Here is an 887,272-nt window from a genome sequence, read left to right on the forward strand (position 1 = left end):
GCACCGCGAGGTGACCGAGCGCATCCGCATCATCCGCCGGCTCGACTTCACGCAGCAGCTGCGCATCGACGCCACCTACGACGAGCACGCCAAGATCTTGAAGGCCGTGCAGCGCAAGCGCGGCGACCAGGCCGCGATGCTGATGCGCGCCCACATCGAGACCAGCCAGGCCGAGGTGCGCAAGATCACGCTGCACCAGGTGCATCTGGCGCGGCAGGGGGGGTACGGGCCGCGCTGAGCCTGCGCCGTCCCGAGGCGCACGGCATCACGTCACGCCTTTGCGCTGACCGACGACCAGGGAGGCGACGGAAGGCCTGATCCACTGCGGATCGTCGAGCTGGCTGCGGATGCAATCGCGCAGCCAGCGGTGTGCCGGGTCGGCCTGGTGCCGGGGGTGCCACGCCATGCGCATGGGCTCCGAATGCACGGCGATGGGCAGCTCGAACACAACCAGACCCAGCGATGCCGCCATGCCACGCGCCGTGCGCTCGGGCACGCTGGCGACGAGATCGGTCCGCGAGGCTGCGATCAGCGCGGAGAAAGTGCTGGGCACCAGTAAGCTGACCTGCCGCTGCAGGCCGCGTGCCGCCAAGGCGGCGTCCACGGGAGAGCCTTCGCCTGGCCGCGGCGTCACGCCCACGTGGCGCGCGGCGGCGAATCGCTCCAGCCCGGAGGCTGGTTTTTTCAGTGTCTTGAGCAGCGGATGCCCAGCGCGCGCGGCGCCGACGAGCGTCTGTTCCGACAGCAGCTGGGTTTCGGTTTCGGGGTCGACCGTCCGGAAGCTGCCCATGTCCAGATCGATGCGCCCTTCGCGCAGGGCGCTGGGGTCGGCATGGGTTTCGGGAAGGAACTGCAGCGCGGCCAGCGGCATTTCGCGCTCCAGCGCACCAGACAGACTGGCGCCAAACACCACGGCGATGCCCTCGGGTGCCCGCACGACGAAGCGCCGCCGGATGGTGGCCAGACTTCCGACGTCTGCCGGTTCCCGCAGCAGCTGCGCCTGCGCCAGCAGCACGCGCACCGGCTCCGCCAAGGCCAGTGCGCGCGGCGTGGGCACCAGCTTGCGGCCGGCACGCACGAGGATCGGATCACCGAACGCCTCGCGGATGCGCGCCAGCGTGTGGCTCATGGCGGGGGTGCTCAGGTGCATGCGTTGTGCAGCTTGCGTGACGCTGCCGGTCGAGAGCAAGGCATCCAGCGCGGTGAGCAGGTTGAGATCGTATGTGTTCGCCACGCGAAATCATATGTTCAATACATTGCACTGTACAGAAGGAACGGAGGTTTCGACACTGGCGCCCGTTGCCTTGACCGAAAGCCTTGCCCATGCCATCTGCCCTGAAATCCCCGCCCTGGCTGCCCTTCTCCATGCTGGCGCTGATGCTGGTGCTCGCGGCGCTCGACCAGACCATCCTGTCGACCGCCCTGCCCGTGATGGCGCACGAACTGCCCGGCCACTGGCCGCTGGCCTGGGTGTTTTCGGCCTACCTGCTGGCTGCCACGGTGGTGATCGTCCTCTACGGGCGGATGGCCGATGCGCTGGGAAAAAGGTCCATGCTGTTGCTGGCGGTGGGCCTGTTTCTGCTCGGCTCGCTGGCCTGCGGGGCAAGCCAGGACTTGCAGCAACTCGTCCTGGCGCGTGCCTTGCAGGGGGCGGGAGGTGGTGGGCTCATGACGCTGGCCATGCTGACCGTCCCGGATTTGTTCGCGCCGGATCGGCGTGGCCGCTACCAGGGGCTGCTGGGAGCGGCCTATGGCGTGTCGACCATGTTCGGCCCCTTGCTGGGCGGCGCGCTCGTGGAGCATCTGTCCTGGCACTGGGCGTTCTGGCTGAACGTCCCGTTCGCTGCGCTGGCCTGGGGCGTGCTGGCCTGGACCTTGCCGCCGCAGCGGGGCGCGCAGGAACCCGGCATGCGCATCGACTGGCTCGGTGCGGTGCTGCTCACGGCAACGCTTGTCCTGTTGCTGCTTGCCACGCAGCACGGTCAGCTGGAGCTGACCGAGCGCCTGTCGCTGGGGCTGCTGTTGGCGCTCGGTGCCAAGTCCGCGCTGGCCTTCCTCTGGCGCCAACGGCGCGCGGCCCATCCGCTGCTGCCCTTGTCGTTGTTCGTGCGCCCCGCCTATGCGGCGGCCAGCTTCATCGGGTTCGTCACCGGAGCGGCTCTCTATGCGGCGGTGGTGTTCCTGCCGCAATACCTGCAGATCGGCTTGCACCTTTCGCCCACGGCGTCAGCCTGGCACTTGCTGCCCTTGATGGCTGGAATCATCGCCGCGGCCGTGCTGAGCGGCAAGCGGCTGCGCGCCCAGACCTCCGCGGCCTCGCTGGCGCGCGTGGCCTGTCTGCTGATGCTGTTGTCGCTCGGGCTCATCACGGGCACGCTGCGCTGGGCGCCCACGCTTGCCCTGGGGCTCTCGGTCGGGCTGTTGCCATTGGGGCTGGGGCTGGGTCTGCTCTTTCCCGTCGTCACGCTGGTGGCGCAGCGGGTCTCGCCTGCGCATCACATGGGTGTCGCCACGGCTGCACCCATCATGTTGCGCAGCCTGGGCGGCGCGGCCGGTGTCGCGCTGCTGGCGGCCCTGCTGGCGGATCGGGTGACCGTGGAGCTGGCTGCGGCCAGCCCGCCCGTGCACGGCGATGCCATGGCCGCGGCCCTGGGTCACGGGCTGCAGTCGGTGTTCGGCTGGGTCGCAGCCTTGGTGTTGCTGGCGCTGCCGGTGTGTGGCCGGCTGGCACCGGCGCGCGGGGCCGCGACGCCGGAACTGGACGCCCGGCGCCGGCCGGCATAGGCACTCCCGCGGGCGCACCAGTTCCCCCTGAATTCACCCGGATGAAATTGACGAAATAAATTTCATCCGGGTAGAATTTGGCCATGAACCCATCCACATCCGACACGTACTCCGCGTTCCTGGAGGGGCGCCGTCTCGCCGCCGGCCCTTTGTCCGAGGTCGCCGTGGCGGTGCTGCGGGCGCAGGGTGCGCAAGCGCACGGAGCCGCGCTGGTCTTGCGCGATGCCAGCGGCCAGGCTGCCGATCTTGACCTGCGCGGCAGCGAAGAGGCCGTTGCGGCGCGCTACACCGAGGCTGCGCCGGCACCAGCGCCCAGGGGGCGCGGACGTCCCAAGCTTGGCGTGGTTGCGCGGGAAGTGACGCTGCTGCCGGCACACTGGGACTGGCTCGCCGCGCAACCCGGCGGCGCTTCGGTGGCCTTGCGCAAGCTCGTGCACGAAGCGCGGCGGGACGGCGGCGAGCGGGACCGGGTGCGCCAGGCGCGCGACCGCGCATACCACGCCATGTCCGCGTTGGCCAGCCACCTCGCGGGCTTCGAGGAGGCATCGCGGGCGCTGTTCGCGGGCGACCACGGGCGGCTGGTGGCGCAGATGGCCGCCTGGCCAGACGACGTGCGGTCCTACGTGCTGCAGCTCGCCGAACCCGCGCCGGACTGAGCCGGACCTCCTTCCCACTTTCTGCAACCAGCGCGCGGCCCCAGGCCGCCGCGCGGCGGGCACACGCACGCCCGCAATCCAAGAGGAGAACAAGATGCACTCTTCCGCCAACCAGGCGTCGCGCTCGGCGCGGCGGCTGGCCGCGCGCCAGGCGCGTGACGCCTTCCCGCCCATGGGCATCTACGCCATCCGCGACCGCGCGAGCGGTCACCTGCTGCTCGGCGCGAGCCCGAACGTGCACGCAGCGCTGAATCGCGCGCGCTTCGAGCTGCGCATGGGCAAGCACGCAGACCGCGTGTTGCAGGCCGAGTGGCATCGCAGCGGTGCCGAAGGACTTGACTTCCAGGTGCTGGACATCGTGAAGGAACGCGAGGATGCGGACTTCGACTACGCGGGCGAACTGAAAGCCCTGGAGCAGATCCACCGCGAACTGCAGGGGCTCAGGTGATGGGCAAGGACGCACTGCAAGCCTGCGTGGACCGGCACCTGGAGCACGCGGCGATGGTGTTCGTGCTCGACGATGAACTCGGCACCCACCATGGCCTGTCGTGGGCCGACTTCGTGCTGCTGACGGTGCGCCGGGTGCCCTGCAACGGCGTGCATGCCTGCCCCCGACGCTGTGCGGTCACAGTGCGAAGTCGTAGTCGATGGTCAGCGGCGCGTGGTCGCTGAAGCGCTGGTCCTTGAACACCGCGGCGCTGCGTGCATGGGCGGCCAGCGCCGGAGTGGCCAGGTGGTAGTCCAGCCGCCAGCCCACGTTGTTGGCCCAGGCCTGGCCGCGGTTGCTCCACCACGTGTAGCACTCGCTGGTGGTCTCGGGATGCAGGCCGCGGTAGACGTCGACCAGCCCGGTTTCGGACAGCAGCTTGGTCATCCAGGCGCGTTCCTCGGGCAGGAAGCCGCTGTTCTTCTGGTTGCTGCGCCAGTTCTTGAGGTCGATGGGCTGGTGCGCGATGTTGATGTCGCCGCACAGGATGAATTCGCGCTCGCGCTTGAGCGCCACGAGGTAGGGGTCGAACAGGTCCAGGAAGCGGAACTTGGCGGCCTGGCGCTCCTCGCCCGAGGAGCCGCTCGGGAAGTAGCAGCTGATCAGCGAGAGCTTGCGGGCGGGCGTGTCGAAGCGCAGCTCGATGTAGCGGCCTTCGTCGTCGAACTCGGGTGCACCAAAGCCGATCCGTACGTCGCTCGGCGCATGCCGGCTGTAGATCCCCACGCCCGAGTAGCCCTTTTTCTGTGCGAAGTGGAAGTAGCCTTGCATGCCGGCCAGCTGCTCGAACCGTCCCGCCACGTCGGCCTGCTGGGCCTTGACCTCCTGTACACAAATACAATCCGGGCCCGTTGCCGAGATCCAGGCTTCGACGCCCTTGGTGGTGGCAGAGCGGATGCCGTTGAGATTCAGGCTGGTCAACTTGAACAAGGAAGCTCCCATGGTGGAACACAAGGTCGGCGCAGCGGATGCCGGCCAACAAGATCGATTGGCCCAGGACTTCGTGCGCTTCGCGGTCGAGGCCGGTGTGCTGCGCTTCGGGGAGTTCAAGACCAAGGCGGGCCGCATGAGCCCGTACTTCTTCAACGCAGGCCTGTTCGACGACGGCGTCAAGTTGGCCCGGCTCGCGGAATTCTATGCCTCGGCTTTGGAGGCCAGCGGCACCGAGTTCGACATGGTGTTCGGCCCGGCCTACAAGGGGATCCCGCTGGCCGCGGCGCTGGCCGTGGAGTTCGCGCGGCGTGGCCGCAACCTGCCGTTCGCCTACAACCGCAAGGAAGCCAAGGACCATGGCGAAGGCGGCACGCTGGTCGGCGCGCCGCTCAAGGGCCGTGTGCTGGTGGTGGACGATGTGATGTCGGCCGGCACCGCGGTGCGCGAGTCCATCGCGCTGATCCGCGCCGCCGGTGCCACGCCGCATGCCGTGGTCATCGCACTCGACCGCCAGGAGATGGCGACCGAGGACGGCCGCGACGTGCCGCACAGCGCCGTGCAGTACGTGCGCCGCCAGCTGGGCCTGCAGGTCTGCGCCATCGCGCGGCTCGAAGACCTGTTGCAGTACCTGGCCGGCGGCAGCCAGGCCGCACTGGCCGAGCACCATGGCCGCGTGCTGGCCTATCGCCAGCGCTACGGCGTGCAGGAGGGCGCCGGCTCGTGACCGGTGTGCGCACCCGCGTGGCGCTCGGCCTGTTCGCAGCAGGTTGGGCCGTGCTGGTGCAGGCGCAGGGCATCTACACCTGTGTGGACGGGCAGGGCCGGCGCATCACCTCGGACCGGCCCATCAAGGAATGCATCGACCGCGTGCAGAAGGAGCTCAATCCCAGCGGCAGCCTGCGGCGCGAGGTCGCCCCCTCTCTGACGGCCAGCGAGCGGGCGCAGATCGAGGCGCGCGAACGCAAGGCCGCCGAGGAGCAGGCCCGCAACAACGAAGAGATCCGCCGCAGCCGCGCGATGCTGTCGCGCTACCGCGACCAGGCAGCCCATGATCGCGCGCGCGCCGACGCGCTGGCCCCCGTCGACGGTGTGCTGGCGCTGGCCCAGCAGCGCATGCAGGCGCTGGACAAGCAGCGCCAGCTGCTGGACCGGGAGCTGGAGTTCTACCCCAACACTCCGCCCGAGAAGTTGCCGCCCAAGTTGCGCAGCCTGCTCGACGAGCACAAGGCCAGCGTGGCCGCGCAGCAGGGCGTGATCGCCGAGCAGGAGGCCGAGCGCAAGCGCGTGAACGACCGCTACGACGAGGAACTCGCGCGGCTGCGCGTGCTGTGGGCCGAGCAGGCGCAGCCCGGCCGGCCGCGCTGAGGCTCAGTCTTCCAGCTTCTTGCGCAGGAGCGCGTTGACCTGGGCCGGGTTGGCCTTGCCCTTGCTCGCCTTCATGGCCTGGCCGACCAGCGCGTTGAAGGCCTTGTCCTTGCCGGCCTTGAACTGCGCCACGTTGTCGGGGTTGGCGGCGATGACTTCGTCGAGGATCTTGTCCAGCGCGCCGTCGTCGTTCATCTGCTTGAGGCCCTTGGCCTCGATGACGGCGTCCACGTCCTGGCCTTCGCCGGTCCACAGCGCGTCGAACACCTGGCGCGCCGCGTTGTTGGAGATGGTGTTGTCGGCGATGCGGCCCAGCAGCGAGGCCAGCTGCGCGGCCGAGACCGGTGCCTGGTCGATCGCCAGTTCGCCCGCGTTGAGCCGGCGCGAGATCTCGCCCATGACCCAGTTGCTGGCCAGCTTGGCCTGGCCGCTGGCCTTCGCAGCCTGCTCGAAGTAGGCCGCGGTGGCCTTGCTCGCGGTCAGCTGCGTGGCGTCGTAGGCCGGCAGGCCGTAGTCGGCGACGAAGCGCTGCGCCATCGCGCGCGGCAGCTCGGGCATCTCGCCGCGCACCTGCTCCACCCATTCGGGCGCGATCACGAGCGGCGGCAGGTCCGGGTCGGGGAAGTAGCGGTAGTCGGCCGCGTCTTCCTTGGTGCGCATGGCGCGCGTCTCGCCCGTGTCGGGGTCGAACAGCACGGTGGCCTGCTGGATCTTCAGCCCGTCCTCGATCTGCTCGATCTGCCAGCGGATCTCGAAATCGATGGCCTGCTGCATGAACTTGAAGCTGTTCAGGTTCTTGATCTCGCGCCGCGTGCCCAGCTTGTCGCCAGGCTTGCGCACGGAGACGTTGGCGTCGCAGCGGAAGCTGCCCTCCTGCATGTTGCCGTCGCAGATGCCGATCCAGGTGACGATCTTGTGCAGCTCCTTGGCATAGGCCACGGCCTCGGCCGAGGAGCGGATGTCGGGCTCGGTCACGATCTCCAAGAGCGGCGTACCGGCGCGGTTCAGGTCGATGCCCGATTGGCCGATGAAGTCCTCGTGCAGCGACTTGCCGGCGTCTTCTTCCAGGTGGGCGCGCACCAGGCGCACGGTCTTGTGCTCGTCGCCGAGGTAGAAGCTGACCGTGCCGCCCTGCACGACCGGGATCTCGTACTGGCTGATCTGGTAGCCCTTGGGCAGGTCGGGGTAGAAGTAGTTCTTGCGCGCGAAGATGCTGCGCGGCGCGATCGTCGAGCCCAGGGCCAGGCCGAGCCGGATGGCGCGCTCGACCGCGCCCTTGTTCATGACCGGCAGCGTGCCGGGCAGGGCCAGGTCCACGGCGCAGGCCTGGGTGTTGGGCTCGGCGCCGAAGGCCGTGGAGGCGCGGCTGAAGATCTTGCTGGCGGTGGACAGCTGGGCGTGGGTCTCGAAGCCGATGATGACCTCGTAGCCCTGCACCAGCGGGCCCGTGGGGCGGCCGGCCTGCGCAGCCTCGAATGCGTTGGTTTCGCTCATGGTCTAAAAGCCTGCCGGTGCGCGGAGGTGGAAATCGGTCGCCTGCTGGAAGCGGTGGGCCGCGTTGAGCAGTTTCGCCTCGCCGAAGTAGTTGCCCAGCAATTGCAGGCCCACAGGCATGCCGCCTTCGCCGAAACCGGCCGGCAGGCTCATGCCCGGCAGGCCGGCCAGCGAGCCGGGCAGGGTGTAGATGTCGGCCAGGTAGTTGGCGACCGGGTCGTCGGACTTGTCGCCGAGCTTCCAGGCCACCGTGGGCGCCACGGGGCCGGCGATCACGTCGCAGTGCTGGAAGGCCTGCTGGAAGTCGTCGGCGATCATGCGGCGGATCTGCTGCGCCTTGAGGTAGTAGGCATCGTAGTAGCCGTGGGAGAGCACGTAGGTGCCGACCATGATGCGGCGCTTGACCTCGTCGCCGAAGCCCTCGGCGCGCGTCTTCTTGTACATGTCCAGCAGGTCGCCGTACTGGGCGGCGCGGTGGCCGAACTTGACGCCATCGAAGCGCGAGAGGTTCGAGCTGGCCTCGGCCGGCGCGATGATGTAGTAGACCGGGATGGCCAGCTCGGTGCGCGGCAGCGAGATCTCGACCAGGCGGGCGCCGAGCTGTTCGTATTCCTTGAGCGCGGCGTCGAGCGCGGCGCGCACGTCGGCGGCCAGGCCGTCACCGAAGAACTCCTTGGGAACGCCGATGCGCAGGCCGTCCAGGCTGTCGTTCAAGCTGCGGCCGAAGTCTTCGGCCGGGCGGTCCAGCGAGGTCGAGTCGCGGTCCAGGTCGGGGCCGCAGATGGCCGAGAGCAGCAGTGCGCAGTCTTGCGCGCTGCGCGCTATCGGGCCGGCCTGGTCCAGGCTGGAGGCGAAGGCCACCATGCCATAGCGCGAGGCGCGGCCATAGGTCGGCTTGATGCCGGTGACGCCGCAGAAGGCGGCGGGCTGGCGGATCGAGCCACCCGTGTCGGTGCCGGTCACGGCCGGGGCCAGCCGCGCGGCCACGGCCGCGGCGCTGCCGCCCGAGGAGCCGCCCGGGATGCGCGTGGCGTCCCAGGGGTTCTGCACGGCGCCATAGGCCGAGTTCTCGTTGGACGAGCCCATGGCGAACTCGTCGCAGTTGAGCTTGCCCAGCGTGACGGCGCCGGCCTGGGCCAGGCGCGCCACGGTGGTCGCGTCGAACGGCGAACGGTAGCCCTCGAGCATCCTGGAGCCGGCCGTGGTGGGGAAGTCGCGCGTGACGAAGATGTCCTTGTGCGCGATGGGCACGCCGGCCAGCGGGCCGGCCGTACCGGCGGCAATGGCAGCGTCGGCCGCGCGCGCCTGGGCCAGCGTGGCCTCGGGGTCGGTGGCGACGAAGGCGTTGAGGCCGCGGTGCGCTTCGAGGCGGGCCAGGAAATGCTGGGCCGCCTCGACGGCCGAGAGTTCGCGGGCCTGGATGCGGGCCGCGATGGCGGCCACGGAGGCGTGGGTCAGGTCGAAGGCCATGGCGTACTTACTCGATCACCTTGGGCACCAGGAACAGGCCGCGCTCGACGGCCGGCGCGCTACGCTGGTTGGCTTCGCGCGCATCGGGCTCGCTGACCACGTCCTCGCGCAGGCGCAGCGTCACGTCGGACACCACGTCGGCCGGGTGGGCCAGCGGCACCACGCCGGTGGTGTCCACCGCCTGCATGCGCTCCACGATGTCGAAGAAGCCATTGATCTGGCCGAGCATGCGCGCACGCTCGGCTTCGTGCAGTTCCAGCCGCGCCAGGTTGGCGATGCGTGAGATGTCGTCGGAGGTCAGTGCCATGGAAAAATTGCAAGCAGAAAGGTCGCGGAAACGGCTTGCCGCAAGGCTTTGCAGCGGGTTTTCACGGGGGGATCGGGTATTATCCCGCCTTTGCGCGAGGGCCGGTTTCACGCTGCCTGACGCGCCCACACCCACCCGATTCGACCGAAGCCGGGGCGACCGCAAGCCGATGCGCATGCCGTGCCCCCGAGAGGAATTTTTCAAATGTTTGGTGCTTTTCGTCGGTATTTCTCGACCGACCTGGCGATCGACCTTGGCACGGCCAACACCCTGATCTACGTGCGCGACAAGGGCATCGTGCTGGACGAGCCCTCGGTCGTCGCGATCCGCCACGAAGGCGGCCCCCAGGGCAAGAAGACGATCCAGGCCGTCGGCAAGGAAGCCAAGGCCATGCTCGGGAAGGTGCCCGGCAACATCGAGGCGATCCGCCCGATGAAGGACGGTGTGATCGCCGACTTCACCGTCACCGAGCAGATGCTCAAGCAGTTCATCAAGATGGTGCACCCGCGCGGTGTGCTGCGGCCCAGCCCGCGCATCATCATCTGCGTGCCCTGTGGTTCCACCCAGGTCGAGCGCCGTGCCATCCGTGAATCCGCGCTGGGTGCGGGCGCCTCGCAGGTCTACCTGATCGAGGAACCCATGGCCGCAGCCATCGGCGCCGGCCTGCCGGTGGCCGAGGCCTCGGGCTCGATGGTGGTGGACATCGGCGGCGGCACCACCGAGGTCGGCGTGATCTCGCTGGGCGGCATGGTCTACAAGGGCAGCGTGCGCGTGGGCGGCGACCGCTTCGACGACGCCATCATCAACTACATCCGCCGCAACTACGGCATGCTGATCGGCGAGCCCACGGCCGAGGCCATCAAGAAGAACATCGGTTCGGCCTTCCCGGGCTCCGAGGTCAAGGAGATGGAAGTCAAGGGCCGCAACCTGTCCGAGGGCGTGCCGCGCAGCTTCACGATCTCGTCCAACGAGATCCTGGAAGCGCTGACCGATCCGCTCAACAACATCGTCGCCTCGGTCAAGAACGCGCTCGAGATGACGCCGCCCGAACTGGGCGCCGACATCGCCGAGCGCGGCATGATGCTGACCGGCGGTGGCGCGCTGCTGCGCGACCTGGACCGCCTGCTGGCCGAGGAAACCGGCCTGCCTGTGCTGGTGGCCGAGGACCCGCTGACCTGCGTGGTGCGCGGCTGCGGCCTGGCGCTGGAGCGCATGGACCGCCTGGGTTCCATCTTCACCAGCGAGTAAGTCCCAGGGGTAGGCGATGCCACTCGGTACGCTGGACAGAACCCCGCCACCGTTCTTCAAGCAGGGCCCTTCCGCGCTCACCAAGCTCATGGTGTTCAGCGCGGTGGCCCTGTTCCTGATGGTGGCCGATGCGCGCTTCGCGTTGATGCGGCCGCTGCGCGCGGCCGTGGCCACTGTGCTCTATCCCGTGCAGTGGGCCGCGCTCGGGCCGGTGCGCCTGGTGCAGGGTGGCAGCGTGTACGTGGACAGCCTGACCGAGGTGCAGGCCCGTGCCGACGCGGCCGAGCGGCGCATGGCCGAACAGTCGCAGCGCGCTGGCCAGTCCGACCTGCTACAGCTGGAAAACGCGCAGCTGCGCAGCCTGCTGGGCCTGCGCGAACGGCTCACGACGCCGGGCCAGGCAGCCGAGGTGCTCTACGACGCGGCCGACCCCTATGTGCGCAAGGTCGTGATCGACCGCGGCCTCACGCATGGCGTGGTCGCCGGCGCGCCTGTGCTCGACGCCGGCGGCGTGCTGGGCCAGGTCACGCGCGTACTGCCGCTGGTCAGCGAGGTCACATTGCTGATCGACCGCGACCAGGCGATTCCCGTGCTCAACGCGCGCACCGGTGCGCGCAGCGTGGCCTATGGCAACCCGGGCTACCTGGGCGGCGTGCTGGAGCTGCGCTTCATGGCCGGCAACTCCGATGTGCAGGTCGGCGACCAGCTGACCACCAGTGGCGTGGACGGCGTCTACCCGGGCGGCCTGCGCGTGGCCGTGGTCGAGGCGGTGGAACGCCAGGCCGATTCCACCTTCGCACGCATCTACTGCCGGCCGCTCGCGCAGCTGACCGGCGTGCGCCACGTGATGGTGCTGGAGCCGCTGCGCCCGGCCGCCGAGATGGCCGCGGCCGAGGCGCCGGCGACCAAGGCCCCTGCACCCGCCGCGAAGGCGTCCGCAGCCAAGGGGGCCACGAAATGATCATGCGCCCGGGCCAGCAGCTGCTGCTGCCGGCCAGTCCGGTCTTCATCTGGAGCAGCCTGGTCGTCGCGTTGCTGCTCAACATGGTCCAGAACATGGGGCTGTGGGGCCGCGCGGCCTGGGTGCCCGACCTCGTGGCCGTGGTGCTGGTGTTCTGGACCGTGCACCAGCCGCAGCGCGTGGGGGTGGGCACGGCCTTCGTGTTCGGCCTGTGCATGGACGTGCACCAGGCGTCCTGGCTGGGCCAGCACGCGCTGGCCTACACGGTGCTGAGCTACCTGGCCATCGCCATCCACCGGCGTCTGCTGTGGTTCAGCGTGCCCTCGCAGGCCATGCAGGTGCTGCCGCTGTTCGTGGTCGCCCATGCCATCGAGTGGGTGCTGCGGCTGCTGGGCGGCGGCATCTTCCCGGGCTGGTGGATGCTGCTGACGCCGGTGGTGGAGGCCGCGCTGTGGCCCGTGGTCAGCGTGGCCTTGCTGTTGCCGCAGCGGCGCGCCCCCGATCCGGACGACAATCGGCCGCTTTGAGGCCAGCCCTGCGCGCGCCACCCGCATGACCGAGTTCAAGGACGTCGAACGCGAGCTCGCCGGCTTTCGGCGCCGGCTGGTCGTGATCGGCCTGGTCGTGCTGCTGGCCTTCGCCGGCCTGTTCGCGCGGCTGGTGGTGCTGCAGGTGGGGCGTCACGACGACCTGCGCGCCCAGGCCGAGCGCAACCGCACGGCCATCGTGCCGGTGGCGCCCACACGCGGCCACATCCTGGACCGCAACGGCGTGGTGCTGGCCAGCAACTACTCGGCCTACACGCTGGAGATCACGCCGTCCAAGGTCGGGCCGCTGGAGCCGGCCATCGACGCACTGTCCGAGGTCATCGAGATCACGCCACGCGACCGCAGGCGTTTTCGCAAGCTGCTGGACGAGTCGCGCAACTTCGAGTCGCTGCCGATCCGCACGCGCTTGTCCGACGAAGAGGTGGCGCGCTTCGCGGCCCAGCGCTACCGCTTCCCGGGCATGGACATCAAGGCGCGGCTGTTCCGCCACTATCCGCAGGGCGAGCTCGGCGCCCATGTGGTCGGCTACATCGGCCGCATCAACGCGGCCGAGAAGGCACGGTTGGAAGAGACCGACGACGAAGGCAACTACAAGGGCACTGAGTACATCGGCAAGCTCGGCATCGAGCAGAGCTACGAGGCGGAGCTGCACGGCAAGACCGGCGTGGAACAGATCGAGACCTCGGCCGGCGGCCGCGCCGTGCGGCGACTGGCCAGCAGCAAGGCAACGCCGGGCAACACCGTGGTGCTGTCCATCGACGCGCGGCTGCAGAAGCTGGTGGAAGACCTGTACGGCGAGCGCCGCGGCGCGCTGGTCGCGCTGGACCCCAAGACCGGCGAGGTGCTGGCCTTCGTCAGCAAGCCGACCTACGACCCCAACCTGTTCGTCGAGGGCATCGACCAGGAAAGCTGGACCGCGCTGAGCGAGTCCATGGCCCGGCCTCTGCTGAACCGCGCGCTGCGCGGCACCTACCCGCCGGGCTCGACCTACAAGCCTTTCATGGGCCTGGCCGCGCTGGAGACCGGCAAGCGCAGGCCCGGCGACATCACCAACGACGGCGGCTCCTGGACCTTCGGCGGCCACACCTACCGCAGCCACGGCGACGGTGGCCTGGGTGCGGTGGACCTGCACCGCAGCATCGTCAAGTCCAGCAACGTCTACTACTATTCCCTGGCCAACGACATGGGCGTGGACGCCATCCACGACTTCATGGCACCGCTGACCTTCGGCCAGCTCACGGGCCTGGACGTCAACGGCGAGGTGCGCGGCGTGCTGCCCAGCCAGGCCTGGAAGCGCAAGGCCTACCGCCGGCCCGAGCACCAGAAGTGGTATGCGGGCGAGACCATCTCGCTGGGCATCGGCCAGGGCTACAACACCTTCACCATGCTGCAGCTGGCACAGGCCACGTCCATCCTGGCCAACAACGGCATCAAGCACCGGCCGCACCTGGCCCTGGCCGTGGAGGACAGCGTGACCGGCGAGCGGCGCCCGGTGGCGCGCGAGCCCGGCGTGAACCTCAACTACAAGCCCGAGAACGTGGCGGCGATCCGACGCGCGCTGGTCGGCGTGACGCAGGAGGGCACGGCCACGCGTGTGTTCTCCGGTGCCGCCTACCTGTCGGGCGGCAAGACCGGCACGGCCCAGGCCGTGACCATCGGCCAGAAGAGCAAGTACAACGCCGCAGCGCTGGCCGAGTACCAGCGCGACCACGCGCTGTACATGGCGTTCGCGCCGGCCGACAAGCCCACCATCGCGCTGGCGCTCATCGTCGAGAACGCGGGTTGGGGGGCAGAGGCCGCCGCACCGATCGCGCGCCGCGTCTTCGATTTCTGGGTGGCCGGTGTGTATCCCAACGAAGCCGATCTGGCCCATGTGCGCGCCGGCAAGGGCGGGCCGCCGCTCGGCAAGCCACGGCCGATCGCCGAGGTACCCGACCTGCCGGCACCGCCTGTCGTGGGCGCGTCCATGGCCGAAGCGGCGACGCCGGCGCCGGTGCAGGTCGCGCAGACGCCGACGCCGGCTGTTGCCCGCTGATCCCTGCACTCCCAAAGCCGCACGGGCAAAAAAAACGCCGCAGAAGCGACGTTTTGAAGTTGGGAACATCTCGTACGGATGTCTGAGTGATGTCTTGGACTTGGTTGAATGTCTCCTCGGACCTCTCGTATCCGGTTGGCATGGCCGCCGGACAACACAAAGGACTTTAGGACAATTTGTTCGTTGTGGGGCTCGGGATTTACCCTGCGTCAGTTGGCTGTCAGCGTGTGGGGGCGCGTCAGGACGCCGCTGCCGAACGACAGTTCCTGCTCGGCCATGAAGTCGCTCAAGCTGTAGTCGTCGGCGCGTTCGTGCTGCGCGGCCTCGGCCTCGCGGCGCTGGGTCTGGACCAACAGCGATTTCAAGGCCATGACCGTGCCGGGATCGAGTGCACGCTCGCACTCGCGCAGGGTCTGCGCCACGTCGTCGGCCACCAGGTGGGCCTTGGCCGGGTTGCGGTATTCCAGGGCCCGCGTGAGGCGCTGCACCACGCGGCGTGTCGGCAGGAACTTGCTGCGGGCGAATGCGGGGCTCAGGCGGCTCAGCAGCAGCGACAGGCCGCCTGCGGCGATCTGCATCTGCGTGAGCCCGGCGTCCTGGGTGATCCGGGGGAGCAGCAGCTCGGTGTTCCAGGGGCTCTCTTGTTGCAGCAGGGGTGAATCCATGGCGTCCGATTCTAGGAATCCCCGGCGGTGCCAATCGGCCGGCAAACGGGGAAAAGCCTGGCTTTTGCCGGCTTTGGTGGTCAGCGTGGTTGCAGGTGGCCGAGCGGCAGCGCGCTGCTTTCCTTGACCTCGCCCAGCGAGAAGCTGGTGTGCAGGTCTTTCACGTTGGGCAGGTTGATCAGCACCTCGCGCGCGAACTGGGCAAAGCTGTCCAGGTCGCGCGAGACCACCTGCAACTCGAAGGTGCCTGCACCGCTGATGTAGTGGCACGACACCACTTCGGGCAGCTTGCGGATCGCGTCTTCCAACTCGCGCGTGACATTGCCGTTGTTGCGGTCGGCATCCAGCCGCACGAAGGCCAGCACCCCGAGGCCGATGCGGCGCCGGTCGATCTCGGCGCGGTAGCCCTTGATGAAGCCGGACTCCTCCAGAGCCTTCACACGGCGCCAGCAGGGCGCTGCCGACAGGCCCACGCGCTGTGCCAGCTCGGCGTTGCTGAGCCGGCCGTCAGCCTGCAGTTCTTGCAGGATCGCGCGGTCGAACTTGTCGAGTGTTTCCATGAATGGAAATTTACAGCAAGAAGCTTTCTGGGATGGCCGAAATCATGGAAGCAAAAGCAAGGACATATCTGCGCCTTCTCAATACACTGGCCCGCAGAACCATCGCCAGCGCCCACGAGGCGCCAGCTTCACTTTCCGGAGACCATCCACGATGAACGCACCGCTGCCCGAGCACATCCGCAAGGCGCTCGAAACCGTCACGCTCGACGACAAGTACAGCCTGGACCACGGCCGCGCCTTCATGAGCGGCGTGCAGGCCCTGGTCAAGCTGCCCATGCTGCAGCGCCTGCGCGATGCGCAGGTCGGCAAGAACACCGCGGGCTTCATCAGCGGCTACCGCGGCTCCCCCCTGGGCGGCTACGACCAGGCCCTGTGGAAGGCCAGCAAGTTCCTCAAGGCCCAGAACATCGTGTTCCAGCCCGGCGTGAACGAGGAACTGGCGGCCACCGCCCTGTGGGGCACGCAGCAGCTGGGCTTCTCGCCGCCGGGCACCAACCGCTTCGACGGCGTGTTCGGCATCTGGTATGGCAAGGGGCCGGGCGTGGACCGCTGCTCGGACGTGTTCAAGCACGCCAACATGGCCGGCACCACGCCCTGGGGCGGCGTGATCGCGGTGGCCGGCGACGACCACATCTCCAAGAGCTCGACCGCCGCGCACCAGAGCGACCACATCTTCAAGGCCTGCGGGCTGCCGGTGTTCTTCCCGGCCAACGTGCAGGAGATCCTGGACCTGGGCATCCACGCCTTCGCCATGAGCCGCTTCTCGGGCGTCTGGTCAGGGATGAAGACCATCCAGGAGATCGTCGAATCGAGCGCGACGGCGATGATCGACCCGGAGCGCGTGCAGGTCCGCATCCCCACGGACTTCGAGATGCCGCCCGGCGGCGTGCACATCCGCTGGCCCGACCACGCGCTGGAGCAGGAAGCCCGCCTGTTCCACTACAAGTGGTATGCCGCGCTGGCCTACATCCGCGCCAACCGGCTCAACTACAACGCTATCGAGGGCCCGAACGATCGCTACGGCCTGATCGCCAGCGGCAAGGCCTACAACGACACGCGCCAGGCCCTGCTCGATCTGGGCCTGGACGACGCCAGCTGTCGCCAGCTCGGCATCCGCCTGCACAAGGTGGGCGTGGTGTGGCCGCTGGAGGCCCAGCTCACGCGCGACTTCGCCACCGGCATGCAGGAGATCCTGGTGGTGGAGGAAAAGCGCCAGGTCATCGAGTACCAGCTCAAGGAAGAACTCTACAACTGGCGCTCGGACGTGCGGCCCAACGTGCTGGGCAAGTTCAACGAGGTCGCGGGCGATTTCTCGGGCGGCGAATGGTCCATGGCCAACCCTACGGCCAACACCTTGCTGCGCGCCAACGCCGACCTGTCGCCCGCGCTGATCGCCAAGGCGCTGGCCCAGCGCCTGCACAAGACCGGCGTGCTGGCTGCCGGCGGCGCCGACATGGTGGCGCGCGTGGATGCGCAGCTGGCCATCCTGGAGGCCAAGGAACGCTCCATGCAGGTGCTGGAAGTCGGCGGCGTGCAGGGCGCCGACCGGCTGCCCTGGTTCTGCTCGGGCTGCCCGCACAACACCAGCACCAAGGTGCCCGAAGGCTCGCGCGCCATGGGCGGCATCGGCTGCCACTTCATGGCGACCTGGATGGACCGCTCGACCATCGGCTTCACGCAGATGGGCGGCGAGGGCGTGCCCTGGGTCGGCCAGCAGCCCTTCACGACCGACCAGCACATCTTCGCCAACCTGGGCGACGGCACCTACTTCCACAGCGGGCTGCTGGCGATCCGCCAGTCCATCGCGGCGGGCGTCAACATCACCTACAAGATCCTCTACAACGACGCGGTGGCCATGACCGGTGGCCAGCAGGTCGGCGAGCGGCCCGAGGGCCATTCGGTGCTGCAGATCGCCGAGAGCCTGCATGCCGAGGGCGCCAAGAAGGTCGTGGTCGTGACCGACGAGCCCGAGAAGTACCAGGGCGTGGCGATCCCGGGCGACCATGTCACCGTGCACCACCGCGACCGGCTGGACGAGATCCAGCGCGAGTTCCGCGCCATCGCCGGCACCACGGCCATCATCTACGACCAGACCTGCGCGACCGAGAAGCGCCGCCGTCGCAAGCGCGGCACCGCGGTGGACCCGGCCAAGCGCGTGGTCATCAACGAACTGGTCTGCGAGGGCTGCGGCGACTGCAGCGTGCAATCCAACTGCCTGTCGGTGGAGCCGCTGGAGACCGAGTTCGGCCGCAAGCGCACCATCAACCAGAGCACCTGCAACAAGGACATGAGCTGCCTGAAGGGCTTCTGCCCGAGCTTCGTCACGGTGGAGGGCGGCAAGCTCAAGGGCAAGTCCAAGGCGCAGGCGCCGTCGCCGTTCGAGCTGGGCGCGCTGCCCGAGCCGCAGCTGCCGGCCTTGGGTGGCACCTGGGGCATCGTGGTCGCCGGCGTCGGCGGCACCGGCGTCATCACCATCGGCCAGCTGCTGGGCGTGGCCGCGCACATCGAGGGCAAGGGCATCGTCACGCAGGATGCGGCGGGCCTGGCGCAAAAGGGCGGCGCCACCTGGAGCCATGTGCTGATCGGCCCGCATCAGGACGACATCCGCACCACGCGCGTGTCCATGGCTGCGGCCGATCTGATCCTGGGCTGCGACCCGCTGGTGGCGGCCAACAAGGAGTCGACCATGCGCATGCGCGAAGGTCGCACGCATGTGGCGCTCAACGTGCACGGTGCGCCGACGGCGGCCTTCGTCAAGAACATCGAATGGCAGAACCCGGCCGATGCCTGCGCGGCCGAGCTCGCGCAGATCGTCGGCGAGGCCGGCCTGGGCCGCTTCGACGCCGATGCCGCCGCCACCAGGCTGATGGGCGACACCATCTATGTCAACCCCATGATGCTGGGCTATGCCTGGCAGAAGGGCTGGATCCCGCTGGCGTTCGACTCGCTGATGCGCGCGATCGAGCTCAACGCCGTGGCCGTGGAGCAGAACAAGGCGGCCTTCGCCTGGGGCCGGCGCGCAGCCGCCGAGCCGGTGGCCATGGGGCAGCTGTTGTCCGGCGCGGGCGGCAAGGTGCAGGTCATCGACTTCAAGAAGCGCGAGACGCTGGAGCAGATGGTCGCGCGCCGCGTCGAGTTCCTGACCGGCTACCAGAACGCGGCTTACGCGGCGGAGTACCAGGCCTTCGTCGAGAAGGTGCGTGCGCGCGAGCAGGCCATGGGCGCGCCCAAACACCTGCCGCTCAGCGAGGCCGTGGCGCGCTACCTGTTCAAGCTGATGGCCTACAAGGACGAGTACGAGGTGGCGCGGCTGCACAGCGACCCGGCCTTCCTGGCCCGCGTGCACGGCATGTTCGAGGGTGACTACACGGTCAACTACCACCTGGCGCCGCCCATGACGGCAAAGAAGAACGCCAAGGGCGAGCTGCAAAAGCGCAAGTTCGGCCCGTCCATGCTGACCGGTTTCAAGATCCTGGCCAGGCTCAAGGGCCTGCGCGGCACGGCGCTCGACGTGTTCGGCCGCACCGAGGAGCGCCGGACCGAGCGGGCCCTGATCGGCGAGTACCGCGCCAGCATCGACGAGGTGCTGGCCGGCCTGAATGCCGCCAACCACGCCGTGGCGCTGGACATCGCGCGCATCCCCGAGCAGATCAAGGGCTACGGCCATGTCAAGGAGCGCAACCTGGCGGCAGCCCGCCAGAAGTGGGCGCAGCTGCAGGCCGCGTTCCGCGACCCGGCCAGCCAGGCGCGCGCCGCCTGAAGCCCTGGCCCTGGCCGGCCTTATGCCGGCTGGGGCCTCCGCGCCTCACCTGGGCCAGCGGCATACAATCGCCTGTTTTTCGCCCGCTTCGTGCGTTTACTGCGCGCGGCGCTGCGCGCATTCGTGCGCTTTTCGATCTTTGCATCCTCGTCTGGAGACGCTTCGTGTTGATTTCTTCCGCTTTTGCCCAAACCGCGCCTGCTGCAGCTTCCGGTGGTGGCGACCTGATGTCGTCCCTGGGCAGCATGCTGCCGCTGCTGCTGATGTTCGTGGTGCTGTACTTCATCATGATCCGTCCGCAGATGAAGAAGCAGAAGGAGCACCGCGCCATGATCGACGCGCTGGCCAAGGGCGACGAGATCGCCACCGCTGGCGGGCTGATCGGCAGGGTGACCAAGCTGGGCGAAGGTTCGCTGAGCATGGAGATCGCCAACGGCGTGGAAGTGCAACTGCAGCGCCACGCCGTGGTGCAGGTGCTGCCCAAGGGCACCCTCAAGTAATTCCTGTCTGTCTGGAAGGCGCCTCGCGGCGCGCGAGCGATCATGAACCGTTATCCGGTATGGAAGTACGTGACCATCGTGGTCGTGGCGCTTCTGGGGCTGATCTATGCCCTGCCCAATTTCTTTGGCGAGGCGCCAGCCGTGCAGGTGTCTGCCGGCAAGGCCAGCGTGAAGGTGGACACCGCCACGCGTGAGCGTGTCGAGCAGATCCTCAAGGACGCGGGCACCACGCCCGACCTTGTCTCGCTGGACGGCAGTTCCGTGCGGGCGCGCTTCGCGACGCCGGACGAGCAGCTCAAGGCGCGCGATGCGCTGCAGCGCGCGCTGGTTCCCGATGCGGCCGACCCGTCCTACGTTGTCGCGCTGAACCTGGTGTCGCGCTCGCCGGCCTGGCTGGCCGCACTCAACGCCCACCCCATGTACCTGGGCCTGGACCTGCGCGGTGGTGTGGACTTCCTGCTGCAAGTGGACATGAAGGGGGCCATCGACAAGCGCGCGGAATCCTTCGCCAGCGACCTGCGCACGGCGCTGCGCGACAAGAACATCCGCGGCGCCTCGGTCAACCGCAGTGGCCAGAACGTGGAAGTCAGCTTCCGCGACGCCCAGGCGCTCGAAGCCGCCAAGCGCGTGGTGCAGGACCAGTTCCCCGACCTGTCCACCACCGACAGCCAGGACGGCAGCACCTGGAAGCTGGTGGCCAGCATCAAGCCGGAGGCCGCGCGCCGCTTGCAGGACGCTGCGCTCAAGCAGAACATCACCACGCTGCACAACCGGATCAACGAACTCGGTGTGGCCGAGCCCGTGATCCAGCAGCAGGGCCTGGAACGCATCGTGGTCCAGCTGCCCGGCGTGCAGGACACGGCCAAGGCCAAGGACATCCTGGGCCGCACGGCCACGCTGGAGGTGCGCCTGGTCGACGAGAGCACCGAGGCGCGCAGCGCCGAGACCGGCACCGGGGCCGTGCCGTTCGGCTCCGAGCGCTACCCGGACCGCGCCGGCCAGAACGTCATCGTCAAGCGCCAGGTGGTGCTGACCGGCGAGAACCTGACCGATGCCCAGCCCGGCTTCGACAGCCAGACCCAGCAGCCCACCGTCAACCTGACGCTGGACGCCAAGGGCGCCCGCATCTTCAAGGACGTCACGCGCGAGAACATCAACAAGCGCATGGCCATCATCCTGTTCGAGAAGGGCCGTGGCGAGGTCGTCACGGCGCCCGTGATCCGCACCGAGATCGCCGGCGGCCGCGTGCAGATCTCCGGCAGCATGACCACCACCGAGGCCAACGACACGGCGCTGCTGCTGCGCGCCGGCTCGTTGGCCGCGCCCATGGAGATCATCCAGGAGCGCACCATTGGCCCTAGCCTGGGCGCCGACAACATCAGCAAGGGCTTCAACAGCGTGCTGTATGGCTTCCTGGCCATCATGGTCTTCATGTGCGCCTACTACGCGCTGTTCGGCGTGTTCTCGTCGATCGCACTGGCGTTCAACCTGTTGCTGCTGGTGGCCGTGTTGTCCATGCTGCAGGCCACGCTCACGCTGCCTGGCATCGCGGCCATGGCGCTGGCCATCGGCGTGGCCATCGACTCCAACGTGCTGATCAACGAGCGCGTGCGCGAGGAGCTACGCACCGGGGCCTCGCCGCAGGCCGCCATCCACGCGGGCTACGACCGCGCCTGGGGCACCATCCTGGACTCCAACGTGACCACGCTGATCGCCGGTGTCGCGCTGCTGGCCTTCGGTTCCGGCCCGATCCGCGGTTTCGCCGTGGTGCACTGCCTGGGCATCGTGACCTCCATGTTCTCGGCCGTGTTCTTCTCGCGTGCCCTGGTGAACCTCTGGTATGGCCGGCAGAAGAAGCTCAAGAGCGTGTCCATCGGTACCGTCTGGCGGCCCGAGTCGGACGAACTGGCCATGCAGGCCAAGTAAGGGCGGAGTCACAACATGGAGTTTTTCCGCATCCGCAAGACGATCCCGTTCATGCGCCACGCGCTGGTGCTGAACGCGGTCTCGTTCCTGACCTTCGCGCTGGCCGTGTTCTTCCTGTTCCACCGCGGACTGCACCTGTCGGTGGAGTTCACGGGTGGCACCGTGATGGAAGTGGCCTACGAGCAATCGGCCGACATCGGCAAGGTGCGCGAGACCATCGGCACGCTGGGCTACCAGGAAGTGCTGGTGCAGGCCTACGGTTCTTCGCGCGACGTGCAGATCCGTCTGCCGGCGCGCAAGGACATGAACGCGACCCAGCAAAGCGACCAGGTCGTGCAGGCACTCAAGGCGGTCGATCCGGGCGTCACGCTGCGCGGGGTCGAGTTCGTCGGCCCGCAGGTCGGCGAGGAACTGACCACCAACGGCCTGAAGGCGCTGGCCATGGTCGTGATCGGCATCATGGTCTACCTGGCGTTCCGCTTCGAGTGGAAGTTCGCCGTGTCCACGGTGCTTGCCAACCTGCACGACGTGGTCATCATCCTGGGCTTCTTCGCCTTCTTCCAGTGGGAGTTCTCGCTGGCGGTGCTGGCGGCCGTGCTGGCCGTGCTGGGCTATTCGGTCAACGAGTCGGTCGTGATCTTCGACCGCGTGCGCGAGAACTTCCGGCGCTACCGCAAGCTGACCACGCAGGAGGTGATCGACTCGGCCATCACCAGCACCATCAGCCGGACCATCATCACCCACGGCTCGACGCAGCTGGTGGTGTTGTCCATGTTCTTTTTCGGCGGCCCCACGCTGCACTACTTCGCGCTGGCCTTGACCATCGGCATTTGCTTCGGCATCTACTCGTCGTGCTTCGTCGCGGCGGCGATCGCGATGTGGCTGGGTGTCAAGCGCGAGGACCTGGTGAAAGTCGCCAGGAAGGACGAAGATCCGAACGACCCGAATTCGGGCGCCGTCGTCTAGAAGGACAGCCACCGAACGTCCATGTCCACCACCGCCACTCCCGACCATCCGCTGGCCCGGCGCACGCGCCAGCATTTCGTGGCCGAACTCAGCCGCCGCCTGGGCGAGGTCGGCGTCGCGGTCAAGGAACGCTTGACGCAGGCGCTGGAGCAGGTCAGCTCGGTGCGCGAGATGCAGGAGCGGCGTGACGCGTGGACGCTGTTCCAGAGCCATGGCCGCGCCTGGGAAGAGGCCGTGGCCGCTGCCTGGCAGCGCGCGGCCCGGGCCGATCCGGTGGCCGTGGCATCCAAGCCGGTGCCGCCGGTGCTCGAATTGACGCTGGTAGGCGACGACGTCGTCGAGAACAAGATCCTGGCCTCGCGCTTGGCGCTGGCCCTGCAGGAGCGCATCGGCGGGCCGCTGGCCGAATTGTGCGTGCGGGTGCAGCAGCTCGAAAAGAGCGACGAGCTCGGGCCGGACGACGTGCTGCGGCCCGAGACCCTGATGCGGCTGCTGATCGAGCAATGGCTGGCGAGCCGCCTGCCGCGTGCCAGCCTCTTGCTCGTGGTCGAGACCCTGCAGCGCGAACTGGCCGCCCATCTGCTGGATGCCTGCAAGTCCTGCGAGGCCCTGCTGGTGTCTTCGGGCGTGCAGACCGACGGCGAGACCAAGTACCGCGTGCGCCTGACGCAGATGTCTTCCGCTTCTCCGGGGCAGCATGCGGCCCAGGCACGGCGCGAAGCGCCGACCGGCCAGGATGCGCTGGACAGCGTGCTGCCCGACCCTGCGCGCCGCGGCCCCGACACCGCGCAGCCGCTCGCGCGCGACGACGGCCTGCGCAACCGCCACCTCGCCGACGGCCAGATGGTGGCCGCCATGTCGCCGCTGGCGCGCGCGCGCCGCCGTGCCCAGGGCGTGCTGGGCCAGCTGCGCCGCGTGCTGAGCGAGCAGACCGCCGGCATCTTCGAGGCCACCGCCAAGCAGGAGATCACGCCGACGCTGGCCCACGCACTGCAGCGTAGCCAGAGCATGGTCGACCCCGACATGCTGATCGGCGATACCGAGTCGGCCGACGGCGTGGCCTACACCCAGGCCAGCGTGGTCCGCGTGGCCAGCGTGCTGCGCGAGCGCTCCAACGAGCTCAAGAAGAAGGCCTCCACCGACGGTGAGAAGGCCACAATCGAGATCGTCGCGTTGATGTTTCAGAGCATCCTGGCCGAGGAGCGCATCCCGGCGGCGGTGCGCGTCTGGTTCGCACGGCTGCAGCTGCCGGTGCTGCGTGTGGCGCTGGCCGAGCCCGAATTCTTCGGCACGCTGAACCACCCGGCGCGCCAGCTGATCGACCGCATGGGTTCCTGTGCGCTGGGCTTCGATGCCCATGCCATCGGCGGCAGTGCGCTGGAGGCCGAGATCCGGCGCGTGGTGCAGGTCATCGAGCAGTACCCGGAGACCGGCCGGCGCGTGTTCCAGCTGGTCTACGACGAGTTCCAGAAATTCCTGTCCAAGTACCTGACGGAGAAGGGCGCGGCTTCCAAGGTGGTCAGCGTGGCGCAGCAGGTCGAGCAGAAGGAGACGCTCGCGATCCAGTACACGATCGAGCTGCGCAACATGCTCAAGGACATGCCGGTGCGCGACGAGGTGCGCGAGTTCCTGTTCAAGGTCTGGGCCGAGGTGCTGGCCATGGCCGCTGTGCGCAAGGGCGCGCAGGACGAGGAGACGGTGGCCTTCAAGCGTTCGGCCGCCGACCTGGTCTGGGCCGCCAGCGCCAAGCCCAACCGGGCCGACCGCGCACGCGTGATCCAGAGCCTGCCGGCGCTGTTGCAGCGCCTGCGCCAGGGCATGACGCTGCTGGGCCTGTCCTCGCCGGTGCAGGAAGGCCACATCAAGCGCATCAGCGACACGCTGGCCGACGCCTTCATGTCCAAGACCGAGGCGATTCCGCAGGCCCGCATCGACATGATGGCCCAGCGCCTGGCCAACCTGGAGGATTTCGTCAGCGACGAGAGCATGGGCGACCTGCCGCTGGACGCCGACAGCATCGAGCTCATGCTGGGCATCGACGCCTCGTCCATCGACGTGATCCCGGATGCCGGCGCCAAGCCCAGCGAAGCCATGCTGGCCTGGGCGCACGAACTGCAGCTGGGCCACTGGTTCACGCTGGACCACAACCAGAAGATCAGCCAGGTGCAGCTGGCCTGGCGCAGCGAGCGCAGGCAGCTGTTCCTGTTCGCGGCCATGGACGGCCGCAGCACGCTGATCCAGGCCAAACGCCTGGCGGCCTACCTGCAGGCGGGCCTGCTGATCCCGCAGGAGGAAGAGGCGCTCACGCTCCGCGCGACGCGCCAGGCGCTCGAGAAGCTGGACGCCAATCCCGGGCGCCTGCTGGCGGTCTGAGCCGCCGCCTCAGTGCGCCAGGCGCGCCGAGGTGTCCTGCGAAAGCTCGTCCAGCACCAGCGCATCGGGCTCGGTGCCGCTGCTCCAGTAGACCATCAGCACGATCATCTTGAATTCGGACAGCGCCACCGGCGCGCCGGGCGCGGCCATGGCCCGGTCCACCACGAGTTCGCGCTGTGCGGGTGGCAGCACGCCGGCGCCCTCGAGCAGGTGCACGAAGCCCAGGCATTCCGCGCCCAGGTGCTCGCGTTCGGCGGGCGTATAGACCCGCATGGCCGTGCTGGGCGGCAGCGCCTCGTGCACGGTGTCGACGCGCAAGCCGCTGAGCCAATCCAGCGCCTGGCTGATTTCCTCGGCCTCGAACCCCACGGCGCTGAGCTTGCGGCCCAGCTGCTGCGGCTCGGGGCAGGCATCGCCGCGCCAGTAGTTTTCGTAGACGTAAGCGAGCACTTCGAACATGGGCCCAATATAGCGCAGCAGCCTGTCAGGCTTGTCAGGCGGCCGCGAAGCGCTGGAACAGCGCGCCGGGCAGGCGCACGATGTGGCCGTCCAGTTCCAGCTCCAGCAGGCGGGCCTGCAGGATCGCGGTCGGCAGGCCGGTGCGGGCTGCCAGCGCATCCAGGCCCATGGGGTCGAAGCCGATGTGGGCCAGCACGTCGTCGTCGGGCGGCGGCTCGGGCGGCGCAGGGGCAGCGGCCGCAGCGGGCGCCGGGCCGAATTCCTCGAGCACCTCCTCGACCCGGGTGACCAGCTTGGCGCCTTGCTGGATCAGCTGGTGGCAGCCACCCGCCTGCGGCGCATGGATGGAGCCGGGAATGGCGAACACCTCCTTGCCTTGCTCTGCCGCCAGGCGCGCGGTGATCAGCGAGCCCGAGCGCAGCGCAGCCTCCACCACCAGCGTGCCGCGGCTGAGCCCGGCGATCAGGCGGTTGCGGCGCGGAAAATTGGCGGCCAGCGGCGGCGTGCCGAGCGGGTACTCGGACAGCAGCATGCCGCGCGCGGCGATGGCGCGGGCCAGCGCGAGGTGAACCTTGGGGTAGACGCTGTCCAACCCGGTGCCGACCACGGCCACGGTGGCCGGCTGGGACGCGTCGTCGGCCATGCCTTCCAGCGCGCCTTCGTGCGCCGCCCCGTCCACGCCCAGTGCCAGGCCGGAGACGATGGTCCAGCCGGCCGAGGCGGCCCCGCGCGCGAACTGCCGCGCATGGGCCAGGCCCTGGGGCGTGGGCTTGCGGCTGCCCACGATGGCGAGGCCGTGCCCTGCGGCGGCGAAAGCCTGCCAGCGCGCCAGATCGCCTGTCGCGTACAGCAGCAGCGGCGGGTCGGCCATGTTCAGCAGCGTGACGGGGTAGCCGTCCTGGCCCGGCACCAGCACGCGGCGCTGCTCGGGCCGCTGCTGCAGCCACTGCCAGGTCTTTTCCAGCAGGTCCGCATGGCCGGCCGGTGGTTCGGCCAGGTGCCGCAGCTGGCGCGCATTCACCACCCGGGCCAGCACGGAAACTTCCTGCTCGAACACCGCCTGCGGCGTGCCGAAGGCCGTCAGCAGGCGGCGTGCACTGTCGTTGCCGATCTCCGGCGTGCCCAGCAGCCGGAGCCAGTGGCCGAGTTCGCTGCGCTCCATGGGCGGCGCCCTCGGGGGATGGGCCTCAGCGTGGCGCGACCAGCCGGTCGCCGACCTTCACGCCACTCTGGATGCCCAGGATCAGGCCGTAGGACACGCGCTCGAAGGTGCGGAACACCATCAGCGTGCCGTTGGTCTCGTCGGGCAGCTTGAGCATGGCCTTGGCCGGGTCGGTGCTGTCCGGCAGGCGCCCGCCATCGCTGAGCAGCGTGAGCACGTGGCCGCGTTCCAGGCCATCGCGCGTGCCCTTGTTGATGGCCACCACCTGGCTCTGGGCCGCGTTGGTGTTGGAGATGCCGCTGCTGCCGTAGATCGACACCACGCGGCCGTCGATGGCGCCGGACGGCGCGTGCGGCACATAGCGCGTCAGCTCGGGTGGCGGCTCGGGCAGCAGCCGGTCGCCCACGCGGATGTCTTCCTTGGACACCAGGATGTCCATGGACGCGGGCACCACCTCCACGGTGGTCTTGCCGTCCTTGTCGGTGATCTCGCGCGTGCCCTCGCCCTGCAGCAGTTGGGCCTTGCCCAGGTAGTAGGCCTCGTAGCCCAGCACCTCGCCGGATACCGGGTCCTTGAGCGGCACGGCGTTGCGTACCACGCGGAAGGCGGCCGGCTGGCCCGGCACGGGCGCCAGCGGGAATTCCATTGAGCCGCGGGCGTAGGCGCGGTCGCCCTTGGCCAGCATCACGCGCTGCTCGCGCGTGGCCACGATGCGCGGCGCGTTCTGCAGCGCGTTCTCCTCGACGACCAGCGATTCGGTCAGAAAGGGTTCGATGGCGCTGGGCGACAACGTGGGCAGTGCGCTGTCGGCCAGCGAGGTCGAGCGCACGCGGGGCGACACGCGCACCGTGGCCAGGCCATCGGTGCCGGGTGCCCGCGTGCTCAGCCGCGCGCGGTCACCGTCCTTGTGCAGGAACAGCTGCTGGCCGGGGTAGATCAGGTGCGGGTTGCGGATGTCCTGCAGGTTCATGCCCCACAGCTCGGGCCAGCGCCAGGGCCGGGCCAGGAACAGGCCGGAGATGCCCCACAGCGTGTCGCCGCTCTTGACCGTGTAGCTGTCCGGTGCGTTGGGCGCCAGTTCCGACAGGGCCACGCCGCGCTGGGCCACCTGGGCGGCGGTGTCGCGCTGCGTGGGCGTGACCGGGTGGTTCTGGGCCTTCACAGGGGCGGCCAGCAGGGTGGCCGCAGCAGCCAGCGCGGCGATTCCCAGGCTGTGGTGGGTCATGCGTTGCACCAGAAACATCCTTTGAGCGAAGCGTGATGGTGGCCGCGCCGTTCGGAAATCGCGCGAAATATCGCCAGCAATTGTGCGCGTGAGCCCCTGATCGAACAACGATTATTGCCCTGGCCGCCCAGGCTGGTGGCCAAAAGTGGCGAAAATAGCCACAACTCCGATCTTTGCGTTCCCATGGCTCTGCTCCCGATTCTTCAATACCCCGATGCCAGGCTGCACAAGGTGGCCAAGCCGGTGGCCGCCGTGGACGCCCGCATCCAGGCCCTGGTGGCCGACATGCTGGAAACCATGTACGACGCCAAGGGCATCGGCCTGGCCGCCACGCAGGTCGATGTGCACGAGCGTGTGATCGTGATCGACGTGTCTGAAGAGCGCGATACGCCGCTGGTCCTCATCAACCCCGAGATCACCTGGTCCAGCCCCGAGCGCGAACTCGGCGAAGAGGGCTGCCTGTCCGTGCCCGGCATCTACGACGGTGTCGAGCGCGCCAGCCGTATCCGCGTGCAGGCCCTCGATGGCGAAGGCCAGTCGCGCAGCGTCGAGGCCGAAGGTCTCCTGGCCATCTGCATCCAGCACGAGATGGACCACCTGCTGGGCAAGGTGTTCGTCGAATACCTGTCGCCGCTCAAGCGCAACCGCATCAAGACCAAGATGCTCAAGGCCCAGCGCGACCTGGCGCGCGACGCTGCCTGACCCCCATGCTGCGCCTGCTTGCCGCTGCGCTGCCCCTGCTGCTGGCGGCCTGCGCCAGCGTGCAGCCCGGCATGACGCGCGAGCAGGTACTGGCCTCCTGGGGCCAGCCCACGCGCAGTGTCGCCTTGCCGGACGGCCAGCGGCTGCAGTACTCGCAGCAGCCATCCGGCCAGCGGGTCTTCATGGTCGACGTGGACACCGGCGGCCAGGTGCGCAATGTGCGCCAGGTCATGAACCGCAGCGACTTCGCGCGCATCGCCACCGATGGCTCGTGGACACGCGCGGACGTCGAGCGCGAGTTCGGCCCCGCTCCGGACAACGAGCGTGTCAGCAGCTGGGACGGCCCCATCCTGACCTACCGCTGGCGCGAAGGCATGATCGACCTCTACTACTGGGTCTACCTGGACCCGGCCGGCGTGGTGCGCCGCGCCCATGAGGGCGTGGACTGGCGCAACATGCGACACACCATCAACTGATCCATGCGCATCGTTTTTGCGGGCACACCCGAATTCGCCCGGGTGGCCCTGGCGGCATTGCACGCCCACGGTTTCGAGATTCCCCTGGTGTTGACCCAGCCCGACCGGCCCGCCGGCCGCGGCATGAAGCTGCAGGCCTCGCCGGTCAAGCAGTTCGCGCTGGAGCACGGCTGGCCCGTGGCCCAGCCGCGCAGCCTGCGGCTGGACGGCAAGTACCCCGATGACGCCGCCGCCGTGCGCGAAGCCTTGCTGGCCGCGCGGCCCGATGCCATGGTGGTCGCCGCCTACGGGCTGATCCTGCCCCAATGGGTGCTGGACCTGCCGCGCCTGGGCTGCCTGAACATCCATGCCAGCCTGCTGCCGCGCTGGCGCGGTGCCGCGCCCATCCACCGCGCCATCGAGGCCGGCGACGAAAAGACCGGCGTGACCATCATGCAGATGGACGCCGGCCTGGACACCGGCGACATGCTGGTGGAGGAGTCGCTCGCCATCGGCGAGGACAGCACCGCCCAGCTGCACGACCGCCTGGCCGAACAGGGCGGGCGCCTGATCGTCGAGGCGCTGCGCCAGGCCGAAGCCGGCCGCCTGCAGCCCCGGCCCCAGCCGAGCGAAGGCATCACATACGCCCACAAGATCGAGAAGGCCGAGGCGCCCATCGACTGGACGCTGCCGGCTGCCGCCATCGTGCGCCGGCTGCGCGCCTTCGACCCGTTCCCGGGTGCGACCACGCAGCTGGGCGGCGAAACGCTCAAGTGCTGGGCCGGCCACGTGCTGCCGGATGTGCTGCCTGGTGCCACCGGCCTGCCGCCCGGCACCGTGCTGGCGGCCGACGCCGCGGGCCTGGCCGTGGCCACCGGCGATGGCGTGCTGCTGCTGACCGAGTTGCAGCGTGCCGGCGGCAAGCGCCTGCCGGCCGCGGCCGTGCTGGCGGGCTTCGCCATCCAGCGCGGCCAGGTACTGGGCTGATGTTCTGGTCCGCAGAGGTCCGGCGCCGGCCGGCGTTCGGTGAAGCCTGGCGCGAGATGCTGCCCGTGGCCATGGGCATCGGCGCCTGGGGCCTCATGACGGGCGTGGCCATGCTCAAGTCCGGCCTGTCGGTGGTCGAGGCCGTGGCCATGACGCTGCTGGTCTACGCCGGCAGTTCGCAGCTGGCGGCCCTGCCCCTGCTGGTTGCCGGCGCGCCGTTCTGGGTGATCCTGGCCACGGGCTTCTGCGTGAACCTGCGCTTCGTGGTGTTCAGCCTGCATCTGCGCCCCTACCTGCTGCACATGCCGCGCTGGCGCCGGCTGCTGCACGGCTACCTGACGGCCGACATGAGCTATGCGATGTTCACGCGCCGCTTCGCGACACCGGGCCAGACGCCGGACGAGCGCGCGGCACAGGAAGCCTTCCTGACCGGCGGCTATTGCGTGACCTGGCTGGCCTGGATGGGCATGAGCCTCGTCGGCATCGCATTGGCCAACTTCATCCCGACGCACTGGGGCCTGGGCTTCGCGGGCGTGCTGAGCCTGGTGGCCATCGTGTGTTCGATGGCGACCACGCGGCTGCGCATCCTGGCCGCATTGATCGCCTCGGCCACGGCGGTGGCAGGCTACGCGCTGCCGCTCAGGCTCAACATCGTCGCGGGCATCGGCACGGCGGTGCTGGCCTGCTTCTGGCTGGAGAAGCAACTGGGCCTCGATGCCGACGCCGAGGACGAGAAATGAGCGGCGCGACCGATCTGTGGACGCTGGCCGTCATCGTCGGGCTGGCCGGCGTGACGGTGCTCACGCGCTGCTTCTTCTTCATCCTGGACCGCCCCTGGGGCCTGCCCGACTGGGCGCACCGCGCGCTGCACTACGCGCCTGTGGCGGCGCTGGCCGCGGTCATCGCGCCCGAGATCCTGATGAGCAATGGCCAGTTCGTCGCCACTTGGCAGGACGCACGCCTGTACGCCACCGCGGTCGGCGCGGCCTGGTACTTCTGGCGCGGCGGCGTGCTGGGCACCATGCTGATGGGCATGGCCGTGTACCTGCCGTTGCACCTGGGGCTGGGCTGGTAGGGGTGGTTTCTACAATGGGCGGCTGTCGTCCACCACCTCCCACCACCACACCATGAACGTTCTCCGCTTCTCCGACCTGTGTGCCCAAGGCAAGGCCGCCGGCCAGCGCGTCTTCATCCGCGCCGACCTCAACGTGCCGCAGGACGATGCCGGCAACATCACCGAGGACACGCGCGTGCGCGCCTCCGTGCCCTGCATCCGCATGGCGCTGGATGCCGGTGCGGCCGTGATGGTGACCTCGCACCTGGGCCGCCCGACCGAGGGTGCGTTCAAGCCCGAGGACTCGCTGGCCCCGGTGGCCAAGCGCCTGGGTGAGCTGCTGGGCCGCGAGGTGCCGCTGGTCGCCAACTGGGTCGACGGCGTGCAGGTGCAGCCCGGCCAGGTCGTGCTGCTGGAAAACTGCCGCGTCAACAAGGGCGAGAAGAAGAACGACGAGGCGCTGGCCAGGAAGCTCGCCGCGCTGTGCGACATCTACGTCAACGACGCCTTCGGCACCGCCCACCGCGCCGAGGCCACGACCTACGGCATCGCCCAGTTCGCCAAGACGGCCAGTGCCGGCCCGCTGCTGGCGGCCGAGATCGACGCCATCACCAAGGCGCTGGCCAGCCCCAAGCGCCCGCTGATCGCCATCGTGGCCGGCTCCAAGGTCAGCACCAAGCTGACCATCCTGCAGTCGCTGGCCAAGAACGTGGACGGCCTCATCGTCGGCGGCGGCATTGCCAACACCTTTCTGCTGGCCGCCGGCCTGCCCATCGGCAAGAGCCTGGCCGAGCCCGACCTGGTCGGCGAGGCCAAGGCCGTGATCGCGGCCATGAAGGCGCGTGGCGCCGAGGTGCCGATCCCCGAGGACGTGGTCACGGCCAAGGCCTTCGCGGCGGACGCGCCGGCCACCGTCAAGGCCGCGGCCGATGTGGAAGCGGACGACCTGATCCTGGACATCGGCCCCAAGACCGCGGCGCGCCTGGCGGCCCAGCTCAAGGCCGCCGGCACCATCGTCTGGAATGGCCCGGTCGGCGTGTTCGAGTTCGACGCCTTCGCCCAGGGCACGGAAGCCATCGCGCGCGCCGTGGCCGAGAGCAGCGCCTTCAGCATCGCCGGTGGCGGCGACACGCTGGCCGCGATCGCCAAGTACGGCATCGAGAAGGACGTGGGCTACATCTCCACGGGCGGCGGGGCCTTCCTCGAAGTGCTGGAAGGCAAGACCCTGCCGGCCTTCGAGATCCTGTCCAAGCGCGCCGCCGGCTGATCAGCGCGCTGCCGAGGCCGCAGGCGCGGCCGGAGCCGTGAGCACGGGCGCGGTGGCCGCACCCGCGGCCACCAGGCGGCGCAGCTTGGTCAGCAGGGTCTTGGCCCGCTTGGCGTTGGCCGGGCCCATGCGCACCAGCATCTTCTGGCCGGCCGACAGCGATTGCAGCTGCGGATCGGCGAACTCCCAGCGCACCCAGGGACGCGGGTCGGCCACTTCGCCGCGCACTTCGAGCAGGCGCACCGCCAGCGGGCCCTGCGGCTCTGGCGTTTGCAGCAGGTGATCCAGCACCGCCACGAAGCGGTCGTTGAAGTAGCGGCCCGGGTAGCCCAGCTCCTCGTAAGCCTGTTGGAACAACGGGTAGAGCCGGCTGTAGAGCTGCACCGCCCGTTCGAGCGGAATGGCTTCGGCGAAGGACAGCAGCGCGCCGTAGCGGCCGGCATTGGTCGGCGCGATCTGGGCCTTCTCTCCCTCTCCCTGCACCAGGAAGCGCTGCGGCGTGGGCTGCACCGGCCACAGCCGCGCGGGTGCGCTGGCGCGCGGCAGGTTGTCGACCGTGGCCACCACGCGGCGCACGAAGCCGTCCGTCAGCAGCAGCGCCTGCACGGGGCCCCGGCCCAGCAGTTCGACCAGCGCATCGGTGACCGGGCCGTCGGCCTCGGCCAGCGCGGGCAGGGCCTGGCCCTGGGGCTGCGGCACCTCGATGGGATGTTCCGGCCCGGAGGCCGCGGCCTGCGGCGGCGGGGCGCTGGCCGCGGGCTCGGCCGGGGCGGTCGCGACAGGCGCCGGTGCGGGCGGCACGGGCTCGGCGGGCCGGCCCCAGAACCACCAGGCGCCGCCCGCCGCCAGCGCGACAGCCAGCAGCCCGAGCATCCAGGACGAACCCGATGCGCGGGGCGGGTGCAGGTCGCGGTGGTCGGGGGCGGGCATGCGGTTTCCTTTCAGTGGGTGGCCCTGTGATCCTCGCATGGCCTGCGCGTTCCCCCTGCGCGGCCTGGGGTCAAGCCGTCTCAACGACGGGACGGCCCTGGAAGTCGGTCCAGCACTGGCGCGAGAAATCGTAGAGCTTGCAGGCCCGGGCGGTGGCGAAGTACCACTTCCACGAGAAGCGCTGGACGATGATGCGCTGGGGCAGCAGCTGTTCGAGCAGGGCCTGGGCCTCCTTGAGCTTGTACAGCGGGATGCTCATGTCCACGTGGTGTGCCGTGTGCTCCATGATGTGGTGGATCAGCGCGCCGATCCGCAGCGGGAAGGTCAGGTGCACGGTCGTCGAGACGAAAGGCTGGGCGCGCTGCCAGGCCGCCTTGTCATCGTGCCACTTCACTTTCACGTGGGTGTGGTGCCCATAGATCACGAAGCCCATCATGTGGAACCAGAACACCATGGGCACGACGAAGCCCAGCAGCAGCACGTGCCAGACGGCCTGGTCCGTGGCCAGGGCGCCAGCGACCAGCGCGGCGATCCACAGCGCCGCGAAGCCCGTCACGAGCAGGCAGTCGCGCGTGAAGACCGGGCGGTAGCTGTTGCCCATGTTGCTGCGGCGCGGGAACATCATCTTCTTCCACCAGATCTCCACCATGTAGTACAGGCCCGGGCCCCAGCCGCTGCGGTAGATGCGCTCGCACAGCCGGCGCAGCGGCGGCATGGCGCGGTATTCGGCCTGCGTGGCCGGGGCCCAGACGAAGTCCACGCCCTTGAGGTTGGTGAAACCGTGGTGCACCACGTTGTGGCCCATGTCCCACAGGCTGTAGGCCGTCAGCGAGGGCAGAAAGGCGATGCGGCCCAGCCAGCGGTTGAGCCGGCGGTGCGGCGTGAGGCTCTGGTGGCAGGCGTCGTGGCCGATGATGAACAGCCGGCCGATCACGAAGCCAGCCGCCAGCGCGCAGGCCAGCTGCAGCCACCAGGCGGGCAGCAGCACGGTGCCCGCGATGAGCGCCGTGAACAGGATGAGGTCCAGGGCCAGCAGCAGGCCAGCGCGCAGCGTGCTGCGCTGGGCGATCGGCAGCAGCCAGGCGCGGATGGTCTTGCGGTGCGGCAGGGGCGCCTCGGGCGCAAGCGGCGCGGGCAGGTCCGGCCGGGCCGGAGCGGGAGAGCTGTGCATGACGGGAGCGTGCGGACGAACGAAAGCCGCCACCGTAGCGCAGCCGCGGCGGTGGCGTTGTGACGGAGGTCAAAGCTGCAGTGATCTGTCGCACCGCCATGTGAGAATGGCCGCGACAAGGAGACTCACGCATGAGCACGACCCGACTTCCCCGCCACGCCACCAAGATCGTCGCCACCCTGGGCCCGGCCTCCAGCACGCCCGAGATGCTGGAGCAGATGATCATTCACAAGGTCAGCGTGGTCCGCCTGAACTTCAGCCACGGTACGGCGCAGGACCACATCAACCGGGCCGCCATGGTGCGCGAGGCCGCGCGCAAGGCCGGCCGCGAGGTGGCCATCATGGCCGACCTGCAAGGCCCCAAGATCCGCGTCGGCAAGTTCGCCGAGGGCAAGGTGCTGCTGGTGCCGGGCGAGAAGTTCGTGCTGGACGCCGCGCGCACGGAACCGGGCGACATCGACGGCGTGGGCCTGGACTACAAGGACCTGCCGCGCGACGTGAAGGCCGGCGACCGGCTGCTCCTCAACGACGGGCTGATCGTGCTGGTGGTCGACGCCGTCAAGGGTGACCAGGTGTTCACCACGGTCAAGCTCGGCGGCGAGCTGTCCAACAACAAGGGCATCAACAAGGAGGGCGGCGGCCTGACCGCGCCGGCGCTGACGGCCAAGGACATGGAGGACATCAAGACCGCCATGAGCTTCCAGGCCGACTACGTGGCCGTGAGCTTTCCCAAGAACGCCACCGACATGGAGATGGCGCGCCAGCTGTGCAACGTGGCGGGCGCCGAGAGCGGCCACAAGCCCGGGATGATCGCCAAGATCGAACGCGCCGAGGCGATCCCCAAGCTGGAAGAGATCCTGCGTGCTAGCGACGGCATCATGGTCGCGCGCGGCGACCTGGCCGTGGAGGTCGGCAACGCCGCCGTGCCGGCGCTGCAGAAGAAGATGATCCGCATGGCGCGCGACATGGACAAGGTGGCCATCACGGCCACGCAGATGATGGAGTCCATGATCACCAATCCGGTGCCCACGCGCGCCGAGGTCAGCGACGTGGCCAACGCCGTGCTGGACGGCACCGACGCGGTGATGCTGTCGGCCGAGACGGCCTCGGGCCGCTACCCGCTGGAAACCGTGCAGGAGATGAGCCGCATCTGCGAAGCCGCCGAAGGCGCCGAGGACAAGAACCTGGACGCCGACTTCAGCGGCCGCAACTACGCGCGCATCGACCAGTCCATCGCCATGGGTGCACTGTTCACGGCGCACCATGTGGGCGCCAAGGCCATCGTGGCGCTGACCGATTCAGGCTCGACCATGCTCTGGATGAGCCGGCACCGTGCCCACATCGCCATGTACGCGCTGACCTCGCGCCTGGCCACGCAGCGCAGGCTGGCGCTGTACCGCAACGTGCGCCCGCTGCTGATGGACGCCCACACCGACCGCGACACGGCGCTGGAGCAGGCCGAGGCCCACCTCAAGAAGCGCGGCATCGTGCAGGCCGGCGACGTCTACACCATCACCTGCGGCGAGCCCATGGGAGCCCCGGGCGGCACCAACATGCTCAAGATCTGCGTGGTGCGCTGAAAGCGCGTCAGTCGAAGCGGAACGACACGCCGGTCACGAACATCGCGTCGGTCTTCTTCACGCCGGCGCCGGGGTCGCTGTTGTAGCGCACGCTGAGGCCGGCCGTGAGGTTCATGGACTGGGTCATCGCCACGGTCACGTTGGTGTCGAAGCTGGCGCGGTATTCGCCCGTGTCGCGCAGGTTGGGGTACAGCGCCAGGCGCTGGCGCAGGCTGGTGGTCTGCGTCAGCTTGTGGTTGGATTCCTCGGCCAGCACCAGTTCGAGCCGGCCGTAGCCGTCGCGCACGCTGCCGTCGATCTCGGTCGGCTCGATGAAGCGGTCGCGGCTGTAGCCCAGGCCGCCCGACACGTCGAAGGTGGTCAGGTCGTTCTTGACCACGTGGTAGCCCACGCCCGAGGCCACCGACAGGCGCGAGGACAGGTTGGCCAGCTTGTCGCGCAGGCCGTCGGCCGAGCCGAAGCCGAACCAGACCGGCGTGAGGTCGCGCGTGTACTGCGTGCCCAGCGCGAAGCGCTCGGTCTGCGTCTCGCCGTCGCTGTGGGCATAGGCGCCCTGGCCCAGGAAGGTCCACTTGTCGATCGCGCTCACGCGTGCAGCCTCGCCTGTCAGGTTCAGGGCGACCGATTCGTTGTTGCCGGTCGCGGCATTGGCGCCGGCCGTGAACAGGTAGCGCCACTTGTTGTCCGGCTTGAGCGTGACCTGGGCCGAGGCCAGCAGCGGCGCTGCGAGCAGGGCGGCCATGGTGGCGTGGCGGAGCGAGAGACGGGTCGACAGCATCGGAAGAATCCTCCTGGCAAAAAAAGAAAAAGCGCTGGGCGCGCTCGGGTCCGCCAATGGTGTGCGGTGCAGCAATCGGGTTTTGGGGAAATTGCTGGGACCGGCGCCTGATCGCGCGCTTGTCCGACAGTGGTGCGGCGTTTCATCCTTCCCGGATGCTGGTTACGGTCTGGTTACCGCCCGCATCACTCGGGTTTCACCGGATTTCGGTCGCCATCCCCCTACAATTCCGCGGTTTTGTGCATCCAGCCGCCCCCGGCCCCCATCCCAAGAAGGTGTCACCAGTGAATCAGGAACAGCTGAAAAAAGTCTCCACCGGCAACGGTTTCATCGCCGCTCTGGACCAGAGCGGGGGCAGCACGCCCAAGGCGCTCAAGCTGTATGGCGTCGAGGAATCGACCTACAGCGGCGACGCGCAGATGTTCGACCTGGTGCATGCCATGCGTAACCGCATCGTTACCAGCCCGGCCTTCGACGGCCGCCGCGTGCTGGGCGCCATCCTGTTCGAGATGACCATGGACCGCCAGTTCGACGGCATGGACGCCGCCCAGTACCTGTGGGAGAAGAAGCAGGTCGTGCCCTTCCTGAAGGTCGACAAGGGCCTGGCCGACGAAGCCGATGGCGTGCAACTCATGAAGCCCATGCCCGAGCTCGACGCCCTGGTGGCGCGCGCGGTCAAGAAGGGCATCTTCGGCACCAAGATGCGCTCCGTCATCAACAGCGCCAATGCCAAGGGCATCGACGCCGTGCTGGACCAGCAGTTCGCCGTGGGCCTGCAGATCCTCAAGGGCGGCCTGATGCCCATCATCGAGCCCGAAGTCAACATCAAGGCCACCGACAAGAAGGAAGCCGAGGCGCTGCTCAAGGCCGGTTTCCTGAAGCGCCTGGACGCGCTGCCGGGCGATGCCAAGGTCATGCTCAAGCTGACCATCCCCACCGTGGACGGCTTCTACAGCGAACTGGTCAAGCACCCCAAGGTCGTTCGCGTGGTCGCGCTGTCGGGCGGTTACAGCCGTGCAGACTCCAACGCCATGCTGGCCAAGAACCCTGGCGTGATCGCCAGCTTCAGCCGCGCGCTGACCGAAGGCCTGACAGCCCAGCAGTCCGACGCCGAGTACAACAGCGCGCTGGACGGCGCCATCGAATCGATCTACCAGGCATCGATCACCTGATCCTGGCGACCACGCCAGCCCAAGGCCGCGGAATCCGCGGCCTTTTTTCTGGGCGGCCGCCGTCGTGGACAATCGCCGACGACCCGTGTTCCGACTTTCCGATCCCTTGCGGCCTGCACCATGACCTCTGCCCTGCACACCTCCAAGCTGACCTCCCTGCCGCTGCTGGCCCGCGGCAAGGTGCGCGACAACTACGCCGTCGGCACCGACCGCATCCTGATGGTGGCCAGCGACCGCATCAGCGCTTTCGACGTGATCATGGGCGAGCCGATCCCTGGCAAGGGCGCGCTGCTGACGCAGATGGCGCTGTACTGGTTCGAGCAGCTCGGCCACCTGTGCCCCAACCACCTGACCGGCGAGGCGCCCGAGAGCGTGGTGGCGCCCGAGGAGGTGGAGCAGGTGCGCGGCCGCGCCATGCTGGTCAAGCGCTTGAAGCCCATTCCGGTGGAGGCCGTGGTGCGTGGCTATCTGGCCGGTAGCGGCTGGAAGGAGTACCAGGAAGGCCAGGCTGTCTGCGGCGTGCCGTTGCCCGCGGGCCTGAAGAACGCCAGCCAGCTGCCCACGCCCATCTTCACGCCGGCCTACAAGGCCGAGGCCGGCGCGCACGACGAGAACATCACCTTCGAGAAGGTCGTGGAGATCGTCGGCCCTGAGTTGGCGACGAAGATCAAGGACACCAGCATCGCGATCTACCAGGCCGCCTGCGAGATCGCCAAGGCCAAGGGCATCATCATTGCCGACACCAAGTTCGAGTTCGGCCTGGACGATGCCGGCACGCTGCATCTGATGGACGAGGTGCTGACGCCCGATTCCTCGCGCTTCTGGCCCGCCGAAAGCTGGCAGGAGGGCAGCAACCCGCCCAGCTACGACAAGCAGTTCGTGCGCGACTGGCTGGAATCGGTGCGCATCAACGGCAAGCCCTGGGACAAGACCCCGCCGGCGCCGCGCCTGCCGCGCGAGGTGATCGACAAGACCGCTGCCAAGTACCAAGAAGCCTGGCAGCGTCTCAACGGCTGATCAGTTCAGCGCCATGCTGAGCTTGCGGCGGTAGCTGGAGACCAGCGCCGCCTGCGGGTCTTCCGCCATGGCCGCCTTGCCGGTCAGCTCGATGCCGCCGGCGGTCTTGCCGCCAGCGTCGGCCGCGGCCTTGGGCTTGGGCGGCGTCAGCAGTTCCAGGATGGCGATGTAGGTCTTGCGCGGGAGCTCGTCGCTCCACTTCTTGTCGCGCATGATGATCTCCAGCAGCTCGTCCATGGCGGCGGTGGGTTCGCCACGCGCCAGCAGCACGCGGCTCTTGGCCAGGCGCAGGTCGAAGTCGCGCTTGTTCTCGGCGATCTTGGCGTCGAACTGCTCCACGCTCCAGTCCTGGCGCGGGTCGGCGGCCACCGCCTCCAGCGCCGCACGCCACTGGGCCAGCGCCTCGAAGCGCAGCTGCACGGGGATCTGCACCAGCGCCGGCTGCAGCGCGGCGCCGGCATCCTCGAAGTGGCCGGCGGAGATCAGCAGCTTCACGTAGTCGTAGCGCGCGTCGTCGTTGGCCGGGTTCACGGCCAGCGCTTCCTGCAGCTTGATGAGGGCGGCATCGGCGTCGCCGGACTCCAGCAGCTCCTGCGCGGCCTCGGCCTCGTCGGCGCTGGCCAGTTCGTCTTCACCCGGCACATGCTTGTCCAGGAACTCGCGGATCTGCGCTTCGGGCACGGCGCCGACGAAGCCGTCCACCGGCTGGCCGCCCGAGAACATCACGCAGAACGGGATGCTGCGCACGCCGAACATCTGGCTCAGCTGCTGGGCGATCTGCGGCACCTTGTCGGCATCGAGCTTGGCCAGCAGGAAGCGGCCGTCGTAGTCGCGCTCGAGCTTTTCCAGCACCGGGCCCAGCTGTTTGCAGGGGCCGCACCATTCGGCCCAGATGTCCAGCAACACCGGTTGCTGCTGGGAGGCTTCGATCAGGTCGGCCTGGAAATTGTCGAGGGTGATGTCAATCATCGGGAGAACCTGGGGGTGAAAAGTAAAATCGCGCGATGAGCGCAGTTCAAATTGGGATTGTCATGGGCTCCAGCAGCGACTGGGACACCATGCAGCATGCGGTGGGGATTCTCCAGCAATTCGGTATCGCACACGAAGCACGGGTGGTCTCGGCCCACCGCATGCCGGACGAGATGTTCGCCTATGCCGAGGCCGCCGCCGGCCGCGGCCTGGCGGCCATCATCGCGGGCGCGGGGGGCGCGGCGCATCTGCCCGGCATGCTGGCGGCCAAGACCACGGTGCCGGTGCTGGGTGTGCCCGTGGCCAGCAAGCACCTGCAGGGCGTGGATTCGCTGCACAGCATCGTGCAGATGCCCAAGGGCATTCCGGTGGCCACCTTCGCCATCGGTGTGGCCGGTGCCGCCAACGCGGCGCTGTTCGCGGTTGCCATGCTGGCGGTGAACGACCCGGCCCTGCGCGCCAGGCTCGACGCGTTTCGCGCCGAGCAGACCGCGGCTGCGCAAGCCATGACCTTGCCGCCCGTATGACACAGACTCCTTTGCTGCCCGGCGCCACATTGGGCGTGATGGGCGGCGGCCAGTTGGGCCGCATGTTCGTGCACGCGGCGCAGAGCATGGGCTACTTCACGGCCGTGCTGGACCCGGATGCGTCCAGCCCCGCGGGCCGCGTGAGCCACCACCATGTGCAGACCGACTACCTGGATGCCCAGGGCCTGGCGGAACTGGCGCGCCTGTGCGACGCCGTGACCACCGAATTCGAGAATGTGCCGGCGCCCGCGTTGGCACAGCTGGCGGCGCAGCGGCCCGTGGCTCCCGCGGCCGAGGCCGTCGCCATCGCCCAGGACCGCAGCGCCGAGAAGGCACACTTCACGCGCATCGGCGTGCCCTGCGCGCCCTACGCCGAGATCACGGACCAGGCCTCGTTGGAACAGGTCGACGCCCAGCTGCTGCCAGGCATTCTCAAGACCGCGCGCATGGGCTACGACGGCAAGGGCCAGGCGCGGGTGCGCACGCGCGAGGAACTGGCGGCCGCCTGGGAGCGCCTGCAGCGCGTGCCCTGCGTGCTCGAGCAGATGCTGCCGCTGGCCGACGAATGCTCGGTCATCGTGGCGCGGGGCCGCGACGGTGCCATGGTGCATTTCCCGGTGCAGCACAACCTGCACCGCGACGGCATCCTGGCCGTGACCACCGTCCACGCCGGCGTGCTGCCGGCCGCCATCTGCGAGCAGGCCATTGCCGCCGCGCGCGCCGTGGCCGAGGGCCTGGCCTACGTGGGCGTGCTGTGCGTGGAATTCTTCGTGCTGCAAGACGGCCGCCTGGTCGTCAACGAGATCGCGCCGCGCCCGCACAACAGTGGCCACTACAGCATCGACGCCTGCGACGTTTCGCAATTCGACCTGCAGGTGCGCACGCTGGCCGGCCTGCCGCTGGTCGCGCCGCGCCTGCACAGCCCCACCGTCATGCTGAACCTGCTCGGTGACCTGTGGTTCGACGCCAACGGGCAGCGTTCCCAGGTGAGCGCAGAGCCCGTCACGCCGCCATGGGATGCGGTGCTGGCCCTGCCTGGGGTGCACCTGCACCTGTACGGCAAGCTCAAGGCTGCGCGCGCGCGCAAGATGGGGCACCTGAATGTGACAGGCGCCACGCCCGAGGCGGTGCGCGCCACCGCATTGCAGGTGGCGGCCATCCTGGGCATCGCAGCGTTCTGACCATGATCCTTGCTGCTGCCGATCCCGGCGCCATCGCGCGCGCGGCCCAGACGCTGGCCGCCGGCGAGCTGCTGGGCCTGCCCACCGAAACCGTCTACGGCCTGGCGGCCGACGCCGGCAACGACGCCGCCGTGGACAAGATCTACGCCGCCAAGGGCCGCCCGGCCGGCCACCCGTTGATCGTCCATGTGGCGCCCGGCGATGCCGGCGGCTTGCCGCCCGCACTCGGGCATTTCGCGCAGGACTGGCCGGCCTGGGCCGAGGCCCTGATCCGGCGCTTCTGGCCCGGCCCGCTCACGCTGATTCTGCCGCGGCGTGCCGCTGTGGGTGCCAAGGCGGCCGGCGGGCAGGATTCCATCGGCCTGCGCTGCCCTTCCCATCCTGTGGCCCAGGCCGTGTTCCGCGCCGCCGCCGAACTCGGCGTGGCCGGCGTGGCGGCGCCGAGCGCCAACCAGTTCGGCCGCGTGAGTCCGACCACGGCCGCGCACGTGGCCTCGGAGTTCGGCGAGGGCCTGTTGGTGCTGGACGGCGGGGCCTGCGATGTGGGCATCGAATCGACCATCGTCGATGCCACGCGCGGCGTGCCCGTGCTGCTGCGCCCCGGCGGCATCCGCCGCGAGCAGATCGAGGCCGTCTGCGGCCAGCCCGTGCGCGGCAAGGACGAATTGGCGGCCGACCCGCGCGCCTCGGGCACCCTGGCCGCGCACTACGCGCCGCAGGCCAGCGTGCGCCTGATGGACGCAGCGGCCTTGCAGGCGGCGCTGCAGGTGCTGGGCACCGAGCTGGACGCGGCCGTGGATGCCACGCCCACCGTGGCCGTTTACGCGCGCACGGCCGTGCGCAGTCCCTCGCGCCGCGTGCTCGTGCGGCGCATGCCGGACGACGCGGCGGGCGCGGCGCGCGAACTGTTCGCCGTGCTGCGCGAACTCGACGCGACGGGTGTGCGCCTGATCTGGGTGGAAACGCCCCCGTCCGATGACGCGTGGGCGGGTATACGTGACCGTTTGCAACGTGCGGCAGCTGCCTGACCGGGGCCGTACACTCCCGCAACTTTTTCTGGAGAGACCGATGAGTCGAATTTCCTGGCGGCGCGCCCTGGCCGCCGTGGCCCTGGGTGCCTCGGCCGTGTTGCTGAGTGCCTGCGGGTCGAGCACCACCGAGTCGGACCTGCAGCCCAGCCGCCTGATTTCCTTTGGCGATGCCTTCTCCGATGTGGGGCAATCCGGTGGCAACAGGTACACCGTCAACGACGGCACGACCAACCACTGGCTGGCGCAGGTGGCAGCGGAGTACGGCATGACCATCACCGCCTCGAACGCCGGCGGGACCGGCTACGCCAGGAACGGTGCCCGGGTGGTGGAAAAGCCCGACCTGCTGGGCAGTTCCGACACCTTGACCGTGACCGAACAGGCTGCCGCCTTCCTGGCCGCAGGCAACACCTATGCGGAGAATGACCTGGTCATCGTCAACGGCGGCATGGCCGATGTGCTGGCGCAGGCCAAGGCATTCCTGGCCGGCAGCCAGACCCAGGACGAGTTGGTGAAGAACGCGGACACGGCGGGCAAAGCGCTCGGCACCTTGACGCGGAATCTGGTCGCGTCCGGGGCAAAACACGTGGTGGTGGTCGGCACCATGAACCTGGGCATCACGCCCTGGGCCCAGGCTTCTGGCCAGGCCTCCGCCATCGAAAGCGCCAGTCAGGCCTTCAACTCTGCATTCCTGGTTTCCGTGGTCGACCTGGGGGAGACCGTGCTGTACGTGGACGCGGCCTACTACTTCAACCTCGCGGCTGACAAGGACACGATCTCGAGCTTTGGCCTGAACGATGCCGTCAACGTGGCCTGCACTTCGGCGGATGCCGGCCCAGGCATCGGCATCGGCAGCAACGAGATCAACTCGGCACTGTGCACGACCGGCACCATCGCCTCCGGCGTCACGTACAACAACTACATGTTCGCGGACAAGCTGTACACCACGCCCAATCTGCAGCGCCAATTCGGTACGTACGCCTACGGACGGATCAACAACCGCTGGTGAGCACGCCAGGCTGAAAACGAAAAGAGCCCCGCGGGGCTCTTTTGTTTTTTGGGCGGCTGGAGTTCAGAGCCAGTTCTTGGCTTTGAGCGCTTCCAGTGCCATGTCGCGTATCAGGGAGTGGCCATAGGGCGTGGGGTGCACGGTGTCGGCGAACAGGTAGCGCGAGGAGTCCGCCCGCGTGGTCGCGGTGGTGCAGGTCAGAGAAGGTGCCAGGAAGCCCGGTGCCTGCGGGAAGGTGTTGGTGCAGGCGGGGGTGTCCGTGACCGTGAGGCCGAATGCGGCCGGCGTGACCGAATGCTGGGAGTTCTGCGCATAGAAATCGACCTGAGCGACTTCGGCCGTGCCATCCAGGCCCGCCTTGAGCGCGGCGTTGAACGCGAGGGTCATGCCGTCGACCAGTTGTTGCGCCTGCGCGCCTGCAGCCAGCGTTTCAGGCGTCTTGCTGATGTTGGGCAGGTTCAGCACCAGGACGCGCTTGGCGCCCTTGGCGACGATCTGCGTGCGGATCAGCGTGGCCAGTTCGGTGCCGGCCTGCGCCAAGGTGCCGATGGCTTGGGCCGTGGCCGCCTGCACCTGCTCCGGAGTGGTCGCGCCAGCCGCTGCTGCGGCGAATGCGTCTGTCGCGACGAACACGTCGTTCGCGCCAGCCAGCACGGTCACGAGTTCCCGGTCGGAAAAGCTGCCGCCCGAGGCCGCCAGATGGTTGGCGATCTGCGTCGCAACCGGAACGGTCAACTGGCCCAATTGGCCCTGGAACTGGGCCTGCTCCGTCTGGATGTTCAGCAGCGCCTTGTTCCAGGGGCCGACCGGATCGGTCACGCGCGAGCCGCCCTGGCCGTAGGCCGTGCAGCCGGGGTGGTTGGTGACGGCGGCTGCGAGTGCCGCGAAGATGCCGTCGGGTTTGGCCTCCAGCCCGGTCTGCGCCGCACAGGGGGCTGCCAACTCCAGTTTGACCGACAACTGCTCGATCCAGATCTCGTTGCCACCGCCGTTGACGGTGTACTTCCCGCCACCCAGGGCCGCGATGCCCGGTGTTTTGTAGCTACCCACGTCGGACAGACTGTCGCCGAACGACACGAGCCGGCTGTAGGTCGGACCGTCATCACCACCACCGCAGGCGGCCAGCGCGAGGGCTGCGAGGACGGCGAGGCAAGTCTTCTTCAATTGCATGGAATTCCTTTCAACGGCTTGAATGCAGGAGGTCATGGCAATGTGCGCGGAGCCGCTCACAAAATTTACAGCCAGACACGCTTTGGCGGACGATTTTTGAACGAAAGGGAATGCAAGTCGATCAAAGAAGATGTGCAAATTCCCTTGTCATCGGACGTTTGCATGCATTAGGCCGTCACCTGTCGTCCTCTGCGGCCCATTCCAACAAGGAATCCAGCGCGGGCCGCGCAGACAGCGCATTGGCATGGTTGATCATGGCCACGACCACGTAGCGCTGCCCGCTGCGGCCCCGTACGTAACCTGCGACGGATGCCACGTCGCGCAGCGAGCCCGTCTTGAGCCACGCGTTTCCGACCACGTGGGCCAGCCCGCGCTCGCGCATGCGTTCGGTCGTGCCGTCGACGCCGGCCAGCGACAGCGATTGCAGGTAGGTGGCAGCCTCGGCATGGCGGCTGGCGCGCGCCAGCATGCGCGCCAGCGCGCTCGCGCTGATGCGCTCGTCGCGGCTCAGGCCTGCGCCGTTCTCCAGCAGGGGCCCTGGCGTGGCGCTGCCGACGAATCGGCGCCACCAGGCGGCGATGGCTTCGCGCCCGTCCTCCATGCGCGCTGGCAGCCGGCGCTGGGCCGCGAGCGTCAGCAGCAGTTGCTGGGCCATCACGTTGTTGCTGCGCTTGTTCACGTCGGCGATGACCTCGGCCAGCGACAGCGAGGGCGCCTCCAGCAGCAGGCGGGCGTTGGCCGGCCGGCGGCCCTGACGGGCGCTGCCGTCGAGCTGGCTGCCAGCCGCGCGGAACAAGGCCAGCAGCGCGCGTTGCGCATAGCTGGACGGCTCCACGTAGGCCACGGGCCACTCCCGTTCGCCGCAGCGCAGCGGGTAGGCGCCGAGCAGGTGCACGGCATTGGGGTCGGAGAAGTCGGCCTGCAGCGCGCCGCGCCAGTCGCCACAGGCCTGGCCGCGGGCCAGCGGCACGGCGTCCGGCACGACCACACCGGTCAGTGGCGGCTCGCTCGTCACCAGCGCCGTGCCGTCGGCCTGCGGCGTGAAGCGCAGGATCAGCGCCTTGAAGTTGACCAGCAGCCCGTCCGGGGCGACGTTGTAGGGGCGCAGTGGCTCGTTGTCGAAGGCGGCCGGGTCGTGCGCCGGCACGTCGAAGATGCTGTTGTCCAGCACCATGTCGCCGCGCACCTGGCGCACGCCGGCGGCCTGCAGCGTGCGGAAGGCGCTGTCCACGCGTTCGAGCACGAGCTTGGGATCGCCGCCGCCCTCGATGTACAGGTTGCCGTGCAGCACGCCGTCGGCCACGGGGCCATCGGCATAGAAGCGCGTCTTCCAGGTGAAGCCAGGGCCCAGCTGGTCCAGCGCGGCCAGCGTGGTCACCATCTTCATGACCGAGGCCGGGTTCATCGCGGCATCGACGCGGTGGGCCAGCCGCGGCGCGGTGTCGTCCAGCGGCTGCACGAGGAAGGCCACGGCGTCGCGCGGCACCTTGGCCTGGGCCAGGGCGGTGGCCACGGCGGGCGGCAGCGGGCGCTCTGCACCAGGCGCGGCCGCCGCGCCGGACAGGCTCAACATCCAACCCGCCAGCAGCGGGACCAGCCGTGACAGGGGCAAGCGCATGGCGGGCGAGTCTACCGGCGGCCCATCGGATAATCCCGGCCATGCACCCCGTTTCTTCCAGCCTGCGCCTGCTGGCATTCGACACCAGCACCGAGAGCCTGTCGGTCGCGGTCAGCGATGGCGCGCATGTGCTGGAGTGCAGCGGCCCTGGCGGTGCACAGGCATCCACCACGCTGCTGCCCATGGTGCTGGACCTGCTGCGCCAGGCCGGCCTGGGGCTGGCGCAACTCGACGCCATCGCCTTCGGCTGCGGGCCGGGTTCGTTCACGGGCTTGCGCACCGCCTGTGCAGTGGCCCAGGGGCTGGCGTTCGGCACGCGGGCGCAGCGCCCGGAAGGCGTGCCGCTGCTGCCGGTCGATACGCTGCTGGCCGTGGCCGACGAGGCGCGGCATGTGGCCGGGGTCACCGAGGTCGTGGCCGCGCTGGACGCCCGCATGAACGAGGTCTATGCCGGCCACTACCGCTTTGCGGACGGCCACTGGCTGCAGGACGGCGATTTCGACCTGCTGGCGCCCGAGGCGCTGATGGTGCCCGATGGCTGGACGCTGGCGGGCAATGCGGGTGCAGCCTACGGCGCGCGCTTGGCCGGCGCGCCGGGCCTGGCCGTGCTGCCGCTGGCCACCGCCATGCTGCGCGTGGCGCCGCAGTTGCTGGCCGCAGGCCTGGCCGTGCCGGCCGAGGAGGCGCTGCCCCGCTATGTGCGCAACAAGGTGGCCAAGACCACGGCCGAGCGCATGGCCGAGAAAGCGGCTGCTTCATGAGCGCGCTCCCCGAACTGACGGGCGAGGCCCGCTTCGAGCCCATGACCGAGGACTGGCTGTCGGCGGTTGTCGCCATCGAGCAGCAGGCCTACACCCATCCGTGGACGCGCCGCAACTTCCAGGACGCACTGGCGTCCGGCTACCAGGCGCAGGTGCTGCTGGGCGACACGGAGGTGCTGGGCTACTTCATCGCGATGAAAGGGGTGGACGAGGTGCACCTGCTCAACATCACGGTGGCACCGAGCCAGCAGCGCCGCGGCTGGGCCCGTGTGATGCTCGATGCGCTGTGCCTGTGGTCGCGCGGCCAGCGCGCGCAGTGGCTGTGGCTGGAGGTGCGCGTGAGCAACCTGCGCGCGTTCCAGATCTACGCGGCCTACGGCTTTCGGCGCGTGGGCCAGCGCAAGGGCTACTACCCGGAGTCGGCGTTCAAGCGCGAAGACGCCATCGTCATGAGTCTGCAACTGTGAGCGTGCGCTGCTGATGGCCTTGGAACTCGATGCGCGCCAGCGCGCGATGCTGGAAGAGATGCATGTGCGCGTCTGGTGGCCGCAGGCGCCGGCCGTGGTGCCCGCAGAGTCGCCTGTGGCCGTGGCCGCACCCGTTGCGCCACCGCCCGTGGTGGCACGGCCCGCGCCTGTCGTGGCGGCGGCCACGCCTGTGGCTGCCGTGCCCCGGCCGGCTCCAGCGTCGGCCGACGGCGGCCGCGCCGCCGCCATTGCCGCCATGGACTGGGCCGCACTGCAGCAGGCCGTGGCGGGCTGCGAGGCGTGCAAGCTCTGCGGCACGCGCAAGAACACCGTGTTCGGCGTCGGCCCGGTGGCGCCCGGTGCAGATGCGCCGCCGCGCGTCGACTGGCTGATCGTCGGCGAGGCGCCTGGCGAGCAGGAAGACCTGCGCGGCGAGCCCTTCGTCGGCCAGGCCGGCAAGCTGCTGGACAACATGCTGCGTGCCGTCGGCGTGAGCCGGCATGGCGAGGTGCGGGGTGCGCAGGCGGCCTTCATCGTCAACGTGCTCAAGTGCCGCCCGCCCGGCAACCGCAATCCCGCGCTCGACGAGGTGGCGCAGTGCGAGCCCTTTCTGAAGCGCCAGATCGCGCTGCTGCAGCCCAGGATCATCCTGGCCGTGGGCCGTTTCGCCGTGCAGTCGCTGCTGGCCGCCAGCGTGCCCGACGTGCAGACCCAGCCGCTGGGCCGGCTGCGCGGCAAGGTCTATCGCTACGAGGGCGTGCCTGTGGTCGTGAGCTACCACCCGGCCTATCTGTTGCGCAGCCTGCCCGAGAAGGCCAAGGCCTGGGCCGACCTGTGCCTGGCGATGGACACGCTCAGGTCGCTGTGACGGCGCGCCGCTCGGGCCACAGCACCGAGGCGATCGCCAGCACCATGAGGCCCATGGCGGCCCAGTCCTGCCAGTGCAGCGCCTCGCCCAGCCACCAGGCGCCGCTGAACACGCCGAGGATGGGGATCAGCATCACGCCCAGCGTGGAGGCCACGGGCGGCAGCGCCCGTGCCAGCGAGAACCACACCACCTGCGCCAGCGCGAAGATCAGCACGCCGTTGTAGAGGATGGCGCCCCAGACGGGCGGGGTCGGCGCCATCCAGCGTTCGCGCTCGAACAGGAAGGACAGCACGCTCATGATGCAGGCGCTCATGGCCGTCATCCAGAACACCAGCGCGGGCGTGGAGACGGGCAGGGTGTGGCGCCGCATCTTCTGCGTGCCGATGGCCCAGGTGGCGGCGCCTGCCAGTGCCAGCAGCACACCGATCGGCCGGCCTGCCATGTTCGACAGTTCGTGCCAGAGCAGCAGCAACACGCCCAGCGCTGCCGCGGCCACGCCGCCCCACGCACGTGCGCGCAGCCGTTCGCCGAAGAACAGCGCGCCGAACACGGCCGAGAAGATCGGCATCGAATAGCCCAGGATGGCCGCGCGCCCGCTGGACAGCGCCTGCACTGCCAGCACCATGAGCGCATGCCAGACGAACATGTTGGTCACGCCGAGCCAGAACAGTTCGCCCCAGTAGGTGCGCGGCACGGCCAGCGGCGTGCGCAGGGCCAGCAGGCCCAGGCCCAGCAGCGGCACGCCGATCCACAGCGAGATGACGCGGAAGGTGATCGCCGGGTAGCCCGTTACGCCGATCTTCATGACCGGCCAGTTCAGCCCCCAGACGACCGTGAGCGCCACCAGCATGGCGGCTTGTCTCGTGCTCAGTGCCTGCATAGGCGGCCGATGGTAGCGGGGGCGGTTCTTACAATCGCGGCATGACCTTCCTCGACATGCTGCGCGGTGCCGAGCAGCGCAATGCCTCGCTGCTCTGCGTGGGCCTGGACCCGGACCCGGCCCGCTTCCCGGCCGCGCTGCGCGGCGACGCCAGCCGCATCCACGATTTCTGCGCCGCCATCGTCGACGCCACGGCCGACCTGGCCATCGCCTTCAAGCCGCAGATCGCCTACTTCGCCGCGCACCGCGCCGAGGACCAGCTCGAACGCCTGATTTCCCACATCCGCCGCGCCGCGCCGCATGTGCCCGTGATCCTGGACGCCAAGCGTGGCGACATCGGCTCCACCGCCGAGCAATACGCCATCGAGGCCTTCGAGCGCTACGGCGCCGACGCGGTCACGCTGTCGCCGTTCATGGGCTTCGATTCGGTCGAGCCGTACCTGCGGCGCGAAGGCAAGGGCGCCTTCCTGCTGTGCCGCACCTCCAACCCTGGGGGCGACGACCTGCAGAACCAGAGCCTGGCCAGCGTGAACGGCCAGCCGCGCCTGTACGAGCACATCGCGCAACTGGCGCAGGGCCCCTGGAACCGCAATGGGCAACTGGGCCTGGTGGTGGGGGCCACCTACCCGTCCGAACTGGAGCGGGTGCGTGCGTTGGCGCCCTCGGTGCCGCTGTTGATCCCGGGCGTCGGTGCGCAGGGCGGTGACGCGCAGGCCACGGTGCGTGCGGCGTGGCGTGGCGATGCTGCACAGACCACCGGGCCGGTGGTCGTCAGTTCATCGCGGGCGATCCTGTACGCGTCATCGGGCGACGACTTCGCCACGGCTGCGCGGCAGGAAGCCATGCGCACGCGCGATGTGCTGCACGCGGCGCGTGCCGTCTGAGCTTCAGAGCCAGCGGAACGCCAGCGGGATCAGCAGCGAAGCCAGCACCACCTGCAGGCCCAGCGCCAGGCCGGCGTAGGCGCCCGCATCGGCGTCGACCTGCAGTGCACGTGCCGCGCCGATGCCGTGGGCAGCCGTGCCGAGCGCGAAGCCGCGCGCCCGCCAGCCGGCCGGGTCGCGGGCGATGCGCAGCCCATCGAACAGGTACTTGCCGCTCAGCGCGCCGACCAGCCCGGTGATCACCGCGAACACGGCCGCCAATGCCGGGATGCCGCCGATGGCCTGGGCCACGCCCATGGCCACCGGCGCGGTGACCGACTTGGGCGCCATCGACAACACCACATCGGCCGGCAGGTCGAGCGCGCGGCCCAGCACCACGGCCATGGCGCTGGCCGCTCCGCCACCGGCCAGCGCGGCCAGCAGCAGCCGCCCCCAGCGCTGGCGCAGTTCTGCGCGGCGTTGCCACAACGGCCAGCCCAGCGCCACGACGGCCGGGCCCAGCAGGAAGTGGATGAACTGCGCGCCCGCGAAGTAGGTGGGGTAGGGCAGGCGCGTGACCAGCAGCACCGCGCCGATGCTGACCACGCTCCAGAGCACCGGATTGGCCCAGGGCGCATGGCCCAGCCGCGCATAGGCGGCCTGGGCCAGCACGTAGACCACGAGCGTGGCCGTCAGCCCGAACAGGGGCGTGGCGGACAGGTAGACCCAGAGTTCGACGAACTGCGCCATGGCTTCTCCTCACTTCGGCGGGCGCTGGCGCCCTGCGTACAAGACCAGCGCCGTCACGGCCAGCCCGACCCAGGTGGACACCACCAGCACCACCAGCATGCGGCCGCCGTATTGCGCCAGCAGCGGCAGGTGCACGATGACGCCGACGCCGACCGGCACGAACAGCAGCGACAGATGCGAGAGCAGGAAATCGGCGCAGGCGGCGACCGGCGTGCGCACCGGTTCCCAGCGCAGGGCCACGAGCAGCAACACCATGCCGATCACAGGGCCGGGAAAGGGCAGGTGCAGGCCACGCGCGAGCAACTCGCCCGCCGACTGCAGGGCCAGCAACCAGGCCAGTCCGCGCAAGGGGATCATGGTGTCGTGAACCAGTGGTGGAGGTCGAGACCGCCAGTGCCGAGCACCAGGGGCCTGGCCTTGGGGTAGCCCAGGCGGAACGCATCGAGCCCGGACACATTGCCGCGCTGGCGGCCGCTCTTGACCTCCAGCGCAAACAGTTCCCGGCCATCGGGCAGCACGTAGTCGACCTCGCGGCCGGCTTCGTGCCAGTAGTACAGCGCAGGCTGCGTGCTGCTGTGCGTGAGCCGGCGTGCCAGCAGCTCGGCGCCCACGGCGCTCTCGACCATGCGGCCCCATTGCTCGGGCGTGGCGCGCAACTGCGCAAAGCCCCAGCCCTCGGCCACGGCCAGTGCACCCATCAGCGCCGTGTTGAAGACCTGCAGCTTGGGACTGGACGCGCGCTGGCGCAGCGCCTGGCCGGAATACTTCTGCAGCCCGCAGACCATGCCGGCGCCCTCCAGCAGTTCGAGGTAGTGCGCCAGCGTGGTGGTGTTGCCGGCATCGGCCAGCTGGCCCATCATCTTCTGGTAGCTCAGCATCTGGCCGCTGTAGCGGCAGGCCAGGTCGAACAGCCGGCGCAGCAGCGCGGGCTTTTGCACCGGGGCCATCAGCAGCACGTCCTTGCTGATGGTGGTCTCGATCAGCGCATCGCGGATGTAGGCAGCCCAGCGGGTTTCGTCGTGCACCAGCGGCGCGGCACCCGGGTAGCCGCCGAAGAAGATGTACTGCTCCAGCGTGAAATCGAAGGCCTCGCGCATCTCGGTGTAGCGCCAGTGGCCCAGGCGCGTGATCTCGAAGCGCCCGGCCATGCTCTCGGTCAAGCCGCGCGCGATCAGCAGCGGCGCGGAGCCCAGCACCACGGCACGCACGTCGCGGCCTGCCGCACTGTCCTCGTCCCACAGGCGCTTGACCTCCTCGGTCCAGCCGGGGAGCTTCTGCACCTCGTCAAGCACGAGGATGCAGCTGCCGGCCTGCGCGGCCAGTGCGCGTGCGGTCTCCCATTGCGCTGCCAGCCAGCTCGCGCCTTGCAGGCCCGGGCTGTCGGCGCTGACGCTGTGCTGCGCGACGCGATCGGACGCCAGCGCCGCCAGCGCCTGCCGCACCAGCGTGGTCTTGCCCACCTGGCGCGGGCCTGCCAGCACCTGCAGAAAGCGGCGCGGTTCGCGCAGGCGTGCGATGAACGGCTGCAGCGCGGCGCGCTGGATCTCAATTGACATCGGAAAATTACTCAATGGGCTGAGATAGTTTACTCAGCGCATTGAGTAAATCAAAAACGCGGCAGATCCGGGTGCGCGATCTTGCCGCCGCGCACCAGCATCTTTCCGTACTCGGCGCAGCGGTTCAGCGTGGGAATCACCTTGCCCGGGTTCAGCAGGCCCTTGGGGTCGAAGGCGTGCTTGATGCCGAACATCTGCGCGTTCTCCTCAGCGGAAAACTGCACGCACATGCTGTTGAGCTTCTCCACGCCCACGCCGTGCTCGCCGGTCACGGTGCCGCCCATGGCCACGCTGGTCTCCAGGATGTCGGCGCCGAACAGCTCGCAGCGGTGCAGCTGGTCGGGGTCGTTGGCATCGAACAGGATCAGCGGGTGCAGGTTGCCGTCGCCCGCGTGGAACACGTTGGCGCAGCGCAGGCCGTACTTCTTCTCCATCTCGGCGATGGCCAGCAGGATGTCGGCCAGGCGCTTGCGCGGGATGGTCGAGTCCATGCACATGTAGTCGGGGCTGATGCGGCCCGAGGCCGGGAAGGCGTTCTTGCGGCCGCTCCAGAAGCGCAGGCGCTCGGCCTCGTTCTGGCTCACGGCAATCGCCGTGGCGCCGCAGCCGCGCAGCACGTCGCTCATGCGGCCGATCTCTTCCTCGACCTCCTCGGGCGTGCCGTCGCTTTCGCAGAGCAGGATGGCCTCGGCTGTGAGGTCGTAGCCGGCGCGCACGAAGTCCTCGACCGCGGCCGTCATGGGCTTGTCCATCATCTCCAGGCCGGCCGGGATGATGCCGGCCGCGATCACGGCGGCCACGGCATCGCCGGCTTTGCGCATGTCGTCGAAGCTGGCCATGATGCAGCGCGCCAGCATGGGCTTGGGCACCAGCTTGACGGTGACCTCGGTGGCCACGGCCAGCATGCCTTCGGAGCCGATGGCCAGGGCCAGCAGGTCCAGGCCCGGGCTGTCCAGCGCGGCGCCGCCGAAGGTGACGGGTTCGCCCTCGGCCGTGAAGCCGCTGATCTGCAGCACGTTGTGCACGGTCAGGCCGTACTTGAGACAGTGCACGCCACCCGAGTTCTCGGCCACGTTGCCGCCGATGGTGCAAGCGATCTGGCTGGACGGGTCAGGCGCGTAGTACAGGCCATGCGGCGCGGCGGCCTCGCTGATGGCCAGGTTGCGCACGCCGCATTGCACGACGGCCGTGCGGCTGACCGGGTCCATCTTCAGAATGCGGTTGAACTTGGCCATGGACAGCGTGACGCCCTGGGCATGCGGCATGGCGCCGCCCGACAGGCCGGTACCGGCGCCGCGCGCGACCACCGGCACGCCCAGCGCATGACAGGTCTTGAGCACCCCCTGCACCTGTTCGTAGGTCTCGGGCAGTGCCACGGCCATGGGGCGCTGGCGGTAGGCCGTGAGGCCGTCGCATTCGTAGGGCGTGGTGTCTTCGGGCTGCGACAGCAGCGCGTGCGCGGGCAGCACGCGGCGCAGGGCTGCCAGGGTCTCGGCGGGCGGCGGGGCGGTCTCGGCCATGGTGTTCTCCGTGGGGGCGCCAGACTTTAAGCCAGCGCGCCGCGGCCTGGCTGAGGAAAGTTCAGCTCCGGTGTGAAGCGACTTCAGGCCAGCGCCTGGCGCAACCAGTCGGAAAAGGCGGCGCACTCCCAGCGGTCCATGGTGCCGGTGCGCCAGCACAGGTAGTGCGCATGCGGGCTGGGCACGCTCTCGGTGAACGTGGGCGTGGTGCCGATGCGCACCAGGGCTCCGCTGTCCAGCCAGGGCGCGGCCAGCTTGAGCCGCACCAGCGCGATGCCCATGCCGGCCGCAGCCGCGTCGCACATGAGGCCGACGTCGTTGAACTGCGAGCCTTCGGCGGGCTCGGGCCAATCCAGCTTGCGGGCGACGAACCAGGTGCGCCAGGGGTCGAGCGCCGAGCGCAGCAGGCGCTGGCCTTCGAGGTCCTCGGCCTGGGTGAATGGGCCGCCGGCCTCGCGCAGGTAGCTCGGCGCGGCCAGCGGCGCGACCTCGTCGCGCGCCAGCAGCAGATGCTCCACATCGGCGTAGCGGCCGGCGCCGAAGCGCACCATGAGGTCGGCGTCCTCGGCCACCACGTCCAGCAGCGGGATGCTGACCTGCAGCACGAGGTCGATCTCGGGGTAGGCCTCGGTGAACTGGCGCAGCCGCGGGATCAGGATGGCGCGCGCGAAGGTGGGTGTCACGGCCAGGCGCAGCTTGCGCTTGCCGGGCATCGGCTGGGCGCCAGGAAAGCGGCCCAGCATGGCCAGGCCCTCGCGCACATGGGCCAGGTACTCGCTGCCCTCGGTGGTCAGCGAGAAGTCTGCGCGGCCGAACAGCTTGGTGCCGATGCTTTGCTCGAGCTGGCGCACGCGGTGGCTCACGGCGCTGGGCGTGACGCAGAGCTCGTCGGCCGCCAGCGTGACGCTGCGCAGCCGCGCCAGCGCCTCGAAGGTCAGCAGGCACTGGATCGGCGGAATGCGGGCGGTGGCGGCCATGCGTCCGATTGTCGTTGCAGCCGCCCTCCTACGGCTGGCCCAGGGGCGGCCGCTACACTCGAAGTCCCCCTTGAAGAGAGTGCCCACTTGTCCGATTGCCTTGCCGTCCTGCCGCAATACCTGTTGCCCAAGCACCGTCTGACACGGTTCGCAGGGCGCGTGGCCTCGGCCCGGCGCGGCGCGCGCACCACGGCGCTGATCCGCTGGTTCGTCAACAAGTACGGGGTGGACATGGCCGAGGCGGCCGATCCGGACATCGCGTCCTATCCCAGCTTCAACGAGTTCTTCACGCGGGCGCTCAAGGATGGCGCCAGGCCGCTGGCCCAGGCCGACCTGGTCTGCCCGGTCGATGGCGCCATCAGCCAGTTTGGCCGCATCGAGGACGACCAGATCTTCCAGGCCAAGGGCCATGCCTATTCCACGCGCGCGCTGGTCGGCGGCGACGCGGCGCTGGCTGCGCATTTCCGCCATGGCAGCTTCGCCACGCTGTACCTGAGCCCGCGCGACTACCACCGCATCCACATGCCCTGCGATGGGCGGCTCGTGCGCATGGTCTATGTGCCGGGTGAGCTGTTTTCGGTCAACCCGACCACGGCGCGCGGCGTGCCGGGCCTGTTCGCGCGCAATGAGCGCGTGGTCTGCGTGTTCGAGACCGCGCACGGCCCGCTGGTGCTGACGCTGGTGGGCGCCACCATCGTGGGCAGCATGGCCACCGTGTGGCACGGTGTGGTCAACCCGCCGCGCCTGGGCGAGCTGCGCGAATGGCGCTACGAGGGCGATGAGGCCATCACGCTGCGCCAGGGCGAGGAGATGGGCCGCTTCCTGCTGGGCTCCACCGTCGTGATGCTGTTCCCGCAAGGCCCGCTGGCCTTCAGCCCCGACTGGGCGCCGGCCCGCGCGATCCGCCTGGGCGAGCGCATGGCCGACTGGGGTTCGCCGGCTACTTGAAGATCACGGTCTTGTGGCCGTTCAGCAGCACGCGGTGCTCGCTGTGCCACTTGACCGCGCGCGCCAGCACCTGGCTTTCGGTGTCGCGGCCCATGGCCGTCAGGTCTTCCACGGTCTTGCTGTGGTCGGCGCGGGCCACGTCCTGCTCGATGATGGGGCCTTCGTCCAGGTCGGCCGTCACGTAGTGGGCCGTGGCGCCGATCAGCTTCACGCCGCGGTCGTGCGCCTGGTAGTAGGGCTTGGCGCCCTTGAAGCTGGGCAGGAACGAGTGGTGGATGTTGATCGCGCGGCCAGCCAGCTTGCGACACAGGTCGTCCGACAGGATTTGCATGTAGCGCGCCAACACCACGAGTTCGGCGTTCTCGCCCTGGATCACCTCCAGCGCGCGCGCCTCGGCCTGGGCCTTGGTGGCGCCGGTCACCGGGATGTGGTGGAACGGCACGTTGTAGCTGGCCGCCAGCTGGTAGAAGTCGCGGTGGTTGGAAACGATGGCGCGGATGTCCACCGGCAGCAGGCCGCTTTTCCAGCGGAACAGCAGGTCGTTCAGGCAATGGCCTTCCTTGCTGACCATGATGACGGTGCGCATGGGCTCGGCCGTGGCATGCAGGCTCCAGCGCATCTGGAAGCCTTCGGCGAACGGGGTCAGCTGGGCCTGCAGTGTGGCGTGGTCGTCGGCGCTGGCGAAGCGCACGCGCATGAAGAACAGGCCGGTGGCGTGGTCGTTGTACTGGGCCGCCTCTTCGATGTTGGCGCCGCGCTCGAACAGGAAGCCGGACACGGCGTGAACGATGCCGGTGCGGTCGGGACAGGACAGGGTCAGGATGTAGGAGGCGCTGGTCGTCGTCATAGGGGCGAGATTGTCGTTCACCCGCCCAGGCGCTGCCGCAGCGCCGCGCAATGGTCCTTCGCCGGCAGCGCGGGCGTGGCCCACACCGTGTCGAAGGCCGGTGACGCGGCGGCCGTGCCGCCGGCCTGAAGGCGTACCGCGCGCACTTCGAACCCAGGCGGCAGGTGCTGCGGCACACCGAGCTGCCGGTCGACATGGCCGCTGCCCGCCAGCAGCAGCACCACCTGGCCGGGCCGGGCCGCGGCCTGCACGGTGCGCGCCATCGACAGGTCGCGCGCGATCTGGATGCGGGCCATGGGCGCCAGCTGCGTCGCTGGCAGCAGGTCGCAGTGGCTGACGCGGATGGCTTCCCGCTGCGCGGCCAGGGTGGCCGTCGGCAAGGACGCGTCCAGCGCCTGGTCTTGCATGACCGCGGCAAAGCGCGCACGGGGCAGGTTGCCGCCCAGCACCGGAACGCCCGCCTGCACGGCGGCCATCACCGCCGGGCCGTAGGCGGCCCAGGGCCAGGCCTTGTCGTTCCACTGCAGGGCCTGGTGCACGGTCGCTTCTTCGGCGTGGTGAGGCAATCCGGCCGTGGTCTGGCCGGCGTCGGCCATCTCGACCACCAGGGCCGCGAGTTGCCCGCGGCCGGACAGGTCGCGCACGGCGCGGGCATGGGCCTGTTGGTGTTCGGGCGCGTCGTGTTGCTCGCCCAGCAGGATGGCATCGGCCGGCAGCAGGGCCGAAACCCCTTCCTCAGAGCGTCCGCTGGCGCAACCGCCCAACAAAAAGGCCACCAGAACGGTGGCCAGGGTGACAAAAATGCGCGGAGCCCGTTGCATGCCCCGATGATGCACCGGGTCCGGCCATGGCCGGGCCGGTGGCAGGGTCAATGCATCACGACCGGGTTCTGCGCCAGTTCGGCATAGCGGTCCAGCGTGTCCTCGACCTCTTCCTGGGTCGGGGTGTGGGCACGCCAGGCGGCGATCTGTTGCTGGAACAGTTCGGCCCAGGAACCATCCAGGTAGACCTCCTTGCCGGAGCGCTTGTCGACGATCTCGAAACCGTGGCGTTCCAGGGCCGGATGGGTGGCAGGCGTGGCGTCCTTGTCCTTGGCACGCGCGACCAGGCCCACGCCATCCTGCATCTGCACGTCGATGTCACCGGCGTGCGGCTCCATGTGGACCACCACGAAGGAGTCGGAGTCATACAGCATGTTCATGTCGGTGCCCTTTCCAATTGGCGCTATCTTGCTCCCTAGATTGCAACTTCCGGGCCGGTTTCAAGGCCGGACTGTGGTAGTCCTGCGACTACCTGCCAAAAAAGTCCGTTCAGGGGCTGTCCACGCTGCGCAGCAGCTGGTCCACGAAGTCGCCGTTGGGCTGGGTGATGCGCACCCGCACGGGCATGTAGGCCAGGCTGGGGGCCAGCCAGGCCTCGACCTTCTGGTCGAATTCCTTGCGCGGGTTGCGCGTGAGCTTCAAGGTCTGCAGGTTGTCGTAAGGCAGATAGGACAGTTCCTCGCCCTGGATCGTGAAGGTCCAGACATCGGCATCGCGCGGGCCGACCACGGGCAAGGTGACACTGGCGCCCGCCCCGAAGCGGGCCGGATCGCCCGCCACCATGGCAGAGAGCTGCAGCAGCACGCTGAGTTGGTCCTGCGCATCGGGCAGCAGCGGCGCGCTGGGCGTGTTCGCGCTGAAGCTCACGATGCCCTTGTCGCGCTCGAAATGCGCCGCCAGGTCGCGCTTGCGCCATTTGTCGGAGAAGCGCGTGGGCTCCAGGCCGCGTTCGCTGAGCTTGCCGCTGCTGGTGCGCACGCGCGAGCCGATCAGGAAGGCGCTGTATTCGAGCCGGGCGTCGTAGGTCTTGCCGTCCTGCAGCCACAGCAGTTCGCCCATGGCGTGGTAGGTCTGCTGCTTGGCCTCGCCCGTCAGTGTGTACTTGAGCCGCACCGAGCCGGGGATGCCCAGGGCCAGGGCGGTCGCGGGGGCTGGGGGCGCCGCCGGCTCCGGGGCTGGCGCTGGGGCAGGTGCGGGTCCAGCTTCTGGCGCGGAGGCTGCCTGTGCTGGTGGCTCGGGCTGGGAGGCGGCGTCCTGTGCAGGCACGGCAGCCGGATCGGGTTCCACGGCTGGGGGCTCTGGTGCCGCCATGGCAACGGGCGCCTCGGCCACCGGCGCGGGCGGCGCCGCGACCACCGGTGCGGGACGTGGCTTGCGGCGTGGAGGGGGGGGCGGCGGTGGCGCAGGTTCCGGTGCCGCGACCACGGGCGCTGGCGGCGGCTGGACCACGATGCTGCGCGTGGTGAAGGCACGGGTCCGCGCGAGGTCGGGCGGCGCCAGCACGGCCGGCAGTTGCTGCAGCGCCACCAGGTGGGCCAGGACCACGACCGCACCCAGCGCCAGCAGCGGCCGGCTGCTGCGCGAATTGCTTGTATCCTGCGCCCCACCGGCCGCCATGCGATCTGCTTGCACGCCCGGATTGTCTGCCGGGCGCTGGCCCGGCGCCATCGAGCCCCACCGATCACCCCATGAAACTTGCCACCTACAAGGACGGCTCGCGCGACGGCCAGCTGGTCGTCGTCTCGCGCGACCTGGCCAGTGCGCACTACGCCACCCATGCCGCCCACCACCTGCAGCAAGCCCTGGACGACTGGAACTTCATCGCCCCGCAGCTGCAGGACATCTATGACGCGCTGAACGCCGAACGCGCGCGCCACGCCTTTCCGTTCGACCCGCGCCAGTGCATGGCGCCGCTGCCGCGTGCCAGCCAGTGGGCGCTGGCCCAGGCCTGGGAGCACGGCCTCGAGCCCGCCGACGCGGCCGATCCCGGCTTCCGCCTGGCCGCAGGCGACAGCCTGTGCGGCCCCTGCGATCCGCTGGTGCTGGCCGCCGAGCAGCTGGAGATGGACTTCGGCGCCGGCCTGGCCGCCATCACCGGCGACCTGCCGCAGCGCGCCAGCCCGGCCCAGGCACTGGAAGGCGTGCGCCTGCTGCTGCTGGCCAATGCCGTGCAACTGCGGGCCGCTGGCCTGTCGGCCGTGCAGCGCCTGCCGGCCACGGCCTTCGGCCCGGTGGCCGTGACGCCGGACGAACTCGGCGAGGCCTGGGCGCAGGGCCGCTTGGGCCTGGCGCTGCAGACCAGCTGGAACGGCCGGCGCGTGGGCATCGCCGACGCCGACGAAGACATGCGCTGGTCCTTCGGCGAGCTGATCGCCCACCTCTGCGCCACGCGCGGCCTGCGTGCCGGCAGCATCGTGGGCGCCGGCACCGTGCGCCAGCGCGGCGTGGAGAACGGCAAGCGGCGCGACTGGCCCAAGGGTTACCACGCGATCGCCGACAAGCGCGCCTTCGAGCAGGCGCAGGACGGCGAGGCCCGCACCGCTTACCTGCGCTTGGGCGACACCGTGCGCACCGAGATGAAGGACGGCGAGGGCCACAGCCTGTTCGGCGCGATCGAGCAGGAGGTCGTGGCGCTGGACCGTGCCGACGTCACAACCGCCGGCGGCTTCGCACCGGTGCAGTAAGCTGCACACGTAACCCCAGAACCCCGACCCAGGAGGAGACCCCATGAGCAACGAGACACCCGGTGCCGGCTTCGGCAAGTTCGTCCCCGGCTTCGACTTCCTGCAGAGCCTGGCCAAGGGCGCCGCGCAGAGCATGCCGCAGATGCCCGGCCTGGGCGGTTGGGTTGCCCCCACGCTGAGCGTGGAAGACCTGGACAAGCGCATCAGCGAACTCAAGGCCGTGCAGTTCTGGCTGGACCAGAACGCCATGGCGCTCAAGGCCACGATCCAGGCGCTCGAAGTGCAGAAGATGACGCTGGCCACGCTCAAGGGCATGAACGTGAGCATGTCCGAGGTGGCCAAGGCCTTCACGGTACAAGCGCCCGAAGCCACCACGGCGCGCGCACCGGCGCCTGCGTCCGTGGCCAGGCCAGCACCCGAGCCCGCGCCAGCGGCCGCGCCGCAGGCCGAGGAAGCCGCCGATGGCGAAGACGCGCGGCCCGGCGTCATCGACGCCATGCAATGGTGGGGTGCGCTGACGCAGCAGTTCCAGCAGATTGCCGCCACGGCCATGAAGGAGGCCGCAGCCCGTGCCACGCCCGAGCCGGGCGCGGCGCCCGCGCGGCCGCATGCCGCCGCCAAGACGCCTGCCGCACCGACCAGGAAAGCCGCCGCTCCCGCCAAGAAGGCGGCACCGCGCAAACGTGCTCCTTGAGGCGCGGCCCCGCGCGCCCATGCGTGCCATGGGGCCAAGCGCTGCGGCGCGGGCGGCCCATGGCAGGATGACCCCATGAAACTTTTTCCCTACGCCCACGCGACCCACCCGCAGTGGCGCATGGCCGCCGGCCTGGTGCTGGCACAGCTGCGCGCGCAGCTGGCCCTGCCGGATTACGCGAGCGCGCCCACGCTGGCGCTGCTCTACATCACCGACCACTACGCCAGCGCCGCCCAGGACATCCTGGACCACCTGAGCGCCGAGCTGCCCGAGGTCACCGACTGGTCGGGCACGGTGGGGGTGGGCATCGCCGCCAACAACGTCGAGTACTTCGACGAGCCTGCCATGGCCGTCATGCTGCTGGGCCTGCCGGCGCACCAGTACCGCGTGTTCTCGGGCGTGGCGCCGCTCGGCATGGCCTTCGAGGCGCACACGGCCCTGGTCCATGCCGACGGCAACACCCAGGATCTCGCCGAACTCGTGACCGAGATGGCCGCCCGCACCGACACCGGGTACCTGTTCGGTGGCCTGGCCTCCAGCCGCCGCAGCTCGGTGCAGTTCGCCACGGGCGGCAACGGCAACATCAAGGGCCAGGGCGGCGCGCGCGGCGTGTTCCATGGCGGCCTGTCGGGCGTGGCCTTCACGCAGGACGTGGCATTGAGTTCGCGTGTGACCCAGGGCTGCCAGCCCATTGCGGCCGAGCGCAGCGTGACGGCCTGCGAGGGCAACGTCGTCACCGCGCTCAATGGTGAGCCCGCGCTGCAGGTGCTTCTGGGCGACCTCGGCGCCTCGCTCGACGAGCCGCGCGAGGCCCTGGGCCGCGTGCGCGCCACGCTGGCCGGGCTGCGTGGCGCACCCGGTGCGGCCGGCAGCGACGCCGTGCGCCGGCCCGGCAGCTTCGGCCCCGATGTGCGCGTGCGCCACATCATCGGCCTGGACCCGGCGCGCCAGGGCGTGGCGATCGCCGAGACGCTGGAGATCGGCATGCGGTTGTCGTTCTGCCAGCGCAATGCGCAGGCCGCGCGGGCCGACCTGGTCCGCGTCTGCGCCGAGATCCGCGAGGAACTGGAGCCCGAGGACATGCCAGCCGAGGCCGCGCTCGCGCTGTCGAACAACCTGGCCGCCTCGGCGCCGCACCCGGCGCGGCGCATGGCCGGCGCCGTGTACGTGAGCTGCGCGAGCCGCGGCGGCGCGCACTTCGGCGGCCCCAGCGCAGAGCTGCAGATCGTGCGCCACGCACTCGGCGACGTGCCGCTGGTCGGCTTCTTCGCAGGTGGCGAGATCGCCCGCCACCACCTGTACGGCTACACCGGCGTGCTGACGGTGTTCACCGCGACGGACTGAATTCCCGGCCATGCCTGCGGGCGTGGCAGCATGGCGGCATCCACAATCCTGGGCTGCCATGACCGACGACGATCAGACCCACCCCAACCAGTTCGCGCTGCTGCGCCAGCGCCGCTTCGCGCCCTTCTTCTGGACGCAGTTCTCGGGCGCGGCCAACGACAACCTGTTCAAGTTCGCCTTCACGGTGATGGTGACCTACCAGTTGAGCGTGGCCTGGCTGCCGCCGGCCATGGCGGGGCTGGTGATCGGCGCGCTGTTCATCCTGCCCTTCTTGCTGTTCTCGGCCACCAGCGGGCAGCTGACCGACAAGCTGCCCAAGACCCAGGTGATCCGCTTCGTCAAGAACCTGGAGATCGCCATCATGGTGGTGGCGGCGCTGGGCTTCCTGTCGGGCGACGTGGGCCTGCAGGTGGCGCTGCTGCTGGCCTGCACCTTCCTGATGGGCCTGCACTCCACGCTGTTCGGGCCGGTCAAGTTCGCCTACCTGCCGCAGGTGCTGCACGAGCGCGAGCTGACAGGCGGCAACGGCATGGTGGAGATGGGCACCTTCGTCGCCATCCTGCTCGGCAACATCGTGGGCGGGCTGCTGATCGCGCTGCCCGGCGTGGGCCGCACCTATGTGGCCATCGGCTGCGTGGCCCTGGCGCTGCTGGGCCGGCTCGCGGCGCAGGGCATCCCGCAGCTGCCGGCCACCGACCCGCAGCTGCGCATCAACTGGAACCCGGTCAGCGAGACCTGGCGCAACTTGAAGCTGGCGCACGGCAACACCGTGGTGTTCCGCTCGCTGCTGGGCATCAGCTGGATGTGGTTCTTCGGCGCGGTGTTCCTGAGCCAGTTCCCCAGCCTGGCCAAGGAGGTGCTGCATGGCGACGAGCACGTGGCCTCGCTGCTGCTCGTGGTGTTCTCCATCGGCATCGCCATCGGCTCGCTGCTCTGCGAGGTGCTGAGCCGGCGCCATGTGGAGATCGGCCTGGTGCCGCTGGGCGCGATCGGCATGAGCGTGTTCGGCGTGGACCTGTATTTCGCGCTGCGCGGACTGCCGGCCTCCAGCCTGCTGGGCCTGGGTGAGTTCCTGGCCCGGCCTGCGCACTGGCGCGTGATGGCCGACCTGGCGCTGCTGGCGCTGTCGGCCGGCCTGTACAGCGTGCCCATGTACGCGCTGATCCAGCTGCGCAGTCCGGCCACGCACCGGGCCCGCATCATCGCGGCCAACAACATCCTGAACGCGCTGTTCATGATCGCGAGCAGCCTGATCGCCGGTGCGCTGTTGGGGGCCGGCTTCACGGTGCCGCAGGTGTTCCTGTTCACGGCCCTGGCCAATGCCGTCGTGGGGCTGTACATCTTCCTGCTCGTGCCCGAGTACCTGCTGCGCTTCATCGCCTGGGTGCTCTCGCACTTCGTCTACCGCTTCCGCGTGCGTGGCGATGTGCACATCCCGCTGGCCGGGCCGGCCGTGCTGGTCTGCAACCACGTGAGCTTCGTCGACGCCATCCTGCTCATGGCCGCGAGCCCGCGGCCGATCCGCTTCGTGATGGACCACCGCATCTTCCGCGTGCCGGTGCTGGGCTGGCTGTTCCGGCTGGCCAAGGCGATCCCGATCGCGCCGCAGAAGGAGGACCCCGCGGCCTATGCCGCCGCCATGGCCGCGGCGGCCCAGGTGCTGCGCGAGGGCGATCTGCTGGGCATCTTCCCCGAGGGCGGCATCACGCGCGACGGCCAGCTGCAGCCGTTCAAGGGTGGCGTGGCCAAGATCCTGGTGCAGGCCCGCGCCGACGGCCTGGCCGTGCCCGTGGTGCCGATGGCGCTGACCAACCTGTGGGGCTCGTACTTCAGCCGCATCGAGGCCGGCGGGGCCATGGTGCGGCCGTTCCGGCGCGGCGCCTTCAGCCGCGTGGGCCTGAACGTGGGCCCCGCGCTGGCGTTTGACGCGGCGACGCCCGAGGCGCTGCAGGGCGCGGTGGCCGCCTTGCTGGTCCAGCAGCCGGGAGAATGAGCACCATGGCCAATGCACTGCGTCTGTCTGAAAAGTGGTTCCGCCGCGGGCTGTGGCTCGTGGCCTTCGTGTTCGCCAGCTTTCTGATCGGGCTGGGCGGCAGCATCGTGGGCGACCTGCCGCAGGTCGAGCGCAGCCTGCAGCTGGACGACTTCATCGACCGCGCCGCGGCCGAGCCGCTGCGCGCCCAGCTGCACGAGGGCGAATTGGCCCAGCAGCAGTCGGAGGCCGCGCGCGAGCAGGCCGAGCTGGCCTTGCAGGTGGCGCAGCAGGCCACGGTGGCCGCGCGCGAGACCTTCACCAACTGGCTGGCGACGCGGCGCGCCACCGCGCAGCCCGACCAGGACGCCGAACTGATCGCACGCACCCAGGGCCTGGATGCGCTGAAGACCAAGGAGGGCGAGGCCCAACGCCGCATCGACCAGCTGCGGCAGGCCGAACTGGACCAGTCTCAGCGGCTGGACGGCGTGCGCGCGGAGCTGAGCGACCTGGAATCCGCGGCGCACAAGGCGATGGATGCGGAGGAGCGCCGCATGGAGCTGCGCGTGTTCGGCTACCGCCTGGCCCTGACGCTGCCCCTGCTGGCGCTGGCCGGCTGGCTGTTCGCCAGGAAGCGCAAGAGCACCTGGTGGCCTTTCGTCTGGGGCTTCATCTTCTTCGCGCTGTTCGCATTCTTCGTCGAGCTGGTGCCCTATCTGCCCAGCTACGGCGGCTATGTGCGCTACATCGTGGGCATCGTGCTGACGGTGCTGGCCGGCCGCTACGCCATCCTCGCGTTGAACCGCTACCTGGCGCGTCAGCGGCTCGCCGAGGACCAGCCCGACGCCGTGCGCCGCAACGAACTCGGCTACGACACTGCGCTGACGCGGCTGGGCAAGGGCGTGTGCCCCGGCTGCGAGCGCGGCGTGGACCTCAAGGACCCGGCCATCGACTACTGCCCGCACTGCGGCATCCACCTGTTCGACCGCTGCGGCGCCTGCCAGGCGCGCAAGAGCGCCTTCTCGAAGTTCTGCTATGCGTGCGGCACATCGGCCGCGCGCCCGGCGGCAGGCGGCTGAGGCGCCTGCTCGGCGCGGATGCTGAGCACCCATTCGCGCCAGATTGCCACCAGCAGCGCCATCAGCACCGGGCCGACGAACAGGCCCACGAAGCCCATGGTCTTGACACCGCCGACCAGCCCGAAGAAGGTCGGCAGGAAGGGCAGCTTGACCGGCCCGCCCACGAGGTGCGGGCGCAGCGTCTTGTCGACGATGAAGAGTTCGATCGAGCCCCACAGGAACAAGCCCACGCCGGCCGCGAAGTGCCCGCCGCCCACCAGGTACAGCGAGACCAGCGTGAACGACAGCGGCGCCCCGCCCGGGATCAGCGCCATGAAGCCCGTGACCACGCCCAGCAGCACGGGCGACGGCACGCCCGCGATCCAGTAGGCCACGCCCAGCACCAGGCCCTCGCCCAGTGCGATCAGGCCCATGCCCGTGACGGTGGAGCTGACCGTGGCCGGCACCACGCGCGAGAAGCGCTGCCAGCGCTGGGGCAGCGTGCGCTCGCCCACCACATCGAGTTGGGCCGCGAAGCGCGCGCCGTCCTTGTAGATGAAGAACAGCGTGATGAGCATGAACAGCAGCGTGAGCGCCAGCTGCAGCACATTGCCCGTGGTGGCCAGCGCCAGCCGGTAGATGTTGCCGATGTGCTGGCCACTCAGCAATTCGACCCATTCGCCCAGTGCGCCCGGCGCGCCCAGGTGTTCCACCCACCACTGCGCCATGCGCTCGCCGACCATTGGGAACTCCTGCACCCAGCGCGGTACATCGGCGCCCAGGCGGTTGGCCTTGAGCAGCCACTGGACGAAGGTGGCGGCTTCCTGCAGCGCGTAATGCAAGGCCAGCGAGAGCGGCACCACCAGGCCGACCACCACCACCAGCGTGGCCAGGCTGGCGGTCAGTGCGGTGCGCCCGCCACAGCGCTGCACCAGCCGTTCGTACAGCGGCCAGCTTGCGAAGCCGATGATCAGCGCCGCGAGCACCGGCACCAGGAAGCCGCGGAAGAAGTAGACGCCGGCGGCCAGCACCAGCAGCAGCAGCACGCGGGCGATCAGGGGGGCTTGCAGGACCGGGCGCATGGGCAGGTGTCTCGTGGTGAGCGGTGCGGCCGGTCAGCGCACGCGGGCTCGGAATACGGCGAAGCCGAAAAGTATAGACACCGCTTGTTGCACACCCCGTCGAGCCCTTGCGCGAACGACGGCCTTGTCTGTCAGTCCACCGTGATGTGGGCGGCGGCGATGGTCGCTGCCAGATCCCTCTTCTCGCGTGCCAGGTAGTCGGCGAACTGGGCCTGCGTCATGGCCATGGGTGCGAAGCCGGCATCGAGCAGGCGGCGCTGCGTGCCGGGCTCGGCCAGCACGGCGGCGGTCTCGCGCGCCAGCCGGGCCGCGATGGCGGCGTCCGTGCCTGCCGGCAACAGCAGGCCCTGCCAGGCCAGCACATCCAGGCCGGCGAACGCGGCCGTCTCCGACAGGCTGGGCACGTCCGGCAGGGTGGCGGCGCGCTGGCGCGAGGTCACGCCGTAGCCCCTGACCTTGCCGTCCCGCACCATGCCCTGGGCCAGCGCCACGGGCAGCACCGCCAGGTCGATCTGGCCGCCGGCCAGTTCGGTCAGCACCTGGGGGCCGGACTTGTAGGGCACGTGCACCATGTCCAGCCGGGCCTTCTGCTTGAGCATCTCGGCCGTCACGTGCAGGCTGGTGCCCACACCGTCGGTGCCGAAGTTGAGCTTGCCGGGCTGGCTGCGCACGAGTTGGACGAGTTCGGCCGCGTTGGCCGCCGGCAGGTCGGGCCGGCCGACCAGCACGAAGGCCGAGGCCGCGACCGGCACCACGGGCAGCAGCTCCTTGAGCCCGTCGTACTTGAAGCGGCCGGGCGAGACCAGTGGCGCCACCGTGACCGGGCTGGCCACGCCGAACAGCACCGTGTAGCCATCGGCCCTGGCCTTGATCACGCGCTGGGTGGCGATGGTGCCGGAGGCGCCTACGGTGTTCTCGACCACCACGGGCTGGCCCAGGCGTTCGGCCAGCCGGGGCATGACGAGGCGGGCGGCCACGTCCACGCTGCCGCCGGCCGAGAACGGCACGACGGCGGTGAGGGGCTGGCTGGGCCAGGCACCGGGCTGGGCCTGGGCCAGCAGCGGCAGGGCGAGCATCCAGGCCGATGCGAGGCGACGGGTGATGGACATGGAAGGCACCTGGTGAATCAAGCCTGGAGCCAGGGCAGGGCGCTGGCCGGATAGCGGAAGGTCTGGAACACGCTGTTGAGCCGGCCCGGGCCGGTCTTGCGCGCGGCCGCGTCGGGGTACTCGGCGAACCAGGGCAGGATGAATTCCCAGACCACCTCGCCTTGCGGATTGACCTCGAACAGCCGGCCGGTGGCCGATTCGGTGATGTGGGTGTTGCCGTTCCACAGCCGCTGGGCGTTGCCCATGAAGGCCGTGAAGAAGGCGTTGACCATCTCGTCCTGGTAGCTCCAGACGACTTCGTTGGTCCTGGGATTCACCTCGACCACGCGCGAGAAGGCCACGTGCGCGCCGTGCCGGAAGTTGCCGTTGTCGAAGGCCAGCACGTTGCCATTGGCCAGCGGCACGGGCGCATGCTGGTGCGAGACCACCGAGGGCGGGATGTGCTGCTTGACCGCACCCGTGACCTTGTCCACGCCGATGATGCCGGCCGTGGTGCGCAGGCTCATGAGCACCGTGCCGTCGGCTTGCACGCCCAGGCCGTTGACCAGCGGCCAGTGGTAGCGGCCGAAGCCGGGGTGGATGGGGAAGTCCTCGGGCTTGAGGTGTTCCCAGGCCTTCCATTCCCAGACCAGCTGGCCGGCACGGTCCACCTCGCGGATCACGTCGCCGTACATCACCTCGTTTTCGCCGTGGGCCGTGCCGCCTGGCACGCGCGCGGCGAAGCCCTCGGGCACTGGCGCGCAGGCCGCGTAGAGCAAGTTGCCGTTGGGCAGCCACTGGGCGTCGTGGTGGTGGGCCGGGTCCTGGTAGCGCCAAACGGTCTCGCCGGCCGGCGTGACCTCGTAGAAGTCGCCGCCGTGCCACATGGACCAGGGCGCGTAGCGGTTGGGCGAATCGGCGTGGTTGCCGTTGTAGCCCAGGTTGCCGTTGGGCAGGATCACGGCGTGGCGGCCGGCGCGCACAGGCATCTGCCATTCGTGGACCACCTGGCCTTGCATGTCGATCAGGTAGACCTTGCCGCCGGCCGTCTGCGGTGCGATCAGCGTGTAGCCGCCGGCGCTGGCGGCGCTGTCGTGGGCGATGAGTCCGACGCCGCGGCGGCGCTGGGTGATCTGGTCGACGGTGGTGGCCATGGGGTGCTCCTGCAAAGGTTGGAAGGCTGCGATGGAGTGGATTCTGGGGATGGGCCAGCGTCTGGAATAGCGGAACGTTTTTGCATGGGTGTCAGATATTTCTTTACACTCATCCGATGCCCGCCATCTCCCAGGCCTTCCGCTGCTTCGACGAGGTCGCGCGCCGCGGATCGGTGCGCAAGGCGGCCGAGACGCTGCACCTGACGGCCGCGGCCGTGAACCAGCAGGTGCTGAACCTGGAGGCCACCGTGGGTGTGCCGCTGTTCGACCGGCTGCCGCGCGGCATGCAGCTCACGACGGCCGGCGAACTCATGATAGCGGCCGTGCGCCGCAGCCAGCGCGACTTCGACAACGCGCTGTCGCAGGTGGAAGACCTGCGCAAGGTGCGGCGCGGCCATGTCAACGTGGGCGTGCCCTATGCCACGGCCGAGCACCTGCTGCCGCAGGTGATCGAGAACGTGCAGAAGAGCCACCCCGACATCACCTTCAGCGTGCGCTCGGGCAATGGCGAGGCCTTGCAGCGCTGGGTCGCCAATGGCGAGATCGACGTGGCCTTCTGCCTGCGCCGCAAGCCGCCGCCGGGCGTGGAGGAGGTGCGCGCCTACGCCCAGCCGTTGGGCGTGGTCACGGCGCCCGGCCATCCGCTGACGGCCACGCCACGCCTGCTGCGCCTGCGCGACTGCCTGGACCATCCGCTCATCATGCTGTCGCCCGAGATGGAGCTGCGCAGCCTGCTCGAGCGGGTGGACCCGCGCCTGAACCGGCTGGGCCGCCCGCTCGTGGAGACGGGCTCGGTGCCCATGGTGCGCCGGCTCGTGGCCGGCAGCCAGGCCGTGGGCTTTCTGATCCCCGACAACGTGGCCGAGGACGTGGACGCCGGCCGCCTGGTCTGGGTCGCGCTGGAAGACCAGGGCGCGGCGCTGTACAGCTGCATCTACCAGCGCTCGGGCTACAGCACCGCGGTGGCCATGGGCCTGTTCCTGGAAGCGCTGGATGCCGAGATCAACCGCATCCGCGAGCGCTTCGACACGCGGCACGCGCTGCGCTTGCAGGCGTTCGCGACCTGAGCGACAGTTGGAATTCTTACCATTTTCGCATCGATCGCAGAGGCCAATCCATGTCTGCTACCGCCACCTTGTCCAGCAAATTCCAGATCTCCATTCCGAAGGCCGTGCGCGAGGAGCAGCACTGGCATGCGGGACAGGAATTCGTCTTCATTCCCAAGGGCAAAGGCGTGTTGGTCATGCCCGTACCTTCGCTGAAAGAGTTATCGGGCCTGGCCAGGGGCGCCAACAAGGACGGCTACCGTGACCGCGAGGACCGCACCTGATGGCCGTGCCCGCGCGGGTGGTCGATACCTCCGCATGGATCGAATGGCTGACCGGCAGTCCGCTCGGCAAGGCGCTGGGCCAGCAGTTTCCGGAACAGGCGCGTTGCATCGTGCCCACCATGGTGCAGCTCGAGCTGTCGAAGTGGCTGGTGCGCGAGGTGGGCGAAGAGCGGTGCGACCAGGTACTGGCCTACACGCAGCGCTGCAGCGTGGTGCCGCTGGACACGACGTTGGCCCTGCTCGCCGCGGACCTGCACCGCGAGTTCAAGCTGGCCACGGCCGATGCCATCGTCTACGCCACCGCACGCAATGAACGCGCGGAACTGCTGACCTGTGACGCCCATTTCCAGGGGCTGCCCGGGGTGGTGTTCTTTCCCAAATCGACTTGAGGTTGCCGCGAGATCTCAGAAGCGGTGAATGAACCGATCGCGTCCACGACGGGGTGCGCCGGGCCACAGGCGTAGGCGCAGTCCGCCGCCCGGGCTTGTGCCCGGGCAAGGACTGCAACGCCCGCATGTGGCTTGGCGCGCCCCGGCCCGAAGGGCGAGGCCCTGGGAGCAGCGGTCGCAACGTGAGAAGTTCGTCATTGGGGGGCCTCGCGTGGGCGTGAGCGGTTCGTTCACAGCTTCTCAGACGCCGCGCGCCCGGTCCCGCGCGAACTGCGCGCGGAACTCCGTGAACGTGCCCGCGTCCAGCGCCGCGCGGATTTCGCGCATCAGGTTCAGGTAGTAGTGCAGGTTGTGGACGGTGGCCAGCATCGGCCCCAGCATCTCGCCGCAGCGGTCCAGGTGGTGCAGGTAGGCGCGCGAGAAGCCGCCTGCGCCGTTGGCCACACCGCTGGTGCCGGCGCAGGCGTGGCAGGTGCAGGTCTCGTCCAGCGGGCGCTCGTCGCTGCGGTGCTTGGCGTTGCGCATCTTGAGGTCGCCGAAGCGCGTGAAGATGGTGCCGTTGCGTGCATTGCGCGTGGGCATCACGCAGTCGAACATGTCCACGCCCTGGGCCACGCCCTCGACCAGGTCTTCCGGCGTGCCCACGCCCATCAGGTAGCGCGGCTTGTGCGCCGGCAGCCGGTGCGGCGTGTGGGCCATGATGCGCAGCATCTCGGGCTTGGGCTCGCCCACGCTGACGCCGCCGATCGCGTAGCCCGGGAAGTCCATTTCCACCAATGCGTTCAGCGATTCCTCGCGCAGGTGCTCGAACATACCGCCCTGCACGATGCCGAACAGCGCGTTGGGGTTCTCCAGCCGCGCGAACTCGGCCTGGCAGCGCCTGGCCCAGCGCACGCTGAGTTCCATCGACGTGCGCGCCTCGGCTTCGGTCGTGATGTGGCCCTTGGTGTCGTAGGGCGTGCACTCGTCGAACTGCATCACGATGTCGCTGTTCAGCACGGTCTGGATCTGCATGCTGACCTCGGGCGTGAGGAACAGCTTGTCGCCGTTGACGGGCGAGGCGAACTTCACGCCTTCCTCGCTGATCTTGCGCATCGCGCCCAGGCTCCAGACCTGAAAGCCCCCCGAGTCCGTCAGGATGGGCTTGTTCCACACCTCGAAGCGGTGCAGGCCGCCGAACTGGCGCACCACGTCCAGGCCCGGACGCATCCACAGGTGGAAGGTGTTGCCCAGGATGATCTGCGCGCCCATCTCTTCGAGCGAGCGCGGCATCACGCCCTTGACCGTGCCGTAGGTGCCCACGGGCATGAAGATCGGCGTCTGCACCACGCCGTGGTTCAGCGTGAGCGTGCCGCGGCGGGCGTGGCTAGCGGGGTCGGTGTTCAGCAGTTGGAAGTCGAGCATGCCGCGATTGTCTCCGCCCCGCGCGGCCGGTGCCCGCGTCAGGCCGGCTGCGCGCGCGCGAGGTGCTCGCGGGCGAAGCGTACGAACCAGTCGATGCTCTCGGGCTGCGCCAACCCGTCGCGCTTGAGCACCTGCTCGGGAGCATGGCCCAGCAGCAGCTTCTTGATCGGCAGTTCCAGCTTCTTGCCCGTGATGGTCTTGGGGATCAGCGCCACCGCGTGGATCTCGTCGGGCACGTGGCGCACCGACAGCGCGCTGCGCAAGGCCTGCCGGATGCGTTGGCGCAGCGGCTCGTCCAGCGTGGCGCCGGGGCGCAGCTGCACGAACAGCGCCATGTAGGAGGGGCGGCCCAGGTATTCCAGGTCCACCACCAGGCTGTCGAGCACCTCGTCCATCCCCTCGACCACGCGGTACAGCTCGGCCGTCCCCATGCGCACGCCCTGGCGGTTGATGGTGGCATCCGAGCGGCCGTAGATGGTGCCGCCCACCGCCGCGGGCCGGGGCACCAGACGCAGCCAGTCGCCCTGGCGCCAGACCGGATGGCCGGCGGCGTCCTGAAAGGTGTCGAAGTAGCTCTCGTGCAGCCGCCTGCCATCGGTATCGCCCCACAGGTACAGCGGCATGGAGGGAATGGGTTGCGTGCAGACCAGTTCGCCGACCTCGTCCAACACCGGCTGGCCGGCCTCGCTCCAGGCCTCCACGCGCGCGCCCAGCGTGCGGCACTGCATCTCGCCCACGTGCACGGGCAGCGTGGGCAGCCCGACCAGGAAGCCGCCGGTGATGTCCGTGCCGCCGGCCACCACGTTCAGCCAGATGTCGTCCTTGGCCTGGGTGTAGAGCCAGGCGTAGGCCTGCGGCGACAGCGGCGACCCGGTGGAGCACACCGTGTGCAGCGCGGCGAGGTCGGCCACGGCGGCGGGCACGACGCCGGCCTTCATGCAGGCATGGTGGATGGCAGCGCCCACGCCGAAGGTGTTCACGCGCAGGCGGCCGACCAGCTGCCACAGGTGTCCCCAGTCGGGCTGCGCGCCCGCGCCGGTCACGCTGCCGTCGACCAGCACGATGCAGGCGCCACCCAGCAGGCCCAGCACATGGGCGTTCCAGACCATCCACGAGGTGTTGACGGCCCACAGGATGCGGTCGCCCGGGTGCACGTCGTTGTGCAGCACCATGTTCACGAGGCCGTTGGCCAGCACGCCGCCATGGCCGTGCACGATGGCCTTGGGCAGGCCGGTGGTGCCCGAGGAGTACAGCGTCCACAGCGGGTGGTCCGGCGGCAGGGCCAGGGGCTGCAATGGCGCGTCGCCGGCCGTGGCCTGGTCCCACGGCACGGGCTGGCGGCGTTGGACCTGTCCGGGCGGTTCGGCGCGCGCGTCGAGGTGCGGCACCCAGACCACGTGGCGGACCGAAGGCAGGGCCGCCAGGATCTCGTCCAGCGTGCCGCGCCGGTCGAAGGGCTTGCCCGCGAAGCGGTAACCGTCCACCGCGACCAGCACAGTGGGCGCGATCTGCTGCCAGCGGTCGGCCACGCTGACCGGGCCCATGTCGGGTGCGCACAGCGTCCACACGGCGCCCAGGCTGGTCGCGGCCAGGAATGCCACCACGGTCTGCGGGATGTTGGGCAGGTAGCCGGCGATGCGGTCGCCCGGCTGCACGCCCAGGCTGCGCAGCGTGTGGGCCAGTGCGCCGACCTGGCGGCGCAGTTCGGGCCAGCCGATCTCGCCCTGGCCTGCGGCCTCGCTGTCGTAGACGATGGCGGGCGTGGGCAGGCTGGTGTGGCGGAACACCTGGTCCACCAGGTTGAGCCGCGCGCCTTCGAACCAGCGGGTGCCCGGCATCGGGTCGGCCGAGCGCATGCGCGCGGGCGGATGGGCCATGGGCACGTCGAAGAAGTCCAGCACCGCGCGCCAGAAGGCCTCGGGCGCATCGACCGACCAGCGCCACAGGGCCTCGTAGCCGTCGAACTGCAGGCCGTGTTCGCGCGCCAGCCGGGCCTGGAAGGCGGTGACGAGGGCGCGCTCGCGGCGGGCGGCGCCAGGGGTCCAGATGGGTTGGTCCATGGTTCAGGTGTCGGCGGTGAAGCCGATGTTCTTCACGTGGGTGCGCCACTGCGCGCTCTCGGTACGCAGGCGCTCGCCCAGCTCCTGTGCGGTGGACGAGCGGGCCGTCATGCCGAACTCCGCCAAGCCGCGCGCGAAGTCCGGCTGGGCCACGGCGGCGCGCACCGCGTCGCCTGCGCGCTGTACCAGGGCAGCCGGGGTGCGGGCCGGCACGAAGATGCCGAACCACTCGGCCATGTCCAGTGCCGGGTAGCCCTGCTCGCGGTAGGTGGGCAGCTCGGGCGCGAAACTGCTGCGTTCGGTGCCCGACACCGCCAGCAGGCGCAGCCGCCCCGACTGCAGGTGGGGCAGGTAGCTGCCCAGGACCGTGGAGTAGGAGGCGATCTGCCCGCCCATCAGGTCCTGCAGCCCAGGACCGTCGCCCTTGTAGGCCACGTGCGTGAACTCGAAGCCCGCCATCCTGCCGAGCAGGCTGCCGACCAGATGCGGCGTGGAGCCGGCGGCCGGCGAGCCGAAGCTGGCCTTGGCCGGGGTGGCCTTGGCCCAGGCGACGAAGTCCTGCAGGTTGCGCACGCTCGCCGGCACGCCCGGCCCGACCGCCAGCGCGAAGGGGAAGGTGCAGACCATGGCCACCGGCGCCACGTCCTCGGTGGCGTAGGGCAGCCTGCGGTAGGTGTAGGGATAGACGGTGAACGGTGCCGGGGGCGACAGCAGCAGCGTCGCGCCGTCGGGCGCGGCATCCTTCACGGTGGCCACGGCGATCTGCGCGCCCGCGCCGGGCTTGTTGTCGACGATCACGTTGGCGGCGTACGCGCCGCGCAGCTTGTCGGCCAGCCGGCGGGCCACGTTGTCGGTGCTGCCGCCGGGTGGAAAGCCCACCAGCAGGCGGGCGAGGTCGTTCGGTTGGGCCTGGGCGACCCGACCCAGGCCGAGGGCGCCCAGGCAACCCAGTTGGATCGTGAACTGGCGGCGGGTGTGCATGTCTGTGTCTCCTTTGGGGTGTGGCGCGCGGCCGGCGTGGGCGCCTGTGACCGACGGCGCCACTGTGCCGCACGGCGTGCGCTGCCATTTGCGGTTTCCTGCGGTTGGTATCGCGCTCTTGCGCGACCTAGGGAAAACCTGGGGCGCTGGTGCGGCTCAGCCCGCGCGCCGGTAGGCCGACGGCGCCAGGCCCCAGTGGCGGCGGAAGGCGTGGCTGAAATGGGCGGCGGACGGATGGCCCGTTTGCCGGGCGATGTCTTCGAGCGGCATGCGCGAGCCGCGCACCAGCTGCGCGGCCAACTCCATGCGCTGCAGCTGTAGCCAGGCGTGCGGCGTGGTGCCGAAGGACGCCTTGAAGGCGCGTGCGAAGTGGAAGGGGCTGAGCCCCGCCAGCGCGGCCAGGCGCGCGACCGGCCAGCGCTCGTGCAGGCTGCCTTGCACGGCATCGGCCACCTGGCGCATCTGACGCATCGACAGGCTGCCCTGCGCGCGCGGGGCGCTGCGGGGCTGGGCGTAGTGTTCGACCAGGTGGATGGCCAGGGCCATCGCGATGTGTTCGCCGAAGGCGGGGCTCAGCGATGCGCCGTTGTCCAGCGAGGCCAGCAGCAGGTCGGCGAAAGCCGCCAGTGCGGTGTCGCTGCGGCCGAAGCAGTTGGCCAGCGCCACGTCGCAGCCGGCGGCGCGTTGCAGCCAGGCCGGCGCCAGGTCGATGTGGATGTTGTCGCGGGCAGCGCTGCTGCGCCAGAAGCTGGGCGTGTCGGTGGGCAGCACCACGGCATCGCCGCGCTGCAGGTGGGTCTGGCCGACCTGGCTGCCATGGCGTTGCAGCAGCCGGGTTGGCTGGCCGCGGCGCAGCAGAATCACGTGGCTGTCGTGCGGCGGCACATAGAGGTCGCCGAGCGGCCCGACCTGATGCCAGACCGCCAGCCCCTGCCAGGGCCGTCCGGCACTGGTGCGGCGCACATGGTCCGGCAGGGTCTGCCAGGGCGGCTCCTGTCGCATGCCGCCAAGCGCACGCCAGCGCGCGGCGTCGAAACCGTCGATGGGCAGGTTCTGGGGCGCGGCGGGGGATCGCATGAGGCGGGTCTTCGGGACGCACTATCCGCCGCCGCCCGCCGCGCCGTCAAGCCGCAGGTGTGCGCTGCAGCAGCATGGCATCGCCATAGCTGAAGAAGCGGTAGCCCTCGCGGATCGCGTGGCGGTACAGGCCCATGACGTGCTCATAGCCCGCGAACGCCGAGACCAGCATCATGAGCGTGGACTTGGGCAGGTGGAAGTTGGTCAGCAGCAGGTCCACCACCTGGAAGCGGTGGCCGGGCCGGATGAAGATGTTCGTCTCGCCTGCGGTCAGGCCGCTCTGCGCCCAGGACTCCAGCGTGCGCACGGTCGTCGTGCCCACGGCGAGGATGCGGCCGCCGCGCACGCGCGTGCGCTCGATGGCGGCCAGCGTCTCCAGCGGGATCGCATACCACTCGCTGTGCATGCGGTGGGCGTCCAGGTCCTCGGTCTTGACGGGCTGGAAGGTGCCGGCGCCCACGTGCAGCGTGACGCTGGCGCGGCCCACGCCGCGCGCCTCCAGGGCGGCCAGCACGCCTTCGTCGAAGTGCAGCGCGGCCGTGGGCGCGGCCACTGCGCCGGGCGCGCGCGCGAACACGGTCTGGTAGCGCTGCGCGTCCTCGGCCGAGTCGCTGTGCGTGATGTAGGGCGGCAGCGGCACATGGCCGTGCGCGGCCATGAGCTGGTGCGGCGTCTCGCCGGCCGGGCCGGCGAGGGCCAGGCGGAACAGCGGGCCGTCCGCATCGGGCCAGCGGCCCAACAGCTCGGCCGTGAAGCCGCCCACCATGTGCAGCACGGTGCCGACCGGCGGCTTCTTGCTGACCTTCATGTGGGCAACCACCTCCTGGCCGAGCAGCACGCGCTCGACCAGCAGCTCGAGCTTGCCGCCGCTGGGCTTCTCGCCGAACAGGCGTGCCTTGACGACCTGCGTGTCGTTGAAGACCAGCAGGTCGCCCGGGTTCAGCAACTCGGGCAGGGTGCGGAAGATGCGGTCGACCGGGGTGGGGCCGCGTCCGTCGAGCAGGCGCGAGGCGCTGCGCTCGGTGGCCGGGTGCTGGGCCACCAGCTCGGGGGGAAGCGCGAAATCGAAGTCGCGCAGGGTGAAGTTCTGCATGCGCTTGAGGGCTGAACAAGCCCGTGCCAAGTTGGAAAAGCCGGCGATTCTCCCACGGCACAATCCACGGGTGCCAGCTGCGCCCACCAAAGAGACCCTGAGCCCCGCGCGCAAAGCCCTGCGCCGGCTGGGCCTGAACCGCGACATCGACCTGGCCCTGCACCTGCCGTTGCGCTACGAGGACGAGACCCGCATCGTGCAGCTGGCCGACGCGCCCGACGGCGCCGTGGTGCAGATCGCCGCCACCGTGGTCGGCAGCGAGATCCGGCCCGGCCCGCGCCGCCAGCTGCTCGTGACCGTGGACGACGGCACGGACCGCTGCCTGCTGCGCTTCTTCAGCTTCTACCCCTCGCACCAGAAGGCGCTGGCGCCCGGCACGCGCATCCGCGTGCGTGGCGAGGTGCGCGGCGGCTTCGCCGGGCGGCAGATGCTGCACCCGCAGTTCCGGCCCGACACGGGCGAGCTGCCGACCGCGCTGACGCCCGTCTACCCCACCACCGCGGGTCTGCCGCAGAGCTATCTGCGCAAGGCCGTGCTCGCGGGGCTGGCGCGGGCCGACCTGTCCGAGACGCTGCCGACACCCCAGCCCTGGAGCCTGCGCGCCGCGCTCGACTTCCTGCACCACCCCACGCCAGAGGTGTCGCTGGCCGCTCTGGAAGATCGCAGCCACCCGGCTTGGCAACGCCTCAAGGCCGAGGAGCTGCTGGCGCAGCAGCTCTCGCAGCTGACGGCCAAGCGCGAGCGCGACAAACTGCGCGCGCCGCGCCTGAAACCCGTGGCGGGCGCCGTGCACGACGGCCTGCTGGCCGCGCTGCCGTTCGCGCTGACCGGCGCGCAGCAGCGCGTGGTGGCCGAGATCGCGGCCGACCTGGCCCGGCCCCAGCCCATGCACCGGCTGCTGCAGGGCGACGTGGGCTCGGGCAAGACCGTAGTGGCCGCGCTGGCCGCGGCCGTCTGCATGGACGCCGGCTGGCAGTGCGCGCTGATGGCGCCCACCGAGATCCTGGCCGAGCAGCATTTCCGCAAACTCGCGGACTGGCTGGCGCCGCTGCTGGCCGCGCGCGGCCGCGGCATCGCCTGGCTGGGTGGTGGCCAGAAGAAGAAGGACCGCGAGACGCAGCTCGCACGCATCGCCAGTGGCGAGGCCGCGCTGGTCGTGGGCACGCACGCCGTGATCCAGGACAAGGTGCAGTTCCAGCGCCTGGCCCTGGCCGTGATCGACGAGCAGCACCGCTTCGGCGTGGCCCAGCGGCTGGCGCTGCGGGCCAAGCTGGCCCACGCGGGCCAGGAGCCGCACCTGCTGATGATGAGCGCCACACCGATCCCGCGCACGCTGGCCATGAGCTACTACGCCGACCTGGACGTCTCCACCATCGACGAGCTGCCGCCCGGCCGCACGCCCGTGGTCACGCGCGTGGTGCACGAGGGCCGGCGCGACGAGGTGGTCGCGCGCATCGCCGAGCAGTTGCACGAGGGCCGACAGGTCTACTGGGTCTGCCCGCTGATCGAGGAGAGCGAGGCCGTCGACCTCGTCAACGCGACGGCCACGCACGCCGAGCTGTCCGACGCACTGCCCGGTGTGCTGGTCGGCTTGCTGCACGCGCGCATGGCGCCGGCCGAGAAGAAAGCCGTCATGGCGCTGTTCACCGAAGGCCTGATGGGCGTGCTGGTCAGCACCACGGTGATCGAAGTCGGTGTGGATGTGCCCAATGCTTCGCTGATGGTCATCGAGCATGCCGAGCGCTTCGGCCTGTCGCAGCTGCACCAGCTGCGCGGGCGCGTGGGCCGCGGCGCGGCGGCCTCGGCCTGCGTGCTGCTGTACTCCACCGGCGATGCGCCGCGCCTGGGCGAGACGGCGCGCGCGCGGCTCAAGGCCATGGCCGAGACCACCGACGGTTTCGAGATTGCGCGGCGCGATCTGGAGATCCGCGGCCCTGGCGAGTTCCTGGGCGAGCGCCAGTCCGGCGCGCCGCTGCTGCGTTTCGCCGACCTGGAAGAGGACGCGGGCCTCCTGGCCTGGGCGCGCGAGCTGGCGCCGCACATGCTGGATGGAGGCCCCCTGCTGGCCGAGCGCCATGTGCAGAGATGGCTGGGCGGAAAAGCGGAATTTCTCAAGGCCTGATGCGCAAGGCGACAATAGCGGCATGACGCTCACCGAGTTGAAGTACATCGTCGCCGTTGCGCGTGAAAAGCACTTCGGCAAGGCCGCCGAAGCCTGCTTCGTCTCGCAGCCCACGCTGTCGGTGGCCATCAAGAAGCTCGAAGAGGAGCTCGACCTCAAGCTGTTCGAACGCAGCGCCAACGAGGTCACCGTCACGCCGCTGGGCGAGGAGATCGTGCGCCAGGCGCAGAGCGTGCTGGAGCAGGCCGCCAACATCAAGGAGATCGCCAAGCGCGGCAAGGACCCGCTGGCCGGCCCGCTCAAGCTCGGCGTGATCTACACCATCGCACCCTACCTGCTGCCCGACCTGGTGCGCAACGCGATCGCGCGCACGCCGCAGATGCCGCTCATGCTGCAGGAGAACTTCACGGTCAAGCTGCTGGAGTCGGTGCGCACGGGCGAACTCGACTGCGCCATCATGGCCGAGCCCTTCCCCGACGCGGGCCTGGCCATCGCGCCGCTCTATGACGAACCTTTCGTGGCCGTGGTGCCCACCAGCCACCCGCTGGCCGCGCAGGACCACATCACGGCCGCGCAGCTCAAGGCCGAGACCATGCTGCTGCTGGGCAACGGCCACTGCTTCCGCGACCATGTACTGGAGGTCTGCCCCGAGTTCGCGCGCTTCTCCAGCGACGCCGAGGGCATCCGCCGCAGCTTCGAGGGTTCCTCGCTGGAGACCATCAAGCACATGGTGGCGGCCGGCATGGGCGTGACCCTGGTGCCGCGCCTGGGCGTGCCGCGCGAGGCGCTGGAGCACAAGGGCAAGCGCAAGCGCGCCGACGAGCCCTACGTGAAGTACCTGCCCTTCGATGGCGACCCGCCCACGCGCCGCGTGGTGCTGGCTTGGCGGCGCAGCTTCACGCGCTACGAGGCCATCGCCGCGTTGCGCAACGCGATCTACGCTTGCGAGCTACCGGGCGTCAAACGGCTCTCCTGATCTACCGCAAGGCTATCGCGCACATAGCCCGCATTGGGGTTGGCGCGACACGCCCGCATGTTAAAAAACCACCCTTGTCCCAACAGGAGCACGACATGGCCAAAAAGAAGTCCAGCACCACCAAGCTCATCGCACTGCAGTCCGCATTGCCCACGGGCGGCGCGCCCGCCATCAACATCGGCATCAGCGAGAAGGACCGCGAGGCCATCGCCAAGGGCCTGTCGCGCCTGCTGGCCGACACCTACACGCTGTACCTGACCACCCACAACTTCCACTGGAACGTGACCGGTCCCATGTTCAACACGCTGCACGCGATGTTCATGGCCCAGTACACGGAACTGTGGAATGCGGTGGATCCGGTGGCCGAGCGCATCCGCTCGCTGGGCCACAAGGCGCCGGGCTCCTACGCCCAGTTCGGCGCGCTGACCAGCCTGGCCGACGCGCCGACCGAACCACCCGCGGCGCTGGAGATGGTGCGCATCCTGGTCAAGGGCCACGAGGCCGTGGCCCGCACCGCGCGCGAGCTGTTCCCGGTCGCCGACAAGGCCAGCGACGAACCCACGGCTGACCTGCTGACCCAGCGCCTGACCGTGCACGAGCAGACCGCCTGGATGCTGCGCTCGCTGCTCGAGGAGTAATTGGCCGCGACCCTGCCGGCGCCGGCCGCCCCCCCCGGGCGGCTGGCGCTGTACCTGGACCTGATCCGCTGGAACCGCCCTGCGGGCTGGCTGCTGCTGCTGTGGCCCTCGCTGGGCGCGCTGTGGATCGCGGCCGGCGGCTTCCCGGGCTGGCACCTGCTGGCCGTGTTCACGCTCGGCACCATCCTCATGCGCAGCGCGGGCTGCTGCGTCAACGACGTGGCCGACCGCGACTTCGACCGCCACGTCAAGCGCACGGCCCAGCGGCCCGTGACCAGCGGCCGCATCTCGCCGCGCGAGGCCCTGCTGTTCGGTGCGGTGCTCGCGCTGGCGGCGTTCGGCCTGGTGCTGACCTTGAACCGCGCCACCATCGTCTGGTCGTTCGCGGCGCTGGCCGTCACGCTCGTCTATCCGTTCGCCAAGCGCTATGTGTCCATGCCGCAGGCCGTGCTGGGCGTGGCTTTTTCCTTCGGCATCCCGATGGCGTTCTCGGCCGTGCGCGGCGGGCCGGCCTGGGAACTGTTCGCGGGTGGCGGCGCCTTCAGCCTGCAGGCGGCCTGGGCCAGCGTGCCGCCGCTGGCCTGGCTGCTGCTGCTGGGCAACCTGTTCTGGGTGATCGCCTACGACACCGAGTACGCCATGGTCGACCGCGACGACGACCTCAAGATCGGCATGAAGACCTCGGCCATCACGCTGGGCCGCTTCGACGTGGTGGGCGTGCTGGCGAGCTATGCGCTGTTCCTGGTGATCTGGACGCTGGCGCTGCGCCCGCTGGTGCCGGGCTGGCTGTTCTACGCGGGCATCGTGGCGGCGGCGGCCCAGGTGGTCTGGCATGCCACGCTGATCCACGACCGCACGCGCGAAGGCTGCTTCAAGGCCTTCCGGCTCAACCACTGGCTGGGCTTCGCCGTGTTCGCCGGCATCGTGGCCGGCTACGCACAGGCCTGATCAGGCCTTGCCGAATTCGTCGCCGAGTTCCCTGGCGCGTTGTTCGGCGGCCTGCATCGCGCGCTCGAAGGCCGGGCCCACGCCGGCCTCCTGCATGGACGTGACCGCGGCATAGGTCGTGCCGCCCTTGGAGGTCACGCGCTGGCGCAGCGTGGCCAGCGGTTCGTCCGAGCGGCGCGCAAGTTCGGCCGCACCCGCGAAGGTGCCGATGGCCAGCTGCTGTGCCTGCGCGGCCGACAGGCCCATGCCGGTTCCAGCCTGCACCATGGCCTCGAGAAAATAGAACACGTAGGCCGGCCCCGAGCCCGACAGCGCGGTCACGGCGTCGAGCTGGGCTTCCTGCTCCACCCACAGCGCTGCGCCCGTGGTGGCGATGACCTGCTCGACCTGGGCGCGGTCGGTCGCGCTGACGGCGTCGCGTGCGAACAGGCCCGTCATGCCCAGGCCGACCAGGGCCGGCGTGTTGGGCATGGCGCGCACGATGCGCTCGCTGCCCAGCCAGCGCGCGATGCTGTCGCTGCGGATGCCCGCTGCCACGCTCAGGTGCAGCGCGTCGGCGGCATGGGCGCGCACGGGCGCTGCGGCCTCGGCGAACACCTGGGGCTTGACGGCCCAGACCACGAGGCCGGCATCGGCCAGCGCCGGACCGGCCTGGTCGAGCGCCTGCACGCCGTGGTCGGCCAGCAGCTTGGCACGCGTCTCGGCGAACGGCTCGACCACCTGGACGCGGGCGGCCGGCAGGCCCTGACGGACCAGGCCGCCGATGATGGCGCTGGCCATGTTGCCGCCCCCGATGAAGGCGATGGTCGTGTCGAAAGAAGTGGACATCACAAGGGTTCCGTGAGGGCGAAGGCCACGAACTGCGTGACCTGCCCGGGGTTGAAGTTGTCGTCGCTGAGCACCACCAGCGTGCGCTGGGCGGGACGGTCGGCCGTGGCTGGCAGAAGCGGGCCCCAGGCCAGCGATTCGGTATTGTCCAGCCGCGACAGGCCAGGACCGAGGTAGGCCGACAGATCGGCCACCAGCGTCTTGGCCAGCGGCCGGAAGCGGCCCGGCACGAGTGGGTCCATGGCCAGCGTGTCGTCGCCGCTGGCCAGGTCCACGCGGTACAGACGCAGCGTGTTGCCCACGCCCATGGCGTAGGCGCGTTCCAGTACCAGCAGGCGCTGCGCGTCCAGCATCAGGATCTCGGAGACGCCGTTGTCGGCGTACAGCCCCGGCGCCTTGGGCGCTTGCGGGATGGCCTCGGGGATGTAGGCGCGCTGGGCCAGCGCGCGGCCGCTGGCCAGGTCGAACAGCGTGAAGCGGCAGGGGCCGCCGGGCCGTTGCAGCGTGGGCTCGGGGCCGTCCTGCATGAGCGCGTTCTCCATCGCCAGCCAGGCCTGACGGCCGTCCGGCGTGAGCGCCAGGCCTTCGAAACCCAGGTTGTGGCGCGGGCCGCGCTGTCCGGCTGGGTCCACCGCGAAATGGGCCGGCAGCGCGAAGCTGCGCAGCAGCCGGCCGTCGCGCGTGGACTCGTGGAACGACGGGCCCACGCCATGGCGCACATCGCCTTCGGTGGACCACAGCACAGTGCCGGTGGCGGGGCGCCAGCGGATGGATTCGGCGTCGGGGCGCTTGGGGGCATCGAGCCGCACCACGTCCAGCACTTCGGGCGGGCCGAGCCGGTCGGGCGTGAGTGGCACGCGCAGCGTGTAGAAGCGCGCATCGCCAGGGTCGTCGCTGATGGCCACCCAGAGGTCTTGCGCCGGGTCGTAGTCCAGGCCCGACAGGCCGCCGACCGTGCTGCCGCCAAAGCGCAGGCGGTGCGCCAGCGTGGCCTCGCCGATCAGGCGCAGGCCCGGGTGGCGCGGCGCGGCCGGCGCGACGGCGTGGCCGCAGGCGGCGAGCGCCAGGCCGGCGCAGGCGCCGAGCAGCAGATGGCGGCGGGGCAGGGGGCGGGCGGGCGGCATCGGCCCGCGAGTCTACGCGGCCGTGGCCTGGCGCACGGCGTGTTCCCAGGCCTGCATGCGCTCGGCCGCCTGGGCACGCGACAGGGTCGGCAGGAAGCGCCGCTCCACGCGCCACAGGCCGGCCAGCTCGTCGCGCCCTGCGAACACCCCCGTGGCCAGGCCGGCCAGGTAGGCCGCGCCCAGCGCCGTGGTCTCGGTCACGGCCGGGCGCAGCACCGGGATGCCGAGCAGGTCGGCCTGGAACTGCATGAGCATGTCGTTGACGGCGGCGCCGCCGTCCACGCGCAGTTCGGCCAGCGGTGGCGCGCCGGCAGCCACGGCGTCGCGGCTCATGGCTTCCAGCAAGGCGGCGCTCTGGTAGGCGATGCTCTCCAGCGAGGCGCGCGCGATGTGGGCCAGCGTGCTGCCGCGCGACAGGCCCGTGATGGTGCCGCGCGCATCGGGCTGCCAGTAGGGTGCGCCCAGGCCCGTGAAGGCGGGAACCACCATCACGCCGCCCGCATCCGGCACGCTCTGCGCGAGCGCCTGCACCTCGCCGCTGCTCTCGATGGCACGCAGACCGTCGCGCAGCCACTGCACGACGGCGCCGCCGACGAACACGCCGCCTTCCAGCGCGTACTCGGGGCTGGCATCGGTCTGCGCCGCGCTGGTGGTGATGAGGCCGTTGCGCGAGTGCAGGAACGACGACCCGGTGTTCATGAGCATGAAGCAGCCCGTGCCGTAGGTGTTCTTGGCCAGTCCGGGCGTGAAGCAGGCCTGGCCGAACAGCGCGGCCTGCTGGTCGCCGGCGATGCCGGCGATCGGCATGGCGTGGCCCAGCAGGGCGGCATCGGCTTCGCCGAACAGCGCACTGGACGGGCGCACCTCGGGCAGCAGCGCGGCGGGAATGTCCAGCAGCGCCAGCAGTTCGTCGTCCCAGGTGTTGCGGTGCACGTCGAACAGCATGGTGCGCGCCGCGTTGCTGACGTCGGTGGCGTGCACCCGGCCACCGGTCAGCTGCCAGACCAGCCAGCTGTCCACGGTGCCGAAGGCCAGTTCGCCGGCCTCGGCCTGGGCCCGCGCGCCGGGCACGTTGTCGAGCAGCCAGCGCAGCTTGGTGGCCGAGAAGTAGGCGTCGATCAAGAGGCCCGTGCGCTCGCGCACGAACTCCGCCTTGCCCTGGGCCCGCAGGTCGGCACACAGCGGCTCGCTGCGCCGGTCCTGCCAGACGATGGCGTGGTGCACGGGCTGGCCGGTCTTGCGGTTCCACAGCACCGTGGTCTCGCGCTGGTTGGTGATGCCGATTGCCCGGATGTCGCGCGCGGCCAGGCCGGCCTTGGCCAGCACTTCGCGCGCCGTGGCCAGCTGCGTGCTCCAGATCAGCAGCGGGTCGTGCTCGACCCAGCCCGGCTGCGGGTAGATCTGCGGCAGCTCCTGCTGCGCGCTGGCCACGACCTGGCCGCGGGCGTCGAACACGATGCTGCGCGAACTCGAGGTGCCCTGGTCCAGGGCGAGCAGGTAGGTCATCTGTGTCTTCCTTTCAGTTCGTCGTGGGCTGCCATGCGGATGGGTGCACATGTTGCGCCTGGGCCGCCTGCGGCCCTGGGCGGGGGACATTCGCGGAGCAGAGTACGCCGTCGGCGTGGTCCCGCACCTGGCCCATCTCAAAGCAGCAGACCGCGTCAGGCCGCCACATGGCAGCGCACCTGCGCCGTGTCCAGCAAGGCCGGAAACGGTTCGGGCACGGGCGCATCGGTGAACAGCCGGTCGATCTCCGACAGCCGCGCCACCTCGACCATGGCTGGCCGGTTGAACTTGCTGTGGTCGGCGGCCAGCCAGACCTCGCGCGCGTGGGCCATGATGGCCTGCGAGACCTTGACCTCGCGGTAGTCGTAGTCGCGCAGCGTGCCGTCGACCTCGATGCCCGAGATGCCGACCAGCGCGATGTCGACCTTGAACTGGCGGATGAAGTCGATCGCCGCTTCGCCGACCACGCCGCGGTCGCGGCCGCGCAGCACCCCGCCGGCCACGATCACCTCGCACTGCGGGTTGGCCGACAGGGTCAGCGCCACGTTGAGGTTGTTGGTGATCACGCGCAGCCCGGTGTGGCGCAGCAGCGCCTGGGCGATGGCCTCGGTGGTGGTGCCGATGTTGAGGATCAGCGAGCAGCCGTTGGGCACCTCGCGCGCCACGGCCTGGGCGATGCGTGCCTTGCCCTCGGCGTGCAGCGTGGTGCGCTGCTGGTGCGCGATGTTCTCGGTGGTGGAACTGGGCACGCGCACCCCACCGTGGAAGCGCGTCAGCAGGCCCTCGTCGGCCAGGCGCTGCACGTCGCGGCGCATGGTTTGCAGCGTCACGCCCAGCGTGGCGGCCAGCTGGTCCAGCATCACCGAACCCTGGGCCTGCACGGCCTGCAGCAGCAGCAGCTGGCGTGGGTTCGGGCTCATGGAGAAATCAAAGGGGCTCGCATTGGAGCGGGCACTGTAAAACGAACAAAAAGGAAAGCACTCAAGGGTTTGCACCAGGTAAATCGCACAACATGCGAACAATAATTCTCAAAACCGAACACGCAGGGCGGAACAAGTTCACGCTTTGCACAGGAGACGCACCGCATGCAGTTGTCGCTGGAGCAGATCAGCAAAAAGGTCGGACCCGAGACCTGGCTGCATGCCATGAGCCTGGCGCCGCAGCCCGGCGCGGTGACCGTGCTGCTGGGTGCCACGCAGGCCGGCAAGACCAGCCTGATGCGCATCATGGCCGGGCTGGACGTGCCCAGCCACGGCAGCGTGCGCGTCGACGGCGCCGACGTCACCGGCCGGCCCGTGCGCGAGCGCAACGTGGCCATGGTCTACCAGCAGTTCATCAACTACCCCTCGATGACGGTGCGCGACAACATCGCCTCGCCGCTCAAGCTGCGCGGCGCGCCCGACACCGCCGCGCGCGTGCAGGCGCTGGCCGCCAAGCTGCACATCGAGATGTTCCTGGACCGCTACCCGGCCGAGCTGTCGGGCGGCCAGCAGCAGCGCGTGGCGCTGGCCCGCGCGTTGGCCAAGGCCGCGCCGCTGATGCTGCTGGACGAGCCGCTCGTGAACCTGGACTACAAGCTGCGCGAGGAGCTGCGCGACGAACTGGGTGCGCTGTTCGCGGCCGGCGATTCCACCGTCATCTACGCCACCACCGAGCCCGGCGAGGCGCTGCTGCTGGGCGGCTACACGGCCGTGCTCGATGCCGGTGAGTTGTTGCAGTACGGGCCGACGGCCGAGGTCTTCCACCGCCCGCAGTCGCTGCGCGTGGCGCGAGCCTTCAGCGATCCGCCGATGAACCTGGTGGCGGGCACGGCCACGGCCGGCGGCGTGCAGTTGCAGGGCGGCCTGGTGCTGGCGCTGGAGGGCGCTGCCGTGCCCGCCGGTGCGCTGACGGTGGGGGTGCGCGCCAACGCGCTGCGCCTGCAGCCGCAGCCGGGCGACGCGGCCCTGCCGGGCCGCGTGGAGCTGGCCGAGATCTCGGGCTCCGACACCTTCGTGCACGTGGAAACGCCCGTGGGCGAGCTGGTGGCGCAGCTGACGGGCGTGCATGCCTTCGAACTCGGCACGGCGCTGACGCTGCACCTGAGCCCGGCCCAGGCCTACCTGTTCGATGCGCAGGGCGCTCTGCTGCGCGCACCGTCGCGGCGCGAGGGCGTACGCTGATGGCCCGCATCGCACTCGACCTGGCGCACGCCTACCGCGCCGACCCGCGGCAGGAGAGCGACTACGCGCTGCTGCCCTTGCAGATGGTGTTCGAGGACGGCGGCGCCTATGCGCTGCTCGGCCCCTCGGGCTGCGGCAAGACCACCATGCTCAACATCATCTCGGGCCTGCTGCAGCCCTCGCAGGGCACGGTGCTGTTCGACGGGCGCGACATGACACGCGCCACGCCGCAGCAGCGCAACATCGCCCAGGTGTTCCAGTTCCCGGTGGTCTACGACACCATGACGGTGGCCGAGAACCTGGCCTTTCCGCTGCGCAACCGCAACGTGCCGCAGGCGCAGATCGACCAGCGCGTGGGCCAGATCGCCGAGATGCTGGAGATGAGCGGGCAGCTCAACCAGCGCGCGGCCAACCTGTCGGCCGACGCCAAGCAGAAGATCTCGCTGGGCCGCGGCCTGGTGCGCCCCGACGTGTCGGCTGTGCTGTTCGACGAGCCGCTGACCGTGATCGACCCGCACCTGAAGTGGCAGCTGCGGCGCAAGCTCAAGCAGATCCACCGCGAGCTGAAGCTCACACTGATCTACGTCACGCACGACCAGGTCGAGGCGCTGACCTTTGCCGAGCAGGTCGTGGTCATGACGCGCGGGCGCGCCGTGCAGACCGGCTCGGCGGCGGCGCTGTTCGAGCGGCCGCGCCACACCTTCGTCGGCAACTTCATCGGCTCGCCGGGCATGAACTTCCTGCCGGCCGAGGCGGTGGACGGCGTGCTGCGGATTGCCGGCCGCGCACTGCCGCTGCCGCCCGGCCTGCCCAGCGGCGCGTTGAAATTGGGCGTGCGGCCCGAGTACCTGCGGCTGGCCGCGGCCGAAGCCACTGGCGCGATGCCGTTCACGGCCGACAAGCTGCAGGACCTGGGTACGCACGTGATGCTGACCGCCAGTGCTGCCGACCAGGTGGTGAAGGCCCGGCTCGGCCCCGATGCCGCGCTGCCCCAGGTGGGCGAACGCGTCTGGCTGCAGGTGCTGGGCACGCACACCTGCTTCTACCGCGACGAGGAACTTGTGGAGCTTGCACCATGACCACCAAGCCCGTGAACCAGAAGGCCTGGTTCCTGATCCTGCCGGTGCTGGTCTGCGTCGCGTTCTCCGCCATCGTGCCGCTCATGACGGTGGTGAACTACTCGGTGCAGGACATCATCTCGCCCGAGCGCCGCGTGTTCGTCGGCACCGAGTGGTTCGCCGCGGTCATGCGCGACGAGGAGCTGCACGGCGCGCTGGCGCGCCAGCTGGGCTTCTCGCTGGCCGTGCTGCTGGTGGAGCTGCCGCTGGGCGTGCTGCTCGCGCTGTCCATGCCGGCGGCAGGCTGGCGCGCCTCGGCCGTTCTGGTCATCGTGTCGCTGTCGCTGCTGATTCCCTGGAACGTGGTCGGCACGATCTGGCAGATCTTCGGGCGCGCCGACATCGGCCTCATGGGCGCGGCGCTGCAAGGCCTGGGCATCGAGTACAGCTACACCGGCAACGCCACGCACGCCTGGCTCACCGTGCTGCTGATGGACGTGTGGCACTGGACGCCGCTGGTCGCGCTGCTGGGTTACGCCGGGCTGCGCTCCATTCCCGACGCCTACTACCAGGCCGCGCGCATCGACGGCGCCAGCAAGTTCGCGGTGTTCCGCTACATCCAGCTGCCCAAGATGCGCGGCGTGCTGATGATCGCGGTGCTGCTGCGCTTCATGGACAGCTTCATGATCTACACCGAGCCCTTCGTGCTGACCGGGGGCGGGCCAGGCAACGCGACCACCTTCCTCTCCCAATACCTCACGCAGAAGGCGGTGGGCCAGTTCGACCTGGGGCCGGCGGCGGCCTTCTCGCTGATCTACTTCCTGATCATCCTGCTGCTGTGCTTCATGCTCTACAACTGGATGCAGCGCGTGGGGACCGAGGAGAAGGAGGAACCAAATGCCTGAACGCAAGTTCCAGAAGAGGACGCTGTTCCTCTGGGCCTACCTGGTCTTCGCGCTGGTGCCCATCTACTGGATGGTCAACATGTCGTTCAAGACCAATGCGGAGATCCTGTCCAGCTTCTCGCTGGTGCCGCGCGCGTTCACCTGGGACAACTACCGCACCATCCTGACCGACCCGTCCTGGTACGGCGGCTACATCAACAGCCTGATCTACGTCGGCATCAACACCGTGATCTCGCTGGTGGTGGCGCTGCCCGCGGCCTATGCCTTCTCGCGCTACAGCTTCCTGGGCGACAAGCATGTGTTCTTCTGGCTGCTGACCAACCGCATGACGCCGCCGGCGGTGTTCCTGCTGCCGTTCTTCCAGCTCTACACCACGGTGGGCCTCATGGACACGCACCTGGCGGTGGCGCTGGCGCACCTGCTGTTCAACGTGCCGCTGGCGGTGTGGATCCTGGAAGGCTTCATGAGCGGCATCCCGCGCGAGATCGACGAGACGGCCTACATCGACGGCTACAGCTTCCCGCGCTTCTTCCTGACCATCTTCCTGCCGCTGATCAAGGCCGGCGTGGGCGTGGCGGCCTTCTTCTGCTTCATGTTCAGCTGGGTCGAACTGCTGCTGGCGCGCACGCTGACCAGCGTGAACGCCAAGCCCATCGTGGCGACGATGACGCGCACGGTGTCGGCATCCGGCATGGACTGGGCGACGCTGGCCGCGGCGGGCGTGCTGACCATCGTGCCGGGCGCGATCGTGATCTGGTTCGTGCGCAACTACATCGCCAAAGGTTTTGCGATGGGGAGGGTCTGACCATGTTCGAGTGGATGGCCTGGACGCTGCCGGTCGCGGTGTTCTTCTGCTGCATCGTCGCCATGCTGGTCGGCATGACCCTCTGGGAGCTCAAGTCGCCGACCACGCTGCGGCGCGGCTTCCTGCCCATCGCGACCACGCGCGGCGACCGGCTGTTCATCGGCCTGCTGGCTGCCGCCTACGTGAACCTGGCCTTCGTTGGCCTCTCGGGCAAGTTCGCCGAGTGGTTCGGCCTGGAGGCCGATCCATCGATCTGGATCAGTTTCATCGCGTCCATGCTGTTGCTGGCCTTCGTGATGCGCAAGGGTTGAGGTTTCGAAGATTCGGCTTGCTGCCCCCGGTAGCCGAGCGTTGTGTGAGCCAGGGGGTTCTATGAGGAGACAAGTCATGCAATTGCGATATTCCGTCCTGGCCGTCGCCGCCGCCTGCGCGGTGATGGGCCATGCCGTGGCCGGCGAGGCCGAGGCCAAGAAGTGGATCGACGCCGAGTTCCAGCCGTCGACGCTGAGCAAGGAGCAGCAGATGGCCGAGATGAAGTGGTTCATCGACGCCGCCAAGAAGCTGCAGGCCAAGGGGGTCAAGGAGATCTCGGTCGTCTCCGAAACCATCACCACGCACGAGTACGAGAGCAAGACGCTCGCCAAGGCCTTCGAGGAGATCACCGGCATCAAGGTCAAGCACGACCTGATCCAGGAAGGCGACGTGGTCGAGAAGCTGCAGACCTCGATGCAGTCGGGCAAGAGCATCTACGACGGCTGGGTCAGCGATTCGGACCTGATCGGCACGCACTACCGCTACGGCAAGATGATGAACCTGACCGACTACATGGCCGGCGCGGGCAAGGAGTGGACCAACCCGGGCCTGGACATCAAGGACTTCATCGGCACCAGCTTCACGACCGCGCCGGACGGCAAGCTCTACCAGCTGCCCGACCAGCAGTTCGCCAACCTGTACTGGTTCCGCGCCGACCTGTTCGCGCGCCAGGACCTGAAGGACAAGTTCAAGGCCAAGTACGGCTACGACCTGGGCGTGCCGCTGAACTGGAGCGCCTACGAGGACATCGCCGCCTTCTTCAGCGAGGACGTGAAGACCATCGACGGCAAGCCGATCTACGGCCACATGGACTACGGCAAGAAGGACCCCTCGCTGGGCTGGCGCTTCACGGACGCCTGGCTGTCCATGGCCGGAACGGCCGACATCGGCATCCCGAACGGCAAGCCGGTGGACGAGTGGGGCATCCGCGCCAGCGCCGATGGCTGCACGCCGCTGGGCGCCTCCGTTTCGCGCGGCGGCGCCACGAACTCGCCGGCCGCCGTCTACGCGCTGACCAAGTACGTGGACTGGATGAAGAAGTACGCGCCCAAGGAAGCCACGGGCATGACCTTCGGCGAGAGCGGCCCGGTGCCGGCCCAGGGCCAGATCGCGCAGCAGATCTTCTGGTACACGGCCTTCACGGCCGACATGGTCAAGCCCGGCCTGCCCGTGGTGAACGCCGACGGCACGCCCAAGTGGCGCATGGCGCCCGGCCCGAACGGTCCGTACTGGAAGCAGGGCATGCAGAACGGCTACCAGGACGTGGGCTCGTGGAGCTTCTTCAACGGGCACGACGCCGACAAGACCGCAGCGGCCTGGCTCTACGCGCAGTTCGTGACGTCCAAGACCACCTCGCTCAAGAAGACCATCGTCGGCCTGACGCCGATCCGCGAGTCCGACATCCGCAGCCAGGCCATGACCGACATGGCGCCCAAGCTGGGCGGGCTGGTCGAGTTCTACCGCAGCCCCGCGCGCGTGGCCTGGACGCCGACCGGCACCAACGTGCCCGACTACCCCAAGCTGGCCCAGCTGTGGTGGAAGAACGTGGCCGTGGCTGTCACGGGCGAGAAGACGCCGCAGCAGGCCATGGACAACCTGGCCGAGGAGATGGACCAGGTCATGGCGCGGCTGGAGCGCGCCGGCATGGCCAAGTGCGCGCCCAAGCTCAACAAGAAGGAAGACCCGAAGAAGTGGCTGTCCGACAAGGGCGCGCCCTGGGCCAAGCTGGCCAACGAGAAGCCCAAGGGCGAGACCATCGCCTACGACACGCTGCTCAAGGCCTGGAAGGACGGCAAGGTTCGATAATCGGCCGCGCGCCGCCATCGCGGTGCGCACCCAGGGCCGCACGGCGCCACCAGCGCAGGTGCGGCCCCACCACCCGATGAGCTCCAACCCTTCTTTCCCTCAGGCCACCGAACGTGCCGCGCTGTTCGCAGCGCTGGCCGCCGCGCCGGCCTTCGACATTGCCATCGTCGGCGGTGGCGCCACCGGTCTGGGCGTGGCCGTGGACGCGGCCTCGCGCGGGCTGCGCACGCTGCTCGTGGAGTCGCACGACTTCGCCAAGGGCACGTCCTCGCGTGCGACCAAGCTCGTGCACGGCGGCGTGCGCTACCTGGCCCAGGGCAACGTGGGCCTGGTGCGCGAGGCGCTGCACGAGCGCACCACGCTCTTGCACAACGCGCCGCACCTGGCCCAGCCGCTGGCCTTCGTGATGCCCTGCTACGCGCTGTGGGAGGGGCCGTTCTATGGCGCAGGCCTCAAGGCCTACGACCTGCTGGCCGGCGACGCAGGCCTGGGGTCCACACGCTTCCTGTCGCGCAGCGGCGTGTTGTCGGCCCTGCCCAACATCCGGCCGCAGGGCCTGAAGGGCGGGGTGCTGTACTGGGACGGACAGTTCGACGACGCGCGCCTGGCGCTGGCGCTGGCGCGCACGGCGGCCCGCCACGGCGCGCTGGCCATCAACTATTGCGCAGCCACCGGCCTCGTGCACGAAGGCGGCAAGGTGGTCGGCCTGACGCTGGAGGACCGCGAGACCGGTGCCGTCCATCAAGTGCGCGCCGGCTGCGTGGTCAATGCCACGGGCGTCTGGGTCGACCAGCTGCGCGCCCAGGACGCCCAGGCGCTGGCGCGGCCGGTCACGCCCATCGTGGCGCCCAGCCAGGGCGTGCATGCCGTGGTCGACCGCTCCTTCATGCCGACCGACCACGCGCTGCTGGTGCCGAAGACCGCCGACGGCCGCGTGCTGTTCGCCGTGCCCTGGCTCGGCAAGCTGATCCTCGGAACGACCGACACGCCGCGCCAGGACCTGCCCTACGAGCCGCGTCCGTTCGCCGAGGAGCTGGACTTCATCCTGCGCGAATCGGCCCGCTACCTGGCCCGCCCGCCCATGCGCAGCGACATCCTGAGCTGCTGGGTCGGCCTGCGCCCGCTGGTGAAGCCCTCTGGCGACGACGCCGCCACCAAGAAGATCAGCCGCGAGCACACGGTGCAGGTCAGCGCCAGCGGCCTGGTCACCGTGACCGGCGGCAAATGGACCACCTACCGCGCCATGGCCGAGGACGTGTTGCAACAGTGCTACGCGCGCCGGCTGCTGCCCGGCGAGGCGTCCTGCCGCACGCAGCGCCTGCGCCTGGTTGGCGCCGACGACCGGCTGCCGCGGGACCGCCCGCCGATGAGCGCACCGCAGGGCTCCCAGGGCTACGGCAGCGACTGGCAGGCCGTGTCCGCCACGCCAGGAAGTGAGCGCATGCTCGGCTCCGGGGTCAGCGAGGCCATGGTGCGCTTCGCCGCGCGCCACGAGTACGCGCGCACGGTCGAGGACGTGCTGGCCCGGCGTGTGCGCATGCTGTTCCTCGATGCCCGCCAGGCCGCCATGCTGGCGCAGCCGGTCGCCGAGATCCTGCAGGACGAAGGCTGCCCAGCCCCTGAGCCGGTGGCCTTCCAGGCACTGGCGCAGTCCTATCTGCCCGACGCCGGGGCCTGATCGCACAGCCCGCTTGACAAGGCGCGCCAGCGCCAACATAATTGCGGGCTTCGCCTTAAAAAGCGATGAGTTTCTTGCCCAAACGTGAGCGCTCCGAGTGGTTCGGGGTGTGAGCGACGGGCCCAAGACTGACCAGGCGGGTTGCAGGTTCGGGGTTGTCCCGGTGCCGCGGCCCTTCCGGTACAAGTTGGGAATAAGCTAAATGATCCAAACTGAATCCCGGCTGGACGTGGCCGACAACACGGGTGCGAAGTCCGTCCTGTGCATCAAGGTGCTCGGCGGCTCCAAGCGCCGTTACGCCAGTGTCGGCGACATCATCAAGGTGAGCATCAAGGAAGCCGCTCCCCGCGGTCGCGTCAAGAAGGGCGAGATCTACAGCGCCGTCGTGGTGCGTACCGCCAAGGGCATCCGCCGCGGTGATGGCTCGCTCGTCAAGTTCGACGGCAATGCCGCCGTGCTGCTCAATGCCAAGCTGGAGCCCATCGGCACCCGCATCTTCGGACCCGTGACGCGCGAGCTGCGTACCGAGAAGTTCATGAAGATCGTGTCCCTGGCCCCTGAAGTTCTGTAAGAGGACACCATGAACAAGATTCGCAAGGGCGACGAAGTGATCGTGCTGACCGGGCGCGACAAGGGCAAGCGCGGCAAGGTGCTGCTGCGTTCGGACGACGCGCATGTGCTGGTCGAGGGCATCAACCTCGTCAAGAAGCATGTCAAGCCGAACCCCATGAAGGGCACCACCGGCGGCATCGTGGAAAAGGGCATGCCCATCCACCAATCCAACGTGGCGATCTTCAACGCCGCGACCGGCAAGGCCGACCGCGTCGGCATCAAGCTGTCCGCAGATGGCAAGACGCGCACCCGCGTGTTCAAGTCCAGCGGCGAAGAAATCAAGGTGGCATGACCATGGCACGTTTGCAAGAAATCTACCGCGACAAGGTGGCGCCTGAGCTGACCGAGAAGTTCGGCTACAAGTCGCCGATGCAGGTCCCGCGCCTGACCAAGATCACGCTGAACATGGGCGTGAGCGAGGCCGTCGCCGACAAGAAGATCATGGACAACGCTGTTGGCGACCTGACCAAGATCGCCGGCCAGAAGCCTGTCGTGACCAAGGCCAAGAAGGCCATCGCCGGCTTCAAGATCCGTGAAGGCCAGGCCATCGGCTGCATGGTCACGCTGCGTGGCGTGAAGATGTACGAGTTCCTGGACCGCTTCGTCACCGTGGCCCTGCCCCGTGTGCGTGACTTCCGCGGTATCAGCGGCCGCGCCTTCGATGGCCGTGGCAACTACAACATCGGCGTCAAAGAACAGATCATCTTCCCCGAGATCGAGTACGACAAGGTCGACGCCCTGCGCGGCCTGAACATCAGCATCACCACGACGGCCAAGAACGACGAAGAGTGCAAGGCACTGCTCGCCGGCTTCAAATTCCCGTTCAAGAACTGAGGACAGATCCATGGCCAAAAAAGCTTTGATCGAACGCGAACTGAAGCGGGACCGTCTGGTTGCCAAGTACGCAGCCAAGCACGCCGAGCTCAAGGGCATCGCCAACAGCGCCAAGCACAGCGAAGAAGAGCGCGATGCCGCGCGCCAGGCGCTGCAAAAGCTGCCGCGCAACGCCAATCCCACGCGTCAGCGCAACCGCTGCGAAATCACGGGTCGCCCGCGTGGCACCTTCCGTCAATTCGGCCTGGCACGCGCCAAGATCCGCGAACTCGCGTTCGCGGGCGACATCCCCGGCGTGACCAAGGCCAGCTGGTAAGCAGGCAGGAGATTCGAAATGAGCATGAGTGATCCGATCGCCGATCTGCTGACCCGCATCCGCAACGCGCAGATGGTGTCCAAGACCACGGTGACGCTGCCTTCTTCCAAAGTGAAGATCGCCATCGCCCAGGTCCTGAAGGACGAGGGCTACATCGACGGTTTCCGCGTCGTCCAGGACGGCAACAAGTCCGAGCTGGAAATCGCACTGAAGTACTACGCCGGTCGCCCTGTGATCGAGCGCATCGAGCGCGTGAGCCGTCCCGGCCTGCGCGTCTACAAGGGCCACGACGCCATTCCCCAGGTCCAGAACGGTCTGGGCGTGGCCATCGTGACGACGCCCAAGGGCGTCATGACCGACCGCAAGGCGCGCGCATCCGGTGTGGGTGGCGAAGTTCTTTGCTACGTCGCCTAAACCGGCAGCCAGGAGAAAGAGCAAATGTCTCGAGTAGGTAAAGCGCCGGTGTCCATTCCCGCGGGTGTGGATGTGGCGGTCAAAGACGACCAGATCAGCGTCAAGGGTTCCGGTGGTCAGCTGTCGCTGACCCAGAACCGCCTGGTCACGGTGAAGAGCGAAGGCGGCAAGCTGAGCTTCACGCCGATCGACGAATCGCGCGAAGCCAATGCCATGAGCGGCACCATGCGTCAGCTGGTGAACAACATGGTCGTCGGCGTCAGCAAGGGCTTCGAGAAGAAGCTGACCCTGATCGGCGTGGGCTACAAGGCCGCCGCCCAGGGCGCCAAGCTGAACCTGGCCGTTGGCTATTCGCACCCCGTCAATGTGGACATGCCCGCCGGTATCACGGTGGCCACGCCCGCTCCCACGGAAATCGTGATCAAGGGTGCCGACCGCCAACGCGTCGGCCAGATCGCAGCCGAGATTCGTGCCATCCGTCCGCCCGAGCCCTACAAGGGCAAGGGCATCCGCTACGCGGACGAGAAGGTCACGATCAAGGAAACGAAGAAGAAGTAAGGGGCAGCATGATGTTGACCAAGAAAGAACAACGTCTGCGCCGCGCGCGTCAGACCCGTATCCGGATCGCCACGCAAGGTGTTGCACGCCTGACCGTGAACCGTACCAACCTGCACATCTACGCCGCGGTCATCTCCGGCGACGGTGCCAAGGTGCTGGCCTCCGCTTCCACGCAGGAAGCCGACGTGCGCAAGGAACTGGGCGCCTCTGGCAAGGGTGGCAATGCCGCCGCTGCCACGGTGATCGGCAAGCGCATCGCCGAGAAGGCCAAGGCCGCTGGCGTCGAGAAGGTCGCCTTCGACCGCTCCGGCTTCGCCTACCACGGCCGCGTCAAGGCTCTGGCCGACGCAGCCCGTGAAGCCGGCTTGCAGTTCTAAAGAGATCGGAATCCATCATGGCAAGAATGCAAGGGAAGATGCAGGGCAAGGCTGAAGGGCCTGAGGACGGCCTGCGCGAGAAGATGATCGCGGTCAACCGCGTCACCAAGGTGGTGAAGGGCGGCCGTATCCTCGGTTTCGCTGCACTGACCGTGGTTGGCGACGGCGATGGCCGCGTCGGCATGGGCAAGGGCAAGTCCAAGGAAGTGCCTGCTGCCGTGCAAAAGGCGATGGACGAAGCCCGTCGCAACATGCTCAAGGTCACGCTGAAGAACGGCACCGTGTTCCACACGGTGCATGGCCACCATGGCGCTGCCCGCGTCATGATGAGCCCGGCTCCCAAGGGTACCGGCATCATCGCCGGCGGCCCGATGCGCGCCGTGTTCGAAGTGCTGGGCATCACCGACGTCGTGGCCAAGAGCCATGGCTCGTCGAACCCGTACAACATGGTGCGTGCAACGCTGGACGCGCTGCGCAACTCCACCACGCCGGGCGACGTTGCTGCCAAGCGTGGCAAGACGGTCGAAGAGATCTTCGGCTGAGCGAGGGACTGAACATGTCTACCGAACAAACCGTCAAGGTGCAACTGGTGCGCAGCCCCATCGGCACCAAGGAATCCCACCGCGCCACCGTGCGTGGCCTGGGTCTGCGCAAGCTCAACAGCGTGAGCGAACTGAAGGACTCTCCTGAAGTGCGCGGCATGATCAACAAGATCGCCTACCTGGTGAAGGTCCTGTAAGAGGAACGACGATGGAACTCAACAGCATCCAACCCGCCGCAGGCGCCAAGCATGCCAAGCGCCGTGTCGGCCGCGGCATCGGCTCCGGCCTGGGCAAGACCGCAGGCCGCGGTCACAAGGGCCAGAAGTCGCGCTCCGGTGGCTACCACAAGGTCGGTTTCGAGGGCGGTCAAATGCCCATGCACCGTCGCCTGCCCAAGCGTGGCTTCAAGTCGCACCTGCTGCAATTCAACGCCGAGGTCACCCTCGCCGCGCTGGAGAAGCTGGGCGCCGCCGAAGTCGACGCGCTGACGCTGAAGCAAGCCGGCCTGATCGGCCAGCAAGCCAAGGTCGTCAAGGTCATCAACACGGGCAAGCTGACGCTGGCCGTGAAGCTGACCGGCATCGGCGCCACCGCATCTGCCAAGGCTGCGATCGAAGCAGCCGGCGGCAGCCTGGCCTGATCCACAGGTCGTGAACGAGGATCTGCCTGGTGGCCACTAGTTCGGCAAACATCGCAAAGACGGGCAAGTTCGGCGACCTGCGTCGCCGGCTGGTCTTCTTGCTGCTGGCGCTGGTTGTCTACCGCATCGGGGCACACATCCCGGTGCCGGGCATCAACCCGGATCAGCTGCGTCAGTTGTTCAGCGGCCAGCAAGGCGGCATCCTGAACCTGTTCAACATGTTCTCGGGCGGGGCGCTGTCGCGCTTCACCGTGTTCGCGTTGGGGATCATGCCGTACATCTCGGCGTCGATCATCATGCAGCTGGCGACCTACGTCGTGCCGACCTTCGAGCAATTGAAGAAGGAAGGTGAGGCCGGTCGTCGCAAGATCACGCAGTTCACGCGCTACGGCACCCTGGGCCTGGCCCTGTTCCAGTCGCTGTCGATCGCGATCGCGCTGGAAAGCTCGGCTGGCCTGGTGATCTCGCCCGGCTTCGGCTTCCGCATGACGGCGGTTGTGAGCCTGACGGCAGGCACGATGTTCCTGATGTGGCTGGGTGAGCAGATCACCGAGCGTGGTCTGGGCAACGGCATCTCGATCCTGATCTTCGCCGGCATCGCAGCCGGTCTGCCGAGTTCCATCGGTGGGCTGCTGGAGCTGGTGCGCACGGGTGCGATGAGCATCATCGTGATGCTGCTGATCGTGGTGGTGGTGGCCCTGGTCACGTATTTCGTGGTGTTCGTGGAACGTGGCCAGCGCAAGATCCTCGTGAACTATGCGCGGCGCCAGGTCGGCAACAAGGTCTATGGCGGGCAATCGTCCCACCTGCCCCTGAAGCTGAACATGGCCGGTGTGATTCCGCCGATCTTCGCGTCGTCCATCATCCTGCTGCCGGCAACGGTGGTGGGCTGGATGAGCTCGGGTGGTGAAGGCTGGTTCTCTCGTCTGCTGCGCGATGCCGCTGCGACGTTGAGCCCGGGTCAGCCGATCTACGTGATGTTCTACGCCGCGGCAATCGTGTTCTTCTGCTTCTTCTACACGGCGTTGGTGTTCAACAGCCGCGAGACTGCTGACAACCTGAAGAAGAGTGGCGCGTTCATTCCTGGCATCCGCCCGGGTGAGCAGACCGCACGCTACATCGACAAGATCCTGCTGCGACTGACGTTGGCTGGTGCGATTTACATCACCTTCGTCTGCCTGCTGCCGGAGTTCCTGATCCTGAAGTACAACGTTCCGTTCTACTTCGGTGGCACGTCGCTGCTGATCATCGTGGTGGTCACCATGGACTTCATGGCCCAGGTGCAGAACTACATGATGTCGCAACAGTACGAGTCCTTGCTCAAGAAGGCGAATTTCAAGGGCGGTTGAGATTGGCAAGTCGCAGTGTGCGACGCCAGGGGTGACGGTCGAATTGACGCCTTACGACCTGTCGCATGCGTGGAGAGTGTTCCGCGCCAATGGGTTGGAATGGCTAAACAGTTTTAGGAGAGAGTTATGAGAGTTTCGGCTTCGGTCAAGAAAATCTGCCGCAACTGCAAGATCATCCGTCGCAACGGCGTGGTCCGCGTGATCTGTACCGATCCGCGTCACAAGCAGCGCCAAGGCTGACCAGATTTAAGAGGACGTTATGGCACGTATTGCTGGTATCAACATTCCGCCGCACAAGCACGCCGAAATCGGCCTGACCGCGATCTTCGGCATCGGCCGCACCCGCGCTCGCCAGATCTGCGAAGCCTGCGGCATCGACTACGCGAAGAAGGTCAAGGACCTGACGGACGCTGATCTGGAAAAGATCCGCGACCAGATCGCCGCATTCACGATCGAGGGTGACCTGCGCCGTGAAACGACGATGAACATCAAGCGCCTGATGGACATCGGCTGCTACCGCGGCTTCCGCCATCGCCGCGGCCTGCCCATGCGCGGCCAGCGTACGCGCACCAACGCCCGTACCCGCAAGGGTCCGCGCAAGGCCGCCCAGGCCCTGAAGAAGTAAAGAGATTGAGAGATCACCATGGCTAAGCAACCGTCGAACAACGCCGCTCAACGCGTGCGCAAGAAGGTCCGCAAGAACGTCTCCGACGGTGTTGCGCACGTCCACGCTTCCTTCAACAACACCATCATCACGATCACCGACCGCCAGGGCAACGCCCTGTCGTGGGCATCGTCGGGTGGTCAAGGCTTCAAGGGCTCGCGCAAGTCCACGCCCTTCGCTGCCCAGGTGGCATCGGAAGTGGCTGGCCGTGCGGCCATGGAGCAGGGCATCAAGAACCTGGACGTCGAGATCAAGGGCCCCGGCCCCGGTCGCGAGTCGTCTGTTCGTGCACTCGGTGCGCTGGGCATCCGCATCACGTCGATCTCCGACGTGACGCCGGTCCCGCACAACGGCTGCCGCCCGCAAAAGCGCCGCCGCATCTGAGCGGCTCACGCTTCTCTCATAAGCCCACCGCCGTCGGCATCTGACCGACGGCTCCTGCCGCATGCCGCGGCAGCAGTTGATTCAAAGGACACACCAAGTGGCACGCTATCTCGGCCCCAAGGCCAAACTTTCCCGCCGCGAAGGCACCGACCTGTTCCTGAAGAGCGCCCGCCGCTCGATCAGTGACAAGGCCAAGTTCGACTCCAAGCCCGGCCAGCACGGTCGCACTTCGGGTTCGCGGACCAGCGACTACGGTCTGCAACTGCGTGAAAAGCAGAAGGTCAAGCGCATGTACGGCGTGCTGGAGAAGCAGTTCCGCCGCTACTTCGAAGAAGCCGACCGCCGCCGTGGCAACACCGGTGCCAACCTGCTGTCGCTGCTGGAATCGCGCCTGGACAACGTGGTCTACCGCATGGGCTTCGGCTCCACGCGCGCAGAAGCACGCCAGCTGGTCTCGCACAAGGCCATCACCGTGAACGGCAAGAGCGTGAACATCGCTTCTTACTCGGTCAAGGTCGGTGACGTGGTCGCCGTGCGCGAGAAGTCCAAGAAGCAGAACCGCGTCGTCGAAGCGCTGCAACTGGCCCAGCAAGTCGGGATTCCGGCCTGGGTGGAAGTCAGCCTGGACAAGGCCGAAGGCACTTTCAAGAAGACGCCGGACCGCGACGAGTTCGGTGCCGACATCAACGAATCGCTGATCGTCGAACTGTATTCGCGCTGATCGGCGCGACGCATCGAGCGAATTATTCCTGGGCCCGCACGCACGCGGGCCTAGGCACTTCACCAGCCTTACCGGTGTAACGAGCTGGGGGTATTGAGAGGAAGCTGCATGCAAACCAATCTGCTGAAACCCAAAGCCATCAATGTGGAGCAACTTGGCCCGAACCGGGCCAAAGTTGCTTTGGAGCCGTTCGAGCGCGGCTACGGTCACACGCTGGGCAACGCGCTGCGCCGAGTCCTGCTGTCCTCGATGGTGGGCTATTCGGCAACCGAGGTCACCATCGCCGGCGTGCTGCACGAGTACTCGTCCATCGACGGTGTCCAGGAGGATGTGGTCAACATCCTGCTGAACCTCAAGGGCGTGGTGTTCAAGCTGCACAACCGCGACGAAGTCACGCTGAGCCTGCGCAAGGACGGTGACGGTGTCGTCACGGCCGCCGACATCCAGACACCGCACGACGTCGAGATCATCAACCCCGAGCATGTCATCGCCACGCTGTCGCAAGGCGGCAAGCTGGACATGCAGATCAAGGTTGAAAAGGGCCGCGGCTACGTGCCGGGCAGCATGCGCCGCCATGGCGACGAGCAGACCAAGTCGATCGGCCGCATCGTGCTGGACGCCTCGTTCTCGCCCGTCAAGCGCGTGAGCTACACGGTCGAAAGCGCCCGTGTCGAGCAGCGTACCGACCTGGACAAGCTGGTCGTCGAGATCGAGACCAACGGTGCCATCACCGCCGAAGACGCGGTGCGCGCCTCGGCCAAGATCCTCGTCGAACAACTGGCCGTGTTCGCGCAGCTGGAAGGCAGCGAGCTGGCTGCGTTCGACGCACCGGCACCGCGCGGCAATGCGCAGTTCGACCCGATCCTGTTGCGTCCTGTCGACGAACTCGAACTGACGGTGCGCTCGGCCAACTGCCTGAAGGCCGAAAACATCTACTACATCGGCGATCTGATCCAGCGCACCGAGAACGAGCTGCTGAAGACGCCGAACCTGGGCCGCAAGTCCTTGAACGAAATCAAGGAAGTGCTGGCCTCGCGCGGTCTGACCCTGGGCATGAAGCTGGAAAGCTGGCCGCCCGCAGGTCTGGACAAGCGATAATCTTTCCCCCCTCAACCTGGTGAACGGGCGGTACCTGACACGGCCGCCCTGATCGATAACGAAAGGAAATCACCATGCGCCACGGACACGGACTCCGCAAACTCAACCGCACCAGCTCGCACCGCCTGGCGATGCTGCGCAACATGATGAATTCGCTCATCGAGCACGAAGTCATCAAGACCACGGTCCCCAAGGCCAAGGAACTGCGCCGCGTCGTCGAGCCGATGATCACGCTGGCCAAGGAAGCCACGGTGGCGAACCGCCGCCTGGCGTTCGACCGCCTGCGCAGCCGCGACAGCGTCGTCAAGCTGTTCGACGTGCTGGGCCCGCGCTTCAAGGCACGTCCCGGTGGCTACACGCGCATCCTGAAGATGGGCTTCCGCGTCGGCGACAACGCGCCCATGGCGCTGGTCGAGCTCGTGGACCGCGCTGAAGTTTCTGAAGAAGTTTCTTCCACCGAAGAAGCCAAGGCGTAAAAATACGCTATACTTGCTGTCTTGCCGCGCGATGGAGCAGTCTGGTAGCTCGTTGGGCTCATAACCCAAAGGTCGGAGGTTCAAATCCTTCTCGCGCAACCAAATAAAAGTGAGTAGCAATAGTCACTTACGAAGCCCGCTTAATGCGGGCTTCGTCGTTTTTGGGCTGCCATGGCCCATGCGGTGGCCCAGAAAGTCAAACCCTGCGCCGCTACAGACCGTTGGGATGTTGGCCTCGCCGCCGTTGAGTCAAGCAGCGCGACCGATGGTTGGCAATTTCCGCAGAAATGCCTTCAGGTTCTGGGGGCGTGGCGGACTCTGCACCGCAACGCAACCGTAATGGGCGCTACCGCGGCGGCCGCCGCAAGGGCGGCTTGCGCTTCCCGGCGCGGGGCTCCTGCGCACCGTCGTCCAGCGTCCGCGCCGCCCATTGCGGCAGCCACTCCGTCAGGTGCTCCGCGAATCCTTCCGTCGCGGGTGACGAGGCACGCAAGGTGTGCCGGTACAGGCACACCTTGCGCACCGTCTCCGGGTCGACCACGCGCCGCATCACCAGGCCGAAGGGCCTGGCCACCACGCCGATGTAGGCCGGTCCGAGCGTGGCGGCCAGGCCCTGCACCGCCAGCCCCAGTGCGGTGCTGACGTTGTCGACCACGTCGACCGGCGTGACCCGCTCACCGTCGGGCACGCTGAGCTGCATGCGCGCCACGCTGCGCTCATGGTCCCGCCCCGCGGACACCAGCGGCGCGCCGTTCAGGTCGGCCCAGCGCAGCACGCGGTGCCGCGCCAGGGGATGGGTCGGGGCGCACCACAGCACCCACAGGCTGTCGAACAGCACCGCGCGCGAGACGCTGGGCGGCACCGGCCGGTCCGGGCCCAGGGCCAGGTCCACATCGCCGGCAGAGACCGCGTCCACCAACGCGTCGACCGCGATGTCACGCACCCGCACCACCACCTTGGGGTGCGTGGCCTGGTAGGCGCGGATCGCCGCCGGCACGGCAGAACTGGCCAGCACCAACGGTGCGCCGATGCGCACCACGCCGGCAGCGCGGTTGCGCACGTCCGCGGCCACGCCATCGGCCGAGTGCACGTGGCGCAGCAGGGTCTCGGCCGAGCCGAGAAAGTCGCGCCCCGCGCTGGACAGGTCGACGCGGCGCGTGGTCCGGTCGAAGAGCCGAAAGCCCAGCACCGATTCCAGCTCGGCGATCAGTTGGCTGACGGCCTGCGTCGTCATGCCGAGCTGCTCGGATGCGGCGCCGAAATTGCGCGCTTCGGCCACGGCCGCGAACGCCTCGATCTGCCGCAGGGTGAAACGGGTCAGGGACATGCGTCATTATCAAGCACAGCTTGATAACTGCGCTGAATCCATTGATTGTGGTCAAGCGCCAGCGCACAGACACTGCGGCGCCCCAGACGACCACGCACGCCGCACGCCCGGCGAGGAGACACGATGCTCGACACCCCCACCCACACCGCCCTGGCGCGCGAACTCGCGCAGTCCGAGGCCAGCCGCGTCCAGGTGACGCAGTTCTCGCGCCGCCACCCCGGCATGGAGATCGGCGACAGCTACGCCATCCAGCGCGAATGGGTGCGCCTGCAGCTCGCCGAGGGCCGCCGCGCCATCGGCCACAAGATCGGGCTGACCTCGCGCGCCATGCAGATCGCCTCGCAGATCACCGAGCCCGACTACGGCACGCTGCTGGACAGCATGCTGCTGCGCGACGGCAGCGAGGTCGAGGCGGCGCGCTTCATCGTGCCGCGGCTGGAGGTGGAGTTCGCCTTCATCCTTGCGCGCCCGCTCAAGGGCCCGCACGTGACCCTCATCGACGTGCTCAACGCCACCGACTACGTGGTGCCCGCGCTGGAGCTGATCGACGCGCGCATCGAGCAGTTCGACCGCGAGACCAAGGCGCCGCGCAAGGTGCTGGACACCATCGCCGACAACGCCGCCAATGCCGGCATCGTGTTGGGCGGGCGGCCGATGAAGCCCGACCAGGTCGACTGGCGCTGGGCCGGCGCGCTGCTGTTCAAGAACGGCGTGATCGAGGAATCCGGCCTGGGCGCGGCCGTGCTGAACCACCCCGGCAACGGCGTGGCCTGGCTTGCGAACAAGCTCGCGCCGCACGGCGAGCACCTGGCGGCCGGCGAGACCGTGCTGGGCGGCTCCTTCACCCGGCCGGTGGCCTGCGCCGCCGGCGACACCTTCCATGCCGACTACGGCCCGCTCGGTTCCATCTCGCTGAGGTTCGTCTGATGGCGGTTCCCGCCAACTCCTTCAAGGCCGCGCTGGCCCGTCCGCAGGCGCAGATCGGCCAGTGGCTCGGCCTGGCCGACCCCTACAGCGCCGAGCTGTGCGCCACCACCGGCTTCGACTGGCTGCTGATCGACGGCGAGCACGGGCCGAACGACCTGCGCAGCATGCTGGGCGCGCTGCAGGCCGTGGCGCCGCACCCCTCGCACCCGGTCGTGCGCATCCCGCACGGCGACGCCGCGCTGATCAAGCAGGTGCTGGAGATCGGCGCCACCACGCTGCTGGTGCCGATGGTGGAGACCGCTGCGCAGGCGCGCGCGCTGGTGCAGGCCATCAAGCGGGCGCTGGATCCGCACCACCTGATGAACCCCGGCAAGCTGCTGCCCCTGGAGAACGCATGAACATGTCCGACCCCATCGTCGTCGACGGCCTGTCCGTCTCGCCCGACCACTACATCGGCGGCCGCCGCGTGCCGTCCGCGAGCCACTTCGAACTGCACAGCCCGATCGACCAGCGCCTGCTGGGCCGCGTGGCCGAAGGGCTGGACGAACATGTCGAAGCCGCCATCGTCGCGGCGCAGCAGGCCTTCCCGGCCTGGAGCAAGCTGACCGCGGCCGAGCGCAAGCCGGTGCTCGACCGCTTCGCCGAGGAGATCGGCAAGCGTGCCGACGCCTTCTGCCAGCTGGAGAGCAACGACGCCGGCGTGCTGCTCTCGCGCATGCGCCACGGCGTGGTGCCGCGCGCCATGCTCAACATCAGCTGGTTCGCCCAGCACGCGCTGGACCTGCAGAACCGGCCCATCGAGACCGAGCAGGCGCGCCACATCGTGCGGCACGACCCGGCCGGCGTGGTGGCCATCATCACCCCGTGGAACGCGCCGCTGATGCTGTCGACCTGGAAGCTCGGGCCGGCCCTGGCCGCGGGCAACACCTGCATCCTGAAGCCGCCGGAGTGGGCGCCGCTGACCTGCTCGCTGCTGGCCGAGGCGGCCGATGCCGCGGGCCTGCCGCCCGGTGTGTTCAACGTGGTGCAGGGCACGGGCGCCAAGACTGGCGCACGCCTGGTCAGCGACCCGCGCATCGCGCGCATCTCGTTCACGGGCAGCGTGCCCACCGCCAAGTGGATCGCCCAGGCGGCCGGCGCCAACCTCGTGCCCTGCAGCCTGGAGCTGGGCGGCAAGAGCCCCTTCATCGTGCTGGAAGATGCCGACCTGGACAATGCCGCCGCCACCGGCGCGCTGATGTACCGCAACGCCGGCCAGGTCTGCCTGGCGGGCACGCGCTTCCTGGTGCATGCCCAGGTCGCCGACCGCTTCGTCGCCGCCATGCGCGGCTACGTGGAGAAGCTGGCCATCGGCGACCCGCGTGACGAGGCCACCGAGGTCGGCCCCATCATCCATCCGCGCCAGGTGGAGCGCGTGCAGGGCTTCGTGCAGCGCGCCGTGGACGGCGGCGCGCGGCTGCTGTGGGGCGGCGGGCCGCATCCCTTCGGCGCGCAGTACTTCCAGCCGACCATGCTGACCGACCTGCGCCAGGACGACGAGATCGTGCAGAACGAGGTCTTCGGCCCCGTGCTCACGCTGCAGACCTTCGGCAGCGACGACGAGGCCATCGCCCTGGCCAACGGCACCGACTACGGGCTGGGCGGCGTCTGCTACGGCGAGATGGAGCACGCCACCGCCGTGGCCCAGCAGGTGCGCACCGGCTTCATCTGGGTCAACAGCTTCGGCATCCGCGACCTGGCCGCGCCGTTCGGCGGCATCAAGCGCTCTGGCGTGGGCCGCGAGGGCGGCGACTGGAGCTTCGAGTTCTTCTGCGACATCAAGGACGTGGTCGTGCCCAAGAAGCCCTTCCGCGCCAGCTTCAGCCACCGTTGAAAGGATCCCCCATGACTGGACAGATCGCCGGCGCCGCCATCGTGTCGCACCACCCCGGCCTGATGCAGTGCGAGGAGTTCCGCCGCGCCATGGGCGCGGGCGAGGACTCCGACCTCATCGCCGGCTACGCGCGGCTGCGCGACAAGATCGCCGCCGCCCGGCCCGACGTGGTCATGATCTTCGACAGCCACTGGTTTACCACCGGCTACCACCTGGTGGACGGCGGCAAAGGCTACAGCGGCACCTACATCTCCGACGAAATGCCCTGGTACCTGCATGGCGTGCCCTTCGCCTACCGTGGCCACCCGCGGCTGGCGCGGGCGCTGGAGGCGGCCTCGCGCGCGCGCCAGGGCTATGTGCGCGTGATAGACCACCCCGACCTGGGGCGGCACTACGCCACGGTCAACCTGGTCAAGCACCTGCGGCTGGAGCTGGACGACACCCCGGTCGTGACCGTCAGCTCCTGCCAGAACTGTCGCTGGGAGCAGTTCCTGCAGTCCGGCGAGGACATCGCCGAAGGCATCCGCGCCAGCGGCCTGCGCGTGGTGCTGCTGGGCTCGGGTGCGCTCTCGCACAAGTTCAACGGCATCGACTGGAAGCCCAAGCACCCGCGCATCTTCCACGAGAGCAATGTCTCATCCGAAGAGAACATCGCCAGCGACAAGCAGGCCATCGCGCTGATGGCCGAGGGCCGGCACGACGAGATCCTCGCGCGCTGGGACAGCGACTACCGCAAGAAGCCCTGGGAGGCCTTCGGCGCCCACTACCTGCAGATGCTGGGCGCCATGGGCGGCGCCGCCTGCCGCGCCAGGGGCGAGGCACTGTCCGCGTACGAGAACGCGCGCGGCACCGGCAACATCCACATCTGGTTCGACACGCAAGAGGCCACGGCATGAACTTCGAATTTCCCTTCCAGGAACTCCCCGCCGTGATGCGCGGCCCGCGCGTGGAGCGCCGCCGCGTGCTGCTCGGCGGCAGCGCCTTCTGGGGCACCATGCAGGACGATGGCCAGTTGCGGCTGGACGACGGCCGGCTGCTCGACGCCGAGGCGCAGACCTACCTGCCGCCGGTGTCGCCCAGCAAGATCATCGCCGTGCACATCAGCTACAGCTCGCGCAGCATGGAGACGCGCAACAAGCCCAAGCCCACCGAGACGCCGACCTACTTCACCAAGCCGCCCACCTCGCTGAACGGCCACAAGGGGCAGATCCTCAAACCGGCCGACTGCAAGTACCTCAACTACGAAGGCGAGTACGCGGTGGTGATCGGCCGCACCTGCCGCAACGTGACGCCCGACGAAGCCTGGGACTGCATCGAAGGCTTCTGCCCCGCGCTGGACATGGGCCTGCAGGACTTCCGCGACACCGACCAGGGCAGCATGCTGCGCGTGAAGGGGGCGGACACGCTGCTGCCCATCGGGCCCGGCATCGTGCGCGGCGTGAACCTGTTCGCGCAGACGCTGCGCACCACGGTGGACGGCCTCACGGTACAGGAGGCGCACATCGGCGAAGAGACCATCTGGGGCCCGCACTACGTGATCGCCGACATCGCGCGCCACATCACGCTGGTGCCCGGCGACGTGATCCTGATGGGCACGCCCTGCCATTCGCGCAGCGTCGACCCCGGCCACGTGGTGGCCTGCGAGATCACCGGCATCGGCCGCGTGGAGGGCACGGTGGTGGCCATCGACGCACCGCGTGCGGCTGCGCTGGGTGTGGGCCACATGCCCACCGACACGCCCGAGGTGCGGCGCGTGGCGCTGGGCTTCGACGAGCGCGTGCCGGAGCAGTTCAAGGCCAACCTGCGCGCAGCCAAGGGGCTGCAGGCATGAAGGTCTGCATCGTCGGCGCTGGTGCCATCGGCGGCTTCATCGGCACGCGGCTGGCGTCTGCGGGGCGGGCGCAGGTCGGCGCGCTGGCCCGCGGCGCCACGCTGGCGGCGCTGCGCACGCACGGCTGGCGCATGGACACCGCCGGCGGCCGCTTGCACGGTCCGCTGGCGCAGGCCAGTGACGACGCGGCCGAACTTGGCGTGCAGGACCTGATCGTCATCGCGGTCAAGGCTCCGGCGCTGGTGCAGCTGGCGCCCGGCATCCGTCCACTGCTCGGACCGCAGACCGTCGTGCTGCCCGCCATGAACGGCGTGCCCTGGTGGTTCTGCAAGGGCGTCGCGGGTCTGGCCGACGGAGCGCTGCACAGCGTGGACCCGGGCGGCGCCATCGCCGCCGCGATCCCGTTCGAACAGGTGCTCGGCTGCGTGGTGCACGCGGGCGCGGCCACCGCCGAGCCCGGCCTGGTGCAGCACCGCATGGGGCAGGGCCTGATCGTCGGCGAGCCCGCGGGCGGCGCGAGCGCGCGCGCCAGCCGCGTCGCCACCCTGCTGGCGCAGGCCGGTTTCGACGCGACGGCCAGCGACAGCGTGCGCCAGGACATCTGGTACAAGCTGTGGGGCAACCTCACGATGAACCCCATCAGCGCGTTCACCGGGGCCACGCTGGACCGCATGCTGGCCGACCCGCTGGTGCGCGGCTTCTGCTCGGCCGCCATGGGGGAGGCCGCGGCCATCGGCGCGCGCATCGGCTGCCCGATCGTGCAGACCGCCGAGGAGCGCCACGCCGTCACGGCCAAGCTCGGCGCGTTCAAGTCCTCGATGCTGCAGGACGTGGAGGCCGGCCGGCCCATCGAGCTCGACGCCATCGTCGGCGCGACGCACGAGATCGGCGATCGGCTGGGCCTGGCCACGCCGAACATCGCGGCATTGCTGGGGCTGGCGCGCCTGTTCGGGCGTGTGCACGGCCTGTATCCCGAGGAGCGCGCGGTGTAGCCGTGCACGGCCACTGCACCGGCGACCACAAGGCCTGCGGCCATGCTCGCTCGGGCCTGCATGCGGCCGTGGTGTCGCGGCAGCGCCTGCCGGCCTACAGCACCTGGCAGGCCTGCTCGAAGCCGAGCCGGGCATTGCGCGGAAACAGCTTGCTGTCGTCGCCGTAGCCCAGGTTGATCAGGAAGTTGGCCTGCCAGCGGCCATCGGGGAAGAACTCCGCGTTGACCTTGGCGATGTCGAAGCCGCTCATGGGGCCGCAATCCAGGCCCAGCGCGCGCGCAGCGATCATGAAGTAGGCGCCGCCCAGGGTGCCGTTGCGCGTGGCCGTGGCCTGCGCCAGCGCGGCATTGCCTTCGAACATCTCGCGCGCGCCCTCGCGATGCCACACCTGCGGCATGAACTCGAAGAAGCGCGTGTCGGTCGCCACGATGGCGGTGACCGGCGCGGCCATGGTCTTGTCCAGGTTGCCCGCCGACAGCGCGGGCCGCAGGCGCTCGCGCGCGGCCGGCGTGGTCAGGAACACGTAGCGCGTGGGCTGCGTGTTCATCGATGTCGGGCCCAGGCGGGCCAGGTCGTAGACCTCGCGCAGCAGCTCGGGCGGCACCGGCCGGTCGGTGAAACCGTTGGCCGTGCGGGCGCTCAGGAAGATCTGGTCGAGGGTGAGGGCGGTGTCGGCCATGGGTGCGGTGCTGGAAGTTGGCGGTCGGGTCACGGCTGGCTGGCCGTGCGCGCGGCCTGGGTGCGGGCCGCGAAGCGGCGCTGCCACTCTTCCACCGGCATGAAGCTCGGATCGGTGCGCACGATGCGCTCGGTATCAAGCCAGATGGCGGCATCGTCCATGTCGATGTCCAGCGTGTCGCCGTGCGGCTGGCTCACGTACCAGGGCGTGTCCAGGTACACCTCCACGGTGTTGTCCTCCGGGTCCATGCAGTAGATGGACAGCGCGTTGCCGTGGTTGAGGCCGCGCATCTTGGTGGCGCCGAGTTCCAGCGCGCGCTTGCGGGCTTCGCGTAGGTGCGCGATGGTCTGCACCTTGAACGAGAGCTGCATCACGGTGCTGGGGCTGTCCGGACCGCGGCTGGAGGCCAGCGCCAGCTGGTGGTGCTGGTCGTTGCGCCCGCTCAGGAACACGATGGTGAACGGGAAGGTGAAGCCCACGCCGCGGTCGGTCTCCTGCATGTCGAACACGCCGCAATAGAAGCGCTTCATCGCCTCGATGTCGCGGCAGAAGATGCCGCAGTGCGACAGGTTGGGCTGGTAGGGGGTGTCCATGGAAAAGGCTCCGGGGCAGTCAGGGATGCAGGACGATCTTGCCGAGCGTGCCGCCCTGGTCGAGCAGCGCGTGCACGTGGCGCGCCTCGGCCAGCGGAAAGCGGCTGGCGCGCGGCGCGCGCACGCGGCCGGCGGCCATCAGCGCGATGGCCTGCTCCATCAGGCCACGGCGCAGCGTGCGGTCGGCGTCCACGGCGTGGATCGAGAACGTGCGCACAGCCAGGCTGCGGCCCAGCAGCTTGCGCAGTTCGGTGAAGACATCGGCATCGGGCGGGCCGTTGACGATGTTGTAGGACACCAGCATGCCGGAGGGCGCCAGCGCGTGCAGGCAGGCCGTGAACAGCGCGCCGCCCAGGTGGTCGAAGGCGAGGTCGACGCCGCGGCCGTCCGTCTGCGCCATCACCTGCGCGGCGATGCGCGCGGGATTGGCGTCCACGAGCGCGTCCACGCCGTTCTCACGCGCGAAGGCCTGCTTCTCGGGCGAGGAGGCGGTGCCGATCACGCGCAGCCCGCGGTCGCGCGCCACCTGCGCCAGGGCCGTGGCCACGCCGCCGGCCGCGCCGGGCACGAGGATGGCCTGGGCAGGCGCGTTGCCGTTGCTGGCCAGCAATGCGATGGCGAGCTGGAAGTTCCCGAGGCTCACCGCGTCGTCGAAGGCGATGCTGTCGGGCAGGGTGAAGGGCGCCTCGGCCGGTACGCAGATGGCCTCGGCATAGCAGCCGCCGCGCTGGGGCAGCTCGCGCGCGCTGACCAGCACGCGCTGGCCGGTGCGGGCCGCGTCCACGCCGGGGCCGACCGCGTCCACCGTGCCGGCCATCTCGTTGCCGGGAATGGCCGGCATGGGCGGCATCCACTTGTAGGTGCCGTTGCGGATCAGCACGTCGGGGCCGCCGGCGCCGATGGCCGCCGCCCGCACGCGCACCTGGCCGGGGCCCGGCTCGGGCAGCGGCAGGTCCACGCAGTCGAGCACCTCGGGCCCACCCGGGGCCTGCAACTGGATGGCGCGCATCAGCGTTGCCCGTCGTGGACGGACACCTGCGCGGTGGTCAGCCCGCCCAGGCGCGCATGCACGCGCCCGCCCGTGCCCATGACCAGCGCAAACAGGATCTCCTTGGGCCGCGGTGCGTCCTGGATGCCGACCTCCATGCTGTTGAAGTGGCTGCGCACGTAGCAGGCGTGGATGTAGTGCAGCGGCACCATGAGCCGGTAGCCGGCACCGGCCACGACCTTGGCCGCCGGCACGATGGCCTTGGGCTCGCCCAGCGCCGCGCGCATGGCCCAGCCGCCGGCCTCGTGCCAGACGGCGCCGTGCTCCATCTCGCCGTCCACGCCCACGATGGCGGCCTTGCTGTAGACCTCCACCTTGTCGCGGCCCAGCGTGTCCACGAGCTCCTGCGCCAGCAGCGTGCCCAGGCTGCGCAGCTCGGCCATGAAGGGCATCAGGTCCGGCTCGTAGCGGCCGGCATAGGGGTTGCGGATCACGGCGCAGGCCGCGGCCAGCTTGAGCGGCACGTCCACCGGCGGGCCACCCTCGTGGTAGGTGGTCTCGATGGTCAGGCTGCGTTTGCGGATCTCGATCAGGGACATGGTGCGCCTCGGTTGGAGCAGGGGTTCATTGTTTGGCAATGCCGGCGTCGGCCACGACGTGGACCCAGCGGTCCAGCTCGCGCCCCAGCATGGTCTTCATCTCTTCCGGCGTACTGCCGCGCACCTCGCCGCCCATGTCCTCCAGGCGCTGGCGCACGGCGGGTACCTGCAGGGCTTTCTGCACCTCGGCGTTCAGGCGCGCGACGATGGGTCTGGGTGTGCCGGCCGGCGCCATCAGGCCCGCCCAGGAGCGCACCTCATAACCCGACACGCCCTGTTCGGCAACCGTCGGCACCTGCGGCAGCCCAGGCCAGCGCTGGGGGCCGGTGGTGGCGATGGCGCGCAGCTTGCCGGCCTGGATGTTGGACATCACGGCCGTGGGTGGCGCAATGATGAAGGGCACGTCGCCCGACAGCAGCGAGGTGATGGACGCCGCATCGCCGCGGAAGGGCACGTGCAGCATCTGGACCTTGGCGGTCTTGGCCAGCAGCTCGCCGGCCAGGTGGTGGGTCGATCCGATGCCGGCCGTGCCGTAGGACACGGCATCGGCCTTGGTGCGCGCCAGCTTCAGCACGTCCGCGAACGACTGGTATGGCGCGTCGGCGCGCACCACCAGCAGGAACGGGAAGAAGGTGATCGTGGAGATGGGCTCGAAGTCCGCCACCGTCTTGTAGGGCAGGGTGTTGTACAACGCGCCCGCGACGGCATGCCCACCGGTGGCCAGCAGCAGGGTGTAGCCATCGGGCTTGGCGCGCGCCACCGTGCCCGAGGCGATGGTGCCGCCGGCGCCGGTCTGCGCCTCCACCACCACCGGCTGGCCCAGGGTCTTGCCCATTTCCACGCCCACGGCACGGGCGATGGCATCGGCGTTGCCGCCGGGCGCGAAGCCCTGCAGCAGCTTGATGGGCTTGTCGGGATAGGCGGGATCGGCGAGGGCCGGGCCGGCCAGCCCAGCGGTGCAGGCGGCGCAAACGGCAGTGAGGGCGAGGATGTCGCGTCGTTGCATGTGCATGTCTCCTTGGCCGCCCGGTGCGCGGGCGGCTTGTTGTTCAGCGAGAGTCGTCAGCCCTGGGCCACGATCGGGTTGCGCAGCGTGCCGATGCCTTCGATCTCGACCTCGCACACGTCGCCGGCCTTCATGAAGCGCTGCGGCTTGCGGCTCCAGCCCACACCGGCCGGCGTGCCGGTGGCGATCACGTCGCCGGGCACCAGCGTGAAGATGGTCGAGGCGTACTGGATCAGCTTGGGGATGCTGAAGATCATGTGGCCGGTGTGGCTGGCTTGCACCGTTTCGCCGTTCAGACGCGTGACGAGCTTGAGCTCGCGGCCCGGCGCGATCTCGTCGGCCGTCACCATCCAGGGGCCGAAGCCGCCGGTCGACTCGAAGTTCTTGCCCGAGGCGATCTGCTTGGCGTGGAACTGCCATTCGCGCACGCTGCCATCGTTGTAGATGCTGTAGCCGGCGACGTGCTTCCACGCATCGGCCTCGGCGATGTCGCGGCCACCCTCGCCGATGATGACGGCGAGCTCGCCCTCCCAGTCCAGCGTCTCGGACACGCGCGGCAGCACGATGGGGCCGTTGTGCGGCGTCTGCGAGCGCCACACGCGCAGGAAGATGGGGGGCTCCTCCGACAGCTCGCGCTGCATGCCGGCGGCAATCACTTCCTGGTGGTGGTCCATGTAGTTGCGCACGGCGCAGACGATCTTCTCGGGCCGCGGGATCACGGGCAGGAACTGCACGTCCGAGAGCGGCACCTCGGCCTTCAGTCCGTCGACCAGCGCGTCGCGACGCGCGAAGTCGGGGCTCGCGATGAAGTCGGCCAGGGTGGCGTGGCCGGTGCGGCCGGCGAGTTCGGCGACGCCGTCGTTCAGGACGACGCCCCAGGTTTCACGGCCAGCGTGGAGATAGGACAGGAGTTTCATGGTCAGCTTTCGGTTCGGGAGGGTGGCGGGGTCGTCGCATGGCGTATGTCGTTCATGCACGCGGCAAATTTTATGCATAAAAATCAAAAAAGGCGCAAAGTCAATTTCATGCTCGTTTACCCTGGTGCGTGGAGAAACGCAGATGCGCCGCAGCGCCGGCTTCGTGCATAGAATCGGTCTGCCCATGACCACGACGACCGCCCAGGGCGCCGATGCCGGCGCTCCCCTGACCGAGCAAGCCTTCCGCAGCCTGCGCCACGACGTGCTGGCCGGCACCTTCGTGCCCGGCGGCAAGCTCAAGCTCGACGAACTGCAGCGGCACTACGGCTACTCCAGCAGCCCCCTGCGCGAGGCGCTGAGCCGGCTCGCGCAGGAGGGCTTGGTGCGGGCGGACGAGCGGCGCGGCTTCCGCGTGGCTGCGCTGTCGCTGGACGACCTCAACGACATCACCCACATGCGGCTGATGCTGGACGTCGAGGCCTTGCGCGGCTCCATCGCGGCGGGCGACGACGCCTGGGAGGCGGCCATCGTGGCGGCCTTCCACCGCCTGGAGAAGGTGGAGTCGCGGCTCAGCGACGGGCCGCAGGTGCTGGACGAGGAGTGGAGCGAACTGCACCGCGCCTTCCACCTGTCGCTGCTCGATGCCTGCCCTTCCGAGCGTCAGCGCCGCTTCAGCGCCAGCCTGTTCGACCAGGCCGAGCGTTACCGGCGCTTCACAGCCCGGCACCGCCAGGTGTCGCGCCGCAAGTCGGCCGAGCACCGGCGGCTGATGGATGCCGTGCTGCGGCGCGATGCCGACACCGCCTGCGCGCTGCTGGCCGAGCACATCCGCAGCACGCAGCGCAATGCCGAGGTGGCGATGCGCGCGAACGCGCGGGCGGTGAACTGAAGCTTCGCCGGCGCGGCCGGCTGGCCGTGCCTCGCACGCACTTCAGGATCAGGCCGCCCGGTTGTGCAGCGGCTCGCCGCGGCCCCAGCGGCCCTGGTTGTCTCCCCAGGCTCAATGCGATCAAGAACATCGACACTGTCGGTGGGACGGCGCTGGTCCAGGCCGGTGTGGTGCTGGAAGAGCGCAAGAACGGCATGGCCGTGACCGTGCGGTCGCCTGCGTACAGGCCGAACAGGAATGCGTTGTGCCGGGCGCCGCGGTGCGTGATCGCGGCGTCCTGTGGCACGCCGGTCGTTCCGCTCCTGACTCAGGTCCCGGCCGGCGCCGCGCGTGCGGGATGCTGCTCCGTCACCTCACGCAGCCGCCGTCCCTGCAGCCAGGCCGCGATGTCCTCGACCACGTCGCGGTAGATCCGCCGGTAGAGACCGTGCGTGACATAGCCGATGTGGGGCGTGGCCACCACCTGGGGCAGGCTGCGCAGCGGATGCTGTGGCGGCAGGGGTTCCTGCGCGAAGACGTCCAGCCCGGCACCCGCGATGGTGCCGGCGGACAGCGCCTGCAGCAGGGCGGCCTCGTCGACGATCTCCGCGCGCGAGGTGTTGACCAGGAAGGCACTGCGACGCATGGCCTGCAGTTGCGCAGTGCCGATCAGGCCGCGCGTGCGCGCCGACAGCACGCTGTGGATGGACACGAAGTCCGATGCACGCAGCAGCGCGGTCAGGCTCGGCGCGCGCTCGACGCCGCATGCGGCACAGCGGCTGTCGTCCAGGTTGTGGCTCCAGGCCAGCACCCGCATGCCGAAGGCGCGCGCCACCGTGCTGACCCGTGCGCCGAGCCGGCCCAGGCCGATCACGCCCAGCGTCGCGCCGGCGAGGTCGGTGCCCAGGCCGCTTTGCCATGGACCGGCCGCGTGCATGGCCCGTAGTTCTTGGGGCAGGCGACGGGCCAGTGCCAGGATCAGCGTCCAGGTCAGCTCGACCGCCGGGGTCTCGAGGATCTGCGTGCCGAGCACGGGGATGCCGCGCGCCGTGGCCGCGGCCACGTCCAGCGCGCCATTGCGCTGGCCGGCCGTGACGATCAGTTGCAGGCGGTCCAGCCGCTGGAGGATGTCGGCGCCGAAGGCCGTGCGTTCACGCATCAGCACCACGATGTCGGCATCTGCCAGTGCGGCCACGAGGCGGTCCTGATCGGCCAGGTGCTCGTGTACGAACACGACATCGACGCGATCCCGCAGAACCGACCAGTCGGCGCAGTCCGCGGCCACGTGCAGCGTGTCGTCCAGCACCACGCAGCGCAGGCGTGCCGGGGAATGGGCGTCGTGCTGTGCCATCCTCAGTTCGCCTGGATGCCGCGCGCCTTGATGAAGGCACCCCATTCCTCGTACTCGCGCAGGAAGCGGCCGGCACCGGCGGATGGCGGACCGGAGAAGATCTGCGTCTGGAACTCGCGGAACTTCGCCTGCAGCGCTTCCTCCTGCTGCACCACGCGCACATCGGCGTTGATGCGTTCGACCAGCGGCTGCGGCATGCGGGCCGGCCCGATCAGCACCAGCGAGCCCGGCGTCGGTGGTCCCTGGATGCCGAGTTCCTCGAACGAAGGCACGTTGGGCAGTTGCGCCACGCGGGCCTTGCCCGAGACCGCCAGCGCGACGACCTTGCCGCCCGCGATCTGGCCCAGCGCGCTGGGCAGCACGCTGACCATGAGGTCGGTGTCGCCCGTCATGGTGCTCAGCATGGCCGGGCCGACACCGTTGAACGGGATGTGGCGCAGCGTGGTCTTGGATGCCTCCACCACCATCTCCATGACCAGGTGGGTCGAGTTGCCCACCCCGCCGCTGCCATAGGTCAGCTCGCCGGGCCGCGCCTGCGCCGCCGCCACGAACTGCCCGTAGCTCGTGAGCTTGCTCCTGGGGCTGGCCAGCAGCACGAAGGGCGCGTCCTGGATCGGCGCGATGTAGCTGAAGTCCTTGCGCAGGTCGTAGGGCACGTTGGGGTACAGGTGCGGATTGAAGGCCAGCGGCGTGGAACCCGAGACCAGCAGCGTGTAGCCGTCCGGCTTGGCGCGCGCGACCTGCGAAGTGGCCAGCATGCCATTGGCGCCCGGCTTGTTCTCCACGACCACGCCGACGCCCCAGCGCCGGGACAGCGCGTCGCCGAGCGCCCGGGCGACGAGGTCGCCGGTGGAGCCCGGCGACTGCTGGACCACGAAGGTGACGGGCTTGCTCGGAAAGGCGGCGGGCTCGGCGGCCTGTGCCTGCATGGCGAAAGCGCCCAAAGCGCCCAGGGCCAGCAGCTGGCGGCGGCGAAATGGCATGGAATGATCTCCTGGTTGTCGTTGGAATGTCGCCGAAGTCACCACACGGCCGGCTCGAAGCGAAAGCCTTCGCCCTGGCGGCGGGCATAGCCGCAGTACGGTGCCCCGAAATGCACGGGCAGGATCAGCGCTTCGCGCCGGGCCGCGGCGTCCAGCAGCGCGAAGCGCGTCTGGCGCGCCTGGTCGGCCCAGATGCAGTAGGCCGAGTTGATCTCGGGGCGCGCTACCTGCATGGCGCTGTGCAGCACGTCGCCGCTGAAGATGGCCTCTTCGCCGCGCGAGCGCACCCGGTAGGTCACCTGGCCCGGGCTGTGGCCGGGCGCGGGTTCGCTGAGCAGGCAGTCGGCGATCTCGTCGCCGGGCACCAGCATCTTGGCCAGGCCGGCGTCGACGATGGGCATCACGCTGTCGAAGAAGGCATCGCCGAACACGTCCATGCCCTCGACCTTGTTGCGCCCGCTCTCGCAGAACAGGAAGTCGTCCTGCGGCAGGTAGTACGTGGCATTGGGGAAGGTCGGCACCCAGCGGCCGTCCTGCCAGCGCGTGCACCAGCCCACGTGGTCGATGTGCAGGTGGGTCAGCGCCACGTGTGTGACCTGGTCGGGCCTGGCACCGGCGGCGTCCATCCACTCGGGCACCAGCGTGTTGAGCATGTGCATGCGCGCGATGCCGCTGCGAGGCTTGGCGTTGCCGACCCCGGTGTCGACCACGATCACGTGCGGGCCGGCGTGCACGACCCACAGCTGCACGGTCAGCATGAGCTTGTTCATGTGCGGCACCCAGTGGTTGGGCGCGAGCCAGTCCGCATTCGCGGCCAGGGCTTCGGTCTCGAGATCGGGCAGCAGAAAGCCCGGCGCATGCGTGGGGCCGGTGTACTCGAGGATGCGTGTGACCTTCACATCGCCGATCTGGCGGGACTGGAACATCATGGGGAGTCTCCTTGGGTGGTGGGTGCGGGGGGCAGGCTGCGCATCCAGGCCACGAGCGCCTGACACACCGCCGCAGGTTGCTCGGGCACCAGCGCGTGGCCGGCCCGCGCAATGACGGACACGGTGACCTGGCTGCCCAATGCGTCCTGGAGCACGCGGGCATAGCGGCGCGGAGCGATGGTGTCTTCATCGGCCTGTAGGTCGAGCAGCGGCACGCCGCCGGCGTTGAAGTAGTCTTCGACGCGCGCCTGCGCATAGGCTTTTCCCTGGGCCTGCTTGAGCGCAGGATGCCAGCCGTCGAGCCAGACCGTGGGATCGTTGCCCGGTGCGAAGAAGGCGCGCCGCAGATGCGCGAGCCGCTCCTGCGCCGGCAATGTCAGGTCGCCGCTGGCATAGATCGAGGCCATCAGCTCCGCCGTGATCGGCGGCTCGCCGCCCGGTGTCTTGCCGGCCGAAGCGGCCAGCAGGGCGACGCCGCGCACGGCACGGGGGTGGCGCGCCGCGAGCGTGCGTGCAACGAAGTTGCCGAACGCATGGCCGGCGATGACGGGCTGGCGTGCGCCGGTCGCCTCGACCACGGCCAGCACGTCGTCGGCCAGTTCGGCCAGGTCCAGCGCGTCCATGGGACCTTGACTGGCGCCCAGGCCGCGTGGCCAGGGGCGGACCACGGTGAAGCCGGCCTGCGCGAGCAGCGGTGCCAGGGCATCGTAGTCGGCCGGTCCCCGGCCCAGCGAAGGCAGGATGAAGACCTGGGGGCCTTCGCCTTCGGTCTGGTAGGCGATCTGCACCGCGCCGCGCGCGGAATGCCGTTGGGTGGTGTGCACGGTGGTCATGCGCTCAGTCCAGTGTGATGCGGACACGGCCCAGCACTTCCTTCCAGCGCTGCGTGTCTGCCTTGACCAGCGCGCCGAACGCGGCGGCCGGCAGGTAGGCGGGGTCCAGGCCACGCTCGGCCAGCTGGCGCAGCACGGTGTCCTGCTGCATCACCGCCGCCAGCGCGTCGGCCATGCGTTGGATGATGGCGGACGGCAGGCCGGCGGGGGCGACCCAGCCGATGCCCAGCTCGGCGTTCACGCCGCGCAGCCCGCTGTCGGCCGTGGTCGGAATCTGCGGCCAGCTCGGGCTGGGCCGATCCGACAGCAGTGCCAGCGTGCGTGCCCGCCCGGCCGCGACATGCGGCGCCATGGTGGAAGGCGAGACGATGGCGGTGTCGATGTGGCCGGCCAGCAGGTCGTTGGTGACGGCCGCCATGCCGCGGTAGGGCACGTGCAGCAGGCGGATGCCCGCGGCATCGGCCAGCCACTCCATCGCCACATGCGGCAGCGAACCGGCGCCCAGCGAGCCGTAGCGCAGCTGGCCGGGTTGCTGTCTGGCCAGCGCGATGAATTCGGGCAGCGTGCGGGCCGGCACGCCAGCGTTCACATGCACCGCGTAGGGCACGCTGGCGATGCGCGCGACGTAGGCCAGGTCCTTGTCGACGGCGTAGGTCTGGGTCCTGGACACCTGCGGCAGCAAGGTGAACACGTCGAGCGCGTTGATGAGCCAAGTGTTGCCGTCGGGCCTGGCGCGGGCCACGGCCGCGGTACCGATCTGCAAGCCCGCGCCGTCGCGGTTCTCCACCACGACCGGCTGGCCGAGCCGCGCTTCGAGCGCTTTGGCGACCACGCGGCCGACGGTGTCGAGCGCGGCACCGGGCGGATAGGGCACGACGAGCTTGATCGGCCGATCGGGCCAGGACGCCTGGGCGCTGGCGCGCCAGGCGACGGCCGAGCCTGCAAGGGCCGCGATGGTGCGGCGCCGGTTCGGGTACCGCATGGTTCAGCCGGCGATGGCGGACGGATGGCGGGCCAGCGGGATCACCTCGATCTCGAAGTACGGGAACATCGGCAGCGAGGACAGCAGCGCATGGAATTCGTCATGGCTGGCGCAGTCCCAGACGCTGACGTTGGCGGCCTGGCCGGCCACCCGCCACAGGTGCACGAGCTTGCCCTCTTGTTGCATCTCGACGGCGCGGTCCTTCTCGCGCTGGCGCAGGGCGTTCACGGCTTCGGGGGCCATGTCGGCGGGAATGCGGACCTGGATGCGGGTGCAGTACAGCATGGGATGTCTCCTTGGGTTGGTCGTAGGGGGCAATCTCAGAGCGCGTGCGCGCGGTCGTCGGACCAGTGCGCACCATGCGCCAGGAACTCGGCGGCCAGCCGTTCCAGCGGCGTGTCGTGGGCGACGAAGCCGCCGATCAGGGCGGCCAGCAGCAAGGGGCTGTGCGTGGCCATCATGTGGCCCGTGGGCACGACGAGCGACTGGGCCCGGGGCGCCAAGGCGCTCAGCCGCGCGATCTCGGCCGGTGGGCGCAATGCATCCAGGCTGCCGCCGACCAGCCCGGTGTGCGTCGGCAGGCCTGCGAGCTCGGCATCGAGCGTGAACGATGCGAGCATGTGCAGGATCTGCCCCAGGCTGCGGCCATCGCCTGCCAGCCAGCGCAGCCGGTAGTCGGGCCAGCCGGCCTGTGCGGTGCGCAGCGCTTCGGGCACGGCGCGCAGCAGCAGGCCTTCGGCCGCGCTGCGCACGCCCTCGGCCACGATGCGGTCCGCTAGTGCCCGGGTCGCCGCACGGGCCGGCTCGGCCACCCCGGCCGCCGGCGCCAGGGCCAGCACATGGCTGGCCCGCCCTGCATGGCGCGTGGCGAAGCGGACCGCGATGGCGGCACCGACGGCGATGCCGGCCAGCGCCACCGGGCCCTGGATGTCCAGCGCCTGCAGCAGGCCCGCCAGGTCGTCGGCATGCGTGTCCAGCGTGCAGGGGCCGACCAGTTTTTCCGACAGGCCGGCGCCGCGCGTGTCGTAGCGCAGCACACGCAGCTGCGGAGGCAGCGCGGCCAGCGTGCGCTCCCAGCTTTCCAGGCTGCCGCCCATCTCGTGGATCAGCACCAGCGTGGGGCCTTTGCCCGGGCGCAGGCGCCAGCGCAGGCCGGCGCCGCGGATCTCGGTCCATCCGTCCATGGCCGCCTCCTCAGAACGCGGCGGTGCCGGTGATCTCGCGGCCCTGGATCAGCGCCAGGATGCCGTTCGTGCCGTCCGGCACCTGGAAGGCGCGCACGTCGCGCCACATGCGCTCCAGGCCCAGCTCGTCGCTGATGCCCATGGCGCCATGGATCTGCATGGCCAGGTGGATGGCGCGCTCGGCCGCCTGCGTGGCATAGCGCTTGGCCATGGCCGAGATGCCGTTGGGACGGACGCCCTCGTCGATGGCGCAGAGCGCGTAGTAGCACAGCAGGCGCGCGCTGACGATGGCCGTCTCGATGTCTGCCAGGTCCTGCTGCACCAGCTGCATGGCCGCGAGCGGGCGGCCGAACTGCTGGCGGTCCTTGGCATGGTCGCGCGACATGTCGAAGGCCTTCTGCGCCAGGTGCAGCGTCATGAGGCCGATCAGCGGGCGGTTGCCGTTCCAGCCCACGGTCAGCTGCTTGGCGGCGTCGCCGCCGGCCAGGATGTTGCGCGCCGGCACGCGCGTGCGCTCGAACACCAGTTCGGACAGATGGCCCTGCTGCAGGCCCGTGATGCGGGTCTCGCGTACCTCGACCGGCGACTCGGCCGTGTCCACCAGCACGCGGCTGACCACCGGTCGGCCGCTGGCGTCGGTGCCGCTGACGCAGGAGACGTTGATCACGTCGGCGATGGAGGCATTGGTGATCCACATCTTGCGGCCCGTGATGTAGGCCCAGTCGCCTTCGATCTCGATGCGCGTGCGCACGGCGCGCGAGTCCGAGCCGGACTGCGCCTCGGTGTTGGCCGTGCAGCAGATCTTGCGCCCGGCCACCAGGTCGGGCAGGTAGCGCTCCAGCAGCGCGGGCGCGCAGCCCGCGTGGATGCGCACGATGGTGCCTTCGTGCGAGAGCAGCGACAGCGCCAGCACCGGCGGCAGCTGCTCGCTGACGAGGCCGTAGTCCAGCATGCTGAGCCCGCCGCCGCCAGCCGCGGCCGGCAGCCGCGGCGCGGTGATGCCGATGCCGGCCAGCTGGCCGTACAGGTCCAGCATGGCGGCCTTGGGCAGGGGCTGGTCCGGGGCGTGGGCGCGCAGGCGCGGTTCGATGGCGTTCTGGGCCAGGCGGCGCGTGGCATCGACGATGGCGCGCTGGTCTTCGGTCAGTTGGAAATGCATGGGGGTCTCGGGGTGAAGGCGATGGGAGAGGGCGTCATTCGCCGGTGTAGCGCGGCGAGCGCTTGTCGCCGAAGGCGCTGCGCCCTTCGATGCGGTCCTTGGAGTTGCGCAGCAGGCCCCAGTGCAGGTTGGACTGCGCGATGAACTCCCGCGGCGCCAGGTGCGCCGTCTCCAGCGCCAGGCGCTTGACGGTCTGCACCGCCAGCGGGCCGTTGGCCGCGATGCGCTCGGCCAGCGTCAGCGCGGCCTTGTGCAGCTCCTCCGCGGCCAGCAGGTCGCTCACCAGGCCGATGCGCAGTGCCTCCTCGGCGCCGATGCGGGCACCGGTCAGCGCCATCTTCATGGCGTGGGCGGCGGGAATGGCGCGCAGCAGGTGCTGTACGCCACCGACGGCCGGCACGCTGGCCACCGTGACTTCGGGCAGCCCGAAGCTGGCGTTCTCGCTCGCGATGCGCAGGTCGCATTGCAGCGCCAGTTCCAGCCCGCCGCCCAGGCAATGGCCGTTGATGGCGGCGATGAGGGGCTTCCAGATCTCCAGGTCGCTGAGATCGATGAGACGCGTGTAGCCGCCGATGTCGGATTCGGCGCGCCGGCTCTTGAGCTGGCCGTAGGCGAAGTTCTGCGTCGGCGGTGGCGTGGCCTTGAGGTTGGCTCCCGTGCAGAAGGCGCGTTGGCCGGCGCCGGTCAGCACGATGGCGCGGACCTGGTCGTCGTCCTGCAGGCTGCGCAGGGCCTCGCGCAGGTCGAGCAGGTCGGCGATGGTCAGTGCGTTGAGCGACTCCGGCGCGTCCAGCGTCAGCGTGGCGACGTGCTGGTCGCGCTGCAGGAGGATGGGCATGCTGCGTTCCTCCTTCAGACGCTGGGGCTGGACAGCGAGCGGCCGCCGCAGACGTAGAGCGTCTGGCCCGTGATGTAGGAAGACCTGGTGTCGGCGAACAGCAGCACGGCTTGCGCCACGTCCTGCGGCAGGCCGATGCGTCCGACCGGCACGCTGCGCTGCAGCTTGGCCCGGACCTCCTCGGAGTAGCCCTGCAGCAAGGGCGTCTCCACGATGCCGGGCGCGACCGCGTTCACGGTGATGCCGTCGGCGGCCAGTTCGATGGCCAGCGAACGCGTGAGGCTCACCACGCCGCCCTTGGCCGCCGAGTAGTTGGCCTGGCCGAAGCCGCCCAGCCAGGCGCGCGAGGAGATGTTGACGATGCGGCCATGGCCGCGTTCCACCATGCCCGGCACGACGCGCTTGGCGCACAGGAACTGCGACTTGAGGTTGGTGTCGACGACGAAGTCCCAGTCCTCCTCGGTCATGCGCACGAAGCGCTTGTCGCGCGCCAGGCCGGCGTTGTTGACGAGCACGTCGACCGCGCCCCAGCGCGCCACGACCTCGGCCACGCCGGCATCGATGCTGGCCGCGTCGGTCACGTCGACGCGGGCGCCGAGCACCTCGCCGAGCGGTGCCAGTTGGGTGCGCGCCTGGGCGAGCGCCTCTTCGCCGATGTCGAACAGGGCGACGCGGTAGCCCTGCTGCAGCAGGGCCTGGGCGAGCCCGAAGCCGATGCCGCGGGCCGCGCCCGTGACGATGGCGACGCGTGGTGAACTCAAGATGCTTCTCCTGGAGGAAGGGGTGACGGGGACATTCAGGGGCCGCAGCGCTCGAACACCGCGGCCATGCCCTGGCCGCCGCCGATGCACATGGTGGCCAGGCCGTAGCGCGTCTCGCGGCGCCGCATCTCGTGCACCAGCGACGTGGTCATGCGCAGCCCGGTCGCACCGATGGGATGGCCGAGCGAGACGCCCGAGCCGTTGACGTTGATGCGCGGGTCGTCCGCGAGGCCCCATTCGCGCAGCACGCACAGCACCTGCGCGGCAAAGGCTTCGTTGACGTCGATCAGGCCGATGTCGGACATCTGCAGGCCCGAGCGGGCAAACAGCCGCGCGACGGCGGGAACCGGCCCGATGCCGAAGCGCAGCGGGTCGCAGCCTGCGGCGGCCCAGCCAGCCAGGCGCGCGATGGGCTGCAGGCCGTGCTGCTGCGCGAAGCGGCCCGAGACGACCAGGCAACCGGCCGCGGCGTCGCTCTGCTGGCTCGCGTTGCCGGCCGTGATGGTGCCGCCCGGCAGCAGCGGGCGCAGCCGCGCGAGCTCGTCCACGCTGGCGTCGGCGCGGATGCCCTCGTCGCGCTCCACCAGCGTGCTGCGGCCCTTGCGGTCCTTGACCGGCACGGCCACCACCTCTTCGGCGAAGCGGCCGCTGTCCCAGGCCGCCTGGGCCTTGCGGTGGCTGCCCACGGCCCAGGCGTCGGCCTGTTCGCGCGTGACGCCGTACGCGGCCGCCATGGGTTCCACGAGCTCGGCGACGCCGCTGGCCGGGCCGAAGCGCTCGGGCGGCTGCGAGCGGGCACGGCCACGGTCCAGCCGGTCGTGCAGCACCATGTCGCCGAGCCGGCCACCCCAGCGCACGCCGGTGGCGTAGTACTCGATGTTGCTCATGCTCTCGACGCCGGTGACCAGCACCGCGTCCGCGACCTGGGTCTGGACCTGCATCGCGGCCGTGACCAGGGCCTGCAGGCCCGAGCCGCAGCGCCGGTCCACCGTCGTGCCTGGCGTCTGCAGCGGCAGTCCGGCCAGCAGTGCGGCGTAGCGGCCCATGCACGGGGCTTCGCTGGAGCTGTAGGACTGCGCGACGATGACGTCGTCGATGGCTTCGGGGCGGATGCCGGCGTGCTGCACGACGGCCTGCATCAGGTGCGCGGCCAGGTGGTCCGCGGTCAGTGCAGCGAGCGCGCCGCCGAACTTGCCGATGGGTGTGCGCAGTGGGGAAACGAGGTAGGCGTCGTGCGGGTTCATGGCGGCGTGGCCTGCCCGGAGGGGCAGCGGAGTCTCCGTGTTCGATGGGATGGCCGCGATTGTGGAAATCCACCCTGCGCTTGGGAATTTCGAGTTCTGCAAGCGAGGCTTGCAGTGAAGCGAAGCAGCCGCAGTCCAGGACCGCTGTGGGCCGACCTATAGTCGCGCACCGGCCCCGCCGGCACCCATGAAGGGAGACAGTGGCATCCGATGGCCATGCATTTCGACATCACCGATTTCCGGCTTCTCGTGCGCATCGCCGAGACCGGCAGCCTCACGCGCGCAGCCGAGAAGGCCTACCTGTCCGTGCCCGCGGCGAGCCACCGGCTCAAGAACCTGGAAGACGGGCTCAACCTCAAGCTCGTGGTGCGCTCGGCCCAGGGCGCCACGCTGACCGAGGCCGGCAAGGTCTACCTGCGCCATGCGCGCGGCGTGCTCGCGCAGCTGGACCTGCTGACCGCGGACCTGCAGGAACTCGGCGCGGGCATCAAGGGCCAGGCGCGCGTGTTCGCGAACGCGACCGCCATCACCGAGTTCCTGCCCGGCATGCTGGCCGGGTACCTCAAGCGCCACGCCGACGTGCAGCTGGACCTGCGCGAGCGCATGAGCGAGGACATCGTGCGCTGCGTGCGCGACGGCCAGGCCGACATCGGCATCATCTCGGGGCTGGTGCCCACGGACCGGCTGCAGGCCTTGCCGCTGATCTCCAGCCGCCTGGTGGTCATCGCACCGCGCGCGCACGCGGTCGCCGATGCGGGGCAGGTGCATTTCAAGGAGCTGCTGCGTTACGAGTTTGTGTCGCTGCCCGAGGGCAACTCGGTGCACGACTTCTTCGCCCAGCAGGCCGCTGCCCTGCACCTGCCGATGACGCTGCGCGTGCAGGTGGCCAGCTACGACGCGATCTGCAGCATGGTGGAGTCCGGCGCCGGCATCGCGATCGTGCCCGCGCCCGTGGTCGAGCGCTTGCAGTTGCACGGCCGCGTGGCGGTGTGCGAGCTGCTGGACCTGTGGGGCCGGCGCGAGTTCCAGATCGTCGCGGCCGACTTCGAGGCCTTGCCGCGCTACTGCCTGGACTTCGTCGACGAGCTCCTCGCGCACCTGCGCCCGCCGCCAACGGGCGGCTGAGTGCGCTCAGGTGCTGAGGATGGTGACCACGGCAACGGCCGAGTCGCCCGCCATGTTGCCGCCGTTGTTCTCCGCCAGCGCCACCTGGGCCCCCGGCCGCTGCCGCGGGCCGGCCTGGCCGCGCAGCTGCTGCGTGAGTTCGACGATCTGTGCGGCGCCCGTGGCGCCCAGCGGGTGGCCGCGGCTCATGAGGCCGCCGCTGGGGTTGACCGAGATGCGGCCACCCAGGTCGGTCGCACCCGAGCGGATCAGCGCGGGCGCTTCGCCCGGTGCGCACAGGCCAAGGTTCTCGTAGTGGATCAGCTCGGCCGGTGCCGACGCGTCGTGCACCTCGGCCACATGGATGTCGGCCGGGCCGATGCCGGACTGCTCGTAGGCGGCGCGCGCCGCGCGGACGGCCACGAGCTCCGCGCCGGGCTCGCCGGTGGCCGAGACGATGGCGCTGGCGCGCAGGTACACCGGCCGCACGCCGAGCCGGCGCGCGTGGTCTTCCGAACACAGGAACAGCGCGGCAGAGCCATCGCCGATGGACGAGCACATGAACAGCGTGAGCGGGTCGCTGACCATGCGGCTGGCCAGCACCTCCTCGACCGAGGTCTCCTTGCGGAACTGGGCCAGCGGGTTCAGTGCGCCAGCGCGGCGGCTCTTGACGCACACGCGCGCGAAGTCGGCCGGCTCTGCGCCGGTCTGTGCCATCCACTTGCGGGTCTTGGCAGCGTACAGGTCCATGAAGATGGAGCCGCTGCCGCGCGTCACGTCGGCAGGCAACGGTTCGTCCTGGTCCACCGCGCGCGTGAACGCACCGAACGACACGGCCTTGTCCTCGTGCGAGAGCTTCTCGGTGCCGACGACCAGCGCGGTCTCGTGCTGGCCCGAGGCCACGGCCAGCCAGGCCAGATGCAGCGCCGTGCTGCTGGAGGCACAGGCGTTCTCGACGTTGAACATGGGTTTGCCCGCCAGGCCGGTGTGGCGCAGCGAGGCCTGGGCGCGGATCATCTCCTGGCCGTCGACCACGCCGGCCGCGGCATTGCCGAAGTAGATGCACTGCACGTCCTGCGGGCCGGCCCCCGCATCGGCGAGCGCGGCCGCCACGGCCTGCTCCGAAAGTGACTTGAGGTTGCGTTCGAGAAACTTGCCGAACGGCGTCATGCCGACGCCGGCCACCACGACCTTGCGCATGGGAACTCCAGTTGAAGAGAAAGAGAGAAGGGATCAGGAACGCGGCAGCGCAGGCGGCATGCCGGTGAAGCCCTGGTGCAGCGGGCTGTAGAAGTAGAACGTGATGCGGCGCGCGCGGAACTTCCATTGCCCGTCCACACGCTGGAATTCGTCGTCGTAGTGGCCGGCGGAGACGTAGGACACGCCGCCCGTCACTGACAGGTACTCCATCGAGATGCGGCCGCTGGCCCGGTCGCCGTCCAGCGTGCAGGTGCCGTTGCTGCAGAAGTGCCAGAAGCGCTCGGCCAGGCGTGGCACATCCTGGCTGAAGAAGCGGTGGATGCCGGCGCGGCCCTGGGCCTTGTCCACGCCCTCGAAGATGCCGTCTTCGGTGAACAGCTCGGCGAACGCGTCCCAGCGCGCTTCGTCCAGCAGATGGCAGTAGCGCGCGCGCAGGTCGGCGATCTGCAGCAGCGACTCCACACGCTCCAGGCGCTCGGCAAGTTCGGTGGGTGCGGCCATGGCGTTCACAGCTCCAGGCGCACGCCGGAGATCTCGACGCGGCGCTTCTGCACGGGCACCTCCTGGCGCAGGTAGTCGTCGAAGCCGGCCGGGTCGGAGCCCACGGCCTGGAAGCCGAACGGCTCCAGGTTCTTCTTCTGGAACTCCGGCGACAGCAGCACCTCGCGGATGTCGCGCGCGATCTTCGCCTTGACGGCATCGGGCGTGCCGGCCGGCGCCATGAGGCCCAGGATGTAGGTCGCGTTGATGTCGCGCACGCCGGTCTCCGCGAAGGTCGGCACGCCGGGCAGCGAGGCGAGCCGCTTGTCGGCCGAGACCGCCAGTGCCTTGAGCTTGCCGGCCTTCACATGCTGCTCGATCATCGAACTGCCGATGGTGCCGGCGTCGACCTCGCCGGCCAGAAGGGCCTGCATCACGGGCATGCCGCCCTTGTAGGGCACATGGGTCAGCGCGATCTTGTTGTCGTGCACCAGCGATTCGAAGGGCAGGTGCGTGGGGCCGCCGATGCCGGTGGAGCCATAGCGCATGGGATCGGCCTGGCGGCTGCGGGCCAACGCCACGAACTCCTCGATGCTGTTGACGGGAGAGGAGGCCGGCACCGTGAACACCAGCGGCGAGCGTGCGAGCAGCGAGACGTTGGTGAACTGCTTTGCCGGGTCGTAGGGCAGCTTCTTGTACAGCAGCGGATTGAGCAGGATGGTGGCCTCGGTGGAGGCCAGCAGCGTGTAGCCATCGGGCGCGCCCTTGGCCAGCGCGACCGCGCCGATGATCTCGTTGGCGCCGGGCTTGTTGTCGATGATGACCGTCTGTTTCCACACCTGGCGCAACTGGTCGGCCACGCCGCGCATCAGAGCGTCGATCGGCCCGCCCGCCGAGTAGGGCACGATGATCGTGACGGGCCGGTTCGGGAAGGCGTCGGCCGCGCCGGCGGCGAGCAGGTTCAGGGCCAGCGCTGCGCCGGCCGCGATCTTGAGCAGGGTGTTCATGTGTCTCCTTCTTCGGTTGGGGGAAAGCTAGAGGTCAAAGACCAGCGGCGCTGCCGTGGCCGCGATCAGCTGTGCGCGCTCGACGCCCTCGGACAGGTCGACCACATGCAGGCCGTCGGGCCGCACGTCGATGACGGCAAGCTCGGTGTAGATACGCGAGACGCAGGCCAGGCCCGTGAGCGGGTAGGTGCAGCGCGGCAGGATCTTGGGCGCGCCGTGGCGGTCGCGGTGCGCCATCATGATGAACACCTGCCTGGCGCCGACGGCCAGATCCATCGCGCCGCCGACGGCGGGAATGGCGCGCGGATCGCCGGTGTGCCAGTTGGCCAGGTCGCCGCGCTCGGAGACCTGGAAGGCGCCGAGCACGCAGATGTCCAAATGGCCGCCGCGCATCATCGCGAACGAGGCTGCGTGGTCGAAGAAGGCGCCGCCGTCCAGCAGCGCGATCGGCTCCTTGCCCGCGTTGACGAGATCCCAGTCCTCCTGGCCCTCGGCGGCGCGGATCCAGCGTCCGATGACGCCGTTCTCGCTTTGCAGGAAGACTTCGCGGTCGGCGCCGATGTGGTCGGCCACCGTGGTCGGCAGGCCGACGCCGAGGTTGACGTACTGGCCCGGCGCGATGTCGCGGGCGACGCGGCGCGCGAGCGCCTGCTTTTGGTCCTTGTCCATGGATGTGACTGCCGGGTGGATCAGTGCGGGCGCAGCACCATGCGCTTGACGTAGATGCCCGGCGTGACGACCGCTTCGGGGTCGAGCGCGCCGAGCGCGGCCTCGCGTGCCACCGAGACGATGGCGCAGCGTGCCGCCGTGGCCATCACGGGACCGAAGTTGCGGGCCGTCTTGCGGTAGACGAGGTTGCCCCAGCGGTCGCCGGCCTCGGCCTGGATCAGCGCGTAGTCCAGCGCGATCGGGCGCTCCAGCACGTAGTGCTGGCCATCGAACTCGCGCGTCTCCTTGCCCTCGGCCAGCAGCGTGCCGTAGGCCGTGCGCGTGAAGAAGCCCGCGATGCCGGCACCGGCGGCACGCAGCCGCTCGGCCATGCTGCCCTGCGGCGCCACCTCGAGCTCGATGCGGCCGGCGCGGTACAGGTTCTCGAACACCACGGAGCCCGGCATGCGCGGGTAGGAGCAGACGATGCGGCGCACCAGGCCGGCCTGCAGCAGCGCGGCGATGCCGGTGGTGCCGGAGCCCGCGTTGTTGGTGACGATGACCAGCTCGCGCGGTGCCTTGCGGATCAGCGCGTCGACGAGGTCCTGCGGCACGCCCGCGCCGCCGAATCCGCCGATGCCGACGACGGCGCCGTCCCCGATGTCGGCCAGCGCCGCGTCGGCGCTGCTCCAGAATTTGTTGATCATGTGTGTGTCGCTGCCAAGCCTGGTGGGTTCTGGGGCGCGAGTGTTGTCTCTCGCCCGCGCACGCACAATTTCGAATCCTCGAACACCCTCTTTCGTCGGTTTCAAGCGCCTGCAGCGACCAGGGGGCGACGCACGGTCGGCGCTCTGGCATGCTGCGCGCCACCCGTCCATGGAGTACCGCATGCAAGACCAGGATCCGACCGCCGCCTTCGTGCGCGCATTGCCCCCCTACGCCACCGTGCGCTGCGAGCACGCTGCGCCGCACGTGCTGCGCGTGGTGCTGAACCGGCCCGAGGCGGCCAATGCGCTCAACACGCAGATGGGCCACGACCTGCTGGACCTGTGGACCCGGCTCACGGCCGAGCCGCTGGCCGCGCGCTGCGTGCTGTTCACGGGCGAGGGCGGCAAGATCTTCTGCGCCGGCGGCGACCTCAAGGAGCGCAATGGCATGACGCGCGCGCAATGGGTGCAGCAGCACGAGCTGTTCGAGCGCATGTTCTGGACGCTCGCGGATCTGCCGCAGCCCGTGCTGGCCGCCGTCAACGGCCATGCCTTCGGCGGCGGCCTGGAGATGGCGCTGGGCTGCGACTTCCTGTACGCCAGCAGCACCGCGCGCTTCGGCCTGCCCGAGGTCACGTTGGGGATCATGCCTGGCGGGGGCGGCACGCAGAACCTGCCGCGCGCGGTGGGCGAGCGGCGCGCGCGCGAGATCCTGCTGTCCGGCGAGCCCTTCGACGCAGCCCAGGCGCTGCAGTGGGGCCTGCTGAACCAGGTCTGCGCGCCCGAGGCGCTGGCCGATGCCGCGCTGCGTACCGCCAGCCGCATCGCCGGCAATGCGCCGCTGGCCACGCGGCAGATCAAGAAGTCGGTGCGCTACGGCATGCAGATGGAGTTGCGCACGGCCTATCGCTTCGAGATCGAGGCCTACAACCACCTGATCGGCACCGAGGACCGGATCGAGGGTGTGCGGGCCTTCAACGAGAAGCGTGCTCCGCGGTTTCTCGGCAGGTAGCGCGTTGCGCGACGGCGCTTCGGACTGGGGCCAAAGTCGCCGCGGCGTTCTGCTGTGAAGCGCGGGCGAAGGACGATGCCGGGGTTGCGCGTCGGCACCAGATGGAGCTGGTTCGCTGGCGGGCTTGCACGGGCTCGATCTCCGTGCGCGTGCACCCCCGTGGCCGGGTGTGGGCGCCTCGCGGGAACTGCAAGCGACGCAGCTTGCCGAGACCGTGCTGAAGTCCGGCACCGGCCACTTCAGCTTGGTCAGCCACGGCAAAGCACCCACGCTTGCCTGGCCCGAAGCACGCGGATGCGCTCAGAGCATCGTCGGCGCCAACTGGGGCAGCGCCTACATCGGCTTGGGCACTACGCCTGGCCCTGGACCATCTCCAGCAGCAGCCGGTCGGCCTGCTCGCACGTCTTCACGTGCGAGCTGACCGTGTTCGGCAACCGCACCCCCCCAAGGCGGAATCGCGCACGTTCGGCGAGCGCAACACCGCGTTCCACCGCGACATCCTGCAGTCCGTACGTGCGCGGGTTGCCGACCGCGTGCGCCGCCCCTGTCAACCCTGCCCCGCCACCACCGTCCGCGCCTGCACCGCGCTTTCGACGATGTGCGGCGCCACCCCCCGCCGCTTGAGCGCATCGCCCAGCTTCATGCGCAGAAAGCCGCTGGTGGTGTAGCGCGCCACGCTCGCGTAGTGCTGGTCCACGAGGCCTCGCACCATCTCCGAATAGGCGTCCAGCACATCGGGCAGGATCGCGGAGTGGTCGTAGTTGACGACCACGTCCACGCGCCGGCCCAGCGGCGCCACGCGGCGCACCACCTGTTCGCGGATGGCCTGGACATCGGCCAGGCTGCGCACGGTGTGGCCCTCGAAGTTCACGAACAGCAGGTTCTTGTCCGCGTCGTAGGCGAAGCGCTGCTCCAGCGGCAGGCCCAGCATGTCCTCGCGCAGGCCCATGGCCGCCTGCGCGAAGATGCGCGCATCCATGGGCGCAGGCGGCGCGTGCATGACGGGCGCGAAGTCCATGCAGTCCAGGATGTCGCGCTGCAGGTCCACGCCCGGGGCGATCTCCACCAGCTCCAGGCCGTCCGCGCAGAGCCGGAACACGCAGCGCTCCGTCACGTACAGCACGCGCTGGCCGCGCTCCACGGCGATGCGGCCGCTGAAGGTGCGGTGCTCCACCTGGTGCACGAACTTCTTCGTGCCGCCGGCCATGAAGCTGCCCACGAACACCACCTGCTTGGCGTTCTGGCTGATGTTGATGAAGCCGCCCGCCCCGGCCAGCTTGGGGCCGAAGCGGCTGACGTTGAGGTTGCCCTCGCGGTCGGCCTGGGCCAGGCCCAGGAAGGCGATGTCCAGCCCGCCACCGTCGTAGAAGTCGAACTGGTAGGGTTGGTCGATGATGGCCTGGGTGTTGACCGCCGCGCCGAAGTTGAGCCCGCCGGCCGGCATGCCGCCGATCACGCCGGGCTCGGCCGTCAGCGTGAGCAGGTCGATCACCTTCTCTTCGTGCGCGACCTCGGCGATGCCCTCGGGCATGCCGATGCCCAGGTTCACCACGCTGTTGGCCTGCAGTTCCATGGCGGCGCGCCGGGCGATGGTCTTGCGCGGGCCCATGGCCATGGGTGCGGTGCCCGCCAGGGGCATGCGCAGCTCGCCGCTGAAGGCCGGGCTGTAGGGCTCGGCGAAGGTCTGCCAGTGGTTCTCGGGCCGCGCCACCACCACGCAATCCACCAGCACGCCGGGGATCTTCACCTGGCGCGCCGGCAGCGCATGGCGCTCGGCCAGCCGCTCCACCTGCACGATCACGGTGCCGCCGGAGTTGCGCACGGCCATGGCGATGGCCAGCGCCTCCAGTGTCAGCGCCTCCTTCTCCATCGTGATGTTGCCGTCCGGGTCGGCGGTGGTGCCGCGGATGATGCCCACGTCGATGGGGAAGGCCTGGTAGAACAGGTAGTCGCGTCCGTCGATCGGCATCAAGCGCACGATGTCCTGGGTGGTGCGTTCGTTGAGCTTGCCGCCGCCATGGCGCGGGTCGACGAAGGTTCCGAGGCCCACGCTGGACAGGTGCCCCGGCTTGCCGCCTGCGATGTCGCGGAACAGGTGCGAGATCACGCCCTGCGGCAGGTTGTAGGCTTCGATGCGGTTGGACACGGCCAGCTGCTGCAGACCCGGCACCAGGCCCCAGTGCCCGCCGACCACGCGCTTGACCAGGCCTTCGTGGGCCAGGTGGTTCAGGCCCTTGTGCTTGCCGTCGCCCTGTCCGGCCGCGTAGACCAGCGTGAGGTTGCGCGGCTTGCCGTGGGCCTGGGGATGCTCGTCCTCCGAGGCGAGGAACAGCTCCTCGAGCGCGATGGCGATCTCCTCGGCGAAGCCGATGCCGACGAAGCCGCCGGTGGCGACGGTGTCGCCGTCGCGGATCAGGCGCACGGCCTGTGCGGCCGTGACGATCTTGGTCCGCTGCGCGGGGGCGGTGCCCTGTACCGGGTCATGCATGGTGTGTCTCCTCGTGGCGCGGCGCGCTTCAGTTGAACGGCTCTTCGCGGATGCGGCGCTTGTGGTCCTCGACCGGGTCCACCTCGGCCTGCAGCTGCGCGCGCACGATGCGCGCGGCCGTGCCGTCGGCCTGCATCGCGGCCCAGGCCGCCTGCCATTGTTCCGCCTCGGCCTGCGGGAAGTCGGGCGAGGTCGCCAGGTACAGCCGCGAGGGCCGGATCACCTGGCCGAACTGCAGCACGTCCAGGTTGCCGCGCACCTCGCGCACGGCGTGCACGACCATGGCGCGCGGCGCGACCCAGGCGTCGATGCGCCGGTCCTTCATGCGCTTGGCGTTCATCCATTCCTCGCGCTGCGGCGAGACCTTGGCGAAGCCCAGCGAACGCACCAGCGCCTCGGCGCCCGAGAACTCCAGCACGCCGACCGGCCGGTCCTTGACCCGCCCCAGGTCCGACACGTCCACGCCCGGCGAGCCGACCAGCACCAGGTCGTCGGTCATGAGTTCCACCATCCAGCGGTAGTGCGGCTCGCGCTCGGGCGAGCGCGTGAGCGCCAGGATGCCCACGCGCGGCCCCTGGCGCGCGATCTCCTGCGCGCGGAACCAGGGCAGGTACTCGATGCGGCCCGAATGCCCGACGCGCCCGGCCAGCGCCTGCACCAGCGCGTGCAGCACCCCGCGCCCCGGCCCGGGGTAGGCCGATACCGAGGCCGAGGGCACCTGGTAGGTGTAGGGCGGCAGCTCGGCCGCCAGCAGCCGCAGCTCGGACAGGGCCTGGGCGCGGGCGCCGCCGGCCAGCAGCGCCGCGCCGAGGCACAGCAGGCGAAACAGGTGCGCCATGGTCAGAACACCCCCACCGTGAGGTACAGGCCCAGCACCAGGATGCTGGCGGCGAAGGCCGTGAGGCTGCCCACCACGAACAGGTCGAAGTAGGACTGGCGGTGTGTCAGCCCGCAGATGGCCAGCAGCGTGATCACCGCGCCGTTGTGCGGCAGGATGTCCATGGCCGCCGAGCCCATCGCGGCGATGCGGTGCATGATCTCCGGGTTGATGCCCGCGGCCTGCGCCGCGTTCACGTAGTACTCGCCCATGGCGCCCAGCGCCAGGCTCATGCCGCCCGAGGCCGAGCCCGTCATGCCGGCCAGCACGGTGACCACCAGCCACAGCGAGATCACCGGGTCGGAGGCCACGGCCTTGAGCCCTTCGCGCACCACGGCGAAGGCCGCCAGCGCGGCGATCACGGCGCCATAGCCCACCTCCGAGGCGGTGTTGGCCATGGGCAGCAGCGAGCCCAGCGTTCCCTTGTTGATGGCGCCCTGCAGGTCGGCGATGCGCTTGCGGTTGGTCACTGCCAGCACCACGATGGCGGCCAGCATGGCGCCGATGATGGCCCAGATGGCCAGCACCTTCTTGAGGTCGATGTTCTTGAATTTGGCCGTGGCCAGCTCGCTGTGGTCGAAGGCCGGAATCACGTACTTGGACAGCAGGAAGTTCAGGCCGATCACCAGCAGGATGGGCAGCAGCGCGAGGAAGAACGAAGGCAGGTTGGAGTTGTCCACCGCGGCGAATTCCTCCTTGTGCTCGCCATAGCCTTCGCCGGCCTTGCGCGCGGCGGCGGTGCGCCGCGACAGCCACAGCATGCCGGTGGCGAACATGAACACCGCGGCCACCAGGCCCATGCCGGGCGCGGCGTAGATGGTGGTCTTGAAGAACGGGATCGGGATCGCGTTCTGGATCGCCGGCGTGCCCGGCAGCGCCACCATGGTGAAGGTGAAGCTTCCGAGGCCGATGGCGGCCGGGATCAGCCGCTTGGGGATCTGCGCCTCGCGGAACAGCGAGGCCGCGATCGGGTAGACCGAGAAGGCCACCACGAACAGCGACACGCCGCCGTAGGTCAGCAGCGCACAGGCCAGCACCACGGCCAGGATGGCACGCTCGCCACCGACCCAGCGCACGATCTGGTGGGCGATGGCGCGCGCCGCGCCTGACTCGTCCATGAGCTTGCCGAACACCGCGCCGAGCAGGAACAGCGGGAAGTAGGTGGCGAAGTAGCTGCCCAGCGCGGGCATGAAGATCTGCGTGTAGCTGGCGAAGAAGGGCAGGTCGCCGAGGTTGAAGGCCACCGCCACGGCGGCGCAGATGGGCGAGATGAAGATGACGTTCCAGCCGCGGTGGGCCAGGAAGATGAGCAGCGCCAAGGACGCGAAGATGCCAACGATGCCGAGCATGGGAGTTGTCTCCGAAAGAGTGAGCGGTTCCTGCCTCTTCTGCGAATACCGTGCCAGTGCAAAACCAAGGGTTAACCCTTGAGTTTTGGTGCGAAAACTGAGCGACTGGCGTGCCCACTGTCCACCCGCATGGACAGCCCCTGGCCCCGGTGTACAGTCGCCTGGACACACAAGGCGGCGGTCGGGTGGCCGCGCCGCACGACAACACAGTCAAAAAGAGAATGCCCGAGGGGACGCCATGACCGCAGCGGCGCACACCGAAGCCTGGCCCGACGGCGTCCTGGGTCACAGCGCCGCCAGCATCCGCATGCTGGCCATCCGCTCGCTGTTCGACCGCCTGGAAGACCTGTGCGAGGGCGCCGTCGCCGTCGACATGGAGGCGCGCGTGGCGTGGATCAACGACAAGTACGCGCGCAAGGTCGGCCTGGACGATGCCCGGGCCGCGCTGGGCCGGCCGATCGAGGAGATCATTCCCCACAGCGCGTTGCGTGAAGTCGCGCGCAGCGGAAAGCCCATCGTGGTGGACATCATGCCGCTCGGCGCGGAGCACGTGGTGGTCACGCGGCTGCCGCTGCGCGACGAGCAGGGCCACCTGGTGGGCGCCATCGGCTTCGTGCTGTACGAGCGGGTCGACGGGCTCAAGCCCGTCATGGCCAAGCTGCAACAGTTGCAGGCGCAGCTGCAGGCGGCCGAGCGAGAGCTGGCCGACAACCGCCGTGCGCGCTACAGCCTGGCCGCATTCCTCGGCATGTCGGCACCGGCGAACGAGGTCAAGCGCCAGGCGCGGCGCGCGGCGCAGCTGGACGCCACCGTGCTGCTGTGCGGCGAGACCGGCACCGGCAAGGAGTTGCTGGCCCATGCCATCCACCATGTGTCCCCGCGTGCGGCGCGGCCCTTCGTCAGCATCAACGCCGCCGCCATCCCCGAAGCGCTGCTGGAGGCCGAGCTGTTCGGCGTCGCCCCCGGCGCCTACACCGGGGCGGACCGTCGCGGCCGCGACGGCAAGTTCAAGCTGGCCGACGGTGGCACGCTGTTCCTGGACGAGGTGGGCGACATGCCCATGGCCCTGCAGCCCAAGCTGTTGCGCGTGCTGCAGGAGCAGGAGATCGAGCCGCTGGGCGCCAACCGCCTGCTGCGGCTGGATGTGCGGGTGATTGCGGCCAGCAGCTTCGATCTGGGCCAACGCGTGGCAGAGGGGCGCTTCCGCGCCGACCTGTACTACCGGCTGGCCGTGCTCGCGCTGCGCTTGCCGCCGCTGCGCGAGCGGCTGGACGACCTGCCCCTGCTGGTGGAGCATCTGCTGGAAGACATCGGGGCGCGCATGGGGCAGGCTGTCGACATCGATGCCGAAGGCCTCGCGCTGCTCAAGCAGCACGATTGGCCCGGCAACGTGCGCGAGCTGCGCAACACCCTGGAGCGCGCGCTGCTGCAAAGCGATACCCCGCACCTGGACGCGGCGCATGTCGCTGCGGCGCTGCCCCCGCAAAAGCCTGGTGCCATGGCGCCGCCGGCAACACCACCGGCTGAACCGCCGACCGACGCCGCGGTGCAACCGCTTGCCGATGCCCTCCTCACGGCGGAACGCCTGGCGATTTCCGCCGCGCTCAAGGCCCATGGCGGCAGCAAGGTGGCCGCCGCGCGCGCGCTCGGCATTTCGCGCGCGGCGCTGTACCAGAAGCTGTCCGCGCACAGCATGGGCTGAGCGGGGCGCCACGCGCCCAGCGGCCGGGCCACTGCCCCGCGCTGCCATTCCCATCGTCCGCACTGCCCACACCCGTCCTCAGGAATGACCGGTGCCACGGAATGGCCGTCCGCGGCCCCCCGTTGCCGTGAGCGCTGAAAGCGATGAGGAACGGGACCCAAGGCAATGACGATGGGATACGTATGCAAATTGAAACAAAATATCGATAGAGCCCATGAATGCAAAACAAGTAAATAGAGCACAAAAAATGACAAACTCGTTCTTCTCTCATTGGCCAAGAAAATTGTGTACCGAGAGTGCACATTCTGTCGGCGCTGAGGCCATCGGGGGAGGCAGCGCTGAGACCGTTGATCGAGAGCCGTGGCATCTGCTGCCTGGTGCTCCATGACCAATACAACAAAGTAAGAGGAACCCATGAAATTTCGTCCAAGAATGCTGCTCGCCGCCCTGGCTCTGGCGGGAATGGCAGGCGCCGCCCAGGCCGATGTCCTGAAAGTCGACGTCAACAACGGTTACACGACGTTGGCGCAAGGCTCCGGCTACCAAGGCGAGGTGGCGCAGTGGAGCGTCACCAACACCACCGTGCCGGCGGTCGGTGCACCGTACGACAGCTTCGTTGCCTACTGCCTGCAGATGATGGAGTCGCTCGACCAGGTCGGCGAGCAGAACTACAGCCGTGTCAGCTTCGCCGCCAATGCCGACGTGCAGGAGCTGTACGACCGCTTCTACAGCCAATCCCTGACCAGCGCCGTCAATGCCGTGGGCTTCCAGCTGGCCCTGTGGGATCTGCTCGGCCAGGCCGATGCGAGCAGCTTCGTCACCGGGCTCTCGGGCGCAGGTGCTGCGGCCCTGATGATGCTGGACGAGGTGGCCAATGGCACCGATCCCTACCAGCAGGACCGGTACAAGCTGATCTCGTGGATCTCTGAAGACAACCAGGATCTGCTGCAGGCTGTGCCCGCGGACGCCAGCGAGGTGCCCGAGCCGAGCGCCCTGGTGCTGGGCGGCGTCGGCCTGCTCGCCCTGGGATGGGTGTCGCGCCGCCGCAAGGTCATGGACCGGGGCTGATCCCGCCGGTGCGCACGCACGGCGAGGCCGTGCGCTGCTGAGCCTGCGTGGGGGGGCGGTCGCTGCCCCCCGCGCCACATCGTTTGAAATCCACAGTGTTTGAACATCGTCCTGCGCCGCGTTGCGGGCGGGAGAGGAGCGTTTGATGGGAGCCCCCAATAACCTGATCACCAGCGTCGAGGTCTGTGAGGACACGGACAAGACCTTCAACCTGGTGGACCTGCTGATCGCGGCTGGGTACACGCCGACGGCACCGGTGACGGTGACGCAGGCGCTGGTGACCAATCCGGACGGAACGATTTCGTCGGCGCCGACATCCCTGGTGCGGCTCACCGCCGATGGCAGCGGCATGACCATCACCGCCAGCAACGAGGCGGACTGGTACGGCAGCCTGAGCAGCCTGAACCTCGTGGTCGAGGTGGGGGTGCAGACCTTCACGGTGCGCGTCAACATCACGGTCCTGCCGGTCAACGATGCGCCGGAAGGCACGGACCTTGCCATCGCGCTGACCGACGATGCGGGCTACGTGCTCAAGGAGTCCGATTTCGGCTTCCACGACCCGGTGGAGGGTGACAATTTCAAGTCGGTCGTGCTGACCACTTTGCCGACATCCGGCCAACTGCTGCTCAATGGCGTGGCCTTGGCGGCCGGTGCCGAGGTCTTGGTGCAGGACATCCGGGCCGGCGCGCTGGTGTACCGGCCGCCGGCCGCGGGCGCGGGGCCGGTCGGCTTCGACTTCCAGGTGCGCGACGATGGTGGCACCGCCAATTGCAACGGCCAGGACCTCGACGTCACCCCCAACCACATCAGTTTCACGCCGGAGCTGGGCAGCCTGGGCGACCGCGTCTGGCTCGATGCCAATGGCAACGGCGTCCAGGACACAGGCGAGGCCGGCGTGGCCGGCGTCAGCGTGGTGCTGACGGGCGCTGGCGCCGACGGCGCGTTCGGCACGAACGACGACGTGTTCCGTGCCACCACGACGAATGCCCAGGGCAACTATCTGTTCGACGGCCTGGCATCGGGCCAGTACCGCGTGACCTTCAATGCGGGCACCGCCTACAACTTCACCGCGGCGGACCGCGGCAGCAACGACGCTGCCGACTCCGATGCCAACGCCAGCGGCGCGACGGGCGTGGTGCAACTGGGCATCGGCGAGCACGACCTGACCGTGGATGCCGGCCTGGTGCTGCGCGACACCAACACCGCCAAGCTGGGTGACCGGCTGTGGTACGACACCGACCGCGACGGTGTGCAGGACACGGGCGAAGCCGGCGTGGCGGGCATCACCGTCACGCTGGCCGGCGCAGGCACCGACGGCGTGTTCGGCACGGCCGACGACGTCAGCCGCACGACGACCACGAACAGCTCGGGCAACTACCTATTCAGCAACCTGGCCGCGGGCCAGTACCGCGTGACCTTCGGCGCCGTGACGGGCTACGACTTCACCATGGCCAATGCCGGTGGCAACGACGCGACCGATTCCGACGTGAACACCAGCGGCGTGTCGCACACGGTCACGCTGGCCAGCGGGCAGTCCGATTTGACGGTGGATGCCGGTGTCGTGCAGCGCGACACCAACACCGCCAAGCTGGGCGACCGGCTGTGGTACGACACGGACCGCGACGGCGTGCAGGACACGGGCGAGACCGGTGTGGCGGGCGTCACCGTCACGCTGGCCGGCGCAGGCACCGACGGCGTGTTCGGCACGGCCGACGACATCAGCCGCACGACGACGACGAACAGCTCGGGCAACTACCTGTTCAGCAACCTGGCTGCGGGCCAGTACCGCGTGACCTTCGGCGCCGTGACGGGCTACGACTTCACGACGGCCAACGTCGGGACGAACGACGCCACCGACTCCGACGCGAACGCCAGCGGCGTCTCGCACACGGTCACGCTGGCCATCGGCCAGTCCAACCTGACGGTGGATGCGGGTGTCGTGCAGCGCGAGACCAACACCGCGCAGCTGGGCGACCGCCTGTGGTACGACACCGACCGCGACGGCGTGCAGGACACGGGTGAGACCGGTGTTTCCGGCGCGACCGTCACGCTGGCCGGCGCAGGCGCCGATGGCGTGTTCGGCACGGCCGACGATGTCAGCCGCACGACGACCACGAACAGCTCGGGCAACTACCTGTTCAGCAACCTGGCTGCGGGCCAGTACCGTGTGAGCTTCGGTGCGGTGTCTGGCTACGACTTCACCACGGCCAACGTCGGGACCAACGACGCCACCGACTCCGACGTGAACGCCAGCGGCGTCTCGCACACGGTCACGCTGGGCATCGGTCAAAGCGACCTGACGGTGGACGCGGGCCTCGCGCGGGGCACCGGCGCAATCGGCGATTTCGTCTGGTTCGACTACGGCTCCGGCGCCAGCTACCACAACAACCTGCAGGACACCAACGAAACCTCGCTCCGCTACCTGGTGGCCAACACCAAGGTGGAGCTGCATGACGCCACCTCGGGGGCCCTCCTGCAGACCACCTACACGGGCACGGACGGCAAGTACCTGTTCACCGGCGTCAACGCCGGCAACTACTACCTGACCTTCGACAACACCAACGCGGTGGCCTACGACGCCTACTACGGCAGGTACGAGAGCGTCGCCCTGCAGGCTTGGGTGACCAAGGATGTCGGCACCGACGACACGCGCGACTCGGATGTCTACACCTCCGGGGCGCTCAAGGGCCGCACCGACAGCTTCTACCTGGCGCAGGGGCAGGTCGATCTGACGCGCGACTTCGGCATCACGCCCATCGTGCTGGACCTGGACGGCAACGGCATCCAGACCGTGGCACGCCAGGCCTCGGACGCCAGCTTCGATCTGTTTGGCAACGGCAGCCCGGTGCATTCGGGCTGGATCTCCGGTGGCGACGGCTTCCTGGCCGTGGACAGCAACGGCAACGGCCGCATCGACGACATCGGCGAGCTGTTCGGCGGCAACGCCAAGGGCGCGGGCTTCGCCAAGCTGGCCAGCTTCGACAGCAATGGCGACGGCCTGGTCGACAGCCGCGACGCCGCCTTTGGCGAGCTGCGCGTCTGGGTGGATGCCGATGGCAACCGCCAGACCGACGCCGGCGAGCTGCGCACGCTGGCCGAGGCCGGCGTCGCCGCGCTGACCGTGGACTATGTGGAGCAGCCCTTCCTGGATGCGCAGGGAAACCTGCACCTGGAACGCAGCAGCGCCAGCCTGGCCGATGGCAGCGTGGTGGACATGACCGACGTCTACTTCAACGTCGATGCCTCCGACGCACTGGCCGCCGGCGTGCAACTGCCGACCATGGGTGAACTGCTGGGCGTGGACGACGCGCTGCTGCAGCAGGCCTTCGGCCCGGCCACGCTCAGCGGGCAGGCCGGCCTGTCCGCCGAGGACCTCGGCCTCGACATGGCCGCCGCTGCCGCCGAGGCCCAGCGGGCCATCGCCGAAGCCATGAAGCACGCCGAGGCCACGCTCTCCGTGAGCTGCTGAAGCCAGGCCTGCCGCCGCCCGGGACCGTGCCCCGGGCGGCGGCTTTTCCTTTCTGTGCCGCCGCCACCGTCGGCGCGCGCCCATGCCATGACCTCTCCCACCATGATCCAGGCGGTGCCGCCAGCCGAGGCGCCGCTGTTGGACGGCATCGCCTTCCTGGCGCGCTACTTCGGCACCGCCATCGAACGCAGCAGCTTGCAGGAGGCCGCGCGCGGCAGCGGTGGCGTCGACGACCTGCTGGCCGTGTGCGCCGCGCGCGCCGGCCTGGCCTGCTCGCCCTTGCCCGCGGGCGAGGTGCGCGCCACCATGCTGCCGGCGCTGGTGCGCGGCGACAACGGCCGCGTGCTGGTGGCCCTGCAGCGCGAGGGCGAGCGCTTCGAATGCCATGTGCCCGGCGTGCAGGGAAGCCACTGGCTGAACCTGGACCAGCTGCAGGCCGAATGCCCGGGGGCGCGCTGGCACGCCGTGCGCCCCGCGCTGTTCTTCGACCAGCGCAGCCTGCTCTACACCCTGCCGTCCGCCCGGCGCTGGTTCTGGGACGTGTTCGGCCGCAACCGCTGGATCTTCGGCTGGGCCCTGCTCGGCACGCTGGCGTTGAATCTGTTCGGCGCGCTGATCCCGTTCTTCTCGATGGCCGTCTACGACCGCGTCGTGCCCAACAACGCGCTCGGCAGCCTGTGGGTGCTCACGCTGGCGGCCGTGCTGCTGATCGGCTTCGAGCTGGCCATGAAGCTGTTGCGCAGCGGCCTGCTGGAATCGGCCGCCCGGCGCATGGACCTGGCCCTGTCCTCGGCCATCTTCGCGCAGTGCCTGCGCCTGCGCGCGGCCACGCGGCCGGCCTCCGGCGGCGTGCTGGCCAACCTGGTGCGCGACTTCGAATCGGTGCGCGACTTCTTCGCCGCCGGCACGCTGGCGGTGCTTGGCGACCTGCCGTTCCTGCTGCTGTTCCTGGGCCTGATCGTGCTGATCGGCGGCTGGCTGGTGCTGGTGCCGCTGGCCGTGATCGTGTTGATGCTGGCCAGCGCCTGGCTGCTGCAAAAGCCGCTGGCGCGCCAGGTCGCGTCCTCCACGCGCGAGGGCGCGCAACGCACGGCCCATCTGTTCGAGACCATGAACGGGCTGGACACCGTCAAGGCCCTGGGCGCGGAGGCCTGGAGCCGGCGCAAGTGGGAGCAGCTGACGGTTGCCATCGCCCACAGCAGCCTGAAGACGCGCGAACTCGTCAACCTGGGCACCTCGTTCTCGACCTCGGCCATGGGCCTGTCCAGCGTGCTGCTGGTCACCGCCGGTGCCGTGCTGATCGGCGAGCAGGCCCTCACGTTGGGCCAGCTCATCGGCGTGACCATGCTGTCGGGCCGGGCCATGACCCCGGTGGCGCAGATCGCCAGCCTGATGGTGCGCTGGCAGCAGACCCGTTTGTCGCTGCTGGCCACCGACCAGATCATGGCCGCCGCCACCGACGATGCTGGCGCCACGCTGCACGCGCCGCCGCTGCGCGGCGCGCTGGAACTGCGCGAGGTGCATTTCGCCTACCCGCAGCGCCCGCCGCTGCTGGACCGGCTCAGCCTGCGCATCCGGCCCGGCGAGCGGGTCGGCTTCATCGGCAAGCTGGGCTCTGGCAAGAGCACGCTGCTCAAGCTGGTGTTGAACCTGCACCAGCCCTCCAGCGGCAGCGTGCTGGTGGACGAGCTCGTCACCACCCAGCTCGATGCGCTGAGCCTGCGGCGTCAGATCGGCTACGTGCCGCAGGACGTCACTCTGTTCCATGGCACGGTGCGCGAGAACATCGAGCTGGGCCGCACCGAAGGGGGCGATGCCGCGCTGCTGGCCGCCATCCGCAGTGCCTGCCTGGACGAGACGCTGGCGCAGCTGCCCGCCGGCGTGGCCACGCAGGTCGGCGAACGCGGCGACCTGCTGTCCGGCGGCCAGCGCCAGGCCGTGGCCATCGCACGGGCGCTGCTGTCGCGGCCGCGGCTGCTGCTGCTCGACGAGCCCAGCTCCATGATGGACCCTGCCACCGAGCAGCGCCTGATCGGCCAGCTGCGCGCGCTGCCGGACACCACGCTGCTGCTCGTCACCCACCGCATGGCCATGCTGCCGCTGGTCGACCGCCTGGTCGTGATGGACCGCGGCCGCGTCGTGGCCGACGGTCCGCGCGACCAGGTCCTGCGCGCGCTCGCGCAGAGCACCGGGAGCGTCCCGGCCCAGCAGCAGGCCGCCGGCTGAGGTCTACCATGGCAAACGATCCCCAAGCCCCCGCCGGCCCCGCCGATCTGGACACCACGCCGCGCCGCCTGGCCCTGGTGCTGGTGGCCGCCCTGGCCCTGTTTTGTCTCGCTGCGCTGGCCTGGATGGCGCTGGCCCGCATCGACGTGGCTGTCAATGCCCGCGGCAGCGTCGTCGCACCCAGCCGCGTGCAGGAAGTGGCCAGCCTGGAAGGCGGCATCGTGCACCGCCTGTTGGTCAAGGCCGGTGACAGCGTGGTGCGCGGCCAGCCCCTGGCCCAGCTGGACCGCGCCCAGTACGCCGCCGACCTTGGCGAAAGCCTGCAGACGCGCCGGGCGCTGCAGGCCGCGCGCATCCGCGTCGACGCGCTGCTGTCCGGCCGCGCGCCCGATTTCTCCGGCCTGGAGCCCGAGGCGGCGCCGCTGGTGCGCGAGGAGCAGCGCCTGTGGCAGGAGGCCTGGCGCGAGCACCTGGCCGGCCAGGCCACCAGCGCGCAAGCCGTGCGCGCACGCGCGGCCGAGCTGCAGGAGGTGCATGGCCGCATCGCCAGCCTGCAGGCGTCCGAGGCCTCGGCGCGCGAATCGCTGCAGATCGAAGAGCGGCTGCTGGAGGCCGGCGCCGGCGCGCGTGCCGACTTCCTGGCGGCGCAGCAGCGCTGGTTGGCGCTCAAGGGCGAGCTGTCGGCGCTGCGCGAATCGCTGCCGCGGCTGCAGGCCGCACTGGCCGAGGCACAGGCCCAGGGCGCCGAGCTGACGGCGCGCGCACGCGCGCAGTGGGGCGTGCAGCGCACCGAGATCGAGGGCAAGCTCGGCACCCTGTCGCCACAGGTCCAGGGGCGCGAGGACCGGCTCCAGCGGCGCGAGCTGCTCTCGCCCATGGACGGCGTGGTCAACCGCGTGCTGATCGCCACCCAGGGCGGCGTGGCCGGTGCCGGCGCGCCCATCCTGGAGATCGTGCCGCAGGACGATGCGCTGCGCATCAGCGCCCGGATCGGTCCGGCGGACATCGGCTTCCTGCACGCGCAGCAGCAGGCCCGGGTCCGCGTGGCGGCCTTCGACGCGTCGATCTACGGCACGCTGGACGCCACCGTCCAGCGCGTGGGGGCCGATGTGCTGCTGGACAACGACAAGCAGCCCTACTTCGAGGTCGAGCTCATGGCCGCCAACGGCCACCTGGAGCACGACGGCAAGCGGCTGGCGCTGCAACCCGGCATGTCGGTGGAGGCCAGCATCCTGACGGGCCAGCGCACCGTGCTGCAGTACCTGCTCAAGCCGGTGTTCAAGACCCTGGGCACCGCCCTGCAGGAGCGCTGATGGCCAGGCGCGTTCTGGTGGCGGCGACGCTGTGCCTGGCCTGGCTGGCCGGCAGCGTCATGGCGCAGGAGGCGGTGCAGGAGGCTGCGGCGTGGACGCTGCCCCGGGCGCTGGACCAGGCGCTGGCGCGCGATGCGCGGGTCGCCGGCGCCCGCGCCAATGCGCAGGCCGTGCTGGCGCAGCAGCGCCAGGCCAGTGGCCGGCTGTGGCCCAGCGCCGGCCTGCGCCTGACCCATGGCCGCAGCTCCGACCGCGACCCGCCCTTCGTGCTGGAGCGCACCACGCGGCGTGGCGAAGCCTTCCTGCGCTGGAACCTGTTCAACGGCCTGGACGACCAGCGCCAGATCGCGGCCCAGGAGTTCGATGCGATCGCCGCCGAGGCCGATCTGCTGCAGGCGCTGGACGAAGCCTGCGAGCGCATCGCCGTCGCCTACTTCACGCTGCTGCGCCAGCAGCACCTGGCCCAGCTGGCCCGCCAGCGCCTGGGCGAGGTCGAGCGGCTGGCCGCGCGCGTGGCCAGCCAGGCCGCGCTGGGCAAGACCTCGGATGCCGACGCCCAGCTCGCCGAGGCCTCGCGCATCGACGCGCGGCTGGCGCTGCAGGGCATCGAGGCCGAGCAGCAGGCGGCCCGGTCCCGGCTGGCCGTGCTGCTGGGGCTGCCGCAGGGTGCTGCGCTGCAGCTGGCCGAGGCGCCCCCGCCACCCGTGGATGCCGGCCTGGACCCGCACGCATGGGCCGACCAGGCCGAGCGCCAGAACGGGCAATGGCTGGCCGCCGCGGCGCGCGTGGCCGGCACGCGCCGACGCATCGCCAGCATCGCACCCGAGTACCTGCCGCGGCTGGACCTGGACCTGCGCCGCAGCCTGTACGACCGCACCGATCCGCAGCCCACGACCTCGCAGCGCCATGGCTGGTCCGTCGGCGTGACCTGGGAGGTGCCGCTGGGCGGTGCGCCACGTGCGCGCCAGGACGAACTGCGCGCCCGCGCCGCGCTGGCCGAGGCCGAGCTGCAGCGCGTGCGCGACGAGGTGCAGACCGACGCCGGTGCCGCGCGCGAGCAGGCGCGCCAGACCGCCAGCGCCGCGCCGCAGCTGGCACAGCAGCGCGAGCGCTGGGAGCAGGTGGTGCGCGCCAGCGAACTGCAGTTCGACGCCGGGCGGCGCAGCCTGATGCAGCTGATCGACCAGTACGACCGGCGCTTCGGCGTGCAGCAGCGCGACATCGACAACGCCTGGCAGCAGGCCGAGGCCCATCTGCGGCTGCGCCGGTTGGCGGGCGACCTGGCCGAGTGGTTCGGTGTGCTGGACGGCGGCCCACGCTGAGGCATGGGGCTGGCAGGCGCCGATGGCGCGGGACGCCCGGTACCGCGGTCAGTCCAGCGAGATGTTGGCGCTGCGGATGACCTCGCCCCATTTCTGCTGGTCGCGCCGGACCCAGACGCCGACCTCCTGCGGCCCGGTCGGCAGCGGCTCCATGCCATGGGCCTCGATCCTGCGCGCCAGCTCGGGATCCTTGAGCGTCTGCTGCAGCAAGGCGCTGATGCGCTCCACCACCGCAGGCGGCGTCTTCAGCGGAACGTACATGGCATACCACGACGTGTAGTCGAAGCCGGGGAGGACGGCGGACATGAGCGGCAGCGACCGGGTCGCGGGCGAGGTGCTGGCCGAGGTCGCGGCGACCAGGCGCACCAGTCCCTTGTCGATGGCGGCCTGCAGCGAGGGCAGGCTGCTGAACATGGCCCCCACGCGGCCCGACGCCAGGTCGGAGATGGCCGGCGCCGTGCCCTTGTACGGCACGTGGATCACCTCGGTCTTCGACAGGCTCTTGAACAGCTCGGCGCCCAGGTGCGCGGTGCCGCCCACGCCGGCCGATGCGAAGGACAGCTGGCCGGGGTTCGCACGCGCGTAGTCCAGCAGTTCCTGGACGTTGCGGACCGGGAGCCTGGCGGACACCACCAGCACATGGGCGCTGGTCGTCACCATGCCCACGGGTTGCAGCCTGGCCAGGTGGTCGGCGCCGCCCTGCTTGCTCAGGAGCGGCTGCAGCACCGCGTTGCCCAGCGCCGGCATCCACAGCGTGTGGCCGTCGGGTTCGGAGCGGCTGACGGCCATCAGCGAGGGGATGCCCATGGCGCCGCCCTGGTTCTCGACGACGAAGGCCTGGCCGGTGGTTGCGGCGAGCTTCTGCGCGATCTCGCGCGCGGTGATGTCGGCGGGGCCGCCCGCGGCGTAGGGCACCACGATCTTCACCGGCTTGGCGGGCCAGCTGGCCTGTGCGTGCAGGGTGCCGGCGGCGGCGCAGAGTGCCGCGACGACGAGCGTGCGGCGGTGGAGGCAAGGGTTCACGGGTGGGTCTCCTGTTGGGGGTTGGACATGCTCAGGGGGGCGTGGGCACATCGCGCGGCGCGGGGCCGTCGTAGGTCCACAGGTAGTTGCGCGGGATCGGCCCCTTGTTCCTGCCGCCCTGGCCCGTCTGCTCCCAGGCGTGGGACAGGATGCCGACGGAGCGCGAGAGGCAGAACAGGCCGCGCGCGAGCGGGGCAGGGAAGCCCAGCTCGGCATAGATGACTGCCGTGGCACCGTCGATGTTCATGGGGATGCGGCGGCCGCCCTTGCGCGCGGCCAGTTCCTCTTCCACCGCCCGGCCGATCGCGGCGAAGCGGCCGCCGACCACGCCGCTGCGGGCGGCTTCGTCCACCAGCGCCAGCAGCCGGGGCGCGCGCGGGTCCAGCGGGTGGAAGCGGTGCCCGTAGCCGGAGACGAACTTGCCGCGTTCCTCGATCGCCTTGTCCAGGCCGGCGCGCGTGCTGTCGGCCAGCGAGGCGCCGGCGTCCTGGCGGCGCGCGATGTCCTCGAACATCTGCACAGCCTGCTCGCCGGCGCCGCCATGCACATCGCCCAGCACGTTCACGGCCGACGCCATGGCGTTGTTCAGCCCCACGCCGCAGGTCGTGGCCATGCGCGCGATGGCGATGCTGGGGGCCTGCGGACCGTGGTCCACGCCCGCCACCAGGGCCGCTTCCAGCAGGCGCGCCTGGCCTGCGTCGGGCAGCTCGCCGCGGGTCATCAGCCAGACCATCTGTGGGAAGCTGACCTGGCCGATCAGCTCCTCGATGGCGTAGCCGCGAAAGCGGATGGCGCCGGGGCGCATGTCGATGATGGAGGTGCGCCACCAGTCGGGAACGCGGGGATCGTCGGTGCTCATACAACCTTCTCCTTGATGTGTTCTTCGATCTCGCCCGGCGTGTAGCCGAGCTCGGCCAGGATGGCGGCGGTGTGCTCGCCCAGGCGCGGCGGCGGGCGGTCGACGCGCGGCGCCTCGCCATTGAGCTTGAAGCCGGTGCGCACCACGCGGATGTCGCGCCCCACGCCGGGCACGTCCTCGAAGGTGCCCACCATGCCGCGCTGCGCGATCTGCGGGTGCTCCAGCGCCTGCGGCACCGAGTAGACCGGCCCGGCCGGCACGCCGACCGCGTTGAACAGCTCCCACCAGGCGTTGGCCGACCTGGCGGACAGCGCGTCCTCGACCAGCGCCTTGAGGGCCGCGCGGTGCTGCAGCCGGCCCTGGCGTTCGGCGAAGCGCGGGTCCGTCTTCCATTCGGGATGCGCCAGCACCTCGCACACGGCCTCCCACTGCTCCTGCTTGTTGGCCGCGATGTTCAGCAGGCCATCGCCGGTGCGGAAGGTGCCGGAGGGGCTGGCCGTCACGTTGTCGTTGCCCAGCGGTTGGGGTGCGCGGCCGGCGATCAGGTGGTTCGACACGGCCCAGCCCATGGTGGCCATGGCGGCCTCCAGCATCGACACGTCGACGAACACGCCGCCGCTGCGGTGGCGGTCCGCCAGCGCGCTGGCCACGGCGAACGCCGCCGTGATGCCGCCGATGGTGTCGGCCACCGGATAGCCCACGCGGTAGGGTGCGTTCTCCGGCGCGCCGGTGATGCTCATGACGCCGGACATCCCCTGGATGATCTGGTCGTAGGCCGGCAGGTCGCGCAGCGGCCCGTCCTGCCCGAAGCCCGAAATAGCGCAGTAGATGAGCCGGGGGTTTTCCTTCAACAAGTCTTCGTAGCCCACGCCCAGGCGCTGCATCACACCAGGCCGGTAGTTCTCGACCAGCACATCGGCCGTGCGCACGAGGCGGCGCAGCGCCTCCTTGCCCTTCGGGTGCTTGAGGTCCAGCGTGATGGACCGCTTGCCGGGGTTCTGGGCCAGGAACGACACGCCCATCATGGCCTGGTTCAGCTCGGGATCGGCGCCGAGCTGGCGGGCCAGGTCGCCGGTGTTGCGCGCTTCGACCTTGATGACGTCGGCGCCCATGTGCGCCAGTTGGTGGCACGCGAAGGGTCCCGCCAGCACGTTGGTCAGGTCCAGCACGCGGATGCCGTGCAGGGGTTGGATGGCCATGGTGGTTCCTTACTCGGGCTTGATGTCGGCAGACTTCACCACCGCTGCCCAGCGCTTCATCTCGGAAGCGGCCTGCTGCGATGCCTGTGCGGGCGTGTTGACGACCGGCGTCAGGCCCTGTTCGGCCAGGCGCCGCTTGCCATCGTCGGAATTCAGCGCCGAAGCGAACGCCTGGTTCAGCTTGTCGATGACGGGCTGCGGCGTGCCGGCGGGTGCTGCGAAGCCGACCCAGAAATCCATCACGAAGCCCGGCAGCTTGGCCTCCTTGGCGGACGGCACATCGGGCAGCAACGGCGAACGCGCCTCGCTCGTGACCACCAGCGCGCGCAGCCTGCCCGACCTGATGTGCGGCAGCGCCGTCGGCAACGACGTGACCAGCGCCTGCACCTGGCCGGCCATCAGGTCGGTCAGCACCGCGCCGGCGCCCTTGTACGGGATGTGCACCAGGTCGATGCCGGCAGCGCTCTTGAACAACTCGCCGCCCAGGTGCGTGTTCGTCCCATTGCCGCCCGAGCCGTAGTTCATGGTGCCGGGCTTGGCCTTGGCCAAAGCGATGAAGTCCTGCACCGTCTTCACCGGCAAGCCCGGGTTGACCACCAGGACGTGCGGCGCGGAGGCGGCCGTGATGATGTGCGAGAAGTCCTTCTGCGCATCGAATGGCATCTTGGGCAGAAGACCCGGCGCGATGGTGAAGGACATCTCGGTCGTCAGCACGGTGTAGCCGTCTGGCGCGGCCCGCGCCACGGTCCCCCAGCCGATCAGCCCGCCGCCGCCCACCTTGTTGTCCACGACGAAGGCTTGGCCCAGGCCGTTGGCGACCTGGTTGGCGGCCAGCCGCGCCACGATGTCGGTCGTGCCGCCCACGGCGTAGGGGACGACGATGGTGATCGGCCGCACCGGGAAGGTCTGTGCCGATGCGGTGGAGCCCGCGGCAATGGTCAGGGCTGCAGCGACGGGCAGGAAGCGGGACATGTTCATGGGAAGGTCTCCGGTGAAGTGGGCGGTCAGTCGAGCTTGATGTTTCCAGTGCGCACGACGGCGCCCCAGCGCTGTTGCTCGGTCTTCAGCAGTGCCACGGCCTCCTGCGATGTGCCGCCCAGCGGTGCGCTGCCCTCGGCGAGCAGCGTGGCGATGGTGTCGGTGCGTGCCAGGGCTTTGGCCACTTTGGCTTGCAGGCGCGCAACGATGGCGGGCGGCGTGCCGGCCGGGGCGACGAGCATCTTCCAGTCGCTGGTATCGAAGCCGGCATGGCCGCTCTCGGCCACCGTCGGCACATCGGGCAGCGCCGGCATGCGCTTGGCGGAGCTGACCGCCAGCGCACGCAGCTTGCCGGCCTTGATGAACGGGATGACCGTCTGCGGCGTGGCGAAGTAGTAGTCGACCTGGCCGCCCAGCAGATCGTTGGCGGCCGGGCCTGCGCCCTTGTACGGGATGTGCCGCGTGCTGATGCCGGCCTGCTGCGTGAAGACCTCGCCGGTCAGGTGGCCCACGGTGCCGTTGCCGGCCGAGGCCATGGTCAGCGCATCGGGCTTGGCCTTCGCGGCGTCGACCAGGTCCTTCAGCGTCTTGTGAGGCGACTCGGCCTTGACCACCAGCACCACGGCCTGGCCCGCCACCGTGGCCACGGGGGTGAAGGCCTTGGCCGCGTCGTAAGGCATCTTCGCGTACAGCGACGGGTTGATCGCCAGGTTGGCCGTCTGGCCCATGCCCAGCGTGTAGCCGTCCGGCGCGGCCTTGGCCACGGCATCCATGCCGATGTTGCCGCCGGCGCCGGCCTTGTTCTCCACGATCAGCGTCCAGCCCGTCCCGATGCGGATCTTGTCCAGCACCATGCGCGTGACGATGTCGGTGCCACCGCCCGGCGGGAAGGGCACGATCACCTTGATCGGCTGGCTGGGATAAGCGGCGGGCTGCGCGTGTGCGGCGGCGGCAAGGGCCAGCGCGAGCGCGCCGGACAGACGGGGCAAAAGCCTCATGGTGTCTCCAGGGGGGAGTGGAAGGAGGGAAGCGGTCAGGCCAGCCGGTACACGCGGCTCGCCGTGCCATGGAACAGGGCGTGGCGCTCTGTGGGGGAGAAGTCGGCCGTGAGTTTCTTGAACGCGTTCCAGCCGTTCACGAAGCTGTACGAGCCCTTGTCGACCGGGAAATTGCTTTCGAACATGCAGCGCTCGGGGCCGAAGGCATCGATGCAGCCGAGCAGCCAGGGCCGCCAGGTGGCGGCCAGCTGGTCCGAGCTCGGCGGCAGCGGGCCGCTGTCGAAGCCGAAGCCGTTGATGCGCATGCCCAGGCCGCCCAGCTTCACATGGACGTTGGGGAACCGGGCCAGCGCCCGCATGGATGCCCGCCAGTGGGCGAAGACTTCGTCGCGGCGGGCCGCATGGGCGCCTATGCGCACGACGCCGCCGCAGTGGTCCACGATGATGGGCAGCGCGGGAAAGGCGGCCGCCACCTCCATCAGCTCGGGCAGCTGCGGCCAGAACAGCCAGGCGTCGTAGGACAGGCCCAGCGCCTGCAGCTGCGCCAGGCCGGCCCGGTAGGCGGCGTCGCGCAGCAGGCCCCGCGGCGCGGCGGTGAGCGGGTTGGCAAGCGAGCCATCCGCATCCCAGGTGGTCAGGTGGCGCACGCCGCGAAAGCGGCCGCGGCCCGCCTGCGCATGGGCGTCCAGCACCGCGGCGACGCCGGCTCCCAGGCGAAGGTCGGCGTAGCCCACGATGCCCTTGGCGATCTCGGGCGTGCGCGCGCCCGCCGTGGACGCCACGACGAACGCCGTCTCGCCGACCGGCCGCAAGGCCTCGGCGCCATCGGTCCGGTAGCGGGTGAGCGCCTGCATGTAGACCGAGGCCTGGACGGCGTGCCCGCTGCGGGCGTCGGCCGCGTAGTCGGCGTGCAGGTAGGTCCAGCCGGGCCGGTCGTAGAAGTGGTGGTGCGCGTCCACGATGGGCAGGGCCGGCTCGATGGCCTGTTCCTGGCCGCGCTGCAGCCATTCGTCGCGCACCGGGAGGTAGTTGGAACTCACCCCTGAATCTCCCGGCAGCTGGGGACCGTTGTCTGCTTCATGGATTGGTTGCGTTTTGTTCTGTCAAACAGAACTAAGTTCTGTGTAAAAGAACTATAAAGGGGCAAAGCGTGCCTGTGACATACGGGAAAACCCTTGAATTTGGCGCTTCGTGCCGCGTGTTCTACTAGGCAGAACTGGCGCTGAACCCATGACGACCGACCCCTCCATCCCACCGGCCGAAACCGACCCCGCCGAACCATCGAGTGGCGTGGCGGTGCTGGACCGCGCATTCGCCCTGCTGGGCGCTTTCCAGCCGACCGACGACCGGTTGAGCCTGACCGAGCTGTCCCGCCGCACGGGGCTGTACAAGAGCACGGTGCTCCGGCTCCTGGCGGCGCTGGAGCACGGGGGCTTCATGCGCAGACTCGACGATGGGCAATACGCCATCGGCCCGCAGCCGATGCGCCTGGCCGCGATCTACCAGCGCTCCTTCCGCGTGGATTCCGTCATCGAGCCCTTGCTCGCCGAGCTCAGCGCCAGCCTCGGCGAGACGGCTTCGTTCTACGTGCGGGCGGGAAGCCGGCGCCTGGTGGTCAGCCGCGTCGAGCCGGCCCGTGCGGTGCGCGTGTCCATCCGCGTGGGGGAGGACTTCGACGTCACCAAGGGCGCCTCGGGCAAGGTGCTGTGCGCGTTCACCGACGACGACGCCGCGGGCGAGCCGGTGCGCGCACGGCTGTGGGCCACCTCCTACGGGGAGCGCGACGCCGAGACGGCCTCCGCGTCGGTGCCCGTGTTCGGCGCGCTCGGCGAGCTCAAGGGGGCGCTCACGGTGTCCGGCCCGCTGTCCCGCCTCGGCGAGCCCGCGGCCATGCAGGCCGCCGTCGTGCAGCTGCTCGAGATGGCGCGCCGGGCCACGGCCGGGTTCGGCGGCAATCCGGCGCGGTACGCCGCGGCGGTGCAGGCTGCGCCAGGGCCGGCCGGCGCGCGCCTCTGAGGTGCCGCCCGGCGCAACCTCGCACGGGCCGGTGGATCAGCCCGCCAGCAACAGGGGCCCGGCGCTCGCCGTCGCCGCATACAGCCGCTCGACCTCGGCATGGCGCCGCTGCAGCACGGCGCGCTGGTTGAGGTAGCCCTTGTCCGTGATCTCGCCGGCTTCCAGCGCAGGCGGGGCGTCCTGCACCAGCGCGCGGCGCGGGCTGCGCGCCGAGCCAGCGCCGGCTGCGGCCTGTTCCTGCATCAGGCGGCACAGCGCGGCCTGCAGTGCCTGCGGCTGCTGCTGGCCGGCCGCCGAGGGGAAGACCAGCAGCCCGATCTCGGCGCGGTCGTGGCCCGCGACCACGATGTCCTGCACCAGCGGCGTGAGCCGCGACACCAGCTCCACGCGCAGCGTGCCGACCGAGACCCAGGTGCCGCTGGACAGCTTGAAGTCCTCGGCCACGCGGCCGTCGAACACGATCCCGCGCGCGGGCTGCGCGGCGTCGAGCAACTGCCCCGCATCGCCGATGCGGTAGTAGCCCCGTTCGTCGAAGGCGGCGGCGGTTTCCTGCGGGCCGCGCAGGTAGCCCGGGAACACCGAGATGCCCTGGATGCGCATCTCCAGCTTGTCGCCACTCGGAACGAAGCGCACCGCCATGCCGGGCAGCGGGTTGCCGATGCAGCCCGCGCCATCCAGCTGCCAGTGCGCCGTGGTGATGGCCGGCGCGGTCTCGGTGCAGCCCCAGGAGGTGGTCAGCCACAGCGGCCGGCCCGGCCGCACGCGCGCGGCCACGGCCTGCAGGCGCTGCCAGGTGGAGGGCGCCAGCGCCGCCGCCGCGTAGAAGGCCAGACGCAGGCGCGAGAGGATGTCGGCCGCCAGTGTCTCGTCGGCCTCCATGAGCGGCAGCAGCATGTCGAAGCCGCGCGGCACGTTGAACCACAGCGTGGGCCGCACCGCGCGCAGGTTGCGCGCGGTCTTCTCCACGAGGCCGGGCGCGGGCCGGCCTTCGTCGATGTACAGCGTGCCGCCATGCGCCAGCACCATGTTGAGGTTGTGGTTGCCACCGAAGGTGTGGCTCCAGGGCAGCCAGTCCACCAGCACGGGCGGCTCGTGCGCCAGGAAGCGCCAGGTCTGCGCCATCTGCTGCTGGTTGGCGCACAGCATGCGGTGCGTGTTGATGACCGCCTTGGGCCGGCCCGTGGAGCCCGAGGTCAGCAGGTACTTGGCATGGTCCTCGGGCGCGATGGCGTCGAAGGCCTGCTGCACGGCCGGCGTCTCGCGCGTGGCCAGCAGCTCGGCGAAGGCCAGTGCACCCGGCCACGCCTGCGCATGGGCGCTGAACACGCAGGGCACGGTCAGGTCGCAGGCCGCCATGGCGGGCCCGTAGGCCTGTGCGTCGGCCGCGTAGACCAGGGCCGGCTGCAGCAGCGCGAGCATCTCGCGCAGCCGCGTGAAGTCCGTGGCCTGGCGTGAATAGGCGCTGGACAGCGAGCAGGCCGGCCGGCCCACGTGCATGGCGGCCAGCATCAGCACGGCATGGTCGAGCGCGTTGTCCGAGAGGATGACGACGGGCCGCCCCGGCGGCAGGCGCAGGTCCAACAGCGCCTGGCCGACCGCGCCCACGGCCTGGCGCAGCGCGCCATAGTCCAGCCGGCGCCAGTCCTGGCCGTCGGCCGTGCGCTCGGCCAGCGCTGTGGCCTGCGGCGTGGCGCGTGCCCAGTGTTCCAGCCATCCGCCGACACAGCGCGCGTGGGGTTGCAGCTCCACGGGCGAACGCAGCACGAAGGAGCCGTCGCCGAGTTCGGTGCGCAGCGCGGCGGGCGGTGCGATCTGCGCCGGATCGTTCAGGAAGTCGATGGGCGCCATCTTCAGTCCAGCTGCGGTTGATCGGCCTTGGCCGCCATCAGGCCCAGCAGCAGCTGGTCACGGGCGCGCTGCAGTTCGGCCGCGCTGCGGCCGGCCAGGGCTTCGTCCACGCCGGCCACCACCTTGGCCTTGAGCCCGGCGTGCAGGCTGGGCGCGCCCAGGTCCTGCCACCAGCTTTCGATGGGGCCACCCAGGTGCGCCAGCAGATGTGCCATGCCGCCTTCGCCGCCCGACAGGTGCAGGTTCAGGAACGGCCCCAGCAGCGCCCAGCGCAGGCCGGGGCCGTGGGCGATCGCGGTGTCGATGTCGGCCACGCTGGCCACGCCCTGGTCGACCAGGTGGAAGGCCTCGCGCCACAGTGCGGCCTGCAGCCGGTTGGCGATGTGGCCCTGGATCTCGCGCCGCACCTGGATCGGCTTCTTGCCGATGCTGCGGTAGAAGTCCATCGCGCGCGCGATGGCCTCTGGTGCGGTCTTCTCGCCGCCGCCGACCTCGACCAGCGGGATCAGGTGCGGCGGGTTGAACGGGTGGCCCAGCACCACGCGCTCCGGGTGTGCGCAGGCCGACTGCATGGCGCTGACGGCCAGGCCCGAGGAACTGGAGGCCAGCAGCGCCGTCGGCGGCGCGGCGGCGTCCATGCGCGTGTAGAGCGCGGTCTTGAGGTCCACACGCTCGGGCCCGTTCTCCTGCACGAAGTCGGCTGGGGCCACGGCGTCTTCGAGCCGCGCATGAAAGCGCAGCCGCTCGGGCGTGGCGCCCTCGGCCAGGCCCATGGCTTCCAAGGCCGGCCAGTGGCGCGCCACGGCCGCGCGCAGCCGCTGTTCGGCGCCTTCGGCCGGGTCGGTGGCAGCCACATCCAGCCCGCGCGCGAGGAAGCAGGCGGCCCAGCTCGCGCCGATCACGCCGGTGCCGACGACGGCGACGGTTCCGATCGGGCTCACAGGCTCTTCCAGCGCGCGCAGCGCGACTCGGCCTTGGTGGTCCAGGCGGCTTCGCCCGCGATGGTCTCCACGACCTTGTAGTAGTCCCAGGGTTCCTGCGACTCGGCCGGCGTCTTGACCTGCACCAGCCGCATGTCGTGCACCATGAGGCCGTCCTCGCGCAGCCAGCCGTTCTGCATGAACATGTCGTTCACGCGGGTCTTGCGCAACTGGGCCATGACCTTGTCGCCGTCGTCGGTGCCCGCGGCCTGCACGGCCTTCAAGTACTGCAGCGCGGCCGAGTAGTCGCCCGCATGGAACGAGGTCGGCATGCGCTTGTGCTTGTCAAAGAAGCGGCGCGCCCAGGCACGCGCCTCGGGCGACTGGTTCCAGTACCAGCTGTCGGTCAGGAACATGCCCTGCGCGGTCTTCAGGCCCAGCGCGTGCACGTCGTTGATCGTGATGATCATGCCGGCCAGCAACATGTTCTTGCCGATGCCGAACTCGGCCGCCGACTTGATCGCGTTGACCGTGTCGCTGCCGGCGTTGGCCAGCGCCAGCACCTGGGCCTTGGAGGCCTGGGCCTGCAGCATGAAGGAGGAGAAGTCGCTTGCGCCCAGCGGGTGCTTGACCGCGCCGGCCACCGTGCCGCCGTTGGCTTCCAGCGTCTTGCTCGCGTCGGCCTGCAGCGCGGTGCCGAAGGCGTAGTCGGCCGTCACGAAGTACCAGCTCTTGCCACCCGACTTGGCGACCGCATTGGCCGTGCCGCGCGCCATGGCCACGGTGTCGTAGGCGTAGTGCACGGTGTAGGGCGAGCAGTGCTCGTTGGTCAGGCCCGAGGCGCCCGCGCCGACGACGAAGTAGGGCCGCTTCTTCTCGGCCGCCACGCCGGCCATCGCGATGGCCGCGCCCGAGCCCACGCCGCCGATCAGCATGTCCAGCCTGTTGACGTCGAACCATTCGCGCGCCTTGGCGGCCGCGATGTCGGCCTTGTTCTGGTGGTCCACGGTCAAGAGTTCGATCTTCCTGCCGTTGACCGTGCCGCCCATGTCGGCGATGGCCATGCGGATGGCCTCGGCGCCGGCCGGGCCGTCGTAGTCGCGGTACAGGCCCGACATGTCGCTGACGAAGCCGATGCGGACGACATCGTCCGAGATCTGCGCCTGCGCACCGGCCGAGCAGGCCAGGGCAGCGCACAGCGCCGCCATCGTGCGTCGATGGGTCATGGGGAGTCTCCTATCGGTTGTTGGGGGCGAATTCCGGGCGGGGTGCACCTGGCCTCGGCAGGCCCATGATCTGGCGCGCCTCTGCGGGCGTGGCCGGTTCCATGTCGAGCTCGCGGATGATGCGCACGATGCGCTCGGTCAGCTGCACGTTGGTCGCCAGCTCGCCCTGGCGGAAGTACAGGTTGTCCTCCAGCCCCACGCGCGCATGGCCGCCCAGCAGCAGCGCCGCCACGTTGGCCTCCAGCTGCGAAGGGCCGATGCCGCTTACGCAGAAGATGCTGTTGGCGGGCAGCGTGTCCACCATCTGCTGCAGGAAGCGCGGCGAGTAGGGCATCGCGTTCTGGAAGTTGCGGTGCACGTTCATGACCAGGTTGATGAAGTGCGGCCCGTCGTCGAGGCCTTCGCCGATCAGCGTCGTCACGTCCTGCAGGATGTGGGTGGGGCTGAACACCTCCCACTCGGGCTTGATGCCGCGCGCCTTCATGCCGGCCGCCAGCTCCCGGCCCTTGGACAGCGGCGTGTCCATCAGGATGTCCTTGCCCTCGAACGAGAGGTTCAGCGTGGTGGCGTCCAGCGTGCACATCTCGGCGCCCGCGTCCATGCCCTGGATGCGCTCTTCCCAGGCGATCTCCCAGCGGTCGCCGGCCAGCGGGCGCACCATGTCGCCGTGCACGCCGCCGCCCGTGGAGTTGTTGAGCACGATGTCGCAGCCGGCCGCGCGGATGCGCTGGTTCATGTCGCGGTAGATGGCCGGGTTGCAGGTGGCGCCGTCGTCGTGCCGGCGCGCGTGCAGCGCGACCACGCTGGCGCCCGCGTTCCAGCAGCGCACGACGTCGTCGGCGATCTCGGCGGGCTGGGTGGGCAGGTGCGGGTTCTGCGACTTGTGGGCCATGCCCCCCGTGGGGGCGATGGTCACGATGACCTTGCGTCTGGACATGCTGTCTCCGTGCGTGGGGATGCGGCATGTTCGGCCGCAGGCCGCGCGCATTCAGTCATCGCGACGACATTCGGCCTCAGGGTTTTCGCGGTGCGTGGCCGCGGCTGCTATGGTGGCGGCCCCCACCATGCGCCGCGCCACACCGCCCGAAGACTCTTCGTCGCTGGACCACCTGCTGGCCAGCTCGGCCTGGTTCCCTGCGCTCGACGCGGCCGCACGCGCGCGCGTGCGCGCCGACATGCAGCAGGTGGACGTGGCGGCCGGCGCCGCGCTGTGCCGCATGGGCGACGAACCGCAGCACTGGTACGGTGCCATCGACGGCCTGCTCAAGTGGGCCGTGACGGCCGAGGATGGCCGCTCGGTCACGCTGGGCGGCCTGTCGCGCGGCAGTTGGTTCGGCGAGGGCACGCTGCTGCGCGCCGTGCCGCGCACGGCCGACATCGTCGCGCTGCGCCCCAGCCGCGTGGCGCTGATGCCGGTGGAGACCTTCCAGTGGCTGCACGCCACCGAGCGCGCCTTCGACCACTTCCTGCTGCGCCAGATCAACGAGCGCATGCACTGGTTCCTGGGCAACTTCGCGGCCCACCACCTGCTGGACACCGACAGCCAGGTGGCGCGCGCGCTGGTCGGCCTGTTCCATCCCTGGCTGCACCCGGGCAGCGACCCGCACCTGGCCGTTTCGCAGGAGGAGATCGCCAACCTGTCGGGCCTGTCGCGCCAGCGCTGCAATGCGGCGCTGCGCCGGCTGGCCGAGGCCGGGCTGATCGCGGTGGGTTACGGCGGCATCACGGTGCTGGACCTGGCGGGACTGCGGCGGCGCGTGCCGGGCTGACCGGCCCCGTTGCCCCCGGCGCTCAGCTGCCGTCGCGCGGTGCCAGTTCGGCCTGCAGGTGCCGCACCAGGGCCTGCACCTTGGGCACGTTGGCGCGGTTCTCGGGCAGCAGGGCCTTGAGCCAGAACGCGTCCAGCGGGAAGTCCGCCAGCAGGGGGACCAGCGCGCCGCTGTCGAGAGCGGGTCGGGCCAGGTAGTCGCCCAGGATGGCGATGCCGTTGCCGGCCAGCGCGGCCGACAGCAGCAGCTGCGCCTCGTTGGTGTTCAGCCGCGGCTGCACCTTGACGCTGATGCGGCCCGCCGCGCTGTCGAAGCTCCAGGTGCTGCCGGTCGGCAGGAAGTTCAGGATGGCGTGGTCCTTGAGCTCGCTCGGGTGGCGCGGTGTGCCGCGCGCGTGCAGGTAACGCGGTGCCGCGCAGGCCGTGCGCGGCATGCGGCACAGCGGCTCCTCGACCACCCCGGCATAGGCGTCGGGCATCATGGTCAGCGCCAGGTCGAAGCCCTCTTCGGCCGGGTTCACGGCGCGGTCCAGCGCCACGACCTCCAGGTGCAGCAAGGGGTACAGGCGTTGGAAGCGCTCGAGCAGCGGGCCGACCAGGCAGACCGTGACCGAGGTCGGCGCCTTGATGCGCAGCTGGCCCTGCAGCTGGTCGCCGACCGGGTGGGCGAACAGCTCCTGGGCATCGGTCACCACGCGCTGCACCGCCGGCAGGTAGCCGCGGCCCACCGGCGTCAGGCGCACGCGCCGCGTCGTGCGTTCGAACAGCGCGCCCTGGATCTGCGCCTCCAGCTGGCCGATGCGCTTGGTCACGACCGAGGGCGCGATGCCCAGCTCGCGCGCTGCGGCCGAGAAGCTCTCGGTGCGCGCGACCACGAGGAAGGTCCGCAGGTTCGAGAGCGTGTCCACGCCGGGTCAGAAGCTGTGAATGAACCGATCGCGGCCACGACGGGGTGCGCCGGGCCACAGGCGTAGGCGCAGGCCGCTGCCCGGGCTCGTGCCCGGGCAAGGCCTGCAACGCCCGCATGTGGCCTGGCGCGCCCCGGCCCGAAGGGCGAGGCCCTGGGCACGGCGATGGTGCTGGAAACCACTGGTCATCGGGCCTCGCGTGGTCGTGAGGGGTTCGTTCACAGCTTCTTCAGTCGACCGAGATGTTCTGCGCCCGGATGATCGCGCCCAGCAGCGCGGCCTCTTCCTTCACGCGCTGGTGCAGGCCCTCGCTGGAGGTGCCCACGGCCTGCCAGCCCTGGTTCAGCAGCCGCGTGCGCGTCTCGGGCTCGCGCAGGATGCGCGGCACCTCGGCCGCGAGCCGCGCCTGCGCGGCCTGGGACAGCCCGGCCGGGCCGACCAGCGCGGTCCAGACCTCGAGGTTGAAGTCCTTCACCCCGGCATCGGCCAGCGGTGCGACGGAGGGCACCAGCGCGCTGCGCCCGCTCGTGACGCCGATGGCCTTGAGCTTGCCGGCCTGCACCTGCGGCATGGCCACGCCCGGCGGCACCAGCGCCATCTGCACCTGCTCGCCGATGATGGCGGTGACGACCGCCGGGTTGCCGGAGTAGGGCACGTGCACGGGCGCGATGCCCGACTTGCTCTTGAGCAGCTCCATGCCCAGGTGGGCGACCGAGCCGGCGCCGACGGAGCCGTAGTTGGCCTTGGTGCCGGCTTGGCGCATGGCGGCGAAGAAGGCCGCGCCGTCGGGCAGCTGCGGCGCGGCCACCAGCACCAGCGGCGCGGTGGCCAGCAGCGAGATCTCGGCGAAGTCCTTCTGCGGGTCGTAGCTGAGCTTGGGGTTGAGCAGTTTGGCCGAGGTCAGGTTGCCGTTGATGACGACGCCCAGCGTGTGGTCGTCCGTGGCCTTGGCGACCTGGTCGGCCGCGATGTTGCCGGAGGCGCCGGGCTTGTTCTCGACGATGACGGGCTGGCCCAGCACGCGGCTCAGCGGATCGGCCAGCGCGCGCGCCGCCATGTCGGGCGTGGAGCCGCCCGGAAAGCCCACCAGCAGCCGCACCGGCCGCGTCGGCCAGCTGGGGTCCGCGGCCTGCGCCGTGCCCAGCGTAGCGCCCAGCGCGCAGGCCGTCATGCAGGCCAGAGCCGTGCGTCTTGTCGTTGTATTCAAAGTCTCTCTCCTCAAGCGTTGGTCAATCGTCGCGGCCGAGCCAGGCGCCGTCCTGCGCCAGTTGGGCCTGCAGTGCCGGCACGTCGATGGCGCGCAGGTCCTGCACCTGCTGCAGCGCCTGTGCGGCCGCGGTGCCGGCCGCCTGCCCCATCACGAAGCAGGCCCCGGACACGCGCGCGGCCGACTGGCCCAGATGCGTCATCGAGGCGCAGCGGCCGGCGACCAGCACATTGTCCAATGTGCGCGGCAGCAGCATGCGGTAAGGCAGGTGGTTGTAGCCGCGTGCGCGCGGGATGTCCTGCCACTGGAAGGCGATGTTTCCGGCCACGTGCTCCTCGAGCATCCAGCCGTTGACGCCGACGGTGTCCGCGAAGCTCGCGCAGTCCAGCACGTCACGTTCGGTCAGCTGGTAGTCGCCGAGCACGCGGCGCGTCTCGCGCACGCCGACCTGCGGCGCGATCTCCAGCAGGTAGGCGTTCTCGAAGCCCGGCGCATAGGCGCGCAGGAAACGGAAGAAGTTGAGGATCTGGCGCCGGCCCTCGATCTCGGCGGCGCTGAGTTCCAGCGCATTGGTGCCGTCCACCGGGCCGCCCTCGGCGTTGGCCAGCTGGGTCACGTTGGCGCGCCATTCGGCCGGGTTCTTCTGCGGCCGGATGATGGGCGTCTTGCGGGCGAAGGTGTAGCCGTCTCGCTCGGCCTGTTCCATGAGGCCGTCGAAGCGGTTCCAGATGTCGCCCGCACGCTGGGGGTCCACGCCGTTCACGCGGAACATGGTGGACGGGTACATCATGTCCTCGCCCTGGCCATCGGCGTCGCGGCCCTTCTCGAACGGGGCGCCGGCCCAGGTCGCCAGGTCGCCATCGCCCGAGCAGTCGATGAAGACCCGGCCCAGCACGGCCTGGCGGCCCGACTTGGTCTCCAGCAGCAGGGCCGCCACGCGGCCCGGTCCCGCCATCTGCACGCCCACGGCCTGGGCATGGAACAGCACCTGCGCGCCGCTGCCCACCACCACGTCGTCGGCGGCGAGCTTGAAGGCCGCGTTGTCGTAGGCCTGCGCGGCGATCTTGCCGCCGAACAGCAGATGGGGCTCACGCAGGCCGCCCAGCGTGTCCATGCGTTGCAACAGATCGTCGGCGATGCCGTGCACGACCTGGCGCACCTCGCCGTGCACGTTGGCGTGCAGGCCGCAGAAGTTGGTCACGCCGGCCGCCGTGCCCATGCCGCCCAGGAAGCCGTAGCCCTCCACGAGCAGCGTGCTGCGGCCCTGGCGCGCGCTGGCCGCGGCCGCGGCAATGCCGGCCGGCCCGCCGCCGAGCACCACCACGTCATAGGCACCGAAAACGGGGGTCTGGCGGCTCGGTTCGGTGATCGGTTCGAATGTGGTTGGCTGCATCGCAGGGCGCTCCATGGAAAGTGGGGCGCATCTTAGTGATGCAGAAAATCAAAAACAATCGGCCGCGGCGCGACTAGAAAATTCGCGATTCGCGAATAGTAGGAGGCTGTGGTCATTTCTATCATTTAAAATCTAACGCCTGTCGTTATAATTTCAATGATGATCAGCCGATTGACCGATGCGCTGGTGCGCGACCGCCTTGGCGACATGCCGGCCGTGGTGCTGCTGGGCCCGCGCCAGGTGGGCAAGACCACGCTGGCGCGAGAGATCGCCGCGCAATGGCCGACCGGCGCCGTGTACCTGGACCTGGAGCGGCCGGCGGACCGCCTGCGCCTGGAGGATGCGGACGCCTATCTGCGGGCACAGCAGGGGCGCCTGGTGGTCATGGACGAGATCCACCGCGTACCGGGCATCTTCGAGGTCTTGCGCGGCATCATCGACGAGCGCCGCCAGGAAGGTCTGCGCAGCGGGCAGTTCCTGCTGCTGGGCTCCGCCGCGCTGGACCTGATGCGCCAGTCCAGCGAGACGCTTGCGGGCCGAGTCGCCTATGTGGACATGGCGCCGGTCGACACCGAGGAGGCGGCGCAGGCTGGCATCGCCGACGCCCAGCTGTGGCTGCGTGGCGGCTTTCCCGACAGCCTGCTGGCCATCGACGACCGGCGCAGCCTGGACTGGCGGCGCGACTTCATCCGCAGCTACCTGGAGCGCGACGTGCCCATGTTCGCGCCGCGCATGCCGGCCGAGGCCATCGGACGCTTGTGGACCATGCTGGCGCACCAGCAGGGTGGCGTGTTGAACCAGGCCCGCATCGCCAGCGCGCTGGGCGTGTCCAACCCCACCATCGACCGCTACATCGACCTGCTCGTGGACCTGCGCCTGGTGCTGCGGCTGCGGCCCTGGTCCGGCAATGTCGGCAAGCGGCTGGTCAAGTCGCCCAAGGTCTACGTGCGCGACAGCGGCGTGCTGCACGCGCTGCTCGAGCTGCAGACCCTGAACGACCTGCTGGGCCACCCCGTCAGCGGCTTGAGCTACGAGGGCCATTGCATCGCGAGCCTGGTCCAGGCGGCCGGCACGCGGCGCGTGCCGTACTTCTACCGCACGCATGCCGGCGCGGAGATCGACCTGGTACTGGAGCAGGGCGGCCGGCCGGCCATCGCGATCGAGATCAAACGCTCGACGGCGCCCAGTCTGGACAAGGGCTTCGGCGTGGCCTGCGACGACCTGGGCATCACCGAGCGCTACGTGGTCTACCCCGGCACCGAACGCTTCCCGCTGCGCCAGGGCGCCACCGCGCTGGGCTTGCACGAGCTGGCGCAGCTGTTGCGCGCCTGAGCGGCGCGCGCTCCTGGCCTGTCAGGGCGCCGACACCGCGCAGCGGTAGCTGCCCGCGCTCAGCGTGTCGCCCGCCACGTACTGCGGGTAGTTCGGGTAGCGGCACAGCGGCCGTGTGGCCAGCGTGGCGTAGGGCGCCGTGGTCGCCTTGCGCACCTGCACCAGCGCATCGGCTGGCGCCTGGCCTGCGCTGGCCCACTGGTCCAGCGTGTTCAGCATGTCGTGGTTGGTCGCCACCTCCACGCCGGTCGTCAGGCTGGCGGCCGTGCCGCTGTGGTTGGAGGCGGGCGAGACGTACAGGCGCATGGCGCGGTCCACCTCGGTCTGGCCCAGCTTGGCCACCACGCTTTGGTAGTACTGGATGCCGGCCTGCGCGCTCTGCGCCATGTCGCCCGCGTTCTCGCGCACGATGAGCTTGCCGCCGCGCTGGAAGAAGGCCGACAGATCGGGGTTGGTCGAGTCCATCAATGCGGAGACGGCCTGGATGCGGCCCGCGAAGTCGGCCGCGCTGTAGTTGCGCACGTCGAAGTTCGCATCGCGCGCGATCACGTAGCGCGCATAGCTGCTGCCGTAGTTCACGCCGCGCGCGTCGCTGGCCAGCGGCGTGGGCACGGACGGCACCTGGCCCGTGCTGACCCAGCGCGCGATGCCTTCTCCGCCCAGCTGGACCTCGCCGCCGAACAACCGTCCCGGGTAGGTCGTGAGGCCGTTGGCCAGCGCGAACGGCAGCTGGACCGGGCCGTAGGCGGCCTTCAAGGTGGCCAGCTGAGGATCGGACAGGCAACTGTCGCCGGTGTCGGCGCCGGCCGCGCAGCGCAGGCTGTCCAGGCTGAAGCGGGCGGGACAGGCCAGGTAGTTATTGACCACGCCGTCGGCCAGGCCGTCGAGCGCGTCGCAGGCGGTGTTGACGGCGTCGGCCACCAGGCGAACCTTGGCCGTGCTCAGCGTGCCGCCCGCGAACTGCGGCTGCGTGAACGCGAGGAAGCCGTTGAACAGCCCGGTCCAGTGGATCACGGGCACCGCCGAGACGATGCCGTCGAAGTCGGCCGGGTAGCGCTGCGCTATCGTGAGGCCCTCGCGCCCACCCTCCGAGCCGCCGTAGAAGTACTGCCTGGCCGGCGCGCGCAGGTAGTAGCTGCGCAGCAGCACATGGGCCACGTCCTTGACCTTCTTGTAGGACGCGTGGGCGAAGTTCTCGAACATCTCGTCGTTGAGCGCGAACTTGCCGGGATCGGTGGCGTTGTAAGCCGTGGCGTCGTGGCCCGAGTCGGTGCTGAAGGTGGCGTAGCCCGTGGCCAGCGGCAGCGGCTGGCCCGGCGCGGCATCGCGCAGCGCGGCCGTGGCATTGATCAGCGAGCCGTTGAAGCCGCCGCCGCCCACCATCAGCGCCTTCTCGTTCCAGCTGGTCGGCAGGTTGATCTGGAAGCGGATGGCGTCGGCGCCGGCCGTGCGCGCCGCGATGCTGCCCAACAGCTGGCAGAACTCTGGCAGGTCGCCAGCAGCCGCGACCAGCGTGGCCTGCGCCACGGTGGCCGTGCCGCTGGGCAGGCCGATGGCGTTGGCCTCCACGGTCTTGCCGGCCAGGGTGGGGCAGGCCTGCTGCAGGGCAGCGCGGTCGGGCACGGGCGGCTGGTCGTCGCCGCCGCAGGCGCCCAGCAGCGCGACGGTGGCCAGCGCAGCGCCGGCCAGGGGTGGAATCGAACGGTTCATGGTGTCTCCCTTGTTGTGAAATGAATGCCTACACGCCGAGCCGCTCGCCCAGCGCCTGCGGATCGCCCAGCAGCGCGCTGGAGGCGCCCTGCAGCACGATCTGTCCCTTCTCCATGACCAGCGCGCGGTCCGTGTGCGCGAGCACCTTGCGCCAGTCGCGGTCGACGATCAGTGTGGCGATGCCGGTCGTGCGGATGCCGGCGATCACGCGCCAGATCTCGGCCACGATCAGCGGCGCCAGGCCCTCGGTGGCCTCGTCGAGGATCAACAGGCGCGGGTTGGTCATCAGCGCGCGGCCGATGGACAGCATCTGCTGCTCGCCGCCCGAGAGCTGGTTGCCGCCGTTGTTCAAGCGTTCCGCCAGGCGCGGGAATGTCTCCAGCACGCGCTCGTAGGTCCATGCGCGCTTGCCATCGATGCCGGCACGCGCCGCCATGACCAGGTTCTCGCGCACCGACAGGTTGGGAAAGATGCCGCGGCCCTCGGGCACGTAGCCGATGCCCAGCCGCGCCATCCTCTCGGGCGGCAGTCCGGCCACGTCGCGGCCATCGCACTGCACGCGACCCTGGGCCGGGCGCACATAGCCCATCAGCGTGCGGATCAGCGTGGTCTTGCCCATGCCGTTGCGGCCCAGCAGGCCGACCGCCGTGGCGGCCGGGATCTCGGCCGAGACGCCGTGCAGGATGTGGCTGTCGCCGTAGTAGGTGTGCAACCCGTCGATCTGGATCATGCGTGTTCCTCCTCGCCCAGGTAGGCGCTGCGCACCTGCGGGTCGTTGCGGATCGCGCCGGGGTCGCCGCTCGCGATCACGGCGCCGTTGACCATCACGGTGATGCGCTCGGCGATGCGGAACACGGCATCCATGTCGTGCTCGACGAGCAGGATGGCGTGAAGAGGCTTCAGGCGCTCGAGCAGGCCCAGCATGCGTTCGGTCTCCTCGGCGCCCATGCCGGCCAGCGGCTCGTCGAGCAGCAGCACGCGCGGTCGGGTGGCCAGGCACATGGCGACCTCCAACTGGCGCTTGGCACCGTGGCTCAGCGCCCCCGCGGTGCGCGTGGCCAGGGCCGTGAGACCGGTGGCTTCGAGTGCCGCATCGGCCGCGCCACCGCTCGTGGCGCAGGCGCGCGCGGACTGCCAGATCGCCCAGGGCCGCGGCGTGGCGGCCTGCGCGGCCAGGCGGCAGTTCTCGTGTACGGAAAACTCCGGGAAGATGGTCGTGCGCTGGTAGCTGCGGCCCACGCCGGCCAGCGCGCGGCGCGCCTGCGGCTGGGCCGTGATGTCGGCACCGTCCAGCAGGATGCGCCCTTCGGACGCAGCGATCTCGCCCGACAGCATGTTGATCAGCGTGGACTTGCCCGCACCGTTGGTGCCGATCACCGCATGGACCTCGCCCACGCGCAGCGCCAGCGAGACCTTGTTGACGGCGACCAGCCCGCCGAAGCGGCGCGTGAGCCCCTCGACCTGCATCAGCGCGTTCATGGTTTGGCCCTCCGCTGTGCGAGGCCGATCAGTCCCTTGGGCAACAGCGCGACGAAGCCGATGATGGCCAGGCCCAGCGTCAGCTGCCAGTGGTCGGCCAGCGGACCGATCAGCGCGTGCGTGCCCAGCAACTCCTTGAGCAGCGTGAACGCCACGGCGCCCAGCACCGCGCCGCGCAGGTGGCCGATGCCGCCCAGGATCACCATGAGCAGCACCTCGCCCGAGATGTGCCAGGACAGCATCTCGGGGTTGACCACGCCGTCGCGCGCCGCCACGAGGAAGCCCGCCAGACCCGCCAGCGCGCCGGCCAGCACGAAGGCCGCGAGCTTGTAGCCGTAGGTCGGGAAGCCGGCCGCGCGCATGCGCTGCTCGTTCACGCGGATGCCGGCCAGCGCCGCGCCGAAGCGCGAGCGGCGCACCACCGCGAGCAGCCCGTAGGTGAACACCAGCGCGGCCAGCACCACGTAGAACAGCACGGTGCGGTTCTCCATGTCCAGCGCGCCCGCGGCTGGGCGCACGTAGAGGTAGATGCCGTCGCTGCCGCCGCCGACCGGCGTGTCGTGGAACACGAAGTAGGCCATCTGCGCGAAGGCCAGCGTGACCATGATGAAGTACACCCCGCGCGTGCGCAGCGAGAGCGCGCCGACCGCCAGCGCGTACAGCGCCGCGCCGCCCATGGACAGGCCCAGCAGCCAGAACAGGTTGCCGCCGCCGTCGCCCGAGCCCAGCACGGTGATGTAGGCGCCGATGCCGTAGTAGGCCGCATGGCCCAGGCTGACCAGGCCGGTCATGCCGACCAGCAGCTGCAGGCTCAGCGCGAAGATGGACAGCACCATGACCTTGACCAGCAGGTCGGCCAGGTAGCCGCCCAGCAGCGGGCCGGCGATGCCCAGCGCGACGGCCACGGCAATCGGCAGCCACAGGCCTTCGGCACTGCGCGGGGGAGAGACGGGAGTGGTGGGCATGGCGAGTGTGGTCGTGTTCATGCGCGCCGCCCCATCAGCCCTTCGGGCCGCCAGACCAGCACGATGGCCATCAGCACGTAGATGCCGATGCCCGCGAGTTCGGCGAAGAAGACCTTGCCGAAGGTGTCGACGACGCCGACCAGCAGCGAGGCCACGAGCGCGCCCGTGATCGAGCCGATGCCGCCGATCACCACCACCACGAAGCAGATGATCAGCACGCTGGCGCCCATGTTGGGATAGACCGAGGCCATGGGCGCGGCGATCATGCCGGCCAGCGCCGCCAGCGCCACGCCGGCCGCGAACACCGTGCGGTACAGCCGCCGGATGTCGATGCCCAGGCCGCGCACCATGTCGCGGTCGCTCGCGCCGGCACGCACCATCATGCCCAGCCGCGTGCGGTTGACCACGGCGTACAGCGCAAGCGCCAGCACGATGCAGGCGCCCGAGGCGAACAGCCGGTACCAGGGGTACTGCATGATCCCGCCCAGGCTGAAGCTGCCGGCCAGCCAGTCGGGCACGGGCACGCCATGCACGTCGTTGCCCACCAGCATGGCGCGCAGTTCCTCGAACACGAGGATCAGGCCGTAGGTCATCAGCACCTGCTGCAGGTGCTCGCGCTGGTACAGGTAGCTGAAGAACACCCACTCCAGCAGGTAGCCGAAGACGGCCGCCAGCACCATGCCGGCCAGCAGCATCCAGAGGAAGTTGTTGCCGAACAGCGGCGACAGCGCGAAGGCCATGTAGGCGCCCAGCATGTAGAAGCTGCCGTGCGCCAGGTTGATCACGCCCATGATCCCGAAGATCAGCGTGAGCCCCGAGGCCAGCAGGAACAGCAGCAGCCCGTATTGCACGGCGTTCAGGCACTGCACGAGAAAGGTGGCAAGGTCCACGGCGGTCACCCCCGGCGAGACGAAGACAGGCAGGGCGCGCGCGGCGCCCTGCACGAAGGGCTGCTCAGTTCTTGCAGCCGCGGGCGGGGTCGGAGAGCGCCTTGGACGCGATGCCGACGACCTTGTTCTCCTTGCCGTCGACCTTGCGCAGGTAGATGTCCTGCACCGGGTTGTGCGACTTGGACATCGTGAACGCGCCGCGCGGGCTGTCGAACTTCGCCTTCTCCACGGCGGCCGCGAACTCGGGCTTCTTCGACACATCGCCCTTCACGGCATCCAGGCCCACGCGCAGGATCTGCGCCGCGTCGTAGCCCTGCACGCCGTACACGTCGGGCTGCAGCTTGAAGGCCTTGGCATAGGCGGTGCGGAAGGCCTTGTCCTTCGGCACCGTCAGGTCGTCGGCGTAGTGCAGCGTGGTCAGAATGCCTTGTGCGGCATCGCCCTGGGCCTCCAGCGTGCCGTCGGTCAGGAAGCCCGAGCCGTACAGCGGCACGGTCTTGTTCAGGCCCGCGGCCGCGTAGTCCTTGACGAACTTCACGGCGCCGCCGCCGGCGAAGAAGGCGAACACCGCATCGGGCTTGGCCGCAGCGATCTCGGTCAGCAGGGCCTGGAACTCCACGTTGGGGAACGGCAGCGTGAGCTGCTTGCTGACCTTGCCGCCCTCCTTCTCGAAGCCTTCCTTGAAGGCGTTGGTCATCTCCTCGCCGGCGGCGTACTTCCAGGTGATGGTGATCGCGGTCTTCTTCTTTTCCTGCTTGGCCGCGACAACCCCCATGCCGTAGGAGGACTGCCAGTTGGAGAACGAGCTGCGGAAGATGTTGGGCGCGCACATCGGGCCGGTCACGGCGTCCGAGCCCGCGTTGGGCACGATCAAGAGCGTGTTGCTCTCCTTGGCCGCGCGCGCCATGGCCATCGCCACGCCCGAGTGCACGGTGCCCACGATCACGTCGACCTTGTCGCGCTTGATGAGCTTGTTGACGTTCTCGGTGGCCTTGGCCGGGTCGGACTCGTCGTCCACCTTGAAGTACTCGATCTCGCGGCCCGCGAGCTTGCCGCCCTGTTCGTCCACGTAGAGCTTGAAGCCGTTCTCGATGGCCACGCCCAGGGCCGTGTAGGTGCCGCTGAAGGGCAGCATCAGGCCGACCTTGAGCTTCTCGCCACTTTGCGCATGGGCGCTGCCTGCGATGGCGAAGGCGGCCAGCACCAGGGTGGCGCGGCGGGTCAGGTGTGCGGTCATCGTTGTCTCCTGTGGTGAATGAATGCGTTCGTCGCGGCGATCACCTGCGCGCTCTGGTCGCGGTGCGGGGAATGGCCGCACTGCGGCAGCTCGAGCAGTTCGGTGCCGGGCACGCCTTCGGCGATGCCGCGGATCTGGGCCAGCGTGCCGTAGGCATCGTCCAGGCCCTGGATGGCCAGCACCGGGCAGCGGATGGCGGCCAGCGCGTCGGTGATGTTCCAGCGCGCGAACGGCGGATGCAGCCAGATGCGGTTCCAGCCCCAGAAGGCCGAGTCGGGGTCGGCGTGGTGGCGCGCCAGGCCGGCGCGCAGGCTGCCGTGTTCGTAGTCCTCGCGCGCACGGCGGATGTTGGCCAGCGTGATGTCCTCGACGAAGATGTGCGGCGCCAGCAGCACCAGGCCGGCCACGCGCGCGGGGTGCCGGGCCGCGTGCAGCAGCGCGATGGAGCCGCCGTCGCTGTGGCCGATGAGCCAGGCCGGCTGCGCCACGTCGAGCGCGTCGAGCAGCGCGGGCAGCACCTCGTCGGCCTGGCGGTGCATGAAGTCCAGGCCCCAGGCCTCGCCCTCGGCGCGCGGCGTGGAGCGGCCGTAGCCGGGCCGCGAGAACACCAGGCCACGCGCGCCCACGGCCTGGCACAGGCGCGCGGGGAAGTCCTTCCACATCGACAGCGAGCCCAGGCCTTCGTGCAGGAACACCAGCAGCGGGGCCTTGGCGGCGGACGCACCGACCCAGTCGTGCTCGATGGACACGCGGCGCCCGCGCCAGACGATGTCGACCGACTGGCTCACGCGCGGGCTTCCTGTTCGCGCAGCCGAAAGCGCTGGATCTTGCCGGTCGCCGTCTTCGGCAGCTCGGCGAGGAAGGCGATCTGGCGCGGGTACTTGTAGGGCGCCAGGCGCTCCTTGACGAAGGCCTTGAGTTGCTCCTCATTGGCCTGCTGCCCGTCCTTGAGCACCACGAAGGCCTTGGTGCGTGTGAGGCCGTCGGCGTCCGGCGTGCCGATCACGGCGGCCTCCAGCACGCTGGGGTGCTGCATCAGCGTGGACTCGACCTCGAACGGCGAGACGTAGATGCCGCTGACCTTGAGCATGTCGTCGCTGCGGCCCGCGTAGGTGTAATAGCCCTCGCCGTCACGCACGTACTTGTCGCCGCTCTTGGTCCAGCCGCCCTGGAAGGTCTCGCGCGTCTTGTCGCGGTTGCCCCAGTACATCAGCGCGGCGCTGGGGCCGCGGATGTAGAGGTCGCCGACCTCACCCACGGCCACCGGCGCCCCGTCTTCGCCGCGCAGTTCGATGTCGTAGCCCGGCACGGGCTTGCCGGTGGTGCCATAGCGCACGTCGTCGGGCCGGTTCGACAGGAACACGTGCAGCATCTCGGTGGAGCCGATGCCGTCGACGATGTCCACGCCGAAGCGGGCCTTGAAGCGCTCGGCGATCTCGGCCGGCAGCGCCTCGCCGGCCGAGGAGCACATGCGCAGCGCCACGTCGTCGCGCTGCGGCAAGCGGGGCGAGGCCAGCATGCCGGCAAAGCCCGTGGGCGCGCCGAAGAACACGGTGGGCCTGCACTGCAGTTCGGTCCAGCGCTTGAACACCGCGTCCGGCGTGGGCCGCTCGGCCATCAGCACCACGCAGGCGCCGACCGACAGCGGGAACGTCAAAGCATTGCCCAGTCCATAGGCGAAGTACAGCTTGGCGGCGGAGAAGCACACGTCCCGGTCGGTCAGCGCCAGCACGCCCTTGCCGTAGAGTTCTGCGGTCCACCACAGGTTGCGCTGGGTGTGCACCGTGCCCTTGGGCCGGCCGGTGGAACCCGAGGAGTAGAGCCAGAAGCCGGGCTCGTCGCCCGTGGTCGGCGCCGGCGCGGGCGCGGGCTGCACGGCGGCCAGCGCGGCCTCGAACTCCAGCGCGCCGGCCGGCAGTGGCGTGACGGGCTGCGAGACGATGGTGGTGTGCAGCTCGTGGCCGGCCGTCTCCATGGCGGCCTGCAGCGCGGGCAGCAATGCGCCCGAGACCAGCGCGGCCTGGGCGCGGCTGTGCGCCAGCATGTAGGCGTAGTCCTCGGGCGTCAGCAGCGTGTTGACGGCCACCGGCACCAGGCCGGCGTACAGGCAGCCCAGGAAGCTCACGGGCCAGTCGTGCGTGTCCAGCATCAGCAGCAGCACGCGCTCTTCGCGGCGCAGGCCGGACGCCAGCAGCGCGCTGGCCAGGCGGCGCGCGCGCTGCTCCAGCTGGCCGTAGCTCAGCGGGCCGCGGTCGTCGATGTAGGCCAGCCGGTCGCCGCGCCGGCGGTGCAGCGCGAACAGGTGCTCGGCGAAGTTGAAGGGGCCGTCGGGGGGCGTGGGCATGGGTGTCTCCTGCTGTTCTCAGAGTCCGAGCGCGGCCAGCACGGGTGGGCTGGCCTGCACCGCGCTGCGCTGGTGGTAGAAGTCCAGCGCGCGCAGGCCGCCGAGTTCGGCGCCGCCGCCGGCGCGGCCAGGGCCGCCGTGCAGCGATTGCGGCATCACGTTGCCGTGGCCGGTGTGCACCTGCGCCACCTCGGGCGTGACCACGTGCACGCGGCCGTGGCTGGCGGCCAGGTCCAGCGCGCTGCGGCCGAGCAGCGCCGCGTCGTCGCCGTACAGCGAGGCCACCAGCGAGCCCTGGCCGCGCCGGGCCAGCGCCAGCGCGTGCGGCACGTCGCGGTAGGCCAGCAGCGTGGCGACCGGGCCGAACACCTCCACGTCGTGCACGGCCTGCGCGCCGTCGGCGTCGCGCGTGCCCAGCAGCACGGGTGCCACGCAGGCGGCCACGGCGGGGTCGGCGTCCACCAGCGGCTGGGCGCGGCCGTCGTGCAGGATCTCGGCCGTGCGGGCGAGCTGCGCCACGCCCTGCTGCACCGTGTCGAACTGTGCGCGGCTCACGAGCGCGCCCATGCGCACGCCCGCGTTGCGCGGGTTGCCGGTGCTGACCTTGGCCAGCTTCGCGGCGATGGCCTCCGCCGCCGCGCCGTAGACCGCCTCGGGCACCAGGATGCGCCGGATCGCCGTGCACTTCTGGCCCGACTTGACCGTCATCTCGCGCACCACCTCGCGCACCAGCAGCTCGAAGGCCGGCGTGCCGGGCGTGGCATCGGGCAGGGCCAGCGCGCTGTTCAGGCTGTCGGCCTCGATGTTGGCGCGCACCGCGTGGCGCGCCAGGGCCGGGTGGCTGCGGATGACGGCGGCGGTGTCGGCCGAGCCCGTGAACGAGACCACGTCGAAGGGCTCCAGCGCATCGAGCAGGCCGGCCGAACTTCCGCAGACGATGGACAGCGCGCCCGCGGGCAGGAGGCCGGCATCGACCACGTCCTGCACCATGCGCTGCGTGAGCCAGGCTGTGGCGGTGGCCGGCTTGACGACCACGGCCATGCCCGACAGCAGGGCCGGCGCGGCCTTCTCCCACAGGCCCCAGGCTGGGAAGTTGAAGGCGTTGATGAACAGGGCCAGGCCCGGCCGCGGCACCTGCACGTGCTGGGCCTGGAAGGCCTCCTTGGCGAGGCGCACGGGCTCGCCGTCGCGCAGCGCGCGGGCATCGCCCAGGGCCTCGCCCCAGCGTGCGTACTGGCCCAGCGTGAAGATGGCGCCGTCAATGTCCACGGCCGAGTCGTTCTTCACGGTGCCGGAGTTGGCGGTGGCGATCGCGTCGTAGGCATCGCGGTGGGCCTGCAGCAACTGGCCCACCTTGGCGAGCAGGGCCGCGCGTTCGCGGTACGTGAGGGCCTGCAGCGCCGCGCTGCCCTGGCGGCGTGCGAAGTCGAAGGCGGCCGGCAGGTCCAGGCCCGTGGCGTCCACGCGCACGAGTGCGGTGCCGAGCACGGGGTCCAGCAGCGTGATGCCGGCGCCGGTGCCGGCCTGCCAGCGGCCGGAGACGAAGTTGGGGAGCAGGGCGGTCATGGGGTTTTCGTGAACTGGATCTGGCCTTCGGGCAGCAGGTAGAGCACCAGGGCGCGGCCCTGGGCCACGGTCGGGCGGTGCGCGCTGCCGGGCGGGTAGACGCACCAGCCGGCCGGGCGGCCGTCGAAGGTGGCGGCGCCGTCGTCCAGCGGCAGGATCAGGTCGATCTCGCCCTGGGGATGGGTGTGGTGCGGGCCGGCGATGTCCTGCATGTCCACCACGTCGACCGAGAAGCGGTGCAGCGCGTCCTCGGCCTTGAACACGCGGCCGTAGCGGATGCCGCCGCCTTCGCGGTCGCAAAGCCAGCCCTGGGCCACGCCCTCGATGCACCTGGCCTTCAGCGCGGCGTAGCTGGCGCTGCCGGCGCCGTGCGTGGTGTTGAGCCACCGGTCGAGCGCGGCGTCCAGCGGCCGTCCCGCAAGTTCCGCGGTCAGCGCCGCCAGTTGGCTGTGGAAGTTGTCTTTGCTCATCGTGGTCCTGCTGCGTCCATTGGCACTTGCGTACCGCAGGGAACATGCAATATCGTGCTTGTGGCGGCACGATAGGTTTGTGCGTGATGAGTGTCAAGCAATATAGTGCAAGTTTGGTGTTTACCCTAGGCACGACAATGCCGGGGAGTCACGAAAGGGCGAAGGCCATGAACAAGCGGGAGGGGCGCGGCGTGGAGACGGAAACGCAAGCGCCAACACCAGAACCGGGCGATGCGCCGCGCGATGCCTTGCTGGCCGCGCTGGGCGACCGCGTGCGCAGCCTGCGCGCGCGGCGTGGCCTCACGCGCAAGGCCGTGGCGCAGGCGGCCGAGGTGTCCGAGCGGCACCTGGCGAACCTGGAATACGGCATCGGCAACGCGTCCATCCTGGTGTTGCAGCAGGTGGCGGGTGCTCTGCATTGCTCGCTGGCCGAGATGGTGGGCGACGTGACCACCAGTTCGCCCGAGTGGCTGCTGATCCGCGAGCTGCTGGAGAACCGCTCCGAGGCCGACCTGCGGCGCGTGCGCGTGACCATCGGCGAACTGCTGGGCACGGGCGCCACCGATCCCGGGCGCGGCCGGCGCATCGCGCTGATCGGCCTGCGCGGCGCGGGCAAGTCCACGCTGGGCCGCATGCTGGCCGAGGCGCTGGACCTGCCCTTCATCGAGCTGAGCCGCGAGATCGAGAAGGTCGCCGGTTGCAGCGTGCGCGAAATCCACGACCTGTACGGCACCAACGCCTACCGCCGCTACGAGCGCCGTGCGCTCGAGGAGACCGTGCAGATCTACGGCGAGGTGGTGATCGCCACGCCGGGCGGCATCGTCTCCGACCCGGCCACCTTCAACGAGCTGCTGGCGCACTGCACCACGGTGTGGCTGCAAGCCTCGCCCGAGGAGCACATGGGCCGCGTGGCGGCCCAGGGCGACCTGCGGCCCATGGCGGCCAGCAAGGAAGCCATGGAAGACCTGCGCCGCATCCTGGACGGGCGCGCGGCCTTCTATTCCAAGGCCGACCTGCGCGTGGACACCAGCGCCAAGAGCCTGCAGCAGGCCTTCGACCTGCTGCGCAGCAGCGTGCAGGCCGCGCTGGCCTGACATCGCCGCCGCCGATCCAGGCGGCGGGATCGACTTGCACAAAAAAACATGCGCGGGGCTTGACGCGTGCAGTGACATGCATAATGATGCATGCATCGCCTTCAAGTAGATGCAGTATTTTGCATTTAACCCCACCGGAGACAGCATGGCCGACACCGCTCCCCCGACTTCCGCGCCGCGCGTGGACTACCGCACCGACCCGAGCCAATACCGCCACTGGTCGCTGACCACCGACGGCGCCATCGCGCGCCTGTCGCTGGACATCGCGGAGGAGGGCGGCATCCGCCCGGGCTACAAGCTCAAGCTCAACAGCTACGACCTGGGCGTGGACATCGAGCTGCACGACGCGCTGAACCGCGTTCGCTTCGAGCACCCCGCCGTGCAGGCCGTGATCGTGACCAGCGGCAAGGACCGCATCTTCTGCTCGGGCGCCAACATCTTCATGCTGGGCCTGTCCAGCCACGCCTGGAAGGTGAACTTCTGCAAGTTCACGAACGAGACGCGCAACGGCATCGAGGACTCGTCCAAGCACGAGGGGCTGAAGTTCCTGGCCGCCGTGAACGGCGCCTGCGCCGGTGGCGGCTACGAACTGGCGCTGGCCTGCGACGAGATCGTGCTGGTGGACGACCGCTCTTCGTCTGTGTCCCTGCCCGAGGTGCCGCTGCTGGGCGTGCTGCCCGGCACCGGCGGCCTCACGCGCGTGACCGACAAGCGCAAGGTGCGCCACGACCTGGCCGACATCTTCTGCACCAGCGTGGAAGGCGTGCGCGGCCAGCGTGCCGTGGACTGGCGCCTGGTGGACGCCGTGGCCAAGCCCGCGCAGTTCGGCGCCGTGGTGCAGGAGCGCGCGGCGAAGCTGGGTGCTGCCGGCGGCCGTTCGACCGCGCCGCAGGGCATCGCGCTGCCGCGCATCACGCGTGAAGACTCGGCCGACGGCATCGGCTACGAACACGTCAACGTGGCCATCGACCGCGCCCGCCGTACCGCCACGCTGACCGTCAAGGCCCCCACAGGACAACAGCCCACGGACATCGCCGGCATCGAGGCTCTAGGCGCCGCCTGGTGGCCGCTGGCCATGGGCCGCCAGCTCGACGACGCGATCCTGAACCTGCGCACCAACGAGCTCGACATCGGCACCTGGCTGCTCAAGACCGAAGGCGATGCCGCGGCCGTGCTGGCGGCCGACGCCGCCATCGTGGCCAACCAGGACCACTGGCTGGTGCGCCAGACCCTGGGCCTGCTGCGCCGCACCTTCGCGCGGCTCGACGTGTCGTCACGCACGCTGTTCGCGCTCGTGGAGTCCGGCTCCTGCTTCGCCGGCATGCTGGCCGAACTGGCCTTCGCGGCCGACCGCACCTACATGCTGGCGCTGCCCGACGCGCCCGACAAGGCGCCCAAGATCACGCTGGACGAGTTCAACTTCGGCCTGCTGCCGCTGGTCACCGAGCAAAGCCGTCTGCAACGCCGCTTCTACGAGGAAGTCGCCCCGCTGGAGGCAGCCCGCGCTGCCGCCGGCAAGCCGCTCGATGCCGATGCCGCGCTCGCGCTGGGCCTGGTCACGGCCGCGCCCGACGACATCGACTGGGGCGACGAAATCCGCATCGCCCTGGAAGAACGCGCCGCCATGTCGCCCGACGCGCTGACCGGCCTGGAAGCCAACCTGCGCTTCGCGGGCAAGGAGAACATGGTCACGCGCGTCTTCGGTCGCCTCTCGGCCTGGCAGAACTGGATCTTCCAGCGCCCCAACGCCGTGGGCGAGAAGGGCGCGCTCAAGCTGTACGGCAAGGGCGAGAAGACGGCTTTCGACTTCAACCGCGTCTGAACGAATTCAGGAGACCCCGATGAGCACGATCAACTACAGCGAGAAGATCCCCAACAACGTCAACCTGGGCGAAGACCGCACCCTGCAGCGCGCGCTCGAAGGCTGGCAGCCCAACTTCATCCACTGGTGGGACGACGTGGGCCCCGAGGGCTCGACCAACCACGAGGTCTACCTGCGCACCGCCGTCAGCGTGGACCCGCAGGGCTGGGCCCAGTTCGGCCACGTGAAGATGCGCGATTACCGCTGGGGCATCTTCCTGAACCCGGGCGACGCCGAGCGCAAGATCCACTTCGGCGACAGCCTGGGCGAGAAGGCCTGGCAGGACGTGCCCGGCGAGCACCGCGCCAACCTGCGCCGCATCATCGTCACGCAGGGCGACACCGAGCCCGCGAGCGTCGAGCAGCAGCGCCACCTGGGCCTGACCGCACCCTCCATGTACGACCTGCGCAACCTGTTCCAGATCAACGTGGAGGAGGGCCGCCACCTGTGGGCCATGGTCTACCTGCTGCACAAGCACTTCGGCCGCGATGGCCGCGAGGAGGCCGAGGCGCTGCTGCAGCGCACCTCGGGCGACCAGGACAACCCGCGCATCCTGGGTGCGTTCAACGAGAAGACGCCGGACTGGCTGGCCTTCTTCATGTTCACCTACTTCACCGACCGCGACGGCAAGTTCCAGCTCTCCGCGCTGGCCGAGAGCGCGTTCGACCCGCTGGCGCGCACCACCAAGTTCATGCTGACGGAAGAGGCGCACCACATGTTCGTGGGCGAGAGCGGCGTCTCGCGCGTGCTGTCGCGCACGGCCGCCGTCATGAACGAGCTCAAGACGGACGACGCGGCCAAGGTGCGCGCGGCTGGCGCCATCGACCTCGGCACCATCCAGCGTTACCTGAACTTCCACTACAGCGTGACCATCGACCTGTTCGGCGCCGACCAGTCGAGCAACGCCGCGATCTTCTACAGCTCGGGCCTCAAGGGCCGCTACGAGGAAGGCAAGCGCAGCGACGACCACCAGCTCAAGGGCCAGACCTACAAGGTGCTGGAAGTGGTCAATGGCCAGCTGCAGGAGAAGGAAGTGCCCATGCTCAACGCGCTCAACGAGGTGCTGCGCGACGACTTCATCAAGGACTCGGTGGCCGGCGTGAACCGCTGGAACAAGGTGCTGGAGAAGGCCGGGCTCCCCACGCGTCTGACGGTGCCGCACAAGGCCTTCAACCGCCAGATCGGTGCGCTGGCCGGCATCAAGATGTCGCCCGAGGGACGCGTGGTCAGCGAGAACGAGTGGAACGCGAAGAAGGCCGAATGGCTGCCGACCCCCGAGGACTTCGCCTTCGTGGCGTCCCTGATGGGCCGCGTGGTCGACCCGGGCAAGTTCGCCGGCTGGATCGCGCCGCCGGTGATGGGCATCAACCGCCAGCCCGTCGATTTCGAATACGTCCGGTTTGGATGAGGCCACCATGGACATGGCCGTTGACGCCGCCGTCATCCAGCAGCACCTGATCGACCCCGAGATCTGCATCCGCTGCAACACCTGCGAGGCCACCTGCCCGGTCGGCGCGATCACGCACGACGAGCGCAACTACGTGGTCAAGGCCGATGTCTGCAACGGCTGCATGGCCTGCATCGCGCCGTGCCCCACGGGCTCGATCGACAACTGGCGCAGCATGCCCAGGCTGCGCGCCTACTCCATCGAGGAGCAGCTGACCTGGGACGAACTGCCGCCCGCGCTCACGCCCGAGCAATTGGCTGCGGCCGGCGTGGGCGAGGTGCCCGCCGAAGCGCCGCCGCCCGCGCAGGCGGCGCCCGAGCCCGGCACCGTGGCGTTCAACAGCGCGCAGTACGGCGCCAGCATCCCGCCCTGGTCGGCCGCGCACGCCTACACCAACCTCTACAACGCCAAGAAGCCGACCACGGCCACCGTGGTCGGCAACTTCAACTGCACCGAGGCCGGCTTCGACAGCGAGACCCACCACGTGGTGCTGGACTTCGGCGCCATGCCGTTCCCGGTGCTGGAGGGCCAGTCCATCGGCATCGTGCCACCGGGCACCGACGCGCTGGGCCGGCCACACCAGCCGCGCCAGTACTCGGTCGCGAGCCCGCGCAACGGCGAGCGGCCGGGCTACAACAACCTCTCGCTGACCGTCAAGCGCGTGACCGAGGACCACCAGGGCAAGCCGGTGCGCGGCATCTGCTCCAACTACGTCTGCGACCTCCAGGTCGGCGACCCCGTGCAGGTGGTCGGCCCCTTCGGCAGCAGCTTCCTGATGCCCAACCACCCGAAGTCGCACCTCGTGATGGTGTGCACGGGCACGGGCAGCGCGCCCATGCGCGCGATGACGGAGTGGCGACGGCGCCTGCGCAACAGCGGCAAGTTCGAGGGCGGCAAGCTGCTGCTGTTCTTCGGCGCGCGCACGCAGCAGGAGCTGCCCTACTTCGGCCCGCTGCAAAGCCTGCCGAAGGACTTCATCGACATCCACCTGGCCTTCTCGCGCATGCCGGGGCAGCCCAGGAAGTACGTGCAGGACGGCATGCGGGAGCGCGCGGCCGACCTCGCCGCGCTGCTGCACGACGGTGCGAGCCACTTCTACGTGTGTGGCCTCAAGAGCATGGAGCAGGGCGTGGTGCTGGCGCTGCGCGACATTGCCACGGGCGCGGGGCTGGACTGGGAGAGCATTGCCGCGACGCTCAAGCGCGAGGGGCGGCTGCATCTGGAGACGTACTGACATGCCCCCCGTTTGGACTTCTCACTGCGTGTAGAAGTCCCATCCCCCCAAGGGGCGCACCCGGCGGCCTGGCAGAGCCAGTTCCGCGGCTGCACTGGCATGGCCTGCTCCGCGGCCTTCTGACCCTTGGCTTGCGAGCCGGTTTCGTGCCCTGCGGCTGGCGAGCCAGCGCCGTGGACAACTGAAATGGATCGCGAGGGGCGGCACAATGGTGCCCATGGTGAGTGAACTAAGCGACGCAGAGCTGCACGACATGGCAGCCATGTGGCGAGCGGAGGCCCTGCGGGGCTCCAAGGAAGCGCGCGGCCAGGCGCATCTGCTGGAAGTCGAACAGCGCAGGCGCCTGGGCATCCCCGGCCTGCGCGACAACACGGACCTGGACCTGCGGCCCCTCGCAGAACGGCAGGAACGACGCAGTTGGTGGCAGCGCGGCTGACACCACCGACCCGCGGCGCACTGCAGCCTGGCCCTTCGCACCGTAGCCTGCCCCGGGCAGCGCGCCCCGGCGGGCGCCGTCAGACCATCCTGCGGTCCAGCATGTCGCGCACGCGCGTCACCAGGGCCGCCAGGTCGAAGGGCTTGGTCATGACCTCCATGCCGGCTTCCATGAAGCCGTTGCCCATGGTCGCGGCCTCGGCATAGCCGGTGATGAACAGCACCTGCAGTTCCGGCCGCAGCAGCCGGCCGGCATCGGCCACCTGGCGCCCGTTCATGCCGCCTGGCAGGCCCACGTCGGTCACCAGCAGGTCGATCGGCCCGCTTGCTTGCAGCTGGCGCAGGCCGGCCGGGCCGTCGGCGGCGCCCAGCACGGTGTAGCCGGCGTCCTGCAGCACCTCGGTCAGCAGGTCGCGCACGATGTCCTCGTCCTCGATCAGCAGCAGGGTCTCGCCGGCGCCGCCGCCGCCGGGCGGATCGGCGGTGTGGGCGGCGTCGTCGGTCTCGGCCTCGCCCAGGTGGCGTGGCAGCAGCAGCGTCATGGTGGTGCCGCGACCGGGCTCGGAATCCACCTGGATCTGGCCGCCCGACTGGCGCACGAAGCCGTAGACCATGGACAGGCCCAGGCCCGTGCCCTGGCCCAGCGGCTTGGTCGTGAAGAAGGGGTCGAACACGCGCTGCACGATGGCGTGCGACATGCCGGTGCCGGTGTCGGTCACGCGCAGGCAGACATAGTCGCCAGCCGGGAGCTCCTGGGCGGCGGCTTCCTCTTCGGCCAGCGTGCGGTTGGCGGTGGCCAGCGCCAGGCGTCCGCCCTCGGGCATGGCATCGCGTGCGTTGATGCACAGGTTCAGCAGCGCGTTCTCCAGCTGCGAGGCGTCCACGCGCGTGGGCCAGGTTGCCGGCGCCGGCTCCACCGCCAGTTGCACGGCCGGCCCCACGGTGCGCGCCACCATCTCCTGCATGCCTTGCACGAGCCGGTTCACATCGGTGGGCCGGGGGTCCAGCGTCTGCCGGCGCGAGAAGGCCAGCAGGCGCTGCGTGAGCGAGGCGGCGCGTCGCACCGAGCGTTCGCCCATGTCCAGGTAGGCACGCAGGCCCTCGGTCTGCCCCTGGTCCAGCCGCAGCCGCATGAGCTGCAGCGCCCCGCCGATGCCGGCCAGCAGGTTGTTGAAGTCGTGCGCGATGCCGCCGGTCAGCTGGCCCACGGCCTCCATCTTCTGCGCCTGGCGCAGCGCGTCCTGGGTCTCGGCCAGGGCCTGCCAGGCGCGTTCGCGCGCCAGCGTGCGTTCGGCCACGCGCTGCTCCAGCGTGGCGTTGAGCTGGCGCAGCGCGGTCTCGGCCTGCACGCGCTCGGTCACGTCGTAGCCCCCCGCGAAGATGCCTCGCACCTGGCCCGCGGCATCATGGATGGGCTCGTACAGCAGGTCGACGAAGCGCTCGCCCGGTGCGTGGGCCAGGCGCACGGCCAGCGCGTGCGCACGGAGCGGCTCGCCCGTGGCATAGACCTGGTCCAGCATCTCGAAGAAGCCCTGGCCCCGCAGCTCCGGAAACACCGCGCGCACCGGTCGGCCCAGCAGCGTGCGCGGGCCGGCGATCCGCATGTAGGCGTCGTTGACGTACTCGAACACATGGTCGGGGCCGGCCATCACGCCGACGAAGCCCGGCATTTGCTGCAGCAGGCGCTGCTGCTGCGCGCGCTCCTCGTGCGAGCGGCGCTCGGCCAGCACCTTGGACGTGGTCTCGACCACGGTGTCCAGCATGGCGATCACGCTGCCGTGCTCGTCGAACACCGGTCCGTAGTTGAAGGTGAACCAGGCATCCTCCATGCGGCCATGGCGGTCGATGTGGATCCGGTAGTCCTCGATGAAGGTGGACTCGCCGGCCAGCGCGCGCTCGGCGATGGGTTGCAGCTGCGGCCAGACCTCGCGCCAGGTTTCGCGCATCGGCCGGCCCAGCGCCTGCGGCTTGGTGCCCAGGATGGTGTGGTAGCCGTCGTTGTAGATGGCGATGAGGTCCGGCCCGCAGAACAGGCAAGCCGGGAACTTGGAGGCCAGCATCTGGTCGACGGTGACGCGCAAGGCTGCCGACCAGCCGGCGATCGGCCCGAGCGGCGTGCGTGCCCAGTCGAAGGCCCGCACCTTGGCGCCCATGTCGCCACCGCCGGTCTGGAATGCGGAGGGGCCGGGCAGGGTCATGGAGCCGCGATCTTAGGCTGGCCCGGCTGGGCGCGCAGCCGCCGCCTGCTGCAGCTACCTGCTGCAGCAGCAACATCGCGCCGGAGGCCGGCGCGCCACGGCGGCTTTGGCCTACAAAACCGCTGCGTCTGCGGCGCCGGCCTGCGTCAGGCCGCCCTGCGCGTGGCCGCACGGCCGGCCGGGAACGGCAGGCCCAGGTGTTCGCGCAGCGTGCGGCCGCTGTAATCGGTGCGGAAGATGCCGCGGCGCTGCAGCAGCGGCACCACGCCGTCGACGAAGTCCTGCAGCCCATCGGGCAGCGCATCGGGCATCAGGTTGAAGCCATCTGCCGCGCCGGCCTCGAACCACAGCGCGATGTCGTCCGCGATCTGCTCGGGCGTGCCGACGATGATGCGGTGGCCGCCGCCGCCGCCCAGTTCGCGGATCAGCTGGCGCACCGTGAGGTTCTTGCGCCGCGCCAGCGCGATGGTCGCGGCGAAGAAGGTGTGGTTGCCGTTGCCGCCGGCCGGCACCGCCAGGTTCTCGGGCAACTGCCGGTCCAGCTGCAGGCGGTCCGGCGTGGTGCCCAGCGTGCCGGCCAGCCGCGTGAGGCTGTAGTCCCAGGGAATCGCGTCGATGAAATCGTCGCGGCGGCGAATCGCCTGGGCCTCGGTGGCGCCGATGAAGGTGGTCAGCCCGGCCAGCACCTTGACCGCGTGCGGGCCGCGGCCCAGCGCGGCGGCGCGCGCGTTGAGCGCACGGCTGTAGGCCAGCGATTCCTCCAGCGACTGCGAGGCAGAGAACACCGCCTCGGCATGGCGCGAGGCCAGTTCACGCCCGTCGGCCGAGGCACCGGCCTGCACCAGCACCGGCCGGCCCTGCGGCGAGCGCGGCAGCGTCAGCGCGCCCTGCACGTCGAAGAACTCGCCGTGGTGCGCGATCGGGTGCACCTTGGCGGGGTCGATGAAGCGGCCGGCGGCCTTGTCGCCGATGAAGGCATCGTCTTCCCAGCTGTCCCACAGCGCCTTCACGACATCGGTGAATTCCGAGGCACGGGCGTAGCGCCGGCCATGGTCGGGCACGGTGTCCAGGCCGAAGTTGCGGGCCGAGGCCAGGTCGGCCGTGGTCACCACGTTCCAGCCGGCGCGCCCGCCGCTCACATGGTCCAGCGAGGCGAAGCGCCGCGCGATGTTGTAGGGCTCGTTGTAGCTGGTCGAGGCCGTGCCGATCACGCCGATGTGGGTGGTCGCCGCGGCCACGGCGGTCAGCAGCACGGTGGGCTCCAGTGCCGTGATCGGGCGGAAGTGGATCTGGTCGATGATGGCCGCGTTGTCTGCCAGGAACACGGCGTCGAGCTTGCCGCGCTCGGCGGTCTGCGCCACGCGGATGTAGTGCTGCACGTCGATGAAGGCACGCGGATCGGCCTCGGGCGTGCGCCAGGCCGAGGGCACGAAGCCCGAGTGCAGGATGTTGACGTTCAGGTGCAGCTGGCGCGGGGGATGGCTGGCCATCTCAGTCCTTTCTGAAGTAGTCGGGCAGCCGGTAGCCGGCCCAGGCCGGGTTGGCCTGGAAGACCTTCTGGAACTCGGGCGCGCGGTAGGCGGCCGCGATGTCCTGCGCGAATTTGGCGCTGGCATTGCCACGCTTGACGGCCACCACGTTGACGTAGGGCAGCGTCATGTCCTCCAGCTTCAGCGCGTCGGTGAGCTTCAGGCCCGAGGCCACGGCAAAGTTGCCCTGCACCGCGGCGATGTCGGCATCGGCCAGCGAGCGCGGTGCCTGGGCGGCGTCCAGCGGCACCAGCTTGAGCTTCTTGGGGTTGGCCACGATGTCGCGTTCGGACACCGTGAGCGGGTCCACGCCAGGCTTGACCTGCACCCAGCCGGCGGCGGCCAGGATGTTCAGCGCGCGCGCCGCGTTCACGGGGTCGGCCGGCAGCGTCACGGTGGCGCCGTCGGGCACGGCGGCCAGCGTCCTGTGCTTTTGCGAGTACAGGCCCATGGGCGGCGTGGGCACATGCACCACCGGCACCAGGTCGAAGCCCTGGCGCTTGTTGGTCGCCTCCAGGTACAGGCTGTGCTGGAAGATGTTGGCCTGGATCTGGCCGCGCTCGACCGCGTCATTGGGCTGCACGCCCTGGCTGAACTCCACGTACTTGATGGTGTAGCCCTGCTTTTCGAGCTGGGGCGCGATGCCCTTGGCGAAGGCGTCGCGGTAGGGGCCGGGCATGAAGCCGACCGACAGCTCGGTAGCGGCGGCTGCCGTGCTGGCCAGCAGGGCGCCGGCGAAGGCGGCGAGGATGAGGCTGCGGCGTGCGGCGCCGTGCGTGAGAGGTGGCATGGGAACTCCTTGGAAGCGCCGCACTCTAGGGGCGCCGTCCGTGCCGGCCAACGAAGATTTGCGCGCTTGGATATCTGCGGCGCGAGCAAGCCAGCGCCTGGCGGCGCACCGCGCGGAAGCGCCCGTCCCAAAAGCAGCGCCTGCGGCCGTGAATGAAGAAAAGCGCATGAGCACATGCGCTTTTCTTGCTTGGCCCGCCGCCCGTCAGAACGCGCCGGTGGTCGGCGGCGGCTCGCCCTTGAGGTGCCAGGCACCGGCCGCGGCGGCCTTCCACTGGCGCGGGTTGTGGTTGGCCACGGTGCGCGCGTTGCGCCAGTGGCGGTCCAGGTTGTGGCGCCGGTCGGTGGCCGAGGCGCCGCCCACGTCGAACGCGAGTTCCGAGGCCTTCAGCGCCGCGGCCACCGCGAAGTGCTGGGCCTGGGCGATCTCCACCGAGGCGCGCGTGAGCGCCTGCTCGCAGAGCTGTTCGGCCCAGGCCGCGTCCAGCGCGGTCGCGGCGCGCAGCACCGTGGCCTCGGCCGCATAGGCCTGCGCCGCGATCTGGCCCACGGCCTCGCGCACATAGGGATCGTCCACCGAGGCCTGGGCGCTGCTGTGGCGGATCGGGCGCGCATGCTTCTGTGCGAAGTGCACCGCGTCGGTCAGCGCGTTGCGTGCGATGCCGGCCTCCACGGCGGCCAGGATCAGCTGGTACAGCGGCGTGACCGGGTTGCGCTTCTCGCGCGAAAAATGGCCCGAGCGCACCTCGTCGGCCCTGACATGCGTGTCGATGAAGCGCGTGGTGCCGCTGGCCGTCAAGCGTTGGCCTGCCGTATCGAAGTCGTCCACGAGTTCCACGCCCGCGCGGCCGCGCGGCACGAAGAAGGCGGTCTCCTTGCCGTCCTCGTTCAGCGCCAGCGAGGTGATCCAGTCGGCGTAGAGCGCGCCCGTGCTGTAGTACTTGGTGCCGTTGACGCGGTAGTGCGCGCCGTCGCGCAGGATGCGGGCGGCCGTGGCGCCGTGCGCGCCGCCGCGCTCCAGCCCGCCGTTGCCCAGGATCTGGCCCTTCAACAGCCGGCCGAACCAGAGCTGGCGCGCGGCCTCGTCCTGGCCGGCCAGCAGGCTCTCGATGAAGCCGTAGTTGGGCCGCAGCGCCTGCGCGGTGTTGGAGTCCACGGCCGCCAGCTCGACCAGGAAGCGCACCACGTCGTGGATGGAGCCGCCCGGCCCGCCATAGGCCTTGGGGATGCGGAAGGTCAAGAGGCCGGCTTCTGCGATCTGGCGCACCAGCGCGTAGGGCAGTTCGCGTGCGCTCTCGCGCGCGGCCGCACCCTCGGCGACCTGCGGCAGCAGGGCCTGGGCGCGCGTGAACAGCAGGGCCACGTCGCCGGCCGGCGGCAAGGCCTGGCGCAGCGGCGCGGGATGGGGGTTGGCGGTGTCGGCCAGCCGGGGGCTGGCGGGTTCTGCGAGGGAGCTCATGCGGGGGGGCTTGGGAGGGGAGGGGAATCAGGCCGTGCCGACGCGGTAGTAGGTCGGCGGCGGCGTGCGGTTGACGGCGTAGTCGCCGGCCTGGCGCTCGCGGTAGACGCGCGGGTTGTGCGAGGCGATGGTGCGTGCGTTGCGCCAGTAGCGGTCCAGACCGGCCGGACGCAGGGCGGCCGAGGCGCCCAGCGCGTCGAACAGCTGGGTGCTGGCGTCCAGCACCAGCTGCGTGACCACGGGCACGGCCTGGTCGACCTCCACATGGGCCAGCACGTTCGCCTGCTCGCGCGCGGCGGCCTCCAGCGTGCGCACTTGCGAGGATTGCCAGGCCTGCTCCAGCGCGCGCGCCGCCTGTTGCACGATGGCGTTGGCCGCGTAGGCCGCGCCGTGCACGCGGCCCACCACCTGCAGCACCTGTGGGTCCTGCGCGCTGCGCCCGGCGTTGGCATGGCTGTAGGTGCGCGTGCGCTCGCGCACGCGCTGGGCCAGGTCTTCGGACAGCGCCCGCGCGATGCCGGCCAGCGAGGCCAGGTGCACGAGCTGGTAGTAGGGCGAGGAGTAGGGGAAGCGCGCCTTGGCCGGATTGACCCAGGCCGGCGCGATCGCCACCTCGTCGAAGTGCGCCGTGCCGCTGGCCGTGAGCGCCTGGCCGAAGCCGTCCCAGTCGTCGTCGACCCGCACGCCGGCGGCCTTGCGCGGCACCAGCACCAGCGTGGGCTGGCCGTCCTCGTCGTCGGCCGCGGTGTTGATCCAGTCGGCGAACAGCGAGCCCGTGGTGTAGAACTTGCGGCCCGACAGGCGCAGCTGGCCTTGCGCGTCGCGCGTGAGTCGGGTGGAAAAGCTGCCGACCTTGGCTTCGCCCGCTTCGGAGAAGCCCGAGCCGATGGTCTGCCCCTCGGCGATCCTGGCCAGCCAGTGCGTGCGGAAGTCGGTGAACCCGGAGTTCAGCACGTCCTCGGTGAAGCCGAAATGCGCGCGCAGCGCGTTGACCACGTTGGTGTCGGCCGCGCCGAGTTCGACCAGCAGGCCGAAGAACTCGGTCAGCGTGGCGCCCGCGCCGCCCTGCTCGACGGGCAGGCGCAGCTTTCCGAAGCCTTCGGCGCGCAGCCAGTGCAGTTCTTCGTGTGGCAGCCGGTGCTTCAGGTCGCGCTCCACCGCGGTGCCGCGGATGCGCTCGAACACGGGGCGAAAGCGCTGGGCCAGGGCCTCGTAGCGGGGGCTGGGGGCGGCGCCCCAGGCGAGGTGGTGTTGGGTCATGGTGTCCGTGCACGAAAGGCCGTGGACCAGCCAGTGTGCCGGCGCACACCGCGCGCCGGTAGAAGCGTTTCGCGCTTGCTAAGACGCGCTGCGCATATGGGCGCGGCCTGCCCGGCCCGGCCCGCCAGGCCTCAGAAGCTGTGAATGAACCGATCGCGGCCACGACGGGGTGCGCCGGGCCACAGGCGTAGGCGCAGGCCGCCGCCCGGGCTGGTGCCCGGGCAAGGCCTGCAACGCCCGCATGTGGATCGGCGCGCCCCGGCCCGAAGGGCGAGGCCTGGGGTGCAACGATGGCGATGCAAGCCGGCTGTCATCGGGCCTCGCGTGGTCGTGAGGGGTTCGTTCACAGCTTCTCAGCCGCCCACCTCGCGGTGGACCGCTGCACGCACCGCCGCCACAGAGGCCTGCAGCCCGGGCACGAGGTCCAATGAATCCAGAGCCAGCAGGAACACCGGCCCGTTGAGCCGCCGCGCATCGTGCATGCCCATGAGCCGGTCCAGCAACTCGTCGGCCAGCTGGCGCAGTTCTTCGGACACCTCGGCCTGCGCCAGCGCCTGCCGGCAGCGCACCAACTCCATGCGGGTACGCGGGCTGTGCATGCCGGTCAGGCCACGCCGCTGCCGACCGCCCGCGACGCCGTGGGCGGGTTCAGGTACAGGTAGTCGGGCTTGAACTGCCCGGCCTGGGCCAGGCCCTGCGGGTCGAGGATGTGCACCTGCGCGAAGCGGATGCTGCAGAGTTCGCGTTCGCGCAGTTGGCGCACCACGCGGTTCACGTGCACGTTGGTGAGCCCGCAGACATCGCCGATGTCGGCCTGCGTCATGGCCAGTTCGAAGCGCTGGCCGTCGGAGCGACCGATGGCCAGCAGGCGTGCGTTCATCTCGCACAGGAAGTTGGCCACGCGCTGCAGCGCGTTGAGGTTGGCCAGCCGCACCACCCATTGGCGGTGCGTGGCCGCATCGAGCAGGGTGGAGAACCACAGCCGGCGCGTGAGGCGCGGGTGCTGCTTCTCGATGCGGCGCAGCGCCTCGTGCGGGAACACGGCCACCGTGCTGTCGGTCAGCGCGCCCACGGCGTGGTCCAGCTGCTTGAGCGCGTAGGCATGCAGGTCGACGAAGTCTCCCGGCACATGGATGGAGACGAGGTGGCGCCGGCCGTCGCTGGCGTCCACGTGCCGCGTCATCAAGCCTTCCACCAGCAGGGTGCTGGTGCCCACGGTGGCGTCCTGGCGCACGACGATCTGACCGGCGGCGTAGCTGCGGGTGTGCGAGATGGCATTCTCGAGAACGGCACGTTCTGACTCGGTGACATCGGCACTGCGGTTGCGTAAAACGTTCTGGGTCAGCATGGCAAGTCTGGGCGGCGCGATGGTCGGCCAGGAGCTTGCGATGCGCATTAACGTGGGTTAATTTGCACCGGATTTGTTGCGAGTCCGCCCCTCACGGGCTGCACGCCGCCTGCACGACCCGGTCGCGCGGGTTGGGCTCGAAGCCACGGAACTCGACGGCGCGCCATGTCGATTCCGGATAGTCCAGCCGGGCGCCGGGGTCGCTCCAGAGCGGCGCGTTGTAGAACTGGCTGCTGAGGAAGCGGGCGACGCGTGCCTCGCAGTCGAAGGCGACCAGGCCGTGGAACGCGCGGAAGCGGATGCCGTCCGTGCTGGTGCGCTCCTGGCTGCGGCTGACGCGCACCTCCATCACGCGCTGCGGGCCGTCCTTGCGCACGAACAAGGGGTTCACCTGGATCGTGTCGGCCAGCGGGTCTGCAGGGTCGCCGGCCACGGTCAGCCACGGCGTGGCGGCGGCCTGGGCCACCGAAAGACAGGCGCACAACGCCCAGGCGTGCAGCTTCAATCGCGCAGGCCGTCCCGCTGTCGGGAGGCTTCCGCGCGGGCCTGCCTGGCGGCGGCGCGCAGGCTGTCGGCGGTCTGCTCGGCCGCGTCGGCGGTCATCGTGATGGCCACCCCATCGGGACCATCGAGGATCACCACGCCGTCTTCGGCGCTGGCCTGCCCGGCGTCTTCACAGGGTTTGAGGAAGCGGGGTTCATCGGACATGCGCATCTCCCATGTGGCCGGCCACGCGCAGCGCCATGGCCGGTTTCAGATACAGATAGTCTGGTGCGAACAGGCCTGTGGCGGCCAGCCGCACCGGATCGTGGACCACCACCTGCGCCGCGCGCCAGCTGCACAGCTCCATCTCGCGCAGCTGGCGCAGCACCCGGCTGACATGCACGTTCGTGAGGCCGCAGACCTCGCCGATGTCGGCCTGCGTCATGGGCAGCGGGAAGCGCTGGCCATCCGATTGCCCGATGGCCAGCAGCTTGGCGTTCATCTCGCACAGGAAATGCGCCACGCGCTGCAAGGCGTTGAGGCTCGCCAGGCGCATCACCCACTGGCGGTGCATGGCCGCGTCGAGCAGCGTCAGGAACCACAGGCGCCTGGCCAGCTGCGGGTGGCGCGCCTGGATGGCGTCGAGCGCGCGATGCGGCACCACCGCCACCGTCACATCGGTCAACGCGCCCACATCGTGGTCCAGCTGCTTGAGCACGTAGGCGTGCAGGTCGACGAAGTCGCCCGGCAGGTGCACGGCCACCAGGTGCCGCCGCCCGTCGGCCGCATGCACATGGCGTGTCATGAGACCCTGCACGAGCAGGGTGCTGGTGTCCAGGGCACGGCGCTGGTGGACCACGGTCTGGCCTGCGGCGTAGGTCTGCGTGCGCTCGATGGCGTTCTCCAGCACCGAACGCTCCTCGTCCGTGAAGTCTTCGGTGCGGTTGCGCAGCACATTTCGGGTCAGCATGGCGGTACCTCCAGATCTTTGGGCAGAACGGCGCGCGCCGCATTAACCTGGGTTAATCGCGCCCGGTGCGGCCCAGTCTCGCGTGCGCGCGGCGCGGTGTCTGTCGGCGAGCAACCACGCGCACGGTCGCGCGCTGGCCTGCAGGGCATCCGTTGGATGTCCATCCCGCTGGGTGGCGACCTACGCCCGCCCCGAAGGCCCGGGCGCAAGGTCGCAGGACGGCACCGGTCCTGCCCGCCGGCACCGCAGGCCACCCCAAAGAAGGAGATGCCATGCAAGACCTCGAGACCCTCGCCATGCAGATGCGCCAGGCCTTCGCGTCCGGCCTTTCGGTCCGGATGCCGCTGCTGCGCTTTCGCGACCTCGACATCCTGCTCGAACTGCTGGCCGACGACTGATCCGGTTCAGGGGCGGAACTTGCGGACCAGGTCTTCGACGCGCGGCCCGCCGGCCTCGGCGCCGCTGGAGACCTTGATGATGCTCAGCGTGCGCTCGGCACCGGCTTGCAGCGTGGCCTGGTGCACGGCCTGCAGCAGCGCCCAGACCTTCTCGGGCGGGCCTTCGACCACCGTGCCCAGGCCGTGCACCTCGTAGCGCAGGCCCGAGGCCTGGATCACGGCGATGGCCGCGTCCACATGCTTGTAGCGGTCGCTGGCCGTGCCGACCGGCCGCGGGATGACCTGGATCTCGGCCAGCATGTGGCCGGGCGGGGTGACGGCGGCGGGTGCGGGTGCCGGTGCCTGCTGGGCCCAGGCCGCGCCGCAGGCGAGCAGGCAGAGCAGGGCCAGCCGGAAACTGGGGCGGCGCGGGAGCGTTGGAAGTGCCATGTGCAACTCATGCAGAAGGCAGGTCGGCGCGCATGCGGGGCCGCGATGCCGGCGCGAGAAGAGACAGGCCGGCGGACCCCTGAACGTGCTTCCCTGCGCGAGGATTACCTCAATCAGGTTCGAAGGGACTCTCTCAGTCGGCAGGCCTTGCGGCCGGGCCAACACCCCCAGCGTTCGCACACGCAGGCGGACCGGCGTGGCGGGCGCGATTGTAGGCAGGGCCTGGCCTCATAGCGTGCGCAGGAAGGCCACGAGCGCGGCCTGGTCTTCGGCGCTCAAGTCCAGTGGGCGGATCAGCGGCGAGATCCGCGCCGCATGCGGGTACAGCGGCCGGGCCGCCTCGGCTGCGTTGCGCGCCCAGACCTCGCCGCCGCCGCGCATGTAGAAGTGCAGTACGCCCTTGAGCTGCGCGAAGAGGCCGTTGTGCATGTAGGGCGCGGACTGTGCGACACGGCGCAGGCTGGGGGTGCGGAAGGCGCCCGTGTCCTCGGCCCGGCCACTGATGCGATGGCGCCCAAGGTCCTCGGCCGGCTCGCCGAAGGACGACAGGCGCAGGTTGTGGAACAGGCCGTCGCTGAGCCAGGGGCCGTGGTGGCAGTTCACGCAGCGCGCCTTGGTGCGGAACAGGTGCAGGCCCTGCAGCTCCTGCGGCGTGAGCAGGCCGCGCTCGCCGCGCAGGAAGCGTTCGTAGCGCGTGGGTGCGGCATCGCTGCCGATCTGCAGCACGTGGGCCGCCAGCGCCTCGCCCAGCGTCTCGGGCGTGAGCGAGGCCGCGGGGCCGGGGAGGGCCTGCAGGCGCGCCAGCACGGCCTGCACCGAGGCATTGCCCATTTCGTCGGGATCGGTCAGCGGCGCCAGTGACTGCGCGGCCAGGGTGCGGCCGCGGCCGTCCCAGCCCCATTGGGCATGGGCAGCGGCCTGGCGCAGGTCGGGCGGGTTGCGCCGGCCGCGGCGGCCGTCGATCCCCGTGGCGACGGGCAGGGCCACGCTCCAGCCGCGGGCCGGGTCGTGGCAGCTGGCGCAGGCGATGCGGCCCGAGGCCGACAGCCGCGGGTCGGCGAACAGCGCGCGGCCCAGCGCGGCCTGGGCGCGTTGCCGCGGCGTGGGCGGCGGGGCATCGGGCAGCGGGCCCAGTTCGACGAAGGCCACACCAGGGTCCACCTGCGCGGCGGGCCAGCCGGAAACCGGGCCCCGGTAGGCGACCAGCACCGAGTCGTCGGCGGCCTGCAGGCACTGGCTGATCGCCAACAGTGCGAGCAGGGCCGTGCGCCGCCAGAGCCGGGACCTCAATGGCAGTCCGGCCCGATCTGGTCGAAGTAGGCCTCGTAGGCCACGTTCGCAGCCCAGCGCTGGTTGCGCTCCTGCCAGGCTGGCGCGCGGCGTTCGGCGGCCACGGCCTGCTGCAGGGCCTGCAGCGCCTGTGGCCGCGCCGTGGAGGCCAGCAGCAGCAACTCGGCCGGCGCGGCCGGCGGCAGCGTGGCGGAGAACTTGTGCCACTCCTTGCGCTGGAACAGCGCCTGCAGCTGGGCCTCGTCGTGCAGCGCCGCATCGCAGGCACCGGTGCGTACCTGCACCAGCGCCTGCGCGGGCGCATCGAACAGCTGCAGCCGTGCACCGGCACGCTCGGCCAGCGCCTGCGCGCCCTGGTGCGCACGCGAGACGCAGACGGTCTTGCCGCGCAGCTCTTCCCAGCGGCGCAGCGGCTGGTCCGAACGCATCGCGGCGGCCGTGCCGGAACGGTAGCCCGTGCGCAGCGTCTCCAGGCCGCTGCGCGCCGCCGCGGCCAGCGGCTCGCGCACGAGCACGGCGTCGACCTGGCCCTGGGCCAGCGCAGCGGCGAAGGCCTCGGGCGCCAGCGGCACGAACTGCGGCGCCGCGCCCAGGCGTTCGCCGAGCGCGCGGGCCAGCGCGAGCTCGTGGCCTTCCTCGGTGTAGGCGCGCGTGGAACTGTGCAGCGGCATGGCGCTGGCGAGCACGCCGATGCGCAGCTGGGCCCAGCGGGCCGGTGGCGGCTCGGGCAGCACCAGGGCCCAGGCGGCCGCAGTGGTCACGGCGGCACAGACGAGCGCGAGCAGCCACACGGGCGCACGCTGGAAGAAACGGGGGATGGCTTGCACGGCGGCATTGCAGCACCGGCCGCGGCGCGGACCAACTGCGCAATGCGCAGATGCATATGCGAAATGCGCCGTTCACAAGCCGGTCCGCGCTTCCAAGAATGCGGGCCGCACGCCAGGCCGCCGGTCCGGTGGCCCGTTCTCCTTCAACACCACGGAACACGCATGAACGACGCTTCCTCCACCTCCCTGCGCCGCAGCGTCCTGCGGCGTCCGCTGCACGCATTGGCCATCGCGCTGGGCCTGGCCCTGGGCGCCGGTGCCGCCACCGCCGAAGTGCTGCCCGAAGTCAACCTGCAGCTCTCGCCCTGGACCGTGGTGGCGCGCGAGAAGGGCTTCTTCAAGCAGGAGTTCGACAAGATCGGCACCAAGAGGATCAACCTGATCGCCACCAGCACGGCCGAGCTGATCGGTGCCGAGAGCGCGGCCGTGGGCGGCGGCAAGCTGGCCATCGCGCAGCGCATGATCTACCCGGCCACGGTGCACCGCGCCAACGGCCTGGACGGCGTGGTGGTCTGGGTCTCCGAGCCCTCCAACCGCTACCGCGCGCCCATCCTCGCGCGCGCCGACAACGACAAGATCAACAGCGTGGCCGACCTGGACGGCAAGAAGTTCGGCAGCAGCCGCATCAGCTGCTACTGGTCCTCGCCGTTCGAGACGCTGACCAAGGCCGGCCTGCCGCTGGACTCGCGCGAGAAGAAGGGCCGCGTGCGCTACGAGTCCATCGACAACGGCTCCGTTGTGGTCTCGGGCATCCTCTCGGGCGCCATCGACGCGACCGCGGCCCACCTGGCCTCCGGCGCGTTCACGGGCGCCTGGCTGGCCGGCAAGCTCAAGGTCGTGGGCCGCTCGCCCGACGACGGCGTCTACGTGAACAACGCCGGCCGCGTGACCTACTTCGCGCGCCGCGAGTTCGCCGAGAAGCACCCCGAGGTGGTCAAGGCCTTCCTGGCCGCGCGCGAGCGCACCTCCGAATGGGCCGCCGACAACGTGGATGAGGCCGCCAAGATCATCGCCAGGGAAACGCGCGTGCCGATCGAGGTCGCCAAGTTCCAGATCACCCACCGTGGCGAGTGGGAGTTCATGGCCGGCGAGCCCAACGCCGACAAGGCGCGCCAGGCGGTGAAGACCTTCCGCGACTGGTACATCGCCAACGGCGACGACATCCTGTCCGAGCGCAAGCTGACCGACGCCCAGGTCGATTCCTTCATCGACGGCCGCTTCTTCGTGGGTGGCTCCCACACGATTTACCGATGAGCGCCGCGCTGGGCCGCCCCGAGCAAGCTCGCTCCCCCTCGGGGGGCAGCGAACCTCGCGCAGCGGGGAGCGTGGGGGCCGCAGTGAGCGCCGCGCTGGGCCGCCCCGAGCAAGCTCGCTCCCCCTCGGGGGGACAGGCCGCAGGCCGAAGGGGGCATCAATGAGCGCCGCGGCTGAGGTGATCGGCGCCGTGCAGGCGCCGCCCCAAGCGCCGGCAGGGCCGGGCAAGCTGCGCCGCGCGCTGGGTGGGGGCGGCTGGATCGGCTTCATGCTGCCGCTGCTGGTGCTGGCCTGGTGGCAGACCGCGGTCTCGCTGAAGTGGGTCGACAAGGTCTTCCTGCCCGAGCCCATTGCCGTGGTCAAGGCCTTCTGGACCATGCTGACCACGCAGAACCTGCTGCTGGACTTCGTGGTCAGCCTGAACATCGTGGGCCAGGCCTTCCTGTACGGCAGCCTGCTGGGCGTGGGCCTGGGCATCGCGGCCGGTCTGTCGCAGAAGGTCGAGCGCTTCTTCGGCCCGACCTTCGACACCATCCGCCACATCCCGGGCATCGCCTGGTTTCCGCTGATCGTGCTGTGGCTGGGCCTGGGCGCGCCGGCCAAGATCCTCGTGATCGCCAAGTCGGTGTTCTTCCCGGTGTTCCTCAACACGCTGCAGGGCATCCGCAGCGTGGACAAGAACTACGTGGAACTGGCCGAGGTGCTCACGCTCTCGCGCGGCCAGTTGGTGCGCAAGGTGATCCTGCCGGCCGCCACGCCCAGCATCATGGTCGCGCTGCGCTATGCCGCGGGCCTGGCCTGGGCGCTGGTGGTGGTGGCCGAGGGCCTGAGCGGGCTGGAAGGCCTGGGCTTTCTGATCTTCCGCGCGCAAAGCCTGCTCATGACGGACCAGCTGCTGGTCTGCATGGCGGTGATCGGGCTGATCGGCTTTGCGATCGACCGTGGCATGTACGCGCTGCAACGGCGTGTGCTGCGCTGGAAGCAAGGGTTCGAAGGAGCGGCCAAATGAGCAAGGGGCAGCTGCAGATCCGCGATGTGTCCAAGAGCTACGCCGTCGAGGGGCGGCCGCGGCTGGACGTGCTGCAGCACGCCGGCTTCGACGTGGCGCCCGGTGCCTTCGTCTCCATCGTCGGCCCCAGCGGCTGCGGCAAGTCCACGCTGCTGCGGCTGATCGCCGGGCTCGACCGTGACTACAGCGGCGACATCCTCGTGCACGGCGAGCGCATCGCGGGCGCCAGCCTGTCGCGCGGCATCGTGTTCCAGGACCACCGGCTACTGCCCTGGCTCACGCTGGAGCAGAACGTCGGCCTGTCGCTGCTGAACTCGCCGTGGCCCGAAGCGCGCAAGCAGCAGTCGGTGCGCGAGCACATTGCGCTGGTCGGCCTGTCGGGCTTCGAGAAGGCCTACCCGCACCAGCTTTCGGGCGGCATGGCGCAGCGCGCGGCGATCGCGCGTGCGCTCGTCAACAAGCCCGAGATCCTGCTGCTGGACGAGCCGCTGGGCGCGCTGGACGCGCTCACGCGCATCCGGCTGCAGGAGGAGATCCAGCGCATCTGGCGCGTCGAGGGCGTGACCATGATCCTGGTGACGCACGACGTGGACGAGGCGCTGTTCCTGTCCGACAAGGTGATCGTCATGAACTCGGGCCCGGGCCGCATCGTGCGCGAGCTGGACGTGGAACTGCCGCGCCCGCGCGACCGCGCCGGCGCGCGCTTCGCCGAGTACAAGCGCGAGATCCTGTCGGCCATGGGCGAGTACCAGCGCGCGCCGGAGGCCGCCGTCGCATGAGGTGGGCCGCGGCGCTGGCGCTGTGCGGCGCACTCGCGCAGGCCGCCCCCGCCCATGCGGTGGCGGCCGCGCCCAGCGGCGACCTGCCCGACCTCGCGGCCGAGAAGGCGCTCGTCTATGCGGGCGAGTACGTGCGGGCCATCGAGCGGCTCGAAGCGCGCGCCCGTGAGGTGCAGCACGCCGAGATCTACAACCTGCTGGGCTACAGCCAGCGCCAGCTGCGCCGCTACGACGATGCCGCGCGCAGCTACCAGGAGGCGCTGTTCTTCGACGGCAGCTACCGGCCCGCGCTGCAGTACCAGGGCGAGCTGTTCATCGCCACCGGCGACATCGCCGGTGCGCGGCGCAACCTGGGCTACCTGCGCATCGTCTGCGGGCCGCCCGGCTGCGCGGAGATCGACAGGCTGGCCGCGGCGCTGGAGAAGGCCGGGCACAGGCCCTGAGGCGTGCACGCGGTGTGCAAGAGGCCGCGACGCTTCGCGATAAGCTCTGCGGCTTGTCCCGCCCCGTCCGCACGCCATCGATTCCCTGCCAGGCCGGTGCCTTCGTCCGCGCCGCCCTCCGCGCACGGGGCCCGCGACGATGAGCGCGCCGGGCCTGGACTGGCGCGTCACCTGGAGCCGCGCGCGCAACCACGAGGGCGTGGCCCGGGGCGTGCGTGCCTTCGTGGCACTGCTCTGCGTGCTGCTGCTGGGCTGGTGGGCCGGCTGGGAGAGCAGCTTCATGCCGGCCATGCTGGGGGTGATCGCCAGCGCCCTGGCCGAAACCGACGACGGCTGGCGCGGCCGCCTGCGTGCGCAGTTGCTGACGCTGGTGGCGTTCGCGGTGGTCGGCGTGGCGGTGCAGGCCAGCCAGCCGCTGCCGCTGCTGCAGGCCTGGGTGCTGGCGGCCGCGGCGCTCGCGCTGACGCTGGTCGGCGCGTTGGGCGAACGCTACCGCGCGGTGGCATTGGGCGTGCTGGTGTTCGCCATCTACATCGCGATGCTGGGGCACCAGGGCCGGACCGACCAGGCCCTGGTGCTGCTGTTGCTGGGCGCGACCTGGTACGGCGTGGTCTCGGTGCTGTGGGCGGCGCTGCTGCCGCGCGCCACGCTGCGCCACCGCATGTCGCGCCTGTATGCGCTGCTCGGCGAGCAGCTGCGCCTGAAGGCCCAGCTGCTGGAGCCCGTGCGCGACGTCGACCTGGCCGGGCGCCGCATGGCGCTGGCCCTGCACAACGGCCGCGTGGTGCTGGCGCTGACCGCCACCAAGGAGAGCCTGTTCAGCCGTCTGCAGGACGGAGAGGGCAAGGGGGACGGACCGCGCCCGGTCTGGCTGCAGCTGGCGATGCGCCAGTACCTCGCGGCGCAGGACATCCACGAGCGCGTGAACTCCTCGCACGAGGACTACGGCCTGCTGGCCGAGTCCCTGTTCCATTCGGACGCGCTGTACCGTTGCCAGCGCGTGCTGACCCAGCTGGGCGCCCAACTGCTCAAGTTCGCCGAGGCGATCGCGGCGCGTGGCAGCCCGGTCCACACCGGCAGCACCGCACGGGCCATCGAGGACATGCAGGCCGCCATCGCGCACCTGCTGGCCGGCCCGCTGCCGCAGCAGAGCGGCGCGGCGCGGGCGCTGGGCGCGGTGCAGCAACTGGGCCGCAACCTGACCGCGATGGCCGGCGTGCTGCCTGCGCTCGAACAGCCGTTGCAGGGCGGGGCTGGCGAGACGCTGCACGACCGTGGGCCGCGCGACTGGCGTGCCGCCTGGCAGCGCGTGCGCGCGCAGTTGCACGGGCAGTCGCCGCTGCTGCGGCACGGGCTGCGGCTGGCGCTCACGCTGCTGCTGGGCAGCGCCATCGTGGCGATGACGCGCGACCCGCATGGCTACTGGGTGCTGCTGACCATCGTCTTCGTGAGCCAGCCGCGCTATGCCGACACGCGCCACCGCATGGTCCAGCGGGCCACCGGCACGGCGCTGGGCCTGTGCCTGGGCTGGGCGGCGATCCGCCTGTTCCCCGCCACGGTGCTGCAGTCGGCCCTGCTGGTGGTGGCCGGCGGCCTGTTCCTCGGCAGCCGGCACACCCACTACACGCGGGCCACGGCCTCGGTCACCGTGCTGCTGCTGCTCAGCTTCCACCAGGCCGGCATGGGCGACGGCGTGATCCCCACGCGCATGCTGGACACCGTGGTCGGCGGCGTGCTGGCCTGGCTCGCCGCGTGGCTGGTGCTGCCGAACTGGCAGTCGCGCCAGTGGCCGCAGCTGGCCGAGCAGGCCCTGCGCAGCCAGGCCGAGTACCTGCAGGAAATCGTCGCGCAGGCGGGCACCGGCAAGCAGGACCACCTGGCCTACCGGCTGGCGCGGCGCAACGCCCACAACGCCGACGCGGCGCTGTCCAACGCCTACGCGGCCATGCTCAAGGAGCCGGCCCATGCGCGGCGCCTGTTCGAGGCCTGTGGCCGCTTCCTGGTGCTGTCGCACACGCTGCTCAACTACCTCTCGGCCCTGGGCGCGCACCGCGGCGTGCTGGCGGACGCCGGGCAGGATGCGCTGCTGCGCCGCGATGCGGCGGCGCTGGGTGCGCAACTGACCGCGCTGGCCGCGCGCATGCGCGCGCCGCAGGGGGAGCTGGCCACCGCGCCCGTGCCGGGCGCCGCGACCCAGCCGCAGCTGGCGCTGGCCATGCAGCTGCTGCCGCAGCTGCAGCGCGAAGCGCAGGGGATGTTGCCGGTGGCGTGACGGGCGTGGCGCGCGGCCAGGTCCGCCGGCCCGGGGCTCAGAAGCTGTGAATGGACCGATCGCGCCCACGACGGGGTGCGGCGGGCCGCAGGCGCAGGCGCAGGCCGCCGCCCTGGCTGGTGCCAGGGCAAGGCCTGCAACGCCCGCATGCGGCTTGCCGTGCTCCGGCCCGAAGGGCGAGGCCCCTGACGCTGCGATCACCACGGACACGCACGCTCATCGGGGCCTCGCGTGGGCGTGAGGGGTGCGTTCACAGCTTCTCATTCCAGCGTGAAGCCGACCTTCAGGCCCACCTGCCAGTGGGCCACCTTGCCGCCGACCACGTGGCCGCGGGTCTCGGTGACCTGGAACCACTGGATGTTGCGCACGCTCTCGTGCGCCTTGGCAATGGCCGTCTGCACGGCGTCTTCGATGCCCGTGGGCGACGAGCCCGTGAGCTCCAGTGTCTTGTAGACATGGTTGGACATGGTGGGTCTCCTGGTGGTGGTCGAGGGGGCAGTGTGCGGCAGCGGCGCGCACGATGAAAGCCCGGGCCTTCGCGGACAGCGCGCGCAGGGCGCCGGCGCACGGATGGCGGGCGCGACCGGCGCGCGGCTGTCGGGCATGCGGTTCTCCAATGTCCACGGGCTGGGGCACCCGGGCTGTCCTCGGGCCTGTGGGCCGGTGCCGCGGCCTTGGCGGGGGGGGCGCCGCCGCCGCTGGCCGTGGCCGGCACATCCCGCGCATCGCGCCAAAAAAAACCGGCCCACGAGGGCCGGTCTTTCAGAGGAGCGTAGCGGGCTCAGTAGCGGCCGCCGCCGTAGCCGCCGGTGCCATAGCCGATGTCCGAGCGCTTGCTCGCGGTGTAGCCACCCGTGCCGTAGCCGCCCGAGCCCCCACCCGCTTCGCGGGGGCGAGCCAGGTTCACGACAATCGCGCGTCCATCGACGGACACGCCGTTCAGGCCGGTGATGGCGGCCTGGGCGACCTCGGCAGAAGCCATCTCCACGAAGCCGAAGCCCTTGGAGCGGCCGGTTTCGCGGTCCATCATGACCTTGGCCGAAGAAACGCTGCCGAACTCGGCAAAGTTGCTTTCCAGGCTGGAGTCGGTCACGGAATAGGGCAGGTTGCCCACGTAGATCTTGGTGCTCATGGCAAGAGCCTTTCTGAAGGAGGGTGCGCAACGAATGGCGCGCCGTTGCAAGGCCGGCGTGCGGATCGGGCGTCCGCAGCAACCGGCAAGAAGGGGTGGGACCTGCGGCAGCAGATCTTCAGCACACAGGGGGGTGCGGCATGCACGTTTGCAGCCAGCCCTGGGTGACTGCAAAAAGCCGGGCGCCTTCGCGCGAGGCGAAGGATCTGTCGAAACGGAAGACGCGGCAGTAGCTGCCGTTGCCCTGGGAGCGGTGGACCGAGAAGGAGGCGCGGTAGCGGCCGCAGTCGGTCTGGTGTGTCGCGGGCGAAACGACGTACTTGCCCATGGAAATGCCAGTGTTTGGAATCTAGTTCATTCGGGATCGCAGGCTTGAGCCAAGCTGCGGAGCCATCAGGAAACGCGGTTGGGTGCAGCTCGACAGACCAACAGGCGACAAGGTCGCAAAGGATGCCCGCGAGCGCAATTCATGCCTGCAGGCGTTGCAGTGGTTGCACGAATTCAAGCTTCATGCCGGCAACGCGCTGGATGATATCACCATTTTGCATTTAAGTTGTATTTGTTATTTTATTTGGTTTTAAAGAGCGGCCGATTCAAGCCGGCAGGCCCTGCCGAAGACACTGGCGCGCGCCCCGGCGCTGGCCGTCCGCCAACCGGCGCATGCACGGCCAGCAGCGCCACGGTCCAGTCGATGAAGGCCCGCAGCTTGGCGCTCACATGCCGGTTCGGCGCGTAGGCCAGGTACAGCGGCATGGGGTCGAGCCGCCAGTCTTCGAACAGGGGCACGAGTTCGCCGCTGGCACGGTGCGCCTTGGCCAGGTACTCGGGCAGCCAGAGCACGCCCAGGCCGGCCAGGCCGGCTGCGAGGTAGGCGTTGCCGTCGTCGACCGCGAAGGCGTGGCGGCCCCGGACGCGAATCTGCTCATCGCCACGCTGCATCGCGTACGGGAAGGTCTTGCCACCGCGCGCCCACAGGAAGCCGACGATGCGGTGGTGCGTGTCTTCCAGCATGCGCGGGTGGTCGGGGCGCCCGGCCAGTGCCAGGTAGCCGGGGGCGGCGTACACGCCCAGCTGCAGGTCGGCCACATGGCGTGCCACGAGCGAGGGGTTGGCGATGCGGCCGCCGCGCAGCACGCAGTCCACGTTCTCGCCGATCAGGTCGACCACGCGGTCGCTGACGCCCATGTCGAGCTGGATCTCGGGGTAGCGCGCATGGAAGTCGGGCAGCGCAGGCACCAGCAGCGTGCGCGCGAGCGGGCTCGGCACGTCCACGCGCAGCCGGCCGCGCGGCGCGGCGGCGGCGCTGGACAGGCTGGTCTCGGCGTCGTCCATGTCGGCCAGCAGGCGCACCACGCGCTCGTAGTAGGCCGCGCCATCGGCCGTGAGGTGCACGCGGCGCGTGGTGCGGTTCAGCAGCTTCACGCGCAGCCGCGCCTCCAACTGCTGCACGAGCTGGGTGACGCTGGTCTTGCCCATGTGCAGCGTGTCGGCCGCCTTGGTGAAACTGCCGGCTTCCACGACGCGGGCGAAGGCCTGCATCGCATCGAAACGGTCCATGCGTGCTCCAGTGGAGTCGGGGATTGTTCGGAGTTTACGAACAGTGGTGGGTGGACTAGCGCGTTGATCGCGCGGGCGCGGCTTCCTACAGTCCTTCCATCCTGAACCCATCCACCAAGGTATTCCCATGGCACAACGTGACGTCGTCTTTCCCGCCGGCCGCCAGGCGCTGTACGAGCGCAACCGCTACTCGCCCGCCGTGCGCTCCAACGGCTTTTTGTTCGTCTCCGGCCAGGTCGGCAGCCGCGAGGACGGCTCGCCCGAACCCGGCCTGGAGGCCCAGGTGCGCCGCGCCTTCGAGAACCTCAACGCGGTGCTGGCGGCCGCCGGCTGCAGCTTCGCGGACGTGGTCGACGTGACGGTCTTCATCGTCGACCCGGCCGAGAAGTTCGAGCGCATCTGGGCCGTCGTGCCCGAGTACTGGGGCGAGGCACCGTTCCCCAACATCACCTGCGTGGGCGTGACCTGGCTCTACGGCTTCGACTTCGAGATCAAGGTGGTGGCGAAGCTGCCGTGACCGCTGCGGGGGGCTGCGGGCCTCCCAATGCCTGCGCGAGGAAGTCCACCAGCGCCGCGACGCGGCGGCTCGGCGGGCCGCCCGGGTGCACGGTGCGCCTGGCCACCACGGCGCCGACCTCGTTCAACCTGCAGAACTGGCGCTTCATCGCCGTCCGCACGCCCGAGGCCAAGGCGCGGCTACGCAAGCTCGCCTGGGACCAGGCCAAGGTGACCGACGCCGCCGTCACCTTCATCGTCGTCGGCCAGCTGGCCGACCACCGCGTGCTGCCCGAGCGGCTGGCGCCCGCGGTCGCGGCCGGCTTCATGCCCGCGGCCATGGTGCCGGGCTGGGAGGGCGCGGCCAAGAGCCTGTACCACGGGCAGCCGCAGCGCCAGCGCGACGAGGCGGTGCGCACCGCCACCTTCGGCGCCGGCACCCTGATCCACGCCGCGCAGGCCATGGGCCTGGGCACCGCGCCCATGATCGGCTTCGACGCCCCGGCCGTGGCCGAAGCCTTCGGGCTGGCGGGCGACGAGCTGCCGGTGCTGCTGCTGGCCGTGGGCCATGCCGCGCCCGAGAACTGGCCGCGCAAGCCGCGCCGGCCGCTGGCGCAGGTGCTGTCGCTGGTCTGAGCCTGCACGGCTGAACTGCACACGCCCGATGGACGCACGGGGCCCACGGGCCGAGCGCGGCCGGCCTCAGGACCTCAGGCCAGGTGGCAGGCCGCCCAGTGCCGCTCGCCCATGGGGCGCGCCACGGGTGCCTCTTCGCGGCAGCGCGCCACGGCCTGCGGGCAGCGCGTGTGGAAGCGGCAGCCCGTCGGAGGATTCGATGGGCTGGGCGGGTCGCCCTGCAGCACGATGCGCTGCGTGCGCGCCGCACCGGGCCGGGCCTTGGGTGCGGCCGAGACCAGGGCCTGGGTATAGGGGTGGCGCGGTGTCTTCCAGACCGCGTCGCGCGCGCCGTGCTCGACCACCTGGCCCAGGTACATCACGGCGATGCGGTCCGACATGTGCCGCACGACCGACAGGTCGTGCGAGATGAACAAATAGGACACGCCGAACTCTTCGCGCAGCTCCAGCAGCAGGTTCAGCACCTGGGCGCGCACCGAGACGTCGAGCGCCGAGACGGCCTCGTCGCAGACGATGAGCTCGGGCTGCAGCATGAGTGCGCGCGCGATGCCGATGCGCTGGCGCTGCCCGCCCGAGAACTCGTGCGGGTAGCGGCTCGCCATCTCGGGCCGCAGGCCCACGCGCGCCAGGGCCCAGGCCACGCGCTCGCGCTGCTCGGCCTCGTTGCCGCGCTGCTGCACGACGAGCGGCTCGCGCAGCGCGCGCTCCACGGTCTGGCGCGGGTTCAGCGAGGCATAGGGGTCCTGGAACACCATCTGCAGCCGCGCGCGCAGGCTGCGCAGCGCATCGCCTTCGAGCGCGGCCAGGTCCTGGCCGTCGAACCAGAGCCGGCCGGCGGTCAGGGGCGTGAGCCGCATGGCCACGCGCGCGACGGTGGACTTACCGCAGCCCGATTCACCCACCAGGCCCAGCGTCTCGCCGCGTTCCACATGCAGGTCCACGCCGTCCAGCGCCTGCACGGTGCCGCCGGCTGTGGGGTAGTGCTTGACGGCGTGTTGCAGCCGCAGCAGCGAGGTCGCGGTCTTCGGTAGTTCGGCGACGGCGTTCATGCGGCGATCTCTTCAAAGTGCCGGCGTTCCAGCGGATGGTGGCAAGCCACCGGGTGCCCGTCGAGCCTGACAAGATCCGGCCGCGTCTCGCGGCACAGCGCGGTCGCCTGGCCGCAGCGCGGCGCGAACGCACAGCCGGCCGGCATCTCCAGCAGCGAGGGCACGGTGCCCGCGATCTCGGGCAGGCGCGTGCCGGGCGGCAGTTCGTCGATGGCCAGCGAGGCCAGCAGCCCGCGCGTGTAGGGGTGGGCCGGCGCGTCGAACAGCTCTCGCACTGTGGCCTGCTCGACCACGCGGCCCGCGTACATCACGGCCGCGCGGTCGGCCACTTCGGCCACCACGCCCAGGTCGTGCGTGATGAGCAACAGGCCCATGCCGCGCTCGGCCTGCAGGCGTTGCAGCAGCTCCAGGATCTGCGCCTGCGTGGTCACGTCCAGGGCCGTCGTGGGTTCGTCGGCGATCAGCAGGTCGGGCTCGCAGGCCAGCGCGATGGCAATCACGGCGCGCTGGCGCATGCCGCCCGACAGCTGGTGCGGGTGGTCGTGCGCGCGCTGTGCGGGCGAGGGGATGCCCACGTGCGCGAGCAGTTCCACGGCCTGCTCCCAGGCCTCGCGCCGGCCCACGCGGCGGTGCAGCCGGATCGCCTCGACGATCTGCCAGCCGATGGACAGCACGGGGTTCAGCGCCGACAGCGGCTCCTGGAAGATCATCGAGATGCGGTTGCCGCGCAGCGCGCGCAGGCCGGCCTCGGGCAGCGTGGTCAGCTCGGTGCCGTCGAAGCGGATGCTGCCGCCCGTGATGCGGCCCTGGCCTCGGGGCAGCAGCCGCAGGATGGAGTAGGCGGTGACGGACTTGCCGCTGCCGCTCTCGCCGACCAGGGCCACGGTCTCGCCGCGCTCCACGCGCAGGTCCACGCCGTCGATGGCGCGCACGGTGCCGGCCCGCGTGTCGAACGAGGTCTGCAGGCCCTTGACTTCCAGGAGGCTCATGGTTGCACCCTTCGGCCTTCGGCCTGTCCCGCCAAGCGGGAGCGAGCTTGCTTGGGGCGGCCCGGCGCGGCGCTCATCGTTTTCTGAGGTGGGGGTTGAGGGCGTCGTTGAGCCCTTCGCCGAGCAGGCTGAAGCCCAGCACGGTGACGACGATGGCCAGGCCAGGCAGGCCGCAGATGTACCAGGCGTCCACCACCTGTTCGCGGCCGATGCCGATGATGGTGCCCCAGCTCATCACGTTGGGGTCGCCCAGGCCCAGGAAGGCCAGCGCGGCCTCGGTCTGGATCGCATGCGCGATCGACAGCGTGGACACCACCACCACGGGCGGCAGCGCGTTGGGCAGGATCTGCGTGAGGATCAGCCGCGCATGGCCCGTGCCCAGCGTGCGGCTGGCCAGCACGAACTCGCGCTCGCGCAGCTGCAAGAATTCCGAGCGCACCAACCGCGCCGTGGGCGGCCAGGACACGATGCCGATGGCGAACACAGCCGTGGCCACCGAGGGCTTGAAGATCGCCACCAGCACCACGGCCAGCACGAAGTTGGGCACGGTCTGGAACAGCTCGATCACGCGCATGAGCACGGCATCGACCCAGCCGCGGAAGTAGCCGGCCAGCGCGCCCACGGTGATGCCCACGCAGGCAGAGATCAGCGTGCTGACCAGGCCGATCATGAGCGACACGCCGGCGCCCGAGACCAGGCCGGTCGCCAGGTCGCGGCCCATGAAGTCGGTGCCCAGCGGGTTCTGCGCGTCGTCGCCCGGCCACAGCATGGGCGCGCCGCTCATCTCCCAGGGGTCGCCCGGGAACCAGCTGCGGCCCAGTGTGGCGACGGCCACCACGCCGAGCAGCAGCACGAGGCCCAGCACGGCGGAGCGGCTGGCCAGCACCCTTTTTGCGAAGTCCAGCGTGCGGTGCCAGGCTGTTGCCGGACGCCCGGGGCTGGTGTTCCAGACTGCGCTCATGCGTGCGCTCCCCCGGCCAACTGCACGCGCGGATCGAGCCAGGCGTACAGCAGGTCGACCACCACGTTGATCAAGGTCACAAGGATGGAGCTCAGCAACAGGATGCCCAGCAGCAGGTTGAAGTCGCGCGACATGATGGCCTCGAACGCGAGCCGGCCGATGCCGGGCCAGTTGAACACCGACTCCACGAGCACCGCGCCGCTCAGCAGCGAGGCCACCTGGTAGCCGACCATGGTCAAGAGCGGCAGCAGTGCGTTGCGCAGCGCGTGGCGCACGGTGATGCGCAGCTCGCCTGCGCCCTTGGCGCGTGCGGTGCGGATGAAGTCCGCGCCGTACAGCTCCAGCATGGAGGTGCGCACGAGCTTGGTGTAGACCGCCAGGTAGAAGGTCGACAGCGTGAGCGCGGGCAGCAGCGCATGGCGTGCCACGTCCAGCACCCAGGCCAGGCCGCTGTGGCTGGCGCCCAGGTCGACCATGCCGCCCGAGGGCAACCAGCCCAGCCGCGCGGAGAACAGCACCATGGCCATGAGTCCGAGCCAGAAGGTCGGCAGCGCATAGGTCAGCAGCACGAAGACCGAGACCACGTCGTCCACCCAGCCGTGCACGCGCACGGCCGAAACCACGCCCAGCAGCACGCCCAGCGCCAGCGCGAAGCCGATGGCCGAGCCCATCAGCAGCAGCGTGGCCGGCATGCGCTCGAGGATGAGCTCGAGCACCGGCATGTTCTGGCGGAACGACCAGCCCAGGTCCAGCGTGGCCACGCTGGTCATGTAGTGCCAGAACTGCACGCCCAGCGGCTGGTCCAGCCCGAAGCTGGCGCGCAGCTGCGCCATGTACTCGGGCGTGGCGGCACCGGCCTCGCCGGCCAGCACGTCGACCACGTCTCCGGGGGCCAGCTGCAGGATCAGGAAGTTCAGCAGCGCGATGCCGAACACCACCGGCAGCACCTGCAGCAGGCGCCGGCGCAGGAAGCCGAGCAGGGGTGACTTGGATCGTAAGAGGGCCATAGCGACGGCTTTCAGCCTTTGCCCGCGCCGCACAGCTTCGGGCCGCAAGCCGCGGTTCCGAAGGCCGCGGAGCAGGCCATGCCAGCAGACGCCGCGGAACTGGCTCTGCCAGGCCGCTGGCGGCGCCCCCTGGAGGGGGTATTGGTGGCCACACGAAGTGGAGCAACCAAACGGGGGTGGGTCATGTCAGTGGCCGGCTTCGAGCCAGGTGTCGGCGTAGGAGGCGAACAGGCCGTCGCCCTGCAGGTTCTGCTTCTTGAGCCGCGCGTTCGACACCGTGACCCAGGTCTGCTCGATCAGTTCGATCAGCGGCACGTCTTCCTGCACGATCTGCTGCCACTGCGTGATGAGGGCCTTGCGCTTCGTCTCATCGGGTTCGGCCGCGGCGGCTTCCATGACCTTGTCGAGCTCGGGGTTGGAGTAGCCCGAGCCGTTGGTCCAGGGCGCGCCCTTGACGATGTTCTTGGTCCAGTACAACCGCTGCACGCCCAGCGTGGGGTCGGGCAGCCGGTGCAGGCTGGAGGTCATGAGGTCGTAGTCCTGGTCCGTGAAGATGCGGCGCAGGTAGTTGGCCGTGTCCGAGGTGCGCAGTTCCAGCTCGACGTTGATGCGCGCCAGCGACTGCTTGAGGAACTCGGCCGAGCGCGCGCCGATGGGGCCGCCGAAGCCGTCGTAGTCCAGCGAAATCTTCAGGCGCTTGCCGTCCTTGCCCTTCTTGAAACCGGCCTCGTCCAGCAGCGCCTCGGCGCGCTTGGGGTCGAAGGCGTAGTGCTTGACGTCTCGGCTGTAGTAGTTGACGACGGAGGAGGGCACCGGCCCCGTGGCCACCTTGCCGTAGTTCAGGAACACCACCTTGAGCAGCGCGTTCTTGTCGATGGCGTGGGCGAAGGCCTGGCGCACGCGCTTGTCCTGGAAGTAGGGCCGGCGCACGTTGAACTGCAGCAGGAAGATGGTCGAGAGGTAGCGGCCGTCGTCCAGGTTGATGGTGAACTTCTTCTTGTCGGCAAAGCGGTTCAGGTTGGTCAGCGGAATGATCGAGCCCAAGGCCACGTCGACCTCGCCGGCCTCCAGGGCCACGGTGCGCGCGGCCGCGTCGGGGATGAACTTGACCAGGAGGCCATCCAGGTAGGGCTGCTGCTCGCCCTGCGGGCCGCGGCCCCAGTAGTTCGCGTTGCGCTCCAGCCGCACATGGCTGCCGCGCACCCATTCCTTGAACACGAAGGGCCCCGTGCCGATGGGCGCGTTGTTGGCCGGGTTCTTGAGCACGTCTGTGCCCTCGTACACGTGCTTGGGCAGGATCTGCGCGCCGTAGGTGTTGATGTAGTTGAGGATGTAGGGGGCGGGCGAGGACAGGCGGATCACCACCGTCAGTGCGTCGGGTGTCTCCACCTTCTCGACGTTGGCGAAGGCGGCGCGGCCGAAGGGGTGCAGCTTCTTCCACACCTCCTCCAGCGTCCAGGCCACGTCGGCCGAGGTGAAGGGCTTGCCGTCGTGCCACAGCACCTTGGGCCGCAGCTTGAAGGTCAGCGTGCGGCCGTCGGCCGTCTGCTGCCAGGACTCGGCCAGCGCCGGCACGGGTTTCAAGTCCAGGTCGTAGCTCACCAGGCCTTCGAGGATCTTGCTGGAGACCATGCCCACGTTCATGGTGGTCAGGTTGGCCGAGGTCAGCTGCGTGGGCTCGGGCGCCACGGCCACGGTCAGCACGCCGCCGCGCACGGGCGTCTTGCCCACGGTCTGTGCATAGGCCGCGGGGGCCAGCGGGAAGCCGAGCGAGAACAGCGCGCCCAGCGCGGAGGTGGTGGTCAGCAGGTCACGGCGTTGCATGGAGAAGTCTCGGTTGGAAGAAGAAAGCGGTTGTTGGCGTCCACACGGTGCCGGTGGCCGCGGGGCAGGCCATGCCAGCGGCCACCGCGGAACTGGCTCTGCCAGGCCGCTGGTGGCTCCCCCCTTCGCGCAGCGGAAGGGGGGAGCGGCGAAGCCGCTTGGGGGGATGTCATTTCGGTGCTAGCCAGGCGTCGGCGAGGGAGGCGTAGAGGCCGTCGCCCTGGGCGGTGGTCTTGTGCACGCGGGTGCTCGACACGGTGATCCAGTCCAGCTCGACCAGGTCGAGGATGGGCACCTCCTCCTGCACGAAGGCCTGCCACTGGTCGATCAGCGCGCGGCGCCTGGCCGGGTCGGCCTCGACGGCGGCGGCCTCCATGAGCTGGTCGAGCTCGGGGCTGGCGTAGCCCGAGCCGTTGCTCCAGGGCACGCCTTTCACGATGTTCTTGCTCCAGTACCAGCGCTGCACGCCCAGCGTGGGATCGGGCAGGTTGTGCAGGCTGGTCAGGAACAGGTCGAAGTCGGCATCGCCGAAAACGCGCTTCAGGTACACGCCCGCGTCCGACACGCGGAGCTCCACCTCGATGCCCACGCGCGCGAGGTTCTGCTTGATGAACTCGGCCGTGCGCGTGGCCTCCAGCGAACCCGTGCCGTAGTCCAGCGTGAGCCTGAAGCGCGGGGCATTGCCCTGGCGCTTGAAGCCGGCCGCGTCGAGCAGGGCCTCGGCCTGCTTGGGGTCGTGCTTGTACTGTTTGCCCTCGTTGCTGAAGAAGGCCGGCACGGTGGACGGGATCGCGCTCTGCGCCACGCGGCCGTAGCCGCGGAACACCACGCGCAGCAGCGCCTCGCGGTCCAGCGCGTACATGAGCGCCTGGCGCACGCGCTTGTCGGCCAGCTGGGGCTTGCGCGTGTTGACCTGCACCAGCTGGATCGAGGCCAGGTAGTTGCCGTCCGTGGTGTTGATGCGGTACTTGGCCTTGTCGGCGAATTGCGTCAGGTTGGAGATCGGGATGTTGGAGGCCAGCGCCACCTGCACCTCGTCGCCGGCCAGCGCCACGGCGCGCGCCGCAGCCTCGGGGATGAACTTGAAGACCACGCCGTCCAGGTAGGGCAGGCCGTTGCGCCAATAGTTCGGGTTGCGCTCCAGCGCGATGTGGCTGCCGCGCACCCATTCCTTGAAGCGGAACGGGCCGGTGCCGATGGGCGCGTTGTTGGCCGGGTTCTTGAGCAGGTCCGTGCCTTCGTACAGGTGCTTGGGCACGACCTGCGCGCCGTAGACGTTCAGGAAGGCGAGCAGGTAGGGCGTGGGCCGCGAGAAGCGCAGCACGGCCGTGTGCGCGTCGGGCGTATCCACGGCCGTGACCGAGGCATAGGCGAGGCGGCCGCCGGGGTGGAACTTCTGCCAGATGTTGAGCAGCGAGAAGGCCACGTCGGCCGAGCTGAAATCCCGCCCGTCGTGCCACTTCACGTTGCGGCGCAGACGCAAAGTGAGCGACAGGCCGTCCGGCGCGAAGGCCCAGGACTCGGCCAGTTCGGGCTGGGGCTGCAGCTTCTCGTCGAACCAGACCAGGCCTTCGCTGATCTTGCCCGCGATCATGGTGGTCTGCATGGTCGTCAGGAAGGCGGCCGAGATGGTCTGCGGCTCGGGCGCGAGCGAGATCACGAGCGTGCCGCCGCGTTGCGGGGCGCCCGTGGCCTGTGCGAAGGCGGCTTGCTTGAGGAAGGGCGAGGCGGCGAGGGCCAGGCTGCCTTGCAGCAGGTGGCGGCGGGTGGAAGGAAGACGCATGGTGGTTCTCAAGCCCAGTCGGTGGCGGGCTTGCGCCACAGGTCGATGCCCCCGTCCACGGCGTGGCGGTCGATCTCGGCCAGCTCCTCGGCGCTGAAGGCGCTGTTCTGCAGGGCGGCCACGTTCTCGACGAGCTGCTCGGGCCGGCTCGCGCCGATCAGGGCCGAACTCACGCGGGCATCGCGCAGCGTCCAGGCCAGTGCCAGCTGGGCCAGGCTCTGGCCTCTTCGGCGTGCGATCTCGCGCAGTGCACGGGCACGCGCCAGGTTCTCGGGCGCCAGGTGGTCGGTCTTGAGCGAGCCGCCACCGGCGCGGTGGATGCGGGCATCCACGGGCGCTTCGTCCAGGTACTTGTCGGTCAGCAGGCCCTGGGCCAGCGGCGTGAACGCGATCACGCCAGCGCCGACTTCCTCGGTCGCGTCCAGCAGCTCGGGTTCGATCCAGCGGTTGAACAGGTTGTAGGCCGGCTGGTGGATCAAGAGCGGCACCTTCCAGTCGGCCAGCAGCGCGGCGATCTCGCGCGTCTTGCGCGCCGAGTAGGAGGAGATGCCCACGTACAGCGCCTTGCCCTGGCGCACGGCCTGGGCCAGCGCAGCGGCGGTTTCCTCCAGCGGCGTGTCGGCGTCGAAACGGTGCGAATAGAAGATGTCCACGTAGTCCAGGCCCAGCCGCGTGAGGCTCTGGTCCAGGCTGGCCAGCACATGCTTGCGCGAGCCGCCGCCCCGGCCGTAGGGGCCGGGCCACATGTCCCAGCCGGCCTTGCTGGAGATGACGAGCTCGTCGCGGTAGGTCTTGAAGTCCTCGCGCAGCAGGCGGCCGAAGTTGATTTCCGCGCTGCCGTAGGGCGGGCCGTAGTTGTTGGCCAGGTCGAAGTGGTTGATGCCGAGGTCGAAGGCCGTGCGCAGCAGCGCGCGCTGGGTGGCGATCGGTGTGCTGTCGCCGAAGTTGTGCCACAGGCCCAGCGAGAGGGCCGGCAGCACCAGGCCGCTGCGGCCCACGCGGCGGTAGGGCAGGCGTTCGTAGCGGTCGGCGGAAGGCAGGTAGGACATGGGCGCGGCGTGCAAAAGGGCGCCACTGTCGCCGCGCACGGCGGCCATCGGAAAGAAGCTTTGCGCATGTCGATATGCAGCGTGGCGTGGGGCGCACACCGAGTTTGCTTATGCGAAACCATGCTTTGGCCTGCGCGGCGCGGCGCCTACATTGCGAGCCCTTCCGGCCCGTGCCCTGCCTGCACGCGGACCCCTGTCGCACCCATTCGCAAGGATCTCCCCATGAACAAGCTCGTGACGCGCCGCACCGCCGGCGCGCTGGCGCTGTCGTTGCTGGCCGCCACCACCGCGGCCTTGGCCGCCCCCGCCGGCGAGGCCGGCCCACCCCAGCGCGGCGGCCAGCTCATCGTGGCGCTGCGCGCCGAGCCCGTGCTGCTGAACCCGCTGGTGGACCAGGGCTCGGGCGCGCACTCGGTGCGCCCCGTGCTCGACTCGCTGGTCTGGGACAACGGCGACGGCAGCTACGACCCCTGGCTGGCCGAGCGCTGGGAGATCTCCGCCGATGCCAAGGTCTACACCTTCCACCTGCGCCGCGACGTGAAGTTCCACGACGGCACGCCGTTCAACGCCGAGGCCGTCAAGGCCAACTTCGACTTCATCGCGAATCCGGCCAACAAGTCCACCGGCTCCACGGCCAAGCTCAAGCCCGTGGCGCGCGTCGTCGACGCCTACACGCTGGAGGTGACGTTGGGCACGCCCGAGTCGAGCTTCCTCACGCTGATCGCGGCGCCGTACTTCGGCATCATTTCCAGGCAGCAGCTGGAGCAGGACCCCAAGTCGTTGTCGAGCAAGCTGATCGGCACCGGCCCCTTCAAGTTCGACCGCTGGGTCAAGGGCCAGAGCCTTTCCTACGTGCGCAACGACGCGTACAACTGGGCGCCGCCCAAGTTCCACCGCGGCACCGCCTACGTGGACAGCGTGCGCTACGTGTTCCTGCCCGAAGACCAGACCCGCTACAACGCGCTGCTGACGGGCGAGGCCCATGTGGTGGACTACATCCCGCCCGAGCACGCCAAGACCGTCAAGGCCGGCAAGTACCAGACCTCGGAGTTCCTGCTGCCCGGCGTGGGCTACAGCCTGCACCTGAACACGCGCAAGCCGCCCTTCGACCAGAAGGAAGTGCGCCTGGCCCTGCTGGCGGGCCTGGACCGCGCCGGCATTGCGAGCGCCGCGAGTTTCGGCGCCTACCCGGCGCAGGAGTACCTGGCGACCACCACGCCGGACTTCGCCAAGAACCTCAAGAACAGGATCCGCCACGACCCCAAGCGCGCCGGTGAACTGCTGGACGCCGCCGGCTGGACCCAGCGCGACGCGCAGGGCTACCGCACCAAGGACGGCAAGCGCCTGTCGACCGCATCGCCCTATGCCGACAACGACCAGCTGGCGCAGCGCACGCTGGAGCAGGTGCAGGTCGACGCCCGCAAGCTGGGCATCGAGATCCAGCTGCAGCCCGTGACCGCGACCGACCTCGCGCAGCGCCTGTACAACGGCAACTACGGCATCCTGGGCTCGTTCCAGTCCGAGGCCACGGGCATGCAGCTGTGGCGGTTGTACGGCAGCGACAACATCAGCGACGGCAGCACCGTGGGCTCGAACGCCTCGTTCCTGAGCATCCCCGAACTCGACGCCGTGCTGGCCAAGGCCCGTTCCTCCGGCAAGGCCGCCGACCGCGCGCGCCACTACGCCGAGGCGCAGGAGATCCTGCCGAACTTCGCGCCCTCGGTGCCGCTGTACACGCGTGGCCGCTTGGTGGCGGCGCAGTCCAACGTGCATGGTGTCTCCTGGGACAAGGCCTGGCCGCAGCCCTACCTGTTCGATGCCTGGATCGCGAAGTGAGCCATCCCCCCAGGCCGCTTCGCGGCTCCCCCCTTCCGCTGCGCGAAGGGGGGCACATCCAGCGGCCTGGCAGAGCCAGTTCCGCGGATGTCGCTGGAATGGCCTGCTCTGCGGCCCTCGGCACCGTTGCCCGCCGGCCGTTGCTGACGCTGCGATGCTCCTTGCGTGGAGACGGCGATGCGTGAGGCACGCAGCACGCTGCTGCTGCGCCGCTTCGGCCTGGCGCTGCTCACGCTCTGGGGCGCGGCCACGGCCGCGTTCCTGGCGCTGCGGCTGGTGCCGGTCGATCCAGCACTTGTCATCGCCGGGGCAGGGCAGGACGCGGTCGCCATCACCAAGGAGGTGCTGGACGCGATCCGCGCCGAGCACCACCTGGACCGGCCGCTCGTCGTGCAGTACCTGCTGTACCTCGGGCGGCTGCTGCGTGGCGACCTCGGCATCTCCTACGCGCAGGACCAGCCCGTGCTGGCGCTGATCGCCGAGCAGGCCGGGCCCACGCTGGCGCTGGCCGGCCTGGCCAGCCTGTTCGCGGTCGTGCTGTCGGCTGGCGTCGCCTTGTTGACGGCTGGGCACCGCACGGCCAGCGCACTGGCCAGCGCGGTGGAACTCGTGCTCGCGTCCACGCCCGTGTTCTGGGTCGGCTTCCTGCTGATGCTGGGGCTGGCCGTGCAGTGGCGCGTGTTCCCGCTGCTCGACACGGGCGACCTGCGCACGCTGGTGCTGCCTGCGCTGACCATCGCGCTGCCCACGGCCGCGCCGCTGGCCCAGGTGCTGCGCCGTGCGCTCGACGAGGTGCTGGAGCAGCCTTTCATCCTCACGGCGCGCGCGCGCGGCCTGTCGCGCCTGGGCGTGAAGCTGCGGCACGCGCTGCGCCACGCCGTGATTCCCTACCTCACGATGCTGGGCTTTTCGTTCGGCGCGCTGCTGGGCGGCGCCGCCATCACCGAGACCCTGTTCGGCCGGCCGGGCCTGGGCCGGCTGCTCGTCAACGCCGTCACGCGGCAGGACATGCCGCTGGTGCTGGGCCTGGTCATCGTCGGCACGCTGGCCTTCATCGCCATCAACACGCTCATCGACATGGCCTACATCCTGATCGACCACCGCATCGACGCGGCGCCTGCCACATGACTTCGGCCGCTGTTCCTTCCGGCCTGGCGCTGCCGGCCGTGCGCTGGCCCGGCATCGGCGAGCTGTTCGCCGTGCTGAGCCTGGCCGTGGTGCTGCTGTTCGCCGTGGCCGCGCTGTGGCCCGAACGGCTGGCACCCGGCGATCCGCTGGCGGCCGACCGCAGCGCGCTGCTGGCGCCGCCATCGGCCTTTCATCCCTTCGGCACCGACCAGATCGGCCGCGACGTCTACACGCGCGTGGTGCACGGCGCGCGCTCATCGCTCGCGCTGGGCTTCGGCGCGGTGGCGCTGGCCGTCACCGTGGGCTCCGCGCTGGGCCTGGTGGCCGGCCTCACGCGGCGCTATGCGCCCACCATCGTGATGCGGCTGACCGACATCGGCGCGGCCTTTCCCGAACTGCTGCTGGCCATCTTCATCGTCGCGCTGTTCGGCAGCGGCGTGCTGCATGCCGCGCTGGCCATCGGCGTGGCCGGCATTCCCTATTACACGCGCGTGGTGCGGGCCCAGGCCCTGCGCACGCGCGCCGAGCCCTTCGTCGAGGCGGCGCGCGCGTTGGGCCTGTCGCCGGCCGAAGTGCTGTGGCGCCACACCATCCCCAACGCGCTGCGGCCCGTGGGCACCATCGCCACGCTGGGCCTGGGCGGCGCCACGCTGGCCGGCGCGGCGCTGAGCTTCCTGGGCCTGGGCAGCCCGCCGCCCGCACCCGAATGGGGTTCCATGCTGACCAATGCGCGCAGCTTTCTGACCATGGGCTGGTGGGCCGCGGTGTTCCCGGGCGCGGCGCTGACGGTGTTCGTCGCCAGCACCACGGTGCTGGGGCAGTGGCTGCAGCGCCGTTCGGAGGGCAGGGCATGAGGCTGCTGCCAGAGCATGCGGCGCAAGGTTCCGCACCCGCCAAGGCCCCGCCGCTCGTGCGCGTGCGCAACCTCGCGGTGGACTTCCGCCACGGCTGGCATTGGCGCCAGGCCGTCGGGGGCGTGAGCTTCGACATCCCGCGCGGCGGCTGCGTGGCGCTGGTGGGCGAGTCCGGTTCGGGCAAGAGCGTCACGGCGCGCAGCCTGCTGGGCCTGCACGGTGCCGGCGCGCGCGTGCGTGCCGACGCGCTGGAACTCGGCGGGCGCGACCTGCGCAGCCTGCGCGAGCGCCAATGGCGCGCCGTGCGCGGCCGCGAGGTCGGCTACATCCTGCAGGACGCGCTGGTCTCGCTCGACCCGCTGCGCAGCATCGGCCAGGAACTGGCCGAGGCCGTGCGCGCCACGGGTGGCCCGCGCGGCGCGGCCACCCAGGCGCGCGTGCTGGAACTGCTGGCACGCGCCCGGCTCGACGGTGCGGCCGAGCGCCTGCACGCCTACCCGGGCCAGCTCTCGGGCGGCCAGCGCCAGCGTGCGCTGATCGCGAGCGCGCTGGCCGGCACGCCGCCGCTCTTGATCGCCGACGAGCCGACCACAGCGCTGGACGCCTCGGTGCAGCAGCAGATCCTCGCGCTGTTCCGCGAACTGCGCGAGGCCGGCACGGCGCTGCTGCTGATCAGCCACGACCTCGGCGTGGTGGCGCAACTGGCCGACCATGTGCTGGTGCTGCGCGGCGGCGAGGTGGTGGAGTCCGGCCCCACGGCGCAGGTGCTGCGCCGGCCCCGTCACGCCTACACGCGGGCGCTGCTCGATGCCGTGCCGCGCTTCGGCCCCGCGGCGCGCGACAGCGGACCGCCGGAGCCGGCGGCGCCGGCCGCCGAGCCGCTGCTGCGCGTGCAGGGCATCCGCAAGCGCTTCGGCGAGCGCGAAGTGGTGCGCGGCGTGGACCTCGTGCTGCATCCCGGCCGCACGCTGGGCCTGGTCGGCGAATCGGGCTCGGGCAAGACCACGCTGGCGCGCATCCTTGCCGGCCTGGAGACGCCCAGCGCGGGCGAGATCGTCGCCGGCCCGCTGCTGCAACACGCGGCCGCCGGCCGTGCCCGCGCGGTCCAGTTCGTCTACCAGGACCCTTTGTCGTCCTTCGACCCGCGCCACACGGTCGGCACGATCCTGGCCCAGGCGCTGGCCCTGCGCTTCGGCCGCGAGCCCAAGGCGCGCCTGCGCGAGCGCGTGGCCGAATGGCTCGCGCGCGTGGAACTGCCCGCGGCCCTGGCGGCACGCCGGCCGCTCACCCTGTCGGGCGGCCAGCGCCAGCGCGTGGCGATCGCCCGTGCACTGGCCGTGGAGCCGCGGCTGGTGGTCATGGACGAGCCGGTCTCGGCGCTCGACGTCTCGGTACAGCGGCAGGTGCTGCGACTCGTCGCGGCCTTGCAGCGCGACACGGGCGCGGCCTTCCTCTTCATCTCGCACGACCTGGGCGTGATCCGCCAGGTCAGCCACGACGTGGCGGTGCTGCAGGGCGGCGTGCTGCGCGAGGTTGGCCCGGCGCGCGAGGTGCTGGAGCACCCGCGGGATGGCTACACGCGGCAGTTGCTGGCGGCGGTGGCGCGGTTGCCGGAGTGAAAGCGGTTTGGTGGGCTTTCCCGGGAGGCTGGGCCAAAGGGCTTGGACCGCGGGCCAGGCAACATCCCGTCGGCAGCGGACAATACGCGCCTGACTTGCCGCGGCGACCACGATGCTGTTTTCTCCTTCCACCTTCCGTTCCCTTCCCCCTGCGTTGCTGCGCGACCCGTCCTCGGCCCGGATCGGTGCGATCGTGCAGGCCTTCAGTGCAGGGGGCGTCGACGCGGGCCTGCGCGCCATGAATTCCGGCGTGGCGCACCGCTATTCCGGCATCTTCGCGCTGGACGGCGAGCTGCTGCGCAACACGCACATGTTCGACAAGCTCGGCGAGGTGAGGCCCGAAGCGCTGGAGGTGGTGGTGCTCAAGGACAGCTTCTGCCAGATCGTGCTGCGCGAAGGCTTCTTCCTGACCAACAACACCCGGCAGGACCGCCGGCTGGACTACAGCCCCTTCCAGGGCGTGGTGATGTCCTACCACGGCGTTCCGCTGCTGAACGACCGCGGCGACCTGCACGGCACGCTGTGCCATTTCGACCTGGTCGAGCAGGCGATCTCGGACGAGGAACTGGCCTGCCTGCAGTTCACGGCCAAGCTGCTGCCTTCGTATCTCTAGGTTCGGCCCGGCCGCCCGTCGCCAAGGCCGGCGTCACACGCCCTGTCCGGGAAGGGCGCAGCCACGTCGCCGCAGCCCTGCCGGGCGCGCTGGCCCCTTCAGGACGAGGAGTGCCTCAGCTGCGCGCGATGGCGTCGGCCAGCCGTGCGGCTTCTGCGGCCAGTTCGGGGTTCTCCGCGAGCTTGGCGATCAGCGGGGCGATGCTGGCCCTGGCCAGCGGGCTCAGCGCCGACAGCTGACTGCCCAGCTGCACGATGGTGTCGCCAAGGCCGGCCGCCGGCGCTGGCACGGCAGCCCCGCCGGCCGCCGCCGTGGCCTGGCCGGCTCCGCCGCCCGGTGGGGCTTCCTTCCAGTCGCCTTGGCCCGTTGCCAGCCAGTCCGGCCGCGCGCGCAGCGCGGCTGCGAGGCTGGAGAGGTCGCGCGGCCGCTCGCGCAGCCCGTCCTCGAGCGCGCCGATGGCGCCTGTCAACACGCACGTGGCCTTGGCCAGTGCCGCCTGCGTGAGCCCGCGTTGCTCGCGCGCCCACCTCACCCGGGATCCAAAGGTTTCCATCGCGCGTGATTACACCGGAAACCGGCCAGCACGGGATGGCCGGACTTGGGCACGGCTTTGGACGCTGCCGTCAGCCCCGATGGTCCGCGCGCCGCGCCAGCCACTCGCCGGCGAACTGCAGCACCGAGACCAGCGCGATCAGGATCACGATGACCTCGAACATCACGCGCGTTTCGTAGCGCTCGTAGCCGTAGCGGATGGCCAGGTCGCCCAGGCCGCCGGCGCCGACCGCGCCGGCCATGGCCGAGGCGTTGACCATGGCGATCACGCTGACCGTCATGCCGCCGATGATGCCGGGCAGGGCCTCGGGCAGCAGCACGTGGCGCACGATGTGCCAGCGCTTGCAGCCCATGGCGCGCGCCGCCTCGATGAGGCCGCCGTCCACCTCGTTGAGGCTGACCTGCGCGATGCGCGCGTAGAACGGGATCAGGTTGGCCGCCAGCGGCACCACCGCCGCCCAGGTGCCGAGCGTGGTGCCGACGATGGCGCGCGTGACGGGCAGCAGCGCCACCAGCAGGATGATGAAGGGGATGGCGCGGCAGATGTTGACCGTGACCGACAGCCCCTTGTGCAGCCGCGGCCGCGCATAGACGCCGCGCGGCCCCGTCACGTTGAGCACGATGGCCAGCAGCAGGCCCACGCCGATGGCGATGACGGCCGAGACGCCGACCATGGCCAGGGTTTCCAGCAGGGCCTGCAGGTAGCGTTCAAGAGGGGGCAGGGACATGGCCAAGCAATGCAAGGTGGTCGGCGCCAAGGATCTGGCGCAACCGGTCTTCGGAAGGGGCGGTGTCAGCCGGCAACGACAGCAGCAGCCGGCCGTGCGCATGGCCGCGGATGCGGTCCAGGCGGCCGTGCAGCAGTTCGGCGCCGGGCCCCAGCGCGGCCAGGGACGCCAGCGGCAGGCCCTGGGCCGGCGTGCGGCCCGCGAAGCTGGCGCTGTAGATGGCGCGGCCGGGCCGGCCGTCCAGCGTGGGCACCAGCGCCTGCGCCAGGTCGGCCGGCAGCTCCTGCTGCAGCGGGCGCAGCAGCGCGCGCGTGGCCTCGGCCTGCGGATCGCCGAACACGCGCCAGACCTCGCCGATCTCCTGGCGCCGGCCCGCGTCCAGCACCAGCACGCGGTCGCAGATGGCGCGGATCACGGCCATGTCGTGCGTGATCAGCACCACGGTGAGGCCGAGCTTCTGGTTGATCTCGCGCAGCAGCGTGAGGATGGACTGCGTGGTCTCGGGGTCCAGCGCCGAGGTGGCCTCGTCGCACAGCAGCACCTCGGGGCCGTGCACCAGCGCGCGTGCGATGCCCACGCGCTGCTTCTGGCCGCCCGAGAGCTTGGCCGGGTAGACATCGGCCTTGTCGGCCAGGCCGACCAGGGCCAGCAGTTCCTCCACGCGGGCGTGGATGGCGGCCGGCCGCCAGCCGGCCACGCGCAGCGGCAGCGCCACGTTCTCGCGCACGGTCTTGGCGGCCAGCAGGTTGAAGTGCTGGAAGATCATGCCGATGCGCCGGCGCAGCGCCACGAGGGCATCCTCGTCCAGCGCGCCGACGTCGACGCCGTCCACGGTCACCTGGCCGCCGCTGGGCGCTTCCAGTGCGTTGATGGCGCGCAGCAGCGTGGACTTGCCCGCGCCGCTGCGGCCGATGATGCCGAACACCTCGCCGCGCAGCACCGAGAAGCTCAGCGCCTCGAGCGCCTGCACGTCGCCGTGCGGGCCGGCGAAGCGCTTGTGCACCTGCTCGAAGACAATGTGGGGCGTGGCGATGTCCACGGCGGGCGGGGGACCGCTCATGTCCAACCTCCGATGGCGCGACGCGCGGCTCGCAGCGCACGACACCGCATCGCAAGCCGCGGCTCGACAGGCCGCGGAGCAGGCCATGCCAGCAGACGCCGCGGGACTGGCTCTGCCAGACCGCTGGCGGCGCCCCCTGGAGGGGGTTGGCGGAGCGCGCAGCGCGGAGACTGGGGGTGTTCCATCTAGAACGCCGGGACGACCGAGCCTTGGTACTTGCTCTCGATGAAGGCGCGTACTTCGGGCGACTGGTAGGACCTGACCAGCGGCGCGACCCAGGCAGCGCCGCGGTCCTGCTCGCGCACCACGATGATGTTGACGTAGGGGTTGTTCTCGCGCTTTTCCACCGCGAGGCCGTCGCGCGTGGCGATCAGGCCGGCCTGGTAGGCGAAGGTGTTGACGATGGCCGAGGCGTCCAGGTCTTCCAGCGAACGCGCCAGCACCACGGAGGCCGCCTCCACCAGCTGCACCTTCTTCCTGTAGCCCGTGATGTCGGCCAGCGTGGCCGTGCCCTTGGCCGGGTCGAAGCCGTCGCGCAGCGTCAGCACGCCCTGGTCGCGCAGCACCACGAGCGCGCGGGTCTGGTTGCTGGGGTCGTTCGGGATGCCCAGGCGCGCGTTCTCGGACAGGTCGCCGAAGCGCTTGTGCTTCTTCGAGTAGAAGGCGATCGGCGAGATGTAGGTGTCGCCCACCGAGACCAGCTTGTAGCCGCGCTGCTGCACCTGGTCGCGCAGGAAGGGCACATGCTGGAACGAGTTGGCCTCCAGGTCGCCATTGTTGAGCGCCTCGTTGGGGCTGGCCGCGCCGGTCACCACCACGGGCTTGACGTTCAGGCCGTTCTTCTTCGCCACCTGGGTCACCACCTCCCAGATCTCCTCGTCGGTGCCGCCGCGCACGCCCACGCGCAGGGTCGGCGTCTGGGCCTGGGCGCCGCCGAAGCGGGCCGCGGTCAGGAACACCGCGAGGGTGCCGATGCGGCGCAGGCTGGCGCGCCTGTCGTTGTGTTGGTTGTTGTGCATGGCAATGTCCTCAGAAGGCGGGCACCAGGGCGCCGTTGAATTGGGTGTCGATGAACTGCTTGACTTCGGGCGACTGGTAGGCCGCCACCAGGCGCTTGGCCCAGGGCTTGTCCTGGTCGGCGCGGCGCACCGCGATCAGGTTGGCGTAGGGGCTCTTGGGCGATTCCTTGATCACGGCGTCGCGCGCCAGCGACAGGCCGGCCTTCTCGGCGTAGTCGTTGTTGATCGAGGCGATGGTCAGGTCGTCCAGCGAGCGCGGCAGCTGCGCCGCATCCAGCGCAATGAGCTTGAGCTTCTTCGGGTTGCCCACCACATCCAGCGGCGTGGCGGTGTTGTTCTTCACGGCCTCGGGCTTGAGCGTGATCAGGCCGGCGCTTTGCAGCAGCAGGAGCGCGCGGTTGCCGTTGGACGGATCGTTCTGGATGCCGACCGAGGCGCCCTCGGGCAGCGCCTCGATCGACTTGATCTTGCGCGAGTAAAAGCCCAGCGGGGCCGTGACCGTGAGGCCCACGGGCACGATGTCGAAGCCGCGCGCCTTGTTCTGGTTGTCCAGGAAGGGCTGGTGCTGGAAGGCGTTGGCGTCCAGGTCGCCGGCGGCCAGTGCGGCGTTGGGCAGCTGGTAGTCGTTGAACACCACCACGTCGAGCTGCAGGCCCTGCTGCGCGGCGACCTTCTTGACCACCTCGAAGATCTGCTCGGCGTTGCCGACCGAGATGCCGACCTTCAGGCGCTGCTTGTCCTGGGCGCTGGCGGTGCCGCACGCCAGGGCGAGCAGGGTGGCGGCGGTGCCGGCCAGAAGGGTACGTCGGTGGCGGAGAAATGGCGTCATGGCGCGCAGTGCAAAGTGTTGGAGCCGGCACTGTCGCCGCCGCGCGCGCGCAAGGGAACGAAGGAACGCGCATGTGCATATGCGCGGCGTGGTGCGGGGCTGGGGTCGGGGTTGAAATGAGAAGAATTCTCATCTGAGGCTATGATCGCGGCCGCCATGAACCCGTCCGCTGCTTCCACGAGCGCCTTGCTCACCGCCTTCGAGACCCACTACGCCGAGCTGATCCGCTACATCGCCCGGCGCACTGGCAATCTGGAGGAGGCCCGCGGGCTGGCGCACGACACCTGGCTGCGAATCGCCGAGCGCCAGGGCGCCGCGCCGGACGCCACGCCGGCCGACCCGCGCGCCTACCTGTTCACGGTCTCGCACAACCTGGCCATGAACCACCTGCGGCGCGACCACTGGATGGCGGGCTACCTGGCGGAGTGCGGGCAGGCCGATGCCGCCGCGCCGGCGCAGGCGCCCGACGTGGCCGACGGTGCGATGTACCGCCAGGCCCTGGCCGTGGTCGAGACGGCGCTGGCCGGACTCGCTCCGCGCGTGCGCGACGCCTACCTGGCCTGCGGCCTGCACGGCGAGAAGCAGGCCGACACCGCGGCCCGGCTGGGCGTGTCGCTCAACACGGTGGAGCGCGACATCGGCCAGGCCACGCGCTGCATCGAAGACGCACTGCATGCCTGGCGCCACACGCGGCCGGCGGCGGCCCGCTCCAAGGCCGCCGGCCGCCGCAGGTCGCTGGCGGCCCTGCTCGGCGTGTTCGCCGTGGGGGTCTCGGGCACCGCGCTCTGGCAGCATCTGCAGCGCGAAGCCCTGCGCTGGCAGACGGCGCTGACCACGCTGCGCGGCCAGCGGCTGCAGCGCGGCCTGCCCGACGGCTCCGAACTCACGCTCGACGCCGCCAGCCGGCTCGAAGTCGACTACGACGCCGCGCAGCGGCGCATCCGGCTGCTGGACGGTGCCGCCTTCTTCGCCGTGCAGCGCGATCCGGGCCGGCCCTTCGTGGTGCAGGCGCGCGGCGTGCAGGTCACCGTGCTGGGCACCCGCTTCGGCGTGGAGATCGATGGCGGGCAGGGCGTGCTGGTGCAGGTGGAGTCGGGCAGGGTGCGGGTCCAGGCGTATGGCCGCACGCACGAACTGGGCGCCGGCCAGGGCCTGCGTGCGTTCGAAGGCGAGATGCAGCTGACCGATGTCGCCCGCCCGGCCACCTGGCGCCAGGGCGAGATCGCGTTCGACGCCGTGCCCCTGGCCGAAGCGCTCGCGCGGGTGGAGCGCTACGCGCCCACGCCGCTGCGTGCCGCGCCGGCCGTGGCCGGGCTGCGCATCAGCGGCAAGCTGCGCGTGGCCGATGCCGGCGATTGGCTGGCCTCGCTGCCGCGCGTGCTGCCGGTGCGCCTGAGGACGCTGCCCGACGGCGGACTGGAGATCGCGGCGAAGTAGCCGGCCAACAAACTTTTCAGGGTTTTCGCGGCTCGTCGGTCTTACCGGTTGTGAACGCATCGCAACCAACCAAGAGCACCGTCATGCACAAGAAACCTCCCGTGCGCCGCACCGGCCTGGCATGCGCCGCCGCCGCCCTCGGCTTCGCCTTCTCGCTCCAGTCCGCGCTGGCGCAGAACCTCTCGTTCGACATTCCCGCGCAGCCGCTGCCGGCCGCGCTGGCCGCGTTCGCCGGGCAGGCCGGCCTGCAGCTGGCGTTTCCGCCGGAGCTGGTGCAGGGCAAGCAGGGGCAGCGCGTGGCGGGCCAGCGTGAGCTGCGCACGGCCCTGAACGAGCTGCTCGCGGGCACCGGCCTGCAAGGGCATGTGGAGGGCAAGACGCTGGTGGTGCAGCGGCTGGCGGCGTCGTCGTCGACCACGCTGCCGTCCGTGACGGTCTCCGCCGCCGCCGAACGCAGCGCCACCACCGAGGGCTCGGATTCGCTCGCGGTCCGTGCGGTGAGTATCGCCAAGGGCGACCAGGCGCTCAAGGACATCCCGCAGTCCATCAGCGTGATCACGCGCAAGCAGCTGGACGAGCAGGGCATCATCGACATGCGCGTGGCCGCCAACAGCATCACCGGCGTGGTGGCCGCCAATGGCAACGGCCAGGGCATGACGCTCACCGCGCGCGGCTTCGGCATCAGCGAATGGCAGTACGACGGCGTGGCCATTCCGCGCGACATGTGGTCGCTCGGCAACTGGGGGACAGAAGACATGGTCTTCTTCGACCGCATGGAGGTGCTGCGCGGTGCCTCGGGCCTGCTGCAGGGCACCGGCAGCCCGGGTGGCTCCGTCAACCTGGTGCGCAAGCGCGGCCAGTCCGAGAAGACCGTGGCCATCACCGCCCGCGCCGGCTCCTGGGACCGCTACGGCCTGCAGCTGGACGCCGGCGGGCCGCTCAACGCGGACGGCTCCCTGCGCGGGCGCGTGGTGCTGGACGAGGCCCGCAGCCATTCCTTTACCGACCAGGTGAACAACCGCACGCACAAGGTCTATGGCGCGCTGGACTACGACATCGGTGCCGACACCACTGTGGGCATCGCCATCGGCCACTCGGACAGCGCCGGGCGGCCGATGATCTACGGCCTGCCCATCAACGCGGCCGGCAGCGACATGGGCCTGCCGCGCTCCACCTACACCGGCGCGACATGGAACCGGGCCGGCATCACGCAGACCAGCGTGTACGCCGACCTGAGCCACCGCCTCAACGCCGACTGGAAGCTCAAGGTCTCCGCGCTGCACATGCGCGAGAAGGCCAACTCCCGGCACCAGCGCCTGCACGGCGTCACCCAGGCCGACGGCAGCGGGCTGACCTATGCCGACTGGATCACGGACTTCGACAGCGACAGTGTGGGGCTCGATGCCTTCGTGAACGGCCGCTTCGAGGCGCTCGGCCTGCGCCACGAACTGACCCTGGGCGGCAACTATTCCAAGTACAAGACCAACGACATGTTCGCCCGCACCTTCACGGCCGGCGGCAATCTCTTCGCCATCGACCACGACCGCGCCGAGCCGACCGTGGCCAGCCTGCTGGCCGCGGGCGGGCGGCAGTACCTGTCGGCCTACGACGTGGAGCAGAAGGGCGTCTACGCCAGGCTGCGCGCCCGTCTGAGCGAGCCGTTGACGGCCATCGTCGGCGTACGCGCGAGCTGGTACGACAACCTCTACACCGATCGCAAGACCGGCGAAGGGACGCCGCAGCGCGCCTCGGGCGAGATCACGCCCTATGCCGGCCTCATCTACGCGCTGACGCCGCAATGGTCGCTCTACGGCAGCTACGCGGGCGTGTTCGAGCCGCAGTCCGAGCGCACGGCGCAGGGCACGCTGGACCCGGTGACCGGGGTCAACCTGGAGGCCGGCATCAAGGGCGAGCTGCTCGACGGGCGCGTGAACGCCTCGCTGGCCGTGTTCCGCTACGACCACAAGAACCGCGCCGTCGCCGACATGGCCTCGGGCATGGTGTGCGACGGCTGGTACTGCTCGCAGGCCACTGGCAAGGTGCGCAGCCAGGGTGTCGAAGCGGAGGTCAGCGGGGAAGTGCTGCCCCGTCTGCAGCTGACGGCCGGCTACACCTACAACACCACCGAATACCTGAGCGATCCGGAACTGCAGGGCCAGGCCTACAGCACCTGGACGCCGCGCCACATGCTGCGGACCTGGGCCTCCTACCGGCTGCCCGGCGACTGGAACAGCGTGACGGTGGGGGCCGGCTTCACCACGCAGAGCCACACCCTGAGCCACACCTTCAGCAGCAACAAGTTCAAGGTGCCCGGCTTCACGGTCGTGAACCTGCGCCTGGGCTGGCAGGCCACGCCCGCGCTGAACCTGGCGGTGAACGTCAACAACCTGCTCGACAAGCGCTACTGGCTGCCGGGTTTCGTCGGCTACTCCGGCTTCGACTTCGGCGACCCGCGCAACGTGATGTTCACGCTGAAGTACACGCCCCGGCTGTAAGCCACGACGAGAAAAAGCCCCGGACGCTCGCACGTCCGCGGCTGTGAAGGCCCCAAGAGGCCAGGAGACAAACGGAAAACTCAGGCGGCGCGCAGCAGCGGGCGGCGTTGGCTGGCGTCGAACAGCGGCACGGCGCGCTCGGCGGCCAGCTGCAGGCGGGCCTGCAGTGCCGGGCTCGTGACGCGGTAGTTGTCGAAGTCGGTGTTGCTGCCGTACACGCCGATCGGCAGCGTCAGCGACTGGAAGAAGCTGAACAGCGGGCGCAGCTGGTGGTCCAGCACCAGCGCATGGCGGTCGCTGCCGCCGGTGGCGGCCAGCAGCACGGGCTTGTCGACCAGGGCCTCCTGGCCGACCAGGTCGAACAGGTGCTTGAAGTGGCCGGGGTAGGAGCCGCGGTAGACCGGTGCGGCCGCGATCAGCAGGTCGGCCGATTCGATGGACACCAGGTGGCCCTGGATGTCCTCGGGCAGCTCGTCGCGCGACAGGGCCTGGCCCAGCGGGCGGGCGAAGTCGCCGACCTGCAGGATGCGTGTGCGCGCCACCAGGCGCTGCTCCAGCGCGGCGACCAGCGCTTCGACCAGGGCGCGGGTGCGTGAGGGCTGGTAGGTGCTGCCGACGACGGCGACGATGTCCAGGGGCTTGGTCATGGAAGGCGGTGTGCGTTGCAATGGAAAGCTGCCACTCTAGGTTCGGCCCCGGTCCCTACCAACGAACGAAAACCGATATGCATAGAAGGAAAACGCGCACCGCGGGCCCCGCCGCATCTGCGCAAACCGCATAAGCAGCACCCCATTTCTTCGTTCACAGGGCGCCGGCAGCTCTCCACACTGGCGGGTCTGTCGCTGCACACCGCCTGCCCATGTCCCACACCACCGCCGCGCCACCCGTGATCCGCCTCGAAGGCGTGCGCAAATCCTTCCGCCTGCCCAACGGCGAGGCCTTCGACGCCGTGCGCCGCACCACGCTGGAGGTGCACGAGGGCGACGTGTTCGGCCTGGTCGGCCAAAGCGGCGCCGGCAAGTCCACGCTGCTGCGCCTGATCAACCTGCTGGAGCGGCCCGACGCCGGCCGCGTGTTCGTGGCCGGCCGCGAGCTGACCGCGCTGCCCCGCAACGAACTGCGCGCCGCGCGCCAGCAGATCGGCATGATCTTCCAGCAGTTCAACCTGGTGCAGAACGCCACGGTGTTCGACAACGTGGCCTTCCCGCTGCGCATCCACGGCCGCTACGGCCGCGCCGAGATCGATGCGCGCGTGCGCGAATGCCTGGCCCTGGTGGGCCTGTCCGAGAAGGTCGACAGCTACCCGGCCCAGCTCTCGGGTGGGCAGAAGCAGCGCGTGGCCATCGCCCGTGCGCTGGCACCGCGGCCCCAGGTGCTGCTGTGCGACGAGCCGACCTCGGCGCTGGACAGCGAGACCACGCGCGCGCTGCTGCAGCAGCTGCGCGAGATCAACCACAAGCTCGGCGTGACCATCGTGATCGTTACGCACGAACTGCCCGTGGTGCAGGCGCTGTGCCGCAACGTCGCCATCCTGGAGAAGGGCGAGGTGGTGGAGCAGTTCGCCGTCGACGGGGCGGTCGCCGCGCGCAAGACCGTGCTGGGCCAGGAGATCGACGCGCTGGTGCGCCAGCGCGCCCGCGATGCGCACCACCACCAGCAACAGCAGGCCGGCCATGCCGCGCCGGCACTGCTGCGCGAGGTGGCCCATGCCTGACAACATCGCCGCCATCCTGCCCGAGCTGTGGCTGGCCACGGGCCAGACCTTTCTGATGCTGGCCATCGGCCTGTCGGCCGCGCTGCTGCTGGGCGGGCCGCTCGGCGTGCTGCTGTTCCTGCTCGGCCCCGGCCAGTCGCTGGAGAACCGGCCGCTGTTCCTGGTGCTGAACTGGGTCGTCAACACCGTGCGCTCGTTCCCGTTCATCATCCTGCTGGTGGCGTTGGTGCCGTTCACGCGGATCATCGCCGGCACCTCCATCGGCCCGCTGGCGGCGGCCGTGCCGCTGTCGTTCGCGGCCATCCCGTACTTCGCGCGGCTGGTCGACCAGTCGCTGCGCGAGGTGCCGCGCGGCGTGATCGAGGCCGCCCACGCCATGGGCGCCTCGGAGCTGCAGATCGTGCTGCGCGTGCTGCTGGTCGAGGCCCGGTCGGGCCTGGTGCTGGCGCTGACCGTGCTGGCCGTGAGCTTCCTGTCGTACTCGGCCGTGGCCGGCGTGGTGGGCGGCGGCGGCATCGGCGACCTGGCCATCCGCTACGGCTACTACCGCTTCCAGACCGACGTCATGGTGCTGACCGTGGCGCTGCTCGTCGTGCTCGTGCAGATCCTGCAGTTCGCCGGCAACGGCCTGGCAGCCAGGCTCGACAAGCGTTGATCCCCTTCTTCTTCCATCCGCACACCATGCCCATGATCCGCCGCACCACGCTGGCCCTGCTGTCCGCCATCGCCCTGGCCGCCACGCCCGCCGCATTCGCCCAGTCCACCGCCAAGAAGGAACTCGTCATCGGCGCCACCGCCGGCTCCAACGTCGACGTGCTCAAGCTCTCTTCGGGCCTGAAGCTGACCGAGGCCGTGGTACCCGAGAAGACGCCCGACCACTACCTGCTGGTGGCCGCCGTCAAGAGCGCCGACAAGGCCCGGCCCTGGGCCCGGGACGTGGCCGAGGCCTTCCAGACGCCGGAGTTCAAGGCCGTGCTGGACAAGCACTTCGCCGGCTATGCGCGCCCCAGCTTTCTGCAGTAGACCGACGGAGGCTGCCATGGTCGCACTTGCACGCTTCGACGCCCAGGGGCAGTGGAAAGAGACCTGGGTCTGTGACGGCCTGGTCCGCCAGAACCTCGCGCCCACGGGCGTGCAGTTCGGCCGCTGGCCCGTGCACGCGCTGCCGGCCTCCGGTGGACTGGCTGCGGTGCAGGCGGCCTATGCCGAAGAACTGGCGGACCTGGGGGGCGACTTCAGGCTGCACAGCGCCGACCGCGTGGCACTGGTGCCCGACGATGTGCACTGGCCCGCGCTGCGCCGGCAGTTCCTGGCCGAGCACCGGCACGGCGATGCCGAGATCCGCTTCTTCCTGTCCGGCACCGGGCTGTTCTACCTGCGCAGCGGCGAGGGCTTCCTGGGCCTGCTGTGCGAGGCCGGGGAATGGGTGGCGCTGCCCGCGGGCCTGGCGCATTGCTTCGACGCGGGCGAGGCGCCGGCCTTCGAAGCCCTGCGCCTGTTCGGTCGGCCGCAGGGCTGGGAGGCCGAGCCCACGGGCGCGGTGCTGCCGGCGCTGCCGCTGTACGACGACTTCGTCGCGCAGCTGCTGGAGCAGGTGGGCGAGGAGCTCGAGGGCTGAGAAGCTGTGAACGAACCCCTCACACCCACGCGAGGCCCCGATGAGCGTCAGTGTCCATGGTGATCGCAGCGCCAGGGGCCTCGCCCTTCGGGCCGGGGCACGGCAAGCCGCATGCGGGCGTTGCAGGCCTTGCCCTGGCACCAGCCAGGGCGGCGGCCTGCGCCTGCGCCTGCGGCCTGCCGCACCCCGTCGTGGGCGCGATCGGTTCATTCACAGCTTCTGAGCCCTGCCACCCGCATCCTCGTTTTCCGAGCAAGCAGCTGACGATCCCTTCGTTCCTTCGGCCGGCCGGCGCCAGAAGAATGCACGACACCCACAACGCTTCTTTCTCGCTGGAGCCGCTTCCCGTGTCTTCCATCCGTCCCCTGCCCGACCACCTGGTCGTCCAACGCAGCGAGCCCGAGACCAGGACGGCCAGCGGCATCGTGGTCCCTGGCTCGGTTGGCGAGCAGCCCGGGCTGCCCCACAACGAGCCGGCCGCAGCGACCGGTGGCGGCGCGCCGGGCGGCCCCGGCGGCGCCGGGTTCTGAGATCCACGGCCCGCCGCAAGCGCGGGCCGGTACCGTGTTCAGGCTGTGGCCGGTGTCGCGGCGGGCGTGGGGCTCGCGGGGACCGCGTCACCGGCCACGGCCCTGAACCTGCGCTGCCGGGAGCCCCCATGCCTTCGAACCGCCAACCGCTTCTTTCCCACCTGAACCGCACCATGCCCTCTTCCGATACGCGCCCCCATGTCCTCATCGTCGGCGGCGGCCTCGCCGGCACCGCCACCGCGCTGCGCCTGCTGAAGGACGCGGAGCAGCCGATCCGCCTGTCCATCGTCGAGTCGCGGCCCGCACTGGGCCTGGGCATCGCCTACGGCACCCCGCACCCCGAACACCTGGTCAACGGCCTGGCCAAGTTGTTCAGCCTCTACGACGACGCGCCCGACCACCTCGTGCGCTGGCTGCGCGCGGGCGCCGCCGCGGGCGGCTGGCAGCCGCCGGCCGGTGTGGCGATCGAAGACAGCATGCCGCCGCGCCAGGTCTATGGCGCCTATGTGCAGGCCAGCCTGACAGCCGCCGTCGCCGCCGCGGGCCCGGGCGTGGAACTGCGCCACTTGCAGGCGCGCGCGGTCGACGTGGTGGCGCAGTACGACACCGGCCGCCCGCGCTACCGCGTGGTGCTGGACGATGGCCGCGAGGAGGTCGCCGACGAACTCGTGCTGGCCACCGGCATCTTCACCAAGCCGCTGGGGCGCCAGGCCTTCGCGGTCGGTGTCGGGGTGCAGGCCTCGCCGCGCTATGTGGGCGACATCTGGCAGCCGCAGGCCTGGGACGGCGTGGCGCAGGACGCCGACATCGTCTACCTGGGCGCGGGCCTGAGCGCGCTGGACAGCCTGATCATGGCCGAGAAGGCCGGCTTTCGCGGCCAGCACACCGTGCTGAGCCGCCGCGGCCAGGGCGCGCGCGTGCGCGAGGACGTGCTGCCCTGGCCCGACTTCCTGCGCTACCAGAGCGGGGCGGTGTCGCTGCGCGATCTGCTGGCGCAGATCCGCGTGCAGCGCCGCGCCGTTCGCGCGCAGGGCGAGCCCTGGCAGCGCCTGGTGCCCGCCATCCGCGCCCACGTGCCGAAGCTGTGGTCACTGGCCAGCGCGCGCGACCGCCGCCGCTTCCTGGGCCGGCTGCGCGCCTACTGGGAGGCCGCGCTGCACCGCAGTGCAGCCGCACCGCTGGCCTGGCAGGCGCGTGTGGACGGCGAGGGCCGGCACCGCCACGAGGCCGGCCGCGTGCGGTCCATCGCGCTGCAGGCCGATGGCCGCCTGGCCGTGGCCTGGCAGCCGCGCGACGGCCGGCCGCTGCAGACCCTGGTGGCCGACCGCGTCGTCAACTGCCTGGGCTTCGACTTCGACTGGCGCCAGATCGACGACCCGCTGGTGCGCCAACTGGTCGCGCGCGGCCTGGCCCAGCCCGACCCGCTGGGCTTCGGCGTGCAGGCCACGCGCGAGACGCATGCGCTGCGCGATGCGGCCGGCCAGCCGCAGCCCGGGCTGTACGCCGTGGGCCATGCGCTGCGCGGGCTGATCTGGGAGTCCAACGCCATCGGCGAGCAGGTGCCGCAGGCCGGCACCGTGGGCCGCGCGATCCTGCAACGGCTGGCGCCCGCGGCGGCGGCCGAGGCGCTGGCGCGCGCCGCCGCCGCAGCCGATGCGACCGTGCGGGCTCAGCGCGAGAGCCAGGCGACCGGCGCCGCGCCGCGCTGAGGCGCCCTGTGCTTCAGGGGTGCAGACGCCAGAGCGCGTGGTGCTCGTCGCCAGCCTTCACCGCACCCACGACATGCTGGTTCAGATGGCTGGCCGTGAACACCAGGAAGCCATCGGGCGTGGAGGCCGGCCGGCCGCTACACCTGGATCAGCCCCCAGCGCAGCGCCACCAGCGTGAGTTCGGCCTGGTTGCTCGCGCCCAGCTTCTGCTTGACGCGATACAGGTGCGAGCCCACGGTGCTCAGCGACAGGTTCAGCGTGGCGGCGATCTGCGCCACCGTCATGCCCTGGGCCAGCTGCAGGAACACCGAGAACTCGCGCGCGCTGAGCGCCTCGGCCGGGTTGGCCGTGCCGTCGAACTGCGCGGCGGCCAGGGCCTGGGCCGTGGCCGCGTCGATGTAGCGCTCGCCGCGCGCCACGGCGTGCACCGCCGCGATCAAGGCCTCGGGCGCGCTGCGCTTGGCCAGGTAGCCGAGCGCGCCGGCCTGCAGCATGCGGCGCGGGTGCACGCTGTCCTCGTGTGCCGACAGGCCCAGCACGCGCGCCTTGGGGTCGTGCGCGAGCAGGCGCCGCAGCGCCTCCAGGCCGCCCATGCCGGGCATGGAGAGGTCCATGACCACCACGTCCGGCTGCACCTGCGGGTAGCGCTGGCAGGCCTGCTCGCCGGTGTCGGCCTCGGCCGCGACATCGATCTGCGCGTCGGCCAGCAGCATGCGAAAGCCCATGCGCACGAGCGCGTGGTCATCGACCAGCATCACGCGGATCGGCGGGATCGGGGGTGTCATGCGTTCTCCTGGACGGCCGGCAGCGCCAGCCGCACCGTCAGTTGGGCACCGCGCGGGGCGGCCGGTTCCAGGCGCAGCGTGCCGCCCAGGCTGTCGATGCGCTCGGCCAGCCAGCGCAGGCCATAGTGGCCGGTGCCGCTGGTGGTGGCCGCGGCGTCGGGCGGGCCGCGGCCGTCGTCGCGCAGCGTGAGCGTGAGGTGCCGGGCGTCGCAGTGCAGGGCCAGCACCAGCTGGCGCGCCTCGCCATGGCGCAGTGCGTTGGTCATGCCCTCCTGCGCGGCGCGGTACAGCACCAGCGCGGTGGCGTTGTCCAGGCGCAGGCCCTCGGGCGGGGTGTTCAGCTGCCAGTCGACCTGCAGGCCGGCGTGGCTGGCGCGCGTGCGCTCGACCAGGTCCTGCAGCGCGGCCACCAGGCCAAATTCGTCGAGCACCAGCGGCGTGAGCCGCGGGATCATGCCGTGCATGGCGGTGTAGAGCCGGGCCGACTCCTCGGCGATCAGCCGCGCGGCCTGCTCGGCCTGCGGATCCAGTGCCTGCATGCGCTGCGCGATCGACAAGGCCATGCTGCGCACAGCCGTGACCGACTGGCCCAGCTCGTCGTGCAGCTCGCGCGCGATGAGCCGGCGTTCCTGCTCGATCTTCTGGTCGACCCAGCGGCCCAGCGCCCGGCTTTCGGACAGGCGGTGCTCGGCCCGCACGGCGCGCCGCTCGGTTTCGATGTGCTGGCGCAGCATGCCGACCATGCGGTTGAAGGCCGCGCCGATGGCACCGGCCTCGGTGCCCGGCAAGGCCGGCAGCGAGACGTCGAAGCGGCCGTTCTCCAACTGGTTGAGCGCGCCGACGATGTCGGCGAACGGGCGCGTCGCGCGGCCCACGGCCCAGAACACGCCGGCGTTGACGACGGCCAGCAGCGCCAGCGCACTGAGCGCGAGCCGGACGGCATCGTCCCAGGCGTCCAGCACCGCGCGCGAGGCATTGGCGTTCACGACCAGCTTGCCGTCCGGAAAGTCGATGGACATCTGCGAAGGCTCCGGCGCGACGATGCGCGCGAACCAGCCGGGTGCATCGCGGTCCGCCTTGTAGGCCGAGGCCGGCGAGCGGTACAACACCTGGCCGTCGGCATCCAGCAGCGTGATGTCGTTGGAGCGCACGCGGCCCACGCCCTGCAGGAAGGCCTGCATGACCTGCATGCCCTGGGCCTCCTGCAGCATGGCCGTGCGGTAGAGCAGCTGCGCCGCCACGCGGTTGGCGGCCACCACCTCCTCGTGCACGGACTCGCGCATGGCGCGCAGCGTGAGCGCCAGCATGGCGCCCACGAACAGCAGCGTGAGGAGGCTCACGATGGCGTTGATCTTGAGCCGCAGCGTCATGGCGGGAAATCGCCCTGGCGCGCGTAACCGTCGAGCGCGCCCACCATGGCCGCCGCCATGGCCGGCGCGGCCGGGTCGTGGCCGCCGGCATCGACCCAGTGCAGCCGGCTGTGCGCGATGCGCGCATGCACGGCCTGGGCGGCTGCGGGAGGGCAGATGCGATCGTCGCGCGCGTGCAGCAGCAGCGTGGGCACGCGGGGCAGGGCGGCCAGGCACTCCAGCAGCGGCGGCTGGTCCAGCCAGCAGCCGTGCCGCAGGTAGTGGCTCTGCACGCGGTAGCGGTCGACCAGCGCGGCCAGCGCGTCGCCGCTGGGTTCGTCCGCTGCGTTGGCGGTGCCGCTCAGCGTGCGCTCCCACTGCCACCAGGCCAGGGCCAGGCGGCGCTGCAGCGCGCCGCCGTCCGTGGGCTCGGCCTGCAGGCCGCGGGCCAGGAAACCCAGCATGTCGTGGCGCTCGCCCTCGGGCGCCAGCGCCGCGAAGCGGGCCCAGGCGGCGGGTGCGTGGCCGGCGCTGTCCTGGAAGAAGGCCGTGATGTCCTGCGCGCGCGGCAGGAACACCGCGCGCAGCAGCAGCGCCGCCACCGCCTGCGGCGCATGCAGCGCATGGGCCAGCGCCAGCGTGGCGCCCCAGGAGCCGCCCACGACCAGCCAGCGTGCGATGCCCAGGTGTTCGCGCACGCGGCGCAGGTCGTCCAGCAGCTCGGCCGTGCGGTTGTGCGCGGTGGCGCCGCGCGGCCGGCTGCGGCCGGCGCCGCGCTGGTCGATGGCGACCACGCGGTAGCGCGCGGGATCGAAGAAGCGCCGCAGCAGCGGCGAACCCCCTGTGCCGGGGCCGCCGTGCAGCACCACGGCGCAGATGCCATCGGCCGCGCCGCAGTCGTCCACCTGCAGCACATGGCCGTGCGTCACCTCCAGCGCGAAGCTGTGGCGGGGCGGGGTCGCGGGGTAGAGCGCGGGGGCGGACACGGCGGCATGGTACTGGCGGTCAGACTGTCGTCAGGCTCATGAAAATCATGAACTGCGAATCAAGATTTCAAGCCTGGGCGCGGGCCGGCCGGCCCGGCACCATGCCCCTCGGAACACACCGGTTCCCGCAGCCGCCGCCCGGCGCTGCGCAACGTTCTGAGGAGACACGACATGCAATGGCAACCCCCGACGGCCACGGATCTGCGCTTCGGCTTCGAGATCACGATGTACGTCACGGCACGCTGAGTCTAGGAGTGTGGGCAGCAGAAATCCGGCCCCGCGTGCGGCCTGCAAGGGGGGGCAGGCTAGGCGCCGGCCGCAGCCCAGGCTGGCCGCCTGGGCAAGGACGGCAACGACGCATGCGCCCCCTTGCAGGCCGCACCCTTCGGGCCGGGGCGATTGGCGGCGCCATCCTTCGTTGCCGGCTCGTTGTGTGGCAGGCCACACGGCCTCACCGGCGCCTCGGCTGGCACCGCCACTCGCCCCGGCGCGGGGCCGGATTTCTGCTGCCCACGCTCCTATCCCGCCCCGGCGTGCCGGGGCGGGCCATCTTCCTCTCCTGCATCGTTCCCACCATGCGCATCACGGTCCTCGGTTCGGCGGCAGGCGGCGGCTTCCCGCAATGGAACTGCAACTGCCGCAACTGCGCCGGCGTGCGCGCCGGCACGCTGCGCGCCAAGCCGCGCACGCAGTCGTCGATCTTCGTGCAGCCCGAGGCGGGCAGCGACGGCGTGCTGTTCAACGCCTCGCCCGACATCCTGGAGCAGATCCGCAGCAGCCCCGTGCTGCAGCCGGCGCGCGCGCTGCGCGACAGCGCCATCGCCGGCGTGGTGCTGATCGACGGCCAGGTCGACCACGCCACCGGCCTGTTCATGCTGCGCGAGCGCGGCACGCCGCTGCCGCTGTGGTGCACCGACCCGGTGGCCGAAGACCTGGGCCAGGGCAACCCTGTGCTGCGCGTGCTGTCGCACTACTGCGGCGTCGAGCGCCACCCGATCGCGCTCGACGGGCAGGACTTCGAAGTGCCCGGCGTGCCCGGCCTGCGCATGCGCGCGCTGGCGCTGCAGGGCAAGGCCGCGCCGTACTCGCCGCACCGCGAGCATCCGGTGGCGGGCGACAACATCGGCGTCACCATCGTCGACGAACGCAGCGGCCGCCGCCTGTTCTACGCGCCGGGCCTGGGCGCGATCACGCCGCCCGTGTTCGACGCCATGGCCGGCGCCGACGCCGTGATGGTGGACGGTACCTTCTGGAGCGACGACGAGATGCCGCGCCTGGGCGTGGGCACCAAGCGCGCGCGCGAGATCGGCCACCTGCCGCAGTCGGGCGAAGGCGGCATGCTGCAGTGGCTGGCGCGACTGCCCGCCACCACCCGGCGGCGCCTGCTGATCCACATCAACAACACCAACCCCATCCTCGACGAAGACTCGGCCGAACACGCGGCGCTGCGCCGCGCGGGCGTCGAGGTCTGCGAGGACGGCATGGCCATCGAACTCTGACCCCTATGCACGCCGACCGCATCCAGGACGCGCCGCCGTCCACCCCGCACGAAGCGCCCGCCTGGGACCGCACGGCCTTCGAGGCCCAGCTGCGCGCGCGGGGCCGCAGCTACCACATCCACCACCCGTTCAACGTGATGCTCAACAGCGGCCAGGCCCAGCCAGCGCAGATCCGCGGCTGGGTGGCGAACCGCTTCTACTACCAGATCGCGATCCCGATCAAGGACGCGGCCGTGCTCTCCAACTGCCCCGATCCGGCCGTGCGGCGCGGCTGGGTGCAGCGCATCCTGGACCACGACGGCTTCGCGCTCGGCGGCCTGCACGACGCAGGCGGCCTGGAGGCCTGGCTGCGCCTGGCCGAGGCCGTGGGCCTGGAACGTGCCGAGGTGCTGGACCTGCGCCACGTGGTGCCGGCCGTGCGCTTCGCCGTCGACGCCTACGTGAACTTCGCGCGGCGTGCGCCCTGGCAGGAGGCCGTGTGCTCCTCGCTGACCGAGCTGTTCGCACCCGAGATCCACCGGCAGCGGCTGGCCACCTGGCCCGCGCACTACGGCTGGATCGACGCCGCCGGGCTGGACTACTTCCGCAACCGCGTGGGCCAGGCGCGGCGCGATGTGGAGCAGGGCCTGGCCATCACGCTGGACCACTTCACCACGCGCGCGCAGCAGGAGCGCGCGCTCGAGGTGCTGCAGTTCAAGCTCGACATCCTGTGGGCCATGAACGACGCCATGGCCACGCGCTACGGAGTGACGACGCCATGAGCGACTTGCGTTCGGAGATCCAACCCCGCATCGGCCCCGGCTTCCGCCTGCAGTGGGAGCCGGCACAGGACTGCCATGTGCTGCTCTACCCCGAAGGCATGGTGCGCCTGAACGGCAGTGCCGGCGAGATCATGAAGCGCTGCGACGGCCAGCGAAGCCTGGCCGCCATCGTGGCCGAGCTCGAAGAGGTGTTCGCCACCGAGGGGCTCGCGCCGCAGGTGCAGGAGTTCGTCGCGATCGCAGGCCGGCAGCACTGGCTGCGCTGGGACGCCGCATGACGACAGAGCGCCCCGGCCCACCGCTCTGGCTGCTGGCCGAGCTCACCTACCGCTGCCCGCTGCACTGCGTGTTCTGCTACAACCCGGTCGACTTCGCGCAGCAGCCCGACGAACTCGGTACCGACGACTGGCTGCGCGTGCTGCGCGAAGGCCGCGCACTGGGCGCCGTGCAATGCGGCCTGTCGGGCGGCGAACCGCTGCTGCGCGACGACCTGGAAGTCATCGTGGCCGAGGCGGCGCGGCTGGGCTACTACACCAACCTCCTGACCTCGGGCGTGGGCCTCACGGCCGAGCGCGCCGCGGCGCTCAAGGCCGCCGGGCTCGACCATGTGCAGCTGTCGTTCCAGGACTCCACGCGCGAGATGAACGACTTCCTCTCGCACACCAAGACCTTCGGGCTCAAGAGCCGGGTGGCCGGCATCATCAAGGACCAGGGCTGGCCCATGGTGCTCAACGTGGTGATCCACCGGCTCAACATCGACCACATCGACCGCATCATCGCCATGGCCCACGCCATGGGCGCCGAATACCTGGAGCTGGCCAACACGCAGTACTACTCGTGGGCGCTGCTCAACCGCGACCAGTTGCTGCCCACGGCCGCGCAGCTGCGCGAGGCCGAGGCCGTGACCGCCGCCTGGCGCGCGCGCCTGGGCGACGCCATGCGCATCTTCTTCGTGGCGCCCGACTACCACGAGGGCCGGGCCAAGAAGTGCGTGAACGGCTGGGGCAGCATGTTCCTGACGGTGGCGCCCGACGGCACGGCGCTGCCCTGCCACACCGCGAAGATGCTGCCGGGCCTGGCCTTTCCGAACGTGCGCGAGCAGGGCCTGCGCGAGATCTGGTTCGACTCCGAGGGCTTCAACCGCTACCGCGGCACGGGCTGGATGCAGGAGCCCTGCGCCAGTTGCGAGCAGCGCGAGCAGGACCTGGGCGGCTGCCGCTGCCAGGCCTTCCTGCTGGCGCAGGACCCGGCCGCGACCGACCCGGTCTGCAGCAAGAGCCCGCAGCACCAGCGCGTGGCCGAGGCGGTGGCGCGGGCCGGCGCGCCGGTGGCGCAGCCGCTGGTGTTCCGTGCGCCGGAGAACTCGCGGCGGCTGGCGGCGCAGGGGACGACACCGGCCTGAAGCACGGCGCCGGCTGGACTACGATGCCGGCTCCCATGACCTGTTCCACCGCCCCGCATGGCGATTGATGCGCTGGACCGCGTGCTCGACGCGCTCGACAGCGGCGACGCCGAGCTGGCCTGGCGCCTGGGCACGCAGGCCCTGCAGGCCGCACCCGGCGACGCCCCCTTGTGGAGTGCCTGCGGCATCGCCGCCCGGCTCGGCGAGCGCCCGGCCGAGGCCGAACGCTGCTGGCGCCGCTCGCTCGCGCTGCAGCCCGATGCGTTGGCCACCCACCACCTGGCCAGCCTGCTGCGCGCGCAGGGCCGCGACGATGAGGCCCTGGCCTGCTACCAGGCCGCCGCCGACGACGGCAGCGCCGACGCGCGCTGCTGGGTCGGCCTGGGGGTGCTGTGCGCGGCCCGCAGGCGCCTGGCGGACGCCGAGACCGCCTACCGCAGCGCGCTGGCGCTGCAGCCCGACGACTTGGCCGCGCTGACCAACCTGGGCCTGGTGCTGGAGCAGCTGCGCCGGCTCGACGAGGCCGAGGCCTGCCAGCGGCGCGCGCTGGCGCTGGCGCCTGGCCTGGCCGACCTGCACAACCACCTGGCCGGCGTGCTGGCGCGCCGGCCGGACGCGCAGCACGAGGCCGAGGCCGAATGGCACTACCGCGAGGCCCTGCGCCTGGCGCCGCAGGACGCGCGCCACGCGTCCAACCTCGGGGCCCTGTTGTACGACCTGGGCCGCGTGCAGGAAGCCGAGCAGGTGCTGCGCGCCACCGTGGCGCAGGCGCCCGGCCTGGCCTCCGCGCAGATCAACCTGGGCCACCTGCTGTTGTCGGTAGGCCGGCTGGCCGAAGGCTTCGACCACGCCGCGCAGAGCTACGCGCTGCTGCCGCCCACGGCTGTGGTTCCGGGCTTCCCCGAGCCGCCACCGCCCGGCGCCGCGTTGCAATGGACTGGCCAGCCGCTGCAGGGCAAGCGCCTGCTGGTCTGGCCCGAGCAAGGCCATGGCGACCAGCTGCAGTTCTGCCGTTACCTGCGGCTGCTGCGCGAACTGCACGGTCCCGCGCACCTCACCTACGCGAGCACGCCGTCCCTGCTGGGTCTCATGCGCAGCGTGGCCGGCGCCGATGCGCACATCGCGCTGCAGGACGCGCCGGCCGCCTTGCCGGCGCACGACTTCTGGGTACCGCTGCAGAACCTGCCGCTGTTCTGCGGCACGCGCCTGGAGACCATTTCGGCAGACACGCCCTACCTGCGGCCCGACCCCGCCAACGTGGCGCGCTGGGCACCGCGCATCCCGCAGGCACCGCGCAAGGTCGGTCTGGTCTGGCGCGGCAACCCGCGGCACGACAACGACGCCGAGCGCTCGCTGCCCGGCCTTGCCCTGCTGGCGCCGCTCTGGCAGGTGCCGGGCGTGGCCTTCGTGAGCCTGCAGAAATGGGCCGGCGAGGAAGAGGGCCAGCGGCCGCCGCCCGGCCAGCCGCTCGTGCACCTGGGCAGCGCCATCGAGGACTTCGCCGACTCCGCTGCCATCCTGGCCCAGCTCGACCTGCTGATCTCGGTGGACACCGCCGGCTGCCACCTGGCCGGCGCGCTGGACCGCCCCTGCTGGGTGCTGCTGCCGGCCTACCGCGTCGACTGGCGCTGGCTGCGCGGGCGCGCCGACACACCCTGGTATCCGCGCACGCGGCTGTTCCGCCAGGCCCGGCGTGGCGATTGGGCGGGCGTGGTGGACCAGGTGCGGCAGGCGCTGTTGGACTGGCGGCAGGGCCGGTAGGTCGCCGCGCGAGGCCGCCGCGTGGGGGCCTCACCGGTGCCGCAGCACAGCGCCCTGCGTTGCGCGGCTGAGGCCAGCGTCCGACGCGCGCTGCGCGGGCGATGCCTGCCGCGCGAACACCTGGTCGGCCAGGAAATCGACCAGCGCGCGCAGCTTGGGCGTCATGTGCCTGCCGGCAGGCCAGAGCACGTGGAACACGCCCCGGCTGTGCACCTGCGCCGGCAGCACGGGCACCAGCCGCCCGTCCGCCAGCGCTTCGCGCACCGCGAAGTCGGGCAGCCAGGCGATGCCGCGCCCCTGCAGGGCGAAGCACAGGCGCGTCTCGATGTTGTTGCAGATCATCGAGGTTGGCAGCACGGTCTCGCGGCCGTCGGGCGCGGCCGGCAGCGGCCAGACTTCCAGCTTGCCGCTGTGGGCGTAGCGGTAGTGCAGGCAGCGGTGCTGCGCCAGGTCCTGCGGCGTGGCCGGCGTGCCGTGCCGGGCCAGGTAGTCGGGCGACGCCACCAGCATGCGGCTGAATGCGCCGAGCAGCCGCGCGCTGAGCCGCGAGTCGGCGGGCTGGCCGGTGCGCACCACGGCGTCGAAGCCCTCTTCGACGATGTCCACCAGGCGGTCGGAGAAATCCAGGTCGAGCTCGATCTCCGGGTACTGGCGCATGAAGTCCGCCAGCACGGGCAGGACCAGCGAACTGACCAGCGGCAAGCCCACGCGCAGCCGGCCGCGCGGCGCGGCCGTCGCCTGCGACAGCTCGCCTTCGGCGGCCTCGATCTCGTCGAGGATGCGGCGGCTGCGTTCGAGGAACAGCCGGCCCTCGGCGGTCAGCGCGATGCTGCGCGTGCTGCGGTGGAACAGGCGCACGCCCAGGCGCTGCTCCAGCCGCGCCACGCTCTTGCCGACCGCCGAGGCCGACACGCCCAGCACCCGGGCGGCCCCGGCGAAGCTGCGCGCCTGCGCCACCTGCACGAACACCACGAAGCCGTTGAGGCTGTCCATCGCCACTCTCCCCATTGCGGACATCCCCGTCCTGAGAGCGCGGAACTCTACCCGGCTTTTTCTTTGATCGCCGGGCTTCTAAGGTCCTGGGGTCATGTCAAGAAAGGACAGATTCCATGGCTCTTCCCGTTGCCGCACAGCCCGCTGAGGCTCTGGCGCAAACCTTTGCACCCTCCCTCGCATCCGGCATCGACGCGGTGCTCGCCAGCGCCTTGCAGGAAGAGCGCCTGGTCGGCGCGGTGGTGCACGTGCACCAGCACGGCCAGCCACGCTACAGCCGCGCCATCGGCTGGGCCGACCGTGAGCTGCAGCGCCCCATGGCGCTCGACACCGTGTTCCGCCTGGCTTCGGCCAGCAAACCCATCGTGAGCGCCGCGGCGCTGGTGTTGTGCGCCCGGGGCCGCCTGTCCCTGGACGATGCGGTGACGCGCTGGCTGCCCGCGTTCCAGCCACGCCTGCCGGATGGCACGGCGCCCACGCTGACGCTGCGCCAACTGCTCAGCCACCAGGCCGGCCTGGGCTACCGCTTCTTCGAGCCCGACGGCAACGGCCCCCATGCGCAGGCCGGCGTGTCCGACGGCATGGACGCCAGCGGCATCGACCTCGCGGAGAACCTGCGCCGCATCGCCCGGGTGCCGCTGCTGTACCCGCCCGGGACGGGTTGGGCCTACTCGCTGGCCACCGACGTGCTGGGCGCGGTGATCGAGTGCGTGACGGGGCAGACGCTGCCCGATGCCGTCCGTGCGCTGGTGACGGGGCCGCTGCGCATGGTGGACAGCGGCTTCTTCTGCGACGCGCCCGAACGCATGGCGACGGCCTATGTGAACGGCACGGCCGGCCCGCACCGGCTGCAGGAGGCGGAGGTCGCAGCGCCCTTCGATGGCACGGTGGGCATCGCCTTCAGCCCCGGCCGGATCTTCGACCGCCAAGCCTACCCCTCCGGCGGCGCCGGCATGGCAGGCACGGCCGGCGACCTGCTGCGCCTGCTGGAGGCGCTGCGCACCGGCGCTGACGGCTGGCTGCCCGAGGCCGTGCTGGCGGAGATGGGCCGCGACCAGACCCAGGGCGCGGAACTGGCCGCCGGCCCGGGCCTGGGCTTCGGCCTGGGCTTTTCCGTGCTGCGCGATCCCGCCGCCGCCGCGTCGCCCGAGTCGCCCGGCACCTGGCGCTGGGGCGGCGCCTACGGCCATTCCTGGTTCGTGGACCGGCCCAGGGCGCTGACGGTGGTGGCCCTGACCAACACCTTGTACGAAGGCATGCACGGCCGCTTCGTCAACGACCTGCGCGACGCCGTCTACCAGGGGCTGCGCGCATGAAGGCCGCCTCCGATGCCGACCGCCTGCCCTGGTCGCCGCTGCTGGCCTTCGCGACGGCCGCGTTCGTCACCATCCTGACCGAGGCGCTGCCGGCCGCGCTGCTGCCGCAGATGGCGGCCGATCTGGGCGTGTCGCAGGCCTGGGTGGGCCAGACCGTCACCGCCTACGCGCTAGGCTCCCTGCTCGCCGCGGTACCGCTCGTGGCCGTCACGCGCGGCGTGCGCCGCCGCCCTTTGCTGATGGCAGCCGTGGCGGGCTTCGTGCTCGCCAACAGCGTCACGGCCTGGTCGGGCAGCTTCTTCTGGACCATGGCGGCACGGCTGGTGGCCGGCATGTCGGCCGGCCTGCTCTGGGCCTTGCTGGCCGGCTATGCCGCACGCCTGGTGGGCCCCGGCCTGCGCGGCCGTGCCATCGCGGTCGCGATGGCGGGCACGCCGCTGGCCTTGTCGCTGGGCGTGCCCGCGGGCAGCTGGTTCGGGCAGTGGGCCGGCTGGCGCGCCTGCTTCTGGGCCGCCAGCATCCTGGCGTTGGGCCTGCTCGCGTGGATTCGGCTCGGCGTACCGGACTTCGCGGGCCAGCACACCGGGCAGCGCCGCCCGCTGGCCAGCGTGCTGCGCATGCGCGGTGTCCGGCCGGTGCTGCTCGTGGTGCTGGCCTATGTGCTGGCGCACAACATCCTGTACACCTACATCGCGCCCTACCTCGCCGCGCGCGGTCTGGGCGGGCAGGTGGAGATGGCCTTGCTGGTGTTCGGCCTGGCGGCGCTGCCCGGCATCGGGCTGACCGGCCTGCTGGTCGACCGGCACCTGCAGCGCCTGTCGCTCGCCAGCACCACGGTGTTCGGCGCGGCCGTGGCGGTGCTGGCGCTGGCGACGCAATCCGCGCCATGGATGTTCGCCGCGCTGGCGGCCTGGGGCCTGGCCTTCGGCGGTGCCGCCACCTTGTTCCAGACCGCGCTGGCCAACGCCGCGGCCGAGGAGGCCGACGTCGCGCAGTCCATGCTCGTGACCACCTGGAACGCCGCGATCGCCGGTGGCGGCATCGCCGGCGGGGTGTTGCTGCAGGTCGTCGGCGTCGTGGCCTTCGCGCCGGTGCTGCTGGCGCTGCTGGGCAGCGCGTTCGCACTGCAGGTCCGCCCTTCGGGAGACGGTGGACGGCGGCCTGCGGAAGGGACGCCGACCGGCTGCCCGTGAGTGCGCTGGCCCGTGCGCTCGGGCCCTCGGGGTGCCGCCCTGGGACATCAACGCCTGCGCAGACCGGCCGCTCGTGCTCCGTGCGCGCCAGCCCGCGCCGCCGCAGTTCGGCAGCACGGGCTGGCGGCCTCGGCACCGGGGCGGCGTCAGCCATTGCCTGACACGCGCAAGGGCCCGCGTCGCGCACGGCGGGTACCGGGCCCATGGGATCGTCCTTCTTCCTGAAATCAACCCACAAGGACTCCACCATGGACGCACAAGCACTTCAGCAAGCCATCGACGGCATCGAATCCGCAGCCGACAAGGCCATCGCCGCGCTCAAGAACGGGCAGGCCGACGCCAAGCTGCAGCAGGCCGTGCAGGATCTGCACCAGCAGGCCCGCACCAAACGTTCGCTGACCGACAAGGCCGAACTCACGCAGGCCGTCAAGGACATCGAGCAGACCGCCGACCGCGCCATGGCCGCCTGCCGCAATGCGGGCCAGGTCGACCCTGCCTTGCAGCAGGCCGTGCAGGATGCGCACCAGAAGGCCTCGCAGCTCAAGCACAGCGTGGAAAACGAGACCGCCTGAGCGCGCGGCGATGAACGCCCGGATCGGCCTCGGCATGGACGATGCGCCGGCCGGCACCGGGCCTGGCGCCGTGGCCGGCGCACTGCAGGCCCTGGTCGCGCCCGGTGCCGAGCGCCTGCCGCTGCCCGGGAGCGGCCGGACGCTGGAGCGCTGGCGCCGCCTCGCGGCCGTGGCCCAGCGCGATCTCGCGCTCGCCAAGCTCTACGAGGGCCACACCGATGCGCTGGCCATCCAGGAGGAACTGGGCTGTGGCCCGGCCCCTGCCGGTGCCTGGGGCACCTGGTGCGCCGAGCCGCCGCAGGCCCGGCTGAGCATGTGGCCCCACAGCGATGGCCGGCTGCGCCTGCGCGGCCGCAAGGCCTGGTGTTCGGGCGCGGCGCTGCTCGACCATGCGCTGGTCAGCGGCTGGAATGCCGCTGGCGAACCCTGTCTCGCGGCGGTGGCCCTGCGCCAGCCCGGCGTGCAGGTCGGCAACGCGGGTTGGGCCGCCGTCGGCATGGCCGACACCGGCAGCGTCGACGTGCTGTTCGACGACGCGCTCGCCACCCCGGTCGGGCCACCCCATGCCTATGTGCGCCGGCCCGGCTTCTGGCATGGCGGTGCCGGCATCGCCGCCTGCTGGTGGGGCGGTGCCGTGGGCATCGCCCAGGCCGTGCAGGCGGCGCTGGCGCAACGCGAACCCGACGCGCACCAGCGTGCGCACCTGGGCGCCATCGACGTGGCGCTCGGCGCCTGCGCGGCCCTGCTGCGCGAGGCCGCCGCCTGGATCGACCGCCACCCGTCGCAGGACGCGCAGGCCTGGGCCCTGCGCGTGCGGCTGGCCGTCGAGCGGGGCGCCGACGACGTGCTGCGCCACGCCGGCCGCGCCCTGGGCGCCGGCCCGCTGTGCAAGCAAGCGGCGCTGGCGCGGGCGATGGCCGATCTGCCCATCTTCATGCGCCAGAGCCATGCAGAACGCGACCTCGCGGCGCTGGGCCGCGCGCTCGAACGCGAGGCCGACCCTTGGACGCTGTAGACAGCCGCCGCATCGAGGCCGGCGACGGCACGCCCGAGCTGCACTGGCAGCACTGGCTGCAGGCGCGCGCGCTGCCGCGCGTGGCGCCGCAGGAGCTGCTGCCGCCGGGCGCGCGTGCGGTCGTCGTGGCGCCGCATCCGGACGACGAGGTGCTTGCGGTGGGCGGCCTGCTGGCGCACGCCGCAGCGCTGGGCCGCCGCGCGCTGCTCGTGGCCGTGACCGATGGCGAAGCCAGCCACACCGGCTCCACGCGCTGGCCGCCCGGGCGTCTCGCGGCGCGGCGCCGCGCCGAGACCCGCCTGGCGCTGGCCCGGCTGGGCAGCGGTGCGGCCGTGCTGCGCGCCGGCCTGGCCGATGGCCGCGTGGCCGCACAGGCCGATGCGCTGCACGCGCTGCTGTTGCGCACGCTGCAGCCCTCGGACCGGGTCTTCACCACCTGGACGCTGGACGGCCATCCCGACCACGAAGCCACGGGCCGCACCACGCGTGCCGCCGCCGCACAGGTGGGTGCGCGCGTGTACGAGGTGCCGGTCTGGGGCTGGCACTGGGCGCAGTGCGGCGATGCACGCATGCCCTGGGCGCAGGCCCACCTGGTCACGCTGTCGCCGCAGGCGGTGGCGCGCAAGAGCGCGGCGCTGCAGACCTTCGCCTCGCAATGGGAGCACGACCCCGGCTGCGCGCACACGCCGATCCTGCGGGCCTCGATGCAGGTGCGCGCACGGCGCCCCTTCGAGCTGGTGTTTGCATGAGCACCGCCGGGCCGCCCCAAGGTGCTCGCTCCGTAGGCGAAGCCGAAGGATCTCCAATGAGCACCGCCGGGCCGCCCCAAGGTGCTCGCTCCGCAGGCGAAGCCGAAGGATCCCCAGCGCGCATGCGCGGCTACTTCGACGGCCTGTACGCCGGCGCGAGCGACCCTTACGGCACGCGCGAGCGCTGGTACGAGCGGCGCAAGCGCGCGCTGCTGCTGGCTAGCCTGCCGCGCGAGCGGTTCCGGCGCTGCTACGAGCCCGGCTGCGGCAGCGCCGAGCTCACGCGCGAACTGGCCATGCGCTGCGACAGTGTGCTGGCCACCGATTTCTCGGCGCAGGCGCTGCGCACGGCGCGCGCGCGCACCGCCGGGCTGGCGCAGGTGCAACTGGCGCAACACCGCTTGCCGCGTGATTGGCCCTGCGGCGAACGCTTCGACCTCGTGGTGTTGTCCGAGATCGGCTATTTCCTGTCGGCCACTGCGATGCAGGAGGTGGCGCAGCACTGCGCCGCCAGCCTGGACGCCGACGGCGTGCTCGTCGCCTGCGACTGGCGCGCGCCGTTCGCGCAGCGCGCCTGCCCCACGCAGGACGTGCACGCCCTGCTGGGCGCCACCGGCCTGGCGCCGTTGGTGGTCCACACCGAAGACGACTTCTGCCTGCGCGTGTGGGCGCGCGACGCACGCTCGGTGGCGCAACGCGAGGGCATCCGGTGATCGGCGTGGCGATTCCCGCGCACGAGGAACGCGCACACATCGCCGCGGCCGTGGCCGCCGTGCAGGTGGCGGCGCGCCATCCGGCCCTGCAGGGCGAAGCCGTGGAGATCGTCGTCGTCGCAGATGCCTGCAGCGATGGCACGGCCGCCTGCGCCGCCGCCCAGGGCGCGCACACGCTGTCGCTGGCGCACCGCAATGTCGGCCAGGCGCGCCAGGCCGGTGCCGAGCTGCTGCTGGCCCGCGGCGCGCGCTGGCTGGCCTTCACGGACGCCGACTCGCTCGTCGCCGACGACTGGATCGCCGCCCAGCTGGGCGTGGGCGCGCAAGCGGTCTGCGGATGCGTCTGGGTGCGCGACTGGAGCGCCCATGGCGCGCTGGCCGGGCGGCTGGCGCGGGCCTTCGACCACCACTACCGGCCGGTCGACGGGCACCGCCACATCCATGGCGCGAACCTCGGCATGACGGCCGAGGCCTACCGGCTGGCAGGCGGCTTCGCGCCGCTGCGCAGCAGCGAGGATGTGGCCCTGGTCCAGGCGCTGGAGGACGCGGGCGTGCCCGTCGTGTTCAGCGCCCGGCCCCGCGTGTGGACCAGCGCACGCACGGATCCGCGCGCACCGGGCGGCTTCGGCGTGGCCCTGCGCAGCATGTCGCAAGCCCTGGTGCTGCCGGCGGGTGGGCCGGTCGGTCCGCGCGCCGTCTGACGCACCCGCATGCCGCCGTCGGACACGCGGCGTGCCGAAGCACGGCGCAGACTGGCCTGCAGCGTGGGCGCGGTGCCTGCGCATCCATCCGGGAGAGCAGCATGCCCAGAGGCGACAAGTCGTCCTACACGGACAAGCAGAAGCGGCTGGCCGCGCACATCGAGAAGGGCTACGAACAGCGTGGCGTGGCCGAAGGCGAGGCCGAGCGGCGCGCCTGGGCCACCGTCAACAAGGAGGACGGCGGCGGCAAGAAGAGCGGCTCGGGGCGCGGCCAGGCCGTGGACAAGTCGCCCTCCAGGAAAGGCGGCAAGCTCGGCGGGCAGGCCTCCGCCGCGCGCACGCCTGAAGAGCGCTCCGCCTCGGCCAAAAAGGCAGCAGCCACCCGCAAGCGCAACGCCGCGCGTTGAAGGCCGCAAACCGCCCTGCGCCGCGGCGAGGGCGGCTCAGAGCAGATCGAACGGAAAGACCGGCCGCTGGATGTTGGCGTACGGAAAGCGCCCGAAGTCCGCCGTGGTGACGCCTGCGCTGTCGCACTCCACCAGTCCGCCGGACAGCGGCACGAACACCGGACGGCAGTACATCCGCGACTTGAGCAGCACGTAGGTGGCCTGCGTGGGATCGATGCCGACGCAGGTGAACACCGCCAGGTCCCACGGTTCCTGCGTCTGCTCGGTCACCACGATCCGGGCCGCGCCGGTGTCCAGGCACACTGTGCGGCCCATGTGGAAGCGCTGGCCGCGGTAGATCGGCCCGGTCACGGTGTACCAGCCGTCGCTCACGGCGCGCACGGTGCCGCGCAGCTGCAGCGGCCGGGCCTGGCGGCCGATGTGCTCCAGCGGCACCTTGTTGCCCAGCGCGATCTCGACCTCGGCGCCCACGCCGGCGGCGACGAGTTCGGCCACCGCCTGCGGGTCGCAGACCGGGCCGACCGCGATGCCGCTCAGGCCCTGGGCGAGCGCCTCCTGCAGCACGTCCATGGTGTCGCAGGTGCCACCGGACATGCAGTTGTCGCCGTGGTCGAGCAGCAGGATGGGCTTGTCCTGCCCCTCGGCCATCGCCTTGGCGCGCGCCAGCGAGTCGGCCAGCGGCTCGCTGTCGTAGCGGTAGCCCTCGCGCCGCTGCCAGATGCCATCGGCCAGCGCGTTCACGGCGCCCTGGCCGGCGGCGGCGTCTTCCTGGCGCACGGTCGCCACCACCGACATGCACGGGGCCGCGATGTCGGCCAGCGCGAAGCCGCTGAACACCGTCACGGCCGGCACGCCGCTGCGCTCCAGTTCCCTGGCCGCGTTCACCGCGCTCTGCATCTCGCCGCCCAGCGTGGTGCTGCGCAGCGTGTGGCTCATGAGCGGCAGCAGCTTCCAGACCACCTCGTAGCTGGCCTGGCCCTGGAGCATCTGCAGCAGCAGCCGGCCGGCGTGTTCGCCCGTCTCGTACATGTCGATGTGGGGGTAGGTCTTGAAGCCCACCATCACGTCCGCATGGCGCACCATGCGCTCGGTGAGGTTGCCATGCAGGTCCAGCGCCACCCCGATGGGCACCCCGGGCGCGGCCGCGCGCACGCGCTCCAACAGCGTGCCCTCGCCGTCGGGCGTGTTCTCCGCCACCATGGCTCCGTGCAGGTCCAGCAGGATGGCGTCGCAACCGGGCACCGCGTCCAGGATGCACCGGGTCACCTCGTCGTAGGCGGCCGCGTGCACGGGGCCGCTGGGGTTGGCCGTGGCCGAGACCGGCGTCACCGGTGTGGCGCCGATGGCCTCGACCGCGTCGATGAACGCGGCCATGGCCGTGCGCATGCCCTTGTTGGCCGTGTAGGCGTCCGGCCCGAAGGTGGGCGCGAACGCGGCCAGCGGCGTCGGCACCGGCGAGAAGGTGTTGGTCTCGTGGTTGAAGCGCGCGATGAGGATCTTCATGGTTGGACTTCCGCCGCAGCGAGCATGGCGCGCAGCAGGACGTTGCAGCCGGCCTCCAGGTGTTCGGGCTCTGCGGCCTCGATTTCGTTGTGGCTGATGCCGTCGGCACAGGGCACGAAGATCATGGCCGTGGGCGCCACGCGCGCCAGGTACACGGCGTCGTGGCCGGCGCCGCTGACCACGTCCATGGCGCTGTAGCCCAGGTCGCTCGCGTGCGCGCGGATGGATTCCACCAAGGGTGCTGCGAAGGGCTGCGGCGGGAAGCTGACCACCTGCTCGACCGCGATGGCGATGCCGCTCTCCTGCGCGAAGCGCTCGCAGGCGGCGCGCAGGTCCTGGTCCATCGCCAGCAGCTGCGCGTCGTCCGGCGCGCGCAGGTCCACGCTCATCGTCACCTGGCCCGGGATCACGTTGCGCGAGTTCGGGAACACCTGCAGCGATCCCACCGTGCCGCGGGCGTGCGGCGCCCGCACGGTGGCGATGCGGTTCACTTCGGCGATCAGCCGGCCGGCCACCAGCAGGGCGTCCTTGCGCAGCTCCATGGGCGTGGGGCCCGCGTGCGCCTCCATGCCGGTCAGCCGGACGTTGTACCAGCGCTGGCCCAGGGCGGCGGTCACGACGCCCACGACCTTGCCGTGGTTCTCCAGCACCGGTCCCTGTTCGATGTGCGCCTCGAAGTACGCCCCCGCCGCGTTGGCCGCTCCCGTGGGCGCCAGGCCGGCGTAGCCGATGGCCTGCAGCGCCTGCTGGACGGACACGCCGTCGGCGTCGGTCTGCGCCAGTGCATGCGCCAGCGTGAACGCGCCCACGTGCACGCCGGACCCCATCATCACGGGCGTGAACCGGGAGCCCTCCTCGTTGGTCCAGACCACCACCTCGATCGGCGCGCGCGTCTGGATGCCGGCGGCGTTGAGCGTGCGGATGACCTCCAGGCCGGCCAGCACGCCGTAGTTGCCGTCGAACTTGCCGCCGGTCGGCTGCGTGTCGATGTGGCTGCCGGTCACCACGGCCGGGCGGTCCGGGTCGGTCCCGGCGCGGCGCGCGAAGATGTTGCCGATGCCGTCGACCCGGACGGTGCACCCCGCCTGCTCGGCCCAGCGCACGAACAGGTCGCGCCCCTGGCGGTCCAGCTCCGTGAGCGCCAGGCGGCAGACGCCCCCCTTGGCCGTGGCGCCGATCGCGGCCAGGTCCATCAGGGACGCCCACAGGCGCCCTCCGTCCACACGCATCTCCAGGGCGCGGCCCTCGACGCTGGTCGTCACCTGCATGGCTGTCTTCTCTTCTTGGTTCGTTGTGTGTTGCACGGTCACAGGATCCCCACGCCGAGGTAGCGGTCCTTGACCTCGTCGTCGGCGAGGAATGCGGCGTTCGTGGCTTCGTGCACGATCGCGCCCTGCTCGATGATGTAGTGGCGGTCGGCCAGCTGCGTGCAGACCTCCAGGTTCTGCTCGACCAGCAGGATCGCCACGCCAGCGGTGCGGATCACCTTGAGCTGCGCCACGATCTCCTCCACGATGACCGGCGCCAGGCCCTCCACGGGCTCGTCCAGCATCAGCAGCCGGGGCGCGTTCATGAGCGCACGGCCGATGGCCAGCATCTGTTGCTCGCCGCCGGACAGCTGCCCGCCGCCGTTGGTGCGGCGCTCCTTGAGCCGCGGAAAGATCCGGTAGATGTCGGCCAGCTGCCATGGCGAGTTCTTGCGCTGGCCGAGCAGCAGGTTCTCCTCCACCGTCAGCAGCTTGAACACCCCGCGGTGCTCGGGAACCAGGCAGATGCCCCGCTTGGCGACCTGGTGGGTCGCCAGCCGGTTCACCTCTTCGCCGCCGAAGCGCACCCGGCCCTGGCTGGGCGGCATCACGCCTGCGATGGTCTTGAGCGTCGTCGTCTTGCCGGCGCCGTTGCGGCCGAGCAGCGTGACCAGCTCGCCATCGGCCACCTGCAGGGACACGCCCTGCAGCACGTGGCTCTTGCCGTAGTGGGCATGGACGCTGTCGACTTCGAGCAGCGGCTGGAGGTTGCGCTGCGAACCGATGCGCGCGTTCATGCCTTGCCTCCGGTGATCATGTTGCCCAGGTAGGCCGTGCGCACCAGCGCGTTGCCGCGGATCTCGTCGGGCTTGCCTTCGGCGATCACGCGGCCTTGCTGCATGACCGTGATCGTGTCGGAGATGTTCATGACGATGTTCATGTTGTGCTCGATCAGGACCACCGTGTGCTCCTCCTTGAGTCCCTGGATCAGGTCCTTCATCTCGTCCAGGTCGTCGATACCCATGCCGGAGGTCGGCTCGTCCAGGAAGATCGCCTTGGGCCTGGCCGCCAGCGCCATGCCGACTTCGAGGCGGCGCTGCTGGCCGTGCGAGAGGTTGCTCGATGGCGTGTCGCTCAGGCGCTCCAGGCCGAGCCGCTTCAGCACACCCTGCACGACATCGGCGCGGGCGCGGCGCCCGAACGGCGGGTGCCAGGGGTTGTGCGCGCCCGCGGGCGCGACGCCCTGCGCGGCCAGGCGCAGGTTCTCGCGCACGGTCAGCGTGGGGAACAGGCTGGTGACCTGGAACGAGCGCGCCATGCCGCGCCGCACGCGCCGGTGGTCCGGCTCGTGGGTCACGTCGTGACCGTCGAAGACGATCTTGCCGCCGCTCACCGTCTTGTTGCCGGTGAGCATGTGGAACAGCGTGGTCTTGCCGGCGCCGTTCGGGCCGATCACCGAATGCACGGTGTTGGCCCGGACGTTCAGGTCCACGCCGCCCAGGGCGACGAACTTGCCGTAGTGTTTCTGGACACCCTTGGCTTCCAGCAGGATGGGTGCTGCGGCGGCGGTCATGCGCGGCCCTCCTGTGCGGACGATGCGGCAGCCGGACTGGCGGGCGCGTCGGCCTTCTTCGGACGGACGAGGCCCCAGACGTCTTCGAGCAGGCCCCACAGGCCGCGCTGCATGCCCAGGCTCACGACCATCAGCACGATGCCCAGCAGCAGCAGCCAGCGCGGCCACAGCGTGGACAGCCAGTCGCCGAGCAGGACATAGAAGGCCGCGCCGAGCACCGAGGCCAGCAGGTTGCCCTTGCCGCCGATGACGGCCATGACGAGGATCATCTCGCTGGTGTGGAACTCCGCGTTCGACAGCGGCGCAATGCCGGTCATCATGGCTTGCAGCGCGCCGGCCAGGCCGGTGACCGCGCCGGAGATCACGAAGGCCTGCAGCTTGAGCAGGCGCAGGTTGTAGCCCACCGCGCCGGCACGCTCCTCGTTGTCGCGCACGGCCAGCAGGGTGCGGCCGAACACCGAGTCGCAGATGCGGCGCAGCAGCCAGAACGACAGCAGGAACAGCACCGCGACGAAGGCGTAGTAGTGCCACGGCGTGGCCAGCGACCACAGCACCGTGTCGCCCACCTGCAGCGGCGGGCGCGGGATGTCGAGCAGCCCGTTGTCGCCGCCGGTCAGGTCGGTCGCCGAGTAGGCGACGAAGTAGAACATCTGCGAGAACGCCAGCGTCAGCATGACGAAGTAGGTGCCGCGCTGGCGGATCGAGACCCAGCCGACGATGGCCGCACCGGCCGCGCCGATGGCAACCGCGGCCAGCAAGGCCAGCGGCATGGGCAACTGCCAGCGCGTCAGCAGGATGCCGATGCAGTAGCTGCCCAGGCCGAAGAAGATGCCCTGGCCGAAGGAGAGCAGCCCGGTGTAGCCGAGCAGCAGATTGCAGCCCATGGCGGCCAGCGCAAAGATCAGCACTTCGCTGGCCAGCAGGCCGGACTGCATGGTCAGTGGCATGGCCAGCACGATGGCCAGCGCCAGGAGGGTGTGGGAATGCTTGGTCATGGTGTTCAGGCTGGACGGCCCAGCAGGCCGTGGGGACGGAGCAGGAGAACCGCGGCCATGGCCACGTAGATCATGAGCCGGGCGCCCTCGGGCCAGATCGTGCTCATGAGGCTCTGGATGATCCCGATGAGCAGACCGCCCACCAGCGCACCCGAGAAGCTGCCCATGCCGCCGACCACCACGATCACGAAGGCCACGCCGAGTGCCTCGATCCCCATGAACGGCTCGGCGCCGCGGATCGGGGCCGCGAGCACGCCGGCCAGTGCCGCGGTGGCCGCGCCCAGCGCGAACACCAGGCTGAAGATGCGGTACACGTTCAGGCCGAGCAGCGACACCATCTCCGTGGACTCGCTGCCGGCGCGCACGGCACTGCCCAGCCGCGTGCCCTCCAGCACCCACCACAGCAGCACCGCCAGCGCCGCGGTGAAGCCGATCACGAACAGGCGGTACTTGGGGTAGATGAAGCTGCCCCACACCACCACGCCGTCGAGCAGTTCGGGCACGGCCACGCTGTCGCCCAGCGGCCCCCACTGCAGGATCACGAGTTCCTGCACCACGAGCGCCATGCCGACCGTGACCAGGATGTGGAACTCGTGGGCCTTGGCGTAGACGTGGCGCAGCACCAGCTTCTCGGTGAACCACCCGAGGGCGCCCACGGCCAGCGGTGCCAGGACCAGGGACGCCCAGAAGCTGATGCCCCAGCGCGTCAGCTGGAAGCAGAAGTAGGCGCCCAGCAGGTAGAAGGCACCGTGCGCGAAGTTCACGAAGCGCAGCAGGCCGAAGACGATGGACAGACCGACGGCCAGCAGGAAATACAGCATGCCGATGCCGATTCCATTGATCGTCTGCAGGAGATAGATGCTCATACGGATGGGTTCACGAAAGCGCGCGTGGGCGACAGGCGCAGGCCGCCGGGCCGCCCCGACGGGTCGGCGCGGCAACGGCCGTCTGCGCGGCGGGGAGGGGAGGCGGTCAGCCCAGCGTGCAGCCGGTCTGGTTGACCGGCAGGAAGGACTTGCCGGAGCTCAGGACGTCCACGAAGTCGTCCTTGTTGGCCATCTTGGCCTTGGCTTTGCCCTTGAGCAGGTAGTAGTCCTTGATGACCTGGTGGTCGCCCTTGCGGACCTCTTCGTCGCCTGTCAGGCCCTGGTACTTCATGCCTTCGAGCGCGGCGATCACCGCCTTCTGGTCCACGGAGCCCGCCTTGTTGATCGCCTCGATCAGCAGGCGGGTGCAGATGTAGGAGCCGGCCAGCGAGTAGTTCGGGCTGGACTTGAACTTGTCGGCCGTGCGCTTGACCAGCTCGCGGTTGAGCGGGGAGTCGACCGTGTGCCAGTACTGGGCGCCGAAGTAGATGCCGTCGCAGGTGTCGGCGCCCAGCGCTTCGAACTGCTCCAGGCCCGAGGCCCAGGCCACCAGGATCGCCATCCGCTTGTTCATGCCGAAGCTGATGGCCTGGCGCAGCGCATCCGACGACTGGGCGCCGAAGTTCAGCAGCAGCAGCACGTCGGGCTTGGCCGCGATGGCGTTCGTCAGGTAGCCGCTGAACTCCTTCTCGTTCAGCGAGTGGTAGCTGTTGCCGACATGCTCGACACCCTTTTCCTTGAAGATGTCCTTGGCCGCCGACAGCAGGCCGTCGCCGAACACGTACTGCGGCGTGATCGTGTACCAGCGCTTGGCCTTGGGCAGCAGGTCGATCAGGGGGCGCACGGTCTGGCCGATGGCGCCGAAGGTCGGCACCGACCAGCGGAAGGTCGCGCTGTTGCAGTCCTTGCCGGTGATCTCGTCCGCGCCGGCCGTCGTGATCAGGATGCCGCCGGCCTTCTCCGCTTCCTTGCCCATGGCGAGGGTCTCGGACGACAGGATGCCGCCGGCGAAGAAGCGGATGCCCTGCTGCTGGGCCGACTCCTGCACCTTGCGCACGGCCGTGGCGGGCTTGCCTTCGGTGTCCAGCACCGTGTGGCCGAGCGGGCGGCCGAGCACCTTGCCGTACTGCTCCACGGCCAGGCGCATGCCCAGGTCGGCGAACTTGCCGTTGGCCGCGAACGCGCCGGACATCGGCACCGGGCACCCGAGCTGGACCGTGTCCTTGGCCTGCGCCCAGGCGGCAGACGAGAGGCCGAAGGTCGCGGGAATGGAGCTCAGGGCGCCCAGGGCGGGCAGTGAAAGAAGACGTCGGCGTTGCATGGGGGTTCCATTCATGGGGCTCAAGGGACCTCGGCTCTTTTGCACGAGGCATGCCAGCGGCCTGGACCGCTACAGTCCTATTTATATGTATAAATAGAACAAATATGATGCGTGCAAACCCTAGACCCTCTGCGCGCGCACGACTGCGGTGCACGCCTGCACCACCTTGAACGCCTCCGGGCCCGGCATCGCGGCCTCTTACATGTCGGACAATCCATCCATGGCATCACGGCAACCGTCCACCCAGGCGATCAAGCAGCTCAAGCGATCCGATCTGGTCGCGGAAGAGATCAAGCGCCTGATCACCGACCGCAACCTTGCGCCGGGCGACCGCATCCCGCGCGAGAGCGAGCTGCAGGTCCAGTTCGAGGTCAGCAAGGGGACCATCCGGGAGGCACTCAAGTCGCTCGAGGTGCAGGGCTTGATCACCATCTCCACCGGGCCTTCCGGGGGCGGCACGATCGCCGAGGTGCCACTGACCCGCACGCTGCAGTTCATGCAGAACTACCTCTTCTTCAAGGAGGTCTCGATCGACGACATCTACAAGGTGCGCATGAGCCTGGAGCCGGACCTGGCCGCCGGCGCGGTGCCGCACCTGACAGAGGCGGACTTCGACGCGCTCGAGCACAGCATCGCGTGCTGCGACCCGAACCATGGCCATGCGGACCAGTTGAGCCAGCGGCGCGACGACATGAACTTCCACGACCTGCTGGCCGCCGCCAACCCCAATCCGTTCCTGCGCTTCACGTGCGAACTGATCAACGAGATGCTGCGCGAGCTGACGGTGTTCGGCAACCGCACGCCCCAGGCTGAATCGCGAAAGTTCGGCGAGCGCAACACCGAGTTCCACCGCGACATCCTGAAAGCCGCGCGTGCGCGGGACGCCGACCGCGTGCGCCAGTTGATGGTCGAGCACATGGCAGATGCGTCCATCAGCGTCAAGCGCCTGAAGGGGCGGCTGCAAGGCCGGCTGATCCTCGACGCCGAAACGACGCGCCGTCGCTCGGCGGTCTCCACGGTCCGCCCCCCGGGAAAGACCGCCGCGCGATCCGGCGCGAAGTGAAGCCACGCTGCCTGCCGATGCGGTGGGCGAACGCCGCGACGTGCATCTGAACACCTGGACCGGCCACAGCTCGGGCACCCTTCCTACGGGGCAAGGCCGCCGGCCACGCCAAGCTCTGCACCACCGTCATCTCTGAAGGATGTGCATGCTGCAGACCGCCTCCGTTCCGGACACCGCGCTGGTGCCGCCCGTGTTGCTGGCGCCGGCCCCCGAGCCGCGCCGCCGCCAGCAGCGCACGCAGCGCGCCAAGGCAGCGCAGGCGCACACCTTGCCCGCCCGCAGCGCCCGCCAGCTCGCGCAACTGCTGCACGGCGTGTTCGGCCTGCAGGCCCTGCGTGCCGGCCAGCAGGAGGTGATCGCACGCGTGCTGGCCGGCGCGTCCACACTGGCCATCATGCCCACGGGCGCGGGCAAGTCGCTGTGCTACCAGTTGCCGGCGCTGATGCTGCCGGGTTGCACGCTGGTGGTCTCGCCGCTGATCGCGTTGATGAAGGACCAGTGCGAAAAGCTGCGCGCGCACGGCCTGGCTGCGGTGGAGTTCAACAGCAGCCTGGACGCCGAGGCCCTGGCCGCGGCCGAGGCCGCGCTGGCCGAAGGCAGCGCGCGCATCGTGCTGGTCACGCCCGAGCGCCTCGCCGACCCGGCCTTCCTCGCACTGGTGCGCCGCTGCCGCATCGCGCTCGTCGTGGTCGACGAGGCCCATTGCATCGTCGAATGGGGCCATGACTTCCGGCCCGCGTTCCTGGAGATCGGCCCGGCGTTGCGCGCGCTCGGCCAGCCGCCCCTGCTGGCGCTGACCGCGACCGCGCCACCCGACACGGCGGCCGAGATCGCCCGGCTGCTGGGCATCGGGCGCGGCGGCACCGTCGATGCCGGCATCTGGCGCGGCAACCTGCACTACGCGGTGGTGCCGCTGACGGAGACCGACGACAAGTTGCAGGTCCTGCAGGACACCCTGCAGGGCTGCGAGGAATCCGGCATCGTCTACACCGCCACCGTGCGTGCGGCCGAGGAGGTGCATGCCGCGCTCGCCGCCCGAGGCCTGTTCGTCGGCCTGTACCACGGCAAGCTGCGCGCGGCCGAGCGCCATGCTGCGCAGGAGGCGTTCATGCAAGGCCGCACGCGCGTGATGGTGGCCACCAACGCCTTCGGCATGGGCATCGACAAGGCCGACCTGCGCTGCGTCGTGCACTACCAGATGCCGGCCAGCCTGGACGCCTACTACCAGGAATCAGGCCGCGCCGGCCGCGACGGGAAGCCCGCACGCTGCGTGCTGCTGTACCAGCGGCGCGACCGCGCGGTCCAGCACTTCTTCCTGGGCGGCCGGGCGATCACGCAGGCCGAGCTGGCGCGCGTGCTGGCCGCGCTGTCGCCCGATGCGCCGGCCGAGCTCGCGCAGCTGGCGCAGGACACCGGCCTGCCGCGCGCCCGCACCGCGGCCCTGCTGGCGCTGCTGCTGCAGGCCGGCCATTGCCGCAAGGCGGGTGCGACCAAGGGCCATGGTGCGCGCTGGCTGGCGGCGAAGGCACCGCGCGGTGCGCCCGCGCTCGATGCGCTGGTGCAGGCAGAGCAGGCGCGCCGCCAGGAGAAGCAGCGCAAGCTGCAGGCCATGGTGGACTACGCCGAAAGCGGCGCCTGCCGCTGGCAGGTGCTGCAGGACGCACTGGAAGGCGAGCGGCGGCCCGAGGGCTGCGGCCAGTGCGACAACTGCGCACGCATGCTGCGCCTGGCCGCGCCCGACGTGCTGGTGCCGGCCATGGCGGGTGGCGCCCCGCCGCTGCGGCGCTGAGGGGCTGGCCCGCACGTCCATCTGATCCGTCTTTTTTCCGGAGAACTGCGTCTGGTACCCCATCCGGTGTTCGGGCAAAGTCCACGCCAGACAGAAGCAGCGCGCCACCGCCGCGTCTTGCGTGGACCGACGCCCCGAAACCGCGGGCACGGCGTGCCGCAAGTTCAACGCTCCTGCCTCAGAGCCATGCACGACGCCCACCACCTTCAGCCTTCGAACCTCCCGACGGCGGCCCCCCAGTCCCTTGCCAGCATGCGCGAGGCACTCGCGGCGCGTGGGCTCTTCGGCATCGGGGTTCCCCCACGCATGGGAGGGGGCGGGGGACAGCTTCGCGATGCCATCCACGCGGTTGCCGAGACCGCACGGTCCTGCGTCGCGCAGGCCCTGGTGCTCGCATCGCAGCGCCTGCTGGTCCAGGCCCTCGTGCGGAGCGAGAACATCGGCGCCGCCGAGTACCAGCTGCCCCGTCTGCTGGACGGCGACATCGGCGGCAATTGCGCCGCGTCCTGGCCGCAGGGCGCAGCACCGGCACCCGCACTGGCCCGCGACACGGGCCGTGGCTGGCTGATGTCAGGCGGCTTCCCGGTCCTGCCCAATCTGCAACACGATTGGTTCGTGGTGTCCGTTCCGGTTCTGTTCCAGGGCGCGCGGCAGTTCTCCCTCGTGCTGCTCCGGGCCGAGGAGACCGGCATCGTCCAGCGCCACGCGGCCGTGGAAGACCACCCGGCCGAGGCCGGCATTGCGCTCGCGCTGGAGAACGTGTTCCTGCGCGAAGACGAAATCATCGCCGAGGACGGGCCGGCGGCCCTGGCCGCGCTGCTGCCGTTGGCCCGAAGCATGCAGGCGGCCGTCTTCGCGGGCCGGTGCCACCGGGCGGTCGCGGGGCGCCCGGACCGCGTCGGCGCGCAGGCGGCCATCGAGGATCTGCTGGCCGGCGCGGTCCAGGCAGTCATGTACGCAAGCGATGCCGCCGCCCCGCTGGCCGCCCTGCGCAGGATGTGGGCGTCGCTGTCGGCTGCGACGAACCCGGTGGCGTGCGAAGCCCATCCCAGCGTGTTGGTGGCGCCATAGCGCGGTGCGGCTGGCAGGACAACCGATGCCCATCGACACCCCGGTGCCGGCGCGCAGTCCGTTCGCGCTCACCCTCTCTTTTCACCTGTTTCAAACAACCGTCAGGAAGTGCTCCGCATCATGGATTGGGTCCCTATCGTCTTCATCGTGTTCAAGCTTCTCGTGTTCGGCACGTGCATGTTCTTCGCCATCAAGTGGCATTACGACCAAGGGAAGAAGAAGTAGCGAAGTGCGCGGGCCGCCCGGCCGCGCCCTCGACCACGCAGCAGACCTGCGCCGGGCTGCGCGCGCTGGTGCCCGGCCGCATCGTCTTCGCTACAGCGGGCGAGGAGGCCAGGTGAAAGCCCGGTGACCCCACCCTGGCCGCGTGAGGACGGGGCGCAGGGGCCTGCGGACGTTCAGCGCCGGCTGCAGAGCAGGCCGACGACCAGGCCGACGCCGGCGGCGAGCGCGATGGTGCCCAGCGGATTCTTGACGGCCGACTCGCGCACATGGTCGAGCGCCTCGCCGTACACCTGCTGGGCCTTGCCCAGGGTCTCGCGCGCCTGGCCTTCCAGGTGGGTCGCGGTGTCGTCGGTGGCGCGCCCGAATGCGCCTTGCACCTTGCCGGCGATTTCGTTGACGGTGCCTTGTGCCTGTTCCAGCATGTTCTGTCCTTTGAAGTGGGGCCGCCGCGGGGTGCGGCGGGCCAGCAGCCGTCCGGGAGCGAACGACCTGGCACCATCATCGGCCATGGCGGCGCGCCGTCTGTCAGGCAGCGCCGCGACCGCACGCCAGCCGAACGCAGCCCAGGGCGCGCGCTGCGCCGGCCGGGTCGGTGGCGCCTTGGGAGCCAGGGCGCGCCGCAGCGCCACGGTCCCCGTCTGTGTCAGCACGGCCGCCACCGCCGCCGCCAGGGTGGCGGCCAGCACCGGCCGTTCGGCGATGGCGCGGCGCAGCCGGCGGTCGAAGGCCTGCAGCCGTTGTTGCAGCGTCGCAGGGGCGCTGGCCGCGGGGGCTGCAGGGCGGTCCGGTAGGGGAGCGGGATGTTCATGCATCGTCCGGCAGCATAGGCCGGGCCGCGCCCGCGCGGCGTCGGACGCGGCCGCATCGTGGGGCGGCCGCGCGGCCTGCCTCAGGCCGGTGTGTGCGCGTCGCGGCGGCGCCCGGAACCGGCCCAGCCGGCCGCGCCCAGCGCTGCCAGCAACAGCAGGATGCTGGCCGGCTCCGGCACCACCGAGGCCGTGAACGTGACGGGCAGTTCTTCGTAGCTCGCGGCGGTGGTGAACACCTCCATGTAGATGGCGGGATTGAAGAAGTCCGCATAGAAGGGATTGGCGTAGCCGCCCGCGGCGGTGGTAAAGCCGAAGCCATGCACCGTGATCTGCCCCTGCGGCCCGAAGCGGATCAGGTTGTCGAGGGCGAAGGGCTCGTTGCCGGGGATGGCCGAGCCCGTGGGGTACAGGCCGGTGATCTGGTCGCCGTTGCGGGCGCCGCTGATGGCCGTGATCAGGTGGAAGCCATCGGCATCGGCGGCGTCCTCGGTCGTGAGGGTGCCGCTGGCCTGGATGCCGGTGCCGCTGTAGCTCCAGTTCCAGACGATGTCGGCCCAGGCCTGGGGTGTGGCGCATGCGCCGACCAGAGCGATGGCGGCGAACGCCTGCTTTGCTTTCATGTGTTCTCCAGAGGGGTGGAAGGCCGGACAGCATACAGAGCGCAGTGGTATCGGGCGTGCGCACGGTCCTCCACACGGAGGAAGAAACGGTGCCGTCAGGGCCCGGCTGCGGCCGGCAGTTGCACCAGCACGGCAGGCAGCCCCAGTGCCTGGATGCGCTCGCGCGCGCGCAGGGCCTGCTCCCGCGTGGCGAAGGGGCCGGCCCGCACGCGTTGCCGGCCCTGCGGCCCCACCGCGTCGCCGCGGGCCGGCAGGCCGGCCGCCCGCAGCCGGTCCAGCGCGGCCTGGGCGTTGGCGGGATCGGCGAACACGCCGATCTGCACGGCATGGCGGCCGGCGACGGCGGCCGGGGCGGATGGCGCTGGCGCCGCCGCGCGCCGGGGGCGGGCTGCGGAAGAAGCCGCGCTGGCCGCCGGTGCGGGTTGCGCAGGCACCGCGGTGTCGGCCACGGATGCAGGTTCCGCCGGTGCAGGCGGGCTGGCGGCCGGCGCCGGGGTGGGCGCGGCCTGGCCCTCGGCGGCGGGGCCTGGCACCGGCAGCAGGGCCGCGGCCGGCGCGCTGGCCATGGCGGGCGCGACAGGGGCGGCCTGCGGGCCCGGTGCGACCCGCTCCGACGGCGGTGGTGGCTGCAGCGGCCGCATGGCCAGCACCAGCCCCGCGAGTGCCAGCAGCACCGTGCCCTGCAGTGCCAGCAGCGCGGCCCAGCGCGCTGCCCGGCCGGGCCGCTGGCGCTGCAGCGCAGCGCAGGCCGCGCCGATGCTGGCATGCGCCGCCACCGCGGCCAGGATGCGCCGATTGCACAGGCGGTGGTACAGGCGTTCCGCACCCAGGCCCCAGGCCAGCGAGGCCGCCAGCGTGAGCGCCGCCAGCAGCCAGGCCAGCGGCGCGGCACCGGCCCCGAACACGAGGCGCGCCAGGCCCAGTGCCAGCACGCTGCCCAGCAGCGCGGCGCCGGCCCACAGCGCAGCCGCACCGATCAACCCGCGCCAGGCCAGCCAGCACAGCGCCGAGACGAAGCCGCCCCAATGCCAATGGAGCCGGCGCGGCGCAGGCGCGCCGCCGGCATCGCGGGCCTGGAAGCGCCGCAGGTAGTGGTCGCCGCGGTCCGGGCCGATGGCCGCGCGGTACAGCGTGGCGGAGATGTCCGCGGCAGGGGACGGCTCGGGAGAGGGGTGCACGGCGCGACTGTCGCACAACTACACTGTGTTCCCCCCGCCGTGACCGCGGCGCCGCTGGAGAACCACCGCTTCCATGAGTCCCGTCCCGCCCCGAGTCGTGCCTGCGGACGCGCGCATCGTGCTCGATGCCGGCGGTGCGGTCCGCGAGGCGAACGGCAAGGCGGTGCGGCTGCTGCGGCGCTCGCTGGCGGCCTTGCGGGGGCAGACCCTGCAAGCCCTGTTCCAGGCCCCGGGCGAGGCGGCCTTCGGGGCCGAGTGCGCCTGGGCCCTGCGCGAGTCCTGCGCCGTGGCGTTCGAGTCGTATTCGACCAGCCTCAACCGCTGGCTCGAAGTGCGGGCGCAGCCCCTGCCCGAGGGCCGGCTGCAGGTGCTGCTGCGCGACGTGTCCAAGCGCAAGCAGGCCTCCGATGTGCTGCGCGAAGGCGAGGAGCGCTTTCGCCACCTGCTGCGCGCCATGGCCGATGCGGTCTGGGACTGGGACCTGCAGGCCAGCACGGTCTGGTGGAGCGAGGGCGCGCAGCGCCTCATGGGGCCGCAGGCGGCCTGCTGGACCGAGGCCGGCCGCAGCTGGCTGGCCGATCTGCACCCGGAAGACGCCGCGCGCATCCATGCGGCGCTGGACGCCGCGCTGGCCGGCGCCGAGGACACCTGGACCGACAGCTTCCGCCTGCAGCGCGACGACGGCGTGGTCGTGCCGGTCAGCAGCCGCGCCTACCTGGTCCGCAACGCCGCCGGGCGCGTGCGCCGCGTGGTCGGTGGGCTGGCGGACGTGACGCTGCGCCTGCAGGCCGACCGCGAACTGGCGCGGCTGAGCCGGGCCCAGCACATGCTGAGCGCCTGCAACGAGACGCTGATCCGTGCCGAGTCCGAGGCCGGTCTGCTGCGCGGCGTGTGCCGCATCTCGGTGGACATCGGCGGCTATGCCATGGCCTGGGTCGGCTACGCCCACGACGACGCCGGCAAGACCATCGACGTGATGGCCCATGCCGGCGACGACGCCGATTTCATGAAGGGCATCCCGATGTCCTGGGCCGAGGATGGGCCCAACGGCCACGGCCCGGCCGCGCGCGCCGTGCGCAGCGGCGAGGTGGTGATCGTGGAGGACATCGCCGAGGACCCGACCTTCTCGCCCTGGCTGGCCGATGCCCAGGCCAGCGGCTTTCGCGGCGTGGCCTGCCTGCCGCTGCGCGACCGCCAGCGCAGCTTCGGCCTCTTCTACCTCTACGCGCCCGACGTGGTGCAGATCGGCCGCGACGAGATCGCGCTGCTGCAGGAGCTGGCCAACAACCTGGCCTTCGGCATCCGCAACCTGCAGACCGAGCAGCGCCAGCGCCGGCAGCATGCCGCCGTGCTGCAGGTGGCGGCGGCGGTGTCGACCTCCACCGGCGATGCCTTCTTCCGCACCATGGCCCAGCACATGGCACAGGCCGTCGCCGCGCGGGCGGCCTTCATCGGCCGCCTGCACCAGCCCGAACGCCAGACGGTGCGCAGCATCGCGGCCGTGGTCGATGGCGCGTTCCGCGAGAACGCCGAGTTCGCGCTGGTCGGCACACCCGCCGAGCCGCTTCTGCACCAGCCCAGCTGCTACACCGAGACGCTGCCCCAGCCCTCGCCGGCCATGGCGCGCGCGCTGGGCAGCTGGCGTCCCGCGGCCTATGCCGGCGTGCGGCTGGAAGATTCGGCCGGGGGCCTGCTGGGCATGCTGGTGACGCTGTTCGATGCACGCCCGCCGGATGTGGAACTGGTGCTGTCCACCATGCAGATCTTCGCCGCGCGCGTGGGCGCCGAGCTCGAACGCCAGGAGCAGGACCGCCGGCTGCGCCGCCAGGCCTCGCTGCTGGACCTGGCGCAGGACGCTATCGTCGTCTACGGCATGGAGCACCAGGTGCTGTTCTGGAGCCAGGGTGCCGAGCGCCTGTACGGCTGGCGCGGCAGCGAGGTTGGCACCGACTTCCGCGTGACGCGGCTGCAGCACGACCGCGGCGCCTTCGAGCAGGCGCTGCACGACGTGCACGCGCGCGGCGAGTGGGCCGGCGAGCTCGTGCAGACGCGGCGCGACGGCAGCACCGTGACCGTGGGCGCGCGCTGGACCCTGGTGCGCGACGAGGAGGGCGCGCCCGAGTCGGTGCTGGCCATCCACACCGACATCACGGCGCGCAAGGCGGCCGAGCGCGAGATCCAGCAGCTGGCCTTCTACGACCCGCTCACGCAGCTGCCCAACCGCCTGCTGCTGATGGACCGGCTGCAGCACGCGCTGGACACCGAGCACCGCAGCGGCCGCGGCGGCGCGCTGATGTTCATCGACCTGGACAACTTCAAGACCCTCAACGACACGCTGGGCCACGGCATGGGCGACCTGCTGCTGCAGCAGGTGGCCGGTCGGCTACGGGACAGCGTGCGCGGGAGCGACACCGTGGCGCGCCTGGGCGGCGACGAGTTCGTCGTGATGCTGGAAGACCTGGGCCACGGCGACCAGGCCGTGGCCCAGCACGCGCGCCAGATCGGCGAGAAGATCCTGGCCGCGCTGAACACGCCGTTCGCGCTGGCCGGCAACGAGCACCTGTCGACCTGCAGCATCGGCATCGCGCCGTTCCACGGCCACAGCGGCGGCGTGCTGGAACTGCTCAAGCAGGCCGACATCGCCATGTACCAGGCCAAGGGCGCGGGCCGCAACACGCTGCGCTTCTTCGACCCCGGGCTGCAGGCGGCTGTGTCGGCGCGTGCGGCGCTGGAGGCCGACCTGCGCGTGGCCCTGGCGCAGAACGCGCTGACGCTGCACTACCAGCCCCAGGTGGATGCCGACGGCGATGTGACCGGCGTGGAGGCCCTGGTGCGCTGGCAACATGCCGAGCGCGGCGCCATCGCGCCGGCCGAGTTCATTCCACTGGCCGAGGACACGGGCCTGATCATGCAGCTGGGCCGCTGGGTGCTGCGCCAGGCCTGCTTCCAGCTGGCGCGCTGGGCGCAGCACCCGGCCACGGCGGGGCTGGACATGGCGGTCAACGTGAGCCCGCGCCAGTTCCGCCATCCGGACTTCGTGGCGCAGTGCGCGAGCGTGCTGGCGCGCACGCGGGCCGACGGGCGCCAGCTCAAGTTCGAGCTGACCGAGGGCCTGCTGGTCGAGGACATGGAAGGCACCGCGGCCAAGATGGCGGCGCTCAAGGCCCACGGCGTGGGCTTCGCGCTGGACGACTTCGGCACCGGTTATTCCTCGCTGGCCTACCTGCGCCGGCTGCCGCTGGACCAGATCAAGATCGACCAGTCCTTCGTGCGCGCGCTGGGCGGCGACGCCCACAACGACGCCATCGTGCGCACCATCGTCGCCCTGGCCAAGAGCCTGGGCCTGCAGGTCATGGCCGAAGGCGTGGAGACCGCGGCGCAGCGCGACTTCCTGCTGCGCGAGGGCTGCCGCGACTACCAGGGCTACCTGTTCAGCCAGCCGCTGCCGGCGGCCGCCTTGCCGGACTACTTCGCGGCGGCGCGGCTGTCGGCCTCCACCTCGACCAGGCAGTCGTAGAAGGTCGGCGCGCGGCCCAGGTCGGTCAGGCGCTGGCTCGTCAGCTCGTTGACGTTGCGCCCGTCCAGGCCCAGCTTGCGCCACCAGATCCCCAGGCCGTTGACCACGCCCTCGCGCGCCCGCGTGCTGACGGCGGCCCGGCAGCGGTAGCTGCCGCGGCCGTTGAACACGCGCACCGTGCTGCCGTCTTCGATGCCGCGCGCGGCCGCGTCGACGGGGTGGATCTCCAGCAGCTGCTCGCCCTCGATGGCACGCAGGCTGGTGACGTTGACGAAGCTGGAGTTCAGGAAGTTGCGCGCCGGCGGCGAGATCATGGCCAGCGGGTAGTCGGCCGAGCTGCCGATGGCCTCGTGGTTGGGCAGGTGGTCGGGCAGGCCGTCCAGGCCCTGGGCCGCGAGCCGGGCGCTGAAGAACTCGCAGCGGCCCGAGGGCGAGGGGAAGTTGCCCTGCGCGAACGGCGCATCGGGCAGGGCCAGCGTGGCGAAGCCGTCACGCAGCAGCGCGTCGAAGTCCACCGCATCGCCGAAGGCCTGGCGGCTGAGCGTCTCGTCGTCGTCCTGCAGGCAGGGGTCGGCCAGGCCCATGCGCGCGGCCAGCGCGCGGAAGATGGCGGTGTTGGGCCGGGCCTGGCCGAGCGGTGCGATGGCCGGGCGGTTCAGCAGCACGTCGGTGTGGCCGTAGGCCGAATGGATGTCCCAGTGCTCCAGCTGCGTGGTGGCCGGCAGCACGTAGTCGGCATGGTCGGCCGTGTCGGTCTGGAACTGCTCCAGCACCACGGTGAACAGGTCCTCGCGCGCGAAGCCCTGCACCACCTTGGCCGATTCGGGCGCCACGGCCACGGGGTTGCTGTTGTAGACCACCACGGCCTCGATGCGCGGGCCGAAGGCGGCGTCGCCCGGGTGCAACAGCGCATCGCCGATGGTGCTCATGTTGATGGTGCGCGGCCGGCGGCCGGCCAGCAGGTCGGGCCGCTGCAGCGCCGCGCGTTGCACCGGGAACTGGCCCGAGCTGCTCAGCAACACACCGCCGGCCCGGTGGCGCCAGGCGCCGATCAGCGCAGGCAGGCTGGCCACGGCGCGCACGGCGTTGCCGCCGCCGCGGGCGCGCTGCATGCCGTAGTTCAGGCGGATGGCGGCGGGGCCCCCTTCGCCTCCCGCACTTCTGCAGGCGCCGTAGTCGCGCGCCAGGCGCTCGATCTGCTCCACGGGAATGCCGCAGACCTCGGCCGCGCGCGCGGGCGGCCACTGCAGCGCGCGTTCGCGCAGCTGCTCCCAGCCCAGGGTGTGGTCGCGCAGGTAGGCGTGGTCCAGCCAGTCGTGGGTGATGAGTTCGTGCATGAGCGCCAGCGCCAGCGCGGCGTCGGTGCCGGGCCGCAGCGCGATGTGCTCATGGCATTTGTCCGCTGTCTCGGTGCGGCGCGGGTCGATGCACACCAGCCTTGCGCCGCGGCGTTTGGCCTCCTGCGCGTAGCGCCAGAAGTGCAGGCTGCTGGCGATCGCGTTGCCGCCCCAGACCAGGATCAGCGTGGCCTCGGCGAAGAACTCCACCTTCATGCCGACCTTGCCGCCCAGCGTCTGCGTCAGGCCCTCGGCGCCGGCCGAGGCGCAGATCGTGCGGTCCAGCAGCGAGGCGCCCAGCGTGTGGAAGAAGCGCGCCGCGATGCTCTCGCCCTGCACCAGGCCCATGGTGCCGGCGTAGCTGTAGGGCACGATGGCCTCGGGCGCGCGCGCTGCGATGGCCGAGAGGCGGGCGGCGATGTCGTCCAGCGCCTCGTCCCAGCCCACGGGTTCGAAGCGGCCCGATCCCTTGGGGCCGACGCGCCTGAGCGGCTGCAGCAGCCGCTCGGCGTGGTAGCTGCGTTCCACATAGCGCGAGACCTTGGTGCACAGCACGCCGCCCGTGTGGGCGTGGTCTGCATTGCCCTGCACGCGCGTGGCCTTGCCGTCGACCACGGTGGTGACGAGCGCGCAGGTGTCGGGGCAGTCGTGCGGGCAGGCGCCGCGCACCTGGCCGTTGCGGGGGAGATCGAGGGCGAGGGACATCGGTGGGGCTCCGTCGTTCTTGTTCAGGCGAGTGCGGGTGTGCTGGCCAGGCCGCGCACGAAAGACTCGGCGCGCGCCAACTGCTCCAGGCTCACGTATTCGTCGGGCTGGTGCGCCTGCGTGATGCTGCCGGGGCCGCAGACCACGGTGGGGATGCCGGCGCCCTTGAACAGTCCGGCCTCGGTGCCGAAGGCCACCAGCGTGGTCTGGCGTTCGCCCGCCAGCTGCAGCGCAAGCCGCGTGACGGCGTCGTCGGCCGAACCCAGGAAGCTGGGGATCTCGCAGATGGTCTCGAAGCGAAAGCCCGCCTCGGGCGCCACCTTCTGCATGGCCGGCTCCAGCGAACGTGCGTGGGCCAGCACCTGGGCCTGCATGGCGGCGGCATTGGCCGTGGGCAGGTCGCGGAACTCGTAGCGGAACTCGGCGTCGCGCGGGACCACGTTGTCGGCGATGCCGCCGTGGAACTGGCCTACGCTGGCGGTGGAGAAGGGCACGTCGAAGCCGGCGTAGCGTGGCTCCTCGCGCTCGAAGCCCTCGGCCATGTCGCGCAGCTTGCCGACCAGCCGCGCCGCCATCTCGATCGCGTTGACCGACAGCGGCGTGAGCGAGGAATGCGCCTCCTTGCCGCGCACGCAGCACTTGTAGCGGTACACGCCCTTGTGGGCGATGGCCGGCACCATGCTGGTGGGCTCGCCGACGATGCAGGCCAGGGGCCGGATGCCGGCCTCGCGCAGGTCGGCGATGAGTTCGCGCACGCCGAAGCAGCCGACCTCCTCGTCGTAGGACAGCGCCAGGTGCACCGCGAACGGCGCCGATCCTTCGGCCAGCCGGCGCGCATTGGCCAGCGCCACGGCGATGAAGCCCTTCATGTCGGCGCTGCCGCGGCCGTAGAGCCGGCCGTCCTGCACGGTGGCCGAGAGCGGGTCGACCGACCAGTCCTGCCCATCCCAGGGCACGGTGTCGGTGTGGCCGGAGAGGATCACGCCGGCCGGCCGGTGCTCACCCAGCGTGGCGAACAGGTTGGCCTTGGTTCGGTCGGCGTTGTAGGTCAGCCGGCTCGCGATGCCCAGCGCGGCCAGGTGGTCGCGCACGAAGTGGATCAGCGGCAGGTTGCTGACATGGCTGCGGGTGTCGAGCTGCACCAGGGCCTGGGCGAACTGCAGGGATTCGGGGGAGAGCATCGGCGCATTGTGCGCGTTGGTGGGGTGGGGCCTGGGGGCGCGCCGCGGGCCGGCGGGAGGCCTGCGGCGCCCTGTCAGCGCCAGTGCCGCCGCCCGAGCGCGGGGTGCATTTCCTTCTGCATGGCGCGCCACACGCGCTCCAGCCCGGCGCACATCCACGGCGCGCCATCGCGGAACACGCGCCATTGGCGAACGTCCCTGGGGTTGGGTTCGAAATGCAATGACCAGGAGACGCCGCCGCATGAGAAGGTCCAGTCGAACGGTTGGCGGCGGTCGTCGCCGTCGGTGGGCGGGCGCAGCGGATCGGCGGCGGACGCGCGGCGCTGGCGTTGTTCCGCGCGTGCATCGCGTTCAGCAGCGGTTGCCGTGCGGTAGGGGCGCATGCTCAAATGTTAGGCGGAAATTCTTAACGATCGAGATATATCAAAGTTGAACTAAACCGCTGACGCGGTGGCTCGGGAAGCGCTCCCGGCCACCGCGTTTTTGCGTGTGCGCGCTTGCATCTGATGGTCGGCCGAGCAGCCTTGAGCTGGGGAATGTTCCCCGGCTTGACGGAGAGCTGCTATGACCGAACTACGCCAGCGCATGATCGAGGCGATGGTGGTGCGCGGGTTTGCCGCACGCACGCAGGATGCCTACGTGGACGCCATCCGGCGCATGGCCAAGCACTACCGGCGCGATCCGGCCGGCTTGACGCGCCAGGAGGTGCAGGACTACCTGTTGCGCATGGTGCGCGAGCAAAGCCTGTCATACAGCACCATGAACCAGGCCGCCTGCGCGGCACGCTTTCTGTACGAGACCGTGCTGGGCCGCTCGCGCGCAGAGTTCCTGGTGCCCATGGCCCGCGTGCCGCAGCGCCAGCCCGATCTGCTCGGGCGCGGTGAGATCGCGCAGCTGCTGCTGGCCTGCGGCCAACCGCGCCAACGCATGCTGCTGCAGACCGTCTACGCCGCCGGGCTGCGCGTATCCGAAGCCTGCGCGCTGCAGGTGCGCGACATCGACAGCGCGCCCGACCGCATGTGCATCCGCGTGCGCGCCGGCAAGGGCGGCCATGACCGCCAAAGCGTGCTCAGCCCCACGCTGCTGGCGCTGCTGCGCGAACACGTGCGCTGCTTTCGGCCGCGGCAATGGCTGTTCGACGACGGGCGCGACGGCGCAGCCCCGTCCATCGAGACGGCCCAACGCGCCTACCAACGTGCCCGCCAGCGCGCCCGCATCATGAAGCGCGGGGGCATCCACACCCTGCGCCACTGCTTTGCCACCCATCTGCTCGAAGGCGGCGTGGACCTGTACACCATCAGCAAGCTGCTCGGCCACGGCCACATCAGCACCACCGCGCGCTACCTGCACCTGGTCAGCCCGCAGTTCCACCCGCCCAAGGACACCGACCCGCTGGACCTGCTGGCTGCGCTGCGCCTGTCCTGATCGCCACCATGGCCGCCACGCTGGCCGAGGTGCTGCGCCGCCATGGGCAGGCGCATCTGGCCCACCATGCCCTGAGCGTGCCGCAGGCCAAGGCCTGGCGCGCCATCGCGGCCTGCCGCACCGCGGCCCTGGGCGGTCGGCAGATGCAGTGCGACCGCTGCGATCACCGCCACTGGCAATACCACTCCTGCCGCAACCGGCACTGCCCGCAGTGCGGCGCGCGCGCCAAGGACGCCTGGCTGCAAGGCCGGCTTGCCGAACTGCTGCCAGTGCCCTACGTCCACCTGGTCTTCACGCTGCCGCACGAACTCAACGCGCTGTACGGCGCCCACCCGCGCTGGGTCATCGACACCCTGTTCGCCAGCACCGCCGCGACGCTGAACACCTTCGCCGCCAACGCCCGCTGGATGGGCGTGGCCGGCGGCACGCCGGCCTTCAGCCTGGTGCTGCACACCTGGACGCAGGACCTGCGCCGGCACATCCACCTGCACGCCGTGATGGCCTGTGGCGTGCTCAAGGACGGGCACTGGCATGCGCCAGCGCGCAAGCCGGACTTCCTGTTCCCGGTGCAGGCGCTGTCCAAGGTGCTGCGGGGCAAGTTCCTGCAGGCGCTCGCCGATGCGCACCGCAGCGGGCGCATCGCGCACGACCCGCAAGGCCAGCACGCGGCCTGGTGCGAACGCCAGCGCGCGCTGTGGCGCCACGCCTGGGTGGTCTACGCCAAGGCGCCGCTGGGTGGGCCGGCGCAGGCCCTGGAGTACCTCTCGCGCTACACGCACCGCACGGCCATCGGCAACGAGCGCATCGGCGCCGTGACCGACAGCGAAGTGGTCTTCACGGTGCGTGCCGACGACAAGGGCGGCAAGAAGACGGTACACGTGCCCGGCGCCGAGTTCGTGCGCCGCGTGCTGCTGCACGTGCTGCCCAGCGGTATCAAACGCATCCGCCACTACGGCGTACTGGCAGCGGCCTGCAAAGGCAAGAAGCTGCAGGCCGCGCGCACGGACCTGCAGATGCCGGCGCCCGAGCCGCGGGCCATGGAGTCGGCGCGGGCCTTCCTCAAGCGCGTGGCGCGCATCGACGCGCAGCGCTGCCCGTGCTGCAAGACGGGGCAGCTGCGCTGCGTGCAGACGCTGGCCGGACTGACGCCGCTGCCCGGGCCCACGGCAGTACCGCGGCAGCACAACCGGGGACCACCTTGAACGGCGCAGCGTCGATGCCGGGCAAAGCGCCGCCGATGCGGTGCGGCTCGGGTGTTGCCCGCGCGGGCGGCCCACGTCGTACGACCCCCTGCCTGTGTGTTGGCCGCAACGCCAGCGTGCCTCGCTTGCGCCATGCGCCAGATGGCGGATGCCGCGCGTGGCCGCCTTGCCCATAATGGCCAGCGCCGTGCCAGGCTGCGCGCCGAGCATTCCCCTATGAACCGCGGGCCACGCGCCCTGTGGCCCGCGGTTCAGTCCAACGAGGTTTATCTGACGCCATGAACGTTGCTCGTCTTTTCCAGCCTTGGGCCTGGCGTCAGATAAACGCTTTCCGTTAGACCTACAGACTCCATGAGTGCAAGCGATCTTCTCTACTTGCTAGTGTTGGCGCTGCTGGCCTGTGCGTTTCCGTTGGCGGGTTACATTCTCATTAAAGAACGCACTGCGAATTTTCAAAAAATCTGGGATCTCGCTATGGCGGGGCACAGACTTGCGCGGATCTACATGGCCGTTGTGATTCTTGCATTTCTCTTGGCTGTCATTGGTTGGTTTATTGCATTGGCGGATCACAGAACCAAGAAAAATGTTTCTAGTGCGCTGTCTAACAATTCGCTGCAGCGGACGGCTACGCCGCCCGCTGAGCTATATCGTTAGGCCCTATGTGCACCGCTCCTCAGCTCTGGTCGACCTTGCTGATTCTCGCGTTTGCGGCGGCGGCCGCCCTTTCCGGGGGCCTGCAGCATCGCTTCCTCAGTCGGCTGGAGCATCAAGAGCCCACTGTCTGGAGCGCCCTCGGCAAGCGACGGGTGCTTACCGACGACGGAGACACAAGCTACGCCGCGGCACAGTGGTATCTGTTGAACGGAGAGTTCACCGCGCTCAACGATCAATCGCTGGCGTCGCTTGGCAGACACGCACGCATGTCATTCTTCGGGACAGCAGCGATTCTCATTGCCTGGGGAGTGGTTGCCATTGCGGCAAACGCATCACCTCGCCTCACCTGCTTCCTTGGCATCTTTCGCCTATTGGCGCCAGGTTCGTGATCCTCGCGCCTAACCCTTCTACAGGGACTTCCCCTTTCGTCAACAGCGGCTCATAGGTTTTCTTCCTGATAAACGGTATTCGCATTCATTGATCGCGGACGCACGATGAACTCAGAAGCCACCGCAAAAGGACAGACTGCACATCTACAGGCGGGCTTTTGTCGGCCAGTTGGTCCGAGGCCCCAGATACGAACCGCTCAGCAGGACTCCATTCATTCGTCGTGCTTGAAGCACGGACGAGTTATCGAGCTCACCTGCTGCCGGTCTGACCTGTGGTGGTTATCTGCTATCGCACGTCCAACTCAGAGAATCAGTTCATGCCAGTTGCGGCTTCTGCCGCGCCGCCGGTATTTGGGGCACATGGTCGGGGTCGAATGCACCGTCGCGCGTGAGCACCGCCCACAGAATGCGCGCGTTCTTGTTGGCCAGCGCCACCACGGCCTTTTGCCAGCCCACGCGCTCTTTCAGTTGCACCAGCCACTGGCTGATGCGGTCGCTGCGTTTGGCCGCGCTCATCACGGCCGACTTGGCGCCCTGGATCAGCAGCGTGCGCAAGTAGTCGTCGCCGCGTTTGGTGATGCCCCCGAGCCTGGCTTTGCCGCCGGTGGAGTTCTGGCTGGGCACCAAGCCGAGCCAGGCGCCGAACTGCCGCGCGTTGGCAAACTGGCCAAAGTTGCCCACGCTGGCAACCAGCGCCGACGCCGTGGTCGGACCGATGCCCAGCAGAGTGGCTGCCTTGGCCGCCCGCGCATCGGCGCGCACGTGGGCGGCAATGCGCTCGTCGCACCAGGCAATCTGCAGGTCGACGTCGATCCAGTGCAGATGCGCGCGTTGCAGCGCCAACCGTGCCACGCCGGGCAACTCGTTGCTGGCGTCCTCGATCACGCTGGCCAGCACCAGGCGCAGCGCGTCCGGACCTTGCGCGAAGACCAGCCCGAACTCGGTCAACAGGCCGCGGATGCGGTTGATCAACGCTGTGCGCTCTTCCTTGAAACCTTCGCGCAGCCGGTGCACGGCAAGCTGGCCTTGCTGCTCGGCCGTCTTGACCGGCACGAAGCGCATGTGCGGGCGAGCTGCGGCCTCGCAGATGGCAGCGGCATCATTGGCGTCGTTCTTGCCGCTCTTGCCAGCCATGCGGTAGGGCGTGACGAAGTGGCCTGCGATCAGCCGCGCATCCAGGCCCAGCACGCGCAACCGGCGGGCCACATGGTGTGCGCCACCGCAGGTCTCCATCGCCACGATGCAACCGGCCGGCAACTCCGCGCACCAAGAGAAGAAGCGGTCCGGCGGCAACGCGCGGGCTACGACCACGCGCCCAATCGCATCGACCGCGTGAACCTGGTAGACCCGCTTGGACAGATCGACCCCTACCCGCGCCACCGGCGCCCGTGTAATCTCTGCCATGGACTTCCCCTTTCCTGTTTCAGATTGAACTTCCGCGAGTCAATCTTGGTGCCTGGACACCGTGCTGGGATTGGGGAAGTCCCTTCGTATTCATTGCAGCGGTCGGCTTCGCCGCCCGCTGAATTTTGACGTTAGCCCTTTCCACTATGGCTACAACGATCCGTCCCGAAGCACCGTCAGATGGAGATTCAATCGAGCAAGTCACTCGGCGAGCCTTCTTGTCCCATCCGTACAGCCATCAGACCGAGCAGTTCATCATCCGCGCCCTGCGAGCAGATCATGCACTTTCCGTTTCTTTCGTCGCCGAAGAGGCCGGTCGCGTCATCGGGCATATCGCGTTTTCTCCGGTAACCATCAGTGATGGTGCCGTTGACTGGTATGGGCTTGGCCCCATTTCGGTCGATCCCGAGTGGCAGCGTCGTGGTGTCGGGCGAGCCCTCATGGAGAGAGGGCTCGCCGAACTGCGCAAGATCGGCGCGAACGGCTGCATTCTCGTCGGTGATCCTGCGTTCTATACCCGTTTTGGGTTTGCGAATAACCCTGCACTCGTACTTGAGGATGTTCCCCAGGAGTACGTGCTCTCGCTGTCCTTTGGTACTTCTTACGCCCTCGGCAAGGTCCGGTTTCATTCGGCATTTCAAGCCAAGGGCCCCTCAGACCGCAGGTAGCTGATGGCCGATTTTCCAGCGCTCAAGACACCCCGACTCACACTGCGTGAGATCGTGGAATCGGATGCGCAGAATATTTTTCGAATCCATGGCGACGCCGAGCACATGCGATGGTTCGGATCGGATCCGGTTCGCGATCTTGACGGCGCCGCGAAGTTGGTCGCCATGTTCGCGAGTTGGCGGAAAGAGCCGGTTTCTGGTGCACGCTGGGCCTTGGAGTTGAGAGGCCAGCCAGGACTGATTGGTACATGCGGCTTGTTTCGCTGGAATCGAAACTGGAGATCCTGCACCATCGGCTACGAAATCGCTCCGGCGCACCAGGGCCGTGGCTACGTGAAAGAAGCTCTGAAGGCAATCATCACCTGGGGTTTCCGAGAGGTGCCGTTGAATCGAATCGAGGCACAGGTACACCCTGACAACACGGCATCGCTGGCCGTGCTCGAGGGGCTCGGGTTTCTGCAAGAGGGGCGGCAGCGAGAAGCTGGGTACTGGGCGGGCCGGCACCACGACCTCCTGCAGTACGCCCTGCTCCATGCGCAGTGGAGTCCAGCGAAGGCGGTCTGAGCTTTTGCTGCAGCGGATGGCTTCGCCCACGGCCTCTGCATCCATCGAAGTTCAGAAGTCTGGTCGATGAACGGTCAACGGCCGCCACAGGTCGCGAAAAGTGATTGACGCAGACCTTCCCTGGCAAGCAAAGATGCTCACAGTCTGTACGCGCAACTCGGCTGCAAGGAATTGACCCTTCCGGCGCGGACGATGGAGCGGCGCAATCCCGGGCGTCACGCCAAGCGCGCCATTGGGGATTGGCGCCTTCGCACCGCTTGTCCCTGTTGATGACTTGCAGCGATAGGGGCCTGGCTCCCCAGTGCCGCCCGTGAACTGAGGCACGAACGGCGCCAGCAGGGGCCTGTGCAATCGCAAGCCAGGCCGTACGGACGCGGAAGCCGAAGCGGATGGCCGCATGGCGCGCCCGCGTTGAGTGGCTCGGCGCATCCCTGACTCCCATGCCCATCACTTTGCTGCGAAACAGGCAGTCCATCCATCCATTTGATGTAAATGAGTGCACTGTGTACAAAAAACTGGCAATAATCGTTGCGTATGTTGGAACTCATATGCCGAAGATGGCATAAGTGTCCACATGGATGGCACTGTCTGCCATAGGCCGCCTGTGTCCAAACCCCGCACGACGGTGACGGGCAGCGTCTTGTGTGTCCTTGGCTGAAGCTCCGCAGAACGTCAGATTGGGAGGAAATGTGAAACGATCAAGGCCTTGTTTTTGGTTTTCTGTTTCTATTTCTGCAAATTTACTGGCGACTGCGCTGTTGCCGTCGCGGGCCGATGCGCAAACCCAACCCCCCGTGAATGCCGGCACCTTGCTGGAGCAGCAGCGCAACAACCCGCCCGGCTTGCCGGACAAGGCCATGCCTGCACTGCCGGAGCCGCCCGCGTCCCCGGCACAGCCGCCCTCCGCCGTTGCCGATGACGGCACCCGGGTTGCGTTGCGCGGCTTCGCCTTCGTGGGCAATCAGCGTCTGGACAGCGGTGTGTTGCAAGCCGCGCTGGCGCCTTGGCTTGGCCGCTCGGTCGGCCTTGCCGAACTGCGCCAGGCCACCGTGGAGATCGAACGCCTCTACCGCAGCCAGGGTTGGCTGGCGCGGGCCAACCTGCCGCCGCAGGACGTCAGCGAAGGCATCGTGCGGATCGACGTGACCGAAGTTCGCATGGGTCGGGTCGCGGTGCGCACGGACGGGCCAACGGCCCCGGCACCGACGCTGCAGGCGCGCGCGCAGGCCTTGCTGCAGCAGAGTCTGCCCACCGGCCAGCCTTTGAGCACCGCGGCGCTGGAGCGTGCCACCGCCATTGCCGACGACCTGCCCGGCCTGCACGCCAGCAGCAGCCTGCAGGCGGGCACCGAACCCGGCACCGCCGACGTGTTGCTCCAGCTGCGCCCGGACAAGCCGTGGCGCATCGACACCACGCTGGACAACGGCGGCATCCGCGCCACTGGCAGCGAGCGCGCCTATGCGGCGCTGACGCTGAATGCCCCGTTCGGCTGGGGCGAGCAGTTCAAGCTGGACGTGGGCGAAAGCCGGGGCAGCGACTACCTGCGTGTGGCCGCCAGCGCGCCGCTGGTCTGGCCCGGCCAGGCGGCCTGGAGCGGCTGGCGTGTCGGTGTGGACGCCAGTGCGCTGCGCTACAAGGTGCTGGACAAGTACAACACCACCACCGGCCTGCCGCCCAAGGGCAGTGGCCAGACGGCCGGGGTGTCGTTGACCTACCCCCTGGTGGCCAGTCCCTTGTCGCGCTGGCAACTGGTGCTGGGCTACGAGGCCAGGCGGCTCGCCAACAACGACGACAACCTGACCGTGGGTCTGCGCGAACGCACGTCGCAGGCGCGCATCGACGGCGCCTCCGTGGGTGTGCAGGGCAGCCACATCGACCGGCTGGGCGGCGGTGGTGCCAACTACGCGAGCCTGGTCTACAGCCAGTCGCGCCTGCGCCTGGATGGATCGCCCGCGCAGTACCTGGCCGACGACGCGCTGAATGCCGACACCCAGGGCCATTTCGGCAAGCTGCGCTGGAGCGCCAGCCGGGTGCAGGTGCTGCCCGACCAGTGGTCGTTGCTGCTGCAGGGCAGCGGGCAATGGGCGTCGCGCAACCTCGATGCGAGCGAGCGCTTCTACCTGGGCGGCATCAACGGTGTGCGTGCCTATCCCACCAGCGAAGGCAGCGGCAGCAGCGGCCAACTGCTCAGCCTGGCGCTGCGCCGCAACCTGCAGTGGCTGGGTTCGCAATGGCAGCTCAGCGCCTTCTACGACTGGGGCCAGGTGCAGCAGTTCGTCGACAACCAGCGCCCCGGTGGCGGCGCCCTGTCGGGCAGGAACCGCATCACCCTGGCCGGCCACGGTCTGAGCCTGGAATGGCGCGGCGAGAACAACGGCCTGTCGGCCCGGCTGACCTGGGCCGCACGCGACGGCCACAACCCGCTGGCCACACCGAACGGCAAGGACACCGATGGCAGCCATGTGCGAAACCGCTTCTGGCTCAGCACCACCCTGTCCTTTTGAAACTTGGAGATCGTCATGAACCACATCTACAAGCTCGTCTGGAATGCAGTTCACCAGGCCTGGGTGGCTGTCTCCGAAGTCGCCAGCACCGTTGCTGGCACATCGCTGGCTGGTGGCGCAGCAATCACCCGGGCGGGAGCGGCTTTCTCCTTGACCATGCTGGCGGGCAGCATCGCCATGGCCCAGACGCCCGCACCCGGCGCGCTGCCGCAGGGTGGTGTGGTCACGCAGGGCCAGGCCCAGATCATCGGCGGCAACAGCGTGCTCAACGTCAACCAGAGCAGCCAGCGCGCCACCATCCAGTGGGACAGCTTCAACCTCGGCGCGGGCGCGACCGTCAACTTCAACCAGCCCAATGCCCAGGCCGGCACGCTGAACCGCGTGCAGGACATGAACCCGAGCCAGATCTTCGGCCGCATCAACGCGCCGGGCCAGGTCACGCTGATCAACCCGGCCGGCGTGTACTTCAGCCCCGGCGCGGTGCTCGACGTGGGCGCGCTGACCGCCACGACGATGAACCAGACCGATGCCGACTTCATGGCCGGCATCCACCGCTTCAGCCGCGACGGGAGCACCGGCGCGGTGGTCAACCAGGGCACGCTGCGCGCGGCGCCGGGCGGCTACATCGCGCTGCTGGCGCCCGAGGTGCGCAACGAAGGCCTGATCGTGGCCCGGCAGGGCACGGTGGCCCTGGCGGCTGGCGAGGCCATCACGCTGAACTTCGATCCGGCCAGCGGCCTGGCCGGGTTGACCGTCAGCCCGAGCCAGATCGCCACGCTGGTGGCCAACCGCACCGCCATCCAGGCCAATGACGGCCTGGTCATCCTCAGCAGCACCGCGCTCGGCCAGTTGGTGGGCAGCCTGCTCAACAGCGGGGCGGTGAGCGTGAGCAGCATGACTGCCAAGGGCGGGCGCATCGTGCTCGAAGGCGACCACATCGCCCTGCAGGCCGGCACCCTGCTGGACGCGCGCGGCGCCACTGGCGGGGGCACGGTGCTGGTGGGCGGCGACTGGCAGGGCAGTGGCAAGCTGCACCAGGCCACCACGGTGGGCATGGACGCGGACGCCCGCATCGACGCCAGCGCCACCCAGGGCGGCGATGGCGGCAAGGTGGTGTTGTGGAGCGACGTGCACAACGCCGCTTCCACCACGCGCGCCCACGGCAGCATCCTGGCCCAGGGCGGGCCACTCGGAGGCAACGGCGGGCAGATCGAAACCTCGGGCCACTGGCTGGACGTGAACGGCCTCACGGTCAACGCCAGTGCGCCGCTGGGTGTGGGCGGCGAATGGCTGCTCGACCCCTACAACATCACGATTGCCAGCGGCGGGGCCAGCGGCACGCCCTACAACCCCAACTACACCGCGGGAGCGGATTCCGTCATTCTGGCCAGCAGCATCAAGACCAGCCTGGACGGCGGCACCAGCGTCACCCTGGCGACGGCGGCAGGCGGCGCGGCCACCGGCGGGGACATCAACGTCAATGCCAGCATCAACAAGACGGCGGGTGGCAATGCGACGCTGACGCTGAGGGCGCACAACAACATCTATATGGCAACCGGCGTGGGCATCACTTCCACATCAGGCAGCTTGGGTGTGGTGCTGAACAGCGACTACGACGGCAGTGGGTTGGGAATGATCTTCATGGATGTCGGCGCCAGCATCCGCAGCCACGGCGGCAATGTCACCCTGGGTGGGGGCACGGCCGGTGATGGCAGTGGTTATGCGCGGGGTAGCAGTTTCATCTCCACCTATGGCGTGCGCCTGAATGGGGCTTCCGTCGATGCCGGGGGCGGGAACATCCAGATGCGCGGCGAGGGTTGGTTGAAGCCGGACGCCGCACCTGGTGGTCCCGTAGGTGTGGGCTTGCAGTTCGGAAGCAGCATTTCCACCACGGGCACGGGGACCATCACCCTGCAGGGCATCGGCGGTGCCGGAAACGGCATCACCAACGAGGGCATCTACATCGCCAACACCACGTTGTCTACCGCAGCCGGGGCCCTCACCCTGCTGGGTACCGGCGGCAATTCGACAGGCGACAACAACCCCGGCGTGTATCTGGATGGTGGGACGCAGATCAACACCACGGCTGGCTCCATCTTCATCACCGGGACCGGCAATGGCACGGGCGCGACGACGTTCGAGAACTATGGCGTGCGTGTTTCGGGCGGGGCCGTGGTGTCGGCGGGCGGCAGCGGAAACCTGACGGTCACAGGCAACAGCGGCACCGGCAGCACCACCGGTTTCGATGGGGTGCTCATCGAGGGCACGGGTACGACGCTGCGGACCAATGCCGGGAATCTGACGGTGACCGGCATCTCCAACGCCAGCGGCGGCAGCATCAGCCGTGGCGTTCATATCGAAGATGCCACGGTGCTGGAAACCACGGGCGGCGGCAACATCAGCCTGACGGGCACCGGCGCCACAGGCACCTCGAACAACGACGGCATTTACATCGGCAGCGGCGCACAGATCAGGGCCACGGCGGGCGGCAACATCACGCTGGCAGGCCACAACACCGGCGGCACGGACGCCAACGGCTTGTATCTGAGCGGGTCCACGGTCAGCACCAGTGCTGGCACGGTCAGCTTGCAAGGCACTTCGCTCGGCGCCAGTTCCTCCACCTCGCTGGCCGCGGTGAATCTGGAGAACGGTGCCGTGGTGTCCGCCAACGGCGCGGTCGACATCACGGGCGATGCCAATGGCGTGGCCGGGCTCTACGGTGTGCGCCTGGGCCCGTCGGCGGCGGTCTCCAGCAACAACAACGCCATCACCATCACCACCGACAGTTATGAGGGCAGTGGTTCCGAGAGTGTCTCGGCAGGCAGCAACACCGTCACCCTGCAGAACCGCACGGCGGGCACCAGGATCGACCTGGGCGGTGCCGACGTGCGGACCGGCAGCCCGCTCACGCTGGGCCTGAGCAGCGCCGAGCTGAACCGGCTGACCGCCGGCACCGTGGTGATTGGCCGCAACGACGGCAGCGCGGCAGGCGACGTGACGGTCTCCTCCGCCGTCAACCCGGCAGGCACCGGCAACCTCACGCTGCTGACCGGCGGCAACATGGCCATCGACGCCAACCTGGGCGTCGCCAACACCCTGACCCTGACCGCCGGCAACGGCCGCACGGTGAGCGGCAGCGGCAATCTGTCGGCCAACAACCTGCTGCTCAATGGCGCCGGGGCCAGCTATGTGCTGAACACCGCAACGGCCAATGCCGTCTCGACGCTCAGCGCCACGGGCATCGCGGCCCTGAGCTTCACCAATGGCGGCGCTTTGACGGTGGGCACGGTCAACGGTGTGAACGGCATCGACGCCAGCGGAGCGGTGTCGGTGGCCACCGCCAGCGGCGACCTCACGCTGGCGCAGAACGTCGCCACCACCGATGCCTCTGCCGCCGCGCTGCTGCTCAACGCGGGCCAGAGCGCAGCCGCGGGCAACGCCGCTGGCGGCAACCTGGTGTTCACCGGCAGTGGTGGTGTCAGCGTGGGCGCGGGTGGACGGGCGACGCTGATGAGTGGATCGGTTGCCGGCAGCACCGGCCTGACGGCGCTGGTCGGTGCGGGAAGCGGGCGCTTTCGTTACAACAGCGACGAATCCGCCACCAACTACAGCACGGCGCTGGGCGTGGGCAACTACGCCGTCTACCGCGAACGGCCCGTCATCACCATCACCGCCAACAACGACAGCAAGACCTACGACAAGATCGCCTACAGCGGCGGCAACGGCGTGACCTACACCGGCACGCTGCTCAACGGCGACAACCTGAGCGGCAGCCTGGTCTATGGCGGCAGCGCCCAGGGCGCGACCCATGCCGGCAGCTATGCCATCGCCGCCAGCGGCCAGGGCAGCGGGCAGGGGTATGTGGTGAACTACGTGGATGGCGCGTTGACCATCCACCGCGCGGCGCTGACCATCAGCACCAGCGACACCACCAAGGTCTACGACGGCACCACCGCCGCGCCCGGTGTGGCCACCGTGACCGGCGGCACGCTGTTCGGCGGCGATACGCTCAGCGGTGGCACCTACACCTACACCGACAAGAACGCCGGCAGCAACAAGACCGTCGATGTCTCCGGCGTCACGCTCAACGACGGCAATGGCGGCGGCAACTACACCGTGAGCTACCAGTCCAACACCAGCAGCAGCATCACGCCCAAGGTGTTGACGGCCACCGCCACGGCATCCGACAAGATCTACGACGGCACCACCAACGCCACCGCCACGCTGGTGATCTCGGGCCTGGTCGGCACGGAAACCCTGGGCAGCGCCAACACCAGCAGCTTCAACAGCAAGGACGTGGCCACGGCCAACCAGGTCACCGTGAATGGCGTGAGCCTGATCGACGGCAGCAATGGCGGGCTGGCCAGCAACTACAGCCTGGCGCCCGGACAGACGGCCACGGCCCACATCGGTACCGCCGCGCTCACGGTGATCGCCAACAACGACGCCAAGTTCGTCACCTTCGCCGACGCTGCAGGCTATTCAGGATTGCAGTACATCGGCCTGGCACCCGGTGAGACCAGCGCCGTGCTGACTGGCACGCCCACCATCACCCGCAGCAACAGCAGCCAGAACGCCGCGGGCATCTACAGCGGGGTGCTGGTGCCCAGCGGCGTGAGCGGGGCCAACTACGCCGTGCGCTACGTGGCGGGCGACTACACCATCGTGCCGGCCAACCAACTGCTGGTGCGCACGGCCCCTGTCAGCAACACCTACGGCACGCCCACCACCTACACCATCACCAGCGCCCAGTACCTGGCCAGCGACCTCACCACCCTCGTGGACCTCACGGGCCGCGTCAGCGCCAATGGCAATACGGCCTCGGTCAGCGACGGGGTGGGCGGCAGCTCCAACTTCACGCTCGTGCCCGCCAACGGCCGCTACAGCAGCAGCGGCTTCCTGCAGGCCGGCGGCTACCAGGTGACAGGCAGCAATGCGACGGGCAGCAGCGGCAACTTCAGCAACACCCTGACCGTGGTGGGCGCCCATACCGTGGGCCAGAAGGCGATCTCGGTGGACGCCAGCAACGTCAGCAAGGTCTACGACGGCAACACTTCGATGACGGGCATCGGCCTGGTGGTGGCGGGGCTGGTCGGCAACGACGCAGTGGCCGCCAGCGGCACCGGCGCGTTCAGCGACAGGAACGCCGGCAACAACCTGCAATATGCGGTGGGCAACATAGGCCTGTCGGGGTCGGACGCGGCCAATTACTACCTGGTCGGCGGCACCAGCTTCACTGGCAACAACGGCCAGATCGTCCCCAAGACGCTGACCGCCACGGCCACCGCCGCCGACAAGGTCTACGACGGCACCACCGCCGCCACCGCCACGCTGGTGCTGTCCGGCCTGGTCGGCACGGAAACGCTGGTCAGCACCAACAGCAGCAGCTTCAACAGCAAGGACGTGGCCACGGCCAACCGGGTCACGGTGAACAGCGTGACCCTGCAGGACGGTGGCAACGGCGGCCTGGCCAGCAACTACGTGCTGGCCCCGGGCCAGACGGCGCCGGCCCGCATCACGGCCAGGCCGCTGACGGTGGACTTCGCCGGCGTGGACAAGGTGTACGACGGCACGACCAACGCCACCGTCACCACCCGCGACAACCGCATCGCCAACGACCAACTGAACCTGGGGAGCACGGCGCGCTTCGTCGACGGCCATCCTGGCAATGGCAAGCCGGTGAACGTCTTCGACCTGATGTTGACCGGCGCGGACGCGAGCAACTACGTATTGGTCAGCACCACGGGCGCGACCACGGCGAACATCTTCCCGCTGCCGGCGCTGCCGGGCGCCGGGCCGTTCGACAACCTGCTGGTGGCGCCCACGCCGGCGCCCGCGTTGCTCACGCGCGATGGGGTGCAGACCCGGGTCGCGCAATCGGACATTGCGGGCGGCCGATATGCCGACGCGCTGCGCCAACCCTATCTGCCGACGGGCGATGACGGCCTGGTGGTCACCCAGCTGCGCGACGTGGATGCGAACACCATCGGCCTGGTGCGGGTGGACGTGGGCAGCAAGCTGCTGGAGCGTGGCAGCTTCGCGTTCACCCTGCCGACCCAGGCCGTGCAGGCATTGCGCAGTGTCGCCCCATCGACGGCGACCTTGCCCGACGGCGCGCCGCTGCCTGACTGGCTGCGTTACGACGCGAAGGCCTTGAACTTCAGGGCCGAGGGCGCGCAGCCCAGTGCGCTGCCGCTGCAGGCCATGGTGCGTGCGGGCGGTTTGCGGGTGCTGGTGGACATCGACGAGATGAAGTAGGGGCCTGCGAAGCCGAAGGGCGCTTCGCGGGCAACAAGCCGTCCCGCCCTGCTATCCCCCACGCCACCACCGCCACCCCAGCCAGCAACAACCCAGTGCCAACCCGACGCCCACCAGCGTGAGCACGAGGTTGCTTGCATAGGCCGCGTCCCCCGCCTGGTACACCGCCCCCAGCTTCCCCGGCACCTGCCCCGTGCGCCAGGCGCGCCACAGGTGCCGCACGCAGTAGCCCAGCACCGCCAGGCCGCCGGCCAGCATCAGCAGGCCGGCGAGCCGGTGGCCGCCCGACGGCCCGGCCAATCAGGCCACCACGCCCTGGGACACGGCCGAGGGCACGACCTTCAAGGCCACCGGCAGCAGCGCCCCGTCGCGGCTGGCCGCCGTGCTGCGGCTCGCGGCGTCGCCGGAGACCGTGGCCAGGGCGACGCTTGCGCCGTTGGCCACCGCGAAGTTCGCGAAGGTGCCCGCCAGGTTCAGCGTCGGCGTGGTGGACTCCACCGGCTGCTCCGGAATTGCGGGGATCGTGGCCGTGCCAGCCGCGCCCGCCATGCGGCGCTGCTGGACCATGGCGGCATCGGTCGCGTTGAAGACGCCATCGCCCGTCACATCGCCCACCACCAGGAAGTCGATGTCGTTGGCCCAGGGCAGGTGGTTGTCCAGCCGCACGATCAGGCGCTGTGCGAGGCTCACGTCGGCGGCCTCGTACTTGCCGTTGCCGTCCATGTCGCCGGCGTGGCCGACGAAGATGAGGCCGGCATCGGCCGAGGCCGGCCGTGCTGCGCCGTTGACCATCAGCTGGTCGACCACCATCAGGCCCGCGCTGCCCAGCGTGGCCGTGGCGCTCACGGTGCCGATGACGCTCAGCAGCTGCAGGTTGCCGGCCGCCAGCGGCGTGGCGCTGGTGATGGTGATGCGCACACCGCCCTCGGCCGCCTGCACGCTGAGCGTGGCGCCGGCCGGCAGCTGGGTGCCGCGCCGGATCTCGGTGATGCGCAGCAGCGCCGGGTCGGCCTTGAGCAGGAAGCTCAGGCTGGTCACCGTGCCATCCGTCGTCAGCGTGACCGGCATGCCGCCGTTGGCCGTGGCCGGCACGGCCTGGCCAGGGCCGCGTGCGAAGTCCGGGAGGCGCAGCCGCACGGCGGGCAAGGTGCCCACCTGGAACTGGCCGCTCCAGTCGCCGCCGGCCTGGCCGTTGGCGTCGCCATCCAGGTGGCCGCGCTGCGTGCTGGTCAGCGCCTGCGCGCCGGACTTGAGCGTGAGCGTGTAGGCATCGGCCTCCAGTGCCGCGCCCGTGCGCACCCAGGTCAGGCCCTTGCCGTCGGCGTCGAACACCACCGAGCCGAACACGGCCCCCACGCGCGCGCCCGTGACCGTGAAGTCGGGGTTGGCGCCGTAGAGGTTGAACTGGCTGGCGTCGATGGCGTCGTTGAAGCGCAGCGAGAAGCCCCAGGCGAACTGCTGCACCGAACTCACGCGCAGCGTGCCCATCTGCACACCGATGCTGAAACTGCGTTCGGCCGTGCCGCCCTGGCCGTCGCTGACCTGCACGCGCACGGTCTGTGCGCCCGGCAGTGCCACGGCGGTCCAGCGCAGCTGGCCCGTGGCCTCGTCCAGCGTGGTGCCCTCGGGGGCCTGCAGCAGCGTGTAGCGCAGCGGGTCGCCGTCCACGTCGCTGGCCTGCAGCTGCAGCACCAGGGTCTGGCCTTCGGTCAGCTGCTGGTCGGGCAGCGCGGAAAGCAGCGGCAGGTCGTTGACCGGACGCACCGTGATCTGCACGGTGGCGCTGCTGCTGCGCCCGCCGGGGCCGGCGATGCTGTAGGAGAAGCTGTCGCTGCCGTGGAAGTCGGCGTCCGGCGTGTAGACCAGCTGGCCTTCGACCAGCGCCACGCTGCCGTGCGCCGGGCCTTCGCCGATCAGCGAGAGCACCAGCCCCGTGGCGTCGGCGATCTGGTCGTTGGCCAGCACGTTGACGGTGACCGAGCCGTCCTCGTCCAGTGCGGCCTCGTCGGCCACGGCCTGGAAGGCGCCGGCGTCCACGCTGCGCAGGCCCAGCGCGATGCCGGTCTGGTTCAACCCGCTCGTGACGGTCAGCGGCACGTCGTTGCCCGCGGTCTGGCCGGTCGGCGCGACCGCGCGCAGCGTCACGCTGCCCGGGCCCATGTTGTGGAAGGCGAAGCGGCCTTCGGCATCCGTCGTGGCGGCCTGCTCGCCCTGGTCGAGGTTGCCGTTGTCGTTGGCGTCCAGGTAGACCTGGATGCCGGCCTGCGCGGCCTCGCCGGCATCCTGCACGCCGTCCTTGTCGGCGTCGGCGTAGACCACGCCTGCCACCTGGCCCAGCCGGAAGTTGCCGAAGTCCTGGCCGCTGGCCGTGGCACCCGGCGTGACCTGCAGCGTGCGCGCGCTGTAGGCCGAGAGCGGGCCGTCGGTCGGCGTCTCGCCCTGGCCGCCGCCGCCCTCGCTGCCGCCGCCCGCCGCCGCATAGGCCTGCAGGCCGCGCAGCAGCTTGGGGATGTCCAGCTTGTTGTACGAGGCGCTGGTGTTGACCACGTTGTCGCTCTCGTCGTCGCCATCGACCGCGCGGTAGGTGTTCTTGGCCAGCAGGTCGGCGAACTCGCCGGTGGTCAGGTAGCGGCCCATCAGCAGCTTGGCCGCCTGCTGCACCAGGGCCGCAGCGCCGCTCATGAAGGCGGCCGCCTGGCTGGTGCCCTGCATGGTCGAGAGACCGCCGTTCAGGCCGGCCGAGGTGAAGCGGGCGCCGGGCGCCATCACGTCGATCTGGTCCGGATCGCGCTGCGTGAAGCTGGCGATGCGGCCATAGGCCGTGGTGTAGTCGGTCGCGCCGCTGGAGAAGCGCCACGGCCCGCCGAAGTTGCCGGCCCACATGGCGCCGACCGACAGCACGGCTGGGTCGGAACCTGGGTAGGCCACGCCCATGGCGCCGCCGGTCTGGTAGTAGTTGTTGCCGGCCGCGGCGATGGTCACCAGGCCGCGCGCGGCCAGGCGCTCGAACAGCTCGCCCATGCCGTAGCGGCTGATGGCCTCGCCCCAGTTGCCGCCGTCGCCCAGCGACATGTTGATCACGCCGATGTTGTAGGCCTCGGCATTGGCCTCCACCCATTCCAGCGCGGCCTTGAGCTTGCTGAAGTAGCCCTGGCTGTTGGCGTCGAAGACCTTGAGCACGACCAGGTCGGCCCCGGTGGCAATGCCGCTGTACTGCGCGTCCTGCCCGGCGATCACGCCGGCCACGTTGGTGCCGTGGCCGATGGCGTCGTTGGCGTCCGCATCCCCGTCGCCGAAGTCGTACTGGAACACGATGCGGTCGGACACGCCGTCGCCGTCGGTGTCGGGGCCGAAGAAGCTCGAATCGGTGTCGATGCCGGTGTCGATCACGACCACGCGCACGCCCTGGCCGGTCAGCGAGGCCAGCAGCGGGTCGGTCAGCGTGTCCATCTTGGAGAAGTGCGAGGCGGCCTGGCCCTGCGTGTACTTCTCCAGCACGAAGGTGCCGCAGCCGCAGTCGTAGTTCATGCCGGTCTCGTTGAGGTAGGCCTGCAGCAGGTCTTCCTCCACGTCGGCCACCATGCCGGGCAGGGTCAGCAATGCGTCGAGCGCCTGCTCGTGGCCGCCGCCGGGCTCCACCGTGCCGGGCGCGGTCTGGATCCAGCCCGTGCGGGCCAGTTCGACCACGCGGAAGCTGCCGGGCAAGAGACCCGTGAACACGTAGTGGCCGTCTGCGTCGGTCTGCGTGAAGCGCTCGCCGGCGTCCAGCGCGTCGTTGCCGTTGTCGTCCAGGAAGATGGTCCAGCCGGCCACGCCGAGCTCGCCCGCGTCGCGCTGGCCGTTGCCGTTGACGTCCTCGTACTTGGTGCCGCTGATGCTGCCGGGGCGAACCGCCGCGATGTCGCGCGTGAACGCCTCGCCCGACTTGGGCGAGTACACCGCCGAGGCCAGCAGCGGCAGGTAGCCGTCGCCGGCGAACAGCACCACGCGCAGCGTGGCCGGGGCCAGGTCCTGGAAGCTGTAGCGGCCTTGCGCGTCGGTGGTGGTGGTGGCTTCGCCCGCATCGGCCACGCCGTTGTTGTTGGCGTCCAGCAGCACCAGGCGGCCGGCCAGCGCGGCCTCTTCGATGCCGCGCACGCCGTTGGCGTTGGCGTCGTCGAACACCGTGCCCGACAGGCTGGCCAGCGCGAAGGCGCCGAAGTTCTGCGTGACCTCGGGCGCGTTGGCGCCGAGCGTGACCTGCACCTGCGTGCCGGGCGTCATGGTCCAGCCGCTGGGCGCGACGACCACGATGCGGTGCGTGCCGATGGACAGGCCGGACAAGGTGTAACGGCCAGTGCCCTCGGCGGTGATGGCCGAGACCTCGCCCGCGTCGAGCTGGCCGTTGTTGTTGTCGTCGGCGAACACGGTCCAGCCGCCCTGGGCCAGCTCGTCGGCCTCGCGCGTGCCGGTGCCGTCGATGTCGTCGTAGACCACGCCGCTGATGCTGCCGGTGCTGGCCAGCTGGCCGGCGAACTGCAGCGCTACGCTGCCGTCGCCGGTGTTGCCGACCTCGTCGCGCACCTGCGGCATGGCCACGCTGAAGCGGTAGCTGCCGGCGTCTGCCGTGCGCGCGGCCAGGCCGCTCAGCACGTACTGCGTGGCGCTCACGCGCGTCAGCGTGGCGCCGGCCAGCAGGTTGGCGCCGCCGTCGCGCGACAGGCCCAGCGCGGCCAGCGTGAGGCTGGCCGGGTCGATGGGCTCGCTGAAGTTCAGCGTGATGCGGTCCACGTTGCCATCCGCGTCGCGGTGCAGCAGCGGCTCGGAGAGCGTGGGCTTGACCACGTCGACGAACACGCTCACCACCGCGTCGGCCAGGTTGCCGGCCGCGTCCACGGTGCGCACGCGCAGCTCGTGGATGCCGGCGGCGTCTAGTTGCACCGCGATGCTGAAGTTCAGCCCGTCCACGGTGGCGTAGCCGATCTCGTTGCCCGTGGTGCGGTCGGTCACGCGCACCGACAGGCCGGCTTCGCCGAGCTGGCCGCTCAGCATGAAGTTCAGCTGGTTGCTGCGCAGGTCGGTGGACGACTGGCCGTTGTCCGGTGCGATCTTGATCGCGCTGGCCGTCACCGGGTCGTGGAAGTCCATGAGCCAGGATTGGCGGGCTTCGCCCGTGCCGGCGTTGCCGGCTTCGTCCGCCAGGCCTGCGCCGCTGACGCTGAATTCGTAGGTGCCTTCCAGCCCGCTGACCCAGTTGAAGCCGCTCACGCGGTAGGTGTTGCCCGAGACGTACTCGACCTTGGTCTGCGCGTCGATGAGGTTGCCGCTCTTGATGCCGGCCACGGTGCGCGTGAGCACGATGTCGCGGTAGTCGAAGGTGGCCAGGTCCACGCGCTCGGACATTTCCACGTCCAGGCCCAGCACCACCGTCTTGCGCACGGTGTCGATGAGGTCCTTCACGTCGAGCACGCGCGGTGCCACGGTGTCCATGCGCCAGCCCACGGCCTGGCTGCCCAGGCCGGCCGCGCCGCCGGACGACAGCAGGCCGGTGGACAGCAGCGTGAGGCTGTAGGCACCGTCGGTGCCCGTCACCGCGCCCAGGCCGCTCAGGCGGTACTGGTTGCCGGCCAGCTGCGTCAGCGAGAGCGTGGCGCCGGCCAGGCTCTGCACCACGCCGTCGCGCTCCAGGCGCAGGTCGCCGGGGTTGAAGCTGCTCGCGTCCAGCGCGGTGTTGAAGGTGATGTCCACCATGTCCAGCGGCGTGTGGCGCGCGGCCGGGCCGGCCGCCATGCTCAGCACGTAGGGGCCGATGTCGCCCATGCCCCAGGTTTCGGTCAGCACGCCCTCGCCGGCGTTGCCGGCGTAGTCGGCGATGCCGGTGGCGTTGACCGTGAGCCGGTACAGCCCGCTGCCGGCCGTGAAGTTGGCCAGGCCCGAGATGCGGTACAGGTGGTCGGCCGCGGCGCCGATCTGCGTCACCGTGATGCCGTTGGCGCCGGCCAAGAGGTTGCTGCCGTCGCCGCCTTCACGCGTCAGCGCCAGGTCGGCCACCGAGAAGCTGGCCAGGTCCAGTGCCTCGCTGAAGCGCACGTCCACTGTGTCCACGGGCGCGGTGGCCGGGTCGGGCGAGACCGGCAGGACCTCGACCAGGCGCGGCGCCACCGCGTCGTCGATCTTGAAGTAGGCGGTGTAGCTGCCGGTGGAGCCTTCGTCGATGAAGTGCAGCAGGTTCTCGCGCACGGCACCGGCCAGCGACTCGGGGAAGCTGCGGTCGGTGCGCCAGGCCTCGCGGCCCAGGCTCAACACCTTTCCGTCCGAGCGCACGATGCGGTCCAGTGCATAGCCCACGCCGGGGTCGGCGATCTTGAAGTAGCCCCAGCCCGAGGCCGCGTCGGCCGTCAGCGTGACGGCCAGCGCGCCCGGCGCGGCCGTGCGGCTGGCGACGGCGTTGGTCAGGGTCTTGACCACGTGCTGCGAGCCGTCGTTCATGTACAGCCGGTCGGGCGTGTGGTTGCTGTCGGGGTCGTCGTTGGCCAGGAAGTCGGGCGCATCGCCCGCATTGGCCTTGACCGAGCGGATCAGCTCGTGGATGTTGACCGACTCGATCAGCGACAGCCGCGTGTCGCCCATGCCGTCCAGGTGCTCGAAGGTGGCCGTGTAGTCGATGAACTTGCCCTGCAGCGTGGATGTCATGTTCCACTGCGCGACCTGGGTCTGGCCGGCCGCGATGTTGCCCAGGTTGGCGGTCAGCGTGGGCGCCTGGGCCTGGTCGCCGACCTGGGTGCCGACGATCTTGAAGTCGATCAGCAGGCCCTTCTCGTTCTCGATGATCTTGGGCTGGGCCGAGGTGATCGTGAAGTTGCGCGCGTCGCCGGCGCCGTCGTTGTAGGCCAGGAGGCCCAGCGCGAATTCCTCGCTGGGCTCGACCACGTCGTCGGTGAACGGGTCGTCGCCGTAGACGTCGCGCTGCTGGAAGTAGTGCAGGTTCAGCCGCGCCTCGGGGTAGACCGTGATCTGCGCGGCCACCAGCGGCACCGTGATCTTCTGGCCGCCTTCCACGTAGCTCAGCGTGCCGCCGATGGTGTAGCGCGTGGGCTGGTTGCGCGCTGCGTCCACCGTGGGGATGAACAGGTACTGCGCGCTGCCGGTGGCGCCGCCGGCCAGCACGCCGCTGCCGTCCAGCGCGGTCAGGCCGCTCAAGGTCGGGGCGCGCGTGGCGAACAGGTCGTTGACGGCGTTGCCGGCTTCGTCGCGGATGTCCAGCACCAGCTGCACGCCGGTCAGCGGCACGCCGGTGTTGCCGTTGACGATCTGCAGCGTGCCCTGGAAGGCCGTGCGCGTGAGCACCGCCTGCTGCTCGATGCTGATGCGCACCTGGGCGCAGATGCCGGCTTCCTCGGCGTCGAGGATGCCGTCGCCATCGGCTGCGAGCGCCGCGAGCTGCTCGGTGCGCGATTCGTTGTGCGCCTCCACCGCGGCGATGGCCTCGGGCGCCACGGCGCCGGAGGCCACGGCCGCCATCAGGCCTTCGTCGGCGCGCTGCTGCTCCAGCGCCGAGACGGGCTCGCCGCGGCAGTTCACGTACTGGATGTCGTAGGTCCAGCCCGAGCCGCTGGCGTAGCCGCCGCCCGGGTACCACCAGCCCCAGCCGCCGCCACCGCCGGACGGGCCGCCCGTCACCGTGCCGCTGCCGCCGCCGATGGGGCCGAGGATCTGGCACAGGCAGGCCAGCAGGTCGTCCAGCGCGCCGGCCGCGCCGGCCGCCGCGCCCCAGGGGCCGGCCGTCACGCCGCCGACGATGGCGCCGCAGGCCGCGTTGATGAAGAAGGACAGGCAGTCGTCCGCGTCCAGGCAGGACAGCAGCAGGTCCAGCGCATCGCAGCCCAGGTCCAGCAGGTTGAAGTCGTCGCCGATGTAGCTCAGCAGCTGGCCGGCGGCGGCCTCGTTGAAGTCCATTGCGCAGAGCACGGGCTTGATGTCGGTCTTCTCGCTGTACCAGCGGCCGTCCGGGCCGCAGCGCAGCTTGTAGGCCGTGTCGATGCCCAGGCACTTGACGATGGCCGAGCCCCAGCCTTCGGGGCCGATGCCGTCGCTGGACAGCGAGGCCGCGGCCAGCATCTCGGGCGTGACGCCGTCCTTCACGCGGATCGTGATCGGGATCTCGATGGAGCTCTTGGCCGGCAGGATGTCGATCACGTTGGTCAGCGCCACGATCTCGAACAGGTCGTCGTTGGGCACGTTGATGCGCACGTCCTCGGCCTGGATCAGGCCGTGGTTGGACACCTTGATCGTGATGGTCGACGTGACGCCCGGCAGCACCACCGGCATCTTGAGCGCGTCCACCGTGATGACGGGCACCGGTACTTCGGTCTCGAAGGTGGACTCCAGCTTGATCTGGTAGCGGTCCTGGATCTCCACCGGCACCACGTTCCACGAGTAGCTCACCAGCTGGCGGTCCAGGAAGATGGTCTGCTCGCTGGTGGTGCCGGCCGTGATCATCTTGGTCGCGCGGTAGCTGCTGTGCTTGTCGGCGTTGACCGTGAGGATGTAGTTGCCCTCGGGCACGCCGGTCAGCAGCACGGTGCCGCTGGCGTCCGTGGTGGCGGTGGCGACCACGTCGAAGGTGTAGGGGTCGGTCAGCGTGACGGTGGCGCCGGCCACCTTGGGCGCACCCTCGGCGTAGTAGGTCAGCTGGTCTTCCACCGAGACGCGCATCTCGCCCTTGGCCTCGCTGACGGCGCGGAACTGGAAGGGCATGGCCAGCCCGCCCAGGCGGGCGTTGATGGCGATGTTGCCGTCGTAGCGGATCAGGTCGGCGTTGTCCTCGGTGGGCGAGAGCGCCACCGTCACCGTGGCCTTGCCGCCGGCGGCGATGTTGTCGATCACCGCGGGGCTCACGAGCTTGAGCCAGGGAAAGTCGGGCAGCTGCACCGTGACCGCGCCGGTGTCGGCCGCGCCCTGGTTGTGCACCTCGAACGAGACCAGGGTCTGGCGGCCCATCAACATGCCCTGGGCCAGGTAGCCGGGCGTGGCGACCAGCTTGGGCGTCTGCGGGATGCAGGCCAGGTCCAGCACCAGGCGCTCGGTCGCGCCCTCGGCCGTGGTCAGCACCAGCATGCCCTTGCTGGCCACCAGCTGGTCGGTGATGCCGTGGCCCGTGAGGCGCCAGTTGACCGTGACCGAACCATCGCCGGCCAGGCTGGTGGCCAGGTTCACCACCTCGAATTGGAAGTTGCTGGCCAGGCCTTCGACGGCGGCCGTGAGGCCCGTGAGCGGCACGTTGCCCATGTTCTCGAGCACGAAGCTGCCTTCAAGCGGCGTCTCGTTCGTGCCCATGGCGCGGATGTAGGGCACGCTGGCCTCGATGGCGAGCAGCTTGAAGCTGTCCTGCACCGTGAAGTCCTTGTCGCCCGTGAAGCCGGCGCCGATCTCGAAGATGCCGGCCTCGCCCGGCAGCGGCACGAAGTCCACGCTGAAGTTGCCGCTGGCGTCGGTGGTGGCGTCGAGCAGGCGCTCGACCGTGCCGACCCGCACCATGACCTTGACGGCGGTGTTGGCTGCGGCCTGGCCGGTGCGCACGTCGGTGGCCGTGCCGGTCATGGGCACCACGGTCTGGCCGGCCTCGCCGCTGACGGCCAGTTGGGTGACGGCGGTCTGCACCGTGGCCGTGATGGGCGCGCGCACGTTGAGCGGCAGCGAGGACACGCCCACGTTGTTGCGCTCCGAGCCCTCGTTCACGCTGGAGAGCGCGTCCGTGACCACGATCACGCGGTAGACGCCGGTCTCCTCGGGCAGCAGGATGGAGGCGGTCTGCGTGTAGCCCTGGCCCTGCGGCACCGGGCTGGTGTGGATCACGGCGGCCACCAGGCGGTCGGCCGAACTCAGCACGTCGTCGCGCGAGAGGTAGACGCGGTCGCGGAAGCCGCCGTTGGCTGTCGCCAGGCCCTGGTTGGTCACGGTCCAGCTCAGGTCGATGCGGGTCTGGGCGTAGCCGCTGGCAGGTTGGCCGATTTCGCTGACGATGAGGTCGGGCAGGTCGCCCTCGGTCACGTTGAGGCCGGCCGCGCCGCTGCTGAAGCCCGTGGCGCTGGCGCGGATGGTCACGGCCTGCGTGCCGTCCACGGTGTTGTCGGCCTGCGGTGTGATGCTGAAGCTGGCCGAGTCCTGGCCCGCGAGGATGGTCACCGTCGTTGGCACGCGGGCCTCGGTGGTGTCGCTGCTCGTGAGCGTGACGACCAGGTCGCCCGTGGTGGCGGTGTTGCGCTTGACCGTGCCGGTGATGGCGCCGCCCAGTTCGCTGGCGCTGTCGGCCGACAGGGTGACGGACAGCGTGGGGCCGTCGTCGTCGGTCACGAGGATCGCGTTGGAGGCGGTGTTCTGGCGCATTTCCACGCCGGCCGGGTTCAGCATGGTGGCGAACACGTTCACGCTGCGGCTGCCGTCGCCCGACAGGGTGTTGTCCACCGGGCTGGCGTTGAAGTGCACCTCGGTTTCGCCGGCCGGGATCACCACGCGCGTGGGCACGGTCAGCGCGTCGCGGTTGTCGCTGAGCACGTTGAACACCAGGTCGTAGGTGCCCGGGCGGTCGCGCCGCAGCGTCACGCCCACGGCGTTGGCGCCCGCGCCCTCGGCCACCTGGTTGCTGCTGAAGCTCATCGTGAGCTCGGGCAGCTCGTCGTCGGCGATGGCGACGTTGACCGAGTGGGCGGTGTAGCCGTCGGCCGCGGCATTCACGCGCACCTCGCGCGTGCCCCAGACCTCCAGGTCGTCCAGGATCTGGGCCGCGAAGCTCACGCTGGTGGCACCGGCCGGAATGGTCACGATGCCGGGCACGCGCAGCGCGGCCGTGTTGGCGCTGTTCAGGCGCACCTGCAGCGCGCCGGCGCCGGCGTCGGTGTTGCGGCTCACGGTCATCGTGAGCTGGCCCTGGTTCTCCTGCACCGCCAGCACCGCGCTCAGCGTGAGCGTGGCGCTGTTGCTGTCGGTCACATTCAGGTTGCGGTTGTCGCCCAGCACGCCATTGGCCGTGGCGGCGATGTTGACCAGCTGGGTGCCGTCGACGGTGCCGTCGGCCGGCAGGCTGACCGTGAAGTTCACGAGCGCCTGGCCGGCCGGGATGGTGACCGTGGCCGGCACGGTGGCCTCGCTGGTGTCGCTGGAGACCAGGGCCACCGTCAGCGCGCTGCCGAGGTCGCCGTTGCGCTGCAGGCTGGCCGTGAAGCTGCCCGCGGCCTCGGCCACGCTGCCGACCAGGTTCAGCTGCAGTGCGGCGGGCACGTTGCTCGCAGTGGCGGCGATGGCGGCGTTGTCCAGTTCGTCGCGCTCCAGCACGCGGTTGGCGCTGTCGGTGCGCACCACGAAGCGCCAGGCGCCGGGCGACAGCGTGGTCGGCAGCATGACCTCGGCCGAACGGGCCACCTGGCCGTTCGCCGCGAGGCCGCCCGTGAAGCTGGCCGAGCCGACCAGGATGTCGCCGCCGATGGCATTGTCCGAGGACAGGTAGATCTGCGCCGACCAGTCGCCCGTGGCGGGCTCGTCCAGCAGGTTGCGCTCGGTCCAGGTCACGGTGGCGGCCTGGCCGGCGCGGATGCTGGCCGGGCCGGCCACGTTGCCGACCGTGAGGTTGGGCAGCGGCGCCTCGGCCACGGCGAAGGCGGCGGAGACCGCCAGGTTGTTGGCCTCGCCGGCCGTCAGCTCGCGCAGCGCGTTGTCCGCATCGCTCTGCACGATGATGCGCCAGCTGCCTGCGGCCAGGTTGGCCGGCAGCTGGGCCTGCACGCTGCGCAGCAGCACGCCGTTGGCGTCGATGGCGCTGCCCACGGTGGTGGTGGCCAGCAGGATGTCGCTGCCGTCCAGAACCTCGTTGGACGACAGGAACACGCGCTCCAGCCAGTCCGGCGGCGCGGCGGCGCTGCCGTCGTTGCGGGCGGTCCAGCTGATGGTGCTGGCACGGCCAGCGGCGGCGCCGGCGCTGACGGTGACACCGGCGGCGCCCACATCGGTGTGGGTCACGGCCGTGGTGGCCGCGGCCTGGCCGCTGTTGCCTGTCTCGGCATCGGCCGCGCCGCTCTCGTAGACCTGGTTGTTGACATCGGTGACCACGATCACGCGCCAGTTGCCGTCGGCCACGTCGGGCATCCAGAACTGGGTGTTGGCCTGGGTGGTGGCGTTGCCGGCCAGCGGGCTCTGGTGCGTGAAGCTGGTCAGGTAGATGGCGCCCGTGAGGCTGCCGTTGGACGAGAGGTAGAGGTGGTCGGTCCAGGGCGCGGCGGCGGCGCCGGCGCCCGCGTTGCGGATCTCCCAGCTCACGGTCTGCTGCTGGCCGGGGCGGGCCGTGGCCGGGCCGGCCACGTTCTGCACGCGCAGGTCCACCGAGGGCGCCTCGCTCAGCACGATGCTGGTGGCGGAAACAGCGCTGTTGTTGTCGTTGAAGCGGCTCTCGGCCACCCAGTTGTAGATGTCGGACTCGACCACCAGTTTGAAGCTGCCGCTCACGCCGTTGGGCAGCGTGACCTGCTGCTGCTCCACACGGCTGGCGCCCGCGGCCAGCGCGCCGGCGCTGCGTGCGAAGTTGCCGAGCAGGATTGCGCCGGAACCATCGCCGATCGCGCCCGTGGGCGACAGCCAGAGCCGGTCGTACCACCAGGTGTTGCCGGTGCCGGCATCGCCGCCGTTGGTGGTGCGCCAGCTCACGGTGACGCTCTGGCCGCCGTTGCCGTTGGCCGGCAGGCTCAGCTCGCTGACCGTGAGGTCGGCGTGGTAGGGCGTCAGCAGCGCGGCGCGCAGCGCGCTCACGTTGTCGTTCTCGGCGTCGGGCTCGACCACGGTGTTGAACACGTCGGTCACGAGTGCGAAGCGGTAGTTGCCGTCGTAGCCGGCCGGCACGGTGGCCGACCACTCGACCGTGTAGCTGGCGCCCGCGGCCAGCGCGCCGTTGCGCGCCACGGTGGCCACGGTCACGTCGTCGGCGTTGCCGATGGTGGCGTCCGCCGACAGCACGATGCGGTCGTGCCAGGCCGTGCCCGGCGTGGCGGCGTTGCCGCTGTTGCGCACGGTCCAGGCGAAGGCGGCGGCGTCGCCGCTGCGCTGCGTGGGCGGGGCCGTGAAGTCGGTCACCACGAGGTTGGCGGCCTGGCTCAGCACCGCGGCCTTGGTCACCTGGGCCTGGTTGTTGGTCTCGTTGGTCTCGGCCAGGCCCGAGGCGTTGCTGGCGTTCTGGTCGGCCACCACGGTGAAGCGGATGTTGCCCACCGAGGCCTGGCCGTCCGGCAGCCGCAGCTGGAAGTTGCGCGTGGCCGAGCCGCCCACGGCCAACGCGGTGGTGGGCGTGTAGAACACGTCCAGGTTCAGCAGCGTGGCGCCGGTGTCCACGTTGGTCACGACGATGTGGTCGAACCAGCCCGTGGGCGTGGGCGCATTGCCCTGGTTGCGCACCGTCCATTGCAGGTCGACCAGGCCGCCGGAGACCGGCGTGGTGGTCAGCACGGTGAGGCCGTCGCTCGTCAGGTCGGGGGCCGAGGTGAAGGTGGTGCTGGCGGCGTTGTTGGCCTCGGCCGTGTCGGTGGCGTTGTACTCGGCCACGGCGCCGTCGGCATCGGCCGTGACGGTCACCTCGAAGTTGCCGACGCCGTTGGCACCGGCCGGCCAGCTGAACACGTACTGCCGGGCCAGCGCGCCGCCCGCGGCGATGGCGGCGCTGCCGGCCGGAACCGTCACGCGCTGGTCGAGCACGACGGCGCCGGTGCTGGTGTTGCGCACCACGACGCGGTCGACCCAGCCGTTGGCCGGTGCGGCGTCGCCGCGGTTCTCGTCGCGCCAGCTCACGGTCACCTGGTCGCCGGCCTTCAGGCCCGCGGCCGGCGCAATGGCCAGCTGGCCGACGCCCAGGTCGGGGTAGACCAGCAGCGTGGAGTTGACCGTGGTCTGCAGCGTGTTGTCCGACTCGCCGGCCGCGCCCTTCTCGAGCACGGCGTTGGTGGTGTCGGTGATGACGGTGATGGTCAGCAGGCCCGCGCCGGCCGCACCGGGCGGCAGCAGCACCTGGGTGCTGCGCGCCCTGGCCTGGCCGATGCCGATCACGCCGGCCACGGCCGGGTCGTAGGGCAGCAGCACGTTGACGACGGTCTGGCCCTGGGCGTTGGTGACGATCACGCGTTCCTGGAACGCGGTGTCGAGCGCGCGGTCGCCGCTGTTGGTGGTCTGCCAGGCGATGTTGAGCGTGCCACCCGAATGCACGCTGCCGTCCGCGCCGCTGACCTGCAGGTTCTGCACCTGCAGGTTGGGCGCCGGCTGCAGGCCGATGCTGAGTGCCACCGGCGCCTGCGGCAGCACCGGCACGATGTTGAAGCTGTAGCTGGTGTTCAGCGTGTTGGCTTCGTAGCCCTCGATGACCACGGTGTAGCGGCCGGTGTAGGCCAGCTGCGTGACGTCCACGTCCTGTAGGTCGGTGCCGCCCCAGATGCGCTGGCCGTAGGGGTCGTACAGGCGCCAGTACATGGTCTGGTTGGTCGTGCGCGAGACCATGTCGAAGAAGAAGGAGTCGCCGGCCTGGGCGTCGAAGGCGTAGAAGTCGACCTCGGTGCCGGGCGTCAGCGTGCCGTTCTGCGCGGTGCCGGGCGTCACCAGCGTGGCCGTGCCCATGTCCATGAGCCGGAAGCTGTAGGCCCCGGCGGCGGCGACGTTGCCGTCGACCTGCAGCGTGTAGCTGCCCGCTTCCAGCAGGAAGGGGTCGTAGTGGTTGGTGTAGTCGCGGAAATCGCGGTTGCCGAACACCGCCACGCCGTCGGCGTCCAGGACGCGCCAGACGATGTCCGAACGCTGGCTGAACGAGTCGAACCACAGGCGCCTGGCCGCGTCCAGCGTGAAGCTGTAGTTGGCCACGTCGCCGGGCTGGGCCAGGTTGCCGTTGACGGTGCTGCCCAGCGTGAGGGCCTGCGTGGTGTTGGCGCCCTCGTACAGCGTGAAGCCGTAGCTGGCCTGGCCGGCGGTGTCGTAGTAGCCCTCCAGCGTGAGGATGTAGCTGCCGTCGCGCGGCACCGTGAGGGCGTCGCCCTGGTTGTTGAAGTAGCCCTGTGCCACCGTGCCCAGCGTCTGCGCGTCCAGCAGGCGCCAGTAGGCGTTGCCCGTGTTGGTGGTGGTGGTGGCGTTCAGGAAGTAGCGCGTGCCGGCCTCGCCGTCGAAGCGGAAGAACGCGGCGCTGTTGGCCTGCTGCAGCGTGCCCGCCACGGCCGTGCCCGGCGTGAGCGTCTGCGCCACCGCGGCCATGTCGATGAGCTTGAACGCGAACGGCGTGAGCGCCCAGTCGTAGGGCGTGCGCACCGAGAAGGCGTAGTCGCCGGCCGGCAGGTCGTAGTAGCTGCGCTGGTTGGGACCGTCGGTGTCGTAGGCCCAGCGCTCGGCCACCGTGCCGGCCGGGCTGCTGAGGTTCCAGATCTTGTAGTAGGCGTTGCTGGTCGAGGGCGTGAGCGTGTCGACGTAGATGCGGCGCGCCTGGGCCAGCGTGAAGGTGTAGACGGCCGGGGTGTCGATGGCCGTGCTGGTGCCGTTGACGGTGGCCACGCCGGCCGTGAACGTGAGCGCGGTGCCGGTGGGCAGCGCGGGCGGCGTCACGGTGCCGGCCAGGTGTACCTGGAAGCTGGGCCGCGTGGTGCCGCGCTGGTCGATCTGGCCTTCGATGGCCAGCACGTAGGTGCCGGTGCGGGCCAGCGTGAGCGTGGCCGAGTCGCTGTAGAAGTAGCTCTCGTGGATCTGGTTGCCGAACGGGTCGTACAGGCGCCAGTAGGGCCAGTTGCCGCCGGGCCAGGCCAGCTCGTCGAGCACGATCTGCTGGCCGGCCACGCCGGAGAAGCTGAACAGCCGGGTGGCGTTGGCCGGTTCGGCGGGGTAGGCGATGGTCTGGTCGTAGGCGATGGCCTCGGCGTTGGCCAGGTTCAGCAGGCGGAACGCGAAGTCGCCCGTGTTCTGGCCATCGGCGTCGACCACCAGCGTGTAGCTGCGGCCGGCGCGCAGCAGCATCAGGCTGTTGCTGGTGTGCGCGGCATCGGAGTCGCGCAGGCGGCGGTTCTGCAGCGCCTCGCCGTTGAGCTTGGCGACCACGCCGCCGCCCTCGTCCAGCAGCGACCAGGTGAAGGCACTGTTGGCGGTCAGCGTGTCGAACAGCACGCGCGTGTCCTGCGCCACGCTGAGTTGGTAGAGCACGCGCTGGCCGGGCTGGGTGATGCTGCCCTCCACCACGGTGGCCGACAGGCCCGCATTGACGCTCTGCACGCGGCCCGCCAGCCCGCTGCTGCCGCTGCCGGCCAGCACATTGCCGGTGCCGCCCGTGATGGGCAGCAGCAGCACCAGGCCGGCCTCGTTGCCGGCCAGCGCCGTCGTGCTCTGGCTGGCCTGGATCTGCGCGGCGCTGCGGGCGGTGTTCCAGACCCGCAGGTCGGCCACGGCGCCGTACAGCGGTGTGCGGTCGGTCAGCTCGGTGGCGCCGACGTACAGCTTGGCATCGGGCTGGCTGCTGGCCGGGCCGTCCTGGTAGTACTGCAGCTGGGCCGAGGCCACCAGGTTGCCGTCGACATAGATCGCCACCGCGCCCGTGCTGCGGTTCACGCTGGCGCTGAGCCGGTGCCAGGCGTTCAGCGAGACGGCGCCGTTGGCCGAGCCGACGTTCCAGAACTGGTCGTAGGGGTAGTCGGGGTTGCTGCTGCCGAGCTGGTGGCTGTCCAGGTAGATCTGGCCCTGGGTGCCGATCCACAGGCCGAAGGTCTGGTGGTTGTAGTCGCTGCCGCGCGAGACCACCGGCATCCAGCCGTTGCTGTAGCTGTCCAGCCGGACCATGGCCTCGACCGTGAAGTTGCCGGTCAGGTCCAGCGCGGGGCTGGCCGGCACCTCCAGTTCGCGGCCGTCGCCCAGGCGCACGGCGCTGCCGGCCGTCTCGGGCCCGGCCACCCATTCGGGCGCGCGGACCTGGCTGGTGCCCAGCGTCAGCGGCACGGTCTGGTCCTGCACGGTGCGCACGGCGAAGCGCACGTCGCGCTCGCTGGAGGCGCTGCCTGCGGCGGTGTAGTCCTCCAGGATCAGCGTGTAGCTGCCGGTGCGGCCGACCGTGAAGGTGTCCACGTCGGCGGCCCAGTTCACGCCGAAGACCTGCGCGCCCGTGGGATCGAGCAGGCGCCAGGCCGGCTGGCTGCCGGTGTAGGCCAGCATGTCCAGGAACAGGCGCTGGCCGGCGCTGGCCTCGAAGGTGAACAGGCGCGCCATCGCGCCGGGCTCCAGCCGGGTCTGCACCTCGGCGTTGAGCGCCACCGGCTGCTGCGCGGCGGCCACGTCGACGAGGCGGAACGCGAACTCGCCCACCGCGGCGCCCGCGGCATCGACCGTGAAGGTGTAGGTGCCGGCGGGCAGCTGCAGCAGGTTGTAGCTGTTGCTGCTGTCGGCACCGTACAGGCTGGTGCCGATGTTCACGGTGGGGCCGGTCAGGCGCCAGTTCAGGTCGCTGCGGTGCGTGAAGTTGTCCAGGTAGACCGCACGCGCGCTGTTCAGCGTGAAGGTGTAGCTGCGCGACTGGCCGGGCGCATCGATGCGGCCGACCACCAGGCCGGGCAGCTCGTCGGCCAGGCGCACGAGCTGGCCTGTGCTGCCTGCGGTACCGGTGGCGTCCACCACGGCGGTGCCGCTGGCCTCGTTGAAGCGGTACAGCGCGGCCAGGCCGGCCTCGTTGCCCTGCAGGTTCGCGGCCATGCCGGCTGCGATCTGCGCATTGCTGCGCGCCACGTTCCAGATGCGCAACTCGTCCACGCTGACGCTGTAGCCCTCGTGCGCGGCATGGCCCTCGGCATTGCGGCCCAGGCGCAGCGCATCGTCCAGCTGCAGGGCGGCCTGCGGCGAGAGGTAGCCGCTGACCACCTCCACGCCGTTGAGCAGCAGGCGCTGCTGGCTGTTGGCGCGGTCCAGCACCAGGGCCACGTGCTGCCACTGGCCGTTGGCAACGTTGGGCACCAGGCCGGCCGCGCTGGTGATGCCGTAGCTGCTGTTGTTGAGGTCGGTGGCCTCGGCGTAGATCTGGCCGTTGGCGTTGATCCACACGCCGTACTGGCGCGAGCCGGCTTCGTCGGTCTTGACGAAGAGCTCGGTCCAGGTGCCGGTGCTGGGCCGGTCGACGCGGAACCAGGCCTCGACGGTCATCTGGCCCGTGAGGTTGGTGGCCGCGCCGTTGATCTCCACGTACTGGGTGCTGCTGATGGCCACGGCGCCGCCGCCGTTGCGGCCGGCCGTGCGTTGCGCCTGCTCGTCCAGCGACTGGCCGAGCACGATGGGCTGCGGCGCCGCAGGCGTGACCTTGCGCAGCGACAAGCTGTAGTCGGACCAGCGGTCGCGCTCGTAGGGGTAGCCGTCGAGCACCAGGGTGTAGGTGCCGGCCACGGCCAGCGTGGTGTTCTCGCGGTCCGAGAGGCCGGTGCGGCCGAACACCGTGCGGCCGTAGGGATCGACGAGGCGCCACTGCGCTGCGCTGGCGCCGCCGGTGGCCAGCACGTCGAAGAACACCACCTCGCCGGCCTGGGCGTCGAAGCGGTACAGCTGGGCCGCGTCGCCCGGCCGCAGCTGGCCCTGCACCGTGGTGTCGTAGGCGATGGCCGTGGCCTGGGCCGCATCGAGCAGCCGGAAGGCGAAGCTGCCGGTGTGCTGGCCCTGGCCGCGCACGGTGATGCGGTACTCGCCCGCGGGCAGGTCGAACATGTCGACGTTGTTGTCGACCCAGGCCAGGTCGGTGCTGGTGAGGTTGGTGTTGGGGCCGCTCAAGGTGACGTTGAACTGGCCGGGCGCGACCAGGGCGTCCATGAACACGCGGCGCGCCTGGGCCAGGCTCAGCGTGTAGGTGACGCTCTCGCCGGGAACGGCGATGTTGCCGACGACCACGCCGGGGATGCCGGCATAGACACTGGTGACCGTGGCGTTGCGGCCTTCGCCCGAAGCGTCGGCCAGGGTGCTGGTGCCCGCGCTGTTCAGGGGCAGCCACAGCACCAGGCTGGTGTCGCTGGCACTCGGCGCCGTGGTCTGCAAGCTCGTGACATTGGCGGCCGTCAGCGCGCGGTTCCAGACCCGCACCTCGCTGATGCTGCCCTCGAAACCGGAGATGCTGTTGTACCAGTTCTCCATGGCGTTGCCGATGGTCAGCGGCGTGGCGTAGGTGCGGTTGGGCACCGAGGCCGGCGGCAGCGCGTTGGTCGATTCGACGGCCTGCACGCCGTCGATGTAGATGCGCAGCTTGCCGTTGGTGCGGTCGACCACGCCGACCACGTCGTACCAGCGGTCGGCCTGGATGCTGGCGTCGGCCGTGCGCACGGTGTACTCGCCCCAGTCGGTGCCGATGGACAGGTGCAGGTAGCCGGCGCTGTTGAGCCACACCGAGTAATCGCGCTCGGCGCCGCTGTTGTTCTGGTTGCCCTTGTAGAGCAGCGATTGCCAGGTCTGGTCGAGGTTGTCGGCCTTGAAGCGCAGCTGGAAGCTCACGTCGCCCGGGATGCTCAGGGCCGGGTCGGTCGCCACGGTGGCGACCTGGTTGCCGTCGAAGTGCAGCGCCGGGTTGGCGCCGTCCGTGCCCCATTGCACGCCGGGCAGCTGGGCCACGCCGATGTCGTAGGCGATGGTGCGGTCCACCGGCCGCTCCAGCACGAAGCTGTAGGGCTGCGGCGTGGCGAGGCTGTTGTGGCCTTCCACCAGCAGCGTGTAGCGGCCGGCGTAGGGCAGCGCGAGCTCGAGGTTGTCGGTGCCTGGGTTGGCCGTGCCGCCCGTGACGAGGCGGCCCCAGGGGTCGATCAGGCGGCGCTCCAGGTTGGTGAAGCCGCTGGAACGGCCGTCCAGGAAGATGCGCTCGCCCGCGGCCGCGTCGAAGCTGTAGACGGCCACGCCGCTGCCCGGGTTGAGTTCGCCCTGCGTCACGCTGCCCGAGGACAGCGGCGAGGCCGCCGCCAGGTTCAGCAGGCGGAATTGGTAAGCGGCCACGGCCGAGCTGTTGGAACTGACGGTCAGCGCGTAGTCGCCGGCCGCCAGGTTCCAGACCTGGGCGCCATCGGTGCTGTAGCTGGTGTTGTAGCCGCCGAAGCGGGTGTTGGCGGCGGTCTCGGTGCCGCGCGGGCCCTGCAGCGCGATGAACATGTCGCTGGGCATGCCACCCGTGAGCGGGTCGAAGTACACCGTGGTGGCCGTGGCCAGCGTGAAGCGCCAGACCTGGCTGCCCCCGGCCGCGGCGATGGAGCCGCTGGTGGGCGTGGTGCCCAGTGCCACGGCGCTGCCGGCCGGCAGGCTCACGGGCGTGTTGCCCAGGCTCACGACCGTGAAGGCGTAGTCGGTGGCGGGTGCGCGGTCGTTGTCGCCGCGCACCACCAGCGTGTAGTCGCCGGACAGGCCGAGCGCGATGTTGTTCACGTCGGACCAGTTCGAGGCCTGGGTCACGCGCCGGCCATAGGGGTCGTACAGCGTCCAGCCCAGCACGCCGGTGTTGCTGACGCCGCCCACGGTGGCGGTGCCGGCGTCCATGCGGATGCTGTCGCCGGCCGTGGCCGCGATGCGGTAGACATGGGTGGCGCCGCCCGGGTTGAGCTGGCCGGCGGTGGACTGGTCGCGCACCACGGCCGTGGGGTTGCTGGCGTCGACGAAGCGCAGCGCGTAGTCGCCCACGGTGGCGCCCGAGCCGTCGATGCGCAGCGTGTAGCTGCCGGCCGGCAGCTCCAGCACGCCCCAGGGCGAGACGTAGTTGTCCACGCTGCCCAGGCCCACGTTGCTCAGGCCGTTGCCGTTGGTGGCCTCGGTGACCAGGCCGGCCGGGCCGGTCAGCGTCATGAGCAGGCTGTTGTTGGTGCTGCGCGAGTCGATCAGGATGCGGCGCGAGGCGTCCAGCGTGAAGCGCACGACCGCGCTGTCACCGGCCTCGGCGATGCTGCCGCTGACCGCGGCGCCGGCCGCGGGCAGGGTGCCCAGGTCGGTCGCGGGCGCGGCGAGCTGGCGCAGCTCGAAGGCATAGGCGGCGTTCAGCGGCGTGCTGCTGTTGCCGTCCAGGATCAGCGTGTAGCGGCCGTTGTAGGGCAGGAGCGGCAGCTCGGCGTCGCTGCTCCAGGTGCCGATGCGGTTGCCGAAGGGGTCGTGCAGGCGCAGGTTGCTGCCGCTGGGGAGCGTGGTGGTGTCCAGCCACAGCGCGTCGCCGGCCTGGGCGTCGAACTGGTAGGCAACCTGCTGCGCACCGTCGGCGAAGGTTCCGTTGACGGGCTGGCCCAGCGGCAGGCTGTCGGCGCGCGAGAGGTCGAGCAGGCGGAAACCGTAGTCGCCCGTGGTCTGGCCCACGCCGTCGATGGTGATCCTGTAGTCGCCGGCCGCCAGGCTCAGCGGTGCGTAGGCCGCGGCATTGCTCTGGCTGTCCAGGCCCTGGGCGTTGACGACCGTGCCGCTGGGGCCGGTCAGCGTCCAGCGCATGTTGCCGTTGTCGGTCTGGCTGTCGAAGGAGACCGTGGTCGCGTTGTCCAGCGTGAAGGTGTAGACATCGGCCTCGCCCGGGCTGTCGAGCCGGGCGCTGACGGCGGCCACGGCCAGCGGGTCGGCGTCCATGAGCACGCGCTGCTCCAGCGTCTCCACGAGCAGCTTGCGCTTGAACGGCGCGGCGGCGCGGTCCTTGCGCCGCGGCAGCAGGCGGGCGAGCCGGGACAGCGGGCCTGCGCCGGGGGCGGGAAGTTCGACGGCGTTGCGGATGGGGTCGCGGTGCATGGTGTCTCTCCTGGTGCGCGGTGGCGCTTGTCTCTGGTATGTGTCCGGGGCGGGCGGTCAGCCCTTGCTCGGGTCGAAGCGGCGCTGCTCGCGCCGGGCCGGCGAGGCGGGAACGTCGGGCAGGTCGACGCGGCAGGCGATGCCGGCGGGGATCTCGGTCTGTGGGTTGGGCAGTTCCAGGCGCACGCCGAAGGTGCCGGAGGCCGCGTCCAGCACCTTGTCGACCACGCGCACGGTGCCGGCGGCGTTCACCTTGACGGGCAGCTCGGCGCGCACGGTGCCCTGCTGGCCCACGCGCACATGGGCGTAGGCCTCGGCCGGCAGCACGGCCTCCACGTAGAGCGTGGAGATCTCGGCAATGCGCAGCAGCGGCTTGCGCTGCTCGCCCGGATCGGCCAGTTCGCCCACGTGCACGTTGCGCTCGACCACCACGCCGGTGACGGGGCTGCGGATGGTGCGCAGGCGGATCTGTTCCTCGTTGCGGCGCACCTCGAGCTCGGCCAGGCGGCGGTTGTCGCGTGCGTCCAGCAGCTCGCTCTGCGCCAGCCGCATCTCGGTGCGGGACTCGTCGTGGTCCTGCTGCGAGACGTACTTCTGCGTGAGCAGTTCCTCGCGGCGCTTGAGCTTCTGGGTGGAGAACTCGAGCCGGCTCTCGCCGGTCTTGATCGCACCCTCCATGGTGGCCCGGTGGCGCGCGATGTCCAGCGCGGCGCGTTCCAGGCCGGAGTCCAGCGACACCAGCACCTGGCCGGCGCGCACCAGCTGGCCGCGCTCGGCCTCGACACGGTCCACCACGCCGGTGCTGGGGCTGCGCAGCTCGACCACCTTGCGCGGTTCGATCAGGCAGTTGAACTCGGCCGCCAGCGCGCCGTGGTGGGTGGCCCAGGCGGTGGCCAGCAGGGCCGTCAGGTGCAGGTGTCGGGTCATGGCAAAGCTCCTCATTCGGGGCGGCCGGCGAAGGCCAGCAGCCGGTCGTTGTCGCGTTCGTGGCCCAGGGTCTGGCGCCGCACGTCGGCGTGGTGGGCCTCGGCGCGGCGCTGGGCCCAGCGGCGCAGCGCGTGCGCGGCCCAGCCGGGCAGCCGGCCGCTGGCATCGGGGCGGCAGCGTGCGCGCACCCAGGCCTGCAAGGCCGTGGCGTGCGTGGTGAACAGCTCGTCCTCCAGCGCCACCAGGCTCTCGAAACTGCCGGGGTCGCCCTGGCGGCCCGAGCGGCCGTAGAGCTGGCGGTCGATGCGGGTGGAGTCGTGGAATTCGGTCAGCACCACGTGCAGGCCGCCCGCGCTGCGCACGGCGGCATCGAGGTGGATGTCGGTGCCGCGACCGGCCATGTTGGTGGCCACCGTGATGCGGCCGGGCGCACCGGCGCCGGCGATGATGGCGGCCTCTTGGGCGTCCTGCTTGGCGTTGAGCACGAGGTGCGCGGCGCCGGCCGCGGCCAGCAGCGCGCCGATGCGCTCGGACGCCGCCACCGAGCGCGTGCCGACCAGCACGGCGCGGCCCTTGGCCGCCTGTGCCAGCGCGGACTGCACGACGGCCGCGTCGCGCTGCGCGCCCTGCGCGAACAGCCGGGTGCCGAGGTCGCGCCGAAGGATGCGCCGGTGCGTGCCGATGCGCAGCACGTCCAGGCCCAGCACCGACTTGAGCTCGCCGGCGGTCTCGGTCACGGTGCCGCTCATGCCGCCCACGCGCAGGTAGCGGCGGAACAGGCGCTGGTAGGTGATGCGCGCCGTGGTGTGGCGGCGCGCCGTGATCTCCAGCGCCTCCTTGCGCTCCACCATCTGGTGCAGGCCGCTCTCCCAGCTGCGGTCTGCCATCACGCGGCCGGTGTACTCGTCGACGATCTGCACCTTGCCGTCGGCCACGATGTAGTGGCGGTCGCGCGTGTAGCAGTGCAGGGCCGACAGCGCCTGCTCGAGCACGCGCGTGCGCTCCACATCGGCGCGCGGCAGCGCGGCGTCCTGCAGCGCCAGCACCCAGGCGCGGCCGGCCTCGGTCAGCACCACATGGCGCTCGCGTTCGCGCAGCAGGAAGTGCGTGCGGGCCTGCAGCCGCGCGGCCTGGGCCAGCGCGGCGTCGTACTCGGGGATGCCGGCGCCGCCGGGCTTGGTGGCCGAGATGATCAGCGGCGTGCGCGCCTCGTCGATGAACACGCTGTCGGCCTCGTCGACGATGGCAAACCACAGGCCGCGCATCACGGCGCGCGGCGCGGCGCGGCCGGCCACCAGCGTGGCCACGGCGGCGCGCGCGCCAAGCTGGCCGCGCAGCACCTCGATGCGGTCGCGCAGGTAGTCGAAGGTCAGGTCCTTGTTGACGCAGTAGGCCACGTCGGCCAGGTAGGCCTCGCGCCGCGCGGGCGGCTCCTGGTCGGGCAGGACCTGGCCGACAGACAGGCCGAAGAAGGCGTAGACCGGCGTCATCTCCTCGGCGTCGCGCGCGGCCAGGTACTCGTTGACGGTGACCACGTGCACGGGCACGCCGGCCAGCGCCATGGTCACGGCCGGCAGCAGGGCCGTCAGCGTCTTGCCTTCGCCGGTGGCCATCTCGGCGATCACGCCTTCCAGGATGGCGCGCCCGCCCATCAGCTGCACCGGGAAGTGGCGCTTGCCGAGCTGGCGGCCGCTGACCTCGCGCACCAGCGCGAAGGCCGCCACCACATGGGCCTCGGCCAGGCCGTCGGCCCGCAGCGCAGCGCGCAGGGCCTGGGCGCGGGCCTGCAGCTGCTCAAGCGTCTCCGCCTGCAGCAATGCATCACTGGCCAGCACGCGGCGCGCGAAGGCGCGCACGCGCTGGCGCCGCAGCGGGCTCACCGCCGCCAGCAGCTGGCCGGCGGCGTAGAGCAGGGCCCGGTCCATGCCGTTCTGGCGGGCCTCGGCGCGTTCCACCCAGGGCGACGGGGCGAGGGTGGCGGCGGCAGGGGCCAGCGCGGCGCGCAGCATGGCAGGGCCTACAGCGTGAGCTTGGACAGCAGCAGCTGGCGCAGCCGGCGCCAGCCCTGCAGGCCCAGGGGTTCGTCGTCGAGCACGAAGCGCACGTGGGCGCGCTCGCCGATCCGCGCGTCCGCCACGCTGGCAGGCAGCGCCAGGTCGAACTGGAACACGCGGTTCAGCGCGCGCGGCTCCTCGTTCTGGCGCGGGTCCACGGCCACGGTGCCGCCGTGCTCGAGCGCCAGGGCCATCGAGGGCAGGCTGTTGTCGCCGCCCGGAACCTCGCGCACGACTTGCGCAGCCACGGTCTGGCCCAGGTCGCCGGCCAGCCGCACCTGGATGCGCTCGGGGCCGGCGCGCACGCCGTCGATGTCGTCCTGGGTGACGACCACGCGCACGGTGGGCGCGTCGTCGGTGCGCAGGTGGCCCACGTTCTCGCCCTTGCGCAGCCAGCGGCCGGGCAGGTCGGCGGCCAGCGGCAGCGCGAGTTGGCCGTCGCGCTGCGCCACCACGCGCAGGCCGGCATGCTTGCGCAGTGCGTGGGCGTGCTCGTCCTCGGCCTGGTGCAGCGCCGCGGTGGCCACGGCCAGTTCCACGCGCGCACCGGCGGCATCCACGCGCGTGCGGGTGGCGGCCAGCGCGGCCTGCCAGCGCGCGTGGGCCTGCTCCTCGCGCGCCTGGGCGGTCTCCAGGTCGCGCGCCAGCTGGTCGTTGGCCAGGGCCAGCACCAGCGCGCCTTCGCCGACCGCCTGGCCGGGCGCGCCGCGCACGGCCGCCACGAAGCCCGATTCCCCGGCCCGCAGCTGGGCCGATTCGGCCGGCCAGACCACGCCCTGGGCGTAGGTGCTGCGCGGCGCCGGGATGCCCAGCAGGCCCAGCGCGGCCAGGCCGACGACAGCCGCGGTGACCACGGCCGGGCGCAGCCGGCGGCCGACCAGGTCGGTGCCGGCCCAGAGCCAGCGCAGGCCCTTGAGCAGCGGCCAGACGAACTGCGTCAGCATGCCCCAGACGCCGATGGCCAGGCCCAGGTAGAGGTACTCCTGGCCCAGGAAGATGGCGATGCCCAGCGTGATCGACAGCCGGTAGCCCAGCGACAGCGGCGCGTAGGCGGTGAGCCACTTGCCCTCGCCGGCCACGCTCTCGGGCTGGCGTGCCTGCTCCAGGCCGAAGGCGTAGCGCTTGATGAGCCAGATCCAGAACGCGTTGCTGCGCTGCGCCAGGTTGGGCACCTCGATCGCATCGCACAGCACGAAGTAGCCGTCGAAGCGCAGCAGCGGGTTGCCGTTGAACAGCAGCGTGGACAGCCCGCCCAGCACCATCACGCTGAAGGCCAGCGAGCGCACCAGGCCGGGCTCCACCGTGAGCCAGACCCACAGCGCCAGCGCGGCCAGGAACAGCTCGGCCAGCATGCCGACACCGGCCACCAGTGCGCGCTGGCTGCGCCGCGGGAAGGCCGCGCTGCCCGAGGCGTCGACATAGGGCACGGGTGCGAACACCAGGAACATGAGGCCCATGTCGTGCACCTCCGCGCCGTGGCGGCGCGCGGCGTAGGCATGCGACATCTCGTGGATGAACTTCACGCCCGGGTAGACCACGGCCATGGTCAGCAGGCTGCTGGCCGACAGCAGCGCGTCGGAGGCGTTGCCGGCGATCTCGCCCCAGTTCTGCCAGGCCAGCACGCCGGCCGGCAACACCACGGCCAGCCACAGCAGCGCGCCCAGCGGGCCGAACAGCCAGGCGAAAAGGGGCAGCGTGCGCACGAGGAAGCTGTCGGGGTCCCACAGCCGAAAGCGCAGCGCCATCGGGTTCTTGAGGTTGCGCAGCCACTGCTGGCGCCGCTGGCGGTCGCGCCGGCGCAGCTGGTCGTCCATGTCGGGCATGGCGTCGGAGGCCAGCGCGTCGGCCTCGTGCAGTTGCGACAGCAGCTGGATCAGCTCGTCCTGCGGCGGCGCCTTCTCGCCCAGCGCGTCGACCGCGGCCTGCCACAGCTGCTCCACGGTGTGGTGGCCGTCCATGCGCGAGACCACGAACCAGGCCTCGGGCGTGAGCCGGTGGGTGCGCTGGTTGAGCGGGTCGAACAGCACGTACCATGCGGTGCCGCGGATGGTCTGGCGCTGGGCCCGCAGCTCGGGCGCCAGGCGCAGCCGCACCGCGGACACGCGGTACCAGTGCGCGGACTGGAATTCCTGGCCCATGGTGTGTCAGGGCAGGTAGCGCCACAGCGTGACGCGGATCCAGTCCACCAGCCGGCGCGTGGCGATCCACAGCAGCGTGCGCTCGCCGGCCTCGATCTTGCCCACGCCCTCCATGCCGGGGCGCAGGCGCTCGGGCGTGCCGACCAGGTCGGCCTCGACGCGGAACAGGTTGGCGCCTTCCTCGGCCGTGGCCACCGAGATCTGGCGCACCACGAAGGGCAGGCGCTCGGCCGCCATGCCCGAGAGCACCAGTGCGCCGTGCTGGCCGGGCACCACGTCGCGCACGTCGCGCTCGTCGACCTTGAGCACCACGCGGTAACCGGTCAGCGGCGCCAGCGTGAACAGCATCTTGCCCTGCTCGATCGGGCTGCCGATGGCCTGCGACCAGTCGCCGGCCACGAGCACGCCGTCGAACGGCGCCTCCACGCGCGTGCGCTGCATGCGCTGCGTGACCTGCTCGAGCTTGGCCAGCGTCTCGCCGACCTGGGCCGAGACCACGGCCGATTCGGCGCGGTTGTGGGCGGCCATGGCCTCGGCGAGCTTTTGCTCCTGCTGCGCGAGTTCGGCGCGCAGCCGGGCCTGCTCGATGGCCAGGTCGCGGTCGTCCAGCCGGGCCAGCAGCTCGCCGCGCGCCACGCGCTGGCCGGCGCGCACGGGGGCCTCTGCCACGAAGCCTTCGAAGGGGGCGGCCATCACGCGCTGCACCTCGCCTTCGAGCACGGCGCGGGCCGGCACGCGGTAGGCCGTGGGCACCAGGGCCACGGCGGCCAGCGCCGCCAGCAGCAGCGCGCCGCCGACCGCGAAGGCCGGCCGGCGCGGGTCGCGCAGTGCGGACCAGCCCTGGCGCAGCTGGGCCGGCACGGCGCCCGAGAACCAGCGCGAGGCATCCTGCAGCCGCGCGAGCAGCGGGGCCAGCACCACGGCGATGCCCTCGATCTGGGCCATGAAGGCCGGCGTGACCTGGGCCGCGGGCAGGTGCCAGACCACGGCGCCGACCGCGCGCGCGCCGGCCACGATGGGCACGGTCAGCACGCCGCCGGGCGCGTCGTCGGGGCCGGGCATGGCGGCGGCCACGTCGTGCTGGGCACGGTCCACGCGCTGCGGGTCGCCGTGCACGGGCGGCCAGGACAGGCTGCAGCGCTGCTCCACGGCCTCGGCCATGGCACGCTCGATGGCGGCGGCCTGCTGGCTCTTGCGGTCGAACCAGGCGGCGTGCGAGAGGGCCACCAGGCGCAGCCTGCCGCCCGGCGCCACCAGGCCGATGGCCACGCGCAGGCCGCCCACGGCCCGGGCCAGTTCGGCGGCCACGGCCAGGCAGGCGTCGTCCACCTGGTCGTACTGGGCGATCAGGGCCACCAGGTCGAGCCCGGCGCGCGCGCGTTGCAGTGCGGCCTGTTCTGCCTCGCGGCCGCGGCTGCGCGACAGGGCATCGAGCCAGCCGGCACCCCACTGCAGGTCGGTCACGGCGCGGGCGACGTCGACTTCGCCACCGCGGCGCGTCATGAACACCAGCGCGCCGATCAGGCGCTGGGCGCTGAAGAGGGGCGAGGCCACGACCACCTGGTCCTTGGGTGGCATCACGCGCTTGACGGCCGCCGGACCGGCGTCCTCGGGTGGCGGCAGCGGCAGCACCACATCGCGCCGGCTGTCCACGCAGGCCTGGGCGGCCTGCGCGTAGGGGCTCACATCGGCGATCTGCTCGGGCCACATGGCGCCGGGCACCAGCACGCCGGCCTCGTCCTCGACCAGCAGCAGCGCGCCGTCGACCTGCGGCAGCCGCGCCACGGCCAGGGCCAGCCACTGGCGCAGGAAGGCGCGCGCGTCGGAGGCGTCACCGAGCATGCGGTGCGTGGCCTCGTTCGCCGCGCCGGATGCCGTGGTGCTTGTAGAAGACGCAGCGAGGCCCATCGTGCTTCCCCTGGCAGGAGCCGAGAACGTGCCGCTGCGCGTCGGGGGCCCGAGGCCGCCGACACCAGCGACGAGGTTGCTGGAAGAAAGCTCAGGCGGCGGTTGCGGCGGCGGAGCGCCTGCGGCCCACCCATCCCAGGCCCAGGCCCAGGGCCGTCAGCGCGAGGCTGGCGGGTTCGGGCACGGTGTTGCCCTGCGTCACCTCGAAGGCGGGCGAGGCGGCTGCCACGAATTCGTAGGTGGGCGGGTCGCCATCGCGCAGCGCGAAGGGTGCGACCGTGATGCTGCCCTGGCCGCCCGCGCCCGCCTGCACCGTGAAGCTCAGGCTCAGGATCTCGGTCTTGCCGACCGGCACCGGCATGGAGGGGAAGGCGAGCAGCGAGATGTCGATGAAGGCCATGGACCCGCCCGAGGGGGTGGTCGCGCCAGGGGTGCCGAAGACCTCCGACGGGTCCAGCCACCCCGGAAAGAAGGCGCCGAGCACGGGTGTCTGGAGCAGCGCCGTGTCGAAGCTCACGCGCAGGTCGGCCGCGCAAAAGCCGCCTGAACACATGCCCGTGCCGAGGTCGGCATCGAACAGCCGGACCACCAGCGTGGAGCCGGCCGCATACGGGCCGCTGCCGTCCACCTCCACCGTCACCGGGGCCGCCTGGGAGAGGCCAGCGATGAACACCAGGCCGGCGGCAAGCCAGCGTTTCCAACGGTTCGCCAACATGAGATTCCTCCTCCTCCCGCTACCCGCTGTTCGCGTCGCGGCAATTTGCAAAAATTTGTTCTTGCGAAGCACTATGTCACACGGCAACACAAAAACAATCCCCCGGATTGCTTAAGTCATGCTTGTTTTGTGTCGTCTGTTTCAGCGCCCCGAGGTTTTCCGAGAGAGACGCCGCAACGCTAGACTGCAAAGCCCGCCACCCGACATGACGCCAGTCACATGAAGCTCATCGATTCCATCGTCGGCCAGGCCGCCGGCATCGCCGCCATCCGCCGCGACATCCACGCCCATCCCGAACTGTGCTTCGAGGAGGTCCGCACGGCCGACCTCGTGGCCGCCAGGCTCACGGAATGGGGCATCCCGATCCACCGCGGCATGGGCACGACCGGCGTGGTCGGCATCGTCAAGAACGGCAGCTCGTCCCGCGCCATCGGCCTGCGCGCCGACATCGACGCGCTGCCCATGCAGGAGTTCAACACCTTCGCCCATGCCAGCCAGCACCAGGGCAAGATGCACGCCTGCGGCCACGACGGCCACACCGCCATGCTGCTGGCGGCAGCCCAGCACCTGGCGAAGAACCGCCATTTCGACGGCACCGTCTACCTGATCTTCCAGCCGGCCGAAGAGGGCGGCGGCGGCGCGCGCGAGATGATCAAGGACGGCCTGTTCGAGCAGTTCCCCATGGAGGCCGTGTTCGGCATGCACAACTGGCCGGGCCTGCCGGTGGGCAGCTTCGCGGTCAGCGAAGGGCCGGTGATGGCGTCGAGCAACGAGTTCAAGATCACCATCCGCGGCAAGGGCAGCCATGCCGCGCTGCCGCACATGGGCACCGACCCCGTGCCGATCGCCTGCCAGATGGTGCAGGCCTTCCAGACCATCATCAGCCGCAACAAGAAGCCGGTGGACGCGGGTGTGATCTCGGTCACGATGGTGCATGCCGGCGAGGCCACCAACGTGGTGCCCGACAGCTGCGAGCTGCAGGGCACGGTGCGCACCTTCACGCTGGAGGTGCTGGACCTCATCGAGGAGCGCATGCGGGCCATCGCGCAGAACATCTGCGCGGCCTTCGACGCGCAGTGCGAATTCGAGTTCGACCGCAACTACCCGCCCACCGTGAACCACCCGGCCGAGACGGCGTTCGCGCGCGAAGTCATGGCCGGCATCGTCGGCGCCGAGAACGTGCGCCCGCAGGAGCCCACCATGGGCGCGGAGGACTTCGCCTACATGCTGCAGGCCCGGCCCGGTGCCTACTGCTTCATCGGCAACGGCGATGGCGCGCACCGCGACATCGGCCACGGCGGCGGCCCCTGCACCATCCACAACCCCAGCTACGACTTCAACGACGAGCTGATCCCGCTGGGCGCAAGCTACTGGGTGCGGCTGGCCGAGCAGTGGCTCGCGCGGCCGTGATCGGCGTCGCGCAGGCCTTCTCGTCCAGCTACCGCGCTGCGCGCGTCCAGTTCCTGGAGGGCGCGGCCCGCGCCGGCATGGCGATCCACTCGCTGGCCCACCCTCTGCCCGGCCGCGAAGGCGAGACGCTGGCGCTGGACACGGCGCGCGATGGCCCGCCGGACGCCGAGCGGCTGCTCGTCGTCACCAGTGCCTGCCACGGCGTCGAAGGCCATTGCGGCAGCGGCGTGCAGGTGTTCGCGCTGCACGACGAAGAGTGGCGTGCCAAGGCCCATGCGGCCGGCGTGGCCGTGTTGTACGTGCATGCGCTGAACCCTTACGGCTTCTCCTGGACGCGCCGCGTGACGCACGAGAACGTGGACCTGAACCGCAACTTCCAGGATTTCGCGCAGCCGTTGCCGGACAACAGCGCCTATGCCGAGGTGCACGGCCTCATGCTGCCGCCCGAGTGGCCGCCGACGCAGGCCAACCGGGCCGCCGTGGCCGCCTACGTGGCCCGGCACGGCGCGGCCGCGCTGCAGGCGGCCGTGACGCAGGGGCAGCATGGCTTCGCCGACGGCCTGTTCTACGGCGGCGTGGAGCCCACCTGGAGCAACCTGGCCTGGCGCGCCGTGCTGCGCCGCGAGGCCGGCCGCGCGCGCCGGCTGGCCTGGATCGACCTGCACACGGGCCTGGGGCCTTCGGGCATCGGCGAACGCATCTTCGCCTGCCGCGACGATGCCGCCGCGCTCGCGCGGGCACGGGCCTGGTGGGGCGCGGGCGTGACCTCGATCTACGACGGCTCCTCGACTTCGGCCTTCCTGACCGGCATGGCCTTCAACGCCGTGTACGAGGAATGCCCGCAGGCCGAGTACACGGGCCTGGCGCTGGAGTACGGCACCGTGCCCTTCGAGGAGGTCATCGAGGCCTTGCGCGGCGACCATTGGCTGCACCGGCACCCGCAGGCGCCACCCGCGCTGGCACAGACCATCCGCGCACGCCTGCTGGCGGCCTTCTACACCGACACCGACGCCTGGAAAGGCCAGGTCATCAGCCAGGCGCGCCAGGCCATGTTCCAGGCGGTGGACGGCCTGGCCGCGGCTTGACATGAAACGAAACAAACCGAAACCCGGCTGAGATTCCATGTCGGTTGCTGCGGCGCACCATGCGCCCATGGACCGACTCAAAGCCCTTGAAATCTTCGCCGCCGTGGCCGAGCGCAACAGCTTCACGCGGGCCGCGGCCGCGCTGGACCTGTCCACGCCCGTGGTCACGCGGGCCGTGCAGGAACTGGAGCAGAGCCTGGGCCTGCGCCTGTTGCAGCGCTCCACGCGGCGCGTGGCGCTGACGCGCGAGGGCGAGGCCGCGCTGGCGCGGGCGCGTGGCGTGATCGGCGCCTACGAGGCCCTCATGCGGAGCAGCCGCCAGCATGGCGCCGAGGTGGCGGGCGACATCCGCTTCTCGGCCCCGGCCTCGTTCGGCGCGGCCCGGCTGGCGCCGCTGCTGGCCGACTTCATGGCCCAGCACCCGCAGGTGCGCATCGACCTCGTGCTCGGCGATGCGCTGGAGTCCATGGAAGACGGTGGCGTGGATCTGGCGCTGCGCATCGCCCAGGTGCTGCCCGCGCATCTGGTGGCGCGCCGCATCGGCGAGGTGCCCATGGGCGTCTACGCCGCGCCCGCCTACCTGCGCGCGCGGGGCCTGCCGCGCGACCCGGGCGAACTGGCCGGCCACGACTGCGTGGTGCACAGCGGCGCGGGTGCCAGCCAGGCCTGGCAGTTCAGCCATCCGGTCACGCAGGAGCGCACGCAGCCGGTGCTGCGCCAGGCCTTGCGCGCCAACCATGTGGAGGCGCTGATGGCCGCCGCGCTGCTGGGCCAGGGCCTGGCCGTGCTGCCGCGCGTGCTGGCCGACCCGGCCGTGGCGCGCGGCGAACTGCAGGTGGTGCTGGCGGCCTGGGATTGCCCGGCTCCGGGCATCTTCCTGGTCTACCGCGAGCGCCTGCACCAGCCGCTGCGTGTGCGCAAGCTGATCGAGCACCTGGCCCAGGCCTTCGAGAACGGCGCTGGCGGGCCCTTGCGGCTGCGCGAGCCGGCCCAGGCCGCGGCGCTGCTGCATTAGGGCTGCACGGACGGCTTGCTGCACCAGCATCCACGTACAGGCCGGTACGGCCCAGCGGACGGGGCAGCGCATCGCGGTTTCTTGGGGAATTGAAGCCGCGAGCGCAGCGATTGCGCGCGCCGGTGCGGCGCCGGCGCCGCGTGGGCTACTTCGTCAGCTCGGGTGCCAGCGGGCTCGGCACGCGTGCGCTGGCCACCGCCTCCCAGCCGGCGCCCAGGCGGAACAGCGTGGGCTCGGCGAAGGCCCGGCCGATCATCTCGAAGGTCACCGGCTCCACGGAGGGCGAGGCCGCCGTCGCCTTGACGAAGCCGGCCGGGAAGGCCAGCGCGGGGAAGCCCGTGAACGGGCTCAGGCGGTTGTTGCTGCCCGCGTTGACGCTGGTGCTGTTGAAGCCCTGCAGTACCGGGTAGACCAGCACGTCGTAGGCCGCGCCCTTGACCGTGCCGGTGGCGAAGTCCTTGTTGTCCAGCGTGGCCTGCACGCGCGGGATCACGAACTCGTCGCGCGGCTTCAGGTTGTTCTGGTAGACGGGGTTGGCTTCCTTGTTGGTGCCCAGGGTCACGTAGTTGGCAAAGTTCGCCGAACGCGTGGGTTCGAGCACGGCCATGCCGGCCGCCACCTCCTCGGTGGTGCGCGGGTGGCCGTCGGCGCTGGACGACCAGCTGCCCAGGTAGGCCGTCAGGTCGTCGCGGAACTCGTAGCTCGACAGGCTGGCATACGCGGTGAGGATCGTGCTGCGGTCGGCGATCTCCACGTCCTCCACCGTCGCGCCGGCCGCGCGCATCGTGTCGAGCGCGGCATTCAGCGTGTCGATGAACAACTGGTTGGCCGCGGTCGGCGCCGGGAACATGGCCCGCACCACGCCGATGCGCGCACCCTTGAGTCCATCGGCCTTCAAGGCAGCGGTGTAGCTCGCAGGCCGCGCCGTCATGGCGTCGTAGGCGGCGGCGCTGGCGACCAGCGGTGCATCCCAGGCCTTGGCGGTGCGCTGGCCGCTGGTCTTGGCGGCATCGAAGCCGGCCATGGCATCCATGGTCAGCGCACAGTCGGGCAGCGAGCGGCACAGCGGGCCACCGGTGTCCTGGCCATGGGCCAGCGGCACGATGCCGTCCTGGCTCACCAGGCGCAGCGTCGGGCGCAGGCCGTACAGGCCTTCCACGGCCGAGGGAACGCGCACCGAGCCGCCGGTGTCCGTGCCCAGGCCGACCATCGCCAGGCTGGCCGCGATCGAGGTGCCGGTGCCCGACGACGAACCGCCCGCACTGTTGGCGGGAACGTAGGCGTTCTTGGTCTTGCCGCCGACCGAGGAGCTACCGGTGAAGCCGAAGGCGAACTCGTCCATGTTGGCCTTGCCGATGATGATGCCGCCGGCGTCGCGGATCTTCTTCACGACGTAGGCGTCGTCCGGCGGCTGGTTGTTCTTGAGCACCAGCGAGCCGGCCGTGGTCTTCATGTCGTAGGTGTCGTAGTTGTCCTTGGCCAGCACCGTCACGCAATGCATGGGGCCAGCCATGTCGCCGGTGGAGAAAAAGGCGCGGTCCAGCGCGTCGGCGCGCGCCAGCGCATCGGGGTTGACGGCGATCACGCTGTGCAGCGCGGGGCTGTCGGGGTAGGCCGCGCTGGCTTCGGCGTCGAAGGCCGCGATGCGGGCCAGGTAGCCTTGCACCACGTCGCGGCAGGAGACATCGCCGTTGCGCATGGCGGCGTGGAAGCCTTCCACCGTGGCTTCGACCAGCGGGAACGGTTTGCGGTCGGGCTTGAGGGTCACGCCGTCGTCGCCGCCGCCGCAGGCCACCAGCACGGCACAGGCCACGACGGAGGAGGAGAACTGCAGGACGCGGCGGCGTGCCGTCGAAAGGGTCGCTTGGGGCATGGAGAACAATGGCATGGAATGAACGAACACGCAGACCCCGAGCAAGTAGCGGGCCATGCCGAAGGCCGGATTTGCACAGGCTTGGTGCCGCCGTGGTGGCATGTCTTTTGCACGAAGCCGGGCACGCTTTTGTTCTACGCTTGTGCCTCCACCCTCTCCATGACTTCATCCGCGAAACAACTGATCCTGGGCGCCGCCTTGAGCCTGGCCTGTGCCTACGCACCGCTGGCCGGTGCACAGGGCGCGAATGCAGCGTCCATCGTCCAGGCGGCCGGCGCCGGGCAACCGGACCAGGTCAGCGCTTTGCTGGCCCAGGGCGTGAGCCCCGATGCGCGCGACGCCAACGGCCGCACCGCCCTGATGGCCGCGGCCAGCGCCGGGCACTACGAAACCGTGCGCCGCCTGCTGATCGGAGGTGCCGACAAGAGCCTGCGAGACAAGCAAGGCAAGACCGCGCTGGATCTGGCCCGCGAGAACAGGCACCTCGACCTGGTGGCGCTGATGCAGGAGGCGTCCTGAAAGGGCGGGCCTGGCGCGAAGAGGGCTCGTCTTGAGCCCTGCGCTCAGCCGAAGCGCGCCTGCCCCAGCTCCAGCAGCCCGTCGAAGATCAGGTTGTCGACGAGTTCGAAGGGCCGCGTCATGTGCGGCGCCATCTTCCAGCCGGCACCGCCGGTCATGATGCAGGCCGGCTCCTCGCCGGCGTGCTGCTGCAGGTGCTGGACCATGCGCTCGACCGCGCCCGCGATGGCATAGGTGCCGCCGCTGGTCAGCGCGTCGCTGGTGTTGGTGGGAAAGTCGCGCACGTCGCCCGTGGGCACGTGCAGGCCGGCCGTGCCGGACTCCAGCGCGCGCAGCATGATGCCGTGGCCGGGCAGGATCAGACCGCCCAGGAAGGTGCCTTCGATGTCCACGGCTTCCACCGTCACGGCCGTGCCGACCATCACCACCACCATGGGGCGCGGCCCGTCGCGGCGCAGCACGCGGTGGCGCGCGCCGACCATGGCGACCCAGCGGTCCGTGCCCAGGCGCGTGGGGTGGTCGTAGCCGTTGCGCAGGCCGGCCTCCTCGCTGTTGGAGACGACCCATTGCGGTGCCACGTCCCACAGCTCCATCTGTTCCTCGGCGCGGCGCTTGAGCGCGTCGCCCGCCACCTGGCAGCCCAGCATGTGCTTGGGCTCGCTCAGCGCGGACCAGGGGCCGTCGCCGAGCTTGTCGATGTTCTCCAGGAATTCCGCGCCGTGCGCGAGCAGTCGGGCACCCGGGGCGGGCGCGTCGTACTGTGCCCACTTGAGGCGGGTGTTGCCGATGTCGATCGCGAGAAATGTCATTGCCGTCCCCTCCCTGCCGCGCGCCGCGCGCGTGCACGGGGCGCATTATCACGATGTGTCTACAGCAGGGGTGTCAGGTCCGGGCGCGGGATGGGGTGCATGCTCTCGTAGGCGCGCGCGGCCCGCAGCACCATGGCGTCGCCGAACATCGGGCCGACGATCTGCAGGCCGATCGGCAGGCCGTCGCTGGTGAGGCCGCAGGGGATGGAGCAGGCCGGCTGCTGCGTGAGGTTGAACGGGTAGCTGAACGGCGACCAGCCCAGCATGCTCTGCGCATCCATGGGCCGGTGGCCGGCCGGCAGTGCGTCGAAGGCGGGGATGGAGACGGCCGGTGTCAGCAGCAGGTCGTAGCCGCCCATGAACTGGCGCATGTGCGAACCCAGCGCGCCGCGGCGCATGTGCAGGTCCTGCACGTCCAGCGTGGACAGGCGCGAACCCAGCTGCGCCTGGGCCGCGAAGTCCGGGTCGGTCAGCGCCTGCTGGGCCGGCGTGAGGCCGCTCCAGACCTGCCATGCGCCCAGGAACCACAGGCCGGCGGAGATGTCCAGCGGGTCGGCGAAGCCGGGGTCGATCTGCTCGACCAGCGCGCCCATGGCGACGAAGGCCTCGGCCGCGCGCAGCGTGGCGGCCGCCACTTCGGGGTGCACGTCCTGGGCATAGCCCAGCGTGGGCGACCAGGCCACGCGCAGGCCGCGCACGCCGTCGTTGAGGCCCACCAGGTAGTCGCGGCTGTCGAAGGGCAGGGACGTCCAATCGCGCGCATCGGGCTGTTTGATCACGTTCATGACCATGGCCGCGTCGAGCACGCTCATGGTGTGCGGGCCCAGGTGCGCCACCGTGCCGAACGGCGACAGCGGCCAGGCCGGCACGCGGCCGAAGCTGGGCTTCAAGCCGAAGGTGCCGCACAGCGCGGCCGGGTTGCGGATCGAGCCCGCACCGTCGGTGCCGATGGCGATCGGCGCCATGCCGGCGGCCACGGCCGCGGCCGCGCCGCCCGAGGAGCCGCCCGTGGTCTTGGCCGCATTCCAGGGGTTGCGCGTGAGGCCGGTCAGCGGCGAATTGGTCTCGCACTTGCAGCCGAACTCGGGCGTGGCGGTCTTGCCCACGATCACGGCACCGGCCGCGCGCAGCCGGGCCGCCACGGGGGCGTCCACCTCCCAGGGCTGGTCGGCGGCGATGGTGGCGCTGCCGCGCCGGGTCGGCATGCCCTGGGTGAGGATCAGGTCCTTGATCGACACCGGCACGCCGTCCAGCGGGCCGATGGGCGTGCCCTGCTGCCAGCGCTGGGTGCTGGCGCGGGCGGCCTGGGCCGCGCCCTCGGGGTCGAGGTGGCAGAAGGCCTTGAGCGTGCCGTCCACGCGGTCCATGCGGCCGAACACGGCGCTGGCCACTTCCAGCGGCGAGGCCTGGCCGGTGCGGTAGAGCTGCACCAGCTCGTGGGCGGCGCAGTCGGCAAGGGCGTACTGGTCGGTGCGGTGCGTGGGCATGTGGACTCCTGGTGAAGGAACACGGGGTTCAGCGCAGCAGCGCGACCGCCGCCGAGAAACTGAAGAAGGCTGCGGCCGTGGACCACAGGATGATGCGCGCGATGCGGCCGTTGTTCGCACCGAAGCGCTCGGCCAGCAGCGAGACGTTGCTGGCGCTGGGCAGGGCCGCGGCCAGCACCATGGCGGACAGCGCGAACGGCGTGATCGGCAGGCCCAGCGCCATGGCGCCCATGCCGACGCCCCACACCAGCAGCGGGTGCGCGAACAGCTTGAGCAGCACGACCGGCAGCACCTCGCGCCAGGGCACGGGGCGGTGCTGTTCGTGGTCGTGAAGGGCCAGCATCTGCGAGCGTGCCAGCACGGCGCCGATGGTGAACAGCGCCACCGGCGAAGCCGCGGCGGCCAGCAGCGCGATGGTGGCGTCCAGCGGCTGCCACAACCGCACGCCGAAGGCCTGGCAGGCCATGCCCAGCACGATGGACCAGGGCATGGGGTTGCGCGCCACGCCCTGCAGGGCCCGAGCGAGCGCCTGGCGTGCGCCGGCGGCACCGGCGGCGTCCAGCCGCGACAGCGCCACGCACAGCGAGGTGGTCAGCAGCAGGTCGACCACCAGCGTCAGCATCACCGGGCCGGCCGCGCTGGCGCCCAGCAGGGCCACCAGCAGCGGCACGCCCATGAAGCCGCTGTTGGGAAAGGCGGCCACCAGGGCACCGAGGGCCGCATCGTTCCAGCCCAGGCGGCGCCGGTCGGCCACCACCACGCCGATCACCAGCACCCCGGCGCACAGCGTGTAGACGGCCGCCAGCACCGGGTCCAGCAGCAGCGCCAGCGGCGTGCTCGCGCCGAAGCGGTACAGCATGCAGGGCAGGGCGAAGAACAGCACGAAGCCGTTCAGTCCCGGGATCGCGTCCAGCGGCAGCATGCGCCGCCTCGCTGCGACGTAGCCGGCCAGGATCAGCGCGAAGAAGGGGAAGGTGACGGAGAGGATGGCGAGCACGGGGCGCGATTGTCACAGCCCCGTGCCGGCCTTCAATCCAGCCGTGCGCCGGAGTCGGCGACGAGCTTCTCCCAGATCGGCAGATCCTTCCTGTAGACGGCCTCGAAGTCGCGCACGCCGTTGGCGGCGGTCTCGAAGCCCATGGCCGTGATGCGCGTGCGGATTTCCTCCAGCTGGCCGATGGCCTGCACCTCGCGCGCGACGCGCTCGACGAGTTCGCGCGGCGTGCCCGCCGGTGCGGCCATGCCGATGAAGCCGACGACGCTGTACACGTCGTCGCGCATGCCCTGCTCCAGCAGTGTGGGCACATCGGGCAGCACGCTCATGCGGCGCGTGCCGGTGACGCCGACGATGCGCAGCCGGCCGGTCTCGGCATGCGGCTTCACGCCCAGTGCGCTGGCGTAGGCCAGTTGCACCTGGCCGCCGATCAGGTCCTGCAGCATCGGCGCCTCGCCCTTGTAGGCCACGTGCACCATCTCGGCCTTCTGCACGCGGCTCATGTGCGCGCCGGCGAGGTGGGCGTGCGAACCCACGCCGTAGGAGCCGTAGGACACCTTGCCCTGGTTGGCGGCGATGTAGGCCAGCAGCTCGGGGCCGGTCTTCACAGGCAGGCTGGGGTGCACGGCCAGCGTGATCGGCGCGGCGGCAAGCTGCGAGACCAGGGCCAGCTCCTTGCGCGGGTCGTAGGGCAGCTTGGTGTAAAGGAACTGGTTCGTCAGCATGGAGGTGCTCAGCGAGACCAGCAGCGTGTAGCCGTCGGGCGCGGCCTTGGCCACGGTGTCCGTGCCCAGGATGCCGCCGGCGCCGGCCTTGTTGTCGATCAGCACGGGCTGGCCCAGCCGCTGCGCGAGCTTCTCGCCGAACACGCGGCCGATCACGTCGGTGGCACCGCCGGCCTGGTAGGGCACGACCACGCGGATCGGCTTGGCCGGATAGGCCTGGGCACGGGCGGCGGGCAGGGCGATGGCACCGGCGGTGCCGGCACACAGGGTGAGCAGTTGGCGGCGGCTGAACGCGGAACGGGGCATGCGGGTGGGTCTCCTGAAGGGTTGGAAGAATGGTTCCGCGGCATTCTTCATGGCCTTCTGCAGCCCGCCATCGGGGTTTGCGGGGGCGCCAGTCCCACCGGCGACACCCGGCGGAACCATCCGGCTCAACCGGGTGCTGGCAGGCGCGGCGCAACCTCGGACAGCCGGAACACGGCCATGGCCTGGACCAGCTTGTGCGCCTGCTGGCTCAGGCTGGCGGCGGCCGCGGCGCTCTGCTCGACCAGCGCGGCGTTCTGCTGTGTCGCCGCGTCCATGCGGCCCACGGCATCGCCGACCTGGGCCACACCGGTGCTCTGCTGGGCGCTGGCGCTGCTGATCTCGCCCATGATGTCGGTCACGCGCCGAATCGCCACCACCACCTCCTGCATGGTGCTGCCGGCCTGGTCGACCAGGGCCGAGCCCTGTTCCACGCGCTGCACGCTGGCCGAGATCAGCTGCTTGATCTCGCGCGCCGCGTCGGCCGAGCGGCTGGCCAGGCCGCGCACCTCGCTGGCCACCACCGCGAAACCGCGGCCCTGCTCGCCGGCGCGGGCGGCCTCCACGGCCGCGTTCAAAGCCAGGATGTTGGTCTGGAACGCGATGGAATCGATCACGCTGATGATGTCCACGACCTTGCGCGAGCTGTCGTTGATGCCCTGCATGGTGCGCACCACCTCGGCCACGACATTGCCGCCGCGCAGCGCGATGTTGCTGGCCCCCTGGGCCAGGTCGTTGGCCTGGCGTGCGCTCTCGGCGTTCTGCAGTACGGTGGAGCTGAGCTGGGCGACGGAGGACGCGGTCTGCTGCAGCACGCCGGCCTGCTCCTCGGTGCGCTGGCTCAGGTCGGCGTTGCCATGGGCGATCTCGGCGCTGGCCGACGCCACGCCCTCGGCGGTGCTGCGCACACCGGCCACCACGCTGCCCAGCGCGCCCTGCATGTCACGCAGCGCCGCCAGCAGCGGCGAGAACTCGTCGCGGGCCTGGTCCGCAGCGGCGACGGCCAGGTTGCCGTCGCGCACCTGCTCGGCCATCTGCTGCGACATGGCGACGCGTCGGCGCAGCACCGCGCCGACGTACCAGGCGAACAGCGCCAGGCTCAGCATGGTCGCGGCGACCAGGGTGACGACGGCATGCCGGGTCTGCGTGGCCTGCTGGCGGATCGTGGCCAGATCGCTGCGCAGCATCTGCTCCTGGGACTTGACCGTCTCGGCGATGGCCCCCAGCAGCATGTTGCGTGCGGGGATCGTTGCATCGACCAGGTGGGCAAATGCCTGTGCCATGTTCCCGGCCTGGATCAGCGCGATGTTGGCCTCGCCGATCTGCCAGAAGCGCTGGACCATGGGCAGCAGCTTGGCGAACTGCTGGCGTTCGGCGTCGCCCGCAATCGCTTTTTCGTAGTCGGCCAGCGTTTGGTCGAGCAGCTTGCGCTTCGTGCCCACATCGGCGAGCGCCGTCGCCAGTTCCTCGGGCGAGCGCGACAGCATGGCGTGGCGCAGTTGCAGCGACACGCGGGTGACGTTGAGCTCCAGCGCGGCCATGCGCTGCAACTGCGGCACGCGCAGCTGTTCGGTGGCGTCTGACAGCCGCGCTGCGATGGACAGCGCCGCATGCGTATACCAGGCCACGCCGCCGAGCGCTGCGATCAACACACAAGTAGCGATATACAAACGTTTGGCGATTCCAACGCGTGAAAGCAATGTCATGGCAACTCCTGGGGTGAATGCAAAGGCGGCGCGGGTACTTGATGAAACTAGCTTGTGTCCATCCCGCGTCGGACGCCGCCGACAGTGGTCCGTCGCCAAGGCGCTACCGCCGGTCGCGCCGCGGTCCTGCGGTGCCAGCCGGTGGGCTTTGTATGATCCCGCGGCCCGGGCGCCTGTCCGCGCGGTCTTCTACTCCATCCCCATGTCGTCCGGTCTCAACGTCGCCCAGCAGGAAGCTGTCAATTACATGCACGGCCCCTGCCTCGTGCTGGCGGGCGCCGGCTCGGGCAAGACGCGTGTGATCACGGCCAAGATCGCCCGGCTGATCCAGGCCGGCGTGGCGGCCAAGAGCGTGGCCGCCATCACCTTCACGAACAAGGCCGCGGCCGAGATGCGCGAGCGCGCCAAGGGCCTGATCGGCAAGCCGGCCAAGGACGTGGTGATCTGCACCTTCCACGCGCTGGGCGTGCGCCTGGTGCGCGAGGACGGCCACCGCGTGGGCCTGAAGGCGCAGTTCAGCATCCTGGACAGCGACGACGTGACCTCCATCCTCAAGGATGCCGGCGGCACCACCGACGCCGCCACCGCGCGCCAGTGGCAGTGGACCATCAGCAAGTGGAAGAACATGGGCCTGTCGTCGGCCCAGGCCGAGGAGGTGGCCGTGGACGACAACGAGCGCATCATCGCGCGCATCATGGCGCGCTACGAGGAGCGCCTCACGGCCTACCAGAGCGTGGACTTCGACGACCTGATCGGCCTGCCGCTGCGCCTGCTGCGCGACTTCGAGGAGGTGCGCGAGAAGTGGCAGCGCGTGCTGGGCCATGTGCTGGTCGACGAATACCAGGACACCAATGCCACGCAGTACGAGGTCTTGAAGCTGCTGGTCGGCGAGCGCGCGCGCTTCACGGCCGTGGGCGACGACGACCAGTCCATCTACGGCTGGCGCGGCGCCACGCTGGACAACCTGAAGCGCCTGCCGGTCGACTACCCGAACCTCAAGGTCATCAAGCTGGAGCAGAACTACCGCTCCACGAGCGCCATCCTGCGCGCGGCCAACAACGTGATCGGCCCCAACCCCAAGCTGTTCCCCAAGACCCTGTTCTCCGAGCTCGGCGAGGGCGAGCCCGTGCGCATCATCGATGCCGACAGCGAGGAGCACGAGGCCGAGCGCGTGGTCGCGCGCATCCAGTCTCTGCGCGCCAACTCGGTGCACAAGGACTTCCGGCACTTCGCCGTGCTGTACCGCGCCAACCACCAGGCCAAGCCCTTCGAGAAGGCGCTGCGCAAGGCGCAGATCCCGTACAAGGTCTCGGGCGGCCAGAGCTTCTTCGACCGCGCCGAGATCAAGGACCTGTGCTCCTGGTTCCGGCTGTGGATCAACAACAACGACGACCCGGCCTTCCTGCGCGCCGTGACCGTGCCCAAGCGCGGCATCGGCCACCAGACGCTGGGGCAACTGGGCGTGTACGCCACGCAGTACAAGCTCTCGCTGTTCGAGTCGCTGTTCTCGTCCTCGCTGGCCAGCCTGCTGCCGCGCCGCGGCCACGAGAGCCTGACCGAGTTCGGCCGCTACGTGAACGACCTGGAGTACCGCGCGCGGCAGACCATGGGCGCCGAGGCGGCCCGCGCCTTCATGCTGGAGTGGCTGAAAGAGATCGGCTATGAGCAGCACCTCTACGACAACGAGGAGAGCGAGTCCGCTGCCGCGACGCGCTGGTCCAACGTGATGGACTTCGTGGACTGGATGTCGGGCCGCTGCGGCGGGCAGATCGACGACACGGCCGGCGTCTCCACGCAGTCCGAGATCAAGTCGCTCATGGAGGTCGCGCAGACCATCTCGCTCTTGTCCACCATGAGCGAGCGCCAGCAGGACCAGGACCTGGTCACGCTGTCCACGCTGCACGCCTCCAAGGGCCTGGAGTGGCCGCACGTGGTGATGGTGGGCGTCAACGAGGGCATGCTGCCCTTCAAGCTCGACGACGACGACGGCCGCCAGCAGGTCGTCAGCGACGAGACCGCGCAGCGCCTGCAGGAGGAGCGCCGCCTCATGTACGTGGGCATCACGCGCGCCCAGCGCACGCTGGCCGTGAGCTGGACGCGCAAGCGCAAGAAGGGCCGCGACCTGGTGCCGGCCAAGCCGAGCCGCTTCATCGCCGAGATGGGGCTGGACAAGACCACGGTGAAGGAAGACCCGCGCGAGAAGCTGCGCCAGCTGCGCGCGGAGTTCGCGGCCAGGAAGGCGGCTGGCGCGGCGCCGGAGAAGAGCGCATGAGGGCCGCGCTGAGCGGCTGCCTGGCGGGCTTCACGTTGCTGCTGGCCGGCCTGGCCCAGGCCCAGGGTGCGGATGCCGCGCCGGCCTGCCCTGCGCCGTACGAGATGCGCGCCCTGAACCTCTACGGCGCCTGGCGCGCGCAATGGCAAAACAGCGACGCACCCGCTGCGACGCTGCAGCTGGAGCGCCATCCCGAGCTGGGCGACAGCGTGCGTGGCCGCGTCGAGCGCGACGGCATCGCGGCCTTGCTGGCCGGCGACGTGAACGACGGCGACCTCACGCTCGAAGAGTCGCGCGACGGCAAACGCATCTCGGCCAACTGGATCGGCCGCGTCGTGGAAGGCTCCTGCGGCAAGGAGATCCGCGGCACCTGGACCGATGCCGACACCGACGCCAAACGCGATTTCGTGCTGCGCCGCCAGTCCGGCTGGCAATGACCCCTCTTTCTTCTTTCCGCTCCAAAGGATTCCCGATGCCCGGCCTTCCCACTCTGTTGCGGCCCACGCCGTTCGCTGCCCTGTTGTTGAGCCTGGGAGGGATGCCGGGGGCGCAGGCGCAGACCGGACCGGTGCCGAGCTGGCAGACCTGCGCGGCTCAGGCCGGCGACGACGCCGCGCGGCTGCGCTGCTTCGACGACTGGGCGCGCCAGCAGCAGGCCGAGGCCGCCGCCGTCAACGCCAGGGCGGCTGCCAACGTGCCCAAGGACGGCCCCACCATCAACAAGCCCGAGAGCACAGGCGCCACGGCCACCACGGCCGTGGCCAGTACCGCCGTGCCGACGGCCGCGCCCGAGGCACCGGTGGTGCCGCGCTGCCACGACACGCGTTTTTCCACGCTGTCGCGCATCTGGGAGCTGGAGTCCGGCACCGACTGTGGCGAGTTCAGCCTGCGCGGCTACCGGCCCATCACGCTGTCGCTGGCGCAGTCCAGCAGCGTGAACCGCACGCCCGGCACGCCCAACCCCGAGAACCAGTCCGATGAGACCAACGAATTCCGCCGCACCGAGGCGCGCATCCAGCTGTCAGTGCGGACCAAGGTGGCGCAGGGCCTGCTCACGCCGCGCGAAGGCCATGCGGTGGACTCGCTGTGGTTCGCCTACTCGCAGCAGTCGTTCTGGCAGGTGTTCACGCCGCAGCTGTCGCGCCCCTTCCGCGCCACCGACCACGAACCCGAGCTGATCTACACCTATCCCAGCTACTTCGAGTTCGGCAGCTGGCGCCTGCGCTACACGGGCCTGGGCCTGGTGCACCAGTCCAACGGCCAGAGCCTGCCGCTGTCGCGCAGCTGGAACCGCGTGTACCTGATGGCCGGCATGGAGAGCAAGGACGAGCGCTTCCGCTTGACGGGCCGCGTCTGGCACCGCTTCCACGAGAAGGCCGAGAGCGACGACAACCCGGACATCACCGACTACATCGGCCGCGCCGAGATCACGGGCGGCTGGACGCTGTCCAGCCGGGACAACCTCTCGCTCACGGTGCGCCACCCGCTCAAGTCCAATGGCAAGGGCTCGGCGCGCTTCGAGTGGTCGCACGCGCTGGGCCCGCAGGGCGAGGGCGGCTGGTTGCGCAGCGGCCTGCGCCTGCACACCCAGGTCTTCCACGGCTACGGCGACAGCCTGATCGACTACAACGTGCGCAAGACCGTGTTCAGCGTGGGTCTGAGCCTGATGGACTTCTGAGCTCGTCGGCTTCGGCGCAGCGCCGTTGCAGCTGCTGCAGCAGCGAGCGTGTCTGCACCCAGTCGACCCAGCGGCCGCCCTGCTGGACGACGGCGGGCGCATCGTCGCCGCGGGTCTGGCCGCGGGCATAGACCAGCACCTCGTGGTCGGGCGCGTCCTCGTCGGTCAGCCGGGTGGTGATCTCGGCGCCGTCCAGTGGCACGCGCAGCGCGTCGTCGTTGTCGGCCTGCACCTCCAGCACGCAGCCCGGCTGCAGGGCATGGCGGTAGCGGGCGCGCAGATGGGAGCGCGCGCCGACCTGGTCCAGCGTCTGCAGCAGTTGCGGCACGCTCATCGCCGATTCGTCGAGCAGCGCGGCATCCTCGGTCGGGTAGGCGTCGCAGCCGGCCAGCAAGCCTGCGGTGGCCAGCACCGCCAGGACTGGCCTCAAGCGTGGGTCTCCTCGTTGCCGTCCGGCTCCACAGGATCGGGCAGGCGCTGGGCCAGCACCTTGTCGATGGTGCGCCCGTCCATGTCGACGATCTCCAGCTTCCAGCCTTCCCACTCGGCGGTGTCGGCCACGTTCGGCAACCGGCCCGACAGCAGCATCAGCATGCCCGCCAGCGTGTGGTAGCGGCCGCGCTCTTCCTCGGGCACGCTGGACAGGCCCAGGCGGTCCTTGAGTTCGGGCACCGGGATGTGGCCGTCCAGCAGCCAGCTGCCGTCCTCGCGTTGCACGGCCCAGGAGGTCTGCGGGTCGCGCGGCTGGAATTCGCCGGTGATGGCCTCGATCAGGTCCTGCAGCGTGACGATGCCCTGCACCTCGCCGTACTCGTCGATGACGAAGGCCATCTGCATGTCGCTGGAGCGGAAGTTGTCCAGCAGCTCCATGCCGGTCAGCGTCTCGGGCACGTACAGCGGCTGCGTCAGGGTCTGGGTCGACAGGTCGCGCTGGTCTTCGCGCAGCGCGCGCGACAGCCACTGCCGCGCGTTCAGGATGCCCAGCACGTTGTCCAGCCCGCCGCGCACCACCGGGAAGCGCGCGTGGTCGCTCTCCTCGATGCGCTGCAGGTTCTCCTCGAAGGGCAGGTCGGCGTCCAGCGTGACCACGTCGCTGCGCGGCACCATCAGCGAGACGATCTGGCGGTCGTCCAGGCGGAACACGTTGCGCACCATGTCGTGCTCGTGCGACTCGATCACGCCGGCGGTCGTGCCCTCGGCCAGCATGGCGTGGATTTCCTCGGCCGTGATGGGGTTGGGGTTGCCGTCCTTCACGCCCAGCACGCGCAGCAGGAAGTGCGTGGAGATGGTCAGCAGCTTGACGAAGGGCTTGGTGGCCGTGGCCAGCCAGTTGATGGGCCGCGCCACCAGGCGGGCCAGGGTTTCCGGATGCGTCTGTCCCAGCCGCTTGGGCACCAGTTCGCCGGCGACGATGGAGACGTAGGTGATCAGCACCACCACCAGGGCGGTGGCGGCGTAGCCGCTGGAAGAGGCCGGCACGCCCATTTCGGTCAGCCGGTCGGCCAGCGGCGCGGCCAGCGCGGCCTCGCCGACGATGCCGTTCAGCACGCCGATGGAGGTGATGCCGATCTGGATGGTGGACAGGAAGCGCGTCGGATCCTCGCCGAGCTTGATGGCGGCGGTAGCCGCCGGGTCGCCTTCATCGACGAGCTTTTGCAGGCGCGCGCGGCGCGCCGTGACCAGCGCGATCTCCGACATCGCGAACAGGCCGTTGAGCAAGACCAAGGCCAGTAAAACAAGTATTTCCACAGAGCACCCAAAGGGTAAGACAAGAGGTTGGCACCGCCGCGACGGCGACGGGCTGGGCCAGGCTGGCCGGTAGACGGGAAAGAGGGCGCGCGGCGGCGCTAGCCGCGTGCGATGGTCGCGATGGGCGGACGCTGCAGGCGAGCCAGGTGCGGCGCGAGCCAGCCGCTGGGGACCGGCGCGTCGGGCCGCATGGCCAGGCCGGCCACGGCGACGGCCTCACCCGGCCCCAGCAGGCCGAGCAGGTCGGCCAGCAGCTGGAACGGCAGGTTGTCGAGGTGGTGGTCGTCGAGCGAGCCGCCTGCGGCGCCGGCGGGGGCGGGGGCGGCGAGGAACTGCTCGGTGAGGGCGTCGGAGCAGACCTCGGCGGCTTGCTCCTGGGCGGAGAAACCCATCCATGCCATGACCAGGGCAAGGAAGAAGGCGAGGGCCCGGGAACGCATGATGGGCCGGATTTTACGGGGGCTGCTGCAGCGCCCCGCGGGGAGGGCCGTGTCAGGCGCGCGCGCGTGCCGCGTTGAACTTGCCGTGCGGCAGGCTGGCCAGGCGCGAGAACATGCGCCGGCAGTAGCCTGCGACCGACAGGCACTTGTTGATCTCGTCCACGGGCAGGGGGCCGGAGACGACCACGATGTCGTTGGCGCTGTCCTGCGCACCCGCGGCCCGCAGCCGACGCCGCGCACCATTGGCCCAGGAATGGATGCGCGCCGGATTGCCATGTTCGTGCAGGTGGCCGGTGCTGGCGTCGAAGGCGATGGCGACCGTATCGGTCTTGAGCTTGAGCTTGTGCTCCCCCGTGGCCAGGCTCGGCGGCGTGGCCAGGTCGTACAGGTAGTAGCTGCCGGCTTTCAACTGGTACTGCAGATCCATACGGTGTCCTTTTGGGGGGCATTCTGGTGGGCGGTCAGGCCAGTCGAACGCCGGTGCAACAAGGGGAATCGGTGCCAGTTCGCGATTTTGCGCTGCAATCTGCGCATTTCTTGGCTTGACCACCGCCGACAATCGGCTGATGTCTGAATCCAATACCGCGGACCTCGCGTTCGCACGGCTCCCGCTGGCCCCGGCCACGCTGGAGAACCTGGCCAGTCTCGGCTTCACGCAGATGACGCCGATCCAGGCCGCCAGCCTGCCGTTGGCGCTGGCCGGGCGCGACCTGATTGCCCAGGCCGAGACCGGCAGCGGCAAGACCGCCGCCTTCGGCCTGGCGCTGCTGGCAGGGCTGAACCCGCGCTTCTTCGGCGTGCAGGCGCTGGTGCTGTGCCCCACGCGCGAGCTGGCCGACCAGGTGGCGCAGGAGCTGCGGCGCCTGGCCCGCGCGCAGGACAACATCAAGACCGTGGTGCTGTGCGGTGGCGTGCCGCTGCGCAACCAGACCGCCAGCCTGGAGCACGGTGCGCACATCGTGGTGGGCACGCCGGGCCGCGTGCTCGACCACCTGGAGCGCGGCAACCTGGTGCTCGACGGCCTGCGCACGCTGGTGCTGGACGAGGCCGACCGCATGCTGGACATGGGCTTCATGGACGACATCGCCGCCGTGGCGCGGCGCTGCCCGGCCGACCGCCAGACGCTGCTGTTTTCCGCCACCTACCCCGACGGCATCGCCCAGCTGGCGCGCCAGTTCCTGCGCGATCCGAAGCAGATCACGGTCGAGAAGAAGCAGGACGTGAGCCACATCGTCCAGCACTGGTACGAGGTGGAGGAGGGCGCGCGGCTGGACGCCGTGGTGCGCCTGCTGCGCCACCACCGGCCCGACAACGCACTGGCCTTCTGCAACACCAAGCAGCAGTGCCGCGACCTCCTGGCCGTGCTGCGCGGCCACGGCTTCGCGGCGCTGGCGCTGTACGGCGAGCTGGAGCAGGTCGAGCGCGACCAGGTGCTGGTGCGCTTCGCCAACCGCAGCGCCAACGTGCTGGTGGCCACCGACGTGGCCGCGCGCGGGCTGGACATCGCGCGCCTGGGCGCCGTCGTCAACGTGGAGGTGACGCCCGACCCCGAGGTGCACGTGCACCGCATCGGCCGCACCGGCCGCGCCGGCGAGAAGGGCCTGGCCCTGAACCTGGCCAGCATGGACGAGATGGGCCGCGTGGGCCGCATCGAGCAGCTGCAGGGCCGGCCCACGCGCTTCGAGCCGCTGGCTTCGCTGCGCGACGAGGGCATGCCGCCGCCGCCGCCCATGGCCACGCTGCAGATCCAGGGCGGTCGCAAGGAGAAGATCCGCGCCGGCGACGTGCTGGGCGCGCTGACCGGCGAGGCCGGCTTCACGCGCGAGCAGATCGGCAAGATCGACGTGAACGAGTTCTCCACCTACGTGGCGGTGGCGCGCGGCATCGCGCAGGATGCCGCGAACCGGCTCGACCGCGGCCGCATCAAGGGCAAGAGCGTGCGCGTGCGCCTGCTCGACGATTGAGGGGCCGGCTTCCTATACTGCCGGAATGAACCAGACGGTACATTCCCGGCGCCGCGTGGCCGCTGCCAAGCCCGCGGCCAAGGAAAAGGAGACAAGCCGGACCAACGATCCCGCGCGCACCATGGCCAACATCCTGGACGTGGCGCTCACGGAGTTCGCGGAGAAGGGCCTGGATGGCGCGCGCATCGACGAGATCGCCGCCGCCACGCAGACCTCCAAGCGCATGATCTACTACTACTTCGGTAGCAAGGAAGGCCTGTACCTGGCCGTGCTGGAGGCCAGCTACCGCGCCATGCGCGAGACCGAGGCCGCCCTGCACCTGGGCGACCTGGCGCCCGAGGCCGCGCTGCGCCGGCTGGTGGAATTCACCTTCGACCACCACCTGGCCAGCGAGCCCTACATCCGCGTGGTGATGGCCGAGAACATGCAACGCGGCCACTACATGGCGCAGAGCCAGAGCATCGAGCAGCTCAACGTGCCGGCGATCTCGGCCATCGAGGGGCTGTACGCGCGCGGCCTGGCCGCCGGGGTGTTCCGCGCCGGCGTGGACGCGATCGACCTGCACGCCACCATCTCGGCCCTGTGCTTCTTCAACGTCGCCAACCGCCACACCTTCGGCCTGATCTTCAAGCGCGACTACACCGATCCCGCCGTCGTCGCTGCGCGCCGCGAGTCCATCGTGCAGACCGTGCTGCGCTTCGTGCAGGCCCGGGTAAGCCCCTAGAAAAGAAAAACTAACCAGTTCGTACATTACTGGGTTCACAAGGAGACACCAGCGTGATCCAGAAATTCATCCACGGCTACTGCCGCCTGCTGGGCTGGCTCATGGTGGCCAGCCTGGCGCTGATGGTCGTCATGGTGTTCGGCAACGTGGTCATGCGTTACGTCTTCAACTCGGGGCTCACGCTGTCCGAGGAGCTGTCGCGCTGGCTGTTCGTCTGGATGACCTTCCTGGGCGCGGTCGTGGCGCTCAACGAACGCGGCCATCTGGGCACGGATTCGCTGATCGTGCGGCTGCCGCGCGCCGGCCAGAAGGTCTGCCTGTTCCTGAGCCTGGTGCTGATGTGCTGGATCTGCTGGCTGATCTTCGACGGCGCCTGGCAGCAGGTGAAGATTAACTGGGATTCGACCAGCGCGGTCATGGAAGCCTCCATGGGCTACTTCTACGCCAGCGGCATGGTGTTCGCGATCCTCGCGGCGCCGGTGTTGCTGCTGAACCTGGTGCGCCTGCTGGCGGGCCGCATGTCCGACGCCGAGCTGATCGGCGTGCGCGAGAACGAAGACCAACATCCGGAGCAGGCATGACCATCGCGATCTTCCTGGGCTCCCTGCTGCTGGCCATGGCCATCGGCATGCCGATCTCGTTCGCGCTGCTGGCCAGCGGCGCCGCGCTGATGGTGCAGATGGACATGTTCGACGCGCAGATCCTGGCCCAGAACCTGATCGAGGGCTCCAACAGCTTCCCGCTGCTGGCCGTGCCCTTCTTCATGCTGGCCGGGGAGATCATGAACGCGGGCGGCCTGTCGCGCCGCATCGTGCAGTTCGCGATGGCGCTGGTCGGCCACGTGCGCGGCGGGCTGGGCTACGTGGCCATCGGCGCGGCCGTGATGATGGCGGCGCTGTCGGGCTCGGCCGTGGCCGACGCGGCGGCGCTGTCGGCCCTGCTGCTGCCGATGATGGTGGCCGCCGGGCACGACAAGGCGCGCTCGGCCGGCCTGCTGTCGGCGGCCAGCATCATCGCGCCGGTGATCCCGCCGTCCATCGGCTTCGTGATCTTCGGCGTGGCCGCCAACGTGTCCATCTCCAAGCTGTTCCTGGCCGGCATCGTGCCCGGCGTGCTGCTGGGCGCGGCACTGTGCCTCACCTGGTGGTGGCTGGGCCGGCGCGAGAACGTGCCGTCGCAGCCACGCCGCAGCCGTGCCGAGATCCTGGCGGCGCTCAAGGACGCCACCTTTGCGCTGGGCTTGCCCGTCATCGTGATCGTGGGCCTGAAGTTCGGCGTGTTCACGCCGACCGAAGCAGCGGTGGTGGCCGCCGTCTACGCCCTCGTGGTCTCGGTCTTCGTCTACCGCGAGTTGAAGTTCAACCAGCTGTTCGGCCTGTTCCTGGCCGCCGCCAAGACCACGGCCGTGATCATGTTCCTGGTGGCCGCTGCCATGGTCAGCGCCTGGCTGATCACGGTGGCGCAGTTGCCCGACCAGATCGTGAGCCTGTTGCAGCCCCTGCTGGACAGCCCGCGCCTGCTGATGGCCGCCATCATGGTCCTGGTGATCGTCGTCGGCACGGCGATGGACATGACGCCCACGGTGCTGATCCTCACGCCGGTGCTGATGCCCATCGTCAAGGCGGCCGGCATCGACCCGGTGTACTTCGGCGTGCTGTTCATCATGAACAACGCCATCGGCCTGATCACGCCGCCGGTGGGCACTGTGCTCAACACCGTGGCGGGCGTTGGCAAGATCAGCATGGACCAGGTGACCAAGGGCGTGTGGCCGTTCATGATCGCGCAGTTCCTGCTGATGTTCCTGATGGTGCTGTTCCCTGCCATCGTCACGGTGCCGGCACGCTGGCTGGCTGGCTGAGCCTTACCGACCTCTTTCCCACTGGAGACACCCATGAAACGACTCCTGCTCAAGACCCTGGTGGCCACTGCCGCCATCGCCGCGTTCGGTGCCGCCCAGGCCCAGGACACCCGCACCATCAAGTTCGCCACGCAGAACCCCAAGGGCCATCCGCTGGTGATGGGCATGGAGAAGTTCGCCGAGATCGTGGCGGCCAAGTCCGGCGGCAAGCTCAAGGTCAACCTGTTCCCGGGCGGCACGCTGGGCAGCGACCAGGCCAACGTCTCGGCCATCCAGGGCGGCACGCTGGAGATGGCGACCATGAACTCGGGCATCCTGGCCAGCCAGGTCAAGGAGTTCGCGGTCTACGATTTCCCCTTCATGTTCGGCAGCAATGCCGAGGCCGAGGCCATCGTCGACGGCCCCTTCGGCAAGAAGCTGCACGACAAGCTCAAGGACAAGGGCCTGATCGGCCTGTCGTACTTCGAGCTGGGCTTCCGCGACATCACCAACAGCAAGCGGCCCATCACCAAGGTGGAAGACCTGGCGGGCCTCAAGCTGCGCGTGATCCCCAACCCGATCAACGTCGACTGGGTCAAGGCGCTGGACGCCAACCCCACGCCGCTGCCCTTCCCCGAGGTCTATGCCGCGCTGGAGCAAAAGGCCATCGACGGCCAGGAGAACCCGGTCACGGTGATCAATGCCAACAAGTTCTACGAGGTGCAGAAGCACGTGGTGCTGAGCCACCACCAGTACAACCCGCAGTCGGTGCTGATCAGCAAGAAGTTCTGGGACAGCCTGCAGCCGGCGCAGCAGAAGATCGTCGCCGATGCGGCAGTCGAAGCCACCAAGTTCCAGCGCCAGCAGGCGCGTGAGCAGGTCGCCATCGCGCTGGAGAACATGAAGAAGAACGGCATGCAGGTGACCGAACTGCCGCCCGCCGAACTGGCCAAGCTGCGCGACAAGATGCGCCCCGTGACGGCCAAGCACGCCGTGACCGTGGGCCAGGACGTGGTGGCCGAGCTGCAGGCCGAGCTGGCCAAGGTGCGCAAGTAAGGAGCCGGCATGAAGATCCTCACGTTGCACGGCATCAACCTCAACATGTTCGGCAAGCGCGACCCCAAGACCTACGGCACGGCCACGCTGGCGGACATCGACGCGCAGCTGGTCGCGCTGGGCCAGGAACTCGGTGTGGAAGTCGAATGCTTCCAGAGCAACTTCGAAGGTGCGATGGTCGAGCGCATCCACGCTGCCCACACCGAGGGCGTGGCCGCCATCGTCATCAACGCCGGCGCCTGGACGCACTACAGCTACGGCATCCGCGATGCGCTGGCCATCCTGAAGTGCCCCATCGTCGAGGTGCACATGTCCAACGTGCACGCGCGCGAAGCCTTCCGCCACCACTCGGTGCTGGCCGAGATCGCCCAGGGCCAGATTGCCGGCTTCGGTGTGGACAGCTACCTGCTGGGCCTGCGCACGGCCGTCACGCACGCCCGTGCCCGGGCTGGCTGAGGCGCGGCCGACCGGCCCTGCGCACCGCCAGGCGCGGGCCACAACCGGCGACGAACTCGATGACGCGAAGCATGGAGGGATGGCCCGCGGCGCGCGTTCGAGGACGGTCAGGGGCCGGTCGCGCCGCCGCGGCGGTCCAGGCTGGCGCTGACGAACTCGGCCCGCGCTGTGGCATTGTTCGACTTGCTGCGTGCGAGGCACCAGGCGAGCAGTTCGTCGGCCCGGACCATGAACGGCTTGCCCACGATGCCTGCGGCCAGAAGATTCTTGAGCGCGGCGTCGGCGACCAGGGTCCACTCCTGGAGCGAGTCCTCGAACCGCTCGGGGTCCACGGCCGAGGCCTTGACCCGCGCCCACTCTTCCTGCGTGTACTACGCCACGCCGACGACCAGCTCGGCGGGTGGGCGCTTCGGGCGCAGCCAGGGGGGAAGCTTGTGCTTCGGCTTCATGGCGGAGGTGGGGAGGGGTGTGGGGCCACGGCCTGGCTCACCGGTCGATGATGACCAGAACGCCGGAGCTGCCAGCGGCAACGGCATGGGGTACCCCCGCTGGAACGATGAAGACCTCGCCGGCTCGCACGGTCAGCACGGCACCCTGGATGTCCAGATGCATCTGACCCTCCAGCACCAGCAGCGCTTCGTCGAAGTCATGGCATTCGTCCGGGTAGGCGGATGCATCCATCCGCAGAACCTTGACGTTCGCGCCGCCCGCGCGGCCCACGACGTGTGATCGCCATGCGTCCGCAAGCGATGCGGCGCTGGCCGCCAGGTCAAGCTTCGACAGGGAATGCGGTGCCGGCATGGCCTCCTCGGGGGCTGCAGGTGTCTTCGAACAATACGACTCGGCAGAACCGGCGGAATCCCGCGCCACGCTCACCCCGCCATCGCCTTCAACCGCATCTGCCCCGGCAGCGGCACCGAGCGCTTGAGCACATCCTCGGCCAGCCACAGCGCCGACTTGCGCGCGCGCTGGGCCACGGTGGGCAGCGGCAGGTTCAGGAAGTCGTCGTTGAACACCTCGAAGCTGTAGTCGCCGCGGTAGCCCAGCTTGTCCAGCCGCAGCACCAGCTCGACGACCTGCTCGCTGTGCACGCCTTCGCCCGGGAACACGCGCATGGTGCGCGCGGTGGCCATGCGTTCCTCGAAGGTCGGCGTGTCCTGCCACAGGAAGTCGGCCAGCTGCACGAGGAAGATCTTGCTCGGGTCCAGGTAGTCGATCTCCGAGAGCGGGGTCTTGGCCGCCAGCACATGGAAGGAGTCGATGCCCACGCCCAGGTTGGGGCAGTCGGCGCGGCAGACCACGTCCCAGGCGGTCGTGAACTCGTTGACGGTGTGGCCCCAGGACAGGCCCTCGTACGCGATCTTGATGCCCAGCGGCACGGCCAGCATGGCCAGCTTGCGCAGGTCGCGCGCGATCAGGTCCAGGTCCTGCGTGGCGTGGCGCGAGGTCGACGAGCAGGCCAGCAGCACCGTGCAGCCCAGCGCGGCGCACATCTCCAGCATGCTCTTGGCGATGTCCACCTTGTAGTGGTGCAGGTGGCCGGACAGGCCCTCGAAATCGCGCAGCACCTGGAAGCCCGTGCCGCGCAAGCCGCTGTCCTTCACTGCCTGCACGGCGGCGTCGAGCCCGCCCGGGTGGCCGACCAGGTCGTTGGCCTTGAGCATGACCTGCGTGAAGCCGGCCTCGCGCATGGCCTTGAGCTTGGCCTCCAGCGGCCCGGCCAGCGTGATCGTGTCCATGCCGAAGCCTTCGAAGTTGCCCTCGGTGTGCAGCCGCATGGTGCTCACTCCTGCGCGCTGTGCACGAGTTCGAACACCACCGAGCCCAGGTAGGTCTTGGTGATGGCACCGCGCCGCTCGGTGTGGGCGGCGGCCGTCTCGACGAACTCCACGCCCAGCGCGCGCAGCGCCTGCACGGCGGCCAGCACGTCGGGCACGCCCAAGCCGATGCGCTGCAGCTTCTCGCCGGTGTCCAGCACATGCGGCTCGGGCTCGACCAGCTGCAGCATGAAGCGCTGCGTGGCGTCCAGCGCTGGCGTGCGCAGCAGGGTGCCCTTGGGCATGATGCCGAAGCGCAGGTCGTCGGGGATCAGCTCGGTGCCGAACAGCTCGCGGTAGAACTCGATCCAGTCGTTGCTGCGGCCCGGGCCGATGTACTGCACCACGCCGAAGAAGTGGATGCCCGCCGTGGCCGCCGGCTGCTGCTCGACCGAGGGGATCGGCACGAAGTCCACGCCGTAGATCGAGAACTCCTTGTAGCGGTCGACGAAGTAGATGCGGCTGCCGCCCGCGCCATGGATGGCCGGGATGTTCAACTCCATGACCTCGGCATGCGTGGGCACGGCCCAGGCGCCGCGCTCCAGCACGTAGTTGTAGGCGGCCCGCGCATCGCGCGCGCGCAGTGCGATGGCCGAGATCGTCGGCACCTCCTGGCTGGCGCCGGGCGCGTCGGCCGCATGCGCGTTGACGACGATGTTGAGTCCGCCCTGGCGGTACAGCAGGATCTCGCGCGAACGGTGCCGTGCGATGGGGCGGAAACCCATCATTTCCAGCACCTGGCCCAGGGCCTGGGGCTTGGAGGTCGCGTACTCGATGAACTCGATGCCGTCCAGGCCCAGCGGGTTGGCGGCGTCGCTGAACGAAGCCTGCAGGGGCTCGCGCGGGTCGGGGGTATTCAGCAGCAGATCACTCATGCGCATATTCTGCGCCAGCCGACCCCGAATCCTGCTCAGCGCACGAGCAGAACGCCGCCGTCGACCGTCAGTGTGGTGCCGACCACATAGTCACCCGCACGCGAGGCCAGGTAGATGGCGGCGGCGGCCATGTCCTCGGGCTGGCCGATGCGCTTGGCCGGGATGCGCCGGGCCGTTTCCTCTTCCTGGTCGCGCGCGGCGCGGTTCATCTCCGAGGCGAAGGCGCCGGGCGCGATCGCGCTGACCACGATGTTGTCCTCGATCAGCCGCAACGCCATGCGTTTGGTCAGGTGGATCAGGCCGGCCTTGCTGGCGGCGTAGGAATAGGTCTCCAGCGGGTTCACGCCCTGGCCGTCGATGGAGGCGATGTTGATGACCTTGGCCGGCCGGCTCTGGGCTGCCAGCCGCAGCGGCGCGGCCAGGGCCTGGGTCAGGAAGAACGGGGCCTTGAGGTTCAGGTTGACCACCTTGTCCCAGCCCGATTCCGGGAATTCGTCGAAGGACTCGCCCCAGGCCGCGCCGGCGTTGTTGACGAGGATGTCCAGCCGCGGTTCCTGCGCGACGAAGGCATCGGCCAGGGCCCGGGCGCCGGCCACGCTGGACACGTCGGCCGGCAGCGCGATGCAGTGGCCCAGGGCGGCCATCTCGTGCGCGGCCTGGGTGCAGGCCTCGCCCTTGCGCGCGGAGATGTAGACACGCGCGCCCTGGGCCAGGAAGCCCTCGGCGATCATGCGGCCGATGCCGCGCGAGCCGCCGGTCACGAGGGCCGTGCGGCCGGCCAGGGAGAACAGGTCTTGGGTCTGCATGGGATGTCTCGCTCCGTAGGGAAAAGCCGATCAGCTTAGCGGCCCTACACTTGCCCGTCGCCACCTTGGCGACACCGCCACACCCCTCGAGCATGAAACAGATCCACCGCCAGCAGCTGGCCGAGCGCCTGCTGGTCCTGGCCGAATCCGGTGCACTGCAGCAACCCGACGCACGCGCGCGCATCGCCGACGTGATCGACAGCGTGGAGCATGCCGACACCGCGGCCGACCTGCGCCGCGTGACCATCCTGCTGTCCGACCTGCGCGGCTTCACGGCGCTGGCCGAGCAGCATTCGGCGCTGGCCATGGTCGAGGCGCTGAACCGCTACCTCGCGCGCATGACGGAGATCATCCTGCGCTGGGGCGGCTCCATCGACAAGTTCATGGGCGACGCGATCATGGTGCTGTTCGGCGCGCCCGAGGCGCTGGAGGACGACATCGTGGCGGCCATCGCCTGCGCCATCGAGATGCAGGTCGCCATGGACGAGATCAATGCCGACAACCGGGCCCAGGGCATGGCGCCCTGGTTCATGGGCATCGGCATCAACACCGGCGAGGTGGTGGCCGGGCAACTGGGCTCGCGGCTGCACAGCGAATACACGGTGATCGGCGACCAGGTCAACCTGGCCTCGCGCATCGAGGCGCACAGCCTGCGCGGGCAGATCCTGCTGTCCGAGGCCACCTGGCGGCAGGCGCAGGGCTTCATCGAGACCGGCGATGTCAACGAGGTCAGCGTCAAGGGCAAGCGCGAGACCGTGCGCATGTACGAGCTGCAGGCCACGCAGCGCCCGCACCGGCTGGTGGCACCCAAGCGCGAGATCCGCAACAGCCCGCGCGTGGAGGTCGACATGCCGCTCGTGTTCCGCCGGCTCAAGGGCAAGGCCGTGGGCACGCGCACGCTCGAGGGCCGCATCACCGACCTCAGCTACGGCGGCATGTTCGTGCGCAGCGCCGTGGCATTGCAGTCCTTCGACGACATCTGCTTTTCGCTGTCGCTGTCGATGATGGGCCGCGAGCTGACCGAGATCTACGCCAAGGTGCTGCGCGTGGTGCCGCAGGCTGACGGGCAGTACGGCTACCCGGTGGAGTTCACGGCCATCGAGGCCAAGGCCCAGCAGTCGATCAAGGAGTTCGTCGACGGCATCGTCGAACTCGGCCGGCCCTGAAATGAAACCACCCCGTTTGGACTTCTCACTTCGTGTAGAAGTCCCATCCCCCTCCAGGGGCGCACTCAGCGGCCTGGCGGAGCCAGTTACGCGCGTGCGCTGGCATGGCCTGCTCCGCGGCCTCTCGACCAGCGGCTTGCGAGCCGGTTCCATGCTCTGCGGGTGGCGCGCCAGCGCCGTGGACAACTGATGTGGGCTAGCCGGCCGCCTGGCGCGCGGCGGCCTGCCGCACGAAGATCGGCGAGGCCGTGCTGGCCATGGCCAGTTCGCCAGCGGCGTTCACGAGGGCGGCGCCCAGCTCCTGCATGCGCGCAGCGGTCAGCCGGATCGCCGGGCCGGCGATGGTGATCACGCCGATGGTGTCCTCGCCGCGGCGCTGCACCGGCGCCGCCATGGCGTTCATGCCGGGCGCGTAGACCTCCTCGATCAGCGAGAAGCCGCGCGCGCGGTCTTCCTGCAGCACCTGCTCCAGCGCCTTCCAGGTGGTGGGTGCGCGCGGGCCGTAGGCGGCCGGCTCGCCGAAGCCCTGCCGCACGACGAGTTCCAGCGCGCGTTCCTCGTTCAGCGTCATGAGCCAGGCGTGGCCGCCGGCGCTGCACGACAGGCGCAGGTCGATGCCCATGTCGGGGTCGTAGCGCAGGCCGAAGCGCGCGCCCTGGGCCTTGGCCACGAAGGTCAGCCGGTCGCCGTCGACGATGGCCAGGCGCACCAGTTCGCCCGAGACGTCGGCCAGCCGGTCGATGATGGGCTGGGCGATGTCCACGATGCCAGAGCCGCCCAGGTAGGACAGGCCCAGCGCGGCCAGCTTGGTGGTCAGCGCGTAGTCGCCGTGGTCACGCATCTGGCGCACATACCCGCAACGGACGAGTTCCGTCAGCACCCGGTGGCAGGCCGACAGCGGCAATTCCAGGTCCGCCGCGACGGCCGACAAAGCCTTGCCTTCGGGGCGCGCGGCCAGGTATTCGAGGACGGACAAGGAACGTTCCAGGGGGCTGCTCATGGCCGGGATTGTCACCCGAAGCCGGCCGGCTCCACCTGGCATGCGCACCGCCATTCGCGGCCCGCTCGCCCGAACTGCGTACAGGTTTACCCCAGGTGCCAAACCGGGGTCGGCACTTAACATGGAAACATATTCCATATGGAAACAGTTTCTGACAATTCGGGTGCGTCCGCCCTCAGGACCAACCCGGGCACGGCACGCCGCCAGGCTTGCCGTGCCGAGCGCCATTTTCACAACCACCGGAGACCTGCATGCGCCTTGCGCTTCTACCTTCCCTGATCATGACGCTGGGCGTCCTGGCGGCGGCGCCGCCGGCGCTGGCCCAGCCCGCGAACCAGTCCCCCGGCTGCTGCACGGCCACCACGCGCGACGTCGAGAAGGTCGGCGGCAACCTGGGCAACCAGAACTACTCGGCGCTGCGCCAGATCAACAAGGCCAACGTCAAGCAGCTCGGCGCCATCTGGCTCAACGAGATCGAAGGCGGCATCACCACCGGCACCAACCAGAGCACGACCATCGTCAAGGACGGCGTGATCTACATCGAGTCGGCGCTGGGCAAGCTCCACGCGGTCGACGGTGTGACCGGCCAGACCAAGTGGGTCTACCCGGGCAAGGGCACCATCACGCGGCGCGGCCCGGCCATCGGCCAGGGCCTGGTCTACACCATCGCCACCGGCAACACCGTGGTGGCGCTGAACAAGGACACCGGCCAGGTGGTCTGGGAGAAGCAGATCAACGGCTACGGCAACGTGGCCAAGGTCGGCGTGGTCTACCACGACGGCATGCTCTACCTGGGCACCAACGACGGCTCGCGCGGCGCCGCGCTGGCCGTGGACGCCGGCACCGGCGAACTCAAGTGGTACTTCTTCGGCATCCCCGGCCCTGGCGAGTTCGGCTACGACACCTGGGGCGGCGGCCCGCAGAGCGGCGCCACGCCCTGGATCCACCCGGCCGTGGACCCCGAGCTCAACCTCGTCTACTGGACCTTCGGCAACGCGCGCGGCGGCTCTTCGCAGGACGGCTCGCAGCGCCCGGGCCAGAACCTGTTCGCCAACTCCATCGTCGCCACCGACGCCAAGACCGGCGCCTACAAGTGGCACTTCCAGTCGGTGCACCACGACATCTGGGACATGGACAACGTCAACGCGCCGGTGCTGGCGGACGTGACCGTCAAGGGCCAGCCGCGCAAGGCCGTGATCTACGGCAGCAAGACGGCCATGTGGTACATCCTGGACCGCACCGACGGCACGCCGCTGGTCGGCATCGACGAGAAGCCCGTGCCGCAGGACGCACGCCAGAACACCTGGCCCACGCAGCCCTATCCCCGGGGCGACGCCTGGATGCCGCTGTGCGTGACCGACAGCGGCCCGGCCCGCGCCGTGCCCAACTTCAAGCGCGGCTGCCTGTATTCCGCGCACTGGGACGAGCCCGTCCTGTCCATCCCCGGCCAGGGCGGCGGCGGCGACTGGAGCCACGTCTCCTTCAGCCACAGCACCAAGCTGGTCTACACCGGCTTCGGCTACGTGAGCTCGGCCCACTCGCTGACGGAGGCCAGCAACGGCCTGCGTCCGCTGGGCACCGAGATGACGGGCGGCATCGTGGCCATCGACCCGGCCACCAACAAGATCCGCTGGAAGAAGGACATGCCGTACTCGCTCGCGCACGGCAACGGCATCCTGACCACGGCGTCGGACCTGATGTTCATCGGCCAGCCCGACGGCAACCTGCTGGGCATGGACGCGCTGAACGGCCGCGAGCTGTGGCGCTTCCAGACCGGCGCGGCGATCAGCGCCAGCCCCATCACCTACGAGGTCAACGGCGAGCAGTACATGGCGATCTACGCCGGCGGCACCGGCATCCCCTACGGTGACTCGGCCCAGCGCGGCGACCACCTGTGGGCGTTCAAGATCGGCGGCACCGTGCCCCAGGCGGCCGAGCCAACCAAGCCCGTCATCCGCCGGCCGATCTCGGCGGCCGCGGTGGAGGGCAGCGTCGTGAACAACACCGTCACGCTGGCGCGCCAGTGGAGCGGCGGCCAGGTCGGCGGCGCCGAAGCCGGCGGCACGAACGCGATGGCCCCGCAGCACCTGCGCGTGCCGGTGGGCACCACGGTGACCTTCCACAACCCGGCCACCAACGCCAAGCAGCATTGCGCCACGCAGTTCTTCGAAGGCCTGTTCAATGCCGGCCCGCTGGCACCGGGCCAGTCGTTCCAGTACACGTTCAGCGAACGCGGCGAGTACTTCTACAACGACTGCACCGACCCGCGCTCGACCGGCAAGGTCGTCGTGTACTGACAGCCTCCATGCCCCGCCGCCGGACGGCGGTGGGGCGCACTTTCCTGATCCCACCGGAGACATGACTTGAACCACCGCATCACCTCGCTCGGCCTGGCCCTGGCCCTCACGCTCGGCGCTGCCGCCAGCCAGGCCGCCGTCGCCCGCTTCGACACCACCAGCTTCGGCTACAGCGTCTCCAGCGGCGCCCTGAACTGGTCCACCGGCGACCAGTACCAGCGCCTGGACACCGAGGCCGCTTCTGGCGGCGGCACGCTGGGCTACGACAGCGCGTCCAACGACTGGAGCAGCTGGGCCAGCCAGGCCCTGTCGGCCTCCAGCCCCTACGCCGGCGCATCGGCCGCCGCGGGCGCGCAGACGCTGCAGGGCAACGCCCAGGCCACCCGCACCAACCTGCTGCCCATCGACCTGTCCTCGCACACCAGCCGGGCCTATGCCAACCAGTCCGGCGTGTTCAGCCTGACCGAGGACGGCACCGTCACGTTCACCATCGGCTGGCGCATCGAGGTGCAGGGCGACGCGGCCGACCCGCTGGCCGACTACGGCCAGGCCATGATGGCGCTGATGGCCGGCGCCTACGACGGCAGCTCGGCCACGTCGCTGAACGAGGAGCTGTTCTCGTTCGACGCCGTGAGCGGCCTGGCCGTGGCCAGCGGCACCTGGGTCTTCGACGTCGCGCTGCTCGCCGGCCAGCTCGGCTACTACGACCTGACCGGCACGGCCAGCGCCGAAGCCAGCGCCCAGGGCGCCAGCGAGGTGCCCGAGCCGGGCAGCTTGGCGCTGCTCGGCGCGGGCCTGGTGGCGCTGCTCGGCCTGCGCCGCCGCCGTGCCTGAACGTCAACGGCCCCCGTGCCTGCGGGCGCGGGGGCCGTTCGGAAGAGAAGGCCCGGCATCGCCGGGCCTTGTGCGTCAGGGCTGCGGGCGGCGCGCGCGGCGCGACCAGCCCAGGCCGGCCAGGCCGGCCAGCAGCAGGGCGGCGCTGGCCGGTTCGGGCACGTCGTTGACCAGGGTCAGCGTCAGGCTGCCCAGGTTCACATAGCCGTCGTACTCCTTGCTGACCGACAGGTTCAGCATGCCGTCCTGCAGCAGCGCCAGCTCCGCGCCCGTGAAGGTGTAGCTCCAGGCGGTGGGTGGGCTCACCTCGCTGTTGGTCGAACAGTCGTCCCACAGCGAGCAATAACCCACTTCGACGCCATCGCCATACACGTACACCTCGGTCGTCGTGCTGGAAAAACCATTGCCGAAGGTGCCGCTCAGCGTGGCCGACAGGATATTGCCGGCGGAGGAGAAATTGAATTGGCCGACATTCAGGCTCAGGGGCCAGGAGCCCCACACGCTGTCGCCGGTGCTGAAATCGGCCAGCGTGCTGGTCACCACACCGGCCTGTGCCGCGACAGCACCCGCAGCCAGCAATCCGGCGGCGACCAGCTTTTTCATTCTGGAAAAACGCATAAACACTCCAAGTCGTTGAATCTACAAGCCCCCTTCGTCCCAACCCATTGTCAAGACACAAAAAATTGGTGGCATGCGAGTCTAGCGATCTGGGGTGGAAGATCTTTCCATGCTTCCCCTCTTGACGCTTGCGGCTTTTTGCAACAGGATTGGAAAAGTATTCCATATGCTTTGATTTCTTGAAATCAGGCGAATAACGAAAGGGGGAGACATATTCGTCCAGCCAAGATGCACAGCGCCTGAGCCACATGCCGGAAGCTGTTGATTCGCCTATTGCACCGGCACAGCTTCGTTTTCTCATTTCTCTGAAGGATTAACTCCATGCATCGAAGAATCGATGGCCAGGGCGGCCGCCGCATGCTCGCCTGCGCCATGGCGCTGGCGGGCGCTGGCCTCGCGCCTGCGGCCTTTGCCCAGCAGGGGGCGCCCGCGCCGGGCAGCCTCGACACGCAGTACAACGCCTGCCGCGGCACCAACCCCAATTGCTACAACGACTGGGGCGCGTTCGCCAACACGCCGAACAAGGTGCTGATCTACTCGCGCACCGCCGGCCCGCGGCACGCCAACCTGGGCCCGGCCCTGGCCCCCGGCCTGAACCCGCCGCTGGCAGCCGCCAACGCCGTACAGAACGGCCTGATCCGCCTGCTGGCCGCCGAGGGCATCCAGGCCGACTGGACCGAAGACGTGGCCCGCATGACCAGCCTGAACGGCTACAAGGCCATCATCTTCGCCAGCCCCACCCGCGACGCGCTGTGGGACCACGCCAAGAGCGCCGCAGGCGGCACGCAGCTCGATGCGGCGCGCCATGCGCTGCGCCAGTACATGCGCCGCGGCGGCGGCTTCGTCGGCATCCACAACGCCTTCGGCACCGAATACAACTGGCCCTACTACGAAGGCCTCTTGGGCAACGCCAACTTCTACGACCACGGCGCCAACCAGAACGGCACCGTGCGCGTGGTCAACAAGAACGACAGCTCCACCTCCATGCTGCCGGCCAGCTGGGCGTTCAAGGACGAGTGGTACACGCTGATGCCGTACCCGACCAACGTGAAGTTCCTGATGGTGGTGGACACCAACTCGCTGGCCACCAAGCGCAGCACGCACCCGGGCCACGGAAAGATGCACCCGGTGTCCTGGTGCCAGTACTACGACGGCGGCCGCTCCTGGGTGACCACGCTGGGCCACGACGCCGGCGCCTTCGCGCAGGACACCTCCACCTTCCCGGGCGCTGCCGAATTCCAGAAACACGTCGTCGCCGGCATCAAGTCGGCCATGGGCCTGGTGCCCTTCTGCAAATGAGCGCGCCCCGCTCGGCCACCCACTCTTCGATCCAAGGAAACACCATGTCCCGTATGACCCGCGCCCTCGGCGCCGCCGCCGCCCTGTTCCTGGCCGGCACCGCCCAGGCCCAGACCGGCGCCCCCGCGCCTGGCAGCCTCGACCCCTACTACAAGGTCTGCCGCGGCACCAACCCGAGCTGCTACAACGACTGGGGCGCGTTCGCCAACACGCCCAACAAGGTGCTCATCTACTCGCGCACGGCCGGCCCGCGCCACGCCAACCTGGGTCCGGCGCTGGGCCCGGGCCTGAACCCGACGCTGGCACCGGCCAACGCCGTGCAGAACGGGCTCATCCGCCTGCTGGCCGCCGAGGGCATCCAGGCCGACTGGACCGAGGACGTGGCCCGCATGACCAGCCTGAACGGCTACAAGGCCATCATCTTCGCCAGCCCCACCCGCGATGCACTGTGGGACCACAGCAAGACCGCGGCCGGCGGCACGCAGCTGGACGCCGCGCGCCACGCGCTGCGCCAGTACATGCGCCGCGGCGGCGGCTTCGTCGGCATCCACAACGCCTTCGGCACCGAATACAACTGGCCCTACTACGAAGGCCTGCTGGGCAACGCCAACTTCTACGACCACGGCGCGAACCAGGACGGCACGGTGCAGGTGGTCAACAAGAACGACGCCTCGACCGAGATGCTGCCCGACAACTTCGGCTTCAAGGACGAGTGGTACACGCTGATGCCGTTCCCCACGAACGTGAAGTTCCTGCTGACGGTGGACACCAACTCTTTGGCCACCAAGCGCGGCACGCACCCGGGCCACGGCAGCTTCCACCCGGTGTCCTGGTGCCAGTACTACGACGGCGGCCGTTCCTGGGTCACCACGCTGGGCCACGACGCCGGCGCCTTCGCCGAGGACACCTCGACCTTCCGCGGCGCGGCCGAGTTCCAGAAGCACATCGTGGCCGGCATCAAGTCGGCCATGGGCCTGGTGCCGTTCTGCCGCTGAGCATGGCTGGGCAGGGCACCTCCTGGCGCCGCCGGCTGGCGGTGCTGGCGGCCGGCTTCGCCGTGCTGCACGGCGCGGCGCAGGTCGACCTGGTGCCGCTGCGCCACCCGGGCGGCATGGCCACGCTGCCCGGCGGCACGCTGCTGCTGGCGGCCGATGCCGGCGACGGCGGCCATGGCGCGGAGCTGTGGGCCGTCGACGCGCGCGACGGCAGCCGCCGCCTCGTGCGCGACATCCGGCCCGGGCCGCTGGGTTCGTACCCGAGCGGGCTCACGCTCTGGCGCGGCCATGCCTACTTCGCGGCCGACGACGGCCAGCACGGCCTGGAGCTGTGGCGCAGCGACGGCAGCACCGAGGGCACGGTGCGTGTGGCCGATCTGCGCGCGGGCCCCGAGGGTTCGCTGCCCAACGGTTTCGTGGCCTTCGGCGACGCGCTGTACTTCTCGGCCGACGACGGGCGCCACGGCTTCGAGCTGTGGCGCACCCAGGGCACGGCCGAGACCACAGTCCTGGTGGCCGACATCCACCCCGGCGCGCCGGGCGGCCTGCCGCGCCAGCTCACGGTGGTCGGCGGCGCGCTGCTGTTCAGCGCCAACGACCTGGACGGCGGCACCGAGCTGTGGCGCAGCGACGGCACGGCCGCCGGCACCCGCCGTGTGCTGGACATCCGGGCCGACGGCGACGCCAACCCCGAGCAGCTCACGCGCGTGGGCGACACGCTGTTCTTCACGGCCGACGACGGCCGCCATGGCCGCGAGCTCTGGCGCAGCGACGGCACGCCCGCCGGCACGCAGCTGGTGGCCGACATCCGCCCCGGCCGCGACAGCGCGCAGCCGCGCCACCTGGTGCAGGCCGGCGGCTGGCTCTGGTTCGCGGCCGACGACGGCCGCCACGGCATCGAGCTGTGGCGCAGCGACGGCAGCGCCGCGGGCACGGCCCTGGTGGCCGACATCCGCCCCGGCCCGGCCAACGCGCTGCCCAGCCACCTCACCGCGCTGGGCGAGCAGGTGGTGTTCGCGGCCTACGACGGCCAGCACGGCGTGGAGCCCTGGGTCAGCGACGGCACGGCCGCGGGCACGCGGCTGCTCGCGGACATCCACGGCGGCCCCGGCCATTCCAACGCCTGGGCCTTCAAGCGGCTGGGCGATCGCGTCGTGTTCGCGGCCGACGACGGCCGCCTGGGCATGGAGGTCTGGCAGACGCGCGGACAGCCGCAGGACGTGCAGCTGCTGCGCGACGAGCGTGCCGGTGCGGCCGGCGCCTTCCCACGCGGCTTCGTTGCGGTGGGCGAGCGCATCGCCTTCGTGGCCGAAGCCGCCGACGGCGCGACCTACCTCGCGCTCGACGGGCCGGCGGGGCGGAACTGCGGCAGCGCCGACAGCGGCACCGTGGGCAAGGCGCCGGCTGTACCCGGCATGGCCGGCTGCGTGGCCTCGGCGCCTTCCTCTTCGGCCACGCGGTAGACGAAGCGCCAGTCGGCCAGGGTGGCGGCGTCCTCGAAGGCGGTGTCGAAGCGGCCGAAGCCCTGGCGCTTGAGCGGCACGGCCGTCGAGCGGCTGTGCACGCCCAGGATGCCGCCGCTGGGTGCCGGCACCAGCACCCAGTCGCCGCCCGTCACCGGGTCCAGGTAGATGCGGCGCAGGTGGCGCTGCGTGGTGGGCCAGCGCTTGTCCAGCAGCAGGTCGTCCAGCCGCTGCGGGAAGCGGTGCTGCTGGTCCAGCGGCACCTCCTCGTAGTAGCGCCTGATCGCGGCGCGGATCTGGTCGCCGGCGAACAGCAGCTCGGCCTCGCGCTCGCGCTGCGCGTGCACGCTCCACAGGCTGCCGGTGGCCGCCAGGCCCGCGCCCAGCAGCGCCACGGCCAGCAGCAGGCCCAGGTAGGTGAAGCCACGCTGGCGACCGCGCCGGCTCACTGAAGAGTCCTCGGGCCTGCGGCCTGTGGGTTGCCCCAGGCGGTCGCGGGCGGGCCTGGGTCGGACCGGCGCTGCGCTCATAGCGCGGACAGCTCGGTGCCGCCGCGCGTCTTGCCCGTCGCGCCGCTGCGCACGTCGTACACGCGGCCCGGCGCGGCGCGGCCGTCGGCGGCGGCCGGCGGCGGCACGAAGATCCAGCTCTCGGTGCTGTCGGTGTAGGGGTCCGTCGGCAGTGCGCGCAGGTAGCGCCGGCGCACGAGTTCGGCCAGGTCGTCCGGGTAGCGGCCGGTGTCGGCGTAGAACTTGTCGATGTTGTCGCGCATCACCGCGAGCGACTGGCGCAGCGCGTTCTCGCGCGCGTGCTCGACCGCGCCGAAGTAGCGCGGCGCGGCGATCGACAGCAGCGTGGCCAGGATGGCCATGACCACCAGCAGTTCGACCAGCGTGAAGCCATTGCGTGCGCGCATCACCATTCCTTGTAGGGCCGGCCGTTCAGGCCCGTGCGCTCGGACAGCGAGTGCACGTCGTACACGTCCTTGCCGGGCTGGGGCTGCTCGGCCGGCGAGGCGTAGCTGCGCAGGCCCCAGGTCAGCGCCGCGGGCACGCTGCCCTCGCCCGTGAAGAAGGGGTCGGGCGGCACGCGGCGCAGGAAGCGCACGGGGCGGCCCTGCGGGTCGCGCGCGTTGGTGGCGCCGTCCACGAGCGCCTGCAGCGTGGGCGGGTAGCCCGTGGCGTCGCTCGCGCGCGGCACGCTGCCGGCCTCGGTGGCGCGCTTGTACTCGTCGATGGCCTGGCGGATCTGGCGCAGCGCGCTGCGCAGCTCGGCCTCCTTGTTGCGCTGCACCGCCAGCTCGGCCAGCGGCAAGGCCATGGCCGCCAGCACGCCGACGATGGCCACCGTGACGACCAGCTCGACCAGCGTGAAGCCGCGGTGGCGCAGGTTCATCGCTGCACGATCCCGATGGCCACCGGCGGCGGCGCCTGCACGGGCAGGTTGGCGCTGGCCACGTCGAAGCCGATCTCGGCCTGGCCCGGCGCCCTGGCCAGCACGCGCATGCGCACCGTGGCGGGCGGGGCGGCCACGCCGGCCACGCCGGAGGACGACAGCTCCACGCTGGCATCGGCCGTGCCGCCCACGGGCGCCAGCAGCGCCGGGTCGTAGCGCAGCTGCACGCGCGTCGTGATGGCCTGGTTGCCGTCGGGCAGCGTGAGCTGCACGCTGAACTCCTCGCCGATGCCGACCTGCGCCGGCACCTGCGCGCTCAGAGCCGCCGGGGCTTCGGCCACCGGCGCGGCGGCGGCCGCCCGGCCGGCGGGCGTGGCGGTGGCACCGGCCGTGGCCGCGGCGGGCGGCGTCAGCGCCATGGCCGTGCCGTCGCGAAAGCGCAGCGGCACGCGGCCCGGCAGGGCCTCGGTGCCCGAGGCGAACTGGCTCTGCACCGTCTCCGGCCGGCGCACGTTGCGCAGCACGCGCGGCGTGACCAGCAGCACGATCTCGGTCTTGGCCACGGTCTGGTCGTTGTTGCGGAACAGCCGGCCCAGCACCGGCAGCTCGGCCGCGCCGGGCAGCTTGGCCATGCTCTGGCGGTCCTCGTTGTTGATGAGGCCCGCCAGCACCTGCGTTTCGCCGTCGCGCAGGCGCAGCGTGGTGCTGGCGTTGCGCGTGCCCAGCCGGTAGGCCACGGTGCCCGAGATGTTGAGCTGCGAGAGGATGTTGGAGACCTCCAGCTGCACCTTGATGGCGACCTCGTCCTCCAGGTAGACGTTGGGCTCCACGTCCAGCTTCAGGCCCGTCTCCAGGTAGCTCACGGCGGAGGACACGCCCACGTTGGCGGTGGAGGTGGTCGTGATCACGGGCACCTTCTCGCCGATGTGCACCTTGGCCTTCTCGCGGTTGCGCACGCGGATGCGCGGGTTGGCCAGCAGGTTGGCGCCGCCATCGCTCTGGCGCAGGTTGAGGATCAGCAGCGGGTTGGCCGTGAACGCGCGCAGGCCGCCGCTGCCCAACTGCACCAGGCCGTCCGATGTCGTGCCGTTGGTGCCCGGGATGCGGCCCACGATCTGCTCGGGAAAGCGCAGGCCGATCTCCTGCGCCACGCTGGAGGCGATCTCCAGCACCTCCAGCTCCAGCATCACCTCGGGCTCGCCCAGGTCCTGCGTGGCCACCAGCTGCTCCGCGAGGCGGATGGCCTCGGGCGTGTCGCGCATGATCACCAGGTTCAACCGCTCGTCGACGAACAGGTCGCGCGTCTTGACCAGCGCGCGGATCATCGCGGCGGTCTGTTTCGCATCGGCATTGGCCAGGTAGAAGCTGCGCATCACGAGCTCCTGGTACTCGCGCTGCTTGGCCTGGGTGTTGGGGTAGACGATCAGCGTGTTGTCGTTGAGCAGCTTGCGCTCAAGCTGGTTGGTCTGCAGCAGCACGCCTAGCACGTCGTACAGGCTGGTGTCGCGCACGAAGATGGTGGTGCGCTGGTCGCCCTTGACATCCTTGTCGAGCACAAAGTTGAGCCCGCCGTGGTTGGACAGGATCTCGAAGATCGTGGCCAGCGGCACGTCGCGCAGCTCCAGCGTGAGGCGCCGCGCCATGGCCTTGCGCAGCTGCGGCTCCTTCTGTTCCAGCAGCCGGCGCCGCTCGGTCACGCCGCGCACCACGGCCTCGGCGTTGCGCTGGCGCGAGTCGCGCGCGAGCACGCTGCGGGCGATGCGGTCGGCACCGTCCAGGTCGCCCGCGGCCAGCAGGCGCTCGGCCTCGGCCACGGACAGGCGGTGCGCGCGGTCGGCCTGCACCGCCTGGATGCCGCCCTGCGCCACCACCGAGGCCGGGTCCATGCGCAGGGCGGTGCGGTAGCGGTCCTCGGCGATGTCCAGCGCGCCGGCTGCGCGGGCGGCGTCGCCATCGCGCACCACGACGCCCACCAGCGAGTCGCGTTGCAGCACGTAGGCGTTGTAGGCGTTCGGGTCCAGCGGCGGCGTGCGCGCCGCGCGTTCCAGCTGCGCGAGGCCGGCCTCCACCTGGCCCGCCGCGATGAGCTGCTGCGCCGACTGCACGGAGGCCTCGCGCGGCGAGGCACAGGCCGCCAGCAGTGCCAGCACCACCAGGGCAGGCCAGCGCCAGTGCGGCTGGGGGGCATGCGCGCGGTGGGCGCGGTGGGGCGATGTCACTAGTTCTGCTCCTCGGTGTCGGCCGCGGCGGGCGCCGGTCCGGCCGCTGGCGCGCTGGTGGCCTGGCCGGCCACCAGGGCCAGCGTTTGGCGGGTGCCGGTCGGCACATGCAGCAGGCGCAGTTCGCGCGCGCCGATGTGCTCGACCAGGTAGTCGGGTGTGAGCTGGCGGCCGGCCACGGCCGTGAGCTGGCGCTGGCCCTGGGCCAGGAACACGGTGCTCGTGCCGTCCTCGGTCCAGCGGCCCAGGAAGCGGAAGGGCAGTGCCGCCGCCGTGGCGGCCGGTGCGGCCGCGGTGCTGTCCACCGGGGTGCGCGGTGGCGCGGCAGCGGCGGCCTGTGCCGCGGCGGCTGCCGCCGCCAGCGCCGGGTCGCCGAACGGGCTGCGGCCCGCGCCGCCGTAGGGGCGCTGCGGCAAGGCCAGCGGGGCGGCTGGCGCGGCCGGCGCGGTGCCAGCGGGCACGGCGCGGGCAGGCCGCGCAGCCGGCAGGCTCGCGGCCGCCTCGCCCGCCTCTTCCTGCGGCTGCACGGCCAGCATGGCCGCGCCCGTGAGCAGGGCGGCCACACCGTAGAGCATCCAGCGCTGGCGGGTCGACAAGGCCATGGCGTTCAGGGGCGGCGCAGGTAGAGCGACAGCCGCAGGTCGGCCTCGAGCGTGGCGTCGGCTGCGCGGCGGAACTGCACGTCGTCGAGCGCGACGAAGGTGTTGCGCTCCAGCAGCCGGCCCAGGAAGCCGCGCACCTGCGCGTAGTCGCCCGTGGTGCGCAGCGCGATGCGGTAGCGGGCCAGGCGCGGATCGTCGGCGCGTTGCTCCAGCCGGTACTCGGCCGCGCGCAGCGGCACGCCGGCTTCGCGCGCCGCGCCGTCCAGTGCGGCCAGCGCCTCGGCCAGCGCCTCCAGCGGCGGGAATGCGGCCTGGAACTGCGCCAGCTGCGCGGCCGGTGCGGCCTGCGCGGCATCGGCCCGCGGTGCTGGTGGCACCACGGCTGCGAGCGCGGCCTGCTCGGCGCGCAGCGGGGCCACCAGCCCGACTTCCGCGGCGGCCGCCAGCGCCAGCAGCAGAACGCCGGCCAGTGCGAGTCGGCCCGTCGTCATGGCGCCTCCCATTCGGCCGTCAGCGTGAAGCGCAGCGGCTGCGCAGCCGCGTCTTCCTGCAGCGCGTGGTCCACCAGCAGCACCTGGCGGAAGCCGGGCGCCTGTTCGAGCCGCGCCATGTAGGCCAGCACCTGGGCCAGGTCCGTGGCCTGGCCGCCCACGCGCGCGCGCCGGCTGCCGCCCTCGGGCTGCAGAGCGGTCAGCACCACGCCGGGCACGCTGACCGATTCGAGCGCGCGGAACCAGGCGTCCCATGGCACGGCCAGCGTGGCCGCCACCGCCTGCGCGGCCGCGATCTCGGCCGCCAGCGCGGGCGGCACGGGCGCCGCCGCGCCTGCGAGGCCGGCCTGCGGTTGCAGCCGCGCCAGCGCAGCGGCCTGGGCATCGGTCGCCTGGCTGTGGCGCAGCCCGACCAGCGCGCAGGCCGCCAGGCCGAGCGCCAGCACGCCGTGGCCCCACCAGCGGGCCCAGGGCGATGGCGGCAGGAACTCGAGCTCGGGTGCGCGCAAAGCCATGTCAGATGTCCGCGCCCGTCAGTGCGATGGTGTGTGCCTGCCAGCCGGTCAGTTCCAGCGGCGCAAGCGGTACCAGCGGGTCGGCCGGCGCCAGGCCCTGCCAGGCCACGTGCACCAGTGGCAGGTCCGCGGGCTCCAGGCCATCGAGCAGTGCGCAGCGGGCGAGCCAGGGCGCCAGCGCGTCCGGCCCCTGCATGGCGTCGAAGGGCAGGGCACGCAGGCTTTGCCAACCCTGTGCCGGGTCGATGCGCGCCAGCAGCGCGCCGTCGGCCTCGGTGACCAGCAGCCAGGCGTGGCGGCCGGCCAGGCGGGGCCAGGCCTGCGCCGCGGCCAGCGCCAGCAGCGGGCGCACCGACACGGCGCGCAGGCCAGCCTGCAGCGCCTGTTGCTGCAGGCGCTGCAGCCAGCCCGTGTCGAGCGCGGCGGCGGGCATGCCGGGGCCGGCCGTGCCGTCCACCGCCAGGTCCCAGCCGTCGACGGTATCGCCGTGCACGCCGCGCAGCAATTCGCGCGCGGCCACGCGGCGCTCGGCCGTGCCACGCAGCACGCGGGCGTCGGGCAGCAGCGTGGTGCGCACGAAGCGGTTGGAGACCACGATGCGCGCGTGGGCGCGGCGCGGTGCGGCCGTGGTCGCCAGCTGCGCCAGCGCGCGCAGCGCGGCGTCGGCGCCGTCCGGTCCGTCCACGGCCTGCTGGTGGTGCGCGACCGGCCTGCGCCAGCCGCGCCGGTGCAGCGCCAGGCCGACCTGCGAGGGCGCCAGCCAGACGGCGGCCTGCTCACGCCACGGCGGTCGTGACACGGTCCACCTCCTGCAGGCTGGTCGCACCAATGCGCAACAGGTCGAGCGCGGCGTCGCGCAGCAGCCGCGTGCCGTTGCGGCGCGCAGTCTCCTTGAGCACGCGCACGGGCTGGCGCGTGATGATGAGTTCGGCCAGTTCGTCGGTCATCACCAGGATCTCGGCAATCGCCACGCGGCCCAGGTAGCCGGTGGCGCGGCACTGGCCGCAGCCTTGCCCGGCCATGAAGCGGAAGGACGAGAGGTCCTGGCCGGCCAGGCCGGCGTCGGCCAACTGCTCGGCCCCGGGCTGCACGGGCACGCTGCAGTGCGGGCAGTTGCGGCGGACCAGGCGCTGCGCCACGATGCCGTTCAACGCGGCCGTGAAGCTGTAGGCGTCGATGCCCATGTGGGCGAAGCGGCCCAGCACGTCGAACACGTTGTTGGCGTGCACGGTGGTGAACACCAGGTGGCCGGTCAGCGAGGCCTGGATCGCGATCTGCGCGGTCTCGGCGTCGCGGATCTCGCCGACCATCACGCGGTCGGGGTCGTGCCGCAGGATGGAGCGCAGGCCGCGCGCAAAGGTCAGCCCCTTCTTCTCGTTCACGGGGATCTGCAGCACGCCGGGCAGCTGGTACTCCACCGGGTCCTCGATGGTCACGATCTTCTCGTGGCCATGGTTGATCTCCGAGATCGCGGCGTACAGCGTGGTCGTCTTGCCGCTGCCGGTGGGCCCGGTCACGAGCAGCATGCCGTGCGGCTCGCCGGCCAGGCGGCGGATGGTGCGGCGGTCCGGCGCGCCGAAGCCCAGGCTGTCCAGCGTGAGGCCGCGCGCCGCGTCGGCCAGCTGCTGCTTGTCCAGGATGCGCAGCACCGCGTCCTCGCCGAAGATGGAGGGCATGATGGACACGCGCAGGTCGATCTCGCGGCCGCGCACGGCCACGGTGAAGCGCCCGTCCTGCGGAATGCGGCGCTCGGCGATGTCCAGCTGCGCCATCACCTTGATGCGCGAGATCACCTGCTCGGCCAGCTCCATGCCCTCGTCGCTGCGCACGGCCACCAGCACGCCGTCGATGCGGTACTTGATGGCCAGGCCGCTGGCGCCCGTCTCCAGGTGGATGTCCGAGGCATTGGCCTTGAGCGCGTCGTACAGCGTGGAGCGCACCAGGCGCACCACGGCGCTGCTGCCCTCGGCGATGCTTTGGAACGACAGGTCTTCCGCCTCGCTGCCCGGGGCCACGCCGGTGCCGGCGGCGATCTGCAGCTGCTCCAGCGCCGACAGGCCCTCCTCGTGCCGCGCCAGCCGGGCGGCGATGTCGCCCGCATGCGCCAGCACCCAGCGCGCCGGCTGGACCAGGGCATGCTGTGCGCGCGCGCAGCGCGTGTCGTCGAACGGGTCGCCCAGCACCAGCTGCAACGCGCCGCTGCCGTCGCGCATGGCCAGCATCTGCAGCGCGTGGCAGTCGGCGAAAGGCAGGGCGTCGAAGGCCGGCTGCCAGGCGTGCAGGTCGGCCATGCGCGCCAGCGGGTAGTGCAGGCTGGCCGCCAGCCGCGCGGCGAAGCGTTCGGGCGCATCGCCGGCCAGTTCCTCGAGCATGCGCACCACGGTGGCGCCGCGCTCGGCGGCCAGCACGCGCGCCTGCGCGATCTCGCGCGCCGCGAAGGGCGGCAGGGGCAGCGCGGCGTTCATGGGTGCAGCCTTCGGCCTGCGGCCCGTCCCGCCAGGCGCGCGCGCACTTGCTTGGAACGACCCGGCACCAAGCTCATCCCAGGCTCCCCGCCAGCTCGAAGATCGGCAGGTACATCAGGATCACGATGGCGCCGATGACGATGCCGATCACGGCCATCAGCACGGGCTCGAAGAGCTTGGTGAACCACTCGATCCAGCGCGCGAGCTCCTCGTCGTGGAAGCCGGCGATGCGCTCCATCATGGCGGCCATGTCGCCGCTGTTCTCGCCCACGCGCAGCATGCGCGCGGCCACGGGCGTGGTCAGGCCCGCGGCGGCCATGGCGTCCGACAGCACGATGCCCTCGCGGATCTGCTGCGTGGCGCGCACCAGGCCCTGCTGCATGTGCAGCGGCAGCAGGCCGGCCACCATGCCCAGGGCCGGCACGATGGGCGTGCCGCCGCGCAGCAGCATGCCCAGCGAGCGGTAAAAGCGCGCCAGGTGGTAGGTGGCCAGGCGCGCACCCACGGCCGGGATGCGCGTGAGCAGCGCCACGCCGTGCGGCAGCAGCCGGCGCGCCATGGCGGCGGCCAGCACCGCGAGCGCGAGCAGCGTGGCGCCGATGGCCGCGCCGTGCGCCTGCATGCCCTGGCCCCAGCGCAGCAGCAGCATGGACATCCAGGGCAGCTCGCGGCCCGATTCGGCGTAGATGCTGGAGAAGCGTGGCACCACGTAGCCGAGCAGGAACAGCACCACCAGGCCGCCCAGCAGCAGCAGCGCGACCGGGTAGATCGAGGCCGACACCACCTTCTTGCGCACCAGGTCCAGCCGCTCGTGGTAGTCGACGTAACGCGCCAGCGACTCGACCAGGTCGCCGCTGCGCTCGGAGGCGCGCACGGTGGTCACGTAGAGCACCGGGAAGGCCTGGGGCAGCTCGGCCAGCACGCGCGAGAAGGACTGGCCTTCGAACATGCGCGCGCGCATGGCGGCCAGCACGGGGCGCACGTCGCTGCGGGTCTCCTTCTCCAGCAGCGTGTCCAGCGTCTCGGGCAGCGACAGGCCGGCCTGCAGCAGGGCCATGAGTTCCAGCGTGAACTGCAGCAGCGGAAAACGCGGCCTGCGCTGCAGGCGCAGCGCCGGCAGGCCGGGCAGGGCGCGCCGCGGCGCAGCCGACAGCACGGCCAGGCCCTGGGCACGCGCGCGCTGCGTGGCCGTGGCCAGGTCGTCGGCCTCGACCGCCAGGCGGACCACGCCCTCGCCCGGGCGGAAGCCGCGCACATCGAACTGCATCGCGCCGCGCCTCTACCAGCTGCTCACGTCGGCGGCGTCGCCGCTGCCGCCGGCCTGGCCGTCCTTGCCCAGCGAGTACAGGTCGAACTCGCCGTGCTGGCCCGGCGACTTGTAGAGATAGGGCCGGCCCCAGGGGTCGGGCGGCACGCCCTTCTGCAGGTAGGGCCCGTCCCAGCGCGTGACGCCGTTGGGGCGTGCGGTGAGCGCGGCCAGGCCCTGCTCGTCGCTGGGGAACTGGCCCACGTCGAGCCGGTAGGTGTTGAGCGCGCTGGTCAGCGCGGCGATCTGCGCCTGCGCGGCCCGCACCTCGGACTTGCCGACCTGCGAGAAGTAGCGGGGGGCCACGTAGGCGGCCAGCAGGCCGATGATGACCATGACCACGAGCAGTTCGAGCAGCGTGAAGCCTCGGGGCCGGTGGTGGGCGGGCATGCGTTCTTGTCTCCGTTCGGGTTGCGGGAAGAGGGGCTACAGCGCCAGCGAGGCCGACAGCCCCACGAGCCAGGCGCGCCCGGGCGCGGGCTCGAAGAAGCGGCTGTTGCCCTCGTTGACGATGACCGAGCCCGCGTAGCGCTTGTCCAGCAGGTTGTCCGCGCGCACGAAGCCCTCCAGCTGCCAGCCGCCCAGCCGCGCCGCGTAGCCCGTGTACAGGCCCAGCACGCCATAGCCGGCCGCTGCGTCGCTGTTGGCGTCGTTCACCATCACGCGGCTCAGTGCGCGCCAGTCGGCACCCATGCGCCAGCCCTGTGGCGGCACCCAGCCGGCGCTGGCGTACAGGCTGCTCTTGGCCAGGCCCGGCATGCGCGCGCCGGCGCTGGCGCCATCGCGGTAGCGTGCGTCGAGGAAGGTGGCGGCGACCTGCGTGCGCAGGTGCTGCAGATGGCGCTGCTCCCAGGCCAGCTCCAGGCCGCTGCGGCGCGTCTTGCCGGCGTTCTGCGCGGTGGAGCGGCCATTGACGGTGCTGGTCACGATCTCGTCCTCGGTGCCGGTGCGGAACACCGCCGCCGTCCATTCGCCCCACGCCGCGCTGCGGTGCTTCAGGCCCGCCTCCACGCTCTTGCTGCGCGCCGGCTGCAGGCCGAAGTTCAGGCCAGGCTGCTGGTCCGGCCGGTACGACAGCTCGTTGAGCGTGGGCGTCTCGAAGCCCTTGCCGGCCGAGGCGTACACACGCAGGCTCTCGGTGATGGCAAAGCTGGCGCCGAGCACCGGCAGCGTGGCGCTGTAGCGCGCCTGGCCGCTGTCGTCCGGGTTGACGCCGACGATGTAGCGGTCCTGCGAATCGAAGCGCACGCGGCTGTGGCGCAGGCCGGCGTTCACGGTCCAGCGCTGGGTCACGCGCCAGTCGGCCTGCAGGTACTGGTCGAAGTTGTTGACGCGGTTGCGCTCGTCGCGGCGCAGCGCGCCCTGCACGCCAAGAGTGGGACTGGTCGTGCTGCCGACGAAGTTGGTGGTGCCGCGCCGGTCCTCGCGCAGGCCGTCGTAGGCCAGGCCCGCCACCACGGTCAGCGGCGCGTCGGCCAGCAGCGTGCGCCAGGTCCAGCGCAGGTCGGCGCCGGCGTAGTCGCGGTCCAGGTCGATCACGCCGCCAGGGTGGCGCGGGTTGTTCTGCACCGCGACCGGGATCGACTGGTACTGCGTGGTGCCGCGCTGCCCGCCGTACAGCGTGGCCTGCAGCGCATGGGCTTCGCTCAGGTGGTGCTCATAGACCAGGCCGGCCTGGGTCTGGTCCATGTTCTTGCGCGTGTTGAAGTTCAGGGCCGCCGGATCGACGCCGCGCGGGTTGGCCTGCCACTGCGCGCGCGACAGACCCAGCGGATCGTCGGCCTTGGGCAACACCACCCGGTTCGCCACCAGCGTGAGCTTGCCGTCCTCGTGCGGTCGCAGCGTGAGCTTGGCATTGGCCAGGGTGCGCCGCGCTGCGCTGTGATCGCGGTAGCCGTCCGTGCTGAAGCGGCTGGCCGAGACCACGTAGCCCACGCCGCTGTCGTTGGCCCCCGTGTTGCCGCTCACCTTGGCGCCGAAGCGCAGCAGCCCGTCGCTGCCAAGGGCCGTGTCCAGCCGCAGCGTGGGCGCGCCGCGCCCTTCCTCGGTGAACACCTGCAGCACCCCGCCCGAGGAGTTGCCGTACAGCGCGGAGAACGGCCCGCGCAGCACCTCGATGCGCTCGGCCGAGGCCAGGTCCACATGCGAGAGCTGGCCCTGGCCGTCGGGCTGGGTGGCGGGGATGCCGTCCACGTACAGGCGCAGGCCGCGGATGCCGAAGGTGGCGCGCGTGCCGAAGCCGCGCATGGAGATCTGCACGTCCTGGGCGTAGTTCTGGCGCTCGCGCGCCTGCAGCCCGGGCACGGAGCCCAGGGCCTCGGAGATGTTGACCTGGGCGCGGCCCTGGCGCAGATCCTCGCCGGCCACGCTGCTGATCGAGGCCGGCACGTCCTGCGCGTCGGCCTCGGTGCGCGTGGCCGTGACGACCACGGTGCCGAGCGCGGCCGCAGGGGCCGGCGGGAAGGTCTGGGCCAGCGCGGGCAGGCCCAGGCCGGCCGCCAGCAGGGTGGTGATCGGCTTCAACGCGGTGCCCCCGGGCGGCGCGCCAGGATCGGCGAGGCGGCCGTGGCCAGCGCGAGTTCCTCCGCCGCGGCGAGCAGGGGGGCGCCGAGTTCTTCCATGCGCTGCGCCGTCAGGCGGATGGCCGGTCCGGCGATGGTGATCACACCGGTGGCGGCCTCGCCGGGCCGGCGCACCGGGGCCGCCATGGCGCTCATGCCGGGGGCGTACATCTCGTGCATCTGCGACACGCCGCGCGCACGGTCCTGCGCCAGCAGGTCGACCACGGCCTTCCAGCCGGTCGGTGCGCGCGGCCCGTAGTCGCGCGGGTCGCCGAAGCCTTGGCGCACGATCAGCTCCAGTGCGCGCTCCTCGGTCAGCGTCATGAGCCAGGCATGGCCGGCCGCGCTGCACGACAGCCGCACATCGATGCCCATGTCGGGGTCGTAGCGCAGGCCGAAGCGCGCGCCCTGCGCCTTGGCCACGAAGGTCAGCCGGTCGCCGTCGACGATGGCCAGCCGCACCAGCTCGCCGCTGGCCTCGGCCAGCCGGTCGATGACGGGCTGCGCGAGCTCGACAATGCCCGAGCCGCCCAGGTAGGACAGGCCCAGCGCCGCCAGCTTGGTGGTCAGCGCGTAGTCGCCGTGGTCGCGGGTCTGGCGCACGTAGCCGCAGCGCACCAGGTCGCCGAGCAAGCGGTGGCAGGCGGACAGCGGCAAGGCGAGCTCCTCCGCCATGGTCGACAGGGTCTTGCCCGTCGGCCGTTGCGCGAGGTATTCCAGGATGCTCAGGGAACGTTCCAGCGTGCTTGCCATGCGCCGGATTGTTGAGCGGAAGTGGTTTCTTTAATGGAATGGTTTTCCTTAATGGAAAAGATTTCCTAAGAATTTAGCATTCCCCGGACCGCCCACCACACCCACTTCCCAGAGAGGACACACACCGTGAAACCCTTCATCCGCTGCGCCCTGGCGACGGCCGTGCTCGCCCTGTCCGCCACCGCCACCCTGGCCCAGGACATCCAGGAACGCACCATCAAGTTCGGCCACCTGAACAACACCGACCATCCCGTGAGCTTCGGCGTCAAGCGCTTCTCCGAGCTGCTCGCGGCCAAGACCGGCGGCAAGTTCAAGGTGCAGGAGTTCCCGTCCAACCAGCTCGGCAACGAGATGCAGCAGCAGTCCGCGCTGCAGGGCGGCGTGCAGGAGATGTCGGCCCCGGCCACCACCTCGCTGGCCGGCATCGTCAAGGAGTTCGGCCTGGTGGACTTCCCGTTCGCCGTGTCCACGTTCGAGCAGGCCGACGCGCTGCTGGACGGTCCGCTGGGCCAGGCGCTGATCGCCAGGCTGCCCGAGAAGGGCCTGGTGGCGCTGGGCTACTGGGACCTGGGCTTTCGCAACGTGACCAACAGCAAACGGCCCATCACCAAGGCCGAGGACCTGGAAGGCCTCAAGCTGCGCGTGATCCCGAACCCGGTGTTCCTCGAATCCTTCAAGGCCTTCAAGGCCAACCCCGTGCCCATGCCCTTCGCCGAGCTGTACGGCGCGCTGGAAGCCAAGGCCGTCGATGGGCAGGAAAACCCCTTCGCCGTGATCCTGTCGAACAAGTTCTACGAGGTGAACAAGTTCGTCAGCGCCACCAACCACGTGTACGCGGCCAACATCGTGCTGGTCAGCAAGCGCTTCTGGGACAAGCTTTCGCCGGCCGAGCAGAAGGCCATGCACGAGGCCGCCGACGAGGCGCGCGGCTACCAGCGCCAGGTCAGCCGCGCCGCCGCGCAGAAGGCCGTTGGCGAGCTGCAGGCCAAGGGCATGCAGTACAACACCATCGCCCCGGCCGAGCAGGCGCGCATGGGTGCTGTCGTCAAGCCGGTGCTGGAGAAGTTCGCCGCCAGCTACGACCCGGCCATCGTCAAGCTCTACAACGACGAGCTGGCCAAGGTCCGCAAGTAAGGTGTCCAGCGCTTCGGAACAAGAAAAAATGAAGATCCTCGTCCTGCACGGCCCCAACCTGAACCTGTTCGGCCGGCGCGAACCCCACATCTACGGCACCACCACGCTGGCGCAGATCAACGAGCAGCTGGCCGCGCTGGCCGGCGAGCTCGGCGTCGAGCTGGCCACGCTGCAGTCCAACCACGAGGGCGCGCTGGTCGACTTCCTGCACGCCCACATCGACACCGCGGCCGGCGCGCTGGTCAACCCGGCCGGCCTCACGCAGCACGGCGTGCCGCTGCACGATGCGATCAAGGCCATGCCGTTCCCGGTGCTGGAGATCCACATGTCCAACATCGCCGCGCGCGAGACCTGGCGTGCGCACTCCATCATCTCGCCGGCCGTGAAGGGCACGATCCAGGGCCTGGGCCCGCAGTCGTACCTGCTGGGCCTGCGCGGCGTGGTGTCGCTGGCGCAGACCATCCAGAAGGCCTGACGTCGTGCAGCGGGCGATCGACTGGCTCTTCAAGGGCTTGCAGGGGCTGATGGTGATCTGCATGGCCGTCATGGTGGTGCTGGTGTTCGGCAACGTGGTGATGCGGTACGGCTTCAACTCCGGCCTGCTGTTGTCCGAAGAGCTGTCGCGCTGGCTGTTCGTGTGGATGACCTTCCTGGGCGCTGTCGTGGCGCTGAACGAACGTGCCCACCTGGGCACCGATTCGTTGATCTCCAGGCTGCCGCCCGGTGGCAAGAAGCTGTGCCTGCTGCTCACGCTGCTGCTGATGCTCTTTCTGACATGGCTGGTCTTTCGCGGCTCGTACGAACAGGTGAAGATCAATTGGGCCTCGACCAGCGCCGTCATGGAAACCTCCATGGGCTACTTCTACGCCAGCGGCCTGGTGTTCTCGGTGCTGTCCGTCCCGGTGCTGCTGCTGCAGCTGTTCCGGCTCGTGACCGGGCGCATGAGCGAGGCTGAACTGGTGAACATCACCGAAAACGAAGACGTGCCCCACGGCGACGCAAAAGCCTGAGGACCCGCCGACATGACCATCCTGATTTTCGTGGGTGCCCTGCTGGCCGCCATGGCCATCGGCGTGCCGATTTCCTATGCGCTGCTGGCCAGCGGTGCGGCGTTGATGTGGCATCTGGACATGTTCGATGCCCAGATCCTGGCGCAGAACCTGCTCGAGGGGGCCAACAGCTTCCCGCTGCTGGCCGTGCCCTTCTTCATGCTGGCTGGCGAGATCATGAACGCGGGCGGCCTGTCGCGCCGCATCGTGCAGTTCGCCATGACCATGGTCGGCCACGTGCGGGGTGGCCTGGGCTACGTGTCCATCGCCGCCGCCATCATGATGGCCGCACTGTCGGGCTCGGCCGTGGCCGATGCCGCCGCGCTGGCGGCGCTGCTGCTGCCCATGATGGTGGCCGCGGGGCACGACAAGGCGCGCTCGGCCGGCCTGCTGTCGGCCGCCAGCATCATCGCGCCGGTGATCCCGCCGTCCATCGGCTTCGTGATCTTCGGCGTGGCGGCCAACGTGTCCATCTCCAAGCTGTTCCTGGCCGGCATCGTGCCGGGTGTGCTGCTCGGGGCGGCGTTGTGCGTGACCTGGTGGATTCTGAGCCGGCGCGAGAACGTGCAGCCGCAGCCGCGCCGTACCAAGGGAGAGATCTTCTTGGCATTCAAGGACGCGCTGTTCGCGCTCGGCCTGCCGGTGATCGTGATCGTCGGCCTGAAGTTCGGCGTGTTCACGCCGACCGAGGCCGCGGTGGTGGCCGCGGTGTACGCGCTGGTGGTGTCGGTCTGCGTCTACGGGGAGCTCAAGCTGAACCAGTTGTTCGGCCTGTTCCTGGCGGCCGCCAAGACCACGGCTGTGGTCATGTTCCTGGTGGCCGGCGCCATGGTCAGCGCCTGGCTCATCACGGTGGCGCAACTGCCCGACCAGGTGGTGGCGTTGCTGCAGCCGCTGCTGGACAACCCGCGCGTGCTGATGGCCGCGATCATGCTGCTGGTGATGGTCGTGGGCACGGCGCTGGACATGACACCCACCATCCTGATCCTGACGCCGGTGCTGATGCCCATCGTCAAGGCCGCGGGCATCGATCCGGTCTACTTCGGCGTGCTGTTCATCATGAACAACGCCATCGGCCTGATCACGCCGCCCGTGGGCGTGGTGCTCAACACCGTGGCCGGCGTCGGCAAGATCAGCATGGACCAGGTGACCAAAGGTGTGTGGCCGTTCATGATCGCCCAGTTCATTCTGATGTTCCTGATGGTCTTGTTCCCTGCGATCGTGATCGTTCCGGCACGATGGTTCGGCGGCTGAAGCACTGCGCCAGGGGCGGCGGTGCCTACCCGAACCGCCGATCAGCACCCCGGCGCGGGTCACGGCCCCGGCGCGCTGGCTGGCAGGGTGACCATGGTCATGCCGGCGCCGAAAACACATAACTTCCACCATCTTGCAGATGCCACGACCGGTGCAAAAGTGGTTTCATCGCGGCATGTCCATCACCCGCCTTGTGTCCCTCTGTTGCCTGATGCTGTTCGCCAGCGCCACGGCTGCAGTCGTGCTGCTGCCAGAAGTGCCGGCCGCCGCATTCGGCTGGCACCTGCCGGACCCTCCGTTCGGCGCGCTGCTGTTCGCGCTGGCCTGTGCCCTGGTGCTGCTGCCGCGGCGCGCTTCCGGGCGGTCCACGCGGCCGGAGCCGTTCAGCGATTGACGTCGACCACCAGCCGGCCGCGCACGCGGCCGGCCAGGATGTCGGCGCCGGCCTGCACGGCATCGTCCAGACCGATCTCGGTCGTGATCGCATCGAGCCTGGCCAGGTCCAGGTCGCGCGCCAGCCGCTCCCAGGCTGGCATGCGCACCGAGGGCCTGGCCATCACGCTGTCGATGCCGTACAGCGTGATGCCGCGCAGGATGAACGGCGCCACCGAGGCCGGGAAGTCCAGGCCCTGCGCCAGCCCGCAGGCGGTCACGGCGCCGCCGTAGCGCGTCTGCGCGCAGGCGTTGGCCAGCGTGTGGCTGCCGACCGAGTCGACCGCCGCGGCCCAGCGCTCCTTGCCCAGCGGCTTGCCCGGCGCCGAGAGTTCGGCCCGGTCGATCACCTCGGCCGCGCCGAGCGCCTGCAGGTGCGCGGCCTCGCCGGTGCGGCCGGTCGAGGCCACCACGCGGTGGCCCAGCCCGGCCAGCAGCGTGATGGCCACGCTGCCCACGCCGCCGTTGGCGCCCGTGACCAGCACATCGCCCATGCCGGGCACCAGGCCGTGGCGCTCCAGCGCCAGCACGCACAGCATGGCCGTGTAGCCGGCCGTGCCGATGGCCATGGCCTGGCGGGTGGTGAGGCCCTCGGGCAGCGGCACCAGCCAGTCGGCCTTCACGCGGGCCTTCTGCGCCAGGCCGCCCGAATGGCTTTCACCCACGCCCCAGCCGTTCAGCACCACGCGGTCGCCGACCTTGAAGCGGGCGTCCTCGCTGGCCTCCACCGTGCCCGCGAAGTCGATGCCCGCATGCAGCGGGAACCTGCGCACCACCGGCGACTTGCCGGTGATGGCCAGGCCGTCCTTGTAGTTGATGGTGGAGTACTCCACCCGCACCAGCACCTCGCCTTCGGGCAGCGCGGCCTCGTCGACCTGCTGGACACCGGCGCGGTAGCCGGCGTCGTCCTTCTCGATCACCAGAGCCTTGAACATGGCATCACCTCCTGCGGACCATTCTTGCAGCCGCGTCGGCGGGCGTCTGTCACCGTCCGTACAAGGTCTGGGGCAGCCACAGGCCGATGCCGGGCCACTGGTACAGCAGGAAGATCGCCAGGATCTGGATGCCCATGAACGGGATCATGCCGGCGAAGATCTGGTTCAGCGTCACATGCGGCGGGGCCACGCCCTTCAGGTAGAAGGCCGACATCGCCACCGGCGGCGACAGGAAGGCCGTCTGCAAATTCAGCGCCACGAGCAGGCCGAAGAACAGCGGGTCCACGCCGAAGTGGTCCAGCAGCGGGATGAAGATGGGCATGAAGATCACGATGATCTCGGTCCACTCCAGCGGCCAGCCCAAGAGGAAGATCACGACCTGCGACAGCACCAGGAACTCCACCTTGGACAGGTTCATGGACAGCACCCATTTCTCGATCAGCTCCTGCCCGCCCAAGAGCGCGAACGCGGCCGAGAAGATGGCCGAACCCACGAACAGCCAGCAGACCATGGCCGAGGTCTTGGCCGTGAGGTAGACCGACTCCTTCACCACATCCATGCTGAGCCGCCGGTAGGCCGCCGCCAGCAGGAAGCCGCCCAGCGAGCCCATGGCGGCCGCTTCCGTCGGCGTGGTCAGGCCGAACACGATGGAGCCCAGCACCGCCAGGATCAGCACCACGAGCGGGAAGAACGAGGCCAGCAGCATCTTGAAGATTTCCAGCCGCGCGAAGCTCAGGAACAGGTAGAAGACGGCCACCAGCGCGCCCAGCACCGCAAAGCTGACCCACCACCAGGTCGGTGCCGGCTTGCGCTCGGCCACCGCTTGCGCTGCGGTGGCTGCGGGCGCGCTGGCCGGCTCGGCTGCTGCGGCCGCCGGGGGCTCGGCTCCCGGCGGCTCCTGCACTGCGCCCTCCACGGGAGGTTCCTGCAGCCCGCCCTCGGTCGGCGGCTCCTGCAGCCCCCCATCCGTCGGGGGCTCCTGCAGGCCGCCCTCGGCCGGCGCGCTGGTGCTGCTTTCGGCACCAATGGGCTGGATGTCGTACTGCGCCTCCACCTCCACCGTGGTCACGGACCGCCAGGTGCCCACCGCCAGCAGCACGAACAGCAGGCCAGGCAGCACGACGATGGCCAGCTGGCGCAGCACATGGCCGGTCGGCACCTGGGCATTGCGCTTGCCCTTGAGTGCCTGCAGCAGGCGGGCCGGGGCGTAGGCGGCGGTGTCGGCCGGCAACGCGCGGGTCAGCGCGGGCAGCTCCACGCGCCGTTCCTCGGCCGACAGCGGCGGCGCCCATTGCGGCTTGAGCTTGGCCATGATGATCACGTACACCACGTACAGGCCGGCCAGCATCAGGCCCGGGAAGAAGGCGCCCGCGTACAGCTGCACCACCGACACACCGGCCGTGGCGCCGTACAGGATCAGCAGCACCGAGGGCGGGATCAGGATGCCCAGGCAACCGCCTGCCGTGATGGCGCCGGCCGCCATCGACGTGCTGTAGCCGGCGCGCAGCATGGCCGGCAGCGCCAGCAGGCCCATCAGCGTCACCACGGCGCCGACGATGCCCGTGGCCGTGGCGAAGATGGCGCAGGTGACCAGCGTGGCCACCGCCAGCGAGCCGGGCACGCGGGCCATGGCCAGGTGCATGCTCTTGAACAGCTTCTCGATCAGGTTGGCGCGCTCGACCAGGTAACCCATGAACACGAACAGCGGGATCGCGATCAGCACGTCGTTGGCCATGCTCTTGTAGGCCGCCTGCACCATCAGGTCCAGCGTGCGCTGGATGTCGCCGTCGTAGGCCAGCCAGGTGAAGATCATGCCCATGCCCATCAGCGTGAACGCCGTGGGAAAGCCCAGCATGATGGCGATGACCACCAGCGACAGCATCAACAGGCCCTGGTGCCCGTGCGTGACCTTGTCCACGCCCAGCAGCAGCCAGACGATGGACAGCAGCACCAGGCCCATGATGGAGAAACCGAACCACAGTTCCTTGCGCATGTTCAGGCCCTCCCTTGCTTGGCTGCGAGCTCGCGGTCCAGCGCGGCGATGTCGGCATCCTTCACGTGCACCATCTCCTTGAGCTTGTCGACGTCGACTTCCTGTACGTCGTCCCCTCGTGGCGGCCAGGCGCCCGTCTTCAGGCAGATCACGCAGCGCGCGATCTCCGCCAGGCCCTGCAGCAGCAGCGCCGCCGCGGCCACGGGGATCACGAACTTGAACGGGTACAGCGGCAGCGGCGTGGCCGAGAAGGTCTGCTCGCGGATGGCGAGCGATTCCTGCGCGTAAGTCCAGCCGGCCCAGGTCATGGCCAGCACGCCGGGCAGGAAGAAGACGATGTAGAGCGTGAGGTCCACGCCGGCCTGCGCACGCGGGCTGAAGAAACCGTAGAGCACGTCGCCGCGCACGTGGCCGCCCTTGGCCAGCGTGTAGGCACCGGCCAGCATGAACAGGGTGCCGTACAGCATGATCTGCGCGTCCAGCACCCAGGCATGCGGGTTGTTCAGCGCGTAGCGGGAGAACACCTCCCAGCTGATCAGCACCGTGAGGCCGACCACGGCCCAGGCCGCGGTCTTGCCGATGAAGGTGGAGACCGTGTCGATCGCAAGCAGGAGCTTTTGCATGACTCGCTTTTTCCAGGGGCAGACAAGGACAAGGGCGCCGCTCGGGGCGCCCTTGTCACGGCACGGGCGTGCGAGGCATCAGCTCTTCTTCTGCGCGAAGTAGTGGTTGTAGGCCATCTTGAAATCGACGGTGTAGTCGTTGTGCCACTGGCCGGCGCGCTGCGCGAACGCGCGCTGCGAATCGAGCACCTTCTTGAACATCGGGTTGTCCTTGGACTTGGCCGCGACCGCCTTGTCCCAGGACGCCAGCTGCGCGCGCAGGATCGCATCGGGCGTCTTGTAGAACTTGATGCCCTGCTTCTTGAGCTCCTCGTAGTCCTTGGAGTTGCGCTCGATGGCCTTCCAGCTCATGTCGGCGCTGGCGGCCTGCACGCCGTAGTCGATGATGGACTTGAGCTCGGCCGGCAGCGCGTCGAGCTTGGCCTTGTTGAACAGCACCTCGAACTGCTCGCCGCTCTGGTGGAAGCTCTGCAGCATGCAGTTCTTGGCCACGTCGGGAAAGCCCAGCACGCGGTCGCTGGAGGCGTTGTTGAACTCGGCCGCGTCGATCAGGCCGCGGTCCAGCGCCGGCACGATCTCGCCGCCGGGCAGCGGGTTCACGGCCGCGCCCATGTCGGTGAACACGTCCACGGCCAGGCCGACGGTGCGGAACTTCAGCCCCTTCATGTCATCGGCCTTGGCCACCGGCTTCTTGAACCAGCCCAGCGGCTGGCAGGGCATGGGGCCGTACATGTAGGAGACCACATCGAGGTTCAGGCTCTTGTAGATCTCCTCGACGAGCGCCTTGCCGCCGCCGTAGTTGTGCCAGGCCAGCACCATGTTGGCGTCCATGCCGAAGCCCGGGCCCGAGCCCCACAGCGCCAGCGCCGAGTTCTTGCCATACCAGTAGGCGATCACGCCGTGGCCGCCGTCCAGCGTGCCCTTGCTCACCGCATCGAGCAGCTGGAAGGCCGGCACCACGGCACCGGCCGGCAGCACGTCGATCTTGAGCCGGCTGCCGGCCATGTCGTTGATCTTCTTGGCCAGGTCCTGTGCGTACTCGTGGAAGATGTCCTTGGCCGGCCAGGTGCTCTGGAAACGCAGCGTGGTGGTCTGGGCCTGGCTGACCATGGGGGCGGACATGGCACCCGCGGCAACGGCGGCGCCCTTGAGCAGGTTGCGGCGGCGCGGTGCGGCAGAAGACTTGGCTTGGGTCATCGGTCGTGTCTCCAGTGGTTGAGGGCAGAAGCGCGTGGATGTTGGGTCATATGACAACCTCGGCCAACCGGAAAGTCCCCGAGAGGGAATACCACTACGTACACTGCCGTAGAAACATCCATTCTTTCGCACCATGGACCCCATCCAGCTCTTCGATCCCGCCTCCAGCACCTACACCTATGTGCTGGCCGACCCGGCCACGCGCGCAGCCGTGATCATCGACCCCGTGGATGCGCAGCTCGAGCGCGACCTGGCGCTGCTGCGCGAACGCGGGCTGCAGCTGGCCTGGACGCTGGAGACGCATGCCCATGCCGACCACGTGACCAGCGCCGGCCTGCTGGCCGAGCATGCCGGCGCGCGCACCGCCGCCCCTGCGGGCTGCGGCATCGCCACCGCCTCGGTGCAACTGCACGATGGCGAGGAGATCGCCTTCGGCGAGCAGCGGCTGCGTGTGCTGCACACGCCGGGCCACACGGCCGGCAGCATGTGCTACCTGTGGCAGGGCCACGTGTTCACGGGCGACACCTTGCTGATCGGCGGCTGCGGCCGCACCGATTTCCAGTCGGGCAGCGCGCAGGCGCTGTACCGCAGCATCACCGGCGTGCTGTTCCAGCTGCCCGAGGCCACCGTGGTCTGGCCCGGCCACGACTACCAGGGCCGCACGCACACGACCATCGGCGCGGAGAAGCGGTCGAACCCGCGCGTGGCCGGCAAGAGCGAGGCCGAGTTCGTCGCCATCATGGATGCGCTGAACCTGCCGCGCCCCAAGCGCATGGACGAGGCCGTGCCCGCCAACCTGCAGTCCGGCCTGGGCGCCGCGCCGGTCGCCGCCGATGCTGCACCGCGCCCGGCCGAGGGCTATGCCGGCGATGTCTCGCCCGCACTCGCGGCGCAGTGGTTCGCAGAGGGCCAGGCCGTGCTGGTGGACGTGCGCACCGACGCAGAGCGCGAGTGGGTGGGCTTCGTGCCCGGCGCCGTGCCCGTGGCCTGGAAGCAGTGGCCCGGCATGGCGCTCAATCCAGACTTCGACAGCGCACTGCGCGCCGCCGTGCCCGTGGGTGGCAAGGTGCTGCTGCTGTGCCGCAGCGGCGTGCGCTCGGTGGCCGCGGCCAGGCGCGCGGCGGAGCTGGGCATCGAGGCCTACAACATCCTCGAGGGCTTCGAGGGCGACCCCGATGCCGATGCGCACCGCAACCGCAAGGGTGGCTGGCGCTTGCGTGGCCTGCCCTGGCGGCAGAACTGACACGAGGAGGCCGCCATGTGCCGCAGCATCAAGACCCTGTTCAACTTCGAGCCGCCCGCAACCGAACTCGAGATCCGCGCGGCCTCGCTGCAGTTCGTGCGCAAGCTCTCGGGTTTCTCGGTGCCGTCCAGGGCCAACGAAGCGGCCTTCGCGCAGGCGGTCGAGGCCGTCACGGCAACGGCCACTGCCTTGCTCGCCGAACTCGTGACGACGGCCGGCCCCAGGAACCGGGAAGAAGAGGCCGACAAGGCCCGCGCGCGCAGCGCGGCCCGCTTCAGCGCCTGACCTGCCGCTCGGGCTGGCGCGCGAGCCAGGCCGCGTAGCTGCTGTCGGCCGGTGGCTGGTGCGCTGCATCCAGCATGAACAGCGCGCCGATCAAGGTGTCGTCCAGCCCGATCGGGAAGGCCGGCTGCAGCCGCGGCACTGCGCCACGCTGCAGGGCCTGGCCCAGTTCCAGGTCGACGAGCCGGCGGCCGTGCCGGATGTCGGCCAGCGCGGCGGCACCCAGGCCCGCAGCCTCGGCCAGTTGCTCCAGCTCCTCGAGCCCGGACACGGGTTCGAGCTGCAGCCAGCCGACTGCGCCGGCCGCCGTGCGCCCGAGGACGCCGAACGGGTCGCCCAGCACCACATGCTCGACGAAGCCATGCTGGTCCATCAGCTGCTGCAGCGCCCGCGCCGTGGAGGGCACGCGCAGCTGCGCGTTCTGCACCGGCGTCAGCGTGCCGCGCCAGATCTGCGAGGCCCGCGTGTTGGCGTTGGAGGGCATGTGGCGCAGCACCGTCAGCAGGCGCGCCGCCACGTCGGGGTCCTGCTTGGGCAGGAACTGGTCGATCAGCGCGCGGTTGAAGGCATCGACCGCGATCTGCTCGTCGGCCTGGCCCGTGAGCAGCACGCGCAGGCCGGGCCAGTCGCTGAGTGCCGCGAGCGCATCCAGGCCGTTCATCTGCGGCATCGAGTAGTCGACGATGCAGGCGTGCGTGAGCGCGTAGCGCGCGCGCGCCGGGCCGGCCCAGTAGGCCAGCACCTGGGGCAGCAGCGGCGTGGCGCCCTGGCGCCAGCGGTCGATGATCTGCTGCTGCGCCCACGCATCGTCTTCCCAGACAGCCGACTCCTGCTGCAGCAGGCCCAGGCATTCGTCCACGCTGGTGTGCAGGCGCACGTTCCAGTGGCCGGGCAGCATCAGCGCCAGCATCTGCAGGTAATCCGGATCGTCGTCCAGGAACGAGAAACTGCCGGGGCAATGGAACAGCGGAAGGCTCATGGAGAGGGGGCAGGGGGCCTGGAAAATGCCGGTGGTATTGTCACGGCAAGGTTTTCCCATGTCGCCACGCTCACCTGTCAGAACTGCCAGTCGCTCTTTGATCGAACTCCTGCGGGAGTGGTTGCACGCGCTTTCCGCGCAGGATGTGGGGGCCATCGTGGTGCTGGGGCCGGAGCTGCAGGGCCAGGCGTCCGAGCGCCGCGTGCTGGCCGTCTACCCGCTCAGCGCGCAGCAGGCGGCCTATGCGCTGGCCCGCAGCCCCGATTTCGGCGAAGTTCCGCAGCGGGACGGCACGCCAGCCGTGGCCTGGCAGCAGCTGGCGCGGCCGCTGCACCAGCCCGAGGCCGAGGTGGATGCGCACTGGCGCAGCACCTGGATGGCCCTGGGCTTGCAGGCGGTGGTGCGCGTGAGCTTCGGCCTGCCGGCCGGACGCAGCTTCGATTGCTTCCTGTTCGTCTCCGGCGAGTTGCCCCAGCGCAGCCAGGTGGCCACGCTGGCCTTGCTGGCCCAGGGGTTCTGGCCCAGCTTGCGCAGCGCGCTGGTGGCGGCCTGGAGCCCGCTGACGCGGCGCGAGGAGGAGTGCCTGCGGCTGGCCTTCGACGGTTTGACCGCGCGTGCCAGTGCCGAGCGCATGGCGTGCTCCGAACGCACGGTGAACTTCCACATGGCCAATGCCATGGCCAAGCTCGGCGCGGACAACAAGATGGCGGCGATCCAGCGCGCCTGCTGGCTCGGCGCGATCTAGGTCGGTGCGTCAGCCCTGGCTCGGCGGCGCGGTGCGCAGCAGCGCCTGCTCGGCCGCCTCGTAGGCCGCGGCCAGGCGCAGCACGCCGGCATCGTCGCGCGGCCGGCCGATCAGCTGCAGGCCCATCGGCAGCCCTTGCGGGCCGAAGCCGGCCGGGATGCTGATGGCCGGCAGGCCCGCGAAGGTGGCGTAGATCACCACCTCCATCCAGCGGTGGTAGGTGTCCATGCGGCGGCCCGCGATCTGCGTGGGCCAGCGCTCGGTGGCCGCGAAGGGCCAGACCTGGGCGCTGGGCAGGGCCAGCACATCGTGGCGCTCGAACAGGCCCAGCAGGTGCTGGTAGAAGGCCGTGCGCCGGCTGCTGGCGGCCATGAACTGGGCGGCGCTGGTGCCCTGGCCCTGCTCGTATTCCCACAGCGCCTCGGGCTTGATGCGTTCGTGCGCCTGCGGCAGCGCCATCAGCGGCGCGATGCGCGCGCCCACGAGCACGCGGCGCCAGACCAGCCAGGCGTCCCAGACCGGCTCGGGCGCCGTGCCGAGCGCCGTGGGCTCGACCGTGCAGCCCAGGGCGGCCAGGCGGCGCAGCGCCTGTTCGCAGCAGTCCAGCACGCCGGATTCCATGGGCAGGTAGCCGCCCAGGTCGCCGAGCCAGGCGATGCGTGCAGGCTGCGCCGTCTGACCCAGCGCTTCGGCGAAGCGCGCGCCGTCGTCCAGCGAGAGCGGCGCGCGTGGGTCGTGGCCGGCCTGCGTGTCCAGCATGCGTGCGAGGTCGCGCACCGTGCGCGCCATCGGGCCGGCCGTGCCCAACTGCGCAAGCCAGGCGTCGGCCGCCGGCACCTGGGGTACGCGGCCCTGGCTGGGCCGCATGCCGAAGATGTGGTTCCAGCCGGCCGGGTTGCGCAGGCTGCCCATGAAGTCCGATCCGTCCGCGACGGCAAGCATGCGCTGCGCCAGCGCCACGGCCGCGCCGCCGCTGCTGCCGCCGGCCGAGCGCGCCGGGTCCCAGGCGTTGCCCGTGGTGCCGAAGACGTCGTTGAAGGTGTGCGAGCCCAGGCCGAATTCGGGCGTGTTGGTCTTGCCGATGACGATGCCGCCCGCGGCCTTGATGCGCGACACCATCAGCTCGTCCTCGCGCGGCACCGTGCGTGCCAGCAGCGCGGAGCCCTGCGTGGTGGCGATGCCGGCCGTGGCCGAGAGGTCCTTGATGGCCTGCGGGATGCCGTGCAGCCAGCCCTTGGACTGGCCGCGCGCGAGCAGCGCGTCGTGCGCATCGGCCTCGGCCAGCAGGGCCTCGGGATCGCGCAGACTCACGATGGCGTTGAAGCGCGGGTTGCGCGCATCGATGCAGGCCAGCGTGGCCTGCATCAGTTCGCGGCAGGACAGCTGGCCGGCGTGCAGGGCCTGCGAGAGGCCGGTGGCGTCCTGGGTGTCGAGGATGTTCTGTGGCATGCCCGGTTTATAGGGCATGCCCAGGGCCTCAGTTCAACACCGTGATGCGGTCCACCTCGAACTCGCGCTTGCGCAGGCCCTTGTCGAACTCGCCGACCAGCTCCACGCGCTGCTCTGCGCCGATGTTCTGGCCGGGCGGGAAGCGGTCGTCGTCGATCTCCACCGTGATGCGGCCGCTGTCGTCGGCGAAGGTGTACTTGTCGCCGCCGTCGTGCGAGACGATGCGGCCCTGCAGGCGCGCGTGCTGTTCGTCCTTGCCGGTCTCCAGCAACTGTTTGACGGTGAGCAGCTGTACCGAGCTCGGGCCGCCATAGCTGCCGTGCTTGCCGGCCTGGGCCGGCTGCGCTGTCGTGCTGGGGCCGGTGTAGCCGGCGGCCGGCTGGGCTTGCGCGATGCTGCCTGCGAACAGCGCGGTGGCGATGGCGGCGGTGATGATGGGGTGGCGCATGGTGATCAACTCCTGTGGTGCATGTGCCGCGGACCCGTTCCGCGGCATGGCTGCATTGGATGCGCCGCAGATGAAGGCAATCTGATGAAGCCACCTCCGTTTGGACTTCTCACTTCGTGTAGAAGTCCCATCCCCCCTCAAGGGGGCGCACCCGGCGGCCTGGCAGAGCCAGTTCCGCGGCTGCGCTGGCATGGCCTGCTCCGCGGCCTTCCGAACCCCTGCTTGCGGGCCGGTTCCATGGACTGCGGGTGCAGCGCCTTGCATGCTGATCTGCGCTACCAGCTCGCCGGCCCGCCATCGAGCATGCGCTGCGCGAGCAGGAAGCCCGCCGCGTTCCAGCTCTGGCCCGGCATGCCGCGCGGCGCCAGCGTCCTGCCGTGGAACCATTCGGTGAAGCGCCAGCCGTGTGCCGCATTGGCCTGCGCCAGCCGCAACAGCACGCCCTGCGCCTGTTCCTTGCGCCCGAGCCGTGCCAATGCCATCGCCCAGAAGCCGCCGACGAAGGGCCAGATGCCGCCGTTGTGGTACTGGTGCACGAGGTTCTGCTGGTGCCGTTCCATGTAGCGACGCCACAGTGCGTGCTGGCGCGTGAGCGGGTGCAGCACCACGCGCACGGGGTAGGGCTGGTCGGCCTGCGCAGCCGTGATGGTGTCGGCGATGCGCGCGGCCATGGGCGCGTCGGCCAGGCCGCAGAGCATGGCCAGCACGTTGCCGAACACGTCGCCCTCGTCGCCGACCACGGCCAGGTTCACGAAGGACAGGTACAGCCCAGGGTCGCGCCGGCCGCGCCGCGCATAGTGGCGCAGCAGGCGGGCGCGGTGGTAGTTCGGCAGGTCGCTCTGGAACGGGTTGAACAGGTGGTTGAAGTGGTGCGACGTGGCCTCGGCATCGTCCAGTGCGAAGCGGCGCTTGACCTCGAACCACAGCGCGTTGGTGTAGAGCACGTAGCCCGAGCGCGGCATGATGTCGGCCCAGTCGCTGGCCTCGTTCTGCTGCAGCAGCCGGAAGGTCTGGTGCTCCTGCGCCAGCAGCCAGGCGATGGCGCGCTGCACACCGTCGTGCCAGTGCGTGGCGCCCACGTCGCCATGGCGGCGCACATGGTCCACGGCGATCAGCCACCACAGCGTGGCGTCGATGCAGCCCAGGTACCAGAAGTCGGCATCGAAGCCGTCCGGGTCCACGTACTTGGGGATCTGGCCGTTGGCCGCCTGTTGCGCGGCCAGGGCATCCAGGCTGGCCACGGCGCCGCGTTCCAGCGCCGGCACGCCGCTGCCGCACATGGCCATCACGCAGATGGCGGCGTCGCGGCCGAAGATGCGCGTGTAGCGGCGGGCCTCGGCCGCCTGCGTGCGGCTGGCCGCCAGGATGCCGTGCGGCGTGCAGTTGGCCTCGAGCAGGGCCAGCGAGGCCCGGGTGCAGTCGGCCAGCAGCGTGGCGGGGTCGTGGTGCGGGTCGGTCATGGTCGGCGCATTCTGAAGCACGGCCCAAAGTCCCGCGGCATGATGGCGCCATGCCGACCGCACCCACCCTGGAGCAACTGCGCCGCCATGCGATCGCGCGCACGCTGTTCACACCCACCACGCTGCCGCGCGCCATCGCCCGCCTGGGCTTCGTGCAAGCCGACCCGATCCGCGCGCCGGCGCGTGCGCAGGACCTCACGCTGCGCCACCGCGTGCGCGACTACCGCGCCGGCGAGCTGGAGCGCCGCTACGCCCGGCTCGGCATCGAGGAGGATTTCTTCGTCAACTACGGCTTCCTGCCGCGTGCGCACGCCGACCTCATGCACCCGCGCACCGCACGCGAGGCCTGGACGGCCGAGCGCGCGCAGCAGGCCGCCGCCGTGCTGGCCTTCGTGCAGGAGCGCGGCGCCGTGCACCCGCGCGAGGTCGAGGCGCAGTTCGCGCATGGCCGCACGCGCAACTGGTTCGGCGGCAGTTCCAACGCGAGCACCCAGTTGCTCGACGCCATGCACTACCGCGGCCTGCTGCGCGTGCTGCGACGCGACAGCGGCACGCGCGTGTACGCCGTGCGCGCAGCCGGCCTGCCGGACGACGATGCCCAGGCCACCGACGCGCGCATCGATGCCCTGGTCGACCTGGTGGTGGCCAAGTACGCGCCGCTGCCGGCCGCCAGCCTGGGCCAGCTGCTGAGCCTGCTGCTGCGCGGCGGCGCGCCGCAGTGGGCGGCCGGGCGCGCTGCGGCGCTGGCCCGGGCCCGGCTTCGGCTGGCCCGCGCGCGCGTCGACGGTGTCGACTGGTACTGGCCGGTTGCCGAGAACCCGGCCGCGGCGCGCTGGCGCACCGACGAAGGCGTGCGCCTGCTCACGCCTTTCGATCCCGTGGTCTGGGACCGGCGCCGCTTCGAACTGTTCTGGGGCTGGGCCTACCGCTTCGAGGCCTACACGCCGGCGCCGCGCCGCCAGCTCGGCTACTACGCGCTGCCCCTGCTCTGGCACGAGCAGGTCATCGGCTGGGGCAACCTGGCGGTTGTGGATGGCGCGCTGTCGGCGCAGTTCGGCTACGTGGCCGGCAAGCCGCCGCGCTCCGCGTCGTTCCGCGCCGGGCTGGACGAGGAACTCGACCGCGTGCGCGTCTTTCTCGGCCTGTGATTCACAGCAGCAGGAGGGCTGCCGCAGCCACCGCTGTCGGTGCCAGTGCGCCGAGCAGCAGCGCGCCGATGCTGACGGTCTCGTCCGCGAAGCCGCGCTTGAGCAGCGCCACGCCGGCCGGATTGGGCGCATTGGCGATCACGGTGAGGCCGCCGCCTGCCACGGCCCCGGCCATCAGCATGTACTTGGCCTGGTCGGACATGCCCTCGATCAGCGAGCCCAGGTAGGTCAGCGCCGCGTTGTCGGTGACGGCCGTGAGGCCCAGTGCACCGAAGAACAGGGCCAGGGGTTCCAGCCCCGAGACGATGGGCTGCAGCCACCACTGCTGCAAGCCGCCCAGCACCACCAGGCCGGCCAGGAAGAAGCCGACCAGCAGCGCCTCCTTGAGGATCAGCGGGCTCTGGTGCGTGCCGTAGGCCTGGGTGTAGCCCATGAACATCAGGAACAGGCCCAGGAAGATGACGGGGTGGTGTGCGAACAGCACCACACCGGCGAGCAGGACCAGGTGCACGGCCACGACCGTGAGCGGCACGCGGGCTTCGGCCGGGTCGTCCTCGTGCGCGGGTGGCGCGGGCCGCAGGTGGCGGCGCAGCACGAAGGTGGCCAGGCTGGCATTCACGATCACGGCCAGCGCAGATTTCCAGCCGAAGTTCATCAGCATGAAATAGCTGTCCCACTGCCAGGTGGCGGCCACCATCAGCACCGGCGGTGCAGCGTAGGAGGTCAGCGTGCCGCCGATGGACACGTTGACGAACAGCACGCCCAGCGCCACGTACTTCACGCCCTCGGGCACATCGCGGCGGAAGATCTGCGGCGCCAGCATGAGGGCGGCGATCGTCATGGCCGCCGGCTCGGTGATCAACGAGCCGAACAGCGGCACGGCCGCCAGGCCCAGCCACGCGGTTGCCAGAGGTGTTGGCACCGGGACGACGCGTGCCGTCACATTGACCAGCGACATGACCGTGCGCAACACCGGCCGCGAGGCGGCCATGACCATCACGACGAAGACGAAGAGCGGCTCGGTGTAGTTGCGCGACTCGGCGTACTCCAGGGCCTGCGGGCCGCCTGCGAAAAAGGCCAGTGCGACGATGAGCACCATGGCCCAGAAGCCGAACACGACTTCGATCTCGCCGAGCAGATGGAACAGGCCGGCATGGCGCGGAAAGCGGTGGGACAGCCGTTCGAACTGCTTGGCGGCGAAGGTGTGGGCCAGCGCGATGGCGAACAGCGCGGCGGCGATCCACTGGATCGTGGGGTCGGACATGGGTTTCCCGGTCGTAGACGAACCGCGCGGCGGCCCGACCTGCGCAACAACCTGGAATGCCCCCGCGGCACCCACCCGGCGCGGATTCTACGGATGTAGGCCAAGCCCTTGGAATGGACCAGGGCCCAGCGTCGCTGTCGGACCCGCGCGATCTTTCCAAGACCGCAAGTGTCACTTTCGAACTTCTCGGTTTTCCGCGCGCAGCGTCCGCCAGATACTGGCCCGCGGCGCCGGACTGCACCGGACAAGACACAAGGCGGACACCATGGACCAATACCAACTTTTCATCAACAACCAGTGGGTCGAGCCCGACTCCGGCAACTACTTCGATGCGCTGGACCCGTTCTCCGGAGAGCCCTGGGCGCGCGTCGCGCAGGGCAATGCGCGTGACGTCGACCGCGCCTGCCGCGCCGCAGAGGACGCGTTCCACGGGCCCTGGAGCCGCCTGTCGGCCACCGAGCGCGGCATGCTGCTGGTGCGGCTTGCGCAGCTGATCGAGCAGAACGCGGAACAGCTGGCTGCGGCCGAGAGCCGGGACAACGGCAAGCTGCTGGGCGAGGTGCTGGGCCAGGTCCGCTACACCGCCAAGTATTTCCATTACTACGGCGGCCTGGCCGACAAGATCCAGGGCGCGGTGGTGCCGATCGACAAGCCCAAGGTCTTCAACTACACGCGCTACGAGCCCGTGGGCGTGGTCGCCACCATCACGCCCTGGAACTCCTCGCTGCTGCTCACGGCATGGAAGGTGGCCCCTGCGCTGTGCGCCGGCAACACCATCGTCGCCAAGCCCTCCGAGCACACCTCGGTGTCCATGTTCCTGCTGGCCCGCTTGTTCGAGCAGGCGGGGTTCCCGGCGGGCGTGTTCAACGTGGTGACCGGCTTCGGCAAGGAGGTGGGCGAGCCCCTGGTTGCGCACCCCGCCGTGGGCGTGGTCGCGTTCACCGGCGGCGACGAGGGCGGACGCAGGGTGGCCGTGCAGGCGGCGCAGCATCTGAAGCGCTGCACGCTGGAGCTGGGTGGCAAGTCGCCCAACATCGTGTTCGACGATGCCGACCTGGCCAATGCGGCCAATGGCGTGATCACCGGCATCTTCTCGGCCGGCGGGCAGACCTGCATGGCCGGCTCGCGGCTGCTGCTGCAGGAGGGCATCCACGACAGCTTCATCGAGCGCCTGCTCGACATCTGCAAGGACGCCCGCCTGGGCAATCCCGCCGAGCCGGGCGTGCAGATGGGGCCGGTGGCCACGCGTCCGCAGTTCGACAAGGTCATGGACTACATCGCGATCGCCAAGGCCGAAGGCGCCCACTGCGTGCAGGGCGGGCGCGCCCGTTCGGGCCCGGGCTACGGTGCGGGGCAGTTTGTCGAGCCGACGATCTTCACGGGCGTGCACAACGGCATGCGCATCGCGCAGGAAGAGGTGTTCGGGCCGGTGCTGTCCGTGATCCCCTTCAAGGACGAGGAGGACGCCGTGCGGATCGGCAACGACATCCGCTTCGGCCTCGCGGCGGGCGTCTGGACGCAGAGCCTGCACCGGGCGATGCACATGTCGGAGCGGCTGCGCGCCGGCACGGTGTGGGTCAACAACTACCGCTCCACGAGCTTCACGACGCCTTTCGGCGGCTTCAAGAACAGCGGCCTGGGCCGCGAGGGCGGCGTGGAGGCGGTCAAGGAGTTCCTGGAGGTCAAGAGCGTCTGGATCTCCAGCGACCTGCAGATGCCCGATCCCTTCATCCGCAAGTACTGATACGACAGAACGACGCCACCAGGAGGGAGCGGAGACACCATGGATCAGATTCCAACGGACGGCACGGCGTACGACGTGCTCGTCATCGGCAGCGGCATCGCCGGCCTGTCCGCGGCCTGCGCCGCGGCGGACCGCGGTGCGCACGTGGCGGTGCTGGAGCGCTCGCCGCCCGGGGAGTTCGGGGGCAACACGCGCTGGACCGAGTCCTACCTGCGCATGAAGAGCGAGCATGAGGTCAGCGACGACTTCGAGGAACTGCTGGTCGCCAACGCAGGGCACCACATCGACCCGAACGTGGTGGCCGAGGCCGCGGGCCCGTATGCGCAGTGGCCGGGTTACGTGAAGGCCCACGGCATGCCGGATCCGGAGCTGGTCGCCACGCTCTCGGGCGGTGCGGGCCCCACGGTGCAGTGGCTCAAGGGCTACGGCATCCGCTTCGCGGCCTTGCCCACCTATTTCGTCACGGCGGCCGCGCCGCGCCTGATGCCCGTGGGCGGCGGCCTCGCGATGATCGAGGTGCTGCAGGCGCACGCGCGCGCGCAGGGCGTGGCCCTGCATTTCCACACCACCGCGCTGTCGCTCTCCCGGCGCGATGCCGAAGGCTGGCTGCGCGTGGGCGTGGCCGCAGGGGTGGTGGCAGGCTCGGCCATCACGCTGCGTGCGCGCGCGGTCGTCGTCGCGTCGGGCGGGTTCGAGGGCAATCCGGAGATGATGGCCCGCTACATCGGGCCCACCGCACGCTACCTGCGCCCCGTGGCGCGCGGGGGCTACTACAACAAGGGCGAGGGCATCCGGCTGGCGTTGGAACTCGGCGCGGCACCGGCCGGCGACTTCAGCTCCTTCCATGCCGAGCCACTGGATCCGCGCTCGCCGGCGCCCGAGGCGCTGGTCATGAACTTTCCCTACGGCATCCTCGTGAACCGGCAGGGCCGCCGCTTCACCGACGAGGCCCCCGGCCCGGTGGATGTGCACTACGACCACATCGCGCGCGCGATCAAGGACGAGCCCGACGGCATCGCCTGGGTGGTGTTCGACCAGCGCATCCACGACGTGCCGAACTGGAAGCGCAGCATCCGCACGGACCAGCCGCCGATCCAGGCCGACAGCATCGCGGCCCTGGCGCAGGCCTGCGGCATCTGCGTCGCCGGTTTGGAGCGCACCGTGCAGGCCTACAACGCGGCATGCGGCGCTGGCGAATTCAGCCCGCTGCGGCCGGACGGTTTGAGCACCCAGGGCCTGGAGCCGCCCAAGTCCCACTGGGCCCGCCCGATCGGCCAGGGCCCCTACCTGGCCTATCCGATCATGGCCGGCATCTGCTTCACCTACGGCGGCATCAAGACCGACAGCCAGGCCCAGGTCGTCGATGCCGACGGGCGCCCCGTTCCCGGCCTGTACGCGGCCGGCGAAGCCACCGGCTTGTACCACCAGGTCTACACGGGCGCGACCTCCGTGTTGCGCGGCGCGGTCTTCGGAAAGATCGCAGGGGAGCAGGCCGCGACGTCGTTCGGCTGAGCGCGGCGCTGTTTGTTCGGAACACGAAGAAATGCACAAGGAGACTCCATGAACATTCCCGACCACATCCAGGCCACCACGCGCCGCGCAGCGCTCAAGGCCATGGCCTGCAGCGCTGCCGCCGGCCTGTCCGGTGCCGCCTGGGCGCAGACCGCCGCGAAGTGGGTGCCCGCGGGCCCCGTCAAGATGACCGTGCCCTATGCCGCGGGCGGCGGCACGGACGTGCTGGCGCGCCTGGTGTCCAGCCAGGTCGGCAATGCGCTGGGGCAACCCATCGTGATCGAGAACCGTCCGGGCGTGAACGGCATCCTGGGCACCAACCTGGTCTACGGCGCCCACCCGGACGGACAGAGCCTGCTGTTCGCTGCGGCCGACTTCATCTCGATCGCGCCGCATGTCTACAGGAACGCGGTCAAGTTCGACCCGGCCCAGTTCGCGCCGGTGGCGCTGATCGCGAAGATGGGCTTCGTGCTGGCTTCGCGTGCCGACAACAGCGCGAAGGATCTGGAAGAGGTCATCGCGCGGGCCAAGGCCAAGGAGGTCACGTACGCCCACTGGGGGCCGGGCAGCACCTCGCAGATGGCGATGGAACTGCTGCGCTCGAAGGTGCCGGGATTCCAGGCCCTGCCGGTGCCGTACGGCGGTGCCGCGCCCGTGCTCAATGCGGTCATGGCCGGCGACGTGGAGTACGGCTTCGTGCCCACGCCGCTGGCCATGGCGAGCCAGAGCAAGCTCAAGCTGTACGCCATCGCCTCGCCTCAGCGCTTCGCGGGCATCCAGGGCGTGCCCACGCTCGCCGAAAAGGGCTACGCCGTGGATGCGGACACCTGGTTCGGCGTGCTGGCGCCGCCGAAGACACCGGCCGCCGTGGTCGAGGCCCTGCGGGCGCAACTGGTCGCGGCGGCCGCCGACCCGCGCGTGGGCGCGCGCATGGCGGAGATGGGCTACACGGCCACCCACATCGCGCCGGAGAACTTCGGCGCATTCATCCAGGCGGAGTACGCGCGCTGGGGGAGCGTCGTCCGCGCGGCGAACATCCAGTCGGTGGATTGAGCGTCGGCGGCCCGCTGCGGGGCTGCGCGCGGCGCGACAATCCGGCCGCATGAAGCGCAAGATCCCCAGCACGATCGCGTTGTCCGTCTTCGAGGCCGCGGCCCGGCATGGCAGCTTTGCCCGCGCCGCGGCCGAGCTGTACATGACCGAGAGCGCCGTGAGCCGCCAGATCGCGACGCTGGAGAACTATGTGGGCGTGCGCCTGTTCAGCCGCGAGAAGAAGCAGGTCGAGCTCACCGAGCTCGGCAGCCGCTACGCTGCCGCCATCCGGCCGGGCCTGGACGAGATGGAGGCCCAGACCCTGGCCCTCATGAACAGCAGGAACGGCGGCGGTGTGCTGGAGCTGGCGGTCATTCCGACGTTCGCCGCCCGCTGGCTGCTGCCGCGCCTGCACGCGTTCCGGGCCGCGCATCCGCGCATCTCCGTCAACATCGGGGAACGTGCCGACCCTTTCCTGTTCCGTGGCACGCCCTTCGATGCGGCGCTGCACTTCGACGACGGTTCCTGGGAAGGCGTGCACAAGGTCCACCTGTTCGACGAGGAGGTGGTGCCGGTCGTGAGTCCGCGCCACCACGACGTGCGCATCCTGCACGATCCGGGGCGCCTCGCGGAGGTGCCGCTCCTGGTCAAGCGCTCGCGTCCGGAAGCCTGGCAACGCTGGTTCGCGCTGGCGGGCTGCACGCCGGGCAGCGTGGTGCCGACGATGCGCTTCGAGCTCTACTCCACCGTGATCGATGCCGCCAAGGCCGGGCTCGGTGCCGGCCTGGTGCCGCGCTTCTACATCCAGGACGATGTGCGCCGGGGCGAGCTGGCCATCCCGCTGGACCTGCCCATCCGCCACGAGAAACGCTACTGCCTGTTCTACCCCAGCCACCGCCCGGTCTCGTCCGTGGTGGCGGCGTTCGAATCCTGGGTCGTTGCCCAGGCCGCAGCATTCAGCGCAGAGCTGGCAGAAGACCGCGGCGGCGCGCCGTAGTGCGGGGCGCGGGCCGGCGCATCGGCTGCCCGCAGCCGTGGACATGGGCCGCGGGGCTCAGTTCCCATCTTCGTTGCTGGACAGCGATGGCAGGGGCAGGCGGGACAGGGCCTCGGCGAGCGCCTCGCGGCAACGCGCCTCGTCTCCCACCTGCTCCATGAGCAGCAGCGCCAGCCGCGCCAGGAACAGGGCCTCGCGCGCAGCGCCGGCTTCGGTGATGGCGTGGGCGCAGGCCGCGTAGAGGCGGTCGCGCGCGTCTGCGGGCAGGGCGTTCACTGCTTCCATGACGGGTCCAGCCGGTCGATGCGCCGCAGCATCGCGGCGAACAGGTCCTGGCCCATGGCGGCGCCGCCCAGGAAGCGGCGCGCGTCCTCCACGCAGCCCTGGCGCACGGCCTCGGCGATGGGCTGGCGCGGGCCCAGCGCCGCGCCGGCCACCTGCACCTCGCAGGCGCGTTGCAGCGCCCACAGCGTGTACAGCGCCTTGGGCAGCGTCTCGCTCCAGACCAGGAGGCCGTGGTTGCGCAGGATCACCGCCTGCCGCTGGCCCACGCTGGCCAGCAGGCGCGGGCCCTCGTCGGCATGCAGCGTGATGCCCTCGAAGTCGTGGTACGCCACGCGGTCGCTGAGCTGGGCCGCGTAGAAGTTCGTGGTCTCCAGGCCCTGGGCGCTGCAGGCCACCGCCATGCCGGCCGTGGTGTGGGTGTGCATCACGCAGTGCGCGCCCGCCAGGTGGCGGTGCAGCGTGGCATGCGGCGTGAAGCCGGCCGGGTTGATGGGCCAGGGGCTGTCGCTGAGCAGGCGACCGTCCAGGTCGACCTTGACGAGGTTCGAGGCCGTGACCTCGCTGTAGTGCAGGCCGAAGGGATTGAGCAGGAAATGGTGCTCGGGCCCCGGCACGCGCAGAGAGATGTGGTTGTAGATGCCTTCGCTCCAGCCCCAGAAGTCGAAGATGCGGTAGCAGGCCGCCAACTGCAGCCGGGCCTGCCATTCGGTGGGCGCGATTCCGTGCGGGCAGGCCGCCAGCGCGGCGGGAAGCGGGTCGTGGACGGTGTTCATGCGGTGGTCTCCTCGTGGTGGATGCAGGTGGCGCGTGCGAGTGCGCGGGCCAGCGCCCCGGCCGGCGGCAGGCCGGGCCAGCGCGCGGCCACATGGCCGTCGGGGCGCAGCAGCAGCGTGGCGCCATCGTCGCTCTGCAGCGGCAGCAGCGCCAGCGACAGCGCGTCGGCGTTGTCGGCGAGCGCCGCGGTGTGCGCGGGCCGGCACAGCAGGGCGAAGCCCGGGCCGGTGTGGTCCAGCAGGTGGCCGCCGCCGGGCAGCGGCCGGTCGGCCAGCACCTCGCCGGGCAGCGGGCCGGCGAGGTCGTGGGCATCCGGCATGGACAGCGGCGAGTCCGCATAGCGCACGGCCTCGGTCTGGCGCGGGTTGATCAGCTGGGCGATGCCGCGATGCCGCGGTGCCGTTCGGCCAGCGACAGCGCGGCCTCGCGCAGCAGGTCGAAGCCGCGCGAGGGCGGCGACATGAACTCGGTGCTGCGCATGGCGCTCTCGGCATTGGTGTGGAAGGCGGCGATGCGTTCCTGCGAGTAGCTGTCCAACAGTGCGGTGCCGGCCTTGCCCTGCGCCACCCGGGCCAGTTTCCAGGCCAGGTTGTCGGCGTCGTCGAAGCCCGAGTTGAGACCGCGCACGCCGAAGATCGGCATGGCGTGGGCGGCGTTGCCGGCGAACAGCACGCGGCCGTGGCGGTAGCTCTCCAGCGTCATCGCGCCGGCGCGGTAGACCGAGGTCCAGACCGGCTTCCAGGGCAGGTGGCCTTCGCCGATGGCGTCCAGGTGGCGCTGCACGAAGGCCTGCACGGCGGCCGGCGTGAGCGCGTCCTCGGTGCTCTGGCCGGCGCGCAGCTGGTAGTCGATGCGCCAGATGTCGTCGGGCTGCGGATGCATCAGCACGGTGCCGCCGCGGTGCCAAGGCGGGTCGAACCAGGCGCGGCGCTCGACCGGGTGCCGGCTCGGCAGTTCGATGTCGATGATCACGTAGCGGCCCGCGTAGGCGGCGCCGTGCAGCTCCAGGCCCAGGGCCTTGCGCACGAAGCTCTGGCCGCCGTCGCAGGCCACCAGCCAGTCGGCGGCGAGCGCGTAGTCGCCCAGCGCATTGCTGGCCTGCAGCTGCACGCGATCGGCCTGCTGCGCAAAGCCGGTCAGCGCGGTGCCCCAGCGCAGGTCGATCAGGCCGGGCGTGGCAGCGTTGCAGCGCGCGATCGCGTCGAGCAGGAACTGTTCGATGTCGTACTGCGCCAGGTTCAGCATCGGCGGCAGCTTCTGGCTGGCGTCGTGCGGCATGGCGAAGCGCAGCACCTCGGTGGTCTGGTAGAAGCTGCGCCCGGCCGTCCAGGGCAGGCCCTTGGCCAGGAAGGCGTCGAGCGCATCCAGGCGCTGCAGGATCTGCAGGCTGCGGCGCGAGACGCAGATCGCACGGCTGCCCACGCAGACCGTGTCGTCGGCCTCCAGCAGCACGCTGGCCACGCCCTGCATGGCCAGGCCCAGCGCCAGGGCCATGCCGACCGGGCCGCCGCCGGCAATGGCCACGGCGTGGCGGCGGGTTTCCCGGCCGTCCCGCAGCGGGGGCAGCTGCGGCGAATGGCGCGTGTAGTGAAAGGCGCCGACAGATGGCGGCGGGGGTTCGAGCGCGGGCATGTCTGTCTCCTCGGTTCTGCGCGATGCCGGGATTGTCAGGAGCCGCTCCGGCGCCGTGTGTAGTAACTTCTAATGACAAGGACAAACCCCATGCAACGCTGGCGCATCCCCCTTTCCGACCGGGCGCTGGCCGCCCGCGTGGTCGGCGGCGTGCTGGCCGGCGTGGGCACGGCGCGGCTCGCGGCGCACTACCTGGCGGCCCTGCAGGAGCTGCTGCCCGTGACCTTCTGCACCGTGTTCGCGGTGGGCGCGAGCGGCCGCATCGAGACCGTGTCGGCCGCCAGCAGCTATGGCGACACGGCCGAGCGCACGGCCGGCCGCTACGTGGCCGAGCGCTTCGACCGCGTCGATCCCATGCTGGTCTGGCTGGCCGCGCGCAAGCGGCCGGAGCGCGCCCAGCTGTGGCTGGGCCACCACCGCGGCGACGAGCTGGCCGACGCGGCCTACCGCGCGGCCTGCTACACCGAGGTGGGCATCCGCGAACGTGCCTCGGTGCTGGTGCTCTCGCCGAGCGGGCAGCGTGCGGCCATCAGTTGCTACCGCAGCCTCGCGCAGCCGGCGTTCGCGGCGGCGGATTTCGCGCTGCTGGAGGCGCACGCGGCGCTGCTGGCCGAGGCCACGGCCGCGCATGGCCGCGTGGTGGCGGCCGGCGCCCCCGTGGCGGCCGGGCTGGCGGGCGCGCTGCTGCGCCTGAGCCCGCGCGAGCGCGAGGTGCTGGACCGGCTCGCGGCCGGCCGCACGGCCAAGGAGGCGGCGCTGGACCTGGGCGTGGCGCTGAGCACGGTGCGCACGCTGCAGTACCGCGCGTTCAAGCGGCTCGGCCTGCGCTCGGTCAAGGACCTGCTGCGCGGTCGAACCTGACCAAGGTCTGGGGCGAGGCGCCGGTGTGGGCCGTGGCCGTGCAGCGCCAGCAGGCAGAACTGCGCATCGGCGCAGGCGTCGCAGAGGTCGCAGGTCTTGGCGGGCCCCGCTACGCCGCCAGCTTCAGGCGCTGCAGCACCGGCCGCCAGCGCGCGATCTCCCGCGGCAGGAAGTCCGCCAGTTCCGCATCGTCGAGCAGCTTGACGCCCGAGCCCGCCTGCTGCACGGCGGCCTGGTACTCCGGCTGCGCGAGCATGCGGCGCGTGGCCTGCGCGAGCAGGGCCCGCACAGGCTGCGGCGTGGCCGCCGGTGCGAACAGGCCGATCCAGAAGTCGCCGTTGACTTCCGGAAGGCCGGCCTCGGCCAGCGTCGGCGTTCTGGGCAGGAAGGCCTCGCGCTGCGCCGCGGTGACGGCCAGCGGCCGCAGCTTGCCGGCCTCCACCAGCGGCGCGGCCGGGATCCAGGTTTCGAAGCTGGCATCGACGATGCCGCCGGCCAGGTCGGTGAGCGAGGGGCTCGCGCCCTTGTACGGCACGTGCAGCAGGTCGGTGCCGGTGGCCTGCTTGAGCATCTCCATGAGCAGGTGGTTGCCGCTGCCGGTGCCGCTGGACGAATAGCTCAGCTTGCCGGGCCGGGCCCGGGCCGCGGCCACCAGGTCGGCGACGCTGCGGTAGGGTGCATCGGCCCGGACCAGCAGCACGTAGCCGCCGTTGGACAGCAGGCCCAGCGTGGCGAACGCGCGTGCGGGGTCCAGCTTCACGTTCGGGTTGACCAGCGGCGCGATGACCAGCGGCCCGTGCGACGACACCAGCAGCGTGTGGCCGTCGGCTTCGGCGCGCAGGGCCAGGCTGGCGGCCAGCGTCGCGGCATTGCCGGGCAGGTTCTCGACGACGAAAGGCTGCTGCAACGCAGCGCCGAGATGCTGGGCCGCCAGGCGCGCCCGCGCATCGCTGGCCGAGCCCGCGGGAAAGCCCACCAGCAGCCGGACCGGGCGGCTGGGATAGCGGCTGGCGCGCGGCCGGCCGGGCAGCAGCGCCAGGCCGAGCGCGGCCGCGCCGGCGCGCAGGAGTTCGCAACGTTGCATGCGGGTCCTCGCTGCCTCTACTGCACCTGCAGCCCCAGCTCGCGCGTCATCGTCCGGTAGGTCGGCCAGGAGCGCGCGATGAACTCCGTCAGTTCGCTGCCGGTCCACGGCGGCCCTTCCACGCCGAGCTGGTTCAGCACGTTCTTCATGGGCTCGGACTGCGACGCCGACAGGCGGGCAGCCTCCGCGAGCCGCTGCACGATGGCCGGCGGCAGCTGGGCCGGGCCCAGCACCATGTTGGATTCGCGCAGATCGTCGAAGGCCGGGCCGCTGAAGCCGGCCTCGGCCCAGGTCGGCACGCCGGGCAGCAGCCGCTCGGAGCGCTGGCCCGAGATCACCACGATGGGCCGGAAGGCACCGTTCTTGATGCCGGGCGCCATGCCCGCCATCGAGCCCGCGCCGATGTCGATGTTGCCGGCCATGAGGTCGAACACCATCGGCCCCGTGCCCTTGTAGTTGACGATGTTGAACTGCGCGCCGGTCTCCTTGGCCAGCTGGTTCACCATGATCTGCCAGCCCGAGCCGATGCCGTAGTTGCCGACCGAGACGACGCGCTGGCGCGCCAGCTCCACGAGCTCCTTGACGTTCTGCACCGGCAGGTCTTTCTTGACGACCATGGGCGAGGTGCCGGTGCTGAAGGCGGCGATCGGCACCAGGTCCTTGGCGGTGTCCAGTGGCGCCTTCCTGAGCAGCACCGGCGCCTGCGCCAGCTGGCTGTGCAGCGTGATCAAGAGCGTGTAGCCGTCGGGTGCCGAACGCGCGACCGCGTCGGCCGCGATCATGCCGATGCCGCCGGGCCGGTTCTCCACCACGACCGGCGTGCCCAGGTGCCCGGTCATGAACTCGGCCAGCGCGCGCGCCGTGGCGTCGTTGGACGAGCCCGGTGCCTGCGCCGCAATGATGCGGATCGGCTTGGTCGGCCAGTTGTTCGCCTGTGCAAGGCGCGGCAGGGCCAGCGCGCCGAACAGGCCCATGCCGGTACCCAGGAGTTGGCGCCGCGTGGGCGCGCTGGTGGTGAAACGGTCCTTGTGCATATGTCTCCTTCGTTGTTGTGGTGGGCCGGGTGGCGGCTACATGCCGATGCGGTCGGCCCGGTCGACGAGGTTGCGCACGATGCGGACCGACGCGATGTCGATCATCTTTCCCTCGTACTGCACGGCGCCCAGGCCCTGGGCCAGGGCCTCGTCGTAGGCGCGGATCATCTGGCGCGCGCGCGCCACGTCCTCGGCCTGGGGCGAGAAGGCCTCCTGCGCGAGCGCCACCTGCGAGGGGTGGATGGCCCACTTGCCGACCATGCCCAGCGTCATCGCGCGCTTGCATTCCTCGCGGAAGGTCTCGGGCGACTTGAAGTCGGCGAAGGGGCCATCGACGGCGTCGAGCCGGTGCGCGCGCGCCGCGATGGTCAGCTTGTGGCGCTGGTAGCTCCAGATGTCGCCGGGGTAGCCGCTGGGGCCGCCGATGTCGCGCAGCGAGATACCCTGGCTGGCCGAGTAGTCGCCCATGCCGAAGATCAGGCATTCGAGCCGCGGCGTGGATGCGGCGATCTGCTCGACCTGCATCATGGCCTCGACCTCCTCGATCAGCACGTCGATGCCGATGCGCTTTTGCAGGCCGAGCTTCTTCTCCATCATCGAGAGCAGCTTGTCGACGAACTGCACGTCGGCGGCCGACATGGCCTTGGGCAGCATGAGCACGTCCAGGTTCTCGCGCGCACCCTCGACCACCTCGATGATGTCCTCGTAGGCGTACTCGGTCGTGAGGTCGTTGATGCGCACGCAGCGCGTGGTGCGGCCCCAGTCCAGGGTGTTGAGGGCCTCGACGATCTTGGCGCGCGCGCCGCGCTTCTCGGACGGCGCAACCGCGTCCTCCAGGTCCAGGAACACGAAGTCGACGCCGAGCGCGGCGGCCTTGTGCATCATCTTCTCGCTGGAGCCGGGCACCGAGAGCTGGCAGCGGCGCAGGCGTTGGGGGCGTTGTGGCATGGGGGGATTCCTCGGGTGGGTTGGGATGGGGTCAGCGCGCTGCCTCGGCCTGCAGCGCCGCGATCTCGTCGGCGGCGAAGCCGAAGTCCTGCAGCACCTGCTGCGTGTGCTCGCCGGCCAGCGGCGCACGCCGGCGCACGCCGCCCGGCGTGCCGTGCAGGTGCACGGGCGTGCCGGCCACGGTCAGCGGGCGGTCGGCGCCGGGCTGCTCGGTCTCGACAAGCATGGCGCGCGCGCGGAAGTGCGGGTCGGCGAAGATGTCGTCGGCGCCGAACACCGGGCCGAACGGGATCTCGCCGCCCAGCAGCGCGGCCAGTTCGGCCTTGCTGTGGCGCGCGGTCCAGGCGCCGACGATGCGGTCGACTTCCGCGCGGCGTTCCAGCCGGGCTTCGCTGCTGGCGTAGCGCGGGTCGGTGGCCATTTCGGGCTGGCCCATCAGGCGGGCCAGCGGCGCCCAGAAGCGGTCGTTCGGCACACCCAGGCTCACATGGCCGTCGCGCGCCGGGAACAGGCCGAAGGGGCACAGCAGCGGGTGGCCGTTGCCCTCGGGGCCCGGCACCTCGCCCGTGGCGCTGTGCTGGAACACCATGCGTTCGCAGACGGCCAGCACGGCGTCGACCATGGCGACATCGACGAACTGGCCCTGGCCGCTGCGCTGGGCCTGCCAGCAGGCCGCGGCGATGCCGTAGGCCAGGAACATGGCCGGCGCGATGTCGCCGACGCCGGGACCGATCTTGGTCGGCGCGCCGCCGGGCTGGGGGCCGGTGATGCCCATGATGCCGCCCATGGCCTGCGCCACCGGGTCGTAGGCCGGCCAGTTCGCATAGGGGCTGGCGCCGCTGCGCGGGTCGCCGAAGCCGCGCAGCGCGGCGTAGACCAGCCGCGGGTTGTGTTCGCGCAGCGTCTCGTAGCCCAGGCCCAGCCGCTCCATCACGCCGGCGCGGTAGTTCTCGACCAGCACGTCGGCCTGGGCCACCAGCTTCAACAACGCGGCCTTGCCGGCCGCGGTCTTGAGGTCCAGCGTCAGCGATTCCTTGTTGCGGTTGATCGACGCGAAGTAGGCGCCGAAGCCGCCGCCCTCCATGCGCAAGGCACCCTCCAGGTGCGGGCCGTTGCGGCGGGTGCCGTCACCACCAGGCGGCTCGATCTTGACCACGCGCGCCCCCTGGTCGGCCAGCATCATGGTGGCGTAGGGACCGGCCAGCATGCGCGTCAAGTCCAGCACGACCAGGCCATCGAGCGCGCCGTTCATCGCTCGGCCCAGTGGCTCTTGCGCTTGAGCAGCACGCTGCGTTCGGCCTGCACGCAGAGCTTGTCGTCCTGGTTGATGCCGTAGTGGCGAAAGCGCACCACGCCGGCATCGGGACGCTCGGCCTCCTCCTGCGCCAGCACCTCGCTGAATGCGTAGAGCGTGTCGCCATGGAACACCGGGTGCGACAGGCGGATCTGGTCCAGCGCCAGCTCGCGCAGGCAGTGCTCGGCCGTGTCCTGAGCGGCCAGGCCCAGCACCATGGACAGGTTGATGCCGCCGAACACCACGCGCTGCGCGAAGATGCCGCCAGCGGCCTGCCGCATGGCGTGCTCGTTGAAATGGCCCTCGGCCGTGTTCATCACCATGTTGGTGATGAGCACGTTGTCCATCTCGGTCACGGTCTTGCCGCGCGCGTGGCGGATCAGGCGGCCGGGCGTGAAGTCCTCGAACCAGTTGTCGGCGCTGCAGAGTGCGGAGGTCTTCATGCTGCCTCCCGCTTGGCCTGTTTCTCGAACGCGCGCGCCGCGATCATGGCCTCGACCTCGGACTTGCCGAGCAGGTGCGTGGCGATGATGCGCTGCTGGATCTCCGAGGTGCCCTCGAAGATCTTGGTCAGCCGCGCGTCGCGCCAATAGCGCTCGACCGCGAACAGCTTGGTGTAGCCGGCGCCGCCGAAGATCTGCAGCGCCTCGGAGGTCACGCGCTCGGCCATCTCGGAGGCGAAGTACTTGGCCATGGAGGCTTCCTTGTCGCAGCGCCGGCCGCTGTCGAGTTCGCTGCAGACGAAGTGCATGAGCTGGCGCGCGGCCTCGATCTCGGTCGCCATGGTCGCGAGCTTGAAGCGGATGGCCTGGTACTCGGCGATCGGCATGCCGAACTGCTTGCGTTCCAGCGCGTAGGCGGTGGCGTCTTCCAGCGCGCCCTGGGCCAGGCCGATCGCGCGCGCAGCGGTGTGGGCGCGCGCGCCCTCCAGGCCCTTGGTCATCAGCAGGAAGGCCTTGCCTTCCTCGCCGATCAGGCCAGAGGCCGGCACGCGCAGGCCGTCCAGCGCGAGTTCGTAGGTCTTCCAGCCGAAGTAGCCGATCTTGGGGATCGGCGCGCCCGTTATGCCCTTGGGAAAGCCGCCGCGCTCCTTCTCGATCAGGAAGCACGACAGGCCCAGGTGGCGCTTGTCGGCGCTGGGCGGCGGCGCGGTGCGCGCGAAGAGGGTGATGTAGTCGGCGCCGTCGGCGAAGGTGCACCAGTACTTGTTGCCGGTCAGAACCCAGTCGTCGCCGTCGCGCACGGCGCGGCAGGAGATCGAGGCCAGGTCCGAACCGGTGTCGGGCTCGGACAATGCGCTGGCGTTCAGGAACTCGCCGCGCACCACGCGCGGCAGGTAGCGCTGGCGCATGGCCTCGGGCATGGCCGACTTGATCCAGCCGCCCTGGGCGCGCGCCACGATGGAGGCCACCGACATCCAGCCGCGCGCCAGCTGCTCGCAGATCAGGCAGTACTCGAAGTAGCCCAGGCCCAGGCCGCCGTACTCCTCCGGGATCATGATGCCGAAGTAGCCCATGTCGGCCATCTTCTGGCGCAGCGCCATCGGGATCTCGCCCTCCGGGCCGTCGAGCTGGTTGGCGACCGGCAGCACCTCCTTCATCGTGAATTCGCGGGCGGCGTCGCGGATCATGCGGCGCTCGTCGGTCATGTAGCCTTGTCCGTCCTGAGACATGGGTCAGTTCCTTGTTTTGACGAGGTTGGAGCGTTGGAAGTCAATGACGTCCTGGCCGTGCTGGTTGCAGCCCGTGGTGTGCCAGGTGACGATGCCGTAGCCGGGCCGGCTGGCCAGCCGCGCGGCCAGCACCTCCGAACGCGCGTACAGCGTGTCGCCGGGGTAGACGTCGACGAGGTAGCGCAATGCATCCACGCCGAGGAAGGGGCCGCCGCCTTCTGACAGGTCCTCGACCGACAGGCCGAACACGGTGTTGAACACCAGCAGCGGGTTCACCGGCACCGTGCGGTGGCCATGGGCCTGGGCGTAGGCCTCGTTGGTGTAGTGCGGGTTGTAGTGCAGCGTCAGCGTGGAGAACAGCGTGTTGTCCGCGGCCGTGACGGTGCGGCCCCAGTGGTGCGCGAAGCGCCGGCCGGGTTCGAAGTCCTCGTAGCGGTTGCCGCGCGGGCGCAGCTGGGCCTGGGCGTGCAGCCGGGCGACGGTCTCGTCGTTGGAAGTCATGCGATGGCTTGCAGGAGTGGTTGGAGGGAGGGGGCGGTGCGCAGCGTGCGCACGGCGTTGGTCATCTGCGCGAAGCGCGCGGCGCCCAGCACGGGGGTGGCGATGGCACCCGCCTTGGCCAGCAGGCGCTCCCATTGCGCGGGCAGGTCGGTGGCCGGCACGGCGACGTTGGCGGACTGGTGCAGCCGGCGGCCGTCGCGGGTCAGCAGTTCAACCTGGGCGGTGTTGCGGTCCTCTGCGTCGACGAACACCAGTTGCACGCGCCGGCGCGCCTGGGCGTAGCGCGGGTCGCGGGCCGTGGCATCGGTGTAGAGGTCCAGGCTGGCCGTGGCGGCGCCGTCCAGTGCCAGCGTGGCCAGCTGCTGCAGCGAGAACTTGAGCGCCAGGCCCGTGTCGGGCTCGGCGATGTCGCAGACGCCGCGGTGGTTGATGGCCACCGTGACCGTCATCGCCTCCATGGCGTCGAGCGTGAGGCCGTGCTGCGCGCGCAGCAGCCGGATCGCCTCGATCGCCGAGTGCGTGAGGTAGCAGGCCGCGTGGTACTTGAACAGCGTGGCCTCGACGGCGAAGCCGGCTTGCGTGTCGAGGGGCGCAAGCGGGCGGCTCACGGGCGCCAGCGTGCGTGCAAAGCCCTGCTCGCATTCGATGGCCGCCGGGTTCGCCGTGAAGCCGCGCGCCGCGAGCTGCGCGGCCATGAGCCCGTTCATCGCGGCCTTGCCCGCATGCAGCGGCTTGGCCATGGTGCCGAACATGCACTTGAGGCCGGCGGCCTGCGTGGCGGCCAGGCCCAGCGCGTGCGCGGTGCGGCCCGCGTCCAGCCGCAGCAGGCTGGCACAGGCCGCGGCGGCGCCCAGCGTGCCGACCGTGCCCGTGGCGTGGAAGCCGTGCAGGTAGTGGCTGGGGCCGACCATCTCGCCCACGCGGCTTTCCACCTCGTGGCCGATGATGATGGCGCGCAGCAGGTCCGCACCCGAGGCCTTGTGGGCCTGTGCCAGCGCCAGTGCGGCCGGGATGACCGGCACGCTGGGGTGGCCGAACATGCGGCTGGCCACGTCGTCGAAATCCAGTGCATGGCCGGCCGCGCCGTTGATGAGCGCGGCATCCTGCGGCCTGGCGCTGGCACCGCGCGCCAGCAGCGTGCAGGGCTGCTCGCCGCTGCCGCCGTATTGCTCCGCCAGCATCTGCACCAGCGGCTCGCTGCGGCCTGCGATGGCCACGGCCAGCCAGTCGAGCAGCGCATGGCTGGCCCAGGTGGCGGCGCGCTCGCCGAGGTCTTCGTCGCGCAGGCCGGCGATCCATTCGGACAGCAGGCGCGTGGCATCGGGAGCGTCCGGAGGCGGTGGTGGCGAGGCGGTCATGGCGGGCGGTGGGTTGGAACGAGGCGCCAGTATTCGAGCCAGCGGCCGCCAGATGCATCACATATGTGATGAATGCGATGGCCCATGGCCTCGACACTGCGGCGATGACCCAGCCCTTGCCCATGCCGCGCCGTTCGGTGCTCTACGTTCCCGCAATCAACCAGCGGGCCATCGCCAAGTGCGCGTCGCTGGCCTGCGATGCGGTGGTGTTCGACCTGGAGGATGCGGTCGCGCCGGCCATGAAGCAGGCGGCGCGCGAGCACTTGGCCCAGGCTTTCGCGCAGGGCAGGCCAGGGCCGCAGTGCTGCGTGGTCCGCAGCAACGGCCTGGCCGACGCAGACTTTGCGCAGGACCTGGCGCTGGTGGCGCGCGTGCGGCCGGATGCCCTGCTGGTGCCCAAGCTCGCCAGCGTGCAGGACGCCGAAGCCTTGTGCGCTGCGCTGGCGCCCCTGGACGCCCGCGTCCGCCTGTGGGTGATGGTGGAGACGGCCGGGGCGCTGAGCGTGCTCGACGGCATCGTCGCCTGCCTGCAGGCCAGCACGCGGCTGGACTGCCTGGTGGTCGGCACCAACGACATCGCCAAGGAGACCGGCGTGTCCACCGCCGACGGGCGCGCCTGGCTCGTGCCCTGGCTGATGCGCTGCGTGCTGGCGGCCCGGCGCTTCGGCGTGGGCGTGCTCGACGGGGTGTGGAACGACTTCGCGGACCAGGCCGGCTTCGCGGCCGAGCTGGCGCAGTCGGTCAAGATGGGGTTCGACGGCAAGACGCTGATCCACCCGACGCAGGTGGACGCAGCCAACCGGGCATTCGCGCCGGCCGAGGCGGCGCTGCGCGATGCCCGTGCCGTCGTCGACGCCTTCGCGCAGCCGGCGCATGCCCAGGCGGGCGTGATCCAGATCGACGGCCGCATGGTCGAGCGCCTGCACCTGGCGCAGGCCGAGCGCCTGCTGGCGCTGCAGGCGGCGATCGCCGCGCGCGCGACCTGATCTACTTGGCCTGCGTGGCGGCGGTGGCCTGGGCGGCCGCCAGCACGGCGTCCAGCAGCATCCGGCGGCGCTTGTGCAGCCGGTCCACGGGCGCGCCCACGCCGATAGCCAGGCGCTGCTGGCGGATCGGCGTGGGCAGCAGCGTGGCGATCACGCCGGCGCCCGGCGTGGCCAGGCTGGCCGACTCGTACCAGCCGTGCTCGCGTGCGAACGCGATGGCGCGGAAGGTCTCGGCGATGCGCGCCGTGGGCCCCAGCTTCTCGGCGTTGTAGCGGCGCAGCAGCAGGCCGATGCGTTCGTCGTCCTGCCGGCTCAGCAACATGATGCCGATGGCCGTGCGGTGCAGCGGCCGCAGGGTGCCGGGCGAGGGCGAGAAACGCAGCGCGCGCTGCGACTCGATGATGGACACGTACTGCAGCAGCAGACCGCTCTGGCGGCCGAGCAGCACGGATTCACCGGTGTCGTCGGCCAGCCGGCGCATCGCGTCCTGCATGTCCTGGCGCTGGCCCGGCGCGCGCATGGCCCATTCGTTGAGGAAGGAGATCCGCACCGAAGGGCAGTAGCTGCGGTCGGCCGCGTCGAACTCCATGTAACCGCGCGCCACCATGGTCTTGAGCAGCATCGACACGCTGGACTGCGGCATGTCCAGCCGCTGCACGATCTCGGTCACGCGCAGCGGGCGGCGCTCGGCGTCGAACAGCTCCAGCAGCTCGAAGACGCGGGCGGCGGACTTGACCATCCGCCTGCTAGTCCGAAAGCACCGGGTTCAGTCGAACACGGCGTGCCACAGCGCCAGCACCGCGTCGCGCTCGCTGGCCACGTCGACGGCCTCGACCTGCGTGGGCGCCTCGTCCAGCCGCGCGCGGTGCTGCAGGTGGCGCAGTTCGCGGTAGGCATCGGCCGCGGCGTGGCCCACGCCCGTGGGCAGCAGGCCGCAGGCCTCGGCGCGGTGCAGCAGCGCGATGTTGCCCACGTTGGCGATCAGCTCGGCGTGCCGGGCGGAATGCGCCAGCACGAGGTACTGCACGGCGAACTCGGCATCGACCATGCCGCCAGGGCTGTGCTTGAGGTCGAACTGCTCGCCGCGCACCGGATGGGCCGCGCGCACCTTCTCGCGCATGGCGACGATCTCGGCGCGCAGCGCCTGCGCATCGCGCTCGGACGTGACCACGGCGCTGCGCACGGCGTCGAAGCGCGGCTGCAGCGCGTCCATGCCGACCACGAAGCGCGCCCGCGTCATGGCCTGGTGCTCCCAGGTCCATGCCGTGTTGCTGCCGCGGCCCTTCTGGTACTTGGCGTAGCTCTCGAAACTGGTGATCAGCAGGCCCGAATTGCCGTTGGGCCGCAGCGCGGTGTCGATCTCGAACAGGTCGCCCTCGCGCGTCTTGACGGTCAGCCAGTTGATCATCTTGCGCACGAAGGCGGCATAGGCTTCGGGCGCGCGCTCGTCCTCGTCCTCGTAGACGAACACGATGTCCAGGTCGCTGCCGTAGCCGAGCTCTTTTCCGCCCAGCTTGCCGTAGCCGATGATGGCGTACTGCGGCTCTTCGCGGTGCGCGTTCTTCAGGCGTTGCCAGCACCAGCGCGCCGTCACGCGCAGCATGGTGTCGGCCAGAGCGGAGAGGTCGTCGGCGACCTGCTCCACGGTCAGCCGGTGCTCGACGTCGCGCGCCAGCGTGCGGAAGGCTTCGGCGTGGTGGGCGCGGCGCAGCAGGTTCAGCAGTTCCTCCTCGTCGTCCTCGCCGGTGATGGCGAGCGAGCGGCGGCGCTCCTCCAGCTCGCGCTCGAAGGATTCGGGCGCGAAGCGCTCGGCCAGCATCGAGGCAGAGGCCAGCTCGTCGATCACGCCGGGGTGGCGCAGCAGGTAGCGCGCGGGCCAGCGCGCCGCGCCCAGCAGGCGCAGCAGGCGCTCGTGCGTGGCCGGGCGCTCCAGCAGCAGCGCGAGGTAGCTTTCGCGGCGCAGCAGCGGCTCGACCCAGTCGGTCCAGCGCAGCGCGCCCTGCAGCCGGTGCGCGGCATCGATGTCGTCGCCGGGGCGTTCGTCGCGCAGCCAGTCGGCCGTGCGCTGCACCAGGCGCAGCAGCCGGCCGCGGCTCTCGTCGCGCAGCGCGGTCACGCGTGGGTGGTCGCGCCAGGCCTCGATGCGCTGGCGGAAGTCGAGCGGCAGGCGTTCGAGCACGGCGTCGAAGTCCGGCACCGCCGGGCCCTGGGCCTTGGGGCCGCCCTTGCAGTTGCCCTTGCAGGGCTTGGCGTCACCGCCGAGCAGGATGTCGAATTCCTGCGCGACGAACTCGCGGTGCTGGTCCAGCTCGGACAGGAAGGGGCAGCACGATGCATAGCCCATGGTCTCGGCGATCCAGGCCAGGTCCTCGTCGCCCGAGGGCAGCACATGGGTCTGCTGGTCGTCCAGGTACTGGATGCGGTGCTCCACGCGGCGCAGGAACACATAGGCCTTGGCCAGCGACTCGGCCGTGGCCTGGGGCATGAGCCCGGCGCGGGTCAGGCGCGGCAGCGCGTCCAGCGTGGAGCGCGTGCGCAGCTCGGGGAACTGGCCGCCGCGCACCACCTGCAGCAGTTGCACGATGAACTCGATCTCGCGGATGCCGCCGCGCGAGAGCTTGACGTCGTTGGCGCGCTCGGGGTGGCCGGCGGCGCGGCGCGCGGCGTGCTCGCGGATCTGCCGGTGCAGCGTGCGCAGCGCCTCGAACACGTTGTAGTCCAGGTAGCGGCGGAACACGAAGGGCAGCACCACGCTGCGCAGCTCGCCGGCCGAGCCGTCCTCGACGCAGCGGCGCGGTGCCACCGTGCGGCTCTTGAGCCAGGCGAAGCGCTCCCACTCGCGGCCCTGCACCTGCAGGTAGTCCTCCAGCGCGCTGAGCGAGATGGCTGCCGGGCCCGAATTGCCGTGCGGCCGCAGCGCCAGGTCGACCCGGAACACGAAGCCGTGCTCGGTGGTCTCGCCGACCAGCGCGTAGACGGTCTTGATCGCGCGCGCGAAGTACTCGTGGTTGCTGATGCGGCCGCGGCCCTCGGGCGTGCCGGCGGTCTCGCCGTCCTGGTCGTAGATGTAGATCAGGTCGATGTCGCTGGAGACATTGAGCTCGCGCGCGCCGAGCTTGCCCATGCCGATGACCCACAGCTGGGCGCGCCGGCCGTCGGCCGTGCAGGGCATGCCGTGGCGCTCGTCGAGCTCGCGCTCGGCCTGCAGCAGGGCCTGGTCGAGCGCCAGTTCGGCCAGCTCGGTGACGGCGGTGGTGACCACCGCGAGTTCGGCCTGCTGTTCGCAATCGAGCACCACCAGGCGCTCCATGACCAGTTGGCGGAGCATGCGCACCGCCGCACTGAAACCGTGGCCCTGGGCCAGCAACTGCGCCAGCGTGGCCTGCATGGCGGCCTTGCGCGGCGGGCCTGCGGGCAGCAGCGGCAGTTCGGTGGCGTAGCGGCGCCGCAGGCGCTGCACGAAGCGCGAATGCGAGGCCATGACCGGGTGGTCGGCAGGGGAATCGGGGGAGGGCCGTGTGAACAAGGGGTCACGGGGGATGACGGAACCGGTGCCGGGGTCGCGGGTCATAATTCCTGGCCGATCTAGCTACTCAAAGTGACAGTTCCGACGCCACGTCCTTCTCGCCTGCTCAAGCTGGCGGCCGTCCTGGCGCCCTGGGTGCTCGGGCTGGTTCTGTGCGTGTGGTTGGTCGTTGGCGTCGCCTGGGGGGCGCTGCACGGCTGGATTGTGCCGCGTATCGGCGATTTCCGTCCGCAGTTGGAAGCCGCTGCCAGCCGGGCCCTGGGCGCGGAGGTGCGCATCGGCGCGATCATGGCCAGTTCCGCCCGCATCCTGCCCAGTTTTGAGTTGACCGACGTGGTGCTGCGCGATGCGCAGGGCCGCGAAGGCCTGCGCCTGGCAAGGGTTTCCGCGCTGCTGTCGCCGCGCTCGCTGCTGCGGCTGGGCTTCGAGCAGATCGTCGTCGACGGTCCCGTGCTGGACCTGCGCCGCAACGCCGACGGGCACCTGCTGGTGGCCGGCATCGCCTTGTCCGAAGGCGCGGGCGACAGCAGCCCTGCGGCGGACTGGGTCTTCTCGCAGCGCGAGCTCGCGCTGCGCCAGGCCACCGTGCGCTGGACCGACGAGCGCAGCGGCTTGCCCACGGCCGAGCTGACCGATGCCGACCTCGTCATCCGCAACAGCGCGCGGCGCCACCAGATCCGGTTCGACGCCACGCCGCCTGCGGCCTGGGGCCAGCGCTTCAGCCTGCGCGCGGCCATGCGCCAGTCGCTGCTGAACCCGCGCCGCGGCAACTGGCGCGAATGGGACGGCCCGGTCTACGCCGAGTTCCCGCAGCTGGACCTGGCGCAGCTGCGGGCCCATCTGCCGCCCGGCGTGGCGCACGACGTGGAGCTGTTGGCCGGCCGCGGCAGCCTCACGGCCTGGTTCGACGTGGTGCATGGTGCGGTGCTGGGCGGCCAGATGGACCTGGCCCTGGCCGATGCCAGCGCGCGCCTGGGCCCGGGGCTGGAACCGCTCGCGCTCACGCAGTTGCAGGGGCGCATCCGCGGCCGGCTGCTGGCCAGCGGCATGGAACTGCAGACCCGGCAGCTGCGCTTTGCCACGGCCGAGGGCGCGCAATGGCCGCAGGGCGACGTGTTCCTGAGCTACATGCGCGGCGAGAGCCGGGTGCCCGGCCAGGGCGAGTTGCGCGTGGACCACATCGACCTGGCGGCGCTGGCCGAGATCGCCGGCCGCCTGCCGCTGACGCCCCGGATGCAAGCCGGTTGGCAGGCCGAGCTGCAGGGGCTGGCCCCGCGCGGCCGCATCGAGCAGTTGCAGGCCCAGTGGACCGGTCGTATCGAGGCGCCGGCCAGCTACCGCGCACAGGGCAAGGTGCGGGACCTGGCCTTGGCCGCCGGCCCGCTCGCGCCGCGCCGGCCCGACCTGCACTACCCCATGGGCCGCCCCGGCGTCGAGGGCCTGTCGGCCGACTTCACGCTGACCGAGGGCGGCGGCGAGGCGCGGCTGGCGCTGGCCGACGGCGCGCTGGAGTTCCCCGGCGTGTTCGAGGAGGCGCGCGTGCCGCTGGCGCAACTCGATGGCCTGGTGCGCTGGCAGCACGCGGGCGCGCGGCTGGCGGTGCAGGTGCCCGAACTGAGTTTTGCCAATGCCGACGCGACCGGCCAGTTGCAGGCGCGCTGGGACAGCCGCGCCGATGCGCCGGCCGACGGCGCGCCGCAAGGCCCGGGCCGGCTCGAACTGGAGGGCAAGCTCACGCGCGCCGACGGCACGCGCGTGCACCGCTACCTGCCGCTCGCGGTGGGCGACGACGCCCGCCACTACGTGCGCGACGCGGTGCAGCGTGGCCGCGCCAGCAGCGTGCAGTTCAAGGTGCGCGGCGACCTCGACCACTTCCCCTACAAGGATCCCAAGCTCGGCGAGTTCCACATCGCCGCCGAGGTCGAGGACGTGCAATACGCCTACGTGCCGCCGCGCCTGCAGGACGCGGGCGAACTGCCCTGGCCGATCCTGACCGGCCTGGCGGGCCGGCTGGTGTTCGACCGCAACGGCATGCAGGTGCGCAACGCGCGCGGCCAACTGGCCGGCGCCGGCGGTTTCGCCGTGGCCAAGGCCGAGGCCGAGATCCCCGATTTCGCGCACCCCGAGGTGGCCGTGCGCGCCGAGGGCCGCGGCCCGCTTGCGGGCATGCTGGCGGCCGTGGCCACCTCGCCGCTGGCGCGGATGACCGAGGGCGCGCTGGCGCAGGCCCAGGGCAGCGGCGCCGCCGACCTCAAGCTGCAGCTGGCCCTGCCGCTGGAGCGGCTGCAGGCCAGCCGCGTGCAGGGCGGCGTGGTGCTGGCGGGCAACGACATCCAGCTCAAGCCCGGCACGCCGCAGCTGGCGCGCACGCGCGGCACGGTGGCCTTCAGCGACACCGGCTTCAGCCTGGCCAGCGTGCAGACCGCGGTGCTGGGCGGCGAGACCCGCGTGGACGGCGGCCTGCAGGACGGCGCGCTGGCCGTGCGCGCCCAGGGCACGGCCACGGCCGAGGGGCTGCGCCAGGCCAGCGAACTCGGCGCGCTCACGCGGCTGGCCCAGCGCGCCAGCGGCAGCGCGGCCTACACCGCGGCGCTCACGCGCGGCGCCGATGGCGCGCTGGCCTTCACGCTCGACAGCCCGCTGCAGGGCCTGGCGCTGGACCTGCCCGCGCCCTTGGGCAAGCCGGCCGAGGCCGCGCTGCCGCTGCGCGTGGCGCTGGCGCCGCAGCAGACGCACCAACAAGACCTGCTCACGCTGGGCCTGGGCTCCGTGCTGCAGGCGCGCTTCGAACGCGACACCACGGGCGCCAGCCCGCGCGTGCTGCGCGGCAGCATCGGTCTGGGCCTGCCGCATGGCGAGGCCGCCACGCTGCCGGCCCAGGGGGTGGCCATGGACCTGCGGCTCGATGCCGTGGCGCTCGATGCCTGGCAGGCGCTGTCCGGCGCGCTCGGCGGCGAGCAGGCCGCTGCGGATGTGGACGCTGGCTACCTGCCCGACCGCTTCGCGTTGCAGGCCAACGAGTTGCGCTGGGGAAGCCGCCGCCTGCACCAGCTGGCGCTGAGCGGCGCGCGCGAGGGCAGCACCTGGCGCGCCCGCATCGACGCGCGCGAGCTCGCCGGCCAGATCGAATACCGCCAGGGCAGGGGCAGCCAGCCCGGTAATGTGCACGCGCGGCTGCAGCGGCTCGTGATCGCCGCCGGCGAGGAGGAAGACGTCACCACGCTGCTGGACGAGCAGCCTTCCAGCGTGCCGGCGCTGGACATCGTGGTGGAGGACTTCGAGCTGCGCGGCAAGAAGCTCGGCCGGCTCGAAGTCAACGCCGTGAACCAGGGCGCGGAGTGGCAGCTGCACAAGCTGGCGCTGCGCACGCCCGAGGCCCGCTTCGAGGCTTCGGGCCAGTGGGGCGCACGCGGCGCGGGCACGGGCCGCCGCACGGCCATGGACTTCAAGCTCGCCATCGACGATGCCGGCGCGCTGCTGGCGCGGCTGGGCATGGCCGGCGTGTTCCGGCGCGGCCATGGGGAACTCGACGGCACGGTGGCCTGGGACGGTTCGCCGCTCGCGCTGGACTACCCCAGCATGGCGGGCAAGCTGCACCTGGACGTGCGCGAGGGCCAGTTCCTCAAGGCCGACGCCGGCGTGGCGCGGCTGCTCGGCGTGCTGAGCCTGCAGGCGCTGCCGCGCCGGCTCACGCTGGACTTCCGCGACCTGTTCAGCGAGGGCTTCGCGTTCGACTTCCTGCGCGGCGACGCGCAGATCGCGCGCGGCGTGGTCAGCTCCAACAACCTGCAGATGAAGGGCGTCAACGCGGCCGTGCTGATGGACGGACGCGCCGACATCGCCCACGAGACGCAGGACCTTCGCGTGGTGGTGGTGCCCGAGATCAACGCGGGCACGGCCTCGCTGGTGGCCTCGGTCATCAATCCGGCCATCGGCCTCGGAACCTTCCTCGCGCAATGGGTGCTGCGCCGCCCGCTCATGGAGGCGGCCACGCAGCAGTTCCAGATCGACGGCACCTGGAGCGAACCGCGCATCGAGCGCGTGGCGCGCAGCGCGAGCGCCCAGGCCGACGACAACGAGAAGAAAGGAACGGTGCGATGAAACTGGCCGCACTGCAGATGGTCTCCGGCATGGACCGGGACGCCAACCTGGCCGCCGCGCGCGGCCTGCTCGAAGAGGCCGCCGCGGCGGGGGCGGAGCTGGCCGTGCTGCCCGAGTACTTCTGCCTGCTCGGCGCGCGCGACACCGACAAGCTCGCGATCCAGGAGCCCTTCGGCACCGGGCCCATCCAGGACTTCCTCGCGCGCAGTGCGCGTGAACTGGGCCTGTGGATCGTCGGCGGCACGCTGCCCATCACGGTCGGCGATGGCGCGCGCGTGCGCAACACCTGCCTGGTGTTCGACCCGCAGGGCGACTGCGTGGCGCGCTACGACAAGATCCACCTGTTCCGCTTCGACAACGGCAGCGAGCGCTTTGACGAGGCGCGCGTGCTCGAACGCGGCAGCGAACCCGTGCTGTTCACGCTTCCCGACCGCGGCGGCCGCACCTGGCGCGTGGGCCTGTCGGTCTGCTATGACCTGCGCTTTCCCGAGCTCTACCGCGCCTATGCCGCGCAGGGCGCCGAGCTGCTGCTGGTGCCCAGTGCCTTCACGCACACCACGGGCCAGGCGCACTGGGAAACGCTGCTGCGCGCGCGCGCCATCGAGAACCTGGCCTATGTGCTGGCGCCGGCCCAGGGCGGGCTGCATGCCAACGGCCGGCGCACCTGGGGCCACAGCATGCTGGTCGATCCCTGGGGCCAGGTGCTGGCCGCGCAGGCCGAGGGCCCGGCCTGCGTGCTGGGCGATCTGGATGCCGAACGGCTGGCCCAGGTGCGCCGGCAGTTGCCGGCGCTGGAGCACCGGCTGCTGTGAAAGACATCGTGCTGCCCGGGCTGTTGCGCCAGTGGGCCTTGTTCATCCAGCGGCGCTGGTCCCTGTGGTCGCTGCTGATCCTGCTGGTGGTGGGCCTGCTGGGCACGCTGGTCTGGCTCGCCGGCCGCTACGAAGCCACCCAGGTGCAGAGCAAGGTCGAGCGCGACACCGCCGATGCCGTGGCCGACATCCGCACGGCCCTGATCCGCAACGTGCAGAGCCTGCAGGCGCTCAATGCGTCGGACCCGCTGCACGAGGACTGGGGGCGGCGCGCGGCCGACCTGCTGCGAGATCGCCGCGAGATCATGCGGCTGGAATGGCGCGGCAGTGCCCTGCGGCTGCAGGGCGAGGCCGACACACCCTACCGTGCCGCGGTGTTCAGCCTGCTGCCGCGCCAGGACACGCTGGGCGACGTCTCGCTGAACTGCGCCACGGCGCGGCGCCTGAACGGCCCGGCCTATTCGGCCAGCTACTACCTGCCGCAGCCCGACGGCCGCGGCATGGAAGTCATGGACCTGTGCCTGCCGCTGCTGGCCGATGGCCGCGTGACCGGCTACGTGCTGGCCACCTACGCGCTGCAGGACATCCTGGCCGAGTTCCTGGGCCGCCAGCTGCCGCACTACCAGGAGGCCTCCTTCATCGAGGCCGACGGCACGCGACTGGCGCTGCACGGCGCCACGCGCCGCGGCGCCCGTGTCTTCACGTCGCAGCAGCTGCTGGACCTGCCCGGCAACCCCATGCTGCTGCGCCTGGCCAGCTGGCGTGCCGCCCCCGACCTGCTGCCCAACGTGATGACCGCGCTGGTGACCGGCATGTCGATCGCGCTGGTCTCGGTGCTCATGCTGCTGGCCAAGGACATGCGCCGGCGCCAGCGCGCCGAGCGCGACCTGGCCGATGCGCTGGCCTTCCGCAAGGCCATGGAGGATTCGCTGCTGACCGGCCTGCGTGCGCGTGACCTCGATGGCCGCATCACCTACGTCAACCCGGCCTTTTGCAGCATGGTCGGCTACACGCCCGAGGAACTCTGGGGCAAGTCCGCGCCCGCGCCCTACTGGCCGCCCGAGCTGATCGGCGAGTACGAGCAGCGCCAGGCGATCCGGCTGGCCGGCAAGATGCCGCCGCGCGAAGGCTACGAATCGGTGTTCCAGCACAAGGACGGCACGCGCTTTCCGGTGCTCATCATCGAGGCGCCGCTGATCAACGCCCAGGGCGTGCAGACCGGCTGGATGAGCGCCTTCCTGGACATCAGCGAGCAGCGCCGCGTGGAGGAACTCTCGCGCGCCAGCCAGGAGCGGTTGCAGGCCACGGCGCGCCTGGCCACGGTGGGCGAGATGGCCTCGCTGCTGAGCCACGAACTCAACCAGCCGCTGGCCGCGATCTCCAGCTACGCCACGGGGGCGCTGAACATGCTGGCGCACGGGCCGGCCGCAGGGGCCGACATGGCCATGGCCATGCGCCGCATCGCCGAACAGGCCGAGCGCGCTGGCCGCGTGATCAAGAGCGTGCACGACTTCGTGCGCCGACGCGACGAGGCGCGCGAGGCGGTGGCGCCGCACGCGCTGCTGGGCGCGATCTGGCCCCTCGTCAGCCTGCAGGCGCGCAAGCTGGCCGTGCGCGTGCGCACCGAGGTCGCGCCGGGGCTGCCACGCGTGCAGTGCGACCGCACCATGGTCGAGCAGGTGCTGCTGAACCTGGCCCGCAACGGCATGCAGGCCATGGACGGCACGCCCGTGGCCCAGCGTGAGCTGCTGCTGCGCGTGGCGCCGGCCGGCACGCGCGCGGGCGCCACGCGGCCCAAGGGCTGGCTGGAGTTCAGCGTGGCCGATTGCGGCGGCGGCATCGCGCCCGCGGTGGCCGAGCGCCTGTTCACGCCCTTCTTCACAACCAAGGCCGAAGGCATGGGCCTGGGCTTGTCGCTGTGCCGCACCGTGGTGGAGCAGCACGGCGGCTCCATGGTGTATGAGGCGCGCGAGCCGCGCGGCACCGTGTTCCGCTTCACACTGCCCACCGAAGCCGGCGGTTCCGATCCCACCACCGATCCCATGCCACTGAACACCTCCGACCTGGTGGAGACCCCCCATGCAAGTTCCTAAGGACGCCCTGGTCCACATCGTCGACGACGACGCCGGCGTGCGCGACGCGCTTTCTTGGCTGCTGCGCTCACGCCGGCTGCTCAGCGAAGGCTTCGACAGTGCCGAAGCCTTCGAGGCCCGGCTGCAGGCCGGCTTCGTGCCGGCGCAGGCCAGCTGCCTGCTGCTGGACGTGCGCATGCCCGGCATGAGCGGGCTGGAGCTGTTCGACCAGCTCGTCGCGCGCGGTCTGCACCAGGCGCTGCCGGTGATCTTCCTGACCGGCCATGCCGACGTGCCGACCGCCGTGGACGCGGTCAAGCGCGGCGCGTTCGACTTCTGCGAGAAGCCGTTCTCCGACAACGCGCTGGTCGACCGCATCGAGCAGGCCCTCCTGCAGTCGGCCCGCACGCTCGCCGCGCAGCAGCACGATGCGCTGCTGCGCACGCGCCTGACCGAGCTGACCGAGCGTGAGCGCGACGTGATGCGCCTGGTGGTCGAAGGCATGCCCAACAAGCTCATCGCCGACCAGCTGGAGATCAGCGTGCGCACGGTGGAAGTGCACCGCGCGCGCGTGTTCGACAAGATGGAAGTCAAGTCGGCCGTGGAACTGGCCAACCTGCTGCGCGGCCTGTAGCCGCTGCTTCAGCCGTCCTACAAGGGGCGCAGACGGGCGCCGACAGCGGCCCGGTGGCCAGCGGAGCATGCTTGGGCTGTCTTCAACACAACAGCACCCATACCATGAACTCCGTCATCTACATCGTTGGCCTGGTCGTCGTCGTCATCGCCGTTCTGTCCTTCTTCGGCCTGCGCTGAGCGGGCAGACGCAGCAGGCGTCTCCCGCGTTTCGATCATTCCTCGCCAAGGAAGCCACCGCTCTGGTGCGCCCACAGCCGCGCGTACAGCCCGCCTTTGGCGAGGAGTTCGCGGTGTGAGCCTTCTTCGACCACGCGTCCACCGTCCAGGATGACCAGCCGGTCCATGGCCGCGATGGTCGACAGGCGGTGCGCGATGGCGATCACGGTCTTGCCCTCCATGAGCCGGTTCAGGCTCTGCTGGATGGCCGCCTCCACCTCCGAATCGAGTGCGCTGGTGGCTTCGTCCAGCAGCAGGATGGGCGCGTTCTTGAGCATCACGCGCGCGATCGCCACGCGCTGACGCTGCCCGCCCGAGAGCTTCACGCCACGCTCGCCCACATGGGCTGCCAGGCCGGTGCGGCCTTGCAGGTCGGTCAGGTGGTCGATGAAGCCAGAGGCTTCCGCACGTTCGGCCGCCGCGCGGATCTGCGCTTCGGTCGCGTCCGGTAGACCGTAGGCGATGTTGTCGGCCAGCGAGCGGTGCAGCAGGCTGGTGTCCTGCGTGACCATGCCGATCTGCGCCCGCAGCGAATCCTGCGTGACCTGGGCGATGTCCTGCCCGTCCACCAGCACGCGGCCGCCCGCCAGGTCGTGGAAGCGCAGCAGCAGGTTCACCAGCGTGCTCTTGCCCGCACCGGAGCGTCCGACCAGGCCGATGCGCTCGCCGGGCCGCACCGTGAGGTTCAGGTGCTCGACCACGGGCGGCTTGTCCGGGCCGTAGCGGAAAGTCACGTCCTCGAACCGCACCTCGCCCTGCGTGACCTGCAGGGCCCGGGCATTCGGCGCGTCGACCACGGTGCGCGGCCGGCTCAGCGTGTTGATGCCATCCTGCACCGTGCCCACGGCCTCGAACAGGCTGGTCATCTCCCACATGATCCATTGCGACATGCCTTGCAGCCGCAGCGCCATGGCGATCGAGGCGGCCACGGCGCCCACGCCCACCTCGCCGAGCGACCACAGCCACAGCGACACACCGGCCATGCCGGCCACCAGGCCCATCGACAGGGTGTGGTTGACGATCTCGAAGGCGCTGACCAGGCGCATCTGGCGGTAGCCCGTGACCACGAAGTCCTGCATCGCGCTGCGCGCCACCTGCGACTCGCGGTGCGTGTGCGAGAACAGCTTGACCGTCATGATGTTGGTGTACGCATCGGTGATGCGCCCCACCATGGCCGAGCGCGCATCGGCCTGGGCCTTGCCCACGCGGCCCAGGCGCGGCACGAAATACACCGCGGCCACCACGAACAGCAGCATCCAGATGACGAAGGGCCAGACCAGCCCGCCCGCGAACACGCCGGCCAGCACGGCGATGGTCACGGCGTAGATGGTCATGGTCACCAGCACGTCGGCCAGAACGAACAGCGTGTCGCGCACCGCCAGCGCGGTCTGCATCACCTTGGTGGTGATGCGGCCGGCGAACTCGTCCTGGTAGAAGGACATGCTCTGGCCCAGCATGAGCCGGTGGAAGTTCCAGCGCAGCCGCATCGGCAGGTTGATGGCCAGCACCTGGTGCTTGACGATGGTCTGCAGCGCCACCACCAGCACGCTGGCCGCCAGGGCTGCGCCAAGCCATAGCAGCGCGTTGCCGCGCTCGGCCCACAGCTGCGCGGGTTGCACGCCGCCGAGCCAGTCGATCACGCGGCCCAGGAAGGCGAACATCAGCGCGTCGAAGGCGGCCATGCCGGCCGTCAGCAGCGCCAGCCAGGCGACCTTGCCGCGCAGCCCGTCGGTACAGGCCCACAGAAAGGCAAAGAAGCCCTTGGGCGGCAGGGTCGGCTCGGCGCCGGGGTAGGGGGGAAGGAGTTTCTCGAAGTAGCGGAACAGCAAGGCGGGAGTCTCCGACAGGGCCCGGGACTGTAGCCGCCTGTGCGTGACAAGGCGCGCGTAGGGGCTTCAGTCCGGCGTGTCCCGCGGCTTGGTGTCCTGCTTGGCCTGCGGCAGTTCGCCCTTGTCGCGGCCCGAGAACATGGTCCACCAGACGATGCCCACCAGCAGCAAAAGGGCTGCCAGGGCTTCGAGCAAAATCAGGACCATGAAGCGACTCTCCTGGTGGGTGGGATACGCGGCGATTGTAGGAACGCTCGTCGCCTGCTCCAGCAAGCCCCCACGGCCCGAACCCCCAAGCCTGCCCAGTCCACCGGCCGCCACGGCACCGACCTGGCCGCCCCTGCCGCCGGTGGCCGACTGGCCCGGCGACACCGCGCCGCTGCCCGCGCCCATCCTGCGGGGGCGCAGCCAATGGGTGCCCGTGCGCTGGAACGAACTGCCCGGCGTGGGCCAGGACGCATTGCACGAAGCCTGGAACGCCTGGATGCGCAGCTGCGAACGCCCGGGCCCCACCTGGGGCCAGCTGTGCGCCGAGGTGCGGCGCCTGTCCATCGCCACGCTGGAAGACCAGCGCGCCTGGATGATCGCGCGGCTGCAGCCCTACCGCATCCAGCCGCTGCCGGGCCAGCCGGCCAGCGAAGGCCTCTTGACCAGCTACTACGAGCCCATGTTCGACGCCGCGCGCCAGCCCAGCGCGGCCTTCCCGGTGCCGCTGTACCAGCCGCCGACCACGCTGGCGCAGCGCAAGCCCTGGTACACGCGCCAGGAGATGGAGACGCTGCCGCAGGCCCAGGCCGAACTGGTCGGCCGTGAGATCGCCTGGCTCGCCGACCCGGTCGACGCGCTGGTGCTGCAGATCCAGGGCTCGGGCCGGCTGCGCGTGACCGAGCCCGACGGCAGCCAGAAGCTGGTGCGCCTGGCCTATGCCGGCACCAACGAGCAGCCCTACAAGAGCGTGGGCCGCTGGCTGCTGGACCAGGGCGCGATCCGCGACGCCACCTGGCCCGGCATCAAGGCCTGGACCGTGCAGAACCCTGGCCGCGTGCGCGACATGCTGTGGGCCAATCCGCGCATGGTGTTCTTCCGCGAGGAGCCGCTGCCGCCGTTCGATGCCGGCTTCGGCCCGCGCGGCGCGCAGGGCGTGGCGCTCACGCCGGGCCGCTCGATCGCGGTGGACCCGCAGAGCGTGCCCTATGGCACGCCGGTGTGGCTGGCCTCGCAGGGGCCGGTGACGACGCTGGCGCGGCTGGTGCTCGCACAGGACACGGGCAGCGCCATCGTCGGCGCCGTGCGCGCCGACTACTTCGCGGGCTGGGGGCCGGAGGCGGGGGATTTCGCCGGCCGGCTCAAGCAGCCCTTGAAGATGTGGGCGCTTTGGCCGCGCACTATTCCACCGTGATTCCCTGGGTCTTGATCAGCGTCTCCAGCTGTTTGCCCTCGCGCTGCAGCAGCGCGCGGAAATCGGCCGTTTCCATCGCCACGGGCTCGGCCCCCAGGTCGCCGTAGCGCTTGGCCAGCGCGGGCTGGGCCAGCGCGCGGGCCAGCTCCTTGTTCATGCGCGCCAGCACCTCGGGCGGCGTGCCGTTGGGTGCCCACAGGCCGAACCAGATGTCCAGGTCGGCACCGGCCACGCCTTGCTCACCGACCGTGGGCACGTCCGGGAAGAAGGGCGAGCGCTTGGCGCTGACGATGCCCAGCAGCTTGACCTTGCCGGTGCGGATGTGCGGGAACGCGATGCCCGGGTCGCAGACGAAATCGGCCTGGCCCGAGAGCACGTCCTGCAGCGCAGGCGCCGCGCCGCGGTAGGGGATGTGCGTGACGAAGGTCTGGCTGGCCGCCTTGAACATCTCGCAGGCCAGGTGCGGCGGCGTGCCCGTGCCGGCCGAGGCGTACGACAGCTTGCCGGGCTGCGCCTTGGCCAGGGCCACGAGTTCGCGCACGTCCTTGGCCGCCATCTGGGGCTTGGCCACCAGGTACATCTGCGTCTTGCCGATGGTGCCCACGGGTGTGAGGTCGCGCGAGGGCAGCAGCGTGGACTTGAACAGCCAGGGGTTGGCCGTCTCCACCGAGGTTGGCGCGATCAGGAAGGTGTGGCCGTCCGGCGCGGCGCGCACCACCTCGGCCGCCGCGATGTTGCCGCTGGCGCCGGGCTTGTTGTCGATCAGCACGGTCTGGCCGATGGCCTCGCCGACCGACTGCGCCACGATGCGGGCCATCACGTCGGTGCTGCCGCCCGGCGCGAAGCCGACGACGATGCGCACGGGCTTGCTGCCGGGCCAGGCCGGCGCCTGGGCCCAGGCGGCGCCCGCCAGGGCCAGGCATGCGGCGGCCAGCGCGCCGCGGCGCGCGATCTTCTTGTCCATGGGGTGTCTCCTCGGGTCGTTGTGGGAATCAGGTGGCCGCGTTTTGCACCAGCTCGCGCAGCTTGAACTTCTGGATCTTTCCGGAGGGCGTGGCCGGCATGGCCTGGAGCACGACCAGCTTCTCGGGCGCGTACTGCACGGCCACCTTCTCGGCCTTGAGGAAGCGCACGATCTCGGGCAGGTCGATGGCCTGGCCGGGCTTGGGCACGACCACGGCGCAGGCGCGCTCGCCCAGGCGTTCGTCGGGGTAGGCCACCACGGCCACCTGCAGCACGGCGGGGTGCTTGTAGAGCAGCGACTCCACCTCGAACACCGGGATGTTCTCGCCGCCGCGGATGATCACGTCCTTGCTGCGCCCGCTGATGCGGATGTAGCCGTCGGCGTCCATGCGCGCGAGGTCGCCGGTGTCGAACCAGCCTTCGGCATCGGTGCCGTTCAGGTGCGGGCGCTTGAGGTAGCCGCCGAAGTTCGACGCCGCGCGCACCAGCAGCTTGCCCGATTCGCCGCGCGGCAGCTCCGTGCCGTCGAAGTCCACCACCTTGAGTTCCACGCCGGGCAGCGGGCAGCCGTCGGTGGTGTAGGCACGCGCGTCGGCATCGTCGAGCCGGATCAGCGTCACCGCGCCGTTCTCGGTCATGCCCCAGGCCGAGACGATCTTGGTGCCCAGCGTCTCGCGTGCCTGCTGCACCAGCGGGCCGGGGATGGGCGCGCCGGCGCACAGGAAGGTGCGCAGGGTCGGCACGTCCTGGCCGCCGTCGCGCACGGCCCGCGTGAGGTCGGTCAGGAAGGGCGTGGACGCCATCGTGAAGGTGGCGCCCGCCGCGCGGATGGCCTGCACCGCGCGCGCCGGGTCCCAGATGTCCTGCAGCACGGCCGGGCACTGCAGCAGGATCGGCATCAGCAGCCCATACATGAAGCCCGTCTGGTGCGCCATGGGCGAGGCCATGAACACCGTGTCCGCATCCGACAGGCCCAGCCGCTCGGCATAGGGCCGGATGTTGGCCAGCAGCGTGTTGGCGCTGTGCAGCACGCCCTTGGGCTCGCCGGTCGTGCCCGAGGTGTAGATCAGCTGCACGATGTCGTCGGGCGCCGGGCGGCTCCGGTGCAGGATGTTCTCGGCGTCGCGCTCGCGTTCCCAGGCCGGGCCGGACAGCAGCGCCTCGAAATCGTCGGCGCCGCCGCTGCCGACCACCACCACGTGCTGCAGCGTGGGCAGTTCGGCCTGCAGCGCGCGTGCCATGGCCGCATGGTCGAAACTGCGGAACTGCGCGGGCACGACGAAGACCTTGGCCTCGCCGTGGCGCAGCATGAACGACAGCTCGCGCTCGCGGAAGATCGGCATCAGCGGGTTGATGACCGCACCCAGCCGCGCGCAGGCCAGCGCCAGCAGGCTGAACTGCCACCAGTTGGGCAACTGCATGGCGACCACGTCGTTGCGCCCCACGCCCAGGCGCGACAGGCCCACGGCGATGCGGTCGGCCATCTCCGCCAACGCGCGGTAGGTGAAGCGGCGCGGCTGCTCGGCGTCGCTGCGCAGCGCGGTCAGCGCCATGCGGTCGGGGTGGGCGGCGACAGCGGCGTCGAGCAGGTCGTTGACGGTCTTGTCGGCCCAGTGGCCTTGCGCCACGCTCGCGGCGCGCCGCGGCGGCAGCAGGACGGCATCGAATTCCATGGGGTTGTCTCCTTGCTTGTGGTCGTTCAGTTCGGCACGGCCTGGCGGCCGGCGCGGGCGCGCGCGATGACGGTCTTCATGATCTGGGCCGTGCCGTCGCCGATCTGGAAGCCCAGCACGTCGCGCAGGCGCTGCTCCATCGGCCCGCGGTCGTAGCCGCCGTGGCCGAACGACAGCAGGCACTGGTGCACCACGTCGTAGGCCAGCTTGGGCGCCAACCACTTGCACATGGCGGCCTCGGCGCTGTGCGGCAGGCCCTTGTCCTTGAGCCACAGCGCCTGCAGGCACAACAGGCGCGCGGCCTCGACCTGGGTGTCGCCATCGGCCAGCGGGTGCGAGACGCCCTGGAACGCCGTCAGCGGCTTGCCGAAGGCCATGCGCTGCGCCGCGTAGGCCCAGGCTTCTTCGAGCGACACGCGGGCCACGGCCAGCACCTGCAGGCCGATCAGCGCGCGCGAGTAGTCGAAGCCCTGCATGACCTGCACGAAGCCCTTGTTCTCGTCGCCGAGGCGGTGGTCCACCGGCACGCGCACGTTCTCGAAGAACAGCGAGCCGCGGCCGATGGCGCGCTGGCCGTGGCAGTCGAAGCGGTTGCGCGTGATGCCGGGCAGGTCCATCGGCACCAGCAGCGCGGTCACGCCATGGGCCTGCGACTCCACGCTGCCGGTGCGGCCGAAGACCACGGCCGCATCGCACTGGTCGGCCGCCGAGATCGAGGTCTTCTCGCCGTTCAGCACATAGTGCGCGCCCACGCGCTCCACGCGCAGGCGCAGGTTGGCCGCGTCCGAGCCGCCGCGCGGCTCGGTCAGCGCGATGGCCAGCAGCGCCTCGCCGCGCGTGAGCCGGCGCAGCCAGGGCTGTGCGACTTCCGGATGGCCATGCTCGGACAGGATCTGCCCGTTCAGCGAGGCCAGCAGGTTGATGTAGCTGATCGACAGGTCGGCCCGCGCGATCTCTTCGTGGACCACGCCGGCGGCCAGCGCGCCCAGGCCCTGGCCGCCGTGCTGCTCGGGCAGCTCGGGCGCGATGAAGCCCATCTCGCCCATCTCGCGCATGAGGCTGCGTTCCAGCACGCGCGTGCGGTCGCGCTCCTGGAACCCCGGCGCCACGCGGTCGGTGGCGAAGCGCCGGGCCTGCTCGGCAATGGCCGCCAGGTCGTCGTCGATGTAGGGGTTCATGGCCACAGCCCCTACTTCACGTACTTGCGGAAATCGGGCTTGCGCTTGTCCTTGAGCGCGGCCACGCCTTCGCGCGACTCTTCGGTGTCGTAGTAGAGCTTCAGCGCGTACATGCCCATGCCCGCGATGCCGGCCTGGTGGGCCGTGTCCATGTTGAAGCTGCGCTTGGCGATCGCGATCGCGGTGGGGCTGCGCTCGCAGATGGTCTCGGCCCATTCCTGCACGGTCGCGTCCAGCTCCTCGGGCGGCACGCAGATGTTGGCCAGGCCCATGGCCACGGCCTCGGGGCCCGAGTAGCGCTTGTTCAGGTACCAGATCTCGCGGGCCTTCTTCTCGCCGACCACGCGCGCCAGGAAGGCCGTGCCGTAACCCGGGTCGACCGAGCCCATCTTGGGGCCGACCTGGCCGAAGATGGCCTTCTCCGAGCAGATCGTCAGGTCGCAGATGGTGGCCAGCACGTTGCCGCCGCCGATGGCGAAGCCCTGCACGCGCGCGATCACGGGCTTGGGCACGTCGCGGATGGCGGTGTGCAGCTCTTCCATCGGCAGGCCGATGGTGCCGCGGCCGTCGTAGTTGCCATCGTGGGCCGACTGGTCGCCGCCGGTGCAGAAGGCGCGCTCGCCGGCGCCGGCCAGCACGATGCAGCCCACGGCCTTGTCGTAGCCGGCCTTGTTCAGCGCGCGGATCAGCTCGTCGCAGGTGGTGCCGCGGAAGGCGTTCATCTTCTCGGGCCGGTTGATGGTGATCCAGGCCACGCCGTTGCGCAGCTCGTACAGGATGTCTTCGAAGTCCATGGGGGTCTCCTTGGTCGGTGTGAAAGAGGGGTCAGCCGTGCATGGTCAGTCCGCCCGAGACGGAGACCACCTGGCCGGTGATGAAGCCCGCGTCGTCGCTGGCGAAGAAGGCGATGGCGCCGGCTAGGTCGTCCGGCTGCCCCAGCCGGCCGAGCGGGATGGCGCTGCGGAAGGCTTCCAGCAGCTTGGCCGGGTCGCGCGCGCCCTCGGCCACGCCGGCCAGCAGCGCGGTGTCGGTCGGCCCCGGGCAGACCACGTTGACGGTGATGCCCTGGCGCGCATGCTCGCGCGCCAGCGTCTTGGACAGCGCCACCAGCCCGCCCTTGCAGGCCGAGTACACGGCCTCGCCCGAGGAGCCGCCGCGCGCCGCGTCGGACGCCACGTTGACGATGCGCCCGGCGCGCCGTTCGGCCATGCCCGGCAGCACCGCGTGCAGCATGTGCAGCGCACCAGTCAGGTTGATGGCGATCAGCCGCTCCCACTCGGCCGGCACGGTCTTCACGAAGGGCTTGAACACGTCCCAGCCGGCGTTGTTGACCAGCACGGCGATGGGGCCCAGCGCCTCGGCCGTGGCCGCCACGGCCCGGTCCACGCTGGCGCGGTCGGTGATGTCGCAGCCCATGGCCTGGGCCGTGCCGCCGGCCGCGCGGATCTGCGCTGCCACCTGCTCTGCGGCGGCCAGGTTCAGGTCGAACACCGCCACCCTGGCGCCCTCGGCCGCGAAGCGCCGGCAGGTCGCCCCGCCGATGCCGCCGCCGCCGCCGGTCACCACCACCACCTTGTTCTCGAATCGCTGCATCGCATCACTCCTTGGGTTCGGCAGGCGCCGCCTTGCTATCGTCGGAGCAAGGCATTGCCTGAATTGGCAATATAGGTAAATATGTTGACTCAATTGTGGGTCGGCTAACTCGGCAATGCAAGCCCTGGGTTCAAGGAGATTTCGTGGTTTACCCTGAAGAAGAAACACAGGCAGCACGCATGGCGCTGGCCAATCGCCTGTTTTTCAGGCTCTATCAATGCGCAAACATGTTGCATAAAACCGGGACGCGTGCGGTGGAGCAGGAGGGCCTCACCACGCAGCAGTGGGCGGTGCTGGGCGCGTTGTCGCGGCCGGAGGCCGGCGCCGGCATGAGCGTGGGCGACCTGGCCCGCTACCTCAAGGTGAGCCGGCAGAACCTGTCGGGCCTCATCGGCCGCATGGAGCGCGACGGCCGGGTGCAGACGGGGCCCGATCCGGCGGACCGGCGCTCGCGCATCATCTCCATGAGCGATGCCGGCCGGCGGCTTTGGCAGGACGAAGCCCTGCCCAAGATCCACGGCTACTACGGTCAGGTGCTCGACGGCTTCTCGGTCAACGATGTGACCCATAGCCTGCACTACCTGCTCAAGCTGCTCGACAACATGCAGCGGGTGGACGATGCGCAAGGCGGTGGCGAGGCGGCTGTGGATGGCTGAGCCGCACAATGCAGCCCCTGTCCGTTTGCCACCGCTGCCATCCATGTCCACCACCACGCCCGCGGCCGAGCCGCGCCTGACCTCGCTCTCCCACGGCGGCGGCTGCGGCTGCAAGATCGCGCCTGGCGTGCTGTCCGAGATCCTGAAGAACCAGGGCGGCCTGCCCGTGCCGCCCGAGCTGCTGGTCGGCATCGAGACCGCCGACGATGCCGCCGTCTACCGGCTCAACGACCAGCAGGCGCTGATCGCCACGACCGACTTCTTCATGCCCATCGTGGACGACCCGCACGACTTCGGCCGCATCGCCGCGACCAATGCCATCTCCGACGTCTACGCCATGGGCGGCCAGCCCATCCTGGCACTGGCCATCGTGGGCATGCCGGTCAACGTGCTGTCCACCGCGACCATCGGCCGCATCCTGGCGGGCGGCCAGTCGGTCTGCCAGGCGGCGGGCATCCCCATTGCGGGCGGGCACACCATCGATTCGGTGGAACCGATCTACGGCCTGGTGGCGCTGGGCCTGGTGCACCCGGACCGCGTGCGCCGCAACGCCGGCGCGCAAGTGGGCGACCGTCTGGTGCTGGGCAAGCCGTTGGGCGTGGGCGTGCAGTCGGCCGCGTTCAAGAAGCAGTTGCTCGACGCCGCCGGCTACGCCCGCATGATGGCCACCACCACCCAGCTCAACACCCCCGGCCCGGCCCTGGCCGCGCTGCCCGGCGTGCATGCGCTGACCGACGTGACGGGCTTCGGCATCGCCGGCCATGGCCTGGAGGTGGCGCGCGGCGCCAACTGCCAGGTGCTGCTGGACTGGGCCCGCGTGCCCGTGCTGGAGGGCGTGCGCGAACTCGTCGCGGCCGGCTGCGTGACGGGCGCCTCGGGCCGGAACTGGCTGGGCTACGGCGCCGAGGTGGCGAGCGGCCTGCCGGATGCCGAGCGCGCGCTGCTGACCGATCCGCAGACCAGCGGCGGCCTGCTGGTTTCCTGTGCGCCCGACAGCGTGGGCGCGGTGCTGGCGCTGTTCGGCCAGCACGGTTTCGCGCAGGCCGCCGAGATCGGCGAGGTGCAGGCCTGGGCCGGCGGGCCCCGCCTCATCGTGCGCTGACCGCTCCCGCGCGCAGACTCGACCCCCGCACCAGCAGCTGCCCCTGCAGCACGATGCGCCGCGGCGCCCGGTCGGGTTCGGCCAGGCGCTGCAGCAGCAGTTCGGCCGCGCTGCGGCCGATGTCCTGGGTCGGCTGGGCCAGCACGGTGATGGCCGGCTCCGTCATGGTGGTCCAGTCGTTGTCGTCGAAGCCGGCCAGGGCCAGGTCGTGCGGCAGTGCCAGCGCGGCGGCGCGGGCGGCGCGCCAGGCGCCCAGCAACAGCAGGCCGCTGGTGGCGAGCAGGGCGTCGGGCCGCGTGCCTGGCGGCTCGGCCAGCAGCTGCGCCGCGCCCTCCTGGCCGGCCTGGGCGTCGGGCCGCAGCGCCAGCACGCGCGGCGCCAGGCCGGCCTCGCGCAGCGCGGCCTCGTAGCCGGCCTGGCGCTGGCGACCGGTGGTGCTGTGACTACCGGCCAGCAGCGCGATGCGCCGGCAGCCCTGGGCCAGCAGGTGGCGCGTGAGCTCACCGGCCGCGGCGACGTTGTCCAGCAGCACGGCGTCGGCCGCGTTGGAAGCGGGTGCGCGGTCCACCATCACCAGCGGGAACGGCCAGGGACCGTTCCGCGGACGTTCGGTGAACTCCAGCGTGGGCGCGAGGATCACGCCGCTGGCGCGCTCGTCGGCCATCAGCTCCAGGTAGGACTGCTCCTTGGCCGGGTCTTCATCGCTGTTGCACAGGATCAACCGCAGCCCGGCGGCATAGGCCATGTCTTCCACGGCGCGGCTGATGGCGGTGAAGAAGGGGTTGCGGATGTCGGCCACCACCAGGCCGATCAGCGAAGTGCGGCGCTGGCGCAGCCGCCGTGCCGCCAGGCTGGGCCGCCAACCCAGCTCGGCGATGGCCTGCTGCACGCGCTCGCGCAGCGCGGGGCGCACGGCATCGGCGTCGGTCAGCACGCGCGAGACGGTGGTCGTCGACACGCCAGCGCGCTGCGCCACATCCTTGATGCTGGGACTGGTCGGGCTGGCGAGCATGGACGACATGGGCGGGTCTGATTTGGTATCGATTCCTTGATTTTCAGGCGGGATTCTCCTGTGATTGGACAAGATTTATCGGTGTTTACCCTTGTTTTTGGTGTGATGCCGATGGGTTCTATGGACCAATGGCTTTCTCTTGCGGAATAATTTTGGAATCGATTCCAGAACTTGGAGACACGCTTGGAACCCCTCCCCACTCCCGTGGAAGTCCGCCTCGCGGCCAGCCCGGCCGACCGCGACGACGCCGTGCGCAGCGCCGGCGCGTTGCTGGTGCAGGCCGGCTTCTGTGATGCCGGCTACGTCGCCAGCCTGCTGCGGCGCGAGCAGGTCGCCACCACCTACCTGGGCCAGGGCGTGGCCATCCCGCATGGCATGGTCGAAGACAAGGGCCTGGTGCGCCGCACCGGCCTGGCGGTGCTGCAGGTGCCGGATGGCGTGGCCTGGGGCAGCGCCGACAAGCCCGTGCGCCTGGTCGTGGCCATCGCCGCGGCATCGGACGAGCACATCACCGTGCTGCGCCGGCTCACGCGGCTCATGCAGGGCGGCAACCGCATTGCGCAGCTCGTGCGCTCGGCGCGTGCCGAGGACATCGTTGCCGCGCTGACCAGCGACGCCGCGCCCGATGCCGCCGCCGCTCCCGCGCAGGACTTCTCCCTGGGCCTGGACCTCACGCTGAACTACCCGAATGGCCTGCACGCCCGCCCGGCCGGGCAGTGGGCGCAGCTGGCCGCGCGCTTCCAGGCCGCGCTGCGCGTGCGCCATGGCGAGGCCGTGGCCGATGCGCGCAACATGGCCGCGCTGCTGAGCCTGGGCGCTGGCCGCGGTGCGGCACTGCGCCTGTCTGCCCAGGGCCCGGACGCCGAGGCTGCCCTGGCCGCGCTGCGCGATCTGGTGCAGCGCCTGGGCGACGAGGAAACGCGCCAGGCCGAGCTGGCCGCCGCCCGCCAGTCGCAGGCCCAGGGCCTGGGCCGCGTGCTGGGCGACTGGCAGCCGGCCGCACGCCAGACCATCAGCGGCATTGCGGCGAGCCCGGGCCTGGTGATCGGTACGCTGGTCAGCGCCGAAGCCGGCGCGCTGGAGGTGGCCGACCAGCACCAGGGCTTCGCCGAAGACGCCGCGCTGCTCGACCGCGCCCTGAACGCCGCTGCCGCGCAGATCTACCACCTGGCCGAGCAGGCCCGCGCCCAGGGCCGCGCCGAGCAGGCCGGCATCTTCGACGCGCACGGCCAGATGCTGCGCGACCCGGCGCTGCTGCGCGAGGTCAGCCGCCTGGTGGTGCAGGGCCATGGCGCGGCCTGGGCCTGGCGCCATGTGCTGGCCGAGCGCGTGGCCGCCCAGCGCGCCGTGGCCGATGCCGTGCTGGCCGCGCGCGCGGCCGACCTGCAGGACGTGGGCGAGCGCGTGCTGCGCCACCTGCTGGGCCGCGGCGACGACGCCGGCACCGACCCTTCCACCTGGCCGCGCGACGCGCTGCTGCTGGCCGACGATCTCTCGCCCTCGGTCACCGCGCAGATCGACGTGCAGCGCGTCAAGGGCTTTTGCACCGCGCGTGGCGGCCCCACCGCGCACACCGCCATCCTGGCGCGCGCGTTGGGCCTGCCGGCCGTGGTGGCCGCCGGCCCCGGCGTGCTGCATCTGGCGCCGGGCGAGCGCGCCATCCTCGATGGCTACCGCGGCCAGTTGCACGTGGCGCCCACCGAGGAGGCACTGCTGCAAACCCAGGCCATGGTCGAGCGCCTGGCCCGCCACCAGGCCGAGGAAGCCGCCAGCCGCCTGCAACCCGCCACCACCACCGATGGCCACACCGTCGAGATCGCTGCCAACGTGAACCGCGCCGACCAGGTGGCACGTGCGCTGGAGCAGGGCGCCGAGGGCGTGGGCCTGATGCGCACCGAGTTCCTGTTCCTCGAACGCGACCACGCGCCCGACGAGGAGGAGCAGTTCGCCGTCTACCAGGCCATGGTGCAGGCCATGGGCGGGCGCCCGCTGATCGTGCGCACGCTGGACATCGGCGGCGACAAGCAGGTGCCGCACCTGAACCTGCCGGTGGAAGAGAACCCCTTCCTCGGCGTGCGCGGCGCGCGCCTGTGCCTGCAGCGCGACGACCTGCTCATGCCGCAGCTGCGCGCCCTGGTGCGCGCCGCGCAGACGGGCCCGCTGTCCATCATGTTCCCGATGATCAGCACGGTGGACGAGGTGCGCCAGCTCAAGGCGCGGCTGGCCGGGGTGCAGCAGCAACTCGGCATGGCGGGCCGGGCCATTCCCGTCGGCATCATGATCGAGGTGCCCTCGGCCGCGCGCATGGCCGACCGGCTCGCCGCGCACGTGGACTTCTTCTCCATCGGCACCAACGACCTCACGCAGTACACGCTGGCCGTGGACCGCCAACACCCGCAACTGGCCGGCATGGCCGACAGCCTGCACCCGGCCGTGCTGCGCCTGGTGGCCGACACCGTGGCCGGCGCGCGCCGGCATGGCCGCTGGGTCGGCGTGTGCGGCGGCTTGGCGGGCGAGCCGCTGGGCGCTGCGCTGCTGGCCGGCCTGGGCGTGCAGGAACTCAGCATGAGCGTGGGCGACCTCACCGCCATCAAGGCGCTGCTGCGCCGGCACAGCCTGGCCGAGCTGCAGGCCCTGGCGCAACGGGCGCTGGACATGGACGACGGCGACCAGGTGCGCGCACTCGGCGCGCAGCTGCGCGCCGCACCGGAGCGCGTGTGATGGCCGACGCGATCCAGGTCATCACCTTGACGCCCAACCCGGCGATCGACCACACCGTCACCTTGGAGCGCCTGGTGCCCGGTGCCGTGCACCGGGCGCGGGCCGAGCAGTTCGAGGCCGGCGGCAAGGGCATCGGCGTGGCCGCCGTGCTGGCCGCGCTGGGCGTGCGCGTGGCCGCGGGCGGCTGGCTCGGCGCGGAGAACCCGCAGCGCTTCGAGCGCAGCTTCGCGCAGGCCGGCATCGTGGACGCCATGTGGCGCGTGCCCGGCCGCACCCGCACCAACATCAAGCTGGCCGATGCCGCGCTTGGCGAGACCACCGACATCAATCTGCCCGGCATCGCCTTCGACCCTGTGCTGCAGGCCGGCGCCGAGGTCGGACTGCTGCAAACGCTGGTGCCGCTGGTCGGCCCCGGCACCTGGGTCACGCTGGCCGGCAGCCTGCCGCCGGGCGTGACGCCGGCCGACATGGCGCGCGTGGCGACCACGCTGCGCGGTCATGGCGCGCGGCTCATGGTGGACACGAGCGGCACCGCGCTGCGCGCGCTGCTGGCCGCGCTGCAGCCCGCGCCCGACTTCATCAAGCCCAACCGCGCCGAGCTCGAAGAGCTGGTCGGCCGCCCGCTGCCCACCGTGGCGGCCGTGGCCGACGCGGCGGCGCAGCTGCAGCAGGACGGCATCGCGCTCGTCGTGGTGTCCATGGGCGGCGACGGCGCCGTCATCGCCAGCGGCGGTGCGCGCTGGTTTGCCGCCACGCCGCGCGTGCGGGTGGCCACCACGGTCGGCGCGGGCGATGCGCTGGTCGCCGGCACGCTGGGCGCGTTGATCGCCGGCCGTGCGCCGCTGGACGCCGCCGTCTTCGGCATGGCCTGCGCGGCTGCGCGCATCCAGCGCATCGCGCCCGGTCTGCCGCCGCTTCCCGAGATCGACGCGCTGGCCGCGCAGATCGTTCCGCAATCCATCTGACACGCACGGAGACAACCCCCATGGCCCAACTCTTCGCCATCGCCGCCAGCCAGGCCGGCCCCGCCCACAGCTTCATGCTGGGCGAGGCGCTGCTGGCCGCCGCCGCCCGCCTCGGGCACGACCTCAAGCTGCGCGTGGTCAGCAGCTTCGGCACGCAGGAAGGCTTCTCGGCCGAGGAACTGGCCCAGGCGCAGGCCGTGATCCTGGCGGCCGACGCGGGCAGCGGCATCGACCGCGGCGCGCTGCCGGCCGACAAGCTGCTGGAAGTGGCGCCCGAGGCCGTGTTCCGCGATGCCGGCGAGGTCGTGCAGCAGGCGCTCGCGCGGCTGGGCATGGCCGCCGCCGGGCCCGTGGCGCAGGCGGCCGCCGAGCCGCTGCGCATCGTGGCCATCACCTCCTGCCCCACCGGCGTGGCCCACACCTTCATGGCCGCCGAGGCGCTGGAGCAGGGCGCCAAGGCGCTGGGCCACCGGATCCATGTGGAGACGCAGGGCTCGGTCGGCGCGCAGAACGCGCTCACGGCCCAGGCCATCGCCGAGGCCGACCTCGTGCTGATCGCGGCCGACACCCAGGTCGACCGCGCGCGCTTCGCCGGCAAGCGGCTCTACAGCGCCAGCACCAAGGCCGCCATCCACGACGCGGCGGCGCTGATCGGCAAGGCCCGGGCCGAGGCCGCGCCCTGGCAGGCGGCGTCGGCCACCGCCGCGGCCCCGGCCGGCGCGCAGAAGGCCTCTGCCAGCGGCCCCTACAAGCACCTCATGACCGGCGTGTCCTTCATGCTGCCCTTCGTGGTGGCGGGCGGGCTGCTGATCGCGCTGGCCTTCGCGCTGGGCGGCATCTATGTCTACGACGACGCGCACCAGGGCACCATCGGCTGGTCGCTGTTCCAGGTCGGCGCCAAGGCGGCCTTCGCGCTGATGGTGCCGGCGCTGGCGGGCTACATCGCGTTCTCCATCGCCGACCGGCCCGGCATCGCGCCCGGCATGGTCGGCGGCATGCTGGCCGGCACCGTGGGCGCGGGCTTCCTGGGCGGCATCGCGGCCGGCTTCATCGCGGGCTATGCCGTCAAGTGGCTGAACCAGTGGATCCGCCTGCCGCGCGGGCTGGAGGGGCTCAAGCCCGTGCTGCTGCTGCCGCTGCTGGGCTCTGCCATCGTCGGCCTGCTGATGCTGATGGTCATCGGCCACCCCGTGGCCGCGGCCATGACGGCGCTGACCGAGTTCCTCAAGGGCATGCAGAGCTCGAGCGCCGTGCTGCTGGGCATCGTGCTCGGCGCGATGATGGCCGCCGACATGGGCGGCCCCATCAACAAGGCGGCTTACGTGTTCTCCACCTCGCTGATCGCCAGCGGCGTGGCCACGCCCATGGCCGCCGCCATGGCCGCGGGCATGGTGCCGCCGCTGGGCATCGCGCTGGCTTGCCGGCTGTTCGCGAGCCGCTTCTCGGCCGAGGAGCGCGAGGCCAGCAAGGCCGCCGCCGTGCTGGGCCTGGCCTTCATCACCGAGGGCGCCATTCCCTACGTGGCACGCGATCCGCTGCGCGTGATCCCGGCCTGCGTGCTGGGCGCGGCCACGGCCGGCGCGCTGTCCATGTGGTGGGGCGTGGCGCTGCAGGCGCCGCACGGCGGCGTGTTCGTGCTGGCGATTCCCAACGCGGTGAACCATGTGCTGCTGTATGGCGCGGCCATCGTCGCGGGCACGGTGGTCACGGCATTGGCATTGGGCTTGTTCAAGAAGAAGATCGCCGCATGAGCGCCAGGGAGAGGGGCCCCGCCTGCGGGGATCGGACCAGCGAATGCGGCAGGGGCGCCGACGGCGCTACGCTGCAACACACACCACTTGGCGGAGGCGCTGCATGAACATGGACATCAGCCGCGACACCCAGCTGTGCATGTCGCTGTCGGGCCGGCCCGGCAACTTCGGCACGCGCTTTCACAACCATCTGTACCGTGCGCTGGGCCTGGACTACGTCTACAAGGCCTTCACCACCACCGACCTGCCGGCCGCCATCGGCGGCGTGCGGGCCCTGGGTATCCGCGGCTGCGCCGTGAGCATGCCGTTCAAGGAGGCCTGCATCCCGCTGCTGGACGAACTGCAGCCCTCGGCCGCGCGGCTGCAGTCGGTCAACACCATCGTCAACGAGGGCGGGCGGCTGATCGCCCACAACACCGACTACGTGGCCGTGGCTGCGCTCCTTGAGACCCACGCCGTGGACCCGGCCAGCCGCTTCGTGCTGCGCGGCAGTGGCGGCATGGGCCGTGCCGTGCTGGCCGCGCTGGTGGACCATGGCCTGGGCGGCTGCGTGGTGGCGCGCAACGCGCAGGCCGGCCCGGCCGTGGCCGCGCTGCACGGCCTGGCCTGGCAGGGCGAGCTGGGCGATGCGCACCAGGCCGAGGGCGCCTGGCTGGTGAACGTCACGCCGCTGGGCATGGCGGGTGCGCAGGCCGACGCGCAGGCGTTCCCCGACGACTGGATCGCCCGCGCGGCCGGTGTCTTCGACGTGGTGGCCCTGCCGGCCGAGACGCCGCTGCTGCGCGCCGCGCGCCGGCTGGGCAGGCCCGTGATCGGCGGCGACGAGGTCATCGTGCTGCAGGCGGTGGAGCAGTTCGTGCTGTACACCGGCGTGCGGCCCGATGCGGCCCAGATCGCCGCCGCCGCCGCGCACGCGCGCGCCGTGTGAGATGCTGCGGGCGCGCCCGCAACGCAACGGAGACAAGTCCATGGACCCCCTCAACATCCTCGTCGCCCAGGGCGGCGGCCCCACCGCCGTCATCAACCAGTCGCTCGCCGGTGTCGTGCTGGAGGCCAGGCGCCATGCCGGCATCGGCGCCGTCTACGGTGCGCGCCACGGCGTCAAGGGCATCGTGCGCGACGACCTGGTGGACCTGGGCGGCCTCGGCGCCGACGTGCTGGAGCAGGTGGCTGCCACGCCGGCCGCCGCGCTCGGCTCCACGCGCGACAAGCCCGACGCGGCCTACTGCGCCGCCATCTTCGAGGTGCTGCGCGCGCGGGCCATCGGCCAGTTCTTCTACATCGGCGGCAACGACTCGTCAGACACCGTGCGCATCGTCAGCGAATCAGCCCAGGCGCAGGGCTACCCGCTTCGCTGCATCCACATCCCCAAGACCATCGACAACGACCTGATGGGCAACCACCACACCCCCGGCTACCCCTCGGCGGCGCGCTTCGTGGCCCAGGCCTTCGCCGGCGCCGACCTGGACAACGCGGCGCTGCCCGGGGTCTACATCGGCGTGGTGATGGGCCGCCATGCCGGCTTCCTGACGGCGGCGGCCGCCGCGGCGCGCCAGCATCCGGACGACGGCCCGCACCTGGTCTACCTGCCCGAGCGCGTGTTCGACACCGAGCGCTTCGTGGCCGACGTCCAGGCCACGGTGCAGCGCCTGGGCCGCTGCGTGGTGGCGGTGTCCGAAGGCATCCACGGCGCCGACGGCCAGCCCATCCTGGCCCAGCTGGGCAAGGCGCTGGCGCGCGACGCGCACGGCAACGTGCAGCTGTCGGGCACGGGTGCGCTGGCCGACCTGCTGTGCGAGCAGATCAAGGCGCGGCTGGGGCTGTCGCGCGTGCGCGGCGACACGCTGGGTTACCTGCAGCGCTCGTTCGTCGGATGCGTTTCCGACATGGACCAGCAGGGGGCCCGGGCCGTGGGCGAGCAGGCCGTGCGCTATGCCATGCAGGGCCATGCGGCCGGCTCGGTGGCGGTGCAGCGCGGCGCCGACGGGAGCGCGCAGTACCCGCTGATCCCGTTGTCCGCGGTGGCCGCGCGCACGCGCACCATGGACGACGCCTTCATCGCCGCCAGCGCCAACGACGTGACGCCGGCCTTCCTGGACTACCTGCGGCCGCTGCTGGGCAGCGGGCTGGCACAGCCGCAGCGGCTGCGCTTGCCGGTGGTGCCGCGCCGGGCCTGAGCGGCGCCTCAGGCTGCCGGCAGCACCTGCCGCAGGAAGGCGGAGATGTCGGCGATCTCGCGCGGGTGCACGCTGTGCGGCATCGGGTAGGTGTGCCACTGCACGTTGTAGCCCAGCGCCTCGAGCGCCGCGCGCGATTCCTCGGCGCGTGGCAGCACCACCACCGGGTCGGCCGTGCCGTGCGCCATGAAGATCGGCGTGTCGGCGTTGGCCGCATGCCGCTCGGCCGCCAGGTTGCCGGCCAGCGGCAGGTAGCCCGACAGCGCCATCAGCCCGGCCAGCCGCTGGGGATGGCGCAGGCCGGTGTGCAGCGTCATGGCGCAGCCCTGCGAGAAGCCGGCCAGCACGATGCGGCTGGCCGGGATGCCGCGCGCCACCTCGTGCGCGATCAGCGCCTCGATGGCGAGCTCCGAGCGGGCGATGCCCTCGGCGTCCTCGCGGCGCACCAGGTCGGGCGCGAAGATGTCGTACCAGGCCGGCATCTCGAAGCCGTTGTTGATCGTCACCGGCATCACCGGCGCATGCGGGAACACGAAGCGGATCGGCGCGCAGCCGGACAGGTCCAGCTCGGGCACGATGGCGGCGAAGTCGTCGCCGCTGGCGCCCAGGCCGTGCAACCAGATGACGGCGGCGGTCGGCGACGGGGCGGATTCGATCTGGATGGCGTCGAGCAGGGTGTTCATGGCGTGCGGGCAGGCAAAAGCCCGATGTTAGGGCGGGCGCCGCCATGCGTCGCTGCGGCGCAACGCGGTGCGAGAGAATTTGAGAAGCATTCTCAACTGTGGGCCGACAATCCAGCCATTTCCGCCACCGGGCACCGCGCCTCTTTCCGACCGACCATGCGAAGAATCCTCCCTGCCGCGTCCGCCGCCGTCGCGCTCGCGCTGCCCTGGTCCGTCCAGGCCCAGACCTCCACCCTGGACACCGTGGACGTGCGCGCCGAGCGCAGCCGCGGCTTCGTGCCCAATACCGTGGAGGCCGGCACCTTCCGTGGCGCCGACATCATGGACGTGCCGGCCACGGTGAACGCCATCACCAGCGCCGTGATCGAACTGCAGGACGCAGACAGCCTCTACGACGTGGTGCGCAACACCGCCGGCGTGACGCGCCAGCAGAACGGCGGCGAGACCTTCGACCAGCTCGTGATCCGCGGCATCGGCGTGGAGAACCGCACCAACTACCGTCTCAACGGCTCGCTGGCGATCCCCAACATCTCCGAGATCCCGATGGAGAACAAGGAGCGCGTGGAGGTGCTCAAGGGCGCCTCGGCGCTGTACTACGGCTTCACCTCGCCGGCCGGCGTGGTCAACTTCGTGACCAAGCGTGCCGGTGCCACGCCGGTGGCCACCATCGGCATGCGGGCGGACAACCGCGGCGGCCTGCAGGGCCTGGTCGACGTGGGCCGCCAGTTCGGCGACGAGAACCAGTACGGCCTGCGCGTCAACGCGGCGGGCGGCCGGATCGGTTCGGCCATGGACGGCGTGGACGGCAACCGCCAGGCCTATTCGGCCGCGTTCGACTGGCGCGTCAGTTCGCGGCTCGTGCTGAAGGCCGACCTCGAGCGCTACCACCGCTCCATCGTGGAACAGGCCGGCATCGCACGGCTGGCTGCGGTGGGCGGCGTGATCGCGCTGCCGGCCGTGCCGGACCCGACCAAGCTGCTGGGCCCGAGCTGGGCGAACTTCGACGCCACCGTCACCAACATGCAGCTGCGTGCCGACTATTCGATCAGCGACAGCTGGGCGCTGCTGCTGGAGGCCGGCCGCTCCGAGGGCGAACGCGACCGGCGCCTGGCCAGCTTCAGCAACTACAACGTGGCGACCGGCGCCGGCCGCATCACCGGCAACGTGCAGCACCTGGAGCAGAGCTCGCAGCTGCTGCGCGGCGAACTGTTCGGCAGCTTCGCCGCGGGCGGCGTGCAGCACGAGCTGACGCTCGGCGTGGCGCAGAACCGCCGCACGCAGGACCCGGTCTACAGCCGCAACTACGGCGGCGCCAGCGTCACGCAGAACCTGTACAACCCCGTCGCGATCGGCGCGCTGGCGGTGGGCAACCTGCCGGCGCAGCCCACGGCCGGCAGCCAGGACACCACCGACCTGGGCCTGTACGCGCTGGACCGCATCGTGCTGTCGCCGCAGTGGCAGGTCGTTGCCGGCCTGCGCCACACGCGCTACGAGAGCACGCAGGGCGCGAGCAGCACCGTGCCGCAGATCGACTACAACGTGCGCAAGACCACGCCGCTGGCCGCCGTCACCTACAAGTTCACGCCGCAGCTGGCCGTCTATGTGTCGTACGCCAGGGGCGTGGAAGAGGGCGACGCAGCACCCGCCGGCACCACCAACCAGAACGAACGCCTGGCGCCGGGTGTCAGCAAGCAGAAGGAGCTCGGCATGCGCTGGCAGGCGCCGAGCGGCACGCTGCTGTCGGCCGCGCTGTTCGACCTGCAGCGCCCGGGCGCCTACACCGACGCTGCGAACACCTTCGTCGGCAGCGGCCGCGTGGCAGTGCGCGGGCTGGAGCTGTCGGCCCAGGGCCAATTGACGCGCGCGCTGGCCTGGCAGGTCTCGGCCACGGCGCTCGATGCCGAGTTCAAGGGCATCAACGCTCAGTACAACGGCAAGACGCCCGAGAACACCGCCAAGCGCACCGCCAGTGCCTTCCTCTCTTACGACATCGCAGCGCTGCCAGGCCTGTCGGTCAACGGCGGCGCGTTCTACACCGGACGCCGGCCGGTGGACGACCTGGACCAGGCTGACATCGGGGGCGTGACCGTGTTCGACGCCGGCATGCGCTACGTGACGCGCGTGCTGGGCAAGCGCACGCAGTGGCAGCTCAACCTGGAGAACCTGGCCGACAAACGCTACTGGGCCGCCGCCGGCACGCGGCTGGCCGTGGGCGCGCCGCGCACAGTGAAGGCCGTCGTCAAGGTCGACCTTTGACACTGCGCCCGCTGCGCTGGTGGCTGACGCAGCTGCACTGGCTGCTGGGCATCACCGCCGGCACGGTGCTGGTGCTGGTCGGCCTGACGGGCGCGCTGATGGCTTTGCGCGCCGAGATCGTCGAGGCGCTGCATCCCCAGCTGTTCCAGCGCGCAGCGCCCACGCCGCAGGCGCAGCCGCTGGCACCCGCCGAGCTGGTGGCGCGCCTGCAGGCGGCCGGCAGCGCGCGCGTGCAGACGCTCACCTTGCATGCGGCGCCCGGCCGGCCCGTGCGCGTGGGCTTTGCGCCCGCGCCGGGCGCGCGCCGTGGCGCGCAGCACTGGGCCGACCCGTGGACGGCCGAGCTGCTGCCCGAGCCGCGTGCCGATGCGCTGTTCGAGCCTGTCGAGGAGCTGCACCGCTGGCTGCTGCTGCCGCGCGAGGCCGGCAAGCTCGTCACCGGCACGCTGGCCGCGGCGCTGCTGTTGCTGGCGCTGAGCGGCCTGGTCCTGCGCTGGCCGCGGCGGCCGCTGGATTGGCGCGCCTGGCTGCGGCTGGACTGGCGGCTGCGCGGCCGCGCCTTCCTTTGGAACCTGCACGCCGTGGCCGGCACGCTGGCGCTGCTGTGCTACCTGGTCTCGGGCCTGACGGGCGTGTACTGGGGCTTCGCGGTGGTGCGCACGGCCATCGACGCTGCCGCCGGCGAAGGCCAGGCGGCACGCGCCGAGCGCACCGGGCGCGGCGCGGATGCCGCAGCTGCCGCAGCCGCGCAGCCGCCCGACCTCGGCCGGCTGTGGCAGGGCTTCCTGCAGGCCAGTGGTGGCGACTGGAGCCAGGTCACGCTGCGCCTGCCGGCACGCGCGGCGCCGCGCGTGGAGCTCACCTACCTGCGCGCCGTGCCCGAGCACGACCGTGCCCGCAACCGCCTCTACCTGGACGCCGCCACCGGCGCGGCGGCCGAGCACCGGCGCTATGCCGAGCTGCCGGTCGCCAACCGGTTGCTCAACAGCGTCTATCCGCTGCACACCGGCAGCTACTGGGGCTGGCCGGGCCGTGTGGCGATGGCGCTGGCCGCGGCCGCGCTGGCGCTGTTCGCGGTCACCGGCTGGTTGCTGTACCTGGACCGGCGCCGCGCCCAGGCGGCCGTGCGCGCCGAGCGGCGGCGCCTGGGCCCCGGGCCCACGGGGGGCGCTGACGGCGGCGCCGATGGAGAGGGCGTGCTGGTGGCCTACGCCAGCCAGACCGGCCGTGCCGAGCGCATTGCCTGGCAAACGGCTGCCGCCCTGCGCGAGGCCGGCCTGGCCGCCCAGGTGCGCTCGTTGGCCGCGCTGGCACCTGCCGAACTGCTGCGCCATCCGCGCCTGCTGCTGGTGGCCAGCAGCTTCGGCGAAGGCGAGCCGCCCGACGCCGTGCGCGGCTTCGCCCAGCGCCTGGCGCAACTGGCAGCGCCGCTGCAGGCGGGGCCGGCCTACGGCCTGCTGGCGCTGGGCAACCAGCAGTACCCCGCCTTCTGCGGCTTCGGCCGTGCGCTGGATGGGCAGCTGCGGCGGCTCGGCGCGCAGGCCCTGTTCGCGCCGGTGGAGATGGACGATGGCGATGCCGGCGCGCTGGCCCGCTGGCGCCAGAGCGTGGGCACCGCCTTCGGCCGCGTGCTCGGCGGGCTGGCCATGGCGGACGAGGCGCCGTGGCTGGCCGCCACGCTGGCCGACCGCCGCCTGCTGAACGCCGGCAGCCAGGGCGGCCCGCTGGTGGAGGTGGCGCTGGCGCTCCCGCCCGGCACGCACTGGGCGCCGGGGGCACTGGCCGAGGTGCTGGTGGCCGATGGCAGTGCGCCGCGCAGCTACTCGGTGGCCTCGCTGCCCGCCGATGGCCCGCTGCAACTGCTGGTGCGCCAGCAGCAGCGCGCCGACGGCAGCCTGGGCCTGGCCTCGGGCTGGCTGACGCAGGCCGCGCCCCTTGGCGCGCAGGTGCGGCTGTGCCTGCTGGTCAACCCGGGTTTCGCGCTGGTGGAGGACGCGCGGCCCTGCATCTTCATCGGCAACGGCTCGGGCTATGCCGGCCTGCGCGCGCACCTGCGCGAACGCGTGCGGCGCGGCCACGGCCGCAACTGGCTGCTCTACGGCGAGCGCCAGGCCGCGCACGACGCCTTCGTGCGGCACGACTTGCAGGCCTGGCAGGCGGCCGGCCTGCTGGCACGGGCCGACCTGGCGTACTCGCGCGATGGCGCCGGCGGGCCACGCTACGTGCAGGACAGCCTGCGCGCGGCCGCCGGCCTGTTGCGCCAGTGGGTCGACGAGGGGGCGGTGCTCTACGTCTGCGGCAGCCTGGCCGGCATGGCGCAGGGCGTGGACGAGGCGTTGCGCGAGGTGTTGGGCGCCGCTGTGCCGCAGGCGCTGGCCGCGGCGGGGCGCTACCGGCGGGATGTCTACTGAGACTGGCCGCTCGCCGCCTCTTTGGCGTGCAGCTTGGCCGCGATGTATTCGCCGTGCGTGACATGCAGCAGGTCGGCGATCTTCAGGATGGTGTGGTTCTCGTGCGCGGCCACGTGCAGGTCGGCATAGGCCACCGTCCACAGGGCCTCGACCAGCGCGATCTTCTGCGGCTGCGTGAAGCGCTCGTTGAGCAGGCTCGTGAAGCGGTGGTAGTCGTACAGCGCCTGGGCCTCGGCCTGCGCCAGCTCCAGCAGGCGCTCGAGTTCGTCGTCGGTCAGGTCGAACTTGCGGCGCAGCGCCGTCAGCACGGCGGCGCGCTCGGCCGGGCCGGAGCCAGGCTCGGCCCGCATGACTTCCACGAGCAGCACGGCCACGGCCAGTTGCTGGGTGTGCGCCCGCTGCGCGAGCGACTGGCCGGCGGCAGGGGCGATGAAGGCGTCGAAGAGTTCCTTGAGGGTGCGCAGCATGCGGGGCTTCGGTATGGCGGTGGACGGTGGACCCGCGCCGGCTATCCCGGGTTCCCGGGGGATGGCGCGAGGCCGAGCTGGCGCAGCTGGCGCTCCAGCGCCGCCACCGAGTCCCAGGGCAGGATGGGCGCGTTGCCGCGCTCGTCCGGCGGGTTGGCCAGCAGCCCGTCGGACCAGCCGCCGCAGCCCGTCAGCGGCAGCAGCGGCCGGTGGTGCAGCCAGGCCAGGCAGACCTCGGAGATGGTGCCGGCGCGCCCGCCGATGACCAGGCAGGCGTCGCCCGCCAGCGCCATCAGCAGGTTGCGCGCATCGCCCATGCCGCAGGGGATGACCACCGTGGCGGGCCAGTCGGGCGCCGGCATCTCGCCCGGCGGCACGATGCTGAGGACCAGGCCGCCCGCGGCCAGGGCCTCCTGCGCGGCCACGCGCGTGGCCGGGCTGCCGCAACCGCTGACCAGTGTGATGCCCAGCTGCGCCAGCAGGCGGCCGGCCGCGGCGGCCAGGTCGTAGGCCGCGCTGCCGGGTTCTGCGCTGCCCAGCACGCAGACCTGCGGGCGGCGCAGGGTGGAGGGTGTCCATGCCATCGAGAAAGCTCCTTCGAAGTGATCTTCAGCGGCGCGCCGCGAGCAGCGCGAACGCGTGTTCTGCGACCCGTGCCGCCCATTGGCGGTACTGGTCCGGGCCAGGGTGGAAACCGTCGCGGGCCATGTCGCGCGCCGCGCCGGCCCATTGCAGCGGCAGATGGGTGCAATCGGGCCGGGCATCGATCCATTGCCGCAGGCTGGCGTCCAGCCGGCGCGCGCAGCCACCCAGGTACCAGCGCAGGGGCTGGGGCACGGCCGGCGCGACGTGCAGGGGCGGCACGCCGTTGACCACGGCCGCCGCCGCGCCCGTCCGGTCCCGTACCGCCTGCAGCAGCGCAGCGTAGTCGGCCAGGAACTGGCGCGGCGTGCGCTGCGCGGTCACGTCGTTCACGCCCAGGGCCGTGACCAGCAGGTCGGCAGGCTGCAGCGTGCCGTGCGCCAGCAGCAGGGCCAGCGCCTCCTGGGTGTTGACGCCGGAGCGCGCCACGAGCTGCCACTGCACCGGCGTGCCGGTGCGCTCCGACAGCAGGGCCGCGGTGGGCGCCGCGAGCGCGCCGTCCTGGTGGTCCACGCCCACGCCCGCGGCCGAGGAGTCGCCCACGAACAGCAGCCGCACCGGGCTGCCGGGGTGGTGGGCGCCAGCCGTGCCGCTGCGCGGCCCGCTGGCTTCGGGCAAGCGCAGCGCCCGGCTGCGCACGCTGCGGCCCTGCAGCAGCAACACGGGCCCCAGGGCGATCTTGGCGGCGAGCATGGTGCGTCTGGCGGCCGTGGTCCTCAGCCGCCGGCCCGCTGCCCGTAGGCCAGCTCCATGCGCCAGGCCAGGCCCAGGAACAGCGACTGCGCCAGGCACAGCGTGCTGGTCAGCGAGCGAAAGCCGAAGGTGGCGCCGTCCTGCGCCAGCAGCACCGCGTCGGCGCGCTGGGCCAGCGGGCTGAGCCGGCTGTCGGTCAGCGCCAGCACCTTGGCGCCGCGTGCCGCGGCGGCCTCCACCACCTGCAGGGTTTCGGCGGCATAGGGCGCGAACGACACCGCCACCAGCACGTCGCCCGCGGCCAGCGCGCGCAGCTGGCCCTCCTGCATGTGGCCCAGGCCGTGCAGCCAGTGCACGGGCTTCTCGGTGTGCTGCAAGGCATAGGCCAGGTAGGCGCCGACCGGGAAAGCGCGGCGCGAGGCCACCAGCCACAGCGCGGGCGCCTGGGCCATCAAGTCCACGGCGGCGTCGAAATCGCCCTCGGGCAGGGCCTGCTGCAGCGCCTGCAGGCTGGCGATGCTGCCGCCGATCACCTCGTGCGCGATCTGCGCGGGCGAGCCCGCACCGGCCAGCGCCCGCACGCGCTGCTGGTAGCCGCCCTCGGGCGCGAGCTGGCGCGCCGCGCCGGCGCGGAACAGCGCCTGCATCTCCGAATAGCCGGCCAGGCCGAAATGCTTGGCGAAGCGCACCACGGCCGAAGGCTGCACCTCGCACTGGCGCGCAGTCTCCTGGATGCCGTCCAGCGCGAGCCGGTCGCGCTGCGCCTCCACATGGCGCGCGATGGCCTTGAGCTGGCGCGACAGCGGCTCGTAGCCCGCGCGCACCGCGGCCAGGAAGGCGTCGGCATCGGCGTACGGCGCCTGCGTCACGGCTGGAACTGGATTTCTATTTTTCAAAGTATTGGAAATTTATTTCTAATCACGATACCATGGCGCCATTCCAACGGAGACCCTGGTTCCGATGCCGAGTTTGCACTTCCCTAGCGCCGATGCGCGCGACTTCGATGTGGCCTGCCTGGGCCGCATGGCCGTGGACCTTTACGCGCAGCAGATCGGCTGCTCGCTGGAGGAGGCCCACAGCTTCAACAAGTACCTGGGCGGCTCGTCCGCCAACATGGCCTTCGGCACGGCGCGGCTGGGCCTGCGCTCGGCCATGGTCTCGCGCGTCGGCGACGAGCAGAACGGCCGCTTCCTGCTGGAGACGCTGCGCCGCGAGGGCTGCGACGTGAGCCAGGTGCAGATCGACCGCGAGCGCCTGACGGGCATGGTGCTGCTGGGCCTGCGCGACCAGCACAGCTTCCCGCTGCTGTTCGCCCGCGAGAACTGCGCCGACATGGCGATCGACGCCGCCGCCATTTCCGAGGACTTCCTCGCGCGCTGCCGCTGCCTGGTCATCACGGGAACGCATTTGTCCACGCCCGGCACGCTGGCCGCGAGCCGGCGCGCACTGGAGATCGCGGGCCGCCACGGCCTGGTGCGGGCGCTCGACATCGACTACCGCCCCGTGCTCTGGGGCCTGGCGGCCAAGGGCGACGGCGAGACGCGCTACGTGGGCAGCGACAGCGTCTCGGCCCACCTGCAGGCCCAGCTCGGCGCCTTCGAACTCATCATCGGCACCGAAGAGGAATGGATGATCGCGGGCGGCGTGGAGGGCGACCTCATGGCCAGCCTGCGCCGGGCGCGCGAACACACGCAGGCCCAATTCGTCGTCAAGCGCGGCCCGCTGGGATGCAGCCTGATCGAAGGCGCCGTGCCGGCCGCCATCGACGATGCGCCCACCGTGCTGGGCGAGCGCATCGAGGTGCTCAACGTGCTGGGCGCGGGCGATGCCTTCGCCTCGGGCCTCTTGGCCGGCCTGCTGCGCGGCAAGACGCTGGCCGAATCGGCCGCGATTGCCAACGCCTGCGGTGCCATCGTGGTCTCGCGCCATGGCTGCGCGCCGGCCATGCCCACGCAGGCCGAACTCGCGCACTGGTTCTCGGGCCACCGCCACCCGCGGCCCGACAAGGATCCCGTGCTCTCGCACCTGCACCGCGTGTCCGCCGCCCGCGCGCAGTGGCCCGAGGTCTGCGTGATGGCCTACGACCACCGTTCGCAGCTCGAAGACCTGGCGCGCCAGACCGGCGCCGACGCCGCGCGCCTGTCCACGCTCAAGCTGCTGCTCAATGAGGTGGTTGCAGAGGTCGAGCAGGACGCCGGCAACCGCGGCCGCATCGGCGTGCTGATCGACGGGCGCATCGGCCAGGCCGCGCTGCACGCCGCCGCCGGCCGCGGCTGGTGGATCGGCCGGCCCATCGAGAAGCCGGGCTCGCGCCCGCTGCGTTTCGACGGCACGGCCTCGCTGGCCTCGGAACTGGCGCACTGGCCGCGCGAGCACACCGTCAAGTGCCTGGCCTTCTACCACCCCGACGACGCCGAGGCGCTGCGCAGCGAGCAGGAGGAATGGCTGCAACAGGTCTGGGAAGCCACGCGCGCCAGCGGCCACGAGCTGCTGCTCGAGGTGATTCCGCCCGCCGACCAGCTGGCCCCGGGCGACCAGGGCGAGGCCGTGGTGCGCGCCGTGCGCCGCTTCTACGACCTGGGCTTCAAGCCCGAATGGTGGAAGCTGCCGCCCATGGCCGCCGCGCAATGGCAGGCGCTGGACGCGCTGGTGCGTGAACGCGACCCCTGGTGCCGCGGCGCCGTGATTCTGGGCCTGTCGCAGCCGCTGCAGCAGCTCATCGACAGCTTCCACGCCGCACAGGCGCCCGTCGTCAAGGGCTTCATGGTGGGCCGCAGCTGCTGGACCGCGCCGGCCGCGGCCTGGTTGCAGGGCGAGATCGACGACGCGGCCTTCACGGCCCAGGTGGCGGCCAACTTCCGCCGGCTGATTGCAGGCTGGCGCGCCAGCCGTCCGATGGCGGAGGCCGCATGACAAATCTTTTGGTGAAGGCCCAGGCGACGGGCCGCGTGATCGCCGACGTGACGCCCGCTTCGGCCGGCTGGACCTATGTGGGCTTCAAGGCCTTGCGCCTCGCGGCCGGCGACGAAGAGGCGTTCGACACCGGTGCGCGCGAATGCTGCATCACCGTGCTGGCCGGGGCGGTCGACGTGCAGGTCGGCGCCCAGCGCTTCAGCGCCATCGGCAACCGCGCCACGGTGTTCGAAGACCGCGCCCCGGCCGCCGTCTACGTGCCGCCGGGCCAGTCCGTGCGCCTCGTGGCCGCAGGCCCGGCCGAGGTCGCGCTGAGCACCGCGCCGGCCGAGGGCCGCTTCGCCACGCGCGTGATCGCGCCGGCGCAGATGGCGCGCAGCCAGCGCGGCCAGGGCAGCAACACGCGCTACGTCTGCGACATCCTGCCGCAGACCGAAGAGGCCGAAAGCCTGCTCGTGGTCGAGGTCATCACCCCGCCCGGCCATGCCTCCAGCTACCCGCCGCACAAGCACGACACGGCCGGCGATGGCGAGACCGTGCTGGAAGAAACCTACTACCACCAGATCGATCCGGCCCAGGGCTTCGCGTTCCAGCGCGTCTACACCGACGACCGCAGCCTGGACCAGACCATGGCCGTGGAGCACCGCGACACCGTGCTGGTGCCGCGTGGCTACCACCCCTGCGTGGCGCCGCACGGCTACGCGCTGTACTACCTGAACACCATGGCCGGCCCGCGCCGGCACTGGGCCTTCCGCAACGATCCCGCGCACGAATGGATGCTGGCGCCGCGCTGAGCGCCGCCGCCGTCCATCCCCCGGCAGAACCGGAACCGGCCCGCTGCGGCAGGCCCCTGCACGCCTTCAACCAACGGAGACAACCATGCACAAGCGCTCGCTTCTTCAACTGCTGGCCGCCACGGCCCTCGTGGCCGGGCTACCGACGGCGCAAGCCCAGACGGCCTTCCCGCACCAGCCCGTCAAATGGATCGTGCCCTATGCGCCGGGCGGCACCACCGACGTGATCGCGCGCCAGCTCGCGGTGCGCATGGGCCAGACCCTGGGCCAGCCCGTGATCGCCGACAACAAGCCCGGTGCCGCCAGCATCATCGGTGCGACCTTCATCGCGCGCTCGGTGCCAGACGGCTACACCGTGGGCACGGTGGACTCGGGCACGCTGGCCTTCAACCCGGCCATGTACGCCAGCCTCTCCTACGACGCGCAGAAGGACTTCAGCTGGATCGGCGGCCTGGGAAAGATGCCGCTGGTGCTGGCCGTGCACCCCAGCTTCCCAGCCAAGAACGTGCAGGAGTTCCTGGCGCTGGCGAAGAAGACGCCGGGCGCGGTGTCCTCGGCCTCGTCGGGCCCGGGCTCGCCGCTGCACGTGGCGCTGGAGCTGTTCAAGCAGAAGACCCAGGCCGACATCCTGCACGTGGCCTACAAGGGCTCGGCCCCGGCGCTGCAGGACCTCATGGCCGGCCAGGTCAACAGCATGTTCGTGGACCTGCCGCCCAGCCTGTCCATGATCAAGGCCGGCAAGGTGCGCGTGCTGGCCATCGCCACGCCCGAGCGCCTGGCCATCCTGCCCGACGTGCCCACCATGGCCGAGGCCGGCGTGCCGGGCTTCGAGGCCTACGCCTGGCAAGTGCTGGTCGGCCCGGCCAAGCTGCCCGCGCCCGTGGTCGAGCGCATGAACAAGGACCTGGGCGCGGCGCTGGCCAACCCCGAGACGCGCGCCAAGCTCGAGGAGATCGGCATCCAGCCCATGCCCATGACGCCGGCCCAGTTGGGCAGCTTCGTGGCCAGCGAGCAAAAGCTCTGGAGCGGTGTCATCAAGGCCGCCAACATCCGACTGGATTGAGAACATGACCACCCGCCGACAAGCCCTGGCCCGCGTGGCCGCCCTGGGCGCGCTGCCCATGCTGGGCAGCGCCGCCGCCCAGGCCTATCCGAACAAGCCCATCGAACTGATCGTGCCCTTCGCGGCCGGCGGCGGCACCGACGTGCTGGCGCGTGCGCTGGCCGAGGCCGCACGCCCGCACCTGGGGCAGAGCCTGATCGTCGTGAACCGCGCCGGCGCCAGCGGCGGCGTGGGCTGGGCCGAGCTCATCAACGCGCGGCCCGACGGCTACAAGCTGGCCATCATCACGGTGGAGATCACCATGATCCCGCACATGGGCGTGGTGAAGTTCAGCGCCGACGATGTGCTGCCCATCGCGCGGCTCAATGCCGACCCGGCCACCATCGCCGTGCGCACCGAGGCGCCGTACAAGACGGTGGAGGAATTCCTGGCCGCCGCACGCAAGGCGCCTGGCGACCTGCGCGTGGGCAATGCCGGCCCCGGCTCGCTGGGCCACCTGGCCGCCGCGGCGCTGGAGGACAAGGCCGGCGTGCAGCTCAACCATGTGCCCTTCCGCGGCGCCAACCCGGCCGTGTTGGACCTGCTGGGCGGCCACATCGACGCGGTGGCCGTGACGCCCGTGGAGGTGGCCACCTACGTGCAGGCCGGCAAGATCCGCCCGCTGGCCGTGATGGCCGACAAGCGCATCGCGGCCGGCTGGGAGCAGGTGCCCACGCTCAAGGAGCGCGGCATCGACCTCCTGGTCGGCGGCTGGCGCGGCCTGGCCGCGCCCAAGGGCACGCCGCCCGAGGCCCTGGCCGTGCTGCGCGAGGCCATGGCCAGGACGCTGCGCGAGCCGGCCCTGCGCGAGACCATGGCCAAGCAGAACATGGGCGAGGGCTACCTGGACGAAGCGAACTTCAAGTCGCTGATCGCGCGGGACAACGCTACATTCCGCGAACTGATCCAACGCCTGGGCATCAAGCCGGCGTAAACACCGAGGACGCAGACATGGGCAACGAGACCTGGGGCCGCTTCGCCGGCAAGACGGCTTTCATCACGGGCGGCGCCAGCGGCCTGGGCCTGGCCAGCGCGCGCCGCCTGCTGCGCGAGGGCGCCAAGGTGGCGCTGGCCGACGTCAACGCGCACGAGCTGCGCCGCGTGGCCGAGGAACTCGCGCAGCCGGCCGGCCACGTGACCTGCCACGCGCTGGACGTGACCAACGCGGCCCAGGTCGAGGAGGCCGTGGCCGCGGCCTGGCAGGCGCATGGCGCCATCGACGTGCTGGTCAACAGCGCGGGCGTGAGCTTCCAGGGCTCGGTGCTGGACACGCCCATCGAGGCCTGGCGCCGCGTGCTGGACATCAACCTGACCGGCTCCTACCTCACCACCCAGGCCGTGGCCCGGCGCATGGTGGAGCGGCGCCAGGGCCGCATCGTCATGATCGCGTCGATCTCGGGCCAGCAGGTCTGGTCCGGCCGCGTGGCCTACTGTTCGTCCAAGGGCGCGGTGCTGGCGCTGGCCAAGTCGTGTGCGATCGATCTCGCGCCCTTCGGCATCACGGTCAACTCGGTCTCGCCCGGCCCCATCGAGACGGCGCAGACCGCCACCCTGCACGGCCCCGTGATCCGCCAGGCCATCGTGCAGGCGACACCCATGGCCCGCTACGGCCAGGCCGATGAGGTGGCCGACGCCATCGCCTTCCTGGCCAGCGACGACGCGCGCTTCGTCAACGGCCACGACCTCGTGGTCGATGGGGGACTCACGAGCGCGGCTATCCTGTACGACCTCAAGCAGAACCCCCAGAAAGAATGACCCCCATCCGCGCCCTGATCTTCGATTGCGACGGCACGCTGGTCGACAGCGAGCCCTGGCTCGTGGAGGCCATGCTGGCCGAGGGCGCGCTGCATGGATTGCCTGAAACGGCGCGCGCCGTGCTGGACGCGCAGCGCGGCGCCCCCATGTCGCGCCAGATCGCCGTGGTGGCCGAGCGCAGCAGCCAGCCGCTGCCGGTCGACTTCGAAGACCGGGTGCGTGCGCGCATGGCCGGCTACTTCAAGGCGCACCTGCAACCCATCGAAGGTGCGCTGGAGCTCGTGCGCAGCCTGCAGCTGCCGTTCTGCGTGGCCTCCAACGGGCCGCGCCACAAGATCGAGCTCGTGCTGGGCCTCACGGGGCTGCTGCCCTGGTTCGAGGGCCGCATCTTCAGCGCCTACGACATCGGTGCCTGGAAGCCGGCGCCCGACCTGTTCCTGCATGCCGCGCGCGCGATCGGCTTCGCGCCCGCCGAATGCGCGGTGGTCGAGGACAGCGCCTCGGGCATCACGGCGGGCATCGCCGCCGGCATGCGCGTGTTCGCGCTCGGCGAGCACCCGGCCGACCTGCCCGCTTCGGTGCAGCGCATCGCCGGCCTGTCGGCTCTGCAGGGCAGCCTGGCCACGCACTGAGCGGCCCACAAGAACATGACGATTCCATCCACCCGACGAGGAGACACACCATGCGTCAACCCTACGATGCGGCCACGACACGCCGCAGCGTCCTGCAACACGGCCTGGCCGCGGCAGCGGCCATCGCCAGCCCGCTGAGCTTCGCCCAGGGCGCCTGGCCCACCAAGCCCGTCACCCTGGTGGTGGGCTACCCGCCCGGCGGCCAGACCGACTTCGCCGGCCGCATGGTCACGGCCGGCATGCAGGCCGTGTTGGGCCAGGGCGTGGTCATCGACAACAAGGCCGGCGCCGGCGGCAACATCGGCACCGACAACGTCGTGAAGGCCGCGCCCGACGGCTACCGCCTGCTGGTGGGCAACGGCAACATCACGCTGAACCCGCACACCTACCGCAACACGGCCATGGCCGACCCGCTCAAGCTGACGCCCATCGGCTTGCTGCTGACCTCCTCGCTGATCCTGGCGGTGCCCAACACCGTGCCGGCCAAGAACCTCAAGGAGTTCGTCGAGTGGGTGAAGGCCCAGGACAAGGCCGGCAAGGACATCGACTACGCCAGCGCCGGCCCCGGCAGCCTCACGCACGCCAGCATGGAGCTGTTCCGCGACCGGATCGGCAAGCCCAAGATGAACCACGTGCCCTACAAGGGCAGCGGCCCGGCCATGACCGACCTGATCGCCGGCCGCGTGAGCGCCATGTTCGACGCGGCCTCGGTCATCGCGCCCTTCATCAAGTCGGGCCAGCTGCGCCCGCTGCTCGTGACGGGCGCCCAGCGCGTGCCGGCCTTCCCCGACATCCCGACCGCGGCCGAGGCCGGCGTGAAGGACTTCGAGGTGATCTCCTTCATCGGCCTGTACGGCCCGCCCGGCCTGTCGGCCGACATCGTGGCCAAGACCAATGCGGCGATGAACCAGGCGCTCAAGGACCCCAAGATCGTCAGCGGCATCACCGAGCGCGGCGACGAGCCTGGCGGCGGCACGCCCGAGCAGCTGGCCAAGATGACGCGCTACTACTTCGACCTGTGGCGCGACATCGTGAAGGCCAACGACATCCGGGCGGAGTAGGGCCTCAATCCTCCACGCGCACCAACTGGGGCGCCAGCGAGAGAAAGGGCACGCCCGAGGTCGCCGCCGCGGTCATGGCGTCCGGCAGGGCCGCGGCCGCCGCACGGGACCGGGCCTGGCCCTGTGCGAGCACCGAACGCTCCATTTCCTCCACGATGTGCGGTGTGGGCTGCGCCGCTGGTAGCGGCGGTTCGGGCTTCGGTGGCAAGGGGGTGTTGTCCGTCGGTGGCGGCGCGATGGGCGCCGGGGTCACCGTCAGGCGGCCGTCCTCGTAGCGGATCGCATAGTTGCCGGCGACGAAGCTGCCCGCGCCCGCGCCCGCGCCCGCGCCCGCGCCGGACACCGTGATCGCGTGGCTGCCCACGGCGCCGGCGGCGGCTGCGCCATTGCTGGCCAGCGCCACGGAGCCGATGGTCTCGCCGTTCTGCAGCCCGGCGGCGGTGAATTCGGTGCCGTCGAACACCAGCACCAGGCCCTGGACCTTGCTGGCGTCGTTGGCCGTGATGGTCAGCGCAGCCGGCGTCACGGTCAGCGTGCCGTCCTGGTAGGTGATGGTGTAGTTGGCCGCGTTGAAGCTGCCGCCGCTGGCGCCGCTGGCCGCGATGGTGTGGTTGCCGGCACCTGCTGTGGCCGCTGCGCCGCTGCTGGTCAGCGCCACGGTGCCGACGGTCTCGCCGTTCTGCAGGCCTGTGGCCGTGAATGCGCTGCCGCCTGAGCCATGCGTCTGGCCATAGACCTTGCTTGCATTGTTCGCCGCGATGCCAAGCGCCGCCGGGGTGATCGTCAGGCTGCCCGGCTGGAACATGGCGTCGGCGAGCCGCTGGTAGTCCAGCTGCGTTGCCGACGCCGGGTCGACCGGCGTCAGCACCGCGTCCAGGATGTAGTGGCCGACCTGCGTGGCGCCCTGGCTGTTGCCCAGGTAGACCACTGTGCCGCCGGGCACGCTGCCGGAATAGACCACGCCCGCGCCGCCTGCGTGCGCCCGCCCGTCATAGGTCCTGGTCACGTCCTGCACGATGCCCGTCGCCTGCGGTTGGAAGGGGCGCAGTACCGGCGACGCCAGGCCTTCGTAGATGCGCCAGACCGTGGCGTCACCGTCACGCGGCGAGATGTCCCAGACCGGCTGGAAGCTGCCCAGTGTCCGCATGCCGGCCGTGGTCAGGCCGGCGCCGGCCGCGCTGCTGGCCTGCCCGCTGCGCTGCAGGTCCCAGTACGAGGCCGTGACGCTGGTGCCCGGGTCCATGGCACCGATGAGCCCGCCCACGGCGCTGCCGCCCGAGACCGCGCCGGCGGCGTAGGTGTTGCGCACCGTGTGCGCGCCAGCGGCGGGTGTGCCTTCGATGTGGCCGATCAGGCCACCCACGCGGTCGTGGCCGCTCACCGCGCCGATCGCATAGGCGTTGGCGATGTCCAGCGTGCTGGCTGCCGTGGTGTCCAGGCTGATGAGCCCTACGAGACCGCCGGCGGGTTCGCTGGTGGTGACCGTCACGTCGCCGGCGGCATAGGCCACGTCCACGCGCAGTCGCCCGCCATCGAGCAGATACGCCGTGCCCAGCAGGCCACCGGCGGTGTAGTCGGCCGTGGCGTTCCCCGTGGCATAGGCGCGGGTGAATGCCGTTGTGCTGCCCGTGACGACCAGCAGATTTCCCACCAGGCCGGCCGTGCCCGATCGACCGGATACGTTGCCGGACGCGTGGACATCGCTGAATGTGGCCGTGGCACCGCTGTTCGTGTTCAGGTGGCCGATCAGACCGCCCAGGGCGGTGTCTCCAGAGACGCTGCCCGTGGCATAGGCATTGCTCACGGCCAGGGTGCTGGCGCCGTAGGTGTACACGTAGCCGACGAGTCCCCCCGCGCCGCTGATGCCCGCGACGTCACCGGTGGCGTACACGCTGTCCAGGGCCAGCCCGGCCTGGCCCGACAGTTGCACGTAGCCGATCAGCCCGCCGAGCGCGTCGCCCCCTGCCAGTGCGCCGGTCGCGTGGCTGCGCGTGATTGCCGCTGTCGCGGCATCGGCCTTCAGCTGGCCGACGAGCCCGCCAGCCTCGTGGCTCCCCGCGATGTTGCCCGTTGCCTGGGAGTCGGCGATGTCCAGGTGACCATGGTTCGACAGGCCGACATCGCCCAGCAGGCCACCCGTGTAGCGGCCGCCAGAGGTCAGGCCCGTGGTGCTGGCTTGCGTGATGCGCAGCGTGGCATCGGACAAAAGCGTCTGGCCGATCAGGCCGCCCACGTTGAAGGTTCCATAGGCGGACGATGGCCCGATCGTGGCACTCGCCTGCACGGCGTTCAGCGAGGAGGTTGTGCCAGTGCCTGTGATGCCGAGGCGCCCGATCAGGCCGCCCAGATTGTTCGCCCCCAGCACGGTGCCCGAGGCAGAGGACCGCAGGAGATGCAGTGTGGAGCCCGGGTCGTACAGTGCGGCGGCACCCACCAGGCCGCCGGTGTTTTCATAGCCGACGACGTTGCCGCTGGCGCTGGCATCGGTGATCGTCAACGCAGCGGTGTAGAGCTCCAGTTCGCCCAGCAGGCCGCCCACGCGTTGGCCGCTCAAGGGGTCGGTCGTGACCGTGCCCGCGGCATGGACGTTGCGCAGGTCTGCGGTGGCAGCGACCGGCATGAAGATGCGGCCCACCAGTCCGCCCGCGATGTTGTCGCCGGCGACCGTGCTGGTGGAATAGGCGTCGGCCAGTGTGGCCATGCCGATGTTCAGCTCGCCGATCAGACCACCAGCTGTGTCCGGCGCCGCCACGGTGCCTGTGCTGTAAGCGTTGCGGATGTCCAGCACACCGCCGTTGGTCGCGTTGTCCGCCTCCCCCAGCAGGCCGCCGGCGCTCGAGTTGGCGGCCTGCACGATGCTGTCAGAGGCGAAGACGTTGTAGAGGCGTGTGCCGGCTGCGGGCCCGGACGTATACATCGCCCCTGCCAGCGTGCCAACGTCAACCAGGCCGCTCACGACGCTTTGCGCGAGACCCACGTTGCGCAAGGTCGCGTCCATCGTGACGCCGAACAGGCCGACGCCGAACTCGCTCGTGCGCGCAATGTGCAGGTTGCCGATCACATGGCCCAGGCCATCGAAGGTGGCCGTGAATTCCGAGCCGGAGATGCCTATGGGCTGAAAGCCCAGGCCGCCGTTCCAGCCGGCGGTGGCGCTGGCGTCGATGTTCGCGCCCAGCGCGTAGTGGCCCGACAGGTTGTTGGCCATGCCCTGCAGCGTGGTGGTGGTGGCATCGCCCGCCACGCCCAGGTCGCCCGCGCCCAGCACGTGGTAGCCCTGCCCATTGATGCTGAGAAAACCGGTGCCCGAACGGTGGGGAAAGTCCACCCGGCCTACAAAACCGTTGGCCACGCCCGGGGCGAATCCGACCATGAGCCGGCTGTCGGCCGCCGGCGTGGCGGCAGGGTTGCCGTTGGTGCCACCGTAGTTCATGGCCAGGCCGGCCGTGCCGCTGGCGGTCATGACGGCGTTGATTTCGATATGGCGCTCGGCGTTCAGCGTCAGCGTGTTGGCCGACCAGCCGACCGCGTCGTTGACGAAGATGTCGCCGTTGCCGCCGGCCGTTCCTTGCGAGGCCGTGGCGATGGTGACATTGCTGCTGGCCAGGTCGCTGGACAGCTGTGCGCCCGTGATGTTGCCGCCGCTGGCGGCAATGGTGTAGTCGTTCGGGTCGATGAGCCAGGTGCCGGTGGCGCCCTGCGTGGCGCGCGTGTCCACGCGGCGGCCATCCTGCAGCGTGACGGTGGCGGCGCTGGTCTCCACGAAGCCGCCGTTGCCGCCGGCCGGCGCGCTGGCGTCCAGCAGGCCGCCGTGGCGCACCTCGCCATGCGCCATGTCGGCCAGCAGCAGGATGCGGCCTTCCTTCTGCTGCAGCGTGCGTGCCTGCACGGTGCCACTGTTGGCCACCACGCCGGAGGACAGCGCGTCGGCCGCGCCGCTGGTCATGAGCACCTGGCCGCCGTCGGCCACGATCAGCTGGCGGTTTTCCACCAGCGTCTGCAGCGTGGCCGGTTCGATGGCCAGCTGCAGGTGGCCGTCGGCGCCTGCGTGCAAGGTCACCTGGTCGCCTGCGGCCAGCGCCACGTTGCCCAGCTGCGCGCGGATCACGCCCTCGTTGCGCACGGTAGGCGCCAGCAGGGCCACGAGGCCGCCGTCGGCCGCCGTGATCTCGCCCTGGTTGACGATGCTGCCTGTGGCCCCATTGCGGCGGAACACATTGCGCCCGGCCAGGAAGTCCGCATCGGCGATGTCCATGACCGAGGCCACGAGCCCGCCCACGTCCACGCGGCTGCCCGGGCCGAACACGATGCCGGCCGGGTTCACGAGGTAGACCTGCCCGTTGGCCGACAGCTGGCCGTGGATCTGGCTGGCCTCGCCGGCCAGCACGCGGTTCAGCGCCACGGAGGAGGCCGAGGGCTGCACGAAGCGCACGGCGGCCTGGCTGCCGATGTCGAAGCGCTGCCAGTTCATGATGGCCTTGTCGCTGCCTTGGGTGACCGTCAGCTGCGCGCCCTGGCTGGCCACGCTGGCCTGGCCGGCAGCCACGCTGGCGCCCGTGGGCAGCTGGTGCTGCGCGAAGGCCGGCAGCGCCAAGGTGGCGGCCAGCACCAGGGCCGGCTTGCCACTCTTGCCACGGCCACGGCCGCACTCGGGAATCGGCCGGGCCTGGCCGGCGGCGTTGCGGACCAGGCGGTAGACGTGGTTCATGTGCTTCCTCGAAGGTGGGGTCAGACGTCCATTGCCAAGCCCAGCCACCAGCGCATGGCGCTGGCGCGGCTGCCGTCGTTGTTGCGGCCGCTGGCGTCGCGGCCGGGGTTGTGGCCGACCGGCGTGGCCACGCTGGCCGTCAGGCGCCAGCGGCCCCAGTGCGTGGCCTCGCTCTGCCAGGCCAGGCCCAGGCCCGTGCCGCGCAGGCTGTAGCGGTTGGGCTGGCCGCTGCCGCCCTGCCAGCCGGCCCAGGCGTTCTTGTGCTGCTGCACCCAGCCGGCGTCGAAGAAGGCCTGCGCGAGCCAGCCCGGCGCCAGCGGGCGCTGCAGTTCCAGCCGCAGCAGGCCGCCCTGGTCGCCCGTGCCTTCGTTGACGGGGTAGGCGCGCACGCCGTTCGGGCCGCCCAGAGCGAACTTCTCCGACGGGCCCATGTTGCCGCTGGCCCATTGGCCCGACAGCGTGCCCTGCAGGCGAAAGCCGGCGCCCAGCGCCTGCAGCCGGCCGGCCTGGAGCGACAGGCGCGCGTAGTCGCCCGCCGCGCGCGGGCCGGCTGCGTCCGCCGCAGCATCGCCGGCCACATCGACGATGCGCAGGTGGCCCAGCGCCAGTTGCACGCTGCCCCAGCTGCTGCCGCCACCGCCCCAGAAGTCGCGCGCATCGCCCTGCAGGCCGAGGTTCAGCGCGGTGACGCGGTGGCGCCGGGTGGCGGCGTCCAGCATGTCGTCCGCGTACCGGCGGTGCTCCACGCGGGCCAGCAGCGTGAGGTTGCGCCCGCTCTGGCGCAGCCAGGCCCATTGCAGGCCGGTGCCGAACACGCTGGCGTTGCCGCTGGCGTCCAGCGGCTCGAACTGTTCGCCGAGCTTGTAGCGCAGGTGGCTGGCCTGCAGGCCCCATTGCAGGCCGTCCGTGCCCAGCGGCTGCTGCCAGCCCAGTTGGGCGTAGCCCAGCCGTTCGGCGGCCAGCAGCCGCAGCAGCAACTGGTCGCCGCGGCCCGTCGAGTTGTTGAGCGCCACGCTGCCCAGCGCCTGCCAGGTGCCGGTGGACTTCACGCCGCTGTTGCTCAGGCCCACGTCGCCGCTCACGCGGGCCTCGTCGCGCACGCGCAGGCGCAGCTGCGTGCTGCCGGCGGTCGTGCCAGGTTCCAGCACGCCGGTGGCATCGATGCCGGGCAGGTCGTTGGCCAGCAGCAGGCCGCGTTCCAGGTCGGCGGCCGACAGCGGCGCGCCCTCGACCAGCCGGTTGGCCACCACGCGCCCCACGAAGTCCGCATCGGCGCGGCTTTCGCCCGGCTCGCGCACCACGCCACCGAAGCGGCCCTCCACCACCTGGATGCGAATGCGCCCCTCGCTCACGTCCTGCTGCGGCAGGTAGGCGCGTACGAACCAGCCGCTCTCGCGGTAGCGGCGCACCAGGCGTTGGGCCGCGTCGTCCAGCTGGGCCAGGCTCAGCTGCTGGCCGACCAGGTCGGCCAGCAGAGCCACCAGTTCCTGGGCCGGGATCAGGGTCGCGCCATCCACGACGAAGCCACGCACGAGCACGCGCGTGGCCTTGGCGTCATCGGCGATGGGGTGCGGGGGCCGGGCGGAAGGCGGTGGCGTCTGGGGTGGCGCCTGCAGCTGGCGCTCGATGCCACGCTGCAGTGTGGCGGCATCCGGCGGTGTCTGGGCCTGGGCGGAGAGGAGGGCGCTGAACCCGGCGAGCGCCAGGGCAGGGACGGTGCGGGAACGGCCCGCTGGCAGGGTCGAAAAATACAGGCAGCACCTCGCTCGGTTGACGTGGGTCAATGCGTACTTCTGCGCACCATGGTAACGAGAAGTCGCAAATTGCTGCCGTTTTTGACACGAAAGTCCCGTGGAAAAATTGTTGCGTTACTTTTAGGTCATCAAATTTGAAAAATCTCTGATGTGTTCACTCCATTTGTGTGCGCTGTGACAACGCTCGGTGCGAGGCATGGGCGAGCGAAGGGCCACCTGGAAGGCGCCCGCGCCGCGGCGTGTCAGCGCGAAGGCAAGGCCGTGAGTGCGTCGCGCACGGCCTGCAGCGCACGCCCGCAGTCGTCGCGCGTGAGCCCGCCGCCCAGGCACAGGCGCAGCGCCTCGGGCGGCTGCCGGTCGGTCGAGAAGGCGGTGCCGTCCACGGCCGCGATGCCCAGCGCGCGCAGTTCGGCGGCGATGCGTGTGGCCGGGCTGCCCCCGGTGTCCGACGCCGGCACCGGCAGCCAGCCGTGGAAGCCGTGCGGCTGCGTGCGCACGCTGTGCGGCCCCAGCACCTGCTGCATCTGCGCGCTGCGCCATGCGCATTCGGCCCGCACCGCCTGCAGCACGGTCTCGGCATGGCCGCTGTCCATCCAGTTCGCCACGATGGCGTTGACCAGCGGCGAGGCCATCACCGTGGTGGCGCGCAGCGCGCCCGCCAGCCGCAGGTGTGCCGCGCTGGACGGCGCCTGCACATAGGCCACGCGCAAGCCCGCGCCCAGCCACTTGGACATGCCGCTCACGTAGTACACGAGGTCCGGCGCGAACTCAGCCATGGACGGCGGGATCGCGGCCGGCAGCATGCCGTAGGCGTCGTCTTCGATGATGGGGATGCTGTAGCGCAGCGCGATGTCGGCGATCTGCTCGCGCCGCTTGATCGGCAGCGTGGCTGTGGTCGGGTTGTGCAGGTTGGGGCACAGGTGCAGTGCGCCGATGGGCGTGCTCTTGCAGGCGGCCTCGAACTCGTCGGGCACGAGGCCTTGCTCGTCCACGGCCAGGGGATGCAATCGCGTGCCCAGCTGCGCGGCAATCGCCTTGATGCCCGGGTAGGTCAACGCCTCCACGCACAGGCTCTGGCCGGGCCTGACCAACAGCGACACCAGCGCCAGCAGCACGGCGTGGATGCCGGGCGCCACCAGCACGCGTGCGGCATCGGCCTCGACCCATTGCGACAGCCACTGCGCGCCCAGCGCGCGGTCGCGCGGCGTGCCGCCGAAGTCCTGGTAGCGCATCAGGTCGTGCAGCGGCACGGCGGCCAGGCCCGCGTTGGCGCCTTCCAGCAGCGCCTGCATGGCGGGGTGGTCCTCGATCTCGGGCGGCATGTTCATGGTCATCTCGGCGCCCGTGCCGGCGCGCAGCGGCAGGCCGATGAAGGAGCCGCGCACGAACGAACCCATGCCGGGCCGGGAGGCGATCAGCCCGCGCTCGCGTGCCTCGGCGAAGCCGCGCACCACCGTCGTGTAGTTGAGCTGCAGCTTGGTGGCCAGGTCGCGCAGCGGCGGCAGGCGCTCGCGCGGCGCGAGGCGGCCCTGCTGCAGGTCCTCGGCGATCAGGTCGGGGATCAGCTGGTAGGCCGGCAGCGGGCTGGACTTGAGGCGATGGACCCAGTGCGAGAAAGGCATGGTCCGAGTGTGCCCCGCAGGCTGGCTGATTGCATGGCCACGCCCGGCGCAGCTTGGTGCACGCGGACCATTGATCGGGTGCATTGATTGCATCGGTGGCGCGTTGTGCTGGTGCATCGGGTGGCGGGCCTGCATGCGCTGCCGGTGTGCGGCGCGCTGCCCTGACGCTGCTTTGATCGGACCTTGATCGCATGCACCGGGGCCCGCCTGGTACGTCCTTCGCAAAGAGGCTGGCGACCGGCCATCCCGCCGGCCAACCAACCGACCCTTACGAGGACCACCATGCCCCAAGTCACGCACCCCGCCCACCGCAACGGCGACTTCCTGGTCGACTACGAAGAAAAGGTCTTCGAAGACGTGAAGGCCGACCCCGGCGAGAAGGCCCTGGTCACCTTCCACACCGTGGCCTTCGAAGGCTCGATCGGCTTTGTCAACCTGCTGCAGGCGACCCGCCTGCAGCGCAAGGGTTACGACACCTCCGTGCTGCTGTACGGCCCCGGCGTCACGCTGGGCGTCAAGCGCGGCTTCCCGAAGATCGGCGACGAGGCCTTCCCGGGCCACCAGAACTTCAACAACCAGATCACCAAGTTCATCGCCGAGGGCGGCAAGGTCTATGCCTGCCGCTTCGCGCTGCAGGCGCTGTATGGGCACGGCGAAGGCTCGCTGATCGAAGGCATCCGCCCGATCAACCCGCTCGACGTGCTCGACGTGGTCCTCCTTCACAAGAAGGCCAACGCCGTCATCATCGACACCTGGACGCTGTGATGGCCCAGCGCACCGTCCGCGCGGCCGCGGCGCAGATCGCGCCCGACCTCGCGAGTGCCGACGGCACGCTGGCGCGCGTGCTGGAGACCCTGCGCGACGCCGCGAAGCAGGGCGTGGAGCTGATCGTCTTCCCCGAGACCTTCGTGCCCTACTACCCCTATTTCTCGTTCGTGCAGCCGCCCGTGCTGCAGGGCGCGGACCACCTGCTGCTGATGCAGCGCGCGCCCACGGTGCCGGGGCCGATGACCGATGCGGTGGCCGCCGCAGCGCGCGAGCTGGGCATGGTGGTGGTGCTGGGCGTCAACGAGCGCGACCACGGCAGCCTGTACAACACGCAGCTCATCTTCGACGCCGACGGCCGGCTGGTGCTCAAGCGCCGCAAGATCACGCCGACCTACCACGAGCGCATGGTCTGGGGGCAGGGCGACGGCGCCGGCCTCACGGCCGTGGACACGCGCGCCGGCCGCGTCGGCGCGCTGGCCTGCTGGGAGCACTACAACCCGCTGGCGCGCTATGCGCTGATGGCCGCGCACGAGGAGATCCACTGCGCACAGTTCCCGGGCTCGCTCGTGGGCCCGATCTTCGCGGACCAGATGGGCGTGACCATCCGCCACCACGCGCTGGAGTCGGGCTGCTTCGTCGTCAACGCGACGGGCTGGCTGCACGACGCGCAGATCCGCGCCATCACACCCGACGAGAAGCTGCAGGGCGCGCTGCGCGGCGGCTGCCACACAGCGATCGTTTCGCCCGAGGGCAAGTACCTGGCCGAGCCGCTGACCGAAGGCGAGGGCCTGGTCGTCGCCGACCTGGACTTCGCGCTGATCGACAAGCGCAAACGCATGATGGATTCGGTGGGCCACTACGCGCGGCCCGAGCTGCTGCGCCTGGCGATCCGGCGCGATGCGGCGCGCACCACGATGCCGCTGCCCGATGGCGAATCCCTTGCGGACGACGCCGACCTCCCCCTGCCTGAAACCGAAGCGCCGCTGCGCCGCGTCGCCTGAACCTGGAGCCCTGCCCATGACCACCGCCGTCCTCGAACCCGTCGCCAGCTCTGCCGAAGAGACGCGCCGCCTCATGACCGAGCTGCAGAGCCAGGGCCTGCGCCTGGTCGACCCCGGCGCGGGCGCGGCCAGCCGGCGTGGCGGTGCCGGCCCCTCGGACCACAAGGCCGTGACCGTGGACGGGCTCACGCTGATGGTGCCGGTGCACACGGCCACGGCATTCAGTTCGCCCTTCGTGGCCGACGCACCGGGGCCGGACGGCCGCAGCCTGCTGAGGCGCAACAGCATCCCCATCGCCAGCATCGCCTTCCCGCGCGCGCCGCGCTTCTACGGTCTGCAGACCGCCGAGGGCATCCCGTACAACCAGATCGCCACGCTGCACGGCGCCGACGTGCTGGCCACCACGGTGCTGCAGACCTGCATCCGCTACGAGAGCCGGCGCAAGGCCTGCAAGTTCTGCGCGATCGGCCAGTCGCTGGCGGCCGGGCGCACCATCGCGCGCAAGACGCCGGCGCAGCTGGCCGAGGTGGCCAAGGCCGCCGTGGAACTCGACGGCGTCAGGCACATGGTCATGACCACGGGCACGCCGCCCACGCCCGACCGCGGCGCGCAGATCCTGTGCGAGAGCGCGCAGGCCATCCGCGCGGCGGTGGACCTGCCGCTGCAGGCCCAGTGCGAGCCGCCCGATACCGACGCCTGGTTCCAGCGCCTCAAGGATTCGGGGGTCGACACGCTGGGCATGCACCTCGAAGTGGTCGGAGAAGACCTGCGCCGCCAGATCCTGCCGGGCAAGGCCGAGGTGCCCATGGCGCGCTACTGGGATGCTTTCGCCGCGGCGGTGGCGGTGTTCGGCCGCGGCCAGGTCAGCACCTATTTGCTGGCCGGCCTGGGCGACAGCGCCGAGGCCCTGCTGGCCACCAGCCGACGGTTGCTGGACCTGGGCGTCTACCCCTTCGTCGTGCCCTTCGTGCCGATCAGCGGCACGCCGCTGGAAGACCATGCCGCGCCCACGCCGGACTTCATGCGCAGCGTGCTGGAACCGCTGGGCGCGATGGTGGCGGATGCCGGCGTGCGCGCGTCCGACATCAAGGCCGGCTGCGGGCGCTGCGCGGCCTGCTCGACCTTGTCGCGCTACGAAGCGCCCCTGGCTGCCTGACGGAGTTCCGACATGCTCACCGCCCACGCCATCCCCTGGTGCGAACTCGCCACCGACTACCGGCCGCAGGCCTACCGCGTGCAATGGGCCAGCGACGGCTGGATGCAGCGCGAGGCCGCTGCGCTGCGCCGCCAGGTGTTCTGCACCGAGCAGGGCCTGTTCGACGGCGACGACCGCGACGCCATCGACGACGACCCCAGCCTGCACCGGCTGGTCGCGCTGTCGGTGCTGGCCGGCGAGGCCGACCAAATGGTGGGCACGGTGCGCATCCATGAGGCCTCGCAGGGCCTGTGGTGGGGCTCGCGCCTGGCGGTGCGGCGCGCATTCCGCCAGAGCAGCCAGCTCGGCACCGAGTTGATCCGCCTGGCCGTCAGCAGCGCGCATGCGCTGGGCTGCCGCGAGTTCCTGGCCCACGTGCAGGCGCAGAACGTGCCGCTGTTCGAGCGACTGCACTGGCAGGTGCTGGACGAGATGGTGCTGCATGGCCGCATGCATGCCTTGATGCGCGCCGACCTCGCGCATTACCCGCCATGCGACACGCCCTATGCAGGCTTCGTGGTGTCGCCGCGGAGGGCGTCATGAGCACCGTGTTCGAAGCCGAGATGCTGGAAGGTCTGGCCGCAGCGCTGCGCGCCAGCCGTGGCTTCGCGCACAAGCGCGACATCGCGCAGGTGCTGCCGCAACTCGGCCCGAGCGGCTTTGCCACTGCCGTTCCCAATGGCGACGACTGCGCCGTGCTCCCGGATCCGACGGGGGCCGACGGCCACCTGCTGCTGGCCATCGAAGGCATGGTGCAGGACTTCGTGGAACAGCAACCCTGGTTCGCCGGCTACAGCGCGGTGATGGTCAACCTCTCCGACATCGCCGCCATGGGCGGCCGCGCGCTGGCGGTGGTCGATGCGCTGTGGGCTGGCAGCGCCGAGCAGGGCCGCGCCGTGCTGGCCGGCATGCGCGCCGCGTCCGAGCGCTACGGCGTGCCGCTGGTCGGCGGCCACACCAACCTGCGTTCCGCCAGCGGCCAGCTCGCCGTGGCCGTGCTGGGCCGCGCGCAGCGCCTCATCAGCAGCTTCACGGCCCGGCCCGGCGACAGACTGCTCGTGGCGGTGGACCTGCGCGGCCAGTGGCAGGGCGACGCGCCGTTCTGGAACGCCTCCACCGCCGCACCCGCCGAACGCCTGCGCGGCGACATGGCGCTGCTGCCCATGCTTGCCGAGGCTGGGCTGGTCGACGCCGGCAAGGACATCAGCATGGCCGGCGTGCTCGGCACGGCGCTGATGCTGCTGGAATGCTCGGGCGTGGGCGCCACGGTCGACCTGGCGCGGCTGCCGCGCCCGGCCGGCGTGCCCGACTGGTCGCAGGCCGATGGCGCGGCGCAGCGGCTGCGCTGGCTCAACGCATTCCCGAGCTTCGGCTACGTGCTCAGCGTGCGGCCCGAACTGGCCGATGCCACGGTCGAGCGCTTCACCCGGCGCGGCATCGCCTGTGTCGACGCGGGCACGGTCCACCGCGGCAGCGTGCTGGCACTGCAACTCGGCGACGCGCGCGTGCCGCTCTGGGACCTGGCGCAGCAGCCCTTCATCGCCCCCACCGTCGAGTCCAGGAAGGCCGCATGAAGGTCGCGCTGCTGACCCATTCGCTGCGCCCGCGCGGCGGCGTCATCCACACGCTGGAGCTGGCCCAGGCCCTGGTGCGGCGTGGCCATGCGGTGACGGTGGTCGCTGCGGCAGAGCCGGGCGAGACCCTGTTCCGGCCCGTCGCCTTCCCGGTCGAGACCATCGCGCTGCCCGAATTGCGGGGCGAGCTCGTGGCCCAGGTCACGCAGCGCATCGACGCACTGGTGGCTGCCCTGCCGCTGCTGCTGGCGCGTGGCGGCTTCGACCTGCTGCACGCGCAGGACAGCCTGTCCGGCAACGCGCTGGCGCTGCTGGGCGAGGCCGGCCACGTGCTGCCGCCCTGGCTGCGCACGGTGCACCACCTGGACGATTTCTCGCAACCGCTGCTCAACCGGTGGCAGGAACGCGCCTGGCGCGCTGCCGACGGCGTGGCCTGCGTCAGCGACAGCTGGTGCAGGCACTTCCGCGAGCAACTGGGGCAACCCGCCGAGCGCATGTTCAACGGCGTGGACCTGGCCCGCTACCGGCCCGAGCCTGCCGCGGACGATGCCCGAGCCGTCGAGGCCCTGGGCCTGCCGGCACAGACCGGCCCCGTGCTGCTGCTGGTCGGCGGCGTGGAGCAACGCAAGAACAGCGTGCGCCTGCTGCAGGCCTTCGCGCAGTTGCGGGGCACCGACCCCGCCTGGGCCGGCGCGCGCCTGGTCGTGGCCGGCGGCGCCAGCATGCTGGACCACGGCGCTGAACGCCGCGCGTGGCTGGCCACACTGGCCGCCACCGGCCTGGCCGAAGGCCCGCGGCAGAGCGTGCTGCGCACCGGCCCGCTGCCCGACGCGCTGTTGCCCGCACTGATGCGCCGCGCCGACCTGCTGGCCATGCCCTCGCTGGTCGAGGGTTTCGGCCTGGCCGCGCTCGAAGCACTGGCCTGCGGCACGCCGGTGCTGGTGTCGCGCAGAGCGCCCTTCACCGAGACGCTGCACGACACGCCGGCCGTGGCCTGGTGCGATCCCGAGGACGTGGCCTCCATCGCCACCGGCCTGCAGCAGGCCCTGGCCCTGCCGCGCCTGATGGAGCCGCCGCCTGTCTGCGTGGCCCACAGCTGGGCCCGCAGCGCCGCGCTGCACGAAGACTGGTACCAGCGCGTGCGCGAACCCTTCCCCGCCTGAAGAAAGCGCCCCCATGCCTGCCATGCACTACCGCCTCCGCTGGCCCGACGCCAGCGAGAACCTCGCCTATTCGCCTTCTCTGGTGATCGAGGACTTCTTCACCCCCGGCCAGGACTACCCGTTGGCCGACTTCCTGCGCCGCGTGCGCGAGGCTACGTCCATCGCCAGTGCGCGTGTCCAGGCCAAGTACGGCTTTGCCTGCTCGGCAGCACTCGACCAATTGGCCGACACCGAATCGCGCGCCGCGCGCTTCGCCGACCAGCCCGACGCGCGCGTGCGCGTGCTTGCCTTCACCCCTGCCTGAACACCCCCTGGAGATCCCCATGACCACTTCCACCATCCCGCGCCACAGCGTCGTCATCGTCGGCGGCGGCCAGGCCGGCCTGTCGCTGAGCCATGGCCTGAAGGCCCAGGGCATCGAGCATGTCGTCTTCGAGAAGCACCGCGCCCTGCACGCCTGGAGCACCCAGCGCTGGGACAACTTCTGCCTGGTCACGCCCAACTGGCAGTGCGCGCTGCCGGGCCACCCCTACCGGGGCGACGACCCGCATGGCTTCATGAAGAAGCCGCAGATCATCGAATACCTGGCGGCCTTCAAGGAGGCCGTCGACGCGCCGCTGCGCGAAGGCGTGGCGGTGCAGCAGATCCGGCCCGCGCCGGGCGGCTTCGTGGTGCGCAGCAGCGAGGGCGAGTGCTTCGCCGAGCAGGTGGTGGTGGCCTCGGGCGGCTACCACACCCCCATCGTGCCGCGCCTGGCCGAGCGGCTGCCGGCGTCGATCCGCCAGATCCACTCGGCCGACTACCGCAACGCCGGCCAGCTGCCGCCCGGCAAGGTGCTGGTGGTCGGCTCCGGCCAGAGCGGAGCGCAGATCGCCGAAGACCTGCACCTGGCCGGCCGCCAGGTCGTGCTGGCCGTGGGCGACGCGCCGCGCTGCGCGCGCTTCTACCGCGGCCGCGACGTGGTCGACTGGCTGGCCGACATGCAGTACTACGACATGCCGGTGACCCAGCACCCGCTGCGCGAGGGCGTGCGAGACAACACCAACCACTACGTGACCGGCCGCGATGGCGGGCGCGACATCGACCTGCGCCGCTTCGCGCTGGAGGGCATGGACCTGTTCGGCGTGCTCGAAGGGCTGGATGCAGATGGCGACACGCTGCGCTTCGCGCCGCGGCTGGCCGAGGTGCTGGACCGGGCCGACGCCACCTACAACGGCATCAACGCGTCGATCGACAAGTACATCGCCGAGCACGGGATCGATGCACCCGCCGGTGCCCCGTACGAGCCGGTCTGGCAGCCGGTGGCCGAGCGCGCCGCACTGTCGCTGGCGGCATCGGGCATCACGTCCGTGGTCTGGTGCATCGGCTTCGCACCCGACTTCGGCTGGCTCGACGCACCGGTGTTCAACGGGCGCGGCCATCCAGTGCACAACCGGGGCGTGACGGCGGTGCCAGGCCTGTACTTCCTGGGCCTGCCCTGGCTGCACACCTGGGGCTCGGGGCGGTTCAGCGGTGTGGCGCGCGATGCGGCGTACCTGGCCGAGCGCATCGCGCAGCGGCAGGCGTCCATTGGCACTGGGGAGCCGCTGCGGACCAGGTCGGCGCAGGTGCAACTGCAGGCTGCGCTCGCCTGAGCGACGGCCGGGCGGTCACCGCGTCTGGTGGGTGGGCCACCGCGCGTACAGCCAGCAGCCGCCCAGGGCTGCACCGGCCGCCATGCCCAGCAGCCCGGCCCAGCCGCGCTCAGCGCCCCAGCTGCGCGCGCCGGAAGCAGTGCACGGCGTGGTCGTCCACCATGCCGATGGCCTGCATCCAGGCGTAGACGATGGTCGGGCCCACGAACTTGAAGCCGCGCTTCTTGAGGTCCTTGGAGATGGTCTCGGACAGCGGCGTGGAGGTGGCGAAGTGCACGCCGTCGCCGCGCAACACCCGGCCACCGCTGAAGGCCCAGCAGTAGTCGGCGAAGTCCTCGCCGGCGGCCATCATGCTGTTGTAGATCTGCGCGCCCGCGATGGTGGCCACGATCTTGGCGCGTGCGCGCACGATGCCAGGGTCGGCCACCAGGGCCTGGACCTTGGCCTCGTCGTAGCGGGCGACCTTGGCGGGATCGAAGCCGTCGAAGGCCCGGCGGAAGCCCTCGCGCTTGCGCAGGATGGTGATCCACGACAGCCCGGCCTGGAAGCCTTCGAGCATCAACATCTCCCAGAGCATGCGCGGGTCGCGCTGGGGCACGCCCCATTCGGTGTCGTGGTAGTGCTGGTACAGCGGCTCGGTGCCGCACCAGGTGCAGCGGGGCAGGGCGGTGGAGGTGTCCATGGGAGCGGCATTGTGCCGATGGCGCATGCGCTTTTGCCTGCTGGCTTGAGGGAGATCAAGACCGGCACCCAGGCTTGGCAGATACTGGATCCATCAAAACCACCAGGAGATCGACACATGAAGATCCTGATCGCCGTCGACGGCAGCGAACAGACCCAGCGCATGCTGACCTATCTCGCCCAGCACCAGTTGTTGGCCGCTGGCAACGAGTACACGGTGCTGACCGTGGTGCTGGAACTGCCCAAGCGCGCGGCCTCCTACGTGAATGCCGACGTGGTCAAGGGCTACTACCAGGAAGAGGCCGACAAGGTGCTCGAACCCGTCAAGGCCTTCTTCGCGCAAAAGGGCATCAGCGCCCAGTTCGAGTTCAAGGTAGGCCACCCCGCGCACGAACTGGCGCAAACCGCCGAGAAGGGCGGCTACGACCTGCTGGCCCTGGGCAGCCACGGCCATGGCGCGCTGGGCAACCTGATCATGGGCTCGGTCGCCACCAAGGTGCTCAGCCAGTGCAAGGTGCCGGTGCTGCTGCTGCGCTGAAACGGTTCTCACAAGCGACCGAATCGTTGCCAATGCACAACGATTCGGTCCCCATCCGGCAGGGGCCGGCGTAAACTCGCCGTCCCTCGCCAGCCAGGCATGCGTCGCCATGACGCCATGTGCCGAGCCAGCCCACCAAGTCCCTCTTTGGGTGAGCTCGCATGCCTGTCCGTTCCTCCTCCCTGCGCGCCGTTGCCGGCTGCGCGTTGACGCCCCTGGCCCTGTGCCTGTCGCACGCTGCGTGGGCGCAAGCCGCGCCTGCCGCTGGCGAGAAGTCGCTGTCCACCATCACGGTCAATGCCAGTGCCGATGCCTCGGCCGAAGGGCTGTCGCCGTCCTATGCCGGCGGCCAGGTGGCGCGCGGCGGGCGTGCCGGCATTTTGGGCACGCGCGACAACATGGAGACGCCGTTCTCCATCACGAGCTACACCAACGAACTGATCCAGGACCGCCAGGCCAAGAGCGTGGGCGAGGTGCTGCAGAACGACCCGACCGTGCGCGTGGCGCGCGGCTTCGGCAACTTCCAGGAGGCCTACTTCGTGCGCGGCTTCATCCTGAATTCCGACGACACGGCCTACAACGGCCTGTACAGCCTGCTGCCGCGCCAGTACATCGCGACCGAACTGTTCGAGCGCGTGGAAGTGCTGCGTGGCGCTTCGGCCTTCCTGACGGGCGCGGCGCCCAACGGCAGCCTGGGCGGCGCGATCAACCTGCTGCCCAAGCGGGCCCCCAACGAACCCCTGTCGCGCGTGACGGTAGGGGCGGGCAGCGGCGGGCAGGGCAGTGTGTCCACCGACATCGCGCGCCGCTTCGGTCCCGACGGCGCCACCGGCATCCGGCTCAACGCCGCGTACCGCGATGGCGGCACGGCGGTGGACGACGAGAAGGCCAAGCTTGGCCTGGTCGCGCTCGGCCTGGATTGGCGCAGCCGTGACGTGCGCCTGTCGGGCGACATCGGATGGCAGGACAACCGCCTGAAGCGCACCAGGACCAATGTGGCCCCGGGTGCGGGGCTGACCGCCATTCCTGCGCCGCCGGACGCCAGTGCCAACTTCGCGCAGCCTTGGTCTTACTCCAACGAGAAGGACGTGTTCGGCACGCTGCGTGGCGAGGTCGACATCAGCGCCAACCTCACCGCCTGGGCTGCCTATGGCCTGCGCCGCAGCAAGGAGGCCAACGCGCTGGCGAACCTGACGCTCACCGATGCGGCCACGGGCGCCGGCACCACGAGCCGTTTCGACAATGCCCGCGAGGACGAGGTCGATACGGGTGAGATCGGGTTGCGCGCCAAGTTCCAGACCGCCTCGGTGGGCCACGAGGTCGTCGCGGCGGTGTCGGCGTTCCAGCTGAAGAAGGACAACGCCTATGGCCTGGGCCTGGGGAGCACGCTCGCAACCAACCTGTACAACCCGACCGCCTATGCCCAGCCGGCGCTGACCTACCTGGGCAATGATCTGTCCAATCCCGCCTTCAACGGCGCGACCAGGCTGCAGAGCTTCGCCCTGGGCGACACGCTGTCGTTCCTGGAAGGCCGGGCACTGCTGACGCTTGGCCTGCGCCACCAGAAGATGAAGGTGGACAGCGTCACCTACCGGATCGTCAACAACGGCACCGTCACGTCGCCCGGCGGGGTGAAGACCGGCTACGACGAGAGCCGCACCAGCCCCGTGGCCGGCTTCGTGTTCAAGGTCTCGCCGCAACTGTCGGCCTACGCGAACTACATCGAAGGACTGGTGCAGGGCGACACGGCGCCTGCGACCACCTCCGGCGGCGTGCGCATCACGAACGCCGGTGACAAGCTGCGGCCCTATGTTTCCAAGCAGAAGGAAATCGGCCTGAAGTTCGACGGCGGGCGCATCGGTGGCGGCCTGGCCCTTTTCAGCATCGACAAGCCGCGTTCCATCGTGACGGTCACGGGTTCGGGCTCCACGGCCACCGGCCTCTTCTCCGCCGCCGGCGAAGACCGCCACCAAGGCGCCGAGCTGAGCCTGCACGGCGAGGCCATGCCAGGCCTGCGCGTGCTGGGTGGCCTGACCTGGCTCGACGCCAAGCAGCGCTCCACCGGCGACGCCGCCACCAATGGCAAACGCGTGATCGGCGTGCCCAAGCTGCAGGCCAGCGTGGGTGCCGAGTTCGACATCCCCGGGGTGCGCGGCCTTGCCGTGGACGGCCGCATCGTGCATACCGGCTCTAGCTACGCCAACGCGGCCAACACCTTGGAGGCGCCTTCGTGGACGCGCCTGGATGTCGGTGCGCGCTATCTGATGGACATGGGCGGCCGGCTGGTGACGTTGCGCGCCCGCGTGGACAACCTCTTCGACCGCAACTACTGGGCTTCGTCCGGCGGCTACCCTGGATCGGGCTACCTGGTCGTCGGCGCCCCGCGGACCTTCGGCCTGAGCGCGTCCGTCGACTTCTGATCCTCGCCCCGATGCTCAGCACCCGCGCCATCCGCGCCTGGACCTGGACCCACAAGTGGTCCAGCCTGGTCTGCACGGTGTTCATGCTGCTGCTGTGCATCACCGGCCTGCCGCTGATCTTCCACCACGAGATCGGCCACCTGCTGGGCACCGAGATCGAGGCGGCGGACATGCCCGCCAACGCACCGCGCGCCGACCTCGACGCCCTGATGCGCACGGCCACCGCGCGGCACCCAGGCCTGCAGGGCATGTTCGCCTCGCAGGAGGAGGACGACGACCGCGTCTGGTACGTGACGCTGGCGCCCACGCCCGACGCCAAGGCTGGCTTCAAGCAGGTGGCCGTCGATGCGCGCACGGGCCAGGTGCTCGGCGAGCCCTCGCTCGACAGCGGCTTCATGTACATCATGCGTTCGCTGCACATCGACCTGTTCATGGGCCTGCCGGGCATGCTGTTCCTCGGACTCATGGGCGTGCTGCTGTTGGCCTCGCTGGTCTCGGGTGCGGTGCTGTACGCGCCCTTCATGCGCAAGCTGCGCTTCGGCGAGATCCGGCGCGAACGCAGCGCGCGCGCCCAATGGCTGGACCTGCACAACCTGGTGGGCATCGTCACACTGGTCTGGTTCACGGTGGTCGGCGCCACGGGCGTCATCAACGCCTGGGCCGACCTCCTGGTCAAGTACTACCAGTCGACCGAGGTCGCGGCCATGCTCGCGCCCTACAAGGACAAGCCGCCGCTGGCCTCGCCGGGCTCGCTGCAGGGCGCGGTGGCCGCCGCGCTCGCGCACGAGCGCGGCATGAAGGTGGCCTTCGTGGCCTTCCCGGGCACCAGCTTCGCGAGCCCGCACCACTACGGCGTGTTCCTGCGCGGCGGCGAACATGTCACGGCCAGGCTGCTCAAGCCCGTGCTGGTCGATGCCGCGACGAGCCAGGTGACCGACAGCCGCGAACTGCCCTGGTACCTCAAGACGCTGCTGGTCTCGCAGCCGCTGCACTTCGGCGACTACGGCGGCCTGCCCATGCAGATCCTGTGGGCGCTGCTGGATGTCGCGACCATCGTCGTGCTCGCGACCGGTCTCGTGCTGTGGTGGCGCAAGCGCGCGCCGGCGCGCCAGGCCGGCACGGCCGCCGTCAGGGCCCGCGCCTGATGCGCCGCACGTTCTGGCGCCTGTGGGGCTGGCCGCTCGTGGTCGGCCTGGCCAGCGGCACGGGCCTGGTCAGCGCGCTGGTGGCTGACGGCTGGGGCGACTGGTGGGCCTGGATCGGCCTGGGCCTGCCGCTGCTGCTGGCCGCCTGGCACTGGTGGGGACCGCCCAAGGACCGCCGACCCTAGTTTTTCTTTTCATCACCACGCAAGCCCGCAGCCGCCGCCACGTGTCTTGCTCCGAACCGATTTCTGGAGGGAGCTTTTCATGTCGCACGAATGTCGATTCCGCGGCCATCGCCGCACGATGTTGGGCTGGGCCTGCCTGATGGCCTGTTCTGGCGGCGCGTTGGCCCAGACCGCCGCGCTGCCCGAGGTCAAGGTCAGTGCCGAGACCGAGCGCGAGGGCGCCGCCCAGGGCTACCGACCGGGCAGGGTGCGCCAGCTCGGTCCGCTCGGCGACGTGGACCTGCTGGATACCCCGTTCTCCATCAGTGTGACGCCCAGGGAACTGATCGAGAACCTGCAGGCCAGCAAACCGGAGGACGTGTTTCGCTACAACCCCGTGGTGCAGGTGACAGGACCGCAGTCGCGCTTCTTCACGAGCCTGACCCTGCGCGGCTTCAGCGTCGGTTCCACCCGGCGCATCGACGGGATTCCCAACACCACGAGCTATGTCAACCTGGACCTGGAGGACAAGGAGCGCGTCGAGGTGCTGACCGGGCTGTCCGGCTTTCTGTACGGCTCGGGCAATGTGGGCGGCACCGTCAACTATGTGGTCAAGCGACCCACGTACCAGCCGCTGCGCCAGATCACGGCCGGCATCACCGAGGGCAGCAACCTGCGCCTGCACGCCGACCTGGGCGGCCGCCTCGATGCCGAAGGCCGTTTCGCCTACCGCTTGAACGTGGTCGGGCAGGACGGCGACACCGCCACCGACCGCCAGGCGATCCGGCGTGGCCTCGTGAGCGCCGCGCTGGACTGGAATCTCACGGACCAGGTGCAGTTGCAATTCGAGGCATCGCGCAGCCACTACCGCATGCGCGGCACCGAGCCCTACTGGGCCGCCGATGCCGGCGTGCCGTACCCGAGCGCACCCGCTCCCGACCGCTTCTACGGCCAGGCGTTCTCGAGCACGGTCACCACCCAGGACCGCTTCGGTGCGCGGCTCAACTGGCGCCTGGGGACCGACTCGGCCTTGCGTGCGGGCTTCGCGCGCCACGAATCGACGATCGACCTCGTGGTGGTCAACAACACCTTCGCCGCCGGCCCGATCGGCAGCTACCGGGTACAGGGCAGTGCCTGGGAGTATCCGGACGTCGACGCCCTGGGCGGCTTTGCGCTGTTCGACCATTCCCTGCGCACGGGCAGCGTGCAGCACAAGTTCACGCTGGGTTGGTTCGGTGACCGTGACGAGCGCACCAACTTCCGCAGTTCCGCGGGCGGCTGGGCCACGCTGACCTCGGGCCTCATGAACGTCGATGCACCGGTGCAGTTTGCCGACCCTGGCCTGGCACCGGCCGGCGCCAAGTACCGCGCGCAGCGCTCGCGCTTCGACAACTTCGTGCTCGGGGACCAGGTCACGTTCAACGAGGCCTGGTCGGCGCTGGTGGGGCTGACGTCGGCGCGCATCAAGGACACCAGCTATGCCGCAAGTGGTGCGGTCAGCGCGATGCCCTACAGCGACCGCCGCGTGACGCCGTCGCTGGCCGTGCTGTTCAAGCCGCAGCCGGCCATGACGCTGTACGCCAGCTACATGGAAAGCCTGGAGAAGGGCGGAACCGCGCCCCTGGTCGCCAACGGTGTCGCCCTGGTCAATGCCGGCGCCGCGATGCCGCCGCTCATGAGCGAGCAGTTCGAGGTCGGTGCCAAGGCAGAACTGGGCGGCATGCTGCTGACCGGCGCGCTGTTCCACATCGACAAGGGCCTGCAATACACCGATTCGCGCGTTGCAAGCGCACCCGTCTACGTGCAGGACGGGCGCCAGGTGCACCAGGGACTGGAGTTCACGGCCAGCGGCCGAGCCACGCGCCAGCTCGCGCTGTGGGGCGGCCTGACCCTGATGGATGCGAGGATGAAAGAGAACGTCGTCAACCCAGCGCTCGAAGGCAAGACCCCAGCCAACGTGGCCGAGCGCATGGCCAAGCTCTATGCCGAGTACGACCTGGCCGCCGTGCCGGGGCTCACGCTGACCGGGGGCATTTCCTACACCGGTCGTCAGCAGCTCAATACCGACAACACCGACAGCGTGCCCGGCTTCACGCTGCTGGACGCTGGCCTGCGCTACCAGCTGCAGGCGGCCGGAAAACCCTGGGTGTTGCGGCTGGGCGTGAACAACCTTGCCAACAAGGCCTACTGGCTGAGCGGCAACTACGTGGGCAAACCGCGCACGGTGGCGGCGTCGGTGCAGGTGAACCTGTGAGTGGAGGGACCAAGATGCGGACGACGACCAACCTCCTTCGCCATCGCCGGACCTCCCTGGCATTGGCCTGCTGCGTGGCATGGCCGGCCTGGGGCCAGACCGGCGCCAGCCTGCCGGAGGTCAAGGTCACGGCCGAGGGCGAGACCGCCAGCGGCCCGGCCAAGGGCTTCGTGGCCAAGCGCAGTGCCACGGGCACCAAGACCGACACGGCCCTGGTCGAGACGCCGCAGTCCATCACGGTGGTCACGCGTGAGCAGGTCGAGGCCCAGGCCGCCGATTCGCTGGACCAGGCCTTCGGCTACTCGGCCGGCATCACGCCGCTGTCGGGCGGCTCGCAGCGCCGCATCTCGACCAGCTTCACGGTGCGCGGCTTCAACGTGACAGGTTCGGCGCCGCTGTACCTGAACGGCAGCAAGTTCCCGATCAACTCGCTGTCCGGCGCGATGGAACTCTACGCCTTCGAACGCATCGAGCTGCTCAAGGGCCCGGCCTCGATCCTGTATGGCCAGGCCGCGCCCGGGGGCATCATCAACCTCGTCAGCAAGCGGCCCACGGCCACGCCGCTGCGCGAGGTCGAGCTGCAGGCCGGCAGCTGGGACCGGCGCCAGGCCGCTGTCGACCTGGCCGGGCCGCTGACCGACGATGGCCGCATCGGCTACCGCATCACGGCGCTGGCACGCAACGCCGATGCCATGGTGTCGCAGATCGCTGACGACCGGCGCATGCTGAACGCTGCGCTGGCCTGGAAGCTCACACCCGACACCGATCTCACGCTGCTGGCCGGCTACAACAAGGGCAAGAGCCAGTACGACTACGGCAAGCCCTACGACGGCACGCTGCTGCCCAACCCCAACGGGCGCATCGCGCGGGATCTGTTTGTCGGCGAGCCGGGCTTCGACCACTTCGACACCGAAGGCAAGACCGCTGGCTGGCTGCTGGAGCACCGGTTGAACGAGGACTGGACGCTCAAGCAAAACCTGCTGGTGTTCGACTACACGGCCGACAACGCCTACGCCTCGATCAACAGCCGTGCGGATGCCGCGACCGGCTTGCGCACGGTGACGCGCGCCCCGTCCGTGCGCTACGACACCGACAAGGGCTGGAGCCTGGACAACCAGGTGCAGGGCCGCTTGCGCACCGGTCCGCTGGACCATTTGCTGCTGGCGGGCCTGGACTTCAGCGACCGCGACTTCACGCGCGCGCAGCGCACCGGCACCATGGCCGCGCTGGACCTGTACAACCCGGTCTACGGCAGCGGCGTGAATCTGGCCGCCACGGGATCGCGGTCAAGCTCGACGGCGCGCCAGCTCGGCCTGTACCTGCAGGACCAGATCAAGCTCGGTGCAGGCTGGGTCGCGCTGCTCGGCGCGCGCTACGACAAGGCGCACAACGAGGGCAGCAGCGTGTCGGCGCTCGGCGTCCGCACGGCGAGCGACGACAGGTCGCACGCCTTCACGCCACGCGCCGGCCTGCTGTACCGCTTCGACAATGGCCTGGCGCCGTACTACAGCTATACGCGCTCCTTCCAGCCGGTCTCCGGTATGGACCACCGGGGTCGCGCGTTCAAGCCGACCGAGGGCACACAGCACGAGCTGGGCCTTAAGTACGAACCACCCGGCACCAACATGCTGGTCACGGCCGCGATCTACGAGCTCACGCAGACCAATGTCTTGACCGGCGATCCGGAGCATCCGGGCTTCTCGATCCAGACCGGCGAGATCCGCTCCAGGGGCTTCGAGCTGGAAGCGCGCGCCAGCCTGAACCGGCAATGGGACGTGACGGCCGCGCTGGGCGCGATCGACGCACGCGTGACCAGGAGCAACAGCGCCAACCTGGGGACGCGGCCGACCTCGGTTCCGCGCAACACGGCTTCCGTCTGGGTCGACCACCGCTTCGCGGCCCTGCCAGGCCTGTCGGCCGGACTGGGCGTGCGACGCGTGGGCGCGCAGGCCACCACCGTGGCGGGCCTCAACGTGCCGTCGTTCACCCTGGTCGATGCCGCGCTGCGCTATGAGACCGGACCCTGGCGCTTCGCGCTGAACCTGAAGAACCTGGCCGACAAGAACTACGTGGCCGACTGCACCTACGCCTGCTTCTACGGCGACGAGCGCAACGCCACGCTGACGGCGCGCTACAGCTGGTAAGCCGATTCCTTCCGCTCCATCGCATCACCTCCACACCATGTCCATCGCACAAGCTCCCTTCGCACGCCGCGCGGGCACGCTGGCCGTGCTGGCCTTCGTCCATGCCCTGCCGGCCACCGCCCAGCAGGCCGCACCGGCCACTGCCGGCACGCTCGGCGAGATCCGCGTGAACGCCAACGCCGAGCGCGAGACTGCCACCTCGCCCGTCGTCGGCTACCGCGCCAAACGCGCGCTGACCGCCACCAAGACCGACACGCCGCTGGCCGAGACACCGCAGTCCGTCACCGTGGTCACGCGCGAACAGCTGATCGACCAGGGCGCCACCAACCTGCAGGACGCGCTGACCTACGCGGCCGGCGTGCGCTCGGACGGCTATGGCCTGGACTCGCGCGCCGACTCGGTGATGATCCGCGGCACCGAGCCCAGCATCTACCTGGATGGGCTGCAGCAGTACTCGGCCGGCTGGTACACCAGCACCACGCGGCCCGACCCCTACCTGATGGAGCGCATCGAGGTGCTGCGCGGCCCGGCCGGCATGCTGTTCGGTGCCGGCACGGCGGCCGGCGTCGTCAACATGGTCAGCAAGCGGCCGCTGCAGGAGGCGCAGCGCGAAGTCGGCGTGCAGTTCGGCAGCTGGGGCCGCAAGCAGGTGCAGGCCGACCTGACGGGGCCGCTGTCCGAGCAATGGTCCTACCGGCTGGTGGCGCTGCACCGCAAGGCCGACACCCAGGTCGACCACGTGCCCGACGACCGCACGCTGATCGCGCCTTCGCTGGCCTGGCGGCCCGACGGCGCCACCTCGCTGATCCTGCAGGGCTTCTGGCAGAAGGACAAGACGGGCAGCACCTCGCAGTTCTTCCCCTGGGCCGGCACGCTGCTGTCCAACCCGAACGGCCAGCTGCCCACCAACCGCTTCATCGGCGAGCCGGGCGACGGCTACGACAGCGACCGCAAGTCCTTCGGCTGGCAGTTCGAGCACCGCTTCAACGACCAGTGGACGCTGCGCCAGAACCTGCGCACGGCTCGCAACGAGAACGACTCGGACTACTTCTACGCCAACTTCTTCGGCAACGGTGTCGACGTCGGCCCGGGCGGCTGGAGCGTGGACCCGGTCAACCAGCGGCTCATCCAACGCATCTACGGTCGCACCATCACGCGCACCCGCATGACGGGCGTGGACACGCATGCCGAAGGCCGGCTACAGACCGGCACCGTGCAGCACACCCTGCTGACCGGCCTGGACTATTCACGCCAGCGCGAACACAAACGCCAGGGGGCCTACCAGTACAGCGTGATCGACGCCTATGCGCCGGTCTACGGGGTGGACGTTCCCGACCGCGGCAACCTGGTGGACCAGCCCGGCACCACGCAGCGCAACATCGGCGTCTACCTGCAGGACCAGATGAAGCTGGACCGCTGGATCTTCGTCGCCGGCCTGCGGCACGACCGTGCCACGGCCAGCACCGATGGCGCAGACAGCGAGACCACGCGCGCCACGACCAAGCGCCTGGGCCTGATGTACGCCTTGCCCGCGGGCTGGTCGCCCTACCTGAGCTACACCGAGTCGTTCACGCCGCTGGCAGGGCGCACGGCCGTTGGCGGAATGTTCAAGCCGCTGCGCGGCGAGCAGTTCGAGGCGGGCGTGAAGTACCTGCCCGAGGGCGTGCCCCTGGCCTTCGCCGCGTCGGTCTACCGGCTCAAGGAGAAGAACCGCACGGTCTCCGACCCGAACGACCCGGTGCGGTTCGGCCGGCAGCTCGACGAGACGCTCAACAAGGGCGTGGAACTGGAGTTGAAGACCACCGTGGCCAGAGACACCGATGTCATTGCGCACTACAACTACATCGATGCCGACCGCAAGATCGGCGGCATGCCGCGCCACCAGGCCGCGGTCTGGGCCAAGCAGCGCTTTGCGCTCGCGGGGCTGACGGGCTTCTCCGTCGGCGCCGGCCTGCGCTACATGGGCGACTTCGTCGACAACCCTGAAGGCACGCCGGGGCCGCGCGTGCCCTCGGTCACGCTGCTGGACCTGGTGTTCGCCTACGACACCGACGCCTGGCGCTTCGCGCTGAACGTCAACAACGCCACCGACAAGACCTATGTGAGCACCTGCCTGGCGCGCGGGGACTGCTGGTGGGGTGCGCGCCGCAACGTGGTGGCCAGCGCGACCTACCGCTTCTGATCAGGCTGCAGCGAGCTGCTGCAGCCCTTGCGGGTCGGGCAGCAGCAGCTGCGCGCCGCTCTGCTGCACCAGCCCGCGCTCGCGCAGCTGGCGCAGCACGCGCGAGAAGGTCTCCGGTGCCATGCCCAGCTGGGCGGCGATGGCGCGCTTGCGCTGCTGCAGCGCGATGCCCACGCGGCCGTCGTCCGCCTGCCGGGCATGCTGCAGCAGCCACTGGGCGCAGCGCGCCTCGGCGTCCTGCGCCAGCAGGGCCAGCGTGGCCTCGGTCTGGCGGCGCTGGGCCCGGGCCAGGTCGAGCAGCATGCGGGCTGCGGCCTCGGGCAGGCCCGCATGCCAGCGGCGCAGCGTGGCGGCCGGCAGCGTGCGCAGGTCCACCGGCGTTTCGGCCACCCAGTCGCAGGGCGAGGGCTGGTCCAGCAGCGCGGAGGCGGCGTCCAGCCAGCACGGTGCCTCGTATTCCACGAGGCGGTGGCGCAGGTTGCCGCGCTGCAACAGGCCGGCGACCACGAGGCCGCTCTGCAGGTACAGCGTGGTCTGCGGCGTGGCGAAGCGCGCGGCCAGCAGCTCGCCGGGCAAGGCATGGCGCGGCGATGCATCGAGCAGGAGGGCGGCGGACATGGGCATGGCTGCACTGTGGAGCAGCGCAGCGCCGCGGCCTTTGCGTTAGCGCAAGAACTGCGCAGTCAGGACCAGCCGATGCGGCCCTGGCCCAGCTGGTCCAGGCGCTCGCGCAGTGCAGCCTGGGCGTCGGCCGCGACCTCGAAGCGCATCTGCACCATGGGGCCGTGCTCGACCGCCAGGCTGCGCGCGCCGGCCGCCTCGAGCGCCCGGCGCACGCCGCCCTCCAGCGCATAGGGCAGCACGCAGGCCAGCGGCTGCCAGCGCACCAGCGTGACCTTGTCGGCCTGCAGCAGGGCCTGGGCCACGGCATCGGTGTAGGCCCGCACGAGGCCGCCGGCGCCCAGCTTCACGCCGCCGAAGTAGCGCACCACCGTGGCCAGCACACCGTCCAGGTCCTGCTGGCGCAGCACGTGCAGCATGGGCCGGCCGGCGGTGCCGCCGGGCTCGCCGTCGTCCACCGCGGCCGAGTCGCCGCCGGCCAGCAGCGCCCAGCAGACATGGGCCGCACCAGGGTGTTCGGCGCGCAGGCCGGCCACCACGCGCAAGGCCTCGGCGCGGTCGGCCACGGGCTGCACCTGCCCGAGGAAGCGGCTCTTCTTGATGACGAGTTCGTGCTGGACGGGACGGGCGATCGACTGCGGCATGGGCCGAGCTTACCCAGCCGGCCGTCCGGTCTCAGTACAGCGTGGCGCGCTGGCGGGCCGGCAGTTCGCGGTCGGGGCCGAGCCGTTCGACCCGGCGATCCGGCGCGACCTGGATGGCTGGCCGCCGGGCCTGCGGCTGCAGCCCTTCCTCGAAGACGAGGCCCTGGTCGTCGGCGCGCCGGCCTTGCTGCGTGCGCGCCCCGTGACCGCGCCGCAGGCATTGGTGGCCCATGTGCTGCAGGCCGCGCTGGATGGCCTGGGCCTGGCGCTGGCGCCTGCCAGCACCGTGCTGCAGGACCTGGCCAGCGGCCGGCTGCAGGCGCCGCTGCCGGCGCTGCGGCTGCCGTTGGAGCGCTACTACATCGGCCAGGCGCCCGATGCCGGGCCGGCGGCACAGGCCTTCCTGGCATGGCTGGAAGACGGGGTGGGCGCGTAGCGCGGCGAGCCGTCCCCAGGCCGTGTACGGGCGCCCCAGGCGGGGCATGCCCGCTCGCTATCATCGTCCGATGCCCGCCAGCCTCCCGTTTTCGCCAGCGCCGATGCCATCGGGCGGGCGCGTGCGCCGCCTGCTGGCGCAATGGTGGGCGGTGCTGCTGTTCGGCGCCGTGGCGGCGGTCTACGCGCTGTCGCCGTCCAGCCACGACGCGCGCAGCCGCGACGCCACCGCGCGGCTGCTGCACGCCACGACCTGGCTGGCCCTGCCCTGGTTCGCGCTGCTGAGCGCGCTGATCAGCCTGGCGCTGATCCGCACGTTGGTGGTCACGGCGCAGAGCTACGGGCTGTCGCAGTTCGCGCTGGAGATGGTGGTGCGCGTGCTGGTGCTCGAATTCGTGCCGCTGGGCGCCGCGCTGTTCGTGCTGCTGCGCGTGGCGCTGGCCGGCGACCTGCTGCCCGCGCCCGATGCGGCCGGCGGCCTGGCGCCGCAATCCATCGCGGCGCCGCGCTGGCGGCTCGAACTGGTGCCACGCGTGCTGGCGCTGGGCTTCGCCGTGCTGGCCCTGGCGATCGCCAGCGGCGTGCTGGCGCTGGTGCTGGCCTACACCGTGGTCTATGGCATCTCGCCCTGGGGCTTCGAGGCCTACACGCGCATGGTGGGCCGTGTGTTCGATCCGGCCGTGGGCCTGGCCCTGGGACTCAAGACCGCGCTGTTCGCGCTCACGGTGGCCGTGGTGCCGTTGGCCAGCGCGTTGCAGGAGCTCCCCGCCGAGCGCCGTGCCGGCGGCTTCGCGGTGCGCAGCGGCACGCGGCGCGTGCTGGCCGTGCTGGTGTTGTTGCAGGCGGCGTCGCTCGCGCTGAAGTTCCTGTGAGCATGGACGAACTGCAGGACGCTGCGCCGCCGCGCAACGTGGGCTTCAAGGCCGGCGTGCTGCTGGCCCTGGTGCTGGTGCTGCTGTGCGGCGCCGTGGCCTACCTGCTCTATGCGCGCGGCGTGTTCGAGGAGACCCAGGAGCTGCGCCTTCTGGCCGACGACTCCGAGGGCGTGAGCGTGGGCATGGACCTGACCTTTGCCGGCTTCCCGGTGGGCCGCGTGCGCCGCATCGAGCTGGCCGACGACGCCAAGGTGCGCATCGTGGTGGCCGTGGCGACCAAGGACGCCGGCTGGCTGCGCAGCACCAGCATCTACACGCTGGAGCGCGGCCTGGTCGGCGAGGCGCGGCTGCGCGCCTTCACCGGCGTGTTGACCGATCCGCCGCTGCCGCCGGGGGCGGAGCGAGCGGTGCTGCGCGGCGACGTGAGCGCCGAGATCCCGCGCCTGGTGGCCACCATGCAGGCGCTGGTGGGCAACCTGGAGCGCCTGACGCAGGAGGGCGGCCATGTCGACACCAGCCTGGCCAACCTGCGCCAACTGAGCGAGGGCCTCAACGGCCGCTACGGCGTGCTGGGCGCCGCGCTGGGCGGCGAGGACAACGCGAAGAAGCTGGTCGCGGCGCTGGACCGCGCCAATGCGCTGCTGGGCCGCACCGACCAGCTGGTGGGCAACGCCGACCGGCGCCTGTTCGGCGCAAAGGGCATGGCCGACGATGCGCAGGCCACGCTGCGCCAGGTCAACACCTTGCTGACCGAGGCCCGCGCCAGCCTGAAGAAGCTGGATGCGGTGCTCGTCGAAGCCCAGGCCGTGGGGGCCAACGCACGCGAGGCCACGGCCGACCTGGCGCCGCTGCGCGCCGAGGTGGAACGCAGCCTGCGCCGGGTCGACGCGCTGCTGGGCGAGGTCAACCGCAAATGGCCGTTCGCGCGCGAGACGGAGATCACGCTGCCATGAGGGCTGCGCTGCTGGCCGTGCTGCTGCTGGCGGGCTGCGCGGCGCGCCCGCCCGTGCCCGATTGGCAGGGCAACGCGCACGACGCCCTGCAGGCCGCCGTGGCCGCCACGCTGAACGGTGAGGCGCGCGTGGCCGACGCCGAGATGGCGCGTGCGCGCAGCGAGATCGCGCGCACCGGTCAGCCGGCCCTGCTGGCGCGGGCCGAGCTGGTGCTGTGCGCCGCCCGCGTGGCCAGCCTGGACCTGGATGGCTGCCCGGCGTATGCGGCGCTGGCTGTGGACGCGGCGCCAGCAGAGCAGGCCTACGCGGCCTTCCTGTACGGCACGGTTCTTCCAGCGCAGGTCGACTTGCTGCCGGCGCAGCACCGCGCGGTGGCCGTGGGCGGTTCGCTGGGGGCCGAGCCGCAGGACCCATTGGCGCGGCTGGTCGGCACGGCAGTGCTGCTGCGCCAAGGCCGGGCAGCCCCGGCCGACGTCGCGGCGGCCGTGCAGGCCGCCTCCGGCCAGGGCTGGCGCCGGCCGCTGCTGGCCTGGCTCGGCGCCCAGTTGCGCGGGGCCGAGTCGGCAGGCGATGCCGACGCGGCGCTGCGCATCCGGCGCCGCATCCAGTTGGTGAACTGAGAAGCTGTGAACGAACCGCTCACGCCCACGCGAGGCCCCCAATGACGAACTTCTCACGTTGCGACCGCTGCTCCCAGGGCCTCGCCCTTCGGGCCGGGGCGCGCCAGGCCACATGCGGGCGTTGTAGTCCTTGCCCGGGCACGAGCCCGGGCGGCGGACTGCGCCTACGCCTGTGGCCCGGCGCACCCCGTCGTGGCCGCGATCGGTTCATTCACAGCTTCTGAGCGCCCAGCGGCCTTGCGGTGCCGCTTGTCCGGCGGTGCATTGCATTCACACTTTCGGGGAAGTTCACCTGTCTACAATTTATTTCCCCGGCCTTGTGTGGGCCGGGTTTGTTTTCTCGAACCGGAGTTTTTCCATGCAACGACGTCTGGCCGTCTCGATGGCTGCTGTGGCCACGCTGGCCCTGGTGGGCTGCGCCACCGAAAGTTCGCGCACCGTGCAGGTGGCGCAGGTGGCGGCGGCCGCCACGCCCTATGGCGGCCCGCGCGTGCCGATCGCGGTGGGCAAGTTCGACAACCGCTCCAGCTTCATGCGCGGCGTGTTCTCCGACGGCGTGGACCGCCTCGGCAGCCAGGCCAAGACCGTGCTCATCGCGCATTTGCAGCAGTCGCAGCGCTTCTCGGTGCTCGACCGCGACAACATGGCCGAGGCCGCGCAGGAGGCCAAGCTGCAGGGCCAGGCGCAGCAGCTGCGCGGCGCCTCGTACGTGGTGACGGGCGACATCACCGAGTTCGGCCGCAAGGACGTGGGCGACCGCCAGCTGTTCGGCATCCTGGGCCGTGGCAAGGAGCAGGTGGCCTATGCCAAGGTCACGCTCAACGTGGTCAATACGCTGACATCCGAAGTGGTGTTCTCGGCCGGCGGCGCCGGCGAGTACGCGCTGTCCAACCGCGAGGTGCTGGGCTTCGGCGGCACGGCCGGCTACGACGCCACGTTGAACGGCAAGGTGCTGGACCTGGCCATGCGCGAGGCCGTCGATGCGCTGGTCGCGGGCCGCGACGCCGGCCGCTGGGGCCAGGAGCGCAAGTGAGCAGCACGTCCTTGCCCTGGCGCGCGCTGCCGCTGGCCGGCGCGCTGCTGCTGTCGGCCTGCGCGGCACCGAACAAGCCGCTGTACTCCTGGGAAGGCTTCCCGCGCCAGCAGTACGAGGTGCTGCAGCGCTCGGGTGCCGACCCGAACGCGCAGATTCAGGCCATGCAGGCCCACGCGGAGAAGGCGCGCGCCGCGGGCGCAGCGCTGCCGCCCGGCTTCCGCGCGCACCTGGGGATGCTGCAGCTGTCCACGGGCTCGGCCGAGCAGGCCCGTGCGAGCTGGCAGGCCGAGAAACTGGCCTTCCCCGAATCCGCGCCCTACATGGACCAGCTGCTCAAGCGGCTGGATGGCGGCACCGCCGCCCAGCCCGCCCCCGCGAACCCGTCATGAAACTCCGCCTTGCAAGCCTGGCTGCCGTTGCCGGCGCGCTGCTGCTGAGCGGCTGCGCCACGCAGCGCGCGCCCTACGACTACAGCGCCTTCCAGCAGGCCAAGCCGGCCACGCTGCTGGTGCTGCCGCCGCTGAACGATTCGCCCGAGATCAAGGCCACGGCGGGCCTGTGGTCGCACACCACGCTGCCGCTGGCCGAGGCCGGCTACTACGTGCTGCCGGTGGCGCTGGTCGACGAGACCTTCCACCAGAATGGCGTGCAGACCCCGCAGGACGCGCAGGCCATTGCACCGGCCAAGCTGCGCGAATTCTTCGGCGCCGATGCTGCGGTCTACCTCAAGATCACGCAGTACGGCACGAGCTACCAGCTGCTGGCCAGCGACACGCGCGTGACGGCCGAGGCCCGCATCGTCGACCTGCGCACGGGCACGCAGCTGTGGGCCGGCAAGGCCACGGCCTCGTCGGCCGAGCAGCAGCAGTCGCAGGGCGGGATCATCGGCATGCTGGTCACGGCCATCGTGCACCAGATCGTCAACACCAGCACCGATGCGGCCTACAACTACGCCGGCATCGCGGGCCAGCGCCTGCTGGGTGCGCCCAGGCTGGATGGGGTGCTGCCGGGGCCGCGCTCGCCGCTGTACGGCCAGGTGCCCGGCAACGCGCGCTGACGCGCGTCAGCTGGCGTTGCGGTAGGCCGCCAGCGCCATGGCGCTCAGGCTGCTGCCGGCACTGCTGACGGCGGAGAGCCTGTTCGCCGTGCTCAGCACGGCGGCCTGCTGGTCCTTCAGCGCCTGGGAGCGCTTGTCCAGGCGGGTCAGGTAGTCGCTCAGGCGGCCGTCGTCGGCCAGCGCCTGGGTACTGGCGCCGACCAGGCTGTCGCCCAGCTTCGACAAGGCATCGGCGACGCCGGCCGCACCGCCGGCCACGGCCTTGCCCAGCGCGCTGCTGTCCAGCGCCAGCTGGCCGTCCTGCTGGCGGGCGATGCCCAGCTTGGCCAGGTTGCCGCGTGGCGTGTCGAGCGCGTCGATGGCCTTGGCCAGTGCCCGCTCCGTGCGGCCGACGCCTGCGTCACCGCCCACGGCCGTGCCGGCCTTGAGCGTGGCGTTGTAGGCCGTGACCAGCTTGGCCAGCGCCGACTGGATCGCCTCGGGCGTGCTGGACGAAGACAGCGCGCCGAGCCCCTTGGCCGCCGTGCCCAGGTCGGCCAGGCCGGACTTGAAGCTGCCCAGCGCCGAGAGCGAGGCCGTCACGGTCTGGGCCTGCGCGGCGATGCGTTCATGCACCTGTGCCAGCACAGGGGAGATCTTGCCCAGCGCCTCGGTGTCGGCGGACTGGGTGGCGGAAGTGCTCTGCTGCGTGCTGCTGGCCAGCTTGGCCTGGGCCTGCGCGAGCACGCTGTCGACGGAGATGGTCGCGGTGCGCATGGCGGCAAGCATAGTCAGGCCCCCGCCGGGCCAGCGCCGGAAATGGCGGGCGAAGGCGGGCCAGTTCGGCCCATGTCGAAATCGGCCGTCCTCGTGCGTCGTGGCTGTACAGGACACTGTGTTCCACCCCACCCCAAGGAGATCGACATGCGATTCATGGTCATCGTCAAGGCCACGGCCGACAGCGAAGCCGGCGTCATGCCCAGCACGGAGCTGCTGGCCGAGATGGGCCGCTACAACGAGGAGCTCGTCAAGGCCGGCGTGATGCAGGCCGGCGAAGGCCTGCACCCGAGTGCGCGTGGGGCGCGCGTGCGTTTCTCGGGCCCGGCGCGCACGGTGGTCGACGGGCCGTTCGCCGAAACCAAGGAGCTCATCGCCGGCTTCTGGCTCTGGAAGTGCGCCTCGCTGCAGGAGGCCATCGCCTGGGCCAAGCGCTGCCCCAACCCGATGCCGGGCGACTCCGAACTCGAGATCCGCCAGGTGTTCGATGCCGAGGACTTCGGCGAGGCGTTCACGCCCGAGTTGCGCGCGCAGGAGGAGCGGCTGCGCGAGCAGGTCGCGGCGCGGCAGGCCGGCAAGCCGTGATGCAAAAGGGGGATGTGGCGGCGCGCGCTGCCGTGCCGCGGCCGTCGCGGCCGTGGGCTGCAAGGCATACTTGCCCGACAACTTCTGCGTTACGCCATGTCCGCTCCCCAGATCTCCCATGCTGCAGGCTCGACCCGGATCTTCGTGTTCGATGAGGTCTATCCCTTTCGTGCCGCGCAGGAGCAGGCCGAGAAGAAGAAGCTGAGCGCCTTCGGCCTGCTGGCCAAGATCAATCCCATGCGCCGGCCCACGGCCGAGACAGTGCAGCTGACCAAGCAGGAGCTGCGCTACGAGCCGTTCTGGCACATCACGGCCACGCGCTCCATCGACTACCGCAGCCAGGCGACCTACCAGGTCCCGGTGCACAACGCCTACGCGCAGCAGTTGCAGATCGAGGGGCTGCGCTTCGACGTGGCACGGCAGAAGGACAAGGCCCGGATCGAGTTCACGGCGACCGAGCAGTGCCACCGCAAGATCGGCTTCGACGAATACATGGACGGCATGAAGCGCGAGGTGGCGGCCGCGTCGCTGCCCGGCTACATCAAGAAGTACAAGTTCACCGAGCACGAGGAGTACGAGAACCCGGCGCTGCTCAAGCCGTCCTTGCCGCTGCAGGCCGCGACCGACCTGGCCATCGCCAAGCTGTCGAGCGAGGCCGTCACGGCGCACGAGGTGTTGCGCAACGACTTCGAGTTCGAGCGCCGCCACCTGTACGCCCGGCCCGTGTTCGCGTTCGAATACCGCTGGGGGCCGGCCGACAAGACGGGCGTGATCGAGGTGGACGGCCTGACCGGCGAAGTGGTCGAGTCCGGCCGCTGGTTCGACGAGAAGTTCACGCAGCGCTTCACGCGCGAGCGGCTGATCGACCTGGGCGCCGAAGCCGCCAACATGGCGCTGCCCGGCAGCGGCATCGTGATCAAGGCGATCAGCTACGGGACGGAAGGGCTGCGCAAACCCTAGCGTGGGCCTGCACGGCGTCAGCGCACAGCCGGCCTTCCTGCATACTGCGCCGATGTTCCGCATCGGCCTGCTCTCCGACACCCATGGCCTGCTGCGCCCCGAGGCCCTGGCCTTCCTGCGCGGCAGCGACCACATCGTGCATGCCGGCGACATCTGCGACCCGGCCATCCTCGACCAACTGGCCGCCATCGCGCCGCTGACGGCCGTGCGCGGCAACAACGATTTCGGCGCCTGGGCCGAGCGCCTGCCCGAGACCTGCGTGGCCGACATCGGCGGCCTGCGCCTGTGCGTGCTGCACGACCTGGCTCAGCTGCGGCTGGACCCGGCGGCAGGCGTGCAGGCGGTCGTCACGGGCCACTCGCACAAGCCGCGCATCGCGCGCGAGGACGGCGTGCTCTACGTGAACCCGGGCAGCTGCGGGCCGCGCCGCTTCACGCTGCCGATCGCGGTGGCGGAGCTGCTGGTGGATGGCGGCGACGTGACGGCGCGCATCCAGGAGCTGGTGTGAGCGCCGTACTCAGGGTGGGCGTCGCCGAGACCCCGCGTCTCGCATTGCGCCAGCTGACGCTGGACGACGCGCCGTTCTACCTGCAGCTGCTGAACGAGCCGACCTGGCTGGCCCACATCGGCGACCGTGAGGTGCGCACCTTGCAGGACGCGCAGGCCCACATCGCCGCCCACATCCTCGCGCCCTATGCCACGCATGGCTTCGGCATGTACCTGGTGGAGCGCCGCGTCGACGGTGCGCCGCTGGGCCTGTGTGGCCTGGTGCAGCGCGAGGCCCTGCCGGCACCCGACATCGGCTTCGCGCTGCTGCAGCAGCACGAAGGGCTGGGCTATGCGCGCGAGGCCGCGCAGGCCGTGATCTGGCATGCCTTCCGCGGGTTGCAACTGGCGCGGTTGCTGGCCATCACGGCGCCGACCAATCTGCGCTCGACCAAGCTGCTGGGCGCACTGGGTTTCCACTTCCAGGGCATGGTGCCGGTCGGCGACCGTTCGCTGCGCCTGTACGCCCTGGCGAGGAGCTGAGATGCGCCACCCCGCCATTCTCCTTTTGTGCTGCTGTGCCTGGGGGCATGCCGCACCGCCGCCTGCGCCCGTGCAGGCCGAGATCGACGCGCTGCTGGCTGGCCTGCAGGCCTCGGGTTGCGAGTTCCAGCGCAACGGCCGCTGGCATGCGGGCGGTGAGGCTGTCACCCACCTGCAGAAGAAGCGCGACTACCTGGAGAACCGCGATGCCATCCGCAGCACCGAGGATTTCATCGGGCTGGCCGCCGCCGAAAGCAGCATGAGCGGCCAGCCCTACCGCGTGCGCTGCGCTGGTGCCGAGCCGGTCGACAGCCGCGCCTGGCTGCAGCAACGGCTGCAGGAACTGCGCCGCAGGAAACCCTGACGAAAACAGACAAAGGAGACTCCCCATGTTCCCCCCCGACATCCTGATCGCCTACCTGCTGGCCACGCTGCTCGTGGTGCTGGCGCCCGGGCCCGACAACATCCTCGCGCTGAGCCGCGGCCTGGGCCAGGGCCGTGCCGCGGCGGTCGCCTCCTCGGTCGGCGCCGGGCTCGGCATCATGGTCCACACGCTGGCCGCCACGCTGGGGCTCACGCTCGTGGTCCAGGCCTCGCCGCTGGCCTTCTGGGCGATCAAGATCGCGGGCGCGGCTTACCTGCTGTGGCTGGGCGTCAAGGCGCTGCGTTCGCGCAGCCTGATCTCGTTCGCGCCAGCGGCGCACCAGAGTCTGCCGCGCGTGTTCTCCACGGGCTTGCTGTCCAACGTGCTGAACCCCAAGCCGGGCTTGTTCGTGCTGGCCTTCATCCCGCAGTTCGTGAGTGCAGAGCGCGGCTCCGTGCCGCTGCAGATGCTGGCCTACGGTGCGATTTTCGCGGTGCTCACGGCCGTGATCTTCTCGCTGCTGGGGGCCTCGGCGGCGCGGCTGTCGGGCTGGCTGTCACGCCGGCCGCGCGCCACGGCCTGGCTCAACATCGGCGCCGGCGCGACCTTCGTCGTCTCCGGCCTGTCCATCCTGGCCCTGGGCAACCGGCGCTGAGTCCATGCCGAGCAGGCGGCGCTGCGCCGCCTCGACGCTGGCGACCACGGTCCTGCCATGCGTGTAGCCGCGCGCCACGATCTGGTCGATGCTCTTCCACTGCAGCATGCCCACGCGTTCCAGCGCCGGGTGGAAGTACAGGTCGCAGCCCTGCTGGGCCTGGGTCTGGCGCGACATGCTGTACAGCCCGGTCACCGTCATGAGGTAGCTCGGCAGCGAGGGCAGGCGGTAGCGCCGCTGGGCGGGCGGCCGCAGCCGGTCGCGCCACAGGCTGATGTTGCCGGGTATCTCGCCGGCCGGCACCTGGGTGGGGCCGCGCGTGTTCAGGTTCACGCCGATCACGTAGCCCACGCCGCGCATGCGGCGCATCTGGTCGACCGGGAAGTTGTTGAAGGTGCCGCCGTCGCACAGCAGCTCGCCGTCGCGCACCACAGGCGGCAGCGCGCCCGGGATCGAGATGCTGGCCAGCAGCGCCTGCACGAGCTTGCCGTGCGCGATGCGCTGCTCGCAGGCGCGCGAGTAGTTCGTGGCCACGCAGTGGTAGTTCTTCCAGAGGTCCTCGATGTCGGCATCGAAGCCCACCAGCGACTGCACGGCGCTGCGCAGCACGCCGCGCAGCCGCACGCCCTTGAACAGCGAGAGCAGCGGGAACAGGTTCATGTCGCCCGTGGGGTTCACTGCGAAGGCGCTGCGCGCGTTGGCCATGACCGTCTCCAGGCTCTGGTCGGAGGCCACGTAGGCCGCCATCACCGCGCCGATGCTGGTGCCGCCGACCCAGTCGATCTCCACGCCCTGCTCGCGCAGCACGCGGTACACGCCCAGGTGGGCGAAGCCGCGCGCGCCTCCGCCGGCCAGCACCAGGCCGACAGCGGTGCGCGTGAGCAGCCGCGCCATGCGCGCCATGTCGCGCGCGAGCGCAGGGCGCAGGTGCACATGGCCGGCCAGCGGCCGGCGTTCCAGCCAGGCCGCCGTGCCCTGGGGCGAGCGCCGCTCGGCCGGGTGCAGCAGCACCAGCAGCTCGGACACCTCGGTGCGCGGCGGGCGGTGCATGAGGAACTGCTGCTCCACCGCGTGCAGCGCCACCGGCTGCGCGGCATCGGCCAGCAGCAGCAGCTCGTCGCAGTGGCGGCAGCAGCGCTGCGTCCAGGCCGTGGGGCCGGCATCGGCCAGCAGCAGCACGGCGTCGTGCGTGGCCTCGATCTCGTCGAGCAGCAGCGCCACGCGGCGGCTGGCGTCGGCCCGGGCCTCGGGGTCGGCATCGTCGAGCGAGACGCCGGCATCGGCCAGGGCCTGGTGCACCTGCGCCGCATCGACGATGCGCACGCGGCCTTGGCCCTGGGTGTGGTGCAGGCGCTCGCTGATCTGCTGCGCGAGGTCGGCTGCAAAGGCCGCGGCGTCCACGCCGGCCGTGATGGGCACCAGACCGATCGCCACCGGCCGCTCGTGCGCCTGCTGGCGCTGCTCGCCCTTCAGGCGCTGCACGATCTGGCGCGTCAGCGCGATCGACACCTGGGCGCTGCTTTCCAGCAGTGGCACGAACTCGGACTTGGCCAGGCGCACCAGCACCGAGTCGCGCACCGCCACCACGGTGGCCGCGCGCGGCTCGCCGGTGTACAGGCTCATCTCGCCCACGGTCTGGCCGCGCGCCATCTCGCCGACCATGCGCTCGCTGCCGTCGGCCGCGCGCACGTAGGCACGCAGCCGGCCGCTGACGATGAGGTACATGGAGTCGCCCTGTTCGCCCTGGTGCATGAGCGTCTCGCCGCCGGCGATCTCGATCCAGCGCAGGTGGCGGCGCAGGTGCGCCAGGGCGGTGGCCTCGACTTCGCCGAAGATGGTCTTCAGGTGCCGGGCGAGCAGTTCGTCGTGAAAGCGCTGGCGTGCCGTCGAGGAGTCCATGGGCCTGGAGAAAGGGGACAGGGCGGGGCTGTTGCAAATTGTAGGCGCCCCCCCGGGCGGCTTGGTCCCCTCGCGCATGGCTGGATTGGCTCTTTGCAGCAGGCCGGTGTGCAGGTAGCTTCGGCCGCTGTCCTTTTCATCGGAACCGCACACCATGAGCCAGCGCGTGAATGCCTTCGACCAACCCATCGGCGCCGCCGTGCCGGACTGGACGCCGCGCCCACGCCCGCAGCGCGTGACCCTCGCCGGCCGCCTGTGCCGGCTCGAACCGCTGGACGCCGAACGCCACGCGGCCGACCTGCACGCGGCCTATGCCGACGCGGCCGACGGACGTGCCTGGACCTACATGGCCAGCGAGCCTTTCGGCGATGCGGCGGCCTACCGGCGCCACGCCCAGGCCATGGCCGCCAGCGAGGACCCGCTGCACTTCGCCGTCGTCGACGGGGCCAGCGGCCGTGCCGTGGGCACGCTGTCACTGATGCGCATCGATGCGGCCAACGGCGTGGTCGAGGTCGGCCACGTGATGTTCTCGCCGCATCTGCAGCGCACGCCGGTGTCCACCGAGGCCCAGTACCTGCTCATGCGCCATGTGTTCGACGAATTGGGCTACCGCCGCTACGAGTGGAAGTGCGACAGCCTGAACGCACCCTCGCGCCGCACCGCGCAGCGCCTGGGCTTCACGTTCGAGGGCGTGTTCCGCCAGGCCATCGTGACCAAGGGCCGCAACCGCGACACGGCCTGGTTCGCCATCATCGACAGCGACTGGCCGGCCGTGCGCGCGGCCTTCGAGGCCTGGCTGGCCCCGGCCAACTTCGACGCCGACGGCCACCAGCGCCAGGGCCTGGCCGCGCTGCGCGCCGCGCACAGCGGCGCGGCCCGCGCCGATGTGCAGTTGCGCCCGCTCGCGGCGGCCGACCATGCCGCCTGGCTGCCCCTGTGGCGCGGCTACCAGCAGTTCTACAAGGTGGAGCTGGGCGAAGCGCTGGACGCGCGCACCTGGCAACGCCTGCTCGACCCGGCCGAACCCATGCAGGCCATCGGCGCCTTCGACGCCGCGGGCCAGCTGCTGGGCATCGTGCACTGCATCGAGCACCGCTCGACCTGGACCGAGGGCCCCTACTGCTACCTGCAGGACCTGTTCACGGTGCCGGCCGCGCGCGGCCGCGGCGTGGGCCGCGCGCTGATCGAGGCCGTCTACGCCCACGCGGCTGCCCAGGGCGCCAGCCGCGTCTGGTGGCTCACGCACGAAAGCAACGCTGCGGGCCGGCTGCTGTACGACCGCGTGGCACAGAACGCCGGTTTCATCCAGTACCGCAAAAGCCTGTAGGAGGCTCGGGCCACGGTCCTACGGCGCGCGCCGAGCGGCTTGGTACGATGCCGGCCTCACCGCACCTGCCGTACACCGCCCATCCTGCCTGCATGGACGCTGCTTCCTCGTCATCACCGCACATCGCTGCCTCCGGGCCGGGCGACGACCGCCAGGCCGTGCTGACGGGCCGCTGGACGGCTTCCGACCTGGCGGGCGGCGACCATCTGGGCCGCGTGCGCCAGGCCCTGGCCGCGTTGCCGGCCACGGCCGGTTGGGATCTGCAGCAGATCGAGCGGCTCGACCACCTGGGCGCACAGCTGCTGTGGAACCACTGGGGCCGCCAATGGCCGGCCCAGCTGGCGCTGTTGCCCGAGCAGCGCAGCATGCTCGAGCGCGTGGCCGAATTCAGCTGCGCGCGCAAGGTGGAGCCGGACGGCGGCTTCGCGCAGACCATCGACACGCTGGGCGCCAGCGTGCTGCGCGGGCTGGGCCAGCTCAAGAGTGGCGTGCGCCTGATCGGCCAGCTCGCGCTGGACGGCCTGCGCTTCGCGCGCCGGCCGCAGTACGGCCCCTGGCGCGACATCTCGGGCCACCTGTACCAGATGGGCGCGATGGCGCTGCCCATCACCGCGCTGGTCGGCGCGCTGATCGGCGTGGTGCTGGCCTACCTGACGGCACTGCAGCTGCGCCAGTTCGGCGCCGAATCCTTCATCGTCAACATCCTGGGCGTCTCGCTGGTGCGCGAGCTCGGGCCCATGCTGGCGGCCATCCTCGTGGCCGGGCGCTCGGGCTCGGCCATCACGGCGCAGATCGGCGTGATGCGCGTGACCGAGGAGCTGGACGCCATGCGCGTGATGGGCATCGCGCACGGCTTTCGGCTGGTGCTGCCGCGCGCCATCGCGCTGGCCATCGCCATGCCGCTGATCGCCACCTGGACCACGCTGGCCGGCATGGCCGGCGGCATGCTCGCGGCCGACCTCGCGCTGGGCATCACGCCGGCCTACTTCATGGGCGCGCTGCCCGATGCGGTGAGCGCGGCCAACCTCTCCCTGGCGGTCAGCAAGTCGGCCGTGTTCGGCATCCTGATCGCGCTGATCGGCTGCCACTACGGCCTGCGCGTCAAGCCCAACACCGAGAGCCTGGGGCAGGGGACAACGGCCTCGGTGGTCTCGGCCATCACGGCCGTGATCCTGGTCGACGCGCTGTTCGCGGTCGCTTTCCGCAGCGTCGGGATATGACGGACGAAGTCGTCTCCATCCAGGGCCTGTGGACCGCCTTCGGCGAGGGCCGCGACCAGGTCGTGATCCACAAGGATCTGGACCTGTCGATCCAGGCCGGCGAGGTGGTCTCGCTGGTCGGCGGCTCGGGCACCGGCAAGACCGTGCTGCTGCGCCAGATGCTGGGGCTGGAGAAGCCCTACCGCGGCGAGGTCATGGTGCTGGGCGAGCCGGCCGCGCAACTGGGCCGGCGCGGCGCCGCCAGCCGCGTGGGCATGCTGTTCCAGCAGGGCGCGCTGTTCTCGGCCTTCAGCGTGCTGGACAACATCGCGTTTCCGCTGCGCGAGTTGCGCCGCCTGCCCGACGAGCTGGTCTACGACACCGCGCTGGTCAAGCTGCAGATGGTGGGCCTGGGCCCGCAGCACGCCGGCAAGATGCCGGCCGATCTCTCGGGGGGCATGGTCAAGCGCGTGGCCCTGGCGCGTGCGTTGGCCATGGACCCGCCACTGCTGCTGCTGGACGAGCCCACGGCCGGGCTGGACCCCCACGGCTCGGACGAGTTCGTCGAGCTGCTGCGCTCGCTGCACCGCGAGCTGAACCTGACCGTGGTGATGGTCACGCACGACCTGGACACGCTGTTCGCCCTGTCCAGCCGGGTGCTGGTGCTGGCCGAGAAGCGCGTGCTCGTGCACGGCACGCCGCAGGAAGTGGCCGCCTACGACCACCCCTTCGTGCGCGACTTCTTCCAGGGCGAACGCGGCCGCCGCGCCATGACGCCGATCGAGCGCATCGTGCCCGCGCCGGTGTCCACCGAAAAGGATTGAGATGGAAAACAAAGCCCATGCCATGGCCGCCGGCATCTTCGTGCTGGTGGTCTCCGCCTTGCTGATCGCGCTGGCGGTCTGGCTCGGCCGCGAGAGCGGCAGCAGCCACGCCTACGAGTTGTCCACCAGCGACACCGTGACCGGCCTGCAGCCGCAGGCGCCGGTGCGCTACAAGGGCGTGGCCGTGGGCAAGGTCACCTTCATCGGCTTTGACCCCGACGTGCCCGGCAACATCGTGATCCGCCTCACGGTGGACGACACCACGCCGCTGTCGCCCAGCACCTTCGCCACGCTGAGCTACCAGGGCATCACCGGCCTGGCCTTCGTGCAGCTGGACGACTCCGGCGAAACCGCACAGCCCCTGCCGGCCGGCGCCAGCGGCGTGCCGCGCCTGCCGCTCAAGAACTCGCGCCTGGGCGAGCTGACCGACCAGGCCCCCGAACTGCTGGCCAAGGTGCAGCAGGCGCTGGACAGCATGAACAAGATGCTGGGCGAGCAGAACCAGAAGAAGGTCGGCGCCGTGCTCGACAACACGGCCGTGGCGACCGAACGCATCGCTGCCGTGGCGCAGAACGTCAACCAGCTCGTCGTGCAGCTGGACAGCACGCTGCGCCAGCGCGTGGACCCGGCGCTGGCCCAGGTGCCGGGCATGGCGCAGGAGCTCACGCGCAGCCTGCAGGCGGTGCGCACGGCGGCCGACGACGTGGCCCGCATGTCCACCAACATCGACAAGACCGCCGACCGGCTGAACCAGAAGGACGGGCCGCTGGACCGGCTGGCCGAGGGCACGGCCGCGCTGTCGCGCGTGGCCGAGACCTTCGGCGCGGCCACGCTGCCGCGCGTGAACCGCGTGAGCGAGGACGCCTCGCGCGCGGCGCGCCAGTTGAGCCGCACCGTGAACGGCATCAACGACAACCCGCAGTCGCTGATCTTCGGCAGCGGCAACGTTCCACCGGGGCCGGGCGAAGCCGGCTTCGCGCCACCCGCCGCCGCAGGAGCCAGATGATGGGCCGCACCGCATTGCTTTCCCCCTTGTTGCTGGCCGCGTTGCTGACCGGCTGTTCGGCACTGCCCGACAAGCCGACGCGCCCCGCGCAGTACGACTTCGGCCCCGGCCCGGTCGCCGATGCGCCCACGGACCGCCGTGCTCCCCTGGCGCCTTTGGCCCTGGACGAGGTCGAGGCCGCAGGCCCGCTCGAGGCCGGCACGGCCGTGCTGTACCGGCTGGGCTATGTCGATGCGCAGCAGCTGCGCCCTTATGCCCAGGCGCGCTGGAGCATGCCGCCCGCGCAACTGGTGCGCCAGCGCCTGCGCGAGCAGCTGGGCCAGCGCCGCACCGTCGTAGGTGCCGGCGAGGGCGCGGCCATGCTGCGCAACGACGGCCGCCAGCCGCTGGTGCTGCGCGTGGAACTGCTGGAATTCAGCCAGCTGTTCACGGCGCCGGCCCAGAGCGCGGGCCTGGTGCGGCTGCGCGCCACGGTGGTCGACAACCTGCCGGCCGGCGAGAAGGTGCTGGCCCAGCGCCAGGTGATCGTGCAGCGGCCCGCGCCCACGGCCGATGCGGCCGGCGGCGTGCGCGCGCTGGCCGAGGCCACGGACGCGGCGGCGGCCGAGCTGTCGCAGTGGCTGGAGACGGTGGTGCGGTGAAGCCTTCCCGCGAAGGTGAATGGCTAAAATAGCCATTCTTGGAGGACGCGCCATGAGGATCACTGCAACGCAAGGCAAGAACCGCTTCGGCTACTACCTCGGCCATGCCGAGCGCGAGCCGGTCGAGGTGTTGAAGAACGGCCGCGTCGCGGCGGTGCTGGTTTCGGCCGCGCGCTATGCCGAGCTCCAGGCGCTGGAGCGGACGACCTCGCTGGACGCCAAGCGCCGGGCGTTCCGGTCGCAGTACAAGCACTGGATCGACGAGCAGAACCGGCACAACGAGGCCAACGGCCTGTGGTGCGAAGGGTTGGTGGCCTGGCCCCAGGACTGACGATGGCGCAGTTCGATGTCTATGCCAATCCGCACGCCGCGTCGCGGCACAGCGTGCCTTACCTGGTCGATGTGCAGAGCCCTTTGATCGATGCGCTGAACACCCGGCTGGTCATGCCGCTGTCGCGGGTCGGCGTCGGCCAGGCCCGTCTGCCTGTCAGCCTGTGCCCGACCATCGACATCGATGGCGAGCCCCTGTCGTTGATGCCGCATCTGGCGGCACCGCTCGCCGCCCGGATGCTGAGCAATCCCATGGCGAACGTGTCCCATCTGGCTTCGGAAATCGTTGGCGCGATGGATGCGGTCGTCAGCGGCTTCTGAATGGCGATGCATCTGTTTCGCTACAAGCCCATCCTGCCGGCACTGACCATGGTGTGGGCTGGCCTGCCGGCCTTGGCGCAGACACCGGTGCCCGCCCCCGCAGCCTCGGCCGCATCGGCGCCCGCCGCCTCGCCCTCCATGTCCATCGTCGGCGAATGGCAAGGCCCGTTTCCTGGCACCAAAGTGGTCAAGCTCATGGACGGCGCGGACGGCGTGGCCTGCTACTTCTACGTGCCTGTGAGCGTGCCGTCCAACACCGTCTGCAACGGCAACGAGGGCTGCAACGTGCAGTACCCGAGCGGCGTGGGCACGGTGTCCTGCGTCAAGGTGCGCGAGGGGGACAAGGCGCCCGCGAAGGCAGCGGCCAAGCCGTCGCCCAGGCGCTGAGCGGCTCTGGCACCTCAGCGCCGCTGCGCCAGCAATTCCAGATACCCCGTCGCCGGGTCCGCCACCCGGTCGAACTGGTGGGCCGGCAGCAGCCCCAGCACGATCTCGGCCGTGGTGCGCACATTGCAGCCCGGCATCACATGGCCGCCCAGCACCTGGCCGTTGGCGCTGGACACGCTGGCATGCAGGTGCAAGCCGCCCGGGCCCAGCGTGCCGGCCAGGCTCAGCAGCTCCAGCGGGCCGTCGATGCGCGTGCCGGTGGGAGCGTCGGCATAGCGCAGCATGGCCCGCGTGAGGCTGCCCACGGCCGACAGCACGCAGGCCGCGTGCACGGGTTCGGCCGCATGGGCGGCCTGGTCGGTCCACAGCTGCAGCGCCGTGCGCAGGTCCTCGCCCGGCGCCAGGCGCAGCACCTCGATGCGCAGTTCGCTCGCCATGGTCAGACCGTCACCGCGGCGTGCCAGGCCCGCGCGTCGCGGCCCGGGTGCACCTGGCCGCAGGACGGGCAGCGGCGTGCGGCCGCGTCGCTGCCGTAGAAGGCGTCGAACACGCGCGGCAGGTCGGCCACGATGCTTTGCAGCTGGACCTCCGCGCGCTGCACCAGCGCCGCGCAGTGCGCGCAGTACCACTCGAAGCCGTCGATGAGGCCGGCGGGCCGCGCCCGCTCCACCACCAGGCACAGGCTGCCCTCCTCGGGCCGCTGCGGCGAATGCCGCACATGGGCCGGCAGCAGGAAGATGTCGCCCTCCTTGAGGTGGATGCGTTCGAACTGGCCGCGGTCCAGCACCAGCAGGCTGGCGTTGCCCCGGAACTGGTGGAAGAACTCCTCCAGCGGGTCGTCGTGGAAATCGGTGCGCTGGTTCGGGCCGCCGACCACGGTCACGAGGATGTCGGCGTCCTGCCAGACCTGCTGGTTGCCCACGGGTGGCTTGAGCCGGTCGGCGTGGTCGGCGATCCACTGCGGGAAGTTGATGGGCGGGCCGTAGCGCGGCATGCGGGTCTCCTAGGCGAGGGCGATGGCGGCGCCGCGGTTCAGGATGCCGCGTGCCAGGCTGGCCGGTGCCAGCATCGAGGTCTTGGGATTGTCGGGCAGCACCTGGCCGGTCACGCTGAAGTCGAAGTGGCCGAATGCGCCTTCGGCATGCAGCACATGGCGGTTGCCCTCGGCCGCCGGGTCGGCCATGAGCCGCACGCGCGTGGCCTCGAAGCCGGCACCGGCCAGGGCCACGGCCGCCGCCACGTTGGCGTTCTGCGGAAAGCGCAGCGCGGCCTCGCGCGCCGTGCCTTCGTAGAAGACGGTGGGCGCGGTCAGCGTGTCGAGTGCGCAGAGCTGCTCGGCCGGCGTGCCCTTCCAGGCCCGCGCGGGCTTGTGCGAGAGGTAGTCGACCTGCGTGAGCCCGGCCAGCCGCGCGGCCGACAGGATGTCGAGCGCGCCGAGTGCGCCGGCCGGCACCAGCACCTGGGCATGGCCGGCCTGGGCCGCGGCGCGCAGGCGCTGCTCGAGCGCGGCATCGGCCAGCGCGCCGACGGCCGCCACCAGCAGATCGGTGCCGGCCGCGAGCACGTCGGCCCCGTGCTGCTGCAGCGCCGCGTGGCCTGCGCATTCGACGACCAGGTCGGGCTGCTGCGCCAGCAGGGCTGCCACCGTCTCCACACGCTCGGCGCCTTCGGGCCAGCCGGGGCCAGCCGGCGTGCCGGGGCGCTGCAGCACGGCCACGCAGCGCACGCTGTCGCTGTGGTTGGCCAGCATGCGCACGAGAGAACGGCCCATGGCGCCGAAGCCGATCAGGGCGATGCGCTGTGTCATGCGGCGGCCTGCAGTCCGCTGGCGGCGAAGGCCGCGCGCACCTTGGCGCGCTGGGCATCGTCCAGGTTCAGCAGCGGTCGGCGCACCGGGCCGCCGACCTGGCCCAGCTGTTCCAGCCAGTGCTTCTGGAACGCCTGCGGTGTGCCGGGCGGCCGGCAGGACTTGAGCGCCTGGCGCACGGGCTCCAGGCTGTCGCGCACGCGGCGCGCACCCGCCGCGTCGCCGGCCATGGCCAGGCGCGTGTATGCGTCGATGCGCCGGTCGCCGGCGGTCTGGTAGAGCAGCGGCGGGATCGAACACAGGTAGACCTGCCAGTTCAGCTCGAGGATGTTGTCCAGCCATTCCTCCTCGGAGGCCGTGCTCACGATCAGCTCGCCCTCGGTCATGCGCGTGAGCTCCACGTACATCGGGCGCGGCACGCTGTACTTGATGGCCACGATGTTGGGGATGGCGCGCGCGATGCGTGCGCACAGCGCGGGCGACATCAGGTAGCCGGCGTCCTCGTGGCTCCACATGGCGATGCCGATGTCCACCTGCGCCGCGATGTGCTCGTAGTAGGCGAACACGGTGTCGTCCACGTCGCGGCCGAAGTGCAGCAGCGGCGCATGGACCACGATGTAGTCGGCGCCGATGGCCTGGGCGTGCCGGGCCAGTTCGACCACCGTGTCCAGGTTCTGGTCCGAGCACGACAGGATGGTGCCGCTGCGGTTACCGAGCGCGGCCGTCTCTTCCACCGCGATCTCGAACGTGCGCATGCGTTCGGCCACCGACATCGAGAAGAACTCGCCCTGCTTGCCCGAGATGAACAGGCCGCCGATGCCCAGGTCGCCAATCCAGTGGCGCAGGTTGCGGCGCAGGCCGGCCTCGTCGAGCGCGAGGTCCTCGGGCCGGAACGGCGTGGGCGCGGCGGCCCAGACGCCGCGCAGGTGTTCGCGTGCATAGGCCTTGGCGTCGCGCGCGCGGTACTTCAGCATGGGGTGTCTCCGGTGGTGGCGTGTTGGATGGCCTGCCAGACCGACGCGGGCGTCATGGGCAGGTCGAGGTGGGTGACGCCCAGCGGCGCGAGCGCGTCCAGCACGGCGCCGCGCAGCGCGGCCGGCGCGGCGATGGCGCCGGACTCGCCCACGCCCTTGGCGCCGAGCGGGTTGGCGTCGGTCGTGCTGGGGCGGCTCTGGTACACGAGTTCGGGCAGGTCGTCGGCACGCGGCACGGCGTAGTCCATCAGCGAGCCGGTCAGCAACTGGCCCTGGTCGTCGTAGTGCATGCGCTCCATGAGGGCCTGGCCCAGGCCCTGGGCGAAGCCGCCGTGCATCTGGCCGGCGAACAGCAGCGGGTTGACTACGGTGCCCGCATCGTCGACCCAGAATGCGCGCTCGGTGCGCACGGCACCCGTCGCGCGGTCGACGCTGGCCAGCACGATGCAGCAGCCGGCGCTCCAGGCCTCGGCCTGGGCGGTGTGGACGGTCTCGACGCTGACCGGCTGGTCTGCGCCGGGCAACGCGCGCAGGGCCTGTGCGGAGCGCAGCACGGCGCTGCCGCCGATGGCCATGCTGCGGCTGGCCAGCGCGCCGATGCCGGCGGGCGCCAGGTCGCTGTCGCCTTCGACCACGTCGATGGCCGATGGCGCGAGGCCCAGCGCGTCGGCCGCGATCTGCGCGAAGGCCGTCGCGTGGCCCTGGCCCTGGGTGCTGCTGCCGCTGGCCACGGTCACGCGGCCGTCGGGCCAGCGTGTCAGGCGGGCGCTTTCCCAGCCCGTGCCGCAGGGCTCCACGTAGAGGTTGATGCCGATGCCCACGCACTCGCCCGCCGCGCCCCGGCGCGCCTGCTCGGCGCGCAAGGCCGGCAGGTCGCAAAGCAGGCTGGCCGCGGCGAGCAGGCCGGCGTAGTCGCCCGAGTCCAGCCGTTGGCCGGTCGGCGTGGTCCAGGGCATGGCGCTGGCGGGCACGGCGTTGCGCAGGCGGATGGCCACCGGGTCCAGGCCGAGCCGGCGCGCGGCCGCGTCCATGAGGCCTTCCATCACCAGCGCCGCCTCGGGCCGGCCGGCACCACGGTAGATGCCGACCGCGGCCGTGTTGGTGACCACGCCGCGCGCCACGGTGTCGATGGCGGCGCAGCGGTAGGGGCCGGGCAGCATGCGCGCGGCGTTGAGCGCGGGCACGGGCGTGCTCCAGGTGCTGCGGCAGCCCAGCGCGTAGAGCAGCTCGGCTTGCAGGCCCAGCAGCGCGCCGTCGGCCGCGAAGAAGGCCTGGGCGGCGATGTGGCCGGCGCGGCCCTGCGGCGCGGAGAGGAAGTCTTCCTCGCGCGTGGCGACCCAGCGCACGGGCGCATCCAGCTGCAGCGCGCAGGCGGCCAACGCCACTTCTTCCGGACCCAGCGAGGCCTTGCCGCCGAAGGCACCGCCCACGTCGGGCGCGATGGTGCGCACCTGTTCGGGCGCCAGGCCCAGCACACGGGCGAGCTCCAGCCGCGCGCGGTGCGGCGACTGCAGCGGTGTCCAGACCGTCAGCCGGCGGTCCTGCCAGTGGGCGAGCAGGCCGCGCGGCTCCAGTGCCATGGGTGCGACGGGCGGGCAGGCGATGCGCAGCTGCACTTCCGCCGCGGCCTGGGCACGGGCCTGGGCCAGGTCGCCGGCCTGGTGGCGCTGCGTGAAGGCGGTGTTGTCGGCCCAGCCGTCCAGCAGAGCAGCCGCCGCAAGTGCATCTTCGGCCATGGTGCAGGCGGGCAGCGCCATGTAGTCCACGGCCAGCGCCTCGGCCGCATCGCGGGCCTGCGCGGCCGTGTCGGCCACGACCAGCACGATCGGCATGCCCACGCAGAGCACGCGTCCACGCGCCAGCGCCGGGGTGTCGAAGGCGCGGACGTTCGGGAACAGGGGATTGATCGCCAGGTGGCCCAGGGTCTGCAGGTCATCGCCCGCCAGCACCAGGCGCACGCCGGGCATGGCGCGCAGGTGTGCAAGGTTGGCCAGCGCGATGCATGCGTGCGCCATGCTGCTGCGCGCGAAGGCAGCGTGCAGGCAGCCCGGCGGCGCGAGGTCGGCCAGGTACCGCCCCTGGCCACGCAGCAGCGCATCGTCTTCCCGGCGCGTGCAGGCGCGGCCCAGCCAGGGCGGTGGGGCGGTCGACGCGTCGTGTGCGGGCCGGAGCATGGCCCATAGGGTAGCGGCGTTGCAGCGCCGCCGGACCGTCAGACGCGCTGTCTGTCGAGCATGTGGCGGTGGATGGGCTGGGGCAGCGGTTCGTCCAGCGCCAGGGCCACGCGCGCCAGCCGCGCATCGCCCTGCCGCTCGGGCCGAAAGCCATGGGCGCGGGCCAGCGCCAGCATGGGCTGGTTGGTGCGCAGCACGTCGCCGTACAGCCGGCGCACGCCGTGGCGGCGCGCCACGCGCACGAGCTGGCGCAGCAGCCTGCCACCCATGCCCAGGCCTTGCCAGTCGTCGGCCACGGCGAGTGCGAACTCGGCCTGGTCGGGCAGGCCGCCGTCGCAGACATAGCGCGCCTCGCCGACCTGCCGCGCACTGCCGTCGTGTTCGGCGACAGCCAGCAGCGCGACGTGCTGGCGGAAGTCGACGTCGGTCAGGTAGGCGGCCATGCCGGGCGGCAGCGCGCTGAGCCCGGTCTGGAAGCGCTGGTAGCGCGATTGCTGCGTGAGCCCGCGTGCGACGAACTCCGAGGCCAGCTGCAGGTCGCCTGGCTGCACGGCGCGCACGGTCACGGCGCGGCCGTCGGCGAAGTCCCAGCGCGCGCTGGCGTTGCGCTGCGGGCAGGCGAGGGCGGTGTCCATGGCCGGGCCCGGTGCTATTGCAGGCGGTGCAGCCGCGCGGGCGACAGCGCGTAGACCAGCAGCGCGCCGCGGGCCACGGGCGCGAACTGCTGGCCCGGCTCCAGCACCGTGTCGCGCATCTGGTCGTCCTCGGTGATCCACAGGCTGCCGCTGTCGCAGGCCACGCGGCTGCCGGGCGGCAGCCGCAGCAGGCCGCGCAGCGGCAGTTCGTATTCGGTCAGAGCATCCATGTCGATCTCCATCACATGCTTGGGTGGAATGAATGTAGAACCTAGAATCCGATCGTTCCAACGGTCGTTTTGAATGCTTTGCATGCGAAATGAGAATGTGAAAGCGCCCGACGATGCAGGCATCGCACGTGCCGACCTGCCGCGGCTGGACCTGCTGCGCAGCTTTGCCGTGGCCGCCCGCACGCTGAGCTTCACGCGCGCGGGCGCGGAGCTCGCGCTCACCCAGTCGGCCGTGAGCCGGCAGATCCAGCAGATGGAGGAGGGCCTGGGCGTGGCGCTGTTCGAGCGGCGCCACCGCGCGCTCGCGCTGACCCCCGCCGGCGAGACCATGTACCGCGCAGTGCAGGACTGCCTGGAGCGCCTGCGCGACGCCACGGCCAGCGTGCGTGCCGTGACGCGGCACCGCCAGGTGGCCGTGACGACCACGCCCGGCTTCGCCTCGCTGTGGCTGATCCCGCGGCTGGCGCGCTTCTCGGCCGACCATCCGCAGGTCGACGTGCGCGTGTCGGCCACCAACGAGCTGCTGAACCTGGAGCGCGCCGGCATCGATGTGGCCGTGCGCTTCTGCGCCATCGCCCAGGGCATGGGCCGGCCGCTGTTCGAGGAGACGGTGCTGCCGGTCTGCGCGCCGCGCCTGCTGCAGGACCCGGCGCGCCCGCTGCGCAGCCCGGCCGACCTCGTGCACCACACGCTGCTGGTCATGGAGGGCCACCAGGGCATGGCGCCCATGGAGGACTGGGCGCCCTGGCTGCAGGTCATGGGGCTGGCCGGCATCCGCGGCACCAACCAGCTGCATTTTTCGAACTACAACGACGCTGTCGCCGCGGCGCTGGCCGGGCAGGGCGTGGCCGTCGGCCGGTTGCCGTTGGCAGGCGCCCTGCTGCAGAGCGGGCAACTGGTGGCGCCGTTCGAGCGCAGCGGGCATTCGCAGCGCGGCTATTTCGTGGCGGCCGGCGCGCAGGCGCAGGCCAATCCCGATGCGCAGGACTTCATCGCCTGGCTGCACGCCGAGGCGCAGCGCCCTGCCTGAAATGTCACAGGTCCAGAGCTTTCCTCCCGTGGCGCGGTCCGACGCCCGCGTGCTGGTGCTGGGCAGCATGCCGGGCGCCATGTCGCTGCGCCTGCAGCAGTACTACGGCCATCCGCAGAACGCGTTCTGGAAGATCATGGGCAGCGTGTTGGGGTTCGATCCGCTGCACACGGCCTACGGCGAGCGGCTGGCCGCGCTGCAGGCCGCCGGTATCGCGCTGTGGGACGTGCTGGCCAGCTGCGAGCGCCCGGGCAGCCTGGACAGCGCCATCGTGCCGGCCAGCATCGTTCCCAACGACTTCGCGGCCTTTCTCGCGGCGCATCCGCAGGTGCGCCGCGTCTGCTTCAACGGCGCCAAGGCAGAGACCGTGTTCCGCCGCCAGGTGCTGCCTTCGCTCGCGCAGGCGCCGGAGCTGCTGCGCCTGCCCTCGACCAGCCCGGCCCATGCCGGCATGCCGCTGGCGGCCAAGACCGCCGCCTGGCGCTCCGCGCTGCTGGCTTGAGCGGCCGGCGCCGCGGGTGTACAAGCGCGCCAGAACAACGCGCCACAGGAGATCGCATGCGCACCCTCGTCGACCAGCTGGGCCAGTACGCGGCCTACCACCGCGACCGGCGCAACATCGCCACGCATTTCATCGGCATCCCCATGATCGTGCAGGCCGTCGCCGTGCTGCTGGCCCGGCCGGTGCTGGCCGAGGCCGGGCCGCTGGCCATTTCGGCCGCCACCTTCGTCACGCTGGCCACCGCGCTGTACTACCTGCGGCTGGACGTGCGGCTGGGTGCCGCCATGGCGCTGCTGCTCGCGCTGGCGCTGTGGTGCGCGCAGCTCCTGGCGGCGCAGCCCACGCCGGTCTGGCTGGGCTGGGGCGTGGGCCTGTTCGTGGTCGGCTGGCTGTTCCAGTTCGTCGGCCACTGGTGGGAAGGGCGCAAGCCGGCCTTCGTCGACGACCTGGTGGGGCTGGTCATCGGCCCGCTGTTCGTGCTGGCCGAGCTGGCCTTCCTGCTGGGCCTGCGGCGCGAACTGCAGCAGCAGATCGAGGCCCGCGTGGGGCCCGTGCGCGGCGCGGCCGTGGCGGCCTGATCAGCGCCCGCCCGAGACGTCGAGCAGCGCCATCGTGGTGTAGCTCGCGCCTTCGCCCATGAGCCAGACGATGGCTTCGGCGACCTCTTCGGCCGAGCCGCCGCGCTGCATGGGCACCAGGTGGGCGAGCTGCTGCACGCGGTCGGGCTGGCCGCCCGAGGCGTGGATCTCGGTCTCGATCAGGCCGGGCCGCACGGCGTTCACGCGGATGCCTTCGGCCGCCACCTCCTTGGCCAGGCCCAGTGTGAAGGTGTCGATGGCGCCCTTGCTGGCCGCATAGTCCACGTACTGGCCCGCGCCGCCCAGGCGCGCGGCAGCGCTCGACATGTTGACGATGGCGCCGCCTTGGCCGCCGTGGCGCGTGCTCATGCGGCGCACGGCCTCGCGCGCGCAGAGCAGGCTGCCCAGCAGGTTGATGTCGAACATGCGGCGCCAGCGCGCCAGGTCCATCTCGTCCAGGCGCTGGCTGCGGTCGACCACGCCGGCGTTGTTGACGAGGGCCGTGAGCCGGCCGAGCCCGGCGTCGACCTCGCCGAACATGCGCAGCACCTGGGCCTCGTCGGCCACGTCGGCCTGCACGGCGATGGCGCGGCCGCCCTGGCCCGTGATCTGGCGCACGACATCCTGCGCGGCCTCGGCGTTGTGCGTGTAGTTGACGGCCACGGCCCAGCCCTGGCGGGCCGCCAGCAGCGCGGTGGCGGCGCCGATGCCGCGGCTGCCTCCGGTGACGAGTGCGATCTTGTCCATGCAGGTCTCCATGCGGGGGGAGGGCGCATGGTAGTGCGCGTCGCAGCCAAGACGGCGTGCGGTGGAGGGGCAAGCGGTTTCCTGCTACAACCGCCCGTTTCGCCAACACGCAACGAAGGAGCACCGCACCATGGGCCAGTTCATCGACCTGAAGTCTGCCGACGGATTCACTTTCCCCGCCTACGTGGCCCAGCCGGCCGGCACGCCCAAGGGCGCCATCGTGGTGATCCAGGAGATCTTCGGCGTCAACTCGCACATCCGCAGCGTGGCCGACGGCTACGCCGCGCAGGGCTACCTGGCGGTCGCGCCGGCCACCTTCCACCGCGTCAAGCCCGGCGTGGAGCTGGGCTACACCAACGAGGACATGCAGGCCGGCTTCGCGCTGAAGACCGCCGTGGAAGAGCTGCCCGCGCCCGGCGTGCTGGCCGACATCCAGGCCGCCATCGACCATGCCGCCAAGGAGAGCGGCAAGAAGGTGGGCATCGTCGGCTACTGCTGGGGTGGCCTGCTGGTCTGGCGCAGCGCGGCGACGCTGAGCGGCTTGTCGGCTGCCGTGCCCTACTACGGCGGCGGCGTGACGACCGAGGCCGAGGTGGCGCGCGCGCCGAAGGTGCCGGTGCTCGCGCACTTCGGCGAGCGCGACCACTGGATCCCGCTGGACAGCGTGGAGGCCTTCAAAAAAGCCCACCCCGAAGTCGAGGTCCACGTCTACGCGGCCGACCACGGCTTCAACTGCGACCAGCGCGGCTCCTACGATGCGGCCGCGGCCAAGCTGGCGCTGGAGCGCACGCTGGCCTTCTTCGGCAAGCACGTGGGCTGAATGCGCATGCGCGGCCGGCTGCTGCTCTGCGCCGCCTGGCTGCTGGCGCTTCCGGCGCTGGCGGCCGACTATGCCGGCCCGCTGTTCGACACCCACCTGCACTACAACATCGAGGCCTGGAACGGCCAGCAGGGACCGCATCCGCTGGCCGACGTGCTGGCGCGCATGCAGCGCAACGGCGTGCGTGCCATCGTCGCCAATTCGCGCACCAACGACGGCACCAGGCTGCTGGCCGCCAGCCCTGAGACGCGCGCGGCCGGCGTGGCCGTCGTGCCCTTCATCCGGCTGTACCGCAACCGCGACGACTACCAGAACTGGTTCCGCGACCCGAGCATCTATGCGATGGTCGAGGAGGAGTTCGCGCGCGGCACCCAGGGCGGGCCGTACCGCGGCATCGGCGAGTTCCACCTCTACGACAGCGCCAACGCCGACGGGCCGGTGGCGCGCCAGCTCATGCAGTTCGCCGAGCGGCATGGCCTGGCCGTGCTGGCCCATGTGGACGACCTGGCCGTGGACAAGCTCATGGCCCATGCGCCCGGCGCGCGGCTGGTCTGGGCCCACACCGGCATCGGCGGTGCACCCGTGGCGCGCGTGCAGGCGCTGCTGGAGCGCTATCCGCGCCTCGTCGGCGAACTCTCGTACCGGCCGGGCCTCACCTGCGAGAACGGCACGCTGTGTCCGGACTGGGACGCGCTGCTGCGCCGGCATCCGACGCGCTTCGTGATCGGTTCGGACACCTGGGTCAACCAGCGCTGGAGCGCCTACGACCTGCTCATGCAGGAGTACCGCCGCTGGCTGGGCGCGCTGCCGGCGCCGCTGGCGCAGCGCATCGCCTGGGACAATGCGGCCGCGCTGTTCGGAGTTCCGACGCCACCCTGAAACCTTTTTTGCAGAGAGTTCCCATGAGCATCCAACGCCACGAACCCACCCCCATCCTGTCCAACGCCGTCGAGCACGGCAACACCGTCTACCTGGCCGGCATCGTGGCCGACGACCCGAGCGCCGACGTCAAGGGCCAGACGCAGCAGATCCTCAAGCGCATCGACGCGCTGCTGGCGCGCTGCGGCAGCGACAAGTCGCGCATCCTGTCGGCCCAGATCTGGCTGACCGACATCGGCAACCGCGCGGCCATGAACGAGGTCTGGTCGGCCTGGGTCGACCCCAAGAACCTGCCCGTGCGTGCCTGCGTCGAGTCCAAACTGGCCGATCCGCGCCTGCTGGTCGAGATCATGGTGACGGCCGCCAAGTAAGCCTTCGCACCATGCTGCAGCTGCACTACCACCCGACCGACGCCAGCATGGCGCCGCACATGCTGCTCGAGGAGCTGGGCGTGCCGTTCGAGCTGCAGCTGGTGGACCGGGCCAACCAGGCCCACAAGTCCGAGGCCTACCTGCGGCTCAACCCCAACGGCCTGATCCCGGTGCTGGTCGATGGCGACACCGTGCTGTACGAGACGGCCGCCATCCTGCTGCACCTGGCCGACACGCACCCGGCGGCTGGCCTGGCCCCCGCGCTGGGCTCGGCCGAGCGCGCGCACTACTACAAGTGGATGCTGTGGCTCAGCAACACGCTGCACGCCACGCTGGGCCTGTACTTCTACCCCGAACGCTGGGCCTCGCCCGACCACGTGCACGGCGCCACCACGGTGAAGGCGCGTGCCGAGGCGCGTGCCGGCCAGTTGCTGGAGATCCTGGACCAGGAACTGGCGCGCCATGGCGGCGCCTGGTTGCTGGGCGAGCGCTTCACGGCGCTCGATCCCTACACGCTGATGCTGGCACGCTGGACCCGGCATTTCGGCCGGCCGGCGCGCGAGCTGCCGCACCTGGGACCCTACCTGCAGCGTGTGCTGGCGCGGCCCGCCGTGCAGCGCGCCTACGTCACCGAGCAGATCGGCGCGCCGCCGGTCTGAAGTCCACGCGCCGCCTGGCCGGCGGCGGGAAGTCCAGCGTGAACACGGTCGGCAGGCCCGGCGCGCTGCGCACGCCGACGCGGCCCTGGTGCAGGTCCATCACGCTCTTGACGATGGCCAGGCCCAGGCCGGAGCCGGTCTCGGCGGCCGGGTTCTCGATGCGGTAGCGCCGCTGGAAGATATCGGCCTGGTGCGCCGGGTCGATGGGCTCGCCCTCGTTGGCCACGGTCACGCGCGTGAAACCCGGGGCGATGGCATGGGCGGACAGCCGCACCGTGCTGCCCGGGCGCGCATGGCGCAGCGCATTGGTCAGCAGGTTGCCCACCGCGCGGGCGAACAGCACCTCGTCGGCCCAGGCGCGCAGGCCGGGCTGTACGTCCAGCGCGAGTTGCAGGCCGCGGTCTTCGGCCAGCACTTCGAAGAACTCCACCATGCCCGTCAGACGCTCGCGCATGCTCTGCCAGTCCGCCTTGAGCAGCGTCTGCGCATGGTCGGCGCGGGCCAGGAACAGGATGTTCTCGATCAGGCGGCCGATGCGTTCGTAGTCGGTCACGGCGGCCTCCAGCACGGCGCGGTACTCGTCGGCGCTGCGCGGTTGCGACAAGGTGACCTGGGCAGCCGTCAGCAGGCGGTGGATGGGGGCACGCAGGTCGTGCGCGAGGTCGGAGGAGAAGCCCGACAGGCGTGAAAACGCGTCCTGCAGCCGGTCCAGCATGCCGTTGAAGGCCTGGGCCACGGGCGCCAGTTCGGCCGGCACGGCATCGGCCGGCAGGCGCTCGCCCAGGGCCTGGGCGCCGATGCGGTTGGCGGTGGTACCCAGCTGCCGCACCGAGGTCAGGATGCGCCGCGTGATGCACCAGGCCAGCAGCCCGGTGGCCAGGGCGCCGGCCGCCAGCGTCCAGAACATCACGCGCCAGGCGCGCTCGATGAAAGCATCGCGCTGCTGTTCCGGGATGGCCAGGGGCAGGGCCGTGAACTCCTGCTCCAGCAGGCGGCCGACCATCCAGCAGCCGAGCAGCATCAGCAGCACGGTGACGACCGAAATCGCCAGCGCGATCCGCGCCGCCATCGAATTGCGCAGCGGCAGCCGGTGCCGCACGGCTTGCGGCGGCGGAACTTCAGGCGGGACGGGAGTCGAGGACATAGCCGACGCCACGGATGGTGTGGATCAGCTTGTCCACGAACGGGTCGTCGACCTTGGCGCGCAGCCGCCGCACGGCCACGTCGATCACATTGGTGTCGCTGTCGAAGTGCATGTCCCAGCAGTTCTCGGCGATCAGCGTGCGCGAGACCACCTGGCCCAGGTGGCGCGCCAGGTAGTCCAGCAGCGCGAACTCCTTGGTCGTCAGCGCCAGGTGCCGGCCGGCACGGCGCACCAGCCGGCGCGCGCTGTCCACCTCCAGGTCGGCCACCTGCACCACGGCAGGGGTGGCTGGCTGCGCGGCACGGCGCGCCACCACCTGGATGCGCGCCAGCAGTTCGGCGAAGGCGAAGGGCTTGACGAGGTAGTCGTCGGCGCCCAGTTGCAGGCCACGCACGCGGTCCTCCACCTGGTCGTGACCACTGAGCATGAACACAGGGGTGTGCTGGCGCGCCCGCAGTCTCTCCAGCACCTGCCAGCCGTTGGCACCGGGCAGGTTCACGTCCAGCAGGATGAGGTCGTAGCGGCCCGAAGTGGCCAGATGCAGCCCTTCGATGCCGTCCTGGGCGGTGTCGACCACATGGCCGTGTTCGGTCAGCCCCTTGTGCAAATAGGCGGCGGTGGTGGGTTCGTCTTCGATCGAAAGCAGGCGCATGGTCAAAACAGTCCTTGGCCGGGGCAGCTGCAGTGCTGCGTCCAACCTTACCGGGAGATGACAAGACTGTAGGGGTCCACCCTGACACCATCAAGACAGCCAGTGGCAACGCACTGTTGCCGAACTGGAAATAGCCGGAGTGGGTCTGGCGGCCGTAGCGTGCGCGCACCGGTGCTAGCCGCTTGTGTGGTGGCTGAGGAACAGCTTGTGCCAAAAGTGCCGGGGGTTTGCAAACGACCCCCCTGGTTTTGCGACACCGGGCCTGTCGGCGCGCCCGGCCGATCCCTACGCTCACGGTCATGTTCTCTGCGAAGAGTCGCGGGACATGACCCGATCACGCTAAACCTCACTCAAGGATGACCATGAAAAAGATCGCAACGCTGGCAGTGCTGGCCGCTGCCGCTTCCGTTTCCTACGCCCAATCCTCCGTCACGCTGTTCGGCATCGCCGACGCGACGGTCCAAGTCGGCCGCGGCAGCACCGACAACAACGTTGGCCTGGGTAGCGGTGGTCTGTCCACCAGCCGCATCGGCTTCCGCGGTGTGGAAGACCTGGGTGGCGGCCTGAAGGCTGGCTTTTGGCTCGAAGCCGGTTACACCCTGAACAACGGCAACGGCCAGAACAGCAACGCGCTGGCATTCACCCGCCGTTCGACCGTCAGCCTGATGGGCGACAGCTGGGGCGAAATCCGCCTGGGCCGCGACTTCACGGCACCTTACAACAACCTGTATGACGCCTTCGGCGACAACGGCGTTGGCAACATCCTGGAAACCCGCGACCTCGGCCTGAACTACGGCCTGCAGACCCGCACCAGCAACGCTGTGTCGTACTTCACGCCCAAGACCCTGGGTGGCTTCTTCGGCCAAGTGCAGTACTACCGCAACGGCCAAGGCGTCGCTACCGGTGACACCTATGGCAACGGCTACGGCGTTCGCGTCGGCTACGAAAACGGCCCGGTCAGCGTGGGTGTGGCTTACGGCAAGACCGACTACCAAGCCAGCGCCACGAACCTTGCCAAGATCGATTCCAAGAGCATCAACCTGGGCGGTTCTTACGACTTCGGCGTTGCCAAGCTGCTGCTGTCCATCGGTCAAGACGAAGGCGACGGCGCCGGCCTCGACGCCAAGACCCGCCTGTACACCGTTGGCACAACCGTGCCGGTCGGCGCTGGCCTGATCCGCGCTTCCTGGACCCGCGCCGACCAGCGCGACAGCGAAGTCCGTGCCGACAAGTTCGCCATCGGCTATGTGCACAACCTGTCCAAGCGCACGGCTCTGTACACTACGTTCGCTTACCTGAAGAACAAGGATGCTTCGAGCCTCGCTCTGAACGGTTCCACGACCGGCCTGGGCGACAGCTCCAAGGGCCTGGACATCGGCCTGCGCCACGCCTTCTAAGGATCACCGCTTCGCCATTTGATTGGCGAGCTTCTCCAAGGTGACTTGTCGCCCGCCTCTCGCAAGAGAGGCGGGCTTTTTGTTGCTTGTGTGTAACTACCGGGTTACCACTATTGATCATTACGGAAATGTAATCTAGGAGAAATGCTGCTGTCAGGTTGGCATCTTTATTCTTCCGGGCATCCCAAACCGCGGGGGGCGCACTGCAAAGGTGTTGCCCAGGCGCTGCAAACGTAGCGCTCCCGCAACACAGGAGCCGACAACATGCGCCGACAAGACATCCAGCTGCTGGCCCTCGCCCGCCAAGGCGACGCCGCAGCCCGCAGCGAGGCCGGGCGCCGCTACCTGGTCGGGGGCGATGGCTTCCCCCGCCATGTCGCGACCGGCATGGAGTACCTGAGCCACCCCAGCGTGCGCGACCGGATCGAGACCGCCCGCACCATCGCCGAGAGCCTGCCGCTGCAGGACCTGCTGCAGCTGCAGCAGGACGAGGCCTTGCGCAAGGCAGCCGGCGCCGGCAGCCTGCTGGCCCAGTTCAAGCTCGGCGTGTGGCTTTGCCTGCAGCACAGCCGCGTCGACGCCGGCCTGTCCTGGCTGGAAGCCGCGGCCACCGGCGGCCATGTGGAGGCACGTCAGGCCGTGGCGGCGCTGCGCCAGGCACGTGCCGCCGATGCCTTGGCGGCCATGCTGCGCGCCGTGTCCGGCAGCGCTGCCGTGGATGTGGCGCAGGTCGCCACGATGGCCGCACGCCAGGCCCGCGAGGGCGGTTCGCTGGATCTGCTGCTCGACTGCGTGCACGTGGCCTTGCTGCTGGCGCCGCGCCTCACGCATGGGCTGTCGGACCTGGTTGTGGCCGCCGTGTTGCTGGCCGAGCGCGAGGGCAGCGAACTGCGTGGCCTGTTGCCCGAACAGGTCGAGGCCAGCCTGGAGATGGCGATCGCACGGGGCGAGCGCGATGCGGCCTGCCTGCTCGGCCGGGCACTGTGCGGCATCGTGCACAGCGGCCTCGCCCCGGCGCGGCTGGCCACCGGCAGCAACATGCGCAAGGGCGTGGCGCTGCTGCTGCGCTCTGCCGATGGCGGCCGCGATGATGCCTGGCTGGATCTGTACGCCATGCACTCGGACCACCGGTTGTCCGTCTCCAATCCGCAGCTGGCCCGTTTCTTCCTCGAGAAGGCGGCCACGCTGGGCCAGGCCGAGGCGCAGCGCAAACTCGGCGCGCTGGCGCTGCGGGCCGCCACCACGCTGGCCGAGAGCGAGCAGGCGATCGGCTGGCTGCATGCCGCCGCGGCGCAGGACGACGCCCATGCCCGGCGCCTGCTGCAGTCGCTGGTGCTGCCTGTGGCCGGCGACGAGGCGACGGCGCGCAGCGCCATCGAGCAGCTGCGCCAGAGCGATCCCTGGCTGACCATGCGGCTGACGCTGGCGCGCGATTTCGGCCTGACCAAGCTGGAGGCGCTCAGCGTGGATCCGGCTGAGGGCCGCCGGCCCTGGGGCTTGCTGGTGGGGCGCAACCCCTTCATTACCCAGGCCCGGCTGTCGGCGCCGCGCGCGGTGCCGGCACTGACCGCGCAGGCGGCCCAGAACCTCGCACGTGCAGCGTCCTTCTTCGAGCAGTCGCGCGGCGACAGCAATGCCTTCGAAGGCGACCTGCGCCGCCGCTCGGTGCGCCAGCGCCGCGCCTTCGAGCGCCTGGGATTGTCCGAGGACCTGTTCTTCGCCGAGGCCAGTTCGACCCAGCTGGAGTCGTTCCGCCTCGGGCCGAAGTGGGCCTTCCGCGCCAAGAAGCCGCTGGAGCTGGCACTGGCCAGCTGAGCCCGCGCAGGCCATTCCCGGGCTGCGGCTGGGGGTGGTGGTGTTGTTGAGAATTTCTCTCAACTAAGATCGGCCATCTCGAAGGAAAAGGATGGCCATGGCGGCACGGGTGGATGAGAGTGTGTGGGCGGCGGAACCCCTGGTGTGCCTGCGCCAGCTGGGCGCGGCGCAGCAGCGCTGCAGCGCCGTGATCGCCGCGCAGCACCGGCGCATCGAGCAGCTGGAGGCGCAGCTGCTGCGCACGCGCGCGGCGCTGGTGCTGCGCACCACGGCGCTGGCCTGGGCGCGCCAGCAGGATGTGGCGTCCATCGACGAACACGATCCCGCCGCGCTGGACGCAAGCCTGCGGGCTGCCGACCTCGTGATCTGCCAGACCGGCTGCCTGAGCCATGGCGACTACTGGCGTGTGCGCGACCATTGCCGGCGCACCGGAAAGACCTGCGTGATGGTGGAGCAGCCAGAGGCCTTGCGCATCGTGCGGCTGCAGCGCGAGGCCGCGGCCGGCTGAAGGCTCAGCGCGCGCTGCGGGCCAGGTAGCGCTTGCGCCGGAACAGCACGATCAGCAGCGCGGCGATCACGCCCATGGCGCCCATGGCCCACCAGAAGCCATCCTGCTGGTGGATCAGCGGGATGAACTCGAAGTTCATGCCGAAGATGCCGGCGATCAGGTTCAGCGGCAGGAACACGGCGGTCAGCGCGGTCAGCACACGCATGATGTCGTTGGTGCGGTTGCTCTGCGCCGAGAAGTGGATCTGCACCACGGTCTCGGCGTTCTGTTCAAGCCGGCGCACATGGTGCACGACGCGCTGGATGTGCTCGATCACGTCGCGCGAGCGCGCGACCAGGCCATCGCGCTCGGCCTGCGGCATGGCGCTGGCGGGCTGCTCGCGCAGCGTGTCCAGCCATTCCTGCATGGCGTCGTGCTGCTCCTCGCAGAGGTCTTCCAGCATGTGCAGCTCGTTGCGGGCCGCCATCAGCGCGTTCCAGTTCGAAAAGCGCGAGCCGGGCCGCAGCAGTTCCTGCTGCCAGTGGTCCAGCTGCTGGCTCAGCACCTTGCGCAGCTCCAGGTAGCTGTCCACCATGACGTTGACCATGCGCAGCATGAGGTCGGCAGGCGTGGTCGGCAGGCGCGAACGCACCGTGGTCGTCAGGCCGTCGCTGTGCACGGCATCGGAGAGGTAACGTTGCAGGAACGCGCGCGCGGTGAAGCAGCCGGCCGGGTGCACGCTGACCAGCAGCCGGTCGAACACGGCGAAGCCGACGGCCCGTGTGCTGATGCGCCGGAACGCGGCCGGCATGGAGCGGGCCGGGCCGTTGGATTCGGCCTCCTTGCCGGTTTCCTCCTGCGTGGCCAGCCGGCGGAACACGATCAGGTCATAGACCGAGGTGTAGTCGTAGTGCGAGGGGTGGGCTGCGTTGAGCAGGTCGGCGCAGTGCAGGTCCAGCAGCTGCGAGCCACCCAGGCGCTGGGCCGCGCGCTGCACGAGGGGCAGCTCGGCCTCCAGCTGCTCGCGCTCGACGAACAGCCAGACGAAGCCGTTCTCGGGCGCGCGGTCGGGCAACTCCTCGGCAAAGCGCAGCGTGCCGGGGCTGAATTCGACGATCTGCATGTCTGTCTTGACTCGGTCGCTTCTTACGCAAGCCGCTCGCCGCGCCGACGCACGGACCCGGCCTGCAGGCGGAGGTTCCGAAGGCTGCGGAGCAAGCCATACCAATGGCCGCCGCGGAACTGGCTCTGCCAGGCCGCTGGCGGCGCCTCCTTGAGGGGGTTGGCGGAGCGCGCAGCGCGGAGACTGGGGGTGTTCATTTCAACTTGCGTGCCGCGTCCAGCGCGAAGTAGGTCAGCACGCCATTGGCACCGGCGCGCTTGAAGGCCAGCAGGCTTTCCAGCATCACGGCGTCGTGGTCCAGCCAGCCGTTCTGCGCGGCGGCCTTGAGCATGGCGTATTCGCCGCTGACCTGGTAGGCGAAGGTCGGCACGCCGAACTGGTCCTTCACGCGGCGCACCACGTCCAGATACGGCATGCCAGGCTTGACCATGACCATGTCCGCGCCTTCGGCCAGGTCCATGGCGACTTCGCGCAGCGCTTCGTCGGTGTTGCCCGGGTCCATCTGGTAGACCTTCTTGTTGCTCTTGCCCAGGTTGGTGGCAGAACCCACGGCATCGCGGAAGGGGCCGTAGAAGGCCGAGGCGTACTTGGCGCTGTAGGCCATGATGCGGGTGTGGACCAGGTCCCTGGCCTCCAGCGCCTGGCGGATCGCGCCGATGCGGCCGTCCATCATGTCGCTGGGCGCGACGATGTCGACACCGGCCTGGGCCTGGGTCAGGGCCTGGCGCACCAGCACGGCGGTGGTGGCGTCGTTGAGGATGTAGCCGCTGGCGTCGAGCAGGCCGTCCTGGCCATGGCTGGTGTAGGGGTCCAGCGCCACATCGGTCATCACGCCGAGTTCGGGGAAGCGGTCCTTGAGCGCACGCACCACGCGCGGGATCAGGCCGTCGGGGTTGGCGGCCTCGGCGCCGTCGGCGGTCTTGAGGCTGGGGTCGATCACCGGGAACAGCGCCATCACCGGGATCTGCAGTCGCACGCATTCTTCGGCAACGGGCAGCAGCAGGTCCAGGCTCAGCCGTTCCACGCCGGGCATCGAGGGCACGGCGTGGCGTTGGCTGCTGCCGTCCTGCACGAACACCGGGTAGATCAGGTCGTGCGTGGACAGGTTGTGCTCGCGCACCAGGTCGCGCGTGAAGGCGTCATAGCGCAACCGGCGAGGACGGGCGGCGGGGAAGGCGGCGAGGGGGGAGAGGTCGGGGCGGCTCATGGCCGAAGTGTGCCCCAAGCCCGGAGCGGGTCCGCGCGGCCCCCGGATTCGCCCTCTTGCTGGCCCTGGCGGGCTTTGCTAGATTGCCCGCGGGCGGTCCGCCGCCTACCCGCTTCACCTCCCTGAGCGGGGGCCTCGACGTGTAACAACCAACAGGCTTGCCACCCCGGCCCGTCGCGCTTGCACCGGCCGGGGTATTTTTTTGGCGCCGGGCCGCCCCAAGACCAAAAGCGTCCCCTCGGGGGGCAGGCAGGCGCGCAGCGCCTGCCCCAGGGGCATTTTTGCCTCGCCTACACTTTCACCATGCTGTGGGTCAAGGCTTTCCATATCGTTTTCGTGGCCAGCTGGTTCGCCGGGCTGTTCTATCTGCCGCGCATCTTCGTGAACCTGGCCATGGTGCAGCCGGGCTCGGACGCCGAGCGCGAGCGACTGCTGCTGATGGCGCGCAAGCTGCTGCGCTTCACCACGCTGCTGGCCGTACCGGCGCTGGCGCTGGGCTTGGTGCTGTGGTTGCACTACGGCATCGGCCGCGGTCCCGGCAACGGCTGGATGCACGCCAAGCTGGCGGTGGTGCTGCTGGTACTGCTCTACCACCACGCCTGCGCGGCGCAGCTGCGCCGCCTGCGCGACGGCCAGTCGTTGCGCAGCCATGTCTGGTACCGCTGGTTCAACGAACTGCCAGTGCTGATGCTGGTGGCGGTCGTGGTGCTGGTCGTCGTCAAGCCGTTCTGACGCCACAGGCCGGGCGCCGCCATGCACAAGACCTCGGCCTGGCCGCTGGCGCTGGTCTACCTGGCGCTCGTCGTGTATGCCAGCCTGTTCCCGTTCGAGGGCTGGCGCGACCAGGGCATCGCGCCCTGGGCCTTCATGGCGGCGCCGCTGCCGCGCTGGTGGACCTGGTTCGACGTGCAGATCAATGTGCTCGGTTACGCGCCGCTGGGTTTCCTGCTGGCCTTGGCGGGGCTGCGTTCGGGCCGCACGCGTGCGCCGGTGCTGCTGACGCTGCTGGCGGGCGCCGCCGTGTCCTTCCTCATGGAGACGACGCAGGGTTACCTACCGCGGCGCGTGCCTTCCAACGTCGATTTCGCGCTCAATGCCGCCGGCACCTGGCTGGGGGCACTGCTGGCCTGGCTGTTGCAGCGCACCGGCACCATCGACCGCTGGAGCCGCTTTCGCGCCGGCTGGCTGACGCCGGATGCGCGCGGCGCGCTGGTGCTGCTGGCGCTGTGGCCGCTGGCCCTGCTGTTCCCGGCTTCCGTGCCGCTGGGACTGGGCCAGGTGTTCGAGCGGCTGGAGGAGGCGCTGGCGGAATTCCTGGAGGACACGCCCTTCCTCGACTGGCTGCCAGTGCGCGATGTGGAGCTGCAGCCGCTGGTGCCGGGCACCGAGATGTTCTGCGTGCTGCTGGGCGCGCTGGTGCCCTGCCTGATCGGCTACGGCGTGATCACCGGGGTGCGGCGGCGCGCCTGGTTCCTGTTGGTGCTGACCGTGGTCGGGGTCGGCGCCACGGCGCTGTCGGCCGCGCTGAGCTATGGCCCCAACCACGCCTGGGCCTGGGGGACGCTGCCGGTGCGCGTGGGCTGGGCGGCGGCATTGCTGGTGTCGGTGCTGCTGCTGCGGGCGCGGCCGCGGGGCTGCGCCGCCCTGGCCCTGCTGGCGCTGGCGCTGCATCTGAGCCTCTTGAACCAGGCGCCCACCAGCGCCTACTTTGCGCAGACGCTGCAGACCTGGGAGCAGGGCCGCTTCATCCGCTTCAACGGCCTGGCCCAGTGGCTGGGCTGGGGCTGGCCCTATGTGGCCGCCCTGTACCTGCTGCTGCGGCTGTCAGGGCCGGACACCACGGCGCGCCAGCTTCCTAAAATGCCGCGATGAGCACGCCCCCCACCTACTACGAGCGCCACATCTTCTTCTGCCTGAACGAGCGCACCAACGGTGAAGACTGCTGCGCCCACCACGGCGCCCAGGAGGCCTTCGACCGCTGCAAGGCACAGGTCAAGGCCGCCGGCCTGGCCGGGCCGGGCAAGGTGCGCGTGAACAAGGCGGGCTGCCTGGACCGCTGCGCGGCCGGCCCGGTGGCGGTGGTCTACCCCGAGGCGGTCTGGTACAGCTTCGTGGATGAGCAGGACATCGACGAGATCGTCGAATCGCATTTGAAGAACGGCCAGGTGGTCGAGCGCCTGCGCACGCCCGCGCACCTGGGGCGCTGAGCCATGAATGCATCCACGGAGCGGCTCACGCTGCAAGGCCCCGTCGGCGCCATCGAGGTTCTGCGCGACACCCCCGACGCGTCTGTCGCTGCGCGCGGCGTCGCCGTCATCGCCCATCCGCACCCGCTGTTCGGCGGCACCATGGACAACAAGGTCGTGCAGACGCTGGCGCGCGCCTTCGTGCAGTGCGGCTGGACGGCCGTGCGCTTCAATTTCCGTGGTGTTGGCGCGAGCGCTGGCGTGCACGATGAGGGGCGTGGCGAGGCCGAGGACTTCGGCGCCGTGCTGGCGCAGCTGGCCGGCGATGGGCCTCTGGCGCTGGCGGGGTTCTCCTTCGGTGCCTTCGTCACCAGCCGCGCGCTTGCCGCCTTGCCGCCGGAGCGCGCCGTCGAGCAGCTGGTGCTGGTGGGCACGGCGGCATCGCGCTTCGAGGTCGCCACCATCCCGTCCGGCATGCATGCCCGCACCCTGGTCGTGCACGGCGAGCAGGACGACACCGTGCCCCTGTCTGCCGTGCTGGATTGGGCGCGTCCGCAGTCGCTGCCTGTTACCGTCGTGCCAGGCGGTGGACATTTCTTTCACGGACAGTTGCCGCTGCTCAAGGGCCTGGTGGTCCGCCACCTGCAGGCCGCCGCTTCTCTCTGACGCGTCGCTGACGCCGGTCCAGGCCGCGCGCGCAGCCGCCTTTTTCTTGCCGATCTCCATGAGCCGTTTTTTGAAGCTGCTGGTCGCGCCGCTGCTGGCTGTTGCCGTTTCCCTGGCCGCGGCCCAGGCGCCCCGGGGTCCCGAAGTGGCCGCCAGCGCCTATTTACTGGTGGATGTGACCGCCAACCAGGTGCTGCTCGAGAAGAATGCCGACGCCCCCGTCGAGCCCGCATCCCTGACCAAGCTCATGAGCGCTTATCTGGTGTTCGATGCGCTCAGGTCCAGGAAGCTCACGCTGACGCAGACCCTGCCGGTCAGCGAGCGTGCCTGGAAGATGCCGGGCGCGCGCATGTTCATCGACCCCAAGATGCAGGTTCCCGTGGAAGACCTGCTCAAGGGCTTGATCGTGCAGTCCGGCAACGATGCCACCATGGCGCTGGCAGAGGGGGTGGGTGGCACGGCCGAGCGCTTCGTGCAGCTCATGAACGACCAGGCCAAGGCCATGGGCCTGAAGAACACCACCTACAAGAATCCCGAGGGCTTGGCCGAGGCCGGTCACACGACGACAGCGCGTGACCTGTCCATCCTGTCGATGCGCTTGATGCGCGACTTCCCGGAGTACGTGCACTACTACAGCATCAAGAAGTACCGCTACCAAGGCACGCCGGTGGCGAACGACACCAACCGCAACCTGCTGCTGTTCCGCGACCCGACCGTCGATGGCCTGAAGACCGGCCACACCAACGCGGCGGGCTACTGCATGGTCGCCACGGCCAAGCGCGATTTCCCGAACCTGGCCGGTGGCCGGCGCCTGCTGTCCATTGTGCTGGGCGCATCCAGCGAGACAGCGCGTGCCAACGAATCGCAGAAGTTGTTGAATTGGGGCTACACGGCCTTCGAGGCCGTCAAGCTGTTCGAAGCCAACCAGGCCGTGGTCACGCCTGCCGTCTGGAAGGGCAAGGAAAACGCGCTCAAGCTGGGCCGCACCGAGGCCGTGGTCGTCGCCGTGCCGGCCGGCAGTGCCAGCCGCATCAAGACCGACGTGGCGCGCCCGGACCCGCTGGTCGCTCCCTTCACCAAGGGCCAGGCTGTCGGCTCGCTGAGGGTCGTGCTGGACGACAAGGAGCTCATCGCCGTGCCGCTGCAGGTGCTTGAGCCGGTCGCGCAGGCCGGCGCGCTGGGCCGCGCCTGGGACGCCGTGCGGCTCTGGATCAAATAGACGCCTCGTCTTGCAGCGCAGCGCCCGCAACGCTATACTCGCGGGCTTTTCGGAAAATTCCGAGGGATTCACGTTTGCCGTTAAAGACGTCAGTCGAAGCGGTTGTCGGTGTGTGCCTGCGTTGTTGGAACGCCAGGCGAGCGCCATCACAAGGAGAGGCTTAGTGCCAACCATCAATCAACTCGTGCGTCAGGGCCGGGAAGTCGAGACCATCAACTCGAAGAGCCCCGCGATGCAAAACTCCCCGCAGCGCCGTGGCGTCTGCACCCGGGTGTACACCACGACCCCGAAGAAGCCGAACTCGGCGCTTCGTAAAGTTGCCAAGGTCCGTCTGACCAACGGCTTCGAAGTCATTTCCTACATCGGCGGCGAAGGCCACAACCTGCAGGAACACAGCGTCGTGCTGGTTCGCGGCGGTCGTGTCAAGGACTTGCCCGGTGTGCGTTACCACATCGTGCGCGGTTCGCTGGACCTGCAGGGTGTGAAGGACCGCAAGCAGTCGCGCTCCAAGTACGGCGCGAAGAAGCCCAAGGCCAAGTAAGAAACCTTCGGTTTCAAGAGATAGCAGGTGCTGTTTCCCGCGTGGCGCGGTGAGGCAGCGTAGTGACCCGAATTCCGGATGTTCCGGAGGGGTCGAGTAAGTGGGTGTCCGAGATGGCTCCCGCGGCTTTCGCAAGAAGGCCAACTGAAGCAAAGAGGTGAAACATGCCACGTCGTCGCGAAGTTCCCAAACGTGAAATCCTGCCGGATCCCAAGTTCGGCAATGTCGAGCTGTCCAAGTTCATGAACGTCATCATGGAAGGCGGCAAGAAGGCTGTTGCCGAGCGCATCATTTACGGCGCTCTCGACTTCATCGAGAAGAAGAACCCGGGCAAGGACCCGGTCGAAGCCTTCACGATCGCCATCAACAACGTCAAGCCGATGGTGGAAGTGAAGTCCCGCCGCGTCGGTGGTGCCAACTACCAGGTGCCCGTCGAAGTGCGCCCGGTGCGCCGCCTGGCCCTGTCGATGCGCTGGATCAAGGAAGCCGCCCGCAAGCGTGGCGAGAAATCCATGTCGCTGCGCCTGGCCAACGAGCTGATGGAAGCGACCGAAGGCCGCGGTGGTGCCATGAAGCGTCGTGACGAAGTGCACCGCATGGCAGAGGCCAACAAGGCCTTTAGCCACTTCCGTTTCTGATCCCCACCCTGTCGTTCTAAAGGCCTGGAGCCCGACCTGCCCACGAGGCGGGCGGGCTCTATGCCGTTCAAGGAGTTTCTTTCATGGCCCGCAAAACCCCCATCGAGCGATACCGCAACATCGGTATCTCGGCGCACATCGACGCCGGCAAGACCACCACGACCGAGCGCATCCTGTTCTACACCGGCGTGAACCACAAGATCGGCGAAGTGCACGATGGCGCGGCCACCATGGACTGGATGGAGCAGGAGCAAGAGCGTGGCATCACGATCACCTCGGCTGCCGTGACCTGCTTCTGGAAGGGCATGGACCTGTCCTACCCCGAGCACCGCTTCAACATCATCGACACCCCCGGCCACGTGGACTTCACGATTGAAGTCGAGCGCTCCATGCGCGTGCTGGACGGCGCCTGCATGGTGTACTGCGCCGTGGGTGGCGTGCAGCCCCAGTCGGAAACCGTCTGGCGCCAGGCCAACAAGTACAAGGTGCCGCGTCTGGCCTTCGTGAACAAGATGGACCGCACCGGTGCCAACTTCTTCAAGGTCTACGACCAGATGAAGCTGCGCCTGAAGGCCAACCCCGTGCCTGTGGTGATTCCGATCGGCGCGGAAGAAGGCTTCAAGGGCGTGGTCGACCTGCTGAAGATGAAGGCCATCCTGTGGGATGAGGCTTCGCAAGGCATGAAGTTCGACTACGTCGAGATTCCCGCTGACCTGCAGGCCCTGGCCGAAGAGTGGCGCGAGAAGATGGTCGAGGCTGCGGCCGAAGCCTCCGAAGAGCTCATGAACAAGTACCTCGAAGAGGGCTCGCTCTCCGAAGAGGAAATCAAGGCCGGCCTGCGCACGCGCACGATCGCAACGGAAATCCATCCGATGCTTTGCGGTACCGCCTTCAAGAACAAGGGTGTGCAGCGCATGCTGGACGCCGTGATCGACTACCTGCCCTCGCCCGTGGACATCCCGGACGTGTCGGGTACCGATGAAGAAGAGCAGCCCGTCACCCGCAAGGCCGACGACGGCGAGAAGTTCTCGGCGCTGGCGTTCAAGCTGATGACCGACCCCTTCGTGGGCCAGTTGACCTTCGTGCGCGTCTACTCGGGCGTGCTGACCAAGGGTGACACGGTGTTCAACTCGGTCAAAGGCAAGAAGGAACGCATCGGCCGTATCGTGCAGATGATGGCCAACGACCGCGTGGAAGTCGAAGAAATCCGTGCCGGCGACATCGCTGCCTGCGTGGGCCTGAAGGACGTGACGACCGGTGAAACGCTGGCCGACGTCAACGCGCCCATCGTGCTGGAGCGCATGGTGTTCCCCGAGCCCGTGATCACGCAGGCTGTCGAACCCAAGACCAAGACCGACCAGGAAAAGATGGGTATCGCCCTGCAGCGCCTGGCTGCCGAAGATCCGTCCTTCCGCGTGAAGACCGATGAAGAATCCGGCCAGACGCTGATCGCCGGCATGGGCGAGCTGCACCTGGAAATCATCGTCGACCGCATGAAGCGCGAATTCGGCGTGGAAGCCAACGTCGGCAAGCCCCAGGTGGCCTACCGCGAAACCATCCGCAAGACCGTCGACGAAGCCGAAGGCAAGTTCGTGCGCCAATCCGGCGGCAAGGGCCAGTACGGCCACGTGGTCCTGAAGATCGAACCGAACGAAGCCGGCAAGGGCATCGAGTTCGTCGACGCGATCAAGGGTGGTGTGGTGCCGCGTGAATTCATTCCCGCGGTCGAGAAGGGCATCAACGAAGCGGTCACGCAAGGCGTGCTGGCCGGCTACCCGGTGGTCGACGTCAAGGTCACGCTGCACTTCGGTTCGTACCACGACGTCGACTCGAACGAACTGGCGTTCAAGATGGCCGCCATCTTCGGTTTCAAGGAAGGCTGCCGCAAGGCCAACCCCGTCATCCTCGAGCCCATGATGGCCGTGGAAGTCGAGACGCCTGAAGACTATGCCGGTACCGTGATGGGCGACCTGTCCTCGCGCCGCGGCATGGTGCAGGGCATGGACGACATGGTCGGCGGCGGCAAGGCCATCAAGGCCGAAGTTCCGCTGTCGGAAATGTTCGGCTACTCGACCTCGCTGCGTTCGGCCACGCAAGGCCGCGCCACCTACACGATGGAATTCAAGCACTACGCGGAAGCCCCGCGCAACGTGTCCGAAGCCATCATGGCAGCGCGCGCAAAGTAAGTTTTCAGCCGGTCTGCGACGGCGTGCCGCCACGTGCCCGTGCGTGGCGATCAAGCAACGTCGTGCAGACCTAAAACCTCATCACGGGACATGCTCTTTGGAGATTTGATATGGCAAAAGAGAAATTTGCGCGGACCAAGCCGCACGTGAACGTCGGCACCATCGGCCACGTGGACCACGGCAAGACCACGCTGACGGCAGCGATCACGACGGTGCTGGCCTCCAAGTTCGGCGGCCAGGCCAAGGCCTACGACCAGATCGACGCGGCTCCGGAAGAAAAGGCCCGCGGCATCACGATCAACACCGCGCACGTCGAGTACGAAACCGCCACGCGCCACTACGCCCACGTGGACTGCCCCGGCCACGCCGACTACGTCAAGAACATGATCACCGGTGCCGCCCAGATGGACGGCGCCATCCTGGTGTGCTCGGCCGCCGACGGCCCGATGCCCCAGACCCGTGAGCACATCCTGCTGGCCCGTCAGGTCGGCGTGCCTTACATCATCGTGTTCCTGAACAAGTGCGACATGGTGGACGACGCCGAACTGCTCGAGCTCGTCGAAATGGAAGTGCGCGAACTGCTGGACAAGTACGAATTCCCCGGCGACGACACCCCCATCATCCACGGCTCGGCCAAGCTCGCCATGGAAGGCGACAAGGGCGACCTGGGCGAAGGCGCCATCCTGAAGCTGGCCGAAGCGCTGGACACCTACATCCCCACGCCCGAGCGTGCCATCGACGGCACCTTCCTGATGCCCGTGGAAGACGTGTTCTCCATCTCCGGCCGTGGCACCGTGGTGACCGGCCGCGTCGAGCGCGGCATCATCAAGGTCGGCGAAGAAATCGAGATCGTCGGCATCAAGGCCACGGCCAAGACCATCTGCACCGGCGTGGAAATGTTCCGCAAGCTGCTGGACCAAGGCCAGGCTGGTGACAACGTCGGCATCCTGCTGCGCGGCACCAAGCGCGAAGAAGTCGAACGCGGCCAAGTGCTGTGCAAGCCCGGCTCGATCAAGCCGCACACGCACTTCACGTCGGAAATCTACGTGCTGTCCAAGGATGAAGGTGGTCGTCACACGCCGTTCTTCAACAACTACCGCCCGCAGTTCTACTTCCGCACGACGGACGTGACCGGCGCGATCAGCCTGCCCGAAGGCAAGGAAATGGTCATGCCTGGCGACAACGTGTCGATCACCGTCAAGCTGATCAACCCGATCGCCATGGAAGAAGGCCTGCGCTTCGCCATCCGCGAAGGCGGCAAGACCGTCGGCGCCGGCGTGGTCGCCAAGATCATCGAGTGAGCGGAGCGAGCACCATGAGCAACAAGCAAAAGATCCGCATCCGTCTGAAGGCCTTCGATTACAAGCTGATCGACCAGTCCGCAGCCGAGATCGTCGACACCGCCAAGCGCACCGGCGCCATCGTCAAGGGCCCCGTGCCCCTGCCGACGCGCATGAAGCGTTTCGACATCCTGCGTTCGCCGCACGTCAACAAAACGAGCCGCGACCAGTTCGAGATCCGCACGCACCAGCGCCTGATGGACATCGTCGACCCGACCGACAAGACCGTCGACGCGCTGATGAAGCTGGACCTGCCGGCTGGCGTGGACGTCGAGATCAAGCTGCAATAAACGCAGACTGATCGACCTCCCTTAGCCCGGGGTTGCCGATTCGGCAGCCCCGGGCTATAATTTTTGGCTCCGCCCGTTTTGGGTGGGGAATCATCAACCTCCTTTCACAGCAAAACACCTCGGCCAATTGCAGTCGGGGTGGTGGAAGTTACGGAGAAAACTATGAGTCAAAGCAACTCCCTCGGGTTGCTGGGACGCAAGGTTGGGATGATGCGTTTGTTCACCGACGACGGCGATGCAGTGCCCGTCACGGTGGTCGACGTGTCCAACAACCGCGTGACCCAGGTCAAGACCCAAGAGAACGACGGCTACGTCGCTCTGCAAGTGACGTTCGGCGCACGCCGTGCATCGCGCGTGACCAAGCCGCAAGCCGGCCACCTTGCCAAGGCAGGCGTGGAAGCCGGTGAAATCATCCAGGAATTCCGCGTGACGGCCGATGCCGCTGCGAAGTTCGCAGCCGGCGCAACCCTGCCCGTCGCTGAGCTCTTCACCGTGGGCCAGAAGGTGGACGTGCAAGGCACGACCATCGGCAAGGGCTTCACCGGCACGATCAAGCGTCACCATTTCGGTTCGCAGCGCGCATCGCACGGTAACAGCCGTTCGCACAACGTGCCGGGCTCGATCTCCATGGCGCAGGATCCGGGCCGCGTGTTCCCGGGCAAGAAGATGTCGGGCCACCTCGGCGACGACACCGTCACCACCCAAAACCTCGACGTGATCCGCGTCGACGAAGCCCGTCAACTGCTGATGATCCGTGGCGCCGTGCCCGGGTCCAAGGGCGGCTTCGTCACGGTGCGTCCGGCCATCAAGGCCAAGACTGAAAAGGGAGCGAACTGATGCAGCTCGAACTCCTGAACGACCAAGGCCAGGCCGCGTCCAAGGTGGACGTGCCCGACACCGTGTTCGGTCGTGACTACAACGAAGACCTGGTGCACCAGATCGTCGTGGCCTACCGCGCCAACGCCCGCCAGGGCACGCGTGCGCAGAAGGACCGCGAGCAGGTCAAGCACTCGACCAAGAAGCCTTTCAAGCAAAAGGGTACGGGTCGCGCACGTGCCGGTATGACGTCCTCGCCGCTGTGGCGTGGGGGCGGTCGGATTTTCCCGAACATGCCGGACGAGAACTTCACCCAGAAGATCAACAAGAAGATGTACCGCGCCGGCATGGCGTCCATCTTCTCGCAGCTGGCCCGCGAAGGCCGCCTGGCTGTCGTTGAATCGCTGACGGTGGATTCGCCCAAGACCAAGGCACTGGCCACGCGCCTGAAGGCCTTGAACCTGGCCTCTTCGGTCATGGTCATCGCCGACGAAGTCGACGAGAACCTGTACCTGGCCTCCCGCAACCTGGCCAATGTGCTGGTTGTCGAGCCGCGCTACGCCGACCCCGTGTCGCTGGTGCATTACAAGAAGGTCCTGGTGACCAAGGCTGCCATGGACAAACTCAAGGAGATGTTCGCATGAGCTCCTCCAAGACGACGCAATTCGACGAAGGCCGTCTGATGCAGGTGCTGGTTGCGCCTGTCGTCTCCGAGAAGGCCACCATGGTCGCCGAGAAGTCCAACGCGGTCACCTTCAAGGTGCTGCAGGACGCGACCAAGCACGAGATCAAGGCCGCAGTGCAACTGCTGTTCAAGGTCGAGGTCAAGGGCGTGTCCGTGGTCAACACCAAGGGCAAGACCAAGCGCTTCGGCAAGTCCATCGGCCGCCGGGACAACGTGCGCAAGGCGTACGTGACCCTGCAACCGGGCCAGGAACTCCAACTGACCGGGGAGGCTGCATAACATGGCCGTCATCAAGATGAAGCCCACCTCGCCAGGCCGTCGCGGCATGGTGAAGGTGACGCGCGACCACCTGTACAAGGGTGCTGCGCACGCGCCGCTGCTGGAACCGCAATTCCAGAAGGCCGGCCGCAACAACAACGGGCACATCACGACCCGTCACAAGGGTGGTGGCCACAAGCACCACTACCGTGTCGTGGACTTCGTGCGCAACAAGGACGGCATCCCGGCCAAGGTCGAACGCGTCGAGTACGACCCGAACCGTTCCGCCCACATCGCCCTGGTGTGCTACGCCGACGGCGAGCGCCGCTACATCATCGCCCCGCGCGGTGTTGAAGTCGGTGCGACGCTGCTGTCGGGCGCCGAAGCGCCGATCCGCGCTGGCAACACGCTGCCGATCCGCAACATCCCCGTCGGTTCGACGATCCACTGCATCGAGCTGCAGCCGGGCAAGGGTGCGCAGATCGCGCGTTCTGCCGGTGCTTCGGCCACGCTGCTGGCCCGCGAATCCGCCTACGCCCAGGTGCGTATGCGTTCGGGCGAAGTGCGCAAGATCCACATCGAGTGCCGCGCCACCATCGGTGAAGTTGCCAACGAAGAGCACAGCCTGCGCCGTCTGGGCAAGGCCGGTGCCACCCGCTGGCAAGGCATCCGTCCGACCGTTCGTGGCGTTGTCATGAACCCGGTGGACCACCCGCACGGTGGTGGTGAAGGCAAGACTGGCGAAGGCCGCCATCCTGTCGACCCGTGGGGCAACCTGACCAAGGGCTATCGCACCCGCAACAACAAGCGCACGCAGGTGATGATCGTGTCGCGTCGCAAGAAGTAAGGGATAGCACATGACCCGCTCTCTCAAGAAGGGTCCCTTTGTGGACCATCACCTGGTTGCCAAGGCCGACAAGGCCGTGACCAACAAGGACAAGAAGCCGATCAAGACCTGGTCGCGTCGCTCCATGATCCTGCCCGAGTTCATCGGTCTGACGATCGCCGTGCACAACGGCAAGCAGCACGTTCCGGTCTACATCACCGACCAGATGGTCGGTCACAAGCTGGGCGAGTTCGCACTGACCCGTACCTTCAAGGGTCACCCTGCGGACAAGAAAGTCCAGAAGAAGTAAGGAATGACCATGGAAACACGTGCAGTCCTGCGGGGTGTCCGTCTGTCGGTCGACAAGGGTCGTCTGGTGGCGGACCTGATCCGCGGCAAGAAGGTGGATCAGGCGCTGAACACGCTGCAATTCACGCAGAAGAAGGCCGCTGTCATCATCAAGAAGGTGCTGGAGTCCGCGATCGCGAACGCCGAGCACAACGACGGTGCCGACATCGACGAGCTCAAGGTCAAGACCATCTATGTCGAGCAAGGTGCGACGCTCAAGCGTTTCACGGCGCGCGCCAAGGGCCGTGGCAACCGCATCAGCAAGCCGACGTGCCATGTGTACGTGACGGTTGGCAACTAAGAAGTCTGGAAAGCTATGGGACAGAAAATCCATCCGACCGGCTTCCGCCTTGCGGTGAGCCGCAACTGGTCCAGCCGTTGGTACGCCAGCAACAATGACTTCGCCGGCATGCTGGCCGAAGACATCAAGGTGCGCGAGTACCTGAAGGCCAAGCTGAAGAACGCGTCGGTTTCGCGCGTGCTGATCGAGCGCCCCGCCAAGAACGCCCGCATCACGATCTTCTCGGCACGTCCGGGCGTCGTGATCGGCAAGAAGGGCGAGGACATCGAGAACCTCAAGCGCGAACTGGCCAAGCAGCTGGGCGTGCCGGTGGCCGTCAACATCGAAGAAGTGCGCAAGCCCGAAATCGATGCCAAGCTGATCGCCGACAGCATCACCCAGCAGCTGGAAAAGCGCATCATGTTCCGCCGCGCCATGAAGCGCGCGATGCAGAACGCGATGCGTCTGGGCGCCCAGGGCATCAAGATCATGTCCGCCGGTCGTCTGAACGGCATCGAAATCGCCCGTACCGAGTGGTATCGCGAAGGCCGTGTGCCCCTGCATACGCTGCGCGCGGACATCGACTACGGCGTGTCCGAAGCCAAGACCACCTACGGCGTCATCGGCGTCAAGGTCTGGGTCTACAAGGGTGACACCCTGGGCCGTGGCGATGCACCCGTGGTGCAGGAGCCGCGTGCCGAGGAAGAGCGTCGTCCGCGTGGCCCGCGCCGCGATGGCCGCCCGGGTGAGCGCCCTGCCGGCCGTGGCCCCCGCCGCGACGGTGGTGACCGCCCCAATGAAACCGCAGGCGCAAATGCGCCGAAATCTACCGTTCAGCGCGTCCGCAAGGTAGCCGCGCCGGCCGCTGGTGCGACCGACGGTAAAGGAGAGTAATCATGTTGCAACCCGCTCGCCGCAAATACCGCAAAGAGCAAAAGGGCCGTAACACGGGCATCGCCACGCGCGGTAGCTCGGTCGCCTTTGGCGACTTCGGCCTGAAGTGCACCGACCGCGGCCGCCTGACGGCACGCCAGATCGAGTCGGCCCGTCGTGCGATCTCCCGTCACGTGAAGCGTGGCGGCCGCATCTGGATCCGCGTGTTCCCGGACAAGCCCATCTCGCAAAAACCCGCCGAAGTCCGGATGGGTAACGGCAAGGGCAACCCCGAGTACTACGTGGCCGAAATCCAGCCCGGCAAGATCGTGTTCGAAATCGTCGGTGTTCCCGAAGAGCTCGCCCGCGAAGCGTTCCGCCTGGCTGCCGCCAAGCTGCCGCTGCGCACGACCTTCGTGACGCGCATGATTGGCCAATGAGCGAGGAAACCTGAATGTCCAAGATCACGGAATCCCGCAAGAACCTGCACGCCAAGGACGCAGCCGGCCTCGAAGCCGAAGTCAAGGCACTGCAGAAGGCCCATTTCGGTCTGCGCATGCAAAAGGGCACGCAGCAGCTGAACAACACCGCGACGTTGCGCAGCACGCGCCGCGAAATCGCGCGCGCCAAGACCATCCTGGTGCAAAAGCGCAGCGCCGATGCGGCTGCGAAGTAAGGAGTAGCACGATGACGGAAGCCAAACCCTCCCTCAAGCGCACTCTGATCGGCAAGGTCGTCAGCGACAAGCGCGCCAAGACGGTGACGGTGCTGATCGAGCGCCGCGTCAAGCACGAGCTCTACGGCAAGATCGTGGGCAAGTCGAGCAAGTACCACGCCCATGACGAAAAGGGCGAGTACAAGACGGGTGACACCATCGAGATCACCGAGAGCCGGCCGATCTCCAAGACCAAGACCTGGGTTGCGACCCGTCTGGTCCAGAAGGCCCCCGAGCTGTGATGGCTTGCCGGTGACCCCGGCAAAGGACCCCTGAAAAACGGCCCACAATGTGGGCCGTTTTTGTTTTTCAATCCCCAAGAGGAGAACGCACATGATCAAAGTCGGCGACAGCCTGCCCAGCGCCACGCTGATGGAGTATTCCGAGGTCGAAGGCGAGGGCTGCAGCATTGGCCCGAACGCGGTCGACGTGGTCAAGGCCAGTGCAGGCAAGACGATCGCGCTGTTCGCACTGCCGGGCGCCTTCACGCCGACCTGCTCGGCCAAGCATGTGCCGGGCTATGTCGAGAACCAGGCCGCGCTGCAGGCCGCCGGCGTGGACGAGATCTGGTGCGTGAGCGTGAACGACGCCTTCGTGATGGGCGCGTGGGCGCGCGATCAGAAGACCGCGGGCAAGGTGCGCATGTTGGCCGACGGCAGCGCCGACTTCGCCAAGGCCACTGGCCTGACGCTGGACCTGACGGCGCGTGGCATGGGCCTGCGCAGCAACCGCTACTCGATGCTGGTCAAGGACGGCAAGGTCGCCGCGCTGAATGTGGAGGCCCCCGGCAAGTTCGAGGTCAGCGACGCCGCCACGCTGCTCAAGCAGGCCCAGGGCTGATGGCCGCGGGGCCGGGCTCGCTCAGAGTTCGGCCTTGAGGTAGTGCGCGCCCGCGATCGGGTTGTGGTAGTAGGGCGGCACTTCCTCGAACCCCAGTTCCTCGTACAGCGCGCGCGCGGCTTCCATGTCGTCCAGGGTGTCGAGCAGCACGCAGCCATAGCCGGCACGGCGCCCAGCGTCCAGGGCCAGCTCTGCCAGTTGCCGGCCCAGGCCGAAGCCGCGGAAGGCCTTGCGCACATACAGGCGTTTCATCTCGCAGGCGTTGGCGTAGTCCGCGTCGTCCAGTGGCCGCAACGCGCAGCAGCCGGCCACGGCGTCATCGACCAGTGCCAGCAGCAAGGTGCCGCGCGGAGATGCATAGACCCCGGGCAGTGTGGCGAGTTCGGCATCGAATTGCTGGAACTGAAGATCCACGCCGAGGCTGGCGGCGTACTCGGAGAAGATTTCACGTGTTGCGTCCAGCAGCGCAGGGTCGTCGGGCTGGATGATGCTGATCTTTGGCATCGGCAGTCGGGCAGGCGAGGGCACGGCCCAGTGTAGCGACTCGTGCCCCATGCCCCAAGCCGGAGCCTGTCGGGAGGCGTCAGGCCTCGGCCAGCAGCTTTTCGATCAGGCGGTGCAACTCGGCGAAGTCGGGCTCGCCCACGTAGCGCTTGACGATCTCGCCGCGCTTGTTGACGACGAAGGTCGTGGGCGTCAGCTGGATGTCGCCCCAGGCCTTGGCCACGCTGCCGGTGTTGTCGATGGCGACGCGGAACGGCAGCTTGCGCGTCTCGGCGAAGTTCACGACATAGCTGGGCGGGTCGTACTGCATGGCGACGGCCAGCGTGTCGTAGCCCTGCGCGCTGTACTTGTCGTGGGTGGCGATGATGCGCGGCATCTCGGCCACGCAGGTCACGCAGCTCGTGGCCCAGAAGTTGACCAGCGTGACGCGGCCCTTCATGGCCTGCGTGTCCACCGTGCTGCCATCAAGCAGCACGTACCTGGCATCCGGTGCCGGCGTCGAGGCCGCCATCACGTGGTAACCGAATGCGCCGGCGGCCAGCAGGACGGCGACGGCAGCGAAGGAGTAGAGCTTTTTCATGGCGGTGGGGAGCGGACCGGAAGAGCGACTCGGCAATGGCGGAAAAGTTCTGTGGACAGGCGCGTTTCAGCGCGCATGTGCCCGCGACAGGCCGTACAGCAGCGTGCTGGCCAACTGGCTGCGCAGATTGTGCAGCGTCAGGCTGTCTTCGCGCATCCACTGGGTCAGCGAGGCGCTGGCTGCGTCCTGTGCGATTTCGATCCAAGGAATGTCGGGTGCCGCCGCCTGAAGCTCCTGCTGCAGGCGCTGCGTCGCGGCGTCGATGTTGCGGGCGTCCACCAGGACGAGGTCGGCCCGGGTCTGCGCGAACTGGCGCTTTGCCGCAGTGCCGGTCGCAACCCAGTCGACCAGGGCGCCGAGGCTTTCGCAGACATGCTCGACCTCCAGGCGCACCACCTCGTGCCGCGTGATCAGCAGCACGCGCTGGTGTTGCAGCGGCACGGCCGCGCTCCCCACCAGCGAATCCTGGCTGGTGAGCAGGTCTCCGGGCAAGGGGTCGGCCGCGACCTCGTGCAGCTGCGGCAAGCCCAGTGTCAGCACCGTCTCGTCGCCGTGGCGCTGGTGCGCCAGGCGGGTGCCCGTCACACGTGCCAGCGTCTCCAGCAGATGCCAGGACAGGCGCTGCCGCGTGTCCGGCCCGGTGGGGGCGGCGCCGTCTGCACGCAGGCGCAGGCGCAGCAGCGCGATCGCCATGTCGCCCGAGGCATCGAGCGAGACCGTCAGCCGGTGGTCGGGCCGGGTGCACCAGGCGATGGCGGCATCGAGGAGGCATTGCAGCAGTGCGGCGTCGATGGCCACCCAGGCCGGCGATGCGCTGTGCTGGCGCACCTGCACGCGGTGGTGTTGCAGGCTGGGCATCTGCCGCGCCAGCGCCTGCGACACGAGGATGTCCAGGCGTTGCGCCGCGCCGGTGGGTGCACGCAGCGGCTCGGCCAGTGTTGCCAGCTGCCGGCTCTGCTGCGCGACCAGAAGCCCGTCTTCCACCGCGGCGCCGAGCCGCTGCAACTGGGCGCGGGCGATCTTGCCGCTGCGCAGGAACTCCTGGACGATGGCGTGTGCTTCTTCCATCGGCGGGCCGAGTGCGTCGCCGACCGCGCCGGCCAGGCTGGCATGGGCGCGCGCCGTCCTCGCTGCCGGCGCTGGCGGGTGCGGCGGCAAGGGCGGCATGCCGGGCATTGCCGGCTCGGAGTCTGCGTCGTGGGTCATGGACAGCCATTCAGTTTAATGGGCCGAACACCTGGTGCACGCGCTCGATAATCCGCGCCATGACGCGCACCCGCCCCTGGTCTCTGGCACTGCTGACGGCCGTGCTGCTGGCCTGCAGCCCCGCGTTGAACTGGCGGGAGGTCCGCATCGAGGGCATGCCGCTGCGCATACTGCTGCCCTGCAAACCCGACCGCGCCGAACGCGAGGTCACGATGGGTGGGCGCCAGCTGCCGCTGCGCATGCTGGGCTGCGATGCCGATGGAGCGACTTTCGCGGTCTCGCATGTGCAGCTGCCGTTTGCCGCAGGGCTGGACGCAGCCCCGTTGCTGGCGGGCTGGAAGGCCGCCGTACTTGCCCATGTGCAAGCCCATGCCGAGGTGGAGCAGGCCTGGGCCCCGTCTGGCGTGGGGATCCTGGGCGCGGGCCTGCACCTGCGTGCCGAAGGGCGCAGGGCCGATGGCGCAGCCGTTGCCGTGCATGCGGTGTGGTTCGCCACGGCCGATGCGGCAGGCTTGCATCTCGTGCACGGCGTTGTCTTCGCGCCGCAGGCGCGCGCCGAGGTGGCCGAGAGCTTTTTCTCCGGTTTCGCGCCGGCACCATAATCCTGCAGTCATGACCGGCATCCTGATCGTCGCCCATGCGCCGCTGGCGCACGCACTGCGCCAGTGCGCATTGCACGTATTCCCCGACTGCGAGCGCGGCGTGCAGGCGCTGGATGTTCTGCCCCATGTGTCTCCCGACGAGACTTTCGGCGCGGCCCGCATCGCCATGGCGCAGATGGGCAATGCACCCATCCTGGTGCTGACCGATGTGTTCGGCGCCACGCCCTGCAACGTGGCCCAGCGGCTGGTCGACGGCGTGCGCAGCAAGCTGGTGGCGGGCGTCAACCTGCCCATGCTGTTGCGCACGGTGAGCTACCGGCACGAGCCGCTGGAGGCGCTCGTCGCGCGTGCCCTGGTGGGCGGCACGCAGGGCGTCATGCAGGTGGCGATCACAGCGCCGCAGAACCAGGCAAGGAAGAGGAATGATCAAAGCCACCACGAGCATCAACAATAAGCTCGGGCTGCACGCCCGCGCGTCCGCCAAGCTGACCAAGCTGGCGGGCAGTTTTCCGTGCGAAGTCTGGATCGCCAAGGGCGAGCGGCGCGTCAATGCCAAGAGCATCATGGGCGTGATGATGCTGGCCGCCGGCCTGGGCAGCACCGTGGTGATCGACACCGACGGGCCGCAGGAGCAGGAAGCCATGGACGCCGTGCTGGCGCTGATCGCCGACAAGTTCGGCGAAGCCGCGTGAGCTCGGCGATGCGGGGCATGCGGTGACCTTCTCCCTGCACGGCCTGCCGGTGGCCCGCGGGGTGGCAATCGGCCGCGCGGTGCTGATGGCGTCCAGCCGCGTCGAGGTGGCGCACTACTTCATCGAGCCTGAGCGCATTGCCGGCGAGATCGACCGGCTGCGCGCCGGCCGCAACGCCGTCATCGACGAGCTGCACCGGCTGCAGTTGAGCGTGGCCCAGATGGGCCCCAACGACGCGCCGCACGAGCTGTCGGCGATGTTGGATGTGCACCTCATGCTGTTGCAGGATGAGGCACTGACCAGCGGCGTCAAGCACTGGATCACCGACCGCCTGTACAACGCCGAATGGGCGCTGACCACGCAGCTGGAGATCATCGCGCGCCAGTTCGACGAAATGGAGGACGAGTACCTGCGCGAGCGCAAGGCCGACCTCGAGCAGGTCGTCGAACGCATCCTGCGCTACATGAAGGGCGTGGCCTCGCCCGTGGCGCCGCCTACCGCCCCACGCCGCAAGACCCAGCAGGACCTGCTGCTGGACGACACCGTGGACGTGCCGCTGGTGCTGATCGCACACGACCTGTCGCCGGCCGACATGTTGCAGTTCAAGCAGAGCGTGTTCGCGGGCTTCGTGACCGATGTCGGCGGCAAGACCTCGCATACGGCCATCGTGGCGCGCAGCATGGACATCCCGGCGGTGGTCGGTGCGCGCGCGGCCAGCCAGCTGGTGCGCCAGGACGACTGGGTCATCATCGACGGCGATGCCGGCGTGGTCATCGTCGACCCCTCGGCCATCATCCTGGCCGAGTACGGCTTCAAGCAGCGTCAGGGCGAGCTCGAGCGTGAACGCCTGGCGCGCCTGCGCCACACCCCGGCCATCACGCTGGACGGCGAGCGCATCGAACTGCTGGCCAACATCGAGATGCCCGACGACGCGCCAGGCGCCTTCAAGGGCGGGGCCGCCGGTGTCGGCCTGTTCCGCAGCGAGTTCCTGTTCATGGGCCGCCAGGGCCATCTGCCCGACGAGGAAGAGCAGTACCAGGCCTACCGCCGCGCTGTGCTGGGCATGGAGGGCTTGCCGGTCACGATCCGCACGGTGGACGTGGGCGCCGACAAGCCGCTGGACCGCGCGGCCAAAGACGATGCGCACCTGAACCCTGCACTGGGCCTGCGCGCGATCCGCTGGAGTCTGGCCGACCCGGCCATGTTTCGCACCCAGTTGCGGGCCATCCTGCGCGCCGCCGTGCACGGCCCGGTGCACCTGCTGATCCCCATGCTGGCCCATGGCAGCGAAATCCGGCAGACGCTTTCGCTGATCGACTTCGCGCGCGCCGAGCTCGACAACCGCGGCGCGGCCTACGGCACGGTGCTGCTCGGCGCCATGATCGAGGTGCCGGCCGCTGCGCTGACGGTGCGGCTGTTCCTCAAGTACTTCGACTTCCTGTCGATCGGCACCAACGATTTGATCCAGTACACGCTGGCCATCGACCGCGCCGACGAATCGGTGGCCCATCTGTACGACCCGCTGCACCCGGCCGTGCTGCGGCTGCTGGCCGACACCATCGCGGAATGCCGCGCCCAGGGCAAGGGCGTCAGCGTGTGCGGCGAGATGGCCGGTGATGTGCAGTTCACACGGCTGCTGCTGGGCCTGGGCTTGCGCAGCTTCTCCATGCACCCCGCTCAGATCCTGGCGGTCAAGCAGGAGGTGCTGCGCGCCGATGCCGGCAAGCTGGCGGCCTGGGCGCAGCAGGTGCTTGCGGCCGACGACCCGGCCGCGTTGCTGGCGAAGGGCTGATCGCCCTTCCCGTCCTCAGTGGGCGGCCAGCACGTGGCCGGCCTGCTGGTCGGCGTGGTAGCTGGAACGCACCATGGCGCCCACGGCGGCGTGGCTGAAGCCCATCTTGTAGGCCTCTTCCTCGAACATCTTGAAGGTGTCCGGGTGCACGTAGCGGCGCACCGGCAGGTGGCTGGTACTGGGCGCCAGGTACTGGCCGATGGTCAGCATGTCGATGTCGTGTGCGCGCATGTCGCGCATGACCTGCAGGATCTCTTCGTCGGTCTCGCCCAGGCCGACCATGATGCCGCTCTTGGTCGGAACGTGGGGGTGCAGGGCCTTGAACTTCTTGAGCAGGTTCAGGCTGAACTGGTAGTCGCTGCCGGGGCGGGCCTGCTTGTACAGGCGCGGCGCGGTTTCCAGGTTGTGGTTCATCACGTCCGGCGGGGCGGCCTTCAGGATCTCCAGTGCGCGGTCGTCGCGGCCGCGGAAATCGGGCACCAGGATCTCGATCTGAGTGCTCGGCGACAGCGCGCGCGTCTGGCGGATGCACTCGACGAAGTGGCCGCTGCCGCCGTCGCGCAGGTCGTCGCGGTCCACGCTGGTGATGACCACGTACTTGAGCTTGAGCTTGGCGATGGTCCTGGCCAGGTTCAGCGGCTCGTCGGCATCGAGCGGGTCGGGGCGGCCGTGGCCGACATCGCAGAATGGGCAGCGCCGCGTGCACTTGTCGCCCATGATCATGAAGGTGGCCGTGCCCTTACCGAAGCATTCGCCGATATTGGGGCAGGAGGCTTCCTCGCAGACCGTGTGCAGGTTGCTCTCGCGCAGGATCTGCTTGATCTCGTAGAAGCGCGTGGTCGGCGAGCCGGCCTTGACGCGGATCCAGTCGGGCTTCTTGAGCGTCTCGGCCTGCTCGACCTTGACCGGGATGCGCGAGAGCTTGGCCGCGGCCTTCTGTTTGGCGGATGCGTTGTAGCTGGCGGCGTCTTGCGCGTCGCGGACGACTTCGGTGCTGCTCATGGCGGTCAGGGGGCGAGGTGGGTGGCGAGCTTGTCGCTCAGCACCGACGCCGCTTCGTTCCAGGTGATGGGGAGGCCGATTGTAGAAAGGTCCACCGTCTGCAGCCCGGGATAGCCGCAAGGGTTGATGCGGCCGAAGGGCTCCAGGTCCATGGCCACGTTGAGCGCCACGCCGTGGTAGGTGCAGTGCCGGCTGACCTTGATGCCCAGCGCGGCGATCTTTCCCAGGCCGATGAAGCGCGGCTCTTCGCCGTCAGGCGTCGGTTCCAGGCGTGCATGGCCGAAGGGGTCGTCCATGCGCACATAGATGCCCGGTGCGCCGCGCACGCGGTGGCCGGTCACGCCGAAGTGGGCCAGCGTGCGCAGCACGGCCTCCTCGATGCGGTGCACGTACTCCTTGACGTAGTAGCCGCCACGCTGCAGGTCGATCAGCGGATAGGCCACGACCTGGCCGGGCCCGTGGTAGGTGGCCTGGCCGCCGCGGTTGGTGGCCAGTACCGGGATGTCGCCCGGCAGCAGGATGTGCTCGGGCTTGCCGGCCAGGCCTTGGGTGAACACGGGCGGGTGTTCGCAGACCCAGAGGGCGTCGGGCGTGTCGGCGCTGCGTGCGGCCGTGAAGGCCTGCATCTCGGCGCAGACAGCTGCGCAGTCGGTCAGGCCACGCTGTTCGATGCGGATCGCGGACACGCGCCTACAGCACCACCTTGACCATGGGGTGCGTGCTCAACGTGCGGTAGAGCTCGTCGAGTTGCTCGCGCGAGGTGGCGGTCACCGTGACCGTCACGCCCAGGTAGTTGCCGCCCTTGCTCTCGCGCAGCTCGACCGTGCTGGCGTCGAATGCCGGATCGAACTGGCGCGCGATGGCGGTCACGGCGTGCACGAAGCCATCGGCCTTGGTGCCCATGACCTTGATCGGGAACGGCGAGGGGTAGTCGATCAGCGAATCCTTGCGCGCTTCGGGTTGCGGGGTGTCGGGAATGTCGTTCATGGCTTGGATTCCTATTCGGCGCGGGCCTTGGCCTGCTGGTAGAGCGCGTACAAGTGGGTGTAGATGGGGCCGGGTCGGCCGTTGCCAACGGGGTGGCCGTCCAGCTGCGTGACGGGCAGCACTTCCTTGCTGGCCGAGGACAGCAGCACCTCGTCGGCGGCGAAGACCTCGTCGCGTGTGATCGCGCGCAGCGAGAACGCGATGCCGGCTTGGCGGCACAGCTGTTCGATCACGCCGTAGCGGATGCCGCGCAGCACCAGTTCGTCTGGCGTCACGCCACTGAGCCGGCCGTCCTGCACGATCCAGACGTTGCTGGCCGAGGCCTCGCTGAGCAGGCCGTCGCGGAACATCACGGTCTCGGTTGCGCCCACCTGTGCGCTGATCTGGCGCGCCAGCACCGCGCCCAACAGGCTGGTGCTCTTGATGTGGGCCTTCTTCCAGCGGAAGTCCTCGGCCGTCACGCAGGCCACGCCGGCGGCACGGGCTGCATCGGACACCGGCTTCATGGGGTTGAGCATCGCGAACACGGTCGGCGTGAGGCCGTCCGGGATGGTGTGCTCGCGCATGGCGACGCCGCGGGTGACCTGCAGGTAGAGCGCCTGCAGCGGCGCGGGAGGGCAGGCCGCCAACAACTGCTCGGCGATGCCGCGCCAGGTGGCTTCGTCGTGTGGATTCGGGATGCCGATCTCGGCCAGCGAGCAAGCCAGCCGCGCCATGTGCGCGGCGAAGCCGAACAGCCGCCCGCCATAGACCGGCACCACCTCGTAGATGTCGTCGCCGAAGATGAAGCCACGGTCGAGTACGCTGACCTTGGCGTCACGCAAGGGCAGCAATGCACCGTCAAGATGGCACAGCAAATCGGGGAGCGTGGCGGAGGTCATGGGGGCGCAAATGCAACGCCGCAAGCGTGAAGCTTTCGAGCGTCAGGGGTTTCTACGTATAATAAGTGGCTTTGCGAAATTCTCGGGGGAGGCTTCACAAGCTGCAGCAGATGGCGCCCAGGCGCTGCCCGCCGCGCGGCCTGGAAGTACAGCGCAGCAGGAGCCATAACAAATGAACCAACAAGCTCTTGCATCCGAGATGGACGCTGAAGTCGCAGATTTCAAGCCCTTGACCGCCGAAGAGGCGCAACGCTTGCGCGACGCAAATCCCGTGCTCTCGCCCTGGTGGGTGATTGCGGCCCAGGTGGGTGTGGGTGTGCTCGTGTCGGCCATTGCGCTGTTGTGGGTGCGCGAGTGGTCGGCCGCCTGGTCCGCCTTGTATGGCGCACTGGCGATCGCCCTGCCTGCCGCCCTGTTCGTGCGGGCCATGCGCATCACGCCCGCGAATTCGCAGGCAGCGATGCTGCGGTTCGCGGTCTGGGAGATGGTCAAGCTGGGCCTGAGCGTGCTGATGCTCGGGGTGGCCTGGTGGTTGATCGCAGACCTGCACTGGCTGGCCATGCTGGCCGGTGTAGTGGCTGCACTGAAGATGTATTGGCTGGCCCTGGTGGCTCGGCCGAAGTTGTTGAAAACGGAACTGAAGAGACCTTGAAGATGGCCGCTGAAGGACACGCACCGACCGCAAGTGAGTACATCGTCCACCACTTGCAACACTGGCAGGTGGACTGGGCTCTCAATCCCGTGAAGCAGACGGCCATCGTCGACTTCAATGTCATCAACCTGGATTCCGTCCTCTATTCCTTGCTGCTGGGCGTGATCGGCTGCTTCGTGATGTGGCTGGCCGCGCGCAAGGTGTCGTCGGGCGTGCCCGGCCGCTTCCAGGCCGCGGTCGAGATCCTGGTCGAGATGGTCGACAACCAGGCCAAGGCCAACATCCACAACGCGCAGAGCCGCAAGTTCATCGCCCCGCTGGCGCTGACCGTGTTCGTCTGGATCTTCCTGATGAACGCCATGGACATGCTGCCGGTCGACCTGCTGCCGAGCGCCTGGACCCATGTCTACGGCGCGCTGGGCCACGATCCGCACCACGCCTACATGCGCGTCGTGCCGACCGCCGACCTGTCGACCACGCTGGGCCTGTCCACGTCCGTGCTGTTCCTGTGCTTCCTGTACAGCATCAAGATCAAGGGTCTGGGTGGCTGGGGCCACGAACTCATCACCGCTCCCTTTGGCGCCCACCCCGTGCTGTGGCCCATCAACCTGCTGATGCAGGCCATCGAATATCTTGCCAAGACCGTCTCGCATGGCATGCGGTTGTTCGGCAACATGTATGCAGGCGAACTGGTGTTCATGTTGATTGCCCTGATGGGTGGCGCCATGGCCTTCAGCTTCTCCGGCATGGCACTCACGGTGGGTCACGTGGTCGCTGGCTTCATCTGGGCGGTGTTCCACATCCTCGTGATCACGCTGCAGGCTTTCATCTTCATGATGCTGACGCTCATCTATCTGGGCCAGGCGCATGAGGCTCATTGAGCCCGCGGTTTAAATCTCGTTTCTTTTCTCTTGCCTTTTCATTTATCTAAGGAGTCATCATGGCAAACGTTCTCGGTCTCGTCGCTCTGGCTTGTGGTTTGATCGTCGGTCTCGGCGCGATCGGTGCATCCATCGGTATCGCCCTGATGGGTGGCAAGTTCCTCGAGTCCTCGGCCCGCCAGCCTGAACTCATGAACGACCTGCAAACCAAGATGTTCATCTTGGCTGGTCTGATCGACGCGGCTTTCCTGATCGGCGTGGCCATCGCCCTGCTGTTCGCTTTCGCCAACCCGTTCATCGCTGCACTGCCCGCCGCCTGATTTTGCGTCCGACGCCCCAGCCTAGAGTAGAGGAGTGTTGACGTGAGTATCAACGCAACCCTGTTCGTTCAGGCCGTCGTCTTCCTGCTACTGGTGCTGTTCACGATGAAGTTCGTGTGGCCGCCCATTGCGAAGGCGCTGGATGAACGGGCACAGAAAGTCGCAGCCGGCCTGGCGGCCGCTGAAAAGGCCAAGGCCGAACTCAGCTCTGCCAACCAGCGTGTCGAACAGGAACTGGCAGCCTCGCGCAACGAGACCGCCGGCCGCCTGGCCGATGCCGAGCGCCGCGCCCAGCAGATCATCGACGAGGCCAAGAGCCGCGCCGCGGAAGAGGCCGCCAAGATCGTGGCCGCCGCGCGCGACGAGGCCGAGCACCAGACCGTGCGTGCACGCGAGGCCCTGCGCGAGCAGGTCGCCGTGCTGGCCGTCAAGGGTGCCGAGCAGATCCTGCGCAAGGAAGTCAATGCCGGCGTGCACGCAGACCTGCTGCAACGCCTGAAGACGGAACTCTGAGGAACGCCATGGCCGAACTCGCGACCATTGCGCGTCCCTATGCAGAGGCCTTGTTCAAGGCCAGCGCGTCCGACCTGAACGGCGCGCAGGCCTGGCTGGACCAGCTGGCGGCAGTGGCCGCCCAGCCGGAACTGCTGCATGTCGCTGCCAACCCCAAGGTCACGCCTGCCCAGGTGTTCGACCTGATCGCCGGCTTGGTGCCGCAGGGCCTGCCCGAAGCGGGCAAGAACTTCCTGCGCGTGCTGATCGACAACGATCGCCTGGCTGCGCTGCCCGAAGCGGCGGTGCAGTTCCGGTCGTTGAAGAACGCCGCCACGGGCGCATCCGACGCGGTGGTCTACAGCGCCTTCCCGATCGATGCGCAGGCGCTGCAGGAAGTCTCGGCCACGCTGGAACAACGCTTCGGCCGCAAGCTGACGACCCGGGTCGAGATCGATCCGGCACTGATCGGCGGCATCCGTGCCGTGGTCGGTGACGAGGTGCTGGACACCTCGGTCAAGGCCCGCCTGGAACAGATGAAAGCTGCGCTCACCGCTTGATGCGGTTGGCGACGGTGTCTCCCAATATTGAATAAGGAAAGAGTCATGCAGCTCAATCCCGCAGAAATTTCCGAACTGATCAAGAGCCGCATCGAAGGTCTCGGCGTCAGCGCCGACATCCGCAACCAGGGCACCGTGGTCTCCGTGACCGACGGCATCGTGCGCGTGCACGGCCTGTCGGACGTGATGCAAGGCGAAATGCTGGAGTTCCCCGCCACCCCCAGTGGCGCGCAGACCTTCGGTCTGGCCCTGAACCTGGAGCGCGACTCCGTCGGCGCGGTGATTCTGGGCGAGTACGAGCACATTTCCGAAGGCGACACCGTCAAGTGCACCGGCCGCATCCTGGAAGTGCCGGTCGGCCCCGAGCTGGTCGGCCGCGTGGTCAACGCGCTGGGCCAGCCGATCGACGGCAAGGGTCCCGTCAACGCCAAGATGACGGACGTGATCGAGAAGGTCGCCCCTGGCGTGATCGCCCGCAAGTCGGTCGACCAGCCCATGCAGACCGGCCTGAAGTCCATCGACTCCATGGTGCCCGTCGGCCGCGGCCAGCGCGAGCTGATCATCGGCGACCGCCAGACCGGCAAGACCGCCGTGGCGATCGACGCGATCATCAACCAGAAGGGTCAGAACATGACCTGCGTCTACGTTGCGATTGGCCAGAAGGCTTCGTCGATCAAGAACGTGGTGCGCGCACTGGAGCAAGCCGGCGCGATGGAATACACCATCGTCGTGGCCGCTTCGGCTTCCGAATCCGCTGCCATGCAGTACCTGTCGGCCTACTCGGGCTGCACGATGGGCGAGTACTTCCGCGACCGCGGCGAAGACGCGCTGATCGTCTATGACGACCTGTCCAAGCAGGCCGTGGCCTACCGCCAGGTCTCGCTGCTGCTGCGCCGCCCGCCAGGCCGCGAAGCCTACCCCGGCGACGTGTTCTACCTCCATAGCCGTCTGCTCGAGCGCGCCGCCCGCGTGAACGCCGACTATGTGGAAGCCTTCACCAAGGGTGAAGTCAAGGGCAAGACAGGTTCGCTGACGGCACTTCCGATCATCGAAACGCAGGCCGGCGACGTGTCCGCCTTCGTGCCGACCAACGTGATCTCGATCACCGACGGCCAGATCTTCCTGGAAACGTCGTTGTTCAACGCCGGCATCCGCCCCGCCATCAACGCCGGTATCTCGGTGTCGCGCGTGGGTTCGTCGGCCCAGACCAAGATCATCAAGAACCAGTCCGGCGGTATCCGTACCGACCTGGCCCAGTACCGTGAACTGGCTGCGTTCGCGCAGTTCGCCTCCGACCTGGACGAAGCCACCCGCAAGCAGCTGGACCGCGGTGCCCGCGTGACGGAACTGCTCAAGCAGGCCCAGTACGCGCCGCTGCCGATCAGCCTGATGGGTGCCACGCTGTTCGCCGTGAACAAGGGCTTCATGGACGACATCGACGTCAAGAAGGTGCTGCCGTTCGAGCATGGCCTGCATGCCTACCTGAAGGACAAGAACGCCGCCCTGCTGGCCAAGCTGGAGTCGACGAAGGCCCTGGACAAGGACGCGGAAGCCGAGCTGTCGGCCGCCATCGGCGCGTTCAAGAAGTCCTTTGCCTGATCACCTGAGCAAAGGAGTCTTGCATGGCTGCTGGTAAAGAGATTCGCGGCAAGATCAAGTCGGTCGAGAACACCAAGAAGATCACCAAGGCCATGGAAATGGTCTCGGTGTCCAAGATGCGCAAGGCCCAGGAACGGATGCGCGCTGCGCGTCCGTACGCCACCAAGATCCGCGACATCGCGGCCCACCTTGGCGAGGCAAATCCCGAGTACACGCACGCCTTCATGAAGACGAACGAAGCCAAGGACGTTGGCTTCATCGTGGTGACGACCGACAAGGGCCTGTGCGGTGGTTTGAACACCAACCTGCTGCGTCTGCTGACGGGCAAGCTGCGCGATGTGCAGGCCGCCGGCGGCACGCCGCTGACGGTGGCCATCGGTGGCAAGGGCCTGGGCTTCCTGAACCGCATGAACGCCAAGGTCGTCGCCCACGTGACGCACCTGGGCGACACGCCGCACCTGGACAAGCTCGTCGGTCCCGTCAAGGTGCTGCTCGATGCGTACGCCGAAGGCAAGCTCGGCGCGGTCTACCTTTGCTACACCCGCTTCATCAACACGATGAAGCAGGAGTCGGTGATCGAGCCGCTGCTGCCGCTGTCGAACGCCAAGCTCAGCGACGAGGCCAAGGCCGAAGCCAAGCCGAGCACGCACAGCTGGGATTACATCTACGAGCCCGACGCGCAATCCGTCATCGACGAACTGCTGGTCCGGTACGTGGAGGCGCTGGTCTACCAGGCCGTGGCCGAGAACATGGCGTCGGAGCAGTCCGCGCGCATGGTGGCCATGAAGTCCGCGACCGACAACGCCGGCAATGTGATTGCCGAGCTCAAGCTGGTCTACAACAAGTCGCGTCAGGCGGCGATCACGAAGGAACTCTCCGAGATCGTCGCGGGTGCTGCTGCGGTCTGACGTCCGCGCCCGATTCAAATTTTTGGAGCAAAGGAGCACCAAATGGCTCAAGCACAAGGCAAGATTGTTCAATGTATCGGCGCTGTGGTGGACGTCGAGTTCCCGCGCGACCAGATGCCCAAGGTCTACGACGCGCTCAAGATGGAAGGTTCGGCGCTGACGCTGGAAGTCCAGCAGCAGCTGGGTGACGGCGTGGTCCGCACCATCGCGCTGGGCTCGTCCGACGGCCTGCGCCGCGGCTCCATGGTGTTCAACACCGGCGCCTCCATCATGGTGCCGGTCGGCAAGGCCACGCTGGGCCGCATCATGGACGTGCTGGGCAGCCCCATCGACGAACGTGGTCCGGTCGACCAGACCCTGACCGCATCGATCCACCGCAAGGCCCCGGCCTACGACGAGCTGTCGCCTTCGCAGGAACTGCTGGAAACCGGCATCAAGGTGATCGACCTGGTGTGCCCGTTCGCCAAGGGCGGCAAGGTCGGCCTGTTCGGCGGTGCCGGCGTGGGCAAGACCGTGAACATGATGGAACTCATCAACAACATCGCCAAGGCCCACAGCGGTCTGTCGGTGTTCGCTGGTGTGGGCGAGCGTACCCGCGAGGGCAACGACTTCTACCATGAGATGGCCGACTCCGGCGTCGTGAACCTGGAGAACCTGGAAGAGTCCAAGGTGGCCATGGTCTACGGCCAGATGAACGAGCCCCCGGGCAACCGTCTGCGCGTCGCGCTGACCGGCCTGACGATCGCCGAGTCGTTCCGCGACGAAGGCAAGGACGTGCTGTTCTTCGTGGACAACATCTACCGCTACACGCTGGCCGGTACCGAAGTGTCCGCCCTGCTGGGCCGCATGCCTTCCGCCGTGGGCTACCAGCCGACGCTGGCCGAGGAAATGGGCCGCCTGCAAGAGCGCATCACCTCGACCAAGGTGGGCTCGATCACCTCGATCCAGGCCGTGTACGTGCCGGCGGATGACTTGACCGACCCCTCGCCTGCCACGACCTTCGCCCACTTGGATTCCACCGTGGTGCTGTCGCGTGACATCGCCTCGCTGGGCATCTACCCGGCCGTGGATCCGCTGGACTCCACCAGCCGCCAGCTGGACCCGCTGGTGGTCGGTGCCGACCACTACGACACGGCCCGTGCCGTGCAGGGCACGCTGCAGCGCTACAAGGAACTGCGCGACATCATCGCGATCCTGGGCATGGACGAACTCGCACCGGAAGACAAGCTGGCCGTGGCCCGTGCCCGCAAGATCCAGCGTTTCCTGTCGCAGCCCTTCCACGTCGCTGAAGTGTTCACGGGCTCGCCTGGCAAGTACGTGCCGCTGGCCGAAACCATCCGTGGTTTCAAGATGATCACGGCCGGCGAATGCGACCACCTGCCCGAGCAGGCCTTCTACATGGTCGGCACCATCGACGAGGCCTTCGAAAAGGCCAAGAAGATCGCCTAAGCAGGCGCTGGAAGGAACCCCATGGCAACGACATTCCAGGTTGACGTCGTCAGTGCCGAGGAGTCCATCTTCTCGGGTGAGGCCCGCTTCGTGGCCCTGCCCGGCGAGGCCGGCGAGCTCGGCATCTTTCCGCGCCACGTGCCGCTGATCACGCGCATCAAGCCAGGCTCGGTGCGCATCGAGCGGCCCGACGGCAGCGAAGAGTTCATCTTCGTGGCCGGCGGCATTCTCGAGGTGCAGCCCAACGCCGTGACCGTACTGTCCGACACCGCCATCCGCGGCAAGGACCTGGACGACGAGAAGGCCAACGCGGCCAAGGCCGCGGCCGAGGAAGCGCTGCGCAACGCCAAGGGCGAGCTGGACATCGCCAGGGCGCAGTCCGAGCTGGCCGTGATGGCGGCGCAGATCGCTGCGCTGCGCAAGTACCGGCAGAAGAAGTAAGTTGGCGCTGTCGCCATGAACGCCGAGCTTGTTCGTGCCGGCGCTCTGCCACGAGATGCCACCGCAAGGTGGCATTTTTTTTGCTACTTGCAGATGCATCTTTTTCCACGTTCATCCCTGCGCGGAGCGCAGCTTTCATGACGGCAACTACCAGGCCCGCAGACGGCTACATCCCAGGCATCGACGGGCTGCGCGCCGTGGCGGTGCTGTCGGTCCTGCTGTTCCACATGCGCGCGTCGTTCCTGCCCGGTGGCTTTGCCGGGGTCGACGTCTTTTTCGTGATCTCCGGCTACGTGGTCAGTGCCAGCCTGGCGCACCGCCATGACGATCGGTTCGGCCCCTACCTGCTGAGCTTCTATGCGCGCCGCATCGTGCGCATCTTTCCTGCATTGCTGGTCTGCGTCCTGCTGACTGGCCTGGCGACCACGCTGCTGGTGCCGTCGTCATGGCTCAGCGAAACCACGGCGTATACGGGCATCGGGTCCATCTTCGGGCTGAGCAACTTCGCGCTGGTGTTGTTCAGCGATGGGTATTTCTCGCCGCGCGCGGAGTTCAACGCCTTCACGCACACCTGGTCCTTGGGCGTAGAAGAGCAGTTCTATGTGATCTTTCCGCTGCTGTTCTACGCATGGTTTCGCCATCGCGGCGGCCATGGCGCCAAGGCCTGGACTGCACGCGTGCTGCTTCCGGCCTTGCTGCTCGCGTCGTTCGCCTACTGTGCTTATGAGACCAGCAAGCGGCCGGACCTGGCCTACTACATGCTGCCCAGCCGCTTCTGGGAACTGGCCTGCGGCGCACTGCTGTTCCGCCTGCACCACGCGGGGCGTGCCCTGCCTGCCACGGCGGGCCGCGCAGGCATGTGGACCATAGCCGGCGGCCTCCTGATCGCGCTGGCGTTCGCCTATGCCGACAAGCGGACGTTCCCGTTTCCTTGGGCTGTTCCGGCCGTGCTGGGTGCGGTGCTCGTCATCGGCGGCAGTGTCGGAGACGTGGCGCGACGCGCCTGGCCGAACGCTCTGCTCGGAAGCCGCGTGGTCACCTACATCGGCAAGATCTCGTACTCCCTGTACCTGTGGCATTGGCCCGTGCTGGTGGTGCTGCGCTGGACCACTGGACTGGACGGCGCCAGGGTCCTCGTCTTCGCTGCCGTGCTGGCGTTCGGCTTGGCCGTGGCGTCCTACCACGGTGTCGAGCAGGGACGGTGGTGGCGCCAGCGCCTGTCCGGCTGGCCGTCCAGGCGCACCGTGGTCTACGGCTCTGCCTGCCTTGTCCTCGGCGCGGTCTGCTTTGCCGGGATCCTGGCGTCGCAGCGCTGGATCAGTCTCAGCGTCACCCGGGACGCTCGTGTGTGGCAGCCGAACGCATGGCCCTCGAAGGGGGAAACGCCGCCAGTGCAGGCGGGTGCTCTGAGCGGACGCAAGCTCTTTGTGCTGGGCGACTCACACGCAGGCGCCTACCGCACCATGTTGCAGCAGCTGAAGGAACGGACCGGGGTCGAGGTGTTGACGTTCTCGAAAGGCGGCTGTGCTGCCGCCGGGCTGCGCTACTCCGCCAACAAAGCCTGCAAGGACTGGGTTGCCGCGAAGATCGCCGAGATCAAGCAAAAGGCGGCGCCAGGCGATATCGTGTTCCTGGCGGCGCTGCGTCTGCGGCGCCTGGCGGACCAGTGGGAGATCTTCGAGCCAGAGGCCCTGCCCGCCAGCCGGCCTGCGCCGCATGACGTTCGGCAGACCCTCGTCTTCCAGGAAGCCGACAAGGTCGTGACCACGCTGCAGGAGGCCGGCCTGCAGGTGGTCATCGACGCGCCCAAACCGATCTTCAAATCGCCTGCCTTCCGTTGCTCCGATTGGTTCAACGCGCGCAATCCGATCTGCGCAGGTGGCTTCGTCATCGAGCGCGATTTTCTCGAGCAGCGCCGCCAGCCGGTGATGGACGCGTTGGCAGAGCTCAAGACCCTGCATCCTGCGCTGACGGTCTGGGACCCTTTCCCGGTGCTGTGCCCCGAAAAGATCTGCTCGGCTTTCGACGGCCAGCTACCCATGTTCATCGATGGCGACCATCTGAGCGGCCATGGCAACCGCGTTCTGTTTCCATCGTTCCTGGCCATGCTGGAGTCTGTCGCGCAGCGTTTGCCGTCCCGCGCCTCAGCCAAAGCCATCTGAACCTAGATTCGGCAGTTGACCGCTCGCAGCCCTTTGGCAAGCCGCATGAACACTGGACTTGGCGTCTCCAATACCCCTCACCTTCTGGGTGAGGCCGCTATGCACCCGCCGGCACCGCGCTCGCCGCGCCATGCAGCGTTGCTCCTCCTTGCGCACAGGAGTGCGCCGCGTCGTCGCGCCTTGCCTGGCATGCCGATCACGGCACCGTCGGGCGCATCCAACTGCCGAATCTAGGCTGAATGGCCGCTACCTGAGGTCGATCCGGTTCGACAACGCATTGGCGCCGCGAGCGCCATCGGTCGCCGGAAAGTGCGTCACCAGCACGGCCGACACCTCTTCCAGCGCCGTGGTCAAGCCGTCCTCGTACTGGCCCGCGCGCAGGGCGCTGCGCAGCTGTTCGACCACCTGTTGCCAGCGCTGTGCATCCACATACCGGTTCAGCCCGCGGTCGGCCACGAGCTCGATGGCGTGCTCGGCCAGCAGCAGGTAGATCAGCACGCCGTTGTTGTGCTCGGTGTCCCACACGCGCAGCTTGCCGAACATCGCCACCGCACGCTCGCGTGCCGTGGCATCGCGCAGCAGGTAGCTGGCGGGCAAGGCTGCTTCCACGCAGATGCAGACCTCGCCGGTGTGGCGCTGTTCGCTGGCGGCGATGCGCCGCTCCAGCCGCTCCAGCGCAGCACGCGGCAAAGCCTGGTGGGCATCGCCCACGTCGACCCAGCGGTGCGTCAGAAAGCGCCGCAGCCGGCTCCAGATCCGTGCCATGCGCGTCCTGCTCCTCACCAATCGCCGGAGGCACCACCGCCCCCGAAATCACCGCCACCGCCGGAGCTGAAGCCCCCTGCGCCGCCACCACCGGACCAGCCTCCGCCGAAGCCGCCGGCACCGCCGGCCCAGCCGCCCGGACCAGGGCCGGTGCGGCCACGCCGTTGCGACGGACCGCCGCGCAGCAGCGGGCCCAGCCCGGCCACCAGCGCAACGACGAAGGCCAGCAGCCCGGCCGCCGCAGCCAGCCACAGCGCGGTGTGCAGCACCAGGCCTGCGAATGCGCCGACGCCGATGCCCGTGGCCGCCGCGCCCAGCCGCCTGCCGAGCACGCTGCGCAGGATGCCGGCCGCCACCGGGACGGCGAAGAACAGCACGAACAGCAGCGGCGTGACGGCGTCTTCGTCCAGGCCGTGTTCTGCCGCAGGGGCCGGCGCAGGTGCTGGGAGGTTTTCACCGCGGATGCGTGCGTCCAGCTGCGCCACGCCAGCCAGCAGCGCGCCCGCATAGTCGTTCTGCCGCAGCCGCGGCGTGATGGCCTCGTCGATGATCTGCTTGGCGGCGAGGTCGGGGATGGCGCCCTCCAGGGTCTTGGCCACTTCGATGCGCAGCCGCCGGTCGTTTTTGGCGACGAGCAGCAGCACGCCGTCGCCGATGTCGCGCCGGCCGATCTTCCAGGCGTTGGCCACGCGGTTGGCGTAGGACGCGATGTCCTCGGGCGCCGTGGTCGCCACCAGCAGCACGACCACCTGCGCGCCGCGCTCCTGTTCCAGCCGGGCCAGTGCCTGCTCCAGCTGCGCCCGCTGGGCCGCGTCCAGCGTGCCGGTGGTGTCCACCACGCGCGCCGCGAGCGCGGGCACGGGCTGCACCGGCTGGGCCTGCAGCGTGGCCTGGGCCAGCAGCAGCGCCGCCCACAGGCCGATCCGTGCGAGCCAGGCGCGCAAGGCCTATTTCTTCTGGAAGTCGACCACGGGCGGTGTCGAGATCTGCGCCTCGTTGGCCACCGCGAAGCTGGCCTTGGCGTCGTAGCCGAAGACCTTGGCCGTCAGGTTGGTCGGGAAGCTGCGTGCGAGCACGTTGTACTCCTGCACCGTCTGGATGTAGCGGTTGCGCGCCACCGTGATGCGGTTCTCCGTGCCTTCCAGTTGCACACGCAGGTCGCGGAAGCCCTGGTTGGCCTTGAGGTCGGGGTAGCGCTCGCTGACCACCATCAGGCGCGACAGTGCGCTGCCCAGTTCGCCCTGGGCGGCCTGGAACTTCGCCATGGCCTCGGGGTTGTTCAGCGTCTCGGGGGTGACCTGGATCGCCGTCGCCTTGGCGCGCGCCTCGACCACCTTGGTCAAGGTGTCTTGCTCGAATGCAGCCTCGCCCTTGACCGTTGCCACGATGTTGGGCACCAGATCGGCGCGGCGCTGATACTGGTTCAGCACTTCGCTCCAAGCCGCCTTGGACTGCTCGTCCAGGCGTTGGAAGTCGTTGTAGCCGCAGCCCGACAGGGCCAATGCCAGTGCGATGGTGAACAGCCAATGACGCATCTTCCCGTGCTCCGTGCATCCGGCGCCACCGCCGGCTGGCGTGGAGCATAGCGGAGCATGGTCCCTGCTACGGCGAACCCGGGGCATTGGCAGCAATTCGTTGCACAATCGCGCGCACCGCAACCCTTCGTATGCCGACCGCATGAGCCCAGCCCGACTGCAGTCCGCCCCCCTGGTCGGCAGCGCCGACGACACCGAGGCCGCGTTCTACGACGCCATGCTGCATGCCGACGTCGATGCCATGATGGCCTGCTGGGCCGACGAGGACGACATCGTCTGCATCCATCCCGATGGCCCGCGACTGGTCGGTGCCGGCGCCATCCGCGCCGCTTACGAAGCACTGTTCGTCTCCGGTGCCGTGCGCGTGCTGCCGCAGCGCGTGCGCAAGATCGAGACGCTGACCTGCGCCGTGCACAGCGTGGTCGAGCGCATCGAGGTGCTGACCGACAGCGGCCTGCGCGCTGCCGAGGTCGTGGCCACCAACGTCTACCTGAAGACGGCGCAGGGCTGGCGCATCGTCACGCACCACGCCAGCGCCGACCGGCTCGGTGGCGGCCGCGACCACGAGCCTGCGGCCGGCCCGCAGACCCTGCACTGAGCGGTCTTCCCGATCCACGACAGCAAGGCGGGCCGATGGAGTACAGCGCACCCTGGTGGCTTCCCGGTGGGGACATGCAGACCATCTGGGCATCGCTGTATGGCCAGCGGCGCCGGGGCCCGGCGCTGGCGTTCAAGCGCGAGCGCTGGATCACGCCCGACATGGATTTCATCGACGTGGACATGGCCGATGCTGCGGCTGATGCCGTCGATCCGGCCGCCAGCCCCGAGCAGCGCACGCTGCTGGTGCTGTTCCATGGCCTGGAAGGCTCGTCGAGCAGCCACTACGCCGAAGCCTTCGGCGACTTCGCGCGCCAGCACGGCATGGTCTATGCGGTACCGCACTTCCGCGGTTGCAGTGGCGAGCTGAACCTCGCGCCGCGCGCCTACCACTCCGGCGATTTCGAAGAGGTGGGCTGGATCCTGCGGCGCATGCGCGCGCGCCATGCCGGCCCCATCGTGGCGGTCGGCGTGTCGCTGGGGGGCAATGCGCTGTTGCGCTGGGCCCAGGAGATGGAAGGCGAGGCTGCGGCCTATGCGTCCGCCATCGCGGCGGTCTGCGCGCCGCTGGATCTGATGGCCGGTGGCCTGGCGCTGGGGCAGGGCTTCAACCGGCTGGTCTACACCGGCATGTTCCTGCGCTCGATGAAGCCCAAGGCGCTGCGCAAGCTGGCGCAGCACCCTGGCCTGTTCGATCGCGATGTACTGCTGTCGGCACGTGATCTCTACACCTTCGACAACGTCTTCACCGCACCGCTGCACGGCTACCGCGATGTCGAGGACTACTGGCGGCGGGCATCGGCCGGCCCGCACCTGGCCCGCATCCGCATCCCCGCGCTGGTGCTCAATGCGCGCAACGATCCCTTCGTGCCGCTGGCCAGCTTGCCTGGGCCCGATGCGGTGGGTGACTACGTCACGCTGTGGCAGCCCGAGGAGGGCGGCCATGTCGGCTTCCCCCACGGCGCCTGGCCGGCCAATGTGCGGGCCATGCCCGATGCAGTGGGCAACTGGCTGCTGCAAGCCCTGCGCTGATAATCCTGGCATGGACGACATCGTGCGCCAGGCCATCGCGAAATGGCCCAACGTGCCGGACTGCTACGGCTGGCTGGGCCTGGATGCGCGTGGCGGCTGGTACCTGCGTGATGCCCAGGCGCAGGCCGCGGGCGCCTTCGCGCAGGGCGGCGCCGCCAAGGGTGATCTGCTGCGGCACGACAAGCTCCTGGCCTTCATCGGCCGCAACTACGCCTGCGATGCGCGCGGCTGCTGGTTCTTCCAGAACGGGCCGCAGCGTGTCTTCGTGGAACTGGAGGCCGCGCCCTGGGTCTGGCGCGTCGCGCCCGATTTCTCGCTGTCGGCCCACACGGGCACCGCTGCCCGCCGCGAGCGGGCGCTGCTGGATGAGCACGGCCGGGTGTTCGTGCTGACCGATCTGGGCCTGGGCCTGGTGCACTCGCTCGATGTCGTGCTCGTGGCCTCGGCCGTGGAGCAGGCCGGCTGGGTGCTAGAAGAGGTGAAGGCGGCCGATTTGCCGGCAGCCCACGGATTTGTCACCAGCCCGCAGCGGCTGGTACCGGCCGGCGCGGCGGGCTGAAGCCGCCGCGCGGCTTTACTTGGATGCGGTTTCCGCCGGGGCAGACGCCGCGGCTGCAGGCTGGGCCGGCTCTTCGAACTTGCCGCCGCCCGCATTGCCCATGTAGGCCACGGCACGTGCGATCTCCAGGTCGGCGAAATCGCCCCCACCCTGCGGTGCCATGGCGCCCTTGCCCTTGAGCGCATGCTCGACCAGCGTCTGCAAGCCCTGGCCCAGGCGCGGACCCCAGGCGGCTGCATCGCCCAGCTTCGGCGCCCCGGCCACACCGGTGCCGTGGCAAGCCGCGCACTGCGCCTTGAACACCGTTTCGCCGTTGGCCAGGGGGCGGTTGGCATCGCGGATCTCCACGCTGCCGACCTTCTGCAGCCGGGCCGCTACGCCCTGGGCAAGGCTTTGTTCGGTCACGCCGCCCAGCGCCATGGCGCTGGCATCGCTGCTGCCGGCAGGCTTGACCGCCGACACCACGAAGTACACCAGCCCGATGATCACGAAGATCGGCACGATGAAGGAGAACAAGGTCGCCACCAGCAGTTGCTTGGGGTTCTTGATGGGGCCCGTATGGGCGCCGCCGTCCGCATGTTCGCTCATGTTGTCCTCAGTCTCGTCGGGGGCTTTTTGTCAGCCGGCGAGTATAACGGCGGGTTCTGTACGGACCCGTCGCGCACGCGCCGCGCTGTCAGGGCTGCGTGGTCCAACCGCCGCCCAGCGTCTTGTACAGCGTGACCTGGTTCTGCAGTTGCGCGAGCCGGGTCTGCACCACGGCCTGCTGCGTGACGAACAGCGAGCGCTGCGCGTCCAGCAGATCCAGGTAGCTGGCCACCCCGTTGCGGTAGCGCAGATCCGAGAGCTTGAAGCGCGCGGATTCCGCCTCGGCCTGCGCCTGCTGCGCGCGCAACTCTTCGCCCAGCGTGGCGCGGCCGGCCAGTGCATCGGCCACCTCGCGGAACGCGGTCTGGATCGCTTTCTCGTACTGCGCCACCGCGATGTCGCGGTTCACGTTGGCCGAATCCAGCCCGGCCTGGTTGCGCCCACCGTCGAAGATCGGCAACAGCAACTGCGGTGCCGCGCTGAAGCCCCAGCTGCCACTCTCGAACAGGCCCGACAGCTGGCTGCTGACGGTGCCGAAGCCAGCCGTCAGCGTGATGCGCGGGAAGAAGGCCGCGCGCGCCGCACCGATGTTGGCATTGGCCGAACGCAGCAACTGCTCGGCCTGGCGGATGTCGGGCCGCGCGGTCAGCACGTCCGAAGGCAGGCCGGCCGGCAGCTCGGTCATCACCACAGCCGATTCCAGGCTCTTCGTGGCCGGCAGGCTCGCGATCTGCTGGGCCCAGTCGGGCTGGCCGACCAGCAGCGTCAACTGGTTCAGGTCCTGGGCGCGCTGGCGCTGCAGCTGTGCCAGCGTGGCGCGCGCAGCCTCCAGCAGCGACTGCGCCTGGCGCAGGTCCAGCTCGGACGCCACGCCGTTGTCGAAGCGCAGCTTGGACAGCTTGGCCGAGTCCTCGCGCGTGGCCAGGGTCTGGCGCGTGAGCTCCAGCAGCTCCTCGTCGGCCAGCAGGCTCAGGTAGGCGTTCGCGACCGCGGCCACCAGCGTGATCTGGGTGGACTTGCGGCCTTCCTCGGTGGCCAGGTACTGGCCCAGCGCCGCCTCGCTGAGGCTGGCCACGCGGCCGAAGAAGTCCAGCTCCCAGGACGACAGCGTGAGCCCGGCCTGGTAGGTCGTGGTGCTGCCGCCCTGGCCCAGCTCCGTGCGCGTGCCGCTGGCGCCCACGCCGATGCTGGGCAGGCGGTCGGCGCGCTGGATGCGGTACTGCGCGCGGGCCTGCTCGATGTTGAGCACGGCCACGCGCAGGTCGCGGTTGTTGGCCAGGGCCTGCTCCACCAGCGCGCGCAGCCGCGCGTCGCTGAAGAAGTTCTGCCACGGGATGTCGGCCACAGGCTGGGCTGCGGCCGGAGCCGCGGTCTCGCCTGGCCACTGCGTGGCCACCGGTGCGGTGGGGCGCTCGTAGGTCGGGATGAACGAGCAGCCGCTGAGCAGCGCGGCCAATGCCAGCGCCGACAGGCGCGTCGATGGTTTCTTAGTCATGTGCGCCTTCCTTGGCTTCGCCCACGCCGGCATCGCGTGCATGGGCGGCATAGATCTCGTTCTGCCGCTTGCTGCCCTTGAAGATGCTGCGCACGACCACGAAGAACACCGGTACGAAGAACACGGCCAGCAGGGTGCCAGTCACCATGCCGCCGATCACGCCCGTGCCGATCGCGCGCTGGCTGGCCGAACCGGCGCCGGAGGCGATGAACAAGGGCACCACACCCAGGCCGAAGGCCAGCGAGGTCATGATGATCGGGCGGAACCGCAGGTGCGCGGCTTCCAGCGCGGACTGCACCACGCTGCGGCCCTGTGCCTGCAGGTCCTTGGCGAACTCGATGATCAGGATCGCGTTCTTCGCCGACAGGCCGATGATGGTGATCAGGCCCACCTGGAAGTACACGTCGTTCGCGTAGGAGCGCAGCAGAGTGGCCAGCAGCACGCCGATCACGCCCAGCGGCACCACCAGGATCACGGCCAGCGGGATCGACCAGCTTTCGTACAGTGCCGCGAGGCACAGGAACACTGCGAGGATCGCGAAGCCGTACAGGATGATGGCCTGCGAGCCGGCGAGCTTTTCCTCGCGCGACTGGCCGGTCCATTCGAAGCCGAAACCCGGCGGCAGCTGGGCCGCCAGCCGCTCCATCTCGGCCATGGCCGCGCCCGTGCTTTGGCCCGGGGCGGCGTCGCCGCTGATGCGCATGGCCGGATAGCCGTTGTAGCGCACCGTCTGCATCGCGCCCGTGACCCAGCGCGTCGTGGCGAAGGCGGACAGCGGCACCGGCTGGCCCTGGGCGTTGGCCGCGTTCAGGCGCAGCAGGTCCTCGGGCTGCATGCGGGCCGGTGCATCGGCCTGCACGATCACGCGCTGCAAGCGGCCGCGGTTCGGGAAGTCGTTGATGTAGCTCGAGCCCAGCGAGGTCGACAGCGCGGTGTTGATCGCATCGAACCCCACGCCCAGGGCCTGGGCCTTGTCGCGGTCGATGTCGATCTGCAGCTGCGACGCGTCTTCCAGGCCGTCCGGCCGCACCTGCGCCAGGATCTTGCTCTGCGAGGCCATGCCCAGCAGCTGGTTGCGCGCGTTCAGCAGAGCCTGGTGGCCCTGGCCGGAACGGTCCTGCAAGCGGAACGAGAAGCCGCTGGCATTGCCCAGCTCGGGAATCGGCGGCGGGCTCAGCGGGTAGATGAAGGCGTCACGGATGCCCGACAGCGCGCCGAACGCGCGGCCAGCCAGTGCGCTGGCGGAGTGCCCCGGGTCGTGCCGTTCGGACCAGTCCTTCAGCGTCACGAAGGCCAGGCCCGCGTTCTGGCCCTGGCCCGAGAACGAGAAGCCCAGCACGCCCACCATGCTCTCCACTTCAGGCTGCTTGAGCATGAAGCCTTCGACCTGTTGCATCACGTCCAGCATGCGTTCCTGCGTCGCGCCCGGCGGCAGCTGCACGTTGACGATGATGTTGCCCTGGTCTTCCTGCGGCAGGAAGGAGGTGGGCAGGCGCTGGTAGACCACGACCACGGCACCGATGATGGCGGCGTAGATGATGAGGTAGCGCGCGGCGCCCTTGAGCATGCGCGCGACCACGCCTTCGTAGCCCTTGGCCGTGCGCGAGAAGCTGCGGTTGAACCAGCCGAAGAAGCCGCGCTTCTCATGGTGGTGGCCGGCTTCCACGGGCTTGAGCAGCGTGGCGCACAGCGCCGGCGTCAGCGACAGTGCCAGGAAGGCCGAGAACCCGATCGAGACCACCATCACCGCCGAGAACTGGCGGTAGATGTTGCCGGTGGAGCCGGCGAAGAAGGCCAGCGGCACGAACACCGAGATCAGCACCACGGTCACGCCGATGATGGCGCCCGAGATCTGCTGCATGGCCTTCTTGGTGGCGTCCAGCGGCGACAGGCCCTCCTCGCTCATGATGCGTTCGACGTTCTCCACCACCACGATGGCGTCGTCCACCACGATGCCGATCACCAGCACCATGCCGAACATGGTCAGCACGTTGATCGAGAAGCCCAGCGCCAGCAGCGCCGCGAAGGTGCCCAAGAGCGCGATCGGCACCACCAGCGTGGGGATCAGCGTGTAGCGCCAGTTCTGCAGGAACAGGAACATCACGAGGAACACCAGCGCCACCGCCTCGAACAGCGTGTGCGTGACCTGTTCGATCGAGATGCTCACGAACTTGGAGCTGTCGTAGGGGACGTCGTACTTCACGCCCTGTGGGAAGAACTTGGACAGCTCGTCCATCTTCTGGCGCAAGAGGCGTGCCGACTCCAGTGCGTTGCCGCCTGGCGAGGGCTGGATGCCCAGGCCGACCGCGGGCGTGCCGTTCAGGCGCGCCGAGGTGGCGTAGCTCTGGCCGCCGATCTCGACGCGGGCCACGTCCTTCAGGCGCACGGTGGAGCCATCGGGATTGGCGCGCAGCACGATGTTCTGGAACTGCGCCACATTGGACAGCTGGCCCTTGACGACCACGGTGGCGGCGATGCTCTGGCCGGCCACGTTCGGCAGGTCGCCGATGGTGCCGGAGGCCACCTGGGCGTTCTGCGCGCGGATCGCGGCCGACACTTCGGCCGAGGAAATCTGCACGCCCTGCATCTTGGCCGGGTCCAGCCAGATCCGCATGGCGGTTTCCGAGCCGAACAGCTGCACCTGGCCGACGCCCTTGACGCGTTGCAACTCAGGCTGGACGTTGCGCGCGGCGTAGTCGCCCAGCTCCACCGGGGTGAAGTCGGGGTTGTCCGAGGACAGCATCACGAACGCCAGGAAGTTGTTGCGCGACTTGTCCACCCGCACGCCCTGCTGTGTCACGGCCGAGGGCAGGCGCGGCGTCGCGCGCGAGAGGCGGTTCTGCACGTCCACCTGGGCCAGGTCGGCATTTGTGCCGGGCTCGAAGGTCACCGTGATGGTGCCGGTGCCGTCGGCCTGGGCGACCGACTCCATGTAGATCAGGCCCGGCGAGCCGTTCATCTCGCGCTCGATGACGGACAGCACGCTGTCCTCCAGCGTCTGCGCGGAGGCGCCCGGGTAGGTGGCGTTGATGATGATGGCTGGTGGCGCCACCGGGGGGTACTGCGAGATCGGCAGCTGGGTGATCGAGACCGCGCCCATCACGATGATGAACAGCGCGATCACCCAGGCAAAGATCGGGCGATCGATGAAGAACTTGGCCATGGATGCTTGCCTTGCTTCTTATTGCTTGGGGGCCGCGGCGGGTGCGGCGGCCGAGGCCGCGGGTGCCGGGGCCTGGCCCGGGGGCTGCCAGGGCACGGCCTTGACCGGCGTGCCCGGTGGCAGCATCTGCAGCTTCTGGAAGCCGTCGACCATGACCTGCTCGCCGGCCTTGAGGCCTTCGGTCACGATCCAGCGGTTGTTCTGGCCGGCCTGGATCTTGACCTGGCGCTTCTCCAGCTTGCCGCCTTCGCCGACCACGGTCAGCGTGTTGCCGCTCTCGCCGCGCGTGACGGCCTGCTGCGGCACCGCGATGGCGTTGCTGGCCTGGGCCTGCTCGATCTGCACGCGCACGTACAGGCCCGGCAGCAGGTCGCCCTTGGGGTTGGGGACTTCGGCGCGTAGCGTGATCTGGCCTGTTGTCGCGTCCACGGTCAGGTCGGTGAACAGCAGCTTGCCGCTCTGGGCATAGGTGCTGCCGTCCTCCAGCACGATGCGCACGCTGGCGGCCTCGCCGTTGCCGGCGCGCTTGAGCGTGCCGGCTTCCATGGCGCGGCGCAGGCGCAGCGCATCGCTGGCCGACTGCGTGAAGTTCACGTACAGCGGGTTGATCTGCTGCACCACCGCGAGCGGCGTGGACTCGCCCTGGCCCACCAGCGCGCCTTCGGTCACGAGGGCGCGGCCGATGCGCCCGGAGATCGGTGCCGTCACGGCCGCGTAGTCCAGGCTGATCTTGGCGGTCTGCACCGCGGCCTTGGCCACGGCCAGGTCGGCCTCGGCCTGCACGCGTGCGGCCACCGCATCGGCGTAGTCCTGCTTGCTGATGGCATTGGCGGCCACCAGCGGCTCGTAGCGCTTGGCCACCTCGGTGGTGCGGGTCACGGCGGCCTGGGCACGCAGCACCTGGGCCTGCGCGCTCTGGTAGGTGGCCTGGTAGGGCGCGGCGTCGATCGCAAACAGCGGCTGGCCGGCCTTCACGTCGCTGCCTTCCTTGAACAAACGGCGCTGCAGGATGCCGGCGGCGCGTGCACGCACTTCGGCCACGCGCGAGGCTTCCAGGCGGCCCGGCAGCTCGGTCACGAGGCCGATGTCGCCCGGCGTGGCCACCACGACACCGACCTCGGGTGCCGGCATGCCGCCACCGGCCTTGGCCGGTGCTTCGGCCTTCTTGTCGCCCTGGCCGCAGGCGACCAGCAACACGGCCACGGCCAACACGATGGGCCGCAGCGGTGCCGCCACGACATTCAGGGAACCAAGACGCAACGCAGACATGCGATTCCTTCCTCAGACAACAACACAACGCCGCAACCGCCGCCGCTGCGGAGGCTCCGGTCTCTTTCTTGGAAATGGGTGGGATGGTGGATCAGGCGATGGCCGGCTGAGCGTCGGCCGCCGATCCCAGGACCCCCAAACGCCGCCGGAGTGTAGCTTACTTACATACAATGATGAATGTATATTGCCCTCGCCGGGCACAACGGTCTTTTGCCAAGGAGGAAATGGTGGCGCGCAGTACCAAGGAAGAGGCCCAGGCCACGCGCCACCGCCTGCTCGATGCGGCCGAGCGGCTGTTCCACCGCAATGGGGTGTCGCAGACCTCGCTGCAACACATCGCCACCGAGGCCGGCGCCACGCGTGGCGCGATCTACTGGCACTTCAAGGACAAGGCCGACCTGTTCAACGCCATGATGGAGCGGGTCACCTTGCCGCTGGAGCAATCGCTGCAGCAGGTTGCAACAAATGGTGTCGATCCGCTCGTGGGTCTCAAGGAGTCCCTGCGCAATGCACTGGTGCTGATGCGCGATGACCCGCAGCTGCGCCGCGTCGTCGAAATCGCGACGCACAAGGTCGAGTACGTGGACGAGCTGCACGCCGTGCGTGCGCGCCACCTCAGCGTGCGCAACCAGTGCGTGGACGACATCGGGCGCGCGCTGCGGCTGGCGGCGCGCCAACGTGGCCAGCGTTTGCGCCTGCCGGCTGCAGTGGCGGCAGCCGGCCTGCACGCCACCATCGACGGACTGATCTTCAACTGGCTGCTCGACACCACGGCTTTCGACCTGCCGACCCTGGGCGAGCAGATGCTGGAGCTGCACCTGGTCGGCCTGGGCCTGCGCGAGCAGGTGCAGCGCAACAAGTGAAACAAGTCTCCGTGCGCCTGCAACCGCACTGAAACAGCGCCTTTCCACCATGGGCGGCGATGTCGCCGCTGCCCCTGTCTGCCATGCAAAGCCCGGGCCTGGATCCGCCCGAGGACCCGGCGCGGCTGCGCGCGCCCATGTCGGACCGCTGGACCCGGTACGACACGCTCGCCTACCTGGAAGCGCGCGACCTGGTCAGTGGCGAGGCGCATGCCTTCCTGGCCTACCGCGAGACCAGCCTCATGGGCGCGGGCTGGCGTGTGCGCGTGCGCTCGCGCCTGACGGCCGGTGGCGTGTTCGAGCCCGCAGCCATGGCCCAGCAGGCGCAGGGCGCCACGGCGCGCGGCGAGCACAGCTTCGTCTGGGGCTACCAGCGCCTGCCGTGTGCGGCAGATGTCCGCCACGTCGAGTTCCGCGTCCATGTCGACGCCGGCCGGCCGGTGCGGCTGGAGCTGTACGCGCGGCTGCGCCAGGCCGACGGCAGCCCGGCGCCGGCGCACTCGGCCAGTTGCGACTGGCCGGCGGATCCTCCAAGCCCCTGATCCGATCGCACGGCCTGCGGCCAAAGTCGGTGCCAACGCGTGGCTACAATGGCGCCCGGTCGCGGCTGTAGCTCAGTGGATAGAGTATTGGCCTCCGAAGCCAAGGGTCGTGGGTTCGATCCCCGCCAGCCGCACCAAGTCTTTCAGTTCTCCCCCGCCTCTTCGTCCCGCTGCGGCTTGAGCCGCAGGGCTTGCGCATACAGCGCATTGCGTGGCTGGCCCGTGATCTCGGCGGCCAGGCGCACGGCGGATTTGAGTGGCAACTCGGGCAGCAGCAGCTTGAGCACACGCAGGTCTTCGACCGGCGCTGCACTGGGCGGAGCGGGGTGGACGACCAGCGCGAACTCGCCGCGCGTGCGCGTGGCCTGCGCGGCCAGCCAGGCTGGCAGATCCTGCGCCGCGACCGTGGCGATCTCCTCGAACTGCTTGGTCAACTCGCGCCCCACGGTCACGGGCCGCGAACCCAATGCCGCCAGCGCGCGCGCGAGCACCTCGATGCGGTGCGGCGCCTCCAGCAGCACGACGGCGCGCGCGTCGGCCGACAGCGCCTGCACCGCGGCATCGCGCTCGCCGGCCTTGCTGGGCAGGAAGCCCGCGAACACGAAGGCCGCGTCCTCGGCGATGCCGGCCACCGACAGGGCCGTGGTCACGCTGCTGGCGCCCGGCAGCGGCACCACGGCGAAACCGGCCGCGCGCGCGGCCGCCACCAGGCGCGCGCCGGGGTCGCTCAGCGCGGGCGTGCCGGCATCGCTGACGTAGGCCACGCGCTGGCCCTGCTGCAGCCGGGCCAGCACGGCCTGGGCGGCCTCGGCCTCGTTGTGCTGGTGGGCCGCCATCAGCTGTGCGCCGGGCCGCTCCAGCCCATAGGCGCGCAGCAGGCTCTGCGTGTGGCGCGTGTCCTCGCAGGCAATGGCGTCGACCAGCTGCAGCACATGCAGCGCGCGCAGGCCGATGTCGGCCAGGTTGCCGATCGGTGTGGCGACCACGTAGAGTGCGGCCTGCGGGTAATGCTGTGTTGCTGCGGCCTCATGGGCGGCGCGCAGCGCCAAGGCGAAAGAAGCGCTCAATGGGATTCCTCTGGAAGGGTGCGGCCAGCGGGCCGACCACGAAGCAGGCAGGCGACGCGGCCGAGGCCGCGGCGCTGGCACATCTGCAGCGCGCCGGGCTGCGTCTTCTGGCGCGCAATTATCGGACGCCGGGCCGCGGCGGCGGCGAGATCGACCTCGTCATGCGCGCGCCCGACGGGACCGTGGTGTTCGTCGAGGTGCGGCGCCGCGCCAGCCTGGCGCATGGCGGCGCCGCGGCCAGCATTGGTGCTGCCAAGCGGCGGCGCATCGTGTTCGCGGCGCGCCACTACCTGATGCAGCTGGCCACGCCGCCGCCCTGCCGCTTCGACGTGGTGGTGCTGGAGCCGGGCGGGCCGCAATGGCTGCAGGCGGCGTTCGACGCCGATTGAGGCTGTTACAAGCCTGCTCACCCCGGCTGCAGCAGGGAAAACCGCAGGGGTATCATCACCGCCCCATGCTAGAGCAACGCATCCAACAGCATTTCATCGACAGCGCCGACCTGAAGTACCAGTCGGCCGAGGCCTTGAGCAAGCCCATCGCGGCGGCCGTGCAGGCTATCCTGGTCAGCGTGACCAGCGGTGGCAAGGTGCTGGCCTGCGGCAACGGCGGTTCTGCCGCCGACGCCCAGCACTTCGCGGCCGAGTTCGTCGGCCGCTTCGAGCGCGAGCGGCCCGAGCTCGGCGCCATCGCGCTGACCACCGACAGTTCCATCCTCACGGCGATCGCCAACGACTATTCGTACGAGCAGGTGTTCGCCCGTCAGGTGCGTGCGCTCGGCCTGGCCGGCGATGTGCTGCTGGCGATTTCCACCAGCGGCAATTCGCCCAGCATCCTCGCGGCCGTCGAGGCCGCGCATGCGCGCGAGATGACGGTGGTGGCGCTGACGGGGCGCGGCGGCGGCAAGATGGCCAGCGCGCTGCGCGAGACCGATGTGCACGTCTGCGTGCCGCACGAGCGCACGGCTCGCATCCAGGAGGTGCATCTGCTCACGCTGCACTGCCTGTGCGACGGCGTGGATTCCCAATTGCTAGGTGACCAGGAAACAAGTCTATGAAGGTGAGTTTGAAGCGCGTCGTGCCGATGGTGCTGGCCGCGGCCACGCTGGTGGCCAGTCTGTCGGCCTGCGTGCCGTTGGTGGTCGGTGGTGGGTTCGCCAGCGGCGTGATGGTTGCGATGGACCGCCGCACCTCGGGTGCCCAACTGGAAGACCAGGGCATCGAGCTGCGCGGCGCCAACCGCATCAAGGAAGCGCTGGGCGAGAACGCGCGTGTCAGCGTGACCAGCTACAACCGCCAGGTGCTGTTGACCGGCGAGGTGGCGCGCACCGAGGACATCCAGCGCGCCGAGCAGATCGTCGCCAAGGTGGAGAACGTGAGCTCCGTGGTCAACGATCTGGCCGTGGGCATCCCGGCGGCGCTCACGCAGCGCTCCACCGACCTGCTCATCACGAGCAAGGTCAAGGCCTCGCTGATCGACGCCAAGGACCTGCAGGCCAATGCCTTCAAGGTCGTCACCGAGCGCAACGTGGTCTACCTGATGGGCCGCGTGACGACGCGTGAGGCCAACCGCGCGACCGAGATCGCGCGCGGCGTGAAGGACGTGGCCAAGGTCGTGCGCGTCTTCGAGACGCTGACCGAGGAAGAGCTGGCCCGTCTGGGCCAGCAGCCGGCCAAGTAAGCCGGCTTGCCGCACAGCAGGGCGCCGCAAGGCGCCCTTTTTCATTTGAGCCGCGTGATCAGGCTGGAGGTGTCGAAGCGGTTGCCGCCGGCCTGCTGCACGTCGGCGTAGAACTGGTCCACCAATGCCGTGACGGGCAGGCGTGCGCCGTTGCGCTTGGCTTCGTCGAGCACCAGCCCCAGGTCCTTGCGCATCCAGTCCACGGCAAAGCCGAAGTCGAATTTGCCCTCGACCATGGTCTTGCCGCGGTTCTCCATCTGCCAGCTCTGGGCCGCGCCCTTGCTGATGACTGCCAGCACCTGTTCCATGTCCAGCCCGGCGCGCTGGCCGAAGGCCACGGCCTCGGACAGGCCTTGCACCAGGCCGGCGATGCAGATCTGGTTGACCATCTTGGCCAGCTGGCCCGAGCCGCTGGCGCCCAGCAGCACGATGGAGCGCGAGAAGGCCTGGGCCACGGGCTCGATGCGGGCGAACGGTTCGGCATCTCCGCCGCACATCACGGTCAGCATGCCGTTCTGCGCGCCGGCCTGGCCGCCGGAGACCGGTGCATCGACGAAGTGCAGGCCGGCCTCGCGCGCCTTGCCGTGCAGTTCGCGTGCCACGTCGGCCGAGGCCGTGGTGTGGTCCACGAACACGGTGTCCTTGCCCATGCCGGCGAAGGCGCCATTGGGGCCGAGCACGACGGAGCGCAGGTCGTCGTCGTTGCCGACGCAGCAGAACACGATGTCGGCGCCGGCCGCGGCCTCGCGCGGCGTGGCGGCGGTCCTGCCCTTGAACTCATCGGCCCAGGCCTGGGCCTTGGCGGCCGAGCGGTTGTAGACGGTGACCTGGTGGCCGGCCAGGGCCAGGTGGCCGGCCATGGGAAAGCCCATCACGCCCAGGCCCAGGAAGGCGACGTTGCGGGCTGGTGTGGTGGTGTAGCTGCGCGGATTGGTGGAAGCCATGCGGATTCTTTGCTCCAGAGTAGACCGGCGATTCTAGGAAGCCGTGGGCGCGTAGTGCGCCACACCTTCGCCGAAGGACCAGTTCTCGCGCGCGGTCTCGACCAGGTGGACGATGAGGTCCGCCGCAGCGAAGCCGGCCTGCGCAGCGTTCTGCGCGATGCCGGCGTAGAGCGCGCGCTTGTGCGCCAGCGTGCGGCCGAACGAGCAGGTGATCTGCACCAGCGCCACCCGCGCGGAGTGCTGCACGCCCAGGTAGGCCGGGGTGCAGACCAGCGCGCCGGGCGGGTGGCGCGCGAGCACCTGGAAGCGGTCGTCGGACGGCACCTCGAAGCTGGCCACCAGCGCCTGGTGGACGGCGTCGCCGAGCGCTTGCGCGTCCTCTTGCGAGACAGTGTCGGGAAGGTCGATGCGGACGAAGGGCATGAAGTTCTCCTTGAAAGAGCTTTGACTGTGCCCGGCGTGCGCCGTAGCCGAAACGCCCGCGCGCTCACAATGCTTGTGCATGGCACGCACAAGCATGGACCAGCTGGGCTTCGAGGACTTCGAGCTGTTCGACCGGATCGCGGCGACGCGTTCGCTGTCCGAGGTCGCGCGCGAGCGCGGCGTGGCCAGCAGCAATGTGTCGCGCGCGCTCGGCCGCATCGAGGCCGCCTGTGGGCTGCGCCTGGCGCACCGCAGCACGCATGGCCTGGCACTCACCGACGAGGGCGCGCTGTTCCTCGCACACGCGCAACGCATGCTGGCCGAGCGCCGCGCGCTGCAGGCCAGCCTCGCGCCACGCCGCACGGCCGTCGCGGGCCTGCTCCGGCTCGCGCTGAGCCGCCTGCTGGCCGAGTACATCGTGGTGCCCAGCCTGCCGGCCCTGCGGGCCGGCCATCCGGGGCTGCAGGTCGAGCTGCATCTGGGCGACCGCCTGGCCCGCATCGCCGACGAAGGCATCGACATCGCGGTGCGGGCCGGCGTGGCACCGGCCGGCCACCATGTGGTGCGGCCGCTGGCGCGCTACGGCCGGCGCCTGTACGCCGCGCCGGACTACCTCGACCGGCACGGCGCACCGCGCAGCGTGGCCGAGTTGGCCGCGCACACACTCATCGGCAACACCGCGGTGCCGGGCCACAACCTGTGGTCCTTCCATGCGGAGGGCAGCCTGGCCGTGCAGGGCCAACTGCGGGCCGACTGCAGCGCGGCCGTCGTGGCGATGGCGCTGGCCGGCGCGGGCATTGCCAGCCTGAACGACCTGGTGGCCGAGCCGCTGGTGCGCCAGGGGCGGCTGCAGCCCGTGCTCGCGCAGCTTGTGGACCCGGGCGAGCACAGCATCCAGGCCGTGGTGCTGGCCGAGCAGCACCGCGCCCCGCGCATCCGCGCCATGCTGGCGCACCTGCAGGCGGCGTTCGCGCCGGGCTAGAGGATGGTCAGGTTCTCCGTGCCGGCGGCCAGGTCGTTGCTGCGTGCGCGCTGGCTGTTGAGCTTGATCTGCAAGCGCAGGTCGTTCAGCGAGTCGGCGTTGCGCAGCGCATCCTCGTAGGTGATCAGGTAGCTCTCGAAGGCGTCGAACAAGGCCTGGTCGAAGGTCTGCATGCCCAGGTTGCGGCTCTTCTTCATGACCTCCTTGATCTCGGCCACCTCGCCCTTGAAGATCAGGTCGGCGATCAGCGGCGAGTTCAGCAGCACCTCCACGGCAGCGATGCGGCCCTTGCCGTCCTGGCGCGGCACCAGGCGCTGCGAGACGATGGCCTTGAGGTTCAGCGACAGGTCCATCAGCAGCTGCGTGCGCCGCTCCTCGGGGAAGAAGTTGACGATGCGGTCCATCGCCTGGTTGGCGCTGTTGGCGTGCAGCGTGGCCAGGCACAGGTGGCCGGTCTCGGCGAAGGCCACGGCCTGGTCCATGGTGCTGCGGTCGCGGATCTCGCCCATCAGGATCACGTCGGGCGCCTGGCGCAGCGAGTTCTTGAGCGCCGCTTCCCAGCTTTCCGTGTCGATTCCCACCTCGCGCTGCGTCACCACGCAGTTCTTGTGCGGGTGCACGAATTCGACCGGGTCTTCGATGGTGATGATGTGGCCATGCGAGTGCTCGTTGCGCCAGTCCACCATGGCCGCCAGCGTGGTGGATTTGCCCGAGCCGGTGGCGCCCACCATGATGCACAGGCCGCGCTTGGTCATCGCGATGTCCTTGAGCACGGTGGGCACGCCGAGGCCGTCCAGCGTGGGCACCGTGGCCGGGATCACGCGCAGCACCAGGCCGACCTTGCCCTGCTGCAAGAAGGCGTTGACCCGGAAGCGGCCGATGCCGCCGGGCGAGATCGAGAAGTTGCACTCCTTGGTGCGCTCGAACTCGGCCGCCTGCTTGTCGTTCATGATGGCGCGCGCCAGCGCCATCGTGTGGGCCGGCAGCAGCGGCTGCGCCGAGACCTTGACGATCTTGCCGTCCACCTTGATGCCGGGCGGAAAGTCGGCCGTGACGAACAGGTCGCTGCCACCGCGGCTGATCAGCAGCCGCAACAGGTCGCTGATGAACTTACTGGCCTGATCGCGTTCCATAGGGGGCTTCCTGGTTCGGGCGGTCCGTGAGGCGGGCGTTGACGGCACGCAGCCGCAACGACAGCTTGCGCGCCAGCAGGGCGATCAGCGCCGCCGCCAGCCGCGGGTCGCTGCCCATCATCTCGTCCAGGCCGTCGGCGGGCAGGACGGCGATCTCGCAGTCGGTCAAGCTGGTGCAGGCGGAAAAGCGCTGGCCGCTGTCCAGCAGCGACATTTCGCCCAGGATCTCGCCCGGCCGGCTCTCGGCCAGCCGCAGCAGCTCGCCCCAGGGCTGGCGCCGGTCCACCGCGATGCTGCCCTGCAGCAGCACCACCATGAAGTTGCCAAACTCGTGCTGGTGGATGACGACGCGGCCGCTGCCCACCCGCACGAAGCGGAAAAAGCGCTCCATCTGCCCGATGTCCTGCGCCTCCAGGCGCGACATGTTGCGGTCGCGCGCCCACAAGGCCTGCAGCTTGGCGATGGCCGCGCCCGAGGGGATGCTGCGCGCGCCGATCTCGGTGGCGCGTGTCTCCCAGGGCACCATCACCGCCTCGTCGTGGCCCGGGCCGGGCTGCGCGGCGGCGAACAGCCCCGGCTCGGCGCCATCGGCCGTGCGTTCGCGTGCCGGCCATGCACCGCGCAGGGAACCGAACCAGCTACGCATGGGGCCCGCTTCCGCGCCGCCCGCTCATCCGGGGAAGTTCTCGGGCGTCTTCGCCTTGCCGCGCGCCTCGGCCGGCGAGATCACGTTGCGCCGCACCAGGTCGGTCAGGTTCTGGTCCAGCGTCTGCATGCCGGCGGCCTGGCTGGTCTGGATGGTCGAGTACATCTGCGCCACCTTGGCCTCGCGGATCAGGTTGCGGATGGCTGGCGTGCCCAGCATGATCTCGTGCGCCGCCACGCGGCCCTGGCCGTCCTTGGTCTTGCACAGGGTCTGCGAGATCACGGCCTGCAGCGATTCGGACAGCATGGCACGCACCATCTCCTTCTCCTCGGCCGGGAACACGTCGATGATGCGGTCGATGGTCTTGGCCGCGCTGGAGGTGTGCAGCGTGCCGAACACCAGGTGGCCGGTCTCGGCCGCGGTCATGGCCAGGCGGATGGTCTCCAGGTCGCGCAGTTCGCCGACCAGGATCGCGTCGGGGTCCTCGCGCAGCGCCGAACGCAGCGCGGCCGCGAACGACAGCGTGTGCGGCCCGACCTCGCGCTGGTTCACCAGGCACTTCTTGGACTCGTGCACGAACTCGATCGGGTCTTCGATCGTCAGCACGTGGCCGTACTCGCTCTCGTTGAGGTGGTTGACCATGCCGGCCAGCGTGGTCGACTTGCCCGAGCCGGTGGGCCCGGTCACAAGCACCAGGCCGCGTGGCTTGAGCGCCAGTTCGCCGAAGATGCGTGGCGCGTTGAGCTGCTCCAGCGTGAGGATCTTGGAGGGGATGGTCCGCAGCACGGCGCCCGCGCCGCGGTTGTGGTTGAAGGCGTTGACCCGGAAGCGCGACAGGCCCTCGATCTCGAACGAGAAATCGATCTCCAGGAACTCCTCGAAGTGCTTGCGCTGGCTGTCGCTCATGATGTCGTACACCATGCCATGCACCGTCTTGTGGTCCAGCGGATCGACATTGATGCGGCGCACGTCGCCATGCACGCGGATCATCGGCGGCAGGCCGGCCGACAGGTGCAGGTCCGACGCCTTGTTCTTGACCGTGAAGGCCAGCAGCTGGGTGATGTCCACAGGAATCCTTGGGTGTGGATTTGGTACTCTTGCTTAACTAATTATGACGAGCATACGTAACAATCTCCAGCAAGTGCGTGACCGCATCGCCACAGCCTGCGCCCGCGCCGGACGGCCGGCGGACAGCGTCCAGTTGCTGGCCGTTTCCAAGACCATGCCGCTGCCCAGCGTGCTGGAGGCCATGGCCGGCGGCCAGGCCGCCTTCGGCGAGAACTACGTGCAAGAGGGCGTGCAGAAGATCGAGGCGCTGCGCGCCTGGGAGGCCGAAGGCGGGCGCCCGGCGGCGGTCGCGTGGCACATGATCGGGCCGCTGCAGAGCAACAAGACCCGCGTGGTCGCCGCCCACTTCGACTGGGTGCACAGCGTGGACCGGCTCAAGATCGCAGAGCGGCTGGCCGAGCAGCGGCCGGCCGAGCTCGGGCCGCTGCAGGTCTGCATCCAGGTCAACATCGATGGCGGGGCCAGCAAGTCCGGCGTCGCGCCCGAGGAGACGCTGGCGCTGGCGCGCGCGGTGGCCGCCCTGCCGCGGCTGGCGCTGCGCGGGCTCATGACCATTCCCGAGCCGCAGAGCGGCTTTCAGGCCCAGCGCGCCGTGCACGCGCGTGCGCGGGCCCTGTTCGAGCAGGTGCGCGCTGCCGGCATCGGCGGGACGGCGTTCGACACCTTGTCCATGGGCATGACGGCCGACCTGGAGGCCGCCGTCGACGCGGGCAGCACGCTGGTGCGCGTGGGCACGGCGATCTTCGGCGCGCGCTGAGGCGCGGCGTCTCATTGCGCCGGCAGGACGATGGCCACGCGCCGGTTCTGCTGGCGCTGCTCGGGCGTGCGGTTGTCGTTCACGGGCGCGGCCTTGCCCAGGCCCAGGGTCTGGATCTCGGCACCGCGCAGGCCGGCGGCCACCATGGCACGCTGCACGGCCTGGGCGCGCCGCAGCGACAGCGCCAGGTTGTAGGCCTGGCTGCCGGTGCTGTCGGCATGGCCTTCGATGCGCACGCGCGTGATCTCCAGCTGGGTCAGCTGGCGCCCGAGCCGCTCGGCGATGGCCTGGCCCTCCGTGTCCAGCATGTCGGAATCGCTGTCGAACAGCATCCGGCCCGCGATCGAGAGTTCCCAGCCTTCGTCGGTGGGGCGAAAGCCCAGCGCCTGCAGTTGCGCATCCCGGCTCGGCGCCGGTGCAGGCGGTGCGGGCGGTGCGGCGCAGGCTGCCAGCAGCCAGGCGCTGCCCCAGGCGGCGCCGAGCAGGCAGGCGCGGCGCGAGGCCATCCAATGCAGTTCCATCACAACTCCGAAATGTCACTGACGACATAGGCGCCTTCGAACAGGCGGCTGGTGCCGCGGCCGCTCTTCTTGGCTTCGTACATGGCACGGTCGGCTGCGCGCAGCAGCTGGTCGGCGGTCTGGCCGTGCTCGGGATACAGCGCAATGCCGATGCTGACCGAGGGCACGATGCGCTCGTGGCGCTCGGACAGGGGCAGCGCCACGGCGGCGTTGATCTTGTCGGCGATGCGCAGCGCGTCCTGCGGGTGGTGCACCGGCGCCAGCAGCACCGCGAATTCGTCGCCGCCCAGGCGTGCCACGGTGTCGCCCTCGCGCAGCTGTGCGCGGATGCGCGTGGCCACCTCGATCAGCAGCAGGTCGCCGACGGCGTGGCCGTAGTGGTCGTTGATTTCCTTGAAGCGGTCGTTGTCCATGTACAGCACGGCGATGTTGCCGCCCTGGATCTGGGCGTCCTGCAGGATCCGGGCCAGGCGGCGGCTGAAGTAGGCGCGGTTGTACAGGCCGGTCAGGCTGTCGTGGTTGGCCAGGTGCGTCAGCGAGCGGTTCTCCTGCGCCAGCTGGGCCTGCTGCATCTCGATTTCGGTCAGCAGGGCGTTGAAGTCCTCGCCCAGTGCGTGGAACTCGGCGATCTGCGAAGCCGGCGCGCGCTGCATGCCGCCGCGTTGCGCACGCGCCCGGTGGGTCATCGCGATCAAGGCGTCCACCGGCTCCACGATGTCGCGCTGGATGCGCCGCGACAGCAGGCGCAGGCCCAGCCCGGCGCACACCAGGCACAGCGCGATGCCGGCCGCGGCGGTGGCCAGGAAGCGGGCGAACACCGCACCGTCGCCCCGCAGGCGCACTTCGCCGATCTGGCGGCCGCGGTCCAGCACCGGGGCCACGGTGGGGGCGGGCATCAGCAGGCGGCCCAACGGCTCGCCGGCGGCCTCGAGCAGCGCGTCGGCGTGCTGCCGGTCCGCAAGCGCGTAGCGCGCCAGCACATGGCCGGCCTGGTCGCGCAACTCGGCCTCGCGCAGCGACTCGCGCTGCGCGATGACGGCCAGCTGCTCCATGATGGCCACGCGGTCGTTGAACACCACCGCCGCCTCGACCGAGTAGGCGATGGAGCGCGCCACCAGTTCGAGGTGGTTGTTGGCATAGGTGCGCAGCGCCAGCACGGCGGCCAGCAGCAGCGCCAGGCCCACGGCGGCCATGCTGATGCTGGCCACGCGCACATGGGCCCGCCGCAGCGTCTGCAGCAGGCTGCGGCGCGCCGGCTGCGTGGGCATGCCGGCGGTCACGGCGGGGGCTCCGGCAGGGTCGGCATGCGGCGGCCGGTCGCGGCTCATGGCTTGCGCTCCTGGCCCAGGCGCAGAACCTGCGGATGGATGCGCACCTTGCCGCGGGCCAGCGCATCGAGGTTGATCTCGAAGCGCACGGCCTGTCCTGCAGGCTCGATGTCCAGCCGCACCATGCCGCTGGCCAGGCACGGGGTCGAGCGTTCGCACAGCGTCAGCACGGGCTGGCCGTCCAGTTCCTGCGTCAGCTGCTGCCATTGGGGCGTCTCGAGCGCGCCGATGTAGAGCACGTCGCACTGGGTTGCGACGGCCTGGCCGGCTTCCAGCCGCCGCAGCAGCACGGGACCGCCCGGCCAGACGATGCCTTGCTGCTGCAGGCGTTCGGCATGCGGGCTGGCGCCGACGAAGCACACGCGCAGGGGATCGGGGGGGGCGGGCCAGCGCGTGTAGGCCAGCACCCGGGTCACGGTCTCGCGCAGATCCAGCCCGATGGGCTGCCCCCTGGCCGGAGTGGCTGGCACGAGGGCGAGCAGCATGGACAGGGCCAGGCCCGCCGGCCCGTGGCGTCGCAAGAAGGAGGCGGCGTGTTGGCCGGGAGACATGCAGGATAAGGGGGCGTTCCTCACGCCCCGGCGAAAGCAGCGCGCGATGCTAACAGCCCCCTCTGACGCCGGCCTGTCGCGGCCGCCGCACGGACGGCTCAGCTCCTGTACTTGATGGTGCAGCCGTAGGGCGGGGTCTGCGCCTGGCTGATGGGCTTGCCGGCCAGTGTCTCGTCGAGGCCCTGGCGCACGTAGTTGGTGGCGGTCTTGATGTCGCTGGCGCGGGCCGAGGCGATGGAGTCGATGCCACCCGCGTAGACCAGCGTGCCCTGCGGATTGACGATGTACATGTGCGGCGTGGTGCGCGCGCCGTAGGCCCTGCCCACGGTGCCTTCCTCGTCCATCAGCGTGGCCGTGGGCGCGCCGGATTTGTCCTGGATCCAGCGTGCCAGCTGCTGCGGCGGCAGGTAGTCGGAGGCGGCCTTCTCGGTCGAGTTGACGGCCAGCCAGACCACGTCCTTGCCCGTGAACTCCTTTTGCAGGCCGGGCAGGTTGGCGCTGTCGTAGTGCTTGCGCACGAAGGGGCAGCCCGGATTGGTCCATTCGAGCACCACGGTCTTGCCCTTGAACTCGGCCAGCGTGCGCGTCTTGCCGCTGGTGTCGGTCAGCGTGAAGGCGGGTGCGGGCTGGCCGACGGCGGCTGCGGCCTGGGCGGTGCCAGCCGCCAGCAGGAGGCAGGCGGCAACGGAGGTCAGCAGGGCCGTGCGGCGCTGCAGGAGGGGACGGACCAGGGATGGCATCGGATCGGCTCCTTCAGGGTGGTGGTTACAGGCTCGCGATGGCCGCACGCAGCTCGGCCACGCTCAGGATCTCGGACAGCACCACGGGCGCGCTGCCCTGGCGGTACAGCACGTAGACCGGCACGCCGCTGCGGCCCAGTTCGCGCAACGCCGCAGTGATGGCTGGGTCGCGCCGGGTCCAGTCGGCCGTCAGCAACCGCACGTTCTTGGTCTCCAGGTCGGCCAGCACGCTCTTGTCGGCCAGTGCCGTGCGCTTGTTGTACTGGCAGGTCACGCACCAGGCGGCCGTGAAGTCCACGAACACGGGCCGGCCCTGGGCCAGCGCCTGTTGCACCTGTGCGGGCGCCCAGGGCTGCCAGCGCGCACCAGCGGCGGCCACGGGCGTGGCGGCCTCCACCGGGCGCAGCACGGCGGGGCCGAACAGGCCCAGCATGCCCACGGCCAGCAGCAGTGCCAGCGTTCCCATGACCCAGCGCGCGCGGCCCGCCAGGCCCAGCGCCCAGACCACGGCCGCCAGTGCCACCAGCAGCAGCAGCAGCGCCGCGGCACCGTCGATGCCGGTCTGCTGGCCCAGCACCCAGACCAGCCAGGCCACGGTGGCGAACATCGGGAAGGCCATGCAGCGGCGGAACACGTCCATCCACGGGCCGGGCCGCGGCAGCCAGCGCACCACGGCCGGCGCCAGGCTGGCCAGCAGGAAGGGCAGAGCCATGCCCAGGCCCAGCACCGCGAACACCGCCAGCGCCTGGGCCGTCGGCAGGCCCACGGCGACGCCCATGGAGGCGCCCATGAACGGTGCCGTGCAAGGCGAGGCGATGGCCACGGCCAGCACGCCGGACAGGAAGGCATCGGCGACCGGATGGCGCGCCTGGGCCGTGGCCAGGCGCGAGGGCAGCAGGTGGCCGAAATCGAACAGGCCGGCCAGGTTCAGCCCCAGCAGCGTGAACAGCACGGCGAGCGCCGCCACGACGCCCGGCGATTGCAGCTGGAAACCCCAGCCCAGCTGCTCGCCGGCCGCGCGCAGGCCCAGCAGCAGGCCGGCCAGCGCCACGAAGGACAGCACCACGCCCGCGCTGTAGGCCAGGCCATGCAGCCGCAGCGCGCGCCGTTCGCCGGCATGGCGCGCGAAGCCCAGCATCTTGATGGCCAGCACCGGGAACACACAGGGCATGAAGTTCAGGATCAGCCCGCCCAGCAGCGCGCCGGCCAGCGCGGCGATGAGCCCGATCGGCCGGCCCGCGTCGACGGGCTGCTGGGCGGCTGCGTTGGCCTGGAGCGCGGCGCTCAGCGCGGGCGACACCGTCGCGACGGCCGCGCCCTGCGGCCAGGGCCCGGCCACGGCGGCTTCGGTGCGCCAGGCCTGGCGCCGGCCGTCGGCGTCCAGCGCGAGCACCACGGGCAGCACGGCCGGGCTCTGGCTGCGCTGGTCCGACAGCGGCACGCGCGCGGTCCAGACCGCGCCGTCCCAGGCCTGGGTCCAGGCGCCCGCGGTTTCGATGACCTCTGCCGTTTCGGGGAAGAACTCCAGCGTGCGGCCCTGCAGCGCGGCCGGCAGGCCGCGCACGGCCACGGCCAGGGTCTTGCCGTCGACGATGTCCACCGTGCTGCCCGCGGGCAAGGCCTGCGGATGGGCGGCGGCGGCCGCGTCGAACGCGGCCTGGTGCAAGGCGGTGGTGCCCTGCACGGGCAGGTCCAGCGTGAACTCGCCCTCTTCGGGAATGCACTCCTTGCGGCAGACCAGCCAGGATGCGCTGAGCTTGATCTTCAGCTGCCCGCCCCGGGCCTGGAAGTCCGGCCCCACGGTCAGCGGCACGGGCAGCAGCACGGTGTTCTCGTAGCCGTAGTTGGCCAGCGGGCCGATCGGGATCTTGTGCGGCACGGGCCAGGCGATCTCGCCGGCCTGCACGCCGGCCGGCAGCTGCCAGCGCAGCTCGGTCGGCAGGCCCGAATCGCCCGGGTTCTTCCAGTAGGTGTGCCACTCGGGCTTGTGTGTGATGGACAGGCCCACCCACACCGGCTGGCCAGGCGCCACGCCCTGCGGCGCCAGCGCCACGAGCTCGGCGCGCACCTGGGGCGTGGTCACGACGGCGGCGTCGGCCAGCGCTGCTGGGGCGGCCAGGGCGAAGCCTGTGGCCAGCAGCAGGGCGAGGGCAGGGTGTTGCGGCATGGATGGGGTGCGAAGGCGCAGATGGGAGCGCCCTGCGCCCGCAAAGTTCCACCCCGTCATGCCGCGAATCCGAGCACCACGCGGCGCGCCATGGCGCCCTTCTTCTCGATCTTGGTCACGACCACGGCGCCGATCTCGGCGGTGTTGGCCACATGCGTGCCGCCGCAGGGCTGCAGGTCGATCAGTTCCCCGGCGCCGATGCGGATGGTGCGCACGGCACCGGTGCCGCGCGGCGGCGAGACCGACATGCTCTTGACCAGGGCCGGGTTGGCGTCGAGCTCGGCTTCGGTGATCTCGCCCACGCTGACCGGCAGCGCCGCGCCGACCAGGCGTGCGATGCCGGCGCTGAGCGCCTCCTTGTCCAGCGGCTGGTCGGTGTGGAAGTCCAGCCGCGCCGCATCGGCCGTGATCGAGCAGCCGTTCACGGGCAGGGCCACGAGGTGGCACAGCAGGTGCGTGGTGGTGTGGAAACGCATCAACCGGTGGCGGCGCTCCCAGTCGATCTCGGCCGTCACGGGCGTGCCGGCGATGCACAGGGCCAGCAGGTCGTCCTGGCCGGACGACGGCACATGGCAGATCGCGGCCGTGGGCCGGCCTTCGGCGTCCTTGCCCTTGCGCGTGTCGGCGATCGCCAGGCGCTGGCCATCGGCCAGCAGCAGCCAGCCCGTGTCGCCGGCCTGGCCGCCGCCCAGCGGGTAGAACACCGTGCGGTCGAGCACGATGCCTTGCGGGCCGGCGGCGGTGATGGTGGCGCCGGTCTGGCGCAGGCGGGCGTCCTGGCGGAAGAGATCCTGGGTCATCTTGGGGAAAAGGCGGTGGTGCAGGCGGGGGCGCCATTGTCGGCGGCCCGGCGCGGGGGCGCTGCTATGCTGGCCGAACACCCAGAACCAGGAGGAGACATGCCCCATCCACAACGCCGCGCACTGCTGCTGGGCCTGGCGGCCGGCGCGCTCGCACCCGTCGCAAAAGCCCAGGCCCAGGCCTGGCCGGCCAAACCCATCAAGCTCATCGTCGGTTTTCCGCCCGGCGGCGGCATCGATTTCGCGGCACGCACCGTGCAGGTGCCGCTGCAGGAGCTGCTGGGCCAGCAGATGGTCGTCGAGTACAAGCCCGGCGCCGGCGGCCTGCTGGCCGCCACCGAGCTGACCCGCGCCGCGCCGGACGGCTACACCCTGCTGCTGGCCAACACCGGCCCGTTCGCCATCGCGCCCTACCTGCAGGCCAAGATGCCGTACGACCCGCTGCGCAGCTTCACCTATGTCGGCCAGATCAGCCAGGGCAGCTACATCGCCGTCACGCGGCCTGACCACCCGGCGCGCGACCTCAAGGAGTTCGTGGCCTGGGCCCGCGCCAACCCGGGGCAGGTCAACTTCGCCTCGGCCGGCAAGGGCTCGTCCACGCACCTGAACGGCGAGCTGCTGAACCAGGTCACGGGCCTGGACCTCACGCATGTGCCCTACAAGGGCAGCGCGCCGGCCGTGCAGGACCTGATCGGCGGCCAGACCCAGATCCTGATCGACGCGGGCACCGTGCTGCTGCCGCAGGTCAAGGGCGGCAAGCTCAAGGCCCTGGCCGTGACGGGCGCCAAGCGGGATCCGCAGCTGCCCGACGTCGCCAGCGTGGCCGAGCAGGGCCTGGCCGGCGTGCAGTCCATCGGCTTCCAGGGCCTGGTCGGGCCGGCCGGCATGCCGCGCGAGGTGGTCGACAAGCTGGCCGCCGGCCTGGCCAAGGTGCTGGCCATGCCCGACGTGCAGGCCAAGTTCGCCACGGCCGGCGCCGAGGTGCACTACCAGGGGCCCGACGCGTTCGCTGCGTTCGTGAAGGCCGACAACGAGAAGTGGATCAAGCTGATCCGCGACCGCAAGATCCAGCTGGACTGACGCGATGGCACAGGCCCCGGACACCTACGCAGGCCGCTGTAGCTGCGGCTTCGTGCAGTACCGCATGGAATCGGCACCGATGATCGTGCACGCCTGCCATTGCAGCTGGTGCCAGCGCGAGAGCGGCGGGCCCTTCGTCGTCAATGCCGTGGTCGAGGCCGCGCGCGTGACGCTGCTGCAGGGCGAGGTCCATGTGGTCGTGACGCCCTCGGCCAGCGGCAAGGCCAGAAGATCGCGCGCTGCCCGCAATGCCAGGTGGCGCTCTGGAGCCACTACCCGAACTCCGGCGAGCGCATCTGCTTCGTGCGCGTGGGCACGCTGGAAGCGCCCGCGCGCCTGCCGCCCGACGTGCACATCTTCACCTCCACGCGCCAAGCCTGGTTGCCGCTGCCCGAGGGCGTGCTCGCCGTGCCCGAGTTCTACGACCCGGCGCAGGTCTGGTCGCCCGAAGCCCGCGCACGCTGGGCCGCGGCGCGCGCCTGAGCCATCAGTCCACCGCGATCCCGCGCGCGCGGATCAGCTGGGCCAGCACGGCCTCCTCGTCGGCGATGGTCTTGCCGAAGGTGGCAGCGTCCTGCGCGATGGCCTCCACGCCCAGCTCGGCAAAGCGCTGGCGCACTTCGGGCAGTTGCAGGGCCTTGGCCACTTCGGCGGCCATGCGCTCCACGATGGCCGGCGGTGTTTTGGCCGGCGCGAACAGGCCGAACCAGTTGCCCAGTTCCACGCCCGGGATGCCGGCCTCGGCCAGCGTGGGCGCATCGGGGAAGAACGGCGAGCGCCGCGTGCCGCTCACCGCCAGCAGCCGGGCGCGCCCCTCGCGGATGTGCGAGAAGCCCGTCGCCGGATCGAAGTAGTAGTCGATCTGGCCGGCCAGGATGTCCTGGAGCGCCGGGGCCGCGCCCTTGTAGGGCACGTGCACCGCGTCGATGCCGGCCTGCTGCTTGAACAGCTCGCCGACCAGGTGCATCTGCGTGCCGGGTCCGCCCGATCCGTAGCTGAGCTTGCCGGGCGCGGCCTTGGCCATGGCCACCAGCTGCGCCGTGCTGCTGGCCGGCAGGCCTTTGCGGACCACCAGGTAGAGCTGCGCATAGCCCAGGCTGCCCACGGGCCGCAGGTCGCGCCCGGGGTTCAGCGCGGGCTTGAACAGCGCCGGGTTGGCGGTCTGCACCGAGATCGGCGCGACCATGAAGGTGTGGCCGTCGGCCGCCGCGCGGATGGTCTCGCTGGCCGCGATGTTGCCGCTGGCGCCGGGCTTGTTGTCCACGACGATGGGCTGGCCCAGGGCCTTTTGCAGCGGCAGGCCGACCACGCGCGCCATGACGTCGGTTGTGCCGCCGGCCGGAAAGCCGACGACGAAGCGGATCGGCCTGGCGGGCCAGCTGTCCTGGGCCAGCGCGCTGGCGCTGCCCGCGGCGAGCAGGCAGGCGGCGGCCGTGGCGCGGAGCCAGGTGCGGCGCGAAGTGCGGCGGGAGGTGCGGGTGGGGTGCATGTGCATGGCGTGTCTCCGGTGGTTGGGGGGAGGTTCAGCGGCCGGGCCAGGCCGGCATCGCGGCGGCGCGGACCAGGCGCGTCTCCTGCGCCGTGATCAGGTGCTCAGAGGCGGCCAGGTAGGCCGGGAAATCCGGGTGCGCGTCGCGCGCCTGGCTGCGGCGCTCGTAGTCGGCCAGGCTCTCGTAGGCCCACAGGTGCACGAACTGGTTCTGCGGGCCGACCTGGCTCAGGTAGAAGCCCAGCGGGTGCTCCAGCGTCTGCAGCAGCACGGGCATGGCGAGGCGGTTGAAGACCTCCAGGAACTCGCCCATGCGGCGCAGGCGGATGGTGTAGACGCGGTGGTCGACCAGGGGCCTATGCGGCATGGCGCTGCTCCTGCGGCACCGCTGCCGTGGCCGGCAGCGCGCCCGCGATGTGGCGCGCCGTGAGCCAGCCGAAGGTCATCGCCGGGCCCAGCGTGATGCCGGCGCCGGGGTAGTTGCCGCCCATGATGCTGGCGCGGTCGTTGCCCACGGCGTACAGCCCCGAGACCGCGCTGCCGTCGGCGCGCAGCACCTCGCCCACCACGCTGGTGCGCAGCCCGTCGAAGGTGCCCAGGTCGCCCATCAGCAGCTTGACGGCGTAGAACGGCCCCTGGGCCACCGGCGCCACGCAGGGGTTGGGCCGGTGCAGCGGGTCGGCCAGGTAGCGGTTGAAGGCGTTGCCGCCGCGGCCGAACTGCCGGTCCTCGCCCTGCGTGGCGCCCGTGTTGTAGGCCTGCACCGTGGCCTGCAGGCCGGCGGCGTCGATGCCCGTGGCCTGGGCGAGTTCGGCCAGCGTGCGGCCCTTGAACAGGTAGCCCTTGCGGATGAGGCCGCCCAGCGGCATGGGCGCCGGCTTGGCGTAGCCCAGGCCGTACTTGGCGATGGTGGCCTGGTCGCAGACCAGCCACATCGCCGTCTCCTGCTGGCCGGCGCAGGCCGCGATGAGCGCGGCGCCCACGTCGTGGTACGAATCCGATTCGTTGGTGAAGCGCCGGCCATCCCGCAGCACGCCGATCACGCCGGGCTTGTAGCGGTCCAGCAGGTGCGGGAACACGCCCGTGCGGCCGCCGGGCAGCGGCACGCGCGAGACCGGCATCCAGGCCGCCGCGCCGGTGCCGGGAAAGCGCGTGTCGACCTGGCCGCCCACGCGCTCGGCCAGGGCCAGCCCATCGCCGGTGTTTTCCGCGGGCACGGGCGAGAGGTGCTCGCCGCCGCGCGCCAGGTGCGGGTAGCGCTGCGCGGTGCGCGCCAGGTCGTGCGCATAGCCGCCGCAGGCCAGCACCACGCCGCGGCGCGCGCCGATGCGCAGCTCGCCGCCCTGCAGCTGCACGCGGGCGCCGGTGACGCGGCCCTCGGCCTGCAGCAGCTCGCGCACCTCGGCGCCGGTGTGGATCGGGATGCCCAGGTCGAAGCAGCTCTTGGCCAGCCGCGCCGCCAGCGCGTTGCCGCTGGTCACCTGCACGCCGCGCCGGTAGCGCAGCATGTCCACGAAGTGCGCGGCCAGGCGGCGTGCGACGTACAGCGCCGAGACCACGGACTTCGTGGCACGGAAGAAGTGCTTGAGGTCGGCGTTCGAGGAGTTGAACATCATGCCCATGAAGGTGATGGTTTCCAGCGGCGGGCGCAGCCGGGCCAGCTCGGCGCCGAGCTGGCTGGCGTCGAACGGGGCGGCCAGGATGGAGCGGCCGACCTGCGCGCCGCCCGGCGCGTCGGGGTGGTAGTCGGGGTACAGCGTGGGCACGAAACGCACCGCCGTCTCGCGCTCGAACCACGCGAGCATGGCGGGGCCGTGGTCGAGGAAGGCGGCGGCCGCCTGCGCGTCGAAGAAGGGGCCGGTCTGGTCGCGCAGGTAGGTTTCCATGGCGGCGCGGTCGCCGGCCGCGGGGTCGTGGCGGTTGCCGGGGATCCACAGCACACCGCCCGAGAAGGCCGTGGTGCCGCCGAAGACCGGGGCCTTCTCGACCACGACCACGTCCAGGCCCAGCTTCTTGGCCGTGATGGCGGTGGACAGGCCACCGGCGCCCGAGCCGACGACCAGCAGGTCGCAGAGCAGGTCCTGTGGAATGGAGGCGGATGTGTGCATGCTGCTGTCTCCTTTGGGGTGCGCGAAGCCACCGCATGCCCGGGGCATGCGGAACGAAAAACCGAACGGGGAAGGGCGGGGGCGGAGCGGGCCGCGCTCAGGCGGCGTGGGCCGCGTCGTCGTTGAAGCCGGGGCGCGGCACCATGTCCATCAGCATGCAGGACAGGCCGCCATCGACCACGAGCTCGGCGCCGTTGACGTAGGCCGCGCGTTCGCTGGCCAGGAACAGCACGGGATCGGCGATGTCCTGCGGCTCGCCGATGCGCCGGCTGGCGGTGGCCGCGGCGCGACGCGCCTCGAAGCCGGGCTCGGCATAGAACCGGGCCGACAGCGCCGTGCGGACCATGCCGGGGCAGACCACGTTGCTGCGCACGCCCTGCGGCCCCCATTCGGCCGCGAGCTGGCGCGACAGCAGGCGCACGCCGGCCTTGCTCGCGCTGTAGGCGCCGCTGGCGGTCTGTGGGTGCAGCGCGGAGACCGAGGCCACGTGCACGATGCTGCCGCGGCCGGCGGCCAGCATGTCGGCACCGAAGGCGCGGGCGCAGAGCAGGTAGCCGGTCAGGTTCACGGCGAGCACGGCGTTCCACTCGGCGACGGAGACCGCGGCCAGCGTGCCGGGGCGCAGCAGCCCGGCGTTGTTGACGAGCGCGGCGACGGGGCCGAGCTGCGTGCGCACCTGCTGCGCGGCGGCCAGCACGGCGGCTTCGTCGGCGATGTCGCATTCGGCGGCCAGCACGCGGGTGCCCTGTTCGGCCAGCGCGCCGGCCACGCGGCGCGCGGCGGCGATGTCGCGGTCCACCAGCGCCACCTGTGCGCCGGCCGCCGCGAAGGCTTGGGCGATGGCGGCGCCGATGCCGCTGCCGGCGCCCGTCACCACGCACACGCGGCCGTCCAGGGCTAGCCAGCGCGGGCTGGACGATTCGTTCTCGGAGCGGTTGGAAGTGGTCTGTGGCATCTGCGCTGTCTCCGTCTTGGTACGGGACAGAGCATCGCGCTGCGGGCCGTTCGCTTCAATCGACAAAGCCGGCCATGAACCGGACAATCCGTGCATCACGAGGAGACGCGCCATGCGCACCCAACCTGGCACCGTGCGCAGCTTCGCGCTCTACGGCAGCAGCGACCAGCAACCGGCCTGGGCCGAGCTGGTGCACTTGGAAGCCATCCCCGAACGCTCCAGCTTGTTCGACTGGGAGATCGACCTGCACTTCCACGAGGGCCTGGTGCAGCTGCTCTACCTCACGCACGGCGGCGAGGGCGAGGCCGTCATCGACGGCGTGCGCTGGGTGCTGCGGCCGCCCTGCCTGATCGTGGTGCCGGCGCGCGCGGTGCACGGCTTCAGCTTCCATCCCGCGACGGACGGACCGGTGATCACGGCCGCGCAGAAGCCGCTGGAGTCGCTGGCCGCGCTGACGGCGCCGCAGCTGCTGGAGCACCTGCGCCGCCCGGCCGTGCTCGAGGTGCCGCCGGACAGCCGCCACGCCCAGGTGCTGCTGCCGCTGTTCGAGGCCATCGGCCGCGAGCAGCAACTGCTGGCCGACGGCGGCATGCGCGCCGGCATGGCCTTGCTGGCCGCGCTGTTCGTGCAGGTGGCGCGGGTGGCCGCCTCGGCCAGCGGGGCCGTGCACAGCACGCGCTCGCGCAAGGCGGCGCAGATCGAGCGCTTCCGCGCGCTGCTGGACGCGCGCTTTCGCGAGCGCCTGCCCGTGCAGGGCTATGCGCAGGCACTGGGCATCACGCTGGGCCAGCTCACGCGGCTCACGCGCGAGCTGCTCGGGGCGTCGGCGCAGGCGGTGGTCAATGCGCGCGTGGTGCACGAGGCCGAGCGCGAGCTCGTCTACTCCTCGCTGTCGGTCAAGCAGATCGCGGCCGAGCTGGGCTTCGAGGACGAGGCCTACTTCGGCCGCTTCTTCAAGAAGCACACGGGCCTGCGGCCGACCGCGTTCCGCGCGCAGGCACGGGCCCGGCTGGCCGCGCAGTGAGGCCTATTCGACCTTGGCGCCCGAGGCCTTGACGATGGTGCCCGCGTTGTCCCAGTCGGCGCGCAGCAGCTGCTGGAAGGCGTCCGGCGCCATCGTCGCGGTCTCCACGCCCAGCCGCCCGAGGCGCTCCTGCACGGCCGGGTCGGCCAGCGTCTTCTGCAGCGCGGCGTTGATCCTGTCCAGCTCGGCACGCGGCAGCGCAGCCGGTGCCAGCAGGCCGATCCACGAATCGAAGCTGTAGCCCGGCAGGCCGCTCTCGGCCGCGGTCGGCAGGTCGGGCAGGAAGCGCGAGCGCTGCTTGCCGGTGTAGGCGATGAACTTCACGCGCGGGTCGTCCTTGTAGCCCATCACGCCGATCAGCGAGGAGGTGACCGCCTGCACGCGGCCGGCCAGCACCTCGTTGACGGCGTCGCCGGTGGACTTCATCGGGATGTGCTGCATGTCCAGCCCGGCCTTGGCCACGAACGAGGCCATGCCCAGGTGCGTGGCGCTGCCGTTGCCGGCCGAGGCGTAGTTGGTGGCGCCCGGCTTGGCCTTCACGGCGGCGATGAACTCGCGCGTGTTGCTGGCGCCCAGGGCGGCGGGCGCCACGATGGCGTAGCCCGAGTTGCCGATGTAGCCCACGCCCACGAAGTCCTTCAGCGGGTCGTAGTCGAGCTTCTTGTACAGGTGGCCGACGATGTGGTGGCTCGCCGCCGCCAGCACCAGCGTGTTGCCGTCGGGCGCGGCCTTGGCCACGTAGCCCGTGCCCACGCTGCCACCGGCACCGGCGCGGTTCTCCACGATCACGGTGGCGCCCAGGGCCTGGCCGAGCTCGTTGTTGATGGCGCGGGCGATGGTGTCCTGCACCGCACCGGTGCCGAAGGGCACGACGATGCGCACGACGCGCTGGGCCTGGGCCGGCAGCGCGGCGCACAGCAGGCCGGCCGCCAGCAGCGGCAGCAGGCGCGAGAGGGTGGGGCGGAACATGGGGTGACTCCTGGGGTGGGGGAAACGGCAGGTTCTGCAAGAACGGCGCCAGCGCGCGGGTCAGGCCAGCCAGCGCTCGGCCAGGCGCACGAAATAGCTCGCGCCAATCGGGATGATCTCGTCGTTGAAATCGAACGAGGTGTTGTGGATGATGCAGGGCCCCGGCCCGTGGCCGGCCATGCGGTGGTCGCCGTCGCCGTTGCCCAGGAAGGCGTAGCAGCCCGGCCGCACCATCAGCATGTGGGCGAAGTCCTCGGCGCCCAGCACGCCCGGCAGCTCTTCGTCGACCATGTCCGCGCCGACGATCTCGCGCATCACCTCGGCAGCGAAGCGCGCCTCGGCCGGGTGGTTGACGACCGGCGGCGAGGCGCGGCGGAACATCACCTCGGCCGTGCATTCGTGGGCCAGGGCGATGTGTTCGGCGATCCGGCGCAGGCGCGCCTCGATCTTGTCGATCGCCTCGACCGAGAAGGTGCGCACCGTGCCGCCGACCCAGGCAAGGTCCGGGATCACGTTGGGTGCGTCCGAGCCCTGGATCTGGGTCACGGCCAGCAGCGCGCGCTCGGTGCTCGGGATCGTGCGTGCCACCAGGCTGCGCAGCGCCTGCGCGATCTCCAGCACCGCGCCGACCGGGTCCAGCCCGGTGTGCGGCATCGAGGCATGCGTGCCGCTGCCGCGCACGGTGATGCGCCAGGTGTTGCTGGAGGCCATCAGCGCGCCGTGGTTCAGTGCGAAGTTGCCGACGCGGCCCAGGTTGAAGTTGTGCAGCGCGAACACCGCGTCGCAGGGGAAGCGCTCGAACAGGCCCTCGTCGATCATCTTCCTGGCACCGGCCTTGCCCATCTCCTCGGCCGGCTGGAAGATGAAGTGCACGGTGCCGGCGAAGTCACGCTGCTGCGCCAGGTGCCAGGCCGCGGCCAGCAGCATGGTGGTGTGGCCGTCGTGGCCGCAGGCGTGCATGCGGCCGTCGTGCGTGGAGCGGTGGGCGAAGCCGTTGACCTCCTGCAGCGGCAGCGCGTCCATGTCGGCGCGCAGGCCGATGGTTTTGCCGGTGTCGGGCCGGCGGCCGCGCAGCACGCCGACCAGGCCGGTGCCGGCGATGCCGCGGTGCACCTCCACGCCCCATTCGCCCAGCAGTTGTGCCACCAGCGCGCTGGTGCGCTCTTCTTCGAAACCCAGCTCGGGGTGGGCGTGGATGTCGCGCCGCAGGGTGCGGAAGCGGCTGGTGTCGGCAAAGGCGTCGAGGATCTTCATGGCGCGCGATGTTGGCAGATTCCGGGCGCGCGCGGCAGCTCAGAACTCCAGGTTGTCGATCAGCCGCGTGTTGCCGAGCCGGGCCGCGGCCACGACCACGCGCGGCGTGTCGGCCTTGGTTGCCGCCAGCAGGTCGCTGCGCTGGCGCACGGCCACGTAGTCGGGCGCCCAGCCAAGCGCGCGCAGGGCCTGCATGGCTGCCTGTTCGGCGGCCTCGGTGCGGGCCGGGTCGGCGCGCACGGCGTCGGCCACGGCACGCAGCTGCGCGGCCAGGGCCGTGGCCTGCTGCCGCTCGTCGGCGCCCAGGTAGCCGTTGCGCGAGGACAGCGCCAGGCCGTCTTCGGCCCGCACGGTCTCGCCGCCGACGACGGTGATCGGCATGGCGAAGTCGCGCACCATGCCCTCGATCACGCGCAGCTGCTGATAGTCCTTCTTGCCGAACAGCGCCAGGCCGGGCTGCACGATCTGGAACAGCTTCATGACCACAGTGCACACGCCGGTGAAGAAGCCGGGCCGGAAATGGCCCTCCAGGATGTCGGCCAGCGCCGCCGGCGGCGCCACCTTGTAGGCCTGCGGCGTGGGGTACATCTCGGCCTCGTCGGGCGCGAACACGAAGTCGCAGCCGGCGCTGGCCAGCAGCTCGCTGTCGCGCGGCAAGGTGCGCGGGTAGCGGTCGAAGTCCTCGTGCGGTGCGAACTGCAGCCGGTTCACGAAGATGCTGGCCACCACCGGCAGGCCGCTGGCCTTGGCCTGGCGCACCAGGGCCAGGTGGCCTTCGTGCAGGTTGCCCATGGTGGGAACGAAGGCCGGGCGGGGGCCAGCCGCGAGGGCCTGGCGCAGTTCGGTGATGTGGTGCACGACGTGCATCGGTCGGTCTCCTTGGCGAAAAAATGAGGGAGTGTGCCCGCTCAGGCGGACGCGGCCGGCAGTGGCAGGGCGGTCTTGTACCGCACCTGCTTGAGCGCGAAGCTGGAGCGGATCTTCTCGATGCCCGGGATCGGCGTGAGCTGCTCCAGGATGAAGCGCTCCAGCGCCGCCATGTCGGCCACGGCCACGCGGATCAGGTAGTCGCTGTCGCCGGTCATCAGGTAGCACTCCATGACCTCGTCGTGCAGCGCGATGCGCTGCTCGAAGTCGGCCAGCGTCTCCTTGCTCTGGCGCGTCAGGCTGATCGAGATGAACACGTTCAGGCCCAGGCCCAGCCGGGCCGGATCGGCCAGCGCCACGTAGCCGGTGATGACACCCGCTGCCTGCAGCGCCTTGACGCGCGCCAAGCAGGGCGAGGGCGACAGGTGCACGCGCCGCGCCAGCTCCACGTTGGACAGCCCGCCATCGCGCTGCAGCTCGTCCAGGATGCGCAGATCCGTGGCGTCCAGGTTCATTGCGTGCCTCCGATTCTGGTTGTGGCAGCATTTTGTGCTGCTCGAAGGCCGCGATGCTGACACATCGGCAACATCTGTCGCGGAGCAGGGGCTAGAGTCCGGCCACCTTCCCGTTCTTTCCTTGACGCCATGAACGCTCCTTCCCCGCTGGCCCACCTGCTGCCCCACGACGCCGACGATGCCGACCCTGGTGAGACCGCCGAATGGCGCGAGGCCTTCACCGCGCTGCTGGCCGCGGGTGGACCCGAGCGTGCGCGCTTCATGCTCGACGAGCTGGCCCGGCTGGCGCGCGCGCAGCGCATCGGCTGGAAGCCGGCCCTGGCCACGCCCTACGTCAACACCATCGCGGTGGAGCAGCAGCCGGTGTTCCCGGGCGACCTGGCGCTGGAAGAACGGCTGGGCTCGCTGATGCGCTGGAACGCGCTGGCCATGGTGGTGCGCGCCAACCAGGCCTACGGCGAGCTGGGCGGCCACATCGCCAGCTACGCCAGCGCTGCGGACCTGTTCGAGGTCGGCTTCAACCACTTCTTCCACGCGAAGAACGCGCAGCACCGGGGCGACCTGGTGTTCTTCCAGCCGCACAGCGCGCCGGGCGTGTATGCGCGCGCCTTCCTGGAAGGCCGGCTCAGCGAGGCCGACCTCCTGCACTACCGCCAGGAGATCACGGCACCAAGCGCCGGCGCGCGCGGCCTGTCGAGCTACCCACACCCCTGGCTGATGCCGGATTTCTGGCAGTTCCCGACCGGCTCCATGGGCATCGGGCCCATCAGCTCGATTTACCACGCGCGCTTCATGCGCTACCTGAGCCACCGCCAGTTGCTGGACGGCGCCGGACGCAAGGTCTGGGGCGTGTTCGGCGACGGCGAGATGGACGAGCCCGAGTCCATGAGCGCGCTGACCTTGGCCGCGCGCGAGAAGCTGGACAACCTGGTCTGGGTGGTCAACTGCAACCTGCAGCGGCTGGACGGGCCGGTGCGCGGCAACGGCCGCATCATCGACGAGCTGGAGCAGCTGTTCGCCGGCGCCGGCTGGAACGTGATCAAGCTGGTCTGGGGCAGCGATTGGGATGGCCTGTTCGCGCGCGACACCGAAGGCGCGCTGGCCCGTGCCTTCGCCCACACCGTGGACGGCCAGATGCAGACCTTCGCCGCCAAGGACGGCCGCTACAACCGCGAGCACTTCTTCGGCCAGAACGAAGCCCTGCGCCGCCTGGCCCAGGGCATGACCGACGAGCAGATCGACCGGCTGCGCCGCGGTGGCCACGACCTCGTGAAGATCCATGCGGCCTACGCCGCTGCCGCTGCCCACCCCGGCCAGCCCACCGTCATCCTGGCCCACACCAAGAAGGGCTACGGCATGGGCACGGCCGGCCAGGGCCGCATGACCACGCATTCGCAGAAGAAGCTGGACGATGACGACCTGATCGCGTTCCGCAACCGCTTCGACCTGCCGCTCAGCGACGAGGCGGCGCGCGGCCTGGCCTTCTACAAGCCAGCCGAGGACAGCGCCGAGATGCAGTACCTGCGCGCACGCCGCAGCGCACTGGGCGGCCACATGCCGCGGCGCGAGACCGCCTGCGACGTGCTGCCGGTGCCGCCGCTGGCCGGCTACGCGCAGTTCGCGCTGGCCGCCGAGGGCAAGGAGATGAGCACCACCATGGCCTTCGTGCGCCTGCTGGGCCAGTTGCTCAAGGACCCGCAGCTGGGCCCGCGCATCGTGCCCATCGTGGCAGACGAGGCCCGCACCTTCGGCATGGCCAACCTGTTCAAGCAGGTCGGCATCTACAGCAGCGTGGGCCAGCGCTACGCGCCCGAGGACATCGGCTCGGTGCTGAGCTACCGCGAGGCGCTGGACGGCCAGATCCTGGAGGAGGGCATCAGCGAGGCCGGCGCCATCGCGAGCTGGACCGCCGCCGCGACCAGCTACAGCGTGCATGGCCTGGCCATGCTGCCGTTCTACATCTACTACTCGATGTTCGGCTTCCAGCGCGTGGGCGACGCGATCTGGGCCGCGGCCGACCAGCGCGCGCGCGGCTTCCTGCTCGGCGCCACCTCGGGCCGCACCACGCTGGGCGGCGAAGGCCTGCAGCACCAGGACGGCAGCAGCCACCTGGTGGCCGCCACCATCCCGAACTGCAAGGCCTACGACCCGGCCTTCGCGGGCGAGATGGCCGTGATCGTGGACGCTGGCATGCGGGAGATGTTGGTGGAGCAGCAGGACGTTTTCTACTACGTCACGCTCATGAACGAGAACTACGCCCAGCCCAGTCTGCCCGCGGGTGTGGCCGAGGACGTGGTGCGCGGCGGCTACCGTTTCGGCGTGTACGGCGCGCAGGACCGACAGCGCGTGACGCTGATGGGCTCGGGCGCGATCTTGACCGAGGTGATCAAGGCGGCCGAGCAACTGGCCACCGAGGGCATCGGCAGCGAAGTCCTGAGCGTCACGAGCTGGAGCGAGCTGGCGCGTGAGGCCGGCCGCGCCACCCTGGCGCAACTGATGGCTGGCCAAGGCCCCGTCGTCGCGGCCAGCGACTATGTGCGCGCCGTGCCTGAAAGCCTGCGCGCGGGTGTGCCTGCCTCCCGTCGCTACGTGACCCTGGGGACGGACGGCTTCGGGCGCAGCGATACACGTTCGGCGCTTCGCCGCTACTTCGGCGTGGACGCGCAGGCCATTGCAGACGCTGCACGTTCGGCCTTGCAGTCCGGCGCAGTTCGTTGACCACCCCATAGGAAGTCGCCCGGTCCGCGTGGTGGACAAGACGTGACAGCCCGGTGCGCGATGTAGACAGGTGGCGTTGCCGGGGGGGGCTGTCATTGCAAGGGGGGGCGGGCAGGCGCAAGCAGATGATGTCCGCCCCGGCGGGGCTGCGCGTCGACGTCGCGAGATCCTCGGCGATCCTGCGTCCCTCAACGGGCGACGCGCCTACTGTGGCAACTGTCGACCCCATAAAAAAACCCCGCCTAGGCGGGGTTTTGGGAGCAAGGCTGAAAAATCAGGCCTTGTTCTTTTGCTGGCGGCGACGGATGCCGGCCAGGCCCAGCAGGCCAGCGCCCAGCAGCGCGATGGAGCCCGGCTCAGGGATTTCTTCAGCCTTGATGCGGAACTGGAAGTCCGTGGTGTAGTTCACGCCTTCGGGGGTCGAGAAGCCGATGCAACCAGCGGCCACACCTGCCAGTGCGCATTGGGCGGGCAGCAGCTCGCCGAAGTTGCCGGTGGCGGTGAAGTCGAAGGTGTACTTGTAGCCGCCGTAGTTGAAGCTTTGACCCAGCAGGCCGTCGAGCACGAAGATGTCGCTGCAAACTGCAGCGTCGGTCAGTGCCGTGGGGCAACCAGCGGTGGTGTTGGGCGTTTCAACGAAACGGATCTGGTAGTTCGCGACGAACGGGATGACCGGCGAGCCACCGTCTGCCGTCAGCACCAGCGTGGCATCGATGACGGTCGATTGCAGCGTCCAGCTGTTGGCGCCGATGCTGGCGCGGTTGTAGTGGGTGTAGGCGTTGGCTGCTTCGAAGCCGCCACCGGTCACGACATTGCCAGAGGTGAAGCCTGCGCTCGTGGAGGTGGTGCCTGCCGTGGCATTGGCTTCCGTGATGCCCAGACCGCTGCGCGTGCCGGCAGCGATGGTGCCGCTGCTGCGGCCCCAGGTCAGTTCCAGCGGCGAGATGCTCCATGCGGAGTTCGCGTTGGCCGGGGCGCCTGCAGTCGTGCCGGACGGCACGAACTTGGTCACGCCGTCACCGGCCGTGAAGCCGACGCCGCCGCCCGACGAATTGGCTGCGGGTGCGTCCGCGCCGTTGCTGAACCAGCTGGTGACGGTGTAGTCCCAGTTGGTGATCGGGGCTGCGGAAGCGGCGGAAGCAGCGAACAGGGCTGCGGCGGCGAGGCCGAGGTGGCCAAGTTTGAAGCGGGTCAGGTTCATGACGTTTCCTTCAGGCGGTGAACTGGGGTGAAAAGCTGCCCAACGAGGTTGGTGTGAAATAGTCAGCAACTACCATGCCTTGCATAGAAATTCCAATAAAAACAAAGGTATGTGTGACTTCTGCAGGCGCTTTTGGTGAGGGGGTGTCAAGATTTTCGACGTGGCATGAGGTCGTGGTGAGGTTCTGCGCGAGGTCGTGATGCCACGTCATGCCGCCCGACGGCGACGCCGCAGCAGCTGTGTTTCCCAGACGCTGACCACCAGCACCACGGCCGTTGTCAGCCACCCCATCAGCAGCATGTTGCCTGCCAGGCCGATCGGGACGAGTGCCAACAGCATTGCGGCACCGGCGATGTGCGAGATGGCCACCCCGCCGTACACGATGGACTTGTAGACCGCACTGCCGAGCAGGTAGATCGCCGGCCCCAGCAGCAGGACGGCCAACTGTGCTGCGGTAGGCATGGCGTGCGGGTGGCCCAGCACCAGGTCGTTGCCGACCGCCGTGGCGATGATGCCGGCCACCAGGATGGCGTGGACGTAGTGGAAGTAGGCTCCGATCCGGCCGGGGTCGTCCGAGCGGATGATGGCTTCGCTCGCGTCCTTGCTCGACGTGCCGAAGTACAGCCACCACATGGCCAGCGTGCCCAGGAAGGTGGCCACCAGCGCCTGGAGCACCTCGGACGACCAGTGCCCTACGTCGGACAGGCTTGCACCGGTGGCCAGCAAGGTCTCGCCCAACGCAACGATGACGAACAACTGGCAGCGTTCCGCCAGGTGCCCCCCCTCGATGGTCCAGTCCCGGGTGTTGGAGCGGCCCATGCCCGGCACGGCGAAGCCCACCATCGGTGCGCCGTACTCGCACACGACTGCAATGAACCAGAGCAAGGCGCGCGTCTCGTGCTCGGCCAGTGCGCCTGCGATCCAGAATGGCGCCGAGACCATGAGCCAGACCAGCATGCGCCGGTAGTTCGCGGCCAGCGCATGGCCGGACGGCAACTGCAGGGCGATGAAGGCCGTGCGCCCGACCTGGATGGCTACATAGGACAGCGCGAAGACCATCCCGCGCTCCCCAAAGGCCTGGGGGATGCTGGAGGCCATCACCAGACCCAGCAGCATGTTGGCGAAGATGAGGCCGCGGATGTGCGGCGTCTCGGGATCGAACCAGTTGGTCACCCAGCAGGTGTACTGCCAGCCCAGCCAGACGGCGAACCACAGGATCAGCACTTCGATGACGCCGGCGACCGTGAGGTGGTGCAGCAACTGGTGGCTGAGCTGCGTGACGGCAAACACATAGACCAGGTCGAAGAAGAGCTCCTCGAAGGTCACACGGGCGTGGTGCCCGTCACGGTGCCGCAGCAGGGGATGGCGTCCGGCATCGGCTGTGCTGCCTTGTGTCGCATGGGCTGGGTGCATGTCGACTTCCTTGTCGTGTGTTGGTAGTGGGGTCGGTTGCAAAAGCCCATTGATGGGCCTGTATTCAGTCTATTGCTTTTGCAGCTGCGCCATGGCGTTTGTCGACAATCCATCGTCCTGCCGACGATGGAAAGAAGGCTCAGGCCGCAGGCATCGTCATCGGCCACCACGCCGGCAACAAGGCCCGCACCGCACGGCGCGCAAAACGGGCATCGATGAGCACGACCACGCCCCGGTCCTCGCGCGAGCGGATCACGCGGCCTGCCGCCTGCACCACCTTGCGCAGGCCGGGGTACAGATAGGCATAGTCGTAGCCGGCGCCGAACGCGTCCTGCATGCGCCGACGCATCTCCTCGTTGACGGGATTGACCTGGGGCAGGCCGAGCGTGGCGACGAAGGCGCCGATCAGCCGGTCGCCTGGCAGATCGATGCCTTCGCCGAAGCTGCCGCCCAGCACCGCAAAGCCGATGCCGGCACCACCGGGCGCAAAGCGGGCGAGAAAAGCCTCCCGCTCGGCCTCGTCCATGCGCCGGGTCTGGCGCCAGTGCGGGATGGCCGGATGCATCCGTGCGAACGCGTTGGCCACCAGTTCCAGGTAGTCGTGGCTGCTGAAGAACGCCAGGTAGTTGCCGGGCTGCGCCAGGTACTGCTGCGCCATCAGTGCGGCAATGGGCGCGGCAGACGCCTGCCGTTCGGCAAAGCGGGTGGAAATGCCGTCGGCCACGCGCACGCGCAGTTGCTCGGCGGCATAGGGCGATGCGATGTCGACGAAGGGTGTGTCGGCCGGCAGTCCCAGCGTGTTGCGGTAGAACGCGGGCGGCGCCAGCGTGGCCGAGAACAGCGTGCTGCTCCAGGCGGCCGCCAGCCGGGGTGCCAGGAACTCGGCCGGGATCAGGTTGCGGATGTGCAGTTCGGCATCGTTGCGCCCCGTGCCCCTGCCGGCCGGCAGGCGCGTCACGTCGACCATGGAATGCGCGCCGAAACTCTGCACCAGCCGCAGCAACTGCAGGGCCTCGAACCAGAACGACTGCAGCGCGCCATCGAGCGGATGCGGCACGCCCGGCATGGCATCGGCAAAGTAGTCGCCAAGCGCGGCGGCGGCGTCCTGCAGCGCGGTGGCCCAGGCGGCCGGTGGTGCCTCGCGCGTGCTGTAGGGGCGCTCGTCCTCGGCCAGCAGGGCGCGCCATTGCCGGTCCAGCCGTTCGAGCGGGCGACGCAGCGCGGCGGGCGCCTCGCGCGCCAGCTCGCGCACCGTGCCGCGCTGCATGCCGGCCGAGTACATCGCGCGGCCACGGTCGACCAGGTTGTGCGCTTCGTCCACCAGCACGCCCACACGCCATTCGTTCTGCAAGGCCAGCGCGTACAGCATGGCGCTGCCATCGAACCAGTAGTTGTAGTCGCCGACCACCACGTCGGCCCAGCGCGCCAGTTCCTGCCCCAGGTAGTAGGGGCAGACCTGGTGCGCCAGCGCCACCTCGCGCAGCGTGGTGCGCGCCAGCGGCCCCGCAGCCACCGCCGCACCGCGGGCCGCCGGCAACCGGTCGTAGAAGCCGCGTGCCAACGGGCAGGACTCGCCATGGCAGGCCTTGTCGGGATGCTCGCAGCTCTTCTCGCGCGCCGTCAGCTCCAGCACGCGCAGCGGCTGGCCCGCGGGCGCGATGCGCGCCAGTGCATCCAGCGCCAGCTGGCGGCCCGGTGTCTTCGCCGCCAGGTAGAACAGCTTGTCGATGCCCTTGCCCGGGCAGGCCTTGAGCAGCGGGAACAGCGTGCCCACCGTCTTGCCGATGCCCGTGGGGGCTTGCGCCAGCAAAGGCCGGCCGCGTGCGGCCGCGCGGTACACGGCTTCGGCCAGATCGCGCTGGCCGGGCCGGAACTCCGCGTGCGGAAACGCCAGCGCTGCCAGGGCCGCGTCACGCGCCGCGCGGTGGGCCTGCTCCTGCGCGGCCCAGGCCAGGAAGCGCCGGCATTGCTGCTCGAAGAAGGCCTGCAGCGCAGCCGCTTCGTGCCGTTCCTCGAACACCGTCTCGCGCTGGCTCGCAATGTCGAAGTACACCAGCGCCAGCGTCAGCTCGGGCAGGCTGCGCTCGGCGCACAGCAGGGCGCCATAGACCTTGAGCTGGGCCCAGTGCAAGACCCGTTGCTGGGCCGGCTGGCGCGCCAGATCGCCCCGGTGGGTCTTGATCTCTTCGAGCCGTTGCCGGGCAGCGTCGAAGCCGTCGGCGCGGCCGCGCACCTGCAGCGCGCCGTGGCGGCCCTGCACCCGCACCTCGGCTTCGTAGTCCGCGGCGCGCCGTCCGGTCACGAGCGCATGGCCGGCGATGCCTTCCAGCGCGGTGGGCGCGGGCGTGAAGCGCAGATCCAGGTCGCCAGCCTTGGCCGTGAACTCGCACAGCGCGCGCACCGCCACGGCATACGGCGCCGCCGCTGCGGGCGTGCCGTTCAAGGGCAGCTCAGCACCGTGCCCTGCTGCGTGCACAGTTGCCCCTGCGGATCGGCTAGTTGGCTGCCGGTGCGGTTCAGCCGCTGGCCCTGGCTGTCCCAGCAGCCGCCTGCGTCGCAGCGCGCCACCTGCGGGGGCTGTGGCCGGGGCGGTGCCGTGGTGGTAGGCGTTACGGGTGCTGTGGGCGCCGCCGCGGGGGCCGGTGCAGCCGCTGGCGGCAGCACGACCAACGGGCGCTCCGCGCGCGAGGGCGGTGGGGCATCGGCTTCGGCACGGAAGCAGGCGCGTGCCGCGCGCTGGCGTGCCGCACGCAACAGCACGATGTCGGGTTTCTGCTCGGCCATGATGGCGTCGAGCCGCTCGCGTGCGGCCAGGCAGGCGGGCGACTTCAGCGCATCGTCCAGCGACATCGCCGCAGCGCCCATTGCCAGCCCCGCGAGCAGGGTGGCAACGAGCATCCGGCCACCCGGTCTCATGGCGCGCTGTCCTTGGGATAGCGCCGCGCGCCCAGCAGGTACAGCGCCGCGCCCACCAGCAGCGTGCCGGCCGCCACCATCAGCGCCAGCGTGAACCCGCGCGCTGGCGAGCCCGACCAGCCGATCAACAGCGCCACCAGCGGCGGCCCCAGCACCTGTCCGATGCCGTACAACGCCGTCAGCAGCCCCATGGTGCTGGCCGCGCTGGCGGGCCGCAGGCGCCTGACCTCCTGCATCGCGAAATAGGTGATGGCCGTGAACGGCAACCCCAGCAGCAGGCTGCCCAGCACGAAGCCCGGCAGGGTAGGGCTCACCAGGCTCATGGCCACGCCCACGGCCTGCACGCCATGGCACAGCGCCAGCATCCGGCGCATGTCGCCGCTCAGGGCGACACGCGTGGTGGCCATGGCACCGAGGATCACGCCGACGCCGAAGATGGGCCAGAACAGGTCGAGCCAGACCGAGGCCGGCAACGCCGCGCGGGCGATCACGGGCAGGAAGGTGGCGGTGATGATGTAGCCGAAGCCGGCGCAGCCGTAGCCCGCAGCCAGCAGCGCCACCTCGCCACGCGAAGCCGTACGTTGCGCGGCGGCCGGGCCGGCTGCCACAGCCACCGGCGGCGCCGGCAGCTCGCCACGGCGCAGCACCGGCCGCACGGCCACGGTCAGCGCGACGGCCAGCGCCCCGAACACCAGCCAGCCCAGCCGCGCACTGCCGTCGCCGGCCACCACCGCGCCGGCGATCAACCCGCTCAGCACGATGCCCGTGCCCGGCCCCACGTAGATCATGCCGCCCAGCGCGCCGCGGCCGCGCCGCGCCAGCTGCGCCAGGCACCAGCCCGAGATGTAGACGAACACGAAGGCACTGGCCACGCCGGCCGCGAAGCGCAGCGCCGGCCACAGCGCGGGCCAGGGCAAGGCCATGGCCAGCGTCAGCAGCACAGTGGCGACGAGGCCGGCCTGCACCATGCGCGCGGGATCGGGCGGCGGCGGGTTGCCGAGCCGGCGCCAGATCCAGGGCTGCAAGGTGCACAGCACGGCGCCGAGCAGGTAGCCCAGGTAGTTGGCACTGGCGAGCCAGCTGGCGCCTGCCAGATCGACCACGCCGTCGTGCAGCATCATGGGCATCAGCGGCGTGAACGCGAATCGGCCGATGCCCATGGCGATGGCCAGGCCGACGGCGCCGGCCGCGGCGATGGCCCAGGGGCCGTACCCCGCCGGAGCCGGGGCGTCGGATGGAATCGATGACATAGGGAATGGGGCGGGGGGCGGCCGGCATGTTAGCGCCCGGCCCGCCGCGCCGCTGGCCTGGGGCCTTGGCGCGCGGACTGGGCCTAAGATGCCCGCCATGAGCCTACCCTCGCGATTCTGGTCCGACCTCGGCACGCGCGACTTCGCGCGGCTGGACCCCGCCGCCACCGTGGCCGTGCTGCCCGTGGCCGCGACCGAGCAGCACGGCCCGCACCTGCCCGTGCGCGTGGACGCTGCGCTGGTCGACGGCGTCATCGCCGCCGCGCTGCCGCACCTGCCCGAGGCGCTGCCCGTGCTGTTCCTGCCGACCCAGGCCATCGGCCGCAGCAGCGAGCATGAGCGCTTTCCGGGCACGCTGTCGCTGTCGGCCGAGACCACGATCCGGCTGTGGACGGAGATCGGCGAATCGGTCGCGCGCGCCGGCCTGCGCAAGCTGCTGATCTTCAACAGCCATGGCGGCCAGGTGTCCATCATGGACATCGTGGCGCGCGACCTGCGCACGCGCTGCGAACTGCTGTGCTACCACGCCAGCTGGTACACGCTGCCGCTGGGCCAGGAGGTGGAAGGCCTGTTCAGCGCCGAGGAACACCGCTTCGGCATCCACGGCGGCGACATCGAAACCTCGATGATGCTGGCGCTGGACCCGGCCCGCGTCGCCATGGCGCAGGCGCGCCACTTCCGCTCGACGTCGCAGGACCGTGCGGCCGCCTACCCCATCCTGGGCAACGGCAGGACTGCCAAGCTCGGCTGGCAGATGCAGGACTACAACGCCGATGGCGCCGCCGGCAACGCTGCCAACGCCACGGCCGAGAAGGGCCGCGCACTTGTGGAGGCCGCCGGCCGCCAGCTGGCGGCGCTGCTCGGCGAGCTGTCCAGCCTGCCACTGGCGACGCTGGTCGACGCCCCGCGGCTGGCCGACTGAGTGACCGACCTCGCCGCGCCGTTTGCGCTGTCGCTCGACCGCGCGGCGCCCGCCGCGCTGGCCGAGCAGATCGCCGCCGGCCTGCGCAGTGCCATCGCGCAGGGCCGGCTGGCCCCCGGCGCGCGGCTGCCGTCCTGGCGCGACCTGGCCTCGCAGCTGGGCGTGGCGCGCGGCACCGTGCGCGCGGCCTACGAGACGCTGATCGACGCCGGCCTGGTCCAGGCCCTGGGCGCTGCCGGCACGCGCGTGGCGCGGCGCGTGCCCGTGCAGCCGCAGCACGACCCACCGGCCACCGCCGTGCCGAGCCCGCTGCCCGGCCTGGTGCGCGGTAGCGGTGTGTTCCAGATGGGCGTGCCGGCGCACGACGCCATTCCGGCCAAGCTCTGGTCGCGCCTGTTCGTGCGCGCGGCGCGCACCGCCGCGGGCGCCGCGCCGGACTACCCCGATCCGCGCGGCGAGCCCGCGCTGCGCGCGCAAATCGCCGCCATGCTGGCCGTGGCGCGCGGCCTGGCCTGCAGCCCCGCGCAGGTCTACGTGACGGGCGGGCACGCGGCCTCCGTCGCGCTCGCGGTGCAAGCCTTGGGCCTGGTGGGGCAGGCCTGGACCGAAGAGCCCGGCTATCCGCTCACGCGCAGCCTGCTGGCCTCGCTGGGCCTGGCCACCGTGGCCGTGCCGGTGGACGCACAAGGCCTGGACGTGGCGGCCGGCCTGGCGCTGGCGCCGCAGGCCGCGCTGGCTGTGGTCACGCCGGGCCAGCAGGCCCCGCTGGGCGTGGCGCTGGCACCGGCGCGGCGCCGCGCGCTGCTGGATTGGGCCGCACGCCAGCAGGCCTGGGTGCTGGAGGACGACTACCTCGGCGAACTGCAGCTGCAAGGCCGGGCCGCGCCCGCGCTCGGTGCCGGCATTGCCGCCGCGCGCGTGCTGCACGTGGGCACCTTCAGCAAGACCATCAGCCCGGCATTGCGCCTGGGTTTCCTGGTGGTCCCGGCCGGCCAGGTGACCCGCTTCGACGCCGCCACTGCCCTGCGCGGCAGCGCGCCCGCTCCGCTCGTGCAGCAGGCCGTGGCCGAACTGCTGCAGGGCGGCCACCACCTGCGCCACCTGCGGCGCATGAAGCGCCTGTATCTGCAGCGGCGCGACGCGCTGCTGGCCTGCCTGCGCGCGGCCGGCATCACCCACCGCGCGGCCGGGCTGGCCGTGCTGCTGAAGCTGCCGCCCGGACGTTCCGACGTGGCGGTCGTGCGCGCGGCCCAGGCCCTTGGCCTGTCGCCCGCGCCGCTGTCGTCCTGGTATGTACGGCCCGGCCCCGAGCACCACGGCCTGCTGCTGGGCGTGACCAACCTGCGCGTGGACCAGGCCGCGGCGCACTGGGCACGGCTGCAGGCTCTCATCGCGACGGACCTCTAACATCGGCCCATGCCCATCCTGCGCACATCCCCCGCCTCGCCCTTCGGCCGCAAGGTCCGTATCGCCGCCGACGTCGCCGGCCTGGCCGACCGCATCCGCATCGAAGCGGCCGACACCAACGACGCCAACGACCTGCTGCGCCAGCAGAACCCGCTCGGCAAGATCCCCACGCTGCTGCTGGACGACGGCGAGCCGCTGTACGACTCGCGCGTGATCGTCGAGTACCTCAACGAGACTGCGGCCACGCCCGTGCTGGTGCCGCCCGGGCCGGGCCGCCTGGCCGTGCTGCGCCACCAGGCGCTGGCCGACGGCCTGGTCGACGCCTGCATCCTGCAGGTCTACGAAGGCCGCTACCGCCCGCCCGAGCTGCGGGGCGAGCAATGGCTCGCGCACCAGCGCGGCAAGATGGAGCGCGCCCTGGCCCACCTGGCCACGCACCACGCGGTGCCCGGCACGGGCGTGCCGCACATCGGCGAGATCGCCCAGGCCTGCGCGCTGGGCTACCTGGACCTGCGCTTCGCAGGTGCCTGGCGCGCCGAACACCCGGCACTGGTGGCCTGGCTGCAGGACTTCGCCGCGCGCGTGCCGGCCTACGCGCTGACCGCGCCGACGGCCTGAGCCACCGCCTTCGGCACCATGCGCAGCCCTACGCCGATGCGGTTGAACGCGTTCATGAGGCTCACGGCCAGCGTCAGTTCGCCGATCTCGCGTTCGCCGAACACGGCGGCCACCGCCGCGTAGTCGGCGTCGGGCGCCTGCGTCTGCGCCACCGCCGTGAGGCTCTCGGCCCACTGCAGTGCGGCACGCTCGCGCGCGTCGAACAAGGGCAGGGCCTCGCGCCAGACCGGCACCAGCAGCAGCTTGTCCATGGCCATGCCCAGCGCGAGCAGGTCGCGCGCGTGCATGTCGATGCAGTAGGCGCAGCCGTTGAGCTGCGAGACGCGCAGGTAGACCAGGTCCACCAGGGTCTTGGGCAGGCTGCATTGCGCGAGGTAGGCGCTGGTGGCGTACAGGCCCTTGGCGGCGTTCGGCGCCGCGTCGTTGAGCAGGAGTCGTTGCGTCATCGTTCTTCAGTCCTGGAGTTCGAGGGGGGCGGGCTGTTGCGGCGCCAACTGCGCGACCTGGTGCAGTGCTTCGTCCCAGGTCGCGGCCAGCGCCTCGGGTCCGCGCACCGTGGCCTGCAGCACGAAGAAATGCAGGTCGTGCAGCCCCATGGTGTTGAGCACGGCGCGCAGGTAGGGTGTCAGGAAATCGGGCTGGCGCGCGCGCTCGCCCAGGAACATCCCGCCCGAGGCGACCGCGATGTAGACCGGCCGGTTGCGCAGCAGCCCGCGCTTGTGGCCCTCGGGTGTTGGCGCGAAGCTGCGGTGGATGCGCAGCACATGGTCGATCCAGGACTTGAGCACCGAGGGCACGGTGAAGTTGTGCATGGGCGTGCCCAGCACGATGGCGTCGGCCTGTTCGATTTCGGCGATCAGCGCGTCCGAGCGCACCAGCGCACCGGTCGCGGCGCCCACGGGCGGCTTGCCGGCCAACGCATCGGCGTAGGCAGCGTCCACATGCGGCAGCGGCTCGGTGGCCAGGTCGCGCAGCTGCACCTGCGTGGCGGGATGCAGCGCGCAGAGCCGCTCCACGATGGCCTGTGCCAGCCGGGCGCTGTGCGAGCCCTGCGCGCGCGGGCTGCAGCTGATGTGCAGGAGCTTCATGCGGCCACCTCCGTCGGCACGGCGCAGCTGAAACGCGTGGCCTTGTTCGCCAGGCCCTGGGCCGCGTAGAAGCGCTGCGCGGCGGTGTTGACGATGGCGGTGTCCAGCACGACATGGGCGCAGCCGGCCTGCGCGGCCAGAGCGCGCGTGGCCGCGATCAGCCGCGCGCCCCAGCCCTGGCCGCGCAGCTCTTCGGCACTGACGAGGTCGTCCACGTACAGAAAGCGGCCGTAGACCAGGTTCTCCTGCAGCCGGTAGCCGGCCAGCGCCAGCACCCGTTCGCCATGCCAGGCGGCCAGCACGCGGTAGCTGTGCTGGCGCATGCGCTGCACGCGCTCCAGGTAGTCGTCGATGCCGGCCAGCTGCGGGCGCAGCTGCCGGGCCACGGGCCAGCAGGCGCGCAGCGCGGCAGTGTCCTCGGCATGGCGCAGTGCCGTGCCGGGCGGCAGGGGTGGGCTTGTTGCAGTGTCCATGTTCCTTCCTTGGGGAGATGGAAGAACTGTAGGAACGCGGCGGCGCGGCCACCAGACCCAAGAATGCGCGATCGCAGTGGACCAAGATCGCGGCACGCCTGTGGGCGCCGGCCGCACGCCGGCGTGCTCAGCGCACGGTGTCGCGGGCCAGTTGGGCGATGCGCTCCGCGAACTGCTGGGCCAGCAGCGACGGCCGCTCGGGCCGCGTGATCGCGTACAGACGCACGGCGCGCCTGGGCAGCAGCGGCCGCACCTCCAGGTCGTCGGCCAGCGCGCGGACCGACAGCTGGTCCACGACGGCGATGCCGGCACCGGCGCGCACCAGTGCGGCCGCCACGAAGGTCTGGCCCACCTCGATGCCGATGCGGCGCGTGGCACCGGCCTCGGCGAACGCGCTCTCGGTCTCGAAGCCGATCGGCAGGGTGGAGCTGAACGAGATCAGCGGCACGCCGTGCAGGTCCTTGGCCGACACCGACTTGCGCGCCGCCAGCGCATGGCCGCGCGGCAGCAGGCACACCAGGCGCGAGCGGCCGATCTCGGCGGCCACCACCTCGCTCTGGCGCGGCACGTCCCAGGCGTAGCCGATGTCGGCACTGCGCGTGCGAACCAGTTCCACCACCTCGTAGTTCAGCGCCGTCTGGATCGACACGCGCGCGTCGGGCGCGAGCGCGGTGGTCTGGCCCAGCACCGTGGCGACCAGGGTCGATGCCACGGATGGGTTGCAGGCCACCGACAGCCGGCCGCCGCGCAGGTTGCGCAGGTCGCCGGAGGTGCGCTCGACGGCCTCGATCTCGCGGTATACGCGCTCGATGTCGCGCTGCAGCGTCAGGGCCTCCGGCGTCGGCGACATGCGGCCGCCGCGCCGCTCGAACAGCAGCATGCCGATGCGGCCCTCGGCGTTCTTCAGGGTGCGGCTCAGCGCCGGCTGCGACACCGCCAGCAGGCGCGCGGCGCCGGTGACCGAGCCCTCCTGCAGCACCGCGCGGATGACTTCGATGTGCCTGAGCGTGAGGCTCATGGGTAAACCCTTGGGTATGCAGTCCGTCTATGGAACAGCGAAAGATCGGTATTGGACAGGATGGTCGGCGCATCCCAACAATCCGCCTCCATGGAGACACCACAAGGTTCGCGCATCGCCCGCATCGACGGCTTCGAAATCGCCTGCACGCTGCCCGAGCCGATCGGCAACGCGATGCGCTTCTTCGACCGGCGCGTCACGCTGCTGGTGCGCCTGACGGATGCGGACGGCCAGGTCGGCTGGGGCGAGACCTGGTCGATGCCGGGCGCGGCGGCCGCCGCCATCCGCAACGGGCTGGCCCAGGCCGTGCTGGCGCAGGCCGACGGCGCGCCGCGCGTGCTGTGGAACGCCATGGGCCAGACCCTCACCTACGACCGGCGCGGCGTGAGCACCATGGCCATGAGCGCCATCGACATCGCGGCCTGGGACCTGGCGGCGCGGCGCGCCAACTTGCCGATCGCACGCCTGCTGGGCGGCGCCGTGCGCCATGACGTGCCGGCCTACGTCAGTGGCCCCTTCCTCAAGCCCGGCAGCGATCCCTACCGCGACTTCGACCGCGACATCGATGGCTATCTGCACGACGGCTTCCAGGCCATGAAGCTGCGGCTGGGCCTGGATGCACGGGCCGAGGGCGCCCTGCTGGCCCGCCTTCGCCAGCGCGTGGGCGACGCCTTCCCGCTGATGGCCGACCTCAACGAGGGCGCCACGGTGCGCTCGGCCATGGTGTTCGCGCAGCATTTCGCGCCCAGCGACCTGGTCTGGCTCGAGGAGCCGATCCGCCACGACAACCTGCCCGGCTATGTGCAACTGGCCAAGGCCCTGCCGATGGCACTGGCCGGTGGCGAGGCACTGCTTGGCGTGACGCCGTTCCGCGACTTCCTGGCGCAGGGCGCACTCGACGTGGTGCAGCCCGACCTGGCGCTGTGCGGCGGCTTCACCGAAGGCCTCAAGATCGCCGCGCTGGCCGATGCCTACGGCGTGCCGCTGGTCCCGCATGTCTGGGGCACGGCCATCAACTTCCACGCGTCGCTGCAGTTCATCGCCGGGCTGCCCGAGCTGCGCGGCCCGGGCCTGCGCTACCCGATGTTCGAGTTCGACCCCTCGCACAACCCGTTCCGCGACATGTGTGGCACCGTGGGCGTGCGGCCCGATGGCCGCATCGCCATCCCCGACGGGCCGGGCCTGGGCATCGAGATCGACACGCGGCAGTTCAGCGACCACATCGTCGACCAATGGACTGTCGTTCCCTGATTCCAAACAAGAGGAGACACGCACCATGAACACCAGAACATTCCTGTCGCTGGCGGCCGCCGCGCTGCTGGGGTGGGCCGCGCCCGCGCTGGCGCAGGAGCCGGTCTCGCTGCGCGTGGCGTATGTGCAGGCGCCCGACCATCCGCACGGCCTGGGCATCCGCAAGTTCGCCGAGCTCGTGCAGCAAAAGAGCGCCAACCGCATCGAGGTGAAAAGCTTCGGCAGCGCCACGTTGGGCGGCGATGTGGCCGTGCTGTCGTCGCTGCGTGGCGGCACCATCGACATGACGGTGGTGATCCCCAGCCTGTTGACCGGCATGGCCAAGGAGTTCGTGCTGCTCGACCTGCCTTTCCTGTTCGGCAACTACGCCGAGGCCGATGCCGTGCTCGACGGCCCGGTCGGCAAGCACCTGTTGGAGTTGCTGCCGGACAAGGGGCTGATCGGCCTGGGCTACTGGGACCACGGTTTCCGCATCGTCACCAACAGCCGCCGCGCCATCACGAAAGTCGAAGACTTCGCGGGCCTGAAGCTGCGCGTGCCGCAGAGCACCATCTTCATCGAGACCTTCACCGCGCTGGGTGCCAACGCCGTGCCCATGCCCATCCCCGAGCTCTACGGCGCCCTGGAGGCCAAGGCCATGGACGGGCAGGAGAACCCCTACGCCGCGGTGGAGGCGCTCAAGCTGCAGGAGGTGCAGAAGTTCGCCTCGGCCACCAACCATGCCTACAACCCGCTGGTGGTGGTGTTCAGCAAGATGAAGTGGGACAAGCTCACGCCTGCCGACCGCAAGATCCTCATGGACGCCGCGGCCGAGGCGGGTACTTACGAACGCAAGGTCTCGCGCGAAGGCAATGACAAGGCGGCCGAAAGCCTGAAAGCCAAGGGCTTGCAACTCAATACCGTGGGCGCAGCCGAGGTGGCACGCATGCGCGAGAAGGTCAGCGCGGTCAACGCCAAGTACGTCAAGGAAGGCGGCGAGAAGCTCGCGGCCGAGATGATGGCGGAGATCGAGAAGGTGCGCGGCAAGCGCTGAGGACAGCCCCGGCAGCGGGGCTGCACGGGCAGGGCATGCGCGTCCGCGCGACAATCGCGCATCGCCTTCCTGATGATCCCCATGATCGACATCACCCCCACCGTCTCCGTCGGCAACGACCGCCCCTTCGTGCTGTTCGGCGGCATCAACGTGCTCGAGTCCCGCGACCTCGCCCTGCGCACCTGTGAAGAGTACGTGCGCGTCACCACCAAGCTGGGCATTCCCTACGTGTTCAAGGCCAGCTTCGACAAGGCCAACCGCTCCTCCATCCACTCCTACCGCGGTCCGGGCCTGGAGGAGGGCATGAAGATCTTCGAGGCGGTCAAGGCGCAGTTCGGCGTGCCCGTCATCACCGACGTGCACGAACCCTGGCAGGCCCAGCCCGTGGCCGAGGTGGTCGACGTGCTGCAGCTGCCGGCCTTCCTGGCACGCCAGACCGATCTGGTCGTCGCGCTGGCCAAGACCGGCCGCGTGGTCAACATCAAGAAGCCGCAGTTCCTGAGCCCGCCGCAGATGCTCAACATCGTCGAGAAGTTCAGGGAGGCCGGCAACGAGCGCATCATCCTGTGCGACCGCGGCACCTGCTTCGGTTACGACAATCTGGTGGTCGACATGCTGGGCTTCGGCGTGATGAAGAAGACCACGGGTGGCCTGCCGCTGATCTTCGACGTGACCCATGCGCTGCAGCAGCGCGACCCCACGGGCGCGGCCTCGGGCGGGCGCCGCACCCAGGTGGTGGACCTCGCGCGCGCCGGCATGGCCGTGGGCCTGGCCGGGCTGTTCCTCGAAGCCCATCCCAACCCCGACCAGGCCAGGTGCGACGGCCCCAGCGCGCTGCCGCTGGACAAGCTCGAACCCTTCCTCGCCCAGGTCAAGGCCATCGACGACCTCGTCAAGTCGTTCGCGCCGCTGCAGATCGACTGAAACCTGCGCGCCGGCTCAGAGCAGCCCGCGCAGCGCGGCCAGCGCGCCGTCCACATCGCCCATCTGCGCGCGCACCACGGCGCCGTCCAACGCCACACCCACGGCCTGCGCGCGCGCCGCACGCTGCGGGCCGGGCGGCAGCAGTTCGGCGATCACCTGTTCCATCTCCTGCTTGTGGCGCCGCGCGGTGTCGGCCGCGCCCTGCACGCTGGCACCCACCTCCACCACGCTGTTGATGAAGGCGCATCCGCGGAACGTCGGCGCGCGGAACCACTCCTCCAGCGCGCCCAGCAGTGGCTGCAGGCCAGCCGCCTGGCCGGCGCCATGGCGGCCCAGCGCGTCGACGAACCAGGCCATCCAGCGTTCGTGCCGGTAGTCCAGGAAGGCGCGCACCAGGTCGTCCTTGGAGGCGAAGTGGCGGTAGAAGGTCAGCTTGGCCACGCCGCTCTCGGCGATCAGCCGGTCCACGCCCGTGGCACGGATGCCGTCGCGGTAGAACAGGTCGTGCGCGGTGGCCAGGATGCGCTCGCGCGCCGAAGGGGTGGTCGTCTCCATGTGGGCATTGTAGACAGGTCTGTCTATCTGCGTTAGCATCAAGGTAGACGAACCTGTCTACTTCAAGGAAGCCCCATGAACGCCGCCGAACAACGCCCGCCGTTGCCCCCCTTCACCGCCGAATCCGCCGCGCAGAAGGTGCGCCTGGCCGAAGACGGCTGGAACTCGCGCGACCCCGACCGCGTGGTGATGGCCTACACCCCGGACACCGTCTGGCGCAACCGCGCCGAGTTCCCGGTCGGGCGTGACCAGGCCCGTGCGCTGCTGCAGCGCAAGTGGGCGCGCGAGCTGGACTACCGGCTCATCAAGGAGTTGTGGGCCTTCCGCGAGAACCGCATCGCCGTGCGCTTCGCCTACGAATGGCACGACGACAGCGGCCACTGGTTCCGCAGCTACGGCAACGAGAACTGGGAATTCGATGCCAATGGCCTCATGGCGCGTCGCTTCGCCAGCATCAACGACATGCCGATCCAGGCAGCGGAACGCAAGTTCCACTGGCCGCTGGGCCGGCGGCCGGACGACCACCCAGGCCTGTCCGATCTCGGCCTCTGACTGGCGTCGGGTCGCTCCACCTTCCTACAGTCCTGGGCGCGCGCCGCGTCGACCATGGGTTCGCACCTTTCGTGAAGGAACAACAATGGACTTGTCGACCCCCACCATGCACGACCTCTTCGCCCAGCTGGGCCTTCCCAGCGACGAGGCTGCGGTGCAGGACTTCATCGCACACCACCGCCCGGTGCCCGAGACGATCGCGTTGCCCGACGCGCCGTTCTGGACCCCTGCGCAGGCCCAGTTCCTGCGCGAGCAATGGCAGCGCGACGCCGAGTGGGCCGAGGTGGTGGACCAGCTCAACCTGGCGCTGCGTCCCTGAGCCGGCGGCAACCGCTGGCACAGCGGTTGCATGCCCCCGGGGCCATGCATGCAGATGCCCTGGACCTGGCCGCTACGGCCGACACCGCCGTCCACCCCCTGTGGCAACAGCAGCTCGGCCTGCTGCTGCAGTCCACCGGTGACGGCATCTTCGGCATCGACCTGGACGGCCGCTGCATGTTCATCAACCGGGTCGGTGCGCGCCTGATCGGCCATGCGCCTGCGGCGCTGCTGGGCCGCAACATGCACGAGGTCACCCACCATTCGCATGCCGACGGCGCGCACTACGCCGACGAGGACTGCCCGATCTTCAACGCCTTCCGCCGCGGCCTGCCCTGCCGGATCGACAGCGAGGTCTTCTGGCGCGCCGACGGCACGGCCTTTCCGGTCGAATATTCCAGCTACCCCATCGTCGACGGCGGCGAGGTGCGCGGCGCCGTCATCACCTTCGTCGACATCACCGAGCGCCGGCGCGCGGCCGACGCGCTGCGCCACGCGCGCGACGAGCTGGAGCAGCGTGTGGCCGAGCGCACGCACGCGCTGTCGCTCGCGCTGCAGCGCCAGCGCGAACTCTCGGCCCACCTGGACACCGTGCGCGAGGAGGAACGTACGCGCATCGCGCGCGAGGTGCACGACGAACTCGGCAGCCTGCTCGTTGCGCTCAAGATGGACGTCAACTGGCTGGACAAGCGGCTTGCGGAGCAACAGGCGCGCAGCGCGCACGAGGCCGAGGCCATGCGCACGCGCATGCGCAGCAAATGCAGCAACATGAGCCGGCTCATCGAATCGGCCGTGGACAACGTGGGCCGCATCATCACCGACCTGCGCCCCAGCATCCTGGACCACCAGGGCCTGTGGGCCGCGCTGGAGTGGCAGGCGCAGGAGTTCGTGGCCGCGGCAGAGCTGCGGCTGCATTGGTGCATGCAGGTGGCCGGCGCGCCCGAGCCCGGCGGCGCGCAGGCCATGGCGGTGTTCCGCATCTTCCAGGAGATGCTGTCCAACGTGGGCCGCCACGCGCATGCGCACACGCTGTCGGTGGATGTGCAGGCTTGCGCGCGGCAGCTGCGCCTGGCCGTGCACGACGACGGCGTGGGCGCGCCCGCCGCGGCCTTCGAGGCGGGCACGGCCTACGGCGTGATGGGCATGCGCGAACGCGCGCGGCACTTCGGCGGGCGGATCGAGATCGCCAGCGTACCGGGGGCGGGCGCCACCTTCAGCTTGCAGATGCCGCTGGGGGCTGCGGCGTGAGCGCCGCCCGGCCGCCCGAAGGCGCTCGCACCGCAGCCGAAGGCGAAGGGACTCCAAGGATTGCCCCCATCCGGGTGTTGCTGGCCGACGACCACCGCATCGTGCGCGAGGGCCTCAAGCAGGTGCTGGCCGATGCGCCCGAGGTCCAGGTCGTCGCCGAGGCCGCCAGCGGCGCCGAGGTGCTGCAGGCCGTGCGCGCCGCCGGCGCGGGGCTGGACCTCGTGCTGCTGGACATCGCCATGCCCCAGGGCGACGGCCTGGACGTGCTGGAGACGCTGCGCCGCGAGTTTCCCGCGCTGCCGGTGCTGATGCTCAGCACCTACCCCGAGCGCCAGTACGCCGTGCGCTGCATCCGCCTGGGCGCGGCCGGCTACCTGCACAAGGGGGCCGACCCCGACGACATGCTGGCGGCCGTGCGCAAGGCCGCTGCCGGCGGCATGTGGGTCAGCGGCGCCACGGCCGAGGCGCTGGCCACGGCCATGGGCCGGCGTGGTGCACGGCCAGGCACGGACGCGCTCTCGCACCGAGAGCACCAGGTGCTGCGCCTGCTCACATCGGGGCACAGCGTGGGCGAAATTGGTGCGCAGCTGGGCCTGGCGGCCAACACGGTCAGCACCTACCGGGCGCGCATCCTCGAGAAGACGGGCACCAAGAACGACGTGGAGCTCACGCTGTACATGCTGGACAGGGGCTGACGGCCGCTGTTGTAGGGCTGGCCCTACACACCGTCGAGATGGCCCCCGCGATCTTGCAGGGCTGGCCGCAGCGGCACGCCGCTTGGCAAAGAGCTTGCACTGCGGCAGGCATCTTTGTCCTGGAGGTGTGCCATGTCCGACTTCGCCGACCCTTACGACGCCGACCGCCCGCTGCGCCTGTCCTGCAGCTGCGGGCGCGACCACAGCGCCGCCGAGCATGCGGCCGAGGCAGCCGTCGAGGCCACGGCCGCCAGCGCCGCGCGCGAACTGCGCGAGCGCGCGCGCCGACCCGACGTGCAGGCGCGCTCCAACGCCTTCGTCGAGGCGGCGCTGGTCAAGGCGCTGTTCCCGCACGATGCCCTGCGCCGGCGCTTCATCCGTGCCGTGGGCAAGGGCACGGCCATGGCCGCCATCGGCAGCCTGCTGCCCATCGCCAGCCTGCAGGCCATGGCCCAGGAGAAGGGTGCGCTGGAGAAGAAGGACCTCAAGATCGGCTTCATCCCGATCACCTGCGCCACGCCGCTGATCATGGCGCACCCGCTGGGCTTCTACCAGAAACAGGGCCTCAACGTGGAGGTGGTCAAGACGGCGGGCTGGGCCCTGATCCGCGACAAGATGCTCAACAGGGAGTACGACGCCACGCACTTCCTCTCCCCGATGCCGCTGGCCATCTCGCTGGGCGTGGGCAGCAATGCCACGCCCATGAACGTGGCCACCATCCAGAACACCAACGGCCAGGCCATCACGCTGGCCAACAAGCACAAGGACAAGCGCGATCCCAAGCTCTGGAAGGGCTTCAAATTCGCCGTGCCCTTCGAGTTCAGCATGCACAACTTCCTGCTGCGCTACTACGTGGCCGAGCATGGGCTGAACCCCGATACCGACATCCAGATCCGCGTGGTGCCGCCGCCCGAGATGGTGGCCAACCTGCGCGCCGGCAACATCGACGGCTACCTGGGACCGGACCCGTTCAACCAGCGTGCGGTGTTCGAGGAGATCGGCTTCCTGCACCTGCTGACCCGGGACCTGTGGGACGGCCACCCCTGCTGCGCCTTCGGCACCAGCACGGCCTTCATCCAGCAGAACCCCAACACCTTCGCCGCGCTGTACCGCGCCGTGCTCACCGCCTCTGCCATGGCGCGCGAGGCCAAGAACCGCGAGCTCATCGCCAAGGTGATCGCGCCGGCCCAGTACCTGAACCAGCCCGAGACGGTGATCGCCCAGGTGCTGACGGGCCGCTTCGCCGACGGCCTCGGCAAGATCCAGACCGTGCCCAACCGCGCCGACTTCGACCCCATTCCCTGGCAGAGCATGGCGGTCTGGATGCTCACGCAGATGCAGCGCTGGGGCTACATCAAGGGCGAGATGGACTACAAGCAGATCGCCGAGCGCGTGTTCCTGCTGACCGACGCGAAGAAGCAGATGGCGGCGCTGGACCAGAAGGCGCCCGAGGGCGCCTACCCGAAGTTCAGGATCATGGGCAGGGAGTTCGACGCGGACAAGGCAGCGGCCTATGCCAAGAGCTTCGCGATCGGCAAGGCATGAGCAGCCTGAACCTGCGGGCGGCGCTGCTGTCGGTGCTGGTCTTCCTGGCCTTGCTGGGTATCTGGCACTTGGCGACCACGGGCGGCGCCGCCGCCGGCAGCACGGCCGGCATGACCGCCGAGGAGATCGAGTACGCCAAACTGACCGGCAAGGATCCGGGCGCGGCGCGCAGCGGCGGCTTTCCCACGCTGGCGCAGATGGGCGCCACGGTCTGGGGCCACCTGTCCAACCCGTTCTACGACAACGGGCCCAACGACAAGGGCATCGCGATCCAGCTCGGGCATTCGCTGGGCCGCGTGGCGCTGGGCTTTCTGCTGGCCTGCGCGGTGGCGGTTCCGCTGGGCTTCGTGATCGGCATGTCGCCGCTCGTGCACCGCGCGCTCGATCCCTTCATCCAGGTCCTCAAGCCCATCAGCCCGCTGGCCTGGATGCCGCTGGCGCTCTACACCATCAAGGACTCGGCGATCAGCGGCATCTTCGTGATCTTCATCTGCTCGGTCTGGCCGATGCTGGTGAACACCGCCTTCGGCGTGGCCTCGGTGCGGCGCGACTGGCTCAACGTGGCCAGCACGCTGGAGGTGCGGCCGCTGCGCAAGGCCTTCCAGGTGATCCTGCCGGCGGCGGCTCCCACCATCCTCACCGGCATGCGCATCAGCATGGGCATCGCCTGGCTCGTGATCGTGGCGGCCGAGATGCTGGTGGGCGGCACCGGCATCGGCTACTTCGTCTGGAACGAGTGGAACAACCTGTCGCTGACCAATGTGATCTTCGCCATCCTCCTGATCGGCGTGGTCGGCATGCTGCTGGACCTGGCGTTCGGCCGGCTGCAGAAGGCGGTGACCTATGTGGAGTGAGGTGCCAGCGCGCGGTGCGGCGCTGCGCGCCGACGAACGAAAGGCCCCGGCCGTGGACGCTTTCCTGAAGATCGAGGGCCTGGCCAAGGCCTTCGTGCCGGCCCGGCCGGTGTTCGCCGATGTCTCGTTCGCGCTCGCCCGGGGTGAGTTCGTCTGCATCATCGGCCACAGCGGCTGCGGCAAGACCACCATCCTGAATGTGCTGGCCGGGCTGGACCGGGCCAGCGCCGGCCATGTGTTCATGGACGGCCGCGAACTCGTGGGCCCCAGCCTGGAGCGCGGCGTGGTGTTCCAGGGCCATGCCTTGATGCCCTGGCTCACCGTGCGCCAGAACATCGCCTTTGCGGCGAGGTCGCGCTGGCCCGGCTGGAAGCGCGACCAAATCGACGCCCATGTGCAGAAGTTCGTGGCCATGGTCGGCCTGCTGCCGGCCATCGACAAGAAGCCCAGCCAACTGTCCGGCGGCATGAAGCAGCGCGTGGGCATCGCGCGCGCGTTCTCCATCCAGCCCAAGATGCTGCTGCTCGACGAGCCCTTCGGCGCGCTCGATGCACTGACGCGCGGCTCCATCCAGGACGAGCTGCTGGCCATCGTGCGGCAGACCCAGCAGACCGTCTTCATGATCACGCACGACGTGGACGAGGCCATCCTGCTGGCCGACCGCATCCTCTTGATGCACAACGGTGCCGACACACCCGGTGGCTACAAGCCCGGCGGCATCGCCGAGGTGGTGGCCAACCCGCTGCCGCGCGAGCGCACGCGTGCAGGCCTGCACCACCTGGACGGCTACTACGAGCTGCGCAACCACATCGTCGATTTCCTCGTCACCCGCGCCCTGGCGCACTGAGTTTTCACAGCACGGAGTACACCGCAATGAACCGCCTCGAAGTCACCGAAAAAATCATCACCGCCAAGGTCGCCAAGGGCATCCAATGGGCCGACGTGGCCAAGAAGGTCGGCCAGTCCAAGGAATGGACCACGGCGCTGTGCCTGGGCCAGATGACGGCCACGGCCGAGCAGGCCAAGGCAGTCGGCAAGATCTTCGGCCTCACGACCGAGGAGCAGAAATGGCTGCAGGTCGTGCCGTACAAGGGCTCGCTGCCCACGGCCGTGCCGACCGATCCGCTGATCTACCGCTGGTACGAGATCGTCAATGTCTATGGCACCACGATCAAGGAGCTGATCCACGAGGAGTTCGGCGACGGCATCATGAGCGCGATCGATTTCTCCATGGACATCGTGCGCCAGCCCGATCCCAAGGGCGACCGCGTCAACGTCGTCCTATCCGGCAAATTCCTGCCGTACAAGACCTACTAGCAAGAGGTGTTGCTGTCGTCAGACTTGTAAATGAAATGTTGCAATTACGCCGCAAAGCTCGGTTATCGTGTAGAACTTCTGTGCACGGGGCCCCTGGTTTCGGCACGGAAGTAGACCTTTCAATCACCCAGAGATCTGGAAAGACAGTAATGAAAAAAGTAGTTCTCACGCTCGGCGTCGCCTTGGCGCAAATGTTTGCCGTCGGTGCTTTCGCACAAGGTGAGGCTGGCACCTCCAAGGCCCCGCCGCCGGCCAAGAAGGCTTCGCCGGAGGAGCGCGCGGCTGCGCGCGCTGAGCGCAAGGCTGCAGGCGCCGCGGCCATCAAGGACCAACCTCCGGGCGAAGTGGGTGCCGTTAAGAAGGCGGCTCCGGCGACCAAGGTGTCGGCCGAAGAGAAGGCTGCAGCACGTGCCAACCGCAAGGCCGAAGGCGCTGCCGCGATCAAGCAGGCGCCTCCCGGCGAGGTCGGCCCGACCAAGTAAGCCGGTGCGCCGGGGCGGCCCTGCCGCCCTGGTGCTGCAGGCTGGCGACGCACCGGCGCCTACCGCGCTGGGCGCCGGCTTCCTACGTCCCGACGCGCCTGCGGACGGGGCCATGCTGGCGGGTCACTGGATACGGTGGGGTCTCGCGGTGCTGGAGTGGCCATGGGCCCCTGCACGGCGAGTCGTGCAACCATCCAGAGACTTGAAAGCCAGCCATGAAGAAAACAGTTCTTTCCCTCGGCATCGCCGTGGCCCAAATGTTCGCCGTAGGCGCCTTCGCGCAGGGCGAAGTCGGCGGCGTGAAGAAGCCGCCGCCGGCCACCCCGGCATCGCCACAGGAAAAGGCGGCCGCCAAGGCCGAGCGCAAGGCCGAGGGTGCCGAGGCTGTGCGGCAGAACAAGGACGGTGAAGTCGGCCGGGTGAAGGCGCCACCGTCCGCTGCCAAGGCCACGCCCGAGGACAAGGCCGCGGCGCGCGCCAAGCGCAAGGCCGAGGGCGCTGAGGCGATCAAGACCCAGCCTCCAGGGGAAGTCGGCCCGACCAAGTGAGCGGCCTGCGTCCGGCTTCGTGAAGCCGGCTGCTCGGGCGGCGTCGTCGATCAGCTCTTGTAGCTCGGGTCGATCCGGTCGAGCTTGCGCAACAGCGAGGGCCAGACGAAGCGCCCACCCAGGCCACCGGTCTGCACGCGGGAAGCGTGGCCCACGCCCTCGACGATGCGTGGGTCCACCTGCACCAGTTCACCGCCACCGGATTGCGCAGCGATCTGGATCTGGCAGGTGTTCTCGAAGGTGTACATGGACAGGAAAGCGTCCGCGATGCTCGCGCCCACCGTCAGCAGGCCGTGGTTGCGCAGCATCAGGAAGTTGGCTTCGCCCAGATCGGCCTGCAGCCGCGCCTTCTCGTCGTCGCGGATCGCCACGCCTTCGTAGTCGTGGTAGGCCAATGAGGCCAGCACGAAGGTCGATTGCTGGCTGATCGGCAGCACGCCACCCTTTTGTGCACTGACTGCGATGCCGGCGCGCGTGTGCGTGTGCAGCACGCACTGGGCGTTGTCGCGCACGGCGTGGATCGCGCTGTGGATCACGAAGCCGGCCGGGTTCACGGGATGGGGCGACTCGATCAGCTTGTTGCAGGCCTGGTCGACCTTCACCAGATTGGAGGCCGTGATCTCGTCGAACATCAGCCCATAGGGGTTGATCAGGAAATGGTGCTCGGGGCCCGGGATGCGGGCACTGATGTGCGTGAACACCAGGTCGCTCCAGCCGTACAGCGCCACCAGGCGGTAGCAGGCGGCCAGATCGGTGCGCAGCTGCCATTCCTCGGCGCTGACCTGGGCACGCAGGTCTTGGGGGGCGTTCATCGGTGCGTCTCCATGTTGTGAGGTGGAGACACCAATGTAGGCGCTGGCGCGCCGGGGCGTTGTCCGGCGCCGGACAACGCCTGCCTGCAAACTCAGGCGCTGACCGCCTGCTCTGCCGGCACCTTCACCAGCGCGGCAGCGATGTCCGCCTCGCCCTGGCTCAGCGCGGCGGCACGCTGCTCAGGGCCGTAGGCCACGCCCTCGGCGCGCACGAAGCGCACGTCGGTGATGCCGAAGAAGCCGAACACGGTCTGCAGGTAGCTTTCCTGGTGTTCCAGTGCGCGGCCCTGCTCGCTGGTCGAGTAAATGCCGCCGCGGCCCGAGACCACGATCACGGTCTTGCCCTTGGCCAGGCCTTCCGGGCCGGCTGCGGTGTAGCGGAAGGCGCGGCCGGGCACGGCCAGGCGATCGATCCAGGCCTTGAGCTGGGTCGGGATCGAGAAGTTGTACAGCGGCGCGCCGACCACGATGACGTCCGACGCCAGGAATTGGGCCAGGTAGCGCTCTGTGGCGATGTTTTCGGCGCGCTGCGCTTCGTTGACTTTTGTCAGGTCCAGGCCGAGCTTGAAGCTCAGGGCGTCTGCACCGAAGTGGGCCGGTGCTTCTGCGGCCAGGTCCAGGTACTGCACCTGGGTGCCGGGGTGGGTGGCGCGCCAGGCGGCGACGGTGCTGGCGGTCAGCTGGCGGGTGACGGAGGCGTCACCGAGGACGCTGGAGTCGATGTGCAGGAGTTGCATGGCAGGGCTTTCAACAAAAAGGACGATGGATTGATTGTGCTGGTGGATGTAGTCATCGATAAGATGGCTGGATTGAAATTGATCGTCCTGATATTGGAATCAATCGAGCCATGCAAGACCTCAACGACATGCTGTTCTTCGCCGAAGTCGCCGAACGCGGCAGCTTCGCCGCCGCGGGCCGTGCGCTGGGCTTGCCCAAGTCGCGGCTGTCGCGCCGCGTGGCCGAGCTGGAGGACCGGCTGGGCGTGCGTCTGTTGCACCGCAGTACCCGCAAGCTCTCGCTGACCGAGGTCGGCGCGCTGTATTTGCAGCACTGCCTGGCCATGCGCAGCGAGGCGCAGGCCGCGGGCGAGGTGGTGCGGCGCCTGTCGGTGGAGCCGCGCGGCACGGTGCGCGTGACCTGCCCTGTCACGCTGGCGCAATCGGTCGTGGGGGCTTTGATGCCGGCCTTCCTCCTGGCCCATCCCCAGGTGCGCGTGGAGATGGAGGTCAGCAACCGCGTGGTCGATCCCGTGGAGGAGGGTGTGGACGTGGCCCTGCGTGTGCGCCTCAGCGTGCAGGACAGCGCCAGCCTGGTCGTCAAGCAGCTGGGCCGCTCGCAGTCGGTGCTGGTCGCCAGTCCCGCGCTGCTGGCGCGCCAGGGCCGGCCGCTGCGGCCGCAGGACTTGCAGCAGCTCGATTCCATGGCCATGTCGGCCGCGGACGGGCGGGCCGGCATCCAGCTGCACGGGCCCGACGGCGCCGAGTTCCTGTGGCAGCACCATCCGCGCTACGTGGCCGACGACCTGGAAACCCTGCTGCGCGCCGCCGTCGATGGCGTCGGCCTGGCGTTGCTGCCAGGCTACATGTGCCGCGAGGCGCTCCACGCCGACCGGCTGGTCGAGGTGCTGGAAGGATGGTCGCCGCCGCACGGCATCGTCCACGCCGTGTTCGCCTCACGGCGCGGCCTGGTGCCCGCCGTGCGGGCCTTCCTGGACCATCTGGAGACGGGCGATTTCCACTGATCCGGTGACATCCGGCAACGCCTTATAAGTTTTCGGATGAAAGCAAAGAAAAAAACAATAGTTTGCGCATAGCGTCGCGGTTCTGACAATGCGCCCTTCGCTCAGGGATTCCGTCATGACCACCAAGTTCTTCTCCGGCCGCACGGCCCGCTCCGTCCTGGCCGCCGCACTGTTCGTGGCCGCCACAGCCGCCTCGGCCCAGACCCAGACGCTGCTCAACGTCTCCTACGACGTGGCGCGCGAGTTCTACAAGGACATCAACGCCGCCTTCGTGCCCTACTACAAGAAGACCACGGGCAAGGACATCAAGGTCGACCAGGCCCACGGCGGCTCCAGCGCCCAGGCGCGCGCCGTCAACGACGGCCTGGACGCCGACGTGGTGACCTTCAACACCACCACCGACATCGAATTCCTGGCCGGCAACGGCATCGTCGCCAAGGACTGGGCCAAGCGCTTCCCGAACGATGCTTCGCCGACCACCTCGACCATGCTGTTCCTGGTGCGCAACGGCAACCCCAAGGGCATCAAGGACTGGGACGACCTCATCAAGCCCGGCGTGCAGGTCGTGGTCGTGAACCCCAAGACCGGCGGCAACGGCCGCTACGCGTATCTCGCGGCCTGGGGCTATGTGCGCGAGAACGGCGGCACCGACGCGCAGGCGGCCGAGTTCGTCAAGAAGCTCTACGCCAACGTGCCCGTGCTGGGCAAGGGCGGCCGCGACGCGACCAGCATCTTCCTGCAGCGCAACACCGGCGACGTGCTGATCACGTTCGAATCCGAAGTCATCTCGGTCGAGCGCGAATTCGGCAAGGGCAAGGTCGACGCGATCCACCCGTCCACCAGCATCGTGGCCGAAAACCCGGTGGCCGTGGTCGAGCGCACCGTGGCCAAGAAGGGCACGGGCGACGCGGCCAAGGCTTACCTGAACTTCCTGTACACCGACGAAGCCCAGGAGATCGCCGCCCAGCATGCGCTGCGCCCGCGTTCGGCCGCCGTGCTCAAGAAGCACGCGGATCTGTTCAAGCCGATCAAGCAGTACACCGTGGCCAAGTACTTCGGTTCGCTGGGCGAGGCGCAAAAGGTGCACTTCAACGACGGCGGCCAGTTCGACAAGCTCTACACCGTCAAGTAAGCGATGAGCGCCACGACCTCCACCGCGGCGCTGGCCGGGCCCGCGCCCGGGGCGGCCGTGCCGCGCCGAAAAGGCGGCAAACGCGTGCTGCCCGGCTTCAACATCACGCTGGGCTACACGCTGCTGTACCTGAGCCTGGTCGTGCTGATCCCGTTGGCGGCGCTGTTCGCCAAGACGCTCACGCTCACCTGGCCGCAGTTCTGGGAGGCCGTGAGCTCGCCGCGCGTGCTGGCCTCCTACCGGCTGACCTTCGGCGCGTCCTTCCTCGCGGCCTGCGTCAACACCGTGTTCGGCCTGCTCGTGGCCTGGGTGCTGGTGCGCTACGAGTTCTTCGGCAAAAGAATAGTCGACGCGCTGGTGGACCTGCCCTTCGCGCTGCCCACGGCCGTTGCCGGCATCTCGCTCACCGCGCTGCTGGCCGGCAACGGCTGGGTCGGCCAGTACCTGGAGCCGCTGGGCATCAAGCTCGCGTTCACGCCCAACGGCGTGGTCATCGCGCTGATCTTCATCGGCCTGCCCTTCGTGGTGCGCACCGTGCAGCCCGTGCTCGAGGACACCGAGAAGGAACTCGAAGAGGCCGCCATGTGCCTGGGCGCCACGCGCTGGCAGACCTTCACCAAGGTGATCTTTCCGGCCATCGCGCCAGCCCTGCTGACCGGCTTCGCCATGGCCTTCGCACGCGCGATCGGCGAGTACGGCTCGGTCATCTTCATCGCCGGCAACATGCCCATGGTTTCCGAAATCACGCCGCTGATCATCATCGGCAAGCTGGAGCAGTACGACTACGCCGGCGCAACCGCCGTGGCCGTGGTGATGCTGCTGTTCTCGTTCGTCATGCTGCTGGTCATCAACGGCCTGCAGGCCTGGCAGCGCAAGCGGTCGGGGGGAGTCTGAGATGGCCGCCATCGACGTGACCCGCAAGCACATCACGACCACCGAGACCCCCTGGGTCCGGCGCACGCTGATCGGCATCGCGCTGCTGTTCCTCGCGCTGTTTCTGGCGCTGCCGCTCGCGGCGGTGTTCACCGAGGCGCTGCGCAAGGGCCTGGACGCCTACCTCGAAGCGCTCAAGGAGCCCGACGCCTGGGCCGCGATCCGGCTCACGCTGATCACGGCCGCCATCGCCGTGCCGCTGAACCTGGTGTTCGGCGTCTGCGCGGCCTGGTGCATCGCCAAGTACGAGTTCCGCGGCAAGGCCTTCCTGACCACGCTGGTGGACCTGCCATTCTCGGTCTCGCCCGTGGTGGCCGGCCTGATCTACGTGCTGGTGTTCGGCGCGCACGGCTGGTTCGGGCCGTGGCTGGCGGAGCACGACATCAAGATCATCTTCGCCATTCCCGGCATCGTGCTGGCCACGGTGTTCGTGACCTTCCCGTTCATCGCGCGCGAGCTGATCCCGCTGATGCAGGCGCAGGGCAACGAGGAGGAGCAGGCCGCCATCGTGCTGGGCGCCACCGGCTGGCAGACCTTCTGGCATGTGACGCTGCCCAACATCAAGTGGGGCCTGCTGTACGGCGTGATCCTGTGCAATGCGCGCGCCATGGGCGAGTTCGGCGCGGTGTCGGTGGTGTCGGGCCACATCCGCGGCCAGACCAACACCATGCCGCTGCACGTGGAGATCCTCTACAACGAATACCAGAGCGTGGCGGCCTTCGCCGTGGCCTCGCTGCTGGCCTTGCTGGCGCTGGTCACGCTGGCGATCAAGAGCTGGATCGAATGGCGGCACGAGCGCGAGCGCAGCGCGCTCGCCGACCTGCCGCCCGAGCGGCCCCAAGCCGCTGCCACCGCCGCTGCAACCTGAGAGACACCATGAGCATCGAAATCCGCAACGTCAGCAAGCAGTTCGGCAGCTTCCGCGCCCTGGACAACGTGAGCCTGGACATCGGCTCCGGCGAACTCGTCGCGCTGCTCGGCCCTTCGGGATGCGGCAAGACCACGCTCTTGCGCATCATCGCCGGGCTGGAGAGCGGCGACGCCGGCAGCATCCTATTCGCGGGCGAGGACACCACCGACGTGCATGTGCGCGAGCGCCAGGTCGGCTTCGTGTTCCAGCACTACGCGCTGTTCCGCCACATGACGGTGTTCGACAACGTGGCCTTCGGCCTGCGCATGAAGCCGCGCGGCCAGCGCCCGTCGGAGGCGCAGATCAAGGCCAAGGTACTCGAACTCCTGGGCCTGGTGCAGCTGGACTGGCTGGCCGACCGCTTCCCGGCGCAGCTGTCGGGTGGCCAGCGCCAGCGCATCGCACTGGCGCGCGCGCTGGCGGTGGAACCCAAGGTGCTGCTGCTCGACGAGCCCTTCGGCGCGCTGGATGCCAAGGTGCGCAAGGAGCTGCGCCGCTGGCTGCGCCGCCTGCACGACGACCTGCACGTGACCAGCATCTTCGTGACCCACGACCAGGAAGAGGCGCTGGAAGTGGCTGACCGCGTCGTCGTCATGAACAAGGGCCGGATCGAGCAGATCGGCACGCCGCAGCAGGTCTGGGAGCACCCGGCCAGCCCCTTCGTCTATGGCTTCCTGGGCGACGTGAACCTGTTCCACGGCCGCGCGCACGAGGGCGAGCTGCTGGTGCAGGGCATGGCCATCGACGCGCCCGAGCACGCAGGCGCCAGCGACGCCAAGGCCTTCGCCTATGTGCGGCCGCACGACATCGAGGTCGAGCGCTATTCGCCGGGCGCCACGGGCATCGTGGCGCAGCTGTCCCGCGCGCTGGTGGTCGGGCCCATCGCGCGGCTGGAGCTCACGCCGCAGGACGGCAACGACGCGCAGATCATCGAGGCGCAGCTGACGGCGGCGGAGTTCAAGGCGCGGGGCTTTCGCGAAGGCGAGACGCTGGTGGTCACGCCGCGCCGCGCCAAGGTGTTCGTGGACCACGGCGCGGGTGTCTGATCAGGCCGTGGCCCAGCGCCACACCAGCGCGAGGCCGGAGCACAGCACCATGGCGTTGACGATGCGCAGGAACTGCGCACGCGGCAGCGACAGCGTGATGCGCCGGCCGAGCGCCGTGCCGAGCAGCATGGCTGGCACCAAGGCCAGTGCAAGCCACAGTGTGGCGCGCTGCGCGTAAACGCCTGCCAGCGCGAACAGCACGACGCGCGTGAGCGTGGACAGGCCGATCAGCGTGGACTGCGTGACGCGCATGCGCTCGGCGCTGTCCAGCCGTCCGTTCAGGTAGATCGCGTAGAGGAAGCCGCCGCTGCCGAACAGGGCCGAGAACACGCCACCGACCAGGCCGAAGGGCAGGGCCGCGCGCGGCGTGAGCCGCCGGGCCGGCTTGAAGCCGCTCAGCGCGTAGAGCGCATAACCGACCGCGAACAGGCCCAGCGCGAGCAGCAAGGCCTGCGGCTGCCCACGCAGCAGGATGGCGGCGCCGACCAGGCTGCCCACGGCCATCAGCGGCACCAGGCGCCGCAGTTCGGCCAGGTCGGCCGCGCGCCGGTCGCGCGCCACGTTCACGCCCGCGGCAGCGCAGTCCAGCAGGGCCAGCAGTGGCACGATGGTCGCCACCGGAACGAAGTGCGCAAGCACGGGTCCGGCCACCAGCGCGGTGCCGAAGCCCGCGAGCCCGAACACGACGTAGGCCAGGGCCACACCCAGGCCCACGGCCAGCAGTTGGACTGGTGGCAGCGGCAGGCTGGCGGCAAGCGAAGCAAGAGATTCCATGGCGTGCGAATCTAGCCATGCCGGGCCGCGCCGGCCAATACAGCTTGCGGCGCGCGCGTATCTCGAAATCAGATGGGCGCGCAGGCCGCCAGCAGGTCCGTGGCGAAGCGCTGCACGAGCGCGGGCGCACCCTCGCGCCACAGCGCCAGCACGCCGCTCGTGCAGCCCGGCTCCGCCAGCGGCAGCACGCGCACGCCCGCCGGCGCCAGCGCGCCCATGGACGCCGGCACGATGGCGATGCCCATGCCGCCCTGCACCAGCGACAGCTGCGCCCATTTGCGCGAGCGCACTGCCGCGGGCAATGGCGCGAAGCCGTGCGCGCGGCACAGTTCGGCCACGGCATGGCCCAGGCCTCCGCGCTCGGGGTGCGGCGTGGCGACGAAGCGTTCGCCGCGCAGGGAATCCATGTGCACCTGGGTCTGGGCCGCCAGCGCATGGCCGGGCGGCACGGCCAGCACCAGGGGTTCCTCGTACAGCGTCGCGTAGTGCAGCGCGGCGCGCCTACGCAGGATGGGCGCACGCGCCAGGCCCAGGTCGGCACGGCCCTCGGCAATGTCCAGCGCCTGCTGCTCGGACGAGGCCTGCGCGATCTCGATGGCCACGCCCGGGTGCTGCGCCGTGTGTTGCGCCAGCAGCGCCAGCAGGGCCGGTGTGAACGGCACCGAGCTCGAATGCAGCAGTTGCAGCGTGCCATCGGTACCGCGCTGGGCATGCGTGGCGCGCGCCATCGCGTCGGTCAGTGCCCCCAGGATCTTTTGCGCATCGGCGTACAGCGAACGGCCGGCCGGCGTCATCTGCAGGCCGCGCGCGTCGCGGTCGAGCAGCGGCACCTGCAGGGCCAGCTCCATCTCGCGCACCTGCCGGCTCAGTGCCGACTGGGCGATGAACAGCCGCTCGGCCGCCTGGCTGAAGCTGCCCGCATCGACGATCTCCACGAAGTAGCGCAGTTGGCGGTGCGTGAGCATGGCAGGCATGCTGCCATGGAAATCGCGCACCCCGCGCCGGTGCTCAGAACTTGTAGGTCAGGTAGGCGAACGGCACCACGGGGTTCAGCGTGAGTCCGCTCTGCGCTGTGGCGACGGCATTGCCGTTGGCGTAGGTGGTGAGCTTGGCCTTGGTCTTCATGCGTACGTAGGAGACCGACAGCGTGAGGCCGAGGCGGTCGGTGAACGCGTAGGTTGCGCCCAACGCGAACACCGGGCCGAAGCGGCTGTCGATCTTGGCGCGCGTGCTCGAAGCGCCGGCGGGCAGGCCCAGCGCACCACCCAGCGTGTTCTGCAGTCCGCCGGTCAGCTGCACATCGGAGAAATGCGCGTAGGTCACGCCGAGGCCGGCGGCCAGCCGCCACTTGTCGCTGGGCTGGCCGAAGAAGTACTTGGCCAGCAGCGAGGGGCCATACAGCCGCGCCGAGCCCAGTTCGCCGATGCCCGCCAGCGAGCCCTCACCCTGGAGCTTGAGCCGCGGCGGAATGCCGAACACGCCTTCCACGGCCCAGTTGTCGGTCAGGAAGTAATGGGCGTTCAGGCCCAGCGTGTCCGCGTAGTCCAGGCTGGAGCCCGAGCCGGGCACCTCGCGTTCCACGGGCGATGTCAGGCGCAGCGGGGTGCTTTTGTCGCGCGGCGCGTAGCGCAGCCAGCCGGCGCCGAGCACGATGTCGCCGGCCTTCTGCGCCCATGCGCCGCTGCATGCGAAAAGGGCCAGCGCCGCGGTGGCGATGGCCCTCAGAACCGTGGGTGGGGTGGAACTCTGCACGTCCTGGTCTCCTGAGTCGGTCAATGCAGGCCAGCATAGGCCTGCGCTGCGCGCCTGTCGACCCGGGGCGCAGGCCCCTGCATTTTGTTACTTGGCCGTGTAGATCTGGTCGAAGCTGCCACCGTCGGCGAAGTGCGCCTTGTCGGCCTTGGCCCAGCCGCCGAAGGCCTGGTCGATCGTGAACAGGTTCAGCTTGGGGAACTGCGCCGCGTACTTGGTCTTGGCCTTGTCCGACACCGCAGGGCGGTAGAAGTGCTTGCCAGCGATGTCCTGGCCTTCTTCGGAGTACAGGAACTTGAGGTATTCCTCCGCCACGGCGCGCGTGCCCTTCTTGTCGACGTTCTTGTCGACGACGGCCACCGCGGGTTCGGCCAGGATGCTCAGCGAGGGCGCGACCACGTCGAACTTGGCGCCGAATTCCTTGTCGAGCAGGTAGGCCTCGTTCTCCCAGGCGATCAGCACGTCGCCCTGGGCGCGCTGCGCGAAGGTGATGGTGGAGCCGCGCGCACCGGTGTCCAGCACGGGCACGTTGCGGTAGAGCGCAGCCACGAACTCCTTGGCCTTGGCGTCGCTGCCGCCGTTCTTGCGCTTGGCGTATTCCCAGGCCGCCAGGTAGTTCCAGCGCGCGCCGCCCGAGGTCTTGGGGTTGGGTGTGATCACACTGACGCCGGGTTTGACGAGGTCGTCCCAGTCCTTGATGCCCTTGGGGTTGCCCTTGCGCACGGCGAAGACGATGGTCGAGGTGTAGGGCGAGGCGTTGTGCGGCAGGCGCTTTTGCCAGTCTGCCGCGAGCCAGGCGCCGTTCTTGACCAGCGCGTCGGTGTCGCCGGCCAGGGCCAGCGTGGCCACGTCGGCGTCCAGGCCATCGATGATGGAGCGGGCCTGCTTGCCCGAGCCGCCATGCGATTGCTTGATGGTCACGTCCTGGCCGGTCTTGGCTTTCCAGTGCGCGGCGAAGGCCTTGTTGTAGTCCACGTACAGCTCGCGCGTGGGGTCGTAGGAGACGTTGAGCAGCGTGACCGGAGCCGGCTGGGCTTGGGCGGCCACCGGGGCCAGCGTGGCACCCAGGGACAGGGCCAGCGTGGCGCTGGAGAGGTGGCTCAGGAGATAGCGGCGCGTGGGCATGGAGGACTTTCGCTGGAATCGTTGCAGATGCCGCGATTCTCAAAGTCCACCCTTCAAACAGGAACGATTGAATTGTCCCTAACTTATTCCTCTGCCATCTAAAGAGACGCCGGGTCAGGCCAGCACGCGCGCCATCTCGGGTTCGCGCAGCGCGTCGCCGACGGCCGCCAGCACCGGCGCCGGCAGCAGCGGGCGCAGCACCTGCAGGTCGTCGTGCGGGTCTTGCTCGGGCGCGTAGTCCTGCAGCGCGGTGAGCTGCCGGCGCGCGATGCGCTCGGCCAGGCTGGCGCACAGCGCGGCCAGGGCCAGCCGCGCGGCCTGGGCCGGCAAGGGTGGCACGGCGAAGGCGATGCGTGCGATGGCGCGGGTGGGCGCCTCCATGGCGGCGGGCAGGCCCCAGTCCTGCAGCAGCAGCGAGCCGATCTCGCCGGCCGACAGGCCCAGGCGCTGTTGCTCGGCCAGCGCGCGCGCCTGCAGCGCGGCGGGCGGGGGCGCGGAGGAGGCCTCGGCCTGCGTGTGCAGCAGCGTGACCGCGGCGAAGCGGCCCAGGAAGTGCAGCACCAGCTGGGTGCTCATGCCCGCGGCATCGGGCAGCTGCAGCCGCTTGGCCAGCACCAGGCTCAGTTCGCTGGCGATGGCGCTGCTGCTCCACAGGATGTCGAACTCCTGGCGCAGCGCCGGGTTGGGCGCCGGCATGGCTTCGCGCAGCAGGTGCTGCAGGCACAGGTTGCGCACCGTGTTCAGGCCCAGGAAGGTGATGGCCTGGCCGACGCTGGTGACCGGGTTGCGCAGGCCGTACAGCGGCGCGTTGACGGCGGCCATCACTCGCGCAGCCACCACGGGCTCGGTCATCACCAGTTCGGCCAGCTCGCTGGACGAGGCCCGCGCCACGAACTCGGGCGCGACCAGCTGGTGCAGCGCGCGCGGCGGCCGCGGCAGCGCGCGCAGTGCTTCCAGCAGCGCCTGCCGGGGCGCCGCGGCCAGGGCCTCGTGCCGTGCGAGCCGGCCATCCTCGGCGAACGCGGTGTCGTCCTGCACCGTCGCGGCCGGCGCCGCGGCGGGGGCGGGCACGGCGGGCCGGGGCGGCGGCGCGGACGGCCGCGCGGCAGCCACCGGTTGCTGCGGGTGCGCACCGCGCCGCAGCAGCCACCAGAGCGCCAGCGCACCGAGCGCCAGCACGAGCACGATCAGGCCTTCGAGCATCGTCCGTCTTTCCGTGTTGTCTGCCCTGCTGCGCCGGAAGTGGCTGCGGCAAGCGCACAAATGTAACCACCGGCCAGCCCGGCGCGCGCGGCGGCGCTGCGCTGCAGACCGGGCTGGCCGCTGCTATCGTCGCCGCATGAATGCACCCTCCAACGGCGGGCCCAGCGCCCGCAAGCTCGCCGCGCTGACGCACAGCAATCCCAAGGCCCGCTTCCAGCTGGCCGGCATCGACCCCTCGGCCAAGCCCTTCTCCAGCGGCGACAAGGGGCAGGACAAGGCCGCAGTGGAGGCGCTGGCGCTGGAGATCGACGCGCTGCAAAACCTCTTCTATGCCGACAAGCGCTTCAAGCTGCTGGTGGTGTTGCAGGGCATCGACACCAGCGGCAAGGACGGCACCTTGCGCGGCGTGTTCGGCCGCGCGAGCCCGCTGGGCGTGCGCGCCGTGGGCTGGAAGGCGCCGAGCGACGAGGAGAAGGCGCACGACGTGCTCTGGCGCATCCACCGCGAGGTGCCGCGCGCGGGCGACATCGTGGTCTTCAACCGCAGCCACTACGAGGATGTGCTGGTGCCCGTCGTGCATGGCTGGATCACGCCCGAGCAGCAACGCCAGCGCTACGCCCACATCAACGACTTCGAGCGCATGCTCTGCGAGACCGGCACCGTGCTGTGCAAGTTCATGCTGCACATCGGCAAGGACGAGCAGCGCGAGCGCCTGCAGGCACGGCTGGACGACCCGGCCAAGCGCTGGAAATTCCAGCCCGAGGACCTGGCCGTGCGCGCGCAATGGGACGACTACCAGCGCGCCTACCAGGACACCATCGCCGCCACCGGCACGCCCTGGGCACCCTGGACCATCGTGCCGGCCGATTCCAAGACGCACCGCAACCTCATGATCGCCACGCTGCTCAAGCGCAAGCTGGAAAGCCTGCAGCTGCGCTATCCGCCGGACCCGGCAGACCTGCCCACGGGAAAGATCGTGTGAGCGCAGTGGTCGATGCGGCGCCGGTGGGCTGGCGCACGCGGCTGATCCCCGTCGTCGTCGCCTGTCCGCTGTTCCTGCAGAACCTGGACACCTCGGTCATGGCCACCGCGCTGCCCAGCATCGCGCGCGCGCTCGACGTGCAGCCGCTGCGGCTGAACCTGGCCATCACGGCCTACCTGCTGAGCCTGGCGGTGTTCCTGCCGCTGTCGGGCTGGTGTGCCGAGCGCTTCGGCGCGCGCCGCGTGTTCTGCTGGGCCATCGCGCTGTTCGCGCTGGGCTCGGCCCTGTGCGGCATGGCGCAGACGCTGCTCCAGCTGGTGCTGTTCCGCATCCTGCAGGGCATGGGCGGCGCGCTCATGGTGCCGGTGGGCCGGCTGATCCTGCTGCGCAGCGTGCCGGCGGCGCTGATGGTCTCGGCCATGGTCTGGTTCACGGTGCCGCCCACCATCGGGCGCATGCTGGGGCCGCTGTTCGGCGGCGCCATCGTGAGCTTCACGTCCTGGCGCTGGATCTTCTTCGTCAACGTGCCGTTCGGGCTGCTGGGCATCTGGCTGGCGATGCAGTTCCTGCCCGGGCCGCGGCCGGGCGAGCCGGCGCCCGCGCCGCCGCCGTTCGACGGCATCGGTTTCGGCCTGCTGGCGCTGGGGCTTACCGCGGTGCTGGGCACCGTCGAATTCGCCGGCAAGGGCCTGCTGCCCGGCTGGCTGGAGTGGCTGGCGGGTGGCACTGGCGTGGCCGCGCTCGGGCTCTACGTCTGGCGCAGCCGGCGCATCGCGGCGCCGCTGATCGACCTCACGATCCTGCGGCACCCGACCTACCGCGCCTCCATCGTCGGCGGCATGCCGCTGCGCATCGCCATCGGCGCCTCGCCCTTTCTGCTGCCGCTCATGATGCAGCTGGGCTTCGGGCTGTCGCCATTGGAATCGGGCCTGATCACGGTGGCCACGGCGGTCGGCTCGCTGGCCACGCGCGTGGTGGTCACGCGCACCATCGGCTGGCTGGGCTTCAAGCCGCTGCTGCTGGGCACCACGGTGATGACCAGCCTGGCCTACGCGAGCTACAGCCTGTTCACGCCGGCCACGCCGCACCCGCTGATCTTCGTCACGCTGATGCTGGGCGGCCTGGTCAACTCCATGGGCATGGTGGCGCTGCAGACGCTGGGCTACTCGGAGATCCCCAAGCCGCGGATGAGCCACGCCACCACGCTGGCGACCATGGCGCAGCAGCTCTCGCTGTCGCTCGGCGTGCTGTTCGGCGCCGCGCTGCTGGGCCTGGCGGCGCACTGGCGCGGCGGCGATCCGGCGCAGCTGGCGGCGGGCGACTTCGCGCTGGCCTACTGGTGCATCGGCGCCGTGACCATGCTGTCGCTGCTGTGGTTCGTGCGGCTGGACCGCAACGCGGGGGCGGAGCTGCGCGGGCCGGCGGCCTGACTAGGGGTAGCGCGACAGGCCCTGCCGGTCCATCACCACCAGGTGGCCGTAGCCACGGCGGATCAGGCCCGCGGCCTCCAGCTCGGTCAGCGCCGTGTTGACCCGCTGGCGCGACACGCCGACGAGCCAGCCCAGCTCCTCCTGGTTGATGCGCAACGTGGCGTCGGTGTTGGGATACAGCACCGGGTGGAACAGGCCGGAGATGCCACGCGCCACGCGCGCCGTGGGCTCCAGCAGGCGGTCGAACTTCACCATCGCGATGAACTGCCCGAGCCGCTCGTTCAGGTGCGACAGCATGAAGTGGTTGAAGGGGATGCTGCGCTCCAGCAGCCAGCCGAAGGTCTTGCGCGGCAGGTGCACGGTCACGGTGGGCCGCGTGGCCATGATCTCGTACTTGCGCTGCTCCGGCTTGAGCAGCGAGCCTTCGCCGACCCAGCCGCCCGGCGCGACACCGGTGTACATGATCAGCTTGCCCTCCGGCGTCGTGTCCTGCACGCTGAGGAAGCCTTCCATCACGCCGATCCAGCTGTCGGCGATCTCCTCGCGCTGGCAGACATGGGAATGTGCGTCGTGGCAGCGCATGGTCAGTGCCTCGAAGGCCACGCTGCGCTCGGCCTGCGTCAGCGCGCGCGGCCAGCTGCAGCGTTCGAAGAAGGCGGCGAGCTCGCCAGGTGTCGGCATGGGGCGGTGCGCATGCGGCGGTGCCGCGGGTGCGGCACCGCTGGCGCGCATCAGGGCGCCGTGCAGGTGTAGTTGCTGGCCAGCGCCGCGGCCGCCGCGTTGTTGGCGGGCCCGGTGTAGCGCGGGTATTGCGGGTACTGGCACAGCGGGCGCGTGAGCTGCGTGGCGCCGCCCGCGACCTTCCTGGCCGTCAGCGTCCCTGGCGCCGTGTTGTTGCTCACCCAGTTGTCCAGCGCGGCCAGCAGGTCGGTGTCATCGGCACCCGGGCCGCCCGAACAGTGGTTCACGCCGGGGGCGATGTAGTAGCGCGCGAACGCGTCCATCGCGGCCTGGCCGCCCACGGCGGCGGTGGCGGCCTGGTAGTAGGCCGTGGTCGCCTTGTGGCTCAGCGCCGCATCGTTGCCGCCGTGCCAGAGGATCAGCTTGGCGTTGCTGTTCTTGAACGGCCGCAGGTCGGCGTTCGTGGCGTCGTTCAGTGCGGCCAGCGCGTAGACCGCGTTGAGGTTGGAATCCCAGGTGTAGGCCAGCGAGTCCTGTGTGCGGTCGCGTGCCAGGTAGTTCTTGACGGTCGTGTCCTGGAACAGGTATTGCAGCGCAAATTGCACGGTCGGCGTGCCGCTGACCCAGGTGGCCCAGGCGCCTGGATCGTCCTCGTTGCCGGTGAGGGCCCAGCCCGCATTGGTGTAGGCGCCGCCGGCCCACGAGGCCGTGGCGGTCCACGACGACACGGCCGCCAGCTGTGCGTCGGACAGGCAGGCATTGCCGGTGTCGGCGCCGCCCGCGCAGCGCAGCACGGCGGGGTCGAAGCTGCAGGCCTGCGGATTCGCCACCACGCCGTCGACGATGCCGTCGCCGGCATCGCAGGCGTTGCGCACGGCAGCCGCCAGCGTGGCCACCTTGGCGGCGCTGAAACCGCCACCGGGCGCGGCCAATGCCTTGGCCGTGCGGTTGAACTGGCCCATGAAGCCCACCCAGTTGTAGGCCGGCGCGCGCGCGATGATGCCGTCGAACAGGTTGGGATTGCGCTGGGCTGCCATCAGCGCCTCGCGCCCGCCGTTGGAGCAGCCTTCGAAGTAGGCGCGGTCGGGCTGCTTGCCGTAGGCGGCCTGCACCATCTCGCGCGCCGACGACAGCACCGTGGGCACCGACAGCGAGCCGAACAGGTTGGCGGCGTAGGTGTCGTTGAGCGCGAAGTCGGCCGACAGCCCATTGCCCTGGTGGCCCGAGTCGCTGTTGACCGTGGCGTAGCCCTGCGTCAGCGCGTTGAGGTTGGGCCCGGAGAGATCGGGGATGGCGCCGTTGTAGCCGCCGCCACCGCCGTAGTAGAGCTTGCCGTTCCACTGCTGTGGCAGGCGCAGTTCCAGGTTGAGTTGCGGCGCGATGGTGGCGTTGACCTTGCAGTACAGCGGGGCCGTGGCGGTGGCGGCCACCGTGGCGGCCGCGCTCACCGTGGCACCGGCGAGCGTCTTGCCGGCCAGGGCCGCGCACGCCTGCTCGGCCGTGGCTGACGCGTTGCCCGCGCCGTTGTCACCGTGGTCGTCGCTGCCGCCGCAGCCCAGCAAGGCGCCGGTGGCCAGGACGGTGAGCGTGAACCGGGAAAAAGGGAATCCTGCATGGCACTGCATCGCGTCTCCTCTCGTTGGTCGAACTGACGCGGTCAGTGTGTCACGCAGCACCTGGCGTGAATGTCAGCGCCGGAACAATTGGGGCGCGCAATCCTGGGGGTTTTCCCCAGACTGGCAGCGGGCCGGTCACCGGTCAACCGTCGCGTTCGGCCCTGGCCTTGCGCAGCCGGTAGCCGAACTGGCGCAGTGTGAGCCCCAGAGCCTCGGCGGCGCGCGCCTGCCGATTGCCGTGCAGCGCGAGCACGCGCTCGAGCTCCTGCAGGGTGTGCGAATGGGCAGGCAGGTAGGGGCGCACCAGCGGGCGCGGCACGCGCAGGCGCAGCCGCTGCCCTGCCAGTGCGGCCAGCAGGCGCAGCAGATCCAGGTCGTCGTCCAGCGTGCGGTCGGGCAGGCGGCTGCGGTGGCAGCTCAGCACGCCCACGGTGCGCGCCTCGACCTGGATCGGCAGCGCGAGGAAGGCCTGGCCCTCGTCGGGCAGGTGGTCGCGTGCCACGCTGCGCGCCAGGAAGCGCGGCTCCGCATCGATGTCCTGCACCAGCACGGCCTGGCCGCTGGCCAACACCAGGCCCGTGACGCCTTCGCCCAGGGCATAGACGCCGCGCGCGATCTCCGCGTCCGTGAGGCCGTGGGCCAGGTGGATGCGGGCCTGCGTGTCGCCCGGCATCACCAGCACGATGCGCCCGCGCTCCAGGCCCAGCAAGGCGTCCATCTTGGCCAGCATGGCGCGCAGCAACGGGTCGGGCGTGCCGGCGTCGCCCAGCAACGGCACCAGCAGGCCGAGCAGCTGCAGTTCCTGCGTGCGCCATTGCGCACCGGTGCGGGGCGGAAAGGGGGACGACGTCGCCATGGCCATCGGTGTGTGCAATTCGCGTGCCGCGGCGGCGGTGCGTGCCGGACTGTTTTGTAACGGCGGCATGGCTCTCGTGTGATTGACTGTTTGTCAGACAATGAGATATGGTCGGGCAAACCAACTCAGCGGGAGGCATGCGGATGGATGAACTCGACTTTTCAGGCAAGACCGTGCTCGTGGTCGGCGGCTCCAGCGGCATCGGCAACGGCATCGCCCAGGCGTTCCGGAACAAGGGCGCCACGGTGCACGTGGCCGGCACGCGCGCCAGCGCGGCCGACTACGCGGATTCGCCCGACTCGCAGCTGGACGGCCTGCGCTACCACCGCATCGACGCGGGCAGCACCGAATCCATCGAATCCTTCGCGCCGCCGTTCGACCGGCTCGACGTGCTGGTGCTGTCGCAGGGCCAGGTGCTCTACAAGCGCCAGGAGTTCAAGACGCCGGCCTTCAAGCAGGTGGTGGACGTGAACATGACCAGCCTCATGACCTTCGCCGAGAAGTTCTACGCGATGCTCAAGGCCAGCCAGGGTTCCATCATCACGATCAGTTCGACCGCGGCTTTCCATTCCGTGCGCGGCAACCCGGCCTATGCCGCGTCCAAGGCCGGCGCCTTCGGCCTCACGCGCACGCTCGGTGACGCCTGGGCGCGCGACGGCATCCGCGTCAACGGCATCGCGCCGGGTTTCGTGGCCACCAAGATGACGCGCGTGACCACCGACCATCCCGAGCGCAAGGGGGCGGCCATCGAGCGCATCCCGCTGGGCCGCTTCGGCACGCCGACCGACATGGCCGGCGTGGCGCTGTTCCTGGCCTCGCCGCTGGCCGCCTACGTGATCGGCCAGACCATCCCGGTCGACGGCGGCCTGACGTTGTGAGACCACCCCCGTTTGGACTTCTCACTGCGTGTAGAAGTCCCGTCCCCCCAGGGGGCGCCGCCAGCGCCCGGGCAGAGCCCGTTGCGCGGCGTCCGCTGGCATGGCCTGCCCCGCGGCCCCTCGAACCGCTGCTTGCGAGCCGGCTTTGTGCTCTGCTGGCAACGCGCCACTGATCTGTTCTACATCGCATTGAAAGGCCACCCATGTCCTGGGACTTCGAGACCGATCCTGAATTCCAAACGCAGCTCGACTGGGTCGAGCGCTTCGTCGACGAGGAAGTCGAGCCGCTGGAGCACGTGCTGGGCAGCCCCTGGGACATCCACGACCCGCGCTTCGTCACGCTGGTGCGCCCGCTGCAGGAGCAGGTCAAGGCGCGCAAGCTCTGGGCCTGCCACCTCGCGCCGCACCAGGGCGGCCAGGGCTACGGGCAGATGAAGCTGGCGCTGCTCAACGAGATCCTGGGCCGTGCCCACTTCGCGCCCATCGTGTTCGGCTGCCAGGCGCCCGACACCGGCAACTCGGAGATCCTGTCGCACTACGGCAGCGCCGCGCAGAAGAAGAAGTACCTGGAGCCGCTGCTGGCCAACCGGATCGTCTCGTGCTTCGCGATGACCGAGCCGCAGGGCGGCGCCGACCCCAAGGTGTTCAAGACGCGCGCCGTGCAGGACGGTGGCGACTGGGTCATCACCGGCGAGAAGTGGTTCGCCTCGAACGCGCGCTACGCCGAGTTCTTCATCGTGATGGTGGTGACCGACCCCGACGCGCCGCCGTACCAGCAGATGTCGATGTTCATCGTGCCCAAGGACGCGCCGGGCCTCACGATCATGCGCAACGTGGGCCTGGCCGACGAGCCCGTGCCCACGCACGGCTATTTGAAGTTCGACGGCGTGCGCGTGCCGGCTTCCGACATGCTGGGCCAGCCCGGCGAGGCCTTCGCCGTGGCGCAGACGCGCCTGGGCGGTGGCCGCATCCACCACGCCATGCGCACCATCGGCCAGGCGAAGAAGGCCTTCGACCAGCTGTGCGAGCGCGCGCTGTCGCGCACGACCCAGGGCGAACTGCTGGCCGACAAGCAGATGGTGCAGGAGAAGATCGCCGACTCCTGGTGCCAGCTGGAGCAGTTCCGCCTGCTGGTGCTGCGCACGGCCTGGCGCATCGACAAGTACCAGGACTACATGCGCGTGCGCAAGGACATCTCGGCGGTGAAGGCGCTGATGCCCAAGGTGCTGCACGACATCGCCGAACGCGCGCTGCACATCCACGGCTCGCTGGGCGCCTCGCTCGAGATGCCTTACACCGACCAGCTCGTGCTGTCCTACCACATGGGCCTGGCGGACGGCCCCACCGAGGTGCACAAGGTCACCGTGGCCAGGCAGGTGCTGCGCGACTACCAGGCCTGCACCGAGCTGTTCCCGGCCTACCACCGGCCGCGTGCCAAGGCGGCTGCCGAGGCCAAGTACCGCCATCTGCTCGGCTGACGATGGCGCAAGCGCAAGCTGTCGTGCAGCCGTGGACGGAGCTGGTCGACCTGGACCGCCTGGCCGCGTGGATGGACGCCCAGGGCCTGGGCAGCGGCCCGATCACGCAGGTGCAGCCGCTCACGGGCGGCACGCAGAGCGTGCTGCTGCGTTACCTGCGCAGCGGCCGCGCTTACGTGCTGCGCCGCCCGCCCGCGCACCCGCGTGCCGACGGCAACAAGACCATGCAGCGCGAGGCCCAGGTGCTGGCCGCGCTGGCCGGCAGCCGCGTGCCGCACCCCGCGCTGATCGCGGCCTGCGCCGATCCGCAGGTGCTGGGCGCGGCTTTCTACCTCATGGAGCCCGTGGACGGCTTCAACGCCTCCGTGGCGTTGCCGCCGCGGCAGGGTGCCGACTCTGCGCTGCGCCACCGCATGGGTCTGTCCATGGTCGACGCGTTGATCGAGCTGGGCGAGGTCGACCATGTGGCGGCCGGCCTGGCGGGCCTGGGCAAGCCCGATGGCTTCCTCGAACGCCAGGTGCCGCGCTGGCGTGCGCAGCTGGAGAGCTACCACGACTGCGCCGGCTGGCCCGGGCCGGCAGAGATCCCGGGCATCGCCGCGGTGGCCGACTGGCTGGAGCAGCATCGCCCCCACAGCTTTCGCCCCGGCATCCTGCACGGTGACTTCCACCTGGCCAACGTGCTGTTCGCGCCCGACGGCGGCGAGGTGGCGGCCATCGTCGACTGGGAACTCGTCACCATCGGCGACCCGCTGCTGGACCTGGGCTGGCTGCTGGCCACCTGGCCCGAGCCCGGCGCCGAGCCCGCGCCGCTGTTCCGCACCCAGCCCTGGCAGGGCTTCGCAGCGGCGGAGGAGCTGGTGGCGCACTACGCCGCGCACGGCAAGCGCAGCGTGGAGCACATCCTCTGGTACGAGGTGCTGGCCTGCTACAAGCTGGGCCTGATCCTGGAGGGCACCTACGCGCGCGCCTGTGCCGGCCAGGCCAGCCGTGAGGCTGGCGCGCTGTTGCACGGCCACACGCTGCTGCTGTTCAGGCGCGCCTTGCGGCGGCTGGAGCGGCACGGCTGAGCTTGGCGACAATCGGCCCCTTTGGAATCGCGGAGAGCGGCATGGCGGAAGGCGGGACAGCGCAACAGACCACGGGGGCCGGGCCGGCGTTCGCGTTCGACAAGCTCAAGCGCGTGCCGTCCTACCGCATGCTGGCCGAGGCCGTCACGCAGCAGGTCCTGGACGGCCGGCTGCGCGCGGGCGATCCGCTGCCGACCGAGGCCCAGCTGTGCGAGACCTTCGGCGTCAACCGCTCCACCGTGCGCGAGGCTGTGCGCGTGCTGGAGGAGGCCAGCCTGCTGCGGCGCGAGACCAGCCGGCGCTTCGTCATCAGCCACCCGTCCAACGAAGACCTGGGTGTGCAGTTCGAGCGCATGGTGCAGCTGCAGGAGATCAGCTTCCAGGAACTCTGGGAGACGGTGCGCGCGGTCGGCCCCGCCATGGCGCGGCTGGCCGCCGAGCGCGCGAGCGATGCGCAGCTGGATGCGCTCGAAGCGCACCTCGCGCTGCTGCAGCAGGCGGTCGAGACGCGTGCCTCGCTGGTCGAGCCCAACATCGTGTTCGACGACATGGTGGCGCGCATGAGCGGCAACCGTGCGCTGCTGCTGGCCCACGAGACCATGTGGCGGCAGATGTACCCGCGCTACCAGACGGCCGTGTTCGACCACGTGCCTGCTGCCAGCAAGCGCATGCTGGAGTCGCGGCGGGCCCTGCTGGCCGCCTTGCGCCGGCGCGATGCGGACGAGGCCGAGCAGTGCACGATCCGGCACATCGTGGACTTCAAGCGCGGGTACGAACTCGCGCAGAAGCACATCGCGGCGCCAGACGCTGTGCCAGCTGCGCGGCCCAAGGTCGCGCGCAGGAAGACCTGATCAGCCTTCCTCGACGAAGCGCGCCCGCACCGCCTTCTTGTCGAGCTTGCCGATGGTCGTGACCGGCAACTGCTCGACAAAGCGGATCTGCTTGGGCGCACACACCGCGCCCTTGTGCTCGCGCACCAGCGCAATCAGTTCCTCGGCCGTGGCCGACTGGCCCTGCTTGAACACCACCATGGCCCGCACCTGCTCGCCCCACTTCGGATCGGGCACGCCGACCACGGCGGCCGACGAAACAGCCGGGTGCAGCGCCAGCACATCCTCCACCTCGCGCGGGTAGACGTTGAAGCCGCCGCTGATCACCATGTCCTTGGAGCGGTCGACGATGTAGAGGTAGCCGTCGGCGTCCTGGCGCGCCAGGTCGCCCGTGTAGAGCCAGCCGTGGCGCAGCGCCTTGGCGGTCTCCTCGGGCTTGTTCAGGTAGCCGGCCATGACCAGCGGCGAACGCAGGCAGATCTCGCCGACCTCGCCGGGCGGCACCTCGCGGCCTTCTTCGTCGAGCAGCCGCAGCTGGTTGCCGATGACCGGCAGACCGCAGGAAGCGAGGCGCTCGGGATGCTGCTCCGGATCGTGGTCGCGCTGGCGCAGCACGGTGATCATCATGGGCGCCTCGGACTGGCCGTAGAGCTGCATGAACACCGGGCCCAGCCGGCGCATGCCCTCGACCAGCCGGCTCGGCAGCATGGGTGCGGCGCCATAGGCCACCATCTGCAGGCTGGACAGGTTCGCACTGGCCAGCCGCGGGTGGTCCAGCAGCACGTAGAGCATCGTGGGCACCAGGAAGGTGGTGGTGATGCGGTGGCGCTCCACGAGGTCGATGAACTTGTCGGCGCTGAAGCCGTGCGTGAGCACCACGGTGCCGCCGCGCAGGAGGGTGGGCAGGATGAAGGTGCCGGCGGCATGGGTGATCGGCGTCAGCGCCAGGTAGCGCGTTTCCTGCGGCCAGTCCCAGTCGGCCAGCTGCATCAGCGTCATCGCCACCTGCACGCGGTGGGTGTGGATGACGCCCTTGGGCACGCCCGTGGTGCCGCCGGTGTAGACGAGTACAGCCACGTCGTCGGCGCTGGCGCGCGGCAGCAAGGGGGCTGGTGTGGCGTCGCGGCAGAGCGTGTCGATGTCGGTGCCCGCGTCGGTCGGCGCCAGCCACCAGACGCGCTGGATGCCGGTGCGCGTGGCCAGCCGTTCGCCGCGCTCGCGGAACAGGTCGGGGTCGATGAACAGCGTGCCCACGCCGGCGTCCGTCAGCAGGTAGGCCTGGTCGTTCTCCGATGCGGTGGGGTTGATCCAGCCCACGCGCAGGCCCATCAGGTAGCCCGCGCACGAGACCAGGAAGGCCTCGGGCCGGTTGCCGGACAGCGAGGCGATGGTGTCGCCCTTCTTCAAGCCTTGCGCATCGAGCGCGGCGACCAGGCGCGCCAGCTGTGCGCCGAATTCGCGGTAGCTGGTGTGGCGTTCGCCGTGAATGAATGCGGTGCGGTCGCCGCCGCGCTGGATGGCGGTGATGATCAGGTCGCCGAGCGAGCCTAGTTGGGTGAGTTCAGTGTGCATGGCGGTCGCGCGGGTTCTCGATGGTGGATGACGTCAGCGGCAACGGCCGGCACGGCACGGTGCAGATGGCCGCGGAGCAGGCCATGCCACCAACCGCCGCGGAACTGGCTCTGCCAGGCCGCCCCCCTTCGCGCAGCAGAAGGGGGGAGCGGCGAAGCCGCCTGGGGGGAAGGTTCTTCATCTCCCCATCACCTCGCCGAAGCGCACCCAGCGGGTGCCGTCGAACTTGGCCAGTTGCATGGACTCGACCATCGCGAAGTCCGTGGCGCTGGTGTTCACCGTGATGCCGGGCAGCAGCAGCGGCGTGGTGGCGCCCTGCAGGCTGGCGGCCTGGCGCATGAGGTTCTCGCGCGTGAGGTTGTCGCCGGCCTGCCGGATGATCTGCGCCATGACGGCTGCGGACGACACGGCGATGCCGTTCATGAGGTCGTTCGGGTCGCCCTCGGGGTAGTACTTCTTCATGAAGTCCAGGTACCACTGCATGCCGGCGTCGTCGGCCCACTGCTTGTCGGCCGTGTCCTTGAGCCACAGCACGGTGACCAGGCCGGTGGAGGCGTCGATGCCCGCGGGCTTGAGCACCGCGCCCACCGACGAGGAGATCGACACCAGGTACTGCGCAGCCGGCTTCCAGCCCAGCTCGTGCACCTTGCGCACGGCCAGCGCGGCGGCCTTGGGCGAGGCCAGGTTCACGAACACGTTGGCGCCCGAACTCTTGAGCGCCACGATCTGCGAGTCCACCGTCGGGTCAGTGGCTTCGTACGAGGCCTCGGCCACCACCACCTGCTTGAGCCGCTCGCCCAGGCCCTCCTTGAAGCCGTTGTAGTAGTCCTTGCCGAAGTCGTCGTTCTGGTAGAGCACGGCCACCTTGGCGTTGGGCACGGTTCGCAGGATGTGCTCGGCGTAGATGCGGCCCTCGGCGTGGTAGGTCGGCAGCCAGGCCATGGTCCACGGAAAGTTCTTGGGGTCGTTCCACTTGGTGCCGCCGCTGGAGGCCAGCAGGTGCGGCACCTTCTTGCCGTTCAGGTACTTGTGGATGGCGGTGTTGGTGGGCGTGCCGATGGTGCCGTAGACGGCCAGCACCCCGTCCTGCTCGACCAGGCGGCGCGTCGTCTCCAGCGTCTTGGGCGGGCTGTAGGCGTCGTCGAGCGAGACCAGGAAGATCCTGCGGCCGTTGATGCCACCCTGGTCGTTGACCCACTTGAAGTAGGCCAGCTGCGCCTTGCCCAGCGTGGCGTAGGACGACAGCGGGCCGCTGTAGGGGATGGACTGGCCGAGCTTGACCTCGGTGTCGCTCACGCCGGGCCCGTAGGCCTTCTGCGCCAGCGCGGGCAGGGCGGCCAGCAGCACCGATGCCGCTGCCAGGATGGTCTTGAGCTTGCGTGTCATCGCCTTGTCTCCGTGGATGGCGTCATGGCGCCGGTTGCGTTTTTGACTGTTTGTCTGACAAGCTGACTGTATAGTTTGGATGGAGACAACGTCAACCCAAGGAGACCCGGCATGAAGGCATTGCGCTACCACGGCACCCGCGACATCCGCCACGAGTCGATGGACGACCCGCAGCTGCAATCCGACCGCGACGCCATCGTGAAGATGCGCAGCTGCGCGATCTGCGGCAGCGACCTGCACATCTTCCATGGCCACGGCTTTTCCACCGAGACAGGCTTCTGCGTGGGCCATGAGGCCGTGGGCGAAGTGGTGGAGGTGGGCCGCGCCGTCACGCGGCTCAAGGCGGGCGACAAGGTGATGATCCCGGCCTCGGTCGGCTGCGGTGCCTGCCGCTCCTGCCTGGCCGGCAACGTCAACTGCTGCGAGAGCGGGCAGGGCTCGTGCTACGGCATCTCGCCCGCGCTGCAGGGCCTGCAGGCCGAGGCCTTCCGCATTCCGGCGGCGGACGCCAACGCCGTGAAGATCCCCGATGGGCTCACCGAGGAGCAGGCGCTGATGCTGACCGACGGCATGGCCACGGCCTGGTTCGGCGTGCGCCAGGCCGATGTGCGGCCCGGCGCCAGCGTGGCCGTGATCGGGCTGGGGCCCATCGGCCTGATGGCCGTGGACAGTGCCTTCGTGATGGGCGCGCACCGCGTCTACGCCATCGACCCCGTGCCCGAGCGCCGCGCGCTGGCGGCGCAGGCCGGCGCCAGCGCGCTGCACCCGGACGCAGCACTGGAGACCATCCGCGAAGAGACCCAGGGCCGCAAGCTCGACTGCGTGGTCGAGGTCGTGGGCCTGGACGCCACGCTGGACATGGCCTGGCGGCTGGTCGGCCGGCGCGGCACGGTGTCGGCCATCGGCGTGCACCAGACGCGCCGCTATGCCTTCCCGCTGGAGCGCCTGTTCGCCAACGGCGTGACCTTCCGCACCGGCACCTGCTCGGTGTCGGAAGAGCTGCCGGCGCTGTTCCCGCTGGTGGCCTCGGGCCGGCTGCGGCCCGAGCGGCTGATCAGCCACCGCATGCCCTTGTCGCGGGGCGCGCAGGCCTACGCGCTGTTCGACGCGCGCGAGGCCGGCGCGCTGAAGATGGTGCTCACGCCGGATTGAACGGTCAGTCCCCGATGGGCTCGCCCAGCAGCGTCCACTTCGTGCCATCGAAGCGCTGCATCTGCAGCTTCTTGTAGGGGTTGTAGTCGTTGGGCGAGAAGGTGAGCTTCACACCCGGCGTGAGCATGGGGGCGGCGTAGTCCAGCGTGCTGAGCGTCTTGAGCAGGCCTTCGCGCGTGAGATCCTTGCCGGTCTCGCGCAGCGCATGCTCCAGCGTGTTGGCCGCGATGTAGGCGAACACGTTGCTCATGTTGTTGAGGTCGCCCTTGGGGTAGTACTTCTTCATCCAGGCCAGCCAGTCCTGGAAGTCCTTGTCGCCCGCCCAGCGCGTGTCGGTCGGGTCCTTGATGGCGGTGGCGGTGATGATGCCGGTGGCCTTGTCCAGCCCCGCGTTCGTGAAGGTCGGCGACACGTTGGCTGAGATGTAGCTCATGTAGATCGTGGGCTTCCAGTTCAGGTCGGCGATCTTGCGGATCGCCTGGCTGGACTGCTTGGACAGCGAGCCCAGCAGCAGTACGTCCACGCCGGCCGACTTGAGCGCCACGATCTGCGAGTCCACGGTCGGATCGGTCACCTCGTAGCCCTGTTCGCTGACGACCATCTTCGCGGCCTTGTCACCCAGGCCGGCCTTGATGCCGCGCAGGTAGTCGCGGCCGAAGTCGTCGTTCTGGTAGAGCACGCCGACCTTGGCGTCGGGCTTGTTGGCCAGGATGTGCTTGGCGTAGATGCGCGACTCGCCGTAGTAGGTCGGCAGGTAGGGCACGGTCCAGGGCAGGTCCTTGGGGTTCTGGAACAGGTGCGAGCCCGAGTTCACGAAGAACTGCGGCACCTTCTTCGCGTTGAGGTACTTGGTCACCGACGACGAGGCCGCCGTGCCCTGCGGCGCGAAGATCATGAAAACGCCTTCCTGCTCCACGAGCTTGCGCGTCTGCTCCACCGTCTTGGCCGGCGTGAACGCGTCGTCCATGGGCAGCCAGGTGATCTTGCGGCCGTGGATGCCGCCGGCTTCGTTGAGCCGCGTGAAGTAGGCCTCGGTGGAGGCCGCGACCACGCCGTAGGCCGAGGCCGGGCCGCTCAGCGGCTGGGTCGAGCCGATCTTGATCTCGGTGGCGGTGACGCCGGGCGTCTGGGCCGCGGCCGGTACGGACCAGGCCAGCACGGAAAGGCCCAGGGCGAGGGCAGGAATGCGCAAACGCATGCTTCGTCTCCTTCTTTTGATGGTCCTGCCATGGTCGGAAAGCCCATGACGGCACGCATCGTCCGAAGCGACGAATCACATGCGTAAGGTGCTCAAGCGAAGGTGATCCAGCCCACGTGGTCGGGGTGGTCCAGGTGCGGCAGCGTGTTGTAGCTCAGCAGCACATGGCGGCTCTGGGTGTAGACGAACTCCGTCACCGCGCTGTTGCGGATGCGCATGTTGAGGTCGATGGTGGTCTCGGGGGCCGTGCCCAGCACCTGGCCCACGGCCGTGGAGATCGGCCCGCCGCTGGAGACCAGCAGCACGTTGCCGGTGTGGCGCGTGCGCACGTGGTCGAGCACGGCGGCGACGCCGTCGCGGAATTCCACATAGCTGGGCATGCCCGCCGGTTGAACGCGGCCGGCCATCCAGGCCGCCAGGCCCTGGCGCAGCAGGCGGAAGTGGTGCTTGTACAGCTCGGGTGTGGTGGGCCTCTGCAATGCCTCGGGATGCACGGTGGCGATCACGGCCGCGCTGTCGTACTCGTTGAGGCCGGGCCAGGTCGAGGGCTCGGGCAGCGGCGGCGCGCCAGCGGCTTGCAGGCCTGCCTGGATGCCGGCGAAGGTCTGTGCGTGACGCTTGAGCGTGCCGGTCAGCGAGGCCTCGAAGCTGAGGCCCTTGAACGCGAGGTACTCGCCCAGGCGCAGGCTCTGGCGTTGGCCTTGCTCGCTGAGCTGGTCGTAGTCGTCGGCACCGAACGAGGCCTGGCCGTGGCGCACGAGGTAGAGGGTTCCCATGGCGCGCAATGTACTGGAGGGGTGCGGCACGCTTTGTCCCGGCAGTGACGCCCCCTACAGCGCCAGCCAAGGCAGAACGTCCACCTCTTCCCGTGTGAAGCGCTGACTGCCGCCATAGACTAGGCCAGGATAGATGGCCGAGAACGCACCCCGCTCGGTGGCGTACTTGCGCCACTTGTGCAGGTTGCGGAAGGCGTCCGACGCCACCGTGGGACCCGACTTGATCTCGACGGCAGCGATCTCCTGGCCACGTTCGATGACCAGATCGACCTCGGTGCCGATGTTGTCGCGCCAGAAGTACAGCGGATCGCGCAGGCCGGCGTTGCAGCGGTTCTTCAGAAACTCGTTCACCACCAGGGTCTCGAACAACGGCCCGCGCAGCGGGTGGGCCTGCATCTGGCCTTCGTTCTGGATGCCGACCAGCGCGGCGGCCAGCCCCACGTCGGTCATGTAGAGCTTGGGCATCTTGACCAGGCGCTTGCCGAAGTTGGCGAAATGCGGGCGCACGTAGTGGATGAGGTAGCAGGTCTCCAGAATCGACAGCCAGTGCTTGACGGTCTTGTCAGAGATGCCCACGTCGCCGGCAAGCGCCTGCATGTTCAGCAGCTGCCCGGTGCGCGCCGCCACCAGCCGCAGGAAGCGCTGGAAGGCGCCCAGGTCCTGCACGGCAGCCAGTTGGCGCGCATCGCGCTCGGCATAGGTCACGAGATACGCCTGCAGCCACTCATGGGGATCGAGGTCGCGGGCATAGATGGCGGGAAAGAAGCCTTTGGTCAGCAGGCCGGCATAGTCCTGCGGCAGCAGGCCCGCGCCACGCAGCTCGGCCACCGACAAGGGCATCAGCTCGACCAGTGCCGTGCGGCCAGCCAGGCTTTGCGTGACACGCGAGAGCAGAGACAGGTTCTGCGAGCCGGTCAGCACGAACAGGCCCATGCGGCCTGCGGCGTCCACCACGCTCTGCATCTCGGAGAACAGCTCGGGCGCATGCTGAGCTTCGTCGATCACCGCACCATGGGGGTACTGGCGCAGGAATTCCTCCGGCCGGCTGCGCGCGAACTCCCGGGCGGAGGGTGATTCCAGCGACACGTAGGGCTTGTCTGGCAGCAGTTGGCGCACCAGTGTGGTCTTGCCCGACTGGCGCGGGCCAGTCACCGTGACGATCGGGAATCCCTGCAGCAAGCGCAAAAGGCGCGGTGCGGCGTGGCGAAGGATCATTTTTTACAGTCTCGGAGTCAGACTCCGGGATTGTAAAGATCTGGTCGTGACGCACAAGGTTGAGATTTCCCATGGCGGGCAGCTTTCAGGCCGTGGATGAGTCGCGCTGTCACAGCAGCAGCGCGCTCATCGCAAGCGCACTACCATGCTGTGCCGTTTCCAAGCGAATCAGGACGAAGATGACCGTACCCAGCGATTTCCGGGATGCGATGCCGTTCGGCGACTGCGTGCCCGATGACGCACGCAGGGAATTTGTTGCGGCGGCGCTGGCCGCGCGCCTTGAGGCCTTGCAGTCCGGCGAGTGCTTTGCTGCTGAGGAGGTCCACGTCTGCCTGCGTGCGCGTGTTTGCGGGCGAGACGCACCGCGGCTGGTGCCTCTGCGTTGGCGCGGAGACGGCCGCACCGCCTGACTCACTTGCGCTCGATCAACGCCACCCGCAGCGCCAGGAAAGCCAGCACCGAGCCCATCACATAGCGCTGCGCGCGCATCCAGCCCGCGCTGCGCGACAGCAGGCCCGTGATGCCGGCCGCCCCGAAGATGACCAGTGTGTTGACGGCCGCGCTGGCGGCGATCTGCACCGTGCCGAGCTGCAGCGCCTGCAGCAGCACGCTGCCGTGCCCGGGGTGCAGGAACTGCGGGAAGAAGGACAGCGTGAACAACGCGACCTTGGGGTTCAGCAGGTTGGTCAGAAAGCCCATGCGCAGCAGCGTGCCCGTGGAGTGCACGGGCAGCTGGCGCGTCTGGAATGGGCCGCTGCCACCGGGCTTGAGCGCCTGCCAGGCCAGCCAGGCGAGGTAGGCCGCGCCCAGTGCCTTGATCGCGCCGAACGCGAAGGGCACGGCCAGCAGCAGCGCCGTGAGGCCGAAGGCCGCTGCAAGGATGTGCACGACGAAGGCCGCCAGCACGCCGGCCAGCGACACCAGGCCGGCGCGGCGGCCCTGGCTCAGCGTGCGCGAGACGCAGTACAGCATATTGGGGCCGGGCGTCAGCGCCATGGCCAGCGTGGCGAGGGCGAACCAGCCCAGGTCGTGCAGGGGGACCATCATTGCTCCTTGGTGGAAAGCACTTCGGCAAACACCGGCGCGTCCACGTTGCCGCCGCTCAGCACCGCGCCCACGGCCAGGCCACGCAGCGCCGCGCGCTCCTGCAGCGCAGCCGCGAAGCCGGCGGCGCCCGCGCCTTCGGCCACGTTGTGCGTGTCGACGAACAGGGCGTGCATGGCGTGCGCCACTTCCGCGTCCGTGACCTGCACCACATGGTCCAGGCCCTCGGCGAGGATGGAAAGCGCTTGGGCGTCCGCCACCCGGCAGGCCATGCCGTCGGCCAGCCGCGTCGTGACGGGCGCCTCGACCACGCGGCCGGCGGCCAGCGAGTCGGCATAGGTGGTGGCGTGCGCGCTGACCACGCCGACGATGCGCACGGCATGGCCCAGCGCGCGCTTGGCGGCGACGGCCGCGCAGGCGCCCGAACCCTGGCCGATGGGCACGTAGGCCACGTCCAGCTGCGGCACCGCGCGCAGGAACTCCCACCAGTACGTGGCCACGCCCTGCACCAGCGCCGGGTGGAAGCTGGGCACCATGTGGGCACCGCGCTCGGCTGCCAGGCCGATGGCGAACTCGCGGCTTTCCTGGAAGTCGTGGCCATGTTCGATGAGCGTGACGCCCAGTGCGCGCATGGCGGCGTTCTTCTCGACCGAGTTGCCGTGCGGCACGACGATGGTGCAGGGCACGCCATGGGCGCGCGCGGCCCAGCCGATGCTCTGGCCGTGGTTGCCGCGCGTGGCGCTGATCACCTCGGCCGGCAGTGGGCCGGCCGCCGCGAGCGCAGCGAAGTAGTTCAGGCCACCGCGGATCTTGAACGCGCCAACGGGCGTGTGGTTCTCGTGCTTGAGCCAGCAGTCCGTACCCAGGCGCTGGCTGGCCAGCGCCCAGCGGTGCTGGGGCGTGGCCGGGAACTCGCGGTGCACGAGCGCGGCGGCGCGCTCGATCTCGGCCAGCGTGGGCAGGGTCGTCACAGCAGCACGGTACCCTCGATGCAGACGGTCGAATGCCCGCCGACCCAGACCTGCCCGGCCTCGTCGCGCGCGATGTAGACGGTGCCGTCGCGGCCCAGGCAGGCGCCTTGCGTGGCCACGTATGGTGCGGCGATGTGGCCGTCGGCGATCAGCCATTGCGCCAGGCTGGCGTTCAGGCTGCCCGTGACGGGGTCTTCGGGGATGCCATCGGCGGCGGCGAATGCGCGCACCACGAGCGCAGGCGCGGGCGCTGCAGCCGGCGTGGACGCGCCGAAGGCCCGCGCCTCGCGGTTGCCGCGCGCGATCAGCGGCGTGGCCGCCGCCCCGTCGAGCGCGGCCACGCCCACCGTGTGGCCCAGGGCCTTGAGCAGCATGTGGTCGGGCTGCAGGCGCAGCACGGTGGTCGGCTCGTCCAGCAGCAGCGAGAACCACACGGGCCCGTTGTCCAGCACCTGGCTGCTGACGATCTGCGCGGGCTTCAGGCCCAGCGCCGAGGCCACCTGGGCCAGTTCGGTCGGCCGCGGTGCGCTGCGCTTGAGCGCCGGCGCGGCGAAGGCCAGGCGGTCGCCCTCGCGCCGGATGCGCACCAGGCCCGCGCCGCACTGCTGCACGATGGCCTCGCCGCCGCGCGGCTGGCCGCCCGAGGCCAGCCAGGCATGGCAGCTGCCCAGCGTGGGGTGGCCGGCGAACGGCAGTTCTCCGCCCGGCGTGAAGATGCGCAGCCGGTAGTCGGCGCCGGCCTCGGTCGGCGGCAGCACGAAGGTGGTTTCCGACAGGTTGGTCCACTGCGCGAAGCGCTGCATCTGCGCGTCGGTGAGGCCGGAGGCGTCGAGCACCACGGCCAGCGGGTTGCCGTAGTAGGCCTGGTCGGTGAAGACGTCGACCTGGCGGAAGGGGCGGGAGCGGGGTGTCATGACAGGGGGGCGTCGAGTACGCCGACGGCGCCGGGCCGTGCGCTCACGGCCTGGTACCAGCGGTCCAGGTGGGCGCGCGCCGGGCGCGCGGTGGCATCGAGGGGCAGGCCGTACCAGCGGTGGATCTCGCAGGCCACGGGGATGTCGGCCATCGTGAAGTCCGCGCCGGCCAGGTAGGGGCGGCGCGCGAGCTCGGCGTCCAGCAGGTCCAGCAGCGGCTCGGTCTCGGCGATGGAGCGCGCGATGGCGGCGTCATCGCGCTGCTCGGCTGGCGTGCGCACGAGTTGCACGAAGGCAGTGCGGCCGGCCGGGTTCAGCGTGGTCTGTTGCCAGTCCATCCACATCTCGGCCGTGAAGCGCGCGTTCAGCGGCTCGGGGTAGAGCGTGCCGGCGGCATGGCGCGCGCACAGGTAGCGCACGATCACGTTGGATTCCCACAGCGTGACCTCGCCGTCTTCCAGCAGCGGCACCATGCCGTTGGGGTTCTTGCCGCGGTAGTCGGGCTCGGTCACGAGGCCGAAATGGCCGCCTGCGTCGGTGCGCTGGGCCGACAGGCCGAGCTCCTGCACGGCGAAGACCACCTTGCGCACGTTGATGGAGCTCATGCGGCCCCAGATGTGGAGCGTCATAGCTGGACCGGCGTGGCGGGCCGCCCCGTGCGCTGTGCCTCGATCGCTTCGCGGATGGTTTGCGCCAGCGCTGCGATGCCGATGTCGATCTGGCTCGTGCTGGCCGTCACGAACGACAGGCGCATGGTGTTGCTCTCGGGCGTGTCGGCGTAGAACGCGGCACCGGGCACGAAGGCCACGTTGCGCTCGACCGCACGCGGCAGCAGCGCCACCGCATCCAGCCCGGCCGGCAGCCGCACCCACAGGAACATGCCGCCCACGGGCCGGCTCCACTGCACGCCCTCCGGCATCTCGCGCTCCAGCGCGGCCAGCATGTGGTCGCGCTGGCTCTTGTACAGCGCGCGGATGGTCGGCACGTGGCGTGCCAGGAAGCCGTCCTGCATCACCTGCGCCACCATGCGCTGGTTGAAGCTGGGGCTGTGCAGGTCGGCCGCCTGCTTGGCCTGCAGCAGCTTGGGATAGATGGCCGGCGGCGCCACCAGGAAGCCCAGCCGCAGGCCCGGCGCCAGCACCTTGGAGAACGATCCCAGGTACAGGCAGCCCTCCGGGTTGCGGGCGGTCAGGGGGGCCGGCGGCGGCTGGTCGAACCACAGGTCGCCGTAGGGGTTGTCCTCCAGCAGCGGCACGCCGGCGTTGGCGGCGGCGGCCACCACGGCCGCGCGGCGTGCCTCGCTCATGGTGCGGCCGGTCGGGTTCTGGAAGTTCGGCAGCAGGTAGGCGAAGCGGGCGCGCTCGGCACCCTGGCCGGCCTTGGCCGCCAGGTCGTCGGCAAGCACGCCTTCGTCGTCGCTGGCGACCGACACGGCGCGCGGCTCCATCGGCGTGAAGGCCTGCAGCGCGCCCAGGTAGGTCGGCGTCTCCACCAGCATGCGGCTGCCGCTGTCCAGCAGGATCTTGGCCACCAGGTCCAGGCCCTGCTGCGAGCCGGTGGTGATCAGCACCTGCGCCGGGTCGACCTTCCAGGGCAGGCCGGCCGCCACCATCTCGCGCAGCGGGCCGTAGCCCTCGCTGGCGGCGTACTGCAGCGCGGCCGGGCCGTCCTCGGTCAGCACCTTCTCGCAGGCGGCGCGGAACTCGGCGACCGGGAAGGTCTTGGGCGAGGGCAGGCCTCCGGCGAAGCTGATGATGCCGGGCTTCTCGGTGACCTTGAGGATCTCGCGGATCACCGAGGGGTTCATCTTTTCGGCGCGGGCGGCCAGGGTCCAGGACATCATGTGCTCCTTGTGGCGGTCTTGGTTGTCGGTTCGGAAGAGGATGCGGGTCGGGCCAGATTCTTGCCCAGGACGACCGTGGCGACCACGGCGGCGGCAAATCCGAGCGTCACGGTGTCCAGTGTCTCGCCCAGCAGCGGGACCGCGGCCAGGATGGACAGGAAGGGTTGCAGCAGCTGCGTCTGGCTCACGCGCAGCGCGCCGCCCAGGGCCAGGCCGCGGTACCAGGCGAAAAACCCGATCCACATCGAGAACACGCCCACGTAGACGAAGCCGGCCCAGGCGCTGGGCGCCACCGGCGCGCTGGGCCACAGCCACAGCGTGGCCGGCAGCGTGAGCGGCAGGGCCAGCACGCAGACCCAGCAGATCACGCGCTCGGCGCCGAGTTCGGGCGTGACCTTGGCGCCGTACACGTAGCCCAGCGAGGCCGCGAGCACGGCGCCCACCAGCAGCAGGTCGGCCCACTCGAAGCCGAAGCCGCCGCCGTGCTGCGCCGCGCGCAGCACCGAGAACACCACCACCAGCACGCTGCCGGCCGCCGCGCAGAGCCAGAAGCCCAGCGGGGCGCGCTGGCGCATGACCGCAGCCGCCACGGCCGCCGTGGCCAGCGGCAGCAGCGCCGTGATGACGGCCGCGTGGCTGGCCGTGACCACGCGCAGCGCATAGGCCAGCAGCAGCGGGTAGCCGACCACGTTGCCGAGCACGGCCATGGCCAGCGGAAACAGGTGCCGGCGTGCCGGCAGCGGCGAGCGCGTGGCCAGCAGGAACAGCACCGACAGCCCGCCGGCCAGCGCGGCCCGCCCCAGCGTGACGAACCAGGGCGAGAGCTGCGGCGCTGCAGCCGTGCCGGTGGCCAGCCGTGTCATGGGCAGCGTGATGGCGAACAGCGCCACGCCGAGCACGCCCAGCCAGAGCCCGAGGTTCTCGTCGCGCGTGGTCATGTGGCCCCCACGCTCCCCGCTGCGCGAGGTTCGCTGCCCCCCGAGGGGGCGCGAGCTTGCTTGGGGCGGCCCGGCGCGGCGCTCATGCCTGCAGCATCCACGCGGCCGTGAGCACCAGCACGGCGGCCATCAGCCGGTTGAACCACAGCAGCCGCTGCCCCTGCGCCAGCCACTGCCGCAGCAGCGCACCCATCAGCGCGTAGGTCAGGTTGCTGAAGAAGGCGAAGCACAGCATCAGCGGCAGCACGACGGCCAGCCGTGGCAGCAGGTCCTCGCGGCCGGCGATCCAGCCGGCGACGATGGCCAGCGCCAGCATCCAGGCCTTGATGTTGACGAACTGCAGCGCCATGCCCTGCACGAAGCCCACGTCCAGCTTGCGCGCATCGGCCTCGCCGAGCCGGGCGCTGCGCGCGAGCTTGAAGGCCAGCCACAGCAGGTAGGCCACGCCGAAGAGCTTGATCGCGAGCGCCAGCGCGGGCTGGGCCACCACGAGCGCACCGACACCGGCCGTGCACAGCAGCAGCACCAGGCCCCAGCCCGCCGGCACGGCCCAGATGAAGGGCATGGCGTGGCGCAGGCCATGGTTGGCCGCCAGCGCCGACGACAGCGCCGTGTTGGGCCCGGGCGAGAAGCTCATGGCCGTGGCCAGCAGCAGCAGGGCACTCAGTTCGCTTGCATTCATAGGGATACAGACTCTATAGTCATGACCAACACACTACCAATACAGTTCGGCCATTCTGTAGCGCTACTGTATTGTTCGACAAGCCGATACATCTGCCCACAGGACAACCCCCATGCTCATGCGCACCGCCTCGCAGTCGCTGACCGAACAGCTGGCTGCGCATTTCGCCGAACGCATCGGCGACCGGCTGCTGGCCGCCGGCACGCGCCTGCCCTCGGTGCGCCAGTGCGCCGAGCAGCACGGCGTGAGCCCGGCCACAGTGGTGGCGGCGTACGACCGGCTGCTGGCCCAGGGCCTGGTGGAGGCGCGGCGCAACCGCGGCTTCTTCGTGCGCGAGCAGCGCGCGGCGCCGCCGGCCGCCGCGGCGACCAGCCCCTCACTGGCCGCCGCGCCGGCCTGGCGCCGCCAGGTCGACGCCGCGGCGCTGCTGCGCGGCATGTTCCAGAGCGGGAGCCAGCTGCCGCAGCCGGGCATCGGCGTGTTCCCGGTCGATTGGCTGGCCGGCGACATCGTGGCCGCGGGCGTGCGCCGGGTCACGGCGGGGCAGGGGCTCAAGGCCTTGTCGCTGCAGTACGGCGATCCGTCCGGCGATCCGGCGCTGCGGCGGGCGCTGTCGCACAAGCTGGCCGACCTCAGCGTGCCGGCCGCGCCCGAGCAGATCGTCACCACCGTGGGTGCCACGCATGCGCTGGACCTCGTGAGCCGCACGCTGCTGCGCGCCGGCGACCATGTGATGGTGGAGGAACCCGGCTGGGCCATCGAGTTTGCGCGGCTGCAGGCGCTGGGCGCCGTGATCCTGCCCGTGCCGCGGCGTGCCGACGGGCCCGACATCGAGGTCATGGCGCGCTATTGCGAGGCCCATGCGCCCAAGCTGTTCGTCAGCGTGAGCGTGCTGCACAACCCCACGGGCTACTGCCTGACACCCGGCGGCGCGCACCGCGTGCTGACCCTGGCCAATGCGCACGACTTCCACATCGTCGAGGACGACACCTACAGCCACCTGGCGCCCGACCACGCCACGCGGCTGTGTGCGCTCGACGGGCTGCAGCGCACGGTCTACGTGAGCGGCTTCGCCAAGATCCTGGCGCCGGGCTGGCGTGTGGGCTACCTGGCCGCACCGACCGACCTGGTCGAGCGCCTGCGCGACACCAAGATGCTGACGACGTTGACCACCCCGGCGTTGCTGGAGCAGGCCATGGCCTGGTGCATCGAACAGGGCCAGCTGCGCCGCCATGCGCAGCGCGTGCGCACGCGGCTGGACCAGGCCCGTGCGCGCAGCGTCAAGCTCGCCCGGGCGGCTGGCTGCCGCTTCGTCAGCGAGCCGGCCGGCCTGTTCGGCTGGGTCGACACCGGTGTGGACACGGAGGCGCTGGCCCTGCGCATGCTGGACGAGGGTTACCTGCTCGCGCCCGGCGCGCTGTTCCACGCCGGCCGCAAGCCCGGCACGCTGATGCGCATCAACTTCGCGACCACGCAGGCGCAGGCCTTCTGGAAGGTGTTCGAGCGCGTGCGCGGGGCGATGTAGCGGGCTGGAATTCGGACGCAAGGAGCGGGGTGCAGGCGCCGGCCGGCTGTCCTAGAGTGGGCCCATGCAGATCTCGCTCCTGGACGAATCCGCCAGCGACCTGGCCGCCGCGCTCGACGCCGAAGGCCATGCCGTGCTGCCCGGCCTGCTGGCGCCCGCGCAGTGCGAGGCCCTGGCCGCGCTGTACCCGCAGGACGCGCTGTACCGCAGCACCGTGGTCATGGCGCGCCACGGCTTCGGCCGCGGCGAGTACCGCTACTTCGCCTACCCGCTGCCGCCCCTGCTGGCGCAACTGCGCGGGGCGCTGTACCCGCAGCTGGTGCCCATCGCGAACCGCTGGAACCAGCGGCTCGGCAGGGCGCTGCGCTACCCCGCGACGCTGGAGGCGTTCCTCGCGCGCTGCCACCGCGCCGGTCAGACGCGGCCCACGCCGCTGATCCTGCAGTACGGCACGGGCGACTACAACTGCCTGCACCAAGACCTTTACGGCGAGCACGTGTTCCCGCTGCAGGTGGCGATCCTGCTGTCGCGGCCCGGGGTGGATTTCTCGGGCGGCGAGTTCGTGGTGACCGAGAGCCGGCCGGGTGTCCAGCACGCCCATGTGGTGCCACTGGCCCAGGGCGATGCGGTGGTTTTCGCCGTGCACCAGCGGCCGGGCGTGGGCCCCTCGGGCCGCATGCGCCGGCTGGAGATGCGCCACGGCGTGAGCCGGCTGCTGGGTGGGCTGCGCCACACGGTCGGCCTGATCTTCCACGACGCGGCCTGAGTTGCAGCGCAAGAACCGGAGTGCTTGCGCTGGAACTGCGCCGCACACTGCAGGCCACAGGAGACCCCCATGCAGACCACCATCCCGAACGCTTACGACAACGACGACGCGCGCTGGGCCGCCGTGCAGGCGCGCGACGCGCGCGCCGACGGCAGCTTCGTTTACGGCGTGAAGACCACGGGCGTGTTCTGCCGGCCCAGCGCATCGGCCCGCCTGCCCCGTCGCGAGAACGTGGAGTTCTTCGCGAGCGCGCAGGCGGCCGAGGCCGCGGGCTACCGCCCGAGTCGCCGCCCAGCGGCCGACCGCAGCGCGCTGGCAGAACAGCGCGCCACGCTGATCGCCCAGGCCTGCCGGCGCATCGAGGCCGCGGAGCTGTCACCCTCGCTGGACGTGCTGGCGGACGAGGCGGGCATGAGCGCCTTCCACTTCCACCGCGTGTTCAAGGCGGGGACCGGGCTCACGCCCAAGGCCTATGCCACGGCCTTCCGCGCGCGCCGGTTGCGCGAGGAGCTGGCTGCCAGCGAGGCCTCGGTCACGCAGGCCATCTACGGGGCCGGCTTCAACTCCAACAGCCGCTTCTACGCGGCCTCGCAGGCGCTGCTGGGCATGCATGCGCGCGACTACCGGGCTGGCGGTCCCAACATGCGCATCCGCTTCGCGGTGGGCCAGTGCGCGCTGGGTGCGATCCTGGTCGCGCAGAGCCAGCGGGGTGTCTGCGCCATCCTGCTCGGCGACGACGCGGAGCAACTCGTGCGCGACCTGCAGGACCAGTTCCCCAAGGCGCAGCTGCTCGGCGGCGATGCCGGCTTCGAGCAGCTCGTGGCCCAGGTCGTGGGCTTCGTCGAGGCGCCGGCGCTGGGCCTGAACCTGCCGCTGGACGTGCAGGGCACGGCCTTCCAGGAACGGGTGTGGCAGGCGCTGCGCGAGATCCCGCCCGGCGCCACCGTCAGCTATGCCGAGGTGGCCGCGCGCATCGGCCAGCCCAAGGCGGTGCGCGCCGTGGCCCAGGCCTGCGGCGCGAACCGGCTCGCGGTCGCGATCCCCTGCCACCGCGTGGTGCGGCACAGCGGCGAGCTGTCGGGCTACCGCTGGGGCGTGGAGCGCAAGCGTGCGCTGCTGCTGCGCGAGGCCGAGGGTGGTTGAGACGCTGCGCGCGCGTGTCGCGGGGCTGGACTGGGCGGACATCGCGGCGCAACTGGACGCCGAGGGCTGTGCCGTGCTGTCCGGCCTGCTGGATGCGGCGCAGGTCCGCGCCCTGGCCGCGCTGTGCGAGCGGCCAGGGCCCTGGCCCGGCTGGGTCGCGGCGCTGCAAGCATCGCTCCATGCCCGGCTGTTGCCTGTCGCCAATGCCTGGAACGCGCGCCTGGCGCGGCCGCTGCGCCATCCGGCCGCGCTGGTGCGCGGCGAAGGCCCGCGGCCGCAGTGCCTGCAGGCTGGCGAAGACCTGCCGCTGCAGCACGGCAGCGATGGCCCGCTGGCGTTTCCCTTGCAGCTGAACATCCTGCTCGGCACACCTGGCGAAGACTTCACGGGCGGCGCCCTGGTGCTGACCGAGCAGCGCCCGCGCATGCAGTCGCGGCCCATGGTGCTGCCGCTGCGCTGCGGCGACATCGCGCTGTTCGCCGTGGCCGAGCGTCCCCATGCCGGCACGCGCGGCGACTACACCGTGCGGCTGCGCCACGGCATCGCGCGCGTGCGTTCGGGCCGGCGGCTCGGGCTGGAGCTGCGCCTCGACGAGGCTGGCTGAACGCGTTGAAGTGTTTTACCCGGGTGTAATTGACGATGTGTTTTTACCCGGGTAATATGGCAGCATGGCTTCCGATCCCATTTCTCCCGAACCGGCCGAGTCCGCGCTCACGGCCTTCCTGGGCCACCGCCGCATCGGCCAGGGCGCGCGCGCCGCCGTCACGCGTGCGGCCCGGCGCGCGCTGTTCCGTGGCGACCAGGCCGGCTTCGATACCGCGGCCGCGGCTTGGCCGCCCGATGCGCTGGCCCATGGCCGCCAGCTGGCCGAAGGCGCCTTCGGCGGCGTGCAACCGTGACGGCGCCGGCTGCGCCTGCCGGCGCGCGCCCGCTGTGGCGCCGCTTCCTGGTCTTCCTCGGGCCCATGGTCCTGGGCAACGTGCTGCAAGGCCTGCAGGGCACGCTCAACGGCATCTTCGTGGGTCAGATGCTGGGCACCCATGCGCTGGCGGCCACGGCCGGCATGTTCCCGGTCGTGTTCTTCCTGGTGTCGCTCATCATCGGCGTCGGCGCGGGCGGGTCCATCCTGATCGGCCAGGCCTGGGGGGCGCGCGAGGTGCACAAGGTGCGCCACATCGCGGGCAACGCGCTGCTCGCCGGCCTGGCCGTCGGCCTGCTCGCGGCCGTGCTGGGCGGCGTGTTCGCCGAGCCCGTGCTGCGCGCGCTGCGCACGCCGCCCGAGGTGCTGGCCGATGCCGTGCTCTACGCGCGCACGCTGATGCTGGCCATGCCGGGGCTGCTGCTGTTCATCCTGTTCTCGCAGCTGCTGCGCGGCGTGGGCGACACCTTCTCGCCCATGGTGGCCATGCTGTTGTCCACGGCGCTGTCGTGCCTGCTGACGCCCGCGCTGATCCGCGGCTGGGCCGGCCTGCCACAGCTGGGCCTGGTCAGCGCAGCCGTGGCCACGGTGGCCTCCTATGTCGTGGCGCTGGCCTGGCTGGCCTGGTATCTGCGGCGGCGCCAGCACCCGCTGGCCCTCGGCATGCCGCTGCTGCGCGAGATGCGGCCGCACGGCCCCACCTTGCGGCTCATGCTGCGCATCGGCATGCCGGCCGGCCTGCAGATGATCGTGGTCTCGCTGGCCGAGATCGTGCTGCTGGCGCTCGTCAACGGCCATGGCCCCGACGCCGTGGCGGCCTACGGTGCCGTGAACCAGATCGTCAACTACGTGCAGTTTCCTGCCATGTCGATCGCGATCACGGCGTCCATCCTCAGCGCGCAGGCCATCGGCGCGGGCCGGGCCGAGCGCCTGGGCGCGATCACGCGCACGGCCATGGGGCTCAACCTCCTCATCACGGGCGCGCTGGTGCTGCTGGGCTATGCCTTGTCGGAGCGCTTGCTCGCGCTGTTCATCACGCAGCCCGCCGTCATCGCGCTGGCGCAGTCGCTGCTGCACATCCTGCTGTGGAGCCTGCTGCTGTACGGCTGGGCCAGCGTGCTGGGCGGCGTGATGCGCGCCTCGGGCACGGTCATGGTGCCCATGCTGATCGGCGTGGGGAGCATCGCGTTGGTCGAACTGCCCGTGGCCTACGGGCTGTCCGGGCCGTTCGGCCTGCGAGGGGTGTGGATCAGCTACCCGGTCACCTTCGCGGCCATGCTCGCGCTCAACGCGGCCTACTTCCAGTGGGTCTGGCGCAAGCGCGCGGTGGTGCGGCTGGTCTGATCAGGCCTGTGCGGCGGGCGCGCCCAGCAGCAGGTCCTTGAACGCCGCGACGGCCGGCGCCAGCGTGTTGCCCGGCGCGCGCAGCAGCGTCATGGTGCGCGCGATCTGCGGCCGGCCGACGGCGCGCACCTCCAGGCCATGCCACTGCGCGAGCGGCCGCAGCGCCATGGTCACGACGGCGATGCCCAGGCCCTCGCGGGCCAGCCCCATCATGGTCCAGGGCAGGGCGATCTCGTAGGCGTAGTTCAGCGCGATGCCGCGCTCGGCCAGCTTGTCCTCGAGCAGCTGGCGAACCGGGTTGCCGGCCAGGTAGCCGATGACCGGCTCGCGTGCCACCTGGGTCCACTCCAGCGTGCGGCGCGCCGCCAGGGGATGGGCGGGCGGCATCACGGCGACGAAGGCGTCGGACACCATCGCGGTGCTGACCAGGTCCAGCCGTGCATCGGTCTGGGTCGCGATGCCCAGATCGGCGGCGCCGCTGCGCACCAGGGCGTGCACCTCGTGCTCGGGCACGTCGTGCAGCACCACGCGCACGCCAGGGTGGGTGGCCTTGAAGGCCCGGATCACGGGCGGCAGCAGCAGCGAGCACTGCACGTTGGGCGCGGCCACCGTGACGCGGCCGCGCAGCAGGCTGCCGATGTCGCGCGCCTGCGCGAACAGGTTCTCCCAGTCCGCGGCCAGCCGGCGCGCCGTGGGCAGCAGCGCGGCGCCGGCCTCGGTCAGGCGGCAGGAGCGCGTGTGGCGGTCGAACAGCCGCGTGCCGAGCTGCTTTTCCAGCTTGGCCAGTGCGGCGCTGAGCGAGGACTGCGACATGCCCAGCCGCTCCGCGGCCTGTGTGAAATGGCCGCTCTCGGCCAGCGTGGTGAAGACGTGCAGTTCGTTGAGCGAGGCTTTCATCGCGAAACCCGATGGATTTATCGGATTGTGCGGCTTCTCCGTTTGGCAACCCGGCCCTATTCTTGCTGGGGATTTCCGAGTCCGCCAACGTTGAAGAGGCCTGCCCATGTCTTCCGTCCCTTCGCCCTCCGTCCACCCGGTCGACGCGCAGCTGCCCATGGGCAAGCTCACCGCGCTGGGCCTGCAGCACGTGCTGGTGATGTATGCCGGCGCCGTCGCCGTGCCGCTGATCGTGGGCCGTGCGCTCAAGCTCAGCCCCGACGAGGTGGCCCTGCTGATCTCGGCCGACCTGTTCTGCTGCGGCATCGCCACGCTGATCCAGTCGCTGGGTGCCACGCGCTGGTTCGGCGTCAAGCTGCCGGTCATGATGGGCGTGACCTTCGCATCCGTCGCGCCCATGGTCGCCATCGCCAACGCGAACCCGGGCGCGGCCGGCGCGCAGCTGCTGTTCGGTTCCATCATCGGTGCCGGCATCGTCTCCATCCTGATCGCGCCGCTGATCAGCCGCATGCTGCGCTTCTTCCCGCCGGTGGTCACCGGCACCATCATCGCGGTGATCGGCATCACGCTGATGCGCGTGGGCATCAACTGGATCTTCGGCAACCCGGTCGGGCCGACGGCGCCCAGCATCGTCGACCCGGCCAATGCGAAGTGGCTGGCCGACGTCACGTCGCCGGGTTCGGCACTGCCGCCTGCTCCCAAGGGTCTGGCCCTGCTGCCCACCGTGCCCAACCCGCGCTACGCCGAGCTCACGGGCGTGGGCATCTCGGCCCTGGTACTGGTCTCCATCCTGCTGATCGTGAAGTACGCCAAGGGCTTCGTGGCCAACATCTCGGTACTGCTGGGCATCGTCATCGGCGGCATCGCCGCCACCGCCTTGGGGCTCATGACCTTCGAGAAGGTAGGCAAGGCGCCCTGGGTCGACGTGGTGCTGCCCTTCCACTTCGGCATGCCGCAGTTCGACCCGCTGCTGATCCTGACGATGACGCTGGTGATGATCGTGGTGATGATCGAGTCCACCGGCATGTTCCTGGCGCTGGGCGAGATGACCGAGCGCAAGGTCAGCCAGGAGACGCTGGCGCGGGGCCTGCGCACCGACGGCCTGGGCACGCTGATCGGTGGCATCTTCAACACCTTCCCCTACACCAGCTTCTCGCAGAACGTGGGCCTGGTGGCCGTGACCGGCGTCAAGAGCCGCTATGTCTGCGTCGCTGGCGGCGTGATCCTGATCGTGCTGGGCCTCCTGCCCAAGATGGCGGCGCTCGTGGAATCGCTGCCCACCGTGGTGCTGGGCGGCGCCGGCATCGTGATGTTCGGCATGGTGCTGGCCACCGGCATCCGCATCCTGGGCGGCGTGGACTTCAAGGGCAACCGCCACAACGCGATGATCGTGGCCGTGTCCATCGGCATCGGCATGATTCCGCTGCTGGCGCCCAACTTCAAGCAGTGGATGCCGCACGGCCTGCATGCGCTGATCGAGTCGGGCATCCTGCTGACCTCGATCGCGGCCGTGCTGCTCAACGTGTTCCTCAACGGCGCCAGGCACGACGAAGCGGCCGCCATCGCCGCAGCCAAGCAGGCCGAGGCCCACTGACCCCCAGCCCTGGCGCCTGGCTTCAACAGGCGCCGCGGACTGCGGACCCCGGAGGGCGTTCAGCCCTTGGGCTTGTACGCGATCACGTCGATCTCGACCTTGGCATCGACCATCAGCCGCGCCTCGGTCGTCGAGCGCGCCGGCTTGCCGTTCGGGAAGTACTCCAGGTAGATGCGGTTGAACGCGCCGAAGTCGCGCGCGTCGTGCAGCCAGCAGTTGCACTTGCAGACATCGTCCAGCGTCGCACCGGCCAGCGCCAGCGCGGCCTTCAGGTTCTCCATGACCTGGCGCGTCTGCGCCTCGATGCCGCCCACGACGATCTCGCCCTGCGCATTGCCGGGCACCTGGCCCGACACATAGATGAAGTCGCCGGCGCGCACGGCGGGCGAGAACGGACGGACCTGGCGGTCGGAGGCGGCGGGCGGGTTGCCCAGGTATTCGAGTGGCATGGATGAACGCTCCTGTGAAAAGTGGAGAAAGTTTATTTCAGATTAACAGCCTGGATGCCGGGAAAACCCTGGTGCGGAACTTGCAAACCTCGCGCAAAGTTCGTTTGTCTGAAATTTACTTTCACACTTCCGGTGCATCCGGACCCCACAGGAGAGCCTCGATGAGCATGACCCCCACCCTCAGCCGCCGCAATCTGGTGCACGCCGCCGCGGCCCTGGCGCTGCTGCTGCCGGCCGCCCAGCAGGCCCTGGCGCAGGCGCCGCGCGCGCACGCCACGCTGGCCATGGTGGCCGAGCCGCAGACGCTGGACCCGATGGCCAGCACGGCCGACCTGGTGGGCACCATCATGCAGCACGTCTACGAGACGCTCTACACCTTCGACGCCCAATGGAAGGTGGTGCCCATGCTGGCCGAGGCCGCGCCGAAGATCTCGGCCGACGGCAAGGTCTACACCATCGCGCTGCGCAAGGACGTGCAGTTGCACAACGGCCGCGCTTTGAGCGCCGACGACGTGGTGGCCAGCCTGCAGCGCTGGGTGGAGCAGGCGCCGCGCGGCAAGGCAGTCGGCAAGCAGCTGGCCCACATCCAGGCCAAGGGGCCGGGCACGGTGGAGATCGCGCTGACCGCGCCCTATGCGCCGCTCCTGGCCCAGTTGGCGCTGCCCAGCGGCATGGCGGCCATCATGGCCAAGGAGTCCATCGCCACGCCACTCAAGGACTTCGTGGGCACCGGCCCTTACAAGTTCAAGGAGCGCCGGCCCGACCAGTATCTGCTGCTGGAGCGCTTCGCCCAATACGCTGCGCGCAAGGAACCGGCCAGCGGCTATGGCGGCAAGCGCGAGGCGCTGATCGGCGAACTGCGCTTCGTGCCCGTGCCCAATGCCAACACCCGCGTGGAAGGCGCACTGGCCGGCCAGTACGACTTCGCCGACCTGCTGCCCACGGAGGCCCTGAGCCGCCTGGAAAAGGCCGCCGGCAAGACCGTGCCCGTGCTCACGCCGTCCTTCGGCTTCCCCTACCTGGTGCTCAACACCAAGGAAGGCGTGCTGGCCAAGCAGCCGCTGCGCCAGGCCCTGCAGACCGCGCTGGGCGAGGGCGAGATGCTGGCCGCCGGCTTCGGCGACACGCGCTTCTTCACGGTGGAGGGCAACCACTTCCCCAAGGGTTCGCCGTTCTATTCCACGGCCGGCACCGACCAGTACAACCAGCGCAACGCGGCCAAGGCCAAGGAACTTGCGGCCAAGGCCGGCTACAAGGGCGAACCCATCCGCGTGCTGACCAGCCGCCAGTACGACTTCCACTACAACATGGCGCTCTTGATGGCCGAGCAGCTCAAGCGCGCCGGCTTCAAGGCCGACCTCAACGTGGTCGACTGGGCCACGCTGGTGCAGCGCCGCAACGACGCCAAGCTCTGGGACATCTACGTCACCCATTCGGGCCAGTTCCCCGAGCCCATGCTGTCGCCGCCGCAACTGGGCGACGGCGCGCCGGGCTGGTGGGAGACGCCCGCCAAGCAGGCCGCGCTGGCCGCCTTCAACGCCGAGACCGACCCGGCCAAGCGCGGCGCGCTGTGGGGCAAGGTGCAGCAACTGGTCTACGACGAGGTGCCCTACATCAACGTCGGCAAGTTCAGCGGCCTGTCGGCACGCAGCCCGGCGCTGGAGAACTACCAGCCTGCGACCTGGCCGTTCTTCTGGAACGCCCGGATCAAGTAAGCGGCAGAGCCAGGAACCGCGAAGGAGCCGGTCATGCACCGTTTCATCCTCTCCAAGGCTGCTGGCATGCTGGCCGTGCTGGCCATCGTCGCCGTGCTTGTCTTCATCCTGACGCGCGCCGCCTCGGGCGACCCCGTGGCCGTGCTGCTGGGCGAGCAGGCCACGGCCGCCGACATCGCCCGCGTGCAGCAGCAGTACGGGCTGGACAAGCCCTTGCCCGTGCAGTTCGGCTACTGGCTGCGCGAGGTGCTGCAGGGCAACCTGGGTGATTCCATCTTCCTGCAGCAGCCCGTCACCCAGGCCCTGGCGCAGCGCGCCGAACCCACGGCCCTGCTCACGCTGATGGCCGTGGGCCTGGCCGCGCTGATCGGCATCCCCTGCGGCATCGTCTCGGCCGTGTTCCGCGGCAAGGCGGTGGACCAGGTCTTCACGGGCGTGGCCATGCTGGGCGCCAGCGTGCCCAGCTTCTGGCTCGGCATCGTGCTGATCCAGATCTTCGCCGTGAAGATGGGCTGGTTCCCGGTCTCGGGCTACGGCGACCCGGGTGCACCGCTGGCAGAGCGTCTGCACGCGCTGGTGCTGCCGGCCGTGGTGCTGGGCCTGCTCAACTCGGCGCTGATCACGCGCTTCACGCGGGCCTCCATGCTCGACGTGCTGGGCGAGGACTACGTGCGCACCGCGCGCGCCAAGGGCCTCTCGGAGGGCATCGTCGTGCTCAAGCACGCGCTGCGCAACGCCATGGTGCCCATCGTCACGGTGGTGGGCCTGACCACCGCGCTCATGATCGGCGGCGCCGTCGTGACCGAGACCGTGTTCGGCCTGCCCGGCGTGGGCAACCTCGTGGTCAACGCCGTGCTGCGGCGCGATTACCCCGTGATCCAGGGCGCGTTGCTGGTCATCGCGGCGATCTATGTGTTCATCAACTTCGCGATCGACATGCTCTATGCGGTCGTCGATCCACGGGTCAAGGTGTAAGCCATGAAAGCCGTCCTCACCCGCCTGTTCCGCCGCCGCATCGTGCTGCTGTCGGCCATCGTGCTGGCCGCCATCGTGGTGCTCGCCCTGGGCGCTTCCGTATTCGCCAGCGCCGACCCCAACGACACGGCCGTGCTCGAACGCCTCAAGGCCCCCAGCGCCGAGCACCTGCTGGGCACCGACGAACTGGGCCGCGACCTCTACGCCCGCGTGGTGCACGGCGCGCGCTACTCGCTGTCCATCGCCGCGATGACGGCCGTGGGCTCCGTGGTGCTCGGCACCTTCGTGGGTCTGATCGCCGGCTTCTTCCGCCGGCTGGACACGCCCATCATGCGTGTGGTCGACGCCATGATGTCCTTCCCCGACATCCTGCTGGCCATCGCGCTGGTCGCCATCCTCGGTGCCTCGCTGACCAACGTGGTGCTGGCCCTGGTGCTGGTCTACACGCCGCGTGTGGCACGCGTGGTGCGGGCCTCCACGCTGGTGGTGCGCGAGCTGCTGTTCGTGGAGGCGGCCCGTGCCATCGGTGCGCGCACGCCACACATCCTGTGGCACCACGTGCTGCCCAACCTGCTCTCGCCGATCCTGGTGCAGGGCTCGTTCATCTTCGCCTACGCCATCCTGGCCGAGGCCGGCCTGTCCTTCCTGGGCGTGGGCGTGCCACCCGAGATCCCGACCTGGGGCACCATGGTCGCGGGCAGCCAGCAGTACGCCGAGCGCGCGTTCTGGGTCGTGCTGTTCCCGGGCCTGGCCATCATCCTGACCGCACTGTCGTTGCAACTGCTGGGCGACGGCGTGCGCGACATGCTCGATCCCAAACTCAAGAAGGCGGCATGACCATGGACGCTACTGTCACCCTGGAGCGCCGCAACGCCGCGCTGAACATGCCCGACAGCCGTGTGCTGTCCGTCGACGGTCTCAGCGTGCGCTTTCGGACGCCCGAGCGCACGGTCGATGCCGTGCGCAACCTGGCCTTCGACGTGGACCGTGGCCGCACCCTGGCCATCGTCGGCGAATCGGGCTCGGGCAAGTCCGTCACCTCGCTGGCGCTGATGCGGCTGATCGAGTACGGCGGCGGCCAGATCGCCGGCGGCAGCGCCATGTTGCGCCGGCGCAACGGCCAAGTGCTGGACCTCATGCAGGCCGACAAGGCGCAGATGCGCGCCGTGCGCGGCGCCGACATCGCGATGATCTTCCAGGAGCCCATGACCTCCCTGAACCCGGTGTTCACGGTCGGCGAGCAGATCGCCGAATCCGTGCGCACCCACCAGGGCATGGACCGTGCGGCCGCCAGCGCCGAGGCGCTGCGCATGCTGGAACTGGTGCGCATCCCCGAGGCGCGCAACGTGCTGGGCCGGTACCCGCACCAGCTCTCGGGCGGCATGCGCCAGCGCGTGATGATCGCGATGGCGCTGTCGTGCAAGCCGCAGCTGCTGATCGCCGACGAGCCCACCACGGCGCTGGACGTGACGATCCAGGCGCAGATCCTGCGGCTGATCCGCCAGCTGCAGGAAGACATGGACATGGGCGTGATCTTCATCACGCACGACATGGGCGTGGTGGCTGAGGTGGCCGACCGCGTGCTCGTGATGTTCCGCGGCGACCGCGTGGAGGAGGGCACGACCGACGACGTGTTCGCGCGCCCCAAGCATGCCTACACGCGGGCGCTGCTGTCGGCCGTGCCGCGCCTGGGCGCCATGCAGGGCACGGACCTGCCGCGGCCCTTCGAGCTGTTGCAGGTCGACGGCGCGCCGGCGCCCGAGCCGGCGCTGCTGACCGACACCCGCACGCCGGGCGCCGCGCCCGTGCTGCGCGTGAAGAACCTGGTCACACGCTTCGACCTCAAGAACGGCATGTTCGGCAAGGCCACGCGCCGCGTGCACGCGGTCGAGCAGGTCAACTTCGACCTGCACCCCGGTGAGACGCTGGCCGTGGTCGGCGAGTCGGGCTGCGGCAAGTCGACCACGGGCCGCTCGCTGCTGCGCCTGGTGGAAAGCCAGGGCGGCGCCATCGAGTTCGGCGGCCGCAACATCCTGGAGCTGCCGGTGAACCAGGTGCAGGCGCTGCGGCGCGACATCCAGTTCATCTTCCAGGACCCGTTCGCCTCGCTGGACCCGCGCAAGACCGTGGGCTTCTCGCTGGCCGAGCCGCTCATGGTCCACAAGATCGGCACGTTGGCTGAGCGCGAGGCCAAGGTGCAGTGGCTCTTGCAGAAGGTACAGCTGCCACCCGAGGCCGCGCAGCGCCACCCGCACGAGTTCTCGGGCGGCCAGCGCCAGCGCATTGCCATCGCCCGCGCCTTGGCACTGGAGCCCAAGGTCATCGTGGCCGACGAATCGGTCTCGGCGCTGGACGTCTCCATCCAGGCCCAGATCGTCAACCTCATGATGCAGCTGCAGCGCGAGATGGGCGTGGCCATTTTGTTCATCTCGCACGACATGGCCGTGGTCGAGCGCATCAGCCACCGCGTGGCCGTGATGTTCCTGGGCCAGATCGTGGAGATCGGCCCGCGCCGGGCGGTGTTCGAGAATCCGCAGCACGCCTACACGCGGCGCTTGATGGCGGCCGTGCCCGTGGCCGACCCGCAGCGCCGGCACGCCAAGCGTGCGCTGATCGAAGGCGAGATTCCGAGCCCCATCCGCGCCGTGGGCGACGAGCCGGTGGTGCAGCCGCTGGTGGAGGTCGGGCGGGGGCATTTCGTGGCGCGGCATCCGATTGCTGGAGGGTTTTGAGATGAGACTCTGCGCGGTGCCGTGGCGCGAGGCCCCCGCCGACGGCGTACTCTGCTCCGGGAATGTCCCCCGCCGAGGGCCGCAGGCGGCCCGGGGCTCCTCCTTTATTTCCCTGCGCAGAGCACACCATCGGCGTGGTCCGGAACCGTCGCGTCGCATGAGCTTGCACGCGCAACCTGTGCACTGATGAAATCGACCATGACAACCGACCCCATCCTCGACACCCGCTACAAGGGCTTCCCCCGCACCTCGCCGCCGCTCGCGCGCAGCGCCATCGGCCAGGCGGGCTGGCATGTGCTGGACGGAAAACTGCCGCTGCCGCTGGCCGTCATCAAGCGCAGCGCGCTTGCCCACAACCTGGCCTGGATGCAGGCCTTCGTGCGCGAACGCGGCATCGAGCTCGCCCCGCACGGCAAGACCACCATGTCGCCCGAACTGTTCTCGCGCCAGCTGGCCGCGGGTGCCTGGGGCCTGACCTTCGCCACCGTGACCCAACTGGCCGTGGGCGTGGCGGCGGGCGCGCGCCGCACGCTGATCGCCAACCAGGTCGTGACCGACGACGACCTGGCCGGCATCCAGGCGCTGCTGGCCGCGCACGCCGGCCTGCGCGTGGCCTTCCTGGTCGATTCGCTGGCCCAGCTCGCGTTGATCGAACAGTGGTTCGCCGCCCACCCGGGCAGCCAGCCCTTCGAGGTGATGCTGGAGATCGGTGTGCCAGGCGCCCGCACGGGCTGCCGCACGCAGGACGAGGCCGCCACGTTGGCCCGCGCGCTGAAAGCCGGCACGGCGGTGTGCCTGGCCGGAATCGAGTGCTATGAAGGCGGCGGCGCCACGGGCCGCAGCGATGCGGACGCGGCCTATTGCAACGCACTGATGGCCCGCGTGGACGCCATCGCCCGGCTCTGCGCCGACGAAGACCTGTTCGAGAACGACGAGGTGCTGCTCTCGGCCGGCGGCTCGGCCATCTTCGACCTCGTGGCCGACCGGTTGACGCCCGCGCTGGGCCGGCCCGTGCGCGGCCTGTTGCGCTCGGGCTGCTACGTGACGCACGACCACGGCAACTACAAGCGCCTGCTGGCCTCGGTGGCCGAGCGCTGCGGCTGCACCGAAACCCTGCTGCCCGCGCTCGAAGTCTGGGCCGCCGTGCAGTCGCGCCCCGAGCCCGGCCTGGCCATCCTGACCTGCGGCCGGCGCGACATCTCCTACGACCTGGAGATGCCCATCCCGTTCGCGCGCGCGCCGCGCGGCGTGCTGGCGCCGCAATCCATCCCCGCCAGCTGGACCATCTCGGCCCTCAACGACCAGCACGCCTACCTGCGCTGGGACGCCGCCGACGAGGCAACCGCCCCGGTCGTCGGCGAACGCATCGGACTGGGCATTTCGCACCCCTGCACCACCTTCGACAAATGGCACTGGATGCCCATCGTCGAGGACGACTACCGTGTGACGGATGCCGTCACGCTGCACTTCTGATGAACACCACGCCCTCCTTGCTCGAACGCATCGCGCTGGCCCGCGAGGCGGCGCCGGCCACGCGCCGCGCCATCCTGCAGGCCATGCTCGAAGACCCCGACCGCACGCTGGAGGAGAGCTTCGAGCAGCTGGCCGAGCGCAGCGGCAGCTCGGTACCCACCATCATGCGCACCTGCCGCGACCTGGGCTTTGCCGGCCTGCGCGAGTTCAAGCTCGCGCTGGCGCAGGAGCTCGCGCTGGGCGGCTCGCCGCTGCACCGGCGCGTGAACATCGCCGACGCCGCCGACGAGGTGGTCGGCAAGATCGCGCGCAGCGCCGCGGCCTCGGTGGCCGGCGTGCGCAACCAGCTCGACATGGACGTGCTGCAGGCCGCGGTGGATGCCATCGCCGGCGCCACGCACATCGACATCGTCGGCGCGGGCAACACCTCGTGGTTCATGGCGACCGACCTGCAGGCCCGGCTGTTCCGCCTGGGCCTGTCGGCCACGGCCTGGGCCGACTACCACCTGCAGCAGGTGGCGGCCGGCGCGCAGAAGGCCGGTGGCGTGGTCATCGCCATCACGCACGTGGGCGGCATGCCCAGCCTGCTCGACGCGGTGGACATCGCGCGTGCCCAGGGCGCCAAGGTGGTGGCCATCACGCGGCCCGGCACGCCGCTGGCTGCGCGCGCCGACTGGCTGCTGGGCCTGACCGTGCCCGACGACGCGGTGATGCACGTGGGCATCGACGCCTACCTCGTGCACCTGACGCTGATCGAGGTGCTGACGGTGCTGGTCGCCCAGCGCGTGGGCGAGCCCGCCGTGCGCCGGCTGCGCGGTGTGCGCGAGGCGCTGCAGCGCCATGGCGTGGACGTGCGGACCCATCCGCTGCAGAGCTGGGATGGCGATGGAGTGCAACGTGGCTGAATCCACCCTGTTCGAGAACGGCCTCATCGTCGACGGCTCGGGCGGCCCGTCGTGGACCGGCGACCTGCTGCTCGTGGGCGGCCGCATCGCCGCGTTGGGCGCAGGCCTGCGCCAGCGCCTGCCGGCCGGCCTGGACATCGCCGACGTGGCGGTGGTGGATTGCAGTGGCCAGGCCATCGCGCCCGGCTTCATCGACTGCCACACGCACGACGACGCCATCGTGCTGCGCACCCCCGAGTACCTGGCCAAGCTGTCGCAAGGCATCACCACCGTGGTCACGGGCAACTGCGGCATCTCGCTGACGCCGTACGCCACGGCGCAGGCCAGGCCGCCGTTGACCCTGCTGGGCGCCGACTCCTTCCGTTACGCCACGCTGGCGGCCTACCGCGACGCCGTGGCCGCCGCGCGGCCCGCGCTCAACGTGGCCGCGCTGATCGGCCACACCACGCTGCGCTTCGCGGCCATGGACGATCTCACGCGGGCTGCCACGACCGAGGAACGCGCCACCATGGCAGCGCTGCTCGACGCGGCCATGGCCGATGGCGCGCTGGGCCTGTCGTCCGGCCTGTTCTACGAGGAGGCGTTCGCGGCGCCGGCCGACGAAGTGACGGACCTGGCCCGCGTCGTCGCGCGCCACGGCGGCGTCTACGCCACGCATTTGCGCAGCGAGATGCAAACGATCCTGGAGGCCATGCACGAGGCGGGGGACTGCGCCTTCGCGGCCGGCGTGCCGCTCGTGCTCTCGCACCACAAGTGCGCGGGTCCCACGCAGTGGGGCCGCACGCGCGAGACGCTGCCGCTGATCGACCAACTGGCGAAGCGGCAGGACGTGGCGCTGGACGTCTATCCCTATGTCGCCGGCTCCACCGTGCTGCGCGAAGACCTGGTCGACGGCGTCATCGACGTGCTGCTGACCTGGAGCGACACCCACCCCGAGTTCACGGGCCGCCTCGTGGCCGACATCGCGGCCGAGTGGGGCGTGGACCAGAAGGCCGCCGCGCGCCGGCTCATGCCGGGTGGCGCCTGCTACTTCCAGATGCGCGAGGACGACGTGGAGCGCGTGATCGCCCATCCGCTGGCCATGGTCGGCAGCGATGGCCTGCCACACGACCGGCACCCGCACCCGCGGCTGTGGGGCGCGTTCCCGCGCGTGTTCGCGCGCTACTGGCGCGGCCGCGGGCTGTTCACACTCGAGCAGACCGTGCACAAGATGACCGGCATGACGGCGAAGAACTTCCGCCTTGCAGGCCGCGGCCTCTTGCGCGTGGGCCATGCGGGCGACGTGGTGGTGTTCGACCCCGCGCGCATCGCCGACATGGCGACCTACGACAAGCCGGTGCAGGCCAGCGTGGGCGTGGTGGCGGTCTACGTGAACGGGCGCTGCGCCTACCGCGAGGGCGCGCTGGAGGTGCTGGCGCGCGAGGGCCGAATGCTCGCGCGCGGCCTGGCTTAGGCGGGCCTCAGCCCGCCTGCTCGGCGCACTGGTGCGGCGCCACGGCGGCGTTGCGTCGCGCCTGGGCCCGCGCGTTGGCCAGCGCCCAGAAGTACACGGCCAGCCCGGCCATGGCCAGCGCCACGCCGACCCAGCCCGTGGAGGTCCAGCCGAAGCCGGCGCTGATCGCCACGCCACCGAGCCAGGCGCCCACCGCGTTGGCCACGTTGAAGGCCGAGTGGTTGAGCGCGGCGGCCAGCGTCTGCGCGTCGCCCGCCACGTCCATCAGGCGCACCTGCAGCGCCGGGCCGATGGCCACGATGGTGCCCACCATGAACAGGTTCAATGCCGCCGTGACGGGGTGGTGTGCCATCAGCGTGAACAGCGCCAGCACCCCGCCAGCCCACACCAGCATCACGCCGATGGTGCGCATCAGCGCACGGTCCGCCAGCCGTGCGCCGGCCAGGTTGCCGGCCACCATGCCGAGGCCGAACAAGGCCAGCACCACGGGCACCCAGGACAAGGGCATGCCGGCCACTTCGAGCAGCGTGGGCTTGATGTAGCTGAACACCGCGAACATGCCGCCGAAGCCGATGGCGCCAATACCCAGCGTGAGCCAGACCTGGGGCCTGGCCAGCGCGCCGAGTTCGCGCAGCGGGCTCGCGCCCGCGTCGGGCCGCAGCTCGGGCACGTTGCGCTGCACCAGCACGGCGGCGGCCAGCGCGATCACGCCGACCAGCACGAAGGCCGCGCGCCAGCCCAGCCACTGGCCCAGCGCCGCGGCGATGGGCACGCCGACCAGCGTGGCGCTGGTCAGGCCCAGCATCACGAGGCCGACGGCCTGGGCGCGGCGCCCGGGCGGCGCCAGCGCGGCAGCCACCAGGGCGGCCACGCCGAAGTAGGTGCCGTGCGGCAGGCCGGCCGCGAAGCGCAGCAGGTTCAGCGACCAGTAGCCAGGCGCCGCGGCGCTGGCGAAGTTGCCGAGCGCGAACACCGCCATCAGCGCCACCAGCAGTGCGCGCCGGCCCATGCCGGCGGCCAGCACCGCGAGCACCGGCGCGCCGATCACCACGCCCAGCGCGTAGGCGCTGATCACGTGGCCGGCCTGTGGGATGGTGGTGCCGATGTCGGCCGCCACTTCGGGCAGCAGGCCCATGACCACGAACTCGCCGGTGCCGATGGCGAAGCCGCCCACGCCGAGCGAGAAGACGGCGCGGGCAAAGCCCGAGGCGGCGGCAGGCGTGGCCGTGCCGCCGGCGGTGGTGGGGATGCTGTTCAAGACGGGGACTCCTGGGCGCGGACCGCGTTGCGCGGCCGGGTCTGCGGGCATTCCTAGGGAAAACCCGAGGCGCGGACCTTACCACGCGAGGCGGTTTCGTGCAGCCGCGTTCAGCGTTGCGGCGCTGCTTCCCAGCGCGCAGTGGCCCAGCGCAAGGGATTCCAGCCCGGTGCGCGTGCGACCTGCACGGCGCCCTCTGGCAGGTTCCAGCGCAGCGCGGCCAAATGTTGGCCGTCGGCTGCGATGACTTCGTTGCCGTCGGGTGCGCCCAGGCGTTCGGTCAGCATGCCGACCGCATGGTGGTGTTCCCACCAGGGCACGAGCAGGTCCACCGACTGCAGCCGGCCGTCCTGCCAGCGGGCGCGCAGCAGTGCGGCGGGCACGCCGTTGGCCGTGGCCAGGGCGGTTTCGCAGACGCTGACTTCGCCCTGCGCCTGGCAGGGCAGCGGCGGGCCGCCCAGCTGCCGGGCCAGCGTGGCCGCGTCCAGCGCGGGCGAGAGGCGGGCGTAGTCCAGCGTGACATCGGCGCGCGCACCGCCGCCGGTCCAGCGCGCCAGCTGGGCCGGCAGTTCGGCGCGGCCCGTCCACAGCAGGCCGGCCAGCACGAGCAGTGCGGCCAGCAGTAGCGCACCGCTGCGGCGCGGGCGGGGTTCAGGGTTGGGCTTGGGGGGCACGCGCAGGCTTTCGGGGCATGGGAACGGGCACGCGCCGCACGGCGTCGGCCAGCTCGCGCATGGCCAGCTGCATCTGGCCGGACAGCTGCGCCAGCTGCGCCGCGGCGTCGGCCGGCAGGCCGGGGTCGCGCCGCAGCATGGCCTGCTCCAGCGCCAGCGAGCGCGTGGTGACCGCGCAGATCTGCAGGTACATCTGCACCAGGCGGCCGGTCTGCTCCCAGCGCGGCACGCGCAGCGGCGCCAGCTCCTCGGTGATGGCGCTGCAGACCGGGCCGATCGCGCGCTCGGCGTTCTGCAGGAACACCGGCTGGCGGATCTCGCCACGCTGCAGGCGCTGTGCGTCCAGGGCCATCTGACGAAACCCCTGGTCGAAGCGGCGCGCGACATCGGGCAGCAGTTCCTGCGCGGCGTACACCTGGGCATGCCAGACCCGCGGCACCGGCGTGGCCAGCACGGTGTAGCCGACCGCGGCCAGTGCCAGCAGGCCCATGGCGACGGCGCGCTTGCGGCGTCGGCCGGCCGCGGCCTGCCGGTCGATCGGCGCCAGCAGCACCAGGCCCAGCAGCATGCCGCAGGCCAGGCCGCCGACGTGGGCGGCGTTGTCCACGTTCTCCTGCGTGAAGCCGTGCAGCAGCGAGTAACCGATGAAGAAGCCCAGCCCGGTCCACAGCCGGCGCAAGTTGGTGGCCGGCACCAGGTGGCGGTAATGCCAACTGGCCGTGAGCAGCGCACCCAGCACGCCGAACACAGCGCCCGAGGCACCGACCGAAACCGAGTTCTGGGCCGCGTAATGCAGGCTGGCGGCGCCGCCGGCCAGTGCGCTGGCGCCGTAGACCAGCGTGAACTGGCCATTGCCGAGCAGCCGGCACAGCTGCTTGCCGGCTTCCCACAGGCCCAGCATGTTGAAGCTCAGGTGCACGATGCCGCCGTGCAGGAAGGCGGCCGTCAGCAGCCGCCACCACTGGCCGTCCAGCACCACGGCCGAGGCCGCGTTCGCGCCCCAGGCGAACAGTTCGGGCGATGCTGGCCGTGTCGGGCTCAGGCCGGCGGCCCAGTTCATGGCCCAGACCAGCACATTGGCCGCCACCACGGCGTAGAGCGCCCAGGGCGTGGGCACCAGCGTGTCCAGGTGGTTCTCGAAGGCGTCCTCGTCGCGCATGGCGCGGCGGCTGGCCGCCACGCCGACGCCGGCCTGCTGGCGCAGCAGGTCAAGCCGGGCGTGGATGGCGTCGTGGGCGATGTCCTGCTGGCGCGGGCTCAGCAGGTGCAGGCTCAGGCGCGGGCGCGCCGGGTTGTGGCGCCACCAGCCCTGCGGACGGTCCGGGTGTTCTGCGTCGGGACGGCGCTGCAGCCGCAGCATGCCGCTGCGGTCCAGCGTGGCATCCTCCAGCGCGTCCCAGGGCACGGGCGGCTGCAGCGCGGCCCCGGAGACGCCGCGTGCGTCCAGCCGCAGCACCGGCGCATGGCTGGCCGCCTGGCGCCACAGGCCGCGGGCCATCCACAGGCATGGCACCAGCACGCTGGCGGCGGCCATCAGCCGCCAGGGCAGGGCGCTGGCGCGCATCTGGCTGTCCAGGGCCCAGGCCAGGCACAGGCCGCCCAGCACCAGCAGCACGGCCTGCCCCCAGGCACGCCCCCGGTGCCGCGGCGCGAATTCGAGCGGTGTGAACAGCCCGGTGTCGGCTGCGTCCTGCTGCGCCATCAGCCGAACAGGTCGGGCGCAGTCTGCGGCGGCGTCACGCCCAGGTGGCGGAACGCGGCCTGCGTGGCGATGCGTCCGCGCGGCGTGCGCTGCAGAAAGCCCTGCTGGATCAGGTAGGGCTCGATCACGTCCTCGATGGTGCCGGCTTCCTCGCCGATGCTGGCGGCGATGTTGTCCAGCCCCACGGGGCCGCCGTCGAAGCGGTGGATCACGGCCTCCAGCAGCTTGCGGTCCATCACGTCGAAGCCCTGCGGGTCGACATCGAGCAGCGCCAGCGCGCGGTTGGCGATGTCCTGCGTGATGGTGCCGTCGCCCTTCACGTCGGCGTAGTCGCGCACGCGGCGCAGCAGCCGGTTGGCGATGCGCGGCGTGCCGCGCGAGCGCGTGGCGATCTCCAGGGCACCCTGCACCTCGATCGGCACCTTCAGCAGCCCGGCGCTGCGCGTGACGATGCGCGAGAGCTCCTCGGCCGTGTAGAACTCCAGCCGCGCGACGATGCCGAAGCGGTCGCGCAGCGGGTTGGTCAGCATGCCGGCGCGCGTGGTAGCGCCGACCAGGGTGAACGGCTGCAGATCGAGCTTGATGCTGCGCGCGGCCGGGCCCTCGCCGATCATGATGTCGATCTGGTAGTCCTCCAGCGCCGGGTAGAGGATTTCCTCGACCAGCGGGCTGAGCCGGTGGATCTCGTCGATGAACAGCACGTCGTTCTTCTCGAGATTGGTCAGCAGCGCCGCCAGGTCCTTGGGCTTCTCCAGCACCGGCCCGCTGGTCTGGCGCATGTTCACGCCCAGCTCCTGCGCAATGATGTGCGACAGCGTGGTCTTTCCCAGGCCTGGCGGGCCGAACAGCAGCACGTGGTCCAGCGCCTCGGCGCGCTTCCTGGCCGCGCCGATGAAGATCTCCAGCTGCTCACGCGCCTTGGCCTGGCCAACGTACTCGTCGAGCAGCTTGGGGCGCAGCGCGCGCTCGATCGCCTCTTCATTGGGCGAGGCGGGCGCGGCCGACACCACACGGCGCTCCGGCGGCATGGCGAAGTTGTCAGTCTGGATGGACACGGGGCAGGCGCAGGGGAAAAGCAGGCACGAAAACGGGCACTATAGCCCGGCATCCGGCCGGTTTGCGGACGCCATTTGCACATTGCCGCGCTCAAGTCGCGGCCATCCGCGCCGATACAGCAGCAGGGTGCCGCCAGCACCATCGACCCACCATGCCCATTGCCTTGCCATCGCCCCGTTTTCTCCTTGCCGTGCTGCTGTGCGGCGCGCTGGCGTCCGTGGGCTCCGTGGCCTGGGCGCAACCGGCCCAGGGCGGCAACGAACGCATGTCGCAGCAGCTGCGCGAGGCCATAGAGCGCGCCAACAGCCAGCGCGCCGCGCCGACCACGCGGCCGGTCAAGGGCGAGCCACCGCCGGCTGCGCCGACGCCCAGCGTGACCGTCAACGTGGGGCAGGGCGGCGCCTTGCGCGTGGTCCCCACGCCGCCCACCGCCCCGAGTGCACCGAGGGCCGCGGCCTCCGGGCCGGCGCGCAAGGTCCAGGCCATCGCCCAGGACGAGGTGCCGCCACAGAGGACCGCACCCCCCGCCGCACCGGCGCTGGCACGCGCCGCCAGCGCCGCGCCGTCGGCGACCGCCCGGCCGCCGGCGCGCGCCAGCGAGGAGCAGGTCCAGCGCCAGTACGAGCGCGCCCGGGCCATCGCGCTGGGCCTGCCGATCCCGGTCCAGGCCCGCCTGCCGCGCGACGGTGCGCTGCCCGAGGAGCGCAAGCCCGCGGGCCCGCCGCCGCCCTGGTCGTACAGCGGCCCGGGCGGCCCGCAGGCCTGGGAGCGCCTGCAGCCCGAGTACCAGCTGTGCGGCAGCGGTCAGCGCCAGTCGCCCATCCACATCGAGGAATCGGCGGCCCTGCAGGGGCCGAACGAGGCGCTGGGCTTCGACTACCGACCCAGCACCGGCACCGTGGTGCACGACGGGCGCACCATCCGCGTCGAGGTGCAGGGCGACAATGTGCTGCAGGTGCGCGGCAGCAGCTGGCGGCTGGAGTCCTTCGACTTCCAGCACCCGGCCGGGGAGGTGATCAACCACAGCGGCTTCGCCATGGGCATGCACCTGGTGCACCGCAACGCCCAGGGCCAGACCGCCATCGTCGCCGTGCTGCTGCAGCCAGGCGAGCAGAACCCCTTCATCGACCGGGTCTGGACCTACATCCCGCTGGACGCCGGCGACATGGTGCGCATGCCGCTGGGCTGGCTGGACCTCTCCACGCTGCTGCCCAAGGACCAGCGCTACTACCAGTTCTTCGGCTCGCTGACGCAGCCGCCCTGTACCGAGGGCGTGCTGTGGATGGTGCTCAAGCAGCCCGTGACGCTGAGCGCCGACCAGCTGCGGCTGTTCGCGCAGATGTTCCCGGCCAACGCCCGGCCGGTGCAGGCACTCAACGGGCGCATCGTGCGCGACGCGCAGTAGCGCTGCTCCATCAGCAGCCGGTGATTTCTCCTGCCGCTACGATGCGGCGCATCCAAGGGGAAAACCCGTACGGGCGGCGACCATCGATGCGCCGAGACTGATGCATCGAGAAAGGAATCCCATGAAGACCACGAGAAGGCTGCTGGCCGTGCTGACGGGCCTGGTGCTGCTGTGCGGTGCGGCCCTGGCGCAGGACAAGGTCGTCTACCACATCGACAACGCCGCGGCGCAGGCCACCAAGGGACTGCGCAACATCCGCAACCACCTGGACGTGGCGCCGGACACCACCATCGTGGTGGTCACGCACGCCGAAGGCATCGACTTTCTGATGGAGGGTGCGCGCGATGCGAAGAACCCCGACATCGACTACGGCGCGCTGGTCAGTGCGCTGAAGGCGCGGGGCGTGCGCTTCGAGATCTGCGAGATCACGCTGCGCAACCGCAATCTCAAGAAAGACCAGTTCACCATGGACGCGGAGTTCACGCCCTCCGGCGTGGTGCGCGTGGCGCGGCTGCAGGCGCGCGAGGGCTACGCCTACCTCAAGCCCTGAGCACCGCCGACCCGTGCCGCGCCTGCGCAAAAAATGCGGGTGCGGCAAACATCGCCCGTTGTTAATATAGGCACGAAGGGCAAGGACTCATCATGGTGAAGCGGGCAATGGGTGCAGTGAAGGCGGCCGCTCCGGCGGAGTCGGACGAAGTGTTCGAACTGGCCGCCGAGGTGTTCCGCGTGATGTCCGCCCCCATGCGGCTGAAGATCATCAGCGCGCTGTGCAACGGCGAGAAGAACGTCACCCAGTTGCTCGAAGAGATCGACACCACCCAGCCCAACATGTCGCAGCACCTCAACACGCTGTACCAGGCCGGCGTGCTGGCCAAGCGCCGCGAGGGCGTGCAGATCTACTACCGCATCCACAACGACCGCGTGGTCACGCTGTGCCGGGCCGTGTGCACGCAGATCGCCATCGAGTCGGATCTGCAATAGGGCCTGGCCCGCTCTCCGCGCCCGGTATTTCGTTCTTAAAATAAGCAATGGCTTATTTGAATGCCTGGTGCCGGCACGCCGCTGCGCTGGCCTTGCTGTGCCTGGCCTGTGCCGGGCAGGCGCAGCCGGCGCTGGTGGCCGAGCAGGTGGCGCCATCGGCCTGGTACGTGCAAGGCTTGTCGGCGCTGGGCAGCCCGCAGAACCGCAACTTCATCTCCAATGCCGGCTTCGTCGCGACCGACGACGGCGTGGTGGCCATCGATGCGCTGGGCTCGCCCCAGCTGGCACGCGCGTTCATGCAGGAGATCCGCCGCGTCACCGGCAAGGCCGTGACGCACGTGATCGTCACGCACTACCACGCCGACCACATCTACGGCCTGCAGGAGTTCCAGCGTGCCGGCGCGCGCATCATCGCCCACCGCGGCGGCCTGGAGTACCTGCATTCCGAGCTGGCGGCGTCGCGCCTGGTGGCCTCCCGCACCGAGCTGGCGCCCTGGATCGATGCGCAGACGCGCCTGGTGCCGGCGGACGAGTGGATCGATGGCCCGCGCGAGCTGGTGGTGGGCCAGGTGCGCTTTCAGCTCATGCCGGTCGGCCCGGCGCACACGCCGGAAGACCTGGCGGTGTTCGTGCCGTCGCACAGGCTGCTGTTCGCGGGCGACCTGGTGTTCCGTGGTCGCGTGCCCTTCGTCGGCCAGGCCCGCAGCGGCGAGTGGATCGCGGCGCTGACGCGGCTGCTGGCGCTCGACGTGGCAGTGGTGGTGCCCGGCCACGGCCCGATGACACGCGACGCGCGCGCGGATCTGGAGCTCACGCGCGACTACCTCGCCTATCTGCGCCAGACCATGGGCCGCGCGGCGCGCGAGATGGAGCCTTTCGATGCGGCGTACGCCCGAACGGATTGGTCGCGCTTCGCGCATCTGCCGCTGTTCCAGGCGGCCAACCGCATGAACGCCTACAACACCTACCTGCTCATGGAGCACGAGGGGCCGTAACCACTGCGTCGATCCCAGGGTTTTCACGGTGCGCAACAGGATGGTGCGGTCGCGCGCTCTCTTATACATTCGAACATGCTGATATTCGAAATCAATGTATGAGGAGAGCTTCCCGATGAAGATCGCCCGCCTCGCCCTGGCTGCGACTGCGTTCCTGGCCGGCGCCACATGAAGAAGGGCACGCGCGGCCATGCACGACGCCACACCGGACCCGCATGCGGATGCCGGGTCCGCCCAGGTGTTCGAGCGGGCGGCCGAGGTGTTCGCGCTGCTGGGCACGCCGCTGCGTCTGCGCATCCTGGACCTGCTGTGCCGTGGCGCCATGAACGTCGGCGAATTGCGCGCCGCGCTGGGCAGCGCCCGGCCCGGCGTGTCGCAGAACCTGGCGGCGTTGTACCGCTGCGGCGTGCTCACGCGCAGGCGCCAAGGCAGCCAGGTCTTCTACGGCATCGACCCGGTGCACGGCGGCCTGGTGTGCGAGGCGGTGCGCCGCATGGTGGGTCGGGAAGACGGGGCATGACCAGGTGCTCGCGGTGAGCGAAAGGACGAACATGGACAAGCATGGCATCGGCTTCGGGCGGTTGCGCAAGGCGCCCGAGAGCTTTCTGGACCGCAGCGGCATCGCCACCGTGGCGCGGGAGGCGCGCAAGGGCCGGCGCGACTTCATCCGTGGCGCCTTCGCGGCCGCTGCGGCGGGCGCGGCCGCGCCGTTGGCGCTGGCCCAGGGGCCATCTGCCGCGCAGGACGGCGACCCCGCCATCCTGCAACTGCCCGAGCACTCCACCGGCCTGGGCCAGCCGGTGGTGACGGACGGCTACGGCAAGCCCTCGAAGTACGAGCGCAACGTGCAGCGCCGCCAGAGCCCGGGCCTGACGCAGACCGCGCAGGCCTCGGTCTCGTTCGCGCCGCTGCAGTCGCTGTTCGGCATCGTCACGCCGAGCGGCCTGCACTTCGAGCGGCACCACCAGGGCTGGTGGGACGTCGATCCGTCCAGGCACCGCCTCATGCTCAACGGCATGGTCAAGCAGGCCAAGCTGTTCACCATGGACGAGCTCATGCGCCTGCCCTCGGTCTCGCGTTTCCACTTCATCGAGTGCGGCGCCAACACCGGCATGGAGTGGGGCAACGTCGCGGTGCCGACCTGCCAGTACTCGCACGGCATGCTCTCGTGCAGCGAGTTCACGGGCGTGCCGCTGATCACCTTGCTGGAGATGGCCGGCGCCGACCTGCAGCGCGGCCGGTTCGTGCTGGCCGAGGGCGCCGACGGCTCGTCCATGACGCGCACCATCCCGATGGACATGGTGCGCGCAGGCGCCGTGCTGGTCGCCTACGGCCAGAACGGCGAGATGCTGCGGCCCGAGAACGGCTACCCGCTGCGGCTGGTGGTGCCGGGCGTGCAGGGCGTCAGCTGGGTCAAGTACCTGCGCCGCATCGAGGTCGGCGACCAGCCCTGGGGCGCCAAGGACGAGGCCGTGCACTACATCGACCTGATGCCCGACGGGCAGCACCGCCAGTACACCAGCACGCAGGAGTGCAAGAGCGTGGTCACCACGCCCTCGGGCGGCCAGGTGCTGCTGGACAAGGGCTTCTACAACATCACCGGCCTGGCCTGGTCGGGCCGCGGCAAGGTCCAGCGCGTGGACGTGTCGGTGGACGGCGGGCGCAACTGGCGCACGGCGCGGCTGCAAGGCCCGGTGATGGACAGATGCCTCACACGCTTCAACATCGACTGGGTCTGGGACGGCAAGCCCGCCATCGTGCAGAGCCGCGCGATCGACGAGACCGGCTACGTGCAGCCCAGCTACCGCCAGCTGCGGGCCGTGCGGGGCACGCGCTCGATCTACCACAACAACGCCATCCAGTCCTGGCTGGTGCAGGAGAGCGGGGAGGTGAAGAATGTTCAGATGGCGTGAACTGGCGGCCGCCCTGGCGCTGCTGGCCGCCGCAGCGGCGGCCCACGCCCAGCCCGTGGAGCGCTTCCCGGGCCTGGGCCGCGCGGCCACGCCGGCCGAGGTGGCGGCCTGGGACATCGACGTGCGCCCCGACTTCCAGGGCCTACCCAAGGGCGCCGGCTCGGTGGCCAAGGGGCTGGAGGTGTGGGAGGCCAAGTGCGCGTCCTGCCATGGCGTGTTTGGCGAATCCAACGAGGTGTTCAACCCGCTGGTCGGCGGCACCACGGCCGAGGACATCAAGACCGGCCGCGTGGCCAACCTGCGCCGCACCGACTACCCCGGCCGTACCACCCTCATGAAGGTGGCCACCGTCTCCACGCTGTGGGACTACATCAACCGCGCCATGCCGTGGAACCAGCCCAAGTCGCTGTCCACCGAGGAGGTCTACGCGGTGACCGCCTTCCTGCTGAACCTGGCCGGCGTGGTGCCCGACGACCACGTGCTCAGCGACCGCAACATTGCCGAGGTGCAGCAGCGCATGCCCAACCGCAACGGCATGAGCACGGCCCACGCCCTGTGGCCGGGCGGCGGCATCGCCGGCACCGCCGCCAAGCCCGATGTGGCGGCGGCGGCCTGCATGAAGGACTGCCCGGTCGAAGGCAAGGTCGCCTCCAGCCTGCCCGACTTCGCGCGCAATGCGCATGGCAACCTGGCCGAGCAGAACCGCACGGTCGGCGCGCAGCGCGGCGCCGAGACGGGCAAGGCGCAGGGCGCGGCTCCGGCGGCCACAGGGCAGACCATGCCGAGCGAGCTGCTGGCCAAAAACAGCTGCACCGCCTGCCATGCGCCCGACCGCAAGATGATCGGCCCGGGCTGGGCGGAGATCGCCACGCGGCACGCCGGCAAGGGCGAGTACCTGGCCGGCAAGATCCAGTCCGGTGGCTCGGGCGTCTGGGGCAGCATGCCGATGCCGCCCCAACAGATCTCCGCCGACGAGGCGAAGACAATCGCCGATTGGCTGGCCAGTGGCGCGCGCCGCTGACCGACAGGGATATTCCCGATAGTGCGTGACCCCCATCACATTAGTATCTGCTTAACTAACGAGTCTTCTGGAGCCGCGATGCAAACCCGACGCGATACCTTGCAGCAATCCATGGCGGTGGCCGGCCTTCTGGCCACGGCCGGCCTTCTCCCGCGCGACGCACTGGCGTTCAACAAGACGGCGTTCGAAGCCAAGAGCATTGCCGATGCCACCAAGGCCTTCGGCGGCGGCGCGCCGGCCGAGAGCAAGGACGTGACGCTGACCGCACCCGACATCGCCGAGAACGGCGCCGTCGTGCCCATGGCCGTGGCCTCCACGCTGCCCAACCTCAAGCACCTGCTGGTGCTGGTCGAGAAGAACCCGAACGCGCTGGTCGCGATGTTCAACGTGAGCGATGCGGTCGAGCCCAGCTTCGCCACGCGCGCCAAGATGGGCCAGACCTCCGATGTGTACGCGGTGGCCATCACCAACGATGGCAAGGCGCTGTACGCGAAGAAGGAAGTCAAGGTCACGCTCGGCGGCTGCGGCGGCTGAGCGCACGGCAGGCCTTCATCCCATCCAGACATCCAGGAGCACAGCACCATGGCAGATCCGATGCGCATCCGCGCACAGGCGAACGGCGGCAATGCCGTCGTCCGCGTCCTCATGAGCCACGAAATGGAAACCGGCCAGCGCAAGGACAGCGCCGGCAAGACCATCCCCGCCTGGCACATCACCGAAGTCACCGCTGCCCTCAACGGCAAGCCGGTGCTGAGCGCCGAGTGGGGCCCTGCGGTCTCCAAGAACCCGTTCATGCAGTTCACACTGAAAGGCGCCAAGGCCGGCGACAAGGTAGCGGTCACGTGGAAGGACAACAAGGGCGACACACGCACGGACGAAGCGACCGTGTCCTGAGTCTTGCCCCTTCCCACGGGGCCTGTGGAGAACGAGTGGAACGCATGACAACAACGAAGACAACACTCTGGGCCGTGCTGCTGGGCCTCGCCGCAGCGCAGTGCGCATTCGCCCAGAAGACCACCACCGAATCGATCGAGGAATACCGCAAGATGCTGGAAGACGGCAATCCTGCGGACCTCTTCGAAGCCAAGGGCGAGGATCTGTGGAAGAGCAAGCGCGGGCCCAAGAACGCTTCGCTGCAGGGCTGCGACCTGGGCAAGGGCCCGGGCGTGGTCAAGGGGGCCTTCGTCGAGCTGCCGCGCTTCTTCGCCGACACCGGCAAGGTGCAGGACCTGGAGACGCGCCTCGTCACCTGCATGGAGCAATTGCAGGGCTTCAACGCCGCCGAGATCGCCAAGACGCCGTTCGGCCGCGGCGAGATGGCCAATGTGACGGCGCTGGCCACCTACGTGGCCGCCGAGTCCAAGGGTCTGCCCTTCAACCTGCCGCAAAGCCATGCCCAGGAGAAGACCTACTACGAGGCCGGCAAGCGCCTGTTCTTCATGCGCGGCGGCACGCACGACTTCGCCTGCGCCTCCTGCCATGGCGAGGACGGCAAGCGCATCCGCCTGCAGGACCTGCCCAACCTGACCAAGAACCCGGGCGATGGCGTGGGCTTCGCGGCCTGGCCGGCCTACCGCGTTTCCAACGGGCAGATGTGGAGCATGCAGCTGCGTCTGAACGACTGCTACCGGCAGCAGCGCTTTCCCTATCCCGAATTCGGCGCGGATGCGCTGACGGCCTTGTCCACCTACCTGGGCGTCAACGCCAAGGGGGCCAAGTCCGTCGCACCCGCCATCAAGCGCTGACCCAGGAGCAGGCATGAACAAGACACGCATCGTCGTTGCTGCGGCGCTGGCCTGCGCCGCCGTCCTGGTGGGCTGCGCCAGCCGCATGGGCAGCACCACCGCCGACGCCGACCAGGTGGCCGCGGACATGGTCAAGGCCGGCTTTCGCACCCAGGGCATCGCCACGGTCGACCGGGTCACCGGCATCGACGAAACGCTGAAGCTGTGCAACGCGGCCGACGTCGCCGGCAAGCCGCTGGCGCCCGAGGTGGCCAAGCGCATCGAGGCCGAGAACCTCAAGACCGTCAAGTGGCCCACGGATGGCAAGTTCCTGGGCAACTGGAAGGAAGGCGAGAAGATCGCCCAGAGCGGCCGCGGCCAGACCTGGACCGATGCGGTCGGCACCGTCAACGGCGGCAACTGCTACAACTGCCACCAGATCGCCAAGGAGGAGATCTCCTTCGGCACCATCGGCCCGAGCCTGTACCACTACGGCAAGCTGCGCGGCGTGACCGACCCCGCCAGCGCCGCGGCCAAGCCGATCGTGGAATACACCTGGGGCAAGATCTGGAACGCCAAGGCCTACAACGCCTGCTCCAACATGCCGCGCTCGGGCCACATGGGCAACCTGACCGAAGCCCAGGTGCGCGACATCATGGCGCTGCTGCTCGACCCCGCATCACCGGTGAACAAGTGATGCACCGGCCTGGCGATCCCAGGCCTTTTTTATTTCACCATGACTCCAGCACCGAAATTCGCTGGACTACGCTACAGCCCGATACAGCAGGTTTATCAATGACTTAAGCGAGTTCAACATATGCCGGTGCTTTCCGAAACCTGACCTGACTTCCGACCGCCTGACTCCTATCCGGCCCTTGGAATCCAGGTCTTTCCAAGGAGTCATCATGGCTAAGATCAAACTCACTAAGTCCGCTGTCGATGCGGCGCAACCCCAGGCAGAGGCCGTCGAACTCCGGGACACGCTGGTCCCCGGCTTCCTGTGCAAGATTACCCCGGCGGGTCGCAAGGTGTTCATGCTCCAGTACCGGACGAACGCTGGCGAGCGCCGCAAGCCCTCGCTAGGACTGTACGGGGAGCTGACCGTCGAACAGGCGCGGTCGCTGGCGCAGGAATGGCTGGCCCAAGTCCGCCGAGGCGGAGATCCCGCCGCAGAGAAGGCGGAGGCGCGCCAGGCACCTACGGTCAAGGAGCTATGCACGAAGTTCATGGAGGACTACTCCAAGAAGCGCAACAAGCTCAGCACCCAAGCCGGCTATCAGGCTGTCATCAATCGCAACATTATTCCGCTGCTGGGACGCAAGAAAGTTCAGGACGTGAAGCGTCCTGAAATCGCCGGACTGATGGAAAAGCTTTCGTACAAGCAGACCGAGGCGAACAAGGTATTCAGCGTCTTGCGCAAGATGTTCAACATGGCCGAGGTATGGGGCTATCGGCCCGACGGTACCAACCCTTGCCGTCACGTCCCGATGTTCCCTGCCGGCAAATCGACTCACCTCATCAGCGACGAAGAAATGGGCAACCTGTTCCGACAGCTCGACAAGATCGAGTCGGAGGGGCTGGAGAACTACGTCATCCCTTTGGGAATCCGCCTGCAGTTCGAGTTCGCCGGCCGCCGCTCGGAAATCATCGCGCTGGAATGGAACTGGGTTGACTTGCAGAACCGGCGCGTCGTCTGGCCTGACAGCAAGACAGGCGGCATGTCTAAGCCCATGAGCGAGGAAGCCTATCGGCTACTCTCGACGGCACCCCGGCAGGAGGGTAGCCGCTATGTGCTGCCTTCTCCTAGCCACGCTGGCAAGCATCTAACCACGGGCGAGTATTACGGTGGCTGGAGCCGTGCGCTCAAGGCGGCTGGCGCTACGCACGTGGGCACGCACGGCATCCGCCACCGTTCGGCGACCGACATTGCCAATTCGGGCATCCCGGTCAAGGTCGGCATGGCGCTAACGGCGCACAAGACCGTCGTCATGTTCATGCGCTACGTCCACACCGAGGATAAGCCGGTGCGAGAGGCGGCCGAACTGGTGGCGAATCGGCGTAAGACGATCACCGGGATGCAGGGAGCCAAGGAGGTGGCCGCATGACCCGGCGCAAGGCATCCGTCTCAGCGCCAGCAGCGCCGCCCGCGCTGCTGGGCGACATCCGGGCACTGATCGAAGCGTCGCGCCAGCGCGTCGCCTCGGCGGTCAATGCCGAGCTGACATTGCTGTTCTGGCGCATTGGCCAGCGCATCCATACGGAAGTGCTTGCCGGGCAGCGGGCCGGGTACGGCGACGAAATCCTGCCGACCCTGGCGGCGCAGCTTGTCCGCGACTACGGACGTAGCTTCGCGGACAAGAACCTGCGCCGGATGGTGCAGTTCGCCGCCACCTTCTCGGACGAGCCAATTGTCGTGACGCTGTCACGACAATTGAGCTGGTCGCATTTCGTGGCGCTGCTGCCGCTAAAAGACCCGCTCCAGCGGGACTACTACGTGCAAATGGCCAGCGCCGAACGCTGGAGCGTGCGGACGCTACGCGAGCGCATCGACTCGATGCTATACGAGCGCACGGCGCTGTCCAAGAAGCCGGACGAGACGATCACGCAAGAGCTGGCGGCGATGCGCGATGCGCAGCGCATGTCGCCGGCGCTGGTCATGCGCGACCCGTACATCCTCGACTTCCTGGGCCTGCGCGATACCTGGCAGGAAGGCGACCTGGAAGCCGCGATCATCCGCGAAATGGAGTCTTTTTTGCTGGAGTTGGGCGCGGGCTTCTCTTTCCTAGCCCGGCAGAAACGCATCCAGATCGACGACGAGGATTTCCACCTGGACCTGCTGTTCTATAACCGCAAGCTGCGGCGGCTGGTGGCGGTGGAGTTGAAGATCGGCGAGTTCAAGGCAGCATACAAGGGGCAGATGGAGCTTTATTTGCGTTGGCTCGACAAGCACGAACGCGAACCGGAGGAAGCCTCGCCGCTGGGCATCATTCTTTGTACCGGCAAGAAGTCAGAGCAGATCGAGTTGCTGGAGCTGGACAAGTCGGGCATCCACGTAGCCGAATACCTGACGACCCTGCCGCCGCGTGCGGTGCTGGGGGAGCGGTTGCAGCAGGCGACCGAACGGGCGCGGTTGCAGATCGAGCAGCGGCAGCCTGGCGAGAAGTCCTGACAGCAGCATCTGTCCAACCGTACACCCAAACCACAGCACGAGCATGTGGCAACGGATCTCTTGCTCTATCGAGGCTCCATGCTAGTGTGGAATCGCCATAGGCCGATAAGGAACTGGCCTGCGGCTCAAGGATGCGCTGGGGCTAGTGGGCGCGAGCGCCCAATCACATGATTATCGCGGGCAGCAGCGCCATGTTCTATGCCGATCGCTGTTTTAATTAAATATCTCAAACTATAAAGTCAGTTAATTTTTTCAAAATATTCACGAATCAAGTCATCATTTTTTAAATACGAATCGAGAACCTGAAACAGAAAAAGATCCCCGCTAATATTTATATCAAACGGGATCATTGAGTTATCTATTTTGAATGTCTTTATTTTTCTATGCCCCTTGATGTTGGCATTGCTCAATCTTTCTTGATAGCTATCCAACGTATATACGATAAATTCGTGATCCAAGTGAGTTATAAAAAAATCATCGCCTTTTGAACTGTATTCAAGATGGATGACTTGCGTTACGACGTCGTCGCCTGCCACCTCAAAGTCCTCCATCAATTCTTCAAAAGTCAAACTTAGCTTCTCTGCGTCATGGTGAATCCATAGATTGTTCTCATATTTATCGGTGGAGTAGAACTTTGACAATCTAGGAAGGGAAGATATTTTCAATCGCAACGGAGCGCCAAACTCCATCTCCTCCATTGCAGGGACATAATCGGAGACGTAATCAATCCTGAATGCTATTTCGGACAGCATTCCTTTTTCAATGAGTTCCTCGATAGAGGTAAGCAGCTTCCTCGGAACTTTTATCCAGAAGTGTCGCCCTATGCGTTCATCGCGTATTGTCTGACTATCCTTGTCGTTGAATATCTGAATATTCTCGTTCAGGCTGACAAGACTATATTTAGAGAACTGAGCATCTTCCTTTCTTATGTCAATTCCAATTTTCTCGTACTCACGTTCAACTACCTTGGAATATTTTAGCTCCAGCATCTCAGCCCTCCCCATGATTGATTGGTGCTTGGAATAAAAAATGCAGCCAATGCGATAATTTGCGTAATTTTCTTTTATGTACGAAACACCATCTTCGTCATGGATATGCTTGTAGGAATTGTTGAGAATTTCTAGCGATCCCGGATACTCGTTGAGATAATTATTTAAGTAGTCCATTAAATGCTGGATTGTCTTTATAGCCAATCGCTTGTCCACTAGATCAAGCTGTGGCCCATAAAACTTGGCTGCGTTTGGATGGTCGCGTTTGGCTTCAAATTCTTTCAGAATGGCCGCCTTTTCATTCATGCAGCCCTCCGTATAAGCACGCATTACGTCTGCCTGAAAGCTCTCATTTGCCAGAGAGGTTTGGATGAGGGGAAGCAATTTCTTGACAAAGATCGGGTCTTTATTAAGAAAGACGTAGCAAAATTTCCCAAAGCTGAATAACGCGATTTTTTCCGAAGAAAATTCATTGATTTCTTCAAAGATATTTTTCATATTTTTTACTCAACTCGCCGTAGTCCAAATAGTAAGCGACGGAACCTTGAGCGTCTCCACTTTGTGGATCGCGCTGCTCCACGTTCGCTATTCGCTCATCCCTGACGGGACTGGCATTCGCCAGCCCTCCACGGCCCGACACTGTGATCCGGGCCTGCGCGCTCCGCTTGCATGTTGAGCTGGCGACAGCAGGGCATGCAGAGCGAGCCGCGCGCAGATGATTCAGCCAAACGCTAAACAAAGCTGTAGGGCATCCCATAGAGAGCGCGGTTGCGCTACTCGTGATTTCTATGGAATTTGATCGTATCCAAAACTGCATGAGGCAAGCTTGCGAGTTACTTGATACTCTTCGCCAGAATACTGGCGAACTCGACCTCGTTCCGAAACAAGGTGCAGGTTCTTCCTTGCCCGCGAACCAATGACATACAGCAATTTCATCGCGCTTTCTTGACCGTTCGGATCATTGAAATGCGGCACCATATCTTCTAATAATGCATAAGCGATCACTGCATCGAACTCGGCTCCCTTGACGCCGTGTATCGTCGAGATGGTGATTCCAGTCCTATGCTGAAATACCTTCCTGAATGTCTCAATATCGCCTATAAATTCGCTACCTTCACTCTTCAATCGATTTACCCGGGCTTGCGAACTATCGAAGAAGGCAACGTGATGCTCTTGAAGCAGCGTGAAAAGGCGAAAGTCGATTGCTAAGTTTGCAAACAGACGCTCGAAAAATGCGCTCAAGTAGGTAAGACCATCTGTTTCATCGATCTTAATTGCATTGCACTCCCTCAACAAGGACCTCCGCGTGAGCTTCGACACGCTAGCCCCGGCCGCCTCTAGGTCATTCAGAATCTCCCCGGCCCACCGCAGTCTGCGCACATACATTCCCGGCGATGCCTGAGTAAGTGCAATCTTAGAAAGCCTGTACCAGAAATTCTCTGTGTCCCGTGCAAAGGGAACCATACCGGGGCCATCGAATGAGTACTCCGGCATGCTGGCGACCAAACGACGTGTCATGCTTGCAAGATGCGTCCACTGTGGCGCGAGAATGCACACCTCGTGAGGTGAGATGCCCATAGTCTCAATGTTGAAACGGATGAGCCGGATGAGCTCAGCGTCCAGATCATTTTTGCTCACTGTGTCGTCGAATGAAATAAGGCTTGGGTACGCCTTGTCCTCGGATGCGGCTTCGATGCGTGTGTTGTGAACGTTGTAGTTTCCGAAGTACTCAATGATGCGCTCAGAAGAACGGTAGTTCCGCGACAGTTCGAGTTCGTCCAAATCGATATTGGCCATCGCCTTGAAATCCTCGAAGGCAATCGGATATCCGCCAAGCGATTGATAAATCGCCTGGTTAGGATCTCCGACAATAAAGGCCTTGGTCGCACCTTGACCAGCTTTCAGAATGGCGGTGATGATCGAATACTGAATTCGTTTGGTGTCCTGATACTCGTCGATCAGCACGAAAGAGAACAACTGTGCCAGAAGAGTGCTGATCGCAGGATGACGTGCGATCAGTTGGTACGCATAGTAAAGAATGAGCTCAAAGTCTAGCTGCCGACTTTCGTGCAGAATCTCAAAATACTTGCCCAATATGACGTGAAGACCCGAATGCTTCCAATCTTGTGGGCAGGAGAGCACATATCCAGTTTCGGTGTAATAAAACTCACAATCCCAGAATGTTATTTTTGGCTTCTGGTAAGGCTTGCACAATGCCTCCAGGATTTTCTCGCGCTCATGCTGATCGATCACACGGAAGCCTCGATCCAACGCTTCGTGATAGATGCCGTACGGTTTCAATATCCATTCAAGACAGAACGAATGTATCGTTCCTATCCATAATCGGGATGTATCCACCCCAAGGCTCTCAATGCGCTCGTGGATTTCGTCGGCGGCACGGTGCGTATAAGTGATGGCAACGACAAACTGCTTGTTCGATTTCAGCCTGGACAACTCATAGGCGATTTTGTAGGTGAGCGTGCGCGTTTTCCCGCTGCCCGGGCAAGCGATGAGAAAGACGCTCCCTGGCTTCAGAATGGCTGCTTCCTGCTCGGGATTCAGATCATCTTTGTTCCACATGAACATGATCAGAACACCGCGAGTACATCGTTGATGCGATCATCTGGGAACGTGGCAAGCATCTCGTTTCGGATGCCGACGAAGTCGATGTCTCCATTTCGGAAGGCCAGCAGCTTGGCCCTAAAGTCGTCGAATACGGCAGACGCAGTGAAGATATCTTCTGCATCGATGTAGTTCACGCGGTAGCTCAGCACGTTAAACCAGACTTCCTTAGTGACCACCGGATGCGCAAAAGCGATGGCGTCCAAGATGTACTTCGGAATGGCGGTCTGCGGATCGATCTTCTTTCCCAGCAAGATGGCAAACCATCCCTTGCCGTAGTTGTCCGCCATGGTCAATGCGCGCTGACCGAACAACGCGATGTCCGCTGATTCGAGCTCCGCCTTGGCCGTCGCGATGGTTGGTGCATCCTTGTAGACATCAGGAAGGATGCCGACCACCTTACGCGCATTGCCGGCGGCAATGAAGTCGACCTCGAAGGTATGGGGGGCAAAGAATGGAGAAACCCACCCGTTATCTTTGAAGGTGTCTTCCAATAACGCTTTCCTGGCGACCCCTTTTTCCTGGGATGCCTGATACTTGCCCTTGCGCCGGAGCAGCCCTTCGGAGTCTCCCGCCGCCGGCGTTGTGTCAATGATGGACTTGTCAAGGTCGGTGACGATGCTGCACCGCTTCCGGATTCGGGCATCATCGAAAAGAACCGCGACGTTCTGAAATCCAGTGCTGCGGATATTAATTAAACTGATGCCGAGTTCATCAAGGCTGACGCCTAGCACGTTCTTGATCAGGATCGGAACGAGAATTTCTTCTGCATCGCCCTCCACTAAGAGGACGCTCTTGGCAAACAACAAGTTGCTACGGACAGCATCCAGGTAGCGTTGAATGTTGCCGATCTCTTCTGGGTTTAGGCCAATTGCAGGCTGGTATGCCTCGCAACGATCACCTTCTCTGCCGAGGATGTTCACGTTCTGAACATTGCTGACCTCAGAGATGTGCGTCGAATGGGTCGAATAAATGATCTGTGTGTCGTCGTATTTGAGCTTGTCGAACAGTGTTTTCTGGATATGTGTGTGAATGTGAGCTTCCGGCTCTTCGATAAGCAGAAAGTTGGCGATCGACTGTTTAGCCTTTTGATACTTGAATTCAAGCAGTTTCAACGTGAGGAATATCAGGTTTGCTCCACCAAGGCTCAGCTCGTGGATCGGTCCTTCGTGGCTCTCCCCCGATTCGCCAACGAACAGCTTGAGCGACTGGAACAACTTGTCAGCTTCGTCTGGCAGATCCGACTTGATAGAAAGAGAAGACGGCGAATACGCCTCACCCGCCGCATCCTTGATGGTGTCTCTGATATCCGTCCGGACGACCTGCACGTCTGGCAACGCTTCGATGGAGTCATTCAATGCCTTTACCCCGTCGGTGATAGCCTGGAACGCCACGGGGTCGATATCGCCGCTCTTGCCCTTCAGAAGCGAAAAGAGCGGATTTGTCCGGTTGTTGTGAAATTCGGAGACGACGTCCCGTAGCGCCTGGACGAAAGTGAACGAAATTTCTTTGGAGACGGACAGCACGTTCGGAATCTTCGCGCCGATAACACGAAATTCAACCTCTTCATTGAATCGAACATTCGCGAAGTCGCCGACCACATCCTTATAGAAGGCCTCGTCGTTGAAGTCGGCTTCACTCCGACCTGTGAAAATCGTTTCATAGTCGTCGATGGTGACCGGGTTCAGGATAGCGTCGAGGCCTGCCTGATCACCATCGTTCAATTGAGAAAGTCGCAGCCTGATTTCCTTCTTCGGACGAAAGATCAGGTTGTAAGTGGCCTTGCCGTTCGCCTCTTCCTCAATTACGCCCGTCCCATGTCGGAAGAGCGCCTGCACTGATTCATCCGCAGAGATTTCCTCAAACTCAAGACTGATGATGATCCAATGTCCCTGCCAGCGCCCTAGGCCGCGATGAAAGTCGGTATGCTCCAGCCGGTAGGCAGAGCGAATCATGTTGTCATCAAGCAGCAATCTGATTGCGCGAAAGAGATTGGTTTTGCCAGATCCATTTTCGCCGATGACAGTGTTGATACCCTTCTGGAACAGCAGCTTCGTGTTGGGAAAGTTCCGGTAGTTGACCAGGCTGAGCTTGGATATATGCATTTGATTCAATCTTGTTGTTGAAATCCACATGCCGATCGGCCGATGGATTGGTTGAACACTGCAGCCATTGATCCCAACTACGGAATGGCCAACTGTCAGTTGGTTTTAGAACGGCACCGTGTCTAAGGTAGGAATCGGTTGGAGCGCATTTTTAATCTCGGTTAGCCTTGCAAGTAGTTCATCGAAAGTCACGATCACGATCTCTGCGAACGCATTTCGAACGAGCTCGAATGACTTTCTTTGCTGATGCTCTTGTGGCGTCATGCCAGCGACAACTATGCAGCGAACCGCATAGCTGTGGAGGTCGTATCGGTTCATGTTATTTTTTATGACGGGTAGTTCACTCTGCAATTTGAAACGCTGATCTAGAATTTGAGCAATCGCTCCACCCAATTCTGTCGATGGGCCAAAAACATCATCTCCACGATAGGGAGATTTTCCTAGCAGTTCGGTTTGCGGCTTTTTTATCTCAATGAGGCCAAGATTGCCCGTGGAAGCGGATGCGTATAGAAAATCTGAAAATTTTCCGCCGGACCCGTTAAGTCGCTTGCCACCTGCATAAGCTTGCCCCTGAACCAGCATGGCTGGAACGGCAAATGCAAGACTAAGTATGAAAGGATTTTCCAGAAAGAAGCTTTGCCACTTGCTTTCCGTCAGTCCTTTTCCAAGCATTTCCTGGTATCGCTCAATCAGTTGATTCAGTGTGATGAGCTCAATATCATTCTTTAATGCCAGCAGCGAGCGCGGCTCAGATTCCGCCAGTGCTTCTATATTGTCTTGAACCATGCGAACAGCGGCGCGCCGATCACGCTTGGAAAGCGTCACATGCTGCCGCCCACCATCGGTCATTTCCGTTAGTGCATCAGGTCTTACGCTCTTCTTTAGAGCGGGAAATTGTGCTGAATCGGCAGCATGTAATAAGGTCTGGTAGACATGAAATTGCTTGTCCTTGCGCGCGTCTCTCTGGTGGCGAGAGGCTATGCGATTTAATTCTTTTCTTAATTCATGAAATCTTCTTATTCCGAGAATAAAGAATGGCGAATCAATTTTCGCGTCATTTCCTTTGTGGACAATGAGTATGCTTACGTTTTCTAAGCTGGCGGCTGTTTCGCAAATTTGCCGATATTCCCACAGAAGCCCCAAACCGAATCGAAAATCTTTGGCAAACCCATCCGGCAACTGCTCAAGAAGCCCAACGACATCGTCAGTAGTCTCTGGCAGTATGTAGGGCTCGATAACAGGCCGAGCGACGACGATGCGTTCAAGGGTGCCGTATTTAGGTTGCAGGTAATCGTCGCGATCTTCTCGAATATTAAGAGGCCAAATGGTCAATCTGTCTGGACACACATTGAGCAGTCTCGCTATTGGCGAATCCGGCTTGCGCTCCGCTGCGGGAATATCAGTGAAGAAAACGTTAATGCCTTCCTCTTCCGGTTCGGCTGCTTCAATGACAAGGAAGGGGCCGCCGTCCAAACGCTCACGTTGATTGAATGCTGAAGGTCTGATAGATGCCATGAACTATTCTTGATCCCTACTGTTCAGAGAAACGATTTGCGGGCCTTGCCTCAGCGCAACCTTATGGTGCCTTCCGATCAGAATCGGACGACACACGATTGATGTCAAAGGGGAGTGCCTTATCTGCCGCGATTCGGGTCAGCAGCATCCGAATCGCATCCGAAATTGATAACCCCATTTCAGCCAGAACAACAGTTGCGGCTTCTTTAATCTGCCCGTCAATCCGGGCACGAACGACGTCGTTACTTGCCATTGTTGCGCTCACAATAGATGTAGCTACATTGTGGCTCATAAGTACTATTGCGTCACTTACATTTTGTTGTGAACAGTAGAGCATCCCGGCGTGCCGCCGTCGGGCTCGCGGGCGTTGCCCCGCGCCTCGTGCCGAGTCGCGGCCATGCGGCTTTGATCCCTGATGCCTCCGGCCGTCTCTTCGCTCCTGGCCTGCGCGCGGCGCTTGCCCTCCAGGGGATCGGCTGGACAGCCCATCCCCGCCGCGCCTTGCTTGGCGCCCCTCGCATGCACCGAACAGGTTGCACCTGATCGACCAACAGCCATCCAGCTAGGCGTGCCGCTGGCACGCAGGGGCGCTCGCCGCGCGGCGTTGGTTTCAGCGCACCCCCTGGCCCATTGGCCGCTGTTCGTCTTTCCCCAAGTTCATCGCTTTTTCCCGCGACCGTAGCCCGCGGTGCCTGGCCGTCAAGGCGCGCAGGGCCGAGTCCTCGCTGCGCTGCGGGCCGCACCAACCCTGCGCTTCTCCCTTGACGGCCAGTCCCTCGCTGGCCCGGTTTTTCGCGGGCGATGAACTCAGGAAAGACGGCGGCAAACAGGACCGGCCCAGGTCTCTGCGCCGAACCAACCGAAGCCACAACGGGCTCCGAATCTTGGAATCCGGTCAGCTTTGAAACCACAGCAACTCATTGGAGAAAACCATGCAACTCGCATCTCGATTCGCTTCCCATTCCCCGACGCTGCGCAGTGACTACCCGCTGTCCGACGACCAAATCCGCCGCGTAGCCCCGTCCATCTTCGCGGAGGCCCCGCACGATAGCCGCTCCGAACGGTACGCCTACATTCCCACCGCCGCCGTGCTGGCGGAACTGCGCAAGGAAGGGTTTGAACCCTTCATGGCAGCGCAAACCCGCGTGCGGCACGACGACCGCCGCGACTACACCAAACACATGATTCGCCTGCGCCATGCCAGTCAGATCAACGGCGCGGAAGCCAATGAAATCGTGCTGCTGAACTCGCACGACGGCACCAGCAGCTATCAGATGCTGGCCGGAATGTTCCGGTTCGTTTGCAGCAATGGCCTTGTGTGCGGCGATACCGTGGCCGATGTGCGCGTGCCGCACAAGGGCGACGTGGCCGGTTCTGTCATCGAAGGCGCTTTCGAGGTGTTGAGCGGCTTCGAACGCGTGAAGGAATCCCGCGACCTGATGCGCGCTATCACGCTGGACGAAGGCGAAGCCGAAGTGTTCGCCCGTTCCGCGCTGGCCCTCAAGTACGACCCCACCGATAACAAGCCCGCGCCCATCACGGAAAGCCAAATCCTGATGCCGCGCCGGTTCGACGACCGCCGCCCGGACTTGTGGAGCGTGTTCAACCGCACCCAAGAAAACCTGACCAAAGGCGGATTGCATGGCCGCAGCGCCAACGGACGCCGCCAGCAGACCCGCCCCGTGCAGGGCATTGATTCCGATGTGCGCCTCAATCGCGCCCTCTGGATGTTGGCCGATGGCCTGCGCCAGTTGAAGGCCTGATTCCCCACGCGGCAGGGGCAGGCAGCAGCCCTTGCCGCTTTCTTCGCTGCTGCATCCCTGAACCGATAGGAGTTATCACCATGAACGCCATTACCCAAACCGAAGCCCGCGCCCTCAACACCGCCGCCGCTATCCCGCTGGAAGCCGCCGACCCGACCAAGAACCTGATTTTGGTTCCGCTGTCGCGGCTGGTGTCGCGTCCTGCTGGCCGCAACGTGCGCAAGACCCCGCGCATGTCCATTCCCGAACTCGCCGCGAGCATTCAGCGTGTCGGCCTGCTGCAAAACCTCATCGTCATTGCCGCCGCCGATGGCGAGCATTACGAAGTCGTGGCCGGTGGCCGCAGGCTGGCCGCGTTGAAGCTGCTGGCGAAGAAGCGCCGCATCAGCAAGGAATGGGAAGTGCCTTGCCTGTTGGTGGCCGATGGCACCGCCCGCACGGCCAGCCTCACCGAGAACGTGCAGCGCGAAGCCATGCACCCCGCCGACCAGTTCGAGGCATTCGCCGCGCTGGTGGCCGAAGGCCGACCCATCGAGGACATAGCCGCCGATTTCAGCGTCACGCCGCTGGTGGTGCAGCGCCGCTTGAAGCTGGCGAACGTCTCGCCCCGGCTGCTGGCCGACTACCGCGCCGAAGCCGTGACGCTCGATCAGTTGATGGCCCTTGCCATCACCGACGACCACGCCGCGCAGGAAACCGCGTTCTACGACGCGCCGACGTGGCAGCGCAACCCTTCCCAATTGCGCGACCGCCTCACCGAGCGCGAGATTGACGCATACCGGCATCCGCTGGTGCGTTTCGTGGGGCTGGATACCTACGGAGCCGCAGGCGGTGGTGTGCGCCGTGACCTGTTCGCGGAAGGTGACGCGGGCGTGTATCTGACCGATGCCGCGCTGCTGGAACGGCTGGCGCAAGACAAGCTGGCAGGTATCGCCGCCGAGGTGAAGGACGAAGGCTGGGCGTGGGTGGATGCCACCCCCGCCGTGACCCATGCCGACCTGCACGCCTTCCAGCGTGCGCCGAGGGAGCGCCGCGAACCGAACAAGCGCGAAGCGCAGCGCATCGAGAAGCTGCAAACCAAGATGCACGAACTGGCCGCCGCCGTGGATGACGCGCTTGATACCGAGGACGAGGAAAAGGCCGATGCCTTGCAGGAAGAAGGCGAAGCCGTGGGCGAGCAGTTGCAGGCGCTGGAAGATGGCTTGCAGGACTACGGCACGACCGTGAAGGCCGCAGCCGGTGCCATCGTCACCATCGACCGCAACGGGCAGGCAGTGATTCATCGCGGGTTGATGCGCGAGGCCGAGGCCAAGGCGCTGCGCACACTGGAACGCCTGCGCCAAGGTTTCGGCAGCGAAAGCGAAGCCGGGAACGACGACGAAGGCGAGGACGACGAGCAGCCCAAGACCGCCGCCATGTCCGACAAGCTGGCGCAGCGGTTGAGCGCCCACCGCACCGCCGCGCTGCAAATCGAAGTCGCCCGGCATCCGCAAGTGGCGCTGGCCGCGCTGGTGCATGGCATGGTGCAGACCGTCTTGCAGGGCAGCCACTACGGCCACGACTTGCCGCTGGGCGTGAGCCTGAAAGCGCAAGACCGGCTGGAAGGCATCGCCCCGGATATACCGGATTCGCCCGCCGCCGTGGCGCTGCGCGAGTTGCAGCAGGTAGCAGGCGAAGGCTTGCCGGAGGACAGCGCCGAACTGTTCGCCGTGCTGCTAGCGAAGTCGCAAGATGAACTGGTGCGGCTGCTGGCGATATCCGTGGCCGTCACGGTGGACGTGGTGACACCCCGCGCCACGCCGCAGCAACCGGGCGCGGAACTGGCGCAGGCTGTCGGCTTGGACATGGCCGCATGGTGGAAGCCCACCAATGAGGGTTATTTCCGGCATGTGCCGAAGGCCGCGATTCTGGAAGCCGTGGAGCAGTACGCCCCGGCGCACGTCACCCGGCTGGCGAAGTTGAAGAAGGCCGACATTGCCAGCGAAGCCGAGCGGCTGGCCGATGGCACCGGCTGGATGCCTGCCATCTTCAAGGCCGAAGGCACCGACGACACCACGGCGCAGGATGCGCCGCAGGCGGTGACGAACGACGAGCCGGAAGCCATCGACAACGACGACGAGCAGCAGGCCCACGCACTCGCCGCCTGACCTTCACCACCACCGAGCGCCCCGGTTTCGGCCGGGGCGCTTCGCTGTTCCATCAGCATCGGCCCCAGGCCGTTCCGCCCTGGTGCCGATGGTCAAAAATCCGGGCGCGGCGGTGGCCGCGCCCGGTTTCCAAGCCCAAAGCCAGAACGCCCCTTCGCCGCCTTCGGGCGGACGGCGAAGGGGCGGCGCACAAGTGACCTTGTGCGCGGGAAACCCTCGAAGCCCATAAGTGCGTCGGCGCACAGCGCCGACGACATTCCGAACGCGCCCCACCGCAATGGACGGGCGTGTGGGGCTACGCCCCGGCTTGCTGCCGCAGGTTGCACGAAAGCGTGCCGTCCTCGACGCTGGCGGTTCGTCGCCTGTACGTCACGAAGGACGGTTCACCGACACGCCGCCCGGCCTTGCAATGGAGCTTCCACGCCACGCCTCACGCAAAGGGCCGCAAGCAGCGGTAGGAACGCTTTCACCTTGTCGCTGGGCATTGTCCTTGCCCGTGTCAGGGCGCAGGCCGGTGAAGCCGTCGCGCGGGGATGCCGAGTCGGCCATGCCTCCATTCGGGAGCGGGCGGCCAGTACGTCCTTGTGTTGTTGTGAATCCTGGCGGTGGCTGGGCTTCATGGCCGCAACCTTCCAGCGAAAACAATTCCCCCTGCGCTGCGCGCATTCCTCGCGGGACAAATTCTTTTCGCTTCCAGGTTCTCCACGGTGTTGCGACCGCTGCGCGGTGCGGCCAGCCCATCCCCCGCCGGACGGATCACAACAAGGACGCACTGGCGCGACCTTGTTCAACCCGAAAGGAGAAATCATCATGGCTAACATCGGCACCTTCACCGCAGAGAAAGACGGCTTCACCGGCCAGCTCCGCACCCTGACCCTCAACTTCAAGGTCAAGCTGGTTCCCAACGACAAGGGCGAGAACGAAAGCGCCCCGGACTTCCGCCTGCAAGCGGCCGGCCACGACTTCGGCGCGGCGTGGAAGAAAACCAGCGAGGCCGGGCGGGATTACCTGTCGGTGGCCATCGACGATCCTTCATTCCCGGCGACGGTCTATGCCCGCCTGATCGAAGGCGAGAATGACACGCACGACCTCATCTGGTCGCGCAGCAAGCCCAAGGCGGCCTGACGGCCGCCCACCGCGCCCCGCCCATTGCGGCGGGGCGCGGTGCTGCTGATCGCAGCATCGCACGCACAGGGTTTCGGCAGTTGCCCCATGTCCCGCATGTCCAAGGCCAGCATTGCATTGGTGATGGTCGAATGGCTCGAAGCCCGTGGCAGTAGGAACAGCATGGCGTGTCGGCGCATTGCGCCGCCGGGCTTTCGGGCTGCGCCCCATGCCGCCAATGGCGTCATGTCCATTCGGCTTCAATCCCTCACGCCTTCGCGCCTGGCGGCGCTGCGCGCTCCGCTTGCGGGCATTCAGACGCGCTAGGGCGCGTCGCGCTCTTTCAGCACGGCCTCGAACTCCTGGCGCACCCGCGCCAGCAGTTCGTCGGCCTTGTGCGTGTCGTCGCCGGCGTAGGCCAGCGTCAACAGCGTCAGCGGATGCACTTCCATGACCTCGCACAGCTCGGTCAGCTTGTGCAGGGTCGGACTTTTCAAGTCGCGCTCCAGCGTACTCATATAGGTGCGGCTGGACACGTCGGAGAACGCTTCCTGGCTCAAGCCTCGCGCCTTCCTGACTGTCCGTATTGCCGTTGCCAATGAGTGTTTCGCTGTCACTAACTTGGTTTCCCCATAAAAACCAAGATGACAGCCCATTGCGCCCTATAGGGCTACAATCTATAGTGTTCATTCATGGCTGAAAGGCCCGCTTTCGTGCTTTTACGGAAATCCGCAGATGCGGATTCCGACAGAACCGGGGAATCGCATCCGTGTCTTTCCGGCTTCCGACAATTCCGCTTCGGCGCTTCTGTTCTTCTACGGATGCGATGGCTTGCACATCGGTGCTTCCACACGAATGCACGGATGCGTTTCGGCAGTTCTGCGCTTCGGCACCAAAGCGCATTCGCGCATCGTCGGTTTCGTGGAGAAGCTGCCCATGACCCTGCCGCTTGTCACCGCTGATGAACGCGCCCGGCTGCTGGCCCACGGCGCGGCGCTCGCCGCTGGTCAGCGGCTCGACCCGCTGCCCGTGGTGCGCTTGTTCACCCCGGACGCGCATGTGACCTGGCTGCTGGTGTCGCTCGACCCGGCGGATGGCGACACGGCCTACGGCCTGATCGACCTCGGTATCGGTATGCCTGAGCTCGGGATGGTCAAGCTGTCCGACCTGGCGGGCATCGTCGGGCCGCGCAAGCTGCCGGTGCGGCGGGATCGGTATTTCCAGGCGGTGCGCCCGTTATCGGAGTACGTCCGGCTGGCGCAGGAGAACGGCGCGATCACGGACTGATGAAAACCAGCGCGGCCTAGCCAGCCGGGGCGCATCGTGACTATTTCAATCTTGATCAAGACCGTGCAGGTCTGAATCCGCATTCTTGCACCGAAGTGGTGCGATCCTGTTGAAAACAGTCCTGATCTTGGGCGCGGGCTGCGGCACGGTGTTCGGTGCTGCGCGTCATTTTCCTGAAGGCGTAGCCGTCGCATTCAGACGATTTCCGCAACACGCAGAGCCAAATGGTCTTGACACCGACAGTTACAGCCTAACCAATTTTGATGACGACCTGATGGCATTTCGATAGTTCCCGCATCGCGGAAATCGTGGCGACGCATCCCAAACAGAGGGAGGTTTCGCCATGACTGATCGCAGCGCCGAACACTGGTATCCGACAGCGGCCTATCTCTACGTTCTGCACCTTGACGGCCCTGCGCTGGCGTGGGAATACCTGCGCCGAAATCCCGACTACCGCCGCGACTGGCTGCGCCGCCGCCGCCGGCCGGACACGGCGCAGGCGTGGGGCCTGCGCCTGCTGGAAGACCCAGCCCTGGATGCGCGCGACGCGCATCCGGCCTGGTTTCCCGATCACGATGCCGTCGTGCAGGTTTACCCGGACGATGACCCGCCACCCGAAGCCCATGCCTTCGAGTTCTGGCGCGTCCCTGGCCGCAAGCAACTGATCCACGACGGCAAGCGCCTGGTGCTGGTGTCGCATTGGCCCGGCTGCTGCCTGCGGCTCGCGCTCGCGCCGGGCCTGGAAGACGGCATGGCCTACCTCTACGCCACCCGCGCCTGCGCCACGCCCTGCGCGCGCTATCGCACGCTCGCGTCCGAGCTGGACGCATTGGCCGTGGCCACGGTTGCCACGCCTGCGGCGGCGGCCCGTTCCAGGCCCACGACGGCCGCGGTGCTGGAACTGCACACCTTGCAGACGCTCGACGCGACCCTGGCGGGCGCGTCATTGCGCGAAGTGGCCGAAGGGCTGTTCGGCGCCGATGCCGTCGCCGCCGACTGGCACAAGGACAGCGCCTTACGTGCCCGCGTGCGGCGGCTGGTACGTCGTGGCGATGCGCTGATGCGTGGCGGCTATCGCCGCCTGGCACAGCTTCCGCCGCCGTTGCAGTAGGGGGGGACGTTTCGCGTCCCCCGTAGATCGTCCCTTAGCAAGCAGCCTCGCTTTCTTGAAAGTGCCTCTAACCGGCCGCGTGGTGTGGCCGGGCTTGATGGAGGTACATCCCATGCGACCCGCTCCCTTGCGGCCTGCCGCCGCTGCTGTCGCTGCGCCTGCGCAGCCCCAACGCTACCTGACCAACGACGAAGCCGCCGAGTACCTGCGCCTGTCGCCACGCACGCTGGAGAAACAGCGCGTGATCGGCGGCGGCCCGAAGTTCCGCAAGTTCGGCCGCCGCGTCATGTACGCGGTGTCCGACCTCGATGCCTGGGCCGACCAGCGCAGCTACGAGGCGACTTCCGACCCGGAATATGCCGAACGCCACGCGGGCGATTACCGTGATGGCCGCTGATCGCTGGCGCGTGGGTGGCCGTCGCCATGTCCAGCCCGCCAGGGCAAGCCTTGCAGCGCGAACAGCTCGACCTGTTCCGCGCGCTGCCGGGCGACATGGCACCCCGCGACAGCCAGGACTTGATGGCCTTTCCGTTCTTCTCGCTGGCGAAGTCGCGGCGTACCGCGCCGATCGACTTCCGCGCCGGCGGCATCACCATCCGCGTGGAGGGTACGCAGGAGCACGGCATCGCAACGATATGGGATGCCGACCTGCTGATTTGGGCCGCCTCGCAGATCGTGGAGGCGCGCGACGCGGGCTTGCGCCCGTCGCGCTGGATACGCGCCACTCCCTACGAGATCCTGCGCTTCATCGGGCGCGGCACGTCTCTCAACGACTACCTGCGCCTGAAAGCCGCGCTCGACCGGCTGCAATCGACCACGGTGGCCACGTCCATCCGCGAAACCACGGGAAGGCGATTGCATCGCTTCTCGTGGATCAACGAGTGGAAGGAACTGGCCGATGCCAGCGGCGTGCCGCTGGGCATCGAACTGATCCTGCCGGACTGGTTCTATGCGGGCGTGCTCGATGCCGCCTTGGTGCTGACCATCGACCCAGCCTATTTCCGCTTGAAGGGCGGGATCGAGCGCTGGCTGTACCGCCTGGTGCGCAAGCACGGCGGCAAGCAGCCGGGCGGCTGGCAATTCGACTTCCGGCACCTGCACCGCAAGTCGGGCAGCGCTGCGCGCTTCTCCGACTTCGCTTACGACCTGCGCGTCCTGGTGGCGCGGCAGTCGCTGCCCGGCTACGTCCTGGGCATCGAGCGAATGCCGGACGACGGACAAGAACTGCTGACCTTCCGGCCCGTGCTGCACACGGCACGGGGATAACTCGTGGAAAAGGTGTGGACGGCCTCGTGCTATCAGGAGTACCGGGTATCGTGCTATCGGGAGTACGCCTATCGTGCTATCAGGAGTACGAAAACGCCGGAAAGCCAATAACGGCGCGGGTTTGCGGCCCCTCTAACTTCCCTAACAAGAAATACATAACTTTTAGTAGAAGCGCGCCGTTTCGGTGGACAACCGAGAAACGGCACGGCGAACAGCGTTTTGCACGGCAGGTAAAGCCCGGCTTTCCAGCAGGGAGGGCCGCGCCATGATCCTCGCTCTGCTCAACCAGAAAGGCGGTGTCGGCAAGACCACGCTCGCCACGCACATCGCGGGCGAACTGGCGATGCGCGGCCAGCATGTCGTCCTGCTCGATGCCGACCCGCAGGGTTCATCCCTGGACTGGACGCAGCGCAGAAGCCAGCAAGGCTTGCCACGGCTGTTCAGCGCCGTGGGCCTCGCACGCGAAACGCTGCATCAGGAAGCGCCAGAACTCGCCAGGCGGGCCGATCACGTCATCATCGACGGGCCGCCGCGCATCGCCGCCTTGGCGCGCTCCGCGCTGCTGGCGGCCGAGCGCGTGCTGATCCCGGTGCAGCCCAGCCCCTACGACCTCTGGGCCAGCTCGGAAATGGTTTCGCTGATCCGCGAGGCGCAGGTGTTCCGGCCGCTGCTCCGCGCGGCCTTCGTCATCAACCGGCGCGTCAGCACCACCATCATCGGGCGCGAGGCGCGGCAATCGCTCGCCGAACAGCCGCTGCCCGCGCTGCGCTCGGAGGTGCATCAGCGCATCGTCTTCGCCGACAGCGTGGCCGCTGGCCGGCTCGCACGCGAGACAGCGCCCGACAGTGCCGCCGCCCGCGAAATCACCGCCCTGGTGGACGAACTGCTGCGGTGGCCGACATGACAGCGCAGCAGCCACCCAACAGCAAACGCACGGGCAAGCGCGTCGGCATCGGCGCACGTCCGCCCGCGAATCCGCACGCCGAGGCGTGGATTCGTCAGGGCGATGCCGACGCGCTGGGCAAAGGCGACCTCTACACGGCCCGCCTCACGCTCGACATCACGCCCGCCATGCGGGCGCGCATCAAGGTGTCGGCCTTCACGCAAGGCGTGACCGTGGCCGACCTGCTGCGCGGCCTGCTGGAGCGGGAGTTTCCGCCGGAGAACACACCATGAACGCATTCGCTTGGCCTGCCGCGAACGCGGCACCGGCTGCGCCGCTGCCTGCGCTTTCGGCACTCGCCGGACAGGCCGGCAATGTGCCGCTGACGCGCGTTTCGCTGGCCTACCTCGAACATCGCTTCAAGCTCTACCTGCGCTTCGGCGAACCGGCGCGCACGCTTCAGCTCGACCGCTGGCGGCGCTGCGCGGTGTTCCTGCCGGGCGCGATGCTCTGCCGCATCCGCTGGCAGGCCAACGACTACGGCACGATCCGCTGGCAACTCATGGTGATGCAGGCTTGCACACCGCTGGACGCGGCGCAGCGCATCCCCGGTGTTCAGCCGGGCGCGCGCTTGCTCCTACACACCGAAGGCGATGCCAACGTGCGCGCCGTGCTGGAGCGCATCGACGGCATCGAGGCGCTGGGCATCGCTGCCATCGACGTGTCGCCGGCGTACTGGCGCACGCTGGGCAACCGTCTTGCGGCTCGCCTTGCGCTGCCCGAATACACCACCGAGCGGCATACCGCCTGGCTGGCCGGGAAGGTGCTGCCATGACCGCCCCGACCACCACACCCAACGCGCCCGACGTGGCGCCGCGTCCTCGCTCACGCCTGCGCGCTCGCATCGTGCTGGCGACACTGGCCGCCATCGGCTTCGCTGCGCTGGCCTGGGCGGCTTTCGTGTCGCCGCTGCCGCGTCTGACCTACAACCCGTCCGACAGCGTGGCGGTCGGCTGGTATCGCATTGACCCGTTCGACCCGCGCACCGCCTCGCTGCCACGTCCGTTGTCCGTGGACAGCATCGTGCTGGTGCCGCTTCCGGCCACGGCTGCCGCGCTCGCTGCGCAGCGCGGCTACCTGCCGACGCGCGTTCCGCTGCTCAAACGTGTGGGCGCGGTCGCGCCGCAACACGTCTGCATCGTCGCCGGTCAGGTACGCATCGACGGCGTGCCTTCGGCCGCCGTACTGCCCGCCGACCGGCTGGGCCGGGCGCTGCCGTCCTTGCAGCTTTGCCGCCGCCTTGAACCGGGCGAACTGCTCCTGTTGAGCGTGACGAATCCAGCATCGTTCGACAGCCGCTATTTCGGCCCGGTCAGCGCATCCGCCGTGATCGGCGTTGCGCATCCGGTGTGGCCGGAGATACGCCCATGATGGCCGCCGATTCGCTGCGCTCTGACGTGCCATCGGGCATGTCGTTCTGCTGGCTGCTTCAGTGTCGCTGCGCCTGTCGTGCCGGTGCATTCGCACCGCACGTCGCGCAGCATCCGGCGCAGCCGTCCAACGTTCAGGCGTCTTGCCTCGAACGCGCCCGGCCTGCGGCCATTGGCGCTTTCGCCGGCGCGCTGTCTGTTCACGCAGCAGCGCCGCCGGGCCGCCGTTGCCTGGAGCGACAGCGAAGGGCAAAGGCGGAAGGCAAGACAAAAGGACGCGGCACCTGGCCGCGTCGAAAGCCAGTCAGCACATGGGGGGAACGCGGCACGGAGCGGCTTCGCCACCGTGCCGCGTTTGGCGCGAGGGTCGCGCCAATGCTGGCATGTCCGCGTGCTTCGCACGACAGGACACGCCCAAGCTTGCGGGGAGCGCAGCCATGACCGACAGCCGCGACGACGACTTTCGCGTGCGCCCCAGCGCCCCGAAGAACCGGGGCAAGGGCCAGGGGCAGAGCTTCGTTTCCAAGGTGCTCAAGCAGGCCGGCAAAGCCAGCAGCGGCAAGTCGGCAGTACGCCGTCCTGGCGCGGCTGGCACCGGCCAGCGGCCCGGCTCTCGGCTCGGACGTGGCCACACGGCGGCGCGCTTCGCCGGGGCGAAGCTAATGCCCATGTCGCGGCGCGTGACCATCAAGACCTTGCTGGTCAATCACCAGCGGGCCAGCCCGCAATCGCTCGCCAAGCACCTGCGCTACATCGAGCGCGACGGCGCGGGTCGCGATGGCGAACCGGGCCGGGGCTACGGGCCACAGGCCGACGAAGCCGATCTGGACGCCTTCAAGGAACGCTGCGCCGACGACCGGCACCATTTCCGCTTCATCGTCTCGCCCGAGGACGGGGCCGAGCTGGACGACCTGCGCACCTACACCCGGCATCTGGTGAGCCGCATGGAAGCCGACCTGGGCACGCGGCTGGATTGGGTGGCGGTGGATCACTGGAACACCGACAACCCGCACACCCACCTGATCGTGCGCGGGCGCGACGACACCGGCAAAGACCTCATCATCGCGGGTGACTACATCGCCCACGGCTTCCGCCATCGCGCCGCCGAGCTGGCGACCGAGTGGCTGGGGCCGCGCACCGAACTGGAGATTCAGCAGACCTTGAGGCGCGAGGTGGAACAGGAGCGGTGGACGAGCCTGGATCGCACCTTGCAGCGCGAGACCGGCGAGGATGGCCGGGTGCATGTCGAACGGCTCAACGAGCCGAGGTTGCAACGCCAGCGCCTGCTGCTGATCGGCCGCCTGCAACGCTTGCAGCGCCTGGGCCTAGCCGACGAGGTGCAGCCCGGCACCTGGGCCATTCATGCCGATGCCGAGAAGACCTTGCGTGCCCTGGGTGAGCGTGGCGACATCATCCGAACGATGCAGCGGGCCATGAGCGGCCAGCCGCGTGAGCTGGCGGTGTTCGAGCCGGGCGACGATGGTCGCAGCCTCATCGGCCGCGTGGCCGCGAAGGGGCTTGCCGATGAGTTGCACGACCGAGGCTATCTGATCATCGACGGCACGGACGGTAAGGCCCACTACGTTGCACTGAACGCCCGCGACGAACTGGCGAACTATCCCACGGGCGCTGTGGTAGAGGTGAAGGGTTCGACTGAGGTGCGCACGGCCGACAAGAACATCGCCTCGCTGGCGAGCGATGGCCTGTACCGCACCGATCATCACCTGGTAATCGAGCAGGGCCGGGCTACGCCCGGACGCGACCCGCAGGAAGTCGTCGCCGCTCATGTCCGGCGGCTGGAAGCCCTGCGCCGGGCTTGCATCGTGGAGCGCGTGGCCGAAGGGCTATGGAAGGTACCGGACGACCTGGCCGAGCGTGGCCGCCAATACGACGCGCAACGGCTGGGCGATGTAGCCGTAGAGCTGAAATCACACCTTCCTATTGAACGGCAGGCCCGCGTCATCGGCGCGACTTGGCTTGACCAGCAACTGATCGGCGGTGGCCGTGGGCTGGGCAACTTGGGCTTTGGCGGTGATACCAAGCAGGCCATACAGCAGCGAGCCGATTTCCTCGAAGAACAGGGGCTGGCACAGCGCCGCGGGCAGCGCGTCATCCTCGCGCGCAACCTGCTGGGCACGCTACGCAATCGGGAACTAGTGCAGGCCGCGAAAGACATTGCGGCGGAAACCGGCCTAGAGCATCGCCCGGTGGCCGACGGGCAGCGCGTAGCCGGTATCTACCGGCGTTCCATTATGCTCGCCAGCGGGCGCTACGCGATGCTCGATGACGGCATGGGGTTCAGCCTTGTGCCGTGGCGGCCGGTAATTGAGCCGCGACTGGGACAACAGCTTGCCGCAAAGGTTATCGGCGGAAGTGCCTCTTGGGAACTTGGACGAAAGCCCAGTATCGGTATCAGTTAGATATCAAGGGAAGCTGAGTACCAGGCGCAGTCTGCTTGGCTGCTGTGATTCTTCTTAGAGATTCAATCAATGCCATAAACTCCTTGGATTGCCTCAGTGCTTCGCCTCCCGCAGTTTGCAGGTCCAAGACATCCGTAGCCTCGATCGTGAAGGCTGTGGGCACGCGCAGCAGCGAATGCCGGATCTTGTCGTCCGGCACGTCGTTCAGACTTACGCTTACTACGTAGATTTCTGCGTCGGCCGCAAAGGGGCTGTCCGCTTGGCCACGGGTGCGGACAATCTCGGAACGCCAGTGTTGCAGGTCGTCGTTAAGCATGGCCAGCGTCACCTGGGTCTCGCGAGCGCCGGCACCGAAGATCAGCGACTCAAGTACTTGCGTCGTGCTGGGAACTCGGTCGCTACTGTCCACTCTCTCGCTCAGTCCTCGTTCGGAGTTCACCGTCACCAACACGAGTCGGCGCAAGCTTCCGGGCTTGACCTCCGAGAAATTGGCGCTCATTGAGCCCGAAGCTACTAGCCGGTCTAGCATCAGACGTACGCCGAGGTTGTCGGAGACACCACCGTCCACGAGGTGGATATAGGGCCGATCGTGCGCATTGAGGTAGCTGTCTATGCCGCTTTGCAGGATGCGTGATCTGTAATTTTGCCCTCTGACAGGCAAAGATCGGAGAGGCGGCGGACAGGTATTGGCGTTGTTTCGCACCGTTACGGGCGACAGCACCAGCGGTACTGCCGACGAGGCCGCCACCGCGAAAGACAGCGGCGTTGCATCGAGGTCGGAACAGATTAGCCGGAATTGCTCGGTGGTGAAATCGAAAGGGGCACCGGTCGTGAGGTCGGTTGCCGTGATCATCAGTTCGGGCGCGCCCGGTCGTCGGCGCACGTCACCAAAGGTGCGGCCTTCAAAAAGTTCGTCCAAGCGTTGAGCCAGGATCTGGCTGCGCCCAAACCAAGGTGAAGTTAGTCTATAAAGACGCTCAGGCCACAGAGCTTCACGTATGAGTCGCCCCTCAAAAGGCACAAGCAGAAAATCCGGCTCGAAACGAGTCAGCGTGGCATCGCCGAAGGCCGCGAAGTGCGCGGCAAGGATGCTGCCCCCCGACACTCCGCTGACCAGGAACACCTGATCCAACAGAGTGGTCTCCTGGCCCTCTAGCGCGAAGCGTGTGGCCTTGAGTTCGCGCAGCACGCCCAGGCCGAAGGCCGCCGCCCGAGCGCCCCCGCCTGACAGTGTCACCGCTACAACCACCGGTTGGTTGACCTCCGACGGCCTGATGCGTTGGTCGTTCTCGGCGAGAGACATTAAGGCGGCGTCGGAAAGTGTCGGGTTGATCCAAGGACGGTAAGTGGAACACCCTGTCAGAACTACCGTTGCCAGCACACCGGCCAAACTCCATCGTGTGAATTTACACACCTCCAGGCGCTTTACCTCTGCAAGCAGCACCACGCAGCGTTTCGAATAGACAAGAACGAGAAACGCCGGCAATTTTGCGACGAAGCAGAGCCACTCCAGAATGCTGCAGACGTTACAAGAACGGCACCCTACGAATCCCCTTGATGAGGCTCCTCGCGATCCGCGCGAAGTTATGGAATAGCAGCTATTCACGAGCCAGCACTTCTCCAAGCGCTATTGATCCGTTCAAGGCAGGTGGTGATTGCAGACTTTGCATGCCCGAGCAGTGTGTAGGAGCCTTTGAAATCCGCGAGAGCGTTGCCGTGCTCGAAGCAGCTAGCAGCAGCCACCCGACGATCTGTTTGTTCATCTACTGCCTCAAACTCCAAACTAGCTCCCCCAGTTGTCACTGGTCCAACAAGCAACGTCGTTAGGGTGTTGACTGCTCTATTGGGCGTCTCAATGGTCGTAATTGCCACACGCACACGTATGCGGCCTGACGATGCGGGAGCTTCGGACTTAGTTTGGAGTGTCGCAGTTCACTGTTGACGTGATCGAGAAGCTCTCGCACTTGCTCAGCTTCAAGCCCACCTATGCGTCCAGTTGCCGTCACTACCTGAGCATCCTCGACTAATATTTCCCGGTAACGACTGGGTTCAAAGCCTGGCGCCTTGAAGAGCAGAACATTTTCGTACTTCGTTTTTCCCAATACATCGTAATCACCAAGAAACCCTGATCGAGTCATTCCGTTTGAAGCACAGCCAGATAAGGTTGCCGTGAGGCCTGCCAGCAGCACAAAATGGATTAATGAAATAGGGCGTTTCATATATATTTTCATTTATCCCATTTTCAGACAGACGATGCCAGCAACAACCAGCGCAATTCCAACCCAACGTATCAAGGAGGCGGTATCGCCGAACACATACACGCCCACGAAAAACGCGCCCAGCGAACCGATGCCGGTCCAGACCGCATAAGCTGTTCCTATGGGGATCTGTTTAAGAGATAACCATAGGAAAAAGCCGCTGGCTGCCATACAGGCAACTGCAATCGCCGGCCCCACGTAGCGCATCGCTGCATTGGCCGCACCCATCTTGAGGCCTAGTGGCCAACCGATTTCGAACAGGCCGGCAATCAGTAGAACCAACCATGGATTCCATGACAACGGGTTCATATATTTCTCCAAATCTATTCAGTGAAAATTGATTATCAAAGCATCAAAGCATCAAAGAATAGGCAGTAGGCGGTCAATTCGCTCTGCTTCTGATTTCTTCTTAAACTCTCTGATGGCGAGAATCTGTCTCCCCGATCTCTCCGGCCACGAGAGAGATCGGGGGAAGCGTGTGGACAGTTACGCTGAGGGATCAGACCGGTTGCACTGGTTGTTGTACCGCCTCGTGACTCCGTTTGCTGCCCGGCCACTTCATTCCGAACAGCACCTCGTAGAGCAACGGAATCAGGCCAAGCGTCACGAGCGTGCCAAGTGCGAGACCACCGATCATGCCGATGGCCATGCCCTTCCACAGCGGCCCCGCAAACAACATCAGGGGCACGAGACCCGCGATACAGGTCACCTTGGTCATCACGATTGGACGCAGCCGCTGCATCGCAGCTCCCACCAGGGCTTCATGTCGGGCGAGACCTTCCGAGAGGCCGTGTTCAATTTGTTCGAGCAGAAGAACGGCGTTGTTGACGATGATTCCGAACAGCGCAAGCACCCCGAATGTCGCCATGAAGCTGAAAGGAGTGCCTGTTGCCTTCAGTGCAATCACGACCCCAATCAACGTGAAGGGAATCGTTGCGAGAATCACGATCAGCTTGCGGAAGGAGTTGAACTGCCAGATGAATAGCAGCAACATCGCCAGAAGAGCGAACGGCATGTAGTGCGTGAGCGATGCATTCGATTCAGCCGATTCCTCAATTTCTCCACCAAGCTCTATGGCATAGCCTGCAGGTAGTTCAATTGCGGCGATCCGAGGTGCGAGGTGATCCACGATCTCTTGCGCGGTGTATGCGGTGTTCTGCCCCTGAACTGTGACTGTACGAATGAGATTGCGGCGCTGGATCACAGACGGCTCGCTAGCGAGCGTGACATCGGCCACTTGCGCCAGGGAAACCGGCTGGCCACCCGACGCTGGATAGATGGTCGTCGAACCAACGTCCGCAGTGCTGCGCCGATCATTGGACGTCCCGCGCATCACGATTGGCACGCTGGTATCGCCATCTCGGATCACAGAGATCGACTGGCCGATGTAGCGGGTGCCAAGCCAGGCAGCTATGTCGTCGGTGGTGACGCCAGCACGTCGCGCACGATCTTGATCGACCCGAACATCGAGACGGCCGACACGGGTATCCCAGTTGTTCTTGATGTTGGCCGTACCTGGCAGCTCCCGTAGCGCGGACTCAATTTTCGCCGCCGCATTCATCAGCACCTCATGATCCGGCCCACTGACCCGGTAGACGGCTGTGCCGGCTTCGGTAGTGCCTAGCGAGAACCGCTGAGGCTCTGCGCGTACATCTCCATGATGCTGCGCGAAGTAAGCCCGAGTTCGGGCAATCACGACGTCAATGTTGGTGCCTGCCTTGACCGTCACGACAAAGTACGCGATGTTCGATGCTGGCAATGGGGGATTGAGCCCAAGGATGAAGCGCGGCCCACCGTCAGCGACGTAGCCAATGTGATCCGTGATTTCGGGGTTGATTTCTTGATCACCGAGCCAGCCGCTCACTTCCTTCACTTTGGCAAGAGTGAGCCGTGAATCCGTTCCAGGGGCGAGCTGCACCGGTATTTGGAATTGAACTCGGTCGGACTTCGGCAAGAAGTCGTATGGCAGTGTCGTGAATCCGTACAGAGCTACGGCCAATGCACCCGTCATCACACCAACGTAGATCGCCTTGTGGTCAAGCACCCACTCAAGCAACTTGCGATAGCCGCGATAGAAGCGTGTGTTGTAGGTTTGCGCGTCATTCGCCGGTTGATGATGCACTTTGGTGAAGTGGTAGCACAGCAGTGGAGTGACGGTCAGACACAACAGCCAAGATCCGAGTAACGTGAGCGCGAGGACAATGACGAGAGAGCGCAGATACTCACTCGTCGCACTCTGGCCGAAGAAGAACGGGGAGAAGGCGATGACGATAACCAATGAGGACGTCAGCAGCGGCAGTGCGAGGGTACGACCCGCTTCGAGACAAGCCTGTTTGCGGTCTTCACCGGCTGCCAAGCGCCGTTCAATGTCTTCGGCAATCACGATGCCGTTGTCTACCAAGAGCCCCAAAGCGATGATGATGGCTGCCATCGAAACACTTTGCAGCTCGATGTTCAGCGCGCGCATCACGATCAGTGCCCCCAGAATGGTAAGCGGCACGATCATCCCGACGATGAATCCTGTGCGCCATCCCAGGAAAAGGACGACGACGCCGAGCACGATGACAATCGTTTCGATCATCACCTGGTTCATCTTGCCCATTTCACGTTTGACGACGTCTGCCTGGAATGTCACATAGGAGAGCTCGAAACCTGCGGGCAGAAGTTTCTCAAGCTCGGCCACACGGGATTTGAGGGCTACGCCGAATTGCTCCACGTTCTGGCCCGAGGTCATGGACACTGCCATCACTACGGCAGGCTGGCCCTTATAGACTGCAGCAGACTCGGGAGGATCTGCAGGTTGTACCTGCACGCGCGCAAGCTCTCCCAGTGAGATTGAAGGAGCAGGCGAAGCACCGCGCGCACCCTGAGCTTGCGCCATCATGATCGGCAACGCGCGCAGCGAGGCGGCGTCGCGAACCTCTCCACTAACAGCCAGCGAAGCGTTGATGCCACCGATGGCGATTTGCCCGCCTGAAAGCACGACGTTTTGTTTAACGAGTTGATCGATCACCCCTTGTGGGGTCAATCCAAGCTGGGCTAGTTTTGGTCGATCAAATTCGAGATAGACGCGCTCTTCCTGCAAGCCGTAGAAGCTGATGCGATCAACGCCGGGAAGCGCGTATAGGCGATCGCGCATCTCTTTCAACGACACACGCATTTCGCCCATGGAGTAGCCCGGCGCGGTCACCGCAATGGAGGCCACGGCAACACGGCCGAAGTCGTCGTTGACAAATGGCCCCAACGTACCCTGTGGAAGCAGAGGCTGAGCATCGGCAACCTTCGCGCGAACGCGCTGCCATATGGGGGCTAGGTCGGTGTACCGCTCCCAGATCGTGACCTGTATGACGGCCCCGCCCGCGCGAACGGTTGTGGTTACACGCTTGACCTCGGCCAGCTCCCGCAAACGCTCCTCGATCGGACGCGCGATCAACTGCTCAACACGTTCGGCTGGCATGCCAGGGTTCAGAACGGCAACAACCGCATCTCGAATCGTGACCGATGGCTCTTCCTGCGAAGGGAAATTGAGAAACGTGGCAATGCCGGCAACAAGAATGATGACCGCGGCAAGGTAGGTGAGTCTGCTGGCGCGCAGCGCCATTTCTGTGATCTTCATAGCGAAGTCTTCCTGTAGCGGGTCAGCGTCCGGCCAATTGGGTCGTGGCCTTGAGTGGGGTGACTTGTTGCTCGTTCGTCAGCCAACTCGCGCCAGCCGCGACTACCATCTCGCCGCGCTTCAGGCCGCCCACAACGCGAACGTTGTCGCCGCCTGGCTCGCTCTGGAATTGCACTTCCCGGCGGTGCACCTTCTTTCCGGTCACGTCATATACAAACACTGCGGCTTGTCCTGCTTTCTCACTGAGCACCAGTGCCGAATAGGGAAGCATCAGACGATCTGGTGAGGCATCCTTCGCTTCCGGTGCCTTCAGCAATACTTGAACGGCAGACCCGGGTCGAAGACTGCGCGCAAGAGTAGCATCTTGAGGAACGAGCACGACAGGTAAAAGTGAGCCATTTTCAGCACGCAAGCCGATGCGTTGTACCGAAGCACGAACGGGACTTGCTGACTCGCTCAGGCGCAGTTCGGCGACCTGCCCAATTTTGATATTTGCCGCCTGGGTCGTCGATGCAGTCGCAAGGACTTCTACGCCGCTGCGTAGTCCATCCACTTGAAGCACCGGCGCTCCGGCTGCAATATCTGTGAACGGCAGAGCGAGTTTCTCCGCGACGACGCCGTCGAATGGCGCATGAATGGCGGCCCCCCTTCGCGCACGCTCGGCAAGGCCGAATGCGGCCTTTGCATTGCGCACCTGGCCTTCAGCTGCAACCAACTGTGCTTTCACACTCTCGAATGCAGCCGGGGAGATTACGTTGCCCTCAAGCAGCCCCCTTTGCTGCGTTGTCTGCACGATTCTGTCTGCCAATGCGGCTTCCGCAGCAGCGAGTGTCGCCCGAGCCTGTTCTAGGCGGAGTTGCTCGGGCTGAACATCCAACTCAGCCAGAAGCTGTCCGCGAGAGAAGCGATCTCCCACGTCCACATGAAGCTTGCTGATACGCCCGCCAGTCTCGAACCCCAAGGTACTCCGCTCACTGGAGCGAGCTAGACCACTCAATTCAATGCGATTGGCCACAGAACCTACATCCCCCACCGTGAGCAGCTTGACCGCTCGCGGTGGATCGGAAGCAGGCTCCTTCTGACTACCACAGCCGGCAAGCGATGCGAGCAGAACAAACGCGAGGCCGACTTTCTGCATTTGCCAGGACTGGGATTTAAAGGGAGTGCAAGACACGGGAAGGCCTTTCATCAGCGTTTATCAATAGGGGTGAGTTCCAGTTCGCCGCGGGCGAGCGCCTGGAGGGTGTGCATGAGTCGAGAAAGGTCTTCGGCAGCAAACGTCGGAAAACCCATCATTTCGGCGAGGAAGACTCCGTCCAAGGCAAATAGAACGATTCCGGCGATATCGGTGCCGCGTGGAGATTTGCTCGCGTTCTCGTACTGCCTGCGGTACCAGCCGCGCACAGGCTCAAGCAGCGTGGGGTCTTCAGCCACGGCCGCCAGCAATGCAGCGCTCATCTTTTGCATCCCGCCGTCAGGCATAGCCGAGACCTGGCTGGATAGCCAAGGGTCTGGATCGCCGACGAATGGCAGCTCTCGCTCTTCCTGCCCGCCATCAAACGCCGAGACCTGGTCATCAATCATCGTGAGGAGCAGATCGCGCTTGGTCTTGAAGTGGTACAGGAACGCACCTCTGCTCATTCCTGCCCGTGCAACGACCGCGTCAAGCGTTAGGTGCCCGGCACCTCCCTCCATGACTACGTCACGCGCAGCTTGAAGGATGCGCTCCCGTGTTTGTTGCGCTTTCTTAGAGATGGAGGGGGCTTCAGCGCCGTTGTCCGCCGAATGCGACTCCTCTGGGCTTGATTTCATACGAGTTGCCATGGTGAAACTCCAAAGATGCTTGATTTTTGAACCGTCTGGACGGTATAGTACACGCCATGAACTATGCCCGTCAAGACGGCCTCCTCAATTCACAACCTAGTGGCTCAACATGTCCGATCCCTACGCCCGCCGCGGCCTTACTGCTGTTGCATTCCTATCGATCACGCTTCTCGCCGCGTGCAGCCACTCGCCTCACAGGGTGGAGACATCACGCGTTGAGGTTCCGGCCAAATTCATGAACGAAGCGGGTCTGGCTGTGCAGCAGGTGCCAGCACAAGCACTCCCGGCCGAGTGGTGGACGGCGTACGGTGATCCGCTGATTGACGCGCTGGTGCGCAACGCGCTGGAGCACAACACCGATCTCGCTATTGCAAGAGCGCGGATTGATGAAGCTGTGGCGATCACCCGACGTACACGCGCTTCAATGTTCCCTAGCTTGGCGCTCACGCCCCAAGCAACGCGCGCGCGCGACTTTTCTTTGGCACCGACCATCAGCAGCGATGCCAGGCTTCCGCTGTCGGCTTCATGGGAAGTTGATCTAGCGGGCCGCCTCTCGCATGCCGCTGATGGCGCACGGATGGACGCAGTTGCTGTCGAACAGAACTGGTTCGCGACACGTTGGCAGATCGCCTTTGAGACAGTGTCCGCTGCACTGCAGCAGCGGCAGGCGGCAGAGCTGGAAGATCTGGCAAAAGAGCGACTTCAAGTCGCCGAGCGCCTTGAGCGTCTGACAGAGCAGAAGTTCAAGGCAGGTCAAGCTACGGGCTTTGACATTGAACGCACGCGTTCCGAGGTCATCGCCCTCCGGGTGGAGCAAGAGCAGTTGCGACGCGTACGCGGCGAAGCAACGCATGCCTTGGATGTGCTCGTTGGCCGGATTCCGGGGGCGCTTGGCAGCGGTCCTGCGCTTGCCTCTCTCACCATGCCCGATTGGACTCCCAGAAGCGTGCCAGGCGAATTGCTGCAGCAGCGCCCCGACGTCAGAGCCGCGCAGGCGCGTCTTGCAGCGGCGACGGCGCGATGGAACGCAGCAGAAGGCGAGCGGTTCCCCAAACTTGTGCTCGATTTGAGTGGTGGGCGCCAACGCTTCGAGAACAACGGAACACGTGTGGCAGGGAACATTTTCTCTCTGGGCTTGGGTGTGACGCTTCCGATCTTTGACGGTGGAGCAATACAAGCGGGAATCGACGAGGGCTCAGCACGCAGTCGCGGCGCACAGGCTGACCTGGAACGCACGGTTTTGCTTGCGCTTCAGGATGTGGAGAACGCTTATCTGGGCTGGCAGACCCAGCGGACTTCTCTGCAGCATCAGGTCGATGGTCTTGTCGTCGCTGATCGACTCCTTGACCGCAGTCGACGCCTCTTTGAGGCGGGACAGGTGGATGCGACCGTTGTTGCAGAAGCGGAGCGTGGCACCTTGTCCCAGCGAGCGGCTCTGGTCCGTGCTCGCGCCGACGCAGCCGTGCAATGGGGTGTTCTCGCTAAAGCGCTTTCTGGTTCGCCAGAGCATGTGAATCTGCAATCTTCACCCTGAGTCCTTGAGTTGGAAGAACGCAGCATGGCAGCGAGTTTTAAATACTGAATAGATCGACGATTAGTAGGGGACGCATGGAAATTCGACATCTACGTTGTTTTATGGCGCTCGCCGAGGAACTTCACTTCGCTCGCGCCGCTGCGAAACTGCATATTGAGCAGTCCCCACTGTCTCGCACGATCAAAGAACTCGAAGAGGAGTTAGGAGCACAGCTCTTTATTCGGAACACGAGAAGCACGCGTTTGACACGAGCTGGGTTGATGCTCATGGAGCACGCACCTCGGGTGTTCGCATCCTTGCAACAGGCGCGGGACTGCGTGAAGGCAGCAAAAAATGGCTTTCATGGACAACTCCGCGTCGCCTTGTCAGACGGCGCAACACTACTGTGCTTACCAGCCCTATTGGCGTTGTGTCGCGAGGAGGAGCCCGAGGTTGAGATTCGCTTTTTTGAGGTGCCACTATCCCAACAAATCAAAGGATTGCACGACGACCTGTATGACGTCGGCTTTGCACAGTCCGACGACGTAGGTGATGGAATCGTCGCACTTCCCGCGTGGACTGACACGCTTATGGTGGCGCTGCCAGCTCGGCATCCGTTGCTGGCTCTTAAGCGAATTCCATTGGATGAACTGCTGCGCTACCCGCTAGTGCTATCTGATCCTCAAGTGTGCGAGGGCCACGCCAAGCACATTGAGCGAGTACTTAGCCGGGCTGAAATGCAGCCTCTAGTTGCCGAGCGGGTTACCACTTTCGACCTGATGATGGCGTTGGTATCTGCCGGTTTTGCACTCGGACTTACAGGGGCTGCACACATTGCAGCCTCCCGAGAGCCAGGAGTCGTGGCGAGGCCGCTTTCGACACGCGTACCACCTTTGACGACCTATCTACTCAGACTTGAAGGCGATCCGTTTGACGAGCTTGCGCGCTTCATTCAGCGAGTACAGGCCATCGAATTGCCAGAGTTTCTCAGGTCAACAAAAAGCCGAAATCCCGATCTTCCGGAGGAATTGATGCCATGAGACTCGCCATCACGCTCGTCGCTGCAATGCTAGTCGCATGCGGTCAATCTGATAAACCGCACAAAGCCACTAGTGCAGAAAAGAAAACCCCGACAGTAGAAGAGCTGGTGGCAGACCCGGAACAGCTCAAGAAGTTGCGCCAGCAATGCAAGACGGATCGGCCTACTTTGGGCGAACTGCTTTGCAACCGGGTAGCGGAGGCAACACGTAAGCGGTTCTACGGTGACGGAAAAACGCCATACACACCGCCCAAAGAATCCCCCAAATTCTGAAATTCAGCAATTCAGCAATTCAGCAATTCAGCAATTCAGCAATTCAGCAATTCGCTAGTCTGCCTGAATCTTCTGTTCGGCACGCTGATATTCGCCGGCGCTTACGGAGTCACTCCCTGGCTAGACACAGCGCGAATTCATTCTTTCTTATCGACCTTTCTGCCCCAAACGGTCTTTGACCGGCACTAAGCCAGCACCGATCCTGACGCCTGCGGCACATTTCTAAGCCGCGTTTCCCAAGGGAATCAGCGTAGGAGAGATTGGAGGCGGGGCTATGCAAGGTACGAATGTGCTGTTCGGTCAGATAGCCGTGGTATTCGGCATCGTGATCGCGGGTGTGTGGGGCGCCACACAATGGACGGCAGCAGCCCTTGGCTATCAGGTACGCCTTGGCTCCCCCTGGTTTGATTTCCTCGGCACACCGATCTACCTCCCGTGGAAGCTGTTTGAGTGGTGGTTCTTCTTCGATGCCTACGCGCCACGCGTTTTCGACACGGGCGGTGCCATAGCGGGTGGCAGTGGCTTGCTGGCGGTGGTGGTCGCAGTCTGCATGTCGATCTGGCGCTCTCGTCAATCACGCCTAGTCACGACCTATGGCTCGGCACGCTGGGCAAGTACGGAGGACATTCGCAAAGCCGGCCTTACGCAGCCGATCGGCGTGTTCCTCGGTCAGCACGATGGCAAGTACCTTCGGCATGAAGGCCCGGAACACATCCTCACTTTCGCGCCCACGCGCTCAGGCAAAGGCGTCGGCCTTGTGGTGCCGACGCTGCTTTCTTGGCCTGCATCCGCCGTAGTCCACGACATCAAGGGCGAGAATTGGCAGATCACCGCAGGTTGGCGCTCACGCTACTCACACTGCCTGCTGTTCAATCCGACCGATGCGAAGTCGGCGGCCTACAACCCGCTGCTAGAAGTTCGGCGCGGCGCACATGAAGTGCGTGACGTACAGAACATAGCCGACATTCTGGTCGATCCAGAAGGCGCGCTTGAGAAGCGCAACCATTGGGAGAAGACTTCGCACGCGCTGCTGGTCGGGGCCATCCTGCATGTGCTCTACGCGGGCGAGGACAAGACGCTGCGCGGCGTCGCCAATTTCCTCTCCGATCCGGCCAGCCCCTTCGAGCTGACCTTGCACCGGATGATGACCACACAGCACCTCGTGAACGTGGAAGGTGGTGGCCCGCATCCAGTCGTCGCTTCGGCGGCGCGCGAAGTGCTCAACAAGTCGGACAACGAGCGTTCCGGCGTGTTGAGCACCGCCATGTCGTTCCTGGGCCTCTACCGCGACCCCACGGTGGCCGAAGTCACCTCGCGCTGCGACTGGCGTATCGCCGACCTGATCGCGTCCGAGCATCCGGTGTCGCTTTATCTGGTAGTGCCACCTTCGGATATTTCGCGGACGAAACCGCTCATTCGCCTGATCCTCAACCAGATCGGCCGACGGCTCACCGAATCGCTCGACGGCAGCGACGGCATCGAACGCCGCCACAAGCTGCTGCTGATGCTCGATGAGTTCCCGGCGCTGGGCCGCCTGGACTTCTTCGAGACGGCGCTTGCCTTCATGGCGGGCTACGGAATCCGCAGTTTTCTTATCGCCCAATCGCTCAACCAGATCGACAAAGCCTACGGCCAGAACCATTCGATTCTGGATAACTGCCATGTCCGCGTGACGTTCGCCACCAACGATGAACGCACTGCGAAACGGATCTCCGAAACGCTTGGCACCGCTACCGAACTGCGCGCGCAGCGCAACTATGCCGGGCACAGATTGGCACCGTGGCTGGGGCACCTCATGGTGTCGCGGCAGGAGACGGCCCGCCCGCTACTGACGCCCGGTGAAGTGATGCAGCTTCCGACTGAGGAAGCTGTGGTGATGGTGTCCAGCGTGGCACCGATCAAGGCCAAGAAGCTGCGCTACTACGCCGACGCGAATTTCAAGAACCGCGTTTTACCGCCGCCTGTGCTCGCGGCCGGGCAATACGCGGACGCGCCACCGGCCCGGCCCGACGACTGGAGCGGCCTATCGATCCCAGCCGTGTCAACGGTCCGGGCTGCGGGCCTGTCCGGCGATGGCACAGGCACCGCCGATGACGGCGGCCCACGCCGACAGCCGGAGCTATCCGAAGTCAGCGAATACAGCCCCGAACCGCTGCTCGCCGGCCATGACCTGACTCTGCTCGATGACGACGACGACCTGCCGCTGCCGCTTCCCGGCCAGCTCGACCCGGCCATGCAGCGCACGGCCCGGCTGGCTTCCCTCGACCCCAACGACGGAATCGACTTATGAGCCAATACCGCCTCAATCTGTTCATTCAGCCCGAGCACGCCAAGCGTCTCGAAGAACTGGCCGCCAAGAAAGGCGTGTCCAAGTCGTCCATTGTCGCGGCGGCGCTCGCGTCGTGGCTATCGCCCGATGCTGGCGACCAGCGCGAGGCGGCCATCGCCAAGCGGCTCGATCGCCTGTCGCGGCAGGCCGAGCGCATGGAGCGCGACCAGAACATCCAGATCGAAACACTGGCGCTGTTCATCCGCTACTTCCTGACCGTCAGCACCCCGATTCCCGAAGCCCATCAGGACGCAGCTCGCGCCCAAGGCAAAGCGCGTTTCGAGCAATTCGTGGAGCGGCTCGGCCGCCACCTGCTGCGTGGCCGCAGCCTGGTGCGCGACGTTGTGGAAGAACTGCACCCAGACCCGGCGCGAATGGATGACGCGGAGGCACTGGCTGAAGCGCAGGAGCGTGCCTCATGAGCGCCATTCCGCAAACCCCGCCCGAACTCTCATCCGCCGCAACCTCTCTGGATCGCCGTATCCAGATGCTGCGCACGGCAATGGGGCCAGTCATCGCCGCTGCGCTGGCCGACCCCGACGTGGTGGAAATCATGCTCAACCCCGACCGCACCCTATGGGTGGATCGGTTGTCATCGGGCCGCATGCCGCTGGGCGTGGAGCTGTCCCAAGACGATGGCGAACGCATCATCCGGCTGGTGGCTGCGCACGTCGGCGCAGAGGTGCATCGCGGGCGGCCGCTGCTGACCGCCGAGCTGCCCGAAACCGGCGAGCGGTTCGAGGGCATCTTGCCGCCCGCAGCGCCCGGCCCAGCCTTCGCGCTGCGCAAGCGCGCCGTGAGCATCATCGGGCTGGATCGCTATGTGGCCGACGGCATCTTGACCACAGGCCAGGCCGAGTTCCTGCGCCGCGCCGTGCGTGAGCGCCAGAACATCCTGATCGCCGGGGCGACGAGCAGCGGCAAAACCACACTCGCCAATGCCTTGCTTGCGGAGATCGCCGCCACGGGCGACCGCGTGCTTGTGCTCGAAGACACCATCGAGCTGCAATGCGCAGCCCGCGACCATGTGCCGCTGCGCACCCGCGCTGGCGTCGTGTCTATGACCGAGCTGGTGCGGGCCACGATGCGCCTGCGCCCCGACCGCGTGATCGTCGGCGAGGTACGCGGCGGCGAAGCCCTGGACTTGGTTAAGGTGTGGGGCACCGGCCACCCCGGCGGCATCGCCACCATCCACGCCGGTTCCGCGCTGGGCGCGCTGCTGCGCCTCGAACAGTTGATTCTTGAAGTGGCGGTGAACCCACCGCGTGCGCTGATCGCCGAGGCGGTCAACGTCGTGATCCACATCGCCGGGCGTGGCCGCAAGCGCCGCGTCGAAAGCATCGCCCGTGTCGTCGGTTTCGACGGCACCGGCTATCGCCTGGCGGACGCGCTGGAAACACCGTTTCCCGAGCTGATGCCGGTTCCTCTCGCAGCCGATGCCGCTGCGCCTTCCTCGTCCCTTGACCTACCTGGAGAACTGCCATGACGCAGATGCACGTTCACGCTTTCCGTAATTCCGTAAATCCGGTTTCAACCATCGCACGCCTGCGGCGGCTGGCCGGCCCCGCGCACCACGGCCTGCTGCTGGCCGCAGTCATGCTGATGACGGCGGGCACGGCGAAGGCATCCGGCTCCTCGATGCCATGGGAAGGCCCGCTGCAATCCATTCTGGAGTCGATTCAGGGGCCGGTGGCACGCATCGTCGCGGTCATCATCATCATCGCCACGGGCCTCGCGCTCGCCTTCGGCGACACGTCGGGCGGCTTTCGCAAGCTGATCCAGATCGTGTTCGGTTTGAGCATCGCGTTCGCCGCGTCCTCGTTCTTCCTGTCGTTCTTCAGCTTCTCCGGCGGGGCTGTCGTATGAGTGGCCCGGATAGCTTCGCGGCCGGCTTCGAGGTGCCGCTACATCGCTCGCTGACCGAGCCGCTCTTGATGGGCGGCGCACCGCGCACGGTGGCGATTGCCAACGGCACGCTAGCCGCTGCCGTCGGGCTGGGCCTGCAACTCTGGATTCCTGGCGTAGTGCTCTGGATCGTCGGTCACTCGCTGGCCGTGTGGGGCGCGAGGGTCGATCCGCAGTTCATGCAGGTCTTCGCCCGGCACATCAAGCACAAGCCGCTGCTGGACGTGTAGGAGACGCCGCCATGCTTAACCTTGCCGAATACCGCCAGCGGCCCGCCTTGCTGGCCGACTGGCTTCCCTGGGCTGGGCTGATCGCGCCGGGCGTGGTGCTGAACAAGGATGGCTCGTTTCAGCGCACGGCGCGCTTTCGCGGGCCTGATCTGGACAGCGCCACGCAGGGCGAATTGATCGCCACGACGGCACGGCTAAACAACGCGTTGCGCCGGCTGGGTTCGGGCTGGGCGCTGTTCGTGGAAGCCGAGCGCCAGTCGGCCGCGGACTATCCGCATTCCGACTTTCCCGAACCGCTGTCCTGGCTGGTGGACGAAGAACGCCGCGCTGCCTTTGAGGAATCGGGGAACCACTACGAAAGCAGCTATCACCTGACGCTAGCCTATCTGCCGCCGGAGGAATCCCGCGCTCGTGCAGCCAAGCTGCTCTACGAGCACGCGCCGGGCGATGGTGTGGACTGGCGCGGTCGGCTTGACGCCTTCCTGGCAGAAACGGATCGGGTTTTCGACCTGCTCGATGGCGTGATGCCAGAAATCGTCTGGTTGGACGATGCCGCGACGCTGACTTATCTTCACGCCACGGTGTCCACGCGGCGCTACCGGCTGGCCGTGCCCGAGGTGCCTTTCCACCTCGACGCACTGCTGGCCGATTCCGCCCTAGTCGGCGGCCTTGCGCCCATGCTGGGTGACCAGCATCTGCGCGTGGTGTCGGTGCGGGGCTTTCCGACCTCGACCTGGCCGGGCCTGCTGGACGACCTCAATCGCCTGGGCTTTGCCTATCGCTGGAGTACCCGGTTTCTCTGCCTCGATAAAGCCGAGGCGGAAAAGGAGCTGGGCCGCCTGCGTCGCCAGTGGTTTGCGAAACGGAAGAATGTCATTGCGCTACTGCGCGAAACCATCTTCCAGCAGGAATCGCCGCTGGTGGACACGGATGCCAGCAACAAGGCGGCCGACGCGGATGCCGCCTTGCAAGAGCTTGGCAGCGATCAAGTCGCCTTCGGCTACCTCACCGCCACGGTGACGGTGTTCGATGACGACCCTGCCGTAGCCGACGAAAAGCTGCGCATGGTGGAACGTGTCATCCAAGGACGTGGCTTCGTCACCATCCCCGAAACCTTAAATGCAGTCGATGCGTGGCTGTCGTCCATACCAGGCAATGCCTATGCCAACGTGCGCCAGCCCATCGTCTCGACGCTGAATCTGGCGCACATGATGCCGGTGTCCGCCGTGTGGGCTGGGCCGGAGAAAAACGCCCATCTCGACGGCCCGCCGCTGATCGTCACGCGCACGGATGGCGCGACGCCGTTCCGGCTGGTGACGCACATCGGCGACGTGGGGCATACGCTGGTCGCGGGGCCGACGGGCATGGGAAAATCTGTCCTGCTGGCGATGCTCGCCTTGCAGTTCCGCCGCTATGGCGGCTCGCGCATCTTCGCCTTCGACATGGGGCGATCCATGCGGGCGACGGTGCTGGGCCTGGGCGGCGAACACTACGACCTCGGCGCGGACGGCGCCATTGCCTTTCAGCCCTTGGCCCGTATCGACAGCGAAGGCTATCGCACCTGGGCCGCCGAGTGGATCGAAGGCCGCCTGCTGCATGAAGGCGTGACCGTCGGCCCCGACGAGAAAGCCGCCATTTGGTCGGCGCTCGGCAGCCTCGCTGGTGCGCCGGTGGAGCAGCGCACGATGACCGGGCTTTCGGTGCTGCTGCAATCGAACGCGCTGCGGCAGGCATTGTCGCCGTATGTGCTGGGCGGCGCGCACGGCAAGCTACTGGATGCCGACCGCGACCGGCTCGGCAGCGGCGACGTGCAGGGCTTTGAGATGGAAGAGCTAATGCACAGCCCCGCCGCCGTGCAAGCGGTGCTGCGCTACTTGTTCGCCCGCTTCGATGCACGTTTCGACGGTGCTCCCACGCTGCTGATTCTCGATGAAGCCTGGCTATTCCTTGATGAACCGTCCTTCGCGGCACGCATCCGGCAATGGTTGAAAACTCTGCGCAAGAAAAACGTGTCGGTGATCTTCGCCACGCAGTCGCTTGCCGACATCAAGGATTCGACCATCGCGCCCGCGATCATCGAAAGCTGCGCGAGCCGGATTTTCTTGCCCAACCCGCAGGCGACCGAGCCGCAGATTCGCACGGTCTACGAGGGCTTTGGCCTCAACAGTCGGCAAATCGAAATCGTCGCCACCGCGCAGCCCAAGCGCGACTACTACTACCAATCGCGCCTGGGCAATCGTCTGTTCGACCTCGACCTGGGGCCAGCCGCGCTCGCCTTCTCGGGCGCATCCACACCGCAAGACCAACGCGACATTGACCGAGTGCTGACGCAGGCCGGCGCTCCCGGCTTCGCCGGTGCGTGGCTACGCCATCGCGGCCTCGATTGGGCCGCCGACCTGCTGCCGTCCTCGCCGTCGGCGGCTTCTTTCCTCGCTACTCAACCCCTGGAGATTTCGCCATGAAGACCCGTGTACTTTCCGTTTCGCTCGCCGCCGCGCTGGCCGGCTCGCTGATGCTCGCTCAGCCAGCGGCGGCGCTCACTTTCGTTGATCCCGTCAACTTGGTGCAGAACACGCTGACTGCCATCCGCACGCTGGAGCAGATCAACAACCAGATCAACCAGCTCCAGAACGAAGCGCAGATGTTGATGAACCAGGCGCGCAACCTGGCGAATCTCGACTTCAACATCGTCAACCGGCTGCGCTCGACGCTCGCCACGACTGAACGCCTGATTGCCGAGGCGCAAGGGCTGGCCTACGACGTGCAGAGCATGGATGCCACGTTCTCGCGCCTGTACCCGGAGCAGTACGCCGCCACCATCAGCGGCGACCGCATGGCACAGGACGCACGCGAACGCTGGAAGAACACGCTCGACGGCCTGCACACCGCGATGCGGATGCAGGCGCAGGTGTCGCAGAACCTGACGCAAGACGAAAGCGCGCTGGCCGACCTCGTGAGCCAAAGCCAATCGGCCACGGGTGCGCTGCAAGCGATGCAGGCAACGAACCAGCTTCTCGCCTTGCAGGCCAAGCAGTCCATCCAGGCCCAGCAGCTCCAGATCACACAAGACAGGGCGGCCTCGCTGGAGCTGGCGCGGCAGGCAGCGGCCACCGAGCGCGCCCGCGAAGTGCGGCGGCGCTTCCTGGGCACCGGCACGCCGTACACACCGCAGTCCGTCAACTTCTACAACAACTGACGGGAGGCGGCCATGCGATGCGTTCCTGTCCTGCTGGCCGTGCTGCTGACCGCATGCGGCCAGCAGCCGGCTGAAGACCTGACCGCCACCTTGGCCGCCGATCCCGTGCGGCTCAAGGCGCTGCGCGCCCAATGCGCAGCCGACCGGCAAACCGCAGGCGAAGACACCTGTCGCGCCGCTGCCGAAGCCTTCCGGCGGCGCTTCTTCACCGGCCAGACTGGGCCGGACGAATACCGGACGCTGGCAGAACTGCCGCCGATTCCGGCGAGTTTCGACACGCCAACCGACGACGCGCCGGAAGGTGATGCGTCGCTCGCCGCTGCGGAGGACACGCCATGAACGACGTAACGATCATCGACAGATTCCTCGATACCTTCTCGCGCTACATCGACTCCGGTTTCGGTCTGCTGCAAGGCGAAGTCGCGTTCCTGACGGCCACTCTCATTGTCATCGACATGACCATTGCCGGTCTGTATTGGGCCATGAGCCATGCGACCGGCCAGGGCGAGGACGTGATCGCCAAGCTGCTGCGCAAGGTGCTTTACGTCGGTGCCTTCGCCTACATCATCGGTAACTTCAATTGGCTGTCGAGCATCGTGTTCCGCTCGTTCGCCGGGCTAGGCATCACCGCCACTGGCTCGGCCATAACGATGGAGAACTTCTTGCAGCCGGGTCGGCTTGCCAAGACCGGCATCGACGCCGCTGCGCCGATCCTCGACCAGATCGGTGACATGGCCGGCTTCCCCGAAGTGTTCGTGAACCTCGACCCCATCGTGGTGCTGTTCATCGCTTGGCTGGTGGTGATCCTCTGTTTCTTCGTGCTCGCGGTTCAGCTTTTCATCACGTTGATCGAGTTCAAGCTGACCACGCTTGCCGGCTTCGTCTTGATCCCGTTTGCGCTCTGGAACAAAACCTCGTTCCTCGCGGAAAAGGTGCTCGGCAATGTGGTTTCGTCAGGCATCAAGGTCTTGGTGCTGGCGGTAATCGTCGGCATCGGCTCGGGCCTGTTCGCGGAGTTCCAGGTTCATCCCGACGAGCCTTCCATCGACCATGCGCTTGTCGTGATGCTGGCTTCGCTTGCCTTGCTGGCGCTGGGCATCTTCGGCCCCGGCATCGCCACGGGCCTTGTGTCCGGTGCGCCGCAGCTCGGCGCGGGTGCGATGGCGGGCGCTGCCGTCGGCGCGGTAGGCACGGGTGTTGCCATCGGTGCCGCCGCGACCGGCGTGGGCGGTGCCGTCATGGCGGGCGCACGCATGGCCCCGGCCGCCGCAAAGCTGGCCGGGAGCGGCGCACGCGCCGCCACGTCGGCGGCCAGCAGCGCCAAGTCCGCATTCCAGGCCGGTTCCGCCGCTGCGGGCGGCGGGGCTAAAGGCGCGGCTGCGGGCCTCGGCAATGTCGCCAAGACCGGCGCGCAAGCGGCAGGCCGCCGAGCTGCATCGGGCGCTTCCGCTGCCGGTCAGAAGGTGGCCGACTCCTTCCGGGCAGGATGGAACGGTGCGGATGTCGGCGCTGCCGGTTCCGGCCAGGCCGCCGCAGGCGAAGGCGCAGCCAGCGCGCCGAAGCAAGAGCAACCCGCCTGGGCAAAGCGGATGCACCGCCGCCAGCAGATCACCCATGCCGCAACCACCGCAGCCCACACGCTGCGCAGTGGCGACGGCGGCGGCTCAGGGCAAGGCCCAAGCCTGCGCCCCGATGCGTGACCCGATACCTGACCACCAAGGAGAACCCTATGCGATTCAAACGCCCGCAGGTGCGCTATGCCGACACGCCGCAGCCTGCCACCCCGTACCAATCCGCCGCGCAGGTGTGGGACGAGCGCATCGGCTCGGCCCGCGTCCAGGCCAAGAACTGGCGTTTTATGGCCTTCGGCTGCCTCACGCTTGCGCTGCTGATGGCCGGTGGCCTGGTGTGGCGCTCGGCGCAGTCCATCGTCACCCCTTACGTCATCGAGGTCGATCAGTCGGGGCAGGTGCGCGCCGTCGGCGAAGCCGCCACGCCGTACCGGCCCGCCGATGCGCAGATCGCGCACCACCTGGCGCGCTTCGTGACGCTGGTGCGCTCGCTGTCTATCGATCCCATCGTGGTGCGGCAAAACTGGCTGGACGCCTACGACTACACCACCGACAAAGGCGCGGCGGTGCTCAACGACTACGCCAGCAAGAACGATCCTTTCGCCCGTGTTGGCCGCGAGTCGGTGACGGTGCAGATCACCAGCGTGGTACGCGCCAGCGATGCCTCGTTCAACGTCCGTTGGACGGAGCAACGGTTCATCAACGGTGCCCCCGCCGGGACCGAGCGATGGAACGCGGTGCTTTCCACCGTCCTGCAAACCCCGCGCACCGAACAGCGCCTGCGCAAGAACCCGCTGGGTATCTACGTCAACGGCCTGTCGTGGAGCCGCGAACTGGATTCTTCTGAAGGAGCCAAGCCATGAACCTGTCTTTCCGCTTATACGCTTTCGCGCTGACCGTGGTGGCCCTGTCGGGCTGCGCTTCGCAGGGCAAGCCGCCTCCGTCCATTTCGCTCGATGAGCCGGTGCAGGCACAGCCGCTGCCGGAGCCGCCTGCTCCAGTGGAAGTCGTCGCCATGCCCGAGCCGCTGGCGCTGCCAGCGCAGTTGAAGCCGCTGCACGAGTTGGACGCGGCCCCGGCTAAGCCGGAGCCGGCCGATGAGAAGGTGCGCGTTTCCCGTGCCAATGCCGAGGCGCGCATCGCGCCCACGCGCGAGGGCTACGTCAATGCGATTCAGGTGTGGCCCTTCACCGATGGTGCGCTCTACCAAGTCTATGCCGCGCCGGGACGCGTGACCGTGGTTTCCTTGCAGCCGGGCGAGGAACTAGTGACGGTCGCAGCCGGCGATACCGTGCGCTGGATCGTCGGTGACACGTCCAGCGGCAGCGGCGACGCGATGCGCATCAATGTGCTGGTCAAGCCCATCCGCTCAGGCCTCAAGACGAATTTGGTCATCACCACCAGTCGCAGAACATACCTGCTGGAACTGACCTCGACGGAAAAGGCATGGATGGCGTCGGTGTCCTGGGACTACCCAAAAGACCGGATGTTGGCCTTGCAGCGCCAGTCGCAGGCGGCTAGCGCCGCCGCACCGGTCGATACCGGACTGTCGCTGGAGAAGATCCGCTTCCGATATTCCGTCTCAGGCAGCAATCCGCCGTGGAAGCCGCTGCGCGCCTTCGACGATGGCGAGAAGGTCTATATCCAGTTCCCGCCGGGAATCGCCCAAGGCGAGCTGCCACCGCTGTTCGTCATCGGCGCGCAGGGCGACGGACAACTGGTGAATTACCGTTTTCGCTCGCCTTACTACATCGTGGATCGGCTGTTCGGCGCGGCCGAACTGCGCCTGGGCGGCGACAAGGGTGACGTGGTGCGTATCGAACGCACGGATGGCTTGGCGCGGAGGAACTGACCATGAGCCAGGACGACACTCCCGACCTCGCCACGCCGCATGCGGGCAAGGTGGCACCCGAGGCAGTTGCGCTGCGCGCCCAACCGCGCCCGGTCACGCGCCTGAACCGGCGCACGCTGGCCATCCTCGTCGGCGGTCTCTCGGTCGCTGTGCTCGGCGCGCTGATGTGGTCGCTGCAACCGCAGCGGCGCGGTGCAGGCGAGCAGACCGAGCTTTACAACGTCGATCGCGTCTCGAAGTCCGAAGGGTTGGACGCGCTGCCGGCGGACTACTCGAAGCTGCCGCCCCCCTTGGCGGCATCCGTGCCGGAGTTGGGGCCGCCGCTGCCAGGCGATCTTGGCCCGGCCATTGTGAAGTCGCAGCAGCCGGTGACGGCCGCCTACGCGGCCCCCGGCAACGACCCCAACGACGCGTTGCGCAAGGAAGCCGAAGCAGCAGCGGCATCGGCGGTGTTCTTCCGCTCTGGTTCGCAGAAGGCCGCGCCGGTGGCGCAGACACAGGTAGCCGCTGCGCCGGGCTTCACCGCCAATGCGGCCTTCGACCCGCTGGCGGCCGGGCCTGCGTCGACGGCGGCCCAGCCCGCCGACCCGACCGCCGTGCAGAACCGGCAAGACCAGAAAGAGGCATTCCAGAAAGCCGGAACCACGGAAGCCCGTGATTCCGGCAACCTGACGCTGCCGGCGTCGCCGTATCAGGTCATGGCCGGAACGGTGGTCGCCGGGGCGCTGGTGACGGGCATCAAGTCGGACTTGCCGGGCGATGTGATCGCCACAGTGACGGAGCCGGTCTATGACACGGCTACCGGCAAGTTCCTGCTGATCCCGCAGGGGTCACGCATCCTGGGCAAATACAACAGCCAGGTCAGCTACGGGCAGAGCCGCGTGCAAGTGGTGTGGAACCGGATCATCCTGCCCGACACGTCTTCGCTCAAGCTCGACAACTTGGCCGGCACCGATCCGGCCGGCTACGCCGGCTTGGAAGATGATGTGGATTGGCATTGGGATCGCGTCTTTGCCGGTGCGGCACTGACGACGCTACTGGGCATCGGTGCCGAACTGGCTGCGCCGGAGAACCGGCAGGACGGTGATCGCGTCATCATCGCCGGCCGCGATAGCGCCCAGGACAGCATCAATCAGGTCGGTCAGGAGATGACCCGGCGCAACCTCAACATCCAGCCCACCTTGACGGAGCGCCCCGGCTTGCCGGTTCGCATCATCGTCAACCGCGATCTGGTGCTGCGGCCGTACCAGCCACTTTTCTTCAACAGGGGGACTTCGCGATGACGACGCGCAAGCTACGGCTCGGGCCGCTGCCGAAAACGGAATCCACGAAGCTGACTTTTGCTTGCCCGGCCAGCCTGAAAGCCGACCTCGACCGCTACGCTACGCTGCACGCGCAGACCTACGGCGAGGCGGTCGATGCCACGGTGCTAATTCCGCACATGCTAGAAGCCTTCATGGTCGGAGATCGGGGATTCAGGAAGGGAGGCGCGGGCAAGGCCGCGCCGCCGAAGCCAAGCTGATGATGCCGGTTTCCGCTGGCGGCCATCCCTCAAACGCGCAGCCCAAGGCTGCGCGTTCTTCATTCTGGAGGACGGCGACCGATTGGGCTATGAAGACCAAACGCGGCTACCGCCTGCAGGCAACCGCCCCCGATGCAGCACGCTCGGGCTTTCTACCGCGAAGCTCCTATGTGGCTCCCAGCCCACAACGCCACAGCCCCGCAAGGCGGCCCGAAGTAGAGCCAAACCCGCACCCCATATAGACTTCCGGCCATCAGGCTGATTTCAACAATCGCTTGACTGCGGACATTTTTTACCTCCAATCCATAAGCAAGTGCTGATTCATGAATCTGACCAAGCGTGAGTTCCTGCAGCTCATGGGCGCGGCCTCGGTGGCCGGCATGGGCCTGGCGCGCTGGGGCGAGGCCGATGCCGCGGCCACCTCCGATGCGCTGTACGACCTGCCGCGCTTCGGCAACGTGTCGTTCCTGCACATGACCGACTGCCATGCGCAGCTCCAGCCCATCCACTTCCGCGAACCCAGCGTGAACCTGGGCATCGCCGGCATGCAGGGCCGGTTGCCGCACCTGGTGGGCGAGCACCTGCTCAAGGCCGCCGGAATCTCCGCCGGCACGGCCCAGGCCCATGCGCTGACCTACCTCGACTTCGAACAGGCGGCGCGGCGCTACGGCAAGGTCGGCGGCTTCGCGCACCTGGCCACGCTGGTCCGGCGCATGCGCGCGAGCCGGCCTGGGGCGCTGTTGCTCGACGGTGGCGACACCTGGCAGGGCTCGGCCACGGCGCTGTGGACCAAAGGCCAGGACATGGTGGATGCCGCCAAGCTGCTGGGCGTGGACGTGATGACCGGCCACTGGGAGTTCACGCTGGGCATGGAGCGCGTGAAGGAGATCATCGACAAGGACTTCGCCGGCCAGGTCGACTTCGTCGCGCAGAACGTCAAGACCACCGACTTCGGCGACCCGGTGTTCAAGCCCTACGTGATCCGCCCCGTCAATGGCGTGCCCTGCGCCATCATCGGCCAGGCCTTCCCCTACACACCGATCGCCAACCCGCGCTACCTGGTGGCCGACTGGGAGTTCGGCATCCAGGACGAGAACCTGCAGAAGATGGTGGACGAGGCGCGCGGCAAGGGCGCGCAGGTGGTGGTGGTGCTGAGCCACAACGGCATGGACGTGGACCTCAAGATGGCCAGCCGCGTGAGCGGCGTGGACGCCATCCTGGGCGGCCACACGCACGACGGCATGCCGGTGGCCTCGCTGGTGGAGAACCGCGGCGGCAAGACCATCGTCACCAACGCCGGCTCCAACGGCAAGTTCCTCGGGGTGCTGGACTTCGACGTCAAGGGCGGCAAGGTGGCGGACTTCCGCTACCGGCTGCTGCCGGTGTTCGCCAACATGCTGCCGGCCGACGCCGCCATGGGCGCGCTGATCACCAAGATCCGCGCGCCCTACGAGGGCAGGCTCGGCGAGGTGCTGGCCCACACCGAAGGCCTGCTGTACCGGCGCGGCAACTTCAACGGCTCGGGCGACCAGCTGCTGCTCGATGCGCTGATGGACGTGCAGGGCGCCGAGATCGCCTTCTCGCCGGGCTTCCGCTGGGGCACCAGCCTGCTGCCCGGCCAGGCCATCACGCGCGAGTGGCTGATGGACATGACGGCCACCACCTACTCGTACGCCACCGTGACCGAGATGTCGGGCGAAATGCTCAAGACCGTGCTGGAAGACGTCTGCGACAACCTGTTCAACCCCGACCCCTACTACCAGCAGGGCGGCGACATGGTGCGCGTGGGCGGGCTGCAGTACAGCTGCAACCCCCTGGGCGCGGCCGGCAAGCGCATCGAGGACATGCGGCTGCATGGCAAGCCCATCGAGGCCGGCCGGACCTACAAGGTGGCCGGTTGGGCCCCGGTGTCGGAGGAGGCTGCCAAGGCTGGCAATCCGCAGGTCTGGGAGGTCGTCGAGCGCTGGCTCAAGGCGCAGGGCGGCAAGGTCACGCCGCGCAAGGTGAACGAGCCCCGGCTCACGGGCGGCCTGCCCAACCCGGGCTACGCCGCCGCCTGATCGCGGTCAGCGGCCGGCTGCCGGCTTCATCGGCGTGCCGATGCCGCGGGCGGTGCTGTGCCGGTCCTGCACCGTCAGAGCCAGGCAGGCGCCGGCCACGATGCCGGCCACGGCCAGCACCGAGCCGGCCGAGAGAAGTGCCAGCCCGGTGACGCCGTTGCCCACCGAGCAGCCCAGCGCCGTCACGCCGCCGAAACCCATCAGCAGCGCGCCGGCGCTGTGCGAGGCCAGCTCACCCGGCGTGGTGAAGGATTCGAGGCGGAACTCGCCGCGCAGCCGCGCGCTGATGTGGCTACCCACCAGCACGCCCAGCGCCACGGCCACGCCGAAGGTCAGCACGGTGGCGCGGTCGGTCCACAGCGTGAGCAGGTCCAGCGCCGCTGCCATGGGCGCGGAGAACGACAGGCCCTCGGGCCGGCGCGACTGCGTGCCCAGCCAGGCCGATTCCAGCGTCTCCGGGTGTTCCGCCAGGAAGCCCAGGTGGCCGGTGATGAACAGCGCGGCGCCCAGCAGCAGGCCCACGCCGATGCCGCCGACCCAGTGCACCGCATCCAGGCTCTGGCGTGCGCGCCAGGCGTAGGCGAAGGCGCCTGCGGCGATCAGCCCGGCCAGTGCCCAGCGCAGGCCCGCAGCGCCCACGCCGGACGCGCGCGACAGCAGTCCGCCCAGGTCCTGCGGGCCGGCCAGCGGCAGTGCGGCGGCATCCAGGTAGTCCACGCGCAGGCCGGCGAAGGCGCCGCGCAGCGTCATGAGCGCGGCAATCGCCACCAGCACCAGCACGATCAAGGCTTTGAGGCTGCCCGAGCCGGCCTTCACCAGGCAGCGCTGCGGGCAGCCGCCGGACAGGATCATCCCGTAGCCGAACAGCAGCCCGCCGACCGCGCAGGACAGCCAGGCCAGCCGGTCCGACCAGGCGATGGTGCGGGTCGCGTCCAGCAGCCCGCCGCCGATGAGGCCCTGCACGCACAGCGCGCCCACGCCGATGGCCAGCAGCCAGGAGGCCAGCCGCGCGGGGCCGCGGAAGATCACCCAGTCGGCGATGGCGCCGCGGATGCAGAAGCGGCTCGCCTGGCCGACCGCGCCCAGCGCCAGGCCGACGAGCAGGCCGCCGATGACGACGGTCCGGGCAATGGTGGCGGGATCGGTGGAGGTGAACATGGGACGGATCGGCGCTGAGGGCGGGCGGCGGGGGCGGCCGGCGAGTTTAGCGGGCGGTGCCGCCCGCGCGTGTCAGGCCTTGGACAAGGCCTTCAGCGCGAGCTTGATGCCGTCGCTCACGCCCACGTCCTGGGGCAGGGCCTTCAGCGCGGCGGCGGCTTCCTTGTCGCTGTAGCCCAGTGCCAGCAGCGCCTGCAGGATGTCGGCCTGGTGGTCGGTGGTGGCGCCCTGGTGCGGGCCGATGTCGGCCCCCAGCTTGCCTTTGAGCTCCAGCAGCAGCCGCTCGGCGATCTTCTTGCCGATGCCGGGCACCTTGATGAGCCGCCCGCTCTCCTGCAGCGTGACGGCCTGCGCCAGGTCGGCCACGCCCAGGCCCGACAGCACGCCCAGCGCCGTGCGCGGCCCCACGCCGCTGATCTTGATGAGCTGGCGGAAGGTGTTGCGCTCGGCCGCGGTGCCGAAGCCGTAGAGCAGTTGCGCATCCTCGCGCACGATGAAGTGCGTCAGCAGCGTCACGCGCTCGCCCAGCGCGGGCAGGTTGTAGAAGGTGCTCATGGGCACATCGACCTCGTAGCCCACGCCATGGCAGTCCACCAGCACCTGGGGCGGGTTCTTTTCGGCCAAGAGGCCCTGTAGTCGTCCGATCATGGGCGCGGATGGTACGCGGCGACAATCGCATCCCATGATCGTCCGCCACAACTTCACGCCCCCCAACAACACCCGGCTGGACCACGTGTGCGGCCCCATGGACGCGCACCTGCGCCAGATCGAGACAGCGCTCGCGGTCAAGATCGCGCACCGCCACGAGCAGTTCAAGATCGACGGCCCCAAGGCCAAGGCGCAGCGCGCGCTGGAGGTGCTGCAGGCCATGTACGAGATCGCCGCCCGCCCGATCGCCACCGACACCGTGCAGCTCATGCTGGCGGGTGATGGCGATGTCTCTGGCGGCCCCGAAGGCCCCGCGTTGCTGACGCGCCGCAGCGACCTCAAGGCGCGCACGCTGAACCAGGCCACCTACCTGGACAACATCGCCAGCCACGACATCACCTTCGGCATCGGCCCGGCAGGCACCGGCAAGACCTACCTGGCCGTGGCCTGCGCCGTCGATGCGCTGGAGCGCTCGGCCGTGCAGCGCATCGTGCTGACGCGCCCGGCCGTGGAGGCCGGCGAGCGGCTTGGCTTCCTGCCCGGCGATCTGGCGCAGAAGATCGACCCCTACCTGCGCCCGCTGTACGACGCGCTGTACGACCTCATGGGCGCCGAGCGCGTGGCCAAGTGCTTCGAGCGCAACGCGCTGGAGATCGCGCCGCTGGCCTTCATGCGCGGGCGCACGCTGAACAACGCCTTCGTGATCCTGGACGAGGCGCAGAACACCACGCCCGAGCAGATGAAGATGTTCCTCACGCGGATCGGCTTCGGTGCCAAGGCCGTCGTGACGGGCGACGTGAGCCAGATCGACCTGCCCAAGCAGCAGCTGTCGGGCCTCATCGATGCCGAGCGGGTGCTCAAGCGCGTCAAGGGCATCGCCATCACGCGGCTGACCAGCGCCGACGTGGTGCGCCATCCGCTGGTGGCGCGCATCGTCGATGCCTACGACGCGCGCGGCGGCGGTGGCGATGCCGACGCGCCCGGCCGCGATGCGGCAGAGCAGGTGGTGCGCACACGCCGGGGTGCGCGATGAGCGCCGCGCCGGGCCGCCCCAAGCAAGCTCGCTCCCGCTTGGCGGGACAGGCCGCAGGCCGAAGGGTGCACCAATGAGCGGTCTTCTGAACGACCTGCAGCTGTCGCTGCAGTTCGCCGCCTTCGACGGCGTGGCCGAACACCGTGCCGCGCTGCCGCGCCACAAGGTGGCGCGCTGGATCCGCCACGCCTTGGACGCGGACGCCGAGATCACCGTGCGCATCGTCGGCGCCGAGGAAGGCCAGGCGCTGAACCGCGACTACCGCCAGCGCGACTACGCCACCAACGTGCTGACCTTCGACTACACGCAGGAGCCCGTGGTCACGGCCGACCTCGTGCTGTGCGCGCCCGTTGTGGCGAAGGAGGCGCGCGAGAACGGCAAGACGCTGCAGGCGCACTACGCCCACCTGCTCGTGCACGGCACGCTGCACGCGCAGGGCTGGGACCACGAGACCGGCGAGGAAGACGCCGAGGAAATGGAAGCGCGCGAGACCGAAATCCTGCACGGGCTGGGTTTCGAAAGCCCTTACGGCTGACAAGGGGTGCGCGCCCGCGCGGCGCCGCGGCTTCGCTGGGGCGCGCGCATGTGTCATGTCCGTGACTTTTTGTAGCCATAGCCTGCGCGGCTGTCACATCCACCCTGCGCCATGGCACATCCCTACCCCGATCCCGTTTCCCTTCCGCCGTTCCGACGCCTCCCACAGCGCCTGCTGATCCTGGGCGCCACGCTGGCGCTGGCCGCCTGCGGCGGTGGCGATGGCGGCACCGAACCCGTCGCACTCGGCGCGCCCACGCTGGCCTTCGTGGCGCCCCAGGAAAGCCTGGACCTGGCCAACTACACGCTGACGCAGCGCGTCACGCTGCCCGTGAACGCGGCGGCCGGCGCCAACCAGATCGCCATGGAGGTCTCGGCCGTCACCTACAACGAGGCCACCGACAGCCTGTTCATCATCGGTGACGAAGGCACCTACATCACCCAGCTGTCCAAGGCCGGCGCCGTGATCGACACCATGGACCTGCCCGCCGGCCTGTTCGCCGATCCCGAAGGCCTGACCTGGGCCGGCGGCAACAGCTTCGTGGTGGCCAACGAGCGCGAGCGCAGCGCCTCGCTCGTGACCTACACGGCCGGCACCGTGCTCAACGCCGCCAGCGTGCGCACCGTCAAGCTCGGCGCCACCGTGGGCAACATCGGCCTGGAGGGCGTGACCCGCGATCCGCTCACCGGCGGCTACATCTTCGTCAAGGAAATGACGGAACAGGAGGTGTTCCAGACCACCATCGACTTCAATGCCGGCACCGCCTCCAACGGCTCGGCCACCACGGGCTCGCCCACCACCGCCAGCTCGGTCAACCTGTTCGACCCGACGCTGATGCGCCTGGCCGACATCGCCGACGTGCACGCGCTGTCCAACAGCGTGGCGAGCAGCGCGCCCGACTACGCGCACCTGCTGGTGCTGGGCCAGGAGGATGGCCGCATCCTCAAGGTCGACCGCGCCGGCAAGACCTACAGCCGGCTGGACCTGCCGAATGCGCCGAACTTCGGCCACGAAGGCCTTACGCTGGACAAGCAGCTGAACCTGTACGTGACCAACGAGACCGGCGGCGGCAGCCCCTCGCAGCCGCAGCTGTGGGTCTACACGCCGACGCGCTCGGCCGCAGCTGTGGGCCTGGCCAGCAACCTGTACCTGAGCTTCAGCGACACCGTGGGCGCCGGCACCGGCAACATCACGCTGGTGGGCAGCAGCGGCGACACCCGCACCATCGCGGTCACCGACGCCACCCAGGTCAGCATCGAGGGCCGCACCGTCCGGATCAACCTGGCGGCCGACCTGTCGCCCAGCACGCGCTACAGCGTCCAGTACGCCGCCGGCGTGTTCAAGGACAGCACGGGCCTGGCCACCCAGGCCGTGGCCAGCGACCAGACGCTGGCCTTCACCAGCGTGGCCGACACCACCGCGCCGGTGCTGCAGTCGTCCCTGCCTGCGGCCAATGCCGCCGGCGTGCTGCTGGGCGCCAACATCGTGCTGGAGTTCAGCGAGGCCGTGCGCGCGGGCGCCGGCAGTTTCACCCTCACCAACGGCAGCAGCGATGTGCGCAGCATCGCGGCCAGCGACAGCACGCAGGTCACGTTCAGCGGCAGCACCGTCACGCTGAACCCCACGCTGGACCTGCAGGCCGGCACCGCCTATGCGGTGCAGGTCTCCGCCACGGCGGTGCAGGATGCCGCGGGCAATGCCTTCGCAGGCACGCTCGCCAGCCCGCTGGCCTTCAGCACCGAGGGCACGGCGGCCACGCCGCCGCCGCAGCTGCTGATCACCGAGGTCAACTCCAACGCGGCCGGCGGCGACTTCTTCGAGATCTACAACTACGGCAGCAGCCCGGCCGTGCTGGCCGGCTGGAAGTGGGACGACAACTCCGCCAGCGCCACCGAGGCGGTCACGCTGCCCACGGTCACCATCCCGCCGCAGGGCCGGCTGGTCGTCGTGGCCGCGGCCGACACGGCAGGCTTCCTGGCCGCCTGGGGCCTGACGGCGTCGCCGCTCATCCTGGCCTCGGACGGTCCGGGCCTGGGCGCCTCGGGCGATGCCGTGGTGCTGTTCGACAACAACAACCAGGTCGTGGCCAGCTTCAACTACAGCGCAGCGGCGATCCCGGTGGAGGGCGGCAGCGCCACGGTCCCGTCGTCGCAGCCCTCGGCCGGCGTGACCGCGAACTACGGCGCGCATGCCGGCGCGGTCTACGGCGGCAACGGCACCAGCTCGGCGGTGTGGGACGGCGTCTCCACCTCGGCGCCCGCCTACCGCGCGGCGGTGGTCGGCGTCAACGGCGGCTTCGCGCAACCGGGCGCGGCCACGTCCATCGGCTCTCCGGGCCGGTGAGCACCGCCTGCGCGCGCCTGGCCTGGCGCGTTCAGCCGGCGGCCTGGCGCGTGTAGGCGGCGATCGCCGCGCCGGCCTGGGCCATCGCCTGCGCCAGCGCATCCAGCGCGGCGTCGGCGGGGCGGCCGCCCTTCAGCGCATGCTCGCAGGCAGCGGCCTGTTCGGCCACGTCGACCAGCCCCAGCTGCGCCGCCGCCCCGCGCAGCCGGTGTGCCAGCGCCGCCGCTTCGGCCGGGCTGGCGCGGCGCAGCTGCAGCGCCTCGTCGCCATGCAGGTGCATGAACCGGCCCAGGGCCCGGGCGAACGCCGGGGCGTCATCGTAGACCGCCAGCCCGCGCTGCACGTCGATCGCCGTTGCGCCGGGCCGCGATGGCGGCAAATCCACCGGCGCCGCGGCATCGCCGCTGCGCCGCACGTGCAGCAGCGTCTGCACCAGTTGGTCGACCAGGAAGGGTTTGGCGACGAAGGCGTCCAGCCCGCTGGCCAGCGCCTTGTTGCGCTGCGATGCGAAGGCGCCGGCCGTGAGCGCCACCACGGGCAGGTGACGCAGGGCCGGCGAGGCGCGGATGCGCCGCGTCGCCTCGTAGCCGTCCATGCCCGGCATCTGGATGTCCATGAGCACCACGTCGAAGGCCGTGGGCCGCTGCGCCAGCAGCGCGAGCGCGCTGCCGCCATCGTCGGCCAGTGCCACCGTGGCACCTTCGCCGCCCAGGATGCGGGCCGCGACCTCGCGGTTGATCTCGCTGTCGTCGACCACCAGCAGCGCCATGCCCTGCAGCCTGCGTGCCGCGGGGCCTGCAGGCAGGCGGGCCGGCGCCTGGGGCAGCGGTGGGCAGCGCTCGGCCGCGGTGGTGGCGAGATCGAGCGTGAAGCTGAAGGTGCTGCCGACGCCGCGCACGCTGGCGACGGTCAGGTTGCCGCCCATCAGGCCCACCAGGTGGCTGCTGATGGTCAGGCCCAGGCCGGTGCCGCCGAAGCGCCGCGAGGTCGAACTGTCGGCCTGGCTGAAGGCTTCGAAGATGTGCGCCTGCTGCTCGGGGCCGATGCCGATCCCGGTGTCGGACACCCACCAGCGCAGCCGCACCCGGCCCGGCGTGGCGCCGTCGTCCTCGCGCGCCACGCCCAGCGTGACCTCGCCGCGTTCGGTGAACTTGATGGCGTTGCTGAGCAGGTTCATGAGCACCTGTCCCAGGCGCAGGCTGTCGCCGACCAGGTAGCGCGCTCCGGGCGGTGGCGGTTGCACGACGAGCGCCACCGGCTTGTCGCCCCGGGCCGCGGCCATGACCGAGGCCAGGTTGTCCAGCACCGCGCCCAGGTCGAAGGGCTGCTGCTCGATCTCCAGCCGGTGCGCCTCGATCTTGGAGAAGTCCAGGATGTCGTTGATGATGGCCAGCAGGCCCTGGCCGGCATCCTGCAGGCGCTGCAGCATGGCCTGCGCATCGGCCGGCAGGCGCTGGCCGGCCAGCAGGTAGCACAGGCCCAGGATGGCGTTCATGGGCGTGCGGATCTCGTGGCTCATGTTCGCCAGGAACTCGGATTTGGTGCGCGTGGCCTGGCGCGCGTCCTCCAGCGCCAGGTGCAGCTCCTGCGTGCGCCGCGCGACCTGTTCCTCCAGCGAGGTGTTGAGCTCCAGGATGCGGTCCTGCGCCGTGATCTGCGCCGTGATGTCGCGGTTGATGCCGACCAGCCGTTGCGCCTGTCCGTTGGCGCCGTGCTCGACGATGGCGGCCGCCTGGATGTGGCGCGTCTCGCCCGCGCGCGTGATGCGGAAGCTGGCTTCGTAGGTGCCGCCCTCGCGCCGCAGCCGCTCCAGCCCGGGCTGCAGCGCCAGCAGGTCGTCCGGGTGCACGCGCGACTGCCAGAACGCGACCCAGCCGCCACCGGCGCGCAGCGCGGGCGGCACGCCGTAGATCTCGAACATGCGCGCGTCCCATTCCATCTCTTCGTCTTCGAGCCGCCAGACCCAGATGCCCACGTCGGCCGCGGCCACCGCCAGCCGCAGCCGGTCCAGCGTGGCCTGCAGCTGCACCTCGAGCTGGCGCCGTTGCGTGATGTCGGTGATGGATGCCAGCGTGGCCGGCCCTTCGCGCGTGCGCACCGGGTTCAGGCCGATCTCCACCGGGATGTCGCGCCCGTCGCGGTGGCGTGCGTACAACGCGCGGCCCTGGCCCATGGCACGCGGCTGCGGCGCGCGCAGGTAGCCGGCCACGTTGTCCGCGTGGTCGGTGCGGTAGCGCTCCGGGATCAGCGCCTCCAGCGACAGGTCGCGCAGTGCGGCCGCGTCGTGGCCGAACAGTTCCTCTGCCTTGCGGCTGGCCAGCACGATGCGCTGCTGCGCATCGACCATCAGCATCGCCGTCGGTGCCGCCTCCACGGCCAGCTGGAAACGTTCGTCGGCATGCAACTGCTCGGTGATGTCGCGCACCGTGACGGCCAGGCCCAGGCTCCGGCCGCCCTGGGCCACCACGGGCGCGCTGCGGATGTCCAGGTCGATCGAGCGGCCGTCGCGCTGCAGCTGTGCCGTGAACTCCGAGCGCGCGGTGCGCGACAGCGGGCCGGGGGTGGTGCCGTCCGTGCCGGTCAGGAAGTCCTGCAGCGGGCGGCCCAGCACCTGCGCCGTGCTGCGGCCGAAGATGCTTTCGGCCGCGCGGTTCCAGCGCGTGATCCGGCCCTCTGGATCCAGGCCGACGATGCCGTCGCCGGCGTTCTCGGCGATGGCCGCCATGTGGGCGTCCTCCACCATGGCCTGGCGGCGGTGCTGGCGGTCGCGCAGGAAGAAAAAGAGCAGGGTGGCCAGCAGCACGCTGGCGCCCACCATGAGCTGCGCCGTGCGTCGCGGCGCGGGCAGGTTGAGCCGGGCCGTGAACACCGGCGTGGCCTTGAACTCGGCGATCCATTGGCGGCCGTACACCGCCAGCGCCACGCGGCGCACCAGGCCGGCGTGCGCCGCCTCGTCGGCGTGGGCATCCGCGAAGAAGCGCTGCGGTGGCTGCGTGCCGTCGGTGTCGTACAGCGCGAGCGAGAGTTCGTCGTGGATCAGCGTCTGACCGGCCAGCACCTCGTGGATCACGAGCGGCGCGTAGGCCAGGCCCGCGGCGGTGTGCGCGGAGGGCTGCGGCGGGGCCGCGCCATCCTGGGCGGTGTCGATGGGCAGCAGGAACAGGAAGCCCTGCAAAGGCTGGCCGCTGGCCTGGACCAGCGTGACCGGGCGCGTCAGCGTGGGCTGGCCGCTGCGCAGGGCCTGCAACGCCGCCTCGCGCCGGTTGGCCTCCGAGGCGATGTCCAGGCCGATGGCCTCGCGGTTCTGGGCCTCGGGCTCGACGTACTGGATGACGAGCAGGTCGTTGCCATGGGGGCCCTGCTGCTGAACCCTGAAGTCGGCCCGCTCCGCGCGCGCCCGCGCCAGGAAATCGGGCAGCTGTGCCTGCGGCACGCGGCGCACGAAGCCGAAGCCGCGCGCTCCGGGGAACTCGCGCTCCAGCTCGCGTGATTCGGCATAGCGGCGAAAGCGCTCGCGCGTGATCTGGTCGCTGCCGGCCGCGATGACCGCGCCGCGCGCGCCGCGCAAACCGTACTCGTAGACGTTCAGGCGCTTGAGCAGCTCGGTGGTCGCGCGCTCGACCAGGCTGTCGAAGCGCTGTTCGCGGATCGCCTGCTGCGCGGCGGCGATGCGCTGTGCCTCGGCAAGGGCCAGCGCGCATCCCATCGCCAGCGCGACGAGGGACCAGACCCACGGGGAGGATGGGCTGCGCATGGCTCGCTCTTGCGGCTCCCTTTGCTCGAAAGTTGCACCAATGTATTCGAGCAAATGTAGGGATCGCCGCGCCAATGCACAACGCGGGTTTGCGCAGGCCGTTGCAGGCGATCCGGACGGCTTTCCACAAAAGTGTGGATGCGGGCGCTACCCCAGCCGCACTTCGAACCGCGCCTGGGCCGCCGCCTGCGGCAGGTCCTGCACGGCCAGCTGGCGCGCCGCATGGTTGGCCAGCCGCCATTGCACGAGCAGGGTCTGGGCCTCGGCGCCGGGTTCGTCCGCGAGCGCGGCCACGCGCGCGATCGCGCGCAGCGCGTGCGCCACGTCGTCGGGCGTGCCCAGGCGGCGCTCCAGTTCACGGCAGTAGCGCAGTTCGGCGTGCATGCGGATGGCCTCGGGCAAGGCCGGTTCGACCAGAGCGACCAGGTAGGTGGTGTCGAGCAGGGTGTCCATCGAAAGCTCCTTGAATGGCTGTTCAAGCATACAGCTTTTCGGCGAAATACTGAAGATATATCCAGCTTCAATGGTGCAGCCTGGGGACCAATCCCCGGGGTCCAGGATGGACCGCCGCGCACCGGCCGGCAGGCGTTCGCCTGCGGCCCGCCCGCTACTGCGCTGCGGCGCGCGGCGGGTCGCTGCGCAGATGGATGACGGACCGGTTGCGCCCGGCCGCCTTTGCTTCGTACAGGGCCACGTCGCAGGCCTGCAGCAGCACCGTGGGCCGCAGCTCCGCGCCCGGCGCGAACACCGCACAGCCGCAACTGGCGGTGAGCCGGCCGTGCGGCGAGGCGGCGTGTGGCAGGGCCAGCGCCTCGATCGCCTGCGCCAGGCGTTCCAGCAGGGGTTCGGGCTGTCGGATGCCGGGGAAGACGGCAACGAATTCCTCGCCGCCGTAGCGCGTGACCAGGTCGGTGTGCCGCGCCACGGACTGCAGCGCCCGCGCCACCCCGCGCAGCGCATCGTCGCCGTGCAGATGCCCGTAGCGGTCGTTGTAGGCCTTGAAGTGGTCGACATCGACCATGGCCACCGTCACGGCCTCGCCCGCCTCGCGCGCCTGCGCGCAGATGCGCACCAGTTCCTGGTCCAGCACGCGCCGGTTGGCCAGGCCGGTGAGCGGGTCCTCCTGGCTTTGGCGCAGCAGGGCCAGCTTGTCGCTGGCGAGCGCGCGGTTGGTCTCGCGCAGGTGCATCTCGCCCTGCCGGGCGTCGGTGATGTCGATGATGAAGCCGATCGCGCGTGCCGGCGTGCCGTCCTCGGCCTGCAGGATGCTGGCCACCGAGCGCACCCAGCGGATCTCGCCATCGGGGCGGACGATGCGGAACTCGAGCTTGTAGTGGCCCTGGGTGGCGATGGCTTGCGCCGCCGTTTCGTCGATCTCGGTGGCCCGCTCCACATCCTCGGGATGGATGATGGGTCGGAAGGCCGCGAGGGAGCGGACCGGCGTGGCCGGGTCCAGTCCCATGATGCCGTGCCAGGCGTCGTCGCACAGCAGCACGTCCTGCCGGATGTCGTAGTCCCACACCCCCAATCCGCCGACGCTGGCCGCCATGGCCAGGCGCTGCTGGCTGCGCCGCAGCGACTCCTGCGCCTCGTGCGCTTGCGTCACCTCGCGCGAGATGCACAGGATCGCCGGCCCGATGCCGTCCGGTCCGGGGACCGGCGTGAGCATGTTGTCCCAATGCCGGGCCTGCAGGCCCGGCAGCACGCTGCGGCCCGGGAAGCGGGCGGGCCGGCCGGAGCCCGCGGCAGCGAGCGCCTGTTCGCCGAGCGGACGCACTTCGGCGGGCAGCAGGTCGAGCCAGCGCATGCCGAACGGACCGCCCGCGCAGAGCCCGAGCGCCGTGCAGGCGGCACGGTTGGCGTAGAGCAGCCTGCCGTCGGCGGAGAGCAGCTTGATGCAGTCCGGCCCGGCGTCCAGCATCTGCGCCTGGGTGCGGGCCTGGGCCTGGAGCTGCAGCATCCCGATCTTGAGGTCGTGGATGTCGGTTGCGAGGCAGAGCCAGCCCGCAGCGCCGGGCGCATCCTGCAGCTGCAGCGCATGCCAGCGCGCAGGCCCCTGTTCGGTGGCGAGCCGGCATTCGAGCCCCGCGCTTGGTGCGCCCGCGGCGGCGCTGTCCAGCCGCGCCAGCACGGCGTCGCGGTCCCGTGCATCGATCAGCTGCGCCCAGGGCGTTCCGGTGGGCCGCACGACCGCGCCGGCCAGCCGCAGCCAGGCCGCGTTCATGCGGCGCACGCCACCGTCCGGCCCGACGAGGCAGGCCGGCATGCGCAGCAGGTCGATCAACCGGGCGGCTGCGCTGGCCGGTTCGCCCGAACTGGAAAGACCGTTTGCAGATTCGATTGCGTTGCCCATCGCACGGTCTCTTTCGCTGTGTCGGATGTTCCAACACTTCCGTGCAGCCATGCTGGCGCGTGGGCGCGCGAATTGCAACAGTTGGCGCGTCGCGCGCGCGCACGAGTTGCGGCGCTGCGACGCCACAGCTACTTCGGCACGGCCCGCCTGTCGGCCGGCGGCAGGTACTGTGCGGTGAACACCTCGGCCGGGTCGGGGGCCGGGATCTCCAGCGCTGCCGCCACCTCCTGCATCGATCTGCCGAGCCGTGCCGGGTCGACGCCGCCCAGCCCGTTGGCACGCGTCCAGGGCGTCACGATGGACCAGTCCAGCGACAGCTGCAGGCGCTCCTGCTCGACCTCGCGGTTGATGAGCTTGTCGCGCTGGTACAGGGCCTCGATGGCGCTGGCCGGCTGGCGGATGCTGGTCACGATGCCCTCGGCCACGCACTGGGCCAGCGCCGTGAGCGCCGGGCCGTGGCTGGCGGCGAACGCGCGCTTGGTCACCAGCGCGCTGCCGTACAAGGTGGAGCCGAACTGCGGGAAGCGCATCACCACCAGCTCGTCCTTGGGTACGCCGACCGCGCGCGCGCCCATGTAGCCCGTGAAGGCCGCCCCGCTGATGGCATCGGCCTGCTTGCGCGCGAGCATGGTCTCGCGCAGCTCGGGTGCCACGTTCATCCATTTCACGGCGCTGGCGTCGAAGCCGTTGGCCTTGGCCAGCGCCGGGAACAGCCGGCGCGAGGCATCGCCGGGCGGCGCCGCGATGGTCTTGCCCACCAGGTCGGCCGGCTTGGCGACACCCGTGTCCTTGCGCGTGATGATGGACAGCGCGGCGCCGTCGTACACCATGAAGAAGGCGATCAGCCGGTCCTCGGGCCGGGTCTGCTTGGCGTTGTACTCGACCATGGCATTGATGTCGGCGAAGCCCACGTCGTAGGCACCGGCGCCGACCTTGACCACGGTGTCGCCCGAGCCGTAGCCGCGGTCGGTCGTCACGTCCAGCCCAGCCTTCTGGTAGCAGCCGTTCTGGTGCGGCACCAGGAACGGCGCCTGCGGGCCCTGGAACACCCAGTCCAGCGCGAAGCGCAGCTTGGCCGGCTGCTGGGCGCCGGCGGCACCAGCGAGGGTGGCCAGCGCGAGCAGGGCGGCGGTGCGCAGGCGGAAGAGCGAAGGCAGCTTCATGGCGTGGGTCTTTCAGGAACGGGGAAGAACAGCGAGGGGTCGGGTGCGTACCAGCCGCGGCCGATCAGCCCGGCCGCGCCGGACGCGTCGAGCACGGCCAGGTTGACCAGCGGCGGCTGGCCGCTGGCCGCCACGCGGGCGGGATCGACCAGGCCCGAGACGGTGTCGGTCACCAGCGCACGGCACTGGGCCAGACCGGCTGGCAGCGATGCATGCCACTCGTCGCACAAGGCCGGTGCGGCCGGCAGGGCCTGGCCGCCCAGCCCGCAGAAGTCGAGCACGGCGCTGTCGCCGATGGCGCCCAGCGCGGTGGCGCCGGCATGCTGGGGCAGGCGCGTGCCGGTGGGCGGCGCGGCATCGATGGCGCGCCAGCCGGCATCGCCGCGCAGCCGCAGGCCGAAGCGCAGGCCGTTGCCGCCCACGGCCGCGATGGGCGCGCCGCTCTGGCGCAGCCGCCAGGCGGCCGCGGCCATCAGGATGGTCAGCACGAAGCCGGGGCTGCCTGCCAGCAGCGCGCGGTCGGTCTCCGGCAAGCCGTCGAGCCGGGCCAGCAGCGCCGCGTTGGCCGCACCGGTGCGACCATGGCATTCGTCGCCCTCGGCCAGGGCCTGGGCGATGACGGGTGCCAGCGCCAGCGGCCGGGCCAGCAGCAGCGGCGCCAGGCGCTGCAAGCCCAGCTCGGTGACGGCCTGCAGGCGCGGCAGCGCAGCCGGGTCGCTGGTGCCGAAACGCAGCGCGGGCGGCGGCCCCTCGACCAGCGGCGCCCAGGCCTGCGTGACGCCGTCGCCGACCTCGGCCAGCGGCATCGCGGCAGACACCACCTGCGCCAGCGGCGTGGCCACACCGTGGTCCTGCGCGGGCAGCAGGCGCACGGCGCCCGTGGCCAGCAGCGCCTGGGCAGCAGCCCCGTCGTCGGCCAGGCCTTCGAACAGCAGGGCCTGCACGGCCGCCTGGCGCACGGGGGCGGGCGGCGGGCCGTCGAATGGCGGGCCGGCGTGCAGCAGCACGTCACGGCCCAGGTGGGGCAGCGCCACACGGCGGCGCACCACGTTGCGCCAGGCGGCGCCGGTGAAGGGCGCGGCCCAGGCGGAATAGTCGGTCGTGGTGTCCATCAGTACGCGGCCACGCTGCCGTCGGAGCGCGGGTCGAATCCGCCGGTGCAGGTGCCCGCGGCGTCGCGCAGGATGCAGCCGGCATGGCCGAAGGTCTCGTCGAAGGCGCCCAGCACCTCCACCGCGTGGCCACGCGCACGCAGCTCCTGCACGGTGGCCTCGGGAAAGCGGCTTTCGAGCTTGAGCGAATCGCTGCTCTGGCCCCAGGTGCGGCCCAGCAGCCAGCGCGGCGCCTCGATGGCGGCCTGCGGGTCCAGCCCGTGTACCACGCAGCGCGTGAACACGGCCGACTGGCTCTGCGGCTGCCCGTCGCCGCCCATGTTGCCGTAGACCATGGTGCGGCCGTCGTGCAGCAGCGCCAGCGCCGGATTCAGCGTGTGGAAGGGCTTCTTGCGTGGCGCCAGGGTGTTGATGTGGCCCGGGTCCAGCGAGAACGAGGCGCCGCGGTTCTGCCAGTTCACGCCGCTCTCGGCCAGCACCACGCCTGAACCGAACTCGTGGTAGATGCTCTGGATCATCGAGACCGCATTGCCCTGGCCGTCGACCACGCCCATCCAGACGGTGTCGGCCGGTCCCTTGCCTTGGCCCCAGGCGGCCGCGCGGCCCATGTCGATGCGCGCCGCCATGGCGTCCAGCGCGGCAGGCGCGAGGAAGCTGGCCGGGTCCACCGTCATGCAGCCGGGGTCGGTGATGTGGCCGTCGCGCACGCCGAAGGCCTGCTTGACCGACTCGGCCGCCGCGTGCACGTAGTCGGCGCCCAGGTGGTCGAAACGCTCCACGCCCAGCCGGTCCATCAAGCCGAGGATGATCAGCGAGACCAAGCCCTGCGTGGGCGGCGGCATGTTGTAGACGGTGCCGGCGCGGTGCGCCAGCTGCAGCGGCTGGCGCAGTTGGGCGCGGTGCTGGGCCAGGTCGTCCAGCGCCAGCGGGCTGCCCACGGCCTGCAGGTCGCGCGCCAGGCTGCGGGCCAGGTCGCCGCGGTAGAAGTCGTCCAGCCCGGCGCGGGCCAGCTGTTCGAAGGTGGCCGCCAGCCGTGGCTGGCGGAACAGGCTGCCCACCGTCGGCGCCTGGCCGCCGGGCAGGAAGGTCTCGGCGAAGCCTTCGACGCCCTGCAGTTCGGCCTGCTTGGTGGCGCTGTTGCGGTGCTGGCTGACGGTCACGGGCACGCCGTGGCGCGCGCCGTCGATGGCATCTTCCAGCAGCCGTGCCAGCGGCATGCGCCCGCCCAGCCGCGTGCGGCTCAGCGCCAGCGCCTGCTCCCAGCCCGACAGCGTGCCGGCCACGGTGATCGCGGCCGCGCCGCCGCGGAACGGGATGGCGGGCAGGCCCGCGTAATCCTCGCGCCGCACGGCCGCGGCGCTGGCGCCGCAGGCGTCGATGCCCACCACCTCGGTGCCGCCGGCCCCAGGCAGGCCGACCAGCCAGAAGCTGTCGCCGCCGATGCCGTTCATGTGCGGGTAGGCCACGGCGATGGTGGCGGCCGCGGCCACCATGGCCTCGATGGCGTTGCCGCCTTCGCGCAGCACCGCGAGGGCCGATTGGGAGGCGAGGGCGTGGGGGGCGACCGCCATGCCGCGGCGGCCACGGACGGGCTGCGTCATGCTTCTTGCGCCACCGGCAGGATGGAGGCGTCGGCCTCGAAGCGCCGGCCCGCGCGCAGGCAGAAGGCCGGCGTCAGCAGCTGCTCGGTGAACACCTGCGTGCCTTCGTTGTCGGGCATGCGCCAGCGGCCGCGCGCGTCGTTGAGCACGCTCACGTCGGCGACACCGCCGACGCTCAACGTGCCGAGCTCGCCTTCCATGCCGACCATGCGCGCCGCGTTGCGCGTGACCATGTCGACCACGTGCGCGAGCGGCAGGCCCAGCGCCAGCATGCTCGTCATGGCCGAGGTCAGGCTGAAGCGTGTCCTGCCCTTGAACAGGTGGTCTTCCTCGTCGGGGTGGCTGTCCGGCGTGCCGGCCGGCTGCGGCACGGCCGTGTTGTAGCCGTGCATGTCGGCGCCCAGCGTGTCGGGCACGATGCCGGCGTCCAGCACGATGCGCGCGGTCTTGTAGCTGAAGTGCGAACCGTGGCCCACGTCGATCTTGAGTCCGCGCGCCACGGCCTCGGGCACCAGCGGGTGCAGCTTGCCGTTTTCCTCGACGAAGCCGCCCGGGTGGCGGCTGAAGGGGTGGGCCAGGATGTCGCCGGGTTTGAGCATCTCCACCACCTGGTTGAAGATGGAATCGGGGTTCACGGGCAGGCCGCCGGCCTCGGGCTTGGGCCACAGCTGGCCGAAGTGGATGTAGACCGGCAGCTCGGCCTCGCGGCCGATGCGCGAGGCGATGCGCATGACCTGCACCCCCCAGCGCGCGAAGCCGCCGATCTCGGCATGCGCCTTGAGGCCGCGCACGAGGTCGCGGTTCTGCCGCGCCGACTTCACGGTGGCGTCCACGTCCAGGCAGTCGGGCCGGTACATCTCGGGGTAGTAGTGGCCCTCCAGGCCGCCGACCAGGTAGGCCGACAGGAAGGCCAGCACGCGCGTGTGCGAGGGCTCGGCCACGTACTGGCGAAAACCCGGCAGCGTGATGCAGCTGGGCCCGCCCTGGTCGATGAGCGTGGTCACGCCCGAGCGCACGCCGCACAGGTCGGCGTTCATGCCGAAGCGGCCCGTCACGCCCTGGTACACGTGGCCGTGGGTGTCGATCAGGCCGGGCAGCACCAGCTTGCCGCGGCAGTCCACGCGCTGGGCGCCATCCGGCACGGCGGCGCCCAGGTCGGTACCGATGGCGGCGATGCGGCCGTCGGTCACCAGAATGTCGAAAAGGCCGTCGCGGCCGGCGGTGGGGTCGATCACCCGACCGCCCTGCAGAACCATGCTGCTCATCTTCTTGCCTGCTTCCTGTTGTGGGTGTGCGAATTGATAGGTGGTATGCCGCATATTTTGTGCCAGCCCCGGAGCGCCGATCTGGTGCGTATGTCACAACCCTGCCCGGCTAGACTTTGCGCATGACAGAAGAAAACGATGCCCTGCCGGTGCGGGCCCAGTTGGACCACTACTGCGAACGCTCCGCGCTGTTCGCCCGTCCGGGCTTCCTGATCCGCCGGCTGCACCAGATCCACACCTGGCTGTTCACCGAGGAAACCCAGCAGTACAACGTCACGCCCGTGCAGTACAGCCTGCTGACCGTGCTGGCCGAGCACGGCGAGATGGACCAGAACACGTTGGCCTACGAGGTCGGCCTGGAGCGCACCAGCGTGGCCGAGGTGCTGCCGCGGCTGGAAGCGCGCGGCCTGGTCGAGCGCCGGCAGTCCGACGCCGACCGGCGCGTCAAGCTGGTGCGCATCGCGCGCAAGGGGCGCGCGCTGGCCAAGCGCATGGACGGCGCGGCCCAGCGCGCGCACGACCGCACCATCGCCTACCTGCCCGAGAGCGAGCGCGAGCGTTTCATGCTGCAGCTGATCCAGCTCGTGGAGTCGCACAACGACACCAGCGTGGTGCCCTGGAAGCTGCGCTGAAGGCCGCCGATCTGGGGTGTGCCCCGTTTTGGTTTGGCGGGGCTGGCGGCGCGCCACATCGGTGCGTCCAAGAGCCGGCAAACTCCCCATATATGTGGTGCACCACGTAGTTGGAGTGTGAAAATTTCCTTGTTTTTCAATGACCTGAATCAATGACTGCCGCGTGACCATGCGCTAGTGGCATGGCAGTTGCTCTGTCCCGTGCAACTGACAGGAGCACGGTGAACATGGGTCTGGAACAAGCGGTGGCGATCGTCACGGGCGCGGCACAGGGCATCGGCTACGCCGTGGCCCAGCGCTTCGGCGCTCGCGGCGCCAAGGTGGTGGTGGCCGACCGCAGCGGCGCCGACGCCGCGGCCGAGCGGCTGCGCGGTCAGGGCATCGACGCGCTGGGCGTCGCCGTCGATGTGTCTCAGCCCGAGCAGGTCGAATCCATGGCGGCCCAGGCCGAGGCGCTGTATGGCCGCATCGACGTGCTGGTCAACAACGCCGGCATCTATTCCTCGCTGACGCCCAAACCCTTCGAGCAGCTCACGGTGGCCGACTGGCAGCAGGTGCTCGGCGTCAACGTGGTCGGCGTGTTCCTCGCCTGCAAGGCGGTGCTGCCGGCCTTCCAGCGTGCCGGCGGCGGGCGCATCGTCAACATCTCCTCGGGCGTGGCCTTCAAGGGCAACCCGGGCATGGCGCACTACGTGGCCAGCAAGGGCGCGGTGATCTCGCTCACGCGCGCGCTGGCCACCGAACTCGGCGTGCACAAGGTGCTGGTCAACAGCGTGGCGCCGGGCTTCACGCTCAGCGACGGCGCGCTGGCCAACCCGGTGCTGGTCGAGGGCGTCAAGGGCCCCTCGTTGCGCGGCCGTGTCTTGGCGCGCGACATGCTGCCGGACGACCTCGTCGGCGCCATCGAGTTCTTTGCCGACGCACCCTCGGCCTTCATCACCGGCCAGACGCTCGTCGTCGACGGCGGTGCCTACTTCCACTGAGGCGGCCATGGCATCCATCCCCGTCATCGACCTGTCCGCCGCGCTGCACGGCCGCGCCGACGAACGCCTGCGCGCCGCGCGTGCGATGGAAGCCGCCTGCACCGACATCGGCTTCTTCACCATCCGCGGCCATGGCGTGCCGCTGCCCGTGATCGAGACGCTGCGTGGCCATGCCAGCCACTTCTTCAACCTGCCGCTGGCGACCAAGCAGGAGGCGGCGCCGCCGGACGCAGCCGTGCCGCGCGGCTACCGCGCGCTCGGCTTCGACGCGCTGTCGCGCGGCAATGCGGGCGCCGCGCCCGGCGACCTCAAGGAGTATTACCACTTCGGCCGCGAGCAGTGGCCCGACGAACCCTACTTCACGGGCGAGGAGGGCCGCGGCTACTTCATCCCCAACCGCTGGCCTGCAGCGCCCGCCGGCTTCGCAGAAGTTGCCGCGGCCTACTACGCGCACATGGAGCGGCTGACGGGCGAGATGATGGCGCTGGTCGCACTCGCGCTGGGCATCCCCGAGGACTTCTTCGACGACAAGATCGATCGCCACATCACGGCGATGCGCATCAACTTCTACCCCGAGCAGAAGGTGGCGCCCGAGCCCGGGCAGCTGCGCGCCGGCGCCCACACCGACTATGGCCTCTTGACCATCCTGAACGGCGAGAACACCGCCGGCGGCCTGCAGGTCTGCACGCGCCAGGGCGCGTGGCTGCCCGTGGAGACGGCGCCCGACACCTTCGTCGTCAACATCGGCGACCTGCTGATGCGCTGGACCAACGACCGCTGGGTCTCCAACGTGCACCGCGTCGTGAACCCGCCGGCCGAGGCCGGGCCGGCCGCGCAGCGCATCTCCATCGCCTTCTTCCACCACCCGAACTACGACGCGCTGGTGGAGTGCATCGCGCCGCCCGGCCAAGCCAAGTACCCGCCTGTGCGTTCGGGCGACTACCGCACCGAGAAGTACCGGCAGACCCGCGTCTGACCGCACCACCCCACACACCACGATGAACGCACCCACCTCGCCCCATCTGCTGCAGGCCCTCGGCCAGGGCATCGGCCAGCGCGTGCAGCGCAAGGAAGACCAGCGCCTGCTGCTGGGCCGCGGCCAGTACGTCGGCGACATCCGCATGCCCGACATGCTGGACGTGGCCTTCGTGCGCGCGCCGCTGGCCCATGCGCGCATCAACGGCATCGCCAAGCCGGCCGGCTACGAGGCCATGGTCTACACCATGGCCGACCTGGTGGGCGCGCAGCCCATCCTGGCGGCCTCGGCGCTGCCGGGCTTCAAGCGCTCGGTGCAGTGGCCGCTCGCACAGGACAAGGTCCGGCATGTCGGCGAGCTGGTCGCGGCCTGCGTGGCACCCACGCGCGCCCGTGCCGAGGACATCGCGGCCCAGGTCGAGGTCGACTACGCCGAGCTGCCCGTGCTGGCCGACATGCACGCGGCCATGGCCGCACCCACGCGCCTGCACGAGGATTGGGCCGACAACGTGTTCGCGGAAACCAACGTGGACCGGCGCGTCGCTGAAAGCACCGCCCCGGCCCACACCGTGCGCCGCCAGCTGCGCACGTCGCGCCAGTGCATGGCGCCGCTCGAAGGCCGGGCCGTTCTGTGCTGGTGGGACCACCGCATGGACCAGCTCGTCATGTACTCCGCCGCCCAGCTGCCGCACATCAACCGCACGGGCCTGGCGGAATGCCTGGGCCTGGACCAGGGCCAGGTGCGCGTGGTCTCGCCCGACGTGGGCGGTGGCTTCGGCTACAAGGGCATCCTGCTGCCCGAGGAGATCTGCTGCGCCTGGCTGGCACGGCACCTGGGCCGGCCGGTGCGCTGGCTCGAAGACCGGCGCGAGCAACTCAGCGCCAACGCCAACTGCCGCGAGCATGCCTACGACATCGCGGTCACGGTCGAGCCCGATGGCCGGCTGGTCGGCATCGAATGCGACGCGGTGGTGGATTCCGGCGCCTACTCGTCCTACCCCTTCAGCGCCTGCCTGGAGGCCGCGCAGGTCGGCTCCATCCTGCCCGGCCCCTACCAGATGGACTGGTTCCGCTGCCGCACGCGCTCGGCCGCCACCAACAAACCGCCGATCCTGCCCTACCGCGGCGTGGCGCGCACGGGCGTGTGCTTCGCGCTGGAACTGATGCTGGACGCCGCCGCGCGCGACCTCGGCATCGAGCCGCACGCGCTGCGCGCCAGGAGCCTGGTGCCGGCCAGCGCCATGCCGTACACCAACATCACGAACAAGCTGTTCGATTCGGGCGACTACCAGGCCGCCATGGACCGTGCCGTGGCGGCGCTGGACTGGGATGCATGGCGCACGCGCCAGCGCGCAGCCCATGCCCAAGCGGGAACCCGTCGCATCGGCCTGGGCCTGGCCGTGTTCTGCGAGCAGGGCGCGCACGGCACCTCGGTCTACCACGGCTGGGGCATCCCCATGGTGCCGGGCTACGAACAGTGCGCCGCGCGCTTCACGCCCGACGGCGTGCTGGAGCTGCGCCTGGGCGCGCACTCGCACGGCCAGGGCATGGAGACCTCGATGGCCCAGGTCGCGCACACCGTGCTGGGCATCCCGATCGCCCAGGTGCGGCTGGTCCACGGCGACACCGCCCAGTCGCCGTACTCCACGGGCACCTGGGGCTCGCGCTGCGCCGTGATGTCGGGCGGCGCCGTCGGCACGGCCGCCAAGGCGCTGGCCGAGCGCATGCGCGCCATGGCCGCCGTGCTGCTCGAGGCGCCGGCCGAGACGCTGCGGCTGGAGGGAGGCAGCTTCCGCACCGCGGATGGCGCCAGCGCGCTGACGCTGGCCGAGATCGCGCGCACCTGGTACCGCGCGCCGCAGAAGATCCCGCCCGGCATCGACCCCGGTGGCCTGGAGACCGTGGTGGGCTACAAGACCCAGCCCGACACCGGCACCTTCAGCTACGCCTGCCACGCCTGCGCGGTCGAGGTCGACACCGCCACCGGCCAGGTGCGCCTGCTCGACTACGCGATCTGCGAAGACGGCGGCGTGCTGCTGAACCCGCTGATCGTCGAGGGCCAGCTGATCGGCGGCCTGGCGCAGGGCATCGGCACCGCGCTGTACGAAGAAATGCCGTTCGACGCCGAAGGCCAGCCGCTGGCCTCCACGCTGGCCGACTACATCCTGCCCGGTGCCGGCGAGATGCCGCCGCTCAAGGTGCTGCACATGGAGACGCCCAGCCCGCACACGCTGTTCGGCCAGAAGGGCATCGGCGAGGGCGGAGCCATCGCGCCGCCGGCCGCCATCATCAATGCGGTGAACGACGCGCTGTTCGCGCTCGGTGCCGAGCTGACCGAATGCCCGGCCAGCCCCGAGCGCGTGCTGGCCGCGCTGGCCGCTGCGGGAGCGAAGGCATGAAGGCCGCCGCCTACACCCTGGAGCGGCCTGCCGCACTGGCTGACTTGAACACACGCCTGGCCGACGGCGGCTGGGGCGTCAAGCCCATCGCCGGCGGCCAGTCGCTCGGCGCCATGCTGAACCTGCGCCTGGCCCAGCCCGAGACCTTGCTCGACCTCGACGCGCTGGCCGAGCTGCGCGCCGTGCACGAGACGCCCGATGCCGTGCGTTTCGGCGCCATGGTCACGCACGCGCAGATCGAGGACGGCCGCGTGCCCGACCCCACGCGTGGCCTCATGCCCTTCGTCGCGCGCGGCATCGCCTACCGCGCCGTGCGCAACCGCGGCACGCTGGGCGGCAGCCTGTGCCATGCCGACCCGGCCGCCGACTGGGTCAACACCATGCCGCTGCTGGGCGCCACCTGCCTGCTGGCCGGCCGCACGGGTGTGCGCGAAGTGCCCGCTGCCGACTTCATGGCCTCGGCCTTCGAGACGGTTCTGGGCGAGGGCGAGCTGCTGACCGCCGTGCGCGTGCCACGCCGCTCCGCCGCCACGCGCTGGGCCTACCGCAAGTTCTGCCGCAAGACCGGCGAGTTCGCCAACGCGCTGGCCGCCTGCCTGGTCGATCCGCTGGATGGCACCGAGCGCCTTGTGCTCGGCGCGCTGGACGGCGCGCCGCGTGTGGTCGAGCAGGCCGGCCTGCTGGCCCGCCTGGCCTCCGATGCCGCGCTCGCGCGCTGGCTCGAAGAACAGGACCTGGGCCTGGACGCCACCCGCCAATCCATGCTGGCCGAGATGCTGCGGCTGGCCCTGCGCGACCTGGAGACGCCGCGATGAACACCCCCTTCCTCGAATTCCCGCCAGTCGCCACCGCGCGCATCGCGCTCACCGTCAACGGCCGCAACCACCAGCTCGAGCTGGAGCCGCGCACCCACCTGGCCGACGCGCTGCGCGAGCACTGCGGCCTCACGGCCACGCACCTGGGCTGCGAGCATGGCGTGTGCGGCGCCTGCACGGTTGAGGTCGATGGCGCGCCGCAGCGCAGCTGCCTGCAGTCGGCCGTGCGCTTCGTCGGCCGCCAGGTGCGCACGCTCGAGGCCTTCGACGACGACGCCGTGATGGCCCAGCTGCGCGCGGCCTTCTCCGCCGAGCACGCGCTGCAGTGCGGCTACTGCACGCCCGGCATGCTGATGACGGCGCGCGACATCGTGCTGCGCCTGCCGCACGCCGACGAGGCCCGCATCCGCGAGGAGTTGGCCGGCAACCTGTGCCGCTGCACGGGCTACCAGGGCATCGTGCAGGCGATCCAGCGCGTGCTGCGCGAGCGTCTTTCCCAACCCCATCCGGAGACTGCGCATGCAGCTTGAGCAATCCTTCACGCTGGCGGCCGAGCCGGCGCGCGTCTGGCAGGCCTTCCACGATGTGCGGCTGATGGTCGAGTGCCTGCCCGGCGCGTCCATCAAGCCGGGCGCAGAACTCACCGAGGGCGCCGAGATCCCGCTGCTGTTCAAGGTCAAGCTCGGCCCCATCGCGGCCGGCTTCGCGGGGCAGGGCCAGCTGGTGCTGGACGAGGCGGCGCAGAGCGGCAGCTTCGCCGGCGGTGCCGTCGACGCCAAGACCAGCAGCCGCGTGAAGGGCCAGGCCAGCTTTGCGCTGTTGCCCGATGCCGTGGGCACGCGCGTGACCCTGTCCGTGGCGTTCTCGATCACCGGCTCGCTCGCGCAGTTCAGCCGCGAGGGCATCGTGCGCGCGCTGGCCGAGCAGCTGACCAAGCAGTTCGCCGACAACCTGCAAGCCCGGCTGCCGCAGGCCGTGGACGTGCCGCGCGAAGCCCCGCACACCGTGGAGTCGCAGGCGGCCCAGGCTTCGGTGGCCTGCGCACCCACGGTCTTTCCCTCACCCGTCCCGCCAGCCGCGCCACGCGCCGCCGCGCCTGCACCGGCCGCACCGGCCGCGGCCATCGACCTCTGGAGCGTTCTCAAGCTCTGGTTCCGTGGCCTGTTCGCGCGCCGCGGCTGACCGACCCCATTTCCCAACCGTCCCCAAGGAAGCATCGCCATGACCTCGCCCATCACCTTGCGCAGCGCGCTGGCCGCCGCGGCCCTCGTTGCCCTCGCCGTGCCCGCGTTCGCGCAGGACACCATCAAGATCGGCGTCTCCCAGCCGCTGACCGGCCCGGTCGCCGCCTCCGGCACCTACGTGACCAACGGCGCGCGCATCGCGGCCGAGGTCATCAACAAGAAGGGCGGCGTGCTCGGCAAGCCCATCGAGCTCGTCATCGAGGACAACAAGTCGAACCCGCGCGAGGCCGTCAACTCGGCCGAGAAGCTGATCCTGAAAGACAAGGTGCCCGTGATCATGGGCGCCTGGAGCTCCACCTTCACGCTCGCCGTGATGCCCAAGCTCATGGAGTACGGCGTGCCCATGGTGGTGGAGACCGCCTCGTCGGGCAAGATCACCACGGCCGGCAACCCCTGGATCTTCCGCATCAGCCCGACCTCGGCCATGGAGGCCAGCGCCTTCGGCAAGAAGATCGACTCCTTCGCGCCGGCGATCAAGAAGGTCGATTTCCTGTCGGTCAACAACGACTGGGGCCTGGGCGCCGCGGCCGAGTTCAAGAAGATGTTCGAGGCCAAGGGCGTGGCCGTGGGCCGCACCGAGACCATGGCGCCCGACGCGACCGACCTGTCGGCCCAGCTGGCCGCGCTGAAGGCCACGGGCTCGGACACGGTGATCGTGACCTCGGGCATCGAGCAGCTCACGCTGGCGATCCGCCAGGCCGGCGAGCAGCGCCTGCCGCAGCGCATCATCACCACGGGCGGCTCTTTCCCCGAGCCGCTGCTCAAGACGCCCGGCCCCAAGGGCTACGCGAGCCAGCACCTGCTGTTCTTCGCACCCTGGGAGGTCAAGCGCGCGCAGTACCCCGAGGTGGCCAAGGAGTTCGCGGACGCCTGGGATGCGCGCAAGCTCGACTTCGCCGGCCAGACCGAGGGTTTCCGCGGCTATGACGGCATCCTGACCATCGTCGAAGCCATCAAGATCGCCGGCAAGGCCGAACCGACCGCCATCCGCGACGCGCTGTGGAAGGTCAAGGTCAAGGGCGTGAACGGCGACGTGGGCTTCGTCAAGGAAGGCCCGGCCGGCAAGGAAAGCGGCCAGAACGAGCCCGCCATCTACGTGGTGGAACTCAAGGACGGCCAGGTCTCCGTCAAGTAAGAAGAAGGCACAGGGCACCCCGTGGACCAGTTTCTCCAACACCTGCTCAACGGCCTCGTGCTGGGGGCCACCTACGCGCTGCTCGGGATCGGCCTCACGCTGATCTTCGGCATCATGAAGGTGGTCAACATGGCGCACGGCGAGCTGTACACGCTGGGTGCCTACGTGGCCTTCGGTTTCGTCTCGCTGCTGGGCCTGAACTACTTCGGCTCGGTGCTGATGGCCGCCGCGGTCGGCCTGGTGGCCGGCGCGGCCATCGAGTGGCTGCTGCTGCGCCGGCGCAACCTCGCGGCCATCGACGAGGTCATGCTGATCATGATCGGCGTGATGATCGTGCTGCAGAACGCCGAGCTGCTGGCCTGGGGCGGCGTGGCCAAGGCCGTGCCCTCGCCGTTCTCGCAGGAGCCCATCGTGTTCGGCGCGGTCTCGGTCTCGCCGATCCGGCTGTTCGTGCTGGCCACGGCGCTGGTGCTGCTGGTGGCCTTCTACCTGCTGATCGAACGCTCGCGCCTGGGCCTGTCCATGCGTGCCACCTTCCAGGACAAGGACGCGGCCAAGATCGTCGGCGTCAATGTTTCGCGCATCTACACGCTGACCTTCGCGCTGGGCTCGTGCCTGGCGGCGGTGGCCGGCGCGCTGCTGGCACCGGTGTTCGTGGTCAATCCGACCATGGGCGACCTGGCCAGCCTGAAGGCCTTCGCCATCGTGATCCTGGGGGGCCTGGGCAACCTGGCCGGCGCCGCGCTGGGCGGCTTCGCGCTGGCGCTGATCGAGGAGTTCGGCGCGGGCTACATCTCCACCGCCTACCGCGATGCGATCGGATTTCTCGTGATCCTGGTGGTGATGGTGTTCCGTCCGCAGGGCCTGTTCACCCTCAAGGAAAGAGTGGGTTGAGAGCGTGAGAGCCATGAAACCTTCCACCCTCCTGTTCCTCGCCAGCGTGCTGGTGCTCGCCGGCCTGCCGTTCTGGTGGCCCGACCCGTATGTGCTGTCGGTCGTCGGCTCGGCCGGCATCTTCATCGTCGCGGCCATCAGCCTGAACCTGCTGCTGGGCTACACCGGCCAGCTGAGCCTGGGCCATGTGGCCTTCTTCGGCATCGGCGCCTACACCAGCGCGCTGCTGTCGCTGGGCTTCGACGTGTCGCTGCCCGGTCTGGACGATCCGCTGGTCATCGCGCCCAAGCCGGTGTGGCTGGCGTTCACGAGCGGCATCGTCGTGGCCGGCCTGTTCGGCTGGCTGGTCGGCAAGCTGGCCTTCCGCGTGCGCGGCGCCTACTTCGTGATCGTGACCATCAGCTTCGCGCAGGTCATGCGCATGGTCGCCACCAACTGGGTCGACCTGACCGAGGGGCCGATGGCGCTCAACAACATCCCGCCGCTCACGCTGTGGACGCCCGGCGGCACGCTCGACCTCGTGACCAAGGCGCAGACCTACTGGCTGGTGCTGGCCGTGGCCGTGCTGGCTTGGCTCATCGTGGCCGCGCTGGTGCACAGCCGCACCGGCCGCGCCATGGTGGCGCTGCGCGAGAACGAGACGCTGGCGCGCTCCATCGGCGTGCCCGTCACGCACTACCTGCGCATCGCCGCAGTCGGTGCCGCCGCCATCGCAGGTGCCGCGGGCGGGCTCTACGCGCACACCGTGCGCATCATCGACCCCGACGTGTTCATGTTCATGTTCACGATCACCATGGTGATCATGGTCATCGTCGGCGGCAAGGGCACGCTGGCCGGGCCGGTGGTAGGTGGGCTGCTGTTCGGCCTCCTGCCCGAGCTGCTGCGCGGCACGCTGCGGCCCGAGGTGCAGTGGATGCTGTACGGCGCGCTGATGGTGGTGATCCTGGTGTTCATGCCGCGCGGCATCGTGCCGGCGCTCGCCGGCCTGTTCCGCAGGCGGCCGGCGGCCAAGGCGGCGGCGCCGCGCGCGGCCGTGGCAGGGGAGGCGACGTGAGCGAAGTGCTGCGCCTGGAAGGCGTCACCATCCAGATCGCCGGCCTGCGCGCGGTCGACCAGCTGAGCTTCGCCGTCGAGGCCGGCCAGATCGTGAGCCTGATCGGCCCCAACGGCGCCGGCAAGACCACCACCTTCAACGCCATCTCGGGCTACATGCGGCCGACCGCCGGCCGTGTCTTCCTGTTCGGCGAGGACGTGACGGGCCAGTCGCCCGACCGCATCGCCCAGCGCGGCCTGGTGCGCAGCTTCCAGCGCACCAGCGTGTTCGCGGGCTGCACGGTGTTCGACAACATCCTCACGGGCCTGCACCTGCGCGGATCGAGCGGCGTGCTGCAGGCGCTGCTGCGCGGCGCGGGTTTCCAGCGCGAGGAAGACCAGCTGCGCGAACAGGCGCACGCCATGCTGGGCTTTCTCGGCCTGCAGTCGCGCGCCGACGAGCTGGCCAGCAACCTCTCGTACGGCGACCAGCGGCTGCTGGGTGTGGGCCTGGCGCTGGCCGCGCAGCCGCGCGTGCTGCTGCTGGACGAGCCGGCCGCGGGCCTGAACCCGTCGGAGACCGAGGCCTTCAAGCAGATGGTGCGCCGCATCCGCGACAGCGGCGTCACCGTGCTGCTGGTGGAGCACGACATGCACATGGTGATGTCCATCTCGGACCACATCGTCGTGCTCAACCACGGCAAGCTCATCGCCACGGGCGGCCCCCAGGCCATCCAGCAGGACCCGGAAGTCATTCGCGCCTACCTCGGATCGGGGCTGCAGCATGCTCAAGCTTGAACAAGTCTCCGTGCGCTACGGCGCCACCCTGGGCGTGGACCGCATCACGCTCGAGGTGCAGGAGGGCGAACTGGTCACGCTGATCGGCGCCAACGGCGCCGGCAAGTCGACCACGCTGCGCGCCATCAGCGGGCTGGAGCCGCTGGCCGGCGGCAGCATCCACTTCGACGGCCACCGCATCTCGGGCGCCATGCCGGCGCAGATCATCGACCGCGGCATCGCGCACTGCCCCGAAGGCCGGCGCGTGTTCCCGCAGCTCACGGTGCGCGAGAACCTGGAGATGGGCGGCTACCGCCGCACCGACCGCCAGCGCATGCGCCAGGACATGGAGCGTATGTTCGACAAATTCCCGCGCCTGCGCGAACGCGCCGGCCAGGCCGCCGGCACGCTGTCGGGCGGCGAGCAGCAGATGCTGGCGATTGCGCGCGCGCTGATGTCGCGCCCGCGCCTGGTGATGTTCGACGAGCCCTCGCTGGGCCTGGCGCCCAACTTCGTCGAGATGATCTTCGAACTCGTGCAGGAAGTGCGGCGCGAGGGCACGACGGTGCTCATGGTCGAGCAGAACGCCTATGCCGCGCTGCAGATGTGCACGCGCGCCTACCTGCTGACCAACGGCCGCATCGTGAGCCAGGGCACCGGCGCGGAGATGCTGGCCAACGAGGGCGTGCGGGCGGCCTACCTGGGGGGGTGAGCGCTACCATCCGTGCTGCAGCGCACCGTGCTGCCCACGAAAGGACCTGCCGGTTGGCCCGCTCGGATCCCCGCAACACGTCGCGCTACTGGCATGCGCCTGGCGTACCCGCCATGGACCTGTTGCAGGCGGACTTCACGACGCACGACTACGCGCCCCACGTGCACGATTCCCTCGTCGTCGCGGTGACGGAAGTCGGCGGTTCGGAATTCAAGAGCCGCGGCCGCACGGATGTCGCCCACCCGCAGGCCTTGCTCGTCTTCAACCCGTCGGAGCCGCATTCGGGCCGCATGGGCGCCAGCCCGCGCTGGCGGTACCGGTCGTTCTATCTGGCCGGGCCGGCCATCCAGGACATCCTGGGCGCCCTCGGGACAGATCGACCCGGCTACTTCGCATCCAACGTCGTGCGCGACCAGGACCTCGTCACACGGTTCATGGCGCTCCACCATGCACTGGATGGACCGGCGCAGGATCCGCTGCTGCAGCGCGAACTGCTCGTGCACACCTTTGGCGACCTGCTCCGCCGGCATGGGCAGGCCGCGCGGCGCGTCTGCGCAGCGCCAGGGGATGCGGCCGCGCTCGCCCCTGTCCTCGAACTGGTGCACGATGGCTATGCGGACAATCTGACGCTGGAGCAGATGGGCATGGCCGCGGGTCTGACCCCGTTCCAGCTGATCGTCGCGTTCAAGCGGACGATGGGCTTGACGCCGCACGCCTACCTGACGCAGTGGCGCCTGCGGGCCGCGCTGCGCCGGCTGCAGACAGGCCAGTCCGTCGTCGAGGCGGCGCTGGCCTGCGGCTTCTACGACCAAAGCGCCTTGAACAAGCACTTCAAGCGCACCTTCGGCATGACACCGCTCCAATATGTCAACGCGTGCCGGTCCTGAGGCCTTCAATTCTGACCAATAGCGTTTCGCGCCTGCCTGCCATGCTGGGTCCCATCAGCAAGGCATTCCATGACGCGACTCTTCTGCCAAGACAACCCTGAAATCCTGACACTGGATGCGACGGTCGTCGGGACCCGGCCCGGCGCGGTCCTCCTGTCCCGGCACGCCTTCTATCCCGGCGGCGGCGGGCAGCTCGCGGACCGGGGCGTCATCCGGTGGGCGGGGGGAGAGGCCCCGGTCACGGGGTTCTCCGAGGAAGGCGGTGCGCTCTGGATCGGCGTCGGCGGCGGCATCGAGATCGCCGGGGATGTCCAGGCCGCGGTCGACCCGGAGTTTCGCCAACGCATGCGGGAACTGCACACCGACCTGCACATCCTGAACGCGCTGGTGTTCAGGGATTTCGACGGGGCGCTGGTCACCGGCGTGCAGATGAACGAGGACGGCACGGCGCGCATCGACTTCGACCTGCCGGATGCGGACAACGACCGCCTGCGCGCCCTGGAGCCGGAACTGAACGACGTGGTCGCCCAGGACCTCACTGTCCAGACGAGCTACCTGTCCATGAGCGCTGCCCACGCCGAGCCGGGCCTGCTGCGTTCCCGGTCGGTGACGCCGCCGCCCTCGCCGCAAGGGCTGATCCGCATCGTCGAGATCGCGGGCCTGGACCGACAGGCCTGCGGGGGGACGCACCTGGCGTCGACGGGGGCTTCGCGTCCGGTCCGGATCCTCAAGATCGAGAACAAGGGGCGTTCCAACCGCCGGGTCCGCATCGGACTGCAGGGCCCGTGATGCGCGCCGCGTTCCTCGCCCTGTGGGCACGCCCGGTCTGGCTCCTGTGGCTCCCGCCCGTCTTCTGGGCCGGAAACCTCGTGCTGGGCCGCGCGCTCGGACCCGTCTTCCCGCCGGTTTCCCTGGCGGTCGGCCGCTGGATCGTGGCGCTGGTGGTGTTGGCGCCGTTCGTCTGGCGCCGTGCCCTGCGTGAGCGCGAACTGCTGTCCAGGCACTGGGCGCTGGTCCTCGCCTGCGGGGCCTTCGGCATTGCCGGTTACAACGCACTCGGCTACCTGGCCCTGCGGACCGTGCCCGCCGCGAGCGTCGCGTTCCTCAATTCGACCTTGCCGCTCATGGTGCCGCTCGCGGCGGTGCTGCTCGGCGTCGAGCGCATCACCTGGAAGGCGCTGCTCGGCATCGCCATCTCGTTCGTGGGCATCGCCTGGATCGCGGCGCGCGGCGACATGGACAGCCTCGCCGCGTTGCGCTTCGACGGCGGCGAGTGGCTGGTGCTCGTGGCCGTCGCCAACTACGCCATCTACTCCGTGCTGCTGCGGCGCAAGCCTGCCGGGATCAGCCCGCTGGTGTTCCTGGCGGCCACCATGGCGGCGGGCCTGCTGGTGCTGGCGCCGTTCTGGGCCATCGAACTGGCACGCGGTGCGCGCATCCCGACGGACCCGGCATCGGTCGGGGCCGTGCTCTACATCGGTGTCTTCGCATCGCTGTTCGCCTTCATCCTCTGGGGCCGCTGCGTCGCGACGCTCGGCCCGACGGTGACGGGTGTCTCGTTCCACCTCGTGGCGCTGTTCACCGCGCTGCTGGCCTTCGTCGTGCTCGGAGAGCCCGTGCGGCCCTTCCATGCCGCGGGCTTCGCGCTCATTTTGCTCGGCTTCGTCGTCACGACCTTCCAGCCCGCGGGCCGCGCATCCGCGCCCGCGCTGCCCCCGGTGGCACGGCGGCATTGACGGCCATGGACACGGTCGGAATCCTGCGCACGCTGGTCGCTTTCGACACGACATCCCATCGGTCCAATCTGGATCTCATCCATTGGATGGCCGCACACCTCGATGGGCACGGGGCGAAGGTGCGGCTGATCCACAGCGACGACGGCGCCAAGGCCAACCTGTTCGCCACGGTCGGCTCGGACGCGGCGGGTGGCGTGGTCCTGTCCGGACATACCGACGTGGTCCCTGTCGCCGACCAGGTCTGGGGTTCCGACCCCTTCGCGCTGGTCGAGCGCGATGGTCGGCTCACCGGGCGCGGGACGGCCGACATGAAGGGGTTCATCGCGGCCTGTCTGGCCGCCGTGCCGCACTGGTGCCGCCAGGATCTGCGCCGCCCGATCCATCTGGCGTTCTCCTACGACGAGGAAATCGGCTGCCTCGGTGTTCCGCGCCTGATCGCCGACCTGCAGGCGCACGCCCGGCCACCCGCCCTGGCCATCATCGGCGAGCCGACCGAGATGCGCATCGGACTGGCCCATCGGGGCTTCTATGGCCACCGGACCACATTCCGGGGCCGCCCGGCGCATTCCAGCCATCCCGCGTCGGGGGTCAGTGCCATCGAGCCGGCGACGCGGCTGGTCGCGGCGTTGGCAAGGTTCGGGCGTGCGCTGTCCACGCGGGGTGATCGCACCACCTTCAACGTGGGCTGCATCCGTGGCGGAACGGCCATCAACATCGTGCCCGGGTGCTGTGAAGTGCTGTGGGAGTTCCGCCCACCGGACGAAGCCAGCGCCGCGGCAGTGAAGGCCGAGGTCGACAGGCTGCTGGCGGTGCTCTCGCCGGGCGTGGACATCGAGATGGCGCAGATCGCCGGCGTGCCCGCGCTCGCGGCGCATGCCGACGGGGCGGCGGTGGCCATCGCCAGGACCTGCGGCGCGCGCTGGCCGCCCGGCGAGCTTGCGTTCGGCACCGAGGCAGGCTTCTTCGCGCAGGCCGGAATCCCTTCGCTGGTGTGCGGTCCGGGCTCCATCGCGCAGGCGCACCAGCCGGACGAATGGATCGCGGCCAGCGAACTCGGGGCTGCCGACCGGTTTCTGGCGGGCATCGGGACTTGGGCTGCGGCTGCCGCAGTGCCCGGGTGAGTGCTGCGCGGGCCTGGCGGGGCTTCAGCCGATGGTCATCAGCGAGGCATTGCCGCCGGCGGCCGCGGTGTTGGTGCTGACGGCGCGCTCCACGACCAGCCGCTCCAGCGCGTAGCGGGCACGGCCGCTGGCGATCTCGTCGCTGGCCAGGCCCTGCACCGACAGGATGGGGCCGTCGCGCTGCGCCAGCTGGCGGTTCAGCGCGCGCAGCGCGTCGGGGTCGCCTTCGAACAGCGCGGCGTGGATGTCGGCGGCCAGGGCCTGGTCCGCCGCCAGCACGCGCGCCTGGGCGCGCTCGGCCTCGGGCAGTGCCGCGAGCTGCGCGCGGGCGGCCGGCGTGTCGGTCCACAGCACGCGGTTGCCAGTGGCGCGCGCGGCCTCCCACTGGGCCTGCGCACCGGCCGGCGTGGCCGCCACGCAGAGCACCGTGCCGCGCGGCGCCAGGCTGTACAGGTTGCGCTCGCCGGTCGGGCCCGGCAGCACCGTGGGCTCGTCCAGGCGCAGCGCGGGGCGTGGCCCGGCGCTCAGCAGCCGGTGCAGGTAGAGCGGGCCGCCGGCCTTGGGGCCGGTGCCCGACAGGCCTTCGCCGCCGAAGGGCTGCACCCCGACCACGGCGCCCACCACGTTGCGGTTCACGTAGACGTTGCCGGCGTGGATGCGCGCCGTCACCTGGGCGATGGTCTCGTCGATGCGCGTGTGCAGGCCGAAGGTCAGGCCGTAGCCCGTGGCGTTGATGGCGTCGATGAGCTGGGGCAGGGCCTCGCGCCGCCAGCGCAGCACGTGCAGCACGGGGCCGAAGACCTCGCGCTCGAGCCGCGCCGGGCTGTCGATCTCGACCAGGGTCGGCGCCACGAAGCTGCCCTGCGCGCAGGCGGCCGGCAGCGCCAGCCGCTCCACGCGGCAGCCGGCCGCGGCCATGGCCGCCACATGCTGCTCGATGGCCTCGCGCGCGGCCTCGTCGATGACCGGGCCCACGTCGGTTTCCAGCCGGTCCGGGTTGCCCACGGCCAGCTCGTGCAGCGCGCCGCGCAGCATGGCCAGCATGCGGCCGGCCACGTCCTCCTGCAGGCACAGCAGGCGCAGCGCCGAGCAGCGCTGGCCGGCCGAGTCGTAGGCCGACTGCAGCACGTCCAGCACCACCTGCTCGGGCAGGGCGGAGGAGTCGACCACCATGGCGTTCTGGCCGCCGGTCTCGGCGATCAGCGGGATGGTGCGGCCGTGGTCGTCCAGGCGCTCGGCCAGCTGGCGCGCGATCCCGCGGGCCACCTCGGTGGAGCCCGTGAACACCACGCCGCGCACGCGGGCGTCGGCCACCAGGCGCGCACCCACGGTCTCGCCAGCGCCGGGCAGCAGCTGCAGCGCGCCGAGCGGCACGCCGGCGGCGTGCAGGATCTCGACCGCGCAGGCCGCGACCAGCGGCGTCTGCTCGGCCGGCTTGGCCAGCACCACGTTGCCGGCCGCCAGCGCCGCGGCCAGCTGGCCCGTGAAGATGGCCAGCGGGAAGTTCCAGGGGCTGATGCACAGCACGGGGCCCAACGGCAAGGACAGCAGCTCGGGGTCGGCGGCCAGCTCGGCGCGGGCCTGGGCCGCGTAGTAGCGCAGGAAGTCCACCGCCTCGCGCACCTCGGCGATGGCGTTGGGCAGGGTCTTGCCCGCCTCGCGCACGATCAGGCCCAGCAGCTGCTGCATCTGCGCTTCCAGCGCATCGGCGGCACGCTCCAGGCAGCGCGCGCGTTCGGCCGGCGGGGTGGACTGCCAGATCGGCGCGGCATCCTGTGCGGCCGCCAGCGCGGCGTCGACCTGGGCCTCGCTGGCGTCGAGCACCTGGCCAACCACGTCGCGCCGATCGGCCGGGTTGCGCACGGGCTGGGCGCGCCCGGCCTCCCAGTCGCAACCGGTTGGGCCGGCCCGCCAGGCCCGGCCGGTGCTGCCCAGCAGCGCGGTGGCCAGCGAGGCCAGGCGCTGCTCGTTGGACAGGTCCAGCCCGGCGGAGTTGGCACGGCCTTGGAACAGGTCGCGCGGCAGCGGGATGCGCTCGTGCGGCGCACCCAGCGGCTGGGCGCGCTCGGCCGCGGCCACCGGGTCGGCGACCAGCGCGTCCACGGGCACGCGCGGGTCGGCGATCTGGTTCACGAAGGAGGTGTTGGCGCCGTTCTCCAGCAGGCGGCGCACCAGGTAGGCCAGCAGCGTCTCGTGCGTGCCGACCGGCGCGTAGATGCGGCAGGGCCGCGCCAGCTTGCCGTCGGCCACGGCGCCCACCACCTCCTCGTAGAGCGGCTCGCCCATGCCGTGCAGGCACTGGAACTCGTACTGGCCGGGGTAGTAGTTGTTGCCGGCCATCTGGTAGATGGCGGCCAGCGTGTAGGCGTTGTGGGTGGCGAACTGGGGGTAGATGGCCTGGGGCTGGGCCAGCAGCTTGCGCGCGCAGGCCAGGTAGGAGATGTCGGTGTGCAGCTTGCGCGTGAAGACTGGGTAGTCCTCCAGCCCGTCGACCTGGGCGCGCTTGATCTCGCTGTCCCAGTAGGCGCCCTTGACCAGCCGCACCATCAGGCGCCGGCCGCTGCGCTGGGCCAGCTCGACCAGGTGGTCGATCACGAAGGGGCAGCGCTTCTGGTAGGCCTGCACCACGAAGCCGATGCCGTCCCAGCCCTGCAGCTCGGTATCGAAGCACAGGGCTTCGAGCAGGTCCAGCGACAGCTCCAGCCGGTCGGCCTCCTCGGCGTCGATGTTCAGGCCGATGTCGTAGCGGCGCGCCAGCAGCGCCAGTTCGCGCACGCGCGGCAGCAGCTCGCCCATCACGCGCGCGTGCTGGGCACGGGCGTAGCGCGGGTGCAGCGCCGACAGCTTGACCGAGATGCCCGGGCCCTCGTAGATCCCGCGGCCCGCGCTGGCGCGGCCGATGGCGTGGATGGCCTGCTCGTACAGCCCCAGGTAGCGCGCGGCATCCTCGGCCGTGGTGGCGGCCTCGCCCAGCATGTCGTAGGAGTAGCGAAAGCCCCTGGCCTCCAGCTTGCGCGCATTGGCCAGCGCCGCGGAGATGGTCTCGCCCGTCACGAACTGCTCGCCCATCACGCGCATGGCGGTGTCCACGCCCTTGCGGATCAGCGGCTCGCCGCCCTTGCCGATCAGCCGCGACAGCGCGGACGACAGCGTTTTCTCGCTGCTGGTGCCGACCAGCTTGCCCGTCAGCAGCAGGCCCCAGGTGGCGGCGTTGACGAACAGCGAGGGCGAGTGGCCCACGTGCGACTGCCAGTCGCCCTGGCTGATCTTGTCGCGGATCAGCGCGTCGCGCGTGGCCCGGTCGGGAATGCGCAGCAGCGCCTCGGCCATGCACATCAGCGCCACGCCCTCCTGGCTGGACAGCGAGAACTCCTGCAGCAGGCCCTCCACACCGCCGCCGGTGCCGCGCGCGCGCAGCGCGGTCACGAGCTTGCGCGCCAGTGCCTCGGCCTTGGTGGTGGCTGCGGCGGATTGCCGGGCCTGGCCCAGCAGCAGCGGCAGGCATTCGGGTTCGGGGCGGCGGTAGGCAGCTGTGATGGCGGCGCGCCGTACCGACTGCGGTGCCACCCCCTGGGCAAACGCCAGGAACGGTTGCACCGTCGTGGTGTCGTTGAAGTGCTCGGTTGCACCTTCAAGAAGCGCGAACCCGTCCATGGGGGTGCCCAGCTCCCCCGCGCCGACCGGCTGGCCGGGCACGACGCCGCCCTCGACCTTCTCGATCGCGCTCAGCACGGCCTGTTTGATGAACCAGTGCGGAGTGCGCCCCACCGCCTCTGCTGCGGACTTCAGCCGGCTTCGGAACACTTCATCCACCTTGATGCCCAATGTCGTCAAACTCATCTTGCGCCTGCATGCACGTGCGGACACGTAGGTTGCACCCGTTGAAATGGAAGGTGCAACCTTATTGCAGGCCGCGTGCCAGGACATCCGGGTTGCCCCGGATGGTCAAGCTTTTATTTGCTGTTTCGGAAACAGCGTGTTGCTCCGTGGAGGATTTATCTGCAGGCGCCCGCGGCCTACAGTCCTTCCATCATGAAAAACACCCTCGTCCTCACGTTCGCCATCCTCGGAACCGCCGCCAACATCGCCTGGGCGGGCAGCCAGCCCTCCATTCCCGCGCCGCCGGCCCACCCGCCGCTGCAGTGCGCCTGCGTGAGCGGCAACCCGGCCGCCTGAGGCCCTTTCTTCCCTTTTTCCTTTCTCTTCAGCCCCACGGAGTCCGCCCCATGCAAGCCTTGTCGTCACTGATGGTCGAGTACGGGCTGGCGCTCGTCTTCGCCGTGACGCTGGCCGCGCGGGCCGGGGTTCCGCTGCCGGCGGCGCCCCTGCTGGTGGTGGCGGGCGGCGTGGCCGTGACGGCGCCCGGCGGGCTGCTGGCGCTGTGGCTCCCGGCGCTGGCCGTGGCCACGGTCGCCAACGTGCTCGGCGACGGGCTGTGGTACCTGGCGGGCCGGCGCTACGGCCACCGCATCATGGGCTGGCTGTGCCGCTTCTCGCTGTCGCCCGACTCCTGCGTGGTCGGCAGCGAGACGCTCATGGCCCGCCACGGCGGCAGTGCGCTGCTGGCCGCGAAGTTCGTGCCGGGCGTGTCGGTCCTCGCTGCACCCATGGCCGGTGCATCTGGCATGTCCCCGGGCCGTTTCCTGCGCAACGACGCGCTGGCCAGCGCGCTCTGGTCGGCGCTGTATCTGGCGCTGGGCGCGGTGTTCAGCCGCCAGCTCGGCACGCTGCTGGACGGGCTGGCCGCTGCCGGCATGGCGCTGGCCGCCCTGGCGGCGCTGGGCCTGGCGGGCTTTGGCGCCTGGCGCTGGTGGCACCGGCATGGCGATCAAGACGTCGAGGGCGTCGGCGCCGCCTGACCCGGCGGGCCGCAGGCGCAGGCCGCCTCCCGGGCGCGGAACGCAAGACCTGCGTGTGCCTCGGTGAAAAAACGGCTTGTCAGGGGACCCGTGTGAACGGGAACGATGCGTCCACAGTGTCCCGGTGGGCGACGTTGCAGCGTTCGCGCCGCCAGGCACCCGGCGTCGCGCCCGTGGCCTGCGCGAACACCCTGGTGAAGTGGCTCTGGTCGGCAAAGCCGCACTCCGCGGCGATCTCCGCCAACGGCATCCGGGTGGTGGCCAGCAGGCCCTGCGCCTTCTCGACACGCTGGGCCTGCAGCCACTGGTGCGGCGTCTTGCCCGTGCTGGCGCGGAAGGCCCGGATGAAGTGGCTGCGCGACAACTGGCAGGCATCGGCGATGTCGCTCACCGACAGGTCGTCCTGCAGGCGGCTGTGCAGCAGTTCCTTGGCGCGGCGCTCGTGCACGCGCGAGAGGCCCTGGCGCCTGGCGTGGGCCGGTGCGGTGGCGCCGCCGTACTGTTCGAGCAGGTGTGTGCCGATCACCGTGGCCATCTGGTCCACGAACAGGCCGCTGGCTTCGGCAGGCCGTGCCAGCGCGGGCAGCAGGGCGCGCGCCAGATGGGCCAGCACCGGGTCCTGCAGGCCGGTCACGCATTCCAGGCCCGTCACGCGGCGGCCGAGCCGCTCGTCGGTGGCGCGCGCGAAGAAGCTGGGCGCCATCTCCAGCAGCACGAAGTCGAAGGCACCGAGCATGTCGGCGCGGTAGTCGTCGGCGAAATTGCGCACGTAGACCGCGCTGGTCTCGAAGCCATGCGTCGAGGCGTGGTGGGGGTGGAAGATGCGCCGGCTGTGCCCCGGCTTCAGCGAGATGCCGACCAGGTAGCCGCGGTCGCTGGCCGGCGTGGCGACCTGGCCCAGCGCGGCATCCGCCGTGCGCTTGCGGTACAGGCGCATGCCGGCGCAGGCCAGCTCCTGGTCGTGGTGCAGCTTGCCGGCCATGCAGCCCAGCGAATCGGTGACGGCCGCCATCGGCGCTCCTGCGTGGAAAGGGGCGCACGTTAACACCGGGACGCGACACCTCGGCCAGCGGCCGGCGGCGCACGGAACGCCGTCAGTCTTCGCGGAATGCGGCCCCGCTGGCCATGTGCAGCGCCGTGCGGCCGGCGATCCAGGCCACGATGGTGCTGGCGATGGCCAGGGCCACCCAGGCGATGGCGTGGGTGTAGACCGATGGCCGCGCGTGGAAGAACGCGATCGAGGCGCCGGCCCAGCCGTCGGCCGGGAAGGTCATCGCCCACCAGCTCATGAAGAACGCGCCGCGCGCCACGTGCCGCCACAGCGTGGCCAGCAGGATGGCGATGAACAGCGCCAGGCAGTACAGGATGTCGCCCAGCGCGCCGGCCTGTCCACCCGTGAAGGCCAGGTAGGCCGACAGGCCGATGGAGGGCGGCGCCAGCAGGATGAACAGCGTGGGCATGCTGCGCTGGCTCATCACCGGAACGAACAGCACGCGGTGCAGCACGATGGTGAAGAACGACAGCCAGAACACCAGCCCGACCGAGAAGAAGAACCAGCTGATCTCCACATGGCCCAGCGGCACGCCGCCCACCGGCACCAGGATGTTGCCGACCACGGGGATGAACCAGGCCGGCGTGAGCACGCCCTCGTCCTGCGCGTGCAGGACCCAGCGCCGGATCAGCGTGACGGCCAGCACGAAGTGCATCGCCGCGCCGAGCCACCACAGCCCCTCGGCCAGCGGCAGCGCATACGGGCGCACGCCGATCGACAGCACCACCATCGACACCGACACCGCAGGGAAGAAGCTGGAACGCACCGGGTGCGCGAACTCCTCCACCACCTCGGCGAAGCAAAAGCCCAGCTTGGCCAGGTGCGCGACGGCCAGGCCGACGAAGGCCAGCAGCGCGGCGACCAGCAGCACCTGGCTGATCCACAGCGGCACGCCCAGCACGCGGGCGGCCGCGGCCCAGGCGTTGGACAGGCCGCCGATGCCCATGACCATGCCGAACATGGCGATCGACAGGCGCGCCAGGAAGGGCTTGTCCGCGGCCCGCGGCGCCGGGGTCGGCAAAGCGCTTTCGCTCATGGGGCCGCTCCGGTGCTGCCGTGCTGCGGTGCCTTGCCGTCCTTGAGATCCAGCGCCAGGAAGTGGTGCACGACCGGCTTGTCCGGCCCGATGTGGAAGCGCACGGCCTCGGCCTGCATGTCGGCATCGGCCTTGGACACGCGGTGGTGCTGGCGCAGGTGCTCGGCCCAGGACTCGACCAGGAACCACTCGATCACGCGCTCGGGCTCGCCGGTGTGCTCGGCCACGCCCCAGGCGTAGGCGCCGTCGCGGCGCCGTTCGCGCGCCACCGCCTGCATGGCGTGCAGGAAGGCCGGGATGTCGTGCTTGCGGATGCGGTATTCGATCTGGATCACCACCGGGCCGCGGTCGTGCGCCACGGGCTCGGTCAGCATCGGCTCGGGCCAGTGGTTGGCGGCCTGCAGGTCGGCCTCGCCGGTCGGCAGCTTCACGCGGTGGAAGATGAAGGCCATGACCACCAGGCCGGCGGCGCCGACCAGCAGCGCCATGGGCACGCCCACCTCCTGCGCGACCAGGCCCCAGGCCAGGCTGCCGCCGGCCATGGCGCCGTTGAACACCATGAGGTAGATGGCCAGGCCGCGCCCGCGCACCCAGTTCGGCAGCACGGCCTGGGCCACGCCGTTCAGCGTGGTCAGCGCGATGATCCAGCCCACGCCCAGCACCAGCATCAACAGCACCGCCACCCACTGTGGCGGCGCCACCGACAGCGCAGCCATCACGGCTGCGGCCAGCAGTGCCGCCAGCAGCACCAGGCTGTCGGTGTCCAGCTTGCGGCGCAGCTTGGGCATCACCAGTGCGCCCACGATGGCCCCGGCACCCACGGCGCCCAGCATCACGCCGTAGAAGCCGGCCGTGCCCTGGAGCATCTTGCGCGCCACCAGCGGCAGCAGCGCCCACACGGCACTGGCGAACAGGAAGAACACCGCCGCGCGCAGCAGCACCACGTGCAGCTCCTTGCTGGCGCGGGCATAGCGCAGGCCGGCCCGGAAAGCGCCGAAGAACTGCTCCGACAGGCCCGAGTCCACGGCCGGTGGGCGCTTCCACCACAGCAGTGCGGCGATCACGAACACATAGCTCAGCACGTCGGCGCCGTAGGCCGCCGCGGCGCCGAAGCTGGCCAGCAGCAGGCCGCCGGCGGCCGGGCCCAGCGCACGCGCGATGTTGATGCCCAGCGAGTTCAGCGCCACCGCGTTCTTGAGGTCGTGCCGTGGCACCAGCTCGGGCACGATGGACTGCCAGGTCGGCCCCATCAGCGCCGCACCGATGCCGCCGACGAAGGTCAGCGCCACCAGGTATTCCACCGTCAGCGTGTCGGTGCGTGCCAGCACCAGCAGCGCGCCGCTGACCAGCGCCAGCAGGATCTGGATGCCGATCAAAAAGCGCCGCCGGTCCAGGATGTCGGACAGCACGCCCGCAGGGATCGCCAGCAGGAAGATCGGCAGCGTGGCTGCCGTCTGGATCAGCGCCACGGCTGTGGGGCTGGCCGACAGCTCGGTCACCATCCACGAGCTGGCCACGTCGCGCATGAAGCTGCCGATGTTGCCGAGCACCGTGGCGGCCCACAGGACCGCGAAGACGGGTTGGCGCAGCGGCGCGAAGCTGCCGGAGGCCGGCGTTGGATTGCTCATGGCGTGGTGACCAGGTCATGCCAGGCGACCAGCAGGAACGCGCCCGCCAGACCCCAGTGTTCGAAGAAGCTGTTGGCCACCGGCCGGCGCTGCGCAGCGGGCAGGGCCCAGAAGCGGTCGGCCAGCAGGCTTGCCAGCAGCGTGAAGCCGGCCAGGGCCAGCGCGCCCAGCCAGCGGTAGCGGCCCGTCACCACCATGGCCGAAGCAGCAAGCTCCAGCACGATGGTGGCCACAGCCAGCGGTGCCGCGGGCGCCAGGCCGAAGTGCCGCATCTCGGCCACTGCGCCAGGGAAGTCGCGCAGCTTGTCGAAGGCGCCCTGCAGGTAGGCCGAGCACAGCAGCAGCAGCGCCACGCTGTGCACCCAGGGCGCGACGAAGAGGCTGCGCAGGCCGTCCACCCAGCCCACCGTCAAACCGCCCAGCACGCGCAACCCAGCGCGCCCCAGAAGCCCTTCAGGTCGCTGATCGGCAGCTTGCTGCTCCAGGCCGTGGCGTGCTGGTGGCCGTGCACATTGCAGTCGTTGGCGCAGGCGCAGGCCGCCGCAGCTTGCTGCAGCGTGGCCTGCAGCGGCGCGCCCTGTTCGCCCCAGTTTCCATACCCGCCGAAGCGCCGCACGGGCGACCAGTCGGGCATGGCCGGTGGCGGCGCGCCTGCATCGTGCGCGGCGAAGTCGCCGGCCGCGTAGACCACCTTGCCACCCACCATGGTCAGCAGCGCCGTGGTGTCGGCGATGTCGGATTCGGGGCAGGCGAAGAAGTCGCGGTCGGGCACCACGAGGTCGGCGAACTGGCCCACCTCGATGCGGCCCTTCTTGCCCACCTCGTTGCTGAACCAGGTGACGTTCTCGGTCCACATGCGCAATGCGGCCTCGCGGTCCAGGCAGTTGCGCTGCGGGTAGAGCTGCATGCCGCCCACCGTCTTGCCGGTCACGAGCCAGGACAGCGACACCCAGGGGTTGTAGGAGGCCACGCGCGTGGCGTCGGTGCCGGCCGAGACCTTGACGCCTTTCTCCAGGATCTTCTTGACCGGCGGCGTGGCCTCGGCCGCGCCAGCGCCGTAGCGCTCGACGAAGTACTCGCCCTGGTAGGCCATGCGGTGCTGCACGGCGATGCCGCCGCCCAGTGCGGCGATGCGGTCGATGCTCTGGTCGGAAATCGTCTCGCAGTGGTCGAAGAACCAGTTCAGGCCAGCCAGGGGCACGTCGCGATTGACCTTCTCGAACACGTCGAGCGCGCGCGCGATGGTCTCGTCGTAGGTGGCGTGCAGGCGCCAGGGCCAGCGGTTCTGCGCCAGCAGGCGCACCACCTCTTCGAGCTCGCCCTCCATCTCGGGCGCCATGTCGGGCCGCGGCTGGCGGAAGTCCTCGAAGTCGGCGGCCGAGAACACCAGCATCTCGCCCGCGCCGTTGTGGCGGAACCAGTCCGTGCCCTGCTTGTACTGCGAGGTGGCGGTCCAGTTCAGGAAGTCGGCCTTCTCCTGCTTGGGCTTTTGCGTGAACAGGTTGTAGGCCAGGCGGATGGTGAGCTGGTCGGCCTTGGCCAGTTCCTCGATGACGGCGTAGTCGTCCGGGTAGTTCTGAAAGCCCCCTCCGGCGTCGATCGCGCCCGTCACGCCCAGGCGGTTGAGCTCGCGCATGAAGTGGCGCGTGGAGTTGAGCTGGTAGTCGTAGGGCAGCTTGGGGCCTTTGGCCAGCGTGGCGTACAGGATGCTCGCGTTGGGCTTGGCCAGCAGCAGGCCGGTCGGGTTGCCGGCGCTGTCGCGCACGATCTCGCCGCCGGGTGGGGCGGGGGTGTCCCGGGTATAGCCCACGGCGCGCAGCGCGGCGCCGTTGAGCAGCGCGCGGTCGTACAGGTGCAGCAGGAACACCGGCGTGTCGGGCGCCACGGCGTTGAGCTCGTCGATGGTGGGCAGGCGCTTCTCGGCGAACTGGTGCTCGGTGAAGCCGCCCACCACGCGCACCCATTGCGGCGCGGGCGTGATGGCGACCTGGGCCTTGAGCATGGCCATGGCGTCGGCCAGGCTCTTCACGCCGTCCCAGCGCAGCTCCAGGTTGAAGTTCAGGCCGCCGCGGATGATGTGCAGGTGGTTGTCGATCAGGCCGGGCAGCACCGCGCGGCCTTGCAGGTCGATGACCCGCGTGGCCGGGCCGGCCAGGGCCATGGCCTCGGCGTCGCTGCCCACGGCGGCGAAGCGCCCGCCGCGGATGGCCACGGCGCTGGCCGTCGGATTGGCACGGTCCAGGGTGGTGAAGCGGCCACCGCGCAGGACGACATCGGCGAATTCTTGGCCAGCGCCCATGGTTCAGCCCCGGATGAAGGAGAGGATGTCGGCGTTCAGCACGTCGGCGTTCACGGTCAGCATGCCGTGCGAGTAGCCCGGATAGACCTTGAGCGTGCCGTTCTGCAGCAGCTTGACCGACTTGAGCGCGGAGTCCGCGATCGGCACGATCTGGTCGTCGTCGCCATGCAGCACCAGCGTGGGCACGGTGATGGCCTTGAGGTCTTCGGTCTGGTCGGTTTCCGAGAAGGCCTTGATGCCGTCGTAGTGCGCCTTGGCGCTGCCCATCATGCCCTGGCGCCACCAGTTGCGGATCACGCCTTCGTGCACGGTCGCGCCGGGCCGGTTGAAGCCGTAGAACGGGCCCGTCGCCACGTCCAGGAAAGTCTGTGCGCGGTTGCCGGCCGTGCCGGCACGGAAGCCGTCGAAGACCTCCATCGGCAGCCCTTCGGGGTTGGCTTCGGTCTTGAGCATCAGCGGCGGCACGGCCGACACCAGCACCGCCTTGGCCACGCGGCCAGCCGGCTGGCCATGCTTGGCCACATAGCGCGCCACCTCGCCACCGCCCGTGGAGTGGCCCACGTGCACCGCATTGCGCAGGTCCAGGTGCTCGGCCACCGCGAAGGCGTCGGCCGCGTAGTGGTCCATGTCATGGCCCTCGCTGACCTGGGCCGAACGGCCATGGCCGCGCCGGTCGTGCGCCACCACGCGGAAACCCTGCTGCACGAAGAACAGCATCTGCGCGTCCCAGTCGTCCGATGACAGCGGCCAGCCGTGGTGGAACATGATGGGCTGGGCGTCCTTGGGCCCCCAGTCCTTGTAGAAGATCGCGGTGCCGTCGGCGGTGACGATGGTGCTCATGGTGTGTGCTCCGGTTCAATGGTGGCGCTGCGCGCCGTGGGACAAAACAAGGCTCGCATGCCACTGCTCCGAAGGCCGCGGAGCAGGCCATGCGGGGGCACCCGCGGAACTGGCTCTGCCAGGCCGCTGGGTGCGCCCCTTGAGGGGTATGGACTGGCTACACGCAGTGAGCCAGGCAAAGGGGTGGTCCTATTCCTAACCCTCATGGGCGCCGAACATGGCGCGGGCGTAGTTGATGCCGATGCCGTAGCCGCCGCCGAACTTGCGCGCGATGCCCGTCGTCATGTCGTAGGTATCGGTGCGGGCCCAGTCGCGCTGCATTTCCAGCAGGTACTGCAGAGAGGTGATGGGCTGTGCGCCGGCCTGCACCATGCGGTCCATGGCGCGGTTGTGGGCCTCGGTGGAGATGTCGCCGCAGGCGTCGGCGATCACGTAGACCTCGAAGCCCTGGTCCAGCGCCGACAGGGCCGGACCGACGATGCACACGCTGGTCCACAGGCCGGCCAGCACGATGCGGCTCTTGCCGATGGCGTTGATGCGGGCGATGACGGCGGCGTCTTCCCAGGTGTTCATCGAGGTGCGGTCGAGCAGCTGCAGGCCCGGGAACGGCGCGGTGACCTCGTCGAACATGGGGCCGGAGAAGCTCTTCTCGGCCACGGTCGTCAGGATGGTGGAGGCGCCGAAGCCAGCGGCAGCGCTGGCCACCAGGCCGGCATTGGAGCGCAGCTGCACCGGGTCGATGGAATGGGTGGCAAACGCCATCTGCGACTGGAAGTCGATCATGACCAGCGTGTGGTCGGTCGGGTTCAACAGCTTGGCGCCGGGCGTGGGGGTTGCGGTGATGGCCATGGTGAAAGCTCCTGTGGAGGTGAAGGAAAAAAAGAGGTGGCAGGCGGCGCCGGATGGTGATGGAAGTCACCGCCTGCGGGATAGACCGTTTGTGCGGTCCCTGGAACGAATGTGCTCACTGGGGCACCCTTCGGCCTGCGGCCTGTCCCGCCAAGCGGGAGCGAGCTTGCTTGGGGCGGCCCGGCGCGGCGCTCAGGCGGCGGAGTCCACCAGCACGAGCTCGGCGTCGGCCACGGCGGTCACGCGCAGCGTGTCCACGTCGCGGATGGCGGCGCCGTCGCGCGCTTCGAAGCGCACGCCCTCGATCTCGACCGTGCCGCTGGCCGGCACCAGGTAGCCGCGCCGGCCCTTGCCGAGCTGGTACTCCGCGCTCTCGCCGGCCTTCAACGTGGCGCCCAGCACCCGGGCGTTGGTGCGGATCGGCAGTGCGTCCTCGTCACCGGCCATCCCGCTGGCCAGGGCCACGAACTGGCCCGAGCGCTCGCCCTTGGGGAAGGGCTTGGCGCCCCAGGAGGGTGCCTTGCCGCGGCTGTCCGGCATGATCCAGATCTGGAAGATCTTGGTCACGCCGGGCTCCTGGTTGTATTCGGAATGGCGCACGCCGGTGCCGGCGCTCATGACCTGCACATCGCCCGCTTCGGTGCGGCCCTTGTTGCCCATGTTGTCCTGGTGCGTGATGGCGCCTTCCCGCACGTAGGTGATGATTTCCATGTCGGCATGGGCATGCGGCGGGAAGCCGGTGTTCGGCGCGATGGTGTCGTCGTTCCAGACGCGCAGCGCGCCCCAGTGCATGCGGGCCGGGTCGTGGTAATCGGCGAACGAGAAATGGTGCTTGGCGTCGAGCCAGCCGTGGTTGGCTCCACCGAGTTCTGCGAAGGGGCGGCGTTCGATCATGGTGTTTTCTCCTGCGGCGGCTGCCGTGTGTGTTGCGATGGAGTGACTGTAGAAATCCTTGATTGATAAGAGAATAGAAAAGATGGAAAACCATCTATTCCAAAAATGCCATGAGCAAGCTGCCTGACCTGGAGGCCTGGGCGATCTTCGCCAAGGTGGCCGAAACCGGCTCGTTCGCGCGGGCGGCGGCCGACCTGGTGGTCTCGCAGCCCACCGTCTCCAAGGCCATCACGCGGCTGGAGACGCGGCTGCGCGTGGTGCTGTTCCACCGCACCTCGCGCAAGATGTCGCTCACGGCCAGCGGCGAGTTGGCGCTGGAGCGCGCCGCCCGCATCCTGGCCGAGGGCGAGGCGGTGGAGGCCGAGGTCACCGAGCAGTCCAAGAGCCTGCGTGGCGCGATCCGCGTGGCCGCACCCATGTCTTTCGGCGTCACGCACCTGGGGCCGGTGCTGCCGGGCTTCATGGCGCAGCACCCCGAGGTCACGCTGGACGTGCACTTCAGCGACGCGCTGACCGACGTGGTGGCCGACGGCTTCGACCTCGCGCTGCGCATTTCCAGCCTGCCCGATTCGAGCCTGCTGGCGCGCCGCCTGTGCACGGTGCGCATCCTGCTGGTGGGCGCACCGGCCTACTTTGCGCAGCATGGCCAGCCGGCCCATCCGCGCGACCTGGCCGGCCACCGCGCGCTGCGCTACGTGCATGCGCGCGTGGGCGAGGCCTGGCGCTTTCGGCACGCGCGCGATGGCGAATTCGCCCAGGTCGTGCCCTCGGCCCTGCGCGTGAACAATGCCGAGGCCCTGGTGCCAGCCCTGCGCGCCGGCCTGGGCCTGGCGCTGCAACCCGAGTTCCTGGCCTGGGAAGACCTGCGCGCGGGCCGGCTCGTGCAGGCCATGCCCGCCTGGCAGGTCGCCCCGATCGCACTGCACATCGTGACGCCGCCGGGCCGCGCCAAGCCGGCGCGCGTGCAGGCGCTGACCGACCACCTGGCGCAGGCCTTCGCGCAGGCGCCCTGGGCCAGCTGACGCCACACGGCCCGGCCCACCGCGTTTTCCGCGCTGCCCCGGCGTTTTCATCCGGCGTGCATGGGCTTGGCCGAGAATGCAACCAGATATTTCCTGAACAGGGCCTGCCTTGCCGCTTCTTCCTGCTTCCGGGCTGACCCCGGGCTCGCTGTTCGCCTGCCTGGGGCTGTTCGCCGTGCTCACGGCCGTGTTCGCGGTCAGGGCTTCGCGCGGCATGCCGGGCTTCGAGCGGCCCTTGCGCCTGTGGGCCGCGGCGCTGTCGTGCGTGGCCGTGGCGGCGGCCGGCTACCTGGCGCGGCCCTGGCTGGCCGGTCCGCTCGCCTACCTGGTGCCCAACCTGGCGGTGCTGAGCGCGGTGGCCGTCATGGGCATGAGCTTTGCCACGCTGCAGGGCGGCCAGCCGCGCCGGGCCCGCTGGAACTGGGCCCTGGTGCTGCTGACCATGGCCGCGCTGCTGGGTGCGCAGGCCTGGCAGGCGCCCTATGCCGTGCTGGCTGCCGTCGCTGCCACAGGCCTGGGGCTGCTGCTGCTGCACGGCGCGTTGCTGTTCCTGCCGCAGCTGCGCGTGCGCCCGCGTGCGCTGCCCGAGACCTGGGTGCTGGCCTCCTTACTGGTGGTGGCCGCCAGCTTCATGCTGCGGGCGGTGTCGAGCGGCGCCGACCTCTGGACGCACCACGGTCCCTGGTCCGGCCACCCCATGCTGGTGGTGGGCTTGGTGTTCGTCACCAACTGCTCGCTGGCCTTCTTCTCCATGCTGCACGAGCGCCAGCGCACCGCGCTGCAGCACAGCTACCAACGCGACAGCCTCACGGGCCTGTACGCGCGCGGTGTGTTCTTCGAGAAGGCCCAGGCCGCGCTGCAGATGGCCAACGTGGGCGAGGCGTTCGCCGTGCTGATGCTCGACCTGGACCACTTCAAGCGCATCAACGACACCCATGGCCACTTGGTGGGCGACAAGGTCATCGCCCACGCGGCGCGGCTGCTGAACAGCAGCATCCGCTTGAACGACCTGGCCGGCCGTTACGGCGGCGAGGAGTTCTGCCTGCTGCTGCACGACTGCGACGGCGAGCGCGCGCAGCGCTTCCTGCAGCGCGTGCTGCACCGTGCCGAGCAGCCACTGAGCTTGCGCGACGGGCGCAGCCTGCCGTTCAGCTTCTCGGCCGGCTTCGTGATCTTCCGCATGGAAGACAAGGCGCCGCCGCTGGAGCAACTGCTCGACCGGGCCGACCAGGCTTTGCTGCAGGCCAAGGCCCAGGGCCGCAACCGGGCGGTGCAGGCCTGCGGCGAGGGACTCTGCCCCGTGCCCTGAGAACGTGTGGACGCACCGCTGACACCCACGCGAGGCCCGATGAGCACCTGCTGTGCCTTTGGAAAGCGGGCATAGTGGCCCGCCGCAAGACTTTCGCAACGCATTCCATGAAGAAGATCGGATTCCTCTCGTTCGGCCACTGGACGCCGTCACCCCAATCGCAGACCCGCTCGGCCGCCGACGCGCTGCTGCAGTCCATCGAGCTGGCCGTGGCGGCCGAGGAACTGGGGGCCGACGGCGCCTACTTCCGCGTGCACCATTTCGCGCGCCAGCTCAGCGCGCCGTTCCCGCTGCTGGCGGCCATCGGCGCGAAGACCCGGCGCATCGAGATCGGCACCGGCGTGATCGACATGCGCTACGAGAACCCGCTCTACATGGCCGAGGATGCAGGCGCCGCCGACCTCATCGCCGGCGGCCGCCTGCAGTTGGGCATCAGCCGTGGCTCGCCCGAGCAGGTCATCGATGGCTGGCGCCATTTCGGCTACGTTCCGGCCGAGGGCCAGACCGAAGCCGACATGGCCCGCCAGCACACCGAGGTCTTGTTGGACGTGCTCAAGGGCGAGGGCTTCGCCCAGCCCAATCCGCGCCCGATGTTCCCGAACCCGCCCGGACTGCTGCGGGTGGAGCCCCACGCGCCGGGCTTGCGCGAGCGCATCTGGTGGGGATCGAGCTCGAACGCCACGGCGGTCTGGGCCGCCAGGCTGGGCATGCACCTGCAGAGTTCCACGCTCAAGAACGACGAGACCGGCGAGCCCTTCCACGTGCAGCAGGCCCAGCAGATCCGGGCCTACCGTGCGGCCTGGCAGGAGGCCGGCCACGCGCGCACGCCGCGCGTGTCGGTGAGCCGCAGCATCTTCGCGCTGGTGAACGACATGGACCGCATGTACTTCGGGCGCAGCGGCCAGGACGGCGACCAGATCGGCTTCATCGACGACAGGACGCAGGCCATCTTCGGCCGCAGCTACGCGGCCGAGCCCGAGACGCTGGTGCGCCAGCTGGCGCAGGACGAGGCCATCGCCGAGGCCGACACGCTGCTGCTGACGGTGCCCAACCAGCTCGGCGTGGACTACAACGTGCATGTGATCGAGACGATCTTGAAAGAGGTGGCGCCTGCGCTGGGCTGGCGCTGAGAGGGTGTATCTGAATTAAAATACCCTGCGCGCCCTCTCGGTTCTGGGAGCGCAGGAGGTGACGAGTGGACACGGGGACGAGCAAGAAGCAACCCGGCAGGCCAGCACTGCTGCAAGCGCAGGACCTGCGCGCATTGGTGGAGCTGGCGCTGCGCATGCCGCAGTCGTCGATGGATGAGCTCACCCGCGAGTTCGTTCGCCACACGGGCATCGATGTCTGCTCGGCGACGATTCGCAAGGCGCTGAAGAAGGCGGGAGTCAAGCGCGTGCGCCCGCCTCGCGGCGCCAGCACGCGTGCGGCGGTCCAGGGCTCGGCTCCGCAGCGCTACGGCTACACGACAGCGCACCGCCGGCAAGCCAAGCCTGGCGGCATGAACACGGACCTGACCGATGCCGAGTGGGCTCTCGTGCATGACCTGTTTGAGCGCGAAGGTGGGCGCGGCAAGCCGATCACGCACGCGCGCCGCGACATTGCCAACGCCTGCATGTACATCGTGCGCACCGGCTGCGCGTGGCGCTTGCTGCCCGGCAACTTTCCGCCTTGGCGTGCGGTGTACTCGGCCTTTCGCGGCTGGGCACGCGCCGGCACCTTCGAGGCCATGCACGACCGGTTGCGCCAACAGTGGCGCGACCGCGTGGGCAAGGCACCCGAACCCACGGCGGCCATCATCGATTCGCAAAGCACGCGCAGCACCCCGCAGGGCGCAGACACCGGCTTCGATGCCGGCAAAAAGGTCAAGGGCCGCAAGCGCCACTTGGTGGTCGACACGCTGGGGCTGCTGCTGGCTGTGACCGTCACGGCTGCCAGCGTGCAGGATCGCGACGGGGCCGCATCCGTGGTGGCCCAAGCCTGCGCCAAGGTGACGGGCCTCAAGAGGCTGTACGCAGACTCGGCCTACGGCGGTCAGTGCGCCATGGACCTGGAGAAGACGCATGGCATCGCCGTAGAGATCGTCCGCAGACCTTCGAATCGCGTGACGGGCACGTTTGTTGTCGAGCAGCAGCAACTGTGGCCCGAGGCCCCAGCCAAGGGCTTCGTCGTGCAAGCCAAGCGCTGGGTGGTCGAGCGCACCCACGCATGGAACGAGCGTGCGCGCAGGCTGATCGCTCACCATGACCGCTCCAACTGGGCGCCTGTGGCCTGGGTCTGGCTCGCAGAAGCGCGTATGCTCGCAACTAGGCTGGCCGGGTAAATCATTTTAGATACACCCTCTGAGGCGGGCAGGCCGCAAGGGGGCCCGGCCAGAGCGTCGTCGCAGGCGGCGCCTTGCGGCCGACTCCCAATCTGGGCGGTTCAGTTGAGCGTGAAGCCCGTCTGTTTCACGATCGACTGCCAGCGCGCAAGGTCGTCCTTCATGAATCGGGTGAAAGCTGCAGGACCGCGCGGCATCGTGTCGATGAACGCATCGCTCAATCTGGATTTCACCTCTTGCAAGTCCATGACCTTGCCGATCGCTGCATCGAGTTGCTGCATCACCTCCGTCGGTACCTTGGCAGGAGCGACAAAGCCGTACCATGCGGCCCCTTCGAAGCCGGGCACCGTCTCGGCAAACGTCTGCACGCCCGGCAACCTCGGATCGCGTGCGGCCGTGGCGATCGCCAGGACCTTGAGTCGCTTGGCCTGGATGTGCGGCATGCAGGCGGGGATCGAGTTGATCACCATGGGAACCTGTCCGCCGACGGCATCCGAAAGCGCCAGCGCGCCTCCCTTGTACGGGACATGCACCGCGCCCAGGCCGGTCTTGAACTTGAGCTGTTCGAACAGCAGGTGCGGCGCGGATCCCTGACCGGGCGTGCCGACAGCGAGCTTGCTGGCCTGGCTTGCCGGCATGGCCAGCAACTCCTTCAGCGAGTCGGCCTGCAGGCTCGGATTGGCGACCAGCAACTGGGGCGAGGATCCGATCAAGGTGATCGGCGCAAAGTCCAAGATGGGGTCGAACGGCAACTTGGGCTGGACTGCTGCGTTGGTGGCGTGCGCGGTGTCGGCCAGCAAGAGGGTGTAACCATCCGCAGGGCTCTTCGCGGCATGGTCCGTGCCGATCATGCCCGAGGCCCCGGCCTTGTTGTCGACGATGACCGACCAGCCCATGGCCTCCGTGAGCTTCTGGGCGAACAGGCGTGCGACGAAGTCCGAGCCTCCGCCGGGGCTGTAGGGAACCACCAGCTTGATCGGCTTGTTCGGGAAGCCGCTCGCGCGTGCGGGGCTGCCGATCGAAGCGGCGGTGGCCGCCAGAGTCGAGGCAAGGACGCCCCGGCGAGAGATGGTGAACATGGAGACTCCCAGAGTGGAACAAGAAACGGGGCAGCCGGCTCAGGCCTTGCCGAGCAGGACCGGCACAAGCCTTTGGAATCTCTCGAGTGCCAGGTCGATGGCCGCGGCGCTGAGATGGCGATGGGTGACCATGCGCAGGCGCCGTGCGCCGTTCGGACGCACGAGCAGGCCGCCCTTGGCGAGCACTTGCACCCACGCACTGCTGTCCGGCGCCGTGTCGGGGAGCTCGGCGATGAGAATGTTCGTCGCGGGGATGTTGACGCGGAACTGCGGGTCGATGCGGCGAAGCCCGTCGCTGAGCCGCCGCGCCTGGGCGTGGTCCTGCGCCAGCCGGGCGACATGCGATTGAAGCGCGACCAGGCCCGCAGCGGCCACCACACCGATCTGCCGCTGCGTACCGCCGAGCATCTTGCGCAGCTTCTTCGCGCCCCGGATGGTCGCTGTCGACCCGACGATCACCGAGCCCGCCGGGGCGCTCAGCCCTTTGGACAGGCAGATCACCGTGGTGTCCGTGTACCGCGCGATGGCATGAGGCTGGACACCGAGCGCGACCGCCGCGTTGAACAGGCGCGCGCCGTCCAGGTGCACGCGCGCGCCAGCCGCCTGAGCCGCCGACCATACGGATTGCATGTGGTCCAGCGGCAGCACCGCCCCACCCGCGTTGGCATGGCTGGTTTCCATGCACACCAGTTCCGTGCGGAGCGCGCCAGGGCGCTGGAGCGCGTCCTCCAGCGCACCCAGGTCCATGGCCCCCGCCACGCCTGGGATTCCGACGTAGGCGATACCGCCGAACGTAGCCCCCGCGCGCTCCGACAGGTACATGTGAGAGCTTGCCTCCATCGCCACCTGCCCTTGCCGCGGTGTGTGCGACAGCACGGCAATCAGGTTGCCCATCGTGGCCGTCGGGACGAACAGGCCGGCCTCTTTCCCGAGCATCCGGGCGGCTGCGCCCTCCAGCTCTTGCACGGTCGGGTCGCCATCGAGTCCATCGTCTCCGAGCGGAGCGGTCAGCATGCGCTCGTACATCGCGGGGGTCGGCAGCGTCACGGTGTCGCTTCGCAGATCCACGGAGGCCGCTTCGGATCTGGTGGTCTCGGGGCTCTGGTGCATGGGCAGAAGTATTCGGCAGCAGGCCTCATTCGCATAATGCGTTGTTGCATGCGCTTCATACAATGTTGATATGAGCGGCCGACGCATGACCTTCAAGCACATCGAAGCGTTCCGCATCGTCATGCAGACGGGATCGATGACGGAAGCGTCCAGGCGGCTGCATACCTCCCAGCCTCAAATCAGCCGCCTCATCGCGCAACTGGAGGACATCGTCGGGTTCCTGCTGTTCGAGCGCCGCGGCACCCGCCTGGAGCCGCTGATCGACGGCAAGCAGTTCTTTCAGGAGGTCGAGAAGTCCTTTGTCGGGCTCGTCGGCCTGGAGGTGGCGGCGTCCAACATCAAGACCTTCAGCGGAGATCGGCTGGCTGTCGCAGCGATGCCGCGGATCGCTGGTGGCCTGCTGACCCAGGCGGTGTCGCATTTCAAGCGGCTGCACCCGGCCACGCTGGTGACGATCCACTCGGGAGCCGCGAGCACCGTCAACACCTGGGTCAGCACTGGAGTCTGTGACGTTGGGCTCGCGGTACTCTATGGCGACGACGTGCCCGGGATGCGTGTGGAGACGCTGCTGGACATGGATTGCGTGGCCGTGCTGCCGCAGGGCCATCGTCTGGCGGCGGAGCCCACCATCCACGCCCGCGACCTGGATGGAGAAGACTTCGTTTCGTTCCCCATGGGCAGCTCCGCGCGTGAACGGATGGATCGGGTGTTCGCCGGCGCCAATGCGCGTCCGCGTACGGTTCTGGAGTCGGATCTGGGCGCCTCCGTTTGTGCGCTGGTCGGCGCGGGGTTCGGCATCGCGGTCATCAATCCCCTTGCAGCGCTGGAGGAGCGTGAGGCCCAACACCTCGTGGTTCGCCCGTTCGCACCGCGCATTGCGATCCGTCTCGCGCTCCTGCTGGCCCCCGACGCACCCCAGTCACGGTTGGTGGGCGCTTTCACCGACAGCGTGCGCGAGGTGATCGCGCACGCCGAGATGCCCCACAGATCCTAGTCGCTCATCGAAAGCGCCCTCCACCCCCCCCATGCTCCGCTACCACACCATCCCCGTCACCGCGTTCCAGCAGAACTGCTCCCTGGTCTGGGACGACGCCAGCCTGCAGGCCGCCGTCATCGACCCCGGCGGCGACCTGGACCGCATCCTGGCCGCCGTTGAAGAACGCAGCCTCAGGCTCGAACAGATCTGGCTGACCCACGCCCACATCGACCATGCCGGCGGCACCGGCGAGCTGGCCGAACGCCTGGGCCTGCCCATCGTCGGCCCGCACCCGGGCGACCAGTTCTGGATCGATGGCCTGCCGCAGCAGAGCCAGATGTTCGGCTTTCCACCGGCAAAGGCCTTCACGCCCACGCGCTGGCTGGCCGATGGCGACAGCGTGACGCTGGGCGCCCACACGCTGCACGTGCGCCACTGCCCCGGCCACACGCCGGGCCATGTGGTGTTCCATGCGCCGGAGATCCAGCGCGCTTTCGTCGGTGACGTGCTGTTCGCCGGCTCCATCGGCCGCACCGACTTCCCCCAGGGCAACCACCAGCAGCTGCTCGACAGCATCGTCCAGCGCCTGTGGCCCATGGGCGACGAGACGGTGTTCATCCCCGGGCATGGACCGGAAAGCAGCTTTGGGCGCGAGCGGCAGGTCAACCCCTACGTGGGCGGGACCTGAGCGCGCGCTCAGAAGTCCAGGATCACGCGCCCCGTGGTCGTGCGCGCGCCGGCCATGGCGAAGGCCTCGGTCGCCTGCGAGAGCGGGAAGTGCGCCGCAATGCGCGGACGGATCCGGCCCTGGCCGTGCAGCGCCGTCACATCGGCCAGCAGCCGGCGCATGCTCTCGGGCTGGCGCTCGCGGAACTGGCGCAGGTCCACGCCGATCAGCGAGGCGCCTTTCACGATGCACAGGTTGGCGCGCAGGGTGCCGATGCTGCCGCCGGCGAAGCCCACGACCAGGTGGCGCCCGCCCCAGCCCAGCGTGCGGAAGGCGGTGTCCATGGCTTCGCCGCCGACCGGGTCCAGCACCACGTCCACGCCGCGCGGGCCGGCGAGGGACTTGACCTCGTCCTTCCAGGCGGCCGACTGCATGTCGACCGCTTCGTCGGCACCGGCCTGGCGGGCCTGCGCCTGCTTGGCCGGGCCGGAGACGGCGGCGATCACGCGCGCGCCCAGCGCCTTGGCCGTCTGCACGCCGGCATCGCCGATGCTGCCCGTGGCACCCAGCACCAGCACGGTCTCGCCGGGTTGCGTGCCGCCGCGCTCGCGCAGCGCGTAGAGCGCCGTGCCGTAGGGCGTGTGCAGCACCGCGGCCTCGTCGAGCGCGGCCTGTGGCGCCACCGGCTGCAGCGCGGTGGCGGGCACGCAGACCTGGCTGGCCCAGCCGCCGATGGACAGCGAGCCGCAGACGCGGTCGCCGACGGCGAAGGCCGTGACGCCAGCGCCGAGCGCCTCGACCTCGCCCGCATACTCGCTGCCGACCGTGAACGGCAGTTCGGGCCGCCACTGGTAGGCGCCGCGGGCGATCAGCAGGTCGAAGAACGAGATGCCGCAGGCCCGCACGCGCACGCGCACTTCGCCGGCGGCAGGTTCGGGCGTGGTCAGGGTCTCCAGCCGCGGTGGCTGGTCGAAGGCGTGGACGCGCAGGGCTTGCATGGTTGGCAGGCGGAGGTGGTGGAGCCGCCGATTCTTGGCGCTGTCGCGTCCTGCCGCTGTCGCGCACGTGGCGGCTTGCGCCGCGGTGGGGTCACCGCAGCAGGAACAGCGAGATCGAGGGATAGACGATCACGAGCACCAGCCATGCCGCCATGAGTGCGATGAAGGGCTGCACCGACCGGATCACGGTGCCGAAGGACACCTTGAACGCGGCCATGGCGACGATCAGGTTCAGACCGACCGGGGGCGTGAGGTAGCCGATCTCCAGGTTGGCGATCATGATGATGCCGAAGTGCACGCCATCCACGCCGATGGATTCGGCCAGCGGCTTGAGCAGCGGGGCGAAGATCAGGATCGCCGAGCCCACATCCATCACGCAGCCCGCGACCAGCAGCAGCAGGTTGATGCCCAGCATGATCACCCACGGGCTGTCGATGTTGCCGATCAGGTGTTGCACCATCTGCTTGGGTGCGCCCGAATGGTCGAGGATGGTGTTGAGGCTGCTCGCGATGCACAGCAGCGGCAGCAGGATCGCCAGCAGCCGGCTCGTCTCCAGGACCACCGTGCCGAGCAGGCGCAGGTTCATCTCGCGCGTGACCAGGTGGTGCTTCAGGCGCCCCACGGGGCCTGCGCCTGCGGGCGCCGGCGCCGCGTCGGCGCGGGCGTGGACGAAGAACTCGATGACGAGCGCGTAGGCCAGTGCCACGGCGCCGGCCTCGGTCGGGCTGAAGCGCCCGGTGTAGATGCCGCCCATCATGATGACCGGCAGCGCGATGGCCAGGATGCCGCCGAGCGTGGCGCGCCAGGCGCCCGAGGCGCTGAAGGGCACGCGCGGCATCTTGCGGTTGACCCAGAAGGAGTAGCCCGCAAACATCCCCATCAGCAGCAGGCCGGGGCCGACGCCGGCTAGGAACAGATGCGCGATGTTGACGTCGGTCATGATGCCGTACAGGATCAGCGGGATCGACGGCGGGATGATGATGCCCAGCGTGCCCGCAGACGCGATGGCGCCCACCGCGAACTTCTCTGAATAGCCGCTTGCCGTCAGCGCCGGGTACATGATCGAGCCGATGGCGAGCATGGTCACGATCGACGAACCGTTGATCGCCGCGAAGGCCGCACACGACAGCACCGCAGCCACGGCCAGGCCGCCGGGGATCGGCGACGTGAAGGCGCTCATGAAGTTCACCAGGCGCCGTGCAATCGAGCCGCGCGACATCACGTTGCCGGCCAGCATGAACAAGGGGATCGACAACAGCACTTCGCGGTCGGCGGCGAACCAGAAGTCCTGGATCATGTACTCGACCTTGCCGTCCGCCACGAAGACGTGGATGTAGACCGTCACCATCGCCAGCACCAGCACCAGGCTCTGGCGCAGCACCAACATCCCCAGCGCAAGCGCGAGCATTCCAAGCCAGACCATGGTCAATGCTCCGTCCTGGGTGCGGGCTTCAGGGCCGGGAAGGCGGCGAAGCTCAAATGGCGGAAGGCCGAGGACAGGAACATCCATGGCAGGATGGTCTGCAGCGGCCACACTTCGATGGCGACGCCAATGCCCCGCTCGCCCAGCGCGAACGAGCTGTGCACGAACAGCACGGCGTAGCAGCCCAGAAAGATGCAGATGAGCGCGGAGGTCAGATCGGCCACGCGCCCGAGCACGGGCTCCGCCGAACGCGGCAACCAGCGGTCGGCGAACTGCGGCCGCAGGTGCCCGGCATCGGAGGTCACCAGCGCGAAGCCCACCAGGCCCACCACGGCCGCGGCCCACACCGCGATGCGCTGCGCACCGAAGACACCGTGGCCGAAGACCTCGCGGCCGATCACGTCGCTCATCAGGGCGATCACCACGATGGAGAAGGCCCCCACGCAGATGAAGGCTTCCAGGTACCTGAGGCCCTTCAAGATCCGTCTTGTCGTTTCCACCGCATCTCCAGATTGACAGGTGACAGACGCGCGCCATCCCGCACCACCTGCTTGGGCAGGCGGCGCAAGCGATCACGCCTCGATGTGTATGCGTGTTGTCGGCCGCTGCTACTTGCCAGCCCGCGCAGCGAAGTCGCGCTTGCCCTGTTGCAGGGCCGCCCACAGCTCTGACGTGGCGCCGTTGACCTCGGCCACGAACTTCGCCTGGTTCGGCTCGACCAGCCTGGTCCACGCTGCACGCTGCTCCGCGCTGAGTTCGTGGATGAAGCCGCCCTTGGCCTTGAACGCTTCCATCCTTGGCTTGTCGTCCTCGGCCACGGCCTTGCGCACGCTGGCTGCCGGTGTGCGCGCGTCGAGCACCAGCTTCTGCTGCGCGGGCGTCAGCTTGTTCCACAGCGCCTTGTTCATCACGGTGGTCGAGCCCAAGTGCGCGTGCCGCGTCATCACATAGTGCGGCGCGCTCTGTGTCGCAGGCGTGGTGCCGTAGACGGAGAACGGCAATTCGCCGGCCTCGACCAGTCCGTTCTCCAGCCCGGGGATCAGCTCGGAGAAGGGCAGTTGAACGCCATTCGTGCCGAGCGAGCCCCAGAACACCTTGGAGGCGGCCGACGGCGACACCCGCACCTTCATGCCCTTGACGTCGGCAGGCGAGAGGCAGGCCTTCTTGCAGAACACGTTGGTCCAGCCCACGTCGCCCAGGCCGACGATCACCAGGCCCTTGGCCTCGAACAGCTTCTGCATCACGGGCAATGCATGGTTGTCGGTGACGAAGTCGCGCTCGGCTTCGCTTTGCCACAGGTAGGGCATGCCCAGCAGCGCCATCTCGGGAATGACCACCGTGGTGGCGATGTTCGACAGCGAACCCAGTTCGAGCCGGCCGCGCATCAGCTGCGCCACGATCTCCTGCTCATTGGTCATGTACAGCCGCTCGGCCTTGATCGCTCCGCCCGATCCCTTGGTGATCTTGTCGGCCATGTCGTCGACGATGTTGGCCGACACCGAGCCCGGCTGCGACAGGGTGGCGATGCGCCAGGTCGACTGCGCAGCGGCCAGGGCGCATGACGCCATCAGGCCGAGCGCGGCGGCCAGCTTCATCATTGCTCGCAATTGCATGTCTTGTCTCCTTCGATGTGTAGGGGGGGGCACGCCTGCGGGTGCGAGGCGTGCAAAGGCATCGCCAGGTCGTGCTACCAGGTCTCGCTCCAGGGCCGCAGGTCCAGCTCGTGGGTCCAGGCCGAGCGCTTCTGCTCGTGCAGGTTCACGTAGTTCAGTGCGATGTCGTCGGGCTTGAGGATGCGGTCCTCGGCCAGGCGCTGGTCGAGGTCGGAGATGTTCTCGCGGGCGAACACGCCCTCGATCGACCCGTCGCAGACGACATGGGCCACATGGATGTTCTTCTTGCCCAGCTCCCGCGCCATGCTCTGGGCCACCGCCCGCAGGCCGGCCTTGGCGGAGGCGAAGGCCGAGAAGTTCTCGCGGCCGCGCAGGCTGGCGGTGGCGCCCGTGAAGATGATGGTGCCGCGCCCGCGCGGCACCATGGCCTTGGCCGCCTCGCGCCCCGCCAGGAAGCCGGCGAAGCAGGCCATCTCCCAGACCTTGGTGAACACGCGCGCGGTGGTCTCCTCGATGCTGAAGCGCACGTTGGCGCCGATGTTGAACACCACCACCTCCAGCGGCCCGATGTCGCGTTCGATTTCCTGGAACAGCGCAACCGTCTCCTCCTCGGACCGCGCATCGACACCCCGGGCGTGCACCACGCCGCCCTGGTCGCGGATGCCCTGGGCGATGACTTCCAGATCGGGCAGGTTGCGCGCGCGGCGGGTGATCACGGTCTCGAAGCCGTTCAGCGCGAACGCCTTGGCGATGGCGGCGCCAACGCCGTCGCCGACGCCGATGACGAGACAGACCTTCTTGGGCTGGTTTTCAGACATGTTGGTTTCCTTTCAGGGGCTGCGCTGGGCAAGGGTGGGTGTGGGGGCGTTCACGAGGCCGATCCGGACTGGCGGGCGATCTCTTCTTCGACCTCGCGCAGGCGGTCCTTGCCGAAGAAGAGCTCGCTGCCGACCAGGAAGCTCGGGCTGCCGAACGCCCCGGCGGCGACGGCGGCCTCGGTGTTGGCCATCAGGCCGGACTTGACCTCGCCGGTCTGGCTGAGCTCCAGCAGGCGGTCGGCCGGCAGGCCGGCCTTTTCCAGCGCACCCCGAAAGACGTCGGCATCGTCCATCTTCAAGCTGTGCTCCCACATGCAGGCGTAGACCGTTTCGACATACGGCACGAAGACATCGGCCGCCTGCGCCGCTACCGCTCCGCGCATCAGCTGCAAGGTGTTCACCGGGAAATGCGGGTTCGACCGGAAGGCTGTCAGGCCATGTCTGGCGACGAAGCGGCTGGTTTCCAGCCTCTCGTACTCCGGCTTGTTGCGGATGCCGGCGAACGCCGTGGCCGGTGACTGGTTGCCCGTCATCTTGAAGATGCCGCCGAGCAGCACCGGCACGTACGTGAAGGTGGCGCCGGTGCGCGCTTCGATGGCCGGGATGACCTTGTGGGAGAGGTAGGCATTCGGGCTGCCGAAGTCGAAGAAGAATTTCACTGAGTCCATGGGTTCTCCATTGCGCGGTTGAAAGTTGGCGTGCCGGTGTGCGGCCGGTCGAGGGTGGGGGGCGGCTCGTTGTGTCAGAGCTGGACCACCTCGGGGCCGGGGCTGGCGCTGTAGAGCTCGGCCACCAGGGCGGCGCGGCAGGCGAGCACGCCACGCTGGTTCACGTAGCCCTTGTCGGTGGTCTCGCCGGCACCGATGGATGCCGGCATGTGCAGGATGCGGAAGGCGGCCACGCGGTGGGTGGGGCCGCCGGCCTGCCGGTTGTGGGCACGCAGCCGCTCGGCCACGCGCGCGGCGATGGGCGCATAGGCTGGCGGCGCCAGTTCGCCCTCGGCGCTGGCGCCGGCGCGCTGGCGCTCTGCAGGGTGCACCCACACGAGGAGCCGGATGTCGTCGCGGTCCGGGCCGGCGATCACCAGGTCGGTCAGCAGCGGCTGGCAGGCTTCGACCAGGGCCAGGCGCAGGTCGCCGGTGGCCACCCACGAACCGTTGCTGAGCTTGAAGTTCTCGCTGAGGCGGCCTGCGAAGCGCAGGCCGTCCTCAGGCCGCTCGGGGTTGGCGAACTGCACCAGATCTCCCACGCGGTAGAAGTTCTCTTCGTCGAAAGCGGCGGCGGTGAGGTCGGGCCGATGCAGGTAGCCCGGCGTCACGTTGGGGCCTCGCGCGCGCACCTCGTAGCGGTCTTCGAACGGCACCAGCTTGACCGTCAGGCCCGGCAAGGGCAGGCCGATCTCGCCGCCGCCCTCGCTGGGCCAGTGCGTGATCGAGATGCCGGGGCCGGTCTCGGTGGTGCCGTAGCCCGCGCCGAACGCGATCTGGTGACCCAGCGTGCGCACGGCCAGTGCCTGCATGCGGTTCCACACCTCCTGCGGCAGGCTGGCGCCGGCGTAGTTCATGCGGCGCAGGCGCGAGAAGAATGCCAGGCGCAGCTCGTCATCGGCTTCGAGCGCGTCGGCCAGCATCTGCAGTGCCGAGGGCACGCTCAGCAGCGAGGTCGGCCGCACTTCGCGGATGTTCGCGATGGTCTTGTGGAACTCCGCCGGTGTGGGCCGCCCGTCGTCGATGTAGAGCGTTCCGCCTTCGCGCAGGATGCCGTGCAGCGTGGCGTTGCCGCCCACGGTGTGGTGCCAGGGCAGCCAATCCAGCCCGACCGGCACCTGCTCGCTGGAGACGACCAGCCCGCTGGCCTGCACCGCGCTGCACAGCATGCCGTGGGTGTTGAGAACGCCCTTGGGCGAACCTGTCGAGCCCGAGGTGAACAGGATCTTCGCCACCGTGGAGGCCTGCACCTTGCGGCGTGCCGCTGCCACGGCGGGCCCCGGCGCCGTGCCGTAGAGGCTGGCGAGGGTTTCGGTGCCCGGCGCGCCGACGCTCGCGCTCAGCCAGGGGGCTCTGGCGAGGGCCGGCACGGCGCGCGCACCGGAGAAGCGCTCGACATCCTGTGCAAACACCAGCCCTGGCTGCAGCAGCTCGGCGATCTCGGCCAGCCGCGGACGCGCGGGCGCCAGCAGCGTGTAGTTGGGGGACACCGGCGAGACCGGAACGCCCGCCAGCATGCCGGCGAAGGTCAGCACGGCGTGCTCCAGCGAGGCTCCGGAGAGGATGGCGATCGGCGTGTCCTGGTGCAGGCCGCGGTCCAGCAGCGCCTGGGCCACCGCCTGCACACGGCGCCAGGCTTCGGCGTAGCACAGCGTTTCCCAGCCGCCACCGGGGGCGCGCTGCGCCAGGAACACCCGGTCGGGCGCGGCTGCGGCCCAGCGCTCCAGATAGTCGACGATGTTGTCCGCGCATCCGCTCAGCGCGATGGGCGAGCGCAGCAGGATGCTGCCGTCTGTCCTGCGCTCCAGGTGCACCTCCTTGGGTGCGAACCGGATGCCTGTGGCCGCTGCCGGCGAAGTCGTGTTCATGTGTCTCCTTGATGGTTTCAAAAAAGAACGTGAATAATTTTTCCTTGGAGTTTCGTGACTGTTTGTCGAATGGCGCATTAGGGCAATCGAGCATTACTTTGCGAAAAGCGAGTGTTAAAAACGCACTCACTATTTTCAACCGGAGCATCTGATGAGCGTTGTCCTGCGTACCCGTATCACCGAACTGTTCGGCATCGAGCGTCCCATCGTCCAGGGCGGAATGCACTGCGTGGGCCAGGCGCCGCTGGCAGCGGCGGTCTCCAACGCCGGCGGTCTCGGCCTGATCACGGCCTTGACCATGGGCAGCTCGGAGAAGCTGGCGGCAGAGATCCGCCGGTGCCGCGAGCTGACCGACAAGCCGTTCGGCGTCAACGTCACCTTCCTGCCGGCGGTGGTGCCGCCCGACTACCCGGGCCTGATCCAGGCCATCGTCGACGGTGGTGTGCGCATCGTCGAGACCGCGGGCAACAACCCGGCCAAGTGGATGCCCCTGTTCAAGGAGGCGGGCATCAAGGTGATCCACAAGTGCACATCGGTGCGCCACGCACTGAAGGCCGAGTCGATCGGCGTCGACGCACTCAGCATCGATGGCTTCGAGTGCGGCGGCCATCCCGGCGAGGACGACGTGCCCAACATGGTCCTGCTGCCGCTGGCGGCCGACGCGCTCAAGGTGCCCTTCGTCGCTTCCGGCGGCATGGCCGATGGCCGCTCGCTGGTGGCAGCCCTGTCCATGGGCGCCGAGGGCATCAACATGGGCACGCGCTTCGTGGCCACGGTGGAGGCCCCCGTGCACGACAACGTGAAGCAGGCCATCGTGGCGGCGAGCGAGCTCGACACCCGGCTGGTGATGCGGCCACTGCGCAACACCGAACGCGTGCTCAACAACGCCGGCGTGGAGCGCATCCTCGCCAAAGAGCGCGAACTGGGCTCGGCCATTCGGTTCGAGGATGTGCTGGAGCAGGTGGCGGGCGTCTACCCGCGCGTCATGTACAAGGGCGAGATGGACGCCGGGGCATGGAGTTGCGGCATGGTGGCCGGCCTCATCCACGACGTGCCGACGGTCGCCGAACTGATGGACCGCATCATGGCGCAGGCCGGCGAGATCATCGCTGCGCGCCTGTCCTCGATGGTGCAGGCCGCGTCGCCCCGCGCCGCCGCCCGGGCCCACGCCTGAAAGGCCCCGCCATGAATCTCGCATTCACAGCGCAGGAAGAAGCGTTCCGCGCCGAAGTCCGCCGCTTCCTGGCCGACGAACTGCCGCGCGACATTGCCGACAAGGTGGCCGCAGGGCGCCGCCTTGGCAAGGCCGAGATCGAGCGCTGGCAGGCCATCCTGAGCCGCCGCGGCTGGCTCGCGCCGCATTGGCCCGCGGCCTATGGCGGCGCCGGGTGGTCGGCGGCGCAGCGCTTCATCTTCGAGGTGGAGATGGCCATGGCGCACGCGCCTTCGCCCATCCCCTTCGGGCTGAACATGCTGGCCCCGGTGCTGATCAAGTACGGCAGCGAAGAGCAGAAGACGCACTGGCTGGGCCGCATGCTGCGCGGCGAAGACTGGTGGTGCCAGGGCTATTCCGAGCCGGGTGCGGGCTCCGACCTAGCGAACATCCGGACCACCGCCGTCCGCGACGGCGACCACTACATCGTCAACGGCCAGAAGACCTGGACCACCTTTGGCCAGCACGCGAACATGATGTTCTGCCTGGTGCGCACCGAAAAGTCCGCCAAACGCCAGCAGGGCATCTCGTTCCTGCTGGTGGACCTCACGTCGCCCGGCGTGGAGGTGCGGCCCATCATCACGCTGGACGGCGACCACGAGGTCAACGAAGTATTCTTCACCGACGTGCGCGCGCCGGTCGCCAACCTCGTGGGCGAAGAGAACCAGGGCTGGACCTATGCCAAGTACCTGCTGACCTATGAGCGCACCTCGATGGCGGGCATCGGCAGCTCGTCGGCCGCGATGGCATCGCTGAAGGCGCTGATCCGCCGCGAGACGAAGAACGGCAAGCCTCTGGCCGACGACCCGCTCTTCGCAACCCGCGTCGCGCGTGTCGAAATCGAACTGTCCAACCTGCGCACGACCGCGATGCGGGTGGTGGCGGCGGCCACGCGCGGCGAGGTGCCGGGGCCGGAGAGTTCGATGCTGAAGATCCGCGGCACCGAGGTGCGCCAGCAGATCAGCGCGCTGGCCCGGCGCGCGATCGGGCCCGGCGCGCGGGCCTACCTGGCCGAGATCGCGGAAGACGACCCCGGGCAGTTGCCGGCCGGCGATGCGCTGGCTCCCTCTGTCACTCCCACCTATCTGAACCTGCGCAAGCTGACGATCTACGGCGGATCCAACGAGGTCCAGCGCAACATCATCTCCAAGACCACCCTGCGGCTCTGACCATGGACTTTCAACACACCGAAACGCGCCAGATGCTGGGCGACACGCTGAACCGCTTCTTCTCCGAGCGCTATGGCGCCGATGCGCGCCGCCGCAGCAGCCTGACACCGGGCCACGACCGCGGCACCTGGGCCCAGCTGGTCGAGCTGGGCGCCTTGGGCGCGCTGTTCGACGACCATGACGGCGGCTATGGCGGCTCGGGCTTCGACACCATGGTGGTGTTCGAGGCCCTGGGCCGCAACCTCGTCGTCGAGCCCCTGCTGGGCAACCTGATCTGTGGCCGTGCGCTGGCGCTGGCCGGTCACGCGGCCCGGCACGGCGTGGTGGCGGGCGACACCCTGATGGCCTTCGCCCACCAGGAGGCTTGCGCACGGGATGCGCTGGCGCATGTGGAGACCCGTGCGCGCCTGTCGGCGGGCGAATGGTCCTTGAGCGGCAACAAGTCCGTGGTACTGGCCGCCGAGGCCTGCACCCACGCGCTCGTCAGCGCGCGCGTGAGCGGCAGCAGCACCGAGCCGGCGGGCATTGCGCTCTTCGTCGTGGCGCTGGATGCGCCCGGCGTCACCTTGCGCGCCTACCCGTTGATCGATGGCGGGCGCGCAGCCGAGCTGGCGCTGCGCGATGTCAGGCTTGGCGCCGACGCGCTGGTGGCGGGCCCCGGGCAGGGCTTCGACATCGTCGAGCAGGTTGCCGGTCTGGGCATCCTGGCGCTGTGCGCCGAAGGGCTGGGGCTGATGGAGTCGTTGAAGACCGCAACGGCGGACTACCTCGCCACGCGCGTGCAGTTCGGTGCCCCCATCGGCGCCAACCAGGCGCTGCAGCACCGCATGGTGGACCTGCTGGTCGACATCGAGCAGGCGCGTTCGGCGGTGATCAACGCGGCGGCGGCCCTGGACCAGCCACGTGTGCAACGGGAGCAGGCCCTGTCGGCCGCGAAGTACACCCTTGGCACGAGCGGCATCCGGGTGGCCGAGGAAGCCATCCAGATGCACGGCGGGATCGGCATGACGCAGGAGCTGCCGGCAGCCCAGGCCGCCAAGCGCCTGATCATGATCGACCACCAGCTGGGCGATGCCGACCACCACCTGGAGCGCTACGTGGCGCTGGGCCGAGACCTGTGAGAGCGCTGGCGGCGCGGTGCATCTCGCCCCGCCCGCCGCGCTTCGCTCTCTTGATCAGTACTAAAATGGAATCCTTGTTGTCTTGGACTGCCGTTGTGGCGGGTATGGGTGAGCCATGCAGTGGGATGAACTGGTTGAGCAGCCGTGTTCGGTGGCCCGCACCTTGTCGGTGATCGGCGACCGGTGGACACTGCTGATCCTGCGCGACTGTTTCATGAAGGTGCGGCGCTTCGACGATTTCCACGCCCGCCTGGGCATCGGCCGTCCCATCCTGGCCGACCGGCTGCAAAAGCTGGTCGACAACTTCGTGCTGACGAAGATGGCCTACCAGACCAACCCCGTGCGCTACGAGTACCGGCTGACGCAGAAGGGCCTGGACCTGCACCCCGTGGTCATGTCCATCGTGCACTGGGGCGACATGCACATGGCCGGCAAGAAAGGCCGGCCCATCCTGCACCGGCACACCACCTGCGGCCACCACTTCGACCCGGTGCTGACATGCTCGGTCTGTGCCGAGGCGGTGACGGCGAGGGAGGTGGTGGTCGAGCCTGGGCCTGGCGCGGAGTCGGCGGCCCAGGCTGCGCGCAAGGTGGCTGCGGCCCCTGCCAAGAAGGCGCGCCCACTGGCCCGTTGAGGCGCAGGCCTTGGGCGCTGGCGCCCATCAGCCCGCCTTGGGCAGCGTGATCCCCGGAAAGATCTTGATCACCGCCGAGTCGTCCTCGGCCGCATGCCCGGCCGTGGAGGCCTGCATGAACATCTGGTGCGCCGTGGCCGCCAGCGGCAGCGGGAATTTGCTGGCGCGCGCGGTGTCCAGCACCAGGCCCAGGTCCTTGACGAAGATGTCCACGGCCGACAGCGGCGTGTAGTCGCCGGCCAGCACATGGGCCATGCGGTTCTCGAACATCCAGCTGTTGCCCGCGCTGTGCGTGATGACCTCGTACAGCGCGGCCGCATCCACGCCCTCGCGCAGGCCCAGCGCCATGGCCTCGGCCGCGGCGGCGATGTGCACGCCGGCCAGCAGCTGGTTGATGATCTTGACCTTGCTGCCGGCGCCGGCCTTCTCGCCCAGGCGGTAGACCTTGCCGGCCATGGCGTCGAGCACGCCGCCGGCCCTGGCGTAGGCGGCCGGGGTGCCGGCCGTCATCATGGTCATCTGCCCGCCGGCCGCCTTGGCGGCACCGCCCGAGATCGGCGCGTCGAGGTAGAGCAGCCCCAGCGCCGCGAGCCGGCCTTCCAGCGCGACCGACCAGTTCGGGTCGACCGTGGAGCACATCACGAACACGCTGCCGGGCGCCATCGCGGCGGCCGCACCGCTCTCGCCGAACAGCACGGCCTCGGTCTGCTGCGCGTTGACGACCACCGACACCACCACGCCTGCGCCCTGCGCCACCTCTGCCGGGCTGGCGCAGGCGGTGCCACCCTCGGCCGCGAAGGCCGCCGCGACACCGGGCCGCGCGTCGCACACGCGCAGCGCGTGGCCGTTGCGCCGCAGCGTGGCGGCAATGCCGGCGCCCATCGCGCCCAGGCCGATCAGTCCCACGGTCTCTTTGGTCATGCTGTCTCCTCAGTTCTGCATTGGAATGGTGACGGGGCCGTCATTGACCAGGTGCACCTGCATGTCGGCGGCGAAGCGGCCCGTGGCCACGACCGGGTGCAGGGCCCGCGCCTGGGCAACGAAATGGTCGTAGAGCCGGCGCCCGTCCTCGGGCGCTGCCGCGCCCGAGAAGCCGGGCCGGGTGCCGCTGCCGGTGTCGGCCGCCAGCGTGAACTGGCTGACCAGCAGCAGGCCGCCGCCCACGTCCTGCACGCTCAGGTTCATCTTGCCCGCCGCGTCCGGGAAGATGCGCAGCTTGAGCATCTTGGCCAGCAGCCTGTCGGCCTTCTCCTCGGTGTCGCCGCGTTCGGCGCAGACCAGCGCCAGCAGGCCCTGGCCGATGGCGCCGATGGTCTCGCCCTCGACGACCACCTGGGCCTGGCGCACGCGTTGCAGCAGCAGTTTCATACGGGACAGTTGTTTGGGCTCAACACGGGACAATGCCTGCGGACCAGCTGCCCGTCCCGGCGACCGCGGGACTTTACGCCAACCCTGCCCCAGGAGATCCCATGAACAGCACCGCACCGAGAACCACCAGCCACCTGCATGTGGTGCCGACCGACGACGCCATCCGCCAGGCGCGCGTGCACCTCGCCGCCGCCAACCGGCTGGCCGTGCACGACGGCCTGGAGGAGGGCATCGACAACCACTTCACCATGGTCGTGCCGGGCACGACCGACCGCTTCATGGTGCTGCCCTTCGGCCTGCACTGGTCCGAGGCGCGGGCCAGCGACCTCATCGTGTTCAACGAGCAGGGCGAGATCCTGGAGGGCAATGGCAGCCTGGAGCTCAGCGCGCTGAGCATCCACGCGCCGCTGCACCGCATCACGGGCGCCAAGGTGGTGCTGCACACCCACCAGACCTGGGCGCTGGCGCTCAACATGCTCGAGGACAACCGCCTGCTGCCCGGCAGCCAGACCGCTGCCTTCCTCGCCAAGAACATCGCTTACGACGACGGCTACACGGGCCTGGCGGCCGAGCTCAGCGAAGGCGAGCGCCTGGCCGCGCTGATCGGCGACAAGCATGTGATGTTCATGAAGAACCACGGTGTCGTGACCGTGGGCGACACCGTGGCCCAGGCCTACCGCCGGCTGTACCGGCTCGAGCGCGTCTGCAAGGCGCAGTTGCTGGCCATGTCGACCGGCAAGCCGCTGGCCCTGCTGTCCGACGAGATGGTCGCCAAGGTGGACCGGCCCAACCCGAACGACAGCCACTCGCGCGCCGAGCGCGAGGCGCTGTACTTCGCGGCCATGATGCGCGTGCTGGACCGGGTGAACCCGGGCTACGCGGACTGACGGGCCCTTGCTTTCCAGGTAGGCGCTTGCTGGCCGGCAGGGGGCGGGCGGACAGGGGTCTTGACGACGATCAGCTGGCTCGATCGCCGCTGCCTAAGGGAGCGAAGTGGAGTTCGCGGAAAGTTCACGTGAGCCACGCCACAACCAGGGCGGCGCCGCTCGGGCGTTGACGCCGGCCGCGCACCACGCTCACAGCTTCGGCTGATACTGCAGCGTGAACATCAGGTTGCGTGGATTGCCGTAGTCGTTGTTGCCGTTGGTCTCGTTGTAGCCCGGCACGTAGTAGCGCTTGTCGAACAGGTTGTTGACGTTGAGCGCCAGCGAGAGCTCGGGCGTGGCCTGCCAGGCCAGCCGCGCGCCCCAGACCGCGAAGCCTGGCATGGTGTAGCTGCGGCTGTAGCCCAGCGTATGGCTCTGCACGGTCATGCCACCGCCAATGCTCAAACGCTGCCAGTCGCCTGGCAACCTGTAGTCGCTCCACACGCGCACCAGGTGCTTGGGGGTCCACTGGCTGTAGGTCTTGCCCTGGTTCGTCGGATCGCTCAGAAACTTGGTGGTGTTGTAGGTGTAGCCGGCGGACAGCTGCAGGCCGCGTACGATCTCACCGCTGGCCTCGGCTTCGAAGCCCTGGCTGCGCACCTTGCCCGAAGCGCGCGAGCAGTACCAGCCGTCGCAGGCGTAACCGCCGTCCACGTCGTTCACGGCGCGGTTCCTGTGGTCGTAGCGGAAGATGGCGAACGAGGTGTTCAGGCGGCCCTGCAGCAACTCGCCCTTGATGCCGAACTCGACGTTGTTGCCGCTGATCGGGTCCAGCACGGCGCCACTCAGGTTGCGCTCGGACTGCGGGATGAACACGTTGGTGAAGCTGCCATAGGCCGACCACTGCGCGTCCAGCGCGTAGACCAGACCCAGGTAGGGCGTGACCTCGCCATGCGCGGTGTTGGGATAGGTCTGGGTGCTGGTGTAGAGATAGTCGTACCAACTCACGCGCGCGCCGGCGATCGCCGCCAGCGGCGCCGTCAACCTTGCGCGCCAGCTGGCGTAGATGCCCTTTTGCCGCACGTCGTAGGTCGAGGCGGACGACCAACTGCCCGTGGAGGCTAGGATGGTCGACAGGTCCTGCCAGGGACGGTCGTGATCGATGGCGAAGATGTTGCCACCGGTCTGGAACAGACGCGCCACCAGGTCGTCGGAGGTGTACTTGGAGTAGTTGGCGCCGATCGTGAGCTCGTGCCGCAGGCCCAACGCGTCGAAACGACCGTTCACGTAGGCGTCCATGCCCAGGCGTTCGCTGTCGAAGTCGGTGTACCAGTTGGCATAGGTCATGCCGCTGCCGTCGACGGCCGGCGAGCCCTGCATGCGCTGGTGCACCGAGGTGTTTTTCTCGCTCATGTGCATCGCCGAAACCTTGAGCTTCCAGTCGCTGTTGAAGCGGTGGTCCAGATCGGCGTAGACCGTGGTCTGGTGGATGCGCGCGCGGTTCCATGACGCGCCCGTGTAGGTCGAGCGTGGCAGGCCGATATCCCTGCCATCGGCGTACAGCGGCAGGCCACGCACCATGGGCCGGCCCTTGCTGTCGGAGTCGCTGACCGCCAAGCCCAGCGTGGTACCGGGCACGAGGTCGATGTCCAGCGCGGCGTACAGCGACTGCGTGCGGTCGTTCACGTAGTCGATGAAGGAGTGGCTACGGCTGTCGTCCAGCACCACGCGCCCGCGCACGCTGCCCGACGCGTTGAGCGGGCCACCTGCATCGAGTTGCAGGCCATAGCGGTCCCAGGAGCCGGCGCGGGCCGTCAGCGTGAGCGTGCGCTCGGCCTGGGGGCGCTTGCGCACCAGGTTCACGGCGCCGCCTGGGCTGCCCGTGCCCTGGAGCAGGCCAGAGGCGCCGCGCAGCACCTCTACGCGGTCGAAGAACACCAGGCCTTCGGCTCCCCAGTTTCCCAGTGCGTACATGTTGCGCGGCACCGCCACGCCGTCGTACTGCCAGGCGTCGATCTGGAAGCCCCGCGCCGACAGCACCATGCCCTGCCCAACGCCCTTGATGCCGACCATGCCGGTGACCTGGTTGGCGGCCTCACGCAGGTCCGTGAGACCCTGGTCGTCGATCTGCGCACGCGTGAGCACGCTGACGGATTGCGGGATGTCCTTGAGCGCCTGTTCGCCCTTGGCCAGCGTGACGGCGCGCGCCTGGTAGACCTTGCTACCTTCGGTCGTGGCGCTGCGCTCGGCCTGAGCCGTAACGCGTACCTCGTTCAGCACGGTGCTGCCGCTGGCGACGGCCGTCGGTGCGGGTGCAGCGGGCACCCGGCGCACGGCATAGCCGCCGTCGGCTGCACGCACGCCCTCCAGCCCGGTACCGTCGAGCAGCCGGGCCAGGCCCTGCGCCACGGCATGGCGGCCCTGCAGGCCGGCGCTGCGCAAGCCCGTGGTGATCTGCGGGTCGGCTGCCACCAGCGTGCCAGATGCGCGACCAAAGCGGCCCAGGGCTTCGTCGAGCGGCCCCGCGGGAATGTCGTAGTGGTGGACGGCCTCGGCCGCCGCCTGGGCATGTGCCTGGCCCGCGGGTGCCAGCGTCGCGCTGCCGACCACGCCGGCGACCAGCGCGCAGTGCAATGCGGCGGCGAGCGCCGTGGGTAGGGGACGGCGCGCGGCACGGTGCCAATGGGTGGTGATGGATTGCGTCATGGAAAGGGTCCTCCGGTCGATGTCGTGGCATGGAGGACAGTGGCTGGCCCGACATCGGGCGCGCACGCTGTGGCAACGCTTTGGCTGTGTCCTGCTACCTCGTATGACGGACGAGACGCAGGGACCTCCTAGTCGCTGTTACAAATTTCCTCGGAGGACGCGGCCGCGCTCAGGACGCCTGCACGGTCACCCACCAGCGCGTGCGGTACGCCACCCGCACTGGCAGGATGCGCACCAGCATGGCCAGCGCGCGGTCGGTGTCGTCCAGAGGAAAGGCGCCGGTGATGCGCAGGGCCGCCGCCTCGGGTGCACAGCGCAGCACGCCAGGGCGCCAGCGCGCCAGCGCAGCGACGAAGTCCGCGAGTGGCATGCGGTCGGCCACCAGCATGTCGTCCACCCAGGCGTCCACGTCCGCTGGCGCCTGCGTGGGTGGCGTCACACCGTCGGCGCCGAAGCGCGCCTGCCTTCCCGCCACCACGCGCACGGCATCGCCCTGCCCCGCCTGTACGTCCACTGCCCCTTGCAGTACGGCCACGGTGCAGCACCCCCTTGTCCCCCACCCACCGGCGTCGTCGTGCCGCACCGTGAAGCGCGTGCCGACCGGGGCGACGCTGCCCTCGCGTGTCTGCACTCGCAGCGGTCGTGCATCGCCATGGCCGGACTGCACCAGCACCTCGCCCGCATGCAGCAGGATGCGGCGCTCTGCGCCGGTGAAGTGCACGTCCACCGCGCTGGCGCTGGCGATCTGCAGCTGCGTGCCGTCTTCCAGCATCAGGCTGCGGCGCTCGCCCGTCGCCGTGCGGTGTGCTGCCGCGAGCGCGGGCCATGGCGTGTGCTCGCGCAACTGCCAGGCCACCGCCCCCGTACCCGCCAGCCCCAAAGCCCAACGACCCATGCGCCGGCGTGCCATGCGCTGTGCCACCGCGTGCAGCGCCTCGCGGGCGGCCGGTGCACCTGCGGCGTGGGCACCGCGCGTGCCGGCCTGCAGTTCGTCGTCGAAGGCGGCCAGGCGCTGCCAGGCCAACTCGTGGCGCGCATCGGCTGCGCGCCAGACGGCGCAGGCCTCCTCCTGCGCGGCGCTGGCGCTGCCGGATTGCAGCAGCGCTCGCCAGTCGGCCGCCTGCGCGACGACGGCGGCGGGCAGGGCGCCGGCCTCGGGGCGCAGCGGCGCGAACGGCCCTGCTGCGTCAGCCATAGACCGCGGCATAGCACTGTTGCATAGCCCGGGACATGGCGTTCTGCACTGTCTTGGGTGAGATGCGCAACGCTGCAGCGATCTCGGGGTAGGTCAGGCCGTCCAGGCGCGAGAGCAGGAAGATCTGCCGCGTGCGCGGGCCCATGCCGTCGATGATGCGGCTCACCGCGGCGAGCGACTCCAGCACCATGAGGCGCACCTCAGGTGCCGGGGCATCGACGTCGGGCTCGCATGCCAGCGCTTCCAGGTAAGCCTGCTCGAGAGCTGAGCGGCGGTAGTGATCGGCAGCGAGGCGACGCGCCACCACGCGTAGGTAGGCGCGCGGCTCGTCGGCCTGGGGTACTCCTGCGCGCAGGATGCGCTCGAAGGTGTCGTGCGCCAGGTCAGCGGCCTGCTCGCGATTGCCCAGCTTGCGGCGCAGCAGTTCGAACAACCAGGTGTGGTGTTCGGTGTAGAGCGACTGAAGCGACTGGTGGCTGTTGGGGACGCAGGAAAGGGCGGCGCGCGTGGTCATGGCAGTAAATGCGAACTTGTCGCAATTGTGCATCCTTATGTGCACCGCCCTGTCCGCTGCCGTATCCCTCCCAATTTGGATTGATCGCGCGCGCTGACGTCTACAGATTCTGATCGGACATCTGGGATCTTGGTCGCCGACTGCAAGGCGGTCTGCGCTGTCGGGCACCTCGCGAGTTTGTACGGCAGCAGAGAAGCGTTGTGCACAGCACATCCCCCAGCAGCCCCGGCGTCGACGCACGCCAGCCGGCCCGTTGGGATGTCGATGACAGGTCCACCGGCGCGCCGCACTCCGCTCGGCCGCCCCCCGGCAACCCCCTAGACTTTCGCGCTCCTGGCGCGCTGGCGCAGCGGCGCCGCTGCAACCGGTTCATCGGCCGGCGCCACCGGCCGCTGCGGCATGCTCGCGATCGCGTCGGCATAGACGTTGCCGCCGCTGGAGATGTGGTCGGTCATGGCCTGGAACGCGGCGTTCTCGTCGCCCGAGACGATGGCCTGCAGGATCACCGCATGCTCGGCCAGCGAGTGGCGGATGCGGTTGGGCCGGTCGAACAGCGCGCGGCGCGGGTGCCGCATGCGCAGCCGCATGGCGCGCAGCTGGCGGGCCAGCACCTCGTTGAGGCTGCCGTCGTAGATGATCTCGTGGAACACGCGGTTGGCCTGGCCGTACTCCTCGGCATCGTTCTTCGCGGCCGCGCGGCCGCAGGCGGCATGGGCCTCCTCGAGCTGCTGGCGCTGCGCGGTGGGCATGCGGCGCGCGGCCAGGCGCGCGGCCAGGCCTTCGAGCTGCATGAGGATTTCCAGCATCGCGATGTACTCGGGCACCGACAGCGAGGCCACCACGGCGCCCTGGCGCGACAGCGGCGTGACGAGCCCGGCGGCGGTCAGGTGCTTGATGGCCTCGCGCGCCGGGGTGCGCGAGACGCCGAAGCGGTCCATCAGCACCTGCTCGTCGATGCGCGAGCCGGCGTCGAGCTTGCCGGAAAGGATCTCTTCCTCCAGGGTCTGGCGGATCTGGTCGCCGAGGTTGATGCGGGCACTGGCCATGTCGTCGTGAACTCCTGGCCGGCATCTTAAGGGGGTGCGGTCAGGCGGCCGCGCGGGCCGCGAGCACCGCGTCGAAGCGTTCGAGCCGGGCGGCGGCGAAGGCCGGCCGCTGCTGCATGGCCTGCCACCAGGCCTCGACGCGCGGATGCGTGCCGGCCGCCAGCGCCTGCGGTGCCAGTTCCGCGAGCCGGGCGATGAAGGGCGCGGCCGCGATGTCGGCCAGCGAGTAGCGGCCGCCGACCAGCCAGGGCCCATCGGCCAGCATCTCCTCCATGCGGGCCGGCAGGCGCAGCAGCTTGGTGAGCGCGGCGGCCTTTTCTTCCTCGGTGTAGGGGCGGCGGGCGATGCGCAGCCAGGCCTCGCGCCGCTCCGCCGTCGGGATTCGTGCTAGCTTGGCCTGCAGCTCGTCGTCGCTCCACTGGCTGGCGGTGGGCTGCAGCGCCAGGCTCCAGTTCAGGATCAGCAGGTGGGGCAGGCAATGCTCGTCGGTCCAGCGCACGAAGTTGCGCATCTGGGCGCGTTCGTACGGGTCCTCGGGCCGCAGCGGTGGCGTGGGCTGGATCTCGTCCAGGTACTCGCAGATGGTCGAGCTCTCGTGCAGGAAACGGCCCGGCGCCAGCATCAGCGCGGGCACCACGCCGTTCGGGTTCATCGCCAGGAATTCAGGCGCGTGGTGCTCCTGGCGGCCCATGTCGATGGCCACGCTCTCGTAGGCCATGCCTTTCTCGGCCAGGCACAGGCGCACGCGGCGCGAGGCGCTGGAGAGCCAGCCGTGGAACAGCTTCATCATGGCACCAGCACCGGCGCGCCCGTGGTCGCCCGGCCCTCCAGATCGCGGTGCGCTTGCCGTACATCGGCCAGCGCATAGCGGCTGCCCACCTCCAGCCGCACTTGGCCGTCGGCGACGGCCGCGAAGAAGGCGGCCGCCGAGCGCTGCAGGTCGGCCGGGTCCGCGATGAAGCTGCGCAGCGTGGGCCGGCACACGCTCAGCGACTTGGCGTGCAGCAACTGCAGGTCCAGCCCCTCCACATCGCCCGAGGCCGTGCCGTAGTTGATGGCCATGCCCAGCGTGCGCAGGCAGCCCAGCGAGGGAACGAACACGTCCTTGCCGACCGCATCGAAGACCACGGCCACGCCCTGGCCGCCCGTCAGCGCCAGCGTGCGCGCGACGAAGTCCTCGCGCCGGTAGTCGACCACGTGGTGGCAGCCATGCGCCAGCGCCACCTCGGCCTTGGCGGGCGAGCCGACCGTGCCGATCACGGTGGCGCCCAGCGCGCGCGACCATTGCGACAGCAGTACGCCCATGCCGCCGGCGGCCGCGTGCACCAGCACCGCGTCGCCGGGCTTCACCACGTAGAGCCGGCGCAGCAGGTATTCGGCCGTGAGCCCGCGCAGCAGGTTGGCGCCGGCCTGCTCCTCGGAGATGCCGGCCGGCAGCGCCAGCACGCGCGCGGCAGGCACGTTGCGCACGGCCTGGTAGGCACCGGGGTGGAAGTAGGCCACCGACTGGCCCACGCGCCACTGCGTGACGCCCGCGCCGAGCGCCTCCACCGCGCCCGCGCCCTGCGCGCCCAGCGTGACCGGGAAGGGCGTGGGCGCGTGCGGGCCGTGCGCGCCCTTGCGTTGGTAGATGTCGGCGAAGTTCAGCCCGATCGCGCTCTGGCGGATGCGGACCTCACCGGCGGCTGGCGGCGGCACGTCGACCTGTACGCGTTCGAGGACGCTGGGGTCGCCGTGGCGGTGGATGTGGATGGCGGTGCTTTGCATGGGTGTGAATGTGTTCCGGCAAGCGTTTTATAAGAATACGGATAAACGATATGTGGATTCTTTTGATGGTTGTCCGTACACTTTTACGACGACAACGAACGATGGAGACATGCCCATGGCCCTCACCCGCCGCCGTTTCGGCGCCCTGGCTGCCACGCTGGCCGCGCCCGCCCTCACGCCCGCTCTGGTGCGCGCCCAGCCGCTGGACGCACTGCACGCCGCCGCCCGCAAGGAGGGCGAACTGACGTGGTATGTCGTGCCCTACCCCTCGGAGCTGGCCGAGACCATGGGCCGGCGCTTCAGCGAGCGTTACCCGGGCATCCGTGTGAACGTGGTGCGCACCACGGCGCAGGTGGCGTTCCAACGGCTGAACCAGGACATCAAGGCCGGCACGCCGGCCTGCGACGTGTTCTCCTCGACCGATCTCGCGCACTTCCTGGACCTCAAGGCGCGCAAGCTGCTGCTGCCCTACACGCCGCCCTCGGCGGCCCAGCTCGACCGCCACCTGCAGAACCTGGACCCGGACGGCACCTACCACGTGACCAGCGCCTTCCCCATGGGCCTGGTCTACAACAAGCAGAAGGTGCAGGGCGCCGATGTACCGAGCAGCTGGAACGACCTGCTGGACCCCAAGTGGCGCGGCCTGGCCTCGGTCGCGCACCCGGGCTTCAGCGGCGCCGCCGGGGCCTGGAGCCTGGAGATGCGCCGGCTCTACGGCGACGCCTGGTTCAAGAAGCTGGCCGACAACAAGGTGCAGGTCGGCCGCTCGACGATCGACACGGTGACCACCGTGAACTCCGGCGAGCGCTCTATCTCGGCCGGCCCGATCACGCTGGCCGCGCGCACCGCCGACCGCGGCAACCCGGTCGGCTGGGCCGTGCCCAAGGAAGGCCTGGTCATGGTGGTCTCGCCCTCGGCGGTGATGGCCAGCTCGAAGCGCCCGAACGCCAGCCGGCTGTTCATGGAATGGCTGATCGGCAGCGACGACGTGGTCGAACTGGGCCGCGCCGAGTTCGGCATCCCGCTGCGCACGGGCTTGAAGCCGCCTGGCGGCCTGCCCGCGATGGGCTCGACCAGGACGCTGGCGCCCACGCCCCAGCAGATGCGCGACGAGCTGCCGCAGGTGGTCGAACTCTGGAAGGACGCATTCGGTGTCTGAACTCGCCCTGGATGCGCAGGCCCGCCCGCGCGCCGCACCGAGCCGCTGGGCCGACCCTTCGCTGTGGCTGTTCGGCGCGCTGATCGCGCTGCTCGTGCTGCTGGTCGCCAACCCCATCCTGCGGCTCGTGGCCGAGAGCCTGCGCGGGGCCGACGGCGGCTTCTCGCTGGCCAGCTACGCGGCCGCGCTGGGCCGCAGCCGGCACCTGCAGGCGCTGCTCAACTCGCTCTACCTGGGTGTGGCGGTCACGGGGCTGGCCGCGCTGCTGGGCGTGCCGCTGGCACTCGCCGTCTCGCGCACCAACATGCCGGGGCGCGGGCTCACGCACCTGGGTGTGCTGGCCGCCTTCGTGATGCCCAACTTCCTGGGCGCCATCGCCTGGATCCTGCTGGCCGGGCCCAACGCGGGCTGGCTCAACCGGGCCTGGGTCGCGCTGTCCGGTGCGCAAGGCGGGCCGCTCAACATCTTCAGCTTCTGGGGCCTGGCCTTCGTCATCGCGCTGTACACATATCCGCTGGTCTACGTGTTCACCAAGTCGGCGCTGGACCTGGTCTCCACCGAGCTGGAGGACGCCGCGTCCATCCACGGCGCCGGCAAGTTCCACACGCTGGCGCGCGTGACGCTGCCGCTGGTACTGCCTTCCATCGTCGGCGCCGGCATCCTGATCTTCCTGGAGACCATCGCGCTGTACGGCACGCCGGCGTTGATCGCAATCCCCGCGGGGCTGAATCTCGCGACCACGCAGATCGTCTCGTTCTTCGAGTACCCGCTGCGCGTGGAGCAGGCCGCCGCCTTCTCCATGCCGATCCTCGCGCTGACGATCGCCATGCTGGTGCTGCAGCGCCGGCTGCTCGCGAAGAAGGGCTTCGTCTCGGTCTCGGGCAAGGGCGGCGAGCGCCGGCCCTTCGACATCGGCTGGTGGAAGTGGCCGCTCGCGGCCTATGCCGCGCTGGTGGGCCTGCTCTCGGTGCTGCTGCCGCTCGCCATCCTGCTGGCGGCCTCGGTGTCCAAGGCGTGGGGCCGCGGCGTCGTGGCCGGCAACTTCACGCTGGCGAACTTCCACACCATCTTCTTCGAGCAGCTGACGGTGCGCTCGGCGCTGCTCAACACGGTGCTGTACTCGGGCGCGACCGCCCTGGTCTGCGTCGGCATGGGCCTGTGCGTGGCCTACGCCACGCAGCGCCGCATCACGCCGTTCCCGAACCTGCTGCAGTTCCTGGCGCTGGCGCCGGTCGCGGTGCCGGGCCTGGTGCTGGCCATCGGCCTGTACGCGGCCTACGCGGGCCCGCCGTTCTCGCTGTACGGCACGGGCTTGTTGATCGTGATCGCGTTCACCACGCGCTTTCTGCCGATCGCCGTGGTGGCCAGCGGCGCGTCGATCCGCTCGCTGAACCCGGAGCTGGAAGAGGCCGGCCGCATCCTGGGCGCCGGCCGGCTCACGGTGCTGCGCCGCATCGTCGTGCCGCTGCTGTCCAAGCCGCTGGCCGGCGTGTTCATCCTGGTTTTCGTGATCTGCACCAAGGAACTCTCGACGGCCGTGTTCCTGACCGGGCCGGCCTCGCGCGTGGTCTCGGTGCTCACGCTGGACCTGAGCGAACAGGGCAACTACGAGGTGCTCGCGGCCATGGGCGTGGTGCTGGTCGTCATCGTGACGGCCGTCGTCGGCCTGGGCATGCGCATCGCGGGCCGCGACTTCATGTTGCGCCGCTCCTAAGAAGGAACACCATGTCGAAACTCGAACTCTCCCACGTGAGCAAGCGCTACGGCAGCACCGCCGTCGTCGACGACCTGAGCCTGCAGCTGCGCCAGGGCGAACTCGTGACCCTGCTGGGCCCCTCGGGCTGCGGCAAGACCACCACGCTGCGCATGGTGGCGGGCTTCGTCGAATTGAGCGCAGGCGCCATCGCGGTGGACGGCCGCGAGATCTCGGGCGCCAGGCGCACCGTGCCGCCCGAGCACCGCGGCATGTCCATGATCTTCCAGAGCTATGCGATCTGGCCCAACATGACCGTGGCCGAGAACGTGGCCTTCGGCCTGGCGGTGCGCAAGGCGCCGGCCGAGGAGGTCAAGCGCCGCGTCGGCGAGATGCTGGACGTGGTCAAGCTCGGCCACCTGGCGCAGCGCTACCCGGCCGAGCTGTCGGGCGGCCAGCAGCAGCGCGTGGCGCTGGCCCGCGCCATGGTGGTGCGGCCCGAGGTGCTGCTGCTCGACGAGCCGCTGTCCAACCTGGACGCCAACCTGCGCGAAGAGATGGCTGGCGAGATCCGCCGCCTGCACGACGAGTTCCGCTTCACCACGGTCTACGTCACGCACGACCAGGCCGAGGCCATGACGATCTCCGACCGCATCGCGGTGCTGAACTTGGGCCGGCTGGAGCAGATCGACACGCCCTGGAACCTCTACAACCGCCCGCGCACGCCCTTCGTGGCCGGCTTCATCGGCCAGACCAACCTGGTGCAGGGCGAACTGCGGGCAGGGCGCTTCCAGCTGCCCGGCCTGTCCGGCGCTGTCCCCGTGGCGGGCAACGACCAGGCCCAGGCCCAGGTGTCGATCCGGCCGCAGTCGCTGAGTCTGGGCGCGGCGGGCGGCAGCCTGCTGGCCCTGGGGCAGGTGGCCGTGGTCGCGCGCACCTACCTGGGCGAGTACTGGGACTACCTGGTGCGGCCGCTGGCTGGCGGCGCACCGCTCAAGGTGCATGCCGCGCCCGGCCATGTGCTGGAGCTGGGGCACGAGTCGCTGCTGTCCATCGATCCGGCCGGTGTGGCCGTGCTGGCGTGAAAGGAACACCATGCAAGAACTGTCGCGCCGCCGCTGGCTCGGCGCAGCGGCCGCCGCGGGCGGCCTGTTCGCCGGAGGCGTACGCGCCATGAACGAGGACCCCGTCTTCTCCGTCGTCGAGACCGCGCAGGGCAGGGTGCGCGGCCTCAAGTCGGGCGGCGTGCACGTGTTCAAGGGCCTGCGCTACGGTGCCGACACTGCGGGCGCCAACCGCTTCATGCCGCCGCAGCCCGTGGCGCCGTGGACGGGCGTGCGCGATGCCACGGCCTACGGCAACTACGCGCCGCAGATGCCGGCCGACCGCCGCCGCGCCTACGCCGACCTGATCGCCTACGACCTGCAGCCCGGCGGCATGGGCGAGGACTGCCTGGTGCTGAACCTGTGGACCCCTTCGCCCGACAAGGCCGCCAAGCGCCCGGTGCTCGTGCACCTGCACGGCGGCGGCCACTACGCCGGCTCGGGCAACTCGCCGCAGTTCGACGGCGAGATGATGGCGCGCTTCGGCGACGCGGTCTTCGTCACGCTGAACCACCGGCTCGGCGCCTTCGGCTACCTGAACCTGGCCGGCCATGGCGGCGAGCGTTATGCCCAGTCCGGTGCCGTGGGCATGCTGGACATCGTCGCCGGCCTGCGCTGGCTGCGCGAGAACGCCGAGGCCTTCGGCGGCGACCCCTCGCGCGTGCTGGTGTTCGGCCAGTCGGGCGGCGGGCTCAAGACCAGCACCCTGATGGCCATGCCCTCGGCCCAGGGCCTGTTCCACCGCGCCGGCGTGATGAGCGGCTCGGGCCTGCGCGCCATGCCGCAGGCCACCGCGCACGACATCGCCGGGCGCTTCCTGGCCGCGCTGGAGATCCAGAGCGGCGCGCTGGACAAACTGCACCAGCTGCCCATGGCGCAGCTGCTCGCCGTGCAGCTGGCCTTCGAACGGGCCGACCGCCAGCAGGGCGAGGCCCCGCGCGCCTTCGCGCCCGTGGTGGACGGGGTGGCCATCGCGCGCCACCCCTTCGACCCGGACGCGCCGGCCATCTCGGCCCAGGTGCCCATGCTCATCAGCACCACGCTGGACGAGCGGGCCTACCGGCAGGTCAACTTCGACCTCGACGAGGCCGGCCTGCGCAAGTTCGCTGAAAGCAAGCTCGCCGGCCGCCCGGGCCTGGACGCGGCCGCGCTGGTGGCCATGTACCGTGCCGAAGACCCGCGCGCCACGCCCTTCGTGCTGCAGGCCCGCATCGACACCGACACCAGCTTCCGCCTGGGCGCCCAGCTGCAGGCCGAACGCAAGGCGACGCAGCACGCCGAAAAGGGCGGTGCGCCGGTCTGGACCTATCTCTGGAAGACCCCCAGCCCGGCCTACGGCGGCCGCTACGGCGCGCCGCACGGCGTGGACATCGGCCCCAGCCTGCACGACATCCGCATGGGCCTGAACGGTCCCAGCGCCGAGAACCTGGCGCTGGCCGACCAGCTGGCCAGCGCCTGGCTCGCCTTCGCCGCCACCGGCGACCCCAACAACGCGCGCACGCCCACCTGGCCGGCCTTCACGCTGGCACGGCGCAGCACGCTGGTGTTCGACGGGCCGGCGCCCCAGACCCGTGCCGTGGACGACCCGCGGCGCGCCTTCCGCGAACTCTGGGCCGCGCCCGGCCCGAACCGTTGACCCACCCAGAAAGAACCATGAACACCACCGCTTCTTCGCTGCCGCTCTCGGGCTACCGGGTGCTGGACCTCACGATCGCGCGCGCCGGCCCCACGGCCGTGCGCCTGCTGGCCGACTGGGGCGCCGAGGTCACCCGCCTGGAGGCACCGCCGCCCAAGGACCGCGGCTCCGTGACGGGCCGGCGCCGCGGCTCGGACGAGCAGAACCTGCACCGCAACAAGCGCAGCCTGTGCGTGGACCTCAAGACGCCCCAGGGCGCCGAGGTCCTGGACCGGCTCATCGCGCGCAGCGACGTGGTGGTCGAAAACTTCCGCTCCGTCGTCAAGGAGCGCCTGGGCCTGAACTACGAACCGCTGCGCGCGCGCAACCCGCGCATCATCCTGGCCAGCATCTCAGGCTTCGGCCAGGACGGTCCCTACGCCGGCCGGCCCGGCGTGGACCAGATCGTGCAGGGCATGTCGGGCCTGAGTTCGGTCACGGGCGAGCCCGGCCGCGGCCCGGTGCGCGCCGGCATCGCGATCTCCGACACCACGGCCGGCATGTTTCTGGGCCAGGGCATCCTGCTGGCGCTGCTGCACCGCGAGCGCACGGGCCAGGGCCAGTGGGTCCACACCTCGCTGATCGAGGGCATGCTCAACAAGCTCGATTTCCAGGCCGCGCGCTACACCGTCAACGGCGAGGTGCCGGGGCAGGAGGGCAATGCCCACCCGACCCAGGTGCCCATGGGCACCTTCGAGGCCAGCGACGGCCAGGTCAACATCTGCGCGAGCACGCAGGCGATGTGGGCGGGCTTCTGCCGGGCCCTGGAGGCCGCGCACCTGGCCGACAACGCCGACTACCGCGAATTCGCGGGCCGCGTGCAGCACCGCCGCCGGCTCGATGCCGAGATCAACGCCGTCACCCGCCAGTTCAGCGTGGCCGAACTCGTCAAGCGGCTCAACCCGGCCGGCGTGCCCTGCGGCCCGGTCTACGACATCGGCCAGGCCTTCGAGGACCCGCAGGTCAAGCACCTGCGCATGACGCGGCCCGCGCAGCACCCGGTGCTGGGCGAGGTGCAGCTGATCCGCTCGCCGATCAACCTGTCGGCCTTCCCGCACCCCGAGCGCTTCCACCATGCCGCGCCCGACCCGGGCGAGCAGACCGATGCGCTGCTCGCGGAGCTGGGCTATGCGCCGGAGGCCATCGCCGCGCTGCGCGCCACGGGGGCTGCTGCATGAGCGCCGCGCCGGGCCGCCCCAAGCAAGCTCGCTCCCGCTTGGCGGGACAGGCCGCAGGCCGAAGGGTGCCGACATGACTCTGGAACTCGGCACAACGAAGATCCTCGCGCGGGTCGAAGACGGTGTGGGCTGGATCACGATCAACCAGCCCGAGCGGCGCAACGCCATGTCGCTGGAGATGTGGCAGGGCCTGGGCGCGGCGGCCGAGGCCATGCAGGCCGACCCAGCGGTGCGCGTGGTGGTGCTGCACGGCGCGGGCGGCCAGTCCTTCGCGGCCGGCGCCGACATCAGCGAGTTCGAGCAGCACCGCGCCAACGCCGAACAGAAGCTCCGCTACGCCGAGATCGCCGCGCGCGCGCACCGTGGCCTGGCGCGGCTCGACAAACCGCTCATCGCCATGGTGCAGGGCTTTTGCATCGGCGGCGGCCTCGCGCTGGCGCTGGCCGCCGACCTGCGCTTCGCAGGCCAGGGCTCGCGCTTCGGCATCCCGGCGGCGCGGCTGGGCCTGGGCTACGAGTACGAGGGCCTGGCCGCGCTGGCGCGCGTGGTCGGCCCCGCGGCGGCCAAGGACCTGCTGTTCAGCGCGCGCCAGATCGAGGCCGACGAGGCGCTGCGCCTGGGCCTGGTCAACCACCTGCTGCCGGCCGTGCAGCTGGAGCAGGCCGTGCGCGACTACGCCGCCCGCGTGGCCGCCAACGCACCGCTGACCGTGCAGGCCGCCAAGGCGGCCGTGCGCCTGTTCGAGCGCTACAGCGCGGCCGACGACAGCGCCGTGGCGGCGGCGGTGGACCGCTGCTTCGACAGCGCCGACTACCAGGAGGGCCGCCGCGCCTTCATGGAAAAACGCAGTCCGATCTTCCAGGGACGATGAACATGGACCTCCCCGAACTCCAGGTGGCCGGCCCCGTCGCCACCATCACGCTGCGCCGGCCCGAGCAGGCCAACCGCCTCACGCCCGATGATCTGGCCGCGCTGGCCGAACAGATCGACGCCGTGAACGCGCGGTCCGAGGTGCTGGTGCTGCAGCTGCGCGGCCTGGGCAAATACTTCTGCAGCGGCTACGACATCGGCCAGATCGGCGCGGCGCGCAAGGTCAACTTCGAGGCCGTGGTCAACGCGCTGGAAGAATCGCGGCCCGTGACCATCGCCGTGCTGCACGGCAGCGTCTACGGCGGCGGCACCGACCTCGCGCTGGCCTGCGACTTCCGCCTCGGCGCGCAGGGCATCGACATGTTCATGCCGGCCGCGCGGCTGGGCCTGCACTTCTACCAGGGCGGGCTGGAGCGCTACGTGAGCCGGCTGGGCCTGGACAACGCCAAGCGCCTGTTCCTGACGGCCGAGAAGATCGGCGCCGAGGAGATGCGCGCCATCGGCTTCCTGACGCAGCTGGTGGCGCCGGCCGAGCTGCCCGATGCGGTGGACCGGCTCACGCAGGGCTGCGCGGGCATGGCGCCCCTTGCCATGCTCGGCATGAAGCGGCACCTGAACCGCATCGCGCGCGGCCGGCTGGACGTGGACGCGCTGCACGCCGACATGGCGCGCGCCGCCGACTCGGCCGACCTGCGCGAAGGCCAGGCCGCCTGGCTGGCCAAGCGCGCGCCCGTGTTCCGCGGCACCTGAACGGAGACCGACGATGAAGACCCTGCTGCTTGCCGCCGCGCTGGCTGGCCTGTGCACCTGCGCCGCGGCGCAGTCCGAGCCCTACCCGAACAGGCCGATCCGGCTGCTCGTGGGCTACTCGCCCTCGGGTGCGGCCGACCTCATCGCGCGCATCGTGGCCGACGCGCTGGGCAAGGAACTGGGCCAGTCCATCGTGGTGGACAACAAGCCCGGCGCCGGCAGCACGCTGGCCTCGTCCCTGCTGTGGCGCGCGCCGGCCGACGGCTACACGCTGGGCCTGGCCACCGCCACGCTCTACGGCATCGACCAGCACCTGTACAAGGTGAAGTACCAGCCGGCGGACTTCACGCCGATCACGCGGCTCACGGTCTCGCCGCTGGTGCTGGCCGTGAACAAGGACCTGGGGATCGGCACGGTGCAGGAGCTCGTGGCCAAGGTCAAGGCGCAGCCCGGCAAGCTGAACTACTCGTCGTCGGGCATCGGTGGCTCGCCGCACATCGCCGCGCTGACGTTCGAGAAGGCCGTGGGCGCGCAGATGGTGCACATCCCGTTCAAGGGCGGGGCGCCGGCGCTGCAGGCGGTGGTGGCCGGCGACGTGCAGCTGTCGTTCGGCACCGCGGCATCCGTGCTGCCGCTGGGCCGGCCCGGTACCGTGAAGATGCTGGGCGTGACCACCGAGAAGCCTTCGGCCGTGGTGCCCGGCCTGCCGACGCTGGCGTCGCAGGGCCTGCCCGGCTTCGAGTTCAGCTTCTGGTTCGGCCTGTTCGGGCCGGCGCAGCTGCCGGCCGAGGTGACGCAGCGGCTCTATGCCGCGGCCAGCAAGGTGCTGGCCGACCCGCAGGTGCAGCGCAAGCTGCTGGACACGGGCAACGAGGCGCTGGCGTCGGCCTCGCCAAGCGAGTTCAATGGCTGGGCCGGGGCCTCGGGCCGCGATGCGCTGGAGCGCATCAAGGACGCGAACGTCAAGGTGGAGTGAGCGGGCCGGGGCAGCCGCCCTGGCCTGGCCCCTTCCGACGCCGCCGTCAGGCCTGCATCGGCATGACCTTGAGCAACTTGTCCAACGTGACAGGGTAGTCGCGCACGCGCACGCCGGTGGCGTTGTAGATGGCGTTGGCCACCGCCGCGCCGACGCCGCAGATGCCCAGCTCGCCCACGCCCTTGGCCTTGAGCGGCGTGGACATGGGATCGACCTCGTCCAGGAACACCACCTCCTGGTGCGGGATGTCGGCGTGCACGGGCACCTCGTAGCCGGCCAGGTCGTGGTTCACGAAGAAGCCGCGGCGCGTGTCCACGGCCAGGTCTTCCATGAGCGCGGCGCCCACGCCCATGGTCATCGCGCCGATCACCTGGCTGCGCGCCGTCTTGGGGTTCAGGATGCGGCCGGCCGCGCAGACCGCCAGCATGCGGCGCACGCGGATCTCGCAGCTGGCCACGTCCACGCCCACCTCGACGAAGTGCGCGCCGAAGGTCGATTGCTGAGCCTTCTCCGAGAACTCCTTGGGGTACTCGATCTTGTCCTCGGCCACGAGCTCGCGATCGGCCGAGGCCTGCGCGAGCGGAACGCTGCGCTCGCCCACGCGCACCTGTCCGTTCTCGAACTGCGCCTGTGCCGGGTCCAGCCCCAGCCGCTCGGCCACCTGCTGGCGCAGCGCCATGCAGGCCGCGTAGACGCCGGCCGTCGAGTTGGCCGCGCCCCATTGCCCACCCGAGCCGCAGGACACGGGCAGCAGCGAGTCGCCCAGCCGCACCGTGACGCGCTCCAGCGGCAGGCCCATGGTCTCGGCCGCGGTCTGCGCGATGATGGTGTAGCTGCCGGTGCCGATGTCGGTCATGTCGGTGTCCACCGTGAGCACGCCCTTGGTGTCCAGCCGCACGCGTGCGGCCGAGGTCTGCAGCAGGTTGTTGCGCAAGGCCGCGGCCACGCCCAAGCCGATGCGCCAGCGGCCATCGCGCTGCTGGCCGGGGCGGCTCTGGCGCGCGGCCCAGCCGAAGCGCTCGGCACCCAGCTGCAGGCAGCGCGTGAGCTGGCGCTGCGTGAAGGGCCGTTCGGGCTTCTCGGGGTCGACCTGCGTGTCGTTGAGGATGCGGAACGCAATCGGGTCCATGCCCAGCCGCTCGGCCATCTCGTCCATGGCCACTTCCAGAGCCATCATGCCGGGCGCCTCGCCGGGCGCGCGCATGGCGTTGCCTTCGGGCAGGTCCAGCACCGCGAGCTTCATGGCCGTCATGCGGTGGGCACCGGCGTAGAGCAGCCGGGTCTGGTTCACGGCGGTCTCGGGGCTGCCGCCGGGCAGGTCGCCCGACCAGCTTTCGTGCGCCACGGCGGTCAGCCGTCCGTCCTTGCCGGCGCCCAGGCGGATGCGCTGGATGGTGGCCGGCCGGTGCGTGGTGTTGTTGGCGATCAGCGGGCGCTGCAGCGCGACCTTCACCGGCCGTTTGGCGGCGCGCGCACCGAGCGCGGCCAGCACGGCGTCGGCGCGCACGAACAGCTTGCCGCCGAAGCCACCGCCGACGAAGGTGGAGATCAGCCGCACCTTGTCCTTGGGCATGGCGAGCGTGCGTGCGAGGTCGCTGGCGCCCCAGTCGATCATCTGGTTGGCGGTCCACACGGTGAGGGCGCCGTCGTCGTTCCAGACCGCCAGCGTGGCGTGCGGCTCCATCATCGCGTGCGACTGGTCGGGCGTGGTGTAGGTGCAGTCCAGCTGCACGGGCGCGGCGGCGTAGGCGCCGTCGAAGTCGCCCACGCTGGTTTCCACGGGACCGGTGTTCTCGTTCGGCTTGGGCGGCTTGGCCCCGTCCTTGGCGCGGGACAGGTCGTAGGCGCCGCGGGCGCTCTCGTAGCGCACCTGCACCAGCGCGGCCGCGGCGCGGGCCTGCTCGAAGGTCTGCGCCACCACCAGCGCCACGGCCTGGTGGTAGTGGTCGATCTGCGGCCCGCCCAGCAGCTTGGCGGTGTTCATCTTGCCCTTGCCCAGCTTGCCGGCATTGCGCGCCGTGACCACGGCCAGCACGCCGGGCGCGGCGCGGGCTGCGCCGATGTCCATGGCCGCGATGCGGCCCTTGGCGATGCCGGCGCCCACGACCACGCCATAGGCGATGTCGGGCAACTCGTGGTGCTCGTAGGCGTAGGGCGCGGTGCCGGTGGTCTTGAACGGGCCGTCGATGCGGTCCAGGGGCTTGCCGACCAGCTTCAACTGGTCGATCGGGTTGGTGGTGGCGGGGGCGTCGAATTTCATGTGGTTCTCCCGGTCTCCTGCAGCACGTCGGACAGCACGCGCGTGACCAGCAGGGGCTTGAAGGCGTTGTGGTCGGTGGTGCGCGCGCCGGCCAGCAGCTGCGCCGTGAAGGCCTCGGCGCCGTTCGGCAGCAGGGGTTCGGCCGCTTCCATGCGCCAGGGCTTGTGCGCGACGCCGCCCAGCGCCACGCGGCCGCGGCCGTCGCGCTGCACGATGGCGGCCACCGACACCAGCGCGAAGGCGTAGGAGGCACGGTCGCGCACCTTGCGGTATTCGTGGCGGCCGCCGACCGGCGCCGGCAGCGTGACGGCGGTGATGAGCTCGCCCGGCTCCAGCGCGGTCTCGCGCTGCGGCGTGTTGCCGGGCAGGCGGTGGAAGTCGGCGATCGGGATGCTGCGCGCGGCGCCGTCGGGCCGCACGGTTTGCACCGTGGCGTCGAGCACCCGCATGGCCACGGCCATGTCGCTCGGGTGCGTGGCGATGCAGGCCGTGCTGGTGCCCACGATGGCGTGCTGGCGGTTGATGCCGTCCATGGCGGCGCAGCCGCTGCCCGGCTTGCGCTTGTTGCAGGCCTGGGCGGTGTCGTAGAAGTAGGGGCAGCGCGTGCGCTGGAGCAGGTTGCCGGCCGTGGTGGCCTTGTTGCGCAACTGACCCGAGGCGCCGGCCAGCAGCGCACGCGACAGCACCGCATAGTCCTTGCGCACGCGGGCGTCGGCAGCCAGGTCGGTGTTGCGCACCAGCGCGCCGATGCGCAGGCCGCCGCCAGGTGCCGGTTCGATGCGGTCCAGCGCCAGGCCGTTCACGTCGATCAGGTGCGGTGGCGTTTCGATCTGCAGCTTCATCAGGTCGACGAGGTTGGTGCCGCCGGCGATGAAGCGCGCGCCGGGCATGCGCGCTGCTGCGGCAGCGGCCTCGGCCGGGGTGCGGGCGCGTTCGAAGGTGAAGGCTTTCATGCTTTGGCCCCCGCCACCTCGGTGATGGCCTCGACGATGTTCGAGTACGCGCCGCAGCGGCAGATGTTGCCGCTCATGCGCTCGCGCAGCTCCTGGGCCGACAGCAGCGGCTTGGCGTTCAGGTCGGCGCTCACGTGGCTGGGAATGCCGGCGCGCACCTCGTCGATCACCGCCACGGCCGAGCAGATCTGGCCGGGCGTGCAGTAGCCGCACTGGTAGCCGTCGTGCTTGACGAAGGCCGCCTGCATCGGGTGCATGGCCTGCGGTGTGCCCAGGCCCTCGATGGTGGTCACGCTGCCGCCCTCGTGCAGCACGGCCAGAGACAGGCAGGCGTTGATGCGCCGGCCATCGGCGATGACGGTGCAGGCGCCGCACTGGCCGTGGTCGCAGCCCTTCTTGCTGCCGGTCAGGTGCAGGTGCTCGCGCAGCAGGTCGAGCAGCGTGGTGCGGGCGTCGATCTCGACGGTGTGGCGCTGGCCGTTGACGGTCAGCATGAGGCGGTGCAGGGGCATGGGGTCGGGGGCCGGCTGGGCGGCGGCTTCGGCACCGCTTGCGGCCGCGCCGGCGGCGCTGGCGGCGCTGGCCAGCAGCAGGTTGCGGCGCGTGAGCGCGGGGGCGCCGGCCGCGTCGTCTGCGCGGAGGTCGGGTGTGTGCATCGTGGGCTCCTGCCGCGCGCGGATCGGCGCACGGTCGTTGTGAACTGCTAGCGTCTTGCGGCGGCAACGGCCGCGCAGCAGGCGAGCAGGGCGCCTGCACGTAGGCAGCGGCCGACGGACGATGGGGCGGTGGCGGCCACCGCAGCTTGCATTCGGCGCGTGAGGGCCCCATATTGGCGGCAGACCCTTCTTCACGAGAGCGCCATGGAATTCAAGGATTACTACAGTGCCTTGGGCGTGCCGAAGACCGCAACGGACGACGAGGTCCGCAAGTCCTACCGCAAGCTCGCCCGCAAGTACCACCCCGACGTCAGCAAGGAGGCCGACGCGGAGCAGCGCATGCGCGAGGTCAACGAGGCCTACGACGTGTTGCGCGACAAGGACAAGCGCGCCGCCTACGACACGCTGGCCGCGCGGGTGGCCAGCGGCCAGCACGCCGGCGCGGGCGGCGCCGGCTTCACGCCTCCGCCCGGTTGGGACCAGGGCTTCGAATTCAGCCGCAGCGGCGGCGGGCCGGCCGACGATGCCGACTTCAGCGACTTCTTCTCGTCGCTGTTCGGCGCCGCGCAGCGCCGCCAAGCCGGCCGGCAGCAGTCGCGCATGCGCGGCGAGGACCAGCATGCCGCGATCGAGATCGACGTGGCCACGGCCTTCCGTGGCGGAGAGCGCCAACTGCAGCTGCGCGCGCTGGAACTCGACGCCCAGGGCGAGCCGCAGCTGGTGCAGCGCACGCTGGAGGTGCGCATCCCCGCGGGGGTACGGCCCGGCCAGCTCATCCGGCTGGCCGGCCAGGGCCTGCCCGGCCACGGCGGCGAGCCGGCCGGCGACCTGTTTCTGGAGGTGCGCGTCGCGTCCGACGCGCGCTGGCGCGTGGAGGGCAAGGACCTGACCATGCGCCTGCCCGTGACGCCGACCGAGGCCGCGCTCGGTGCCCAGGTGCGCGTGCCGCTGCCGGCCGGCGGCGAGGTGGATGTGGGCGTGCCACCGAACTCGCGTCCCGGGCGCCGGCTGCGGCTCAAGGAGCGCGGCTTCGGCGGCAAGCAGCCCGGCCACCTGTACCTGGAGCTGGAGATCGCGCTGCCGCCGGCCGACTCCGCCGCCGCGCGCGCGGCCTACGAGGCGCTGGCCAAGGCGGCCACCGGCTTCGACCCGCGCGCCCAACTGTCCAACATGGGAGCCTGAGCATGCAGATCCGCCAGACCACCGTGTCCGTCGTGCATTGCCTGCCGGTGGACGAAGACCATCCGCTGCGCGCCGAGGAGATCGCGCGCGCGGCCGGCGACCGGCTCGAATGGGTGCTGGAGCTCGTCGAGGCCGGCGTCATCGCGCCGACCGTGCCCGAGTCGCCACGCACGCAGTGGGCCTTCCATGGAGATGCGCTGCGCAGCGCATTGGAGGTGAGGCGTTTGCAGCGCGACTTCGATGTGGGCGTGGACGCCGCGGCGCTGATCATCGAGCTGCAGCGCGAGCTGCGGCGGCTGCGTGGGCTGCTGGGCGGGGCGTAGCGCCCGGGGGCGTCACAACAGGTCGAGCTGCTGGCGCGCGGGCAGCGGCTGCAAGGGCTAGCGGGCAATCACCTCGTAGGCATAGGGATCGCCGTAGCCCTCGACGAGCAGCAGTTCTTCCAGCGTCCACGGAATCGGCGTGATCTTCTGGGTGCCCAAGGCCACGGGCGCGTCGTAGCTGACCGTGACATGGGGCGTGTGGCCGCCGGGGCTGGCCAGCCCCTCCTGGGCCAGACCTTCGCGCACCGCGGCCAGCAGGGCCGCGAAGCCGGCAGGTTCGCCCCTGGCGCGGAAGGCCCAGTGGATGCGCGCGCGGCGGCCGGGCGTGCTGCGGTCCACGCCCTGGATGCGGTTGAGCAGCAGGGTGCAGGCGCTGGCGCGCACCCGGTCGCCCGCGCGTTGCAACGGTGCGACCAGGCTGCGTCCCTCGAAGAAGCGGTCCGAGAGCGTCTGGTGCCAGTTGCCGGGTGGGAACAGGCTGTCGCCGAGCCGCGCGTGCAACTGCCAGTAAGCCAGGCTGCGCTGCATCACGTCGCGCACCGTGGGCGAGGGCTGGGCCATGAACAGCAGGCGTGGTGCGTCGGACATGGTGCGACTGTCGCGAAAGCCCCGCGATCCCGCGCGAGACGCGGCAAATGCCCCCTTGCAGGGCCATGCGTTTCCCGGGCCGTGGACCGCCGCCTCCGGCAGCTGGTCGTTCTCGATCCAGAGCTCGCCCACGCCGTCCACGCGAGGGCTGCGTGTCGCTGGAATCAGACCGCCCGGCCCACCAGCGCCACCGCGAACACCACGGTGCCCAGCGCCAGGTTCAGGGACACCAGCTGGCGGACCTGGCCCAACGCCGCGCCGGCCTGCGGCCACTGCCTGTCGGCCACGGAACGGCGCATGCGCGGGAACACGCGGCCACGGATGAAGCCATAGACCACCGTCATCACCAGCGCCAGCGTGAACATGGCGTGGATGCGCCAGTGCGCGCCGCGGAAGCCGCCGATGGCCATGAACATCGCCATGCCGCTGATCCACAGCGCGGCCAGCGCGATGTCCACGCCGCGCAGAAAGCGGCCCAGCGCCGCGGCCATGAAGGGCAGGCGCAGCGGCGGCTCCAGCACGGCGGCCGCGGCCGGCCGCACGGCCAGGTGCATGGTGGCCATGCCACCGACCCAGAAGGCGGCGCCGGCCAGATGCACGAAGAGGAGAAAGGCATAGATCGTGGGGTTCATACGGCGATGATCGCGCATGCGGCGCGCCGGGCGCGGCAGCCCCTGGCCGCGCTGCGGGAACTTCGCAGTGCGGGAGCGCTCCGAAACGCGTCCCGTCCGGGTCACGTCGTCCAAGAATCCACTGCTTCCATGCCCGACACCCTTGTCTTCTCGCGGCGCCGCGGCCTCCTGCGCCACGCCGGCGCGCTGGCCGCCCTGGCCACGCTGGATGCGCTCGCCGCAGCGGCCCGGCCGCAGGGCCGGCGCATGCCCGTGCTGTTCATCGGCCACGGCAGCCCCATGAACGCGCTGCGCGACACCGCCTTCACGCGCCAGCTGGCCGCATGGGGCCGCACGCTGCCGCAGCCCACCGCCATCCTGAGCGTGTCGGCCCACTGGCTCACGCGCGGCGACACGCGCGTGGGCGTGCAGGCGCGGCCCCGCACTATCCACGATTTCGGCGGCTTTCCGCAGGCGCTGTTCGACCAGCAGTACCCCGCGCCGGGCCATCCGGCGCTGGCGCGCGAGACGGCTGCGCTGGTGCGCCAGGCCAAGGTGGCCGGCACCGAGGAATGGGGGCTGGACCACGGCACCTGGACCGTGCTCAAGCACCTCTATCCGCAGGCCGAGGTGCCGGTGTTCCAGCTGTCCATCGACGACGACCAGCCACCAGCCTTCCACCTGGCCGTGGGCCGCGACCTGGCGGCGCTGCGCGACAGGGGCGTGCTGGTGCTGGGCAGCGGCAACATCGCGCACAACCTGCGCATGACCGACCGCGAGCGCGCCGACGGCCTCATGGCCAGCCGGCCCTGGGCCCAGCAGTTCGACGCCGCCGCCTGGCAGGCCCTGGCCGGGCGCGACGATGCGGCGCTGCTCGCCTACCAGCGCCTGCCCGGTGCGGCCCAGGCCGTGGCCACGCCGGACCATTACCATCCGCTGCTCTACAGCGTGGGCGCGGCCGGCCCGGGCGAGGCGGTGAAGACCGTGTTCGAGGGCTTCCAGTCCGGCACCATCAGCATGCGCTGCCTGCAATTCGGTTGAAATGAAACTACCCTCGTTTGGATTTCTCACTGCGTGTAGAAATTCCATCCCTCCTCAAGGGGGCGCCGCCAGCGGCCGGGCAGAGCCCGTTCCGCGGGGTCTGCTCGCATGGCCTGCTCCGCGGCCTTCGGAGCCGTGGCTCGCGGGGCGGTTTCGTGTCCTGCGGGTGGCGCGCAGCACCTTGGAGCACTGACATGTACCACCGCCGTTTGCTGCGGACCGTGGGCTTGGCGCTGGCTTGCTGCGTCCTGGCCGCACCCGTGTTCGCCCGCACCGAGGCCGCGCCGCGTCCCGTCACGCCGCGCGGCCCGCTGGGTGCGGACGAGCAGAACCACATCGCCGTGTTCAAGGCGGCCTCGCCCGCGGTGGTCAACATCACCTCGCTGGGCCTGGAGCGCGAACTGTTCTCGCGCAACGTGCAGCAGGTGCCGCAGGGCACGGGAACGGGTTTCGTCTGGGACGCGCAAGGCCACATCGTCACCAACTTCCATGTGATCCAGGGCGCCAGCGGCGCGCGTGTGACGCTGGCCGACCAGAGCCACTACCCGGCCAAGCTGGTCGGCGTGTTCCCCGACCGCGACCTGGCCGTGCTCAAGATCGACGCACCGGCCGGCCAGCTGCGCCCGCTGCCGATCGGCAGCAGCGCCGATCTGCAGGTGGGCCAGGCGGTCTACGCCATCGGCAACCCCTTCGGCCTGGACCAGACGCTGACCACGGGCATCGTCAGCGCGCTGAACCGCGAGATCGAGTCCGTCACGCGGCGCACCATCCGCGGCGCCATCCAGACCGATGCGGCGATCAACCCGGGCAACTCGGGCGGGCCGCTGCTCGATTCGGCCGGCCGCCTGGTCGGCGTCAACACCGCCATCTACAGCCCCTCGGGTGCGAGTGCCGGCATCGGCTTCTCGATCCCGGTGGACGAGGTCAACCGCATCGTGCCGCGGCTGATCCGCGACGGCCGCTTCGTGCGGCCGGCGCTGGGCGTGGCCTATGCCACCGAGCCCTTCAACCGCGCGCTGGGCCTGCCGCGTGGCGTGGCCATCCTGCGCGTGCAGCCGGGCAGCCCGGCGGCGCAGGCCGGCCTGCGTGCGTTCACGCGCGGCGAGCGCGGCATCCACGCGGGCGACGTGATCACCGCCATCGACGGCGAAGCCGTGGCCAGCCCCGACGACGTGCTGAACCTGCTGGAGCGGCGCCAGGCCGGCGACCGCGTCGAACTCACGCTGTGGCGTGGCGGCAGCACGCGCAAGGAGCGCGTGACGCTGGTGGCTTCCGAAGAATGAACATGCAGAACTTGCTCTCCCCCTGGACCCGCCGCACCGCGCTGCTGGCGCTCGGTACCGTGCTGGCCACGGCCGCCGCAGCGCAGGACTGGCCGCAACGCCCGGTGCGCGTGGTCGTGCCGTTCGCGGCCGGTTCTTCGCCCGACATCCTGGCGCGCATCGTGGGCGACAGGCTGGGTCCGCTGCTGGGCCAGCCACTGGTCGTGGACAACAAGCCCGGCGCGGGCGGCAACACCGGCACCGACCTCGTGGCCAAGGCCGCGCCGGACGGCCAGACCTTCCTGCTCTCGGTCAACGCGCCGTTGGTCTACAACACCGTGCTGTTCAAGCGCCTGCCCTACGACCCCTTCACCGACCTGGTGCCGGTGTCGCTGGCTGCCACCACGCCCAACGTCTGCGTGGCCACGCCGGGCATGGGCGTGGCCTCGGTCAAGGACTGGCTGGCCGCGCTGCGGCGCAACCCGGGGCAGTACAACTTCGCGTCCACGGGCAATGGCTCGATCGCGCACCTGGGCGTGGAACTCGTCAAGCTGCGCACGCAGTCCTTCGCGGTGCACATCCCGTACGCCTCCTCGGCCCAGGCCACCACGGCCATGCTGCAGGGCGACGTGCACTTCGCCTGCCTGCCGCCGGTGTCGGTGATGCCGCAGGTGCAGGCCGGCAAGCTGGTCGCGCTGGCCGTGAGTTCGGCCGAGCGCTCGGCGCTGCTGCCCGAGCTGCCCACGTTGCGCGAGGCCGGCCTGCCCGACATCCAGGCCGTGCCCTGGTTCGCCTACATGGCGCCCAGGGGCACGCCGCCGGCCGTGGTGCAGCGCATGAGCGCAGCCATCGCCGAGGTGCTGAAGGACCCGCAGACCCAGCGCCGGCTGCAGACCGCCTACTTCGACCCGGTGGGCAGCACGCCGCAGGAGCTGGCCGATTTCATGCGCAAGGAATTGCGGCTGTGGCGCCCGGTGATCGAGCGCGCCGGCCTCAAGCCGAGCGACTGAGATTCCACGACAACCAGAGGAGACGGACATGCAAGAGAGCACCATCACCGTGACCACGCGCGACGGCATCGCGCTGCAGACCTGGCGCTGGGCGCCGCAGGGCCAGCCGCGCGCCGCCGTGCAGCTGCAGCACGGCCTGGGCGAGCACGCGGGCCGCTACCGTCGCTTCGGCGAGGCGCTGACCGCCGCGGGCTACGTGGTCTACGCGCCGGACGGGCGCGGCTCCGGGCGCAGCGCGGCCGGTGCCTACGGCCGCTGGGGCCGCGACAACTGGCCCGGCTGGGTCGACGACGTCTGGCAGCTCAACCAGCGCATCCGCGCCGAGCACCCGGGCCTGGCGCTGGGCCTCGTCGGGCACAGCATGGGCTCGTTCGCCACGCAGCAGTTCCTGCTCGACCATTCGGACGCCGTGCAGGCCGCCGTGCTGCTGGGCACCAGCGAGCCGGCCGGCATCGCCGCCATGCTGAGCGCCGAAGGCCCGGTGGACCTGAGCGCGCTGAACCAGGGCTTCGAACACCGCACGGGCTTCGAGTGGCTGAGCCGCGATGCGGCCGAGGTCGACACCTACTGCGCCGACCCGGCCTGCGGCTTCGTGCCCGAGCCCTTCCAGGGCCTGCAGACGCTGGCGCGCGCGGCCGACCCTGCCGAACTCGCGCGCGTGCGCAAGGACCTGCCCATCCTGCTGCTGTCGGGCGATGCCGACCCGATCGCCGGACCTGGCGGCGCGGCCGTGCAACTGGTCGGCCAGCGTTACCGCGATGCCGGGGTGCGCGACGTGGAGGTCGTGCTGTATCCGCAGGCGCGGCACGAGCTGCTCAACGAGACCAACCGCGACGAGGTGACGGCGCGCCTGCTGGCGTTCCTGGACCGCACGTTGCGCCGCTGAGCTTCAGGGCCCGGCCGCGCGCAGGATGCGGTTCGCCAGGCCCACGTAGTCGCCGTCGAAGTGGTGGTTGCCCTGGATGGTGACCACCTGGGCCTGTGCGGGCGAGAGCTGCGGGCACAGCGAGCGTTTCTCCTCGCTGCCGTACACGCACAGCGTGCGCGCGGCCTGCAGCTTCTGCGCCTCGGGCAGCACGGGCTTGTCGCCGCTGGGCCCCAGCCAGTTGCTGACGTGGAATTCGAACGAGGCCTTCTCGGCCGGCGCCAGCAGCACCGACAGACGCACCGCCGCGCGCGTGCGTTCGGGCAGGCGGTTCAGCGCGAAGGGCAGCACGTCGGCGCCCTGCGAGAAGCCGATCAGGATCACCTCGCTGCGCTGCCAGCGCGCCGCGTAGTGGCGCACCAGCCGGTCCAGGTCGGCCGCCAGACCCTCAGGCGTGCGCTTGGCCCAGAAGTAGCGCAGGGAATCGAAGCCGGCCACCGGCACGCCCTGGCGTGAGAGTGCGGCCGCGATGTCCTTGTCGATGCCGGCCCAGCCGCCGTCGCCGGACAGCAGCACGGCAAAGCGCGTGCCGGCCACCTGCGTGGGCACCTCCACGACGGGCAGGTCGGCCAGCTGGGCGGGTGCGGCCTCGCGCACCGGGCCCTGCGCGGCGATGGCCGCTGCAGCGGCTTCGAAGCTGGGCTGGGTGCGCGCCTGCGGCACCTGGGCGACGAAAGCCTGGGCCGCGCCGGCATCGCAGGCGGCCGGGGCGTTGCCGGGCGCTGCCATCCACGGGATGCCAAGGGCCACGGGCGCCATGTCCACGGCCGGCCCCTGGCCGGCCACGCGCCAGCGGAGTTTGTTCACTGCGCACAGCGGCGGTTGCACCACCAGCCGCGGGCAAAAGCCCTCTGTCAGCAGCGCACCGAAGGAGCCGGCCGGCGCCTGCGCGACCATGCCATAGGCGTAGGCCGCGTAGTCGCCGGCGCCGACCACCGTGCTCTCGAAGTAGGCCGGCAGCTTGAGCATGGCCTGGATGTGGCGTGCGAGGTTCTCGAAGTCGCCGCCCGCGTAGCCGCATGGCTCCTTCTGCGCGCGCACCTTGGCCTGGTACGCCGCCATCGAGACCTCGGCCACCATGGCGCCACCGGCGAGCAGGCGGCCGCGCATGGCCTGTTCCTGGGGAGATGCGGTGTTGCCTTCGAGCAGCAGCAGTGCGAACTGGCGCACGGGGCCGCTCGGTGAATGCACCTGCACGCGCTCGAACTGGCCGTGGGTGATGCTCTGCACGGGCGGCAGCTGCGCCAGCGCCGCACCGACGCTGCACAGCAGCGCCAGGCTCAGGGCGGACTTCATTTGGACACCACGCCTTTCACGCCACCGCCGATCAGCGTGGCGACATCGGCCAGCACCAGCACGGGCTCCAGCCCGCCCGGCGCGGCCAGGTAGCGCGCTTCCCACACGGGCTCGAACTTGTCCTTGAAGCTGTGCAGTCCGCGGAAGTTGTAGAAGCGCTCGCCGTGCTCGAACAGCAGGCGGCCGATGCGCTGCCAGCGTGGCGCCTGCCGGCGCTCGGCCATGCCGGCCATGGGCGCCATGCCCAGGCCGAAGCGCTGGTAGCCCTCGGCCTGCAAGTGCAGCATGGTCTTGGCGAACAGGTAGTCCATGGTGCCGGGCGGGGCGTCGGGCAGGTAGCGCATCAGGTCGATGCTGGCCTCTTCCTTCTGCCCCGTGAGCAGCAGGTTGGCAAAGGCGATGACCTGGCCCTCACGCCGCACCACGGCCACGGGCAGGCGGGCAAGGTAGGCATCGTCGAAGCGGCCGACCGAGAAGTTCTTCTCGCGTGCGCTCTGCTTGCGCATCCAGGCGTCGGAGACGGCGCGCAGCGCGGGCAGCAGCGGCGGCACCTCGGCGGCGGGCACCACCTCGAACACCAGGCCTTCGCGCTCGCCGCGGTTCACGCCCGAGCGCAGGTTGGCGCGCTTGGCGCCCTTGAGGTTGAACTCGGGCAGCGGCACGTGGGCGTACTCGCCGAGCTTGAAGGCCTGCAGCCCGCAATCGAGGAACAGCGGCAGCATGGAGGGGCGCACCTGGTAGAAGGCCGGCCGCCCGCCATGCGCATTGGCATGCTCGATGAAGCGCCAGACCAGGTCGGCCCACTCCTTGCGCTCGCCGATGGGGCCGAACAGCGCCACCCAGGAGCGGCCCTGCTTGCCGTACATGATGAAGCTCTTGCCCGAGGGCGAGAACATCAGGTTCTTGTCGCCGACCAGCGCGAAGCAGCCGGCCGCGCTGGGGCTGGTCCGCACGATGGCGGCGGCGCGCTCGATCTCTTCGTCGGTGGGCGGCACCACCGCGCCGGCGGGCGGGCGCATGAGTTGCCACAGGCCGATGGCCAGCGCGCCCAGGGCCACGCCCAGCAGCGCGCGCAGCGAGCGCGGCGCCTGCGCGTCCAGCTCGAACTGCCACCACAGCCGGCTGCTGTAGGCCACCTCCTGGTAGGCGAAGAACAGGATCCAGACGCAGGCCGCCAGCACACCGCCGACGGCCAGCAGCCAGCCCAGCTCCAGCCGCTGCGCGAACAGCGAGGAGGGCCGGTCGAACTGCCGGCGCGACAGCACCAGCAGCACGGCCAGCACCGAGAGCAGGGCGGCCTCGCCCCAGGCGATGCCCTTGGGCAGGGCCAGCAGCCCGGCCACGATGGACAGCGCCAGGGCCGCCCACCAGGCCGCGTCGAGCCGGTGCAGCAGGCCGCGCGCGACCAGCAGCAGGCCCAGGCCGGCCACGCTGCCCAGGAAGTGCGCCGTCTCCACCAGCGGCAGCGGTACGTGGAGCGACTCCAGCAGCAGCTGGCTGTCTTCGGTGAACGGCGTCACGCCCGAGACCAGCAGCCACAGGCCGGCCACCAGCGTCAGCGCGGCCAGCAGGCGCGGCCCCAGCCTGGCCGCGGCGCGCACGGCCGGCGCGGCGGCGCGGCCGACCTGGGCGCCCACGCCGGCCCGCAGTTCGAACCCGGCCAGCAGCGCCGTGGCCAGCACCAGCGGCAGCACGTAGTACAGCGCGCGGTACAGCAGCAGCGCGCCCAGCATGGCCTCGGTGGGCAGGTAGGGGCCGCTGGCCAGCAGCATCACGGCCTCGAACACGCCGATGCCGCCCGGCACGTGGCTCAGCAGGCTGGCGCTGATGGCGATCGCATAGAAGGCCAGGAAGGTCGGCAGCGGCAGGTTCGAGGTGGGCAGCAGCACCCACAGCGCGAGCGCCGAGGCCCCGAGCTCCACGGCCGAGATCGCCAGCTGGCGCAGCGCCAGCGGCAAGGGCGGCAGGCGCAGCGTCCAGCGGCCGGCGATCTGCACCACGCGCTGGCGTGCGCACAGCCACAGCAGCACGGCCACGCCGGCCAGCAGCAGCGCGGCGGCCCCGCGCAAGACGCCAGCCGGCAGGTGCAGCAGCCGCGCCACGTCGGGTGCGCCCCACAACAGTGCGAGCGCACCGAACGCCGACATGCCGAGCAGGAAGGCGCTGGCGTTGAAGGCCACGACCTGGGCGATCTTGGCCGGCTCCACCCCCGCGGCCGCGAACAAGCGCATGCGCACGGCGCCGCCGGTCAGCGTTCCCAGGCCGATGGTGTTGCCCAGCGCGTAGGCCACGAACGAGGTCAGCAGCAGCATGCCGCGCGAGACCCTGGCCTGGGCGTAGGCCAGGGCCGAGGCGTCGTAGCCCGACAGCGCGAGGTAGCTGGCGGCCGTGAAGGCCAGCCCCGCCAGCACCTGCAGCGCGGGCGTGCCGTGCACGGCTTGCATGATCTCGGCGTAGCGCACCTCGCGCAGCAGGCTGTGCAAGGCGATGCCGACGAGCCCGATCAGCACCGCAGCCGTGCTGCCGATCACCCAGGGTTGCCAGCGCTGCAAGGCGTCGCGCAGCCAGGGTGCTGGTGGTTTGAGCCCTGCCTGCTGGGCGGGGTCCGGCGCCGGCGCGGTGTTCGCGGTGTTCGACATGGAAATTCGAAAACACTATAGCCACGCGGGCATGCGCCTGTGCAGCGCCGAAGGCCCCATCTTCTGTGTGCCTTTGCGCCGCGCCCGGGTAAGGTGCGTCTTGCGCGAGCCGCATTGCACCGAGAACACCGCATGAACCCCGAAGACCTGCAGCGCCTGACCACGCTGGCCATGCCCTATGGCCGCTACAAGGGCACCGTGATCGCCGACCTGCCCGGCAACTACCTGGCCTGGTTCGCGCGCGAGGGCTTTCCCAAGGGCGAGCTCGGCCGGCTGTTGGCGCTGATGCTGGAGATCGACCACAACGGCCTGGGGCATCTGCTCAAGCCCTTGCGTTGAGACGCTGCCGGCGCAAATTTTTTTCGATGCCCCGGCGTGGGCCGGTCCCGTGCTTGCTAGCATGCACGCAACCCACATCAGCCGCGCCCACCCACCGCGCAAGCGACGGAGACTGTTTCCATGCCATTGCCCGCACTCAGATCCCTGGCCCTGTCGGTGCAGGAGTACCGCAGCGGCGAGTACCGCTGGGTCGTCCTGGAGCGCTTCGCGGACGACGAGCCCTTCGAAGTGCTGCTGGCGGCCGAGGAGAGCTGCGCCACCTACGGCGATGCGCTGGCGAACGGCACGGCCGTGCTCAGTGCGCTGGCCGACGACAACATGGCCATCGGCCCGCGCGTGAACGAGGAAGAGCAGCCCGTGTTCGTGCAGACCGACCGCCCCGGTCTCTACGAGCTGCGCGACGACGACAAGTGAGCGCAGGCCCCGCGTTCCAGCCCGTGCTGGAAGGGATCGTCGCGGCACTGGCCGAATTGCGTGGCGCCGAAGGCCAGGTCGCCAGCTACATCCCGGCGCTGGCCCGCGTCGATGCCCGGCACTTCGGCATGGCCCTGGTCACGGCCGACGGCCAGGAGGCGGTCGCTGGCGATGGCGCCGTGCCGTTCTCCATCCAGAGCATCTCCAAGGTCTTCACGCTGACGCTGGCCATGCAGCACCTGGGCGAATCGCTGTGGGAGCGCATCGGCCGCGAGCCCTCGGGCAGCGCCTTCAACTCTCTGGTGCAGCTGGAGTTCGAGCAGGGCCGGCCGCGCAACCCCTTCATCAATGCCGGCGCCATCGCTGTGGCTGACCGGCTGGTCACGCTGTTCGGCAGCCGGGCCAAGGCCGAGCTGCTGGCGCTCATGACGGCACTGGCGGGCGAGCCCATCGCCTTCGACGAGGAGGTGGCGGCGTCGGAGGCCGCCACCGGGTTCCGCAACCTCGCGCTGGCCAATTTCATGAAGAGCTTCGGCAAGCTCGACAACCCGGTCGAGCAGGTGCTGGACCTGTACTTCCACCAGTGCGCGCTGCGCATGAGCTGCCTGCAGCTGGCGCGCGCGGCCGCCTACCTGAGCCGCGACGGCCACCATCCGCTGTGGTCCGGCCGCGCCGTCTGCACCGAGCGCCAGACCCGCCGCATCAACGCGCTGATGCTGACCTGCGGCACCTACGACGCGGCCGGCGAGTTCGCCTACCGCATCGGCCTGCCCTGCAAGAGCGGCGTGGGCGGCGGCATCGTGGCCGTGGTGCCGGACCGGCTCACGCTGGCGGTCTGGTCGCCGGCGCTGGACGCGACGGGCAACTCGGCGTTGGGGCGGCAGGCGCTGGAGATGTTCGTTGCCAGGACCGGGATGTCGGTATTCTGATCAGGCCCGCAGGCGTGGGTGCTGCGACAGCGGCGCCACACGCACGCCGCCGGCCTCGATCCGCGTGCGCAGCAGCGCCGCCAGATCGCAGGCGCCCGGCGTGTCGCCGTGTACGAGAACGGAATCGATCTGCACCGGCAGCTGCGTGCCGTCGATGGTGGTGATGCAGCGCTCCTCCAGCATGCGCGCCACGCGCGCGAACACGGCCGCTGGTTCGTGGATCACGGCGCCCGGCAGCTTGCGCGAGACCAGCAGGCCGCGCTGGTCGTAGGCGCGGTCGGCAAACACCACGCGCGCCACGCGCAGGCCGGCCTGCTCGGCCGCGGCCTCCATCTGCGTCATGGGCGGGGCGATGACGAGCAGCTCGCGGTCGAAGGCGCGGATGCTGTTCATCACGGTCTGCGCCAGCGCGCGGTCGACGAAAGCCATGTTGCCGAGCGCGCCGTGCAGCGTCACATGGCGCACGCGGTTGTCGGCCGCGCGGGCGATGGCGTCCAGCGCGCCCAACTGGTAGAGCGTGAGTGTCTGCAGCTCGCGCTGGTCCAGCTGCATGGGCCGGCGGCCGAAGCCCTGCAGGTCGTTGAAGCCGATGTGTGCGCCCAGGTCCACACTGGCCTCCAGTGCGAGCCGGGCGGTGCGGTCCATGATGACCGGATCGCCGGCATGGAAGCCGCAGGCCACATTGGCCGAGGTGATGACCTGCATGAGGCCGGCGTCGTCGCCCATGCGCCAGGGGCCATAGCCTTCGCCGAGGTCGCAGTTGATGTCGAGCAGGGTCATGGGGATCTCTCCTGGTTCATGGCGTCAGCATGCGGGCTGCCCGCTGCACGGCACCGAGGTAGCGCTGGCGGGCGCGCCAGGCGTCCAGCGCCTGGGCGGCGTCGACCGGCACGAAGCGCAGCGCGCCGCCGATGCGCGTCTGTGCCAGGCGCCACTGGTCGGCCTCGATGACGGTGCCGATCTTGGGGTAGCCGCCCGAGGTCTGTGCGTCGCACTGCATCACGATGGGCTGGCCCGAGGGCGGCACCTGGATGACGCCGGGCACGATGCCGTGCGAGAGCAGTTCGGTGGGCTGGAGCGGCTGCAGCGCCGGGCCGGCCAGCCGGTAGCCGATGCGGTTGCTCTGCGGCGTGACGGCCCACCGCGTGGTCCACAGGCGCTCCAGCATGTCGGGGCCGAACAGTGCGTGCTCGGCCGCGGGCAGCACGCGCAGCACGGTGGCGCCGTCGGGCGCGGGCGGGCCGGGCAGGGCTAGCTGCGGCGGCTGCACACCGAAATCCGGGCGGCCTTCCGATGCGCCTGCGGCTGCCAGCCGGTCGCCCTTGCGCAGCACGCGGCCGTGCAGGCCGCCGAAGCCGGCCTTGAGGTCGGTGCTGCGCGAGCCCAGCACCACGGGCACGTCGATGCCGCCGGCCACGCAGAGGTAGGCCGCCGCGCCCCTGGCAGGGGCGTGCAGCACGAGTTCCTGGCCGGGCCGCACGCTGTGCGTCCACCAGGGCCACAGCGGCGTGCCGTCCAGCGTGGCGGCGCAGTCGGCGCCGGTCAGCGCGATATGCAACGGCACATGGAAGCGCAGCCGCAGCGGGAACAGCAGCACCTCAATGCCGGCCGCATCGGGCGCGTTGCCGAGCAGCGCGTTGCCGCCCGCCAGCGCCAGCGCGTCCAGCGCGCCCGCGACGCTGACGCCGTGGCTGCGGTGGCCGAAGCGCCCCGGGTCCTGCACCGAGCTCATGCGGCCGGTGGAAAGGATCTCGATCATGCGGCCACCCTGGTCGCGCGGAACACCACGCGGTCACCGGGCGACAGCAGTGTGGGCGGCGTGGCGCCAGGGTCGAAGAACGACAGCTCGGTGCGGCCGATCTGGTTCCAGCCGCTGGGCGAGGTCTGCGCGACCACGCCAGCCTGGGCGCCGCCGATGGCGACCGAGCCGGCCGGCACCGACAGCCGCGGTTCGGCGCGGCGCGGCGTGTGCAGGCGCGGATCCAGCCCGCCCAGGTAGCCGAAGCCCGGGTGGGCGCCGACGAAGAACACGCGGTACGCTGCGCCGGTGTGGATGCGCACGGCCTCGGCCACGCTGAGCCCGGCACGCCCGGCTACGGCCGCGAGATCCTCGCCGTGCTCGCCGCCGTAGACCACAGGGATCTCCACGATCTTGCCCTCGGCCTGGCGCACATGGCCGGCCTGCCAGAAGGCCTGGATGCGTTCGGCCAGGGCTGCCGGCTCGACGCGCTCGGGGTCGAACACCAGCATGAGGTTGTTCATGCCGGGAACGGTCTCGGCGACGCCGTCCCAGGCCTGCACGGCTTCGTCGAGCGCCCAGATGCGTTGCTGGCAGTCCAGCGACAGGGGCGGCGCCGCGTCGCAGAGCAGGGCGGCCGCGCCCAGCGGGCTGATGGCCAGCGCGTCGGCGCCGGGTGGGGCTGGACTCACGGGGTGGCTTTCAGGTAGAGCAAAGGCATGCCGTAGTCGACGCGCGCGCCATCCTGCACCAGCACGGCCTGCACGGTACCCGCGACGGGAGTGGTCACGGCCAGGTAGGCGCAGCCCACCTGCAGCAGGCCGATGGCCTGGCCGGCCGCGAGCTGCTGGCCCGGCGCACAGCGTTCCTGCGGCCGCAGCGGATGGGCGCCGCGCCACAGGCCGGTGGCGCGGGCGCGCACGGCCATCGGCTCGGCCGGCGGCGCTGCTGCCGGCAAGGTAGCGACCGCGACCGGTTGCAGGGCCGGCGCGGGCTGCGGTGGGGCCAGCGCCACGCGCAGCGAAAGGCCTGGCAGATCGAGCGCGATGCTAGCCATGCCGCGCCGGTCCAGGTGGCGCACGAGGCGGGTGATGTCAGCGGCCAGCATGGCGTCGCGTCTCCAGAGGAGGTTTCAGGGCAGCGGGTCGAACTTCAGGTCCTTCAGGGCCGTGACCTGGTGCGTGCGCTTGAGGTTGTAGTCGGTCTTCTCGCCCAGCCACTTGTCCCAGATGCGGTTGAGCTCGCCGGATTTTTCCAGCGCAGCCAGCACGCGGTTGATCTCGGCCAGCAGGGCAGGCTCGTTCTTGCGCACGCCTACGCCCATGGGTTCCAGGATGGTGGGCTCTGGCACGATCACGAGCGGCGTGGCGGTGGCGGCGGTCTGGCGCACGAACTTGGAGGCCGACACGTCGTTGATCGTGAAGCCCTCGGCTTTGCCCTGCTGCAACGCGAGGAATGCGGCGGACGCATCCTGGAACGTCATGACCTGGGCCGTCGGGATGCGCATGCGCACGGCCAGCTCCGAGGTCGAGCCCTTGGTGCCGCTGATCTTCTTGCCGGCCAGTTGGTCGAGCTGGGTGATGCCGGCGCCCTTGCCGACCAGCACCACCTCGCTCAGCACGTGGTAGGCGTCGCTGAAGTCGATCTGCTGGGCGCGCGTCTTGGTGTAGGCCAGGTTGGCGATCAGGATGTCGACGCGGCCCAGCGTCAGTTCCGGCAGGCGCGCCTCAAGTGCCAGCGGTTTTTGCACCAGCTGCACGTTCATCTCCTTGGCCACGGCGGCGCACAGGTCCACGTCGTAACCCACGGTCTGGCGCGTCTTGGGGTCGGGGAAGCCGAAGGGCTCGATCGACGCGAAGGTGCCGCAGGTGATGCTCTTCTTGGCGCGGATGTCCTGCAGCTGGTCGGCCTGGACCGCGGGGGCCAGCAGCAGGGCAGCGCACAGGAGCGAGGCGAAACGGAACACTAGGGGCATGGAGGAACTCCGGTTGGGGGTGGGGAGGGCGGGGGAAACTCAGTGGGCGCGCAGGTCCGACAGAAACTTCTGCGCGCGCGGGCTCTTCGGGCGCTGGAAGAAGTCCCCGGGTGTGCCGGATTCGACGAGCCGGCCGGCGTCCATGAACCAGACGCGGTTGGCCACCTCGCGCGCGAACCCCATCTCGTGGGTAACGCAGACCATGGTCATGCCATCGCGGGCCAGCGACTTCATGACCTGCAGCACCTCGCCGACCATCTCGGGGTCGAGCGCGCTGGTGGGTTCGTCGAACAGCATGGCCGGCGGGCTCATGGCCAGCGCGCGGGCAATCGCCACGCGCTGCTGCTGCCCGCCCGAGAGCTGGCCCGGGTGCGCCGCGGCCTTGTGCGCCAGGCCTACGCGGTCGAGCAGCTGCATGGCGCGCTCGCGCGCCGCGGTGGCCGACAGCTTGAGCACCGTGGTCGGCGCCAGCGTCAGGTTGTCCAGCACCGACAGGTGCGGGAACAGGTTGAACTGCTGGAACACGAAGCCGATGTGGCTGCGGAACTGGTTCAGGTTCAGGCCCGGGGCATGCACGTCCTGGCCGTCGAAGCGGATCGTGCCCTGCTGGATCTCCTCCAGTCGGTTGATGGTGCGGATCAGCGTGGACTTGCCCGAGCCCGAGGGCCCGCAGACCACCACCACCTCGCCCTTGGCGACCTCGGCCGTGAAATCCACGATGGCGTGGTAGTCGCCATACCACTTGTTGACGCCGGAGAAAGCAATCACATCGAGTCCTTGGAAAGAGTCAGCGGGGCGGCGACCGTTGCGGCCACGGTCGGCGCGGGTGCGGTGTGGCCGGCGCGGCGGCGCGTGATGCGGCGCTCCAGCCGGAGGGCGCACTGCGACAGGATGAAGCAGACGATGAAGTACATCGCCGCCAGGATGGCGAAGACCTCCAGCGGCTGCGTGAGCAGCATGCTGTTGATCTGGTAGCCGGCGAAGGTCAGTTCCTGCGCGCTGATGACATAACCCAGCGAGGTTTCCTTCACGATGGCGCCGAACTGGCTGACCATGGCCGGCACCATGTTGTAGAGCGCCTGCGGCAGCACCACGCGGACCATGGTGGTCGTGTAGCGCATGCCCAGTGCGCGCGCCGCCTCGGTCTGGCCGCTCGGCAGGCCGTTGATGCCGGCGCGCACGATCTCGCCGATGTAGGCGCTCTGGTAGACCACCAGCGTGCACAGCATGGTGGCGAAGCCGCTCAGCGAGTAGCCCGTCACGAACGGCACCAGGAAGTAGGCCCAGAAGATGAACATGAGCAGCGGCACGCCGCGCACCACGTAGACCAGCACCGTGGCCGGTAGGCGCAGCGCGCGCCAGGGACTCAGCCGCGCCAGCGCGATCGCCACGCCGAGCGGGAAGGCCAGCACCAGGCCCAACACGGACAGCACCAGCGTGAGCGCGAGGCCGCCCAGCGGACCGTCGGGGAACTGCCCGACCAGGAGCAGCAGCCAGTAGTCGCGCAGGATGTCGAGGATGTTGGACAGCATGGCTCAGCGTGCCTTGATGCGCAGGCGCTGTTCCAGCAGCTCGCCCACGGCCATGATCACGAGCGAGATGGCCAGGTAGACCAGCGTGCAGAGCAGGTACAGCTCCAACGTGCGGAAGGTCTGGTTTTCAATCTCGCGTGTCACGTAGGTCAGCTCGGCCACGCCGATGACCATGGCTAGGCTGCTGTTCTTGAACAGCAGCACGGTGTGGTTGACCAGCGTGGGCATGGCGATGCCGATGGCCTGCGGCAGGATCACGCGGCGCACTGTGTTGATGTAGCCCATGCCCAGCGCGCGCGCCGATTCGTACTGCGAGCGCGGGATCGAGCGGATGCCGCTGCGCAGGTCTTCGCAGAAGTAGGCCGCCATGCACAGGCCGATGGCAACGAAGGCCAGCACGAACTCGCTGTTGTGCGCGTTGAGCCACTGCTGGGCGTCCTGCGGCAGCGCGGTCGGGATGCCGAAATACCACAGGAAGATCTGCACCAGGATGGGCACGTTGCGGTGGTACTCGACATAGGCCGCCACCAGCGCCACGGCCCAGCGCTGCTCCGTCATGCGCACCACGGCCAGCACCGTGCCGACCGCCATGGCCAGCAGCCAAGCATAGGCCGTGAGCGCCAGCATGCTCTGGATGCCGCGCCAGAGCCAGGCGGCGTTGTCGCCGGCCAGGGCGGCCGCGAAGTCGAACTGGTAGTTCATGGAATGCAGTGGGTTTGCGAGGGGGGCTGCATTGTCGGAGCCGGCATGTGGGGCGCGCGGCGTTCAGCGCAGGGCGGCGCAGGCGGCAGCGATCTGCGCGCAGCCCTGCTCGATCTGCTCCAGCGCCGTCGCGAACGACACGCGCAGGTAGGGCGACATGCCATAGGAGCTGCCGTCGATGCAGGCCACACCCGCGTGTTCGAGCAGGTACATGCTCACGTCCAGGTCGCTGGCCAGGCGCTTGCCCTGCGGCGTGGTCTTGCCGATCAGGCCCTGCACGCAGGGGAAGGCGTAGAAGGCGCCGTCGGGGGCTGTGCAGGCTATGCCGGGGATGGCGTCGAGCAGCGCCACCATGCGGTCGCGGCGCTTCTTGAAGGTGGCCACGGCCTGCGCCACGCAGTCCTGCGGGCCGGCCAGCGCATGGGCGGCGGCGGCCTGGCCCATGGCGCTGGGACAGGTCGTGCTTTGCGACAGCAGCAGGGCGATGGCCTTGATGAGCTGGCGCGGCCCGGCGCCGTAGCCGATGCGCCAGCCCGTCATGGCGTAGGCCTTGGACAGGCCGTTCACGAGCAGGGCCTGCTTGGCCAGGTCGGGCGCGAACTGCAGTGGCGAGACATGGCGTGCGCCGCCGTAGGTGTAGTGCTCGTAGATCTCGTCCAGCATCAGCCAGACCCGCGGGTGCGAGCGGAGCGCGGCATACAGCGCACGCAGCTCGGCCTCGGTGTAGACGGCGCCCGTGGGGTTGTTGGGCGAGTTCAGTACCACCCAGCGCGTGCGCGGCGTGATGGCCGCGGCCAGCGCAGCCGGCGTGAGCTTGAAACCGTCGGCCGCCGTGCAGGGCACGGTGACAGGCTTGCCACCGTGGATGGCCGCCATGTCCGGGTACGAGACCCAGTAGGGCGCTGGCACGATGACCTCGTCGCCGGGGTTCAGCGTGGCCGCGAAGGCGTTGTAGATGATGTGCTTGGCGCCACAGCCGACGACGATCTCGTCGGTGGCGAAGCGCAGGCCGTTTTCGCGCAACAGCTTGTCGGCGATAGCCTGGCGCAACGCCGGCGTGCCGGTGGCAGCGGTGTAGCGCGTGTGGCCCTCGTGCAGGGCAGCGGCGCCGGCCTCCACGATGTGCGCAGGGGTCGGGAAGTCGGGCTCGCCGATGGTGAAGTCGACGATGCCGCGGCCGCTGGCGCGCAACTCGTCCACCAGCGCCTTGGCGGCCATGCTGGGCGAGGGCTTGACGACGTGCAGGCGGTCGGCGATGAGGTCGCTCATGGGGTTCTCCGTGGTGCCGGCGTTCACAGGCCGTGCAGGCGCAGCGCGCCGTCGAGCCAGGACTGGGCGCGTTCGCCGGTGGCGATCTCGCAGTGGATGGCGGCTTCCTTGGCCGCGGTGGCGGCGGCGGCCTCGATCAGTGCGGGCGCCTCGGCCTGGCTGAAGACGACGATGCCGTCCTCGTCGCCGACCACGATGTCGCCCGGGTTCACCACCTGGCCGGCGATGGACACCGGCACGTTGACCTGGCCCGGGCCGCTCTTGTAAGGGCCGCGATGGCTGATGCCGGCGGCATAGCAGGGGAAGTCGGCCGCGACGAAGGCGGCGTGGTCGCGGACCGCCGCGTCCATCACGAAGCCGGCGCAGCCCTGCTGGGCCGCGTACGACATCATGAGGTCGCCGACCAGCGCGTTGGTGGTGTCGCCGCCGCCGTCGACCACCAGCACATGGCCGGGCCGCAGCAGCGTGAGCGCCTTGTAGACCAGCAGGTTGTCGCCGGGCCGCGTCTTGACGGTCAGCGCCGTGCCGATCAGCTGGCGGCCACTGTGCAGGCGGCGCAGCCGCGTGATGCCGTGCAGGCGTTGCAGGTTGTCGCTGAGGTGCGGAGTGACAACGCCGCGCAGCGCATCGGTCAGGGCCGCCGGTGCCACCGCGGGCGCCGGGTTCACGACATGGGCCGTCGTCGGTTGGGACATGGGATCTCCAGTGCGCGCCGGCCACCGGGCTGGCGCTGTGTCATCGGACCGGCAGATTCTTGGCGTCGCGGAGCATTTAAAAAAGCGATATTTATTTATACTTTTCCATCGAAATAAAGAATGGTTCGGTGCGCGCTGTGCCGAGCTGGTGCATGCCGTGATCACCTTCAAGCAGCTGGAGGCCGTGCTGGCCATCGCCGAGATGGGCAGCTTCGAGCGCGCGGCCGCGCGGCTGCACACCACGCAGTCGGCGATTTCCAAGCGCATCCAAGAGCTGGAGGCCGTGGTCGGCACGCCGGTGTTCGACCGCAGCCAGCGCCGCGCGCGGCTGACCGAGCACGGCGAAAGCATGGTCGAGCAGGCGCAGCAGATGCTGGCGCAGCGCACCGCCTTCGTGGAGGAGTTCAGCCGGCCAGACACCGTGGCGCGGCGCGTGCGTATCGGGGTGACGGAGCTCACGGCGCTGACTTGGCTGCCGCAACTGGTGCGGCTGATCCAGCAGCAATTTCCCAAGGTCGTGATCGAGCCCGATGTGGACCTGAGCGTGCTGCTGCGCGACAAACTGGCGCGGCACGAGGTGGACCTCATCTTCGTGCCCGACGCGTTTGCTGATGCGGGCTTCACCTACAAGCCGCTGTCCAAGGTCGAGAACGCCTGGATGTGCCAGCCCGGCCTTGTGCCCAACCAGCGCACGGTCTCGCTGCACGACCTGGCTGCGCACACGCTGCTGACGCAGGGCAACCTGTCGGGGTCGGGCCTGGTGTTCGACCAGTGGCTCAAGTCCAAGGGCGTGGTCATCGAGCGCACGATCTGCAGCAACAGCCTGGTGGCGTTGATCGGGCTCACGCTGTCGGGCCTGGGCGTGAGCTACCTGCCGCTGCAGTGCATGGGCAACTTCGTCGACAGCGGCGCGCTCAGCATCGTGCGCACCGACCCGGCCCTGCCGCTGGTGCAGTACGTCTGCATGTACCGCAGCGAGACGCGCAGCCCGCTGATCGGCTCCATCGTGATGCTGGCCCAGCACGCCTGCGATTTCTCGCGGGCGTTTCAGTGGGGCGATGGCAGCGGAGACCTGGCGGGGGCGTTCCGCACCGCGCCCGCCTGAGCGCGGGCCGGCCTACCAGCCGCTGAAGCGCGGCCAGGTCTGCAGCGCGCCGCCATCGGCCGGCAGCAGCTGGTAGGCCGCATGCTGGGCGCCCGTGGCGCAGGCATGGTTGGGGTAGACGCGCAGCTGGCTGCCGAGCGGAAACAGCCGCTCCAGGTCAGCGCCCGGCGCGCCGCGCCACTGCAGCACGCCATGCTCCTGGTTGGCCTCGCCGAAGCCCAGCTCTGCTATGGGCTGGCCCTGGATGTCGGCCACGAGGCCGTAGCCGTGGTCGCACGCCTGCCTGGCCGTGCCGCGGTCGCGGCTCATGGCCATCCAGCCGGCGTCGGTGATGATCCAGCCGGCCTCGGGCCGGTGGCCGATCACGGTGGCCAGCACCGACAGTGCGATCTCGTCCACGCTGCAGACGCCGACACCGGCCATCACGAGGTCGAAGAACACGTAGACGCCAGCACGCACCTCGGTCACGCCGTCCAGCCGGCGCGCGTGCAGCGCGGTGGGCGTGGAGCCCACGCTGACGACGGGGCAGGCGTGGCCGGCGGCGCGCAGGCGCTCGGCCGCGCGCACGCAGCCGGCGCGTTCCTGCTCGGCCATGGCCTGCAGCGCTGCGGGCGTGTTGAGGCTGTAGGAGCTGCCGGCATGGGTCAGCACGCCGGCCAGCTCGGCGCCGTCGTCCACCAGCGCGGCCGCCACGGCCAGCAGCCGTGCGTCCTCGGGCGGGATGCCGCTGCGGTGGCCATCGGTGTCCACCTCGATCAGCACGCGGTGGCTGTGGCCGTTAGCGCGGCCGTGCGCGGCCAGCTGCTCGGCGGCCGCGACCGATTCGACCAGCAGCGTGAGCCGGCAGCCCGCACGCACCAGGCGCAGCGCGTGGTCGAACTTGGACGGGACGATGGCCACGGCGTACAGGATGTCGTCGACACCGGCGGCGAAGAACTGCTCGGCCTCCTTGAGCGTGGAGACCGTGATGCCCTGGGCGCCGGCCGCGAGCTGGCGCTGCACGACGGCGGCGCACTTGCTGGTCTTGGCGTGCGGGCGAAAGCGCACGCCCAGCGCGTCCATGCGCTGCTGCATGCGCGCGATGTTGCGCTGCATGCGGGCTTCGTCGAGCAGCAGCAGAGGGGTCTCCAGCGCCGCGAGGTCGGCGGAGTTCATGCGGCTTGTGCGCCCAGCAGTTCGCACAGCCGCGCGAGGTCCACGTTGCCGCCGCTCAGCAGCACGCCGATGCGCTGGCCGCGCAGCGCGCTGGCTTCGCGCCGCACGGCGGCCAGGCCCAGGCAACCGGTCGGCTCGACGACGATCTTCATGCGCGCAGCGGCGAAGGCCATGGCGTCCACGAGCTCGGGGTCGCTGGCGGTCTGGATGTCGTCCACCTCGCGCTTGATCACGCCGAAGGTGTAGTTGCCCAGGTGCTGGGTCTGCGCACCGTCCGCAATCGTCTTGGGTACGTCGATGTGCACGATGGCGCCGCTGCGGAACGACTGCTGGCCGTCGTTGCCGGCTTCGGGCTCCACGCCCACGATGCGCGTCTTGGGCGACAGCGCGCGCAGCGCCAGCGCCGAGCCCGACAGCAGGCCGCCACCGCCCAGCGGCGCGTAGAAGGCGTCGAGCGGGCCGACCTCTTCGATGAGTTCCTTGGCGGCCGTGCCCTGGCCGGCGATCACGTCGGGGTGGTCGTAGGGCGGGATCAGCGTGAGGCCGTGTTTCTGTGCGAGGTCGCGGCCGATCTGCTCGCGGTCCTCGGTGTAGCGGTCGTAGCTGACGACGGTGGCGCCGTAGCCCTTGGTGGCGGCCACCTTCATGGCCGGCGCGTCCTGGGGCATCACGATGGTGGCCGGGATCCCGAGGATGCGGGCCGACAGCGCGATGGCCTGGGCGTGGTTGCCCGACGAGAAGGCCACGACGCCCGCGCGGCGCTGGGCCGCGTCGAACTTCGACAGCGCATTGAAGCCGCCACGGAACTTGAACGCGCCCATGCGCTGCAGGTTCTCGCACTTGAAGAACACCTCGGCGCCGATGGCTTCGTTGAGCGTGCGCGAAGTCATGACGGGCGTGCGGTGGGCATGGCCTTCGATGCGGCGTGCGGCGGCGGCCACGTCGTCAAAGGTGGGCAGGGTCAGGTCGTTCATGGCGGTACGGTGGTCGGGTGGAGAAAGGGTGTTACCAGGGCCAGGCGATGTCCAGGCCCAGGCCCTGGGCTTCGGCGCGGGCCAGCACCAGGCGCGCGACGGCCAGGTCCTGCAGCGCCAGGCCGGTCAGGTCGAACACGGTGATGGCGTCTGGCGCGCGCGGCGTGTCGGGCAGGGCGCCGAGCTCGGTGCAGGGGGCATCGGGCGCCCATTGCGCTTCGCCGAGCTGGCGCGCCTGCGCGCGGTCGTCGACGACGAGCTGGGCGAGCGCGAGCAGGCCCTCGGGCAGCTCGCGCTTGCCGCGCGTGTCGGCGCCGACGGCGTTGAGGTGGGTGCCGGGGCGCACGGCGTCCAGGCCGAACAGCGGGCCGGCACCGGGCGTGGCCGTGATGACCACGTCGCTGGCGGCCACGGCGGCGTCGGCATCGGGCGCGAACCGCAGCGCGCAGCGGTCCGCGAACATGGCCTCGAAGGCTGCGTCGGGCTGGCCGCGGTGCGTGCAGTAGCGCACCAGCTCCAGCGCGGGCAGCACGCGCAGCGCCTCGGCCAGGTGGGCTCGTGCCTGCACGCCGGTGCCGAACAGGCACAGCGCGCGGCTGTCGGGCCGGGCCAGGCGCTGCAGGCCGATGGCGCCGGCAGCGGCCGTGCGTGCGCTGGTGATCGCGTTGCCGTCCAGCACGCAGAGCGGCCGGCCCGTGGTCGGGTCGTGCAGCACGATGGTGGCCTGGTGCGGCTCGCTGCCCTGGCCGCGGTTGGCCGGCCAGAAGCCGGCTGCCTTGTAGCCCAGCAGCGCCTGGCTGGGCACGGCGCCCGACTTGATGCCGAACACGCCCTCGGCCAGCGCCTCGCGCACCACTGGAAATGTCTGGCCCTCGCCGCGGCTGTGCAGCGCGAAGGCCTGGTCCACGGCCGCGCGCACGGCGGCAGGCTCCAGCAGCGCGGCCACGGTCGGGCCGTCGAGCAGGCGCAAACGCGCTTCAGGGGCTTCAGCGCGCATCGCTGTACACCGTGGCGCGCGACACACCCAGGTGGGCGGCGATGGTTTGCATGGCATGGCGCAGCTGCAGCAGGCCCTCGGCCTTGAGTTCGGCCAGCAGCGCACGGCGCTCGTCGGCCTTGAGTGCGCGCGGCGTGCTGGCGCGCGCGGCGGCGTAGCGGTCGATGCGCGCGCGGATCGCGTCGGCGCCGGCCGGGTCCAGCGTCTCGGTCGGTGCGGCCTGGGCGTCGACCTGCACGAACTGGCCCATGGCGCTCTGCAGGCTCTTGAACAGCGTGAGGTCCACGTTCAGGCACAGGGCGGCGACGTAGCGGCCCTCGGCATCCTTGATGCCGATCGAGGTGCTCTTGGCCTGGCGCCCGTCGGCGAAGCGGTTGGCGTAGTTGGCCAGCACCGGCGCGTAGGCCGGGTCGGCGATGCGGGCCAGGCCCAGCTCGGTGGCCGGGTCGCCGACGGCGCGGCCCGACAGGTTGTTGTGGATCGCGGCGATCGCATGCCGCGGGTCCAGCAGGTCGTGCACCACGACCTCGCAGAACGGCGCGAAGGTCTCGCCCAGGCCCTGGGCGATGTGTCCGAGCTGGCCCAGCAGGGCGCGCTGGGCAGCGGTTCTGGACGGTTTGGCGGTCGGCATCTGGATATTTTGTCCAGATGTAGACGCTTTGTCCAGGTGCTTCAGCGGGCCTGCAGGTAGGGCGTCTTGGCGAGCAGCTCGGTCGCCCAGTCCACGAAGGCGCGCACCTTGGCCGACAGGTGGCGGTTGGGCGGGTAGACCACGTGCAGCGGGATCGGCGGATGGCCCCAGTCGGGCAGCACGCGCACCAGCGTGCCGTTGTCCAGGTGGTGCTGCAGGCCGAAGCGCGCGACTTGCGTGATGCCCAGGCCGGCCAGCACGGCCGTGGTCAGTGCATTGCTTTCGTTGACCGCGAGCTGGTAGGCGCCGAGGATCTCCAGCAGCTCCTCGCCCTGCTGGAACAGGTGCGGGAATTGCCGGCCCGTGCGCGAGGAGAAGTAGTTGATGAGGCGGTGGCCCTTCTCCAGCTCGGTCGGGTGGGCCGGCGTGCCGTGCTGGGCCAGGTAGCCCGGCGTGGCCACGGTGATGAGTTCCACGCCGCCGATGCGCCGCGCCACCAGTGATTGCTCGGTGAGTTCGCCGCCGCGGATCACGCAGTCCACGTTGTCGGCGATGAGGTCGACCGGGCGGTCGCTGACGCCCAGGTCGAGCTGGATGTCGGGAAAGCGCTCGAAGAAGCTGTGCAGTTGCGGGATCACGAGCAGCCGCGCGATGGAGGCACCCACGTCCACGCGCAGCCGCCCGCTCGGGCGCGACTGGGCACTGCTCATGCTGGCCTCGATGTCGTCGAAATCCGACAGCAGGCGCACGGTGCGCTCGTAGTAGGCCGCGCCGTCGGGCGTGACGGTCACGCGGCGCGTGGTGCGGTTGAGCAGCTTGACGCGCAGGCGCGCCTCCAGGTACTGGATCTGCTTGGTGACGGTGCCCTTGGGAATGTCGAGCGACTCGGCCGCCTTGGTGAAGCTGCCGGCCTCGACGACGCGCGTGAACATGCGCATGGACTGGATCTGGTCCATCAGCGGCTCTCCAGGCCCTGGGCCCGTGGGCGGGCCATGGTGCTGCGGCGCGCGCTGTGGCCGCGGTGCAGAGGGTTCACCTCCGAGGCGATCATGTGGTTCTCCATGGGTGGATTGCGATAAGGGCCGCAGTCTCCAAGCTCACATCCTGGGAAGGTCAAGCCGGCCGGCCGATGACCCTCTTGGCGAGAGAGGCGCTGGACGCGCCGCGGCCTGCAGGCCGCAGCTGCGTGGTGAAGCCGCCGGCCGCGGCGGCGCGCGCGGCCATGCGCATGGACTGGATCTGGTCCATTCGTCTTTCCTGTGCTGTTGGGGTGCCCGCGGGTGCGGTGGGGGCGCGACTGTAGCGGGAACGCGCGATCCTGTCAGCGGACCTGCATGTAAGGGTTTTGGGCGAACAGCTCGGCCGCCCAGTCGACGAAGGCGCGCACCTTGGCCGAGAGGTGGCGGTTGGGCGGGTAGACCACGTAGAAGGGCAGGGTGCGGCGCTTCCAGTCCGGCAGGATCTGCACCAGTGCGCCGCTCTCGATGTGCGGCTTCACGTCGAAGCGGGTCAGCGCCACGATGCCCAGGCCGGCCAGCGCGGCCTCCGACAGCGCGTTGCTCTCGTTCACGGCGAGCTGGTAGCGGCCCGTGATCTCGTGGCTCTCGCCGTTGCACTCGAAGTAGTGGGTGTACTGCCGGCCCGTGCGCGAGGAGAAGAAGCTCACCATGGTGTGCTGGTGCGCCAGCTCGGTCGGGTGCGCGGGCGTGCCGTGGCGCGCCAGGTAGGCCGGCGAGGCCACGGTCACGAAGTCGATGTTGCCGATGCGCCGCGCCACCAGCGACTGCTCGGTCAGCTCGCCGCCGCGGATCACGCAGTCCACGTTGTCGGCGATCAGGTCGACCGGCCGGTCGCTGACGCCCAGGTCGAGCTGGATGTCGGGGTAGCGCTCGAAGAAGCCCTGCAGCGCCGGGATCACGAGCAGCCGCGCCACCGAGGCACCGATGTCCACGCGCAGCCGGCCGCTGGGCCGGGCCTGGGCGTTGCTCATGCTGGCCTCGATGTCGTCCAGGTCCGAGAGCAGCCGCAGCGTGCGCTCGTAGTAGGCCGCGCCGTCGGGCGTGACGGTCACGCGGCGCGTGGTGCGGTTCAAGAGCCGCACGCGCAGCCGCGTCTCCAATGCCTGGATCTGCTTGGTGACCGTGCCCTTGGGCACATCCAGCGACTCGGCCGCCTTCGTGAAACTGCCTGCTTCCACGACGCGCGTGAACGTCCGCATCGACTGGATCTGGTCCATTGGCTTCCTTCTTGCTTTTGCTTGAGGTTCAGTAGATACCCGTAGGTCCGAAAGGTTCTGCCGGCTTGTCCCCTGTCATTTTCGGGACATTGTTGGCGGCTCGGAAACAGTGAAGCGGTGTGTTGCGCATTTATCCGACACCGCGACGCCTCTACATTTACCAGCATCGTCAAGCCGAGTCCTTTCTCTACGCTGTTCCAGGAGCCTGCCATGTCCGCCGCCACCGCCACCCCGTCGACCACCGCTGCCCCGCAGGGCAACGGCTTTGCGAGCTGGCGTGAGACCGTGGTCGAGCTCAAGGGCCTGGAGCCCGTGCCCGCCCGGATCTACGGGGAGAAGAAGCGCGGCCAGGCGGCCCCGCTCGTGGTGCACTACCACGGCGGCGCCTTCACGGCCGGCGGGCTGGACTGCGGCGTCAAGCTGGCCAGCATGCTGGCCGAGGCCGGCGCCATCGTCGTCTCCATCGCCTATCCGCTGGCGCCCGCCCATCCGTTCCCGCAGGCGCTGGACGTGGGCTACGGCGTGCTCGAGTGGGCCTACAAGCAGCGTGCCAAGCTGGCCGGCACCGGCGCGTCGGTGTTCCTGGCCGGCGAGGAAGCCGGCGGCAACCTGGCCGCGGCCACGGCCTTGATTGCGCGCGACCGTGCCCATCCGCCGCTGGCCGGCCAGGTGCTGGTCTCGCCCATGCTGGACCCCTGCACGGGCATGGCTTCGGTGCGCGAATTCAACTGCACCGAGACCCAGGGCAAGTGGGCCGAAGGCTGGCGCAACTACCTGCGCTGCCCGCAGGACGCCACCCACCCCTACGCCGTGCCTGGCGGTTCGCTTCGGCTGGCGGGCATCGCGCCCACGCTGGTGCTGACCTCCAGCGACGACCCCATGCGCGACGAGGCCCGGGCCTATGCCGACAAGCTGCGCGCCGCCGGCGTGGCTGTCGATTTCGAGATGCTGACCCCGGCCACGGGTTGGCCCAACACCTTGCTGGCCAGCGAGCCCATGGAGTGCGCGTGCGCCGCCATGGTGCGGCCGCGCCTGGAGGGCTTCTTCGCCGCGCAGCTGCCGGTGAAGAAGAGCGCCGAGTAACCGTCCGCCCCTCCTCCCACGCGGAGGGGCCTTCTTTCCGATCCGCCTGAACCGGCCGCTGCAGAACGGCCGGAGAGGTTTTGTTGTTCTCGTTTTTTTGTTCGAGGGAGTAGCCATGTCCGATCCGACCAACGATCCGTTTGCCGATCCGTATTCCGCACGCCGTCCGCGGCGCAACCGTCTGCTGGCCGTGGGCACCGCGCTGGTGCTGGCCATGGCCGCCGCTGGCCTGGGCTTCATGCTGCAGTCGCCCCAGGTGCATGCCGACGCGTTGCCGGTCGCGCCGCCGGCCACGCCGGTCTCGGTCGCCACGGTGGCGCAATCCGAAGTCGCCACCTGGGACGAGTTCTCCGGCCGGCTCGAAGCGGTGGAGCGTGTCGACCTGCGCTCGCGCGTCGCCGGCACCGTGCTGTCGGTGCACTTCCGCGAAGGCGCCCTCGTGAAGAAGGGCGACCTGCTGGTCACCATCGACCCGGCCTCGTACGCGGCCGATGTCGAGCGTGCCGAAGCCCAGGTGGTGGCCGCCGAGGCGCGCCAGTCCTTCACCCGCGGCGAACTCGACCGGGCCCAGCGCCTGCTGGACGAGCGCGCCATCGCCCAGCGCGAACACGACGAACGCGCCAACGCGCACCGCGAAGCCCAGGCCAACCTGCGCGCCGCCCAGGCCGCACTGCAATCGGCCCGGCTGAACCTGTCGTGGACGCAGGTGCGCGCGCCGGTCGCCGGCCGCGCCGGCAAGGTCGAGGTCACGGTGGGCAACCTGGTGTCGGCCGGCGCCGGCGCACCGGTGTTGACCACGCTGGTCTCGGTCAGTCCGATCTACGCCAGCTTCGATGCCGACGAGCAGGTCGTGACAAAGGCGCTGCGCGACCTGCCCGGTGGCGGCACGCGCACGCAGATCGACCGCATCCCGGTGCAGATGGGCACGGCGGCGGACGACGCCACGCCGCTGGTCGGCCGCCTGCAGTGGGTCGACAACCAGGTCGATGCCAAGAGCGGCACGGTGCGCGTGCGCGCCCAGTTCGACAACAAGGACGGCGCGCTGATGCCCGGCCAGTTCGCACGCTTGCGCATGGGCCAGGTCAAGACCGCGCCCGCGCTGCTGGTCAACGAACGCGCCGTGGGCACGGACCAGGACAAGAAGTTCGTCTTCGTGGTCGACGCCGACAACAAGGCGCAGTGGCGCCAGGTCACGCTGGGGGCGAGCGCGAACGGCCTGCGCATCGTGACGCAGGGCCTGCAACCGGGCGAGCGGGTGGTCGTCAACGGCCTGCAGCGCGTGCGCCCCGGCGCCGTGCTGGACCCGCAACCGGTGGCCATGGACGCACGGCCGCAAGGCCCGGGACAGCAGGCCAAGGCCGACGCCGCCGCCGGCTCCAAGTCCTGATTCCTTAAGCCCATCCGAATCCAGCCACACCATGCCTGCCGGCGCCCAGCGCGCCGGTGGCAGGGGGGACCTTTGCCATGAACCTCTCCAAATTCTTCATCGACCGGCCGATCTTTGCCGGCGTGCTGTCGGTGCTGATCTTCCTCGCCGGCTTGATCGCCATGCGCGCGCTGCCGATCTCCGAGTACCCTGAGGTCGCGCCGCCGCAGGTGGTGGTGCGCGCCAACTACCCCGGCGCCAACCCCAAGGTGATCGCCGAGACCGTGGCCACGCCGCTGGAAGAGCAGATCAACGGCGTCGAAGGCATGCTCTACATGGGCAGCCAGGCCACCACCGACGGCGTGATGACGCTGACCGTGACCTTCAAGCTCGGCACCGATCCCGACAAGGCCCAGCAGCTGGTGCAGAACCGCGTCTCGCAGGCCGAGCCGCGCCTGCCCGAGGAGGTGCGCCGCCTGGGCATCACCACGGTCAAGAGCGCGCCCGACCTGACCATGGTGGTGCACCTGGTCTCGCCGAACGACCGCTACGACATGAACTACCTGCGCAACTACGCGGTGCTCAACGTGAAGGACCGCCTCGCACGCATCCAGGGCGTGGGCCAGGTGCAGATCTTCGGCGGCGGCGACTACGCGATGCGCGTCTGGCTGGACCCGCAGAAGGTGGCGCAGCGCGGCCTGTCGGCCAGCGATGTGGTGGCGGCGATCCGCGGCCAGAACATCCAGGCCGCGGCTGGCGTGGTGGGCGCATCGCCCGGCCTGGCCGGCGTGGACATGCAGCTGTCCATCAACGCCCAGGGCCGCCTGCAGAGCGAAGAGGAGTTCGGCGACATCATCGTCAAGAGCGGCACCGACGGCGCCGTGACCCGCTTGCGCGACATCGGCCGCCTGGAAATGGGCGCGGCCGACTACTCGCTGCGCTCGCTGCTGAACAACGACGCGGCCGTCGGCATGGGCGTGTTCCAGTCGCCCGGCTCGAACTCCCTGGACATCTCTCGCGACGTGCGCGCCACCATGGCCGAACTGGCGAAAAGCATGCCCGAGGGCGTGGAGTTCCGCATCGCCTACGACCCGACGCAGTTCGTGCGGGCGTCCATCGAATCGGTGATCCACACGCTGCTCGAAGCCATCGCCCTGGTGGTGCTGGTGGTGATCCTGTTCCTGCAGACCTGGCGCGCCTCCATCATCCCGCTGCTGGCCGTGCCGGTGTCGGTGGTGGGCACCTTCGCGGTGCTGCACATCCTCGGGTTCTCGATCAACGCGCTGTCGCTGTTCGGCCTGGTGCTGGCCATCGGCATCGTGGTGGACGACGCCATCGTGGTGGTCGAGAACGTGGAGCGCAACATCGAGGCCGGCCTGTCGCCGCGCGAAGCCACCTACCGCGCCATGCGCGAGGTGTCGGGCCCCATCATCGCCATCGCGCTGGTGCTGGTGGCCGTGTTCGTGCCGCTGGCCTTCATCAGCGGGCTCACGGGCCAGTTCTACAAGCAGTTCGCGGTGACGATTGCGATCTCCACCGTGATCTCGGCGATCAACTCGCTGACCTTGTCGCCCGCGCTCGCCGCCTTGCTGCTCAAGAGCCACGACGCGCCCAAGGACGCGCTGACCCGCTTCATGGACAAGACCCTGGGCTGGCTGTTCCGCGGCTTCAACAAATTCTTCCACCGCGGCTCGGAGGCCTACAGCGGCGGTGTGAAGCGCGTGATCGGCCGCAAGGCGCTGATGATGGTGATCTACCTCGCGCTGATCGGTGTGACCTTCGGCCTGTTCAAGGCCATCCCCGGCGGTTTCGTGCCGGCGCAGGACAAGCAGTACCTGATCGGCTTCGCCCAGCTGCCCGACGGCGCGACGCTGGACCGCACCGAGGACGTGATCAAGCGCATGGGCGAGATCGTCAAGCAGAACCCGAACGTGGAAGACGCCATCGCCTTCCCCGGCCTGTCGATCAACGGCTTCACCAACAGCTCGAACTCGGGCATCGTGTTCGCCACGCTCAAGCCCTTCGACCAACGCAAGCGCGCCGACCAGAGCGGCGGTGCCGTGGCCGGCCAGTTGAACCAGGCCTTCGGTGCGATCCAGGACGCCTTCATCGTGATGTTCCCGCCGCCACCCGTGGCCGGCCTCGGCACCACCGGCGGCTTCAAGCTGCAGCTGGAAGACCGTGGCGGCCTGGGCTACGACGAGATGGACAAGGCCGTCAAAGCCTTCATGGCCAAGGCCTACCAGACGCCCGAGCTGGCCGGCATGTTCACCAGCTGGCAGGTCAACGTGCCCCAGCTGTACGCCGACATCGACCGCACCAAGGCGCGCCAGCTCGGCGTGCCGGTGACCGACATCTTCGACACCATGCAGATCTACCTGGGCAGCCTGTACGCCAACGACTTCAACAAGTTCGGCCGGACCTACAGCGTGCGCGTGCAGGCCGATGCGCCCTACCGTGCTCGTGCCGAAGACGTGGGCCTGCTCAAGGTGCGCTCGTCCTCGGGCGAGATGGTGCCGCTGTCGGCGCTGATGAAAGTGAACTCCAGCTTCGGCCCGGAACGCGCCATGCGCTACAACGGCTACCTGGCCGCCGACATCAACGGCGGCGCGGCGCCCGGCTTCTCCTCGGGCCAGGCGCAGGACGCGATCGAACGCATCGCGGCCGAGACGCTGCCCAAGGGCGTGAGCTACGAATGGACCGAGCTGACCTACCAGGAGATCCTGGCCGGCAACTCCGCCTTCCTGGTGTTCCCGCTGGCGATCCTGCTGGTGTTCCTGGTGCTGGCCGCGCAGTACGAAAGCCTGACGCTGCCGCTGGCCATCATCCTGATCGTGCCCATGGGCATCCTGGCGGCGATGACCGGCGTCTGGATCGACGGCGGGGACAACAACGTGTTCACCCAGATCGGTCTCATCGTGCTGGTGGGGCTCTCGGCGAAGAACGCGATCCTGATCGTGGAATTCGCGCGTGAGCTGGAGTTCGGTGGGCGCACGCCGGTCCAGGCCGCGATCGAGGCCAGCCGGCTGCGGCTGCGCCCGATCCTGATGACCTCGCTGGCCTTCATCATGGGCGTGCTGCCCCTGGTGCTGTCCACCGGCGCCGGCGCCGAGATGCGCTCGGCCATGGGCGTGGCGGTGTTCGCCGGGATGATCGGCGTGACGGCCTTCGGCCTGTTCCTGACCCCGGTGTTCTACGTGCTGATGCGCCGCCTGGCCGGCAACCGGCCGCTGGTGCAGCACGGCGAGGTGCATGTGCCGGTCGTGGCATCGGCCCCGGCCCACGGTGCAGGCGGTGGCTCCATCCAGCCGCTGCCGGCCGCGCCGCGCCACCCCATCGAGTGAGGAGAAGAACCATGCGACTGAACGCCATCGTCACCCCCCTGCTGGCCGCGCTGATCCTGGCCGGCTGTGCCAGCGGCCCGCTGCCGGCCACCCCGGCCGAGCACGCACTGCCGGCCGTGCCCACCGCCTTCAAGGAAGGCAACGCACGCTTTGCCACCGTCGCCCCGGCCGAACGGGCCGAGCGCGGCGCCTGGTGGCTGGCCTTCAACGACCCGGTGCTGAACGACCTGGTCGAACGTGCCGCCGCCCGCAACACCAGCGTGCAGGAGGCCGCGGCACGGCTGGCCCAGGCGCGTGCGCTGCTGCGCAACGCCGAGGCCGACCGCGCACCGCAGATCGGCATCGGTGCCGGCGCCCAGCGTGGCGCCGGGGCCGACACCGCGCAGGGCAGCCAGCCGGCCAGCGTGCTGACGGCCAAGGCGAATTTCTCCTACGAGCTGGACCTGTTCGGCCGCCTGGCGCAGGCGCGCGACGCGGCCGGGCTGGATGCGGATGCGCGTGCCGCGCTGCTGCAAAGCACGCGCCTCATGGTGCAGGCCCAGACCGCGCAGACCTACCTCCTGCTCCGTGCGCTGGACGATGAACGCGCGCTGGTGCGCCAGACCGTGGCCGCCTACGACGACACGCTGCGCCTGACGCAGCGCCGCTACGACGCGGGCGACGTGGCCGAGCTCGACCTCGTGCGCGTGCAGGGCGAGGTGGCTGCCAACGAGGCCGAGGCGCTGGCGCTGGACCGCAGCCGTGCCGAGACGGAGCATGCGCTGGCCGTGCTGGTCGGCGAGGCCGCCTCCAGTTTCGCGCTGGCGCCGCAGGACTGGCGCAGCGCGCTGCCGCAGATCCCGGCCGGCGTGCCGGCCGCGGTGCTCGCGCGCCGGCCCGACGTGTCGGCCGCGCAGCTGAGCCTGCAGGCCGCCCAGGCCCGCGTGGGCGTGGCGCGCACGGCCTGGTTCCCCGACATCGCGCTGACCGGTGCGGGCGGCTTCGCCTCGACCGACCTCGGCGACCTGTTCAAGTGGTCGGCCCGGTCATGGGGCATCGGCGCCTTGCTGTCCTTGCCGATCTTCGACGGCGGCCGGCGCGAGGCCAACTTGCAGAACGCAGCCGCGCAGCTGGATGTGGCCGCCGCCGGCTACCGCGCCCAGGTGCTGGGTGCCTTCCGCGACGTGGAGGACCAGTTGGCCGCGCTGCGCCTGCTCGACGCGCAATCGCAGGCCCAGGGCCGTGCCGTGACCGCGGCCACGCGCGCCTCGGCGCTGTCGGAAACGCGCTACCGCAACGGCCTCGTGAGCCAGATCGAGCTGCTGGACGCGCGCCGCAGCGAGCTGCGCAACCGGCGCCAGGCGCTGCAGGTCAAGTCGGCGCAATACCAGGCCACGGTGGGCCTGGTGCGCGCGCTGGGCGGTGGCTGGGAGCGCGGCGCCTGAGCCCCGGCTGGCTGGTGCGGCCGACGTAAAAGCCGCACCGGCAACAGGGCATCAAATGAGAGTGCTTCTCAATTGATGTATAGTTGAGCCATCGGAAGTGCAGTGCAGCACTGCAGGCACTTCCACCGGTTTCATCGTGGGGCGACCCGAGACTTCGGTCTCCAAGGTCGTTTTTGCTAGCCAACTCTTCAGGCCAGCCAAGCATTTTTTCCACGCATGACACGGGCCGCGCGAGGCGGCCGGTGCAGCCCGGCACCCGCGCCTAGCGCATGTTGCGGAATTGCCGCGGGTCCATGCCGATCTCGGTGCGCCGCACCCGGCCGGCGGGATCGAAGTAGACGTAGAACATCTGGTCCACCATGCCGCCGCGCCAGCGGTAGGTCCAGACCGGTCCGTCCCAGCGCCCGACCGCCCCCACGTAGCCCGGCGGGCCGAACTCGCGGTCGATGTCGGCCTGGGTCCAGCTGCCGTCCAGCGCGATGCGCGCAAAGTCGTTCTCGTTGAGTACCTGGCGCGCCTGCAGCACGCGGCCTGCGGCGTCGATGTCCACCATCACCACCTCCTGGCCCAGCGGCTGGAAGCTGTATTGCAGCCGCTCGCCCTGGGCCAGCGGCAGGACGCGCGTGGGCTGGCCCCAGCGCGACAGCACCTCGGCACGCGGCATGCCGGGTTTCAGGCTCTCGACGGTGCCGCAGGCAACGAGCAGGGCGGCGAGAAGGGCGGCGAGTAGGGGGGCGCTCCAGCGCAGGAGGGGGTGGGCCATGGTGCCGCGCAGCTTACGTCTTATCCGTTCTGCACGCATGCACATGCGAAAGCCTTCGTTTGCACGGGGCTGACCGGCTTCGAAGATGCGCTGACCGATTCCATCCAAGGAGCACCCGCGTGAACACCCGCCTGAACCCCGCCAAGGCTTCGCGTTCGGCCGCCGTCAAGGCGCGGCTGGACCACCCCGTCATCGACACCGATGTGCACGTAAACGACTACGCGCCGGTGCTGGAGGACTACATCGCCCAGTACGGCGGCCCCAAGCTGGTCGATGCGCTGCGCAAGGCGCTGGGCGGCCGCTTCGTCACACGCGACGGCGGTGGCAAGGACTGGTACCAGCAGACGGCGGAGGAGCGCGCCCACCACCGCACGCTGCGCGCCCCCTGGTGGGCCCGCGTGACGCGCAATACCTACGACCTGGCCACCTACACGATTCCGGCGCTGCTGTACGAGCGCCTGGCGGAGCAGGGCTCGGACTACTCGGTGCTGTTCCCCAACGATGTGCTGTCGCCGGCCGCGGCCGGCAGCGAGTACCGCCAGCCGCTGCACCGCGCGCTGAACCACTTCCACGCCGACCAGTACCGCGCCTATGCCGATCGGCTCACGCCCGTGGCCGGCATCCCGATGCACAACCCCAAGGAGGCCATCGAGGAACTGGAGTTCGCCATCAAGACGTTGGGCCTGAAGGTGGCCAACATCCCGGGCGGCGTGCGCCGGCCGATCCCGGCGATTGCCGAGAAGTACCCGGCCAAGGACCACCCCGAGATCGCCAGGCACGCGACCTACACCGACTTCTACGGCATCGACAGTCCGCACGACTACGACCCGTTCTGGGCCAAGGTGGTCGAGCTCGGCGTGCCCGTGACCACGCACTACGGCAGCCAGGGCTGGACCGGCCGCCACTCCACCAGCAACTACATGTTCAACCACATCGGCCACTTCGCCGATGGCTCGCAGGCGTTTGCCAAGGCGCTGTTCTTCGGCGGCGTCACGCGGCGCTTCCCGGGCCTGCGCGTGGCGCTGCTGGAGGGCGGGGCCGACTGGGGCTCGCATGTGTTCACCCACCTGGTGGACCGCTGGGAGAAGCGCAACCGCGATGCCGTGCGCAACTACGACCCCGCCGCCGTCGATGTCGACCTGCTGGCCGCGCTGTTCGACCAGCACGGCGCCGATCTGCTGCAGGGCCGCGCGGTGGACAAGGCCACGCTGGTGCGCGACAGCCTGGGTATCTCGGCCTTGCCGCACAGCCGCGAGCCGAACGACAGCGAGATCGACGACTTCGCGCTGGCCGGCATCGAGAGCGTGGACGACATCCGCGCGCGCTGGGTCGATCCGTTCTTCTTCGGCTCGGAGGCCGACGACCGCACCGTGGCCGCCGCCTTCAACCACCGCGTGCACCCGGGCGGCGTGAAGATCAACGCGATCTGGTCGTCCGACGTGGGCCACTGGGACGTGCCCGAGTTCACCGAGCCGCTGGCCGAGACCTGGGACCTGGTGGAGCAGGGCGTGCTCTCGGCGCAGGACTTCCGCGCCTTCACCTTCGGCAACCCGCTGCGCTTTTACACCGAGGCCAATCCGCACTTCTTCGACGGCACGGCCGTGGGCCGCCAGCTGGCCCTTGCGTCCGCCACCTGAACCGTTTTCCAAGGATTTCCGCATGTTCTCGACCAAGCAAGTCTTCAAGGGCTGGGCCGCCGCACTGGCGCTGTTCGGCGCATTCACCGCGGCGCAGGCCGCGCCCGAGGTCATCCGCATCGGCGTGGCCACGGCCGGCGGTGGCGATCCCGTCACCTGGGGCGGCTCGCCCGGCGGCGTGGCGCGCAACCAGCAGTGGCTGGAACAGGAGTTCAAGGGCTCGGGCATCAAGATCGAGTGGCTGTTCTTCAAGGGCGCGGGCCCGGCCGTCAACGAGGCGCTGTCGAACAAGCAGATCGACTTTGCCTACCAGGGCGACCTGCCTTCGCTCGTGGGCCGCGCCAACGGCCTGAACACCCGGCTGCTGCTGGCCAGCGGCACGCGCAACAACCTCTACGTGGTGGTGCCGCCCCAGTCCGCCATCCAGTCGATCAAGGACCTCAAGGACCGCAAGGTCTCGATCTTCCGCGGCACCAACGGCCACCTGGTCGCGATCAACGTGCTGGCCGCCAACGGCCTCACCGAGCGCGACATCAAGGGCGTGAACCTGGACACCGGCAGCGCCCAGGCGGCGCTGGTCTCCAGCGGCGTCGATGCGGCCTTCGGCGGCAGCGAGTGGTTCAAGGTGCGCGACCAGGGGCTGGCCCGCATCGTCTATTCCACCCAGGGCCAGGACCCGGCCTACACGCGCCAGGCCGCGCTGCTCGTGCACGGCGAGTTCGAGAAAGCCAACCCGGCCGAGGTGCAGCGCGTGGTCGACGTGTTCGTGCGCGCCGCCAAGTGGGCTTCCGACGAGAAGAACCGCGAGGAACTGTTCGCGACCTGGGCCAAGAGCGGCACGCCAGCCGCCTCGTACAAGGCGGAGTTCGAGAACCAGTCGCTGGCCGAGCGCAATTCGCCGCTGCTCGACGCGTTCCTGAACGCCCGCTACAAGGCCGTGGTCGACGACGCACTCAAGCTCAAGCTGATCCGCCGCAGCGTGACCGTGGACGACTGGTTCGAGCCGAAGTACCTGCAGGCCGCGCTCAAGAAGCAGGGCCTGGAGAACCACTGGACGGCCTACGACGCCAAGGGCAAGCCCGTGGCGGGCAGCGCCTCGGTCGCCGCACGCTGAGATGGGCGTCGAGCAGACCTTCGTGCCGCTGCTGACGGGCGGGGCGCTGGCCGCGTCGTCGCTGCCCGCGCCGGCTGTCCCTGCTGCGCCGGCCGCGCCCGCCGCCGTGCCGCGCACGGCAGCACGCTTGCGCGGCGACGCGCTGCTGCCCTGGCTGCTGCCGGCGGCCCTGCTGGGGCTGTGGTTCCTGGGCGCTGCCCAGGGCTGGATCTCGCCCCAGGTGCTGCCGCCACCGCAATTCGTCTGGGAGACGCTGCGCGACCTGGCCACCAGCGGCGACCTGTGGCTGCACGTCTCGGCCAGCCTGCAGCGCGTGCTGGTCGGCTTCGCGGCCGGCGCGCTGCTGGGCCTGGCGCTGGGTTCGGCCATGGGCTTGTCGCGCAACGCGGAGGCCTACCTGCTGCCCAGCTTCAATGCGCTGGTGCAGATCCCGGTGCTGGGCTGGCTGCCCTTCGTGCTGCTGCTGGTCGGCATCGGCGAGCCGCTCAAGTACATCCTGATCGCCAAGGCCGCGCTGGTGCCGGTGGCGCTCAACACCTTGCAGGGCTTTCGGCAGACGCCTTTGAGCCTGCGCGAGGTCGGCCGCGTCTATGGCTACACACCACGCCAGCAGGTGCTCGAGATTGTTCTGCCGCATGCCGTGCCCACGCTGTTCACCGGTCTGCGCCTGGGCTTCACCAAGGCCTGGCTGTCGCTGGTGGTGGTCGAGCTGGTCGCCTCCAGCGAGGGCCTGGGCTACCTGATCGTCTACGGCCGCCAGCTGTTCCAGCTGGACCAGGTGATGGCCGCCGTGATCGTGGTCGGCGCCATCGGCTACGCCATCGACCGGGTGCTGGACTGGGCCGAGCGCCGCGTGAAGGGGACAACATGAGCGTCGCGACGGAACGTGCGGAGCTGTCCGCGCTCGCGCCGCTCAAGCCGCAAGCGACAGGCCGCTGGCGCGGCTTCGTGCTGCCGGTGGCGGCCATCGCGCTGTGGTCGCTGGCCGCCAGCTTCGAACTCGTGAACTCGGCGCTGCTGGTGGCGCCGGGCAAGGTGCTGGCCACGGCCTGGGAGCAGATCGAGACCGGGCGGCTGTGGCGCGCGCTGTCGGCCAGCCTGGCGCGCGAAGCCACGGGCTTCATGATCGGCACGCTGGGCGGCCTCGTGCTGGGGGCCTTGCTGGGCCTGTCGCCGCTGTTCAACCGCCTCGTCGGCCCCAGCTTCAACACCTTCAAGCAGATCTCGCTGTTCGCCTGGATCCCGCTGATCTCGGTCTGGTTCGGCCTGGGCGACGTGGCCAAGGTGGTGTTCCTGTCGCTGGCCGCGCTGGTGCCGGTGGTGGTCAACACCTGCGACGGCATCCGCACCACGCCCAAGGCGCTGCTGGAGGTCGCGCGCGTCTATGGCTTCACGCGCTGGCAGACCGTCACGCAGGTGGTGCTGCCCTCGGCGCTGCCGGCGATCTTCACGGGCGTCTACCTCGCGCTGGTCTATTCCTGGCTGGCCACCATCGGCGCCGAGTACCTGCTGGTGGCCGGCAAGGGCATCGGCAACACGCTGATCGAGGGCAGCGAGCATTTCCGCATGGACCTCGTGCTGTTCGGCATGGTGGTCATCGGCTCGGTGGGCTGGGCGATGAACGCCTCGGCCCGTTGGTTGGAGCGCCGGCTGGCGCGTTGGTTGGGGAGAGCCGCATGAGCGCCAGGACGAGGGGCCCCGCTTGCGGGGATCGGCCCAGCATATGCGGCAGGGGCGCCGACAGCACGCCCGTCGAACAAGCACAACTGAAAGGAGGCGCCGCATGACTGTTGTCGCTGCCGAGAACGAACTGCACATCCGCGCCCTGGGCAAGCGCTACGCGAGCACCCAGGCCGCCGGCGGCGAGCTGCAGGTGCTGGAGAACATCGACCTGCACGTGCCGGCCGGCCGCTTCGTGAGCATCGTGGGCGCCAGCGGCTGCGGCAAGTCCACGCTGCTGCGCCTGGTGCTGGGCCTGGAGGACCAGTACGAGGGCCGCATCGAGCTCGACGGCCAACCCATCGTGGGCACCGGCCCCGAGCGCGGCATCGTGTTCCAGGACCACCGGCTGTTCCCCTGGCTCAACGTGGAGCAGAACATCGCCGTGGGCCTGCGCAACGCACAGCTCACGCCGGCCGAGAAGCGCACGCGCGTGGCCGAGCATGTGGCGCTGGTCGGGCTGCAGGGTTTCGAGCAGTCCTTCCCGCACCAGATCTCGGGCGGCATGGCGCAGCGCGTGGCGATCGCGCGTGGCCTCGTCAACCGGCCGCGCCTGCTGCTGCTGGACGAGCCCTTCGGCGCGCTCGACGCGCTGACGCGCGCGCGCCTGCAGAACGAGCTGCAGCGCATCTGGCAGGCCGAGCGCATCACCATGCTGCTGGTCACGCATGATGTGGAGGAGGCCGTGTTCCTGGCCGACCAGGTGGTGGTGATGCAACCGCACCCGGGCCGCATCCGGCGCATCGTCGACGTGGACCTGCCGCACCCGCGCCACCGCAGCGACCCGCGCTTCATCGCGCTGCGCGACGACGTGCTCTCGGACTTCCTGGAGCCCGGTGCATTGCCGGTGGAGACGCCGCCGGTGCCGGTCGGGCCCGGCGGCTGGCGGCTGGCCTGGTAGGGGTCAGGTCGTTGCCAGCGGGCGCCCGGCGGCCAGCCAGGCGTCCACGCCGCCCCGCAGCGGCAGCACGCGCGTGAAGCCCTGGCGCTGCAGCCGCTGGGCCACCTGCACGGCCGAGACCTCGTTCGGGCAGGCGCAATAGACCACCAGCAGGGTGTCGCGCGCCAGTGCGTCCAGTTCGCCCGGCAGGTTCTTGCCCTGCATCTGCAGCGCGCCGGGGATGCGGCCGTGCGGCAGGCTGCCGGGCACGCGCACGTCGAGCAGCACGGCGGGCTCGCCGCTGTCCATGTGCGCGGCCAGGGTCTCCACGCTGATGCGTTCGCTTGCCAGCTGGCGCTGGAACTGGCGCCGCTGCCACCACTTGGATGCCACGAAGGCCAGCACGGCCGCCAGCAGCAGCGCCAGGCCCCAGCGGCCCAGTTCGCTCAGCGTGGCCAGCGCATCCTCGATGGCCGACGCAAACAGCCAGCCCAGCGCCAGCCCCAGCCCGATCCACAGCGCGCTGCCGATGGCGTCGAACAGCACGAAGGTGGCGCGCCGGATGTGCAGCGCACCCGACAGCGCCGTGGACACCGAGGCGAAGCCCGGCACGAACTTGGCGACCATCAGCGAGGCCGGGCCGAAGCGCAGGAAGATGGATTCGGTCTGGCGCACGCAGCTGTCCGGCGTCAGCGAGACCGTGCACATTAAGCGCAGCACGCGCCGGCCCAGGCGCTCGCCGGCCCAGTACCAGAGGTTGTCGGCGATCAGCGTGGCCGCCATGGCGGCGGCGAATAGCGGCGCCAGCGCAAGTTCGCCGCGCGCGGCCAGCGTGCCGCCCAGCATCAGCACGGGGAAGGCGGGGATCGGCGCGCCGAGCTGCTCGATGAGCACCATGGCGAACACGAAGGCGATGCCGTACTGGGCGAGGGTCTGGAGCAGGAAGTCCACGGGAGATGGGGTGGGCGAAAGGCGCGAGTGTGCCCTGGCGGCGGCCGGCGTGCAGCGCTCAGAAGCTGTGGATGAACCGATCGCGTCCACGACGGGGTGCGCCGGGCCACAGGCGTAGGCGCAGTCCGCCGCCCGGGCTCGTGCCCGGGCAAGGCCTGCAACGCCCGCATGTGGCCCGGCGTGCCCCGGCCCGAAGGGCGAGGCCCCTGGCGCGACGAAGGCAATGGACGCTGGCGGTCACGGGGTCTCGCGTGGTCGTGAGGGATTCGTTCACAGCTTCTCAGAGGGTGTATCTGAATTAAAATACCCTGCGCGCCCTCTCGGTTCTGGGAGCGCAGGAGGTGACGAGTGGACACGGGGACGAGCAAGAAGCAACCCGGCAGGCCAGCACTGCTGCAAGCGCAGGACCTGCGCGCATTGGTGGAGCTGGCGCTGCGCATGCCGCAGTCGTCGATGGATGAGCTCACCCGCGAGTTCGTTCGCCACACGGGCATCGATGTCTGCTCGGCGACGATTCGCAAGGCGCTGAAGAAGGCGGGAGTCAAGCGCGTGCGCCCGCCTCGCGGCGCCAGCACGCGTGCGGCGGTCCAGGGCTCGGCTCCGCAGCGCTACGGCTACACGACAGCGCACCGCCGGCAAGCCAAGCCTGGCGGCATGAACACGGACCTGACCGATGCCGAGTGGGCTCTCGTGCATGACCTGTTTGAGCGCGAAGGTGGGCGCGGCAAGCCGATCACGCACGCGCGCCGCGACATTGCCAACGCCTGCATGTACATCGTGCGCACCGGCTGCGCGTGGCGCTTGCTGCCCGGCAACTTTCCGCCTTGGCGTGCGGTGTACTCGGCCTTTCGCGGCTGGGCACGCGCCGGCACCTTCGAGGCCATGCACGACCGGTTGCGCCAACAGTGGCGCGACCGCGTGGGCAAGGCACCCGAACCCACGGCGGCCATCATCGATTCGCAAAGCACGCGCAGCACCCCGCAGGGCGCAGACACCGGCTTCGATGCCGGCAAAAAGGTCAAGGGCCGCAAGCGCCACTTGGTGGTCGACACGCTGGGGCTGCTGCTGGCTGTGACCGTCACGGCTGCCAGCGTGCAGGATCGCGACGGGGCCGCATCCGTGGTGGCCCAAGCCTGCGCCAAGGTGACGGGCCTCAAGAGGCTGTACGCAGACTCGGCCTACGGCGGTCAGTGCGCCATGGACCTGGAGAAGACGCATGGCATCGCCGTAGAGATCGTCCGCAGACCTTCGAATCGCGTGACGGGCACGTTTGTTGTCGAGCAGCAGCAACTGTGGCCCGAGGCCCCAGCCAAGGGCTTCATCGTGCAAGCCAAGCGCTGGGTGGTCGAGCGCACCCACGCATGGAACGAGCGTGCGCGCAGGCTGATCGCTCACCATGACCGCTCCAACTGGGCGCCTGTGGCCTGGGTCTGGCTCGCAGAAGCGCGTATGCTCGCAACTAGGCTGGCCGGGTAAATCATTTTAGATACACCCTCTCAGCGCGGCAGCAGCGACGGACCGAGCTGCGCGCTGCCGCGGCCGCTCACCTGGCGGTAGACCTTGGCCGGTTTTCCGCCAGCGGACTGCAGTCTGCCGGTGGGCTCCAGGATGTCCATCTCGACCATGCGGCGCTCGAATCCGCGCGGCTCCAGCGTACCGCCCAGCACCTGCTCGTAGATCGCGCGCAGCTGCGACATCGTGACCTCAGCCGGGGCCAGGTACAGCGGCAGCGCCGAGTAGCTGGTCTTGGAGCGCACCCGTTCCAGTGCCGTGGCCAGGATGCGGCCGTGGTCGAAGGGCAGCGCGCGCACCGCGTCCACCGGCTCCCAGCGGAACGCCGCGTTGCCCGCTGGTGCCACGTGCGCGGGCACCAGCGCGTAGTAGACGATGGAGGCGGACCAGCCGCGCGCATCGCGTGTCGCGTCCGCGAAGGTGTACAGCTGTTCGAGGTAGGGCGAGGCCACGCCGGCCTTGTCGCGCAGCACGCGCCGTGCGGTGTCCTCGGCGTTCAGGTCTTCCTCCGGGCGCACGAAGCCCCCTGGAAGCGTCCAGGCCCCGAAGAAGGGCTCGTCGGGATTCGCGCGCCGCGCGAGGCCCACATGCAGGGCGCCGTCGACCAGCGCCAGCAGGACCACGTCGACCATCAGCAACGGGAGCTTGTGCGGGGTAGTCATGCCGAATTATGGCGCCAGCGCTGAAAGATTCTTGAGATTCGACACTCTGACAATGGCTACTTAGCGCACAAACGCCGAAAGTGATCTACACTGGCCACCACCAGGGAACCGAACCGGAGAACAGCACCATGACGCAGCCCGCGAAGCTCTTGCTCATCGACGCGCAGAACGACTTCTGCGACACCCCCGCGGACCTGCGGCCCGTGATGGGGGAGGCGATGGTCGACGGCCGCCGCGTCCCGCTGCGCGAGGCCCCGGCCCTGGCGGTCGCCGGTGCCCACCTGGACATGCTGCGCATGGCCGGCTTCATCGCCGACGCGGGCCCGTACCTGGAGCACATCGTCGCGACGCTGGACGCGCATCCCTTCGTCGCCATCGAGCGCACCACGTTCTGGCGCGCTGCCGATGGCAGCGAAGTGGCCCCCTTCACCGAGATCACCGCGCGCAGCGTGCTCGCCGGCACGTATACGCCGGTCGGGCCGGACCGCATCGACCCGGCCAGCGGCCAGCGCCTGCTGGACCGCGTGGTCGAACTGCTGGGCCGGCTGGAGCAGGCCGGCCGCTTCAGGCTCATGGCCTGGCCCGTGCACTGCGTCACCGCGACCTGGGGCGCGGCGCTGCACCCCGCCATCGCCCAGGCACTCAACGCGTGGGAGCGCGCATCGCACAACCCGGTACACAAGGTGCACAAGGGCGAGTACGCGCTGGCCGAGCACTACGGCGTGTTCGAGGCCGAGACGCCGCTCGCCGAAGTCGCGTCGACGCGCTTCAACACCGCCCTGGCAGACGAGCTGCGCTGCGCGCTGCTGTTCATCGGCGGCGAAGCCTCCAGCCACTGCGTTGCCAGGAGCTACGACCAGCTCGTCGCGCACCGCGGGACGGGCGCGGGCATCGTCCTGCTGAGCGACTGCATGAGCCCCGTCGCCGGTTTCGAGCCCGCGCATGCGGCCTTCCTCGACCGGGCCCGGGCTGCCGGCAGCCTGCTGATGACGGCCAGCGAAGCCCGGAACCTGTTGCGCCCCCGCGCCGGCTGAACCCACCCCGATCCACACCGAGGCCCCCACCATGTCCACCGCCACCTTCCGCCCCGTCATCGGCTCGCTGCTGGAGACCGACCTGTACAAGTTCACGATGCTGCAGGCCCTGCTGCACGCGTACCCGGCCAACGACGGCGAGTACCGCTTCGTCTGCCGCAATGCCACGGCCTTCCCGCTGGCCGAACTGGCCGACGAGGTGAACGCGCAGCTGGACCACCTGTGCCGGCTGCGCTTTCAGCGCGAGGAACTCGGCTACCTGGCCGGCCTGCGCTTCATCAAGCCCGATTTCGTCCAGTTCCTGCGGATCTTCCAGTTCAACCGCGACTTCATCGAGGCCCGCGCCGACGGCGCGCAGCTGTCCATCGTCGCAAGGGGGCCGCAGGTGCATGTGATGGGCTTCGAGATCTACGTGCTGGCCATCGTCAACGAGCTGTACTTCCGGCGTGTCGGCGGCGACCTCGCCGAGGGCCGCGCGCGCCTGGCGGCGAAGATCGCGCTGCTCCAAGACTTCGGGGCAGAACTGCAGGGTCCGGCCATGGCCGGCTGGGGCCCCTTCGAGTTCTTCGACTTCGGCGTGCGCCGCCGCTTCAGCGGTGCCTGGCAGGAGGAGGTGGTGGCCACGCTCAAGGACCGGGTGCCCGAGTACTTCAAGGGCACCTCCAATGTCCACCTGGCCAGGAAGTACGGCCTGGTCCCGATCGGCACCATGGCCCACGAGTACCTGCAGACCTTCCAGGCGGTCGGCGTGCAGCTCAAGCAGTTCCAGAAAGCCGCGCTGGAAGCCTGGGTGCAGGAGTACCGGGGCGACCTGGGCATCGCGCTGACCGACGTGGTCGGCATGGATGCCTTCCTGCAGGATTTCGACGGCTACTACGCGGCGCTGTTCTCCGGCCTGCGCCACGACAGCGGCGACCCCGTGGTCTGGGGTGAAAAGGCGCTGGCCCACTACGCCCGGCTGCGCATCGACCCGCAGACCAAGCGCCTGACCTTCTCCGACGGCCTGGATGTACCCAAGGCGCTCGCGCTGTTCCGCCACTTCGGCGGCCGCACGAAGCTGGGCTTCGGCATCGGCACCAACCTGACGAACGATGTCGGTCCCAGGCCCTTGAACATCGTGATGAAGCTCGTGTCCTGCAACGACCAGCCCGTGGCCAAGCTGGCCGACAGCCCGGGCAAGACGCTCTGCGACGACGCCACTTTCCTGGCCTACCTGCGCAGCGTGTTCAGGCACGCCGCCGTGTAGTCGCCGCCGAGAACGGAGCACAGGATGACAAGCAAGCTGAACATCGCCATCGGGCAGCTGAACCCCACCATCGGCGACCTGCAGGGCAACATCGCACTCATGCTGGCCGCGGCCCGCGAGGCCGAACGCGACGGCGCCGACATCGTCGTGTTCCCCGAGCTGTGCCTGACCGGCTACAGCCCGGCCGACCTGCTGGATGACGCCGACTTCGCCCACCGGCTGCGCGTGGCCAGCGCGGAACTGCGCGCGGCCTCTCGCGCAACCCCCGCCTTGCACTGGGTCGTGGGCCTGCCCGTGGAGCGCCAGGCCCCCGGCGGCAAGCGCTACTACAACGCGCTGCAGGTCCTGCGCGACGGCGCCGTGCTGCACGAGCAGTACAAGCAGCTGCTGCCCACCTACGGCGTGTTCGACGAAGGCCGCCACTTCGCGCCGGGCCCGGATGCCGCCCAGGTCCTGCGCATCGGCATGGCCAGGGTGGGCTTCCTCGTCTGCGAGGATGGCTGGAACGACGAGGGCAAGGACTACCCGGTCAACCCCTACCAGCGCCTGGCCGACGCCGCGGTGGATCTCGTCGTCTCGGTCAATGCCAGCCCGAGCCAGAAGGGCAAGCGCCAGCTGCGCCACGCGCTTTTCTCCAGGGCCTGCGCGCGCCACGGGCTGGCGCTGCTGTATGTCGTCCAGGTCGGTGGCCACGACCAGCTGGTCTACGATGGCGCCAGCTTCGCGGTCGAGGCCGATGGCCGCATCGTCTACGAGGCTGCACGCTTCGCGCCCGAGCTGCGCACGCTGCAGTTCGACATTGCCACGCGCCGCTTCGGCCGGGCCGACGGCGAGCCTCTTGCGGCCGTGGACGCGGCCGGCCTGCCGGTGCTGGAGTTCTACCGCCAGCAGATCGTGCTGGGCCTGCGCGACTACGCGCGCCGCTGCGGCTTCAGCCAGGTGCTGGTCGGCTGCTCGGGCGGCATCGACAGCGCGCTGACGCTGGCCCTGGCCGTGGAAGCGATGGGTGCACCCAGCGTGGTGGCCATCACCATGCCGAGCGTCTACTCCAGCGAGGGCAGCGTCGCCGATTCGGTGGACCTGTGCGAGAGGCTCGGCATCGAACTGCTGCAGGTGCCGATCCAGGGCATCGTCGCGCAGGTGTCGGCCACGCTGCGCGATGCCATCGGCGAGGGGCCGCGCGGCCTGGCGCTGGAGAACCTGCAGGCCCGCACCCGCGGCACGCTGCTCATGACCTACTCCAACCAGTACGGACAGCTGCTGCTGACCACGGGCAACAAGTCGGAGATCTCCGTGGGTTACTGCACGCTCTACGGCGACACCAACGGCGGCCTCGGCCTCATCGGCGACCTGTACAAGACCGAGGTGTTCGCGCTGTCCCGCCACATCAACGCCACAGCGGGCCGCGAGATCGTTCCCACGGCCATCATCGACAAGGCGCCGTCGGCCGAACTGGCGCCCGGCCAGAAGGACGCCGACAGCCTGCCGCCCTACGCGGTGCTCGACGAGATCCTGAAGCTGCTCATCGAAGGCGAGCTGCTGGAGCCCGACGAACACCGTGCCGCCCACGCCGCGGTGCGCGCGCTGGCGGCGACGGCCGACGGCGCAGCCACCATCGCGCGCACGAAGGCGCTGATCGCCCGGTCCGAATACAAGCGCCGCCAGGCCCCGCCCATCATCCGCTTGCGTGCCCGGGCCTTCGGCAACGGCCGCCAGCTGCCGATCGCGGCCCGCCCCTACTGAGGACTCTCCACATGCTCCACCGCACCACGGCCGTCGTCATCGGCCGCTTCCAGCTGCCGCATCGGGCGCATCTGCGCCTGATCCAGGCGGCGCTGGACACCGCCGACCAGGTGGTCATCGTCATCGGATCGGCCTGGCGCTCGCGCAACCCGAAGAACCCGTTCGTCTTCGAAGAACGCCGCGCCATGTTGCTCGGCATGCTCGGCCCCGCGCAGCGCGCGCGCGTGCGCTTCACCGGTGTGCGCGATGTCTACGACGAGGCGCGTTGGGTGGCCATGGTCCGCGCGCGTGTCCAGGCCTTCTGCGCGCCGGGCGAGCCGGTCACGCTGGTCGGCCACCGCAAGGACGCGTCGAGCGACTACCTGCGCCGCTTTCCCGGCTGGGCCTGCACGGATGCCGGCAGTGTGCCGGACCTGGACTCCACCGCGCTGCGCGCCATGCTGTTCGGCAGCAACCAGCCGCTGGCGGACCGGCTCGAAGATCTGGCGCGCCACGTCCACGAAGGGGTGCTGCAGTACCTGTCGGCCTGGGCTGCCGCGTCCGGCTGCTTTTCCGAGCGCGCGGACGAGCACCGCGCCAACGCGGCCTATCAGCGCAAGTACCCCGGGCCGCTCTACCAGACCGGCGACGCCATCGTCGAGGCCGCAGGGCACTTCCTGCTCATTGAGCGCGGCGGTGCGCTGGGCCATGGCACCGTCGCGTTCCCGGGCGGCCACCAGGAGCCCGGCGAAAGCGGCCTGGACACCGCTCTGCGTGAGCTGGGCGAGGAAACCACGCTGGGCGTGCCGCGCGCGGTGCTGCAGGCCGCGCTGGTGGGCACGCGCAGCTTCGGTGACCCGGGCCGCAGCCCGCGCGGCCGCATCGTGACCACCGCCTGCCACTTCCGGCTGACGGGCCTCACTGCCGCGACGCTGCCGGTCGTGTACGGCCGCGACGACGCGAAGAACAAGCCCGCGCTGTGGGTGACGCGCGACGGGCTGGAGGCGTTGATGCACCGCTTCTTCGACGACCACGACGCGCTCGCGGAATTTGCCGCCGGCCCGCTGCAGCCGCTGGTGGAACGCCAGGCCCTGGCCAGCGCCGGGGAGGGCGCGCCCGGGGCTCCGCTGCACGCGCCACATGGCCCACAATCGCGCGTTCCAAACAGCGACCTGGGAGAACCATGAACAACCGCATCCAGATCCAGAAGCCCACCGCCGCCTTCGTCGGCGCATCGTGGGTTGCGCTGCTGCTCGGTGGCGCGGTCTACCTGCTCGGCCTGTGGAACGCCGGCATGGCGCTCAACGAGAAGGGCTACTACTTCACCCTGCTGATGTACGGCCTGTTCTCCGCGGTCTCGCTGCAGAAGTCGGTGCGCGACCGGCTGGAGGGCATTCCCGTTACCGGGATGTACTTCGCGCTGTGCTGGCTGTCCTTGGCGATCGCGGTGCTGCTGCTGGCGGTGGGCCTGTGGAATGCGACGCTCGCGTCCAGCGAGAAGGGCTTCTACGCCATGGCCTTCCTGCTGAGCCTGTTCGGCGGCGTCGCGGTGCAGAAGAACGTGCGCGACCTGGCCCAGTTCAAGGACGAGCCCGTGGCCGAGGGCGAGCCGCGGACGGAGGCCTGACACCCCGGACTCACCAGCCGCCGTCCCGGTCGGCGCGGTGAGCCTGGAAGCGGGCCAGCAGGAAGTCCACCAGCGCGCGCGTCTTGGCCGACAGGTGGCTGCGCGTGGGAAACACCGCATGGATGTCGGCCGCCGGCAGCTGCCATTGCGGCAGCACCGGCCGCAGCCGGCCCGAACGCAGCAGCGGCGCCACCTCCCAGAGTGAGCGCATCAGGATGCCGTGGCCGTCCAGCGCCCAGCCCACCACGCTCTCGCCGTCGTTGGCTGCCAGCGGGCCGCGCACCTTGACCTTCTCCGAACGCCCGCCGCACTGCAGCTGCCAGGTGCCGAAGGTCTCGTCGTGCTCGCGGATGAACAGACAGGCATGGCGCGCCAGTTCGCGTGGGTGCTCGGGCGTGCCGGCCGCGTCCAGGTAGGCGGCCGAGGCGCACAGCACGCGCCGGTTGTGCGCGAGCAGCCGCGCGGTGAGGTTGGAGTCCGGCAGGTCGCCGAGCCGGATCTGCAGGTCCAGGCCCTGGCCGACCAGGTCCACCGGCCGGTCGCTCAGCTGCAGCTGCACCTCGACGGCCGGGAACTGGCGTGCGAAGCCCGAGAGCGCCGGCGCGATGTGCTTGCGGCCGAAGCCCAGCGTGGCGGCCACGCGCAACAGGCCGGCCGGCTTCTCGCTGCTGCCCGAGACGGCGCGCTCCAGCGCCTCCAGGTCGGCCAGCACGCGCGCGCCCTCGACCAGGTACATCTCGCCCTCGGGCGTGAGGCCGATGCGCCGCGTGGTCCGCTGCAGCAGGCGCACGCCGAGCCGGCGCTCGATCGCGGCCAGCCGCTTGCTGACGGCGGCCGGCGTGTTGCCGAGTTCCTGCGCGGCGCTCGTGAAGTTGCCGGCCTTGACCAGCTGCGAGAAGAAAGCCAGGTCGGTGATCGCGCTCATTCGTAACCTGAAGGTTGAAGAACCTGTTCCGGATTGCTGAATTGTTTTCCTGAAGGTCAGCAATACGATACCAGCACCCCTTTGAAACGTGCTGGAGACCACATGCACCGCAGAACGCTTTTCGCCCTCCTGGCCGCCGCCGCATGCACCGCGCCCGCCTGGGCGCAGTCCTATCCGGAGCGGCCCGTCCGCCTGATCGTGCCGTATGCGCCGGGCGGCAGCGCCGACATCGTCGCGCGCCTGGTCAACGACGCCTGGGGCCAGGCCCTGGGCCGGCCCGTGATCATCGAGAACCGCGCCGGCGCCGGCGGCAACCTGGGCGTGGACGTGGTGGCCAAGGCCGCGCCCGATGGCTACACCATCGGCCTGCAGACCGTGTCGCTGGCCATCAACCCGGCGCTGACGCCCAAGATGCCGTACGACACGCTGAAGGACCTGGCGCCGTTCGGCATGGTCGCCACCTCGCAGCATGTGCTGGTGGTCAACGACAAGGTGCCCGCCAGGGACCTCAAGGAACTGATCGCACTGGCCAAGTCCAGGCCGGGCGGGCTGACCTACGCCTCGGCCGGCGGCGGCAGCACCTTCCACATGGCGGCCGAGCTGTTCAAGGCCGTCGGTGGGCTGGACATCGTGCACGTGCCCTACCGCGGTGGCGGCCCGGCCCTGGTCGACACCATCGGCGGCCAGGTGCAGATGGCGTTCCCGGTACTGTCGGCAGCGCAGGGCCATGTCCAGGCCGGCAAGCTGCGCGCCCTCGGCGTGACGGGGCCGCAGCGCTCGGCACTGTTGCCCGGCGTGCCCACGCTGGCCGAGGCCGGCCTGCCGGGCTATGCCTTCGAGACCTGGTTCATGGTGTTCGCGCCGGCCGGCACGCCCCAGCCCATCGTCGACAAGCTCAACGCCAGCCTGAACCAGGTGCTGGCCACCGAGACGGTCAAGGCGCGCATGGCCAAAGACGGCTTCGACCCGCTGGCCGCCAGCCCGGCCGAGGCCCGCCAGCGCCTGGCCACGGAGCTGCCGCGCTGGGCCAGGCTGATCAAGGAACGCGGCATCACCGCCGAATGAAGAACATGACCCCGCGCACCCTCTACCGCAAACTGGTCGACAGCCACACCGTGGCCGCGCTCGACGACGAGAACATCCTGCTGTTCTGCGACCTGCACCTTATGAACGAGTACACCAGCCCGCAGGCCTTCACCGGCCTGGACGAGCAGGGCCGCGGCGTGCCCATGCCGGGCCAGAACGTGGCCGTCGTGAGCCACATCATCCCCACGCACCCGGGCAAGGTCCGCGTGATCGCCGATGCCGCCTCGGCGCTGCAGGCCAGCAACCTGCACCGCAACTGCACGCGCTTCGGCATCCCGCTGTTCGACACCAACGATGCGCTGCAGGGCATCGAGCATGTCATCGCGCCCGAGCACGGCATGGTGCGCCCCGGCATGGTCATCATCTGCGGCGACAGCCACACCACGACCTACGGCGCGCTGGGTGCGCTGGGCTTCGGCATCGGCACGACCGAGGTCGAGCATGTGCTGGCCACGCAGACGCTGGCCTACCGCGTCGCGCGCAGCATGCACATCCGCGTCGACGGCGAGCTGCCCGCGGGCAGCACGGCCAAGGACCTGGTGCTGGCCGTGATCGGCCGCATCGGCGCGCAGGGCGCGCGCGGCTGCGTGGTCGAGTACAGCGGCAGCGCCATCGATGCGCTGTCGGTCGAGGCCCGCTTCACGCTGTGCAACATGACCGTGGAGGCCGGCGCGCGCGGCGCGCTGGTCGCGCCGGATGGCAAGGCCATTGACTATGTGCTGGCGCGCGCGCCTGATCTGGCCGAGCACCGCGCGGCGGCGCTCGCGGCCTGGCAGGACCTGCGCACCGACGCCGGCGCCGCCTTCGACGTGGAACACCGCTTCGACGCCAGCCGCATTGCGCCGCAGGTGACCTGGGGCACCAGCCCCGACCAGGTGGCGGCGATCGACGGCCATGTGCCGCAGCCCGCGGACCTGCCGGCAGGCCCCGCGCGCAGCAGCGCGGAGCGCGCCATGGCCTATGCCCGGCTGTCGGCCGGTGCGGCGATTGCGGGCACGCCGATCCAGCACGTGTTCATCGGCTCGTGCACCAACGGCCGCATCGAGGACCTGCGCGCGGCGGCCGGCGTGGCGCGCGGCCGCCGGGTGGCCACCGGCGTGCGCGCCATGGTCGTGCCGGGCTCGGGGGCCGTGAAGGCGGCAGCCGAGGCCGAGGGCCTGGACCACGTGTTCCTCGCGGCCGGCTTCGAGTGGCGCAACCCGGGCTGCTCCATGTGCCTGGCCATGAACGACGACGTGCTGGCCGAGGGCGTGCGCTGCGCCTCCACGACCAACCGCAACTTCGAGGGGCGCCAGGGCCGCGGCGCCATCACCCACCTCATGGGCCCGGCCATGGCCGCGGCGGCCGCCGTCACGGGCCGCATCACCGACGTTCGCCAACTGGAGCTGCTGCCATGACCGACCACCTTCGCATCCAGGGCCGCGCGGCCGCGCTGCGCACCGAGAACCTGGACACCGACCAGATCATGCCCAAGCAGTTCCTGCGCGGCATCGACAAGGCTGGCCTCAAGGAAGGCCTGCTGTACGACCTGCGCTTCGACACCCAGGGCCGGCCGCGGCCGGACTGCGTGCTGAACCGCGCCGACCATGCGGGCGTGTCGGTGCTGGTCGGCGGCTCCAACTTCGGCTGCGGCTCCAGCCGCGAGCATGCCGTCTGGGGGCTGCAGCAGTTCGGCATCCGGGCCATCGTGGCGCCCAGCTTCGCCGAGATCTTCCATGCCAATGCCATGAACAACCGGCTGCTGCTGGTGGCACTGCCGGCCGCGCAGATCGCGCAACTCATGGACGATGCGGATGACCCGGCCACCAATGCCGTGGACATCGACCTGGTTGCGCAGACCCTGACCAGCCGCAGCGTGCAGGCCCGCTTCGACCTGCTGCCGCGGCACCGGCGCATGTTCCTCGAAGGGCTGGACAGCATCGGCCTGTCGCTCACCTACCGTGCGCAGACCGAGGCCTTCGCGCAGCGGCACTGGGCGGCGCAACCCTGGCTGCGCGACGTGGCCGCACGCACACGCCAGCGGCTGGATGGCGGCGCCGCTAGGATCGCACCATGACAGACACCCCCCTGTTCCCTGGCTTTCGCCCGCACCTGGCCGAGGTCGGCGAGGGCATCCAGATCCACGCCGAAGTGGGCGGCGAGGGCCCGCCGCTGCTGTTGCTGCACGGCCACCCGCAGACGCATGCGATCTGGCACAGGGTGGCGCCGCAGCTGGCCGAACGCTTCACGCTGGTGCTGGCCGACCTGCGCGGCTACGGCGGCTCGTCCAGGCCGGCCGGCGACGCGGACCACGCCAACTACAGCAAGCGCACCATGGCGCGCGACATGCTCGTGCTCATGCAGTCGCTGGGCCATGCGCGCTTCGACGTGCTGGCGCACGACCGCGGCGCGCGCGTGGCGCACCGGCTGGCCGTCGACCACGCCGATGCCGTGCGCCGGCTCGCGCTGCTGGACATCGCGCCCACGCTGGCCATGTACGAGCAGACCGGCGAGGCTTTCGCGCGTGCCTACTGGCACTGGTTCTTCCTGATCCAGCCCGCGCCGTTGCCCGAGCGCCTGATCGAGGCCGACCCTGGCGCCTACCTGCGCGACGTGATGGGCCGGCGCAGCGCGGGGCTGGCACCGTTCGACCCGCGCGCGCTGGCCGCCTACGAGGCCGGCCTGCGCCAGCCGGGGGCAGCCCACGGCCTGTGCGAGGACTACCGCGCTTCGGCCGGCATCGACCTGGAACACGACCGCGCCGACCGCGCGGCCGGCCGCAGGCTGACCGTGCCCCTGCTCGCGCTGTGGGGCGAGCAGGGCGTGGTGCAGCGCTGCTTCGACCCGCTGGCCGAATGGCAGCGTGTGGCCGACGACGTGCGCGGCCGGCCGCTGTCCTGCGGCCACTACATTGCCGAGGAGGCGCCGCAGGCGCTGCTGGACGCCGCCCTGCCGTTCCTGTGCCCATGAGCGGCGCAGCGTCGCCACTGCAGGCCGCCTTCGCGCGCCAGTGGGCCGCCAGCCGGGCCCGGCCCGAGGTGCCGCTGGACCTGCGGCGCGACCGCCTGCGCCGGCTGCAGGCCCTGGTCACGCAGCACGGCAGCCGCCTGGCCGATGCCGTGCAGGCCGATTTCGGCATGCGCCCGCACGACGTGACGCGCCTGGCCGAGCTGTTGCCGCTGCAGTGGGAGCTGCGCCATGCGCTGCGGCACCTGGCGCGCTGGGCGCGGGTGCGCCGCGTGCCCACGCCGCTGCAACTGCAGCCGGCCAGCGCCCACCTGCAGCCGCAGCCCCTGGGCGTGGTGGGCGTGGTGTCGCCGTGGAACTATCCGGTGAACCTGGCCCTGGGGCCGGCCGTGGCCGCGCTGGCCGCGGGCAACCGCGCCATGCTCAAGCCCAGCGAGGCCACGCCGCACACGGCCGGCTGCCTGGCGGCGCTGCTGGCCGAGCGCTTCGATGCCGAGGAATTGCTGGTGGTGACCGGCGACGCCGACGTGGCCGCCGCCTTCTCGGGCCTGCGCTGGGACCACCTGCTGTTCACCGGTTCGCCAGCCGTGGGGCGCCGGGTGGCGTTGGCCGCGGCGGCGCAACTGGTGCCCACCACGCTGGAGCTGGGTGGCAAATCGCCCTGCCTGCTCGACGTCGGCGTGGATCTGGTGCGTGCCATGCCGCGCATCGTGCAGGGCAAGCTGCTCAACTGCGGCCAGACCTGCATCGCGCCCGACCACGTGCTGCTGCCGCGCGGCATGGAGACGGCCTTCGTGCAGGCCTTCGCTGCCACGGTGCAGCGCTTCTACCCGCGCATCGCCGGCAACCCCGACTACACCAGCGCTGCTGGATGCACGCGGCCTGGCGCGCATGCAGGCGCTGCTGGACGATGCGCGGGCCAAGGGCGGCCGCGTGCTGTCCTTCGGTGCGGACGCGCCGCCGCCGGCCGACCCGGTGCACCAGCGCCAGATGCCGCCCGCGCTGGTGCTCGACACGCGGCCCGACATGCGCGTGCTGCGCGAGGAGATCTTCGGCCCCATCCTGCCCGTCGTGCCCTACGACACGCTGGACCAGGCCATCGCCCATGTCAACGCGGGCGAGCGGCCGCTGGCGCTGTACTGGTTCGGCGAGGATGCGTCGCGTACCGCGCAGGTGCTGGCGCAGACCACCAGCGGCGGCGTGGTGCTGAACGACACGCTGCTGCACTTCGTGCACGGCAACCTGCCCTTCGGCGGCGTGGGCGAGAGCGGCTGGGGCGCCTACCACGGCGAGGCCGGCTTCCTGCGCCTGTCGCACCTGAAACCCGTGCTGCGCCAGCCGCGCTGGGGCCTGGGCGGCCTGGTCCACCCGCCGTACGGCGCACGGATGCGCCGCATGCTGGATTGGCTGGCGCGGCTGTGAGGGCTACAGCTGCAGGCAGATGCCCACCAGCCCCAGCAGCACCAGTGCCAGCCCCCAGCGCTCGCCCGCGCGCAGCTTCTCGCGGAAGATGCGGCGCGAGACCACCAGGCTGAAGAACACCTCGACCAGGCCCAGCGTGCGCACGTCGGCGGCGGGCTGGATGGCCATGGCAGTGAACCAGCCGGTGGAGGCCAGCGCGCCCATGGCACCGGCCAGGATGGACACGCGCCACACGCGGGCGGTGGTGGCCAGCGCCACCGGGTCGCGCGCCGCGAGCCAGCCGCCCAGCAGCAGGCTTTGCAGCAGCTGGGCCCACAGCACGCCCCAGCCGCCCAGCAGCCAGGGCGCCACGTCGGTCATGGCCAGCGCCGCGCCGCGAAAGCCCACGGCCGACAGCGCGAAGCACGCGCCCGAGGCCACGCCGAACAGCACGGCCTGGCTGCCGCCGCCGACGGCCACCGCGCCGCGCGCCGGCAGCGACAGCAGCACCACGCCCAGCGTGGCCAGCAGCATGGCCAGCGCGGCCAGCCAGGTCGGCACCTCGTGCAGGAACAGCGTGGAGAACAGCGCCACCTGCAGCACCTCGGTCTTGGAAAAGGCCACGCCGACGATGAAGTTGCGCTGCTGCATGGCCTTGAGCAAACAGGCCGTGGCCAGCAGCTGGGCCACGGCGCCCATGGCGACCCAGCCGAAGTAGCCGGCATGGAAGGCCGGCACGGGCCGGCCCGAGAGCTGCTGCGCCAGCGCCACGAACAGCAGCGCGAACGGCAGGCCATAGAGGAAGCGCGCCAGCGTGGCGGCCAGCGTGCCAGCCTGGCTGACCAGGCTGCGCTGGGCGGCGTTGCGCACGGTCTGCGCCAGCGCGGCGGCCAGCGTGATCGGGATCCAGGCCCAGGCGGGCAGAGTGGGGATGTCCATGGTGGGGCGGCGAGCGTAGCGCAGAACAGGCCGCGCCATGCCTCGTGCTTGGCGAGGGCCGCCATCGCTTGAAAAGCGCAGCCGCGCCACCAGTTGGGCGGATCAAGCCGATCATTCCCACATGCCCACGCTCTCACAGTCCCTGTTCGGCGCCGTCCTGCTCGGCGCGCTGCTGGCCGTGCTGGGCATCGCGCTGGCGCCGGCTTGGCGCGCCTGGCGCCGCCGCACGCTGGCGCGCCACCCGTTCCCGGCCGCCTGGCGGCGCGTGCTCGCGCGCCATGTGCCGCAGGTGCGCCGCCTGCCGGCGGACCTGCAACTGAAGCTCAAGCAGCGCATGCAGGTGTTCATCGCCGAGAAGCCCTTCATCGGCTGCGACGGCCTGGTGGTGACCGAGGCCATGCGCGTGGTCGTCGCAGCCCAGGCCTGCCTGCTGTTGATGGGCCGGCCCGACGGGCATTTCGGCAACCTGCGCCAGGTGCTGCTTTACCCCGGCGCCTTCCTGGTCGACCGCGTGCGCACCGAGGCCGGCGGCGTGCTGCGCGACGAGCGGCAGGCGCTGTCCGGCGAATCCTGGTCGCAGGGCCAGGTCGTGCTGTCCTGGGACGATGTGCTGGCCGGTGCGGCCGACCCGGCGGATGGCCGCAACGTCGTGGTGCACGAGTTCGCCCACCAGTTGGACCAGGCCGATGGCCAGTCCAACGGCGCGCCGCCGCTGCCGCGCGGTATGAGCGCGGCGCGCTGGACGCGTGTGCTGCAGGCCGAGTTCGAGCACTTGCAGCGGCAACTGGCGGCGGGGGACGAGAACCTGCTGGGCGGCTATGCCGCGACGAACCCGGCCGAGTTCTTCGCGGTGGCCACCGAGGTGTTCTTCGAGCAGGGGCCGCAGCTGGCGGCCGAGCGGCCGGCGCTGTACGCCGAGCTGCAGGCCTTCTACGGGGTCGATCCGACGGCCTGGTGAGCGTCGCCCGGCGCCGGCGCCGGCTCGTTCTGCTGCAGCGCCCACATGCGGGCGTAGCGCCCACCGGCGGCCAGCAGCTCGGCATGCGTGCCGCGCTCGGCGATGCGGCCGGCCTCCATGACCAGGATCTCGTGCGCGTCGACCACGGTGGACAGCCGGTGCGCGATGACCAGCGTGGTGCGCCCGCGCGCGACCGATTGCAGTTCGGCCTGGATGGCGCGCTCGTTGGCCGAGTCCAGCGCCGAGGTGGCCTCGTCGAAGATCAGGATGGGCGGGTTCTTGAGCAGCGTGCGCGCGATGGCCACGCGCTGCTTCTCGCCGCCCGAGAGCTTCAGGCCCCGCTCGCCCACCATGCTCTGGTAGCCCAGCGGCATGGCGGCGATGAAGTCGTGGATGTGGGCGGCGCGCGCCGCCGCCTCGATCTCTTCCTGGCTGGCGCCGGGCCGGCCGTAGCCGATGTTGTAGGCGATGGTGTCGTTGAACAGCACGGTGTCCTGCGGCACGATGCCGATGGCTTGCCGCACGCTGGCCTGGGTCACGGCGCGGATGTCCTGGCCGCCGATGCGGATGCTGCCGCGCTGGATGTCGTAGAAGCGGAACAGCAGCCGGCCCAGTGTGCTCTTGCCCGAACCCGAGGGGCCGACCACGGCCACGGTCTTGCCGTCTGGGATCTCGAAGCGCACGCCGTGCAGGATGGGCCGGGCCGGCTCGTAGGCGAAGTCCACGTCCTCGAAGCGGATGCCGCTGCCGCGCGCGGTGTCCAGCGGCAGCGCGCCGGGCGCGTCGGCCACCTCGCGCTCGCGCTCCATGAGCGTGAACATCTTGTCCAGGTCGGTCAGGTTCTGCTTGATCTCGCGGTACAGCACGCCCAGGAAGTTGAGCGGGATGTACAGCTGGATCATGAAGGCGTTGACCATGACCAAGTCGCCCAGCGTCATGCGGCCATCGACCACGCCCTGGGTGGCGCGCCACAGCATCAGCACCAGCGCCACGGCGATGATGAGCTGCTGGCCGGTGTTGAGCAGCGACAGCGTGCTCTGGCTCTTGAGCCGCGCGCGCCGCAGCCGCTCCAGGCTCTCGTCGTAGCGGCCGGCCTCGTAGCGCTCGTTGCCGAAGTACTTGACGGTCTCGTAATTCAGCAGCGAATCGATGGCGCGCGTGTGGGCGGTGGAGTCGAACTCGTTGACCTGCTTGCGGAACTGCGTGCGCCACTCGGTCACGGTCACCGTGAACGCGATGTACAGCACCAGCGCGGCCAGCGTGATCCAGGCGAACCAGGCGTCGAACTTGACGGCCAGGATGCCCAGCACCAGCGCCACCTCGACCAGCGTGGGCACGATGCTGTAGAGCGAGTAGGAGATCAGCGACTCGATGCCGCGCACGCCGCGCTCGATGTCGCGCGTCATGCCGCCGGTCTGGCGCTCCAGGTGAAAGCGCAGGGAGAGCGCATGCAGGTGCTCGAAGGTCTGCAGCGCGATGGTGCGCGCCGTGCCCTGCGTGGCCTTGGAGAACACCAGGTCGCGCAGCTCGGCGAACAGCGAGGTCGACAGCCGCAGCAGCCCGTAGGCCAGCAGCAGGCCCAGCGGCACGACCAGCAGCGCGGCCGGATCGCCGGGCTTGATCGTCATCGCGTCGATGAGGTTCTTCAGCAGCACCGGCACGCCCACGTTGGCGAACTTGGCGCCCAGCATGAAGGCCAGCGCGAACAGCACGCGCCACTTGTACTGCCACAGGTAGGGCAGCAGGCGGCGCAGCGTGGCCCAGTCCGAGCGCGCCGGCGCGGGCAGTGGCGCGCCGGGGGCGTTCGTGGGAGTGGGGGCGGAGGGAGCGAGGTGGCGCATTGGCAGACAATCGGTGGCGTTGCAAGTCTTCTTCTTGTTCTTCGGAGATTGTCCCGGATGTCCACCGATTCAAGCGCCCCGGCCGCGGTTGTCCAGTTGCCCACCGACATGGAGCTGGTGCTCAAGGTCATCCCCATGCCGGCGGACACCAACGGCAACGGCGACATCTTCGGCGGCTGGGTCATGGCCCAGGTCGACCTGGCCGGCGGCGTGCTGCCGGCGCGGCTCATCGTCGGCAAGTTCGCCACCGTGGCCGTCAACGAGTTCATCTTCAAGCAGCCGGTGCGCGTGGGCGACCTGCTGTCCTTCTTCGCCGCCATCACGCGCGTGGGCAAGACCTCGGTCACGGTGCAGGTGGAGGTCTATGCCGAGCGGCGCCACACGCCGCAGCGCTATGTGAAGGTGACCGAGGCGCGGCTGACCTACGTGGCCATCGGCGACGACGGACGGCCGCGTTTGGTGCAGCCAACGGCGGCGCCGGCGCCAGCCTGACCCCGGCAAACCCCTAGACTGGGCCGCGCTGCCCGGTGGATGAGGAACAACCCTGAGCGCCGTTGCGCGGGGCACGGCTATAAACCCGGGCACAACACACGGGGGGCCGGGTGCAGTTTCTCCAACTGGTGATCAGTGGCATCGCGCAGGGCTGCATCTACGGCCTGATCGCGCTCGGCTTCGTGCTGATCTACAAGGCCACGGAAACCGTGAGCTTCGCCCAGGGCGAGCTCATGATGCTGGGCGCATTCGCAGGCTTCGCCGCGATGACCTGGCTGGGCCTGGCGTTCTGGATGGCCGTCGTGTGCGCGGTGATCGCCGTGGCGCTGCTGGGCATGCTGCTCGAACGCGTGGTGATCCGCCCCATCCTGGGGCAGCCGGCCTTCTCCATCGTCATGCTGACCATCGGCATCGGCTACGTGGCGCGCGGCCTCGTGACCATGGTGCCCGGCATCGGCACCGAGACCCACACGCTGCCCGTGCCCTACAAGGACGAGATCTACCGGCTCGGCGAGCTCGTGCTCAACGCCGAGCAACTGGTCGTGATCGGCGCCACGGGCGTGCTGTGCGTGCTGCTGTTCGCGTTGTTCCGCTACAGCAAGCTGGGCATCGCGATGCAGGCCTCCTCGCAGAACCAACTGGCGGCCTATTACATGGGCATCCCGGTGCGCCGGCTCAACGGCCTGGTCTGGGGGCTGGCGGCGGCCGTGGCGGCGCTGGCCGGGTTGCTGCTGGCGCCCATCACCTTCGTGCACGCCAACATGGGCTTCATCGGGCTCAAGGCCTTCCCGGCAGCCGTGGTCGGCGGTTTCGGCAGCCTGCCGGGGGCCATCGTGGGCGGGGTGCTGATCGGCGTGGTGGAGTCGCTGTCGGGCTTCTACCTGCCCGATGGCTTCAAGGACACGGCCGCCTACATCGTGGTGCTGGTCATGCTCATGGTCCGGCCCAACGGCCTGTTCGGCGAACGGCTGCGGAAAAAGGTATGAGATTCCTGTTCAAGACCGGCTACGCGCAGGACATCGCTCTCGCCAAGCACGAGGGCCACCGCTTCTGGTACGGCCTCTTGCTCGTGGCCCTGGTGCTGGCGCCGCTGGCCCTGCCCGAGTACTGGCTGGCGCAGCTGACCTTCGTGCTGATCTACGGCATCGCCGGGCTGGGGCTCATGCTGCTGTCGGGCTTCACGGGCCAGTTCTCGCTGGGCCACGCGGCCTTCCTGGGCGTGGGCGCCTACACCCAGGGCGTGCTGACCAACCTGGGCTGGCCGTTCCCGCTGGCGATGGTGATGGCGATGGTGCTGGCGGGGGCCGTGGGCGTGGTGGTCGGCCTGCCGGCGCTGCGCGTGAAGGGCATCTACCTGGGCATGGCCACGCTGGCCTTCGGCGTGATCGTCGAGGAGGTGCTGGCGCGCTGGGAGAGCGTGACGGGCGGCAACGCCGGCCTGCACATGAAGGCCCCGGCCATCGGCAGCTTCAAGCTCGACAGCGGCGAGGGCTTCTACTTCCTGTGCCTGCTGCTCGCGGTGGTGGCGACGCTGGCCATCCTGAACCTGCTGCGCGCGCCGACCGGGCGGGCCTTCGTGGCGATCCGCGATTCCGAGGTCTCGGCGCAGAGCATGGGCATCCATTTGGCGCACTACAAGACGCTGTCGTTCGCGCTGTCGGCCGCGCTGGCCGGCCTGGCCGGGGCGCTGTACGCGCACAAGATCAGCTTCCTGTCGCCCGACCAGTTCAGCGTGCTGCAGTCCATCGACCTGCTGCTGATGGTGGTGATCGGCGGCCTGGGCTCGGTGCACGGCGCCTTCCTGGGCGCCATCTTCCTGATCGCCATGCCGCAGCTGATCGCGCTGGGCAAGGGCTATCTGCCCGAGGTCATCGCCATGGCGCCGGGCCTGCAGGGCTTCGTCTACGGCGTGGTGCTGATCGTGTTCGTGCTGTTCGAGCCGCTGGGGCTGTACGGCCGCTGGCTCAAGGTGCGCACCTACTTCAGCATGTTCCCGTTCTACCGCAAGGGCATGTTCAAGCGGCAGAAGTCGTTCCAGAAATCCGAGAGGCTGAAGTGAGCACGATGCCCTTGCTGCAGGTCCAGGACGTCAGCATGCGCTTCGGCGGCGTGCTGGCCGTGAACCGCGTGGGCTTCGAGGTGCAGGAAGGCGAGGTGTTCACCTTGATCGGCCCCAACGGCGCGGGCAAGACCACGGTGTTCAACCTCATCAGCCGCATCTACACGCCGACCTCGGGCGCGATCCTGTACCGCGGGGCCTCGCTGACGGCGCTGCCCGCGCACCGTATCGCCGCGCTGGGCATCGCGCGCACCTTCCAGAACATCGAGCTGTTCGAGCACGCCACGGTGCTGCACAACCTCTTGATCGGCCGCCACACGCACCGGCAGACCGGCCTGTGGGGTGACCTGCTGTTCACGCCGCGCGCGCGGCGTGCCGAACTCGACGCGCGCGAGCATGCCGAGCGCGTGATCGAGCTGCTGGACCTGCAGCACCACCGCGATTCCATGGTGGCCGGCCTGCCCTATGGCGTGCGCAAGGTGGTGGAGCTGGCGCGCGCGCTGTGCACCGAGCCCAAGCTGCTGCTGCTGGACGAGCCCTCCTCGGGCCTGAACGTGGAGGAGACCGACGACATGGCCTTCTGGATCCAGGACATCCGCGACGAACTGGGCGTGACGGTGCTCATGGTGGAGCACGACATGTCGCTGGTGTCCAAGGTCTCCGACCGCGTGCTGGCCATGAACCAGGGCGAGCTGCTGGCGTTGGGCACGCCGGCCGAAGTGCAGACCGATCCGGCCGTGGTGGAGGCCTACCTGGGATCGGTGGACGATGTCACGACCTTGAGGCGCACAGCATGAGCGATGTACCGCCTCCGGTCAGCGACCAGCCCGTGCTCAAGCTGCTCAACGTGGAGAGCGCCTACGGTCCGATCAAGGCCATCCGCGGCGTGAGCCTGCAGGTGCGCCGTGGCGAGATCTCCACCGTGCTGGGCAGCAATGGCGCGGGCAAGACGACGATCCTCAAGACCATCTCGGGCATCCTCGATCCGCGCAAGGGCTCAGTGGAGTTCAAGGGCGAGGACATCACCGCGCAAGACCCGGCGCTGATCGTGCGCCTGGGCCTGTCCCATGTGCCCGAGGGCCGCGAGGTGTTCCCGCTGCTGAGCGTGCGCGACAACCTGGCCATGGGCGCGTACACGCGCAGCGACCGCGACGGCGTGGCGCGCGACCTGGAGGCGGTGTTCGGCTACTTCCCCATCCTGCGCGAGCGCGCGGCGCAGGACGCCGGCCTGCTCTCGGGCGGGCAGCAGCAGATGCTGGCGATCTCGCGCGCGCTGATGGCCGCGCCCGACCTGATCCTGCTGGACGAGCCCAGCCTGGGCCTGTCGCCCAAGCTGACCAAGGAGATCTTCGAGATCGTGGTGCGCATCAACCGCGAGCGCGGCACCACCTTCCTCTTGGTCGAGCAGAACGCCAACATGGCGCTCAACGTGGCCGACTACGGCTACGTGCTGGAGAACGGACGCATCGTGCTGGAAGACACCTGTGCCCGTCTGCGCGAGAAGGAGGACATCCAGGAGTTCTACCTGGGCATGAAGGAAGCCGGCGTGCGCGGCGAGCGGCGCTGGAAGAAAAAGAAGAACTGGAGGTAAGGATGGGAAACCTCTGGGATCTGTCGCACATCCAGCCCCGCACTGACATCATGGTGCCGGGCGAGACCATCTCCGCGATGTTCTGGGAGGCCGTCGCCCAGCGCGGCACCGACACCTGGCTGCGCCAGAAGGAACTCGGCATCTGGCGCAGCCACAGCTGGGCAGAGGTGGCCCAGGGCGTGCGCGAGATCGGCCATGGCCTGCTGGACCTGGGCTGCGCACCGGGCGACACCGCCTCCATCCTGTCCAACACCGTGGTCGACTGGGTGCTGGCCGACCTCGCGGTGCTCAGCACGGGCGGCGTGTCCAACGGCATCTACCCGACCGACGCGGCCAGCCAGGTGCACTACCTGTGCGAGGACTCGCGCACACGCGTGCTGTTCGTGGAGGACGACGAGCAGCTCGACAAGGCCTTGCAGGTGCGCGCGCAGCTGCCCGCACTGGCCAAGATCGTGGTGTTCGACATGGAGGGCTTGCGCGGCCTGGACGATCCGGATGTGCTGAGCCTGGCCGCGCTGCGCGAGCGCGGCCGCGCCCATGCGGCGGCGAACCCCGGCATGCTGGAGCAGCGCGCGGCCGCCTGCCGGCCCGAGGACCTGGCCATCCTGGTCTACACCTCGGGCACCACGGGCAAGCCCAAGGGCGCCATGCACAACCACCGCGCGCTGGTGTACGCCGCGCGCGGCTACAACACCCTGGCGGCGCAGGACGCGACGGACGAGCGCATGTGTTTCCTGCCGCTGTGCCACATCGCCGAGCGCCTGGGCGGCGAGTACACGGCGCTGTACACGGGGGCCAAGCTCAACTTCGTCGAGAACCCCGAGACCGTGCCCGAGAACGTGCGCGAGATCGCGCCCACGGTGTTCACGGCCGTGCCGCGGGTCTGGGAGAAGTTCTATTCGGGCGTGATGATCACGCTCAAAGACGCCAGCCGGCTGCAGCAGGCCGCCTACGGCTGGAGCATCGGCGTGGGCCAGCGCATCGCCGACGACGTGCTGGCCGGGCGGCCCGTGGCCGCGCTGGACAAGCTGCGCTTTCGCATCGCGCGCTGGCTGGCGCTGGACAACGTGCGCAAGCTGATCGGCATCCACCGCGCGCGCTACCTCGTGACGGGCGCGGCGCCGATCTCGCCCGACCTCGTGCGCTGGTACCTTGCGTTGGGCGTGCCCATGCTGGAGGTCTGGGGCATGACCGAGACCTGCGGCGCTGCCACCGGCGTGCCGGCCGCGCGCATCAAGCCCGGCACCATCGGCCCGGCCGCGAAGTTCAACGAGGTGCGGCTGGACCCGGCCACGGGCGAGATCCTGGTGCGCGGCCCCAATGTGTTCATGGGCTACCTGAACCAGCCCGAGAAGACCGCCGAGGCCATCGACGACCAGGGCTGGCTGCACACGGGCGACGTGGGCACGGTGGACGCCGATGGCTACTTCCGCATCACCGACCGCATGAAGGACGTGATCATCACGGCCGGCGGCAAGAACATCACGCCCAGCGAGCTGGAGAACGAACTCAAGTTCTCGCCCTACATCACCGACGCGGTGGTGATCGGCGACCGCCGCGCCTACCTGACGGCCATCGTCATGATCGACCAGGAGAACGTGGAGAAGTTCGCCCAGGACGCCGACGTGCCCTTCAGCAACTACGCCAGCCTGACGCGCGCGCCCGAGGTGCTGGCGCTGATCCAGCGCGAGTTCGACCGCGTGAACGCCAAGTTCGCGCGCGTGGAGCAGATCAAGAAGTTCTTCCTGCTGGAGACGCAGCTCAGCGCCGAGGACGAAGAACTCACGCCGACCATGAAGCTCAAGCGCAAGCTGATCGAGAAGAAGTACGCCGAACGCATCGAGGCCATGTACCGCTGACGGCGCTGAACGGTTTTCACAACAGCCAGGAGACACCGCCATGCACGCACGCATCCCATTGCTTCTTGCCGCCGCACTCGCGCTGCCCGCCGTTTGGGCCCAGCAGCAGGGCGTGGGCAAGACCGAGATCCTGGTGGGCACCATCCAGGACATGTCCGGCCCGCTGGCCGGCTATGGCAAGCAGGCGCGCAACGGCATGCTGCTGCGTGTGGAGGAACTGAACGAGCAGGGCAGCGTGCACGGCCGCAAGCTCAAGCTGCTGGCCGAGGACAGCGGCTACGACCCCAAGCGCGCGGTGCTGGCGGCGCAAAAGCTCGTGAACCAGGACAAGGTCTTCATCGTGGCCGGCCACCTGGGCACGGCGCAGAACATGGCGGCCATGCCGGTGCAGTTCGACAAGAACATCGTCAACTTCCTGCCGATCACGGCAGCGCGCGAGATGTACGAGCCGCTGCACAAGCTCAAGTATTCGTTCGCGGCGACCTACTACGACCAGATCCGCATGGCGCTGCCGGGCCTGGCCAAGGAGAAGGGGGCCAAGAAGATCTGCACCATCTACCAGGACGACGACTTCGGCCTGGAAGTGCAGCGCGGTGCCGAGGCCGCGCTCAAGGCAATGAACATGGAGCTGGGCGAGAAGACCAGCTTCAAGCGCGGTGCGACGGATTTCTCCTCGCAGGTGGCGCGGCTCAAGTCCGCCAACTGCGACCTGGTGGTGCTGGGCACCATCATCCGCGAGACCATCGGCACCATCGCCGAGGCGCGCAAGACCGGCTTTGCGCCGACCTTCTTCGCCTCCAGCGCGGCCTACACCGACCTGATCCACAAGCTGGGCGGCAAGCCCATGGACGGCCTGTACGCCACCATGACGGTGCTGCACCCCTACCTGGACGAGGCCTCGCAGCCGGTGCGCTTCTGGGCCAACAAGTACAAGACGCGCTTCAACGAAGACCCGACCGTGTTCTCGGTCTACGGCTACAACATCATCGACCAGCTGGTCCAGGCGCTGCAGAAGACCGGGCCCAACCTCACGACCGACAGCTTCGTGAAGACCATGGACACCATGCGCTACGAGCCCGACATGTTCGGCAGCGCCGGCAGCGACTACAGCCCGACCAAGCACCTGGGCAGCACGGCCTCGCGTCTGTCGCAGCTGCAGGACGGGCGCTGGAAGGTGGTCTCGGACTATGTGAAGTGATAGGGAAAGTGCGAGGGCATGGGCTCCTGCATTTGTCTTCTTTACGCCCGAAAAGTGTGAGATATTTGTAACATCGATCGCACTGAACGCGGTCGCAGGAGGACTTGCCATGTCGCTTCGCGTCTGTTCCGCGGCCCTGGCCGCCATCGTCCTGGCGGCTTCGCCGCTGGCCTGGGGCCAGCAGCAAGGGGTGAGCAAGACCGAGATCCTGATCGGCACGATCCAGGACCTGTCCGGCCCCCTGGCCGGCTACGGCAAGCAGGCGCGCAACGGCATGCAGCTGCGCGTGGACGAGGCCAACGAGCAGGGCGGGCTGCATGGCCGCAAGCTCAAGCTGCTGGTCGAGGACAGCGGCTACGACCCCAAGCGCGCGGTGCTGGCGGCACAGAAGCTTGTGAACCAGGAGAAGGTCTTCATCATCGCGGGCCACCTGGGCACGGCGCAGAACATGGCGGCCATGCCGGTGCAGTTCGACAAGAACATCGTCAACTTCCAGCCGATCACGGCGGCGCGCGAGATGTACGAGCCGTTGCACAAGCTCAAGTACTCGTTCGCGGCGACCTACTACGACCAGATCCGCTCCATGCTGCCGACCCTGGCGAAGGAGAAGAGCGCCAAGAAGGTCTGCATCATCTACCAGGACGACGACTTCGGCCTGGAGGTGCTGCGCGGCGCCGAGGCTGGGCTCAAGACCATAAACATGGAGCTCGGCGAGAAGACCAGCTTCAAGCGCGGCGCCACGGACTTCTCCTCGCAGGTCGCGCGGCTCAAGGCGGCCAATTGCGACTTCGTGGTGCTGGGCACCATCATCCGCGAGACCATCGGCACCATTGCCGAGGCACGCAAGACCGGCTTCTCGCCCACCTTCTTCGCCTCCAGCGGGGCCTACACCGACCTGATCCACAAGCTGGGCGGCAAAAACATGGACGGGCTGTACGCGGCGATGGGCGCGCAGCACCCCTATCTGGACGAGGCCTCGCAGCCGATCCGCTTCTGGGCCAACAAGTACAAGACGCGCTTCAACGAAGACCCGACCGTGCTCTCGGTCTATGGTTACACCATCCTCGACCAGCTGCTCCAGGCGGTGCAGAAGGTGGGGTCCAACCTGACGACCGACAGCTTCGTGAAGACCATGGACACCATGAGCTATCCGACGGACATGTTCGGCGCCGCGCCGTCCAGCTACAGCCCGACCAAGCGCCTGGGCACCGACGAGTCGCGCCTGTCGCAGATCCAGGACGGGCGCTGGAAGGTGGTGTCGGGTTACGTGAAGTGACGCAGATTCGTCTTCGTTCCGTTCGAAGAATGTGAGATATTGGCTTCAACGACCGCCCAAATAGTGCGGTCCAAGGGAGCCTGCACATGTCCATTCGTGCCTTGGTGGCCGCTTCTGCGGCCCTTTCCTTTTGCTGCGCCGCACCGGCCTGGGGTCAGCAGCAGGGCGTCAGCAAGACCGAGATCCTGGTGGGCACCATCCAGGACCTGTCTGGCCCACTGGCCGGCTACGGCAAGCTGCTGCGCAACGGCATGCAGCTGCGCGTGGACGAGTTCAACGAGCAGGGCACGCTGCACGGCCGCAAACTCAAGCTCCTGGTCGAGGACAGCGGCTACGATCCCAAGAAGGCCGTGCTGGCGGCACAGAAGCTGGTCAATCTCGACAAGGTCTTCACCGTCGCCGGCCACCTGGGCACGGTGCAGAACATGGCGGCCATGCCCGTTCTGTTCGACAAGAACATCGTCAACTTCTACCCCATGTCCGCCGCGCGCGAGATGTACGAGCCGCTGCACCGGCTGAAATACTCGTTCGCGGCGACCTACTATGACCAGGTGCGGCTGACGCTGCCCACGCTGGTCAAGGAGAAGGGTGCGAAGAAGGTCTGCACCATCGCCCAGGACGACGAGTTCGGCCTGGAGGTGTTGCGCGGTGCCGAGGCCGCACTCGAGCCGCTCGGCATGGCACTGGCCGAGAAGACGAGCTTCAAACGCGGCGCCACGGATTTTTCGTCGCAGGTGGCGCGGCTCAAGGCCGCGGGCTGCGATCTGGTCGTGCTGGGCACCATCATCCGCGAGACCATCGGTACCCTTGCCGAGGCGCGCAAGACCGGATTCGCCCCCACCTTCTTCGGTACCGTGGGCGTCTATACCGACCTGATTCCCAAGCTCGGTGGCAAAGCCATGGACGGGCTGTACGCCGCCATCACGGCGCAGCATCCCTATCTGGACGAGGCCTCGCAGCCCATCCGCTTCTGGGCCAACAAGTACAAGACCAGGTTCAACGAGGATCCGACCGTGTTCTCGGTCTACGGCTACATCATCATCGACCAGTTCATCCAGGCCGCGCAGAAGGCCGGCCCGAACCTCACGACCGACAGCTTCGTGAAGGCCATGGACACCATGAACTTCCCGCCCGACATGTTCGGCGGAGCACGCAGCAGCTACAGCCCGACCAAGCGGCTGGGCAACAACAGTTCGCGCCTGGTGCAGCTGCAGGAGGGGCGCTGGAGGGTGGTCTCCGACTACGTGAAGTAGCGCGCTACAGTGCGCGGTCGAACCAGAAGGAGACCGCGCCCATGGCGGACGACATCAGCACCCTGCGCCGCATCCTGCACCAGCACCGGCGCATCGCCGTGGTCGGCCTGTCGGCCGAATGGCACCGGCCGAGCTACTTCGCGGCCAGGTACATGCAGCAGCATGGCTACACCATCTTCCCCGTGAACCCGCGCTATGCCGGCGGCGAGGTGCTGGGCCGGCCCTGCGTGGCCAGCCTCGCGGAGCTGGCCGAACCGGTGGACATGGTCGACGTGTTCCGCCGCACCGAGGACGTGCTGCCGATCGCGCAGCAGGCGATCGCCATCGGTGCGAAGTGCCTGTGGCAGCAGATCGGCGTGGTCAATGACGAGGCCGATGCGCTGGTGCGCGCGGCCGGGCTGGACAGCGTGATGGACCGCTGCGTGAAGATCGAGCACGCGCGGCTGTTCGGCGGCCTGCACTGGGCCGGCGTCAACACGCGCGTGATCTCGGCCAAGCGGCCGGTGGTGTCCTGACATGGCAGACCACCAATTCCAACCCGAGACCCTGGCCATCCACGCCGGCCAGATCCCCGACGCGGCCACGGGCGCCCGTGCGCTGCCGATCTACCAGACCACGAGCTTCGTGTTCGACAGCGCCGAGCACGCGGCCGCCCTGTTCAACCTGCAGACCTTCGGCAACGTCTACTCGCGCCTGTCCAACCCCACGGTGGCGGCGCTGGAGGAGCGCGTGGCCGCGCTCGAAGGCGGCCGCGCGGCCGTGGCCAGTGCCTCGGGCATGGCGGCCGAAGCCATGGCGCTCATGACCATCCTGCAGGCCGGCGACCACGTGGTGGCGGCCGGCGCGCTGTACGGCGGCACGGTGACCATGCTGGCGGTCAACCTCAGGAAGTTCGGCATCGAGACCAGCTTTGTCAACGCCACCGACCCGCAGGCCTTCGCGGCTGCCATGCGCCCCAACACGCGCGCGGTGTTCGCCGAAACCCTGGGCAACCCCAGCCTCACGGTGCTGGACATCGCGGCGGTGGCCGAGGTCGCGCATGCCCACGGCGTGCCGCTGGTGGTGGACAACACCGTGCCCAGCCCCTATTTGTGCCAGCCGCTGGCGTTGGGCGCCGACATCGTCGTGCACTCGGCCACCAAGTACCTGGCCGGCCACGGCACCACGCTGGGTGGCGTGATCGTGGAGAGCGGCAGGCCGCACGGCAACTTTTCTTGGAACAACGGCAGGTTCCCGGGCATGACCGAGCCCTCGCCGGGTTACCACGGCGTCAAGTTCCACGAGACCTTCGGCGACTTCGCGTTCACGATGCGCGCGCGCATGGAGACGCTGCGCGTGTACGGCGCGGCGCTGTCGCCGATGTCGGCCTGGCAGATCCTGCAGGGCGTGGAGACGCTGCCGCTGCGCATGGAGCGCCATTGCAGCAATGCGCTCAAGGTCGCGCAGTTCCTGCAGCAGCATCCGCGCGTGGGCTGGGTCAACTACCCGGGCCTGCCGGACCATCCGCAGCACGCGCTGGTACAGCGGCAGATGCGCCGCGTCGGCGGTGTGCCCATGGCCTCGGGTCTGCTGGCCTTCGGCGTGAAGGGCGGCATGGAGGCCGGCGTGCGCTTCATCGAATCGGCGCAGTTCATGAGCCACCTGGCCAACATCGGCGACACGCGCACGCTCATCATCCACCCGGCCAGCACCACGCACCGCCAGCTGGAGCCGGACCAGCAGATCGCTGCCGGTGTGCTGCCCGACATGGTGCGGCTGTCGGTGGGGCTGGAGCACATCGACGACATCCTGTGGGACCTGGACCAGGCGCTCGCGGCCACGGCCTGAAAACATTCGTCGCAACCCGCGCAGGGCGCTGGCTTCAGAATGCGCCCTTCGCCCGAGGAGACAGCGCATGAACATCTACGAACAAGACCTGGCCCAGAACCCCGCCAACCACGTGGCCCTGTCGCCCATGGGCTTCGTGGAGCGCACGGCCGAGGTCTTCGGCGACCTGCCGGCCGTCATCCACGGCCAGCGCCGCTACACCTGGGCGCAGGTGCACGAGCGTTCGCGCCGGCTCGCGGCAGCCCTGCGCGCAGCCGGCGTGGGCCGCGGCAGCACGGTCAGCGTGATGCTGCCCAACACGCCCGAGATGGCCGAGGCGCACTATGCCGTGCCGGCCTTGAACGCCGTACTCAACACGCTCAACACCCGGCTCGATGCCGAGTTGCTGGCCTGGCAGATGCACCACTGCGAGGCCAGCGTGCTGATCACCGACACCGAGTTCGCGCCCGTCATGGGCAAGGCGCTGGCCTTGCTGCAGAGCCAGCATGGCCGCACGCCACTGGTCATCGACGTGGCCGACAGCGAGTACCCGGGCGAGCACCGGCGCCTGGGCAGGCACGAGTACGAGGCCTGGCTGGCCGCCCATGCACCGCTGGCGCGGCTGGACGGGCCGCAGGACGAGTGGGACGCGATCGCCATCAGCTACACCAGCGGCACCACGGGCGACCCCAAGGGCGTGGTCACGCACCACCGCGGCGCCTACCTCAACGCCGTCGGCAACGTGGTGACCTGGACCATGCCGCAGTTCCCGCGTTACCTGTGGACGCTGCCCATGTTCCACTGCAACGGCTGGTGCTTCCCCTGGACCGTGGCGCTGCAGGCCGGCGTGCATGTCTGCCTGCGCCGTGTCGAGGCGCCGGCCATCCTGGCGGCCATGCGCGAGCACGGCGTCACCCACTACTGCGCGGCACCCATCGTGCACAGCCTCATCATCAACGCCGACCCGGCCCTGCGCGAAGGCGTGACCGGCGTGCGCGGCATGGTCGCTGGCGCCTCGCCGCCGGCCGCCATGATCGAGGGCATGGCGAAGATCGGCTTCGACATCACGCACGTGTATGGACTGACCGAGGTCTACGGCCCGGCCGGCGTGGCGGCCAAGCGTGTCAACTGGGCGCAGGCCGACATCGCCGAGCAGGCGCGCCTGAATGGCCGCCAGGGCGTGCGCTACGCGCTGCAGGACGGCATGACGGTGCTGGACCCGGCCACGCTCGTGGAAGTGCCGGCCGACGGCGAGACCATGGGCGAGATCATGTTCCGCGGCAACATCGTCATGAAGGGCTACCTCAAGAACCCTTCCGCGACGGCCAAGGCCTTCGAGGGCGGCTGGTTCCACACCGGTGACCTCGCGGTGCTGGAGAGCGACCGCTACGCCAGGATCAAGGATCGCAGCAAGGACATCATCATCAGCGGCGGCGAGAACATCAGCTCGATCGAGGTCGAGGACGTGCTGTACCGCCATCCGGCCGTGCTGGCCTGCGCCGTGGTCGCCCGGCCCGACGCCAAGTGGGGCGAGACGCCGGTAGCCTATGTCGAAATCAAGGCCGGCGCCCAGGTCACGGCCGAGGACCTGGTGGCCCATTGCAAGGCCCACCTGGCCGGCTACAAGGTGCCGCGCGACGTGCGCTTCGAGGCCATTCCCAAGACCTCCACGGGCAAGATCCAGAAGTTCGAACTGCGCCAGCGGGCCAAGGCTTAGGCGGCCGCGGTCCGCTCCATGCGGATCGCGTCGAACGGGCAGACCACGAAGCACAGCGCGCAGCCCGTGCAGCCCGGGCTGTCGTGCAGCACGGCGTTCTTGCGGCCCCAGCGCTGGCCGCCCGGCACCTGCAGTGAGAGCACATGCGGCGGGCAGGCGCCCACGCAGCGCCCGCAGCCGGTGCAGCGTTCCGGCGCGATCACGGGCAAGGCCTTGGGCGGGGCGGGCATGGCCGCATTGTGGTGGCAGACTGCGGGCCTTCGCTGGAGACCCGCATGACCGAACCCATTGCACCGCTGGTGCTGCGCAGCCAGGACGCCAGCGGCGTCCGCACCCTGACCCTGAACCGTCCCGATGCCTTCAACGCGCTCAGCGAGGCCATGCTCGCTGCGCTGCAGGCCGAGCTCGACGCGGCGGCCGGCGACGATGGGCTGCGCGTGCTGGTCATCGCCGCGGCCGGCCGCGCCTTCTGTGCTGGCCACGACTTGAAGGAGATGCGTGCCGCGCCCTCGCTGGCCTACTACCAGCGCCTGTTCGCCCAATGCACGAAGCTGATGCTGGCCATCCAGAAGCTGCCCGTGCCCGTGGTCGCCCAGGTGCAGGGCATTGCCACGGCGGCGGGCTGCCAGCTGGTGGCGATGTGCGACCTGGCCGTGGCCGCCACCGATGCGCGCTTCGCCGTCAGCGGCGTGAACCTGGGCCTGTTCTGCTCCACGCCCAGCGTGGCCTTGTCGCGCAACCTGCCGCGCAAGGCCGCGTTCGAGATGCTGGTCACGGGCGACTTCATCGGTGCCGAGGAGGCGCGTGCCAGGGGGCTCGTCAACCGCGTGGTGGCGCCCGAGGCGCTGGCCGAGGCCGTCGCCGCGCTGGCGGCCAGCATCGTGGCCAAGCCGCAGGTGGCCCTGGCCATGGGCAAGGCCTTGTTCTACCGTCAGCTCGAGGTCGGCATGGCGGCCGCCTACCAGGATGCCGGCGCCACCATGGCCTGCAACATGATGGATGCGGCGGCGCTGGACGGTGTGCAGGCCTTCATCGACAAACGCCGCCGCTGAGGCCGATCGTGGCGCGCGGCTATGCTCGCGCGCATGGAAACGAGCGAAGCCGCCCTGCTGGGGCGCGAATGGACGGCACTGCACCGCGACTGCGAAGCCAGCGAACGCAGTGTCCTGTGGATCAAGCTGGGCGCCGTGGCGCTGACGGCCACGGCCGTGGCCCTGAGCTTTGACGCTGTGCTGACCATCGTGCTGGTCGGCGTGCTGTGGCTGCAGGAGGCCATCGTGCGCACCGGCCAGGCCCGTCTGGTCGACCGGCTGCTCTACGTGGAGGGCCTGCTGCGCGACACCATGGCCTCGCCCCGTGCGCCCTGCCAGCTGTACTCGGACTGGCAGGCCATGCGCCCGGGCACCATGGGCCTGTTGGCGGAGTACCTCGCGGCCGCGGCCCGGCCCACGGTGGCGTTTCCCTACGCCGTGCTGCTCGTCCTGCTGTTGGCGTTGTCCGCTGCGGGCTGACGCCCTGCAGGCCGCGCGGCCGGGGCATCGCCGCCGTTCCATAATGCGGCGATGGAGACCAAGTGGCTCGAAGATTTCGTGAGCTTGGCCGAGACGCGCAGTTTCAGCCGCTCGGCCCAGTTGCGCCATGTGACGCAGCCGGCGTTCTCGCGCCGCATCCAGGCGCTGGAGGCCTGGGCCGGCACCGACCTGGTGGACCGCAGTTCGTACCCGACGCGGCTCACGCCGGCCGGCGAGACCCTCTACACCCAGTCGCTGGAGATGCTGCAGGCGCTGCAGAGCACGCGCGCCATGCTGCGCGGGCACAACTCGGCGGGGCAGGACGTGGTCGAGTTCGCCGTGCCGCACACGCTGGCCTTCACCTTCTTCCCGGCCTGGGTGACCAGCCTGCGCGAGAAGTTCGGCCCGCTCAAGAGCCGGCTCATCGCGCTGAATGTGCACGACGCGGTGATGCGCCTGGTCGAAGGAAGCTGCGACCTGCTGATCGCCTACCACCACAGCTCGCAGCCCTTCCAGCTCGCCGCCAACCGCTACGAGATGGTCAGCCTGGGCCGCGAGGTCATGGCGCCCTATGTCAAGGCCGACGCCGACGGCGCGCCGCTGTACCAGCTGCCGGGCCGTCCCGGTCAGCTGCTGCCCTACCTGGGCTACGCGCCGGGCGCCTACATGGGGCAGATGGTGGACATGCTGCTCAAGCAGTCGCCCACGCCGATCCACCTGGACCGCGTCTACGAGACCGACATGTCCGAGGGCCTCAAGGCCATGGCGCTGGAGGGCCATGGCATTGCCTTCCTGCCTTACAGCGCGGTCAAGAGGGAGCTGCGTGCACGCCGCCTGGTCAGCGCTGCGCCGGCCGGCATGCCCGGCATGGAGATGACATTGGATGTGCGGGCCTACCGCGAGAAACCCGGAACGCATGCCGTGCCCAAGCGTTCGGCCCAGGCGCTGTGGACCTATCTGGTCGAGACGGCAGGAAGCCGTGGAACCGAGGCATCGGGTGCGGCGTAAGATTATTCGTTTCTTGCATCTGTCCGCATTCAATCGGCATTGGCTTGAATACCGCCGGGGACCTTACAGTCCGCGGCGCCCGGTGTGGACAGCAAAGCCTGGCACGCAAGCTGCTTGTGCTCCTGCCCATGCAGCGACCAAGACCTTTTCCTTCGATGGCAGCGGCAACGCGACCGCAATGAGAGACAAACAATTGCCACAGTTCTCACGGTTCTTTCGTGTTGACGAGAGGCATGCGGGTATCTCCGCTGACGCCGGTATCCTGGTTTAAGGTCTTATTTCCCTTCCGTTTTCTTAGGAGAGATTGAATGAAGAAGCACATCCTCGCTATCGTGTGCACGGCACTGGCCGCGGGCGGCGCTTTCGCGCAAAGCAACGACACGCTGGCGAAGATCAAGGCCAGCGGCAGCATCAGCCTCGGCGTGCGCGACTCGTCTGCCCTGTCCTATACGTTGGGCAATGGCAAGTACGTGGGTTTCCATACCGAAATGGGCGAGCGCATCGTTGCCGACCTCTCCAAGGCCGCCGGCAAGGAACTGAAGATCCAGTACACGCCCGTGACCTCGCAGAACCGCATCCCGCTGGTGCAGAACGGCACGGTCGACCTGGAATGCGGCTCCACCACCAACAACGCCACGCGCGCCAAGGACGTGTCCTTCGCCGTGACGACCTACGTGGAGGAAGTGCGCATCCTGACCAAGGCCAACTCGGGCATCAACGGCATCGCCGACCTCAAGGGCAAGACGGTGGCCACCACCACCGGCACCACCTCGGTGCAGACCCTGCGCAAGAACAAGCGCGCCGAAGGCATCGACTTCAAGGAAGTGATGGGCAAGGACCACGCCGACAGCTTCCTGCTGCTCGAGTCCGGCCGTGCCGATGCCTTCGTGATGGACGGCTCCATCCTGGCCGCCAACGCCTCCAAGTCGCGCAACGCGGCCGATTACAAGATGGTCGGTGAAGTGCTGTCGGTCGAGCCGATCGCCTGCATGCTGCGCAAGGACGACCCGGCCTTCAAGAAGGCCGTGGACGACAGCATCAAGCGCCAGATCGCCGACGGCTCGCTGGCCAAGCTGTACGACAAGTGGTTCCTGCAGCCGATCCCGCCGACCAACACCAAGATCGGCCTGCCGATGTCCGAGGCCACGAAGCAAGCCTGGGCCAACCCGAACGACAAGCCCATGGAAGATTACGCAGCCAAGTAATCCGCACTGGGTGACGCACTGAACGCCCGCCGATTCGCGGGCGTTTTTTGTGCCGGAACCGAATTCAAAGACGACAACAGAGGAGTTCCCGATGGGAAATTGGGATTGGCAGGTCTTCCTGCAGGATCCGGGCGGCAAGGACCCGACCTACTTGCAATGGATGCTCTCGGCCTGGGGCTGGACGATCTCGGTCGCCTTGTCGGCGCTGCTGGTGGCGCTGGTCGTGGGCTCACTGATCGGCATCCTGCGTACGCTGCCCAACAGCCCTGGCTGGGTGCGTTTCGGCAACGCCTGGGTGGAACTCTTCCGCAACATCCCGCTGCTGGTGCAAATCTTCCTGTGGTACCACGTGGTGCCCGCCATCTTCACGGCCGCGCGCGACGTGCCGCCCTTCGTGCTGGTGGTGCTGGCGCTGGGCTTCTTCACTTCCGCGCGGATCGCCGAGCAACTGCGTGCCGGCATCCAGGCCCTGCCACGCGGCCAGCGCTACGCCGGCATGGCCGTGGGGTTCACGACCTGGCAGTACTACCGCTATGTGATCCTGCCCATGGCCTACCGCATGATCCTGCCGCCGCTGACCAGCGAGTCCATGAACATCTTCAAGAACTCCTCGGTCGCGTTCGCCGTGTCGATCGCCGAGCTGACCCAGTTCGCCATGCAGGCCGGCGAGGAAACCGCCCGCCCGATCGAGATGTACCTGGGCGTGACGGTGCTCTACATCATCTCCGCCATGGTCATCAACCGCATCATGGCCTTCATCGAGAAGCGTGCACGTGTGCCGGGCTTCGTCGCGGCCGGCGGCACGGGAGGCCACTGACATGAATCTCG

834 protein-coding genes, 2 tRNA genes and 7 pseudogenes (2 of these 843 only partly in view) are annotated in these 887,272 nt (G+C 69.8%); 468 read left to right on the top strand and 375 right to left on the bottom strand.

All coding sequences use genetic code 11. The features are described from left to right. Positions 1-238, top strand: the end of a protein-coding gene (locus ACSQ4M_RS06825) for a GntR family transcriptional regulator (RefSeq protein WP_436188842.1). The gene continues 491 nt to the left of window position 1, outside the view; 238 of the gene's 729 nt are visible here — the last part of the coding sequence; its start codon lies beyond the left edge, outside the window; it ends in the stop codon at positions 236-238. A gap of 27 nt (positions 239-265) precedes the next feature. Here ACSQ4M_RS06825 and ACSQ4M_RS06830 read toward each other — a convergent pair whose 3' ends face one another. Further along, a complete protein-coding gene (locus tag ACSQ4M_RS06830; protein WP_436188843.1) occupies positions 266-1,234 on the bottom strand; it encodes a LysR family transcriptional regulator in 969 nt (322 codons plus the stop codon). 89 nt (positions 1,235-1,323) lie between these two features. Here ACSQ4M_RS06830 and ACSQ4M_RS06835 point away from each other — a divergent pair, with 89 nt between their 5' ends. The 3 genes from ACSQ4M_RS06835 to ACSQ4M_RS06845 all read left to right on the top strand — a co-directional run bounded on the left by ACSQ4M_RS06835 (position 1,324) and on the right by ACSQ4M_RS06845 (position 3,888). After that, positions 1,324-2,784 carry an MFS transporter gene (locus ACSQ4M_RS06835; RefSeq protein WP_436188844.1) on the top strand — a complete coding sequence of 487 codons (1,461 nt, stop codon included), beginning with the start codon at positions 1,324-1,326 and terminating at the stop codon, positions 2,782-2,784. A gap of 83 nt (positions 2,785-2,867) precedes the next feature. Further along, positions 2,868-3,440, top strand: coding sequence for a DUF2239 family protein (locus ACSQ4M_RS06840; protein WP_436188845.1), 573 nt, complete (start codon positions 2,868-2,870; stop codon positions 3,438-3,440). 94 nt (positions 3,441-3,534) lie between these two features. Then, positions 3,535-3,888: a GIY-YIG nuclease family protein gene (locus tag ACSQ4M_RS06845; RefSeq protein ID WP_436188846.1), complete on the top strand. Its 354-nt coding sequence runs from the start codon at positions 3,535-3,537 to the stop codon at positions 3,886-3,888. A 177-nt stretch (positions 3,889-4,065) separates the two neighbouring features. Here the strand turns inward: ACSQ4M_RS06845 and ACSQ4M_RS06850 are convergent, their stop codons facing one another. Continuing rightward, positions 4,066-4,857: an exodeoxyribonuclease III gene (locus ACSQ4M_RS06850; RefSeq protein ID WP_436188847.1), complete on the bottom strand. Its 792-nt coding sequence runs from the start codon at positions 4,855-4,857 to the stop codon at positions 4,066-4,068. A 10-nt stretch (positions 4,858-4,867) separates the two neighbouring features. Here ACSQ4M_RS06850 and pyrE point away from each other — a divergent pair, with 10 nt between their 5' ends. Both pyrE and ACSQ4M_RS06860 read left to right on the top strand, forming a co-directional pair. Continuing rightward, positions 4,868-5,584: an orotate phosphoribosyltransferase gene (gene pyrE, locus ACSQ4M_RS06855; RefSeq protein ID WP_436188848.1), complete on the top strand. Its 717-nt coding sequence runs from the start codon at positions 4,868-4,870 to the stop codon at positions 5,582-5,584. Continuing rightward, positions 5,581-6,225: a DUF4124 domain-containing protein gene (locus ACSQ4M_RS06860; RefSeq protein WP_436188849.1), complete on the top strand. Its 645-nt coding sequence runs from the start codon at positions 5,581-5,583 to the stop codon at positions 6,223-6,225. The genes pyrE and ACSQ4M_RS06860 overlap by 4 nt, the downstream gene beginning before the upstream one ends. 3 nt (positions 6,226-6,228) lie before the next feature. Here ACSQ4M_RS06860 and gatB read toward each other — a convergent pair whose 3' ends face one another. The 3 genes from gatB to gatC are packed head-to-tail and all read right to left on the bottom strand — an operon-like array spanning position 6,229 to position 9,496. Further along, entirely contained in the window at positions 6,229-7,719 is a 1,491-nt protein-coding gene (gatB, locus tag ACSQ4M_RS06865) for an Asp-tRNA(Asn)/Glu-tRNA(Gln) amidotransferase subunit GatB (RefSeq protein ID WP_436188850.1), read from the bottom strand. A 3-nt stretch (positions 7,720-7,722) separates the two neighbouring features. After that, complete coding sequence (gene gatA, locus ACSQ4M_RS06870) at positions 7,723-9,189, bottom strand: Asp-tRNA(Asn)/Glu-tRNA(Gln) amidotransferase subunit GatA (RefSeq protein ID WP_436188851.1); 1,467 nt, start codon at positions 9,187-9,189, stop codon at positions 7,723-7,725. Positions 9,190-9,196: 7 nt separating this feature from the next. After that, a complete protein-coding gene (gatC, locus tag ACSQ4M_RS06875) occupies positions 9,197-9,496 on the bottom strand; it encodes an Asp-tRNA(Asn)/Glu-tRNA(Gln) amidotransferase subunit GatC (RefSeq protein WP_436188852.1) in 300 nt (99 codons plus the stop codon). Between the two features lie 204 nt (positions 9,497-9,700). Here gatC and ACSQ4M_RS06880 point away from each other — a divergent pair, with 204 nt between their 5' ends. The 4 genes from ACSQ4M_RS06880 to mrdA are packed head-to-tail and all read left to right on the top strand — an operon-like array spanning position 9,701 to position 14,288. Next, positions 9,701-10,744, top strand: a complete 1,044-nt coding sequence (locus ACSQ4M_RS06880; RefSeq protein WP_056671509.1) for a rod shape-determining protein — start codon at positions 9,701-9,703, stop codon at positions 10,742-10,744. A gap of 16 nt (positions 10,745-10,760) precedes the next feature. After that, positions 10,761-11,705 carry a rod shape-determining protein MreC gene (gene mreC / locus ACSQ4M_RS06885; protein WP_436188853.1) on the top strand — a complete coding sequence of 315 codons (945 nt, stop codon included), beginning with the start codon at positions 10,761-10,763 and terminating at the stop codon, positions 11,703-11,705. Further along, positions 11,702-12,232: a rod shape-determining protein MreD gene (gene mreD / locus ACSQ4M_RS06890; RefSeq protein ID WP_056671513.1), complete on the top strand. Its 531-nt coding sequence runs from the start codon at positions 11,702-11,704 to the stop codon at positions 12,230-12,232. The genes mreC and mreD overlap by 4 nt, the downstream gene beginning before the upstream one ends. A 25-nt stretch (positions 12,233-12,257) precedes the next feature. Next, positions 12,258-14,288 carry a penicillin-binding protein 2 gene (gene mrdA / locus ACSQ4M_RS06895; protein WP_436188854.1) on the top strand — a complete coding sequence of 677 codons (2,031 nt, stop codon included), beginning with the start codon at positions 12,258-12,260 and terminating at the stop codon, positions 14,286-14,288. 209 nt (positions 14,289-14,497) lie between these two features. On the opposite strand, the gene ACSQ4M_RS06900 is transcribed toward mrdA, so the two are convergent. Together ACSQ4M_RS06900 and ACSQ4M_RS06905 are read right to left on the bottom strand one after the other, a co-directional pair. Then, positions 14,498-14,953 carry a hypothetical protein gene (locus ACSQ4M_RS06900; RefSeq protein ID WP_436188855.1) on the bottom strand — a complete coding sequence of 152 codons (456 nt, stop codon included), beginning with the start codon at positions 14,951-14,953 and terminating at the stop codon, positions 14,498-14,500. An 80-nt stretch (positions 14,954-15,033) separates the two neighbouring features. Further along, the gene (locus ACSQ4M_RS06905) at positions 15,034-15,513 is read right to left on the bottom strand and encodes an Lrp/AsnC family transcriptional regulator (RefSeq protein WP_056671519.1); all 480 of its coding nucleotides are present in this window, start codon (positions 15,511-15,513) and stop codon (positions 15,034-15,036) included. A gap of 151 nt (positions 15,514-15,664) precedes the next feature. On the opposite strand from ACSQ4M_RS06905, the gene ACSQ4M_RS06910 reads away from it, so the two are divergent. The 5 genes from ACSQ4M_RS06910 to ACSQ4M_RS06930 all read left to right on the top strand — a co-directional run bounded on the left by ACSQ4M_RS06910 (position 15,665) and on the right by ACSQ4M_RS06930 (position 25,038). Then, positions 15,665-19,273, top strand: a complete 3,609-nt coding sequence (locus tag ACSQ4M_RS06910; protein ID WP_436188856.1) for an indolepyruvate ferredoxin oxidoreductase family protein — start codon at positions 15,665-15,667, stop codon at positions 19,271-19,273. A 164-nt stretch (positions 19,274-19,437) separates the two neighbouring features. Further along, entirely contained in the window at positions 19,438-19,773 is a 336-nt protein-coding gene (gene yajC, locus ACSQ4M_RS06915; RefSeq protein WP_436188857.1) for a preprotein translocase subunit YajC, read from the top strand. A 42-nt stretch (positions 19,774-19,815) separates the two neighbouring features. After that, on the top strand, positions 19,816-21,699 hold the full coding sequence (gene secD / locus ACSQ4M_RS06920; protein WP_436188858.1) for a protein translocase subunit SecD: 1,884 nt from the start codon (positions 19,816-19,818) through the stop codon (positions 21,697-21,699). 15 nt (positions 21,700-21,714) lie between these two features. Continuing rightward, positions 21,715-22,665 (top strand): protein translocase subunit SecF, encoded by a 951-nt coding sequence (gene secF, locus ACSQ4M_RS06925; RefSeq protein ID WP_436188859.1) that lies wholly within the window; start codon positions 21,715-21,717, stop codon positions 22,663-22,665. A gap of 21 nt (positions 22,666-22,686) precedes the next feature. After that, complete coding sequence (locus tag ACSQ4M_RS06930; RefSeq protein ID WP_436188860.1) at positions 22,687-25,038, top strand: DUF1631 family protein; 2,352 nt, start codon at positions 22,687-22,689, stop codon at positions 25,036-25,038. A gap of 9 nt (positions 25,039-25,047) precedes the next feature. Here the strand turns inward: ACSQ4M_RS06930 and ACSQ4M_RS06935 are convergent, their stop codons facing one another. From ACSQ4M_RS06935 to ACSQ4M_RS06945, 3 genes are read right to left on the bottom strand one after another with little or no spacing between them, the layout of a single operon-like run. Beyond that, on the bottom strand, positions 25,048-25,497 hold the full coding sequence (locus tag ACSQ4M_RS06935; protein WP_436188861.1) for a DUF494 family protein: 450 nt from the start codon (positions 25,495-25,497) through the stop codon (positions 25,048-25,050). 34 nt (positions 25,498-25,531) lie between these two features. Beyond that, complete coding sequence (dprA, locus tag ACSQ4M_RS06940; protein WP_436188862.1) at positions 25,532-26,659, bottom strand: DNA-processing protein DprA; 1,128 nt, start codon at positions 26,657-26,659, stop codon at positions 25,532-25,534. Between the two features lie 25 nt (positions 26,660-26,684). Further along, positions 26,685-27,902 (bottom strand): LysM peptidoglycan-binding domain-containing protein, encoded by a 1,218-nt coding sequence (locus tag ACSQ4M_RS06945; protein WP_436188863.1) that lies wholly within the window; start codon positions 27,900-27,902, stop codon positions 26,685-26,687. A 165-nt stretch (positions 27,903-28,067) separates the two neighbouring features. Here ACSQ4M_RS06945 and def point away from each other — a divergent pair, with 165 nt between their 5' ends. From def to ACSQ4M_RS06975, 6 genes are read left to right on the top strand one after another with little or no spacing between them, the layout of a single operon-like run. Beyond that, positions 28,068-28,586, top strand: a complete 519-nt coding sequence (gene def, locus ACSQ4M_RS06950; protein ID WP_436188864.1) for a peptide deformylase — start codon at positions 28,068-28,070, stop codon at positions 28,584-28,586. Between the two features lie 5 nt (positions 28,587-28,591). Continuing rightward, a complete protein-coding gene (bamE, locus tag ACSQ4M_RS06955) occupies positions 28,592-29,062 on the top strand; it encodes an outer membrane protein assembly factor BamE domain-containing protein (RefSeq protein WP_436188865.1) in 471 nt (156 codons plus the stop codon). A gap of 3 nt (positions 29,063-29,065) precedes the next feature. Next, positions 29,066-30,028 carry a methionyl-tRNA formyltransferase gene (gene fmt, locus ACSQ4M_RS06960; RefSeq protein ID WP_436188866.1) on the top strand — a complete coding sequence of 321 codons (963 nt, stop codon included), beginning with the start codon at positions 29,066-29,068 and terminating at the stop codon, positions 30,026-30,028. Next, a complete protein-coding gene (locus tag ACSQ4M_RS06965; RefSeq protein ID WP_436188867.1) occupies positions 30,028-30,768 on the top strand; it encodes an AzlC family ABC transporter permease in 741 nt (246 codons plus the stop codon). The genes fmt and ACSQ4M_RS06965 overlap by 1 nt, the downstream gene beginning before the upstream one ends. Beyond that, entirely contained in the window at positions 30,765-31,103 is a 339-nt protein-coding gene (locus tag ACSQ4M_RS06970; RefSeq protein ID WP_436188868.1) for an AzlD domain-containing protein, read from the top strand. The genes ACSQ4M_RS06965 and ACSQ4M_RS06970 overlap by 4 nt, the downstream gene beginning before the upstream one ends. A 52-nt stretch (positions 31,104-31,155) precedes the next feature. Next, complete coding sequence (locus ACSQ4M_RS06975; protein ID WP_436188869.1) at positions 31,156-32,349, top strand: phosphoglycerate kinase; 1,194 nt, start codon at positions 31,156-31,158, stop codon at positions 32,347-32,349. Here the strand turns inward: ACSQ4M_RS06975 and ACSQ4M_RS06980 are convergent, their stop codons facing one another. Then, a complete protein-coding gene (locus ACSQ4M_RS06980) occupies positions 32,350-33,279 on the bottom strand; it encodes a DUF3014 domain-containing protein (protein ID WP_436188870.1) in 930 nt (309 codons plus the stop codon). A 70-nt stretch (positions 33,280-33,349) separates the two neighbouring features. Next, positions 33,350-34,450 carry a fatty acid desaturase gene (locus tag ACSQ4M_RS06985; RefSeq protein WP_436188871.1) on the bottom strand — a complete coding sequence of 367 codons (1,101 nt, stop codon included), beginning with the start codon at positions 34,448-34,450 and terminating at the stop codon, positions 33,350-33,352. Between the two features lie 131 nt (positions 34,451-34,581). Between ACSQ4M_RS06985 and pyk the strand changes: the two genes are divergently transcribed. Beyond that, the gene (gene pyk, locus ACSQ4M_RS06990) at positions 34,582-36,030 is read left to right on the top strand and encodes a pyruvate kinase (protein ID WP_436188872.1); all 1,449 of its coding nucleotides are present in this window, start codon (positions 34,582-34,584) and stop codon (positions 36,028-36,030) included. A 7-nt stretch (positions 36,031-36,037) separates the two neighbouring features. Here pyk and ACSQ4M_RS06995 read toward each other — a convergent pair whose 3' ends face one another. Further along, positions 36,038-36,808, bottom strand: coding sequence for a DUF481 domain-containing protein (locus tag ACSQ4M_RS06995; protein WP_436188873.1), 771 nt, complete (start codon positions 36,806-36,808; stop codon positions 36,038-36,040). A gap of 284 nt (positions 36,809-37,092) precedes the next feature. Between ACSQ4M_RS06995 and ACSQ4M_RS07000 the strand changes: the two genes are divergently transcribed. Together ACSQ4M_RS07000 and ACSQ4M_RS07005 are read left to right on the top strand one after the other, a co-directional pair. Beyond that, on the top strand, positions 37,093-37,980 hold the full coding sequence (locus ACSQ4M_RS07000; RefSeq protein ID WP_436188874.1) for a fructose bisphosphate aldolase: 888 nt from the start codon (positions 37,093-37,095) through the stop codon (positions 37,978-37,980). Positions 37,981-38,100: 120 nt separating this feature from the next. Then, positions 38,101-38,997 (top strand): phosphoribosylaminoimidazolesuccinocarboxamide synthase, encoded by an 897-nt coding sequence (locus ACSQ4M_RS07005; protein ID WP_436188875.1) that lies wholly within the window; start codon positions 38,101-38,103, stop codon positions 38,995-38,997. Here ACSQ4M_RS07005 and ACSQ4M_RS07010 read toward each other — a convergent pair whose 3' ends face one another. Further along, complete coding sequence (locus ACSQ4M_RS07010) at positions 38,998-39,966, bottom strand: tetratricopeptide repeat protein (protein WP_436188876.1); 969 nt, start codon at positions 39,964-39,966, stop codon at positions 38,998-39,000. A 35-nt stretch (positions 39,967-40,001) separates the two neighbouring features. Here ACSQ4M_RS07010 and purE point away from each other — a divergent pair, with 35 nt between their 5' ends. The 4 genes from purE to ACSQ4M_RS07030 are packed head-to-tail and all read left to right on the top strand — an operon-like array spanning position 40,002 to position 43,711. After that, positions 40,002-40,493, top strand: a complete 492-nt coding sequence (gene purE, locus ACSQ4M_RS07015) for a 5-(carboxyamino)imidazole ribonucleotide mutase (RefSeq protein ID WP_436188877.1) — start codon at positions 40,002-40,004, stop codon at positions 40,491-40,493. Continuing rightward, on the top strand, positions 40,490-41,674 hold the full coding sequence (locus ACSQ4M_RS07020) for a 5-(carboxyamino)imidazole ribonucleotide synthase (protein ID WP_436188878.1): 1,185 nt from the start codon (positions 40,490-40,492) through the stop codon (positions 41,672-41,674). Before purE ends, ACSQ4M_RS07020 begins: the two co-directional genes overlap by 4 nt. Positions 41,675-41,676: 2 nt before the next feature. Continuing rightward, positions 41,677-42,702, top strand: coding sequence for an L-threonylcarbamoyladenylate synthase (locus ACSQ4M_RS07025; RefSeq protein ID WP_436188879.1), 1,026 nt, complete (start codon positions 41,677-41,679; stop codon positions 42,700-42,702). 40 nt (positions 42,703-42,742) lie between these two features. Next, positions 42,743-43,711: an SGNH/GDSL hydrolase family protein gene (locus tag ACSQ4M_RS07030; RefSeq protein ID WP_436188880.1), complete on the top strand. Its 969-nt coding sequence runs from the start codon at positions 42,743-42,745 to the stop codon at positions 43,709-43,711. A gap of 63 nt (positions 43,712-43,774) precedes the next feature. On the opposite strand, the gene ACSQ4M_RS07035 is transcribed toward ACSQ4M_RS07030, so the two are convergent. Continuing rightward, positions 43,775-44,881 carry an SGNH/GDSL hydrolase family protein gene (locus ACSQ4M_RS07035; RefSeq protein WP_436188881.1) on the bottom strand — a complete coding sequence of 369 codons (1,107 nt, stop codon included), beginning with the start codon at positions 44,879-44,881 and terminating at the stop codon, positions 43,775-43,777. A 175-nt stretch (positions 44,882-45,056) separates the two neighbouring features. After that, on the bottom strand, positions 45,057-46,499 hold the full coding sequence (gene dacB, locus ACSQ4M_RS07040) for a D-alanyl-D-alanine carboxypeptidase/D-alanyl-D-alanine endopeptidase (RefSeq protein ID WP_436188882.1): 1,443 nt from the start codon (positions 46,497-46,499) through the stop codon (positions 45,057-45,059). 62 nt (positions 46,500-46,561) lie between these two features. Between dacB and tsaB the strand changes: the two genes are divergently transcribed. The 3 genes from tsaB to ACSQ4M_RS07055 are packed head-to-tail and all read left to right on the top strand — an operon-like array spanning position 46,562 to position 48,595. Beyond that, a complete protein-coding gene (gene tsaB, locus ACSQ4M_RS07045) occupies positions 46,562-47,260 on the top strand; it encodes a tRNA (adenosine(37)-N6)-threonylcarbamoyltransferase complex dimerization subunit type 1 TsaB (protein WP_436193975.1) in 699 nt (232 codons plus the stop codon). Continuing rightward, positions 47,257-47,727, top strand: a complete 471-nt coding sequence (rimI, locus tag ACSQ4M_RS07050; protein WP_436188883.1) for a ribosomal protein S18-alanine N-acetyltransferase — start codon at positions 47,257-47,259, stop codon at positions 47,725-47,727. The genes tsaB and rimI overlap by 4 nt, the downstream gene beginning before the upstream one ends. Before the next feature lie 13 nt (positions 47,728-47,740). Next, positions 47,741-48,595 carry a uracil-DNA glycosylase gene (locus tag ACSQ4M_RS07055; RefSeq protein WP_436188884.1) on the top strand — a complete coding sequence of 285 codons (855 nt, stop codon included), beginning with the start codon at positions 47,741-47,743 and terminating at the stop codon, positions 48,593-48,595. On the opposite strand, the gene ACSQ4M_RS07060 is transcribed toward ACSQ4M_RS07055, so the two are convergent. Then, complete coding sequence (locus ACSQ4M_RS07060; protein ID WP_436188885.1) at positions 48,582-49,475, bottom strand: DMT family transporter; 894 nt, start codon at positions 49,473-49,475, stop codon at positions 48,582-48,584. The two genes, ACSQ4M_RS07055 and ACSQ4M_RS07060, sit on opposite strands and share 14 nt — an antisense overlap. Before the next feature lie 41 nt (positions 49,476-49,516). Here ACSQ4M_RS07060 and pyrF point away from each other — a divergent pair, with 41 nt between their 5' ends. Next, positions 49,517-50,359, top strand: a complete 843-nt coding sequence (gene pyrF / locus ACSQ4M_RS07065; RefSeq protein ID WP_436188886.1) for an orotidine-5'-phosphate decarboxylase — start codon at positions 49,517-49,519, stop codon at positions 50,357-50,359. Between the two features lie 3 nt (positions 50,360-50,362). Here the strand turns inward: pyrF and ACSQ4M_RS07070 are convergent, their stop codons facing one another. The 5 genes from ACSQ4M_RS07070 to ACSQ4M_RS07090 all read right to left on the bottom strand — a co-directional run bounded on the left by ACSQ4M_RS07070 (position 50,363) and on the right by ACSQ4M_RS07090 (position 55,141). Further along, entirely contained in the window at positions 50,363-51,088 is a 726-nt protein-coding gene (locus tag ACSQ4M_RS07070) for an LrgB family protein (protein ID WP_436188887.1), read from the bottom strand. Between the two features lie 9 nt (positions 51,089-51,097). Continuing rightward, on the bottom strand, positions 51,098-51,445 hold the full coding sequence (locus ACSQ4M_RS07075; protein ID WP_436188888.1) for a CidA/LrgA family protein: 348 nt from the start codon (positions 51,443-51,445) through the stop codon (positions 51,098-51,100). Beyond that, a complete protein-coding gene (locus tag ACSQ4M_RS07080) occupies positions 51,442-52,644 on the bottom strand; it encodes an ATP-binding protein (RefSeq protein ID WP_436188889.1) in 1,203 nt (400 codons plus the stop codon). Before ACSQ4M_RS07080 ends, ACSQ4M_RS07075 begins: the two co-directional genes overlap by 4 nt. 50 nt (positions 52,645-52,694) lie before the next feature. Beyond that, positions 52,695-54,164: an FAD-linked oxidase C-terminal domain-containing protein gene (locus ACSQ4M_RS07085; protein WP_436188890.1), complete on the bottom strand. Its 1,470-nt coding sequence runs from the start codon at positions 54,162-54,164 to the stop codon at positions 52,695-52,697. Between the two features lie 83 nt (positions 54,165-54,247). Then, positions 54,248-55,141, bottom strand: coding sequence for a LysR substrate-binding domain-containing protein (locus ACSQ4M_RS07090; RefSeq protein ID WP_436188891.1), 894 nt, complete (start codon positions 55,139-55,141; stop codon positions 54,248-54,250). Between the two features lie 87 nt (positions 55,142-55,228). Here ACSQ4M_RS07090 and asd point away from each other — a divergent pair, with 87 nt between their 5' ends. After that, positions 55,229-56,089 (top strand): archaetidylserine decarboxylase, encoded by an 861-nt coding sequence (gene asd / locus ACSQ4M_RS07095; RefSeq protein WP_436188892.1) that lies wholly within the window; start codon positions 55,229-55,231, stop codon positions 56,087-56,089. Here asd and purU read toward each other — a convergent pair. The 4 genes from purU to ACSQ4M_RS07115 form a co-directional block, all read right to left on the bottom strand. Continuing rightward, positions 56,082-56,936, bottom strand: a complete 855-nt coding sequence (purU, locus tag ACSQ4M_RS07100; protein ID WP_436188893.1) for a formyltetrahydrofolate deformylase — start codon at positions 56,934-56,936, stop codon at positions 56,082-56,084. The two genes, asd and purU, sit on opposite strands and share 8 nt — an antisense overlap. 17 nt (positions 56,937-56,953) lie before the next feature. Continuing rightward, a complete protein-coding gene (locus ACSQ4M_RS07105; protein WP_436188894.1) occupies positions 56,954-57,757 on the bottom strand; it encodes a ChaN family lipoprotein in 804 nt (267 codons plus the stop codon). 47 nt (positions 57,758-57,804) lie between these two features. Next, entirely contained in the window at positions 57,805-58,137 is a 333-nt protein-coding gene (locus ACSQ4M_RS07110) for a BTH_I0359 family protein (protein WP_056671610.1), read from the bottom strand. 109 nt (positions 58,138-58,246) lie between these two features. Next, complete coding sequence (locus tag ACSQ4M_RS07115; protein WP_436188895.1) at positions 58,247-59,389, bottom strand: DUF3108 domain-containing protein; 1,143 nt, start codon at positions 59,387-59,389, stop codon at positions 58,247-58,249. 56 nt (positions 59,390-59,445) lie between these two features. On the opposite strand from ACSQ4M_RS07115, the gene ACSQ4M_RS07120 reads away from it, so the two are divergent. The 5 genes from ACSQ4M_RS07120 (at position 59,446) to ACSQ4M_RS07140 (ending at position 65,530) form a co-directional block, all read left to right on the top strand. Beyond that, complete coding sequence (locus ACSQ4M_RS07120) at positions 59,446-60,441, top strand: fumarylacetoacetate hydrolase family protein (RefSeq protein WP_436188896.1); 996 nt, start codon at positions 59,446-59,448, stop codon at positions 60,439-60,441. Between the two features lie 43 nt (positions 60,442-60,484). Then, complete coding sequence (locus tag ACSQ4M_RS07125) at positions 60,485-61,135, top strand: PhaM family polyhydroxyalkanoate granule multifunctional regulatory protein (RefSeq protein WP_436188897.1); 651 nt, start codon at positions 60,485-60,487, stop codon at positions 61,133-61,135. Between the two features lie 75 nt (positions 61,136-61,210). After that, positions 61,211-62,479: an FIST signal transduction protein gene (locus tag ACSQ4M_RS07130; protein WP_436188898.1), complete on the top strand. Its 1,269-nt coding sequence runs from the start codon at positions 61,211-61,213 to the stop codon at positions 62,477-62,479. A gap of 58 nt (positions 62,480-62,537) precedes the next feature. Then, positions 62,538-64,472: an MFS transporter gene (locus ACSQ4M_RS07135; protein ID WP_436188899.1), complete on the top strand. Its 1,935-nt coding sequence runs from the start codon at positions 62,538-62,540 to the stop codon at positions 64,470-64,472. A 5-nt stretch (positions 64,473-64,477) separates the two neighbouring features. Then, positions 64,478-65,530: a serine endopeptidase gene (locus ACSQ4M_RS07140; RefSeq protein WP_436188900.1), complete on the top strand. Its 1,053-nt coding sequence runs from the start codon at positions 64,478-64,480 to the stop codon at positions 65,528-65,530. Here the strand turns inward: ACSQ4M_RS07140 and ACSQ4M_RS07145 are convergent. From ACSQ4M_RS07145 to ACSQ4M_RS07155, 3 genes are all read right to left on the bottom strand, one after another. Next, positions 65,485-66,591, bottom strand: a complete 1,107-nt coding sequence (locus ACSQ4M_RS07145) for an AI-2E family transporter (protein WP_436188901.1) — start codon at positions 66,589-66,591, stop codon at positions 65,485-65,487. The two genes, ACSQ4M_RS07140 and ACSQ4M_RS07145, sit on opposite strands and share 46 nt — an antisense overlap. Before the next feature lie 131 nt (positions 66,592-66,722). Continuing rightward, on the bottom strand, positions 66,723-67,700 hold the full coding sequence (locus ACSQ4M_RS07150; RefSeq protein WP_436188902.1) for a Bug family tripartite tricarboxylate transporter substrate binding protein: 978 nt from the start codon (positions 67,698-67,700) through the stop codon (positions 66,723-66,725). A 17-nt stretch (positions 67,701-67,717) separates the two neighbouring features. Continuing rightward, positions 67,718-68,833: an aryl-sulfate sulfotransferase gene (locus ACSQ4M_RS07155; RefSeq protein ID WP_436188903.1), complete on the bottom strand. Its 1,116-nt coding sequence runs from the start codon at positions 68,831-68,833 to the stop codon at positions 67,718-67,720. A 116-nt stretch (positions 68,834-68,949) separates the two neighbouring features. Here ACSQ4M_RS07155 and ACSQ4M_RS07160 point away from each other — a divergent pair, with 116 nt between their 5' ends. The 3 genes from ACSQ4M_RS07160 to ACSQ4M_RS07170 are packed head-to-tail and all read left to right on the top strand — an operon-like array spanning position 68,950 to position 70,552. Then, positions 68,950-69,900: a LysR family transcriptional regulator gene (locus tag ACSQ4M_RS07160; RefSeq protein ID WP_436188904.1), complete on the top strand. Its 951-nt coding sequence runs from the start codon at positions 68,950-68,952 to the stop codon at positions 69,898-69,900. A gap of 50 nt (positions 69,901-69,950) precedes the next feature. Continuing rightward, positions 69,951-70,163, top strand: coding sequence for an AbrB/MazE/SpoVT family DNA-binding domain-containing protein (locus ACSQ4M_RS07165; protein ID WP_436188905.1), 213 nt, complete (start codon positions 69,951-69,953; stop codon positions 70,161-70,163). Beyond that, positions 70,163-70,552, top strand: a complete 390-nt coding sequence (locus tag ACSQ4M_RS07170) for a type II toxin-antitoxin system VapC family toxin (protein ID WP_436188906.1) — start codon at positions 70,163-70,165, stop codon at positions 70,550-70,552. Before ACSQ4M_RS07165 ends, ACSQ4M_RS07170 begins: the two co-directional genes overlap by 1 nt. A gap of 240 nt (positions 70,553-70,792) precedes the next feature. Here ACSQ4M_RS07170 and tgt read toward each other — a convergent pair whose 3' ends face one another. The 5 genes from tgt to queA all read right to left on the bottom strand — a co-directional run bounded on the left by tgt (position 70,793) and on the right by queA (position 77,167). Continuing rightward, positions 70,793-71,956: a tRNA guanosine(34) transglycosylase Tgt gene (gene tgt, locus ACSQ4M_RS07175; protein WP_436188907.1), complete on the bottom strand. Its 1,164-nt coding sequence runs from the start codon at positions 71,954-71,956 to the stop codon at positions 70,793-70,795. Positions 71,957-71,994: 38 nt separating this feature from the next. Further along, positions 71,995-74,016: an acetoacetate--CoA ligase gene (locus ACSQ4M_RS07180; protein ID WP_436188908.1), complete on the bottom strand. Its 2,022-nt coding sequence runs from the start codon at positions 74,014-74,016 to the stop codon at positions 71,995-71,997. 3 nt (positions 74,017-74,019) lie between these two features. Then, on the bottom strand, positions 74,020-74,997 hold the full coding sequence (locus ACSQ4M_RS07185; RefSeq protein ID WP_436188909.1) for a Bug family tripartite tricarboxylate transporter substrate binding protein: 978 nt from the start codon (positions 74,995-74,997) through the stop codon (positions 74,020-74,022). Between the two features lie 156 nt (positions 74,998-75,153). Continuing rightward, positions 75,154-76,074, bottom strand: coding sequence for a helix-turn-helix domain-containing protein (locus ACSQ4M_RS07190; protein WP_436188910.1), 921 nt, complete (start codon positions 76,072-76,074; stop codon positions 75,154-75,156). A 46-nt stretch (positions 76,075-76,120) separates the two neighbouring features. Then, complete coding sequence (queA, locus tag ACSQ4M_RS07195; RefSeq protein WP_436188911.1) at positions 76,121-77,167, bottom strand: tRNA preQ1(34) S-adenosylmethionine ribosyltransferase-isomerase QueA; 1,047 nt, start codon at positions 77,165-77,167, stop codon at positions 76,121-76,123. On the opposite strand from queA, the gene recG reads away from it, so the two are divergent. The 4 genes from recG (at position 77,166) to ubiA (ending at position 81,851) form a co-directional block, all read left to right on the top strand. Next, positions 77,166-79,289, top strand: a complete 2,124-nt coding sequence (gene recG / locus ACSQ4M_RS07200; protein WP_436188912.1) for an ATP-dependent DNA helicase RecG — start codon at positions 77,166-77,168, stop codon at positions 79,287-79,289. The genes queA and recG overlap by 2 nt on opposite strands. 22 nt (positions 79,290-79,311) lie before the next feature. Then, positions 79,312-80,265, top strand: a complete 954-nt coding sequence (locus tag ACSQ4M_RS07205; protein WP_436188913.1) for a hydrogen peroxide-inducible genes activator — start codon at positions 79,312-79,314, stop codon at positions 80,263-80,265. Positions 80,266-80,360: 95 nt separating this feature from the next. After that, positions 80,361-80,903 carry a Dps family protein gene (locus ACSQ4M_RS07210; protein WP_436188914.1) on the top strand — a complete coding sequence of 181 codons (543 nt, stop codon included), beginning with the start codon at positions 80,361-80,363 and terminating at the stop codon, positions 80,901-80,903. Next, a complete protein-coding gene (gene ubiA / locus ACSQ4M_RS07215) occupies positions 80,904-81,851 on the top strand; it encodes a 4-hydroxybenzoate octaprenyltransferase (RefSeq protein ID WP_436188915.1) in 948 nt (315 codons plus the stop codon). Here ubiA and proC read toward each other — a convergent pair whose 3' ends face one another. The 4 genes from proC to ACSQ4M_RS07235 all read right to left on the bottom strand — a co-directional run bounded on the left by proC (position 81,852) and on the right by ACSQ4M_RS07235 (position 86,229). Then, positions 81,852-82,679, bottom strand: a complete 828-nt coding sequence (gene proC / locus ACSQ4M_RS07220) for a pyrroline-5-carboxylate reductase (RefSeq protein ID WP_436188916.1) — start codon at positions 82,677-82,679, stop codon at positions 81,852-81,854. Then, entirely contained in the window at positions 82,679-83,803 is a 1,125-nt protein-coding gene (locus ACSQ4M_RS07225; RefSeq protein ID WP_436188917.1) for an esterase-like activity of phytase family protein, read from the bottom strand. Before ACSQ4M_RS07225 ends, proC begins: the two co-directional genes overlap by 1 nt. 12 nt (positions 83,804-83,815) lie before the next feature. Beyond that, positions 83,816-85,309, bottom strand: a complete 1,494-nt coding sequence (gene glpK, locus ACSQ4M_RS07230; protein WP_436188918.1) for a glycerol kinase GlpK — start codon at positions 85,307-85,309, stop codon at positions 83,816-83,818. Between the two features lie 155 nt (positions 85,310-85,464). Beyond that, positions 85,465-86,229, bottom strand: coding sequence for a DeoR/GlpR family DNA-binding transcription regulator (locus ACSQ4M_RS07235; protein ID WP_436188919.1), 765 nt, complete (start codon positions 86,227-86,229; stop codon positions 85,465-85,467). 165 nt (positions 86,230-86,394) lie between these two features. On the opposite strand from ACSQ4M_RS07235, the gene ACSQ4M_RS07240 reads away from it, so the two are divergent. The 25 genes from ACSQ4M_RS07240 (at position 86,395) to ACSQ4M_RS07360 (ending at position 103,122) form a co-directional block, all read left to right on the top strand. Continuing rightward, the gene (locus ACSQ4M_RS07240; RefSeq protein ID WP_436188920.1) at positions 86,395-87,471 is read left to right on the top strand and encodes an ABC transporter ATP-binding protein; all 1,077 of its coding nucleotides are present in this window, start codon (positions 86,395-86,397) and stop codon (positions 87,469-87,471) included. Continuing rightward, the gene (locus ACSQ4M_RS07245) at positions 87,471-88,550 is read left to right on the top strand and encodes an ABC transporter ATP-binding protein (protein WP_436188921.1); all 1,080 of its coding nucleotides are present in this window, start codon (positions 87,471-87,473) and stop codon (positions 88,548-88,550) included. The genes ACSQ4M_RS07240 and ACSQ4M_RS07245 overlap by 1 nt, the downstream gene beginning before the upstream one ends. Then, positions 88,547-89,434, top strand: coding sequence for a carbohydrate ABC transporter permease (locus tag ACSQ4M_RS07250; RefSeq protein WP_436188922.1), 888 nt, complete (start codon positions 88,547-88,549; stop codon positions 89,432-89,434). Before ACSQ4M_RS07245 ends, ACSQ4M_RS07250 begins: the two co-directional genes overlap by 4 nt. After that, positions 89,427-90,239, top strand: a complete 813-nt coding sequence (locus tag ACSQ4M_RS07255) for a carbohydrate ABC transporter permease (protein ID WP_436188923.1) — start codon at positions 89,427-89,429, stop codon at positions 90,237-90,239. The genes ACSQ4M_RS07250 and ACSQ4M_RS07255 overlap by 8 nt, the downstream gene beginning before the upstream one ends. 2 nt (positions 90,240-90,241) lie before the next feature. Then, positions 90,242-90,550 carry a DUF2160 domain-containing protein gene (locus ACSQ4M_RS07260; RefSeq protein ID WP_436188924.1) on the top strand — a complete coding sequence of 103 codons (309 nt, stop codon included), beginning with the start codon at positions 90,242-90,244 and terminating at the stop codon, positions 90,548-90,550. Positions 90,551-90,626: 76 nt separating this feature from the next. Next, entirely contained in the window at positions 90,627-92,357 is a 1,731-nt protein-coding gene (locus ACSQ4M_RS07265) for an ABC transporter substrate-binding protein (RefSeq protein ID WP_436188925.1), read from the top strand. A 76-nt stretch (positions 92,358-92,433) separates the two neighbouring features. Further along, complete coding sequence (locus ACSQ4M_RS07270; RefSeq protein WP_436188926.1) at positions 92,434-94,035, top strand: FAD-dependent oxidoreductase; 1,602 nt, start codon at positions 92,434-92,436, stop codon at positions 94,033-94,035. Between the two features lie 202 nt (positions 94,036-94,237). Next, on the top strand, positions 94,238-94,606 hold the full coding sequence (rplN, locus tag ACSQ4M_RS07275; protein WP_056671732.1) for a 50S ribosomal protein L14: 369 nt from the start codon (positions 94,238-94,240) through the stop codon (positions 94,604-94,606). Between the two features lie 9 nt (positions 94,607-94,615). After that, complete coding sequence (rplX, locus tag ACSQ4M_RS07280) at positions 94,616-94,939, top strand: 50S ribosomal protein L24 (RefSeq protein WP_436188927.1); 324 nt, start codon at positions 94,616-94,618, stop codon at positions 94,937-94,939. A 2-nt stretch (positions 94,940-94,941) separates the two neighbouring features. Next, positions 94,942-95,481, top strand: coding sequence for a 50S ribosomal protein L5 (rplE, locus tag ACSQ4M_RS07285; RefSeq protein ID WP_436188928.1), 540 nt, complete (start codon positions 94,942-94,944; stop codon positions 95,479-95,481). 10 nt (positions 95,482-95,491) lie between these two features. Beyond that, on the top strand, positions 95,492-95,797 hold the full coding sequence (rpsN, locus tag ACSQ4M_RS07290) for a 30S ribosomal protein S14 (RefSeq protein ID WP_326535678.1): 306 nt from the start codon (positions 95,492-95,494) through the stop codon (positions 95,795-95,797). A gap of 18 nt (positions 95,798-95,815) precedes the next feature. Then, positions 95,816-96,211 carry a 30S ribosomal protein S8 gene (rpsH, locus tag ACSQ4M_RS07295; protein ID WP_056671743.1) on the top strand — a complete coding sequence of 132 codons (396 nt, stop codon included), beginning with the start codon at positions 95,816-95,818 and terminating at the stop codon, positions 96,209-96,211. A gap of 24 nt (positions 96,212-96,235) precedes the next feature. Further along, positions 96,236-96,769, top strand: a complete 534-nt coding sequence (rplF, locus tag ACSQ4M_RS07300) for a 50S ribosomal protein L6 (RefSeq protein WP_114468698.1) — start codon at positions 96,236-96,238, stop codon at positions 96,767-96,769. Positions 96,770-96,780: 11 nt separating this feature from the next. Then, positions 96,781-97,146: a 50S ribosomal protein L18 gene (gene rplR, locus ACSQ4M_RS07305; RefSeq protein WP_056671883.1), complete on the top strand. Its 366-nt coding sequence runs from the start codon at positions 96,781-96,783 to the stop codon at positions 97,144-97,146. A gap of 17 nt (positions 97,147-97,163) precedes the next feature. Continuing rightward, on the top strand, positions 97,164-97,688 hold the full coding sequence (gene rpsE, locus ACSQ4M_RS07310) for a 30S ribosomal protein S5 (RefSeq protein WP_056671748.1): 525 nt from the start codon (positions 97,164-97,166) through the stop codon (positions 97,686-97,688). A gap of 14 nt (positions 97,689-97,702) precedes the next feature. After that, positions 97,703-97,885: a 50S ribosomal protein L30 gene (rpmD, locus tag ACSQ4M_RS07315; protein WP_056671752.1), complete on the top strand. Its 183-nt coding sequence runs from the start codon at positions 97,703-97,705 to the stop codon at positions 97,883-97,885. An 11-nt stretch (positions 97,886-97,896) separates the two neighbouring features. Beyond that, positions 97,897-98,328, top strand: coding sequence for a 50S ribosomal protein L15 (rplO, locus tag ACSQ4M_RS07320; RefSeq protein WP_436188929.1), 432 nt, complete (start codon positions 97,897-97,899; stop codon positions 98,326-98,328). Positions 98,329-98,357: 29 nt separating this feature from the next. After that, positions 98,358-99,677 carry a preprotein translocase subunit SecY gene (secY, locus tag ACSQ4M_RS07325; protein ID WP_436188930.1) on the top strand — a complete coding sequence of 440 codons (1,320 nt, stop codon included), beginning with the start codon at positions 98,358-98,360 and terminating at the stop codon, positions 99,675-99,677. 126 nt (positions 99,678-99,803) lie between these two features. Beyond that, a complete protein-coding gene (gene rpmJ / locus ACSQ4M_RS07330) occupies positions 99,804-99,917 on the top strand; it encodes a 50S ribosomal protein L36 (protein ID WP_006297867.1) in 114 nt (37 codons plus the stop codon). A 19-nt stretch (positions 99,918-99,936) separates the two neighbouring features. Then, complete coding sequence (rpsM, locus tag ACSQ4M_RS07335; protein ID WP_056671761.1) at positions 99,937-100,302, top strand: 30S ribosomal protein S13; 366 nt, start codon at positions 99,937-99,939, stop codon at positions 100,300-100,302. An 18-nt stretch (positions 100,303-100,320) separates the two neighbouring features. Beyond that, positions 100,321-100,725: a 30S ribosomal protein S11 gene (rpsK, locus tag ACSQ4M_RS07340; protein WP_056671764.1), complete on the top strand. Its 405-nt coding sequence runs from the start codon at positions 100,321-100,323 to the stop codon at positions 100,723-100,725. A 97-nt stretch (positions 100,726-100,822) separates the two neighbouring features. After that, entirely contained in the window at positions 100,823-101,446 is a 624-nt protein-coding gene (rpsD, locus tag ACSQ4M_RS07345; protein ID WP_056671766.1) for a 30S ribosomal protein S4, read from the top strand. A 108-nt stretch (positions 101,447-101,554) separates the two neighbouring features. Continuing rightward, positions 101,555-102,544, top strand: a complete 990-nt coding sequence (locus ACSQ4M_RS07350; protein ID WP_056671768.1) for a DNA-directed RNA polymerase subunit alpha — start codon at positions 101,555-101,557, stop codon at positions 102,542-102,544. Between the two features lie 74 nt (positions 102,545-102,618). Next, the gene (gene rplQ, locus ACSQ4M_RS07355; RefSeq protein WP_436188931.1) at positions 102,619-103,020 is read left to right on the top strand and encodes a 50S ribosomal protein L17; all 402 of its coding nucleotides are present in this window, start codon (positions 102,619-102,621) and stop codon (positions 103,018-103,020) included. A 25-nt stretch (positions 103,021-103,045) separates the two neighbouring features. After that, positions 103,046-103,122, top strand: a tRNA-Met gene (locus tag ACSQ4M_RS07360). Positions 103,123-103,366: 244 nt separating this feature from the next. Here the strand turns inward: ACSQ4M_RS07360 and ACSQ4M_RS07365 are convergent. Then, positions 103,367-104,347 (bottom strand): LysR family transcriptional regulator, encoded by a 981-nt coding sequence (locus ACSQ4M_RS07365; RefSeq protein ID WP_436188932.1) that lies wholly within the window; start codon positions 104,345-104,347, stop codon positions 103,367-103,369. Between the two features lie 123 nt (positions 104,348-104,470). Here ACSQ4M_RS07365 and hpaH point away from each other — a divergent pair, with 123 nt between their 5' ends. The 6 genes and pseudogenes from hpaH (at position 104,471) to ACSQ4M_RS07395 (ending at position 109,970) form a co-directional block, all read left to right on the top strand. Further along, positions 104,471-105,274 (top strand): 2-oxo-hept-4-ene-1,7-dioate hydratase, encoded by an 804-nt coding sequence (gene hpaH / locus ACSQ4M_RS07370; protein WP_436188933.1) that lies wholly within the window; start codon positions 104,471-104,473, stop codon positions 105,272-105,274. Continuing rightward, positions 105,274-105,654 (top strand): annotated as a pseudogene (locus ACSQ4M_RS07375) (aldolase/citrate lyase family protein); the annotation flags it as partial. The gene hpaH and the pseudogene ACSQ4M_RS07375, both read left to right, overlap by 1 nt. Positions 105,655-105,668: 14 nt before the next feature. Beyond that, positions 105,669-107,147 (top strand): aldehyde dehydrogenase, encoded by a 1,479-nt coding sequence (locus ACSQ4M_RS07380; protein ID WP_436188934.1) that lies wholly within the window; start codon positions 105,669-105,671, stop codon positions 107,145-107,147. An 11-nt stretch (positions 107,148-107,158) separates the two neighbouring features. Then, the gene (locus tag ACSQ4M_RS07385; RefSeq protein WP_436188935.1) at positions 107,159-108,043 is read left to right on the top strand and encodes an extradiol ring-cleavage dioxygenase; all 885 of its coding nucleotides are present in this window, start codon (positions 107,159-107,161) and stop codon (positions 108,041-108,043) included. Then, a complete protein-coding gene (locus tag ACSQ4M_RS07390; protein ID WP_436188936.1) occupies positions 108,040-108,978 on the top strand; it encodes a fumarylacetoacetate hydrolase family protein in 939 nt (312 codons plus the stop codon). Before ACSQ4M_RS07385 ends, ACSQ4M_RS07390 begins: the two co-directional genes overlap by 4 nt. Continuing rightward, positions 108,975-109,970, top strand: coding sequence for a 2-dehydropantoate 2-reductase (locus tag ACSQ4M_RS07395; protein ID WP_436188937.1), 996 nt, complete (start codon positions 108,975-108,977; stop codon positions 109,968-109,970). Before ACSQ4M_RS07390 ends, ACSQ4M_RS07395 begins: the two co-directional genes overlap by 4 nt. Before the next feature lie 94 nt (positions 109,971-110,064). Here ACSQ4M_RS07395 and ACSQ4M_RS07400 read toward each other — a convergent pair whose 3' ends face one another. From ACSQ4M_RS07400 to ACSQ4M_RS07425, 6 genes are read right to left on the bottom strand one after another with little or no spacing between them, the layout of a single operon-like run. Next, positions 110,065-110,649, bottom strand: coding sequence for a malonic semialdehyde reductase (locus tag ACSQ4M_RS07400; protein ID WP_436188938.1), 585 nt, complete (start codon positions 110,647-110,649; stop codon positions 110,065-110,067). Positions 110,650-110,678: 29 nt separating this feature from the next. Further along, the gene (locus tag ACSQ4M_RS07405) at positions 110,679-111,242 is read right to left on the bottom strand and encodes a VOC family protein (protein ID WP_436188939.1); all 564 of its coding nucleotides are present in this window, start codon (positions 111,240-111,242) and stop codon (positions 110,679-110,681) included. A 19-nt stretch (positions 111,243-111,261) separates the two neighbouring features. Next, positions 111,262-112,251: a zinc-dependent alcohol dehydrogenase family protein gene (locus tag ACSQ4M_RS07410; protein ID WP_436188940.1), complete on the bottom strand. Its 990-nt coding sequence runs from the start codon at positions 112,249-112,251 to the stop codon at positions 111,262-111,264. Further along, the gene (locus tag ACSQ4M_RS07415; RefSeq protein ID WP_436188941.1) at positions 112,251-112,829 is read right to left on the bottom strand and encodes an amino acid synthesis family protein; all 579 of its coding nucleotides are present in this window, start codon (positions 112,827-112,829) and stop codon (positions 112,251-112,253) included. The genes ACSQ4M_RS07410 and ACSQ4M_RS07415 overlap by 1 nt, the downstream gene beginning before the upstream one ends. A gap of 25 nt (positions 112,830-112,854) precedes the next feature. Next, positions 112,855-113,835, bottom strand: a complete 981-nt coding sequence (locus tag ACSQ4M_RS07420) for a Bug family tripartite tricarboxylate transporter substrate binding protein (protein ID WP_436188942.1) — start codon at positions 113,833-113,835, stop codon at positions 112,855-112,857. A gap of 56 nt (positions 113,836-113,891) precedes the next feature. Beyond that, positions 113,892-114,752, bottom strand: a complete 861-nt coding sequence (locus ACSQ4M_RS07425) for a fumarylacetoacetate hydrolase family protein (protein ID WP_436188943.1) — start codon at positions 114,750-114,752, stop codon at positions 113,892-113,894. A gap of 184 nt (positions 114,753-114,936) precedes the next feature. Here ACSQ4M_RS07425 and ACSQ4M_RS07430 point away from each other — a divergent pair, with 184 nt between their 5' ends. After that, positions 114,937-115,641, top strand: a complete 705-nt coding sequence (locus ACSQ4M_RS07430) for a GntR family transcriptional regulator (protein ID WP_436188944.1) — start codon at positions 114,937-114,939, stop codon at positions 115,639-115,641. A 307-nt stretch (positions 115,642-115,948) separates the two neighbouring features. On the opposite strand, the gene ACSQ4M_RS07435 is transcribed toward ACSQ4M_RS07430, so the two are convergent. From ACSQ4M_RS07435 to ACSQ4M_RS07485, 11 genes are read right to left on the bottom strand one after another with little or no spacing between them, the layout of a single operon-like run. Further along, the gene (locus tag ACSQ4M_RS07435) at positions 115,949-116,971 is read right to left on the bottom strand and encodes a D-2-hydroxyacid dehydrogenase family protein (RefSeq protein ID WP_436188945.1); all 1,023 of its coding nucleotides are present in this window, start codon (positions 116,969-116,971) and stop codon (positions 115,949-115,951) included. A 2-nt stretch (positions 116,972-116,973) separates the two neighbouring features. Further along, the gene (locus ACSQ4M_RS07440) at positions 116,974-117,954 is read right to left on the bottom strand and encodes a Bug family tripartite tricarboxylate transporter substrate binding protein (RefSeq protein WP_436188946.1); all 981 of its coding nucleotides are present in this window, start codon (positions 117,952-117,954) and stop codon (positions 116,974-116,976) included. Between the two features lie 38 nt (positions 117,955-117,992). Then, complete coding sequence (locus tag ACSQ4M_RS07445; protein WP_436188947.1) at positions 117,993-118,883, bottom strand: MBL fold metallo-hydrolase; 891 nt, start codon at positions 118,881-118,883, stop codon at positions 117,993-117,995. Continuing rightward, entirely contained in the window at positions 118,880-119,716 is an 837-nt protein-coding gene (locus tag ACSQ4M_RS07450; protein ID WP_436188948.1) for an alpha/beta fold hydrolase, read from the bottom strand. Before ACSQ4M_RS07450 ends, ACSQ4M_RS07445 begins: the two co-directional genes overlap by 4 nt. 4 nt (positions 119,717-119,720) lie before the next feature. After that, positions 119,721-120,698, bottom strand: coding sequence for a Bug family tripartite tricarboxylate transporter substrate binding protein (locus ACSQ4M_RS07455; protein WP_436188949.1), 978 nt, complete (start codon positions 120,696-120,698; stop codon positions 119,721-119,723). Between the two features lie 3 nt (positions 120,699-120,701). Further along, positions 120,702-120,983: a muconolactone Delta-isomerase gene (locus ACSQ4M_RS07460; RefSeq protein ID WP_436188950.1), complete on the bottom strand. Its 282-nt coding sequence runs from the start codon at positions 120,981-120,983 to the stop codon at positions 120,702-120,704. 35 nt (positions 120,984-121,018) lie between these two features. Beyond that, positions 121,019-121,882, bottom strand: a complete 864-nt coding sequence (locus tag ACSQ4M_RS07465; protein ID WP_436188951.1) for an alpha/beta fold hydrolase — start codon at positions 121,880-121,882, stop codon at positions 121,019-121,021. 10 nt (positions 121,883-121,892) lie between these two features. Next, a complete protein-coding gene (locus ACSQ4M_RS07470; RefSeq protein ID WP_436188952.1) occupies positions 121,893-123,041 on the bottom strand; it encodes an acyl-CoA dehydrogenase family protein in 1,149 nt (382 codons plus the stop codon). A gap of 34 nt (positions 123,042-123,075) precedes the next feature. Beyond that, entirely contained in the window at positions 123,076-123,879 is an 804-nt protein-coding gene (locus ACSQ4M_RS07475) for an enoyl-CoA hydratase/isomerase family protein (protein WP_436188953.1), read from the bottom strand. A 14-nt stretch (positions 123,880-123,893) separates the two neighbouring features. Further along, positions 123,894-124,643 carry an SDR family oxidoreductase gene (locus tag ACSQ4M_RS07480; RefSeq protein WP_436193976.1) on the bottom strand — a complete coding sequence of 250 codons (750 nt, stop codon included), beginning with the start codon at positions 124,641-124,643 and terminating at the stop codon, positions 123,894-123,896. A 32-nt stretch (positions 124,644-124,675) separates the two neighbouring features. After that, the gene (locus ACSQ4M_RS07485) at positions 124,676-125,884 is read right to left on the bottom strand and encodes an acetyl-CoA C-acetyltransferase (protein ID WP_436188954.1); all 1,209 of its coding nucleotides are present in this window, start codon (positions 125,882-125,884) and stop codon (positions 124,676-124,678) included. A 216-nt stretch (positions 125,885-126,100) separates the two neighbouring features. Here ACSQ4M_RS07485 and ACSQ4M_RS07490 point away from each other — a divergent pair, with 216 nt between their 5' ends. After that, positions 126,101-127,009 (top strand): LysR substrate-binding domain-containing protein, encoded by a 909-nt coding sequence (locus ACSQ4M_RS07490; protein WP_436188955.1) that lies wholly within the window; start codon positions 126,101-126,103, stop codon positions 127,007-127,009. A gap of 6 nt (positions 127,010-127,015) precedes the next feature. On the opposite strand, the gene ACSQ4M_RS07495 is transcribed toward ACSQ4M_RS07490, so the two are convergent. Genes ACSQ4M_RS07495 through ACSQ4M_RS07515 form a run of 5 tightly spaced genes read right to left on the bottom strand, consistent with a single transcriptional unit; the run spans position 127,016 to position 131,030 of the window. Next, entirely contained in the window at positions 127,016-128,188 is a 1,173-nt protein-coding gene (locus ACSQ4M_RS07495) for a thiolase family protein (protein WP_436188956.1), read from the bottom strand. Between the two features lie 33 nt (positions 128,189-128,221). Then, on the bottom strand, positions 128,222-128,689 hold the full coding sequence (locus ACSQ4M_RS07500) for a nuclear transport factor 2 family protein (RefSeq protein ID WP_436188957.1): 468 nt from the start codon (positions 128,687-128,689) through the stop codon (positions 128,222-128,224). A 5-nt stretch (positions 128,690-128,694) separates the two neighbouring features. After that, entirely contained in the window at positions 128,695-129,675 is a 981-nt protein-coding gene (locus ACSQ4M_RS07505) for a Bug family tripartite tricarboxylate transporter substrate binding protein (RefSeq protein WP_436188958.1), read from the bottom strand. Positions 129,676-129,702: 27 nt separating this feature from the next. Further along, positions 129,703-130,344 carry a 3-oxoacid CoA-transferase subunit B gene (locus tag ACSQ4M_RS07510; protein WP_436188959.1) on the bottom strand — a complete coding sequence of 214 codons (642 nt, stop codon included), beginning with the start codon at positions 130,342-130,344 and terminating at the stop codon, positions 129,703-129,705. A 20-nt stretch (positions 130,345-130,364) separates the two neighbouring features. After that, entirely contained in the window at positions 130,365-131,030 is a 666-nt protein-coding gene (locus ACSQ4M_RS07515; RefSeq protein ID WP_436188960.1) for a 3-oxoacid CoA-transferase subunit A, read from the bottom strand. Positions 131,031-131,211: 181 nt separating this feature from the next. Here ACSQ4M_RS07515 and ACSQ4M_RS07520 point away from each other — a divergent pair, with 181 nt between their 5' ends. After that, on the top strand, positions 131,212-132,042 hold the full coding sequence (locus ACSQ4M_RS07520) for an enoyl-CoA hydratase/isomerase family protein (RefSeq protein ID WP_436188961.1): 831 nt from the start codon (positions 131,212-131,214) through the stop codon (positions 132,040-132,042). A gap of 547 nt (positions 132,043-132,589) precedes the next feature. Here ACSQ4M_RS07520 and ACSQ4M_RS07525 read toward each other — a convergent pair. From ACSQ4M_RS07525 to ACSQ4M_RS07535, 3 genes are read right to left on the bottom strand one after another with little or no spacing between them, the layout of a single operon-like run. After that, on the bottom strand, positions 132,590-134,530 hold the full coding sequence (locus ACSQ4M_RS07525; protein ID WP_436188962.1) for an acyl CoA:acetate/3-ketoacid CoA transferase: 1,941 nt from the start codon (positions 134,528-134,530) through the stop codon (positions 132,590-132,592). A gap of 28 nt (positions 134,531-134,558) precedes the next feature. Further along, positions 134,559-135,368, bottom strand: a complete 810-nt coding sequence (locus ACSQ4M_RS07530; protein ID WP_436188963.1) for a hypothetical protein — start codon at positions 135,366-135,368, stop codon at positions 134,559-134,561. A 2-nt stretch (positions 135,369-135,370) separates the two neighbouring features. After that, positions 135,371-136,756, bottom strand: a complete 1,386-nt coding sequence (locus ACSQ4M_RS07535) for a GntP family permease (protein WP_436188964.1) — start codon at positions 136,754-136,756, stop codon at positions 135,371-135,373. A gap of 307 nt (positions 136,757-137,063) precedes the next feature. Here ACSQ4M_RS07535 and ACSQ4M_RS07540 point away from each other — a divergent pair, with 307 nt between their 5' ends. From ACSQ4M_RS07540 to ACSQ4M_RS07565, 6 genes are all read left to right on the top strand, one after another. Next, entirely contained in the window at positions 137,064-138,458 is a 1,395-nt protein-coding gene (locus tag ACSQ4M_RS07540; protein WP_436193977.1) for a sigma-54 interaction domain-containing protein, read from the top strand. Positions 138,459-138,872: 414 nt separating this feature from the next. After that, positions 138,873-139,526: a PEP-CTERM sorting domain-containing protein gene (locus ACSQ4M_RS07545; protein WP_436188965.1), complete on the top strand. Its 654-nt coding sequence runs from the start codon at positions 138,873-138,875 to the stop codon at positions 139,524-139,526. Between the two features lie 145 nt (positions 139,527-139,671). Continuing rightward, positions 139,672-142,995, top strand: coding sequence for an SdrD B-like domain-containing protein (locus ACSQ4M_RS07550; protein ID WP_436188966.1), 3,324 nt, complete (start codon positions 139,672-139,674; stop codon positions 142,993-142,995). An 87-nt stretch (positions 142,996-143,082) separates the two neighbouring features. Further along, the gene (locus ACSQ4M_RS07555) at positions 143,083-145,221 is read left to right on the top strand and encodes a type I secretion system permease/ATPase (protein WP_436188967.1); all 2,139 of its coding nucleotides are present in this window, start codon (positions 143,083-143,085) and stop codon (positions 145,219-145,221) included. Between the two features lie 8 nt (positions 145,222-145,229). After that, on the top strand, positions 145,230-146,534 hold the full coding sequence (locus tag ACSQ4M_RS07560; protein WP_436188968.1) for an HlyD family type I secretion periplasmic adaptor subunit: 1,305 nt from the start codon (positions 145,230-145,232) through the stop codon (positions 146,532-146,534). Beyond that, the gene (locus ACSQ4M_RS07565) at positions 146,534-147,856 is read left to right on the top strand and encodes a TolC family protein (protein WP_436188969.1); all 1,323 of its coding nucleotides are present in this window, start codon (positions 146,534-146,536) and stop codon (positions 147,854-147,856) included. Before ACSQ4M_RS07560 ends, ACSQ4M_RS07565 begins: the two co-directional genes overlap by 1 nt. Positions 147,857-147,904: 48 nt before the next feature. On the opposite strand, the gene ACSQ4M_RS07570 is transcribed toward ACSQ4M_RS07565, so the two are convergent. Genes ACSQ4M_RS07570 through ACSQ4M_RS07595 form a run of 6 tightly spaced genes read right to left on the bottom strand, consistent with a single transcriptional unit; the run spans position 147,905 to position 153,998 of the window. Further along, complete coding sequence (locus ACSQ4M_RS07570) at positions 147,905-148,879, bottom strand: Bug family tripartite tricarboxylate transporter substrate binding protein (RefSeq protein WP_436188970.1); 975 nt, start codon at positions 148,877-148,879, stop codon at positions 147,905-147,907. A 31-nt stretch (positions 148,880-148,910) separates the two neighbouring features. Continuing rightward, the gene (locus ACSQ4M_RS07575; protein WP_436188971.1) at positions 148,911-149,738 is read right to left on the bottom strand and encodes a citryl-CoA lyase; all 828 of its coding nucleotides are present in this window, start codon (positions 149,736-149,738) and stop codon (positions 148,911-148,913) included. After that, positions 149,735-150,937: a CaiB/BaiF CoA transferase family protein gene (locus tag ACSQ4M_RS07580; RefSeq protein ID WP_436188972.1), complete on the bottom strand. Its 1,203-nt coding sequence runs from the start codon at positions 150,935-150,937 to the stop codon at positions 149,735-149,737. Before ACSQ4M_RS07580 ends, ACSQ4M_RS07575 begins: the two co-directional genes overlap by 4 nt. A gap of 9 nt (positions 150,938-150,946) precedes the next feature. Continuing rightward, a complete protein-coding gene (locus tag ACSQ4M_RS07585) occupies positions 150,947-151,915 on the bottom strand; it encodes a Bug family tripartite tricarboxylate transporter substrate binding protein (protein WP_436188973.1) in 969 nt (322 codons plus the stop codon). Positions 151,916-151,941: 26 nt separating this feature from the next. Next, positions 151,942-152,913, bottom strand: coding sequence for a Bug family tripartite tricarboxylate transporter substrate binding protein (locus tag ACSQ4M_RS07590; RefSeq protein ID WP_436188974.1), 972 nt, complete (start codon positions 152,911-152,913; stop codon positions 151,942-151,944). A 35-nt stretch (positions 152,914-152,948) separates the two neighbouring features. Continuing rightward, positions 152,949-153,998, bottom strand: a complete 1,050-nt coding sequence (locus ACSQ4M_RS07595; protein WP_436193978.1) for an amidohydrolase family protein — start codon at positions 153,996-153,998, stop codon at positions 152,949-152,951. Positions 153,999-154,143: 145 nt separating this feature from the next. Here ACSQ4M_RS07595 and ACSQ4M_RS07600 point away from each other — a divergent pair, with 145 nt between their 5' ends. Further along, the gene (locus ACSQ4M_RS07600; protein WP_436188975.1) at positions 154,144-154,929 is read left to right on the top strand and encodes an IclR family transcriptional regulator; all 786 of its coding nucleotides are present in this window, start codon (positions 154,144-154,146) and stop codon (positions 154,927-154,929) included. Positions 154,930-154,965: 36 nt separating this feature from the next. Here ACSQ4M_RS07600 and ACSQ4M_RS07605 read toward each other — a convergent pair whose 3' ends face one another. The 4 genes from ACSQ4M_RS07605 to ACSQ4M_RS07620 are packed head-to-tail and all read right to left on the bottom strand — an operon-like array spanning position 154,966 to position 159,860. Next, positions 154,966-156,777, bottom strand: a complete 1,812-nt coding sequence (locus ACSQ4M_RS07605; protein WP_436188976.1) for a feruloyl-CoA synthase — start codon at positions 156,775-156,777, stop codon at positions 154,966-154,968. Positions 156,778-156,779: 2 nt separating this feature from the next. Then, positions 156,780-157,718: a 3-hydroxyacyl-CoA dehydrogenase NAD-binding domain-containing protein gene (locus tag ACSQ4M_RS07610; RefSeq protein WP_436188977.1), complete on the bottom strand. Its 939-nt coding sequence runs from the start codon at positions 157,716-157,718 to the stop codon at positions 156,780-156,782. Next, entirely contained in the window at positions 157,715-158,923 is a 1,209-nt protein-coding gene (locus ACSQ4M_RS07615; protein WP_436188978.1) for an ABC transporter substrate-binding protein, read from the bottom strand. The genes ACSQ4M_RS07610 and ACSQ4M_RS07615 overlap by 4 nt, the downstream gene beginning before the upstream one ends. A 10-nt stretch (positions 158,924-158,933) precedes the next feature. Beyond that, positions 158,934-159,860, bottom strand: a complete 927-nt coding sequence (locus ACSQ4M_RS07620) for a 3-keto-5-aminohexanoate cleavage protein (protein ID WP_436188979.1) — start codon at positions 159,858-159,860, stop codon at positions 158,934-158,936. A gap of 127 nt (positions 159,861-159,987) precedes the next feature. Between ACSQ4M_RS07620 and ACSQ4M_RS07625 the strand changes: the two genes are divergently transcribed. Further along, a complete protein-coding gene (locus tag ACSQ4M_RS07625) occupies positions 159,988-160,692 on the top strand; it encodes a Crp/Fnr family transcriptional regulator (RefSeq protein ID WP_436188980.1) in 705 nt (234 codons plus the stop codon). A gap of 22 nt (positions 160,693-160,714) precedes the next feature. Here ACSQ4M_RS07625 and ACSQ4M_RS07630 read toward each other — a convergent pair whose 3' ends face one another. From ACSQ4M_RS07630 to ACSQ4M_RS07640, 3 genes are all read right to left on the bottom strand, one after another. Beyond that, positions 160,715-161,599, bottom strand: a complete 885-nt coding sequence (locus ACSQ4M_RS07630) for a LysR substrate-binding domain-containing protein (RefSeq protein WP_436188981.1) — start codon at positions 161,597-161,599, stop codon at positions 160,715-160,717. A 229-nt stretch (positions 161,600-161,828) separates the two neighbouring features. Next, positions 161,829-162,806, bottom strand: coding sequence for a Bug family tripartite tricarboxylate transporter substrate binding protein (locus tag ACSQ4M_RS07635; RefSeq protein ID WP_436188982.1), 978 nt, complete (start codon positions 162,804-162,806; stop codon positions 161,829-161,831). 22 nt (positions 162,807-162,828) lie between these two features. Beyond that, on the bottom strand, positions 162,829-164,199 hold the full coding sequence (locus ACSQ4M_RS07640; protein WP_436188983.1) for an FAD-dependent oxidoreductase: 1,371 nt from the start codon (positions 164,197-164,199) through the stop codon (positions 162,829-162,831). A 159-nt stretch (positions 164,200-164,358) separates the two neighbouring features. Here ACSQ4M_RS07640 and ACSQ4M_RS07645 point away from each other — a divergent pair, with 159 nt between their 5' ends. Next, positions 164,359-165,531 carry an ATP-binding protein gene (locus tag ACSQ4M_RS07645; protein WP_436188984.1) on the top strand — a complete coding sequence of 391 codons (1,173 nt, stop codon included), beginning with the start codon at positions 164,359-164,361 and terminating at the stop codon, positions 165,529-165,531. Between the two features lie 21 nt (positions 165,532-165,552). Here the strand turns inward: ACSQ4M_RS07645 and ACSQ4M_RS07650 are convergent, their stop codons facing one another. From ACSQ4M_RS07650 to ACSQ4M_RS07695, 10 genes are all read right to left on the bottom strand, one after another. Next, positions 165,553-167,241: a tannase/feruloyl esterase family alpha/beta hydrolase gene (locus ACSQ4M_RS07650; protein ID WP_436188985.1), complete on the bottom strand. Its 1,689-nt coding sequence runs from the start codon at positions 167,239-167,241 to the stop codon at positions 165,553-165,555. A 28-nt stretch (positions 167,242-167,269) separates the two neighbouring features. Further along, complete coding sequence (locus tag ACSQ4M_RS07655; protein WP_436188986.1) at positions 167,270-167,971, bottom strand: ABC transporter ATP-binding protein; 702 nt, start codon at positions 167,969-167,971, stop codon at positions 167,270-167,272. Then, complete coding sequence (locus ACSQ4M_RS07660) at positions 167,968-168,720, bottom strand: ABC transporter ATP-binding protein (RefSeq protein ID WP_436188987.1); 753 nt, start codon at positions 168,718-168,720, stop codon at positions 167,968-167,970. The genes ACSQ4M_RS07655 and ACSQ4M_RS07660 overlap by 4 nt, the downstream gene beginning before the upstream one ends. Then, the gene (locus ACSQ4M_RS07665) at positions 168,717-169,685 is read right to left on the bottom strand and encodes a branched-chain amino acid ABC transporter permease (protein WP_436188988.1); all 969 of its coding nucleotides are present in this window, start codon (positions 169,683-169,685) and stop codon (positions 168,717-168,719) included. Before ACSQ4M_RS07665 ends, ACSQ4M_RS07660 begins: the two co-directional genes overlap by 4 nt. A gap of 17 nt (positions 169,686-169,702) precedes the next feature. After that, complete coding sequence (locus ACSQ4M_RS07670) at positions 169,703-170,575, bottom strand: branched-chain amino acid ABC transporter permease (RefSeq protein ID WP_436188989.1); 873 nt, start codon at positions 170,573-170,575, stop codon at positions 169,703-169,705. A gap of 64 nt (positions 170,576-170,639) precedes the next feature. Next, positions 170,640-171,812 (bottom strand): ABC transporter substrate-binding protein, encoded by a 1,173-nt coding sequence (locus tag ACSQ4M_RS07675; protein WP_436188990.1) that lies wholly within the window; start codon positions 171,810-171,812, stop codon positions 170,640-170,642. Then, positions 171,809-172,600 carry an alpha/beta fold hydrolase gene (locus ACSQ4M_RS07680; RefSeq protein WP_436188991.1) on the bottom strand — a complete coding sequence of 264 codons (792 nt, stop codon included), beginning with the start codon at positions 172,598-172,600 and terminating at the stop codon, positions 171,809-171,811. Before ACSQ4M_RS07680 ends, ACSQ4M_RS07675 begins: the two co-directional genes overlap by 4 nt. Then, on the bottom strand, positions 172,597-174,156 hold the full coding sequence (locus tag ACSQ4M_RS07685; RefSeq protein ID WP_436188992.1) for a benzoate-CoA ligase family protein: 1,560 nt from the start codon (positions 174,154-174,156) through the stop codon (positions 172,597-172,599). Before ACSQ4M_RS07685 ends, ACSQ4M_RS07680 begins: the two co-directional genes overlap by 4 nt. Positions 174,157-174,174: 18 nt before the next feature. Beyond that, the gene (locus ACSQ4M_RS07690; RefSeq protein WP_436188993.1) at positions 174,175-175,722 is read right to left on the bottom strand and encodes a 3,4-dehydroadipyl-CoA semialdehyde dehydrogenase; all 1,548 of its coding nucleotides are present in this window, start codon (positions 175,720-175,722) and stop codon (positions 174,175-174,177) included. After that, on the bottom strand, positions 175,719-176,192 hold the full coding sequence (locus ACSQ4M_RS07695; protein WP_436188994.1) for a 4-hydroxylaminobenzoate lyase: 474 nt from the start codon (positions 176,190-176,192) through the stop codon (positions 175,719-175,721). The genes ACSQ4M_RS07690 and ACSQ4M_RS07695 overlap by 4 nt, the downstream gene beginning before the upstream one ends. A 167-nt stretch (positions 176,193-176,359) precedes the next feature. On the opposite strand from ACSQ4M_RS07695, the gene ACSQ4M_RS07700 reads away from it, so the two are divergent. The 5 genes from ACSQ4M_RS07700 (at position 176,360) to ACSQ4M_RS07720 (ending at position 182,264) form a co-directional block, all read left to right on the top strand. Further along, entirely contained in the window at positions 176,360-177,286 is a 927-nt protein-coding gene (locus ACSQ4M_RS07700) for a helix-turn-helix transcriptional regulator (protein ID WP_436188995.1), read from the top strand. 145 nt (positions 177,287-177,431) lie between these two features. Then, positions 177,432-179,108: a 2,3-epoxybenzoyl-CoA dihydrolase gene (boxC, locus tag ACSQ4M_RS07705; protein WP_436188996.1), complete on the top strand. Its 1,677-nt coding sequence runs from the start codon at positions 177,432-177,434 to the stop codon at positions 179,106-179,108. A 19-nt stretch (positions 179,109-179,127) separates the two neighbouring features. After that, a complete protein-coding gene (gene boxB / locus ACSQ4M_RS07710; protein WP_436188997.1) occupies positions 179,128-180,555 on the top strand; it encodes a benzoyl-CoA 2,3-epoxidase subunit BoxB in 1,428 nt (475 codons plus the stop codon). Positions 180,556-180,562: 7 nt separating this feature from the next. Further along, on the top strand, positions 180,563-181,828 hold the full coding sequence (boxA, locus tag ACSQ4M_RS07715; RefSeq protein ID WP_436188998.1) for a benzoyl-CoA 2,3-epoxidase subunit BoxA: 1,266 nt from the start codon (positions 180,563-180,565) through the stop codon (positions 181,826-181,828). 217 nt (positions 181,829-182,045) lie between these two features. Further along, a complete protein-coding gene (locus ACSQ4M_RS07720) occupies positions 182,046-182,264 on the top strand; it encodes a hypothetical protein (RefSeq protein ID WP_436188999.1) in 219 nt (72 codons plus the stop codon). 79 nt (positions 182,265-182,343) lie between these two features. On the opposite strand, the gene ACSQ4M_RS07725 is transcribed toward ACSQ4M_RS07720, so the two are convergent. The 10 genes from ACSQ4M_RS07725 to ACSQ4M_RS07770 form a co-directional block, all read right to left on the bottom strand. Further along, complete coding sequence (locus ACSQ4M_RS07725) at positions 182,344-184,461, bottom strand: ATP-binding protein (protein ID WP_436189000.1); 2,118 nt, start codon at positions 184,459-184,461, stop codon at positions 182,344-182,346. 146 nt (positions 184,462-184,607) lie between these two features. Beyond that, the gene (locus ACSQ4M_RS07730; protein ID WP_436189001.1) at positions 184,608-185,951 is read right to left on the bottom strand and encodes an LLM class flavin-dependent oxidoreductase; all 1,344 of its coding nucleotides are present in this window, start codon (positions 185,949-185,951) and stop codon (positions 184,608-184,610) included. A gap of 1 nt (position 185,952) precedes the next feature. Beyond that, positions 185,953-186,780 carry a MetQ/NlpA family ABC transporter substrate-binding protein gene (locus ACSQ4M_RS07735; RefSeq protein WP_436189002.1) on the bottom strand — a complete coding sequence of 276 codons (828 nt, stop codon included), beginning with the start codon at positions 186,778-186,780 and terminating at the stop codon, positions 185,953-185,955. A gap of 204 nt (positions 186,781-186,984) precedes the next feature. Then, positions 186,985-188,238: an acyl-CoA dehydrogenase family protein gene (locus ACSQ4M_RS07740; protein WP_436189003.1), complete on the bottom strand. Its 1,254-nt coding sequence runs from the start codon at positions 188,236-188,238 to the stop codon at positions 186,985-186,987. Positions 188,239-188,265: 27 nt separating this feature from the next. Further along, entirely contained in the window at positions 188,266-189,498 is a 1,233-nt protein-coding gene (locus tag ACSQ4M_RS07745) for an acyl-CoA dehydrogenase family protein (RefSeq protein WP_436189004.1), read from the bottom strand. A gap of 353 nt (positions 189,499-189,851) precedes the next feature. Further along, complete coding sequence (locus ACSQ4M_RS07750; RefSeq protein WP_436189005.1) at positions 189,852-190,097, bottom strand: hypothetical protein; 246 nt, start codon at positions 190,095-190,097, stop codon at positions 189,852-189,854. Between the two features lie 5 nt (positions 190,098-190,102). Then, positions 190,103-190,846, bottom strand: a complete 744-nt coding sequence (locus tag ACSQ4M_RS07755) for a Crp/Fnr family transcriptional regulator (RefSeq protein WP_436189006.1) — start codon at positions 190,844-190,846, stop codon at positions 190,103-190,105. 91 nt (positions 190,847-190,937) lie between these two features. Next, positions 190,938-191,351 (bottom strand): surface-adhesin E family protein, encoded by a 414-nt coding sequence (locus tag ACSQ4M_RS07760; RefSeq protein ID WP_436189007.1) that lies wholly within the window; start codon positions 191,349-191,351, stop codon positions 190,938-190,940. After that, positions 191,348-191,554, bottom strand: a complete 207-nt coding sequence (locus tag ACSQ4M_RS07765; RefSeq protein WP_436189008.1) for a hypothetical protein — start codon at positions 191,552-191,554, stop codon at positions 191,348-191,350. Before ACSQ4M_RS07765 ends, ACSQ4M_RS07760 begins: the two co-directional genes overlap by 4 nt. Next, positions 191,544-192,299: a Crp/Fnr family transcriptional regulator gene (locus ACSQ4M_RS07770; RefSeq protein ID WP_436189009.1), complete on the bottom strand. Its 756-nt coding sequence runs from the start codon at positions 192,297-192,299 to the stop codon at positions 191,544-191,546. Before ACSQ4M_RS07770 ends, ACSQ4M_RS07765 begins: the two co-directional genes overlap by 11 nt. Before the next feature lie 272 nt (positions 192,300-192,571). On the opposite strand from ACSQ4M_RS07770, the gene ACSQ4M_RS07775 reads away from it, so the two are divergent. After that, positions 192,572-192,697: a hypothetical protein gene (locus tag ACSQ4M_RS07775; RefSeq protein WP_436189010.1), complete on the top strand. Its 126-nt coding sequence runs from the start codon at positions 192,572-192,574 to the stop codon at positions 192,695-192,697. A 6-nt stretch (positions 192,698-192,703) separates the two neighbouring features. Here the strand turns inward: ACSQ4M_RS07775 and ACSQ4M_RS07780 are convergent, their stop codons facing one another. The 3 genes from ACSQ4M_RS07780 to ACSQ4M_RS07790 all read right to left on the bottom strand — a co-directional run bounded on the left by ACSQ4M_RS07780 (position 192,704) and on the right by ACSQ4M_RS07790 (position 195,243). After that, entirely contained in the window at positions 192,704-193,126 is a 423-nt protein-coding gene (locus ACSQ4M_RS07780; RefSeq protein ID WP_436189011.1) for a thiamine-binding protein, read from the bottom strand. Positions 193,127-193,354: 228 nt separating this feature from the next. Further along, a complete protein-coding gene (locus ACSQ4M_RS07785) occupies positions 193,355-194,416 on the bottom strand; it encodes a cytochrome-c peroxidase (protein ID WP_436189012.1) in 1,062 nt (353 codons plus the stop codon). Beyond that, entirely contained in the window at positions 194,413-195,243 is an 831-nt protein-coding gene (locus ACSQ4M_RS07790; RefSeq protein WP_436189013.1) for a transporter substrate-binding domain-containing protein, read from the bottom strand. Before ACSQ4M_RS07790 ends, ACSQ4M_RS07785 begins: the two co-directional genes overlap by 4 nt. A gap of 162 nt (positions 195,244-195,405) precedes the next feature. Between ACSQ4M_RS07790 and ACSQ4M_RS07795 the strand changes: the two genes are divergently transcribed. The 5 genes from ACSQ4M_RS07795 to yccS all read left to right on the top strand — a co-directional run bounded on the left by ACSQ4M_RS07795 (position 195,406) and on the right by yccS (position 201,000). Beyond that, entirely contained in the window at positions 195,406-196,497 is a 1,092-nt protein-coding gene (locus ACSQ4M_RS07795) for an ABC transporter substrate-binding protein (RefSeq protein WP_436189014.1), read from the top strand. 160 nt (positions 196,498-196,657) lie between these two features. Next, positions 196,658-197,506: an ABC transporter permease gene (locus ACSQ4M_RS07800; RefSeq protein WP_436189015.1), complete on the top strand. Its 849-nt coding sequence runs from the start codon at positions 196,658-196,660 to the stop codon at positions 197,504-197,506. Beyond that, complete coding sequence (locus tag ACSQ4M_RS07805; protein WP_436189016.1) at positions 197,503-198,285, top strand: ABC transporter ATP-binding protein; 783 nt, start codon at positions 197,503-197,505, stop codon at positions 198,283-198,285. The genes ACSQ4M_RS07800 and ACSQ4M_RS07805 overlap by 4 nt, the downstream gene beginning before the upstream one ends. Beyond that, positions 198,282-198,728 carry a hypothetical protein gene (locus ACSQ4M_RS07810; RefSeq protein WP_436189017.1) on the top strand — a complete coding sequence of 149 codons (447 nt, stop codon included), beginning with the start codon at positions 198,282-198,284 and terminating at the stop codon, positions 198,726-198,728. Before ACSQ4M_RS07805 ends, ACSQ4M_RS07810 begins: the two co-directional genes overlap by 4 nt. A 139-nt stretch (positions 198,729-198,867) precedes the next feature. Continuing rightward, complete coding sequence (gene yccS, locus ACSQ4M_RS07815) at positions 198,868-201,000, top strand: YccS family putative transporter (RefSeq protein ID WP_436189018.1); 2,133 nt, start codon at positions 198,868-198,870, stop codon at positions 200,998-201,000. A gap of 260 nt (positions 201,001-201,260) precedes the next feature. Here yccS and ACSQ4M_RS07820 read toward each other — a convergent pair whose 3' ends face one another. The 3 genes from ACSQ4M_RS07820 to ACSQ4M_RS07830 all read right to left on the bottom strand — a co-directional run bounded on the left by ACSQ4M_RS07820 (position 201,261) and on the right by ACSQ4M_RS07830 (position 202,460). Then, positions 201,261-201,467, bottom strand: a complete 207-nt coding sequence (locus tag ACSQ4M_RS07820) for a dodecin (protein ID WP_056659464.1) — start codon at positions 201,465-201,467, stop codon at positions 201,261-201,263. 314 nt (positions 201,468-201,781) lie between these two features. Then, positions 201,782-202,132, bottom strand: a complete 351-nt coding sequence (locus ACSQ4M_RS07825) for an RNA recognition motif domain-containing protein (protein WP_436189019.1) — start codon at positions 202,130-202,132, stop codon at positions 201,782-201,784. A 118-nt stretch (positions 202,133-202,250) separates the two neighbouring features. Further along, positions 202,251-202,460 (bottom strand): hypothetical protein, encoded by a 210-nt coding sequence (locus ACSQ4M_RS07830; protein WP_436189020.1) that lies wholly within the window; start codon positions 202,458-202,460, stop codon positions 202,251-202,253. Between the two features lie 82 nt (positions 202,461-202,542). On the opposite strand from ACSQ4M_RS07830, the gene ACSQ4M_RS07835 reads away from it, so the two are divergent. Next, positions 202,543-202,713: a hypothetical protein gene (locus tag ACSQ4M_RS07835; RefSeq protein WP_436189021.1), complete on the top strand. Its 171-nt coding sequence runs from the start codon at positions 202,543-202,545 to the stop codon at positions 202,711-202,713. Here ACSQ4M_RS07835 and ACSQ4M_RS07840 read toward each other — a convergent pair. Then, entirely contained in the window at positions 202,700-203,689 is a 990-nt protein-coding gene (locus tag ACSQ4M_RS07840; RefSeq protein WP_436189022.1) for a LysR substrate-binding domain-containing protein, read from the bottom strand. The genes ACSQ4M_RS07835 and ACSQ4M_RS07840 overlap by 14 nt on opposite strands. A gap of 127 nt (positions 203,690-203,816) precedes the next feature. On the opposite strand from ACSQ4M_RS07840, the gene ACSQ4M_RS07845 reads away from it, so the two are divergent. Both ACSQ4M_RS07845 and ACSQ4M_RS07850 read left to right on the top strand, forming a co-directional pair. After that, complete coding sequence (locus tag ACSQ4M_RS07845; RefSeq protein ID WP_436189023.1) at positions 203,817-204,206, top strand: RidA family protein; 390 nt, start codon at positions 203,817-203,819, stop codon at positions 204,204-204,206. Then, complete coding sequence (locus ACSQ4M_RS07850) at positions 204,203-204,820, top strand: nitroreductase family protein (RefSeq protein WP_436189024.1); 618 nt, start codon at positions 204,203-204,205, stop codon at positions 204,818-204,820. Before ACSQ4M_RS07845 ends, ACSQ4M_RS07850 begins: the two co-directional genes overlap by 4 nt. Positions 204,821-204,894: 74 nt before the next feature. On the opposite strand, the gene ACSQ4M_RS07855 is transcribed toward ACSQ4M_RS07850, so the two are convergent. From ACSQ4M_RS07855 to mgrA, 7 genes are all read right to left on the bottom strand, one after another. After that, positions 204,895-205,869, bottom strand: a complete 975-nt coding sequence (locus ACSQ4M_RS07855; RefSeq protein WP_436189025.1) for an ABC transporter ATP-binding protein — start codon at positions 205,867-205,869, stop codon at positions 204,895-204,897. After that, entirely contained in the window at positions 205,866-206,858 is a 993-nt protein-coding gene (locus ACSQ4M_RS07860; RefSeq protein WP_436189026.1) for an ABC transporter ATP-binding protein, read from the bottom strand. The genes ACSQ4M_RS07855 and ACSQ4M_RS07860 overlap by 4 nt, the downstream gene beginning before the upstream one ends. Positions 206,859-206,931: 73 nt before the next feature. Beyond that, positions 206,932-207,819 (bottom strand): ABC transporter permease, encoded by an 888-nt coding sequence (locus ACSQ4M_RS07865; protein WP_436189027.1) that lies wholly within the window; start codon positions 207,817-207,819, stop codon positions 206,932-206,934. Further along, positions 207,816-208,826, bottom strand: coding sequence for an ABC transporter permease (locus ACSQ4M_RS07870; RefSeq protein ID WP_436189028.1), 1,011 nt, complete (start codon positions 208,824-208,826; stop codon positions 207,816-207,818). The genes ACSQ4M_RS07865 and ACSQ4M_RS07870 overlap by 4 nt, the downstream gene beginning before the upstream one ends. Before the next feature lie 186 nt (positions 208,827-209,012). Next, complete coding sequence (locus ACSQ4M_RS07875) at positions 209,013-210,650, bottom strand: ABC transporter substrate-binding protein (protein ID WP_436189029.1); 1,638 nt, start codon at positions 210,648-210,650, stop codon at positions 209,013-209,015. Positions 210,651-210,819: 169 nt separating this feature from the next. Further along, entirely contained in the window at positions 210,820-212,433 is a 1,614-nt protein-coding gene (locus ACSQ4M_RS07880; protein ID WP_436189030.1) for an ABC transporter substrate-binding protein, read from the bottom strand. Between the two features lie 8 nt (positions 212,434-212,441). Beyond that, positions 212,442-213,482, bottom strand: a complete 1,041-nt coding sequence (gene mgrA / locus ACSQ4M_RS07885; RefSeq protein WP_436189031.1) for an L-glyceraldehyde 3-phosphate reductase — start codon at positions 213,480-213,482, stop codon at positions 212,442-212,444. Positions 213,483-213,704: 222 nt separating this feature from the next. On the opposite strand from mgrA, the gene ACSQ4M_RS07890 reads away from it, so the two are divergent. From ACSQ4M_RS07890 to ACSQ4M_RS07910, 5 genes are all read left to right on the top strand, one after another. Continuing rightward, positions 213,705-215,318 carry an ABC transporter substrate-binding protein gene (locus ACSQ4M_RS07890; protein WP_436189032.1) on the top strand — a complete coding sequence of 538 codons (1,614 nt, stop codon included), beginning with the start codon at positions 213,705-213,707 and terminating at the stop codon, positions 215,316-215,318. Positions 215,319-215,495: 177 nt separating this feature from the next. Beyond that, positions 215,496-216,446, top strand: a complete 951-nt coding sequence (locus ACSQ4M_RS07895; protein ID WP_436189033.1) for an ABC transporter permease — start codon at positions 215,496-215,498, stop codon at positions 216,444-216,446. After that, entirely contained in the window at positions 216,443-217,300 is an 858-nt protein-coding gene (locus ACSQ4M_RS07900; protein WP_436189034.1) for an ABC transporter permease, read from the top strand. Before ACSQ4M_RS07895 ends, ACSQ4M_RS07900 begins: the two co-directional genes overlap by 4 nt. After that, positions 217,297-218,919, top strand: coding sequence for an ATP-binding cassette domain-containing protein (locus ACSQ4M_RS07905; RefSeq protein ID WP_436189035.1), 1,623 nt, complete (start codon positions 217,297-217,299; stop codon positions 218,917-218,919). The genes ACSQ4M_RS07900 and ACSQ4M_RS07905 overlap by 4 nt, the downstream gene beginning before the upstream one ends. A 112-nt stretch (positions 218,920-219,031) precedes the next feature. After that, a complete protein-coding gene (locus ACSQ4M_RS07910; RefSeq protein ID WP_436189036.1) occupies positions 219,032-219,532 on the top strand; it encodes a guanylate cyclase in 501 nt (166 codons plus the stop codon). Positions 219,533-219,647: 115 nt separating this feature from the next. Here ACSQ4M_RS07910 and ACSQ4M_RS07915 read toward each other — a convergent pair whose 3' ends face one another. From ACSQ4M_RS07915 to ACSQ4M_RS07935, 5 genes are all read right to left on the bottom strand, one after another. Further along, positions 219,648-220,064: a helix-turn-helix domain-containing protein gene (locus tag ACSQ4M_RS07915; protein ID WP_436189037.1), complete on the bottom strand. Its 417-nt coding sequence runs from the start codon at positions 220,062-220,064 to the stop codon at positions 219,648-219,650. Positions 220,065-220,155: 91 nt separating this feature from the next. Continuing rightward, positions 220,156-220,812: a methionine ABC transporter permease gene (locus ACSQ4M_RS07920; RefSeq protein ID WP_436189038.1), complete on the bottom strand. Its 657-nt coding sequence runs from the start codon at positions 220,810-220,812 to the stop codon at positions 220,156-220,158. Continuing rightward, positions 220,793-221,872 carry a methionine ABC transporter ATP-binding protein gene (locus ACSQ4M_RS07925; RefSeq protein WP_436189039.1) on the bottom strand — a complete coding sequence of 360 codons (1,080 nt, stop codon included), beginning with the start codon at positions 221,870-221,872 and terminating at the stop codon, positions 220,793-220,795. Before ACSQ4M_RS07925 ends, ACSQ4M_RS07920 begins: the two co-directional genes overlap by 20 nt. A 185-nt stretch (positions 221,873-222,057) precedes the next feature. Further along, entirely contained in the window at positions 222,058-222,891 is an 834-nt protein-coding gene (locus ACSQ4M_RS07930) for a MetQ/NlpA family ABC transporter substrate-binding protein (RefSeq protein ID WP_436189040.1), read from the bottom strand. Between the two features lie 10 nt (positions 222,892-222,901). Then, on the bottom strand, positions 222,902-223,720 hold the full coding sequence (locus ACSQ4M_RS07935) for a MetQ/NlpA family ABC transporter substrate-binding protein (protein ID WP_436189041.1): 819 nt from the start codon (positions 223,718-223,720) through the stop codon (positions 222,902-222,904). A gap of 156 nt (positions 223,721-223,876) precedes the next feature. Between ACSQ4M_RS07935 and ACSQ4M_RS07940 the strand changes: the two genes are divergently transcribed. Together ACSQ4M_RS07940 and ACSQ4M_RS07945 are read left to right on the top strand one after the other, a co-directional pair. After that, entirely contained in the window at positions 223,877-225,157 is a 1,281-nt protein-coding gene (locus tag ACSQ4M_RS07940; RefSeq protein WP_436189042.1) for a sigma-70 family RNA polymerase sigma factor, read from the top strand. A gap of 83 nt (positions 225,158-225,240) precedes the next feature. Next, complete coding sequence (locus ACSQ4M_RS07945) at positions 225,241-227,652, top strand: TonB-dependent siderophore receptor (protein WP_436189043.1); 2,412 nt, start codon at positions 225,241-225,243, stop codon at positions 227,650-227,652. Positions 227,653-227,732: 80 nt separating this feature from the next. On the opposite strand, the gene msuE is transcribed toward ACSQ4M_RS07945, so the two are convergent. Continuing rightward, entirely contained in the window at positions 227,733-228,299 is a 567-nt protein-coding gene (gene msuE, locus ACSQ4M_RS07950; RefSeq protein ID WP_436189044.1) for an FMN reductase, read from the bottom strand. A 212-nt stretch (positions 228,300-228,511) separates the two neighbouring features. Here msuE and ACSQ4M_RS07955 point away from each other — a divergent pair, with 212 nt between their 5' ends. From ACSQ4M_RS07955 to ACSQ4M_RS07980, 6 genes and pseudogenes are all read left to right on the top strand, one after another. Beyond that, entirely contained in the window at positions 228,512-229,366 is an 855-nt protein-coding gene (locus tag ACSQ4M_RS07955) for a methionine ABC transporter ATP-binding protein (protein WP_436189045.1), read from the top strand. Then, positions 229,359-230,021 carry a methionine ABC transporter permease gene (locus ACSQ4M_RS07960; RefSeq protein ID WP_436189046.1) on the top strand — a complete coding sequence of 221 codons (663 nt, stop codon included), beginning with the start codon at positions 229,359-229,361 and terminating at the stop codon, positions 230,019-230,021. Before ACSQ4M_RS07955 ends, ACSQ4M_RS07960 begins: the two co-directional genes overlap by 8 nt. A gap of 167 nt (positions 230,022-230,188) precedes the next feature. Beyond that, positions 230,189-230,389 (top strand): annotated as a pseudogene (locus ACSQ4M_RS07965) (MetQ/NlpA family ABC transporter substrate-binding protein); the annotation flags it as partial. Between the two features lie 16 nt (positions 230,390-230,405). Beyond that, positions 230,406-230,984: a 1,2-dihydroxy-3-keto-5-methylthiopentene dioxygenase gene (locus ACSQ4M_RS07970; protein WP_436189047.1), complete on the top strand. Its 579-nt coding sequence runs from the start codon at positions 230,406-230,408 to the stop codon at positions 230,982-230,984. Positions 230,985-231,331: 347 nt separating this feature from the next. Then, positions 231,332-231,514, top strand: a complete 183-nt coding sequence (locus ACSQ4M_RS07975; protein WP_436189048.1) for a hypothetical protein — start codon at positions 231,332-231,334, stop codon at positions 231,512-231,514. A 173-nt stretch (positions 231,515-231,687) separates the two neighbouring features. Then, on the top strand, positions 231,688-233,223 hold the full coding sequence (locus tag ACSQ4M_RS07980) for an FAD/NAD(P)-binding protein (protein ID WP_436189049.1): 1,536 nt from the start codon (positions 231,688-231,690) through the stop codon (positions 233,221-233,223). Between the two features lie 137 nt (positions 233,224-233,360). Here ACSQ4M_RS07980 and ACSQ4M_RS07985 read toward each other — a convergent pair whose 3' ends face one another. The 3 genes from ACSQ4M_RS07985 to ACSQ4M_RS07995 are packed head-to-tail and all read right to left on the bottom strand — an operon-like array spanning position 233,361 to position 236,343. Continuing rightward, positions 233,361-234,008 (bottom strand): response regulator, encoded by a 648-nt coding sequence (locus tag ACSQ4M_RS07985; protein WP_436189050.1) that lies wholly within the window; start codon positions 234,006-234,008, stop codon positions 233,361-233,363. Further along, positions 234,005-235,378, bottom strand: coding sequence for a histidine kinase (locus tag ACSQ4M_RS07990; protein ID WP_436189051.1), 1,374 nt, complete (start codon positions 235,376-235,378; stop codon positions 234,005-234,007). Before ACSQ4M_RS07990 ends, ACSQ4M_RS07985 begins: the two co-directional genes overlap by 4 nt. After that, positions 235,375-236,343, bottom strand: coding sequence for an alpha/beta fold hydrolase (locus ACSQ4M_RS07995; protein ID WP_436189052.1), 969 nt, complete (start codon positions 236,341-236,343; stop codon positions 235,375-235,377). Before ACSQ4M_RS07995 ends, ACSQ4M_RS07990 begins: the two co-directional genes overlap by 4 nt. A gap of 171 nt (positions 236,344-236,514) precedes the next feature. Between ACSQ4M_RS07995 and pqqA the strand changes: the two genes are divergently transcribed. From pqqA to ACSQ4M_RS08025, 6 genes are all read left to right on the top strand, one after another. Continuing rightward, entirely contained in the window at positions 236,515-236,589 is a 75-nt protein-coding gene (gene pqqA, locus ACSQ4M_RS08000) for a pyrroloquinoline quinone precursor peptide PqqA (protein ID WP_189686872.1), read from the top strand. 329 nt (positions 236,590-236,918) lie between these two features. After that, a complete protein-coding gene (gene pqqB / locus ACSQ4M_RS08005) occupies positions 236,919-237,842 on the top strand; it encodes a pyrroloquinoline quinone biosynthesis protein PqqB (protein WP_436189053.1) in 924 nt (307 codons plus the stop codon). Positions 237,843-237,847: 5 nt separating this feature from the next. Continuing rightward, positions 237,848-238,603 carry a pyrroloquinoline-quinone synthase PqqC gene (gene pqqC / locus ACSQ4M_RS08010; RefSeq protein ID WP_436189054.1) on the top strand — a complete coding sequence of 252 codons (756 nt, stop codon included), beginning with the start codon at positions 237,848-237,850 and terminating at the stop codon, positions 238,601-238,603. Beyond that, positions 238,600-238,881, top strand: a complete 282-nt coding sequence (gene pqqD, locus ACSQ4M_RS08015) for a pyrroloquinoline quinone biosynthesis peptide chaperone PqqD (RefSeq protein ID WP_436189055.1) — start codon at positions 238,600-238,602, stop codon at positions 238,879-238,881. The genes pqqC and pqqD overlap by 4 nt, the downstream gene beginning before the upstream one ends. Then, the gene (pqqE, locus tag ACSQ4M_RS08020; RefSeq protein WP_436189056.1) at positions 238,878-240,005 is read left to right on the top strand and encodes a pyrroloquinoline quinone biosynthesis protein PqqE; all 1,128 of its coding nucleotides are present in this window, start codon (positions 238,878-238,880) and stop codon (positions 240,003-240,005) included. Before pqqD ends, pqqE begins: the two co-directional genes overlap by 4 nt. Positions 240,006-240,062: 57 nt before the next feature. Then, the gene (locus tag ACSQ4M_RS08025) at positions 240,063-241,766 is read left to right on the top strand and encodes a tetratricopeptide repeat protein (RefSeq protein ID WP_436189057.1); all 1,704 of its coding nucleotides are present in this window, start codon (positions 240,063-240,065) and stop codon (positions 241,764-241,766) included. A gap of 30 nt (positions 241,767-241,796) precedes the next feature. Here the strand turns inward: ACSQ4M_RS08025 and ACSQ4M_RS08030 are convergent, their stop codons facing one another. Continuing rightward, positions 241,797-242,759: a LysR family transcriptional regulator gene (locus ACSQ4M_RS08030; protein ID WP_436189058.1), complete on the bottom strand. Its 963-nt coding sequence runs from the start codon at positions 242,757-242,759 to the stop codon at positions 241,797-241,799. 116 nt (positions 242,760-242,875) lie between these two features. Here ACSQ4M_RS08030 and ACSQ4M_RS08035 point away from each other — a divergent pair, with 116 nt between their 5' ends. The 8 genes from ACSQ4M_RS08035 (at position 242,876) to ACSQ4M_RS08070 (ending at position 249,425) form a co-directional block, all read left to right on the top strand. Then, positions 242,876-244,075 carry a serine hydrolase domain-containing protein gene (locus ACSQ4M_RS08035; protein WP_436189059.1) on the top strand — a complete coding sequence of 400 codons (1,200 nt, stop codon included), beginning with the start codon at positions 242,876-242,878 and terminating at the stop codon, positions 244,073-244,075. After that, a complete protein-coding gene (locus tag ACSQ4M_RS08040; RefSeq protein ID WP_436189060.1) occupies positions 244,072-245,268 on the top strand; it encodes an MFS transporter in 1,197 nt (398 codons plus the stop codon). The genes ACSQ4M_RS08035 and ACSQ4M_RS08040 overlap by 4 nt, the downstream gene beginning before the upstream one ends. Before the next feature lie 248 nt (positions 245,269-245,516). Beyond that, positions 245,517-245,840, top strand: coding sequence for a hypothetical protein (locus tag ACSQ4M_RS08045; RefSeq protein WP_436189061.1), 324 nt, complete (start codon positions 245,517-245,519; stop codon positions 245,838-245,840). Between the two features lie 10 nt (positions 245,841-245,850). Continuing rightward, positions 245,851-246,855 (top strand): acyl-CoA dehydrogenase, encoded by a 1,005-nt coding sequence (locus tag ACSQ4M_RS08050; RefSeq protein WP_436189062.1) that lies wholly within the window; start codon positions 245,851-245,853, stop codon positions 246,853-246,855. Continuing rightward, entirely contained in the window at positions 246,843-247,604 is a 762-nt protein-coding gene (locus tag ACSQ4M_RS08055) for a PIG-L deacetylase family protein (protein ID WP_436189063.1), read from the top strand. The genes ACSQ4M_RS08050 and ACSQ4M_RS08055 overlap by 13 nt, the downstream gene beginning before the upstream one ends. Positions 247,605-247,726: 122 nt before the next feature. Continuing rightward, on the top strand, positions 247,727-248,317 hold the full coding sequence (locus ACSQ4M_RS08060) for a methyltransferase domain-containing protein (RefSeq protein WP_436189064.1): 591 nt from the start codon (positions 247,727-247,729) through the stop codon (positions 248,315-248,317). Next, entirely contained in the window at positions 248,314-249,018 is a 705-nt protein-coding gene (locus ACSQ4M_RS08065) for a glycosyltransferase (RefSeq protein ID WP_436189065.1), read from the top strand. The genes ACSQ4M_RS08060 and ACSQ4M_RS08065 overlap by 4 nt, the downstream gene beginning before the upstream one ends. A 101-nt stretch (positions 249,019-249,119) precedes the next feature. Continuing rightward, positions 249,120-249,425 (top strand): plasmid stabilization protein, encoded by a 306-nt coding sequence (locus ACSQ4M_RS08070; protein WP_436189066.1) that lies wholly within the window; start codon positions 249,120-249,122, stop codon positions 249,423-249,425. A 36-nt stretch (positions 249,426-249,461) separates the two neighbouring features. On the opposite strand, the gene ACSQ4M_RS08075 is transcribed toward ACSQ4M_RS08070, so the two are convergent. From ACSQ4M_RS08075 to ACSQ4M_RS08105, 7 genes are all read right to left on the bottom strand, one after another. Further along, positions 249,462-250,928: a M81 family metallopeptidase gene (locus tag ACSQ4M_RS08075; protein ID WP_436189067.1), complete on the bottom strand. Its 1,467-nt coding sequence runs from the start codon at positions 250,926-250,928 to the stop codon at positions 249,462-249,464. Further along, positions 250,925-252,196 (bottom strand): Zn-dependent hydrolase, encoded by a 1,272-nt coding sequence (locus ACSQ4M_RS08080; protein WP_436189068.1) that lies wholly within the window; start codon positions 252,194-252,196, stop codon positions 250,925-250,927. Before ACSQ4M_RS08080 ends, ACSQ4M_RS08075 begins: the two co-directional genes overlap by 4 nt. A 38-nt stretch (positions 252,197-252,234) precedes the next feature. Continuing rightward, positions 252,235-252,972 (bottom strand): ABC transporter ATP-binding protein, encoded by a 738-nt coding sequence (locus tag ACSQ4M_RS08085; protein ID WP_436189069.1) that lies wholly within the window; start codon positions 252,970-252,972, stop codon positions 252,235-252,237. Next, positions 252,969-253,748: an ABC transporter ATP-binding protein gene (locus ACSQ4M_RS08090; protein WP_436189070.1), complete on the bottom strand. Its 780-nt coding sequence runs from the start codon at positions 253,746-253,748 to the stop codon at positions 252,969-252,971. The genes ACSQ4M_RS08085 and ACSQ4M_RS08090 overlap by 4 nt, the downstream gene beginning before the upstream one ends. Next, entirely contained in the window at positions 253,745-254,743 is a 999-nt protein-coding gene (locus tag ACSQ4M_RS08095) for a branched-chain amino acid ABC transporter permease (protein WP_436189071.1), read from the bottom strand. Before ACSQ4M_RS08095 ends, ACSQ4M_RS08090 begins: the two co-directional genes overlap by 4 nt. A gap of 5 nt (positions 254,744-254,748) precedes the next feature. After that, positions 254,749-255,609: a branched-chain amino acid ABC transporter permease gene (locus ACSQ4M_RS08100; protein WP_436189072.1), complete on the bottom strand. Its 861-nt coding sequence runs from the start codon at positions 255,607-255,609 to the stop codon at positions 254,749-254,751. A 106-nt stretch (positions 255,610-255,715) separates the two neighbouring features. Then, positions 255,716-256,930, bottom strand: coding sequence for an ABC transporter substrate-binding protein (locus ACSQ4M_RS08105; RefSeq protein ID WP_436189073.1), 1,215 nt, complete (start codon positions 256,928-256,930; stop codon positions 255,716-255,718). Between the two features lie 220 nt (positions 256,931-257,150). Between ACSQ4M_RS08105 and ACSQ4M_RS08110 the strand changes: the two genes are divergently transcribed. The 3 genes from ACSQ4M_RS08110 (at position 257,151) to ACSQ4M_RS08120 (ending at position 260,853) form a co-directional block, all read left to right on the top strand. Then, entirely contained in the window at positions 257,151-257,993 is an 843-nt protein-coding gene (locus ACSQ4M_RS08110; RefSeq protein WP_436193979.1) for a FadR/GntR family transcriptional regulator, read from the top strand. 145 nt (positions 257,994-258,138) lie between these two features. Next, the gene (locus tag ACSQ4M_RS08115; protein WP_436189074.1) at positions 258,139-259,782 is read left to right on the top strand and encodes a RecQ family ATP-dependent DNA helicase; all 1,644 of its coding nucleotides are present in this window, start codon (positions 258,139-258,141) and stop codon (positions 259,780-259,782) included. 186 nt (positions 259,783-259,968) lie between these two features. After that, a complete protein-coding gene (locus ACSQ4M_RS08120) occupies positions 259,969-260,853 on the top strand; it encodes an acyl-CoA dehydrogenase family protein (RefSeq protein ID WP_436189075.1) in 885 nt (294 codons plus the stop codon). Positions 260,854-261,251: 398 nt separating this feature from the next. Here the strand turns inward: ACSQ4M_RS08120 and ACSQ4M_RS08125 are convergent, their stop codons facing one another. From ACSQ4M_RS08125 to ACSQ4M_RS08135, 3 genes are all read right to left on the bottom strand, one after another. Next, a complete protein-coding gene (locus ACSQ4M_RS08125) occupies positions 261,252-261,890 on the bottom strand; it encodes a CsbD family protein (RefSeq protein ID WP_436189076.1) in 639 nt (212 codons plus the stop codon). 77 nt (positions 261,891-261,967) lie between these two features. Further along, positions 261,968-262,507 carry a PEP-CTERM sorting domain-containing protein gene (locus ACSQ4M_RS08130; protein WP_436189077.1) on the bottom strand — a complete coding sequence of 180 codons (540 nt, stop codon included), beginning with the start codon at positions 262,505-262,507 and terminating at the stop codon, positions 261,968-261,970. A gap of 95 nt (positions 262,508-262,602) precedes the next feature. After that, a complete protein-coding gene (locus ACSQ4M_RS08135) occupies positions 262,603-263,685 on the bottom strand; it encodes an SPOR domain-containing protein (RefSeq protein ID WP_436189078.1) in 1,083 nt (360 codons plus the stop codon). A 73-nt stretch (positions 263,686-263,758) separates the two neighbouring features. Between ACSQ4M_RS08135 and ACSQ4M_RS08140 the strand changes: the two genes are divergently transcribed. Continuing rightward, the gene (locus tag ACSQ4M_RS08140) at positions 263,759-267,202 is read left to right on the top strand and encodes a bifunctional diguanylate cyclase/phosphodiesterase (RefSeq protein ID WP_436189079.1); all 3,444 of its coding nucleotides are present in this window, start codon (positions 263,759-263,761) and stop codon (positions 267,200-267,202) included. Here ACSQ4M_RS08140 and ACSQ4M_RS08145 read toward each other — a convergent pair. The 3 genes from ACSQ4M_RS08145 to ACSQ4M_RS08155 all read right to left on the bottom strand — a co-directional run bounded on the left by ACSQ4M_RS08145 (position 267,151) and on the right by ACSQ4M_RS08155 (position 270,808). Next, positions 267,151-269,244 (bottom strand): molybdopterin-containing oxidoreductase family protein, encoded by a 2,094-nt coding sequence (locus ACSQ4M_RS08145; RefSeq protein ID WP_436189080.1) that lies wholly within the window; start codon positions 269,242-269,244, stop codon positions 267,151-267,153. The two genes, ACSQ4M_RS08140 and ACSQ4M_RS08145, sit on opposite strands and share 52 nt — an antisense overlap. Before the next feature lie 23 nt (positions 269,245-269,267). Then, positions 269,268-270,425, bottom strand: coding sequence for an acetylornithine deacetylase (argE, locus tag ACSQ4M_RS08150; protein ID WP_436189081.1), 1,158 nt, complete (start codon positions 270,423-270,425; stop codon positions 269,268-269,270). 74 nt (positions 270,426-270,499) lie between these two features. Next, complete coding sequence (locus ACSQ4M_RS08155; RefSeq protein ID WP_436189082.1) at positions 270,500-270,808, bottom strand: hypothetical protein; 309 nt, start codon at positions 270,806-270,808, stop codon at positions 270,500-270,502. 181 nt (positions 270,809-270,989) lie between these two features. On the opposite strand from ACSQ4M_RS08155, the gene ACSQ4M_RS08160 reads away from it, so the two are divergent. From ACSQ4M_RS08160 to ACSQ4M_RS08175, 4 genes are all read left to right on the top strand, one after another. After that, positions 270,990-271,850, top strand: a complete 861-nt coding sequence (locus ACSQ4M_RS08160; protein WP_436189083.1) for a tyrosine-type recombinase/integrase — start codon at positions 270,990-270,992, stop codon at positions 271,848-271,850. A gap of 8 nt (positions 271,851-271,858) precedes the next feature. Further along, positions 271,859-273,052, top strand: a complete 1,194-nt coding sequence (locus tag ACSQ4M_RS08165; protein ID WP_436189084.1) for an IS91 family transposase — start codon at positions 271,859-271,861, stop codon at positions 273,050-273,052. Positions 273,053-273,403: 351 nt separating this feature from the next. Further along, a complete protein-coding gene (locus ACSQ4M_RS08170; RefSeq protein WP_436189085.1) occupies positions 273,404-273,706 on the top strand; it encodes a hypothetical protein in 303 nt (100 codons plus the stop codon). Between the two features lie 35 nt (positions 273,707-273,741). Further along, positions 273,742-274,095 carry a hypothetical protein gene (locus ACSQ4M_RS08175; RefSeq protein WP_436189086.1) on the top strand — a complete coding sequence of 118 codons (354 nt, stop codon included), beginning with the start codon at positions 273,742-273,744 and terminating at the stop codon, positions 274,093-274,095. Positions 274,096-274,410: 315 nt separating this feature from the next. Here ACSQ4M_RS08175 and ACSQ4M_RS08180 read toward each other — a convergent pair whose 3' ends face one another. Continuing rightward, positions 274,411-275,499, bottom strand: coding sequence for an IS110 family transposase (locus tag ACSQ4M_RS08180; RefSeq protein ID WP_436187902.1), 1,089 nt, complete (start codon positions 275,497-275,499; stop codon positions 274,411-274,413). A 146-nt stretch (positions 275,500-275,645) separates the two neighbouring features. Here ACSQ4M_RS08180 and ACSQ4M_RS08185 point away from each other — a divergent pair, with 146 nt between their 5' ends. The 4 genes from ACSQ4M_RS08185 (at position 275,646) to ACSQ4M_RS08200 (ending at position 285,493) form a co-directional block, all read left to right on the top strand. Beyond that, positions 275,646-276,167, top strand: coding sequence for a GNAT family N-acetyltransferase (locus tag ACSQ4M_RS08185; protein ID WP_436189087.1), 522 nt, complete (start codon positions 275,646-275,648; stop codon positions 276,165-276,167). A gap of 3 nt (positions 276,168-276,170) precedes the next feature. Further along, complete coding sequence (locus ACSQ4M_RS08190; protein WP_436189088.1) at positions 276,171-276,731, top strand: GNAT family N-acetyltransferase; 561 nt, start codon at positions 276,171-276,173, stop codon at positions 276,729-276,731. 794 nt (positions 276,732-277,525) lie between these two features. Then, a complete protein-coding gene (locus ACSQ4M_RS08195) occupies positions 277,526-279,235 on the top strand; it encodes a ShlB/FhaC/HecB family hemolysin secretion/activation protein (protein WP_436189089.1) in 1,710 nt (569 codons plus the stop codon). 15 nt (positions 279,236-279,250) lie between these two features. Then, the gene (locus ACSQ4M_RS08200) at positions 279,251-285,493 is read left to right on the top strand and encodes a YDG domain-containing protein (protein ID WP_436189090.1); all 6,243 of its coding nucleotides are present in this window, start codon (positions 279,251-279,253) and stop codon (positions 285,491-285,493) included. Between the two features lie 300 nt (positions 285,494-285,793). Here ACSQ4M_RS08200 and ACSQ4M_RS08205 read toward each other — a convergent pair whose 3' ends face one another. The 6 genes from ACSQ4M_RS08205 to ACSQ4M_RS08230 form a co-directional block, all read right to left on the bottom strand. After that, on the bottom strand, positions 285,794-307,216 hold the full coding sequence (locus tag ACSQ4M_RS08205; RefSeq protein ID WP_436189091.1) for a CARDB domain-containing protein: 21,423 nt from the start codon (positions 307,214-307,216) through the stop codon (positions 285,794-285,796). A gap of 57 nt (positions 307,217-307,273) precedes the next feature. Beyond that, positions 307,274-308,143, bottom strand: a complete 870-nt coding sequence (locus tag ACSQ4M_RS08210; protein ID WP_436189092.1) for an efflux RND transporter periplasmic adaptor subunit — start codon at positions 308,141-308,143, stop codon at positions 307,274-307,276. Positions 308,144-308,154: 11 nt separating this feature from the next. After that, a complete protein-coding gene (locus ACSQ4M_RS08215) occupies positions 308,155-310,152 on the bottom strand; it encodes a hypothetical protein (protein ID WP_436189093.1) in 1,998 nt (665 codons plus the stop codon). An 8-nt stretch (positions 310,153-310,160) separates the two neighbouring features. Then, positions 310,161-312,335, bottom strand: a complete 2,175-nt coding sequence (locus ACSQ4M_RS08220) for a hypothetical protein (protein WP_436189094.1) — start codon at positions 312,333-312,335, stop codon at positions 310,161-310,163. Positions 312,336-312,341: 6 nt separating this feature from the next. Next, the gene (locus ACSQ4M_RS08225; protein WP_436189095.1) at positions 312,342-314,243 is read right to left on the bottom strand and encodes an HlyD family efflux transporter periplasmic adaptor subunit; all 1,902 of its coding nucleotides are present in this window, start codon (positions 314,241-314,243) and stop codon (positions 312,342-312,344) included. 91 nt (positions 314,244-314,334) lie between these two features. Then, entirely contained in the window at positions 314,335-314,958 is a 624-nt protein-coding gene (locus tag ACSQ4M_RS08230) for a PEP-CTERM sorting domain-containing protein (protein WP_436189096.1), read from the bottom strand. Between the two features lie 219 nt (positions 314,959-315,177). On the opposite strand from ACSQ4M_RS08230, the gene ACSQ4M_RS08235 reads away from it, so the two are divergent. Genes ACSQ4M_RS08235 through ACSQ4M_RS08245 form a run of 3 tightly spaced genes read left to right on the top strand, consistent with a single transcriptional unit; the run spans position 315,178 to position 318,468 of the window. Beyond that, entirely contained in the window at positions 315,178-316,368 is a 1,191-nt protein-coding gene (locus ACSQ4M_RS08235; RefSeq protein WP_436189097.1) for a M20 aminoacylase family protein, read from the top strand. After that, a complete protein-coding gene (locus ACSQ4M_RS08240; RefSeq protein WP_436189098.1) occupies positions 316,365-317,453 on the top strand; it encodes a M14 family metallopeptidase in 1,089 nt (362 codons plus the stop codon). The genes ACSQ4M_RS08235 and ACSQ4M_RS08240 overlap by 4 nt, the downstream gene beginning before the upstream one ends. Positions 317,454-317,490: 37 nt before the next feature. Then, positions 317,491-318,468 (top strand): LysR family transcriptional regulator, encoded by a 978-nt coding sequence (locus ACSQ4M_RS08245; RefSeq protein WP_436189099.1) that lies wholly within the window; start codon positions 317,491-317,493, stop codon positions 318,466-318,468. A 145-nt stretch (positions 318,469-318,613) separates the two neighbouring features. Here ACSQ4M_RS08245 and ACSQ4M_RS08250 read toward each other — a convergent pair whose 3' ends face one another. Next, positions 318,614-320,341 carry an amidase gene (locus tag ACSQ4M_RS08250; RefSeq protein ID WP_436189100.1) on the bottom strand — a complete coding sequence of 576 codons (1,728 nt, stop codon included), beginning with the start codon at positions 320,339-320,341 and terminating at the stop codon, positions 318,614-318,616. Between the two features lie 159 nt (positions 320,342-320,500). On the opposite strand from ACSQ4M_RS08250, the gene ACSQ4M_RS08255 reads away from it, so the two are divergent. Continuing rightward, on the top strand, positions 320,501-320,860 hold the full coding sequence (locus ACSQ4M_RS08255; protein WP_436189101.1) for an ankyrin repeat domain-containing protein: 360 nt from the start codon (positions 320,501-320,503) through the stop codon (positions 320,858-320,860). 44 nt (positions 320,861-320,904) lie between these two features. Here ACSQ4M_RS08255 and ACSQ4M_RS08260 read toward each other — a convergent pair whose 3' ends face one another. From ACSQ4M_RS08260 to ACSQ4M_RS08280, 5 genes are all read right to left on the bottom strand, one after another. Next, positions 320,905-321,669 (bottom strand): type III pantothenate kinase, encoded by a 765-nt coding sequence (locus ACSQ4M_RS08260; protein WP_436189102.1) that lies wholly within the window; start codon positions 321,667-321,669, stop codon positions 320,905-320,907. Positions 321,670-321,728: 59 nt separating this feature from the next. Next, entirely contained in the window at positions 321,729-323,156 is a 1,428-nt protein-coding gene (locus ACSQ4M_RS08265) for an amidase (RefSeq protein WP_436189103.1), read from the bottom strand. Positions 323,157-323,184: 28 nt separating this feature from the next. Further along, complete coding sequence (locus ACSQ4M_RS08270) at positions 323,185-324,153, bottom strand: AEC family transporter (protein ID WP_436189104.1); 969 nt, start codon at positions 324,151-324,153, stop codon at positions 323,185-323,187. Positions 324,154-324,185: 32 nt separating this feature from the next. Continuing rightward, positions 324,186-325,181, bottom strand: coding sequence for a Bug family tripartite tricarboxylate transporter substrate binding protein (locus ACSQ4M_RS08275; RefSeq protein ID WP_436189105.1), 996 nt, complete (start codon positions 325,179-325,181; stop codon positions 324,186-324,188). 125 nt (positions 325,182-325,306) lie between these two features. Then, positions 325,307-326,830, bottom strand: coding sequence for a methyl-accepting chemotaxis protein (locus ACSQ4M_RS08280; protein WP_436189106.1), 1,524 nt, complete (start codon positions 326,828-326,830; stop codon positions 325,307-325,309). 256 nt (positions 326,831-327,086) lie between these two features. On the opposite strand from ACSQ4M_RS08280, the gene ACSQ4M_RS08285 reads away from it, so the two are divergent. The 3 genes from ACSQ4M_RS08285 to ACSQ4M_RS08295 are packed head-to-tail and all read left to right on the top strand — an operon-like array spanning position 327,087 to position 330,834. Further along, positions 327,087-329,156: an ATP-dependent helicase gene (locus ACSQ4M_RS08285; protein WP_436189107.1), complete on the top strand. Its 2,070-nt coding sequence runs from the start codon at positions 327,087-327,089 to the stop codon at positions 329,154-329,156. Beyond that, positions 329,153-329,593: a hypothetical protein gene (locus ACSQ4M_RS08290; protein ID WP_436189108.1), complete on the top strand. Its 441-nt coding sequence runs from the start codon at positions 329,153-329,155 to the stop codon at positions 329,591-329,593. The genes ACSQ4M_RS08285 and ACSQ4M_RS08290 overlap by 4 nt, the downstream gene beginning before the upstream one ends. Positions 329,594-329,628: 35 nt before the next feature. Beyond that, positions 329,629-330,834, top strand: coding sequence for a phospholipase A (locus ACSQ4M_RS08295; RefSeq protein WP_436189109.1), 1,206 nt, complete (start codon positions 329,629-329,631; stop codon positions 330,832-330,834). Here ACSQ4M_RS08295 and ACSQ4M_RS08300 read toward each other — a convergent pair. The 4 genes from ACSQ4M_RS08300 to ACSQ4M_RS08315 form a co-directional block, all read right to left on the bottom strand. Continuing rightward, the gene (locus ACSQ4M_RS08300; protein WP_436189110.1) at positions 330,803-331,264 is read right to left on the bottom strand and encodes a hypothetical protein; all 462 of its coding nucleotides are present in this window, start codon (positions 331,262-331,264) and stop codon (positions 330,803-330,805) included. The genes ACSQ4M_RS08295 and ACSQ4M_RS08300 overlap by 32 nt on opposite strands. Continuing rightward, entirely contained in the window at positions 331,261-332,583 is a 1,323-nt protein-coding gene (locus tag ACSQ4M_RS08305) for a hemolysin family protein (protein ID WP_436189111.1), read from the bottom strand. The genes ACSQ4M_RS08300 and ACSQ4M_RS08305 overlap by 4 nt, the downstream gene beginning before the upstream one ends. A gap of 98 nt (positions 332,584-332,681) precedes the next feature. Beyond that, entirely contained in the window at positions 332,682-333,023 is a 342-nt protein-coding gene (locus ACSQ4M_RS08310; RefSeq protein WP_436189112.1) for a hypothetical protein, read from the bottom strand. 52 nt (positions 333,024-333,075) lie between these two features. Further along, the gene (locus tag ACSQ4M_RS08315) at positions 333,076-333,450 is read right to left on the bottom strand and encodes a hypothetical protein (RefSeq protein WP_436189113.1); all 375 of its coding nucleotides are present in this window, start codon (positions 333,448-333,450) and stop codon (positions 333,076-333,078) included. Positions 333,451-333,589: 139 nt separating this feature from the next. Here ACSQ4M_RS08315 and dbpA point away from each other — a divergent pair, with 139 nt between their 5' ends. From dbpA to aroQ, 6 genes are read left to right on the top strand one after another with little or no spacing between them, the layout of a single operon-like run. Then, positions 333,590-334,987, top strand: a complete 1,398-nt coding sequence (gene dbpA, locus ACSQ4M_RS08320) for an ATP-dependent RNA helicase DbpA (protein WP_436189114.1) — start codon at positions 333,590-333,592, stop codon at positions 334,985-334,987. A gap of 25 nt (positions 334,988-335,012) precedes the next feature. Further along, complete coding sequence (locus tag ACSQ4M_RS08325) at positions 335,013-335,711, top strand: TetR/AcrR family transcriptional regulator (RefSeq protein WP_436189115.1); 699 nt, start codon at positions 335,013-335,015, stop codon at positions 335,709-335,711. 53 nt (positions 335,712-335,764) lie between these two features. After that, entirely contained in the window at positions 335,765-336,292 is a 528-nt protein-coding gene (locus ACSQ4M_RS08330) for a TRAP transporter small permease (protein WP_436189116.1), read from the top strand. Further along, entirely contained in the window at positions 336,289-337,569 is a 1,281-nt protein-coding gene (locus tag ACSQ4M_RS08335; protein ID WP_436189117.1) for a TRAP transporter large permease subunit, read from the top strand. Before ACSQ4M_RS08330 ends, ACSQ4M_RS08335 begins: the two co-directional genes overlap by 4 nt. A gap of 33 nt (positions 337,570-337,602) precedes the next feature. Continuing rightward, the gene (locus ACSQ4M_RS08340; protein ID WP_436189118.1) at positions 337,603-338,604 is read left to right on the top strand and encodes a TRAP transporter substrate-binding protein; all 1,002 of its coding nucleotides are present in this window, start codon (positions 337,603-337,605) and stop codon (positions 338,602-338,604) included. A 9-nt stretch (positions 338,605-338,613) separates the two neighbouring features. Continuing rightward, positions 338,614-339,060, top strand: a complete 447-nt coding sequence (aroQ, locus tag ACSQ4M_RS08345) for a type II 3-dehydroquinate dehydratase (protein ID WP_436189119.1) — start codon at positions 338,614-338,616, stop codon at positions 339,058-339,060. Between the two features lie 107 nt (positions 339,061-339,167). Here aroQ and ACSQ4M_RS08350 read toward each other — a convergent pair whose 3' ends face one another. The 5 genes from ACSQ4M_RS08350 to ACSQ4M_RS08370 form a co-directional block, all read right to left on the bottom strand. After that, entirely contained in the window at positions 339,168-339,392 is a 225-nt protein-coding gene (locus tag ACSQ4M_RS08350; RefSeq protein ID WP_436189120.1) for a hypothetical protein, read from the bottom strand. A gap of 154 nt (positions 339,393-339,546) precedes the next feature. Further along, a complete protein-coding gene (locus ACSQ4M_RS08355) occupies positions 339,547-339,861 on the bottom strand; it encodes a cupin domain-containing protein (RefSeq protein ID WP_436189121.1) in 315 nt (104 codons plus the stop codon). 71 nt (positions 339,862-339,932) lie between these two features. After that, positions 339,933-340,838, bottom strand: a complete 906-nt coding sequence (locus tag ACSQ4M_RS08360) for a sugar phosphate isomerase/epimerase family protein (protein WP_436189122.1) — start codon at positions 340,836-340,838, stop codon at positions 339,933-339,935. 5 nt (positions 340,839-340,843) lie between these two features. Continuing rightward, on the bottom strand, positions 340,844-341,752 hold the full coding sequence (locus ACSQ4M_RS08365) for a VOC family protein (protein ID WP_436189123.1): 909 nt from the start codon (positions 341,750-341,752) through the stop codon (positions 340,844-340,846). 35 nt (positions 341,753-341,787) lie between these two features. After that, positions 341,788-342,558 carry an SDR family oxidoreductase gene (locus tag ACSQ4M_RS08370; RefSeq protein WP_436189124.1) on the bottom strand — a complete coding sequence of 257 codons (771 nt, stop codon included), beginning with the start codon at positions 342,556-342,558 and terminating at the stop codon, positions 341,788-341,790. Between the two features lie 92 nt (positions 342,559-342,650). Between ACSQ4M_RS08370 and ACSQ4M_RS08375 the strand changes: the two genes are divergently transcribed. Further along, the gene (locus ACSQ4M_RS08375; protein ID WP_436189125.1) at positions 342,651-343,724 is read left to right on the top strand and encodes an adenylate/guanylate cyclase domain-containing protein; all 1,074 of its coding nucleotides are present in this window, start codon (positions 342,651-342,653) and stop codon (positions 343,722-343,724) included. Positions 343,725-343,920: 196 nt separating this feature from the next. Here the strand turns inward: ACSQ4M_RS08375 and ACSQ4M_RS08380 are convergent, their stop codons facing one another. After that, a complete protein-coding gene (locus ACSQ4M_RS08380; protein WP_436189126.1) occupies positions 343,921-344,724 on the bottom strand; it encodes an IclR family transcriptional regulator in 804 nt (267 codons plus the stop codon). A 251-nt stretch (positions 344,725-344,975) separates the two neighbouring features. On the opposite strand from ACSQ4M_RS08380, the gene ACSQ4M_RS08385 reads away from it, so the two are divergent. Further along, on the top strand, positions 344,976-347,021 hold the full coding sequence (locus ACSQ4M_RS08385) for an outer membrane protein assembly factor BamB family protein (RefSeq protein ID WP_436189127.1): 2,046 nt from the start codon (positions 344,976-344,978) through the stop codon (positions 347,019-347,021). Between the two features lie 66 nt (positions 347,022-347,087). Then, positions 347,088-347,855 (top strand): PEP-CTERM sorting domain-containing protein, encoded by a 768-nt coding sequence (locus ACSQ4M_RS08390; RefSeq protein ID WP_436189128.1) that lies wholly within the window; start codon positions 347,088-347,090, stop codon positions 347,853-347,855. A gap of 75 nt (positions 347,856-347,930) precedes the next feature. Here the strand turns inward: ACSQ4M_RS08390 and ACSQ4M_RS08395 are convergent, their stop codons facing one another. Then, positions 347,931-348,473, bottom strand: a complete 543-nt coding sequence (locus ACSQ4M_RS08395) for a PEP-CTERM sorting domain-containing protein (protein WP_436189129.1) — start codon at positions 348,471-348,473, stop codon at positions 347,931-347,933. A 321-nt stretch (positions 348,474-348,794) separates the two neighbouring features. On the opposite strand from ACSQ4M_RS08395, the gene ACSQ4M_RS08400 reads away from it, so the two are divergent. From ACSQ4M_RS08400 to ACSQ4M_RS08410, 3 genes are read left to right on the top strand one after another with little or no spacing between them, the layout of a single operon-like run. Then, positions 348,795-349,772 (top strand): ThuA domain-containing protein, encoded by a 978-nt coding sequence (locus ACSQ4M_RS08400; RefSeq protein ID WP_436189130.1) that lies wholly within the window; start codon positions 348,795-348,797, stop codon positions 349,770-349,772. A 44-nt stretch (positions 349,773-349,816) separates the two neighbouring features. Then, the gene (locus ACSQ4M_RS08405) at positions 349,817-350,767 is read left to right on the top strand and encodes a ThuA domain-containing protein (protein WP_436189131.1); all 951 of its coding nucleotides are present in this window, start codon (positions 349,817-349,819) and stop codon (positions 350,765-350,767) included. 2 nt (positions 350,768-350,769) lie between these two features. After that, positions 350,770-352,230 carry an ELWxxDGT repeat protein gene (locus ACSQ4M_RS08410; RefSeq protein ID WP_436189132.1) on the top strand — a complete coding sequence of 487 codons (1,461 nt, stop codon included), beginning with the start codon at positions 350,770-350,772 and terminating at the stop codon, positions 352,228-352,230. 526 nt (positions 352,231-352,756) lie between these two features. Here ACSQ4M_RS08410 and ACSQ4M_RS08415 read toward each other — a convergent pair. From ACSQ4M_RS08415 to ACSQ4M_RS08470, 12 genes are all read right to left on the bottom strand, one after another. Next, positions 352,757-353,146, bottom strand: a complete 390-nt coding sequence (locus tag ACSQ4M_RS08415; RefSeq protein ID WP_436189133.1) for a type II secretion system protein — start codon at positions 353,144-353,146, stop codon at positions 352,757-352,759. Continuing rightward, positions 353,146-353,625: a type II secretion system protein gene (locus ACSQ4M_RS08420; protein WP_436189134.1), complete on the bottom strand. Its 480-nt coding sequence runs from the start codon at positions 353,623-353,625 to the stop codon at positions 353,146-353,148. Before ACSQ4M_RS08420 ends, ACSQ4M_RS08415 begins: the two co-directional genes overlap by 1 nt. Beyond that, positions 353,622-355,844, bottom strand: coding sequence for a secretin N-terminal domain-containing protein (locus tag ACSQ4M_RS08425; RefSeq protein ID WP_436189135.1), 2,223 nt, complete (start codon positions 355,842-355,844; stop codon positions 353,622-353,624). The genes ACSQ4M_RS08420 and ACSQ4M_RS08425 overlap by 4 nt, the downstream gene beginning before the upstream one ends. Beyond that, positions 355,844-356,446, bottom strand: coding sequence for a hypothetical protein (locus tag ACSQ4M_RS08430; protein WP_436189136.1), 603 nt, complete (start codon positions 356,444-356,446; stop codon positions 355,844-355,846). The genes ACSQ4M_RS08425 and ACSQ4M_RS08430 overlap by 1 nt, the downstream gene beginning before the upstream one ends. Positions 356,447-356,451: 5 nt before the next feature. Continuing rightward, positions 356,452-356,937, bottom strand: coding sequence for a hypothetical protein (locus tag ACSQ4M_RS08435; RefSeq protein ID WP_436189137.1), 486 nt, complete (start codon positions 356,935-356,937; stop codon positions 356,452-356,454). Beyond that, positions 356,934-357,452, bottom strand: coding sequence for a PilN domain-containing protein (locus ACSQ4M_RS08440; RefSeq protein ID WP_436189138.1), 519 nt, complete (start codon positions 357,450-357,452; stop codon positions 356,934-356,936). The genes ACSQ4M_RS08435 and ACSQ4M_RS08440 overlap by 4 nt, the downstream gene beginning before the upstream one ends. A 1-nt stretch (position 357,453) precedes the next feature. Beyond that, entirely contained in the window at positions 357,454-358,251 is a 798-nt protein-coding gene (locus tag ACSQ4M_RS08445) for a hypothetical protein (RefSeq protein ID WP_436189139.1), read from the bottom strand. Further along, positions 358,229-359,917: a GspE/PulE family protein gene (locus tag ACSQ4M_RS08450; protein ID WP_436189140.1), complete on the bottom strand. Its 1,689-nt coding sequence runs from the start codon at positions 359,915-359,917 to the stop codon at positions 358,229-358,231. The genes ACSQ4M_RS08445 and ACSQ4M_RS08450 overlap by 23 nt, the downstream gene beginning before the upstream one ends. A 73-nt stretch (positions 359,918-359,990) precedes the next feature. Continuing rightward, positions 359,991-361,184 carry a type II secretion system F family protein gene (locus ACSQ4M_RS08455; protein ID WP_436189141.1) on the bottom strand — a complete coding sequence of 398 codons (1,194 nt, stop codon included), beginning with the start codon at positions 361,182-361,184 and terminating at the stop codon, positions 359,991-359,993. Between the two features lie 12 nt (positions 361,185-361,196). Then, positions 361,197-361,613, bottom strand: a complete 417-nt coding sequence (gene gspG, locus ACSQ4M_RS08460) for a type II secretion system major pseudopilin GspG (protein WP_436189142.1) — start codon at positions 361,611-361,613, stop codon at positions 361,197-361,199. 36 nt (positions 361,614-361,649) lie between these two features. After that, entirely contained in the window at positions 361,650-363,746 is a 2,097-nt protein-coding gene (locus ACSQ4M_RS08465; protein ID WP_436189143.1) for a TonB-dependent receptor family protein, read from the bottom strand. Beyond that, the gene (locus ACSQ4M_RS08470) at positions 363,743-364,537 is read right to left on the bottom strand and encodes an IclR family transcriptional regulator (protein WP_436189144.1); all 795 of its coding nucleotides are present in this window, start codon (positions 364,535-364,537) and stop codon (positions 363,743-363,745) included. The genes ACSQ4M_RS08465 and ACSQ4M_RS08470 overlap by 4 nt, the downstream gene beginning before the upstream one ends. Positions 364,538-364,663: 126 nt before the next feature. Here ACSQ4M_RS08470 and ACSQ4M_RS08475 point away from each other — a divergent pair, with 126 nt between their 5' ends. The 5 genes from ACSQ4M_RS08475 (at position 364,664) to ACSQ4M_RS08495 (ending at position 368,368) form a co-directional block, all read left to right on the top strand. Continuing rightward, complete coding sequence (locus tag ACSQ4M_RS08475) at positions 364,664-365,671, top strand: TRAP transporter substrate-binding protein (protein ID WP_436189145.1); 1,008 nt, start codon at positions 364,664-364,666, stop codon at positions 365,669-365,671. A 28-nt stretch (positions 365,672-365,699) separates the two neighbouring features. Beyond that, positions 365,700-366,146: a type II 3-dehydroquinate dehydratase gene (locus ACSQ4M_RS08480; protein ID WP_436189146.1), complete on the top strand. Its 447-nt coding sequence runs from the start codon at positions 365,700-365,702 to the stop codon at positions 366,144-366,146. 4 nt (positions 366,147-366,150) lie between these two features. Beyond that, the gene (locus tag ACSQ4M_RS08485) at positions 366,151-366,681 is read left to right on the top strand and encodes a TRAP transporter small permease (RefSeq protein WP_436189147.1); all 531 of its coding nucleotides are present in this window, start codon (positions 366,151-366,153) and stop codon (positions 366,679-366,681) included. A gap of 12 nt (positions 366,682-366,693) precedes the next feature. After that, positions 366,694-367,974 carry a TRAP transporter large permease subunit gene (locus ACSQ4M_RS08490; RefSeq protein WP_436189148.1) on the top strand — a complete coding sequence of 427 codons (1,281 nt, stop codon included), beginning with the start codon at positions 366,694-366,696 and terminating at the stop codon, positions 367,972-367,974. Positions 367,975-368,149: 175 nt separating this feature from the next. Next, on the top strand, positions 368,150-368,368 hold the full coding sequence (locus tag ACSQ4M_RS08495; RefSeq protein ID WP_056657685.1) for a hypothetical protein: 219 nt from the start codon (positions 368,150-368,152) through the stop codon (positions 368,366-368,368). On the opposite strand, the gene acuI is transcribed toward ACSQ4M_RS08495, so the two are convergent. From acuI to ACSQ4M_RS08515, 4 genes are all read right to left on the bottom strand, one after another. Further along, positions 368,358-369,341, bottom strand: coding sequence for an acrylyl-CoA reductase (NADPH) (acuI, locus tag ACSQ4M_RS08500; protein WP_436189149.1), 984 nt, complete (start codon positions 369,339-369,341; stop codon positions 368,358-368,360). The two genes, ACSQ4M_RS08495 and acuI, sit on opposite strands and share 11 nt — an antisense overlap. Positions 369,342-369,390: 49 nt before the next feature. Then, a complete protein-coding gene (locus ACSQ4M_RS08505) occupies positions 369,391-371,340 on the bottom strand; it encodes a TRAP transporter large permease (protein ID WP_436193980.1) in 1,950 nt (649 codons plus the stop codon). Continuing rightward, positions 371,337-371,957, bottom strand: a complete 621-nt coding sequence (locus tag ACSQ4M_RS08510; RefSeq protein WP_436189150.1) for a TRAP transporter small permease subunit — start codon at positions 371,955-371,957, stop codon at positions 371,337-371,339. Before ACSQ4M_RS08510 ends, ACSQ4M_RS08505 begins: the two co-directional genes overlap by 4 nt. A 78-nt stretch (positions 371,958-372,035) precedes the next feature. Continuing rightward, a complete protein-coding gene (locus ACSQ4M_RS08515) occupies positions 372,036-373,154 on the bottom strand; it encodes a TRAP transporter substrate-binding protein (protein WP_436189151.1) in 1,119 nt (372 codons plus the stop codon). A gap of 133 nt (positions 373,155-373,287) precedes the next feature. Here ACSQ4M_RS08515 and ACSQ4M_RS08520 point away from each other — a divergent pair. The 3 genes and pseudogenes from ACSQ4M_RS08520 to ACSQ4M_RS08530 form a co-directional block, all read left to right on the top strand. After that, positions 373,288-373,788 (top strand): annotated as a pseudogene (locus ACSQ4M_RS08520) (MBL fold metallo-hydrolase); the annotation flags it as partial. A gap of 138 nt (positions 373,789-373,926) precedes the next feature. Continuing rightward, positions 373,927-374,397 carry a rhodanese-like domain-containing protein gene (locus ACSQ4M_RS08525; RefSeq protein WP_436193981.1) on the top strand — a complete coding sequence of 157 codons (471 nt, stop codon included), beginning with the start codon at positions 373,927-373,929 and terminating at the stop codon, positions 374,395-374,397. A 15-nt stretch (positions 374,398-374,412) separates the two neighbouring features. Next, a complete protein-coding gene (locus ACSQ4M_RS08530) occupies positions 374,413-374,682 on the top strand; it encodes a DUF2277 domain-containing protein (RefSeq protein WP_436189152.1) in 270 nt (89 codons plus the stop codon). Here ACSQ4M_RS08530 and ACSQ4M_RS08535 read toward each other — a convergent pair. Then, positions 374,672-375,658 (bottom strand): response regulator, encoded by a 987-nt coding sequence (locus tag ACSQ4M_RS08535; RefSeq protein WP_436189153.1) that lies wholly within the window; start codon positions 375,656-375,658, stop codon positions 374,672-374,674. The genes ACSQ4M_RS08530 and ACSQ4M_RS08535 overlap by 11 nt on opposite strands. A gap of 97 nt (positions 375,659-375,755) precedes the next feature. Between ACSQ4M_RS08535 and ACSQ4M_RS08540 the strand changes: the two genes are divergently transcribed. Beyond that, on the top strand, positions 375,756-376,403 hold the full coding sequence (locus ACSQ4M_RS08540; protein ID WP_436189154.1) for a helix-turn-helix transcriptional regulator: 648 nt from the start codon (positions 375,756-375,758) through the stop codon (positions 376,401-376,403). Between the two features lie 9 nt (positions 376,404-376,412). Here ACSQ4M_RS08540 and ACSQ4M_RS08545 read toward each other — a convergent pair whose 3' ends face one another. The 3 genes from ACSQ4M_RS08545 to ACSQ4M_RS08555 all read right to left on the bottom strand — a co-directional run bounded on the left by ACSQ4M_RS08545 (position 376,413) and on the right by ACSQ4M_RS08555 (position 379,760). Next, positions 376,413-377,852, bottom strand: coding sequence for an amidase (locus tag ACSQ4M_RS08545; RefSeq protein WP_436189155.1), 1,440 nt, complete (start codon positions 377,850-377,852; stop codon positions 376,413-376,415). A gap of 28 nt (positions 377,853-377,880) precedes the next feature. After that, the gene (locus ACSQ4M_RS08550; protein WP_436189156.1) at positions 377,881-378,300 is read right to left on the bottom strand and encodes a YgiW/YdeI family stress tolerance OB fold protein; all 420 of its coding nucleotides are present in this window, start codon (positions 378,298-378,300) and stop codon (positions 377,881-377,883) included. A gap of 275 nt (positions 378,301-378,575) precedes the next feature. Further along, on the bottom strand, positions 378,576-379,760 hold the full coding sequence (locus ACSQ4M_RS08555; protein WP_436189157.1) for an amylo-alpha-1,6-glucosidase: 1,185 nt from the start codon (positions 379,758-379,760) through the stop codon (positions 378,576-378,578). A gap of 50 nt (positions 379,761-379,810) precedes the next feature. Between ACSQ4M_RS08555 and ACSQ4M_RS08560 the strand changes: the two genes are divergently transcribed. Continuing rightward, a complete protein-coding gene (locus tag ACSQ4M_RS08560) occupies positions 379,811-380,908 on the top strand; it encodes a DNA glycosylase AlkZ-like family protein (RefSeq protein ID WP_436189158.1) in 1,098 nt (365 codons plus the stop codon). 1 nt (position 380,909) lies between these two features. Here the strand turns inward: ACSQ4M_RS08560 and ACSQ4M_RS08565 are convergent, their stop codons facing one another. After that, entirely contained in the window at positions 380,910-382,172 is a 1,263-nt protein-coding gene (locus ACSQ4M_RS08565; RefSeq protein ID WP_436189159.1) for a putative Na+/H+ antiporter, read from the bottom strand. 265 nt (positions 382,173-382,437) lie between these two features. Between ACSQ4M_RS08565 and ACSQ4M_RS08570 the strand changes: the two genes are divergently transcribed. The 4 genes from ACSQ4M_RS08570 to ACSQ4M_RS08585 are packed head-to-tail and all read left to right on the top strand — an operon-like array spanning position 382,438 to position 387,457. Continuing rightward, complete coding sequence (locus ACSQ4M_RS08570) at positions 382,438-383,916, top strand: aldehyde dehydrogenase (RefSeq protein WP_436189160.1); 1,479 nt, start codon at positions 382,438-382,440, stop codon at positions 383,914-383,916. A gap of 39 nt (positions 383,917-383,955) precedes the next feature. Next, positions 383,956-385,428 carry an FAD-dependent oxidoreductase gene (locus ACSQ4M_RS08575; protein ID WP_436189161.1) on the top strand — a complete coding sequence of 491 codons (1,473 nt, stop codon included), beginning with the start codon at positions 383,956-383,958 and terminating at the stop codon, positions 385,426-385,428. A 48-nt stretch (positions 385,429-385,476) separates the two neighbouring features. After that, the gene (locus ACSQ4M_RS08580; protein WP_436189162.1) at positions 385,477-386,481 is read left to right on the top strand and encodes a Bug family tripartite tricarboxylate transporter substrate binding protein; all 1,005 of its coding nucleotides are present in this window, start codon (positions 385,477-385,479) and stop codon (positions 386,479-386,481) included. 49 nt (positions 386,482-386,530) lie between these two features. Then, complete coding sequence (locus tag ACSQ4M_RS08585) at positions 386,531-387,457, top strand: LysR substrate-binding domain-containing protein (protein ID WP_436189163.1); 927 nt, start codon at positions 386,531-386,533, stop codon at positions 387,455-387,457. A 57-nt stretch (positions 387,458-387,514) separates the two neighbouring features. Here the strand turns inward: ACSQ4M_RS08585 and ACSQ4M_RS08590 are convergent, their stop codons facing one another. From ACSQ4M_RS08590 to ACSQ4M_RS08600, 3 genes and pseudogenes are all read right to left on the bottom strand, one after another. Next, positions 387,515-387,742, bottom strand: a complete 228-nt coding sequence (locus tag ACSQ4M_RS08590) for a hypothetical protein (protein WP_436189164.1) — start codon at positions 387,740-387,742, stop codon at positions 387,515-387,517. After that, positions 387,730-388,515 (bottom strand): class II aldolase/adducin family protein, encoded by a 786-nt coding sequence (locus ACSQ4M_RS08595; protein ID WP_436189165.1) that lies wholly within the window; start codon positions 388,513-388,515, stop codon positions 387,730-387,732. Before ACSQ4M_RS08595 ends, ACSQ4M_RS08590 begins: the two co-directional genes overlap by 13 nt. Beyond that, positions 388,512-390,148, bottom strand: a pseudogene (locus ACSQ4M_RS08600) (FAD-dependent monooxygenase). The gene ACSQ4M_RS08595 and the pseudogene ACSQ4M_RS08600 overlap by 4 nt, the downstream one beginning before the upstream one ends. Before the next feature lie 90 nt (positions 390,149-390,238). On the opposite strand from ACSQ4M_RS08600, the gene ACSQ4M_RS08605 reads away from it, so the two are divergent. Continuing rightward, a complete protein-coding gene (locus tag ACSQ4M_RS08605) occupies positions 390,239-391,009 on the top strand; it encodes a helix-turn-helix transcriptional regulator (RefSeq protein ID WP_436189166.1) in 771 nt (256 codons plus the stop codon). A gap of 109 nt (positions 391,010-391,118) precedes the next feature. Here the strand turns inward: ACSQ4M_RS08605 and ACSQ4M_RS08610 are convergent, their stop codons facing one another. The 8 genes from ACSQ4M_RS08610 to ACSQ4M_RS08645 are packed head-to-tail and all read right to left on the bottom strand — an operon-like array spanning position 391,119 to position 398,900. Continuing rightward, the gene (locus ACSQ4M_RS08610) at positions 391,119-392,093 is read right to left on the bottom strand and encodes a Bug family tripartite tricarboxylate transporter substrate binding protein (protein ID WP_436189167.1); all 975 of its coding nucleotides are present in this window, start codon (positions 392,091-392,093) and stop codon (positions 391,119-391,121) included. Positions 392,094-392,110: 17 nt separating this feature from the next. After that, entirely contained in the window at positions 392,111-393,127 is a 1,017-nt protein-coding gene (locus ACSQ4M_RS08615) for a Bug family tripartite tricarboxylate transporter substrate binding protein (RefSeq protein ID WP_436189168.1), read from the bottom strand. Between the two features lie 36 nt (positions 393,128-393,163). Beyond that, entirely contained in the window at positions 393,164-394,075 is a 912-nt protein-coding gene (locus ACSQ4M_RS08620) for an HpcH/HpaI aldolase/citrate lyase family protein (RefSeq protein WP_436189169.1), read from the bottom strand. A gap of 31 nt (positions 394,076-394,106) precedes the next feature. Continuing rightward, the gene (locus ACSQ4M_RS08625) at positions 394,107-395,327 is read right to left on the bottom strand and encodes a CaiB/BaiF CoA transferase family protein (RefSeq protein WP_436189170.1); all 1,221 of its coding nucleotides are present in this window, start codon (positions 395,325-395,327) and stop codon (positions 394,107-394,109) included. Then, the gene (locus ACSQ4M_RS08630; RefSeq protein ID WP_436189171.1) at positions 395,324-395,812 is read right to left on the bottom strand and encodes a MaoC family dehydratase; all 489 of its coding nucleotides are present in this window, start codon (positions 395,810-395,812) and stop codon (positions 395,324-395,326) included. The genes ACSQ4M_RS08625 and ACSQ4M_RS08630 overlap by 4 nt, the downstream gene beginning before the upstream one ends. Further along, positions 395,809-397,041, bottom strand: coding sequence for an acyl-CoA dehydrogenase family protein (locus ACSQ4M_RS08635; RefSeq protein WP_436189172.1), 1,233 nt, complete (start codon positions 397,039-397,041; stop codon positions 395,809-395,811). The genes ACSQ4M_RS08630 and ACSQ4M_RS08635 overlap by 4 nt, the downstream gene beginning before the upstream one ends. 3 nt (positions 397,042-397,044) lie before the next feature. After that, positions 397,045-397,542, bottom strand: a complete 498-nt coding sequence (locus tag ACSQ4M_RS08640; RefSeq protein ID WP_436189173.1) for a MaoC family dehydratase — start codon at positions 397,540-397,542, stop codon at positions 397,045-397,047. After that, positions 397,539-398,900: an MmgE/PrpD family protein gene (locus ACSQ4M_RS08645; RefSeq protein WP_436189174.1), complete on the bottom strand. Its 1,362-nt coding sequence runs from the start codon at positions 398,898-398,900 to the stop codon at positions 397,539-397,541. Before ACSQ4M_RS08645 ends, ACSQ4M_RS08640 begins: the two co-directional genes overlap by 4 nt. A gap of 104 nt (positions 398,901-399,004) precedes the next feature. Between ACSQ4M_RS08645 and ACSQ4M_RS08650 the strand changes: the two genes are divergently transcribed. Next, entirely contained in the window at positions 399,005-399,886 is an 882-nt protein-coding gene (locus ACSQ4M_RS08650) for an HpcH/HpaI aldolase/citrate lyase family protein (protein WP_436189175.1), read from the top strand. Between the two features lies 1 nt (position 399,887). Here the strand turns inward: ACSQ4M_RS08650 and ACSQ4M_RS08655 are convergent, their stop codons facing one another. Beyond that, a complete protein-coding gene (locus tag ACSQ4M_RS08655; protein WP_436189176.1) occupies positions 399,888-400,625 on the bottom strand; it encodes an IclR family transcriptional regulator in 738 nt (245 codons plus the stop codon). A gap of 27 nt (positions 400,626-400,652) precedes the next feature. After that, a complete protein-coding gene (gene glnE, locus ACSQ4M_RS08660; protein WP_436189177.1) occupies positions 400,653-403,457 on the bottom strand; it encodes a bifunctional [glutamate--ammonia ligase]-adenylyl-L-tyrosine phosphorylase/[glutamate--ammonia-ligase] adenylyltransferase in 2,805 nt (934 codons plus the stop codon). 27 nt (positions 403,458-403,484) lie between these two features. On the opposite strand from glnE, the gene ACSQ4M_RS08665 reads away from it, so the two are divergent. The 4 genes from ACSQ4M_RS08665 to ACSQ4M_RS08680 are packed head-to-tail and all read left to right on the top strand — an operon-like array spanning position 403,485 to position 411,031. Further along, positions 403,485-407,513 carry a YhdP family protein gene (locus ACSQ4M_RS08665; protein ID WP_436189178.1) on the top strand — a complete coding sequence of 1,343 codons (4,029 nt, stop codon included), beginning with the start codon at positions 403,485-403,487 and terminating at the stop codon, positions 407,511-407,513. Next, a complete protein-coding gene (locus tag ACSQ4M_RS08670; protein ID WP_436189179.1) occupies positions 407,510-408,325 on the top strand; it encodes a carbon-nitrogen hydrolase family protein in 816 nt (271 codons plus the stop codon). The genes ACSQ4M_RS08665 and ACSQ4M_RS08670 overlap by 4 nt, the downstream gene beginning before the upstream one ends. Further along, positions 408,322-410,418 (top strand): two-component system sensor histidine kinase NtrB, encoded by a 2,097-nt coding sequence (locus ACSQ4M_RS08675; protein WP_436189180.1) that lies wholly within the window; start codon positions 408,322-408,324, stop codon positions 410,416-410,418. The genes ACSQ4M_RS08670 and ACSQ4M_RS08675 overlap by 4 nt, the downstream gene beginning before the upstream one ends. Beyond that, a complete protein-coding gene (locus tag ACSQ4M_RS08680) occupies positions 410,405-411,031 on the top strand; it encodes a response regulator transcription factor (protein ID WP_436189181.1) in 627 nt (208 codons plus the stop codon). The genes ACSQ4M_RS08675 and ACSQ4M_RS08680 overlap by 14 nt, the downstream gene beginning before the upstream one ends. 214 nt (positions 411,032-411,245) lie before the next feature. Here ACSQ4M_RS08680 and ACSQ4M_RS08685 read toward each other — a convergent pair whose 3' ends face one another. Beyond that, positions 411,246-413,075: an ABC transporter ATP-binding protein gene (locus tag ACSQ4M_RS08685; protein ID WP_436193982.1), complete on the bottom strand. Its 1,830-nt coding sequence runs from the start codon at positions 413,073-413,075 to the stop codon at positions 411,246-411,248. A 69-nt stretch (positions 413,076-413,144) separates the two neighbouring features. Beyond that, entirely contained in the window at positions 413,145-413,285 is a 141-nt protein-coding gene (locus tag ACSQ4M_RS08690; RefSeq protein WP_436189182.1) for a hypothetical protein, read from the bottom strand. Here ACSQ4M_RS08690 and mltA point away from each other — a divergent pair. Further along, positions 413,218-414,477 carry a murein transglycosylase A gene (gene mltA, locus ACSQ4M_RS08695; RefSeq protein WP_436189183.1) on the top strand — a complete coding sequence of 420 codons (1,260 nt, stop codon included), beginning with the start codon at positions 413,218-413,220 and terminating at the stop codon, positions 414,475-414,477. The genes ACSQ4M_RS08690 and mltA overlap by 68 nt on opposite strands. On the opposite strand, the gene ACSQ4M_RS08700 is transcribed toward mltA, so the two are convergent. The 5 genes from ACSQ4M_RS08700 to badH are packed head-to-tail and all read right to left on the bottom strand — an operon-like array spanning position 414,464 to position 419,884. Beyond that, the gene (locus ACSQ4M_RS08700; protein ID WP_436189184.1) at positions 414,464-415,441 is read right to left on the bottom strand and encodes a Bug family tripartite tricarboxylate transporter substrate binding protein; all 978 of its coding nucleotides are present in this window, start codon (positions 415,439-415,441) and stop codon (positions 414,464-414,466) included. The two genes, mltA and ACSQ4M_RS08700, sit on opposite strands and share 14 nt — an antisense overlap. A 28-nt stretch (positions 415,442-415,469) precedes the next feature. After that, positions 415,470-417,113, bottom strand: coding sequence for a cyclohexanecarboxylate-CoA ligase (gene aliA / locus ACSQ4M_RS08705; protein ID WP_436189185.1), 1,644 nt, complete (start codon positions 417,111-417,113; stop codon positions 415,470-415,472). Positions 417,114-417,139: 26 nt separating this feature from the next. Continuing rightward, positions 417,140-418,291: a cyclohexanecarboxyl-CoA dehydrogenase gene (gene aliB / locus ACSQ4M_RS08710; protein ID WP_436189186.1), complete on the bottom strand. Its 1,152-nt coding sequence runs from the start codon at positions 418,289-418,291 to the stop codon at positions 417,140-417,142. A gap of 11 nt (positions 418,292-418,302) precedes the next feature. Beyond that, positions 418,303-419,085, bottom strand: a complete 783-nt coding sequence (badI, locus tag ACSQ4M_RS08715; RefSeq protein WP_436189187.1) for a 2-ketocyclohexanecarboxyl-CoA hydrolase — start codon at positions 419,083-419,085, stop codon at positions 418,303-418,305. Between the two features lie 31 nt (positions 419,086-419,116). Further along, positions 419,117-419,884 (bottom strand): 2-hydroxycyclohexanecarboxyl-CoA dehydrogenase, encoded by a 768-nt coding sequence (gene badH / locus ACSQ4M_RS08720; RefSeq protein WP_436189188.1) that lies wholly within the window; start codon positions 419,882-419,884, stop codon positions 419,117-419,119. Positions 419,885-420,063: 179 nt separating this feature from the next. Between badH and ACSQ4M_RS08725 the strand changes: the two genes are divergently transcribed. Further along, complete coding sequence (locus tag ACSQ4M_RS08725; RefSeq protein WP_436193983.1) at positions 420,064-420,540, top strand: MarR family winged helix-turn-helix transcriptional regulator; 477 nt, start codon at positions 420,064-420,066, stop codon at positions 420,538-420,540. A gap of 43 nt (positions 420,541-420,583) precedes the next feature. Further along, positions 420,584-421,642, top strand: coding sequence for a selenide, water dikinase SelD (gene selD, locus ACSQ4M_RS08730; protein WP_436189189.1), 1,059 nt, complete (start codon positions 420,584-420,586; stop codon positions 421,640-421,642). Here the strand turns inward: selD and ACSQ4M_RS08735 are convergent. Then, complete coding sequence (locus tag ACSQ4M_RS08735) at positions 421,629-422,663, bottom strand: LacI family DNA-binding transcriptional regulator (protein ID WP_436189190.1); 1,035 nt, start codon at positions 422,661-422,663, stop codon at positions 421,629-421,631. The two genes, selD and ACSQ4M_RS08735, sit on opposite strands and share 14 nt — an antisense overlap. 195 nt (positions 422,664-422,858) lie before the next feature. On the opposite strand from ACSQ4M_RS08735, the gene ptsP (ACSQ4M_RS08740) reads away from it, so the two are divergent. From ptsP (ACSQ4M_RS08740) to ACSQ4M_RS08760, 5 genes are all read left to right on the top strand, one after another. Beyond that, entirely contained in the window at positions 422,859-425,375 is a 2,517-nt protein-coding gene (gene ptsP, locus ACSQ4M_RS08740) for a phosphoenolpyruvate--protein phosphotransferase (RefSeq protein ID WP_436189191.1), read from the top strand. Next, complete coding sequence (locus ACSQ4M_RS08745; protein ID WP_436189192.1) at positions 425,375-426,340, top strand: 1-phosphofructokinase family hexose kinase; 966 nt, start codon at positions 425,375-425,377, stop codon at positions 426,338-426,340. Before ptsP (ACSQ4M_RS08740) ends, ACSQ4M_RS08745 begins: the two co-directional genes overlap by 1 nt. A 20-nt stretch (positions 426,341-426,360) precedes the next feature. Further along, positions 426,361-428,091: a PTS fructose-like transporter subunit IIB gene (locus tag ACSQ4M_RS08750; protein ID WP_436189193.1), complete on the top strand. Its 1,731-nt coding sequence runs from the start codon at positions 426,361-426,363 to the stop codon at positions 428,089-428,091. Between the two features lie 103 nt (positions 428,092-428,194). Continuing rightward, positions 428,195-429,019 carry a shikimate 5-dehydrogenase gene (locus ACSQ4M_RS08755; protein ID WP_436189194.1) on the top strand — a complete coding sequence of 275 codons (825 nt, stop codon included), beginning with the start codon at positions 428,195-428,197 and terminating at the stop codon, positions 429,017-429,019. A 40-nt stretch (positions 429,020-429,059) separates the two neighbouring features. After that, positions 429,060-430,268: a 6-phosphofructokinase gene (locus ACSQ4M_RS08760; protein WP_436189195.1), complete on the top strand. Its 1,209-nt coding sequence runs from the start codon at positions 429,060-429,062 to the stop codon at positions 430,266-430,268. An 8-nt stretch (positions 430,269-430,276) separates the two neighbouring features. Here the strand turns inward: ACSQ4M_RS08760 and ACSQ4M_RS08765 are convergent, their stop codons facing one another. After that, positions 430,277-430,951 (bottom strand): alpha/beta hydrolase, encoded by a 675-nt coding sequence (locus tag ACSQ4M_RS08765; protein ID WP_436189196.1) that lies wholly within the window; start codon positions 430,949-430,951, stop codon positions 430,277-430,279. A 156-nt stretch (positions 430,952-431,107) separates the two neighbouring features. On the opposite strand from ACSQ4M_RS08765, the gene ACSQ4M_RS08770 reads away from it, so the two are divergent. Together ACSQ4M_RS08770 and ACSQ4M_RS08775 are read left to right on the top strand one after the other, a co-directional pair. Then, on the top strand, positions 431,108-433,207 hold the full coding sequence (locus ACSQ4M_RS08770) for a TonB-dependent siderophore receptor (RefSeq protein ID WP_436189197.1): 2,100 nt from the start codon (positions 431,108-431,110) through the stop codon (positions 433,205-433,207). Next, on the top strand, positions 433,204-435,618 hold the full coding sequence (locus ACSQ4M_RS08775; protein WP_436189198.1) for a PepSY domain-containing protein: 2,415 nt from the start codon (positions 433,204-433,206) through the stop codon (positions 435,616-435,618). Before ACSQ4M_RS08770 ends, ACSQ4M_RS08775 begins: the two co-directional genes overlap by 4 nt. On the opposite strand, the gene ACSQ4M_RS08780 is transcribed toward ACSQ4M_RS08775, so the two are convergent. Genes ACSQ4M_RS08780 through ACSQ4M_RS08795 form a run of 4 tightly spaced genes read right to left on the bottom strand, consistent with a single transcriptional unit; the run spans position 435,612 to position 438,316 of the window. Continuing rightward, complete coding sequence (locus ACSQ4M_RS08780) at positions 435,612-436,085, bottom strand: TerB family tellurite resistance protein (RefSeq protein WP_436189199.1); 474 nt, start codon at positions 436,083-436,085, stop codon at positions 435,612-435,614. The two genes, ACSQ4M_RS08775 and ACSQ4M_RS08780, sit on opposite strands and share 7 nt — an antisense overlap. Positions 436,086-436,126: 41 nt before the next feature. After that, positions 436,127-436,669, bottom strand: a complete 543-nt coding sequence (locus ACSQ4M_RS08785) for a Rossmann fold nucleotide-binding protein (RefSeq protein WP_436189200.1) — start codon at positions 436,667-436,669, stop codon at positions 436,127-436,129. 25 nt (positions 436,670-436,694) lie between these two features. Beyond that, complete coding sequence (locus ACSQ4M_RS08790; protein WP_436189201.1) at positions 436,695-437,420, bottom strand: SGNH/GDSL hydrolase family protein; 726 nt, start codon at positions 437,418-437,420, stop codon at positions 436,695-436,697. A 23-nt stretch (positions 437,421-437,443) separates the two neighbouring features. Beyond that, complete coding sequence (locus ACSQ4M_RS08795; protein WP_436189202.1) at positions 437,444-438,316, bottom strand: MurR/RpiR family transcriptional regulator; 873 nt, start codon at positions 438,314-438,316, stop codon at positions 437,444-437,446. 64 nt (positions 438,317-438,380) lie between these two features. Between ACSQ4M_RS08795 and ACSQ4M_RS08800 the strand changes: the two genes are divergently transcribed. The 7 genes from ACSQ4M_RS08800 (at position 438,381) to ACSQ4M_RS08830 (ending at position 445,677) form a co-directional block, all read left to right on the top strand. Then, positions 438,381-440,333, top strand: coding sequence for a bifunctional 5-dehydro-2-deoxygluconokinase/5-dehydro-2-deoxyphosphogluconate aldolase (locus ACSQ4M_RS08800; protein ID WP_436189203.1), 1,953 nt, complete (start codon positions 438,381-438,383; stop codon positions 440,331-440,333). Further along, complete coding sequence (gene iolB, locus ACSQ4M_RS08805; RefSeq protein ID WP_436189204.1) at positions 440,330-441,127, top strand: 5-deoxy-glucuronate isomerase; 798 nt, start codon at positions 440,330-440,332, stop codon at positions 441,125-441,127. The genes ACSQ4M_RS08800 and iolB overlap by 4 nt, the downstream gene beginning before the upstream one ends. 85 nt (positions 441,128-441,212) lie before the next feature. Next, complete coding sequence (locus tag ACSQ4M_RS08810) at positions 441,213-442,190, top strand: Bug family tripartite tricarboxylate transporter substrate binding protein (protein ID WP_436189205.1); 978 nt, start codon at positions 441,213-441,215, stop codon at positions 442,188-442,190. Positions 442,191-442,194: 4 nt separating this feature from the next. After that, positions 442,195-443,163 (top strand): Bug family tripartite tricarboxylate transporter substrate binding protein, encoded by a 969-nt coding sequence (locus ACSQ4M_RS08815; protein ID WP_436189206.1) that lies wholly within the window; start codon positions 442,195-442,197, stop codon positions 443,161-443,163. Positions 443,164-443,180: 17 nt separating this feature from the next. Beyond that, positions 443,181-443,984 carry an SDR family NAD(P)-dependent oxidoreductase gene (locus tag ACSQ4M_RS08820; protein ID WP_436189207.1) on the top strand — a complete coding sequence of 268 codons (804 nt, stop codon included), beginning with the start codon at positions 443,181-443,183 and terminating at the stop codon, positions 443,982-443,984. Then, a complete protein-coding gene (locus ACSQ4M_RS08825; RefSeq protein WP_436189208.1) occupies positions 443,981-444,616 on the top strand; it encodes an HAD family hydrolase in 636 nt (211 codons plus the stop codon). The genes ACSQ4M_RS08820 and ACSQ4M_RS08825 overlap by 4 nt, the downstream gene beginning before the upstream one ends. A 50-nt stretch (positions 444,617-444,666) precedes the next feature. Continuing rightward, positions 444,667-445,677 (top strand): Bug family tripartite tricarboxylate transporter substrate binding protein, encoded by a 1,011-nt coding sequence (locus ACSQ4M_RS08830; protein ID WP_436189209.1) that lies wholly within the window; start codon positions 444,667-444,669, stop codon positions 445,675-445,677. A gap of 4 nt (positions 445,678-445,681) precedes the next feature. Here ACSQ4M_RS08830 and ACSQ4M_RS08835 read toward each other — a convergent pair whose 3' ends face one another. The 3 genes from ACSQ4M_RS08835 to ACSQ4M_RS08845 form a co-directional block, all read right to left on the bottom strand. After that, the gene (locus ACSQ4M_RS08835) at positions 445,682-450,382 is read right to left on the bottom strand and encodes a two-partner secretion domain-containing protein (RefSeq protein ID WP_436189210.1); all 4,701 of its coding nucleotides are present in this window, start codon (positions 450,380-450,382) and stop codon (positions 445,682-445,684) included. A gap of 20 nt (positions 450,383-450,402) precedes the next feature. After that, positions 450,403-452,166 carry a ShlB/FhaC/HecB family hemolysin secretion/activation protein gene (locus ACSQ4M_RS08840; RefSeq protein ID WP_436189211.1) on the bottom strand — a complete coding sequence of 588 codons (1,764 nt, stop codon included), beginning with the start codon at positions 452,164-452,166 and terminating at the stop codon, positions 450,403-450,405. Positions 452,167-452,378: 212 nt separating this feature from the next. Then, complete coding sequence (locus tag ACSQ4M_RS08845) at positions 452,379-453,758, bottom strand: PLP-dependent aminotransferase family protein (RefSeq protein WP_436189212.1); 1,380 nt, start codon at positions 453,756-453,758, stop codon at positions 452,379-452,381. Between the two features lie 282 nt (positions 453,759-454,040). On the opposite strand from ACSQ4M_RS08845, the gene ACSQ4M_RS08850 reads away from it, so the two are divergent. The 8 genes from ACSQ4M_RS08850 (at position 454,041) to ACSQ4M_RS08885 (ending at position 461,093) form a co-directional block, all read left to right on the top strand. Beyond that, a complete protein-coding gene (locus tag ACSQ4M_RS08850) occupies positions 454,041-454,523 on the top strand; it encodes an MSMEG_0572/Sll0783 family nitrogen starvation response protein (protein ID WP_436189213.1) in 483 nt (160 codons plus the stop codon). Continuing rightward, positions 454,523-455,527 carry a Nit6803 family nitrilase gene (locus ACSQ4M_RS08855; protein ID WP_436189214.1) on the top strand — a complete coding sequence of 335 codons (1,005 nt, stop codon included), beginning with the start codon at positions 454,523-454,525 and terminating at the stop codon, positions 455,525-455,527. Before ACSQ4M_RS08850 ends, ACSQ4M_RS08855 begins: the two co-directional genes overlap by 1 nt. A 73-nt stretch (positions 455,528-455,600) precedes the next feature. Continuing rightward, the gene (locus tag ACSQ4M_RS08860; protein ID WP_436193984.1) at positions 455,601-456,683 is read left to right on the top strand and encodes an MSMEG_0568 family radical SAM protein; all 1,083 of its coding nucleotides are present in this window, start codon (positions 455,601-455,603) and stop codon (positions 456,681-456,683) included. Positions 456,684-456,695: 12 nt separating this feature from the next. Beyond that, positions 456,696-457,265 (top strand): MSMEG_0567/Sll0786 family nitrogen starvation N-acetyltransferase, encoded by a 570-nt coding sequence (locus tag ACSQ4M_RS08865; protein WP_436189215.1) that lies wholly within the window; start codon positions 456,696-456,698, stop codon positions 457,263-457,265. Further along, positions 457,262-458,296: a sll0787 family AIR synthase-like protein gene (locus tag ACSQ4M_RS08870; protein WP_436189216.1), complete on the top strand. Its 1,035-nt coding sequence runs from the start codon at positions 457,262-457,264 to the stop codon at positions 458,294-458,296. Before ACSQ4M_RS08865 ends, ACSQ4M_RS08870 begins: the two co-directional genes overlap by 4 nt. Next, a complete protein-coding gene (locus tag ACSQ4M_RS08875) occupies positions 458,293-459,459 on the top strand; it encodes an MSMEG_0565 family glycosyltransferase (protein WP_436189217.1) in 1,167 nt (388 codons plus the stop codon). Before ACSQ4M_RS08870 ends, ACSQ4M_RS08875 begins: the two co-directional genes overlap by 4 nt. Before the next feature lie 13 nt (positions 459,460-459,472). Beyond that, entirely contained in the window at positions 459,473-459,763 is a 291-nt protein-coding gene (locus tag ACSQ4M_RS08880) for an MSMEG_0570 family nitrogen starvation response protein (protein WP_436189218.1), read from the top strand. Between the two features lie 19 nt (positions 459,764-459,782). Then, positions 459,783-461,093: an MSMEG_0569 family flavin-dependent oxidoreductase gene (locus tag ACSQ4M_RS08885; RefSeq protein ID WP_436189219.1), complete on the top strand. Its 1,311-nt coding sequence runs from the start codon at positions 459,783-459,785 to the stop codon at positions 461,091-461,093. 109 nt (positions 461,094-461,202) lie between these two features. On the opposite strand, the gene ACSQ4M_RS08890 is transcribed toward ACSQ4M_RS08885, so the two are convergent. Continuing rightward, on the bottom strand, positions 461,203-461,775 hold the full coding sequence (locus ACSQ4M_RS08890; RefSeq protein ID WP_436189220.1) for a DNA-3-methyladenine glycosylase I: 573 nt from the start codon (positions 461,773-461,775) through the stop codon (positions 461,203-461,205). A gap of 117 nt (positions 461,776-461,892) precedes the next feature. Here ACSQ4M_RS08890 and ACSQ4M_RS08895 point away from each other — a divergent pair, with 117 nt between their 5' ends. The 7 genes from ACSQ4M_RS08895 (at position 461,893) to ACSQ4M_RS08925 (ending at position 472,621) form a co-directional block, all read left to right on the top strand. Continuing rightward, positions 461,893-462,312 carry a universal stress protein gene (locus tag ACSQ4M_RS08895; protein WP_056657933.1) on the top strand — a complete coding sequence of 140 codons (420 nt, stop codon included), beginning with the start codon at positions 461,893-461,895 and terminating at the stop codon, positions 462,310-462,312. Positions 462,313-462,473: 161 nt separating this feature from the next. Continuing rightward, on the top strand, positions 462,474-464,732 hold the full coding sequence (locus tag ACSQ4M_RS08900; protein WP_436189221.1) for a TonB-dependent receptor: 2,259 nt from the start codon (positions 462,474-462,476) through the stop codon (positions 464,730-464,732). A gap of 11 nt (positions 464,733-464,743) precedes the next feature. Beyond that, positions 464,744-465,877, top strand: a complete 1,134-nt coding sequence (locus ACSQ4M_RS08905) for a PepSY-associated TM helix domain-containing protein (RefSeq protein ID WP_436189222.1) — start codon at positions 464,744-464,746, stop codon at positions 465,875-465,877. Further along, positions 465,877-466,062, top strand: a complete 186-nt coding sequence (locus ACSQ4M_RS08910) for a hypothetical protein (protein ID WP_436189223.1) — start codon at positions 465,877-465,879, stop codon at positions 466,060-466,062. Before ACSQ4M_RS08905 ends, ACSQ4M_RS08910 begins: the two co-directional genes overlap by 1 nt. Before the next feature lie 79 nt (positions 466,063-466,141). Next, positions 466,142-468,295 (top strand): TonB-dependent receptor, encoded by a 2,154-nt coding sequence (locus ACSQ4M_RS08915; protein ID WP_436189224.1) that lies wholly within the window; start codon positions 466,142-466,144, stop codon positions 468,293-468,295. A gap of 14 nt (positions 468,296-468,309) precedes the next feature. Next, positions 468,310-470,439 carry a TonB-dependent siderophore receptor gene (locus tag ACSQ4M_RS08920; protein WP_436189225.1) on the top strand — a complete coding sequence of 710 codons (2,130 nt, stop codon included), beginning with the start codon at positions 468,310-468,312 and terminating at the stop codon, positions 470,437-470,439. Between the two features lie 37 nt (positions 470,440-470,476). Next, positions 470,477-472,621, top strand: a complete 2,145-nt coding sequence (locus tag ACSQ4M_RS08925) for a TonB-dependent siderophore receptor (RefSeq protein ID WP_436189226.1) — start codon at positions 470,477-470,479, stop codon at positions 472,619-472,621. Here the strand turns inward: ACSQ4M_RS08925 and ACSQ4M_RS08930 are convergent, their stop codons facing one another. Together ACSQ4M_RS08930 and ACSQ4M_RS08935 are read right to left on the bottom strand one after the other, a co-directional pair. Continuing rightward, complete coding sequence (locus ACSQ4M_RS08930) at positions 472,622-473,239, bottom strand: Crp/Fnr family transcriptional regulator (RefSeq protein ID WP_436189227.1); 618 nt, start codon at positions 473,237-473,239, stop codon at positions 472,622-472,624. A gap of 65 nt (positions 473,240-473,304) precedes the next feature. Beyond that, a complete protein-coding gene (locus ACSQ4M_RS08935) occupies positions 473,305-473,886 on the bottom strand; it encodes an IMPACT family protein (RefSeq protein WP_436189228.1) in 582 nt (193 codons plus the stop codon). Between ACSQ4M_RS08935 and ACSQ4M_RS08940 the strand changes: the two genes are divergently transcribed. From ACSQ4M_RS08940 to ACSQ4M_RS08970, 7 genes are all read left to right on the top strand, one after another. Beyond that, positions 473,885-474,322 carry a LysR substrate-binding domain-containing protein gene (locus tag ACSQ4M_RS08940; RefSeq protein WP_436189229.1) on the top strand — a complete coding sequence of 146 codons (438 nt, stop codon included), beginning with the start codon at positions 473,885-473,887 and terminating at the stop codon, positions 474,320-474,322. The two genes, ACSQ4M_RS08935 and ACSQ4M_RS08940, sit on opposite strands and share 2 nt — an antisense overlap. Before the next feature lie 70 nt (positions 474,323-474,392). Further along, positions 474,393-475,193, top strand: coding sequence for an ABC transporter permease (locus ACSQ4M_RS08945; RefSeq protein WP_436189230.1), 801 nt, complete (start codon positions 474,393-474,395; stop codon positions 475,191-475,193). Positions 475,194-475,195: 2 nt separating this feature from the next. Then, complete coding sequence (locus ACSQ4M_RS08950; protein WP_436189231.1) at positions 475,196-476,149, top strand: MlaD family protein; 954 nt, start codon at positions 475,196-475,198, stop codon at positions 476,147-476,149. Beyond that, on the top strand, positions 476,146-476,769 hold the full coding sequence (locus ACSQ4M_RS08955; RefSeq protein ID WP_436189232.1) for a hypothetical protein: 624 nt from the start codon (positions 476,146-476,148) through the stop codon (positions 476,767-476,769). The genes ACSQ4M_RS08950 and ACSQ4M_RS08955 overlap by 4 nt, the downstream gene beginning before the upstream one ends. Positions 476,770-477,127: 358 nt before the next feature. After that, complete coding sequence (locus tag ACSQ4M_RS08960; RefSeq protein ID WP_436189233.1) at positions 477,128-477,802, top strand: CsgG/HfaB family protein; 675 nt, start codon at positions 477,128-477,130, stop codon at positions 477,800-477,802. Further along, positions 477,799-478,194, top strand: a complete 396-nt coding sequence (locus ACSQ4M_RS08965) for a DUF4810 domain-containing protein (protein WP_436189234.1) — start codon at positions 477,799-477,801, stop codon at positions 478,192-478,194. Before ACSQ4M_RS08960 ends, ACSQ4M_RS08965 begins: the two co-directional genes overlap by 4 nt. Next, a complete protein-coding gene (locus ACSQ4M_RS08970) occupies positions 478,191-478,862 on the top strand; it encodes a DUF799 domain-containing protein (protein WP_436189235.1) in 672 nt (223 codons plus the stop codon). Before ACSQ4M_RS08965 ends, ACSQ4M_RS08970 begins: the two co-directional genes overlap by 4 nt. Positions 478,863-478,868: 6 nt before the next feature. Here the strand turns inward: ACSQ4M_RS08970 and ACSQ4M_RS08975 are convergent, their stop codons facing one another. After that, positions 478,869-479,618, bottom strand: a complete 750-nt coding sequence (locus ACSQ4M_RS08975) for a hypothetical protein (protein ID WP_436189236.1) — start codon at positions 479,616-479,618, stop codon at positions 478,869-478,871. Between the two features lie 147 nt (positions 479,619-479,765). Between ACSQ4M_RS08975 and ACSQ4M_RS08980 the strand changes: the two genes are divergently transcribed. The 6 genes from ACSQ4M_RS08980 to ACSQ4M_RS09005 all read left to right on the top strand — a co-directional run bounded on the left by ACSQ4M_RS08980 (position 479,766) and on the right by ACSQ4M_RS09005 (position 483,211). Further along, positions 479,766-480,203, top strand: a complete 438-nt coding sequence (locus tag ACSQ4M_RS08980; RefSeq protein WP_436189237.1) for a YciI family protein — start codon at positions 479,766-479,768, stop codon at positions 480,201-480,203. Between the two features lie 96 nt (positions 480,204-480,299). Then, positions 480,300-481,163, top strand: a complete 864-nt coding sequence (locus ACSQ4M_RS08985; protein WP_436189238.1) for a hypothetical protein — start codon at positions 480,300-480,302, stop codon at positions 481,161-481,163. Positions 481,164-481,215: 52 nt separating this feature from the next. Next, on the top strand, positions 481,216-481,671 hold the full coding sequence (locus ACSQ4M_RS08990; RefSeq protein ID WP_436189239.1) for a metallophosphoesterase family protein: 456 nt from the start codon (positions 481,216-481,218) through the stop codon (positions 481,669-481,671). Then, positions 481,668-482,192: a GNAT family N-acetyltransferase gene (locus tag ACSQ4M_RS08995; RefSeq protein ID WP_436189240.1), complete on the top strand. Its 525-nt coding sequence runs from the start codon at positions 481,668-481,670 to the stop codon at positions 482,190-482,192. Before ACSQ4M_RS08990 ends, ACSQ4M_RS08995 begins: the two co-directional genes overlap by 4 nt. 1 nt (position 482,193) lies before the next feature. Beyond that, on the top strand, positions 482,194-482,556 hold the full coding sequence (locus tag ACSQ4M_RS09000; RefSeq protein ID WP_436189241.1) for a DUF5329 domain-containing protein: 363 nt from the start codon (positions 482,194-482,196) through the stop codon (positions 482,554-482,556). Between the two features lie 25 nt (positions 482,557-482,581). Further along, positions 482,582-483,211, top strand: a complete 630-nt coding sequence (locus tag ACSQ4M_RS09005; RefSeq protein WP_436189242.1) for a LysE family translocator — start codon at positions 482,582-482,584, stop codon at positions 483,209-483,211. Here ACSQ4M_RS09005 and ACSQ4M_RS09010 read toward each other — a convergent pair. Beyond that, the gene (locus ACSQ4M_RS09010) at positions 483,113-485,110 is read right to left on the bottom strand and encodes a patatin-like phospholipase family protein (RefSeq protein ID WP_436189243.1); all 1,998 of its coding nucleotides are present in this window, start codon (positions 485,108-485,110) and stop codon (positions 483,113-483,115) included. The two genes, ACSQ4M_RS09005 and ACSQ4M_RS09010, sit on opposite strands and share 99 nt — an antisense overlap. Before the next feature lie 154 nt (positions 485,111-485,264). Between ACSQ4M_RS09010 and ACSQ4M_RS09015 the strand changes: the two genes are divergently transcribed. The 8 genes from ACSQ4M_RS09015 to ACSQ4M_RS09050 all read left to right on the top strand — a co-directional run bounded on the left by ACSQ4M_RS09015 (position 485,265) and on the right by ACSQ4M_RS09050 (position 491,145). Next, positions 485,265-486,437 carry a GNAT family N-acetyltransferase gene (locus ACSQ4M_RS09015; protein ID WP_436189244.1) on the top strand — a complete coding sequence of 391 codons (1,173 nt, stop codon included), beginning with the start codon at positions 485,265-485,267 and terminating at the stop codon, positions 486,435-486,437. Between the two features lie 92 nt (positions 486,438-486,529). Continuing rightward, a complete protein-coding gene (locus ACSQ4M_RS09020; RefSeq protein ID WP_436189245.1) occupies positions 486,530-487,657 on the top strand; it encodes an MlaE family ABC transporter permease in 1,128 nt (375 codons plus the stop codon). After that, the gene (locus ACSQ4M_RS09025) at positions 487,654-488,460 is read left to right on the top strand and encodes an ABC transporter ATP-binding protein (protein ID WP_436189246.1); all 807 of its coding nucleotides are present in this window, start codon (positions 487,654-487,656) and stop codon (positions 488,458-488,460) included. Before ACSQ4M_RS09020 ends, ACSQ4M_RS09025 begins: the two co-directional genes overlap by 4 nt. 1 nt (position 488,461) lies before the next feature. Then, entirely contained in the window at positions 488,462-489,466 is a 1,005-nt protein-coding gene (locus ACSQ4M_RS09030) for an MlaD family protein (protein WP_436189247.1), read from the top strand. Further along, positions 489,466-490,107 carry an ABC-type transport auxiliary lipoprotein family protein gene (locus ACSQ4M_RS09035; RefSeq protein WP_436189248.1) on the top strand — a complete coding sequence of 214 codons (642 nt, stop codon included), beginning with the start codon at positions 489,466-489,468 and terminating at the stop codon, positions 490,105-490,107. The genes ACSQ4M_RS09030 and ACSQ4M_RS09035 overlap by 1 nt, the downstream gene beginning before the upstream one ends. Positions 490,108-490,159: 52 nt before the next feature. Next, complete coding sequence (locus tag ACSQ4M_RS09040; RefSeq protein ID WP_436189249.1) at positions 490,160-490,438, top strand: type II toxin-antitoxin system prevent-host-death family antitoxin; 279 nt, start codon at positions 490,160-490,162, stop codon at positions 490,436-490,438. Between the two features lie 2 nt (positions 490,439-490,440). Beyond that, complete coding sequence (locus ACSQ4M_RS09045; protein ID WP_436189250.1) at positions 490,441-490,758, top strand: CcdB family protein; 318 nt, start codon at positions 490,441-490,443, stop codon at positions 490,756-490,758. A gap of 6 nt (positions 490,759-490,764) precedes the next feature. Continuing rightward, positions 490,765-491,145 (top strand): hypothetical protein, encoded by a 381-nt coding sequence (locus tag ACSQ4M_RS09050; RefSeq protein WP_436189251.1) that lies wholly within the window; start codon positions 490,765-490,767, stop codon positions 491,143-491,145. Positions 491,146-491,159: 14 nt separating this feature from the next. Here ACSQ4M_RS09050 and ACSQ4M_RS09055 read toward each other — a convergent pair whose 3' ends face one another. The 7 genes from ACSQ4M_RS09055 to ACSQ4M_RS09085 are packed head-to-tail and all read right to left on the bottom strand — an operon-like array spanning position 491,160 to position 496,965. After that, complete coding sequence (locus ACSQ4M_RS09055) at positions 491,160-491,582, bottom strand: PPC domain-containing DNA-binding protein (protein WP_436189252.1); 423 nt, start codon at positions 491,580-491,582, stop codon at positions 491,160-491,162. A gap of 2 nt (positions 491,583-491,584) precedes the next feature. Continuing rightward, positions 491,585-492,139, bottom strand: a complete 555-nt coding sequence (locus ACSQ4M_RS09060) for a 3-hydroxyanthranilate 3,4-dioxygenase (protein ID WP_436189253.1) — start codon at positions 492,137-492,139, stop codon at positions 491,585-491,587. 9 nt (positions 492,140-492,148) lie between these two features. Next, on the bottom strand, positions 492,149-492,952 hold the full coding sequence (locus tag ACSQ4M_RS09065) for an aspartate dehydrogenase (protein WP_436189254.1): 804 nt from the start codon (positions 492,950-492,952) through the stop codon (positions 492,149-492,151). Further along, positions 492,949-493,926: a dihydrodipicolinate synthase family protein gene (locus ACSQ4M_RS09070; RefSeq protein WP_436189255.1), complete on the bottom strand. Its 978-nt coding sequence runs from the start codon at positions 493,924-493,926 to the stop codon at positions 492,949-492,951. The genes ACSQ4M_RS09065 and ACSQ4M_RS09070 overlap by 4 nt, the downstream gene beginning before the upstream one ends. Then, positions 493,920-496,100, bottom strand: coding sequence for a xanthine dehydrogenase family protein molybdopterin-binding subunit (locus ACSQ4M_RS09075; RefSeq protein WP_436189256.1), 2,181 nt, complete (start codon positions 496,098-496,100; stop codon positions 493,920-493,922). The genes ACSQ4M_RS09070 and ACSQ4M_RS09075 overlap by 7 nt, the downstream gene beginning before the upstream one ends. A 38-nt stretch (positions 496,101-496,138) precedes the next feature. After that, positions 496,139-496,735, bottom strand: a complete 597-nt coding sequence (locus ACSQ4M_RS09080) for an N-acetyltransferase family protein (protein ID WP_436189257.1) — start codon at positions 496,733-496,735, stop codon at positions 496,139-496,141. 14 nt (positions 496,736-496,749) lie between these two features. After that, positions 496,750-496,965, bottom strand: coding sequence for a DUF2917 domain-containing protein (locus tag ACSQ4M_RS09085; protein ID WP_436189258.1), 216 nt, complete (start codon positions 496,963-496,965; stop codon positions 496,750-496,752). An 82-nt stretch (positions 496,966-497,047) separates the two neighbouring features. Here ACSQ4M_RS09085 and ACSQ4M_RS09090 point away from each other — a divergent pair, with 82 nt between their 5' ends. The 3 genes from ACSQ4M_RS09090 to ACSQ4M_RS09100 are packed head-to-tail and all read left to right on the top strand — an operon-like array spanning position 497,048 to position 499,075. Continuing rightward, positions 497,048-497,995 carry a LysR substrate-binding domain-containing protein gene (locus ACSQ4M_RS09090; protein WP_436189259.1) on the top strand — a complete coding sequence of 316 codons (948 nt, stop codon included), beginning with the start codon at positions 497,048-497,050 and terminating at the stop codon, positions 497,993-497,995. A gap of 1 nt (position 497,996) precedes the next feature. Further along, positions 497,997-498,497 carry a DNA-deoxyinosine glycosylase gene (locus ACSQ4M_RS09095; protein WP_436189260.1) on the top strand — a complete coding sequence of 167 codons (501 nt, stop codon included), beginning with the start codon at positions 497,997-497,999 and terminating at the stop codon, positions 498,495-498,497. Positions 498,498-498,553: 56 nt separating this feature from the next. Continuing rightward, a complete protein-coding gene (locus tag ACSQ4M_RS09100; RefSeq protein WP_436189261.1) occupies positions 498,554-499,075 on the top strand; it encodes a DUF962 domain-containing protein in 522 nt (173 codons plus the stop codon). On the opposite strand, the gene ACSQ4M_RS09105 is transcribed toward ACSQ4M_RS09100, so the two are convergent. Further along, a complete protein-coding gene (locus ACSQ4M_RS09105) occupies positions 499,076-499,822 on the bottom strand; it encodes an SDR family oxidoreductase (RefSeq protein WP_436189262.1) in 747 nt (248 codons plus the stop codon). Between the two features lie 130 nt (positions 499,823-499,952). Between ACSQ4M_RS09105 and ACSQ4M_RS09110 the strand changes: the two genes are divergently transcribed. The 4 genes from ACSQ4M_RS09110 to ACSQ4M_RS09125 are packed head-to-tail and all read left to right on the top strand — an operon-like array spanning position 499,953 to position 502,551. After that, a complete protein-coding gene (locus ACSQ4M_RS09110; protein ID WP_436189263.1) occupies positions 499,953-500,642 on the top strand; it encodes a dienelactone hydrolase family protein in 690 nt (229 codons plus the stop codon). A 6-nt stretch (positions 500,643-500,648) separates the two neighbouring features. Further along, the gene (locus ACSQ4M_RS09115; RefSeq protein WP_436193985.1) at positions 500,649-501,521 is read left to right on the top strand and encodes an amidohydrolase family protein; all 873 of its coding nucleotides are present in this window, start codon (positions 500,649-500,651) and stop codon (positions 501,519-501,521) included. A 23-nt stretch (positions 501,522-501,544) separates the two neighbouring features. Next, complete coding sequence (locus ACSQ4M_RS09120) at positions 501,545-501,892, top strand: RidA family protein (RefSeq protein WP_436189264.1); 348 nt, start codon at positions 501,545-501,547, stop codon at positions 501,890-501,892. Between the two features lie 11 nt (positions 501,893-501,903). Further along, positions 501,904-502,551, top strand: coding sequence for a glutathione S-transferase family protein (locus ACSQ4M_RS09125; protein ID WP_436189265.1), 648 nt, complete (start codon positions 501,904-501,906; stop codon positions 502,549-502,551). On the opposite strand, the gene ACSQ4M_RS09130 is transcribed toward ACSQ4M_RS09125, so the two are convergent. Continuing rightward, positions 502,520-503,695, bottom strand: a complete 1,176-nt coding sequence (locus tag ACSQ4M_RS09130) for a heavy metal sensor histidine kinase (protein WP_436189266.1) — start codon at positions 503,693-503,695, stop codon at positions 502,520-502,522. The genes ACSQ4M_RS09125 and ACSQ4M_RS09130 overlap by 32 nt on opposite strands. Further along, complete coding sequence (locus ACSQ4M_RS09135; protein ID WP_436189267.1) at positions 503,670-504,347, bottom strand: heavy metal response regulator transcription factor; 678 nt, start codon at positions 504,345-504,347, stop codon at positions 503,670-503,672. Before ACSQ4M_RS09135 ends, ACSQ4M_RS09130 begins: the two co-directional genes overlap by 26 nt. A gap of 362 nt (positions 504,348-504,709) precedes the next feature. Here ACSQ4M_RS09135 and ACSQ4M_RS09140 point away from each other — a divergent pair, with 362 nt between their 5' ends. From ACSQ4M_RS09140 to ACSQ4M_RS09150, 3 genes are all read left to right on the top strand, one after another. Next, a complete protein-coding gene (locus tag ACSQ4M_RS09140) occupies positions 504,710-505,744 on the top strand; it encodes a porin (protein ID WP_436189268.1) in 1,035 nt (344 codons plus the stop codon). 264 nt (positions 505,745-506,008) lie between these two features. After that, positions 506,009-507,559: a hypothetical protein gene (locus ACSQ4M_RS09145; protein WP_436189269.1), complete on the top strand. Its 1,551-nt coding sequence runs from the start codon at positions 506,009-506,011 to the stop codon at positions 507,557-507,559. A gap of 97 nt (positions 507,560-507,656) precedes the next feature. Then, entirely contained in the window at positions 507,657-508,067 is a 411-nt protein-coding gene (locus tag ACSQ4M_RS09150; RefSeq protein WP_436189270.1) for a DUF2325 domain-containing protein, read from the top strand. 4 nt (positions 508,068-508,071) lie between these two features. Here the strand turns inward: ACSQ4M_RS09150 and ACSQ4M_RS09155 are convergent, their stop codons facing one another. Both ACSQ4M_RS09155 and hemB read right to left on the bottom strand, forming a co-directional pair. Continuing rightward, on the bottom strand, positions 508,072-509,169 hold the full coding sequence (locus ACSQ4M_RS09155; RefSeq protein ID WP_436189271.1) for a magnesium transporter CorA family protein: 1,098 nt from the start codon (positions 509,167-509,169) through the stop codon (positions 508,072-508,074). A 193-nt stretch (positions 509,170-509,362) separates the two neighbouring features. Then, entirely contained in the window at positions 509,363-510,376 is a 1,014-nt protein-coding gene (hemB, locus tag ACSQ4M_RS09160; protein WP_436189272.1) for a porphobilinogen synthase, read from the bottom strand. 303 nt (positions 510,377-510,679) lie between these two features. Between hemB and ACSQ4M_RS09165 the strand changes: the two genes are divergently transcribed. The 21 genes from ACSQ4M_RS09165 to ACSQ4M_RS09265 all read left to right on the top strand — a co-directional run bounded on the left by ACSQ4M_RS09165 (position 510,680) and on the right by ACSQ4M_RS09265 (position 525,083). Then, positions 510,680-511,108 (top strand): CopD family protein, encoded by a 429-nt coding sequence (locus ACSQ4M_RS09165; RefSeq protein ID WP_436189273.1) that lies wholly within the window; start codon positions 510,680-510,682, stop codon positions 511,106-511,108. A 21-nt stretch (positions 511,109-511,129) separates the two neighbouring features. Further along, positions 511,130-512,248 (top strand): VanZ family protein, encoded by a 1,119-nt coding sequence (locus tag ACSQ4M_RS09170; RefSeq protein ID WP_436189274.1) that lies wholly within the window; start codon positions 511,130-511,132, stop codon positions 512,246-512,248. After that, positions 512,245-512,583 (top strand): (2Fe-2S) ferredoxin domain-containing protein, encoded by a 339-nt coding sequence (locus tag ACSQ4M_RS09175; protein WP_436189275.1) that lies wholly within the window; start codon positions 512,245-512,247, stop codon positions 512,581-512,583. The genes ACSQ4M_RS09170 and ACSQ4M_RS09175 overlap by 4 nt, the downstream gene beginning before the upstream one ends. A gap of 3 nt (positions 512,584-512,586) precedes the next feature. Beyond that, entirely contained in the window at positions 512,587-513,228 is a 642-nt protein-coding gene (locus tag ACSQ4M_RS09180; RefSeq protein WP_436189276.1) for an alpha/beta hydrolase, read from the top strand. A gap of 58 nt (positions 513,229-513,286) precedes the next feature. Further along, a complete protein-coding gene (locus ACSQ4M_RS09185) occupies positions 513,287-514,447 on the top strand; it encodes a D-alanyl-D-alanine carboxypeptidase family protein (protein WP_436189277.1) in 1,161 nt (386 codons plus the stop codon). Positions 514,448-514,610: 163 nt separating this feature from the next. Continuing rightward, a complete protein-coding gene (gene rpsL, locus ACSQ4M_RS09190) occupies positions 514,611-514,988 on the top strand; it encodes a 30S ribosomal protein S12 (RefSeq protein WP_056658081.1) in 378 nt (125 codons plus the stop codon). Positions 514,989-515,152: 164 nt separating this feature from the next. After that, the gene (gene rpsG / locus ACSQ4M_RS09195) at positions 515,153-515,626 is read left to right on the top strand and encodes a 30S ribosomal protein S7 (RefSeq protein ID WP_056900423.1); all 474 of its coding nucleotides are present in this window, start codon (positions 515,153-515,155) and stop codon (positions 515,624-515,626) included. A gap of 83 nt (positions 515,627-515,709) precedes the next feature. Continuing rightward, the gene (gene fusA, locus ACSQ4M_RS09200; RefSeq protein ID WP_436189278.1) at positions 515,710-517,812 is read left to right on the top strand and encodes an elongation factor G; all 2,103 of its coding nucleotides are present in this window, start codon (positions 515,710-515,712) and stop codon (positions 517,810-517,812) included. 110 nt (positions 517,813-517,922) lie between these two features. Next, positions 517,923-519,113, top strand: a complete 1,191-nt coding sequence (gene tuf / locus ACSQ4M_RS09205; protein WP_436189279.1) for an elongation factor Tu — start codon at positions 517,923-517,925, stop codon at positions 519,111-519,113. Between the two features lie 14 nt (positions 519,114-519,127). Continuing rightward, on the top strand, positions 519,128-519,442 hold the full coding sequence (gene rpsJ / locus ACSQ4M_RS09210; RefSeq protein ID WP_056901436.1) for a 30S ribosomal protein S10: 315 nt from the start codon (positions 519,128-519,130) through the stop codon (positions 519,440-519,442). Positions 519,443-519,604: 162 nt separating this feature from the next. After that, on the top strand, positions 519,605-520,279 hold the full coding sequence (rplC, locus tag ACSQ4M_RS09215; RefSeq protein ID WP_056901435.1) for a 50S ribosomal protein L3: 675 nt from the start codon (positions 519,605-519,607) through the stop codon (positions 520,277-520,279). Then, positions 520,279-520,902 (top strand): 50S ribosomal protein L4, encoded by a 624-nt coding sequence (gene rplD, locus ACSQ4M_RS09220; protein ID WP_056667653.1) that lies wholly within the window; start codon positions 520,279-520,281, stop codon positions 520,900-520,902. The genes rplC and rplD overlap by 1 nt, the downstream gene beginning before the upstream one ends. Continuing rightward, the gene (rplW, locus tag ACSQ4M_RS09225) at positions 520,899-521,222 is read left to right on the top strand and encodes a 50S ribosomal protein L23 (RefSeq protein WP_056901434.1); all 324 of its coding nucleotides are present in this window, start codon (positions 520,899-520,901) and stop codon (positions 521,220-521,222) included. Before rplD ends, rplW begins: the two co-directional genes overlap by 4 nt. A 1-nt stretch (position 521,223) precedes the next feature. After that, entirely contained in the window at positions 521,224-522,048 is an 825-nt protein-coding gene (gene rplB / locus ACSQ4M_RS09230; RefSeq protein ID WP_326541275.1) for a 50S ribosomal protein L2, read from the top strand. A gap of 10 nt (positions 522,049-522,058) precedes the next feature. Next, positions 522,059-522,337 carry a 30S ribosomal protein S19 gene (gene rpsS / locus ACSQ4M_RS09235; RefSeq protein ID WP_271232859.1) on the top strand — a complete coding sequence of 93 codons (279 nt, stop codon included), beginning with the start codon at positions 522,059-522,061 and terminating at the stop codon, positions 522,335-522,337. A 9-nt stretch (positions 522,338-522,346) separates the two neighbouring features. Beyond that, entirely contained in the window at positions 522,347-522,676 is a 330-nt protein-coding gene (gene rplV, locus ACSQ4M_RS09240) for a 50S ribosomal protein L22 (protein WP_056667645.1), read from the top strand. Between the two features lie 15 nt (positions 522,677-522,691). Then, complete coding sequence (gene rpsC / locus ACSQ4M_RS09245) at positions 522,692-523,549, top strand: 30S ribosomal protein S3 (protein WP_436189280.1); 858 nt, start codon at positions 522,692-522,694, stop codon at positions 523,547-523,549. Positions 523,550-523,551: 2 nt separating this feature from the next. Further along, complete coding sequence (gene rplP, locus ACSQ4M_RS09250) at positions 523,552-523,968, top strand: 50S ribosomal protein L16 (RefSeq protein ID WP_056667638.1); 417 nt, start codon at positions 523,552-523,554, stop codon at positions 523,966-523,968. A 14-nt stretch (positions 523,969-523,982) separates the two neighbouring features. Beyond that, entirely contained in the window at positions 523,983-524,204 is a 222-nt protein-coding gene (rpmC, locus tag ACSQ4M_RS09255) for a 50S ribosomal protein L29 (RefSeq protein WP_056667635.1), read from the top strand. Positions 524,205-524,215: 11 nt separating this feature from the next. Further along, positions 524,216-524,485 carry a 30S ribosomal protein S17 gene (gene rpsQ, locus ACSQ4M_RS09260; protein ID WP_436189281.1) on the top strand — a complete coding sequence of 90 codons (270 nt, stop codon included), beginning with the start codon at positions 524,216-524,218 and terminating at the stop codon, positions 524,483-524,485. Positions 524,486-524,576: 91 nt separating this feature from the next. Further along, the gene (locus tag ACSQ4M_RS09265; RefSeq protein ID WP_436189282.1) at positions 524,577-525,083 is read left to right on the top strand and encodes a peroxiredoxin; all 507 of its coding nucleotides are present in this window, start codon (positions 524,577-524,579) and stop codon (positions 525,081-525,083) included. 21 nt (positions 525,084-525,104) lie between these two features. Here ACSQ4M_RS09265 and ACSQ4M_RS09270 read toward each other — a convergent pair whose 3' ends face one another. The 3 genes from ACSQ4M_RS09270 to ACSQ4M_RS09280 all read right to left on the bottom strand — a co-directional run bounded on the left by ACSQ4M_RS09270 (position 525,105) and on the right by ACSQ4M_RS09280 (position 527,373). Continuing rightward, entirely contained in the window at positions 525,105-525,587 is a 483-nt protein-coding gene (locus ACSQ4M_RS09270) for a GNAT family N-acetyltransferase (RefSeq protein WP_436189283.1), read from the bottom strand. 79 nt (positions 525,588-525,666) lie between these two features. Further along, positions 525,667-526,167, bottom strand: coding sequence for a TlpA family protein disulfide reductase (locus ACSQ4M_RS09275; protein WP_436189284.1), 501 nt, complete (start codon positions 526,165-526,167; stop codon positions 525,667-525,669). A gap of 66 nt (positions 526,168-526,233) precedes the next feature. Further along, complete coding sequence (locus ACSQ4M_RS09280; protein ID WP_436189285.1) at positions 526,234-527,373, bottom strand: hypothetical protein; 1,140 nt, start codon at positions 527,371-527,373, stop codon at positions 526,234-526,236. A 59-nt stretch (positions 527,374-527,432) separates the two neighbouring features. On the opposite strand from ACSQ4M_RS09280, the gene ACSQ4M_RS09285 reads away from it, so the two are divergent. The 4 genes from ACSQ4M_RS09285 to ptsP (ACSQ4M_RS09300) are packed head-to-tail and all read left to right on the top strand — an operon-like array spanning position 527,433 to position 530,459. Beyond that, on the top strand, positions 527,433-527,975 hold the full coding sequence (locus ACSQ4M_RS09285) for a hypothetical protein (RefSeq protein ID WP_436189286.1): 543 nt from the start codon (positions 527,433-527,435) through the stop codon (positions 527,973-527,975). Positions 527,976-527,985: 10 nt separating this feature from the next. Next, positions 527,986-528,429 (top strand): PTS sugar transporter subunit IIA, encoded by a 444-nt coding sequence (locus ACSQ4M_RS09290; protein WP_056667614.1) that lies wholly within the window; start codon positions 527,986-527,988, stop codon positions 528,427-528,429. Next, positions 528,398-528,667 carry an HPr family phosphocarrier protein gene (locus tag ACSQ4M_RS09295; protein WP_436189287.1) on the top strand — a complete coding sequence of 90 codons (270 nt, stop codon included), beginning with the start codon at positions 528,398-528,400 and terminating at the stop codon, positions 528,665-528,667. The genes ACSQ4M_RS09290 and ACSQ4M_RS09295 overlap by 32 nt, the downstream gene beginning before the upstream one ends. Positions 528,668-528,689: 22 nt before the next feature. Then, entirely contained in the window at positions 528,690-530,459 is a 1,770-nt protein-coding gene (gene ptsP, locus ACSQ4M_RS09300) for a phosphoenolpyruvate--protein phosphotransferase (RefSeq protein WP_436189288.1), read from the top strand. Between the two features lie 15 nt (positions 530,460-530,474). Here the strand turns inward: ptsP (ACSQ4M_RS09300) and lipA are convergent, their stop codons facing one another. The 4 genes from lipA to ACSQ4M_RS09320 are packed head-to-tail and all read right to left on the bottom strand — an operon-like array spanning position 530,475 to position 533,329. Beyond that, complete coding sequence (gene lipA, locus ACSQ4M_RS09305) at positions 530,475-531,461, bottom strand: lipoyl synthase (protein WP_436189289.1); 987 nt, start codon at positions 531,459-531,461, stop codon at positions 530,475-530,477. Between the two features lie 5 nt (positions 531,462-531,466). Next, positions 531,467-532,138, bottom strand: coding sequence for a lipoyl(octanoyl) transferase LipB (gene lipB / locus ACSQ4M_RS09310; RefSeq protein WP_436193986.1), 672 nt, complete (start codon positions 532,136-532,138; stop codon positions 531,467-531,469). Positions 532,139-532,151: 13 nt separating this feature from the next. Continuing rightward, on the bottom strand, positions 532,152-532,448 hold the full coding sequence (locus ACSQ4M_RS09315; protein ID WP_436189290.1) for a YbeD family protein: 297 nt from the start codon (positions 532,446-532,448) through the stop codon (positions 532,152-532,154). An 11-nt stretch (positions 532,449-532,459) separates the two neighbouring features. Next, the gene (locus tag ACSQ4M_RS09320; RefSeq protein WP_436189291.1) at positions 532,460-533,329 is read right to left on the bottom strand and encodes an aminotransferase class IV; all 870 of its coding nucleotides are present in this window, start codon (positions 533,327-533,329) and stop codon (positions 532,460-532,462) included. A gap of 172 nt (positions 533,330-533,501) precedes the next feature. Here ACSQ4M_RS09320 and ACSQ4M_RS09325 point away from each other — a divergent pair, with 172 nt between their 5' ends. The 10 genes from ACSQ4M_RS09325 (at position 533,502) to ACSQ4M_RS09370 (ending at position 542,793) form a co-directional block, all read left to right on the top strand. After that, on the top strand, positions 533,502-533,981 hold the full coding sequence (locus tag ACSQ4M_RS09325) for an ATP synthase subunit I (RefSeq protein ID WP_436189292.1): 480 nt from the start codon (positions 533,502-533,504) through the stop codon (positions 533,979-533,981). 2 nt (positions 533,982-533,983) lie between these two features. After that, entirely contained in the window at positions 533,984-534,862 is an 879-nt protein-coding gene (atpB, locus tag ACSQ4M_RS09330) for a F0F1 ATP synthase subunit A (protein ID WP_114467751.1), read from the top strand. 59 nt (positions 534,863-534,921) lie between these two features. Then, the gene (atpE, locus tag ACSQ4M_RS09335) at positions 534,922-535,182 is read left to right on the top strand and encodes a F0F1 ATP synthase subunit C (protein ID WP_056667590.1); all 261 of its coding nucleotides are present in this window, start codon (positions 534,922-534,924) and stop codon (positions 535,180-535,182) included. 42 nt (positions 535,183-535,224) lie between these two features. Continuing rightward, positions 535,225-535,695: a F0F1 ATP synthase subunit B gene (locus ACSQ4M_RS09340; protein ID WP_436189293.1), complete on the top strand. Its 471-nt coding sequence runs from the start codon at positions 535,225-535,227 to the stop codon at positions 535,693-535,695. 8 nt (positions 535,696-535,703) lie between these two features. Then, positions 535,704-536,234 (top strand): F0F1 ATP synthase subunit delta, encoded by a 531-nt coding sequence (locus ACSQ4M_RS09345; protein ID WP_436189294.1) that lies wholly within the window; start codon positions 535,704-535,706, stop codon positions 536,232-536,234. A 45-nt stretch (positions 536,235-536,279) separates the two neighbouring features. Beyond that, complete coding sequence (atpA, locus tag ACSQ4M_RS09350; protein ID WP_436189295.1) at positions 536,280-537,833, top strand: F0F1 ATP synthase subunit alpha; 1,554 nt, start codon at positions 536,280-536,282, stop codon at positions 537,831-537,833. 23 nt (positions 537,834-537,856) lie between these two features. Next, entirely contained in the window at positions 537,857-538,741 is an 885-nt protein-coding gene (atpG, locus tag ACSQ4M_RS09355) for a F0F1 ATP synthase subunit gamma (RefSeq protein WP_436189296.1), read from the top strand. 42 nt (positions 538,742-538,783) lie between these two features. Further along, complete coding sequence (atpD, locus tag ACSQ4M_RS09360) at positions 538,784-540,190, top strand: F0F1 ATP synthase subunit beta (protein ID WP_436189297.1); 1,407 nt, start codon at positions 538,784-538,786, stop codon at positions 540,188-540,190. 21 nt (positions 540,191-540,211) lie between these two features. Then, positions 540,212-540,631 carry a F0F1 ATP synthase subunit epsilon gene (locus ACSQ4M_RS09365; protein ID WP_436189298.1) on the top strand — a complete coding sequence of 140 codons (420 nt, stop codon included), beginning with the start codon at positions 540,212-540,214 and terminating at the stop codon, positions 540,629-540,631. A 137-nt stretch (positions 540,632-540,768) separates the two neighbouring features. Continuing rightward, positions 540,769-542,793 carry an acyltransferase family protein gene (locus ACSQ4M_RS09370; protein ID WP_436189299.1) on the top strand — a complete coding sequence of 675 codons (2,025 nt, stop codon included), beginning with the start codon at positions 540,769-540,771 and terminating at the stop codon, positions 542,791-542,793. Positions 542,794-543,039: 246 nt separating this feature from the next. Here the strand turns inward: ACSQ4M_RS09370 and ACSQ4M_RS09375 are convergent, their stop codons facing one another. From ACSQ4M_RS09375 to ACSQ4M_RS09385, 3 genes are read right to left on the bottom strand one after another with little or no spacing between them, the layout of a single operon-like run. Beyond that, positions 543,040-543,558 carry a TPM domain-containing protein gene (locus ACSQ4M_RS09375; RefSeq protein ID WP_436189300.1) on the bottom strand — a complete coding sequence of 173 codons (519 nt, stop codon included), beginning with the start codon at positions 543,556-543,558 and terminating at the stop codon, positions 543,040-543,042. Between the two features lie 14 nt (positions 543,559-543,572). Then, positions 543,573-544,502, bottom strand: a complete 930-nt coding sequence (locus ACSQ4M_RS09380; protein WP_436189301.1) for a TPM domain-containing protein — start codon at positions 544,500-544,502, stop codon at positions 543,573-543,575. Positions 544,503-544,505: 3 nt separating this feature from the next. Next, the gene (locus tag ACSQ4M_RS09385; RefSeq protein ID WP_056663740.1) at positions 544,506-545,093 is read right to left on the bottom strand and encodes a LemA family protein; all 588 of its coding nucleotides are present in this window, start codon (positions 545,091-545,093) and stop codon (positions 544,506-544,508) included. A 142-nt stretch (positions 545,094-545,235) separates the two neighbouring features. Here ACSQ4M_RS09385 and ACSQ4M_RS09390 point away from each other — a divergent pair, with 142 nt between their 5' ends. From ACSQ4M_RS09390 to ACSQ4M_RS09400, 3 genes are read left to right on the top strand one after another with little or no spacing between them, the layout of a single operon-like run. Continuing rightward, a complete protein-coding gene (locus tag ACSQ4M_RS09390) occupies positions 545,236-545,691 on the top strand; it encodes a YybH family protein (RefSeq protein ID WP_436189302.1) in 456 nt (151 codons plus the stop codon). A 35-nt stretch (positions 545,692-545,726) separates the two neighbouring features. Continuing rightward, positions 545,727-546,722, top strand: coding sequence for a YheT family hydrolase (locus ACSQ4M_RS09395; protein WP_436189303.1), 996 nt, complete (start codon positions 545,727-545,729; stop codon positions 546,720-546,722). A gap of 10 nt (positions 546,723-546,732) precedes the next feature. Continuing rightward, positions 546,733-547,281, top strand: coding sequence for a DUF2946 family protein (locus ACSQ4M_RS09400; protein WP_436189304.1), 549 nt, complete (start codon positions 546,733-546,735; stop codon positions 547,279-547,281). A 15-nt stretch (positions 547,282-547,296) separates the two neighbouring features. Here ACSQ4M_RS09400 and ACSQ4M_RS09405 read toward each other — a convergent pair whose 3' ends face one another. The 4 genes from ACSQ4M_RS09405 to ACSQ4M_RS09420 form a co-directional block, all read right to left on the bottom strand. After that, positions 547,297-547,869, bottom strand: coding sequence for a c-type cytochrome (locus ACSQ4M_RS09405; RefSeq protein WP_436189305.1), 573 nt, complete (start codon positions 547,867-547,869; stop codon positions 547,297-547,299). Between the two features lie 88 nt (positions 547,870-547,957). Then, positions 547,958-549,364 carry an efflux transporter outer membrane subunit gene (locus ACSQ4M_RS09410; protein WP_436189306.1) on the bottom strand — a complete coding sequence of 469 codons (1,407 nt, stop codon included), beginning with the start codon at positions 549,362-549,364 and terminating at the stop codon, positions 547,958-547,960. Then, positions 549,357-552,527, bottom strand: coding sequence for an efflux RND transporter permease subunit (locus ACSQ4M_RS09415; RefSeq protein WP_436189307.1), 3,171 nt, complete (start codon positions 552,525-552,527; stop codon positions 549,357-549,359). Before ACSQ4M_RS09415 ends, ACSQ4M_RS09410 begins: the two co-directional genes overlap by 8 nt. 18 nt (positions 552,528-552,545) lie before the next feature. Then, positions 552,546-553,796, bottom strand: a complete 1,251-nt coding sequence (locus ACSQ4M_RS09420; protein ID WP_436189308.1) for an efflux RND transporter periplasmic adaptor subunit — start codon at positions 553,794-553,796, stop codon at positions 552,546-552,548. 224 nt (positions 553,797-554,020) lie between these two features. Between ACSQ4M_RS09420 and ACSQ4M_RS09425 the strand changes: the two genes are divergently transcribed. The 3 genes from ACSQ4M_RS09425 to ACSQ4M_RS09435 all read left to right on the top strand — a co-directional run bounded on the left by ACSQ4M_RS09425 (position 554,021) and on the right by ACSQ4M_RS09435 (position 555,338). Continuing rightward, the gene (locus ACSQ4M_RS09425; RefSeq protein WP_436189309.1) at positions 554,021-554,659 is read left to right on the top strand and encodes a TetR family transcriptional regulator; all 639 of its coding nucleotides are present in this window, start codon (positions 554,021-554,023) and stop codon (positions 554,657-554,659) included. Positions 554,660-554,742: 83 nt separating this feature from the next. Further along, positions 554,743-555,201 (top strand): hypothetical protein, encoded by a 459-nt coding sequence (locus ACSQ4M_RS09430; protein ID WP_436189310.1) that lies wholly within the window; start codon positions 554,743-554,745, stop codon positions 555,199-555,201. A 61-nt stretch (positions 555,202-555,262) separates the two neighbouring features. Beyond that, a tRNA-Arg gene (locus ACSQ4M_RS09435) sits at positions 555,263-555,338 on the top strand. A gap of 6 nt (positions 555,339-555,344) precedes the next feature. On the opposite strand, the gene rsmI is transcribed toward ACSQ4M_RS09435, so the two are convergent. Further along, positions 555,345-556,268 (bottom strand): 16S rRNA (cytidine(1402)-2'-O)-methyltransferase, encoded by a 924-nt coding sequence (gene rsmI / locus ACSQ4M_RS09440; protein ID WP_436189311.1) that lies wholly within the window; start codon positions 556,266-556,268, stop codon positions 555,345-555,347. On the opposite strand from rsmI, the gene ACSQ4M_RS09445 reads away from it, so the two are divergent. From ACSQ4M_RS09445 to ACSQ4M_RS09455, 3 genes are all read left to right on the top strand, one after another. Next, positions 556,268-556,657, top strand: a complete 390-nt coding sequence (locus tag ACSQ4M_RS09445; RefSeq protein WP_436189312.1) for a YraN family protein — start codon at positions 556,268-556,270, stop codon at positions 556,655-556,657. The genes rsmI and ACSQ4M_RS09445 overlap by 1 nt on opposite strands. A gap of 65 nt (positions 556,658-556,722) precedes the next feature. Beyond that, positions 556,723-557,322, top strand: coding sequence for a phosphoheptose isomerase (locus ACSQ4M_RS09450; RefSeq protein WP_436189313.1), 600 nt, complete (start codon positions 556,723-556,725; stop codon positions 557,320-557,322). Beyond that, positions 557,319-557,945 (top strand): BON domain-containing protein, encoded by a 627-nt coding sequence (locus tag ACSQ4M_RS09455; RefSeq protein WP_436189314.1) that lies wholly within the window; start codon positions 557,319-557,321, stop codon positions 557,943-557,945. The genes ACSQ4M_RS09450 and ACSQ4M_RS09455 overlap by 4 nt, the downstream gene beginning before the upstream one ends. A gap of 41 nt (positions 557,946-557,986) precedes the next feature. On the opposite strand, the gene ACSQ4M_RS09460 is transcribed toward ACSQ4M_RS09455, so the two are convergent. Beyond that, complete coding sequence (locus ACSQ4M_RS09460; protein ID WP_436189315.1) at positions 557,987-558,889, bottom strand: NAD(P)-dependent oxidoreductase; 903 nt, start codon at positions 558,887-558,889, stop codon at positions 557,987-557,989. A 33-nt stretch (positions 558,890-558,922) separates the two neighbouring features. Continuing rightward, positions 558,923-559,312, bottom strand: a complete 390-nt coding sequence (locus ACSQ4M_RS09465) for a tautomerase family protein (RefSeq protein ID WP_436189316.1) — start codon at positions 559,310-559,312, stop codon at positions 558,923-558,925. A 79-nt stretch (positions 559,313-559,391) separates the two neighbouring features. On the opposite strand from ACSQ4M_RS09465, the gene ACSQ4M_RS09470 reads away from it, so the two are divergent. Then, complete coding sequence (locus ACSQ4M_RS09470; RefSeq protein ID WP_436189317.1) at positions 559,392-560,294, top strand: LysR family transcriptional regulator; 903 nt, start codon at positions 559,392-559,394, stop codon at positions 560,292-560,294. Here the strand turns inward: ACSQ4M_RS09470 and ACSQ4M_RS09475 are convergent. Genes ACSQ4M_RS09475 through ACSQ4M_RS09485 form a run of 3 tightly spaced genes read right to left on the bottom strand, consistent with a single transcriptional unit; the run spans position 560,291 to position 563,141 of the window. After that, complete coding sequence (locus ACSQ4M_RS09475; RefSeq protein ID WP_436189318.1) at positions 560,291-561,427, bottom strand: PilT/PilU family type 4a pilus ATPase; 1,137 nt, start codon at positions 561,425-561,427, stop codon at positions 560,291-560,293. The genes ACSQ4M_RS09470 and ACSQ4M_RS09475 overlap by 4 nt on opposite strands. Then, positions 561,405-562,073, bottom strand: a complete 669-nt coding sequence (locus ACSQ4M_RS09480; protein ID WP_436189319.1) for a cyclic nucleotide-binding domain-containing protein — start codon at positions 562,071-562,073, stop codon at positions 561,405-561,407. The genes ACSQ4M_RS09475 and ACSQ4M_RS09480 overlap by 23 nt, the downstream gene beginning before the upstream one ends. Before the next feature lie 24 nt (positions 562,074-562,097). Then, entirely contained in the window at positions 562,098-563,141 is a 1,044-nt protein-coding gene (locus ACSQ4M_RS09485; protein WP_056663793.1) for a type IV pilus twitching motility protein PilT, read from the bottom strand. Between the two features lie 43 nt (positions 563,142-563,184). Here ACSQ4M_RS09485 and ACSQ4M_RS09490 point away from each other — a divergent pair, with 43 nt between their 5' ends. Next, positions 563,185-563,898, top strand: a complete 714-nt coding sequence (locus ACSQ4M_RS09490) for a YggS family pyridoxal phosphate-dependent enzyme (RefSeq protein WP_436189320.1) — start codon at positions 563,185-563,187, stop codon at positions 563,896-563,898. An 11-nt stretch (positions 563,899-563,909) separates the two neighbouring features. On the opposite strand, the gene ACSQ4M_RS09495 is transcribed toward ACSQ4M_RS09490, so the two are convergent. The 6 genes from ACSQ4M_RS09495 to ACSQ4M_RS09520 all read right to left on the bottom strand — a co-directional run bounded on the left by ACSQ4M_RS09495 (position 563,910) and on the right by ACSQ4M_RS09520 (position 570,005). Then, positions 563,910-564,419, bottom strand: coding sequence for an OmpA family protein (locus ACSQ4M_RS09495; protein ID WP_436189321.1), 510 nt, complete (start codon positions 564,417-564,419; stop codon positions 563,910-563,912). Beyond that, positions 564,419-565,747, bottom strand: coding sequence for a diguanylate cyclase domain-containing protein (locus ACSQ4M_RS09500; RefSeq protein ID WP_436189322.1), 1,329 nt, complete (start codon positions 565,745-565,747; stop codon positions 564,419-564,421). Before ACSQ4M_RS09500 ends, ACSQ4M_RS09495 begins: the two co-directional genes overlap by 1 nt. Beyond that, a complete protein-coding gene (locus ACSQ4M_RS09505; protein WP_436189323.1) occupies positions 565,744-566,232 on the bottom strand; it encodes a YfiR family protein in 489 nt (162 codons plus the stop codon). The genes ACSQ4M_RS09500 and ACSQ4M_RS09505 overlap by 4 nt, the downstream gene beginning before the upstream one ends. A 164-nt stretch (positions 566,233-566,396) precedes the next feature. After that, positions 566,397-567,038 carry a thioredoxin family protein gene (locus tag ACSQ4M_RS09510; protein ID WP_436189324.1) on the bottom strand — a complete coding sequence of 214 codons (642 nt, stop codon included), beginning with the start codon at positions 567,036-567,038 and terminating at the stop codon, positions 566,397-566,399. Between the two features lie 25 nt (positions 567,039-567,063). Beyond that, positions 567,064-569,205, bottom strand: coding sequence for a protein-disulfide reductase DsbD family protein (locus ACSQ4M_RS09515; RefSeq protein WP_436189325.1), 2,142 nt, complete (start codon positions 569,203-569,205; stop codon positions 567,064-567,066). A 56-nt stretch (positions 569,206-569,261) separates the two neighbouring features. Further along, complete coding sequence (locus ACSQ4M_RS09520) at positions 569,262-570,005, bottom strand: alanyl-tRNA editing protein (RefSeq protein WP_436189326.1); 744 nt, start codon at positions 570,003-570,005, stop codon at positions 569,262-569,264. Positions 570,006-570,104: 99 nt separating this feature from the next. Here ACSQ4M_RS09520 and ACSQ4M_RS09525 point away from each other — a divergent pair, with 99 nt between their 5' ends. Both ACSQ4M_RS09525 and ACSQ4M_RS09530 read left to right on the top strand, forming a co-directional pair. Further along, positions 570,105-571,085 (top strand): Bug family tripartite tricarboxylate transporter substrate binding protein, encoded by a 981-nt coding sequence (locus tag ACSQ4M_RS09525; RefSeq protein WP_436189327.1) that lies wholly within the window; start codon positions 570,105-570,107, stop codon positions 571,083-571,085. Positions 571,086-571,089: 4 nt separating this feature from the next. After that, positions 571,090-571,568: pseudogene (locus ACSQ4M_RS09530) on the top strand (GFA family protein). 4 nt (positions 571,569-571,572) lie between these two features. Here ACSQ4M_RS09530 and ACSQ4M_RS09535 read toward each other — a convergent pair. The 4 genes from ACSQ4M_RS09535 to ACSQ4M_RS09550 all read right to left on the bottom strand — a co-directional run bounded on the left by ACSQ4M_RS09535 (position 571,573) and on the right by ACSQ4M_RS09550 (position 575,637). Next, a complete protein-coding gene (locus ACSQ4M_RS09535; RefSeq protein ID WP_436189328.1) occupies positions 571,573-572,580 on the bottom strand; it encodes a Bug family tripartite tricarboxylate transporter substrate binding protein in 1,008 nt (335 codons plus the stop codon). Between the two features lie 28 nt (positions 572,581-572,608). Further along, entirely contained in the window at positions 572,609-572,941 is a 333-nt protein-coding gene (locus ACSQ4M_RS09540; protein ID WP_436189329.1) for an NIPSNAP family protein, read from the bottom strand. After that, positions 572,931-574,682 (bottom strand): FAD-dependent oxidoreductase, encoded by a 1,752-nt coding sequence (locus tag ACSQ4M_RS09545; RefSeq protein ID WP_436189330.1) that lies wholly within the window; start codon positions 574,680-574,682, stop codon positions 572,931-572,933. Before ACSQ4M_RS09545 ends, ACSQ4M_RS09540 begins: the two co-directional genes overlap by 11 nt. Before the next feature lie 97 nt (positions 574,683-574,779). Next, complete coding sequence (locus ACSQ4M_RS09550; protein WP_436189331.1) at positions 574,780-575,637, bottom strand: SDR family NAD(P)-dependent oxidoreductase; 858 nt, start codon at positions 575,635-575,637, stop codon at positions 574,780-574,782. 112 nt (positions 575,638-575,749) lie between these two features. Between ACSQ4M_RS09550 and ACSQ4M_RS09555 the strand changes: the two genes are divergently transcribed. After that, positions 575,750-576,661, top strand: coding sequence for a helix-turn-helix domain-containing protein (locus ACSQ4M_RS09555; RefSeq protein WP_436189332.1), 912 nt, complete (start codon positions 575,750-575,752; stop codon positions 576,659-576,661). A gap of 3 nt (positions 576,662-576,664) precedes the next feature. On the opposite strand, the gene ACSQ4M_RS09560 is transcribed toward ACSQ4M_RS09555, so the two are convergent. From ACSQ4M_RS09560 to ACSQ4M_RS09575, 4 genes are read right to left on the bottom strand one after another with little or no spacing between them, the layout of a single operon-like run. Further along, the gene (locus tag ACSQ4M_RS09560) at positions 576,665-577,630 is read right to left on the bottom strand and encodes a tripartite tricarboxylate transporter substrate binding protein (protein ID WP_436189333.1); all 966 of its coding nucleotides are present in this window, start codon (positions 577,628-577,630) and stop codon (positions 576,665-576,667) included. A 60-nt stretch (positions 577,631-577,690) separates the two neighbouring features. After that, on the bottom strand, positions 577,691-578,884 hold the full coding sequence (locus ACSQ4M_RS09565) for a M20 aminoacylase family protein (RefSeq protein ID WP_436189334.1): 1,194 nt from the start codon (positions 578,882-578,884) through the stop codon (positions 577,691-577,693). Between the two features lie 39 nt (positions 578,885-578,923). Continuing rightward, positions 578,924-579,751 carry a pantoate--beta-alanine ligase gene (panC, locus tag ACSQ4M_RS09570; RefSeq protein ID WP_436189335.1) on the bottom strand — a complete coding sequence of 276 codons (828 nt, stop codon included), beginning with the start codon at positions 579,749-579,751 and terminating at the stop codon, positions 578,924-578,926. A 41-nt stretch (positions 579,752-579,792) separates the two neighbouring features. Further along, positions 579,793-580,266 carry an Lrp/AsnC family transcriptional regulator gene (locus ACSQ4M_RS09575; protein ID WP_436189336.1) on the bottom strand — a complete coding sequence of 158 codons (474 nt, stop codon included), beginning with the start codon at positions 580,264-580,266 and terminating at the stop codon, positions 579,793-579,795. Positions 580,267-580,395: 129 nt separating this feature from the next. On the opposite strand from ACSQ4M_RS09575, the gene mdeB reads away from it, so the two are divergent. Further along, positions 580,396-582,984, top strand: coding sequence for an alpha-ketoglutarate dehydrogenase (mdeB, locus tag ACSQ4M_RS09580; protein ID WP_436189337.1), 2,589 nt, complete (start codon positions 580,396-580,398; stop codon positions 582,982-582,984). 274 nt (positions 582,985-583,258) lie between these two features. Here the strand turns inward: mdeB and ACSQ4M_RS09585 are convergent, their stop codons facing one another. The 5 genes from ACSQ4M_RS09585 to ACSQ4M_RS09605 form a co-directional block, all read right to left on the bottom strand. Continuing rightward, entirely contained in the window at positions 583,259-584,185 is a 927-nt protein-coding gene (locus ACSQ4M_RS09585) for a THxN family PEP-CTERM protein (RefSeq protein WP_436189338.1), read from the bottom strand. A gap of 207 nt (positions 584,186-584,392) precedes the next feature. Further along, the gene (locus tag ACSQ4M_RS09590; protein WP_436189339.1) at positions 584,393-585,598 is read right to left on the bottom strand and encodes a low temperature requirement protein A; all 1,206 of its coding nucleotides are present in this window, start codon (positions 585,596-585,598) and stop codon (positions 584,393-584,395) included. Positions 585,599-585,737: 139 nt separating this feature from the next. Next, positions 585,738-588,041 (bottom strand): ATP-dependent DNA helicase, encoded by a 2,304-nt coding sequence (locus ACSQ4M_RS09595; RefSeq protein ID WP_436189340.1) that lies wholly within the window; start codon positions 588,039-588,041, stop codon positions 585,738-585,740. After that, the gene (locus ACSQ4M_RS09600) at positions 588,038-588,496 is read right to left on the bottom strand and encodes a hypothetical protein (protein WP_436189341.1); all 459 of its coding nucleotides are present in this window, start codon (positions 588,494-588,496) and stop codon (positions 588,038-588,040) included. Before ACSQ4M_RS09600 ends, ACSQ4M_RS09595 begins: the two co-directional genes overlap by 4 nt. Positions 588,497-588,510: 14 nt before the next feature. Further along, positions 588,511-589,764, bottom strand: a complete 1,254-nt coding sequence (locus ACSQ4M_RS09605) for a YbfB/YjiJ family MFS transporter (protein ID WP_436189342.1) — start codon at positions 589,762-589,764, stop codon at positions 588,511-588,513. Positions 589,765-589,861: 97 nt separating this feature from the next. On the opposite strand from ACSQ4M_RS09605, the gene ACSQ4M_RS09610 reads away from it, so the two are divergent. Genes ACSQ4M_RS09610 through ACSQ4M_RS09620 form a run of 3 tightly spaced genes read left to right on the top strand, consistent with a single transcriptional unit; the run spans position 589,862 to position 592,711 of the window. Beyond that, positions 589,862-590,686 (top strand): creatininase family protein, encoded by an 825-nt coding sequence (locus ACSQ4M_RS09610; RefSeq protein ID WP_436189343.1) that lies wholly within the window; start codon positions 589,862-589,864, stop codon positions 590,684-590,686. Then, positions 590,687-592,093, top strand: a complete 1,407-nt coding sequence (locus tag ACSQ4M_RS09615) for a PLP-dependent aminotransferase family protein (protein ID WP_436189344.1) — start codon at positions 590,687-590,689, stop codon at positions 592,091-592,093. A 9-nt stretch (positions 592,094-592,102) separates the two neighbouring features. Further along, a complete protein-coding gene (locus tag ACSQ4M_RS09620) occupies positions 592,103-592,711 on the top strand; it encodes a glutathione S-transferase family protein (RefSeq protein WP_436189345.1) in 609 nt (202 codons plus the stop codon). Here the strand turns inward: ACSQ4M_RS09620 and ACSQ4M_RS09625 are convergent. From ACSQ4M_RS09625 to ACSQ4M_RS09640, 4 genes are all read right to left on the bottom strand, one after another. Beyond that, positions 592,684-593,157 (bottom strand): carboxymuconolactone decarboxylase family protein, encoded by a 474-nt coding sequence (locus tag ACSQ4M_RS09625; protein WP_436189346.1) that lies wholly within the window; start codon positions 593,155-593,157, stop codon positions 592,684-592,686. The genes ACSQ4M_RS09620 and ACSQ4M_RS09625 overlap by 28 nt on opposite strands. A gap of 6 nt (positions 593,158-593,163) precedes the next feature. Further along, positions 593,164-593,799, bottom strand: a complete 636-nt coding sequence (locus ACSQ4M_RS09630) for an FMN-dependent NADH-azoreductase (RefSeq protein WP_436189347.1) — start codon at positions 593,797-593,799, stop codon at positions 593,164-593,166. Then, complete coding sequence (locus tag ACSQ4M_RS09635) at positions 593,796-594,272, bottom strand: GNAT family N-acetyltransferase (protein WP_436189348.1); 477 nt, start codon at positions 594,270-594,272, stop codon at positions 593,796-593,798. Before ACSQ4M_RS09635 ends, ACSQ4M_RS09630 begins: the two co-directional genes overlap by 4 nt. Before the next feature lie 127 nt (positions 594,273-594,399). Beyond that, positions 594,400-595,290, bottom strand: coding sequence for a LysR substrate-binding domain-containing protein (locus ACSQ4M_RS09640; protein ID WP_436189349.1), 891 nt, complete (start codon positions 595,288-595,290; stop codon positions 594,400-594,402). 90 nt (positions 595,291-595,380) lie between these two features. Between ACSQ4M_RS09640 and ACSQ4M_RS09645 the strand changes: the two genes are divergently transcribed. The 3 genes from ACSQ4M_RS09645 to kdsA all read left to right on the top strand — a co-directional run bounded on the left by ACSQ4M_RS09645 (position 595,381) and on the right by kdsA (position 598,498). After that, entirely contained in the window at positions 595,381-596,541 is a 1,161-nt protein-coding gene (locus ACSQ4M_RS09645) for a mandelate racemase/muconate lactonizing enzyme family protein (protein ID WP_436189350.1), read from the top strand. A gap of 25 nt (positions 596,542-596,566) precedes the next feature. Further along, positions 596,567-597,574, top strand: a complete 1,008-nt coding sequence (locus tag ACSQ4M_RS09650) for a TRAP transporter substrate-binding protein (protein ID WP_436189351.1) — start codon at positions 596,567-596,569, stop codon at positions 597,572-597,574. 81 nt (positions 597,575-597,655) lie between these two features. Then, positions 597,656-598,498: a 3-deoxy-8-phosphooctulonate synthase gene (gene kdsA / locus ACSQ4M_RS09655; protein ID WP_436189352.1), complete on the top strand. Its 843-nt coding sequence runs from the start codon at positions 597,656-597,658 to the stop codon at positions 598,496-598,498. Between the two features lie 15 nt (positions 598,499-598,513). Here kdsA and ACSQ4M_RS09660 read toward each other — a convergent pair whose 3' ends face one another. Continuing rightward, positions 598,514-599,053 (bottom strand): TetR/AcrR family transcriptional regulator, encoded by a 540-nt coding sequence (locus ACSQ4M_RS09660; protein ID WP_436189353.1) that lies wholly within the window; start codon positions 599,051-599,053, stop codon positions 598,514-598,516. 75 nt (positions 599,054-599,128) lie between these two features. On the opposite strand from ACSQ4M_RS09660, the gene ACSQ4M_RS09665 reads away from it, so the two are divergent. The 10 genes from ACSQ4M_RS09665 (at position 599,129) to ACSQ4M_RS09710 (ending at position 606,612) form a co-directional block, all read left to right on the top strand. Beyond that, the gene (locus ACSQ4M_RS09665; protein WP_436189354.1) at positions 599,129-599,605 is read left to right on the top strand and encodes a DUF1348 family protein; all 477 of its coding nucleotides are present in this window, start codon (positions 599,129-599,131) and stop codon (positions 599,603-599,605) included. A gap of 85 nt (positions 599,606-599,690) precedes the next feature. Then, positions 599,691-599,924: a DUF2789 domain-containing protein gene (locus ACSQ4M_RS09670; RefSeq protein WP_436189355.1), complete on the top strand. Its 234-nt coding sequence runs from the start codon at positions 599,691-599,693 to the stop codon at positions 599,922-599,924. 44 nt (positions 599,925-599,968) lie between these two features. Continuing rightward, a complete protein-coding gene (locus ACSQ4M_RS09675) occupies positions 599,969-601,171 on the top strand; it encodes a PAS domain S-box protein (protein WP_436189356.1) in 1,203 nt (400 codons plus the stop codon). Positions 601,172-601,239: 68 nt separating this feature from the next. Next, positions 601,240-601,866, top strand: a complete 627-nt coding sequence (locus tag ACSQ4M_RS09680) for a response regulator (protein ID WP_436193987.1) — start codon at positions 601,240-601,242, stop codon at positions 601,864-601,866. A gap of 132 nt (positions 601,867-601,998) precedes the next feature. After that, positions 601,999-603,411: a CmpA/NrtA family ABC transporter substrate-binding protein gene (locus tag ACSQ4M_RS09685; protein ID WP_436189357.1), complete on the top strand. Its 1,413-nt coding sequence runs from the start codon at positions 601,999-602,001 to the stop codon at positions 603,409-603,411. Continuing rightward, complete coding sequence (ntrB, locus tag ACSQ4M_RS09690) at positions 603,408-604,265, top strand: nitrate ABC transporter permease (protein WP_436189358.1); 858 nt, start codon at positions 603,408-603,410, stop codon at positions 604,263-604,265. The genes ACSQ4M_RS09685 and ntrB overlap by 4 nt, the downstream gene beginning before the upstream one ends. 52 nt (positions 604,266-604,317) lie before the next feature. After that, complete coding sequence (locus tag ACSQ4M_RS09695) at positions 604,318-605,112, top strand: ABC transporter ATP-binding protein (protein WP_436189359.1); 795 nt, start codon at positions 604,318-604,320, stop codon at positions 605,110-605,112. A gap of 26 nt (positions 605,113-605,138) precedes the next feature. Further along, the gene (gene cynS, locus ACSQ4M_RS09700) at positions 605,139-605,582 is read left to right on the top strand and encodes a cyanase (RefSeq protein WP_436189360.1); all 444 of its coding nucleotides are present in this window, start codon (positions 605,139-605,141) and stop codon (positions 605,580-605,582) included. Between the two features lie 191 nt (positions 605,583-605,773). Beyond that, positions 605,774-606,064, top strand: coding sequence for a hypothetical protein (locus ACSQ4M_RS09705; RefSeq protein ID WP_436189361.1), 291 nt, complete (start codon positions 605,774-605,776; stop codon positions 606,062-606,064). 215 nt (positions 606,065-606,279) lie between these two features. Then, positions 606,280-606,612 (top strand): hypothetical protein, encoded by a 333-nt coding sequence (locus tag ACSQ4M_RS09710; protein WP_436189362.1) that lies wholly within the window; start codon positions 606,280-606,282, stop codon positions 606,610-606,612. Positions 606,613-606,662: 50 nt separating this feature from the next. Here ACSQ4M_RS09710 and ACSQ4M_RS09715 read toward each other — a convergent pair whose 3' ends face one another. Together ACSQ4M_RS09715 and ACSQ4M_RS09720 are read right to left on the bottom strand one after the other, a co-directional pair. Continuing rightward, a complete protein-coding gene (locus ACSQ4M_RS09715) occupies positions 606,663-607,424 on the bottom strand; it encodes a class II aldolase/adducin family protein (protein ID WP_436189363.1) in 762 nt (253 codons plus the stop codon). A gap of 92 nt (positions 607,425-607,516) precedes the next feature. Then, positions 607,517-608,161, bottom strand: a complete 645-nt coding sequence (locus ACSQ4M_RS09720; protein ID WP_436189364.1) for an FMN-dependent NADH-azoreductase — start codon at positions 608,159-608,161, stop codon at positions 607,517-607,519. Between the two features lie 110 nt (positions 608,162-608,271). On the opposite strand from ACSQ4M_RS09720, the gene ACSQ4M_RS09725 reads away from it, so the two are divergent. The 5 genes from ACSQ4M_RS09725 to ACSQ4M_RS09745 all read left to right on the top strand — a co-directional run bounded on the left by ACSQ4M_RS09725 (position 608,272) and on the right by ACSQ4M_RS09745 (position 613,186). After that, positions 608,272-609,165: a LysR family transcriptional regulator gene (locus tag ACSQ4M_RS09725; RefSeq protein WP_436189365.1), complete on the top strand. Its 894-nt coding sequence runs from the start codon at positions 608,272-608,274 to the stop codon at positions 609,163-609,165. 115 nt (positions 609,166-609,280) lie between these two features. Then, on the top strand, positions 609,281-610,297 hold the full coding sequence (locus ACSQ4M_RS09730) for a sulfate ABC transporter substrate-binding protein (RefSeq protein ID WP_436189366.1): 1,017 nt from the start codon (positions 609,281-609,283) through the stop codon (positions 610,295-610,297). A 3-nt stretch (positions 610,298-610,300) separates the two neighbouring features. After that, complete coding sequence (gene cysT, locus ACSQ4M_RS09735) at positions 610,301-611,191, top strand: sulfate ABC transporter permease subunit CysT (protein WP_436189367.1); 891 nt, start codon at positions 610,301-610,303, stop codon at positions 611,189-611,191. A gap of 1 nt (position 611,192) precedes the next feature. Next, the gene (cysW, locus tag ACSQ4M_RS09740; protein ID WP_436189368.1) at positions 611,193-612,098 is read left to right on the top strand and encodes a sulfate ABC transporter permease subunit CysW; all 906 of its coding nucleotides are present in this window, start codon (positions 611,193-611,195) and stop codon (positions 612,096-612,098) included. Between the two features lie 8 nt (positions 612,099-612,106). Continuing rightward, positions 612,107-613,186 (top strand): sulfate/molybdate ABC transporter ATP-binding protein, encoded by a 1,080-nt coding sequence (locus ACSQ4M_RS09745; protein ID WP_436189369.1) that lies wholly within the window; start codon positions 612,107-612,109, stop codon positions 613,184-613,186. Here ACSQ4M_RS09745 and ACSQ4M_RS09750 read toward each other — a convergent pair whose 3' ends face one another. The 5 genes from ACSQ4M_RS09750 to ACSQ4M_RS09770 form a co-directional block, all read right to left on the bottom strand. Further along, positions 613,187-613,960, bottom strand: coding sequence for a sulfite exporter TauE/SafE family protein (locus ACSQ4M_RS09750; protein WP_436189370.1), 774 nt, complete (start codon positions 613,958-613,960; stop codon positions 613,187-613,189). 68 nt (positions 613,961-614,028) lie between these two features. Next, entirely contained in the window at positions 614,029-614,925 is an 897-nt protein-coding gene (locus ACSQ4M_RS09755) for a LysR family transcriptional regulator (protein WP_436189371.1), read from the bottom strand. Between the two features lie 43 nt (positions 614,926-614,968). Further along, a complete protein-coding gene (locus tag ACSQ4M_RS09760; protein WP_436189372.1) occupies positions 614,969-615,712 on the bottom strand; it encodes an OmpW/AlkL family protein in 744 nt (247 codons plus the stop codon). Between the two features lie 87 nt (positions 615,713-615,799). After that, positions 615,800-616,837 (bottom strand): sulfate ABC transporter substrate-binding protein, encoded by a 1,038-nt coding sequence (locus tag ACSQ4M_RS09765; protein ID WP_436189373.1) that lies wholly within the window; start codon positions 616,835-616,837, stop codon positions 615,800-615,802. Between the two features lie 114 nt (positions 616,838-616,951). Next, on the bottom strand, positions 616,952-618,040 hold the full coding sequence (locus ACSQ4M_RS09770) for an HDOD domain-containing protein (RefSeq protein WP_436189374.1): 1,089 nt from the start codon (positions 618,038-618,040) through the stop codon (positions 616,952-616,954). A gap of 136 nt (positions 618,041-618,176) precedes the next feature. On the opposite strand from ACSQ4M_RS09770, the gene ACSQ4M_RS09775 reads away from it, so the two are divergent. Continuing rightward, the gene (locus ACSQ4M_RS09775) at positions 618,177-619,022 is read left to right on the top strand and encodes a PPK2 family polyphosphate kinase (RefSeq protein ID WP_436189375.1); all 846 of its coding nucleotides are present in this window, start codon (positions 618,177-618,179) and stop codon (positions 619,020-619,022) included. Beyond that, positions 619,019-620,452, top strand: coding sequence for an MFS transporter (locus tag ACSQ4M_RS09780; protein WP_436189376.1), 1,434 nt, complete (start codon positions 619,019-619,021; stop codon positions 620,450-620,452). Before ACSQ4M_RS09775 ends, ACSQ4M_RS09780 begins: the two co-directional genes overlap by 4 nt. On the opposite strand, the gene ACSQ4M_RS09785 is transcribed toward ACSQ4M_RS09780, so the two are convergent. The 3 genes from ACSQ4M_RS09785 to ACSQ4M_RS09795 form a co-directional block, all read right to left on the bottom strand. Beyond that, positions 620,453-621,133, bottom strand: coding sequence for a Crp/Fnr family transcriptional regulator (locus ACSQ4M_RS09785; RefSeq protein ID WP_436189377.1), 681 nt, complete (start codon positions 621,131-621,133; stop codon positions 620,453-620,455). 50 nt (positions 621,134-621,183) lie between these two features. Then, positions 621,184-622,758: a tannase/feruloyl esterase family alpha/beta hydrolase gene (locus tag ACSQ4M_RS09790; protein WP_436189378.1), complete on the bottom strand. Its 1,575-nt coding sequence runs from the start codon at positions 622,756-622,758 to the stop codon at positions 621,184-621,186. A gap of 133 nt (positions 622,759-622,891) precedes the next feature. Further along, on the bottom strand, positions 622,892-623,605 hold the full coding sequence (locus ACSQ4M_RS09795; RefSeq protein ID WP_436189379.1) for a GAF domain-containing protein: 714 nt from the start codon (positions 623,603-623,605) through the stop codon (positions 622,892-622,894). A 143-nt stretch (positions 623,606-623,748) separates the two neighbouring features. On the opposite strand from ACSQ4M_RS09795, the gene ACSQ4M_RS09800 reads away from it, so the two are divergent. The 4 genes from ACSQ4M_RS09800 to ACSQ4M_RS09815 all read left to right on the top strand — a co-directional run bounded on the left by ACSQ4M_RS09800 (position 623,749) and on the right by ACSQ4M_RS09815 (position 627,882). Next, a complete protein-coding gene (locus ACSQ4M_RS09800) occupies positions 623,749-624,483 on the top strand; it encodes an SDR family NAD(P)-dependent oxidoreductase (protein WP_436189380.1) in 735 nt (244 codons plus the stop codon). Between the two features lie 203 nt (positions 624,484-624,686). Next, the gene (locus ACSQ4M_RS09805; protein ID WP_436189381.1) at positions 624,687-625,961 is read left to right on the top strand and encodes an acyl-CoA dehydrogenase family protein; all 1,275 of its coding nucleotides are present in this window, start codon (positions 624,687-624,689) and stop codon (positions 625,959-625,961) included. 2 nt (positions 625,962-625,963) lie between these two features. Beyond that, on the top strand, positions 625,964-627,031 hold the full coding sequence (locus ACSQ4M_RS09810) for a phosphotransferase family protein (RefSeq protein WP_436189382.1): 1,068 nt from the start codon (positions 625,964-625,966) through the stop codon (positions 627,029-627,031). Positions 627,032-627,072: 41 nt separating this feature from the next. Continuing rightward, on the top strand, positions 627,073-627,882 hold the full coding sequence (locus ACSQ4M_RS09815; RefSeq protein WP_436189383.1) for a FadR/GntR family transcriptional regulator: 810 nt from the start codon (positions 627,073-627,075) through the stop codon (positions 627,880-627,882). Here ACSQ4M_RS09815 and ACSQ4M_RS09820 read toward each other — a convergent pair whose 3' ends face one another. Then, positions 627,883-629,433 carry an AMP-binding protein gene (locus ACSQ4M_RS09820; protein ID WP_436189384.1) on the bottom strand — a complete coding sequence of 517 codons (1,551 nt, stop codon included), beginning with the start codon at positions 629,431-629,433 and terminating at the stop codon, positions 627,883-627,885. Between the two features lie 177 nt (positions 629,434-629,610). Continuing rightward, complete coding sequence (locus tag ACSQ4M_RS09825; protein ID WP_436189385.1) at positions 629,611-630,819, bottom strand: ABC transporter substrate-binding protein; 1,209 nt, start codon at positions 630,817-630,819, stop codon at positions 629,611-629,613. A gap of 111 nt (positions 630,820-630,930) precedes the next feature. On the opposite strand from ACSQ4M_RS09825, the gene ACSQ4M_RS09830 reads away from it, so the two are divergent. Next, complete coding sequence (locus ACSQ4M_RS09830; RefSeq protein ID WP_436189386.1) at positions 630,931-631,971, top strand: alcohol dehydrogenase family protein; 1,041 nt, start codon at positions 630,931-630,933, stop codon at positions 631,969-631,971. Positions 631,972-631,975: 4 nt separating this feature from the next. On the opposite strand, the gene ACSQ4M_RS09835 is transcribed toward ACSQ4M_RS09830, so the two are convergent. The 3 genes from ACSQ4M_RS09835 to ACSQ4M_RS09845 form a co-directional block, all read right to left on the bottom strand. Continuing rightward, positions 631,976-633,169, bottom strand: coding sequence for an ABC transporter substrate-binding protein (locus tag ACSQ4M_RS09835; RefSeq protein WP_436189387.1), 1,194 nt, complete (start codon positions 633,167-633,169; stop codon positions 631,976-631,978). A gap of 92 nt (positions 633,170-633,261) precedes the next feature. Next, complete coding sequence (locus ACSQ4M_RS09840; RefSeq protein WP_436189388.1) at positions 633,262-633,945, bottom strand: histidine phosphatase family protein; 684 nt, start codon at positions 633,943-633,945, stop codon at positions 633,262-633,264. A gap of 54 nt (positions 633,946-633,999) precedes the next feature. Next, on the bottom strand, positions 634,000-635,160 hold the full coding sequence (locus tag ACSQ4M_RS09845; RefSeq protein WP_436189389.1) for an ATP-binding protein: 1,161 nt from the start codon (positions 635,158-635,160) through the stop codon (positions 634,000-634,002). A 71-nt stretch (positions 635,161-635,231) separates the two neighbouring features. Here ACSQ4M_RS09845 and ACSQ4M_RS09850 point away from each other — a divergent pair, with 71 nt between their 5' ends. Then, positions 635,232-635,570, top strand: a complete 339-nt coding sequence (locus ACSQ4M_RS09850; protein WP_436189390.1) for a hypothetical protein — start codon at positions 635,232-635,234, stop codon at positions 635,568-635,570. A 1-nt stretch (position 635,571) separates the two neighbouring features. Here ACSQ4M_RS09850 and ACSQ4M_RS09855 read toward each other — a convergent pair whose 3' ends face one another. The 7 genes from ACSQ4M_RS09855 to ACSQ4M_RS09885 form a co-directional block, all read right to left on the bottom strand. After that, on the bottom strand, positions 635,572-636,204 hold the full coding sequence (locus ACSQ4M_RS09855; protein WP_436189391.1) for a LysE family translocator: 633 nt from the start codon (positions 636,202-636,204) through the stop codon (positions 635,572-635,574). Further along, positions 636,204-637,175 (bottom strand): threonine dehydratase, encoded by a 972-nt coding sequence (locus ACSQ4M_RS09860; protein WP_436189392.1) that lies wholly within the window; start codon positions 637,173-637,175, stop codon positions 636,204-636,206. Before ACSQ4M_RS09860 ends, ACSQ4M_RS09855 begins: the two co-directional genes overlap by 1 nt. Next, a complete protein-coding gene (locus ACSQ4M_RS09865) occupies positions 637,172-638,089 on the bottom strand; it encodes a PhzF family phenazine biosynthesis protein (protein WP_436189393.1) in 918 nt (305 codons plus the stop codon). Before ACSQ4M_RS09865 ends, ACSQ4M_RS09860 begins: the two co-directional genes overlap by 4 nt. Beyond that, on the bottom strand, positions 638,086-638,718 hold the full coding sequence (locus ACSQ4M_RS09870) for a glutathione S-transferase family protein (protein WP_436189394.1): 633 nt from the start codon (positions 638,716-638,718) through the stop codon (positions 638,086-638,088). The genes ACSQ4M_RS09865 and ACSQ4M_RS09870 overlap by 4 nt, the downstream gene beginning before the upstream one ends. Beyond that, on the bottom strand, positions 638,715-639,932 hold the full coding sequence (locus ACSQ4M_RS09875) for a PLP-dependent aminotransferase family protein (protein ID WP_436189395.1): 1,218 nt from the start codon (positions 639,930-639,932) through the stop codon (positions 638,715-638,717). Before ACSQ4M_RS09875 ends, ACSQ4M_RS09870 begins: the two co-directional genes overlap by 4 nt. After that, entirely contained in the window at positions 639,929-640,870 is a 942-nt protein-coding gene (locus ACSQ4M_RS09880) for a DMT family transporter (protein WP_436189396.1), read from the bottom strand. The genes ACSQ4M_RS09875 and ACSQ4M_RS09880 overlap by 4 nt, the downstream gene beginning before the upstream one ends. 82 nt (positions 640,871-640,952) lie before the next feature. After that, positions 640,953-641,552 carry a LysE family translocator gene (locus tag ACSQ4M_RS09885; RefSeq protein ID WP_436189397.1) on the bottom strand — a complete coding sequence of 200 codons (600 nt, stop codon included), beginning with the start codon at positions 641,550-641,552 and terminating at the stop codon, positions 640,953-640,955. A 112-nt stretch (positions 641,553-641,664) separates the two neighbouring features. Between ACSQ4M_RS09885 and ACSQ4M_RS09890 the strand changes: the two genes are divergently transcribed. The 6 genes from ACSQ4M_RS09890 to ACSQ4M_RS09915 all read left to right on the top strand — a co-directional run bounded on the left by ACSQ4M_RS09890 (position 641,665) and on the right by ACSQ4M_RS09915 (position 647,249). Continuing rightward, a complete protein-coding gene (locus ACSQ4M_RS09890) occupies positions 641,665-643,077 on the top strand; it encodes a PLP-dependent aminotransferase family protein (RefSeq protein WP_436189398.1) in 1,413 nt (470 codons plus the stop codon). Positions 643,078-643,141: 64 nt separating this feature from the next. Beyond that, positions 643,142-643,843, top strand: coding sequence for a 2OG-Fe(II) oxygenase (locus ACSQ4M_RS09895; RefSeq protein ID WP_436189399.1), 702 nt, complete (start codon positions 643,142-643,144; stop codon positions 643,841-643,843). A gap of 69 nt (positions 643,844-643,912) precedes the next feature. Beyond that, the gene (ada, locus tag ACSQ4M_RS09900) at positions 643,913-644,986 is read left to right on the top strand and encodes a bifunctional DNA-binding transcriptional regulator/O6-methylguanine-DNA methyltransferase Ada (protein WP_436189400.1); all 1,074 of its coding nucleotides are present in this window, start codon (positions 643,913-643,915) and stop codon (positions 644,984-644,986) included. Then, positions 644,979-645,590, top strand: coding sequence for a 2OG-Fe(II) oxygenase (locus ACSQ4M_RS09905; protein ID WP_436189401.1), 612 nt, complete (start codon positions 644,979-644,981; stop codon positions 645,588-645,590). Before ada ends, ACSQ4M_RS09905 begins: the two co-directional genes overlap by 8 nt. Positions 645,591-645,654: 64 nt before the next feature. Further along, positions 645,655-645,885, top strand: a complete 231-nt coding sequence (locus tag ACSQ4M_RS09910) for a hypothetical protein (RefSeq protein WP_436189402.1) — start codon at positions 645,655-645,657, stop codon at positions 645,883-645,885. Next, the gene (locus ACSQ4M_RS09915; RefSeq protein ID WP_436189403.1) at positions 645,882-647,249 is read left to right on the top strand and encodes an MATE family efflux transporter; all 1,368 of its coding nucleotides are present in this window, start codon (positions 645,882-645,884) and stop codon (positions 647,247-647,249) included. Before ACSQ4M_RS09910 ends, ACSQ4M_RS09915 begins: the two co-directional genes overlap by 4 nt. Here the strand turns inward: ACSQ4M_RS09915 and ACSQ4M_RS09920 are convergent, their stop codons facing one another. Further along, positions 647,250-648,146, bottom strand: coding sequence for a LysR family transcriptional regulator (locus tag ACSQ4M_RS09920; RefSeq protein WP_436189404.1), 897 nt, complete (start codon positions 648,144-648,146; stop codon positions 647,250-647,252). A 106-nt stretch (positions 648,147-648,252) separates the two neighbouring features. On the opposite strand from ACSQ4M_RS09920, the gene ACSQ4M_RS09925 reads away from it, so the two are divergent. Beyond that, entirely contained in the window at positions 648,253-649,740 is a 1,488-nt protein-coding gene (locus tag ACSQ4M_RS09925) for a nucleobase:cation symporter-2 family protein (RefSeq protein WP_436189405.1), read from the top strand. A 59-nt stretch (positions 649,741-649,799) separates the two neighbouring features. On the opposite strand, the gene ACSQ4M_RS09930 is transcribed toward ACSQ4M_RS09925, so the two are convergent. Next, positions 649,800-650,189 (bottom strand): RidA family protein, encoded by a 390-nt coding sequence (locus ACSQ4M_RS09930; RefSeq protein ID WP_436189406.1) that lies wholly within the window; start codon positions 650,187-650,189, stop codon positions 649,800-649,802. 161 nt (positions 650,190-650,350) lie between these two features. Between ACSQ4M_RS09930 and ACSQ4M_RS09935 the strand changes: the two genes are divergently transcribed. From ACSQ4M_RS09935 to ACSQ4M_RS09965, 7 genes are all read left to right on the top strand, one after another. Beyond that, complete coding sequence (locus ACSQ4M_RS09935) at positions 650,351-651,904, top strand: ABC transporter substrate-binding protein (protein WP_436189407.1); 1,554 nt, start codon at positions 650,351-650,353, stop codon at positions 651,902-651,904. Positions 651,905-651,937: 33 nt separating this feature from the next. Then, positions 651,938-652,879 carry an ABC transporter permease gene (locus ACSQ4M_RS09940; protein WP_436189408.1) on the top strand — a complete coding sequence of 314 codons (942 nt, stop codon included), beginning with the start codon at positions 651,938-651,940 and terminating at the stop codon, positions 652,877-652,879. Between the two features lie 3 nt (positions 652,880-652,882). Beyond that, the gene (locus ACSQ4M_RS09945; RefSeq protein ID WP_436189409.1) at positions 652,883-653,716 is read left to right on the top strand and encodes an ABC transporter permease; all 834 of its coding nucleotides are present in this window, start codon (positions 652,883-652,885) and stop codon (positions 653,714-653,716) included. Between the two features lie 2 nt (positions 653,717-653,718). Beyond that, positions 653,719-655,611 (top strand): dipeptide ABC transporter ATP-binding protein, encoded by a 1,893-nt coding sequence (locus ACSQ4M_RS09950; protein ID WP_436189410.1) that lies wholly within the window; start codon positions 653,719-653,721, stop codon positions 655,609-655,611. A 198-nt stretch (positions 655,612-655,809) separates the two neighbouring features. Continuing rightward, the gene (locus tag ACSQ4M_RS09955) at positions 655,810-657,084 is read left to right on the top strand and encodes an amino acid deaminase (protein WP_436189411.1); all 1,275 of its coding nucleotides are present in this window, start codon (positions 655,810-655,812) and stop codon (positions 657,082-657,084) included. Further along, on the top strand, positions 657,084-657,989 hold the full coding sequence (locus ACSQ4M_RS09960; RefSeq protein WP_436189412.1) for a MurR/RpiR family transcriptional regulator: 906 nt from the start codon (positions 657,084-657,086) through the stop codon (positions 657,987-657,989). Before ACSQ4M_RS09955 ends, ACSQ4M_RS09960 begins: the two co-directional genes overlap by 1 nt. Then, positions 657,970-659,442: an N-acyl-D-amino-acid deacylase family protein gene (locus ACSQ4M_RS09965; RefSeq protein ID WP_436193988.1), complete on the top strand. Its 1,473-nt coding sequence runs from the start codon at positions 657,970-657,972 to the stop codon at positions 659,440-659,442. The genes ACSQ4M_RS09960 and ACSQ4M_RS09965 overlap by 20 nt, the downstream gene beginning before the upstream one ends. A 7-nt stretch (positions 659,443-659,449) precedes the next feature. On the opposite strand, the gene ACSQ4M_RS09970 is transcribed toward ACSQ4M_RS09965, so the two are convergent. From ACSQ4M_RS09970 to ruvB, 4 genes are read right to left on the bottom strand one after another with little or no spacing between them, the layout of a single operon-like run. Next, complete coding sequence (locus tag ACSQ4M_RS09970) at positions 659,450-660,751, bottom strand: MFS transporter (RefSeq protein WP_436189413.1); 1,302 nt, start codon at positions 660,749-660,751, stop codon at positions 659,450-659,452. A gap of 59 nt (positions 660,752-660,810) precedes the next feature. Then, complete coding sequence (locus ACSQ4M_RS09975; protein WP_436189414.1) at positions 660,811-661,374, bottom strand: hypothetical protein; 564 nt, start codon at positions 661,372-661,374, stop codon at positions 660,811-660,813. Then, on the bottom strand, positions 661,352-663,076 hold the full coding sequence (locus tag ACSQ4M_RS09980) for a rhomboid family intramembrane serine protease (protein WP_436189415.1): 1,725 nt from the start codon (positions 663,074-663,076) through the stop codon (positions 661,352-661,354). The genes ACSQ4M_RS09975 and ACSQ4M_RS09980 overlap by 23 nt, the downstream gene beginning before the upstream one ends. Continuing rightward, the gene (gene ruvB, locus ACSQ4M_RS09985) at positions 663,076-664,131 is read right to left on the bottom strand and encodes a Holliday junction branch migration DNA helicase RuvB (protein WP_436189416.1); all 1,056 of its coding nucleotides are present in this window, start codon (positions 664,129-664,131) and stop codon (positions 663,076-663,078) included. Before ruvB ends, ACSQ4M_RS09980 begins: the two co-directional genes overlap by 1 nt. 152 nt (positions 664,132-664,283) lie before the next feature. On the opposite strand from ruvB, the gene ACSQ4M_RS09990 reads away from it, so the two are divergent. The 13 genes from ACSQ4M_RS09990 to ACSQ4M_RS10050 all read left to right on the top strand — a co-directional run bounded on the left by ACSQ4M_RS09990 (position 664,284) and on the right by ACSQ4M_RS10050 (position 675,343). After that, positions 664,284-665,537, top strand: coding sequence for a carbonic anhydrase (locus ACSQ4M_RS09990; protein WP_436189417.1), 1,254 nt, complete (start codon positions 664,284-664,286; stop codon positions 665,535-665,537). Between the two features lie 121 nt (positions 665,538-665,658). After that, the gene (locus tag ACSQ4M_RS09995; protein ID WP_436189418.1) at positions 665,659-666,087 is read left to right on the top strand and encodes a DsrE family protein; all 429 of its coding nucleotides are present in this window, start codon (positions 665,659-665,661) and stop codon (positions 666,085-666,087) included. Between the two features lie 92 nt (positions 666,088-666,179). Next, positions 666,180-666,521 (top strand): ArsR/SmtB family transcription factor, encoded by a 342-nt coding sequence (locus tag ACSQ4M_RS10000; RefSeq protein WP_436189419.1) that lies wholly within the window; start codon positions 666,180-666,182, stop codon positions 666,519-666,521. A 47-nt stretch (positions 666,522-666,568) separates the two neighbouring features. Beyond that, positions 666,569-667,516, top strand: coding sequence for an MBL fold metallo-hydrolase (locus tag ACSQ4M_RS10005; RefSeq protein ID WP_436189420.1), 948 nt, complete (start codon positions 666,569-666,571; stop codon positions 667,514-667,516). Between the two features lie 190 nt (positions 667,517-667,706). Continuing rightward, on the top strand, positions 667,707-668,036 hold the full coding sequence (locus ACSQ4M_RS10010; RefSeq protein WP_436189421.1) for an ArsR/SmtB family transcription factor: 330 nt from the start codon (positions 667,707-667,709) through the stop codon (positions 668,034-668,036). Between the two features lie 31 nt (positions 668,037-668,067). After that, positions 668,068-669,429 carry a sulfite dehydrogenase gene (gene soxC / locus ACSQ4M_RS10015; RefSeq protein WP_436189422.1) on the top strand — a complete coding sequence of 454 codons (1,362 nt, stop codon included), beginning with the start codon at positions 668,068-668,070 and terminating at the stop codon, positions 669,427-669,429. Continuing rightward, the gene (locus tag ACSQ4M_RS10020) at positions 669,413-670,450 is read left to right on the top strand and encodes a c-type cytochrome (protein WP_436189423.1); all 1,038 of its coding nucleotides are present in this window, start codon (positions 669,413-669,415) and stop codon (positions 670,448-670,450) included. Before soxC ends, ACSQ4M_RS10020 begins: the two co-directional genes overlap by 17 nt. Before the next feature lie 78 nt (positions 670,451-670,528). After that, complete coding sequence (soxY, locus tag ACSQ4M_RS10025; RefSeq protein WP_436189424.1) at positions 670,529-670,984, top strand: thiosulfate oxidation carrier protein SoxY; 456 nt, start codon at positions 670,529-670,531, stop codon at positions 670,982-670,984. Between the two features lie 48 nt (positions 670,985-671,032). Next, positions 671,033-671,344: a thiosulfate oxidation carrier complex protein SoxZ gene (soxZ, locus tag ACSQ4M_RS10030; RefSeq protein ID WP_436189425.1), complete on the top strand. Its 312-nt coding sequence runs from the start codon at positions 671,033-671,035 to the stop codon at positions 671,342-671,344. Positions 671,345-671,388: 44 nt separating this feature from the next. Then, on the top strand, positions 671,389-672,195 hold the full coding sequence (gene soxA, locus ACSQ4M_RS10035; RefSeq protein WP_436189426.1) for a sulfur oxidation c-type cytochrome SoxA: 807 nt from the start codon (positions 671,389-671,391) through the stop codon (positions 672,193-672,195). 13 nt (positions 672,196-672,208) lie between these two features. After that, positions 672,209-672,871, top strand: a complete 663-nt coding sequence (soxX, locus tag ACSQ4M_RS10040; RefSeq protein WP_436189427.1) for a sulfur oxidation c-type cytochrome SoxX — start codon at positions 672,209-672,211, stop codon at positions 672,869-672,871. 208 nt (positions 672,872-673,079) lie between these two features. Then, positions 673,080-674,279: a tyrosine-type recombinase/integrase gene (locus tag ACSQ4M_RS10045; protein ID WP_004883034.1), complete on the top strand. Its 1,200-nt coding sequence runs from the start codon at positions 673,080-673,082 to the stop codon at positions 674,277-674,279. Further along, positions 674,276-675,343: a PDDEXK nuclease domain-containing protein gene (locus ACSQ4M_RS10050; RefSeq protein WP_004883035.1), complete on the top strand. Its 1,068-nt coding sequence runs from the start codon at positions 674,276-674,278 to the stop codon at positions 675,341-675,343. Before ACSQ4M_RS10045 ends, ACSQ4M_RS10050 begins: the two co-directional genes overlap by 4 nt. Positions 675,344-675,582: 239 nt before the next feature. Here ACSQ4M_RS10050 and ACSQ4M_RS10055 read toward each other — a convergent pair whose 3' ends face one another. The 5 genes from ACSQ4M_RS10055 to ACSQ4M_RS10075 all read right to left on the bottom strand — a co-directional run bounded on the left by ACSQ4M_RS10055 (position 675,583) and on the right by ACSQ4M_RS10075 (position 682,911). After that, positions 675,583-676,830, bottom strand: a complete 1,248-nt coding sequence (locus ACSQ4M_RS10055; RefSeq protein ID WP_004883036.1) for a hypothetical protein — start codon at positions 676,828-676,830, stop codon at positions 675,583-675,585. A gap of 288 nt (positions 676,831-677,118) precedes the next feature. Continuing rightward, complete coding sequence (locus ACSQ4M_RS10060) at positions 677,119-678,918, bottom strand: UvrD-helicase domain-containing protein (protein WP_004883039.1); 1,800 nt, start codon at positions 678,916-678,918, stop codon at positions 677,119-677,121. 2 nt (positions 678,919-678,920) lie between these two features. Further along, positions 678,921-681,059, bottom strand: a complete 2,139-nt coding sequence (locus ACSQ4M_RS10065; protein WP_004883041.1) for an AAA family ATPase — start codon at positions 681,057-681,059, stop codon at positions 678,921-678,923. Between the two features lie 105 nt (positions 681,060-681,164). Beyond that, positions 681,165-682,574, bottom strand: a complete 1,410-nt coding sequence (locus tag ACSQ4M_RS10070; protein ID WP_004883043.1) for a Shedu immune nuclease family protein — start codon at positions 682,572-682,574, stop codon at positions 681,165-681,167. A gap of 61 nt (positions 682,575-682,635) precedes the next feature. Beyond that, positions 682,636-682,911 (bottom strand): type II toxin-antitoxin system RelB/DinJ family antitoxin, encoded by a 276-nt coding sequence (locus ACSQ4M_RS10075; protein WP_436189428.1) that lies wholly within the window; start codon positions 682,909-682,911, stop codon positions 682,636-682,638. Positions 682,912-683,506: 595 nt separating this feature from the next. Here ACSQ4M_RS10075 and ACSQ4M_RS10080 point away from each other — a divergent pair. From ACSQ4M_RS10080 to ACSQ4M_RS10095, 4 genes are all read left to right on the top strand, one after another. Further along, positions 683,507-684,337, top strand: a complete 831-nt coding sequence (locus ACSQ4M_RS10080; protein ID WP_004883049.1) for a DUF932 domain-containing protein — start codon at positions 683,507-683,509, stop codon at positions 684,335-684,337. A gap of 80 nt (positions 684,338-684,417) precedes the next feature. Beyond that, complete coding sequence (locus ACSQ4M_RS10085; RefSeq protein ID WP_004883050.1) at positions 684,418-686,484, top strand: ParB/RepB/Spo0J family partition protein; 2,067 nt, start codon at positions 684,418-684,420, stop codon at positions 686,482-686,484. 810 nt (positions 686,485-687,294) lie between these two features. Continuing rightward, positions 687,295-687,609 carry a DUF736 domain-containing protein gene (locus tag ACSQ4M_RS10090; protein WP_004883051.1) on the top strand — a complete coding sequence of 105 codons (315 nt, stop codon included), beginning with the start codon at positions 687,295-687,297 and terminating at the stop codon, positions 687,607-687,609. 87 nt (positions 687,610-687,696) lie between these two features. After that, positions 687,697-687,915: a hypothetical protein gene (locus ACSQ4M_RS10095; RefSeq protein ID WP_103790875.1), complete on the top strand. Its 219-nt coding sequence runs from the start codon at positions 687,697-687,699 to the stop codon at positions 687,913-687,915. Here ACSQ4M_RS10095 and ACSQ4M_RS10100 read toward each other — a convergent pair. Further along, positions 687,912-688,205, bottom strand: a complete 294-nt coding sequence (locus ACSQ4M_RS10100; protein WP_064717570.1) for a helix-turn-helix domain-containing protein — start codon at positions 688,203-688,205, stop codon at positions 687,912-687,914. The two genes, ACSQ4M_RS10095 and ACSQ4M_RS10100, sit on opposite strands and share 4 nt — an antisense overlap. A gap of 319 nt (positions 688,206-688,524) precedes the next feature. Between ACSQ4M_RS10100 and ACSQ4M_RS10105 the strand changes: the two genes are divergently transcribed. From ACSQ4M_RS10105 to ACSQ4M_RS10145, 9 genes are all read left to right on the top strand, one after another. Next, positions 688,525-688,875 (top strand): DUF2958 domain-containing protein, encoded by a 351-nt coding sequence (locus ACSQ4M_RS10105; RefSeq protein WP_028699139.1) that lies wholly within the window; start codon positions 688,525-688,527, stop codon positions 688,873-688,875. A 343-nt stretch (positions 688,876-689,218) separates the two neighbouring features. Beyond that, positions 689,219-689,986 carry a DUF2285 domain-containing protein gene (locus tag ACSQ4M_RS10110; RefSeq protein WP_004883055.1) on the top strand — a complete coding sequence of 256 codons (768 nt, stop codon included), beginning with the start codon at positions 689,219-689,221 and terminating at the stop codon, positions 689,984-689,986. A 112-nt stretch (positions 689,987-690,098) separates the two neighbouring features. Beyond that, entirely contained in the window at positions 690,099-690,383 is a 285-nt protein-coding gene (locus ACSQ4M_RS10115) for a helix-turn-helix transcriptional regulator (RefSeq protein ID WP_004883058.1), read from the top strand. 26 nt (positions 690,384-690,409) lie between these two features. Next, entirely contained in the window at positions 690,410-691,252 is an 843-nt protein-coding gene (locus ACSQ4M_RS10120) for a replication initiator protein A (RefSeq protein ID WP_004883059.1), read from the top strand. 265 nt (positions 691,253-691,517) lie between these two features. Next, positions 691,518-692,156 (top strand): ParA family partition ATPase, encoded by a 639-nt coding sequence (parA, locus tag ACSQ4M_RS10125; protein WP_004883061.1) that lies wholly within the window; start codon positions 691,518-691,520, stop codon positions 692,154-692,156. Then, positions 692,153-692,428, top strand: a complete 276-nt coding sequence (locus tag ACSQ4M_RS10130) for a hypothetical protein (RefSeq protein ID WP_004883063.1) — start codon at positions 692,153-692,155, stop codon at positions 692,426-692,428. The genes parA and ACSQ4M_RS10130 overlap by 4 nt, the downstream gene beginning before the upstream one ends. Next, entirely contained in the window at positions 692,425-692,970 is a 546-nt protein-coding gene (locus tag ACSQ4M_RS10135) for a DUF2840 domain-containing protein (RefSeq protein WP_004883064.1), read from the top strand. Before ACSQ4M_RS10130 ends, ACSQ4M_RS10135 begins: the two co-directional genes overlap by 4 nt. Then, on the top strand, positions 692,967-693,566 hold the full coding sequence (locus ACSQ4M_RS10140; RefSeq protein ID WP_004883067.1) for a S26 family signal peptidase: 600 nt from the start codon (positions 692,967-692,969) through the stop codon (positions 693,564-693,566). The genes ACSQ4M_RS10135 and ACSQ4M_RS10140 overlap by 4 nt, the downstream gene beginning before the upstream one ends. Before the next feature lie 436 nt (positions 693,567-694,002). Continuing rightward, positions 694,003-695,985 carry a relaxase/mobilization nuclease domain-containing protein gene (locus tag ACSQ4M_RS10145; protein ID WP_004883068.1) on the top strand — a complete coding sequence of 661 codons (1,983 nt, stop codon included), beginning with the start codon at positions 694,003-694,005 and terminating at the stop codon, positions 695,983-695,985. Here ACSQ4M_RS10145 and ACSQ4M_RS10150 read toward each other — a convergent pair. From ACSQ4M_RS10150 to ACSQ4M_RS10175, 6 genes and pseudogenes are all read right to left on the bottom strand, one after another. Continuing rightward, positions 695,978-697,288, bottom strand: coding sequence for a patatin-like phospholipase family protein (locus ACSQ4M_RS10150; protein WP_023123864.1), 1,311 nt, complete (start codon positions 697,286-697,288; stop codon positions 695,978-695,980). The genes ACSQ4M_RS10145 and ACSQ4M_RS10150 overlap by 8 nt on opposite strands. A 299-nt stretch (positions 697,289-697,587) precedes the next feature. Beyond that, a pseudogene (locus tag ACSQ4M_RS10155) lies at positions 697,588-697,875 on the bottom strand (DUF3313 family protein); the annotation flags it as partial. A gap of 341 nt (positions 697,876-698,216) precedes the next feature. Next, positions 698,217-698,552 carry a DMT family transporter gene (locus tag ACSQ4M_RS10160; protein WP_004883073.1) on the bottom strand — a complete coding sequence of 112 codons (336 nt, stop codon included), beginning with the start codon at positions 698,550-698,552 and terminating at the stop codon, positions 698,217-698,219. A gap of 190 nt (positions 698,553-698,742) precedes the next feature. Next, positions 698,743-701,859, bottom strand: coding sequence for an efflux RND transporter permease subunit (locus ACSQ4M_RS10165; RefSeq protein WP_004883075.1), 3,117 nt, complete (start codon positions 701,857-701,859; stop codon positions 698,743-698,745). Positions 701,860-701,881: 22 nt separating this feature from the next. Beyond that, complete coding sequence (locus ACSQ4M_RS10170) at positions 701,882-703,048, bottom strand: efflux RND transporter periplasmic adaptor subunit (protein ID WP_023123862.1); 1,167 nt, start codon at positions 703,046-703,048, stop codon at positions 701,882-701,884. After that, entirely contained in the window at positions 703,048-703,683 is a 636-nt protein-coding gene (locus tag ACSQ4M_RS10175; protein WP_241172238.1) for a TetR family transcriptional regulator, read from the bottom strand. The genes ACSQ4M_RS10170 and ACSQ4M_RS10175 overlap by 1 nt, the downstream gene beginning before the upstream one ends. A 109-nt stretch (positions 703,684-703,792) precedes the next feature. Here ACSQ4M_RS10175 and ACSQ4M_RS10180 point away from each other — a divergent pair, with 109 nt between their 5' ends. From ACSQ4M_RS10180 to soxB, 17 genes are all read left to right on the top strand, one after another. Continuing rightward, positions 703,793-705,217 carry an efflux transporter outer membrane subunit gene (locus tag ACSQ4M_RS10180; protein WP_028699135.1) on the top strand — a complete coding sequence of 475 codons (1,425 nt, stop codon included), beginning with the start codon at positions 703,793-703,795 and terminating at the stop codon, positions 705,215-705,217. 74 nt (positions 705,218-705,291) lie between these two features. Continuing rightward, a complete protein-coding gene (locus ACSQ4M_RS10185) occupies positions 705,292-706,236 on the top strand; it encodes a LysR family transcriptional regulator (protein WP_004883081.1) in 945 nt (314 codons plus the stop codon). Beyond that, positions 706,233-706,508, top strand: coding sequence for an EexN family lipoprotein (locus tag ACSQ4M_RS10190; RefSeq protein ID WP_004883082.1), 276 nt, complete (start codon positions 706,233-706,235; stop codon positions 706,506-706,508). The genes ACSQ4M_RS10185 and ACSQ4M_RS10190 overlap by 4 nt, the downstream gene beginning before the upstream one ends. A 274-nt stretch (positions 706,509-706,782) precedes the next feature. After that, positions 706,783-708,798: a conjugal transfer protein TraG gene (locus ACSQ4M_RS10195; RefSeq protein WP_004883083.1), complete on the top strand. Its 2,016-nt coding sequence runs from the start codon at positions 706,783-706,785 to the stop codon at positions 708,796-708,798. Further along, positions 708,795-709,259: a ribbon-helix-helix protein, CopG family gene (locus ACSQ4M_RS10200; protein WP_004883086.1), complete on the top strand. Its 465-nt coding sequence runs from the start codon at positions 708,795-708,797 to the stop codon at positions 709,257-709,259. Before ACSQ4M_RS10195 ends, ACSQ4M_RS10200 begins: the two co-directional genes overlap by 4 nt. Beyond that, positions 709,256-710,323: a P-type conjugative transfer ATPase TrbB gene (gene trbB / locus ACSQ4M_RS10205; protein WP_004883088.1), complete on the top strand. Its 1,068-nt coding sequence runs from the start codon at positions 709,256-709,258 to the stop codon at positions 710,321-710,323. The genes ACSQ4M_RS10200 and trbB overlap by 4 nt, the downstream gene beginning before the upstream one ends. Beyond that, positions 710,320-710,703 (top strand): TrbC/VirB2 family protein, encoded by a 384-nt coding sequence (locus ACSQ4M_RS10210; protein WP_004883090.1) that lies wholly within the window; start codon positions 710,320-710,322, stop codon positions 710,701-710,703. Before trbB ends, ACSQ4M_RS10210 begins: the two co-directional genes overlap by 4 nt. Next, positions 710,700-710,972, top strand: a complete 273-nt coding sequence (locus ACSQ4M_RS10215; RefSeq protein WP_004883097.1) for a VirB3 family type IV secretion system protein — start codon at positions 710,700-710,702, stop codon at positions 710,970-710,972. The genes ACSQ4M_RS10210 and ACSQ4M_RS10215 overlap by 4 nt, the downstream gene beginning before the upstream one ends. Before the next feature lie 11 nt (positions 710,973-710,983). Further along, positions 710,984-713,434: a conjugal transfer protein TrbE gene (gene trbE / locus ACSQ4M_RS10220; RefSeq protein WP_004883099.1), complete on the top strand. Its 2,451-nt coding sequence runs from the start codon at positions 710,984-710,986 to the stop codon at positions 713,432-713,434. Further along, positions 713,431-714,168 carry a P-type conjugative transfer protein TrbJ gene (gene trbJ / locus ACSQ4M_RS10225; protein ID WP_004883101.1) on the top strand — a complete coding sequence of 246 codons (738 nt, stop codon included), beginning with the start codon at positions 713,431-713,433 and terminating at the stop codon, positions 714,166-714,168. Before trbE ends, trbJ begins: the two co-directional genes overlap by 4 nt. A gap of 12 nt (positions 714,169-714,180) precedes the next feature. Beyond that, a complete protein-coding gene (locus tag ACSQ4M_RS10230; protein WP_004883103.1) occupies positions 714,181-714,507 on the top strand; it encodes a hypothetical protein in 327 nt (108 codons plus the stop codon). After that, positions 714,504-715,868: a P-type conjugative transfer protein TrbL gene (gene trbL, locus ACSQ4M_RS10235; protein ID WP_004883106.1), complete on the top strand. Its 1,365-nt coding sequence runs from the start codon at positions 714,504-714,506 to the stop codon at positions 715,866-715,868. The genes ACSQ4M_RS10230 and trbL overlap by 4 nt, the downstream gene beginning before the upstream one ends. A gap of 29 nt (positions 715,869-715,897) precedes the next feature. Further along, positions 715,898-716,602 (top strand): conjugal transfer protein TrbF, encoded by a 705-nt coding sequence (trbF, locus tag ACSQ4M_RS10240; protein ID WP_004883108.1) that lies wholly within the window; start codon positions 715,898-715,900, stop codon positions 716,600-716,602. Beyond that, positions 716,599-717,591 carry a P-type conjugative transfer protein TrbG gene (gene trbG, locus ACSQ4M_RS10245; protein WP_004883112.1) on the top strand — a complete coding sequence of 331 codons (993 nt, stop codon included), beginning with the start codon at positions 716,599-716,601 and terminating at the stop codon, positions 717,589-717,591. Before trbF ends, trbG begins: the two co-directional genes overlap by 4 nt. 2 nt (positions 717,592-717,593) lie before the next feature. Beyond that, positions 717,594-718,874, top strand: a complete 1,281-nt coding sequence (locus tag ACSQ4M_RS10250; RefSeq protein WP_004883119.1) for a TrbI/VirB10 family protein — start codon at positions 717,594-717,596, stop codon at positions 718,872-718,874. Continuing rightward, positions 718,871-719,113: a DUF2274 domain-containing protein gene (locus tag ACSQ4M_RS10255; protein WP_004883121.1), complete on the top strand. Its 243-nt coding sequence runs from the start codon at positions 718,871-718,873 to the stop codon at positions 719,111-719,113. Before ACSQ4M_RS10250 ends, ACSQ4M_RS10255 begins: the two co-directional genes overlap by 4 nt. A gap of 323 nt (positions 719,114-719,436) precedes the next feature. Beyond that, positions 719,437-721,173: a thiosulfohydrolase SoxB gene (soxB, locus tag ACSQ4M_RS10260; RefSeq protein ID WP_436189429.1), complete on the top strand. Its 1,737-nt coding sequence runs from the start codon at positions 719,437-719,439 to the stop codon at positions 721,171-721,173. Positions 721,174-721,179: 6 nt separating this feature from the next. On the opposite strand, the gene ACSQ4M_RS10265 is transcribed toward soxB, so the two are convergent. Then, positions 721,180-722,331, bottom strand: coding sequence for a YeeE/YedE family protein (locus ACSQ4M_RS10265; RefSeq protein WP_436189430.1), 1,152 nt, complete (start codon positions 722,329-722,331; stop codon positions 721,180-721,182). A 72-nt stretch (positions 722,332-722,403) separates the two neighbouring features. Further along, positions 722,404-722,979 (bottom strand): Holliday junction branch migration protein RuvA, encoded by a 576-nt coding sequence (gene ruvA, locus ACSQ4M_RS10270; protein WP_436189431.1) that lies wholly within the window; start codon positions 722,977-722,979, stop codon positions 722,404-722,406. A 34-nt stretch (positions 722,980-723,013) separates the two neighbouring features. Here ruvA and ACSQ4M_RS10275 point away from each other — a divergent pair, with 34 nt between their 5' ends. From ACSQ4M_RS10275 to ACSQ4M_RS10285, 3 genes are all read left to right on the top strand, one after another. Then, the gene (locus ACSQ4M_RS10275) at positions 723,014-724,012 is read left to right on the top strand and encodes a PhoH family protein (RefSeq protein ID WP_436189432.1); all 999 of its coding nucleotides are present in this window, start codon (positions 723,014-723,016) and stop codon (positions 724,010-724,012) included. Between the two features lie 73 nt (positions 724,013-724,085). Continuing rightward, the gene (ybeY, locus tag ACSQ4M_RS10280) at positions 724,086-724,547 is read left to right on the top strand and encodes an rRNA maturation RNase YbeY (RefSeq protein WP_436189433.1); all 462 of its coding nucleotides are present in this window, start codon (positions 724,086-724,088) and stop codon (positions 724,545-724,547) included. 111 nt (positions 724,548-724,658) lie between these two features. Next, positions 724,659-726,890 carry an Ig-like domain-containing protein gene (locus ACSQ4M_RS10285; protein ID WP_436189434.1) on the top strand — a complete coding sequence of 744 codons (2,232 nt, stop codon included), beginning with the start codon at positions 724,659-724,661 and terminating at the stop codon, positions 726,888-726,890. 31 nt (positions 726,891-726,921) lie between these two features. On the opposite strand, the gene ACSQ4M_RS10290 is transcribed toward ACSQ4M_RS10285, so the two are convergent. The 7 genes from ACSQ4M_RS10290 to ACSQ4M_RS10320 form a co-directional block, all read right to left on the bottom strand. Next, positions 726,922-730,644 (bottom strand): CHASE domain-containing protein, encoded by a 3,723-nt coding sequence (locus ACSQ4M_RS10290; RefSeq protein ID WP_436189435.1) that lies wholly within the window; start codon positions 730,642-730,644, stop codon positions 726,922-726,924. A 147-nt stretch (positions 730,645-730,791) separates the two neighbouring features. Then, the gene (locus ACSQ4M_RS10295) at positions 730,792-731,097 is read right to left on the bottom strand and encodes a hypothetical protein (RefSeq protein ID WP_056662435.1); all 306 of its coding nucleotides are present in this window, start codon (positions 731,095-731,097) and stop codon (positions 730,792-730,794) included. Between the two features lie 154 nt (positions 731,098-731,251). Then, on the bottom strand, positions 731,252-732,997 hold the full coding sequence (locus tag ACSQ4M_RS10300) for a diguanylate cyclase domain-containing protein (protein WP_436189436.1): 1,746 nt from the start codon (positions 732,995-732,997) through the stop codon (positions 731,252-731,254). A gap of 128 nt (positions 732,998-733,125) precedes the next feature. After that, positions 733,126-734,160, bottom strand: a complete 1,035-nt coding sequence (locus tag ACSQ4M_RS10305) for an ABC transporter substrate-binding protein (RefSeq protein ID WP_436189437.1) — start codon at positions 734,158-734,160, stop codon at positions 733,126-733,128. Continuing rightward, on the bottom strand, positions 734,157-735,272 hold the full coding sequence (locus ACSQ4M_RS10310; protein WP_436189438.1) for an oxamate carbamoyltransferase subunit AllG family protein: 1,116 nt from the start codon (positions 735,270-735,272) through the stop codon (positions 734,157-734,159). Before ACSQ4M_RS10310 ends, ACSQ4M_RS10305 begins: the two co-directional genes overlap by 4 nt. Beyond that, positions 735,272-736,873: a gamma-glutamyltransferase family protein gene (locus tag ACSQ4M_RS10315; protein WP_436189439.1), complete on the bottom strand. Its 1,602-nt coding sequence runs from the start codon at positions 736,871-736,873 to the stop codon at positions 735,272-735,274. Before ACSQ4M_RS10315 ends, ACSQ4M_RS10310 begins: the two co-directional genes overlap by 1 nt. Next, complete coding sequence (locus ACSQ4M_RS10320) at positions 736,870-738,138, bottom strand: amidohydrolase/deacetylase family metallohydrolase (RefSeq protein ID WP_436189440.1); 1,269 nt, start codon at positions 738,136-738,138, stop codon at positions 736,870-736,872. Before ACSQ4M_RS10320 ends, ACSQ4M_RS10315 begins: the two co-directional genes overlap by 4 nt. A gap of 122 nt (positions 738,139-738,260) precedes the next feature. On the opposite strand from ACSQ4M_RS10320, the gene ACSQ4M_RS10325 reads away from it, so the two are divergent. The 16 genes from ACSQ4M_RS10325 (at position 738,261) to argE (ACSQ4M_RS10400) (ending at position 753,480) form a co-directional block, all read left to right on the top strand. Further along, positions 738,261-738,770 (top strand): MarR family winged helix-turn-helix transcriptional regulator, encoded by a 510-nt coding sequence (locus tag ACSQ4M_RS10325; RefSeq protein ID WP_436189441.1) that lies wholly within the window; start codon positions 738,261-738,263, stop codon positions 738,768-738,770. A 227-nt stretch (positions 738,771-738,997) separates the two neighbouring features. Then, a complete protein-coding gene (locus ACSQ4M_RS10330; protein WP_436189442.1) occupies positions 738,998-739,753 on the top strand; it encodes an SDR family NAD(P)-dependent oxidoreductase in 756 nt (251 codons plus the stop codon). Positions 739,754-739,760: 7 nt separating this feature from the next. After that, positions 739,761-740,729 (top strand): isopenicillin N synthase family dioxygenase, encoded by a 969-nt coding sequence (locus ACSQ4M_RS10335; protein WP_436189443.1) that lies wholly within the window; start codon positions 739,761-739,763, stop codon positions 740,727-740,729. 22 nt (positions 740,730-740,751) lie between these two features. Next, entirely contained in the window at positions 740,752-743,127 is a 2,376-nt protein-coding gene (locus ACSQ4M_RS10340) for a xanthine dehydrogenase family protein molybdopterin-binding subunit (RefSeq protein WP_436189444.1), read from the top strand. Further along, positions 743,124-743,942: an FAD binding domain-containing protein gene (locus tag ACSQ4M_RS10345; RefSeq protein ID WP_436189445.1), complete on the top strand. Its 819-nt coding sequence runs from the start codon at positions 743,124-743,126 to the stop codon at positions 743,940-743,942. Before ACSQ4M_RS10340 ends, ACSQ4M_RS10345 begins: the two co-directional genes overlap by 4 nt. Then, entirely contained in the window at positions 743,939-744,472 is a 534-nt protein-coding gene (locus ACSQ4M_RS10350) for a (2Fe-2S)-binding protein (RefSeq protein WP_436189446.1), read from the top strand. The genes ACSQ4M_RS10345 and ACSQ4M_RS10350 overlap by 4 nt, the downstream gene beginning before the upstream one ends. Next, a complete protein-coding gene (locus tag ACSQ4M_RS10355; RefSeq protein ID WP_436189447.1) occupies positions 744,462-745,124 on the top strand; it encodes an SRPBCC family protein in 663 nt (220 codons plus the stop codon). The genes ACSQ4M_RS10350 and ACSQ4M_RS10355 overlap by 11 nt, the downstream gene beginning before the upstream one ends. Positions 745,125-745,163: 39 nt before the next feature. After that, the gene (locus ACSQ4M_RS10360; protein ID WP_436189448.1) at positions 745,164-746,321 is read left to right on the top strand and encodes an ABC transporter substrate-binding protein; all 1,158 of its coding nucleotides are present in this window, start codon (positions 745,164-745,166) and stop codon (positions 746,319-746,321) included. 21 nt (positions 746,322-746,342) lie between these two features. Then, positions 746,343-747,215: a branched-chain amino acid ABC transporter permease gene (locus ACSQ4M_RS10365; RefSeq protein ID WP_436189449.1), complete on the top strand. Its 873-nt coding sequence runs from the start codon at positions 746,343-746,345 to the stop codon at positions 747,213-747,215. 13 nt (positions 747,216-747,228) lie between these two features. Then, complete coding sequence (locus ACSQ4M_RS10370) at positions 747,229-748,269, top strand: branched-chain amino acid ABC transporter permease (RefSeq protein ID WP_436189450.1); 1,041 nt, start codon at positions 747,229-747,231, stop codon at positions 748,267-748,269. After that, on the top strand, positions 748,266-749,045 hold the full coding sequence (locus ACSQ4M_RS10375) for an ABC transporter ATP-binding protein (RefSeq protein ID WP_436189451.1): 780 nt from the start codon (positions 748,266-748,268) through the stop codon (positions 749,043-749,045). Before ACSQ4M_RS10370 ends, ACSQ4M_RS10375 begins: the two co-directional genes overlap by 4 nt. After that, positions 749,032-749,736, top strand: coding sequence for an ABC transporter ATP-binding protein (locus ACSQ4M_RS10380; RefSeq protein WP_436189452.1), 705 nt, complete (start codon positions 749,032-749,034; stop codon positions 749,734-749,736). Before ACSQ4M_RS10375 ends, ACSQ4M_RS10380 begins: the two co-directional genes overlap by 14 nt. A 53-nt stretch (positions 749,737-749,789) precedes the next feature. Next, the gene (locus tag ACSQ4M_RS10385; protein ID WP_436189453.1) at positions 749,790-750,623 is read left to right on the top strand and encodes an AraC family transcriptional regulator; all 834 of its coding nucleotides are present in this window, start codon (positions 749,790-749,792) and stop codon (positions 750,621-750,623) included. Positions 750,624-750,692: 69 nt separating this feature from the next. Further along, entirely contained in the window at positions 750,693-751,412 is a 720-nt protein-coding gene (locus ACSQ4M_RS10390; protein ID WP_436189454.1) for an alanyl-tRNA editing protein, read from the top strand. After that, positions 751,412-752,359, top strand: coding sequence for a DMT family transporter (locus ACSQ4M_RS10395; protein ID WP_436189455.1), 948 nt, complete (start codon positions 751,412-751,414; stop codon positions 752,357-752,359). Before ACSQ4M_RS10390 ends, ACSQ4M_RS10395 begins: the two co-directional genes overlap by 1 nt. A gap of 5 nt (positions 752,360-752,364) precedes the next feature. Next, positions 752,365-753,480, top strand: a complete 1,116-nt coding sequence (gene argE / locus ACSQ4M_RS10400; protein WP_436189456.1) for an acetylornithine deacetylase — start codon at positions 752,365-752,367, stop codon at positions 753,478-753,480. A 24-nt stretch (positions 753,481-753,504) separates the two neighbouring features. On the opposite strand, the gene putA is transcribed toward argE (ACSQ4M_RS10400), so the two are convergent. Continuing rightward, entirely contained in the window at positions 753,505-757,320 is a 3,816-nt protein-coding gene (gene putA / locus ACSQ4M_RS10405) for a trifunctional transcriptional regulator/proline dehydrogenase/L-glutamate gamma-semialdehyde dehydrogenase (RefSeq protein WP_436189457.1), read from the bottom strand. A gap of 192 nt (positions 757,321-757,512) precedes the next feature. Here putA and ACSQ4M_RS10410 point away from each other — a divergent pair, with 192 nt between their 5' ends. Further along, a complete protein-coding gene (locus ACSQ4M_RS10410) occupies positions 757,513-757,656 on the top strand; it encodes a hypothetical protein (protein ID WP_436189458.1) in 144 nt (47 codons plus the stop codon). A 50-nt stretch (positions 757,657-757,706) separates the two neighbouring features. Then, positions 757,707-758,339 (top strand): DedA family protein, encoded by a 633-nt coding sequence (locus ACSQ4M_RS10415; RefSeq protein ID WP_436189459.1) that lies wholly within the window; start codon positions 757,707-757,709, stop codon positions 758,337-758,339. A gap of 79 nt (positions 758,340-758,418) precedes the next feature. Here ACSQ4M_RS10415 and ACSQ4M_RS10420 read toward each other — a convergent pair whose 3' ends face one another. From ACSQ4M_RS10420 to ACSQ4M_RS10455, 8 genes are all read right to left on the bottom strand, one after another. Continuing rightward, positions 758,419-759,351 carry an AraC family transcriptional regulator gene (locus tag ACSQ4M_RS10420; RefSeq protein WP_436189460.1) on the bottom strand — a complete coding sequence of 311 codons (933 nt, stop codon included), beginning with the start codon at positions 759,349-759,351 and terminating at the stop codon, positions 758,419-758,421. Positions 759,352-759,433: 82 nt separating this feature from the next. Further along, a complete protein-coding gene (locus tag ACSQ4M_RS10425) occupies positions 759,434-760,426 on the bottom strand; it encodes an SLAC1 anion channel family protein (RefSeq protein ID WP_436189461.1) in 993 nt (330 codons plus the stop codon). Further along, entirely contained in the window at positions 760,423-762,054 is a 1,632-nt protein-coding gene (locus ACSQ4M_RS10430; RefSeq protein ID WP_436189462.1) for an MFS transporter, read from the bottom strand. Before ACSQ4M_RS10430 ends, ACSQ4M_RS10425 begins: the two co-directional genes overlap by 4 nt. Beyond that, positions 762,051-762,479 carry a DoxX family protein gene (locus tag ACSQ4M_RS10435; RefSeq protein WP_436189463.1) on the bottom strand — a complete coding sequence of 143 codons (429 nt, stop codon included), beginning with the start codon at positions 762,477-762,479 and terminating at the stop codon, positions 762,051-762,053. The genes ACSQ4M_RS10430 and ACSQ4M_RS10435 overlap by 4 nt, the downstream gene beginning before the upstream one ends. Further along, positions 762,464-764,353 (bottom strand): amidohydrolase, encoded by a 1,890-nt coding sequence (locus ACSQ4M_RS10440; protein ID WP_436189464.1) that lies wholly within the window; start codon positions 764,351-764,353, stop codon positions 762,464-762,466. The genes ACSQ4M_RS10435 and ACSQ4M_RS10440 overlap by 16 nt, the downstream gene beginning before the upstream one ends. A 3-nt stretch (positions 764,354-764,356) precedes the next feature. Next, on the bottom strand, positions 764,357-765,193 hold the full coding sequence (locus ACSQ4M_RS10445; protein WP_436189465.1) for an alpha/beta fold hydrolase: 837 nt from the start codon (positions 765,191-765,193) through the stop codon (positions 764,357-764,359). A 195-nt stretch (positions 765,194-765,388) separates the two neighbouring features. Next, positions 765,389-766,042 carry an isochorismatase family protein gene (locus ACSQ4M_RS10450; protein WP_436189466.1) on the bottom strand — a complete coding sequence of 218 codons (654 nt, stop codon included), beginning with the start codon at positions 766,040-766,042 and terminating at the stop codon, positions 765,389-765,391. A gap of 192 nt (positions 766,043-766,234) precedes the next feature. Beyond that, on the bottom strand, positions 766,235-766,936 hold the full coding sequence (locus ACSQ4M_RS10455) for a pirin family protein (RefSeq protein WP_436189467.1): 702 nt from the start codon (positions 766,934-766,936) through the stop codon (positions 766,235-766,237). A gap of 110 nt (positions 766,937-767,046) precedes the next feature. Here ACSQ4M_RS10455 and ACSQ4M_RS10460 point away from each other — a divergent pair, with 110 nt between their 5' ends. From ACSQ4M_RS10460 to ACSQ4M_RS10475, 4 genes are all read left to right on the top strand, one after another. Further along, complete coding sequence (locus ACSQ4M_RS10460; RefSeq protein ID WP_436189468.1) at positions 767,047-767,958, top strand: LysR family transcriptional regulator; 912 nt, start codon at positions 767,047-767,049, stop codon at positions 767,956-767,958. 109 nt (positions 767,959-768,067) lie between these two features. Beyond that, positions 768,068-769,267 carry a diguanylate cyclase domain-containing protein gene (locus ACSQ4M_RS10465; RefSeq protein ID WP_436189469.1) on the top strand — a complete coding sequence of 400 codons (1,200 nt, stop codon included), beginning with the start codon at positions 768,068-768,070 and terminating at the stop codon, positions 769,265-769,267. 107 nt (positions 769,268-769,374) lie between these two features. Further along, positions 769,375-770,397 carry an LLM class flavin-dependent oxidoreductase gene (locus ACSQ4M_RS10470; protein ID WP_436189470.1) on the top strand — a complete coding sequence of 341 codons (1,023 nt, stop codon included), beginning with the start codon at positions 769,375-769,377 and terminating at the stop codon, positions 770,395-770,397. A gap of 65 nt (positions 770,398-770,462) precedes the next feature. Further along, positions 770,463-771,590 (top strand): IS5 family transposase, encoded by a 1,128-nt coding sequence (locus ACSQ4M_RS10475; protein ID WP_436189471.1) that lies wholly within the window; start codon positions 770,463-770,465, stop codon positions 771,588-771,590. 101 nt (positions 771,591-771,691) lie between these two features. On the opposite strand, the gene ACSQ4M_RS10480 is transcribed toward ACSQ4M_RS10475, so the two are convergent. Both ACSQ4M_RS10480 and ACSQ4M_RS10485 read right to left on the bottom strand, forming a co-directional pair. Continuing rightward, the gene (locus ACSQ4M_RS10480; protein ID WP_436189472.1) at positions 771,692-772,669 is read right to left on the bottom strand and encodes a tripartite tricarboxylate transporter substrate binding protein; all 978 of its coding nucleotides are present in this window, start codon (positions 772,667-772,669) and stop codon (positions 771,692-771,694) included. 39 nt (positions 772,670-772,708) lie between these two features. Continuing rightward, positions 772,709-773,779: a GntG family PLP-dependent aldolase gene (locus ACSQ4M_RS10485; RefSeq protein WP_436189473.1), complete on the bottom strand. Its 1,071-nt coding sequence runs from the start codon at positions 773,777-773,779 to the stop codon at positions 772,709-772,711. A gap of 85 nt (positions 773,780-773,864) precedes the next feature. Between ACSQ4M_RS10485 and ACSQ4M_RS10490 the strand changes: the two genes are divergently transcribed. Both ACSQ4M_RS10490 and ACSQ4M_RS10495 read left to right on the top strand, forming a co-directional pair. Then, positions 773,865-774,773, top strand: coding sequence for a LysR substrate-binding domain-containing protein (locus ACSQ4M_RS10490; protein WP_436189474.1), 909 nt, complete (start codon positions 773,865-773,867; stop codon positions 774,771-774,773). 31 nt (positions 774,774-774,804) lie between these two features. Next, the gene (locus ACSQ4M_RS10495) at positions 774,805-775,443 is read left to right on the top strand and encodes an MBL fold metallo-hydrolase (protein WP_436189475.1); all 639 of its coding nucleotides are present in this window, start codon (positions 774,805-774,807) and stop codon (positions 775,441-775,443) included. An 8-nt stretch (positions 775,444-775,451) separates the two neighbouring features. Here the strand turns inward: ACSQ4M_RS10495 and ACSQ4M_RS10500 are convergent, their stop codons facing one another. From ACSQ4M_RS10500 to ACSQ4M_RS10530, 7 genes are all read right to left on the bottom strand, one after another. After that, positions 775,452-776,420 (bottom strand): NADPH:quinone oxidoreductase family protein, encoded by a 969-nt coding sequence (locus ACSQ4M_RS10500; protein WP_436189476.1) that lies wholly within the window; start codon positions 776,418-776,420, stop codon positions 775,452-775,454. A 91-nt stretch (positions 776,421-776,511) separates the two neighbouring features. Beyond that, complete coding sequence (locus tag ACSQ4M_RS10505) at positions 776,512-777,843, bottom strand: TRAP transporter large permease (RefSeq protein WP_436189477.1); 1,332 nt, start codon at positions 777,841-777,843, stop codon at positions 776,512-776,514. 2 nt (positions 777,844-777,845) lie between these two features. Beyond that, positions 777,846-778,322, bottom strand: coding sequence for a TRAP transporter small permease (locus tag ACSQ4M_RS10510; RefSeq protein WP_436189478.1), 477 nt, complete (start codon positions 778,320-778,322; stop codon positions 777,846-777,848). A gap of 129 nt (positions 778,323-778,451) precedes the next feature. After that, the gene (locus ACSQ4M_RS10515) at positions 778,452-779,456 is read right to left on the bottom strand and encodes a TRAP transporter substrate-binding protein (protein ID WP_436189479.1); all 1,005 of its coding nucleotides are present in this window, start codon (positions 779,454-779,456) and stop codon (positions 778,452-778,454) included. Between the two features lie 74 nt (positions 779,457-779,530). Next, the gene (locus ACSQ4M_RS10520; protein WP_436189480.1) at positions 779,531-780,274 is read right to left on the bottom strand and encodes an SDR family oxidoreductase; all 744 of its coding nucleotides are present in this window, start codon (positions 780,272-780,274) and stop codon (positions 779,531-779,533) included. A gap of 50 nt (positions 780,275-780,324) precedes the next feature. Then, positions 780,325-780,942 carry a 2-hydroxychromene-2-carboxylate isomerase gene (locus ACSQ4M_RS10525; protein ID WP_436189481.1) on the bottom strand — a complete coding sequence of 206 codons (618 nt, stop codon included), beginning with the start codon at positions 780,940-780,942 and terminating at the stop codon, positions 780,325-780,327. Positions 780,943-781,016: 74 nt separating this feature from the next. After that, positions 781,017-782,849, bottom strand: a complete 1,833-nt coding sequence (locus ACSQ4M_RS10530; RefSeq protein WP_436189482.1) for an AMP-binding protein — start codon at positions 782,847-782,849, stop codon at positions 781,017-781,019. A gap of 163 nt (positions 782,850-783,012) precedes the next feature. Here ACSQ4M_RS10530 and ACSQ4M_RS10535 point away from each other — a divergent pair, with 163 nt between their 5' ends. The 4 genes from ACSQ4M_RS10535 to ACSQ4M_RS10550 all read left to right on the top strand — a co-directional run bounded on the left by ACSQ4M_RS10535 (position 783,013) and on the right by ACSQ4M_RS10550 (position 786,986). Further along, positions 783,013-784,023, top strand: a complete 1,011-nt coding sequence (locus ACSQ4M_RS10535) for an NAD(P)H-dependent flavin oxidoreductase (protein ID WP_436193989.1) — start codon at positions 783,013-783,015, stop codon at positions 784,021-784,023. 11 nt (positions 784,024-784,034) lie between these two features. Then, on the top strand, positions 784,035-785,231 hold the full coding sequence (locus ACSQ4M_RS10540) for an acyl-CoA dehydrogenase family protein (protein ID WP_436189483.1): 1,197 nt from the start codon (positions 784,035-784,037) through the stop codon (positions 785,229-785,231). Between the two features lie 2 nt (positions 785,232-785,233). Further along, positions 785,234-786,352: an acyl-CoA dehydrogenase family protein gene (locus ACSQ4M_RS10545; RefSeq protein ID WP_436189484.1), complete on the top strand. Its 1,119-nt coding sequence runs from the start codon at positions 785,234-785,236 to the stop codon at positions 786,350-786,352. Positions 786,353-786,467: 115 nt separating this feature from the next. Continuing rightward, positions 786,468-786,986: a winged helix-turn-helix transcriptional regulator gene (locus ACSQ4M_RS10550; RefSeq protein WP_436189485.1), complete on the top strand. Its 519-nt coding sequence runs from the start codon at positions 786,468-786,470 to the stop codon at positions 786,984-786,986. Positions 786,987-787,013: 27 nt separating this feature from the next. Here the strand turns inward: ACSQ4M_RS10550 and ltnD are convergent, their stop codons facing one another. Together ltnD and dtd are read right to left on the bottom strand one after the other, a co-directional pair. Continuing rightward, the gene (gene ltnD, locus ACSQ4M_RS10555) at positions 787,014-787,907 is read right to left on the bottom strand and encodes an L-threonate dehydrogenase (RefSeq protein WP_436189486.1); all 894 of its coding nucleotides are present in this window, start codon (positions 787,905-787,907) and stop codon (positions 787,014-787,016) included. 9 nt (positions 787,908-787,916) lie between these two features. Next, on the bottom strand, positions 787,917-788,354 hold the full coding sequence (gene dtd / locus ACSQ4M_RS10560; protein WP_436189487.1) for a D-aminoacyl-tRNA deacylase: 438 nt from the start codon (positions 788,352-788,354) through the stop codon (positions 787,917-787,919). Between the two features lie 101 nt (positions 788,355-788,455). Here dtd and ACSQ4M_RS10565 point away from each other — a divergent pair, with 101 nt between their 5' ends. After that, positions 788,456-789,241 (top strand): class II aldolase/adducin family protein, encoded by a 786-nt coding sequence (locus ACSQ4M_RS10565; RefSeq protein WP_436189488.1) that lies wholly within the window; start codon positions 788,456-788,458, stop codon positions 789,239-789,241. Between the two features lie 189 nt (positions 789,242-789,430). Here ACSQ4M_RS10565 and ACSQ4M_RS10570 read toward each other — a convergent pair whose 3' ends face one another. The 6 genes from ACSQ4M_RS10570 to ACSQ4M_RS10595 all read right to left on the bottom strand — a co-directional run bounded on the left by ACSQ4M_RS10570 (position 789,431) and on the right by ACSQ4M_RS10595 (position 796,448). Further along, on the bottom strand, positions 789,431-791,926 hold the full coding sequence (locus ACSQ4M_RS10570; RefSeq protein WP_436189489.1) for a TonB-dependent siderophore receptor: 2,496 nt from the start codon (positions 791,924-791,926) through the stop codon (positions 789,431-789,433). A gap of 169 nt (positions 791,927-792,095) precedes the next feature. Next, complete coding sequence (locus ACSQ4M_RS10575) at positions 792,096-793,121, bottom strand: FecR domain-containing protein (protein ID WP_436189490.1); 1,026 nt, start codon at positions 793,119-793,121, stop codon at positions 792,096-792,098. Then, on the bottom strand, positions 793,114-793,635 hold the full coding sequence (locus ACSQ4M_RS10580) for a sigma-70 family RNA polymerase sigma factor (protein WP_436189491.1): 522 nt from the start codon (positions 793,633-793,635) through the stop codon (positions 793,114-793,116). The genes ACSQ4M_RS10575 and ACSQ4M_RS10580 overlap by 8 nt, the downstream gene beginning before the upstream one ends. A gap of 317 nt (positions 793,636-793,952) precedes the next feature. Continuing rightward, positions 793,953-794,681: a GntR family transcriptional regulator gene (locus tag ACSQ4M_RS10585; RefSeq protein WP_436189492.1), complete on the bottom strand. Its 729-nt coding sequence runs from the start codon at positions 794,679-794,681 to the stop codon at positions 793,953-793,955. Between the two features lie 40 nt (positions 794,682-794,721). Continuing rightward, a complete protein-coding gene (locus ACSQ4M_RS10590) occupies positions 794,722-795,471 on the bottom strand; it encodes a glutathione S-transferase family protein (RefSeq protein ID WP_436189493.1) in 750 nt (249 codons plus the stop codon). Continuing rightward, positions 795,468-796,448 carry a quinone oxidoreductase family protein gene (locus ACSQ4M_RS10595; RefSeq protein ID WP_436189494.1) on the bottom strand — a complete coding sequence of 327 codons (981 nt, stop codon included), beginning with the start codon at positions 796,446-796,448 and terminating at the stop codon, positions 795,468-795,470. Before ACSQ4M_RS10595 ends, ACSQ4M_RS10590 begins: the two co-directional genes overlap by 4 nt. Positions 796,449-796,563: 115 nt before the next feature. Between ACSQ4M_RS10595 and ACSQ4M_RS10600 the strand changes: the two genes are divergently transcribed. The 8 genes from ACSQ4M_RS10600 to ACSQ4M_RS10635 all read left to right on the top strand — a co-directional run bounded on the left by ACSQ4M_RS10600 (position 796,564) and on the right by ACSQ4M_RS10635 (position 805,852). Further along, complete coding sequence (locus tag ACSQ4M_RS10600; protein ID WP_436189495.1) at positions 796,564-797,607, top strand: ABC transporter substrate-binding protein; 1,044 nt, start codon at positions 796,564-796,566, stop codon at positions 797,605-797,607. Beyond that, positions 797,600-799,321: an ABC transporter permease gene (locus ACSQ4M_RS10605; protein ID WP_436189496.1), complete on the top strand. Its 1,722-nt coding sequence runs from the start codon at positions 797,600-797,602 to the stop codon at positions 799,319-799,321. The genes ACSQ4M_RS10600 and ACSQ4M_RS10605 overlap by 8 nt, the downstream gene beginning before the upstream one ends. An 11-nt stretch (positions 799,322-799,332) precedes the next feature. Next, positions 799,333-800,385, top strand: a complete 1,053-nt coding sequence (locus ACSQ4M_RS10610) for an ABC transporter ATP-binding protein (RefSeq protein ID WP_436189497.1) — start codon at positions 799,333-799,335, stop codon at positions 800,383-800,385. A gap of 10 nt (positions 800,386-800,395) precedes the next feature. Next, positions 800,396-802,039, top strand: coding sequence for a carboxylesterase/lipase family protein (locus ACSQ4M_RS10615; RefSeq protein WP_436189498.1), 1,644 nt, complete (start codon positions 800,396-800,398; stop codon positions 802,037-802,039). Between the two features lie 17 nt (positions 802,040-802,056). Beyond that, complete coding sequence (locus tag ACSQ4M_RS10620) at positions 802,057-803,256, top strand: CaiB/BaiF CoA transferase family protein (protein ID WP_436189499.1); 1,200 nt, start codon at positions 802,057-802,059, stop codon at positions 803,254-803,256. Positions 803,257-803,329: 73 nt separating this feature from the next. Then, positions 803,330-804,127: an enoyl-CoA hydratase gene (locus ACSQ4M_RS10625; protein WP_436189500.1), complete on the top strand. Its 798-nt coding sequence runs from the start codon at positions 803,330-803,332 to the stop codon at positions 804,125-804,127. A gap of 2 nt (positions 804,128-804,129) precedes the next feature. After that, positions 804,130-804,876: an enoyl-CoA hydratase/isomerase family protein gene (locus tag ACSQ4M_RS10630; RefSeq protein ID WP_436189501.1), complete on the top strand. Its 747-nt coding sequence runs from the start codon at positions 804,130-804,132 to the stop codon at positions 804,874-804,876. Between the two features lie 13 nt (positions 804,877-804,889). Continuing rightward, on the top strand, positions 804,890-805,852 hold the full coding sequence (locus tag ACSQ4M_RS10635; protein WP_436189502.1) for a Bug family tripartite tricarboxylate transporter substrate binding protein: 963 nt from the start codon (positions 804,890-804,892) through the stop codon (positions 805,850-805,852). A gap of 46 nt (positions 805,853-805,898) precedes the next feature. Here ACSQ4M_RS10635 and paoC read toward each other — a convergent pair whose 3' ends face one another. Genes paoC through paoA form a run of 3 tightly spaced genes read right to left on the bottom strand, consistent with a single transcriptional unit; the run spans position 805,899 to position 809,721 of the window. Next, on the bottom strand, positions 805,899-808,112 hold the full coding sequence (gene paoC, locus ACSQ4M_RS10640) for an aldehyde oxidoreductase molybdenum-binding subunit PaoC (RefSeq protein WP_436189503.1): 2,214 nt from the start codon (positions 808,110-808,112) through the stop codon (positions 805,899-805,901). Continuing rightward, complete coding sequence (locus tag ACSQ4M_RS10645) at positions 808,109-809,065, bottom strand: FAD binding domain-containing protein (RefSeq protein WP_436189504.1); 957 nt, start codon at positions 809,063-809,065, stop codon at positions 808,109-808,111. Before ACSQ4M_RS10645 ends, paoC begins: the two co-directional genes overlap by 4 nt. After that, complete coding sequence (paoA, locus tag ACSQ4M_RS10650) at positions 809,062-809,721, bottom strand: aldehyde dehydrogenase iron-sulfur subunit PaoA (protein WP_436189505.1); 660 nt, start codon at positions 809,719-809,721, stop codon at positions 809,062-809,064. Before paoA ends, ACSQ4M_RS10645 begins: the two co-directional genes overlap by 4 nt. A gap of 204 nt (positions 809,722-809,925) precedes the next feature. Here paoA and ACSQ4M_RS10655 point away from each other — a divergent pair, with 204 nt between their 5' ends. Continuing rightward, on the top strand, positions 809,926-810,903 hold the full coding sequence (locus ACSQ4M_RS10655) for a DnaJ C-terminal domain-containing protein (protein ID WP_436189506.1): 978 nt from the start codon (positions 809,926-809,928) through the stop codon (positions 810,901-810,903). Between the two features lie 2 nt (positions 810,904-810,905). Continuing rightward, positions 810,906-811,226, top strand: a complete 321-nt coding sequence (locus ACSQ4M_RS10660) for a chaperone modulator CbpM (RefSeq protein ID WP_436189507.1) — start codon at positions 810,906-810,908, stop codon at positions 811,224-811,226. Between the two features lie 57 nt (positions 811,227-811,283). Here the strand turns inward: ACSQ4M_RS10660 and ACSQ4M_RS10665 are convergent, their stop codons facing one another. Then, positions 811,284-811,814 (bottom strand): 2'-5' RNA ligase family protein, encoded by a 531-nt coding sequence (locus tag ACSQ4M_RS10665; RefSeq protein WP_436189508.1) that lies wholly within the window; start codon positions 811,812-811,814, stop codon positions 811,284-811,286. 164 nt (positions 811,815-811,978) lie between these two features. Then, complete coding sequence (locus ACSQ4M_RS10670; protein WP_436189509.1) at positions 811,979-812,446, bottom strand: CopD family protein; 468 nt, start codon at positions 812,444-812,446, stop codon at positions 811,979-811,981. Positions 812,447-812,575: 129 nt separating this feature from the next. On the opposite strand from ACSQ4M_RS10670, the gene ygiD reads away from it, so the two are divergent. From ygiD to ACSQ4M_RS10690, 4 genes are all read left to right on the top strand, one after another. Next, the gene (ygiD, locus tag ACSQ4M_RS10675; protein WP_436189510.1) at positions 812,576-813,466 is read left to right on the top strand and encodes a 4,5-DOPA dioxygenase extradiol; all 891 of its coding nucleotides are present in this window, start codon (positions 812,576-812,578) and stop codon (positions 813,464-813,466) included. Between the two features lie 194 nt (positions 813,467-813,660). After that, a complete protein-coding gene (locus ACSQ4M_RS10680; protein WP_436189511.1) occupies positions 813,661-814,749 on the top strand; it encodes a S1C family serine protease in 1,089 nt (362 codons plus the stop codon). Positions 814,750-814,751: 2 nt separating this feature from the next. After that, entirely contained in the window at positions 814,752-815,738 is a 987-nt protein-coding gene (locus tag ACSQ4M_RS10685) for a Bug family tripartite tricarboxylate transporter substrate binding protein (protein WP_436189512.1), read from the top strand. 28 nt (positions 815,739-815,766) lie between these two features. Continuing rightward, entirely contained in the window at positions 815,767-816,624 is an 858-nt protein-coding gene (locus tag ACSQ4M_RS10690; protein ID WP_436189513.1) for an alpha/beta fold hydrolase, read from the top strand. A 3-nt stretch (positions 816,625-816,627) separates the two neighbouring features. On the opposite strand, the gene ACSQ4M_RS10695 is transcribed toward ACSQ4M_RS10690, so the two are convergent. Continuing rightward, positions 816,628-817,959, bottom strand: coding sequence for a virulence factor family protein (locus ACSQ4M_RS10695; RefSeq protein WP_436189514.1), 1,332 nt, complete (start codon positions 817,957-817,959; stop codon positions 816,628-816,630). Next, a complete protein-coding gene (mprF, locus tag ACSQ4M_RS10700; RefSeq protein WP_436189515.1) occupies positions 817,956-820,598 on the bottom strand; it encodes a bifunctional lysylphosphatidylglycerol flippase/synthetase MprF in 2,643 nt (880 codons plus the stop codon). Before mprF ends, ACSQ4M_RS10695 begins: the two co-directional genes overlap by 4 nt. Positions 820,599-820,730: 132 nt before the next feature. On the opposite strand from mprF, the gene ACSQ4M_RS10705 reads away from it, so the two are divergent. The 3 genes from ACSQ4M_RS10705 to ACSQ4M_RS10715 all read left to right on the top strand — a co-directional run bounded on the left by ACSQ4M_RS10705 (position 820,731) and on the right by ACSQ4M_RS10715 (position 822,280). Then, the gene (locus ACSQ4M_RS10705; protein ID WP_056662692.1) at positions 820,731-820,937 is read left to right on the top strand and encodes a DUF3820 family protein; all 207 of its coding nucleotides are present in this window, start codon (positions 820,731-820,733) and stop codon (positions 820,935-820,937) included. Positions 820,938-821,057: 120 nt separating this feature from the next. Next, the gene (locus ACSQ4M_RS10710; protein ID WP_436189516.1) at positions 821,058-821,351 is read left to right on the top strand and encodes a hypothetical protein; all 294 of its coding nucleotides are present in this window, start codon (positions 821,058-821,060) and stop codon (positions 821,349-821,351) included. Next, the gene (locus ACSQ4M_RS10715) at positions 821,348-822,280 is read left to right on the top strand and encodes a glutaminase (protein ID WP_436189517.1); all 933 of its coding nucleotides are present in this window, start codon (positions 821,348-821,350) and stop codon (positions 822,278-822,280) included. The genes ACSQ4M_RS10710 and ACSQ4M_RS10715 overlap by 4 nt, the downstream gene beginning before the upstream one ends. Here ACSQ4M_RS10715 and ACSQ4M_RS10720 read toward each other — a convergent pair whose 3' ends face one another. From ACSQ4M_RS10720 to ACSQ4M_RS10765, 10 genes are all read right to left on the bottom strand, one after another. Next, positions 822,281-823,060, bottom strand: a complete 780-nt coding sequence (locus ACSQ4M_RS10720) for a LamB/YcsF family protein (protein WP_436189518.1) — start codon at positions 823,058-823,060, stop codon at positions 822,281-822,283. Between the two features lie 16 nt (positions 823,061-823,076). Further along, entirely contained in the window at positions 823,077-824,039 is a 963-nt protein-coding gene (locus ACSQ4M_RS10725; RefSeq protein ID WP_436189519.1) for a biotin-dependent carboxyltransferase family protein, read from the bottom strand. Continuing rightward, positions 824,036-824,710: a 5-oxoprolinase subunit PxpB gene (pxpB, locus tag ACSQ4M_RS10730; RefSeq protein ID WP_436189520.1), complete on the bottom strand. Its 675-nt coding sequence runs from the start codon at positions 824,708-824,710 to the stop codon at positions 824,036-824,038. Before pxpB ends, ACSQ4M_RS10725 begins: the two co-directional genes overlap by 4 nt. Further along, positions 824,707-825,126 carry a biotin/lipoyl-containing protein gene (locus ACSQ4M_RS10735; protein WP_436189521.1) on the bottom strand — a complete coding sequence of 140 codons (420 nt, stop codon included), beginning with the start codon at positions 825,124-825,126 and terminating at the stop codon, positions 824,707-824,709. The genes pxpB and ACSQ4M_RS10735 overlap by 4 nt, the downstream gene beginning before the upstream one ends. A gap of 24 nt (positions 825,127-825,150) precedes the next feature. Continuing rightward, on the bottom strand, positions 825,151-825,993 hold the full coding sequence (locus ACSQ4M_RS10740; RefSeq protein ID WP_436189522.1) for an ABC transporter substrate-binding protein: 843 nt from the start codon (positions 825,991-825,993) through the stop codon (positions 825,151-825,153). Positions 825,994-826,032: 39 nt separating this feature from the next. Next, complete coding sequence (locus ACSQ4M_RS10745; RefSeq protein ID WP_436189523.1) at positions 826,033-826,761, bottom strand: amino acid ABC transporter ATP-binding protein; 729 nt, start codon at positions 826,759-826,761, stop codon at positions 826,033-826,035. Beyond that, positions 826,758-827,525, bottom strand: a complete 768-nt coding sequence (locus tag ACSQ4M_RS10750) for an amino acid ABC transporter permease (RefSeq protein ID WP_436189524.1) — start codon at positions 827,523-827,525, stop codon at positions 826,758-826,760. Before ACSQ4M_RS10750 ends, ACSQ4M_RS10745 begins: the two co-directional genes overlap by 4 nt. A 3-nt stretch (positions 827,526-827,528) precedes the next feature. Then, positions 827,529-828,227, bottom strand: coding sequence for an amino acid ABC transporter permease (locus tag ACSQ4M_RS10755; protein WP_436189525.1), 699 nt, complete (start codon positions 828,225-828,227; stop codon positions 827,529-827,531). A gap of 63 nt (positions 828,228-828,290) precedes the next feature. Continuing rightward, positions 828,291-829,496 carry a pyridoxal phosphate-dependent aminotransferase gene (locus tag ACSQ4M_RS10760; RefSeq protein WP_436189526.1) on the bottom strand — a complete coding sequence of 402 codons (1,206 nt, stop codon included), beginning with the start codon at positions 829,494-829,496 and terminating at the stop codon, positions 828,291-828,293. Positions 829,497-829,519: 23 nt separating this feature from the next. Beyond that, entirely contained in the window at positions 829,520-830,191 is a 672-nt protein-coding gene (locus ACSQ4M_RS10765) for an RraA family protein (protein ID WP_436189527.1), read from the bottom strand. A 157-nt stretch (positions 830,192-830,348) separates the two neighbouring features. On the opposite strand from ACSQ4M_RS10765, the gene ACSQ4M_RS10770 reads away from it, so the two are divergent. Continuing rightward, positions 830,349-831,296 carry a LysR family transcriptional regulator gene (locus tag ACSQ4M_RS10770; RefSeq protein WP_436189528.1) on the top strand — a complete coding sequence of 316 codons (948 nt, stop codon included), beginning with the start codon at positions 830,349-830,351 and terminating at the stop codon, positions 831,294-831,296. Between the two features lie 12 nt (positions 831,297-831,308). Here ACSQ4M_RS10770 and ACSQ4M_RS10775 read toward each other — a convergent pair whose 3' ends face one another. From ACSQ4M_RS10775 to ACSQ4M_RS10805, 7 genes are all read right to left on the bottom strand, one after another. Further along, entirely contained in the window at positions 831,309-832,451 is a 1,143-nt protein-coding gene (locus tag ACSQ4M_RS10775; RefSeq protein WP_436189529.1) for an alanine racemase, read from the bottom strand. Next, entirely contained in the window at positions 832,448-833,425 is a 978-nt protein-coding gene (locus ACSQ4M_RS10780) for a threo-3-hydroxy-L-aspartate ammonia-lyase (RefSeq protein ID WP_436189530.1), read from the bottom strand. Before ACSQ4M_RS10780 ends, ACSQ4M_RS10775 begins: the two co-directional genes overlap by 4 nt. A gap of 31 nt (positions 833,426-833,456) precedes the next feature. Beyond that, positions 833,457-834,422, bottom strand: a complete 966-nt coding sequence (locus ACSQ4M_RS10785) for an ornithine cyclodeaminase family protein (RefSeq protein WP_436189531.1) — start codon at positions 834,420-834,422, stop codon at positions 833,457-833,459. Next, positions 834,412-835,053 (bottom strand): helix-turn-helix transcriptional regulator, encoded by a 642-nt coding sequence (locus ACSQ4M_RS10790; protein ID WP_436189532.1) that lies wholly within the window; start codon positions 835,051-835,053, stop codon positions 834,412-834,414. The genes ACSQ4M_RS10785 and ACSQ4M_RS10790 overlap by 11 nt, the downstream gene beginning before the upstream one ends. Positions 835,054-835,094: 41 nt before the next feature. Beyond that, a complete protein-coding gene (locus ACSQ4M_RS10795; RefSeq protein ID WP_436189533.1) occupies positions 835,095-836,009 on the bottom strand; it encodes a LysR family transcriptional regulator in 915 nt (304 codons plus the stop codon). A gap of 157 nt (positions 836,010-836,166) precedes the next feature. After that, complete coding sequence (locus tag ACSQ4M_RS10800; protein WP_436189534.1) at positions 836,167-836,301, bottom strand: hypothetical protein; 135 nt, start codon at positions 836,299-836,301, stop codon at positions 836,167-836,169. A 73-nt stretch (positions 836,302-836,374) separates the two neighbouring features. Then, positions 836,375-837,289, bottom strand: a complete 915-nt coding sequence (locus ACSQ4M_RS10805; protein WP_436189535.1) for a LysR family transcriptional regulator — start codon at positions 837,287-837,289, stop codon at positions 836,375-836,377. Between the two features lie 210 nt (positions 837,290-837,499). Here ACSQ4M_RS10805 and ACSQ4M_RS10810 point away from each other — a divergent pair, with 210 nt between their 5' ends. The 4 genes from ACSQ4M_RS10810 to ACSQ4M_RS10825 all read left to right on the top strand — a co-directional run bounded on the left by ACSQ4M_RS10810 (position 837,500) and on the right by ACSQ4M_RS10825 (position 844,506). Further along, positions 837,500-838,372, top strand: a complete 873-nt coding sequence (locus ACSQ4M_RS10810) for an alpha/beta hydrolase (RefSeq protein WP_436189536.1) — start codon at positions 837,500-837,502, stop codon at positions 838,370-838,372. A 115-nt stretch (positions 838,373-838,487) separates the two neighbouring features. Then, the gene (locus tag ACSQ4M_RS10815) at positions 838,488-839,759 is read left to right on the top strand and encodes an efflux RND transporter periplasmic adaptor subunit (protein ID WP_436189537.1); all 1,272 of its coding nucleotides are present in this window, start codon (positions 838,488-838,490) and stop codon (positions 839,757-839,759) included. A gap of 77 nt (positions 839,760-839,836) precedes the next feature. After that, positions 839,837-843,082, top strand: coding sequence for an efflux RND transporter permease subunit (locus ACSQ4M_RS10820; protein ID WP_436189538.1), 3,246 nt, complete (start codon positions 839,837-839,839; stop codon positions 843,080-843,082). A gap of 11 nt (positions 843,083-843,093) precedes the next feature. Next, positions 843,094-844,506 (top strand): efflux transporter outer membrane subunit, encoded by a 1,413-nt coding sequence (locus ACSQ4M_RS10825; protein WP_436189539.1) that lies wholly within the window; start codon positions 843,094-843,096, stop codon positions 844,504-844,506. 262 nt (positions 844,507-844,768) lie between these two features. On the opposite strand, the gene ACSQ4M_RS10830 is transcribed toward ACSQ4M_RS10825, so the two are convergent. Next, the gene (locus ACSQ4M_RS10830) at positions 844,769-845,269 is read right to left on the bottom strand and encodes a hypothetical protein (RefSeq protein ID WP_436189540.1); all 501 of its coding nucleotides are present in this window, start codon (positions 845,267-845,269) and stop codon (positions 844,769-844,771) included. A 119-nt stretch (positions 845,270-845,388) separates the two neighbouring features. Here ACSQ4M_RS10830 and ACSQ4M_RS10835 point away from each other — a divergent pair, with 119 nt between their 5' ends. The 5 genes from ACSQ4M_RS10835 (at position 845,389) to ACSQ4M_RS10855 (ending at position 850,640) form a co-directional block, all read left to right on the top strand. Continuing rightward, positions 845,389-846,906, top strand: coding sequence for an amidohydrolase family protein (locus ACSQ4M_RS10835; protein ID WP_436189541.1), 1,518 nt, complete (start codon positions 845,389-845,391; stop codon positions 846,904-846,906). A 22-nt stretch (positions 846,907-846,928) separates the two neighbouring features. Beyond that, positions 846,929-848,020 carry an ABC transporter substrate-binding protein gene (locus ACSQ4M_RS10840; protein WP_436189542.1) on the top strand — a complete coding sequence of 364 codons (1,092 nt, stop codon included), beginning with the start codon at positions 846,929-846,931 and terminating at the stop codon, positions 848,018-848,020. Position 848,021: 1 nt separating this feature from the next. After that, positions 848,022-848,891 (top strand): ABC transporter permease, encoded by an 870-nt coding sequence (locus ACSQ4M_RS10845; protein ID WP_436189543.1) that lies wholly within the window; start codon positions 848,022-848,024, stop codon positions 848,889-848,891. Continuing rightward, positions 848,888-849,700, top strand: coding sequence for an ABC transporter permease (locus ACSQ4M_RS10850; RefSeq protein WP_436189544.1), 813 nt, complete (start codon positions 848,888-848,890; stop codon positions 849,698-849,700). The genes ACSQ4M_RS10845 and ACSQ4M_RS10850 overlap by 4 nt, the downstream gene beginning before the upstream one ends. Positions 849,701-849,803: 103 nt before the next feature. Continuing rightward, a complete protein-coding gene (locus ACSQ4M_RS10855; RefSeq protein WP_436189545.1) occupies positions 849,804-850,640 on the top strand; it encodes an ABC transporter ATP-binding protein in 837 nt (278 codons plus the stop codon). A gap of 3 nt (positions 850,641-850,643) precedes the next feature. Here ACSQ4M_RS10855 and ACSQ4M_RS10860 read toward each other — a convergent pair whose 3' ends face one another. Next, positions 850,644-851,570 (bottom strand): VTT domain-containing protein, encoded by a 927-nt coding sequence (locus ACSQ4M_RS10860; protein WP_436189546.1) that lies wholly within the window; start codon positions 851,568-851,570, stop codon positions 850,644-850,646. Positions 851,571-851,918: 348 nt separating this feature from the next. Here ACSQ4M_RS10860 and ACSQ4M_RS10865 point away from each other — a divergent pair, with 348 nt between their 5' ends. Further along, entirely contained in the window at positions 851,919-853,046 is a 1,128-nt protein-coding gene (locus tag ACSQ4M_RS10865; protein ID WP_436189547.1) for an IS5 family transposase, read from the top strand. A 20-nt stretch (positions 853,047-853,066) separates the two neighbouring features. On the opposite strand, the gene ACSQ4M_RS10870 is transcribed toward ACSQ4M_RS10865, so the two are convergent. Next, on the bottom strand, positions 853,067-853,744 hold the full coding sequence (locus tag ACSQ4M_RS10870; protein ID WP_436189548.1) for an NUDIX hydrolase: 678 nt from the start codon (positions 853,742-853,744) through the stop codon (positions 853,067-853,069). A 128-nt stretch (positions 853,745-853,872) separates the two neighbouring features. Between ACSQ4M_RS10870 and ACSQ4M_RS10875 the strand changes: the two genes are divergently transcribed. From ACSQ4M_RS10875 to yiaA, 5 genes are read left to right on the top strand one after another with little or no spacing between them, the layout of a single operon-like run. Further along, positions 853,873-854,778: a cysteine hydrolase gene (locus ACSQ4M_RS10875; protein ID WP_436189549.1), complete on the top strand. Its 906-nt coding sequence runs from the start codon at positions 853,873-853,875 to the stop codon at positions 854,776-854,778. A 31-nt stretch (positions 854,779-854,809) separates the two neighbouring features. Continuing rightward, positions 854,810-856,024: a nicotinate phosphoribosyltransferase gene (pncB, locus tag ACSQ4M_RS10880; protein WP_436189550.1), complete on the top strand. Its 1,215-nt coding sequence runs from the start codon at positions 854,810-854,812 to the stop codon at positions 856,022-856,024. A gap of 24 nt (positions 856,025-856,048) precedes the next feature. Continuing rightward, positions 856,049-857,767: an NAD+ synthase gene (locus ACSQ4M_RS10885; protein ID WP_436189551.1), complete on the top strand. Its 1,719-nt coding sequence runs from the start codon at positions 856,049-856,051 to the stop codon at positions 857,765-857,767. Positions 857,768-857,778: 11 nt separating this feature from the next. Next, positions 857,779-858,933, top strand: a complete 1,155-nt coding sequence (locus tag ACSQ4M_RS10890) for an adenylyltransferase/cytidyltransferase family protein (RefSeq protein WP_436189552.1) — start codon at positions 857,779-857,781, stop codon at positions 858,931-858,933. Further along, on the top strand, positions 858,930-859,373 hold the full coding sequence (gene yiaA / locus ACSQ4M_RS10895; RefSeq protein WP_436189553.1) for an inner membrane protein YiaA: 444 nt from the start codon (positions 858,930-858,932) through the stop codon (positions 859,371-859,373). The genes ACSQ4M_RS10890 and yiaA overlap by 4 nt, the downstream gene beginning before the upstream one ends. Before the next feature lie 10 nt (positions 859,374-859,383). Here the strand turns inward: yiaA and ACSQ4M_RS10900 are convergent, their stop codons facing one another. Continuing rightward, entirely contained in the window at positions 859,384-860,298 is a 915-nt protein-coding gene (locus ACSQ4M_RS10900; RefSeq protein ID WP_436189554.1) for a LysR substrate-binding domain-containing protein, read from the bottom strand. A gap of 102 nt (positions 860,299-860,400) precedes the next feature. Between ACSQ4M_RS10900 and ACSQ4M_RS10905 the strand changes: the two genes are divergently transcribed. The 5 genes and pseudogenes from ACSQ4M_RS10905 (at position 860,401) to ACSQ4M_RS10925 (ending at position 865,752) form a co-directional block, all read left to right on the top strand. After that, complete coding sequence (locus tag ACSQ4M_RS10905) at positions 860,401-861,363, top strand: tripartite tricarboxylate transporter substrate binding protein (RefSeq protein WP_436189555.1); 963 nt, start codon at positions 860,401-860,403, stop codon at positions 861,361-861,363. 5 nt (positions 861,364-861,368) lie between these two features. Beyond that, the gene (gene leuC / locus ACSQ4M_RS10910) at positions 861,369-862,781 is read left to right on the top strand and encodes a 3-isopropylmalate dehydratase large subunit (RefSeq protein WP_436189556.1); all 1,413 of its coding nucleotides are present in this window, start codon (positions 861,369-861,371) and stop codon (positions 862,779-862,781) included. After that, positions 862,778-863,440: a 3-isopropylmalate dehydratase small subunit gene (gene leuD, locus ACSQ4M_RS10915; RefSeq protein WP_436189557.1), complete on the top strand. Its 663-nt coding sequence runs from the start codon at positions 862,778-862,780 to the stop codon at positions 863,438-863,440. Before leuC ends, leuD begins: the two co-directional genes overlap by 4 nt. Then, a complete protein-coding gene (locus ACSQ4M_RS10920) occupies positions 863,437-864,333 on the top strand; it encodes an alpha/beta fold hydrolase (RefSeq protein ID WP_436189558.1) in 897 nt (298 codons plus the stop codon). Before leuD ends, ACSQ4M_RS10920 begins: the two co-directional genes overlap by 4 nt. Further along, positions 864,330-865,752, top strand: a pseudogene (locus ACSQ4M_RS10925) (aldehyde dehydrogenase family protein). The gene ACSQ4M_RS10920 and the pseudogene ACSQ4M_RS10925 overlap by 4 nt, the downstream one beginning before the upstream one ends. A gap of 3 nt (positions 865,753-865,755) precedes the next feature. Here ACSQ4M_RS10925 and ACSQ4M_RS10930 read toward each other — a convergent pair. Further along, the gene (locus ACSQ4M_RS10930) at positions 865,756-866,670 is read right to left on the bottom strand and encodes an EamA family transporter (protein ID WP_436189559.1); all 915 of its coding nucleotides are present in this window, start codon (positions 866,668-866,670) and stop codon (positions 865,756-865,758) included. Between the two features lie 121 nt (positions 866,671-866,791). Here ACSQ4M_RS10930 and ACSQ4M_RS10935 point away from each other — a divergent pair, with 121 nt between their 5' ends. After that, on the top strand, positions 866,792-867,628 hold the full coding sequence (locus ACSQ4M_RS10935; protein ID WP_436189560.1) for a zinc-dependent peptidase: 837 nt from the start codon (positions 866,792-866,794) through the stop codon (positions 867,626-867,628). Here the strand turns inward: ACSQ4M_RS10935 and ACSQ4M_RS10940 are convergent. Beyond that, on the bottom strand, positions 867,601-869,469 hold the full coding sequence (locus tag ACSQ4M_RS10940; RefSeq protein WP_436189561.1) for an ABCB family ABC transporter ATP-binding protein/permease: 1,869 nt from the start codon (positions 869,467-869,469) through the stop codon (positions 867,601-867,603). The genes ACSQ4M_RS10935 and ACSQ4M_RS10940 overlap by 28 nt on opposite strands. Positions 869,470-869,526: 57 nt before the next feature. Between ACSQ4M_RS10940 and ACSQ4M_RS10945 the strand changes: the two genes are divergently transcribed. From ACSQ4M_RS10945 to ACSQ4M_RS11000, 12 genes are all read left to right on the top strand, one after another. Beyond that, positions 869,527-869,961 carry an acyl-CoA thioesterase gene (locus tag ACSQ4M_RS10945; protein WP_436189562.1) on the top strand — a complete coding sequence of 145 codons (435 nt, stop codon included), beginning with the start codon at positions 869,527-869,529 and terminating at the stop codon, positions 869,959-869,961. A 110-nt stretch (positions 869,962-870,071) separates the two neighbouring features. Then, the gene (locus ACSQ4M_RS10950; RefSeq protein ID WP_436189563.1) at positions 870,072-870,947 is read left to right on the top strand and encodes a branched-chain amino acid ABC transporter permease; all 876 of its coding nucleotides are present in this window, start codon (positions 870,072-870,074) and stop codon (positions 870,945-870,947) included. Next, positions 870,944-872,020 (top strand): branched-chain amino acid ABC transporter permease, encoded by a 1,077-nt coding sequence (locus ACSQ4M_RS10955; protein ID WP_436189564.1) that lies wholly within the window; start codon positions 870,944-870,946, stop codon positions 872,018-872,020. The genes ACSQ4M_RS10950 and ACSQ4M_RS10955 overlap by 4 nt, the downstream gene beginning before the upstream one ends. A gap of 5 nt (positions 872,021-872,025) precedes the next feature. Further along, positions 872,026-872,817: an ABC transporter ATP-binding protein gene (locus tag ACSQ4M_RS10960; protein WP_436193990.1), complete on the top strand. Its 792-nt coding sequence runs from the start codon at positions 872,026-872,028 to the stop codon at positions 872,815-872,817. After that, positions 872,814-873,611 (top strand): ABC transporter ATP-binding protein, encoded by a 798-nt coding sequence (locus ACSQ4M_RS10965; protein WP_436189565.1) that lies wholly within the window; start codon positions 872,814-872,816, stop codon positions 873,609-873,611. Before ACSQ4M_RS10960 ends, ACSQ4M_RS10965 begins: the two co-directional genes overlap by 4 nt. Positions 873,612-873,613: 2 nt before the next feature. Beyond that, complete coding sequence (locus tag ACSQ4M_RS10970; RefSeq protein WP_436189566.1) at positions 873,614-875,470, top strand: AMP-dependent synthetase/ligase; 1,857 nt, start codon at positions 873,614-873,616, stop codon at positions 875,468-875,470. Between the two features lie 40 nt (positions 875,471-875,510). After that, on the top strand, positions 875,511-876,668 hold the full coding sequence (locus tag ACSQ4M_RS10975) for an ABC transporter substrate-binding protein (protein WP_436189567.1): 1,158 nt from the start codon (positions 875,511-875,513) through the stop codon (positions 876,666-876,668). 109 nt (positions 876,669-876,777) lie between these two features. After that, the gene (locus ACSQ4M_RS10980; protein WP_436189568.1) at positions 876,778-877,944 is read left to right on the top strand and encodes an ABC transporter substrate-binding protein; all 1,167 of its coding nucleotides are present in this window, start codon (positions 876,778-876,780) and stop codon (positions 877,942-877,944) included. 86 nt (positions 877,945-878,030) lie between these two features. After that, the gene (locus ACSQ4M_RS10985; protein WP_436189569.1) at positions 878,031-879,197 is read left to right on the top strand and encodes an ABC transporter substrate-binding protein; all 1,167 of its coding nucleotides are present in this window, start codon (positions 878,031-878,033) and stop codon (positions 879,195-879,197) included. A 41-nt stretch (positions 879,198-879,238) separates the two neighbouring features. Then, positions 879,239-879,712: a CoA-binding protein gene (locus ACSQ4M_RS10990; protein WP_436189570.1), complete on the top strand. Its 474-nt coding sequence runs from the start codon at positions 879,239-879,241 to the stop codon at positions 879,710-879,712. 1 nt (position 879,713) lies between these two features. Beyond that, positions 879,714-881,024 carry an O-acetylhomoserine aminocarboxypropyltransferase/cysteine synthase family protein gene (locus tag ACSQ4M_RS10995; protein ID WP_436189571.1) on the top strand — a complete coding sequence of 437 codons (1,311 nt, stop codon included), beginning with the start codon at positions 879,714-879,716 and terminating at the stop codon, positions 881,022-881,024. Between the two features lie 67 nt (positions 881,025-881,091). Beyond that, on the top strand, positions 881,092-882,720 hold the full coding sequence (locus tag ACSQ4M_RS11000; RefSeq protein WP_436189572.1) for an acyl-CoA synthetase: 1,629 nt from the start codon (positions 881,092-881,094) through the stop codon (positions 882,718-882,720). Here ACSQ4M_RS11000 and ACSQ4M_RS11005 read toward each other — a convergent pair. Further along, a complete protein-coding gene (locus ACSQ4M_RS11005; RefSeq protein WP_436189573.1) occupies positions 882,717-882,950 on the bottom strand; it encodes an ATP-binding protein in 234 nt (77 codons plus the stop codon). The genes ACSQ4M_RS11000 and ACSQ4M_RS11005 overlap by 4 nt on opposite strands. A 45-nt stretch (positions 882,951-882,995) precedes the next feature. On the opposite strand from ACSQ4M_RS11005, the gene ACSQ4M_RS11010 reads away from it, so the two are divergent. The 6 genes from ACSQ4M_RS11010 to ACSQ4M_RS11035 form a co-directional block, all read left to right on the top strand. Further along, positions 882,996-883,772: an enoyl-CoA hydratase gene (locus ACSQ4M_RS11010; RefSeq protein WP_436189574.1), complete on the top strand. Its 777-nt coding sequence runs from the start codon at positions 882,996-882,998 to the stop codon at positions 883,770-883,772. 33 nt (positions 883,773-883,805) lie between these two features. Beyond that, positions 883,806-884,231, top strand: coding sequence for a hypothetical protein (locus ACSQ4M_RS11015; RefSeq protein WP_436189575.1), 426 nt, complete (start codon positions 883,806-883,808; stop codon positions 884,229-884,231). Between the two features lie 51 nt (positions 884,232-884,282). Continuing rightward, the gene (locus ACSQ4M_RS11020; protein ID WP_436189576.1) at positions 884,283-885,239 is read left to right on the top strand and encodes a LysR substrate-binding domain-containing protein; all 957 of its coding nucleotides are present in this window, start codon (positions 884,283-884,285) and stop codon (positions 885,237-885,239) included. A 308-nt stretch (positions 885,240-885,547) separates the two neighbouring features. Then, positions 885,548-886,444, top strand: coding sequence for an amino acid ABC transporter substrate-binding protein (locus ACSQ4M_RS11025; protein ID WP_436189577.1), 897 nt, complete (start codon positions 885,548-885,550; stop codon positions 886,442-886,444). A gap of 91 nt (positions 886,445-886,535) precedes the next feature. Further along, positions 886,536-887,261 carry an amino acid ABC transporter permease gene (locus tag ACSQ4M_RS11030; protein ID WP_436189578.1) on the top strand — a complete coding sequence of 242 codons (726 nt, stop codon included), beginning with the start codon at positions 886,536-886,538 and terminating at the stop codon, positions 887,259-887,261. A gap of 1 nt (position 887,262) precedes the next feature. Further along, on the top strand, positions 887,263-887,272 hold the 5' end (the start) of the coding sequence (locus ACSQ4M_RS11035; protein WP_436189579.1) for an amino acid ABC transporter permease. The gene runs 656 nt beyond the window's last position; the window shows 10 of its 666 coding nt (coding positions 1-10); it begins with the start codon at positions 887,263-887,265; its stop codon lies off the right edge, out of view.

Origin of the sequence: Pseudorhodoferax sp. LjRoot39, from assembly GCF_964253035.1 — a bacterium.
Classification (GTDB): Bacteria; Pseudomonadota; Gammaproteobacteria; order Burkholderiales; family Burkholderiaceae_C; genus Pseudorhodoferax.

Coding starts and splice junctions, on each gene's coding strand:
- ACSQ4M_RS06835 (WP_436188844.1), top strand. CDS start 1,324: ATGCCATCTGCCCTGAAATCCCCGCCCTGGCTGCCCTTCTCCATGCTG.
- ACSQ4M_RS06840 (WP_436188845.1), top strand. CDS start 2,868: ATGAACCCATCCACATCCGACACGTACTCCGCGTTCCTGGAGGGGCGC.
- ACSQ4M_RS06845 (WP_436188846.1), top strand. CDS start 3,535: ATGCACTCTTCCGCCAACCAGGCGTCGCGCTCGGCGCGGCGGCTGGCC.
- pyrE (WP_436188848.1), top strand. CDS start 4,868: ATGGTGGAACACAAGGTCGGCGCAGCGGATGCCGGCCAACAAGATCGA.
- gatB (WP_436188850.1), bottom strand. CDS start 7,719: ATGAGCGAAACCAACGCATTCGAGGCTGCGCAGGCCGGCCGCCCCACG.
- gatA (WP_436188851.1), bottom strand. CDS start 9,189: ATGGCCTTCGACCTGACCCACGCCTCCGTGGCCGCCATCGCGGCCCGC.
- gatC (WP_436188852.1), bottom strand. CDS start 9,496: ATGGCACTGACCTCCGACGACATCTCACGCATCGCCAACCTGGCGCGG.
- ACSQ4M_RS06880 (WP_056671509.1), top strand. CDS start 9,701: ATGTTTGGTGCTTTTCGTCGGTATTTCTCGACCGACCTGGCGATCGAC.
- mreC (WP_436188853.1), top strand. CDS start 10,761: ATGCCACTCGGTACGCTGGACAGAACCCCGCCACCGTTCTTCAAGCAG.
- mreD (WP_056671513.1), top strand. CDS start 11,702: ATGATCATGCGCCCGGGCCAGCAGCTGCTGCTGCCGGCCAGTCCGGTC.
- mrdA (WP_436188854.1), top strand. CDS start 12,258: ATGACCGAGTTCAAGGACGTCGAACGCGAGCTCGCCGGCTTTCGGCGC.
- ACSQ4M_RS06900 (WP_436188855.1), bottom strand. CDS start 14,953: ATGGATTCACCCCTGCTGCAACAAGAGAGCCCCTGGAACACCGAGCTG.
- ACSQ4M_RS06905 (WP_056671519.1), bottom strand. CDS start 15,513: ATGGAAACACTCGACAAGTTCGACCGCGCGATCCTGCAAGAACTGCAG.
- ACSQ4M_RS06910 (WP_436188856.1), top strand. CDS start 15,665: ATGAACGCACCGCTGCCCGAGCACATCCGCAAGGCGCTCGAAACCGTC.
- secD (WP_436188858.1), top strand. CDS start 19,816: ATGAACCGTTATCCGGTATGGAAGTACGTGACCATCGTGGTCGTGGCG.
- secF (WP_436188859.1), top strand. CDS start 21,715: ATGGAGTTTTTCCGCATCCGCAAGACGATCCCGTTCATGCGCCACGCG.
- ACSQ4M_RS06930 (WP_436188860.1), top strand. CDS start 22,687: ATGTCCACCACCGCCACTCCCGACCATCCGCTGGCCCGGCGCACGCGC.
- ACSQ4M_RS06935 (WP_436188861.1), bottom strand. CDS start 25,497: ATGTTCGAAGTGCTCGCTTACGTCTACGAAAACTACTGGCGCGGCGAT.
- dprA (WP_436188862.1), bottom strand. CDS start 26,659: ATGGAGCGCAGCGAACTCGGCCACTGGCTCCGGCTGCTGGGCACGCCG.
- ACSQ4M_RS06945 (WP_436188863.1), bottom strand. CDS start 27,902: ATGTTTCTGGTGCAACGCATGACCCACCACAGCCTGGGAATCGCCGCG.
- def (WP_436188864.1), top strand. CDS start 28,068: ATGGCTCTGCTCCCGATTCTTCAATACCCCGATGCCAGGCTGCACAAG.
- bamE (WP_436188865.1), top strand. CDS start 28,592: ATGCTGCGCCTGCTTGCCGCTGCGCTGCCCCTGCTGCTGGCGGCCTGC.
- fmt (WP_436188866.1), top strand. CDS start 29,066: ATGCGCATCGTTTTTGCGGGCACACCCGAATTCGCCCGGGTGGCCCTG.
- ACSQ4M_RS06965 (WP_436188867.1), top strand. CDS start 30,028: ATGTTCTGGTCCGCAGAGGTCCGGCGCCGGCCGGCGTTCGGTGAAGCC.
- ACSQ4M_RS06970 (WP_436188868.1), top strand. CDS start 30,765: ATGAGCGGCGCGACCGATCTGTGGACGCTGGCCGTCATCGTCGGGCTG.
- ACSQ4M_RS06975 (WP_436188869.1), top strand. CDS start 31,156: ATGAACGTTCTCCGCTTCTCCGACCTGTGTGCCCAAGGCAAGGCCGCC.
- ACSQ4M_RS06980 (WP_436188870.1), bottom strand. CDS start 33,279: ATGCCCGCCCCCGACCACCGCGACCTGCACCCGCCCCGCGCATCGGGT.
- ACSQ4M_RS06985 (WP_436188871.1), bottom strand. CDS start 34,450: ATGCACAGCTCTCCCGCTCCGGCCCGGCCGGACCTGCCCGCGCCGCTT.
- pyk (WP_436188872.1), top strand. CDS start 34,582: ATGAGCACGACCCGACTTCCCCGCCACGCCACCAAGATCGTCGCCACC.
- ACSQ4M_RS06995 (WP_436188873.1), bottom strand. CDS start 36,808: ATGCTGTCGACCCGTCTCTCGCTCCGCCACGCCACCATGGCCGCCCTG.
- ACSQ4M_RS07005 (WP_436188875.1), top strand. CDS start 38,101: ATGACCTCTGCCCTGCACACCTCCAAGCTGACCTCCCTGCCGCTGCTG.
- ACSQ4M_RS07010 (WP_436188876.1), bottom strand. CDS start 39,966: ATGATTGACATCACCCTCGACAATTTCCAGGCCGACCTGATCGAAGCC.
- purE (WP_436188877.1), top strand. CDS start 40,002: ATGAGCGCAGTTCAAATTGGGATTGTCATGGGCTCCAGCAGCGACTGG.
- ACSQ4M_RS07020 (WP_436188878.1), top strand. CDS start 40,490: ATGACACAGACTCCTTTGCTGCCCGGCGCCACATTGGGCGTGATGGGC.
- ACSQ4M_RS07025 (WP_436188879.1), top strand. CDS start 41,677: ATGATCCTTGCTGCTGCCGATCCCGGCGCCATCGCGCGCGCGGCCCAG.
- ACSQ4M_RS07030 (WP_436188880.1), top strand. CDS start 42,743: ATGAGTCGAATTTCCTGGCGGCGCGCCCTGGCCGCCGTGGCCCTGGGT.
- ACSQ4M_RS07035 (WP_436188881.1), bottom strand. CDS start 44,881: ATGCAATTGAAGAAGACTTGCCTCGCCGTCCTCGCAGCCCTCGCGCTG.
- dacB (WP_436188882.1), bottom strand. CDS start 46,499: ATGCGCTTGCCCCTGTCACGGCTGGTCCCGCTGCTGGCGGGTTGGATG.
- rimI (WP_436188883.1), top strand. CDS start 47,257: ATGAGCGCGCTCCCCGAACTGACGGGCGAGGCCCGCTTCGAGCCCATG.
- ACSQ4M_RS07055 (WP_436188884.1), top strand. CDS start 47,741: ATGGCCTTGGAACTCGATGCGCGCCAGCGCGCGATGCTGGAAGAGATG.
- ACSQ4M_RS07060 (WP_436188885.1), bottom strand. CDS start 49,475: ATGCAGGCACTGAGCACGAGACAAGCCGCCATGCTGGTGGCGCTCACG.
- pyrF (WP_436188886.1), top strand. CDS start 49,517: ATGACCTTCCTCGACATGCTGCGCGGTGCCGAGCAGCGCAATGCCTCG.
- ACSQ4M_RS07070 (WP_436188887.1), bottom strand. CDS start 51,088: ATGGCGCAGTTCGTCGAACTCTGGGTCTACCTGTCCGCCACGCCCCTG.
- ACSQ4M_RS07075 (WP_436188888.1), bottom strand. CDS start 51,445: ATGATCCCCTTGCGCGGACTGGCCTGGTTGCTGGCCCTGCAGTCGGCG.
- ACSQ4M_RS07080 (WP_436188889.1), bottom strand. CDS start 52,644: ATGTCAATTGAGATCCAGCGCGCCGCGCTGCAGCCGTTCATCGCACGC.
- ACSQ4M_RS07085 (WP_436188890.1), bottom strand. CDS start 54,164: ATGGCCGAGACCGCCCCGCCGCCCGCCGAGACCCTGGCAGCCCTGCGC.
- ACSQ4M_RS07090 (WP_436188891.1), bottom strand. CDS start 55,141: ATGGCCGCCACCGCCCGCATTCCGCCGATCCAGTGCCTGCTGACCTTC.
- purU (WP_436188893.1), bottom strand. CDS start 56,936: ATGACGACGACCAGCGCCTCCTACATCCTGACCCTGTCCTGTCCCGAC.
- ACSQ4M_RS07105 (WP_436188894.1), bottom strand. CDS start 57,757: ATGCAACGGGCTCCGCGCATTTTTGTCACCCTGGCCACCGTTCTGGTG.
- ACSQ4M_RS07110 (WP_056671610.1), bottom strand. CDS start 58,137: ATGAACATGCTGTATGACTCCGACTCCTTCGTGGTGGTCCACATGGAG.
- ACSQ4M_RS07120 (WP_436188896.1), top strand. CDS start 59,446: ATGAAACTTGCCACCTACAAGGACGGCTCGCGCGACGGCCAGCTGGTC.
- ACSQ4M_RS07125 (WP_436188897.1), top strand. CDS start 60,485: ATGAGCAACGAGACACCCGGTGCCGGCTTCGGCAAGTTCGTCCCCGGC.
- ACSQ4M_RS07130 (WP_436188898.1), top strand. CDS start 61,211: ATGAAACTTTTTCCCTACGCCCACGCGACCCACCCGCAGTGGCGCATG.
- ACSQ4M_RS07135 (WP_436188899.1), top strand. CDS start 62,538: ATGACCGACGACGATCAGACCCACCCCAACCAGTTCGCGCTGCTGCGC.
- ACSQ4M_RS07140 (WP_436188900.1), top strand. CDS start 64,478: ATGGCCAATGCACTGCGTCTGTCTGAAAAGTGGTTCCGCCGCGGGCTG.
- ACSQ4M_RS07145 (WP_436188901.1), bottom strand. CDS start 66,591: ATGCGCCCGGTCCTGCAAGCCCCCCTGATCGCCCGCGTGCTGCTGCTG.
- ACSQ4M_RS07150 (WP_436188902.1), bottom strand. CDS start 67,700: ATGTCCATCACCCGTCGCCTCGCATCGGCCTGGATGCTCGCCCTGCCG.
- ACSQ4M_RS07155 (WP_436188903.1), bottom strand. CDS start 68,833: ATGGCCACCACCGTCGACCAGATCACCCAGCGCCGCCGCGGCGTCGGA.
- ACSQ4M_RS07160 (WP_436188904.1), top strand. CDS start 68,950: ATGCCCGCCATCTCCCAGGCCTTCCGCTGCTTCGACGAGGTCGCGCGC.
- ACSQ4M_RS07165 (WP_436188905.1), top strand. CDS start 69,951: ATGTCTGCTACCGCCACCTTGTCCAGCAAATTCCAGATCTCCATTCCG.
- ACSQ4M_RS07170 (WP_436188906.1), top strand. CDS start 70,163: ATGGCCGTGCCCGCGCGGGTGGTCGATACCTCCGCATGGATCGAATGG.
- tgt (WP_436188907.1), bottom strand. CDS start 71,956: ATGCTCGACTTCCAACTGCTGAACACCGACCCCGCTAGCCACGCCCGC.
- ACSQ4M_RS07180 (WP_436188908.1), bottom strand. CDS start 74,016: ATGGACCAACCCATCTGGACCCCTGGCGCCGCCCGCCGCGAGCGCGCC.
- ACSQ4M_RS07185 (WP_436188909.1), bottom strand. CDS start 74,997: ATGCACACCCGCCGCCAGTTCACGATCCAACTGGGTTGCCTGGGCGCC.
- ACSQ4M_RS07190 (WP_436188910.1), bottom strand. CDS start 76,074: ATGCGATCCCCCGCCGCGCCCCAGAACCTGCCCATCGACGGTTTCGAC.
- recG (WP_436188912.1), top strand. CDS start 77,166: ATGCGCTTGAGGGCTGAACAAGCCCGTGCCAAGTTGGAAAAGCCGGCG.
- queA (WP_436188911.1), bottom strand. CDS start 77,167: ATGCAGAACTTCACCCTGCGCGACTTCGATTTCGCGCTTCCCCCCGAG.
- ACSQ4M_RS07205 (WP_436188913.1), top strand. CDS start 79,312: ATGACGCTCACCGAGTTGAAGTACATCGTCGCCGTTGCGCGTGAAAAG.
- ACSQ4M_RS07210 (WP_436188914.1), top strand. CDS start 80,361: ATGGCCAAAAAGAAGTCCAGCACCACCAAGCTCATCGCACTGCAGTCC.
- proC (WP_436188916.1), bottom strand. CDS start 82,679: ATGTCCACTTCTTTCGACACGACCATCGCCTTCATCGGGGGCGGCAAC.
- ACSQ4M_RS07225 (WP_436188917.1), bottom strand. CDS start 83,803: ATGCCGCCCGCCCGCCCCCTGCCCCGCCGCCATCTGCTGCTCGGCGCC.
- glpK (WP_436188918.1), bottom strand. CDS start 85,309: ATGACCTACCTGCTCGCCCTGGACCAGGGCACCTCGAGTTCGCGCAGC.
- ACSQ4M_RS07235 (WP_436188919.1), bottom strand. CDS start 86,229: ATGAGCCCGAACCCACGCCAGCTGCTGCTGCTGCAGGCCGTGCAGGCC.
- ACSQ4M_RS07240 (WP_436188920.1), top strand. CDS start 86,395: ATGCAGTTGTCGCTGGAGCAGATCAGCAAAAAGGTCGGACCCGAGACC.
- ACSQ4M_RS07245 (WP_436188921.1), top strand. CDS start 87,471: ATGGCCCGCATCGCACTCGACCTGGCGCACGCCTACCGCGCCGACCCG.
- ACSQ4M_RS07250 (WP_436188922.1), top strand. CDS start 88,547: ATGACCACCAAGCCCGTGAACCAGAAGGCCTGGTTCCTGATCCTGCCG.
- ACSQ4M_RS07255 (WP_436188923.1), top strand. CDS start 89,427: ATGCCTGAACGCAAGTTCCAGAAGAGGACGCTGTTCCTCTGGGCCTAC.
- ACSQ4M_RS07260 (WP_436188924.1), top strand. CDS start 90,242: ATGTTCGAGTGGATGGCCTGGACGCTGCCGGTCGCGGTGTTCTTCTGC.
- ACSQ4M_RS07265 (WP_436188925.1), top strand. CDS start 90,627: ATGCAATTGCGATATTCCGTCCTGGCCGTCGCCGCCGCCTGCGCGGTG.
- ACSQ4M_RS07270 (WP_436188926.1), top strand. CDS start 92,434: ATGAGCTCCAACCCTTCTTTCCCTCAGGCCACCGAACGTGCCGCGCTG.
- rplN (WP_056671732.1), top strand. CDS start 94,238: ATGATCCAAACTGAATCCCGGCTGGACGTGGCCGACAACACGGGTGCG.
- rplX (WP_436188927.1), top strand. CDS start 94,616: ATGAACAAGATTCGCAAGGGCGACGAAGTGATCGTGCTGACCGGGCGC.
- rplE (WP_436188928.1), top strand. CDS start 94,942: ATGGCACGTTTGCAAGAAATCTACCGCGACAAGGTGGCGCCTGAGCTG.
- rpsN (WP_326535678.1), top strand. CDS start 95,492: ATGGCCAAAAAAGCTTTGATCGAACGCGAACTGAAGCGGGACCGTCTG.
- rpsH (WP_056671743.1), top strand. CDS start 95,816: ATGAGCATGAGTGATCCGATCGCCGATCTGCTGACCCGCATCCGCAAC.
- rplF (WP_114468698.1), top strand. CDS start 96,236: ATGTCTCGAGTAGGTAAAGCGCCGGTGTCCATTCCCGCGGGTGTGGAT.
- rplR (WP_056671883.1), top strand. CDS start 96,781: ATGTTGACCAAGAAAGAACAACGTCTGCGCCGCGCGCGTCAGACCCGT.
- rpsE (WP_056671748.1), top strand. CDS start 97,164: ATGGCAAGAATGCAAGGGAAGATGCAGGGCAAGGCTGAAGGGCCTGAG.
- rpmD (WP_056671752.1), top strand. CDS start 97,703: ATGTCTACCGAACAAACCGTCAAGGTGCAACTGGTGCGCAGCCCCATC.
- rplO (WP_436188929.1), top strand. CDS start 97,897: ATGGAACTCAACAGCATCCAACCCGCCGCAGGCGCCAAGCATGCCAAG.
- rpmJ (WP_006297867.1), top strand. CDS start 99,804: ATGAGAGTTTCGGCTTCGGTCAAGAAAATCTGCCGCAACTGCAAGATC.
- rpsM (WP_056671761.1), top strand. CDS start 99,937: ATGGCACGTATTGCTGGTATCAACATTCCGCCGCACAAGCACGCCGAA.
- rpsK (WP_056671764.1), top strand. CDS start 100,321: ATGGCTAAGCAACCGTCGAACAACGCCGCTCAACGCGTGCGCAAGAAG.
- ACSQ4M_RS07350 (WP_056671768.1), top strand. CDS start 101,555: ATGCAAACCAATCTGCTGAAACCCAAAGCCATCAATGTGGAGCAACTT.
- rplQ (WP_436188931.1), top strand. CDS start 102,619: ATGCGCCACGGACACGGACTCCGCAAACTCAACCGCACCAGCTCGCAC.
- ACSQ4M_RS07365 (WP_436188932.1), bottom strand. CDS start 104,347: ATGTCCCTGACCCGTTTCACCCTGCGGCAGATCGAGGCGTTCGCGGCC.
- hpaH (WP_436188933.1), top strand. CDS start 104,471: ATGCTCGACACCCCCACCCACACCGCCCTGGCGCGCGAACTCGCGCAG.
- ACSQ4M_RS07380 (WP_436188934.1), top strand. CDS start 105,669: ATGAACATGTCCGACCCCATCGTCGTCGACGGCCTGTCCGTCTCGCCC.
- ACSQ4M_RS07385 (WP_436188935.1), top strand. CDS start 107,159: ATGACTGGACAGATCGCCGGCGCCGCCATCGTGTCGCACCACCCCGGC.
- ACSQ4M_RS07390 (WP_436188936.1), top strand. CDS start 108,040: ATGAACTTCGAATTTCCCTTCCAGGAACTCCCCGCCGTGATGCGCGGC.
- ACSQ4M_RS07395 (WP_436188937.1), top strand. CDS start 108,975: ATGAAGGTCTGCATCGTCGGCGCTGGTGCCATCGGCGGCTTCATCGGC.
- ACSQ4M_RS07400 (WP_436188938.1), bottom strand. CDS start 110,649: ATGGCCGACACCGCCCTCACCCTCGACCAGATCTTCCTGAGCGCCCGC.
- ACSQ4M_RS07405 (WP_436188939.1), bottom strand. CDS start 111,242: ATGGACACCCCCTACCAGCCCAACCTGTCGCACTGCGGCATCTTCTGC.
- ACSQ4M_RS07410 (WP_436188940.1), bottom strand. CDS start 112,251: ATGCGCGCCATCCAGTTGCAGGCCCCGGGTGGGCCCGAGGTGCTCGAC.
- ACSQ4M_RS07415 (WP_436188941.1), bottom strand. CDS start 112,829: ATGTCCCTGATCGAGATCCGCAAACGCAGCCTGACCATCGAGACCACC.
- ACSQ4M_RS07420 (WP_436188942.1), bottom strand. CDS start 113,835: ATGCAACGACGCGACATCCTCGCCCTCACTGCCGTTTGCGCCGCCTGC.
- ACSQ4M_RS07425 (WP_436188943.1), bottom strand. CDS start 114,752: ATGAAACTCCTGTCCTATCTCCACGCTGGCCGTGAAACCTGGGGCGTC.
- ACSQ4M_RS07430 (WP_436188944.1), top strand. CDS start 114,937: ATGACCACGACGACCGCCCAGGGCGCCGATGCCGGCGCTCCCCTGACC.
- ACSQ4M_RS07435 (WP_436188945.1), bottom strand. CDS start 116,971: ATGGCACAGCACGACGCCCATTCCCCGGCACGCCTGCGCTGCGTGGTG.
- ACSQ4M_RS07440 (WP_436188946.1), bottom strand. CDS start 117,954: ATGCCATTTCGCCGCCGCCAGCTGCTGGCCCTGGGCGCTTTGGGCGCT.
- ACSQ4M_RS07445 (WP_436188947.1), bottom strand. CDS start 118,883: ATGATGTTCCAGTCCCGCCAGATCGGCGATGTGAAGGTCACACGCATC.
- ACSQ4M_RS07450 (WP_436188948.1), bottom strand. CDS start 119,716: ATGACCACCGTGCACACCACCCAACGGCATTCCGCGCGCGGCGCGGTG.
- ACSQ4M_RS07455 (WP_436188949.1), bottom strand. CDS start 120,698: ATGCGGTACCCGAACCGGCGCCGCACCATCGCGGCCCTTGCAGGCTCG.
- ACSQ4M_RS07460 (WP_436188950.1), bottom strand. CDS start 120,983: ATGCTGTACTGCACCCGCATCCAGGTCCGCATTCCCGCCGACATGGCC.
- ACSQ4M_RS07465 (WP_436188951.1), bottom strand. CDS start 121,882: ATGGACGGATGGACCGAGATCCGCGGCGCCGGCCTGCGCTGGCGCCTG.
- ACSQ4M_RS07470 (WP_436188952.1), bottom strand. CDS start 123,041: ATGCATTTCCAACTGACCGAAGACCAGCGCGCCATCGTCGATGCCACG.
- ACSQ4M_RS07475 (WP_436188953.1), bottom strand. CDS start 123,879: ATGCCCATCCTCCTGCAGCGCGACCAGCACGTCGCCACGCTGACGCTG.
- ACSQ4M_RS07485 (WP_436188954.1), bottom strand. CDS start 125,884: ATGAACCCGCACGACGCCTACCTCGTTTCCCCACTGCGCACACCCATC.
- ACSQ4M_RS07490 (WP_436188955.1), top strand. CDS start 126,101: ATGCATTTCGACATCACCGATTTCCGGCTTCTCGTGCGCATCGCCGAG.
- ACSQ4M_RS07495 (WP_436188956.1), bottom strand. CDS start 128,188: ATGCGCAAGGTCGTGGTGGCCGGCGTCGGCATGACGCCGTTCGGCAAG.
- ACSQ4M_RS07500 (WP_436188957.1), bottom strand. CDS start 128,689: ATGGCCGCACCCACCGAACTTGCCGAGCGCCTGGAGCGTGTGGAGTCG.
- ACSQ4M_RS07505 (WP_436188958.1), bottom strand. CDS start 129,675: ATGAACACCCTGCTCAAGATCGCGGCCGGCGCAGCGCTGGCCCTGAAC.
- ACSQ4M_RS07510 (WP_436188959.1), bottom strand. CDS start 130,344: ATGGACAAGGACCAAAAGCAGGCGCTCGCGCGCCGCGTCGCCCGCGAC.
- ACSQ4M_RS07515 (WP_436188960.1), bottom strand. CDS start 131,030: ATGATCAACAAATTCTGGAGCAGCGCCGACGCGGCGCTGGCCGACATC.
- ACSQ4M_RS07520 (WP_436188961.1), top strand. CDS start 131,212: ATGCAAGACCAGGATCCGACCGCCGCCTTCGTGCGCGCATTGCCCCCC.
- ACSQ4M_RS07525 (WP_436188962.1), bottom strand. CDS start 134,530: ATGCATGACCCGGTACAGGGCACCGCCCCCGCGCAGCGGACCAAGATC.
- ACSQ4M_RS07530 (WP_436188963.1), bottom strand. CDS start 135,368: ATGGCGCACCTGTTTCGCCTGCTGTGCCTCGGCGCGGCGCTGCTGGCC.
- ACSQ4M_RS07535 (WP_436188964.1), bottom strand. CDS start 136,756: ATGCTCGGCATCGTTGGCATCTTCGCGTCCTTGGCGCTGCTCATCTTC.
- ACSQ4M_RS07540 (WP_436193977.1), top strand. CDS start 137,064: ATGCTGGCCATCCGCTCGCTGTTCGACCGCCTGGAAGACCTGTGCGAG.
- ACSQ4M_RS07545 (WP_436188965.1), top strand. CDS start 138,873: ATGAAATTTCGTCCAAGAATGCTGCTCGCCGCCCTGGCTCTGGCGGGA.
- ACSQ4M_RS07550 (WP_436188966.1), top strand. CDS start 139,672: ATGGGAGCCCCCAATAACCTGATCACCAGCGTCGAGGTCTGTGAGGAC.
- ACSQ4M_RS07555 (WP_436188967.1), top strand. CDS start 143,083: ATGACCTCTCCCACCATGATCCAGGCGGTGCCGCCAGCCGAGGCGCCG.
- ACSQ4M_RS07560 (WP_436188968.1), top strand. CDS start 145,230: ATGGCAAACGATCCCCAAGCCCCCGCCGGCCCCGCCGATCTGGACACC.
- ACSQ4M_RS07565 (WP_436188969.1), top strand. CDS start 146,534: ATGGCCAGGCGCGTTCTGGTGGCGGCGACGCTGTGCCTGGCCTGGCTG.
- ACSQ4M_RS07575 (WP_436188971.1), bottom strand. CDS start 149,738: ATGAGCACCGACGATCCCCGCGTTCCCGACTGGTGGCGCACCTCCATC.
- ACSQ4M_RS07580 (WP_436188972.1), bottom strand. CDS start 150,937: ATGGCCATCCAACCCCTGCACGGCATCCGCGTGCTGGACCTGACCAAC.
- ACSQ4M_RS07585 (WP_436188973.1), bottom strand. CDS start 151,915: ATGAACATGTCCCGCTTCCTGCCCGTCGCTGCAGCCCTGACCATTGCC.
- ACSQ4M_RS07590 (WP_436188974.1), bottom strand. CDS start 152,913: ATGAGGCTTTTGCCCCGTCTGTCCGGCGCGCTCGCGCTGGCCCTTGCC.
- ACSQ4M_RS07600 (WP_436188975.1), top strand. CDS start 154,144: ATGACGACCGACCCCTCCATCCCACCGGCCGAAACCGACCCCGCCGAA.
- ACSQ4M_RS07605 (WP_436188976.1), bottom strand. CDS start 156,777: ATGGCGCCCATCGACTTCCTGAACGATCCGGCGCAGATCGCACCGCCC.
- ACSQ4M_RS07615 (WP_436188978.1), bottom strand. CDS start 158,923: ATGACCCATCGACGCACGATGGCGGCGCTGTGCGCTGCCCTGGCCTGC.
- ACSQ4M_RS07620 (WP_436188979.1), bottom strand. CDS start 159,860: ATGTCCAGACGCAAGGTCATCGTGACCATCGCCCCCACGGGGGGCATG.
- ACSQ4M_RS07625 (WP_436188980.1), top strand. CDS start 159,988: ATGCGCCGCGCCACACCGCCCGAAGACTCTTCGTCGCTGGACCACCTG.
- ACSQ4M_RS07640 (WP_436188983.1), bottom strand. CDS start 164,199: ATGCAGCCAACCACATTCGAACCGATCACCGAACCGAGCCGCCAGACC.
- ACSQ4M_RS07645 (WP_436188984.1), top strand. CDS start 164,359: ATGATCAGCCGATTGACCGATGCGCTGGTGCGCGACCGCCTTGGCGAC.
- ACSQ4M_RS07650 (WP_436188985.1), bottom strand. CDS start 167,241: ATGAACCGTTCGATTCCACCCCTGGCCGGCGCTGCGCTGGCCACCGTC.
- ACSQ4M_RS07655 (WP_436188986.1), bottom strand. CDS start 167,971: ATGATCCAGATCGACGGGTTGCACACCTACTACGGCGACAGCCACATC.
- ACSQ4M_RS07660 (WP_436188987.1), bottom strand. CDS start 168,720: ATGAACGCGCTGATGCAGGTCGAGGGGCTCACGCGCCGCTTCGGCGGG.
- ACSQ4M_RS07665 (WP_436188988.1), bottom strand. CDS start 169,685: ATGCCCACCACTCCCGTCTCTCCCCCGCGCAGTGCCGAAGGCCTGTGG.
- ACSQ4M_RS07675 (WP_436188990.1), bottom strand. CDS start 171,812: ATGACCGCACACCTGACCCGCCGCGCCACCCTGGTGCTGGCCGCCTTC.
- ACSQ4M_RS07685 (WP_436188992.1), bottom strand. CDS start 174,156: ATGCCCACGCCCCCCGACGGCCCCTTCAACTTCGCCGAGCACCTGTTC.
- ACSQ4M_RS07690 (WP_436188993.1), bottom strand. CDS start 175,722: ATGACCGCCCTGCTCCCCAACTTCGTCTCCGGCCGCTGGCAGGCCGGC.
- ACSQ4M_RS07695 (WP_436188994.1), bottom strand. CDS start 176,192: ATGAGCAAAGACAACTTCCACAGCCAACTGGCGGCGCTGACCGCGGAA.
- ACSQ4M_RS07700 (WP_436188995.1), top strand. CDS start 176,360: ATGAACAAGCGGGAGGGGCGCGGCGTGGAGACGGAAACGCAAGCGCCA.
- boxC (WP_436188996.1), top strand. CDS start 177,432: ATGGCCGACACCGCTCCCCCGACTTCCGCGCCGCGCGTGGACTACCGC.
- boxB (WP_436188997.1), top strand. CDS start 179,128: ATGAGCACGATCAACTACAGCGAGAAGATCCCCAACAACGTCAACCTG.
- boxA (WP_436188998.1), top strand. CDS start 180,563: ATGGACATGGCCGTTGACGCCGCCGTCATCCAGCAGCACCTGATCGAC.
- ACSQ4M_RS07720 (WP_436188999.1), top strand. CDS start 182,046: ATGGTGAGTGAACTAAGCGACGCAGAGCTGCACGACATGGCAGCCATG.
- ACSQ4M_RS07725 (WP_436189000.1), bottom strand. CDS start 184,461: ATGACCCTGCCCGGCCCCTCCGCATTCCAGACCGGCGGTGGCGACATG.
- ACSQ4M_RS07730 (WP_436189001.1), bottom strand. CDS start 185,951: ATGGCCAGCCATCCCCCGCGCCAGCTGCACCTGAACGTCAACATCCTG.
- ACSQ4M_RS07735 (WP_436189002.1), bottom strand. CDS start 186,780: ATGCCACCTCTCACGCACGGCGCCGCACGCCGCAGCCTCATCCTCGCC.
- ACSQ4M_RS07740 (WP_436189003.1), bottom strand. CDS start 188,238: ATGAGCTCCCTCGCAGAACCCGCCAGCCCCCGGCTGGCCGACACCGCC.
- ACSQ4M_RS07745 (WP_436189004.1), bottom strand. CDS start 189,498: ATGACCCAACACCACCTCGCCTGGGGCGCCGCCCCCAGCCCCCGCTAC.
- ACSQ4M_RS07750 (WP_436189005.1), bottom strand. CDS start 190,097: ATGCACAGCCCGCGTACCCGCATGGAGTTGGTGCGCTGCCGGCAGGCG.
- ACSQ4M_RS07755 (WP_436189006.1), bottom strand. CDS start 190,846: ATGCTGACCCAGAACGTTTTACGCAACCGCAGTGCCGATGTCACCGAG.
- ACSQ4M_RS07765 (WP_436189008.1), bottom strand. CDS start 191,554: ATGTCCGATGAACCCCGCTTCCTCAAACCCTGTGAAGACGCCGGGCAG.
- ACSQ4M_RS07770 (WP_436189009.1), bottom strand. CDS start 192,299: ATGCTGACCCGAAATGTGCTGCGCAACCGCACCGAAGACTTCACGGAC.
- ACSQ4M_RS07775 (WP_436189010.1), top strand. CDS start 192,572: ATGCAAGACCTCGAGACCCTCGCCATGCAGATGCGCCAGGCCTTCGCG.
- ACSQ4M_RS07780 (WP_436189011.1), bottom strand. CDS start 193,126: ATGGCACTTCCAACGCTCCCGCGCCGCCCCAGTTTCCGGCTGGCCCTG.
- ACSQ4M_RS07795 (WP_436189014.1), top strand. CDS start 195,406: ATGAACGACGCTTCCTCCACCTCCCTGCGCCGCAGCGTCCTGCGGCGT.
- ACSQ4M_RS07800 (WP_436189015.1), top strand. CDS start 196,658: ATGAGCGCCGCGGCTGAGGTGATCGGCGCCGTGCAGGCGCCGCCCCAA.
- ACSQ4M_RS07805 (WP_436189016.1), top strand. CDS start 197,503: ATGAGCAAGGGGCAGCTGCAGATCCGCGATGTGTCCAAGAGCTACGCC.
- ACSQ4M_RS07810 (WP_436189017.1), top strand. CDS start 198,282: ATGAGGTGGGCCGCGGCGCTGGCGCTGTGCGGCGCACTCGCGCAGGCC.
- yccS (WP_436189018.1), top strand. CDS start 198,868: ATGAGCGCGCCGGGCCTGGACTGGCGCGTCACCTGGAGCCGCGCGCGC.
- ACSQ4M_RS07820 (WP_056659464.1), bottom strand. CDS start 201,467: ATGTCCAACCATGTCTACAAGACACTGGAGCTCACGGGCTCGTCGCCC.
- ACSQ4M_RS07825 (WP_436189019.1), bottom strand. CDS start 202,132: ATGAGCACCAAGATCTACGTGGGCAACCTGCCCTATTCCGTGACCGAC.
- ACSQ4M_RS07830 (WP_436189020.1), bottom strand. CDS start 202,460: ATGGGCAAGTACGTCGTTTCGCCCGCGACACACCAGACCGACTGCGGC.
- ACSQ4M_RS07840 (WP_436189022.1), bottom strand. CDS start 203,689: ATGGACCGTTTCGATGCGATGCAGGCCTTCGCCCGCGTCGTGGAAGCC.
- ACSQ4M_RS07845 (WP_436189023.1), top strand. CDS start 203,817: ATGGCACAACGTGACGTCGTCTTTCCCGCCGGCCGCCAGGCGCTGTAC.
- ACSQ4M_RS07855 (WP_436189025.1), bottom strand. CDS start 205,869: ATGAACGCCGTCGCCGAACTACCGAAGACCGCGACCTCGCTGCTGCGG.
- ACSQ4M_RS07860 (WP_436189026.1), bottom strand. CDS start 206,858: ATGAGCCTCCTGGAAGTCAAGGGCCTGCAGACCTCGTTCGACACGCGG.
- ACSQ4M_RS07865 (WP_436189027.1), bottom strand. CDS start 207,819: ATGAGCGCAGTCTGGAACACCAGCCCCGGGCGTCCGGCAACAGCCTGG.
- ACSQ4M_RS07870 (WP_436189028.1), bottom strand. CDS start 208,826: ATGGCCCTCTTACGATCCAAGTCACCCCTGCTCGGCTTCCTGCGCCGG.
- ACSQ4M_RS07875 (WP_436189029.1), bottom strand. CDS start 210,650: ATGCAACGCCGTGACCTGCTGACCACCACCTCCGCGCTGGGCGCGCTG.
- ACSQ4M_RS07880 (WP_436189030.1), bottom strand. CDS start 212,433: ATGCGTCTTCCTTCCACCCGCCGCCACCTGCTGCAAGGCAGCCTGGCC.
- mgrA (WP_436189031.1), bottom strand. CDS start 213,482: ATGTCCTACCTGCCTTCCGCCGACCGCTACGAACGCCTGCCCTACCGC.
- ACSQ4M_RS07890 (WP_436189032.1), top strand. CDS start 213,705: ATGAACAAGCTCGTGACGCGCCGCACCGCCGGCGCGCTGGCGCTGTCG.
- ACSQ4M_RS07895 (WP_436189033.1), top strand. CDS start 215,496: ATGCGTGAGGCACGCAGCACGCTGCTGCTGCGCCGCTTCGGCCTGGCG.
- ACSQ4M_RS07900 (WP_436189034.1), top strand. CDS start 216,443: ATGACTTCGGCCGCTGTTCCTTCCGGCCTGGCGCTGCCGGCCGTGCGC.
- ACSQ4M_RS07905 (WP_436189035.1), top strand. CDS start 217,297: ATGAGGCTGCTGCCAGAGCATGCGGCGCAAGGTTCCGCACCCGCCAAG.
- ACSQ4M_RS07910 (WP_436189036.1), top strand. CDS start 219,032: ATGCTGTTTTCTCCTTCCACCTTCCGTTCCCTTCCCCCTGCGTTGCTG.
- ACSQ4M_RS07920 (WP_436189038.1), bottom strand. CDS start 220,812: ATGTCCCTGCCCCCTCTTGAACGCTACCTGCAGGCCCTGCTGGAAACC.
- ACSQ4M_RS07925 (WP_436189039.1), bottom strand. CDS start 221,872: ATGAGCGGTCCCCCGCCCGCCGTGGACATCGCCACGCCCCACATTGTC.
- ACSQ4M_RS07930 (WP_436189040.1), bottom strand. CDS start 222,891: ATGCACAACAACCAACACAACGACAGGCGCGCCAGCCTGCGCCGCATC.
- ACSQ4M_RS07935 (WP_436189041.1), bottom strand. CDS start 223,720: ATGACGCCATTTCTCCGCCACCGACGTACCCTTCTGGCCGGCACCGCC.
- ACSQ4M_RS07940 (WP_436189042.1), top strand. CDS start 223,877: ATGAACCCGTCCGCTGCTTCCACGAGCGCCTTGCTCACCGCCTTCGAG.
- ACSQ4M_RS07945 (WP_436189043.1), top strand. CDS start 225,241: ATGCACAAGAAACCTCCCGTGCGCCGCACCGGCCTGGCATGCGCCGCC.
- msuE (WP_436189044.1), bottom strand. CDS start 228,299: ATGACCAAGCCCCTGGACATCGTCGCCGTCGTCGGCAGCACCTACCAG.
- ACSQ4M_RS07955 (WP_436189045.1), top strand. CDS start 228,512: ATGTCCCACACCACCGCCGCGCCACCCGTGATCCGCCTCGAAGGCGTG.
- ACSQ4M_RS07960 (WP_436189046.1), top strand. CDS start 229,359: ATGCCTGACAACATCGCCGCCATCCTGCCCGAGCTGTGGCTGGCCACG.
- ACSQ4M_RS07970 (WP_436189047.1), top strand. CDS start 230,406: ATGGTCGCACTTGCACGCTTCGACGCCCAGGGGCAGTGGAAAGAGACC.
- ACSQ4M_RS07980 (WP_436189049.1), top strand. CDS start 231,688: ATGCCCTCTTCCGATACGCGCCCCCATGTCCTCATCGTCGGCGGCGGC.
- ACSQ4M_RS07985 (WP_436189050.1), bottom strand. CDS start 234,008: ATGACACCCCCGATCCCGCCGATCCGCGTGATGCTGGTCGATGACCAC.
- ACSQ4M_RS07990 (WP_436189051.1), bottom strand. CDS start 235,378: ATGACGCTGCGGCTCAAGATCAACGCCATCGTGAGCCTCCTCACGCTG.
- pqqB (WP_436189053.1), top strand. CDS start 236,919: ATGCGCATCACGGTCCTCGGTTCGGCGGCAGGCGGCGGCTTCCCGCAA.
- pqqC (WP_436189054.1), top strand. CDS start 237,848: ATGCACGCCGACCGCATCCAGGACGCGCCGCCGTCCACCCCGCACGAA.
- pqqD (WP_436189055.1), top strand. CDS start 238,600: ATGAGCGACTTGCGTTCGGAGATCCAACCCCGCATCGGCCCCGGCTTC.
- pqqE (WP_436189056.1), top strand. CDS start 238,878: ATGACGACAGAGCGCCCCGGCCCACCGCTCTGGCTGCTGGCCGAGCTC.
- ACSQ4M_RS08025 (WP_436189057.1), top strand. CDS start 240,063: ATGGCGATTGATGCGCTGGACCGCGTGCTCGACGCGCTCGACAGCGGC.
- ACSQ4M_RS08030 (WP_436189058.1), bottom strand. CDS start 242,759: ATGGACAGCCTCAACGGCTTCGTGGTGTTCGTGCAGGTGGCGCAGGCG.
- ACSQ4M_RS08035 (WP_436189059.1), top strand. CDS start 242,876: ATGGCTCTTCCCGTTGCCGCACAGCCCGCTGAGGCTCTGGCGCAAACC.
- ACSQ4M_RS08040 (WP_436189060.1), top strand. CDS start 244,072: ATGAAGGCCGCCTCCGATGCCGACCGCCTGCCCTGGTCGCCGCTGCTG.
- ACSQ4M_RS08045 (WP_436189061.1), top strand. CDS start 245,517: ATGGACGCACAAGCACTTCAGCAAGCCATCGACGGCATCGAATCCGCA.
- ACSQ4M_RS08050 (WP_436189062.1), top strand. CDS start 245,851: ATGAACGCCCGGATCGGCCTCGGCATGGACGATGCGCCGGCCGGCACC.
- ACSQ4M_RS08060 (WP_436189064.1), top strand. CDS start 247,727: ATGCGCGGCTACTTCGACGGCCTGTACGCCGGCGCGAGCGACCCTTAC.
- ACSQ4M_RS08070 (WP_436189066.1), top strand. CDS start 249,120: ATGCCCAGAGGCGACAAGTCGTCCTACACGGACAAGCAGAAGCGGCTG.
- ACSQ4M_RS08075 (WP_436189067.1), bottom strand. CDS start 250,928: ATGAAGATCCTCATCGCGCGCTTCAACCACGAGACCAACACCTTCTCG.
- ACSQ4M_RS08080 (WP_436189068.1), bottom strand. CDS start 252,196: ATGCAGGTGACGACCAGCGTCGAGGGCCGCGCCCTGGAGATGCGTGTG.
- ACSQ4M_RS08085 (WP_436189069.1), bottom strand. CDS start 252,972: ATGAACGCGCGCATCGGTTCGCAGCGCAACCTCCAGCCGCTGCTCGAA.
- ACSQ4M_RS08090 (WP_436189070.1), bottom strand. CDS start 253,748: ATGACCGCCGCCGCAGCACCCATCCTGCTGGAAGCCAAGGGTGTCCAG.
- ACSQ4M_RS08095 (WP_436189071.1), bottom strand. CDS start 254,743: ATGACCAAGCATTCCCACACCCTCCTGGCGCTGGCCATCGTGCTGGCC.
- ACSQ4M_RS08100 (WP_436189072.1), bottom strand. CDS start 255,609: ATGAGCATCTATCTCCTGCAGACGATCAATGGAATCGGCATCGGCATG.
- ACSQ4M_RS08105 (WP_436189073.1), bottom strand. CDS start 256,930: ATGCAACGCCGACGTCTTCTTTCACTGCCCGCCCTGGGCGCCCTGAGC.
- ACSQ4M_RS08110 (WP_436193979.1), top strand. CDS start 257,151: ATGGCATCACGGCAACCGTCCACCCAGGCGATCAAGCAGCTCAAGCGA.
- ACSQ4M_RS08115 (WP_436189074.1), top strand. CDS start 258,139: ATGCTGCAGACCGCCTCCGTTCCGGACACCGCGCTGGTGCCGCCCGTG.
- ACSQ4M_RS08120 (WP_436189075.1), top strand. CDS start 259,969: ATGCACGACGCCCACCACCTTCAGCCTTCGAACCTCCCGACGGCGGCC.
- ACSQ4M_RS08125 (WP_436189076.1), bottom strand. CDS start 261,890: ATGCATGAACATCCCGCTCCCCTACCGGACCGCCCTGCAGCCCCCGCG.
- ACSQ4M_RS08130 (WP_436189077.1), bottom strand. CDS start 262,507: ATGAAAGCAAAGCAGGCGTTCGCCGCCATCGCTCTGGTCGGCGCATGC.
- ACSQ4M_RS08140 (WP_436189079.1), top strand. CDS start 263,759: ATGAGTCCCGTCCCGCCCCGAGTCGTGCCTGCGGACGCGCGCATCGTG.
- ACSQ4M_RS08145 (WP_436189080.1), bottom strand. CDS start 269,244: ATGTCCCTCGCCCTCGATCTCCCCCGCAACGGCCAGGTGCGCGGCGCC.
- argE (WP_436189081.1), bottom strand. CDS start 270,425: ATGCTCTCCCCCGAATCCCTGCAGTTCGCCCAGGCCCTGGTGCAGCTC.
- ACSQ4M_RS08155 (WP_436189082.1), bottom strand. CDS start 270,808: ATGCGCCCCTACCGCACGGCAACCGCTGCTGAACGCGATGCACGCGCG.
- ACSQ4M_RS08160 (WP_436189083.1), top strand. CDS start 270,990: ATGACCGAACTACGCCAGCGCATGATCGAGGCGATGGTGGTGCGCGGG.
- ACSQ4M_RS08165 (WP_436189084.1), top strand. CDS start 271,859: ATGGCCGCCACGCTGGCCGAGGTGCTGCGCCGCCATGGGCAGGCGCAT.
- ACSQ4M_RS08170 (WP_436189085.1), top strand. CDS start 273,404: ATGAGTGCAAGCGATCTTCTCTACTTGCTAGTGTTGGCGCTGCTGGCC.
- ACSQ4M_RS08180 (WP_436187902.1), bottom strand. CDS start 275,499: ATGGCAGAGATTACACGGGCGCCGGTGGCGCGGGTAGGGGTCGATCTG.
- ACSQ4M_RS08185 (WP_436189087.1), top strand. CDS start 275,646: ATGGCTACAACGATCCGTCCCGAAGCACCGTCAGATGGAGATTCAATC.
- ACSQ4M_RS08190 (WP_436189088.1), top strand. CDS start 276,171: ATGGCCGATTTTCCAGCGCTCAAGACACCCCGACTCACACTGCGTGAG.
- ACSQ4M_RS08200 (WP_436189090.1), top strand. CDS start 279,251: ATGAACCACATCTACAAGCTCGTCTGGAATGCAGTTCACCAGGCCTGG.
- ACSQ4M_RS08205 (WP_436189091.1), bottom strand. CDS start 307,216: ATGCACCGCGACCCCATCCGCAACGCCGTCGAACTTCCCGCCCCCGGC.
- ACSQ4M_RS08210 (WP_436189092.1), bottom strand. CDS start 308,143: ATGACCCGACACCTGCACCTGACGGCCCTGCTGGCCACCGCCTGGGCC.
- ACSQ4M_RS08215 (WP_436189093.1), bottom strand. CDS start 310,152: ATGCTGCGCGCCGCGCTGGCCCCTGCCGCCGCCACCCTCGCCCCGTCG.
- ACSQ4M_RS08220 (WP_436189094.1), bottom strand. CDS start 312,335: ATGGGCCAGGAATTCCAGTCCGCGCACTGGTACCGCGTGTCCGCGGTG.
- ACSQ4M_RS08225 (WP_436189095.1), bottom strand. CDS start 314,243: ATGGGCCTCGCTGCGTCTTCTACAAGCACCACGGCATCCGGCGCGGCG.
- ACSQ4M_RS08230 (WP_436189096.1), bottom strand. CDS start 314,958: ATGTTGGCGAACCGTTGGAAACGCTGGCTTGCCGCCGGCCTGGTGTTC.
- ACSQ4M_RS08235 (WP_436189097.1), top strand. CDS start 315,178: ATGAAGCTCATCGATTCCATCGTCGGCCAGGCCGCCGGCATCGCCGCC.
- ACSQ4M_RS08245 (WP_436189099.1), top strand. CDS start 317,491: ATGTCGGTTGCTGCGGCGCACCATGCGCCCATGGACCGACTCAAAGCC.
- ACSQ4M_RS08250 (WP_436189100.1), bottom strand. CDS start 320,341: ATGCCCCAAGCGACCCTTTCGACGGCACGCCGCCGCGTCCTGCAGTTC.
- ACSQ4M_RS08255 (WP_436189101.1), top strand. CDS start 320,501: ATGACTTCATCCGCGAAACAACTGATCCTGGGCGCCGCCTTGAGCCTG.
- ACSQ4M_RS08260 (WP_436189102.1), bottom strand. CDS start 321,669: ATGACATTTCTCGCGATCGACATCGGCAACACCCGCCTCAAGTGGGCA.
- ACSQ4M_RS08265 (WP_436189103.1), bottom strand. CDS start 323,156: ATGCCCACGCACCGCACCGACCAGTACGCCCTTGCCGACTGCGCCGCC.
- ACSQ4M_RS08275 (WP_436189105.1), bottom strand. CDS start 325,181: ATGCCCCGTTCCGCGTTCAGCCGCCGCCAACTGCTCACCCTGTGTGCC.
- ACSQ4M_RS08285 (WP_436189107.1), top strand. CDS start 327,087: ATGTCGTCCGGTCTCAACGTCGCCCAGCAGGAAGCTGTCAATTACATG.
- ACSQ4M_RS08290 (WP_436189108.1), top strand. CDS start 329,153: ATGAGGGCCGCGCTGAGCGGCTGCCTGGCGGGCTTCACGTTGCTGCTG.
- ACSQ4M_RS08295 (WP_436189109.1), top strand. CDS start 329,629: ATGCCCGGCCTTCCCACTCTGTTGCGGCCCACGCCGTTCGCTGCCCTG.
- ACSQ4M_RS08310 (WP_436189112.1), bottom strand. CDS start 333,023: ATGCGTTCCCGGGCCCTCGCCTTCTTCCTTGCCCTGGTCATGGCATGG.
- ACSQ4M_RS08315 (WP_436189113.1), bottom strand. CDS start 333,450: ATGGATCTGCAGTACCAGTTGAAAGCCGGCAGCTACTACCTGTACGAC.
- dbpA (WP_436189114.1), top strand. CDS start 333,590: ATGTCTGAATCCAATACCGCGGACCTCGCGTTCGCACGGCTCCCGCTG.
- ACSQ4M_RS08325 (WP_436189115.1), top strand. CDS start 335,013: ATGAACCAGACGGTACATTCCCGGCGCCGCGTGGCCGCTGCCAAGCCC.
- ACSQ4M_RS08335 (WP_436189117.1), top strand. CDS start 336,289: ATGACCATCGCGATCTTCCTGGGCTCCCTGCTGCTGGCCATGGCCATC.
- ACSQ4M_RS08340 (WP_436189118.1), top strand. CDS start 337,603: ATGAAACGACTCCTGCTCAAGACCCTGGTGGCCACTGCCGCCATCGCC.
- aroQ (WP_436189119.1), top strand. CDS start 338,614: ATGAAGATCCTCACGTTGCACGGCATCAACCTCAACATGTTCGGCAAG.
- ACSQ4M_RS08355 (WP_436189121.1), bottom strand. CDS start 339,861: ATGCCGGCACCGCATTCCCTGTCGAAGCTTGACCTGGCGGCCAGCGCC.
- ACSQ4M_RS08360 (WP_436189122.1), bottom strand. CDS start 340,838: ATGCGGCTGCACACCGAGGGCAACTTCGAAGGCTTCGGCATGGACACG.
- ACSQ4M_RS08365 (WP_436189123.1), bottom strand. CDS start 341,752: ATGAGTGATCTGCTGCTGAATACCCCCGACCCGCGCGAGCCCCTGCAG.
- ACSQ4M_RS08370 (WP_436189124.1), bottom strand. CDS start 342,558: ATGCAGACCCAAGACCTGTTCTCCCTGGCCGGCCGCACGGCCCTCGTG.
- ACSQ4M_RS08375 (WP_436189125.1), top strand. CDS start 342,651: ATGAAACAGATCCACCGCCAGCAGCTGGCCGAGCGCCTGCTGGTCCTG.
- ACSQ4M_RS08380 (WP_436189126.1), bottom strand. CDS start 344,724: ATGAGCAGCCCCCTGGAACGTTCCTTGTCCGTCCTCGAATACCTGGCC.
- ACSQ4M_RS08385 (WP_436189127.1), top strand. CDS start 344,976: ATGCGCCTTGCGCTTCTACCTTCCCTGATCATGACGCTGGGCGTCCTG.
- ACSQ4M_RS08395 (WP_436189129.1), bottom strand. CDS start 348,473: ATGCGTTTTTCCAGAATGAAAAAGCTGGTCGCCGCCGGATTGCTGGCT.
- ACSQ4M_RS08400 (WP_436189130.1), top strand. CDS start 348,795: ATGCATCGAAGAATCGATGGCCAGGGCGGCCGCCGCATGCTCGCCTGC.
- ACSQ4M_RS08405 (WP_436189131.1), top strand. CDS start 349,817: ATGTCCCGTATGACCCGCGCCCTCGGCGCCGCCGCCGCCCTGTTCCTG.
- ACSQ4M_RS08410 (WP_436189132.1), top strand. CDS start 350,770: ATGGCTGGGCAGGGCACCTCCTGGCGCCGCCGGCTGGCGGTGCTGGCG.
- ACSQ4M_RS08415 (WP_436189133.1), bottom strand. CDS start 353,146: ATGCGCGCACGCAATGGCTTCACGCTGGTCGAACTGCTGGTGGTCATG.
- ACSQ4M_RS08420 (WP_436189134.1), bottom strand. CDS start 353,625: ATGAACCTGCGCCACCGCGGCTTCACGCTGGTCGAGCTGGTCGTCACG.
- ACSQ4M_RS08430 (WP_436189136.1), bottom strand. CDS start 356,446: ATGGCCTTGTCGACCCGCCAGCGCTGGATGCTCTACGGTGTGGCCGCC.
- ACSQ4M_RS08435 (WP_436189137.1), bottom strand. CDS start 356,937: ATGACGACGGGCCGACTCGCACTGGCCGGCGTTCTGCTGCTGGCGCTG.
- ACSQ4M_RS08440 (WP_436189138.1), bottom strand. CDS start 357,452: ATGGCTTTGCGCGCACCCGAGCTCGAGTTCCTGCCGCCATCGCCCTGG.
- ACSQ4M_RS08450 (WP_436189140.1), bottom strand. CDS start 359,917: ATGAACGCCGCGCTGCCCCTGCCGCCCTTCGCGGCGCGCGAGATCGCG.
- ACSQ4M_RS08455 (WP_436189141.1), bottom strand. CDS start 361,184: ATGCAGTTCGATGTGCGCGGCTTCCGCCCGGGCGAGGGCGTGGTCCGC.
- gspG (WP_436189142.1), bottom strand. CDS start 361,613: ATGCCCGCCCACCACCGGCCCCGAGGCTTCACGCTGCTCGAACTGCTC.
- ACSQ4M_RS08470 (WP_436189144.1), bottom strand. CDS start 364,537: ATGGCAAGCACGCTGGAACGTTCCCTGAGCATCCTGGAATACCTCGCG.
- ACSQ4M_RS08480 (WP_436189146.1), top strand. CDS start 365,700: ATGAAGATCCTCGTCCTGCACGGCCCCAACCTGAACCTGTTCGGCCGG.
- ACSQ4M_RS08490 (WP_436189148.1), top strand. CDS start 366,694: ATGACCATCCTGATTTTCGTGGGTGCCCTGCTGGCCGCCATGGCCATC.
- ACSQ4M_RS08495 (WP_056657685.1), top strand. CDS start 368,150: ATGTCCATCACCCGCCTTGTGTCCCTCTGTTGCCTGATGCTGTTCGCC.
- acuI (WP_436189149.1), bottom strand. CDS start 369,341: ATGTTCAAGGCTCTGGTGATCGAGAAGGACGACGCCGGCTACCGCGCC.
- ACSQ4M_RS08510 (WP_436189150.1), bottom strand. CDS start 371,957: ATGCAAAAGCTCCTGCTTGCGATCGACACGGTCTCCACCTTCATCGGC.
- ACSQ4M_RS08515 (WP_436189151.1), bottom strand. CDS start 373,154: ATGACCCAAGCCAAGTCTTCTGCCGCACCGCGCCGCCGCAACCTGCTC.
- ACSQ4M_RS08525 (WP_436193981.1), top strand. CDS start 373,927: ATGGACGAGGCCGTGCCCGCCAACCTGCAGTCCGGCCTGGGCGCCGCG.
- ACSQ4M_RS08530 (WP_436189152.1), top strand. CDS start 374,413: ATGTGCCGCAGCATCAAGACCCTGTTCAACTTCGAGCCGCCCGCAACC.
- ACSQ4M_RS08535 (WP_436189153.1), bottom strand. CDS start 375,658: ATGAGCCTTCCGCTGTTCCATTGCCCCGGCAGTTTCTCGTTCCTGGAC.
- ACSQ4M_RS08545 (WP_436189155.1), bottom strand. CDS start 377,852: ATGCCACAGAACATCCTCGACACCCAGGACGCCACCGGCCTCTCGCAG.
- ACSQ4M_RS08550 (WP_436189156.1), bottom strand. CDS start 378,300: ATGCGCCACCCCATCATCACCGCCGCCATCGCCACCGCGCTGTTCGCA.
- ACSQ4M_RS08555 (WP_436189157.1), bottom strand. CDS start 379,760: ATGACCGACCCGCACCACGACCCCGCCACGCTGCTGGCCGACTGCACC.
- ACSQ4M_RS08560 (WP_436189158.1), top strand. CDS start 379,811: ATGCCGACCGCACCCACCCTGGAGCAACTGCGCCGCCATGCGATCGCG.
- ACSQ4M_RS08565 (WP_436189159.1), bottom strand. CDS start 382,172: ATGTCCGACCCCACGATCCAGTGGATCGCCGCCGCGCTGTTCGCCATC.
- ACSQ4M_RS08570 (WP_436189160.1), top strand. CDS start 382,438: ATGGACCAATACCAACTTTTCATCAACAACCAGTGGGTCGAGCCCGAC.
- ACSQ4M_RS08575 (WP_436189161.1), top strand. CDS start 383,956: ATGGATCAGATTCCAACGGACGGCACGGCGTACGACGTGCTCGTCATC.
- ACSQ4M_RS08580 (WP_436189162.1), top strand. CDS start 385,477: ATGAACATTCCCGACCACATCCAGGCCACCACGCGCCGCGCAGCGCTC.
- ACSQ4M_RS08585 (WP_436189163.1), top strand. CDS start 386,531: ATGAAGCGCAAGATCCCCAGCACGATCGCGTTGTCCGTCTTCGAGGCC.
- ACSQ4M_RS08590 (WP_436189164.1), bottom strand. CDS start 387,742: ATGGAAGCAGTGAACGCCCTGCCCGCAGACGCGCGCGACCGCCTCTAC.
- ACSQ4M_RS08595 (WP_436189165.1), bottom strand. CDS start 388,515: ATGAACACCGTCCACGACCCGCTTCCCGCCGCGCTGGCGGCCTGCCCG.
- ACSQ4M_RS08605 (WP_436189166.1), top strand. CDS start 390,239: ATGCAACGCTGGCGCATCCCCCTTTCCGACCGGGCGCTGGCCGCCCGC.
- ACSQ4M_RS08610 (WP_436189167.1), bottom strand. CDS start 392,093: ATGCAACGTTGCGAACTCCTGCGCGCCGGCGCGGCCGCGCTCGGCCTG.
- ACSQ4M_RS08615 (WP_436189168.1), bottom strand. CDS start 393,127: ATGCACAAGGACCGTTTCACCACCAGCGCGCCCACGCGGCGCCAACTC.
- ACSQ4M_RS08620 (WP_436189169.1), bottom strand. CDS start 394,075: ATGCCACAACGCCCCCAACGCCTGCGCCGCTGCCAGCTCTCGGTGCCC.
- ACSQ4M_RS08625 (WP_436189170.1), bottom strand. CDS start 395,327: ATGAACGGCGCGCTCGATGGCCTGGTCGTGCTGGACTTGACGCGCATG.
- ACSQ4M_RS08630 (WP_436189171.1), bottom strand. CDS start 395,812: ATGAAGACCTCCGCACTCTGCAGCGCCGACAACTGGTTCGAGGACTTC.
- ACSQ4M_RS08635 (WP_436189172.1), bottom strand. CDS start 397,041: ATGTCTCAGGACGGACAAGGCTACATGACCGACGAGCGCCGCATGATC.
- ACSQ4M_RS08640 (WP_436189173.1), bottom strand. CDS start 397,542: ATGACTTCCAACGACGAGACCGTCGCCCGGCTGCACGCCCAGGCCCAG.
- ACSQ4M_RS08645 (WP_436189174.1), bottom strand. CDS start 398,900: ATGACCGCCTCGCCACCACCGCCTCCGGACGCTCCCGATGCCACGCGC.
- ACSQ4M_RS08650 (WP_436189175.1), top strand. CDS start 399,005: ATGACCCAGCCCTTGCCCATGCCGCGCCGTTCGGTGCTCTACGTTCCC.
- ACSQ4M_RS08655 (WP_436189176.1), bottom strand. CDS start 400,625: ATGGTCAAGTCCGCCGCCCGCGTCTTCGAGCTGCTGGAGCTGTTCGAC.
- glnE (WP_436189177.1), bottom strand. CDS start 403,457: ATGACCCGCGACCCCGGCACCGGTTCCGTCATCCCCCGTGACCCCTTG.
- ACSQ4M_RS08670 (WP_436189179.1), top strand. CDS start 407,510: ATGAAACTGGCCGCACTGCAGATGGTCTCCGGCATGGACCGGGACGCC.
- ACSQ4M_RS08680 (WP_436189181.1), top strand. CDS start 410,405: ATGCAAGTTCCTAAGGACGCCCTGGTCCACATCGTCGACGACGACGCC.
- mltA (WP_436189183.1), top strand. CDS start 413,218: ATGGTCCACCAGACGATGCCCACCAGCAGCAAAAGGGCTGCCAGGGCT.
- ACSQ4M_RS08690 (WP_436189182.1), bottom strand. CDS start 413,285: ATGGTCCTGATTTTGCTCGAAGCCCTGGCAGCCCTTTTGCTGCTGGTG.
- ACSQ4M_RS08700 (WP_436189184.1), bottom strand. CDS start 415,441: ATGGACAAGAAGATCGCGCGCCGCGGCGCGCTGGCCGCCGCATGCCTG.
- aliA (WP_436189185.1), bottom strand. CDS start 417,113: ATGGAATTCGATGCCGTCCTGCTGCCGCCGCGGCGCGCCGCGAGCGTG.
- aliB (WP_436189186.1), bottom strand. CDS start 418,291: ATGAACCCCTACATCGACGACGACCTGGCGGCCATTGCCGAGCAGGCC.
- badI (WP_436189187.1), bottom strand. CDS start 419,085: ATGGACTTCGAAGACATCCTGTACGAGCTGCGCAACGGCGTGGCCTGG.
- badH (WP_436189188.1), bottom strand. CDS start 419,884: ATGCAGCGATTCGAGAACAAGGTGGTGGTGGTGACCGGCGGCGGCGGC.
- ACSQ4M_RS08725 (WP_436193983.1), top strand. CDS start 420,064: ATGGCGCTGGCCAATCGCCTGTTTTTCAGGCTCTATCAATGCGCAAAC.
- selD (WP_436189189.1), top strand. CDS start 420,584: ATGTCCACCACCACGCCCGCGGCCGAGCCGCGCCTGACCTCGCTCTCC.
- ACSQ4M_RS08735 (WP_436189190.1), bottom strand. CDS start 422,663: ATGTCGTCCATGCTCGCCAGCCCGACCAGTCCCAGCATCAAGGATGTG.
- ACSQ4M_RS08745 (WP_436189192.1), top strand. CDS start 425,375: ATGGCCGACGCGATCCAGGTCATCACCTTGACGCCCAACCCGGCGATC.
- ACSQ4M_RS08750 (WP_436189193.1), top strand. CDS start 426,361: ATGGCCCAACTCTTCGCCATCGCCGCCAGCCAGGCCGGCCCCGCCCAC.
- ACSQ4M_RS08755 (WP_436189194.1), top strand. CDS start 428,195: ATGAACATGGACATCAGCCGCGACACCCAGCTGTGCATGTCGCTGTCG.
- ACSQ4M_RS08760 (WP_436189195.1), top strand. CDS start 429,060: ATGGACCCCCTCAACATCCTCGTCGCCCAGGGCGGCGGCCCCACCGCC.
- ACSQ4M_RS08765 (WP_436189196.1), bottom strand. CDS start 430,951: ATGAACACCCTGCTCGACGCCATCCAGATCGAATCCGCCCCGTCGCCG.
- ACSQ4M_RS08770 (WP_436189197.1), top strand. CDS start 431,108: ATGCGAAGAATCCTCCCTGCCGCGTCCGCCGCCGTCGCGCTCGCGCTG.
- ACSQ4M_RS08780 (WP_436189199.1), bottom strand. CDS start 436,085: ATGCTGCGCACCCTCAAGGAACTCTTCGACGCCTTCATCGCCCCTGCC.
- ACSQ4M_RS08785 (WP_436189200.1), bottom strand. CDS start 436,669: ATGGCATGGACACCCTCCACCCTGCGCCGCCCGCAGGTCTGCGTGCTG.
- ACSQ4M_RS08790 (WP_436189201.1), bottom strand. CDS start 437,420: ATGCTCGCCGCCAAGATCGCCCTGGGGCCCGTGTTGCTGCTGCAGGGC.
- ACSQ4M_RS08800 (WP_436189203.1), top strand. CDS start 438,381: ATGCCGAGTTTGCACTTCCCTAGCGCCGATGCGCGCGACTTCGATGTG.
- iolB (WP_436189204.1), top strand. CDS start 440,330: ATGACAAATCTTTTGGTGAAGGCCCAGGCGACGGGCCGCGTGATCGCC.
- ACSQ4M_RS08810 (WP_436189205.1), top strand. CDS start 441,213: ATGCACAAGCGCTCGCTTCTTCAACTGCTGGCCGCCACGGCCCTCGTG.
- ACSQ4M_RS08815 (WP_436189206.1), top strand. CDS start 442,195: ATGACCACCCGCCGACAAGCCCTGGCCCGCGTGGCCGCCCTGGGCGCG.
- ACSQ4M_RS08820 (WP_436189207.1), top strand. CDS start 443,181: ATGGGCAACGAGACCTGGGGCCGCTTCGCCGGCAAGACGGCTTTCATC.
- ACSQ4M_RS08825 (WP_436189208.1), top strand. CDS start 443,981: ATGACCCCCATCCGCGCCCTGATCTTCGATTGCGACGGCACGCTGGTC.
- ACSQ4M_RS08830 (WP_436189209.1), top strand. CDS start 444,667: ATGCGTCAACCCTACGATGCGGCCACGACACGCCGCAGCGTCCTGCAA.
- ACSQ4M_RS08835 (WP_436189210.1), bottom strand. CDS start 450,382: ATGAACCACGTCTACCGCCTGGTCCGCAACGCCGCCGGCCAGGCCCGG.
- ACSQ4M_RS08845 (WP_436189212.1), bottom strand. CDS start 453,758: ATGCCTTTCTCGCACTGGGTCCATCGCCTCAAGTCCAGCCCGCTGCCG.
- ACSQ4M_RS08850 (WP_436189213.1), top strand. CDS start 454,041: ATGCCCCAAGTCACGCACCCCGCCCACCGCAACGGCGACTTCCTGGTC.
- ACSQ4M_RS08855 (WP_436189214.1), top strand. CDS start 454,523: ATGGCCCAGCGCACCGTCCGCGCGGCCGCGGCGCAGATCGCGCCCGAC.
- ACSQ4M_RS08860 (WP_436193984.1), top strand. CDS start 455,601: ATGACCGAGCTGCAGAGCCAGGGCCTGCGCCTGGTCGACCCCGGCGCG.
- ACSQ4M_RS08865 (WP_436189215.1), top strand. CDS start 456,696: ATGCTCACCGCCCACGCCATCCCCTGGTGCGAACTCGCCACCGACTAC.
- ACSQ4M_RS08870 (WP_436189216.1), top strand. CDS start 457,262: ATGAGCACCGTGTTCGAAGCCGAGATGCTGGAAGGTCTGGCCGCAGCG.
- ACSQ4M_RS08875 (WP_436189217.1), top strand. CDS start 458,293: ATGAAGGTCGCGCTGCTGACCCATTCGCTGCGCCCGCGCGGCGGCGTC.
- ACSQ4M_RS08880 (WP_436189218.1), top strand. CDS start 459,473: ATGCCTGCCATGCACTACCGCCTCCGCTGGCCCGACGCCAGCGAGAAC.
- ACSQ4M_RS08885 (WP_436189219.1), top strand. CDS start 459,783: ATGACCACTTCCACCATCCCGCGCCACAGCGTCGTCATCGTCGGCGGC.
- ACSQ4M_RS08890 (WP_436189220.1), bottom strand. CDS start 461,775: ATGGACACCTCCACCGCCCTGCCCCGCTGCACCTGGTGCGGCACCGAG.
- ACSQ4M_RS08895 (WP_056657933.1), top strand. CDS start 461,893: ATGAAGATCCTGATCGCCGTCGACGGCAGCGAACAGACCCAGCGCATG.
- ACSQ4M_RS08900 (WP_436189221.1), top strand. CDS start 462,474: ATGCCTGTCCGTTCCTCCTCCCTGCGCGCCGTTGCCGGCTGCGCGTTG.
- ACSQ4M_RS08905 (WP_436189222.1), top strand. CDS start 464,744: ATGCTCAGCACCCGCGCCATCCGCGCCTGGACCTGGACCCACAAGTGG.
- ACSQ4M_RS08910 (WP_436189223.1), top strand. CDS start 465,877: ATGCGCCGCACGTTCTGGCGCCTGTGGGGCTGGCCGCTCGTGGTCGGC.
- ACSQ4M_RS08915 (WP_436189224.1), top strand. CDS start 466,142: ATGTCGCACGAATGTCGATTCCGCGGCCATCGCCGCACGATGTTGGGC.
- ACSQ4M_RS08920 (WP_436189225.1), top strand. CDS start 468,310: ATGCGGACGACGACCAACCTCCTTCGCCATCGCCGGACCTCCCTGGCA.
- ACSQ4M_RS08925 (WP_436189226.1), top strand. CDS start 470,477: ATGTCCATCGCACAAGCTCCCTTCGCACGCCGCGCGGGCACGCTGGCC.
- ACSQ4M_RS08930 (WP_436189227.1), bottom strand. CDS start 473,239: ATGTCCGCCGCCCTCCTGCTCGATGCATCGCCGCGCCATGCCTTGCCC.
- ACSQ4M_RS08940 (WP_436189229.1), top strand. CDS start 473,885: ATGGGCCGAGCTTACCCAGCCGGCCGTCCGGTCTCAGTACAGCGTGGC.
- ACSQ4M_RS08935 (WP_436189228.1), bottom strand. CDS start 473,886: ATGCCGCAGTCGATCGCCCGTCCCGTCCAGCACGAACTCGTCATCAAG.
- ACSQ4M_RS08945 (WP_436189230.1), top strand. CDS start 474,393: ATGCCCGCCAGCCTCCCGTTTTCGCCAGCGCCGATGCCATCGGGCGGG.
- ACSQ4M_RS08950 (WP_436189231.1), top strand. CDS start 475,196: ATGGACGAACTGCAGGACGCTGCGCCGCCGCGCAACGTGGGCTTCAAG.
- ACSQ4M_RS08955 (WP_436189232.1), top strand. CDS start 476,146: ATGAGGGCTGCGCTGCTGGCCGTGCTGCTGCTGGCGGGCTGCGCGGCG.
- ACSQ4M_RS08960 (WP_436189233.1), top strand. CDS start 477,128: ATGCAACGACGTCTGGCCGTCTCGATGGCTGCTGTGGCCACGCTGGCC.
- ACSQ4M_RS08970 (WP_436189235.1), top strand. CDS start 478,191: ATGAAACTCCGCCTTGCAAGCCTGGCTGCCGTTGCCGGCGCGCTGCTG.
- ACSQ4M_RS08975 (WP_436189236.1), bottom strand. CDS start 479,618: ATGCGCACCGCGACCATCTCCGTCGACAGCGTGCTCGCGCAGGCCCAG.
- ACSQ4M_RS08980 (WP_436189237.1), top strand. CDS start 479,766: ATGCGATTCATGGTCATCGTCAAGGCCACGGCCGACAGCGAAGCCGGC.
- ACSQ4M_RS08985 (WP_436189238.1), top strand. CDS start 480,300: ATGTCCGCTCCCCAGATCTCCCATGCTGCAGGCTCGACCCGGATCTTC.
- ACSQ4M_RS08990 (WP_436189239.1), top strand. CDS start 481,216: ATGTTCCGCATCGGCCTGCTCTCCGACACCCATGGCCTGCTGCGCCCC.
- ACSQ4M_RS09000 (WP_436189241.1), top strand. CDS start 482,194: ATGCGCCACCCCGCCATTCTCCTTTTGTGCTGCTGTGCCTGGGGGCAT.
- ACSQ4M_RS09005 (WP_436189242.1), top strand. CDS start 482,582: ATGTTCCCCCCCGACATCCTGATCGCCTACCTGCTGGCCACGCTGCTC.
- ACSQ4M_RS09010 (WP_436189243.1), bottom strand. CDS start 485,110: ATGGACTCCTCGACGGCACGCCAGCGCTTTCACGACGAACTGCTCGCC.
- ACSQ4M_RS09015 (WP_436189244.1), top strand. CDS start 485,265: ATGAGCCAGCGCGTGAATGCCTTCGACCAACCCATCGGCGCCGCCGTG.
- ACSQ4M_RS09020 (WP_436189245.1), top strand. CDS start 486,530: ATGGACGCTGCTTCCTCGTCATCACCGCACATCGCTGCCTCCGGGCCG.
- ACSQ4M_RS09025 (WP_436189246.1), top strand. CDS start 487,654: ATGACGGACGAAGTCGTCTCCATCCAGGGCCTGTGGACCGCCTTCGGC.
- ACSQ4M_RS09030 (WP_436189247.1), top strand. CDS start 488,462: ATGGAAAACAAAGCCCATGCCATGGCCGCCGGCATCTTCGTGCTGGTG.
- ACSQ4M_RS09035 (WP_436189248.1), top strand. CDS start 489,466: ATGGGCCGCACCGCATTGCTTTCCCCCTTGTTGCTGGCCGCGTTGCTG.
- ACSQ4M_RS09040 (WP_436189249.1), top strand. CDS start 490,160: ATGAGGATCACTGCAACGCAAGGCAAGAACCGCTTCGGCTACTACCTC.
- ACSQ4M_RS09045 (WP_436189250.1), top strand. CDS start 490,441: ATGGCGCAGTTCGATGTCTATGCCAATCCGCACGCCGCGTCGCGGCAC.
- ACSQ4M_RS09050 (WP_436189251.1), top strand. CDS start 490,765: ATGCATCTGTTTCGCTACAAGCCCATCCTGCCGGCACTGACCATGGTG.
- ACSQ4M_RS09055 (WP_436189252.1), bottom strand. CDS start 491,582: ATGGCGAGCGAACTGCGCATCGAGGTGCTGCGCCTGGCGCCGGGCGAG.
- ACSQ4M_RS09060 (WP_436189253.1), bottom strand. CDS start 492,139: ATGCCGCGCTACGGCCCGCCCATCAACTTCCCGCAGTGGATCGCCGAC.
- ACSQ4M_RS09065 (WP_436189254.1), bottom strand. CDS start 492,952: ATGACACAGCGCATCGCCCTGATCGGCTTCGGCGCCATGGGCCGTTCT.
- ACSQ4M_RS09070 (WP_436189255.1), bottom strand. CDS start 493,926: ATGCTGAAGTACCGCGCGCGCGACGCCAAGGCCTATGCACGCGAACAC.
- ACSQ4M_RS09075 (WP_436189256.1), bottom strand. CDS start 496,100: ATGCTCCGGCCCGCACACGACGCGTCGACCGCCCCACCGCCCTGGCTG.
- ACSQ4M_RS09080 (WP_436189257.1), bottom strand. CDS start 496,735: ATGGACACCGCCCTCGCCTGCCCGCAGCGCAACGCCAGCGCGCGCTGG.
- ACSQ4M_RS09085 (WP_436189258.1), bottom strand. CDS start 496,965: ATGGATGCTCTGACCGAATACGAACTGCCGCTGCGCGGCCTGCTGCGG.
- ACSQ4M_RS09090 (WP_436189259.1), top strand. CDS start 497,048: ATGCGAAATGAGAATGTGAAAGCGCCCGACGATGCAGGCATCGCACGT.
- ACSQ4M_RS09095 (WP_436189260.1), top strand. CDS start 497,997: ATGTCACAGGTCCAGAGCTTTCCTCCCGTGGCGCGGTCCGACGCCCGC.
- ACSQ4M_RS09100 (WP_436189261.1), top strand. CDS start 498,554: ATGCGCACCCTCGTCGACCAGCTGGGCCAGTACGCGGCCTACCACCGC.
- ACSQ4M_RS09105 (WP_436189262.1), bottom strand. CDS start 499,822: ATGGACAAGATCGCACTCGTCACCGGAGGCAGCCGCGGCATCGGCGCC.
- ACSQ4M_RS09110 (WP_436189263.1), top strand. CDS start 499,953: ATGGGCCAGTTCATCGACCTGAAGTCTGCCGACGGATTCACTTTCCCC.
- ACSQ4M_RS09115 (WP_436193985.1), top strand. CDS start 500,649: ATGCGCGGCCGGCTGCTGCTCTGCGCCGCCTGGCTGCTGGCGCTTCCG.
- ACSQ4M_RS09120 (WP_436189264.1), top strand. CDS start 501,545: ATGAGCATCCAACGCCACGAACCCACCCCCATCCTGTCCAACGCCGTC.
- ACSQ4M_RS09125 (WP_436189265.1), top strand. CDS start 501,904: ATGCTGCAGCTGCACTACCACCCGACCGACGCCAGCATGGCGCCGCAC.
- ACSQ4M_RS09130 (WP_436189266.1), bottom strand. CDS start 503,695: ATGTCCTCGACTCCCGTCCCGCCTGAAGTTCCGCCGCCGCAAGCCGTG.
- ACSQ4M_RS09135 (WP_436189267.1), bottom strand. CDS start 504,347: ATGCGCCTGCTTTCGATCGAAGACGAACCCACCACCGCCGCCTATTTG.
- ACSQ4M_RS09140 (WP_436189268.1), top strand. CDS start 504,710: ATGAAAAAGATCGCAACGCTGGCAGTGCTGGCCGCTGCCGCTTCCGTT.
- ACSQ4M_RS09145 (WP_436189269.1), top strand. CDS start 506,009: ATGCGCCGACAAGACATCCAGCTGCTGGCCCTCGCCCGCCAAGGCGAC.
- ACSQ4M_RS09150 (WP_436189270.1), top strand. CDS start 507,657: ATGGCGGCACGGGTGGATGAGAGTGTGTGGGCGGCGGAACCCCTGGTG.
- ACSQ4M_RS09155 (WP_436189271.1), bottom strand. CDS start 509,169: ATGCAGATCGTCGAATTCAGCCCCGGCACGCTGCGCTTTGCCGAGGAG.
- hemB (WP_436189272.1), bottom strand. CDS start 510,376: ATGAGCCGCCCCGACCTCTCCCCCCTCGCCGCCTTCCCCGCCGCCCGT.
- ACSQ4M_RS09165 (WP_436189273.1), top strand. CDS start 510,680: ATGCTGTGGGTCAAGGCTTTCCATATCGTTTTCGTGGCCAGCTGGTTC.
- ACSQ4M_RS09170 (WP_436189274.1), top strand. CDS start 511,130: ATGCACAAGACCTCGGCCTGGCCGCTGGCGCTGGTCTACCTGGCGCTC.
- ACSQ4M_RS09175 (WP_436189275.1), top strand. CDS start 512,245: ATGAGCACGCCCCCCACCTACTACGAGCGCCACATCTTCTTCTGCCTG.
- ACSQ4M_RS09180 (WP_436189276.1), top strand. CDS start 512,587: ATGAATGCATCCACGGAGCGGCTCACGCTGCAAGGCCCCGTCGGCGCC.
- ACSQ4M_RS09185 (WP_436189277.1), top strand. CDS start 513,287: ATGAGCCGTTTTTTGAAGCTGCTGGTCGCGCCGCTGCTGGCTGTTGCC.
- rpsG (WP_056900423.1), top strand. CDS start 515,153: ATGCCACGTCGTCGCGAAGTTCCCAAACGTGAAATCCTGCCGGATCCC.
- fusA (WP_436189278.1), top strand. CDS start 515,710: ATGGCCCGCAAAACCCCCATCGAGCGATACCGCAACATCGGTATCTCG.
- tuf (WP_436189279.1), top strand. CDS start 517,923: ATGGCAAAAGAGAAATTTGCGCGGACCAAGCCGCACGTGAACGTCGGC.
- rpsJ (WP_056901436.1), top strand. CDS start 519,128: ATGAGCAACAAGCAAAAGATCCGCATCCGTCTGAAGGCCTTCGATTAC.
- rplC (WP_056901435.1), top strand. CDS start 519,605: ATGAGTCAAAGCAACTCCCTCGGGTTGCTGGGACGCAAGGTTGGGATG.
- rplD (WP_056667653.1), top strand. CDS start 520,279: ATGCAGCTCGAACTCCTGAACGACCAAGGCCAGGCCGCGTCCAAGGTG.
- rplW (WP_056901434.1), top strand. CDS start 520,899: ATGAGCTCCTCCAAGACGACGCAATTCGACGAAGGCCGTCTGATGCAG.
- rplB (WP_326541275.1), top strand. CDS start 521,224: ATGGCCGTCATCAAGATGAAGCCCACCTCGCCAGGCCGTCGCGGCATG.
- rpsS (WP_271232859.1), top strand. CDS start 522,059: ATGACCCGCTCTCTCAAGAAGGGTCCCTTTGTGGACCATCACCTGGTT.
- rplV (WP_056667645.1), top strand. CDS start 522,347: ATGGAAACACGTGCAGTCCTGCGGGGTGTCCGTCTGTCGGTCGACAAG.
- rpsC (WP_436189280.1), top strand. CDS start 522,692: ATGGGACAGAAAATCCATCCGACCGGCTTCCGCCTTGCGGTGAGCCGC.
- rplP (WP_056667638.1), top strand. CDS start 523,552: ATGTTGCAACCCGCTCGCCGCAAATACCGCAAAGAGCAAAAGGGCCGT.
- rpmC (WP_056667635.1), top strand. CDS start 523,983: ATGTCCAAGATCACGGAATCCCGCAAGAACCTGCACGCCAAGGACGCA.
- rpsQ (WP_436189281.1), top strand. CDS start 524,216: ATGACGGAAGCCAAACCCTCCCTCAAGCGCACTCTGATCGGCAAGGTC.
- ACSQ4M_RS09265 (WP_436189282.1), top strand. CDS start 524,577: ATGATCAAAGTCGGCGACAGCCTGCCCAGCGCCACGCTGATGGAGTAT.
- ACSQ4M_RS09270 (WP_436189283.1), bottom strand. CDS start 525,587: ATGCCAAAGATCAGCATCATCCAGCCCGACGACCCTGCGCTGCTGGAC.
- ACSQ4M_RS09275 (WP_436189284.1), bottom strand. CDS start 526,167: ATGAAAAAGCTCTACTCCTTCGCTGCCGTCGCCGTCCTGCTGGCCGCC.
- ACSQ4M_RS09280 (WP_436189285.1), bottom strand. CDS start 527,373: ATGACCCACGACGCAGACTCCGAGCCGGCAATGCCCGGCATGCCGCCC.
- ACSQ4M_RS09285 (WP_436189286.1), top strand. CDS start 527,433: ATGACGCGCACCCGCCCCTGGTCTCTGGCACTGCTGACGGCCGTGCTG.
- ACSQ4M_RS09290 (WP_056667614.1), top strand. CDS start 527,986: ATGACCGGCATCCTGATCGTCGCCCATGCGCCGCTGGCGCACGCACTG.
- ACSQ4M_RS09295 (WP_436189287.1), top strand. CDS start 528,398: ATGATCAAAGCCACCACGAGCATCAACAATAAGCTCGGGCTGCACGCC.
- lipA (WP_436189289.1), bottom strand. CDS start 531,461: ATGAGCAGCACCGAAGTCGTCCGCGACGCGCAAGACGCCGCCAGCTAC.
- ACSQ4M_RS09315 (WP_436189290.1), bottom strand. CDS start 532,448: ATGAACGACATTCCCGACACCCCGCAACCCGAAGCGCGCAAGGATTCG.
- ACSQ4M_RS09320 (WP_436189291.1), bottom strand. CDS start 533,329: ATGACCTCCGCCACGCTCCCCGATTTGCTGTGCCATCTTGACGGTGCA.
- ACSQ4M_RS09325 (WP_436189292.1), top strand. CDS start 533,502: ATGAACCAACAAGCTCTTGCATCCGAGATGGACGCTGAAGTCGCAGAT.
- atpB (WP_114467751.1), top strand. CDS start 533,984: ATGGCCGCTGAAGGACACGCACCGACCGCAAGTGAGTACATCGTCCAC.
- atpE (WP_056667590.1), top strand. CDS start 534,922: ATGGCAAACGTTCTCGGTCTCGTCGCTCTGGCTTGTGGTTTGATCGTC.
- ACSQ4M_RS09345 (WP_436189294.1), top strand. CDS start 535,704: ATGGCCGAACTCGCGACCATTGCGCGTCCCTATGCAGAGGCCTTGTTC.
- atpA (WP_436189295.1), top strand. CDS start 536,280: ATGCAGCTCAATCCCGCAGAAATTTCCGAACTGATCAAGAGCCGCATC.
- atpG (WP_436189296.1), top strand. CDS start 537,857: ATGGCTGCTGGTAAAGAGATTCGCGGCAAGATCAAGTCGGTCGAGAAC.
- atpD (WP_436189297.1), top strand. CDS start 538,784: ATGGCTCAAGCACAAGGCAAGATTGTTCAATGTATCGGCGCTGTGGTG.
- ACSQ4M_RS09365 (WP_436189298.1), top strand. CDS start 540,212: ATGGCAACGACATTCCAGGTTGACGTCGTCAGTGCCGAGGAGTCCATC.
- ACSQ4M_RS09370 (WP_436189299.1), top strand. CDS start 540,769: ATGACGGCAACTACCAGGCCCGCAGACGGCTACATCCCAGGCATCGAC.
- ACSQ4M_RS09375 (WP_436189300.1), bottom strand. CDS start 543,558: ATGGCACGGATCTGGAGCCGGCTGCGGCGCTTTCTGACGCACCGCTGG.
- ACSQ4M_RS09385 (WP_056663740.1), bottom strand. CDS start 545,093: ATGCGTCATTGGCTGTTCACCATCGCACTGGCATTGGCCCTGTCGGGC.
- ACSQ4M_RS09390 (WP_436189302.1), top strand. CDS start 545,236: ATGAGCCCAGCCCGACTGCAGTCCGCCCCCCTGGTCGGCAGCGCCGAC.
- ACSQ4M_RS09395 (WP_436189303.1), top strand. CDS start 545,727: ATGGAGTACAGCGCACCCTGGTGGCTTCCCGGTGGGGACATGCAGACC.
- ACSQ4M_RS09400 (WP_436189304.1), top strand. CDS start 546,733: ATGGACGACATCGTGCGCCAGGCCATCGCGAAATGGCCCAACGTGCCG.
- ACSQ4M_RS09405 (WP_436189305.1), bottom strand. CDS start 547,869: ATGAGCGAACATGCGGACGGCGGCGCCCATACGGGCCCCATCAAGAAC.
- ACSQ4M_RS09410 (WP_436189306.1), bottom strand. CDS start 549,364: ATGACTAAGAAACCATCGACGCGCCTGTCGGCGCTGGCATTGGCCGCG.
- ACSQ4M_RS09415 (WP_436189307.1), bottom strand. CDS start 552,527: ATGGCCAAGTTCTTCATCGATCGCCCGATCTTTGCCTGGGTGATCGCG.
- ACSQ4M_RS09420 (WP_436189308.1), bottom strand. CDS start 553,796: ATGTCTGCGTTGCGTCTTGGTTCCCTGAATGTCGTGGCGGCACCGCTG.
- ACSQ4M_RS09425 (WP_436189309.1), top strand. CDS start 554,021: ATGGTGGCGCGCAGTACCAAGGAAGAGGCCCAGGCCACGCGCCACCGC.
- ACSQ4M_RS09430 (WP_436189310.1), top strand. CDS start 554,743: ATGCAAAGCCCGGGCCTGGATCCGCCCGAGGACCCGGCGCGGCTGCGC.
- ACSQ4M_RS09445 (WP_436189312.1), top strand. CDS start 556,268: ATGGGATTCCTCTGGAAGGGTGCGGCCAGCGGGCCGACCACGAAGCAG.
- ACSQ4M_RS09450 (WP_436189313.1), top strand. CDS start 556,723: ATGCTAGAGCAACGCATCCAACAGCATTTCATCGACAGCGCCGACCTG.
- ACSQ4M_RS09455 (WP_436189314.1), top strand. CDS start 557,319: ATGAAGGTGAGTTTGAAGCGCGTCGTGCCGATGGTGCTGGCCGCGGCC.
- ACSQ4M_RS09460 (WP_436189315.1), bottom strand. CDS start 558,889: ATGGCTTCCACCAATCCGCGCAGCTACACCACCACACCAGCCCGCAAC.
- ACSQ4M_RS09465 (WP_436189316.1), bottom strand. CDS start 559,312: ATGCCCTTCGTCCGCATCGACCTTCCCGACACTGTCTCGCAAGAGGAC.
- ACSQ4M_RS09470 (WP_436189317.1), top strand. CDS start 559,392: ATGGCACGCACAAGCATGGACCAGCTGGGCTTCGAGGACTTCGAGCTG.
- ACSQ4M_RS09475 (WP_436189318.1), bottom strand. CDS start 561,427: ATGGAACGCGATCAGGCCAGTAAGTTCATCAGCGACCTGTTGCGGCTG.
- ACSQ4M_RS09480 (WP_436189319.1), bottom strand. CDS start 562,073: ATGCGTAGCTGGTTCGGTTCCCTGCGCGGTGCATGGCCGGCACGCGAA.
- ACSQ4M_RS09490 (WP_436189320.1), top strand. CDS start 563,185: ATGACGAGCATACGTAACAATCTCCAGCAAGTGCGTGACCGCATCGCC.
- ACSQ4M_RS09495 (WP_436189321.1), bottom strand. CDS start 564,419: ATGGAACTGCATTGGATGGCCTCGCGCCGCGCCTGCCTGCTCGGCGCC.
- ACSQ4M_RS09500 (WP_436189322.1), bottom strand. CDS start 565,747: ATGAGCCGCGACCGGCCGCCGCATGCCGACCCTGCCGGAGCCCCCGCC.
- ACSQ4M_RS09505 (WP_436189323.1), bottom strand. CDS start 566,232: ATGCTGCTCGCCCTCGTGCCAGCCACTCCGGCCAGGGGGCAGCCCATC.
- ACSQ4M_RS09510 (WP_436189324.1), bottom strand. CDS start 567,038: ATGCCATCCCTGGTCCGTCCCCTCCTGCAGCGCCGCACGGCCCTGCTG.
- ACSQ4M_RS09515 (WP_436189325.1), bottom strand. CDS start 569,205: ATGCCGCAACACCCTGCCCTCGCCCTGCTGCTGGCCACAGGCTTCGCC.
- ACSQ4M_RS09520 (WP_436189326.1), bottom strand. CDS start 570,005: ATGACCCAGGATCTCTTCCGCCAGGACGCCCGCCTGCGCCAGACCGGC.
- ACSQ4M_RS09525 (WP_436189327.1), top strand. CDS start 570,105: ATGCCCCATCCACAACGCCGCGCACTGCTGCTGGGCCTGGCGGCCGGC.
- ACSQ4M_RS09535 (WP_436189328.1), bottom strand. CDS start 572,580: ATGCACATGCACCCCACCCGCACCTCCCGCCGCACTTCGCGCCGCACC.
- ACSQ4M_RS09540 (WP_436189329.1), bottom strand. CDS start 572,941: ATGCCGCATAGGCCCCTGGTCGACCACCGCGTCTACACCATCCGCCTG.
- ACSQ4M_RS09545 (WP_436189330.1), bottom strand. CDS start 574,682: ATGCACACATCCGCCTCCATTCCACAGGACCTGCTCTGCGACCTGCTG.
- ACSQ4M_RS09550 (WP_436189331.1), bottom strand. CDS start 575,637: ATGCCACAGACCACTTCCAACCGCTCCGAGAACGAATCGTCCAGCCCG.
- ACSQ4M_RS09555 (WP_436189332.1), top strand. CDS start 575,750: ATGCGCACCCAACCTGGCACCGTGCGCAGCTTCGCGCTCTACGGCAGC.
- ACSQ4M_RS09560 (WP_436189333.1), bottom strand. CDS start 577,630: ATGTTCCGCCCCACCCTCTCGCGCCTGCTGCCGCTGCTGGCGGCCGGC.
- ACSQ4M_RS09565 (WP_436189334.1), bottom strand. CDS start 578,884: ATGAAGATCCTCGACGCCTTTGCCGACACCAGCCGCTTCCGCACCCTG.
- panC (WP_436189335.1), bottom strand. CDS start 579,751: ATGCACGTCGTGCACCACATCACCGAACTGCGCCAGGCCCTCGCGGCT.
- ACSQ4M_RS09575 (WP_436189336.1), bottom strand. CDS start 580,266: ATGAACCTGGACGCCACGGATCTGCGCATCCTGGACGAGCTGCAGCGC.
- mdeB (WP_436189337.1), top strand. CDS start 580,396: ATGAACGCTCCTTCCCCGCTGGCCCACCTGCTGCCCCACGACGCCGAC.
- ACSQ4M_RS09585 (WP_436189338.1), bottom strand. CDS start 584,185: ATGAACCTGACCCGCTTCAAACTTGGCCACCTCGGCCTCGCCGCCGCA.
- ACSQ4M_RS09590 (WP_436189339.1), bottom strand. CDS start 585,598: ATGCACCCAGCCCATGCGACACAAGGCAGCACAGCCGATGCCGGACGC.
- ACSQ4M_RS09600 (WP_436189341.1), bottom strand. CDS start 588,496: ATGCTCGTTGCCACCCTGCTCGCGGGGCTGGCAATGGGCGCTGCGGCG.
- ACSQ4M_RS09605 (WP_436189342.1), bottom strand. CDS start 589,764: ATGTCATCGATTCCATCCGACGCCCCGGCTCCGGCGGGGTACGGCCCC.
- ACSQ4M_RS09610 (WP_436189343.1), top strand. CDS start 589,862: ATGAGCCTACCCTCGCGATTCTGGTCCGACCTCGGCACGCGCGACTTC.
- ACSQ4M_RS09620 (WP_436189345.1), top strand. CDS start 592,103: ATGCCCATCCTGCGCACATCCCCCGCCTCGCCCTTCGGCCGCAAGGTC.
- ACSQ4M_RS09625 (WP_436189346.1), bottom strand. CDS start 593,157: ATGACGCAACGACTCCTGCTCAACGACGCGGCGCCGAACGCCGCCAAG.
- ACSQ4M_RS09630 (WP_436189347.1), bottom strand. CDS start 593,799: ATGAAGCTCCTGCACATCAGCTGCAGCCCGCGCGCGCAGGGCTCGCAC.
- ACSQ4M_RS09635 (WP_436189348.1), bottom strand. CDS start 594,272: ATGGACACTGCAACAAGCCCACCCCTGCCGCCCGGCACGGCACTGCGC.
- ACSQ4M_RS09640 (WP_436189349.1), bottom strand. CDS start 595,290: ATGAGCCTCACGCTCAGGCACATCGAAGTCATCCGCGCGGTGCTGCAG.
- ACSQ4M_RS09645 (WP_436189350.1), top strand. CDS start 595,381: ATGGAGACACCACAAGGTTCGCGCATCGCCCGCATCGACGGCTTCGAA.
- ACSQ4M_RS09650 (WP_436189351.1), top strand. CDS start 596,567: ATGAACACCAGAACATTCCTGTCGCTGGCGGCCGCCGCGCTGCTGGGG.
- kdsA (WP_436189352.1), top strand. CDS start 597,656: ATGATCGACATCACCCCCACCGTCTCCGTCGGCAACGACCGCCCCTTC.
- ACSQ4M_RS09660 (WP_436189353.1), bottom strand. CDS start 599,053: ATGGAGACGACCACCCCTTCGGCGCGCGAGCGCATCCTGGCCACCGCG.
- ACSQ4M_RS09665 (WP_436189354.1), top strand. CDS start 599,129: ATGAACGCCGCCGAACAACGCCCGCCGTTGCCCCCCTTCACCGCCGAA.
- ACSQ4M_RS09670 (WP_436189355.1), top strand. CDS start 599,691: ATGGACTTGTCGACCCCCACCATGCACGACCTCTTCGCCCAGCTGGGC.
- ACSQ4M_RS09675 (WP_436189356.1), top strand. CDS start 599,969: ATGCATGCAGATGCCCTGGACCTGGCCGCTACGGCCGACACCGCCGTC.
- ACSQ4M_RS09685 (WP_436189357.1), top strand. CDS start 601,999: ATGTCCGACTTCGCCGACCCTTACGACGCCGACCGCCCGCTGCGCCTG.
- ntrB (WP_436189358.1), top strand. CDS start 603,408: ATGAGCAGCCTGAACCTGCGGGCGGCGCTGCTGTCGGTGCTGGTCTTC.
- cynS (WP_436189360.1), top strand. CDS start 605,139: ATGAACCGCCTCGAAGTCACCGAAAAAATCATCACCGCCAAGGTCGCC.
- ACSQ4M_RS09705 (WP_436189361.1), top strand. CDS start 605,774: ATGTTTGCCGTCGGTGCTTTCGCACAAGGTGAGGCTGGCACCTCCAAG.
- ACSQ4M_RS09710 (WP_436189362.1), top strand. CDS start 606,280: ATGAAGAAAACAGTTCTTTCCCTCGGCATCGCCGTGGCCCAAATGTTC.
- ACSQ4M_RS09715 (WP_436189363.1), bottom strand. CDS start 607,424: ATGAACGCCCCCCAAGACCTGCGTGCCCAGGTCAGCGCCGAGGAATGG.
- ACSQ4M_RS09720 (WP_436189364.1), bottom strand. CDS start 608,161: ATGCAACTCCTGCACATCGACTCCAGCGTCCTCGGTGACGCCTCCGTC.
- ACSQ4M_RS09725 (WP_436189365.1), top strand. CDS start 608,272: ATGCAAGACCTCAACGACATGCTGTTCTTCGCCGAAGTCGCCGAACGC.
- ACSQ4M_RS09730 (WP_436189366.1), top strand. CDS start 609,281: ATGACCACCAAGTTCTTCTCCGGCCGCACGGCCCGCTCCGTCCTGGCC.
- cysT (WP_436189367.1), top strand. CDS start 610,301: ATGAGCGCCACGACCTCCACCGCGGCGCTGGCCGGGCCCGCGCCCGGG.
- cysW (WP_436189368.1), top strand. CDS start 611,193: ATGGCCGCCATCGACGTGACCCGCAAGCACATCACGACCACCGAGACC.
- ACSQ4M_RS09745 (WP_436189369.1), top strand. CDS start 612,107: ATGAGCATCGAAATCCGCAACGTCAGCAAGCAGTTCGGCAGCTTCCGC.
- ACSQ4M_RS09750 (WP_436189370.1), bottom strand. CDS start 613,960: ATGGAATCTCTTGCTTCGCTTGCCGCCAGCCTGCCGCTGCCACCAGTC.
- ACSQ4M_RS09755 (WP_436189371.1), bottom strand. CDS start 614,925: ATGCTCACGCACCGCCAACTGCGCTACTTCGTGGAGATCGTCGATGCG.
- ACSQ4M_RS09765 (WP_436189373.1), bottom strand. CDS start 616,837: ATGCCCACGCGCCGCTATCTCCTGAGCCACCTCTCCAGCGCCACGCTG.
- ACSQ4M_RS09770 (WP_436189374.1), bottom strand. CDS start 618,040: ATGCTCGAAGGCCTGATCGTGCTCGTGCTGGCGCTCGGTGCGCTGGCG.
- ACSQ4M_RS09775 (WP_436189375.1), top strand. CDS start 618,177: ATGAATGCACCCTCCAACGGCGGGCCCAGCGCCCGCAAGCTCGCCGCG.
- ACSQ4M_RS09785 (WP_436189377.1), bottom strand. CDS start 621,133: ATGCCGACACCTGGCGAGCTCGCCGCCTTCTTCGAACGCTGCAGCTGG.
- ACSQ4M_RS09790 (WP_436189378.1), bottom strand. CDS start 622,758: ATGCAGTGCCATGCAGGATTCCCTTTTTCCCGGTTCACGCTCACCGTC.
- ACSQ4M_RS09795 (WP_436189379.1), bottom strand. CDS start 623,605: ATGGCGACGTCGTCCCCCTTTCCGCCCCGCACCGGTGCGCAATGGCGC.
- ACSQ4M_RS09800 (WP_436189380.1), top strand. CDS start 623,749: ATGGATGAACTCGACTTTTCAGGCAAGACCGTGCTCGTGGTCGGCGGC.
- ACSQ4M_RS09805 (WP_436189381.1), top strand. CDS start 624,687: ATGTCCTGGGACTTCGAGACCGATCCTGAATTCCAAACGCAGCTCGAC.
- ACSQ4M_RS09810 (WP_436189382.1), top strand. CDS start 625,964: ATGGCGCAAGCGCAAGCTGTCGTGCAGCCGTGGACGGAGCTGGTCGAC.
- ACSQ4M_RS09815 (WP_436189383.1), top strand. CDS start 627,073: ATGGCGGAAGGCGGGACAGCGCAACAGACCACGGGGGCCGGGCCGGCG.
- ACSQ4M_RS09820 (WP_436189384.1), bottom strand. CDS start 629,433: ATGCACACTGAACTCACCCAACTAGGCTCGCTCGGCGACCTGATCATC.
- ACSQ4M_RS09825 (WP_436189385.1), bottom strand. CDS start 630,819: ATGACACGCAAGCTCAAGACCATCCTGGCAGCGGCATCGGTGCTGCTG.
- ACSQ4M_RS09830 (WP_436189386.1), top strand. CDS start 630,931: ATGAAGGCATTGCGCTACCACGGCACCCGCGACATCCGCCACGAGTCG.
- ACSQ4M_RS09835 (WP_436189387.1), bottom strand. CDS start 633,169: ATGCGTTTGCGCATTCCTGCCCTCGCCCTGGGCCTTTCCGTGCTGGCC.
- ACSQ4M_RS09840 (WP_436189388.1), bottom strand. CDS start 633,945: ATGGGAACCCTCTACCTCGTGCGCCACGGCCAGGCCTCGTTCGGTGCC.
- ACSQ4M_RS09845 (WP_436189389.1), bottom strand. CDS start 635,160: ATGATCCTTCGCCACGCCGCACCGCGCCTTTTGCGCTTGCTGCAGGGA.
- ACSQ4M_RS09850 (WP_436189390.1), top strand. CDS start 635,232: ATGGCGGGCAGCTTTCAGGCCGTGGATGAGTCGCGCTGTCACAGCAGC.
- ACSQ4M_RS09855 (WP_436189391.1), bottom strand. CDS start 636,204: ATGGTCCCCCTGCACGACCTGGGCTGGTTCGCCCTCGCCACGCTGGCC.
- ACSQ4M_RS09865 (WP_436189393.1), bottom strand. CDS start 638,089: ATGACACCCCGCTCCCGCCCCTTCCGCCAGGTCGACGTCTTCACCGAC.
- ACSQ4M_RS09870 (WP_436189394.1), bottom strand. CDS start 638,718: ATGACGCTCCACATCTGGGGCCGCATGAGCTCCATCAACGTGCGCAAG.
- ACSQ4M_RS09875 (WP_436189395.1), bottom strand. CDS start 639,932: ATGATGTCCTGGACCCTGGCCGCCCGCGCCGAAAAGATGAACCCCTCG.
- ACSQ4M_RS09880 (WP_436189396.1), bottom strand. CDS start 640,870: ATGACCACGCGCGACGAGAACCTCGGGCTCTGGCTGGGCGTGCTCGGC.
- ACSQ4M_RS09885 (WP_436189397.1), bottom strand. CDS start 641,552: ATGAATGCAAGCGAACTGAGTGCCCTGCTGCTGCTGGCCACGGCCATG.
- ACSQ4M_RS09890 (WP_436189398.1), top strand. CDS start 641,665: ATGCTCATGCGCACCGCCTCGCAGTCGCTGACCGAACAGCTGGCTGCG.
- ACSQ4M_RS09895 (WP_436189399.1), top strand. CDS start 643,142: ATGCAGATCTCGCTCCTGGACGAATCCGCCAGCGACCTGGCCGCCGCG.
- ada (WP_436189400.1), top strand. CDS start 643,913: ATGCAGACCACCATCCCGAACGCTTACGACAACGACGACGCGCGCTGG.
- ACSQ4M_RS09910 (WP_436189402.1), top strand. CDS start 645,655: ATGGCTTCCGATCCCATTTCTCCCGAACCGGCCGAGTCCGCGCTCACG.
- ACSQ4M_RS09920 (WP_436189404.1), bottom strand. CDS start 648,146: ATGAAAGCCTCGCTCAACGAACTGCACGTCTTCACCACGCTGGCCGAG.
- ACSQ4M_RS09925 (WP_436189405.1), top strand. CDS start 648,253: ATGTCTTCCGTCCCTTCGCCCTCCGTCCACCCGGTCGACGCGCAGCTG.
- ACSQ4M_RS09930 (WP_436189406.1), bottom strand. CDS start 650,189: ATGCCACTCGAATACCTGGGCAACCCGCCCGCCGCCTCCGACCGCCAG.
- ACSQ4M_RS09935 (WP_436189407.1), top strand. CDS start 650,351: ATGAGCATGACCCCCACCCTCAGCCGCCGCAATCTGGTGCACGCCGCC.
- ACSQ4M_RS09940 (WP_436189408.1), top strand. CDS start 651,938: ATGCACCGTTTCATCCTCTCCAAGGCTGCTGGCATGCTGGCCGTGCTG.
- ACSQ4M_RS09945 (WP_436189409.1), top strand. CDS start 652,883: ATGAAAGCCGTCCTCACCCGCCTGTTCCGCCGCCGCATCGTGCTGCTG.
- ACSQ4M_RS09950 (WP_436189410.1), top strand. CDS start 653,719: ATGGACGCTACTGTCACCCTGGAGCGCCGCAACGCCGCGCTGAACATG.
- ACSQ4M_RS09955 (WP_436189411.1), top strand. CDS start 655,810: ATGACAACCGACCCCATCCTCGACACCCGCTACAAGGGCTTCCCCCGC.
- ACSQ4M_RS09960 (WP_436189412.1), top strand. CDS start 657,084: ATGAACACCACGCCCTCCTTGCTCGAACGCATCGCGCTGGCCCGCGAG.
- ACSQ4M_RS09965 (WP_436193988.1), top strand. CDS start 657,970: ATGGAGTGCAACGTGGCTGAATCCACCCTGTTCGAGAACGGCCTCATC.
- ACSQ4M_RS09970 (WP_436189413.1), bottom strand. CDS start 660,751: ATGCCCGCAGACCCGGCCGCGCAACGCGGTCCGCGCCCAGGAGTCCCC.
- ACSQ4M_RS09980 (WP_436189415.1), bottom strand. CDS start 663,076: ATGGCGCAGCAGGACGCAGCCGACACCGGGCTGTTCACACCGCTCGAA.
- ACSQ4M_RS09990 (WP_436189417.1), top strand. CDS start 664,284: ATGCCCATTGCCTTGCCATCGCCCCGTTTTCTCCTTGCCGTGCTGCTG.
- ACSQ4M_RS09995 (WP_436189418.1), top strand. CDS start 665,659: ATGAAGACCACGAGAAGGCTGCTGGCCGTGCTGACGGGCCTGGTGCTG.
- ACSQ4M_RS10000 (WP_436189419.1), top strand. CDS start 666,180: ATGGTGAAGCGGGCAATGGGTGCAGTGAAGGCGGCCGCTCCGGCGGAG.
- ACSQ4M_RS10005 (WP_436189420.1), top strand. CDS start 666,569: ATGGCTTATTTGAATGCCTGGTGCCGGCACGCCGCTGCGCTGGCCTTG.
- ACSQ4M_RS10010 (WP_436189421.1), top strand. CDS start 667,707: ATGCACGACGCCACACCGGACCCGCATGCGGATGCCGGGTCCGCCCAG.
- soxC (WP_436189422.1), top strand. CDS start 668,068: ATGGACAAGCATGGCATCGGCTTCGGGCGGTTGCGCAAGGCGCCCGAG.
- ACSQ4M_RS10020 (WP_436189423.1), top strand. CDS start 669,413: ATGTTCAGATGGCGTGAACTGGCGGCCGCCCTGGCGCTGCTGGCCGCC.
- soxY (WP_436189424.1), top strand. CDS start 670,529: ATGCAAACCCGACGCGATACCTTGCAGCAATCCATGGCGGTGGCCGGC.
- soxZ (WP_436189425.1), top strand. CDS start 671,033: ATGGCAGATCCGATGCGCATCCGCGCACAGGCGAACGGCGGCAATGCC.
- soxA (WP_436189426.1), top strand. CDS start 671,389: ATGACAACAACGAAGACAACACTCTGGGCCGTGCTGCTGGGCCTCGCC.
- soxX (WP_436189427.1), top strand. CDS start 672,209: ATGAACAAGACACGCATCGTCGTTGCTGCGGCGCTGGCCTGCGCCGCC.
- ACSQ4M_RS10045 (WP_004883034.1), top strand. CDS start 673,080: ATGGCTAAGATCAAACTCACTAAGTCCGCTGTCGATGCGGCGCAACCC.
- ACSQ4M_RS10050 (WP_004883035.1), top strand. CDS start 674,276: ATGACCCGGCGCAAGGCATCCGTCTCAGCGCCAGCAGCGCCGCCCGCG.
- ACSQ4M_RS10055 (WP_004883036.1), bottom strand. CDS start 676,830: ATGAAAAATATCTTTGAAGAAATCAATGAATTTTCTTCGGAAAAAATC.
- ACSQ4M_RS10060 (WP_004883039.1), bottom strand. CDS start 678,918: ATGTTCATGTGGAACAAAGATGATCTGAATCCCGAGCAGGAAGCAGCC.
- ACSQ4M_RS10065 (WP_004883041.1), bottom strand. CDS start 681,059: ATGCATATATCCAAGCTCAGCCTGGTCAACTACCGGAACTTTCCCAAC.
- ACSQ4M_RS10070 (WP_004883043.1), bottom strand. CDS start 682,574: ATGGCATCTATCAGACCTTCAGCATTCAATCAACGTGAGCGTTTGGAC.
- ACSQ4M_RS10075 (WP_436189428.1), bottom strand. CDS start 682,911: ATGCTCTACTGTTCACAACAAAATGTAAGTGACGCAATAGTACTTATG.
- ACSQ4M_RS10080 (WP_004883049.1), top strand. CDS start 683,507: ATGCAACTCGCATCTCGATTCGCTTCCCATTCCCCGACGCTGCGCAGT.
- ACSQ4M_RS10085 (WP_004883050.1), top strand. CDS start 684,418: ATGAACGCCATTACCCAAACCGAAGCCCGCGCCCTCAACACCGCCGCC.
- ACSQ4M_RS10090 (WP_004883051.1), top strand. CDS start 687,295: ATGGCTAACATCGGCACCTTCACCGCAGAGAAAGACGGCTTCACCGGC.
- ACSQ4M_RS10095 (WP_103790875.1), top strand. CDS start 687,697: ATGTCCCGCATGTCCAAGGCCAGCATTGCATTGGTGATGGTCGAATGG.
- ACSQ4M_RS10105 (WP_028699139.1), top strand. CDS start 688,525: ATGACCCTGCCGCTTGTCACCGCTGATGAACGCGCCCGGCTGCTGGCC.
- ACSQ4M_RS10110 (WP_004883055.1), top strand. CDS start 689,219: ATGACTGATCGCAGCGCCGAACACTGGTATCCGACAGCGGCCTATCTC.
- ACSQ4M_RS10115 (WP_004883058.1), top strand. CDS start 690,099: ATGCGACCCGCTCCCTTGCGGCCTGCCGCCGCTGCTGTCGCTGCGCCT.
- ACSQ4M_RS10120 (WP_004883059.1), top strand. CDS start 690,410: ATGTCCAGCCCGCCAGGGCAAGCCTTGCAGCGCGAACAGCTCGACCTG.
- parA (WP_004883061.1), top strand. CDS start 691,518: ATGATCCTCGCTCTGCTCAACCAGAAAGGCGGTGTCGGCAAGACCACG.
- ACSQ4M_RS10130 (WP_004883063.1), top strand. CDS start 692,153: ATGACAGCGCAGCAGCCACCCAACAGCAAACGCACGGGCAAGCGCGTC.
- ACSQ4M_RS10135 (WP_004883064.1), top strand. CDS start 692,425: ATGAACGCATTCGCTTGGCCTGCCGCGAACGCGGCACCGGCTGCGCCG.
- ACSQ4M_RS10140 (WP_004883067.1), top strand. CDS start 692,967: ATGACCGCCCCGACCACCACACCCAACGCGCCCGACGTGGCGCCGCGT.
- ACSQ4M_RS10145 (WP_004883068.1), top strand. CDS start 694,003: ATGACCGACAGCCGCGACGACGACTTTCGCGTGCGCCCCAGCGCCCCG.
- ACSQ4M_RS10150 (WP_023123864.1), bottom strand. CDS start 697,288: ATGTCTCTCGCCGAGAACGACCAACGCATCAGGCCGTCGGAGGTCAAC.
- ACSQ4M_RS10160 (WP_004883073.1), bottom strand. CDS start 698,552: ATGAACCCGTTGTCATGGAATCCATGGTTGGTTCTACTGATTGCCGGC.
- ACSQ4M_RS10165 (WP_004883075.1), bottom strand. CDS start 701,859: ATGAAGATCACAGAAATGGCGCTGCGCGCCAGCAGACTCACCTACCTT.
- ACSQ4M_RS10170 (WP_023123862.1), bottom strand. CDS start 703,048: ATGAAAGGCCTTCCCGTGTCTTGCACTCCCTTTAAATCCCAGTCCTGG.
- ACSQ4M_RS10175 (WP_241172238.1), bottom strand. CDS start 703,683: ATGGCAACTCGTATGAAATCAAGCCCAGAGGAGTCGCATTCGGCGGAC.
- ACSQ4M_RS10180 (WP_028699135.1), top strand. CDS start 703,793: ATGTCCGATCCCTACGCCCGCCGCGGCCTTACTGCTGTTGCATTCCTA.
- ACSQ4M_RS10185 (WP_004883081.1), top strand. CDS start 705,292: ATGGAAATTCGACATCTACGTTGTTTTATGGCGCTCGCCGAGGAACTT.
- ACSQ4M_RS10190 (WP_004883082.1), top strand. CDS start 706,233: ATGAGACTCGCCATCACGCTCGTCGCTGCAATGCTAGTCGCATGCGGT.
- ACSQ4M_RS10195 (WP_004883083.1), top strand. CDS start 706,783: ATGCAAGGTACGAATGTGCTGTTCGGTCAGATAGCCGTGGTATTCGGC.
- ACSQ4M_RS10200 (WP_004883086.1), top strand. CDS start 708,795: ATGAGCCAATACCGCCTCAATCTGTTCATTCAGCCCGAGCACGCCAAG.
- trbB (WP_004883088.1), top strand. CDS start 709,256: ATGAGCGCCATTCCGCAAACCCCGCCCGAACTCTCATCCGCCGCAACC.
- ACSQ4M_RS10210 (WP_004883090.1), top strand. CDS start 710,320: ATGACGCAGATGCACGTTCACGCTTTCCGTAATTCCGTAAATCCGGTT.
- ACSQ4M_RS10215 (WP_004883097.1), top strand. CDS start 710,700: ATGAGTGGCCCGGATAGCTTCGCGGCCGGCTTCGAGGTGCCGCTACAT.
- trbE (WP_004883099.1), top strand. CDS start 710,984: ATGCTTAACCTTGCCGAATACCGCCAGCGGCCCGCCTTGCTGGCCGAC.
- trbJ (WP_004883101.1), top strand. CDS start 713,431: ATGAAGACCCGTGTACTTTCCGTTTCGCTCGCCGCCGCGCTGGCCGGC.
- ACSQ4M_RS10230 (WP_004883103.1), top strand. CDS start 714,181: ATGCGATGCGTTCCTGTCCTGCTGGCCGTGCTGCTGACCGCATGCGGC.
- trbL (WP_004883106.1), top strand. CDS start 714,504: ATGAACGACGTAACGATCATCGACAGATTCCTCGATACCTTCTCGCGC.
- trbF (WP_004883108.1), top strand. CDS start 715,898: ATGCGATTCAAACGCCCGCAGGTGCGCTATGCCGACACGCCGCAGCCT.
- trbG (WP_004883112.1), top strand. CDS start 716,599: ATGAACCTGTCTTTCCGCTTATACGCTTTCGCGCTGACCGTGGTGGCC.
- ACSQ4M_RS10250 (WP_004883119.1), top strand. CDS start 717,594: ATGAGCCAGGACGACACTCCCGACCTCGCCACGCCGCATGCGGGCAAG.
- ACSQ4M_RS10255 (WP_004883121.1), top strand. CDS start 718,871: ATGACGACGCGCAAGCTACGGCTCGGGCCGCTGCCGAAAACGGAATCC.
- soxB (WP_436189429.1), top strand. CDS start 719,437: ATGAATCTGACCAAGCGTGAGTTCCTGCAGCTCATGGGCGCGGCCTCG.
- ACSQ4M_RS10265 (WP_436189430.1), bottom strand. CDS start 722,331: ATGTTCACCTCCACCGATCCCGCCACCATTGCCCGGACCGTCGTCATC.
- ruvA (WP_436189431.1), bottom strand. CDS start 722,979: ATGATCGGACGACTACAGGGCCTCTTGGCCGAAAAGAACCCGCCCCAG.
- ACSQ4M_RS10275 (WP_436189432.1), top strand. CDS start 723,014: ATGATCGTCCGCCACAACTTCACGCCCCCCAACAACACCCGGCTGGAC.
- ybeY (WP_436189433.1), top strand. CDS start 724,086: ATGAGCGGTCTTCTGAACGACCTGCAGCTGTCGCTGCAGTTCGCCGCC.
- ACSQ4M_RS10285 (WP_436189434.1), top strand. CDS start 724,659: ATGGCACATCCCTACCCCGATCCCGTTTCCCTTCCGCCGTTCCGACGC.
- ACSQ4M_RS10290 (WP_436189435.1), bottom strand. CDS start 730,644: ATGCGCAGCCCATCCTCCCCGTGGGTCTGGTCCCTCGTCGCGCTGGCG.
- ACSQ4M_RS10295 (WP_056662435.1), bottom strand. CDS start 731,097: ATGGACACCCTGCTCGACACCACCTACCTGGTCGCTCTGGTCGAACCG.
- ACSQ4M_RS10300 (WP_436189436.1), bottom strand. CDS start 732,997: ATGGGCAACGCAATCGAATCTGCAAACGGTCTTTCCAGTTCGGGCGAA.
- ACSQ4M_RS10305 (WP_436189437.1), bottom strand. CDS start 734,160: ATGAAGCTGCCTTCGCTCTTCCGCCTGCGCACCGCCGCCCTGCTCGCG.
- ACSQ4M_RS10310 (WP_436189438.1), bottom strand. CDS start 735,272: ATGGACACCACGACCGACTATTCCGCCTGGGCCGCGCCCTTCACCGGC.
- ACSQ4M_RS10315 (WP_436189439.1), bottom strand. CDS start 736,873: ATGACGCAGCCCGTCCGTGGCCGCCGCGGCATGGCGGTCGCCCCCCAC.
- ACSQ4M_RS10320 (WP_436189440.1), bottom strand. CDS start 738,138: ATGAGCAGCATGGTTCTGCAGGGCGGTCGGGTGATCGACCCCACCGCC.
- ACSQ4M_RS10325 (WP_436189441.1), top strand. CDS start 738,261: ATGACAGAAGAAAACGATGCCCTGCCGGTGCGGGCCCAGTTGGACCAC.
- ACSQ4M_RS10330 (WP_436189442.1), top strand. CDS start 738,998: ATGGGTCTGGAACAAGCGGTGGCGATCGTCACGGGCGCGGCACAGGGC.
- ACSQ4M_RS10335 (WP_436189443.1), top strand. CDS start 739,761: ATGGCATCCATCCCCGTCATCGACCTGTCCGCCGCGCTGCACGGCCGC.
- ACSQ4M_RS10340 (WP_436189444.1), top strand. CDS start 740,752: ATGAACGCACCCACCTCGCCCCATCTGCTGCAGGCCCTCGGCCAGGGC.
- ACSQ4M_RS10345 (WP_436189445.1), top strand. CDS start 743,124: ATGAAGGCCGCCGCCTACACCCTGGAGCGGCCTGCCGCACTGGCTGAC.
- ACSQ4M_RS10350 (WP_436189446.1), top strand. CDS start 743,939: ATGAACACCCCCTTCCTCGAATTCCCGCCAGTCGCCACCGCGCGCATC.
- ACSQ4M_RS10355 (WP_436189447.1), top strand. CDS start 744,462: ATGCAGCTTGAGCAATCCTTCACGCTGGCGGCCGAGCCGGCGCGCGTC.
- ACSQ4M_RS10360 (WP_436189448.1), top strand. CDS start 745,164: ATGACCTCGCCCATCACCTTGCGCAGCGCGCTGGCCGCCGCGGCCCTC.
- ACSQ4M_RS10370 (WP_436189450.1), top strand. CDS start 747,229: ATGAAACCTTCCACCCTCCTGTTCCTCGCCAGCGTGCTGGTGCTCGCC.
- ACSQ4M_RS10380 (WP_436189452.1), top strand. CDS start 749,032: ATGCTCAAGCTTGAACAAGTCTCCGTGCGCTACGGCGCCACCCTGGGC.
- ACSQ4M_RS10390 (WP_436189454.1), top strand. CDS start 750,693: ATGACGCGACTCTTCTGCCAAGACAACCCTGAAATCCTGACACTGGAT.
- ACSQ4M_RS10395 (WP_436189455.1), top strand. CDS start 751,412: ATGCGCGCCGCGTTCCTCGCCCTGTGGGCACGCCCGGTCTGGCTCCTG.
- argE (WP_436189456.1), top strand. CDS start 752,365: ATGGACACGGTCGGAATCCTGCGCACGCTGGTCGCTTTCGACACGACA.
- putA (WP_436189457.1), bottom strand. CDS start 757,320: ATGAGTTTGACGACATTGGGCATCAAGGTGGATGAAGTGTTCCGAAGC.
- ACSQ4M_RS10410 (WP_436189458.1), top strand. CDS start 757,513: ATGAAAAACACCCTCGTCCTCACGTTCGCCATCCTCGGAACCGCCGCC.
- ACSQ4M_RS10415 (WP_436189459.1), top strand. CDS start 757,707: ATGCAAGCCTTGTCGTCACTGATGGTCGAGTACGGGCTGGCGCTCGTC.
- ACSQ4M_RS10420 (WP_436189460.1), bottom strand. CDS start 759,351: ATGGCGGCCGTCACCGATTCGCTGGGCTGCATGGCCGGCAAGCTGCAC.
- ACSQ4M_RS10425 (WP_436189461.1), bottom strand. CDS start 760,426: ATGAGCGAAAGCGCTTTGCCGACCCCGGCGCCGCGGGCCGCGGACAAG.
- ACSQ4M_RS10430 (WP_436189462.1), bottom strand. CDS start 762,054: ATGAGCAATCCAACGCCGGCCTCCGGCAGCTTCGCGCCGCTGCGCCAA.
- ACSQ4M_RS10440 (WP_436189464.1), bottom strand. CDS start 764,353: ATGGGCGCTGGCCAAGAATTCGCCGATGTCGTCCTGCGCGGTGGCCGC.
- ACSQ4M_RS10445 (WP_436189465.1), bottom strand. CDS start 765,193: ATGAGCACCATCGTCACCGCCGACGGCACCGCGATCTTCTACAAGGAC.
- ACSQ4M_RS10450 (WP_436189466.1), bottom strand. CDS start 766,042: ATGGCCATCACCGCAACCCCCACGCCCGGCGCCAAGCTGTTGAACCCG.
- ACSQ4M_RS10455 (WP_436189467.1), bottom strand. CDS start 766,936: ATGATCGAACGCCGCCCCTTCGCAGAACTCGGTGGAGCCAACCACGGC.
- ACSQ4M_RS10460 (WP_436189468.1), top strand. CDS start 767,047: ATGAGCAAGCTGCCTGACCTGGAGGCCTGGGCGATCTTCGCCAAGGTG.
- ACSQ4M_RS10470 (WP_436189470.1), top strand. CDS start 769,375: ATGAAGAAGATCGGATTCCTCTCGTTCGGCCACTGGACGCCGTCACCC.
- ACSQ4M_RS10480 (WP_436189472.1), bottom strand. CDS start 772,669: ATGTTCACCATCTCTCGCCGGGGCGTCCTTGCCTCGACTCTGGCGGCC.
- ACSQ4M_RS10485 (WP_436189473.1), bottom strand. CDS start 773,779: ATGCACCAGAGCCCCGAGACCACCAGATCCGAAGCGGCCTCCGTGGAT.
- ACSQ4M_RS10490 (WP_436189474.1), top strand. CDS start 773,865: ATGACCTTCAAGCACATCGAAGCGTTCCGCATCGTCATGCAGACGGGA.
- ACSQ4M_RS10495 (WP_436189475.1), top strand. CDS start 774,805: ATGCTCCGCTACCACACCATCCCCGTCACCGCGTTCCAGCAGAACTGC.
- ACSQ4M_RS10500 (WP_436189476.1), bottom strand. CDS start 776,420: ATGCAAGCCCTGCGCGTCCACGCCTTCGACCAGCCACCGCGGCTGGAG.
- ACSQ4M_RS10505 (WP_436189477.1), bottom strand. CDS start 777,843: ATGGTCTGGCTTGGAATGCTCGCGCTTGCGCTGGGGATGTTGGTGCTG.
- ACSQ4M_RS10515 (WP_436189479.1), bottom strand. CDS start 779,456: ATGCAATTGCGAGCAATGATGAAGCTGGCCGCCGCGCTCGGCCTGATG.
- ACSQ4M_RS10520 (WP_436189480.1), bottom strand. CDS start 780,274: ATGTCTGAAAACCAGCCCAAGAAGGTCTGTCTCGTCATCGGCGTCGGC.
- ACSQ4M_RS10525 (WP_436189481.1), bottom strand. CDS start 780,942: ATGGACTCAGTGAAATTCTTCTTCGACTTCGGCAGCCCGAATGCCTAC.
- ACSQ4M_RS10530 (WP_436189482.1), bottom strand. CDS start 782,849: ATGAACACGACTTCGCCGGCAGCGGCCACAGGCATCCGGTTCGCACCC.
- ACSQ4M_RS10540 (WP_436189483.1), top strand. CDS start 784,035: ATGAATCTCGCATTCACAGCGCAGGAAGAAGCGTTCCGCGCCGAAGTC.
- ACSQ4M_RS10545 (WP_436189484.1), top strand. CDS start 785,234: ATGGACTTTCAACACACCGAAACGCGCCAGATGCTGGGCGACACGCTG.
- ACSQ4M_RS10550 (WP_436189485.1), top strand. CDS start 786,468: ATGCAGTGGGATGAACTGGTTGAGCAGCCGTGTTCGGTGGCCCGCACC.
- ltnD (WP_436189486.1), bottom strand. CDS start 787,907: ATGACCAAAGAGACCGTGGGACTGATCGGCCTGGGCGCGATGGGCGCC.
- dtd (WP_436189487.1), bottom strand. CDS start 788,354: ATGAAACTGCTGCTGCAACGCGTGCGCCAGGCCCAGGTGGTCGTCGAG.
- ACSQ4M_RS10565 (WP_436189488.1), top strand. CDS start 788,456: ATGAACAGCACCGCACCGAGAACCACCAGCCACCTGCATGTGGTGCCG.
- ACSQ4M_RS10570 (WP_436189489.1), bottom strand. CDS start 791,926: ATGACGCAATCCATCACCACCCATTGGCACCGTGCCGCGCGCCGTCCC.
- ACSQ4M_RS10575 (WP_436189490.1), bottom strand. CDS start 793,121: ATGGCTGACGCAGCAGGGCCGTTCGCGCCGCTGCGCCCCGAGGCCGGC.
- ACSQ4M_RS10580 (WP_436189491.1), bottom strand. CDS start 793,635: ATGACCACGCGCGCCGCCCTTTCCTGCGTCCCCAACAGCCACCAGTCG.
- ACSQ4M_RS10585 (WP_436189492.1), bottom strand. CDS start 794,681: ATGGCCAGTGCCCGCATCAACCTCGGCGACCAGATCCGCCAGACCCTG.
- ACSQ4M_RS10590 (WP_436189493.1), bottom strand. CDS start 795,471: ATGATGAAGCTGTTCCACGGCTGGCTCTCCAGCGCCTCGCGCCGCGTG.
- ACSQ4M_RS10595 (WP_436189494.1), bottom strand. CDS start 796,448: ATGCAAAGCACCGCCATCCACATCCACCGCCACGGCGACCCCAGCGTC.
- ACSQ4M_RS10600 (WP_436189495.1), top strand. CDS start 796,564: ATGGCCCTCACCCGCCGCCGTTTCGGCGCCCTGGCTGCCACGCTGGCC.
- ACSQ4M_RS10610 (WP_436189497.1), top strand. CDS start 799,333: ATGTCGAAACTCGAACTCTCCCACGTGAGCAAGCGCTACGGCAGCACC.
- ACSQ4M_RS10615 (WP_436189498.1), top strand. CDS start 800,396: ATGCAAGAACTGTCGCGCCGCCGCTGGCTCGGCGCAGCGGCCGCCGCG.
- ACSQ4M_RS10620 (WP_436189499.1), top strand. CDS start 802,057: ATGAACACCACCGCTTCTTCGCTGCCGCTCTCGGGCTACCGGGTGCTG.
- ACSQ4M_RS10625 (WP_436189500.1), top strand. CDS start 803,330: ATGACTCTGGAACTCGGCACAACGAAGATCCTCGCGCGGGTCGAAGAC.
- ACSQ4M_RS10630 (WP_436189501.1), top strand. CDS start 804,130: ATGGACCTCCCCGAACTCCAGGTGGCCGGCCCCGTCGCCACCATCACG.
- ACSQ4M_RS10635 (WP_436189502.1), top strand. CDS start 804,890: ATGAAGACCCTGCTGCTTGCCGCCGCGCTGGCTGGCCTGTGCACCTGC.
- paoC (WP_436189503.1), bottom strand. CDS start 808,112: ATGAAATTCGACGCCCCCGCCACCACCAACCCGATCGACCAGTTGAAG.
- ACSQ4M_RS10645 (WP_436189504.1), bottom strand. CDS start 809,065: ATGAAAGCCTTCACCTTCGAACGCGCCCGCACCCCGGCCGAGGCCGCT.
- paoA (WP_436189505.1), bottom strand. CDS start 809,721: ATGCACACACCCGACCTCCGCGCAGACGACGCGGCCGGCGCCCCCGCG.
- ACSQ4M_RS10655 (WP_436189506.1), top strand. CDS start 809,926: ATGGAATTCAAGGATTACTACAGTGCCTTGGGCGTGCCGAAGACCGCA.
- ACSQ4M_RS10660 (WP_436189507.1), top strand. CDS start 810,906: ATGCAGATCCGCCAGACCACCGTGTCCGTCGTGCATTGCCTGCCGGTG.
- ACSQ4M_RS10665 (WP_436189508.1), bottom strand. CDS start 811,814: ATGTCCGACGCACCACGCCTGCTGTTCATGGCCCAGCCCTCGCCCACG.
- ACSQ4M_RS10670 (WP_436189509.1), bottom strand. CDS start 812,446: ATGAACCCCACGATCTATGCCTTTCTCCTCTTCGTGCATCTGGCCGGC.
- ygiD (WP_436189510.1), top strand. CDS start 812,576: ATGCCCGACACCCTTGTCTTCTCGCGGCGCCGCGGCCTCCTGCGCCAC.
- ACSQ4M_RS10680 (WP_436189511.1), top strand. CDS start 813,661: ATGTACCACCGCCGTTTGCTGCGGACCGTGGGCTTGGCGCTGGCTTGC.
- ACSQ4M_RS10685 (WP_436189512.1), top strand. CDS start 814,752: ATGCAGAACTTGCTCTCCCCCTGGACCCGCCGCACCGCGCTGCTGGCG.
- ACSQ4M_RS10690 (WP_436189513.1), top strand. CDS start 815,767: ATGCAAGAGAGCACCATCACCGTGACCACGCGCGACGGCATCGCGCTG.
- ACSQ4M_RS10695 (WP_436189514.1), bottom strand. CDS start 817,959: ATGAAGTCCGCCCTGAGCCTGGCGCTGCTGTGCAGCGTCGGTGCGGCG.
- mprF (WP_436189515.1), bottom strand. CDS start 820,598: ATGTCGAACACCGCGAACACCGCGCCGGCGCCGGACCCCGCCCAGCAG.
- ACSQ4M_RS10705 (WP_056662692.1), top strand. CDS start 820,731: ATGAACCCCGAAGACCTGCAGCGCCTGACCACGCTGGCCATGCCCTAT.
- ACSQ4M_RS10710 (WP_436189516.1), top strand. CDS start 821,058: ATGCCATTGCCCGCACTCAGATCCCTGGCCCTGTCGGTGCAGGAGTAC.
- ACSQ4M_RS10720 (WP_436189518.1), bottom strand. CDS start 823,060: ATGACCCTGCTCGACATCAACTGCGACCTCGGCGAAGGCTATGGCCCC.
- ACSQ4M_RS10725 (WP_436189519.1), bottom strand. CDS start 824,039: ATGATCGAGATCCTTTCCACCGGCCGCATGAGCTCGGTGCAGGACCCG.
- ACSQ4M_RS10735 (WP_436189521.1), bottom strand. CDS start 825,126: ATGCTGGCCGCTGACATCACCCGCCTCGTGCGCCACCTGGACCGGCGC.
- ACSQ4M_RS10740 (WP_436189522.1), bottom strand. CDS start 825,993: ATGCCCCTAGTGTTCCGTTTCGCCTCGCTCCTGTGCGCTGCCCTGCTG.
- ACSQ4M_RS10750 (WP_436189524.1), bottom strand. CDS start 827,525: ATGCTGTCCAACATCCTCGACATCCTGCGCGACTACTGGCTGCTGCTC.
- ACSQ4M_RS10755 (WP_436189525.1), bottom strand. CDS start 828,227: ATGAACTACCAGTTCGACTTCGCGGCCGCCCTGGCCGGCGACAACGCC.
- ACSQ4M_RS10760 (WP_436189526.1), bottom strand. CDS start 829,496: ATGAGCGACCTCATCGCCGACCGCCTGCACGTCGTCAAGCCCTCGCCC.
- ACSQ4M_RS10765 (WP_436189527.1), bottom strand. CDS start 830,191: ATGTCCCAACCGACGACGGCCCATGTCGTGAACCCGGCGCCCGCGGTG.
- ACSQ4M_RS10775 (WP_436189529.1), bottom strand. CDS start 832,451: ATGAACTCCGCCGACCTCGCGGCGCTGGAGACCCCTCTGCTGCTGCTC.
- ACSQ4M_RS10780 (WP_436189530.1), bottom strand. CDS start 833,425: ATGAACGACCTGACCCTGCCCACCTTTGACGACGTGGCCGCCGCCGCA.
- ACSQ4M_RS10785 (WP_436189531.1), bottom strand. CDS start 834,422: ATGCGCGCTGAAGCCCCTGAAGCGCGTTTGCGCCTGCTCGACGGCCCG.
- ACSQ4M_RS10790 (WP_436189532.1), bottom strand. CDS start 835,053: ATGCCGACCGCCAAACCGTCCAGAACCGCTGCCCAGCGCGCCCTGCTG.
- ACSQ4M_RS10795 (WP_436189533.1), bottom strand. CDS start 836,009: ATGGACCAGATCCAGTCCATGCGCATGTTCACGCGCGTCGTCGAGGCC.
- ACSQ4M_RS10800 (WP_436189534.1), bottom strand. CDS start 836,301: ATGGACCAGATCCAGTCCATGCGCATGGCCGCGCGCGCCGCCGCGGCC.
- ACSQ4M_RS10805 (WP_436189535.1), bottom strand. CDS start 837,289: ATGGACCAGATCCAGTCGATGCGGACGTTCACGCGCGTCGTGGAAGCA.
- ACSQ4M_RS10810 (WP_436189536.1), top strand. CDS start 837,500: ATGTCCGCCGCCACCGCCACCCCGTCGACCACCGCTGCCCCGCAGGGC.
- ACSQ4M_RS10815 (WP_436189537.1), top strand. CDS start 838,488: ATGTCCGATCCGACCAACGATCCGTTTGCCGATCCGTATTCCGCACGC.
- ACSQ4M_RS10820 (WP_436189538.1), top strand. CDS start 839,837: ATGAACCTCTCCAAATTCTTCATCGACCGGCCGATCTTTGCCGGCGTG.
- ACSQ4M_RS10825 (WP_436189539.1), top strand. CDS start 843,094: ATGCGACTGAACGCCATCGTCACCCCCCTGCTGGCCGCGCTGATCCTG.
- ACSQ4M_RS10830 (WP_436189540.1), bottom strand. CDS start 845,269: ATGGCCCACCCCCTCCTGCGCTGGAGCGCCCCCCTACTCGCCGCCCTT.
- ACSQ4M_RS10840 (WP_436189542.1), top strand. CDS start 846,929: ATGTTCTCGACCAAGCAAGTCTTCAAGGGCTGGGCCGCCGCACTGGCG.
- ACSQ4M_RS10845 (WP_436189543.1), top strand. CDS start 848,022: ATGGGCGTCGAGCAGACCTTCGTGCCGCTGCTGACGGGCGGGGCGCTG.
- ACSQ4M_RS10850 (WP_436189544.1), top strand. CDS start 848,888: ATGAGCGTCGCGACGGAACGTGCGGAGCTGTCCGCGCTCGCGCCGCTC.
- ACSQ4M_RS10855 (WP_436189545.1), top strand. CDS start 849,804: ATGACTGTTGTCGCTGCCGAGAACGAACTGCACATCCGCGCCCTGGGC.
- ACSQ4M_RS10870 (WP_436189548.1), bottom strand. CDS start 853,744: ATGACTACCCCGCACAAGCTCCCGTTGCTGATGGTCGACGTGGTCCTG.
- ACSQ4M_RS10875 (WP_436189549.1), top strand. CDS start 853,873: ATGACGCAGCCCGCGAAGCTCTTGCTCATCGACGCGCAGAACGACTTC.
- pncB (WP_436189550.1), top strand. CDS start 854,810: ATGTCCACCGCCACCTTCCGCCCCGTCATCGGCTCGCTGCTGGAGACC.
- ACSQ4M_RS10885 (WP_436189551.1), top strand. CDS start 856,049: ATGACAAGCAAGCTGAACATCGCCATCGGGCAGCTGAACCCCACCATC.
- ACSQ4M_RS10890 (WP_436189552.1), top strand. CDS start 857,779: ATGCTCCACCGCACCACGGCCGTCGTCATCGGCCGCTTCCAGCTGCCG.
- yiaA (WP_436189553.1), top strand. CDS start 858,930: ATGAACAACCGCATCCAGATCCAGAAGCCCACCGCCGCCTTCGTCGGC.
- ACSQ4M_RS10900 (WP_436189554.1), bottom strand. CDS start 860,298: ATGAGCGCGATCACCGACCTGGCTTTCTTCTCGCAGCTGGTCAAGGCC.
- ACSQ4M_RS10905 (WP_436189555.1), top strand. CDS start 860,401: ATGCACCGCAGAACGCTTTTCGCCCTCCTGGCCGCCGCCGCATGCACC.
- leuC (WP_436189556.1), top strand. CDS start 861,369: ATGACCCCGCGCACCCTCTACCGCAAACTGGTCGACAGCCACACCGTG.
- leuD (WP_436189557.1), top strand. CDS start 862,778: ATGACCGACCACCTTCGCATCCAGGGCCGCGCGGCCGCGCTGCGCACC.
- ACSQ4M_RS10920 (WP_436189558.1), top strand. CDS start 863,437: ATGACAGACACCCCCCTGTTCCCTGGCTTTCGCCCGCACCTGGCCGAG.
- ACSQ4M_RS10930 (WP_436189559.1), bottom strand. CDS start 866,670: ATGGACATCCCCACTCTGCCCGCCTGGGCCTGGATCCCGATCACGCTG.
- ACSQ4M_RS10935 (WP_436189560.1), top strand. CDS start 866,792: ATGCCCACGCTCTCACAGTCCCTGTTCGGCGCCGTCCTGCTCGGCGCG.
- ACSQ4M_RS10940 (WP_436189561.1), bottom strand. CDS start 869,469: ATGCGCCACCTCGCTCCCTCCGCCCCCACTCCCACGAACGCCCCCGGC.
- ACSQ4M_RS10945 (WP_436189562.1), top strand. CDS start 869,527: ATGTCCACCGATTCAAGCGCCCCGGCCGCGGTTGTCCAGTTGCCCACC.
- ACSQ4M_RS10955 (WP_436189564.1), top strand. CDS start 870,944: ATGAGATTCCTGTTCAAGACCGGCTACGCGCAGGACATCGCTCTCGCC.
- ACSQ4M_RS10960 (WP_436193990.1), top strand. CDS start 872,026: ATGCCCTTGCTGCAGGTCCAGGACGTCAGCATGCGCTTCGGCGGCGTG.
- ACSQ4M_RS10965 (WP_436189565.1), top strand. CDS start 872,814: ATGAGCGATGTACCGCCTCCGGTCAGCGACCAGCCCGTGCTCAAGCTG.
- ACSQ4M_RS10970 (WP_436189566.1), top strand. CDS start 873,614: ATGGGAAACCTCTGGGATCTGTCGCACATCCAGCCCCGCACTGACATC.
- ACSQ4M_RS10975 (WP_436189567.1), top strand. CDS start 875,511: ATGCACGCACGCATCCCATTGCTTCTTGCCGCCGCACTCGCGCTGCCC.
- ACSQ4M_RS10980 (WP_436189568.1), top strand. CDS start 876,778: ATGTCGCTTCGCGTCTGTTCCGCGGCCCTGGCCGCCATCGTCCTGGCG.
- ACSQ4M_RS10985 (WP_436189569.1), top strand. CDS start 878,031: ATGTCCATTCGTGCCTTGGTGGCCGCTTCTGCGGCCCTTTCCTTTTGC.
- ACSQ4M_RS10990 (WP_436189570.1), top strand. CDS start 879,239: ATGGCGGACGACATCAGCACCCTGCGCCGCATCCTGCACCAGCACCGG.
- ACSQ4M_RS10995 (WP_436189571.1), top strand. CDS start 879,714: ATGGCAGACCACCAATTCCAACCCGAGACCCTGGCCATCCACGCCGGC.
- ACSQ4M_RS11000 (WP_436189572.1), top strand. CDS start 881,092: ATGAACATCTACGAACAAGACCTGGCCCAGAACCCCGCCAACCACGTG.
- ACSQ4M_RS11005 (WP_436189573.1), bottom strand. CDS start 882,950: ATGCCCGCCCCGCCCAAGGCCTTGCCCGTGATCGCGCCGGAACGCTGC.
- ACSQ4M_RS11010 (WP_436189574.1), top strand. CDS start 882,996: ATGACCGAACCCATTGCACCGCTGGTGCTGCGCAGCCAGGACGCCAGC.
- ACSQ4M_RS11015 (WP_436189575.1), top strand. CDS start 883,806: ATGGAAACGAGCGAAGCCGCCCTGCTGGGGCGCGAATGGACGGCACTG.
- ACSQ4M_RS11020 (WP_436189576.1), top strand. CDS start 884,283: ATGGAGACCAAGTGGCTCGAAGATTTCGTGAGCTTGGCCGAGACGCGC.
- ACSQ4M_RS11025 (WP_436189577.1), top strand. CDS start 885,548: ATGAAGAAGCACATCCTCGCTATCGTGTGCACGGCACTGGCCGCGGGC.
- ACSQ4M_RS11030 (WP_436189578.1), top strand. CDS start 886,536: ATGGGAAATTGGGATTGGCAGGTCTTCCTGCAGGATCCGGGCGGCAAG.